Here is an 890,666-nt window from a genome sequence, read left to right as displayed (position 1 = left end):
GCATTGCCACCAGCCTGGCCAATTTCGGCTACCAGTACTTCCTCCTGGCCGTTCGCTGGCTGGAGTGGCGCAAGGACGCCGTCGACGAGGCTCAGGCGCGCTTGTAGACCCGGCCGATGGCGGCGGCGATCTTCAGCGAGAGCTGGCGCTTGGCGAGCTCGCCGTCCGAATACGCCTTGATCGGCGCGTTGGCGAAGCGGTAGTACCACTTGCTCGCGGCCGAGGGCGGCATGCCGCGCAGGGCCTGGCGGATGTGGCCGCCGTGCCAGGGCTTGACCGAGCCGACCGCGTGCGAAAGGTAGTAGCCGCCGGGCGCGAAATCCATGGCTTCCGGCCCGGCCGTGTTCAGCGGCGCCTCGCAGACGGTGAGGGCGAAGTTCAGCGCGTCCTGGTCGGTCGAATGGAACAGGGCGGCGGAACCGCCGGCCTTGAGCTCCTTGGCATGCTCGTTGTAGGCCACCACCAGGTCGCACAGGCGGCGCCACAGGTCCAGGAACTCGAGATGCGCGCGCGAGACCGCGATGAAGCCCGCGTTGTAGTAGCGGTCGAGCCCGCGCCGCGGCGTGGCGCCGTGCGGTTCGAAGAAGCGCGCCCACAGCAGCCGCTTGGGATGCCGCGCAGGGAAGCACCAGTTGACGTCTTCGGCCAGCGAGATCCCGTCTTCGGTGAACCAGCCGGTCAGCGCGGGCCAGTCGCACTTCACGACGATGTCCGGATCGATGTAGGCCACGACATCCGATTGCGGCGCATGCTTCTCCAGCATCTCGCGGATGAAGGTCGGCTTGTAGTAGGTGAAGTGCAGCGGGGTGTCGAGCTCCAGCATGCACAGCACCAGCCCGGGCGCCGCCTGCAGGCGGCCGGTGGCGCGGTCGAAGGCCGGCGAATCGACGATCCAGCCTGGCAGGGCACCGCGGTAGCCGACCCACAGCTCGCCGGTGTAGCCCGCGGCGATCAGCGAATTCGCCAGCGCCGCGACGCCGAAGTGGTAGTTCCGTTCGAAAAGCGTGCAGAGCGTGATGTTCATGGAGGGTCGCAGTTGATCGCGCTCGAGTGTAAACAAATGTTCTATAGGTCGATGCGGCAAGACATCACGGCGCGGCCATCAGCTCGACCAGGTCGCGTTCGTAGGCCTTGAGCCGCCGTGCCGCCTGCTCGCGCTGGGACGCGCTGGTGCGCTCGTGCAGCGCCGCCATGTTGCGGCAGCCCTCCTGCAGCAGCGCCCGTTGCCGGTCGCGAGCCGGCCCGGGCGGTGGGTCGGCGATGCGCTGCACGTAGGCATGGATGGCTGCGCGCGCTTCGGCCGGCGGCGTCTTCTCGGCCTGGAAGCGGCGCAACAGGGCAAGCGTCTCCTGCTGGCGCTTCCTGCGCTGGCTGTCGATGAAGCGCGGATCGAACGCCGACTGCGCCACCTGCTGCCTCAGCAGCTCGCGCTGGGACGGATCGAGCCGGCCATAGAAGTCCTCGTTGCGATCCAGAAGCAGCTCGTAGCGCTTCTCCTGCCAGCGGGCGGGGCTGCGTTCGAGCCAGTCCTTGCCGTAGTCGGCATTGATCTTGGCGTACTTGCGCTCGAGCTGCTGCAACTGCGCGTCGCCCAGGCGCAGGGCGAGATCGGCGCCGGCGGGCTCGGCATGCTCCGCCACTGCCACCATGCGCGCTCGGACCTCATCGCCCATCTCGCAGGCCTGCGCCGGCGTGAAATCGCCGGGCGCGAGGGCCTGGGCCTTCTGCAGCAGCGCGACGATCTTCGGCAACTCGTTTTGGCGATGCCAGGCCAGGAGCTGCACGAGCTCGTCGCGCACGCGCGGCGACTGCGCGCCGTCGAAGTCGAGGTAGCCGTCGAGCCACCAGTAGCTGAATGCGGGCAGGTTGTTGTAGGCCAGCTTGATCGCGCTGCAGGCGGCCAGCGCGGAGGCGACGAGCAGCACGCCGATAATTCGCGCCAGCTTTGCGCAACGCATCCGCATTCGGGAAAGAGGCATGAACAAGACTCCGCAGGACAACCAGGAACCGGTCGACGTCGTCATCATGGCGGCCGGAAAGGGCACGCGCATGAAGAGCAGCTTGCCCAAAGTGTTGCATCGATTGGGCGGGCGCGCACTCGTCTCGCACGTGGTCGACACCGCCCAGCGCATCGGCGCGCGCCACGTGGTGGTCGTGACGGGGCATGGCGCGACCGATGTCGAAGCCGCGCTAGAAAGCGGCGCGAGCGGCAGGGTGCCCCTGTTCGCGCGCCAGGTGCCGCAGCTCGGCACCGGCCACGCGATGCAGCAGGCCGCACCGCTCCTGCCCGACGACGGCACGGTGGTGGTGCTGTCGGGCGACGTGCCGCTGATCGGCGAGGCCACCCTGCGCGCGCTGGTGGCGCAAAGCGGCGGGCGCCGGCTCGCGCTGCTCACGATCCGGGTCGACGATCCGACCGGCTACGGCCGCATCGTGCGGGCCCCTGCGGCCCAGGACGGCGACGGCGAAGTCCTGGCGATCGTCGAAGAGAAGGACGCGAACGAGGCGCAGCGCGCGATCCGCGAGATCTACAGCGGCGTGATGGCGGTGCCGGCCCAGCTGCTGAAGACCTGGCTCGCACGCCTGGACAACAAGAACGCGCAGGGGGAGTACTACCTGACCGACGTGGTCGGCTTCGCCACCATCGATGGCGTGCCCGTGGTCGCGCACCGTACCGACGACGCGTTGCAGGTGGCCGGTGTCAACAGCCCGGCGCAGCTTGCCGCGCTCGAGCGGGCCTATCAGCTTCGCCAGGCCGATGCGCTGATGGCGCAGGGCGTGCGGCTCGCGGACCCGGCGCGCTTCGACCTGCGCGGCACCCTGGCTTGCGAATCGGATGTGGAGATCGACGTCAACTGCGTCTTCGAAGGCGCGGTGTCGCTGGGGGCGGGCGTGCGCGTGGGTGCCAATTGCGTGATCGCCAACGCGCGCATCGAGACCGGCGCGGTGATCCATCCCTTCACCCACATCGACGGCGAGAAGGCCGGCGTGACGGTCGGCGAGGGTTCGCGCATCGGCCCCTTCGCGCGGCTGCGGCCCGGGGCCCGCCTGGGCGCCGAAGTGCACATTGGCAACTTCGTCGAAGTGAAGAACTCGACCCTGGCTGCCGGTGCCAAGGCCAACCACCTGGCCTACCTGGGCGACGCCACGGTCGGCGCGCGCGTCAACTACGGTGCCGGCAGCATCACGGCCAACTACGACGGCGCCAACAAGCACCGCACGGTGATCGGCGACGACGTGCACGTGGGGAGCAACTGCGTGCTGGTGGCGCCGGTCACGATCGGCGCCGGCGGCACGGTGGGCGGCGGCTCGACCGTGACCAAGAGCACCGAGCCGGGCGCCTTGACGGTGGCGCGCGCGCGGCAGGTCAGCTTCGCGAACTGGCAGCGCCCGACGAAGCCGCCGAAGGACTGATCGGCAGAGGCACGCGCGAAGTGAATTTCGCCCGCTTCAAGCTGAAGAAGGCCTTCACGTTGCGCACATTGGCATCGATGGTGAAGAGGCGCTGCGCGAGCGCTTGGTAGCCGGGCATGTCGCGCACGGTGGCAATCAACACGAAATCCGGCCCCGGCGAAACCCGGTAGCACTGCTGCACGGCATCGTCCGGCGTCACGCGTGCTTCGAACGCGTCGAGGGCAGCGGCGTCCTGGCGATCCAGCGAGACCTCGATCACGGCGGTGAGCAGTGCGCCGACGCGCTCTGTGCTGAGGATCGCGACCTCGCGCTCGATCCAGCCAGCCTCGCGCAGCCGCCGCACGCGCCGGAGGCAGGTGGGGGCGGAGATGTTGAAGCGCTCGGCCAGCGACTGGTTGCTTTGGGAGGCATCCTGCTGCAGGGCATCCAGAAGCTGCAGGTCGATTTGATCTATGTCGATTGATTTCACATTGACGATAATAATGAAATAATAGTTTGTCCGTGAATGGTGGTGAAATATTCAGTCAAATTCAATTGAATATTGATCTCAAGTTTCGCGACAAGACGCCTACGATCCCACCCGACTTCAATTCCGTAGGAGCTTCTCCATGTGTGGCATCGTCGGCGCCGTTTCTGCTCGCAACATCGTTCCCGTCCTCGTGCAAGGCTTGCAGCGCCTTGAATACCGCGGCTACGACTCCTGCGGCGTGGCCGTGCATGCGAAGGGCCTGCAGCGCGCCCGCACCACGGCGCGCGTGGCCGACCTGCTGGCCCAGGTGCGCGACGACCATATCGAGGGCACGACCGGCATCGCCCACACGCGCTGGGCCACGCACGGTGCGCCGGTGGTGCATAACGCGCATCCGCATTTCAGCCATGGGCCCGGCGCCGACGCGGAATCCGCGCGGCCCGGCCGCGTGGCGCTGGTGCACAACGGCATCATCGAGAACCACGAGGCGCTGCGCGCGGCCCTGCAGGCCAAGGGCTATGTGTTCGCAAGCCAGACCGACACCGAGGTCATCGCGCACCTGATCGACAGCCACTACGACGGCGATCTGTTCGAGGCCGTCAAGACCAGCGTGCGGCAACTGCAGGGCGCCTATGCGATCGCGGCGATCTGCCGCGACGAGCCGCATCGCGTGGTCGGCGCGCGCGCCGGTTCGCCGCTGATCCTCGGCGCCGGCAAGGAAGACGGCGAGAACTTCCTCGCCAGTGACGCGATGGCGCTGGCCGGCGTAACCGACCAGATCGTCTATCTCGAGGAGGGCGATGTGGTCGACATCCAGCCGGGCAAGTACTGGATCGTCGACCGTGCCCACAAGCCGGTCACGCGGCCGGTGCGCACCGTGCTCGCGCACAGCGGCGCCGCGGAGCTGGGCCCGTACCGCCACTACATGCAGAAGGAAATCTTCGAGCAGCCGCGCGCAATTTCGGACACGCTCGAAGGCATCGAGGGCATCGTGCCCGAACTCTTCGACGGCGCCGGCAGCGATGGCGCGCCGGGCGCCGCTGCCTGGCGCGTATTCCAGGACATCGACAAGCTGTTGATCCTGGCTTGCGGCACCAGCTACTACAGCGGTTGCGTCGCCAAGTACTGGCTCGAAAGCATCGCGAAGATCCCGACCCAGGTCGAAATCGCGAGCGAGTACCGCTACCGCGATTCCGTACCGGACCCGAAGACGCTGGTCGTCACCATCAGCCAGTCGGGCGAAACCGCCGACACGCTGGCGGCACTGAAGCACGCGCGCTCACTGGGCATGGAGCAGACCCTGACCATCTGCAACGTCGCGACCAGCGCGATGGTGCGCGAATGCAAGCTGGCCTACATCACGCGCGCCGGCGTCGAGATCGGCGTGGCTTCGACCAAGGCCTTCACGACGCAACTGGCGGGGCTCTTCCTGCTCACGCTCGCACTGGCGCAAGCCAAGGGTCGTTTGAGCGAAGCGGAGGAAGCGTGCTACCTGAAGGAGATGCGGCACATGCCGGTGGCGCTGCAGTCGGTGCTGGCGCTGGAGCCGCAGATCATCAGCTGGGCCGAAGACTTTGCGCGCAAGGAGAACGCGCTCTTCCTCGGCCGCGGGCTGCACTATCCGATCGCGCTCGAAGGCGCGCTCAAGCTCAAGGAAGTGACCTACATCCACGCCGAGGCCTATGCCGCCGGCGAGCTCAAGCACGGCCCGCTCGCGCTGGTCACCAGCGAGATGCCGGTGGTGGCCGTGGCGCCCAACGATGCGCTGCTGGAAAAACTCAAGAGCAACCTGCAGGAAGTGCGCGCGCGCGGCGGCGTGCTCTACGTGCTGGCCGACGGCGACACGCACATCGAGAGCGGCGAAGACCTGCACGTGATCCGCATGCCCGAGCACTACGGCGCGCTGTCACCGATGCTGCACGTGGTGCCGCTGCAGCTGCTGGCCTATCACACGGCCTGCGCGCGCGGGACCGATGTCGACAAGCCGCGGAATCTGGCGAAGAGTGTGACGGTGGAGTAGGGGCGGACGTGGCGCCCGGTACTGAGTAGGTAGTAGTCGCCGCGGTTCCTCGATGCCGGCGACTGTCTCCATGGAAACAGCGTGATGGGCGCGCGCTCTGTCCCAGGGCGAGCTCAGGACGCGCGTGCATGCGCCGGCGGCTTTCGTGCGGGCTTCGCCTTCGCTGGCTTTGGCGGTGCCCTTGCTGGGGCAGTTTTGGCAAGGACCTTGGCATCGTCCAGGGTCGGCACTACAATACAGAAATCTGTACTCGCGTCCTGCGACTCGCCAGCCCATGAAGACCACGCTCAACCTCAACGACACATTGCTGACTGAAGCCAAGGCGCTGGCGGTGCAGCAGCGTACGAGTCTGACGCGCCTGATTGAAGAAGGGCTCCAACTGCGCCTGCGCTCATGCCCGCCTCAAAAGAAATCCGTGCGCCTTCCCGTCTACCGAGGAAAGGGCGGCCTGGCCTCAGGGCTCGACGGATTGAGCAACAAGGCAATGTTGGACGCCGCCGACAGTGACGCCTGACGTTAACGTGCTGGTCGCTGCATCGCGTAGCGATCATCCGCACCATGCAGTGGCCCGCAGCTGGTTGGAAGCAGCCGTCGCCAGCGCAACTCAAGGAAAGCCACTGAAGCTGCAGCCGATGGTGATCGCGAGCTTTCTGCGGCTTGTGACGCATCCGAAGATATTCGTGAACCCGACGCCGACGACCGAAGCCTTGCGCTTCGTGGACGTGCTGTTGGCCGCACCGGGTGTCGAGCAATCCGCACTCGGCGCCGAGTGGACTGCGCTCCGCAAGCTGTGCGCTGACAAGGCACTCGGTGCGAACGACATACCGGATGCGTGGCTGGCTGCTGCGGTCATCCATCAAGGCGAGCATTTGGTCACGTTCGACGGCGACTTCAAGCGGCTGCTATCGAGAGCGCAGTTCACACGACTCGCGGCGTAGCGTGGCCGCCAAGCCAATCTTGCTATGTCGGAGGAGCGAGGATGCTTCTATGTGCAGGCTCGAAAATATCCACAACCTGCTGTTGCTTAGTCAAAAATATCCGCAACCTTAGGAAAATTACGACTGTGACTGGGAAGAATAAAGTTCGTCGATGACCATAAAGATGGTCGGGAAAGGCCTAAATCTGGCCAGCAACTTCTACGAGCCGGTCACCGTTTGAGAAACGGCGGAACACTTGCCAAAGGCGCAGACAGGGCACGCTGAGCGTCGCAGGTTTACTAGAGTTGTGGTCAATTTCTCCCCGTGAGACCCCCCAGATTTACCAAAACAATGAGTTGTGGTCATTTTGAGAGAACTCGATTGGAGTTCCGCACGACGGGTTTGCGCCAATACGACAGAAAGGGTGCGCCAGGCCAGACGAACGAAACGGATGGCAGGATCCAGCCATCATCTGATGCTCGTCTTCGTGCTCGATATCGGAGCCCGGAATAGGGCGCCGGTTCAAGTTCGGCGTGCCTCCCGAACTCGACGTCCCAAAGCGGACGTCTATCGTCGCTTGCCCTGGTCGCGCGGTCGCCAGTACCCCACCTGTTCCATCATGCCAGCCGAATAGCGATCGCCGACCGCGGCGCCCATTGGGGCAGCATCGTCCAGCATCTTCAAGTCTTCCCGCGTGAGATTGATTCCGGCCGCAGCGACGTTCTCTTCGAGGACCTGATGCGTCGGGTGCCGGGAATCGGCCCCGTTTCGCGACTCATCGTCCGCGCAGCGAAAGGCCTGAAGGCAGCCTGCGCCGGCGCCGGTACCGGCACTGTTCCATTTGGCAGTCTTCTTGACCGCGCGGTGACGCGGCTTGTGTCAGGCCCGAAAGATGCTTTTGACTTCGCGGGTTTCAAAACTCATCACAACTTCAACCAAGCACTTCACCATGCATCCAGAAGAACAGAGTTTTCTCAGTCGGCGGGCCCTGCTCGCGACGATTGGCAAAGTGGCCGGCGGCGCGGCCATGTACCAGGCCATGAGCTCCATGGGCTACGCCGCCGAATCGGACTATCGAGGGCCGGTGAAACTGTCACCGGCCAAGCCGGGCGCCACGGTCCTGGTGCTGGGTGCGGGCCTGGCGGGCATGACGGCGGCCTATGAGCTGCGCGCGGCCGGCTACCAGGTGCAGATTCTCGAGTTCAACGACCGCGCGGGCGGGCGCAACTGGACGCTGCGCGGCGGCGACCGCTACACCGAGCTGGGCGGCTTCACGCAGAACGTGGACTTCGCCCCAGGCAACTACATCAACCCCGGCCCCTGGCGCATTCCCTACCACCACTACGCGGTTCTGGACTACTGCAAGCGGCTGGGCGTGGCGCTGGAGCCGTTCATCCAGATCAATTACAACGCCTACGTCCACAACACCAATGCCTTCGGCGGCAAGCCGCAGCGCTTCCGTCACATCCAGACCGATGTGCATGGCCATGTGGCCGAGCTGCTGGCCAAGGCAGCCAACCAGGGCGCGTTGGACCAGTCCGTCACGCGCGAGGACCGCCAGCGCCTGCTCGAAGGCCTGAAGGCTTGGGGTGCGCTGGACAAGGACTACCGCTTCGCTGCCGGCACGATCTCCAGCGACCGGCGCGGCTACGACATTGACCCGGGCGGCGGCCTGATGCCGCTGGCCAAGCCCTCGCAGCCCATGGGCCTGAAGGACGTGCTGAGCTCCGAGATGTGGGGCCAGGTCGCGCTGGGCAACATCTACGAGTTCCACAGCGCGATCTTCCAGCCGGTGGGCGGCATGGACAACATCGGCAAGGCCTTCGAGCGCGAGCTCAAGTCGCTGATCCGCTACAACACCAAGATCACGAAGATCGAGCAGTCGGCGAGCAAGGTCACCGTCACCTATGTCGACGCCAAGGGAGGCGGCGCTGCGCGCCAGGCGAGCGCCGACTGGTGCGTGTGCACGATCCCGCTGTCGATCCTAAGCCAGATCGAGGTGCAGGTCGGCGACGCGATGAAGCAGGCCATCTCAGCCGTGCCCTACGGCGCGTCGGTCAAGGTGGGCCTGGAGTTCAAACGCCGCTTCTGGGAAGAGGACGAGCAGATCTTCGGCGGCATCACGCAGACCAACCTGCCGATCCGCAACATTTCCTATCCGTCCAACGGCTTCCTTTCCAAGGGCCCGGGTGTGCTGCTGGGCTGCTACATGTTCGACAACGTGCACGCCTTTCGCATGACGGGCCTGTCGCCGGAGGAGCGCGTGCGCGCCGCGCTGGAGATGGGGTCGCAGATCCACCCGCAGTACAAGCAGGAGTTCAAGACCGGCGTGGCGGTGGCCTGGAACCGCGTGCCGTTCATCAACGGCTGCTACGGCCGGTGGACCGACGCCCTGCGGGCGCAGCACTACAAGAACCTGTGCGAGATCGATGACCGCATCGTGCTGGCCGGCGAGCATGCCTCGTACATCCCGGCGTGGATGGAAGGCGCGATCCTGTCCTCGCTCGATGCCATCCAGCGCCTGCACCGCAAGGCGCTGGCGGCCTGACCCCCAACGGCGAACCTTATCCCATCGTCCAGATTCACGGAGTAACTCATGATCAAACCCGCATTGATCGGCGCCGTCGGCGCGGTGGCCGTCCTGATGCTCGCGGCCTGCGCGCAGCAGCGGCCGGCACCGCAGGGCACAGCCGCCGCACCCGACGCCGCGCCGGCCCTGTCCAACGCGCAGCTCGTGGCCAGCTTCTCCACCAACCCCGCCCGCTTTACCCAGCAGGGCGGCGAGACGCTATATCGCTCCATCTGCCAGGGCTGCCACATGCCGGGCGGCCAGGGCGCCAACGCCGGCGCCGGCTTCTTCCCCGACCTGCGCAGCAACCAGAAATTTGCCGCGGGCGCCTACCCGGTGCTGGTGGTGATGAATGGCCTGAACGGCATGCCGCCCTTCGGCCACCAACTCAACGATCAACAGATCGCTGATGTGGTCAACTACGTGCGGACCCATTTCGGCAACCAGTACGCCGATGCAGTCACCGCCCAGTCCGTGACTGCCATGCGGCCGGTTGCCAAGTAGCCTCGCTGAACCCATGTCCCAAGGAAAGGAACAGATCTTGACTTCGTCGCCCATGAATTCGCTCGCTGCCTGTCTCGGCGCGGCCGCCCTGGTGGCCCTGACCGGCTGCGCCTCTTCGATGGCGGGTTCCTCCGCCAGCGTGGTCCGCCACAAGATCCCGGGCTCCAACTTCCCGATCTCGGCCGCAGTCGAAGTGCCCGCGGGCGCCACGCGCGTGTACCTGTCGGGTAAGGTGCCGCCAGTGGTCGACAAGACCAAGGCCACGACCGACCCGGCAGCCTATGGCGGCGACACGCGAGCCCAGACCGTCGGGGTGCTCAAGGCCATCGAGGCGCAGCTGACCGACATGGGTCTGTCGCTCAGGGACGTGGTGAAGATGCAGGTGTTCCTCGTGGGCGATCCGGCCAAGGGCGGCAAGATGGACTTCGCCGGTTTCATGGAGGGCTACACCCAGTTCTTCGGCACGGCGGCGCAGCCTAACTTGCCCGTGCGCTCGGCCTTCCAGGTGGCGGCGCTGGCCAACCCGGCCTACCTGGTCGAGATTGAGGTCGAGGCCGTGCGCCCGGCCAAGTAGCAGTCGCCGTCCGCTGGCCGCCGGCGGCTCCATGCTCGCGCGCGGGGGGTGCCGGGGCCGGCCCCGATCAATCGGCCTTGATGCCTTCTTGCCGGATCACCTCGCGCAGGCGTGTCACGTCGGCCTGCACGCGCTGGGCGAATTCCGCCGGGCCTTCGAAGTCCGGGTACATCGCCGAGCGTGCCCCGCCGCTACTTCATCTGGCAAGGCTTTGGTTGTCGCCATGTCTTTAAGCGAGACTAGATGCATGTGCGAACCTCGACAAGCTACCACTATCCCCGACTGACTTTCCAGGATTGACAACCATCGATCTCCCGCGCCTCGCGTAGTTCTCGACGAACTTTCGGTCAAAGTACGTGTCGGGACGGGTCTCGACGATCTTTATTCCAAGCCTTCAACTGCTGCTGCTGCTGCTGCTGCTGCTGTGTGTTCCTTGCCATTAATGTCTGAGACATGCCATTAAAGTCTGAGACGCGGCATTAAAGTCTGAGACATCGAGCCGCAGCGAAGGACCGCTTTGCTGGCGGCATGCTCCGGTTGCCTCTCCGTCAGGCAGGCCCACACACTTCAGGAGAACTCATGTTTGACCACGTCAAATTCGGAGTCAGCGATTATGCAGCGAGCAAAGCGTTCTTCCTCAAGGCACTCGAACCGCTCGGCGTAGCTGTTGTCTCGGAGGGGCCCCCGACGTACGGTGTCGAGCTTAGCCCAAAGGGTAAGGCTTCATTGTGCCTGTACCAAACCGAGGAGAAGCCGGCGCATCTTCACCTGGCGTTCACGGCCGAGAATCGCCAGCAAGTCGAAGCTTTCTATCGCGCGGCTCTGGAGGCGGGTGGCAAGGACCATGGTGCGCCTGGTCTGCGCCCGCACTACCACGCGAACTACTTTGCAGCTTTCGTCATTGGTCCGGACGGGCACAACATCGAAGTGGTTTGCAACGAACCCGAGGCCTAACCCTTTATCGAGGGGACGTCCACAAGCGGGCTTCGTTCATCGCCCACTTGTGGACGTCCCCTCATGTCAAACGTTGAAAGTCTGCTTCCAGCCTGCGGACAATCCGCTCTCTGGCTCGGCTTGTCTCAAACATTGGTGCACACCTCGGCATCCGGGGCGTCGAATGGCAAAGCCTGTCCCAGACTTTCGCAGCGAAACCTGGCCCGGCACTGCCCCACGTCCGTGTCTCAGACTTCATTGGCGCGGAACAGGAGGGCAGATTTCAACGTGAGGCTGAAGTTCGCGGATGAGAACTGGATTCTTTCACAGGAATGCGGCTCGCTCATCCATGGTCACAGTCCACGCTTCTGGAATTCCTCGCCCGCAATCCGCATCGCGCCTTGCACCGCCGGAAAGCCGAAGTAAGCCACCATGTTCAGGAGCGTCTCGACGATTTCCTCGCGGCTGGCGCCGACGTTGAGCGCAGCATTGATGTGCACACGCAAGGGCGTTTCCGTCGTCTGGGTCGCGCGACCTGCCAGCGCGGCGCAGGCCGTCAGCTCACGCGTCTTGGGGTCGAGTCCGGGACGACAGAAGATGTCGCCATAGGAATGCTCGACGATCATCTGGCCGATCTCGGGCGCCACGTCCTCGAAGCTGCGGACAACGGCTTCGCCTGATCCACCCGAGGTCGCGGCGAGCGCGGCAAGCCCGCGCTCCCTTCTCCGGGCCCCGTTCTCCGCGCTGGGCTTCAGGCCCGGAACGGCAGAACCGACAGCGGGCACCTCGTCACGCTCCTCGAATGCTTGTGCGGCGACACCGAATGCGTTCAGCGCGGCAGGGAAGCCGGCATAGACGCTGACCTGGATCAGCGCTTCGATGATTTCGTCCTTTGTGGTGCCGACCTTGAGGGCGCTCTCGAGATGGAGGCGCAACGCATCCTGGCGGTTGCCGACCGTTGCCAGCATGGTCGCGATGACGAGATGCTTGGTCTTGTTCTCGAGCCCGCCGCGCGCCAGCACATCTCCAAAGGCGAACTCGATCGACCATTGCGCCAGTTCGGGCGAGATGGCCTCGAACGACGCAAGATAGTCCGAGGGCGGACCTTGCATGAGCTCGCCGAACGCCTTGAGACCGCGCGCGTACCGGCTGCTGCCCGCATCGGGTTCCGGCAGCATCGGAGAGAACGGGATGGACCGATCCGCAAGGATCTGGCGAACGATCCCGATCGTGTTGATCGCCGCCGGAAAACCAAGGATCGCCGTGGCGATGAACATGACTTCCACGAGATCCTGAGCGCTGCCTCCGACGTTCAGCAGACCTTCCATGTGAAATCGCAGCTGAGGCTGAACGGATCCCTGGGCGATGAGCGAGCCCACGTTGCAGAGCTGTCGAAGCCGAAGATCGAGCCCGGGGCGCGAGAGAACGTCGCCGTAGGGATAGTCGACAGTGAAGCGCGCCATGTCCGGCGACACGCGTCCAAGGCGGCCGATGGGGCCGTCGTACTCGGGCCCGCCGATCTGCCGAAGAATGGCCAGGCCCCGCGCGTGGCGCGCTTCTGCATCATCGGAACGCGGCGCATCGTTGTCCGATGCGGTCTTGCCGTTGTCGTTGGTCATCGAGATTCCTTTGTGATCAGCTCGTCACTTGCCTTCGAGCATCCGAACAGATGTCAACGCAACAATGGCGGAGCAAGTTGAAATGCGGCGGGCGGCCGAGCAAGTTCAATAGGGACTTGCCGTTGGCCGAACGATGATCTCGCTGGTGTCGACGTCGTCGGGTTGGTCGATGGCGAAGGCCACGGCTCTCGCGATCGCATAGGGCGAGATCGAGATCTGCCTGTAGCCGCGCATGACTTCGCGCGCGCTCGCGTCCGAGATGCTCTCGGCGAGCTCCGACTCGGTGACGCCAGGGGAAACCAACGTAACGCGGATGTCACCACCGACCTCCTGGCGAAGGCCCTCCGAGATCGCCCGCACGGCGAACTTGGTCGCGCAGTACACCGCGGCCGTCGGAGACACCGTGTGCGCCCCGATCGAAGCCATGTTGATGAACTGTCCGCTGCCTTGCGCCCGCATCCGGGGCAGGCCCGCGGCGATGCCATGCAGGACGCCGCGGATGTTCACGTCGATCATCCGGTCCCATTCGTTGACCTTGGTCTCTTCCAGGGGCGACAGCGGCATGACCCCCGCGTTGTTCACGATGACATCGACGCGGCCGAATTCGCGCGCGGCGAATTCAACGAACGAATCGACGTCCTCGCGCTTCGTCACGTCGACAGCGCGAAAGCGGGCCTGTCCGCCTTCGCGGGTGATCGCCCCGGCGATGGATTCCAGCTTTTCGGTTCGGCGAGCGCCCAGCACGACGCGAGCGCCGCGCTCGGACAGCAAACGCGCGGTGGCCTCGCCGATTCCGCTGCTGGCGCCCGTGATGACGACGACTTTTCCTTCAATTCCAGACATGACTGCTCCTAGGGTGGTGGGTTGAATCCTTGCGCTGTTGCAGGGATGAGATGAAGTCTAGGAACGAGGGGCGGGGGAGTGGTATGCCAATTCGGGCGCATCCTTGCCTAATCCTCGCCAGTGCGAGCCTCGCCCGTGAAAGCCGGCGACAGCGGCCTTGCCGCGCATCGAAGCGGTGGTCTTGGCAGCCCGGAATGCGGCTCGGCTGACCGAAAGCGGGACTGGCGCCGAGGTGGCGGGGTTGGGGGCCATGTCCTGGTCGGATTGCCAGCACACGGGCACCGTGGCGAGATAGTGCGTGCGCGGTTCGATGTCGCGCAGTGCGGATTCGAGCGTCGGATAGACGTCGCCCGCATGCAGATCGAAGGCGCCCGGTTTTCCTTGGCGGTGAAACCAGCCGCTGCGATAAAGGTTGATGTAGCCGGTGATCTTCACGGTTCGTCCTCAGTGGCGGAATGCCCGGTGTTGCGAGCACCGCAGGGGTGGATTGCTGTCGGCCAGCCTGCTGCCGCGGATGAATCCAGCGGTGGCAGGGCTGGCCGGCGGGCTTACCAGGGTTGCGTGGTGGGCAGCACGAAGACCTCCGCCACATTCACGTGCTTCGGCGCCTTCAGCGCGAACAGGATCGTGTCGGCGATGTCCTCGGCCTTGAGGAAGGTCATCTGGTCCTTCAGCTGCTCCATCTGCTCGCGGTACTTCTCGTCGGAGATGTGCTCGAACAGCTCGGACTCGACCGCGCCCGGTTGAATGCAGGTGACGCGGATGTTGTGCTTGGGCGCAACCTCCAGCCGCAGACCCTCCGAGAACGCGGTCACCGCGTGCTTGCTGGAGCAGTACACCGACAGGCCCGGGAACACCTTGCGCCCGGCGATCGACGAGGTGTTGACGATGTGCCCGCCACCCTGCTTCTTCATGTACGGCAGGACCTCTGCCGTCGTGTTCAGCAGGCCCTTGACGTTGACGTCCATCATGCGGTGCCATTCGTCCGTCTTCAGGCTCTCGACGTCCGAGATCGGCATCAGGCCGGCGTTGTTGAACGCGATGTCGATCGCACCATAGGTGTCGGCCAGCTTCTTGACGCCGGCGGCGACTGCCGCAGGATCGGTGACGTCCATGGCGATCGCCACGGCCTCGCCACCTGCAGCGCGGATCTCGGCAACGAGTTGCTCCAGACGGTCCAGACGGCGAGCGGCAACGCCCACCTTCACGCCGTTGGCCGCCAGCTTGCGCGCGGTTGCGGCGCCGATGCCGCTCGAGGCGCCAGACACCAGTGCAACTTTTCCATTGAGTTCCATGACAGTTCCTTTTCCATTCATCAAAGTTGAGGTTTGCGTGCCTCAACGATCAAGCTGTTGAGAAGCGTTGAACTTCGCCGGGCACGGGATGAATGGTCGCGGCGATGCGCTTTTCGAGCGCTCGCTGCGTTGCGGACCCTGTCGGGGTTTTGCTGTCGGAGCAGCGGCAGTCAGGCTTGCCCGCGGTACTCGCTCGGCGCGACGCCGACTTCGCGCTTGAATACCTGTGCGAAGTGGCTCGGACTGGCGTAGCCCACATCGAGTCCCACCTCGATCACCGGCTTGCCGGTCTCGCGAAGAAGGCGGCGTGCCCTGTCGACGCGCAGGCGAATGAAGTATCGGGAGGGGGAGAAACCAGTGGTCTTCTTGAACGCTCTGCAGAAGTGGAACTCGCTCAGCCCTGCGGCGCGTGCCAGGGGCTGCAGGCGGAATTCCTCGTCCAGGTGCTCTTCGAGCATGGCGATGATGCGATGGAGCTTGAATGCGGGCAGCCCGCCGCGTGGGGCGGATGGGCGCCGGCCGGCGTCGGGATAGGCGCGAACCAGGTGCACGGCCAGGCCCTGCGCCAGGCCCTGGACCATCAGCGTGCTCGGCTGACGGTGGGCCATGAGCTCGCTGCGAATCTGCCCGAGAAACATCGAGAGTGTTGGATCGTTCGCCCCGGACACCTCCCTCAGGGCAAGCTCAACTTGGTCTGCGCCGTGGACGTCGCGCACTGCGCGTTTCATGACGTCCAATCCCAGGTAGATGTGCATCACCTGGAAGGGCTCCTTTCCTTCGGTCGTCCATCGCAGCTCGCAAGGCTTCGGCGAGGTGGTCAGGAAGAAGTCTCCGGCGCGCACCCGGCTGGCCATCCACCGCCCCCCGAGTTCGCGCTCCTCGACGACAGCGCTTCCCGACAGCACCCACACGATCAGCGGCTCGGGAACCGCCGGGATGATCAGGCTCTCCTGGACGGGCCGGCGAAGGAAGACCTGCACCAACAGGTCTTTCCACGGCCGCCCCTTGCTGCTGGCGAGCAGCTCGCCGGGGACGCGTTCGTCGAGCGCTTCGGCGGAGGATCGTTCCTGCAGGGGCATCGTTCGGTGAAGGGTGGGTGCTTCCGGCGCCCTTCGAATCGGCCAGGCGCGCCGGGAATAGGCGAATGCTACTTCCGAGCGCCGAATGAGCGGTGAGCTACGGCACCAGAATGGCCGAGCCCGAGCGACGACGAGCGGCAATGTCTTCATGCGCGCGGGCCGCCTCTGACAGCGGGTATCGCGTGATGTCGATCTGTCCGAACGTACCGGCTCGAAGCGCGTGGAACGGATACACCGAAGAGCCTGCCGGCCGCATCGGCCGATCCGCGCTGGCTGGTGGACAGCGCGGTGATCTCGAAGTCGTCCGCGAGCGACTTCAAGGCCGGGATGTGCGCCTGCGCCGCCCATCCGCGAACCGGACTGGCGCCGATGATGCCGACGCGGATCTTCTTGCTTGCGTCGTTGGTCATGGTGGTCAACCGAGATCACTTCGCGCGCGGCAGAACTGACGAGAAGCTGTAGCGGGCGATCTTCCATTGCCCGCCCGTCTTGCGCAGCAGGAACAGCTCCTGGTTGCTGCCCGGAATCTCGGCGCCGTTGGCAACGATCTTGACGGTACCGCTCGAGGTCGTGCGCAGCATGGCCCACTCCGGCGACAGCAGCTTCGCCTCGGCGATCTGGAACTTCAGCTTCAGCGCGATCGCCTGGAAGACGCCGGCATAGGCCTCGCGCAGCACCTTGGTGCCGATGGCCGTCGGGCTCTCCGGCGCCATGAACACGCCATCGTCCGTGTAGAGCTGCACGGCAGCATTCACATCGCCGGTGTTCAGCGCGTGCTCGTACCTGTTCAGCAACTGCTCGATTTCGGCCCGCTGGCCGGCCTGCGCCGTGCTCGACGGCTGGGCCTGGGCGCTGGGCGCCACGGCTTGAAGAGCAAGGCAAGCAGCTGCGACAGCCCAAGAGGTCTTCATCATGTTCAATCCTTGTGTTGACGCGGCGATTCGCGCGGAATGAACAATAGGGATCTAGCCTCGGTCGCACTAGCCGGTGCGAGCTCAAATCACTTTCTCGCCAGTGAGAAGCTGGCAGCCGGGTCGCCGTGCCGGGCTTGCCTTCACGCCAGGGGATGGGCTTCGAAGTAGCTCACGCAAAAGTCCTTGAAGGCACGCACCAGCGGCGACAGGTTTCTATTGCTGGGGAACGCGACGCTCAGCTTGGCGCTGGCGAACTGCCACTCGGGCAGCAGCTCCACCAACCGGCCTTGCTGCAGCGCCGCCTGGCACAGAAAGCTGGGCAACTCCGAGATGCCCCGCCCGCCGACCAGGCCCTGCAGCACGCCCGCATAGTCGTTGATCACCAGCCGCGGCTCGGGCTCGATGCGCACCGACTCGTGCTCGCGGCTCAGCGTCCACGCCAGCGGCCGCTCCCAGCGGGCGAACGCGAGCTGTACATGCGAAGCCACGTCTTCCGGTCGCGTCACCGGCTCGATGCGCGCCAGGTAGTCCGGCGAGGCCAGCAGCCGCGGTCGCTGGACGGCGACGGTGCTGGCGACGACGCTGCTGTCGCGATTGCTCGGCTGACCGCCGCGGATCGAAAGGTCGATGCCGTCGGCGATGTAGTCGATGTAGCGCTCGGTGACCAGGCAATGCACCGTCACCTTGGGATAGCGCTGCTGGAAGGCGCTGACCAACGGAACGACCGCCAAGTCGGACATGCTCGGCGGGATCGAGATTCGCAGCCGGCCCGAGATTTCGGCTTGGCGCTGCGTCACCAGCGAATCGGCCGCCTCGAACTCGGTCAGGCCGCGGCGGCAGGACTCGAAGTAGCCCTGGCCGATCTCGGTCATGCGCAGTTGCCGCGTCGAGCGCTCGAGCAAACGAACGCCCAGCGCCTTTTCCAACTCGGCAATCTTGCGACTGACCGTGGACACCGGCACGCCCTCACGCGCCGCCGCTTTGGAGAAGCTCCCCGCTTCGACCACCCGCACGTAGAGGGCCATCGCGTTCTTGTCAGTGTTCATCGGCCTTCTTGCAGTTTCGTACGATCAGCGTACCGGTTTGAGGCGGTAGTCGTCGCTACCATGCCGAGACGCGACGGCGAACTCAACTACGCCAACGCTCGTGAATTCAGTGGCAGGTGTCGCGCCGGCCGCGCATCGGGACGGAGTTTGTCTACCGATACTGGTCGCTCGGAGAGTCTAGACATACCGGGCCCAGCTTTGCCCCCTGAGTACGCGCTCGATGTCGCGCGTCGCTACCGTCAGGCTCTGCATGAGGGTAGTCTGCCGCGCCTTCGTCATACGGGCATTGACCCCTGCCACGCTGATGGCGCCCAGCACGTGGCCAAGACTGTCTCTGAAACTTCGGCCAACCGCCGTGACCCCTGGGGTAATGCGGTTGCGAATCAGGGAGCACCCAGTCTCTCGCGCCGTCTGCAGCGATTCGCGCAGGATGTGCTCGGGGAAGTCCCACTCCTTGGCGATGCGTTCTTGCACCTGCGCCAAGGTGGCCTGCTGCTCGTCATCGTCCAGTGCTGCAAGGATGGCCAGTCCGCCGGCCCCTAAGCCGAGCGGACGGCGGCTGCCCACATGCAGCGTGACAACTCTGACCGGCGTAGGCCCTTCGACCAGGTCGATGCAAACGGCCTCGATTCCACTGCGCTGGATCAGATAGACCGTCTCTGCGGTTTCACTCGCCAACTGCTCGATCAAGGGACGGCATAGGCTCCGAATGTCGAACTGGTGGGTAGCCGCAAGCCCCAGCTCATAGGCCAATGGACCCAGCGCGTACCGCTTCGAGTCCTCCATCTTCATTGCCAAACGCTCGGCGATCAGTTGGGCGAGCAGCCGGTGAACCGTGCTGTTGGAGAGTCCGGTGTCGCGTGCCAATGCGGTCAGCGCCGCACCCCGCCGGCCCGCTGTAGCCAGCACACGCAGCAGTGCGACAGAGCGCTGTAGCAATCCCGCTCCTGCCGCTCCTGCCGCTCCTGCCGCGCCGGCCTTCACATCATGCATTTCCATTGAATGGAAATTCTAGGCGGAAGCGTCGATCAAAGTCCAAGAATTGACGTCAATGCAAACCGCCTTGCTGGCGGCCCTAGGAAAGACATGGAGCGTCAAACATGAAACTCGCCACCCTGAAGCGCGGAGGCCGCGACGGCACCCTGATCGTCGTCAACAAGGCCCTGACCCGAGCCGCGTCGGCGCGGGAGATTGCCCCAACGCTTCAGTACGCCCTTGAGCGTTGGGCGACCGTTGCGCCTCAGCTGCAGGAGTTGCATGAGCGCCTTGAGCAGGGGGAGCTCACCGATGTGTTCGATCTGAACATCGACGCGCTGGCCAGCCCACTTCCTCGGAGCTATCAGTTCCTGGACGGGTCCGTGTACCTCCATCACATGGAGAAGGCGCGCAAAGCGCGCGGCGCTGACATGCCGCCGAACTACAAGACCGATCCGCTGATGTATCAGGGCCTGTCGGACCGCTTCGACGGCCCGCGCGACCCGATGCGCCTACCCGATGAAAGCCTGGGCATTGACTACGAGGCCGAGGTCGCGGTGGTGGTTGATGACGTGCCCATGGGGACGACCGCTGACGAAGGCGCGTCCCACATCAAGCTGGTGATGCTGCTCAACGACTTCACCCTTCGCACCCTGACACGAAGCGAGTTGCCGAAGCAGTTCGGCTTCGTGCAAGCCAAGCCCACGAGCTCGTTCTCGCCTGTTGCCGTGACGCCGGAGGAGCTGGGCGACGCTTGGGATGGGCGAAAGCTCAGCCTCCCAATCCTGTCCTTCATCAACGGACGCGCGATGGGTCGTGCCAACACCGGGCGAGATATGTTTTTCGACTATCCGCAGCTGATCGCCCATGCGGCGCGCACGCGCTCGCTGAGCGCCGGCACCATCATCGGGGCCGGTGCCGTATCGAACCTCGATCCAGAAGCCGGGTACGCATGCATCGCTGAAGCGCGCGCTGACGAGGAGCTCAGGCACGGGCAGGCCAGCACACCCTGGTTCAGGTTTGGCGACACGGTGCGCATCGAGATGTTGGATGGCGCGGGCCAAACGATCTTCGGCGCCATCGAACAGCGCATCCAGAAGGCCTGACGCGCCATGCTGGTCGAGCAACGCACCTACACAACGCATCCCGGCAAGGTACGGGAGTATCTTGCGCTGTATGAGACGGAAGGCCTCGCCGTGCAGCGCCGCATCCTCGGGCGCATGGTGGGCTATTACCGCTCCGAAATCGGTGAACTGAATCAGGTGGTTCACCTGTGGGCCTATGTCGATCTGTCGGAACGCGGGCAGCGCCGCGCCGCGCTGCTTGCAGACCCACAGTTCAAAGCCTACGTACAGAAGATGCTGCCACTGCTCGTGCGCCAAGAGTCGCGACTTCTCATTCCCGCCTCCTTCTTCACCCCCACATGGCAGGACTGAGCCACTGAAGCTCTTCCAGCCTCCGTCATCAGGAGTTCAAACATGCTTTGCAAGAAACTGCACCACGCCGCCTACCGTTGCAAGGACGCGGACGAGACCACCAAGTTCTACACCGAGATGCTGGGTCTGAAGTTCGCCCATGCCATGGGTGAGGACCATGTGCCGTCAACGGGGAAATACAGCCCCCACGTGCACATCTTCTTCGAGCTCGAGGATGGCAGTTCCATCGCTTTCTTTGAGTGCCCTAAGGACCCGGGTGAGATCAAGGACATGGCTTCCCCAGACTGGATTCAGCACTTCGCCTTCGAGGTAGAGAGCGTGGAGGTCCTGATGCGTGCAAAGGAGGATTTGCAGGCGAAGGGATTGAAGGTCGTAGGGCCGACAAATCATGATGACTTCATCACCTCGATCTACTTCTTCGATCCCTCAGGGCACCGACTAGAGCTGACCGCACGCACGTGCCACGACCCAGCTCGGCTGCAGAGCTTCGCCGACGAGGCACCGGAGGTTCTTGCGCTTTGGTCCGAGACCCATGACTGGTCGCAACGCGCCAAACTGTTCGGCAGCAGTTCCGGCTACCAGCGCTCCTGAGCGACCAGCCCCTCACACCGAGGTGTGACGTGACATCCCTTCCGAGGTGTGACGCGACATCCTTTCCAACTACAAGCACGAGACAAGCCATGATTCGACGCCAACTATTCGCAGCCATTCTTGCCGCCCCGCTCGTCGCTCAAGCTGCGGGCTACCCCGACCGGCCCATCACGCTTGTCCACGGGTTCAACGCCGGCGGCAACGCGGACGTGGTCGCACGCATCATCGCGCTGCCGCTGTCCAAGGAGTTGGGGCAGTCAGTCCTCGTCGACCCCAAGGCCGGTGCGGGCGGCAACCTGGCATCGGGACAGGTCGCCAAGGCCCCCGCCGATGGCTACACGCTCATCCTGCAGACGGGCGGACATGCAGTGTCGGCCGCGATGATGAAGAAGCAGCCTTTTGACCCGTTGGAGAGCTTCGACTGGGTCTCCGTGGTCACCAAGTTCCCATTGGTGCTGGCGGTCAATGCGGAGAGCAGGTTCAAGAACATAAAGGATGTACTTGTTGCTGCGAAGGCCGCGCCTGGCACCATCTCGTTCAGCTCCGTGGGCATCGGCTCGACTCAGCACCTATCAGGTGAACTGTTCCAGGCCGCCGCAGGCATCGAGCTCATCCACATCCCCTACAAAGGAGGGGCGGCCCCGCTCCAGGATGTATTGGGTGGGCGTGTTGACCTGATGTTCGACTCCGTGACGGTGACCCGGACCCATATCGAGTCGGGCAAGCTCCGTGGCCTCGGCGTGACATCGACTAACAGCGCTCCGCAGCTGCCGAGTGTGCCTCCGATGAAAGACTCGGTGCCAGGTTTCGAAGTGACATCCTGGACCGGTGTTGCCGCACCGAGGGGCCTTCCGCCTGCAGTGGCGCAGCGCCTGCACGAGGCCTTGGTCAAGGTGTTGGCTCAGCCAGATGTCGTCAAGCAGCTCGAGGCGACTGGCGGTGTCGCCAGCCCTTCGTCGAGCGGTGCTGAGATGAAGACTTTTGTTCAGGCGCAAGTCAGTAGGTGGTCCAAGGTGGTGAAGGACGCGAACATTCCCATGCAATAGCCAGCATGAACAACAGCTTCATTGACGTCGTTGGTCTGTGTGGCGGCCTGCGCGCCGCCTCCATCAATCGCATGGCTCTCGGCCTGGCTGGCCAGGTAATGCCTGCGGGGATGGAGGCATGTTCAAGAACATGCTCGACTGCCGTCGCGCGTTGATGCCCAGCCCTTCGCCTACAAGCCCGTGGCGATGATGTCGGCATCTACCGGAGCCCGGCGCACTGCGCGCCTTGATAAGATTTGGGAGTTGTTGGGCCTTGAAAGCCCCGTGAGCGAGGCTAAGCCTTATGCGCTGCGCAAGCTGCGGGTTCGAGAATCCGGCAGGCGCCAAGTTCTGCGAGGAATGCGGCGCCAAGCTGGTACGCGTCTGCCCGGCCTGCGGGCACGAGGCAAGCGCGAGCGCCAGTTTCTGCAGCGAATGCGGCGCTCCATTGAGCGGGCCGCCCGCGGGCGCGGCGCTTGCGGCCGGCGCCCCCATCGACTACACGCCCCCCTATCTGGCCGAGCGCATCCGCGCGGCGCAGGTGGATATGGAAGCCCGCGGCGCGGCGGACGGCGAGCGCAAGACGATCACCGCGTTGTTCGCCGACATGGCCGGTTCGACCGCGCTGATCCACGACCTCGATCCCGAAGACGCCCGCCGCCTGATCGACCCGGTGCTGGCGTTGATGATGGAGGCCGTGCATCACTACGAAGGCTATGTGGCCAGGTCGATGGGCGATGGCATCCTGGCGCTGTTCGGCGCGCCGATCGCGCACGAAGACCATTCGCAGCGCGCCCTCTATGCTGCACTGCGCATGCAAGACGAGATGCGCCGCTACGCCGACCGTGTGCGTCTGGCACAGGGGATCGCGCTGCAGCTGCGCGTCGGCGTGAACTCCGGCGAAGTCGTGGTGCGCGCGATCCGCACCGAGGACTTGCACACCGACTACGACCCGGTGGGGAACTCTATCCACATCGCCTCGCGCATGGAAGGCATTGCGGTGCCCGGTTCGATCGTCGCAAGCGAACGAACGCGCAAGCTGAGCGAGGGCTATTTCGCATTCAAGGCGCTCGGCGCGACGCCGATCAAGGGGCTGCCCGAGCCGCTCGCCGTCTTCGAAGTGCTCGGCCTCGGCCCGCTGCGCACCCGGTTGCAGGTGGCTGCCAGCCGCGGGGTGGCGCGCTTTGTCGGCCGTGCCCGCGAGCTCGAGCAAATGCGAGAAGCGCGGGCGCAGGCGCAGGCCGGGCATGGGCAGATCGTCGGCGTGGTCGGCGAGCCGGGGGTCGGCAAGTCGCGGCTGTGCCACGAGTTCAAGCTAGGCGCGCCGCGCGATGGCCTGGTGCTGGAGACCTTCTCGGTCTCGCACGGCAAGGCCTATCCTTATCTGCCGCTGATCGAACTGCTGGAGAACTACTGCCAGATCACTGCGCAGGACGATGAGCGCCGGCGGCGCGAGAAGCTCACCGGCAAGGTGCTGACCCTCGACCGCGCGCTGGAAGACAGCCTGCCCTATCTGTTCCACCTGCTGGGGGCGACCGAGCCGAGCTCGGCGTTGGCGCAGACGAACCCTCAGATCCGCCGGCAGCGCACTTTCGAGGCGATCCAGCGACTCCTGGTGCGCGAGAGCCAGGCGCAGCCGCTGGAGCTGATCGTAGAGGATCTGCAATGGCTCGACAGCGAGACCGACGCCTTCCTCGGCGTTCTCGCCGAGAGCGTGGCCGACGCCCGCATCCTTCTGCTGGTCAATTACAGGCCCGAGTACCAGCACGACTGGAGTCGCAAGGGCTACTACACCCAGTTGCGGCTGGATCCCCTGGGCGAAGCCGAAGCCCGGGAACTGCTTCGGGGCCTGCTGGGCGACGCCGCCGGGCTCGGCCCGCTCGAGGAGCTGATCCTGGAGCAGACCGAAGGCAACCCATTCTTCATGGAGGAAGTGGTGCAGACGCTGGTCGAGGAGCAGGTACTGCGCGGCGAGCGCGGGCACTACCGCCTCGAGCAGGTTCCGACCACGCTGCATATCCCGACCACCGTGCAAGGCGTGCTCGCCGCCCGCATCGACCGCTTGGAGCCGGCCGAGAAGGCGCTGCTGCAGACCTTGGCGGTGATCGGCAAGTCATTTGCATGGAGCCTGCTCGCACGCGTCGTCGATCAGCCCGAAGACATGCTGAAGAGCCTGCTGGCGCGGCTGCAGGCAGGGGAGTTCATTTACCAGCAGCCGGCATTTCCGGAGGTGGAGTACAGCTTCGTGCATGGGCTGACCCAGGAGGTGAGCTACGGCTCGCTGCTGAGCGAGCGGCGCCGCGCACTGCATGAGCGCACGGCGCAGGCGATCGAGGCCCTGTTCGCCTCCCAGCTCGAGGAGCACTGCAGCGAGCTGGCGCATCATTTCAGCCGCAGCGGCAACGCGCCGAAGGCGGTGGAATACCTGCACTGCGCCGCGCGCCAGGCGCTGCAGCGCTCCGCCGATGCAGAGGCAATCGCGCACCTCACCACGGCCCTGGCCCTGCTCGAGACCCTGCCCGATGCGCCCGAGCGCGCACGGCGGGAACTCGCGCTCCAGATCACCCTCGGTCCGGCCTGGATGGCCGCCAAGGGGCTCGCTGCACCGGAAGTGGAGGCGACCTATACCCGGGCGCTGATGCTGTGCCGACAGCTCGGGGAGACGGTCCATCTCTTCCCCGCGCTGATGGGGCTGCGGACCTTCTACATGGTCCGGGGGGAACTGCCGACCGCGCGCGAGCTGGCGGAGCAGCTCGTCACGCTGGCCCAGAAGGCGCAAGACCCGGCCTTGCTCGTGCACGCCCATCGGGCGTTGGGAACTGCCCTGTTCGGTCTCGGCGAGCTCGACCCTGCTCGCGCGCATCTGGAACAGGCCTTGGCCCTTCACGACCCTGCGCGGCACCCGTCGCCGGCCTACTTCTTTGTCTTCGAGCCCGGCGTGCTGGGGCTGGCCTTCGTCGCCATGGACCTGTGGCTTCTGGGCTATCCGGACCAAGCCCTCGCACGCAGCCAGGCGATGCTCGCCCGGGCTCAGACCCTGTCCCATCCTCCGGACTCCGCCAGCGCCTTGACCTTCGCCGCCGAGCTCCATTTGTTTCGCCGCGAGGCGCAGCCCGCCCGCGAGCTGACGGAGGCCGTCCTTGCGCTCGCGACCGAGCACGGCTTCCCGTTCTGGCTGGGTTGGGGAACCATCCTCTCGGGCTGGGCGCTGGTCGAGCAGGGACGTGCAGCAGAAGGGATGGAAAGGATGCAACAGGGCTTGAGCGCCTACCAGACCACGGGCGCGGGGCTATGGCGCACGCGCTTCCTGGCCTTGCTGGCCGAAGCCTACGGAAGAGCGGGGCAGGCCGAGGCAGGGCTGAAGACACTGGCCGAGGCCTTGGCCTTGGTGGAGCTCACGCAGGAGCGTGTTTACGAGGCGGAGCTTTATCGACTCAAGGGCGAGCTGATGTTGCTGCAGCCGGGCCGCGAGGGCGAGGAGGCCGGCGGCGAGGTCGAGGCCTGCTTCCTGCAGGCGATCACCATCGCTCGCCGGCAGGGCGCCCGATCGCTGGAGCTGCGCGCGGTGATGGCCTTGAGCCGGCTGTGGCGGCAGCAGGGCAAGTCGGCGGAGGCCCGCCAGATGTTGGCCGAGAGCTATGGCTGGTTCACCGAGGGCTTCGACACTGCGGACCTGCAGGAGGCCAGGTCGCTGCTTGCCGAGCTCCACTGAAGGGTGCGTCATGTCAGCGCCATGTTCAGCGCATGACCTTTCTCTTCGAGGGAGGTTGCGGAAGTCAAAATTGATCGCCGAGTCTCAACAATGGCCGATGCCGCTAACCGGCGCGCGCCGCCTTTGCGCGCGTCCGAGTTGAGCGGCGCAAGGTCTGCGTACCTGGTATGTGTCTCTTGCCCCATCGCACCAGCGCGAGCAGAACGTCACCCATGGCAGTTCCTTTCTTGCTGAGCGCATAGGCGTAACGAATCGGACGCTCCTGGTACGCGGCGCTCACGACAATCCCAGCCTCTTCGAGGCGCTTCAGGCGATCGGCGAGTGTGTTGGTTGGGATTCCTTCGGGCGAGTCCAGCAGTTCCCCAAAGGTGCGTTTCCCGTGGAGCATGTCCCGAATGACGAGCAACGACCATTTGTCACCCACCAGGTCAAGCGTATTTGCAATAGGGCAGGCGGATCTTCGAAAACCTTCAGGCTTGTTCATCTTCGCTTCCATCAGTCGCGGGTGTCGACCGCGCGAGAAACTTGCAAAATGCAAGTAAGTATGCTACGGTTATCAGTAACTTGCAAAGTGCAAGCGACTGTGCAAAGGAGACGCCATGTCGAACCCTGTCCTGTCGCAATCCGCTCAGCCGAGGTCGCCAGCCCTTCGGGGCACAAAGCTAGTCGCCGCAGTCGTGCTTGCCGTCTGGTTCACGCTCGTCATTCTGCAGGGCGCGAGTGGAGCGTTCGTCACGCCGCCCGGGACGTCGCCGCTGCCGATCCTGATCGGGGTCACGGCGCCCATCATCGTGTTTCTCGCCGCTTTCTGGATGTCGCGCCTATTCCGCGAACTTGTTCTGACGGCTGACCTCCGCCTCATGATGGCGATACAGGCATGGAGATTTGCGGGGCTGGGCTTTTTGGCGCTGTACGCCCACGGCGTCTTGCCTGGCAGCTTCGCCTGGCCCGCAGGACTTGGCGACATCGCGATCGGAGTGACCGCGCCTTGGCTACTGGTTGCCCTGATACACCGGCCAAGCTTCGCTGCCAGCAAGACCTTCGTGGTGTGGAATGCGCTCGGGGTGTTGGACCTCGTTGTGGCCCTCGGTACCGGGGCACTCAGTTCGGCCCTCGCCGTCGGCGTCGCCGGGGAGATCACGACCGGCCCGATGGCACTGTTGCCGCTCGTGCTCATCCCCGCTTACTTTGTGCCCATTTTCATCATGCTCCATATGGCAGCGCTCTTTCAGGCGCGACATCTTGCGGGATACCTGAGAGAGCAAGCCTGATCAAGTGCGCCGGACCACTCGGACCTGTGCATGGTGTCGGCAGAAAAGTAGCCCCGTTGCAATCCGGGCTCAGTGTTTTCCTGAGCGGGGGTGATGAGAAAGCTCGCTACAGTGAACAGCGCCGGTTCAGGTTCGTCCACTTCAAGGAACGCGCATGAGCAAGAAAGTCGCATACGTCACCGGGGGCATGGGAGGCATCGGAACCGCCATTTGCCAGCGCCTGCACAAGGATGGTTTCACGGTCATCGCCGGCTGCGGCCCCACGCGTGACCACGCCAAGTGGCTGGGCGAGCAGAAAGCCGAGGGCTACGAGTTCCACGCGTCGGTCGGCAATGTCGGCGACTGGCAGTCGACGGTCGAGGCCTTCACCAAGGCCAAGGCCGAACACGGCGGCATCGACGTGTTGGTCAACAACGCCGGCATCACGCGGGACCGCATGTTCCTCAAGATGACGCTCGAAGAGTGGAGCGCGGTGATCGAAACCAACCTCAACAGCATGTTCAACGTCACCAAGCAGGTGGTCGCGGACATGGTCGAAAAGGGCTGGGGCCGCATCATCAACATCAGCTCGGTCAACGGCGCCAAGGGCCAGGCCGGCCAGACCAACTACTCGGCCGCCAAGGCCGGCATGCACGGCTTCACGATGGCGCTGGCGCAGGAGCTGGCGGCCAAGGGCGTGACGGTGAACACCGTGAGCCCGGGCTACATCGGCACCGACATGGTCAAGGCGATCCGCCAGGAAGTGCTCGACAAGATCGTGGGCACGATTCCCGTCAAGCGGCTCGGCGAGCCGAGCGAAATCGCCTCGATCGTCGCCTGGCTCGCGACCGACGAAAGCGGCTACTCCACCGGGGCCGATTTCTCGGTCAACGGCGGCTTGCACATGCGCTGAGGGCGCTCGCGCCCTCGACGTGCGGCGCTCGGGGATCGAGGCACTCGGACGCGGAGCGACCCTGCGCGACATGAAAACTTTGGACCTCATGTCGCCACGAGTCCCTCCACTGCACGAAAACTAGCAATGCCGACTTCGTCAGAAATGCACGTTTCCTTCGTAGGACCGCACCCCGGAATACGGATCCGCCACCGCTCGCAAACGTACGATATCGCCGTGCTCAACGAGGAAGTGAAGGACTTGAACCATGAGCAAACGCAGCGATGAAATCGAGACGGTGCCCCATTGCCTGGATGCCTGGCCGTCACGGCCTAGAGCCCAAGGGGACTCCCGGCCGTTCGCAAGCACCGTGGCCAACTTCTTCCGCAGAAATGGCAGCGCGGACGCTCCAGAGTCAATGGTCGCCAAGGTCCAGCCATTCGGGTCGGCATCGGAGATCGTCCGGCGCGAGCAGACGGGCGCGAAGTCGAATCTCTTCAAGCACTGGGATGCAATCAGGGCCGAAGGCATCACGGCATCGCAGTTCATCGCGTTCTTGCAGCCTCTCGCCGACCTGGACGGCATCACGGTCTCGTACACCTACAGCGATGAAGATGGCACGGAGCACGTCTACAACCACAGGCGCGGTGAGCTCGGGAGTGCGAATCCGCTTTCCCGAGCAATTCAGGAAAAGAAGCTATCCAAAGAGAAGGCACTGACCTTCGCGCTGAATGAAGAGGGACGCGTCTGGATCGAGAGCAACTTCATCGAGCTCAGCGACCTGACGTAGTAGGCGTTCGAGATTCCGGCCGGCCAGCTCCGAGGAGTCAGCCACCGGCTCATGTGAACGAGGCGACCCAGTCCCAGACCCGCGCGGGTGCCTCGACCATCACATTGTGACCATGCGGCCCAAGGTCCGAGGCATTGGGATCGAGCGCACGGATCTGCCCCATCGTCACCAGCGCGTCATCGCGCCCGCGGCCGAGATGGACGGGGCAGCGAGCCAGAGCCGCCAATTCGGACAGCGGCGGCTTGCCGACGGCATTGGCTCGAGGATCCATCGCGAGACGCCACCCATCGGCGCCGCGCTGGATGCCCCGCGTGACGACAGGTGTCGCTGCGTTGGCGATCCCGCCAAGGCCGGAGACCTTCAGGTACCGCTCCCACGCGTCTTCTTCCGTGGAAAACGTTTTGGCGGGCTGGGAAGCCAGCGTGTCCATGCGGCGGAGTTCATCGTCGCTCCACGCGATCTTGATGCCGGCCCCGAAGACCTGATGCGGTGTGACACCGAACCAACCCGTGGCCAGGGCGAGACCGATCACCCCGCCCAGCGAGTGTCCGAGAACCACGAGCCGGCCTGCGGGATTGACGTGCGGCAGCGCGGCGCGTCCAACGGTTGCGGCGTACTGCCCGATGGCATAGGAGTCTTGTCGGCCGGATTGGCCGTGGCCGGGCAAGTCCAGGACGACCCAGCGGCCGGCCCAGCGAATGCCGGCCCCTGCGCACATGGGCGACCACACGGCCCCCGTCGCGCCCATCCCATGCAGCATGAGGAGCAGGTCCGGGCCTTCGCCGCCTTGTTCCATGTACATGTCCACTGCCTCCATCGCAACTTCGATGGCGCAAGATTACTCGACAGCGCCCCTGCAGCGGGGGCTGCGAACACCTTCAGACATGCGCAGCAGGCCGGTGCAAGGTGGCGCTAAGCGGACTTCTCGAACTCTTCGAGCGCGACCTCGATGGGATCGCGGCGAGCGTTGGCGTCGTATAGCTCGATACCCCGGTCTGCCAGTTGCTCGAGTGTGATCGCGCCCTTCGCGAGGCTGGAGAACTCCTGTGTGAAGCAACGCAGCCAAGCTTCCGCTGGCGTGAGGGTGTAGCCGGCGATGACGACGGGTTGTTCAGGTTTCCAGATAGCAGTCATTCCAAAGCGCAGTTCGTCAAAAGGGTGCCGGCGATCGCACGATCTCCACGGGCCCGATCCCGCTGTAGACGGTATCGCCAGTCTTCAACGATGTCACAGTCCAGCGCTCACCCGGTGTCACTTTGTAGTCGCCAGGCGCCAGGGGCAACTCGCGTGGTCCTCGCTCTGCAATTCGCGCCTCGCGCTTCGACTGTCCCATCCGTGACCGAGCGGACACCGTGCCGGGCCTAGAGTGCGTTGCATAAACCATCGAGCGGAGACATCCATGCACAGGTCCGGATTCTTGCGCGCCGCCCGCGCATCCCTTTGCGTTAGCGCCCTCGCGGCCGGTCTCGCGACCCACGCTGCGGAGACGGTGAAGATCGCATTCATCGATGTGTTGTCGGGACCCTTCGCGCTCAGTGGCCAAGGCTCGCTCAACCAACTGCGCGAGGTGGTGAGCCAGCTCAATTCCACGGCGGGCGCGGCTGATCCGAAGTTCGAGGTCGTCCCCTTCGACGGCAAGGGCACGCCGCAGGAGAGCACGAACGTGCTGAAGGCGGCGTTCGACCAGAACATTCGCTACGTGACGCAGGGCGGCGGCTCGGGAGTCGCCTTCGCCCTGGTCGACGCCATCAACAAGCAGGCCCAGCGCGATGTGAACGGAGCAATGGTGTACCTGAACTATTCGGCGATGGACCCGGGCCTCACGAACGACCGCTGCAGCTTCTGGCACTTCCGGTTCTATCCGTCGAGCGAGATGAAGATCGAAGCCCTGACGACCTACCTGAAGACGAAGCCGGATGTGAAGAAGGTGTTCCTGTTCAACCAGAACTACACGCACGGCCAGCAGGTGGCCAAGGCCTCGCGCGCCTATCTCGCGAAGAAGCGTCCGGATATCGAGGTGGTCGGCGAGGACTACATACCGATCGCCTCGACGCGTGACTTCGCGCCCTACGTGGCGAAGATCGCGTCGTCGGGCGCGGACACGGTCATTACCTCGAACTGGGGCAGCGATCTCGGGCTGTTCCTGAAGGCCGCGCGCGATTTCGGCCTGAACATCAGCTTCTACACGATGAACGCCAACAACCCGGGCGTGCCGGCGCAGATGGGCTCCTGGGGCGCCGACAAAGTGAGCGTGATCTGGAACTGGGGCAGCAATGCGCCGACACCGGCGCTGGAGAAGATCGCGGTCGGCTACAAGCAGAAGTCGGGCGAGGACTTCATCTTCGCCGCGCACTGGAACACGATGAACATGCTGCGTGCGGCGATGCAGAAGGCGAAGTCGACCGACCCCAAGAAGGTCGCCTACGCGCTCGAAGGCATGAAGTACCAGAGCCCGTTGGGCGAGGTCGAGATGCGCTCGACCGACCACCAGTTGCAAGCGCCGATCTACCTTGGCGTATGGGCCAAGAAGGGCAGCCCAGGCGTCAAATATGACGCCGAGAACACCGGCTACGGCTTTCGCTCCGAGGTGGTGTGGAGCCCGGCCGAGAGCACGCAGCCCACGACTTGCCAGATGAATCGGCCTCCGGCCTGAGCGCTTGGTCTCGTCTTGCGGCTTAGCGTCCAACCGAAGCGACGATCAAGAGGGCCAGCGCCAAGAAAACGCCCCCGACGAATCCGGCTTCTATCAAGAGCTCGCGCAAGGGAGCGTTCGTCCCGGGTGTACTAGCCGGTTCAGGCCGAACATCGTTCTGAGCTGCGTCCTCGCTCCCTAACCCCTGTCCGATCATTTGCATGGTTGGCGCTCCTCAGCCAGTGGCTTGTCTCAAAGGTGCGGGCACTATAAAACAATAGTACAAAAATGGGAATTTTTCACATTTTGTGACTGCGTGATGCGTTGCAAGAAGTACAAAAGTACTACATGTGACCGAAGATTTCGGTCATGAGAGACACACAAGACATAAATATCGGCTGGCGGACCGAGCCGCCGCCGGCGACGTATCACGTGAGGGCAGACGATCCTGCGAACTTCTCCACGCACCGGATCACCGCCCTGAATCACAACTTTCACGAGCATCCGCTCTTCCAGGTGCCTGAACTCGTGAAGCTCGGCAAGGAGCTGGCTCCCCTGGGGCAGTGTCGATTCATGAGGCCTGGCCTCACAGTCGCTTCCACCATCGCGCACGACAGCCGGCATCCGGACGGGCGCAGCATCGACGAACACTTCGAGCGCATGGAGGAGCCGGGTTCGTCGGTGGCCCTCTACAACATCGAAGCCATTCCGCGCTACCAGGCCTTGCTGTTCGACATCGTCGGCACCATGCGCGCGGATGTCGAACGCGAGCAGCCGGGCATCTTTCGGGTGAACGGTTTCGTCTTCATCTCGGCACCGCCTTCGGTGACGCCCTTCCACATCGATCGCGAGAACAACTTCTGGCTGCAGCTGCATGGGCGCAAGATCCTGAGCGTCTGGGACCATGCGGATCGCAGCATCGTGCCGGCCGAGGCGGTGGAGGATTTCATCGTCACCCAGTCGCTCAGGAAGGTGCGCTTCAAGGAGGAGTTTAGGCCTCTCAGCCACGAGTTCAACGCCCGTCCGGGAGACGGCGTCTATTTCCCGAGCACCTCGCCGCACATGACGCGTTCCGAGCCTGATTGGACGGCCCCCGGCGATCGCGTGTCGATCTCGATCGGAGTGACCTTCTACACCTCCGTCACGCGCAGGACCGCTCGCGTCTACCAGGTGAACCGGGTCTTGCGCAAATGTGGGTTGTCGCCCGCCTACCCCGGCGAGTCGCCCGCGGCGGACGCACTCAAGGCGTCGGTGGGCGGGCTGGTCGGCGCGACGCGATCCTGCCTCGTCGACATGACCGCATCGGCGCGGCGCTTCAAGCCGGTGACGACACCGCCGCCGGGCTCCTATTGAACATTGAAGCCCCAGGCGGCGCATGAACTCGGAAAACGGCCCTCACTTTCTGACCTTGGCAATCTCCGACTGCAGCTCCTTGACCGTTGCCTCGCCCACAGCTGCCGTTTGCTTCTCGATCACCGGCTTCACCTTCTCGCGCAGCTTGGCCAGTTCGGCCGCAGGCAGCTCGGTGACCGTCATGCCGGCCTGCTTGAGCGCCTGCAGCGCGCTGTCGGCGGCGCCGCGCGAGGCCTGGCGCTGGAAAGCCGTCGCCTCCACAGCCGCGTCTGCAACGATCTTCTTCTCCTCTGCGCTCAAGCCGTCCCAGGTCTTCTTGCTGATGATGAGCGCCTGCGGGTTGTAGATGTGCCGCGTTTCGGTGAGGTGCTTCTGCACCTCGGCGAACTTGGAAGCAAGAATCGTCGTGTTCGGATTCTCCTGGCCGTCGACCGCCTTCTGGTCCAGTGCCGAATAGAGCTCGGGGAAGGGCAGCGGCACCGCGTTCGCGCCCAGCGCGCTGAACAGGTCAATGTAGATTGGCGACTGGATCACGCGGATCTTCAGGCCCGCGATGTCCTCGGCCTTGGCGATCGGCCGCTTGCTGTTGGTGAGGTTGCGAAAGCCCAGGTCCCAGTAGCCGAGGCCGTGCAGTCCCTTCTCGTCGAGCCTGGCCAACAGCTTCCGGCCGAAGGGGCCGTCCGTCACTGCATCGGCTTCCTGCGTATTGCCGAAGAGAAAGGGGAAGTCGAGCACGGCGAACTCCTTCACCTGCGCCGCGAGGATGCCGGCGTTCAGCACCGTCATCTCGACCGTGCCTCCCTGCAGCGCGGAGACGGTCTGCAGATCGCCGCCGAGCGTGCCGCCCGGGAACAGCTTCACCGTGATCTTCTTGCCGGACTTCTCGGCCACGAGATCGGCGAACTTCTGCGCGCCCTGGGCCTGCGGATGGCCGCTCTGGTTCTGGAACGCGAATTTGAGCGTGCGCTCCTTGATCTGCGCCGCGGCGCCGGTGACGGCCAGCGCCGCCACCGCGGCGAGCAGGACCTTGTGCATCGATAGCTTCATGGTTCGTGTCTCCTTATGATCAACCGTGGAAAAACTTCGCGGGCCAGGTGACGAGCCAGGGGAACAGCACCATGAGGAACAGAATCGCGAACTCCGCGATCATGAAAGGCACCACGCCCTTGGTGACGTCGTCCATCGAGATCCGGCCCACGCCCGCCACCACGTTGAGCACGGTGCCCACCGGCGGGGTGATCAGGCCGATCGAGTTGTTGATGATGAACATCACGCCGAAGTAGACCGGGTCGATGCCGGCGGCCTTGACGATCGGCATCAGCACCGGGGTCAGGATCAGGATGGTCGGCGTCATGTCCATCGCGGTGCCGACGATCATCACCAGCACCATGATCGCGAACATCAGCAGGATCTTGTTGTCCATGAAGGGCTGCAGCAGGCCGACCACCTTCGACGGCAGGTCGGCCACGGTGATGAGCCAGGCGCTCACCATCGCGGCCGCGATCAGGAACATCACGATCGCACTGGTCTTCGCGGCGTTCACGAACACCGCGTAGAGATCCTTCCAGCTGAGCTCGCGGTAGATCGCCATCGAGACGAAGAGCGCATACACCGCGGCCACCACCGCCGCCTCGGTGGGCGTGAAGACACCCATGCGCAGCCCGACCAGGATGATCACCGGCAGCATCAGCGCCCACAGTGCCTGGCGAAAGGTCGCGAGCATTTCCGCGGTCGACCTGGCAGGTGGCGGCACGATCTTCTCGCGCCGCACGAGCCAGGCCCAGGTGAGCCAGAGCGCGCCGCCGATCAGGAGGCCCGGCACGATCGCCGCAAGGAAGAGCTTGGAGATCGAGACGTTGGCTGCGACGCCGAAGATGACGAGCCCGATGCTCGGCGGAATCACCGGCCCGATGACGCCGGTGGCGGCGATCAGCCCGCCGGCGCGCGCCTTGTCGTGGCCGGCGCTCACCATCATCGGCAGGAGCAGCGAAGTCAGCGCGGCCGCATCGGCAACCGCCGACCCCGAGAGCGCCGACAGCAGGCAGCCGGCCATGATCGTCACGTAGCCCAGCCCGCCCTTCACGTGGCCGACGAGCGCGAGCGCAAAGTCGACGATGCGCCTGGACAAGCCGCCGGCGTTCATGATCTCGCCGGCCAGCATGAAGAAGGGTACGGCCAGCAGCGGAAAGCTGTCGGCGCCGCCGATGACGTTCTGCGCCAGGATCTGCGCATCGAAGAGGTCGAGGTGCCACATCAGCGCCACGCCGCTGGCGAGCAACGCGAACGCGATCGGGATGCCCATCGCCATCGCGGCGAGCAGGGAGCCGACGAAGACGAAGATCGTCATGGCCGCGCTCCAGCTTGCGGGCGGTCCGCCGGCGCGGCATCGGCCTGCTCGCCCAGGATCTGCTTCAGCTGCACGGCTTCCTCGGATTCCTGGATCATGACCAGGTCCTCGTCGGCGATGCGACCGGACACCAGGCGAAGCAGGTCGAGCGCAAGAAGGAATGCGGCAAGCACGGCGAAGACCACGCCCGACAGGTAGACCACGGCCATGGATGCGCCCGTGACCGGTGCGACGACGTCCCAGTTGATCTTCGTTTGGGCCACGCTGCCCTGGAACAGCAGCCACACGATGTAGAGCATCACGACATGCCCCACCGCCAGGCAGAACTTCTTGGCCGAAGGCGGCAGCCTCCGGACCACCATGTCGACGCCGAGGTGCCCGTGCTCCTTCAGCGCGACGACGGCGCCCAGAAAGGTCATCCAGATGAAGAGCCAGCGCGAGACCTCCTCCGACACCGTGATGCCCGAGTTGAAGCCGTAGCGAAGCACCACGTTGCCGAAGACCAGCACCACCATCAATGCCAGCGCCGCGGCGATCAGCGCCTCAATGCAGGCGCAGCAGCGGTCGATCCATCGATTCATGTTGATCAGGCCGCCTGCGCGCGCTGCATCTCGACCAGCGCACGCAGGCCGGCCAGGTACGAATGCGGACCGAGCCCCTGGATCGTGCCCTTGACCGCCGGCGAGATGATCGAGTGCGCGCGCCAGCTTTCCCGCGCCGCGATGTTCGACATGTGGACCTCGAAGACCGGGAACGGCATGGCCTTGATGGCGTCGTGCAAGGGAACGCCGTGCTGGGTCAGGCCGGCAGGGTTGACCAGTGCGCCTTGCGCCTCGTCGATGTGCTGGTGGAGGAAGTCGATCAGCTCGCCTTCGTGGTTCGACTGGATGGTCTCCAGCTCGACGCCGAGCTCGGCCGCGAGCTTGCCGAGGCGTTCGTTGATCTCGGCCAGGGTGGTCGAGCCGTAGATGTGGGGTTCTCGGCGGCCGAACAGGTTGAGGTTCGGGCCGTGCAGGACGAGGATCTTCATGGTGCCGCTTCGATTCAAGGATGGGACTTGCGCACGCGTGCCAGCTCGTCGTTGTAGAGCTTGACGATGCCCGGGTCGTAGCTGGCGGCGAAACGCTCGGTGACCGGCTTGGCGATCTGGCGCATGCGCGCCTGCTCGGGCGGCGCGAGCTCGTTGAACTGGATGCCCTTGGCCTGGAGATCGCCGATGGATTTCTGCGCCGCCGCGCGGCTGACCTGGCGCTGGTAGCCGCGGGCTTCGTCGGCCGCTTCGCGCATCATCTTCTGTTCTGCCGCGCTCAGCGAGTCCCAGAACTTCTTGCTCACCAGCATGATGTTCGCGGCATAGACGTGGTTGGTGGCGCTCACGAACTTCTGCACCTCGAAGAACTTGTTCGACAGGATCACCGCGTAGGGATTCTCCTGGCCGTCGACGGCCTTCGATTCGAGCGCCCCATAGAGCTCGGCGAAGGGCATGGGCACCGGATTGGCCTTGAAGGCCTTGAAGGTGTCGAGGAACACCGGGTTGGGAATGACGCGGATCTTCAGGCCCTCGAGGTCCTCGGGTTTCGCGATCGGGCGCTTGCTGTTCGTGACGTTGCGAAAGCCCAGATCCCAGTAGCCCAGCGCGACCAGGCCCTTCTCGGGCAGCTTGGCGATGAGCGCCTGGCCGAGCGGCCCGTCGAGGAGGGCATCGGCCTGCGCGAAAGAGCTCACGGCAAACGGGAAGTCGACCAGGCCGAACTCCTTCACGATGCCGGCCAGGGAGGTGGTGGCGGGCGCCGACATCTGCTGCACGCCGCCTTGCAGCGCCGACTGCTGCTGCATCTCGTTGCCGAGCTGCGACGCAGGGAACTCCTGCACCTTGAGCTTGCCGCTGCTCTTCGCCGCGAGCAGTTCGCCGAAGCGCTTGACGCCGAAGCTCACGGGATGGTCCGGGTTGTTCAGGTGGCCGAAGCGGATGACGCGCTCCTGCACGTCCTGGGCCAGGGCCGGCAGCGTCAGGGCCAATGTCGCGCCGAGAAGGGCGAGCGTTCGGTAGAGGGTTCTCAAGTTGGGACTCCGGTGGATGAGGGCCGATGCGCCCGCAGGTCTGGCAGGCGACGCAAGACGCGCCGCATCATAGGTAGAAAGTGGAAAACATTTCCACTAGGGAAAGCACTTGGCAAAACTCGGGTAGAGTTGCTCTGCCATGACCGCCATACTCGAACGCAGCTTCAAGGTGCTCGAACACCTTGTCGCCTACCCGGAAGGGCGAGCACTTTCTGCACTCGCCTCCGATCTCCAGATGCCGCTGAGCGCGACGCATCGACTGCTTTCCGAACTGATCCGCTGCGGTTACGTGCGCCAGGATCAGAGCCACGGCAACTACATGCTGACGATCAAGCTGGTCTCGCTGGGCTTGAGCTTCCTGAGCAACAGCGGCGTCGTCGACGTCGCCCAGCCGCTGCTCGATCGCCTGGCGGCCGAATCGGGGGAGCTCGTCCGGCTGGCAGTCGTCGACGGCGACGAGCTCACCTTCGTGGCCAAGGCACAGGGCGCGACCCGGGGCCTGCGCTACGACCCCGACATGGGCTTGTCGGTGAACCTGTCCTGCAGTTCGGCTGGGCACGCGTGGCTGTCCACCATGCCGGAGGAGCAGGCGCTCCAGCTGGTTGCGAAACAGGGGTTCGGCACGCCTGCCGATTTCGGGCCCAAGGCCGTGACCTCGGTGAAATCGCTGCTGGCCTATCTGCGGGCGGCGCGCAAGCGCGGCTTCGCGATGATCAACGAGGTCTTCGCGCCGGCCATGACTGCGATGGCGGCACCGGTGCGCATCGGCAACGGCGCCGTCATCGGCGTCATCACCATCGCAGGCCCGCTCGTGCGACTGACGGAAGAGCGCATGCTGGCCTTGGGGCCCACGCTTCTCGCGACCGCCGAAGAGGTGGCCTATGCGAGCGGGGCGTCGGCGATGTTCAAGCGGAGAGCTTGACCGGCCGGCGCTCGCTCGCAAAGCAAGACGAGCTTCGGGACAATGAGCAGGATGAAACTCGCACTCGCCCTGATCGCTTCCCTGGTGCTCCTTTCCGGCAAGAGCCCTGCCGCCGCGGCGGTCCAGGCGCAGGAGGGCGAGAACTTCGTCGTCCCCGCGTCGGCGCGGGTTCGCTATGGCGCCGGCGATCGCTGGGTAGAGAAGATCGTTCGCGGTCCGGCAAGCTGCACCAACGAGTTCTTCGGCACCGATCCGGCACCGCATGTGCGCAAGTCATGCACCATCATCGGTCCCGCCCCTGCGGCGGCGGCCAGGTCGATGGAGGCTTCGTCGAAGCCCGCGGCGAGCGGCATCGCCGACGTGGTGGATCGCGCAGGCAAGATCGTTCCCGCGGCCTACCGGGCCATGGCTGCGGCCATGAGCGAGGCCGAGGGCATCGCCTACCGCTACGGCCCGGACGCCGCGCACTACGGCAGCGCCAACGCGAAGCTTCCCACCCTGTACGAGCGCGAGGACCATCTCGCGCGTTGCAACGAAAAGGGCGTCTGCATCACCTCATGGCAGGTCGGCGGTCCGCGCAAGGAGGTTGATTTTTCCTACTCGACCAACCAGTCCAGCGTCGTCTTCCTGGCCGACGATCCGGTCCAGCGCGCCGGTGTCGGCGACCTGCAGGCATCGGCCTTCGAGGTCAACACCTATGCACAGAAGCCGCAATTGCCCTGGCAGCTCGGGGGCGGCGGCCTCGACAGCGTGAATGTCGTGCAGTACCGCTCCGCCGGCCTGCTGCCGAACGACGGCAGCGCCCGCCCCGTCGCGGCCGGGCGCTGCAGCGGCCCGGCGGGCAACTGCCCGACCTCCGTCATCGCTTTCCAGAACGGCCTGCTCGCCACCACCGGCAGCAACACCGCCCACAACCTCGCCACCGCGCGGCTGGCGCCGAACAAGGTGCCGACCGCCGTCGCCATGACGAGCAACAGCGAGTTCGCCTTCGTGACCGTCTGGGACACGGCCGAGCTGAAGGGCCAGGTGGCGGTGGTCGCGCTGGCCGGCTTGTGCGATGGCTGCAAGCTCGAAGGGCCGTACTACGAGTGGTGGTCCGAATGGCAGGGCGTCTACCCGGGCTTGCCGAACATGGGCAACATCGCCTTCATGAAAGTGCTGGGCTACGTGGACCTGCCGGCCGACATGAAGGCGCCGACCGAGATCGCGGTCACCACCGGCATGCATCCTTTCAACACGGTGCTGGGCGGCGGCCTCTTCATGGGCCAAACCCACTCGCCGCTCAGCAGGCACTGGCAGTCCTTCACCCCGTCGGGCAGCAACTACAAGCGCTATGCCAAGGGCGGCGTGGCGGTGGTCGTGTCCAAGTCCGAGCAGAAGGCGGCCTTCATCGATCTGAAGCCGCTCTTCGGCTACATCAACGGCGTCTACTTCAGCGAGGCCGTCGGCAGCATCGGCCCGGTGGGGCAGGACGAGCGCCAGTGGCCGCATGCCTTCAGCTTCAAGCCGCAGGCGCGGCCGGTGGTGGTGAAGACGATCGCGCTCGATGCGCGGCCCACGGCGGTCAAGACGACCGTCACCCGCACGAAGGATGCCCGCGCCTGGATCGCGACGCAGGAGGGCAGCCTGCGCATCTTCAGCCTGGGCGGCTACGCGCCGGGTGCCGAGCTCCGGTCGGGATCGCCGAACGGGATCGCGGCAGAGGGCAGGGTCGCCGTCGGCCGCAACCCGAGTTCGCTCGCGCATTCGAAGGACGACCCCGACCGGCGGCTGGATGCGCTCAACAGCCAGGTGATCGTGACTTCGCGCGGCGATCGCAAGATCCAGTGGGTCCGTTTCTCGGAAGACGGGAAGAGCGCCCGCGTGGTGCGTACGCTGCAGGACAGCCGCATCGTCGACCCGGTCGCGACCGAGGACATCGACAACTTCGCCAACCTCGGCCTGACGCTCAGCGTGGCGGACTACGGCGGCCGTGCGGTGCTCAACTACCGCTACGGCCCGGTGGTGTTCGCCGACCGCGGCGCGGAATGGGCCTGCCAGCCGCCGCGCGGCTGCCCGGTGAAGCCCACGGGCGATGTGGACATCGAATTCGGAGGCGGCTTCAAGATGCAGGGGCGGCCTTACCAGATCAACACCTCGAACGTGCCCTGAGCGCCGCTGACTTCGAGGGCGATGGCCGCCAGCGGCGGGCAACCCATGTGCCCCGATGACGAAAGCGGAGCACGTGAAATGCACAGGGGCGTTCGTTAGAACTAGGTTATCTTCCGCCGCTACAAGCCCCCATCTTTTTTGCAGACGGCACTTCCGACCATGTTTCGAACCCTGCTCAAGTCCAAGATCCACCGCACAACCGTCACCGATTGCGAATTGCACTACGAAGGCTCATGTGCCATCGATGAAGACCTGCTGGATGCCGCCAATCTGGGCGAGAACGAACAGGTTCACATCTGGAACATCAACAACGGCGAACGCTTCGTGACCTATGCGATCCGAGGCCAGCGCGGCACCGGCATCATCTCGGTCAACGGTTCTGCCGCGCGTCGGGCGTCGGTGGGCGACCTGATCATCATCGCCGCCTTCGGCCTCGTCCCCGAGGATCGGGTCAGCGGCTTTCGGCCGAAGCTGGTGTTCGTGGACGACGCCAACCGCATCAAGGAAGAGCGCGCCCATATCCCCGTGCAGACCGCTTCGATAGCCGCCGCTGCGGCCTGAGCGCTGGCGGTTCCTGCACTGGCCCGCTTCGGGCAGGCCGACCGATCGGGGCGCCACGCGCAGCACTCTCCACATCCATCGCATGCACACATCCGTCGGCGCCAACCATTCCTGGCAGCAGCGCAGCCTGCGCAGCGTCTGGCACCCCTGCACGCAGATGCAGCGCGCGGCCGCGGTGCCGCCGCTGCCGATCGCGCGGGGCGTTGGCCCGTGGCTTTTCGACCACGAAGGACAGCGCTACTTCGACGCCACGAGTTCCTGGTGGGTCAACCTGTTCGGCCACGCCGATGCGCGCATCAACGCAGCACTGAAGGACCAGCTCGACCGCCTGCCGCACGTGATGCTCGCCGGCTGCACGCACGCACCGGCCGTGGAACTGGCCGAACGCCTGTCGGCCTTGACCGGCGGCGTGCTCGGCCATTGCTTCTTCGCCAGTGACGGCGCCTCGGCGGTCGAGATCGCGCTGAAGATGAGCTTCCATCATTGGCGCAACCGCGGGCGCCCGAACAAGCGGGAGTTCGTCTGCCTGCGCCAGGGCTACCACGGCGAAACGCTGGGTGCCCTGGCGGTCACCGACGTGGCGGTGTTCCGCGATGCCTACGACCCGCTGCTGATGCGCGCGCACCAGGTGATGTCGCCCGACGCGCGCCAGGCCGCAGCCGGGGAGACCGCGGTGGACGTCGCTGCGCGGGCCGCGGCCGACTTGCAGGCGCTGTTCGAGTCGCGCCATGAACACATCGCGGCGCTGATCATCGAGCCGCTGGTGCAGGGCGCTGCCGGCATGGCGATGCACGATGCGGCTTACCTGCGCACCGTGCGTGCGCTGTGCGAGCGCTACGAGGTGAGCCTGATCGCCGACGAGATCGCGGTCGGCTGCGGGCGCACCGGCACCTTCTTCGCCTGCGAGCAGGCGGCGATCTGGCCGGACTTCGTCTGTCTCTCCAAGGGCATCAGCGGCGGCACGCTGCCGCTGTCGCTGGTGATGACGCGCGACGCGATCTACGAGGCCTTTCTCGACGACGACGTGGCGCGCGGCTTCCTGCATTCGCATTCCTACACCGGCAACGCGCTGGCCTGCCGCGCCGCGCTGGCGGTGCTGGACCGCTTCGAAGAGGACGACGTGCTGCAGCACAACCGGCAGCGTGCCGCCGCACTGAGCGCGGCGCTCGCGCCATTGCAGGCCGACCCGCGCATCGAGCACTTCCGCCAGTGCGGGATGATCTGGGCCCTCGACGTTCGCGAGGCCTTCGTCGGCGAGCGTTTCGCCGAACGCTTTCATCTCGCGGGCCGCGAGCGCGAATTGCTCATTCGGCCGATCGGCCGCACCGTCTACCTGATGCCGCCCTACGTGCTGGACGACGGGCTCGCAGCCTGGCTCGCGCAGCGCGTGATGCAAACGCTGGATGCCGTGGCCTTTGCAGAAAACGCCCATGCTGATCGAACACCTGAACCACCGACTGCGTGAGCTCGAGGCTCAGGCGCTGCGCCGGCAGCGGCGCACGGCCGAGTCGCCCTGCGCGCCGCACCAGCGGGCGTCCGGGCGCGACATGCTGGCCTTCTGCAGCAACGACTACCTGGGGCTCGCGAACCATCCGGCGCTGATCGAGGCGCTGGCCGAAGGGGCGCGCCTCCATGGCGCCGGCAGCGGCGCATCGCATCTGATCAGCGGCCATTCGCGCGCCCATGCACTGCTCGAGGACGAGCTCGCGCGGTGGATGTCGCCCTCCATCCCCGACGCGCGCGTGCTGAGCTTCTGCACCGGCTACATGGCCAACCTGGCGTTGCTCACCGCGCTGGGCGATGCGAGCGCGACGATCTTTGCCGACAAGCTCAACCATGCCTCGCTGGTTGACGGCGCGCTGCTGGCCAAGGCGCCGCTGCAGCGCTACCCGCACGGCCGGCTCGACCTGCTGGCGAGCCAGCTCGGGCGTTGCAGCACGCTGATCAAGCTGATCGTGAGCGATGCCGTCTTCAGCATGGACGGCGACCTGGCCGACCTGCCCGCGCTGCTGGCGCTCGCCGAGGCGCACGACGCCTGGCTGGTGGTCGACGATGCCCATGGTTTCGGCGCGCTCGGCGAAGGCGGCCGCGGCAGCCTGTCGCACTTCGGCCTGCGCAGCGAGCGCCTGATCTACATGGGCACGCTCGGCAAGGCCGCAGGCCTGGGCGGCGCCTTCGTGGCCGCGCACCCGAGCATCATCGAGTGGCTGGTGCAGTCGGCGCGCAGCTACATCTACACGACCGCGGCGCCGCCGGCGATCGCGCATGCGCTGTGCGCGAGCCTGCGCCTGATCGGCGGCGACGAGGGCGAAGCGCGGCGTGCGCGACTGCGGCAACTGATCGGCATGCTGCGCGATCGGCTGGGCGCACTGATGCAGCACAACCCCCGGCTCGGCTGGCGCCTGGCCGATTCCGCCACCGCGATCCAGCCCTTGATCGTCGGCGACAACGCGGCAGCGCTGGCCTTGTCCGCCGCGCTCGATGCACAAGGCCTGTGGGTGCCGGCGATCCGACCGCCGACCGTGCCTGCGGGCACCGCGCGGCTGCGCATCACGCTGAGCGCAGCGCACACGCCGCAGGACGTGCAGACCCTGATCGATGGCCTGGCGCGGGCCGCCGGGAGCCTGCGATGAGGGCCGCAGCGATGCACGGCTGCTTCGTCACCGGCACCGACACCGAGGTCGGCAAGACGCGCGTCGGCGCCGCCTTGCTGCACTGGCTCGGCGAGCGGGGCCTGCGTTGCGCCGGCTACAAGCCGGTGGCCGCCGGCATCGAGACGATCGATGGCGAGAACGTCAACGAGGATGTGCGCGCATTGCGCGACGCGAGCTCGGTGGTGATGACCGATGCCGAGGTCGGCCCCTGTCAGTTCGAAGCCGCCTGCGCCCCGCACATCGCGGCAGCGCTCGAAGGCCGCACCATCGAGCGTGCCGTCCTGCTGCAAGGAGCCAGGACGCTCGCGGCGCGCGCCGAGTACCTGATCGTCGAAGGCGTCGGCGGGTTCTGCGTGCCGCTCGGCGCGGACTTCGACAGCGCCGACTTCGCCGTGGAGCTGCAGTTGCCGGTGGTGCTGGTGGTCGGACTGCGCCTGGGATGCATCAACCATGCGCTGCTGAGTGCCGAGGCGATCCGCGCGCGCGGCCTGCGGCTTGCGGGCTGGATCGCGAACACCGTCGACACGGGAATGCCGCACCGCGATGCCAACCTCGCCACCCTGCGCGATGAACTGGGGCGGCGCCACCAGGCGCCTTGCCTGGGCATGGTTCCCCGTATGAGCAGCCCTGACCCGGCGGCTGTCGCAGCCTGCTTCGACGATGCGGCGTTGCGCGCGCTGTTCGGGCTGGCATAAGACAAGCTTTCACTCCGATCCCCCGCATGGCGCAATTTGCAACCAGATTGGCTGCCCTTGTGACTGGCTCCTGGCTATCCTGACTCGGATGGCCATCCCACCCGAAGGACGACATGACCACCACAGCCACCGTTTCCCTGTCATCTTTGCGCACCAAGACGTCGCGCCCCGAGCCTCGCCCGGATCAGCGCTGGGGCGTCGCCGACGTCGAAGCCCTGTTCGCGCTTCCGTTCATGGACCTGCTGTTTCGCGCCCAGCAGGTGCACCGCCAGCACTTCGATGCCAACGAGGTCCAGCTGTCCACGCTGCTCTCGATCAAGACCGGCGGCTGCGCGGAGGACTGCGGCTACTGCCCGCAGTCCTCGCATTTCGACACCGGTGTGGAGGCGAGCAAGCTCATGCCGCTGCAAGAGGTGGTCGAAGCCGCACAGGCGGCGAAGGCCCAGGGCGCCACGCGCTTCTGCATGGGCGCCGCCTGGTGCAGCCCCAAGGCGCGCGACATGGAGCGCGTGACCGACATGGTGCGCGAGGTCCGGGCGCTGGGCCTGGAAACCTGCATGACGCTGGGTATGCTCGAAGCCGAGCAGGCCCAGGCGCTGAAGGACGCGGGGCTGGACTACTACAACCACAACCTCGACAGCGCTCCCGCGTTCTACGGCAAGATCATCAGCACCCGCACCTACCAGGACCGGCTCGACACGCTGGCCCATGTGCGGGACGTGGGCATCCATGTCTGCTGCGGCGGCATTGTCGGCATGGGCGAAAACCGCACGCAGCGCGCCGGGCTGATCGCGCAGCTGGCCAACCTCGATCCGTACCCCGAGTCGGTGCCGATCAACAACCTGGTGCAGGTCGCGGGCACGCCGCTGGCCGGCACCGAGCCGATCGACCCCTTCGAGTTCGTGCGCACCATCGCGGTCGCGCGCATCACGATGCCGACGACCATGGTGCGGCTGTCGGCCGGGCGCGAGCAGATGGATGAGGCGCTGCAGGCGCTGTGCTTCGCCGCCGGCGCCAATTCGATCTTCTATGGCGACAAGCTGCTGACCACGAGCAACCCGCAGGCCGAGCGCGACCGGGCGCTGTTCGAGCGCCTGGGCCTGAAGGCGCAGCGCAGGCAATGAGTGCGCTGCCGATGCCGGCGGCTGCGCCGAGCCCGCTCGGCCGCCCGATCATCGACGCGGCGTTCCGCGCCGATCCCTATCCGGCCTATGCCGCGCTGCGCGAGGCCGGGCCGATCCACTGGAGCGAGGAGTTCTTCGGTGGTGCGTGGCTCCTGACCCGCCATGCCGACGTGGAGGCGGTGCTTCGCGATTCCGTACGCTTTTCGGCGCAGCGCACCGGCGGCTGGGTCATGCAAAGCCGTGCCGCGCGCGGTGAGCTGAAAGACTTCCAGCAGCTCTTCGCGCGCGCGATGCTGTTCGTCGATGCGCCGGACCACACGCGCATTCGCAGCGTGCTCAACGCGGGCTTTCGCAATGACGTCCTGCAGCAGTTCGTGCCGGCCATCGCGCAGCGCGTCGATGCCTTGCTCGATGCGGTGGACGCCGACGCGGGCTTCGATTTCATGCAGGCGCTGGCGCGGCCGCTGCCGGCCGAGGTGATGGCGATGCTGATGGACATCCCCGCGGCCGATCGTGGCGACTTCATCGCCTGGTCGGACGATCTGGCGGCTTTCATCGGTGCGCCGATGCCCTCGCTCGATGAGGCACGGCGCGCGCGCACCAGCCTGCTGGCGATGAGCGGCTACTTCGAGCAGCTCGTGCCGCAGCGCAGGCGCGCGCTGGGCGACGACCTCGTGAGCCGGCTGCTGCGAGCCGAGGCGGCGGGCGACATCCAGCCCGGCGCCGAGCTGCTCGCCCAATGCGCGATGCTGCTGTTCGCCGGCCACGAGACCACGCGCAACCTGCTGGGCAACGGCCTGCAGGCGCTGCTTGCCGATGCGGCGTCGTGGCAGCGCCTGCAGCGCGAGCCCGCGCTGTTGCCGGGCGCGGTGCGCGAACTGCTTCGCTTCGACAGCCCGGTGCAGTACACCGGCCGTCGCGTGGCGGCCGATCTCGTGCTGCATGGCCAGCCACTGCGCCGCGGCGAGCTGGTCGTTGCGCTCATCGCCTCTGCCAACCGGGATCCGGCGCGCCACGCCGAACCCGATCGCCTGGACGTCGCGCGCCGCCCCGGCGGCCTGCTGTCCTTCGGCGCCGGAGCGCATGTGTGCATCGGCGCGAGCCTGACGCTGATGGAGGCCGAGATCGTCTTCGGCCGGCTGCTGCGCCGATTCCCGGCCCTGCAGCGGCTCGATGCGCAACCGCGCTGGAGCGGCAATGCGGTGTACCGCGGCCTGAGCGTGCTGCCGGTGCAAGCCCGCAGCCGAGTGGGGGGAGACGGTGGCCAAAGGGGTTCGCATGATCGAGACCTTGAGCAGAGGGTGCAGGGTGCGCCCGGCGAGTGTCGATGGCCTTGACGGTTGATGGCGTCATACTGCCGGCCATCGATCTTCTCAGGAGCTTTCAAATGCAGGCCGTTTCCATCCACGTCGTCGATGTAGCCCATGGCGTTGTCGCTCAAGGCATGCGGGTCGACATCGCCCGGTTCGAGGGCGAAGGCTGGACGGATGTGGCGTCGGGCAAGGTCGGCAGCAATGGCGTGGTCGACGGCATCGAAAGCCGCGAGTCCTTGTTCGAGATCGGTTTCTACGAGCTGCGCCTGCACGTGGCCGAGTACTACCGCGCAAGAGGCGTCAAGCTGCCCGAGCCCGCGTTCATGGGCGTGCAGGTCTTCCGCTTCGGCCTGGCCGATATGTCGCAGCACTACCACCTGCCCGTGAAGCTGACGCCGTGGGGCCTGTCCTGCTTCCGCGGCGGCGCCTAGGATTCACGCCGGCGCGCGCAAGGCCCGCGCTTCGTCGCGAAACTGCCGCGGCGTCATGCCGGTCCATTGCCGGAACCGGCGGCTGAAGTAGACCGCATCGCCGAAGCCGCATTGGTGCGCGACGTCGCCGATGCGAATGCCGGAGCTGAGGAGCAGTTCCTTGGCGTGTTCGAGGCGCCGCTCGGTCACGAGCTCGGTGAATGTGCGGTCGGTCTGCTTCTTCAGCAGGTGCGCGAGGTAGTTCGGCGACAACGTGGCCGTGGCGGCCGCATCGTTGAGCGACATCTCCTCGTGCAGGTGTTCGCGCACGTAGCGCATCACGCGCTGCAGCGCATCGTGCCGCGAGCTGCCGCCGCTGCTGTGCCGCCCCGCCTGCTCCTGCAGCCGCGCCTCGTGCCGCTGGCAGGCCAGCCCCAGCAGTTGCAGCACGATGCCGCGGATCGCGCTTCGCGTTGCGAGGCGCCGCGCCCGGTTCAGCGCCGACATCTCGTCCAGCCAGCCGAGGATGCGGGTGAAATCCGCATCGTCGAAGTGGAAGTCGACGTACTCCTGAAAGAGAAACGGAGCCAGCTCGGGCTGGCGGGCGATCGAGACTTCTTCCAGGTCGAGTGGCTCCACATCGAGCTCCGGCCAGAGAAAGCCCTGGTCGAAATTGACGATGGCATAGCGCGCGCCGACGGGATGGGGAACCACGTGCACGCGGTAGGGCAGCACGAAGCTCAAGTACCCGGCGCCGAACGGCCGCACCGCGCCGCCGATGAGCTGCTGCGAGCCGCCTTCGATGCCCACCTGGATCTGGAAGTACTCGTGCCGATGGGGCTGTGCGAGGACATCGCGCGCACCCTCGAAGCGGATGTCGAAGTCGAGGTGGTCGGCGCGCTCCTGCATGCCGTAGAGGCGGAGGCTGGAAGGGCGGGGCGAGGTGGTCGGCATCGCGCCATCGTAGACGCGTCCTCGTTCTGCGTAGATGCGTGCGGAATGATGGCGGCATCCCGGCCAAGAATGGCTCGCGCTCAAACTATGAAGGAGAACAAACCATGTCCAGTTCACGTCGCAACCTGTTGGCAAGCTCCGCCGCCATGGCCAGCGGGGCCATCGCCGGCTGTGCCCTGCCGGCCGGCGCTGCGCGCTCCCCGAGCACGCCATTCGATATCGCCTCGTCGTCGATTCCGATCGTCGGCAGCGAACAGGTGTTCCCGGTGCGGCGCATCTATTGCATCGGCCGCAATTACGCCGCCCATGCGCGCGAGATGGGATCCGATCCGACCCGCGAGCCGCCTTTCTTCTTCCAGAAGCCGGCCGACGCGATCCAGGTCGTCATGCCCGGCGCCGTGGCCGACCATCCCTATCCGAGCCTGACGAAGAACTACCACTACGAAGTGGAACTGGTCGTCGCCTTGTCCAGGGGCGGCAGCAACATCGCGATCGACCAGGCGCTCGCTCACGTGTACGGCTATTCACTCGGCCTGGACATGACGCGGCGCGATCTGCAGCGCGAGATGGGCGACCAGAAGAAGCCGTGGGAGATCGGCAAGAGCTTCGATCACTCCGCGCCGGTCGGCCCGATCCATCCCGTCGCGAAAGTCGGCCACTTCGCCGATGGGGCGATCTGGCTCAAGGTCAACGGCCAGACCAAGCAGAGCGCGACGCTCAAGCACATGATCTGGTCGGTCGCGGAGCAGATCAGCCGCCTGTCGCAGGCCTTCGAGCTGATGCCCGGCGACATCATCTATTCGGGCACGCCGGAAAACGTCGGTCCCGTGGTGCGCGGCGACCTGATCGAGATTCACATCGACGGCTTGCCCAACCTCTCGGTGCGCGTGGTCTGAGCGACTTCGCTCACGCTGCCGTCTGGCCGGCGGTGTAGCGTTCGGCCGGCCGCGCGCGCGAGAGCTTCGGCACCATTTCGCGCCGCGCCGCCTCGAAGCGCTGCCAGTCGCCGGCATCCGGCAGCGAGGGGATCGTCACCAGCTCGCGCGCATCGAGGCCGGCCAGTGCCGCATCGACCAGGTCGTCGGCCGACATCACCATCTCCTGCGGCAGGTTCGACACCGGCATGCCCGCCACGTCCCAGAACTCGGTGCGGATCGCGCCGGGCAGGACGGCCTGCACCTGCACGCCCTTGTCGCCCAGCTCGTGGTGCAGGGACTGGCTGAGGTTGAGCACGTAGGCCTTGGTCCCGCTGTAGCTGCCGTTCAGCAGCTCCGGCGACAGCGCGACGATCGACGCGATGTTGATCACCGTGCCGCTGCCGCGCGCAACGAACGCGGGCGCGGCGGCGCGCGCCAGGCGGGTGAGCGCAATCACGTTCAACCGGATCATCATCTCCAGCTCGTCCGGGTCGGACTCGATCAGAGATGCGGTGGCGCCGATGCCGGCGTTGTTGATCAGCATGGTGATCGAGGGATCGGTGCGCAGGCGTTCCTCGACACGCCGCTGGTCGGCCGCTGCGCCCAGGTCGGCGACCATGACCTCGACGCGGCGCCCGGTCTCGCGCCCCAGCCTTTCGGCGAGCGCGTCGAGCCGCGAGCGGTTGCGCGCCACGAGGATGAGGTCGTGGCCGCGCCGCGCGAGCCTGTCGGCGTAGACCGCGCCGATGCCGGATGACGCGCCGGTGATCAGCGCGGTGCTTTGGGATGCCTGCTTGCTCATGATGTGTGTCCTTGGGGTTCGAAAAAACGGCGGATTGACAAGACGAACATTAGGTCGCAGACTTGCGACTTAAAAGTCATGTTTCCCTCGTTTTAGGACAAAGTGATGAAACGCGTCGGATTGCTGGTTTTTCCGGGCTTCCAGATCCTGGACATGGTGGTGGTCTCGGTCTTCGAGCTCGCCAACGCGGCCGCGACCAGGCCTGCGTACGCCTTGGAGGTGGTGTCGGAAGAGGGCGGGCCGGTGAAGAGCTCCTCCGGCGTGCAGGTCGAGACCCGTGCCTTCGGCAGCGCGAAGTTCGACACGTTGCTGGTCGCCGGCACCATGGACATCGCGCCCTCATCGCCGGCACTGCTGGCCTTCCTGCGCGACGCGGCGAAGAAGTCGCGCCGCGTCGGCAGCATCTGCACCGGCGCCTTCGTGCTGGCCGAGGCCGGGCTGCTCAACGGCCGGCGCGCGACCACGCACTGGCACTTCGCGCGGGAGCTGCAGCGAAATTTCCCGCACGTGAAAGTGGAGGAGGACTGCATCTACATCATCGACGGCACGGTGTGGACATCGGCCGGCATGACGGCCTGCATCGATCTCTCGCTGGCGCTGGTCGAAGGCGATCTCGGCACCGAGGTCTCACGCGCGGTGGCGCGCAAGCTCGTCGTCCACTCGCACCGCACCGGCGGGCAGTCGCAGTTCTCCGCCTTCCTCGAACTCGAGCCGAGATCGGAGCGCATCCACGACGCGTTGAACTACGCCAAGAAGAACCTGCATCTCGCGCTGTCGGTCGAACAGCTGGCGGACGTGGCCCATCTGAGCCCGCGGCAGTTCAGCCGCGCCTTCCTCGCCGAGACGGGCCAGTCGCCGGCCCGCGCGGTCGAGAAGCTGCGCGTGGAAACTGCCCGCGCGCTGATCGAGGACGGGCACTCGATCGACCGGGTCGCGGAAAAGGCGGGATTCGCCGACCCGGAACGCATGCGCCGCGCATTCCATCGCGCCTTCGGGCAGCCGCCGCAGGCGCTCAAGCGGGCGGCGCGGCTGCAGGTGGCGGCCTGACGGCCTGGGGCAAAACTCAGAACGTTTCCCAGTCTCCGCCACCGGTGGCCGTGCCCGCTGCGGCGAGCTGCTTGCGTTGCGGCGCGGCGATGGCTTGTCGGGCCCGGGCCGGTTGCGCTGCTGCCTTGCGCGGGAGGGGAACCACGGGCCGGATGACTTGCTGCTGCCCGTCGAGCTTGAACACGCTGACGGCCTGCGACAGGCTGCCGGCCTGCTCCTGAAGCGACTGCGCCGCAGCCGCGGCCTCTTCCACCAGCGCCGCGTTCTGCTGCGTTACCTGGTCCATCTGCGTGATCGCCTGGTTGATCTGCTCGATGCCCTGCGTCTGCTCGTGGCTCGCCGCCGTGATCTCGCCGATGATGTCGGTCACCCGCTTCACGCTGCCCACGATCTCTTCCATGGTCTTGCCGGCTTCGCCGACCAGTTGGCTGCCGGCATCGACCTTGCCGACCGAATCGTCGATCAGGCCCTTGATTTCCTTGGCCGCGGCGGCCGAGCGTTGCGCCAGGTTGCGCACTTCGGAAGCCACCACCGCAAAGCCTCGGCCCTGCTCGCCGGCACGCGCGGCTTCGACCGCTGCGTTCAAGGCCAGGATGTTGGTCTGGAAGGCAATGCCGTCGATCACGCCGATGATGTCGACGATCTTCTTGGACGAGGCATTGATCGAGGCCATGGTGTGGACCACCTGGCTGACCACATCGCCGCCCTTGACCGCCACTTCGGAGGCCGAGAGCGCCAGCTGATTGGCTTGGCGCGCGTTGTCGGCGTTCTGCTTCACCGTGCTGGTGAGTTCTTCCATCGACGCCGCGGTCTGCTCCAGCGAGCTGGCTTGCTCCTCGGTGCGCGAAGAAAGATCCTGGTTGCCCGAAGCAATCTGGCTCGAGGCCGTCGAGACATTCACCACCACGCCTTGCACCTGCTGCAGCGACTTCTGCAATGCCGTGCGCATCAGGTCGATGGCGCGCAGAAGACGGCCGGTCTCGTCGTTGGCATAGCTTGCCTGCGGCGCACCGGTCAGGTCCATGTCGGCGATCGACTGCGCCATGGTCTCCGCCCGGCGCAGCGGATGCGTGATGCTGCGCGCCAGGAACCAGGCCAGCAGGGTGCCGAAGATCAGCGACAGCGTGGAGCAGACGATCAGCAGCATCGTGGTCTGGGCGCGCAGGCCCTCGGCACGTTGCGCCGCGGCATCGAGCCCTGCACGCTGCAGGTCGACCATCTGCTTCACGCCCGCCAGGTAGCTGACCGAAGTCGGTTCGAAGCGCGCGCTGAAGACGCGGCCGGCACCTTCGAGGTCGCCGGCCAGCTTGAGCTTGCTGACTTCCTCGCGCGCCGCGAGGTAGTCCTTGCGCAGTTCGCCCACCTTCTGGAACAGCTCGCGTTCCTCGGGCTTGACCATCTGTCCTTCGATGAACTTCTGCAGCTCGTTGGTTTCCTTGATCGATGCCGCGGTGGCGGGTGCGAAGTAGGCGATCAGGCTGGCGTCGCTGCTCTTGGCGATGGCAGCAGCCCGCTGCACGCCCGATGTGGTGTGGCGCAGCCAGTCGGCGCCGGCGCGTTCGGTTCTGACGTTGTCCTGGACCATGCCGGTGATCTCGACGCCCAGCTGCCGCAGCTTCAATGCCGCAATCACGCTGCTTGCCAGGAAAAGGGCGAGGATCACGCCCAGCACGATGGCCAATCGCTTGGCTATCGAGATAGTGCTCAGAAACATGGGAGGCTCCGGAAGACGAGAAGGTCAAAAAAGAGAAAAGACAGACCTATATCGGCAGTCGGTCCGAAAAATTAAGGGAAGACCCGCATGTTCGAGCGCGACCAAAGCCAGATCGCTAAACTCTCTGCAGTTATGTGCCGCCGCTCGCTCCATCGCCGCATGACCGCGTTCTTCGTGGTCCTGTCACTGCTGTTCTCACAGCTGGCGCTCGCGAACTACGTCTGCCCTGGCGCCGCGGACGCAGTCGCGATGGCGGAAATGATGGCCGCAGGCGAACCCTGTGAAGGCATGGATTCGGCGCAGCCGGTGCTCTGCCACCAGCACGCAGCCGACATGTCGCTGTCGTTCGAGCCGGTGAAGCTGGCCACCCCGTCGCTCCCGGCCATCGTGCAGGTGCTGGTCGTGCCTGTTGTGATGGAGGCACAGCTCGCGGCGGCGATTCCCGTCGCAGCGACGCCGGAGGTCCGACCTCCGCCCGACCCCGTTTTTCTTTCCACTCGCAGACTCCGAGTCTGAAATCTCCGTCGACTGACCGGCGCTGGCGCGGCTCGTCCGCTCGCCAGCTGATGCCTCATTCGTCTTCGGAGTTTTCATGCCATCCCACCTCCTGCGTGCAGCCGCCTTGGCCGCCGCACTGCTTCCCTGCCTGGTAGCGGCAGCACCCCTGACCCTCGAGACGGCGATCGACCTGGCCGTCAAACGCTCCGAATCCGCTCGCGCCGCGCGAGCTGGGGTGACGAGCGCGTCGGAGGCCGCCCGAGCGGCCGGCCAGCTTCCGGACCCGATGCTGCGCGCCGGCGTCGACAACCTGCCGGTGACCGGGGGCGACCGGTTCAGCACTGCGCGCGATTCGATGACGATGAAGCGCGTCGGCATCAGCCAGGAATGGCTGTCGAGCGACAAGCGAGCCGCTCGCCAGGCGGCGGCCGAGGCCGCCGTCGCCCGCGAAGGAATCCAGTCTCGGACAGCAGTCGCCGAAACCCGGCTGAACACCGCGCTCGCCTACCTCGACGCTTTCTACGCCGGCGAGGCGCAGAAGCTGACGACGCTCATGGAGCATCACGCGCATGAGGAGTTGGAGGCGGCGCGTGCCCGCTTGGCGTCCTCAGCGGGCAGCAGCCAGGAAGTGCTTGCTCTGACCGGCGCGCGAGGTACGGCGGAGGACGAATCGGCCGAAGTGCGCCAGCAGCAAGGCGTGGCCAAGCTGTCGTTGCAGCGTTGGGTCGGCACCCAGGCCGACGAGTTGGCACCCGTGAACGCGCTGTCATTGCCTACGGAGCAAGCGTACGTCGCAGGGCATCCGACTGTCGTGACGAAGCAGCTCGACATCGAAGTGGCCAAGCAGGTTGCCGCCGTCGCCGCCTCGGAGCGCAAGCCCAACTGGACTTGGGAGCTTTCCTATGGACAGCGCACCGGCTACTCGGACATGGTGTCGTTCGGAGTGAGCATTCCGCTTCGAGTGGCCCCTTCGGAGCGCCAGGACCGAGAGACCGCAGCGAAGCTCGCGCTGGCCGACAAGGCCGAGGCAGAGCTTTCCGAGGTCAGCCGCGCAGCCACCGCCGAATACCGAACGCTTGCCAGCGACGCCCAACGGTTGCTCGAACGCATCGAGCGATATCGCTCCGGCGTCGTGACCCCAGCCCGGCAACGGACCACCGTGGCCACTGCCGCATATCGATCGAATCAGGGCACGCTCATGACGCTGTTCGAGGCGAGGCACGCCGAAGTGGAAGCGCAGCGGAAGCTCCTGGCACTTCAACGCGACCTCGCCAAGGTTCAAGCGCAGCTTGCATTCAAGCCACTCGCACAAGGAGCCGACCAATGAAAGGCACTCGCGTCACCGCGCTTCTCATCGTCGCCGGTGCGGTCCTCGCCGGCGCCGGCTTCTTCCTGGGACGGCACACGAGCAACGAAGGCCTGAGTGCCGAAGCAAGCGGCGCCGCTTCGTCCCCGGACGGCCGCAAGGTCCTCTACTGGCACGACCCGATGGTTCCGGGCCCGCGCTTCGACAAGCCGGGCAAGTCGCCGTTCATGAACATGCAGCTCGTTCCGGTCTACGCCGACAGTGACCAAAGCACCTCTGGTGTCAAAGTGAGCCCCACTGTGCAACAGAACCTGGGCATCCGCTACGCCACCGTGCGACGTGCAGAGACCTCGAGCTCGTTCGACGCCATAGGTGCGGTGCAGTTCGACGAGCGCTTGAACGTGGCCGTCCAGACGCGGGTCGCGGGATACGTCGAACGCCTGGCTGTACGTGCGCCGATGGAGCGCGTACGCAAAGGCCAGGCCTTGGCCACCATCTTCGCGCCGGACTGGCTCGGGCCGCAGAACGAGCTGCTTGCGCTCAAGCGCGCCGGGGTCGCGCCCGACCTCATCGCTGCAGCGCGCGAACGGATGCGTGCCATGTCGATTCCGGCCGAACTCATTCGCCAGAGCGAAGAGATCGGGGCCGCGCAGGCGCGCTTCACCCTGAGCGCGCCAACAGGCGGGGTCGTCGCCGAACTGGGTGTCCGGGAAGGCGTTGCCGTCACGCCCGGCATGACCTTGTTTCGCATCGCCGGCCTTGAGAAGGTCTGGGCCGTGGCCGAGGTTCCGGAAGCTCAGGCGGTGCGCTTGAGCCGTGGTCAGAAGGTCAAGGCGGCGCTTCAGGCGGATGCCACTCAAACCTTCGAGGGCGAGCTCAAGGAAATACTTCCAGAGCTCAATGCGAACACGCGCACGCTGAAGGCGCGCTTCGAGGTCGACAACAAGGACGGCAAGCTCACGCCCGGCATGCTGCTGCGTCTGCAGGTGGCGGGACCGACGAGCATCCGGCGGGTCGTACCGGCCGAGGCGATCATCCGCACCGGCAAGCGCGCGGTGGTCATCGTCCGCAAGGACGACGGCGCATTCGAACCGCGTGATGTAGCACTCGGCTTGGACCTGGGTGACGATGTCGAGGTCGTCCAAGGACTGAACGAAGGGGACCAGGTGGTCGCGAGCGGTCAGTTCCTGATCGACTCCGAGGCCCGGCTGCGCTCGGTGCTGGGGAGCATGTCGGCACCTGCCGCGCCGCCCGCATCCACCACCCCATCGCCGGGTGGGAAAGCATCCCAGACCCACGTGGCGGACGGCAAGGTCGAGAGCGTTGAACCGGACGGCATCACGATCTCCCATGGCCCCGTGCCGTCCCTCAACTGGCCGGCCATGACGATGGGCTTCTCCAAGCCGAATCTCCAGGCGTTCGCGGACGTGAGGCGAGGCGATGCCGTCCGATTCGAGTTCAAGGAGGGCGGGCCCATGGGCTATGAGCTGCTCTCGGTGCAGCGCGTGCAACCGGGCATGAAGAAATGATTGCCGCGCTCATTCGATGGTCGATCGGCAATCGATTCCTGGTGCTCATCGCCACGCTGTTCCTGACGGTCGCCGGTGTCTGGTCGGCTGCCCGCATACCGGTGGACGCATTGCCGGACCTGTCGGACGTACAGGTCATCATCCGGACGCCATTTCCCGGCAAGGCGCCACAGGTGGTGGAGGACCTCGTCACCTATCCACTGACGACGACGATGCTCAGCGTGCCGGGCGCCAGGACCGTTCGCGGCTACTCCTTCTTCGGGGACTCGTTCGTCTACGTGCTCTTCGACGACAAGACGGACCCGTACTGGGCCCGCTCGCGCGTCGTGGAGTACCTCAACCAGGTACAGAGCAGGTTGCCCGCAGGGGCGAATGCATCTCTGGGACCCGATGCAACGGGGGTCGGATGGGTTTACGAATACGCGCTCGTGGACCGCTCGGGCAAGCATGACATCGGACAGCTGCGTGCGTTCAACGACTGGTTCCTGAAGTTCGAGCTGAAGACCATCCCGGACGTGGCCGAGGTCGCGAGCATCGGTGGCATGGTGCGGCAGTACCAAGTGGTGCTCGACCCCGACCGCATGCGTGCCCTTGGCATCACGCAAGCGACGGTCGTCGCTGCCTTGCAGAAAGCCAACCAGGCGTCGGGCGGCTCGGTCGTGGAGCTTGCAGAAGCCGAGTACATGGTGCGCTCGCGCGGCTACCTGAAGTCGCTGAGCGACTTCCGCACGATTCCGCTCGCAGTTTCGGGCACGACTCCGGTGCTCTTGCGCGACGTGGCCACGGTGCAGATCGGCCCGGAGATGCGCCGCGGCATTGCCGAGCTGGACGGCCAGGGGGAGGTCACAGGCGGTGTGGTCGTCATGCGCTCGGGCAAGAACGCGCGCACGACCATCGAGGCCGTCAAGGCGAAGCTCGAGACGCTCAAGCCGAGTCTCCCGGCCGGCGTCGAGGTGGTGCCGACGTACGACCGGTCCCTGCTCATCGACCGCGCCGTCGAGAACCTGCGCTTCAAGCTGCTGGAAGAGTTCGCCGTGGTCGCGCTGGTCTGTGCCATCTTCCTGTTCCACCTGCGCTCGGCGCTCGTAGCGGTGGTCGCGCTTCCGATTGGCGTGCTCGCCGCGTTCATCGTCATGCATTGGCAAGGTGTCAACGCGAACATCATGTCGCTCGGGGGCATCGCCATCAGCATCGGGGCGATGGTCGACGGAGCCATCGTGATGGTCGAGAACGTCCACAAGCACCTTGAGGCATTCGAGTCGAAGCATGGCAGGAATCCGACAACGCCTGAGCGATGGCAACTGGTCGGCTCGGCGTCCATCGAGGTCGGTCCGGCTCTCTTCTTTTCGCTGGTGGTCATCGCGCTTTCCTTCGTGCCCGTGTTCTCACTCGAAGCGCAGGAGGGCCGCCTCTTCTCGCCATTGGCGTTCACGAAGACCTATGCGATGGCGGCGGCGGCCGGCTTGTCGGTGACGCTGGTACCTGTGCTGATGGGCTACCTGATCCGCGGGCGCATCCCTCACGAGTCGGCGAATCCTGTGAACCGCTTCCTCATGGCGGCATATCGACCCGCGCTTGAAGCCGTGCTTCGCTTTCCCAAAGCCACGCTGATGGTCGCGGCGCTGTTGCTGGCCCTGACGGCCATACCCGCCATGCGCCTCGGCGGCGAGTTCATGCCGCCGCTGGACGAGGGGGACCTGCTCTACATGCCATCGGCCTTCCCGGGACTTTCAGTTTCCAAAGCGTCGGAACTCCTGCAGCAGACGGACCGCCTCATCAAGACGGTGCCTGAGGTCGAACGCGTCTTCGGGAAGGCCGGTCGCGCCGACACCGCGACCGACCCGGCTCCGCTCGAGATGTTCGAGACGACCATCCAGTTCAAGCCGCGCGAACAGTGGCGACCCGGCATGACGCCCGACAAGCTGGTCGAAGAACTGGACCGCGTCGTGAAGGTGCCCGGACTGACCAATGTCTGGGTGCCACCCATCCGCAACCGCATCGACATGCTGGCAACCGGCATCAAGAGCCCTGTCGGCATCAAGGTGGCCGGTGCGGACCTGGCCACCATCGACCGCCTGACGACGGAAATTGAAGCCGCAGTCAGGGGCGTCTCGGGCGTGTCCTCGGCATTGGCCGAGCGACTGACTGGCGGCCGGTACATCGATGTCGACGTGGACCGGCTCGCCGCAGCTCGCTACGGACTGTCCGTGGCGGACGTTCAGGCCATCGTCTCGACCGCTGTCGGCGGCGACAACGTCGGCGAAGTGATCCAGGGCCGGGAACGCTATCCCATCAATGTCCGCTACCCCCGAGAGATTCGCGACTCGCTGCAGCGCCTGCGAGAGCTGCCCTTCGTGACAGACAAGGGTGCGCAGTTGCTCCTGCAGGACGTGGCGAAGGTCAGCATCGAGGAAGGCCCGCCGATGCTGCGGAGCGAGAACGCGCGCCTGTCCGGTTGGGTCTATGTGGATGTCCGGGGCCGAGACCTCAGGTCGGTCGTCAATGACATGCAGGTTGCAGTGGCCAGATCGGTGACGATGCCTGCCGGCTACGCAGTGTCCTGGTCCGGGCAGTTCGAGTATCTGGAGCGCGCCACGCAGCGGCTCAAACTCGTGGTGCCCGCCACCTTGGCGGTAATCTTCATGTTGCTGTATTTGCTGTTCAGGTCCTTCGGTGATGCTGCGCTGGTCATGGCGGCGGTGCCGTTCTCGCTCATCGGTGGGTTCTGGCTGGTCTGGGCGCTGGATCACTCCATCTCGGTAGCCACGGCCGTCGGATTCATCGCGCTCGCCGGCGTGGCCGCCGAGTTCGGCGTCGTCATGCTCATCTACCTCAAGAATTCCCTTGCACGACGCATCGAGGCTGGAGCGCCGATGAACGACGAGACCTTGCTTGCCGCCATCCGCGAGGGAGCGGTGCTGCGCGTTCGTCCCAAGGCGATGACAGTGGCCGTGGTCATGGCAGGTCTGCTACCCATCATGTGGGGAAGCGGAACCGGCTCGGAAGTCATGACTCGAATCGCTGCGCCCATGGTGGGAGGCATGGTGACGGCTCCCCTGCTGAGCATGCTGGTGATTCCAGCTGCCTGGTACCTGGCGCACCGGCGCCGAGCCGGCGGCCGTGAGACCGCGTTCGCGAGCCATCCCGCGCAGAACGCCATCACTTCAGAGTGAAGCGCGCTGTCCCCAAGGTCTTGCCCGAGTTCGTCACCACGGCCACCGCCTTCGTGCCGGCAGCCACCTTGAAGCTGCCTTTGGCTTCCAGCTTGTCGCCGGCGGGCTTGAGCTCGACCTCCGTCTTCTCGGCGTCTTCGAGCAAGGTGACTTTGGCCGAGGCCTTGGAAAGGTCCATCGGCTTGCCGTGGTCGCTGAGGTACAGCTGCAGCGTGTCGGGCTTGGCCACCAGCTCGAAGTCCGCTTCTTTCCCCGGAGCGACCAGGCCTCCATGCCGCGGCGTGTGGTCGTCGTGTTTGTGGTCGCCCGCAGCAAAAGCGCCGCCGGCAACAGCCAGGGCCAGGGCGGCCATCCATGCTTGCTTTTTCATGAAGAATCCTTTTCTTGGTTGGTTGAATAAAGACGGTTACAGAGCATCCTGACCCTTGGTCTCCGCAAGCCGCTCTGCAGCATTGCGGCCGAAGAGCCAGAACATCGCCGGCGTCAGGAAGGTGTCCAGAAGCGTCGAACTGATCAGGCCGGAAAAGATGACGACAGCGACCGGATGAAGAACCTCGGTGCCCGGCTGCTCGGCTTCGAACAGCAGCGGAGCCAGCGCAAATGCAGTCACGAGCGCAGTCATCAGCACCGGCGCCAGCCGCTCGAGCGAGCCGCGAACAATCATCTTCTGGTCGAAGCTTTCACCTTCGAAACGCATCAGATTGACGTAGTGGCTGACTTTCAGGATGCCGTTGCGGACCGAAATGCCAGCCAGCGTGATGAAGCCCACAAGTGCCGCCACGGAAAGCGGCTGACCCGAGAGCCACAAGCCCACGACCGCACCCACAAGGGCCAACGGAATGTTCGCCATGATGAGCAGCGAGAGCTTGGTCGACTGGTAGCGGCTGTAGAGCACCACGAACATCAAGGTCAGGGAAACCAGCGACAGCAGGCCGACCAGCCGGGAAGCTTCTTCCTGCGCCTGGAACTGGCCGCCGAGCGTCACGAAGTAGCCTTCGGGCAGCCGGGTCTGCGCCACGACGCGCCGCATGTCCGTCACGATGTCGGAAAGCGCACGTCCCTGCGCGTTGGCCGACAGGACGATGCGCCGCTTGCCGTCGTCGCGGCTGATTTGATTCGGACCGTCGCCTTCTTCGATGGAGGCAAGCTTCGACAGCGGAACACGGCCGGACGGCGTCTCGATGAGGATGTGCTGCAGCCCTTCTGCGGAGCGTGCGGATTCCGGCAGCTTCACGACCAGCGCGAAACGGCGGCCGCCCTCGACGATCTGCGTGACCTTCTCGCCCTCCACCAGGCTTTGCAGCGCCTTCAGTACCTGGGGCGCCGGGACGCCATACTGCGCCGCGGCCGCATAGTCCACCCGGACCTTGATCTGGGGCGCCAGGACCTGCTTCTCGATCTCCAGGTCAGCGATTCCCGGGATGGCCGCCAGCTTGGCGCGCAACACATCGGCCTGGCCGCGAAGCGTGTCCAGGTCTTCACCAAAGATCTTGATGGCAATCTGCGAGCGCACGCCCGAAAGCATGTGGTCGATGCGGTGCGAGATGGGCTGCCCGATGCCGATCGCGGCCGGCAGGTTCACAAGCCGAGCGCGAATATCGGCGGATATGTCCCCCATCGACCGTGTCAGCTCGCCCGGCGGCTTCAGTCCCACGTCCAGTTCGCTGACGTGCACACCCTCGGCATGCTCGTCGAGTTCGGCGCGCCCGCTTCGGCGCCCGACGTGCGTCACCTCAGGCACCTGCTTGATCAGCACTTCGGCCCGGCGTGCCAGCGCCGCGGTCTCGGCCAGCGTGACGCCCGGGTTCAAGCGCATTCCGACAAGCAAGGTCCCCTCGTTGAAGGGAGGCAGGAATGTCGTCGGGAAGAAGGGCACCGCCGCGAGCGACACCAGCACCGCGATGCAGCCGGCAGCGATGGCGCCCTTGGGTTGGCCGAGCACCTTCTGCAGGCCGCGCGCATACCGGGCCTTCAACCAGGCCAACAGCTTCGTGTCGCCATGGTCGAGCGACTTCATCCGTGGCAGCAGGTAGTACGACAGCACCGGCGTCACGGTCACCGACACGACGAGGCTGGCGAGCGTCGAGACGATGAACGCGACGCCCAGCGGAACGAACAGCCTGCCTTCCATGCCCGGCAAGGCGAACAGCGGCACAAAGACGAGAACGATGATGATGGTGGCGTAGAGGATGGATGAGCGAACTTCCATGGTGGCTCGCGCAACGACTTCGACTGGATTGAGCCGATGGTCCGGATGCCTGGCCCGGTCTTCCCTCAAGCGACGGATGGCGTTCTCCAGCCCGACCACCGCGTCGTCGACCAGGCCGCCGACCGCGACGGCCAGGCCTCCCAGCGTCATGGTGTTGATGGAGAGGCCGAAGTACCTGAACACCAGCGCCGCCATCAGGATCGAGACCGGGATGGCGGTGAGAGCGATGACGGTCGGCCGCAGCGTGCCCAGGAAGAAGTACAGAATCACCGCGACGAACACCGACGCCCCGACGAGCTTCCACTGGAGGTTGTCGATCGAAGCCTCGATGAAACTGGCCTGTCTGAAGGTCACTCTCGGCGCGTCCATGCCTGCGGGCAGGGACGCCTTCATGCCGTCCAGGGCGGCCTCGATGGATTGGGTGAGCGAAATGGTGTCCGCCGTGGGCTGCTTCTGGATGCCCAGGATCACGGCGGGCTTGCCCTCGAAGCCCGCGTCGCCGCGCTTGAGCGCGGCAGCGAAGCTGACGTCTGCAATCTGGCGCAGCAGGATGGCCTGGCCATTGCGCGACGTGAGTGCCAGGTTCTTGAGGTCGTCGAGCAGCGAGGTGCGGCCCAGATGCCGGATGAGGTACTCGCGGCCGTTGAGCTCCAGGAAGCCGCCCGAGGTGTTGGATGAAAAGCCCTTGAGCGCGGCCTCCAGCTGATCGTGCGTGATGCCCAGCTCTGCCATGCGCGTGGTGTTGGGCTGTACCTGGAACTGCCGTACCTCGCCGCCGATGGGAATCACCTGAGCAACGCCGGGAATCGCCATCAACCGAGGCCGGAGTATCCAGTCCGCGTACTCGCGCACCGCCATCGGCGAGATCTTCCCGGTGTCCACCGGGATCGCGATCTGCATGATCTCGCCCATGATGGAACTGATGGGTCCCATCCGGGGCACCACACCCTCCGCCAAGCCTTCTTCCATCGACGCCAGGCGCTCCGACACCATCTGCCTGGCGCGGAATATCTCGGTGTCCCAGCCAAAGGTCACATAGAGGAACGACAGCCCGGCCGAGGACACCGAGCGAACGGTCTCGACACCGGGCAGCCCGTTCATCGTTGTCTCGAGCGGGAAGGTGATGAGCTGTTCCACCTCCTCGGCGGCCATGCCGCCCGCCTCGGTCATGATGGTGACCGTCGGCTTGTTGAGGTCGGGAAACACATCCACCGGTGTGCGCGACAGGGTCCACGCACCATAGGCCATCAACACGACGCTCGTGATCAGCACCAGCAGCCGATTGGACAGGCTGCTACTCAGTAGCCACTTGAACATGCGTGGCTCCCGTCAGCGGACTTGGTTGATGAGGCTTGCGCCTTGCGTCGCCACACGGTCGCCTGCCTTCAGGCCTGAAGTGACCGCTACCGACACGCCGTCGAGCGGCAGGGCGCTCACGACGCGCGGCTCGAACTTCTCCGGCGCGGTCTTGACCCACACGATGGTCTGGTTCGACGGGTTCTTCATCAGCGAGGCCGCCGGAACGGCAATGCCTTCCACCTTCGACCGCGTCTGCACATAGACCTTGACGGGTTGCCCGACCGCCAGCTTGGCCAGCGCCGCGCCGCGGGCCGTGAAACTCAGCGGCAGCGCCTGTTCGCGCAGCGTGCGAGTGGCGCCGAGGAACTGAAGCGGTACGCGCTCGTTGCCGATGGCGAGCGTTGCACCTCCGACATTCGCCCCGAGCTCAGCGTCGAAGGAGAGCGCCTCGATGCTCAGCCGACCGGGGTCGACGATGTCATAGATGAGCTCTCTCGCATCGACCACCTGGCCTGCGACCACGTGGGACGAGGCAATGACGCCGGCCACCGGTGCAACCAGTGCTTCCCGTCCGGTCAGGCCAGCACTCACGGCGCTGGCTCGCGCACCCAGGCTGGCGAGTTCTGCCTCGGCTGCTTCGATTTCCTTTCGTGGGACTGTGTCCGACAGCTCCTTGAGCCTGGCCAGGCGCTTTTCAGCAAGTGCCCGAGAGGACCGCAGTTCCGCCAGTTGAGCGGATTGGACCGAGCGCTCCAGCGGGGCCGTGGACGGAACCACGTATGACAGAACCTCGCCTTTGCGAACCGGCTGACCGGCCGTGGGCAAGCCTTGCGGACCCGGCTCGACGCGGCCGGCCGTCGTTGCTTGCACCTTGCCCCCGGCGTTCGGGTCCATCGTGACCTTGCCAGCCAGTTCGACGGTGCGCGCCAGTTCCTCGGTTTTGGCCACTGCGGTTCGCACGGAGAGCTGCCGCTGCGCCGACTTCGGAAGGAAGACGCTGCCGTCGGGTTGCCGGCTGGGGCCGTTCGAGCTTGCCGCCGGAGAGGACTCACCGTGGTTGTGGCCATGTTCGTCTGCAGCCCAGGCGGACGCGGCGCAGCCGACAAGGGCAGCGAATATGAACTTTGCAATCACGCTTCACCTCCCACGCGCGCACGTTGAGCGCCGGCGGCGCGTCGCCCGAGCCAGGCAAGCGCTGCGAGTACCAGAACGGCGCCGGTGGCCCACGCCGCGTACTGTGGCCATCCGCGCTTGCGCGCGTCGTGAGCGGCAGCCTCCTCGTGCAAGCCCAACTCTCCCGCCAGAAGGTCGGCGTCCTTGCCTGCCACGATGGAGGCGGTGACCGCGATGACGCCAGGCTTGAGTTCTTGCGCAAGAGCGCCCTCGTACTGGCCTTCGGCGTGCTGTTGGAGCGCGACTTTCGCGCCACCGATTTCGAGCTCGACCTTTGCATCTTTCACGGGAGCGTTGTTCTCGAAGCTGTCGAGGTAGACGGTCAGCTGCTTGCCGTTGACCACGCCCACCAGTTCGAAGACTTCGGAGACGGCCGAAAAGCGCGGCAAGGCCGGGCCGCTGGGTGCGGTTGGCGCGCCATGGTCGTGCCCGTGTTCGTCGGCTGCCCGGGCCGGCATGGCGCACACGGCGGTCACAAGGCCCAGGCCCGCCAGCATGTTTCTTGGATTCATTGCTTGTTCTTTCATGACTTACTCGGGCAACAGGCCGAGCGATTGGCGCCATTGCGAGATGGCTGCTGCGAGTTCGATGCGGCTGCGAGTCGCCTGGCGTTCGGCGTCGGTGGCCTCCTGTTCGACACGCAGGCGGGTTGGCAGGTCCGTTTCGCCGAGGCGGAAGGACTTCGCGAAGAAGGCGCGTGATTCGCCGGCAAGCCGACTGCGACGCTCCGCCGCCGCGACCGCTGTCGTGAGCGCGGCGACGCGCTCTCTTGCGGCTTGGACCTCCGCCTCGATACGCGCTTGCTCCAATGAAAGCTGGGTCTCGGCTTCGAGCTGTTCGGCACCGGCGGTCGCGATCTTCGATTCGCTGCGGCTGTGAGAACCGAGCGGAATGCGCACACCGACGACGAGCGCTTGGGCGTATCGCTCTCCGAGCTCTGCGCGTTCCCTGGAGACGCCGAGCCTCAACTCGGGATTGGCGCGTGTCTGTGCGCCGGCGAGTTCAGCCTGTCGTCGTGCGACGTCGGCCCGTGCCGCCAGTTCCCGCAGGGTTGGATGCGTGGCATCGGGCATTGCCGCCGGCGGGGCTACTTCAGATATGACCTCATCCCTGGCGGGCGCTGCCTTGCCGGTCAGGGAAGTCCAGCGTTGGGCCGCCTGCGACAACGCGACGGTCGCTTCGGCGACCGCGCTGTCGGCCGCAGCCACCGCGCCCTCCGCCTGGTGGCCATCGGAGCGCGCCAGGTCGCCCGCCTTGACGCGCCGAGCGACGTCCGCAGCAAGCTGCTGCGCATTCTCCAGTCGCTGCTGTGCCAGCGAACGCTCAAGGCGAGCGCGTTGATGGGCCCAGTGGGCTTCGCGAACCTCTGCGGCCAGTCGCCACTGCGTTGCGAGCAGCCGCGCCTCCACTGCCACGGATTCGGCCGAGGCAGCGGCCAGTGAACGCGAGCGTTCGCGCGGCAACCATAGTGGCATAGCGACAGTGGCTTCGTACTCGCGGGCACCGCTGTTGTTCGTTGTTCGGTCGCTCTTGGCGGTCAAGTCCAAGGCAGGCGGCTCTGGGCTCCAGCGCTGCGCCGCACGCTCGCCGGCGACTGCAGCGTCGCGGCGCAACGCTGCGGCGCGCTGTTCGGGCTGACGCGCCCATGCGGCTTCAAAGCCTTGCTTGATGGTTTCACCACCCGTCGGGGGCAGTTGCGCTTGCGCGGGCAAGCCGTAGGCCAGAAAGGCAGCTGCCAGCGCACCGGGAATATCCCAGCGTCTTCTTTTCATGTGAAATCTCGTCGCGATGACGGGCGCATGGGCCCGCTGGTTCATGAACCCGACGAGGGGCGGCGCACCCAGAGGGCGCCGAAGGAAGCACCGCCTCGTCAGCCTGTCAGCTGACGAGCGTCAATGGCGGTCTGAGGAGCGTTTCGACGAAGCGGTCAGGCACTGCTGACGCATAAGGCACATAGAAGGTGCGATGGGCAGAAGGTCCCGGGCCACTGTCCGAGGCGGGGACAACGGCGGAGGTCAACCCGTGGCAGACGCCGCAATCGGGGTGGTCCGCGAGCGAGCCGGCCTGACTGTCACCTGTTGGCTCATCGGCATGTGCCGCCCCCTGATGGGCGTGCTCATGATGGCCGAAGTGGGTAGCTTGACCCTGCTCTTCATGCGCGCAGACGCTCGCCGCCGAGGCCCAGGACCACTGGAGCGGCAGCAAGAGCATCAACACGATGTAGAGGATGCGGCGCATGAAGGGCGCGAGTCTAGCAAAGCAGCTGATAGCGCCGGTCGCGAAGGGTTGTGGTCAGCTTCGATCGACGTGGGGCGGATCAGGTGTCGGTTTTCAACCTACCCTGAATTTTTTCAGCTTGGTTTGAACTGGCGCCCACGCGGGCGCGCCATGGCCTCCGGCGGTGAACGCTAGGAGGAGTGGCCAATGGAGTCGGCGTGAGGGCTCGGCGGCAGCATGGAAGGGAAGAATGCGGGCAACAGCCGGAATCGGGCCATGAGCCGTCATACGGGGTTTTCGTACTTCACACCAGAACGCCACATGGAGATTGAGCGATTCGACGAAGGACTTGAGCATCGGAACATCGTGCCGTATGACCCCGCCTACGCCGAAATCTTTACCAAGGTGCAGGAGTACGCGCGGGTGCGCCTAGCAGGTGTTGAATTCGTTCATATCGGTAGTACGGCCGTGGCCGGGCTACGCGGAAAGCCCATGATCGACGTTGCGGCGATCACGGCCCGCGAGGATCTTCGGGAGGAGCAGAAAGCGTTCGAGCGTGCTGGTTTTCACCGTCGGTCGGTGTGGGTGGACAGGGATGAGAAGCCGTACGTCTGCGCGTCGGTCTTGCATGATGGGCGGCGTTTCAACATCAACATTCACATCTGCCATCGGGGCGATCCAGTTCACAAGGACTCTGTGGCCTTTATGGACGTCCTCAATCGCCGCCCGGATTTGCGCAGGAAGTACGAGGAAGCCAAGGATCGAGCTCACGCTGTAGACCCCGCCAACCCTCAGGTCTACAACCGAGAGAAAGAGACTGTGATCAAGGAGATCGAGGCGCAGATTCCAACCCAATAGGGAGACGGGTGCGAGCGCTCCGGGAGATCTGCTTCGAGTTCGTGCGGCAGAATCCGCAGCCAGTAGCCGTCATTCGCGCTCAACGTTCGGTTTGCCCGCAAGCAGAGCGAGACCCTGGGACTGCATCGGCTGTCGCGCCTGTCTTTGGAGTGACTGGTGAACTGCAAGGCGCATTGGCGGTGTCTGGGCCCGAGAGCGGCTTGCCCCGCCAGAAGCAATGCTCGACGCATGCCGCCAGTTCTCGAGGCTGCGCGCGACGCAACGCTAGTCTCGGGAAGAAGTACCCCTCACTAGCCGCAGAGTCTCGAACGCCTTTCAACAACGCAGTTTGGCGGACGTATGCAAACTGCGGAACAGACTGGTTGACAAGTGGGCTATCCGCGATGAACAGCGATCGGCCCGTGGGACGGATTCGTCGCGATGACTGGGCGCCGGTGTACGCTTCGCGCATGCACCAGCTGCCCGTCCGCCTTCCGCCCGGCTGCGATCTCAGGCACGCCCTGGAGTCACTGGGTCGTGATCAATTTCAGGATGGTGCCTTCGTCCTTTGCGGGATCGGCAGTCTCATCGATCCAAGACTTCGACTCGCCGGCGAGAGCGAGGAGGCTCGTTACGAGGGGCCATTCGAGATCCTCACGCTGTCTGGCACAGTGACTCGTCAGGGCGCCCATCTGCACATGAGCATCGCGTCTTCAGAAGGACATGTGAGGGGCGGACACGTCGTGTATGGCAACGTGGTGAGGACCACCGCCGAACTGCTTCTTGTGCAGGCACCGGAATGGGAGTTGCTGCGCGAGCGTGATGCGGCGACTGGATTCCTCGAACTGGTTGCGAGTCGTCGGCAAGTCAAGGACAAGCCTTGACCAGTCGGTGTCATTCGTTCAATTGCGCGTCGTGACCGAGTCAACTGCAGAGTTCATGCGATGGCTCCGTGAGGAGTCTTCAGAAAAACGGGTACGGCCCCTCGAACTCACCGATGTAACTGATGTGGCTGACCAGACCCTCTGCCGTCCACAGATGGAGGAGGCACGCCGGAGGGCCAGCATATGAACACGGCTCTGCGCCAGGGGCCAAGCGCAAGGCAATTTGCGTCGTGGTGCTTGGGCACGCCATTACAACCGTGCCGGCCCATCGACGAACCATAGAGCGGTGAACGTGGCCGCAAAGCACAGCTTCGATGTTTTTTCGTCCCTCGATGACCGAAGCCAGTAGACCGCCCTCGAAGTATCGATAGTCGTCCAGATAGGGGATGCCGGAAGTGAACGGCGGGTGGTGCATCAGCACCAGCGTCGGCTTTTCCAGGTCGGCATCCAGCGTGGCCCGAAGCCATTCCAGCCCATCGGCTGTCACGTCCCCGTGGTGCTCGCCCGGTGGGCATGAGTCCAGTGCAACGATTCGCACCGGAAACTCGTCAACACAGTAGTGCAGTGGACCTTCCGCAGGCAGGTAGGCGTGGTTGTAGAACGCCGTGGTGAAGTTCACCCGTTCATCATGGTTCCCAGGAACAATCAGGTAGGGCAAGTCCAGCGCCTTGAGCAACTCGCACACGTTCGCGTACTCGTCGGCGTGCCCCTCGTCCACGAGATCCCCGGTCAGCAGCACGAGGTCGGGACGGCGATCCAGGCCTCGCAGGTGCTCGATGGCTTCAGCGAACATCCGATTGGAGTCCACGAGGCCTTTGTAAAGCTCGCCCTTTCGGCGCACATGCACATCAGACAGTTGGGCGATCAGCATCGGGGGCCTTGTTGCTGCAGATTGGTCATCCTATCGCCCTACGGACGAACCAGCGTTTGAGTCTGTCAGAACGTCCAAGTCCTTGATGCGCAACGCCCCGGCCTTCGATCCTGGCCGCCGATCGACATCAGGCGTCGCGACGCACGCGCTGGCCCTGCGCATCGATGACTGCTTCTCCGTCTTCCTTCGTGAACGCACCGCGTTGCGGCGACGGAAGAATGTCCAGCACGAGTTCCGACGGCCGGCACAGCCTGGTGCCCAGCGGCGTCACGACGATCGGGCGGTTGATGAGGATCGGGTGCTCCAACATCAGCTCGATCAGCTGCTCGTCGGTCCATTTCGGGTCGTCGAGGCCGAGCTCGCCGTAGGGCGTTCCTTTCTGGCGCAGCAGTTCGCGTGGCGTGATCCCCATCGCCTTGATCAGGCCGATCAGGGTATCGCGGCTCGGCGGCGTCTTGAGATATTCGACGACGTGCGGCTCGGCGCCGGTGTTGCGGATCAGGGCCAGCGTGTTGCGCGAGGTGCCGCAGGACGGGTTGTGAAAGATGGTGATTTCAGGGTCTTGGGATTGCATGTTTGCGATTATGCAAATATTATTGAACTATGGAAGAGAACGATGTCGTCAGGTCCCTGGCTGCGCTGGCCCAGCCGGTGCGTTTGCAGGTTTTCCGCGCGCTGGTCGTGGCGGGCCCCGGGGGAATGACGCCCGGCACACTGGTCGAAAGCCTGAACGTGGCGGCGACCAGCCTGTCCTTCCATCTCAAGGAGCTGATGCATTCGGGGCTGGTCTCGCAGGAGCGCAACGGCCGCAACCTGATCTATCGCGCTTCCTTCCAGCAGATGAATGCGCTGCTCGGCTATCTCACCGAGAACTGCTGCCAGGGCGAGCAGTGCCTCACTCCGGCGGAACAGGACTGTTCGTGTTGAAGGAGACCCCATGAAGCGATTCCATGTGCACCTCAACGTGCAAGACCTCGAGGCGAGCATCGCCTTCTATTCCAGGCTGTTCGCGTCCGAACCGGCGCGCGTCGAAAGCGACTATGCGAAATGGATGCTCGCGGATCCGCCGCTGAATTTCGCGGTCTCGACCCGCGGCGGCGCCTTGGGCGTCGATCATCTGGGCCTTCAGGCGGAGAGCCCGGAAGAGTTGGCCGAGCTGAAGGCCCGCGCGCAAGCCGCGGACACGCAGCTCCTCGACGAAGGGGCCACCACCTGCTGCTATGCGCGCAGCGAGAAGCACTGGGTCACCGATCCGCAAGGCGTGGCTTGGGAGCAGTTCCATACGCTCGGCAACATCCCCGTGTTCCGGGAGGCAAAAGCGACGGAAACAACCGCCGCCGCGTGCTGCGCTTCGACCTCTTCTTCCTCCTGCTGCTGAGGCCATCCATGACTGAAAAGATCTACAACGTGCTCTTCATCTGCACGGGCAATTCGGCGCGTTCCATCATGGCCGAGGCCCTGATGAACCGTGCCGGCGGCGGCCGCTTCAAGGCCTTCTCTGCCGGCAGCCATCCGACGGGCAAGGTGAACCGGCTGGCGCTGCAGGCGCTCACGTGGCTGCACCTGCCGACCGAAGGCTATCGCAGCAAGAGCTGGGACGAGTTCGCCCAGCCCGACTCGCCGCGGCTCGACTTCGTGCTCACCGTCTGCGACAACGCTGCCGGCGAGCTGTGCCCGGTATGGCCGGGCCAGCCGATGAGCGCCCATTGGGGTGTGCCCGATCCCGCCGCCGTCGAAGGCTCGGAAGAGGAGAGGCTGCGGCATTTCCACGATGCGGCGCTCACGCTCAAGCGGCGCATCGAGCTGATGCTCGCGCTGCCGCTGGCGCGGCTCGATGCAATGTCGCTCCAGCATGAAATGCGCGAAATCGGCAAGACCGGAAAGACCGCCGCAGCATGAGCGCCGCCCGGCCGCCCGAAGGCGCTCGCACCGCAGTGCGCAGCACGGAGGTTAGCCAATGACCACCAACGTGCTGATCCTCTGCACGCACAACTCGGCGCGCAGCGTGCTTGCCGAGGGCATGCTCAACCACTTGGCCAAGAAGGCCGGCAAGGACGTGCGGGCGTTCAGCGCCGGCAGCGCTCCGAGTGGTCGGCTCAATCCGTTCGCGCTGGAAGCGTTGACCCATGTCGATGTGGATGTGTCGTCCTATCGCAGCAAGAGCTGGGACGAATTCGTCGGCGACGACAAGCCGGCGATGCGCATCGTCATCACGGTGTGCGACAGCGCGGCGCAGGAGACCTGCCCGTACTGGCCCGGTAGCCCCGTCAAGGTGCACTGGGGGTATCCCGATCCTTCCAACGCGCTCGGCGACGACGAGGGCAAACGCGTGGCCTTCGAGCTGACACGGCAGGCCATCGCCTACCGCATGACCCAACTGCTGGCCCTGCCGCTGGAATCCATGAGCAACGCAGACCTGCAGCAGGCGCTCACCGCGATCTCGCAGAGCTGACGGCATGACGGATCTTCCTCGCAAGCTGCTGGCCGAGATGCTGGGGACGGCGCTCCTGCTCGCCGTGGTGATCGGCTCCGGCATCATGGCCGAGCGCCTGTCCGGCGGAAACACCGCCGTGGCCTTGCTGGCCAATACCCTGGCCACCGTCGGCGGCCTGTACATCCTGATCGAGGTCTTCGGCCCGATCAGCGGCGCGCACTTCAATCCGGCCGTCAGCGCAGTGATGGCCATGCGCCGCGAGCTTCCCGCATCGAGCCTGGTGCCCTACGTGGCAGCGCAGCTCGTGGGCGCGATGCTCGGCGCCTGGCTGGCCCACGCGATGTTCGACATGAGCATCCTGCAGTTCTCGACCAAGCTGCGAAGCGGAACGGGGCAATGGATCGCCGAAGCCGTGGCCACGGCGGGGCTGCTGCTGGTCATCCTGCGCGCCCCGGCAGGCCGTGCGCCGGCCATGGTCGCGGCCTACATCGGCGCTGCCTACTGGTTCACCGCGTCAACTTCGTTCGCCAATCCGGCGGCGGTGTTCGGCCGGATGTTCAGCGACAGCTTTGCCGGCATCGCGCCCGCCAGCGCGCCGGGCTTCGTGCTCGCAGAGTTGATCGGGGCGCTCATCGGCCTGGCCGTCCACAACGCCTTCGAGCCGCGCCTGCATCCTGCCGGCCACCCCAACGTGATCGAATCCTCGGGCCAGCAGAAGAATCAGATCGCTGAATGAGCCGGCTCACGACAGTGGCAGCCTTGGGCACCGCGCAGACGCTGGCCTGGGCTTCGTCGTACTACCTGCCCGCCATGCTGGCGGTGCCCATGGCGCTCGATCTGGGCATGGCCCCCTCGACGGTCTTCGCCGCGTTCTCGGTGGCGCTGATCGTCTCTGCCGCGCTCGGGCCCTATGCGGGCCGCGCGATCGACCGCTTCGGCGGGCGACCGGTGTTGATCGCGAGCAATCTCGTGTTCGCTGCCGGCCTGGCTGCGCTGGGATGGGCCGACAGCACGCCGCAGCTGTTCCTGGCCTGGGCGCTCATGGGCATCGCGATGGGCAGCGGGCTCTACGAAGCCGCCTTCGCCACCGTGGTGCGCCTGCACGGCCAGGAGGCGCGCAGCGCCATCACCGGCATCACCTTGTTCGCCGGCTTCGCGAGTACCGTCGGCTGGCCCGTGTCGGCGGCGCTCGAATCGCACTTCGGCTGGCGCGGCGCCTGCATGGCCTGGGCCGGGCTGCACCTGCTGATCGGCTTGCCGCTCAATGCCTGCCTGCCCAGGCTGCCGCGCGCGAACGCGGCGGATGCGGCTGCACCGGCGAAGCCGGAGCCCGCTGCGCCGCTTTCAGAAGCCGAGGCGCGGCGCGCCGCTTTCCTGATGGCCTACGTGTTTGCCGTCACCTGGTTCATCAGCACCGCGATGGCCGCGCACCTGCCGAGCGTGCTGCAAGCGGCCGGTGTGGGCTTCGCGCTGGCCGTGTCCTTCGCCGCGCTGGTCGGGCCGGCGCAGGTGGCGGGACGCGTGCTGGAGTTCACGGTGCTGCAGCGCTTTCATCCGCTGCTGTCGGCGCGCCTGGCTGCCATGGCGCATCCGCTCGGCGCAGTGGCGATCGGGCTCGCGGGCGCGCCGGCCGCGGCGGTGTTCACGGCGCTGCATGGTGCGGGCAACGGCATCCTCACGATCGCGATCGGCACCTTGCCGCTGCTGTTGTTCGGTTCGCAGGGCTACGGCCGGCGGCAGGGGCTGCTCATGGTGCCCGCGCGCCTGGTGCAGGCAGGCGCACCCTTTCTCTTCGGCCTGAGCCTGGACCGCTGGGGCGCCGGTGCGCTGTGGCTGTCGGCCTTGCTGGGGCTCTCGGCCTGTGCTGCGCTGTGGTGGATGCCGGCGGGAGCGCGGAGCAGCCCGGCCGGCGGTGCGCGCTGAGTTCAACCCGCTGTGGAAAGCTTCCACAGCGCTGCACCCGGAAAGCGGCCCAGGGCGGCAGAGAGGCGGATGGCTCCGCCCTGCACGACGATCGTCTCGCCGGTCAGCACGTTCGCGAAAGCAGCACCGTCGGCCGCGTCCGGCAGGCGCACGCTCGTGTCCTGCCACACCTCGCCGAGCGGCGGTTCGCCCTCGGCGCTGTCGAGGCCGGTGAAAAGCCGCCCTGCGATCACAACCAGCGTCTGCTCTTCGTGACGGCGCGCGAAAGCGACCACATGCGCGGCCTGCACGCCGCTGGCGCCCAGGGGCTCGTAGCGTCCCTCCCGGAACAGCACAGGCTGTGCGCGCCGAAGCGACAGCATGCGCCAGACGAGCCAGAGCTTGGCCCGGCCGTCGTGGGGCTCGCGCGCGAGCGCATTCACGCGCGCCGGCATGTCGGGCGCCTTCGCCAGCGCCTCGAGCTCGTTCAGGCGCTGCTCGCGAAGGCGGAAATCCACCGGACGGCGGTTGTCGGGATCGACCAGGCTCAGGTCCATCAGTTCATTGCCCTGGTACAGGTCGGGCACGCCGGGCGACCCGTACTTCAGCAGGGCGAGCGAGAGGCTGTTCAACGCGCCGAACCAGGCGAGCCTGGCGCCCATGATCTTCAGCTCGTCGAGAAAACGGTTGTCGGCTCCAGGCCTGAACAGCGCGCGCACGAAGCCCTCGAGGGCGCGCTCGTAGCCTTCGTTGGGATAGGTCCATCGGGTGTTGAGCTTGGACTCGCGTGCCGCCTTCTGCATGTAGCGCACGATGCGTTCGACATAAGGCTCGCGCGCCGCGTCGTCCAGTCCGCCCGGTGGCAGCGTGCCCAGCAGCGTCTGGTAGAGCAGGTACTCGTCGGCGGCCGAAGGCGCGCCGGCGGGTGCGCCCCGGGCTTCCAGCCGCCTGCGTACCGGCCGGGTGAAGCCGTGCCAGCGTCGCAGCGCCAGGCGCCAGGCGGCCGGCATCTCCGACAGCACGTCGATGCGGCAGCGCACGTCCTCGGAGCGCTTGTTGTCGTGCGTGGAGGTGGCCAGCATGGTGTGCGGCCAGCGCCGGCCGCGATCGGCGCTGGCCTCGTGGAACTCGGCAACCGTCCTGCCGAAGCGCGCCGGCTCGCCGCCGACTTCGTTGAGCGAGCTCAAGGGAAAGTAGCGATAGAAGGCGGTGTCCTCCACGCCCTTGGCCGTGACCGGTGAAGTGAACTGCTGGAAACGGATCGCCAGGCGCAGCACGCGCTGCTGGAGTTCGTCATCGGCGCCGGATACCGCGCGTCCGAGCAGCATCTGCTGCACGAAGTCATAGATCGTGAGATCGGCATCCTGGCTGCCGCGCTCCGCCTCGCGCCGGGCCCAGGCGATGAAGCGCTCGTCCTGCGCGGAGGGCGCATCGATGATGTAGGTCCGGTAGACCGGGAGGCAGGCCGCGATCTCGCCGAGCGCACGGCGCAGCGCATTGAAGGTGTAGTCGCGCGTGCGCCGATCGGCCCGCGCGATGCGCAGCAGTTCGGTGGCCAGCACGGTGAGCTCCGAGGCCAGCGCGCTCTGCATGATGTCGCGCTTGCCGTCGCGCGCCAGGGCCTCGAAGTCTTTCTCGACGCCGGTGAAATTGCGCCAGATCTTCTCGAACTTCGTGGCCGCGGCAGTGTCGACGAGCAGGCCGTTGGCCACGTTGGCGAAGCGGTAGCCGGTGGTGCCGTGCACATGCCAGTCTTCGGGCACCTCCTCGTCTTCGGCGACGATCTTTTCCGCCACCACGTAGAGCGGGCGCGCGGGCCGGCCTGCCTCATCGCGCGCTGTCAGCAGCAGGCCAGCGCGCCGCGCATAGCCTTCCTGGAGCTGGCGGAAGTAGCGCGCCGGATCGTAGAGGCCGTCCGGATGATCGATGCGCAAGCCCTCCACGCGGCCGGACGCGGCCAGATCGAGCGCGAAGGACTGCGTGGCCTCGAACACCTCGTCGCGTTCCATGCGCAGCCCGGCGAGTGAATTGATGTCGAAGAAGCGGCGGTAGTTGATCTCGTCCGCGGCCACGCGCCAATAGGCGAGCCGCCAGGCCTGCGTTTCGATCAGCGCATGCAGCTCGTCGCGCATGACCGGCAGGTTGAGCTCGGCCACCCGCGCCGTGATCGCGCGTGCCACGTCCGGATTGCGGGCGGCAAGAAGGGACAGATCGGCCTTGAGCAGTTCCTTGTCGCGTGCGCGCTCGGCGCGGGCGACGGGATCCTCGGCATCGCGGCCCGGCAGCCGGCCGAAGGCGGAGGCCGTGCTGGCCAGGCGCGCCGCGAGCTCCGCATCGCCCTGCTGCGTCTCGGCGCCCGCGAGCACGCGCGGATAGCTCTCCGGCGCCAGCGGAAAGCGGTGTTCGAAGTAGTGCAGCGCCAGGCTTCCGGCTTCCTCGTCGAAGCGCAGCACCAGATCGCCGCTGGTGAGCACGTCGCCATAGTGGTCGCCCAGCACCGGCACCAGCACCTTGCCCGCGAGCTCGGGATTGAGCGGCTGCCAGTCGATGTCGAAGTGCTGCGCGAACAGCGAGGCGGGTCCGTTCTCCAGCACGTCCATCCACCATGCATTGTCGGCGCCCATCACGCCCATGTGGTTGGGCACCAGGTCCAGCAGCTGGCCCATGCCGTGTTCGCGCAAGGCCGCGACGAAGCGATCGAAGCCTTCGCGCCCGCCGAGTTCGGGGTTGATCTCGTCGTGCGCGACGACGTCGTAGCCATGCATGCTGCCGGCGCGGGCGCGCTGGATCGGCGAGCAGTAGATGTGGCTCACGCCCAGGCGGGCGAGGTAGGGGAGGATGCGAATGGCATCGTCGAAGCCGAAGTCCTTGTGGAACTGGAGCCGGTAGGTGGCGCGCGGCACCAATGTGCGGGCGGTGCCGCGGCGCTCGATGTCGGGCGCGCGGCGCGGCCGCGATGCGGCCATGGTGGTGCACAGGCCCGAGACTTCTTCGCTCGCCGCCAGCGCCTGCAGATCCAGCGGCAGCTTGCGCTGCCAGTTCGGCTGCTCCGCGGTGGTGCCGGGCATGTTGACCTGGTCGCAGACGCCGAGCGCGTCCTCGAACTGGACCATCATGATCGCCGAGGGTGCGGCGGCAAGAAAGGCGTGGATCGCCTCCACCGTGCGCGGCGCCGGCGTTGGGCGGCCCGTGGCCTCGGCGACTTCCTCGGCCGACAGCAGACCCGCGTGCTCGAGCTGCAGAAGCAGCCCCACGCGCTCCCGCGCGCGATCGCGGAGCTGCTTCTCGAACAGCGCCAGCTCGGGAAACAGGCCGAGCTGCAGCCGCAACCGCAGGTCCTCTCCGCTCCACCATCCGGCGAGGGTCGGCAGATCGTGCGTGCCGATCGCGGCCAGCGCGTCGGGCGGGTAGTCGGCCGCGGACTTGAATTCGCCGTCGTCGGTGCGTTCGAAGAACAGCACGCGGTAGGACAGCACGTCCACGCGCGCCAGTGCCTCGCGCATCTCCGGCGCCACCGTGCCCAGGTCCTCGCCGATCACCATGCAGCGGTTGCGCCGGCTCTCCAGCGCGACGATCGCGAGCAGCTCGGCCAGCGCGTAGTGCACGTAAGCGCCATCGGTGGCGCTTCGTCCGGGCGGTATCCAGAACAGGCGCATCAGCCCCATCACGTGGTCGATGCGCAGCGCGCCGGCGCTCTTCATATTGGCGCGCAGCGTGTCGATGAAGAGGCGGTAGTGATCGGCGCGCAGGCGATCCGGCCGGAGCGGCGGCAGGCCCCAGCCCTGGCCACCGGGATTGAACTCGTCCGGCGGCGCGCCCACGCTGGCTTCGGCAGCAAAGCAAGTGCGTTCGCTCCAGACCTCGGAGCCCGCGCGGTCCACCGACACCGCCAGATCGAGGTACAGGCCGACGCCCAGCCCCAGCTCCTTGCAGCGCGCGTTGGCGCGCTCGAGCTGGCATTCGGCCAGCCATTGCAGGTACTGGTGGTACTGCACGCGCTCGGCATGCTGCTGTGCGAAGGCGGCGACCTCGGCGCCGGCCGGATTGCGGTAAGCCTCGGGCCATGCCGGCCAGCCCCAGACCGCGTCGTCGGCCGCGTGGAAGTGGGCCTGCAGCGCCTCGAACAGGGCGTGGCCGTGCAGCGCTTCGCCGCCTTCGGCCACGAAGGCCAGGAAGGCGCGGCCCGCATCGTCGCGCGCGTTGCGGCCGTCGGCCGACAGATGCTGTTCGCGAAACTGCGCGTAAAGAAGCTTCAGCACCTCGAACTTCGCTGCGGCCACGGCCGCGTAGTCGACCAGCGGCGCTTCGCGCAGGCGCGCGAGCCGGGTCTGGAATTCGAGCGAGTGCACGAGCTGCCGGGCCGCGTCGCAGGCAGCGAAGCCATCGACCGCCTCGACGTCGATGTAGAGCACATTGAGATGCCGGCGCGAGGACGGGCTGTAGGGACTCGCATGGGCCGGGTTGTGCGGGAAGAGGGCGTGCAGCGGATTGAGTCCGACGATGTCGGCGCCGCGCGCGACCATCTGCGTGACCAGCTGCTCAAGATCGCCGAAGTCGCCGATGCCCCAGTTGCGCGCAGAACGCAGCGCATACAGCTGCACCGCAGGCCCCCAGATGCGGCCGCCGTCCTGCAATGCCGCCGGGCGCCAGCAGCGTGCGGGGGCGCTCACGATCAGCATCTCGCCGACCGGGCCGGCCAGGCCCTCGATGCTGAGGCGGTGGTAGCCGGCCGGCAGCGCAAGCGAAAACGAGAGCTCGCGCTCGCACCAGCGCACGCCATCGAGCTCGGCGTGCGCAAGCTCGGGCAGGGCCAGCGCGTCGAGTTCGCCCTGGTGCCGCGGGCCGGATTCCTCGTCCAGCTGCCAGCGCAGCCGGCCTGTCGTTGCGGGAAGGCGCAAGTGCAGTTGCCACGTCGGCGCCGCAGCTTGGATCGCATGCACCGGCGGCAGGCCTTGCGTCCATGCGGCGCGGCGGGCCGCGGCGAGCGCGTCCTCGGCCGTCGTGGTCGCATCGATGCGGACGTCGAGCTCCGCCAGCAAGGCGACCAGGCTGTTGCGCGGCACCGGACGGCGCGTTCGCCAGACGTCCTCGTAGTCGGTGGCGATGCCGAAGTGTGCACACAGCGGGCCCAGCGCTTCGTCGTCGTCGACGATGCGCGCGGGCTCAGTCAAGGCGGACCTCCTCCTGCAGTGTCGCATGCACCGCGCCGGGCGCCAGGTTCAGCGGCGTGGCATTCGTGGTCTGCGCCGCACCGATGGACCAGAGCAGGTCGCCGGGCGGCGCCGCGCATGCCATTTCCTCGAGGCCGAAGTTCGCGAGCAGATGCAGCGCTGCCGCCGACCCGAGCGTCCAGTCGACCTGCAGCAACGCGCCCTCGCAGTGGAAACGGCCAGCGCCGCGCTGGCCGGCCAGCAGGGGCACCAGGCGCTGCTGGCGCAGGGCCAGCAGTTCGCGCAGCTCGGCGAGGCGGGCGCTGTGATGGGGGACATCCCGCTCCTCCCAGCGCAGCTTGGAGGCCATGAAGGTGGACTCGGCATTGGGATCGGGAATGCGCGAGCGCGCCGCCTCGTCCTTGAAGGCGGCGAAGCGGCCGAACTCCTCGCGCCGGCCGCGCGAGACGGCGGCGGCGAGCTCGGGTCCGAAGTCGCAGAAGTACTGGAACGGCGTCGACGCCGCGAATTCCTCGCCCATGAACAGCATCGGCACATGCGGCGACAGCAGCACGCAGGCCATGGCCGCGCGCAGCATCGCCGCGTCGCCCAGCCTGTGGATGCGTTCGCCGAAGGCGCGGTTGCCGACCTGGTCGTGCGTTTGCAAGAAGGAAACGAAAGCGGCGAGCGGCAGGTGCGTGGACGGCTCGCCGCGCGGCTCGCCGTTGCGAAAGTGCGAAGGCTGGCCCTGGTAGATGAAGCCTTCGGCCAGCGCGCGCCCGAAGCGCGCCACCGGCGCATCGGCATAGTCGGTGTAGTAGCCGTCGGCCTCGCCGGTGACCAGCACGTGGGCCGCATGGTGGAGGTCGTCGTTCCATTGGGCCGTGCCCGCGAGTGGAACGCCGCGGGCGTCGCGCTCGAGCAGCGAAGCCTGGTTCGCATCGTTCTCCAGCACCACGTGCACATGCCGCTCGCTGCCCGGCCCGTCGTGCAGCGCCTCGCAAATCTCGCGCACGATGTGCTTGCCGGAATCGTCACGTATGGCGTGGATCGCGTCCATCCGCAGGCCGTCGAAGCCGAACTCCTCGACCCAGTAGAGCGCGTTGTGGATGAAGAAATCGCGCACCGTGCGGGACGCCTCGCCGTCGTAGTTGATGGCCGAACCCCACGGCGTCTGGTGCGCGGGGTTGAAGAACTGCGGGCAGTAGGCGTGCAGGTAGTTGCCCTCGGGGCCGAAGTGGTTGTAGACCACGTCGATCAGCACCATCAGGCCGAGCCCGTGGGCGTCGTCGACCAGCGCCTTGAGCTCGTCCGGCGTGCCGTAGGCGGCGTCCGGCGCGAAGGGCAGCACGCCGTCGTAGCCCCAGTTGCGCTGGCCCGGAAAGTCGGCCAGCGGCATGAGCTCGACCGCGGTGATGCCCAGCTCGGCCAACGCGTGAAGGCGTTGCCGCGCGGCCGCGAAAGTGCCTTCGGCCGTGAAGGTGCCGACGTGCAGTTCGTAGACCACCGCCTCCTCCCACGGCCGGCCGCGCCAGGCCCGGTGCTGCCATGCATAGGCCGCCGGGTCGACGATGCGGCTCGCGCCGTGCACGTCCTCCGGGTTGAAGCGCGAGGCCGGGTCCGGCACGCGCAGGCCGTCCGGCAAGCGGAAGCGATAGCTGTCGCCGGGCCGCGCCTCGTCCAGGTCGAGGCGGTGCCAGCCTTCCGCGTCGTGCAGCATGCGATGCGTGCGCGCGCCGGCGTCGGGCCCGTGCTCCAGCATCACCAGTTCGACGGCCGGCGCCCACAGTGCGAAGCGTACGCCGCCCTCGGGCAAGACGCCGGCGCCGAAGGGCATGGGATGCACGCGCTTCACTCGGTGTTCTCCGCAGGGCGCGCGGCGCGGCTCAGCAGCACGAAGGACCGTCCTTGCAGCGGGTAGCTCGGCGAGGTCCAGGCCGGTGCTTCGCCGCGGGCGGCCTCGTTCTCGTCGGGCGGCAGGGCCTGCGTCGCGGTGTCGAGCATGAGGCGCCATGCGCCCTGGCCCCCGGACGGCAGCGTGAACGCGATCTCGTCGTGGTGGGCGTTGAAGAGCAGCAGGAAGTCGTCGTCGCGCAGCGCCTCGCCGCGCGGTCCACGCTCGGTGATGCCGTTGCCGGAGATCAGCATCGCGAAGCATCTCGCATGGGCATCGTTCCAGTCTTCCGGCGTCATTTCGAGGCCGTCCGGCTTGAGCCAGCACACGTCCTTGACCGCGCTGCCTTCCAGCGGCTTGCCATGAAAAAAATTGCGGCGGCGAAAGGAGGGATGCGCGCGCCGCAGCGCGATCACGCGCTGCATGAAGGCGAACAGCGCGTCGCCCTCCGGCGTCGGATTCCAGTCCAGCCAGGCCGTTTCGTTGTCCTGGCAGTAGACGTTGTTGTTGCCGTTCTGGGTGTGACCGCGCTCGTCGCCGGCCAGGATCATCGGCACGCCCTGGGACAGCAGCAGCGTGGCGATGAGGTTGCGCTTCTGCCGCTCGCGCAGCGCCTGGATCTCCGGATCGCCGCTCGGCCCTTCGACGCCGCAGTTCCAAGACAGGTTGTGGTTGTTGCCGTCGCGGTTGTCCTCGCCGTTGGCCTCGTTGTGCTTCTCGTTGTAGGAGACCAGGTCCTGCAGCGTGAAGCCGTCGTGCGCGGTGACGAAGTTGATGCTGGCATGCGGCCGCCGGCCCGACCAGCCGTACAGGTCCTGCGAGCCCGTGAGGCGTTGCGCAAGATCGCCCATCACGCCGTCGTCGCCCTTCCAGTAGCCGCGCACGCCGTCGCGGAAGCGGTCGTTCCACTCGGCCCAGCCGTAGGGGAAGTTGCCGACCCGGTAGCCCCCGTGGCCGAGGTCCCAGGGTTCGGCGATCAGCTTCACGCGGTTGAGCGTGGGGTCCTGGCGGATCGCATCGAAGAAGCCGCCGAGATTTTCGACCTTGCCGGATTCGCGCGCCAGCGCCGCGGCGAGGTCGAAGCGGAAGCCGTCCACGTGCATCTCCTCGACCCAGTAGCGCAGCGAGTCCATCACCAGCTGCAGCGCGCGCGGATGCTCCAGGTTCACGGTGTTGCCGCAGCCGGTGAAGTCGTCGTAGAAGCGGCGGTTGTCGGCGGTGGTGATGTAGTAGGAGGCGTTGTCGACGCCGCGCATGGACAGCGTCGGCCCCAGATGGTTGCCCTCGCAGCTGTGGTTGTAGACCACGTCGAGGATGACCTCGATGCCTGCCGAGTGCAGCGTCTTCACCATGGTCTTGAACTCCTTGACCTTGAGCGAGGCGCAATAGCGCATCTCGGGCGCGAAGTAGGCCAGGGTGTTGTAGCCCCAGTAGTTCTGCAGCCCTTTCTCCGCCAGGTGGTGGTCGTTCAGGAAGCTGTGCACCGGCAGCAGCTCGACGGTGGTCACGCCGAGGCGCTTCAGGTAGTCGACCACCGGCGCCGAACCGAGTGCCGCATAGGTGCCGCGCAGCTCCGGTGGCACCTCGGGGTGGGTCATCGTGAAGCCGCGCACGTGCAGTTCGTAGATCACCATGTCCTGCCACGAGATGTGCGGGCGGCGGTCGTCGCCCCAGGTGAATGCGGGCTCGAGCACGCGCCCCTTGGGCATCAGCGGCGCGCTGTCGCGGCGGTCGAAGGAGAGGTCCTCGCGCTTGCTCCCGACGGTGTAGCCGTACAGCGCGTCGCCCCAGCGCAGTTGCCCGATCGTGTCCTTGGCATAGGGGTCGAGCACCAGCTTGTGCGGATTGAAGCGATGCCCCTCCTCGGGCTTGTAGGGCCCGTGCACGCGGTAGCCGTAGGCCAGCCCCGGGCGCGCCTCGGGCAGGTAGCAGTGCCAGATGTCGTCGGTTCGCTCGCGCATCGCGATGCGCAGCCGCTCGTGGCGGCCCTTCTCGTCGAAGAGGCAGAGTTCGACCTTGTGCGCATGCTGCGAGAAGAGCGCGAAGTTGACGCCCTGGCCGTCCCAGTGGGCGCCGGGCGGATAGGGGCGGCCGGGCCAGACTGCGGTGATCTGATCGTTGGTCTTCATCTAGGGAGCTTGTCGTCCGGGCCGTCGCCGGGGTTCTTGCGCTCGCGCGGCCACCATTGCTCGATGCGCTCCGCGGCCCAGTCCTTGCCGCCCAGACCGAAGGCGAGCGCCAGCGCGAAGACCACGCCGGCCAGGATCACGAGAAAGCTTTCGCGAACGATGTCGCCGCCAACCTTGATCTGGTCGAGCGCGATCAGCACCACGAACACCATGATCGCGTACTGCGCGAGCTTGCCGAGGAACACGGCGTCCTGCAGCTTGATGTTGCGGCCATAGGTGGCGACGCTGTCGCCGACGAAGCGCGCAAAGTAGGAGCCGAAGGCCAGCACCAGCAGGGCCACGAAGATGTTGGGAACGAACCAGACCACGCGGCCCAGCAGGTCGGTGATGTAGGTCAGGCCGAGGCCGTTGAAGGCGATCAGGAGCGCGGCGAGGATCACCAGCCAGTACACCAGCACGCCGAACAGGCTGGTGGTGTCGCCGGGCATTCCGCCCTGCCGCAGGAAGTTGTCGAGGCCGGCGCGTTCGGTGAGCACGTTGAAGTTGATCGCGCGCAGGGCCTTGACGACCGTGAAGCGCGCCAGCTTGGCGAGCAGCCAGCCGCCGAGCACCACGATCAGCGCGATCAGAAGACGCGGCAGGAATGCGCCGATCTGGAACAGGATGGCCCGCAAGGGCTCCAGGTGGATTCCGAAGCTTTCCATGATGCGTTTCTCCAGTCGCTCGATCAGCGCGATGAGCCGGCACCGTTCAATGCCAGCAGGCCCTGCAGCGGGACCTGGACCCAGTCGGTGCGATTGTTGAGTTCGTAGCGCAGCTCGTACAGCGCCTTTTCAAGTTCGAACAATTCGAGAAGATTCGCGTCGATCGGTGCCGCCGTTCCAGCCGAAGCCATCGTCGCCCGATAGGCCGAGAGGAAGGCATCCCGCGCGGCAAGCTCCCAGTCGCGCGCCGGTGCGTCGAGCCGCTGGAGCTCGTCGGCGTTCTGCGCCACGCGCCGCAAAGCCGACCAGCGCGCGTAGTTGAACGAGCGCAGCATGCCCGCGACGTCGCGCAGCGGCGAGCCCTTGGCGCGGCGCTCCTCGAAGCTGCGCGTGGGTTCGCCTTCGAAATCGATGATGACGAAATCGTTGTCGGCCACCAGCACTTGGCCCAGGTGGTAGTCGCCGTGGTAGCGGGTCTTGATGCCGCCTTCGACGTTCCCGGCTGCCGCGCTGATGCGCCTTTGCAGCGCCTCGTGGCGCGACAGAAGGGCTTGCGCGTCCTCTTGCGCGGCCGGGGGAAGCAGCAGCAGGCGATCGCGCAGCAAGGCCAGCGTGGCGGTGGCGTCATCGAGTGCGCGCTCGCGCATCGCCTCGACGTCGCCCGGCTCGAACGGCTCGGGATCGAAGGCCGCGTCGCCCGTGCGTGCGGCCAGCGCCAAATGGAGCTCGGCGGTGCGCCGGCCGAGCACCACCATCAGCGCGAGGAAGCCGCCGTGGGCCTGGGCCGGTGCGGCCGCGGCGAAGGTATCGGCGCCCGCCGTACGCAGCTCTTCGAGGAAGCGCTCCAGATAGCCGAGCGTGTAGACCCAGCCGTCGCCCTGGTTGGTCACGTAGGCCTGGACCATCGCCAGCGTCACCACGCGGCCGTCGTCGCCGAGGTATTCGAGTGCGCCCAGGACCGGAACGCAATGCGGAAAGCGTGCGACGCTGGTCAGGAACCAACCCATCTCGAGCTCGGGATTCACGCCGTCGCGCAGGTTGCGATAGCCCTTGAGGAACAGGGTCTCGTCGAAGGTGACGACGGTGTTGCTGCTCACCGCGCTGGGGCGGGCCACGGGCAGCGCAGCGAGGGCTACGGGAAGGTCGCTGAATGCGTCGGTGGCCGTGAAGCGCAACCGGCCGGCGTTGGTGGCGATCTCCTTGCCGGCGCGGATGGCCTCGACCACCGCGCGGCAGAAGGCCTCGTCATAGAAGGCGTCGGCCATCACGCCCACGTTGGACTGCTGCCGCACCTTGGCCAGCGCGGCCGGCGTGAGGCGGTTGAAGCGCTCCTCGTCCTGCTCTTCCCATGCCAGCGCCAGCGGCACGAAGTAGGTCGACGCTTCGGGCGGGCCGTCGAGCTGCAGCAACGGCAGCATCCAGCTGAATTCGCCGGCGTCCCACACCGCATGGTCGACCAGCCGCGCGCGCTCGATCGGCGTGCCCTTGGAGGCGTACCAGCGCTGGATCTCCAGAAAGCGCGGCAGCGTGTCGGTCTCGAACTGCGTCAGCATCCGTTCGGCCATGCCGATGCGCCACGGCATCACGCGGTCGCGGAAAAAGCTGGTCCAGCCGTCGAACAGCACCAGCGTCGGCCGGTCCTGCAGCCCGACGCCTTCCTGGTGCCAGCTCGGCATCTCGGCATCGGCCGCGAGGCGGAACCAATAGAAGCCGTACGAGGGCAAGGTCAGCAGGTAGGGCAGCTCGCCGATGGGCGGGAAGGAGGTGCGGCCCAGCATCTCGACCGGCACCTTGCCCTTGTAGGCCGACAGGTTGAGCTCCACCGGCTGCGCCGCGCGCGAGAGGTTGAAGACCGTGAGGATGGTGTCCTCGTCGTACTCGCTCAGGTAGGCCAGGATCTTGCGGTTGCCGGGCTTCAGGAAGATGCGCTTGCCGCGCCCGAAGGCGTGGCTGGTCTTGCGCACGGCCAGCATGCGTCGCGTCCAGTTGAGCAGCGAGCTGGCGTCGCGCGCCTGCGCCTCCACGTTGAGCGCCTCGAAGCCGTACATCGGGTCCATGATCGGCTGCAGATAGAGGCGCTGCGGGTCGGCGCGCGAGAAGCCGGCGTTGCGATCGGGGCTCCACTGCATCGGCGTGCGCACGCCGTTGCGGTCGCCGACGAACACGTTGTCGCCCATGCCGATCTCGTCGCCGTAGTAGATGATCGGCGAGCCCGGCATCGACAGCAGCATGCCGTTCATGAGCTTGACGCGGTCGAGGTCGTTCTCCATCAGCGGCGCGAGCCGGCGCCGGATGCCGACGTTGATGCGCGCGCGCAGGTCGGCGGCATACATGAGGTACATGTAGTCGCGTTCCTTGCTGGTCACCATCTCCAGCGTCAGCTCGTCATGGTTGCGCAGGAAGATGGCCCATTGGCAACCTTCGGGAATCTCGGGCGTCTGCTGGATGATCTCGACGATCGGATGGCGGTCTTCCTGTGCGATCGCCATGTACATGCGCGGCATCAAGGGGAAGTGGTAGGCCATGTGGCACTCGTTGCCCTCGCCGAAGTACTCGCGCACGTCCTCGGGCCACATGTTGGCCTCGGCCAGCAGGAAGCGGTTCTTGTAGCGCGCGTCGATGGCGGCGCGCAGCTTCTTGATCACCGCGTGCGTCTCCGGCAGGTTCTCGTTGCTGGTGCCGTCGCGCTCGACCAGGTAGGGAATCGCGTCCAGCCGGAAGCCGTCGACGCCCATGTCGAGCCAGAAGCGCATGGTCTTGAACACGGCCTCCAGCACCTGAGGATTGTCGAAGTTCAGGTCCGGCTGGTGGCTGAAGAAGCGGTGCCAGTAGTAGGCCTTTGCGAGCGGGTCCCAGCTCCAGTTGGAGGTCTCGGTGTCGGTGAAGATGATGCGCGTGCCCTGGTAGAGCTGGTCGCTGTCGCTCCAGACGTAGAAGTCGCGCTCCGGCGAGCCGGGCGGCGCGCGGCGTGCGGCCTGGAACCACGGGTGGTCGCTCGAGGTGTGGTTGATGACGAGCTCGGTGATCACGCGCAGGCCGCGGCGGTGCGCCGCATCCAGCATCTCGCGGAAATCGTCCAGCGTGCCGTACTGGGGGTGCACGTTCTCGTACTCGGCGATGTCGTAGCCGTCGTCGCGCAAGGGCGAGGGGTAGAAGGGCATCAGCCAGATGGTGTTGACGCCGAGGTCCTTCACGTAGTCGAGCTTGGCCGTGACGCCCTTGAAGTCGCCGACGCCGTCATCGTTGGAATCGAAGAAGGCCTTGACGTTGAGCTGGTAGATGACCGCATCGCGGTACCACAGCGGATCGTCGCTGCTGTCGATCTCGACGGTTTCGAGAGCAATGTGCGGTACCGGAGCGTTCATGGGCGCAAGACCTCACTGGAAATAGTCGAACTCGCGCTCGTCGCGAACCCGGCGCCGCACCCGGAAGATGTGGGCCGGCACGCTGTGCGGATCGAGCCGGACGAAGTGGCGATCTCCCTGCCACACGAAGCGCTGGTTGCTCAGCAGGTCGTGCATCTGGAACGGATGCCCGGCCTCGCAATCGATGGACGCGGGATCGAGCGCGAGCCAGCCGGACTGCACGTTGTGCGGGTCGAGGTTCACCACCGTCACCACCACGTTGACGCCGTCGTCCGAGCGCTTGGCGTAGGCCAGCAGCTGGTCGTTGTCGATCGCGAGGAAGCGCAGGCCGCGGTCGGCATGGAGCGCGGGGTTGTCGCGCCGGATGCCGTTGACGCGGGCGATGAAGGGCGCGAGGCTTCCCGGATCGTCGTGGTTCCAGGCGCGCAGCTGGTACTTCTCGGAATGCAGGTACTCCTCGCTGCCCGGCTCGCGCGGCAGGTGCTCGCGCAGTTCGAAGGCGGGGCCGTAGATGCCGTAGTTGGCGGCCAGCGTCGCGGCGAGAACCAGGCGCGCCATGAAGACCGCGGGCTCGCCGCCCTGCAAGCGCTCGTGCAGGATGTCGGGCGTGTTGGGCCAGACGTTGGGGCGGAAATATTCGCTGCCCGGTCCCGCCGAGAGTTCGGTGAAGTACTCGGTCAGTTCCTGCTTGTCGTTGCGCCAGGTGAAGTAGGTGTAGGACTGCGTGAAGCCCAGCTTGGCCAGCCGGTGCATCACCTTGGGCCGCGTGAAGGCTTCGGCCAGGAAGATGACCTCGGGATGCTGGCGCTTGATCTCGCCGATCGCCCATTCCCAGAAAGGAAATGCCTTGGTGTGCGGGTTGTCGACCCGGAAGATCTTGACGCCCTCGGCGATCCAGTGGTCGAAGACGCTCTTGAGCTCGGCCCACAGCGCGGGCCAGTCCTCGCTCTCGAAGTTGAAGGGATAGATGTCCTGGTATTTCTTCGGCGGGTTCTCGGCGTACTGCACGCTGCCGTCCGGCCGCCAGCGGAACCAGCTGGGATGCGCCTTCACGTACGGATGGTCCGGCGCGCACTGGAAGGCGATGTCGAGTGCGATCTCGAGCCCGTGGCCGGCCGCCTGCGCGATCAGATGCCGGAAGTCCTCGGCCGTGCCGAGTTCGGGCAGGATGGACTTGTGGCCGCCTTCGGCCGCGCCGATGGCCCACGGGCTGCCGACGTCGTCCGCCTTGGCGACCAGCGCATTGTTCTTGCCCTTGCGCTGCACGCGGCCGATCGGATGGATCGGCGGGAAGTACAGCACGTCGAAGCCCATGGCCGCGATCGCGGGCAGGCGCGCTGCCACGTCCTTGAAGCTGCCGTGGCGTCCGGTCTCGGTCGCCGTCGAGCGCGGGAACAGCTCGTACCAGCTACTGAAGCGGGCGCGATCGCGATCGGCCACCAGCGGCAGCTCCAACGGATACTGCGCCGCGAGGCGGCGGTCCGGGTAGCGGGCTGCGAGCGCGGCCAGGGCTTCGTCCAGCGCCAGCGCCTTGAGCACCGTCGCATCGGCCGCGTCGGCGACGGCGGCGCTGTGCAGTTCCATGCCCCAGCGGGCCAGCGTCTTGCGCTCCACGCCATTGGCGCGTTCGGCGGCCGCCGCGATCTCGAGCGCGCCGATCTGCGATGCGATGCGGATGTCGTCGAGCTCGACGCGGCGCGCCATGTCGTGGCGCCAGGACTCGAAGGCATCGACCCAGGCCGCGACGGTGTAGCGGTAGCGGCCGATCGCGGGCGGCGTGAACTCGGCCTGCCAAACGTCGTTGCCCAGCGGCTTCATCGGCAGCTCGGCGCCGTGGGCGTCGTCCTCGCTGCGCCAGCGCAGCATGACCCGCAGCATGTCGTGCCCGTCGGCGAAGCAGTGGGCCTGAACGCGCAGCGCTTCCCCGGCCACGCGCTTCACGGGAAAGCGCCCGCCGTCCACGATGGGCAGGACGGCGTCGATGACGGCGCGTACGCGGCCGTCCGCGCCGTCCGGATGGGTGGGGGGGCGGACCGGAGTATTTTTCTCAGCCATGGGGGGGGTGCTCGAGGAACAGGGTCGAAAGCGGCGGCAAGGTGAGGCACACGGAGTGCATGCGGCCATGGGCGCGCACCGGCGCCGACTCGATGCCGCCGAGGTTGCCCCAGCCCGCGCCGCCGAACTCGCCGGCGTCGCTGTTGACGAGCTCGCGCCAGAAGCCGGGTGCCGGCACGCCGAGCAGGTAGTTGGTGCGCGGCACCGGTGTCATGTTGCTGACGACCAGGAGCGGCGCGCCGCCGTCGCGCGGCTTGCGCAGGAAGGCGAACACGCTGCGGTCCGCGTCGTCGGCCGCGACCCATTCGAAGCCGGTGGCGGAGAAGTCGAGCTGGTGCAGCGCGGGCGTGGCGCGGTAGACGCGGTTGAGTTCCTTCACGAAACGCTGCAGGCCTGCATGGCCCTCGAGCGCGGCGACCCACCATTCGAGTTCGTCGTCATGGTTCCATTCGCGCCGCTGGCCGAACTCGCCGCCCATGAACAGCAGCTTCTTGCCCGGATGCCCCCACATGAAGCCGAGCAGCGCGCGCAGGTTGGCGAACTGCTGCCATGCATCGCCCGGCATCTTGTTGAGCAGCGAGCCCTTGCCATGCACCACCTCATCGTGCGACAGCGGCAGCACGAAGTTCTCGTTGAAGGCATACACCAGCGAGAAGGTGAGCTTGTGGTGGTGGTACTTGCGATGGACCGCGTCTTCCTTCATGTAGGCCAGGCTGTCGTGCATCCAGCCCATGTTCCATTTCATGCCGAAGCCCAGGCCGTCCATGTCGGTCGGGCGCGAGACGCGCGGCCAGGCGGTCGATTCCTCGGCGATGGTGAGCGTGTCGGGATGCTCGCGGTACACGGCCCGGTTCAGGGTCTGCAGGAACTCGACGGCTTCCAGGTTCTCGCGGCCGCCGTAGCGGTTGGGAATCCAGCCGCCGTGCTGACGCGCGTAGTCGAGGTAGAGCATCGAAGCGACCGCGTCGACGCGCAGGCCGTCCAGGTGGTATTTGTCGAGCCAGAACAGCGCCGACGAAATGAGGAAGCTGCGAACCTCGTTGCGGCCGTAGTTGAAGATGCTCGAGTTCCATTCAGGATGGAAGCCCTGTCGCGGATCGGCATGCTCGTAGAGATGGGTGCCGTCGAAGTAGCCGAGGCCGTGCTCGTCGGTCGGGAAGTGCGAGGGCACCCAGTCCAGCAGCACACCGATGCCGCGCTGGTGCAGGTGGTCGACGAAATACATGAAATCCTGCGGCGTGCCGAAGCGCGCGGTGGGGGCGAAGTAGCCGGTGGTCTGGTAGCCCCAGGAGCCGTAGAACGGATGCTCGGTCACCGGCATGAGCTCGACATGGGTGAAGCCCATCTCGGTCACATAGTTGGCCAGCTCGTGCGCGAGTTCGCGGTAGCCGAAAAAGTGGCCCTCCTTGCGCCGCCAGGAGCCGAGGTGCAACTCGTAGACGGACATCGGCGCATCCAGCGCATTCTTCGGTGCACGCGCGGACATCCATTCGCGGTCGCTCCACGCGTAGTCGAGTGTCCAGATGCGGGAGGCCGTGGCCGGCGGCAGCTCGGCGCAGAAGGCGAAGGGGTCGGCCTTGTCGACCTGCCAGCCGCCATGGCGTGACCGGATGCGGTACTTGTAGGCCTGCCCTGGCGCGGCATCGGGGGCGTGGCCCTGCCAGATGCCGAGCTCGCCGCGCGACTCGAGCAGGTCGACTTCGGCCGACCAGCCGTTCCAGTCCCCGATCACGCTCACGGATTCGGCGTTCGGCGCCCAGACCGCAAAGTCCGCGCCTCCCGTCGCCCGGAGGTGGCAGCCGAGGCGCTCGTAGAGCCGCGAGTGGGTGCCTTCCGCGAACAGGTAGCCGTCTTGTGGACCGATGAATTGGTTTTGCTTTTGGGTATGCACAGCCCGCCATTGAAGTGCTGGCCGGGCCGTGCGCAAGCGCGGCGCATGCGCTTCAGGATGTCGGACAGCAACTCGTTCGTCGGTCCCTGTAAGTCTTTTCGGGAACAGGAGCGGGTGCTGCTCCTACGCCGGCTGGTGGCGGTCTTCGCGAAGTTCGGGAAAACTCTGCAGGAGACGCGCGATGCCCGTCAGCTCTTCCGATCTCAAGCTTCCCGGCCATCACTTCGTGATCGAGAACTCGCAGGGAAAGGTGACGGTTCGCGTGAACAACGAAGCCTTGATCGCGCTCGGCGCGACGCCCGACGAAGAGAGCCTGTCGGCCACCCTCGAACGCCACATGCCGCGGCTGCGCGCCCTTGCGATGCAACTGGCGGGAGGCAGCCGCTGCAGCGAAATCACCATTCGCAGCGCAGACATCTGGTGGTCTTCCTGGCGACGCTAGCGCAACGAAGAAGCGCCCGGCTTACATTGCCGCGTAGGCGCCGGCGAACTCCTCGGCGAAGTCCTCGAAGCGCGTGGCCGTGGTGTTGGCGGCGTTTCGCCCCGCGCTCGGGCCGACCCGGCCTTCGTTGAAGGCGCGCGTCATCTCGATGTACAGCCCGGCAAAGCTCGGCGACAGACCGGCATCGACCATGGCGCCGGTCATGTCGGCCTCGGAGAGCTGCACATAGGCGAGCTCCCGCTTGCCAATGCGCTCGCCGAGGATGCGTGCCACCTCGGTGTGGCTCAGATCGCGCTGGCCGAGCAGCTCGCGCACGGCGACGCCGCTCCAGTCGCGCGCCAGCAGCGCCTGGGCCGCGACCGCGGCGATGTCATCGGCTGCGATCATGGGCACGGCGATGTCCGCCTCGACGGTGTCCGCCATCAGGCCCGCTTCCTTGATCTGCCCCAGCGCGTCGTAAAAATTCTCGAAGAAGGAGACCGGGCGCAGCAGCAGCAGGTGGACGCCGGCGATCCGCTTCAGCCGCTCTTCCTGCGCGTGCAGGCCGGCGATCACGCCCGTGCCTTCGCCCTGGTCCGCGCCCAGGCTGCTGAGCGCGACGACATGGCGCACGCCGCTCGCGCGCAGGGCTTCGGCGATGGCCTCGCCTTCCTGGTCCTGCCGGGCCCGGTAGTCGGGCGCGCGGCGATCGGTGGCCAGCAGCGTGTAGACGGCATCGGCACCGCGAAAGGCCTGCGCGAGAAAAGCCGGGTCGCAAGTGTCGCCCGCCAGCACTTCGGCGCCGGCGCGTTCGAGCGCGGCCAGCTTGGCCGGGTTGCGGCCGAGGGCGCGCACCTTGGCGCCGGCGGCCAGCAGACGCCTGGCAATCTTGCCGCCGGTGTGGCCGGTGGCGCCCATGACGGTGATGGTGGGGATGGTGTTGCTCATGTCCGTTGCTCCTTGGGTTGGGGTTGACATGGCGTCTACTATCGTCGGCGAGAACAGGCTTATCAATGCCAGAAGATCGATTGTTCTTGCTCATTCGTCCAGGCGAGCTGGACGATCGCATCCAGGCTTCGCATACTGCCCGCATGAAGCTCAAAGACGTCCTGGTGCCCGTGGATCCGCTCGGCGAGGCGCTGCACTTCCTGCGGATGAGCGGCATCTTCTATTGCCGCTCCGAGCTCACCGCGCCCTGGGGCTTGACGCTGCCGCCGATGGCGGACAGCTTGATGTTCCATGCCGTGACCTCCGGCCCCTGTTGGCTCGAGGTCGAGGGCAGCGAGCCGCAATTGCTGCAGCCGGGCGATTTCGCGCTGGTGCCACATGGTGCGGGTCATCGGCTGGTGAGCGAACCGGGCGCCGAGGCGCCCGGGCTTTTCGATCTTCCGCGCGAGCAGCAGAGCGACCGCTACGAGGTGCTGCGGCACGGCGGCGGCGGCGCGGCCACCAGCCTGGTCTGCGGCGCGGTGCGCTTCGATCACCCGGCCGCGCACCGGCTGGCCAAGCTGCTGCCCAGCGTGATCCGCATCGATGCTTCGGCGTCGCCCGAGGCCGACTGGCTCGGCAGCACGCTGCGCTTCATGGCCGCCGAAGCGCATGCCATGCAGCCGGGCGGCGAAACTATCATCACGCGGCTGGCCGACATCCTCGTAATCCAGGCGATCCGCTCGTGGATGGCGCGCGATCCCGCGGCCCGCACGGGATGGCTGGGCGCGCTGCAGGACCGGCAGATCGGCCGCGCCATCTCGCTCATCCACCGCGATCCCGCGCGGCGGTGGACGGTGGCCTCGCTGGCGGCCGAGGTCGCGATGTCGCGCTCGGCCTTCGCGGCACGCTTCACGGCGCTGGTCGGCGAGCCGGCGATGCATTACGTGGCGCGTTGGCGCATGCATGTCGCGCTGACCCTGCTGCAGGAGAAGAACGCGCGGCCGGTCGAACTCGCGAGCCAGCTCGGCTACCAGTCCGAGGCGGCCTTCAGCCGTTCCTTCAAGCGCTTCATCGGCGTGTCGCCGGGGGCGGCGCGGCGCCAGCGCGACATCGTGCTGCCCGACTTCTGACTTCTGATCAGCCGCCGAACAGCGGCGCCGGCAGGCCGGGGCTGTCGATGCGCACCGCGAACAGTGCGCCGGCCTCGGGCTCGGCTTCGCGCTGCGCGGGTGTCAGGCCGCTGGTTGCGCTCGTGATGTAGAGCGTGCACAGGTCCGCATCGCCGAAAGCGCAGTTGGTGATGTGGCTGGTGGGCAGCTTCACGCGGCAGAGTTCTTCGGCGCTGAGCGGGTCGTGGCAGCTCACGCAGGCGCCGCCCCAGTGCGCGATCCAGAGCCGGCCGGCGGCGTCGGTGGTCATGCCGTCGGGCAGGCCGTCGCCGCGCGCGAAACGCAGCCACTGGCGCTTGTTGGCGAGCGTTCCGGCGGCCATGTCGAAGTCGTAGGCGTAGATGCGGCCGGTGACGGTGTCGTTGAAGTACATCGTCCCTCCGCCCTGCGACCAGGTCGGGCCGTTGGTCACGGCGAAGCCCTGGTCGTGGCGGCTGCAGCGGCCGTCGGGGTCGAAGCGGTAGAGCGCACCGGTCGGCGCCTCGCAGGCGAAGTCCATGGTGCCGCCCCAGAAGCGGCCTTCTGCATCGCATTTGCCATCGTTGAAACGGTTGGCGGGCAGTTCCGGCTCGGGCTGGTGCAGGTATTTGGGCGGCACCTCGCTCGCCGCCGGATCGAAGAGCGCGAAGCCGCGGCGCAGCGTGACGATCAGGCCCGGCGTGTTGGCCCGCTCGGCCAGCGCCGAGATCTCCTCGTCGAAATCCCAACTCTTGCGCTCGCCGCCGGCGGGGTCGAAGCGATGCAGCCGGCGCTCGACGATGTCGACCCAGTAGAGCGCCTGTTCGCGCACCGACCACAGCGTGCCTTCGCCGAGTGTGGCGCCGGCCGGCCAGACGCAGCGGGGGGCTTCGAGGACCGTGGGCGGGGATGTCTTGTTCAAGCTTGTCTCCTGCGGTGTCCCTTGACGCGGCGGATCGTATCAAGGCATATTGATATTAGAAATCAATTATTTTCTTATTGATTGATACGTAAATTGCAATCTCATATTTTGGAGACACCTGATGAATCCCGCCCCCGCACTTTCCACCTATCCGAGCCTGAAGGGAAGGCCGGTTTTCATCACCGGCGGCGGCAGCGGCATTGGCGCCGCAATGGTGAGCGCCTTCGTCGAACAAGGCGCGCGCGTGGCTTTCGTCGACATCGCCGAGGGCGCGAGCCAGGCGCTCGCGCGGCAACTGGCGGAGGCGGGCCATGCCGCCCCGTGGTGGCGCGTGTGCGACGTGCGCGACGTGGCGGCGCTGCAGTCGTGCATCGCCGAGGCCGCGGCGGCGCTGGGCGATTTCGCGGTGCTGGTCAACAACGTCGCGAGCGACGATCGCCATACGCTGGAATCTGTGACACCGGCCTACTACGAGGAGCGCATGGCGATCAACGAGCGGCCCGCCTTCTTCGCCATCCAGTCGGTGGTGCCGGGCATGCGGCGCCTGGGCTTTGGCTCGATCGTCAATCTCGGCTCGACCGGCTGGCAGGGCAAGGGCGGCGCCTACCCCTGCTATGCGATCGCGAAGTCGTCGGTCAACGGCCTCACGCGCGGGCTCGCCAAGCCGCTGGGCGAGGACCGCATCCGCATCAACACGGTGTCGCCGGGTTGGGTGATGACCGAGCGCCAGATCAAGCTCTGGCTCGACGCTGAGGGCGAGCGCGAGATCAAGCGCAACCAGTGCCTGCCCGACAAGCTGCAGCCGCAGGACATCGCGCGCATGGTGCTGTTCCTTGCCTCGGACGATGCGGCGATGTGCACGGCGCAGGAGTTCAAGGTGGATGCGGGCTGGGTGTAGGGGGTCGACGTACCGTTGGTTTGGACGCCCACCCGGCATGCGCTGCGGGCCGGTCGACCCCACTGCGCCGGCCCTTCGGGCTTCCCTGCAGTGCTCGCCTTTCGCGGGGTCTCGCTCGAACTCGCCTTCGGCTCAGACAATCGCGAGCCCTGATCCGCGAAAGGCTGCGCGCTTCGGCGACGCAGAGGGGATCGCCCGACCCGCAGCGCATACCGGGCTTGATGGGTGATCGAGACTTGCGTGCGCGCCCCCCGGACTAATCCGCCTCCAGCCGCCGCCCGTACACCGCCAGGCATTGCGCCTTCAACGCCTTCATCATCACCTTGGCCGCCGGAGAGGGCAGCCGGTCGGTGCGCGTGATGAGGCCGAAGGCGTCCATGTGGCAGGGCATGTCGACCGGCAGCACGGCCCCGATGCCGTGCGCGGCGTAGTAGCGGGCCACGTCGGTCGCGAGCACGGCCACCATGTCGCTCTGCTGCAGCATGCGCGTGATGAAGAGCAGTGCCGCGGTCTCGATCACGTTGAGCGGCGGCGCGAGGCCTTCCTCCTGGAACATCAGGTCGAAGCGGTGGCGCAGCACGCTGCCCGCGGGCGGCACGATCCAGCCGGCGGACACCAGGTCGCGCAGGCCGAGGCCGGTCATGCCGAGCAGCGGATGCCCGGGGCGCACGAGCGCGCACACCGGCTCCTCGACCAGCGCCTCGTAGCGCAGGTTCGACTTGTCGTGCTCCGCGAAAAGGCGCGCGACCAGGATGTCGAGCTTGCCCTGCTCGAGCCGTTCGAACAGCACCGGGCTGGTCTCGATATCGAGCGAGATGCGCAGGTTCGGCTGCTCGCGCTTCACGGCCGCCATCGCCGGCGGCAGCAGAACCAGGCCGGGCGAGGTGACCGCGCCGATGCCGACCTGGCCGAAGCTGCCGGCCTTGAGCGCGACGAGCTCGTCGTGCGCCTGGTTGAGGCTCGCCAGCGCTTCGCGCGCGTGGCGGATCATGGTCTCGCCGTACCAGGTCGGCCGCATGCCGCGCGGCAGGCGCTCGAACAGCGAGACCTCCAGCACGTCCTCCAGATCCTTGAGCAGCTTCGAGGCCGCGGGCTGCGTCATGTTGAGCACCTGGGCTGCGCGATGGATGTTGCCTTCCTCGGCCAGGGCCACGAGCAACAGCAGCTGGCGGGTCTTGAGGCGCGCACGGATGAACCAGTGCGTGTAGTTGGTCATGGGGTTTTCCTGAATGCTTCTTCTGATATCGATTCAATCCAAATATTGATTGGAAAGATATTGGTGTGATTCCTAAACTCGCCGCACCTTGAAGCGCAGCCACCTCCAACAGAACGCCAGGCAGTACATCAACGGCCGCTGGGAGACCGGCGTGACCAGCGGCCTGAGCGAAAACCCGTCCGACACGCGCGAGGTGGTCGCCGAGTACGCCCGCGCCGACCGCAGCCAGACCGAATCGGCGATCCGGGCGGCGGTCGATGCCTTCCCGCACTGGAGCCGGACCACGCCGCAGCGCCGCGCCGACGTGCTCGACCAGATCGGCAGCGAGCTGCTGGCGCGCCGCGAAGAGCTCGGCGTGCTGCTGGCGCGCGAGGAAGGCAAGACCCTGGCCGAGGCCATCGCCGAAGCGACGCGCGCGGGCCAGATCTTCAAGTTCTTCGCCGGCGAGGCGCTGCGCGCCGGGGGCGAAACGATGTCCTCGATGCGGCCCGGCGTGCAGGTCGACGTCACGCGCGAGCCCGTGGGGGTGGTCGGGCTGATCGCGCCCTGGAACTTTCCGCTCGCGATTCCCGCCTGGAAGATCGCGCCCGCACTCGCCTGCGGCAACAGCGTGGTGTTCAAGCCGGCCGAACTGGTGCCGGCCTGCGGCTGGGCCTTGAGCGAGATCATCAGCCGCGCGGCGCTGCCGGCCGGCACCTTCAACCTCGTGATGGGCAGCGGCCGCGAGGTCGGCCAGACGATCGTCGACAGCCCCCTGGTCGATGCGATCAGCTTCACCGGCTCGGTCGAGACCGGCGAGCGCATCCTGCGGGCCGCATCGGCGCGCCATGCCAAGGTGCAGCTCGAGATGGGCGGCAAGAATCCGCTCGTGGTGCTGGCCGACGCCGACCTCGAGCTTGCCGTCGACTGCGCGGTGCAGGGCGCCTATTTCTCGACCGGGCAGCGTTGCACCGCGTCGAGCCGGCTGATCGTCGAAGCGCCGGTGCACGATGCCTTCGTCGCGCGCCTGCGCCGCCGCATGGCCGCGCTCCAGGTCGGGCATGCGCTGGAGCGCGGCATCGACATCGGTCCGGTGGTCGACCGCCGCCAGCTCGGGCAGAACATGGCCTCGATCGCGGCCGCGATCGAGGAGGGCGCCGAGCACGTGTGGGGCGGCGAGCTGCTGGAGCGGCCGACCGCCGGCCACTACATGAGCCCGGCGCTCTTCTTGGCCCGGCCCCATCAGCGCGTGGCGCGCGAGGAGATCTTCGGGCCGGTCGCCTGCGTGCTGCGCGCCGACGACTACGAGCATGCGCTGGTGCTGGCCAACGACACGCCCTTCGGCCTGTGTGCCGGCATCTGCACCGGCTCGCTGCAGCGCGCCATGCATTTCAAGCGCCATGCCAAGGTGGGCATGACCATGGTCAACCTGCCGACCGCCGGCGTCGACTACCACGTGCCCTTCGGCGGCCGCAAGGCCTCGAGCTACGGGCCGCGGGAGCAGGGGCGCTACGCGGCCGAGTTCTACACCACGGTCAAGACGGGGTACGTGATGGCCTGACGCACGCACCCCGGGGCCTCAAGTTTTTTCACCACGACAACCACAGGAGACAGACCATGAAACTGAACCGTCGCACGCTCACCACCCTTGCTCTCGCAGCCGCGTCGCTGGCTTCGCTGCTGCCGGGCACGGCGCTGGCGCAGAAGAAGATCGTTCTCGGCTTCGCCCAGGTCGGCGCCGAAAGCGAGTGGCGCACCGCCAACACCGAGTCGATCAAGTCGGCCGCCAAGGAGTCCGGCATCGAGCTCAAGTTCTCCGACGGGCAGCAGAAGCAGGAGAACCAGATCAAGGCGATCCGCTCCTACATCGCGCAGAAGGTCGACGTCATCGCGTTCTCGCCGGTGGTCGAGTCGGGCTGGGAGACGGTGCTGCGCGAAGCCAAGGCCGCCAAGATCCCGGTGGTGCTGACCGACCGCTCCGTCAACACCAAGGACGACTCGCTCTACGTCACCTTCATGGGCTCCGACTTCGTCGAGGAAGGCCGCAAGGCCGGGCGCTGGCTGGTCGAGAAGATGAAGGACCAGAAGGGCGAGGTCAACATCGTCGAGCTGCAGGGCACCGTGGGCTCGGCGCCGGCGATCGACCGCAAGAAGGGTTTCGAGGAAATCATCAAGGCCGACCCGAAGTTCAAGATCATCCGCTCGCAGACCGGCGACTTCACGCGCGCCAAGGGCAAGGAAGTGATGGAAGCCTTCCTCAAGGCCGAGGGCAAGAAGATCAACGTGCTCTATGCGCACAACGACGACATGGCGATCGGCGCGATCCAGGCCATCGAGGAAGCGGGCCTGAAGCCGGCCAAGGACATCACGATCATCTCGATCGACGCGGTCAAGGGCGCCTTCGAGGCCATGATGGCCGGCAAGCTCAACGTGTCGGTCGAATGCAGCCCGCTCCTGGGTCCGCAACTGATGACGGCCGTGAAGGACATCAAGGCCGGCAAGACGATTCCGAAGCGCATCGTGACCGAGGAGGGGATCTTCCCGATGGAAGTAGCCAAGACCGAATTCCCCAAGCGCAAATACTGAGCGCACAACGAAGGAGATATCCCAATGAAACGCATTTTTCTCAAGACCCTGCTCGCCGGCGCCGCCATGGGCCTGATCGGCATCACTTCGCTGGCCCAGGCGCAGGACAAGGGCCCGATCGCGATCTCGATGCCGACCAAGTCGTCGGCGCGCTGGATCGCCGACGGCGCCAACATGGTCAAGTACTTCAAGGAGAAGGGCTACAAGACCGATCTCCAGTACGCCGACGACGACATCCCGAACCAGCTCGCGCAGATCGAGAACATGGTGACCAAGGGCTCCAAGGTGCTGGTGATCGCCGCGATCGACGGCAGCACCTTGTCGGACGTGTTGCAGAAGGCGGCCGACAAGGGCGTCAAGGTGATTGCCTACGACCGGCTCATCAAGGGCTCGAAGAACGTCGACTACTACGCGACCTTCGACAACTTCCAGGTCGGCGTGCTGCAGGCGGGCTACATCGAGCAGGCGCTCAAGCTGAAGGAAGGCAAGGGCCCGTACAACATCGAGCTCTTCGGCGGCTCGCCGGACGACAACAACGCCTTCTTCTTCTACAACGGCGCGATGTCGGTGCTGAAGCCCTACATCGACAGCGGCAAGCTGGTGGTGCGCAGCAAGCAGCTGGGCATGGACAAGGTCTCCACGCTGCGCTGGGACGGCGCGGTGGCGCAGGCGCGCATGGACAACCTGCTGTCGGCCTACTACACCAAGGACCGGGTCGATGCGGTGCTGTCGCCCTACGACGGCCTGTCGATCGGCATCATCTCCTCGCTCAAGGGCGTGGGCTACGGCTCGGCCCAGCAGCCGATGCCGGTGGTGACGGGGCAGGATGCCGAAGTGCCCTCGGTCAAGTCGATCCTGCGCAAGGAGCAGACGGCGACCGTGTTCAAGGACACGCGCGAGCTGGCCAAGGTGACGGTGAACATGGTGGACGCGATGCTCGCGGGCAAGACGCCGGAAGTGAACGACACCAAGACCTACAACAACGGCGTCAAGGTCGTGCCCTCCTACCTGCTCAAGCCGATCAGCGTCGACGCATCGAACTGGAAGCAGGCACTGGTCGACAGCGGCTACTACAAGGAAAGCCAGATCAAGTAGTCGCGATGGTGGGGCGGAGGTTCGAAGGAGACAGGGTGAACGATGTGATTCTGGAGATGCGCGGCATCACCAAGACCTTTCCGGGGGTGAACGCGCTGGACAACGTCAACCTCGCGGTGCGCGCGGGCGAGATCCACGCAGTGGTGGGCGAGAACGGTGCGGGCAAGTCGACGCTGATGAAGGTGCTCAGCGGGGTCTATCCCTGCGACTCCTACACCGGCGAGATCCGCTTCGAGGGCGAGCTGCGCCGCTTCCGGGACATTGCCGACAGCGAGAAGCTCGGCATCATCATCATCCACCAGGAGCTCGCGCTGGTGCCGCTGTTGTCGATCGCCGAGAACATCTTTCTCGGCAATGAGACGGCGCGCGGCGGCGTGATCGACTGGTTCGCGGCCTATGCCCAGACGCGCGAGCTGCTGGCCAAGGTCGGCTTGAAGGAGCCGCCGACTGCCCTGATCACCGACCTCGGCGTCGGCAAGCAGCAGCTGGTCGAGATCGCGAAGGCGCTCTCGAAGGAGGTCAAGCTGCTGATCCTCGACGAGCCGACGGCGAGCCTGAACGAGAGCGACAGCGATGCGCTGCTGGCGCTCTTGCTCGGGCTCAAGAAGCAGGGCATCTCCTCGATCCTCATCTCGCACAAGCTCAACGAGATCGCCAAGGTGGCCGATTCGATCACCGTGCTGCGCGACGGCGCCACGGTCGAGACCATGGACTGCCGCACCGCGCCGATCAGCGAGGACCGGATCATCCGCGGCATGGTGGGGCGCGACATGGCGCACCGCTATCCCGAGCGCTCGCCGCGCATCGGCGAGACCGTGTTCGAGGTGCGCGACTGGCGCGTGCACCACGCGCTGCATGCCGAGCGCGAGCAGATCAAGGGCGTCAACCTGCACGTGCGGCGCGGCGAGATCGTCGGCATCGCCGGGCTCATGGGCGCCGGCCGCACCGAGTTCGCGATGAGCGTGTTCGGGCGCGCCTACGGCCAGCGCATCAGCGGCTCGGTTTTCATGCACGGCAAGGAAGTGGACGTTTCCACCATCGGCCGGGCGATCGACCACGGCATCGCCTACGTCACCGAGGACCGCAAGGGCGCGGGCTTGGTGCTGGAAGAAGACATCCGCAAGAACCTGAGCCTGGCCAACCTGGCCGCCGTCTCGGACCGCGGCGTGATCGACGACGGGCGCGAATTCAAGGTGGCGAACGAGTACCGCCGCGCGCTCGGCATCCGCTGCGCCGGCGTCGGCCAGCAGGTGCTCAACCTTTCGGGCGGCAACCAGCAGAAGGTGGTGCTCGCCAAGTGGCTGTTCGCGAAGCCCGAACTGCTGATCCTCGACGAGCCCACGCGCGGCATCGACGTCGGCGCCAAGTATGAGATCTACACCATCATCGACCAGCTCGCGAGCCAGGGCAAAGGCATTCTCATGATTTCTTCCGAACTGCCCGAACTGCTGGGCATGTGCGACCGCATCTATGTGATGAACGAAGGGCGATTCGTCGCCGAGTTTCCTGCCGCCGAGGCTTCGCAGGAAAAGATCATGCGGGCCATCGTGGCCTCGGGGAGCAGCGTCCATGCCGCCTGAAGTCGATACCGTCACGCCGGCGCAGCCCGTCGCGCCGCTCGCGGAGTACGCGGGCTTCCTCAAGAACAACCTGCGCGAATACGGCATGCTGATCTCGCTGGTCGCGATCATGGTGCTGTTCCAGGTGCTGACCGACGGCACGCTGATGCGGCCGCTGAACCTCACCAACCTGCTGCTGCAGAACAGCTACATCGTGATCATGGCGCTCGGCATGCTGCTGGTGATCGTGGCCGGGCACATCGATCTGTCGGTCGGCTCGGTGTGCGGCTTCATCGGCGCGCTGGCCGCGGTGCTGATGGTGGAATATGAATGGCATTTCGTGCCCACCTTCATCGTCTGCCTGCTCGCCGGCGGACTGATCGGCGCATCGCAGGGCTGGTTCGTGGCCTTCTTCCGGATTCCGTCCTTCATCGTCACGCTGGCCGGCATGCTGGTGTTCAAGGGGCTGACGCTGGCGCTACTCGCGGGGCAGTCGGTGGGACCCTTTCCCGAGGCCTTCCAGAAGCTGAGCTCGGGCTTCGTGCCCGACCTGGCGGGCGGCGGCAGCCTGCACCTGAGCTCGCTCGTGCTCGGCGCGCTGGCCGCCGCGGCGCTGGTGTTCTTCAAGCTGCGCGGCCGCGCCAAGCTGGCGCAGCACGGCATGGAGCAGGAGCCCTACGCCTTCTTCCTGGTCAAGAACCTGTTCTTCGCCGCGGTCATCCTGCTGCTGAGCTACCTGCTGGCGACCTACAAGGGCCTGCCGAACGTGCTGATCGTGATGGCGGTGCTGATCGTGGCCTACGACTTCGTGACCAGCCGCACCACGGTCGGCCGCCGCATCTACGCGCTGGGCGGCAACGAGAAGGCGGCGCGGCTGTCGGGCATCAAGACGCAGCGGCTCGCCTTCCTGACCTTCGTCAACATGGGCGTGCTGGCGGCGCTGGCCGGGCTGGTGTTCGCGGCCCGGCTCAATACGGCCACGCCGAAGGCGGGGCTCGGCTTCGAGCTCGACGTGATCGCGGCCTGCTTCATCGGCGGCGCTTCGGCCTCGGGCGGCGTCGGCAAGGTGATGGGTGCGGTCATCGGCGCCTTCGTCATGGGCGTGATGAACAACGGCATGTCGATCCTCGGCATCGGCATCGACTACCAGCAGGTGATCAAGGGCCTGGTGCTGCTGGCCGCGGTGTTCGTGGACGTCTACAACAAGAACAAATGAACCCCGCCGCATCGTCCGAGATGCCGGTGCTCGAGCTCACCGGCATCGACAAGCAGTTCAACGGCGTGCCGGCGCTGCGCGGTGTGGCGCTCCGGCTCCGGCCGGGCGAGATCCATGCGCTGATGGGGCAGAACGGCGCGGGCAAGTCGACGCTCATCAAGGTGCTGACCGGCGTGCATGCCGCCGACGCCGGCGAGATGCGGCTCGCGGGGGAGCCGATCCGGCCGGGCTCGCCGCTCGAGGCACAGCGCATGGGCATCAGCACGGTCTACCAGGAAGTCAATCTCTGCCCCAACCTGTCGGTGGCCGAGAACATGTTCTCGGGGCGCTATCCGCGCTGCGGCGCGGCGCAGGGCTTTCGCATCGACTGGGCGAAGGTGAACCGCGATGCGCGCGCGCTGCTGGCGCGGCTGGATGTGGACATCGATGTCTCGCAGCTGCTGTCGAGCTACTCGGTGGCGGTGCAGCAGATGGTGGCGATCGCGCGCGCCCTCGGCCTCTCGTCCCGCGTGCTGATCCTCGACGAGCCGACCTCGAGCCTCGACGACGAGGAAGTGAAGAGCCTGTTCGCGGTGCTGCGACGGCTGCGCAGCGAGGGCCTGGCCATCCTGTTCATCACGCATTTCCTGAACCAGGTCTATGCGGTGTCGGACCGCATCACCGTGCTGCGCAACGGCAGCTGGGTGGGCGAGTGGCGCGCGAGCGAGCTCGGTCCGCAGGCGCTCATTTCCGCCATGGTGGGGCGCGAGTTCGCGGCGCAGGCCGCGGGCCATGCAGAGCTGCCCGCCCTCGAGGAGTTCGCGCCCGCGGTGCTGCAGGCCGAGGGCCTGGGCCAGCGCGGGCAGCTGCAGCCGATCGACCTCAGCGTGCGCGCGGGCGAGGTGGTGGGGCTGGCCGGCCTGCTGGGCGCCGGCCGTACCGAGCTGGCGCGGCTGCTGTTCGGCCTGGCGAAGCCGGATTGCGGCCGCCTGCGCGTGGATGGCGTCGCCGTCGACCTGACGAGCCCGGCCGATGCGGTGAAGCACGGGCTCGCGCTGTGCCCCGAGGAGCGCAAGACCGACGGCATCGTGGCCGAGCTCTCGCTGCGCGAGAACATCGCGCTGGCGCTGCAGGCGCGGATGGGGCTGCGCCGCACGCTCTCGCGCGCCGAGCAGACGGCGCTGGCGGAGCGCTTCGTCCAGGCGCTGGGCATCAAGACCGCGAGCATCGACACGCCGATCGGCCTGCTGTCGGGCGGCAACCAGCAGAAGGCGGTGCTCGCGCGCTGGCTGGCGACCCGGCCGCGCCTCTTGATCCTCGACGAGCCGACGCGCGGCATCGACGTCGCGGCCAAGCAGGAAATCATGGACGAGATCCTGCGGCTCGCGCGCGAGGGGATGGCGGTGCTGTTCATCTCTTCCGAGATGAACGAGGTGGTGCGCGTGTCGCACCGCATCGCGGTGCTGCGCGAGCGGCGCAAGGTGGGCGAGCTGCCCGCGGGCAGCAGCGAGGACGCGGTCTACGAACTGATCGCGGCGGAATCATGAGCGCATCGTTTCCCGAATCCTTGAGGCGGGTGTTCAGTCACCGCCTCGCATGGCCGGTGGTCACGCTGCTTCTGCTGCTGGCCGTCAACGCGGCCTTCAATCCGAGCTTCCTGCACCTGGAATGGCGCGACGGCCATCTCTACGGCAGCCTGATCGACATCCTCAACCGCGCGGCGCCGCTGGTGCTGGTGTCGCTCGGCATGACGCTGGTGATCGCGACGCGCGGCATCGACATCTCGGTCGGCGCGGTCGTGGCGATCGCAGCGGCGCTGGCGGCCTGGCTGATCGGCGGATCGCTGGTGGTCGCGAACGGCGCCGCCGCGGAGGTCAGCCGCTTCCCGATGTGGCTGGCCATTCTCGTGGCGCTCGGCGCGGCCGCGGCGTGCGGGCTGTGGAACGGCCTCCTGGTGGCGCGCGTCGGCATGCAGCCGATCATCGCGACGCTGATCCTCATGGTGGCGGGGCGCGGCATCGCGCAGCTGATCACGGGTGGCCAGATCATCACGATCTACTACGCCCCCTTCTTCTTCATCGGCAGCGGCTACCTGTTCGGGCTGCCCTTCTCGGTGTACATCGCGGCGCTGGTGCTGGCGGTGGTCTATTTCGGCATCACGCGCAGCGCGCTGGGCCTCTTCATCCAGGCGGTGGGCATCAACCCGAGCGCGGCGCGCGTGGCCGGCGTGCGCGCCCGCCGCATCATCGTCTGCGCCTACATGTTCTGCGGCTTCTGCGCGGGTGTCGCGGGGCTCCTTATCAGCTCCAACGTCAAGAGCGCCGATGGCAACAACGCGGGCCAGCTGCTGGAGCTCGACGCGATCCTGGCGGTCACGCTCGGCGGCACCGCGCTCACCGGCGGGCGCTTCAGCCTGGTCGGCAGCGTGATCGGCGCGCTGATCATCCAGACCCTGACCTATGCCATCTATTCGCTGGGCGTGCCGCCGGAGATCAACCTGGTGGTGAAGGCGGTGGTGGTGTTCGCGGTCATGCTGCTGCAGTCGGCGGAATTCCGCGCCAGCATGCGGCAACTGGTGCGGCGCGCGCCGAGCGGCGAGGTTGCGCGATGAGCGCCGTCGTCTCGCGCCCGCCCGAAGCCGCTGCGCCTGCGGCGGTGCCCAGGCCCCCGCGCACGCGCCTGAACCCCAAGTACCTGCCGCTGGCCGCGACCATCTCGCTCTTCATGCTGATGGCGACGCTGGGCTCGGTGTTCTACGACGGCTTCTTCTCGCCGCAGGTGTTCCTGAACCTGCTGATCGACAACGCCTTCCTGTGCATCGTCGCCGTCGGCATGACCTTCGTGATCCTGTCGGGCGGCATCGACCTGTCGGTGGGATCGGTGATCGCGCTGACCACCATGGTCTCGGCCTCGCTGGTCGAGAAGCATGGATGGAGCCCGGGCGTCGTGATCCCGCTGGCGCTCGTCATGGGCACGCTGTTCGGTGCCGGCATGGGCCTGCTGATCGAGCGCTTCCGGCTCCAGCCTTTCATCGTGACGCTGGCCGGCATGTTCCTCGCACGCGGCCTCTGCTACCTGATCAGCATCGACTCGATCAGCATCACCAACGCGTTCTACTCCGAGGTGTCGCAGTGGCGCATGCCGGTCTGGGGCGAGGCCTCGATCTCGGCAAGCGCCCTGATCGCGCTGGCGGTGGTCGCGCTCGCGGTCTTCGTCGCGCACTACACGCCCTTCGGCCGGACGGTCTACGCGATCGGCGGCAACGAGCAGTCGGCCCTGCTGATGGGGCTGCCGGTGCGCTCCACGGTGATCGGCGTCTATACGCTGTCGGGCTTCTGCTCGGCGCTGGCCGGCGTGGTGTTCACCTTCTACATGCTGTCGGGCTACGGTCTGCACGCGGTCGGGCTCGAGCTGGATGCCATCGCGGCGGTGGTGATCGGCGGCACGCTGCTGACCGGCGGCGTCGGCTACGTCGTCGGCACGATGTTCGGCGTGCTGATGCTGGGCATCATCCAGACCCTCATCTCCTTCGACGGCACGCTGAGCTCCTGGTGGACGCGCATCGTGGTCGGCGCGCTCCTGTTCGTCTTCTGTCTCCTGCAACGCCTGTTCGCCGCGCGCAGGCCCTAGTCCCGAAAGCCCCCGCATGCCCCAGATCCCCAAGAAACTGCGCTCGACCGAATGGTTCGGTTCGGCCGACAAGAACGGCTTCATGTACCGAAGCTGGATGAAGAACCAGGGCATCCCGGACCACGAGTTCGACGGCCGGCCGATCATCGGCATCTGCAACACCTGGTCGGAGCTGACGCCCTGCAACGCGCACTTCCGCAAGATCGCCGAGCACGTGAAACGCGGCGTGTCGGAAGCGGGCGGATTTCCGGTCGAGTTCCCGGTGTTCTCCAACGGCGAGTCGAACCTGCGCCCGACCGCGATGCTCACGCGCAACCTCGCGAGCATGGACGTGGAGGAGGCGATCCGCGGCAACCCGATCGATGCGGTGGTGCTGCTCACCGGCTGCGACAAGACCACGCCCGCGCTGCTGATGGGCGCGGCGAGCTGCGACATCCCGGCGATCGTGGTCACGGGCGGGCCGATGCTCAACGGCAAGCTGGAAGGCCGCGACATCGGATCCGGCACGGCCGTATGGCGGCTGCACGAGGCGATGAAGGCCGGCGAGATCGACGTGCACCAGTTCCTGTCGGCCGAGGCCGGCATGTCGCGCTCCGCCGGCACCTGCAACACCATGGGCACGGCGTCCACGATGGCCTGTATGGCCGAAGCGCTCGGCACTTCGCTGCCGCACAACGCCGCCATCCCCGCGGTCGACGCGCGCCGCTATGTGCTGGCGCAGATGTCGGGCATGCGGGCGGTCGAGATGGCACGCGAAGGCCTGACGCTGTCGAAGATCCTCACGCGCGAGGCCTTCGAGAACGCGATCCGCACCAACGCGGCGATCGGCGGCTCGACCAATGCCGTGATCCATCTGAAAGCCATCGCAGGGCGGATGGGCGTGCCGCTCGAACTCGAGGACTGGACGCGCATCGGCCGCGGCACGCCGACGCTGGTCGACCTGATGCCCTCGGGCCGTTTCCTGATGGAGGAGTTCTACTACGCGGGCGGCCTGCCGGCCGTGCTGCGCCGGCTCGGCGAGAACGGCCTGCTGCCGCATCCCGATGCGCTCACGGTCAACGGCAAGTCGCTGTGGGAGAACGTGCGCGATGCGCCCGGCTACGACGACGAGGTGATCCGCCCGCTCGATCGGCCGCTGGTCGAAGACGGCGGCATCTGCATCCTGCGCGGCAACCTGTCGCCGCGCGGCGCGGTGCTGAAGCCTTCGGCCGCCTCGCCGGAACTGCTCAAGCACCGCGGCCGCGCCGTGGTGTTCGAGAACCTGGAGCACTACAAGGAACGCATCGTCGACGAGGCGCTGGAGGTGGACGCGAGCTCCGTGCTGGTGATGAAAAACTGCGGCCCCAAGGGCTATCCCGGCATGGCCGAGGTCGGCAACATGGGCCTGCCGCCCAAGTTGCTGCGCCAGGGCATCAAGGACATGGTGCGCATTTCCGACGCGCGCATGAGCGGCACCGCCTACGGCACCGTGGTGCTGCACGTGGCGCCGGAAGCCGCCGACGGCGGCCCGCTGGCAGCCGTGCGCGACGGCGACTGGATCGAGCTCGACTGCGAGCAGGGCCGCCTGCACCTGGACATCAGCGATGCCGAGCTGGCCGAGCGCCTGCGTGCCGTCGCCGTGCAGGAAGCGCCCGAGAAGGGCGGCGGCTACCGGCGCCTTTACGTCGAGCACGTGCTGCAGGCGGACGAGGGCTGCGACTTCGACTTCCTCGTCGGCTGCCGCGGCGCCGCGGTGCCGCGCCATTCGCATTGATCCATTGAAACCTGGAGCCCGCATGACCTCTTCCAAGCAACGCCGCTACCAGGGCATCTTCCCGGTAGCGCCCACCACCTTCACCGAATCGGGCGAGCTGGACCTCGCGAGCCAGAAGCGCTGCATCGATTTCATGATCGAGTCGGGCTCGGACGGCATCTGCATCCTGGCGAATTTTTCCGAGCAGTTCGTGCTCGCGGACGACGAGCGCGAGCTCCTGACCCGCACCATCCTCGAACACGTGGCCGGGCGCGTGCCGGTGATCGTGACCACCACCCATTTCAGTACCAAGGTCTGCGCCGAGCGCAGCCGTCGTGCGCAGGACATGGGCGCCGCGATGCTGATGGTGATGCCGCCCTACCACGGCGCCACCTTTCGCGTGCCCGAGTCGCAGATCTACGACTTCTATGCGCGGCTGTCCGACGCGGTGGACATCCCGATCATGGTCCAGGACGCGCCGGCCAGCGGCACCGTGCTGTCGGCGCCCTTTCTCGCCTGCATGGCGACGGAGATCGAGCACGTCGCCTACTTCAAGATCGAGACCGCGGGCGCCGCATCGAAGCTGCGCGAACTCATCCGCCTGGGCGGCGACGCAATCGAAGGTCCGTGGGATGGCGAGGAAGCGATCACCTTGATGCCCGATCTCGACGCCGGCGCCACCGGCTCGATGACGGGCGGCGCCTACGCCGACGGCTTGCGGCCGATCATCATGGACCACCTGGCCGGCCGCCGCGAGGCGGCCTTCGCGCGCTACCAGCAATGGCTGCCGCTGATCAACTACGAGAACCGGCAGGCCGGCCTGCTCGCCTGCAAGGCGCTGATGAAGGAGGGCGGGGTGATCAACTGCGAGGCCCCGCGCCATCCCTTGCCGGCGATGCACCCCGACACGCGCGCCGGCCTGATCGAAACGGCGCGGCGCCTCGATCCGCTCGTGCTGCGCTGGGGCCGCTGAGGGCGCGGCTCAGCGCTTCGAGCGCTTCTTCCAGAACGGGTGCACGTCCGCGATCTTGCCGAGCGCGTCGCGGCATTCCAGCGCGCTTGCGGGCTGGCGCGCGGAAAGCCAGCCGACCGCGAACCATGCCCGTCCGTCACGGTTGGCCGCGTCGCGGTAGGCGGCGATGGCCATGGCGGCATCGTTGTGCGTGCCGAGCGCGTCCTGCGCCGGGCGCAGTTCCTTCAGGTAGCGCTTTGCGCCCTGGTCGAACAAGGGGGCGACGAACTCGCCCAGGTAGCGCAGCCGCTTGAGGCGCTTGCGCACGCGATGTTGTTCCTCGACCTCCAGCGCATCGAAGCGCCGGCCGTCGCGAACCACTTGCCGGTGCAGCTTGGACAGACGAGCGCGCAGCGGCTTGCGGGCCGGAACGCCTGGTTCCAGCTGCTCGCCGGAGGGCTCTTCTTCGGGCAGCGAGGCCTCGATCAGGCTCATCAGCACGAGCTGGAAGGCCGCCGAACGCACCACCTCGGCCGGAGCCGGCGATGAACCCTCCGACGCGCCCTCGTGCCAATCCACCGACGGCCCGCCGACGGCTTCGATCTGCGGCTGCACGGTCTGCTGCAGGTGCTCGCGATCGCGCTGGCGGCCCAGGGCGCGGAATGCGTCCACCAGCGCGGGCTCCCATGCCGGGTCGATCGAAGGCGCGAGCTCGGCCATCTCGCGCAAAGCGGTCCGCAGGCGACGGATGGCGACGCGCAGTTGATGCACGTGCTCGGGATCGGTGCTGCCGGCCGCGACCTCGCTGGCATTGGGCAGGATTTGCGCCAGGCAGCTGTTCAGCACCGCGCGAAAAACCTGCACACCGCTCGGATCGTCGCCCAGCTTCGGCGCTTCGGCCTTGACCGGCTCGCCGTATTCGATGCCCTTGGCCAGCCGCTCTCCGCGCGCCGATTTGGAGACGGTGTCGAGCCACAGGCCGTAGCGCATGCGCCAGCGCCGTGCGAGCTCCAGCATCGACCGCGGGCTGCCGCTCTTCAGCTCGATCTCGAGTTCGCACACCGCGTGCGAATGCTCGCCGGCGCGCACTTCGCCGCGGTCGAAAGCGAGCTCGACCAGCGCATCGCCGGTGCGCATTTCGCGCGTGGTGCGGCGGATGTCGGTGAGGTAGAGCGGCACCAGCACGGCATCGGCCGGTTCATGCCCGGCCGCTCGCAAGGCCTTCGCGATCAGCTCGCCGACGGGCGTGCCTTCATGGCGCTCGATGCGCGGAAGGGGCACCTCGCTCGCGCGCTCGGTGCTCAATTCGACGTTGTCCTCGTGGCGCTGCAGGGGCCCATCTGCCGGGGCCTTGGCGGTCTGTACCCAGTTCTTGCCTTCCTTGCGCACGCGCAGCACGAGACGCTGCGCGGCTAGCGCACCGTCGGCAGTGTCGAAATAGCGGGCTTGGAGTTGGGTGCGGCGAGAGCGGCCGCGCGCCACGGCCGCTTCCACGGCAGCCCGATGCTGGGCGTCGACCTGGAACTTGAGTTCGAACTCGGTCACTGCGGGGGCGTCAACCCGGCAGCTCGCTGATCTGCAGCGACAGGTCGAACAGCTTGGACTTGCTGGCGTAGTAGCGGTCGAGCCGCCATTCCTTCAGGATGTCCATGGCCAGCTGGAAGCTCTTGTAGTCGAGGTCGTAGAGCGTGACCAGCTCGAAGCTGCGCTCCGATTCGAGAGCCAGGACGAGCCGGGCCAGAATCTGGGCCGACTCGTTGGCCGGGTCCGTTTCGATGAATCGGCGTGCGACCTTGATGGCGTTCATGGGGGTGGGCTTCGGAGTTGACGGGCCCACGACTATAGCCAGCACCCCCGGGGCCTTTTATGACAGCCGCGTGACAATGTAGGGCTTTGGTCTTCGTCTCAACGAAGCGGGAGTGGCGCCATCGGTGCCGGCGCTGTCATCGGCGCCGGCGCGGTCATCGGCTCCGGCCGGGTCATCGGCGCTGGCGGCGGCGCGGTCATCGGCATCGGCGCCACGATCGGCGTCACGGTTTCGCGGATCACGCCGCCACCCAGCACGCTGCCTTCCATGGTGGTCCTGCCGGTGCCGAGCACGCGCGCCTCGCAGTCGGCCCGGTCGGCCGGCGGCTGCAGGCTGCAGCGTGCCAATGCGTTCTGTTCGTAGTTGATGGGCGCGGCGCTGGTCAATCCGCCTCGCCGCGCCTCGTAGCGTGCCGCTCCGGCTTCTCGAAGACAGGCGGTGCGATCCTGCAGAACGCCGTCGCAGACAGCGCGCTCGCGCATCAGGGTGGCATCGGAGCCGGCTGCCTGGGCCATGGCCGACGAGGCGCCGATCAGGCCGCCCGCGGCGAGCAGGATGGCAAGGCTCGAACGAATGACTGTTTTCATGAATCACTCCTTTCGGGCAGCGCAGTTCGCGCTGCCGGTCAGGCAGTGTGTTGGCGCTCAGCACCGCAGGCTGTGGGACAGCGTGGCCGCGATCTGGCGCAGGCGCCGCAGCTTCGTGTGGGACAGGTCTGTCACGGCGGCTGCGGCGCCGCGCTTTCAGCCAGCGGCGATGCGCTTCGCCAGGTGAGCGAGCGCTTCCTCAACCTGGTCGACCAGGATCAGCGAGAGGTCGCCCGGCTGGAGCCGATCGAGTGCGGTGTCGATGGCGATGAATTCGCCGCGGATCTCGTCGATGGTGCGGGTGCGCTGCGCGCCTTCGAGCCCCTGCCGCAGCAGCGCCATGACTTCGCCGTCGGCGCGGCCGCGCTGGGCCGCGTCCTGGTAGAGGATCACGTCGTCGAAGGCCTGGCCGAGGATCGCGGTCTGGTCGCGGATGTCGCAGTCGCGGCGGTCGCCGGCGCCGCTGATCACTACCGAGCGCTTCTTCGCCGGCATGGTGTCGACCGCGGCCACCAGCGCGCGCATGGCGTCGGTGTTGTGGCCATAGTCGGCGATCACGGTGGCGCCGCGGTAGTCCATCACGTTGAAGCGGCCCGGCACGCCCGCGGCATCGTTGTTGAAGCTCGCGAGACCGCTGCGGATGGTGTCCCAGTCCAGGCCCACGGCCCAGGCGGCCGCGACCGAGGCCATCACGTTGTCGACCTGGAAGCCGATGGTGCCGTTGCGCGTGATCTGCACGTCGCGCAGCGCAATGCGCTCGCGCCACGAGCCCTCGGCGGCGACCAGCGTGTCCTGGTCGACGTAGACGGTGCGCTTGCCTTGCGCGCGGTGCGTGGCCATCACCGGATGCTGGCGGTCGGCGGTGAAGAAGATCACGCTTCCGGGGCAGGTGGCGGCCATCGCGGCCACGTTGGGGTCGGCCGCGTTGAGCACTGCATAGCCGCCGGGCGCCACGTTGCGCACGATCACGCGCTTGAGCACCGCGAGGTCTTCGACCGTGGTGATGTAGTTGAGGCCCAGATGGTCGCCGCTGCCGATGTTGGTGACCACCGCCACCTGGCAGCGGTCGAAGCCCAGGCCCTCGCGCAGCACGCCGCCGCGCGCCACTTCGAACACGGCCGCGTCGACGTCCGGGTGCAGCAGCACATTGCGCGCGCTCTTGGGGCCGCTGCAGTCGCCGCTGTCGGTCTGGCGGCCGTCGACGTAGACGCCGTCGGTGTTGGTCATGCCGGTGCGCAGGCCGCTGGAGGCGAGCAGGTGGTTGATCAGGCGCGCGGTGGTGGTCTTGCCATTGGTGCCGGTCACGGCCACCACCGGGATGCGGCCGTCGTCGCCGTGCGCGAACAGCGTGTCCATCACTGCCTCGCCGACCGCGCGGCCGCGGCCGAAGGAGGGCGAGATGTGCATGCGCAGGCCCGGCGCGGCATTGACCTCGACCACGCCGCCGTGCTGCTCCTCGAGCGGGCGCAGCACGTTCTCGCAGACCATGTCGACGCCACAGATGTGCAGGCCGACCATCTGGGCCGCGTCGACCGCGCGCGCCGCGACTTCGGGATGCACGGTGTCGGTCACGTCGGTGGCGGTGCCGCCGGTCGAGAGGTTGGCGTTGTTGCGCAGCACCACGCGCTGGCCGAGCGCGGGCACGCTGTCGGGCGCGAGGCCCTGCGATTCGAGGCGGCCGATGGCGATGTCGTCGAGCCGGATCTTGGTGAGCGAGGTCGCGTGGCCAACGCCCCGGCGCGGGTCCTGGTTCACCAGGTCAACCAGCTGGCGCACGGTCTGTCTGCCGTCGCCGATCACCTGGGGCGGATCGCGCCGCGCCGCCGCCACCAGCTTGTCGCCCACCACCAGCAGGCGGAAGTCGAAGCCCGGCAGGAATTTCTCGACCATCACTTCGCCGTAGGCTGCAGCCGAGTCGTAGGCGGCGAGCAGCTGCTCGCGCGTCGTGATGTTGACCGTGACGCCCTTGCCCTGGTTGCCGTCCTGCGGCTTCACGACCACCGGCAGGCCGATCTCGTGGGCCGCGGCCCAGCCGTCGTCGGCATCGCTGACCGGACGGCCCAGCGGCACCGGCACGCCGGCGGCGTTGAGCAGCTGCTTGGTGAGCTCCTTGTCCTGCGCGATCGATTCGGCCACGCCGCTGGTGCTGTCGACCTCGGCGGCCTGGATGCGGCGCTGCTTCGAACCCCAGCCGAACTGCACCAGGCTGCCGCTGGTGAGACGGCGGTAAGGGATGCCGCGCGCCACGGCGGCGTCGACGATCGAGCCGGTGCTCGGGCCCAGGCGTTCGGATTCGTCGAGGTCGCGCAGTTCGGTGATGGCGGCGTGCGCATCGAATTCGGTGCCGGCCTGTGCGGCCGCGATCAGCTGCTCGGCCAGTTCGAGCGCGCGCCGGCCGACCGGTTCTTCGCTGTACTGGAAGGTGACCTGGTAGACGCCTTCATCGACCGTGCGCGCGGTGTGGCCGAAGTTCACCGCGCAGCCGGCCTGCGCCTGCAGCGCCACGGCCGCGTTCTCGAGCACATGCGCCAGCGCGAGCGGCTGGCCGAGCACGATCGGGTGCAGTTCGCCGATGTTCGGGAACAGCGCGCGCAGCCGGGCTTCGAAGCCGGGCAGCCGCCTGATCGCGTTCTCGTCGCCCGTGCAGGTGACGATTGCCTCGATGCAGGTGTGGCGGCTCCAGAGATTGGGCCCGCGCAGGGCGCGGATGCGGGTGACTTCCATGGCGGTGATGCAGTAGGGTGCCGGCGAACCTGAGGGTTGCGCCGGTCAGGCCAGTTGGGGTTCGGGCGAAAGCAGGGTTTGGGACAGCTGCAGCGAGGCGAGCGCCGCCTGCAGATCGGCTTCGAAGGCTTCGACGCCGGCGCCGATCAGGCTCAGCGGAATGCCCAGGGCCCAGGCCGCGGCAACCGCGGCCAGCAGGCTCTCGAGGCCGACGCCCGCATGCGTGGCGCGCCAGATGGTCAGCCGGCCGAGGCCGGGCAGGAAGGACTCGCTGCTGCCGTTGGCCAGCACCACGCGGTCCTGCCGCACCAGCACGGCCTCGCCGCCGGCGCTCTGGTGCTTGGCCAGCGCCTCGGCTTGCGGGTCGACCGAATAGAGGATCACATCGCCATCGCACAGCGGCGCGAGGCCGGCGACGCGCATGTCCGCCGCATTCAGCACCGCAGTGCCTTCGGGCAGCACCACATCGACCTGGGTGCGCAGCACCCTGACCATCTGGTCGCTCTCGGTGATGTCGAACTCCGCCAGGTCTTCGGCGCCATCGAGATCGGTCACGATGCCGACCTCGCAGCGGTCGTAGGCCAGGCCGTCGCGCAGGATGGTCTGGGCGCCGTTCTCGATCACGACTGCCTGCACGGCGCGGTTCACCAGCAGGCGGCGGCCGGCTTCCCAGGTGGCGCTGTCGCGCGCATCGACGCGGCGGCGTTCGAGGAACAGGCCGTCGCGGCAGGCCAGGCCGGTGTGGCGCCCGCCCAGCCCGACGAGCCAGGCGACCAGGCGCGAGAGCACCGCGGTGCCGCGCGAGCCGGCCACGCCGACCACGGGGATGCGGCCCGGCGCGTCGTCGGGAAAGAGGTGGTCGCAGATCGCGCGGCCCACCGGCCGCGGCGAGCCGACGGCCGGCTTCAGGTGCATCAGCAAGCCTGGGCCGGCGTTGACTTCGACGATGGCGCCGCCTTGCTGCGCCAGGGGGCGGCCGATGTCCTGGGCCACCAGGTCGACGCCGGCGATGTCGAGGCCGACCACGCGGGCCGCCAGCACGGCCGCATGCGCGACTTCGGGATGCACATGATCGGTGCAGTCGATGGCCATGTTGCCGTTGCGCTGGATCGTGACGACTCGGCTAGCGGCGGGCACGGCGGCCGCGTCCAGCTCCTGGCGCTTGAGTTCGAGCTGCAGCTTGGCGTCGGTCGCGATGTCGATCACGTCGAGCGGGAATTCTTCTTCGGCGCCGCGCCGCGGATCGCTGTTGAGCTGGCTCTCGATCAGCTGGGCCACGGTCGACGTGCCGTCGCCGGTCACCGTGATGATCTCGCCGCGCGCGGCAGCGACCACCTGGCCGCCGACCACCAGCAGGCGGTGCTCGTGGCCGCGGATGAAGCGCTCGACCATCACATCGCTGCCCTCGGGCTCGGCGACGGCGAAGGCGGCTTCCACTTCCTCGCGGGTATTCAACTCCAGCGAGACGCCGCGGCCGTGGTTGGCGTCCGAGGGCTTGACCACCACCGGCAGGCCGATGTCTTCGGCGGCTTCCCAGGCTTCCTGCGCGTTGGCCACCACCTGGCCTTCGGGCACCGGCACGCCGCAGCCGGCCAGGAGCGACTTGGTGAGCTCCTTGTCGCTGGCGATCGATTCGCCGATCGCGCTGGTGTAGTCGGTCTCGGCGGTCCAGATGCGCTGCTGGTTGGCGCCGTAGCCGAGCTGCACCAGGTTGCCGCTGTTGAGCCGCATGTGCGGAATGCCGCGGTCGGTGGCGGCGCCGACGATGCACGCAGTGCTCGGGCCGAGGTAGCAGTCCTCGACCTTGGCCTTGACCGCATCGACCGCGCGCTGCACGCCAGCGGCGTCGAAGGGGTCGTTGTTGATGGCGGCCATCAGGAGTCGGTGGCCCTCGGCCAGGGCGACGCGGGCGACCTGCTCGTCGCGGGCGCGAAACACCATGCGGTAGACGCCGTACTTGGAGGTGCTGCGCGTCTGGCCGAAACCGGTCGGCATGCCGGCCAGGTTGAGCAGCTCGATCACGACGTGCTCCAGCACGTGGCCCGACCAGGTGCCCTCGGTCAGGCGCTGGATGAAGCCGCCGCGCTCGCCGACGCCGCAGTGGTGCTCGATCAGGGCCGGCAGCAGCGTGGTCAGGCGGTCGGTGAAGCCGTCGATCTTGTTGGAAGGGTAGTCCTCGAGCGCGCCGAGGTCGAGCCAGACTTCCAGCACGGGCCGGTAGGTCCAGAGGTTGGGACCGCGCAAATAGTTGACGCGCAGCAGGCGGATGTCGTCGAAACGGGTCATGAGAACGTTCGTTGTGCTTTGGCCGAGCACGGGGCTGACTTCAAGCGCACCCATGGTCATCGGTCAGAATCGGCGCCCGGCAGGCGCCATGAAGGGCCCCTTCGCGGGCCAGAGACACAGAAACACAATGCAACATCACGATCCAGTCGGCACCCCGGGGGGCGAAGAAGAGGAGGCTTCAGAGGCTCTGAAAAGCCGGCTCAGAGCCGCGGAAAACGTTCTGGCGACCGTGCCGGTTGACCTCGATGGCGAACTTCGGTTTGCTTCCGGCCTGCTGGCGCTGACCGATCGGCGCCTGCTGGCGCGCAATTCCGAAGGCGCCTGGGCCGAATGGCCGCTCGGCGCGCCGGGGCTGGACCTGCAACTGGCCGACCATGCCGGCATCGGCACCCTCGACCTGCTGGACGCCCGCGGGCGGCTGGCGCGCTGGCGCTACACCCTGCGCCACCAGGCGGCCGCGCTGCGGCTGCAGAAGCTGTTCGGCCAGCAGGCGGCCGGAGTCGCGCAGGCGACAGCGGTGGCCGCCGAGGCGGACGAGGCGGCGCTCGCCGAGCCCGAGCTCCAGACCCCGCCCTCGACCTGGGTCCTGCTGCGGCTGGGCCGCTTCGCCAGGCCCTACCGCAAGCAGCTGATCGCCGGCTTCCTGCTCACCCTGGCCTCGACCGCCGCCACGCTGGTGCCGCCGTACCTGACCATTCCGCTGATGGACGACATCCTGATCCCGTTCCAGAACGGGCAGCAGATCGCCTTCGGCAAGGTCGCGATGTTCCTTGGCGCGCTGCTGGCCGCGGCGCTGGCCGGCTGGGCGCTGGGCTGGGCCCGCACCTACCTGCTGGCGCTGGTTTCGGAGCGCATCGGCGCCGACCTGCGCACCACCACTTACGAACACTTGCTCACCTTGCCGCTCGATTACTTCGGCGGCAAGCGCACCGGCGACCTGATGGCGCGCATCGGCTCGGAGACCGATCGCATCAACGTTTTCCTCTCGTTGCATGCGCTGGACTTCCTGACCGACGTGCTGATGATCGCCATGACCGCCGTGATCCTGGTCTCGATCAATCCGCTCTTGGCCGTGGTCACGCTGGTGCCGCTGCCTTTCATCGCCTGGATGATCCACGTGGTGCGCGACCGGCTGCGCACCGGCTTCGAGAAGATCGACCGCGTCTGGAGCGAGGTGACCAACGTGCTGGCCGACACCATCCCCGGCATCCGCGTGGTCAAGGCCTTCGCGCAGGAAAAGCGCGAGGCCAGCCGCTTCCACGCCGCCAATGCCTACAACCTGCAGGTCAACGACAAGCTCAACAAGACCTGGTCGCTGTTCACGCCCAGCGTGTCGCTGCTCACCGAAATCGGCCTGCTGGTGGTCTGGGGCTTCGGCATCTGGCAGGTGGCACGCGGCCGCATCACGGTCGGCGTGCTCACCGCCTTCATCGCCTACATCGGGCGCTTCTACACGCGGCTCGATTCGATGAGCCGCATCGTCTCGGTCACGCAGAAGGCGGCGGCCGGCGCCAAGCGCATCTTCGACATCCTCGACCATGTGAGCAACGTGCCGGAGCCGGCGAACCCGGTGAAGGTCGAGCGCGTGCAGGGGCGCATCGAGATGGCCGACGTCGGCTTCCGCTACGGCAGCCGGGCCGTGATCCGCGACCTCGACCTCGTGATCGAGCCGGGCGAGATGATCGGCCTCGTCGGCCACAGCGGCTCGGGCAAGAGCACGCTGGTCAACCTGATCTGCCGCTTCTACGACGTGACCGACGGCGCCATCCTGGTCGACGGCACCGACATCCGCCGCTTCGCGGTGGCCGACTACCGGCGCCACGTCGGGCTGGTGCTGCAGGAGCCCTTCCTGTTCTTCGGCACCATCGCCCAGAACATCGCCTACGGCAAGCCCGAAGCCACGCGCGAGGAGATCGTGGCCGCCGCGCGCGCCGCCCATGCGCACGACTTCATCCTGCGGCTCGCGCACGGCTACGACTCGCTGGTCGGCGAGCGCGGGCAGGGTTTGTCGGGCGGCGAGCGGCAGCGCATCAGCATTGCGCGCGCCTTGCTGATCGACCCGCGCATCCTGATCCTCGACGAGGCCACCTCGGCGGTCGACACCGAAACCGAGAAGGAAATCCAGAAGGCGCTCGACAACCTGGTGCAGGGCCGCACCACCATCGCCATCGCGCACCGGCTTTCCACGCTGCGCAAGGCCGACCGGCTGGTCGTGATGGACCGCGGCGAGATCGTCGAGGTCGGCCCGCACGACGCGCTGATGGAAAAGCAGGGCGCCTACTGGCGGCTCTACCAGGCGCAGCTGCGCCAAGCCGACGACGAAAGCCCAGGCTTCGCGGCCGAGCGCGCCTCGGTCGCGCTGGTGCTTGGCGGCCATGCGGCGCATCCGGCGGGTGAGGCATGAACGATTGCCAATTGGAACGTGACGGCTTCGGCCGATTGGTGGTGGTCGACGCCGAGGGCGTCCGCCATGCCGGCGTGGTGCCGGTGCGCGCCTTCCCGCTCAGCGCGCCGGGCGATGGTCTGTCGCTGGTCGGCGGCGACGGCCGCGAGCTGCTGTGGATCGACCGCGTCGATGACTTGCCCGAAGAAGTACGTGCCTTGCTCGCGCAGGACTTGGCCGCGCGCGACTTCGCGCCCACCTTGCGGAAGCTGCACAAGGTGTCGAGCTTCGGCGTGCCCAGCACCTGGCAGGTGAGCACCGACCGCGGCGAAACCAGTTTCGTGCTCAAGGCCGAAGAAGACATCCGCCGGCTCGAAGGCGGTGCGTTGCTGATCGCGAGCGCGCACGGCGTGCAGTTCCGCATTCCCGATGTGAGGGCGCTGGACCGGGGGTCGCGCAAGTTGCTGGAGCGTTTTCTATGAAGTTCGATGCCCCTTCTGCAGCAATAAGCCGAACGCGTGCGTGCCCCCTGCCGCCCGGGGCTTCAGGACCGGTCTCTGATGATGGGCGGCACTTGCTGATGCGAAAGAAGGCGGGTTTCTGGATCTTCGTCTTGCCGTCCCACACGCCACACGTGACGTCTCGCCAGGTCAAGAACTTGCTGGAAGGCCGGCCCTGACAAACTTGAACCCTCGCCCGACACGCCGACCACCCCCATGCACACCACCGCCCTAGTCCTCTTCTCCGGCGGCCAGGACTCCACCACCTGCCTGGCCGAGGCGCTGGCCAAATACGAGCGCGTCGAGACCATCGGCTTCGACTACGGGCAGCGCCACCGCGTCGAGCTCGAGGCGCGTACCACCGTGCTTGCGCACCTGCGCGCGCGCTTCCCGCATTGGGCGCCGCGGCTGGGTGAAGACCACCTGTTGAGCGTCGACGTGCTGGGCCAGGTCAGCAGTTCATCGCTCACGCAGGACATCGCCTTCGAGATGCAGGCCAACGGCTTGCCCAACACCTTCGTGCCCGGCCGCAACCTGCTGTTCCTCACGCTGGCCGGCGCGCTGGCCTACCGGCGCGGGCTGGAGGTGATCGTCACCGGCGTGTGCGAGACCGATTTCTCGGGCTATCCCGATTGCCGCGACGACACCATGAAGGCGATGCAGCTCGCGCTCTCGCTCGGCATGGATCGGCGTTTCCTGATCGAGACGCCGTTGATGTGGATCGACAAGGCCGCGACCTGGGCCATGGCGCACCGGCTGGGCGGCGAGCCGCTTATCGAGCTGATCGTCGAGGACACGCACACCTGCTACCTCGGCGACCGCACGCAGCGCCATGCCTGGGGCTATGGCTGCGGCAGCTGCCCGGCCTGCGAGCTGCGCGCGCGGGGATGGGAGCGCTACGCCGCCTCGAGCCGGTAGCGCGCGCCTGCGCCTTCGGGCGCCGGCACCAGGGTCCAGCGCTTGTCGTGGAAAGCCGCCGCCGAGGCGCGGTGCGCGATCGACACCATCGCCCCGCCCGCCGAGCGCACGCCTTCTGCCAGGCGCTTGTAGAGCGTCTCCTCGGCCTGCGCATCGAGCGCGCTTGTGGCCTCGTCGGCAAACAGCCAGGCCGGCTTCTTGAGCAGCACGCGCGCGATCGCCAGGCGTTGCTGTTCGCCGCCGGAAAGCTTCTGTGTCCATGCATCGCTGTCGTCCAGGCGGTCGGCCAGGTCCGGCAGCAGGGCATCCTCGAGCGCCTGCTTCAGCTGCGCGTCGCTGTATTCGCTCGCCGGCTGCGGATAGGCCAGCGCGTCGCGCAGGCGGCCGTCGGGCACATAAGGCCGCTGCGGGATGAACATCGCGTTCTCGGGCATCGACACGCGGCCGCGGGCAAAGGGCCAGATACCGGCGAAGGCGCGGAACAGCGTCGACTTGCCGCTGCCCGAGGGGCCTTGCAGGAGCACGCTGTCGCCGGGCTTGACCATGAGCGCGGCATTCTGGATCAACGACGTTCCGCCCGGCAGCGCAACCGTGAGGTCGTCGACGCGCAAGCCTTCGTCGCCGCCGGCGGGCGCGCGCTCCACCGCGCTGGCCGCGCCGGCATGGGCTCGCATCGCGGTCTCGAAGGAGGTGAGCCGGTCCGCGGTGGCGCGCCAGACGGCGACGCGGTCGTAGTTGTCGACGAACCAGCTGAGCGAATCCTGCACGCGTCCGAAGGCCGAATTGACCTGCATCAGCTGACCGAGCTGGATGGCGCCGCTGAAGAAGCGCGGCGCCTGCACGATGAAGGCGAAGATCACCGAGGCTTGCCCAAAGGAGGCCGTGAAGGCAACCAGGTTCTTCTGCTTGCCGATCAACTTCAGGTAGTTCTTCAGCACCGAGGCGAAGCGCAGCTGGAGCTGGCCGTGTTCGACCTGTTCGCCGCGGTCGAGCGCAATGGCCTCGCTGTATTCGCGAACCCGCATCAGATGGTGCCGGAAGTCGGCTTCGTAGCGCTGCTGCTGGAAGTTCAGGCCGATCAGCGGGCGCCCGATGAAGTGCGTGATCACGGTACCGGCTGCGCAGTAGGCCAGCGCAATCCAGACCATCGAGCCCGGCACTGTATAGCTGCTGCCGAAGAACGGGACGCTGACCACGCCGCTGAGCGCCCAGAGGATGCCGATGAAGCTCACCAGGGTCACCACCGCATTGAGCAGGCCCATCGACAGCGTCATCGTGTAGTCGGTGAAGAGCTGCATGTCTTCCTGGATGCGCTGGTCGGGGTTGTCGGGCGTCTGGCCGTCCTGTTGCCCGTAGCGCGCGAGTTCGAGGCGGTAGAAGGTCCGGTCGGCCATCCAGCGCGCGAGATAGCTGCGCGTCATCCAGGCGCGCCAGCGCAGCTGCAGGAGCTGCGTCAGATAGAACTTGAAGATGGCGATCACGATATAGCCGGCCGCGATCCAGCAGAAAAAGACGATCTCCCTCCAGAACACCGCCTGGTCCTTGTTCTGCAGCGCGTCGTAGAAGCGTGCGAACCACTGGTTGTTCAGCACCAGCATGTAGACCGTGCCGAGATTGAGCGCCACGATCGTCGCAAGAAGCCCGCGCGCCCTCCATTTTTCTTCGGAGTGGAAGTAGGGCGCTGCCAGCGCGCCGATGCGGCGCAGCGTCGAGAGCAGGCTCGTGGAACCGTTGGGAGTGGTCATGGGATGAGCGTGGGTTGGCTGGCGCGCGAAGCGGCGCCTTTGCGCTCATCGTAGCGCCCGGGCGCGCCGCATTCTTAAACGGCGCTGAAGCGCCCGATCAGCGCAGGTTGCTGATGCCGCTCGCCACGTGACCCGAAGGCACATGGCGTGCAGCCGCGTCCACGTGGCCGGTCTGGTCGTCGAAGAAGAAGTCGGGTTCGAATTCGCGCAGGAATTCGCCCTTGGGCAGGCCGCCGAGGAACATGGCTTCGTCGACCTTGATGTTCCAGTTCATCAGCGTGCGGATCGCGCGCTCGTGCGCCGGCGCGCTGCGTGCCGTGACCAGCGCGGTACGGATGCGCATGCTGGGATTGCTCGCGAGCTGAAGCCGATGCAGTGCGGTGAGCAGCGGCTTGAACGGCCCCTCGGGCAGCGGCAGCTGGGCCTTGCTGGATTCGTGCAGCTGGAAGGCGTCGAGCCCCTCGGCCTGGTACACGCGCTCGGCCTCGTCGCTGAAGAGCACCGCGTCGCCGTCGAAGGCGATGCGCACCTCGTTGGGATAGGCATCGCTCGCATGCACCGACTCGACCAGCACGCGCGCGGCCGGGAAGCCCGCGTTGAGCGCTTCGCGCACGTCCTCGGCATTGACCGAGAGGAACAGGTGCGCGCGCAGCGGCCGCAGATAGCCGAAGGGCGGGCGGCCCTGCGTGAACACGCCGCGCTGCAGCGAGATGCCGTTGGCCACGCCCGAGCGGAACACGCGCATGCCCGAGACCGGATCGTTGCGCGAGAGGATCACGACCTCGACGCGCTGCATGCCGTCGTCGTTGAAGCGCAGCAGCTTGCGCACCAGCGAGTAGGCGATGCCGGGCTGGGCCGGTACGTCGAGCCGTTCGAGCTGGAGCTTCATGTAGCCCGCGTCGTCGCCGGATTCGAAGATCCGGTTTTCCTCTTCGAGGTTGAAGAGGGCGCGGGACGAGATGGCGACTACCAGCTTGTCGTCCAAGGACACGGGCATAGGCGGCTACTTCACGAACTGATTGAGTTGGATGATCGGCATCAGCACCGCCAGCACGATCAGCATGACGACGCCGCCCATCGCCACGATCAGCAGAGGCTCTAGGATGGTCGCCAGGTGCATCGCGCGGCGTTGCACCTCGGCGCCCAGCTGGGACGCCGCGCGCTGCAGCATCAGCGGCAGGGTGCCGGTCTGTTCGCCGAGGCGCGCGAACATCGCGACGATGCCGGGGAATCTTTTCTTTTGTGCCAGCGCGGAAGCGAGCGGTGCGCCTTCGCGCACCAGCACCAGCGCATCGAGCGCGTCGGCGCGCATGGCGCGGTTGCTCAGCGTTTCGGACGCGGCCTGCAGCGCGCGCAGGATGGGCACGCCGGCCGTGGCCAGCATCGCGAGCGTGCTCGCGAAGCGCGCCGCGTTGTAGCCGCGGGACAGCCGGCCGACCAGCGGCAATTCGAGCCAGGCGGCGTCGAAGCGCTCGCGCACGGCGGCACGTGCCAGCGCCATGCGCGCGCCGAGGGTCGCCAGCACGATGGCGCCGAGCATCAGCCAGCCGTAGTTGCGCACGAAGTCGCTTAAGCCCAGCATCGCCACGGTGAGGATGGGCAGCGCCCGTTTCGTGCCCGCGAACACGTTGGCCACCTGCGGCACCACGTAGCTGACGAGGAAGATCACGATCACGATCGCGACCAGGGTCACGATCGCCGGGTACAGGGCCGCACCGACCAGTTTCTGCTGCAGCGCTTGCCGCTGTTCGAGGTCGTCGGCCAGGCGCTCGAGCACCAGGCCAAGATTGCCGCTCTGCTCGCCGGCGCCGATCACCGCGGTGTAGATGGGCGAGAACTCGCGCGGATGCTGGGCCAGCGCACGCCCGAAGGGCGAGCCCGCATTGACCTCGGCGCGCAGGGATGCGACGAGGTTGCGCTGCTGCTCGGTCTCGGCCTCGTCGGTCAGCGCAGTGAGCGCGCGTTCGAGCGGCAGGCCGGAGGACACGAGGCCGGCGATCTGCCGCGTCCAGACCGCGAGGGTGGTCGAATTGAAGACGCGCTTGCCGCCGAGCAGGCGGCGCAAGCTCCGGTCCGGGGCGGCGCCGCTCTCGACGCTGCCGACGGCGGTCACCGACAGCGGAATCAGCGCTTGCGCACGCAGCAGCCCGCGGGCGCTGCGCGCGGTGTCGGCTTCGAGCACGCCCTTGCGAGGCTGGCCCGATTGGTCTATGGCTTCAAAGGAATAGGCGGGCATGGGGAGTGGCGACAAAATGCGCGAGCCCGCATTGTCGGCGTTTGGCGTTGCCTTTTCGTCGTGCGGCTTCCACAACACCACACAGAGGAGTCTTCATGTCGGCTCGCACCACTGCTGTTGCTGTTGCCGCCCTCTTGGGCGCGCTGTCTCTTCCCGCCGCGGCCCAGCCCACTTTCGACGGCTTTCTGTGCTGCAACATGCGCACCGACGGCAGCTGGATCAGCGACGCCAACTATGCCGAAAGCGGTAAGCGGATCATCCCGGCCGGCACGCCGACCCGCGTCACGGGCTATGGCCGCATGCGCGTGCTGGTCGAACTCAATGGCGGCAAGCAGGCCATCGGCAACGACTACAGCCGCGACCTCGACCTCGGCACTTTCGCCAAGCGCTATGTGGTCAGCGAAGACCCGGCGCGCAAGATCGCCGGCTATCCACCCAAGATCCGCGACGCGATCAAGTCGGCGCGCGTCGCCAAGGGCATGACGCGCGAGCAGGTGGCGATGGCGGTGGGCTATCCGATGAGCAGCGAGAACCCGAACCTCGACGCACCGATCTGGCGCATGTGGCTCAGCAGCTTCAGCGAGTTCCAGGTGCTGTTCGACAATGCCGGCCGCGTGCGCCAGGTGGAGACCGATCCGCAGACGCGCAACCTGGTGGTGATGGATTGACTGTCTTGGGCCCCCCCCCCGGCTTTTCACTCCGCTTCGCTGCGCGTAACTCCACCCGCCGAGGGGGCGGCTCGGCCGCCTTGGGGCGGCCCGGCGGCGGCCGATTAGCCGATCAGTCTCTCGTCACGCGCAGCAGCTCGGCCCGCGAGGTCACGCCGGTCTTGACCAGCCGCTCGCCGTCCTCGCGCATCGAACGCAGGCCGCCGCGTTCGGCCGCCACGAAGAGTTGGCTTTCGGGTGCGCGGTTGTGGATCAGCGATTGCACCGTGTCGTCGGCCACCAGCAGCTCGAAGATGCCGGTGCGGCCCTGGTAGCCGGTCTGGCCGCAGGCGTCGCAGCCCACGGGCTCGGCCTCGTCGCCGGCGGCCGAGGGCACGGCGCAGACCGGGCAGAGCCTGCGCACCAGGCGCTGCGCCAGCACGCCGAGCAACGAGGAGCTCAGCAGGAAGGGCTCCACGCCCATATCGGTCAGGCGCGTCACGGCGCTGACCGAATCGTTGGTGTGCAGCGTGGCCAGCACCAGGTGGCCGGTGAGCGAAGCCTGGATCGCGATCTGCGCGGTCTCGAAATCGCGGATCTCGCCGATCATGATCACGTCCGGGTCCTGCCGCAGGATCGCGCGCAGCGCCTTCGCGAAGGTCAGCTCGATCTTGGCGTTGACCTGGGTCTGGCCGACGCCCGGCAGCTCGTACTCGATCGGATCCTCGACCGTCATGATGTTGCTGCTGCTGGCGTCGAGCCGGCTGAGCGCGGCGTAGAGCGTGGTGGTCTTGCCCGAGCCGGTCGGCCCGGTGACCAGGATGATGCCGTGCGGCTGGCTGATGAGGTGCTCGAAGCGCGCCAGCGTGTCGCCCTGCATGCCGACGGATTCGAGCGTGAGCTTGCTTTCGGACTTGTCGAGCAGGCGCAGCACCGCGCGCTCGCCGTGCGCCGAGGGCAGGGTCGAGACCCGCACGTCGACCGCGCGCGTGCCGATGCGCAGGCTGATGCGCCCGTCCTGCGGCAGCCGCTTCTCGGCGATGTCGAGGTCGGCCATGATCTTCAGGCGCGAGATCAGCGCCGCATGCAGCGCCCGGTTGGGCTGCACCACTTCGCGCAGCGTGCCGTCGATGCGAAAGCGCACCGAGGAGGTCCGCTCGTAGGGCTCGATGTGGATGTCGCTGGCGCCGTCGCGCGCGGCCTGCGTGAGCAGCGCGTTGAGCATGCGGATGATGGGCGCATCGCCGGCGCTTTCCAGCAGGTCTTCGACCGCCGGCAGCTCCTGCATCATGCGCGAGAGGTCGGCGTCGCCCTGGACCTCGCTCACGACCGCGGCGGCGTTCGATTCGCCTTGCGCATAGGCGGCGCTGATGCGCTGCGCCAGCTCATTGGGTGCCAGCGCCTCGAAGGCCTTGACCGGGTACTTGCGGGCCACCTCGCCGAGCGCGCTGCGCGGCGGCACCTGGGGCATCCAGAGCGTGAAGGCGCCTTCGTCCGTTTCTTCGAGCAGCAGTTGCTGGCTGCGTGCGAAGGCGTAGGGCAGGGGATAGCGCACGGCAGGATCCTTAAGGCAGTTCGCGCGCCGTGGACGGGTCGGCGGTCGGCGGCAGCGCGCCCTTCATCGGGCCCGGCGGCAGCGGTGCGTGCTGCGGCGGCAGCGGCGGCGGGATCAGGCGCGTGCCGTCGATGCGGCGCGACGGGTCGCCGCGCACGGTGTCGCTCAGCGGTGGCAGCACCGGCGCCCCGCGCACCGAATTGAGCATCGGGTTGTCGGTCGAAGGCTGGATGTTCTGCTGCATCGCGCGCAGCGCATCGTAGCGGTCGGCCGTGATCGTGTCGCCGGAGAGCTGGTCGCGCACGATGGTCGGCCGCAGAAACACCATGAGGTTGGTCTTGCGGCGGCTGCGGACCTCGCTCTTGAACAGGTTGCCGAGCACCGGGATGTCGCCGAGCCCGGGCACTTTCTCCTCGGAGGTCGAATACTCGTCGGACAGCAGGCCGCCGAGCACGATGATGTTGCCGTCGTCGACCAGCACGTTCGATTCGATCGAGCGCTTGCTCGTGGTGGGGCCGTTCAGGTTGTTCACCGTGGATGCGACGACGCTGGAGACCTCTTGGAAGATCTGCATCTTGACCGTGCCGGTCTCGCTGATCTGCGGGCGCACGCGCAGCGTCAGGCCGACGTCCTTGCGCTCGATGGTCTGGAACGGGTTGACGGTGTTGGTATTGCCGCCGGCGCTGGTGTACTGGCCGGTGACGAAGGGCACGTTCTGGCCCACGACGATCTTGGCTTCCTCGTTGTCGAGCGTCAGCAGATTGGGGGTGGACAGCACGTTGCCCTCGCCGTTGCTGGCCAGGAAGCGGGCCAGGAAGCCCAGCACGTACTGCCCGTCGCTGCCGTAGCGGTGGCCGATGCCGAAGTTGAAGCCGGTCGAGGGCCGCGTCGCGGCGTTGCCGGTCGCCAGGCCGACGGCCAGGTCGATGATGTTGGCGCCGCCCAGGCTCGAGTTGGTGCCGAGCACGCCGACGTTGCGGTCGCCGCTGCTGCCGATGCCGGCTTGCCACTGGATGCCGAACTCGGCCGCCTTGTCGGCGTTGACCTCGACGATCAGGCTTTCGATCAGCACTTGCGCGCGGCGGCTGTCGAGACGGTCGATCACCGCGCGCAGCTGCCGGTAAAGCGGCTCGGCCGCGCTGATGATCAGCGAGTTGGTCGCCGGGTCGGCCTGGATCTGTCCGCCGGTGGAGGGCTGCGCCGTCCCGCTGATCGGCGCCGTGGCGGCGCTCATTCCGCCTTGCGCACTCGCGCCGAGCTGGCTGAACTGTTGCTGCTGCTGCTGGGCGGCGGGCGTGGTTCCGGCGGTACTGAGGGCGCCGGCCGCGCCGCCCAGCGCGCCGGTGGTGCTCGGCTGCGAGCTCGCGAGCGCGGCGCGCAAAGTGACCGCCATCCGCACCGCGTCGGCGTTCTTGAGGTAGACGACGTAGATATTGCCGGCCGCGCCATTGCCGCTGTCGATCGGCGCGCGGTCGAGGCGGTCGATCAGCGTGCGGACCAGCTGCGAACGTGCCGGATTGGCCGCGCGCAGGATAACGGCGTTGCTGCGCGGCTCGGCCAGGAGCGTGGTGCGGAACGAGGCGTCGGTGGTGCCGGGCGCGGCGCCCGGCACCGGCCCGGTGGCGGATCCGCCTTCGACCAGGCGCGTGAGCACCGGCACCAGGTCGGTGGCGACCGAGTGCTTCAACGGGATGACCTCGATGTCGGAGGCGTTCGGCACGTCGAGCGCGGCAATGATGCGCGCCAGCCGCCGCATGTTCTCGGCATAGTCGGTGATCACCAGCGAGTTGTTGCCCGGGTTCACGTTGATCGTGTTGTTGGGCGCGATCAGCGGGCGCAGCACCGGCAGCAGGTTGTTGGCCGACTCGTAGTTGAGCTTGAAGACCTGGGTCACGATCTGGTTGCCGCTCAGCGTCGCGGTGGCGGGCGTCGAGGTGCTGACCGCGCTGCTCTGCAGCTTGGCGTCGGCCTCCGGCACCACCTTGTAGAGCCCTTCGGACTGCACGACCGCGAAGCCCTGCAGGCGCAGCGCCGCGGCGAACTGGTTGAAGGCCGCGGACGGGGAGATCGGACGGTCGGTCTGCAGGTTCATCGTGCCCTTCACGCGCGGGTCGACCACCACGTCGCGACCGGTCACGACCGCCATGGTGCGCGCGACGGATTCGATCTCGGCATTGGTGAAGTTCAGCGTGATCGGCTCGCCGCGTCGCGGCGGCGCCGCGGCTTCCTGCGCGAACGCGGCCGGAATGCAGGCGGTGATCAGCATCTGTGCCGCGAGGGCGACGGTGCCGATGCGTGTCGCGTACGAAGACTGTTGCTTCATGGTCAACCCAGTGTGATGAGTGAGCGCGCGCCTTCGCGTCGCCCAATGATATTCAACAAATTCGAGAGCGCATCTTCGCGCCCCGGGGCGGCGCTGGCTTCGCCGTCGAAGCGCAGCGCACTTCCGTTCCATCGGCCGCTGCCGCTGAGCTGGAGACTGCCTTCGCGGGTTGTCAGCAGGAGGGTCGGCGTCGGCCCGCCCTCGAGCGTGATGCGGTAGCTGCCCATCGGCTTGAGCGTCGAGAGGCTGGACGAGATGTCGGTCGCGTCGAGCGTGGCGCGGCCGGCGAGCCCCAGTTGCGGGCCGTTCCATTGCATCGCGAAGGCCTGCAGGGAGATGTCGAGCACGCCTTCGGGCTTGAGCGTGTTCCAGGGCGCGCCGAAACCGCTGAGCAGCGCGGCGGGCCAGCGGGACTGGCCGTCGCGCCATTCGAGCTGCATTCCGCTGGGCCGCGGGCGCGCCTTGAACTGCAGCGCTTGCGGCGCGCAGCAAGGGATGTCGAGCGCGGCGACGATGCCGTCCCAGCGCGGGCGCAATGTCCAGCCCAGTGTGCCAGGCAGCGAAATCGATTCGGCACCGCTCCCGCCGCTGGAGAACACGACACCCGCGCTGCCGTTCCAGACCGTTCCGCGCGCATTGACCAGTTGCAGGTGGCCATCGCTCTGCTGCGCCAGCCAGGCGGCCAGCCAGCGTGCCGGCGCGTACACCGAGAGCGCCAGCACCGCGCCGATCAGCGCGCCAAGAGCGGCCCAGCGCCGGCCGGTCGATGTGCCGAGGACAGGAGAGCTTCGGGTGGCCATGGCGGTGACGGTGCTCAACGTGCCGGCAGGCTCATGACCAGCGTGCCGTCCCAGCGCACGGCGGAAGGCTCGGCACCTCTGGCGGCTGCGGCGGCGGGGGAAGAGGCGGCCGGCGCGCCTTGCGCGGTACGCGTCAGATGCGCTTCGCGCGGCACGGCGCGCGCATTGCTGCGCGCCTGTGCCAGCCATTGGGCGAGCGTGTCGGCGGGAGTGGCGCGCATGGCGATCGTCACGCCTTCGCCGGCAGCAGCGGGTTGCATCTGGGCATTGGGTCCGAGGCTCTGGCGCACCGCGGCTTCGAGTGCACGCATGGCGTCGTCGCGGCTGGCGCGTGGCTGGGACTGCAGGGCCTTGGCTTGCGTCTGCAGGCTGGTCATTTGCTGCAGCTGCGTATCGAGCCTGGCGTGCTCGGCCGGCGCCGACGACAGCGTGCGCAGCGCGGGCGCCAGCATCACCCACCAGAGCAGCGCCAGCACCACCAGCGCGGCGGCGATCACGATCATGCGCTGCTCGCGCGGTTCGAGTTCGGGCCACCAGGCCTGCCAGCGTGCTTCGAGGGATTCGAGCCAGTTGTTCATCGCGCGGTCTCCGCCTGAACCAGCAACAGATCGCCTTCGCTGCGCGCGCTGTAGCCGCGCGCGGACAGCGTGGCCGCGACGCTGTCTGCCTCGGCGGGCTGCAAGCCCAGGCCGCGCAGCCGCAATTGGCCGGCGCTGTAGTCGATGGCGCTGGGCAGGCGGCCGGGCGGCAGGCTGCTTGCGAGCACGCCCAGCATGGGTTCGAAATCGGCCGCGGCGACGCCGCCGGTGGCCTGCTGCAGCGAGGCGACTTCGCGTGCCATCTGCACCGGGGCATCGACCACCAGTTGCACCGAGGGAAAAGTCTGCTTGAGGATGCTGTTCACCGCGGCCCGCTTGCTGTCGAGCGCGCCGCGCTCCTTCCAGGCCCAGGCATTGAGGCCGATGAGCTGGGCCAGCACCAGGATCAGCGCGCCCCAGCGTGCCGCGCGCCACTCGGGCCCGTGCCACACGGCGCGCCAGATCGCCGCGAGCTTCTTGCTCGCGCGGGCACGGCCGGTGGACGCGAGGTCGAACTGCGCAAGATCCCAGGGCGATCGGCTCGCTTGCAGCCAGCGCGCGGCCGGCTTGACGATCGGCACGCGGCGCCCGAGCAGGCTTTCCGCCAGTTCGGCCACTGCGGGCTCGGCCAGCATCGTCGTGCCTTCGGGCGGCGTGCCGAGCAGCGCGATGCCGGCGCTGTCGAGGGGGAGTGCGGTCACACCCTGGGTGTCGCAGATCACGAGCCGCGCGGCGTCCGGCTCGCCGATCGCGAGGACCATCGGAGCGGCACCGGCCGGCTGCGGCGCGAATTCGGGAATGATCCGCGTGACGCGACGGCCCGCGGCTTCGAGGGCCTGCACCGCGCTGCGCAGCCAGATCCGGTTGCAGGCCGCCACCCACGCGGGCGCACCGGCGCGGGCGCCGGGCTCCAGCGCGAAGTGCAGCAGCTCCGGGTCGTCGAGCAGCCGGTCTTCGAGCAGGCCGTTGAGCACCGAGCGCACGCGCACGGCGCCGCTCATGCTGCCCTGCGGCATCGTGACCTGGTGCCAGGAGAGGGCGGCCGCGGGCACGCCCAGGATCACTTCGTCCCCGCTCGGCAGCAGGGCCGGCGGCGCGCTTCCCTGAGAGCGCAGCTTGCGGCCGTCGCTGGACCAGACCGCCCAACCGTATTCGCCGCCGGCGGGAACGGGCGGGAGCGGGACGGTGACGAGCAGTAGGGCCATGGCAATCGATGAGGGGTCGTCATTGTAGGAGGATGGTTCACATCCGCCGCTACAGATTTGATAGCGTCTTTCGCACGTGGCGTGGGCGCTCCAGTGCTTTTTATCCTATAAGCGTGACTAAAAGTTTCCGCTTCAGGGCTTCGGTGCCGCCGGCGTGGCGCCCGCACCACGTTCGCGCCACACGATGCGCACCTCGATGCCGTCGCGGCGCAGCAGCGACTGCTCCTCGACCCAGGTGCGGTCCAGCCGCAGCCGCCCATGCACTTCGAAGTAGTTGCTGCCCACGCTGTGCTGTTCGCCGAACTGCGTCGAGCTGTCCTGCAAGAGACGGTTCGCGTCGCTCAGGGAGCGGAAGTGGCTGCGTGTGCGCTGCGCCACCAGACGCTTGGCACCCGCCAGATCGAGCGCGGAAACACTGGCGAACAAGGCTTCGGCGCTGGCGGTGTTGATGTTGAGCTTCGTGCCCGCCGGCAGCACGGTGACGTAGGGCTGCAGCGCGGCCACCGTGGTGGGCGAGAGGCCGAGCCAGACCAGCTGGGAAGTGCGCTGCGGCATCAGCGGGCCGGTGGCCGAGGTGTCGGGGGTCACGGCGGGGGGCGTGGTGCCAGTTCCTGTGCCAGTTCCTGTGCCTGTGCCTGTGCCTGTGCCTGTGCCTGTGCCTGTGCCTGTGCCGGTCGTCGCGGCGGCCGGCAGGGCGCGTTGCAGGTTGGCGGTCAGCGCCGCCAGTTCCTGCGCGGGCAGGCCCAGCAACTCGAACAGCTTGGTGAAGGCGGCGACCGATGCGGCCACGGGCTTGCCGCCCTCCACCAGGTTCAGCACGTTGAGCTTGGACTGGGCATCGACGATGCGGCCCGAAAGAAAGGCATCGGGCAGGCCTTCGAGCACATCGCTGGCGATGTTCTTCTCGGCCGAGAGAAAGCTCGTCAGCTTGGCTTCCTCCAGCGGCACGGCCCAGGGCTCGGCCAGGTGGTCCACGCCGGTGCCGCCGCCGGCGCGAGCGTCCTCGCGCAGGATCAGGCGCGACCAGTCGAGCGCGCCGATCAGCACCCAGGCCGACTGCACCCGCGCCCGCTCGGCCGCCTCGACTTCGACCGCGCGCCACTGCTGCCAGAGCGCCGCGGCGGCGAAGGTGGCGACCAGCGTGACGGTCAGCATGGCGGCCAGCAATGCGGCGCCGCGCGTGTCTCTGGCGGACTTCGATCGCGTCTTCTTCATGACTTGGGCACCGTTGCGGTGGGCCGCACCCAGTCGCGGGTCAGCAGCCCCGCGAGCGCCGGGCCGGGCGGCAGGCTCAGCACCAGGCGCACGCCTTCGGGCAAGGGCGTGCTTGTGCCGAGCACCTCGGCGCCGACCGCCGGGCTCCAGCTGTCGTTGCGGAAGTAGTAGAGCTGCCAGGCCTCGACCGGCATCAGCCCGAGCTCGGCGCCGCGCAACTCGCTGCTGGAACTCGTGCTGGCGCTGCCGTCCTGGCCCCATGCGGCGGCGCGGTCCCAGGCTTGTTGCCAATCGGCGCGGGTGGTGATGCCGGGCGATTGCCAGCGCTGCCAGCGCGCACCCACGGCGGCATCGGCGCGCAGGGTCCAGGCGACCACATAGACCACCGACTGGGCGCTGTCGGTGCTGCGCCGCGTGAGGCGCAGCACGCGGCCGTCCCAGTCCATGGGCCGGATCTGCGCCAGCGCCGTCGTGGCATCGAGATCCGCGTTCCATTGCGACAGCGCAGCCTGCAGCGTGAGCATGGCATCGCCTCGTTCGCGGTTCAGGGCCTGCGCGCGCGCCATGCTCTCCAGGCCGCGCCAGCTCAACAGCGCGAGCAGCGCCATCACCGCGATCGCGACCAGCAGCTCGATCAGCGTGAAGCCTCTGGACCTGCGCATCAATAGCGTCCCACGACAGTGGACAAGCGCAGCACCGGCGCCTCGGCCGCATCGCGCACCTGGACGTCGACGCGGCGGAAGTTCGGGTTCAGCGTGGGCGTGGTCGAGACGGTGACGGCGAAGCTCACGTTGGCCTGGGTGCAGACCAGGCCTGCATCGCCGACCGCCGGCAACTGACGCGCGAGCCGGGCCTTGATCAGTTCGTTCTCGGCGCAGAGCTGCGCCAGCAACATGTCCGATTGGCGTTGCGCGTTGCGCGTGAGCGCCATCGTGGCCTGCGAGCCGGCCATCAATGCGATCGCGACGATGCCCAGCGCGACCAGCACTTCGATCAGCGTGAAACCTGCCTGCTTCACGGCGCAACCACCGCGAAAGGCCGCAGCCCGTCGGTGCCGATGCGCAGGCTGCGTGCCGGCGGGCCATCCATGGTGAGCAGCACCTGCTGCGCCGCGATGATCGGTTCGGGCCCCAGCTGCAGCGCCGGGATCGCCGAGCCGTCGGCGGCCAGCGGTTGCGCGGCGATGCCGTCGGCAAGCCAGGCGATCGGCAAGGTGCCGGGCTGCAGGCCGTCGAAGATGAAGTTCCCGGGGCCTTGCGGCGTCGGACGCCAGCGCACCGCGATGCCGCTGGCACGGGATTGCGCGCGTGCCGATTCGAAGAGCGCCGCGAGCCGCTCGGCTTCGCGGTCGAGCGTGGCCTGGCCCGAATCGCGCAGCGCGAGCCCGACGCCGGCCGTGGCGAGCGCGATGATCGCGATCACCACCAGCAGTTCGAGCAGCGTGAAACCGCCGGTGCGGCGGCGGGCGCGATCGGAGCGGGGGCCGCAGCGCCTATTGCCAGCTGCCGATGTCGGCATTTTTGCCTTCGCCACCGGGCTGGCCGTCGGCGCCGAGCGAAAGCACGTCGATCTCGCCCTTGAGGCCCGGGTTCATGTACTGGTAGGGCCGGCCCCAGGGGTCGTTCGGCAGCTTCTCGACGTAGGGTTTCCAGTTGGGTGCGGCAGGGCCGCTGGTGGGACGGGCGAGCAGCGCCTGCAGGCCTTGCTCGGACGTGGGGTAGCGCTGGTTGTCGAGCCGGTAGAGCTTGAGCGCCTGCATCAGGTTGTTGACGTCGGTCTTGGCGGCGGTGACGCGTGCATCGTCGGCACGCTCGATCACGTTCGGCACGATCAAGGCAGCCAGCACGCCGATGATGACCAGCACGACCATCAGCTCGATCAGCGTGAAGCCGCGTTGCAGGGCGCGCACAAGAGGGCGGTGGGAAAGGGGCATGAAAGGTGGGGAGGAGATCAAAAGAAGCGGGCCTTGCGGCATTCACTGAATGATAATCCGGCCCCATGTCAGTTCCCTACGCACCCGCCCGCTGGCCCTCGGCCACTGCGACGACCGGCCTTTGGGCGCTTGCGGCTGCGAGCATCGTGTTCTGGGGGCTGCGGCTGATGTCGCCGTCCGACGCGGTCGCGCCGCCCGCGGTGAACAGCGGCGCGACCGTGACCGTGGACTCGACAGCGGTGGCGCAAATGCTGGGTGCGGTGCCCAGCCAGGCCGTGGTCGCGGCAACGCCCGATGCGGCAAGCCGCTTCGTGCTGCAGGGGGTGGTGGCCGACACCGAGCAGCAGGGCGCAGCACTGATTGCCGTCGACGGCAAGCCGGCGCGGCCGTTCCGTGTCGGGGCCAAGGTGGCGGACGGCTATGTGCTGCAGTCCGTGAGCACGCGCGCCGCATCACTGGGCGCGAGCCTCGACTCGGCGCCGGCCTTCACGCTGCAGCTGCCGGTGCGACCGCTCGCCGCGAATCCGCCGCCTGCCGTGCCCGGCGCTCCGCCGCCGGTGGTGGCGCCGCCCCCGCCGCGCTGAGGCGTCGGCCGCTTCAGGCCTGCAGGAACAATCGATAGACCGGGTTGGCGGTTTCTTCCACGAAGGGATAGCCGAGCGTCCGCAGGAACTCGTCGAACGCTGCATGGTCGGCCGCCGGCACCTGCAGCCCGACCAGGATGCGGCCGTAATCGGCACCCTGGTTGCGGTAGTGGAAGAGGCTGATGTTCCAGGTCGGCCCCATGAGGCTCAGGAATTTCAGCAGCGCGCCGGGCCGTTCGGGGAACACGAAGCGCAGCAGCCTTTCGTCGTGCGCCAGGCCGGTGCGGCCGCCGACCATGTGGCGGATGTGCTCCTTCGCGAGCTCGTCGTGCGTGAGGTCGATCGCGCCGAAACCGTGCGCAACGAAGGTGTCGGCGATCGTCTTCGATTCGCCGCGCGCCGTCGTGGTCAGTCCCACGAACACGTGCGCCTCCCTGGCGTCGCTGATGCGGTAGTTGAACTCGGTCACGCTGCGCGATGCGCCCGGCAGCTGGCCGACCAATTCGCAGAAGCGGCGGAAGCTGCCGCGTTCCTCGGGAATCGTCACCGCGAACAGCGCTTCGCGCTCCTCGCCCACCTCGGCGCGCTCGGCCACGAAGCGCAGCCGGTCGAAGTTCATGTTGGCGCCGCAGAGGATGGCCGCGTAGGTCTCGCCGCGCGTGCCGTGCGCCTCGACATACTGCTTGATCGCGGCTACCGCGAGCGCGCCGGCAGGCTCGACGATGCTGCGCGTGTCGATGAACACGTCCTTGATGCCGGCGCATACGGCATCGGTGTCGACCGTGATGAACTCGTCCACCAGGTCGCTGGCGACCCGGAAGGTTTCTTCGCCGACCAGCTTGACCGCGGTGCCGTCGGAAAACAGGCCGACGTCGGGGAGCGTCACGCGTTGACGGGCCGCGACCGATTGCATCATCGCGTCCGAGTCGTTCATCTGGACGCCGATCACCTTGATCTCGGGCCGCACGGCCTTGATGTAGTTGGCGACGCCCGCGATCAACCCGCCGCCGCCGATGGCGACGAACACGGCATCGAGCGGGCCCTGGTGCTGGCGCAGGATCTCCATCGCGATCGTGCCCTGGCCGGCGATCACGTCGGGGTCGTCGAAGGGGTGCACGAAGGTCAGCCCGTGCATCTTCTGCTGTTCGAGCGCGTACACGTAGGCATCGGAATAGCTGTCGCCGTGCAATTGCACTTCGCCGCCGAGCGCGCGCACCGCATCGATCTTGAGCTGAGGCGTGGTCACCGGCATCACCACCACGGCCCGCGTGCCCAGCTTGTGGGCGCCGAGCGCCACGCCCTGGGCATGGTTGCCGGCCGATGCGCAGATCACGCCCTTGGCGAGCTGCTCGGCGCTCAAGTGCGCCAGCTTGTTGTAGGCGCCGCGCAGCTTGAAGCTGAAGACGGGTTGCTGGTCTTCTCGCTTGAGCAGCACCGTGTTGCCCAGCCGCGCGCTCAAGGCGCGCGCCGGCTCGAGCGCGGACTCGACCGCGACGTCGTAGACGCGGGCGGTGAGGATCTTCTTCAGGTAATCGGCGGGGGTGAGCGGCGCTGTCGGCTTGGGCATAGGGCCGCGATCATAGGCCTGCGGGCACCGCGCCAGGCAGCCCCAAGAAAAAAGCCCCGGGCCTTGCGGCCCGGGGCTAAATCCACCAATTGGGAGGGTGGAGGAGACAACCGGTGCACACGCGTTCGTGTGCGATGAAATAAAGTATATCGGTTGTTTGTTGCATTGCAACAAGCGGGTGACGCTTTTCCAACACAAATCCACGCCGGCGTGATTTTTTGCCCCGTCGTGACCCTGGAGTCTGCAAAAAAATGGAATGCACAGTGAGCTGGACCGGCAACGCGGGTGCGCGATCGGCGATGGGCTTCGTTGCCGAGACCGGTAGCGGCCACGTCCTGATGATGGACGGGGCGCCGGATGCGGCCAAGCCGGAGAACGGCGGACAGAACCTCGCAGCCCGGCCGATGGAAACCGTGCTCGCCGGCACCGGCGGCTGCACCGCCTACGACGTGGTGCTGATCCTGAAGCGCGGGCGGCACCAGGTCGAGCGCTGCAGCGTCAAGCTGACCAGCGAGAGGGCGGAAAAGGATCCCAAGGTTTTCACCAGGATCCACATGCACTTCACGGTGGCGGGCAAGGCAATCCCGGCGGCCGCCGTGGAACGCGCGATCGCGCTGAGCCACGACACCTATTGCTCGGCCACCATCATGCTGGCGAAGACCGCCGAGATCACGACCAGCTTCGATCTGATCGAAACTTGAATGCAGCCCGGGCCCGCCCGCTCAGATGCGGTGGGCAACTGTCGTCATCACCCGGGAGGCCAGGCGCATCAGGGCCTTGGTCGGTGCCGGCAATTCCTGGGCGCCGGCGCTCCATGCCTGCGCTGCGTGGCGCGCTTCGTCCAGCTTCATTTGGTTGATCACGGCCCGCGATGCGGTGTCACCCGCCGGCAGGCGGTCGAGGTGCCCGTCCAGGTGCGCCTCCACCTGGCGCTCGGTTTCGGCCACGAAGCCCAGGCTCAGCGGATCGCCGAGCCGGCCGGCAATGAGGCCCAGGCCGAATGCGCCCAGATACCAGACGGGATTCAGCACCGAGGGGTGGGCTCCCAATTCGTCGAGGCGCTGTCGCGTCCAGGCGAGGTGGTCGGTTTCTTCGCGCGCTGCCGCGTCGAAATGCGCCCGCAGCACCGGATCCCGCGCAACGGCAGCCTGCGCTGTATACAAGGCCTGGGCGCACACTTCCCCGACATGATTCACGCGCATCAACGCGCCCGCTTCCCGGCGCTCGGCCTCGCTGAGCTCGCCTGCGGGATCCGCCGGTGGCGGGGCGGCCCGCGTTGCATGCGGCTTGGCGAACAAGGTACGCAAGGCCGCGTCTGCGACGGCCAGGGCGGAGTCGAGCGAAGGATTCATGGGGCGATTGGAACCGATCCGAAATAGAGCTCATGCAGGGCAGGTCTTGTTTCGCATGGTGGTGTCGTGATGACTGCTAAAGCTTTGTTGCACTGCTGCAACGAAACGCCGAGCCCGGCCGCGATTTCGGGCGATTTGTTTTGCCCTGGTGAGGCGGCTCTGGTGCAATAGCGACAACTTCCCAAAAGGAGGTTGGCCCGGGGTCCGGTAGGAGCACAAATGTGCCAGTCACGGTGAGCCCTTCGCACCGGAGCCCTATGTTTAACCTTGGAGAAACTTGCAATGAAAAAATCTCTAGTTGCTCTGGCTGCCCTGGCTGTTGCCGGTGTTGCCTCGGCTCAGTCGTCGGTCACGCTGTTCGGTGTGGTTGACGCTGCCATCAGCGGCTATTCGAATAAGTCGGAGAACGTCGGCTTCCCGACCCTCGCCAATCCCTTCTTCGTTGATAGCATCAAGGCCAGCCGCACCGCGCTGACGAACTCGGGCTACAACTCCAGCCGTATCGGCTTCCGTGGTACGGAAGACCTCGGTGGCGGCCTGGCTGCCAGCTTCTGGCTCGAAGCCCCGATCAGCAATGACGACGGCCAAACCGGTATCTCGACGTTCCGTCGTCGTTCGACCGTGAGCCTGTCGGGTGGTTTCGGTGAAGTCCGCCTGGGTCGCGACTACACCCCGACCTTCTGGAACGACACCGTGTTCGATCCGTTCGGCACCAACGGCGTGGGTACCAACCTGGTTTCGACCGCCAACGACGCGTTCGGTACCTTCAACGGCGCTGCTCCCCCGGTGGTCGCCGGCGTCCCCAACGTTGGCGGCAACAACTACGTTCGCGCCAGCAACACCATCGGCTACTTCCTGCCCCCGAACCTCGGTGGCTTCTATGGCCAGGTGCAGTACGGCTTCCACGAGCAGAACAAGTTCGATCCGGGTACCGTCACGCCGACCGCGCTGAACAACTCGCGCACTGGTCGTTACGTCGGCGGCCGCGTCGGCTATGCCAATGGCCCGCTGGACGTCGCTACCTCGTATGGCAACAGCACGATCGGTGACAACTACTATGTCGGCACCACCACCTCGGTGAAGACCTTCAACCTCGGCGCCTCGTACGACTTCGGCGTCGTGAAGCTCTTCGGTGAAGTGTCGCGCGCCAAGAACGAAATCGACGTCGATACGCCGTTCGTCACTGGCACCATCGGCAACGACATCGACCTCAAGGGTTACCTGATCGGCGTGACCGTGCCGGTGGGCGCTGGCCTCATCCGCGCGGCCTACTCGGCTGTCAAGTACGACCTGAACGTGCCGTTCTCGGCGCTCGAAGACCCGAAGGCCAACAAGTTCGCCATCGGCTACGTGCACAACCTGTCGAAGCGCACGGCTCTGTACGCGACGGTGGCTCGCATCCGCAACAAGGATGGCGCAGCTTTGACCTTGGGTGGCCCGTCGTTCGTGACCACCACGACCCTGCTCCCGGGTCAGGCCTTCCTGCCGAAGACCTCGACCGGCTACGACGTCGGTATTCGTCACGCTTTCTGATTTGACGCTGGCGCAAGCCAGCTTTGATGGGAAGTCTTAAAGGCCACCCGACGCAAGTCGGGTGGCTTTTTTCATTGCTCGGGCTTTCTCGAACAGGGATATCCCTTGGGTCGGCGTTCTCCCGTGTCCGAAGCTGGCCCGGCTGTTGCATAGTCCGCGTTTTGACTTTGTGACGGATGGTTAACCATGGATTCCAAGCGCGTATTGATTCCCGTCGCCCTCGCGGCCTTTGTGTTGGCAGCGCCCGCACAGCAGGCAAAGACTTTCAAATGGACGAGCGCGAGCGACATTCCGACGCTCGACATCCATTCTCAGAACAACGCACTGGGCAATGGCGTCCATGCCGCCATCTACGACTCGCTGGTCTACTACAACAGCAAGACATTCAAACCTGAGCCCCAACTCGCGTCCAGCTGGAAGCTCGTGACACCGACCCAGATGCGCTTCACCCTGCGCAGCGGCGTCAAGTTCAGCGACGGCTCGACGCTGACGCCCGAGGACGTGGTGTATTCGCTGACCCGCGCGATGGCCAAGACTTCCAACTACGCGGTCTACGCCCAGGGCATCGACAAGGTGGTCAAGATCGATGCGAATACGGTCGATGTCCTCCTCAAGGGCCCCAATCCCGTGCTGCTGAATCAGCTGACGGAGCTTCGCATCATGAGCAAGGCCTGGGCGGAGAAGAACAAGTCGGTCGAGCCGAAGGACATCAAGACGCCTGAGGAAAGCTACGCCCACCGCAACGCCATGGGCACCGGCCCGTACATGGTCAAGGAATGGCAGCCGGACCAGCGCCTGGTTCTTGTGCAGAACCCCAACTACTGGGGCAAGAACGATACGAACGTGACAGAGGTGATCTACAGCCCGATCAAGTCCGAGGCCACGCGTGTCGCGGCGCTGCTTTCGGGCGAGATCGACTTCGTACTGGATCCGAGCCCGCAGGATCTGGGGCGCCTGCGCCAGAGCGGCAACCTGAAGGTCATCGATGGCGTCGAAAACCGCACCATCTTCTTCGGCATGGACCAGTTCCGCGACGAGTTGCCCGGCTCCAACGTGAAGGGCAAGAATCCACTGAAAGACCAGCGCGTCCGCAAGGCGCTCTACCAGGCTATCGACAGCGCGAGCCTCAATCGCGTGACGATGCGGGGCCTGAGCCAGCCTACCGGCGGGCTGGTGGCGCCGCAGGTCAACGGCTGGAGCGAAGGCGTGCACAAGCGCCATCCCTACGATGTGGAGGCCGCCAAGAAGCTGCTGGCCGATGCGGGGTACCCCAACGGCTTCGAGGTCGATTTCGCCTGCCCCAACAACCGCTACATCAACGATGAGGAAATCTGCCAGGCCGTGACCGCGATGTGGGCGCGCGTGGGCGTCAAGGCGAAGCTCCGCACGCTGCCGCTGGTGACCTATTTCCCGATGATCCAGCGCTACGAAGCCAGCATCTACATGCTGGGCTGGGGCGTGCCGACCTTCGATGCGCTCTACAGCCTGCAGTCGCTCACGCGCACCGTGGGCAGCGGAGGCGACGGCAACTACAACGTCGGCCGCTACAGCAATCCGAAGATGGACCAGATCATCGATCGCGTGAAGACGGAAACCGATCTCCCGGTGCGCGACCGGCTGCTGACCGAGGCGCTGCAGTTGCAGAACGACGACGTGTCCCACATTCCGCTGCACAACCAGATCATTCCCTGGGCCATGAAGAAGAACATCGACGTGATCCATCGCGCCGACAACCGGCTCGACTGGCGCGTCATCAAGGTGAACTGACGCGCTGCAAAGCGTTTGCTGCAGGCGCCTCGTCGCGCCTCGTTTTTGGCTCGGCTTCGAGCAAGGCGCAACCCGGGGAACCACCTCTTGGGCACGCACCTTGCTCTGCTAGCATCGTTGAACACATGCTTTGCTGAATGATTGCTTTCGTACTGCGCCGCCTGATCCAGGCCGTGATCGTCATGATCACGGTCGCCTTCTTCGCCTTCCTCCTTTTCCAGTACGTGGGCGATCCCGTGGTGTTCCTGCTCGGTCAGGACGCAACGCCCGAGCAGGTTCGTGAACTGCGTATCGGCCTCGGGCTCGACAAGCCCTTTTTCGTGCAGTTCTGGCATTTCCTCGTCAATGCCGCGCAAGGCGAATTCGGGTTGAGCCTGCGGCAAGGCAGCAAGGTCTCGCGGCTGATCGGCGAACGCTTCCCGGCCACGCTCGAACTGGCGCTGGCTGCGGCCTTCCTGGCCTTGCTGATCGGTATCCCGATGGGGGTCTATACGGCGCTGCGCCGCGGCACCTTCATGAGCCAGGTGTTCATGACGATCTCCCTGCTTGGCGTCTCGCTGCCCACCTTCCTGATCGGCATCCTGCTGATTCTTGTCTTTGCCGTCCTGCTCGGCTGGTTCCCGAGCTTCGGGCGCGGAGAAACGGTGCAGATCGGCTGGTGGAGCACAGGCCTTCTGCGAGTCGACGGCTGGCACCACATCGTGCTGCCGGCGGTCACGCTCGCCATCTTCCAGCTCACCCTGATCATGCGGCTGGTGCGCGCCGAAATGCTCGAGGTGCTGCGCACCGACTACATCAAGTTCGCACGCGCCCGCGGCCTGTCGGATCGGGTCATCCATTTCGGCCACGCGCTCAAGAACACGCTGGTGCCGGTGATGACCATCACGGGCCTCCAACTGGGCGGTCTGATCGCTTTCGCGATCATCACCGAGTCCGTCTTCCAATGGCCCGGCATGGGGCTGCTGTTCATCCAAGCCGTGACCTTCGCCGACATTCCGGTGATGGCCGCCTACCTGTGTCTGATCGCGCTGATTTTCGTCGTCATCAACCTGGTGGTCGACCTGCTCTATTTCGTGGTCGATCCGCGCCTGCGCATCGGCCGCGCGGGAGGCCACTGATGAGCGAGGCACGTCTGCAGGCGAACGGCAGGGCGTTCGCGCACATCGCGCGCTTCTATCCGGAGATCACCGCCTTCCGGCGCGACCTGCATGCGCATCCCGAACTCGGCTTCGAGGAGGTCTACACGGCCGGCCGCGTCCAGGAAGCGCTTCGGGCCTGCGGCGTCGACGAGATCCATCCCGGCATCGGGAAGACCGGCGTGGTCGGCGTGATCCGCGGCCGGTCCACGGCCAGCCGCCGCATGATCGGCCTTCGCGCAGACATGGACGCCTTGCCGATGCGGGAGGAAAACGACTTCGCTTGGGCGTCGGCCAAGCAGGGCTTGATGCACGGCTGCGGGCATGACGGCCACACCGCCATGTTGGTCGGGGCAGCGCGCTACCTCGCCGAAACTCGCGACTTCGACGGCACCGCGATCCTGATCTTCCAGCCGGGCGAGGAGGGCTTTGCCGGCGCGCGCGCAATGATCGAAGAGGGCCTGTTCGACCGTTTCCCCGTGCAGTCGGTCTATGCGATGCACAACTGGCCCGGCCTGCCGGCCGGCACGGTGGGCATCAACCGCGGCGCGATGATGGCGGCCGCCGATCGCATCACGATCGAAATCGCCGGCAAGGGCGGCCACGGCGCGCATGCCTATCTCACGGTCGATCCGGTGCTGGTGTCCGCACACATCATCACCGCGGTGCAGAGCATCGTGTCGCGCAACGTGCGCCCGATCGACGCGGCAGTGATCAGCATCTGCGCCGTCCAGGCCGGCGACCTCGGCGCCATGAGCGTGGTGCCGGGCAAGGCCATGCTGGTGGGCACCGTGCGGACCTTCAGCGCCCGGGTGCAGGCGCAGGTCGAGCAAAGGCTCGTGGAGCTGTGCGCCGCGGTCGCTTCCGGCTTCGGTGCCACGGCGCAGGTGAAGTTCGAACGCATCTATCCCGCCACCATCAACACGGCGCCCGAAGCGATGTTCGCCGGCGACGTCGCGCAATCGCTGGTGGGCGCGCACAACGTCGAGCGCAACATGGAGCCCAGCATGGGCGCCGAAGATTTCTCCTTCATGTTGCAGAAGAAGGCGGGCGCCTACATGCGCATCGGGCAGGACGCCCGCGGCGGCGCTTTCCTGCACAACAGCAAATACGATTTCAACGACGAGATCCTGCCGCTCGGTGCCGCATTGCATGCCGGCCTGATCGAGCAGGGCATGCCACTGGCCGCTGCCGGCAAATCCACCAAGAACAAAGTCGCCTCGACGGCGTCCTGATCCCTTCAACCCGAGGAGTGCTTCTCATGAATCTGAAGAAACAACTGGCCGCAGCGGCCGTGCTGAGCGCCTTGAGCCTGGTGGCCAGCGCACAGACCATCCGGATCGCGAACCAAGGCGACGCGCTCTCGCTCGATCCGCATTCGCTCAACGAATCGTTGCAGCTCTCCGTCACTTCCAACGTCTACGAGACCCTGGTCGGACGCAACAAGGACCTGAGCCTGGCGCCCTTGCTGGCCACGTCCTGGAAGCAGAGCTCGCCGACCGTCTGGCGTTTCGAGCTGCGCAAGGGCGTGCAGTTCCACGACGGCACGCCGTTCACCGCCGACGACGTGGTGTTCAGCTTCCGCCGCGCCGCGGGCGAAGGCTCCGACATGAAGGCCCACGTGAGCGAGATCAAGGAAGTCCGCAAGGCGGGCGACTCCGCCATCGAGATCGAGACCATGGGAGCGTTTCCGATCCTGCCCGACGTGATCACCAATATCATGATCATGAGCAAGAAGTGGTGCGAGACCAACCAGGCGACCAACCCGGTCGATCGCCGCAAGGGCATCGAGAACACGGCCTCGTTCAAGGCCAACGGAACCGGCCCGTTCCGCGTGCGCGAGCGCCAGCCGAACGTGCGCACCGTCTTCGTTCGCAACGCAAGCTACTGGGGCAAGATCGACGGCAACGCGCAGGAGATCGTCTTCACGCCCATCGCCAACCCCGCAACGCGCGTTGCGGCGCTGGTCTCGGGCGAGGTCGACGTGATGGAGCCGGTGCCGGTTCAGGACGTGGCGCGCATCAACAGCAGCCCCAGTGCCCGCGTGATCGCGGGCCCGGAACTGCGCACCATCTTCCTGGGTATGGACCAGAAGCGCGACGAGTTGCAGTACTCCAGCGTCAAGGGCAAGAACCCGTTCAAGGACAAGCGCGTGCGCCAGGCTTTCTACGAGGCCATCGACATCAATGGCATCCAGCGCACCGTGATGCGCGGCGCTTCGCGTCCCACCGGGCTGATGGTCGGCCCCGGCGTCAACGGCTGGACCGCCGAGCAGGACAAGCGCCTGCCCTACGACACAGAGGCAGCCAAGAAGCTCCTGGCCGATGCCGGCTACCCGAACGGCTTCGAGGTCACGATGAACTGCCCGAACGACCGCTACGTGAACGACGGCCAGATCTGCCAGAGCGTGGCTGCGAGCCTGGCGCGCATCGGCGTCAAGATCAACCTCGCCACCGAAACCAAGGGCACCTACTTCCCCAAGATCCTGCGCCGCGACACCAGCTTCTACCTGCTGGGCTGGACGCCGACCACCTACGATGCCCACAACGCCTTGAGTTCGTTGACGGCCTGTCCCGACGACAAGGGCACCGGGCAGTTCAACCTCGGCGCCTACTGCAATCCGAAGCTCGACGAGGTCACCAAGAAGATCCAGTCCGAGACCGACAAGGCCAAGCGCAACGAACTGATCAAGGAGGCTTTCAAGATCCATTCGGACGACATTGGCCACCTTCCGCTGCACCAGCAGTCGCTCGCCTGGGGCGTGAGCAAGAAGGTCGAGCTCACCCAGCTGGCCGACAACTTCATGTTCTTCAAGTGGATGAGCATCAAGCCCTGAAAAAATGACGGCCCCCCCGGCTTGCCACTTCGTGTGCTTCGCCACCGCCCGAGGGGGAGGCTCGGCCGCCTTGGGGCGGCCCGGCGGCGGCCTAGTCTGCGCCCCGCGGAATTCGCTCCCACAACCCGATGAAAAAAACCTTAGCCCGCTGGCTGGACAGTGATGTCGGCCACAGCTTTCGCAGCTCGCCGGTCGCGATGCTGGCCGCCGCGATCGCCTTCGTCTGCATCTTCTGCTCGGTGTTCGCCGGCTGGGTGTCGCCGCACAACCCCTTCGACCTGGCCGCGCTCGAGCTCGGCGATGCGCGCCTTCCGCCCGCCTGGGAGTCCGAGGGCACACGCAAGTACCTGCTCGGCACCGACGACCAGGGCCGCGACATCCTTTCTGCGCTGATCTACGGTGCGCGCATCTCGCTGGTCGTCGGCCTCGTGTCGGTGATGCTCTCGGTCATCGTCGGCGTGCTGTTCGGACTCCTGGCCGGCTTCTGGGGCGGCTGGCTCGACGCCTTCCTGATGCGGGTGTGCGACGTGATGCTGTCCTTCCCGCCGATCCTGGTCGCCTTGCTGATCGCCGGCGTCGGCCGTGCCTTGTTTCCGAATGCGCACGACTCGGTGGCCTTCGGCGTCCTGATCATTTCGATCTCGCTCACCGGCTGGGTGCAGTACGCGCGCACCGTGCGCGGTTCCACGCTGGTCGAGCGCAACAAGGAATACGTGCAGGCGGCCCGCGTGACCGGCGTGTCCCCCTGGCGCATCATGGTGCGCCACGTGCTGCCGAACGTGATGGGCCCGGTGCTGGTGCTGGCGACCATCCAGGTCGCCACGGCCATCATCACCGAGGCCACGCTGTCCTTCCTGGGCGTCGGCGTACCGCCGACTTCGCCCTCGCTGGGCACGCTGATCCGCGTCGGCAACGACTACCTGTTCTCGGGCGAATGGTGGATCACCGTGTTCCCGGGCGCGATGCTGGTCCTGATCGCGCTCAGCGTGAACCTGCTGGGCGACTGGTTGCGCGACGCCCTCAACCCACGCTTGCGCTGAAGAAGGTGGAGCACCGCACATGAGCCTTCTGCAAGTCAACCATCTGGTCGTCGAATTCCCGCACCGGCGCGGCACGCTGCGCGCGCTGGACGACATCTCCTTCGAGATCGCACCCGGCGAAATCCTCGGCGTGGTCGGCGAATCCGGCGCCGGAAAATCGCTCACCGGCGCGGCCATCATCGGCCTGCTCGAGCCGCCGGGGCGCATCGCCAGCGGCGAGATCCGGCTCGAAGGGCAGCGCATCGACAACCTGGGCCACGAGGCCATGCGCCACATCCGCGGCCGCAAGATCGGCGCCATCTTCCAGGACCCGCTGACCTCGCTGAACCCGCTCTACACCATCGGGCGGCAATTGACGGAGACCATCCGCACCCACCTGCCCGTGAGCGAGCAAGAAGCGCGCCGGCGCGCCATCGGCCTCTTGCAGGACACCGGCATCCCGGGTGCCGAGCAGCGCATCGACCACTATCCGCACCAGTTCTCCGGCGGAATGCGCCAGCGCGTGGTGATTGCGCTCGCGCTGGCGGCCGAGCCGAAGCTGATCGTCGCCGACGAGCCCACCACCGCGCTGGACGTGTCGATCCAGGCGCAGATCATCCAGTTGCTCAAGAAGATCTGCAAGGACCGCGGCGCCGCCGTCATGCTGATCACCCACGACATGGGCGTGATCGCCGAGACCTGCGATCGCGTGGCGGTGATGTACGCCGGCCGCGTGGCCGAGATAGGACCGGTGCAGGAGGTGATCCACCAGCCCGCGCATCCCTACACCTCGGGCCTCATGGCCGCCATCCCCGACATGACGATGGACCGCGAACGCCTCAACCAGATCGACGGCGCCATGCCCCGCCTCAATGCCATCCCGCGCGGATGCGCCTACAACCCGCGCTGCCCGCGCGTCTTCGACCGCTGCCTGCAAGAGCGGCCCGACCTGCTCAACGCGGGCGCGACCCGCGCTGCCTGCTGGCTGCACGCTGCGCACAGCGCGGCGCCGATCGACGGGATTGCGGCATGAGCGCCCCGATGAGCGCACTGGTCCAGGCGAACGATCTCGCCAAGAGCTTCGACGTCTCGCCGCCCTGGCTCAACCGCGTGCTCGAACGCAAGCCGCGGGTGCTGCTCAACGCCGTCGACGGCGTGAGCTTCTCCATCGAGCGCGGCAAGACGCTCGCGCTGGTGGGCGAATCGGGCTGCGGCAAGAGCACCGTCGCGCGCCTGCTGGTGGGCCTGTACGAGCCCACCCGCGGCGGCATGCACTTCGACGGCCAGGACGCGCATGCCGCCTTCAAGACCGCCGAGGGGCGCAAGCTGCGCCGGCGCATCCAGATGATCTTCCAGGATCCCTACGCGAGCCTCAACCCGCGCTGGATCGTCGAGGACATCGTCGGCGAGCCGCTGCGCGAGCACGAGATCCTCAAGGAAGGCCCGGCGCTCAAGGCGCGCGTGGGCGAACTGCTGCAGTCGGTCGGCCTGAGCCCGCTGGACATGGTGAAGTACCCGCACCAGTTCTCCGGCGGCCAGCGCCAGCGCATCTCGATCGCGCGGGCGCTCGCCACCCAGCCCGAATTCCTGGTGTGCGACGAGCCCACCTCGGCGCTGGACGTGAGCGTGCAGGCCCAGGTGCTCAACATCATGAAGGACCTGCAGCGCGAGCGCGGCCTGACCTACCTCTTCATCTCGCATAACCTCGCGGTGGTGCGCCACGTGGCCGACCAGGTCGGCGTGATGTACCTGGGCCGGCTGGTCGAGGTGGCGGACAAGGCCAAGCTCTTCAGCGACCCGCAGCACCCCTACACGCGCATGCTGCTGGAGGCGATTCCGAAGATGAAGCACGCCGGCGAGCGGCGCACGCCGGTGCAGGGCGAGGTGCCGAACCCGCTCAATCCGCCCACCGGCTGCACCTTCCATCCGCGCTGTCCGCATGCCAACGCGCGCTGCAAGGCCGAGCGGCCGCCGCTGCAGATGCTGCGTGGCGTGCAGGTGGCCTGCCACGCCGTCGAAGAAGGCCGGATCTAGCGCCCCATTCCAGAAACACCGCGGAACCGGCTGCGCCGGGTCGCTGGTGTTGCCCCCTGCAAGGGGGTTGGCGAAGCGACACGAAGTGCGCGCAGCCTGGGGGTGTGCTCAGCTACTGCTCTTCGCTCCAGGCGAAGCCGTCGCGCGCGATCATCGCGCTCGATGCACTCGGCCCCCAAGTGCCCGCTGCGTAAGGGCGCGGCACGCCGTCCGAGGCCCAGCTGTCGATCAGCGGCTCGACCCAGCGCCACGCCTCTTCCTGCTCGTCGCTGCGCACGAACAGGTTGAGCCGGCCGTCGATCACGTCGAGCAGCAGGCGTTCGTAGGCACCCACGCGCTCGGCGCCGAAGCGCTTGTCGAAGTCGAGGTCCAGTTGCACCGGCGCCAGCTGTGGGCCGGCGCGGCGGTTGCCGTTGCGCTGGCGGTTGTCCTGCGCCTGCGCGAGCATGTGCAGCTCCAGGCCGTCCTTGGGCTGGAGGTTGATCACGAGCTTGTTGACCGCGCTGGGCGGCGCGCGAAAGATCGCATGCGGCGTCGGCCTGAAGTTGACCTCGATGCGCGCATCGCGCGAGGCCAGCCGCTTGCCGGTGCGGATGTAGAGCGGCACGCCGGCCCAGCGCCAGTTGGCGATCTCGGTGCGCAGCGCGACGAAGGTCTCGGTGCGGCTCTCGGGGTCCACGCCAGGCTCGTCGCGGTAGCCCGGCACGCGCTCGCCGTAGGCCGTGCCCGAGGTGTATTGCCCGCGGATCGCGTGCAGGCCGATCGACTCCGCGGTCCACGGCTTCAGCGCGCGCAGCACCTTCAGTTTTTCGTCGCGGATCGCGTCGGCGTGCGCATTGATCGGCGGCTCCATGCCGATCGCGCAGACCAGCTGCAGCGCGTGGTTCTGCACCATGTCGCGCAACGCGCCGGTCTGGTCGTAGAAGGCGCCGCGCTTCTCGACGCCGAGGTCTTCGGCGATCGTGATCTGGATGTTGGCGATGTGCTCGCGGCGCCAGATCGGCTCGAACAGCGCGTTGCCGAAGCGCATCGCGAACAGGTTCTGCACCGAGGGCTTGCCCAGGTAGTGGTCGATGCGGAACACCTGGTGCTCGTCCAGCACCTTGCACACCGCCTTGTTGATGGCCCGGTTCGACGCCAGGTCGTGGCCCAGCGGCTTTTCGAGAACGACGCGCGTCTGCGGGCCGTTGAGCCCGGCCGCGGCGATCTGTTGCACCACCTGCGTGAAGAGCGCCGGAGCCGTCGCGAGATACATCACGACGGTGGTGGCGTCGCGGGTCTTCAACAGGTCGGCGAGCTTGGCGTAGTCCTCGGCCTTCGACAGGTCCATGCGCAGGTAGTACAGCATCGAGGCGAACTTCTTGAACTCCTCGGGCGACGGCCGCTTGGCGCCCTCGACCGCCTCGAAGCGCGACTGGATCAGCTCGCGATAGCCGTCGTCGGAAAGATCGTCGCGCGCGACGCCGATGATGCGGCCGTCTTCGGGCAGGCTGCCGTGCCGGAAGGCCTGGAACAGCGCCGGCATCAGCTTGCGCCATGCAAGGTCGCCGGTACCGCCGAAGAGGACGAGGTCAAAACTCATGGATACATCCGTGTTGTTGCGTGAAATGCCGAGCACGAAGCTTGACCTCGAATGGTACTTGTACCGATCCGACAACGGCACCGGCGCGCTAAGCTGAAGGTCGGCCCGCGGGGCCCTTTTTTGTTTTTCGAGCGAGGTTCCCATGAAAAAGCTTTTCGCCGTCGCGGCATTGATGGGCCTGTCGGCCGCGGTGTCGGCACAGACCGTCAACGTCATCTGCTCGGTCCAGGCCGAGTGGTGCAACGTGATCTCGACGGTCTATGCGCGCACGACGGGCGTCAAGATCAACATGGCGCTCAAGGGTTCGGGTGAAGCGCTCGCGCAGCTCATCGCGGAAAAGGACAACCCCAAGACCGACATCTGGTTCGGCGGCACTGGTGATCCGCACCTGCAGGCGGCCGAACAAGGCCTTACGCTCGAATACAAATCGCCCACGCTGGCGCAGCTGCATCCCTGGGCACAGCAGCAGGCCAAGCAGTCCGGCTACAAGACCGTCGGGATCTATTCCGGGCCTCTGGGATTCGGCTACAACCCGGAACTCCTGGCCAAGAAGAAGCTGCCGGTGCCCAAGACCTGGGCCGATCTGCTCAAGCCTGAATACAAGGGCGACATCCAGGTGGCCAATCCGGCTTCCAGCGGCACCGCCTACACCATGATCGCGACGCTCGTGCAACTGATGGGCGAAGACAAGGCCTATGAATACCTCAAGGCGCTGCACAGGAACGTGGGTCAATACACGCGCTCGGGCACTGGTCCCATCAAGGCCGTGGCGCGCGGCGAAACGGCGGTCTCCATCAGCTTCGTGCATGACGGCCCCGGCGAGAAGATGCAGGGCTTTCCAGTGGAAACCATCACCCCGTCCGATGGCACCGGCGCCGAGATCGGCTCGATGAGCATCATCAAGGGCTCGCGAAACCTCGATGCAGCCAAGAAGTTCTACGAATGGGCGCTGACGCCTTCCGCGCAGGAGCTCGGCGCCGCGAACAAGCAGTTTCAGTTGCCGAGCAACATGAACGCGAAGCTCGACCCGCGGATTCCTGACTTCAAGAAGATCAAGTTCATCGACTACGACTATGCGAAGTACGGCGCGAGCGCCGAGCGCCGGCGCCTAATAGCGCGCTGGGAAAAGGACGTCAACTCGCTGCCGCGCTAGCGTGCAGTCCGCTTCCACGGCGGGGCGCCGGCCGAACGCGCCCATCTGGGCATGCATTGCGGTGGGGTTGGTCGGCTACCTTGCGTTGCCTTGGTACGCGATCCAGGACACCGCTTGGTACGAGGCTCTTGGGCAGATCTTCGGCCAAGCCGAGGGCGCGAACGGTGTGATGCATGCCTGGCTGCAGGGCCGCAGCTGGCTCCTTGTTGGCCTCTTCGGGCTCGGCGTGTGCGTCTTGGGCGGCTTGCTGCGTCCCGGCCGAGCCCAGGGCCGTTTGCTGATCGTGGGCGGGTTCACGGGTGCGGTCGGCTTGGTGGCGAGCGGCTTTTTGATCGGCGCGCGCGGCTGGAGCTTCGCCGCCCTCAACACCTACCTTGGTGAGCTGCCGATCAACCAGTTCGGTATCGGCGCGGGCGGCTTCATCGCCTTGGCGGCGCTGGCAATGCTTTTCGCCTTCGGGCTGGCGCGGCTGGGCTTCTTCAAGGGCGATCTGTTCGTCTCGGCGTCGGTAATCGGCTGCGGCGTGCTGATGGCGCTCTTCATCGCGTACCCCGTGAGCAAGGCGCTTGCAGGCGCTTTCTTCGACGAAGACGGCCGCTGGTCGCTGGCCGCATTCGGCGCTCGCATCGGCACCGAGCGCGTCTGGGGGTTGAACTGCCTCTCCGGCGGCGTGCGCTGCGGCGTGGCGTGGAACACGCTGGTCCTTGCGCTGCTCACGGCCGCCGGCACCACTTTTCTCGGGACCTTGATGGCGTTGATGGCCGAGCGCGGCGGCAAGCGCTGGCAGGGTCCGTTGCGCGTGCTGGCCCTGTTGCCCATCATCACGCCGCCCTTCGTCGTCGGGCTCGGCCTGATCCTGCTGTTCGGTCGTGCAGGTGTCGTGAATCAGGCGCTCGAGAGCAGCTTCGGCATCGAGCCGACGCGCTGGTTCTACGGCATGCCGGGCGTGCTCGTGGCCCAGCTGTTTGCCTTCACCCCGATCGCATTCATGATCATGCGGGGCGTGGTGCAGGGCGTGGCGCCGAGCCTGGAAGAGGCCGCGCAGATGCTGCGCGCCAACCGCCGGCGCACCTTCTTCACCGTCACGCTGCCTTTGCTCAAGCCGGGACTGGCCAACGCATTTCTCGTGGGTTTCATCGAGAGCATTGCGGATTTCGGCAACCCGGTGGTGGTGGGCGGGCAATTCTCGGTGCTGTCGACCGACATTTTCTTCGCGATCGTCGGCGCACAGTATGACCAGGGCCGCGCCGCCTCGCTGGCCTGGGTACTCACGATCTTCGCGCTCGGCGTGTTCGCGATCCAGCGCGGCGTGCTCGGCAAGCAGAACTACACCACCGTGAGCGGCAAGGGCGACGCCGGGATCGCCATGGCACTGCCCGATGGCGTGCGTCGCACGATCTATTGCATCGCGCTGCCGTGGATCGCTTTCACGGTGGTCGTCTACCTGTTCGCCTTCGCGGGCGGCTTCGTCCAGACCTGGGGGCGCGACTACACCTTCACACTCGTTCACTTCAAGACCGCGTTTGCGCTGGAGTGGGGGCAGTTCGGTCTCGTCTGGGCAGGTACGGCCTGGAACTCGTTGCTCACGACGCTCAAGCTCGCGGGCATCTCGGCGCCGTTGACGGCGGGCCTTGGACTGCTGATCGCGTGGCTGCTGGCACGCAACGAATTCCGGGGACAGGGTGCCTTCGAGTTCGCAGCCTTGCTCGCTTTCGCCATTCCGGGCACGGTGCTCGGCGTGAGCTACATTCTCGCCTTCAACGTGCCGCCGCTCGAGCTGACCGGCACCGGTCTCATCATCGTGCTGTGCTTCATGTTCAGGAACCTTCCCGTCGGCGTGCGTGCGGGCACGGCGGCTTTCAAGCAGCTCGATCGCTCGCTCGACGAGGCGTCGCTGATGCTGCGCGCGTCCACGTCGCAGACCCTCATCAAGGTCGTGCTGCCGCTGTTGAAGCCGGCGCTGGTTGCTGCGCTGATTTACAGCTTCGTCCGCGCGATGACGACCGTGAGCGCGGTCATCTTCCTCGTCACGGCCGAGAACGAACTCGCCACCACGTACATCATCGGCCGCGTCGGCAACGGCGATTACGGCATTGCCCTGGCCTACTGCACGGTGCTGATGATCCTGATGTCGCTCGCGATTGCGCTCGTGCAGTTCGTCGTCGGCGAGCGCAAACTGGGGCGGCGCAAGGCGGGCGTGCCGACCATCGCGGTCGCGGCGCCTTGAACACGGACCGACACATGAGCAACGGCATCGAACTCCACAACGTCACCAAGCGCTATGGCAGCGACGCGAACGCGCCGCTCGCCGTGAAGGGCATCAGCTTCGAAGTGCCCGAAGGCACCCTGACCACCATCCTCGGCCCCTCCGGCTGCGGCAAGACGACGACTCTGCGCATGATCGCCGGGCTGGAGTCGCCGAGTTTTGGCTCGATCATCATGGGCGGCCGCGATGTCACCACGCTCGGTCCGGCCGATCGGAATGTGAGCATGATGTTCCAGAGCTACGCGCTGTTCCCTCACATGAACGTGATCGAGAACGTGAGCTACGGCCTGAAGATGAGCGGCGTCAGGAAAAACGAGGCGATGGCGCGCGCACGTGACGCGCTCAAGGGAGTCGGCCTGGTCGGTTTCGACGAACGGCTGCCGAGCGAGCTTTCCGGCGGCCAGCAGCAGCGCGTGGCGCTCGCGCGTGCGCTGGTGCTGGAACCCGCGGTGCTGCTTTTCGACGAACCCTTGTCGAACCTCGACGCGCGGCTGCGGCGCGAGATGCGCGAGGAAATTCGCAGCCTGCAGCAGCGGCTCGGCTTGACGGTCGCTTATGTCACGCACGACCAGAGCGAGGCCCTCGCGGTCAGCGACCAGATCATCGTGATGGATCATGGCGTGATCGCGCAGCGCGGCACCCCCCAGCAGCTTTACGGCCATCCGGAAAGCGAGTTCGTGGCTGGTTTCATGGGCGAGGCCATGGTGTTTCCCGCCGTGGCACAGCCCGAAGGCCGCGTCGAGCTCGGGCCGCTGACGCTGCCATTGCGCTATGACATCGCGCCGGGCGTCGTGAAGGTCGCCGTCAGGCCCGAAGCGTGGCAGATCGGCGCTGCCGTCGGCCTGCCTGCGACCTTGCGCAAGGCTGCCTATCTGGGCAGCGTCTACGAATACGCCTTCGACACTGCGCTCGGTTCTGTGTTCGTGGTTTCCGCGGATCTGTCCCGTCCGCTGACCGCCGGCGCCCATACGACGCTGTCCCTCGCCATGCATGGCGTTTCCGTCGTACCGGCCGCCGCATGAACGTGGTCTTCGATCTGGGCGCTGTATTACTGACCTGGGAGCCGGTGCTGCTCGTCCAGTCCCAGTTCATGCGTCACGCGCCCACCGCCGAAGCCGCACATGCGCTCGCGCGCGAGATGTTCCACCACGAGGACTGGCTGGGTTTCGACCGCGGCACGCACAGCCTCGACGACGCCATCGGGCGGATGGCGCTGCGGCTGTCGCTGCCGGTCGGCCGGCTCAACGAGGCGCTGGCGCCCATGGGCGAGCGCCTGGAGCCGATTGCCGTCACCATCGATCTGCTCGACGGGCTGCGTGCGCGCCGCGATGCGGGGGAGGAGCTGCGGCTCTACTACCTCTCCAACATGCCGGTGCCCTATGCGCGCGTGCTCGAAGAGCGCCACGCCTTTTTCCGTTGGTTTGACGGCGGCATCTTTTCGGGCGACGTGCGCATGATCAAGCCGCAGCGCGAGATCTACGAGCTGCTGACCGCGCGCTACCGCCTGGCGGCTGCGGACACCGTCTTCATCGACGACTCGCTGGCCAATGTGGTGGCGGCGCGCGAACTCGGGTGGCAGGCCATCCATTGCGAGCGGCCCAGCGCCTTGCCGGCGCAGCTCGCGGCCTACCTGCCGGTCAACTCGACCTTGTCGACGTCGAAGCCCAGCGAGCGCGCGTAGTCGAGCTCGGCATCGAGCGCGGCGTCGTCCAGCCGCGGCGCACGCGACAGCACCCAGAGGTACTTGCGGTCCGGCGTACCGACCAGCGCCACCTGGTAGTCGCGGTCGAGCTTCAGGATCCAGTAGTCGCCCCAGACTGCGGGCAGCCAGCCGAGCCATTCAGGCGCGAAGCGCACTTCGAGGCGGCCTGCGCCCGGCTGGCCGGCAACCGGTGCCACGCGCGCCACGCCGACCGCTTCGTCGAAGCTGCCGTCGTCCAGGATGCAGCGGTTGCGAACCTCCATCTGGCCATCACCCAGCAGCGTGTACTCGGCCGTGGCCGGGCCCGCGCACTGCTTCTGGAAGCGGTTGGGCAGGCGGGCCTGTTCGTGCCACAGGCCGGCGTAGCGCTGCAGGTCGACTGGCGCCACCACCTGGAGCGGCGCGCGCATCAGCGGCGCGCCATCGGCGGGGCCGCCCACGCGTTCGGTGCGGGTCGCCCGGGCGGTCGCGAGCGCGAGCAGGGTCAGCACACCGCCCACGCAAAAAGCCGTGGCCAGCGTGCCGATCGACGCGCTGTGCGCGCGGTCATCGAACGCAGCGGCTGATGGCGACGCATGGTGGTGTCTGCGAAAAGGCATGGGAATTCCTCCGGAGGCGATCAGCGAAGGCTAGTCGCGGCCCTCGCCAGGCCCCGTCAGCCGAGGACCACACGGACTGTAGTTTTGCGGCGGGATAATGGCCGCATGAACCAACTCGATGCCCTCCGTCAATGGACCACCGTGGTGGCCGACACCGGCGATTTCCGCCAGCTGGCGCAGTTCAAGCCCCAGGACGCCACCACCAACCCCTCGCTGATCCTCAAGGCCGTGCAGAAGGCCGAGTACCGGCCGCTGCTCGACGAAGCGGTGAAGAAGCACGGCAGCCTGCCCGTCGACGAGGTGATCGACCGGATGCTAGTGCGCTTCGGCACCGAGATCCTCTCCCTCATCCCGGGCCGCGTCTCGACCGAGGTCGATGCGCGCCTGAGCTTCGACACGGCCGCCACCATCGAGCGCGCTGAGCGCATCGTGGCGCTCTACCGGGCCGAGGACGTCGAGGTCGAGAAGCGCGTTCTGATCAAGATCGCCGCCACCTGGGAAGGCATCGAAGCCGCGCGCCGGCTCGAAGCGAAGGGCATCCACACCAACCTGACCTTGCTGTTCTCGTTCGCCCAGGCGGTGGCCTGCGGCGCGGCGGGCGTCAAGCTGATCTCGCCCTTCGTCGGGCGCATCTACGACTGGCACAAGAAAGCGGCCGGCGGCAGCTGGGACGAAGCGGCGCGTTCGGGCGCCAACGATCCGGGCGTGCAATCGGTGCGCCAGATCTTCGACTACTACAAGAAGCACGGCATCGCGACCGAGGTGATGGGCGCGAGCTTCCGCAACGTGGGGCAGATCGCCGCACTCGCAGGCTGCGACCTCCTGACCATCAGCCCCGAGTTGCTGGCCGAGCTCGCGGCCAGCGAAGCGCCGCTCGCGCATGCGCTCGACGCCGAGGCCGCGAAGGCGCTCGACATTCCCCAGCTCAGGCTCGACGAGCCGGCGTTCCGCTTCGCCCTCAACGAGGACGCCATGGCCACCGAGAAGCTGGCCGAAGGCATTCGCGCCTTCGCGGCCGATGCGGTGAAGCTGGAGAAACTGATGGAGGAGGTCGCATGACGATGAAGACACGTTGCGATCGCACGGCGGCCTGGGGCCGGCTGCAGGCGCATTACGACGCTGGCGGCCGCGACTTCGACCTGCGGCAGGCTTTTGCCGCCGATCCGCAGCGTTTCGGCGCGTTCAGCCAATCGGCGCCCCATCTCTTCGCCGACCTGTCGAAGAACCTGATCGACGCGAAGACCGAGGAACTGCTGCTGGCACTTGCGCAGGAGGCTGGACTGGAAGCGCACCGCGACGCGATGTTCGCCGGCGCGCACATCAATGCGACCGAAGACCGCGCCGTACTCCACACCCTGCTGAGAAGTCCCGCCTCCGCACCGGCGCCCGAGCAGCTCGCCGGCGCGCTGGCCGATGTCCATGCCACGCTGGCCGCGATGCTGGCCTACGCCGAAGCGGTCCGCGCCGACCACACGATCACCGACGTGGTCAACATCGGCATCGGCGGCTCCGATCTCGGCCCGCAGATGGCGGTGCGCGCCCTCGACCAGTTCGTGGCGCCGGGCAAGCGCTTCCATTTCGTCTCCAACGTGGACGGCCACGAACTCGCGCGCGTGCTGCGCGACCTGGCGCCCGAGCACACGCTGTTCCTCGTCGCCTCGAAGACCTTCACCACGGCCGAGACCATGGCCAACGCGCAGTCGGCCAAGCGCTGGTTCGAGCAGTCGGGCAGCGTCGACATCGCGCGTCATTTCGCGGCGCTCACCACCAACGTCGAGGCCGCGCGCGCCTTCGGCATCGAGACGACTTTCGGCTTCTGGGACTGGGTCGGCGGGCGCTATTCGCTGTGGTCGGCCATCGGGCTGCCGATCGCGCTGGCGATCGGCGCCGACGGCTTCCGCCGCCTGCTGGCCGGGGCCCACGCGATGGACGAGCATTTCCGCACCGCCCCGCTGGCGCAGAACCTGCCGGTGCGTCTCGGCCTGCTCGATGTCTGGTACCGCAACTTCCACCGCTTCGCAAGCCGCAGCATCGCCCCCTACCACAGCGCGCTGCAGCGGCTGCCGGCCTACCTGCAGCAGCTCGAGATGGAAAGCAACGGCAAGCGTGTCGATGCCGGCGGCCAGGCGTTGCCCTTCGGCACCTCGCCCGTGCTGTGGGGCGAGCCCGGCACCAACGGGCAGCACGCCTATTTCCAGATGCTGCACCAGGGCACGGACGTGATCCCGCTGGAATTCATCGCCGTGCGCGATGCGGCGCACGAGCTCGAGGGCCATCATCCCAAGCTGCTGGCCAATGCACTGGCGCAGGCGCAGGCGCTCATGGTGGGGCAGCGCGACGAGGGCGGGCATCGCAATTTCCCGGGCAATCGGCCGAGCAGCTTCTTCGTCTTCGACCAGCTCGCGCCCGAGGCACTCGGCGCCTTCCTCGCACTCTACGAGCACCGGGTGTTCACCAGCGGCGCGCTTTGGGGCATCAACAGCTTCGACCAATGGGGCGTCGAGCTCGGCAAGGTGCTGGCGCGGGACATCGAACCCCGCCTGGCCTCGGGCGACACGCAGGGTCTGGACGCTTCCACGGCCGGCTTGCTCGCCCGCCTGCGCTAGCGAAGAAGGTCACCAAAGCCGGCGAACCGCCCTTTATGATGGCCGCGGGAGTTTTCCCGGGGAACTATCGAGAGGAGTTGTTCGATGAATTTTCAACAAGCCATTCAGACCTGCTTCAGCAAGTACGTCGACTTTTCGGGTCGCGGATCACGCTCCGAGTACTGGTGGTTCGTGCTCGCCTACGTCATCGTGGCCGTCGTGGCAGGCTTCATTCACGAGATCGTCTATTTCGTCGTCATCCTGGCCTTCCTGCTGCCGCTGCTGTCGGCCGGCGCGCGCCGCCTGCACGACATTGGCAAGAGTGGCTGGTGGCTGCTGATCGGCCTGATTCCGCTGGTGGGCCTGGTGCTGCTGTACTTCATGGTCCAGCCCAGCCAGCCCGAGGGCAACGAGTACGGCGCGCCGCCGCTCGCCGCTGCCTGAGTCCAGCCTCGCAAGCGTAAAAAAAACCCCGCGGCTTGCGCTGCGGGGTTTTTCTATTTGGCCGGAGGCCGGGCAGACATTACATGCCCATGCCGCCCATTCCACCCATGCCGCCCATGTCGGGCATGCCGCCGCCGGCGCCGGACTCGTCCTTCGGTGCGTCGGCGACCATCGCTTCGGTCGTCAGCAGCAGGGAAGCGACCGAGGCTGCGTTCTGCAGCGCGGTGCGGGTCACCTTGGTCGGGTCCAGGATGCCCAGCTCGAGCATGTCGCCGTAGGTGTCGTTCTGGGCATTGAAGCCGTAGTTGCCCTTGCCGGCCAACACGGCGTTCACCACCACGCTGGCTTCGCCGCCGGCGTTGTTGACGATCTCGCGCAGCGGCGCTTCGATGGCGCGCAGCACCAGCTTGATGCCGGCGTCCTGGTCGGCGTTGTCGCCCTTGAGCTTGTCGCCCACGGCTTGCTTGGCGCGCAGCAGCGCCACGCCGCCGCCGGCCACCACGCCTTCTTCCACAGCAGCGCGGGTGGCGTGCAGGGCGTCTTCGACGCGAGCCTTCTTTTCCTTCATTTCGACTTCGGTGGCAGCGCCGACCTTGATCACGGCCACGCCGCCGGCCAGCTTGGCCACGCGCTCTTGCAGCTTCTCGCGGTCGTAGTCGCTGGTGGCTTCCTCGATCTGCACGCGCACTTGCTTCACGCGGGCTTCGATGTCGGCGGGAGCGCCGGCGCCGTCGATGATGATGGTGTTTTCCTTGCCCACTTCGATGCGCTTGGCTTGGCCCAGGTCGGCCAGCGTCACCTTCTCGAGCGTCAGGCCCACTTCTTCAGCGATGACCTTGCCGCCCGTCAGGATGGCGATGTCTTCCAGCATGGCCTTGCGGCGGTCGCCGAAGCCCGGTGCCTTGACGGCCACGACCTTCAGGATGCCGCGGATGGTGTTGACCACCAGCGTCGCCAGGGCTTCGCCCTCGACTTCTTCGGCAATGATCAAGAGCGGACGGCCGGCCTTGGCGACTTGCTCCAGCGTGGGCAGCAGGTCGCGGATGTTGCTGATCTTCTTGTCGAACAGCAGCACGAAGGGGTTTTCCAGCAACGCCGATTGCTTCTCGGGGTTGTTGATGAAGTAGGGCGACAGGTAGCCGCGGTCGAACTGCATGCCTTCAACGACGTCGAGTTCGCTGTCGAGCGACTTGCCGTCTTCGACGGTGATAACGCCTTCCTTGCCGACCTTGTCCATCGCGTCGGCGATGAGCTTGCCGATGGTGTCGTCGCTGTTGGCCGAGATCGAGCCGACTTGCGCGATTTCCTTCGAGGTGGTGGTGGCCTTGGAAGCCTTCTTCAGCTCTTCGACCAGGGCAGTGACCGCCTTGTCGATGCCGCGCTTCAGGTCCATCGGGTTGATGCCGGCGGCCACGTACTTGAAGCCTTCGCGAACGATGGCCTGGGCCAGCACGGTCGCGGTGGTGGTGCCGTCGCCGGCGTTGTCCGAAGTCTTGGAAGCCACTTCCTTCACGAGCTGGGCGCCCATGTTCTGGAGCTTGTCCTTGAGTTCGATTTCCTTGGCCACGGACACGCCGTCCTTGGTCACGGTCGGGGCGCCGAAGGAGCGCTCGAGCACCACGTTGCGGCCCTTGGGGCCCAGGGTCACTTTGACTGCGTTGGCCAGGATGTTGACACCCTCGACCATGCGTGCGCGGGCTTCACCGCCGAAGACTACGTCTTTTGCTGCCATGAGATTTCTCCGAATTCAGATAGAGGGGTTGATTACTTCTCGACGACCGCGAACAGGTCGTCTTCCTTCATGACCAGCAGCTCGTCGCCATCGACCTTGACGGTCTGGCCGCTGTACTTGCCGAACAGGACGCGGTCGCCGACCTTGACGCTCATCGCGCCGAGTTCGCCCTTGTCGTTCTTCTTGCCAGGGCCGACGGCCAGCACTTCGCCCTGGTCGGGCTTCTCGGCGGCGTTGTCGGGGATCACGATGCCCGAGGCGGTCTTGGTTTCGCTTTCAATGCGCTTGACGATCACGCGATCGTGCAAAGGACGAAGTTTCATTGCATCTCCTGGATAAGAAACGGGGTTTGGTTCGGGCGCTGGCATGGTTGCCGGCTGCCCAGCCACTGGAAGCGGGGGGTTGTTAGCACTCCTCTTCAGCGAGTGCTAATCATAAGGGCATTTGGCGGGGTTTCAAGGCCCGGCGGTCCAAGGAGAGTCGAGAACGAAGCCATGCTCAGGTGACGCTCGCGCGAACTGCACACACGCTGGCGGCACACCTTTCGAGGGCCAACCTAGGCCAACACTGAGAGGGAAGGAGGGCGCACCGCCCCTTGATGCGGCGGAGTTCTAGCCGTAAAAAATCGTGGCGTTCCGCGTGCGTGCTGTCGCGGCGACGGGGGCTGGGCCGGCATCGGGAGCGTCAGCCGCGCCGAGCCGCTTCGATCGCAGCGATGTCGATCTTTCTCATCCCCATCATGGCTTCGAACGTGCGCTTGGCCGCCGCTCGATCAGGATCGGCGATCGCGGCCGTCAGGGCGCGTGGCGTGATCTGCCACGACAGTCCCCACTTGTCCTTGCACCAGCCGCATGCGCTTTCCTGGCCGCCGTTTCCGACAATCGCGTTCCACAAGCGGTCCGTTTCGGCCTGGTTGTCGGTCGCAACCTGGAACGAGAAAGCCTCGTTGTGCTTGAACGCCGGGCCCCCGTTCAGTCCGAGACAAGGGATGCCCATCACCGTGAACTCGACCGTCAAGACATCGCCCTGCTTGCCCGCGGGATAGTCGCCAGGCGCGCGATGGACAGCTCCCACCGCGCTGTCCGGGAACGTCTCGGCGTAGAACTTCGCGGCGTCCAACGCGGTGCCGTCGTACCAGAGACAAATCGTGTTCTTGCTGACCATCTTGGTTCTCCTAGATTGGGACAGGTACGTGCATTCAAGCCGCCGAAGAAGTGATTCGTCGGCAAGCACGTAGCCGCCAAATTCTGCCCCTATGGCTCCGGGCCGGAGCGAAAAATTCAATGTTCGGAGGCGTGAAGACCACAGGATCGAATGTCTAGCGGCGCATGAGCTGAACGATCAACGGCGCAGTTCCCCGGTGCGCCCTTTCGGATCAATGACTTAAGCCGTCTTGGTGCTCAATCTCCAGTGGCGTTCCACAGTCGGCGGTTTTCAACTTTAGCCTGAATTTTTTGCAGCTTAGTTTGAACTCGCCGCGCCCCCAGTGGGGGAGGAGGCGCCCGGCCGGGGGGCCGTCTTCTGCTGCGGGATCAGCCGTCAAACCCATGACATTGCCCCCGTTGCGTCCGAGCAGGAGTGGCGCATACTGGGCTGCAGAAGTCTCACCATTGACCACCGATGAACATTTCCCCGGCGCGCGACCACGCCGATCCGCCTGCTGCTCCGCCAGACTGGACGATCGAGTTTGGATCTGAGCCCGTAGGCGAAGGCAATTATTTTTTTGCCGATGTAAAGCGGGCCGGGAAAGTGATGTTCCGAATCGGAGTTGGCGGCGTATCCGAAGAGGCAAAAGCAAGGAAGCTGCTTGCGGCCAAGGCGCGCGCCTGGATCGACGAGTTCCTGATCCGAGAACAGCAATCTGGCGCTTCGTCCCAAGGCAACTGAGCTGGTCAGCGCTGCTCAGTCCTCGTCGTCGAGTAGGTCCAGTTTTGGATCGTCCATGCGGGATTGAAGTGCCACGCACCCGGCTTCCCAGGCGCTCTTGTATGTTGGGAAGCTGAGATCTGAGCGTGCCAAGGGCTCAAAGCCAGGCACGTCATCGAAGGATTCGAACAGCACCCATTCGAACGCTCCAGACCGGAGTGCTTCAACCATCGATACAAGAAAGCGGAAGCGGCTCATGCAAGCAATGCTGGGCGTGTGCATTGCCCTTGCCGTAAGCCGGCGCCTTCGTTTGATGGAAGGAAAGCTCGCCGCGCTTCCTAAGTCGTTCGATCCTGAGTGTGCAGTGCCACCAAGTCCCTGACCCCGATCGAAGATGCCCTCAGCGCCCTTAGCGGACCTAGGCGAAGTGATCTGCCTCCCGAAGGCAAGGCCGGGCCGCTCAAGGCTCCATGGTCGTGCACGGCTCGCGGGGACTGCGTATTTCAGGGCATCGTGGACGGCGTTTCAGGCTGATCGTGGACGCGATTTCAGCGTGATCGTGGACGATTTGGGGAGCGCGCAAGTGATCTTTTGACCGGGCCTAGGCTCACCGCTTTTTGTGGTTCAAGCCGATGCAGCGGGGGCGGACGACTTCATGGTCAAACCCATGCGGGTAGGCGAGCTGGCCGCTCGCGTGCGCGCGCTGCTGCGGCGCGCCTACCTGGACACGCAGCCCGAAGAGCAGGTCTGGGGACGCTACCGCTTCGTGCTTGCGACCCGGCAACTGGAGATCGACGGCAGGCCTGTTGCGCTGACGCAGAAGGAGTTCGATCTCGCCTTGTTCGCCGGCGGGCTCGTCGATCACCTGCGCGGTCGAATCGCTTCCGCGTGCATGGGCCGTGCTGGTGAAGGACGAAGGACCCGGCATCGCCGAAGAACTCCGGACGCAGGTGTTCGAGCCCTTCGTTCGAGGCAGCGCCACAGCAAACATCGACGGGGCCGGGCTCGGGTTGGCCTTTGTCAAGACCGTGGCCCAGCGGCACGGCGGCAAGGCGCTGCTCGACAGCGCACTGGGGCGCGGCAGTGCCTTTCGGCTCGTGTTGCCCCGCGCTTGAAAGTTCTTGACGGTGCTTTCACGATGAGACGCTGGCGATGGATCGGCCGCCGGGCTTCGCCCGGCGGAGGTGCGCCAATAGCTCCTCGCGAACCACGCCCGTGATGTGGCTGCGCCGGCCGCTCTCCAGCATGCCCAGGCGACGGGCAATCGGCCGGCCGGGCAGCTGCAGCACGCGCAGTCCGGGGTCGCTTTCCCAATCGAAGTTATTGAGCAGCGGCGCCATGGTGAAGCCCACGTTCTTTCGCACCAGTTCGACGATCGAGAGCAGCGAATTGAGCTCCAGGAACTCCCTGGGAACCAACTGCAGCCGGCGCAGGATCCGGTCGATGCGTGCACCCGTCGGCGTGCGCCGGTCGAAGCGGATGAAGGGATGGTTTGCGAACAAGCCCGCAATGGGGGTGTCGAGCGCGGCGATGCTCGAATTCGCGATCACAGTGAGCGTCTCTTCGTAGCAGGGCGTCCACAGCAAGCCGGGCTTGTCCGGCCATGGGCGCTCAACGACCACCGCGGCATCGAGTTCTCCACTCATCACGTCCTCCGCCAGTCGCGACTGCTCCCGGACTCTGAGCTCGACCTCGAGGTTGGGATGGAGCGATTTGAGCGTTGCCAGCGTGCTCGAGAGCAATCCCATGGCCGAGATCAGCGAGCCGAGCTTGATGGTTCCGGCGATCTGCCGCTGGTCCTGCAGGTCCTGCCGCATCGCCTCGTAGTGCGCGAGCAGTGCCTCGGCCCGTGGCAGCAGCAGATGGCCCGCAGGGCTCAGCGTCATGGTGCGGCCGGTCTTGTCGAAGAGCGTTTTCTTCAGCTCCGCCTCCAGCGCGCGCATCTGCTGGCCGACGGCCGCCTGCGTCAACGCGACCTGATCGGCTGCCGCGGCAAAGGAACCGCCTCGCGCTGCGGCCACGAAGGTGCGAAGAAAGCGGATGGTGCTCATGGCCGAGGCACGGATGAAGACAGCTTCAAGATAAACAATTTCTTTATTGATGCTAAATGATTTTTAAATTTATCTTTTTCTGTTCTTGCAAAACAATCCACCCCCATCGCTACCCGCTCGCGGCGACAAGCGAATGACAAAGTGGCTCAAGCAACATGACAACCCCCCGATACTTTCCCCTTGTCGATGTTTCCGGCACGCCGCATGCGCGTGGCGTGCAGCATGGCCGCGCCGTGCCTGAGCGCGTGGCGCGCAGCATCGCGCTCTACAAGTCGCAGCTCGGCAAACGCGGCGTCGACGAGGCCACGCTGCGGCGCCTCGCGCAATCGATGGCCCAGGTCATCGAGGCCTATGACGCCACCTATCTCGAGGAACTGCGCGGCATCGCCGAAGGCGCGGGTGCGACGCTGGAGGACGTCATCACGATCAACTGCCGCACCGAGATGATGTTCGGCCATGCCGACCTCCAGCAGTCGCTCGAAGCACCGGCCAAGGCCCCGTCGTCGGAAGACGGCGACTGCACCGGCCTGCTCGTGCTGCCCGGCCGCTCAGCCACCGGCCGCCTCATGCATGCCCATAACTGGGACTGGCGCGAAGAATGCGTGGACACCGGCATCGTGTTGCGCATCCGCCGAGAAGAGGGTCCCGACATCCTGAGCTTCACCGAGGCCGGCGCGCTTGCGCGCCATGGCTTCAATGCCAATGGCGTCTCGCTGACCGGCAACTCCCTCTCCAGCGACGAAGACTTCCGCAAGGGCGCCGGCGTGCCGCTGGTGCTGCTGCGCCGTCGCGTGCTCGAAGCCGCCAACCTGGCGCAGGCCATGCGGGCGATCTGGGACTCGCGGCGCTATTGCGCCAACAACATGATCCTGGCGCAGGCCGGTGCCGGCGACGGCGCAGGCATGAGCCTCGAAACCTCGCCGGGCGAGATCTTCTGGGTCATGCCCGAGGACGACCTGCTGGTGCATACCAACCACTGGCTCTGCCCGGCCGCGCGCGTCAAGCTGCGCGACCCGTACATGGGCGAGCGGGTCGACAGCCTCTACCGCCAGCACCGGGTCGAGAACGCGCTGCGCCGCGTCTCGGGCCCGATCGGCTGGGACCATGTGAAGGCGATCCTCGCCGATGAATTCGGCAAGCCCGACGGCGTGCTGCGCTCGCCCAAACCCGCGAGCTTCGCCAGCATCTCCGCCACCGTGGCGACCACCCTGATCGACGCCGGCAACAAGACGATGTGGATCGCGCGCAAGCCCTACGAGGCACGCAACTTCCAGGAATACACGTTGTAGCCCGCCGCCGGCGCATACCCTTTCATACGCACCTACACACCGCCATGCTCGAAACCCCCGAGGCTTCTTTCGTTCAGGCCGAACAGCGCGCACGCGCCATCTACGACCTGGGTCCCAGCACCATCTACGCCTCGCGCAGCGATCCGCGCTTCTCGTACTGCACCTACGTGCCGCACCACATCGGCAGCGCCGGCACGCGGCCCATGCAACTGATCGTCGTGATGCACGGCACCGGCCGCGCCTTCGTCAACTACCGGGAGGCCTTCAGCGGCTTCGCCAAGTGGAACGACTGCATCGTGCTGTGCCCGCTGTTTCCGGTCGGCGTGCGCGGCGACGGCAACCGCGACGGCTTCAAGCAGCTGATCGAGGCCGACATCCGCTACGACCGGATCCTGCTCGACATGGTGGCCGAGGTGGGCGAGAAGTTCGATTGCGACTTCAACCGCTTCGCGCTCTTCGGCTACTCGGGCGGCGGGCAGTTCGCCAACCGCTTCGCGCTGCTGCACCCGGAGCGCCTGTGGGCCGTGTCCATCGGCGCACCCGGTTCGGTGACGCAGATCGATCCGCAGCAGGGCTGGTGGGTCGGCACGCAGGATTTCGACACCCGCTTCGGCAAGCCGCTCGACCTCGAGGCGCTGCGCCGCGTGCCGGTCCACATGGTGGCCGGCAAGGCCGACATCGAGACCTGGGAGATCACCCACAGGCCCGGCGGAAAGCACTTCATGCCGGGCGCCAACGACGCGGGCCCCACGCGACCCGAGCGGCTGCAAACCCTGCGCCGCTCCTTCGAAGCGGCCGGCGTGCAGGTCGTCTTCGACCTGCTGGACAACGTGCCGCACAACGGCCTGGCCTGCGTCGGGCGGGTGCAGGACTTCCTCGCCCGCGTGCTGCGCGAGCTTCGCGCCACGCCGTCCCCGTCGCCATCGTCGATCCCGGGCTGAGAACGCGCAAGGAGACAGGCCCATGTTCCGTTTCGCTGCGGCCCGCATCGCGATGGCGATTCCCACACTGCTCATCGTGGCGGTGTCGGTCTTCATCCTGATACGGCTCATTCCCGGCGACCCCGCGCAATTGCTGCTCGGCGACCTGGCCACGCCCGCCAGCCTTGCGGACCTGCGCGCCCGTCTGGGTCTGGACCGCTCGGTGCCGGCCCAGTTCGGCATCTGGTTCGGCCGCGTGCTACAGGGCGACCTCGGCACCTCGATCAACAGCGGCCAGGACGTGCTGCCGCTGGTGGCCGAGCGCTTCCTCATCAGCGGCCGCATCGTGCTGGCCGCGGTGGCGCTGGCCGCGCTGGTGGCGGTGCCCGCCGGCATGATCGCCGCCTGGAAGCAGAACCGCGCACCCGACCTGCTGCTCGTCGGCTCGGCCACGCTGCTGGTGTCGATCCCGACGTTCTGGCTCGGCCTGCTGCTGTTGCTGCTGTTCGGCCTCAAGCTGGGCTGGCTGCCGGTGGTCGGCTACGTGTCGCTCGCCGAAGACTGGAGGGCCGGCCTGCTTTACCTGGTGCTGCCAGTGCTCACGCTTTTCCTGCATGAGATCGGCGTGCTGATGCGCATGGCGCGCGCCAGCACGCTCGAGGTGCTGCGCCTCGACTACATCACCCACGCGCGCGCCAAGGGCCTGTCGGAGCGTGCGGTGCTGATGCGCCATGCCTTCAAGAACGCATTCGGCCCGACCTGGACGCTGATCGGGCTCGTGCTCGGCAACCTGCTCGGCGGCATCGCGGTGGTCGAGACGGTGTTCACCATTCCCGGCCTCGGCCGGCTGCTGGTGGACGCGATCTTCGCGCGCGACTACCCGGTGATCCAGGGCTGCCTGCTGTTCGTCGCCGCGGTCTACGTGTCGGTGAACCTCGTCATCGACCTTTGCTATCCGATCTTCGACCCACGGGTGGCTGTCGAATGAAATTCCGCAAGCAACGCATTCCCCTCAATGCCCTGGTGGGCATCCTGATCGTCGGCGCCGTCGCACTCGCGGCGGTATTGAGTCAGTTCTGGACGCCGCACGATCCGCTGCGAATCAACTTCGGTTCCCGCCTCAGGCCGCCGGGCGGCAGCTACCTGCTGGGCACCGACGAATTCGGCCGCGACGAATTCTCGCGCCTCATGGCCGGCGCCTCGACGAGCGTCTGGATCAGCCTGCTGACGGTGAGCTTCTCCATCGTCGCGGGCAGCATCGTCGGCGTGCTGACCGGCTTCCTGCGCGGCTGGACCGACCGCATCGTGATGGCCTTCAACAATGCGCTGCTGGCCTTCCCCGGCCTGCTGCTGGCGCTGGGCCTGCTCGCGGTGGTCGGCGCCAACCAGTACGGCATCATCCTCGCGCTGGGCCTGGCCTACACGCCCTCGGTCACCCGCATCGTGCGCGGCACGGTGCTGTCGCTGCGCGAGAAGGAGTTCATCGAATCCTCGCGCGTGCTCGGCAACTCCGAGCTCTACACCATGTTCCGGCACGTGCTGCCCAACTGCACCGCGCCGCTGACGGTGCTGGCCACCTCGATGTTCGGCTGGGTGATCCTGGCCGAGAGCGCTCTCTCGTTCCTGGGCCTCGGCGTGCCGCCGCCGGCGCCCACATGGGGCAACATGCTCTCCTCGGCGCGGCCCTTCATGGCGCAGGCCAGCCATCTTTCGATTCTTCCCGGCCTGTGCATCGCGCTGACGCTGCTCGGCATCAACCTGCTAGGCGATGCGGTGCGCGACTGGCTCGATCCGCGCATGAAAGGCGTGCAATGACGACGACACCTCTGGTCAGCGTGGAGGGCCTCACGCTCGCCGTCGGCGCGGGCGGCCGCGAGATCGTGCGCAAGGTCTCGTTCGACATCGCGCCCGGCGAGATGGTCGGCATCGTCGGCGAATCCGGCAGCGGCAAGACGCAGGCCGCGCGCGCCATCATGGGCCTCACGCCGCCGCCGCTGGTGCGCACCGCAGGCCGCATCCTCTTCGAGGGTGAAGACCTTGCGCAGGCAAGGCCGCAGCGGTTGCGCGAGCTGCGCGGCCTGCGGGTCGGCATGGTGTTCCAGGAGCCCATGACCTCGCTCAACCCGTCGATGACCATCGGCCGCCAGCTCGGCGAGGCGCTGGCGCTGCACCGGCGCGAGCTGCCGCCGGATGCGCGCCGCGCGCTGATCCTCGACATGCTCGCGCGCGTCGGCATTCGCGATCCGCAGGCCGCGCTCGGTGCGTGGCCGCACGAGTTCTCGGGCGGCATGCGACAGCGGATGATGCTGGCCTCGGTGATGCTGCTGCAGCCCGCGCTGCTGATCGCCGACGAGCCCACCACCGCGCTCGACGCCGTGGTGCAGCGCGACGTGCTGGAGCTGATGGTCGGCCTCACGCGCGAGCACCGCACCGCCGTGCTGATGATCAGCCACGACCTGCCGATGGTGGCCCGCTTCACCCAGCGCGTGGTCGTGATGCGGCACGGCGAGGTGAAGGAGATCGGCAACACCGACGACCTGCTTGCGCGCCCGCAACACCCCTACACGCGCGAGCTGCTCGAGGCCATGCCGCGGCGCCTACCCGCGCGGCCGGTGGCGGAGGAAGCGCCGGTGGTCGAGGTGCGCAACCTCGTCGTCGACTATCCCGGTCATCGCCGGCTCTTCGCCAAGGCGGTACCCAAGCGCGCGCTGCACGGCATCGACCTGGCGGTGCGCCCGCGCGAGGTGGTGGCGGTCGTCGGCGGCTCGGGCTCGGGCAAGACCACGCTGGGGCGCGCCATCGCCGGGCTGCTGCGGCCCAGCGGCGGCGAGATCCTGTTCCGCGGCCGGCAGATCGCGCGCTCGGACCCCCGCTGGTTCGACTACCGGCTGCAGTGCCAGATGGTTTTCCAGGACCCGTACGCCTCGCTCGACCCGCGCATGACCATCGGCCAGCTGGTGGGCGAAGGCCTGCGGTTGCTGCGGAACATGTCTGCCGTCGACAAGGGGCGGCGCGTGCAGGAAGTGCTCGACGAGGTGGGCCTCGGATCGGGCTTCGCGCCGCGCCACGCGCACGAGCTCTCGGGTGGCCAGCGGCAGCGCGTGGCGATCGCGCGCGCGGTCGTGCGCCGGCCCGAATTCGTGATCGCCGACGAGCCGGTCTCGGCGCTCGACGTGACGGTGCGCGCGCAGGTGCTCGCACTGTTCGCCGAACTGCAGAAGCGCCACGGCTTCTCGTGCCTCTTCATCAGCCACGACCTCGGCGTGGTGGAGCAGGTGGCCGACCGGGTGATCGTGATGCAGGACGGACGCATCGTCGAGCAGGGCACGCGCGACGCGGTGTTCGACCATCCGCAGCAGGACTACACGCGCAAGCTGCTCTCGGCCATTCCGGCACTCGAGTCCACCGACAGCGGCGGCGTGCGGCTGCGCTGGCGCTTCGGCGCCGCCGTTGCGGCCTGAGAGCCCTTTTCCCATACTGACTTCGCAGGAGTACGCCACCATGCCCCGTCTTCTCATCCGTCTCGCTGCCATCGGCGGCGCATCCATCGCCTGCGCCACCGCCTTCGCCCAGACCTCCGTGACGGTCGCGCAGCCGGCCGACATCCGCTCCACCAACCCCGGCGTCAACCGCGACAACACCACCGACGGCATCGTGCTGCACATGGTCGAGGGGCTGGTGGGCTACCGCCAGGACGGCAGCGTGGGCCCGCTGCTCGCGCAGTCGGTGGAGATGTCGAAGGACGGCCTGACCTACACCTTTCGCCTGCGCAAGGGCGTGAAGTTCCACAACGACGCGCCGCTCACCTCGGCCGACGTGGACTGGAGCTGGAAGCGCTACATGGACCCGAAGACCGACTGGCGCTGCCTCAGCGAGTTCGACGGCCGCGGTGGCCTCAAAGTGGTCGAAACCTCGACACCCGACGCCGCCACCTTCGTCATGAAGATCAACAAGCCCTCGGCGATCTTTCTCGACACGCTGTCGCGCACCGATTGCGGCATGACGGCCATTCTTCATCGCAGCTCGGTCAAGGCCGACGGCAGCTGGGACAAGCCGGTGGGCACCGGCCCCTTCAAGCTCGGCGAATGGAAACGCGGCGAGTACGTCACCGTCACGGCCTTCAAGGGCTACACCTCGCCGCCCGGCAGCAAGGCCGACGGCTACGTGGGCCTGAAGGCGCCGCTGGTGGACACGGTGCGCTTCCTCGTCGTGCCCGATGGGTCCACTGCCACCGCAGGTTTGAAGTCCGGCGCCATCGATGCGGGCCAGATCACCGCGAGCGACGTGCAGGAACTCAAGACCGACAGCAAGCTCGCCGTGCAGACGCCCGGCCAGGCCACCAAGAACGTGCTGCTGATCCAGACCCGCGACCCGCTACTGAAGAACGAGAAACTGCGCCAGGCCATCGCCGCCTCCTTCGACATGGAGCAGATCGTGGCGGCGGCTTCCGAGGGCCTCGGCTCGGTCAACAACTCGGCGATCCACAAGGGGTCGGCCTTTTACGGCGCGGCGCAGAAGAAGGGCTACCGCTACGACCCGGCGCTGGCGGCGAAGCTGCTGCGCGAAGCAGGCTACAAGGGCGAGAAGATCACCATCCAGACCAACAAGCGCGCTCACGTGCCGAGCTACACCGTGGCGGTGCTCGCGCAGGCCATGATGCAGTCTGTCGGCATCAACGCGCAGATCGAGGTGCTGGAGTGGGCCACGCAGCTCGACCGCTACAACAGTGGCAACTACCAGATCAGCTCGTTCACGTACTCGTCGCGCCTCGATCCGGCGCTGAGCTACGAGCAGTTCGCGGGCCCCAAGGACAAGCAGTCGCGCAAGGTCTGGGAAGATCCGCAGGCGCTCAAGCTGATCGACGAGAGCTTTGCCGAAGCCGACCCAAAGAAGCGCCAGGCACTGTTCGATCAGATCCACGCGCAGATGATCCGGCAGGTGCCGCTGATCATGCTGTACAACGGCCTCGACGCCTGGGCGGTGCGCAAGCGCATCAGCGGCTTCTCGGTCTGGGAAGGCAAGCCGCGCCTATGGGGCGCATCGGTTGCCACGAGCGCATCGAAGGCCGGCTGACCAAGGGTTTGCAGACCTCGGCTACACTCCGCGCCGCTTGCAGCCAGTCTGGTTGGCTGCGCCGCCTTTGGCAACAAGGCGAACTACTCCAAGGAAATCTGTGAATCGTATTGAACTGGTCGAGAAAATCGCGACCGCACACACCGTCAGCAAGGCCGAGGCTGCGCGCATTCTTGAGACCGTCACTGGCTCCATCGTCGCGGCTGTCAAGAAGGGTGATCCCGTCCAACTCGTTGGTTTTGGAACGTTCAAGCAAGTCGCTCGTGCAGCCCGCACGGGCTTGAATCCCAGCACTGGCGAAAAAATCAAGATTGCTGCGGCAAAGCTTCCGAAGTTCGTTCCCGGCTCCGCGTTCAAAGCCGCCATCGACCCCAAGGCAGCAAAACGCAAGGCTGACAAGGCTGCAGCGAAGCCGGTCGCCAAGAAAGCTGCACCTACCAAGAAGACCAAGAAGTAAGTGCCCCGCGGCGGCGCCGCGGCTCTCACGGACAACGGCCCCGAGGGGCCGTTTCGTTTGGTGCAACGGGTTAGCGGTGAGCTACAGGCTGCCGCTGTAGGCCGCGCAGACCAACTGCGCCAGCAGGCTCGCGGACCCGGTCAGATTGCGGCTCGAGCGATGCACCAGCCCGATGTCGCGGTGGAATGTGTGGCGGCCGAGATCGATGGCGCGTACCGCGGCAGGCCAGCGCCGGTGCGTAGCGGTCTGCGGCACCAAGGCCACCCCCAGGCCGTTGGCCACCAGCCGCACGATCGCGTCCAACTCATCGAGCTCGCAGATCTCCTGCACGCTCAAGTGCGCGGCGCGCAGAAAGCGGTCGACCTGCCGACCGCCGAAAGAAGCGCGGTCGTAGCGCACGAAGGGCTGGCTGGACAGCAGTTCCGCCCAGTCGCTCCCCTCGACATGTCGCGGCACCAGCAGGCGGAATGGTTCATGCGCCAGCGTGGTCCAGCGCAGGTCGCTTTGCAGGGCGAACGGTGGACGGATGACGATGGCCATGTCGATCTCGCCTGCATCGACCAGGTTCAGCAGCGCCATCGACAGGCCGGGAATCACGCGCGTGCGGCAGTCCGGCGACTGCTTGTGGAGGCTGGTCAGCGCCTCGGCCAACAGCAGGCGCTGCGCCGACGCGATCGCGCCGATGCTGACGGGCACAGTCGCGCGCGGGCCGGCATGGCGCGAACCCAGATTGGCGTAGAGGCGAATCAGCTCCGTGGCCTGCTCCAGGGTCTCCTGGCCCATGGCGTTCAGGCGGGCCGAACGGCCGGTGCGGTCGAAAAGCGCGAAACCAAGTTCGGCCTCCAGCCGCTGCATCTGCGCACTGACCGCCGCTTGCGTCAGGCCGATCTTTTGGCCGGCAGCGGCGAAGGTGCCTTCCCGGGCCACGGCGACGAAGGTCTTCAGCTCGCGGATCATTCACAAATTCCATTGATGCATCTGTCAAATATATATTGATTTTTCTTTTTCTCATCCGACCCTAGGATCACGCATCCTCATCCACACCAAGCCCCACCACCATGCTGACTCCGACCACCAACCCGGCCATGATGTCCCCCTTTCACCTGGCCTTTCCGGTGCACGACATCGCGCTGGCCCGCAAGTTCTACGGCGAGCTGCTGGGCTGCCCCGAAGGCCGCAGCGCGGACGACTGGGTCGACTTCAACTTCTACGGCCACCAGATCGTCGCCCACCTGGCGCCCGACGAGACGGGTGTGGCGCAGCGCAACGCAGTCGACGGCCATGGCGTGCCGGTACGCCACTTCGGCATCGTGCTGCCGATGTCCGAATGGGAAGCGATGGCGGCTCGCCTGAGGGCGCAGGGCGTCGAGTTCGTGATCGAGCCGTACATCCGCTTCAAGGGCGAGCCCGGCGAGCAGGCCACGATGTTCTTCCTCGATCCCTCCGGCAATGCGCTGGAGCTCAAGGCCTTCGCCAACATCGAAATGCTCTTCGCCAAATGAAGAAAGCGATACTCGCCATCGTTGCCGCCGCGTGCGCCTGCGCAGCCCAGGCCGATACGTTGCAGAAGATCAGGGAGACGGGGGTTGTCAGGATGGGCGTTCGCGAGTCGTCGGGTGCGCTGTCGTACACGACCGGCTACGGAAAGTACGTCGGCTTCCATATCGACCTGTGCCAGCGTGCCCTGGCCGACATTCAGAAGCAGCTGGGTCTGCCCCAGCTCGATATCAAGTACGCGCCGGTGTCGTCTTCGAATCGCATCCCGCTGCTGCAGAACGGCACGATCGATATCGAGTGTGGCTCGACGACGAACAATGCCGCGCGGCAGCAGCAGGTGGCGTTCGCCCTCACGACATTCGTCGAAGAAGTCCGCATGGCAGTCAAGGCCAGCTCGGGCATCCAGTCGATCAACCAGCTGCGTGGCCGCGGAGTGGCAACAACGACCGGAACGACGAGCGTGCAATTGCTGCGCAAGCATGAGAAGGCCGCGGGAGTCGACTTCCAGGAAATCTTCGGCAAGGACCACACCGACAGCATGCTCAACCTCGACTCGGGCCGGGCGGACGCCTTTGTGATGGACAGCCAGGTACTGGCCGGCAATATCGCCAAGGCGCGCAATCCTGCGGACTACAAGATCGTGGGCGAGGTTCTTGGCGTGGAGCCGATCGCCATCATGCTTCGCAAGGACGACCCTGCCTTCAAGCAAAGCATCGACAACACGCTGCGGGGGATGATGAAGTCCGGCGAGATCGCGCAGCTCTACGACAAGTGGTTCATGAAGCCCATTCCCCCTGCCGGCGCGATCGTCAACTTGCCGGCATCGGAGGCGACGAAGGCTGTCTGGGCGATCCCGAACGACAAGCCCACGGAAGAGTTCACGCTGACGAGCGCCGGGGCCCGCAAGTAACTGGATGCCTGTCATGAATCATTTTCAGCCTGTCGCGCTCGAACACGCGAGCCGCCTCGTCAACCATGGCCCGACCGTGCTGGTGACGAGTGCCGACGGCGCCCGCCGCAACGTCATGGCCGCCGCCTGGTCGATGCCGGTAGAGTTCACGCCGCCGCGTATCGCGGTGGTGATCGACAAGCGGACCTACACGCGCGAGCTCGTCGCCGCCAGTGGCGCGTTCGGCATCTGCCTGCCCGGCACGGCGCTGGTCGACCTCACCTACGCGCTCGGCAACACGAGCGGCCGCACGCTCGACAAGTTCGAGCGCCACGGCATCGCGGCGAGCCGCGGGCCCGTGCTGGGCATGCCCCTGCTCGAGGCGGGCTGCGCCGCCTGGCTGGAATGCAGGCTGATCCGCGAGCCGCATACCGAAGATGCCTACGACACCTGCTTCGGCGAGGTGGTCGCCGCGGCGGCCGACGCGCGCATCTTCGCCGGCGGGCATTGGTTGTTTCACGAGGACAACGCCGACTTGCAGACCATCCATCACCTCGGCGGAGGCAACTTCGTGCGTGCCGGCGGCATGCTGCGGGCTGAACCGCTGTAGCGCAGCGGTGCGGCGGGCCGACGAAGACTTGGTCGCGCCGTCGTCTTCACGGCCTTCCTTGCGGATAGCCCCACAAGTATCGGCGGCATCGATATGTCGCATTCGACACAATCAATTTTACTAGTGGGCTCGGCGCTCATAGGCTCCACCGCTTCTTCGAGTCACCCGAGTCATATGACTTCTCGCGCCGTGTCCTTGTTTTGTATTCGTCCCACACTTGCCTGACCCCGCATTCCGCTTCAACCCAGCGCAGTGCGGCCTCGAGGGCAACGCATGTCCACGCTGAGGCTTGGCGTCCATCGGCTGCCCGCCGCCGAAGTCGTCGTGATTCAAACGATCGTGCGGCTGTCTGCGCACGACGGCGCCTTCCCATGGAAGCTGGTCGATGTGCCGCCGTACGACGCGCTGCTGGTCGACGGGACCACGACCGAAGGCGGGTGTCCCGAGGCCGCTGCCATGGCAAGAGCGGTGCTCACGCTCACTCGCATGAGTTCAGGCGATCTGCCGAATACGCTCGAACGGCCGATTCGCGCCGAAAAGCTTCAGCAATGGTTGAAGAACACCGAACGTGAGCTGCTCGCAGCGCAACCGGCGCTCCCGACCACGGATGAGCAGACTGCAATGGAGATGGAAGTCTCCGATTCGGTCCGCTTCATGCTTCGCCGCTGGCCTCCAGCCGCGCTGCGGGGCAACGACTCCGGCAATGTTCGGATGGCGAGCCTGCTTTCGCGGTGCGAATTGAACGCGAGCGAGCTGGCTGATCTGAGTCAGCAGTCGTTTTCTCGATGCGTCGGGTTCTTGCAAGCCTTGCGCAAGGCAGGCGTGCTGGAGGTGCATCCCGAGTCGATCCTGCCGCGCGAGACGGAACTGCCGATCGTCCCGAAGCTGACCGGCGCGGTCCGCTCAGCCCTTGAAGCTGCATGCGTTGCCCGTACCGATGCCCAGGATGGAGCAGGCGATGCAATGGCACAAGTACCGCACCCACGACCCGGGACTGGTCTGGCTGCGCGGGCTGCTGCACGAAGCCGCCTGGTTGATGGATGCGGAACAGACTGCAGGCGCTCGACCTACAGCTTCTCGTTTTCCTTGAGCACACCCGCGTTGCGCAGCGCGGAGTCCAGCCACTTGGCAGCCGTATCTCCTTTCTTGATGGCATCGATGCGCGCGGCTTCGTCCGCAACTTTCCTTCTTGCCGCCTGAAGAAGCGCCTCTACCTTCTCCCGCTCGACCACGACCACGCCGTCGGCATCGCCAACAACAAGATCACCCGGACGGACGGCCACGCCGCCGACGGACACTGGATGTCCGATCCGCCCCGACGCCAGCTTCGTCGGGCCATTGGGATTGGTGCCGACCGAGAAAACGGGAAAGTCCATCTCTTCGATCTCGACGCTGTCGCGCACCGCGCCGTCGATCACCACGCCGGCGATGCCGACCTGCCTGCAGGCGTTCATCATGATGGTGCCCATCAGGGCAGCGCTCTGGTCGCCCTTGCCGTCGATCACCAGCACGTCGCCGGGCTTGGCCAGCGCGATGGCGGCGTGGATCATCAGGTTGTCGCCCGGCCGCACTTCCACCGTGAGCGCGCTGCCGGCCAGCTTCATCCGGTGACGCAAGGCCTGGATGCGGCCGTGCAGGGCACCTCGGCGGCCTGCAACGTCGGCCAGGATGGCGGGCTGGAAGGCCGAAGCCTGCTGGACCAGATCAGGCGGAACGCGCTGGAAGTCGCGAACGATATCGGGGAGATGGCTCATCGTCTTGTTCTCACTCGGCCTTGACGTCGGCGTCCTTCACCACGCGGCCCCATTTGCGCTTGTCGGCAACCAGGAACGCACGAAACTGCTCGGGGGTGCTCCCAACCGGTTCCAGGCCGTCGGCGGCGAGCCGCTTGGCGATCTCGGGCATCGCGAGCACCTTGGCGACTTCGCGCTGGATGCGCTCGACGATGGCGGGCGGCGTGTTCCTGGCCGCGCAAATGCCTGCCCACGTCACGGGTTCGAAGTCCGGAACGCCGGCTTCCATCACGGTCGGAATGTCAGGGAAGGCCGTCAACCGGCGCGCACTGGCCACCGCCAAGGCGCGGAGCTTGCCCGAGCGCGCGTACTGCATCGAGCTGACGGGCTGGTCGAAGATCATCGAGACCTGGCCTGCCAGCAGATCCGTCATCGCCTGGCCGGTGCCTTTGTAGGCCACGTGGACGATGTCGATGCCTGCGCGCGTCTTCAGCATCTCGCCTGCCAAGTGGCCCCCGGTTGCCGTTCCCGAAGAAGCGAAGTTGATTTCGCCGGGCTTCTGCTTGGCGTAGGCGACGAGTTCCTTGACGCTCTTCACGGGCAGGGTCGCGTTGACCATCAGCATGTAGGGCGCGTTGGTGACCTGCGTGACCGGCACGATGTCCTTCTCTGGATCGAAGGGCATGCTCTTGAGCACATGCGGCTGGATCGACAGGGTCCCCGTGGTGCACATCAGCAGCGTGTGTCCGTCCGCGGGTGCGGCGAGCATCGCCGATGCCGCGATGTTGCCGCCGGCGCCGGGCCGGTTGTCGACCACGACTTGCGCGCCGAGCCCTTCCGCCAGCTTCGGCGCGATCAGGCGTGCGACGACGTCGTTGGAGCCGCCGGGCGAGAAGCCGACCAGGATCTTCACCGGCTTCGACGGGAAAGGATCGGTCGCCCACGCCCGGGTGGCGCCCAGCCAGGCGATGCTTGCGGCGAGGGCCGGCAAGAGCTTCAGAAGCGATCGGAGTTTCATGGCGGTTCCTGGTTCAATTCGACATGGAGGCAAGGATGAGGTGATGGCTTAGCCCGAGAGTTCGTCGCGCGCCCGTGCAATGCGCCGGCAACCCTCCAGCAGCTGTTCGGTGCTGGCGGCAAAGGAGAGGCGGAAGTGCGTCGGCACGCCGTAGGCGCTGCCTTGCAGCGCCGCCAGATCCTGCGAATCGAGCAGGTGCATCACCCAGTCGTCGCTGCTGTCGATCGTTGCCCCCTTGCGCGTGCGAAGGCCGAACAGCGCGCTGCATGAAGCGAAGACGTAGAACGCGCCATCGGGCACTTCGCAATGGATGCCGTCGATGGCGTTGAGCGCCGCCACCACCGTGTCGCGTCGCTTCTGATATTCGCGCCGATTCGTGGCCACGATGTCCTGCGGTCCCGTGAGTGCTGCGACGGCCGCAGCCTGGGCGATCGAGTTTGGGCCGGAGGTGCTCTGCGACTGGAGCTTGACCATCGCCTTGATCAGCTCCGAAGGCCCGGCGCCGTAGCCGATGCGCCAACCCGTCATCGCATAGGCCTTGGAAACGCCATTCACCGTGAGGGTGCGGTCCTTGAGATCGGGCGCCGCCTGGGCCATGGTGGCGAACTCGACATCGCCGTAGATGAGGTGCTCGTAGATGTCGTCGGTCAGTATCCAGACGTGGGGATGGCGCCGGAGCACCTCGGCCAGCGCCTGAAGCTCGGCGCGCGTGTAGGTCGCTCCGCTCGGATTGTTCGGCGAGTTGAGCATCAGCCACCGTGTCTGGCCGGTGATGGCACGCTCGAGATCCGCGGGCCGGAGCTTGAAGCCGTTTTCGGCCGAACAGTCGACGAACACCGGAACGCCACCGGCCAGCAGCGCGATGTCCGGGTACGACACCCAGTAGGGCGCCGGCACGATGACCTCGTCGCCCGCCGCCACCGTGCACATGAGGGCGTTGAAGATCACCTGCTTGGCGCCGCTGCCGACGATGATCTCGCTCGGCGCGTAAGCCAGCCTGTTCTCGTTTCGGAACTTGCCGGCGATCGCCTCCTTCAGCGCCGGCGTGCCGCCCACATCCGTATACCGGGTCTGGCCGGCAGCCATGGCACGGATGGCCGCCTCCTTGATGTGCTGGGGTGTCTCGAAATCGGGTTCGCCCGCAGTCAAGCCCAGGATGTCCCGGCCCATCGCGCGCAGCTCGCGCGCTCTCTGGCCGGCCATGGAACTGGGAGACGGCTTGATTCGATTCAGGCGTGGCGCGATGTGGAGCATGGACGCAGTATCAAAGGCCATGCGCCGCAGGACAAACGAGAAATCGGAGGATCCGGCTATTCCTTTTATTCCTGCGATGGACCTTGGGCGTACATTCCGCTGGAATGAACTTCACCTTCAAGCAGCTGGAGGCCTTTCTCTTCAGCGCCAAGCTTCAGAGCTTCAGCGCCGCGGCGGTGAAGCTGCACACCACGCAGTCGGCCATCTCCAAGAGGTTGGCGGAACTCGAGGCGTCGCTGGGTGGGCCCTTGCTGCACCGCACCTCCCACGGGCTGGAGCTGGCCCAGGCCGGCCGGGAGTTGCTGCCGCTCGCGGAAGAAGCCCAGCGCCTGTGGCAGCGCATTCAACATGACATCAGCGTGGACAAGACGCTGCGCGGCACCTTCCGCGTGGGCGTGACGGAGCTGATCGCGATGACATGGCTCACGCGCCTGATCCAGCTTCTTCAGAAGCTGCATCCCCATGTGACGCTCGAGCCGGTGGTGGATGCGGGCCTGACGCTGTTCGAACGCCTCGAAGCCAACAAGCTCGATCTGTCCATCATGCCCGGCACCTTCTGGGGCCAGGCCTTCGAGACGATCAAGGTCGGGCAGGTCGACCAGGCCTGGATCGCGAGTCCGCGACTCGGCATCCCGAACCGGGCCCTGAAGCCGCACGAGTTTGCCGACTACCCCGTGATCGAGCAGCCCGCCGGCGCCTCGAAGAACAAGTTCTATGAGGCCTGGCGCGCGGAGCACGGTTTCCGCTTCGGCAAGGTTCTGCTGACCAACAGCACGACCGTCTTGCGCGAACTGACCATCAGCGGCTTCGGCATCAGCCAACAGGCGCTCGACTATGTGCGGCCGGACATCAAGAGCGGTTTGCTGCGCGTCGTCAAGAGCGACCCCATGCCGCCGCCGCTGGTCTACAGCGCGGTCTATCGAAGCGACGATGCCAGCCCTGCACTGGCGCGCATTGTCGAGTTGGCCGTCGAGACCTGCGATTTCAAGCTGCGGGCCAGCCAGCACGATGTGGCCCCGGCACGTGCGTTGCGCGGCTCGGGCTCAACCGTGCGGCAACGCTCGGTGCGCCGAGGCGCGAAGAAGCCTGCCAGGAGATAGCCGCTCCTGACGCTTTTCGCCAATCGACGCGACCGGTGCCGCCATTGCCGGGGTGTTGCGCGCCGTTTAGATTGCAGACCTCATGAGCTCTTCCCCTGAATCCCCGGCGCGCGCACCCGGCGGCGCACCGCTGGCAGGCGTGCGCGTGCTGGACCTGACCCGGCTGCTGCCGGGCCCGCTCGGCGCGATGCACCTCGCCGACCTCGGCGCCGACGTCGTCAAGATCGAGGACACCGGCGCCGGCGACTACGCCAGCCCCGCCGTGCGCGCGCTCGTCAACCGCAACAAGCGCGCGATCCGCATCGACCTCAAGCACGCCGATGGCGTGGCCACGCTGCTGCGCCTGTGCCGCGATGCCGACGTGCTGGTGGAAGGCTTCCGGCCCGGCGTGATGCAGCGGCTGGGAGTGGGCTACGAAGCGGTGGCGGCCGTCAACCCGCGCATCGTCTACTGCAGCATCAGCGGCTTCGGCCAGACCGGGCCGTTGCGCGACACGCCGGGACACGACCTGAACTACGCGGCGCTGGCCGGCGTGGCCGACCAGATCGGCAACGCCGCGGGGCCGGCCCTTTCGAACCTGCCGGTGGCCGATCTGCTGGGAGGCACCATGACGGCGGTGGCAGGGATTCTCGCCGCGCTGTTCGATGCCGCACGCAGCGGCCGCGGACGGCATGTGGACATCGCCATGGCCGATGGCGTGCTCGCCCACGCGGTGCTGCCGCTGGCCGGCCTGCACCAGCACGGCCAGGTGCCGCAGACCGGCCACAGCGCGCTGACGGGTGCGCTCGCCTGCTACGGCTTCTATCGCACCGCCGACGACCGGCAGCTCGCGGTCGGCGCGCTGGAACCGAAGTTCTGGGAGGAGCTCTGCCGCACGCTGGAGCGCCCCGATCTCGCGCCGCTGCACCGCAGCGGCGACCCCGCGACCGAGGAAGGCCTGCGCGCCGAGCTGGCCGCCATCTTCGGTGCGCGGCCGCTCGCGCACTGGCGCAGCCTGTTCCACGACGGCGCCGGCTGCGTGACGCCGGTGCTGCGCATCGACGAGGCCCTCGCCCATCCGCACTTCCGCGCGCGCGGCATGCGCGTTGCGGGCGGCGATGCGGCAGCGCCGCAGCTCGGCTGTCCCGTCAAGATGACCGGCTTCGAGCCGTCCGCTCCGCGGCCGGCCCCGCACGCCGGGGAGCACACCGAGGAGATCCTGCGCGAGGCAGGACTGGACGCCTCGGCCGTGGCTGCGCTGCGGGCGGCAGGCGCCGTTGACTGAATGGCGCTGCCTACAATCGTCGGCCGAGCCGCGGCGGCCGCCATCGATGACGCTCACCCACCACACCGTTGCCATCCAGCAGGTGCACAGCATCCTGATGGGCGCGCGCCATCGCGGGCTCGATGCGGCACCCCTGCTGGCACGGGCGGGCATCGCCCCCTCGCTGCTGGAGTCGCCGCTGGCGCGCATCTCGCAGCGCCAGTACGCGCTGCTGATCCGCGCCTTGCGGCGCGAACTGCGCGACGAGATCTGGGGCCTGCTGAGCCACCCGCTGCCGCCCGGAAGCTTCGGCCAGTGCATGCGCCAACTGGTGCGCTGCGCCACGCTCGGCGATGCGTTGCGCGACGGCTTCGCCATGTATCACCTGCTCCTGCATGACTTCGTGCCGCGCCTCACGGTCCGCGAGGGCAGCGCACACGTTCAGTTCGTGCTGCGGTGCGCCTCCGACGCGCGGCTGGACTATGCGGTCAAGGCCTTCATGCTGCTCGCCTTCAACGCCTTCTCCTGGCTGGTGGCGCGCCGCATCCCGCTGCTGGAAGTGGACTACACGGCGGAGCAGACGAGCACCGACACCTCACGCGTCTACCAGGTGCCGATCCGCTATGGCCAGCCCCACGTCGGCCTGTGGTTCGATGCGCGCTGGCTGGCGCTGCCGGTCGTGCAGTCGCCGCAGAGCCTGCGCGAATTCCTCGCCGGCTCGCCCGCCAACCTGATCGTGAAGTACCGCGACACCAGCAGCCTCACCGAACGCATTCGCCGGCTGCTGCGCAAGCAGCTGGGCAACGAGCTGCCGTCGCTGGAGGAGGTGGGCGAGGCGCTCGCGGTGACGCCGCAGACGCTGCGCCGCCGGCTGCGCGAGGAGGGCCGCGGCTTCCAGCAGATCAAGGACGAGCTGCGCCGCGATGCCGCCATCGAATACCTGCTGCACACGCCGCTGCCGCTCCTGGACATCGCCAACCGCGTGGGCTTCTCGGAAGCCAGCACCTTCCATCGCGCCTTCAAGCAGTGGACCGGCGTGGCCCCGGGCGAGTACCGCCTGGTGCACGGGCCGGAACGCTGATGGAGGCAAGCACAGTTGCCAACGCCTATTTCGCGCGCCCGTACTTCGCTGTGAAAGTGGCCGCGGCAAGCTTGTTGGCGTTGATCATGTAGCCCACCAGCGCCGCGGTACCGTCGGGTGGAATGTCGAGCTTGTCAGTCTTCAGCGCGTAGACCGTAAAGACATAGCGGTGCGGCTTGTCGCCCTTCGGCGGACACGCACCGCCGAATCCCGGTGCCCCGAAGTCGGTACGTCCCTGCACGCTTCCGGCAGGCAGTTGTTTACCGTCGGGCAACCCGGCTCCTTCCGGCAACTCGACAGCCGTCGCCGGGATGTTGTAGACCACCCAATGCCACCAACCCGACCCGGTGGGTGCATCCGGGTCGTACACCGTCACCGCGAAGCTCTTGGTGTCCTTGGGCGCGCCGCTCCACTTCAGCGCGGGCGACACGTTCTTGCCCGTGCAGCCGAAGCCGTTGAAGACCTGGGCCTCGGTGAGCATGCTGCCGGGCTTGATGCTCGGACTGGTCAACACAAAGCCGGCACCGTGCGCGAGCGATACGCACATTGCCAACACGGCGGCAAGAGAGGTCGAACGCAACGTCGAATGCATCATCATTTTTCCTTTTCTCGAGCAAAGCAGCTTCATGCAGCCGAGGAGTCTTGAAGTATGAGCTCGTCTCAGTCGTCCTTGCCCCTGGAGATGCGGTCGTCCAGGAACTCGAACGCGGCCTGCCAGGTCTGCGGCGAGTTCAGGATGCCGAGGTGCCCGGTGCGCAGGATGGGATCGTAGGCGCCCTGGCCCGTGAGCACGATCTCGCGCGCGCCGCGCAGGCTGGCGCTCCTGGAGAAGTCCGTCGGCCTGCCGAACGAATCCACGGCGGGCACCGGCGCAACCGAGCCGTCCTGCACCGGGAAGTAGACGAAGCTGGCATCGCCGTTGCGGATCACCAGCACGCGCGTGGGCCCGTCGTTCTCGTTGCGCCCGTTGCGGCCATTGAGCAGGCGCAGGAAGGGCGAGTCGGGCGAGCCCAGTTCCTGGCACACGTCGCTCGCAGGCGTGAAGCCGCCCGCCGCCGGGACCTGCCAGTAGTTGGCGGGGTCGGGCGAGCAGTTGATGATGCCGTGGTTGGGCCCGTCGATCGCGACGAAGCGGCGCACCATGTGTTGCACCTCGTCCTGCCGCATCCATTCACGCGCGAGCGTGACGCCCAGGCTGTGCCCGACGATGTCCACCCGCTTGGCGCCCGTGAAGTCCATCACCGCGCGCACGAAGCGGCGCAGGTCGGGCACGTTGGCCGCATTGGTGTGGGCGATGCTCGAACGGCGTGTCTGGTCCGCGGCCAGGTCGCACTGGTCGCCCTGGTAGCCCACGCCCCAGAGTTCGCTGGTGGAATAGCCGTTGTCGGCGAAGTATTGCGCCATCGCCTGAACGCGCCCGTAGGGGTTGCAGGCGGTGGGGAACGGCGTGTCGTTGTTGCCGTGAATGAAGATGACCGGCGTTCGCGTCACCGGCCCGGCGGCGCCGAAGCCAATGAGCGGCCGGGCGAGCGAGGTGTCTTCGATCGAAGGAAGGCCCGGTGGCAGCGTGTTGCCCACGAGGCCCGCTGCCTGCGCGGCGGCGGCCGCGGTCACGAAGGTGGCGAGAGCGGCGGCATAGCGAATCCACGGTTTCATCAGCAGGCTCCTTCTTCAGCGCTCGCGATGATGCCGACCAAAGCCGTCGCTGGCAAGGTTCGCCGCGCCTTGGCGACGCGACGCTGGATCGGGCGCGAGTGCGCGAGCTGGACCAGGTCGCCGAACTACGCATTCAACGCTCAAGTCACGAATCACCTCGGCCGGTGACAGGCGCATGTTGTGCCATCAGCTCAGCGACCCAACGCTTGAGCAGCTCGTGCATGGCTACGCCACGCTGGCCAGCCTGGTGCGCCCGGCCAAGATCGCGCCCACCATCAAGGATGACCCCGACGACGATGCCGTGCTGGCCGCCGCCGTGGCCGCACGCGCCCGGCTCATCGTCTCGGGCGATCGGCATTTGCTCACGCTCGGGCAGTTTCAGGGCATCGCCATCCTGACCGTGCGCCAGCCATGGAGCAACTGGCGCAGCAGCCATAGCGCGCACACGATGCACCGCAGTCCCCGCGCTGGCAGCTGCAGCCGTGAGTACCGACGAACGCCCCCAGGAAGCCGGTAACACCTCAGGGTCAAGGCTGCATGCGGCCTTGCGCCCGATCGGTGTGACCTCTTGCCGAGCAAGTAACACCGAACAATCGAGCAACCGTGCGGGTTGCCGGGCACCTGGTAGGTGCGTATGGCGTATGGGGGTTGGGCTGCTTAACAATTAAGCAAACGCATTCGGCGCCGCGCCTTCGAGCACCCCGTTCGAGCGATCGGCACGATCGCTTCGAGAGCGTCACATCACGACGCGCATGCGTCCAGGGGTGTAGCCCAACTGCATCCTTTGTGTACCCTTTCTGTACCTCTGCGGCCGTGCTTCGCACGATCATGAGCGCCCCCAGTCGTCGCGCTCCTGCACGTCATCAATCTAATCGCGCAGACGTGGCTGCAGGCTGCACGTTCGACGACGAGATCGACGTAACCGTCTTCATCGTCGATCCCGAATCGAAGTTCGAAACGATCTGGAAGGTGGTGCCGGAGTATTGGGGCAACGCGCCGCACCCGACGCTGACTGGCGTCGGCGTGACGTGGCTCTATGGCTTCCAGTTCGAGATCAAGGTGATCGCGAAGCTTCCAGAGACCAGTGATGGCTGATCTGACCGGCGGAATCCCCTAGGACTTCGCTTTCTTCGAAGGTTTCGACTTGCCAGAACTGTTGAGGGCGATCGCTTGGCCAACGAGCGCCTTGAAGGCGGACTCGTCAACTTCTTCTCCTTCGTGGATGTCGATCGCGCGGCGTACGTTTCCGTCGAGACTCGAGTTGAAGAGACGGGCCGGATCCATCAGAGACGCGCCCTTGGCGAAGGTGAGCTTCACGACATTCTTGTAGGGCTCGCCAGTGCAGATGATGCCGTCGTGCGACCAAATCGGAGTGCCCATCCACTTCCACTCCTCGACGACGTCCGGGTCTGCTTCCTTGATGAGCTTGCGCATTCTGCCAAGGGTTTCCCCGCGCCAGTCCCCGAGTTCGGCGATTCTTTTCGAGATGAGCTCCGATGCCGAATGGCCTTGGCTCGCGCCCGACTTATTCATGCTTTCATCCTAGTTCCAATCGTGGACCGCTCTGGGTACGCGCGGTCTTGCGAACGTGCGCAGCTCGCTCAATAACTGTGACTCCCTCCAGCTGAGCGGTTTCGCCAAGCCCTTTGGCGCTTCTCGCCATGGGTCCGGGCCGCGGCCCGTCCTAAGCTTTGCCGCATCGTTCATCAAGCAAGCGGCTCCATCGTGTACCTCACCCAAGGCCTGCATCGCGCGCTGCAGCGCGACCCGGACAAGACCACGCTCACCCACCTGGGCGAGGCTGGTACTCGCCGCCACACCCATGCGCAACTGGTGAAGGGCGTGGCCCTGCATGCGGCCGCGCTGGCGAAGCGCGGCATCGGGCGCGGCGACCGCGTGGCGCTGCTCGCGCCCAACAGCGACCGGCTGGTGCGCGCCATCCTCGCCTGCTGGTGGCTGGGCGCCGTCGCCTGCCCGCTGAACATCCGCTGGAGCACACCCGAACTGGCGCACGCGCTGCAGGACAGCGAAACCTCGCTGCTGCTCGTCGACGAAACGCTGCTGGCGCACGCGCCCCAGGGCGGGCCTGCGCTGGTGCCATTGGGCGCACTGGAAGAAGAGGGCGCCAGGCTGGATCCGCTGGCCGACACGCGCACCGGCGGCGACGCGCTCGCCGCCATCCTCTACACCGGCGGGACCACCGGCCGGTCCAAGGGCGTGATGCTGAGTCATGCGAACTTCTGGACCGCATCGATCGCGAGAGCCGCCGAGTTGAACAATGCGCCGGACTCGGTGTCGCTGCTGGTGGCACCGCTGTTCCACGTCGCCGGGCTCGGCCGCCTGGTGGGCCAGCTGATCGCCGGCGGCCACTGCGTGACGATGGCGCAGTTCCGTCCCGCTTCGGTGATCGAGGCGATCGCGGAGCACCGCATCGGCGACATCATCGTCGTGCCGACCATGCTGCAGGCGCTGCTCGAGGATCCCTCGTTCGCGCCCGAGCGCGTGCGCAGCCTGAATCGCATCGCCTTCGGTGCCGCGCCGATGCCGCCCGACCTGCTGGATCGCGCCCTGGCCGCCTGGCCGCACGCCGAGTTCTTCCAGGCCTATGGCCTCACCGAAACCGCGGGCGCCGTGTGCATCAACCTGCCGGCGAACCACCGGCCCGAGGCGCGCGCGCTCGGCCGCCTGAACTCCGTCGGCCGCGCCGGTCTCGGCGCCGAGATCATCGTTGCGGACGAGAGCGGCCGCGAGCTGCCGCGTGGCGAAGTGGGCGAGGTGCTGGCGCGCGGGCCGATGATCATGCAGGGCTACTGGCGCAATCCCGAGGCGACGGCCAACGCCTTGCGCGACGGCTGGCTGCACACCGGCGATGCGGGCCGCATGCTGCCCGACGGCCATCTCTTCATCGTCGATCGCCTGAAGGACATGATCATCACCGGCGGCGAGAACGTGTACTGCGCCGAGGTGGAGGCCGCGCTGCGCAACCATCCGCAGGTCCTGCACGCGGCGGTCATCGGCCTGCCGGACGCGCGCTGGGGCGAGGCGGTGCATGCGGCGGTGGTGATGGCCGGCGATGCCGGCGCCAGCGCCGACGAACTCCGCGCCTGGTGCCGCGAGCGCCTGGCCGGCTACAAGTGCCCGCGCGGCATCAGCTTCCTGCGCGAGCTGCCGCTGTCGGCCGCCGGCAAAGTGCTGAAGAACGTGCTGCGCGAGCAGTTGCGCGGATGAAGCCGGTCGTGGGCGGGGACCGCCGCAACCTGTTCGGCCGCGTGCCCTTCATGCGGCTGCTGGACGCGCGGCGCGAGTTCGCCGAAGCGGGACGCGCGCGCGTCGTCATCGACGAGCGGCCGGAGCTCGGCAACGTCGTCGGCGCGGTGCATGGCGGGGTGCTGGTCACGCTGCTCGACGTGGTCATGGCCAGCGCCGCCGTGTCGCTGTTCGACTTCGCCCGCACGGCGGTCACGCTCAACCTCAACACCAGTTTTCTCGAACCGGGCCGCGGCCGGCTCACGGCCGACGGCGAGGTCGTGCAGCACGACGCCGGCGTGGCCTGGTGCCGCGCCTCGATTACCGATGCCGGTGGGCGCATCGTCGCGCAGGCCCAGGGAACGTTCCGCTACCTGCCGCTGCCGCAGGCTTCCTGAACCGCCAATCCCACACAAAGGAGACACCATGAACATGCTCACCCGCTCCCTGCACAGGCGCTCGGCCCTCGGCGCCTTGTTCGCGCTCGGCGCCGCAGCCGCGGCCGGTCCCGCGCTCGCCGCCGACCCGTTTCCCGCCAAGCCGATCACGCTGGTGATGCCGTTCCCGCCGGGCGGCTCCTTCGACCCGATCTTCCGTCCGCTGGCCGACGCCGCTTCGCGCGAGCTCGGGCAGCCGATCGTGCTGATGCACCGGCCGGGCGCAGGCGGCATCAACGGCCCGGGCTCGGTGGCGGTGATGAACGAATCCGACGGCTACACGCTGGCCGTGATCCACAACTCCGTGATCCGCGCACCGCTCTTGCACAAGATCAATTGGCATCCGCTGCGCGACTTCACGTACCTCGCCGGCCTGTTCGGCATGGTCACCGGCATCGTCGTCGCCCACGACGCGCCGTGGAAGACGCTGGACGAGCTGCTTGCCGATGCGAAGAAGCGCCCCGGCGCGATCAGCTGGGGCACCGTGGGCGCCACCAGCATCAACCGCATCTACGGCGAGCGGCTCGCGCGCATGAACGGCACCACCTTCAACATGGTTCCCTTCAAGGGCGGCGGCGAAGCCTTCACCGCCGTGGTCGGCCGCCACCTCGACGTCTACGGCGACCCCGGCTTCGGCGCGCAGGTGCAGGGCGGCAAGGTGCGGCTCTTGGCCACCTTCACCGCCGAGCGCCTCCCGCGCTATCCCGGCGTGCCGACGGTGAAGGAGCTCGGCTACGACCTCGTCATCGATTCGCCGGTCGGACTCGCCGCGCCGAAGAACCTGGACCCGAAGATCGCTGCCCGCCTGGCCGCTGCCTTCCGCAAGGCCGCTGCCGATCCGGTCTACCAGAGTCAGCTGGAGCAGTTCGACATGCAGCCGAAATGGATCGATGGCGAGGCCTACGCCGCTTATGCGAAGGCGCAGTTCGAGCGCGATACGAAGATGCTGACCGAGCTCGGCTTCAAGCCGGAATGAACGCCATGGATTTTTCCGCCTTCGACTTCAAGGGCCGCCACGTGTTCGCCGCCGGCGGCTCCAGCGGCATCAACTTCGGCATCGCGCAGGCCTTCGCGCGCGCCGGTGCGCGCATCACGGTGCTCAGCCGCTCGGACTACAAGGTGGCGACGGCCGCGCAGCAGCTCGAAGCCCTCGGCACCGAGGCGCTCGGCATCCCGGCGGACGTGCGCCAGCCCGAGGCGCTGGAACGTGCCTTCGCGCAGGCGGCGGAGCGTTTCGGCCCGATCGACGTGCTGGTCTCGGGCGCCGCGGGCAACTTCCTCGCGAGCGCGCTCGACATGTCGCCCAACGCCTTCAAGACGGTGGTCGACATCGACCTGCTGGGCAGCTTCAATGTCGCCCGGCTGGCGTACGCGCATCTGCGCCAACCCGGCGCCTGCGTGATCCAGATCTCCGCCGGGCAGGCCTTTATTCCCACGCCCTTCCAGGCCCACGTGTGCGCGGCCAAGGCGGGCGTGGACATGCTGACGCAGGTGCTGGCGCTGGAGTGGGGGGCGCAGGGCATCCGCATCAACTCCATCGTGCCCGGACCGATCGCCGACACCGAGGGCCTGAAGCGCCTCGCGCCCACCGACGAGACGATGGTCGCCATGGCGCAGCGCGTGCCGCTCAAGCGCCTGGGCCGCATCGAGGACATCAGCAGCATGGCCATGCTGCTGGCCAGCGACTGGGGCTCGTACATCACGGGCGCGGTCATTCCGGTCGATGGCGGCCTCGCGTTGACCGGCCCGCGCGACTTCACCGCGGCGGCTGCGGCATCGAAGCGGGAGAAGGCATGAGTCTGCACCTGGCAAGCGCGCAGCGTGAGGAGGGCGACAGGCCGCGCAGCGGCCCGCAGCGCTACGTCCCCTTTTCCGAGCATCTGGGCCTGCGGGTCGAACGCGCCGAGGGCGGCGAATCCGTGGTGTCGGTGGAACTGCGCCCCGAGCTGCTGAACAACCACGCGAGCGGCCACGGCGGCGTGCTGATGACCCTGCTCGACAGCGCGATGGCGCATGCCGCGCTCTCGCGCATGGCTTACGCGCGCGAGGTCGTCACCGTCGACATGCACATCGCCTTCATGCGGCCCACCAGCGGGCGGCTGCAGGCAGAGGGGCGCGCCACCGGCGGCGGCCGCTCGGTGTGCTTCTGCGAAGCCACCGTCACCGACGCGAGCGGCGAGGTGGCGGCACGCGCCATGGGCACCTTCCGCTACCGCGACCCTGCTTGAGCGTTTCGGCCAATCGTTTTGGGCCGATCGGCGATTGTTGAATTGCACGCGGCGGCCGAGACTTCTCTCCATCGTCACACATCTCATCCAGGAGTTTTCATGACACGTATGCAGCGCCCCGTCCATGTGGTCGGCGTGGGCATGATCCCCTTCACCAAGCCCGGCGCCAGCGACCCGTACACCGTGATGGGTGCGCGCGCCGCGAAGCTCGCACTCGACGACGCCGGCGTCGACTACCAACTGGTGCAGCAGGCCTACGTGGGCTACGTCTACGGCGACTCCACCGCGGGCCAGGCGGCCCTCTACGGCGTTGGGCTCACCGGCATCCCGGTCTTCAACCTCAACAACAACTGCTCCACCGGTTCGAGCGCGCTGTTCCTCGCGCGCCAGGCGGTCGAAAGCGGCGTGGTCGAATGCGCCATCGCGCTCGGCTTCGAGCAGATGCAGCCCGGCGCGCTCAAGGGCGCCTACGACGACCGGCCCTCGCCGATGGCGCGCTTCGCCGAGGTGATGACGCAGAAGCAGGGTTTCGTCCCCGAAGCGCCGCGCGCCGCGCAGTTCTTCGGCGGCGCCGGCCGCGACTACATGGCGCAGCACGGCATCCGCCGCGACACCTTCGGCCGCATCTCGGTGAAGGCGCGCCAGCACGCGGCCCGCAATCCGCTGGCGGTGTTCCGCCAGACGCTGACGCTGGACGAGGTGATGGCCGCGCCCCTGGTGTTCGATCCGCTCACCCGTTTCCAGTGCTGCCCGCCCACCTGCGGCGCGGCCGCGGCGATCGTCTGCTCGGCCGAGTTCGCGAAGAAGCACGGACTGGACATGCGCGTCGTGATCGCGGCGCAGGCGATGACCACCGACACGCCATCCACCTTCGAGAGCCAGGACATGCGCAAGCTGGTGGGCTACGACATGAGCGCGGCCGCGGCGAAGCAGGTGTACGAAGCCGCCGGCATCGGCCCCGAGGAACTGGACGTGGTGGAACTGCATGACTGCTTCACCGCCAACGAGCTGATCACCTATGAGGCGCTGGGCCTCACGCCCGAGGGCACGGCGGAGCGCTTCATCGTCGAGGGCGAGAACACCTACGGCGGCCGCGTGGTGACCAACCCGTCCGGCGGCCTGCTCTCAAAGGGCCATCCGCTCGGCGCCACCGGCCTCGCGCAATGCGCGGAGCTGGTGTGGCAACTGCGCGGCCGGGCCGAGCAGCGCCAGGTGGAAGGCGCGCGCCTCGCGCTGCAGCACAACCTGGGCCTCGGTGGCGCCTGCGTCGTCACGCTCTATCAGAGACAGTGATGATCGATCGCCGCCACATCGGCCACACGCTGCCACCTTTCAAGGTGGAAGTGGAAGCGGGCCGCTTGCGCTTCTTCGCCAAGGCCACCGGCCAGACCGATCCCGTCTACATCGACGAAGCCGCGGCCCGCGACGCGGGGCATCCGGGCCTGCCGGTGCCGCCCACCTTCCTCTTCTGCCTGGAGATGGAATCGCCCAACCCGGCCGCCATCCGCGAGCTGCTGGGCATGGACTACCGCAGCCTGTTGCACGGAGAGCAAGGCTTCGGCTACCACGCGATGGCTTATGCAGGCGACACGCTGCGCTTCTCGCAGCGCATCGACGACATCTACGACAAGAAGGGCGGCGCGCTGGAGTTCGTGGTGCGCAAGACGCGTGTGAGCAATCAGCGCGACGAACTGGTGGCGGAACTGCGTTGCGTGACGGTGGTGCGCAATGGCTGACCGGGTTCCGGGGCGGGATCACGCCGGCGGGGCGCGCTGCTCCGCTCATGTCCCCCGGCGGCCTGCGGCCGCCTCCTCCTTTACTTCGCTCCGCAGCGCGCCCCACCCGCCGCCCTCGGCCCGCCCCCGCACTCAACCCAAAGGCCTTCAGCAATGACGACCCCAACCCTCCCCGCCTGGGACACCCTGCAACCGGGCGACACGCTCCCCGTGCTGGAGCTGCCACCGATCACCCGCCTCGCGCTGGCGCTGTACTGCGGTGCTTCCGGCGACCACAACCCGATCCACGTGGACACCGACTTCGCTAAGTCCGCCGGCATGCCGGACGTGTTCGCGCACGGCATGCTGTCGGCCGCCTGGCTGGGACGGCTGTTGACGAACTGGGTGCCGCAGTCGGCGATCCGTTCGCTCGATGTGCGCTTCGCCGCCATCACCCATGTGGGCGAGCGCATCCGCTGCACCGGCAGGATCGCCGAGAAGTTCGAACACGAGGGCCGGCGCTGCGTGCGGCTGCACATCGCGACCGCCAACCAGGACGGCATCACGAAATTGAGTGGCGAGGCGCTGGTCGCCTGGCACTGACACAGGAACAAGGAGACAACACATGAACCGCAAACTCGAAGGCAAAGTCGCCATCGTCTCCGGCTCCGGCCGTGGCATCGGACGCGAGATCGCGCTCAAGCTGGCGAGCGAAGGGGCCAGCGTCGTCATCAACGACCTCGACGCCGAACCGGCCGCGCAGACCGTCGCCGACATCGTGGCCGCGGGCGGCAGCGCAATCGCCTGCGCCGGCAGCGTGACGGACAGCGGCTTTGCCGACCGCTTCGTGCGCACCGCCGTCGACAGCTACGGCGGCCTGGACATCATCGTCAACAACGCCGGCTACACCTGGGACAACGTGGTGCAGAAGATGACCGACGAGCAGTGGGAAGCCATGCTCGCCGTGCACCTGACCGCGCCCTTCCGCATCCTGCGCGCGGCCTCCAACTTCATCCGCGATGCCGCCAAGCGCGAGGCCGACGAAGGCCGCGAAGTGTTCCGCAAGGTGGTCAACATTTCCTCCACCTCCGGCGTCTACGGCAACGCTGGACAGGCCAACTACGCGGCCGCCAAGGCCGGCATCAACGGCCTGACCAAGGCCATGGCCAAGGAATGGGGCCGCTACAAGGTCAACGTCAACAGCGTCGCCTTCGGCCTGATCAAGACCCGCCTGACCGAAGCGGATGCCAGCGCCGGCGCCAGCATCGACATCGAGGGCCGGCAGATCAAGGTCGGCGTCAATCCGCAGATCCTGAAGAACGCGGAAGCCATGATCCCGCTGGGCCGCGGCGGCACGCCGCAGGAAGCGGCCGGCGCGGTCTACCTGTTCTGCATCCCGGAGTCCAACTACCTCAGCGGGCAGGTGCTGGTTTGCGGAGGCGGCCGGCCGTGATGAACCCCACCCGGCCGTGGATGACAGAGGAGCTGGAGATGCTGCGCGACAGCGCGCGCCGCTTCTTCGAGCGTGAATGCGTTCCCAACGAAACACGCTGGCGCGCGCAGCACCACGCCGACCGCGACATCTGGACCAAGGCCGGTGCCGCCGGGCTGCTGTGCGCCAGCATCCCGGAGGAATACGGCGGCGGCGGTGGCAGCTTCCTGCACGAGGCGGTGATCTGCGAGGAGCAGATGCGCGCCATGGCGCAGAGCTTCAGCAACAACGTGCACAGCGGCATCGTCGCCCACTACCTGCTGGCCTACGGCACCGAGGAACAGAAGCGCCGCTGGCTGCCGCGCATGGCCAGCGGCGAACTGGTGGCCGCCATCGCGATGACCGAGCCCGGCGCGGGCACCGACCTGCAGCGCATCAAGACGCAGGCGCGGCGCGATGGCGACCATTGGCGCATCAGCGGCAGCAAGACCTTCATCACCAACGGCATGCATGCCGGCCTCGTCTGCGTCGCAGCGAAGACGGATGCCGCGGGTGGCGCCAAGGGCATCTCGCTGCTGATGGTGGAGACCGAAGGCACGGCGGGCTTTCGCCGCGGGCCGCTCTTGGACAAGATGGGCCAGAAGACGCTGGACACCACCGAGCTCTTCTTCGACGACGTGCGCGTGCCCGCCGAGAATCTGCTCGGCGCCGAGGAGGGCCGCGGCTTCCCGCAGCTGATGGCGCAGCTGCCGCGCGAGCGCATGCTGATCGCCGTCGGTGCGGTGGCGAGCATGCAGCGCGCGATCGGCGAGACGCTGGAATACGTGCGCGACCGCCAGGTGTTCGGCGAACCACTGCTGAAGATGCAGAACACCCGCTTCACGCTGGCCGAGTGCGAGACGCAGGCGCAGGTGGCGCGCGCCTTCGTCGACGACTGCATCGCCCGCTTGATGCGCAACGACTTGGACGTGCCGACCGCAGCGATGGCCAAGTGGTGGACCACCGACGCCTGCTGCCGCATCGTCGACGAATGCCTGCAGCTGCACGGCGGCTACGGCTTCATGAACGAATACGCTATCGCGCGGCTCTATGCCGACGTGCGCGTCGGCCGCATCTATGGCGGCGCCAACGAGGTGATGAAGGAGATCATCGCCCGGGCCATGGAGAAGCAATGATGGCCCAGGGCGAAGGTCCGCACTTCCGCTTCTGGCCGAAGGGCGTCGCGCGCGAGCTGGTCGTGCCGCAGGCGACGCTGCCGGAGTACCTCGAGGTCGCGGCGCGGCGGTATCCGGAGAAGGCCGCGATCGTCTACTGCGGCAGCGTCATCCGCTATGCCGAGCTCCAGCAGCGCGTGGCTGCGATGGCAGCGTGGCTGCGCGACACGCTCAAGCTGCAGCGCGGCGACCGCGTGCTGGTGGCCAGCCAGAACTGCCCGCAGTTCGTGGTCGCCTGCTACGCAATCCTGCGCGCGGGCGGCGTCGTGGTGCCCGTGAATCCCATGAGCAAGGCCCGGGAGGTCCGCTACTACGCCGAGAACAGCGGCGCGCGCATCGCGTTCGTGGCGCAGGAGCTGCTGGAGCACTTCGAGCCGGGCTTGTTCGACCGGATTGTCGTGCACGCGTACGCCGAGGCCGTGGGGGACACCCCCGACGAGATCCCGGACTGGGTGCTTGCTCCGCTGCGTCCGATCTCGCGCCCGGATTGCGAAGGCTGGGCTTGCGTGCCCGCCGCCGGCGATGGCGCCGACCCGGGTGTGCGCCCCGCGGACCTCGCCATCCTTCCCTACACCTCGGGCACCACCGGCCATCCCAAGGGCTGCATGCACACCCACCGAACGGTGATCGCCTCGCTGGCCGCCTCGCACGTCTGGAAGGGCCTGCATTGCGAGACGGTGGTGCTCGCGGTCGCACCGCTGTTCCACATGCTCGGCCTGCAGAACGGCATGAACATGCCGATCTTCCTGGGCGGCACCTCGGTGATGCTCCCACGCTGGAATCCGGCCCTGGCCGCCCGGCTGATCGAGCGCCACCGCGTCAGCGCGTGGACGGCCCCGCCGGCGATGATCCTGGACTTCTTCTCGAATCCCGAGGTGGCGCAGCGCGACATCTCCAGCCTGACCCTGCTCTCCGGCGGCGCTGCGGCGATGCCGGAAGCGGTGGCGACGATGATGCAGCAGCGCCACGGCATCACCTACAACGAGGGCTACGGCCTGACCGAGACGGCCTCCTTCCTGCAGGCCAACCCGCTCGCGCGCGGCAAGCGCCAGTGCCTGGGCATCCCGGCGCAGGGGGTGGACACCCGCATCGTGGACCCGGAGACGCTGAAGGAACTTCCGCAGGGCGAGCTGGGCGAGCTGGTCACCCACGCGCCGCAGAACACCGTCGGCTACTGGCGCAACCCGCAGGCCGACCGCGAAGCCTTCTTCGAGCTGGAGGGCAAGCGCTTCTTCCGTACCGGCGACCTGGCCTACATGGACGAGGAAGGCTACTTCTTCATGCGCGACCGCCTCAAACGGATGATCAACACCTCGGGCTACAAGGTCTGGCCGGCCGAGGTGGAGAACATGATGTACGAGCACCCGGCGATCCACGAGGCCTGCATCATCGGCGTGCCCGACGCCAGGCAGGGCGAGGCAGTGAAGGCGATCGTCTCGCTCAAGCCCGCCTTCCGCGGCGAGGTGACCGAGCAGGACATCGTCGATTGGGCACGCGGCCGCATGGCGGTCTACAAGGCGCCCCGTCTCGTGGAATTCGTGGACGCCTTGCCCAAGTCGGGCACCGGCAAGATCCTCTGGCGCGAGCTGCAGCAGCAGCATCGCGCCGCGGCAAGGAAGGAATCCGAATGAGCGACAACCCCGTTCGCTACGAACGCCGCGGCACCACGGCCGTGGTGACCCTCGACGACGCCGCCACCCGCAACTCGCTCACCCCCGACCTGAAGGAGGGCCTGGCGGCCGCCATCGCGCGGGTCAAGGCGGACAGCGGCATCCGCGCCGTGGTGATCACCGGCGCCAACGGCGCCTTCTGCGCGGGCGGCGACCTGCGCGGCATCGCCGCCGCCGGCGCGCTCGAAAGCGACGGCTTGCGAGCCCGCATGCACGGCGCGCACGCGATCTTCCGCGAGCTGCTGTCCCTGGACCGCCCCGTCATCGCCGCGGTGGACGGTGCGGCCTACGGTGCCGGCTTCAGCCTGGCGCTGGCGGCGGACTTCGTGCTGGTGACGCCGCGTGCCCGCTTCTGCATGGTCTTCATGCGGGTCGGGGTCATCCCGGACTGCGGCGCCACCTACACGCTGCCGCGCATCGTCGGCGCGCAGCGCGCCCGCGAGCTGTTCCTCTCGGCCAGGGAGGTGGACGCGCGGGAGGCGCTGGCGCTCGGCATCGCCATGGAGCAGCACGAGCAGGCCGCGCTGCTGCCGCGGGCGCTGGCCCTGGCGGACAGCTTTGCCGGCGCCTCGCCGCTGGCCGTGGGCCTGGTCAAGCGCATCGCGCTCGACGCGGGCGCCATGGAAGCCGCCTTCGAGGCCGAGGCCGACGGCCAGGCGCTGTGCTTCCAGACCACGCTGCATCGTAAGGCCCTGCAGCGGTTTTTCGACAAGGAGCCGCCGGCCTTCCAGTGGCCGGCGCGCACGGACAAGGAGTGAAACGCATGAACAGGATGGTGGAGAACAAGGTCGTCGTGGTCACCGGTGCCGGCGGCGGCATCGGCCGCGACATCGCGCTGGCCATGGCACGCGAAGGCGCCCGGGTGGTGGTCAACGACATCGGCGCCTCGGTGGGCGGCGAGGGCCAGGACGCGGGCCCGGCGCAAGCCGTGGTCAACGAGATCAGGGCCTTCGGCGGCCAGGCGGTGGCCAACACCGACAGCGTGTCGGAGCCGGCCGCCGCGGCACGCATCGTCGGCACGGCGGTGGAGGCCTTCGGCCGCATCGATGTCGTCGTCAACAACGCCGGCATCCTGCGCGACCGCTTCTTCCACAAGATGAGCGCGGAAGAGTGGGATGCGGTCATCAAGGTGCACCTGTACGGCAGCTTCTATGTGAGCCGGGCTGCGGCCACGCACTTCAAGGAGCAGGAGAGCGGCTGCTACGTGCACATGACCTCCACCTCCGGGTTGGTCGGCAACTTCGGCCAGGCCAACTACAGCGCGGCGAAGCTCGGCATTGCCGCGCTGTCGAAGTCCATCGCGCTCGACATGCAGAAGTTCCATGTGCGCTCCAACTGCATCTCGCCCTTTGCCTGGAGCCGGATGATCGGCTCCATCCCGACCGAGACGCCCGAGGAGCAGGCGCGCGTCGATCGCCTGAAGCAGATGACGCCCGCCAAGATCGCGCCGCTGGCCGTCTGCCTGGCCAGCGACGCCGCCAAGGATGTCAACGGCCAGATCTTCGCCGTTCGCAACAACGAGATCTTCCTCATGAGCCAGCCGCGGCCGGTGCGCTCGGTGCACCGCAGCGAGGGCTGGACCCCGCAGACGGTGGCCAGCCAGGCGTTGCCGGCGCTGAAGGCGAGCTTCTACGAGCTGGAGCGTTCGGCCGACGTGTTCAGCTGGGACCCGATCTGAGGACGCGCATGACGACACCGACCATCGAAGAAGGCGCCGGCAGCGTGCAGGCCTTCCACCAGGGCGAACTGGACGCCGGCCGCTTCCTCGTGCAGCGCTGCAGCGAGTGCAGCCGCCATGTGTACTACCCGCGCGCGAGCTGCCCGCACTGCGGCAGCGCGGCGCTGGAATGGAAGATGCCCAGCGGCCTCGGCACCGTGCATGCCGTCACCACCGTGCGGCGCAAACCCGCGGATGGAGGCGACCTCAACGTCAGCCTGATCGATCTCGACGAAGGCGTGCGGCTCATGAGCCGCGTGGACAACCTTGCGCCCGAAGCGGTGCGCATCGGCCAGCGCGTCAGGGCGCGGGTGCAGGTGAAGGACGGCCGCGGGCTGGTGCTGTTCGACGTCGTCGAAGGAGCCGCTGCATGAGCGTCGGACTCAAAGCCCTGCGCGGCAGCGCCGCGATCGCCGGCGTCGCCACCTTCGGCTGCGGCGAGACGCCCGGCTTCACCGACATGGAACTGCTGGCGCGCTCGGCACGCGCGGCCGTGGCGGATGCGGGTCTCGCAATGAGCGATATCGACGGCCTGTGCACCGCGAGCGCGTCGGCCGCGATGTGGGCCCTGCCGGTGGTCGAATACCTCGGCCTCAACCCGCGCTACATCGACGGCACCATGCTGGGCGGCAGCAGCTTCATCGCGCACCTGCTGCCTGCGATGCAGGCGATCCGCTCCGGCCAGTGCAGCGCAGTGCTCATCTGCTATGGCAGCGCCCAGCGCAGCGCCGCCTTCGGCCGGCGCGAGATCGTGGCGGCACGCCGCTTCCTCGACCCGCAGCCCTACGAGCATCCCTACGAGCCGATGCTGCCGGTGTCGGCCTATGCGCTGGCCGCCTCGCGCCACATGCACGAGTTCGGCACCACGCGCGAGCAGCTCGCCGACGTGGCCGTGGCGGCGCGTGCGTGGGCCCGGCTCAACCCCGAGGCCTTCATGCGCGAGCCGCTCACGCGCGAGGAGGTGCTGGGCGCCCGCATGGTGTCGGATCCGCTGACCGTGCGCGACTGCTGCCTGGTCACCGACGGCGGCGGCGCCTGCGTGCTGGTGAGCGCCGAGCGCGCGCGCGACCTGTCGAAGAAGCCGGTCTACGTGCTGGGCAATGCGACCGCGGTGTGGAACCGGCAGATCTCCTCGATGGCGGATCTCACCGTCACCGCGGCCAGCCAGTCGGGCCGCGAGGCCTTCGCGATGGCGGGGCTCGCGCCCAAGAACATCGACGTCGTGCAGCTCTACGACGCCTTCACCATCAACACGCTGCTGTTCCTGGAAGACCTGGGCTTCTGTCCCAAGGGCGAGGGCGGCCGCTTCGTTGCCGGCGGCGCCATCGCGCCGGGCGGCCGCCTGCCGGTCAACACCAACGGCGGCGGCCTGTCCTGCGTGCACCCCGGCATGTACGGCATCTTCGCGCTGATCGAAGCCGTGCGGCAGCTGCGCGGCGAATGCGGCGAGCGCCAGGTGAAGAACGCGCACACCGCCATCGCCCATGGCAACGGCGGCATGTTGTCCAGCCAGGCCACCGCCGTTCTCGGCACGGCCGAAGCGCTCTGAGGAACCGACCATGATTCGCGACCCGCAAACCCTGCAAGCCCTGCTCGACGCCGTCGAGCGCTTCGTGCGCGAACGGCTGGTGCCGGCCGAAGCGCAGGTGGCCGAGACCGACGAGATCCCCGACGACATCGTGCGCGAGATGAAGGCGCTCGGCCTGTTCGGCCTGACCGTGCCCGAGGAGTTCGGCGGCCTCGGCGTGACGATGGAAGAGGAGGTGATGGTGATGCTGGCCATGGGCCAGACCTCGCCCTGCTTCCGTTCGCTCTTCGGCACCACGGTGGGCATCGGCTCGCAGGGCATTCTGTTGGACGGCACCGAGGCGCAGAAGAAGAAGTACCTGCCGCTGCTCGCGACCGGCGAGCTGATCGCCTCCTTCGCGCTGACCGAGCCCGATGCCGGCTCCGACGCGGCCTCGCTGCGCACCACGGCCATCCGCGAGGGCGACCACTACATCGTCAACGGCACCAAGCGCTTCATCACCAACGCGCCGCATGCCGGCATCTTCACGCTGATGGCGCGCACCGATCCGCAAGACAAGGGCGCGGGCGGCGTCTCGGCCTTCATCGTGGAGGCGAACACACCGGGCATCAGCATCGGCCGCAAGGACCGCAAGATGGGCCAGCGCGGCGCCCACACGGCCGACGTCATCTTCGAGAACTGCAAGGTGCCTGCCGGGCAGCTGATCGGCGGCCGCGAAGGCCAGGGCTTCAAGACCGCGATGAAGGTGCTGGAGAAGGGCCGCATCCACATCGCCGCCATCTGCGTCGGCGTGGCCGAGCGCATGCTGCGCGACGCGCTGAACTACGCCATCGAGCGCAAGCAGTTCGGCCAGCCCATTGCCGAGTTCCAGTTGGTGCAGGCGATGCTGGCCGACAGCCAGGCCGAGATTTACGCCGCGCGCTGCATGGTGATCGATGCGGCGCGCCGGCGCGACGAGGGCCGCAACGTCTCGACCGAGGCCTCCTGCTGCAAGCTGTTCGCCTCCGAGATGTGCGGCCGCGTCGCGGACCGCGCGGTGCAGATCTTCGGCGGCGCCGGCTACATCGCCGACTACGGCATCGAGCGCTTCTACCGCGATGTGCGCCTGTTCCGCCTGTACGAAGGCACGACGCAGATCCAGCAGATCGTCATCGCCCGCAACCTGGTGCGCGAAGCGATGCGTTGAGTTTTTCCCCACCCACCCGAGGAGACAAGACCATGAAGACATCGAAGATGCGAAGACTCTGCATTGCCGCCGGCCTGGCCGCGCTGCTGGCCGCGCCGGCCGTGGCGCAAACGGCCTATCCGAGCCAGCCGCTGAAGCTGATCGTGCCGTACCCCGCCGGCGGCGCCACCGACACGCTGGCGCGCACCATCGGGCAGAAGCTGCAGGAAGCATGGGGACAGCCCACGCTGGTGGAGAACCGGCCCGGCGCCGGCGGCACCATCGGCAACGCTTTTGTCGCCAAGGCGCCGGCCGACGGCCACACCCTGCTCATCGCCATCACCGCGCTGATCCAGCAGCCGATGCTGATGGAGAAGCTCCCCTACGATCCGCTGAAGGACCTGGCGCCCGTCACCATGATCGCGCGCAGCCCGAGCATGCTGGCCGTGCCGCTGGACTCGCCCGCCAAGAACCTGAAGGACTTCATCGCGATGGTGAAGGCCAGCCCCGGCAAGTACAACTTCGGCAGCTACGGCGCCGGCACCTCCTCGCATATCCAGGGTGCGCTCCTGAACATGCAGGCCGGCATCGACCTGGTGCACGTGCCCTTCCAGGGCGCCGCACCGCTGGCGACCAACCTGGTCGGCGGCCAGCTGGCCTCGGCCTTCATCGACAGCGCCAGCGCCCGGCCGCACCTCAAATCCATGCGCCCGCTGGCAGTGACCGGCACGCAGCGCATGCCCGGGCTGCCGGAGGTGCCCACCTTCGCCGAGCTGGGCTACCACTCCTTCGATCCCTACGGCTGGTTCGGCGTGTTCCTGCCGGCCGCGACGCCGGCGCCGGTGGTGCACAAGCTCTCGGACGAGATCGACCGCATCCTGCGCCTGCCGGAGGTCACGGCCAAGATCGAGGCGCTGGGCCTGCAGGTGGGCGGTGGCAAGCCGGAAGAGTTCCAGAAGCTCGTGCGCACGGATGCCGCCATCTACGCCAAGATCATCAAGGACGCCAATATCCGGCTCGCGCCCTAAGCCTGCGCGCGCGGCGCCGAGGCGCCTACGATCTGCCCGCATGAAGAACGCATACGACTGCGAGTGTCACAAACCCGCGCTGCGAGACGTCTTATAAACATGGACGGCCGCATGGGGCGACCGTCCAGTGGGTTGACAGACAAGATGAACGGAAAGGACTTCATCATGAAAATCGCAGTCATCGGCGGCAGCGGGCTCATCGGAACAAAGCTGGTGAAAAAGCTGCGCGAGCGAGGCCACGAGGCAGTCGCCGCCTCGCCCTCGGAAGGCGTCAATACCCTGACCGGAGAGGGCTTGGCCCAGGCCCTGGCAGGCGCGCAAGTTGTCGTGGATGTGGCGAACTCGCCCTCGTTCGAGGACGCCGCGGTCCTGAACTTCTTCGAGACCTCGGGCCGCAACCTCCTTGCTGCGGAAGAGGCGGCCGGCGTCGGCCACCACGTTGCGCTGTCGGTCGTGGGCACCGAACGGCTGCTTGAAAGCGGCTACTTCCGCGCCAAGATGGCGCAAGAGAACCTGATCAAGGCGTCGCCTGTCCCCTACACCATCGTGCGTGCGACGCAGTTCTTCGAGTTCGCCGGAAGCATCGCCCACACGAGCGCCGAAGGAGAGACGGTCCGGCTCTCGCCGGCGCTCGTGCAGCCCATGGCGGCGGAGGACGTTGCAGAGGCGCTGTCGGAGGTTGCGCTCGAAGCGCCGATCAACGGCATGCTCGAGATCGCCGGGCCTGCGCCGTTGGGCCTGGACAAATTCGTCGGCCAGTTCCTGAGCGCCACCGGAGACGCTCGCAAGGTGGTCACCGATCCCGCCGCGCTCTACTTCGGCACGGCGCTGGACGATCGATCGCTCACCCCGGGCAAGAGCCCGCGCCTCGGCAAGACCACCTTCGCGGACTGGCTCAGCCGGCCCAAGGAAGCGCGATAGGGCGGCCGACGGCGATCACGTTTCTTGTGTGATGCTCATCTCGAGCGGCGTGGTCTGGAATGCCAGCTGCCGCCACTGGCCGTCCTCCTGGACCCAGACCTGCATCACGCGCGAGTCGATGCGCACGGTACCGCTGCCATCCTTGCGCACAGCGACCAGCAGTTGGCGGCCCGTCATCAGGGCGGTGCTGCCCAGCACCTGGACCTTGAGCTCCGACCGGTCGATCTGCCGGTAGTCGACGTGCGTGCCGCCGGCGCGGAAATAGCTTTCGTAGCTGTCGGTCTGGCCCTTGGCGTGGACGTGCGTGAGTCCAGGATGAAGGATCTCGCGCAGCCGTGCGAAGTCGGCTCGCTTCATCGCCTCGCAGCGCTGGGTTTCGAGATCCAGCAGCAGCGACGCGGTATCGGAGGGCGTGAGTGGGTTCTGGGTCATGGTCAATCCAGCATCAAGGCGTGGGTGGCGGTCGAAGCGATTGCTAGCGCGATGCGGGCGCGTTCGAGCAGCGCCTGCGCGCCGTCGAGATCGGCGGCGACGCCGTAGACGATGTGGTCCGGGCGCACGAGCGCCGCGCCGCAGTCCTGCGTTTCGAACCAACGCGCGATGACGCCATCGGCCTCTGCGAGGCCAACCAGGCCCTCGACATCGTCGGCATCGCACAGGCAGACCGCTTTCGCATGCAGGGCCCGGAGACCGGCGGCCAGGCGGTCGAACTGTTCGTGGGAAGGCGCATCGCGCAGGAACAGCAGGAAGCCGCGGGGCAGCAGGTCGTCCATCATCTGCGCGGCGCCCTGCGGGCCGAGCCGTCCCACCGCCTGAGGGAAAGGCGTGCCTGCGGCGCCGTGTTCGCCGTCGATCAGGCCGTGGCGCACGCCGGGCAGAAGGCTCTGGCGCAACTGCATCCTGACCTGGCCGCCTTGCTGCTCGCGCAGGCCGCGATCGCGCTGGGCGGCGCGTTCGGCGTCGCGCTCGCAGATGATCTGGCCCAGGCGCTTGACCGTCCGGGTGGTTTCCTCGACCTGCGGGCCGCGCTCCGTGCCGTAGCTGTCCAGCAGCGTGTCAGGCGCATCGCCCTGCAGCACCCAGTCGAGCTTCCACGCCAGGTTGACGGCGTCGCGCAGGCCTTGGCACATGCCCTGCGCCAGGAAGGGCGGCATCTGGTGCGCCGCGTCGCCGGCCAGCAGCACGCGTCCCTGCCGCCACTGCTCGAGGACGACCGCGTGGAAGCGGTAGGTCGCGGCCCGCCAGATGCGCGCCTCGTGCGGCGCGAGCCAGGGCGAGAGCAGGGTCCAGATCGCGTCGTGCGGCATCTCGCGCTGCCCCGCCTCGTGCGGCAGCAGCAGGAATTCCCAGCGCCGGTGCGTGCCCGGCCCCACCACGTAGGTGCAGGGGCGAGCCGGGTCGCAGTACTGGATGTTGGTGGCCGGCAGGCGATCGAGCGTGTCCTCGTTGACGTGCATGTCGACCACGATCCAGGGCTCGTCGAACTCCAGGCTCTTCAGGCCGAGGCCGAGCTGCTTGCGCATGGGGCTGGTGCCGCCGTCGCAGGCGACCACGTAGCGCGCCCGCAGCTGTGCCGGCGTGCCGTCCGGCGCCCGCGCGGACAGCATCGCGTACCCGCCTTCTTCCTGCACCGACGTGACTTCATGGCCCAGGTGGACCGACACCGACGGCATCTCGCCCACGGCGCGGCGCAAGGAGGCTTCGAGCGCCGGCTGGTTGAAGGTGTACGAAGGCGCCCAGGCCAAGGGGTAGGGCGAGGGGCCCATGTCGAAATGCTGGATCGGCTTGCCATCCGCGCCCTGATAAATCGTGGGGCGATAGGGCGTCATGTGGGGCGCCAGCGCGCCCGCGATGCCGATCTCCTGGAAGGTGCGCAGCGCCTCGTGGTCCAGCGCGAAGGCGCGCGGCAGCGGATAGATCTGATCGGACTTGTCGAAGACGGCCACGCGCCGGCCACGCCGGCCGAGCAGCGCGGCCAGCGATGCGCCGACCGGGCCGAAGCCGATGACGGCGACATCGACGGGCTCGCCGAAGGATTGATTCACTCGTTGTCTCCAAATGCAGGAAGACAAAATTGTGCATAAAAATAGATATTATGCACCGAGGGTTCTCCCGGATGGCATTCGTCATCGCGACGCAGAAAAATGCACAAAACCAGATTTGTGCATTCAACAAGGAGACGCCAATGTCGATGATGAAAGCCGCCCGACTTCACAAGGTCGGCGCACCGATGGAGATCGAGCAACTGCCCATTCCACAGCCCGCCGCCAACGACGTGCAGGTGAGGGTGCATGCCTGCGGCATCGTGCCGAACTTGGGCAACATCCTGGCGAACTGGACCACCTGGTTCCCCGAGCTGCCGCTGCCGCCGCTGCCCGCCGTGTTCGGGCTGGATCCTGCCGGCGAGGTGACGGCCGTCGGCTCCCACGTCCATACCTGGAAGCCGGGCGACCGCGTGTACGTGAACCCGAGCCTGTACTGCGGCGGCTGCCGCGCCTGCCGCAACGGCGACCTGATCAACTGCACGCACTACGCCTTCAGCGGCTACTTCGGCTTTTCGCAGAACTCGCTCAAGCTCTACAAGAACTATCCCTATGGCGGCCTGTGCGAGTACATGATCGCGCCCCAGTACGCGCTGGTGAAGCTGCCCGACAACGTGAGCTTCAACCAGGCCGCGCGCTTCGGCTACCTGGGCACCATGTACTCGGCGATGCGCAAGGCGAAGGTGGGGCCCGGCCGCAGCGTGCTGATCAACGGCATCAGCGGCACGCTGGGCATCGGCGGCGCGCTGTTCGGCCTGGCGATGGGCGCCACGCGCATCCTCGGCACCGGCCGCAACAAGGAACTGCTCGAGCGCGTGAAGGCGCTGGCGCCGGACCGCATCGAGGTCTTCTCGAACGCCGACGGCGAGGCCATCGACACGTGGGCCAAGGCGCGCACCGACGGCCTGGGCGTGGACACCTTCATCGACGCGCTGGGCCCGGGCGCGCCACACGAGACCCTGCAGCAGGGCATTCGCGCGCTCAAGCGGGGCGGTCGCGCCTTCAACATCGGTGCCATCGCGGGCATGGTGGGCATGGACCTGCACACCATGATGGACGAGCAGCAGAGCATCGAGGGTTCGGCCTGGTTCACGGCCGGCGAAGGCCAGGACATGGCCGACATGGCCGAAGCCGGAACGCTCGACCTCTCGGTGTTCGAGCATGTCTGCTATCCGCTGGACCGCATCAACGAGGCGATCTCGGGCATCGCGACGCGCAACGGCGGCTTCAGCAACTTCGTCATCAACCCCTGAACGGCGGCGCACCATGAAGATCAGACGCGTAGTGGCCGGCACCGGCGCCGGCGGCAAGTCCCAGCTGTTCTCGGACGCGGCGGCGCCGCGCAGCTTCGAGTTCGATTCGGTTCCAGGCTTTGCGGCGGCACTGCTGTGGTCCACCGAGGCGGGCGACACGGTGGGCCTGGGCGTTGCCGCCGATCGCAGTCCGCAGGTCGGCTTCGTTCCTGCGGAGGGCGGGACGCGGCTGATGTTCGTCACCTTTCCGCCCGACGCGGTCATGATGCGCGCGGACTTCGATGCGGCGGCCTTCGGCGCCGAGTTCGCGGCGCGCGTGCCGGGCCTGGCCGAAACCTTCGAGCCCGAGCATCCCGGCATGCACACCACCGACAGCATCGACTACGACGTGGTGCTGGAAGGCGAGATCACGCTGGAACTCGACGACGGCGTGCAGGTGCCGCTGCGCCGGCACGACGTGGTCGTGCAGCACGGCAACCGGCATGCGTGGCGCAATCCCGGCGACCGGCCGGCGACGATGCTCTTCGTGCTGATCGGCACGCGGCGCAAGGAGTGATCTATGCATAACATCGCCGCCATGCACAAAAACGAATCCATGGACTACACCCCCACCCTCGTCGAACAGGCCTTCGGGCGCTTGCGCCAGGACGTGCTTACGGGAACCTTCGCCGCGGGCGCCAAGCTCAAGCTCGACGAGCTGCAGACCGTCTACGGCTTCTCGAGCAGCCCCTTGCGCGAAGCGCTCAGCCGCCTCGCGCAGGAGGGCCTGGTGCGCGCCGACGAGCGCCGGGGCTTCCGCGTCGCGGCGATATCCGCCGAGGACCTGGCCGACATCACCCGCATGCGCGTGATGCTGGACGTGCCGGCGCTGCGCGAAGCGATCGCGCACGGCGACGATGCGTGGGAAGCCAGCATCCTGGCCGCCTTCCACCGCCTGGAGAAGGTGGAGTCGCGCCTCGGCGATGGCCCGGTGGTGCTCGACGACGCATGGAGCGAGCTGCACCGCGCCTTCCATCTCGCGCTGGTCGCCGCCTGCCCCTCGGAGCGCCAGCTCAGCTGGAGCGCCAGCCTGTTCGACCAGGCCGAGCGCTACAGGCGCTTCTCCGCGCGCTTTCGCAAGACGGCGCGCCGCAAGTCGAACGAGCACCGCAAGATCATGGACGCGACCCTGCGGCGCGACGCCGACACCGCCTGCGCGATGCTGGAGGAACACATCCTCAGCACGCAACGCAACGTGCAGGCCGCCCTGAAGGCGGCGGAAGCCGAGGCCTAGGATGCTCAAGGTCAGCCGGCCCACGCCCTCGCATTTCGGCATCTTCGTTACCGACCTGGAACGGATGGTGGCCTTCTATACCGAGACCTTCGAGCTCACGATCACGGATCGCGGCGTAGGCAGGACGTTCAAGAACGAGCTGGTCTTCACCAGTGCCAGCCCCGACCAGCACCACCAGCTGGTGCTCGCCTCCGGCCGCCCCGCGGAAGCGACCTTCAGCACCGTGATGCAGATCTCCTTCGTGGTGCCGAGCATCCAGCATCTGCGCGACATCTCTGCGCGTGCCGAAGCGCGGGGCGCGACCCAGATCCGCGGCCTCAACCACGGCAATGCGCTGTCGGTGTACATGCTCGATCCCGAAGGCAACACGGTCGAGATCTACATCGACACGCCGTTCTACGTCTCGCAGCCGCATGGCGATCCGCTGGACCTGTCCAAGGACGACGAGACGCTGATGAGCGAGACCGAAGCGATCTGCCGCCGCGACCCCAGCTTCATGCCGCTGGCGCAATGGCAGGCGCAGTTCCAGGCGAAGGCGCCGGCCGCGGCCTGAGCGCGCCGTTCCACCTCTCTTTTTTTCCTCTCTTCTTCTTGGAGTTCCTATGAAGCTTTTGTCCTTTGTTCTGCAAGGCCGCGAAACCTGGGGCGCCGTCGTCGGCGACAGCGTCGTCGACCTGGGCCGGGCGATGCCGCAGCATGCGAGCCTCGCCGACTACATCGCCTCGGGCGAATACACGCAGGCCTCGCAGCATGTCGAGGGCCTGGCCCCGGCCGCGAAGCTGGCCGACATCCGCTTCCTGCCGGTGATCCCGCGCTCCGAGAAGATCATCTGCGCCGTGCGCAACTACATGGACCATCACCAAGAGGTGCTGGCCGCGGGCATGCAGCGCGAACTCTCCGAGCAGCCGCCCATCTTCCTGCGCGTGTGGCGATCGCAGTGCGCGCACAACGAGCCCATCGTGCGGCCGCGGGTGTCGGAGTCGCTCGATTGGGAAGGCGAGCTCGCGGTCATCATCGGCAAGGGTGGGCGCGACATCGCCGAAGCGGACGCCTTCGACCATGTGGCCGGCTATGCCTGCTACAACGACGGCAGCGTTCGCGAATGGCAGTTCCACGCCAAGCAGATCGCCTCGGGCAAGAACTTCGAATCCACCGGCGGCTTCGGCCCCTGGATGGTGACCGCGGACGAGATCGAGCCCGGCCGCCAGCTCAAGCTCGAGACGCGGCTCAACGGCGAGGTGGTGCAGTCCAGCCACACGGGGCACATGATCTTCAGCATCCCGAGGCTGATCAACTACGCCTCGACGATCTTCACCCTCACGCCCGGCGACGTGATCGCGACCGGCACGCCGGCCGGCGTCGGCTGGAGCAAGAAGCCGCCGCGCTTCATGAAGGCCGGCGACGTCTGCGAGGTCGAGATCGAGGGCATCGGCGTGCTGCGCAACCCGATCGTCGACCAAGACTGACGCGCGGCGTCCGACCACTGCTACCGCCAAGCACGGCAGCGACCCCACAACAAGACGGAGACACACCCATGCGGCGCAGACAGCTGGTCGGCGCGGGCCTTGCCTTGGCCTGCGCGGCACCTTTCACGGTTCACTCGCAGGACTTCCCGGATCGGCCGATCAAGATCGTCCAGGGCTTCGCAGCCGGCGGCAATGCCGACACCATCGCCCGCGTGGTCAGCACGGAGATGAGCAAGGGCCTGGGCCAGCCCTTCGTCGTGGACGCGCAGACAGGGGCCGGCGGCACCATCGCGGCGGCCACCGTCGCGCGCGCCAAGCCCGATGGCTACACGCTGCTGCTGGCCACCGGCGGACATGCGGTGGCGGGGGCACTCTACGGCAAGCTGGGCTACCAGACCGTGTCCGATTTCCAGATGATCTCCACCATCACCTACTTTCCCTTCCTGCTGGTGGTGCGCGCCGATTCGCCGTATCGCAGCCTCACGGAGCTGCTCGCCGCCGCGCGTGCCGACGCGCGCAGCCTGTCGTACGGCTCTGCCGGCATCGGCTCGACGCACCACCTGGCGGGGGAGCTGCTGGTCAAGAGCGCGAAGGTCGAGCTGCTGCACGTGCCCTACCGCGGCGACGCCGCCTCGGTGACCGCGCTGCTCGGCGGTGAAGTGCCGCTCATCGTCGCGCCGCCGACGGCCGTGATGGCCAATATCAAAGCCGGCAAGCTGAGGGCGCTGGCGACCACCGGTGCGCAGCGCTGGGCCGCGATGCCGGAGCTGCCCACGGCGGCGGAGCAGGGCGTCGCCGGCTACGACGTGCGCTCGTGGGCCGGCTTCATGGCGCCCGCCGGCACGCCGCGCCCGGTGGTCGAGCGCCTGCGCGCCGAGACCCTCAAGGCGCTGCAGGTCCCGGGCGTTCGCGCGCGCCTGGAAGACATGGGCGGCGAGGCGCGCGCAAGCACGCCGGAAGAAATGACGGCGATGGTGAGTTCCGAACTCAAGAAATGGACCGCCGTCGTCAACGAAGCACAGATTCCCAAGCAGTGAGGTTCGTATGTCCCTGATCGAAATCCGCAAGCGCAGTCTCACCATCGAGACCATCCATCACGAGGGCGGCCCGCCGGTCGACGAGCCGCTGAAACTGGCCGCGGCCTGCGCGGTGATCCGCAACCCCTACGCCGGGCGCTATGAGCCCGACCTGATGCCCTTCATGGCCGAGCTCCGCACGCTGGGGACTTCGCTGGCGACGGAGCTGGTCGAGGTGCTGGGCCGCGACAAGGTGGAGGTCTACAGCAAGGCCGCCATCGTGGGTGTCAACGGCGAGCTGGAGCATGGCGCCGTGTGGCATGAGGCGGGTGGCTGGGCCATGCGCTCGGTGCTGGGCGAGCCGAAGGCGATCGTGCCCTCGGCCAAGGCGGTGGCCGCCACCGGCTACCGGCTGATGGTGCCGCTGCACTACATCCACGCGGCCTATGTGCGCAGCCACTACAACAGCATGGAAGTCGGCATCCAGGATGCGCCGCGGCCCAACGAGATCCTGTTCGCGCTGGTGATGGGCACGGGTGGCCGGGTGCATGCCCGGCTGGGCGGCCTGAGCAAGGAAACCGTGACCGTGCACGACGGCCAACGCTGAGATGCAAAGCCTCATGCGCGCCGTGCAAGTCAGAAACCCCGGCGGTCCGGAGGCGCTGGAACTGGTCGAGCTGCCGATGCCGGTGTGCAAGCCCGGCGAGGTGAGAGTCCGCGCCGAGGCGATCGGCGCCGGCGGACCCGACGTGCTGATCCGCAACGGCACCTACAAGTGGATGCCGCCGCTGCCGGCCATTCCCGGCAACGAGATGGCCGGTACCGTCGAGGCGCTGGGCCCCGGCGTGACGACGCTGCAGGTCGGCCAGCGCGTGCTGGTCAGTTCGCGCGAGCTGCCGCAGCGCGGCGGCTGCTATGCGGAGTTCATCTGCGTGCCCGAGGAAGCGCCTTTCGTCCTGCCGGACAGCATCGCGTTCCAGGACGCGGTCAGCCTCGGCAATGTGCAACTGGCGCAGGCGATGCTATTGGCCTGCAACGGCGGCCTGCCGGTGCGCTCGATCCTCGTGCCGGGCGCGGCCGGCGGCGTGGCCACCGCGCTCGTTCAACTCGCGGCGCACCACGGCATGACCGTGATCGGCACCGCCTCCACGCCCGAGAAGCGGGCGCATGCGCTGGCGCACGGCGCCAGCGCCATCGTCGACGGCGATCCGGCAGGGCTGCCCGATCGCGTCTTCGAGCGGACCGAGGGGCGTGGCGTGGACTTGGCTTTCGACCACGTGGGCGGCGAGCTGCTGATCGCCTGCATCCGCTCGCTGGCGCCGCTGGGCACCGCGATCTCCTACAACATCGCGGGCGGGCCGCCGGCGCGCGATGTGTTCATGGAACTGCGCTCGCTGTTGAGCAAGAGCCTGGCGGTCAGGACCTTCTCCATCCACACCTTCGACGCCGACCGGCAGCAGCGGCGCGCGCTGATGGACAAGGCCATCGGGCTCATGAGCCAGGGGGCGGTGCGGGCTCCGCCGACTCGCGTGTTCCCGATGGGCGAGGTTCAAAAAGTGCATCGCATGCTCGATGCCGGCGAGTCGCTGGGCAAGCTGGTGCTCGCGCCGCGATAGGCCCCGGCTCACGCAAGCCAGGCCGGAACCGGAAGATTCTTCTCGCGCAGGAAGGCCGGGTTGTACAGCTTCGACTGGTAGCGCGAACCGGAGTCGGCCAGGATCGTCACGATCGTGTGCCCCGGCCCGAGCTCGCGTGCCAGGCGGATCGCGCCGGCCACGTTGATGCCGCTGGAACCGCCCAGGCACAGGCCTTCCTCGCGCAGCAGGTCGAACAGCACGGGCAGCGCCTCCTGGTCCTCGATCTGGTAGGCGTCGTCGAACGAGGTGCCTTCCAGGTTGCCCGTGATGCGGTTCTGGCCGATGCCTTCGGTGATCGAGCTGCCGGTGCTGCGCAATTCGCCGTGCTTGATGTAGTGGTACATCGCCGCGCCCATCGGATCGGCGGCGGCGATCACCACACCCGGCTTGCGTTCCTTCAGGTACTGGCCGACGCCGGCCAGCGTGCCGCCGGTGCCGATGGAGCAGATGAAGCCGTCGATACGGCCGTCCGTCTGCTGCCAGATCTCGGGGCCGGTCGAGCGGAAGTGGCCGTCGCGGTTGGACAGGTTGTCCCACTGGTTCGCATAGAGCACGCCACGGGGCTCGCTGCGCGCGAGCTCGGCGGCGAGGCGTTCGGCCACGTGCACGTAGTTGTTCGGATCGCTGTAGGGCACCGCGGGCACCTCGCGCAGCTCGGCGCCGTACAGGCGAAGCGCATCCTTCTTTTCCTGGCTCTGTGTCTGCGGGATCACGATCACCGTGCGGTAGCCGCGCGCGTTGCCCACCAGCGCGAGGCCGATGCCGGTGTTGCCGGCCGTGCCCTCGACGATCACGCCGCCCGGCTGCAGGTCGCCGCGCGCCTCGGCATCGAGCACGATATAGAGCGCCGCGCGATCCTTCACCGATCCGCCGGGATTCATGAACTCGGCCTTGCCGAGGATCTCGCAGCCGGTCAGCTCGGAGGCCTTGCGCAACCTGATGAGCGGTGTATGGCCCACCGCGTGGGTGAAGCTTTCACGCACGTCCATGATGAACGAGGATATTCCGCGCTTCCGGCCTTTCCGGTTCGCGCGGCCTGCATCGGACTACGTGCAGAAAGGTCTTTCGCTAGAGCTGCCCCTGGCACAGGTACTTGATGTGCATGTAGTCGTCCAGCCCGTGCACCGAGCCCTCGCGGCCGTAGCCGGACTCCTTCACGCCGCCGAAGGGCGCGGCCTCTGCCGCCAGGGCGCCTTCGTTGATGCCGACGATGCCTGATTCCAGCGCCTCGGCCACGCGCCAGATGCGGCGCACGTCGGTCGAGTAGAAGTAGGCCGCGAGCCCGAAGGGCGTGTCGTTGGCGGCGGCGATCACCTCGGCTTCGCTGTCGAAGCGCGTGACCGGCACCACCGGTCCGAAGGTCTCTTCGCAGCTGCATTCCATGGATGCGTCGGCGTTCACCAGCACGGTGGGGGCGAAATAGTTGGGGCCGTCGCAGCGCGCCGAGCGCAGCCGCTTGCCGCCGACGACGACGCGCGCGCCCTTCTCGACGGCATCGCGCACATGGCGCTCGATCTTCTCGACCGCACGCGCGTTGATCATCGGGCCGATCTGCGAATCGGGCTCGGTGGCCGGGCCGACCTTGAGTGCGCCGACCCGTGCGGCCAGCTTGTCGACGAAGGCGTCATGCACCTTGGCTTGCACGAACACGCGGTTCGGGCAGACGCAGGTCTGGCCGCCGTTGCGGAACTTGGCCGCCATCAGGCCTTCGACGGCGGCATCGATGTCGGCGTCTTCGAAGACGATGAAGGGCGCATTGCCGCCGAGCTCGAGCGAGAGCTTCTTCAGCGTGTCGGCCGAGCGGCGCGCCAGGTGCTGGCCCACCGGCGTGGAGCCGGTGAAGCTGATCTTGCGCACGCGCGCATCGTCCAGCCACACGTCCACCACCTCGGGCGTGCGTTCGCGCGAGGCAGTGACGATGTTGATGACCCCCGCCGGCACCCCGGCCTCCTGGGCCAGCTTGACCAGGGCCAGCGATGTCAGCGGCGTGTCCTCGGCCGGCTTGCACACCACGGTGCATCCGGCCGCGAGCGCCGGCGCGATCTTGCGCGCGATCATGGCGGCCGGGAAGTTCCACGGCGTGATGGTGGCGACCACGCCCACCGGCTCCTTCAGCGCGAACATGCGCCGTCCCGGCACCGGCGCGGGGATCACCTCGCCATTGGCGCGCGTGGCTTCCTCGGCAAACCACTCGATGTAGCTGGCGGCATAGGCCACCTCGCCCCGGCCCTCGGCCAGCGGCTTGCCCTGCTCGCGCGAGATCAGCCGGCCCAGGTCCTCCTGGTGCGCCATCACCAGGTCGTTCCAGCGCTTGAGGATGCGGGCGCGCTGCTTGGCGGGCACGGCGCGCCAGGCCGGGAAGGCGGCATGCGCGGCATCGACGGCCGCGCGTGCGTCGGCGGCCGTGCCGTCGGGCACGCTGGCGAAGACGGCGCCGGTGGCAGGGTCGGTGACGTCGAGGCGGCGTTCGTCGCTCGCCGCGCGCCATTCGGCGCCGATGAGGTGGGTGCCGGGCATCAGGTCCTGGCGTTCGAGGGTCAGTGTCATGGTGTTTGTCATGGGGGTTTCAGGCTGCGCTCACACGCTCGGCAATCGCGATGCCGAGTTCGGTGGTGGATGCAGTGCCGCCGAGGTCGCGCGTGCGCGGGCCCTCGCGCAGCACCGCCTCGATGGCGCCGAGGATCGCATCGTGGGCGGCGCGGCCCGCGCCCTGCCCTTGGGTGAGGAAGTCCAGCATCAGCGCCCCCGACCAGATCATCGCGATCGGGTTGGCGATGTTCTGGCCGTAGATGTCGGGCGCCGAGCCGTGCACCGGCTCGAACAGCGACGGGAACCTGCGGTCCGGGTTGAGGTTGGCCGAAGGCGCGAGGCCGATGGTGCCGGTGGTCGCGGGGCCGAGGTCGGAGAGGATGTCGCCGAACAGGTTGCTCGCCACCACCACGTCGAAGCGCGTGGGCTGCAGCACGAAGCGCGCGGACAGGATGTCGATGTGCTGCTTGTCGACCGTCACCTCGGGGTAGTCGCGGCCGATCGCGTCGGCGCGGCCGTCCCACCAGGGCATGCTGATCGCGATGCCGTTGCTCTTGGTGGCCACCGTCAGGTGCTTTCTCTTGCGCGCCTGGGCGAGCTCGTAGGCGTACCTCAGCACGCGGTCGGTGCCGTGGCGCGAGAAGACCGATTCCTGGATCACGATCTCGCGCTCGGTGCCCTCGTACATCACGCCGCCGAGCGAGGTGTATTCGCCCTCGGTGTTCTCGCGCACCACGAGGTAGTCGATGTCGCCGGGCTTGCGGCCGGCCAGCGGGCAGGGCACGCCTTCGAACAGGCGCACCGGGCGCAGGTTGATGTACTGGTCGAATTCGCGGCGGAACTTCAGAAGCGACCCCCACAGCGAGACGTGGTCCGGCACGGTGGCGGGCCAGCCGACGGCGCCGAAGTACAGCGCGTCGACGCCCTTCAGTTGCTCCTTCCAGTCGTCCGGCATCATCTGGCCGTGCGCGGCGTAGTAGTCGCAGCTGGCCCAGTCGATGGTGCGGCAGTCGAGCTCGAAGCCGAAGCGCTCCGCCGCGGCCTGCACCACGCGCAGGCCTTCGGGCATCACTTCCTTGCCGATGCCGTCGCCGGCGATCAGTGCGATGCGGAATGTGGGTGTCATGTCTGTCTCTTTCATGTTGCGAGGGCCGTCTTGCGGTCCATGTCGTCCAGCCAGCCCTGGCGCAGCTCGGGCACCGAACGGGCCAGCAGTTCGTAGTAGGGGTGGTGCGGCCCGCGCTCGTAGTCGCAGCGCGCCACCTGCGCGAGCTTGCGGCCGTGCTGCATCACGACGATCTCGTCGCACACCGCGCGCACCGTGTGCAGGTCGTGGCTGATGAACAGGTAGGACACGCCGAGCTCGCGCCGGAGCTCCGCCATCAGGTCCAGCACCGCCGCGGCGACCACCGTGTCGAGCGCGGAGGTCACCTCGTCGCAGAGGATCAGGTCCGGCTCGGCCGCGAGCGCGCGTGCGAGGTTGACGCGCTGCTTCTGCCCGCCCGAGAGGCCGCCCGGCAGGCGCCCGGCCACCGAGTGCGGCAGCTGCACGAGCTCCAGCAGTTCGCGGATGCGGCGTTTCAGCGGCTCGCCGCGCATGCCCTTGTAGAACTCGAGCGGGCGCGCCAGGATGCGCTCGATGGTCTGCGAGGGATTGAGCGCGGTGTCGGCCATCTGGAACACGATCTGGATGCGGCGCAGCTCGTCGCGGTCGCGCTGCTGCAGCGTCGGCTTGAGCTCGCGGCCGCGGAACAGCACGCTGCCATGGCTGGGCTTCAAGAGGCCGGCGACGGCCCGCGCCAGCGTGGTTTTGCCCGAGCCCGACTCGCCGATCACGCCGATCGCCTGGCCGCGGTGGAGCTTGAGGTCGATGTCCTGCAGGATCGGCATGGCCGGACGCCCCTGCGCATCCACCGGGCCGTAGCCGGCCGAGAGCTGCTGCACATGGAGCAGCAGCTCGGGGTCGTCGTTCGCCGCCTTGCCCGATTCGCGCGTTGCCGGCCGCGCGGCGGCCAGCAGGCACTTCGTGTAGTCGTCCACCGGTGCCGAGAGGATCTGCCCGGTCGCGTTCAGCTCACGCATTTTTCCGTCGCGCAGCACCAGGATGTGGTCCGCCATCTGCGCCACCACGGCGAGATCGTGGCTCACGTACACCGCGGTGGCGCGGCGCTCGCGCACCACGCGGCGGAAGGCGCGCAGCACCTCGATCTGAGTCGTCACGTCGAGCGCGGTGGTCGGCTCGTCGAGGATCACGAGCTCGGGGTCGCCGATCAGCGCCATCGCCGCCATCAGCCGCTGCAGCTGGCCGCCGGAGACCTGGTGCGGATAGCGCGAGCCGATGGTTTCCGGATCGGGCAGCGCCAGCTCGCGGAAGAGCTGCACCGCCTTCGCCTCCGCCTCGGCCCGCTTGCACAGGCCGTGGATGACGGTCGGCTCGACCACCTGGTCCATGATCGTGCGCGAGGGATTGAAGGAGGCGGCCGCGCTCTGCGCGATGTAGGAGACCGTGCGCCCGCGCAGCGCGCGCTGCTGCGCCGCATCGAGCGCCAGCACGTCGGTGTCGCCGATCTGCACCCGGCCGGCCGAGATGCGGCAGCCGTGGCGCGCATAGCCCATCAGCGCCAGCGCGGTGGTGGTCTTGCCGGAGCCCGACTCGCCGATCAGCGCCAGCACCTCGCCGGGCTGCACGGAGAAGCTCAGGCTGTCGACCAGCGTGTTCGCGCCGGCGCAGATGCTCAAGCCCTGGACGGTGAGTGGTGCGCCCATCAGCGTGCTCCTCTTTCGCGGGCGGTGCGGCCCGGCAGGTTGTCGATGACGAGGTTGACCGCGATGGTGAGGCTCGCGATGGCCAGCGCCGGCACGATCACCGAGGCGCCGCCCATGGCCAGCGCGCCGATGTTCTCGCGCACCAGCGAGCCCCAGTCGGCCGCCGGCGGCTGGATGCCCAGGCCGAGGAAGCTCAGGCTCGCCAGCAGCAGCACGACGTAGACGAAGCGCAGGCCCAGGTCGGCCAGCATCGGGCCGACGATGTTGGGCAGGATCTCGCGCAGCATGATGTAGAGCGTGCCCTCGCCGCGCGTGCGCGCCACGGTCACGTAGTCGAGCGCATTGATGTTGACGGCCAGCGAGCGCGCCATGCGGTAGGCGCCCGGCACGTAGATGATGCCCGCCGTGACGACCAGCATCGGCACCGAGGAGCCGAAGCCCGCCACCATGATGAGCGCGAACATCTTGCTCGGGATCGCGGTCAGCGTGTCCAGGCCGCGGCTGAGCACCGCGTCGATCCAGCGGCCGCTGGCGGCGGCCAGCAGCGCCAGCGTGGTGCCGGTGCCGCTGGCCAGCAGCGTGGCAAACAGCGCGACGCCGATCGTGTAGCGCGCCCCCTCGATGATGAGTGCCAGCATGTCGCGGCCCAGGTAGTCGGTGCCCAGCCAGTGCTTCGCGCTGATCGGCGCGAAGACGTTCGAGGTGCCCATGGCCGCCGTGCTGTGCGAGAGCAGCCAGGGGCCGAGCAGCGCTGCGAGCAGCCAGAACAGCAGTACCGCGAGGCCGAGCAGGCCGGAGGGGCCGAAGCCGCCGAGCCGGCGCAGCGGGTTGCTTCGACGCTCGGGTGGCGGGGCCGCGACGGAAGCCATGGCGTTCACGGCCGAGGTGGAGGTGGAGGTGGAGGTGGAGGTTTCCATGGAACTGGCCTCAACGGTGCCGCAGCCGCGGGTTGGCGAGGATGCCGCAGATGTCGGCCGTCGTCACCAGGATCAGGTAGGCGCAGCAGAAGATCATGGCGCAGGTCTGCACCAGCGGCATGTCGCGCTGCGAGACGCCGTCGACCATCAGCTTGGCGATGCCCGGGTAGTTGAAGATGGTCTCGACGATGATCACGCCGCCGAGCAGGTAAGACAGGCTCAGCGCCACGGCGTTGGCGATCGGCCCTACCGCATTGGGCAGCGCATGCGCCAGCACCATGCGCATCGGCGAGGCGCCCTTGAGCCGCACCATCTCGATGTAGGGCGCCTCGAGCTGGTCGATCACCGCGGCGCGGGTCATGCGCATCATCTGCGCGACGATCACGCAGCACAGCACCAGCACCGGCATGGCGAAGGCGCGCAGCAACTGGCCCAGCGACTCGATGTCGTTGACGAAGGAGAGCGCCGGCAGCCAGCGCAGCTGGACCGCGAAGACCAGCACCGCGAGGGTTGCGACCAGGAACTCCGGCACCGACACCACGCCCACCGCCGTCGTCGAGGCGGCGCGGTCGAACCAGGAGCCGCGCCACACCGCCGAGGCGATGCCGAGCGCGAGCGCGATCGGCACCGAGAACAGGGCCGTCACCGCCGCGAGCAGCAGCGAATTGGGCAGCCGGCTGGCGACCAGCTCGGCCACCGGCATCTGCGTCGTGGCCGAGCGGCCGGGGTCGCCCGTCACCATACCGAGAAGCCACTTCGCGTAGCGTTGGGGCGCCGGCACGTCCAGGCCCATCTGCGCGCGCAGCGCGGCGACAGCCTCGGGCGTGGCGTCCTGCCCGAGCTGTTCCTGCGCGGCATCGCCGGGCAGCACCGCGGTGATCGAGAAGACGATCACCGACACCGCCAGCAACGACAGCAGCGCCAGCGCGATGCGCTGGGCAAGAAGCTTGAGGATTACATGGTTCATCTCGGTGCTCCGTGGGGCGAGGCGAACGGCCGGGGAGGCGTCATGCCTCCAGCCATACGTTCTCGGCGAAGTTGTAGCCCATCAGGCCGCCCAGAGGGATGGGCGACAGGCCCTTGAGCTTGGACGTGTGGCCGTCGATGCTGGCGAGGAACAGCGGGATGCCGATGCCGGCATCCTGGTGGATCATGGTCTGCATGTCGGCGTACATCTGCTTGCGCTTGGCCAGGTCGGTCTCGGCGCGCGAAGCCAAGAGCAGCTGGTCGAACTTCTCGTTCTTCCAGCGCGACTCGTTCCAGGCCGCGCCCGACTGGAAGAACTGCGTCAGCAGCACGTCGGCGCTCGGGCGCGGGTTGACGTTGCCGAAGCCCACATGGCTGTTGAGCCAGTGGTTCGACCAGTAGCCGTCGGCCGGCATTCGCTTGATGTCGATCTCCAACCCCGCGCGCTGCGCCGTCTGCTGCAGCAACAAGGCCATCTCCACCGAGTAGAGCGCGGCCGGCGATGCCACCATCGGCACCTTGCCGGTGACGCCGGACTTCTGCAGGTGGAACTTGGCCTTGTCGAGGTCGAAGGGGCGCTGCGGCAGGCCGGCGAAGTAGAAGCGGTTGGTCGGATCGATCGGCTGGTCGTTGGCGACCACCGCATAGTCGAGCGCGATGGTCTTCTTCATCTGCTCGCGGTCGAAGAGGTGCTTCATCCCGAGCACGAAGTCCGGGTTGGTGCCGGGCCCCACGTCCTTGCGCATCACGAGATCGGAGTACTGGCCGGACTGGGTGACGAAGATCCCGAAGCCGGGCGTACTCTTCACGCGCTCCACCGAGCGCGGATTGACCGAGCCCACCAGGTCCATGCCGCCGGACAAGAGCGCATTGACGCGCGCGCTCTCGTCGCCGATGCCCACGAACTCGATCTCGTCGAGGTAGGGCTTGCCCGGCTTCCAGTAGGCCTCGTTGCGTACCATCAGCGAACGCACGCCGGGCTTGAACTCCTTGAGCTTGTAGGGGCCGGTGCCGATGCCGGCGTTGAAGTCGGTGGTGCCTTCCTTGACGATGTGGAAGTGGAAGGTGCCCAGGATCACCGGCAGGTCCGCGTTCGGCGCGCTGAGCACGAAGGTCACTTCGTTCGGGCCGGTGGCCTTGGCGCTGTCGATCTGGTCGGCGAGCACCTTGGCCTTCGACGCCGTGGCCGGGTCCTTGTGGCGCATCACCGAGAACACGACGTCGGCGGGCGAGAGCGCCTTGCCGTCGTGGAAGGTCACGCCCTTGCGCAGCGTGAAGACCCAGGTCTTGGCGTCCTTGGTCGTGAACGATTCGGCCAGCGCGGGCTGCGGCGTCAGGCTGCCGTCCAGCGAGGTCAGGCCGTTGTAGATCATGTTGCCGCGCGAGTAGTCGGTCTGGTTCGACTGCTTGGCCGGATCGAGCGTGTCGGTCGCGGCGGCGGTCGCGCCGGCCACGCGGATGCGCCCGCCCTTCCTGGGCGTCTGCGCATGCGCGGACATCGCCACGCCCGCGATGCCGCCGGCCAGTGTGGCCTGCATGCCGCCGGCCATCAGCATCGAGAGGATGTCGCGCCGCGTGGCGCCGCGCCGGAGCGACTCCATCACGCGAAGGCTTTCGCCGGGACCGACGAGGTTTTCGAAGCTTTTGTTGCTGCTGCTGTCGCTCATGGTGGGGTACTCCTCTGGTTGTCGATGAAGAAAAGGCGCTCAGGCCAACCTGTCCTTGAGCGTGTAGTAGAGGCCGATCGCCGGCAGGAACCACGGCGGGCCGAAGTGGCCGGGAATGGCGGGCCAGTCGCGGCCCTGCCAGGGGTTGGCGAGCGCGTCGCCGCCCATCACGGCGGCCATGCGCTCGCCCATGTGGACCGACATCTGCGTGCCGTGGCCGCTGTAGCCCATCGCGTAGTAGAGGCCGTTGCGCTCGCCGGCGTGGGGCAGGCGGTCCTGCGTCATGTCGACCAGGCCGCCCCAGCAGTAGTCGAGCCGCACGGCGCCGAGCTGCGGGAAGGTTTCGGCCAGTCCCGCGCGCAGGATCTCGCCGCTTGCGGCATCGGTCTGCGGGCTCGAGACCGCGAAGCGCGCGCGCCCGCCGAACACCAGCCGGTGGTCGGCGGTGAGCCGGAAGTAGTGGTGGATGTTGGCCACCGTCACGTAGGTGCGCCGGGCCGAGAGCAGGGCCTGCGCGCGGTCGGCGCCGAGCGGCTCGGTGACGACGATGAAGCTGCCGATCGGCACGATGCGGCGGCGCAGCCAGCCGAAGCTGCCATAGCCGCCGTGGCGCGTGGCGCCCGTGGCCAGCAGCACCTGCTGCGCGCTGACGGTGCCGCGCTCGGTGTGCAGCCGGTGCGCATGGCCTTGGCCCAGGCGCTCGAGGCGGCGCACGCTGGTGCCGGTGTGGATCTGCGCGCCGCTGCGCTCGGCCGCCGCGGCCAGGCCCTGGGCGAAGCGGCCCATGTGCATCTGGCCGCTGCGCTTGTAGAGCAGGCCGCCGTGGAAGCGCTCGCTCTGCACCTCGGCGTGCACGCGCGCCGCGCCGAGGATCTCGACCTCGCTGTCCACGCCGTCGGCGATGAGGCGCTCGGCGCTGCGTTCGAGCGCGGCCATCTGGTTCGGCCGCGTCGCGAGCTTGAGCTTGCCGTTTCGCAGGAAGTCGCAGGCGATGGCTTCGTCGCGCACCAGCCGCGCGACCGTGTCCACCGCGTCGTCGTAGGCGCGGTACCAGGCACGGGCGCGCTCGACGCCGACCTTGGCGGCGACTTCGGCGTAGTCCACCGCCAGCCCGTTGTTGACATGGCCGCCGTTGCGCCCCGAGGCCTCGGCAGCGACGCGCTCGCCGGCCTCCAGCACCGCCACGGTGGCGCCGCGCTTGGCCAGCGCCAGCGCCGCCGACAGGCCCGTGAAGCCGCCGCCCACGATCGCGACGTCGACCTGCGCCGGCAGCTCGCACGAGCGCGGAACGAAGGCGGGCGCCGAATCGGTCCAGTAGGAGTCGAGCTTCATGGCGTGCGGCGGCTGGAGAAGATCAGAGACCCACGACGCCGGGCAGGCCGCCGATGTCCTTGATCTCGACGTAGCGGTAGGCCGGATTGCCCGGGCCGTGGCCGCGGTTGACGAACACCTTGTTGACGATGCCCAGGTCGTCCGCCGACATCAGGTCGTAGCGCAGGCTGGAGGACACGTGCAGCACGTCTTCGGGGTTGCAGCCCAGCGAGTCGAGCATGTATTCGAAGGCCTGCAGGCGCGGCTTGTAGGCCTGGGCCTGCTGCGCGGTGTAGACGCGATGGAAGGGCGCGCCGAGCATGGCCACGTTCTTCTGGATCTGGTTGTCCGAGGCGTTCGAGAGGATCACCAGCGGGATCTCCTTGGCGACCTTGGCGAGGCCGGCGGGCACGTCCGCATGCGGCGCCCAGGTGGGCACCGCGTCGTAGTACTTCTGGGCTTCGTGGTCCAGGTACTGGAGCTTCCACTTCTTGCACAGCCGCCGCACCGCGTTCTTCAGCACCACTTCGTAGGGCTGCCAGTCGCCCAGCACCTCGTCGAAACGGTAGGCCGTGAAGTCGGCGATGAACTGCTCCATGCGCTCGGCCGGGATGCGGTCGGCGAACATGTCGCGCGCCATGTCGCCCATGCGAAAGCGCGTGAGGGTGCCGTAGCAGTCGAAGGTGATGTACTTGGGACGGAAGCTCATGATGGTCTCGGTTCCTTGGATGGCAAATGCGACAAACTCATTACGAAGCGATTGCAGCACGCACAAGCGCTCGGGTTGTAGGGAAATGGGGCGCCAGGCGCACGAAAGCTGCGGTTTGGAGGGGGTGCGGCGGCATGCCGTGCGGTCTGCCCCTCGCGTGTGCAGCCGCGCACCTCAGTGCGTCGCGGCGAAGTCGATCAGCACGCTTTTGAAGCGGAGGTTGGCCTCGACCGCCTGGCGGCCCAGGTCCTTGCCGATGCCCGACTGGTGGTAGCCGCCGGTGGGGATGACGAAGTCGGCGCTGCGCCCGTAGCGGTTGATCCAGACGGTGCCGGCGGAGATGCCGCGCATCGCGCGCAGCGCGCGGCCGATGTCGGCGGTGTGCACGCCGGCCGCCAGGCCGTAGTGTTCGTGGGCGGCCAGCGCCAGGCCTTCCTCTTCGTCGCCGAAGGTCTGCACCGTGAGCACCGGCCCGAAGATCTCTTCCTGCACGGCCGGGTTGGCCGCGTCCACGCCCTCGATCAGCGTGGGCCGGAAGTAGGCGCCGCCGGGGCCGCCGTCGAACAGGCCGCCGCCGCAGCGCATGCGGCCGCCGGCCTCGCGCGAGCGATCGACGACGTCCTGGATGCGCCCGGCCTGCAGCGCCGAGATGATGGGCGGCAGCGTGGCCGCGTCGTCCCAGGTCGCGCCCGGGCGCAGCGCTTCGAAGCGCGCGGCGATGCCTTCGACCAGCGCATCGGCGATGCCGCGCTGCACGATCAGCCGCGAACCGGCCACGCACACCTGGCCCGCGTTGCCGGTGATCGCGCCGGCGATCATGCCGGCCAGGCGGTCCACATCGGGCGCATCGTCGAACACCAGCTGCGGGCTCTTGCCGCCCAGCTCCAGCGTCACCGGCTTGGGGCCGGTCAGGGCGCAGGCGGCCATGATGGCGGCGCCCGTGCGGGTGGAGCCGGTGAAGGTCATTTTCGAGATCAGCGGATGCCGCGAGAGCGCGTCGCCCGTGGTGCGGCCATCGCCCTGCACGACGTTGAAGAGGCCGGGCGGCACGCCGGCCTCGACGGCCAGCTCGGCCAGCCGCAGAGCGGAGAAGGGCGTCAGTTCCGAGGGCTTGAGCACCACCGCGTTGCCGGCGGCCAGCGCGGCGCCGACCTTCCACGACACCATGACCAGCGGGAAATTCCACGGCGTGATGGCGCCGACCACACCATAGGGTTCGGCCACCACCATCCCCAGATGATCGTGGCGCGTGGCCGCGACCTCGCCGCCGAGCTTGTCCGCGTACTCGGCGAAGAAGCGCAGGCCTTCGGCCGTGAACGGTACGTCCCAGGCGATGGCGTCGCGCACCGGCCGCGTGGAGCACACGGCCTCCAGCGGCCCGAGCCGCGCCGCGTCGGCTTCGATCAGATCGGCCCAGCGGCGCAGCACGCGCGCGCGTTCGCGCGGCGCGCGGCGTGCCCAGTCGCTCGCGCGCCACGCGCTCCAGGCATCGTGCACGGCAGCGTCCACGGTGGCCGCATCGGCCAGCGGAAGCTCGGCATGCGGCTGGCCGTCGGAGGGCCGCTGCACGACCATGCGGCCGCCATCGGGGACCAGGCGTCCGCCGATGAAATGGCCCGAGGGCAGGTGGATCTGTCGCGGGTCGAAGACTTGCATGGTGGACTTTCGATGGCAATCTGTTGCCGAAACGCGAGGTCGCGAAACGGCGCTCGATGCTAGGCAGGTTGGCGCGGCATTTGTGTGCGTAAGCGCGCGCGCTGCCGCATCGAATTGCGAAACCCGGGGCCGCGACAGGCGAAGCTTGCAAGTTGCGGCGAAGCGCGAATTGGGTCTGGCGAAAGGCGCGGATGTCGTCCAAGATGACCTGCCTTTTCGCTGCAAAAAGACCTTCCCGATGCCTGCCCAGACACCGAATGCACCTGCTCTCGACGGCGTGGTGCTGAGACCAATGACCGCCGCGGACCTGCCGCTCGCACATGCACTGACGGCGGAGCTGCGCTGGCCGCACCGCCCCGCGGACTGGGAGCAGGTGTTCGCGCATGCCGAGGGCATCGTCGCCGAGCGCGACGGCGAGCTCGTCGCCACCGCGCTGCGCTGGCGCTGGGGCGAGCGTCACGCCACCATCGGCCTCGTGATCGTGGCGCCGGCCTGCCAGGGTCGCCGCCTCGGCCACCGGCTCATGAGCGCGCTGCTCGAAGGCCTGGACGCGCACACGGTGCTGCTGCATGCGACCGCCGACGGGCGCGGCCTGTACGAACGGCTGGGCTTCGTGCGCACCGGCGAGCTGCGCCAGCACCAGGGCACAGCGCAGCCGGCGCCGCTGGTCGCGCTGCCGCCCGGCTGGCGCCTGCGGCCCGCCGGCCTGCACGAGGCGCCGGCCTTGCAGGCGCTCGACGCAGCGGCACGCGGCATGCCGCGGGATGCGCTGATCGCCGATCTGCTGGCCAGCGCCGACGCCTGCGTGGTGCTCGACCATGACAACGAGCCGCGCGGCTTCGCGATGCTGCGCCGCTTCGGGCGCGGGCATGCGATCGGCCCCGTGGTCGCGCCCGATGCCGAAGGCGCGAAGGCGCTGATCGCGCATCTCGCCGGCCTGAACGCCGGCCACTTCACGCGCATCGACATCGACTTCGCGAGCGGGCTGGCCGAATGGCTCGAGAGCATCGGCCTCTTGCGCGTGGACGCGCCGACGACGATGGTGCGCGGTGCGCCGCTCGCCACGCCGCCGGGCGGGCCGGCGCTGTTCGCGATCGTGACCCAAGCCGTCGGTTGATGGCGATGGGCGCGACCACCTTCCTCTACAAGTCCGACCCGGTGCGCGGCCGCCAGTGGGCCGAGGTGTTCCGGCGCCGCGCACCCGAGATCGACTTCCGCATCTGGCCCGACATCGGCGAACCCGCGCAGGTGCGCTTTCTTGCGGCCTGGGAGCCGCCGGAGGATCTGGCCGAGCGCTTTCCGAATCTCGAGGTGCTGTTCTCCTCCGGCGCAGGCGTCGACCAGTTCGACTTCGCGGCATTGCCGGCCGCACTGCCGGTGGTGCGCATGGTGGAGCCCGGCATCCTGCGCGGCATGGTGGAGTACGTCACGCATGCGGTGCTCGGCCTGCATCGCGACATGCCGCGCTACCGTCGCCAGCAGCAGGAGGCCCAGTGGCGCCCGCTGCCAGTGCGGCCCGCTGGCGAGCGGAGCATCGGCGTGCTCGGGCTCGGCTCGCTCGGCCAGGCCGTGCTGGCGCAGCTCGTCGGCCTGGGTTTCGATTGCGCGGGATGGAGCCGCTCGCGGCATGCGCTCGACGGCGTACGCTGCCATGCGGGCACCGACGAGCTGCAGTCCTTCCTCGCGCGCACCGAGATCCTCGTGTGCCTGCTGCCGCTCACCGATTCGACGCGCGGTTTTCTCGATGCCCGGCTGTTCTCGATGCTGCCTGAAGGCGCAGGGCTGGTGCACGTGGGCCGCGGGCCGCAGCTGATCGATGCCGATCTGCTGGCCGCATTGGCCAGCGGGCAGATCGGCGATGCCGTGCTCGACGTGACCGACCCCGAGCCGCTGCCGCCGGAGCATGCTTTCTGGCGCCATCCGAACATCCAGCTCACGCCGCACATCGCGAGCATGACGCAGCCGCTGAGTGCGGCAGAGGTGGTGCTCGACAACCTGCAGCGCTTCGAGGCAGGCGAACCGATGCTCGGCCTGGTCGATCGGGCTCGCGGGTATTGAGATTCACCCGCACCGTTCGAGATGCACGTTCGCCCTGAGATCCACCCACACCGCTCGCCCTGAGCTTGTCGAAGGGCTTGCGTTGAACCGGCTTCGACAAGCTCAGCCCGAACGGTTCTCGGTGCGCACCGCAGGATCTGCTGTAGCAACTCGCACAACCGCAGCCTGCTTTGCGCGAGGACCCCAAAGCAGCACCACCCGATGCGGTGCGCCGCCTAAGCTGATGGCCATCGAAAGCCTCTTCGCTCTCGCTCCATCCGACACCGACATGACGCATCCCACCGCATTGCCCCACCACGCCGCGCTCGACGCGATCGACCGCGCGCATCTGATCCATCCCGTCTCGCCCTGGCGCGTGCACGAGCAGCGCGGCCCCACCGTGCTCGCCTCGGGCCGCGGCGCGTGGCTCACCGATGCCGACGGCCACGAACTGCTCGACGCCTTCGCCGGCCTGTGGTGCGTGAACGTGGGCTACGGGCAGGAGAGCGTGGTGCAGGCTGCGGCCGAGCAGATGCGCCGCCTTCCCTATGCGACGGGCTACTTCCACTTCAGCAGCGAGCCGGCCATCCGCCTGGCCGAGAAGCTGGTGCGGATCACGCCGGCATCGCTGACCCGCGTGTACCTGACGCTCGGCGGCTCCGAGGCGATCGATGCCGCGGTGCGCTTCATCGTGCAGTACCACAACGCGATCGGCAAGCCGTCGAAGAAGCAGTTCATCGCGCTGGAGCGCGGCTACCACGGCTCCTCGTCCACCGGCGCCGGCCTGACCGCACTGCCGGCCTTCCACCGCGGCTTCGACCTTCCGCTGCCCACGCAGCACTACATCCCGTCGCCCTACGCGTATCGCCATGCGGACGGCGCCGACCCGCAGGCGCTGATCGCAGCATCGGTTGCCGCATTGCGCGCCAAGGTGGCCGAGCTGGGCGCGGACAACGTAGCCGCCTTCTTCTGCGAGCCGATCCAGGGCTCGGGCGGCGTCATCGTGCCGCCCAAGGGCTGGCTGAAGGCGATGCGCGAGGCCACGCGCGAGCTCGGCATTCTCTTCGTCGTCGACGAGGTCATCACCGGCTTCGGCCGCACCGGCCCCATGTTCGCGTGCGAGGCCGAGGGCGTGGAGCCCGACCTGATGACCATGGCCAAGGGCCTGACCGCCGGCTACGCGCCGATGGGCGCGACGATGATGTCGGAGCAGGTCTATGCGGGCATTGCCGACGGCGTGCCGGCGGGCGCGTCGGTCGGCCACGGCGCCACGTACTCCGCGCACCCGGTCAGCGCCGCGGTCGCGCTGGAGGTGTTGCGCCTCTACGAGGAAGGCGGCGTGCTCGCCAACGGCCAGCGCGGCGCGGCCCATTTCGGGGCCGGGCTCGACGCGCTCTGCGCGCACCCGCTGGTGGGCGATGCGCGCCACCGCGGCCTGCTGGGTGCGTTGGAGCTGGTGAGCGACAAGGCCACGAAGCGCGGCTTCGATGCCGCACTGGGCTTGTCCGACCGCATCTTCGCCGCGGGCTACCGCAACGGCCTGGTGTTCCGCTCCTTCGGCGACCACATCCTCGGCTTCGCGCCGGCGCTCACCTTCACCGAAGACGAGTTCGCCCAGATGTTCACGCGGCTGAAAAAGACGCTCGACGAGGTGCTCGACGCGCCCGACGTTCGCGCCGCATTGGCCGCCTGAGCGAAAGCCCGCGCGCCGCCCCGCAACCCATCGAGACAGACGCAGAATCGGGCTCTCTTCGTTTTTCGGCGCCGCCATGTCAGAAGCCTTCAAGATCGACCGACTCGACCTGCGCATCCTGGCGCAGTTGCAAAAGAACGGGCGCATGACCAACGTGGACCTGGCGGACGCGGTGGGCCTCTCGCCCAGCCCCTGCCTGATCCGCGTGAAGCGGCTGGAGCAGGCCGGCTACATCGCCGGCTACGGTGCGCACCTGCGGCTCGAGAAGCTCGGCGATACGCTGACCGTGTTCACCGAGGTCACGCTGTCCGACCACCACCGCGAGGACTTCGTGCGCTTCGAGGCCGCCATCCGCGAGGTCGACGAGGTGCTCGAATGCCACCTGGTGAGCGGCGGCTACGACTACCTGCTGCGCTTCCTGACGCGCGGCGTCAACCACTACCAGGAAGTGATCGAGGAACTGCTCGAACGCAACATCGGCATTGCGAAGTACTTCAGCTACATCGTCATCAAGTCGCCGTTCATCAAGACGCACTGTCCGATCGAACGGCTGTTTCCCAACCAGCGCTGACGGCGCTTCCGTTTCGTCCATGCCCGACACCCCGCCTCGCTTTTATCCGCCCGCCCGCTTCGTGCGGCTGGCCGAAACCGACAGACCCACGCTGATGCTGCAGATCGACGGCCAGCCGGCCACCGCGCTGGCCGGCGACACCCTGCTGGTGGCGCTGCTCGCCCACGGCCGGCGCGTGCGCGACAGCGAGTTCGGCGACGGGGCGCGGGCCGGCTTCTGCCTGATGGGCGCCTGCCAGGACTGCTGGGTGTGGACGCCGGCCGGCGAGCGCCTGCGCGCCTGCTCCACCCCCGTGACGGCGGGCATGTCGGTGTGCACGCGGCCGCCCGCGCAGCACTGGCCGGCGACGCCGGACCTGCTGCAATCCCTGCAGCGCCATGCCCCGGGGGCGGCAGCATGAGCCCTGCATCGCTCGCTCATCCCGCACGCATCGTCGTGGTCGGCGCCGGCCCCGCCGGCGTGCGCGCGGCGCAGGCCCTTGTGCAGGCCGGGCTGCGGCCCATCGTCATCGACGAAGGCCGGCGCGACGGCGGCCAGATCTACCGCCGCCAGCCCGAAGGCTTCAAGCGCCCCTACGCCAAGCTCTACGGCACCGAAGCCGAGAAGGCGCAGGCCTTGCATCGCGATTTCGATGCGCTGCGCGGACAAATCGACTACCGCAGCGATACGCTGGCCTGGAATGTGAGCGAAGGCGCGCTGCACGTGGTGCGCGAGGGCGAGCCGCAGACGCTGCCCTTCGATGCGCTGCTGGTGTGTTCCGGCGCCACCGACCGCCTGATGCCCGTGCCCGGCTGGCAGCGCGCCGGCTGCTACAGCCTGGGCGCCTCGCAGATCGCACTGAAGGCGCAGGCCTGCGCGATCGGCGCGCGCGTCGTCTTCCTCGGCAGCGGACCGCTGCTGTACCTGGTCGCGTCGCAGTACGTGCAGGCCGGTGCGCAGGTGGCGGCGGTGCTCGACACTGCGCCGGCCGCCAAGCCCTGGGGCGCCGTGGCCGGCCTCTTCGCGCGGCCACGGCTCGCGCTGCGCGGCCTCGCGCTGATCCGCGGCCTGCGCCGTGCCGGCGTGCCGGTGCTGCAGGGCGTGACGCCGCTTCGCATCGACGGCGACGATGACCTCGGCGTGCAGGCCGTGGCCGTGCGAGATGCCCAAGGACGCGAGCAGCGCTTCGAATGCGATGCGGTCGGTCTGGGCTGGCATCTGCGCGCCGAGACGCAACTGGCCGATCTCGCGCGCTGCGAGTTCGACTTCGAGCCGCTGAGCCGGCAGTGGCTGCCGCGCATCGATGCCGACGGACGCAGCAGCACGCCGGGCGTCTTCCTCGCCGGCGACGGCGCCCGCATCCTCGGGGCCGACGGCGCCGAGGCCGCCGGCCGGCTGGCCGCGCTGGCGGCGCTCGCCGACCTGAGTCACGCGCCGGGCCGCGTGCTGTACGACGCCGAGTCCGCCGCGCTGCGCCGCACGCTGGCGCAGATGGACCGCTTCCGCGAAGGCCTGGCGCGCGCCTTTCCCTGGCCGCACGCGCAGGCCGCGGCACTGCCCGACGATGCGGTGGTGTGCCGCTGCGAAGCCGTGACGGCCGGCGAACTGCGGCGTTGCGTCAACGAGATGGACAGCCGCGAAGTCAACCGCGCCAAGGCCTTCAGCCGCGTCGGCATGGGCCGCTGCCAGGGCCGCTTCTGCGGCCATGCGTCGGCCGAGATCGTGGCGCAGGCCTGCGGTATTCCTGTCGAGCAAGTGGGACGGCTGCGCACGCAGGCGCCGGTCAAGCCCCTGATGATGAATACGCGCGAGGTGCAGGCATGAGCCCGGGAACACATGACACCGACGTGCTGATACTGGGCGGCGGCCTGATGGGCACCACCGCCGCCTTCTTCCTGCGCCGCGAGCACGGCCTGTCGGTCACGCTGCTCGAGCGCGAGCTGGTGGGCCGCCAGGCCAGCGGCACCAACTTCGGCAATGTGCGGCGCCAGGGCCGCGCGCTGGCGCAGATGCCGCTGGCCAATCGCGCGCGCGCCGTCTGGGGCCGCGTGAAGGAACTGCTGGGCGAGGACCTGGAGTTCGTGCCCTACGGCCATCTGCGCGTCTGCTACACCGAGAAGCAGGCCGCGGTGCTGGAGCAGCATGCGAAGGACGTGAAGCCGCTGGGCCTCGACCTGGAGCTCTTCAGTGCCGGGCAGCTGCGCCGGCGCTGGGGCATCTTCGCGCCCGAGGTGGTGAGCGGTTCGCTCTCGCCGAACGATGGCCATGCCAACCCGCGTCTGGCCGGCCCGGCCTTCGCGCGCGCGGCCCGGCGCGCCGGCGCGAACATCGTCGAGCATGCCGAGGTGATGCACGTCGAGCGCGACGGCACCGGCTTCGTCGCGCACACGGCAGACGGCCGGCGCTTTCGCGCGCCGCAACTGCTGGTGGCCTGCGGTGCCTGGTCGAACCGCATGGCCGAGCAGTTCGGCGAAGCCGTGCCGATGGACGCGCGCGGCCCGCAGATGGGCGTGACGGAGCCGCTGCCCTATGCCATCGGCCCGTCGATCGGCGTCTCATCGCCCATCGAGCACGAAGGCCTGTACTTCCGCCAGATCGCGCGCGGCAACATCGTCTTCGGCGGCGGGCTCAAGGGGCCGGCCCATGCCGACCTGATCCGGGCCTACGTGAAACCGGACAACGTGCTGCGCCAGCTGCGCGAGCTGCGACGCCTGGTGCCGGCCTTCGAGCACGTGCAGCTGATCCGCGTGTGGAGCGGCATCGAGGGCTACACCGGCGACTGGCAGCCGGTGATCGGCCCCAGCGCCCGCGTGCCGGGCCTGCACTACGCCTTCGGCTTCAATGGCGAGGGTTTCGCGATCAGCCCGGGCGTGGGCGAGACGATGGCCGAGCTGATCGCGACCGGGCGCACTTCGACGCCGATCGAGAGCTTCTCGATCGGCAGGTTCGCTTCCGAGTTGGCGAAGCAGGTGGCCTGAAGCGGCTTGGCTGGAGCGTCCGGGTGCGGTGGTGAGCGGTGTGCCCTGTGCCGGCCGACGTCACCGGCCCTTCGGGCTTCCCTGCGCTGCTCGCGCCAGGCGGGGTCTCGCTCAAACTCGCTTCGCTCAAACAGCCGCGAGCCCTGATCCGCCTGCCGCTGCGCTGCTCGGCAGTGCCTCAACGGCCGGCACAGGGCATACCGCCCACCACCGTGGACACGCTGCTGCCTTGCTCCCTCTCCCTCCGGGAGAGGGCTGGGTTGGGGTCGCACGGCCCGTACCGCGTACCGGGCGTGCGTCCAGAGCCAAGATCCTATGCACTCCGGGCCTGGCGGGCCCTACATCGCCATCACGACAAACACCTTGCGCAGGGTCTCATGCACATGCCATTCGCCAGTGGTGTGCTGCGGAAAGAACAGCGTGTCACCCGCGCGGATCTGAAGCGGCTCGCCGCCGGTCGGCGTGAAGGTGCAGGCGCCCGCGAGGATGTGCATGACCTCGGCGTTGGGCAGCTGGCGTTCGAAGCGGCCGGGTTCGCATTCCCAGATGCCGCTGTTGTTGCCGCCGGCGCCTGCCAGCTCGACGTCGATGCCGCGCAGGCGGCATGGCGGCTCGCTCAGCGGGCGCGCGGGCGCGCCCTGGTCTTGCAGGCCGCCGATGGTGGCCGATTGGTGCAGAACGGTGATGCTCATGAGGATGAAGAGGAAAGAGGAGGAGGGGATGCGGGTTCGGCTGCCGGGGCAAGGGCGCGCTCGGCCACCTCGCAGAACCAGCGCACGCCCAGCGGCAGCGCATCGTCGTTGAAGTCGTAGCAGGGGTGGTGCAGCGCGCGATCGCCCTCCGGGCCCGGATCGGCGCGGCCCTGGCCCAGCCACAGGTAGGCGCCGGGCCGGCGCTTCAGCATGAAGGCGAAGTCCTCCGAGGTGAAGGCCGCGCGCGGCGCCGTGTCGGCTTGCAGGCCGATGGCGTTGGCCGCGGCGAGCGCGAGGGCGGCCTCGTCGCTGGTATTGACCGTGGCCGGGTAGTAGCGCACGTAGTTGACTTCGGCCTGGGTGCCGCTGGCCAGCGCCACACCGTCGACGGTGGCGCGCAGCGCCGCCTCGATGCGGTCCTGCGATGCGGCGTCGAAGCTGCGCACGGTGCCGGTGATCGACACCTCCGCGGGCAGCACGTTGTGGCTGTGGCCGCCTTCGATGCGTGTCACCGACAGCACCGCCGATTCGCCGGGGTCGATGCGGCGCGAGACGATGGTGTGCAACTGGGCGACGAGCTGGCTCGCGGCGAGGATCGCGTCGGGCGTGTGATGCGGCTGCGCCGCATGGCCGCCGCGGCCGCGCAGCACGATGTCGAAGCGGTCGGCCGCGGCCATGATCGGGCCGGCCCGCGTCTGCGCGTGGCCCAGCGGCAGGTCGGGCCAGTTGTGCAGCGCATAGACGCTGTCGCAGGGGAAGCGCTCGAACAGGCCGTCATCGATCATCGCGCGCGCACCGCCCTTGCCCTCTTCGGCCGGCTGGAAGATGAAGTGCACCGTGCCGTCGAAGCGGCGCGAGCGCGCCAGCTGGCGCGCGGCGCCGATCAGCATGCTGGTGTGGCCGTCGTGCCCGCAGCCGTGGTGCACGCCCGGCGTGCGGCTGGCGTGGGCGGCGCGCCCGAGCTCGACCATCGGCAGCGCGTCCATGTCGGCGCGCAGGCCCACGCTGCGCACGCCGCTGCCGCAGCGCAGCGTGCCGACCACGCCGGTGCCTCCGACCCCTTCATGCACTTCGAGGCCGAGGAGCCGCAAGGCCGCAGCCACCACGCCGGCCGTGCGCCTTTCCTCGAACGCGAGTTCCGGATGCGCATGCAGGTCGCGCCGCAGCGCGACCAGTTCTGGCAGCAGGTCGGCGACCGGCGCGGCGATCGCCTGCAGCGTCAACGCCCGGCCTCGACGGCATCGGCCAGCTCGGCCAGCGTGTGGAAGTGGTAGTCGGGCTGGGTGTGCTTGGACTCGAGCGTGCCGCCCGAACCCTTCTGCCCATGGCGCCGTTCGATCCAGCAGGTGGTGATGCCCAGCTGCTTGGAGATGCCGATGTCGTGGTACTGGCTTTGCGCCACGTGCAGGTTGTCCGCCTGCTTGTAACCCCAGGCGCCTTCGAAGCGGCCGCGGGCGTAGGCGAAGTAGCGTGCATCGGGCTTCTCGCACAACGCGTCGTCGCAGCTCAGCAGCATGTCGAAGGGAGAGCCCAGCGTCTTGTCGAAATGGGCCAGCGCCCACTGCTGCGCGTTGGTCATGGTCACCAGCTTGAAGCGCTTGCCGAGCCGCTTCAGTGCTTCCACCGAATCGGGGAACGCCGGCCACTGCGCCACCGAATCGCGCAGGCCCTGCGCGAGCGCGTCGGTGTCGGGCAGGCCGAGTTTCGGCGCGATGGCGTGCCAGCAGCGCTCCAGATCGTCGGGGTACCAGCCGGCCTTGCCGTCGGCGCGCGCATAGCGGTAGGCGGCGAGGAAGTCCTCGTCCGTCACGCGGGCCTCGGGCACGGCAGAGCGCAGGTAGGCGAGCATGCCGCCCTCGAAATCGATCAGCGTGCCGACGACGTCGAAGGTGAGCACCTTGAAATCTTGCAGGGACATGGTGAAAGCTCCAGTGATGACGGCAATGCCGGTTGCCATGAGCATAGGGGCCGCTTTCTGCATGGCCGAACCGAACTGGGTCTGCGCCGCGGCACAGGATTTCGTTGTCCGCGCCTTGCCGGCATCTTCTTCTGCCGCGTGCGACCCGCCGACGCCGGCAGGCCGCGACGAGGGCCTTCAGATCAGCGCGCTGATCGCCTCACCCATCTCGATCGTCGTCGCCTTGCCGCCCAAGTCGCCCGTGCGCGGGCCCGCCGCCAGCACTTGCTCGATGGCTCGCACGATCGCATCGTGCGCTTCGCGATGTCCGAGGAAATCGAGCATCAGCGCGCCCGACCAGATCATCGCCACCGGGTTGGCAATGCCCTTGCCGTAGATGTCGGGCGCAGACCCGTGAACCGGCTCGAACAACGAAGGAAACTTGCGGTCCGGATTGAGATTGGCCGACGGCGCCAGGCCGATCGTGCCGGTGCAGGCCGGTCCCAGGTCGGACAGGATGTCGCCGAACAGGTTGCTGGCCACCACCACGTCGAAGCGCTGCGGCTGCAGCACGAAGCGCGCCGACAGGATGTCGATATGCTGCTTGTCCACCTTCACTTCGGGATAGCCGCTGCCGACCGCGTCCGCGCGACCGTCCCACCACGGCATGCTGATCGCGATGCCGTTGCTCTTGGTCGCCACCGTGAGCTGCTTGCGCGGCCGGGACTGCGCGAGGTCGAACGCGTACTTCAGCACCCGGTCGGCGCCGAAGCGGCTGAACACCGATTCCTGCACGACCACTTCGCGCTCCGTTCCCTCGAACATCACGCCACCGAGATTGGTGTATTCGCCCTCGGTGTTCTCGCGCACGATGTAGAAGTCGATGTCGCCGGGCTTGCGGCCGGCCAGCGGCCCGGGCACCCCTTCGAACAGACGCACCGGCCGCAGGTTCACGTACTGGTCGAACTCGCGCCGGAACTTCAGCAACGAGCCCCACAGCGAAATGTGATCCGGCACCGTGTCCGGCCAGCCGACCGCGCCGAAGTAGACGGCGTCCATGCCTTCGAGCCGGGACTTCCAGTCGTCGGGCATCATCTGCCCGGTCTTGACGTAGTAGTCGCAACTGGCCCAGTCGATGTGCGTCACGGCCAGTTCGATGCCGAAGCGGCGCGCGGCCTTCTCGAGGGCGCGCAGGCCCTCGGGCATTACTTCCTTGCCGATACCGTCGCCCGGAATGGCGGCGATGCGAAGCGTCTTGCTCATGGTGTCTGCCTTCTTGTCGATGTTCAGTACGCGGATGCGCCGGCGGCGCTCATGGCGCTCTCGGTGCCGAGGCCGAACTCGCCGGCCAGGCGACGCGCGGCCTGTGCGAGCAGCGTGACGTCGATGCCGACCGCCACGAAGGTGGCACCGAGCTCGAGGTACTTGCGTGCCAGCGCGAGGTCCGCGGTCAGCGTGCCGGCCGCCTTGCCGCTCGCGACGATGGTGCGGATGGCGCGGTCGATGGCGGCCTGGACCTCGGGATGCCCCGGTGCGCCGCGGTGGCCCATCGACGCCGCCAGGTCGGCGGGGCCGATGAACACGCCGTGCACCCCGTCGACGGCGCAGATCTCTTCGAGGTTGTCGAGGGCGGTGACGGTCTCGGCCTGCAGCAGCAGGCAGACCTCGTCGTTGGCAGCGCCCAGGTAGTCGCGCCGGGCACCCCAGCGCGAGGCCCGCGCCACGGCAGCGCCGACGCCGCGCACGCCCTCCGGCGGATAGCGGGTGGCCGCCACCAGCGCGCGCGCCTGTGCAGCCGTGTCGACCATGGGCACCAGCAGGTTCTGCACCCCGATGTCGAGCAACTGCTTGATCAGCGCGGTGTCGCCGCTGACGGCGCGCACGACCGGCTGGCCGGGATAGGCCGCGACCGCCTGCAGCTGCGCCAGGGTGCTGCGCACATCGTTGGGTGCATGCTCGCCGTCGATCAGCAGCCACTGGAAGCCGGCGGTTGCGCAGACTTCCGCGCTGTAGGGCTGCGCCATCGACAGCCAGAGACCGATCTGCGGCTGTTTGGCGAGCAGTGCGTGCTTGAAGGAATTATTCATGACCGTTGCTTCCATTCAGTCCAGCCCGCCCTGGCACACGTACTTGGTGTGCAGGTAGTCGTCCAGGCCGTGGACCGAGCCCTCGCGGCCATAGCCCGACTCCTTCACGCCGCCGAAGGGCGCGGCCTCGGCGGCCAATGCGCCTTCGTTGATGCCGACGATGCCCGACTCCAGCGCATCGGCCACGCGCCAGATGCGACGCAGGTCTTGCGAGTAGAAGTACGCGGCCAATCCGAACGGCGTGTCGTTGGCCTGCGCGATCACGTCCGCCTCGGTGTCGAAGCGCGTGATCGGTGCCACGGGCCCGAAGGTTTCCTCGCAGGCGCAGGCCATCGTCGCGTCGACGTCGACGAGCACCGTGGGCGCGTAGTAGTGGGGTCCCAGCGCCGCCAGGCGCTCGCCGCCGGCGAGCACGCGCGCGCCCCGGGCGACGGCGTCGCGGACATGGCGCTCGATCTTCTCGACCGCGCGGACATTGATCATCGGGCCGATCTGCGAGGCGGCATCGGTGGCGGGCCCGACCTTGAGCGCCGCGACGCGCGCGCCGAGCTTGTCGGCGAAGGCGTCGTGCACGCTGCTGTGCACGAACACGCGGTTGGGGCACACGCAGGTCTGTCCGCCGTTGCGGAACTTGGCGGCCATCAGCCCTTCGACCGCAGCATCGAGGTCGGCATCCTCGAACACGATGAAGGGCGCGTTGCCGCCCAGCTCCAGGGACAGCTTCTTCAGCGTGTCGGCCGAACGACGGGCGAGGTGCTTGCCCACCGGCGTGGAGCCGGTGAAGGTGATCTTGCGCACGCGCGGGTCGTCCAGCCAGACGTCCACCACCTCGGGCGTGCGTTCGCGCGAGGCGGTGACGATGTTGAGCACGCCGGGCGGCACGCCGGCCTGTTCGGCCAGCGCAACCAGCGCCAGCGAGGTCAGCGGCGTGTCCTCGGCCGGCTTGCAGACCACGGTGCAGCCGGCGGCCAGCGCCGGGGCGATCTTGCGCGCGATCATCGCGGCGGGAAAATTCCACGGCGTGATCGCAGCGACCACGCCCACCGGCTCCCTGAGCGCGAACATGCGGCGCCCCGGCAGCGGGGCGGGAATGACGTCGCCGTTGGCGCGCACGGCCTCTTCGGCGAACCACTCGATGTAGCTGGCGGCGTAGGCGATCTCGCCCTTTCCCTCCGCCAGCGGCTTGCCCTGCTCGCGCGAGACCAGGCGCCCCAGGTCGTCCTGGTTCGCCATCACGAGGTCGTTCCAGCGCTTGATGATCTGCGAGCGCTGCTTGGCGGGAACCTTGCGCCAGGCGGCGAACGCGCTGTGCGCGGCGTCGACGGCGGCGCGCGCCTCATCGGCGCCGCTGTCCGGCACCTGGGCGATCCGTCCTCCGGTGGCGGGATCCGTCACGTCGAGCGTGCGGCCGGTGGCGGCGCGCCACTCGCCGGCAATGTAATTGGCGCTGCGCAGCAGGCCGGGTTGGGAAAGCGTCAGGGGCATGGTTCCGGGAATCGGTGGGTTCGGCTAACGAAGGAAGGCTCAGCTCACGATGCCCATGTGCCAGGGCACGAACTCGTGATCGCCCAGGCCCAGCAACTCGCTCTTGGTCGGTTCACCCGAAGCGGCGCGCAGGATGTGCTGGAAGATGCGCTCGCCCATCTGCTGCACGTCGAGTTCGCCGTCCAGGATCAGGCCGCAGTTGATGTCCATGTCGTCCTCGAGACGGGTGAACATGGCCGTGTTGCTCGCGAGCTTGATGGTCGGCGACGGCTTGGAGCCGAACATCGAGCCGCGGCCGGTCGTGAAGCAGATCAGGTTTGCGCCGCTGGCGATCTGGCCGGTCGAGGCGACCGGGTCGTAGCCGGGCGAGTCCATGAACACGAAGCCGGACTTGTCGATAGTCTCGGCATATTCGTACACCGCCTGCAGCGGCGTGGTGCCGCCCTTCATCGCAGACCCGAGGGACTTCTCGAAGATGTTGGCCAGCCCGCCGGCCTGGTTGCCGGGGCCCACAACGCCATTGAACTGCCCGTTGTGGCCGCGTGTGTACTCCTCCCACCAGGCGAGGCGGTCGAGCAGTTTCTGCCCCACTGCCGGGCTCACGGCGCGGCGCGTGAGCATGAACTCCACGCCATGGATTTCCGGGGTCTCCGAGAGGATGGCGGTGCCGCCGTGGCGCACCAGGATGTCCATCGCCGCGCCCAGCGCCGGATTGGCGGTGATGCCGGAGAAGCCGTCCGAGCCGCCGCATTCCAGGCCGATCTTCAGGTGCGCCGCGCTGACCGGCTGGCGCTTCACGTCGTTCGCGGCGGGCAGCATGGACTCGATGGCCGCAATGCCCGCGGCGATGGTGGCGCGGGTGCCGCCGGTGTCCTGCATCACGAAGGTTCGCACATGCGGGCCGGGCACGAGACCCTGCGATGCCACGAGGTCGGCGACCTGGTTGCGTTCGCAGCCGAGGCCGACGATCAGCACGCCGGCGAGGTTCGGATGGCGCGCATAGCCGGCAATGGTCCGGCGCAGCACGTCGAAGTGCTCGCTCGGCGACGACATGCCGCAGCCGCTGGTCTGCGCGAAGGCCACCACGCCGTCGACATTCGGGTACGGCGCCAGGCGCTCCGGCGTGAAGTGGGCGGCGATCTGCTTGATGACGGTGGCCGAGCAATTGACCGACGAGATCAGGCCGACGAAGTTGCGCGTGGCGACGCTGCCGTCCGGGCGCACGATGCCCATGAACGTGGCGCGCTCGGCCTCCGGGACGTAGTCGACGGGGCGCACGTCCTCGCAGAAGCCCGGGTCGCAGTCGAAGTCGACCAGCTCGAGGTTGTGCGTGTGCACGTGCTCGCCGGGCTCGATGTCGCGCATGGCTGCGCCGATGACGGTGTCGTACTTCCTGACCTTCTCGCCGGCGGCGATCCGGCTCGCCGCGATTTTGTGGCCGGCAGGCACCTGCGCGCGCACGCGCAGGCCCAGCTCCGGCAATGCCTGGCCCAGCGCGATGGGGGCGCGGGCGATCAGCACGTTGTCGTTCTCGTGCAGCCGGATGAGCGGCGAAGGGGCGGCGACGGCAGCGGTGGCAACAGCGGTCATGCAGATCTCCTGGCGGGTTCGCCTCAGTTCTTGCTCATCAGCTCCTTGAGCTTGAGCCTCTCGATGAGCAACTTTTCCTTGGCCACGCTGGCGCTCACGTATTTCTCGTAGTCCGGCGCGTCGAGGTACATGAGCGGCGCGTCGATCCTGGCGCAGGCGGCGGCGAATTCCGGACTCGCGACGGCGACCTTGAAGGCCGCGCGCAGCCGGGCGGCGACGTCCGCGGGCAGGCCCTTCGGCGCGCCGATGCCGTTGGGTGCATCCACCACGACGTTGTAGCCGGCCTCTTTCAAAGTGGGCGCGTCCTTGAACTCCGTCGTGCGCTGCTCGCCCCACGTGGCCAGGAGGCGCAGCTTGCCCGACTTGACATGGGGCGCCCAGGAGCTGGAATCGGCCAGCACATCGACGTGGCCGCCCATCAGCGCCTGCAGCGCCTCCGCACCGCCCTTGAAGGGAATGGCGTTGAACTTCACGCCGGCGGCGATGGCGAACTCCTCCATGCCGACATGCGTCGCGCCGCCCAGGCCGGCGGTGCCGTAGGTGATCTTGTCGGGGTTGGCCTTGGCGTCGGCCACCAGGTCCTTGAGCGTCTTCCAGGGCGCTTCGGCACGCACCGCGATGCCGAAGGTCTGGCCCGAAACGCGCGCGATGTAGCTGAGGTCCTTGAGGGGATCGACCTGCACCATGCCGAGCTGCGAAAAGCGCGTCACCGAGATCGGGATCTGGCCGATCGTGTAGCCGTCGGGCTTGGCGCTCGCCAGCGCCTTCAGGCCGATCATCCCGGAGGCGCCGGCCTTGTTGTCCACCACGACCGACTGCCCGAGCTCCCTGGCCGCGGCGGTGCACAGCGCGCGCATGGTCACGTCCGCAGTGCCGCCGGCGGGCCAGGGGCAGATGAAGGTGACGGGACGATCGGGGTAGCCGGCCGCGACAGCGTGCGTGGCGGCGAATGGAAGCATGGCGGCGCCGAGGCTGCCCAGCATGAACTGGCGGCGATTGGATCGCATTGTCTTGTCTCCTGATTGCATCGTGGGAAGCGCCGATTGTTCAGGGTCTCATCATTACAATCCAATGAAGTTACCGACTCTCTTCTTTCCTATTGGGTTATGAACGATGCCTGCCATCGATCGCGTGCTTCGCTCCAACCTGAAGCTGCGGCATCTGCAGTTGCTGGTGTCGCTCGACGAGTTCCGCCATCTCGGCCGTGCGGCCGAATTCCTGTCGGTCACTCAGCCGGCGGTATCGAAGACGCTGGCGGAGATCGAACGCATGTTCGACCTCGAACTCTTCGTGCGTTCGACACGCGGGACGGAACCGACCGCCTACGGATCGGCCGTGGTGCGATTCGCGCGGTCGGTGCTGGCCGACTACGGCCGCACGCGCGACGAGATCGCTGCCGTGGCGAGCGGCGCGGCAGGCCGGACCAGCGTCGGCGCCATGGTGGTCGCCACGCCCTCCTTGCTGATGCGTGCCGTCGCGTTGCTGAAGGAGCGTTCGACACAGACCACCGTCATGATCGAGGAGGGAGATCTCACCCGCCTGCTGCCGCGCTTGCGCGTCGGCGAGCTGGATCTCTTCGTCGGGCGGCTCGAGCCGGGGTATGCGGCGCCGGACCTGAAAACCGAAGCCTTGTACGCCGAGCCCATGTGCGTCGTGGTGCGGCCCGACCATGAACTGGCGTCCGCCGCCAGGCCGACCTGGCGCCAGCTTGTCCAACTGCCGTGGGTGGTGCCTCCGCCCTGGGCGTCGTCGCGCATGAAGCTCGAGCAGATGTTCTACAAGCATCGCCTGGTGCCGCCTGTGGACATCGTCGAGACGGCATCCTTTCTCGTGACGCTCAGCTGCATCCGGGAGCGATCCGCGGCCGGCTTTCTTGCGCTCGGCGTGGCGCGGCATTTCGAAGGCGAGGGCCTCGTCAAGGCGCTCAGGCTGCCGGTCCCGATCGAGCTGCCGCCGGTTGGCATGATCACGATGCACGGGCGCAACCCGACGCCGGCTACCGAGCAACTGATGCGATGCCTGCGGGCCGCCGCGGCCGAGCGCATGTCGACCGAAGCTGCCCTGTAGCGGCCTGTCAGCGCTTCTTCCCGTCGAGCGCCTGCATCGACTTCATCGAGGAGCGGCGAGCAGATCGCCCCCCAGGGCGGAGGCGGCCGAAACGGGATAAGGGCCTTTGCGCCGCACTGCCCGGACGAACTCCATGGCCTGCACCTGCTGCGCGCTGTACTCGGCCGCGGGGCCGGCCGGGAAATGCTTCGGATCCTTGTCCATGGCGATCAGCAGCAGATCGTCCGTCGTCAATGGATCCGAGCCTTGGGCGCGGTCCGCCAGGCCGACCTCGAGCGCGAAGGCCCATTCCGCCGGCGCCGCTGGATCCTTGCGCAGCATGCGCGCCGCGAGCTTCGCGGCGTTGGGACTCAGCCGGGCGATCATTGCAAAACATTCATCCAGATGCACGCAGACCTCCAAAGTTGGCCGGGGGATGCTGCCAGCGCCAGCGAAATTGGCTGTAGGCGGCTTGCGTTATCCGGCGTCGGCCTTGCACGCGCCACGGCTGTGCAGGCCCGGAAAACTGATTTCCGCTCGCGTCCTTGCGCCGGCCGGCCGCCTTGCGCAAACTCCGGCGCCACCAAGGAGACGACATGGACGAGACACTGCAGCAGGAACTCCTGATCCGCCGGCTGGTCGAGCGCTGGGCGGTCTGGCGCGACGCCGGCGACTGGGAGCGCTTCGCCACCGTGTGGCATCCCGAGGGCGTGATGATGGCCACCTGGTTCCAGGGCCCGTTCCGCGAGTTCATCCGCGTCACGCAGGAGGGTTGGGCCAAGGGCGTGAGCATCCTGCACTTCCTGGGCGGCTCGGCCATCGAGGTGGCGGGCGAGCGCGCCATCGCGCAGACCAAGATGACCATCTCGCAGCGCGGCATGGTCGAGGGCGTGCTCTGCGACGTGGTGTGCACCGGCCGCTTCTACGACTTCATCGTCAAGCATGACGGCGAATGGAGGCTGCTGCATCGGCAGCCGATCTACGAGAAGGACCGTATCGATCCCGTCGACTCGGCCGCAACCGTCGAGCTCGATGCCGAAGCGCTGGCGAAGTTTCCCGAGGGCTATCGCCATCTCGCCTACATCCAGACCCGCATCGGTTACACGGTCAAGCTCGACATGCCGATGCTGAAGGGCGAGGCGGTCGAGGCGCTGTACCGCCGCGGCACCGCGTGGCTGGCCGGCGGTGCGCTCGAGCGCTGAGCCCGGCAGCGCGCCATGGACCATTGCCTCACCCGCCGCGCGGCGCTCGGCGCCGCGCTGGCCTTCACCGCATGCGCTGCCATCGCGCAGGGCGGCTACCCCGACCATCCGCTGCGCATCGTCGTGCCCCAGCCGGCAGGCGGCGGCTTCGACTTCGTCGCCCGCACGCTGGCCGACCGCCTGGGCAAGCAACTGGGCCAGCCGGTGGTGGTCGAGAACCGGCCGGGCTCGGGCACGGTCGTCGGCACCGACCTGGTCGCCAAGGCGTCGGCCGACGGCTACACGCTGCTGCTGGGCTCGGTATCGAACCTGGCCTTGAACATGGGCATGTATCGCAACCTGCCCTATGACAGCCTGCGCGACTTCGAGCCGCTGGGCCTGGCCGTGGCCTACAGCTACACGCTGATGGCGCGCAAGGACCTGCCGCAAGCCACGCTGAAGGAAGTGATCGGCTACGCCAAGGCCAACCCGAAGAAGCTCAACTACGCATCGGCCGGCAACGGCTCGGGCCAGCACGTGATTGCCGCGGCGCTGTGGCATGCGGCGGGCGTGGAGCTGACCCACGTGCCCTACCGCGGCGCACAGGCGGCCTACCAGGACCTGATCGGCGGCCGCGTCGATCTGTTCTTCGATCTCTCGTCGACCGCGCGCACCCAGATCGATGCCGGCACGGTGCGCGCGCTCGCGGTTTCCGGTGCGGCGCGCATCCCGACGCAGCCGGACATCCCGACCATCGCGCAGACCGGCGCGGCGCCGCTGGAACTGGAATCGTGGTTCGGCCTGTTCGCGCCGGCGAAGACGCCGCCCGCCATTCTGGAGCGCTTGCGAGCCGAACTCGCACGCGTGATCGCGATGCCGGAGGTGACCGAGACCTTCCGCAAGGCCGGCGGCAAGCCGCTCGCGCTTTCGGTCGCCGACACGCGTGCGCTGGTGCAGAAGGACGTGGAGCGCTGGAGCCGGACCGTGCGCGAGCTCGACATCCGGCCCGAGTGAGCGCTCAGCCGTTGCGGAACAGGAAGCTGTAGGCATTGAGCGCCGGCACGCCGCCCAGGTGGGCATAGAGCACCTTCGAGCCCGGTGCGAACTCTCCACGGCGCACCCTGTCGATCATTCCGTGCATCGACTTGCCCTCGTACACCGGGTCGGTCAGCATGCCTTCCTGCCGCGCGCAGAGACGGATGGCTTCCAGCGTGCCTTCGTTGGGAAGCCCGTATTCGGGGCCGCCGTAGCGCGTGTCGAGAATCACGTCCTGTTCGGTGATGTCGCGGCCCAGCCCGACGAGCTCGGCGGTGCTGCGCGCGATGCGCAGGATCTGCGCCCGCGTCTGCTCGGGCTTGGCCGATGCGTCGATGCCGATGACGCGGTCGGCGCGGCCGTCGGCCGCGAAGCCGACCACCATGCCGGCCTGCGTGCTGCCGGTGACCGAGCAGACCACGATGTAGTCGAACTTGAAGCCCAGTTCGGCCTCCTGTGCGCGCACCTCTTCGGCGAAGCCGACGAAGCCCAGCCCGCCGAAAGGATGCTCGGAGCAGCCGGCCGGAATCGGGAAGGGCTTGCCGCCGGCCTTGCGCACATCGTCCATGGCCTGCTCCCAGCTCGGGCGGATGCCGATGTCGAAGCCGGCCGCGTCCAGGCGCACATCGGCACCGAGGATGCGCGACATCTCGATGTTGCCCACGCGGTCGTAGACGGCATCCGAATAGTTGACCCAGTTCTCCTGCACCAGCACGCACTTGAGCCCCAGGTGCGCGGCCACGGCGGCGACCTGGCGCGTCTGGTTCGACTGGATGCCGCCGATGGACACCAGCGTGTCGCAGCCCTGGGCCAGCGCCTCGGGAATCAGGTACTCGAGCTTGCGCGTCTTGTTGCCGCCGAAGGCCAGGCCGCTGTTGCAGTCCTCGCGCTTGGCATAGAGATCGACCCTGCCGCCCAGGTGTGCGCTCAGGCGCTTGAGCGGGTGGATCGGCGTGGGGCCGAAGGTCAGCGGATAACGGGGGTAGCGGCTCAGGTTCATGGCGATGCTCCTTGGGTGCGGCGATGGGGCCATCGTAGGAAGAAGTGCGGTTCACAGGGTTGTGAAAACTTGGCTTTCAACGCACCATGAGCATCCTGCTGATCAGTTCGTCAGCGTTTCATTTCACGATGGCCAGAAATCAAGCAACAAAAGTTCGTAGCGCGCCGGAAGCGGCGTCTCTGCTCGATCGCACCGACAAATCGATTCTTCGGGCACTGCAGCGCGATGCCTCGATCTCCAACGTGGCGCTGGCCGCCAAGGTCCATCTGAGCCCGCCGGCCTGCCTGCGCCGCGTCGAGCGTCTGAAGCGCTCGGGAATGATCGGCGCCACGGTCGCGCTCCTGAATCCGCAGGCGCTCGGCGCCGGCATGCTGGTGATGATCGGCGTGGTGCTCGACCGCTCGACGCCCGAATCCTTCAGCGACTTCGAGAAGGCCGCGGTGAAGATCTCCGGCTGCATGGAGTGCCACGTCGTGACCGGCGAGTTCGACTACTTCATGCTGGTGCGCACCGCCGACAGCGAGAGCTTCAACCGGCTGCACGCCGAGCAGCTGCTCTACCTGCCAGGCGTGCGGCAGATCCGGTCCTTCATTGTGATCAAGCAGGTGCTGTCGACGACGCAGATCCCGCTGGCCTGAGCATGAACACCTTCACCACTTCGGCCAGCCCCGTCGCCTGCTCGCGCAGCGACCGCGAGGCTGCGGCCGATTGCTCGACCAGGCTGGAGTTCTGCTGCGTCATCTGGTCGAGCTGGGAGATGGCCTGGGTCACCTGGCCGATGCTGTCGCTTTGCTCGGCCGTGGAGGCATTGAGCTCGGCCATCAGGCCCGTCACGCGTTCCACGGCGGCGACGATCTCGGCCATCGTGCGTCCCGCATCCTCGACCAGCTGAGCGCCCGAGGCCACGCGCAGCACCGAGTCGCCGATCAGGCCCTTGATCTCGCGCGCGGCCTGCGCGCTGCGCTGCGCGAGGTTGCGCACCTCCGCCGCCACCACCGCGAAGCCGCGGCCCTGTTCGCCCGCGCGCGCCGCCTCGACCGCGGCATTGAGCGCGAGGATGTTGGTCTGGAAGGCGATGCCGTCAATCACGCCGATGATGTCGCCGATCTTCTTCGACGCGGCCGTGATCTCGTCCATGTTGGCGACCACCTGGCCCACCACCGCGCCGCCGCGCGTGGCGGCCTGCGCGGCCGAGCCCACGAGCGCGTGGGCCTGGCGCACGGCATCGGCGTTCTGCTGCACGGTCTCGGTGAGCTGGTGCATCGAGGCCGAGGTCTGCTGCAGGCTGGAGGCGGTGGACTCGGTTCGCTTCGACAAATCCTGCTGCCCGCTTGCGATCTCGAGCGCGGCCGTGCCGATGGTGCTCGACGCATGGTCCACATGGCCGATCGCGCCGGCGATGCGTTGCAGCGCCGATTGCAGCAGGCGCGCGGCCGGCGAACGCGCTTCGATGTTCACGCCGTCGAGCGCGAGGCGTTCGCCCTGTTCCAGCCGACTGACCAGCTGGTGCAGCTCGTGCCCCTGGACCGCATCGCGGCGCATGCGCTCGCCGATCAGGATCTCGAAGCCGGTCTGCACCACCACGTAGCCGGCGTGCAGCAGCACGATCGCGAAGTCCGGCTCGGTCGTGCAGTAGACCGGAAAGCCCAGCGCCTGCAGGCGGTCGAAGGCCACGTGGTGCACGGCGATCGCGCCGGCGCCGATGACCAGCGGCTTCCAGTCGCGGTAGAGGAGGAGAAAGGCCAGCGTGACGAAGACGCCGAAGTGGTATTCGACGCGCCCCATGCCGAGCTGGATCTGCAGCGCCACGGTGGCCATCAGCAGTACCGGGAACGTGCAGCGCGCCAACAGGGTGCCGCGCGCGAGCGCATGGAGCGCGAGGCCGACCGCCATGAGCAGGCCAGCGGCGCCCAGCGCCGGTCCGAAGCTCCCCTGGACGAAACCGAGGCCTGCGGCCATCAGGCACCCCAGGGTCAGCGCGCCCATCATCCACGAGTCGGCCTGTCGTCTCAGGCTGGCCAGGTCCAGCGAGGCCGAGGCCCCGGCGAGCGATGTATTCATCTTCGATCTCCGCAGTTGGTGGAGGGAGTACGGATGAATATCGGCAGGAGAAGGGGCTTTGTTTAGAGCTGGTCGGTCGGTACAAACCACGAGAACAGCAGCAACTGCAGCCGCGTCAGCATGCTCGAGTCGGGCTCGTCGTCGAGCACCTCGTTGGTCTCGTCTCCGGTGCCCACCCATTGCACGCTCTGGCCGTCGGGCTTGAGGACCACGCGGTAGACGCCCTCGATGTCGTCCAGCAGGTAGGCATAGAGCAGCGCCTGCGTGAGCTCGAAGCTGTGCACGCGCACGCCGAACTCGGTGTTGAGCCGCTCGGAGCGCGGATCGAGGTTCATCGAGCCGAGCAGCACCCACTCGCGGTCGATCAGGGCCAGCTTGGCATGCAGGCGGCCGCGGGCCTGGCGCAGCAGGCGGCGGATCTGCGTGTTGCGCTTCAACTGCTGCGTGCTGACCTCGAGCAGTTCCACGCCGGTCTGAAGCAGCGCGACGCGAAAGCGGTTGTAGTTGACGTTGACCAGCGGTTCGTCGCTGTCGGCCAGCGAGTTGGTGATGATGGTGATGCGCAGGCCGCGCGCGCGGGCGGCGCGGATCCGCTCCATGCCCTCGTCGCCGGGGATGAAGTAGGGCGAGATCACCAGCACTTGCGACTTGGCAGTCGCCATCGTGGCGTACCAGCGGCGCGCCAGCGTCTCCATGCCGGGCGGCCGGGTGCCGAGCGCCTTGTTCGGGCTGTCGGCCAGGGCTTGGGCCTCGGCGCGCATCCAGAGCAGCTCGCCGCGCGCGAGCTGCTCGGCGAGGCGCGGCTCGCTGAGGATGTCGCTCTCCGGCGGCGCATCGGGCCAGGGCGCATGGGCCTCCGAGGTGGCGAGGTCGAACTCGGCCACCAGTTGTTCGGTCGGGTCGGCCGCGCGCACCATGCGCTGCAAGGGGTAGACCACGTCGCTGTTCCAGTAGTCGTCGAAGATGCGCGCGGACTGCGGCACCACCGGGCCGGCCATCAGCAGCTCGAAGTCGATGAAGTTCGCGCCTTCGCTGCGCAGGAAGTACTCGTCTGCGAGGTTGCGCCCGCCCGCGATCGCGATGGCGCCGTCCGCGATGAAGAGCTTGTTGTGCATGCGGTGGTTGAGCCGCTTGAAGTCGGTGAAGAAATCCAGCCAGCGCGTGGCCGTGTGCTCGCGCCCGTTCACGAAAGGGTTGAACAGGCGCACCTCGGCCTTCGGCTCGGCGGCCAGCGCCAGCAGCAGGCGGTCGAGTCCGCCCGTATAGAAGTCGTCGAGCAAGAGGCGCACCCGCACGCCGCGCCGCGCGGCATCGCGCAGCTCGCGCAGGATCAGGAGGCCGGTCTTGTCCTTGCCGAGCTGGTAGGACTGCACGTCCAGCGAAGCCTGCGCGCGGCGGATCAGTTCGAGCCTGGCGTCCAGCGCGAAGCTGGCCTGCGGCAAGGGCCGCACGGCCGACAGCTCATCGGGCTGGGTGTTGAAGGGGGCGACGATGCGGCCGAGCTCGGTCTGCGCGGAGACGGGTATCGCCAGCTCGGGCGGCTGGGGCTCCCGCGGCGGCAGGCCGGCACAGCCCGCCGCAAGACATGCCAGGCCCATGGCGGCACGCCGCAGCAACGGAAGAAGACGGGCGAAAAGGTCTGGCATGGCGCGGGACGGATGGTAGTCGCGCGACCCTGCCTCGAAGGAGCGGCCTGTCTGCGGGATTGTTGAGTTTTCATTTAATTCACCAATAGAATGCGAATCACTCTTAACAAGATTTCGGGATGAGGGCTTGAACTCCAGTTTTTCCGCGCGGCGCAAGGCCGCATCGCTCCTGGCCGGATGCCTGGCCGTGTCTGCGCAATCGCAGGTTTTTGCCCAAGCGGGCAGCGGCGCCGTTCTGCCGGAGGTGCGGGTCGACGCCAGCGCCGAAACCGAATCCGCCACCAGTCCGGTGATCGGCTATCGCGCGAAGAACGCCGCCACGGCGACCAAGACCGACACGCCGCTTTCCGAAACGCCGCAGGCGGTGACGGTGATCACGCGCGACCAGATCGTGGACCAGGGCGCGACCAACCTGCAGGATGCGCTGGGCTACGCGGCCGGCGTGCGTTCCGACGCCTACGGCCTCGACGCGCGCACCGATTCTTTTCGCGTTCGCGGCGCGTATCCCGACGTCTACCTCGACGGCCTGCGCCAGGCCTACGGCTACTACACCAGCACCACGCGCACCGAGCCCTACACGCTCGAGCGCCTCGAGGTGCTGCGCGGGCCCTCGGGCATGCTGTTCGGATCCGGTACCGCGGCCGGCATCGTCAACATGGTGAGCAAGCGACCCTTGCTCGAAACCCAGCGCGAAGTGGGCATCCAGTACGGCAGCTGGAACCGAAAGCAGATCCAGGCCGACCTGACCGGGCCGCTGACCGAGGACGGCCAGTGGTCCTACCGGCTGATCGCGGTGCAGCGCAAGGCCGACACGCAGGTCGATTTCGTGCCCGACGACCGCAGCCTGATCGCGCCCTCGCTGACCTGGCGCCCGAGCGCGGCGACCTCGCTCACGCTGCAGGGCCTCTACCAGAAGGACAAGAGCGGCTCGAGCTCGCAATTCTTCCCGTGGGAAGGCACGATCCTCCCGAACCCGAACGGGCGCCTGCCGACCAGCCGCTTCATCGGCGAGCCGGGCGACTACTACAACAGCGAGCGCAAGACCTTCGGCTGGCTGTTCGAGCACAAGTTCAACGAGAACTTCACTTTCCGCCAGAACTTCCGCCACGCGCAAAACGAGAACGACAACAGCTACCACTGGGGCGACTTCTTCACCATCACCGGCGGCTGGGGCGCCGATCCGGTCGGCAAGAGGCGCCTGTCGCGCTCGCTCGACAGCTCGCTCACGCGCAATCGCATCGACACGCTGGACAACCATCTCGAGAGCCACTTCGACACCGGCGCGCTCAAGCACACGCTGCTGGTCGGCGCCGACTACCAGCGCCATCGCGAGAACGTGTGGGGCGGGATCTCCACCAGCGAGATCGACGCCTATGCCCCGGTCTACGGCAATCGGCTGGAACCGGAACGCGCGGCGCGGCCGCGCACCACGCAGCGCGCCACCGGCGTCTACCTGCAGGACCAGATCAAGCTGGGCAACTGGAACTTCATCGCCGGCCTGCGGCACGACCGCGTCGTCGCCGGCGCCGAGGGCAGCGAGGATTCGAGGGACAGCGCCACCAGCAAGCGCTTCGGCGTGCTGTATGCCTTCCCGTCGGGCTGGTCGCCGTACGTGAGCTATGCCGAGTCCTTCACGCCGCAGTCGCCGCGTGACGGTCAGGTGTTCAAGCCGCTGCGCGGCGAGCAGTGGGAAGTCGGCGTCAAGTACGAGCCCGCGGGCCGCAGCCTCGCCTTCAATGCCGCGGTCTACGATCTGCGCGAGAAGAACCAGATCGCCCAACCGCTGCCCAACGTCTACGCGCAGATCGGCCAGACCAAGACGCGCGGCGTCGAGCTCGAGGCCAAGGGCTCGATCACGCCGAACCTGGATGTCACGGCGCACTACAACTACACCGACCTCGACCCGCAGCTCGAAGGCCTGCCACGCCACCAGGCGGCGCTCTGGGCCAAGTACCGCTTCGCCATCGCTGGCACGCCGGGCTTTTCGGCCGGCGCGGGCGTGCGCTACATGGGCGCCTTCCGCGACGTCTCCTTCGGCGGCTACGGCCCGCGCATCCCCAGCGTCGCGCTGCTGGACCTCGTGTTCGCCTACGAGACCGCGAAGTGGCGCTATGCGCTGAACATCAACAACGCGACGGACAAGGAGTACTTCAGCACCTGCCTCGCGCGCGGCGACTGCTGGTGGGGTACGCGCCGCAACGTGGTGGCCAGCGCCACCTACCGCTTCTGAACCCCTGAGAAAAAACCGCGATGAACAGCCGACGAATCAAGGCCTGGGCCTGGGTGCACAAGTGGAGCAGCCTGGTCTGCACCGTGTTCATGCTGCTCCTGTGCATCACCGGGCTGCCGCTGATCTTCCATCACGAGATCGGCCACTTGCTGGGCACCGAGGTCGATGCGCCGAAGATGCCCGCCGGCACGCCGCGCGCAAGCCTGGACCGCGTGATCGAGGTCGCGCATGCGCTGCATCCGGAGCGCGTGGTGCAGTTCGTCTCGCAGCCGGAGGATGACGACGGCCTGTGGTTCGTCACGCTCACGCCCACGCCGGCGCCGACCGAGGACTTCAAGTCGGTTGCGGTCGATGCGCGCACGGCCAAGGTGCTGGCGCAGCCCAAGTTCGACGAGGGCTTCATGTACGTGATGTTCAAGCTGCACGTCGACCTGTTCGCCGGCCTGCCCGGCAAGCTGTTCCTCGGCTTCATGGGCTTGCTGCTGCTGGTGGCGATCGTCTCCGGCGTGGTGCTCTATTCACCCTTCATGCGCAAGCTGGACTTCGGCACCGTGCGGCGCGAGCGCCGGCCGCGTCTCAAGTGGCTGGACCTGCACAACCTGCTGGGCATCGTGACGCTGGTGTGGGCCTTCACGGTCGGCGCCACCGGCATGATCAACACCTGGGCCGACCTGATCATCAAGTACTGGCAGTACGACCAGCTGAGCACGCTGCTCGCGCCCTACCAGGGGCAGCCCGAAGTGCCGAAGGCCGAGCGCGGCTCGGTGCAGCGCTCGCTGGACGTGGCGCTCGAGCGTGCGCCGGGCAACAAGGTTTCCTTCATCGCCTTCCCGGGCACGGCCTTCTCGAGCCCGCATCACAACACCGTGTTCCTGCGCGGCAGCGAACCCTTCACTTCGCGCCTGCTGCAGCCGGTGCTGGTCGACGCCAAGACCAATGCGATCACGGCCAGCCCCGAGCTGCCCTGGTACCTGACAGGACTCCTGGTCTCGCAGCCGCTTCACTTCGGCGACTACGGCGGCATGCCGATGCAGATCCTCTGGGCGCTGCTCGACATCGCGACCATCATCGTGCTGGGCAGCGGGCTCTATCTGTGGCTCAAGCGCGGCAACGCCGTGCCGGCCACAGCGCGTGCCGACGAAGCGGCACATCAGGCGGCCGTTCCGCTGGCGCAGCCCACGGCGACGGCGACGGCGACGGCGACGGCGAAGGCGGGCTCATGACGAAGCACCACCATCGCCCCCGCTTCTGGCCCATGTGGGGCTGGCCGATCGTGCTGGGCGTGCTCACCTGCATCGGGCTGGTGTCCGCGCTCTTCAGCGACGGCGGTGCCGGCGATGCGCTGGCATGGGTCGCGCTCGGCATTCCGTGCGCGGTGGGCGCCTGGTACGGCTGGCGCCGGCCTCGGCGTTCGTAGACGCGGCCTCGATCCGGCGCCATAGGGTCTTGCCCGTCGTGGCGGCGCGGCGGCTGGCCGCAGAATCGCCGCGATGAAATCCTCCGTCGCCACGGCCTGCCTGCTGCTTGCCGCGTCTTCCGCCTCGGCGCAGGATGCCGAGTCCGCACCCACGCTGCGCGAGATCACGGTCTCCACGCCGCGCGGCGCGGCGCGGCCCTTCGATGTGCCCGGTTCGGTCGACCGCGTGGAAGGCAATGAGATGCGCGACGCGCGCCTGCAGGTGAACCTGTCCGAAGGCCTGGGTAGCGTGCCCGGGCTGCAGATCCAGAACCGCCAGAACTACGCGCAGGATCTGCAGTTGTCGATACGCGGCTTCGGCGCGCGCTCCACCTTCGGCGTGCGCGGCGTGCGGCTCTATGTCGACGGCATCCCGGCCACGCTGCCCGACGGCCAGGGCCAGACCTCCAACATCGACATCGGCTCGGCCGACCGTGTCGAGATCCTGCGCGGGCCTTTCTCGGCGCTCTACGGCAATTCGTCGGGCGGCGTGGTGCAGGTCTTCACCGAGGACGGGCAGGGGCCGCCGCTGCTCGGCTTCTCGCTCGCCGGTGGCAGCTTCGGCACTGCGCGCGTCGGCAGCAAGCTCAGCGGTTCCTCGGGCGCTATCGACTACCTGCTGAGCGCCAGCCGCTTCCACACCGACGGCTGGCGCGAGCACAGCGCGGCGGATCGCGAGATCCAGAACGGCAAGCTGGGCTTCCGGCTCGACGACGGCAGCAAGCTCACGCTGGTCTTCAACAGCGTGCATCTTTATGCGCAGGACCCCCTGGGGCTGTCGGCCAGCCAGTACGCGCTGAACCCGCGCGGCGTCGATCCGGTCGCCACGCAGTTCGATACGCGCAAGACCGTGGACCAGCAGCAGCTCGGCCTGAGCTACGAGCGCCGCATCGATGCCGCGAACACGCTGCGCCTGATGGTCTACGGCGGCCAGCGCAGCACCGTCCAGTTCCAGGCGATCCCGCCCGCGGTGCAGCAGAACCCGCTGCATGCCGGCGGCGTGATCGACCTGGCGCGCGACTACGGCGGCGTGGACCTGCGCTGGAGCGCCAGGCTGCAGCTGGCCGATAGGCCCTTCGACCTGGTCGCCGGCCTGGCCTACGACGGCCTGCGCGAGCGCCGCCGCGGCTGGGAGAACTTCGTCGGCCGGTCCAGTGCGCCACTGGCCCTGGGCGTGCTGGGCCGCTTGCGCCGCAACGAGCGCAACGAGGTGCGCAACCTCGATCCCTACGTGCAGGGCAGCTGGCGCTTCGCCGATCGATGGACGCTCGAAGCCGGCGTGCGACGCAGCAACGTGCGCTTCTCCTCGCACGATCTCTACATCGTCGGCCCGAACCGCGACGACAGCGGCAGCGCGCGCTACCGCAAGACCCTGCCGATGGCTTCGCTGCGCTACGAGGCCACGCCCGATCTGGCGCTCTACGCCTCCGTCGGCCGCGGCTTCGAGACGCCGACGCTCAACGAGCTCTCCTACCGCGCGGACGGCATCGGCGGGCTCAACTTCGCTCTGCAGCCTTCGGTGAACACCAGCGTCGAGGTCGGCGCCAAGGCGCGCCTGGGTGGCGGCCTGCTCACAGCGGCGCTGTTCCAGACACGGACGCGCGACGAGATCGTGACCAACACCAACTTCGGAGGCCGCGCCACCTTTCAGAACGCCGGCCGCACCCAGCGCGACGGCTTCGAGCTCTCCTGGCAGCACGAGACGGCGAACCATTGGCGCACCCAGCTCGCCTACACCTGGCTCGATGCGCGCTACCGCGACGGCTTCTGCTCGCCGACGCCTTGCAGCGCGATCAGCACGGTGCCGGCGGGCAACCGCATCCCTGGGATCGCGGAGCATGCGCTTTTCGCGTCCTTCGGCTGGGTGCCGCCCGAAGGCTGGCGCGCCGGTACCGAGCTGCGCGCACTTGGGCGCATCCAGGCCAACGACCGCAACGACGCTGCAGCACCCGGCTACGCGGTGGTGGCGCTCTATGCGGGCTACCTCAAGCGCTGGGAGCGTTGGGAGTTCAACGCCTTCGCGCGCGTGGACAACGTCTTCGACCGGCGCTACATCGGCTCGGTGATCGTCAACGAGTCGAACATGCGCTATTTCGAACCCTCCCCGGGCCGCAACTGGACGATCGGCATGGGAGCGGCGTATCGTTTCTGAATGGATTTCAGGGACCGACGCGATGCGGGCCGCAAGCTCGCCAAGGCACTGGACGCGTGGCGTGGGCGCCCCGATGTCGTTGTGCTCGCGCTGCCGCGCGGCGGCGTGCCGGTGGCCTGGGAGGTTGCGCATTTCCTGCACGCGCCGCTCGATGTGCTGGTGGTGCGCAAGCTCGGCTTTCCGGGCCAGGAAGAATTCGCGATGGGCGCCATCGCATCGGGCGGCGTGCGCGTGATGTCGGAGCTGCCCGGCTTCTGGCCGGTGTCGGAGCGGGCCATGGAAGCTGTGGTCGCGCGCGAAACGGTAGAGCTGGCACGGCGCGAGCAGCTCTACCGCGGCCAGCGCGCGCCGCTCGCACTCGCGGGGCATGTCGTCATCCTGGTCGACGACGGCCTCGCCACCGGCGCCACCATGCATGCAGCCGTGCTGGCGGCCCGTGCCGCAGAGCCGCAGCGCATCATCGTGGCCGTGCCGGTGGCCTCGCGCGAGGCGGTCCAGTTGCTGAGCACCGTGGCCGACGAGGTGCTGAGCGTGTTCACGCCCGAGCATTTCCGGGCGGTCGGCCTCTGGTATGCGGACTTCGCGCAGACCAGCGACGAAGAGGTTAGAGAACTGTTGCGCCAGCGGCGCTGACGCTCAGAGTCCGGCGGCCGCGCGCAGCGCCGCTGCCTGGCTCGTGTTCTCCCAGGTGAACTCGGGCTCTTCGCGGCCGAAGTGGCCGTAGGCAGCGGTCTTGCCGTAGATCGGGCGCAGCAGATCGAGCATCTGGATGATGCCCTTGGGGCGCAGGTCGAAGTGCTCCTGCACCAGCGCGGCGATCTTCTCGTCGGAGATCACGCCCGTGCCTTCGGTGTAGACCGTCACGTTCATCGGCTTGGCCACGCCGATCGCATAGGCGACCTGGATCTGGCACTGGCGCGCGAGGCCGGCGGCGACGATGTTCTTGGCCACGTAGCGCGCCGCGTAGGCGGCCGAGCGGTCCACCTTGCTCGGGTCCTTGCCCGAGAATGCGCCGCCGCCGTGCGGGCAGGCGCCGCCGTAGGTGTCGACGATGATCTTGCGGCCCGTGAGGCCGCAGTCGCCCTGCGGGCCGCCGATGACGAAGCGGCCGGTCGGGTTGATCAGGTACTTGGTTTCCTTCAACCACTCCTTGGGGAGCACCGGCTTGATGATCTCCTCGATCACGGCCTCGATGAAGCTGCCCTTCATCTTGGTCGGCGTTTCGCTCTGGTCGGGGTGGTGCTGCGTGGAGAGCACGACGGTGTCGATGCTGTGCGGCTTGCCGTCCACGTAGCGCATCGTGACCTGGCTCTTGGCGTCCGGGCGCAGGAAGGGCAGGCGGCCGTCCTTGCGCAGCTGGGCCTGGCGCTCCACCAGGCGGTGGGCGTAGTAGATCGGCGCGGGCATCAGCTCGGGCGTTTCGTCGCAGGCATAGCCGAACATCAGGCCCTGGTCGCCGGCACCGGTGTTGAGGTGGTCGTCGCTCGCATGGTCCACGCCCTGCGCGATGTCGTTGGACTGCTTGTCATAGCAGACCATCACGGCGCAACCCTTGTAGTCGATGCCGTAGTCGGTGTTGTCGTAGCCGATGCGCTTGATGGTGTCGCGCGCCACCTGGATGTAGTCGACGTGCGCATTGGTCGTGATCTCGCCGGCGAGCACCACGAGGCCGGTGTTGGTCAGCGTCTCGGCGGCCACGCGGCTGCGCGCGTCCTGCGCGAAGATCGCGTCCAGAATTGCGTCCGAGATCTGGTCCGCCACCTTGTCGGGGTGGCCTTCGGAAACCGATTCGGAAGTGAAGAGAAAGTCGTTCGCCATTTCGGTAAAACTCCATGCAAGTGAATTGGCGCGTTGCCAACCCATCAGGAGCTTTGGCGAACGCTTTAGCAGTGATGTTTAACGTCGCCCTGCAAGTAGTTCCATAACTCAGCGACAATTTGCATTCTATTCGAGCCGCGTTACCCTGCGCGCGCGTCCTGGTTTTCACCCCCCCTCCGTGTCGATGATTGCTTTGTTTCGATTGCTCGCCCGTGTGCCGCTGCCCTTGATGCATGCGGTCGGCGGCTGGCTGGGCTGGCTGGTCTGGTGGCTGGCGCCGACCTACCGAAAGCGCTTCAAGGACAACGCCGAGAGCGCCGGCTTCAGCCCTGCGCAATACCGGCCTGCCATTGCCGCGGCAGGCGCTATGGCGGCCGAGTTGCCGTGGCTGTGGGCGCGGCCGCAGGGCGAGAGCGTGCTGCCGCGCATCGTCCGGTGGGATGGCGTCGCCGAATTGGAGGCCGCATTGGACGCGCGCAAGGGCGTGATCCTGGTCTCGCCGCACATCGGCAGCTGGGAGACCCTGGGGCAGGCGGTCGGCGAACGCTTCGTCGATGCCTACGGGCCGATCACGGCCTTGTTCAGGCCGGCCCGCAAGAAATGGATGGCCGAACTGATCGCCGGTTCGCGCGACCGGCGCGGTCTGCAGACGCTGCCGACCAGCGTGGGCGGCGTGCGCGGGTTGATGCGCACGCTGCGCGCCGGCGGCTACACCGGCATCCTGCCGGACCAGGTGCCGCCGCTGGGGCAGGGCGTGTGGGCGCCTTTCTTCGGCCGGCCCGCCTACACGATGACCTTGCTGCCGCGTCTCGCGCAGCAGACCGGTTCGCGCGTGTTCCTTGCCGTCTGCGAGCGGCTGCCGCGGGGCGCGGGCTATGCGATCCGCATCGAAGCCTTCGATGGCACCGCGCTGAACGATCCGAAGGCCACGCCCGAAGCCGCCGCCACCGCCATGAACGAAGGCATCGAACGGCTCATCCGCCGGCTGCCGGGCCAGTACGTCTGGGACTATGCGCGCTACAAGCAGCCGCGCGGCGAGGCGGCACCGGGGGCGGCAGTGGAGGCGGCACCATGAGCCTGTCGTCCCAGCTCGGCATCGGCTTCATGCGCACGCTGGCCCATGTGCCGCTGCCTCTGGCGCGCGGCTTCGGGGCTTTTCTGGGCCGGGTGCTGCATACCGTCGCAGCGCGGCGCCGGCGCGTGGTCGATACCAACCTCGCGCTGTGCTTCCCGGACAAGTCGCCCGAGGAGCGACGCCGCATCGCACGCGAAACCTTCGTCTATGTGGCGCAGTCCTGGCTCGACCGCAGCTGGCTCTGGCATGCGCCGGAAGCAACGGTGGCCGCCCGGCTCACGGTGAAGGGATCGGCCCGGGAGATCGACGAGATCGCCAACGGGAGCGAGCCGATGATCCTGTTCGCGCCGCACTTCTACGGCCTCGATGCGGCGGCCACCGCGTTGACCATGCACACGGCCCGGCCCTCGACCACCATCTACACCACGCAGCGCGATCCGATGGTGGACGAGTGGATTCGCGAGGGGCGCAAACGCTTCGGCAACGTGGTCGCGCTGAACCGGGTCGACGGCATCAAGCCGATCGTGGCCGGGCTGCGCAAGGGCGGCTTGCTGTACCTGCTGCCCGACATGGACTTCGGCCGCGACCAGACGGTCTTCGTGCCCTTCTACGGCGTGCCGGCCTCCACCGTGCCCTCGCTGTCGCGCTTCGCCCGCCTGGGCCGGGCCAAGGTCGTGCCGGTGGTCTCGAAGCTCACCAGGGACGGCTACGAGATCGAGGTGTTGCCGGCCTGGCAGGACTTCCCGAGCGAGGACGTGGTGGCCGACACCGCCTTGATGAACGAGCGCCTGCAAGGCTACATCGACACGATGCCCTCGCAGTACTACTGGGTGCACCGCCGCTTCAAGACGCGGCCGGATGGTGCGGCGCCGGTGTACTGAGCCCCCGGCTTGCCACTTCGTGTGCTTCGCCACCCCCCGAGGGGCTGAAGCCCGCGGCTCCAAGCCTGCCTGCGCAGGCTTGGACGGGCTGAAGGGGTGCTGCCTCTGGCGGCGACTCGGGGCGCGGCCCGCCTTGGGGCGGCCCGGCGGCGGCCGCAGTCTATTGATTGCGCTGCAGGAAGGCCTCGATCTCGCTCGCGACGTACTGCGGCTGCTCGTGCACGATCCAGTGCGTGGCGCCGGGCACCTTCTTGATCTCGAGCTTCGGCACGTACTCTTCGAGTCCTTCGAGCAGTCCCGGCAATAGCGCGGCGTCATCGAGTGCCCAGAAGACGAAAGTGGGCACCTCCACAACGAGGCGCTCACGTGGCAGCGTCGGAATCTCGGACGGCTTGCCGGGCAAGGCCGGCTTCATCGGCGTGACCCGATAGAGGTTGCAGGCGCCGGTGAGGCCCGCGTCCCACACCTCGCGGTACTTGTTCTTGACTTCTTCGGTCAGCCAGCCGAAACCGTCGGCACCGGCCTTCATCTGCGTGAAGGAGAGCCACATGCGCTTGTAGTCGTCGGCAGAAAGCAGCGCTTCGGCATCGGGCCGCGCGAGGAAGTTCATGTAGGCGCTCGCGGCCTGCTGCGCGGGATTGTTCAGCAGCTCGCGCGTGAAGGTGCCCGGATGCGGCGAATTGATGATGACCAGGCGGCCGAGCTTGTCCGGGTGCTGGTTGGCATAGCCCCAGCCGAAGGCGCCGCCCCAGTCGTGCGCCACCAGGGCCTCGATGCGACCGTCCGCGTTTTCGCTTTGGGCGAGCTGCTCGATGTCCTGCACCAGCAGGTGCGCGCGGTAGGCCGATACCTCGGTGGGCGAGCTCGATTTCTCGAAGCCGCGCAGGTTCGGCGCCACGCAGCGGTAGCCGCCGTGCTCGGGGCTCGCGAAGTATTCGAGCAGCTCGTCCCAGATGAAGGCGGCCTCGGGAAAGCCGTGCAGGAACATCATCAGGGGGCGGCCGGGTGCGCCCGCGGCGCGGCAGCTGAGCGTGGTGCCGTTGGGCAGCGCGCGCGCAAAGGTTTCGATCATGGCTCGTTGTCTCCTTCTTCTGTCGGTTCTGCGGGCTGCTCGTTCTGCGGATGGGCCCAGCGCCACAGCAGTTCGGCCGCCTCGTCGACTCCCTGTTGCTTCAAGGCCGAGAACAGTTTGACCTCGCCGCCGCCGGCCTGCAGTCGCGCAATCGACAGCGCCTTGGCGCCTTCGGAGCGCGTGAGCTTGTCGGCCTTGGTCAGGAGCACCAGGAACTTGAGGCCTTGCTCGACCCGCGGGCGGATGACTTCCAGCAGGATGTCGTCGAGCTCGGTGAGGCCGTGGCGCGGGTCGCACATCAGCACCACGCCGCGCAGGTTCTCGCGCGTCATCAGGTAGTTGCCCATGACGCGCTGCCAGCGCAGCTTGGCCTCGCGCGGCACGGCTGCGTAGCCGTAGCCGGGCAGGTCGGCCAGCACGGCGTCGTCGACCTTCTGCTTGCCGACGCCGAACAGGTTGATGTGCTGGGTACGGCCTGGCGTCTTGGAGGCGAAGGCCAGGCGCGTCTGCTGGGTGAGCGTGTTGATGGCGGTCGACTTGCCGGCGTTCGAGCGCCCGACGAAGGCAATCTCCGGCAGGTCGAAGGCCGGCAGGTGTTCCAGCTGGGGCGCACTCGTGAGGAAGTGCGCAGTGTGCAGCCAACCGCGTGCGACGCGGATGCGTTCGGCGGCCGCGGCATCGACGACAGGGGCCTTGCGGGAAGGGGGAGTGGCCGGCAGGCGCCGCGGGGTGGTCATCGATGAGCTTTCGGAACGGGGCGCCATTGTAGAATCGCGCGGTTTTGCGCCATAAATCCAAGCCCCCCGCTATGAAGTTGTTCGCTCATTTTCTGCTCGCAGCCCTCATGGGCGCCGCCGCCAGTACCAGCTTCGCGGCCGATGAGCCCGGGGCCAAGCCGGCTGCCGAGGCGCCTGCCAAGGCGCCCAAGCCCGATCCCGCCAAGGGCGACACCATCTTCAATGCCGCGCCGGCCAACAGCCAAAGCTGCGCCTCGTGCCACAACGCGGACGGCAACTCGGCCATCCCGGCCAATCCCAAGCTGGCGCAGCAGCACCCCGAATACATCCTCAAGCAGTTGCAGGACTTCAAGTCCGGCAAGCGCAAGAGCGCCATCATGAAGCCGCTGGCTTCGGCGCTGTCCGACGAAGACATGCGCAACATCGCCTGGTTCGTCGGTTCCAAGAAGGTCAAGACCGGTTTCTCGAAGGAGAAGGACCTGGTGTCGCTCGGCGAGAAGATCTACCGCGGCGGCCTGGGCGATCGCCAGATCCCGGCCTGCGCCGGCTGCCACAGCCCCAACGGTGCCGGCATCCCGGCCCAGTACCCGCGCCTGGGTGGCCAGCATGCCGACTACATCGTGCAGCAGCTCACCCTGTTCCGCGACGGCGGGCGCCTGAATGCTGCGCAGATGACCGGTGTGGCCGCCAAGCTCAACGACCGCGAGATCAAGGCCGTGGCCGACTACATTGCCGGGCTGCGTTGATTTCCGGCGCGCAAGCGTGAACTAACCGCCGATAACAAACCCAAACAAGGCGGGCCGATCCAGCGAGGATGGCCCGCCTTTTTGCTTTCCACGATTCCCCTTCATGTCAGTTTCCACCCACGGCCTTCGAGTCCGGCGCGGCCCCCACGTGGTCCGCGCGGCGGTGGAGCTCATGTCGTCGATGCGCTTCGCGATCGCGCTGCTCACGGTCATCTGCATTGCATCGATCATCGGCACCGTGCTCAAGCAGCACGAGCCGATCAACAACTACGTCAACCAGTTCGGGCCTTTCTGGGCCGAGGTGTTCCGCGCGGCCAGGCTCGATTCGATCTACAGCGCCTGGTGGTTCCTGCTGATCCTGGCCTTTCTGGTGATCAGCACCTCGCTGTGCATCGCGCGCAATACGCCGCACATCTTCAAGGACCTTAGGACTCTCAAGGAAGGCATCCGCGCGCAAAGCCTCAAGGCTTTCGGCCAGCGGGCCGAAACGGTTCTCGACGAAAGCCCGGACGCCGCGGCCAACCGCATCGGCCAGCTGCTGGCGGGCGGCGGCTGGAAGGTCAAGCTGCAGCACCGCGACGGCGACGGCTGGATGGTGGCCGCGCGCGCGGGCGGCGCCCACAAGCTCGGCTACATCGCGGCGCACAGTGCGATCGTGCTGGTGTGCCTCGGCGGCCTGCTCGACGGCGACCTGATCGTGCGCGCCCAGACCTGGTTCAACGGCAAGAGCGTCTACACCGGCGGCGGCCTGATCGCGGACGTTGCGCCACGGCACCGCCTGTCGCCCAGCAACCCGACCTTTCGCGGCAACATCCTGGTGCCCGAAGGCGGACAGGGCAGCGTCGCGATCCTGAACCAGGCCGACGGCGTGCTGCTGCAGGACCTTCCGTTCTCGATCGAGCTCAAGAAATTCATCGTCGACTATTACTCGACCGGCATGCCCAAGCTGTTCGCCAGCGAGGTGGTGCTGCACGACCGCGAGACCGGCGCGCAGGTGCCGGCGCGCATCGAGGTGAACCACCCGGCCAGCTACAAGGGCATCGAGATCTACCAGTCGAGTTTCGACGACGGCGGCTCCAGCGTGAAGCTCAAGGCGGTGCCGATGGCGGCTGCGGCCAAGCCTTTCGAAGTGGAGGGCATCATCGGCAACAGCTCGGAGATCACCAACGGCACCGACCGGCTGACGCTCGAGTACACGGCGCTGCGCGTGATCAACGTCGAGAACTTCGGCGAGAGCGCCGGCGGTGCGATGACCAGCGGCGCCGACGTGCGCAAGGTCGACCTGACGAGCGGCATCGAATCGCGCCTGGGCGCGGCCAACAAGACCAACAAGCCCAAGGTGCTGCGCAACATTGGCCCGAGCATCGGCTACAAGCTGCGCGACGCGGCGGGGCAGGCGCGCGAGTACCAGAACTACATGGTGCCGGTCGATACCGGCGACGGCCAGCCGGTTTTTTTGCTCGGCATGCGCGAGCGGCCGGAGGAGCCCTTCCGCTATTTGCGCGTACCGGCCGACGACCAGGGCTCGATGGACGGCTTCGTGCGCATGCGCGCCGCGTTGGCCGATGCCGACACGCGCACGCGCGCCATCGAGCGCTACATCGCGCGCGCGGCCGATTCCAAGCGGCCCGAGCTGGCCGAGCAGCTGCGCATCTCGGCCGGCCGCGCGCTGGCGCTGTTCGCGGGCACCGAGCGGGCCAAGGCCGACGCGGTGAGCGCCGGCGGCTGGCAGGCGATCGCCGAATTCATGGAAGCGAACGTGCCCGAGGCCGACCGGGAGCGCGCCGGCGCGGTGCTGGTGCGCATCCTCAACGACGTGCTGTTCGAGGTGCTCAATCTGAGCCGCGAGAAGGCGGGGTTGACGGCCTTGCCGGCCGACGAGAAGTCGCAAGCCTTCCTGACCCAGGCGGTGCTCGCCATCAGCGACGCGTATTTCTACCCCGCGCCGGTGGCGATGATGATGACCGACTTCAAGCAGGTGCAGGCCAGCGTGTTCCAGGTCGCTCGCGCGCCGGGCAAGAACGTGGTCTATCTGGGTTGCCTGTTGCTGATCGTGGGCATTTTTGCGATGCTGTACGTGCGCGAGCGCAGGCTGTGGGTGTGGCTCGCCAAGGACGCGAGCGCCAGTGGCACGGCGGCCACCATGGCTTTTTCGGTCAACCGCAAGACCATCGACAGCGATCGCGAATTCGAGCGTCTCAAAGACAAGCTGCTCGCCAGCAGGAAAGACACCGCCCCATGAGCACCACCACCCTCACACTGAACGACGGCTGGCTTTCGCGCCGCAACGCCTTCGACTGGGTGTTTGCCGCGCTGGTACTGGCCGGCGGACTGTTCGCGTTCTCGCGCTATGTCGGCGCGATGGACATCTACGAGAAGATCATCCTGCTGGCGGCGATGCCCGCCGCCATCTGGCTCGGCTGGTTCTGGCGGCCGCTGCGCGTGCTGGCGATCGTGGTGGCGGCAGCCGCGCTGCTGGGCATCGCCTCCTACCAGGGCGACCTGGCGCGTGCCGACACGGTGTTCTGGCTCAAGTACTTGCTGTCCAGCCAGTCGGCCATCCTGTGGATGAGCGTGCTCTTCTTCATGAGCACGTTGTTCTACTGGATCGGCTTCTTTGCGGCCAAGCAGGCCGACACCATGGACCTCATCGGCTCGCGCCTCGCATGGGCGGCCGTCACGATGGCGCTGATCGGCTCCATGGTGCGCTGGTACGAAAGCCACCAGCTCGGGCCGGACATCGGCCATATCCCGGTCAGCAACCTCTACGAGGTGTTCGTGCTGTTCTGCTGGCTGACGGCGACCTTCTATCTCTACTTCGAATCGCGCTACGGCACGCGGGCCTTGGGTGCCTTCGTGATGCTGGTGGTCAGCGCCGCGGTCGGCTTCCTGCTCTGGTACACGCTGGTGCGTGAAGCCCACGAAATCCAGCCGCTGGTGCCGGCTTTGCAGAGCTGGTGGATGAAGCTGCATGTGCCGGCCAATTTCATCGGCTACGGCACCTTTGCGCTGGCGGCGATGGTGGCCTTCGCCTACCTCATCAAGGAGCAGGCGCAGGAGACCCGCTGGTACAAGCTCACGCCGATGTGGCTGCTTGGCGTGGCGCTGTGCTTCGTGCCCGTGGCGTTCCGCCAGCGCGTGCAGGAAGCCGGCGGCAGCTACTGGTTCGCCTATGCGGCCATCTCGGCATTGATCGCCGCCGGCATCCTGCTGGGCCGCAAGCGCATCGCCGCGCGGCTGCCGGCCAACGAGGTGTTGGACGACGTGATGTACAAGTCCATCACGGTCGGCTTTGCCTTCTTCACCATCGCCACCGTGCTCGGCGCCCTGTGGGCGGCCGACGCCTGGGGCGGCTACTGGAGCTGGGACCCGAAGGAAACCTGGGCGCTGATCGTCTGGCTCAACTACGCGGCCTGGCTGCACATGCGGCTGGTCAAGGGCCTGCGAGGCACGGTGGCAGCCTGGTGGGCGCTGGGCGGGCTGGCGGTGACGACCTTCGCCTTCCTGGGGGTCAACATGTTCCTGAGCGGATTGCACAGCTACGGCACCTTGTAGGAGCGACCCGCGGGTTTTCGCGGTGAAGTGAAACCGGATGAACGCCTGGCGCGTAACCGAATCAGCATTGGGAACGAACTCCCTCAAGCACAACCATCCAGGCGAAAGGCGATCCATGTTGATTCACTCCCGCGACAAGGGCTTCATTCACCCGCATTCCAGCGAGATCACGCCGCGCAGCGTCTACGAAGGGCGGCGCGACATGCTCAAGCTGCTGGCGAGCGGCGTCGCCGGAGCGGCCCTGGCCTCGTGGGCCGCGCGCGACGCCCTGGCGCAGGCCACCGCGCCGGGCAAGCTGGCGGCGCTGAAGGGCGCGAAGTCGGCGGTGCCGGGTGCGCAGACCATGGAAAAGCTCACCGACTACAAGGACGCCACGAGCTACAACAACTACTACGAGTTCGGCACCGACAAGGCAGATCCGGCCAAGAACGCCGGCACCCTGAAGACCCGGCCCTGGACCGTGGAGGTCGAAGGCCTGGTCAAGAAGCCGGGCAAGTACGACATCGAGGACCTGATCAAGCTCAGCGCGCAGGAAGAACGCATCTACCGCTTGCGCTGCGTCGAAGGCTGGTCGATGGTGATTCCGTGGGTCGGTTACTCGCTGGCCGAACTCATCAAGAAGGTCGAGCCGCAGGGCAACGCCAGGTACGTGGAATTCGTCACGCTGGCCGATCCCAAGACCATGCCCTTCGTCGGCTCGCGCGTGCTCGACTGGCCCTACGTCGAGGGCTTGCGCATGGACGAAGCAATGCACCCGCTCACGCTGCTGACTTTCGGCATGTACGGCGAAGTGTTGCCCAACCAGAACGGCGCGCCGGTTCGCATCGTCGTGCCCTGGAAGTACGGCTTCAAGAGCGGCAAGTCGATCGTCAAGATCCGCTTTGTCGAGAAGGAGCCCGGCACGGCCTGGAACAAGGCCGCGGCGCAGGAATACGGCTTCTATTCGAATGTGAACCCGAACGTCGATCATCCGCGCTGGAGCCAGGCGACCGAGCGGCGCATCGGCGACGGCGGGGGCTTGTTCGCCAAGCGCCACAAGACGCAGATCTTCAACGGCTACGAGCCCCAGGTCGGCCAGCTCTATGCTGGCATGGACCTCAAGAAGCTCTATTGAAATGGCTGCCCCCATGCTCGGCACTGACGTGTCCTCGCTGCCCCCGAAGGGGGCGCGAGCCGCCTTGGGGCGGCCCGGCGGCGGCTTCGTGAACAAGCTTCTGATGCACCCGGCGGTCAAGCCGCTGGTGTTCGTGCTCTCATTGCTGCCCTTCGCATGGCTGGTCTATGGTGCGTTCACCGATGGCCTGGGCGCCAATCCCGCCGAGTACCTGATCCGCTCGACCGGCGACTGGACGCTGCGCTTCATCTGCATCGTGCTCGCCGTGACGCCGCTGCGGGTGATCACCAAGACCAATGCGCTGGCGCGCTTTCGCCGCATGCTGGGCTTGTTCGCCTATTTCTATGTCGTGGTCCATCTGCTGAGCTACAGCTGGTTCGACATGGGCTTCGACGTTCCGGAGATCGCCAAGGACATCGCGAAGCGCCCGTTCATCCTGGTGGGCTTCTCGGCCTTCGTGCTGCTCACGCCGCTGGCCGCGACCTCGTTCAACCGGGCCATCAAGGCGCTGGGCGCGAAGCGCTGGCAGACGCTGCACAAGCTGGTCTATGTGATCGCCGGGCTGGGCCTGCTGCACTTCTTCTGGATGCGCGCGGGCAAGAACGACTTCGCGGAAGTGTTCGTCTATGCCGCGATCATCGCGCTGCTGCTGGGCTGGCGCGCCTGGAACTTCGCGAGCGGCAAGAAGAGGGTGCAGCGCCCTGCGCTGCGCCCGGTCAGTCGCTGAGCTGTTCGCTGCGCAGCTGGTCCTCGATGCTTTCACGCCGGCGGATCAAGGCGGCACGCTCACCGCTGACCAGCACTTCGGCGGCACGCCCGCGCGTGTTGTAGTTGCTCGCCATGGCCATGGAGTAGGCGCCGGCCGAAAGCACGGCCAGCAGGTCGCCTGCTTCCACCGCGAGCGCGCGGTCGCGGCCGATCCAGTCGCCGCTCTCGCAGACCGGGCCCACGACGTCGTAGCTGACGGTCTCGCCCTGGCGCTCAGCCACCGGAACGATTCGGTGAAAAGCCTGGTACATCGCGGGCCGCGGCAGATCGTTCATCGCCGCATCGACGATGCAGAAGTTCTTGTCCTCGCCCGGCTTGGTGTAGAGCACTTCCGTCACGCAAACCCCGGCGTTGCCGACCAGCGAACGTCCGGGCTCGACGATGAGCCGGCGCCGTCCGAAGCCGCGCGCATCGAGGCGCGCGAGCAGCTGCTGCCACAGCGCATCGGCCGCCGGCGGCGTGTCGCCGTTGTAGTCGATGCCCAGCCCGCCTCCGAAGTCGAGGTGATGCAGTGCAATGCCGGCCTTCTCGATCGCCTCGACCAGGTCGAGCACGCGCTCCAGCGCTTCGAGGTAGGGCGAGGCGTCGGTGATCTGCGAACCGATGTGGCAGTCGATGCCGACGATCTGCAGCCCCTTCAACGACGCGGCGTGCTGGTAGATCGCGACCGCGCGGTCGTGCGCCACGCCGAACTTGTTGCCCTTGAGGCCGGTCGAGATGTAGGGATGCGTCTTCGGGTCGACGTTGGGATTGATGCGCACGCTGATCGATGCGCGCCGGCCTTCTTCGAGCGCGACGGCGTTGAGCACATCGATCTCGGCCTCGCTTTCCACATTGAAGCAGCCGATGCCGGCCGCGAGCGCCTGGCGCATTTCGCTCTTCGTCTTGCCGACGCCGGAGAAGATCACCTTGGCAGGGTCGGCGCCCGCGGCGAGCACGCGCGCGAGCTCGCCGCCGGAGACGATGTCGAAGCCGCAGCCCGCTTCGGCAAAGACGCGCAGCACGCCCAGCGAGGAGTTGGCCTTGATGGCATAGCAGACCAGCGCGTCGCGGCCGTCGAAGCCGCGCTGGTAGGCGCCGAGCGCATCGAGCATCCATTGCTTCGAATAGACGAACAGCGGCGTGCCATGCTCGCGCGCCAGGGTCGAAAGCGGCACGCCTTCGACGTGCAAGGTGCCGTTCTTGCGTGCGATGTGGGGATGTCCCGGAAGGCGCGGGTCGCTGCTCACTTCGTTCCTTCGGTCGTTGCCGGCGCCTGTGGGGGCGAATTGGCGGGCTCGTTGCGCGACGATTCGGGAATCAGCAAACCCGGCAGCGTGGCGCGATTCTTTGCGGCCGGATCGGTCGGAAGATAGAGCGGGCCCTTCTGGCCGCAGCCGGTCAGCGCGACCCCAACGATTGCGAGGCCAATCGCGCTCACTAGAATTTGATGAACATTCAACATGGTGAAATTGTACTTTTCGACCATTGGTCGCTTGGCGGACCTCCTGACCTTCGGGGTTCCAACCAGTGCACCGGGTCAAGTGGCGGTTGAGCATATTTTTTGTAGTAACAAATAATCCTTGCGCAAGGGCACTGACGGTCTGCGCAAGGTCCGTTGGACCCGTCCCGGCATGGGGAAGCGCGGCGGCGTCCGCGTGATCTATTTCAACCGCAACGACCAGGGTGATCTGGTGTTGTTGCTGGTCTATACGAAGGCCAAGCTCGACAACATTGCACCGGCCTTTCTGGTGAAACTGAAGGAGGCGATCAATGCCTAAGATCAAAGACCCCGACGTGATGCAGTTCGAGCAAGATCTGCTCAAGTCCATCGACGAAATGAAGCGCGGCGAACATGCCGCTGTGCATACGCCGGCACAGATCGCTGCGCGCAAGCGTGGCCGACCGGCAGGCAGCGTGAAGGCGGATGTCAAGGTGTCCACCACCATCCGCTTCGATGCGGACGTGCTGGAGGCGCTCAAGGCCTCCGGCCCGGGCTGGCAGACGCGAGCGAACGACGCCCTACGAGCAGACATCCAGGCGGGCCGGCTGTAACGCCCGCTCGTCAGGCCCGGTGGCATGGCTTGGTCACCGTCGAGTTGCGATCGCCAAGCCCACTGCTGCACGACGGATTCGGATTCACGGCAATATCGTGCTTGGAAGCGGTGCCGGAAAGCCCGCTACGAGACCCCTCATCAAGCGCCTGAGCGCGAAGGTACAAGAACTGTAATGGCCGACCCCGAGTACATGGACCGCGCGGAAGCGGCGCTGGCCGCCATCGAGCGCAGCTGCGACCGCATCAACGACGCGACCGACGCCGATATCGACAACCAGCGCGTGGGCGGCATGATCACGATCACCTTTCGCAACCGTAGCCAGTTGGTCGTCAACCTGCAGCCGCCGTTGCGTGAAATCTGGCTGGCGGCCAAGTCCGGCGGCTACCACTACCGGCACGACGGCCGTGCGTGGGTCGACACCAAGACCGGGGAAGAGCTCTTCGGCAACCTGTCGCGCGAAGCGACTGCGCAAGCCGGGCAGCCCTTGCAGTTCGTGGCCGGCTGACGATCAGTTGCGGAAGAGCTCGAGGATGCGGTTGCGCTCTTCCGGCGGAGGTGCCGGACTGACTGGCACGCCCGAGATCGCTTCGGCCGGCGGCGTCGGGCCGGCCTCGACGCCCAGGGTCGCGACGCCTCGGCCCGGTGCATAGTCGTCGTAGTACCACTCGCCGCCGACGTTGACCACGCCGGACGGCGCCGTGTTCAATTCGGCCACCGGCACGCCCTTGATGGCGGTCTCCATGAAGCTGATCCAGATGGGCAGGCTCAGGCCGCCGCCGGTCTCGCGATCGCCGAGCTTGCGCGGTGTGTCGTAGCCCATCCACGCCACCGCGGCCATCGTGGGCTGGAAGCCGGCGAACCATGCGTCCAGCGAGTCGTTGGTGGTGCCGGTCTTGCCGTAGAGGTCGGGGCGCTTCAGCGTGGCTTGCGCCTTGGCGGCCGTGCCGCTGCGCGCCACCTCCTGCAGCAGGCTGTCCATGATGAAGGCATTGCGCTGGGGAATCGCGCGCATGGCTTCGTTGAGCAGCGGAGGCTGCGTCTCCACCAGGACCTTGTCCTTGTGATCGGTGATGCGCGTCACGAGGTAGGGATTGACGCGGTAGCCGCCATTGGCGAACACCGAGTAGGCGGTGGCCATCTGCATCGGCGTGACCGATCCGGCGCCCAACGCCATCGGCAGGTAGGCGGGATGCTTCTCGCGCTCGAAGCCGAAGTTGCTGATCCAGTCCTGCGCGTAGCGCGTGCCGATCGACTGCAGCACGCGGATCGACACCATGTTCTTGGAGCGGGCGAGCGCGCGGCGCAGCGACATCGGTCCTTCGAAAGTGCCGTCGTAGTTCTTGGGCTCCCACGGTTGTCCGCCGGTGGTGCCGGCGTCGAAGAAGAGCGGCGCATCGTTGACGACCGTGCCGGGCGTGAAGCCCTTTTCGAGCGCGGCCGAGTAGATGAAGGGCTTGAAGCTCGAACCCGGCTGGCGCCAGGCCTGCGTGACGTGGTTGAACTTGTTCTTGTCGAAGTCGAAGCCGCCGACCATGGCCTTGACCGCGCCGTCGCGCGGGTCGAGCGCGATGAAAGCACCCTCGACCTCGGGCAGCTGGGTGATCTCCCAGGTATTTTTCGGGGTCTTCACGACACGGATCACCGCGCCGCGGCGGATCCTGATGTTGGGCGGCGCCTTGTCCGAGAGCCCGGACTGCGCGGGCCGCAGGCCGTCGCCGATGATCTGCAGCGTGTCGCCGTTGCCGCGCACGGCGTTGATTTCCTTGGCGCTGGCCCTGAGCACCACGGCTGACATCACATCGCCATTGTCCGGATGATCGGCCAGGGCGTCGTCGACTGCCTCGTCGAGCTCCTTGGGGTCGCTCGGCAGGTCGACGAACTTCTCGGGGCCGCGATAGATCTGGCGGCGCTCGTAGTCCATGATGCCTTTGCGCAAAGCGCGATACGCGGCGGCCTGGTCGGCGGCCACCAGCGTGGTGTAGACCTTGAGGCCGCGCGTGTAGGTGCTGTCGCCATACTGTGCGTACATCAGCTGGCGCACGGTTTCGGCCACGTATTCGGCATGCAGCCGCGTCGGATCCGCGGCGTCGCGCAGGTGCAGCTCTTCCTTCTTGGCTTCTGCTGCCTGTTCGGCCGTGATGAAGCCGGCTTCCTGCATGCGGTCGATCACATAGAGCTGGCGCCCTCGTGCACGAGCAGGGTTGTTGACCGGGTTGTTGGCGCCGGGCGCCTTCGGCAGCCCGGCCAGCATCGCCGCCTGGGCGATCGTGATGTCCTTGAGGGGCTTGCCGAAATAGGCTTCGGATGCCGCCGCGAAACCGTAGGCCCGGTTGCCGAGATAGATCTGGTTCAGATAGATCTCGAAGATCTGGTCCTTGGAGAGCAGGTGCTCGAGCTTGAAGGTCAGCAGCACCTCGTAGATCTTGCGGGTCAGCGTTTTTTCCGAGCTCAGGTAGACATTGCGCGCCACCTGCATGGTGATGGTGGAGGCGCCCTGGCTCTTGACGCGATTCATATTGGCCAGGCCGGCGCGGACCAGGCCCTTGTAATCAACCCCGCCGTGGTCGTAGAAGCGCGCATCCTCCGCCGCCAGCACGGCGTCCTTCATCACCTTCGGGATGGTCGCGATCGGGGTGAGGTTGCGGCGCTCTTCGCCGAATTCGCCGATCAGAGTGCCTTCCGAGGAAAAAACCCGCAGTGGCAGCTTGGGGCGATAGTCGGCGAGCTCGGAGATGTCCGGCAGGTTCGGATAGGCGACGGCCAGCGCGACGGCAATCACACAGACCAGGGATGCCGCCCCGGCCGCAGCGATACCCAAGCCCCACAGCACGATGCGCATGAGCCATGAAAGCCAGGCCGGGCGCGTGGGAGGAGGGGTTCTGGCGGGCCCGTTGGGGCGAGTTTTTTCGGGCATGAAAGGTGGAGAAGTCAGCGCTCATTATAAAAAGGCGACCCCTTCGGACGGCTCTCGGGGCGCGCATAAAACCCAAGTACTCGCATTTGTGACCAAAGTTGCAGAACCGTACTGTTACGTCCCCTTTTGACAACGCTTGTCGCTGGAGTGAGGATTCGCCGCTTGGTTGCCCGTGCACCTCCTGCTAGCATGCAACCACTCGCAAATATTTCCAATCGTTACAAACGGATGGGATCGAACTTGACTGCTTTGGGATCGTTGTTTCGCCGTCAGCCCGCGCCACTGCTCGGGTTGGACGTCAGTTCGTCCAGTGTGAAGCTGGTCGAGCTCGGCCGCGATGCCAGCGGCAAGCTGGTATTGGAGCGTTGTGCGATCGAGCCTCTGGAACGGGGATGGATCACCGACGGCAACGTCGAGAAATTCGACGAGGTCGCCGAAGCGGTGCGGCGCGTTGTCCGCAAGAGCGGCACCCGCACGAAAAACGCCGCTTTGGCGTTGCCGCCTTCGGCCGTCATCACCAAGAAGATCGTTCTGCCGGGCGGCATGAGCGAGCAGGAGCTCGAGATCCAGGTCGAGTCCGAGGCCAATCAATACATCCCCTTTTCGCTGGACGAAGTGAGCCTGGACTTTTGCGTCATCGGGCAGAGCGCCAATTCGGCAGGCGATGTCGAGGTTCTGATCGCCGCGTCGCGCAAGGAAAAGGTGCAGGACCGCCAAGGTTTGGCCGAGGCGGCAGGGCTGAAGGCCATGATTCTCGATGTCGAATCCTATGCTTCGCGCTTGGCCACGGCGCGGCTCATCGAGCAACTCCCCGGCCAAGGCCGCGATGCCGTGGTCGCGCTGTTCGAGGTGGGAGCGTTCACCACGAGCATGCAGGTCTTGCGCAACCAGGAAGTGCTTTACGACCGCGACCAGGCTTTTGGCGGCGCCCAGCTCACCCAGCTGATCGTTCGGCAGTACGGCTTTTCCGCGGAAGAGGCGGAAGCCAAGAAGCGCAGCGGCGATTTGCCCGACGACTACGGTTCGGGTGTGCTGAAGCCCTTCGTGGCAAGCATCGCCCAGGAGATCGCCAGGGCGCTGCAGTTCTTCTTTACCAGCACGCCGCACAACCGCGTCGACTACGTGTTGCTGGCGGGCGGCTCGGCATCGCTCCCGGGGCTGACCAGCGCCGTGACGCGGCAGACTTCATTTGCCTGTTCGCTCGTCAATCCCTTCGACGGGATGGAGATCGGCAGTGGAATCCGGGAGAAGAAGGTGCGCCGTGAGGCCCCGTCCTATCTGACATCGTGCGGCTTGGCGATGCGGAGGTTTCTGCAGTGATTCTGATCAATCTGCTCCCGCACAGGGAGGCTTCGCGCAAGCGCAGGCGAGAGGCCTTCTATGCGACTTTGGGCGCCTCGGCGGTCCTCGGCTGCCTGATCGCAGGTGCGGCATTCCTCTGGTACCAGGCCCAGATTTCCGGCCAGCAAGCGAAGAACAGCTTTCTGCAGTCCGAGATCACCAAGCTCGAAGCGGAGATCAAGGAAATCTCGACCTTGCAGGCCGAAATTGCGGCCTTGCGTGCACGGCAACAGGCGGTCGAAGACCTGCAGGGCGATCGGAATCTGCCGGTGCATCTGCTCAACGAGCTCGTTCGCCAGCTGCCGGACGGTGTCTATCTGACGAGCATGAAACAGGACAACCAGACGGTCACGCTTCAAGGCATGGCGCAGTCCAACGAACGCGTGTCGGAACTGCTGCGCAATCTTGGCAACAACAGCCCGTGGCTGGTCAAGCCGGAACTGGTCGAAATCACGTCCGCGAATATCAATCTGAGTCCGCGTGACCAGCGCCGGGTTGCGAACTTCACCATGCGCATCGGCCTCAAGCGGCCCACGGATGCTCAGAAGGCCGCGGCCGGTGCGGCCACGGCGGCATCGGCTGCAGTCAAGGGATAGGCGTCATCATGGCAACAACGCGCGCTTCCCAAAAGATCGACATCGCTGCCGCCGCGCAGCGCTTCGGGGATCAGTTCCGGGGTCTCAATCCGAACGACCCATCCGTCTGGCCGCCGGTGCCGCGCTACGCCTTGTGCGTCGCCGTCACGGCCATGGTGCTGGTGGCACTGTGGTTCGTGTGGCTCACCAATTCGAACGACGAACTCGAAGCCGAGCGCGCGAAGGAAGTCACGCTCAAAGCGGACTATCAGAAGAAGGTTGCGCAGGCCGCCAACCTCGACTTGCTGAAGAAGCAGCGCGAGCAGGTGCAGCAGTATGTGACCCTGCTCGAAAAGCAGCTGCCGAGCAAAGCGGAAATGGACGCATTGCTCTCCGACATCAACCAGGCCGGGCTGGGCCGCAGTCTCCAGTTCGAATTGTTCCGTCCGGGGCAGGTTTCGGTGAAGGACTATTACGCCGAGCTGCCGATCGCCGTGCGGGTGACGGGTCGCTACCACGACATGGGCGCCTTCGCCGCGGACGTCGCCAACCTTTCCCGCATCGTGACCTTGAACAACTTGTCGGTGACGCCGCAAAAGGATGGCGCTCTGACCTTGGATGCCACGGCGCGGACCTTCCGCTATCTGGACGATGAAGAGCAGGCGGCGCAGAAACGCGCCGCGGCGGGGGCGAAGAAGAAATGAGAACGCTCGGTTTTCTGTGGCTCGGCATTGCTGCCGTCGGCCTCAGCGGTTGCATGGGGTCGGAGCAGGAGGACCTTCAGCGCTGGATGGCGGAGCAGAGGGCGCAAGTGCGCCCCAACGTTCCGCCCATCACGGAGCCGAAGAAGTTCACGCCCCAGGCCTACACCGAGGCCAGTGCCTTCGAGCCCTTCAACATGCAGAAGCTGACGCAGGCTCTGCGGCGCGACTCGAACCAGCCGAGCACGTCGGGGCTCATCGCGCCCGAATTGGCTCGCCGCAAGGAGGCCCTCGAGGCTTTCCCGCTCGATTCGATGGCCATGGTCGGCAGCATGAACCGCAAGGGCGAGCCGGTGGCCCTGGTCACGGTCGACAAGCTGCTGTACCAAGTGCGCGTCGGCAACTATCTGGGACTCAACTACGGGCGCATCACCCGTATCAGTGAAACCGAACTCGGCTTGCGTGAAATCGTGCAGGACGCCGCCGGTGAATGGATCGAACGCGTGGCGACGCTGCAGTTGCAAGAGAGGTCGAAATGAATTCCAAGAAAACAATGTTCGCGCAGTGGCTGCGCGCTGTTGGCGTGAGCCTGCTTGCATTCGGCACGATCGCCGTCGCGCAGGCGCAGAACGCCATCGAATCGGTGACGAGTTCGATGCAATCCGGCGCCGAAGTCATTCGGGTCGACCTGACGCAACCGCTGTCTGCCGTGCCAACCGGCTTCGCGATTCAGACACCGGCGCGCATCGCGCTCGATTTCCCGGGTGTGACGAATGCCATCGGCCGTTCGGCGATCGATGTCAACCAGGGCAATCTGCGCTCGGTCAACGTGGTGCAGGCCGGTGAACGCACGCGCCTGGTCCTGAACCTGAAGCAGGCGACCGCGTACAAGGCTGAGATCCAGGGCAAGTCCTTGTTGATTTCGCTGGAGCCCGTTCCGGGCGCCGCATTGGTTGCTTCCACGCCTTCCGCATTTGCCGAGAACCGCAACCGGGACACCTTGCCCTTGCGCGACGTCGATTTCCGCCTGGGCTCGGACAACACCGGCCGCGTGATCGTCGACCTGGCCAACAACCAGGTGGGCGTCGACATTCGCCAGCAAGGCAAGAACCTGGTGGTCGAATTCACCAAGTCGACCCTGCCCGAGGGCCTGCGCCGCCGTCTGGACGTTTCGGACTTCGGCACCCCCGTCCAGTTGGTGACGACGCAGCAGTCCGGCGACCGCGTGCGCATGACCATCGAGCCCAAGGGCGACTGGGAGCACAGCGCCTACCAGAGCGAGAACCAGTTCGTCGTCGAGGTGCGCCCGCGCAAGGTCGACCCGACCAAGCTCACGCAGGGCGCCGGCTACAGCGGCGAGAAGCTCTCGCTGAACTTCCAGAACATCGAAATCCGCTCGCTGCTGCAGGTGATCGCCGACTTCACGAACTTCAACATCGTGACCTCCGACTCGGTGACCGGCGCGCTGACCCTGCGCCTGAAGGATGTGCCCTGGGACCAGGCACTGGACATCATCATGCAGGCGAAGAACCTGGGCATGCGCAAGAACGGCAGCGTTCTGTGGATCGCGCCCAAGGACGAAATCAACGCCAAGGAAAAGCTCGAATTCGAAGCCCAGGCTGCCATCCAGAACCTGGAGCCTCTGCGGACCCAATCGTTCCAGCTGAACTACACCAAGGCCATTGCCATCGCACAGGGCCTGACCGGCACGGGCGCATCGAGCGGCGGTGGCGGCGGTTCGGGAACGACGACGCGCATCCTGAGCCCGCGCGGCAGCGTGATCGCCGAATCGCGCACCAACCAGCTCTTCGTTTCGGACATCCCCTCGCGCCTCGCGCAGGTGGCCGAGCTGATCCAGAAGCTCGACGTGCCGGTTCGCCAGGTGCTGATCGAGGCGCGCATCGTCGAGGCTTCGGACACCTTCGGCAAATCCTTGGGCGTGCGGCTCGGCGGCGGCGTCGCCGGCGGCACGGTGGGCTCGAACAGCGGCCGCCCGATTTTCGGCAACGTCGGCGTCATGCCGGTCGTCACGCCGGCAACGGCAACCACGACGGGCAGCGCGTTGACGACTTTCACCAATTCGAACTTCGTGAACCTGCCGTCGACCGGCGTTTCCGGCAACGGCAATGCGCCGGGCACTTTCGCGATCTCGCTCTTCAACTCCAGCTTCTCGCGCATGCTGAACCTGGAAATCTCCGCGCTCGAAGCCGACGGCAAGGGCAAGGTGGTGTCGAGCCCGCGCGTGGTGACTGCAGACCAGACCAAGGCATTGATCGAGCAGGGCACTGAACTGCCCTACCAGGTCGCCACCTCCAGCGGCGCCACCTCGATCGCGTTCCGCAAGGCCAACCTCAAGCTCGAGGTCACGCCGCAGATCACGCCCGAGGGCAACATCATCCTGACGCTCGACGTCAACAAGGACACGGTCGGCCAGGCCACCACGGCCGGTTTCGCGATCAACACCAAGCACGTGCAAACCGAGGTGCTGGTCGAAAACGGCGGCACGGTGGTCATCGGTGGTATCTTCGAGCTCACCGAAACCAACGATGAATCGCGCGTGCCGGTGCTCGGTGAAGTGCCCTATGTCGGGGCGCTGTTCCGTACGCGCAATCGCGTTGCCAACAAGACCGAAATGCTCGTCTTTATCACCCCGAAGATGATTACCGACCGCAACGCCGCGCGCTGAACGCGCGGGCGTTCGTAGCACCGCGTGGCGGTCGCGCTCGTCGGCTTGCCCGGCGCCGGAAAATCAGCAGTGGGCCGGCGCCTTGGCCAGCGCCTGCAGCTTCCCTTCATCGACAGCGACGAGGTGGTCGAGCGCCGGATCGGCTGCTCCATCCGCGACTACTTCGAACGCGAAGGCGAAGAAAGCTTCCGCAATGTCGAAGAAGCCGTGATCGCCGATCTCGCGGCGACGGCCCATGGCGTCGTGGCGACCGGCGGCGGCGCCGTACTGCGGGAGGCCAACCGGATCCAGCTGCGCACGCACTTCCACGTGATCTACCTGCGATCCTCGCCCGAGGATCTGTTCCGGCGGCTGCGCCACGACGTCAAGCGCCCCCTGCTGCAGGTGGCCGATCCCCTGGGTCGCCTGCATGAGCTTTACAGTGCGCGCGACCCGTTCTATCGCGAGACGGCCCACGACGTGGTCGAGACCGGCCGGCCCTCGGTCGCGATGCTGGTGAACATCATCGTGATGCAGCTCGAACTTGCCGGCGCGGTCTCCGCCGAAACCCGGAGCCACCCACCGGACTGAGGCAAGCCCTTGCGGCATGCGCCTAAACTCGGGGCCATGCGATTGCCTGCCTCCCCCGAATCCGTCGAGATCCAGCTCGGCGAACGCAGCTATCCGATCCTGATCGGCAGCGACCTGCTCGGCGAACCGAAGAATTTTGCAGCGGTACCCGCAGCCGCCACGGCCCTGATCGTCACCAACACCACCGTGGCGCCGCTCTATGCGGCTGCATTGCGCCGGACGCTGGCCGGACGCTTCCATGCCGTGCACGTGCTCGAACTGCCCGACGGCGAAGCGCACAAGGACTGGCAGACGCTGAACCTGATCTTCGATGCCCTGCTCGGCCATGGCTGCGACCGCAAGACGGTGCTGTTCGCGCTCGGCGGCGGGGTGGTGGGCGACATGACCGGCTTCGCCGCAGCGAGCTACATGCGCGGCGTGCCCTTCGTGCAGGTGCCGACCACCTTGCTGGCCCAGGTCGACTCGTCGGTGGGCGGCAAGACCGCGATCAATCACCCGCTCGGCAAGAACATGATCGGCGCCTTCTATCAGCCGCAACTGGTGCTGTGCGACCTCGCCACGCTCGGTACGCTGGCGCCGCGCGAACTCAGCGCCGGCCTGGCCGAGGTCATCAAGTACGGCCCCATCTACGACATGCGCTTCCTCGACTGGATCGAGTCGAACATCGACGCGCTGGTGGCCAGAGAACCGGGTGCGCTGGCATACGCCGTCAAGCGCAGCTGCGAGATCAAAGCCGCGGTGGTGGGGCAGGACGAGCGCGAAACCGGCCTGCGGGCGATCCTCAATTTCGGCCACACCTTCGGGCACGCGATCGAGTCGGGCCTGGGCTACGGCAAGTGGCTGCATGGCGAGGCAGTCGGCTGCGGCATGGTCCTGGCCGCGCATCTGTCGCAGCGCCTGGGTGGCGTCGACGCTGCCTTCGTGCAGCGTCTCACGGCCTTGATCGAGCGCGCGGGCCTGCCCGTGGTCGCGCCTGCGCTCGGCGCGGAGCGCTATCTCGAACTGATGCGTATCGACAAGAAGTCGGAGGCGGGCGAGATCCGCTTCGTCGTGATCGACAAGCCCGGCTCGGCCGTCATGCGCAGCGCACCCGAGGCGATGGTGCGCGAGGTGCTGGCGCAATGCTGCGCGGCCTGAATCGGAAGGCTTGGCGATGAGCCTGGCGCGCCATGCCAGCGATCCGGCGCGCTCGCGCGGGCGGCGGCATCCCGAGCCGCCTGCGCCCACGCGCGATGCCTTTCAGCGCGACCGCGACCGCATCGTGCATTCGACCGCGTTCCGGCGCCTGGTCTACAAGACCCAGGTATTCCTGAACCACGAGGGCGACCTGTTTCGCACCCGCCTGACCCATTCGCTCGAGGTCGCGCAGCTCGGTCGTTCCATCGCCCGCGCGCTGCGGCTCAACGAAGACCTGGTGGAAGCCGTCGCGCTGGCGCACGACCTCGGCCACACGCCTTTCGGCCATGCGGGCCAGGACGCGCTCAATGCCTGCATGACGGAGCACGGGGGCTTCGAGCACAACCTGCAGAGCCTGCGTGTCGTGGACGAACTCGAACACCGCTATCCGCAGTACGACGGCCTCAACCTGAGCTTCGAGACCCGTGAAGGCATCCTCAAGCACTGCTCCCGAACGAATGCGCAGCGCATCGAGGCGAGCGAGCCGGGCGGCGTGGCGCGGCGTTTCTGCGACGGCACGCAGCCTTCGCTCGAAGCGCAGCTGTGCAACCTCGCGGACGAGATCGCCTACAACGCCCACGACATCGACGACGGCGTGAGGTCGGGGCTGATCAGCATCGAGCGCGTGAGCGAGGTCGGCCTGTTCGACCGCTATCGCCGCGAAGCGCTGGCCGAGTATCCGCAACTGCAGGGGCGGCGCGTGCTCTATGAGGCGATCCGCCGGATGCTGAGCGCGCAGGTCTACGACGTGATCGATGCCACCCGCGCCGCGCTCGAGGCGGCCGCGCCGGCCGATGCCGACGCCGCGCGCAGGGCCGGGCCGCTGGTGCTCTTCAGCGAGGCCATGCGCGCGCAATCCATCGAGCTCAAGCAGTTCCTTTTTCGCAATCTCTACCGGCATCCGCGCGTCACGCAGACCACCGACCGGGCGCAGCAGGTCGTGCGCGAGCTGTTCGCCGCCTATCTGGCCCGCGCCGAAGAGATGCCCGACTCCTATGCGCAGCGTGCGGGCCGGCATCGCGCGGTGGCCGACTACATCGCCGGCATGACCGATCGCTTCGCGATGCGGGAACACGAGCGCCTCACTGGACGGCGGTGGACCGAAGAATGAGCCGCAGCCAAGCGCATGCTCGCATACCCGCCGCTGCGCTCGCCGTGGTCGTGGCGGGCGTCGCGGCCGCCTTGCATCTCGGCAAGCTGGCGCCGGCCGTCCCGGCCTTGCAGGCCTCTCTGGGCATCGGCTTGGTCGAAGCAGGCTTTCTGCTGTCGTTGGTGCAGGTCGCCGGCATGACCCTCGGCCTCGTGGTCGGCCTCGCGGCGGACACGATCGGCCTGCGCCGCAGCATGCTCGCGGGCCTGGCCGTGATCACAGGCGCGAGCGTGCTCGGCGGGCTGGTCGGGAGCTCGGGCGAGGGCGGGGCGAAGGCCATTCACCTGCTGCTGGTGCTGCGTGCACTCGAAGGCGTCGGCTTTCTCCTGGTGGTGATGCCGGGGCCCGGGCTGATCCGTGCCATGTCGCAACCGAGCACCGAGAAGGCGGCGATGGGTCTTTGGGGCGCCTACATGCCGCTCGGCGTCGCCTTGGCGCTACTGCTCGGACCCGCGTTCATCGCGTGGGCGGGCTGGCCGGGCTGGTGGTGGGCGCTGTCGCTGGTGTCGGCGGCCGCGGCGGCGTGGGTCGTGCTCGGCGTGCCCGCGGACAACAATCGCATGGCATCGCCTGCCGCCATCTCGCCGGAGAACTGGTCGGGACGCCTGCTCGATACCGTGCGCGCAGGCGGACCCTGGACGCTCGCGCTGGCGTTCGCGGTGTACTCGGCGCAATGGATGGCGGTGATCGGCTTCCTGCCCGCCATCTACACCGACGCTGGCGTCCCGGATGCCTGGAGCGCAGCGCTGACAGCGCTCGCGGCGGCGATGAACATCGTCGGCAACGTCGCCGGCGGCCGCTTCCTGCAGCACGGCATCGCGCCCGAACGCCTGCTGCGCGTGGGCTTCGTCGTGATGGCGCTCGGCGGCGTCGCGGCCTTTGCGCAGATCGGCCAGGCCGCCGATGCCGCCAGCCTGCCGCCCGCGCTGCGCTATCTCGCGATCTGCATGTTCTCGCTCGGCGGCGGGGTGGTGCCGGCCACGCTCTTCATGCTCGCGGTCCGGCTGGCGCCCGGGCCTTCCACCGTGTCAACGACGGTGGGGATGATGCAGCAGGCGTCGTCGCTCGGGCAGTTCATCGCGCCGCCGGTCGTCGCCTGGATCGCCCACCGCGCCGGGGGCTGGCAATGGACCTGGGTCGTGACCTTGGCCTGCTCGCTGGCGGGGATGGCCCTCGTATCCCGCGTGTCGCCTTCAAGTCCCCGCACGGGCACGGCATGAACACAGGTGCCACAATTTCGGCAGCACAGGCGCAGGCCGACACGCAACGCTGGCTCAAGCGCGCGGTCATCGGTCTCAACCTATGCCCCTTTGCGAAGGCGGTGCATGTGCGAGGACAGATTCACTATGCCGTCTATCTGCCGGGCGAAGAGGCCGACCTGATCGATACGCTGCTTCTTGAAGCGCACGAGCTCGCGGCCCGGGACCCTTCCGAACGCGACACCACACTCTTGATCGCACCGAACACCTTGGCCGACTTTCTGGACTTCAACGATTTCACGGCGCGCGCTGAGCGTCGGCTGATGCGTGCGGGTTTCGACGGCCAGTTCCAACTGGCGAGCTTCCATCCGCACTACCAGTTCGCCGGCACGGAGGCCGAGGACATCACCAACGCGACCAATCGTGCGCCGTACCCCACGCTGCACCTGCTGCGCGAAGACAGCGTGAGCCGCGCCGTCGAAGCCTTCCCGGATGCCGAGGCCATTTTCGGGCGCAACATCCAGACGCTCGAAGCGCTTGGTGCGCAAGGATGGGCGGCGCTGGACGTCGGTCCGGGCGGAGCGGCGCGATGAGCAGCAAGACCGTCGCCCGCGCGTCGAAAGCCGAAGCCGACCTGCAAAGCGAGTTGCGTCCGGGCCAGTCGGTCGAGCTGTTGAAGGAACTACACATCCTCACGCGCGAAGGCCGGCTCAACCAGGATTCGCGCCGCAAGCTCAAGCAGGTCTATCACCTGTTCCAGTTCATCGAGAAGCTGCTGTACGAATTGCCGAACGAGGGCGCCCAGGCCACGCTGGCCGACCATGGCGCGGGCAAGTCCTACCTCGGTTTCATCATCTACGACCTGTTCTTCAACCAGTGCGGCGGTGGGCACGTATACGGCATCGAAACCCGGGCCGAACTGGTCGACCGGTCGCGCGCGCTTGCTGCACGGCTCGGTTTCGAGCGCATGTCCTTCCTCAATCTCACCGTGGCCGAATCTGCCGGCGCCAGCGAACTGCCGGCGCGGATCGACATCGTGACCGCGCTGCATGCCTGCGATACCGCCACCGACGACGCGATCGCTTTCGGCCTCGCGAAAGAAGCGCGTTTCATGGTGCTGGTTCCCTGCTGCCAGGCCGAGATTGCCGCCTGCCTGCGGCAGACCAAGGCGCTGGCGCTGTCGCGCACACCGCTGGCCGAGCTCTGGCGCCACCCGCTGCACACGCGCGAAATCGGCAGCCAGCTCACCAACGTGCTGCGCTGCCTCTACCTGGAGGCGAACGGCTACCAGGTCACGGTGACCGAGCTGGTGGGCTGGGAGCACAGCATGAAGAACGAGCTGATCATCGCGCGCCATACCGGCCAGCGCAAAGCCAGCGCCGCGGCGCGGCTGCGCGAGCTGCTGGAGCAGTTCGGGCTCGAGTCCTTGCTGGCGACGCGCTTTCGCCTGCCCTGATCGATGCGCTGAATCCGCGCCATGGCACGCCTGCCCCGCCTCACGCTGGCCGACCAGCCGCACCACGTGATCCAGCGCGGGAACAACCGCCAAGCCGTCTTCATCGACCGCGCCGACCGCGAGATGCTGCTGGGCCTGCTGGGCGAGAACGCCGCGCGCTTCGGCATCGCCTTGCACGCCTATGTGCTGATGGACAACCATTTCCACCTGCTCGCCACGCCTTCGAGCGCCGACGGACTGCCGCAGTGGATGCAGGCGATCGGGCGGCGCTACGTGCGCTACTTCAACGACCGGCATGGACGCAGCGGTACCTTGTGGGAAGGGCGCTACAAGTCGACGCTGATCCAGACCGATCGCTACTTGCTGGCCTGCATGGCCTACATCGACCTGAACCCGGTGCGGGCCGGCATCGCCGCGGAGGCGCGCGACTACCCGTGGTCGAGCCATGCGCACTATGCCGGGCTGCGACACGACAAGCTGCTGACGCCGCATCCTTTGTACTGGGCGCTGGGCAACACGCCGTTCGCCCGCGAAGCCGCGTATGCCGATTTGGTGCGCGCGGGCGTTCCGGCCACCGATCAAGCGGAGTTGACCGAGGCCACGCTGCATGGCTGGGCTGTGGGGGATCGCGACTTTCTGGAGTCGTTACAAAAAGCCACGCCGCGGCGTGTGCTCAAGGCCCGCCCTGGCCGCCCGCCGGCCGCCCAGAGCTGATCGAAAAAATGCCGGTGCCCGCGCAGGATACAGTCCATTTGCTATCAATTTTGATGTGTCCCTTAATTAAGTTGTTCCTATGGGTATGGAATGAAATTGGAATCTGACCCCAAATAAAGTGTTTGGCATTATTTGTGCAACGCAATATGCTCCTTTTCCCTGCGAAAAATTGAAGGAGCACGCCCATGACAACGGCTGCCGAGATCGAGCATCTCCAACAACACGGCCTTTACTCCGGTGCCGACGAGCACGACGCCTGCGGCGTCGGCTTCGTGGCCCACATCAAGGGCGAAAAGAGCCATGCCATCGTGCTGCAGGGCTTGAAGATTCTCGAGAATCTGGACCATCGCGGCGCAGTGGGCGCTGACAAGCTGATGGGCGACGGCGCCGGCATCCTGATCCAGCTGCCCGATCTGTTGTACCGCGAAGAGATGGCCAAGCAGGGCGTCACGCTGCCGCCGCCCGGCGAGTACGGCGTCGGCATGATCTTCCTGCCCAAGGAGCATGCTTCCCGCGAGGCCTGCGAGCAGGAGATGGAACGCGCCATCAAGGCCGAAGGCCAGGTGCTCCTGGGCTGGCGCGACGTGCCGGTGAATCGCGAGATGCCGATGTCGCCGACCGTGCGCAAGAAGGAACCGCTCCTGCGCCAGGTCTTCATCGGCCGCGGCAACGACGTGATCGTGCAGGACGCGCTGGAGCGCAAGCTCTACGTGATCCGCAAGACCGCCAGTGCCAGCATCCAGCGCCTGAAGCTCAAGCACAGCAAGGAGTACTACGTTCCGAGCATGTCGAGCCGCACGGTGGTCTACAAGGGTCTGCTCTTGGCCGATCAGGTCGGCACCTACTACCTCGACCTGCAGGACAAGCGCTGCATCTCGGCCCTGGGCCTGGTGCACCAGCGCTTCTCGACCAACACCTTCCCCGAGTGGCCGCTGGCCCACCCGTACCGCTATGTCGCGCACAACGGCGAGATCAATACGGTCAAGGGCAACTACAACTGGATGAAGGCGCGCGAAGGCGTGATGTCCTCGCCGGTGCTGGGTGCAGATCTGCAGAAGCTCTATCCGATCAGCTTCGCCGACCAGTCCGACACCGCTACTTTCGACAACTGCCTCGAACTGCTCACGATGGCCGGCTACCCGATCAGCCAGGCCGTGATGATGATGATTCCCGAGCCCTGGGAGCAGCACGCGACCATGGACACGCGTCGCCGCGCCTTCTACGAATACCACGCCGCGATGCTGGAGCCCTGGGACGGCCCGGCCTCGATCGTCTTCACCGACGGCCGCCAGATCGGCGCCACGCTCGACCGCAACGGCCTGCGGCCCTCGCGTTACTGCGTGACCGACGACGACCTGGTGATCATGGCCTCCGAATCCGGCGTGCTCCCCGTGCCCGAGCAGAAGATCGTGCGCAAGTGGCGCCTGCAGCCCGGCAAGATGTTCTTGATCGACCTGGAACAAGGCCGCATGATCGACGACGAGGAGGTCAAGGCCACCCTCGCGAACAGCAAGCCCTACAAGCAGTGGATCGAGAACCTGCGCATCAAGCTCGACAGCGTCGAGGCCGAGGCCGTGCAGGCGCCGGTGAGCCAGGTCGCGCTGCTCGATCGCCAGCAGGCCTTCGGCTACACGCAGGAAGACATCAAGTTCCTCATGAGCCCGATGGCTGCGGCCGGCGAGGAGGGCATCGGCTCCATGGGCAACGACAGCCCGCTGGCCGTGCTGTCCAACAAGAACAAGCCGCTCTACAACTACTTCAAGCAGCTGTTCGCGCAGGTCACGAACCCGCCGATCGATCCGATCCGCGAGGCGATCGTGATGTCGCTGGTGTCCTTCATCGGTCCGAAGCCGAACCTGCTCGACATCAACCAGGTCAACCCGCCGATGCGGCTCGAGGTGAGCCAGCCGATCCTCGACTTCGGCGACATGGCGAAGCTGCGCGACATCGGCAAATACACGCAGGGCAAGTTCAAGAGCTACACGCTCGACATCACCTATCCGCTCGCTTGGGGCGAGGAGGGCGTCGAGGCCAAGCTGGCCTCGCTGTGCGCCGAAGCGGTCGATGCGATCAAGGGCGGCCACAACATCCTGATCGTGAGCGACCGCGCGGTGAGCCCGACCCAGATCGCGATCCCCGCGCTGCTGGCGCTGTCGGCCATCCACCAGTACCTGGTGCGCGAAGGCCTGCGGACCACCGCCGGCCTGGTGGTCGAGACCGGCTCGGCGCGCGAGGTGCATCACTTCGGCGTGCTGGCGGGCTATGGCGCCGAGGCCGTGCACCCGTACCTCGCGATGGAAACCCTGGCCGCGATGCATGAAGACCTGTCGGGCGACCTGAGCGCCGAGAAGGCGATCTACAACTACGTCAAGGCGATCGGCAAGGGTCTGTCCAAGATCATGTCGAAGATGGGCGTCAGCACCTACATGAGCTACTGCGGCGCGCAGCTCTTCGAAGCCATCGGGCTCAACAGCGAAACGATCGTCAAGTACTTCACCGGCACTGCCAGCCGCGTCGAGGGCATCGGCGTGTTCGAGATCGCGCAGGAAGCCATCCGCATGCACAAGGCGGCCTTCAGCGACGACCCGGTGCTCGCCCACATGCTGGACGCCGGCGGCGAATACGCCTGGCGCACGCGCGGCGAGGAGCACATGTGGACGCCCGACGCGATCGCCAAGCTGCAGCACAGCACGCGCGCCAACAACTTCAACACCTACAAGGAATACGCGCAGCTCATCAACGACCAGAACCGCCGCCATCTCACGCTGCGCGGGCTGTTCGAGTTCAGGATAGATCCGGCCAAGGCGATTTCCGTGGACGAGGTCGAGCCGGCGAGCGAGATCGTCAAGCGCTTCGCGACCGGCGCCATGTCGCTGGGCTCGATCAGCACCGAAGCGCATTCGACGCTCGCCGTCGCGATGAACCGCATCGGCGGCAAGAGCAATACCGGCGAGGGCGGTGAAGACCCGGCGCGCTATCGCAACGAGCTCAAGGGCATCCCGATCAAGGTGGGCGACACGCTCAAGAGCGTGATCGGCGAAGCCAACGTCGAGGTCGACCTGCCTCTGCAGGACGGCGACTCGCTGCGTTCGAAGATCAAGCAGGTCGCCTCGGGCCGCTTCGGCGTCACCGCCGAGTACCTCTCGTCGGCCGACCAGCTGCAGATCAAGATGGCGCAGGGCGCGAAGCCTGGCGAAGGCGGCCAGCTGCCGGGCGGCAAGGTGTCCAACTACATCGGCGCGCTGCGCTACTCGGTGCCGGGCGTGGGCCTCATTTCTCCCCCCCCGCACCACGACATCTATTCGATCGAGGATCTGGCGCAGCTGATCCACGACCTGAAGAACGTCGCGCCGCACGCGAGCGTGAGCGTCAAGCTGGTGAGCGAAGTCGGCGTCGGCACGATCGCGGCCGGCGTCGCCAAGTGCAAGAGCGACCACGTCGTGATCGCGGGCCATGACGGCGGCACCGGCGCGTCGCCATGGTCGTCGATCAAGCACGCGGGCAGCCCGTGGGAGATCGGCCTGGCCGAGACCCAGCAGACCCTGGTGCTCAACCGCCTGCGCGGGCGCATCCGCGTGCAGGCCGACGGCCAGATGAAGACCGGCCGCGACGTCGCCATCGGCGCACTGCTTGGCGCCGATGAGTTCGGCTTCGCGACCGCGCCGCTGGTGGTCGAGGGCTGCATCATGATGCGCAAGTGCCACCTCAACACCTGCCCGGTCGGCGTGGCCACGCAGGACCCGGTGCTGCGCAAGAAGTTCACCGGCAAGCCCGAGCACGTGGTGAACTACTTCTTCTTCGTTGCCGAGGAAGTGCGCCAGATCATGGCGCAGCTGGGCATCCGCAAGTTCGACGAGCTGATCGGCCGCGCCGACCTGCTCGACACCAAGAAGGGCATCGAGCACTGGAAGGCCCGCGGCCTGGACTTCAGCCGCCTGTTCGCGCAGCCGAACGTGCCGGCCGACGTGCCGCGCTACCACGTCGAGGCGCAGGACCACGGCCTCGCGAAGAGCCTCGACAACAAGCTGATCGAGAAGTCGCGCCCGGCGATCGAGAAGGGCGAGAAGGTGCAGTTCATCGAGGTGGCGCGCAACGTCAACCGATCGGTCGGCGCCATGCTCTCGGGCGCGCTGACCAAGGTGCATCCGCAAGGCCTGCCTGACGATTCGATCCGCATCCAGCTCGAAGGCACGGGCGGCCAGTCCTTCGGCGCCTTCCTGGCGCGCGGCATCACGCTCTACCTGATCGGCGATGCCAACGACTACACCGGCAAGGGCCTCTCGGGCGGCCGCGTGGTGGTGCGTCCCAGCCTCGACTTCCGCGGTGAAGCGATACGCAACACCATCGTCGGCAACACCGCGCTCTACGGCGCGACCACCGGCGAGGCCTACTTGTGCGGCGTGGCCGGCGAGCGCTTCGCGGTGCGCCTGTCGGGCGCCACCGCGGTGGTCGAAGGCACCGGCGATCACGGCTGCGAATACATGACCGGCGGCACGGTCGCGGTGCTCGGCAAGACCGGGCGCAACTTCGCGGCCGGCATGAGCGGCGGTGTCGCCTTCGTCTATGACGAGGACGGCCAGTTCGCGTCGCGCTGCAACCTCTCGATGGTCTCGCTCGACAAGGTGCTGACCTCCGCCGAGCAGATCGCGAGCGTGCACCGCAAGATCTGGCACGACGGCGAGACCGACGAGGCGCAGCTCAGGAAGCTCCTGGAAGACCACCATCGCTGGACCGGAAGCAAGCGCGCGCGCGAACTGCTCGACACCTGGGCGGTCTCGCGCACCAAGTTCGTCAAGGTCTTCCCGAACGAATACAAGCGCGCGCTGGCCGAGATCCACGACCGCCAGGTCGAGCTCACGAGCAGCGGCAACAACGCCCACGTGGGCATGGAGCCGCACGCGGTCGTCAACAAACCGGTCACGGCCTGATCAAGCAACAACTCTTCATACGCCGTGCAGCTTCTTTAGGTGTGCCATCTCAACCCTTCGGGGAGCACCGCGGATCCGGCTTTGCCGGGCCGCTGGTGCTGCCCCCTGAAGGGGGCAGGAGGCTACACGAAGTGAGCAAGCAACGGGGGTGAGCAAAGGAATCACGATGGGAAAAATCACCGGCTTCATGGAGCATGAGCGCATCGAGGAGGGCTACAAGCCCGTCAAGGAGCGCGTCAAGCATCACAAGGAATTCGTTGTCGGGCTCGACGAGGCCCAGGCCAAGGTGCAGGGTGCGCGCTGCATGGACTGCGGCACGCCCTTCTGCAACAGCGGTTGCCCGGTCAACAACATCATTCCGGACTTCAACGACCTGGTCTACCAAAGCGACTGGCAGAGCGCCTTCGTGGTGCTCGATTCGACCAACAACTTCCCGGAGTTCACCGGCCGCATCTGCCCCGCGCCCTGCGAGGCCGCCTGCGTGCTCAATGTGAACGACGACCCGGTGGGCATCAAGTCGATCGAGCACGCAATCATCGATCGCGCGTGGGAAGAAAAATGGGTCGCACCGCGGCCGGCCAAGCACAAGACCGGCAAGAAGGTCGCGGTGGTCGGCTCCGGCCCGGCCGGCATGGCGGCCGGGCAGCAGCTCGCGCGCGTCGGCCACGACGTCACCTTGTTCGAGAAGAACGACCGCATCGGTGGCCTGCTGCGCTACGGCATCCCCGACTTCAAGATGGAGAAGGTGCACATCGATCGCCGTGTCGAGCAGATGAAGGCCGAAGGCGTGGTCTTCCGCACCGGCGTGATGGTCGGCGCCGCCAAGGATCCGCTCGGCAAGGGCTCCAAGGTCACGAACTGGGCCAAGGAAATCGTCACGCCCGAGCAGCTCGACCGCGAGTTCGATGCGGTTATCTTGACCGGTGGCGCCGAGCAGTCGCGCGACCTGCCGGTGCCGGGCCGCGATCTCGATGGCATCTATTTCGCCATGGAGTTCCTGCCGCAGCAGAACAAGGTCAACGCCGGCGACAAGGTGAAGGGCCAGATCTCTGCCTCCGGCAAGCACGTGATCGTGATCGGCGGCGGCGACACCGGCTCCGACTGCGTGGGCACCAGCAACCGCCACGGCGCCGCCAGCGTCACGCAGTTCGAACTGATGCCGCAGCCGCCCGAGGAAGAAAACCGCCCGCTGACCTGGCCCTACTGGCCCTACAAGCTGCGCACCAGCTCCAGCCACGAAGAGGGCTGCGAGCGCGAGTTCGCGATCTCGACCAAGGAGTTCATCGGCGAGAAGGGCAAGCTCACCGGCCTCAAGACCGTTCGCGTGGAGTGGAAGGACGGCAAGATGGTCGAGGTCCCCGGCACCGAAGAAGTGCTGAAGGCCGATCTGGTGCTCCTGGCCATGGGCTTCGTGAGCCCGGTCGGCAACGTGCTCGATGCCTTCGGCGTGGAGAAAGATGCGCGCGGCAATGCCAGGGCCAGCGTCGACTTCGTCGGCGGCTACGCAACCAACGTGCCCAAGGTGTTTGCCGCGGGCGACATCCGCCGTGGCCAGTCGCTGGTGGTGTGGGCGATCCGCGAAGGGCGCCAGGCGGCGCGCTCCGTCGACGAATTCCTGATGGGATTCAGCGATCTGCCGCGCTGAATTAGGCCTGGATTAGGCCCCCACTTCGGGGCATGGGCATGACCCGTGCTTCATTTATCATGGGTGCAACCGCGAGCCGGGATGCCTGAAGGCGCCCCGGCTTTTCTGTTTGATATGGACCCATCCACCACCTCCCTCGTTGAATTTCGCGACCTCGGCTTCGGCTACGGCGAGCGGCCCATCCTCGATGGCGTCTCGTTCTCGGTGCCGCGCGGAAAGGTGACGGCGCTGATGGGGGCCTCCGGCGGCGGCAAGACCACCGTGCTGCGGCTGATCGGCGGCCAGCTGCGTGCGCAGCGCGGCGAGGTGCTGGTGGACGGACAGGATGTCGGCAAGCTCGGGACCGATGCGCTCTACGCCGCGCGGCGCCGCATGGGCATGCTGTTCCAGTTCGGCGCGCTGTTCACCGACATGAGCGTGTTCGACAACGTCGCCTTTCCGCTGCGCGAGCACACGCAGTTGCCCGAAGCCCTGGTGCGCGACATCGTGCTCATGAAGCTCGATGCGGTGGGCTTGCGCGGCGCGCGGCACCTGATGCCCAGCGAGGTCTCGGGCGGCATGGCGCGGCGCGTGGCGCTGGCCCGTGCGATCGCGCTCGACCCGGATCTCGTGATGTACGACGAGCCCTTCGCCGGTCTCGATCCGATCTCGCTCGGCACCGCGGCGCGCCTGATCCGCCAGCTCAACGACACGCTGGGGCTGACCAGCGTCGTGGTCTCGCACGATCTCGAAGAGACCTTTCGCATCGCCGACCACGTGATCATCCTGGCCAACGGCGGCATTGCCGCCCAGGGTACGCCGCAGGAGGTACGCCAGAGCGGCGATCCTCTGGTGCACCAGTTCGTCAACGCGCTGCCCGACGGGCCGGTGCATTTCCACTATCCCGGCGTCGGCGTCGAGGACGATTTCGGCAACACCCACGGAGAGCGCGAATGAGCTGGTACCGGCCCGCCGACGTGGGTTTTGCCGTGCGCTCCAAGCTCGCCGACCTGGGGCTGGGCGCCCACCTGTTCCTGCGCCTGGTGTTCCGGGGCGCGCGCAGCCTGCGCCGCTTCGGCCTGGTGCGCGACCAGATCCACTTCCTCGGCAACTACTCGCTCGCGATCATTGCGGTCTCGGGGCTGTTCGTGGGCTTCGTGCTCGGGCTGCAGGGGTACTACACGCTGCAGCGCTACGGCTCTTCGGAAGCGCTCGGCCTGCTGGTCGCGCTGAGCCTGGTGCGCGAACTCGGTCCGGTGGTCGCGGCCTTGCTGTTCGCGGGCCGCGCGGGCACCTCGTTGACGGCGGAGATCGGCCTCATGAAGGCCGGCGAACAACTAAGCGCGATGGAGATGATGGCGGTCGATCCCGTGCAGCGCATCCTCGCGCCGCGCTTCTGGGCCGGCGTGATCACCATGCCCCTGCTGGCGGCCGTGTTCAGCGCAGTCGGCGTGAGCGGCGGCTACGTGGTCGGCGTGCTGATGCTCGGCGTCGATCCGGGCGCCTTCTGGGGTCAGATGCAAGGCGGCGTCGATGTCTGGCGCGACGTCGGCAACGGCGTGGTCAAGAGCATCGTCTTCGGCTTCACGGTGACCTTCATCGCACTGCTGCAGGGTTACGAATCCCAGCCGACGCCCGAGGGCGTGTCTCGCGCCACCACCCGCACTGTGGTCGCCGCCTCGCTCGCAGTGCTCGGGCTCGATTTCCTGCTGACCGCAATGATGTTCAGTATCTAGCTAAGACGGAAGGCACATACATGCAACGTTCCAACAACGACATCTGGGTCGGCCTGTTCGTGCTGATCGGCGCGGCGGCGCTGCTCTTTCTTGCGCTGCAATCAGCCAACCTGCTGAGCCTCAGCTTCCAGAGGACCTATCCCGTCACTGCGCGCTTCGACAACATCGGCGGACTCAAGCCGCAAACCGCGGTCAAGAGCGCGGGCGTGGTGGTCGGGCGTGTCGAATCGATCACGTTCGACGACAAGAACTTTCAGGCCAGCGTCACGCTCGCTTTGCAAAGCCGTTACAGTTTCCCCAAGGACAGCTCCCTCAAGATCCTGACCAGCGGCTTGCTCGGCGAGCAGTACATCGGGATCGAAGCTGGGGCTGAGGAGAAGAACCTTCAAGCCGGTGACACCATCACCGCAACGCAATCGGCCGTCGTGCTGGAGAACCTGATCGGTCAGTTTCTCTACAACAAGGCGTCCGAGGGCAGCACGCCATCGGGCAACGCCAACAAGAAATGAAACCGCGATCCACTTCCAACTTTTCGTCCGCGATCCGCGGCGCTTCTGTTCTGCGCCGCCTCGGCGCGCTTGCCCTTCTCGCCATCGCGAGCGGCTGCGCGACCGGTCCCCACCCCAATCCGGCCGATCCCTTCGAGCCTTTCAATCGCGGGGTTTCACGCTTCAACGACGTCGTCGACGACGCAGTGCTGCGTCCCGCCGCGACGGCCTACCGCGAAGTGCTGCCCTCGCCGGTGCGCACGGGCGTCAACAACTTCTTTGGCAACCTGTCCGACGTCTGGAGCTTCGTCAACAGCGTGCTGCAGCTGAAGCTGCAGAACAGCGCCGAGACCTTCATGCGCGTGAACGTCAACACCGTCTTCGGACTGGGCGGCCTGCTCGACATCGCCACCGAGGTCGGCATCGACCGCCACAGCGAAGACTTCGGCCAGACCCTGGGCCGCTGGGGTGTGCCGAGCGGTCCTTACGTGGTGCTGCCGCTGTTCGGATCGTCGACCTTGCGCGACACGGCGGCGTGGCCGATCGATCGGCGGGGCGATCTGCTGCGCGCGTTGAACGACATTCCGGTGCGCAACTCGCTGTATGTGCTGCGCGTGATCGATGGCCGGGCCAACCTGCTTCGTGCAGGCCAGCTGCTCGATGATGCCGCGCTCGACAAGTATTCGTTCACCCGCGATGCCTTCCTGCAGCGCCGGCGCAACGAAGTGCACGACGGCAACCTGCCGAATGATGGCAACGAGTGAGTCCGGCGCTTGCATCCCGTTGCGGCCCTTTACCTCCGAGCGGGAACCGTGCAGGCGAACCGTTTCTCCAATTTGCCACGGTCGTCTGACCTGAAACTTCAAACAAGGGACTTATCGATGAACCAGATCCTGCAACGCCGCTCCTTCGGACGCCTGATGCTGGCCGGCCTGCTGCTCGCGGGCGCCGCCGCCTTCGTGCGGCCTGTCCACGCTGCCGACGAAGCGCCCGACGCGCTGGTGAAGCGCCTCTCGACCGATGTGCTCGATACCATCAAGGCCGACAAGACGATCAAGGCGGGCGACGTCAACAAGATCATGGTCCTGGTCGACACCAAGATCATGCCGAACGTGAACTTCCAGCGCATGACCGCTTCGGCGGTGGGCCCGGCCTGGCGCCAGGCCACGCCCGAGCAGCAACAGCGCCTCCAGGAAGAATTCAAGAAGCTGCTGGTGCGCACCTATGCGGGCGCGCTCGACCAGGTGAGCGACCAGACCGTGACCGTGCGCCCCTTCCGCGGCTCGCCCGACGATAAGGAAGTGCTGGTGCGCAGCGAGGTCCGCGGCAGCGGCGACCCGGTGCAACTCGATTACCGGCTCGAGAAGACACCCGGCGAGGCCGGCGGCTGGAAGATCTACAACCTGAACGTGCTCGGCGTGTGGCTGGTCGATACCTACCGCAGCCAGTTCGCGCAGGAAATCAACGCCAAGGGCATCGACGGCCTGATCGCCAAGCTGGTGGAGCGCAACAAGCTCAACGGCAAGAAGTGACAGGAAAGAGCGCCCGATGCTGGTCCTGCCGCCCAAGCTGACGCACGACGACGCGCCCGCGTGCGTGCTTATGCTCCGGCAGGGGCTCGCAGGGCAGACGGGTTCGTCCACCGTGGTCGATGCCACCGCGCTGGCGCAGTTCGATTCGTCGGCACTCGCGGTGCTGCTCGAATGCCGGCGCGAGTCGAGTGCGCTCGGTCGCGGCTTCGCGGTGAAGGGCTTGCCGTCGCGCCTGCGCGAGCTCGCGTCGCTGTACGGTGTGGCAGGCCTTTTGCCGGCCGCACCGTAGAAGATGTCAGCCCCTCGGCTTTTCACTCCGCTTCGCTGCGTGTAATTCGCCACCCCCCGAGGGGGAGGCGCGGCTCGCCCTGGGGCGGCCCGGCGGCGGCGGCATCCGGCAATAAGACCGTTGCGAGGCAGCTTGCGACGTCGCCCCGTAAAATCGCGGGTTCCCATGCCCGCGATCTCCTTCCAATCGGTCTCCAAGACCTATCCTGCCTCACGCCAGCAACGCGCCCAGGGAAAGCCCGGCTTGCGCGCGGTCGACGAGGTCACGTTCCAGATCGAAGAGGGCGAGTTCTTCGGCCTGCTGGGCCCCAACGGTGCCGGCAAGACCACCTTGATCAGCATGCTCGCCGGCCTCTCGCGGCCGAGCTCGGGCGCCATCAGCGTCCATGGTTTCGACGTCCAGCGCGACTACGCCCAAGCGCGCCGCCAGCTCGGCGTGGTGCCGCAGGAACTGGTGTTCGACCCTTTCTTCAACGTTCGCGAGTCGCTGCGCATCCAGTCGGGTTACTTCGGCATCAAGAACAACGACGACTGGATTGACGAACTCCTGCACAGCCTCGGCCTCGCCGACAAGGCCGGCGCCAACATGCGCCAGCTCTCCGGCGGCATGAAGCGCCGCGTACTGGTGGCGCAGGCGCTGGTGCACAAGCCGCCCGTGATCGTGCTCGACGAGCCGACCGCCGGCGTCGATGTCGAGCTGCGCCAGACCCTGTGGCAGTTTGTCGCCAAGCTCAACAAGCAGGGCAGCACGGTGCTGCTGACCACCCACTACCTCGAAGAAGCCGAGGCGCTGTGCCATCGCATCGCGATGCTCAAGCAGGGCCGCGTGATCGCGCTGGACCGCACGAGCGAGCTGCTGCGTTCGGCCGCCAGCAACGTGCTGCGCTTCAAGACCGACGGCATGCTGCCCTGGGCTCTCGCGCAGCACGCCCGCATCACCGGCCGCATCGTGCAACTGCCGGCGCAGAACGCCCGCGAGGTCGAACAGATGCTCGCCGCCATTCGCGAGGCCGGGCTCGACGTGGAAGACGTCGAGATGCGCAAGGCCGATCTCGAAGACGTGTTCATCGACCTGATGGCCGGCGAGCAGACTCCCTTGGAGGTGGCGCGATGATGGTCGGTGCGCTCGGCTGGCGTGCCTTGCTCTACAAGGAAACGCTGCGCTTCTGGAAGGTCGGCTTCCAGACCGTCGGTGCCCCGGTGCTGACCGCGGTGCTCTACCTGATGGTGTTCGGCCATGTGCTCGAAGACCACGTCAAGGTCTACGGGACGGTGAGCTACACCGCCTTCCTGGTGCCCGGCCTCGTGATGATGAGCGTGCTTCAGAACGCATTTGCCAACAGCTCCTCGTCCATCATCCAGAGCAAGATCATGGGCAGCCTGGTGTTCGTGCTGCTGACGCCGTTGTCGCATTGGGGCTGGTTCTTCGCCTACGTGGGTTCCTCGATCCTGCGCGGCCTGGCGGTGGGTGTGGGCGTGTTCTCGGTGACCGCACTGTTTGCCATGCCGAGCTTCGTCGCCCCGCTGTGGATCCTCGTGTTCGCCTTCCTGGGTGCCGCCATGCTCGGCACGCTGGGCCTGATCGCCGGGCTCTGGGCCGAGAAGTTCGACCAGATGGCCGTTTTCCAGAACTTCCTGATCATGCCGATGACTTTTCTCTCCGGCGTGTTCTATTCGATCAACTCGCTGCCGCCGTTCTGGCAGACCGTGAGCCACCTGAATCCCTTCTTCTACATGATCGACGGCTTCCGCTACGGCTTCTTCGGCGTCAGCGACGCCTCGCCCTGGCTGAGCCTGGCGATCGTCGGCAGCGCCTGGCTCGTCGTCAGCGCCATCGCCGTTCACTTGCTTCGCATCGGCTACAAGATCCGAGGATGACCATGACTGCCGAAGAGCTCCAATCAATCATCCAGGCCGGCCTGCCCTGCCAGCACATCGCGCTCGAGGGCGATGGTCGCCATTGGTACGCCACCATCGTTTCTACCGAGTTCGAGGGCAAGCGCGCGATCCAGCGACATCAGCGGGTCTACGCCACCCTCGGTGCCAAAATGCACACCGACGAAGTGCATGCGCTTTCGATGAAGACCTACACGCCCGCCGAATGGGCGGACCAAAACTCCTAGTTCTCTCGCTGGATCTTTCATGGACAAACTTCTGATTCGCGGCGGGCGCACGCTTCGCGGCGAGGTGCTCATTTCCGGCGCGAAGAATGCTGCGCTGCCCGAACTCTGCGCCGCCCTCCTGACCGACCGGCCCGTCACGCTGCACAACGTGCCGCGCCTGAACGACGTCACGACCATGCTCAAGCTGATCCGCAACATGGGCGTGGCGGCCGAGCGCGACGACAAAGGCACCGTGCGCATCGACGCCGGACCGCTGCACACGGCCGAGGCGCCTTACGAGCTCGTGAAGACCATGCGCGCGTCGGTGCTCGCGCTCGGACCGCTCCTGACGCGCTTCGGCAAGGCCAGGGTGTCGCTGCCGGGCGGCTGTGCCATCGGTTCGCGGCCGGTCGATCAGCACATCAAGGGCCTGCAGGCCATGGGTGCCGAGATCGTGGTCGAGCACGGCTATATGGTGGCCAGCCTCGCGGGCGGCGCCAAGCGCCTGCACGGCGCGCGCATCACGACCGACATGGTGACCGTCACTGGCACCGAGAACTTCCTCATGGCCGCCGCGCTGGCCGACGGCGAGACCGTGCTGGAAAACGCGGCCCAGGAGCCCGAGATCTCCGACCTGGCCGAGATGCTGATCGAGATGGGCGCGAAGATCGAAGGGCACGGCACCAGCCGCATCCGCATCCAGGGCGTCGACAAGCTCAACGGCTGCACGCACCAGGTGGTGGCCGACCGCATCGAGGCCGGCACTTTCCTGTGCGCCGTCGCGGCCACCGGCGGCGATGTCGTGCTGAAGCATGGCCGCGCCGACCACCTCGATGCGGTGATCGAGAAACTGCGCGAGGCGGGTGCCCAGGTGGCTGCGGTGGACGGCGGCATCCGCGTCCAGAGCCAGGGCCGCCTCAAGGCGCAGAGCTTCCGCACCACCGAATACCCGGGTTTTCCGACCGACATGCAGGCCCAGTTCATGGCGCTCAACGTGATCGCCGAAGGCACCTCGACCGTGACCGAGACGATCTTCGAGAACCGCTTCATGCACGTCGACGAGATGCTGCGCCTGGGCGCCAAGATCCAGACCGACGGCAAGGTGGCCGTGATCGAAGGCGTTGCGCAGCTCTCGGGCGCGACCGTGATGGCGACCGACCTGCGCGCCTCGGCCAGCCTGGTGATCGCCGGGCTGGTGGCCGACGGCGAAACGCTGGTCGACCGCATCTACCACCTGGACCGCGGCTATGACCGCATGGAAAGCAAGCTGCGCGGCCTCGGCGCCGACATCGAGCGCGTGGCCGGGCCGGCGGAGATGCAGCCGTGATCACGCTCGCCCTGTCCAAGGGCCGCATCTTCGAGGAAACGCTGCCGCTCCTGGCCGCGGCCGGCATCGAGGTGACCGAGGACCCCGAGAAATCGCGCAAGCTGATTCTCGCGACCACGCGGCCCGACGTGCGCGTGGTGCTGGTGCGCGCCTCGGACGTGCCCACCTACGTGCAGTACGGCGGCGCCGATCTCGGCGTGACCGGGCTCGACGTGCTGCTCGAGCACGGCAACCAGGGCCTCTACCAGCCGCTCGACCTGCGCATCGCGGCCTGCCGCCTGAGCGTGGCCGTGCGCGCCGACTACGACTACGAATCGGCCGTCAAGCAGGGCTCGCGCATCAAGGTCGCGACCAAGTACGTCGGCCTGGCGCGCGAGTTCTTCGCCAGCAAGGGCGTGCACGTCGACCTGATCAAGCTCTACGGCAGCATGGAGCTCGCGCCGCTCACCGGCCTGGCCGACGCCATCGTCGACCTGGTGTCGACCGGCAACACGCTCAAGGCCAACCATCTGGTGGAGGTCGAGCGCATCATGGACATCAGCGCGCGTCTGGTGGTCAACCAGGCCGCGCTCAAGCTCAAGCAAGCGCCGATCCGCCGCATCATCGACGCCTTCGCCTCGGCCATTCCTTCCGCCTGACGATGAACCTGAAAGCCTCTCCCGCACGCCTGTCGACCGCCTCGGCCGGCTTCGAAGCCGATTTCAAGGCGCGGCTGCACTGGTCGGCCGAAGCGGATGCCGCCATCGAGCAGGTGGTCGCGGACATCCTGGCCGACGTCCAGCGGCGCGGCGACACGGCGGTGCTCGAGTACACGCGCCGCTTCGACCGGCTCGACGTGGCCGGCATGGAAACGCTGGAACTCAAGGCCGACGAATTGCGCGCCGCCTTCGATGCATTGCCCGCAGTGCAGCGCGAAGCGCTCGAAGCCGCGGCCCGCCGCGTGCGCAGCTACCACGAGGCGCAGAAGAAGGCCAGCGGCGAAAGCTGGAGCTACCGCGATGCCGACGGCACGCTGCTGGGCCAGAAGGTCACGCCACTGGATCGCGTCGGCATCTACGTGCCGGGCGGCAAGGCCGCCTACCCGTCGAGCGTGCTCATGAACGCCATTCCCGCGCACGTGGCGGGAGTCGGCGAAATCATCATGGTCGTGCCCACGCCCGGCGGCGAGAAGAATCCGCTGGTGCTGGCTGCGGCGCACGTGGCCGGCGTGACGCGCGCCTTCACCATCGGCGGCGCGCAGGCGGTGGCCGCACTGGCCTATGGCACGGAAACCATCCCGAAGGTCGACAAGATCACCGGCCCCGGCAATGCCTATGTCGCCAGTGCCAAGAAGCGCGTCTTCGGCACCGTCGGCATCGACATGATCGCCGGCCCGAGCGAGATCCTGGTGCTGGCCGACGGCAGCACGCCGGCCGACTGGGTGGCGATGGACCTCTTCAGCCAGGCCGAGCACGACGAACTCGCGCAGAGCATCCTGCTCAGCCCCGACGCGGCCTACATCGATCGCGTGCAGCAGGAAATCGACCGCCTGCTGCCCTCGATGCCGCGCGCCGAGATCATCGCGGCCTCGCTCAACGGCCGCGGCGCGCTCATCCACACGCGCAGCATGGAAGAGGCCTGCGAAATCAGCAACCGCATCGCGCCGGAACACCTGGAAGTCAGCAGCCGCGAACCGCAGCGCTGGGAGCCGCTGCTCAAGCATGCCGGCGCGATCTTTCTCGGCGCCTACACCAGCGAAAGCCTGGGCGATTACTGCGCCGGTCCCAACCACGTGCTGCCCACCAGCGGCACCGCGCGTTTCAGCTCGCCGCTGGGGGTCTACGATTTCCAGAAGCGCTCGAGCCTGATCGAGGTCAGCGAAGAGGGGGCGCAAGCCCTGGGCCGCATCGCCGTGACCTTGGCCGAAGGCGAGGGCTTGCCCGCGCACGCCGAAGCGGCCCGCCTGCGCCTGCGCTGAAGGGGCGAAGCGATGCGAATGCTACCGTTCGGGCCTGGCCTGGCCCTCGCGCTGCTGACCTTCGGCGCCGCCTGCCAGGCCATGAGCATCCGCGAGCTGCGCACGCTGGAAGCCAATGAAAAGGACGGCAAGCTCTACGCCAACTACTATCTCGTCGGCGTGGTCGAGGGCCTGCGCGAGGCCGGCGACATGGCCCAGCGCGCGGGCCAGAAGCCACCGTTCTGCATCAACGGCCGCCGTCTCGAGCCCGCGATGGCGCGCTCGCTCTACCAAACCGAACTGACGCGCAATGCCGATAGCTACGAGGCCGACATGCCGGTGCAGCTCGTGATCTCGGCCGCGCTGCGCAACAGCTACCGCTGCGCACCCTGAACCGTATGACATCTTCTTCTGCCGCCACCACCGAACGCACGCTGGGCCGCATCCGCGCCGACGTCCAGTCCATGCATGCCTACGCCGTGCAGGATGCACGCGGGCTGATCAAGCTCGACGCCATGGAGAACCCCTTCGGCCTGCCGCCCGCGCTGCAGGCCGCGCTGGGCCAGCGGCTGGGCGCACTCGCGCTGAACCGCTATCCCGGGGCGCGCGGCGCCGACCTGCAGCGCGCGCTGGCGGCCTATGCCGCCATACCCGAGGGCTTCGGGCTGATGCTCGGCAACGGTTCGGACGAACTGATCTCGCTGCTCGCCATGGCCTGCGACCTGCCGGGGGCGGCCATCCTGGCGCCGGTGCCCGGCTTCGTGATGTACGCGATCAGCGCCCAACTGCAGGGCCTGCGCTTCGCCGGCGTGCCGCTGACGGCCGATTTCGAGCTCGACGAGGCCGCCATGCTCGAGGCCATCGCGCGCGAGAAGCCGGCCATCGTCTACCTCGCCTATCCCAATAACCCGACCGCCAACCTCTGGGACGATGCCGTGATCGAAAAGATCATCGAGGCCCAGGGCGCGCAGGGCGGCCTGGTGGTGATCGACGAGGCCTACCAGCCCTTCGCCGGCCGCAGCTGGATCGGCCGCATCGCGCGCCACGGCCACGTGCTCCTGATGCGCACGCTCAGCAAGTTCGGCCTGGCGGGCGTCCGGCTGGGCTACCTGATCGGCCCCCAGGCCCTGATCGCCGAGATCGACAAGGTGCGGCCGCCCTACAACATCAGCGTGCTGAATTGCGAGTGCGCGCTGTTCGCGCTGGAGCACGCCGAGGTGTTTGCCGGGCAGGCGGCGGAGATCCGCGCCCAGCGCCAGCGCATCTTCGAGGCGCTGGCCCGGCTGCCTGCGGTGAAGAGCTGGCCCAGCGACGCCAACATGATCCTGGTGCGCGTGCCCGATGCCACCCGGACCTTCGAGGGAATGAAGGCGCGCGGCGTGCTGGTCAAGAACGTTTCTAAAATGCACCCATTGCTCGCGAACTGCCTGCGCCTGACCGTCGGAACCATCGACGAGAATGCGCAGATGCTTGCGGCCCTCGAAGCATCCCTATGAACACCCCCTCGGCACCCGAAGCAGTCGTCGCCGCCGGCGCGCGCACCGCCACCGTCACGCGCAACACCGCGGAGACGAAGATCACGGTCCGCGTCGATCTCGACGGAAGCGGCCGCTCGAAGCTGTCCACCGGCATCGGCTTCTTCGACCACATGCTCGACCAGATCGCCCGCCACGGCCTGATCGACCTCGACATCGATTGCCAGGGCGACCTGCACATCGACGGCCACCACACGGTGGAAGACGTGGGCATCACCCTCGGCCAGGCGGTCGCGAAAGCGGTCGGCGACAAGAAGGGCATCCGGCGCTATGGCCACGCCTACGTGCCGCTCGACGAGGCGCTGAGCCGCGTCGTGATCGATTTCTCGGGCCGTCCGGGCCTGGTCATGCACGTGCCCTTCACCAGCGGCATGATCGGCACTTTCGACAGCCAGCTCACCTACGAGTTCTTCCAGGGCTTCGTCAACCACGCCTTCGTGACCCTGCACATCGACAACCTCAAGGGCGTCAACGCCCACCACCAGTGCGAAACCGTGTTCAAGGCCTTCGCGCGCGCGCTGCGCGCGGCGCTCGAACTCGATCCGCGCTCGGCCGGCGTCATTCCTTCGACGAAGGGATCGCTCTGACCAAGAATACCGTCGCCGTCGTCGACTACGGCATGGGCAACCTGCGCTCGGTATCGCAGGCCGTCCAGCACGCGGCCGACCAGGTCGGGGTCGAGGTTTTCGTGACCTCCGACCCGGAAGTGGTGCGCCGCGCCACGCGCGTCGTGCTGCCGGGGCAGGGCGCCATGCCCGACTGCATGCGCGAACTGCGCGACTCGGGCCTGCAGGAATCGGTGCTCGAAGCGGCCGCCGCCAAGCCGCTCTTCGGCGTCTGCGTCGGCATGCAGATGCTGCTGTCGACGAGCGACGAGGGGCCGACCGAGGGCCTGGGCCTGATTCCCGGCGAAGTGCGCAAGTTCGAGCTGGCGGGCCGTCTCCAGCCGGACGGCAGCCGCTACAAGGTGCCGCAGATGGGCTGGAACCAGGTCATGCAGATGCGGCCGCACCCGGTATGGGCCGGCGTGCCGGACCAGAGCTATTTCTACTTCGTGCACAGCTTCTACGCGCGGCCGGCGGATGCCCGCCACAGCGCGGGCGAAGCGGAATACGGCGAGCGCTTTACCGCCGCCATTGCACGCGATAATATTTTTGCGACCCAGTTCCACCCCGAGAAGAGTGCGGACCACGGGCTGCAGCTCTATAGAAACTTTCTCCACTGGAATCCCTGAAGAAGCAGTTCCTGCGCTTCATCGCTCGTTCCACGCAATCCCGCACCATGCTCCTTATTCCTGCGATCGATCTCAAGGACGGCCATTGTGTTCGCCTCAAGCAAGGCGACATGGACCAGTCCACCACCTTCAGCGAAGACCCGGCCGCGATGGCGCGCAGATGGATCGAAGCCGGCGCACGGCGGCTGCACCTGGTCGACCTGAACGGCGCTTTTGCCGGCAAGCCGCAGAACCATGCGGCGATCAAGGCGATCCTGAAGGAGGTCGGCGACGACATCCCGGTGCAGCTCGGTGGCGGCATCCGCGACCTCGACACCATCGAGCGCTACATCGACGACGGCCTGCGCTACGTGATCATCGGCACGGCTGCGGTCAAGAACCCCGGCTTCCTCAAGGATGCCTGCAGTGCCTTCGGCGGCCACATCATCGTCGGCCTCGACGCCAAGGACGGCAAGGTCGCGACCGACGGCTGGAGCAAGCTCACGGGCCATGAGGTGGCCGACCTGGGCAAGAAGTTCGAGGACTACGGCGTCGAATCGATCATCTACACCGACATCGGCCGCGACGGCATGCTCTCGGGCATCAACATCGAGGCCACGGTGAAGCTGGCCCAGGCGCTCACCATCCCGGTGATCGCATCGGGCGGGCTCTCGAACATGGCCGACATCGACAAGCTCTGCGCGGTCGAATCGGACGGCATCGAGGGCGTGATCTGCGGTCGGGCCATCTACTCGGGCGACCTCGATTTCGCCGCTGCGCAAGCGCGCGCCGACGAACTCGCAGAGCAATAGCTCGCCTATTCTGTTTTTACGGCCAGCGTCTGGATGATGGTCTCCAGCTGCGGGCTCATCGGCAGATTGATGCTGGTGCTCGAAAGAGGCAGCTTCTGCAGGAACCAGCGCTTGTACTGGCGCTCGATCTCGCCGTCGATGGCCAGCGCCTGGAAGCTGTCGTTCACCACCTTGGCCAGCTGCGCATCGCCCTTGCGGTACATGATGCCGTAGGGGTCGTAGGAGAGGAAGTCGCCGACCACCTGGTACTCGCCCTGCACCTTGCCCTTGTTCTGCGCGATCAGGCCATAGAGCAGCACGTCGTCGGTCGCAAAGGCATCGGCCTGGCCGGCCACCACCTGCGCGAAAGACTCCGCATGGTCGCGCATCACGATCAGGTTCAGGTTGAGCTTGAATTTCTGCGACAGGTCCTGCATCGTCTTCTCGTTGGTCGTGCCGCGCGTCACGGCCACTTTTTTGCCGGCCAGGTCGCGAAATCCCTTGATCGGCGAACCTTTCTTCACCAGCACCTTGGTGCCCGAAACGAAGATCGTGGGTGAGAAGGCCACGCGCTTCTGGCGCTCGAGGTTGTTGGTGGTGGAGCCGCATTCGAGATCGACCTGGCCCTTTTCCACCGCATCGATGCGCGACTCGGAGGTGACGGGCGCCCACTTGATCTCCAGGCTCTTGTGCACCGCCTCCTCGATCGCGGCCACCAGCGCGCGGCACAGCTCGATCGAGTAGCCGATCGGTTCGTTGCGCGGCGACAGGTAGGAGAACGGGATCGACGATTCGCGGTAGCCGATCGTGATGGCGCCGGTGTCGCGCACCTTGGCCAGCGTGCCCGTCAGCGCTGCGGGCGCCGCCGGGGCGGGCTCGGGTTGCGCGCGGGCCATTGCAGACATGCCGAGTGCTGCCGCGAACAGCGCAACAGCGAGCGACGATTTCCAGGTGGGCTTCATGGCCGTGCCTCAGGCATGAACCGGGTGGGCCAGCGTGGCCTTCAATTCCTCGTCGATCTTGCTGGCGTTGGCCGCGGCATCGCTCTCCGAAAGCAGCTCGCCCTCCCACTTGGCCACCACCGCCGTGGCGATCGAGTTGCCCACCGCGTTGGTGGCCGAGCGGCCCATGTCGAGGAAAGTGTCCACGCCCAGGATCAGCAGCAGCCCGGCCTCGGGGATGTTGAACTGGTTCAGTGTGGCGGCGATCACCACCAGCGAGGCGCGCGGCACGCCGGCCATGCCCTTGGAGGTGAGCATCAGGATCAGCAGCATCGTGATCTGGGTGCCCAGCGACAGCTCGATGCCGTAGGCCTGGGCGATGAAAAGCACGGCGAAGGTGCAGTACATCATCGAGCCGTCGAGGTTGAAGGAGTAGCCCATGGGCATCACGAAGCTCGAGATCTTGCGCTTGACGCCGAAGCGGTCGAGCGCGTCCAGGATCTTCGGATAGGCCGCTTCCGAGCTCGCCGTCGCAAAGGACAGCAGGAAGGCCTCCTTGATCAGCACCAGCAGCTTGAACACGCGCGGGCCGAGGAAGGCGAAGCCGGCGAAGATCAGGACGCCCCACAGCAGGAACAGGCCGATGTAGAAGTCGCCCATGAAGACCGCGAACTTGAGCAGGATCTCCAGCCCGTTCACCGCCACGGTGGCGGCCATGGCGGCCATCACGGCCAGCGGCGCCAGCTTCATGACGTAGCCGGTGATCTTCAGCATGGCGTGGGAGAGCTCGTCGATCGCGTTGACCAGGGTCTTGGCCTTGTCACCGAGCGAGGCGAGCGCGACGCCGAAGAACATGGAGAACACCACGATCTGCAGGATCTCGTTGTTGGCCATGGCCTCGGCGAAGGACTTGGGCACCAGGTGGCTGACGAAGTCCTTCAGGGTGAACTTGGAGGTCGCGAGGTTGGCCGAGGCGCCGATGTCGGGCAGCGGCAGGCCCAGGTTGAGGCCCGGCTGCAGCAGATTGGCCATGATCAGGCCCAGCACCAGCGAGACCAGGGACGCGGTGATGAACCAGCCCAGCGCCTTGCCGAAGACGCGCCCCACCGAGGCCGCGTCGCCCATGTGGGCGATGCCCACCACCAGGGTGGAGAACACCAGCGGGCCGATCAGCATCTTGATCAGCCGCAGGAACACGTCCGACATGATCGAGATGTAGCCTGCGATCTGCGTGGCCACCTTCTTGTCGGGAAAGTTGATGAAGATCATGTAGCCGATCAAGATGCCGATCACCATCGCGATCAGGATCCAGGCTGCCGGCGGCAATTTCCTTTTCATGTGCGAGCCCCTTCTTGTCGAACAAGTGATGTGGAGATGACGTCCCTCACCGCCAATCCGCATGCCGCGGCCGCCGGTTGTCGCGATTTCATGCCAAAACCATGCCGGCTGCAATGCGAATTCGGCCTGCGGCCATGCCGTTGCGGCCTGGGGTGACACGGGCCAAACCTAGAATCGGGTCATGTCCTTCAAAGAGATCGTCTTCCGCGGCCAGCCTGCACTGCACCTCGCCCTGCCGGGGGGCAGCGCCTGCACCGTGGCGAGGCACGGCGCCCACCTGCTGTCGTGGACCACGGCCGACGGCGTCGAGCGTCTCTACCTGAGCCCCGAGGCGCGCTTCGACGGCCAGAGCGCGATCCGCGGCGGCGTGCCGATCTGCTGGCCGCAGTTCAACCAGCGCGGGCCGCTGCCCAAGCACGGTTTCGTGCGCAACCTCGCATGGCAGGCCGAGGCGCCCACCGCCGGCGGCAAGGGGGACACGCTCGTTCTCTCGCTGCATGACAACGAGGCCACCCGCGCCATCTGGCCGCACGCCTTTCACGCACGGCTGGCTGTGACGCTGGCGCCGCATTCGCTGCGCATCGCGCTGTCGATCGACAACACCGGCCGCGGGCCCTGGTCCTTTGCGGCCGCGCTGCACAGCTACCTGCGCGTGGACGACATTGCCGCCGCCTCGCTGGAAGGGCTGCAGGGCGCCAATCGCTGGGACGCGGTGCGCGACGACCGGCATGTCGACCTGGCGCCCGCGCTGCGCTTCGGCACCGAATTCGACAGCGTCTACACGGCGCCCGCGCGGCCGCTGCGGCTGGTACAGCCTTCCGGCACGCTCGAGATCGCGCAAAGCGCGAGCTGCACCGAAACGGTGGTGTGGAACCCCGGCCCGGCGCTGAGCGCCCAGCTGGCCGACCTGCCCGACGACGGCTGGCGCCACATGCTCTGCGTCGAGGCGGCGCGCATCGACGAGCCCGTGCTGCTCGCGCCGGGTGCCGCATGGCAGGGCTGGCAGCAGCTCACCATCCTTTGAATCCCGCAAACCCTGAACCCGCCATGCTCGCCAAACGCATCATTCCCTGTCTCGACGTCACCGGCGGCCGCGTCGTCAAAGGCGTCAACTTCGTCGAGCTGCGCGATGCCGGCGATCCGGTCGAGATCGCGGCGCGCTACAACGCGCAGGGCGCCGACGAGCTGACCTTTCTCGACATCACGGCCACCAGCGACGGCCGCGACCTGATCCTGCCGATCATCGAGGCGGTGGCCTCGCAGGTCTTCATTCCGCTGACCGTCGGCGGCGGCGTGCGCACCGTCGAGGACGTGCGCCGCCTGCTCAACGCGGGCGCCGACAAGACCAGCTTCAACTCGGCCGCCATCGCGAACCCGCAGGTGATCGACGACGCGTCGCGCAAGTACGGTGCCCAGTGCATCGTGGTCGCGATCGACGCCAAGCGGCGCTCGGCCGAGGATGCGGCCTTGCGCGGGCCCGGCTGGGACGTCTACAGCCATGGCGGCCGCAAGAACACGGGGCTCGACGCGGTGCGATGGGCTGTCGAAATGGCGCGCCGCGGCGCCGGCGAGATTCTCTTGACCAGCATGGACCGGGATGGCACCAAGAGCGGCTTCGACCTCGAGCTCACGCGAGCTGTCAGCGATGCGGTCAGCGTGCCGGTGATCGCCTCCGGCGGTGTCGGCAATCTCGAGCACCTGGCCGACGGCATCCAGGCCGGCGGCGCCGATGCCGTGCTGGCGGCCAGCATCTTCCACTACGGCGAATACACCGTCGGCGAGGCCAAGGCCTGCATGGCGGCGCGCGGCATTCCTGTGCGCCTGTGACCGACAATACCCCGATGAACTGGCTCGACGAAGTGAAGTGGGATGCGAACGGCCTGGTGCCCGTGATCGCGCAGGAACAGGGCAGCAAGGACGTGCTGATGTTCGCCTGGATGAACCGCGAGGCGCTGGCCAGGACGGCCGAGCTGGGCCGCGCTGTGTATTTCAGCCGCTCGCGCGGCAAGCTCTGGTTCAAGGGCGAGGAATCGGGCCACGTGCAGACCGTGCACGAGATCCGGCTCGACTGCGACAACGACGTGGTGCTGCTCCAGGTCACCCAGCTCGGCCACGAGCCCGGCATCGCCTGCCATACCGGGCGCCACAGCTGCTTTTTCAGCAAGTACGAGAACGGCCAGTGGACCGTGACCGAGCCGGTCTTGAAAGACCCCGAATCGATCTACACATCGTCCCCAAGATGAGCGCCGACGCCCCCGAACGCAATGCCGAAGACGCGCTCGCGCGACTGGCCGCCGTGATCGAAAGCCGGCTGCCCGCGCGCGGCGGCGACCCCGAGAAGAGCTACGTGGCACGCTTGCTGCACCGCGGCCCCGACGCCTTTCTCAAGAAGATCGGCGAGGAAGCGACCGAGGTGGTGATGGCCGCGAAGGACGCCGACCATGGCGGCGAGCGCACGAAAATAGTGAACGAAGTGGCCGATCTCTGGTTCCACAGCATGGTGGCGCTGGCCCACTACGGCTTTTCGCCGCGCGACGTGGTGGCCGAGCTCGAGCGTCGCGAAGGCTTGAGCGGCATCGAGGAAAAGGCCCTGCGCAAGGCGCAGGATCGCGAAGCTTCCAACGACTGAGAGGACGCCATGCCCAACGACATCGTGACCGTGGAGCCCGACAGCTCGCTCAAGACCTGGGGCTGGATCAGTTACATCCTGCATCTGGTGGTGGCCGTCGGCGCCGTGTTGCCCGGCGCGCAGGCTTCCATCGCGCTGCTCCTGATCGCGCTGGTGATCGATCTGGTCAAGCGCGACGATGCCGCCGGCACCTGGCAGGCGACGCATTTCAGCTGGCGCATCCGCTCGGTGCTGTGGGCCGGCGTGTTGTACCTGCTGACCTCCTGGCTCTGGCTGCTGCTGCTCCTGCCGGGCTGGATCGCCTGGGCGCTGATTTCCCTCTGGTTCCTCTATCGCATCGTCAAGGGGATGGTGCGCATGAATGCCGGACGACCGATGGAGCCTGCGAATGTCCTCTGATCCGAACTGCATCTTCTGCAAGATCATCGAGGGCAAGATTCCCTCGCGAAAGATGTACGAGGACGACGATCTTTTCGGCTTCCACGACATCGCGCCCTGGGCGCCCGTGCATTTCATGCTGGTGCCCAAGCGCCACATCCCGTCGATGGCGCAGGTCACGCCGGACGACGCGGCGCTCCTGGGAAAAATCATGACGCTGGCGCCCAGGCTGGCCATCGAGCAGGGCTGCCGGCCCTATCCGCGGGGCGGCTTCCGCATCGTCGTCAACACCGGTGCCGAGGGCGGGCAGGAGGTCCACCATCTCCATGTCCACGTCATGGGTGGCCCCCGGCCCTGGCTCAAGGGTTGATATTCGCCATTGCCGCGGGTTGTGACATCTGCGCCGACTAAAATCAAACACATTCTTCAGGAGTAATCCATGGGTTCACTTTCCATCTGGCACTGGCTGATCGTGCTGCTCGTCGTCGTGATGATCTTCGGCACCAAGAAGCTCCGCAACATGGGCTCCGACCTCGGCGGCGCCGTCAAGGGCTTCAAGGACGGCATGAAGGACGGTTCGGCAACCGCCGAATCGCCCGCCGCCCCGAATCCGCAGGTGACCGGCAACACCACCGCCGCTGACAAGTCGACGATCGACGTCGAAGCGCGTCAAAAGTCTTGAGACGCATCCGTCCGTGATCGACCTCGGCATCTCGAAAATCGCGCTGATTGGCGCGGTGGCGCTGATCGTCATCGGCCCTGAGAAGCTGCCGCGCGTGGCACGCACCGTCGGCACCCTGCTGGGCAAGGCGCAGCGCTATGTGAACGACGTCAAGGCCGAGGTCAACCGGTCGATGGACCTGGACGAACTGCGCAAGATGAAGGACACGGTGCAGGAAGCCGCCCGCGACGTCGAGCACAGCATCCAGACCGGCGCGAGCGAGTTCGAGAAGCAGTTCTCCGAAAGCGGCCAGACCCTGTCGGAACTGGCCGAGCCCACACCGTCCTACCCCGAGTACAAGCATCCCGGCAAGAACTGGCGCCTGAAGCAGGGCGCTACGCCGCAGTGGTACAAGGCGCGCAACGGCGTTCGCACCCGGGCGCTTTCGGGCGCAGCGCGCGTGGCCCGCTACCGTCCCCACAAAATCAACTAGCCGCAACGCCGATCCGGCCGCGCGCAGCGCATGCCGGACGCCCGCCCGCAGCGCTCCCACATGGCCGATTCCCCCGACAAGAACAAAGAAGACGAACTGGCCGGCACCGAGCAGCCTTTCGTTCAGCACCTGATGGAGCTGCGCGACCGCCTGCTCTATTGCGTCTACGGCCTCGCGGTGGCGGGCATCCTGCTGGCGATCTGGCCCGGCCCGAGCGGGCTGATCGACCTGATCGCGGTGCCGATCCGCGCCCACATGCCTCCCGATGCCAAGCTGATCGCGGTCGGCGTGTTCTCGCCTTTCTTCGTGCCGCTGAAGGCGCTGATGATGGCCGCCGTGCTGCTGACCCTGCCCTGGCTCATGTACCAGTGCTGGATGTTCGTGGCGCCCGGCCTCTACAGCCACGAGAAGAAGTTCGCGCTGCCGCTCATCATCTTCGGCAGCTTCCTGGCCTACGCGGGCATCGCCTTCGTGCAGTTTTTCGTGCTCGACAAGATGTTCGGCTTCATCCAGAAGTTCACGCCCGAAGCGGTGGCGGCGACGCCCGACATCGCGTCCTACGTCGAGGCGATCCTGTCGCTCTATCTCGCCTTCGGCGTCGCCTTCCAGGTGCCGATCGTCGTGATGCTGCTGGTGCGCTTCGAGATGGTCACGATCGAGAAGCTGAAGAGCTTCCGCGGCTATTTCATCGTGCTGGCCTTCGTCGTGGCGGCGGTGCTCACGCCGCCCGACGTGGTCTCGCAGCTCGCGCTGGCGATACCGATGTGCCTGCTCTACGAAGTCGGCATCGTGGCCGCGCGCTACTTCGTGAAACACAGCAAGGCGCCCGAGGAAAACGAGAGCGCCGATTCCGCGCAGCCCTGAGCGGGCGGCGCGACAGCAGCAGCTCGCCGCCTATTCGGGCTCGCCCGGGGCGCGGCGGATCGGGCTCCGCGGCCGCGGGCCCGGCGTGACGTTGAGTTCCATCTTGTCCCTGCCGCGCTGAAGCGCAAATCGCGCCGCATTGCCGGGCTTGAGCCCCGCCACCGCGGTCAGCAGTTCCTGCACGTTGTCGATGCTCTGGTCGCCGACGCCGGTGATCACGTCGCCGGGGCGGATGCCGGCCTGGGCGGCCGGGCCGTTCTGCAGCACGCCCGTGATGATGACCCCCTTGTTCGCCTTGATGCCGAAGGTCTCCGCCAGTTCGGGCGAGAGGTTGTTGGGTTCCACGCCGATCCAGCCGCGCGTGACCTTGCCTTCCTTGACGATGTCTTCCAGCACCTGCTTGGCGGTCGAAACCGGAATCGCGAAGCCGATGCCCAGACTGCCGCCGGAGCGCGAGTAGATCGCGGTGTTGATCCCTTCGAGGTTGCCGTTGACGTCGACCAGCGCACCGCCCGAATTGCCGGGATTGATGGCCGCATCGGTCTGGATGAAGTTCTCGAAGGTGTTGATGCCGAGCTGGTTGCGCCCCAGCGCCGAGACGATGCCGCTGGTGACGGTCTGGCCGACGCCGAAGGGATTGCCGATGGCAAGCACCTGGTCGCCGACCTGCAGGTTGTCGGAGTTGCCCAGCACGACCACCGGCAGCTTGTCGAGCTCGATCTTGAGCACGGCGAGGTCGGTGTCGGGGTCGGTGCCGATCACCTTGCCGCGCGCGTGACGGCTGTCGTTGAGCGTGACGTCGATTTCGTCCGCCCCCTCCACCACATGGTTGTTGGTGAGGATGTAGCCGTCCGTGCTGACGATGACGCCGCTGCCCAGGCCGACCTGGGGCTGGTCGACGCCCTGGTCGCCGAAGAAGAAGCGGAACCACGGGTCGTCGCTGCGCGGACTGCGCCGCGCCGCCTTGCTGGTGTTGATGCTGACCACCGCCGGCGAGGCCTTCTTGGCGGCGGCGCTCAGGCTCCCGGGCGCGATCGCCGTCGGATTGGCGGCTGGCGCCTCGATCACCGAGACCACGCCGCCGAGCGAGGTGGTGCGCTGGCCGACCCACTCGGGCTTGAGCGTCGCGACGACGAAATAGGCCGCGAGCAGGACGGTCACGGTCTGGGCGAACAGCAGCCAGGTGCGTTTCATGAAAAACAAGAAAAGAAGGACGTTGAAGTGGGGGGGGGCAGCGCGGCTGGCGCCGAAGACTGCATTGTCCCTCAATGGATCTGCTGCCTCGTTCCGCAGACTCGCGCCTGAGTGAATCGGACTGTTTCCGTCTATATGGTGAAAACCCTGAGGCCTGCGGCCTTGACCGGGCTCTCCGGGCGCAGCTGTGCGAGACGGCCGGCGCCGCTCGGGTCCACAATGGCGCGATGAGTACGACCCGCCACGAGCTGCTGCATGCGTTCGATCTCCTGCTCGCGCCCGAGCGTTTCAAGGACTACGGCCCCAACGGCTTGCAGGTCGAAGGCCGCACCACGGTGCGCAAGATCGTCTCGGGCGTCACCGCGAGCCGCGCGCTGATCGAGGCCGCGATCCACGCCGAGGCCGATGCGATCTTCGTGCACCATGGCCTGTTCTGGCGCGGCCAGGACGGCCGCGTGACCGGCTGGATGAAGCAGCGGCTCAGCCTGCTGCTCGGGGACGACGTGAGCCTGTTCGCCTATCACCTGCCGCTCGATGCGCATCCGGAGCTCGGCAACAACGCGCAGCTCGGTCTCAAGCTGGGCCTGGTCGCGCACGCCGGTTCGACCGGGCGCTTCGGCGAGCAGGAGATCGGCTTCCTGGGCGCGCGCGACAACGGCGAGAGCTTCGCGAGCGCGAAGGCGCTGGCCGCCCACGTCGAGAAGGCGCTCGGCAAGCCGGTCGTCCTGCTGGACACGGCGCATCGCCCGATCCGCAACATCGCCTGGTGCACGGGCGGCGCGCAGGGCTATTTCGAGGCGGCCATCGCGGCCGGCGCCGATGCCTTCATCACCGGCGAGATCTCGGAGCCGCAGGCGCACTACGCGAGAGAAATGGGCGTCGCCTTCCTCGCCTGCGGCCACCATGCCACCGAGCGCTACGGCGCACCCGCGGTGGCGGCGCACGTGGCCGCGCAGTTGGGCCTGGCGCACCAGTTCATCGACATCGACAACCCGGCGTGAAGCGCGACACCGCCCCGATCGCGATCACGCTCGGCGATCCCGCGGGCATCGGGCCCGAGATCATCGTCAAGTCTTTTCGCGATGCGCCCGGCATCACGCAGGGCTGCTTCGTCGCAGGCGACGTGGACACCGTGCGCCGCGCAGCGCAGGCGCTCGCAGCGCCGGGCAGCCCGGCGCTGCCCGTGGCGCTGATCGATGCGCCGGCAGACCTGGCCGCGATGCCGCCGCGCTGCATCCCCGTGTTGCAGGCTGCGAGCCCGCCGCCGTCGCCCATCGCGCTCGGCGAGATCAGCGCCGCCGCCGGCCGCATCGCCGGCGACTGTGTGCTGTGGGCGGCGCGCGCCGCGCTGCGCGGCGAACTCGCGGCCATCGTCACCGCGCCGCTGCACAAGGAGGCGCTGGCAGCGGCCGGCTTCGCCTTTCCCGGCCACACCGAACTGCTGCAGGCCGAAGCCGCGGCCCATCTGGGCCGGTCGCCGGCCGAGCTGCCGGTGCGCATGATGTTGGCCAACGACGAGCTGCGCACGGTGCTCGTGAGCATCCACATGTCGCTGCGCGATGCGATCGAGGCGGTGACGGTCGACAGCGTGCTGCAGACGCTGCGCATCGCGCACCGCGCACTGGCGGCGGTGCTGGGGCGCGCGCCGAAGATCGGCGTCGCGGGGCTCAACCCGCATGCGGGGGAGGGCGGCCTGTTCGGCTCGGAAGAGCGCGAGATCATCGCGCCGGCCATCGCGGCCGCGCGCGCCGAAGGCATCGATGCCGACGGGCCCCATGCGCCAGACACCGTCTTCATGCGCGCCCGCGCAAAGCGCCAAGGGGCGGGCGAGTTCGACGTGGTGATCGCGATGTACCACGACCAGGGCCTGATCCCGGTCAAGTACCTGGGCGTGGAGAAGGGGGTGAACGTGACGCTGGGCCTGCCGCTGGTGCGCACCAGTCCCGATCACGGCACGGCGTTCGACATCGCGGGCCAGGGCATGGCCGATGCCTCCAGCCTGATCGAGGCGATCCGGATGGCGCGCGCGCTGGCGTTCAGGAGCGCTTGAGGCTGTCGCGGATCTCGCGCAGGAGCGCGATGTCCTCCGGCGGCGCGGCTTCAGCGGGTGCTGCTTCCTGCGTTTTGCGCAGCTTGTTGATCTGCTTGACCATCATGAAGATGATGAAGGCCAGGATCACGAAGTTGACCGCGATGGTGATGAAGTTGCCATACGCCAGCACCGGCACGCCGGCCTTCTTGAGCTCGGCCAGGTTGCTGGCCACGCCGGCCGGCGCGGTGCCCAGCACGATGTAGAGGTTCGAGAAGTCGAGCTTGCCGAACACGATGCCGACCAGCGGCATGATGACGTCTGCGACCAGCGAGTCGACGATCTTGCCGAAGGCCGCGCCGATGATCACGCCGACCGCGAGGTCGATCACGTTGCCCTTGACCGCGAACTCGCGAAATTCCTTCAGAACGCTCATGTCGCTTACCTCGCGTCTTTGTTGTTGGACCGCGGCAGTATAGAGGCCGCGTTGCCCTGCATGCGGGGCCTGCGCTCGCGTTGAATTCGCTTGTGACGCTCCGCTACAATCGCCGGTTGACTCCAAGCCCCCAGCGAAGAAGATTTGAGGACCCCCATGAGTGACATCTCCGTCGGCCAACAACGGATCGACAGCAGCAAGCGGACGTGGTTGATCGCATCCGGCTGTGCCGGCGCAGTGGGAGGCGTGGCAACCGCCATCCCGTTCGTGAGCACTTTCCAGCCCTCGGAGAAAGCCAAGGCGGCCGGTGCGCCGGTCGAGGTCGATATCGGTGGCTTGCAGCCCGGCGAGAAGCTTACCGTCGAATGGCGCGGCAAGCCGGTATGGATCCTCAAGCGCACACCGGCCCAGATCGCCGAACTGCCCAAGCTCGACGGCCAGCTCGCCGATCCGCAATCCAAACGCAACCCTGACGAGTTCACCCCGGAATACGCGCGCAACGAAGGCCGCTCGATCAAGCCCGAAGTGCTGGTGGTCGTCGGCATCTGCACCCATCTCGGCTGCTCGCCGATCGACAAGCTGCAGGCCGGTCCGCAGCCCTCGCTGCCCGACAACTGGGAAGGCGGCTTCCTCTGCCCCTGCCACGGCTCGACCTTCGACCTGGCCGGTCGCGTCTTCAAGAACAAGCCCGCGCCCGACAACCTCCCGGTACCGCCGCACATGTACCTCTCCGACACGCGCCTGCTGATCGGCGAAGACAAGAAGGCCTGAGAGGAACAAGAACATGGCTGAATTCAAGGAAATCTCGCCCAATGCCCCCACCGGCGAGAAGCTGCTCAACTGGGTCGACAACCGCTTCCCGCTGACCAAGCTCTGGAACGACCAGTGGGGCAAGTACTACGCGCCGAAAAACTTCAACATCTGGTACATCTTCGGCTCGCTCGCGATGCTGGTGCTCGTGATCCAGATCGTGACCGGCATCTTCCTGACGATGCACTACAAGCCCGACGCAGCGCAGGCCTTCGCGTCGGTCGAGTACATCATGCGCGACGTGCCCTGGGGCTGGCTGATCCGCTACATGCACTCGACGGGCGCCTCGGCCTTCTTCATCGTGGTGTACCTGCACATGTTCCGCGGCCTCATCTACGGCAGCTACCGCAAGCCGCGCGAGCTGATCTGGATCTTCGGCTGCGCGATCTTCCTGTGCCTGATGGCCGAAGCCTTCATGGGCTACCTGCTGCCCTGGGGCCAGATGAGCTACTGGGGCGCGCAGGTGATCGTGAACCTGTTCGCGGCGATCCCCTTCGTCGGCCCTGATCTCGCGCTCCTGATCCGCGGCGACTACGTGGTGAGCGACGCCACCCTCAACCGCTTCTTCAGCTTCCACGTGATCGCGGTGCCGCTGGTGCTGCTGGGCCTGGTGGTCGCCCACCTGATCGCGCTGCACGAAGTGGGTTCGAACAACCCCGACGGCATCGAGATCAAGGCCAAGCTCGACGCCGACGGCCATCCGCTGGACGGCATTCCGTCGCATCCGTACTACACGGTGCACGACATCTTCGGCGTGGTGGTGTTCCTCACGATCTTCTCGGCCGTGATCTTCTTCGCGCCCGAAGCCGGCGGCTACTTCCTCGAGTACAACAACTTCATCCCGGCCGATTCGCTGAAGACGCCGAACCACATCGCACCGGTCTGGTACTTCACGCCCTACTATTCGATGCTGCGCGCGATCACCAGCGAGATGATGTATGTGCTGATCGCCTGCGTCGTGGCCGGCGCCGTCTTCGGCGTCTGGAAGGCGCGCGTCATCGCCTTGATCAAGGGCGCGATCGTGATCGCGGCGGTCATCGTCGCGGTGATGATGCTGCGCGTCGACGCCAAGTTCTGGGGCGTTCTCGTGATGGGCGGCGCCGTCATCATCCTGTTCTTCCTGCCCTGGCTGGACAACAGCCCGGTCAAGTCGATCCGCTACCGTCCGGGCTGGCACTGGTTCGTGTACGGCGTGTTCGTCGTCAACTTCGTGATCCTCGCCTACCTCGGCGTGCAGCCGCCGTCGCCGATCGGCGAGCGCGTGTCGCAGGTCGGAACGCTCTTCTATTTCGGTTTCTTCCTCCTGATGCCGTGGTGGAGCCGCCTCGGCGAATTCAAGCCGGTCCCCGAGCGCGTGACCTTCAGCGCGCACTGACCGGGAGCACACAAGAATGAAGAAACTGATCCTCACGTTGATTGCAGCGCTCGGCTTCGTGGCCGGTGCACATGCCGCCGAGGGCGGCATCGCCTGGGACAAGGCACCGAACAAGACCAACGACCTGGCCGCGCTGCAGAACGGCGCCAAGCTGTTCGTCAACTACTGCCTCAACTGCCATTCGGCGGCGTTCATGCGCTACAACCGGCTGCAGGACATCGGCATCACCGAGCAGCAGATCAAGGACAACCTCCTGTTCACGACCGACAAGGTCGGCGAGACGATGAAGGCCAACCTCGATCCGCGCCAGGCCAAGGAATGGTTCGGCGGCATTCCGCCCGACCTCACGCTGGTCGCCCGTTCGCGCGCCGGCCACGGCGGCACGGGGGCCGACTACCTCTACACCTACCTGCGCACCTTCTACCGCGACGACACCAAGGCGACCGGCTGGAACAATCTCGTGTTCCCGAGTGTCGGCATGCCGCACGTGATGTGGGAGCTGCAGGGTGACCGCCGGCCGGTGTTCGACAAGATCGAATCGCACGGCCACGCCGCCGAGGTATTCAAGGGCTGGGAGCAGGTCGCGCCCGGGACGATGACGCCGCTGCAGTACGACCAGGCGATCGGCGACCTCGTGAGCTACCTTCAATGGATGGCCGAACCCGCGCAGAACACCCGCATCCGCGTCGGCGTCTGGGTGCTGCTGTTTCTCGTCATGGCGTTGGTCTTCGTATGGCGCTTGAACGCCTCGTACTGGAAAGACGTGAAGTAACGAAGCTGAGAACGCGGTCCGGCTTCGCCGGGCGCGCGTCCTTGTGGAGTGGGTTGCCGCCCGGCATGCCCACTCTTTTTAATTTTTAGGAGTCTTTCGCCATGATGGTTTTGTATTCAGGAACGACCTGCCCCTTTTCCCATCGCTGCCGCTTCGTGCTGTTCGAAAAGGGCATGGATTTCGAGATCCGCGACGTCGATCTCTACAACAAGCCCGAAGACATCAGCGTGATGAACCCGTACGGCCAGGTGCCGATCCTGGTCGAGCGCGACCTGATCCTGTACGAGTCGAACATCATCAACGAGTACATCGACGAGCGCTTCCCGCATCCGCAATTGATGCCCGGCGACCCGGTCGACCGCGCGCGCGTGCGCCTGTTCCTGCTCAATTTCGAGAAGGAACTGTTCGTGCACGTCTCCACGCTGGAAAACCGCACCGCCAAGGGCAACGAGAAGGCGATCGAGAAGGCGCGCTCGCACATCCGCGACCGGCTCACGCAGCTCGCGCCCGTGTTTCTCAAGAACAAATACATGCTTGGCGACAATTTCTCGATGCTCGACGTCGCGATCGCGCCGCTGCTCTGGCGCCTGGACTACTATGGCATCGACCTCAGCAAGAACGCCGCGCCGCTCCTGAAGTACGCTGAACGCATCTTCTCGCGCCCGGCCTACATCGAAGCGCTGACGCCGTCCGAAAAGGTGATGCGCAAGTAGTACCTGCAGCTTCGTTTCTCATGATCAACGCGCTCGAGTCTTCTTCCACCCGCCCCTACCTGATACGGGCCCTGTACGAGTGGTGCACCGACAACGGTTTCACCCCCTACGTGGCGGTGCAGGTCGACGATACCGTGCAGGTGCCGCGCGAGTACGTGAAGAACGGCGAGATTGTGCTGAACATCAGCTTCGATGCGACCAGTTCACTCAAGCTGGGCAACGACTTCATCGAGTTCAAGGCCCGCTTCGCCGGCACCGCGCGCGAGATCAGCGTGCCGGTGGGCCGCGTGATCGCGATCTATGCGCGCGAGAACGGGCAGGGCATGGCTTTTCCGGCGCCCGCACCCGCCGCAGTGCCGGCCATCGAGGACCACAGCACGGCCACGACGTCGCCCGCGGCGCGCACGCCCTTGCGAGACGCGTCCCGCGGCACCGAAGGCGATGCGAGCAAGGTCGTCCATCTGGTCGGCGGCGAGGCTTCCGCGGATGACGCGGCGGCAACGACGACGGCGGGCGCCACGCCTTCGGACCCCGAAGACCCGCCGAGGCCCCCGACCAACGGCGGCGCCCGGCCCTCGCTCAAGCGCATCAAGTAGCGGGCCGAGCGGCAGGCGCCGCACCGCTAAAATCCATCCGTACCCCCACGCCGCTTTAGCTCAGTTGGTAGAGCAACCGCCTTGTAAGCGGTAGGTCGTCAGTTCGATTCCGACAAGCGGCACCACTTCCACTCGATTCTCCAGCGGGCAGGGCAAATCCGAGCACGCGACACGATTGCTCAAGATAATTGTCGCTGGCCAGCGGATCAAAGAAGACATCTGCACGGCGCTCGGAGACATTTGGGGACATGGCCCTGCGATATGCAAGCGAAGAGGCTGCTGCATGTGGGCGGCGCGGAATGTCGCGTGCGAAGGATTGCGAAGCACGTCTGCTGCTGCTGCGCGGGTCTGCCTTGTGGAAGACAGAGTAGGGCAGGCGGGTGGAGCGGCGAAGTTGCCCTTTGCAGTAGGCAGAAACCGGCTTCGCCATGTTCGGAACTGAACAAGCGACGTGTTTCAGTCAGGGTCGCAGCTTACGCTGCCGTCGAAGTTCCTGCGGCACGTCAGGCCACGCGGTTGCGCAGCCCGCTTCAAGTGCGCATTTGGATCTTCCCTTTTCCTGGACGCATTTTGCGAAGGTGCCTGTCCCTTGGCGGAATCCGTAACGCGAACAGAGCTCCCGCGCCGCAGCCCCGGCGCCTGGAGGGCCCGGCTCGCGGCTCCGTAGTCGGAGCCTCTCCGCTTACGCGCCAGGCGGCTGACGGTCGGTGAGCGTCGACGTCCTGGACGTCTGCGGACGTCAGATTGGCTGAGGCGGCTGCTCCAGAAAGAACGACGGCGGCAGCATCGCGCCCTCGAGGTATTCAAGCGCAACGCGGTCGACCCCGGCGCGTTCAAAGAACTCTCGCCAGCCGCTGACAACCTTCAGCATGGAGTCGATTTCGTGTTCAGCTTCCGCAGGCGAGAGCCCAAACACGTCGCATTGCGACAGCAGGTTGTAGCGGCTCGCTGCCCGGCCAAATCTCCCAACCTCCAGTGCAAGATCCCGACGTTCCTGAGACACCAGTGGCTTCGGCACGATGTCGTAGGCCGGTGATAACCGCCATCCTCCGGGTCGATGAAGCACCGCGTGATTGCGCGGGTGATCGTCGTTGTTGGTGACCATTGCATTGAAGACCATTCGCTTGAAGAGCTCGCGCCGATCGTCTTCACTTCGAACAGACCAGCGGCGCAGTTCATCGGCGAGCAGAGGGTAAGACCAGCGCGCACGACCTGCATAACCATCTTCTGCGTCAAGCACCGTCAAGCCCGAGATAAGCCCGTAGCGAAGGTAGGCGCCCTTGTCTTCTCGCCACTCCCTGTCGAAACGCTCCAGCATCAGGGCATCCTTTCCGCCGATTGGTTCCAGTCGCGTGCCGCACACTCGAATTCCTGCCGCATCGGCAAGGCGGAGGGTTGCGAATTCAATTCGCTGCATGTTGACCGGGTCGTTTTTCTCGGGGAGCTTGGCCAGCCAGATTTTTTTGCCATCCTCGATAGTCACCTTCGGCCTGGCTCCGCCCATGCTGGTGCCTGGTTCAAGCTCTTCCAGCACTTCGTGGGGAAGCCGACCATCCTCCTCTAGCTTCTCCGCGGCCTCGCAGAGAGCCTCGAGCTGGTGAGTGCGATTGAACGGACGGCGAGTGGCTGGAGGCTCAATAGTCCTGCCGAAGCTCAGGTTGCCGCCACCGTCGTCCGGACCATTAAGCAGGTAGTCCATCTCCTGCAGATCCTCCTCCTTGCGCTGGAGCTTCGCCTGTATGACACGGCGGCCCCAAGCGTCGGGGCTGGCGTCTCGCACGGCGCCAGGAATTCCTTTCAGTTTCGTAAATCGATGCGGGCGTGGGCCGAGCGAAAGGTGGTATTGGTCTAGCGCGACAACATCCTTGCGGTCCAAGTAGCGCCGCCCGTAGGTAAAGGTGCCCTCGTAGGAGCCAGAGCCAACCTCGCGAACGCGCAAAGACGCACAGGGCACCGTCTCGAAGGTGCCTGGAAGCTGGATGTAGATGTAGCAGTGCTGGTCAGGGGTGGCCATAAGGGATCAGAAGTCGTTGTCCAGATTCGCCGTGCTGTGGCGAACCCTGGTCGGCCGTCGAGCCGCCTCAAGCACTTTGCCGTGCTCGTCCTGGTCGGGATCGGCCAAGCCCGCCGCCGTCCCCAGAAGGCCAAGCTTCCATAGCACCGACAACACGGTACCAAGCGAGGCTGCGGTTGAGCCGTTCTCGAGCGCGTAGAGGGTCTTGCGAGTGATGCCGCTGGCGCTCGCAAGCTCGTCCTGGGTCATGCGTCGGCGCATGCGAGCAGTGCGCAGACGCTCACCGAAGGTGCGTGCGGCCTGAGTGACTTCGAGGGGCGGGGCGCTTTGTGTGTTCATTTAGAAACTCACTATCCAGCTTAATGAGCAGCATATTACCCGTACCGAGGACTGATGTCGAGCGTGCTTGGCTAGTTACGTACCCGTTATACATTATATTGGGTATCACTTTACCCAATTCTGCAATGGCCGTGGGCTGGGGCGGCTGCGGATTCGCCGATCAAGCGCCCACGCCAAGAGGGCCACCAGCCCCTGCGCCATAAAGCCGCCGCCCGCGGGGGGATCCGCGTCGGCCGCGGGGGCCCGGGGATGCATCCGGCACCGGAACCGAGCCCCGCTACCGAACATCATCCGATGACGGAAATGTGTTCGCTTGCGGAAATGCTGGGAGCGCAGCGAAGGGTGGGGCGCCGGCCGTCCTTCGTGAGTGGTAGTAGTCGACGATGCGCGCGGACCACGTTTATCTGAAGTGCCGTCCACGATCGCGATGGGCTGAGTTACGCAGGTGGTCATCGAATGGACTGGCAGTAACACCAGCCGGCAAGGGAAGGGCGGCCTGCATGCCGGTGCGCACGCACGGCGGTTCGGCGTCAAAGCGGCCGAGGCGTCGCCTCGTTTTCGAGTCGGGCGTCCCCTAAGCGTGTGCCCCTGCGCGGATGTAGTTCTGAAAACGGGTATTTCAGAACCCCAAGATGGAGGAGTTCACGCGAACGCGTTACGCGGTTCGTCGGTGACGCTCCCAGCTTGAGGGCTGATACTGGTCGGCCGCCGTGGGTCCATCGAATACCGTCCGGCTCAGCGCTCTCCTGGCTGTGGACCTATGCCCACGGAACGGGAAGGGGGCAGAAAGGGGGCAGAAGGGGGCGTTGCACCTTTATCGTCGAGCCCGTTTAAATGAACTTCGCCGCCCTCGCTGGGAAGAGAGCTTGACTTTCCGCCATCCCCCGGCATGTTCGATCCCGACGTCCGGCTTCGCAAGAACCGCCAAAACGCCCAAATTTGATGCCGACAAGCGGCACCACCAGACAGTCCGGAGGTGCTGCGCTGCGCGCCGTGTCCGGAGATGCAAAGTCATTGCTGCTTCAGGCAGCGCCCGCAGGACGCTGGTGTCCTTGCACGAGCAAGGCATCGAGCAGCAGCATCATCAGCAGCGAAGCGCCGACCAGCGGAAACACGACGCCGCCCACAGCCAGCAATGCCACGACGGCGCGCAACGCGCGGCGGTCGGCGGGCATCGGAGGTACGCCCAGGCCACCGGCCGGCCGGCGCTTCCACCACATCAAGCCGGCGCTCACGCACAGCAGCACGATCGCCAGGCAGACCACCACCAGCACGACCTTGTTGGGCACGCCGAACTCCCGGCCCATGTGGACGTTGATGCCCCACTCCAGCCTGCGGCCCAGCGGCCCGTAGTCGGCATAGCGCATGTCGATGAGCCGCCGGCCGCTGTACTGGTCGAGGTGGATGACGCGCTGCTGCGACAGATCGTCGGGATAGACCGAAGCCGTGTAGATGCCGGTGGGCCCGCGCGGCGGGCTGATGGTGTAGCCGCGGGCGATGCCCAGCCCTTCGACGATCGCGATGGCAGCGTCGAGGCCGATGGCCTGGGGCGAAGCCGCCGTCGCAGCCGGCTGCGGCGGCGCGCCATGCCCTGCGTGATCCTCATGTCCGTCCGGTGCGGACCGAGGCAGGCGGGCCTGCTCGAGCGACCAGGCGGTGGGCGCTTGGTCGCCGAGCCGCTGCGTGGACATCGGCACCTGCACGCGCACGCCGGCGGGATAGCCGAAGTTGTGCCCGTTGGCCCACTGGTTGACCTTCGCGCCCCACAGCACCGACCAGGGCATGCCGGTGAAGGCCAGAAAGGCCAGCGCGCTGCCGACCACCAGGCCCGTCACGGCATGCAGGTCGCGCCAGAACACGCGTTGGCGCGGCCGGCCGCGCACAGAGAGCACCCCGCCGCTGCGCCCGCGCGGCCACCAGAGATAGATGCCGGTGAGCACCAGCAGGATGGCCCAGCCGCCCGCGATCTCGATCGCCCCGCGCGCCACCGGCCCGAAGTACTTCAGGCTGTGGAGTCGGCGGATGGTCCAGGCCACCGTCGCGCGATCGGGCAAGGCGCCCAGCACCGCGGCGCGATAAGGGTCGACGAACACCGCGAGCTGTTCGCCCTGGGCGGTCGCGATGCCGACTTCCGCCGAGTCGGTCGCTGCGCTTGCGGGCGTGTACTTGAGCAGCCGCCCGGGATGTGCCGCCAAGGCTGCGGCGACCACCTCCCCATGGGGCCGCATGGACCCCCTGGCGACCGGCACGGTCTTCAGCTCGCGATGAAAGAAGCCATCGACCTCTGCCTTGAAGACGTACAGGCCGCCTGTGATGGTCAGCCAGATCAGAAAGGGCAGCACCAGCAGGCCGGCATAGAAGTGCCAGCGCCATACGGCGCGATAGAGGCCGTCGGCAGCACCGGCGCGCGCGGGTGCCTCATGGGTCATTGAATTCATGGAAGGGCTCTTCGGCGCCGTGGAGCGCCGATGCATGGCAAGCAAGGAAGTCCGGGCGCCAGCGCCCGTCCTGCGGGGCGCGGTGCGCTACCGGTTCGAAGGCAGGCTCAGAGCGCTGGCGGCCCGCGCGCGGGCAGCGGCGCGGCGGTGGCCGCGGCGATGCGTGCGGCCGGAATGGGCTGGACCGCATGGGCCAGCGGGAGAGGACTCGGCAGCGCAACCGCTGCTGCGGGTGGCGGCGCGCCGGTCAACACGCACAGCGGGCAGTCCATGTGGCTCATGCCCAGCTCCTGCGCGCCGTCGTCGGTCTGCACAACCATCTTGACGGCGCCGGCACTGGAACAGACCAGCTCCACCGCCTGCGGATTCACGATCGGCGAGGCGACCGCCACGCCCAGCGACAGCGCGAACCACAGCAGCACGAAGCGGCCGAGGTGGCGGGCGTGGCGCAGGCAGGACATGAGGCGGCGATTATCCGTTGGAGCACGGCGTCGACGACACGCGCGAGTGGCGGCGGCTGACGCTCTTGCTTTCAGCGGCGCGCGAGCACCTTGATGCGAAGCGTCACGTCGTCCCAGCCTCTGGATTTCAGCCGCGTCTGAAGCAAAGGCACCAGCTGGCGCAGTTTGGCCGCGGCGGCGCTGCCCTGCACCAGCAGGCACCAGGTGCCGCCTTCGACGGGACCGGCCTGCACGGCGGGGCGCAGCTCGGGCGGAATCAGTTCCTGCACCGCCTGCAATCGCTCGCTCGCGTCGCGCGCGCGCGCGGCGAGGCTGGCCAGGGTGGGCGAATCCTGTGCGGCCTGCTGCAAACTGACGGGATTGAAACGGCGGTTCATCGGGGAAGAAGGGGGGGAGCCTCAGAGTGGCAACGCGGCTAAAATGCCCGGTTTGCCGGCGTTCGCGCCGGCGGGGTCCGTTTGCCTTGGCGTGTTGATTTTGCGCCAGGCGCGCCCACCTGCTTTCACCTATCTTAGGAATTTCGGTCGCGGTGCCCGCATGCGTTGGGGTTCCTGTCGACCCTGCTCGCATGGCCACCAACTTCCTGACCCAGATTTTCGGCAGTCGCAACGACCGGCTCCTCAAGCAGTATCGCAAGACGGTCGAACGCATCAATGCGCTCGAACCCGACTTCGAGAAGCTCAGCGACGATGCGCTGCGTGCCAAGACCCAGGAGTTCAAGGACCGGCTGGGGCGCGGCGAGACGCTGGACGACCTGCTGCCCGAGGCTTTTGCGACGGTGCGCGAAGGCTCCAAGCGCGTCATGAAGATGCGCCACTTCGACGTGCAGCTGCTCGGCGGCATGGCGCTTCACAACGGCAAGATCTCCGAAATGCGCACCGGCGAGGGCAAGACGCTCACCGCGACGTTGCCGGTGTACCTGAATGCGCTGACCGGCAAGGGCGTGCACGTGGTGACGGTGAACGACTACCTCGCCAACCGCGACGCCCGCTGGATGGGCCGCCTCTACAACTTCCTCGGGCTCTCGGTCGGCATCAACCTGCCGCAGATGCCGCGCGAGGAGAAGCAGCAGGCCTACGGCAGCGACATCACCTACGGCACCAACAACGAGTACGGCTTCGACTACCTGCGCGACAACATGGTCTACGAGACGCAGGACCGGGTGCAGCGCGGGCTGAACTACGCCATCGTCGACGAGGTGGACTCGATCCTGATCGACGAGGCGCGCACGCCGCTCATCATCAGCGGCCAGGCCGAGGACCATACCGAGCTGTACCTCGCGATCAACAAGGTCGTGCCGCTCTTGACCAAGCAAGAGGGCGAGGCCGATCCGCGCACCGGCGAGGGCGTCACGAAGCCGGGCGACTTCACGGTCGACGAGAAGACGCACCAGGTGTTCATGACCGAAGACGGCCACGAGAAGGCGGAGCAAATCCTCTCCGAATTCAAGCTGCTGCCCGAGGGCGCTTCGCTCTACGATCCGGCCAACATCACGCTGATGCATCACCTCAATGCCGCGCTGCGTGCGCGGCATCTCTACCACCGCGACCAGCACTACGTGGTGCAGCAGGGCGAAGTGGTGATCGTCGACGAGTTCACAGGCCGCCTGATGACCGGCCGGCGCTGGAGCGACGGCCTGCACCAGGCCGTCGAAGCCAAGGAAGGCGTGGAGATCCAGGCCGAAAACCAGACGCTCGCCTCGATCACCTTCCAGAACTATTTCCGCCTCTACGCCAAGCTGGCGGGCATGACGGGCACGGCCGACACCGAGGCCTACGAGTTCCAGGAGATCTACGGTCTGGAGACCACGATCATTCCGCCCAACCGCCCGAGCCGGCGCGAGGACCAGCTGGACCGCGTCTACAAGACCACGCGCGAGAAGTACGACGCGGCCATCGAGGACATCCGCGAGTGCTACGAGCGCGGCCAGCCGGTGCTGGTCGGTACCTCGTCGATCGAGAACTCCGAAATCATCGACGGCCTGCTCGCCAAGGTCGACCTGCCGCACCAGGTGCTCAACGCCAAACAGCATGCGCGCGAGGCCGAGATCGTCGCGCAGGCGGGCCGGACCAAGATGATCACGATCGCGACCAACATGGCGGGTCGCGGTACCGACATCGTGCTCGGCGGCAACGTCGAGAAGGCGATCGAGGCGGTGGAGGCCGACGAGGCGCTCGATCCTTCGGCCAAGGCGGCCGAAATTGCACGCCTGCGCACCGAGTGGGACAAGGACCACGAGTTCGTGAAGTCGGTCGGTGGCCTGCGCATCATCGCCACCGAGCGGCACGAGTCGCGGCGCATCGACAACCAGCTGCGCGGCCGCTCGGGCCGGCAGGGCGACACGGGCTCTTCGCGCTTCTACCTGAGCCTGGACGATCCGCTGATGCGCATCTTCGCGGGCGACCGCGTCAAGGCGATCATGGACCGCCTCAAGATGCCGGACGGCGAAGCCATCGAAGCCGGCATCGTCACGCGCAGCATCGAGAGCGCGCAGCGCAAGGTCGAGGCGCGCAATTTCGACATCCGCAAGCAGCTGCTGGAGTACGACGACGTCTCCAACGACCAGCGCAAGGTGATCTACCAGCAGCGCAACGACATCCTCGACGCGGGCGATCTCACGGCGCAGATCGAGGCGCTGCGCGAAGGCTGCTTCAGCGACCTGGTTCGCCAGTACGTGCCGGCCGAATCGGTCGAAGAGCAATGGGACCTCGCCGGCCTCGAGAAGGTGCTGGCGGCCGAGTGGGGCATCGACATCCCGCTGCAGAAAGACGTGGAGGCTTCGAGTGCCATAGGCGATGAGGACATCGTCGAGAAGGTGGTCGCCGCGGCCAACGAAGCCTTCAACGCCAAGGTGGCGCTGATCGGCCAGGAGAACTTCACCCAGTTCGAGCGCATGGTGCTGCTGCAGAGCATCGACACGCATTGGCGCGAGCACCTGGCTTCGCTGGATTACCTGCGCCAGGGCATCCACCTGCGCGGCTACGCGCAGAAGCAGCCCAAGCAGGAATACAAGCGCGAGGCCTTCGAGCTCTTCGGCCAGTTGCTCGACTCGGTGAAGAACGAGGTCACGCGCCAGCTCATGACGGTGCGCGTGCAGACCGGCGAGCAGTTCGAGGAAGCGGCGGAGGAGCTGGGAAGCCGCGGCGAGAACCTGTCCAACATCACCTACACCGCGCCGACCGAGACCGGCGAGGTCGAAGTGCGGGTCGACGAAGAAAGCCTGCGCCGCCAGGCCACCTCGGGCCTGAGCGTTGGTGCCGCCGCCTTTGCGCGCGTCGGCCGCAACGACCCCTGCCCCTGCGGCAGCGGCAAGAAGTTCAAGCATTGCCACGGCAAACTCAATTGATGCACAGCAGGACCTCGCCATGCCAGTGAATCTCTCCGCTCCCGATCCCGCCGAGCTGCATGCGGTGCCCGGCATCCGCATCGGCGTGGCCGAGGCGGGCGTGCGCAAGGCCAACCGCAAGGACCTGACGGTCGTGCTGATCGACGAAGGCGCCGCCGTCGGCGGCGTGTTCACGCAGAACCGCTTCTGTGCTGCACCCGTGCAGGTGTGCCGCGAGCACCTGGCCCGGGACTTCGGCATTCGCGCCATGCTGATCAACACCGGCAATGCGAATGCCGGTACCGGCGAGGACGGCCTGGCGCGCACGCGCGCGACCTGCATCGCGCTGGCGCGCAAGCTGAACCTCGCGCCCGAGCAGATCCTGCCCTTTTCCACCGGCGTGATCATGGAGCCGCTGCCGATCGACCGCATCGAGGCCGGGCTGCCGGCCGCGCTGGCCGACGCGGCGCCCGCCAACTGGGCGCGCGCGGCCGAAGGCATCATGACCACCGACACCGTGCCCAAGGCCTTCAGCCGGCAGCTGCAGATCGGCGGCGTCACGGTCACCGTCACCGGCATCAGCAAGGGCGCCGGCATGATCCGGCCGAACATGGCGACCATGCTCGGCTTCATGGCGACCGACGCGAAGATCGATCCGTCGCTGATCCAGCCGCTGGCCAAGGCCCTGGCCGAGGCCTCGTTCAACCGGGTGACCATCGACGGCGACACCTCGACCAACGATTCCTTCGTGGTGATTGCCACGCAGAAAGCCGAGCACGGCACCGTCACCTCACTCGATTCCGTGGAAGGCCGCGCCTTGCTGGACGCGATGCAGGCGGTCGCGCTCCAGCTGGCCCAGGCCATCGTGCGCGACGGCGAGGGCGCGACCAAGTTCATCACCATCCGCGTCGAAGGCGGGCGCGACGCCGCCGAGTGCCGCCAGGTGGCTTATGCGGTCGCGCATTCGCCGCTGGTCAAGACCGCGTTCTACGCGAGCGACCCCAACCTCGGGCGCATCCTCGCGGCAGTCGGCTACGCGGGCATCGCCGACCTCGACCAGACCGGCATCGACCTCCATCTCGACGACGTGCACGTCGCGGTCAAGGGCGGGCGCAATCCGAGCTACCGCGAAGAAGACGGCCAGCGCGTGATGAAGCAGAGCGAGATCATGGTGCGCATCGGCCTCGGCCGCGGCGAGGCCGCGGATACGGTGTGGACCTGCGACCTGAGCCACGACTACGTTTCCATCAACGCCGACTACAGATCTTGACCTCCCCCAGGCTTCGCGCACTTCGTGTCGCTTCGCCAACCCCCTCAGCGGGGGGCGACACCAGCGGCCCGGCAAGGCCGGTTCCGCGGTGTCCCCCCGAACAGACAAGCTTCATAGCTAATCGATATGAACGAGAAGTTTGAAAGGCTGATCGAGCGTGCCGAACAGCTGATCGGCCGCATCGAGTCGATCCTTCCCCAGCCGCTGGCGGCGCCCGCCGACTGGAGCGCCTCGATCGCCTGGCGCTACCGCCGTCGCAGTTCGGGGCACGGCACGCTAGAGCCGGTGCGCCATGTGGCGGGCATGTCGCTGGACGCATTGAAGGAAATCGACCTCCAGAAGGAAAAGATCGAGCGCAACACGCGCCAGTTCGTCGAGGGCAAGCCGGCCAACAACGTGCTCTTGACCGGGGCCCGTGGCACCGGCAAGTCCTCGCTGATCCGTGCCTGCCTGCAGGCCTATGCGCCGCAGGGCTTGCGCCTGATCGAGGTCGACAAGGCGGAGCTGACCGACCTGCCGGACATCGTCGAGGTGGTTTCACAGCGGCCCGAGAAGTTCATCGTGTTCAGCGACGACCTGAGTTTCGACGAGGGCGAGCCGGGTTACAAGGCGCTCAAGTCGATCCTCGACGGGTCGATCGCCGCGGCGACACCCAATGTGCTGATCTACGCGACCAGCAACCGGCGCCATCTGCTGCCCGAGTACATGAAGGACAACCTGAGCTACACCCACACCGAGGACGGCGAGGTGCATCCCGGCGAGGTGATCGAGGAGAAGACTTCGCTGTCGGAGCGCTTCGGCCTCTGGGTCAGCTTCTATCCCTTCAGCCAGAACGAATACCTGACGATCGTCGCGCAATGGCTCTCGTCCTTCGGCGTCGATGCGAAGGCGATCGAGGCGGCGCGCCCCGCGGCGCTGGTGTGGGCGCTCGAGCGGGGTTCGCGCAGCGGCCGCGTGGCCTACCAGTTCGCGCGCGACTACGCGGGCCGCAGCTGAACCCGGCCATGACGGACACGCGCAAACACACCGAGGTGGCGGTCGGCATCCTGATCCGCGAAGACGACGCCCTGCTTCTCTCGACGCGGCCCGAGGGCAAGCCTTACGCGGGCTATTGGGAGTTTCCGGGCGGCAAGATCGAGACCGGCGAGACGGTGGAGGAAGCGCTCCGGCGCGAACTGCACGAGGAGCTCGGCATCACGATCGCCGGCGCCGAAGTCTGGAAGACCACCGAACACGACTACCCGCATGCGCTGGTGCGCCTGCACTGGTGCAAGGTCCGAGCGTGGCGGGGCGAGTTCGAAATGCGCGAAGGCCAGTCCATGCGCTGGCAGCAGCTGCCGCTCGATGTGACGCCGGTGCTGCCGGGCGCGCTGCCGGTGCTCGGATGGCTGGCCGAAGAGCGCGGCCAGCCGGACGGTCACTGAAGCTTCGGGTCGCCGAAAGGCTCGTCGTCGGGCGGCGCCTCGGCCGGCATCCTGAATTCTTCGCTGGCCCAGGCGCCGAGGTCGATGCCCTTGCAGCGCGCGCTGCAGAAGGGCCGGTACGGGTTGCTGGGCGCGTAGACGCTGTCTTTCCCGCACGCCGGACACCGGACGATGCGCTCGCCGGCTGCATTGACCTTGGTCATCATGCGCAGAGGGTCAGCTCGAACGGCGTGTCGTCTGCGCTCTGGTGCAGGCGATCGGCCTCCTGCCGCATCAGCCGCACCGACACCATGAGCCGATTGCCGCTGATCTCGGGAATGAGTCCGAGTTTCGGGTCGATGCGCAGGCGCAGCAGCTGGAAGCTGCGGCCCTGGGGCAGGTTCTGCTGGAACTGGCCGCCCGCGGCCATGACCTTGTAAGGCACGTCGGCGTCGCGCAACAGCTTCAGCAGCAGGTAGATCGATTCGGCCAGCGGCGCGAGCGTGGAGGACCAGCGTTCCAGGTCGGCGCGCCGATCGGAGGCCCTGCCGTTCTGCCAGGCGTAGTAGGCCGGCAGGTCGAATTCGCAGGTGCCGCCGGGAATGCCCGCGCGGCTGCGGATGCTCATCAGCCACTCGTTCTCGGTCAATGCCTGGCCGGCTTTGCCAGGCACCGTGTTGAGGGTCGTGAAATTGCTTTCGAGCTTGCCGACGACCTGGTCGAGCACGGCTTCAGAGATGGCCGGATTGCCGCGATAGCTGTTGAAGACATTCTTGTGCTTGTCGAGGTCCCGCATCACGTCGGCCTTGAGGTCGGCGCGCGCCGCCACGTCCATGATCTCGAAGATCGTGACGAGGGCGTAGTGGTGGGAGAGCGCCGAATCGGCAGGCACCAATTCGCCGAGACGGCGAAACAGGTGCTCCAGCCGCAGGTAGGTCCGGATGCGCTCGTTGAAGGGGTACTCGTACAGAATCACGCGTCGGCTTCCAGTCGCACGATGATAGCCGGAAGACTCGCTGCCGCGCCGCAGCGGATGGGAACTGGCATCCGTCCTACGGCGCGTTGTGTCGACCGGGAGAGAGGAACTCGCGCACCTGCGTCAGCATCAGGTCGCCGACCCACAGCTGACCGTGCATCGACAGGTGCGTGTCGTTGGGGAAATACAGATCGCGCACGGTCGTGCGGGCCTCCCTCGCCGCGGTGAACAAGTCGGGGCCGAGTTTGGTCTTGTTGAGCGCGGCCACGAAACTGGCCGAGTGCTTCGGTTCCACGTAGGTCGTCGTCTTGTCGGGCAACACCATCCATAGGATCGGCAACGACGGGTGCGCCTGGTTGATCGCTTCCATCTGCCTGAGCGTCCGCTCGGACAATTCGGCCGCCTTGGTGTCATCGGGAAAAAACAGCGCCTTGTCGCAGAGCCTGTGGCTGAAATAGGCGCAGCCGTCGGGCACGGTGCGCACCCGCGCGCGCTCGCCGAACTGGACGTCGGGCGATGCGATCGCACGCTGCGTGTTGCGATAGGTGTTCAGGCCGGCGGTCAGCTTGGCGTTGGTGTTGAGTTCGAAGCCCGGAACCTGGGCGAGGGGCGGCACGAAGGGCTCCTTCTTGACCGACAGGGGCTTCTTCGACATCGCGCTGCAGGCCTCGCTGTCGTCGAGGCGCTCGGCAAGCAGGCGCTCGATGCTCTCGATCACGATCAGCTTGCCGCGGAAGCCGGTGCCCTCGACCCATTGGCTGAAATTCTTGCAGATGAAGGGAAGTTGTCCCCAGTAGATCGTCGTGACGCGGTAGCCGGCCTTCACCAGCACGCTCTGCCATGTGAGGGTCATCGAGAAGCTGTCGCCGATGACGAGGATGTCGGCCTGGTCCATCGGGACGCCGCGCATGGACTCGAGCGGAAGAGGAGGAGGCGGTTTGCGCCACCCGAATTCGTGATCGGATACCCGCCCGATGCGCGACAGGTCGCCGTAGGGAACCGGTGTGAACAGGGTGACCAGCAGCAGGGCCACGATCACCGCAAAGCCCGCGAAAAAGATCCGCAGCCAGAGTTTCGCTGGGGTCATGTCAGAACTGGAAATAAAGGAAGGGACTGTAGACGCCCAGTTGGGACACGCACATGCCGAACAGCACGACCACGAAAGCGGCGATCAGTGCCGTGACCGCCCGCATCGAGCGCGGACGCCCCGCCAGCGCGATCGGACCAGGCACCCAGCGCTCCAACGCGATCGTGGGAGGCAATGCCAGGCAGATGAACAGGCCGAGCAGCAAGGTCTGGAAGAACTCGGGCTTGCGATACGGGACCGCGAATTCGCCGAATGCGCTCGGCGGCGTTCCGTGCATGCCGAGCATGCCCTTGTAGATTTCGAGCGCCGTGGCGACGCTCTCGGCGCGGAACACGACCCAGGCGATCATCACGCACAGGAAGGTCAGCAACCAGCCGGCCGCGCGCCTCAAGCGGCTCGGTGTGGCATTGCGCAGCACCTTGGCGTTCCACAGGTGGTTGATCATCAGGAATGCGCCGTGCAACGCACCCCAGATCACGAAGGTCCACGCCGCGCCATGCCAGAGGCCGCCGAGCAGCATGGTGAGAAACAGATTGAGGTAGCGGCGCGCCTCACCCTTGCGGTTGCCGCCCAGCGGCACGTACAGGTAGTCGCGCAGGAAGGTCGACAGCGAAATGTGCCAGCGCCGCCAGAACTCGATGATGTTGGTCGACTTGTAGGGCGATCGGAAATTGAGCGGCAACTGCACGCCCAGGCACAAGGACAGCCCCACCGCCATGTCCGAATAGCCCGAGAAGTCGAAGTAGATCTGCAGCGTGTAGGCCAGCACACCGAACCATGCCGTGTAAAGCGAGGGCGCGATGCCGTTGTGCACGCCGTTGAACATCAGGTCGGCGTACTGTCCCATCTTGTCGCCGATCAGCAGCTTCTTCGCGAGACCGAAGCTAAAGATCGCAATGCCGAGCGCGAGCTTGTTCGCATCGATCCGGTAGATGGCTGGGTTGGCGAACTGCGGCATCATCTGCGCGTGATGCAGCACCGGACCCGCGATCAGATGCGGGAAGTAGGTGACGAACAGCACATAGTGAATGAAGCTGCGCTCGTGAACCTTGCCCTGCCAGCAGTCGACCAGGAAGGCAATTTGCGTGAAGGTATAGAACGAAATCCCGATCGGCAGTGCGATATGGAGCAGCGGAATCGGCGCCAGTCCTGCGGCAGCCAGCCCCTCGTTCACGTTCGAGACGAAGAAGTTGGCGTACTTGAAGACCGCCAGCACCCCGAGGTTGACGACGAGCGCAGCGATCAGCATGCGCTTGCGCTGACGGTCGTCGCGTCCCGGGTTCGGCGTGAGGCGCAGTCCGAACCAGTAGTTGACGCAGATCGAGCCCACCAGCAGCGGCAAGGCCATGACGCTCCACCAGCCATAGAAGAACAGCGATGCGAGCGCAAGAAAGCCGGCGGCCGCACGCGCGTTGCGCTTTGCGATCAGGAAGAACCCGACAAGAACTATCGGGAAATAGAGAAAGATGAATGCGTACGAATTGAAAAGCATCTTGGGGAGGGCTGCGTCGCATGGCCCATTCGAGCGCGCCGCCTTGTTGTTGTTTCGCGCGTGTGGCGGCAGTCAGCCCGGGATTATCGCGTGCCTGCGCCGGTCCACCGTTCCCACAGATTTCGGACGTCGGCGGAGAGTTCCGCCAGCGACATTTTCTCGTTGAAGATCACCGCATCGGCTGCGGCGCGGCGCTGCGCGCGGTCGGCCTGCTGAGCAATTACGGCGCGAACGGCTTCGGGCGTCCAGCCCGAACGCGCCACCACGCGCTGCACCTGGGTTTCTTCGGTCGCGTCGACGACCAGCACGCGATCGACCAGGGCGCGCCAACGCTTCGATTCGACCAACAGCGGCACATCGAAGACGATTAGCTGCCCGGCCGCGGCCGACGCCTGGCGTTCGCACTCCGCGCTGATCAAGGGATGCAGGATTGCCTCGAGCCGTTTCCTGGCGCCGGTGTCGGCAAACACCAGGTCCCGCATGCGCGCCCGGTCCAGACCGCCATCCGCAGCGATGACTGCGGGGCCGAATTCGGCTTCGATTGCGGGCATGGCGGCCCCATGAGGCTGGGCGATCGCACGTGCAATGGCGTCGGTGTCGATCAGCGTGGCGCCGGCGCTGACCAGTATGGACGCGACAGTGCTCTTGCCGCTGCCGATGCCGCCGGTCAGTCCGATGCGCATGGCACGCGCGCCTTTGCTTGTCAGAGGCCGGCCACGCGAAGGATCGCGTCCGGGCCGAAGAGCATGGCCGTGAAGCCCGCACCCGCGAGGAAAGGGCCGAAGGGCACGTAGCCGCCTTCGCGCAATCCGCTGTTGAGCTTGAGTGCAATGCCGACGATCACACCGATCACCGATGCCATCAGGATGATGGGCACCAGTGCTTGCCATCCGAACCATGCGCCGAAGGCGGCGAACAGCTTGAAGTCGCCGTAACCCATGCCTTCCTTGCCGGTGCTCAGCTTGAACAGCCAATAGACCGCCCACAGCGAGACATAGCCCGCCACGGTGCCCCAGACGGCGTTGGTCAGGCTCACGCCCGTGAAACCCGCGAGGGCAGCGAGCAGGCCGGCCCAAAGCAAGGGCAGCGTGATGTCGTCGGGCAAGAGGGTGGTGTCCCAGTCGATCAGCGCGAGCGCGATCAGCGCGGCCGCGAAGCCGCACCAGGCCAGGCCGCCGAACTGGCCCGGCATGCGCCATACGCACCAGGCGAACAGGGCGCCGGTCGCCAGCTCGACCAGCGGATAGCGCAGGCTGATCGGCGTCTTGCACGCCGAGCACTTGCCGCGAAGAAACAGGTAGCTCAAGACGGGCACGTTCTCGTACCAGCGGATCGCGTGGCCGCACTGCTGGCAGCGCGAATGCGGCACCATCAGATTGAAGGCCTCGGCAGCAGCGGGTTCCGCGCCGTTGAGGCTCGCGCATTCGGCGGCCCATTGGCGCTCCAGCATTTTCGGCAGGCGATAGATCACGACGTTGAGGAAGCTGCCGATCAACAACCCCAGCACGCCGGCCAATGCGGCGTCCACCCCCTGCGAAACCAGCATCAGACGACCTGGCCGAGCTTGAAGATGGGCAGATACATCGAGACCACGATGCCGCCGATGATCACGCCGAGGAACACGATGATGATGGGCTCCATCAGGCTCGAGAGGCCGGCCACCATGTCGTCGACTTCCGACTCGTAGAAATCGGCGGCCTTGCCCAGCATGTGGTCGATCGACCCGGACTCCTCGCCGATCGCGGTCATCTGCAGGACCATGGAGGGGAACAGGTTGGCGTTGGTCATGGCCGACGTCAGGCTGGTGCCGGTCGAGACCTCCTGCTGGATCTTGGCCGTGGCGTCGGCGTACACCGAATTGCCGGATGCGCCGCCGACCGAGTCGAGCGCCTCGACCAGCGGCACGCCGGCGGCAAACATGGTGGCCAAGGTGCGGGTCCAGCGCGCGACGCAGGACTTGTCGATCAGCGTGCCGAAGATCGGCAGGCGCAGCAGCAGCCGGTCCATGACCCGCTGAACGCGCTCGTTGCGCTTCCAGGCCTGCATGAAGAAGTAGAGGCCGCCGCCGATCACGCCGAAGATCAGCCACCAGTACGCGACGAAGAATTCGCTGATGGCCATGACGATCAGCGTCGGGGCCGGCAGGTCGGCGCCGAAGGAGGTGAACACCTGCTTGAAGGCCGGAATCACGAAGATCATGATGATCGCCACCACGACGAACGCGACGACGACCACGGAGGTCGGGTACATCAGCGCCGACTTGATCTTCGACTTGATCGCCTCGGTCTTTTCCATGTAGGTGGCCAGGCGATCGAGCAGTTCTTCCAGGATACCTGCGGCTTCGCCGGCTTCGACCAGGTTGCAGTAGAGGTTGTCGAAGTACTTGGGAAACTTGCGGAAAGCGGCGGACAGCGAGGTACCCGTTTCCACGTCGCTGCGAACGTCGTTGAGCAGCTTGGCCACGCTCGGATTCGCGTTGCCGCGGCCCACGATGTCGAAGGCCTGCAACAGCGGAACGCCGGCCTTCATCATCGTCGCCAGCTGGCGCGTGAAGATGGCGATGTCCTTTGGCTTGATGGCCTTGCCGGAGCGCATGCGCCGCTTCTTGATCTTCGTGGCGAGCACGCCCTGGCGCCGCAGCGCCGCCTGGACCTGGTTTTCGCCGGCAGCGCGGACCTCGCCGCGTACCGCCTTGCCGTTGCGATCCTTGCCTTCCCACTCGAAAACGAATTCCTTGAGGGTTCGGGTTGATGCTGCTGCTGCCGTTGCCATTCGAGCTCCGCTTCTCAATGCTATTCGTTGGTGACCGCGAGCACTTCTTCAAGTGAGGTCAGGCCCTGCATGACCTTCTTCAGTCCCGATTGACGTAGCGAGCGCACGCCTTCGGCTTCGGACTGCTTCGCGATATCGAGGGCGCTGCCATCGCGCAGAATGATCTTCTGGATCTCTTCGGAGATCGGCATCACCTGGTAGATGCCAACGCGCCCCTTGTATCCGCCGTTGCAGGCCGAGCAGCCGACCGGGCGATAGGGCTTCCAGGTACCGTCCACATCGCTTTCCTTGAAGCCGGCATCGAGCAGCGCCTCCTTCGGCACATCCATGGCCGGCACCTTGCAAACCGTGCAGAGGCGGCGCGCAAGCCGCTGCGCGGTGATCAGGATGACGCTCGACGCGATGTTGAACGGCGCGATGCCCATGTTGCGCATGCGCGTGAGTGTCGTGGGGGCGTCGTTGGTGTGCAGGGTCGACAAGACCAGGTGGCCCGTCTGCGCAGCCTTGATCGAGATGTCGGCGGTTTCGAGGTCGCGGATTTCGCCGACCATGATGATGTCCGGATCCTGGCGCAGGAAGGCGCGCAGCGCGGTCGCGAAGGTCAGCCCCGCCTTTTCGTTGACGTTGACCTGGTTCACGCCGGGCAGGTTGATTTCCGACGGGTCTTCCGCCGTGGCGATGTTGACGCCGGCCTTGTTGAGCAGGTTCAGGCAGGTGTAGAGCGACACCGTCTTGCCGGAGCCGGTCGGGCCCGTGACCAGCACCATGCCGTAGGGACGCCCGATGGCAGTGAGCAATCGTTCCTTTTCATCCGCGTCGTAACCCAGTGCGTCGATGCCCAGGCGTGCACTGCTCGGATCGAGAATACGGATCACGATCTTTTCGCCGAACAGGGTGGGCAAGGTGCTCACGCGGAAATCGATCACGCGGTCGGGACCGATCTTGAGCTTCATGCGGCCGTCCTGCGGCACCCGCTTTTCGGAGATGTCCAGCCGCGAAATCACCTTGATGCGCGACGCCAGCTTGTCCTTGATGACCGTGGGCGGGCTTGCGATTTCGCGCAGTTCGCCGTCGACGCGGAAGCGCACGCGGTATTGATGCTCGTAGGGTTCGAAGTGGATGTCCGACGCGCGCATGCTGAATGCGTCGAGCAGCATCTTGTGCAGAAAGCGAACGACCGGCGCGTCTTCGACCTCGGCCACCGCCGGGTCGTTGTTGTCGCTCGAGGTATCCGCCGAAATTTCGTCGAATTCGAACTCGGCACCGACGATGCTGTCGATGGTTTCGGACGCGCTCACTGCGGCCGCCTCGATCATGCGCGAGAGCTTGTCGTACTCGGCGATGACCCAGTCCACGCCCATCTGGGACGCGAACTTGATCTTTTCGGCTGCCTGCTGATCCGAAGGATCGGCTGTTGCAACAATGAGACGATTGTTGCGCTTGCTCAGGACGACGACCCGATAGGCCTGGCACAGCTTGGGGTCGAGCAGGTCCTTGGGAAGGCGCTGCGGGTCGATCGCATCGAGGTCGAGCAGCGGCGCACCGAAGGCGCTCGACAGGGTGTGCGCGAGGTCGGCGGCCGAGACGGCGCCCGTGCCGGTCAGCTCCGCGATGAAGCTGGTCCGCCCGCTGAGCGACTTCTGATAGATGTCTTCGGCTGCTTTTGCCGGAAGCTTGCCGGCCGAAATCAAGGCCCGCGCGAGTCCCGGCAGGGCGATCGACGAGCTTTCTTTGACGAGGGGTTCAGCAGCGGCCATTCAACGAATGTAACAAGACGTGAAAAATTGCTTCACGATCATCGCTGATCCCCCAAGGGCTGTAAATCGCTTCGCAGCAACAGACCGCGGAGCATTTTGCATTTACAGCCGAAAAGGCTGGTCGGGGTGAGAGGATTCGAACCTCCGGCCTCTACGTCCCGAACGTAGCGCTCTACCAGGCTAAGCTACACCCCGATGGTTGCAAGAAAAAGATTCGTCCCGGGTGCCCCTGTCGTGAGGTGTCTAGGCGCGTCGCTCAAGCAACTGAGCCGCCAATTGTAGCAAACCGGCAGAGTGCGAATTCGCGGGAAAGCCGGCAAGCGCATCCATCGCGCGTTGCGCTTCGGCCGCTGCTGCTGCCCGCGTAGCGTCCAACGCACCCGTCTCTCGCACGATGGCGACGATCTGCGGCAGTTGCGCCGTATCGCCCGCCTCGATGGCGGCGCGAATGAGTTCGCGCTGTGCCGGGGTGCCGCGCTGCATGGCCAGAATCAGCGGCAGCGTCGTCTTGCCTTCGCGCAAGTCGTCGCCGACGTTCTTGCCGGTCTCGTTCGCATCGCCTGCATAGTCGAGCACGTCGTCGATCACCTGGAAGGCGGTGCCCAGCGCCTGTCCATAGGCGGCACATGCTGCTTCCACCTCCGGCGTCGCGCCCGCCAATACCGCGGCGAGCCGGGTGCTGGCTTCGAACAGCTTGGCCGTCTTCGAGCGGATCACCCGAAGGTAAGCCTCCTCATCGAGCGAGGCGTCGTGCATGTTCATGAGCTGCAGTACCTCCCCCTCGGCGATCACGTTGGTCGCCTCGGCCAGGATTTCCATGACCCGGACGTTGTTGGCATCCAACATCATCTGGAATGCGCGAGAGTAGAGGAAGTCGCCGACCAGCACGCTGGCCGGATTGCCGAAGGACTCGTTGGCCGTCGGGCGGCCGCGCCGGAGCGTGGATTCGTCGACGACGTCGTCGTGCAGCAAGGTCGCAGTGTGGATGAATTCCACCACGGCGGCCAGGTTGAAGCGCTGTTCTCCGCGATAGCCCAAAGCGCCGGCCATGAGCAGCAGCAGCGCGGGGCGCAGCCTCTTGCCGCCGGCCGAGATGATGTACTTGGAGACTTGGCGCACCAGCGGGACGCCGGTATCGAGGCGGCGGGCGATCACGAGGTCGACCCCTGCCATGTCCTCTGCAATCAGGCTGAGTACGGCGGCAGCGGGGGAGGTGTCGGCGGGGGGAACTGACAAGGCAGGGGCGCTTTGTGCGCTGCGTGAGGGACGACGATGGCGCAGGGCCGGAAGGCGCAGATTATAGGGAGCCGGGTGCCCAGACAATGCGGCGCGGCGTCGCTCTATGCCGGCAGGTGGCCTCCGTGCTAGAATCTTGGGCTCTGCGGAATTCGCCGTAGAACCATCTTATTCCAAGAGGTCCACATGTACGCGGTCATAAAAACCGGTGGCAAGCAGTATCGCGTTGCTTCCGGCGAGAAAATTAAAGTAGAACAGATTGCTGCGGACGTAGGCCAGGAAATCGTGATCGACCAAGTGCTCGCAGTCGGCGACGGCAGCGCAATCAAGGTCGGTACGCCCCTGGTGTCCGGCGCATCTGTGACAGCCACTGTGCTGTCGCACGGCAAGCACGACAAGGTTCGCATCTTCAAGATGCGCCGTCGCAAGCACTATCAGAAACGTCAAGGCCATCGCCAGCAGTTCACAGAGCTGCAAATCGGTGCGATCGCCGGCTAAGGAGCGAACACCATGGCACAGAAAAAAGGCGGCGGCTCAACGCGAAACGGGCGCGATTCCAAGCCCAAGATGCTCGGCGTGAAGGCTTTCGGCGGCGAACTGATCAGCGCCGGTTCGATCATCGTGCGCCAGCGCGGCACCCAGTTCCACCCCGGCGTCAACGTCGGCGTGGGCAAGGACCACACGCTGTTCGCCCTGGTCGACGGCCAAGTGTCCTTCGGCACCAAGGGCGCGCTCAACAAGCACACGGTCAACGTGACCCCGGCGTAAGCCAGTCACTTCGATCTGCTCGAAGCCCCGCTTTGCCGGGGCTTCTTCATTTGTAAACTGGACATCTCATGAAGTTCGTGGACGAAGCCTTCATCGACATCGCCGCCGGCGATGGCGGCAACGGCTGCGTGTCGTTCCGGCATGAGAAGTACAAGGAGTTCGGCGGCCCGAACGGCGGCGACGGCGGGCGCGGCGGCCATGTGTTCGCCGTGGCCGATCCGAGCCTGAACACCCTGGTGGATTTCCGCTTTTCGCGCCGCCACGATGCCAAGCGCGGGCAGCACGGCATGGGCTCGGACATGTTCGGTGCCGCCGGCGACGACATCACGCTCAAGATGCCGGTCGGCACCATCATCACCGACGCCGAAACTGGCGAGGTGCTGTACGAACTGCTGACGCCGGGCGAGGTGATCACTATCGCCAAGGGCGGCGACGGCGGTTTCGGCAACATGCGCTTCAAGAGCGCCATCAACCGCGCACCGCGCCAGAAGACACCCGGCTGGCCCGGCGAGAAGAAGAGCCTCAAGCTCGAACTGAAGGTGCTGGCCGACGTGGGGCTGCTGGGCATGCCGAACGCCGGCAAGTCCACCCTCATCAGTGCGATTTCCAATGCGCGCCCGCGCATCGCCGACTACCCCTTCACCACGCTGCATCCGAACCTCGGCGTGGTGCGCGTCGGTCCGGAGCAGAGTTTCGTCGTCGCCGATCTCCCGGGCCTGATTGAGGGTGCCTCCGAAGGCGCCGGCCTCGGCCATCTGTTCCTGCGCCACCTGCAGCGCACCCGGCTGCTGCTGCACGTGGTCGACATCGCGCCCTTCGACGACGCCGATCCGGTCGCGCAGGCCAAGGCGATCGTCGGTGAGCTCAAGAAATACGATGCAGCCTTGTACGAAAAGCCGCGTTGGCTGGTGCTGAACAAGCTCGACATGGTGCAGGACGACGAGCGCGCCGCGCGTGTGAAGGACTTCGTCAAGCGGCTGCGCTTCAAGGGTCCGGTATTCGAGATCTCCGCGCTCACGCGCGAAGGCTGCGAGCCCTTGGTGCAGGCGATCTACCAGCACGTCAAGGCGCAACAGGTCGCCGAGCAACCGCCGACCGAGATCGATCCGCGTTTTGCCTGACATGACTTCAAGCTCGACCACCGGTTCCACCGCCCTGCGCGACGCGCGCCGCATCGTCGTCAAGGTGGGCTCCAGCCTCGTCACCAACGAGGGCCGGGGCCTGGATGAAAACGCCATCGGTGAATGGTGCCGGCAGCTCGCGACGCTGGTGCGCGACGGCCGCGAGGTCGTGATGGTGTCCAGCGGTGCCATCGCCGAAGGCATGAAGCGGCTCGGCTGGCGCACGCGCCCGCACGAGATCCACGAACTGCAGGCCGCCGCGGCGGTCGGGCAGATGGGCTTGGCGCAGATCTACGAGACCAAGCTGCGCGAGAACGGCATGGGCAGTGCTCAGGTGCTGCTGACACACGCCGACCTGGCCGACCGCGAGCGCTACCTGAATGCGCGCTCGACGCTGGTGACCCTGCTCGCGCTCGGCGTGGTGCCGGTCATCAACGAGAACGACACGGTGGTCAACGACGAGATCAAGTTCGGCGACAACGATACGCTGGGCGCGCTGGTCGCCAACCTGGTGGAAGCCGACGCGCTGGTGATCCTGACCGACCAGAAGGGCCTCTACACCGCCGATCCGCGCAAGAATCCCGACGCGCGCTTCGTGCACGAGGCGGCCGCGGGCGATCCCGCGCTCGAAGCCATGGCCGGCGGCGCCGGCAGCAGCATCGGCCGCGGCGGCATGATCACGAAGATCCTGGCGGCCAAGCGCGCCGCAGGTTCCGGTGCCTCGACAGTGATCGCTTGGGGCCGCGAGCACGACGCATTGCTGCGCCTTGCGCACGGCGAAGCGATCGGCACGCTGCTGCTGGCGCAGACCGCCAAGCACCAGGCGCGCAAGCGCTGGATGGCCGATCACCTGCAGTTGCGCGGCGCGGTCACGGTGGACGCCGGTGCCGCCGCCAAGGTGCGGGGCGAGGGCAAGAGCCTGCTGCCGATCGGCATGACCAGCGTCGAGGGCGAGTTCTCGCGCGGCGACGTCATCGCCGTGCGGGACGCGCAGGGCATCGAACTGGCGCGCGGGCTGGCCAACTACTCGAGCGCCGAAGCCAGGCTGCTGTGCCGCAAGCCCTCAATCGAGTTCGAGCGGCTGCTGGGCTACGTGGCGGAGCCGGAGATGGTGCACCGCGATAACATGGTGCTGATGCCCGACAGCCGCTGAGGCCTCAGGGGAGCTCGCGCAGCGGGTTCTTGATCTGCTGAACCATCTCCCTCACAGAGGCACGCGGCGCGTGGCCGCGGCACAGGGCCTGCGCAGACAGCTCCTTGGCATAACGCGAGTTGCGATCGTCGATGCGCTTCCATTCCGGTTTGGGCACGTGGTGCCAGGCGCCCTGGTTGTAGCGGGCGTACTGCTTCACCTCCTCGGACGCACAGCGCACGCCTTCGTAGAAGGCATTGGTGGCCCCCCCAGCCTTGTTGCTGGCCACGACCACGTAGCGCACCATGCCGTCGCCGCCCAGGGTGATGGTGGCCGGATCGACGCCGTACTTGAGGCTCAGGTAGGGCGGCATCTCGATCGGGAGCAGCCGCTTCTCGTCGAAAGCGGGGGGTGGCGGCACTTCGCCTTCCTTCCACTCGTCAGCCTGAGCCGTCACCTTTGGCGGCGGCGGCATGCCGGCTTGTGCCCAGTCCGGATTGTCGGTGTCTCTCGGACCCGAGCCGCATGCGGTGAGCACGCATGCGAAGGTGAAGGCAAGAACGTGCCTAGCGCGGCACATGAAGAGGATCGGTTGGGTCGGGCGCTTGATGAGGGGCATTGGGATTCGGGTCGAAACTCGCCCCGGGGGGCAGTTCGAAGTTGGGTTCATGGCCTGCAGCGGGCGGGTGGCGCTCGAATTCGCGAGCGCGCACATTGCTGCGCAGGAAGCGGTTGCGGAAATCCTGCCGAGGCAGGTAGCGTGCGAGTTCGGTCAGCGCCATTTCATAGACGCCGCGCTTGAATTCGACCACCACGTCCAGCGGGACCCAGTAGTCGTGCCAGCGCCAGGCGTCGAACTCCGGATGGTCGGTGGCGCGAAGATTGAGATCCCAGTCGTGGCCGATCAGCTGCAGCAGGTACCAGATCTGCTTCTGGCCCTTGTAGTGGCCCCGTGCGTCACGGCGGATGAACCGATCCGGCACCTCGTAGCGCAACCAGTCGCGGGTACGGGCCACGATGCGCACATGCTCCGGCTGGAGACCCACCTCTTCGTGCAGTTCCCGGAACATGGCCTGTTCGGGACTCTCGCCGCGATCGATGCCGCCTTGCGGGAACTGCCAGGAATGGGTGCGGATGCGTTTGCCCCAGAAAACCTGGTTTCTCTGGTTGAGCAAGATGATGCCGACGTTGGGCCTGAAGCCGTCCCGGTCGAGCATAATCAAACCCCAATTTTTTGAACTGAGTCGATTATGCATGCCGGGTTGCACTCGGCAAGCGACCGGTTCCGGGCCCTCTCGTGGCTCGCCCCTTGCCCCTGTACCTGGAACCCTCTCTCGCGACCGATGAAAGCTTCCCGATTCTTTATCTCCACCCTCAAGGAAGCGCCGGCCGATGCCGAGGTCGCGAGCCACCGGCTCATGATGCGCGCCGGCATGATCAAGAAGCTCGGCACGGGCATCTACACCTACATGCCGATGGGCCTGCGCGTGATCCGCAAGGTCGAGGCGATCGTGCGCGAGGAGATGAACCGCGCCGGTGCCGTCGAGCTCGCAATGCCGGTGGTGCAGCCGGCAGAACTCTGGGAGGAGAGCGGCCGCTTCCAGGGCTACGGGCCCGAGCTGCTGCGTATCAAGGACCGCCATGAGCGCGGCTTCGTCGTGCAGCCGACCAGCGAAGAGGTCGTGACCGACATCGCGCGGCAGGAAATCCGCAGCTACAAGCAGCTGCCGAAGAACCTCTACCAGATCCAGACCAAGTTCCGCGACGAGCGCCGGCCGCGCTTCGGCCTGATGCGCGGGCGCGAGTTCGTCATGAAGGACGCCTACAGCTTCGACCGCGACCTCGAAGGCGCGAAGGCCAGCTACCAGGTGATGGCGGACGCCTACCGCAAGATCTTCGACCGCTTCGGCCTGCGCTACCGTGCCGTTGCGGCCGACAGCGGCGCGATCGGCGGCGACGTGAGCCAGGAGTTCCAGGTCATCGCGGCGACCGGGGAAGATGCGATCGTCTATTGCCCCGACAGCGACTACGCGGCCAACATGGAGAAGGCCGAGGCGCTCGCGCCCGCCGTGCCGCGCGGTCCGGCGACCGAGCCGCTCGCCAAGACGCCCACGCCGGGCAAGAGCACCTGCGAGGATGTGGCGCTGCTGCTGGGCGTACCGCTTTCGACCACGGTGAAGTCGCTGGTGCTCGCGACCGACATCGTCGATGCTGCCGGCAATCCCAAGGGTTCCCAGGTCTGGCTGCTGCTGGTGCGCGGCGATCACGACATGAACGAGATCAAGGTGAGCAAGGTGCCGGGGCTGGACAACGGCTTCCGCTTCGCGACGAATGCCGAGATCGAGGATCACTTCGGCTGCAAGCCCGGCTACCTCGGGCCGCTCGCGCTGAAGCAGCCGGTGAAGATCGTCGCCGACCGCGAAGTGGCGGTGATGGCCGACTGGATCACCGGCGCCAACGAAGTCGACTTTCACATGACCGGCGTCAATTGGGGCCGCGACCTGCCCGAGCCCGACGCGGTGGCCGACATCCGCAACGTGGTCGCCGGCGACGCCTCGCCCGACGGCAAGGGCGTGCTGGCGATCGAGCGCGGCATCGAGGTCGGCCACGTGTTCGTGCTCGGCACCAAGTACAGCAAGCCGATGAACGCCACCTTCCTCGACGAGGCCGGCAAGCCGCAGTTCCTCGAGATGGGCTGCTACGGCATCGGCATCACGCGGCTGCCCGCGGCGGCCATCGAGCAGAACAACGACGAGCGCGGGATCATCTGGCCCGATGCCATCGCCCCTTTCACCGTGGTGGTCTGCCCGATCGGCATGGACCGCAGCGCCGAGGTCAAGACGGCTGCCGAAGCGCTCTACGAGGAACTGCTCGCGGCCGGCGTCGACGTATTGCTCGACGACCGCGGCGAGCGCCCCGGCGCGATGTTTGCCGACTGGGAGCTGATCGGCGTGCCGCACCGCGTCGTCATTTCCGACCGCGGCCTGAAGGAAGGCCAGCTCGAATACCAGCATCGCCGCGACACGGCCGCGACCAAGGTGCCGGCGGCCGGCATCGCGGAGTTCATCAAAGGCAAGCTCGCGATATGAGCTTGTCGCGCCGCGCGTACCTGTGCGGCGCCGCCGCCGGAACCCTGTCGCTGGTGCTGCCGCAGCCGGCGCTGGCGGGCGCGCAGATCGAAGAGCCCTTGATCGATTCGGTGCGCACCGCGCTGAGCTCGGCCATTCACAACAAGGCGCCGCCGATCCCCGAGTTCAGCAACACCGAGGCGCGACTCGCCTACCTGCGCTGGCTCGGCGCCATGAGCGAACGCCTCAAGAAGAAGCTGGTCGACTGGCCGACGCGCAAGGAATTCCTCCAGACGGTCTGGTACGAATCGCGCCGCGCCGGCCTCGACGTCAGCCTGGTGCTGGGCCTGGTCCAGGTCGAGAGCAATTTTCGCAAGTACGCGGTTTCGAGCGCCGGTGCGCGCGGCTACATGCAGGTGATGCCCTTCTGGACGCGCGTGATCGGCGACAGCGACCCGGCCAAGCTGTTCCACATGCAGACCAACCTGCGCTTCGGATGCGTGATCCTGCGCCACTACCTCGACCGCGAGGCCGGCGACCTGTTCATGACGCTGGGCCGCTACAACGGCAGCCGGGGCAGGGCGCCGTACCCGAATGCGGTGTTCGCCAACCAGCGGCTCTGGGCCTTCGACGACCGGCGTTCGGACTCGGCTTCAGCCTGAGGCCGCCGCGCCTGCGCCGGCGCGGGTGACCATCACCTGGTCGATGCGGTGGCTGTCGACGTCCATCACCTCGAAGGTGTAACCGCTCCAGCTCACGCTGTCGGTACGCTTGGGCACGCGGCGCAGCATCACCATCAGGAAGCCGGCCAGCGTTTCGTACTCGTCGGCGTGCGGCAGCGCATCGATATCGAGCGCGCGCTGCACGTCCTGGATCGGCGTCACGCCGTCGATCAGCCAGGAGTTCTCGTCGCGCCTGACGATCTGCTGCTCTTCGTCCTGCGGCCCGACCAGGTCGCCCATCACCGTGCTCATCACATCGTTGAGCGTGATCACGCCGACCACCAGGCTGTATTCGTTGACGATGATCGCGAAGTCCTCGTGCGCCTGCTGGAACTGCTCGAGCACCTCGGTGAGCGAGAGCCGGTCGGGGATGACCAGCGCCTTGTGCAGCGGCAGCCCCTGGTCGAAGGAGAGCGGCTGGCCACTCAGTACGCGCTGAAACATGTCTTTCGCATCGACGTAGCCCAGCACGTGGTCGATGTCGCCCTCGCACACCGGATAGGCCGAAAAGGGCTCCGCCACGATGCGTGCGCGCAGCACCGCCTCGGAATCGTCTTTCAGGAACCAGGCGATGCGGTCGCGCGAGGTCATCACGCTGCTGACCAGCCGCGTGTCGAGCTCGAACACGTTGGCGATCACCTGCTGCTCGCGCACCGCGAGCACGCCGGCGCGCGCACCGGCCTCGGTCATGGCGAGGATGTCGGCCGAGGTGATCTTGTCGTCGCGCTGCATCGGCATGCGCAGCAGCTTGAAGAGCAGGTCGGTGCAGTGCGTGAACAGCCAGACCAGCGGCTTGAAGGTGGTGATGAGCACCTGCATCGGCCCGACCATGCGCACCGCGAGCCGCTCCGGATCGTTCATGCCCAGCCGCTTGGGAAACAGGTCGGCGAACACCAGGAATACCGCGATGATCGTGATGAAGGAGGCCAGGAAGGCCATGGTCTGCGCGGCCTCGGATCCGAGCCACAGCTCGAACAGCCGTGCGTAGTAGGGACTCAGCGAACCTTCGCCGACCACGCCGCCGAGGATCGCGACCGCATTGAGTCCGATCTGCACCACCGTGAAGTAGGGGCCGGGCTGCTCCTGCATGCGCATCACGCGGTCGGCACGTGCGTCGCCCTCGTCGGCCATCTGGCGCAGGCGCAGGCGGCGCGAGGCGGCCAGCGCGATCTCGGCCAGGGAAAAGAAAGCGCTCGTCGCAATCAGGGCGACGATGACAAGCAGGCTTTGGGTCAGGGTCACAGAATCATGGATCGGTCGACGAGGACCGCCATGGTGCCATGACCGCAGGACTTACTGGACGAAGCCGATCCGGCTGCGCCCGGCGCTCGCACGCGGCAGGTCGTCGATGCGCACCTCGTCGCGGCCGGCCAGCCGGGCGTTGCCGAAGCCGGTCATCAGCGCGCGGCGCATCTCGCGCGGCGCGAGCGTCGCCAGGTGGTCGAGCACGTCGCCGGAAGGCTCTTCGGCCAGGAGCCGGCCCCAGTCGTGCTCCTTGCGGATCGAGGCATAGAGCTGGCGCGCGATCTGCCGCGCCGCCTCGGGTGAGGGCGCATCGACCTCGAACACGTTCATGCGGTTGAGGATGGGCTCGGGGATGCCGCGCAAGTCGTTCGCCGTCGTGATCCAGATCACCTGGCTGGCATCGATCGGCACTTCGGCGAACTCGTCGACGAAGGCATGGGCGGTGTCGTGCTCGAGCAGGCTGTAGAGCGCGCCCAGCGGGTCGTACTGGGCGTCGGCGCCGGCCTTGTCGATCTCGTCGATCACCATCACCGGGTTGGCGTACTGCCCGTCGACCAGCGTCTCGAACACCTTGCCCGGCTTGGAACCCTTCCATTGGGACGATGCGCCGGAGAGCAGCCAGCCGGCGGTCATCGAGTTCATCGGCACCAGCGACATGCCGGTGCCTAGCAGTTCGGCCAGCTTCTTCGCGAAGTGGGTCTTGCCGATGCCGGGCGGGCCGAGCAGCAGCATCGGCGTGACTTCGAGCCCGTCGCGGCTGTCCTGGGCCAGCGCGACATGGCGGCGCACGTCGTCGAGCACTTCGGTGAAGTTGGGCAACTGGGCGTAGAGCGCAGCCATCTCGGGGACGCCGCTGGGCTTGACCTGGAAGCGTTCGGGGCCGCGTTCGAGCATGCGCTCGTAGGTGGTCCGCAGGTGTTCGTGGTCGCGCTCGGGGAGCTTGGCGAGTTTGCGCTCGACGTCGTGCGTGCGGAAGACGCTGCGCAGGTGGGCCACCGGCAGCTGGAAGGACGCGGGAACCAGATCGCGAGACATGCGGGAATCCATGGGACACCTCCGACTTCGAACACTCGGGTACAGCATAAGCCGTGCCCGATGTCCGTGCGTGTCTACGTTTTCTCGCTTTTGGGGTTTTGTGGCCGGGACTTCAGACGCCACCGTGCGGGTGTGTCGGGTCGACCCACAGCACCGACTCGGGCTTCTCGACCGGTTCGATGTCGAGATTGACCGCCACCGCCTCGCCATCGCTGCGGCAGAGCACGCATTCGAGCGCCTCGGTCGTGCTGGCGTTGATTTCCTGATGCGGCACGTAGGGCGGCACGTAGATGAAATCGCCCGGCCCGGCCTCGGCCGTGAATTCGAGGTGCTCGCCCCAGCGCATGCGCGCGCGCCCGCGCACCACGTAGATCACGGATTCGAGGTGCCCGTGGTGGTGGGCGCCGGTCTTCGCATTGGCATGGATGGTCACCGTGCCGGCCCAGAGCTTCTGGGCGCCGACGCGCGCGAAGTTGATCGCTGCGGCCCGGTTCATGCCGGGCGTCTGGGCCGTATTGGTATCGAGCTGGTTGCCTGGAATCACGCGTACGCCGTCGTGCTTCCAGGCGGGATCGCCGTGATCGGCGTGATCGTGGCTCATGGACCGGCCGAGAAAAAGCTCAGGCCGGGCTGCCGTTGAGCATCTGCTGCAGTTCGCCCGACTCGTACATCTCCATCAGGATGTCCGAGCCGCCGACGAATTCACCCTTCACGTACAGCTGCGGAATCGTCGGCCAGTTGCTGTATTCCTTGATGCCCTGGCGAATGGCGTCGTCCTCGAGCACGTTGACGGTCTTGAGCGTGCGCGTGTCGACGCCCACGGCCTTGAGAATCTGGATCGCGCGGCCGGAGAAGCCGCACATGGGAAAACTGGCGTTGCCCTTCATGAAGAGCACAAGATCGTTGGTCTTGACGAGATCGTCGATACGTTGCTGGGCGTCGGTCATGGGGGACTCCAAAAAGTAAGCTGGGCGGATTATTTCACCGTGCGCCAGATCCCGCCGGAGCAGCGCGCGATGCCGGCGAGGTCGTCGCGGCTTTGAACTTCGGCGAAACCGCGGACTGCCAGCAGTTCCCGGACCGGGGCGGGCTGGTCGTAGCCGTGCTCGAGCAGCAGCCAGCCGCCGTCGCGCAGGTGCTCGGGCGCCGCCTGGACGATGCGGCGGATGTCGGCTAGACCGTCCGGCCCCGAAACCAGGGCGCCCTGCGGTTCGTGGCGCAGGGCGGCCAGATGGGCATCATCGGCCGCGACGTAGGGCGGGTTCGAAACCACCAGGTCGTAGCTGGTGCCGGCGCCGTCCAGCCAGTCGGCTTCGACGAAGCGGACGGCCAAGTCGAGCCGCTGCGCGTTGGCGCGGGCAACGGCCAGGGCATCCGCGCTGGCGTCGACCGCCGTGACCTGCGCATCGGGGCGGGCGTGCCGGATGGCCAGCGCGATCGCGCCGCTGCCCGTGCCGAGGTCGATCACCGACGGCGCTGCGCGGCCTTCCAGGCATTGCAGTGCCCAGTCGACCAGGGTTTCGGTGTCCGGCCGCGGCACCAGGACGCGCGCGTCGACCTGCAGGCCGAGCCCGTGGAACTCCTTCTCGCCGACCAGGTAGGCGACCGGTTCGCCGGCCACGCGGCGGGCACAGAGTTCGGCGAAGCGCAGCCAGGCGCTTTCCGGCAGCGCATCCGTGTCGTGCGCCAGCAGCCAGGCACGGTCGTCCAAGGGCCGGCCCAGCACATGCAGCAGCAGCAGCTGGGCATCGAGCCGCTCCACGCCCAGCGCCGCGGCCGCGGCGAGCATCTCTGCCGCGGTGGAGGGCGAATTCGGGACCGGCGGCATCACGCGGGCAGGCTCGCTTCCAGCTCCGCCAGCTGTTCGGCCTCGCGCGCCGACTGCAGCGCTGCCAGCACGTCGCCCAGGTCGCCTTCCATGATCGCCTGCAGCTTGTAGAGCGTGAGGTTGATGCGGTGGTCGGTGAGCCGGCCCTGCGGGAAGTTGTAGGTGCGGATGCGGTCGGAGCGGTCGCCGCTGCCGATCAGGCCCTTGCGCAGCGCGGCGTCCTTGGCCGCGCGCTCGCTGCGGTCTTTTTCCTGGATGCGGGCCGAGAGCACCTGCAGCGCCTTGGCCTTGTTGCGATGCTGGCTGCGGTCGTCCTGGCACTCGGCGACGATGCCGGTGGGGATGTGCGTGATGCGCACCGCTGAATCGGTCTTGTTGATGTGCTGGCCGCCGGCGCCGCTGGCGCGGTAGGTGTCGATGCGCAGGTCGGCGGGGTTGATCTGCACGGCCTGCGTTTCGTCGGGCTCGGCCAGCACGGCGACCGTGCAGGCGCTGGTGTGGATGCGGCCCTGGGTCTCGGTCGCGGGCACGCGCTGCACGCGATGACCGCCGGACTCGAAGCGCAGCTTGCCGAAGACCTCGTCGCCCGCGATGCGCACCACCACCTCCTTGTAGCCGCCGAGCTCGCTCTCGCTTTCGCTCACGATCTCGCAGCGCCAGCCGGTGCGCTCGGCGTAGCGTGTGTACATGCGCAGCAGGTCGCCGGCGAACAGCGCCGACTCGTCGCCGCCGGTGCCGGCGCGGATTTCGAGGAAGGCGTTGCGCGCGTCGTCAGGGTCCTTGGGAAGCAGCAGGCGCTGGAGTTCGTCCTCGAGCTGCCGCAGCTCGGCTTCGGCGCTCGCGATCTCCTCCTGCGCCATCTCGGCCATGTCGGGATCGTCCTGCATCTCGCGCGCGCCAGCCAGGTCCGACTCGCGCTGCAGGTAGCGCGCGTAGCGGCCCGCGATCTGCGTCACCTCGGCGTGCTCGCGCGAGATGGTCCGGTACTGTGCCATGTCGGACATGATGTCTTCACGCGAGAGCAGGAAGTCGAGTTCGCCGAGGCGTTGCGCGTAGCGCTCGAGTTGGTGGCGGAGAAAGGGTTTCAAGGGAGGCGGGCGGAAAGCGGGAAGAACAGGCCGCGCGATGCGCACGGCGACGGGGCGTGGGCTGCGGCGTGCGCAACCGGGCACGGCCGGCGTCGCTAACGCTCTTTGCGCAGGAACAGCCGCGAAATGGCCTGCGCCGTGTGCTCGCGGGCGCTGGCGTCGCCGGCATGCAGCTCGGCCATCGCGCCGTGCAGCATCTTTTGCGTGAGGCCGCGCGACAGTGCCTCCAGCACGGCCTCGACCGGCTCGCCCTTGGCCAGCAGCTTGCGCGCGCGGGCCAGTTCCATGGCGCGCCATTCGTCCGTCTGGGCATTGAGCTGCTGGATCAGCGGCACGGTGCCGCGCTGATCCAGCCAGTGCATGAAGCTGCGCACGCCGGCGTCGATGATGACTTCGGCCTCCGCCACCGCGGCCTGGCGGCTGGCGTGGCCTTGCTGCACGACCTGCGCCAGGTCGTCGACCGTGTAGAGATAGATGTCTTCGAGCGCCTTGACCTCGGGCTCGATGTCGCGCGGCACCGCGAGGTCGACCATGAACATCGGGCGGTGCTTGCGCAGCTTCAGCGCGCGTTCGACCGCGCCGAGCCCGATCAGCGGCAAGGTGCTCGCGGTGCAGCTCACGACGATGTCGAATTCGGCCAGGCGCGCGGGCAGATCGGCCAGCCGCATGGCCTCGCCGCCGAAGCGCGAGGCCAGCTTTTCGCCGCGCTCCAGCGTGCGGTTGGCGATGACGATGGATTTCGGCTCCTTGGCCGCGAAATGCGTCACCGCCAAGTCGATCATTTCGCCGGCGCCCACGAACAGCACGCGCGTCTGCTTCAGATCCTCGAACAGCTGCGCGGCCAGCCGGACGGCCGCGGCCGCCATGCTGATCGAATGGGCACCGATCTCGGTGGCGGTGCGCACTTCCTTGGCGACGGCGAAGGAGCGCTGGAACAGCTGGTTCAACGTGCTGCCCAGCGAGCCGGCCGTCTCGGCGGCGCGCACGGCGTCCTTCATCTGGCCGAGGATCTGGGCCTCGCCCAGCACCATCGAATCGAGGCCGGCAGCGACGCGGAAGGCGTGGCGGGCAGCCTGGTCGTCGTGCAGCGTGTAGGCATGCGAGCGCAGCAGGGCCGGGGCGACGCCGCCGCTCTCGGCCAGCCATTCGACCGTGTGGTCGAGCGCCGGGTGCTCGGCCGCGCAGTAGATCTCGGTGCGGTTGCAGGTCGAGATGATGGCGGCCTCCACGTCGGGATGCCGGTGGGAGCCGAAGGAATGCCGCAGGCTCTGCAGCGTGGGGGCTATCTGGTCGATCGCGAACGCGAACCGACCGCGCAGGTCGAGCGGCGCGGTCGTGTGGTTCAAGCCGAGAGCCCAGACTGTCATAACGGCTGATTATAAAATCCGCCGCCGCCATGGGCCGCCGCATTTGCGGATGGCCCTCAAAACCCGCGGCGCCTTTGCCTTCCATGCCCGCGCTCGATTTCCTGATTCACCTGCTCAACTTCGCGGCGCCGGCCTTCTTCGTCGCGCTCCTGCTCGCGTTGCTGTTTCGGCTTGCCATGCACAAGCGCAGCGCCGCGACCGGGCTGTGGACGCAGCTTGCCGTCAACTTCGCTGCCGGTCTGGCCGTGCTGATCGCCGGCCTGATCTTCTTCGGCCGTGACGGGCAGATCGCGACCTATGCCGCGCTGGTGGCGGTCTGCGGCACCGTCCAGTGGTGGCTCCTGCGCGGCTGGCGCGGCTGAACCGGCCTTTGGCTCAAACCGGCAAGGGCGGCGTCGGCGCGGGCGGCGCCGGCGGCTCTGTCGGCGACATCACCATGGTGGGCACCGCCAGCGGCAGCCCGGCCTCCTTGAGCAGGTCGAGAATGGCGAAGAGCAGGTCGCTGCGTACCCCGCCGGCGAGGCGCGGGCTCTGCACGTAGGCGATCGCCTGGAAGATCAGCATGCCGTTCTCGATGCCTTCGAGCGTGACCGTGGGCGCGGGCGAGAGCAGCACGCCGGCATGATCGGCGCAGGCCGCCAGCATCAGCTCGCGCGTGCGCTGGGCGTCGGTGTTGAGCGGCATCGGCAGGCGGATCAGCACGCGGCCCTCGGCGTTGGCCAGCGTCATGTTGCGCACGGTCTTGGTGATGAACTCCGAGTTCGGCACGATCAGCGTGGAGCGGTCGCCCAGCTGGATTTCGGTGGCGCGCACGTTGATGCGCCGCACATCTCCTTCGGCATTGCCCAGCACCACCCAGTCGCCGACCTTGACCGGGCGCTCGGCCAGCAGAATCAACCCGGAGATGAAATTCTGGACGATCGCCTGCAGCCCGAAGCCGATGCCGACCGACAGCGCGCTCGCCACCCAGGCGATGCGTTCGATGCCGATGCCCAGCGCCGACAGCGCGAAGGCGACCACCAGGATGCCGCCCACATAGCCGAGCAGCGTCGTGATCGAGCTCTGCATGCCGGGCTCGAGCGCGGTCTGCGGCAGGTAGTGGGCCTCCAGCCACTTCTTGATCACGCGCAGCACGACGAAGCCGACCGCCAGCACCGCGACCGCGCTGAAGATCGCGCCCGGGACGAGCTCGAACTCGCCGATCTTCACGCCGGTGCCGAACTTGCCGCTGCGCTGGAACACCTCGCCCGGGCTGGTGCCCAGCGGCGTGGCCAGCGCGATCACCATGTAGAAGAACAATGCGACGCGGCTGAGGCCCGAGAGCACCACGGCCGCCTGGTCCAGCGTGCGCGGCGCGAAGCCGAAGCTCTTCTGCAGCTTCTGGCCGAAGTCGCTGCGCGAAGACACCAGCGCCATGAACAGGTCGTCGGCGAACTTGAACAGCACGTAGAAGGCCGATGCGACGATGCCGGTCCAGGTGAGCTGGCTGGCGAGGAAACTCGCCATCGCGACGTAGCCGACCGCCACCAGGATCCAGATCACGATCACCGCCAGCGCCACGGCGCTCAGCAGGAAGCTGATCCACATCGGTCGTTCGGGCTCGGCGGGCGGCGGCTGGGCCGCCTCCGTCGTGGGGGCGGCCGCGGGCGCAGCCTGCGGCTCGCGCAGGCGCCAGAGCATCGTGCCGATCAGCGCGGTCAGTGCCAGCGCGGTGACCACGTGCGTCGCGACCACCGCCGCGAAGCTGGCGTCCACCACCGCATTGATCTGGGTCGGTGCCCAGACCAGCACGGCGATCAGCGCGGTGAGCCAGGGGAAGGGCGCCAGGCGCCGGGCCATCTCGTCGGGGATCGGCGGCAGCCGCCAGGAGGGCCGGCCGTTGGACAGCAGCGCGCGGCCCAGGCCGACCACGAAGGCGATGAAGATGATGGACTGCACCACCGCCTGGGCCAGCTTGCGGATCTGTGGTCCCCATATGCCGTGGCGGTCGAGCGTGGCGAACACGCCCTGCGCCGCCAGCGCCACCAGCAGCACGTTGACGGCCACGATCGCGAGCACCAGCAGCGAGCGGCGCAGCCGCCCGGCCGGCAGCACGCGCGCCGCCAGTTGCGCCAGCCCGCGCTCGGCGGCCCAGTTGCCCAGCAGCACGAGCAGCAGCGCCACGGTCATGCTCGCCAGCGCTGCCGTTCGGTGCGCCGGCTCCAGCGCGGTGTCGAAGCTGGCTCGGAGCTCGTCGCCGAGCGTGGCCAGGCGTTCCACGTCGGCAGGCCAGGCGTCGCTGATGTCGAACCAGAACTGGCGGCCGAGCGGCGAGGGCGCGCGCTCGGTGAGCTGAGCCTCGAACAGCGCGCGGCGCTTGGCCAGCAGCTCGCTGCCGCGCTGCTGCGCATCGACCGTGACCAGGCGCGCCAGGCGGATGTCGGCGTCGAGCGCGTTGCGATCCTTCAGCAGCGCCGCGCGCTGGCGCGTGATGTCGGGATCTTCGGCCGCGGCGCCTTCGGCCGGCGGGTTGCCCAGCTCGCCCAGGCGCGCGTTGAGGTCGTTGAGCTGCCCGGTGCGCGAGGCGATGAACTTGTCGGCCTGGACACCGATGGCGTTGATGCGGGCGATGAGCTCGCGCACCTCGGCGTTGCTCTCGACGGAGTCGGGAATGCGGTCGAGCTGGGCCCGCAGATCGGCCACCGTGGCTTCCGGCGGGGCGGCGGTGCTCTGTGCAAAGGCGCCGCCGCAGAGGACGGCGGCCAGCAGCAGGGCCGCGAGGCGGTGCATCCAACTCATGGCTTCATCATAGAAGGGCTTCGCATCCGCCCCGCGCGCGGACTCAGGCCGCAGGACTGAATCGATCGACGCGGTCGGTGATGATGCCGTCGGTGCCGAGCCCGATCAGCCGCTTCGCCAACCACTCGTCGTTGACGGTATAGCTCAGCGCGCGCAAGCCGGCGGCATGCACCAGCGCCACGGTGGCAGCGTCCCACAGCGCATAGTTGCAGACGATCGCCGCGCAATCGAGTCGGCGCGCGGTGTCGAGCCAGCCCTCCCGCAGCGTGTCGAGCAGCAGGCCGCGCGGCAGTTCGGGCTGGGCCGACCGCGCACCCTCCAGGGATTCGGGCGCGAAGGAGGTCAGGAGGGGCGGCGCGACGGCCGAGCCGGCCCACAGCCGAGCGGCGAGCTGCGCGACGCGTCCGCCGGTGTTCAGTTCGACGCCCGGCGTCGGCTTGATCTCGATGTTGAGCGCGTAGCCGTTGGCGAGGCAGAAGCGGATCAGGGCTTCGAGGCTGGCAAGCGGCTCGCCGGCGTAGCGGCGCGAATGCCAGGCGCCGGCGTCGAGCTGAGTCAGCTCCGACCACGCACGCTCACCGGCGACGCCATGACCGTTGCTGGTGCGTTGCAGCGTGCTGTCGTGCAACAGAAAAGGGACGCCGTCGGCGCTGAGCTTCGCATCGCACTCGAACATGCGGTAGCCGTACTCGGCACCGAGGCGGAAGGCGGCGAGCGTGTTCTCGGGGGCCAGCTTGCCGGCGCCGCGGTGGGCGATCCAGCGGGGATAGGGCCAATCCTGCATGCTCATTCGGTGCGCTTGCCGGAACCGGAGTCGAACCAGTGGAGTTTGTCCTGGCGCGCGGCGATTTTCACGGTGTCGCCGGTGGTCGGCGGGGTGTTGCCCTCGTCGACGCGCATGATCAACTGCTCGTCGCCGATGCGGCCGTAGATCAGCCGCTCGGCGCCCAGCAGTTCGACATGCTCGACCTGCACCGACCAGCCCTCCGCATCGAGGACCAGGTGCTCGGGCCGAATGCCGAGGATGGTGCCCGGCCGCACGCCCGGTGCGTGCTTCAGCAGATTCATCGGCGGCGAACCGATGAAGCTCGCGACGAAGGTGGTGGCCGGGCGCGAATAGACCTCTTCGGGCGTGGCGAACTGGTCCATCACGCCGGCGTTCATCACGATGATGCGTTGCGCGAGCGTCATGGCCTCGACCTGGTCGTGGGTGACGAACAGCGAGGTGATGCCGAGCTCGCGGTGCAGCTTCTGGATCTCGATGCGGGTCTGCGCGCGCAGCTTGGCGTCGAGGTTGGACAGCGGCTCGTCGAACAGGAACACCTGCGGCTGCCGCACGATCGCGCGGCCCATGGCCACGCGCTGGCGCTGACCGCCGGAGAGTTCGCGCGGCTTGCGCGCGAGCAGGTGGCCGAGCTCGAGGATCTTGGCCGCCTTGTCGACCCGCGTCTTGATCTCGGGAACCGGCACCTTGGCGATCTTCAGGCCGTAGGCCATGTTGTCGAACACCGACATGTGCGGGTAGAGCGCGTAGTTCTGGAACACCATCGCGATGTCGCGCTCGGCCGGCTCGAGGTTGTTCACCACGCGATTGCCGATGGAGATTTCGCCGGCGCTGATCTCCTCGAGGCCCGCGACCATGCGCAGCAGCGTGGATTTGCCGCAGCCCGAGGGCCCGACGATGACGATGAATTCGTGGTCACCGATCTCGGCACTAACGCCGTGGATGACCTGGTTCGACTTCGGCCCGTGGCCGTAGCGCTTGATGACGTTGCGAATGGATAGAGCTGCCATGTCTTGTTTCTTTATTTCTCGGTGTCCACGAGGCCCTTGACGAACCACTTCTGCATCAGCACCACGACGATGGCCGGCGGCAGCATGGCGAGGATGGCCGTGGCCATCACGACATTCCATTCGTTGGCGGCATCGCCGCCGGCGATCATCCGCTTGATGCCGATCACCACCGGGTACATGTCCTCGCTGGTGGTCGCGAGCAGCGGCCAGAGGTACTGGTTCCATCCGTAGATGAACTGGATCACGAACAGCGCCGCGATCGAGGTCTTCGACAGCGGCACCAGCACGTCCTTGAAGAAGCGCATGGGCCCGGCGCCGTCCATGCGCGCAGCTTCGATCAGTTCATCGGGCACCGTCAGGAAGAACTGGCGAAACAGGAAGGTGGCGGTTGCCGAGGCGATCAGCGGCACCGTGAGGCCAGCGTAGCTGTTGAGCATGCCGAGGTCCGACACCACCTGGTAGGTCGGGCCGATCCGCACTTCCACGGGCAGCATCAGCGTGACGAAGATCGCCCAGAAGCACAGGCCCTTCAAGGGAAAACGGAAGTACACGACCGCGAAGGCCGAGAGCAGCGAGATTGCGATCTTGCCGAAGGTGATAACCAGCGCCGAGACCAGGCTCACCCACATCATGCGGGCCACCGGCGCAGTGGAGCCGGCGCCGGCATCGCGGCCGAACAAGGCGGCCTTGTAGGTTTCCCACAGGTGCGAGCCGGGAAGGAGCGGCATCGGTGCCTGCACGATCTCCTGCGCGGTGTGGCTGGAAGCCACGAATGCGAGGTAGAGCGGAAAGGCGACGATCAGGACGCCGAAGATCATCACGGCGTGCGCCAGGATGCCGAGGGTCGGGCTTCTTTCAACCATGTCAGTAGTTCACTTTTTTCTCTACATAGCGGAACTGAATCACCGTCAACGCGATGACGATCACCATCAGCACCACGGACTGCGCGGCCGAGCCGCCCAGGTCCATGGCCTTGAAGCCGTCGTAGTACACCTTGTAGACCAGGATCGCCGTGTCCTTGCCCGGCCCGCCCTGGGTCGCCGCATCGACGATCGCGAAGGTGTCGAAGAAGGCGTAGACCACGTTGATCACGAGCAGGAAGAAGGTGGTGGGCGAGAGCAGTGGGAACTGCACCGTCCAGAAGCGGCGCCAGGGCCGCGCCCCGTCGATCGCGGCCGCCTCGATCAGCGACTTCGGGATCGACTGCAGGCCGGCCAGGAAGAACAGGAAGTTGTAGGAGATCTGCTTCCAGACTGAGGCCATCACGATCAGTGTCATCGCGTGCGTCGAATTGAGCAGGTGGTTCCAGTCGATGCCGATCTTGCCGAGCGCATAGGACACCACGCCCAGCGCCGGCGAGAACATGAAGACCCACAGCACGGCAGCCACCGCCGGCGCCACGGCGTAAGGAAGGATCAAGAGGGTCTTGTAGAGCATCGCGCCGCGCACGATGCGGTCCGCGAAGACGGCCAAGAGCAACGAGAGGCTGATGCCGATCACCGCCACCAGCACAGAGAAGAGGGCAGTGGTCTTGAAGGACTCCACATAGCTCGGGTCGTCGAACAGCTGCCTGAAGTTCTGCAGGCCGACCCACTCGGTCGAACTGCCGAAGGCATCCTGCACCTGCATCGATTGCATCAGCGCCTGGCTGGCCGGCCAGAAGAAGAACACGGTGATGACGACCAGCTGCGGCGCGAGCAGCGCCCACGGCAGCCAGCCCGATCGAAAGACGACGCGTTTTTCCATGAGCGATACCTGATAAAAGTTCCGCCCCGGCTGCACGGCAGGCGGGGCGGTGGATGTTAGCCGCTCAGACGCGACAACAAGCGCGTCAGCTCTTGTTTGCCTTCTGGAACCGCTCCAGCAGTTCGTCCCCCCGCTTCACGATCGAATCGAGCGCTTCCTTCGGCGCCTTCTTGCCGGACCAGACCTGTTCGAGCTCCTCGTCCTCGATGGCACGGATCTGCACGTAGTTGCCCAGGCGGATGCCGCGGCTCTTGTCGGTCACCTTGCGGATCATCTGGGTCACGGCCACGTCGGTTCCGGGGTTCTGCTTGTAGAAGCCCGACTTCTCGGTGAGCTGGTAGGCCGCGGTGGTCACCGGCAGATAGCCGGTGCGCTTGTGGCTGGCGGACTGGACTTCAGGCGTCGAAACGAACTTGAAGAACTCGGCCACGCCCTTGTACTCGGCCGGCTTCTTGCCCGACATCACCCAGAGGCTGGCGCCGCCGATCACCGTGTTCTGCGGCGCGCCCTGTACGTCAGGGTAGTAGGGCAGCGGTGCCAGACCGTAGCTGAACTTGGCGTTCTTGGCCACGTTGCCGTAGAAGCCCGAGGAGGTGTTGATCATCGCGCACTCGCCGGAGACGAAGCTCGCTTCGGGCACGTTACCGCGGCCCTTGTAGATGAACAGGCCCTGCTTGGACATGTTCGAGAGGTTCTCGATGTGGCGCACGTGCAGCGGCGAGTTGATCTTCATGCGCGCGTCCAGGCCCGACAGGCCGTTGTTCTTGGTCGCGAACTCGACGTTGTGCCAGGCGGAGAAGCTCTCGAGCTGGGTCCAGCCCTGCCAGGCGGTCGTGAACGGACACTTGTGGCCGGCCGCCTTCAGCTTGGCGGCGGCGGCGACCACCTCGGGCCAGGTGCTCGGCGCCTTCTCGGTGTCGAGGCCGGCGGCCTTGAAGGCGTCCTTGTTGAAGTAGAAGATGGTGGTCGAGCTGTTGAAGGGGAAGCTCAGCATCTGGCCGTTCGGCGCCGTGTAGTAGCCGGCCACGGCGGAGATGTAGGCGCTCGGGTCGAACTTGGCGCCCGCGTCCTTCATGACCTGGGCCACCGGGATGATCGCGCCCTTGCTGGCCATCATGGTGGCGGTGCCCACTTCGAACACCTGCAGGATGTGGGGCGCATTGCCGGCGCGGAAGGCCGCGATCGACGCCGTCATCGATTCGTCGTAGGTGCCCTTGTAGGTGGGTACCACCTTGTATTCCTTCTGGCTCTCGTTGAACTGCTTGGCCAGGTCGTTGACCCATTCGCCGTTGACGGCGGTCATGGAATGCCACCACTGGATCTCGGTCTGTGCCATCGCCGGTGTGAAGAGCGTTGCGGCAAGGGCCGAGGCCAAGGCGAGCGTATTGAATCGCATGAAGACTCCTGAGGGGAAAGAAAAGCGCGGATGCTAGGCGGCGCGTATGACACGGCTGCGTCACATTTGTCGCACGGCGAGGGGGCTCGTCCAACCGGGGAAACCCTTTTGGCGCATGGCCGCACACCCCGCTTGCTGCGCCGCACCATGCTAGCATCGCCCTCCGATTTTTCAGCCCGTCGCCGGGGCTTCCATGAGCAAGACCTCCCTCGACAAAAGCAAGATCAAGTTCCTTCTGCTCGAAGGCATCCACCCCTCGGCGGTCGAGGTGCTGCGGGCCGCGGGCTACACGAGCATCGAGACGCTCGCCGGCGCGCTGCCGGAGGCGGAGCTCAAGGCCCGCGTCGCCGACGTGCACTTCCTGGGCATCCGCTCGCGCACGCAGCTGACGGCCGAGGTGTTTGCCGCTGCGCAGAAGCTGGTCGCAGTCGGCGCCTTCTGCATCGGCACCAACCAGGTCGATCTGGATGCGGCGCGCGAGCACGGCGTGGCGGTCTTCAACGCGCCTTACTCCAACACGCGCTCGGTGGCCGAGCTGGTACTGGCCGAGGCCATCCTGCTCTTGCGCGGCGTGCCCGAGAAGAGTGCGGTGGCGCATCGCGGCGGCTGGCTCAAGTCGGCCGAGAACGCCTTCGAGATCCGCGGCAAGACGCTGGGCATCGTGGGCTACGGCTCCATCGGCGCGCAGCTGTCGGTGCTGGCCGAGGCGCTGGGCATGCAGGTGGCTTTCTTCGACGTCGTCACCAAGCTGCCGCTGGGCAACGCGCGCCAGGTGCGCGAGCTGCACGATCTGCTGGCGCAAAGCGACATCGTGAGCCTGCACGTTCCGGAGACCCAGGCCACGCAGTGGATGATCGGCGCGGCCGAACTCGCGGCCATGAAGCCGGGCGCGATCCTGATCAACGCCTCGCGCGGCACCGTGGTCGAGATCGATGCGCTGGCCGAATCGCTCAAGCAAAAGAAGCTGCTGGGCGCCGCGATCGACGTGTTCCCGGTCGAGCCGCGCAGCAACAAGGACGAATTCCAGTCGCCGCTGCGCGGGCTGGACAACGTGATCCTCACGCCGCACATCGGCGGCTCGACGATGGAGGCGCAGGCCAACATCGGCGTCGAAGTGGCCGAGAAACTGGTGAAGTACAGCGACAACGGCACCTCGACCTCCTCGGTCAACTTCCCCGAGGTGGCGCTGCCGGCGCACCCGGGCAAGCACCGGCTGCTGCACATCCACCGCAACGTGCCGGGCGTGCTGTCCGACATCAACCGCGTGTTCGCCGAGAACAACATCAACATCGCCTCGCAGTTCCTGCAGACCAACGAGAAGGTGGGCTACGTGGTGACCGACATCGATGCCGCGTACTCCGATCTCGCGCTCGAAAAGCTGGCGAAGGTGCCCGGCACCATTCGCAGCCGGGTCCTCTTCTAGACTCCCGGGCAAGGTGCGCGGGGCTGACTTAAAATTCATGCCCCTGGTTCATGGGCGCGCAGCGCCCGACCGAGGCCACTCCCCGATGAATGCTCCGACCGCGTTGACGGCGTTGTTGTCGCAGGCCGAAGAGCCCGCGCGATTGCGTGAGATCCCTTACAACTACACGAGTTTTTCCGATCGCGAGATCGTGATCCGCCTCCTGGGCGAGCGCGGCTGGGAACTGCTGCAGACGCTCCGGGCCGAGCGCCGCACCGGTCGTTCGGCGCGCATGCTCTACGAGGTGCTGGGCGACATCTGGGTGGTGCAGCGCAATCCCTACCTGGTCGACGATCTGCTGGACAACCCGCGCCGGCGCGGCCAGCTGGTCGATGCGCTCAACCACCGCCTGTCCGAGGTGCAGAAGCGCCGCACGCCGGACGCGGCCGCGCAGCGCGACGCGCTGGTCGGCGAGCTGACCGCGCTGGTGGCCCAGGCGGTGCAGGCCTTCGACACCATGTTCCGCGATGTGGCGGCGCTCCGGCGCAAGGCTACGCGGGCGCTGGGCCGGCTCACGGCCAAGGACAACATCAAGTTCGACGGCCTCTCGCGCGTGTCGCACGTGACGGATGCGACCGACTGGCGGGTCGAATACCCCTTCGTCGTGCTCACGCCCGACACCGAGGTCGAGATGGCCGGGCTGGTCAAGGGCTGCATCGAGCTGGGGCTCACCATCATTCCGCGCGGCGGCGGCACCGGCTACACCGGCGGCGCGATCCCGCTGACCTGGAACAGCGCCGTCATCAACACCGAGAAGCTCGAGGCGATGACCGAGGTCGAAATGGTCTCGCTGCCCGGGCTCGATGCGCCGGTGCCCACCGTCTGGACCGAAGCCGGCGTGGTCACCCAGCGCGTGGCCGATGCGGCCGAGCGCGCGGGCTTCGTGTTCGCGGTCGACCCCACCTCGGCCGAAGCCTCCTGCGTCGGCGGCAACGTCGCGATGAACGCGGGCGGCAAGAAGGCGGTGCTCTGGGGCACCGCGCTCGACAACCTGGCCTCCTGGCGCATGGTGACGCCCGAGGCCGAGTGGCTCGAAGTCACGCGCATCGGCCACAACCTCGGCAAGATCCACGACGCCGACAGCGCGGTCTTCGATCTGCAGTACTTCGCGGCCGACGGGAAGACCAAGCTGCGCAACGAGCGGCTCGAGATCGTCGGCAAGACCTTCCGCAAGGAAGGCCTCGGCAAGGACGTGACCGACAAGTTCCTCTCGGGTCTGCCCGGCATCCAGAAGGAGGGTTGCGACGGCCTCATCACCAGCGCGCGCTGGGTGGTGCATCGCATGCCGGCGCACACGCGCACTGTCTGCCTGGAGTTCTTCGGCAATGCCAAGGACGCGGTGCCCAGCATCGTCGAGATCAAGGATTTCATGTTCGCGGAGCAGAAGCGCTCCGGGGTGCTGCTGGCCGGTCTCGAACATCTGGACGACCGCTACCTGAAGGCAGTGGGCTACGCGACCAAGTCCAAGAAGCACGGTGGCCTGCCGAAGATGGTGCTGTTCGGTGACATCGCCGGCGACGATGCCGATGCGGTCGCGCGCGTGACCTCCGAGGTGGTGCGCATCGCCAACTCGCGCAGCGGCGAAGGCTTCATCGCGATCAGCCCCGAGGCGCGCAAGAAGTTCTGGCTCGACCGCAAGCGCACGGCCGCCATCAGCAAACACACCAACGCCTTCAAGATCAACGAGGACGTGGTGATCCCGCTGCCGCGCATGGCCGAGTACACCGACGGCATCGAGCGCATCAACATCGAGCTCTCGCTTCAGAACAAGCTTGCGCTCGCCGACGAGCTCGAAGCCTTCTTCGTGCGCGGCAATCTGCCGCTGGGCAGAAGCGACGATGCCAGCGAGATTGCGTCGGCCGAGCTGCTGGAAGACCGCGCCGCCCAGGCCGCGGCGCTGGTGCGCGAGGTGCGGGCGATGTGGCAGGGCTGGCTCGATGACATCGAAGCGCTGTTCCCGCAGCTGCAGGACCACTCGCTGCGCGCGAGCTGGAAGACGCAGATCCGTGCGCCGCTTGCGGCCATCTTCAGCGGCGCCGAGTTCGCGCCGATCCTGGCCGAGTGCAATGCCATCCACCAGCGCGTGCTCAAGGGCCGCGTCTGGATCGCGCTGCACATGCACGCGGGCGACGGCAACGTGCACACCAACATCCCGGTCAACAGCGACAACTACGAGATGCTGCAGACCGCGCATGCCGCGGTGGCACGCATCATGGTGCTGGCACGCAGCCTCGACGGCGTGATCTCGGGCGAGCACGGCATCGGCATCACCAAGCTCGAATTCCTTTCCGACGCGGAGCTGCAGCCCTTCACCGACTACAAGAAGCGGGTCGACCCGGAAGGGCGCTTCAACAAGGGCAAGCTGCTGCGTCCCGTGCTCGGCGATGGCGGCCCGCTGCATGCCGACTTGACCAACGCCTACACGCCCAGCTTCGGCCTCATGGGCCACGAATCGCTGATCATGCAGCAGAGCGACATCGGCGCCATTGCCGACAGCGTGAAGGACTGCCTGCGCTGCGGCAAGTGCAAGCCGGTGTGCGCGACGCACGTGCCGCGCGCCAACCTGCTCTACTCGCCGCGCAACAAGATCCTCGCGACCTCGCTCCTGGTGGAGGCTTTCCTCTACGAGGAGCAGACCCGGCGCGGCGTCAGCATCAAGCACTGGGAAGAGTTTGAGGACGTGGCCGACCACTGCACGGTGTGCCACAAGTGCCTGACGCCTTGCCCGGTCGACATCGACTTCGGCGACGTGTCGATGAACATGCGCAACCTGCTGCGCAAGATGGGCCAGAAGTCCTTCCGGCCCGGCAATGCGGCGGCGATGTTCTTCCTCAACGCCACCAATCCGCAGACCATCAAGATGATGCGCACCGGCATGGTCGATATCGGCTTCAAGGCCCAACGCCTGGCCAACGACCTGCTGCGGGGCCTGGCGAAGAAGCAGACCGCGGCCCCGCCGGCCACGCTGGGCCCGGCGCCGGTCAAGGAGCAGGTGATCCACTTCATCAACAAGAAGATGCCGGGCGGGCTGCCCAAGCAGACCGCGCGCGCGCTGCTGGACATCGAGGATGCCGACTACGTGCCGATCATCCGCAACCCGAAGGCGACCACCTCCGAGACCGAGGCCGTGTTCTATTTCCCGGGCTGCGGCTCGGAGCGTCTCTTTTCGCAGGTGGGCCTGGCCACGCAGGCGATGCTGTGGCATGCGGGCGTGCAGACCGTGCTGCCGCCCGGCTATCTGTGCTGCGGCTACCCGCAGCGCGGCAGCGGCCAGTACGACAAGGCGGAGAAGATGATCACCGACAACCGCGTGCTGTTCCACCGCGTGGCCAACACGCTGAACTACCTCGACATCAAGACGGTGGTGGTGAGCTGCGGCACCTGCTACGACCAGCTGCAGGGCTATCAGTTCGACAAGATCTTCCCGGGCTGCAGGATCATCGACATCCACGAGTACCTGCTCGAGAAGGGCATCACGCTAGGTGACGCCGCTGGTGGCGGCTACCTGTACCACGACCCCTGCCACAGCCCGATGAAGCTGCAGGATCCGATGAAGACCGTCAAGGCGCTGGTCGGCGACAACGTGCTCAAGAACGACCGCTGCTGCGGCGAGTCCGGCACGCTGGGCGTGACGCGCCCGGACATCTCGACGCAGATCCGCTTCCGCAAGGAAGAGGAGCTGAAGAAGGGCGAGGCCGCGCTGCGCGACAGCGGCATGGTGGGGCCCAAGGCCAACGTCAAGATCCTCACCAGCTGCCCGAGCTGCCTGCAGGGCCTGAGCCGCTACGGCAACGACCTGAACAACGGCCTGCTCGAAGCCGACTACATCGTGGTCGAGATGGCGAACAAGATCCTCGGCGACGACTGGATGCCCGAGTACGTGGCCGCGGCCAATCAGGGCGGCATCGAACGCGTGCTGGTATGACGCGCGCGGCTGGCTGCCCTTTGTGCGACGAGCCTGGCGGACGTCTGGTCTTCGAGGCTGCGAAGTTTCGCGTCGTCCATGCGGCGGAAGCGGGCTTTCCCGCGTTCTATCGCGTCGTCTGGAAAGACCACGTGGCCGAGTGGTCCGATCTGGGGCCGGAAGACCGCGCGTTGTGCATGGATGCGGTGGTCGCCGTGGAGCAAAGCCTGCGCAACGCCCTGGCGCCGGCCAAGATCAACCTCGCGGCGCTGGGCAACATGGTTCCCCACCTGCACTGGCACGTGATCGCGCGCTTCGATTGGGACCCGCGTTTCCCGGGGTCGGTCTGGGCCGAAGTGCAGCGCGAGCGCGATCCGGAACGCGAGGCCGGGATCGAGGTCAAACTGCCATCGCTGGAACGCGAGATGATCCAGCGCCTGGCGACTAGGAGTTTCTGATGGCAGGTTTGCAAGCCGGCGCGCCGACGCCGCAATCGATCACCGTGCACAACCAGTCGCGCGTGCTCGAAGTGGGCTTTTCCGACGGTGCCACCTTCCGCATCCCCTTCGAGCTGATGCGCATCTATTCGCCCTCGGCGGAGGTGCAGGGACACGGGCCGGGCCAGGAAGTGCTGCAGACCGGCAAGCGCAACGTCGGTCTGCTGGACCTGCAGCCGGTCGGCAACTACGCGGTTCAACCGAGCTTCTCCGACGGCCACGATACCGGCATCTTCTCGTGGGACCTGCTGTACGAACTCGGCGCCAAGCAGGACGAACTCTGGGCCGAGTACGAGCGGCGCCTGGCCGCTGCGGGCGTCGACCGCGATGCGCCGATGGCCGAGAAGGGCGGCCACGCCTGTGGCAGCCACTGAGCGCCGCGTTCTTTGGCCCAAAGCAACGAATGACCGCCGTCCCTGCGGGGTCGTCGGCTTGATGTGAACGCTTCCGGCCTAACATCGGGTGCATGAGCAGTACCCATTTCGGTTTCGAATCGGTCGAGGAAAGCGACAAGGCACGGCGCGTGCGCGGCGTGTTCGACTCGGTCGCAACACGCTACGACCTCATGAACGACCTGATGTCGGCGGGCCTGCATCGTGCCTGGAAGGCCTACACGGTGATGGTCGCCAACGTGGGCGAGGGCTCGAAGGTGCTCGACATCGCGGGCGGCACGGGCGACCTCGCACTGGCCTTCGCGAAGAAGGTGGGCGCAAGCGGCGAGGTGGTGCATACGGACATCAACGAAGCCATGCTGCGCACCGGCCGCGACCGGCTGCTCGATGGCGGCGTCGCGCTGCCCACGCTGGTGTGCGATGCCGAGAAGCTGCCCTTCCCGGATGATCACTTCGATGTCGTGTGCGTCGCCTTCGGCCTGCGCAACATGACGCACAAGGACCTCGCACTGAAGGAAATGAACCGCGTGCTGAAGCCGCGCGGCAAGCTCCTGGTGCTCGAGTTCTCCAAGGTCGCCAAGCCGCTTTCCAAGGTCTACGACTGGTATTCGTTCAAGGTGCTGCCGATGCTCGGCAAGGTGGTGGCGGGCGACGATGCGAGCTATCGCTACCTGGCCGAGTCGATCCGGATGCATCCCTCGCAAGAGGAGCTCAAGACCCTCATGAAAGAGGGCGGTTTCGGACATGTGGACTATCACAACATGACCGGTGGCGTTGTCGCCCTGCATGTTGGAATCAAGTGCTGATGAAGAAATTTTTTGCCGAAAGAGGAGACGTCATGAAGAGTTTTTGGTCCGTTTTGCTGGTGTGCGCGCTGGCCGCTGTGAGCATCGACGCCGACGCACGCCGCCTGGGCGGCGGAACGTCGATCGGCAAGCAGTCGGGCAACGTGACGCAGCGCGAGGCAACGCCCACTGCGCCGGCCGCGCCCGGCGCCCCCGCACAGAACGTGAACAGCGCTGCGGCCAAGCCGGCCGCGGCCGCGCCCGCTGCGGCGGCGCCCAAGCGTCCGTGGGCCGGCATGCTCGGCGGCCTGGCCGCGGGCCTCGGCCTGGCCTGGCTTGCGCATTCGCTCGGCCTCGGCGCAGCCTTCGGCAACATCCTGCTGATCCTCCTGCTGGTGGTCGCGGCCGTGGTCGTGTGGCGCATCTTCGCGGCGCGTTCGCGTGCCAACGGCGCGTCCCGCAGCGGCGGCTTCGCGTTCCAGGGCGCAGGCCATCCCGCTGACGCCACGGCGCCTTCGCAGTACAGCCCGAACAACGTCGGCAACGACGCCTCGGCCCGTCCGTGGGAGCGCAACACCGCGGCCTTCGACGCCAGCCCGGCGCAGCAGCCCGATCACCCGGCCGAGCGCAGCACCGGCGGTTCGTCGATGGCGGGCGCGGCAGCGGCCGGTGGCAGCCTGATCGGTTCGGCCTTGGGCGGCTCGCAGTCCTGGGGCATCCCGGCCGGCTTCGATGTCGACGGTTTCCTCGCCGCTGCCAAGCGCAACTTCGTGACCCTGCAGGACGCCTGGGACCGCGCCGACATCGGCACCCTGCGTTCGATGATGACCGACGGCATGGTCGGCGAGATCCGCCAGCAGCTGGCCGAGCGCGAGAACCACACCGGCGGCCAGCCGAACAAGACCGAGGTCGTGATGCTGGATGCCAAGCTGCTGGGCATCGAGGAACTGCCCGATGCCTACCTGGCCAGCGTCGAGTTTTCCGGCATGATCCGCGAGGACGTGTCCTCCGGCCCGAGCCCCTTCCGCGAAGTCTGGAACATGACCAAGCCGACCAGCGGCACGAGCGGCTGGCTGGTGGCCGGCGTGCAAGCTCTGCAGTAAAAGCACGCAGCGCCGCGGCCGGGAGGCCGACGGCTCAGGAATAATGGGGACATGGTCACACCATCGTCCCCATTTTCTTTTCTCGACGACTTCGTCAACCGCGTCGGCAGCCGCCTGCAGCCGCCCGATTGGGTCGTCCACGAGGTCCAGCACCGCGCCGTGCTGTTTCTCAACCACGTGCTGCAGCAGGAACCCGAGGCCCAGCAGCGGCTGATGCGCCAGCAGGGGCGGGTGGTCCAGTTCGAATGGCGCTTCGTCACGATGAAGTTCGTGGCCACGCCGGCCGGCCTGCTCGACCTGGCGCCCGAGGACGCCCTCTCCGAGCTCACGCTCGCGGTGACCGAGGAATCCCCGTTCGGCCTCGCGCGGGCCGCGTTCCGCGGCGACAAGCCGCCGGTGCGCATCGAAGGCGACGTGCAACTGGCGGCCGAGGTCAACTGGCTGGTCGACCACGTGCGCTGGGACGTCGAGGATGACTTGGCGCGCGTGATCGGCGATGTTCCCGCCCACACCATTGCCACCGGCGCCCGGCGCGTGGTGGCGGCACTGCGGCAGTTCGTCGGTGAGCGCGGCGGCAAGGCCGCCGGGCCCGCAGGCCCCGAATGAGGCGTTTCTACCGCGGCATCGTCATCGTCCTGGTCGCGCTGCGCTACGGCCTCGACGAGCTCGTGCTCACGAGCTTCCAAAAGCCCTGGCTGCGCGTGGTGGCGCGCGTCGTCTCGATCGGCCGCAATCTCGACGCGCCGCGCGGCCAGCGCCTGCGCGAAGCACTGGAGAGCCTGGGGCCGATCTTCGTGAAGTTCGGGCAGGTGCTGTCGACGCGGCGCGACCTGCTGCCTGCCGACATCGCGGACGAGCTGGCCTGGCTGCAGGACCGCGTGCCGCCCTTCGATTCGAAGGTCGCGATCGCGACCATCGAGCGCGCCTTCCGCCGGCCGGTGGGCGAGATCTTCGTGCAGTTCGACGAGACGCCGGTGGCCAGCGCGTCGATCGCGCAGGTGCATTTCGCGACCATCCGCGACCCCGGCGGCGCCGTGCGCGAGGTCGCGGTCAAGGTACTGCGGCCCGGCATGCGCGGCGTGATCGAGAAGGACCTGGAACTCATGGCCATGATGGCCGCCTGGGTGGAGGGATTGTCGACCGATGCCAAGCGGCTCAAGCCGCGCGAGGTGGTGGCCGAGTTCGACAAGTACCTGCACGACGAGCTCGACCTGGTGCGCGAGGCCGCCAACGCCGCCCAGTTGCGGCGCAACATGAGCAAGCTCGAACTGGTGATGATCCCCGAGATGCTCTGGGACTTCTGCCATCCCGAGGTGATCGTGATGGAGCGCATGAAGGGCGTGCCCATCGCCCAGCTCGACCGCCTGCGGGCGGCCGGGGTCGACATCCCGAAGCTGGCGCGCGACGGCGTCACCATCTTCTTCACGCAGGTGTTTCGCGACGGCTTCTTCCATGCCGACATGCATCCGGGCAACATCCAGGTCAGCCTGGACCCGGCCACTTTCGGGCGCTACATCTCGCTGGACTTCGGCATCATCGGCACGCTGACCGAGTCCGACAAGGAGTACCTGGCGCAGAACTTCGCCGCCTTCTTCAGGCGCGACTACAAGCGCGTGGCCGAGCTGCACCTCGAAAGCGGCTGGGTTCCCGAAGGCACGCGCATCGACGAGCTCGAGGGCGCGATCCGCACCGTGTGCGAGCCTTACTTCGACCGGCCGCTGAAGGAGATCTCGCTCGGCATGGTCCTGATGCGCCTGTTCCAGACCTCGCGCCGTTTCCACGTCGAGATCCAGCCGCAGCTGGTGCTGCTGCAGAAGACCCTGCTCAACATCGAGGGCCTGGGCCGCCAACTCGATCCCGAACTCGACCTCTGGCACACGGCCAAGCCTTTCCTCGAGAAGTGGATGAGCGACCAGATCGGCCCGCGCAAGCTGCTGGAGCAGCTGCGCGCCGAGGCGCCGCGCTACGCCAAGCTGCTGCCCCAATTGCCTCGGCTTCTGCACGATTTCCTCGAAAATCGGCCGGCCGACCACCGGCGCGAACTGATGGAACTGCTGGCCGCTCAAAAGCGGACCAACCGGCTCCTGCAGTCCATCATCTACGGTGGCATAGGTTTTGTATTGGGGTTGATCGCGATGCAGGTGCTGGTGCGCGTGCGTCTTTTCTGAAAGGAGATTTCGTCGTGCTGCTGACCCTGGTCATCATCTACCTGCTGCTCACGATCGCCGTCGGCCTGTACGCGGCCAAGCGCGTGAAGAACACCACCGATTTCGCAATCGCCGGGCGCCATCTGCCGCTCTACATGATCGTGACGACCACTTTCGCCACCTGGTTCGGCTCCGAAACGGTGCTCGGCATCCCGGCCAAGTTCATCGAAGGGGGCCTGAACGGCGTGGTCGAGGATCCTTTCGGCGCCGGCACCTGCCTGATCCTGGTCGGGCTCTTCTTCGCCGGCAAGCTGTACCGCATGACGCTGCTCACCATCAGCGACTATTACCGGGAGCGCTTCGGCCGCACCATCGAGATCGCCTGCTCGCTGATCATCATGCTGAGCTACCTCGGCTGGGTGTCGGCTCAGGTCACGGCGCTCGGGCTGGTGTTCAACCTGCTGTCGGGCGGCGTCATCAGCATCCCGATCGGCATGGTGATCGGCGTGGTCTCGATCCTGGCCTACACGCTGTTCGGCGGCATGTGGTCGGTGGCGGTGACCGATTTCATCCAGATGATCATCCTGGTGCTGGGCCTGGCGGTGATCGCGATGTTCGCGGGCAACATGGCCGGCGGCGTCGACAAGGTGATCGCATTCGCCGCCAGCAAGGACCTGTTCCGGTTCTGGCCGGAGCCGAACTTCAAGGACATCATCTTCTTCTTCGCCGCCGCGATCACCATGATGCTCGGCTCGATCCCGCAGCAGGACGTGTTTCAGCGCGTCATGTCGGCCAACAGCGTGAAGGCCTCGACGCGCGGGCCCGTGATCGGCGGCGTCGCGTACATCCTGTTCGCCGCCGTGCCGATGTTCCTGGTGGCGAGCGCGCTCCTGATCATGCCGGAGCAGACTGCGACGCTGCTGAAGGAAGACCCGCAAAAGGTGCTGCCCATGCTGGTGCTCGAGAAGATGCCCTTCGTGATGCAGGTGTTCTTCTTCGGCGCGCTGCTGTCGGCCATCAAGTCGACGGCCTCGGCCACGCTGCTGGCGCCGAGCGTGACCTTCACCGAGAACATCTGGCGCCAGTTCCGGCCGGCCGGCAGCGACAAATCCAACCTGATGACGATGCGCATCACGGTGCTGCTCTTCAGCGTCGCCGTGCTCGCCTATGCGATCCGCATGCAGGGCACGCCGATCTACGAGCTGGTCTCGGGCGCCTACCAGGTGCCGCTGGTGGGCGCCTTCGTGCCGCTGGTCTGCGGCCTGTACTGGCAGCGCGCGACGACCCAGGGCGCCATTGCGGCGGTCGTGCTGGGCATCGGGGTCTGGCTGCTGTTCCTGGCCATGCCTTGGGGCGAGCAGTTCCCGGCACAACTGGCCGGTGTGCTGGCGGCCTTCGCCGGCATGTTCGCCGGCTCGCTGGCGCCACAGTGGGTCTCCAACACCCGCACGCCGCATCGTCCGCTGGCCGTCGACCCCGCCTGAGCGGGGTGGGGCGGCGCTTATAATCGAGAGCTTTGCGAGCGGCCGCCGGCCGCTCATCCGCCCCCCGACCCCATGCCTATCTACGCCTACAAGTGCAGCGCCTGCGGCTTTGCCAAGGACGTGCTGCAGAAATTGTCCGATGCGCCCTTGACCGAGTGCCCGAGCTGCGGCGTGGGTGCGTTCAGCAAGCAGCTCACCGCCGCCGGCTTCCAGCTCAAGGGATCGGGCTGGTACGTGACCGATTTCCGCGACGGCGGCGGCAAGAAGGGCGCTGAAAAGGGCGCTGACGGTGCGGGCGCGCCGGCCGACGGAACTGCCGCGAAGCCGGCCGAAACTGCGGGCGCGCCGGCACCGTCCGCTGCGCCTGCCGCATCCCCCGCGCCGGCGCCGGCGCCTGCCGCTGCCGCGGCCAAGAACGACTGATCGAGCCGCACACGCCATGCTCGCGCTGCGCAAATGGGTGCTTTCCGGCTTGCTGGTCATCGTGCCGCTGGTCATCACGCTGGGCGTGCTGAACTGGATCATCGGCACGCTCGACCAGACGCTGTGGCTGCTGCCGGAAGATTGGCAGAAGTGGCTCAACGACCACAGGGTGCGCGGGCTGGGCGTGCTCTTGACGCTGGCGATCCTGCTGGCGGTCGGCGCGATCGCCAGCAATTTCGTCGGCAAGCGCCTGCTGGGATGGGGCGATGCCGTGGTGCGCCGCATTCCGGTGGTCCGCTCGATCTACTCCAGCGTCAAGCAGGTGTCGGACACGCTGTTCTCCGAGAACGGCAATGCGTTCCGCACCGCGGTGCTTGTCGAGTGGCCGCGCGAAGGCGTGTGGACCATCGCGTTCGTGACCGGTGCGCCCGGCAGCGACGTGGTGGAGCACCTCGGCGGCGGCGACTACCTCAGCGTCTACGTGCCGACCACGCCCAACCCGACGGGCGGCTATTTCGTGATGCTCAAGCGCAGCGACTGCATCGAACTCAAGATGAGCGTGGACGACGCGCTCAAGTACATCGTGTCGATGGGCGTGGTCGTTCCCGGCGGCCCCGCAACCATCGCGATCAAATAAAACGCGCCACTGTCGGCGCCGGAATCCACCTATGGCCATGCGTTCTCACTACAGCGGTCTCGTGACCGAAGCCCTGCTGGGCCAAACCGTCACCCTGTGCGGGTGGGTCAACCGCCGCCGCGACCATGGCGGCGTGATCTTCATCGACCTGCGCGACCGCGAAGGGTACGTGCAGGTGGTGTGCGATCCCGATCGCGCCGCCACCTTTGCCACGGCCGAGGGCCTGCGCAACGAGTTCTGCGTACAGGTCACCGGCCTGGTTCGCGCGCGGCCCGAGGGCACGGTCAACGAGAACCTGAAGAGCGGCAAGGTCGAAGTGCTGTGCCAGGAGATGAAGGTGCTCAATCCTTCCGTCACGCCGCCCTTTCTGCTGGACGACGACAACCTCTCGGAAACCACCCGCCTCACGCACCGCGTGCTGGACCTGCGCCGCCCCGCGATGCAGCGCAACATGATGCTGCGCTACAAGGTCACGATGGAGGTGCGCAAGTTCCTCGACGCCAACGGCTTCATCGACATCGAGACGCCGATGCTCGGCAAGTCCACGCCCGAAGGCGCGCGCGACTACCTGGTGCCGAGCCGCGTGCACGACGGCTGCTTCTTCGCGCTGCCGCAGTCGCCCCAGCTCTTCAAGCAGCTGCTGATGGTGGCCGGCTACGACCGCTACTACCAGATCGTCAAGTGCTTCCGCGACGAGGACCTGCGCGCCGACCGCCAGCCCGAGTTCACGCAGATCGACATCGAAACCTCGTTCATGGCCGAGGAAGAGATTCGCGAGATGTTCGAAGGCATGATCCGCAAGGTGTTTCGCGCGGCGGCCGCAGTCGAGCTGCCGCCGTTCCCGGTCATGAGCTATGCGGACGCGATGTTCAAGTACGGCTCCGACAAGCCCGACCTGCGCGTCAAGCTCGAGTTCACCGAACTGACCGACGTGATGCGCAACGTCGAGTTCAAGGTCTTCGCGCAGGCCGCCAGCACCCCCGGCGGCCGCGTGGTGGCGCTGCGCGTGCCCGGCGGCGGCGCCGAAGGCGGCCTGTCGCGCGGCGACATCGATGCCTACACCGAGTTCGTCAAGATCTACGGCGCCAAGGGCTTGGCCTACATCAAGGTCAACGACGCGGCGCAGGGGCGCGAGGGCCTGCAGAGCCCGATCGTCAAGAACCTCAACGATGCCTCGCTGGCGGAAATCATTGCGCGCACCGGTGCGCGCAACGGCGACATCCTGTTCTTCGGCGCCGACAAGGAAAAGATCGTCAACGACGCCATCGGCGCGCTGCGCGTGAAGATCGGCCACAGCGCCTTCGGCCGCAAGAACGGCCTGTTCGAGGACCGCTGGGCGCCGCTCTGGGTCGTCGACTTCCCGATGTTCGAGTTCGACGAGGAAGGCCAGCGCTGGTCGGCCGTGCACCATCCCTTCACCGCGCCCAAGGACGGCCATGAAGACCTCATGGACACCGCGCCCGAGAAGTGCATCGCCAAGGCCTACGACATGGTGCTCAACGGCATCGAGATGGGCGGCGGCTCGGTGCGTATCCACCGCGAGGAAGTGCAGAGCAAGGTGTTCCGCGCGCTCAAGATCAGTGCCGAGGACGCCCAGAACAAGTTCGGCTTCCTGCTCGACGCGCTGCAGTACGGCGCACCGCCGCACGGCGGCATCGCGATCGGCCTGGACCGGCTGGTGATGCTCCTGAGCGGTGCGGAGTCGATCCGCGACGTGATCGCCTTCCCCAAGACCCAGCGCGCGCAGGACCTGCTGACGCAGGCGCCGAGCCCGGTCGACGAGAAGCAGCTGCGCGAGCTGCACATCCGGTTGCGCAACGCCCAGCTGGCCGCCTGAGCGGGCCGGGGCCAAGCATGAGCCGCCGGGCCGCCCCCAAGGCGAATACCGAAGCGCGCGGCGCGAAGGTTGGTTAGTGAGCGGGCGGCCCTGGAAGATTCCCGAGTCGGTGCTGGTCGTGATCCACACGCCGGCGCTCGACGTGCTGCTGATCCGGCGTGCCGATGCCGAGGACTTCTGGCAGTCGGTCACCGGCAGCAAGGATGACATCGACGAACCGCTGGCGCTGACCGCGGCGCGCGAGGTCGCGGAGGAGACCGGCATCGACTGCCGCGAGGGCAGCGCGCTGGCCTGCCGGCTGCGCGACTGGGGCCTGCAGAACATCTACGAGATCTACCCCCGCTGGCGCGCCCGCTATGCGCCGGGCGTCACCCACAACACCGAGCACCTGTTCGGCCTCTGCGTGCCCGAGCGCCTGACGCCGCGCCTGGACCCGCGCGAACACACGGCCTGGCGCTGGCTGCCCTACCGCGAGGCGGCCGACGCCTGCTTTTCCCCTTCGAACGCCGAAGCGATCCTGCTGCTGCCACAATTTGCGCAATGAACGCGCCGACCAACAGCATCCGGGTGGCGACCTACAACATCCACAAGGGTGTGCAAGGCATCGGCCCCGCACGGCGCCTCGAAATCCACAACCTGGGCCATGCCATCGAGCAGCTCGATGCCGACATCGTCTGCCTGCAGGAAGTGCGCAAGATGAATCGGCAGGCCGCCGCCCGCTTCAGGCACTGGCCCGAGCTGCCGCAGGCCGACTTTCTCGCGCCCGAGGGCTACACGGCCGTCTACGAGACCAACGCCATCACGCGGCACGGCGAGCATGGCAACGCGCTGCTCACGCGCTGGCCGGTGCTGCGCAAGACTCATCAGGACATCTCCGACCATCGCTTCGAGCAGCGGGGGCTGCTGCACGTGGCGATCGACGTCGAGGGCCAGCCGGTGCATGCGATCGTGGTGCACCTGGGCCTCATCAAGGGCAGCCGTGTGCGCCAGGTCGCGCTGCTGCGGGAATTCATCGAGCGCGAGATTCCGCCCGGCGAGGCGCTGGTTGTGGCCGGCGATTTCAACGACTGGGGCGCGCGCATGCGCTACGCGATGAACGCCATGGGGCTGCGCGACACCGGCGACCTGCGCGGACCGCGCACGCTGACCTATCCCTCGCGCCTGCCGGTGACCCAGCTCGACTTCATCTACGGCCGCCAGGTCGAGCCGGTCGCCACCACGGTGCCGCGCGGTCCGATCTGGGCGCGCATGTCCGATCACCTGCCGCTGGTGACGGATTTCGTGCTATCAAAACAATAGCTTTGCGCGCAGGCGGGAAGCGCGCTGCAGGGTCATTCGCCCTGAATACATTCACTGTTAGGATGCTCTCATGCTAAGGAAAACCGACGCCGTAGAGCGCCCCGACGAAGGGGCCGAGGACGAGGGCACGCCCGTGTCCGTGAAGATCCGCGAGCGCCTTCTGGCCGCCCGCAAGCGCTTCCATGCCAACGACAATATTGCGGAGTTCATCGAGCCCGGCGAACTCGAGCGCCTGCTCGACGAGGTCGAAGCCAAGATGAAGCATGTGCTCGAGAGCCTGGTGATCGACCTGGACAGCGACCACAACACCGACAACACGGCCCGCCGCGTCGCGAAGATGTACGTCAACGAGGTGTTCAAGGGGCGTTACGTGGCCCAGCCCTCGCTCACCGAATTCCCGAACGCCGAGCACCTCAACGAGCTCATGATCGTCGGCCCGATCACGGTGCGCAGCGCCTGCTCGCACCATTTCTGCCCGATCATCGGCAAGCTCTGGATCGGCGTCATGCCCAACGAGCAGACCAACGTGATCGGCCTGTCGAAGTACGCGCGGCTGGCCGAGTGGGTGATGAGCCGGCCCCAGATCCAGGAAGAAGCCGTGGTTCAGCTGGCCGACCTGATTCAGGAGCGCACGCAGCCCGACGGCCTGGCGCTGGTGGTCGAGGCCGAGCATTTCTGCATGCAGTGGCGCGGCGTCAAGGAGATGGACAGCAAGATGATCAATTCGGTGATGCGCGGCGCGTTCCTGAAAGACTCCAACCTGCGCCGCGAATTCCTTTCCCTTCTTCCCCGCCGGAGTTGAACGCCATGCTCGTACGACTTCTCTATGTGAGCCGCGCCGTCGATACCAGCTCTGACGCCATCGAAGCGATCCTCGCGCAATCGCGCTCGCACAACACTGCGTGCGGCATCACCGGCATCCTTTGCTATGGCGCAGGCGTGTTCCTCCAGGCCATCGAAGGCGGCCGCACGGCGATCAGCGAGCTGTACGGCCACATCCAGCGGGATCCCCGCCACAAGGACGTGGTGCTGCTGCACTACGAAGAAATCTCCGAGCGCCGCTTCGGCGGCTGGACGATGGGGCAGGTCAATCTGTCCAAGCTCAATATCTCGACCTTGCTCAAGTACTCGGAGAAGCCGGAGCTCGATCCGTATTCGGTCTCCGGGAAGGTATCGCTCGCGCTGCTCGAGGAACTGATGGCCACCGCCGCCATCGTCGGCCGGCACTGAGTCGCGCGCGGCGGCCGAGGCTGCATCGGCCATGCTGCTGCTGGGCTGCGATTTCTCGAGCGCGCCGACTTCGCGCAAGCCCATCGTGCTCGCGCTCGGGGTCGCGCAGGAGGGCGGCGTCCGGCTCTCGCGGCTCGAACGCTTCGCGACTCTCGACGCCTGGCACCAATGGCTGGCGGATACGCCCGAATGGGTCGGCGCCTTCGACTTCCCCTTCGGCTTGCCGCGCGAACTGGTCGCACAGCTCGGATGGCCGCCGCAATGGCGGGCGCTCATCGCGCACTATGCCGGCCTGAGCCGCGACAGCATCCGCGAGACTTTCGCTGCCTTCTGCGCGGCGCGCCCCGCCGGCGGGAAGTTCGCGCACCGCGCAACGGACGGCCCGGCGGGCTCTAGTCCCTCGATGAAATGGATCAACCCACCGGTCGCCTTCATGCTGCACGCCGGCGTGCCGCGGCTGCTCGCGGCAGGTGCCGCACTGCCGGGACTGCACGCGCCGGCCGGCGGCGGCATGGCGCGTGTTGCGCTGGAAGGCTATCCGGGGCTTCTTGCGCGCGAGCTGATCGGGCGGCGCAGCTACAAGAGCGACGATGCCGCTGCCCAGAGCGCGCAGCGGCGCGCGGCGAGGATCGATCTGCTCGCCGCGCTCGAAAGAGGTTCCACGCGTCTCGGCCTGCGTTTCTTTCTCGGCGCTGCCGAGCGCGATCAGCTGCTGGCCGATGCCAAGGGCGATTGCATCGACGCGGTGCTCTGCCTCGTGCAGGCCGCCTGGGGTGCGGCCCGCAAGTCGAGCGCCGGTCCGGGCTATGGCCTGCCGGCGGCGATGGACCCGCTGGAGGGCTGGATCCTTACCGCCTGAAGTCCTGCAGCAGATCAAGCCGGCTTCGGCACGCGGGGCCTATGCGGGCTCGCTAGATTGGTTTTCAGTGGTTCGGTCGAACCACCAGTATTGAGGCTAGCCGGGCTTTTTCTTTGGGTAGTTGGACTTCGTTCAATGGCCGAGCCAGTCCTTCAACTCGTCGGCGTGCTCTTCCTCGTCGGTGAGGATTTCTTCGAGCATGCGGCGCGTCGTTGGGTCCTTGTCGCCGATGAGCGAGATCATCTGCCGGTAGGTCTCGATGGCAATGCGTTCGGCCACGAGGTTGGCGCGCACCATGGCCTGCAGCTGCGTCGCCTCGTCGTAGTCCGCATGACTGCGGTCGAGCAATGTCTTCGGATTGAAGTCGGGCTGGCCTCCGAGCTGCACGATGCGTTCCGCGATCTTGTCGGAATGGGCGGACTCTTCGTTCGCATGCACGAGGAACTCGTCGGCGATCGCCGGCGAGGCCACGCCGTTGGCGGTGAAGTAGTGGCGCTTGTAGCGCAGCACGCAGACCAGCTCGGTGGCCAGCGCGTCATTGAGCAGCTTGACGATGTCGTCGCGCCACGGCCCGTAGCTGGGCGTCACGGCGCCGTCGTCGAGGTGCTTGGACGCCGCGTCGATGGCGGTCTGGTCGAGCGTCAGATGTTACGGGCGCTCCTTGACTGCGGTATTCATGGGGAATCCTTTCGTGAGGGGCTGGGGTTCTTGTGCATCAGCGTGGTCACGAGATCGGCCACGTCCGATGTCTTGAGGGCCGCGGCGAGCACTGCCGTGATCGACAGCAATCGCCAGGGCTTGACCAGCACGACCAGCGCACCCGCCGCCGCTGCCGCCGCCATCAGCTTGGCGGGCTGTTCGCGCGCATAGCGGTCGAGCAGCGGTCGCGCCAATTGGCCGACGGCGTTGGCGGGGTGCCTGCGCCACCAGCGCCGGGTCGCATTGCGCGCGACCGACGCCCAGTCGACCCGGTCGAGCACGCTTTCGCGCTGCGCCGGGCGCCGCCCCGAGGCTGGCCGTGGTGCATCGGCTGCGGCTTCGCTCCCTCGCAGCTGCTGCACCAGCGCCCGGCGGGAGATCGCGAGCCGTTGCTGCGGCGTCAGGTCCTGGCGCTCAATGGCCACGACCTTCTCCCGCCAGATGCAGCGCCTGGACGTCCGCGTCGAGCTGGGCGCGGATATCGCTGAAAGCATGAAATTCGCTCGGGCGCGAAGCAACATAGGCCGAGACGAGCGCGACCAGTACCGCGATGCCCGGAACGACGACCAGCACCCAGTGAAAGCTTCCGTGCAGCGCGCCGAGCATGGCGGCGACGCCGATCAGCCCCAGGGCGAGCATCGCGCTGGCGGCTGCAAGCGCGCCTGCCACGACCCGCGCGATCAGGCCCCGGCTCGCCTGCGCCGTTTCCAGCCTGGCCAGCGCAGCGTAGTTGGCGACGTGATCCGCGATCAGCTCCGGATGCCCGAGCACCGTGGAGAAAATGGGATGAAGCATGGTGCGGCAGGCAGCGGGAAGCGGAATTTCAGATCAATAGTCGTCGCGGCTGCTGCGACGGCTGGCGAGGACGATCAGCGCCGTGATGGCGGCACCGGCCGCGGCGGCGACGAGCACGGAGCGAACCGGCTGGTCGGCGATGTACTTGCCCGTGACGTCGGCAGCCTGCTCGAAGCGGCGTTGCGCACGCGCGCTGGTCGTCGAGGCGGCATCCAGGCCGCGCTGTACCGCCTGCTGCACACGTGCCGCGATCTGCTCCACGGCGGGCTCCGCGTCGCGGCGCAGGTCACGAACCTTCTCTCCGGCGGCGTTCACTGCGTTCTGCGCGTAGGCGCGCGTGGTGTCGATCGCGTCAGCGGCGGTCTGGCGCGCCTCTTCGGCGATCTGCGAAGGGGTCTTGGTGGTCGTGTTCATGAAAATAGTCCTTCCGGAGATTGTTGTGAGAACCTGCTCATCGTAACGAGGCTGTCATCGTCGCATCAAGCCCGCGATGAAGCTGGCGAGGGCCAGCACGATGAAGATCACGAAAAGTATTTTCGCGATGCCGACGGCGCTGGCCGCGATGCCGCCGAAGCCGAACAGCGCGGCGATCAGGGCGATGACCAGGAATACGACTGCGTAATACAACATGCTGAACTCCTTTGGAGGATGGTCTCGTCGTTGTGAATGGCGGCCGGCCGGTTCAGAGGGTGAAACCGCGTGGGATTCACGTTAAGTGGGGGGGCGCCGAAGCCCTGTCAGCAGCAGCGGCCTGGGGGCGTAGGAGAGGGTCGAATCACGGTCGGGCCGCTCCCGAGCCGCGTATTCAGGCTGCTTTGGAGGAGGGAGGCGGGGAGGCGGGGAGCATCGCGCTCAGGCGCGTTCCCTGGCCGGGCGCCGACGAAATGGTGAGCTTGCCCTTGGCGGCTTCCACGCGATGCCGCATGCCTGCCAGGCCATGGGATGAAGGCCGGGTGCTGCGGGCGTCGAAGCCCTTGCCGTTGTCGGCGACTTCCACGATCACGTGGTTGCCGTAGTTCTTCATGACGATGCTGGCTTCGGTCGCCTGCGCGTACTTGCTGATGTTGGTCAGGCTTTCCTGGACCATGCGATAGATGGTGAGCTGGTCGGCTTCGTTGAGCGCCACCGGCTCGAGCACCATCTCGATTTCCATTCCCGAGCGCTCGGCGAATTCGCGGCCGAGGATTTCGAGCGAAGCGATGAGCCCGAGGTTGGCCAGCGACGAGGGCCTCAGGTCTTCGATGATGCGGCGCTTGAGCGCGATGCCGCTGTTGAGGAGCTCGTTCAGATGCTGCAGCCGCTGGATCGCGTCCGGCGAATCGATGAGGCGCGACTTCAGGCGTGCGACGTCCAGCTTGGCCGCGGTCAGCAGCGAGCCCAGCTCGTCGTGCAGCTCGCGCGCCAGGAAGCCGCGCTCGCTTTCCCGCACCTGCTGCAGGTGGGTGGCGAGCTCGGCCAGCGTCGCGGTGCGTTCGCGGACCTCGTCCTCCAGGGCATTGCGTTCGCGTTGCAGCGCCTCCTGCTGCCGCTCGCCGGCCGAGCGCAGCACATGGGCCTGGCGCAAATACAGGTAGAAGGCCAGCAGGCCCGCCAATGCCACCAGCCCGATGCCGATGCGCGCAAAGCGCAGCGACTTCGCGATCTGGACCTGGCCCAGCATCAGCGCCTCGTTGCTGATCGAAATCAGTTCGCCGGCCTGCTGGCGGATGGCCTCCATCTCCTCGCGGCCGACGTCGGTCGTGATCACGAACTTCCAGGCGTCGTCGTTGCCGTCGCGTCGCAGCCGCACGCTCATGTCCATCTCCGCGAGCTTGCGCGAGACGTGCTTCGAGAGCTGGGTCAGGCGCGCCGTCTCGACGGGCTTTCCGGCATAGAGCACCTGCAGGGCGGCCAGTTGACCATCCACCTGCTTCACGGCAACGTCATACGGCTCGCGGTAGCGCGCCTCGCCCGTCAACAGATAGCCGCGCTGACCCGTTTCGGCATCGATGATGTTCTGCAGCAGCATGTTGAGCACCAGGCGCACGCGCTGCGCCTCGCCGACTTCGGTCAGGGCCCGGGTGGACTGGCGGTAGCCGGCCTCGTTGATGCCCACGAGCACGAGCGCGGCGAGCGTCGCGAGCGTGAGGCCGAGGGCCATCTTCGGGAAAGCTAACCAGCGCATGGGGTCTCCGCGGGATGCGGGCAGTTCAAATTCGGGAATAATCGACGTGGATCAGGGGGCGGCATGCCGCGACGCAAGAAACCGCGATACGACAAAGAAGGTACCAGATGATCAAGATCGGAATTGTGGACGACCACGCCATCGTGCGCTCCGGCTTGCGCCAGTTCTTCTCGGAACACGTCGACCTGCGCGTGGCGGGCGAGGCGGCCAGCGGACGCGAAGCGATCGAGCTGGTGCGCACCACGGAGCTGGATGTGCTCGTGATGGATCTCTCGATGCCCGGACAGAGCGGGATCGATGCGCTGGCGATGATCCGCGCCAAAGCGCCGGACGTGGGCATCCTCATCTTGAGCGGCTACCCCGAGGAGCACTACGCGATGAACCTGATCCGCCAGGGCGCGAGCGGCTATCTCAACAAGGAGTGCGAGCCGATGGAGATCGTGAACGCGATCCGCACCATCTCGCTGGGCCGCCGCTACATCACGCCGGCGGTGGCCGAGCTGCTGGCGCGCCAGCTCGACCGCAAGGACGACGCGGCGCCGCACGAGCAATTGTCCGAGCGCGAGTTTCAGGTGTTTCTCAAGCTGGCCAAGGGTGAGACGGCGGGCGATATTGCCAAGACGCTTTCGCTTTCGGTCAAGACCGTCAGTACTTACCGCACGCGCCTGATGGAGAAGATGAATCTCTCTTCCAACAGCGACCTGACGTACTACGCGCTGAAGAACAAGTTGATCGATTGAGATTCCGGCGGCGGCTCCATCCCTGCGGGGCTGCCGCATGCTGGAAAAGACCATCGTTCGCGATGCGGGGCGTCAGCTCGAGCTGGACGGCTGGCGAAGCGCGGAGGACTGCCCGATGCAGAAGTCGATCAGCGCGTCGATCTCGTTCGATTTGTCGAACACGGCATCGACACCGAACTGGGCGCAGCGTTTGCGTATGTCGGGGGTGGCGTAGTTGCTGAGCACCACCACTTTCTGGTCGGGCCGGCGCGCCACGCAAGCCTGCAGCACGCCCAGGCCGCTGCCTTGTTTCAGGAACAGATCGACGATGGCCAGTTCCCACTGGTCGCTGTTCTCGGTCAGCCAGCGGACGGCTTCCGTCTCGGTTTCGGCGAAACCGACGGCTGAGATGCAGGTGAGCTCCTCCAGAGTACCGACGAGATTCTCGCGGATCGTGACGTTGTCTTCGACGATGTAAGTGTTCAATCTGGGGTCCATTGGAGAACCGGCGCGTCTCTCTGGCGATCGAGCTCCGTGGACCGTGGGTCCCCGCGAAAGCCGTTTCGCAAAATGCTACAAATCAACAGCCCCGCATCATGCAGCGTTCGACGCCCTGCGGCTGTAGGTTTGTTCTTACGACAGTGAACGATTTGCGGCCGTAGGCTTTGCCCCACAGCGGCTGCGGTCGAGCGCCGACCCCGGCGCCGGATGCGCCCCCTTACCCTCGATCCCGATGCGGATCGCTCCATGCCTTCGCATCCTTTCTCCAACGGAAGGCGCCGAGATGAACATCGTGTGGAACTACGTGGCCGTCGGCCTCTTGACCTTGGCGGCCGCCGCAGTCGTGGTGATCGGCGAGCCCGCGAACGCCGAGCTGAAGCTCGCCGAAGCGGCGAAAAACGCGGCCGCGGTCGGCATCACCGCCATCTGCTTCCTCGCATCCCCTGCATCCCCTGCATCCATCACCTCGACGCCGGACAAGAAGATGCCGGCACCGTGACCCCGACCACCGCCCACACGCCGCGCCGCTCGATCTGGATCAAGCTCGGCGCGGTGCTGCTGGGGCTGTTCGTGGCCCTCCTGCTGGTGCTGGCTTTCTTTCCCTGGGACGCGCTGCGGGAGCCGATCAACCGCTACGTCAGCGACAAGACCGGCCGCAAGTTCGAGATCACGCGGCGGCTGGATGTCGACCTCGGCTGGCGCGGCGCCACCGTCAAGCTCGACGGTATCGAATTCGCGAATCCTTCCTGGGCCCGCGACCCCTATCTCGTGCGTGCGCAGAGCGCCGAACTGGACCTCCGGCTGTGGCCGCTCCTGGCGCGCAAGGTCGTGATTCCGCGCCTGGCCCTGGTTTCGCCGTCGCTGGGCCTTCAGATGGAAGAGGACGGGCGGCGCACCTGGGCGCTGGGCAAGGACACTTCGGACGAAGCGACAGTGCCGACGATCGGCCTCCTGCAGATCGACGGCGGCGGGCTCGACTTCCTTGCGGAGCATTGGGGCGTGGACCTGCACGCCGATTTCAGCTTCGACACCAGCCGCGGCGACATGCCGCTCAGCTACCGCATCAAGGGCCGCTACCAGCGCCAGCCGCTCACGGCGGAGGGCCGTACCGGCAACGTGCTGCAGCTCAACGCGGCGGGCCAGCCGCCGTTCCCGCTCGAGATCAGTGCGGCCGCGGGTCACACCCGGCTGAAGGCGCAAGGCACGGTGACCGAACTCGCCAGCCTGGATGGCGTTGACGCCCGCTTCGAACTCAAGGGCCAGAACCTCGGCGATCTGTACCGGTTGCTGGGCATCGCGCTGCCCCAGACTTCCCCTTACGCCCTCAGCGGCGAGCTGAAAAAGCGCGCGAAGCTGTGGGAGGTGCAAGGCCTCAAGGGCAAGCTGGGCCTCTCCGACATCGACGGCGACATGCGGTTCGACCAGTCGCAGAAGCCGCCTTATCTCGCGGGCAGCCTCCGCTCGCGCGTGATGGACATGGACGACCTCGGCCCGCTGATCGGCTTGCCGCCGACGGCCCGTTCGGCCAATGCAGTCGAAGGTGTGGCGCCGCCGCCCAGCGTTGCCCAAGTCAAGCGCGCGCGGCGCGATCCCGGGCGCAAGGTGCTGCCCACCGCCACGCTGGACTTCGAGCGCCTGCGCGCCATGAATGCCGAGGTGAAGTACGTGGCCGACCGCATCCGGAACGTGCGCGAGCTGCCGCTCGACAAGGGCAGCGTGCAGGTGAAGCTGAAGGATGGCGTGCTGACGCTCGACCCGCTCGATGTGGGCGTCGCCAACGGCAGGCTGGCCGGCGCGATCCGCATCGATGCCACCCAGAATCCGGCCGACATCCGAGCGGCGCTGGACGTGCGCGCCATGCAGCTCAACCGCCTGATTCCCAAGGTCGAGACCCTGCGCACCAGCTTCGGAAAACTCGATGGGCGGATCAACCTGTCCGGGCGCGGAAACTCGGTCGCGGGCTGGCTGGGCAGCGCCTCCGGGGATGTGGCCGCTCTCACGGGCCGCGGGGAGTTCAGCAACCTGCTGCTGGAATTCATGGGCCTGGACGGCGGCGAGATCATCAAGTTCTTGCTGCGCGGCGACCGGAACGTCGTGTTGCGCTGCGCGGCGCTCGCCTTCGATGTCGACAAGGGCACGATGAACGGCCGCAGCCTGGTGTTCGACACCGAAGACACGGTCTTCAACGTGAGTGGCCATGCCAGCCTCGCGAACGAGACGCTGGATTTCGTGATCCGGCCGCAACCCAAGGACAAGAGCATCCTCTCGCTGCGCGGTCCGCTGGTTGTCGGCGGCACCTTTGCATCGCCGTCGGCGGGCGTCCAGGCCGGCCCGTTGGCGACGCGCGGCATCGCTGCGCTGGCGCTGGGCGCGATCAACCCCTTGCTCGCGCTCGCCGCGACCGTCGAAACCGGCCCCGGCGTCGATGCCGATTGCCAGGAGGTGCTGGCCCAGGCGAAGCGGCCGGTATCCCGGGAGGCAGCCGCCGGCGCTGCCAAGGCAAAGAAGCAGTAGCTTTTCTTCAGCCGGCACCCGGCCGGTGCCCGCACACGCTGCAGCCCGGATCGCGGGCGACGCGCAGGGTGTCGAAAGCCGTCCGGCGCCCGTCGAACATCAGCAGGCTGCCGGCCAGCGAGGGGCCGATGCCGGCCAGCAGCTTCAGTGCCTCGCCGGCCTGCAAGGTGCCAATGGTGCCGACCACCGGCGCGAACACGCCGAGCACGGCGCAGCGCGTTTCCTCGAAGTGGGCATCGGGCGGAAACAGGCAGGCATAGCAGGGCGAGGCCGGATCGCGCGCGTCGTACACGCTCAGCTGGCCGTCGAAGCGGATCGCCGCGCCGGCCACCAGCGGCCTGGCATGGGCGACGCAGGCCCGGTTCACCGCATGCCGGGTGCTGAAGTTGTCGCTGCAATCGATCACCACGTCGGCCTCGGCGACCAGCCGCGCGAGCAGCGCATCGTCGGCGCGCAGGCGGTGCGTCTCGATGCGGATATCCGGATTGATGCCGCGCATCGCCTCGGCGGCCGATTCGACCTTGGCCATGCCCACCCGCTCCGTGCCGTGGGCGATCTGGCGCTGAAGGTTGGTGAGATCGACCTCGTCGTCGTCGACCAGCGTGATGCGGCCGACGCCGGCCGCGGCGAGATAGAGCAGCACCGGAGAGCCGAGCCCGCCAGCACCGATCACCAGCGCATGGCCCGCACTGACGCGCGCCTGGCCGTCGATGCCGAACTCTTCGAGCAGGATGTGGCGCGAATAGCGCAGCAGGTCTTGGTCTTCCATGCGCTGCGCGGTCGATCGCCGGGGGGCGGTGGCTCCCGCGGGGAGCCGCCCGGGATCAGTTTTCCTTCTTTTCTTCCTTGTTCTCGACGATCACCTGCGTCTTGCTCACCAGCACGGGCTGACCCTTGAGCCGGTTGAAGGCCTGCATGAGCGGGAAGTCCTTGTCGGTGCCGAACTCGGGCACCTTGCGGTCCTGCGGCGGCTTCTTGGCTTCTTCCTCGAGCCGCTTACGGGCCTCGTCGCGGGCTTTTTCGCGCTCGGGGTCCTTGCTCTCCGGGCCCTGGCCGCTCGCCAGGTGCTTTTCGAGGTCGGCCTCGCGCATGCGCAGCGCGGCGAAGGGGCTGCCCTCGGCGCTTTCGTCGACCAGCACGTTCGGCACGATGCCCTTGGCCTGGATCGAGGTGCCGCTCGGCGTGTAGTAGCGCGCCGTCGTGATCTTGAGGCCGGTGTCGGGGCCGAGCGGGCGCACCGTCTGCACCGAACCCTTGCCGAAGGTCTGGCTGCCCATCACGACGGCACGCTTGTGGTCCTGCAGGGCGCCGGCCACGATTTCGCTGGCGGAAGCCGAGCCTTCGTTCACGAGCACCACCAGCGGCACCGTCTTGAGCGCCGCAGGGAGGGTGCGCAGCGGATCGCTGCCCGCGCGCCGCTGGTAGAACTCGGGCGCGGCCTTGTAGACCGACTTGCTCTCGGACAGCTGGCCGTCGGTGGAGACGACGGTGACGTTCTCGGGCAGGAAGGCGGCCGAGATGGCCACCGCCGCATCGAGCAGGCCGCCCGGATCGTTGCGCAGGTCGAGCACCAGGCCCTTCAGGTTGGGTTCCTGCTTGTAGATCTCGTCGACCTTCTTGACGAAGTCGTCGACCGTGCGTTCCTGGAACTGCGACAGGCGGATCCAGCCGTAGCCCGGCTCCATCACCTTGCCGCGCACCGACTGCGTGCGAATCTCCTCGCGCGTGATGGTCACCGGGAAGGTGCGGTTCTCGTCCTTGCGGAAGATCGTGAGCAGCACCTTGGTGTTGGCCTCGCCGCGCATGCGCTTGACGGCCTCGTTGAGCGAGAGGCCGCGCACCGCGGTGTCGTCGATCTTGGTGATCAGGTCGTTCGGCTTGAGGCCGGCGCGGAAGGCGGGGGAGCCCTCGATCGGCGACACCACCTTGATCAGGTTGTCCTCCTGCGAAATCTCGATGCCCACACCGACGAAGCGGCCGGTGGTGCCCTCGCGAAATTCCTTGAAGGACTTCTTGTCGAAATACTGCGAATGCGGATCGAGCCCGGCGACCATGCCCGAAATCGCATCCGAGATGAGCTTTTTCTCGTCGACCGGCTCGACATAGTCGCTCTTCACCATGCCGAACACCGCAGCGAGCTGCTGCAGTTCTTCGAGAGGGAGAGGGGCCAGGGAGCCTCGTGCAACGGTTTGCAACGAGACGGTGGTCAGCGCGCCGGCCACGGCGCCGGCTGCAACCCAGCCGGTGATTTTCAATTTCTGGCCCATGTGTAAACGTCCTTGTCGCCTGTCAATCCAATATACACAGCTTGGAAGCAAGTTGTCTGCCGGGGTTCCGCGTACCCGTCGAAGCTGGAGCGGTTTTCGTCATGCCTTGCCTTGCGCAGCCACCGCGGCCACGGCTTTTTCGGCCGCCGCGGCGTCGCCGAGGTAGTAGTGCCGCAGCGGCTTGAGCTCGTCGTCCAGCTCGTAGACCAGCGGAATGCCGTTCGGGATATTGAGGCCCACGATGTCGTCGTCGGAGATGCCGTCGAGGTATTTCACCAGCGCCCGGATCGAATTCCCGTGCGCCGACACCACCAGCCGGCGCCCGGCGCGGATCGCCGGCGCCATCGATTCGTTCCAGAAGGGCAGCACGCGCGCCACGGTGTCCTTGAGGCATTCGGTCAGCGGTACCTGCTCCGGCGGCAGCTTGGCGTAGCGCACGTCGGCGCGTTCGCAGCGCGGATCGTTCGGCTCCAGCGGCGGCGGCGGGGTGCTGTAGCTGCGGCGCCAGACCAGCACCTGCTCGTCGCCGTACTTCTTGGCGGTTTCGGCCTTGTTGAGGCCCTGCAGCGCGCCGTAGTGGCGCTCGTTGAGGCGCCAGGAGTGCACCACCGGCAGCCAGGTGCGGTCGAGTTCGTCCAGCGTATGCCAGAGCGTGCGGGTGGCGCGCTTGAGCACGCTGGTGTAGGCGACGTCGAAGTCGTAACCCTCGGCCTTCAGGAGCCGCCCGGACTGCTTGGCCTGCTCGATGCCGGTGGCCGTCAGGTCGACGTCGGTCCAGCCGGTGAAGCGGTTTTCGAGATTCCAGGTCGATTCGCCGTGGCGGATCAGTACCAGTTTGTGCATGGGGGAAGGCCTTTGGAACGCAAGCGAAAAGTCGACATTCTAAAATCCGGGGTTTGCTACTCAAGGAACACCGTGAAATTCATCGTCGACAACTGGATGCTGATCCTGATCGCGCTCAGCTCGGGCGGCATGCTGGCCTGGCCGCTGCTGCGCGGGGCCAACGCCGGATCGCTCACGGCGCAGGGCGCGGTGCAGCTCATCAACCGCGAACGCGCGGTGGTGGTCGACGTGCGCGAACCCGAGGAGTATGCAGCCGGTCATGTGACCGGCGCGAAGAACGTGCCGCTCAACCAGCTCGACGAAAAACTCGCTGCCGCGGTCAAGAACAAATCGGTGCCGCTGCTTCTGATCTGCGCCACCGGTGCGCGGGCCCAGCGCGCGGTGGCCACGGCCAAGAAACTCGGCTACGAGCAAGCGCAAGCGGTGGCCGGCGGACTCAAATCCTGGAAAGAGGCTAACCTGCCGATTGAAAAAGCCTGAACTTCCCGGATATACGCACGATGCAAGCCGTCAAGATGTACACCACCGCCGTTTGCCCCTATTGCATTCGAGCCAAGCAAATCCTCAAGGCCAAGGGCGTCGATCAGATCGAGGAGATCCGCGTCGACAGCGACCCCCAGGCCCGCGTCGCGATGATGAACACCACCCAGCGGCGCACCGTGCCGCAGATCTTCATCGGCGACACCCACGTCGGCGGCTGCGATGACCTGATCGCGCTCGACGGCCGCGGCGGCCTCATCCCGCTGCTGCAGGGCGCCTGAAGCCGCGGGGCGATAATCGCCCTTCGCATCCTCGCAGACCCATCCTCCAGCCCGCTCTCGGGACCTTCTCCCCGGCGGGCGTTGTTTTGACCCTCGAAAGTTCAGCCATGGCCGACCAGCAAGCCCAAGATCCCGTCTTCCAGATCCAGCGCGTCTATTTGAAAGACCTGTCGCTCGAGCAGCCCAATTCGCCTGCCATCCTGCTGGAGCAGGAGCAGCCGACCGTCGACATCCAACTCGGCGTCGATGCCCAGCCCGTGACCGACGGCATCTTCGAGATCACCGTCTCGGCCACCGTGCAGACCAAGATCCAGGACAAGACCGTGTTCCTGGTCGAGGCCAAGCAGGCCGGCATCTTCGAGATCCGCAACCTGCCCGAAGACCAGATGGGCCCGATCCTGGGCATCGCCTGCCCGCAGATCGTCTACCCCTACCTGCGCGGCAACGTGGCCGACGTGATCCAGCGCGGCGGTTTCCCGCCGGTTCACCTGGCCGAAATCAACTTCCAGGCCATGTTCGAGCAGCAGCAGGCCCAGGCGGCGGGCCAGCCCTCGCCGATCGTCACGCAGTAAGCGCAACGCAACTGCGCCGCCGCCGATGAAGATCTGCGTGCTCGGCGCCGGTGCCTGGGGCACGGCGCTGGCGGTCAATGCGGCCGGCCGCCATCCGGTCACCCTGTGGGCGCGCGATGCGGCCCAGGCCGAGGCCATGTCGGCGGCGCGCGAGAACCAGCGCTATCTGCCCGGCATTGCGCTGCCGCCCTCACTCACCATTCGCGCCGGCGATGCGCTCGCCGCGCTCGAGGGCGCCGATCTCGCGATCGTCGCGACGCCGATGGCGGCCTTGCGCGAACAGCTCGTTCTTTTGCGCGACGCCGCCTACCCGGTGGCCTGGCTTTGCAAAGGCGTCGAGCCGGCGCGCGCGGACCCGGGCGCCGTGGGGCTGCTGGGCCACGAGATCCAGGCCGTCGTCGCGCCCGATCTGATGGCCGGCGTGCTGAGCGGCCCGAGCTTTGCGCAGGAAGTCGCGCAAGGCCGGCCCACGGCGCTGGTTGCCGCCAGTCTCCATACGCAGCTGCGCGATGCGCTGGTCGCGGCCTTCCACGGCCCGACCCTGCGCGTTTATGCCAACGACGACATCGTGGGCGTCGAGGTCGGCGGCGCCGTCAAGAACGTGCTGGCGATCGCGACCGGCCTGGCCGACGGCCTGGCGCTCGGCCTCAATGCGCGCGCCGCGCTGATCACGCGCGGCCTGGCCGAAATGACGCGCTTCGGCGTCGCCCTCGGCGCCCGGGCCGATACCTTCATGGGGCTGTCCGGCCTCGGCGACCTCGTGCTCACGGCCACTGGCGATCTCTCGCGCAACCGCAAGGTCGGCCTGCTGCTGGCCCAGGGCCGGACGCTGGCCCAGGCGGTGGATTCGCTGGGCCACGTGGCCGAGGGCGTCTACTGCGCGCGCACCGTGGTGCAGCGCGCGCGCCATCTGGGCGTCGAAATGCCGATCGCCGACAGCGTGGTGGCGCTGCTTGACGGCCGCGTGCGGCCTGCGGAGGCGGTCGCTGAACTGATGGGGCGCGAGCCGGGCGTGGAATCCGGATGAAACCCATGTGACCCCGCTAAGCAAACAGAACAATGGACGACAACTTTTTCGATTTTTCCCCGGCCCGCGTGGCCGAGCTCGCGCAGACCGATGTCGCGCGGGCGTTGCGCGAGGACGCCGGCGACGGCGACCTCACGGCCGGCCTGGTGCCCGCCGGCGGGCGCGCCACGGCGCGAGTGCTGCTGCGCGAGCCCGCAGTGCTGTGCGGCGCACCGTGGGTGGAGGCGGTCGTGCGGCAGCTCGATCCGCAGGCCCGCATCGTGTGGCATGGTGCAGAAGGCACACAGTGCGCGGCCGAGCAGACCGTGCTCGAAATTTCGGGCGATGCGCGGGCCCTGCTCACTGCCGAACGCACCGCGCTCAACTTCCTGCAGCTGCTGAGCGCCGTCGCGACGCGCACCGCCGCCTACGTCGAAGCGGTCCGCGGCACGCGCGCCGCCATCGTCGACACCCGCAAGACCCTGCCGGGCCTGCGTCTGGCGCAGAAGTACGCGGTGCGCGTCGGCGGCGGCACCAACCACCGCATCGGCTTGTACGACGCCATCCTGATCAAGGAAAACCACATCGCCGCCGCGGGTGGCGTCAGCGCCGCGCTGCAAGCCGCCGCGCGCGTGGCCGGCCAGGCAAAGTTCGTCGAAATCGAAGTCGAGACGCTGGGCCAGCTCGACGAGGCGCTGGCCCAGGGCGCGCGGATGGTGCTGCTGGACAACATGGACCTGCCGACCTTGCGCGAAGCCGTGCGCCGCAACGAGGCGGCCGGAAAGACCCGCGCGGTGTTGGAGATCTCCGGCGGCGTCACACTCGAGAGCGTGCGTGCCCTGGCCGAGACCGGCGTCGATCGCATCTCGGTGGGCGCGCTGACCAAGGACATCAAGGCCATCGATTTTTCGATGCGCTTCCAGGAGGGCTGAGCCGTGGCGACTTCCGTCATCAGCGTCGACTACGAGCAGCCGGCCGAAGCCGGTGCCGCCTGCGACACGCGCCATGCCTGGGCGCGCGTCCCGCCCGAGCCGTCGCCAACCGAACGCGCAGCGCTGAAGCAGCGTATCCGCCGCCTGCTGCGCGAGCGCGATGCGGTGATGGTGTCGCACTACTACGTGCATCCCGACCTGCAGGACCTGGCCGAGGAAACCGGCGGCCTGGTGAGCGATTCGCTCGAGATGGCACGCTTCGGCCGCGACCATGCGGCAAGGACGCTGGTGGTTTCGGGCGTGCGCTTCATGGGCGAGACCGCCAAGATCCTGTCGCCCGAAAAGCGTGTGCTGATGCCCGATCTCGACGCCACCTGTTCGCTCGATCTCGGCTGCCCGGCCGATGCCTTCAGCGCCTTCTGCGACCGGCATCCGGACCGCACGGTGGTCGTCTACGCCAACACCAGCGCGGCCGTGAAGGCGCGCGCCGACTGGCTGGTGACTTCAAGCTGCGCGCTCGACGTGGTGCGTGCGCTGGCGGCGCAGGGCCGCAAGATCCTCTGGGCGCCCGACCGGCACCTGGGCGACTACATCCGGCGCGAAACCGGCGCCGACATGGTGAGCTGGGAAGGCGCCTGCATCGTGCACGACGAATTCAAGGCGCTCGAGCTGGAACTGCTGAAAGAGGCCCATCCGCGAGCCAAGGTGCTGGTGCACCCGGAAGCGCCGGCCGACGTGATCGCGCTGGCCGATGCGGTGGGCTCGACCTCCGGCATCCTGAATGCGGCGCAGCGCATGGATGCAGCCGAGTTCATCGTCGCCACCGACAGCGGCATGCTGCACAAGCTGCGCACGCTCAATCCCGGCAAGATCTTCATCGAGGCGCCCACGGCCGGCAACGGCGCCACCTGCAAGAGCTGCGCGCACTGCCCCTGGATGGCCATGAACGGCCTGGCCGACCTGGCGCGCGTGCTCGAAACGGGCGCCGGCGAGATCCATGTCGACCCGGCGCTGGGCCTTCGCGCACGCGTGCCGATCGATCGCATGCTGGCTTTCACGGCGGGGCTGAAAAACGGCCAGCCGGCCGGCAGCTTGGTCGCCGGCATCGGCGCGGCCTGAGCCGAGCCTCCGGCGTCAGGCGCCGAGCTCCAGCACGCACTCGTCGCCCAGCGCATCGCGCCAGACGCGCACCCGCGAGGGCAGCGGCCGCATGCCGGCCAGGGCCTTGGCGATGAACAGGCAAAGATTTTCCAGCGTGGGGATGCCCAGGCCCGGCACATCGTCGAGCAGGTGATGGTCGAGTTGCTCGCGTACGGCATTCAGATGTCCGCGCAACACGCCGAGGTCGATGACCATGCCGGTTTCGACATTGAGCGGGCCGCGTACGGCGACCTCCGCGTGGTAGGTGTGGCCGTGGATGCGGCGGCTGCCTTCGGCGTCGATCTCGCGCCGCAGGGTGTGGGCAGCGTCGAAAAAGAAGCGCTGGCTGATGGTGAGTTGGGTGGACATTGGCGTCAGTCGGGGAACACCGCGGAACCGGCTTTGCCGGGCCGCTGGTGTTGCCCCCGGAAAGGGGGTTGGCGGACCACACGAAGTGGGGGAGCCTGGGGGAGAGCCAAATTTCAGCGGATCCCGGTCAGTTTGTGGGTCTGCAGGCTGAGCCGCCAGCCGGGGCGGTGCATGCAGGTGTCGATGCACAGGGCCGTGTTCTCGGTCTGTGCCGGACCGTCCATCGGCTGCAGGAAGCGGTGCGCGAAGTGGCTGTCGGCCTGCAGCGCGTCCAGGTCGAGGCCGGGCTGCGGCCACACCACCTTGAGCTCCTGCCCCGTGCGCTGGACCCAGGGCGCGCCGGCCTTCGGGCTGATGCAAAGCCAGTCGATGCCTTCGGGCGCAAGGACGGTGCCGTTGCTTTCCACCGCGATCCGGAAGCGGCGCGCATGCAGCGCGGCGATGAGCGCCGCGTCCACTTGCAGCAGCGGTTCGCCGCCGGTGAGCACGACCATCCGGTGCTTGGCGTCGCCGGCCGGCCATTGCGCGGCGATGGTGTCGGCAAGCAGCTCGGCGTTGGCGAACTTGCCGCCCAGCGTGCCGTCGGTGCCGACGAAATCGGTGTCGCAGAAGCGGCAGATGGCGCTCTCGCGGTCGCTCTCGCGGCCGCTCCACAGGTTGCAGCCGGCAAAGCGGCAGAACACGGCCGGCATGCCGGCCTGGGCGCCTTCGCCTTGCAGGGTGTAGAAGATTTCCTTGACGCTGTAACTCATGAAGACTCAGAGGTCGATTTCCAGGTTGTCGATCAGCCGCGTGGCACCCAGGCGCGCCGCGGCCAGCGCAACCAGCGGCTCGCCGGGCGCCGGCGCCTGCAGGTCGGCGCGGCGGCGCAGTACCAGGTAGTCGGGCTGCCAGCCGCGCTCTTTCAATGACTGCATCGCGCGCGCTTCGATCGCAGCCAAGTCGCGCTCGCCCGAACGCAGCGCGCTGTCCATGGCTTGCAACGCCTTCGACAGCTGCACCGCTTCCGCGCGCTCGGTCTCGCTCAGGTAGCCGTTGCGCGAGGACAGCGCGAGCCCGTCTTCGGCGCGCCGGGTCTCGCTGCCCACGATCTCGATCGGCAGCGCGAACTGCCGCACCATGTGGCGGATGACCATCAGCTGCTGGTAGTCCTTCTTGCCGAACACCGCGACGCGCGGCTGCACGCAGCTGAAGAGCTTCATCACCACGGTGCAGACGCCGACGAAGAAGCCGGGCCGGAAATGGCCTTCGAGGATGTCGGCCAGCACCGGATCCGGATGCACCTTGCAGGTCTGCGGCTCGGGATAGAGCACCTTCTCGTCGGGCGCGAACAGCACGTCGCAGCCGGCCGAGCGCAGCTTCTCGCAGTCGCTGTCCCAGGTGCGCGGATAGGTGTCGAAGTCCTCGTGCGGCAGGAACTGCAGCCGGTTGACGAAGATGCTGGCCACCGTGACGTCGCCCAGCGGCTTGGCCTGGCGCACCAGGGCCAGGTGGCCCTCGTGCAGGTTGCCCATGGTGGGAACGAAGGCCGGGCGCTGGAAGTGGCTCAGGTGTTCGCGCAGTTCGGGGAGGGTGCGGGCGATGTGCATGGTCGTGATCTGCCTACCAGGCGTGGAGTTGGTCGTCGGGGAAGCTGCCGTCCTTCACCGCGCGCACATAAGCTGCAAGAGCCTCTGCGATGCCGGGCGCATCGGCCATGAAGTTGCGCACGAACTTCGGCATCTTGCCGAGGTTGATGCCCAGCATGTCGTGCAACACCAGCACCTGGCCGGCGGTGCCGCGGCCGGCGCCGATGCCGATGGTGGCGCAGTGCTTCAGCTCGCCTGTGAGCTCGGCGGCCAGGGCGGCCGGCACCATCTCCAGCACCAGCATCGCCGCGCCCGCATCCTGCAGCGCATGGGCCTGCTGTTTCAGCAGGGCCGCCGCTTGCTCGCCCTTGCCCTGCACGCGGTAGCCGCCCAGCGCGTGCACCGTCTGCGGCGTGAGGCCGAGGTGGGCGCACACCGGGATGCCGCGCTCGACCAGGAAGCGCACGGTCTCGGTGGTCCAGCCCCCGCCTTCGAGCTTGACCATGTGGGCGCCGGCCTGCATCAGTACCGCGGCGCTGGCGAGCGCCTGCTCGCGCGATTCCTGGTAGCTGGCGAAGGGCAGGTCGGCGACCAGCCAGGCCGTGCCCTGCACGCGGTGCAGCCCACGAAAGACGCTCTCGGTGTGGTAGCGCATCGTGTCCAACGTCACGCCCACGGTGCTGTGAAGGCCCTGGCAGACCATGCCCACGGAGTCGCCGACCAGGAGGCATTCGACGCCCGCCGCATCGGCCATGGCGGCGAAGGTGGCGTCGTAGGCGGTCAGCATGGTGATCTTCTCGCCGCGCGCATGCAGGTCCGCCAGGCGCGGCAGGCTGAGCGGCTTGCGCAGCGAGGGCGGGGAGGCGGGCGGCAGGGTGCCGTAGGGGGTGGCGGAGCCGGCGGCGTTCGACATGGTGGGCTTCTTCAACAGTGGCGCAGCGCGCCGTAGGTTCGAACCGGGCGGCGCCTCAGGCGGCCGGCGGTACCAGGATGGTCGGTGCCGCGGGCGCGGCGAGCGATGGATAGTCGCGGCTGAAATGCAGGCCGCGGCTCTCGCGCCGCGCCTGCGCCGAGCGCACGATGAGCTCGGCCACCTGCACCAGGTTGCGCAGCTCCAGCAGGTCGCGCGTGACATGGAAGTGGGCGTAGAACTCCTGGATCTCGCTGTTCAGCAGCGCGATGCGATGGGCGGCGCGTTCCAGCCGCTTGTTGGTGCGCACGATGCCCACGTAGTCCCACATGAAGCGGCGCAGCTCGTCCCAGTTGTGCGAGATGACCACGGTCTCGTCGGCATCGGTGACCCGGCTGTCGTCCCAGGGCGGCAGCTCGGCGCCGGCGTGCGCCGGCGCCTCCGCGATGGCCTGTGCGGCCGCGCGTGCGAACACCATGCATTCGACCAATGAGTTGCTGGCCAGGCGGTTGGCGCCGTGCAGGCCGGTGCAGGCGGTCTCGCCGATGGCGTAGAGGCCCGGCACGTCGGTGCGGCCGGCGAGGTCGCTCAGCACGCCGCCGCAGGTGTAGTGCGCGGCCGGCACCACGGGAATGGGCTCGCGCGTGATGTCGATGCCCAGTTCGGCGCAGCGCGCGAGGATGTTGGGAAAGTGTTCCTGCAGGAAGGCCGGGCTCTGGTGCGAGATGTCCAGGTGCACGCAGTCCAGCCCGTGCTTCTTCATCTCGAAGTCGATGGCGCGCGCCACCACGTCGCGCGGCGCCAGCTCGGCGCGCGCATCGTGCGCAGGCATGAAGCGGGTCCCGTCGGGCAGCTTGAGCAGTCCGCCCTCGCCGCGCACCGCCTCGCTGATGAGGAAGGACTTGGCATGCGGGTGGTAGAGGCAGGTTGGGTGGAACTGGATGAACTCCATGTTCGCCACCTGGCAGCCCGCGCGCCAGGCCGCGGCGATGCCGTCGCCGGTGGCCGTGTCGGGGTTGGTGGTGTAGAGATAGACCTTGCCGGCGCCGCCGGTGGCCAGGATGGTGTGGGGTGCGCGGAAGGTGACCACCTCGTCGGTCGCTGCGTTCAGCGCATAGAGGCCCAGGCAGGCCGGGTCGGCCAGTCCGAGCTTGCGGCCCGTGATGACGTCGACCAGCGTGTGTTCTTCGAACAGTGTGATGCCGGGCGTGCGGCGCACGACCTCGATCAACGTGCGCTGCACTGCGGCGCCGGTGGCGTCGGTCACGTGCACGATGCGGCGCTGGCTGTGGCCGCCTTCGCGCGTCAGGTGCAGTTCGCCGTTCTCGAGCGAGAAGGGCACGCCGAGTTCGCGCAGCCAGGCGATGGCCTCGGGCGCGTGCTCGACCACGAAGCGGGTGGCGGCCAGGTCGCAGAGCCCGGCGCCGGCGACCAGCGTGTCGTCCACGTGGGACTGCAGGCTGTCGTCTTCGCCCAGCACCGCCGCGATCCCGCCCTGCGCCCACTGGCTGGAACCGTCGTTCAGCGCGCGCTTGGTGAGCACGGCCACGCGGTGCGTGGGCGCCAGGTGCAGCGCGGCACTGAGGCCGGCCAGACCGCTGCCGACGATGAGGACGTCGAACTCATGCATATATCGCTCACCCCCAGGCTTGCCCACTTCGTGTGGCCGCCACCGCCCTCACCGGGGGCGCCACCAGCGGCCCGGCGAAGCCGGTTCCGCGGTGTCTCCCGAATGGGCCTGGCTTCGCCGGCCTCGAATTGATGACCACGCGTCGGGCAACGGCCGGCCGGCGCGCTGAATAGAGCAACATCATGCCGGGGCGTAGGCCAGCCGCACGTAGATCGGCGCGAAGGCCTCGGCCTGCGTGATGTCGATCAGCGTTTCCTTCGCGAGTTCGAGCATCGCGATGAAGGTGACGATCAGCACCGGCACGCCGCGCGTGACGTCGAACAGCTTCTCGAACTCGACGAACTGCCGCCCCTGCAGGTGGCGCAGCACGATGCTCATGTGCTCGCGCACGCTGAGCTCCTCGCGCGAGATCTTGTGGTGCTGCACGAGCTTGGCGCGCTTCAGGATGTCGGCCCAGGCCTCGCGCAGGTCGACCACGTTCACGTCGGGAAAGCGCGGCTTGAGCGACTGCTCGATGTAGACCTGCGCCTTCCAGAAATCGCGCCCGGCCTGCGGCATCGCGCTGATCGAAGCGGCCTGCAGCTTGGCCTGCTCGTACTCGAGCAGGCGGCGCACCAGTTCCGCGCGCGGGTCCTCGACCTCCTCGCCCTCGGCCGTCTTCTTGGGTGGCAGCAGCATGCGCGACTTGATCTCGATCAGCATCGCGGCCATCAGCAGGTACTCGGCCGCGAGCTCGAGGTTGGTCTGGCGCACCTGGTCCACATAGGTCAGGTACTGCCGCGTCAGTCCTGCCATCGGGATGTCGAGGATGTTGAAGTTCTGCTTGCGGATCAGGTAGAGCAGCAGGTCCAGCGGCCCTTCGAAGGCTTCGAGGAAGACCTGCAGCGCCTCGGGCGGGATGTAGAGGTCGTTGGGCAGCGCGAACAGCGGCTCGCCGTAGAGCCGCGCGAGCGCGACCTGGTCGATCACCTCGGGCATGGCCGCGATCGGCGGCGCGTCGTCGTCGACGACGTCCTCTGCCTCCAGGGCACGGGCATCGTCGCCCGCCATGGTGGCCCGGGAGTGCGCTACAGGCCGGATGGGCACTTGTTACTTCACGCGCGTCTGGTAGACGTAGGGCTGCTGCGGCACATTGGCCTGGCCGTACTCCTCGAGCGCGTCGCGGTCGAGGTGCTTGTCCCACAGGAGTGCGCGGCCGGCGCGCTGTTCGGCTTCGAGCGTCGGCTTCTTTTCCTTCATCTCTTCGATGAAGTTCGTGATCTCGGAGGTGTAGTGAGGGCGGGCGAAGATGGACATGGGGGTTTGGACCTTTGCGGCGAATTTTACCGGGGCTCAATCCCGGCCATCCGGCACCGGTGGATTCCTCATTGTTGGAGGGGTCGCCATGCGCTAGCGTGGCGGCTCCCAAACACCACAAGGAGACTGCTCATGCGCCGACTTTCGCTGTACCTCGCTTCGATGGCCGCGACGGCCATTGCACTGGCGGCCTGCAGCGGCATGACCGGTACGCCGCAAAGCAAGATGAGCTTCTTCCTGACCAGCACGAACCCCGGCAAGGGCGCCGACTTCGGCGGCCTCGCGGGCGCCGACCGCTACTGCCAGAGCCTGGCGGCGAGCGCGGGCGCCGGCGGCCGGACCTGGCGCGCCTACCTGAGCAACAGCGCCTTGGCCGGCAGCCCGGCGGTGAATGCGCGCGACCGGATCGGCAGCGGCCCGTGGCTCAACGCCAAGGGCGAGTTGATCGCCAGCAATGTCGACGGGCTGCACGGTCCCGACAACAAGCTCAACAAGCAGACGGCGCTGACCGAAAAGGGCGAAACCATCAGCGGAAGCGGCGACGCGGTCACCCTGCACGACATCCTGACCGGCTCCTCGCCCGACGGCCGTGCCGTGAGCGACGGCAAGGACAACACCTGCGGCAACTGGACCAAGGGTGGCGAGGGCTCGGCCATCGTGGGTCACCACGACCGCAGGGGGCTGGACGACAGTGCGCCCGCGAAGTCCTGGAACTCCTCGCACCCCACCCGCGGCTGCAGCCTGGACGCTCTCAAGTCAACCGGCGGCGGCGGCTTGATGTATTGCTTCGCACAATAAATGAGGCTCACCTCCAGGCTTGCCCACTTTGCCGCTTTGGCGGCGGTGCTGTGCCTGGGGGGCTGCGATCGACAGCGCATCAGTGAGCTTGAAGAAGGCGTCTCGACCGAGGCCGATGTGCGGACCCGCTTCGGCCAGCCGGAAAACATCTGGGACGCGCCGGGCGGCCGTGTCTTCGAGTACAACCGCCAGCCCCAGGGCCAGAAGAACTACATGATCACTATCGGCCCCGACGGCAAGATGAGCGCGCTGCGCCAGGTGCTCACGCCCGAGAACTTCGCCCGGGTGCAGCCCGGCATGGCGATGGAAGATCTGCGCAACCTGCTGGGCAAGCCGGCCAGGCGCACGCCGTACCCGCTCAAGAACGAGACCGCCTGGGAATGGCGCTGGCTCCAGCCGCCGAATTCGCCGATGGTGTTCGTCGCCACGCTCAATGACGACCAGCGCGTGGTGCGCACCGGTTCTTCGCCCGACCGCAGCACCGAAGCCAATTCGAACTAGTGCGCGGCCTGGCCCGGCGCGCCCGAGGTGATCTCGTCCGCGAAGCCCGAGCGCACGATCACTTCGAGCGGTTGCGGCTGCAGCGACTCGATGCGCAGCACGCCGTCGCGCGCCAGCACCGCCTTGTGCAGCTGGCGCAGCGCGTCCAGGCCGGTGGCGTCGAGCGAAATCAGCTGCATCGCATCGAGCACCACCGTCATGCCGCGCGGGGCCCGCTCGACGGCCTGCACGGTCGGGTCCAGCTTGGCTGCGGCGCCGAAGAACAGCGCACCGTAGAGCCTGAAGGTCAGCACCGGCGGCTGCAGCGACACCATCTCGATGCTGAACAGCGTGCTCATGCGCCGGATGAACAAGGCACAGGCCAGCACGATGCCCGCCTGCACCGCCACCGTGAGGTCGAACACCACGGTGAGGAAGAAGGTGCCGAGCATCAGGAACCGGTAATGCTGGCTGAAGCGGCGCAGCATGTAGGGGGAGAACTCGTGCCATTCGCCCATGTTCCAGGCCACGAAGACCAGGATGCCGGCCAGCACCGCCAGCGGCACGTGCTGCGCGAGCGGCGCTGCCACCAGCACCACCACCAGCAGCGTGAGCGCGTGCACGATGCCGGCGATGGGCGAGCTGGCGCCGGCGCGCACGTTGGTCACGGTGCGCGCGATGGTGCCGGTGGCCGGCATGCCGCCGAAGAAAGGCGTGACCAGGTTGGCGATGCCCTGCGCCATCAGTTCCTGGTTGGGATCGTGGCGCGGCTGGCCGCTGGCCTGGTCGGCCACGCGCGCGCACAGCAGCGACTCGATCGCGCCGAGCAGCGCGATGGTGATCGTGGGCGTCACCAACTGCTTGACGGTTTCCCACGAGAAATCGGGCAGTGCGAAGCCCGGCGCGCCCTCGGGAATGCCGCCGAAGCGCGTGCCGATGGTCTCCACCGGCAGGCTGAAGCCCCAGGACACCAGCGTCAGCGTGACCAGCGCGACGATCGGCCCCGGCATGCGCGAGCCGGCGCGCACGGCGCGCAGCTCGGTCATGCGGCCCAGCACCAGGTGCACCGCGTAGCCGAAGCGCGTCTTGTCGTGCAGGAGCTTCGGCCAGGCGAACAGGCCGATGAGGCAGACCAGGCCGAGCCCGAAGGCGTAGGGATTGAAGCTGCCGAGGTTCTTGGCCAGCGTGTGCAGCTGGGAGAACATGTCGGCCGGCATCTTGGCGATCGAGAGGCCGAGCCAGTCCTTGAGCTGCGAGATCAGGATCAGCGCCGCGATGCCGTTGGTGAAGCCGATCACGATCGACACCGGCACGTAGCGGATCAGGTTGCCGAGCCGGAACAGCCCCATCAGCAGCAGCAGCAGGCCCGCGCAAGCGGTGGCGATCAACAGGTTCGCCACGCCGTAGCGCTCGACGATGCCGTAGACGATCACGATGAAGGCGCCGGCCGGCCCGCCGATCTGCACCGCCGAGCCGCCCAGGGCCGAGATCAGGAAGCCGGCGATGATCGCGGTCCAGATGCCGGCCTCGGGCTTGAGGCCGGAGGCGATCGCGAAAGCCATTGCGAGCGGCAGCGCCACGATGCCCACCGTGGCGCCGGCGCCGAGGTCCTTGAAGAAGCGTTCCCTGTCGTAGCCGGCCAGCGCGTCGATCAGTCGGGGGCGGAAGGGCGCAAGCTTCAATGGCGAGGTCATGACGCTATTGTGGATGCGCCTTTTTCGCTCAACGGTCTTCGCTGTCGGGCAGCACGGCATCGGCCGCGGCGCCTACTGCCTTGCCCGTGATGCGGGCGGTGCCGATCGCGGCATCGGCCGCCAGGCCGACCGCGCCGGCGCCCACGCTCACCACCGTGCTGGCGACCGTGACCACCGCGCAGCCGCCAAGCGGCAGGCCGAGGGCCAGGGTCAGAGCGGCGATGAGGGCGCAGCGGTTCATGAGCGGCGCTAGCGTACCCGCATGCCGGGCGTTGCGCCACTCGTCGGCTCGAGCACGTAGATGCCGGGCTGGGCCTTCTCGTCGGCATGGCTGGCGGCCAGCACCATGCCTTCGGAGATGCCGAACTTCATCTTGCGCGGCGCCAGGTTGGCGACCAGCACCGTGAGCTTGCCGACCAGCTGCTCGGGCTCGTAGGCCGAGGCGATGCCGGAGAAGACGTTGCGGGTCTTGCCCTCGCCGGCATCGAGCGTCAGGTGCAGCAGCTTGGTCGAGCCTTCGACCTTCTGGCAGGCCACGATCTTCGCGATGCGCAGGTCGATCTTTGCGAAGTCGTCGATGGTGATGGTCGGGGCGATGCCTTCGCCGCCGGGGAGGGCGGTGGCGGGAGCGGCTTCCGGGGCCGGCTCGGGCGGCTCGAACAGCTGGTCGAGCTGCTTGGCGTCGACGCGCTGCATCAGGTGCTTGTATTCGCCGATCGGGTGGCCTGAAGGCAAGGGTGCATGAACGTCGCTCCACGCCAGCGGATCGATCTTCAGGAATTCTTCGACCTTGCTTGCGAGCGTCGGCAAGACGGGCTTGAGGTAGAGCGTCAGCAGGCGGAAGGCCTCGATGCAGGCCGAGCACACGTCGTGCAGCCGCGCCTCCTGGCCTGCCTGCTTCGCGAGCTCCCACGGCTTGTTGGCGTCGACGTACGCGTTCACATGGTCGGCCAGCGCCATGATCTCGCGCAGCGCGCGTGCGAAGTCGCGGCTGTCGTAGAGGGCGCGGATGTTCTCCGCTTCGAGGCGCAGCACCTCCAGCACATGCAGGCCGTCGCTGCTGACCTGCCCCAGATGGCCGCCGAAGCGCTTGGCGACGAAGCCGGCCGCACGGCTGGCGATGTTGATGTACTTGCCGATCAGGTCGGCGTTCACGCGTGCGATGAAGTCGTCGGGATTGAAGTCGACGTCTTCCACCTTGGCGTTGAGCTTGGCCGCGATGTAGTAGCGCAGCCATTCGGGGTTCATGCCGATCGAGAGGTACTTGAGCGGGTCGATGCCGGTGCCGCGGCTCTTGCTCATCTTCTCGCCCGAGACCGTGATGAAGCCGTGCACGTTGACCTGGCTCGGCGTCTTGCGGCCGCTGAACTGCAGCATCGCGGGCCAGAAGAGCGTGTGGAAGTAGACGATGTCCTTGCCGATGAAGTGCACCTGCTCCACCGCCGGATCGGCGACGAATTCGTCGAAGCTTTGCGATGTGCGCGAAGCCTCGTGCCAGTGGGCGGCGGCCTGGCCCTTGTCGAAGTGGTTCTTCAGGCTCGCGAGGTAGCCCACGGGCGCATCGAGCCAGACGTAGAAGTACTTGCCCGGCGCATCGGGAATCTCGATGCCGAAGTAGGGCGCCTCGCGCGAGATGTCCCAGTCGGCCATGCCGGCCTCGAACCACTCGCTGGCCTTCTTCGCCATCTCGGGCTGCAGCTTGCCGTCCTGCGTCCACGTCTTCAGGAAGTCGACCACCTTCGGGTCGGAGAGCTTGAAGAAGAAGTGCTCGGAGCTGCGCAGCTCGGGCGTTGCGCCGGTGAGCGTCGAATAGGGGTTGATCAGCTCGGTCGGTGCATAGACGCTGCTGCAGACCTCGCAGGCGTCGCCGTACTGGTCCTTGGCGTGGCACACCGGGCATTCGCCCTTGATGTAGCGATCGGGCAGGAACATGCCCTTCACCGGGTCGTAGAACTGCTCGATGGTGCGCGTGGCGATCATGCCGCCCGCCTTGAGCTTCCTGTAGATGCCCTGCGCCAGCTCGGTGTTCTCGGCGCTGTCGGTCGAGTGCCAGTTGTCGAAGCGGATGTGGAAGCCGTCGAGGTATTCCTTGCGGCCCGCGGCGATCTCGCCGACGAATTCCTGCGGCGTCTTGCCGGCCTTTTCGGCCGCGATCATGATCGGCGCGCCATGCGCGTCGTCGGCGCCCACGAAGTGCACCATGTGGCCCTGCATGCGCTGGAACCGCACCCAGATGTCGGCCTGGATGTATTCCATGATGTGGCCGACGTGGAACTTGCCGTTGGCATACGGCAGGGCGGTGGTGACGAAAAGCTTGCGCTGGGACATCGGGGAGGCGCTTTCTGGGGGAACGGAGGAGCCGGCGGGAGGGGCATTTTAGGCGCCGGGCGCGACTGATAGATTCCGCGGGACATGAAGCACGCCGTCTTCTTCCGCAATCTCAACCTGGGCCGGCCGAACTGCCCGACCCGGGCGCAGTTCGAGGCCGCCTTCCTGGCGGCTGGTGCCGGGTCGGCTTCCTCCTTCCTCACCAACGGCACGCTGGTCTTCGAAGCGCGAAACAAGACCGAGGCGCGCAAGGTGCTGGCGCAGGCCTGCGAAGCGCTTGCGGCCGAGTGCGGATTGCGCGAGCCGGCCTTCCTGCGCAGCGTGGACCGCCTGGCCGAGCTCGTGGCTCTCGATCCCTTCGCAGCCGTCGATCGCGGCAGCGTCTACGAAGTCTGCGTGTCCTTCCTCGGCGCCAGGCGCGGGGCGCTGCCCGCGCTGCCGCTGGTCTCGAAGCGCCAGGACGTCGAAGTCCTTCACGCCACCGAGGGCGAGGCCTTCAGCATCAGCCGCGTGGTCGGCAACACGCCGGGCAGCCCGAACGCCTTCCTCGAAAAGCTGCTGGGCGCACCGGCGAGCACGCGGGCCTGGAACACGGTCGTGCGGCTGGTCGAGAAGCATTGCTGAGCCGCCTAGCAAACCAACCGTGGGTGCGGTGTGGTGACAAAAGGCACACAGCAGGTTAGGATGCCGGCATGAAGTCTTTTCGGTGGAGCCCGGAGAAAAACGACATGCTCAGGGCAGATCGAGGAGTCTCTTTCGAGAGCGTTGTTGTCGCTATCGAATCGGGCGGCTTGCTGGATATCCTGGCCCACCCCGATCAGGTGAAATATCCGAGGCGGCGAGTACTCGTCGTGGCTTATGACGGCTATGCGTATTTGGTGCCGTTTGTCGAAGAGGAAGACTATTTCTTCTTGAAGACCGTCATCCCGAGCCGCAAAGCGACACGCGACTATTTGAATACGGGTGAATCAGATGCAGAACATTGACGACAACGAAAGCGAAATTTCCAGCGCCTACGACAAGGGAAAACTCACGTCGGTCGCCACCAAGAGCGAGCTTGCCAAGTTCAAGGCGGTGGCGCGGGCCACCGCCATCAAGGATCGGCGCGTCAATATCCGCCTTTCCTCCGGCGACTTGAACGACATCCAGGTCAAGGCCCTCGAAGAAGGCATGCCCTATCAAACCTTGATTGCCAGCGTGCTTCACAAGTACGTCACGGGCCGCCTGGCAGAGCAGCCCGAACGCACCACTCCCTCGCCGCGCGCCGCCGCGCGCAAGCGGCGTCCCAGCTCCGCGAGTTGACTCGGTCATGACTCCGACCCTCCCCACCCTGTCCCTGATCGAAACCCGCGTGCTCGGCGTGCTGGCCGAGAAGCAGCGCACCGTGCCCGACAGCTATCCGCTGACCTTGAATGCGCTGGTGGCCGGCTGCAACCAGAAGACCAGCCGCAATCCGCTGATGGAGGCCTCGGACACCGACGTGCAGGCTGCGCTCGACAGCCTCAAGGGCTACAGCCTGGTGATGGAGACGAGCGGCGGGCGCGTTTCGCGCTACGAGCACAACATCGAGCGGGTGCTGCGCGTGCCCTCGCAGTCGGCCATCCTGCTGACGGTGCTGATGCTGCGCGGCCCGCAGACCGCCGGCGAGCTGCGCATCGCCTGCGAGCGCATGCACAACTTCGCCGACATCTCCTCGGTCGAGGCTTTCCTCGACGAGCTCGCGGCCCGGCCGGCCGGCGCGCTGGTGCTGAAGATGTCGCGCCTGCCCGGAGCACGCGAGAGCCGCTGGGCCCATCTGCTCGCCGGCGAGCCGCCCGAGAGCACGCCGGAGACCCGCACCGCGAGCGGTCCTCAGGATGCCTCGCTCGGTGAAGTGGCGGCGCTGAAACTCAACGTGGCGCGGCTCGAGGCGGAGGTTGCCGCGCTCAAGACCCTGACGGCGCGGATCTGCTCCGAGCTCGGCATCGCCAACGACGGCTGATCAGGCCGGCGCCCAGCCGAAGAAGCGACGCACTTCGTTGCGCTGCTTCAGCGTATCGGCCCGCCCGAGCGCCATCAGCTCGCGCGTGAAGCCCTGATCGAAGAGCAGGTAGCTCGCGAGCGCCGCACCCTTGACCTCGTTGTGGCCCGAGAGCGCGTCGCGGCCGCCGAACAGGCGGCGCACCGCGCCGGGCAAGGCGCCCACATGGCGCGCGGCGATTGCGTCGATGCGCTCCGAGGGCGAGATCAGCAGCAGCTCGACCGGCCGCAGGCTCGTGCTCTGCCGCGCATCGGGCGGGATCAGCGCGAGCGTCTGGTTGATGCGCCGCAGGCGCTCGACGTCGACCGCCAGCGCATCAAGGAAGATGCTCGACAGTGCATGGCCCGCGATCTGCGCCATGGTCGGATAGCCGGTGAAGGTGTTGGGTGCGGGTGCTTCGCGCGGCTCGCTCATGCGGCCGGCGCCCACGGCGAGGATGCGCTGCGCGCCCAGGTGGATGGCGGCCGCGATCGGCGCCGACTGGCGCATCGAGCCGTCGCCGAAGTACTCGGTATGGCCGCCCAGGTCCAGGCCGGTGGACGGGAATACGAAGGGAATGGCCGAGGAGGCCAGCAGATGCGCGTGCGTGATGCGCACCGGCACCGCGATGCGCTGCGAGCGCACCCAGGGTTCCATCGGTGCGGCCGCGTCGAAGAAGGTGACGTGCTCGCCCGAGCTGTAGCTCGACGCGGTCACGGCCAGTGCCTGCAGGTGGCCGTCGCGCATCAGTTGCGGCAGGCGCTCGAGCGGCACCATGCGCTCGAGCAGCTCGGCCAGCGGCGCGTTGTCCAGCAGCGAGCGCGGCGCGAGGCGCAGCCACTTGCGCAGCAACTGGCCCACGCCCAGCAGCAGGCGCCAGCGCGCGCCGGCATCGAGCATGGCCAGCGAATCGGCGCGGTACACCTGCTCGGTGCGAAAGCCCTGCCACACGTCGGCGATGCGCCGCACGGTGGCGTCGAAGTCGTCGCTGCCGCAGGCCAGCGCCGCGGCGTTGATGGCGCCGGCCGAGGTGCCGGTGATCACGGCGAAGGGATTGCCCTGCGTCCCCGCACCCGCAGCGAGCCGCAGGTCGGCAATGGCTTCGAGCACGCCGACCTGGTAGGCGGCGCGGGCGCCGCCGCCGGTCAGCAGCAGGCCGGTGGCGGGCAGGGGGGCGGATTCGGGCGGTGGTGGCATGAAGGGCGCCCAAGCGTACCCGCCCTTCGGCCCTTCCGCACGGTCCTAGGCTTCGTCGAGCACCGGCGAATCCGAAGCCAGCGCCTGCTCCACCACCTCGCGCGTCAGCGTCGGCGCAAAGGATTCGATGAAGGCATGCACATAGCCGCGCAGGTAGCTGCCGCGCCGCACCGCGAGCTTGGTGAGGTTGATGCCGAACAGCGGGCCGGCATCCAGCGCGCGCAGCTGCGTGTCGCGCTCGGCCTCGTAGGCAATGCCGGCGACGATGCCCACGCCCATGCCGAGCTGCACATAGGTCTTGATCACGTCGGCGTCCATCGCGGTCAGCACGATGCCGGGCGCGAGGCCCTGTTCCTCGAAAGCGTCGTCGATCTTCGTGCGGCCGGTGAAGCCGGTGTCGTAGGTGATCAGCGGATAACGGGCCAGCGCCTCCAGCGTGAGCGCTGCATCGAGCAGCGCATGCCCCGGCGGCACGATCACCGAATGCGTCCAGCGGTAGCAGGGCAGGGCCACGAGCTGTGGATAGTCGCCCAGCGCCTCGGTCGCGATGCCGACGTCCGCCTCGCCGTCGATCAGCATTTGCGCGATCTGCTTGGGCGAGCCCTGGTGCAGATGGAGCTTGACGTCGGGGAAGTGGCTGCGGAACTCCTGCACCGCCACCGGCAGCGCATAGCGCGCCTGCGAATGCGTGGCAGCGATGGAGAGCAGGCCGCTTTGCCGCGCGACGAATTCCTGCCCCGCATGCCGCAGGTTGCTGCTCTCCATCAGCATGCGCTCGATGATCGGCAGCACATGGCCGCCGGGTTCGGTCAGGCCGGTCAGGCGCTTGCCGGCGCGCACGAAGAGCTCGATGCCGAGCTCTTCCTCGAGTTCGCGGATCTGCCGGCTCACGCCGGGCTGGGAGGTGTGGAGCGTGTGAGCGACTTCGGTGAGGTTGAAGCCGCAGCGCACGGCTTCGCGCACCGAGCGCAGTTGTTGGAAATTCATAGGGCTCGAACGGAGAACGGCGCCGCAAAGGGCGTGGCGCGCCATTGTCCGCAGGGGCCTCGGATCTGGGAACGACCGATTCGTTGATTCCAAATAATCAACTCATCTAACCGTTCGCAGAGAAGGACAGGTCGAAGGTGGAACGTACATCCAGCGGCTGCTTGATGAGCCCGACCTGGCTGTAGAAATCGGCGGTGCCCTGCTGGTCGGCAATCACCCGCGCATCGATGGCCACCCATTTCTGCTGGCGACGCTCGAACTGCAGCTTCGCGGCGTCGGCCGGGATGCCGATGATGCGTGCCAGCGTGGCCGAGAAGGCATCGACATTGCGGTACGACCAGCGCTGCGCGCGCACCACGCGCTGCAGGAAGTCCTGCAGCACCGGCCGCTTGGCGGCGATCGCTGCATCGGTGGCGGCCAGGTAGCTCAGGCCCGGCAGCAGGCCGCGGCCGCTCGCCAGCACCCGCGCATGCCCGCTGGTTTCGGCCAGCGCGGTGTAGGGCTCCCAGGTGGCCCAGGCGTCGACCGAGCCTTGCGTCAGCGCGAGCTTGGCATCGGCCGGGGCGAGGAAGCGCAGGTTCACGTCCTCCGGCTTGAGGCCGGCCGTCGTGATGGCCTTCAGCGTGATGTAGTGGCCGATCGAGCCGCGGTTGGTCGCGATGCTCTTGCCCTTGAGGTCGGCGGCGGTCTTCAGCTGCGAGTCGGGCCGCACCAGCACGGCCGTGCCGTAGGCATCGGAACGGTTGGCGCCGATCGCCTTGACGCGCGTGCCGGCCGCGAGCGCGAAGATCAGCGGCGCATCGCCGATCGGCCCCGAGTCCACGGCTTCTGCATTGAGCGCTTCGGCCAGCGGCGCGGCGGCCGGGAACTCGGACCACTGGATGTCGTAGCTCAGGCCTTCGAGGCTGCCGGCCGCTTCGAGCAGCGCGCGCAGGCCGCCTTTCTGGTCGCCGGCCTTGAGCACGGGGCGCGATTGCGCATGCAGCGCGGGGGCCGGCAGCGCGAGGCTGGTGGCGCCGGCGAGCGTGTGGGTGATGAAGCGACGGCGGGATGCTTGGGTCATGAAGAAGACTCCTTGAATGTGATGAAAGAGGGCGGGCTCAGTGCACGAAGCCGCCCTTGACGAAGCGCACCGGCTCGGCGTCCATGCGCGCGATCAGGGCGCCGAGGCCGTCGGTGAGCGAAGCGTCTTGCGCGTCATGCGGCACCGCCTCGGTGCGGCACAGCAGGTCGTCCTCCGACCAGCCGGCCTGGCCCGGCGCGCTGCGGGCGCGCAGCCAGCCGCCGCGGTCCGCCAGCAGTTGCGTGCCGGCCAGTTGTTCCGTGCCTGCGACCAGTGCAAAGGCGTCCCAGGCATTTGGGTCGGCGATGCAGTCGATGCCGGACTGCGAGGAGGTGTCGCCCGGAGGTCGCAACAGCACGGTCACCAACCGCGGGTCTTCGAGCAAAGGCGCCGCCGCGGCCGAAGCCACGATGCGCAGGCGCTGGCCGCGCCAGCTCGCGAGCGTGCGCGGTGTGCGGCCTTCGCAGCGCACCGCGACATCGGGCAGACCGATGGGCTGGGCCCAGAGGCCGGTCGCGCGCAGGCTCTGTCCCGCGCCCTGGGCCTTCATGAAATCGATCAGCGCCCAGGCCTCGCGCGCACCGAACAGCCCGTCGAAGGCCGGCATGGTGGGCGCGCCGCGCCTGTCCTGCATGCCGTGGAGCACGCGCCACAGCAGGTCGCCATCGGCGCGCCGCCACAGGAGCGGGCCGCTGAGGTTCGGCGGCCACACGGGCTGTGCGGCTGCCAGCGGACCCTGGCCGCGGCCGTCCGCGCCATGGCAGCCGATGCAGTGCTGCGCATAGAGCGCGCGTCCCTGCGCGATGGAGGCCGCGCTGAAGCCGGTGGGCGAGCGATGGAAGCTCGCGGGATAGGCCGGCACCAGCACCACATGGGCCTCGGGCCAGGGTGCGACGGCCAGCAGCAGCGGAACCATCGCGACGAGCACGATCCGCCGCCGGCGCCAGACCAGCGCGAGCAACAAGGCAAGCAGCGCAGCCGCGAGCACCAGCAGCGTGAGCGCGAGCCGCCGTGCCTGGCCGAGATCGATCAACAGGTTCTCGCCCGACAGGCGCAACGCCCATGGCCAAGCCGGCTGGCCATGGCTGGTGCCCGCGAGTCCGAGCCACGCGAGCAGCCGCAGCAGGCCGAGTTGCGCAGCCTGCAGAAAACCGATCAGCGCGTTGAGCCCATCGGCCTCGGCCAGCGGTGTCATCGGGATCTACCAGGTCGCATCCAAACCTAGATGACGCAGTGCTTCGTGCCGGAGTTCGGTCAGCCTCGGATGGCCGCGATGACGCGGGTAGGGCAGGTCGACTTCGAGCTGCGCCGTGATGCGCGCCGGCCGGTCGCTCAGCACGATCACCCGATTGGCGAGGAACAACGCCTCTTCGACGTCGTGCGTGACCAGCAGCGCCGAGAAGCCCGTCCGCTGCCACAGGTTGACCAGCTCGCTCTGCATCGCGATGCGCGTCAGCGAGTCGAGCTTGCCCAGCGGCTCGTCGAGCACCAGCAGCTGCGGATCGTTGACCAGCGCCCGCGCCAGCGCGACGCGTTGCGCCATGCCCCCCGAGAGCTGATGGGGAAAGCTCTTCGCGAAGTCGGCAAGGCCCACGAGCCTGAGCGCATCGTCGACGCGCGAACGCTGCGTCTTCAGCAGGCCGCGCGCCTGCAGCCCGAGCGCCACGTTGTCCCACACGTTGCGCCACGGATAGAGCGTCGGGTCTTGGAACACCACGATGCGCGAGGGACCGGGTCGCGCGATGCGCTCGCCGTCCTGCGTGATGCTGCCGGTGGTGGCTGGCTCCAGCCCGGCCACCAGCCGCAGCAGCGTCGACTTGCCGCAGCCGCTGGGCCCCAGCAGCGCGACGAACTCGCCCGGCTGCACCGTGAGGTCGATGCCGTCTAGCACCTGCAGCACGCCGGCCGACAGCTGGAACCAGTGGCCGACGTTGCGCACCTCGATGCGTGCGCCGGCGGTTGTCGTCGCTGCGGCTACCACTTGACCGTCCCCTTCTGCCACGAGAGCGCGCGGTCGCGCACCGCGAACAGCAGCGTGATGAGGCCCGAGCACAGCACCGCCATCACCAGCAGCGCCGCATACATGTTGGCGTAGGCGGCCCAGCCCTGGGCCCACTGCAGGTACCAGCCGAGGCCGGCCTTCACGCCCATCATCTCGGCCGTGACCAGCACCGAGAACGAAGCGCCGAGCCCCATGAAGAGGCCGACGAAGACCTGCGGCAGGGCAGCCGGCACCGCCACGCGCAGCACCAGGAACCATTCGGGCGCGCCCAGCGTGCGCGCCACGTCGTAGTAGTTCTTGTTGACCGAGGCCACGCCCGACCAGCTCAGCACCGCCACCGGGAAGAAGGTCGCGAGCCCGATCAGGAACACCGCGGCCGCATAGCTCGAGGGCGCGAAGAAGAAGGCCAGCGGCAGCAGCGCCGAGGCCGGCACCGGCCCGAGAAAGCGCAGCAGCGGATGCACCCAGTAGCCGGCGATGCGCGACCAGCCGATCCAGACGCCGGTCGCGAAGCCGACCCCCGCGCCGAGCACGAAGCCGTGCGCCAGCAGGCGCGCCGAATGCGCGGTCGAGAGGCCGAGCCGGCGCCAGTCCTCGTAGGCGACGTCGATCAGGCTTTGCGGCGGGGCGAAGAAGGGCGGTGGCAGCAGGCCCAGCTTGGCGGTCGCCACCTCCCACAGCGCGAGCAGCAGCGGGGCCGCGACCAGCCACTGGCCGGCCGGGCGAAGCACGCGTCCGATGCGGCCGGCGCGCGCGCCGAGCAGCGCGATCGCGAGCAGCAGCAGCGCCACCGCGATCGCGGCGCCGCCGAATTCGGTGGTGAAATTCCAGTCGCTGAAGCCGACCTCCTTGTTGGGCCAGATCAGCGTGACTGCACCGAGCGCGAGCCACGCGGCCGCCGCGACGGTGCCGATGCGCCAAACGCCGGCGAGTACCGGTTCGCGCAACGCACGCGGCTGCGCCGGCGGCGCGTCCAGTACCTGCTCGGCCGTGGTCATGCGAGCACATCCACCGACACGTGGTTCGCGAGCCGCGCCGGATCGGTGTTCTGCTTCAGCACGCCGACCGAGCGGAAGTCGCGCGCATAGAACTCGACCTCGTCGCGCAGGCTTTTGCCCACGGGGTGGTGCCCGTGCGTCAGCGTCCCCAGCAACGCCTGCAGATCCTCGAGCGGCACCTTGGGCGAGTACTTGGCGAAGAGCTTGGCCGACTCGTTCGGGTTCTCGGCCACGAAGTCCGAGGCCTGCACGATCGCACGCACCAATGCCGCGACCACCGGCTTCTCCTTGCGCACCAGCTCGCCGCGCGCGCCGACGATGCAGCAGACCTTGTCCTTGTATTCGCCCGAGAGGTTGGAGGCCAGCTGGACGTAGCGGTCCTTGTTGCGCTTCTCGATCAGGTAGAGCGTCGGGTCGCCGTCGGCGATCGCCTGGATCTCGCCCTTGTTGACCGCGATGTCGAGCAGGTCGGCCGGGTACTGGCGCCAGGTCACATCGCGGTCCGCATCGATGCCGTTCTTCTTCAGCAGGATCGAGAAGAAGTTCTTGCCCGGGCTCGCGATGTCCGAGACGCCGATGGTCTTGCCCTTGAGCTTCTGCAGGTCGGTGATGCCGGCTTCCTTGACGCCCACCAGGCGCACGCAGCCGCCGTGCGAGCTGCCGACGATCTTGACGTCGAAGCCCGACTCGAGCGGCTTCAGCCAGCGATGGATCATGCCCACCGCGGCGTCGGCCTTGGCGGTGGCGAGCGATTCGAGCAGCTGGTCGGTGGAGCCGGTGTAGTTGACCAGGTCCACCTGCAGGCCGTTCTTCTCGAAGAAGCCGCGCTCCTGCGCCACCACCACCGGCGAGAGGCAGAAGGCGGTGGCGTTCCAGGCGAAGCTGAGCTTGCGCGGCTGCGACCAGGCGCGCGAGGCGAGCAGGCCGCTGGATGCGATGGCGGCAGCGGCGCCGCCGGCGCGCAGCACGCGGCGGCGCGAAAAGGATGTGTTCATGGCGAAGGGCCTCGGATCAAAGAAGAAGTTCAGGCTCGGCCTCGACCAGCCCTTCGTAGAGGCTTTCGAAGGCATGCAGCGCGCCTTCGGGCCCGCCGATCTGGCCGTGCGTGTGGCGCGCGACCGCTTCGTCGATGGGATGCGGCGTGCCGGCGGCCTCGGCCAGGAGCTGCGTGTGGCAGGCGTTGTCGAGCGCGATGTACCACCAGGCCGCGGCCTCGACGGTCGGGCCGGCCGTCAGGATGCCGTGGTTCTTGAGGATCGCGCCCTTGCGATCGCCCAGCGCCTTCGCGATGCGCAGCCCCTCGCTCTCGTCGACCACCATGCCGGTGAAATCGTCGAAGAGCGCATGGTCGTCATGGAAGACGCAACTGTCCTGCGTCAGCGTGTCCAGCTTGCGGCCCAGCGTCGACCAGGCCTTGCCGTAGGTCGAATGCGTGTGCGCGGCCGCGATGATCTTCGGGTTGTATTCGTGGATCGCCGCATGGATCGCGAAGGCCGCCTTGTTGAGCGGGCGCTCGCCGATCACTGTCTCGCCCTTCGAATTGACCAGCAGCAGGTCCGACACCTTGATGCGCGAGAAGTGCACGCCCAGCGGGTTGACCCAGAAATGGTCCGTGAGCTGCGGGTCGCGTGCCGTGATGTGGCCTGCCAGCCCCTGCGCAAAGCCGAAGCGCGCGAACAGGCGGAAGGCGCCGGCCAGCCGCTCCTGGCGATGGCGGCGCTCGGCTTCGATGCTGGGGCGTTGCGCAGGCGGATCGAACCAGTATTTCTGCTGCGGGTTCGGATTGAGTTGAAGTTGCTGCGACCTGGCGGCCGGGCGGTCGATGGAAAGAACGGCGCTCATGGCTCAGGCCGCCTTGCGCTGCGCGGCCACACGCTGCGCCACCAGTTCGCGCGTGCGCGGAATCAATTCGCGGCCGTAGTCGATCGCGTCCTCGAGCGGATCGAAGCCGCGGATCAGGAAGGTGGTGACGCCGAGCGCGTGATAGTCGAGTAGCGCATCGGCCACCTGCTCCGGCGTGCCGACCAGCGCGGTGCTGTTCGAGCGTCCGCCGATCTCCTGCGCGACCGCGGTCCACAGCCGCTTGTCGAGCCGCGTGCCATGCTCGGCCGCGGCCAAGAGGCGCTTCGCACCCTCGCTCTGCTGCGGACCGCCGCGGCCGAAGCCCTGCACCACGCGCAGCCGCCGGGTTTCGGTCAGGATGTTGTCGGCGCGCTCCCAGGCCTTGGCTTCGGTCTCGGCCAGGATCGGCCGGAACGAGACCGAGAAGCGCACGTTGCGCCCCTGCTTCGCGGCCTCGGCGCGCACGCGGCCCGTGAGCTCGGCCGCCTGGGCCAGCGATTCGCCCCACAGCGCATAGACGTCGGCATGCTTGCCGGCCACCGGGATCGCGGCTTCCGAGGCGCCGCCGAAATACACCGGCACGTGCGGCCGGCCGTTCAGTGTCTGCACCGGCTTCACTTCGGAGAACGCATCCTTGAAGCGGTAGTGCGCGCCCTCATGGTCGAAAGGCTTGTCGCTGGTCCACACCTTGCGCAGCAGCTCGAGGTACTCGTCGGTGCGCGCATAGCGCTGGTCGTGGTCGAGCCAGTCGCCGTCGCGCTTCTGCTCTTCGTCAGAGCCGCCCGAGATGTAGTGCACGCCAAGCCGTCCGCCGCTGAACTGGTCGAGCGAGGCGAACTGGCGCGCCGCCAGCGTCGGCGCCACGAAGCCGGGGCGGTGCGCCAGCATGAAGTGGATACGCTCGGTGACCGAGGCCGCATAGGCCACGGTCAGCGTGGCGTCGGGGCTGGTCGAGTGGTGCGGCACCAGCACGCGGTCGAAGCCGGCCGCTTCGTGCGCCTGCGCGAAGGCGCGCACGTAGTCGCGGTCGATCGCCGGGCCGCGCGCGGGATGGATTTCCGAGACCTTCTGGGCCTGGATCATGCCGATGAATTCGATGCTGTCGCTCATGGGTGTTTCTTCCTTCGATGCAAAAAGTGGTCAGGCCGGGTTGTTGTTGCGCGAGAGGGCGGCGCCGAAGCTGCGGTCCCACAGCGGCGCCACCTCGGCCGGGCCGTCGAGCACGCCGAGCTTCTGGAAGGTGTCGGCCACCTCCTGGTGGCTGCGCACCGCGGCGCTGGTGACCGGGCCCAGCGCGTAGTCGTTGCTGCGGCCGTTGAAGAGCTCGATCAGGTCGCCCACCGGCACCCGCGTCTCTGCCGACTGCGCCTTCGCGTACTCGAGGTAGTTGCCGTTGGCCCAGGCGTAGGCGCGCTGCAGCCGCAGCAGGAAGTCGGTGATGGCGGCATGGCGCAGCGGCTCGTCCACCGCGCGCGGATTGGCATAGACCGGGAAGTTGCCCGAGAGATAGCCCTTGCCGGTCTTGATGGTGCGCGCGCCGTACTGGGTGCGGGCCAGCTGCCCGTTGTAGCCGTAGATGGCCCAGGCATCGAGGTCGCCGCGCGCGAAGGCCGAGAGGCCGTCCGCCGGACTCAGGTTGATGGGCTGGATGTCGTTGAAGCTGAGCCCGACCTCGGCCAGCTGTTTGCTCAGGTAGTAGTGCGCGGTGGTGGCGCGCACGTAGCCGACGCGCTTGCCCTTGAAGTCGGCGATGGTCTTGATCGGTGCGTCCTTGCGCGCCAGCGTCGCCTGGTTGTTCAGGTCTTCATGGATCACGGCGACGAAGCGCACCTTGGCCTTCTGGCGCGCCGCGAAGGTGGCCGGGATCTCGCTGCCCGAGCCCAGATCCAGCGCATCGCCCTGGATGGCCTCGATGTGGAGCACGCCGTTGTTGAGTTCGCGCCAGTCGATCCTGTAGGGTGTCTTGCCCTGGCCCGATGCCTCGAGCAGCGGGCGCCACAGGCCCTTGTAGGTGCCGATGCGCAGCGTGAGGCCGGAGAGATCGGTGGGCGCGGCGGCCTGTGCCCACGGGCCGGCGGCGCCGAAGGCCGCGGCCGTGCCGGCGGCTTGCAGCCATTGCCGGCGCGACCAGGCAGAAAGGATGGATGTCATGGAAAGCGCTCTTCTCGTGGACCTTGGGGAGGCGTGACCGTAATGCGCGCCGCGGCCGAAGAGAACGCAGAAATGCGAGTTTGGATATGCGGGATTCGTCGTTCCCCGCACGCGGCGCGGCCTTTAAGGTGCCGCACCATGAGTTCTCAAGTCCTGCGCCGCCTGCCGGCCGACCCCGCAACGGACGCCGCGCTGCTGGCCCGCCTGTCCGCCCTGTTTGCCGAGACCGCGGCCGACCACGATAGGAGCGGCGCCTTCCCGCGCGAGAACTTCGCCGAGCTGCAGGCGCAGGGGCTGATCGGCCTGGTCGCGCCGCAGGCGCATGGCGGCGGCGGCGCCTCGCTGGCGGCGGCGCGCCGCGTGCTCGCGGCCGTGGCCTGGGGCGAGCCCGCGACCGCGCTGATCCTCACCATGAGCTGGCTGCAGCAGCATGCGATCGGCCGCACCGACAGCCGCTGGCCGGCCCGCCTGCGCGAGCGCGTGCTGCGCGATGCGGTGCGTGAGGGCGCGCTGATCAATGCCTTGCGCGTGGAGCCTGTACTCGGGTCGCCGGCACGCGGCGGCCTGCCCGCCACCACGGCGCGGCGCGAAGGCGCCCAGTGGAAGATCAACGGCCACAAGCTCTACACCACCGGCATCGAGGGGCTGACGTGGCTCGCCGTCTGGGCCCGCACCGACGACGAGGCGGCGCCGCGCACCGGCTTCTTCCTGGTGCCGCGCGGCGCGCCCGGCATTCGCGTGGTGGCCAGCTGGGACCACCTGGGCCTGCGCGCCTCGGGCAGCCACGAGGTGCTGTTCGAGGAGGTCGCGATCCCGCTCGATCACGCGGTCGATCTGCGCGCGCCGGCCGAGTGGGCGCCCGATGCCGGCAGCCAGACCGACATCGACGCTCATGCCACGCAGCACGCCTGGATGGTGGTGCTCTTGGGCACGCTCTACGACGCCGCGGCGCGTGCCGCGCGCGACTGGCTCGTCGGCTTCCTGAACCGGCGCGCGCCGAGCTCGCTGGGCGCCTCGCTCGCCAGCCTGCCGCGCGTGCAGGAACACGTGGGCGAGATCGAGGCCCTGCTGCGCAGCAACCGCGTGCTGCTTGATCAGGCCACGGCCGAGGTCGACGCCGGCCATGCGCCGGCCGCCACCGACAGCGGCCTCTTGAAGTACACGGTCACGAACAACGCCATCCGCGCCGTCGAGCTGGCGCTGCAGCTCACCGGCAACCACGGCCTGGCGCGGCAGAACCCGCTGGAGCGCCACTACCGCGACGTGCTGTGCAGCCGCATCCATACGCCGCAGAACGATGCGATCCTGGTGGGCGCGGGCAAGGCGGCGCTGGGAGTGCGTTCATGAGCTCGCGCCGTCACTTGCTCAAGCAGGGCGTCGCACTCTCGCTGGCCGGCCCGCTGAGCGCGCTGGCGCAAGGCAGCGCGCCCACGACCCTGGTGCTCGGCGACCAGGCCGGCGGCCTGCGTGCCTTGTTCGAAGCTTCGCGTGCACTCGAAGGCGCACCCTTCCAGTACCGCTGGGCCAACTTCCAGGGCGCCGCGCCGCTGTTCGAAGCCCAGCGCAGCGCGGCCGTCGACACGGCGGTCGCGGGCGACCTGCCGGTGCTCGCCGCGGCTGTGGGCAGGACGCCGCTCAAGATCGTCGCCACGCGCGTCGGCAAGCCCGAGGCGCTGGGGATCGTGGTGCAGCCCGACTCGCCGCTGCGCCGCGTGGCCGACCTGCGCGGCCAGAGCGTGGTGGTGTCGTCCGCGCGCGGCAGCATCTCGCAGTACCAGCTCTACGGCGCACTCGAAGAGGCGGGCGTGAAGCGCGAGGAGGCCAACCTGCGCTTCGTGCTGCCGACCGATGCGGCGGCCGCCTTCGCCTCGCGCCAGATCGACGCCTGGGCCATCTTCGATCCCTACTACGCGATCGCGCTGCAGCAGGGCGGGCGCATCCTGCGCGACGGCCGCGGCATCAACACCGCGCTGGCCTTCATCACCGCGAGCGAGTCGGCGCTGGCCGACGCCGCCAAGCGCGCGGCCATCGCCGATTTCCTGCAGCGGCTGGGCCGCGCCGGCGAATGGGCCAAGGCCAACGCCGAGGCCTATGCCAAGGTCTATGCGGAACTCACGCGGCTGCCGCTGGAGACCTCGCGCACCATCACCGCGCGCGCGGCCGTGACGGGCCGGCCCGTCAGCGAGGCCGACATCGTCGCGCTGCAGGCCGTGGCCGACCGCTCGGCGCGCGACGGCATCCTGCCGCTGCGCGTGGACGTGCGGGCCATCACCGACACGCGGGTCTGGAAGCCGGCAGCGTGAGCGCGCTGGCGCCGCTGCGCGAGTTCGTGGTCGATTTCGGCCGCCTGCTCGATACGCATCCCGGCGAACCGCGCATCCTGGAGGAGGGCGGTGCGCTGCTGCGCCGGCTGGTGGCGCGCGACGACTGGCTGCCCGATGCCTATGCCCGGCCGCACCCCGAGCGCTACCAGCAGTTCCTGCTGCATGCCGACTCGACCGAGCGCTTCTCGGTCGTCAGCTTCGTCTGGGGCCCGGGCCAGGCCACGCCGGTGCACGACCACACGGTGTGGGGGCTGATCGGCATGCTGCGCGGGGCCGAGTACAGCCAGGCCTACCGCGAGCGACATGGCGAGCTGCGCCCCGAGGGCGAGCCCTCGTGGCTTGCGCCGGGCGACGTGGAGGCCGTGTCGCCTCGCATCGGCGACGTGCACCGCGTGCACAACGCCTACGACGACCGCGTGTCGATCAGCATCCATGTCTACGGCGCCAACATCGGTGCGGTGCGGCGCCATACTTACCCTGCGGGCGGCGGGCGCAAGCCCTTCGTCTCCGGCTACTCGAATACGCAACTGCCCAATCTCTGGGACCGATCCGCCGAACTTCACCATCCATGACTGCCACGCTGTCCTTTGTCGCCGTGCGCGCCCACCTGCTTGCGGGCGACGAGATCGCCTTGCTCGACGTGCGCGAGGAAGACCCCTTCGCACAGGCCCATCCGCTGTGGGCCGCGAACCTGCCGCTGTCGCGCATCGAGCTCGATGCCTGGCGCCGCATTCCGCGCCGCGACACGCTGATCGTGGTCTATGGCGAGCACGAGGGCATCGACCTCGCGCCGCTCGCGGACGAGCGACTGCAAGCGCTCGGCTACACGCGCGTGCATTTGCTTGAAGGCGGACTCGAGGGTTGGCGCCAAGCCGGCGGCGAGCTGTTCCGCGACGTCAACGTGCCGAGCAAGGCCTTCGGCGAACTGGTCGAGCATGAGCGCCATACGCCCTCGCTCGCGGCCGAGGAGGTGAAGGCGCTGATCGATGCCAAGGCCGACGTGGTGGTGCTGGACGCGCGCCGCTTCGACGAATACCAGACCATGAGCATCCCCACCGCGACCAGCGTGCCCGGCGCCGAACTCGTGCTGCGCGTGCGCGAGCTCGCCCCCGATCCGGCCACGCGCGTGATCGTCAACTGCGCGGGCCGCACGCGCAGCATCATCGGCACCCAGTCGCTGGTGAATGCGGGCATCCCCAATCCGGTGGCGGCGCTGCGCAACGGGACGATTGGCTGGAAGCTGGCAGGGCAGGTGCTCGACCACGGCGCCACGCGCCGGGCGCCCGAAGCAGGTGAAGCGAACCGTGCCGCGGCGCGGGCTTCGGCGAAAGACGTGGCACGGCGTGCCGGCGTGCGTTGGGTCGATCTCCACGCGCTCGCCACCCTCGAAGCGCCTGGCCGCACGCTCTACCGCTTCGACGTGCGCACGCCCGAGGAGTACGAGGCCGGCCACCTGCCCGGCTTCGCGAGCGCGCCGGGCGGGCAGCTGGTGCAGGAGACCGATCACCACGTGCCGGTGCGCGGCGCGCGCATCGTGCTGGCCGATGACGACGGCGTGCGGGCGCCGATGACGGCCTCGTGGCTGGCGCAGATGGGGTGGGAGGTGCATGTGCTGGCGCCGCAGGCCGCGTCGGCGCGCCGTGACAAGGGTCCGGCACCGGCCAAGGCCGCGACGCCTGCGACCGGCCGCTACCGCCGGCCCTACGAAGGCACCGACGCGCCGCCCGAGGCGATGCAGGCCTACCTCGACTGGGAGTTCGGCCTGGTGGCGCAGCTGGAGTCCGACGGCACGCACGGCTTTCGCGTGCTCTGAATAGGCGCCGCGACGCGGCGGACTAGACTATCTGTCATTAGGAGTTACCAATGGCAGTTACCCAGGCGGCGCTCACCGAAGCGCTCAAGACCGTCCTCGACCCCAACACGGGCAAGGACTTCGTCAGCACCAAGGCGCTGAAAAACCTGCAGATCCAGGAGGGCGACGTCTCCTTCGACATCGAGCTCGGCTACCCGGCCAAGAGCCAGATGCCGGCGATGCGCAAGGCGCTGGTGGCCGCGGCCAAGGGCGTGGCCGGCGTGGAGAACGTGTCGGTCAACATCGCGACCAAGGTCATCAGCCATGCCGTGCAGCGCGGCGTGCAGCTGATGCCCAACGTCAAGAACATCATCGCCGTGGCTTCGGGCAAGGGCGGCGTGGGCAAGAGCACCACCGCGGCCAACCTGGCGCTGGCGCTGGCGGCCGAGGGGGCCAGCGTCGGCCTGCTCGATGCCGACATCTACGGCCCGAGCCTGCCCATGATGCTGGGCATCGACCGCCGTCCCGAGAGCGAGGACGGCAAGACCATGGAGCCGCTGGAAAACCACGGCGTGCAGGTGATGTCGATCGGCTTCCTGGTCGACCAGGACGAGGCCATGATCTGGCGCGGCCCGATGGCCACCCAGGCGCTGGAGCAGCTCCTGCGCCAGACCAACTGGAAAGAGCTCGACTACCTGATCGTCGACCTGCCGCCCGGCACCGGCGACATCCAGCTGACGCTCTCGCAGCGCGTGCCGATGACCGGCGCAGTGATCGTGACCACGCCGCAGGACATCGCGCTGCTCGACGCCAAGAAGGGCATCAAGATGTTCGAGAAGGTCGGCGTGCCGATCCTCGGCATCGTCGAGAACATGGCGGTGCACGTGTGCTCGAACTGCGGCCACGTCGAGCACATCTTCGGCGCCGAGGGCGGCAAGAAGATGGCCGCGCAATACAACATGGAGTACCTCGGCGCGCTGCCGCTGGACATCAACATCCGCCTGCAGGCCGACAGCGGCAAGCCGACGGTGGTGGCCGATCCCGACGGCGAGGTGGCGGGCATCTACAAGTCGGTGGCGCGCCGCGTGGCGGTCGGCATTGCCGAAAAGGCGAAGGATTTCTCGGCCAAGTTCCCGACCATCACGGTCAGCAAGAACACCTGATCAAGCGCTCATGAACCTGCTCGCGTCCATGCGCTACCTCAGCGCGCTGCACGAGCACCGCCACTTCGGCCGCGCCGCGCAGGCCTGCCACATCACGCAGCCGGCCTTGTCGAACGCGCTGCGTGCGCTGGAGGCCGAGTTCGGCGTGGTGATCGTCAAGCGCGGGCGCACCTATTCCGGGCTGACGCACGAGGGCGAGGCCGTGCTGGCCGCGGCCCACCGCATGCTGCACGAGAACGAGGTGCTGCAGCAGCTGCTCAAGAGCGAAGAAGACCGTCCGCGCGGCAACCTGCGCATGGCCGCGGTGCCGACCGCGATGCCGATGCTGGCGCGCTTCGCGGGACGGCTGCGGGCGCGCCATCCGGGCATCGTGCCGACGGTGCTGTCGATGAGTTCGCTCGAGCTCGAAACCGGGCTGGAGAACCTGTCGCTCGACCTGGCCCTCGGCTACACCGAGCGCATGCGAAGCGGCGAGGTCAAGCTCACGGCCTGGCCGCAGAGCATCGAGCACTATTACCTGGTGCGCCGGTCGGCGAGCGCCGACCAGCCGGCGCTGCAGTTCGGCGCGCCCATCGCCTGGGCAGAAGCGGGGCGGCTGCCCCTGTGCCTGCTGACGCCGGAAATGCACAACCGCTCCATCGTCGACCAGGCCTTCGCCGATGCCGGCGTCACCGTGAAGCCGGCCATCGAGACCAATTCGGTGCTGACGCTGGCGCTCAGCGTGAGCGCCGGGGACGTTTGCGCCGTGCTGCCCGGCGGCATGGTCGATGCCGTGCGCAGCCACGGCGAACTGGAGGCGCTGCCGCTGGTGGCGCCGGAGGTGCGCACGCCGATCGGCTTCATGACGCAGACGGCCGTGCGGCCCTCGCGCGCCCTCGATGCGGCGCTGGCGCTGGTCCAGAGCCCGGCCTGGCAGCAGGAAGTCGCGGCGCACAGCGGAGCGCTGCGCGGCTGATATGGCTTGATCCTGTCAAGAGCGCAAGCCCATCTCTCCGGGTTCCGGATTGCAGAATTCGTTCGCGAATGCCGGATGGGGAACGCGACGGAGCCGGGTGCGTGAGCGACGGTTGATCATGCTGATATGCGTGGATTGGCTACCGACAGTTCATGTATTCGTCGCGGGGCTGCCTGCTTTCTAGGGTCTGCGGTTGGTCACTTGCGTGGCTGCGCAATAGCCGCGCCGAGGATTCCCCTGTGGCCGTGGCTGCGCCGCGTTCCCGATCCGGCCTCAAAGAGGTTGTTCGATAGGCGCCTCCTTCGCGTTGCTTGCCATGTCATCGCGGGTTCACGTCGAGGCAGGCGGCGTCACCTCGCGCGCAATGGCCCACACGAAGCCCGAGAGTTCGCGCGCGATGGCCACCACGATCTTGTTGTGCGGCATGCGCCGCGCGGCCAGCCGCTTGAAGCGCGCGCACAGCCGCAACTGCGCCGTCCAGGCGATGTCGGTCACGGCCTTGGGCAACTCCGACTGGCGCCTGGCGATGACCGCACTGACCCGCGCCGGGTAGCGGTACTGGTGCGCCACTTCCACCAGCATGCGCCGCGCCGCCGAGTTGCCGGCCTTGGTGATGGCACCCTGTCGGCGGCGCTGGCCGCTGGAACTCTCGCTGGGCACCAGGCCCAGGTAGGCCATCAACAGGCGCGGGTTGGCGAAGCGGTGGAAGTCCTGGATCTCGGCCACCAGCGTGATCGCGGCGATGAGCTGCACACCGCGCAGCGCCTGCAGCGCGGCCACCACCGGCGCCAGCGACCAGCCCGCCAGCGCATCGCGCAGCGACTGCTCCAGGCGTGCGATGCGCGCCCCCGACTCGCTCACCGCGTGCAGGTACTCCTGGAAGGCGATCTGCTGCGCGGCGTGCGGCAGCGCCATGCTGGCCAGCCAGCGCAGATGCGCCGCCGTCCAGGCGCTCTTGCCCGCGTACACCACGCCGCTGCGCAACAGCAGCGCCTTCAGGCGGTGGCGCGCGTTGCGCTGTTCCCGCACCGCGTCCTCGCGGGCGCGCACCAGATCGCGCAGCGCCTCGTCCACGGCGTCTGGCACGCGCACGGCACTGAGTTCACCTGCGCGTGCCAGGCGCGCCAGCATCAAGGCGTCGCGGCGGTCGGTCTTCACCCGATCACCCGAGCGCTTGGGGATGGACGAGGGCGCCACCACCTCGCAGTGGTAGCCCAGTGCGGCGAGGTGGCGCTGCAGCACGAAGCCGCAGGGGCCCGCTTCGTAGACGACATGTAGGCAATGGCCCCGGCTGACCAGGCGGCGCAGGGCCTTGGTGACGGCACCGACGCCGCCGGCGACCGCGCCCAAATGGCGCACTTCGCCGTCACGGCCGGCCTCGGCCAGGGCGATGTCGATACTGTCCTTGTGGACGTCTAGGCCAACGTAAACGGTGGCCGCAGTGGTGGTAGATTGACTCATGGCCCGTCTCCTTGCTCGTTGACACGCTGTCCGCCCCTCGGGGTGCAGCGTTGTGGCTCGGCGCACCCACGGTGCGCAACCCACGGTAGTCCTGGAGACGGGCCACCTCAACGGCTCAAGCCATTCTGTCTAGTGAGGTGCGCCGCATCATTTCTTTATTGAATCGCCCCATGTGCGGATTCAATTTGCCGAAAACCGCAAGCGGGGCGACAGTCGGGCAGGCCGTGCCTTCGCGCGGCCGGACAGTCCGCAACAACGGCCGAGGCAATGAACTACCCAGGCACCCAGAACGCCGTCCAGGCGATCCCGCTCGCGACCCCCGATCAACTGCGCGAGCGCATCCGCCGCAAGAGCAAGCTCAAGGGCCGGCAGCCCGAGACCGAAGCGCTGGCGGAGGTGCGCGCACTCATCGGCCCGCGGCCCGATGACGGCTGGCGGCGCGACCTGCTGATCGAGCAGCTGCACCTGCTCAACGATGCGCACGGCGGGCTGCACGACCGCCACCTGGTGGCGCTGGCCTCGCTCATCAACGTTCCGATGGCCGAGGTCTACGAGGTTGCGACCTTCTATCACCACTTCGAAGTGCTGCGCGGCGACGAGCAGGCACCCGGGCTCACGATCCGCGTGTGCGATGGCCTGGCCTGCGAGCTGGCCGGCGCACAGGACCTGCTCGCGCGGCTGCCTGCGCTGCTGGGCGCGGCGGGCCGCGACGACGTGCGCGTGATCTCCGCGCCCTGCATCGGCCGCTGCGAGCAGGCGCCGGCCGCGGCGGTGCACCAGCGCGCCGTGCCGCTGGCGACCACCGACCGGCTGCTGCAGGCGCTGGACGCCAGGCCGTCAGCGCCCGAGACCTTCAACTTCGTGCCGGCGGCGCTGGCCGAGAAAAGCGTCTCGCCGCCGCCCGAAGGGATCGCGGAGATCCCCGCCTTCACGGACTACGCCACCTACCGCGCCAACGGCGGCTATGCGCTCGCGGCCGCGCTGGTCAACGGCGAAGAGGACGCCGAGGCCGTGCTCCGCGCGATGGAAGACTCGGGCCTGCGCGGCCTCGGCGGCGCGGGCTTTCCGGCCGGGCGCAAGTGGCGCATCGTGCGCGAGCAGCCGGCGCCGAAACTCATGGCGGTGAACATCGACGAGGGCGAGCCCGGTACCTTCAAGGACCGTACCTACCTCGAGCGCGATCCGCATCGCTTCCTCGAAGGGCTGCTGGTGGCCGCGCAGGTCGTGGGCACCGAGGCCTGCTACATCTACCTGCGCGACGAATACCACGACTGCCGCCGGCTGCTCGAGGCCGAGCTGGCCAAGCTCAAGGCCGACCCGCCCTGCACGCTGCCGCGCATCGAGCTGCGGCGCGGCGCCGGCGCCTACATCTGCGGCGAGGAGTCCGCGATGATCGAGAGCATCGAAGGCAAGCGCGGTGAGCCGCGCATGCGCCCGCCCTACATCGCGCAGGTCGGCCTCTTCGGCCGGCCGACGCTGGAGCACAACTTCGAGACGCTCTACTGGGTGCGCGACATCGTCGAGAAAGGCCCGCAGTGGTTCGGCGGCTTCGGCCGCCACGGGCGCAAGGGGCTGCGCAGCTTCAGCGTGAGCGGGCGCGTCAAGAACCCCGGCGTCAAGCTCGCGCCGGCGGGCATCACGGTGCAGGAGCTGATCGACGAATACTGCGGTGGCATGCTGCACGGCCACACGCTTTACGGCTATCTGCCCGGCGGCGCCTCGGGCGGCATCCTGCCGGCGCGCATGAACGACATCCCGCTGGATTTCGACACGCTGCAGCCTTACGGCTGCTTCATCGGCTCGGCCGCCGTGATGGTGCTGAGCCAGCACGATCGCGCGCGCGATGCGGCGCTGAACATGATGCGCTTCTTCGAACACGAGAGCTGCGGCCAGTGCACGCCCTGCCGCGTCGGCACCGCCAAGGCGGCGGCGCTGATGCAGGCGCAGGTGTGGGACAACGCCACGCTGGAAGACCTCGCGCAGGTCATGGGAGATGCATCGATCTGCGGGCTGGGGCAGGCCGCGCCCAATCCGATCCGCTGCATCCAGAAGTACTTCCCCGAGGAGATCGCGTGAACGCTCCCACACGACTTGCCGAAGTGATTCCGCAGACCATCGAGTTCAAGCTCGACGGCCGCGCCGTCCAGGCCTTCGAAGGCGAAACCATTCTTCAGGCCGCGCAGCGCCACGGCGTCGATATCCCGCACCTTTGCTACAAGGAGGGCCTGCGCCCCGACGGCAACTGCCGCGCCTGCGTGGTCGAGGTGAAGGGCGAGCGCACGCTCGCGCCGAGCTGCTGCCGCAATGCGACGGCGGGCATGGAGGTGCAGGCCCGCAGCGAGCGGGCGCTGAAGAGCCAGAAGATGGTGGTCGAGATGCTCTTGTCCGATATGCCGGACCGCGGGTACAAGTGGAACGACGAGGCGGCGGCGAAGGCTGCGAGCCCCCACCCCAACCCTCCCCCAAAGGGGGAGGGGGCGAGTCCGGAGTTGCTCCCTTCCCCTCTGGGGGAGGGTGGGGGCTTCCCCGTCGGCCAGCACGGCGAGCTCAGCGAATGGGCCGAACGCCTCGGAATCTCCGTCCGCCCCGAGCTCAAGGCCCTGCGCCGCGAGCAACCGAAGGCCGATGTCTCGCACCCCGCGATGGCCGTCAACCTCGACGCCTGCATCCAGTGCAACCGCTGCGTGCGTGCCTGCCGCGAGGAGCAGGTCAACGACGTGATCGGCTACGCGATGCGCGGCGGGGATTCGAAGATCGTGTTCGACCTCGACGACCCGATGGGCGACAGCACCTGCGTGGCCTGCGGCGAATGCGTGCAGGCCTGCCCGACCGGCGCCTTGATGCCCAAGAGCCAGATCGGCTCGCAGCAGGTCGACCGCAAGGTCGATTCGGTCTGCCCCTTCTGCGGCGTGGGTTGCCTGATCACCTACAACGTCAAGGACGAGAAGATCGTCAGCGTCGACGGCCGCGACGGCCCGGCCAACCACAGCCGACTCTGCGTCAAGGGCCGCTTCGGCTTCGACTATGCGCACCATCCGCAGCGCCTGACCAAGCCGCTGATCCGCAAGCCCGGCGTGCCCAAGGACTTCAACGACGCACCGCGGCCCGGCGACTGGCACGACGCCTTCCGCGAGGCCAGCTGGGAAGAGGCGCTCGCGCTCACCGCGGGCAAGCTCAAGAGCCTGCGCGACACGCACGGCAAGAAGGCGCTGGCCGGCTTCGGCTCGGCCAAGGGCAGCAACGAAGAGGCCTACCTGTTCCAGAAGCTGGTGCGCACCGGCTTCGGCAGCAACAACGTTGACCATTGCACGCGGCTGTGCCATGCCTCCAGCGTGGCGGCGCTGCTCGAAGGCGTGGGTTCGGGCGCGGTGAGCAACCAGGTCAACGACGTGGAGCATGCGGACCTGATCTTCATCATCGGCTCCAACCCGACCGCCAACCATCCGGTGGCCGCCACCTGGATGAAGAACGCCGCCAAGCGCGGCGCGAAGATCGTGCTGGCCGACCCGCGCGTCACCGACATCGGCCGACACGCCTGGCGCACGCTGCAGTTCAAGGCCGACACCGACGTCGCGATGCTCAATGCGCTGATCCACGCGGTGATCGACGAGGGCCTGGTCGACGAGGCCTTCGTGCGCGACCGCGCCAGCAACTTCGAGGCGCTGCGCGAGAACGTCAAGGGCTACAGCCCCGAGGCGATGGCGCCGATCTGCGGCATTCCGGCCGAGACGCTGCGCGAAGTGGCGCGGGCCTTCGCCAAGGCCAAGGGCGCGATGGTGTTGTGGGGCATGGGCATCAGCCAGCACGTGCACGGCACCGACAACGCGCGCTGCCTGATCGCGCTGGTCACGGTCACCGGCCAGATCGGCAAGCCCGGCTCGGGCCTGCATCCGCTGCGCGGGCAGAACAACGTGCAGGGCGCGAGCGATGCGGGGCTGATCCCGATGATGTTCCCCAACTACCAGCGCGTCGACAACCCGGGCGTGCACGCTTGGTTCGAGAACTTCTGGGGCATGCCGCTCGACGAGAAGCCGGGCTACACGGTGGTCGAGATCATGCACAAGGCGCTGGCGCCGGACAGCGATCCGCACAAGATCCGCGGCATGTACATCATGGGCGAGAACCCCGCGATGAGCGACCCGGACCTCAACCATGCGCGCCATGCGCTCGCGAGCCTGGAACACCTGGTGGTGCAGGACATCTTCATGACCGAGACCGCGTGGCTGGCCGACGTGGTGCTGCCGGCCACTGCCTGGCCCGAGAAGACCGGCACCGTGAGCAACACCGATCGCATGGTGCAGCTTGGCAAGAAGGCGCTCAACCCGCCCGGCGAGGCGAAGCCCGATCTCTGGATCATCCAGCAGATCGCAAAACGCATGGGCTTGGCCTGGAACTACGAGGGCGAGGAGTCCGGCGTGGCCGCCGTCTACGAAGAGATGCGCCAGGCCATGCATGCGGCCATCAGTGGCATCACCTGGGAGCGGCTGCAGCGCGAATCCAGCGTGACCTACCCCTGCCTGGACGCGGACGATCCGGGCCAGCCGACTGTCTTCATCGACGACTTCCCGACCGCCGACGGCCGCGTGAAGCTGGTGCCGGCCGACATCATCCCGGCCGACGAGCGGCCCGATGCCAAGTACCCCTTCGTGCTGATCACCGGGCGCCAGCTCGAGCACTGGCACACCGGCAGCATGACGCGCCGCGCCACCGTGCTCGATGCGCTGGAGCCGATGGCCACGGCGTCGATGAACCAGAGCGACCTGGAGACCCTGGGCCTCCAGGCGGGCGACGTGGTCACGATCCGCTCGCGCCGCGGCGAGGTGGCGATCCACGTGCGCCGCGACGACGGCACGCCGAACGGCGCGGTGTTCGTGCCCTTCGCCTACTACGAGGCGGCAGCCAACCTGATGACCAATGCGGCGCTCGATCCCATGGGCAAGATCCCGGAGTTCAAGTACTGCGCGGTGCAGGTGCTGCGCGGCGGCGTGCCGGTGGCGGCCGCGGGCTATGGAACCGGGGCGGTGGCAACGGTGGAAACGGCGACGGCGCATTGAAAAGCGGCATCGTGATGTGACATTTTTGGCATAGCGAGCGTCTTTCTGACGCCGGACGTCGCACTGCGGGCACGCATGCCAGGCGCGGCCCTGCGCGAGGACCTGGCTCGAGTGACTGGCATATATGTTGCTGGCCGTAACTTATCCAGCACATCACAACGCCAAGTCAAACGTGGACCAGCCAAAAAACGACAACGACATTTCATTGGATCGCCGCCTCTTCTGCGTGGGCGCAGTGAGCTTCGCAGCCCTGGGAACCGCGGCCTGCGGAGACGGTGGAAGCAGCGGCTTCGGCAGCGCCGGCGCGCTCGGCACCACGCAACAGAATGCGGCGACTTCGACGGCCACGTCCACCGAAGTCGCTGCGACCGAGCCTGTCACCAACTCCACCTTGACGTCGCAAGCGCGAAAGTTCACGCATCCCGGTCTGCTGCACACCGAGGCCGATTTCGAGCGCATGCGAACCAAGATCGCGGCCGGCGCCCAACCCTGGGTCGACGGCTGGAATGCGCTCACCTCCAGCAGCCGTGCCCAGCTCGGCCGCGCGCCCGTGCCGCTGGCAACGGTGGTGCGCGGCGGCGACGGCGAGAACCACCGCACCATGGTCGAGGACATGGAGCGCGCCTACCAGTTCGCGCTGCGCTGGAAGGTCTCCGGCAACACCGCCTACGCGGACCTGGCGGTGCAATACCTCGACGCATGGTCGTCGACGATGACGGCACTCAATGGCAACTCGGACCGCTTCCTGGCCGCCGGCATCTACGGCTACCAATGGGCCAATGCGGCCGAGATGATGCGCAGCTATCCGGGCTGGTCGTCCGAAGGCATCGCGCGCTTCCAGAAGCTGCTGCTGGAGGTGTTCTATCCGCTCAGCCACAGTTTCCTGATCAGGCACAACGACGCGAACATCACCAACTACTGGGCCAACTGGGATCTGTGCAACATCTGCGCCATCCTGGCCATCGGCATCTTCTGCGATCGCACCGATCTTTATGACGAGGCCATCGCCTACTACAAGACCGGCCGCGGCAACGGGGCGGCGGCACACAACGTCTACATGCTCCACCCCGGCTACCTGGGGCAATGGCAGGAAAGCGGCCGGGACCAGGGACACTCCACGCTCGGCATGGCGCTCACCGGCCTGCTGTGCGAAATGGCCTGGAGCCAGGGCGAGGACCTCTACGGCTACGGCAACAACCGCTTCCTCGCCGCCGCCGAGTACGTGGCCATGTCGAACCTGCAGGACGGCAACGGCCAGTACTACTCGCCGCCGTTCTCGACCTACGTCAACAGGCAGGGGACTTTCACCGTGGTGTCGACGGCCGGGCAGCCCAACCTGCGCCCGTGCTGGGAGTCGATCTACAACCACTACGTCAATCGCAAGGGGCTTGCGGCGCCCTGGGTGGCAACCATCGCCGCCCAGCTACGCCCCGAGCGCAGCGAATGGGGCGGCGACCAGCCGAGCTTCGGCACGCTGACCTACAGCCGCGATCCCGCAGCCGCGGGCACGCCGCCGAGCGGCCTCACGGCCTACGTCACTGCTGGCCAGGTACTGCTGTCGTGGTGGGGCAGCGCAGGCGCGACGAGCTACAAGGTCAAGCGAGGCACTTCGGCGAACGGGCCTTTCGCCACCGTCGCCAGCGTCACCGACCCTCGCACCTACACCGACACGCCGGGCAACGGCATCTGGCACTACGTCGTCACCGCGGTGAGCGCAAGCGGCGAGAGCAGCGTCTCCAACGTGGCGCGCGTGGCCTTGCCCGGCGAGCTGCGCGCGCAACTGCCGCTGGATGCGGCGAGCGGAACCACGGCCACCGATGGCAGCGGCAACGGCCAAAGCGGCACGCTGCAGGGCGGCGCCAGCTGGGGCGAAGGCCGCAGCGGCGGCCGCGCGCTGGCGCTCGACGGCAGCAGCGGCCACCTCGCGCTGCCCGCCGGTGTGCTCTCCAGCCTGGGCGACTTCACGATCGCGGTATGGGTGTACTGGAACGCCGCCGTCACCAACACACGCGTGTTCGACTTCGGCTCCAGCGACATCGCCTACCTCGCACTGCTGCCGCGCGATGCCGGCGGCTCGATGCGCTTCACGGTGACCGGCACCACCTGGTACGGTGAGCAGAGCATCGTGGCGAGCGCGTTGCCCACCGGCCGCTGGGTGCACCTGGCGGTCACCCTGTCGGGCACCACCGGCACGCTGTACGTTGACGGCGTGGCTGCCGGCAGCAACAACGCGATTGCGCTCGCGCCCTTCCAGCTCGGCGACACCACCCAGAACTGGCTCGGCCGCTCGCAGTACCCGGCCGACCCTTGCTTCAACGGGCGCATGCAGGACCTTCGCATCTATAGCGGCGCGTTGAGCGCAGCCGAGATCGCGGCGCTCGCGGCCTGAGGCGTCGGACGACGCCTGCCGTTGATCTAGGGTCAACCCCTAGGTCTCATCGATTTTAAGTTACAGTAAGTCACTACTAGTTACATGAGCGCCTGACTCACTTACTCGATGGAAAAACCGATTCAACGCCGGCACGCGATCCAACGCCTTGCCGCCGCGAGCGCCGCGCTGGCACTTCCGGCTTGGGCCCAACCGGCGCGCATCGTGCTCGGGCAATCGGCCGCATTCAGCGGCCCGGCCGAGCAGCTGGGCATTCAGATGAACAAGGGCGCGCGCATCTTCTTCGATGCGCTCAATGCCTCGGGCGGCATCAACGGCCGCAGCGTCGAACTGCGCACGCTCGATGACGGCTACGAGCCCGAACGCTGCAAGGCGAACACCGACAAGCTCATCAAGGACGAGGTCTTCGCGCTCTTCGGCTACGTGGGCACGCCCACCTGCCTGGCGGCGATGCCGCTGGTCGACGCGGCGAAGATTCCGTTCTTCGGCCCGTTCACCGGTGCCGAGGCCCTGCGCGAGCCGTTCCGCAAGACGGTGTTCCATGTCCGCGCCTCGTACTACGACGAGACCGCGCTGATCGTGAAGCAGCTCACCTCGCTGGGTCTCAGGAAGATCGCGGTGTTCCACCAGAACGATGCCTACGGCCAGGCCGGGCTGGAGGGCGTGAAGCGTGCGCTCAAGCCGCTCGCCCTGGACCCGGTGGCCGTGGGCAAGGTCGAGCGCAATTCGGTGAACGTCGCGCAGGCGGTAAAAGACATCACTGCCGCCGGCCCCACGGCCGTGGTGCAGATCGGCGCCTACAAGGCCTGCGCGGCCTTCATCCGCGAAGCGCGCAAGGCCGGCTACGGCGGCACCTTCTTCAACGTGTCCTTCGTCGGCACCGAGGCGCTGGGCGACGAGCTCGGCAAGGACGCCCGCGGCATCATGGTCAGCCAGGTGATGCCCTCTCCGTTCTCGACCAACACGCCGATCTCGCGCGAATACCTGGAGGCCACGCGCAAGGCCGGCCCTGAGGCCAAGCCCAACTATTCGAGCATGGAAGGCTACGTGGCCGCCAAGGTGCTGGCCGAGGGACTTCGCCGCGCGGGCCGCGCGCCGACGCGCGATTCGCTGGTCGCCGGCCTGGAGTCGATCCAGAACGCCGACTTCGGCGGCTTCCGCGTCGACTTCAGTGCCCGCAATCACGCGGCATCGAGCTACGTCGATCTGTCGATGCTGACGCAGGACGGCAAGGTTCGCCTTTGAGCTTGGGAAGCGGCTGCGCCGGCGCGAAACCCCGCTTGCGTGTCGCCGGCGGTGCATCGGCTATCGTCCGCCGCATGGTCCCATCCGAAACTCCATCCGGGGGCGCACACCCTTCTCTCGCCGTGGCGGTCGTGATGCGGCGCGAGCGGCTCCATGGCCCGTCGAGCCATTGGCAGCCCTGGCGCTGGACGCTCGACGAGGTGGTGCCCGACGAGCCGGGCTTCGGCGACGCGCCGCGGCTCTTGCGCGACGACGAGGGCGCGCAGCGCTGGCTGCACCCGGGCTTCCAGGTCGAACTGTTTCGCGATGAAGCAGAGGGTTACCAGCTCAACGCAACAACGCCCGCGCCCTGCTGGTTCGTGATGTGGCGCATGGAAGAAGAGGCGACCCTCGCGCCGGAGCCGATCGCGCGGCCGCTGACGGTGACGCTGAGCTACAACGAAGCGGGCCGCTGGCTCGATGCGCAGGAGAACGTCGAGCAGGTGCCGGCGCCCGAGGAGGTGGTGGCGTGGCTGCGCGCCTTCGTCGAAGAACACTACGTGGTCGAGCCCAAGCGCCGCAAGCGGCCGGAGAGCTTCAAGCCGCTGGTCGACCGCTTCGGCAATGCGGCCAGCGTGTCGACCGAGAAGAAGCGCGGCCGGGGAGCGGGCGATGTCTGAGGGCTTCTTCGATCGCTGGTCGCGGCGCAAGCAGCAGGTGCGCGAAGGGGAGGTGCCGCCGCCGGAGCCGGTGGCGGCCGTTCCGGTTGAACCGGCTGCGCTGGTCGAGACGCCCAGCCCCCATCCCGGCCTTCCGCCAGAGGGGGAAGGAGAAATACCGCCGCCCACGCTGGCTGATGCCGAAGCGTTGACCATCGACTCCGACTTCAAGCCCTTCGTCGCGAAGAACGTCGCGCCCGAGGTCAAGAACGCGGCCTTCAAGAAGCTGTTCGCCGATCCGCATTTCAATGTGATGGACGGGCTGGACACCTACATCGACGACTACTCCCAGTCGACCCCGGTGCCCGAGAGCGTGCTGCGCCAGATGGCGAGCGCGAAGTTCCTGAACCTGTTCGAGGAAGAAGAATCGAAAGAAGACCCTGAGGCCCACGCACCCCCGGACGTGGCACAGTCGATGCCTCCCGAGGAAGTTCCCAGCCCGCCGGTTGCCGATGCGCAACCCGCCAGCCAAGAGACCGATGACCACCACGCTGATCTGCGACTGCAACAAGACGATGCCCCTCGAGCCGAAGACGCTCGGGACGGCACTGGCTGAGAACCTGCCTCTCCATTCGGCACTGTGCCGGCGCGAGGCGCCGGCCTTCCAGCGCGCGATCCAGTCCGGCGACGAGGTGGTGGTGGCCTGTACGCAGGAGAAGCGCTTGTTCGGCGAGCTCGCGCAACAGACCCCGGATGCGGTGTCTCCGATCCGCTTCGTCAACATCCGCGAAACCGGCGGCTGGAGCCGCGACGCGAAGAGCGCGATGCCGAAGATCGCCGCGCTGCTCGCCGCCGCCAGCCTGCCCGAGCCTGATCCCGTGTCGACGGTCAGCTATGCGAGCCAGGGCCGCTTGCTGATCGTCGGTGCGCTCGACGAAGCGGAGAAGGCGGCTGCGCTGGTGGGCGACGCGCTGGACGTCACGATCTTTTCGCAGGGCCCCGGCATGTTCGGCGGTGCGCAGGAGCGCCGCTGGCCGGTGATCGCGGGCCGCATCGATTCGCTCGCCGGCTGGCTCGGCGCCTTCAAGCTGCAGTGGACGCGCGACAACGCGATCGACCTCGATCTCTGCACGCGCTGCAACGCCTGCCTCGCGGTCTGCCCGGAACAGGCCATCGGCTTCGACTACCAGATCGACAACGCCAAGTGCACCTCGCACCGCGACTGCGAACGCGCCTGCACGGTGGCCGGCGCGATCGATTTCAGCCGCGCGCCCGCGCAACTCGACGGCGCCTTCGACCTGGTGCTCGATCTCGGCGCCGCGCCGCTCATCGACTGGCATGCGCCGCCGCAGGGCTATTTCCACCTGGCCGGCGGCCTCGCGCATGCGCAGGGCCTGCAAACCCTGCTGCGCTTGCGCGAGCTGGTCGGCGAGTTCGAGAAGCCGAAGTTCTTCGACTACAAGCAGAAGCTTTGCGCGCACAGCCGCAACGAAGTGGTCGGCTGCAATGCCTGCATCGAGGTCTGCTCCGCGCACGCGGTGGCGAGCGACAAGGAACGCCAGCGCATCGTCGTCAACCCGAACCTCTGCGTCGGCTGCGGCGCCTGCACCACCGTCTGCCCGACCGGAGCGCTCGGCTACACCTATCCGCGCACGCCCGACCAAGGCCTGAAGCTGCGCACGCTGCTTTCCACCTATGCAGGCGCGGGCGGGCGCGATGCCGTGCTGCTGCTGCACAGCCAGGAAGGCGGGCAGGCGCTGGTCGAACGGCTCGGGCGCGACGCGCAGCTCGGCCGCGCGCAGGGCGTGCCCGCGAACGTGATCCCGGTTGGCCTCTGGCATGCCGCAAGCACCGGCATCGACCTCTGGCTCAGCGCGGTCGCCTTCGGCGCTTCGCAGGTGGCCGTGCTCGCGACCGGTGAGGAGGCGCCGGCCTACCTCGATGCGCTGCGCAAGCAGATGGCGATCGCGCAGGCGCTGCTGCTGGGGCTGGGCTACACGGGAACTCACTTCCGGTTGATCGAGGCGGCGACGCCCGCGGCCCTGGATGCCGCGCTGGCCGCCTTGCGCGACACGCGCCAGCAGCGGCCGGCCACGGCGGCGCGCTTCGCGGTCGGCACCGAGAAACGCAGCACGCTCGAACTCGCGCTCGACCACCTGATCGACGCGGCGCCGGCGCTGAAGGCGGCGCCCGAAGCGCCACTCGCGATTCCGCTGCCGGCAGGCTCGCCCTTCGGCACGATCGAGGTCGACAAGAACAAGTGCACGATGTGCTTGGCCTGCGTCAGCGCCTGCCCGGCCAGTGCGCTGCAGGACAACCCGAACGCGCCGCAGCTGCGCTTCGTCGAGAAGAACTGCGTGCAGTGCGGTCTTTGCGAAACCACCTGCCCCGAGGACGCGATCTCGCTGGTGCCGCGGCTGCTGGTCGCGGCCGAGCGCAAGCAGCCGGTGGTGCTCAACGAAGCCAAGCCTTGGAGCTGCATCCGCTGCGGCAAGCCCTTCGGCACGCAGAAGGCGATCGAGGCCATGCTCGGCAAGCTCGCGGGCCATGCGATGTTCCAGGGCGAGGCGCTCGAGCGGCTCAAGATGTGCAGCGACTGCCGGGTCATCGACCTGTACAGCGCGCAGAACGAAATGAAGATCACGCAGTTATGAGCGATAGTTTTCCGGTTTCCTCCGCGCTCGACGAGGAGCTTGCGCGCGCCGAGCTCTACGGCCTGCTGGCGCGGCTCTGGTATGCGGCGCCCGATGCCGAGTTGCTCGGCGTCTTCCAGGTCGCGCCGACCGAGGCGCCGGCCGCGGGCGCCTTTCTCGAGGAGCCCTGGCGCCAGCTCGTGGGCGTGGCGCGCGGCCTCGACGCCGCCGCGGCGAAGAGCGAGTACGACGCGCTCTTCGGCGGCATCGGCAAGCCCGAGGTCTACCTGTTCGGTTCGCACTACCTGAGCGGCTTTCTCAACGACAAGCCGCTGGCCCAGCTGCGTACCGACCTCGACCGGCTCGGCCTGGCGCGCGAGCAGGCGGTCTCCGAGACCGAGGACCACATCGCCTGCCTGTTCGAAGTGATGCGCTACCTGATCGCGGGCGAGGACGTCGCGGTCGCCAATCTCACGCAGCAGCAGGCCTTCTTCTCGACCCATGTTCAGTCTTGGCTGCCCGCCATGTGCGATGCGGTGGCGCAGCATCCGAAGGCGAACTTCTATGCCGCGTTGGCGGTGCTGACGCGCGCATTCGCAGAGGTCGAAGCGCAGGGCTTCGACATGCTGAACTGAGTCTGAGGGAAATAGATTTACGAAATATCAGGGTCTCGACTAGTATCCAAATATATGTAACTGGTTTCATATCTAGTTCCACCCAGCCACTCCTGGAGTTGTTAATGCAGGACAGCCAATCCGCCGGTCCCAAGCCGGCGTCCCGCCGCGGGTTCTTTTTCGGCGCCGCCTCGGTCGGCGCAGCTGCAGCAGCCGTCACGGTGCTGCCCAAAGTCGCGCCGGAGCCTGTTTCCGCCGCCACACCCGTTCCGAAGCCTGCGCCCGAGAAGGGCGGCGGCTACACGCTGAGCGAGCACGTCAAGCACTACTACAAGACCACTTCGGCCTGAGGACGAACACCACCATGTTGTTGACCCGGAAAGCGACCGGCGCTGCGCTCGACAGTGCCTCTTCCCGTTCCTCTTCCTCCTCCTCCTCCTCGCCCTTCGTCCACAGCCTGCGGCGCGGCCTCGCCAATGCGTTGCCGACCATGGACCGGCGCGCCTTCCTGCGGCGCTCCGGGCTGGGTGTCGGCGTCGGTCTGGCCGCGGGCCAGCTCACGCTGATGCGCAAGGCCGAAGCCGCCGGGGACGGCAAGCCGGCTGCGGTCGGCGCCGGCAAGATCGAGATCAAGCGCACGGTCTGCACGCACTGCTCGGTCGGCTGCGCCTCGGACGCGGTGGTCGAGAACGGCGTCTGGGTGCGGCAGGAGCCGGTGTTCGATTCGCCGCTCAACCTGGGTGCGCACTGCGCCAAGGGCGCGGCGCTGCGCGAGCACGGCCACGGCGAGTACCGGCTGCGCTATCCGATGAAGCTGGTGAACGGCAAGTACGAACGCATCAGCTGGGACACGGCGCTCGACGAGATCACCGCCAGGCTCAAGGAGCTGACCAAGGCCAGCGGCCCCGATTCGATCTACTGGATCGGCTCCAGCAAGCACAACAACGAGCAGGCCTATCTGCTGCGCAAGTTCGTGAGCTTCTTCGGCAGCAACAACTGCGACCACCAGGCGCGCATCTGCCACTCGACCACGGTCGCCGGCGTGGCGAACACATGGGGCTACGGCGCCATGACGAACTCGTACAACGACATGCGCAATTCGAAGGTTGCGCTCTACATCGGCTCGAACGCGGCCGAGGCCCATCCGGTGAGCATGCTGCACATGCTGCATGCCAAGGAAAACGGCTGCAAGATGATCGTGGTCGACCCGCGCTTCACCCGCACCGCGGCCAAGGCCGACGAGTACGTGCGCATCCGTTCGGGTTCGGATATTCCCTTCCTCTTCGGCATCCTGTACCACATCTTCAAGAACGGCTGGGAAGACAAGAAGTACATCAACGACCGCGTCTTCGGCATGGACGAGGTGCGCGCCGACGTGATGGCCAAGTGGACGCCCGACAAGGTCGAGGAAGCCTGCGGCGTCAAGGAAGCCCAGGTGCTGAAGGTCGCAACCTGGCTCAACGAGAACCGCCCCGGCACCATCGTCTGGTGCATGGGCCAGACCCAGCACACCATCGGCAACGCGATCGTGCGCGCCTCCTGCATCCTGCAGCTGGCGCTGGGCAACGTGGGCAAGTCGGGCGGCGGCACCAACATCTTCCGCGGCCACGACAACGTGCAGGGCGCTACCGACGTCGGCCCCAACCCCGATTCGCTGCCCGGTTACTACGGCCTGGCCGAAGGCTCGTGGAAGCATTTCGCCGCCACCTGGGGCGTGGACTTCGAGTGGATCAAGGGCCGCTTCGCTTCGCCCGCGATGATGGCCAAGCCGGGCCTCACGGTCTCGCGCTGGATCGACGGCGTGCTCGAGAAGAACGAGCTGATCGACCAGGATTCGAATCTGCGCGGCGTCTTCTACTGGGGCCATGCGCCCAATTCGCAGACCCGCGGCCTCGAGATGAAGCGGGCCATGGACAAGCTGGACCTGCTGGTGGTGGTGGACCCGTACCCCTCGGCCACCGCGGCGATGGCGGCGATGCCGGGCCGCTCGGAAGACCTGAATCCGAATCGCGCGGTGTATCTGCTGCCGGCCTGCACGCAGTTCGAAACCAGCGGCTCCGTCACCGCCTCGAACCGCTCGCTGCAATGGCGCGAAAAAGTGATCGAGCCGCTGTGGGAAAGCCGCAGCGACCACATGATCATGCAGCAGTTCGCCGACCGGCTCGGCTTCGGCAAGGAGCTCAGCAAGAACTACAAGATGCAGAAGGTCAAGGGCATGGACGAGCCCGTGCCGGACGACATCCTGCGCGAGATCAACAAGTGCGTCTGGACCATCGGCTACACCGGGCAGAGCCCCGAGCGGCTGCAGGCCCACATGCGCAACATGGGCGCCTTCGACGTGCGCACGCTCAGGGCCAAGTCGGGCAAGGACAAGGTCAACGGCTACGACCTCTCGGGCGACTACTTCGGGCTGCCGTGGCCCTGCTATGGCACCCCCGAGCTCAAGCATCCGGGCAGCGCGAACCTCTACGACACCACGCGGCACGTGATGGACGGCGGCGGCAACTTCCGCGCGAACTTCGGCGTCGAGCGCAACGGCAAGAACCTGCTGGCCGAGGACGGCTCGCATTCGCTGGGCGCCGAGATCACCACCGGTTATCCGGAATTCGACCACCTGCTGCTCAAGAAGCTCGGCTGGTGGGACGAGCTCACCGCGGCCGAGAAGGCCAAGGCCGAGGGCAAGAACTGGAAGACCGACAGCTCGGGCGGCATCATCCGCGTGACCATGAAGAACCATGGCTGCCACCCCTTCGGCAACGCCAAGGCGCGCGCGCTGGTGTGGAACTTCCCCGATGCCATCCCGCAGCACCGCGAGCCGCTCTACGGCACGCGGCCGGACCTGATGGCCAAGTACCCGACGCACGACGACAAGATGGCCTTCTGGCGCCTGCCCACGCTCTACAAGAGCGTGCAGCAGAAGAACATCGCCGACAAGGTGGCCGAGAAGTTCCCCTTCATCATGACCTCGGGCCGGCTGGTCGAGTACGAGGGCGGCGGCGAGGAAACCCGCTCCAACCCCTGGCTCGCCGAGCTGCAGCAGGAGATGTTCATCGAGATCAACCCCAAGGTAGCGGCCGAGAAGAACATCCGCAACGGCGAGCGCGCCTGGGTGCACACGCCCACCGGCGCCAAGCTCAACGTGCAGGCGCTGGTCACCGAGCGCGTGGGTCCCGACACCGTGTTCATGCCCTTCCACTTCTCCGGCCACTGGCAGGGGGCGGACATGCTCGCCTATTACCCCAAGGGCGCGGCGCCGGTGGTGCGCGGCGAGGCGATCAACACCTCGACCACCTACGGCTACGACAGCGTGACCATGATGCAAGAGACCAAGACCACGGTCTGCAACATCGAGAAAGCATAAAGAGGAATCGATATGGCAAGAATGAAGTTCGTCTGCGATTCCGAGCGCTGCATCGAGTGCAACGGTTGCGTCACGGCCTGCAAGAACGAGAACGAGGTGCCGTGGGGCGTGAACCGCCGCCGCGTGGTGACGCTCAACGACGGCGTGCCGGGCGAGAAGTCGATCTCGGTGGCCTGCATGCACTGCTCCGACGCGCCCTGCATGGCGGTGTGCCCGGTGCAATGCTTCTACCGCACCGAAGAAGGCGTGGTGCTGCACGACAAGGATGTCTGCATCGGCTGCGGCTACTGCTCCTACGCCTGCCCCTTCGGCGCGCCGCAGTTCCCCTCGCAAGGCACCTTCGGTGCGCGCGGCAAGATGGACAAGTGCACTTTCTGCGCCGGCGGCCCCGAGGCCAACGGCTCGCAGGCCGAGTTCGAGAAGTACGGGCGCAACCGCCTGGCCGAAGGGAAGCTTCCGGCCTGCGCCGAGATGTGCTCGACCAAGGCGCTGCTCGCCGGCGACGGCGACGTGGTGGCCGACATCTTCCGCACCCGCGTGCTGCATCGCGGCAAGGGCGCCGAAGTCTGGGGCTGGGGCACGGCCTACGGCTCGAAGCAGGCCGGCACGCCGACCAACGGAGGCACGAAATGAGGCGCGCACTGGCATTGACGATGGCGCTCGGCTCGGCCGCGGTGCTGCTGGCGGCCTGTGGCGAGAAGCCGCAGACCAACGCCGAGGGCGTCAAGCTCGATGCCGCGCCCTGGACCGGCACCGGCACGCAGCAGAACGCGGGCACGGCATTCACCGCGTCGGGTTGGCAGGTCGGCGACAAGAACGCCTGGCAGCAGCAGCTCAAGACGCGCGCGCAGAACGGCCAGAACGACTACGTCCGAGACAACTGAGCGGAAGGAAGGCTGCATGAACAAGGCTCTTCTGAACGCCCTGGTGCTCATCGCCGCGCTGGCCGCCGGCCCGGCCCTGGCCCAGGCGCCGAACCCGGCTGCCGGCGGCGCGGTCGCCGAGCCGCCTGCCGCCGCTGCGGCGCCGCAGCAGCAGCAGGCCGGCGGCATCAAAAGCCAGAACATCTTCGAGGTCAAGCCCGAGGCGAGCGCCGATCCCAACTACCTGCAGCAAAGCAATGCCGAGCGCGCGAAGGTGCAGCCCGGCAACAACGCGCCGATGTGGCGCCAGGTGGGCGAAGGCGTGACGGGCTACAGCAGCCTGCCGAAGTCTCAGGCGCCCGAAGCCGGCAACCTGATCCAGCGCTTCGTGCAGTACCCGGGCTCGCGCTATACCAACGCCGGCGAGGCCTGGCGCCAGGTGCGCAACGACTGGATCATTCCCTACGGTGCGGCGCTGCTCTTCGTGATGCTGCTGGCGATCGCGATCTTCTATTTCACGCGCGGCGCGATCGGCCTGCACGGCACCGAAACCGGCCGCAAGATCGAGCGCTTCACGCCCTTCGAGCGCGCCACGCACTGGTCGAACGCGATCGCCTTCGTCACGCTGGCCGTCTCGGGCCTGGTGATGGCCTTCGGCAAGTTCTTGCTGCTGCCCATCATCGGCGCCGCGTTGTTCGGCTGGCTGACCTATGCGCTGAAGACCGTGCACAACTTCGTCGGCCCGCTGTTCGTCGTCACGCTCATCCTGATGTTCATCACCTTCGTGCGCGACAACTTCCCGCGCAAGGCGGACCTCCAGTGGCTGGCTCATTTCGGCGGCCTGTTCGGCGGCAAGGAGGTGCCTTCGCACCGCTTCAACGCTGGCGAGAAGGTGGTGTTCTGGGGCGGCATCCTCGTGCTCGGCAGCATCGTGGCCGGCTCGGGCCTGTTCCTCGACAAGCTGCTGCCGGGCTTCGTCTACACGCGCGGCGAGATGCAGATCGCGCACATGGTCCACGCGGTGGCCACGCTGCTCATGATGGCGATGATCATGGGCCACATCTACATCGGCACGCTGGGCATGAAGGGCGCCTTCAGCGCCATGCGCCACGGCTATGTCGACGAGACCTGGGCCCGCGAACATCACGAGCTCTGGTACGACGACATCGCTGCCGGCAAGATTCCGGTCCAGCGCAGCGCCGAGGTCTCGGGCGCCGCGCCCGCGAAGACCGTCCGGGTCGAAGGAAGCCCCTCATGAAGAAGATGCTGATCGTCTGCGGCCTGGCCCTGGGCCTGGCCTCCACCGCTTTCGCCAAGCTGCCCGCGCCGCCTTCCACGCCCGAGGCCAAGCTCAAGGCCGCGGAGACCGCGGCCAAGACCGCATGGACAGGCAAGGTCGATGCCTACCAGCTCTGCCAGGCGCAGGACAAGGTGGCGGCCAAATACCGCGCCAGCGCGGCAGCGGCTGGCAAGCAGTTGCCGCCGGCGCCGGCGACGCCCGCCTGCACCGACCCCGGCCCCTTCGCCTTCGTGCCGCCGGCCGAGCAGAAGCCGATCGAGGCCGCGGGTGCCCATTCGCCGGCCGCCACGGCAGCTGCGCCGCCGAGCACCGCCCAGCCAGCGGCGGCGACGAATCCCACGCCGAAACAGTGACGACTGCCTTGCCGCTTCCGCGCCTGACTTCGGCCCGCGCCGAACTCACGCGCGAAGTGGAGATCGTCGACGAGCACGGCGAACGCGGCGTCGTCTCGATCCCGGCCGAACGCGACCTGACGGTCTACGTCGACCGCCGCGAACTGGTCACGCTGATGACGCTCGGCGCCCAGCCCGAGCTGCTGGTGCTGGGCTACCTGCTGAACCAGCGGCTCATCGAGTCCGCGGCCGACGTCGAATCGATCACGGTCGACTGGGAGGTGGGTGCGGCGGCCGTGAAGACCCATGCCGGCATCGACCGCATCGAGGAGCGCACCGCCAAGAAGGTGGTGACCACGGGCTGCGGCCAGGGCAGCGTGTTCGGCGAGCTGATGGCCGGCATCGACAAGCTCGAGCTGCCCGGCACGCGCATGCGGCAGGCGCAGCTCTATGCGCTCGTCAACGTCATCCGGCTCCAGGAGAGCACCTACAAGTCGGCCGGCTCGGTGCATGGCTGCGCGCTGTTCACGCTCGGCCAGGGTGATGAAGCGCACATGCAGTGCTTCGTCGAGGACGTGGGGCGCCACAACGCGATCGACACCATCGCCGGCTGGATCGCGATGCAGCCCGCAGAAAGGCTTACGGGCGGCCGCGTGTTCTACACCACCGGGCGCCTCACGAGCGAGATGGTGATCAAGTCGGCCCAGATGGGCGTGGCCATCGTGGTCTCGCGCAGCGGCATCACGCAGATGGGTCATGAGGTCGCGATGCGCGTGGGCTTGTGCGCGATCGGGCGCGCGACCAACAAGCGCTTCGTCTGTTATGCCGGTGCCGAGCGGCTGGTGTTGCAGCCTGAGCTCGCGGGCGCCCGCGTCACGAGCGCCGCCTAAGCCCTTCGGTTTGGCCGGGCCTTGCGGCTCGGCTATCGTCTCGCCCATGAATGCTTCTCTTCGCCTAGGCTGGCGCACCCTCTGGCGCGACTTGCGCGCCGGCGAACTGCGGCTCCTCATCGTGGCCGTGCTGCTTGCCGTGGCGGCGCTCACCGCGGTCGGTTTCTTCGCCGATCGGCTCAAGGGCGGACTGCAGCGCGATGCGCGCCAGCTGCTCGGCGGCGATGCGGTGCTGGCGAGCGACAACCCGACGCCGAAGGCTTTCGTCGAGCGTGCACGTGCGCTCGGGCTGCAGGACGCGAGCACCTACGGTTTTCCGACCATGGCACGCGCCGGCGAGGAGCAGGGCGGCGCCAGCAAGCTGGTCGCGCTCAAGGCGGTGGAGGACGGCTATCCGCTGCGCGGCAGCCTGCAGGTGAGCACCGAGCCCGGCGTGCCGGGCCGGCCGACGCGGGACGTGCCGGCGCCGGGCGACGCCTGGGTCGATGCGTCGCTGCTCGAATCGCTGGCGCTCAAGGTGGGCGACACGCTGCTTTTGGGCGATGCCGGCCTGCGCATCGCGCGCGTGATCACGCTCGAGCCCGACCGCGGCGCTGGCTTCATGAGCTTCGCGCCGCGCGTGATGCTCAACCAGGCCGACGTGCCGCGCACCGGCCTCGTGCAACCGGCCAGCCGCGTCAGCTACCGCTTTGCCGTGGCCGGCGAGGCGCGCGCCGTCAAGACCTTCAGCGACTGGGCCGACGCGGCGATCAAGAAGGGCGAGCTGCGTGGCCTGCGCCTCGACTCCTTCGAAAGCGGCCGCCCCGAGATGCGCCAGACGCTGGACCGGGCCGAGAAATTCCTCAACCTGGTGGCGCTGCTGGCGGCGCTGCTGTCGGCCGTGGCGGTGGCGCTGGCCGCGCGCGGCTTCGCGGCCAGCCACCTGGACGATTGCGCCATGCTGCGCGTGCTGGGCCAGAGCCAGCGCACCATCGCGCAGGCCTATGCCTTCGAGTTCGCCGCCATCGGCCTCTTTGCCAGCGCGCTCGGCGTGGCCATCGGCTACAGCGTGCACTATGTCTTCGTGCTGCTGCTCGCGGGCCTGGTCGAGACCGCATTGCCCGCGGCCACCCTCTGGCCCGTGGCCTTCGGCCTCGGCATGGGACTCACGCTGCTGTTCGCCTTCGGGCTGCCGCCGGTGCTGCAGCTCGCGCAGGTGCCGCCGCTGCGCGTGATCCGGCGCGACGTCGGCAACCTGAAGCCGGCCTCGATCGCGGTGCTGGCGCTCGGCGTGGCCGGCTTTGCCGCCTTGCTGGTGGCGGCCAGCAGCGACCTGAAGCTGGGGCTGATCGCGGTCGGCGGCTTCGCGGCGGCGGTGGCGGTGTTCGCGCTCCTGAGCTGGATCGCGGTGCTGCTCTTGCGCCGCAGCGTCAACGAAACGACGGCGCCGCGCTGGCTGGTGCTGGCGACGCGCCAGATCTCGGCGCGGCCGGCCTATGCGGTGGTGCAGGTCAGCGCGCTGGCGGTGGGCCTGCTGGCGCTGGTGCTGCTGGTGCTGCTGCGCACCGATCTCGTGGCCAGCTGGCGCAAGGCGACGCCGCCCGACGCGCCGAACCGCTTCGTGATCAACGTCATGCCCGACCAGAGCGAGGGCTTCCAGAAGACCCTGCGCGACAACGGCGTGAGGAAGTTCGACTGGTATCCCATGATCCGCGGGCGCCTCGTCGCCATCAACGGCAAGTCGGTCTCGCCCGACGACTACGCGGACGACCGCGCGAAGCGGCTGGTCGACCGCGAGTTCAACCTGAGCACCAGCGCCGAGGCGCCGGCGCACAACGTCGTCACGGCCGGCGCATGGAAGCCCGGCGCCGCCGGCGAGCTGAGCGTCGAGGAAGGGCTGGCCGAGACCCTGGGGATGAAGCTCGGCGACAGCCTGCGCTTCGACATCGGTGGAATGCAGAACGATGCGCGCATCACCTCCCTGCGCAAGGTCGACTGGGGTTCGCTGCATGCCAACTTCTTCGTCATGTACACCGTGGATGCGCTGCCCGAGGTGCCCCTCACCTACATGGGCGCGTTCCGCGCGCCGGACGTGAAGGGCTTCGACAACGCGCTGGTGCGCAGCTACCCCAACGTGACCAACGTCGACATGAGCGCCACCATCGGCCAGGTGCAGCGCGTGCTCGACCAGGTGATCCGCGCGGTGGAGTTCCTGTTCGGCTTCACGCTCGCGGCCGGCCTCGTGGTGCTGTTCGCGGCGGTCACCGCCACGCGCGAGGAGCGCGCGCGCGAATTCGCCGTGATGCGCGCGGTCGGCGCGCGCGGCAGCCTGCTGCGCCAGGTGCAGCGCGCCGAACTCGTGGGCGTGGGCCTGCTGGCCGGCTTCCTCGCGAGCATCGTCGCCTCGCTGATCGGCTGGGGCCTGGCGCGCTATGTGTTCGACTTCACCTGGACCGCTTCGCCGCTGGTGCCCATCGCCGGCTCGCTGGCCGGCGCCGTGCTCGCGCTCGCGGCTGGCTGGTGGGGCCTGCGCGAAGTGCTGCGCCGGCCGGTGGTCGACACGCTGCGGCGGGCAGCGGAGTAGGCGCAGGGCGACTACGATCATGTCGACTGCACAAGGTGGACGACATGACGACTGAAACCCGACCCGCGGTGCTGGACCTGATCGGCAACACGCCGCTGGTGCAGGTCACGCGGCTGGACACCGGCCCCTGCACGCTGTTCCTCAAGCTCGAGTCGCAGAATCCCGGCGGCTCGATCAAGGACCGCGTCGGCCTCTCGATGATCGATGCGGCCGAGCGCGACGGCCGCCTCCAACCCGGCGGCACCGTGGTCGAGGCGACGGCCGGCAACACCGGCCTGGGCCTGGCGCTGGTGGCGCGCGCCAAGGGCTATCGCGTGGTGCTGGTGGTGCCCGACAAGATGTCGACCGAGAAGGTGCTGCACCTCAAGGCGCTCGGCGCCGAGGTGCACACCACGCGCTCGGACGTGGGCAAGGGCCATCCCGACTACTACCAGGATTACGCCGCGCGGCTCGCGAAGGAGATCCCCGGCGCCTTTTTCGCCGACCAGTTCAACAACCCCGACAACCCGCTCGCGCACCAGTCCAGCACCGGCCCCGAGATCTGGCAGCAATGCGGGCACGACGTGGATGCGATCGTGGTCGGCGTCGGCTCGGGTGGCACCATCACCGGGCTCACGCGCTACTTCCGCGAACTGCAGCCGCAGCTCTTCTTCGTGCTGGCCGATCCGGCGGGCTCGGTGGTCGCGGAGTACACGCGAAGCGGCACGGTGGGCGAAGCCGGATCGTGGGCGGTCGAGGGCATCGGCGAGGACTTCATCCCGGGCATCGCCGATCTGTCGGGCGTGAAGCATGCGTATTCGATCTCCGACCTGGAAAGCTTCGGCACCGCGCGCGAGCTGCTGCGTGCCGAGGGCATCCTCGCCGGCTCCTCCACCGGCACGCTGCTGGCTGCAGCGCTGCGCTTCTGCCGCGCGCAGACGCGGCCGCTGCGCGTCGTCACCTTCGTCTGCGACACCGGCACGCGCTATCTCTCGAAGGTCTACAACGACCAGTGGATGCTCGACCAGGGCCTGCTCGTGCGCGAGCACCATGGCGATCTGCGCGACGTGGTCTCGCGCCGCTTCGAGGACGGCAGCGTGATCAGCGTCGGCCCCGAGGACACGCTGCTCACCGCCTTCCAGCGCATGCGGCTGGCCGACGTGTCGCAGCTGCCGGTGCTCGAAGGCGCGCAACTGGTCGGCGTGATCGACGAATCCGATCTGCTGCTGGCCGTGCATGCGGACGCCGGCCGCTTCCGTTCGAGCGTGAAGAGCGCGATGACCGACGTGCCCGAGACTCTGCCGTCCGGCGCCAGCCTGGCCGAGCTCGAGGCCGTGCTCGACCGCGGCCTGGTGGCGATGATCGCGGACGAGTCCGGATTCCACGGCCTCATCACCCGCGTCGACCTGTTGAATCACCTGCGGAGAAGCTTGAAATGACCCAGGACCCACCCAACACCCCGAAGAAGGGTTTCGCCACCCGCGTGATCCATGCCGGCCAGTCGCCCGACCCCTCGACCGGCGCGATCATGCAACCCATCTATGCGACCTCGACCTATGTGCAGCAGAGCCCCGGCGTGCACAAGGGGCTGGACTACGGCCGCTCGCACAACCCCACGCGCTGGGCGCTGGAGCGCTGCATCGCCGACCTCGAAGGCGGCTCGGCGGCCTTCGCCTTCGCCTCCGGCCTGGCCGCGATCTCGACCACGCTCGAATTGCTGGACGCCAATTCGCACATCGTCTCGGGCGACGACGTCTACGGCGGCACCTTTCGCCTGTTCGAGCGCGTACGGGCGCGCAGCGCGGGGCATCGCTTCAGCTTCGTCGACCTCACCGATCCCGCCAGGCTCGTCGCCGCGCTGCGGCCGGACACGCGCATGGTCTGGGTCGAAACGCCGACCAACCCGCTCTTGCGCCTGGCCGACCTGCGCGCCATCGCCGAGATCTGCCGCGAACGCGGGATCTTGAGCGTGGCCGACAACACCTTCGCGAGCCCGTGGGTGCAGCGTCCGCTGGAGGCGGGCTTCGACGTCGTGGTGCACTCGACCACCAAGTACCTCAACGGCCATTCGGATGTGATCGGCGGCGTTGCCATCGTCGGCCGGGAAGCGCGGCACGAGGCGCTGCGCGAGCGCCTGGGCTTCCTGCAGAACTCGGTGGGTGCGATCGCCGGGCCCTTCGACAGCTTCCTCACGCTGCGCGGCGTGAAGACGCTGGCGCTGCGCATGGAGCGCCATTGCAGCAGCGCGCTGGTGCTGGCGCAGTGGCTCGAACGGCAGGCGCAGGTCGCGCGGGTGCACTACCCGGGCCTGCCTTCGCATCCGCAGCACGAGCTGGCGCGGCGCCAGATGGAGGGCTTCGGCGGCATGATCTCGATCGACCTGCGCTGCGACCTGGCCGGCACGCGGCGCTTTCTCGAGGCGGTGCAGATCTTCTCGCTGGCCGAAAGCCTGGGCGGCGTCGAGAGCCTGATCGAGCACCCGGCCATCATGACCCACGCCACCATTCCAGCCGAGACGCGCGCGCGGCTGGGTATCGGCGATGGGCTGGTGCGGCTGTCGGTGGGCGTGGAAGACCTGGACGATCTGCGCACCGATCTGCAGCAGGCGCTGGCGAAGATCTGAGTCCGGACTGCCGCGCGCCTACAGCACCGCGCTGCGCAGTTGCGGGAACACCTTCGACACCTTGTCGAGCAGGTAGTCGCCATAGATGCCGTTGAAGGCATGCACGTTGGCGCGGTCCCAGCGCGTGGCGCTGTCGTCGACCACGGCGGGCTTCGGCAGGCCTTCGATCGGCCGCACGCGCGCATGGAAGTTGGGGTCGAAGAAGAGAGGGAACGAAAGCCGGTCGCGTCCCGAGGTGTTGCGGATCACGCGATGCGGCGTCGAGCGGTAGAGGCCGCCGGTCATGCGGTCGAGCATGTCGCCGATGTTGATGACGAAGGCATCGGGCACCGGCGCGGCATCGATCCAGCCCTGGCCCGTGCGCACCTGCAGTCCGCCGATGTCGTCCTGCCGCAAGATGGTGAGCAGGCCGTAGTCGGTGTGCTCGCCCACGCCCCATTGCACGTCGAGGTTCGCTGGCACCGGCTGCGTCGGGTAGTTGAAGATGCGGAACAGGATCAGCGGGTCGGCCGTGTAGCGCTCGGCGAAGTAGGAGGCGGGCAGACCCAGGCTCAACGCGATGCCTTCCATCAGCGTGTGGCCGAGCCTTGTGGCTGCCGCCATGTAGTCGAGGATGGTCTGCTTGAAGCCCGGCAGGTCGGGGAACACGTTGCGCCCGTGCACCGGCGTGCGCGCCAGCACCAGCGGATCGTCGTCGGGCAGCTCGGTGCCGAGGTAGAGCCCTTCCTTCCAGTCGGGCCGGCCCGAGGTGAGTTCTCCCGCGACTGGAAAGTAGCCGCGCCAGGCACGGCCGCCGAGTTCCATGCGCCATTGCATCTTGGTTGCTTCGCCCCGCGCGAAGAAGGCGCGGCTCAGGTCTTCGAGCCGCTGCGTCAGCGCGGGGTCGATGCCGTGGCCGGTGATGTAGAAGAAGCCGTGCGCGCGGCAGGCCTCACCGATCTGCGCGGCGACCGCGGCGCGCTCGCGCGTCGATGCGGTGAGCGGCGCGATGTCGATCAGGGGCAGCGAAGTCATGGCGATGTCCAGGGTATCAAACGGCATGCGCGAAGGGCGTGCGGATGTCGGCAAGAAACTGCTGGGCGCGCGGGTGTTGCGGCCGGTTGAAGAAGTCGTCGGGCGTCGCGCGTTCGAGCACGCGGCCGGCGTCCATGAAGAGCACGCGATCGGCCACGTCGCGCGCGAAGCCCATCTCGTGCGTCACGACCACCATGGTCATGCCTTCGCGCGTGAGGTCGCGCATCACCAGCAGCACCTCGCCGACCATCTCGGGGTCGAGCGCGCTGGTGGGCTCGTCGAAGAGCATCAGCGGCGGTTGCATGGCCAGCGCGCGTGCGATCGCCACGCGCTGCTGCTGGCCGCCCGAGAGTTCGGACGGAAAGGCGCTCGCCTTGTGGGCCAGGCCGACGCGATCGAGCAGGGCCATCGCGCGTTCCGTCGCCTCGGCGCGCGAAAGGCCGCGCAGCTGGATCGGCGCCAGCGTGCAGTTGCCGAGCACCGTGAGATGCGGGAACAGGTTGAACTGCTGGAACACGAAGCCGATGTGCGAGCGGAAGTCGTTGAGGTCGATGCCGCGCGCATGGATGTCGCGGCCATCGACCGTGATGTGGCCCGACTGGATCGGCTCGAGCCGGTTGATGGTGCGGATCAGCGTGGACTTGCCCGAGCCCGAAGGCCCGCAGACCACCACGACCTCGCCGCGGGCGATGGTCTCGTTCACCTCGACCAGCGCCTGGTAGTCGCCGTACCACTTGTTGACGTTGTCGAACTGGATCATGCGGGTGCTTTCGGTGCAGAGCGGACGAGCGTGCGCCGGCTGGTGCGCGCCTCCAGCCAGTAGGCGAAGCGCGAGAGGCCGAAGCACATGACGAAGTACGTGAAGCCGAGCACCAGGTAGACCTGTACCGGCTTGGTGAAGACCTGGGTGTTGATCTGCGAGGCGATGAAGGACACCTCCGCCAGCCCGATGATGTAGCCCAGCGAGGTCTCCTTGATGGTGGAGACGAACTGGTTCACCAGCGATGGCAGCATGCTGCGCAGCGCCTGCGGCAGCACCACGAAGCGCATCGCGCGGCCGTAGCCCAGGCCCAGCGAACGCGCGCTCTCGACCTGGCCGCGCGGCACGCCCAGGATGCCGGCGCGCACGATCTCGCCGATGTAGATGCCGTCGAACACCACCAGCGCGATCAGCATGGTGCTGAACTGGTCGGTCTTGACGCCGGTCACGCTGGGCAGGAAGAAGTAGGCCCAGAACACCACCATGAGCAGCGGCGTGCCGCGCACCACGAAGGCCACGGTGGTGACCGGCCAGCGCAGCCAGCGCCAGGGGGCGACGCGCGCCAGGCCCAGCAGCAGGCCGAAGGGCAGGGCGAGCACCAGCCCTAGCGCGGCCAGCAGCACGGTGAGTGCGAGGCCGCCCAGCGGGCCGTTGGGGTATTGGCCGATCAGGAAGTAGATCCAGTAGGTCTGGACCAGCTCGATCATGCGGCCCTCGGCGGAAAGCGGTGCTGGTACCAGCTGGCCGCGCCGGTGATGATCATCGACACCGTGAGATAGGCCGCCGTGGCGAAGGCGAAGGATTCGGCGCTGCGGAAGGTCGCGCTCTCGACCTGCCCGGCCTGGTACATGAGCTCGGCCACGCCGATCACGGTCGCGATGCTGGTGCCTTTCCAGAGATTGAGCGTCTGCGAGATGAGGGGCGGGATCGTGACGCGCAGCGCCTGCGGCAGGATGATGCGGCGCATGGTCGCGAGAAAGCCGAAGCCGAGCGCCCGGCCGGCTTCCATCTGCACCGCGGGGATCGCGCGGATGCCGCTGCGGATGTCTTCGGCCATGTAGGCCGCGGCGTAGAGGCCCAGCGCGACCACCGCGCTCATCGCCTCGATGCGGCCGGCGTAGAGGCGCTGCTTGATGTCCTCGGGCAGGAGCTCGGGCGCACCGAAGTACCAGAAGAGCATATGCGCGAGCAGCGGGATGTTGCGTATCGACTCGACATAGGCGAAGCCCAGCCAGCGCAGCGGCGCGGCCGGCGCCAGGCGCAGCAGCGCCACCACCAGCGCGATGGGCAGCGCCAGCATCAGCGAGGCGGCCAGCAGTTGCAGCGACAGCAGGAAGCCCGCGACGAGCATGTCGTGGTACTTCCCCGTGATGAGCAGGGAGTAGTCGAAGGGCAGCATGAACGGATACGTCGGCGCCCGCGTCGTACGGGCGCGGGGCACATCCTACGCATCCGGCGCCGCGGATGCCCGGCGCGGGCTCAGCTGTCGATCTTGTCGGTCTCGATCTTGAAGCTGCGCTTGTCGAAGCCCGACTTGGTCTTCGGGCCGTACCACTTGAAGAAGATCTTCTCGGCCTCGCCCGATTTCTCGAGCTCGCGCAGCGTGTCGTCGACCACCGCCTTGAGGCCGGTCTCGCCCTTCCTGATGCCGATGGCCAGCGCCTCGGTGCTGAGGTTCTGCGGCAGCACCACGTACTGCGCCTTCTGCGGGCCGAGCTTGGCGTAGCTGTTGAGCAGCGCGGCCTCGTCGTCGACATAGCCCACGCCCTTGCCCTGCTGCAGCGCCTGGAAGGCCTGCTGGCTGGTGTCGAAGGTCACGACCTCGGCGCCGGGCACGGCCTTCTTGATATTGGGCTCCTGCGTGCCGCCGCGGATGGTCAGCACCTTCTTGCCCGAGAGCTGCGGCACCGCGGTGATGCCGCTGTCCTTCTTGACGATGGCCTTCTGGCCGGTGACGAAGGTGGTCAGCGAGAAGTCGATCTGCGCCTCGCGCTCCTTGTTGTGCGTGAGGCCGGCGGCCACCAGGTCGACATGGCCCTGCTGCAGCTCGGGAATGCGCGCCGCGACGGCGATCTGCTTCAGCACCGGCTTGACGCCGATCTTCTTGGCGATCGCGTTCACCAGATCGACCTCGTAGCCGATGATCTCGCGCGTCTTGGGATCGATGAAGGTGGCGGGCTCGTCGGTGCCGAGCACGCCGACGACCAGTTGGCCCTTTTTCTTGATATCGGCGAGTTGGTCGGCATGGACGGCGGTGCCCAGGAGCAGGGCGGCCGCGGCGAAGGCGGAAGCGGCGATTCGGAAACGCATGTTGTTATCTCCAGTGGAAGTCGGCCCGCACCATAGCAACAAAAGCCTGCGCCGAGAAATAGCTCTTTCACATATGCATACTGCCGGCATGCAGATTCAAGACAAGCCGCCCTTCGACACGCCCTTCGAATGGATCGGCGGCGAAGCCAAGGTCCACGCGCTGGTCGAGCGCTTCTACGACCTGATGGAGCTGGAACCGGCCTATGCGCAACTGCGCGCCGTGCATGGCACGACGCTCGACAACGCGCGCCAGCGGCTGTTCTGGTTTCTCTGCGGCTGGCTCGGCGGCCCGCAGCACTACACCGACCGATTCGGCCATCCGATGCTGCGCGCGCGGCACCTGCCGCAGAGCATCGGCGGGCATTCGATCGGCATCAAGGAGCGCGACCAGTGGCTGGCCTGCATGGACCAGGCGATGGGGGAGACAGGGGTGCCGGAAGCCTTGCGTGCCCGGCTTCGTGACTCTTTCTTCCAGACCGCCGACTGGATGCGAAACAGAAGCGGCTAGCGCCGCGCCGGCGCCAGCAGCACCAGCAGCGCGCCGGCTCCACCCTCGGCCGGCTTGGCCTGCACGAAAGCCAGCGTCTCGCTCTTCTGGATCAGCCAGCGCTGCACCTTGGCCTTGAGGACCGGCTGGCGTCCCGGCGAGCCCAGCCCCTTGCCGTGCACCACGCGCACGCAGCGCAGGCCCTGCTTGTAGGCATCGCGGATGAAGGCACCGAGCGCCTCGCGGGCCTCGTCGCTGCGCATGCCGTGCAGGTCGATCTGGCGCTGGATCGACCATTCGCCCGCGCGCAATTTGCGCGTCACGTCGGTGTGGATGCCCGGGCGGCGAAAGCTCATCGCATCGTCGGCATCGAGCAGCGTGGTGACGTCGAACTCGTCGGACAGCGATTCGCGCAGCACGCGCTCTTCGTCCAGTTGATGCTGCACCGGGATCGGCGCCGGCGGCTCGGGCGCCAGCGGCACGGCGGCCTTGCGGCGCAGCGGCTGGGTGGCGCCGATCGCGCGGGCGAACAGGTCCTGTTCGGCCAGGCGCTTCTTCTCGGCGGCCGCGCGCGCAGCGGCCGCGGCGGCTTCGCGCTCGCGCTGTTCGGCCAGCTTGTGCTGCAGCGTTTTCAGGTCGGCGAGGCTCTTGATGGCTTTGGGTGGGAGAGGCATGGGGCTCAGGATAAGGCTTCGTCGTCTCTTGCTCAGACCAGGCCGCGCTCGGCCATCGACAGGGTCTGGCCACGGGCCCAGGCCCTTGATGCGTTTGAGGTCGTCGAGCCCGGCATGGAGGAGCCCGGCCAGCCCGCCGAAGCTGTCGCGCAGCTCCTGGGCGAGCTGCAGCACGTTCTTGCCCGCCACGCCGGTGCGCAGCAGCAGGGCCAGCAACTCGGCATCGCCGAGCGCAGCGGCGCCCTGCGCGATGAGCTTTTCGCGCGGGCGCGCCGCGGCCGGCAGATCCTTGAAAGACATGATTTATGCGGGCTCAAGGGCCCCTCCTTAAAATACAGGCCCAGTCTCTAGCGATCCCCCATCTTGTCCTCCACCACCACCGTCGTCACGCCCGGCTCCTTTCTCACGCTGCACTACCGGCTGGCCGGGCCGGCGGGCGACATCATCAACACTTTCAACGACAAGCCCGCCACGCTGTCGCTGGGCACCGGCGAGCTCTCGCCCGCGGTCGAGCAGCGGCTGCTGGGGCTGGAAGAAGGCACGCACGCCACCTTCGAGCTGCCGGCCGGCGACGCCTTCGGCGAGCGCAACCCCGAGATGCAGCAGTGGGTGGCGCGCAAGCTGCTCGCTCAGATGGGCGACCCCGACGAGCAGTACGCGGTCGGCGACGTGGTGCAGTTCCCCACGCCCGATGGCAGCGGCAGCTACGCCGGCGCGGTGATCGAGTCGAACGAGACCGCGGTGCGCTTCGACTTCAACCATCCGCTCGCAGGTCAGCCCGTGACCTTCGAGGTCCGACTGATCGGCGTGTTGTGAGCACCGCCGGGCCGCCCCAAGGTGCGAAGGCCCCCTCGGGGGGCAGCGAGGACACGCCAGTGCCGAGCGTGGGGGCCAGTTCAACCGGCGTGCAAGAGGTCATCCTGGCCGAACCGCGCGGCTTCTGCGCCGGCGTCGACCGCGCGATCGAGATCGTCGAGCGCGCGCTCGCCAAGTTCGGCGCGCCGATCTACGTGCGCCACGAGATCGTGCACAACACCTACGTGGTCAACGAGCTCAAGGCCAAGGGCGCGATCTTCATCGAGGACCTGGCCGAGGTGCCGCCGGGCTCTACGCTGGTGTTCAGCGCGCACGGCGTCAGCAAGGCGGTGCAGGCCGAGGCGCGCGAGCGCGGCTTCGAGGTCTTCGATGCCACCTGCCCGCTGGTGACCAAGGTGCACGTCGAGGTCGCCAAGCTCGCGAAGGAAGGCTACGAGTTCATCATGATCGGCCACAAGGGCCACCCCGAGGTCGAAGGCACGATGGGGCAGCTGTCGAGCGGCATCCACCTGGTGGAAGACGTGGATGACGTCGCGCACGTATCGCCCGCGCAGACCGACAAGCTGGCCGTCGTCACGCAGACCACGCTGTCGGTCGACGATGCGGCCGAGATCTCGGCCGCGGTGCGCGCGCGTTTTCCGAACGTGCGCGAGCCCAAGCAGCAGGACATCTGCTATGCCACCCAGAACCGGCAGGACGCCGTGAAGCTGCTGAGCCCGCAGGTTGACCTGGTGATCGTGGTGGGCAGCCCGACCAGCTCCAACAGCAACCGGCTGCGCGAGCTGGCGCAACGGCTGGGCACCGAGAGCTACATGGTCGATTCGGCCGCTGAGCTCCAGCCCGAATGGTTCGAGGGCAAGAGCCGTGTCGGCTTGACGGCCGGCGCTTCGGCGCCCGAGGTGCTGGTGCGCGAGGTGATCGAGCGCGTCAAGGCGCTGGGGGCGGTGTCGGTGCGCAAGATGGACGGCATCGAGGAGACGCTCAAGTTCCCGCTGCCCAAGGGCCTGAAGCTCGACGACATTCCCGCACCGGGTCATATCTCGTGAGCGGCGCCGCAACCATCGACTGGCGCCGCGACATCGAGGCCGCCGCCCGCCGCCTGCACGAGCGCGCGCCGCATTTTTTGCGCGAGACGCCGCTGTGGAAGCTGTCAGGCCGTGCGCTGGGTGTGGAAGTGCCGGGCGTCGAAGTCTGGCTCAAGCTCGAGCATCTGCAGGCCAGCGGCAGCTTCAAGGCGCGCGGCATGATGAATCGTTTGCTGGCCAACGAGATTCCGGAAAGCGGCGCGATCGTGGCTTCTGGCGGCAATGCCGGCATTGCCACAGCGGCGGCCGCGCACGCGCTCGGCGTGCATTGCGAGGTGTTCCTGCCCACGGTGTCGCCCGAAGCCAAGCGCGCGCGCCTGCGTGCGCTGGGCGCGACGGTGGTGGTGGGCGGCGAGATGTACGGCGATGCGCTGGCCGCCTGCCTCGAACGGCAGCGCGAAAGCGGTGCGCTGCTCACCCATGCCTACGACCAGCCCGAGGTGGTGGCCGGCGCCGGTACGCTCGGTCGCGAGATCGAGCAGCAGGGCGGCCTGCCGGACGCGGTGCTGGTCAGCGTCGGCGGCGGCGGGCTGATCGGCGGGCTGGCGGCCTGGTTCGAGCAGCGCAGCCGCGTGGTCGCGCTCGAGCCGGAGCGCGCGCCGACGCTGTATCGGGCGCGCGAAGCGGGCGAGCCGGTCGATGTCGAGGTCGGCGGCGTCGCGGCCGATTCGCTCGGCGCAAGGCGCATCGGCGCGATCGCCTGGGACATCACGCAGCGCCATGTGCGCGATGCGCTGCTCCTGCCCGACGAGGCGATCCGCGCGGCGCAGCTGTGGCTCTGGAAGGAGCTCAAGCTGGCCGTCGAGCCGGCGGCCGCCTTGCCGCTGGCCGCGCTGCAAAGCGGCGCCTATGTACCGCGCGAAGGCGAGAAGCTCTGCCTGATCGTCTGCGGCGCGAACGTGGACCCGGCGAGCCTGGCTTAGGGACTGAACAGGCCCTCAGGCCGGCGGCTGGTCGACGTTGACCATCCACGGCACGCCGAACTTGTCTTCCAGCATGCCGAAGCCGGGGGACCAGAAAGTGGCGGCGTAGGGCATGGTGACTTTCCCGCCCTCGGACAGCGCCTTGAAGAGCTGTTCGCCTTCTTTCACATCCTTGGCCTGCACCGAGAGCGAAAAGCCCTTGTAGCCGTCGAAGGCCATGCCGGGCGGCAAGTCCGAGGCCATGATCTGCTTGCCGCGGGCTTCGAGGGTGGCATGCATGATCTTGTTCTTGTGGTCGGCCGGCGTTTCGGCGCCCATCGGGCTTTCGCCGAAGCTCATGCTGAAGAGGATCTTTCCGCCCAGGCTCTTGGCGTAGAAGGCCAGTGCCTCGGCCGCATTTCCGTTGAAGGACAGATAGGCTTCCATCGAATCTCCTTGAGTCAGTTGAAAGGGGGAGAGCGATCCTACGCCCCGCCTAAAATCGCCCGATGCTCGATATCACTCTGTTACGCAAGGACCTCGCCTCGGTCGTTGCCCGCCTCGAAACCCGCAAGAAGAACCAGACCTTTCTCGACGTGGCCAGCTTCAGCGCACTCGAGGCCGAGCGCAAGACCCTGCAGACCCGCACCGAGGAGCTGCAGGCGCGCCGCAACGCGCTCAACAAGCAGATCGGGCCCCTGAAGGCCAAGGGCGAATCGGTCGATGCGCTGATGACCGAGGTCAATGCGCTCAAGGCCGAACAGGAGTCGTCGGCGGTGCGGCTCGATGCCATCCAGCCCGAACTTCAGGCTCTGCTGCTCGCGGTCCCGAATCTGCCGCATCCGAGTGTGCCGGTCGGAGATGACGAAACGGCGAATCTCGAGGTCCGGCGCTGGAGCCCGAAGGGCGGCGGCGGCGCCGATGCGCCCGCGCTCGGCTTCGAGGCCAGGGACCATGTGGACCTCGGCACGCCGCTGGGACTGGACTTCGAGACCGGCGTCAAGCTCGCAGGTTCGCGCTTCACCGTGATGAAGGGGCCGATCGCGCGCCTGCACCGGGCGCTCGCCCAGTTCATGCTCGACATCCAGACCGAGCAGCACGGCTACACCGAGTGCTACGTGCCCTACATCGTCAACGCCGAAACGCTGCGCGGCACCGGCCAGCTGCCCAAGTTCGAAGGCGACCTGTTCGCCGCCAAGAAGGGCGGGCAGGACGGCGAGCCGGCGCCCGATCATTCGGCGCTCTATCTCATCCCGACCAGCGAAGTGCCGCTCACGAATTTCGTGCGCGACGAGATCGTGGCCGAGTCGCAACTGCCCATCAAGCTCACCGCGCACACGCCGTGCTTTCGCTCCGAGGCCGGCAGCGCGGGCCGCGACACGCGCGGCATGATCCGCCAGCACCAGTTCGACAAGGTCGAGATGGTGCAGATCACGCATCCCGAAAAAAGCTACGAGGCGCTCGAAACCATGACCGGCCATGCCGAGGCCGTGCTGCAGGCGCTGGAACTGCCCTATCGGGTGGTGCTGCTGTGCACCGGCGACATGAGTTTCGGTTCCACCAAGACCTACGACCTCGAGGTCTGGCTGCCGGCGCAGAACACCTACCGCGAGATCAGCTCGGTCTCGAACTGCGAGGCCTTCCAGGCCCGCCGCCTGCAGGCCCGCTTCAAGAACGCACAGGGCAAGAACGAGCTGGTGCACACCCTCAACGGCTCGGGCCTGGCGGTCGGCCGCACGCTGGTTGCGGTGCTGGAGAACCACCAGAACGCGGATGGCTCGATCACCGTGCCCGAGGCGCTTCGACCCTATCTGGGCGGATTGGGCGTGCTGCGGGCCTGAAAAGCGCCCAAAGCCTCTGCTAGAATCGCGGGCTCGACAGACACCGGAGAGGTGGCAGAGTGGTCGAATGTACCTGACTCGAAATCAGGCGTCCGTGCGAACGGACCGAGGGTTCGAATCCCTCCCTCTCCTCCAGTGACGGATTTCAAGCTGTCTCAGGAAGCTTCAGAAAACCCCGCAAACCCCGCGTCAAGCCTAGGTTTCCGGGGTTTTTTCTTGCCCGGGCGGTCCCACTCGGTTTCTTGGAACCTCGATTTCTTGGAAAGCGGGCGTGGGAAACAGATGCTGATGATCGGCATTGCCTTGCCGAGTTGGGTTGTGCAAGCGGTTCGTCGGTTCAGTTTTCATGCGTTGTCTCTCGCGGCCGCAGGCAACCGCAGTGGTCAAATCCACTCGTCATGATCAACCTGAATCGTTTCGATCTCGTCTCCCTGCGCCTTTTCGTCGCGGTCGTCGATGCAGGAAGCCTGACCGCGGGCGCAGATCGCTTCGGCGTTTCGCTCCCAGCGGCCAGCAAGCGCATCGCCGATCTCGAACGGCATTGCGGCATCGCCCTGCTCCAGCGGGGGCAGCGCGGCGTGACCGCTACGCCGGAGGGACAGACCCTGCACCGACACGCGATCGAGGTGATCGCGCGCCTGGAACAGCTCGTGCAGGCCGTCGACGATTTCCGCTCGGGTGCCACCGGTCACCTGCGGTTGTGCGCCAATCCTTCCGCTTTCGGAGGCTTCCTGCCAAGCGTGCTGGCAGAGTACGCCCGTCGCTACCCCCATGTCGTGATCGACATGGAAGATGCCCTGAGCGAGGACGGTATCCGCGCCGTGCAGAAAGGCTTGGCGGAGCTTGCCGTCATTGGCGACAACGTGCCGCACGAAGGCCTCGAGACAATCGTCTGCAATGTCGACCAGCTGGTCCTGCTCGTGCCGGCAGGTCACGCGCTGGGCAGTCAGCAGAACGCCTCCACAGTGAACGTGTTCGACTATGACCTGGTCACTCTGGCGCGAAGCGCATCGCTCACGCGCAAGGTGATGGCGGCGGCCGACGCGGTGAAGCGCACACCACGCATCCGGGTGCAGGTGCGCAGCTTCGATTCGATGTGCCGCATGGTCGCATGCGGGCTCGGCCTGGCGATCCTGCCACGCGCGGCTGCCGCTCTCTATGCCCAAGCCCTCAACCTCGTGCAGGTCGGCCTCGAAGGCATCGAGATGGAACGCGTGCTGCTGCTGGCAATGCGGAGCCGCCCGGAACTGTCGACGTCCGCAGCCGCGCTCGTGGAAATGATCGAGAGCGCGGCTTCGCTCAGCAGCGTCTCCGCCAGCACTTCATGAATCCTGAGAAGGCGATGCTGGTAGCGCATTTCTCTCCTCGTCAGCGGAGCACAGCGCTGTCGGACGCCTGACGGATGAGACGCTCACGGTCCGCGGGGAGAAGGAAGCCCTCGGCGAACGCCTTCTCGGCGGCGGCTCGCACCGCGGCCACGTAGCCCTCGTGATTGCCGTAGCGCTCCTCGAGCGAGAGGCGCGGGTCGCCACGGGCGATCCGCTCGGCACGCGTCCGGGCGAACGGCACATAGCCGCCCACATAGTTGCACACCTGCCCCTGATGGAAACCCGCAGCGGTGATGTTGAAGCCCAGGTAGGTGCCCAGCGGAGCCATCACGAGCACGGTGGGTACGCCCGCGATCTCGTTGCCGTCGGCGTCGACCTTCGGTACCTTCATCGGGATGACCTTCTTGATGGGCGGCGGCACGTTGGTGGGCACGCCGGAAGCTTCCGCGTGGTTGAATTGCGGGCCCCAGTCGTAGTCGAACACCGGAAACGCAAAGTTCTCCGGCAGGAAGATCGAATCCGGGATGCCGGGCACGCCGTCCGGGAAGCCCATCGCCTCCTTGTTCGCCTCGACCAGCGTCTTGCCCGCGAGCGTGGGCCACCGGCTCGGCGGCGGCGGCGTACCCTTAAGCACCCAGTCGCGCATGGCCAGGCGCAGCACGTTGGTGATCTCCGTGTGCGGCACCGGGTTCGCCGCCAACGTGGCGCGACCAAAGTTGTTGCCGGGACAGGTGGGGCCGGTGGTGGTCGTCGGGATGTGCGTGAAGCTGCCTGCGCCGCCGCCGTGGTTGGTGCTCGGCACGTAGTAGCGGCGAACGTTGCGAGTCAGCGGGATGTCCGCGTCGCCGGCCGTGCCGATCCACTCGGGCGTCAGCTTCAGTGCGTACACCTCGGCCGACCCGAAATGCTCGATCACCTTCGGGCAGGTGTTGTTCGTGTTGCAACGCGAGAAGATGCTGCCGGCGGGCTGGTTGCGCACCGGGTCCGCCCAGTCCACCCACCACTGCGGGCCTTCGCTGCCCTGCTGGTAGAGTTCCAGCACGCCGTCCGGCTGGGCCCAGCGCGAGTTGGCGGCCACCCGGCGGCCCGCGATGATCGGCCAGGCCCCGTCGTAGACCTTGCGCTTGCGTTCGTCCTGGTTCAGGCCCATGAAGATGAACTGGCGCACCATGTTTCCGGACTGCGACACGCCCCGCACCGCCGTGCCCTTGACGAAGCCGGCGATCGGATTTCGCGTGCCGAAGTCGTCGGCGGTCTCGTAGCGGAAGAAGGTCCCGACGTCGCGGAATGCCGCCATGCCCACGCCCAGGATGTAAGCGTTTTGCGCCGGGTACACCACCTGGTACAGCAGGTTGGGATCGAAGCCGTTCCGCAAACAGATGTGCACGGGCAGATTGCCGGGCGCGTTGGCGGGGTTGTTGTCGATCGGAGTACCGGGGAACGGATTGCTGGCGTCGCATTTCGCGAACGCCCAGTCGCCCGCGGCGATGCTCGGACCCTCGGTGATGACGCCGTCGACGGTTTCCTTGGTGTGCGTCTTCAGTGTCGCCTTGGTCGTGTCCAGCGTTGCTGGAAGGTAGGGCATAGGGTTCGATTGCACCGTCAGCGGCTTGGAGTCCGCACCGCTCTGGTTGACGATGCGCGCGAAGACGTTGCCGGTGACCGCCGTGCCGTCGATCTTCGCGATGGGCACTGCCACCCAGTGATTGGTACCCGCCGCGCGATTGGCGGCAATGCCTGTATTGCCGGCGTTGTCGGCCTGCCAGCCGCTGCGCAAGCCGATATCGCCCAGCTCGCGTTCGTCGACGACGATGGTGCCGGCGCCGCCACGGTTGGGCACGTCATGCCAGAGGAAGCCACTGGAGCGGTTCATGTCGACCGGCTTCACCAGATTGAATGTGGTCTCGTAGCGCACCTTGCCATCGGCGTCCGTTCCCAGCTTGATGTCGGTGATGACGCTGTTGTGCGGATCGTTCGGGTCGAGCTCGCCGAAGGCGCGGCCGCGGATTTGCTCGTACAGGATCGCCTGCCCCGTGAGTGGCGTGACACTGTCGATCACGATGCGAGTGACACGGGCCTCGGCCGGCGCGGCAGCAACGGTCGCCGCCGTGGCCGCAGCCGCGAGCCAGGGCAGGCGCGACTGACGCCCGATCAGGCTTCTGGGGTGCATGCTGTCTCCTGCTTTTTGTGGTGGTCCGACGGCGTCGGCGCCTTGCATCCTCACGATTCGGAGGCACGCCGACAATTCGCATCTTGTTTAGTCGGTCTTAACTGATGGTTAAGGGTGACAGTCTCACTAGGATCAACTCGCACGCCTGCATCCAGCAATGACGCTACGCCATCCCGCAAGGTAGTCCGTCGGTGATTCGTGCCATGCGCCAGGGGTGTTGTCGCGGTCGGACATGAGCGGACTTGTTTCTGATGGAATGCGTTCGGGGCCCTTGACCGACCCTGTGACGCAAGTTTCCTGGTTGCCGCGGTGGCTGAAAAATGCGAAATGTGGATATGTCCATAGGCTGAGCCTATGTCTTCTCCGCAAGCAACGGCTTGCGCGCGATCAGCATCTCGTAGAACCCGGGCGGCACCTCATCGAGGGGGCGAACTTCAATGCGCATGCCCCGCACCAGCGAGCATGCGAAGAACCAGAGCTTCCCGAGCTTCCCCGCATTGTGCGTTGAGGGTATGCGATCGATGGAATGGAACTCCGTGTAGCCATAGCTGCGCAGCAGTTCCACTACCTTCGACTTGCCATCCACGAACTCGCCGAAGTGCTGCTCGAAGACCAATATGGGCGAGTCGCGGTCCAGAATGCCCTTCATTCCCTGGATTGCTGCATATTCGTGGCCTTCGACGTCGATCTTGACGAGCCGAATGTCGCGCACGTCCGCCACTTCCTCGTCAAGCCGGCGGCAGGGCAACTCCATCGCCTTTCCTGTGGGCTGCCAGCCCTCTGGAAGCACGTACGTGCCTCCAATATTTCCCGCCTCCTGCTCGAAGCGCAGCGTCCCGTTTGTGTCCGATGCTGCAACCTGGTGGCAGTGAATGTTCTCTGCCAAGTTTGAGTTGAGGGCAAGGACCTCGTACGACCTGGGGTTCGGCTCGATCGCGTGAACGGCTTCGAAGTACCGCGACATGAAGATGCTGTGGTTGCCGATGTTCGCGCCGACGTCGAGCATCGCACCGCCTACGTGGCCGTTCGCCTTGAGCCACTGCGCGAGGACCTCGAGTTCCTCAAACTCCCAGTAGCCGTACATATTGATGCCCTGGCCGATCAGGTCCGACGAGAAGACCACCATCTGGGGATGGTTCGCCGCAGCACGCTGTGAGAACTCCGGCACCAGCACCTTGTTCATGATCAGGCTCTTCAAGATCCGCGATGCGGCATAACGCCTTCCGAAGTTCAACATGTCCTTCTCCGCCTGTCGTGGTGACTGGTGAAGGCTCCTTTTCCGGGGGAAAGCTGGTTCTCTCAAGGCACCTGTGTCAAATTGCGTCCGGGTAAAATGCCGCATGTCCAACACCCAACTCACGCAGGATGGCCTGCGCTACGTCAAGAAGGCGCCAGGCTCCATCATCACCACGCCGCGCGCCGAAGCCATGATGTCCTGCTTCAAGTGCGGGAAGTTCGTTCTTCGCACCGGGATGACTTCGCGGCGCTTTCTCGGCAAGAACCATCTCGTCTGTGCGCCCAAGTGCCCATAGGAAGCGCACCGCGGCGTTGCCCACCAAACTCCGCGGCCTCGGCCACCTGCTGAAGTGAACGCGCGCCGCTCAGCTCAACCTCGCCAGCAAGCACGCGCTCCAGCGACCAATACATCGAACGCCAGGCACAGGGCATTCGCCTGAAGGGACGCGAAGCTTGAGAAGCTCAGGTTCGAATTCGTCGGCAACTGACTGTCGGTAACACCTGGGCGGCGGATGTGGGTTGGTTCGCAGACCGCGGTGTTTCACAATCGGAGGCCGAAGAGAATGGGGTGCCTCCATGAATGAACCCTCCGACAGTGAGGCACTTGCACTGCTGAACGAGCGCCGCGACCTGTTGCGCCGTATGTGGGCGCTTGCGATGGTCAGCATGGCATCTGGAAGTGCGGCGCTCACGGCCTGCGGCGGAGGCTCCGGCGCCCAGACAACAGTAGCTGCAGCTGCAATTGCAGCCGCTCCTGCCCCTGCACCTGCTCCTGCACCTGCTCCTGCTCCAACGGCGCCAGCCCTGGGCGCCCACGCGCTCGACTTCAACCGTGACGGCGTGTCGTCCTCATCGCTGTCCACTTCCGGCATGTCCACGCGCACGACCGGAAGCACCCTGTTGGCCTGCGTCGGGCGGGGTTTGCTTTCTGCCATCGCGCCGACGGACAACGTGGGCAATGCCTTCGTTCAGCTCGATGTGGCGCACACCTACACCCTCTGGCCAAACTCAGGGACGGCTTTGTATGCCTGCGAGCAGGCCCGGGGCATGGTCAGCCACGCGGTCACCGTGGTGAAGCCTAAAGTCACCGACGAAACGACCCTGAGCGTTGTCGAGATCACCGGAGGCGGCTTCGTGCGCGATGTGCAGTGGCGCGAGGTGCTGTCTGGCCAGCCCTTGACCAGCGCCAGTGTCACCACCACCGGCCCTGCGCTGCTCGTCGCATGGTGGTGGGGCGATGCAGGTGTCGACCTGGACAAGACGGCCGTGCCCGACAGCGGCTTCACGGTGGTCGATTCGGTACTGGCTTCTGGTGCATTGGTGCAGTGCGCCGTTGCCGTCAGGCAGGTGAGCGTGGCCGGTACCTACAACGTGACCTGGGCGTCGACGCCGCAGCAAGGAGCGCAGCTCTGGCTCGCTGCCGTGCAGGCGGCCTAGCCCGTCTCAACAGCAGCCTGCACGAACTCCTGGGTGATCCTTAGATCCGCGCGTCTACCAAGTGGAATGCGCGGGCGCCCGCCTCATAGCCCAGCGCCTTCGCGTTGCGCCACAGCGTGGGGGCCACTTGTGTCACCGGCAACGGCAGGTCATCGCGGCGGACCGCGCCCAGCACGAGCTTCGCGAGTTCCCTGCCGAACACCGTTCCCGGTGCGATACCCCGGCCATTGAAACCGTTGAACGAAACCACGTTGTGGTCAAGCTCGTGAAATCGGGGGAGGGCGTTGCTCGTCATGCCGATCGTTCCATACCACTCATGCTCGAACGGCACGTCCTTCAGCTGCGGAAAGATCCTGGCGAGCGCGCGTCGCGCCCAGTCGTGGTGGATCTCCCGTCCCATCCCCCGCAAAGCGCCGACGCTGCCGAAGACGAGCCGCCCCGCGGCGTCGAGACGGAACGAGGACAGAACCTGGCGTGTATCCCATGCGCCTTGGCGTTCGGGCAGGATGCTTTCTGCGCTTGCCCGCGGCAGCGGCGCCGTGGCGAAGTTGAAATAGGGCAATCGCACCTGCTCTGCCTGGATGCCGGGCCACAGCCCGTCGCTCCCGGTGTAAGCATCGGTGGCAACGATGACCCATCTCGCGGACACCATTCCGCCGCTGCTCGTTGCCAATTGCCACCGGGACCCGACACGCTCGGCCGCTGTCACGCGCGTCTGCGTGTGGATGCGCGCACCCGCACGCAGTGCGGCATCGGCGAGGCCTCGCACATAGGCGAGCGGTTGGACGGTGCCGGCCCGGCGGTCCAGCAACGAAGCCGGATAGGCCCGAGTTCCGGTGAGTTCCAGGGTCCGCTGCGCATCGAGGACTTCCACCGGGGCGCCGAGTTCCAGCCACTGGCGCGCGCGCTCGGCAATCTCGGCGAGGCCGCGTTTACCCGCTGCGCAATGCAACGTTCCGTTGTGGACGGCCTCGCACTCGATGCCATGGCGGGCAATCAGATCGAAAACGATGGAAGGCCCATTGCCCAGGATGTCCAGCAGGCGCTGGCCGTGCGACTTGCCGAGCTCACCCAGCAGCACGGATGGCATGACCCACATGCCGGCATTCACGAGGCCCACGTTCCTGCCGGAGGCGCCAAAGCCGATGTCGAACGCCTCGAGCACCGCGGCGCTCGCGCCGCCCTCGGCGAGGTGAAGTGCCGCCGATGATCCGGTATACCCCCCGCCGATGATCGCGACGTCGACCGTTATCCGCTCCGTCAGCGGTTGCGTCCTCGGCGCCAGCGGCGCCGAGGCCTCCCACAGGCCGTGCGAAAGCCGATCGCCGTTCATTGGGAACCTCCGCATTGCTACTGGGCGCGATTGGTGAAGTTCAGCATTCTGCCGGCAAAGACGGCGTTCGCTGCTGAAGAGACGGTCCTGCAATGAGCGAGGAGTTCGCGATCATGTGGTGGATACAAGCGGAAAGGCGCCCGAAGATGTCCTCGAAGCGATCCTTGCCGCGGGAGCCCGGGACTCGTAGTGAAAGACGAGGGCGGTCGCCTCCGCCTGCGACGCAGGCGGGGCTGCCATGCGTGAAGATTTGGCCGCGCTTGGATCCGCAACCAGCCACATTCAACGCTTTGTGCCGACGAGGGCCGGTGGCGAAGGTCCTGGGTGAAACCCCTCGGGAGAGGTGGCAGCGACAGAGGAGCGGGGGCTCGTGCGTTCAGGCCGCCAACCCGGCCTTGCGCAGGCCCGCCACGAACTGCTCAAGAGGCGCCGGGCTGCTGTAGGGCAGAACGCGCAGCGTGAGTTCGATTGCATATTCGGGATGGATGTCCATCAGCTCGCTCCAGATTTGGCGCGCCTCCTCATGGCGACCGGTATGACCGTAGAGCGAGGCCAGGTAGGCGCGCGTGACGTCCGAACCCGGCATGTGGATGAGGCGACGCTTAAAGCTCGCTTCGGCCTCTGCATAGCGTGCGAGGACGAATTGGGCCCGCCCCTGCGCATGCCGCCACAGGCTGAATTGCGGGTCGAGGCGCAACGCCTTCGAGAGCGATTCGATCGCCTCCTCGTGGCGCCCGGCGAAATCCAGGATGATGCCCAGCGTCCCATAGCTCTGGGAGGAATTCGGGTCGAGCGCGACCGAGCGCCGTGCGGCGCGCTCGGCATCGTCCAGCCTGCGTAGCCACATCAGCGCGTTGGAAAGCGCATGGTGTGCCATGGGCTCAAGAGGGTCGCACTCGCACGCCTTGCGCGCCAACGCCAGGTTCTCTTGCAGATCGTCGGCTGTCCGGCCGTTCCAGGCGTTGGCGTACTCGACGCCGCCGGCGATCGCCAGGTAGGCATAGGCCAGCGCCATGCCCGGATCGATCGCCAGTGCGCGCTCCAGCATCTCGCGTGTCTCGGTCAGGGCTGGCGCCGTGAATTGCACGATGCAGCTCTTCGCGCGAATTAGATAGTCGTAGGCCTCGCCGTTGACCTTGCCGCGTTCCTGCCGGCGCTCCTCCTCGTTGCCGGTGAGCCTTACCTCGAGCGTCTCCACGATCTTGCGAGTGACCTCGTCCTGTACCAGGAAGATGTCCTCGAGCTCGCGGTCATAGCGGTCGGCCCAGACATGCCCGCCGGATTCGGCATCGATGAGCTGCACGTTGATGCGCACTCTCATGCCGGCGCGCCGCACGCTGCCCTCAAGCACGTGCCGCACGCCCAACTTGCGCCCGACCTCCTGGATGTCGACGTTCTGCTTCTTGAAAGTAAATGTCGAGTTGCGCGCGATCACGAACAGGCCCGAAATCTTGGAGCAGTCGGTGATGATGTCCTCGGTGATGCCGTCCGCGAAGTACTCCTGCTCTGGGTCTCCACTCATGTTGGTGAACGGCAGCACCGCCAGCGAAGGCCGATCCGGCAAGCGCAGTGCCGGCGTTCGCGAGGACAACGGCGCGGCGGGCGTCAGCTTGAAGGCGTGGACCGGGTGCGAAATGTTCTTCATCGGCTGCTCGCCCTGGTCGACGAAGCTCGCGCCGATCCTGTCCCGCACGGCGCCGTACACCGCGTCGGACACGAAGATGCCGCCCGGCTCGGCCACGCCGCACAGCCGGGAGGCGATGTTCACGCCATCGCCGTACACCGTGCCGTCCGCCTTCTCGATCACGTCGCCCATGTGGATGCCGATGCGAAAGAGCATTCGCCGGTCCTGCGGCAGGACGTCGATGGACGCGCCCAGCTCCCGCTGGACGACGATCGCCGCCGCCACCGCGCCGGTCGCCGTTCCGAATACGGCGAGTACTGAGTCCCCGGCCATGTCGATCACGCGGCCATGATTGGCCTCGATGCGGCTGCGGAACACGGCACGAGCCGCGTCGAGGGCGGCCACGGTAGCGCGGTCGTCTACGGCCATCAGGCGCGAATAGCCCGCGGCGTCCGCTGCGAGGATCGCCACCAAGTGCTGCCTGAGATCAGCCGAGTTCACCTGCGCCGACTCCATAGGGGAAGGATGGCCGGTGCATATTACGCTTCTCGCGGGCAATCAGCGGCTCGATTGGGCAGCCCTGGCTTCGCCTGAAGGACGTGCGCACATGCGGGCGTTCCGGATCTATGACGCGGCTGGACCTTCGATGCCTTCAGTCCAGGGTTGGGACCGGCTTGTTAGGCCCAGTAGCCGTGCGAGCCGCCGCCGGCTCAAGTGGCTCGCGGCTCCATCCGCTCATCACTGAAGGGGGTCAGACCAGTCGGGGTCAGCTCTTGGGCTTTGCGTATTCCTCTGCGCTCATCATCTCGAAGCCAACGAACGGGTCGTTGCCTTCGACCCATGCGTCGTGGCCCGGAGGAATGGTGTACGACATGCCTTCCTCAATTGCGGTCTTCGAGCCGTCATTCATTTGCACGGTGATTCGACCGGAAACCGCATACCCAACGTGAGCTACTTGGCAACTATCCGTGCCGACGACCGGCTTGATGCACTTCGACCAGCGCCACCCGGGCTGAAACTTGAAGCGTCCAAGCGTGTACCCCTCGAGGCGGACCACTTCGACCCGAGTCTTTTCCGGCTCCCGAACCTCATCCGGTTCGTCATGGGATTTCGTCTGGAGCTTGGTGACATTCATCGGGCTTGCCATCACTACTCTCCTTGAACGAGTGAGCAATTAGTCCGCGGCAGCCTCGTGTTAAGCCGCGCGTCGGACGATTGAATATTAGTCCCGGGCCACGCTTCCGGCGACCCATTTTTCGCCCGATCCAAAAGATCAACTGGGTGCGAGCCTGGAAAATGTCCGCTCACGCTGCAAGCCAGCCGCTCGAGAATACGATTTCACCGCTCAGCGATGTAGTGCTGGGTCGTCACCGCCTCGCCGTCGCGCAAGAATACCCGTACACGAGCCTCCACCTCCTGGTCGGCCAGCGTGGCCCGGGCGCGCTGGTGCAGGTAGTCGGCCCAGGAGGCGACGATGAATCGCTCGACATAGCGCGACGGATCGCCGAGGTCTCGATAGACGCGCCATAGGGTGGCGCCGTCGCGGCGCCGCGAGGCGCGCAGCTGGGTCACGGCGTTCAAGAACTCCTCGGCTTCGCCAACGCGAATGCGATAGCCGATCTCCACCGACACCGGGCCATCGTCCGGAAGCGGCTGATCCTTGATGAAAAGATCTTCCCAGAGCGCGACGGGCGTGACCTCCGGCGAAGCGCCCATCCGCAGCGGCAGCCAGCGGGCGAGAAAGATGCCTCCTGTCATGGTGAGAGCTGCGATGCTCAAAGCAATCGGCAGCCCGGTGATGCCGGAAACCGCGCCCCAAAATGCCGAGCCGATGGCGAACGAGCCCAGCGCGCTGACCGTGTGCAGTGCCACGGCGCGCGAACGGACCCAGGGCGGCGCGCTGGACTGCGTGGCCGTGTTGAAGGTGGCCATGACCGCCATCCAGGCGGCGCCGCCGATGGCAAGCGCCACGAATACCACGGTGGGAATGCGCACGAACGCAGCGATAAGCATCACAGCGGCGAAGACCATGCACCCCAGGGCGACGAGGCGCTCAAGCCCCAGGTGCGCACGCAACTTGCCCAGTACCAGGCCCGCAGCAACCGCGCCTGTGCCCAGGCATCCCATGAGAAAACCGAATCCGGCGGCGCCCAACTTCAGTTGTTGCGCCGCGATGGCCGGCAACAGCGCCCACAGCGCCGAGCCCGCGCCGCTGTAGGCGACGGTGCGCAGTAACTGAGCCAGGATCATCGGCGAGTGCCTTGCATAGCGCAGGCCCGCGACGGTGCCGCTCCAGAGGCGCTCCGCCGGCAGGGGCGACTTCGCATGTGGGGCAGGGGGCCAGCGCCGCACCGCTTGCATCATCACCAGTGCGCTCACCACCGCGACCACGAAGACCCAGCCTGCACCGAGCCATGCGAACACGAAGCCCGCGACTGACGGCCCCAATGCCCGCGCGCTGTTCCAGGCGATCGACATCGCCGTGATGGCCTGTGGCATGTCTTCGCGCGGCACCGTGTCCGCCACGCTGGTGTTCCAGGCTGGTGACAGCAGCGCCGTGCAGCAGCCGGCGGCAAAGGTGAACAGCAGCAAGGTCGCCGGTCCCGCCCACCCCCCCAATGCGAGCAGGGACAGGACAACGACGACGGCCACCTGAACGGCCAGCGCATTCAGGATCAGCCGCCGCCGGTCCGTGGTGTCGGCCAGCACGCCGGCCGGCAGTGCCAGCAGGAACATTGGCAGGAACACGGCGGTCTGCACCAACGCTGCGAGGAAAGAGGAGCCCGTGAGCTCCACCATGAGCCATGAAGCCGCCATGACCTGCATGGCGTTTCCGGTGAAATAGATCGCGCTGCCGGTCCACAGGCCCCGGAATGCGGGCAGACGCAACGGGGACCAAAGGGAGTGGGATGCGGAGGACATCGAAGGAAGCTTTGCCCGATTATGGTCGGGGCGTTCGCACGTCTTCCATGGGGGCAACTGGCGCGCTGCGAGGTTGAGGGCCGCGAGAGAGGCCCGCAGACGTTACGTACCCTCGCTCAGCAGTTGGAACAACTCAGGATGCGAGCTGGCCGCTGTCTGGCGGCTGCAACTTCGTTGCGATGCCGTAGAGCGCAAGCATGCCCAGCACGTGCCCGATCGCGACGCCTGGTTCACCTGATTCAATCCGGGCGATCGTCTGGACGTGCACGCCCAATCGGGCGGCAGCGGCGGCTTGGCCGTCGCCGGCACTGGTGCGGGCCAGCTTGGCCGCGGCACCCATGTCCTTGATCGCCTGCAGGGCGTCGCCACCAATGTCTGCCGAGATGCGCTTGCCTTGGGCCATCCGCGGATTGTCGCTGCACAATCGAACTCCCGGTCCAGGTGTGGCCAGCTGGTCACCATGAAGAACCTTCGACTTTCGCTTCTTCGTTGTGCAGACTTGCCAGGGCCATGGCGTCGAGCAACAAGCGTCCGGCCAGGGAGACGTTGGGAACTTGGGCTCAGTTAGAAAGCCTAAGGGAGATACCGTTCTCCAAGGTCGACCACCGACCTTCTTGCCCTGACTGGAAACAGCCAGGGCTTTTTCGTTTCAACGGTGGGTCAGAGTAGGTTCTTGGCCGCCGCGGCCGTGACCTTGCTGCTCTACGCGGCAGCGACCGTAGGCTTGCCTGCGACCGCCCTCGGCGCGCTTGTTCTCTTTCTCCTGGCGGCAGCGGGGGGTGCCGTCCTCAACCTGAACTACCACTGGAAGCAGTTGCCGCTGTCGAAATGGCTTGTCGTCGTCCATGGGCTGGCCGCCGTGGCCGGATTCCTATTGCTGCTCGGCGCGACGCGGGCGACCCGCGCCGCATGAACCCCACTCGAGCTGCCGTGCACAATCTGTCGCATGTCGACCATCACTCTCTGTACGTCCTGGACGCCAGCACGACTGGATCACTGATGTGTCCAGGAGTCCATTTGCCCTAGGCAGTGCATGCGAATCCACGAACTAAAACGGCGACTGCGGGAAGCCGGAGCGGGCCCCATCCACGAGCACCGGATCTTGCGGCTGTGGTCCCATGCTCTACCCCGAAACAGCGGCAAGCGTCGACCAGAGAGCTTTTTTCCGTCGTCGCTGCTGGCTGCCCTGCCGTCCATTGAAGCTGAGCTTGCGGGACTGGCGCGCATCCACGCGGTCCATCGCGGCGCCGATGGTTCCGAGCGGCTGCTCGTTGCCCTCGCGGACGGTCAGACCGTGGAGAGCGTGTTGCTGCCTCGGGACGGTCTGTGCATCTCGTCGCAGGTCGGGTGCGCCGTCGGGTGCCAGTTCTGCATGACGGGCCGCGAGGGATTGCTGCGCCAACTGGGAAGCGCCGAAATCATTGCCCAGGTCGCCCTCGCGCGCCTGCGTCGGCCGGTACGCAAGGTCGTGTTCATGGGCATGGGCGAACCGGCCCATAACCTGGACAACGTGATGGAGGCGATCGACCTGCTCGGCACGGCGGGCAACATCGGCCACAAGAACCTGGTGTTCTCCACCGTGGGCGATCCACGCGTGTTCGAGAGGCTGCACCAGGGAAGCGTCAGACCTGCGCTGGCACTCTCGTTGCACACGACCAAGGCTGAGCTGCGCAGAAAGCTCCTTCCGCGCGCGCCGAACATGACCCCCGAGGAACTGGTCACCGCATGCGAACGCTATGCCCGGGCCACCGGCTACCCGATTCAGTACCAGTGGACGCTGCTGGAAGGTGTGAACGACGGGGAAGAGGAGATTGAAGGCATCGTCAGACTGCTCTCCGGCAGGTACGGCGTGCTGAACATGATCCCCTTCAACGCGGTGGATGGCGTGGCGTTCAGTCGCCCGTCGTGGGAGCGCTGCGAACAGATTGCTCGCACGCTGCACCAGCGGGGCATTCTGACGAAGCTGCGCTATTCAGCCGGCCAGGATGTCGACGGCGGGTGCGGTCAGTTGAGGGCGCGCGCAGCCGAAGTACAGGTGCCGCTTCGAAGGGCCGAAGACTGGCGTTAGGTCACATTCGACACCTGCTGGCAGGCAGCAGTGGGGGGCGATGCACACGTCGGTCAAATGTCCCGGAACAATGCGTACTGCTGCGTGATGGTCGCAACGTCTTCGCGCATTTCGCTGACGAGCCAATCCAGCACGCGGCGCACTTCTTGTCGAATCGACCCGGGCCTTGCCACCAGCCGGTACTCCTTTTCGGTGCGGATCAGGCGGCTGGAGGCCGGCACCAGAAGGCCCTCGCGCAGCGCACCGGATACCGCCGACACCCAACCGAGCGCAATCCCTTGACCGAGCAAGGCGGCCTGCAGCACGAGTGCCGAATCGGAGAAGCTGAGGGAGTTGCCGGGGCGCCGGCAGTCCAGGCCGGTGCGAGCCCCGTATTCTTCCCAATCCATGGTCGTCGTGGTCAGATGGATCAGGGTGTGCTGGCTCACATCGGCAGATTCACCGACGGCACCCACCCGATGCAGGTATTCCGGGCTGCAGACCGGGAGCACCACTTCCGGAAAGAACTCCCAGCTCTGCCACTTCCTCGTGGGGTCGTACAAGCGCAATCCCAGGTCCACCTCGTCGACATCGCCACGGAGAACGCCGCTGATCACCTCGAAGCGCAGGTTGATGTGCGGGACGGCCTGTTGAAAACGTGCGTACCGCGGCATCAACCAGTGCGAGATGAACGCGCTCGACAACGACAGCGTGACGGTGCCCCGATCTGCACGGCGGCGCCTGATCTCGCGCAGCGCCGCCTCCATCTGGCTGAAGCCGGCCGACACCGCCGAATGCAAGACCTCACCTTCTTCAGTGAGTTGAACGCCCAGCCGAGAGCGCGTGAACAAACGAATGCCCAAGGTGTCTTCGAGCCGGCTCACCATGCGACTGACCGCCACGGGCGTCACGTGGAGCTCGGAGGCGGCCAGCGTGAAGTTCGCACAGCGTGCGGCGGCTTCAAACACGCGCAAGGCATTGGCGGAGCGTATCGTCTGCTGCGCTTCCATAACATCATGTTAGCGATCTCTGCCTAAGATGTAAATGGACCGGCCTCGTGTTCGATTACACAATGTCCATGCAGGCCGGACTCAACCGAGCGCGTTAAGGAGAGGATGTGCAGCGGTTTGCCCACTCCGTTGATGATGAGAAATCGGTGCGGCGACAGGACCCGCTGCTGACCCCGTTCGCCATCAAGAGGGTCATCCTCAAGAACCGCATCATCAGCACCAGCCACGCCAGCGGCCTGACGGAGGGTGACTTCCCCCGGGAACGCTATCAGCGGTACCACGAAGAAAAAGCCATTGGCGGGATCGCGATGAGCATGTTCGGCGGCTCGTCCAACGTCGGCATCGACAGCCCGAGTGTCTTCCGGCAGATCAACATGGGCGTCGACGAGGTGGTTCCCCATCTCCAGCAGTTTTCCGCGCGGATGCACGCCCATGGCACGGCACTCATGTGCCAGCTCACTCACATGGGCCGACGCGGGAGCCCGTATGAAGGCGCCTGGTTGCCGACCATCGCGCCATCTGCCAGGCGCGAAACATTGCATCGCAGCATTCCGCGTGAAATGACGGAGCGGGACATCCACCGGGTGATCCGCTATTTCGGGCAGGCGGCATCGCGCTGCCGGCAGGCAGGCCTGGACGGGCTGGAAACGCTGGCGGGCGGCCATCTGCTTGGCCAGTTCCTGAGCCCATCGGTCAACGTGCGAACCGACAGATACGGCGGTTCGCTGGAAAACCGCTGCCGGTTCATCCTGATGGTGCACGAGGAGATCCGAAAACAGGTCGGCGAGGATTTCGTCGTCGGGATCCGCTATGCCATCGAGGACGGACTGGATTTCGAGGAGAGCGTTCGCGCCGCCGGCATTCTCGAACGCTCCGGGCTCTTCGATTTCTTCAATGTGGTCTACGGGCGCATGGACACTGCCCAAGCCCTGATCACCGACAACATGCCGACCATGTCGATGCCCTCGTCGCCCTGGCTGCAAAAGGCGGCCGCGTTCAAGAAGGAGGTGAGGCTGCCGGTCTTTCATGCGGCCAAGATCGCCGATCTGGCCACCGCGCGCTATGCGATCAGCGAAGGTCTGCTCGACCTGGTTGGGATGACGCGCGCCCACATGGCCGACCCGCACCTGGTTCGAAAGCTGATGGAAGGCCGGGAGCACGAAGTGCGCCCCTGTGTGGGTGCCTCGTTCTGCCGCAGTCATGAGACCGCATGCATCCACAACCCGTCCACGGGGCGGGAGACCTGGCTGCCTCACGAAGTCGATCGCTCGCCCGGTCCATGCAGGAAAGTGGTTGTCGTGGGCGCGGGTCCCGCGGGACTGGAGGCGGCCCGGGTGGCCGCACTGCGCGGACACGAGGTCGTCCTGCTCGAGGCCGGATCGCGGCCTGGCGGCCAGGTGCTGCTGGCGGCGCTTGCGTCATGGCGCAAGGACATCCTCGGCGTGATCCAGTGGCGGGTGGACGCCCTGACTCGCCTCGGCGTGGACATCAGACTCAACAGCTACGCGGACGCTGCCGATGTTACCGGGCTGGAGCCCGACACCGTGATTGTCGCGACGGGAGGCATCCCGTGGCTCGATGAACTTGAGGGCCATGAGCACGGTCTTTCGGTGGTGGACGCGCTGACCCAGCAGCCACCTTCCGGCGGCGAGGTACTGGTCTATGACGGGACCGGACGCCACAACGCCTATGTCTGCGCCGAACGCCATGCGCTCGCCGGCCGTCAAGTGACACTGGTCACCCTGGATGGCCAGCTCGGCATGGAACTGGGCGGACGAGGAGACGACATCGTGTGGCGCCGCAAGCTGACCGAGCTGGGCGTTCATGTCCGCCACGATCTCAGGCTGATCAGTGTGTCGGCCGTATCGGGTCGGCGCCGCGCAGCATTCGTGCACGAGTTGACCGGCGCAACCATTGCGCTCGAGGCGGACCACGTGGTGGTGGAACTGGGCGTGCTCCCGGTGTGCGATGTCTACGATGACCTGAAGCCCGCATCGGTCAATGACGGGGAACTGGATCTGGACAAGTTCGCCAAGGGTGTTCCGCAGGCTTGGCCCGCGGCCGGACCCGGCAAGCGCTTCGAGCTCTATCGGATCGGCGATGCGCATGCTTCGCGCGACATCCACGCCTCCATCTACGAGGCATTCCGCTTGTGCCGGCTCTTTTGATTCGCAACCCCGCCTCTCGAGGAAATCGCCATGAACCTCAGCGGTGCTGATGGATTTGCGCTTTCGGACACGTGGGGACCACAAGTCGCCTTGCTGGGCGAAACGATAGGTCGAGTGGAATGGGTCGTCCATGCGAAGCGCCCCTTCGCCGGACCCGAGGCGGTGCTGGCCTACCTGTCTCGCTACACCCATCGCGTGGCGATCTCCAACAGTCGCCTGATCGCGTTGGATGAACGCGGTGCCTATCGTGGATTCAAATGGAAGGGCAAAAGTGGTTGCTCAACGAATGAGTCCAGCGGAAGCCAAAGGCGGTCCACTGCAACGCTTGGTTAGGCCGATTCATTTGAATACAGGCCTGAAAAAGCTGCGTTCATAGCTGAGGATGCAGCGAGTGTCCTGCGCATACTTGAACGCAGCTTGGCACTCTGGGTCTGTGGCAGACAACGCGCGATATTCCTCGTATGCCGCAAGACTTGGGAACGTGAACATAGCCAGCGCAATGTTGTTCGCGCCTTCCGAGGGCAAAAAGTAGCCATGGTGCTGCCCTCCAAACCTTTCGACGAGAGGAATCCAGATCTTTCCGTAGTGCTCGAACTCCTTGAGCTTGAACGGATCGATGACATAGCGCAGGTAGCAGGTGACCATGGTAGTTCCGAGAGTCTGAGCGTTTGACATGAGGGCTGGCCAGGCCAGTCCGTTCTGTCTGCTTGCGGGCAAACTTTAGCCGACCGCGAGCGGCTGCTAGCGGCCCAGCCGCCGCTTCATTTGCTTTGGCGCCAAAGTGAGATGGCGTTTAGCGACGCCGGAAGTCCAGCTCTTGCAGGATTTGCGCAGTACCCCGGATCAGACGCGTTGCCGGACGTGCCATCGGTGTCGCAAGCACCAGCACATTCCAGATGCTGGGCGGCCCGATCGGTGCGCGTGGCAGGGCTTCGTCGCCGGTCGCGCCCAGGGCGCTCTCCGGAAGGATCGTGCATCCGATCCCGGTCGCCACGAGCGCGAGCACGGTGTGGACGGCGCCCACCTCTGCGAGCACCTGGAGTTCAATGTGACGCGGCCCCAGGACGGAGTCGAGCAAGTGGCGAATCGCATTTGGCGCACTCGGCAGCACCATGGGGTAGTTCGCAAGCGCCGACAATCCGACACGGGCTGGTAGCTTGCTCTTCGGCGGCGCCACCAGCAGCAGCTTTTCCCGCATCAGAGGCTGAAAGGCCAGCTGGGGAGAGGCTGCAGGATCGAAGAGCAGCGCCAGATCCAGCCGCCCCGCGATCAGGGATTCGCGCAGTGCGACGCTCAGGCCTTCGAGGACCGTGATGACGGCGCGCGGAAACTTTTCCCTGAACCGCTGGATGAGGGCCGTGCTCAAGCCCAGCGCCACCCGCGGCGGCATGCCGACCACGATCCGCCCGCCGGGACTTTCGTCCATCTCTCGCAATTCGTCCCGGGCGCGACGGGAGATCTCCAGCATCGCGCGCGCATGAACGAGCAGGGCTTCCCCTGCGTCCGTCGTGGTCACGCCGCGTCCGGTTCTCACCAGCAACCGTTGCCCGAGATCCGCCTCCAGCAAGGCGATCTGCCTGCTCAGACTGGGTTGCGCCAGATCCAGCGCCACGGCACCGCGACTGAAGCTTCCCGCATCGACCACGGTGACGAAGTACAGGAGTTGTCGCAATTCCATAGCCAATAAGCATAGCTGATATAGGAAGAATGTCATTACGGAGGGCAGCTGCGATGGGGACACTGCCTTCATGACCTCAACCCTTCCCCCGGGGGCCTGCAACGCCCACTGCCATGTGTTCGGGCCCGGCATGCGCTTCCCGTACGCCCCTGACGCCACCTTCGTTCCCCAAGCAGATGCGCCGAAGGAGGCCCTGTACGCGTTGAACGACCGACTCGGCTTGCAACGCTGCGTGGTCGTGCAGTCGGCCTGCCATGGCTTCGACAACCGCGCCACCGAGGACGCCGTCGCGCCGCGGCCCTCGAGCTACCGCGCGATCGCCCTGCTGCCGACCGACGTCGGCGACGCAGAACTCAAGCGGCTCGACGCCGCGGGCTTCCGTGGCGTCCGCTTCAACTTCATGGGCCACCTCGGCCGGCACGCACCCATCGAGGAGGTCCTGTCGTTGGCGGGCCGCTTCGCGCCGCTCGGCTGGCATCTGCAGATTCACGGCGATCCCGCGCTGCTCACGGACCTGGCGCCCGCGCTGCGTCGCTCGCCCACGCCGGTGGTGATCGACCACATCGGTCGCATCGATGCAGCGCTGGGTCTTGACCAGCCGGACTTCCAGGCGCTGCTCCGGCTGATGGCGGACGAGCGCTTCTGGGTCAAGGTGAGCGGAATGGACCGCATCACGCGGCTGGGCCCGCCCTACACCGACGCCCAACCCTTCGCTCGAACGCTGGTCGCCGAGTTCGGCGACCGGGTCGTATGGGGCAACGACTGGCCCCACCCGAACCACGCCGGACCCGTACCCGACGAGCAGCAGCTCGTCGACCTCATTGCCGAGATCGCACCCACGGAATCCGCGCGCCATGCGCTGCTGGTCGGCAACCCGGAGCGTCTTTATCAATTTGGAGACAGGACATGAGCCTGCGATTCGAGAACAAGGTAGCCATCGTGACCGGCGCCGGTTGCGTCGGCGCCGGCTGGGGGAATGGCCGCGCCATCGCCGTGCGCCTCGCCGAGGAGGGCGCCAGGGTCTTGGCGGTCGATCGCGATGGCGCCCGACTCGACGAGACACTCGAGCTGGCCGGTGCCGCCCGCGCGTCGATCACGCCGTGGGTCTGCGACGTCACGAACAGCGAGAGCGTGGCGGCCATGGCGGCTGCCTGCCTGAACGCCTACGGGACGATCGACATCCTCGTCAACAACGTGGGGGGGTCCGCGGCGGGCGGGCCGGTGGAGCTGGCCGAAGAGACATGGGATTTGCAGATCGACATCAACCTCAAGAGCGTGTTTCTGACCTGCAAGCATGTGCTTCCCACGATGCTGGCGAAGGGCGGGGGTTCAATCGTCAACATCTCTTCGACATCGGGCCTGCGCTGGACCGGCAGTGCGCAGGTGGCGTACGCCGCGACCAAGGCTGGCGTCATCCAGATGTCGCGCGTGATCGCGGTGCAGCACGCGGCCAAGGGGGTCAGGGTCAATAGCGTCGTGCCGGGACAGCTGCACACGCCGATGGTCGAAACACGCCTGGCGAAGCAGCGCGCGGGCGGCGACGTCGACGCACTGCTGGCCCAGCGCCAGAAACGCATTCCACTCGGTTTCATGGGCGACGGCCGCGACACGGCGAGCGCGGTGCTGTTCCTGGCCAGCGACGAGGCGCGGTTCATCACCGGCACCGAACTGATCGTCGACGGCGGCATGACCGCGCGCTGCGACTGAGATTCGAGTTATTGCAAGACGGAGACATTCATGACCATTCAACGCATCCTGCTCACGGCCGCGTTCGCCATCGCGCTGATGCCCGCAGTCCACGCACAGCCGAAGACGACGCGGATCGTCGTTTCCTTCACCTCCGGGGGACCTGTCGACTCGGTCGCCCGGACCCTGTCCGAGCAGCTCGGCAAGGAGCTGGGCCGTACGGTCATCGTCGACAACAAGCCGGGCGCCAACGGCGCGATCGGTGCCGTCGATGTCATGAAGTCGGCCCCGGACGGCGGCACGCTATGGTTCACCAGCGTCGGCGCGGCTGCGATCAATTCTTCGCTGTACGAGAAGCTCCCCTACGATATGCAGCGTGACTTCGCGCCGGTCTCGCTGGTCGTCAACAACGTCGAGTTGCTGGTGACCCAGCAGACCAGCCCGGCCAAGGATGCGGCCGACTTCGTGGCGGCGACGAAGAAACGCGCCGAGCCAACGCCGATGGGCTCCTCCGGCACAGGAAGCATTCCGCATCTGGCGATCGAGCAGTTGGCCGATTCGAGCGGCGCCAAGCTGCTTCATGTCCCCTACAAAGGCGCAGCGCCGGCCATCACGGACCTGATGGGAGGCCAGATCAGCGGATTCTTCGGTGATGTGCCCGGGTTGCTCGGGCACCTGCAAGGTGGACGGCTCAAGGCGCTGGGCGTGGCGTCGAGCAAGCGACATCCTTCGCTGCCGGACGTGAAGACGCTGGAAGAGCAAGGCATCAAGGGCGTCGACACCAACAACTGGTACGCGCTGTTTGCGCCTGCCAAGACGCCGCCCGAGATCATCGAGGCGCTCAACAGGGCGGTGCGCAACACATTGGCCAACCCAGGCGTGCGCGAGAAGTTGTTGAAGACGGGCACCGAGCCTGCCGGATCCACGCCCCTGGAACTGGCGACCATCCAGAAGCGGGACACCGAGAAGTGGGCGAAGCTGATCCGCGCCAAGAACATCAAGGCCGAGTGATGACGACTGCCCGTATCCGCGTACCCCTCGTGCAGCCCGGCACACGCCCCGAGCTGGCCGAAGTCGAGTCCCGCATCATGGCGCAGCGCGGCCGCGTGTCGCTGCTCTACCAGGTGCTCCTCAACAGCGGGCCGATCGCCTCAGGCTGGGAGCGCATGCTCACGGCGGTTCGCAACCAGACCGGCGTACCCGCCGATCTTCGCGAGCTGATGATCCTTCGGGTCGCTGTCCTCAACGGCGCCGGATTCGAGTACGACGCGCACGTGCCGCATGCGCAGAAGGCCGGCGTCGGCGCCGAGAAGATCGACGCCGTCCGGCAGGACGGATTGTCCGACGTGTTTGCGCCGCCGGAGCGCCTGGTGCTGGAGCTGACCGATGCCATGACCCGTCAGGTCGTGGTTCCGGAAGAGCTCATGGATCGGATCCAGCAGCACTTCGACCCCAAGGGCGTGGTGGAAGTCGTGGCGACCGTGGCGGCCTACAACATGGTGTCGCGCCTGCTGGTTGCCCTGAACGTCGCACATTGACGGGGAGCCGCGAATGCAAGATTTATGGCTTCTCAAGTACGACGCATCCGTGGTCGATCAGCCGCTCGCGCCGGTCCACGCGCTGCCGCCTGAAGTTCAGACGTGGCACGCGATGGATGGCCCTTTGATCTACTTCTACGGATCGGGGAGTGCGTCGCCGACGCTCACCCCAGGTGGTGCCAGCGAATGGAGACGGCTCGCCTGCCTGCAAGAGGTGCGGGGTGCCTCTGCCGGCCAAGTCGCCTCGCACCACTACGTTGTGGAGACGGACGTGCTTCCCGAGTTCGAGGACGACCTCAGTGCCTGGTACGCGCAGGAACATCTGCCCGGACTGGCTGCCGTGCCGGGGACCGTCCGAGCGGCCCGGTATATCGACGCCGCAGGCTCGCCGCGCTATTACGCCTGCTACGAGCTCGCGGGCGCTGAAACCTTGGGCAGCCCCGAGTGGCTGGCCGTGCGTGCGACGCCCTGGAGCTCGCGGGTTCGACCCGCTTTCCGGAACACAAGGCGAACCATGTTTCGCCGGGCGGCGGCAGCGCAGGCCCCCTCGCGGCCCGTTTTGCATTTCTGCGCCATGCCCCGTCAAAGTGAGCCGTAGGCGCTGTCGGCAAGCGACGGACGAGGGGCTTTCCGCGACTCCTGGCGAAGACTCGTCACCCAAAGTCGAGCATGGCGTTGCTCGCGGCTTTCGAAGCGTTCGGTGAAGCGACGGATGGCGGGGCGCTCGATCGCAGCGATCGTCATCCAGTCGGTGGTTCCGAAAGACTGCGATTCGCTGCATCGCTCAACCAGGGCAGGGCGCAGCGCCAGGATTGATTCGGCAGGAATGTTGGGGTCAGCGTCCAGTATCCGCAATGCGATCTTTGCTGCCTTGGGGCTGAGCGTTTGTACCTTGCGAAGATGAAAATCCGAGTCCATCGCGTGGCTCCTTAATGGCTTTGGCGTACAGCGGCGTATCAATATACAAGAAGTGGTTAAGAAATGTGAATATTTCACATGCCTGCAGCCGAGTCGGTTGGCGCTGGGGCAAAAAAAGGCCCGCCGAAGCGGGCCAAGGTCAGCCCTTCACAGATGAAAGGAGGGTTTGGAGGAACCAGGGCTGACAGGTGTCAATGTAGGCCCCGAGTTGGGAGTAATTTGGGAGTAATTTGGGAGGGAGGCCAAGGGCCACGTGTTGCTTTTGCAGGCACAGCATCGTGACGCCCGCGTGGCAACGGTCTGCAGCGATGCGCACATCCTTTTCCACAGTCTTGTCCACTGCCGCGGTGGAGAATCTTCCACTCGGTTTCTGACGCAACCAACACAACGCGCGGCAAAGTTGTACACATTTCGTAGTACATGCGGCGTGTGCGCGCACGGTCCGAGCGGCGGCCTGTTCTCAGGGCATGAAAAAGCCCGCGCGGAGGCGGGCTTTGGATGTTGGCCGTGGGCACTTACGCGGCCCACGTTACGGCACATTCACATGCAGGAGTCACCGTTTGTTTTTTTCGTCGTGGTGGCTCTGGTTCGACGTGCCGCCGTGAGATTCGGCGTTGCCTGCGCAGGCGATCCCGAAAGAGGCCAGGGCGTTTCGGGGAGGCGGGATTCTAGCAGAGCCGCCGCGCGATGCCGGCGACTATCGCGATATTGTGATTCGACACAGTCCGGCGGTTGGTGCTTACTTTGTCTGACATCCACCTCGCCACCTCGCACCATCGAGCTTCCGTCGAGCAGAGCGCGCAATGGATTCACCCGTGGTGGTGCGCAAGAGGTACCAGCGATTTTTCGCCTGGACGTTCGTGTTCGCGACGATGCTGGCGCTTGGCATGTTCTGGGTAGAGCTTGCCTTCCCGCCCCCGCCTGTTCCGCCCGCTGTTCCGGCGGGGACCGTGAATCCCAGCGCTTTCGACCTGCACGACCTGCAACCGCTGGTGGTGGTTGCCGCGCTGGTGGCGGCGCTCGCGTCCTTCGCGGGCCTCGTCATCGCGACGCCGCTGGCTTGGCTCGAAATTCGAAGAGAGCGCACGCGGGCCGCAATCGAGTCCGCGCTGAAGCGGCAGGACCGGATCGACAGGCTGGCCGCGGCGCGCGTCGCCAATTGGCCGGGTGGCAGGGCCTCCCGGACCGTCGGCCACTTGCACGACCTTCACGGCCACCTCTCCGGCAGATGAAGGGCGGCTCTCCAATTAGTCACATCTTCCGACTTGGCGTTCGAGCCGCGTTCCGCTATTGTTGCGCCTCGCCAGGGAGATCCCAGTCCCGCAGCCCGCCTCACCGGGTTGTCGTGTACGCAAGCGTCGAAAAGCCAGGACGGAGATACACATGCGATTCCCCTATCTGGGCGCGGCACGCGTCAAGTACCTGCTCTCCATGTTCGAGCACCGTCGTCTGATGAGTCGGAGCCCCGGATGGCCGGCGGTGCCGATGGCTGATTTCGCAGACACGCGGAAGGCCGGCGAGCCGGTCGACTGGCTCATCGAAACACGGCCCGCGACCAAGGACGCCGGATCGTTCCAGGGGTTGCGTTAGCCGCCTCGGCTCTTCCTTCAAACCACCATCGGCGTCGCAGCGCCATCCATCGGGCCGAGCTCCGCTTCCGCAGCGTCGAGCATGGCCAGCGCGGCGCCTGCGTCGCTCAGATTCGCGCTGTGGCCGCGAACCTCGGTGTGCCCTTCCGTTCGCAGCTGGGCCACCGCGTCGTCCAGATCGGCCGCGGTGCGGCTGATCAGGCTGACCTTCGCACCCTCGCGAAGGAACTCGCGCGCGCAGGCCAGGCCGATGCCGCGGTCGCCGCCGGTGATGCGTACATGCTTGCCGTTCAATTGAAGATCCATGAAGCCTCCGTGCATTGATTTCGAGCTTGGAGTAGTCTGAGGCGCAACGCCCTTTGCGGAGAAATGACCTATGAAGACCGTGGCAGAAATCCTCAAGGAAAAAGGCGACCGGACGGTTCACACCATCGAACCCACGGCCTCGGTGTTCGAAGCCGTCGAGCGGATGGCGCAGAAGAACATCGGGGCGCTGCTGGTCCTGGAGCAGGGCCGCATCGTCGGCATGCTGACCGAGCGCGACTATGCGCGCAAGGTCGTGCTGATGGCGCGCTCGTCCAAGGACACGCCGCTGCGCGAGATCATGACGACCTCGGTCATCTACGTGCGCCCCGACCAGACCAGCGAGGAGTGCATGGCCCTGATGACCCAGAGCCGTGTGCGCCACCTGCCGGTCATCGACGAGGGGAAGCTTGCCGGTCTGATCTCGATCGGCGACCTGGTGAAGGGCATCATCTCGGAGCAGAAGTTCATCATCGAACAGCTGCAGCACTACATCACCGGGGAGCGCGCCTGATCTCCGGCCGCGTTGCGACGCTGTGACCCTGACGGCCGAAGACCTCGAACGGATCGCCGCGTCGACGCTCTCGCACTACGACCGGCGGGCCGAAGATTTCTGGGCCGCCACGCGCGATCACGACGTGAGCCAGAACATCGCGGCGCTGCTCGGGGCGATCGAGGCGCCGCCGCCGTTCGAGATACTCGACTTCGGCTGCGGGCCTGGGCGCGATCTGCTGGCCTTCAAGCGGCTCGGGCATCTCGCGACCGGGCTGGAGGGAGCGCCGCGGTTGGCGGAGATGGCACGCGCCTACAGCGGCTGCGAGGTGCTGCAGCAGAATTTTCTTGCGCTGGATTTGCCGCCAGGCCGCTTCGACGGCGTGTTCGCGAATGCAGCGCTGTTCCATGTCCCCACGCAGGAGTTGCCGCGCGTGCTGCGGGAGTTGCACGCGACGCTGAAGCCGGGCGGCGTGCTGTTCAGCTCGAACCCGCGCGGCGTTGGCGAGGAAGGCTGGAGCGGTGCGCGCTACAGCGCCTTTCATGATCTGGAGGCGTGGCGTAGCCACATGTCGGTCGCCGGATTCGCCGAAGTCGCTCACTACTACCGTCCCGCCGGCCTGCCGATCGAACAGCAGCCGTGGCTGGCGAGCGTTTGGCGCAAGCCCTAGTCGGTGCTTTCCATCGAAGCGCTGTACTTTCCCATGGATGCCGCGGCGTTCAATCGCGCGCGCTTCTGCAGCGCATCCTGAGCCCGGCGTTCATTGGCCGGCTGTCCTTGCCAGGCCTGCATCGCGGTGTCCTGCAATGCACGTCCGTATGAGAAGCTCAGATGCCAAGGCTGGGCGCCCATGCGGTTCATCGCGTCCAGGTTGGCCGTCGCTTCGGCCGGCGACTGGCCCCCGGAAAGAAAGTTGATGCCCGGCACCGCCGCCGGCACCGTGCGCCGCAGGACGCGGAGCGTCTCGGCCGCAACTTCATCCGGCGCAGCCTGCTGCGCATGGGCCTTGCCCGGCACCACCATGCTCGGCTTCAGCAGCATGTGCTCGAGCGCCACCCGGTGGCGGTAGAGCGCGTGGAAGACCTCGAGCAGCACGGCCTGCGTAACCTCGGCGCAGCGCGCCAGCGTGTGATCGCCGTCGATCAGCACTTCGGGTTCGACGATCGGGACCACGTCCTGGGCCTGGCAGATCGCCGCGTAGCGCGCGAGCGCTTCGGCATTGGCCTCGATCGCCGCCCGGCTCGGCAGCACGTCGGAGACGTTGTAGACCGCGCGCCATTTGGCGAAGCGCGCGCCGTGCTGCTTGTAGCCGTCGAGGCGCTGCGCGAGCCCGTCCAGGCCCTGCGTGATCTCGTCGCCCGGCGCCAGCGCCAATGGAATCTTGCCGGCATCGACCTTGATGCCCGGCACGATCCCTTGCCGGGCGGCCAGCTGCGGCAGCGCTTCGCCTTCGCCGCTGCGCTGGGTCAGCGTCTCCTCGTAGAGGATGACGCCGCTGATGTACTGGCCCAGCCCCGGCGCCGCCAGGATCAGGCCGCGCCAGGCGCGCCGGTTCTCCTCCGTCGACTCGACGCCGATCGCTTTGAAGCGCTTGGCGATCGTCGGCCCGCTTTCGTCGGCGGCAAGAATGCCCTTGCCCTTCTGAACCAGCGCGTCCACAGTGGCTTGCAGTTCGGTGCTCATGGCGTGGCCCTCCGTTCGAGTTTTCCAGTCTCCAACGCCGGCCGCGGCAGCGCAAGTCATTCTTTTGCCCGCATTGCGATGTAGATTTACGACGCCAACCCGGAGACAAGCATGCTGATGACCACCCAGACAGTCGAATCAGGGCGCAGGGACGAGCGCCTCGAAGAAGTGGTGCAACTGATTCGGGCCAAGGTCCCGGCCGAGGCGGCGGACGAACTCGCCGCCTTCGCGCGCCAGTACTTCGGCCAGGTCGATCCCGAGGACCTGGCCGAGCGCCAGGTGGCCGATCTGTACGGCGCGGCGCTCTCGCATTGGAGCTTCGCGCGAAAGCGCGAGCCGGGGCGCGCGAAGCTTCGGGTGTTCAACCCGACGATCGCGGAGCATGGGTGGCAGTCCACGCACACCATCATCGAGATCGTCAACGACGACATGCCTTTTCTCGTCGATTCGGTGACGATGGAAGTCAACCGAAACGGGCTGACGCTGCACCTGATCATTCATCCGCTGGTGGCCGTGAACCGCGGCAGCGACGGTACGCTTCAGGGGCTGGCAGGCGAGGGCGCGTCGCCCGATGCGCGGCGCGAATCCTTCATCCATGTCGAGGTCGACCGCGTGCCCGAGCCGGCCCGACTCGAGGCGCTGGCCGCCGACCTGGCGCGCGTGCTCGGCGACGTTCGCCTGGCCGTGGTCGACTGGAAGAAGATGCAGGAGCGCGTGCTGGACATCGTCCGCGGCCTCGACGAGCGCGCGCCGCCGATTCCGCCGCAGGAGCTTGCCGAAGGCCAGGCCTTCCTGCGCTGGCTGGCCGACAACCACTTCACCTTTCTCGGCTGCCGCAGCCATGAGCTGGACAAGATCGATGGCGAGGACGTGCTGAAGATCGTGCCCGATTCGAGCCTGGGCATCCTGCGCGACGGCCCGACGCCGAGCGCCAACGCCGCCTTCGCCGCGCTGCCGCCCGAGGTGCGCGCCCATGCGCGCCGTCCCGACCTGCTGGTGGTGACCAAATCCACCTCGCGCTCCACCGTGCATCGCCCCGGCCACCTCGACTACGTGGCCGTCAAGCGCTTCGACGACGCGGGCCAGGTGTGCGGCGAAGACCGCTTCCTGGGCCTCTTCACCTCCACCGCCTACAGCGCCAACCCGGCCGAGATTCCGCTCTTGCGGCGCAAGGTCGCCGACGTGGTCGAGCGCGCCGGCCTGGCCGCGGGCAGCCACTCGGGCAAGGCGCTGATCAATATCCTCGAGACCTATCCGCGCGACGAGCTGTTCCAGACCAGCGACGACGATTTGCTGCACACCGCGACCGGCATCCTGCACCTGGGCGAGCGCCAGCGCTTCCGTCTGTTCGTGCGGCGCGATCCCTTCGAGCGCTTCCTCTCCTGCCTGATCTACGCGCCGCGCGAGAACTACACCACCGAGCTGCGTCAGAAGTGGCAGGACATCCTGATGCGCGAGTTCAACGGCATCGGCTCCGAGTTCAACGTGCACTTGTCCGAGTCGGTGCTGGCGCGCATCCACATCACCGTGCGCACCAAGCCCGGCAGCATCCCGCCCTTCGATGTGCGCGAGGTCGAGCAGCGCTTGGTGGCCGCGGCGCGGCGCTGGGACGACGACCTGAAGTCGGCCTTGATCGAATCGGCCGGCGAGGCGCGCGGCAACGAATTGCTGCGCCGCTTCGGCGGCGCCTTCCCCGCCGGCTACCGCGACGAGTTCGCGGCGCGCGCCGCGGTGTACGACATCGAGCTGATGGCGCAGCTGAGCGACGCGCAGCCGCTCGGCATGAACCTCTACCGGCCGCTCGAGGCGCCGCCCGGCACGCTGCGCTTCAAGCTGCTGCGGCGCGGCGAGCCGCTCACGCTCTCGGCCAGCCTGCCGATGCTCGAGCACCTGGGCATGAAGGTGCTCGACGAGCATCCGCACCGGCTCGCGCCGCAGGGCGCAGCGCCGATCTGGATCCACGATTTCGGCCTGCAGAGCACGATCGGCGATGCCGACATCGAGATCGACGCGCTGCGCCCGGTGTTCGAGGAAGCCTTCGGCGCGGTGCTGGGCGGCGAGGTCGAGAACGACGATTTCAACCGCCTGGTGCTCGCGGCGCGTCTGCCGGCGCACGAGATCGTGGTGCTGCGCGCCTATGCCAAGTACATGCGGCAGATCGGCTTCGCGCTCTCGCAGTCCTTCATCGAAGGCACGCTGGTCGCCAATGGGCCGATCGCGCGCGCGCTGGTCGAGCTGTTCAAGCTGCGCTTCGATCCGGCGCAGGCCGACGGCGCCGATGACAAGGTGCGCGAGATCGAGGCCGCGCTCGAGCAGGTGGCCAACCTCTCGGAAGACCGCGTGCTGCGCCAGTACCTGGCGCTGATCCTGGCCACCACGCGCACCAACTTCTGGCGCCGCGATGCGGCAGGGAAGCGGCGCAGCTTCGTCTCGTTCAAGTTCGATTCGTCGAAGGTGCCCGACCTGCCGGCGCCGAAGCCCATGTTCGAGATCTTCGCCTACTCGACGCGCTTCGAAGGCGTGCATCTGCGCGGCGGCCGCGTCGCGCGCGGCGGGCTGCGCTGGTCGGACCGGCCGGAAGACTTCCGCACCGAGGTGCTGGGCCTGGTCAAGGCGCAGATGGTCAAGAACACGGTGATCGTGCCGGTGGGCTCCAAGGGCGGCTTCGTGCTCAAGCGCGCGCCCGCTGCGGGCGACCGCGATGCCTTCATGCGCGAAGGCGTGGCCTGCTACCAGGACTACCTGCGCGGCCTGCTCGACATCACCGACAACCGGGTCGGCGACGCGATCGTGCCGCCGCCGCAGGTGCGCCGGCACGACGAGGACGACCCCTACCTCGTGGTCGCGGCCGACAAGGGCACGGCCACCTTCAGCGACTACGCCAACGGCATCAGCAAGGAATACGGCTTCTGGCTCGGCGACGCCTTCGCCTCCGGCGGCTCGGTGGGCTACGACCACAAGGTCATGGGCATCACCGCGCGTGGCGCCTGGGAGTCGGTGAAGCGGCACTTCCGCGAGATGGGCATCGACACGCAATCGACCGAGTTCACGGTCGCCGGCATCGGCGACATGTCGGGCGACGTGTTCGGCAACGGCATGCTGCTGTCGCCGCACATCCTGCTGGTGGCGGCTTTCGACCACCGGCACATCTTTCTCGACCCGAGCCCCGACGCGGCCAAGAGCTTCGCCGAGCGCGAGCGCCTGTTCAAGCTGCCGCGCTCTTCGTGGGCTGACTACGACGCCAAGCTGATCTCCGAGGGCGGCGGCATCCATGCGCGCAGCGCCAAGTCGATTCCGATCACGCGCGAGGTGAAACAGGTGCTCGGCATCACGGCCGATGCGCTCACGCCCACCGAGCTCGTCAATGCGATCCTGAAAGCGCCGGTGGCGCTGATCTACAACGGCGGCATCGGCACCTACGTGAAGGCGACGAGCGAGAGCCACGCGCAGGTCGGCGACCGTGCCAACGACGCGCTGCGCGTCAACGGCCGCGAGCTGCGCTGCAAGGTCTTCGCCGAGGGCGGCAACCTCGGCTGCACGCAGCTCGGGCGCATCGAGCACGCGCTTGCCGGCGGACGCATCAACACCGACGCGATCGACAACTCGGCCGGCGTCGACACCTCCGACCACGAGGTCAACATCAAGATCCTGCTCGGCCTGCCGGTCACCGAGGGCGAGCTCACCGAGAAGCAGCGCAACACGCTGTTGCCGGAGATGACCGACGATGTCGCCGCGCTGGTGCTGCGCGACAACATCTTCCAGACCCAGGTGCTGTCGGTCACCGGCCGCATCGCGCCGCAGCTGCTCGATGCGCAGACGCGTTTCATGCAGTACCTCGAGAAGGGCGGGCGCTTGAACCGCGCGATCGAGTACCTGCCCTCCGACGAGGAACTGGCCGAGCGCCGCGCCCAAGGCCAGGGCCTGACCAGCCCCGAGCGCGCGGTGCTGCTGGCCTACAGCAAGATCTGGCTCTACGACGAGCTGCTGGCCTCGACGCTGCCCGACGACCCCTGGGTCGCGACGGCACTCGAACGCTACTTCCCGGCGCTGCTGGCGACCAAGTTCGCCGGCTACATGCCGCGCCATCCGCTCAAGCGCGAGATCATCGCCACCCACGTGACCAACAGCACGGTCAACCGCGTCGGCAGCACCTTCGTGCACCGGCTGGCCGAGACCACCGGCGCGCGCGCCTTCGAGATCGTGCGCGCCTACCTGATGAACCGCGAGATCTTCGGCATGGTGCCGCTGTGGCTGGCGATCGAGGCGCTGGACAACCAGGTCGACGACGAGGTGCAGTCGAGCATGCTGATCGACACCAGCCGGCAGCTCGAACGCGGCACCATGTGGTTCCTGCGCTCGCGGCGCCTGGCCGAGGACATGTCCGCGACCATCGAGCACTTCAAGCCCAACGTCGAGGCGCTGTCGGCGCGGCTGCCGCAGCTGCTCGACGCCGACGAACGCAGCCGCGTCGATGCGGCGATGGCGCACTACGTTGCCAAGGGCGTGCCGCGCGAACTGGCCGAGCGCGTGGTCACCTTCGGCACGCTCTACGCCACGCTCGACATCGCCGAGATCGCCGGCAGCGCGCGCTGGCCGGTGGAACTGGTGGCGGCGATCTACTTCGATCTTGCCAACCGGTTGGGCATGCCCTGGCTGCGCGACCGGATTGCGGCGCTCCCGGGCGACCAGCACTGGCAGGCCTTGGCCAAGGGCGCGATGCAGGACGATCTGTCGGGCCTGCAGCGCTCGATCACCGGCGCGGTGCTGGCCGGCGGCGGCGAGGGCGAGTCGCCGGCGGCGCTGGTTGAGGCCTGGCAGGCCAGCAACGGGCGCACGCTCGAGCGCGCGGCGCAGCTGCTGGGCGAACTGCGCGCCGTGGCGGCGCCCGATGCGGCGATGCTGGCGGTGGCGTTGCGGGAGCTGCGGGCGCTGGGATAGCAGGGCACGCCAGGCGAGGGGGTCCCCCAAACGCAGGATGGCAGCCATCCTGTCGGCGGCCTAAGCTTCGACCGCCGGCCCCATCCAAGGAGCATCCATGCGCATCGCCTTCGCCTCCTGCATGACTTCTTTCCGCTTCCCCGATCAATCTGCATGGGACGAGATCGCGGCGCGCCAGCCGGACGTGCTGGTGCTCCTGGGCGACTCCGCCTACTACGATGCCGACGGCGCCAGCATGTCGCAGGTGAAGAGCATGAGCGCGCACGATTTCGCCGTGCACGCTCATGGGCGGCTCGCGCGGCAAATCGCGCGGCCCAGCTTTCAGGCGCTCGTTGCCCAACCCCAGCTCACGACCCACGCGATCTGGGACGACCACGACTTTCTCTGGAACGGCGCCTGCGGCGCCGAGATCGCTGGCCAGCCGCACCTCAGCCACCTGATCCCGCCGAGCCGGGCCGTGTTCGCGGCCTACCGCAAGGCGCTGGCGGCACGCCTGGCCCCGGGCAGCTTCCCGCCCGCGCCATTCATATGGGATGCCACGACCCCCGAGCCCGGCTACAGCAATGTTGCGCTCGGCCAGAACGTGCTGCTGCACCTCACCGACGGACGCAGCTACAAGACGCGGCGCGGCCGCAAGGCCTTGCTGGGTGCCGCCCAGATGAGTGCGATCGAGGCGGCCTGCAACGCCGCCGATCCGTCCACCGTTCACCTCATCGCATCGGGCATCGTGTTCGATGCGCGCAATGGCGAAACCTGGCTCGACTGCAAGGACGAGTACGGGCGGATGCAGGCGCTGGCCATGAACCATCGCATCCTCATCCTGAGCGGCGACATTCACGACAACAACCTGGCCTCCTATCGCCTGACCAACGGGCGGTTCCTATTCGAGGCCACCTCGTCGGGCGCCGCGGTGTGCACGGCCGTCACCGTCGGCGCCGAGCAGCGCAACTGGGGCTTGCTGAACGTCGACGCGAATCGCGTGGGCATCGAGATCTTCAAATCGGGCGTGACTCAGTACGCCGGCAGCATCGACCGCGCCACGTGGACCTAGTCTTGCCGCCCGGTGCCGGCGTACGGGTGTCATGCCATTTCTGATGCAACAATCCGCCGCATCGAGCGTTCCGCCCACCATGCCCCAGACACGAATTGCCCTCGTCGAAGACGACTTCAGCATGCGCGAGCGCATTGCGCGCGTGGTCAGGGCCGACCCGTCCCTCGAGCTGGCCCACAGTGCCGGCACGGCGCGGGAGATCTTCGAATGGCTGGCCGAGAATCCGGTCGACGTGCTGCTGGTGGACCTGGGCCTTCCGGATCGATCCGGCCTCGACGTGATCCGCGACTGCCGGCGCACGCAGCCCGCTTGCGCGGTGATGGTGGTCTCGATCTTCGGCGACGAGGGCAACATGGTTCAGGCCTTCGAGGCCGGCGCGAGCGGCTACCTGCTGAAGGACGGCACCGAAGCCGATCTTGCCACCCACATCCGCAACCTGCGCGCCGGCGGATCGCCGATGTCGCCCGTCATCGCGCGGCAGCTGCTGCGCCGCTGGCAGGCCCATCAGCAGCAGGAGCGGCCGGCGGCCGTCGCGCCCCAGGCCGCCGCAGCCTCCTCTCCGCACGAGCGCCTGTCGCCGCGGGAGTTCGAGGTGCTCGACCTGGTGTCCCGAGGCTTTCCCTATGCGGAAGTGGCGGTGCGCATGGGCGTATCGGTCTCCACCGTGCAGACCCACATCCGCAACATCTATGGAAAGCTGGATGTCCACAACAAGTCGGAAGCAGTGTTCGAGGCGCGAAGCCTGGGCTGGCTTCCGTAGCCGCGGCGCCATGCAGGGCGCCATCCGCGCCGTGACGCGCTGCCTCGCCTTGGCGATCGCCGCGCTGACGGCGGTCGCTGCCGGCCCCGCCGCCGCCGAGATCCACAGCGTGAGCGCGGCCACGGCGACCCTCCGGCCCGAGGGACTGCCGTCCGCCAGTCGGGAGGTCGAGCTTCCGTTTCGCTGGGACCGCGAATACCCGGGGCGCGGTGGAACGGTCAGCTACCGGATCACGCTGCCTCCCGGCGCCACGCTGGACGGCGGGCCGCTGGCACTGCTGCTGTCCGGTGTCGGCAACCAGGCTGCCATCTCCCTGAACGGGACCGTCGTCGCCCGCCTCGGCATCCTCGGCGAGCGCGGGTACGACGCCTCCAAGGCGAGCCACCTGATCCGGATTCCCGCGGCGCTGCTGCATGCCGGCCAGCCCGACGAGTTGCTGATCGAGGCGACGGTACAGCGCCAGCGGGGCGCCGGGCTGAGCGCGGTCAGGTACGGCTCCGAAGCCGCGATCGAGCCCCTCGAGGCGGCGCAGCGGCGATGGCGGCACACCTCGTCCATCGTCTACGCCGTGAGCCTGCTGCTCATGGGCGGGCTGGCGGCGGGCCTCTGGTGGCGGCAGCGCGATGCACTCTACGGCTGCTTCAGCCTGGCGGCCTTCTCGGGCGTGATCCGCAACCTCGATCGCGCCTGGCTCGACGTTCCCGTGCCTTGGCCGCTCTGGGGCGCGATGGTGGCGGTGGGCTATGCGTGCCACATCGGCTTCATCGCCCGCTTCGTGCTGCTGGTCCTGGACCGCAATCCGCCCTGGCTCGTCAGGACCATCCACACGGTGCTGGGCACCGCCGTCGTGCTGGCCTGCGCTTCCTTCGGGCTCGCGCGGCCGGCCCTCTGGACCGCCAGCCTCATCCTGCTCCAGCTCACCAGCATGGCCTGTCTGCCGCTGGTGCTGCGCGAGGCCTTCGTCGCGCGCCGGCGCATCGCGTGGGTGCTGGTGGCGGCCGGCACCCTGGCCGTCACGGCGGGTGCCCACGATCTGCTCGCCGTGCGCATCGGCCTCTTCGGTGGCGCCGAATTCACGCTGACCTCGCACGCCATGTTCTTCTTCGTGCTGATCCTGGCTGGCGTGGTGATCGAGCGTTACAGCCGCTCCGTGACCGACTACCGGGCGCTGAACGCCAACCTGGCGGAACGCGTGGCCGAGCGCGAGCAGCAGTTGCGGGGTGCGTTCGACAAGCTGCGTGCGCAGCAGCAGGAGCAGGCGGTGTTGATCGAGCGGCAGCGCATCATGCGGGAGATCCACGACGGCGTCGGCTCGCAACTGGTCGGCCTGCTCAACATGGTGACGCAGCGCGGCTCCAGCACGGCGGTGCTGGAGGAGCACGTGAAGCTGGCGCTGGACGAGATGCGCATGGCCGTCGATTCCCTGCAACCCACGCACGACGACCTCGCGACGATGCTGGCCACGCTGCGCTACCGGTTGCAGCCCCGCCTCGACGCGGCTGGCATTGCACTGGACTGGGATGTCGCGGCGATTCCACCGGTCGCCTCGTTCACGGCCCAGGTGGCGCTTCAGTTCCAGCGCATTCTGCTGGAAGCCTTCACCAACGTGCTGAAGCACGCGCGGGCCTCGCGGATCTTCATGCATGCGAGCTGGCGCGACGGCGCGCCGCCCCGCGTGCGCATCGTGCTCACGGACAACGGCGTGGGCATCCAGGGCGCGCCGGCAATGCTCGGCGCCACGGGCCACGGCACGGCGAACATGCGGGCGCGAGCGATGGCGATCGGCGCCACGCTGCAAATCGAAGCGGGTGCCGACGGCGGCACGTCGGTGGTCCTCGACTGGCCTTGCCACCCGGCCTGACGATCAGGGTAAGGCCCGATCACCGCTTGCGGCTTCACGCATTCCGATGCCGCACAATCCCGTCAAGAAGAGAAACAACAGCGGGTAAGGAGGAGAGATGGCGTACGAGCTGCTGAGGAGGATCATCGCGGGCGGGCTGCCGATGACGGTCACGCACGCGGAGGACATCGAACACCTGCGCATCCTGCGCGACGCGGGCTACGTCAAGGCAGACATCCCGATGGACGACGGGGCGGCCGCGGTCGTCAACGCGGTCACGCCGCTCGGTCGCACGGCGCTGCGCTACTTCGGCGGCGGATAGCGGATCCTCCTTCGTGCGCAGTTAAGATCGCTTGTCACCGCCGACCGCCGCAGGCGGTGGGATGCAGGGCCCCTCGCGAGGGGCTTTTTAATGGCCGGACTGACAGTGGGAGAGGGCAGTGAGCCATGATGGGTAATTCGTCATTCGCAGGGTTGGGCAACTCGTCATTCGCGAGCCTCACGCCGGCACCGGCATCCGCCGACGAAGCCGAACCGTGGGTGCGCGGCGAGTTGATCCGCAGCCTGATGCGGGCGTCCCGCGGCTCCTACCTGCTGGCCGCGGCGCTGATGCCGGCCATGGTCGGCCTGAGCTGGGGCCATGTGCCGCCCTGGCAGCTGTTCGCCTGGCTCGCCATCGGCATCGGCGCCACCGCCTGCCGCATCTGGGGCGAGCAGCTCTACGGGCGGCACTACGCCGACCGCGACTCGGCCGCCCAGCAGTACTTCGTCGAGCGCTACCGCTTTCTCTGGAGCGCCAGCGCCTTCGCCTGGGGCCTGTCGATCCTGATCTTCTTCGAGCGCACGCCGCTGGTGAACCAGTTCATGAGCTGGCTGATCGTCGCCGGCGTGGCGACCTTTCCGCTCAACGGGCTGGCGCTGCATCCGCCGCTGCTCAAGCGCTACGTCAACACGCTGTTCGTCACCATGCTGCTGGCGGTCGTCTTCCGCGTGATCGAACTCAAGTTCGAACGGCCGCATTTCCACTACGGTTTCCTGCTCTTGCCGGGGCTGCACTGGTGGCTGCTGCTGCGCGCGGGGCGGCGCATCCACGAGACGGCGCGCAACAGCTTCGAACTGCTGTTCCACAACCACATTCTGATCAACTCGCTCACGCAGCAACGGCAGGCGGCGGTGTCGGCGGTGGCCATGAAGAACCGCTTTCTCGCCAGTGCCGCGCACGACATGCGCCAGCCCGTGCTGGCGCTCTCGCTCTACGCCGACTGGCTGCGCAACGAGCCCGAGCTGGTGGCCGAGATCGCGCCGAAGATCGTGCGCGCGACGCATGCAGTCAATGCGCTGTTCGACTCGCTGTTCGACCTCGCGCGCATCGATTCCGGCCAGGTGCGGCTGCACATCGAGCGGGTGGATGTCGCCCAGCTGCTGCACGATCTCGAACTGCAGTACCGGCCGGTGGCCGAGGCCAAGGGATTGACCTTTCGCATGCACGTGAGCTCCGGCACCGTGCTGACCGACCCGATCCGCGTGCGCCGCATGATCGGCAACCTGCTGGCCAACGCGATCAAGTACACCGCCGAGGGCGGCGTCCTGCTGGCCTCGCGGCACACGCGCGACGGTCTGCGCGTGGAAGTGTGGGACACCGGCATCGGCATCGCGCGCGAACACTTGCGCGACGTGTTCCTGGAGTTCTACAAGGTGGCCGACCATGCCGGCACGTCCGATGGCTTCGGCCTGGGCCTGGCGATCGTGGCGCGGCTGTCGCATGCGCTCGGGCATCCGGTCAGCGTGCGCTCCAGGCTGGGCCGGGGGAGCGTGTTCCGAGTCGCCTTGCACGACGCCGACGAATCCCAGGCGCAGACGCGTATTTCGGGCGCCGTAGGATAAAAAAACCGGGCCACGAGCCTAGACAGAATGGCTTGAGCCGTTGAGGTGGCCCGTCTCCAGGACTACCGTGGGTTGCGCACCGTGGGTGCGCCGAGCCACAACGCTGCACCCCGAGGGGCGGACAGCGTGTCAACGAGCAAGGAGACGGGCCATGAGTCAATCTACCACCACTGCGGCCACCGTTTACGTTGGCCTAGACGTCCACAAGGACAGTATCGACATCGCCCTGGCCGAGGCCGGCCGTGACGGCGAAGTGCGCCATTTGGGCGCGGTCGCCGGCGGCGTCGGTGCCGTCACCAAGGCCCTGCGCCGCCTGGTCAGCCGGGGCCATTGCCTACATGTCGTCTACGAAGCGGGCCCCTGCGGCTTCGTGCTGCAGCGCCACCTCGCCGCACTGGGCTACCACTGCGAGGTGGTGGCGCCCTCGTCCATCCCCAAGCGCTCGGGTGATCGGGTGAAGACCGACCGCCGCGACGCCTTGATGCTGGCGCGCCTGGCACGCGCAGGTGAACTCAGTGCCGTGCGCGTGCCAGACGCCGTGGACGAGGCGCTGCGCGATCTGGTGCGCGCCCGCGAGGACGCGGTGCGGGAACAGCGCAACGCGCGCCACCGCCTGAAGGCGCTGCTGTTGCGCAGCGGCGTGGTGTACGCGGGCAAGAGCGCCTGGACGGCGGCGCATCTGCGCTGGCTGGCCAGCATGGCGCTGCCGCACGCCGCGCAGCAGATCGCCTTCCAGGAGTACCTGCACGCGGTGAGCGAGTCGGGGGCGCGCATCGCACGCCTGGAGCAGTCGCTGCGCGATGCGCTGGCGGGCTGGTCGCTGGCGCCGGTGGTGGCCGCGCTGCAGGCGCTGCGCGGTGTGCAGCTCATCGCCGCGATCACGCTGGTGGCCGAGATCCAGGACTTCCACCGCTTCGCCAACCCGCGCCTGTTGATGGCCTACCTGGGCCTGGTGCCCAGCGAGAGTTCCAGCGGCCAGCGCCGCCGACAGGGTGCCATCACCAAGGCCGGCAACTCGGCGGCGCGGCGCATGCTGGTGGAAGTGGCGCACCAGTACCGCTACCCGGCGCGGGTCAGTGCGGTCATCGCCAGGCGCCAGTCGGAGTTGCCCAAGGCCGTGACCGACATCGCCTGGACGGCGCAGTTGCGGCTGTGCGCGCGCTTCAAGCGGCTGGCCGCGCGGCGCATGCCGCACAACAAGATCGTGGTGGCCATCGCGCGCGAACTCTCGGGCTTCGTGTGGGCCATTGCGCGCGAGGTGACGCCGCCTGCCTCGACGTGAACCCGCGATGACATGGCAAGCAACGCGAAGGAGGCGCCTATCGAACAACCTCTTTGAGGCCGGATCGGGAACGCGGCGCAGCCACGGCCACAGGGGAATCCTCGGCGCGGCTATTGCGCAGCCACGCAAGTGACCAACCGCAGACCCTAGAAAGCAGGCAGCCCCGCGACGAATACATGAACTGTCGGTAGCCAATCCACGCATATCAGCATGATCAACCGTCGCTCACGCACCCGGCTCCGTCGCGTTCCCCATCCGGCATTCGCGAACGAATTCTGCAATCCGGAACCCGGAGAGATGGGCTTGCGCTCTTGACAGGATCAAGCCATATCAGCCGTTGGCTTAAAGTGCTGATCCCGACGACTTGGTCTCGTAGACTGCCCTCCCTGCCCGTTCGGGCTCGGAGGGATTTTTCTGGCCAGGATTTCTCTGTCAGGTTTTCGGTTTCCCGAGGCCGTTGCGGGTCTACATGGACCAAGACAGTGGCATCCGGGCGGCCTTCCTGGCAGCCTTTGTCGACCGGATCAAAGAGCGAACCGCTGATGGCTGGTACGTGTCGGTGCTCAAGGAAACCACCATCCACGACAAGGAGGCCGCGGTCAAGCTGGCTCGTGATCGCCTAAAGGCGGAGGCGGAGGTGCGCCCAGGTCTGGCCCAAGACGAACTGCTTGTTGAACTGATGAAGCGGGAAATGCGTTGTGCAACGTGGGCGTCTTTTGGGTCAGTCGTCCCAGCGAAGTTCGCCTCCAATGCCTCGCTGCCTGCCGAGATTTCTGAGGGCTTCGAGGCCCTCGCAGAGCATCGCGGCGGCAAGCGCACGCTGCGCACGCATGAAGTTCAGGACATGCCGGCGCCAGCGATCCCGGCGAGCGAGTTGATCGCCCTGCGCGAAAGCCGCCATTTGTCCCGTCCTGTATTCGCCCGCTACTTGCGAACCAATCCGAGGACGCTGGAGAACTGGGAACAGGGCCGCGCCAGGCCGAATGCGCAGGCTGCACTTTTGATCCGTCTTGTCCAGCGCTTCCCTGATACGGTGGATCGGCTCGCATCCGTTTGAGTCTTGTCGATAAACGATGGCTGATGTCCGTCGCCGGCCCAACACCGGTCGTTCGACGCCCGAGCCCAATCGAGGCAATATCGTTGCCCGCTCAGGGCGCGTGCCGTTCGAAGTACTCTGCAAAGCGGCTGTTGACGGTCGCCTCCATGCGTTCGACCTCGGCATCGCTCAGTCTTTCAGCCAGCTTGCGCTTGTTCCTGGACAACTTGCCGTGTCCTTGGACGATAACGTCGATGAGTGTGTTGAGCTGCGACTGGCGCATGTCGAGCCAGTTTCCCAACTCGCGCACGGTAAGGTCATGGGCGCGAAGGTAGGCCACCTCGTCCAGCAGGTCCTCTTCGACGCATAGCTTCACACACTCGAGGATGAACTCGCACATCTCGGTGGCGTCGAAGTAGGCGTACAGCCATGCCGGTTGCGGAGACCGTACCAAGATGGTGGCGCTTTCTGCATCCAACAGGTAGTCGAGAAGCTCCGTGCGCGGCCGCGAGTAGCTCTTGAGCAGGGCGGAGTAGCGAGGCAAGTCCTTGAGCATGCGCGCAGACAGTGGCAGCACCACACCGGCAGGCGTGAAGCCGGCCTGTCGCAGCACATGGTGCAGCAAGAAGCGATGCAGCCGCCCATTGCCATCCAGAAACGGATGCACGTAGACCAGGCCGAACGAGGAACAAGCAGCAGCCAGTACCGGATGAAGGCCCCGCCCCGCGGCCAACGCAGCGACCTCGGCCACTGAGTCCATCATCGAGTCCACGAGCGTCGGCGGCGGAGGTATGAAGTCAGCGATGTTCCGCAGGCGTCCTCCGGGGCGCGAAAGCCAGTTCTGACTATTGCGATAAGACGCTTCAATGGACAAGGGGCCAACAATCTGTGACTGCCATTGCACCAGCTGCTCTTCGCTGAGCGCGCCGGGCTCGCCGGCCTGTTCCAGCAGGCGTCGGAACTTGGCCGAGCGATTGTTGTCGGGAATTTCGTCCTCGATGTTGTAGGTCGAGCGCGTCTCCGATAGGTACAGGAAGTCCACGGCTCGTGCCAACATTTGCGGCTCGAGGTTGCTCAGGGCGTTCGCCACCTTTGCGCCGAGGTCCTCAGCGAGTAGCGCGTCGAGCCTTTCAGTACGCCGAATCAGAGGGCCCAAATTTGTCTACGTTTGTTGGTGTGATATCTACTTTTTGGCCATCAACCAGAAAACAATCTACAAGGCCAGCGTTCCAGAAATGACAGACACTTCCCCCTTCGGCCTTCTGAGCGGCGCCGCCCTGCAAGCGGTCCTGAAACCCCTCCGCGTAGTTCGCCACGTTCAGCGCTGGCGAGCGAGCAACCGAAGTCCGCACGGGAACCTCTGCCGGATGCCTGAAGGCGGCCAGAACCGGACATCCGCAACGTATCGGCAAACGAATCACCCATCGGACATGTCCCGTCCTATGACGAAGGCAGAGCGAGTATTGTGAAAAATTAAACTACCTTTCAATAATTATGAAAGTTGACTATAATTTTTCGTATGGAGCTGAACCAGATTTGGCACTGCCCCCGACCGGAGCTCGCAAAGCGCTACCTAGCCCTGCTGCAAGCCGGGCCGGTTGTGAGCACGACCATTTTCGCGCCCCGGCGCACTGGGAAGACGGTGTTTCTGCGCAAAGACCTGACGCCAGCAGCCGACGCTGCCGGCTTCACCGTCGCGTACGTGGACCTTTGGCAGACGAGGTTGAACCCCGGCATCGCGATTGTTCGGGGACTGGAGGAAGCGCTCACGCCGAGGACGTTGGCACAAAAGGCGCTCCACAAGCTGCATGAGCCGGTCAAGAAGGTCAAGGCATCCGGCAGCGCGGGTGAGTTGAAGGGCGCCATCGAGGTTGAGTTGGGCGACGCGAAAAAGGAAGCCACTGAACTCGCCCTGCGTATCGAAGAACTCGTTGTCAAGCTTGTTTCCAAGAAGAAGCTTCTGCTCTTGGTCGATGAAGCTCAGGAACTTGCACGAAACAAGGAGAATGAGCTGATGGCAATGGCACTGCGCACCGCCATCACCAAAAATAGCGACAAGCTGCGAGTCGTATTCACCGGCTCATCGCGCACGCAGCTCGCCAACGTCTTCTCCAACAGCACCGCGCCACTCTTCTCGGTGGGCGCCGCTGTTCAAGAGTTCCCGCTGCTTGGCAGAGAACTAGTCGAATTCGTCGCAAAGAAGTTCCAGGTCGCCAGCGGACGAACCCTGGACGTCGCCGCAGGGTGGACGGCCTTCCAAGAATTCCACCAGCAGCCCGAGCCATTCCTCTCGGTGGTCGTGGCCATGCTCATGGACCCATCGCTCACCTTAGAGCGCGCAGTGGCAACCGAAAAGGCAGAGCAGGACAAGGAGGAAAACCACGAAGGAACCTGGGCGTCGCTCGATGCGATGCAGCGCCAGCTCCTTCTGCTCTTCGTCAACGACCCGCATGCCAAACCATTCGGAAAGGCGGCGCTTGCGAAGCTTGCCAAAGCTCTCGGCGTTCCTTCGCTCGCGCCGTCCGACGTGCAGTATTCGCTCAACAACTTGAAGTCCAAGACCATCATCTCGAAGGCGCCAGGCGGTGTGCACACGTTCGAAAGCGCGGCGTTCGAGCGCTGGGTCAGAACGTTGGCGCCCGTTAATCCCTAACCGGCGCCAAACCGGCTGTGGCGTGTGGCAGCATCCGGCCAGAAGCGGTAGTTGGGCCAGCTGCTCTAAAGCGGTCAGTGAACGGGTACATGGCCACTCAACAGATACCACAGAGCGGCCGTCATCGGCAGATCAGCATCGCATCCCGCAGGCGCCGAAAGAAATCTATTGCAGCAGCGCGGCCGCGGCGGCGCGCGCATCCGCCACCACGTCGTAGGCATAGAGGCGCTTGCGGAATTCGGCGTGTGCGGCGAGCGCCGCGTCACGGGCACTGAGATCGATGTCGGTCGAGTCGAGACGCAGTCCATTCTGTCGGGCACCAAGCTGAATCTCCGCCACGCGCTTGCGACGCAATCGCTCGTAGGCAAGTAGCGACGCCGGTACTCCCGATGTGTCCACCTGGGCCAGGATCGTGGCGAGCGCCATGCCGTCCTCGATTGCCTGGTTGGCCCCCTGACCCAGATGCGGAAGCATCGGATGTGCCGCGTCGCCGAGCAGCGTCAACCGGCCCTTGGTCCAGGTCGGTAACGGCTCGCGGTCGTAGAGTGCCCAGCGAAATGTCTTGTCGACCTGCTGAAGGACATTGGCGATGCGCGGGTCCCAGCCTTCGAACTCGCGGCGCAGCACCGCTGGATCGCCGGGCGCGGACCACGATTCCTTCATTTCCTCATCGGTCGGCACGAACCCGACGTAGTTGACCATCGTTCCGTGACGAACAGGGAAGACCAGGAAATGCCTGGACGGACCGGCCCACATTTGCCAGCGGTCCATCGGCCAGTTCGGCAGGCGCTCCCGCGAGACCAGACCTCGATAAGAAATGGTGCCGTGAAAGACGGGCTTCGAGGGCGGAAAGACGTAGGAACGCAGTTCGGAATGTATTCCGTCGGCGGCAACCACAACGTCGGCCTCGGCGATGGCGCCGTTGGCAAATTCGACGCGGGCTACGTCGTCGGTCTGCTCGAAGGCGATAGCACGATGGCTGGTATGGACGATCCCGGCGGGCAGGTTGGCAGCGAGGAAATCGACAACGTCGGCGCGGTGCATGCCAAAGGTCGCGTTCCAGCCGGAGGCATCCGACACCTGCACCGGGGCGATCGGCGTACCGTCGTGGCGAAAGTAGTAGGAGCCGGGACCGACTCGCGCACCCCATCTCTCGACGGCGGGCCCGAGGCCCAAACGCTCCAAGTGGCGCACCGCATTCGGTGTCACAAACACACCAGCGCCGATCTCGCCCAGTGCGGACGCCTGTTCATAAACCGAAACACGCAGCCCCTGTCCGATCAGCGCATTGGCGGCGAACAAGCCGCCAATTCCGCCTCCGATGATCAGGACGTTTGGTCGAGATGCCATTTCAACCCAATCGAAAATCCTTCAACAGGGCATTGTGCGAGCGTGACGGGCAGAGGGCAACGGCAATTGACGAGGAGCTGATTCTCGCTATGCCGGGTGAGCGCGACTGAGGTGGGTCGGGAAGATCGCGAATGGCCGCTCTGATCCGCCGCCCTTGACTGTTTTGGGCCCTAACCGGCTGTTCCCCTTTGCTCCATTGCGGGCCTACGGCTCTTGCACAAAAAGGAACGACCCCCGGCAGCAAGTGACTCGGAGGTCGTTTGGCGTCTTGGGCTTTGGCGTCAACACTTTAAGCCAACCCCTAGGGCCACGAGCCCGGTTTTTTTAGGGGTTGCTGGAGAGCAATCCGTTCGTGCGGGCGTGGTGCAGCGCCTGCGTCCGGCTCTTCACGCCGAGGCGCCGGAACAGGCGCCACAGGTGCACTTTCACCGTGTGCTCGCTGATGTCGAGCTCGGTCGCGATGTCGCGGTTGCTCATGCCCTGGTCGAGCATGGCGATCAGCTGGGTCTGGCGCTTCGACAGCTTGCTGTTGGCGGCGGCCACCGGCTCCTCGGCCTCGGTGTCGGCCATCAGGAGGCCGCGCAGCGCGGCGGTGAGTTCGGCGGAACTGGCCGACTTCTCGATGTAGGTGTCGGCACCGGCCTCGATGCAGGCCTCTTCCATATCGGCTGCCGGCGAGGCCGAGTAGACCGCAACCGGAACGTCGGGGTAGATCTGCTTCACCGCGATCACGCCTGAAACGCCTGTCACATCGGGCAGTTTCAGGTCGAGGCAGAACAGCCCCGGCGCACCGTGCTGCTTGACGGCGCTGGCCAGCTTGTCGAGCCGTTCCAGCTCCACGATGTTCTCGGCCGGCCGCAGGCGCCGCAGCACCATCACGATGGCGTCGCGCATCAAGGGGTGATCGTCGATGACATAAATACTCATAACTTTTTTCTCACTGTGTGCGCGCTGGCCGGCGGTGCCGGTCGTCATCGCGCGGAATCTTCCCTAGTTCTTCTCGTTTGCAGCCTCGGATGCAAGCGCTTCCAGGGCCTCCGTTGTCGTTCGCATGCCCGCATTGTCGATGGGTTCGAGTTGCGCGGCGATCAGGGTCAGTCCGGCGCCGCGCTGCTCGCGCAGCGTGGCGATGGCCCGGCCCGCCTCCTGCGGCGACGCGAAACCTAGACTTTGTATCAGTTGTGCACCGTTCGCGTCGAGCAGCTTGAAATAAAAAAGCCCGTCTTTTTCGCGGTATTGCTTGAAACTCGGACGCGCGGCCTTGGCTGCCTTGCGGGCCGTGCCCTGGCTCCCGGCCCCCAGATTGCGCAGGCCGACGGCATGGCGCAGCTCGGCCATGAAGGGGCGGGAGAGCGCTCGCGCCTTGTCGGCGCCGGCCAGGAGGATCTGCTCGATCTGCGCCGGGTCATTGAGCAGGGCATCGTAGTGTTCGCGCATCGGCGCGACCTCGCGGTCGATGCGCTCGAACAGGATCTGCTTGGCATCGCCCCAGCCGATGCCGTCGGCGTAGGCTTTGCGCAACGCTTCGGTTTCCTCGCCGTCGGCGAAGGCCTGGTAGATCTGGAACAGCGCCGAGCCCTCGGTGTCCTTGGGCTCGCCGGGTGCGCGCGAGTCGGTCACGATGCCGGCAATCAGCTTCTGCAGCTGGGCGCGCGGGGTGAAGAGCGGGATCGTGTTGTCGTAGCTCTTGCTCATCTTGCGGCCGTCGAGGCCCGGCAGCGTGGCCACCGCGTCGTCGATCTCGGCCTCGGGCAGCGTGAAGTGCTCGCCATAGAGATGGTTGAAGCGCTGCGCCATGTCGCGCGCCATCTCGATGTGCTGCACCTGGTCGCGGCCCACCGGCACCTTGTGGGCGTTGAACAACAGGATGTCGGCGCCCATCAGCACCGGGTACATGAAGAGGCCGGCGCTCACGTCGGCGTCCGGGTCCTCGCCGCGCGCGATGTTCTTGTCCATCTGCGCCTTGTAGGCATGGGCGCGGTTCAGCATGCCCTTGCCGGTGACGCAGGTCAGGAGCCAGGTGAGCTCGGGAATCTCGACAATGTCGGACTGGCGGTAGAAGGTGACGCGCTCCGGATCGAGCCCGCAGGCCAGCCAGGTGGCGGCGATCTCGAGGGTCGAGCGCTGGATGCGCGCCGGCTCGTCGACCTTGATCAGCGCGTGGTAGTCGGCCAGGAAGTAGAAGCTCTGCACATGGGCCTGGCGGCTGAAGCGCACCGAATGCCGCACCGAGCCGACGTAGTTGCCCAGATGCGGCGTGCCGCTGGTGGTGATGCCGGTGAGGAAGCGGACGGGAGCGGTGGAGGACGTTGCCATGGGGGAAAACTCAGCGCAGCAGGGCCGTGAGGGGGGAGATCAGCAGGTTGATCGCCTGGTAGCCGAAGCTCATCAGCGGGCGCAGCCACCAGGTGCTGACGATGCCGGCGATGACCAGGCCCATCACGATGAAGAAGCCGTAGGGTTCGATGCGCGCGAGGAACTCCTGCGCGCCGCCGCGCGGCAGGAGGCCGGCCAGCACCCGGCCGCCGTCGAGCGGGGGCAGCGGAAACAGATTGAAGGCCCACATCACGAGATTGACCAGCACGCCGCCTTGGGCCATCTTGATGAAAAAGGTTTCGTCGACGCCCGCGGCGACCAGGCCGACCAGCAAGAGCGCCCACAGGATGGCCTGGATGAAATTCGAGACCGGCCCCGCCAGCGCCACCCAGATCATGTCGCGCTTCGGATTGCGCAACTGGCCGAAATTGACCGGCACCGGCTTGGCATAGCCGAACAGGAAGGCGCCGGAGGTCGCGAAGTACAGCAGGAGCGGCATCAGGATGGTGCCGATGGGGTCGATGTGCTTGACCGGGTTGAGCGTCACGCGCCCCAGCACGTAGGCCGTGTTGTCGCCGAGGTAGCGTGCCACGTAACCGTGGGCCGCCTCGTGCACCGTGATCGCGAAGACCACGGGCAGTGCGTAGATCAGCACGGTTTGAATCAGGTTTGAAATATCCACCAACCCATTGTCTCAGACCGGCCAGGGAGGCCGGGCTCAAAGGCCGAGCACCGCCAGCGCGCCGCGGCCCTGCCGCACCAGGACCGGATCGCCGCCCATGCCCATCGGCGTGAGGTCGACCACCGTGGTCGGCTCCGAAGGGCAGGCGCCGGCGTCGATCACGGCGCCGATCTGCTTTTCGAAGCGTTCGCGGATCAGCTGCGCATCGTTGAGCGCCTCGGTCTCGCCGGGCGGGATCAGCGTGGTGGCCAGGAGCGGCTCGCCGTGCAGCATGAGCAGTTCACCCAGCACCCTGTGGTCGGGCACGCGCAGGCCGATGGTCTTGCGCTGCGGATGGCTGACGCGCCGCGGCACTTCCTTGGTGGCTTCGAGCAGGAAGGTGTAGGGTCCGGGCGTGGCCGCCTTGAGCAGCCGGTACTGCTTGTTGTCGACCCGCGCATAGGCGGCGAGCTCGCTCAGGTCGCGGCAGATCAGCGTCAGGTGGTGCTTCTCGTCGACCTGGCGGATGCGACGCAGCTGGTCCACCGCATCCTTGTCGTCCAGGTGACAGGCCAGCGCATAGCTCGAATCGGTCGGCACCGCGACGATCTCGCCGCGCGCCAGCAGGGCGGCGGCCTGCTTGAGAAGGCGCTGCTGCGGGTTGTCGGGGTGGAGTTCGAAGTACTGGGCCATGGCCTTGCGCATTCTGCCTAGGATTCGGCCGGCTCGATCGGCACGCGGCGCTCGCGCACCGTGAGCCAGGCGCCGGCCGCGCCGCAGATCGCGATCGTCGCGATGCCGATCAGCGAGAGCCGGTCCGGCACCTGCGAGAACATGAGCCAGCCGCCCAGCATCGCAAAGGCGATCTGCGCGTAGAGGTAGGGCGTGAGGGTGGAGGCTGGCGCGCGCTGGTAGGCCAGGATCAGGATGAAATGGCCGACCGTGCCCATGAAGCCCATCAGGCACAGCAAGGCCCACCAGTGCCATCCCGGCAGTGCCGCCCACGCGAAGGGCAGGGTGAGCGAGGCGATCAGCGTGCCGACCCAGCCGGTATAGAAGTGCATCGTGAGCGGGTTCTCGGTCTGCGCCAGCTTGCTGGTCAGCACCTGGAACCAGGCGTTGGTGAGCACCAGTCCGATCGGCAGCAGCACGGCCCAGCTGAAGGCTTCGCCACCCGGGCGCAGGATGACCAGCGTGCCGGCGAAGCCGCCCGCCACCAGCGCCCAGCGCAGTGGCGACACCTGTTCCTTGAGCGTGGTCGCGGCCAGGAGCGTGATGACCAGCGGCGCGATCAGTACCACCGAGGTGAATTCGGCCAGCGGCATGTAGCGCAGGCTGAGGAAGGCCAGCGTGCTCGACGCGAGCAGCAGGGCGCCGCGCAGCAGCTGGTACTTGGGATGCTGGGTGCGCAGCAGCGCGGGGCCGTGCTTGGGCAGCAGCACGACCGTGGTCGCGACCGCCTGGAAGGCATAGCGGAACCACACGCCCATCAGGATCGGCACGCCGGCGGTCGAGAGCTTGGTGGCGGTGTCCAGCGTTGCGAAGCAGGCGACGGCCAAGAGCACCAGGCCGATGCCGGCCAGGATGCGCTCGGATGCGATGTCGCGCGTGCTCTTCCGGACGGCCAGGCCGCCGCTCGTCGACGGCCCGGTCACTGGATGCGGTGCTCCAGCAGCTCCCACACCGGTGTCAGTTTGCCGGGGAGCCAGGGAAGTTTGCCCAGGTCGCAGTGACTCTCGTCGGGGCTGTGGAAGTCGCTGCCGCGCGAGGCGGCGAAGCCGAACTCCAGCGCCTTGTCGGCGTACTCCTCGTATTCGGCCGGCGAGTGGCTGCCGGTGACGACCTCGATCGCCCGGCCGCCGTGCTCCTTGAATTCGAGGAACAGGGCGTACTCCTCGTTGGCAGTGAACCGGTAGCGGCCGGGGTGCGCGATCACGGCCAGCCCCTTGGCGCCGGTAATCCATCGCACCGCGTCCTTCAGCGCGGCCCAGCGGTGCGGCACGTAGCCGGGCTTGCCTTCGGTGAGGAACTTGCGGAACACCTCGTTGGTGTCGCGGCAGTGGCCCTGCTCGACCAGGAAGCGTGCGAAATGCGTGCGCGAGATGAGCTCGGGATTGCCGACGAACTTGAGCGCACCTTCGTAGGCGCCATGGATGCCGACCTTGGCCAGGCCTTCGGACATCTCCATGGCGCGTTTGCCGCGGCCGCCGCGCGTGTCGTAGAGGCCCTCGGTTATCGCCGCGTCCTCGGGGTCGAAGCCCAGGCCCACGATGTGCACCGTTTCATTGGCGAAAGTGACCGAGATCTCGGTGCCCGTGAGGTACTTCATGCCCTGCTCGCGGGCCGCCGCGGCTGCGCGGTGCTGGCCGCCGATTTCGTCATGGTCGGTCAGGGCCCAGAGTTCGACGCCGTTGGCGGCGGCCCGGGCGGCCAGCTCTTCGGGGGTCAGGGTGCCGTCGGACACCACGGAGTGACAGTGCAGGTCTGCATTGAGGATGGAAGACACGCCACGATCTTATTCTTTTCGTCTTTTCAGCGTTTCTTGCGGAATGCCACCCAGGCCGCGATCGCGGTGAAGCTCAGCACGATCGCCACCACCACCCAGAAGCCGTGCTTGTCCTCGGCCAGCGGGATGCCGCCCACGTTCATGCCGAACAGGCCGGCCAGGATGTTGATCGGCAGCGCCAGCACGGTCACCACCGTCAGCACGAACAGGCTGCGGTTGTTGTCCTCGTTGACGTTGGCCGCGATCTCTTCCTGCAGCAGCTTGATGCGCTCCTGCAGCGCACCCATGTCGCGCAGCACCACCGAGAACTCCTCGGTCGAGCCGCGCAGTTCCTGGGCATCGGCTTCGGCCATCCAGGAGGGCGGGCGCTGCAGCAGCCGGAACAGCGCCGCCGGTTCGGGCGCCAGCAGGCGCTGCAGCCGCACCAGCAGGCGGCGCATCGCGCCGAGCCGGGCGCGCTTGTGGTCGAGTCGGCCGGCCAGGAGTTCGTCCTCGATCGTGTCGATGCGCGCCGTCACGCCGCGCACGATGTTCACCAGCACCTCGGCCTGCGCGCGCAGCAGGTGTTCGAGCAGCTCGGTGGTGGAGCGCGGCGCATCGCCGGCCTTCACCGCCGTGCGCAGCGCGTCGACCGAGCGCAGCGGCTTGGCGCGCGCCGTCACCACCAGGCGCGGGCCGACGCTGATCCACAGGGTGGAGATGTCCGAGGGCTCGAAGCTGAACTCGAAATGCACGTCGTTGATGACCGCGATCAGCGAATCGTCGGCGCGCTCGATGCGGGTCGAATGCAGGCCTTCCTTCAGCGTCTCGAAGAAGGTGTCGGACAGGTCCGCATGCCGCTGCAGCCAGCGCTCGGCCTGCGCGTGGCTCAGGTTGAAGTGCAGCCACAGGAAGGCGCCGGCCGGCGGCTCGGCCTGCTGCAGCCAATCGGCCGCAGCGGCGGAATCGATGGCGCTCGCCGGCTCTTCGGCCGCTGCGTCGAAGAGATAGCCGCAGATCAGGCCTGCTTCGTCCCCGCCATACGATGCGGTGGCGATATCCCGGGGTGAGGGCAAGGCGGAGCGGTTCAGAACGTCAGAGGGTCGGAAGGCAGGCGAATCCCGCCAATGCTGTGCGTCTCTTATGTCAGTATCGTGACGACACGCCGAAAGCGCCTTTTCTGTCACATGTTCGTCATGCAGGCGGGGCAGCATGGTCTTTTCCCCTGATTCGAGCCGACCATGACGCTGCCCAGCACCCTCAGCGACCACAACGACCTGATGGAGCGCATCGCGCGCGACCTGGTCGACAGCTACGACGAGGAGTTCGAGCTCGAGATCGAGGATCGCAATCTCGAGGAGCTCGAATCGGGCCGCACCGCCGACAAGGCTGAGCGCCAAGCCTATTTCAAGGAGCTCTTCCGCCTGCAGGGCGAACTGGTCAAACTGCAGGACTGGGTGCAGCACAGCCGGCAGAAGGTGGTGATCCTGTTCGAGGGCCGCGACGCGGCGGGCAAGGGCGGCGTGATCAAGCGCATCACCCAGCGGCTCAATCCGCGCGTGGCCCGCGTGGCGGCGCTGCCGGCGCCCAACGACCGCGAGCGCACGCAGTGGTACTTCCAGCGCTATGTGGCCCATCTGCCGGCCGCGGGCGAGATCGTGCTGTTCGACCGCAGCTGGTACAACCGCGCCGGCGTCGAGCGCGTGATGGGCTTCTGCACCGACGACGAGTACGAGGAGTTCTTCCGCACCGTCCCGGACTTCGAGCGCATGCTGGTGCGTTCGGGCATCAAGCTCATCAAGTACTGGTTCTCGATTACCGACGAAGAGCAGCACATGCGCTTCCTGGGCCGCATCCACGACCCGCTCAAGCAGTGGAAACTGAGCCCGATGGACCTGGAATCCCGCCGCCGCTGGGAGGAATACACCAAGGCCAAGGAAACCATGCTCGAGCGCACCCATATCGAGGAGGCGCCCTGGTGGGTGGTGCAGGCGGTCGACAAGAAGAAGGCGCGCCTGAACTGCATCAGCCACCTGCTGGGCCAGCTGCCCTATCATGAGGTGCCGCACCCGCCCATCGAACTGCCGGCTCGGGTGCGCAATGCCGACTACCTGCGCCAGCCGGTGCCGGAGTCGATGTACGTGCCCGAGGTGTACTAGCCCAGGCCGGGCGCGGAAGCTGCTAAGGTGTACCGGGCCGGTGAATCCGGCCCACGCATTCACCATGGCCCGTCGTCCCCCGACCTTCGCCGCTTCGGCATTCACGCGCGCCTACCAGCGCGGCCTGAAAGCGCTCACCAATGCCACGCTGCGCAGCGGCACGCGCATCGCGGGCGAGGTGACGCGCGCCGCCGCCAAGCAGCTCAAGCCGCCGCGCGGCCCCGGCGACTGGCTGTCCGGCATGGCCATCGGCCCCGGTGGCGCGCGCCGCTATCACCTGTACCGGCCGCCTGATATCCAGCCCGGTGAACGCCTGCCGCTGCTGGTGATGCTGCACGGCTGCGGGCAGACCGGGCGCGACTTCGCGGTCAGCACGCGCATGAACCTGCTCGCGGCGCGCGAGCGCTTCTTCGTGCTCTACCCCGAGCAGGACCGGCTCGCTCATCCGCAGGGCTGCTGGAACTGGTACGACCGGCGTTCCGGCAAGGCCGACGCGGAAGCCGCGACCCTGATGTCCGCGCTCGACCAGGCCTGCACGCTCTATCCGGTGGACGGCGAGCGTGTCGCCGTGGCCGGCCTCTCCGCCGGCGCCAGCATGGCCGCCTTGCTGGCCACGCGCTACCCGGTGCGCTTCAAGGCGGTAGCCATGCACTCCGGCGTGGCGCCCGGCGCCGCCAGATCGCCGGCCACCGCGCTGGGCGCCATGCGCGGGCGCCACGTGCCGCCCATGCCGGCGACCGCCGTCGGCAAGGCCATGGGCGCCGCCGCCGTCTTCACCACGCTGCCGCCCCTGCTGGTGCTTCACGGCGATGCCGACGTCGTGGTCTCGGCCAGCAATGCGGGCAGCACGGCGGAGGTCTGGGCCACGGCCACCGGCGCCAAGCCCGGCGCGGAGCGTACGCTGCAGCGCGGCAAGCGGCATGCGATGCGCGTGACCGAATTCAAGCGCGGCGGCCGCACCTTCGTGATGCTGTGCGAAGTGGCCGGCCTGGGCCATGCATGGAGCGGCGGGGCGCCGCGGCTGCCCTTCAGCGATGCAGCCGGGCCGAGCGCCACGCGCCTGATCTGGGCCTTCGCGGCCAAGCAGTTCAAGGTGGCCGCGGCGGTTTGAGGCCATGCCTGGCGTTCCGTACGACCCCAGTCGCACCGCGCTCTACTCGCCCGAGCGGCACGAGACGCTGTTCGAGCCCGGCCAGAGCTACACGCCCGCGCAGTGGGCCGTCGAGTCCGCACGGCTGGCCTACTACCGCGCCGAGACTTCGGAGGCCGAGCGGCTGCGTTTGACCGAGGCGCTGCGCCACGCCGGCTTCGGCGCGCCGAAGCTCATCGTGCACGCCGAGACCCACGGCTTCGCCTTTGCCGCCCTGCATGCCGACGGCAGCGCGCTGCTCGCATTCCGCGGCACGCAGCCCGACGAGATTCGCGATCACGCGACCAACCTGCAGGCGCACCAGGTCGACTGGGCCGAAGCCGGCGGCCGTGTGCACGCGGGCTTCGCGCGTTCGGCGCGCGCCCTGTGGCCCGCGGTGCGCGAGTGGGCGGAAGGCGAGGCCGCCGGCCGCAGCGCCTTGATCATGACCGGCCACAGCCTCGGCGGGGCGCTCGCGACGCTGATCGCGACCCTTCTGCCGCCGACCCTGCTGGTCACGCTGGGCTCGCCGCGCGTAGGCAACACCGAGTTCGTCGCGGCCCTCGCCGGGGTCGAGATCGTGCGCCTGGTCGACGGCTGCGATCTCGTGACGCAGCTGCCGCCTGCCTTCTCGCTCTATGCGCATGCGGGGGCCACCAGCTATATCACCTGCGCTGGCGAGTGCCTGCACAACCCCGACGCCAGCTTCATCGAGGCCGACCGCACCCAGGGCCGCGCCCGCTACGTGATCGACCATGCATGGCGCCGCGGCGCCGTGCTGCTGCGCGACCTGGCGGATCATGCGCCGATCAACTATGCGAGGGCGTTCTTCGCGTGATGCTGGAAAATTCGTTCTCATAATTGCTACAATTGAAGCAAAATTGAGAACATGCCCGGTATTGCCGAATATCTGCTGGGCCAGACACGCTCGCGCGTATTGGCCGCCCTGTTACTGCACCCGGAGAAGGCGCTGCACGTACGAGAGCTGGCACGCCTGACAGGCGCATCGGCCGGCTCGCTGCATCGAGAGTTGCGCGGCCTGAGCGACGCCGGGCTGTTACTGCGCAGCGAGGTCGGCCGCCAGGTTCACTACCAGGCGAACACGCAAAGCCCGGTGTTCAATGACCTCGCCGGTTTGCTTCGGAAGACGGCCGGGGTCGCCCGTGCTGCGTGACGCACTTTTTCCTCTAGGCGAATCCGTGTCGCTGGCCTTCGTCTACGGTTCGATGGCCTCGGGCACGGAGAGCCCACGCAGCGACGTCCACGTGATGGTGCTGGGAAGCGCACGATTCGCGGATGTCGCGTTGGCCTTGACCGAAGCCCAGGCGACATTGGGCCGAGAGGTGAATCCCACGCCCATGAGCGTGGCGGATTTCGCAAGGAAGCTGAAGGAAGGGAAGAGCTTCGCGGTCAACGTCGCCGCCGGCCCCAAGATATGGCTGAAGGGGAAAGAAAATGACTTTGCAGAACTTGTTGAGCATCGGGAGGCTCAAGGCGCACGTCGCCACCGCGCTTGAGATGGTGTCCCTGAAGAAGCATCCGAAAAGAAATCATCCGGATCTTCTGCGCGGCTGAGGCCTCGTACGCCACCCGGCGTATTCCCGCTCCGTGACCGATTCCGCAGACTCCCCTCCATCGTTCAAACCACCAGGAGAAGGAGTCTTCATGCAACAACGTCGTTTCACCCTCAAGGCGCTCACCGCCGCCGTGGCGCTTGCCAGCCTGTCCGCCGTGCCGGCCTTCGCGGCCGACACCATCAAGGTCGGCGTGCTGCACTCGCTGTCGGGCACGATGGCGATCTCGGAAACCGTGCTCAAGGACACCGTGCTCATGGCGATCGACGAGATCAACGCCAAGGGCGGCGTGCTCGGCAAGAAGCTCGAGCCCGTGGTGGTCGATCCGGCCTCCAACTGGCCACTCTTCGCCGAGAAGACCAAGCAGCTGCTCGGCCAGGACAAGGTCTCGGTGATCTTCGGCTGCTGGACCTCGGTGTCGCGCAAGTCGGTGCTGCCGGTGGTCGAGGAAATGAACGGCCTCCTGTTCTACCCCGTGCAGTACGAGGGTGAAGAGCTCAGCAAGAACGTGTTCTATACCGGCGCCGCGCCCAACCAGCAGGCCATTCCCGCGGTCGACTACCTGATGAGCAAGGACGGCGGCGGCGCCAAGCGCTGGGTGCTACTGGGCACCGACTACGTCTATCCGCGCACCACCAACAAGATCCTGCGCGCCTACCTGAAGAGCAAGGGCGTGAAGGACACCGACATCGACGAGAAGTACACGCCCTTCGGCCACAGCGACTACCAGACCATCGTGGCCGACATCAAGAAGTTTTCTTCCGGCGGCAAGACGGCCGTGGTGTCGACCATCAACGGCGACTCCAACGTGCCCTTCTACAAGGAACTCGGCAACGCCGGCCTGAAGGCCAAGGACGTGCCGGTGGTCGCCTTCTCGGTCGGCGAGGAAGAGCTGCGCGGCGTCGACACCAAGCCGCTGGTCGGCCACCTGGCCGCATGGAACTACTTCATGTCGATCAAGAACCCGACCAACACCGCCTTCATCAAGCAGTGGAGCGACTACGCCAAGGCCAAGAACATCGCCGGCCACAAGGACAAGCCGCTCACCAACGACCCGATGGAAGCCACCTACATCGGCATCCACATGTGGAAGCAGGCGGTCGAGAAGGCCAAGAGCACCGACACCGACAAGGTGATCGCGGCGATGGCCGGCCAGACCTTCACCGCGCCTTCGGGCATCGTCTCGAAGATGGACGAGAAGAACCACCACCTGCACAAGAGCGTGTTCATCGGCGAGATCAAGGCCGACGGCCAGTTCGGCGTGGTGTGGAAGACGCCGGGTCCGGTCAAGGCCAAGCCGTGGAGCCCGTACATCGAAGGCAACGACAAGAAGCCGGACCAGCCGGCAGGGAAATCCTTGTAACACCCTCAGGCTGCGCGCACTTCGTGTCGCTACGCCAACCCCCTTGCAGGGGGCAACACCAGCGGACCGGCGGAGCCGGATCCGCGGTGTTCCTGGAACAGAGAACGCCGTGTACACATTCTTGCGCTCCATCTACTGCTGCGCGGCGGCGCTCGCGCTGCTCGCCGCCGCTCCTGCCCACGCGCTGACCGCCGACGAGGCGAAGGCCATCGCTTCGGGCGATTCCGAAAACCGCATTGCCGCGCTCAACAAGGCCGTCGCCACGGCCGACGAGAAGACTTCGGCCTTCATTCAGGCCATGGCCGACGATGCGGTCAAGTACACCGAAGACCGCGTGTTCCTCATCAGGAACGACAAGGCCTTCGACCCTGTCACCGGCGCCGAGCAGAAGCTGCCCGACAACGCCGAGGACGTGGTCAACAACAACCTGATGCGCGGCGCGCTCGATGCCGCGCAGGCCGCACTCAAGCTCACCAGCAAGGACGAAGCGGTGCGTGCCGAAGCGGCGCAGGCCCTCTTCAAGGAGCCCGACGAGTCGCGCCTCCCATTGGTCGAGAAGGCGCTGGCCGCCGAGACCAACGCCAAGATCAAGGCCCAGCTCGAACTGGTGCGCGCCGCCAGCATGCTGAGCAGCGCCGACAAGGCCAAGCGCATCGCCGCGGCCAAGGCGCTCGGCGAGAGCCGCAACCCCGACACCAAGCTGCTGCTCAACCAGCGCCTTGCTGACGAGACCGACCCCGAGGTCAAGGCCGTCATCGACGCGTCCATCCGCAGCATCGACGGCGCGCTGGTCTGGGGCGACCGCATCAACGCGATCTTCAGCGGCATCAGCCTCGGTTCGGTGCTGCTGCTCGCCGCGCTGGGCCTCGCCATCACCTACGGGCTGATGGGCGTGATCAACATGGCGCACGGCGAGCTGATGATGATCGGCGCCTACGCCACCTACGTGATGCAGGGCATCTTCCAGCGCTACATGCCCGAGGCGGCCTTCGGCTGGTACCTGGTGGCTGCGATTCCGGTCGCCTTTCTCGCCTCGGCGCTGGTCGGCGCGGTGCTGGAACGCGGCGTGATCCGCTTCCTCTACGGCCGGCCGCTCGAGACCCTGCTCGCCACCTGGGGCATCAGCCTGATGCTGCAGCAGCTGGTGCGCTCGCTCTTCGGCGCCCAGAACGTCGGTGTCGAGAACCCGGCCTGGATGAGCGGCGGCTTCACGATGCTGAGCAACGTCACGCTGCCGTGGAACCGTATCTGCATCGTCATCTTCGCGGGGTTGGTGCTGCTGGCGATGGGCTGGCTCATCGGCAAGACGCGCCTGGGCCTCTTCGTGCGCGGCGTCACCCAGAACCGGCCGATCGCCTCCTGCATGGGCGTGAACACGGCGCGCATCGACACCTATGCCTTCGCGCTCGGCTCCGGCATCGCGGGGCTCGCGGGTTGCGCGCTCTCGCAGATCGGCAACGTCGGCCCCGACCTCGGCCAGAGCTACATCGTCGATTCCTTCATGGTGGTGGTGATGGGCGGCGTCGGCCAGCTCGCCGGCACCGTGTATGCGGCCATGGGGCTGGGCGTGCTCAACAAGTTCATCGAAGGCTGGGCCGGCGCGGTGCTCGCGAAGATCGCGGTGCTGGTCTTCATCATCATCTTCATCCAGAAGCGGCCGCAGGGCATCTTCGCAGTCAAAGGCCGGAGCGCCGAGGCATGACCCGAGTCGCACTTCCTTCCAAGGGCCCGCTCCTGAGCGGCAAGGGCTGGACCGCCTTCTTCATCGCATTGATCGCCGTCTGCGCGCTGGCGCCGGTGCTCAACCTGCTGGTGCCCGCGGGCAGCCCGCTGCACATGAGCGACTACGCGGTGGCGCTGGTCGGCAAGATCATGTGCTACGCCATCTGTGCGCTGGCCATGGACCTGATCTGGGGCTACACCGGCATCCTCTCGCTGGGCCACGGCCTTTTCTTCGCATTGGGCGGCTACATGATGGGCATGTACCTCATGCGCCAGATCGGCCGCGACGGCAACTACAAGAGCGAGCTGCCGGACTTCATGGTCTTCCTCGACTGGAAGACGCTGCCCTGGCACTGGAGCTTGAGCGACAGCTTCGTCGCCACGCTGATCCTGATCGTCGCGGTGCCGGGCCTGATCGCCTTCGTGTTCGGCTTCTTCGCCTTCCGCTCGCGCATCAAGGGCGTGTACTTCTCGATCATCACGCAGGCCATGACTTTCGCGGCGATGCTGCTGTTCTTCCGCAACGAGACCGGCTTCGGCGGCAACAACGGCTTCACCGATTTCAAGCGCATCCTCGGCGTGCCGATCGCGACGCAGGAGATGCGCATGACGCTCTTCGCGCTCACCGGCCTCACGCTGCTCGGCTTCTTCCTGTTCGCCAGGTGGCTGATCGGCAGCAAGTTCGGCCGCGTGCTGCAGGCGATTCGCGATGCCGAGTCGCGCGTGATGTTCTCGGGCTACAACCCGCTGCCCTACAAGCTCACGATCTGGGTCATCTCGGCCATCATGTGCGGCGTGGCCGGTGCGCTCTATGTGCCGCAGGTGGGCATCATCAATCCCGGCGAAATGAGCGCCGCCAACTCGATCGAGATCGCGATCTGGGCCGCGGTCGGCGGCCGCGCCACGCTGATCGGCCCGATCCTCGGCGCCTTCATCGTCAACGGCGCCAAGAGCTGGCTCACGGTGGCCTACCCGGAATACTGGCTCTATTTCCTGGGTGCACTTTTCATTGCTGTCACGCTGTTCCTGCCGAACGGCATCGTGGGCTTGGTCAAGAAATGGGCGGCCAGGGAGAAGGCGCCGGCGAGCGAAGGCCGGCGCGAGGCGCAACGTGCCATGGCTGCGGAGCAGGGCGTCGAGCCCTCTGCGCTCGCGCCGCTGGTGGTGGAAGCGAAGGGAGCCCGCGCATGACGCCCGATCTGATGGAAGCGGGCGCGGAGCGCATCGCGCGGCACGGCCACGGCGACCGCGCCAGCCTGACCGAATCGGGCGGCCGCGAAGCCGGCTACGGTCGCCATGCGACGGCGGGCGAGGTCGACATCACGCACGGCCGCATCCTCTACCTCGAGGACGTGAGCGTGAGCTTCGACGGCTTCAAGGCCATCAACAAGCTCTCGCTCGACATCGCGCCGGGCGAGCTGCGCTGCATCATCGGCCCCAACGGCGCCGGCAAGACCACGATGATGGACATCGTCACCGGCAAGACCCGGCCCGACGAAGGCACCGTCTTCTTCGGCAGCACCATCGACCTGCTGCGCCACAAGGAAGCCGAGATCGCGCAGCTCGGCATCGGCCGCAAGTTCCAGAAGCCGACCGTGTTCGAACACCTCACCGTGTTCGAGAACCTCGAGCTTGCGCTCAAGACCGACAAGGGCGTGAAGGCCTCGATGCTGTTCAAGCTCGATTCGGCGCAGAGCGACCGGCTGGCCGAGGTGCTGCACACCATCCATCTCGAAGGCAGCGTGCTGCGCCTGGCGGGCAACCTGAGCCACGGGCAGAAGCAGTGGCTCGAGATCGGCATGCTGCTGATGCAGGATCCGAAGCTGCTGCTGCTGGATGAGCCGGTGGCGGGCATGACCGACGAGGAGACCGCGCGCACCGCCGAGCTCTTCCTCAAGCTCAAGGGCCAGCACTCGCTGATGGTGGTGGAGCACGACATGAGCTTCATCCGCACCATCTCCGAGATCGTGACCGTGCTGTGCGACGGCTCGGTGCTGGCGCAGGGGACGCTGGACGAGGTGCAGGCGGACGAGCGCGTCATTGAGGTCTATCTGGGAAGGTGACCATGCTTTCAGTCAAGAATATCCACCAGTACTACGGCGGCTCCCACATCCTTCGCGATGTGAGCTTCGAAGCCCACGCCGGCAAGGTCACCGTGCTGCTCGGCCGCAACGGCGTCGGCAAGACCACGCTGCTCAAGTCGCTGATGGGCCTGGTCCCGATCAAGAGCGGCAGCATCGAGTTCGACGGCGCGCCTATCCACAAGAAGACGCCCTACGACCGCGCCCGTGCCGGCATGGGCTTCGTGCCGCAGGGCCGCGAGATCTTCGCGCGGCTCACGGTCGAGGAGAACCTGCGCATGGGCCTGGCCTACAGGCCGGGCTCGACGCCGGTGCCGCCCGAACTCTACGAAGTCTTCCCGGTGCTCAAGCAGATGCTCAACCGCCGCGGCGGCGATCTCTCGGGCGGGCAGCAGCAGCAGCTCGCGATCGCGCGCGCGCTCGCGCCCAACCCGAAGCTCCTGATCCTCGATGAGCCGACCGAAGGCATCCAGCCCAGCATCATCAAGGACATCGGCCGCGTGATCCGCATGCTGGCCCAGCGCGGCGACATGGCCATCGTGCTGTGCGAGCAGTACTACGACTTCGCGCAGGACCTGGCCGACGACTACCTCGTGATGGAGCGCGGCGAAGTGATCGCGCGCGGTCTCGGCAAGGACATGGAAGCGCAGGGCGTGCGCCAGCTGGTCGCGATCTGAGTGCGCCCGCGGGCCGGCCGCGCCCGTTGGCGGTACGCTCCGGGCATGCAGGAATTGATAGCTCTGATGGTCGACCACGCGATCGCCGTGGTGTTCCTCGTGAGCTTCGCGGCCCGCGTCGGGCTGCCGGTGCCGGCAGCGCCGGTGCTGGTGGTGGCCGGCGGATTGGCGGCCGTGGCGGAGCCGGCCCTCCTCGCAACCATGGTGCTGGCCGCGGTGCTCGCCAACGTGCTGGGCGACGGCGTCTGGTTCTATACCGGCCGCACCTACGGCTACCGCTTCATGCGCCTGCTCTGCAAGATCTCGATCTCGCCGGACTCCTGCGTGCGGCGCAGCGAAACGCTGATCGGCCGCTGGGGTGGCATGTCGTTGGTGGCTGCCAAGTTCGTGCCCGGCGTCTCGGTGGTGGCGCCGCCGATGGCGGGTGCGCTGGGCATGTCGACGCCGCGCTTCCTCGCCTTCGAGACGGCGGCCGCGCTGCTGTGGGCCGGCGTGTTCCTGGGCCTGGGCTGGCTGTTTCGCGAGCAGATCCAGGCGGTGCTCGATGCCCTGGCCAATGCCGGCAGCGTCGCGACCGCGGCGCTGGTGATCGTGCTGGCCGCCATGCTGGCGCTGCGCTGGTGGCGCCGTCGCGCCATGCTGCGCATCACCAGCATGCCGCGCGCCACCATCGACGAACTGTTTGCCCTGATGGAAGGCGAGGCGCCGCCGATCGTGGTCGACGTGCGCGGCGAGGCCGGCGTCCAGGTCGATCCGCGACGCATCCCGGGCGCGCTGCCGATCCCGCTGAAGGCGCTGCAGCAGCGGCGAGCGGACCTGCCCTTCGAGGACAGGGGGCGCGAGATCATCCTGTACTGCAGCTGCCCCAACGAGGTGTCGGCCGCGTTGGCCGCGCAGGCCTTGATGGCGCGCGGCTTCGTGCGCGCGCGGCCGCTGGCCGGCGGACTCGAAGCCTGGGTGGAGGCCGGGCGGCCGACCACGCAGCACTGAAATTCAGGGGGCCAGCAGCCGCAGCAGGGTGTTGGCGACCACCAGCGTCGCCTTGTGCAGTTCGTCCAGCGGAACGCGCTCGTCGGCGCGGTGGCCGTTGGCTTCGAGCAGCGTCTGCGGGCCGGCGCCGTACATCACGGTGGGGATGCCGGCCTCGCTGTAGAGGCGCGCATCGGTATAGAGCGGCACGCCGATCGGCGTCACCGGCTTGCCCATCACGGCGCCGGCCTCGCGGCACACGAGATCGGCCAGCGCCTGGGCGCCGGGCGCCGGTGCGAACGGCCGGGCCAGCAGGATCTGCCTGATCTCGACCGAGATGCCCGGCAGCGCGCGGCAGGCGTCCTCGATCACGCTGCGCAGCTCGGCCTCCGCGGCTTCAGGCACTTCCTCCGGAACGATGCGCCGGTCGATTCGCAAGCTCAGCGTGTCGGCGACCACGTTGGTGTTGATGCCGCCGTCGATGAGGCCGACCACCATCGTCGGATGCGTGATGCCGGGTGTTTGCGAAGGCCGGCCGGCGAGTGCATCGCGGTAGCGGTAGAGCGCGGGCAGGAGCGTCGCCGCGGCCTCGATGGCATCGTGGCCGGTGTCGGGGCGCGCGGCATGGGCCGACTTGCCGCGCACCGTCACCTCGAGGTGCAGGCAGCCGTTGTGGGCCACCACCACGTGGTGCGAGAAGGCTGCCGAGAGCACGTAGTCGGGACGACTCAGGCCTTGCGAAAGAATCCAGCCCGGCCCGGTCATGCCGCCAGTTTCCTCGTCGTAGGTGAAGTGCAGTTCGACCGTGCCGGCCAGCGGCATGCCGGATGCGTGCAGCTGCTTCAGCGCGCGCAGGGCAAAGGCATAGGTCGTGAAGTCGGACTTCGATACCGCTGCACCGCGGCCGTAGAGCCAGCCGTCCCGCACTTCGCCGCCATAAGGGTCGACGCTCCAGCCCGAGCCCGGCGGCACGACGTCGCCGTGGGCGTTGAGCGCCACCACGGGACCGTCGCCGAAGCGTTCGCGCACGATCAGGTTGGTGATGCTTCGCATGCCGTGCGCCGCTGCGAATTCGGCCGGCACCGCATGCCTTTCGACCTCGAAATCCATGGCCTCGAGCAGGCGGGCCGTGAGCTCCGCATGCGGCGCGCAGTCGCCGGGCGGATTGTCGGAAGGGCATTGCACCAGTTGCGCGAGCATGCGCACCTGCCCGTCGAAATGCGTGTCGATGAACTGGCGCAGTGTGTCGCGCGCGGAAGAAGAGTCGGTCATGGTGGGGAGGTCAGAGAAAACGGTCGATGCGAAACGGGGTGATGTCGATCTCGGTGCGGCCGAGCACGATCAGCTCGGTGACGAGGCGCGCAACGACGGGCGCCAGCGTGTAGCCGTTGGAGCTGACGGCGTTGTAGAAGCCGGGCACGCCGGGCACCTCGCCGAGGATCGGCGCGCCGTCGATGTTGACGTTCATGCCGGCCCAGCAGCGCACCATGTGCAGACCGCTCACGGCGGGCAGCACCCGGCGCGCCACCCACAGGCTGCCCTCGATGCTGGCGCGCTCGGCGCGGTTCAGGCGCATGCCTTCGTGGAAGGCAGCGGTCCAGCCGCCGCCGATGATGAGTCCGCCGCTGGCCGCCTGCTTGAGGCTCAGGTGCCGGTCGGCATGCGCGATCAGGTGGTCCACCAGCGGCGGCGCCGGCTCGGTGACGATCATCTGCAGCGGCGCGCCCTTGACGGGGATCTTCACGCCCAGCATGTCGCCGACGGTGCTCGACCAGGCGCCGCTCGCGTTGACGATGCGGCCCGCATGAATGGTGCCGCGCGAGGTGTGGACCGTGAAGCCGGCGCCATCGCCGGGCAGGCGCTCGATGTCCTGCACGTTGCAGCCGCGCAGCATGCGCGCGCCTTGCTGTTGCGCGCGCGTCGCCACCGCATAGGTCGCGCGCAGCGGGTTGATCTTGCCTTCCATCGGGCACAGTTCCGCACCCAGCAGCTGTTCCGAAAGCGCGGGCGAGAGCCGCCGCAGTTCGGCGCCGTCGATCACCTGCGCATCGATGCCATGGCTGCGCTCCAGCGCGGCCTTGGCCTCGATGAAGCGCATGCCGGCCACGCTGTCGGCCACCATCAGGCCGCCGGTGATCTTGATCTCGAGGTCCTCGCCGCAGTCGGCCTCGATCTGCTGCCAGAGGCGCACCGACATCGGCCCGAGCGGCAACGTGGCCGCGGCCGGGCCGCCACCTTCCTGTGCCTTGGCGCCGAAGTCGAAGGACAGCAGCTGCACGTGCAGGCTGCCCGCGTTGGCGCCGGAGGCCTGCAGGTTGATGTCGTCGCGCTCCACCACCGTCACGTCCCGGCCGGCCTTCGACAGGTAGTAGCCGAGGCACGATCCGAGCACGCCGGCGCCGATCACCAGCACCTCGGTGTGCAGCGGCGCGAATGGCGCGTGCTCCACGGGCCGGGCGAGGTTGGGGGTGATGGCAGGCTTATGGCCGCCCCATTCGGGCTTCTCGAAGCCCAGCGCACCGGCCGGCACCGGCTTGGCCGGCGGGCGTGGCGCGAAGTACTGCTCGACCTCGGGCGGCCGCCCCGTCAGCTCGCTCACGAGCTTCGCGGCGGTCACTGCGCAGTAGCGGCCCTGGCAGCGGCCCATGCCCAGGCGCGTGTTGCGCTTGAGTGCGGCCAGTGTGTCGCGGCCGGCGCGGATTTGTTCGCGCACCGAGCCGAAAGTGATTTCCTCGCAGCGGCACAGCAGCGTGTCGTCGGGTGTCGTGGACAGCGAGACCGGTGGTGCCTGGTAGAGCGACCACAGCGCCTGCTGGAAGCGCTCGGCCTTCCGCAATTGGCCGAGCTCCTTGCGCGGCTCAGGCGCGGGCAGGTTGAGGTTGCGTGCTGCCGCCGTGCCGGCCAGGGTGCCGCGTGCCAGAGCGACGCGCGAGCCGCCCGTGTCGGCGCCGTCGCCCACGACGAACACGCCGGGCAGGCTGGTGGCGCCGTCTTCGCGCGTCACCGTGGCGAGGTAGCCGAGATGGCGATCCACCGCGCGGTGTTCGCAGCCCAGCATGCGTGCGAGCTCGGTGGAGGGAATGAAGCCGTAGCCCAGGCACAGCGTGTCGGCCTCGAAGCGCAGCGTCGCCGATTGCCCATCGATCGCCGCGGCCTGCACGGCGCGCAGTTCGTCCTCGCCTTCGGCTGAGACCACCGCGTGGCCCCACAACAATGGAACGCGATGGGCGCGCAGTTGCCGCATGTAGCGCCAGCCATCGCGCAGCAGATCGGGTGCGGTGCGCGCGGCCGTCCACAGTTGCCGCCATTGGGCCAGGGAAGGGCGCATGGCCGATTCGAGCACCGCGACGACCTCGGCGCCGCCGGCCAGCAGCTCCGCGGCCAGCTGCAGGTTGAGCGGCCCGTTGCCCGCAATCACCACCCGCTGGCCCGGCGCCACGCGGTAGGCCCGCGCCAGCGTCTGGGCGGCGCCGGTGCTCATCACGCCCGGCAGCGTCCAGCCGGGAAAAGGCACCGGGCGCTCGTAGGCGCCGGGTGCGATCACGAGCTGCCTGCAGCCGATGACGGTCGCGTGCCCGTCGATCAGCGCGCCGACCTGCTGCGGCGAGAACGCCGCCCATACCTGCGCGCCTTGCTGCACCGTGACGCCGGCCGCCCGCACCTGCTGTTCGAGCGCGCGGCCATCCGCGAACTGGCGATCGATCGGCGCGGCCACCTGGTGGGAGGGCGCCAGCGGCTTGTAGAACTGGCCGCCTGACTGAAGGCGCTCGTCGAGCACCAGCACCTCGGCCCCGGCCCGCCGCGCCGCGAGCGCCGCCGACAGGCCCGCCGGCCCGGCGCCGATCACCAGCAGGTCGACCTGCCGGCTTGCCGGCTCGGCGGCTGCTTCGGGCGCGAGCGGGCGCAGCGGATCCGCCGGCGTTCCCGCCGGCATGGCGGAGCGCACCTGCTGGCCCTTGGCCACCTTGGTGAGGCAGGCGCGCTGGCTGGCTTGGCCATCCACCGTCACCAGGCAATCGAAGCAAGCGCCCATGCCGCAGTACAGGCCGCGGCGCTCGCCGCCGCGGGTATGGCGCAGCTGCCGGATGCCGCCGGCGGCCAGGGCGGCGGCGATCGTTTCGCCCTCCAGGCCGTCGATGGGCCGGCCGTCGTACCAAAAGCGCACGGGGCGCCCGCTGGCGGTGATGGAGGGGTGGGTCAGTCTGGCGCTCATTGCAGATCGAAGCAAAAAACCGCATTGACGCGATTCAATGTATACGTATACTACACGTATACATATACTTCGTCATTCGATTTTCACCGAGGACCGAGCAATGACAGCGTTCCGAGGCACCTATACGGTGCTCATCACCCCCATGACCGCCGACGGCAAGCACGTGGACGTGCCGGCACTGAAGAAGCTGGTCGACTGGCAGATCGAGGAGGGCATCCACGGGCTCATCCCCTTGGGAAGCACCGGCGAATTCCTGTCGCTGACGGCCGAAGAGCGGCAGCTGGTGATCGAAACCTGCGTGAGCACGGCAGCAAAACGCGTGCCCGTGCTGATCGGCACCGGCGCGGAGTGGACCGACGAGTGCGTGCGGCTGAGCCGCGAGGCCGAGACCATGGGCGCCGACGGCGTCATGATCATTCCGCCCTTCTACAGCACGCCCACCGACGACGAGCTGTTCGCGCACTACCGCAAGGTGGGCGAGGCGATCGGCATTCCGATCATGGTCTACAACAATCCGGCCACGGCCAACGTCGACCTCAAGCCCGAGCTGGTGGCGCGGCTCTCGCGCATCGACAACTGCAAGTACATCAAGGAGTCGACGCTCGAGGTCACGCGCGTGCGCGACATCATCGAACTCTGCGGCGATCGCATGACGGTGTTCGCCGGCATCCTCGGCTACGAGTCCTTCTGGCTTGGCGCGCAGGGTTGGGTGGCGGTGTGCTCCAACCTGATCCCGAAGATGTCGGCGCGCCTGTTCGAGCTGGTCGCCGACGAGAGCGACATGCCTGCCGCGCTTGCGCTCTACAAGAAGATGCTGCCGATCGTGCGCTGGGTCGGTGGCCACCGCTACGTCGCCGCCTCCAAGGACGGCCTCTCGATGATGGGCCTGCCGGTCGGCAAGCCCCGCGCGCCGCGCCTGCCGCTGCCCGAGGCCGACGCGGTCGACCTACGGCGCGCGCTCGACCAGCTCGGCCTGCTCGACTCGATCCGCGCCTGAGCGCCTTCGCCGCCCCCCCGTTCCCCTTTCTCGTCTCGTCCATCTCCTGAAGGAATCCATCATGAAATTGCTTCCCGCTCTCGCATCGGCAACGGCTCTCTTCGTCTTCGGCATGGGCGGGGTTCAAGCTCAAGCCCAGGCCCAGGCCTGCAAGTCGCCGGTGCCCGACTCGGCGCTGGTCAAGAAAGGCACGCTGGTGATGTCGGTCAACCCGACCTTGCCGCCGATGCAGTTCGTCGACCAGTCCGGCGCGCTCAAGGGCATGCGCGTGGAGCTCGGCGAAGCCATCGCCAAGCGCCTGTGCCTCACGCCCGAATACGTACGCATCGAGTTCTCGGCCATGATCCCGGGCCTGCAGGCCGGCCGCTGGGACGTCATCAACACCGGCATCTTCTACACCGAGGAGCGCGCCAAGCTGATGCAGATGCTGCAGTACGAAGACCAGGCCATCAGCATCAGCACGGCCAAGGGCAACCCGCTGAAGATCGCCAAGCCCGACGACCTCTCCGGCAAGAGCATCGGCGTGGAGATCGGCGGCTTCGAGGAGCGCAAGGCGCGCGAGCTCGACAAGCAGCTCACCGACAAGGGCATGAAGGGCATGACCATCCGCACCTTCGAGAACTTCGCGATGGCCTTCCAGGCGCTGCGCGCGGGCCAGGTCGAGGTGGCGCTGTCGATCGACTCCACCGGCGCCGAGTACCAGAAGCGCGGCGATTTCGACCGCGTGCTCAACGGCCTGTTCCCGACGCCGGTGGCGCTGGCCACGCGCAACAAGGAACTTGCGGTCGCGATGGCCAAGGCGCTCAACGACATGAAGGCCGACGGCAGCTTCCAGAAGCTCTTCGACCAGTACGGCGTGAAGGCGATCGACGGCGCCGTGACCGTCAAGGGGCCCGCGAGCTGATCGCGCCGCGGTCCCTGAGTACACGAAGGAAAGTCCATGGGACAAGGCTGGAACTGGTCGGGGTTCGCCGACTACCTGTTCAATCCGTACATCCTGAGCGGCGCCGTGACCACGCTGTGGCTCACGCTCGCGGCGATCGCCGGCGGGCTGGTCGTCGGATGCGCGCTGGCCTTGGCCAGGCTCTCCAGCCAGCGCTGGCTGGCCGGGCCGGCGCACTTCTACATCTGGGTGTTCCGCGGCACGCCGCTCCTGGTGCAGCTGATCATCATCTACACCGGCCTGCCGCAGCTCGGGCTCAAGCTTTCGGTGATCGAGTCGGCGCTGCTCGGGCTGATCCTCAACGAAGCGGCCTATCTCGCGGAGATCATTCGCGGCGGCATCCAGTCGGTGCCGGTGGGCCAGACCAACGCGGCGCGCGCGGTCGGTTTCAGCAACGCGCAGACCATGCGCTACATCGTCATGCCGCAGGCCATGCGGCTCATCATCCCGACGCTGGGCAACAGCATCAACGGCCTGCTCAAGACCACTTCGATCACCTCGGTGATCTCGATGGAGGAGCTGCTGCGCCGCACGCAGGTGCTGATCCAGGAGAAGTTCATGGTGCTCGAGCTCTTCCTCGTCGCCGCCATCTACTACCTGCTGATGACCACCGCCTGGGACTTCGTGCAGCGCCGCATCGAGCGCCACTACGGCCGCGCCTACGGCAACGCGAGCGCGCCGGTCGTGGCTGTGGACGTCGTGCTCGAGCAGCGCTAGCCGGAGATTCATCATGAGCAGCTACGACCTGATCCTTCGCAACGCTGACATCGCCACCGTCGGCGACCGCTACCGCGCCGACATCGGCGTGCGCGACGGCCGCATCTGCGCCATCGCGCAAGGGCTCGATGCCTCGGCCGCACGCGAGATCGACGCGGCCGGCCGCCTGGTCACGCCCGGCGGCGTCGACGGCCATTGCCACTTCGACCAGCCGACCAGCGACGGCTCGCGCTTCGCCGACGACTTCTTCACCGGCACGCGCTCCGCGGCCTGCGGCGGCACCACCACCGTGCTGCCCTTCGCGGCCCAGCAGAAGGGGCGCAGCATCCAGGAAGCGGTCGACGACTACCACCGGCGCGCCGAGGGCAAGGCGGTGATCGACTACGCCTTCCACCTGATCGTCGCCGACGCCACCAAGGACGTGACGCAGCGCGAACTCCCCGCGTTGATCGAGAAGGGCTACACCTCCTTCAAGATCTACATGACCTACGACGATCTGAAGCTGAACGACCGGCAGATCATCGAGGTGCTCGCGGCCGCGCGCCGGCATGGCGCGATGACCATGATCCATGCCGAGAACAGCGACTGCATCGCCTGGCTCACCGAGCAGCTGCTCGATGCCGGCCTCACGGCCCCGCGCTACCACGGCAGCTCGCGGCCGATGGCGGTGGAGCGCGAGGCCACGCACCGGGCCATCGCGTTGGCCGAGCTGGTCGACACGCCGATCCTGATCGTGCACGTGTCGGGCCGCGAAGCGGTCGAGCAGATCCACTGGGCGCGCGGGCGCGGCCTGCCGATCCACGCGGAGACCTGCCCGCAGTACCTGTTCCTGAGCGCCGAGGATCTGGGCATCGATCCCGACGACCCGATGCACGGCGCGCGCTGCATCTGCAGCCCGCCGCCGCGCGACAAGGCCAATCAGCAGTTCATCTGGAACGGGCTCGCGAGCGGGCTTTTCACGATCTTCTCGTCCGACCACGCACCCTTCAACATGAACGGCGCCGACGGCAAGCGCGTGGCCGGCGACCAGCCTTCCTTCGACCGCATCCCCAACGGCATTCCGGGCGTGGAGACGCGCCTGCCGCTGCTGATGAGCGAAGGCGTGCTCGCGGGCCGCATCGACATCCATCGCTTCGTCGAACTCACCGCCACCAACCCGGCGCGCCTCTACGGTCTGTACCCGAAGAAGGGAACGATCGCGGTCGGCAGCGATGCCGACTTCGTGGTGTGGGACGTCTTCGCCTCGGGGCAGGAGAAGCGGATCTCCAACGACATGCTCCATCACGCGGCCGACTACACGCCCTACGAGGGCATGGCGCTGCGCGCCTGGCCCGGCGTCACCGTTTCGCGCGGGCGCGTGGTCTGGCAGGACGGCGTGTTCTCGGCCGAGGCCGGCTCGGGCCGCTTCCAGCCCTGCCTGCGGCCGCGCGCGCCGAACGACGGCAACCCGTTGGACAAGTGGCTGTGAAGATCACCGCCCTCGCAATGCCGGCCTGATAAGCTTTTCCCCGCCCCCTCGTGGAAATCGCCTCCCCTCGCATGCCAAGCCTCCCCAGTCCGGCGCAACCCGCCACCATCACGATCGCACCGCTCGAGGTGCGCTCTGCCAGCCTTGCCGAGCAGGCCTACGAACGGTTGCGCACGCTGATCCTCGACCGCCAGATCTCGGCCGGCAGCCCGCTGCAGGAAGCGCGCCTGGCTGAAGACCTGCGCATCTCGCGCACGCCGATGCGCGAAGCGCTGGTGCGCCTGGCCGGCGAGGGGCTGCTGGTGCGGCGCGACGCGCGCTCCTATGCCGTGCGCGCGCTGGGCACCAAGGAATACTTCGACTGCATGCGTGCGCGCGAGGTGATCGAGTGCGAGGCCATCGCGCTCGCCGTCGGCAAGATCACGGATGCGGAGATCGACACGCTCGAGGCGGACATCCGCGCGCTCGACAGCGGCGAGCACAACGAAACCGAGCACTGGCACTTCGACGACCGCTTCCATTTGCTGATCGCCACCGCCAGCGGCAACGTGGTGTTCCCGCGGCTGGTGGAGGAACTGCGCGTGAATGCGCGGCTGTTCCGCCTGCACAGTCCGCTGCATCGGCAGCGCGAGAACCACGACGAGCACGGCGAGATCGTCCGCGCGCTGCGCGCCCGGGATCCGGAGCGGGCGAGGGCGGCGATGCGCGAGCACCTGCGCAGCTTGCAGGAAGACGTCAAGCGCGCTCTTGTCGAGTGATGGCGGAGGTGTCGCCGTCCGTATGCAATCCGAGCGGCGGCGCCACGTCCTCGAGCGGCCTGCGCTCCGCATCCACCGCCCAGCGCAGCGCGAGCAGTCCGGCCACGATGACCAGCGCGGCGCCGATCGCATAGCCGATGGCCACGGCGCCGCGGTTGCCGGTTTCGATCAAGGCGCCGAACAGCACCGGCGCCACGAAGCCGCCGGCCCCGGTGCCCACGGCATAGAAGATCGCGATCGCGATCGCGCGCATCTCCAGCGGAAACACCTCGCTCACCGTGAGGTAGGCCGAGCTGGCCGCGGCCGATGCGAGAAAGAACACCGCCGACCAGCACAGCGCCTGGCTGCGCGCATCGAGCCAGCCCTGCATGAAGGCCCAGCCGGTCAGCGCCAGGCCCACGCCCGAGAGCACGTAGGTCAGCGCGATCATGCGGCGCCGGCCCACGTGGTCGAACAGCGGACCCAGGAGCAGCGGCCCCAGCACGTTGCCGAGCGCGAACGGAAAGATGTAGAGCGCCACCTTGCCCTCGGCCACGCCGTGGAAGCGCGTCAGCACCAGCGCGTAGGTGAAGAAGATCGCGTTGTAGAAGAAGGCCTGCGAAATCATCAGCGCCAGCGCCACCATGCTGCGCTGCGGGTAGCGCGAGAGCAGCACCTGCGCGACCTCGCGCCAGCCGGGGCTCGCGCGGTCGCCATAGTGCACCCGGCCGGAAGCCGAAGGCAGTGCGCCCTGCTGCGCAACGATCTCGGCCTCGATGCCCGCAACGATGAGCTCGGCCTCTTCGGCCCGGCCATGCGCCATCAGCCAGCGCGGGCTCTCGGGCACGTTGCGCCGCACCAGCAGGATCGCCACGGCCAGCAGCGCGCCGAGCCCGAAGCCCGCGCGCCAGCCCCACACGGGGCCCAGCACCCCCGGATCGAGCAGCCACAGGCTCAACCCGGCGCCGAGCGCCGCGCCGACCCAGAAGCTGCCGTTGATGGCCAGGTTCACGCGCCCGCGCACGCGCGCCGGGATCAGCTCGTCGATGGCCGAATTGATGGCCGCGTACTCGCCGCCGATGCCCAGGCCGGTGAGAAAGCGGCACAGCGCGAAGAAGGCGAAGTCGGGCGAGAAGGCGGTCGCCAGCGTGGCCAGCGCATAGACCGCCAGCGTGATCAGGAACAGCTTCTTGCGGCCCAGGCGGTCGGTGAGCCTGCCGAAGAGCAGCGCGCCGATCACCGCGCCGCCGACGTAGAGCGAGCCCGACCAGCCGATCTGCGCCGCGCTCAAGCCCAGCGTGTCGGGCCGCTCCAGCACGCCGCCGATCGAGCCCACCAGCGTGACCTCGAGACCGTCGAGCACCCAGGCCACGCCGAGCGCGATCACCACCCGCCAGTGCCAGCGCGACCAGGGCAGGCGGTCGAGGCGGGCCGGGATGTCGCTGCCGGCCGGGGTCGTGCTTTGTTGTTGCATCGCCCGGCAGTCTAGGCAGACCCGCCGGGCCACCTCGTCGGACGAGGCCCCTACATCGCCCAGATGCGCGGCGGCGTACCCGTCATGTGCCAGAGCTCGGCCCGCCATGCCTTCCACACCTGCCGCAGCAGCTGCATGGCCGGCTCGACCACCGGTGCGAGCGCGCGCAGCACGATGATTTCGGCATGCGGGCTGGTCGCGCCGGCGCTCTCGCGCAGGCCGTGCGCATCGATCAGCGCGCGCGCGACCTCGAGCGCCGCGTCGCGCCGCGCGCGCGCGATCGGCGAGCCCGCGACGAAGAAGATCGAGGCGAGGCAGCGGTATCCGGCCAGGCCGATCGGGCTTTGAAGCAGGCGCGTGTCCGCGGCATCGATGCGCCCGCGTTCCAGCCACACGCCCGGCACCTCGATGTGCTGCTGCAGGCTGCCGAGCTCGAAGGGCTTGCCGGCGCCGGGCAGGCCCAACGCCGTCACGTCCCAGCCGATCAGCTCGGCGCCCTCGGCCGCGCGCAGTGTCAGCCGATTCTCGGCGCGGCAGCCGCTGTAGCAGATGGCTTCGAGCGGCAGCCATTCGAGCCGCGCGCCAGCCTCGAGCGTGAGCTCGGTGCGCTGCAGCGCCAGCTCGCCTTCGGAGCGGTAGAAGCGCGTGGCGCCCGGCGTGGTGATGAGGCCGTGGCTGCCCGCCGCGGCGCGCACCGCGATGTCCAGTGTGTCGCCGCCGACCAGCCCGCCGGGCGGATGCACCAGCACGTTGTGGCAGACGGCGTCGCCTTCGGGGTAGAGGCTTTGCAGGATGCGCAGCGGGCCTTCATGGCGAAAGCGGGCGACGCTGCGCTGGTTTTCTAGGTTGTAGGCGAGGGCTAGTCGCGCGTGCCATGGCATGGGGCTAGTGTAGGGATGCGGATCGGGCGCGATCCATCGCGTCGACCACGGCGTCCACCGCCCTCTGCGGGCTCAGCAGCACCGTGTCGATGACCAGGTGGTCGCTGGTCCACGGCGCATAGTCGTGTCCGGCCACCGACGACCATGTCGGCAGGGCCAGTCCGTCGATGTCGCCGATGCGGCCTTCGACGCGGCGCCGATGCTCGTTCGCGTCCGAGCAGATCATTTCGACCTCGACCAGCGCCACTCCGACCTCGCGCGCCACCGACTGCCAGGCCGCGCGCGTGATCGGCAGCGGGTTGACGCAGTCGGCGACCACCATCCGGCCCAGCTCGAGATTCGATCTGGCGAGTGAATAGGCCACCATGTAGCCGGCCGGGCCGATGTCCGCGGCCAGCACCTTCGAATCCCTGATGGCCTGCTCGATCGCATCGATCCGCAGGTAGGCGGCCTGGCACCGGCGCACGAGCTCGCGTGCGATGGTCGACTTGCCGACCCCCGGCAATCCCCCGAATACGACCAGCATCGGTTCTCCGTCGCCTTCAGTAGTGAGGCGGCAGCTCGTCGCGCAGGTTGCGCGTCGCGCCGGCTCCGGGGTCGGGACTCTGCTGCCGAAGCTGTGTGACCTGAAGGGCCAGGCTGTCGATCTGCTGCTGTTGTCTGTAGATGGCCAGGTTCAACTGGTCCAGCAGGTCTTCGGTGAAACTGGCCTTGATCTCCAGTTCGTTGAGGCGGCGTTCTGTGTCGTGCGGGCTTTGCATGCCGCTATTGGACAGCAAGAGCAGGCTCAGTCCTTCCATGCCCCCACGTGCGCCGCAATGGCTTCGTCGAGCAGCGCCGGGCCGATGCATTCGATGGGATGCGACGAGGCTTGGAACACATCGCGGCACGAGAGCTCGGCATCGCGCTGCTCGGGGCGCTCGCCGCGGAACATGCGCAGCCGCTCGGCGTCGATGCCGAACACCACGCGGCCGATGTTGGACCAGAAGATCGCGCCGGCGCACATCACGCAGGGTTCGGCGGACGAATAGAGGGTGGCGCCCGCCAACTCTTCGCGCGACAGCCCGCGCTCGCCGAGCGCGCGCACGGCATTGGTTTCGGCATGGCCGGTGACGTCGCCGGTCTCGGCCGTGTTGCAGTAGGCCTCGGCCAGCACCTCGCCGGTGGCCGACACCACGATGGCGCCGAAGGGCCGGTTGCCGCGGCGACGTGCTGCATGCGACCAGACGATGGCCTTGCGCAGGTAGCGGCCGTCGCGCTCGTCGAGTTCGATTTCGCTGGAAAGGGAAAGGGGGCTCATGCTGGGATGTTAGGGCCTGTTAACGCCATTTTCGACCCCGCAAATAGCGTTATCAGGCCCTCGTGCGATGCACTGCGGCGGTGCGCGCACTGTGAAATGCTTAATGGTTTGGTATGACAAATGCATGACGCATGCCAGCGTCTGCGAGACAATCCGGGCGCGCAACTTGCAATGAGATCTGCGCAGAGTAGAAGCGTTCAGTCTGGCGTCCTGATTTCGACGGGAGCCGCGGCGGGAAATTGCTCTTTCATGTGTTCCCACGCAACCGAAGGAGTTCTTTCATGCTCGTCACGCAGCAACCCGTTTTCCGCAAGTTCTGGCATGCCGTCATGCCGCTGGCCGATCTGCAGCAGGGGCCCAGGCCTTTCACGCTGCTGGGCGAGAACATCGTTCTTTTTCTCGATGCAAAAGGCCAGCCCGCCGCTTTGCGCGACCGCTGCTGCCACCGCACCGCCCGGTTGTCGAAGGGCTGGTGCGTCGATGCCGAAGGCAAGGCCTGCGCCCAGGGCGCCATCCAGTGCGGCTACCACGGCTGGACCTACGACCGCAGCGGCCAGGTGATCCGCATCCCGCAGTACGAGGCCGAGCGCAGGATCTCGCCCGAATATCGGACCACGGCCTACCACTGCACGGCGCGCTACGGCTATGCCTGGGTCGCGCTGGAAGATCCCATCGCGGAGATCCCGCAGATTCCCGAGTTCGACGACCCTGGCTACCGCACCATCTTCCAGTTCCACGAAGAGTGGCAGACCAGCCCGATGCGCGCGCTCGAGAACTCCTTCGACAACTCGCACTTCAGCTTCGTGCACCGCGCGACCTTCGGCGTGGCCGCGAGTCCGAAGCCGAGCAAGTACGAGCTGGTCGAGAACGAGAGCGGCTTCCATGCCGAGACCGTGATCGAGGCGACCAACCCGGCCAAGTTCCACGCCATCAGCGGCGTCGTCGACCCGATCACCACGCGCCACATGCGCAACGCCTACTTCCTGCCCTTCTCGCGCCGGCTCGACATCGAATATCCCTCGGGCATCCGACACATCATCATCAACTGCTTCACGCCCATCGACGATGGTCGCATGCAGCTGTGCCAATGGCTGTTTCGCAACGACACCGAGGCCGACTGCGCGGCGCAGATGCTGATCGACTTCGACGCGGAGATCACGCGCGAGGACAAGGACATCCTCGAATCGACCGACCCTGATGCGCTGGTCGACACGCGCCGCCGCGGTGTCGAGTACTCGATGGAGTCCGACCGGCCCGGCATGCTGATCCGCAAGCACTTGATGCAGCTGCTCGCGAAGCATGGCGAATCGGAGGTGCACCGCGGGATGCGCGTCGAGCCGCTGGTGCGAGCGGCCTGAGGTTTGCTGTCTGCCGACCGGTGGCGCCCGCCGGCCGTCAATGCAGCCGGTAGTCGCGGATCACATCAGCGCTCGGCTCGATGCCGAGCCCGGGGCCCTGAGGCACGGCCATCATCCCGTTCTTCGGAACGATGGCGTCGCCATAGAGCTGCGCTTCCAGATCGAAGAAACGCCACTCGACCAACGCATTGGCGCCGCCCAGCGCTGCGCTGCCGTGAATGCCGGCCAGAAGCCCGGGCCCGTCGTAGAACGCGTGCACCATGACCGTCGTGTTGTTCGCATTCGCCAGCGCGAAGACCTTGCGCAGTTCCGTGATCCCGCCCATCTTGGCGGGGCTGGGCTGAATGAAATCCACCGCCTGCGCCTGCAGCATGTGCGCGAAGTCCATCAGGGTCGATGCGTTCTCTCCCGCGGCGATCGGAATGCCGCCCTCGCGGCGCAATCGCGCCAGGCCCGCGTGGTTCTCCGGCGGCCACACCGGCTCTTCCAGCCACCGCAGGTTGTACTGTTGCAGCCGTCGGGCCATGTCCAGTGCCTCGCGCACGGACCACGGGCAATTGACGTCCAGCGTGATTTCTACCTCGTCGCCGGCCGCTTCGCGCGCGGCGCGCACGCAGGCCGGGTCGATCTCGTGAAGCTTGAGACGCCGGTACCCGAGGTCCAGGGCGCGCCTCACGTTGTCGGCAACCAGTTCCGGATCGGTGTAGCGGATCAGGCTGGCGTAGCAGGACAGCGCGCTCGCGTCGCTGCCGCCGAGCAGCCGGTGCACGGGTTGCCCGGCAGCCTTGCCGGCAATGTCCCAGAGCGCGATGTCGAGGGCCGAAAGGCCGAACATGAGGGCGCCGCTGCGCCCGAAGATGTGCAAGGTGCGCTGCAGCTCCTGCATCAACTTCTCGATCAGCGCCGGATCGCGGCCGATGCACAGCGGCGCGACGACGGCGTCGATGGCCGCCTTGACGATCGGAACGGCCGTGAAGCCGAAGCTCTCGCCCCAGCCGACCAGCCCGTCGTCGGTGCTGACCTTGAGCAGGAGCGAATCCACGGTCTTCAGGTCTTTGCCGCCCCAGGCGCCTGCATCGGACTTGCCGCCCACCGTGAACGGGATGCGCAAGGGAATCGCCTCGATGTGCTGAATCTTCATTCAAAGCGCTCCTGAAGGCGGTGGCCGCCGCTTTGGCGGCCGGCCATCGCGATGTCATCCCTTGGGGAGAACGAGTCTACGGCGTTCTCGACCGCAGCCAGTGCCGGAAGTGCTACAAACTGCCCGGATCGACCGGTTCGCCGCGCGCCCGCGCGGAGCCGATGGATTCACCCCCATGAGCGAGCGCCTCTATCTCCGCCTCGACGACGACCCCTTGCACGGGCCGGAAGCGAGCGCTCCCGCCGGCACGCTGCAGTCCTTCGACGTGGCCGCGCCGCTGCGCCGGCACGTTTCGCACATCCTCCTGTGCCGCGAGACCATTCCCGAGGGGCACGAGGTGTTGGAGCGCGTGCTGCCCGACGGCGCGGTGCGCCTCATCTTCAACCTGGGCGATGCGCCGTCGGCGAGCGAGGGCGCCGGCGAGCCCGTCGAGGCGATAGGCGCATCCACGGCGCCGGCCATGGTGCGCCTGCGCAGCAGGATCGAAGGCCTGTGCGTCACGCTGCGCCCCGGCGCGGCGGCGGCCCTGCTGGGCATGCCGGCCGGCGAGATCGGCGGCACGGCCGTGCATCTGGACGCGTTGTGGCGTGGCGAGGGTGCCGAGCTGCTGGAGCGCATCGCCGAGGCGCGCGACGATGCCGCGCGGATCGCGCTGCTCGGCGCCGCGCTGCAACGCCGCCTGCTCGCGAGCGAGGCATCGCCGCAGCTTTCGGCCGCCATGCATGCGGCGCAGCGCATCGCCGCTTCGGGCGGCCGGCTTCCGCTGCGCGAAGTGGCCGCCGCGCTGGGCATCGGCGAGCGTCGATTGCAGCAGCTCTTCCACGAACACGTGGGACTTTCGCCGCGCGCCTGGGGCCGGCTGGCGCGGCTTCACGCCTGCCTGCGCGCGCTTCGCCAACAGCAGACGCCGGCCTGGGCGGAGCTCGCGCTCGATGGCGGCTTCTACGATCAATCGCATTTGGTGAACGAGTTCCGGGCGCTCTGCGGCATCACGCCGACCGAGTTCCTCGGCCACCGCATTTCGGGTTCTTCCAAGACGGCGGCTTGAGTCCGCACTACCGTAGGCCCTAAAGCCAACGAAAGGAGAACGAATGCAGGACAAGAACACGGACCGGCCACTGAAGGGAAGCGTCGCCATCGTGACGGGTGCCAGCCGGGGCGCCGGGCGCGGCATCGCCGTCGAGCTGGGCGCCGCCGGGGCCACGGTGTACGTCACCGGGCGCAGCACGCGGGCGCAACCCGCCGACACCTACGGAGACATCCTCGCGCTGTCGGGGCTCGCCGCGGTGCCGGGCAGCATCGATGCGACGGCCGAGGAGGTCACGGCAGGCGGCGGCCACGGCATCGCGGTGCGATGCGATCACACGCGCGAAGACGAGGTGGCGAAGCTGTTCGCACAGGTGCAGCGCGACGAAGGCAAGCTCGACCTGCTCGTGAACAACGCCTGGGGCGGCCACGAGACCTTCAACGGCGTGTTCGAGGCGCCCTTCTGGGAGCACTCGCTCGCGCAATGGGATTCGATGTTCGACCGCGGCGTGCGCAACCACCTGCTGGCCAGCCGCTTTGCCGCGCCGATGATGGTCGGCCAGGGCCGGGGGCTGATCGTGACCACCACCTTCTGGGACCGCGATCGCTACCTGCGCGGCAATCTCTTCTACGACCTGGCAAAAGCCGCGATGAGCCGCCTGGCCTTCGGCATGGCGCAGGAGCTGCGCCCGCACGGCGTCGCTTCGCTGGCCGTGTCGCCAGGCTGGATGCGCACCGAATTCGTTCTGACCGGGCACAAGACCGACGAGGCGCATTGGACCGAGCGCCCGGCACTGGCGCGTACCGAGTCGCCGCGCTACCTGGGCCGCGCGGTGGCCGCGCTGGCGGGCGACCCGAAGGTGCTGGACAAGAGCGGCGCGGTGCATCGCGTGGCGGACCTGGCGCGCGAATACGGCTTCACCGACATCGACGGCCGCCAGGTCGAGGCCTTCGAGATGTAGGGCCTGTTAACAGGCCCTCAGCGACTACCATCGGGCGCTGTCACCAGCAGGAGCGCCCGATGGCAACGCCTGGATTCACAGGCGGCGCCGGCCGAATCTCTCACCCTTCAAAGGAAATTCCATGAGCATCACGGTCCGCCGCGACGGCACCACCGGCACCCGCCACATCCTCAAGGTTCGTGCCCACGAGATCGCGGTCGACACCTCGCCCGATGCAGGCGGCACCGACGCGGGCCCCTCGCCGCACGACCTCTACGATTCCGCGCTGGCCGCCTGCAAGGCGCTGACCGTGCTGGTCTATGCCCAGCACAAGGGCATTCCGGTGGAAGACATCGAAGTCGTGGTGAACCGCGACGACAGCGAGGAACGCAAAGGCGTCTACAGGCTCGACTCCACCCTGCGCGTCACCGGCCCGCTCAGCGACGAACAGCGCGCCTCGCTGCTGCGGGTGGCGGGCAAGTGCCCGCTGCATCGGCTGATGACCGAGGTCAAGACGGAGATCGAGACGCGGCTGGTGTGATCAGCCCACCACCACCTCGCTGATCTGCATCACCGGCTTCAGGTCGGTGTAGTTCCGGATGTCGCCAAGGATCTCCTTGGCGTGCGGGCCGAATGCCGTCTGGAAAGCCTCCGCCGAGTCGCAGAAGATGTGGCAAGACGCGACGTAGGTGGGCGGTTCGCCAGGTGCCCCGCCGGCCAGCCCTTTATCGATCGTGTAGGACTTGCAGGCGTCGCCCATCCTGCTCTTGAGCAGCGGCATGTGCTTGTCGCGGTAGTAGTCGTGGTCGAATCGCGCTCCGGGCGTATGGGGGTACATCACGCTGACCTTGATCATTGCTTATCTCCTTGTTGGGGGGCCGCCAGCATAGGAGAAGGCGCAGCGGGAAACAACCGGCCGTATGGCCGGCTATGCAACCGCCGCGCCGGATTTCAGTCCGTAGGTCTTGCGGTACATCTCGCGCAGGTGCTCCCCGGCCGTGCACGGAGCGTAGCGCGGCGCCTCGCCGGCCGGCACCGTGCCCGGCACAGCTTCGATGCGTGCGAAGTAGTCGGGCTCGTAGAAGAAGGGGATCGAATAGCGCGGCGCGCCGCCCGAATGCAGGTTGCGCACGCGGTGCGGGTTGGAGTGGTAGAGGCCGTTGGTCCAGCGCGGGACCATGTCGCCGAGGTTGACGACGAAGCAGCCCTCGATGGGTGTCGCGGGCACCCAGCTGCCGTCGGGCATGCAGACTTCCAGGCCGCCGTGGGCGTCCTGCGCAAGGATCGTGACGGCGCCCCAGTCGGTGTGCGCGCCGGCGCCGAAGGTGCGCTCGTCGGCATCGGCCGGATGGGCGGGGTAGCGGATCATGCGCAGCGTGAGCATCGGGCTTTCGCTGCTTGCGTCGAAGTAGCCCTCGGGCAGGCCCAGCGACAGCGCCATGAGCTGCATGAGTCGCGTCGCGAGTGCGAGCATCGTGCGGATGTAGCGCTCGCACTGCGCCGGCGCATCGGGCAGTTCGCTCGGCCACTGGTTGTGGCCGTAGGTCTGGTAGCCGGCTCGCACGTAGGGGTGTTCGTCGGGATAGGCCATCCCGCAATAGAAGCTCTCCTTCAGGTCGGGGCGAGCCTCGGCGTCGAGCGTCTGCGCGCCGATGTTCTCGAAGCCGCGCATCGTTGGCGAGTGCTGCATCGACAACGCCTCCCGTGTCTCCTCCGGAAGCGCCATCAGCCGGTGCGCGACGTCGAATTGGCGTGCCACGAGCTCGGCGTCGACGCCATGGTTGCGCACATAGAAGAAGCCGGAGGCCATGGCAGCGGCGCGCAGTTGCGCAGCGGCCTCCGCGCTGCGCGCGCCGCCGGGCGCCAGCGCGTGCTGCAGGTCGATGACGGGGATCGCCACGGCGCGCCCTTGTGTCTCGTCAGGCCTTGAGCTTGCGGTCTGCCGCCAGCGGCAGGAAGCGCTCGGTCCAGAGGTCCGCGACCGCCGGACTGCTCTTCAGGCCGAAGGCTCCCACCGTCTCGTCGATCGTGGCCTGCAGCCGCGCGGTCGTGGCGGCGCCCCAGCCGTTGCTGCGCGTGTCGGGTGTCTTCATGGTGCCGTCGACGATCAGCTTCAGGCGCTCGAACTCGATCTCCTCGTTGGCGAGCGGCTCGCGCGTCTTGATGGCGCCGGCGCCTGCCTTCGGGTCGGCGATCGCCTCGATCCAGCCGCGCGTCGATGCCTTGACGAAAGCCTTCATGGCATCGCCCTGTTCCTGCATGCTCTTCGCGTTGACCACCAGGCCGTTGCCATAGGACTTCATGCCGTGATCGGAAAAGCGGAACACGGTGATCTGCTCCGGCCCCATGCCGCGGGCCTTGAGGTTGAGCAGGCCGGTGAAGAAGAAGTAGGCCGAGGCGTCGAAGTCGCCCTTGACGAAGCGCGTGTCGCCGATGTCGGGCGCGACGTTCTCCCACTTGACGCCCGAGGGGTCGAAGCCCTGGGCCTTGGCGAAGGCGGGAAAGAGCTTGCGCGAGGCGTTGAAGGGCTGGCCCAGGATGCTCTTGCCGGCCAGGTCGGCCGGCTTGGCGATCGGGCCGCCCTTGCGCACCAGGATCGCGTTGGGATTCAGGTCGTACTGGATCGCGACGGCCTTGAGCCCGGCAGTGGGGTTGTTCACGTTGAACTCGATCATCGTCGCGAGGTCGGCCGAGGCGCAGTCGTAGGCGCCGCTGCCGACCAGGCTGATCGCCGACGCCGAGCCGTTGCCGGTGTCGATCGCCACCTCGAGACCCACATCCTTGTAGTAGCCGCGCTGCTGCGCGAGCAGGAAGCCGGCACCGGAAGCCTCGACCTTCCAGCCGAGGTTGAACTTGAACTTCTGGAGCGAGCCCTGGGCGCGTACGAAGGGCGCGGCGGTGACGAGGGCGCTGGCGCCGGCGGCGCGCAGAAGAGAACGACGTTGCATGGATGAAAACTCCGTGGGCGGTTGGAAACAGGACACCGGAGGCAGCGCTGGCGTGCGCTGCCTTCGGAGCAATTTCCGGCCGACACGCCGCAGAAGCCGCACCGTCGTTGGGCGTCTTCACGGCGAAACGGTGAACGCTTCTACTCCGCGGAGTCTGGTGCAGGTTCCGTGCCAGTAGCGCTCGAGCGCCTGCGACGGAGGCCCTCGACCAGACTGAATGCGAGCATCCCGGCCAGCATGGCCGCCACGAAGATCAGCGCCTGCGCACTGCCGCCGGCCGCGCTCACGAGCGCCGGTCCCGGGCAGAAGCCGGCCAGACCCCAGCCGGCGCCGAAGGCCAGGCTGCCGAGCAGGAGCCGCCGGTCGATGCGGGTGGCGGCGGGCAGTTGCATCGCTTGCCCAAGCCAACTCCGGCGGCGCCGTTTCGCCAGCGCGAAGGCGCCCGCGCCGAGCGCGACCGCACCGCCCATCACGAGGGCGAGCGACGGATCCCAGCTGCCCGCAAGATCGAGGAAGCCGAGTACCTTCGCCGGGTCGGTCATGCCCGAGAGCATCAGGCCCAGGCCGAACAGAAGTCCGGCCAGCGCTGCGCTTGCATTCAACATCGTTCAGGCTCCCAGCAGGTGACGCACGAGGTAGACGGTTGCGAAGCCCGCGCCCATGAAGGCGGCCGTGGCCACCAGCGAACGCGGCGAGCCACGCGACAGGCCGCAGACGCCGTGGCCGCTGGTGCAACCGCTCGCGTAGCGCGTGCCGACGCCGACCAGCAGCCCGGCCGCGATCAGCACCGGCGTGCTCGCGGCGATGGCGACCGGCGGCAGTGCGCCTGCGAGCTGCCAGACCCACGGTGCCGCCAGCAAGCCGGCGACGAAAGCCAGCCGCCAGCCCCGGCCGCCGCCTCGTTGCAGCAGGCCCCCGACGATGCCGCTGATGCCGGCGACGCGGCCGTTGAGCAGCAGGAACAGCGCGGCCGCGAGCCCGATCAACAGGCCGCCGGCCAGAGCGCTCCACGGCGTGAAGTGGGACCAGTCGATGCTCATCGCGACTTCGCCGCGGTCTTGCGCGCGGGCGCCTTCTTCGTGCGGGCGGGCTTGGCGCAGAAGATGCCGTAGAGCGTTTGCATCACTGCCATGACCTCTGCGCTGGCGAGGCTGTAGTAGACGAACTTGCCCTCGCGGCGCGCGGTCAGCAGCCCCTCGTCGCGCAGCACGCCGAGCTGCTGCGACAGCGAGGGCTGCACGATGCCGGAGAGCGCCTGCAGCTCGCCGACGTTGCGCTCGCCGCCGATCAGCTGGCACAGCAGCAGCAGGCGCGTCTCGTTCGCCATGGCCCTGAGCAGCGAACAGGCCTCGGTGGCGGCCGAATGCAACTGCGCCATCGCCTCGGTGGATGGCGGCGCGGGGAGGACGGAGTCGAATTCCATGCTTACAGTTTATTGAAAAACATAATGTATATCAATAGAATGTTAAAATATAGAACGTTGGAGCGATGCATCCCATGGACGCGCAGGTACAGGCCTTTTTCGACGACGACACGTCGACCATCACCTACGTGGTGTTCGAGGCCGATGGTGGCGAATGCGCCGTCGTCGACCCGGTGCTCGACTACGACCCCGGGTCCGGCCGCACCTCCACCGTGTCGGCCGACCGGGTGATCGCCTTCGTGCAGGCCCATGGGCTGAAGCTGTCGTGGCTGCTGGAGACGCATGCCCATGCCGACCACCTGTCGGCGGCGCCCTATCTGCGTCAGCGACTCGGCGGCACCATCGCCATCGGCGGGGCGATCCGCGCCGTGCAGGGTGTGTTCAAGACCGTGTTCAACCTCGAACCCGAATTCCGGCTCGATGGCTCGCAGTTCGGCCACCTGTTCGCGCCCGACGAGGTGTTCCATGTCGGCCGCCTGCGCATGAGGGCCCTGCATGTGCCGGGCCACACGCCGGCCGACATGGCCTACGTGCTGGAGAGCGAGGCGGGGGAGACCCGGCTCGCTTTCGTCGGCGACACCTTGTTCATGCCCGACGTGGGCAGTGCGCGCTGCGACTTTCCGGGCGGCGACGCCCGCGCGCTGTACCGCTCGGTGCAGAAGCTGCTGGCCTTGCCGGCGCAGACCCGTCTTTTCATGTGCCACGACTATCCGCCCGACGGGCGCGCACCGAACTGGGAGACCACGGTGGCAGCGCAGCGCGAGAAGAACATCCATCTGCACGACGGCGTCGACGAAGAGGCCTTCGTCGCCATGCGCGAGAAGCGCGATGCCACCCTGGCCATGCCGGCGCTGATCCTGCCCGCGATCCAGGTCAACATCCGAGCCGGCGAGCTGCCGCCGTCGGAATCCAATGGCGTGCGCTACCTGAAGATTCCGGTGAACACGTTGTAGTGCGGCGGCCGGTTCATTTGGCCGGCGGCTCAGGCGCCCCGGCTTTGCCAGAAGCCGCGGTGCGTGGCGATCATCTCGTCGGCCACTTCCGGTACCGGCCCAACGACCTCGATCTGCTTCTGCCCGCGCGCGAAGACTTCGCGGCAGGGCAGCGAGAGCGTCGGGTTCTCGGGGTGGTCGCCGGTCAGCGCGAGCAGCGCGCTTTCTTCGGCGCCGTAGACCACGCGGCCGATATGGGCCCAGTAGATGGTGCCGGCGCACATCGCGCAGGGTTCGAAGGTCGTGACCAGCGTGCACTGCGCGAGGTACTCGGCGGGGTAGTTGAGCGAGGCGTTTCGCGCCAGCGTGGCCTCGGCGTGCTGCACGGTGTCGATGTTGCCCTGCTCGGCCAACACCGTTTCGCCGTCCGGCGCGACGAGCACCGCGCCGAAGGGATGGCGGCCCATGGCCATCGCGCGCCGCGCGACCTCGTCGGCGCGGCGCAGAGCCTTGACGATCTGCTCAGGGGTCATTCGTTTTGAGAGCCTCGATGCGCCCAGCCGGTCGTGTGCTTCTCGATCGCACTGAAGAGCTCGTACATCCCCATCGCCATCGCGCCCACCACCATCAGGCCCGCGAAGGCCAGGCCCATCTGCATGGCCGAACCGGCCGAGATCAGCAGGTAGCCGATGCCTTCGTTGGCGGCCGTCATCTCGCTCACCGTGGTGCCGACGAAAGCCAGCGTGATCGCGACCTTGAGCGAGCCGTAGAAGTAGGGCATGGAGCGCGGCAGGCCTATCTTGACGAGCACGTCCCAGCGCTTGGCGCCCAGCACGCGCAGCACGTCCTCGAGCTCGGGCTCGAGCGTGGCCAGGCCGGTCGCGATGTTGACCATGATCGGGAAGAAGCTGATCAGGAAGGCCGTGAGGATCGCCGGCCCGATGCCGATGCCGAACCACACCACGAGGATGGGCACGAAGGCCGCCTTGGGCAGCGCGTTGAAGGCGGTCATCAGCGGATACACCGCCGCGTAGGCCAGGCGCGAGCTGCCGATCACGAAGCCCAGCAGCACGCCGACCACGATCGCCAGGCCGAAGCCCGCCATCGTGACCCAGAAGGTGCGCCAGGCGTGGCCCGCGATGATTTCCTTGAACTCCCAGAACTGGGTCCAGATGCGCCACGGGCTCGGGAAGATGAAATCCGAGACGCCGAAGCCCGCGCAGATGATCTGCCACAGCACGAGCACCGCGACCAGCAGCAGCCAGGGCGACCAGCGTTCGATCTGTTTGCCGTTCTTCATGCCGGGCTCGCTGCGGCGGCGGCCGCGATGGCATTGCTTCGGATGGCACCGATGTGGCCGCGCAGCTCCAGCACGATGTCGGTGAATTCCTTGGTGTAGGTCAGTTCCAGCTCGCGCGGCCGCGGCAGCTCGATCTCGCGCTTGACCACGAAGCGGCCCGGGCTCTTGCTCATCACGTAGACCGTGTCGGCCAGGAACACCGATTCGCGCAGGTCGTGCGTGACCAGGATCACGTTGAACTGCTGCTCGGTCCAGAGGTCGCGCAAGATGCACCAGAGCTCCTCGCGCGTGAAGGCGTCGAGCGCGCCGAAGGGCTCGTCGAGCAGCAGCATCTTGGGCTCGTGGATCAGCGCGCGGCAGATGCTGGCGCGCTGCTGCATGCCGCCCGAGAGCTGCCACGGGAACTTGTCTTCATAGCCGGCGAGGCCCACCTTCTGCAAGAGCTTGCGCGCGCGCTGCACGTATTCGCGGCGCTTGGCCTTGAAGGTGGAGCGGTAGGGCTCGACGATCTCCAGCGGCAAGAGCACGTTGTCGACCGTGGTGCGCCAGGGCAAGAGCGAGGGCGCCTGGAAGGCCATGCCCGAGATCTTGAGCGGGCCGTTCACGGGCTGGCCGTCGATGCGGATCTTGCCCATCGAGGGCATCTTCAGGCCTGTGGTGAGCTTCATGAAGGTGGACTTGCCGCAGCCCGAGGGCCCGACGATGGCGATGAACTCGCCGCGCTTCACCTTCAGGTCGATGGCCTCGACCGCGAAGTGGTTGGCGGCGAGCAGCTCCTCGTTGTAGGCGAGCCAGACGTCCTGGAAGTCGACGAAGGGCGTGGTCTCCGCGACCGCCATCACTTCTTCAGGATGTTCAGTTCGGCCGTAGGGGGCAGCAGCGCGGCGGTCCACACCGCGTCGGGGCTCACGCGCGTCTTGGTGTTGAAGGCGTCCGACACCTGCGAGGCCATCAGCGAGAGCCGGCCCGCGTTCACCGCGCCGAAGCCTTCGGCGCGCGCGTCGGGGCTGTTGATCACGGTGTCGATCGCCAGCTTGAGGCGGCGCGTCTCGAGCGCGCTGTCGATGATGCCGTCGCGCTTCTTGACCGATTCGATGGCCACGGTCGGATTGGCGATCACTTCCTTCGCGCCCTTGGCGAAGGCCGAGAGGAAGGCCTTGACCGCCGCCGGGTTCTCCTTGATCAGCTTGGGCGAGGCGATGATCACGTTGCCGTAGAGCTTCACGCCGTAGTCGGGGTAGGGCAGCACCACGATATCGGCCGCCTTGGCGCCGCGCGCCTCGAGGTTGAGCAGCGAGGTGAAGGTGAAGCCGGTGATGGCGTCGATGTCGCCGCGGATCAGCATGGTCTCGCGCAGCGTCGGGTCCATCGCGGTCCAGTTGACCGCGCCGATGTTGTTGGCCTTGGCGAAGATCGGGAAGGCGCGGCGGCCGGCGTCGAACACGGGTGCGCCGAGCTTCTTGCCGGCCAGGTCGGCCGGCTTGGCGATGCCGCTCTTCTTGAGCGCCATGACCGAGGCCGGCGTGTTGTTGTAGACCATCATCACCGCGACCGGCTTGTTCGGGCTGTCGGGGTTGTTGGCATGGAACTCCATCAGCGCGGCCAGGTCGGCGAAGCCCATGTCGTAGGCGCCCGAGGCCACCCGCGTGACCGTGCCGCCCGAACCGTTGCCGGCGTCGATCGTCACGTCGAGCTTGGCATCCTTGAAGTAGCCCTTGGCGGCCGGATGGAGGAACAGCGCCGCCGGACCTTCGAAGCGCCAGTCGAGCTGGAACTTGATCGGCGTGAGCGCTTGGGCGTGGGCGGTGACTAGGCCGAAGCTGAGCGCCGAAGTGGCAAGAAAGGTCTGGAGCAGTTGGCGCTTGTTCATGGGAGTCCGTGAAAGGTGATGCACGGGATTCAAGCAAAAACGGTGCCGGCACGCACTTGGTGCGAACCCTCCCGATGAGCCAATGGGGTGCATGGCCGATGGCCATTGCCACTCGGAGCGGGCGTGAAAACGCCCCGTCGCATGCACTGCGGCGGGGCGTCGATCGTGGTGCGCTGCCTACTTGGACGAGGTGGCGTTGGCCACGGCGAGCGCCGTCATGTTGAGCACGCGGCGCACGGTGGCCGAGGGGGTCAGGATGTGGGCCGAGCCGGCCGCGCCCATCAGGATCGGACCCACCGTCACGCCGTTGCCGCCGGTCATCTTCAGCACGTTGAACAGGATGTTGGCGGCATCGAGGTTCGGGCAGATCAGCAGGTTGGCCTCGCCGTTCAGCGAGGTCTCCGGCAGGGCGTTGTGCCGCACCGTGTCCGACAGCGCGGCATCGCCGTGCATCTCGCCGTCGCATTCGATGTCGGGCGCCATCTTGGCGAACAGGTCGCGCGCCACCCGCATCTTGCGCGCCGAAGCGCGCTCGGAGGAGCCGAAGTTGGAGTGCGACAGGAAGGCCACCTTGGGCGGCAGGCCGAAGCGGCGCACTTCCTCGGCCGCCATGACCGCGATCTCGGCCAGCGTCTCGGCGCTCGGGTCTTCGTGCACGTTGGTGTCGGCGATGAAGAGGGTGTACTTCTCGAGCGTGAGCGCGTTGAGGGTGGCGAAGCCCGGGGCGCCGCGCTTCAGGCCCAGCACGTTGTGCAGGATGCGCAGGTGGCTGTCGAAGCGGCCCACCAGGCCGCACAGCATCGCGTCGGCGTCGCCCAGCTGGACCATCAGCGAGCCGATGGTGGTGTTGGAGCGCCGCACCATCGCCTTCGAGGCCTCGGGCGTGATGCCGCGCCGGCCCATGATCCGGTGGTAGGCCTCCCAGTAGGTGCGGAAGCGCGGGTCGTCCTCGGGGTCGACCACGTCCACGTCCACGCCGGGCTTGATGCGCAGGCCGGCCTTCTTGATGCGCGTCTCGATCACCGCCGGGCGCCCGATCAGGATGGGCTTGGCCAGGCCTTCGTCCACCGCCAGTTGCGCGGCGCGCAGCACGCGGTCGTCCTCGCCCTCGCAGTAGGCCACGCGCTTGGCGCTCGCGAGCTTGGCGGCGCTGAACACCGGGCGCATGAACATGCCGGTCTGGTAGACGAAGCGTGCCAGGTTCTGGCGGTAGGCCTCGAGATCCTCGATCGGGCGCGCGGCCACGCCCGAGGCGGCCGCGGCCTTGGCCACCGCCGGCGCGATGCGCAGGATCAGGCGCGAGTCGAAGGGCTTGGGGATGATGTAGTCGGGGCCGAAGGCGAGCTCCTGGCCCGCATAGGCGGTGGCCACCTCCTCGCTGATGTCGGCCTTGGTGAGGTCGGCGATCTCGTGCACGCAGGCCAGCTTCATTTCTTCCGTGATCTTGCTTGCGCCGCAGTCGAGCGCGCCGCGGAAGATGTAGGGGAAGCAGAGGACGTTGTTGACCTGGTTCGGATAGTCCGAGCGGCCGGTCGCGATGATGCAGTCGGGGCGGACTGCCTTGGCGAGCTCGGGCCGGATCTCGGGCTCGGGATTGGCCAGCGCCAGGATGATCGGCTGGCTGCCCATGCTCTTGACCATGTCCTGCGTGACCACGCCGGGCGCCGAGCAGCCGAGGAACACGTCGGCGTTCTTCATCACGTCGGCCAGCGTGCGCGCGCCGGTGTCCTTCTGCGCGTAGCGCGATTTCGAGTCGTCGAAGCCGCCCGGGCGGCCGATGTAGATCAGGCCCTTGGAGTCGACCGCGAAGATGTTGGCCGCTTTCGCACCGAGGCCGATCATCACGTCCAGGCAGGCGATCGCGGCGGCGCCGGCGCCCGAGACGGCGATTTTCACTTCCTCGATCTTCTTGCCGACCAGTTCGAGCCCGTTGATCAGCGCCGCTGCCGAGATGATGGCCGTGCCGTGCTGGTCGTCGTGGAACACCGGGATGTTCATGCGCTCGCGCAGCTTCTTCTCGATGTAGAAGCACTCGGGCGCCTTGATGTCCTCGAGGTTGATGCCGCCCAGCGTGGGCTCGAGCGCGGCGATGATCTCGACCAGCTTGTCGGGGTCGGTTTCGGCGAGTTCGATGTCGAACACGTCGATGCCGGCGAACTTCTTGAACAGGCAGCCCTTGCCTTCCATCACCGGCTTGGCGGCCAGCGGGCCGATGTTGCCCAGGCCCAGCACCGCGGTGCCGTTGGTGACCACGCCGACCAGGTTGCCGCGCGAGGTGTATTCGGCCGCCTTCGACGGGTCGGCCTCGATGTCGAGGCAGGGGTAGGCGACGCCCGGCGAGTAGGCCAGCGAGAGGTCGCGCTGGTTCAGCAGCGGTTTGGTCGGCGAGATGGAAATCTTGCCCCGGACGGGGCTGCGGTGGTATTCGCGGGCGGCTTCGCGCAATGCTTCTTCTGCCGGTGACAGGGTGTCGGCCATGAAAAATCTCCTTGTTTCTGACGACCAATGAGGCTACTCCAAAAGCGCGTGCCCTTCGTGTAGTGGGAACCACGAGGGGGCCATGGCGCGATCGCTACACTCGGGCCGCATTCGCGCTCCAACCGAGCACATAACCACGACCGAGGGCCCGCCATTCATGGCAGTTCAGCAATTCACAACCATGGATCCAGATGTCGTCGTCATCGGCGGCGGGCCTGCCGGCTCGACCGTCGCCGCACTGCTCGCGGACAAGGGCCACGACGTGGTGCTTCTCGAAAAGGCACATCACCCGCGCTTTCACATCGGTGAATCGCTGTTGCCGATGAACATGCCGCTCTTCGACCGGCTGGGCGTGCGCACCGAGGTCGAAGCCATCGGCATCGCCAAGCACGGCGCCGAGTTCGTCTCGCCCTGGCACGACCACACCAGCCTGTTCTTCTTCGGCGAGGCGATGGACAAGTCCTTTCCGTACGCCGTGCACGTGCGCCGTTCGGAGTTCGACGAGCTGCTGTTCCGCCACGCCGCCAAGCGCGGCACGCGCACCTTCGAAGGCCACAAGGTCACGCAGGTTGACATGGACGCCGGCAAGGGCAGCGACCGCCGTGCGCTGGTGGCGGTGAAAGCCGAAGACGGCACCGAGACCGCCTGGCGCCCGCGTTTCGTGATCGATGCCAGCGGACGCGACACCGTGCTGTCGAACCGCTTCGACGCCAAGCAGCGCAACCGCAGGCACGCGAGCGCCGCGCTGTTCGGCCACTTCGCGAACGCCCGGCGTACGCCCGGCCGCTACGAAGGCAACATCACGCTGTTCTGGTTCGACCACGGCTGGTTCTGGTTCATCCCCTTGCTCGATGGCACCACCAGCGTGGGCGCGGTCGCCTCGCCGGCCTACTTCAAGCAGCGCAAGGGCGATCTCACCAGCTTCCTGATGGAAACCATCGCGCTCGCGCCCAAGCTGGCCGAGCGGTTGAAGGATGCCACCCTGATCGAGGGCGCGACGACCACCGGCAACTATGCCTACGACTCGAAGTTCTGCCGCGGCGACCGCTTTGCCATGATCGGCGACGCCTATGCCTTCGTCGACCCGATGTTTTCGTCCGGCGTCTACCTGGCGATGAACAGCGCCTTCGAGAGCGCCACGGCGGTCGATCACTGGCTCAGGGGCGAGGCCAGCCAGGCGGAGCGGGCCTTCCGCCGCTTCGAGAAGGTCATGAAGCACGGGCCCCGGATGTTCTCGTGGTTCATCTACCGCATCACCTCGCCGGCCATCCGCCGGCTCTTCATGCAGCCGGAGAACAACGTCTGGCGCATGCGGGAAGCGCTGCTGTCGATCCTGGCGGGCGACCTGTTCCGCGGCACGCCGGTCGGCCCGCGGCTGCTGGGCTTCAAGGTGATCTACTACCTCTCGTGCATCACGATCCTGCCGCAGGCCTTCAAGACCTGGGCCTGGCGGCGCCGGAACCTGAAGGAGGCGCTGGCAACCGCTGGTCAGAACCCGGCGGAGAACCTCAACATTCGCGGCTGATCGCTCAGTCCGGCTGAACCGGATGCTGCGCCAGCGCTTCCAGAGCCTTCACCAGCGCCGAATGGTCGGACTGGCCATGGCCCAGGGCGGCGCAGGCGTTCATCAGTTGCGCAGCACCCGCCGTCTGCGGCAACGCCACGCCCAGAGAACGTGCGCTCTGCATCGCAAGGTTCAGGTCCTTCTGGTGCAGCGCGATGCGGAAGCCCGGCGCGAAGGTGCGCTTGATCATGCGCTCGCCGTGCACTTCGAGGATGCGCGAGGACGCGAAGCCGCCCATCAGCGCCTGCCGCACCTTGGCCGGGTCGGCGCCGGCCTTGCTGGCGAACACCAGCGCCTCGCCTACGGCCGCGATGTTGAGCGCCACGATGATCTGGTTGGCCACCTTGCAGACCTGGCCGTCGCCCGCGCCGCCGACCAGCGTGACGTTCTTGCCCATCTTCTCGAGCAGCGGCCGCACGCGGCCGAAGGTGCCCTCGTCGCCGCCGCACATGATGGTCAGGCTGGCCGCCTTGGCACCCACTTCGCCGCCCGAGACCGGCGCGTCGATGTAGCCGCAGCCGAGGTCGACGATTTTCTGCGCGAAGCCCTTGGTCGCGATCGGATCGATGGAGCTGCAGTCGACCACCGTCTTGCCCTTGGTCAGTGCGCCCGCGACGCCGTTCTCGCCGAACAGCACTTTCTCCACGTCGGGTGTGTCCGGCACCATGATGAAGACGATGTCGGCCTGCTTCGTCACCTCGGCCGCCGAGGCGCATACCGTGGCCTTGGAAACGAAGAGCTCAGGCACCGGGCCTTGGGTGTTGACGAAGAGCTGGTGGCCGGCATCGAGCAGGTGGCCGGCCATGGGCGCGCCCATGATGCCGAGGCCGATGAAACCGATCTTCTGGGGTGCCGTGTTGGACATTCGCTGAGTTCCTTGTCTGTGTGTATTTATTACGTGAGGGCGGTGCGCCAGCCGAGGCCGTTGACGGTGTCGCTCTTCGGCTTGTATTCGCAGCCGATCCAGCCCGTGTAGCCGGCGGCATCGATGTGCTTGAAGAGCCACGGGTAGTTGATCTCGCCGGTGCCGGGCTCGCCGCGGCCCGGGTTGTCGGCCAGCTGGATGTGGCCGATCTTGGCCATGTTCTTCGCGATCGTCGCGCCCAGTTCGCCTTCCATGCGCTGCGCGTGGTAGATGTCGTACTGCAGCAGCAGGTTGGCCGAGCCGACTTCCTCGATCAGCGCCAGCGCCTGGTCGGTGCGGGTCAGGAAGAAGCCGGGAATGTCGAAGTGGTTGATCGGCTCGATCAGCAGCATGATGCCGGCCGCCTGCAGCTCGCGGGCCGCGAAACGCAGATTCTCTACCGCGACCTTGCGTGCTTCTTCCGCGCCCACCCCTTGCGGCAGCTTGCCCAGCAGGCAGTTGAGCTTGGGGCAGCCCAGCGCCGTTGCGTAGTCGATCGCCATGCCCACGCCTTCGCGGAACTCGCTCACCCGGTCGGGATGGCAGCCGATGCCGCGCTCGCCGCCGTCCCAGTTGCCGGCGGGCAGGTTGTGCAGCACCTGCTGCAGGCCGTTGGCACGCAGGGCGGCGGTCAGTTCCTTCTTGTCGTAGGCATAGGGGAACAGGTATTCGACCGCCTTGAAGCCGGCCTTGGCGGCGGCCTCGAAGCGTTCCATGAACGGCAGCTCGGTGAAGAGCATCGTGAGATTCGCTGCGAATCGGGGCATCTGTGTTGTCTCCTCGGGAATCAGTCGAGCATTGCCACGCCAACGGCCGTGGGCGCGTCTTCGCGGTTTTCGGCCAGCGGCTCGAATTCGTTGACGGCGTCGATCTCGGTGCCCATCGAGATGTTGGTCACGCGCTCCAGCATCACCTCGATCACCACCGGTACGCTGAACTCGGCCATCAACGCTTCGGCGCGCTGGATGGCGGGCTTCATCTCTTCCTGCTTGTAGACGCGGATCGCCTTGCAGCCCAGGCCCTCGATCACCTTGAGATGGTCCACGCCGTAGCTGCGCTCGACGCCGCTGTCAACGCCCGCGTTGATGTTTTCGAAGCCGAGCTGCACGCAGTAGTCCATCTCGAAACCGCGCTGCGCCTGGCGGATCAGGCCGAGATACGAGTTGTTGACCACGATGTGGATGTAGGGCAGCTTGAACTGTGCGCCCACGGCCAGCTCCTCGATCATGAACTGGAAGTCGTAGTCGCCCGAGAGCGCGACGATCTTGCGCGTCGGGTCCGCGGCGCGCACGCCGAGCGCGGCGGGAATGGTCCAGCCCAGCGGGCCGGCCTGGCCGCAGTTGATCCAGTTGCGCGGGTTGTAGACGTGCAGGAACTGCGCGCCGGCGATCTGCGAAAGCCCGATGGTGCTCACGTAGCAGGTGTCGCGGCTGAAGTTGCGGTTCATGCACTGGTAGACGCGCTGCGGCTTCATCGGCACGTCGCCGAAGTTGGTCTTGCGCAGCATCGTCTTCTTGCGCTCCAGGCATTCGCCGGCCCACGTGCCGCGGCTCGGCAACTGGCCCTTGGCCTTCATGGCCTCTGCGACCTCGACGAAGAGCTCAAGCGCGGCCTTGGCGTCCGACACGATGCCGAGGTCGGGCGTGAAGACGCGGCCGATCTGCGTCGGCTCGATGTCGACGTGCACGAAGGTGCGGCCCTTGGTGTAGACCTCGACCGAGCCGGTGTGGCGATTCGCCCAGCGGTTGCCGATGCCGAGCACGAAGTCGGAAGCGAGCATGGTCGCGTTGCCGTAGCGGTGGCTGGTCTGCAGGCCGCACATGCCGGCCATCAGCGGGTGGTCGTCGGGGATGGTGCCCCAGCCCATCAGGGTCGGGATCACCGGCACGCCGGTGGCCTCGGCGAAGCGCACCAGCAAGTCGCTGGCGTCGGCATTGATGATGCCGCCGCCGGCCACGATCAGCGGGCGCTCGGCCGCGTTCAACATCGCGATCGCCTTCTCGATCTGCGCGCGCGTGGCGGCCGGCTTGTAGGGGGTGAGCGGCTGGTAGGTGTCGATGTCGAATTCGATCTGCGCCATCTGCACGTCGAACGGCAGGTCGATCAGCACCGGGCCCGGGCGGCCCGAGCGCATCAGGTGGAAGGCCTGCTGGAACACCTGCGGCACCTGGCCCGGCTCGCGCACCGTGACCGACCACTTGGTGACCGGCTTGGAGATCGACTCGATGTCCACCGCCTGGAAGTCTTCCTTGTAGAGCCGCGCGCGCGGCGCCTGGCCGGTGATGCACAGGATCGGGATCGAATCGGCCCACGCCGAGTAGAGGCCGGTGATCATGTCGGTGCCGGCCGGCCCCGAGGTGCCGATGCACACGCCGATGTTGCCGGCGATGGCGCGGGTGTAGCCCTCGGCCATGTGCGAGGCGCCTTCGACGTGGCGCGCCAGGATGTGGGCGATGCTGCCGTGCTTGCGCAGCGCCGAGTAGAGCGGATTGATGGCGGCGCCGGGCACGCCGAAGGCCTGGGTCACGCCTTCTTTTTCCATCACCAGAACGGCGGCCTGGGCCGCGGTCATCTTTGCCATGTTGCTTGTCTCCTTCAGAGGCCTCGACTGTAGGAATTCGAGGCCTCGTGCAGAAGGCGGCGCCGGACCATAAAAGCTATTCCAGGGCGGAATAACTGGCTACGATCCAGGGCATGGATCGACTGTTGGCAATGGAGATGTTCGTGCGCGTGGTGGAGACCGGCAGCTTCTCCAAGGCGGCGCGCGAGTTCAACACCACCCAGCCCACCGTGACCAAGCAGGTCGCGGCCACCGAGGCGCGGCTCAAGGTACGCCTGCTCAACCGCAACACGCGCGGCGTGAGCCTCACCGAATCGGGCGCGCTCTACTACGAGAAGTGCAAGTCCATCGTGCGCGAGACCGAGGAGGCCGAGAGCGTGGTGCGGCGGCGCGAATCGCAGGCGCAGGGGCTGTTGCGTGTCGGCACCTCGGTCGCCTTCGGCCGGCGCGTCGTGGTGCCGCTGGCGCTGGAGTACATGGCGCGCAACCCGCAGGTGCAGGTGGATCTCAGCTTCGAGGACCGCTACGTCGACCTGATAGCGCAGGGCATCGACGTCGCGGTGCGCATGGGCAAGCTGGCCGATTCCTCGCTGGGCGCGCGCTTTCTCGGCATGAACCCGTGGGTCATGGTGGCGGCGCCGGGCTACTTGAAGAAGCACGGCACGCCGAAGCGTGCGCAGGACCTGAGTGCGCACGTGGCGCTGATCTACAGCAGCGTGGTGGGCGACGACGTCTGGCGCATGCACACGCCCAAGGGGGAGCCGGTCACGGTGCCGGTCACGGGCCGGCTGCGCTCCAACAATCTTTCGGCCGTACTCGCCGCGGCACGCGAGGGGCTCGGCATCGCGCTGATGCCGCGCTACGTGGCGAGCGATTCGCTGGCCGCGGGCAAGGTGGTCGAGGTGCTGCCGGGCCATGCACTGCCCGAGCAGGAGATCCACGCCGTGTTCCCTTCGCCCAAGCTGGTGCCGGGGAAGGTGTCGAGCTTCGTGGCCTTTCTGCAGGGGCGCTTTGAGGAAGGGTGGTGGGAACGGTAGGGCGACGTCGCTGTGCAGCAATGTTTCACATCGGTGGCATCTTGTCGAATTTCGGCAGGGCCGGATCGAGGTGGTCCCAAACGTAACCGCGCACGCCATAAGTCACCATTTGCGGCTTGTATCGGCTTGGATCGTCGAGGCTCGCAGCGCGCACGGTGAAAAAATCAGGCATCGCCGCGAACGTCATATACACCGGTGATCCGCAGGCGGGGCAGAAGGCACGAGTCTTCACATTGCCGCTATCGCCAACCATGTCCCAGTGGCTCGCTTCGCCCTTGAGTTTCACGCCCGTGCGCACGAAGGTCAGATGGGATCCGTGCCCGGTGCCGCTCTCGCGCTGACAGTCGCGACACTGGCAGTCGTTCGTCACCACCGGCTCGCCGGAGATTTCATAACGGATCGCCCCGCAGGCGCATCCGCCGGTATATGCCTCGGTCATGCTTTCTCTCCTTCAAGTGATCAGGGGCCCAACGTCACGCCGGCGCCGATCAGCACGAACACCGCGCCGAAGATCTGGTTGAAGCGCTTGCCGCTGCGGTGCAGCCAGCCGCGCATGCTGCTGGCCAGCAAGGTCATCAGAAGTTCGACAAAGAACTCGATCACTGCGAATGTCGCGGCCATCACGACGAACTGCGTCCCGAGGTCGCGATGCGGGTCGATGAAGGGCGGCAGGAACGCGACGAAAAACAGAACCGCCTTGGGGTTGGTCACCGCAGACAGGAAGCCCTGGCTGAAGAGGCTCCATCCGTGGCGCGGCCGCTGCCGCTGCGAAGCGACCTCGAGTGCAGGCGGCGGTGAACGCCACACCTGGATACCCAGCCACACGAGGTAGGCACCGCCCATCCACTTCATCACCGTGAGCGCCTGTGCCGAAGCGCCCAGCACGGCACCGATGCCGAACATCGACAGCGCGAGCACGAGCACGAAGCCGAGCACGCCTCCGCAAATCGTGAACAGGGTGATGCGCCGCCCGTAGAGCGCGCCGTGCGTCAGCGCGAGCAAGCCGTTGGGGCCGGGCATCAAGGCCAGGCCGGTGGCCGCTGCCAGATAGATCAACCAAGTGCCGAGCGCCATGATTGCGAATCCGTACGAGTGAAGGAAAGTGGATGCACTGTCACACACCGTGGGTCAAACACCGAAGTAAGATTTGGACGTGTTACCAGCCGATTTGGACATCGCCAGAACCGCGGTTCGCAAGCGACCCGGCCGCGTCGTGCTGCCGCCTGCGCAGGTGAAGCCCATCGCGCCGGACGTGCGCGTGCTCATCCTTCCGCTGCCGGATTTCGCGCTGCTGCCCTTTGGCGGCTTTCTCGACAAGCTGCGCTTCTCGGCCGACGATGAGGACTACAGCCGGCAGCGCCATTGCCGCTGGGACATCGTGGGCCTCAAGGCCGGCACTGTCACTTCGAACAGCGGCGTGGAGATCTCGATCCAGCTCACGCCGCAGCAGGTGCGCTGGTCCGACTACGACTACCTCGTCGTCTTTGGCGGCCGCAGCGCCACCGACACGCGGCGCCGGGCGCGGGCCTACGCGTCGCTTGTCAAGGGCGCGGTGCGGCATGGGCTCACGCTCCTGAGCATGGACAACGGCTGCTTCCTGCTCGCAGAGCTTGGGCTGTTGGACGGGCACAAGGTCGCGCTGCATCCGCGGCACGCACTGGAATTCGAGGCCGCATTCCCGCGCATCCCCATCAAAACCGAGCAGCTCTATCTCTTTGATGGCAAGCGCATCACCTGCGCAGGCGGCAGCGCCGCGATCGACGTGGCCGTGGAGCTGCTGGTGCAGCACTGCGGCCGCGCACGCGCACTCAAGGGCCTGGCTGACATGCTGGTTGACGAGCCGCGCGCAAGCCGCCATCTGCTCAAGTCGCAAAGTGCCGAGCCGCAGGTCGGCCGCTACGTCGGTCGCGCCATCGGCCTGATGCGCAAAAGGCTCGCCAGCACGTGTTCGGTCGCTGATATCGCGAGCAGCGTGGGCATCAGCCGGCGCCAGCTCGACCGCCGCTTCCTGCAGCAGTTCGAGCAGACCGCGCAAGCGTACTGGCAGGAGATGCGGCTGCAGCACCTTCGCTGGCGCTTGCTCAACGCCGATAGCAGTCTTGCCGCGCTGGCCGACGAAATCGGCGTGCGAGACGCAAGCTATGCCGGCAAGCTTTTCAGGCGTCGCTTCGGCATGAGCACGGGGGACTTCAGGAAAGAGGCCGAGAGGCAAAGAGTCGAGGCGGCGAATGCATCGCCTGCGCATTCGCGACGCGTGAGGCAGCGCTGAGGCCTGCAGGCCCTTCGCGGATCGGTCATACGGATCGTCCATAATGAGAATGACTCTCATTTGCTCTCCATTGCCAAAGTCGATTTGTGCTCGAGCGCTACTACCAGGAACTGCTGAATTTCTGCTCCCGCACGGCGCGCAGCCGCGATGCCGCGGCCGATCTGGTGCAGGAAAGCTATGCGCGCGTCCTCGCGGTGCAGCGCTCGGGCCAGGCGGTGCCCGAGCCGCGCGCGCTGCTCTATCGCACGGCGCGCAACCTGCAGATCGACCAGTACCGCCGCAGCGAAGTGCGCGGCGAGGCGCTGCAGCCGGATGCCGAGGAGGCCGCCCTCGATCTCGACGAACTGGCCGCGCCGCGGGCCTTCGAGCCCGACATGGCCGCCGCCTCGGGCCAGGCGGTGAGCGCCATGCTCGCCACCATCGACGCGCTGCCGCTGCGCTGCCGCGAGGCTTTCATCCTGCACAAGTTCGACGGCCTGCCGCATGTAGAGGTGGCCGAGCGCATGGGCATTTCGCGCAAGATGGTCGAGCAGCACATTCAACTGGCCATGCAGGCCTGCCGGCGCTGCAAGAACGCGCTCGATGGCACGGCATAGGGTTTCAGGCCGCTCGTGCGTCTACATGAAGGAGCCGAATACTGCGCCATGACCACACAGCCGCCAGCCGAACCGCCAGCCGCGTCATCCCCAGAGCCCGAGAGCACGGCTCTGGATTGGCTCGTGCGCCAAAGGGGCGGGGGCTTCGGTGCCGCCGACGAAGCCGCGCTCCAGGCCTGGCTGGCTGCGGATGAGGCCCACGGCAAGGCCTTCGCGCGCTGGCAGCGCGACTGGGATGCGCTCGATGCGCTGCCGGCGGAGGGCGTGCGCAGCCTGCGGAAGAAGCTGGCCGGGGACAAGGCCGCGGCGCAGGCGCGATCGCATCGCCGCGCCTGGTGGCACCAGCTGACTGCCCTGGCGCCGCAAGGGGCCGTCGCCGCAGCGGCGCTCGTGGTGTGCTGCGGCGGCTACCTGGCCTGGAACCACTGGCAGCAGCCGGTGTTCGCCCAGAGCTTTGCCACCGCGCGCGGCCAGCAGCTCGAGCTGACATTGCCTGACGCCACCCACCTGCGGCTCGACACCGCGAGCCGTGCCGAGGTGATCTTCCATCGCCGGCGCCGCGAGCTGCGTTTGCCCGAGGGCCAGACCGAGCTTCAGGTCAAGTCCGATCCCTCGCGTCCTTTCGACGTGTGGGCGGGGCCGCTGCGCATCACGGTCGTCGGCACCCGTTTCTCGGTGCGCCACACACCCGGCATCGCGGGCAACCAGAACGTGCGCGTGGCGGTGGAGGAGGGCCGCGTGCGCGTGGCCGGCGATGGCGCCGCCGTAGAACTGAGGGGCGGCCAGCAGATCGTCAGCGATGCGGCAGGCCGGCTCGGCGCTGTGACTGCCGTGCCGGCCGCCGGCATCGCCCCCTGGCGCGACAGCCGCGTGAGCTTCGACAACGCGTCGGTGGCGCAGGCGCTGGCCGAATTCGAGCGCTATGGCCCCGCGAAGCTGATCGTGCGCGACCCGGCTGTGGCTGCGCTGCGGGTCACCGGCACTTTCGATCCGCGCCGGCTCGACAACTTCTCGCGCGCACTGCCGCAGGTGCTGCCGGTGCGGCTGCGCGAGCACGACGGCATGACGGAGATCGTTTCGGCCAAGTAATCGCGAAGCGAAAAAAACTTTGCGGCCCACCTGGGGTTTCGCAAAGCCGGTGCGTCTACATGGGAAGGATTCTTATTTACCTTTCCCGTAAACGAACGCATGCCCCGCCCCCGCCCCCGCTTCCACGCCGCGCCGCTGGCTCTGTTCGCGGCATTCGTCTTTGCCGCTACCGCCGCGCACAGCCAAGCCTCCACCCCGGTGCCGATCAGCATCGCGGCGCAGCCGCTGGCGCAGGCGCTCAACGACGTGGCGCGCCAGACCGGGCTTGAACTGATGGTGCCGCCCGCGCTGGTGGCGGGCAAGACGGCGCCGGCCGTCTCGGGCCGGCTGACGCCCCGGCAGGCGCTGGACCGCGTGCTGGCCGGCAGCGGGCTGACGGCGTCTGTCGACGGCAATGCCGTGGTCGTCAAGGCAGCGCCGCCGACATCGGATGCCGCGGGCTTGCCGGTGGTGACGGTCAGCGCCAACGCGGAGCAGGACAGCGCCACCGGCGTGAACGGCTACGTCGCCAGGCGCAGCGCTTCGGGCTCCAAGACCGATACGCCCATCATCGAGACGCCGCAGTCCATCTCCGTGGTGACCAAGCAGCAGCTGGAAGACCAGAAGCCGCGCGCCATCAACGAGGCGCTCAACTACACGCCGGGCGCCTTCACCGGCCTCGTGGGCTCCTCCAACCGCTACGACTACGTGGCCCTGCGCGGCTTCAAGGACAGCAGCGTCGACAGCACCCTGCTCGACGGGCTGCGCATGCTGAGCGATCAGGGCAGCTACACCTCGATGCAGGTCGACCCCTATTTCCTGGAGCGCATCGACGTCGTGCGCGGGCCGGCCTCGGTGCTCTACGGGCGTGCGTCGCCGGGCGGTGTGGTGGCCCTGACCAGCATGACGCCGCAATTCGAGCCCCACCGCGAAGTCCAGCTCACCGTCGGCAACCGCAATCGCCTGGAGGGTGCGGTCGACGTCACGGGGCCTGTCGATTCCAACGGCGTGGCTGCGTTTCGCGTGACGGCGCTGGCGCGCAAGCTGGACTCGCAGTTCGACCACGTGAAGGAGGAGCGGCGCGCCATCGCGCCTTCGCTCTTGATCAAACCCTCGAAGGACACGCGCCTCTTGCTGCAGGCCTACCTCCAGGACGATCCGGATGGCAGCTACCACAGCGGCGTGCCGGCGGACGGCAGCATCAACGCCCACCACAACGGCCGCCGGATCTCGCGCTACTTCTTCGATGGCGATCCGAGCATCGAGAAATACCATCGCACCCAGCGTTTCGTCGGCTACCAGTTCGAGCATGCTTTCAGCGAGCAGCTGAAGTTCCGGCAGAACTTCCGCTACGTCACGGCGGACACCACGCTGCGCCAGGTCTACGGCTACGGCTGGGCGAGCGCCGACGAGTTGACGCGCTTCTACTCCGGCGCCCGCGAATCGACGCGCGGCCACACGATCGACAACCAGCTCGAAGGCCGCTTCCAGACGGGCGCGGTCGAGCACACGCTGCTCGCGGGCCTGGACTACCAGAAGCGCCAGGTCGACGGCAGTTGGGAGTCGGGAGGCGCGTTGCCGATCAACGTGTTCGCCCCCGTCTATGGCTTCCCCGGCCTGAGCGACGTGACGAGCTTCCCGATCGACCGCCGCTTCGAGCAGACCGGCTTCTACCTGCAGGACCAGATGGCACTGGGCCGCTGGCGCCTCACGCTGGGCGGCCGCGAGGACCGGGCGAAGGCGTCGAACCAGATGGGCGCCGGCGCCCCGGCGCAATGGAGCGGCTCCAAGTTCACCAAGCGCGTTGGCGCCGTCTACCTGTTCGACAACGGCGTCGCGCCCTACGTCGGCTATTCGGACGGCTTCAATCCGAGCCTGCGCAACGACCGGCAGGGCAACATCCTGCCGCCGGCCGAAACCGAGCAGGTGGAGGCCGGCGTCCGCTGGCAGCCCAAGGATTCGAACACGCTGCTCTCGGTGGCCGTGTACGACCTGGAGCAGAAGAACGTCGCCACGCGCCCGGTGGGCGCCGCCTACTTCGAGGCTGCCGGCAAGGTGCGCTCGCGCGGACTGGAGCTGGAAGCGCGCTCGCAGCTGACGCGCGACCTGTCGGTGCTGGCGACCTACACCTACACCGACATGAAGTACATCGAGTCGCCGGACGGCTTCACGGGCAAGACGCCCTACCAGGCGCCGCGCCACATGGCTTCGGTGTGGGGCGACTGGAGCTTCGCGCCGGGCTACACGGTGGGCGGCGGCGTGCGCTATGTGGGCACCAGCTGGGTCGACAACGCCAACAGCTTCAAGGTGCCCTCGTACCTGCTGGTGGACCTGATGCTGCGCATCGATCTCGGTCGCCTGAACCCGTCGCTCAAGGGCTCCAACCTGCGCCTGGCCGCGAACAACCTTTTCAACAAGTCGTATGTGGCGTCGTGCATGAACCAGGACTACTGCTACTGGGGCGACACCCGCAACGTGACTGCAACCTTCACCTACCAGTGGTAGGGGAAACAAGGAGATGGCGTGCAATGAGACAAGACATTCATGAATTCATCGGAATCGGGCTCGGGCCCTTCAATCTGAGCCTGGCCTGCCTGGCGCAGCCCATTGCCGATCTGAACGGCATCTTCCTCGAGCGCAACTCGGAGTTCAGCTGGCATCCGGGGATGCTGATCGACAACACCACGCTGCAGAACCCCTTTCTGGCCGACCTGGTGAGCCTGGCGGACCCGAAGAGCCGCTTCAGCTTCCTCAACTACTGCAAGGAAGAGGGCAAGATCTACTCGTACTACTTCCGCGAGAGCTTCTACCTGACGCGCGCCGAGTACAACCGCTACTGCCGATGGGCCGCGGCGCAGTTGAGCAACGTGCGCTTCGAGTACGAGGTGCAGGAAGTCGTCCACGACGCCGAGCGCAACTGCTATGTCGTGACCGGCGTGCGCGGGCCGAAGCGCGAGCCTTTCGTCCTGCGCGGCCGCAAGCTGGTGCTGGGCGTGGGTTCCAAGCCGCTGTTCCCCGCCTGCTGCAAGCCGAGCGAGCACCGCTATCTGCACACCGCCGACTACATCGAGAGCAAGGCGCAGCTGCAGCAGAAGCGCTCCATCACCATCGTCGGCAGCGGCCAGAGCGCGGCCGAGGTCTATCACGACCTGCTCAAGGAAGCCGAGGCGCACGACTACAGCCTGACCTGGATCACGCGCTCGCCGCGCTTCTTCCAGATGGAGACCACCAAGCTCACGCTGGAGATGTTCTCGCCGGACTACATCGACTACTTCTACAACCTCGACGAAGAGAAGAAGGAGCGCATCGTCCGCACGCAGGACAGCCTCTACAAGGGCGTCAACGCCAGCCTGATCAACCAGATCTACGACCTGCTCGACGACCGCCGCACGCGCGGGCGGCTCCGCACGCACCTCATCACCAACTGCGAGCTGCAGGACTGCCGCTACGACGCCGCCGGCGGCAGCTACGAGATCGAATTCCGCCAGCTCGATTGCGAGGCGCGCTATGCGCACCGCACCGAGGGCCTGGTCTTCGCCACCGGCTACCGCGAGAACATCCCGCCCTTCATCGAGGGCATCCGCCATCGCCTGCGCTGGGACGAGAAGGGCCGTTACCGGCTGGCGCGCAACTACGCGGCGGACTTCAACGGCAACGAGATCTTCGTGCAGAACGCCGGCCAGCACACCCACGGCATGACCAACCAGGACCTCGGCATGAGCTGCTGGCGCAACTCGCTCATCCTGCGCGAGCTGACGGGCGTGGAGCACTACCGCATCGAGCGGCGCATCGCGATCCAGGATTTTTCGATTCCCGCGAGCGCGGACTTCGTCAGGCTCTGAAGCGGAACACCATGAGCCTCAGATTTCACATCATCGCGATGACGGTGCTGGCCGTCATCAGCGACGCCATCCTGATTCCCTTCTATCCGCAGTTCTTCAGTGAACGCTACGGGCTGGACAGCGCGGTCCACGTGGGCGCCTACGTGGCGGCCATCTCGATCGCCGTGATGTGCACGCTGCCGATCTGGGCGCGCGTGGCGCGCCGCGTCGAGCCTCTGTACCTGCTGGTCTACACGCAGTTCGCCGCCGGCACTTTCAGCCTGCTCTGCGACTGGGCGCCCGACGTCGAGACGTACTGGATGCTGTCGATGCTGATGTTCATGTGCAAGAGCAGCTACCTGCTGATGTACCCGTACATGATGCGCCTCACGCCCAAGGACGAGCACGCGGCCACCATCGGCGTGCTGTCGGTGGTGGTGCACTTCGGCGCCATCTTCGGCGCCGTGGTGGGCGGCCTGGTGCTGGAGGCCTGGGGGCCGCGCGCCAGCATCTATGCGATGGCCGCCGGCGACTTCTTCCAGATGGCGGTCTGCATGTACCTGATCCGGAGCGGCAAGATCGTGCGCGTCAACAGCGGCGAGCATGCGCAGGCGGCCGCCGCCGCTGCTGCCGCGCCGCGCCGCTTCGACTGGCGTGCCCGGCTGCCGATCCTGCGGCTGGCGCTGGTGATGCTGCTGTTCGACTTCAGCGCCTACCTGATCCGCCCCTTCTTCTCGGTCTACTGGCAGAAGACGACCGGCTACGACAGCGAGCTGATCTCCGGCATGGCCTTCGCCATCCCCGGCGTGGTCGCCATCGTCGCGCTGCGCCTGCATGCCCGCATCCGCGCGCGCGGAGGCCGGCTGCCCGACCACACCGTGGGCAACCTGCTGCTGGGCATGGTCGGCCTGCTGCTGCATGCCGCGCCGGACCCGGTGTGGATCGTGCTGGGGCGCGTGCTGTACGGCTGGGCGCTGTTCCAGATCATCGTCAAGCTCGAAGTCAACCTGTTTCGCCTGTCGACGCCTGAGCGCTATGCGCACGACTACAGCATCACCAACTTCTTCCAGAACCTGGGGGTGCTGCTGGCCTCGTTCGCGGCCGGCGCCATCGTCGATCGCTACGGGCTGCACCTGCCCTTCCTGCTGGCGGCGGGTGGCTTCGTGCTGACCGCGCTGCTGGATCGCCTGATCCTCAACGTGCCCAGCGCCGATCATGTGGCCAAGCTGGAGGTGCCGGCCCATGCGAATTGACAGCGTCCACCGCCGCGCCCAGGCCGCGCTGGCGTCGTACCGCGATGCGGAGGGCTTCGTGTTCCGAGCGCTGCGCATTCCGCAGGACGTGCCGATGCTGCACCGCTGGTTCACGCAGGAACGCGCCGCCTTCTGGTTGATGCAGGACAAGACCGAAGACGAAGTCCGCGAGGCCTACCAGGCCTTGATGGATTCCGGCACCGCCACCGCCTACATCGGCCTGCACGAGGGCCGGCCCGCCTTCCTGGCCGAATGCTACGACCCCGCGCACGACCGCATCCGCAGCTTCTACGAGGTGCGGCCCGGCGACCTGGGCATGCACATCTTCGTCGGGCCGTCGGATGTGCGCATTCGCGGCTTCACGCGCGCCGCTTTCCACGCGCTGATGCGCTTCATGTTCGCCCACCTGGGCGCCGAGCGCATCGTGGTGGAGCCGGACGCCACCAACCAAAAGATCCACGCACTGAACCGGTCGGCAGGCTTCGTCTACGACCGCGACGTTGTCTTCACCGAGAAGATCGCCAGCCTCGCCTTCTGCACCCGGCGAGATTTTGAACAGGCCACGGCCGCCACCCTGGAGGAAATCCATCCATGAACCTCACCCTCGTGAACCAACTCTCGCAACGCCCGGCCGAGGCCGCCGCACACCTGACGCCGGAGGTGTGGGCCCAGGCCAATCGCCTGCTGCTGCGCAAGGCGATCGCCGAATACGCGCACGAGCTGATCGTCGAGCCGGAGCAGCTGAAGCCGACCACCGGCGGCTTCGCGCTCTACGAGCTGCTGTCGGACGACGGCGCCGTGCGCTATCTGTTCGAGGCGCAATGCCTGGCACTGCGCCATTGGCATATCAAGCCGGAGTCGATCCGCAAGCTGGTGGGCGACGTCGACGAGCCGCTCGATGCGTTGCAGTTCATCATCGAATGCCGCCAGCGCCTGGGTATCCGCGAGGACCTGCTGCCGATCTACCTCGACGAGATCAGCAGCACGCTGTTCGGCAGCGCCTTCAAGCGCATGAAGGCCGATGCGCCCAGCAGCGCCGAGCTCGCCGACGCCGCGGACTTCCAGACCATCGAGGTCGGCATGACCGAAGGTCACCCGGGCTTCGTCGCCAACAACGGGCGGCTGGGCTTCAATGCGGTCGACTACCGCGCCTATGCGCCGGAGGCCGGCTCCGACATCCGCGTGATCTGGCTGGCCGTGCACAAGGACAACGCCGCCTTCGCCAGCATCTCCACGCTGAGCTACGAGCAGCTGCTGGCCGAGGAACTGGGTGCCGAGACGGTCGGGCGCTTCACCGCCCGGCTGCACGAACTGGAGGTCGACCCGGCCGACTACTACCTGATGCCCGCGCATCCGTGGCAGTGGTTCAACAAGCTGTCGATCGCCTTCGCCGGCTACGTGGCGCGGCGCAAGATCATCTGCCTGGACTACGGCGACGACCGCTACATCGCCCAGCAGTCGATCCGCACCTTCTTCAACACCAGCGACCGTTCCAAGCGCTATGTGAAGACCTCGCTGTCGATCCTGAACATGGGCTTCATGCGCGGCCTCTCGCCTTACTACATGTCGGGCACGCCGGCCATCAACGAGTTCATCAAGAAGCTGGTGACGGACGACGAGTTCCTGCGCGCGAACGGATTCACCATCCTGCAGGAGGTCGCCTCGATGGGCTTCCGCAACCACTACTACGAGGCCGCGATCCCGCTCGATACGCCCTACAAGAAGATGTTCTCGGCGCTGTGGCGCGAGAGCCCGCTGCCGCTGCTGCGGCCGGGCGAGCGCCTGATGACCATGGCCGCGCTGCTGCATGTCGACAAGGACGGCCATGCGCTGCTGCCCGAGCTGATTCGCCGCTCCGGCCTCCCCACCGTGGCCTGGCTGGGCCTCTATCTGCAGGCCTACCTGACGCCGCTGCTGCATTGCTTCTATGCGCACGACCTGACCTTCATGCCGCACGGCGAGAACCTGATCCTGGTGCTCTCCGGCCACGTGCCGGTGCGTGCCATCATGAAGGACATCGCCGAGGAATGCGCCATCCTCGACATCGCGGCCAAGGCAGGCCTGCCGGAGCGCGTCGATCGCATCGCGGTGGATGTGCCGGACCATTTCAAGCTGCTCGGCATCTTCATCGACGTGTTCGACGGCGTGCTGCGCCATATCAACCAGGTGCTGGTGGAAAACGACTGCTGCAGCGAAGACGAGTTCTGGCGCGCCGTGGCCGACTGCGTGCACGACTACCAGGATGCGCACCCGGAGCGCGCCGCCAAGTACGCGCACTACGACATGTTCGTGCCCGAGTTCCTGCATTCCTGCCTGAACCGCCTGCAGCTCGGCAACAACGTGCAGATGGTGAACCTGTCCGACCCGGCCTCCAGCCTGAAGATGGCGGGCAACCTCGCGAACCCCATCGCCAAGTTCCGCCGCCGCCCGGCGGCGCAGGCGTCATCGGCCGCGCTGGCGGAAAGCGTGGCGTGACCCTCGGCATGCAGGCGAGAGTGAGCGGTTCCGTCGTTGCCGGCGCGATGCCGGCCGCGCGGCCCGATCCGGATCTCGCCCGCATGCTGCGGCTGGCGCAGCGCATCGTTCCCGGGCTGTGCGGCACGCAGGGCTGTGAAGCCTTGCCCGGCGCGCTGCGCGAAGCCGACCAGACAAGCCTGCGCGCGCTGTGCCGCCACTGGGCCGAGGCCTATCCGGAGGCCGGCGCGCACTACCGGGCGCTGCGCTGCTGGGGGCTGGCGATCTGGCAGCCGGTCTATCTGAGCGTGATCGCCGCGCACCTGGACACGCACGTGCCGCGGCTCGCCGGTCTCGCGCAGCCGGTGGCCGAGGGTTTTCCGCGCGGCTTCCAGCTGCCCGTCCATGCGCCGGTCACAGGGAGCGCATCGGCGCGCATGGATGCCGCGGCCGCCGAGCTGCGCGTGTTCTGCGATTCGATGCGCGCGGCGCTGGCACCCTCGGTGGCGCTGCATGCGCGCGCGGCCGATCGCCTGCGGGCCGAATGCGTGCTCGGCGCCTTGCTGCTGGTGCATCGCCACGCGCCGGCCTGCAGCGACAGCGAGCTCGCCGCACTCGGCGCGGCCTGGCTTGCGCGCCTCGGCATCGCCGGCGGCTGCGGTTTCTTCGCCTACCGGGCGCGCGACGGCACGCCCGCGCTTGCGCTCGACCGCAAGGTGTGCTGCCACCACTTCCGCCGCCGCGACGGCGAGCAGTGCAGCACCTGTCCCAAGCTCCCGCTCGACACGCGAATCGCCCGCCTGCTGGCCGATTCCTGATCCATTCCCGCGATGCGCCGCCGCCGGCAAAGGCCCGGTGCATCCCGTCACGCCTTGGAGATTCCGATGAACGATGTCGCACGCCTCACGCATGTTCTGCCGGCGTCCACGCAGCTGCCCGTCGATGCCTACTTCGACCCAGCCCTGTTCGCACGCGAGCAGGAACTGATCTTCGATCGATCGGCCCGCTATGTCGGGCACGAGAAGACCGTCCCGCAGGTCGGCGACTGGCGCCGGCTCGCGCAGGAGGGCGGCGGCCGCGTGCTGGTGCGCAACGCCGAGGGGGTGACGCTGATGTCCAACGTCTGCCGGCACCGGCAGGCGCTGATCCTCGGCGGCGAGACCGGCGACGTGCGCGGGCTCGCCAACCCCAGCGGCAACCTGGGCGCGACCGGCGGCCACATCGTCTGCCCGCTGCACCGATGGACCTACGACGACCGCGGCGAGCTGCTGGGCGCGCCGCAGTTCGAGCCCAAACCCTGCAAGAACCTGCAGCGCTTCGGCTTGCGCAACTGCCAGGGCCTGCTGTTCGAAGGCGCACGCGATCCGGCGCAGGACATGGCGGCGCTGTTCGCGCGGCCCGAGTTCGACTTCTCGGACTACGTGCTCGACCATGTCGAGGTTCATCAGTGCAACTACAACTGGAAGACCTTCATCGAGGTGTACCTGGAGGACTACCACGTCGCGCCTTTCCACCCGGGCCTGGGCGCTTTCGTCAGCTGCAGCGAGCTGCACTGGGATTTCGCCGACTGGTACAGCATGCAGCGCGTCGGCGTGCATCAATCGCTGAGCCAGCCCGGCACGGAGGTCTATCGCACCTGGCACGAGCGCCTGCTGGACTATCGCACCGGCGCCGCGCCCGATTTCGGCGCCGTGTGGGTGACCTATTTCCCGACCCACATGATCGAGCTCTATCCGCACGTGCTGGTGCTGTCGACGCTCTATCCGAAGGGGCCGCAGGACACGGTCAATGTCGTCGAGTTCTACTACCCGGAGGAGATCGCTGCCTTCGAACGCGAGTTCGTCGAGGCGCAACGCGCCGCCTACATGGAAACCGCCAGGGAAGACGACGAGATCGGCGAGCGCATGGACGCGGGCCGCCGCGCGCTGCTCGAGCGCGGCGTCTCGGAGGTGGGGCCCTACCAGTCGCCTTTGGAGGACGGCATGTGGCACTTCCATGCCTGGTATCGGCAGATGATGGGTCCCGCCTTCCTTCAGGCCGGCACGAAAGCTCCGTGCAAGCCTAGCGGCAACGCATAGGGCAGCGTCGCCTGCGCCACCGGCCCGGCAGCCAGCCGATCGGCCGCAAAGCACGACAACAGCGTTCGCTTCTGCGCGACGTCGAGCACGGTGCCGAGGATCCAGCCCGGGCCTGTGCCGTCGGGCACGAACAGGTGTTCCTCCACCATCGCTTGCGGGCCGTAGGCGAAGCGCTGGCTGCGGCCGGTTTCGACATCGGTGCGCGCGACGGCGCCGAAGCCGGGCTGCTCGCGCCTGCCCTGCGTCGCATGCACCACGCTGCGATGGCGCAGGCCGACGCGGCGCGGGTCGATGCGCGGGAACTCGGCGTCCAGCGGCAGCGCCTCTTGCGTGGCCTGTCCGGTGGCGAGATTCAGCGTGGCCACGGTCAGGTACGCATCGGTGCTCTTCACGCGGCGAGCGCGCATCAGCTCGCGGTTGGTGGTGAACACCGAGCTGGCGTTCTCCGAGCGCACGTAGTCGATGTGGATCCGCGTGCCGCGCGGCGTGTTCTCTTCCCACGCATTGCCGACGTGGAACAGAAAACCCGCCGGCAGCGTGAGCAGCTGGCGCCGGTCCCAATTCTTCTTGTCGACCACCAGCGCGCGCATGCCCAGCTCCGGGCGCCACACGTGCGCATCGAGAAAGTTCGCACCGGCCTCCTTGCGCTTGACGTCGTAGACCAGCGGCGGCATCAGGAAGACCAGGTGCTGCTCGGTGACGGCGAAGTCGTGGATCATCGGCAGCTCGCCCACCGGCACCACGGCCGCGCGGCGCAGCGCGCCGTCGGGTGCGATCTCGTAGAGCGCCAGCAGCCCTTGGCCGGAGCCGACGCCGAAGTTCCAGATCGTGCCGTCCGGGTCCACCCTGGGATGGGCCGAGAAGGGCATGCCGGCGAGGTCGGGGCGCCAGGTCTTCAGGCCCAGTGTGTCGAGCGTGCGTGCGTCGACGCACGTGGCCGATCCGCCTTCCCACAGCGCGAGCACTTCGCCCGCGAGCGGCAGCACGCTGGTGTTGGCGACATTGATGCTGTCGGCCGAGGCCGGTGGCTCGACGCCCGGCGGGATCGTGCCGAAGGCCTCGGTCAGCCGGCGGCCGGCGCGCACTTCGGCCACGCGCTTGGGCGTCTGGACGTAGCGGCCCTGGTGATGGACCTGCGTGCCTTCGATGACGAAGCGATGCACCATGCCGTCGCCGTCGAACCAGTGGTGGTAGCGCTCACCGCCCAGGTCGTGGCCCGTCGGACCGATGCGAAAGAGCGTGCCCGCGACCGCGTCGGGGAAGCGGCCGCGCACCGCGGTGCGGGCGAGCGGCAGGTCGGCCGGTGGCGTGGCGAAGCCGATCTTCCAGGGCGCATCGGAGGCTTCGAAGTCGGCTTGCCAGCTGTCGGTGCCGGCATGCACGATAGAGGTCAGCAGGGGAGTGGCGCCGGCCGATGCGAGCAGGCGCAGGAGTTCGCGTCTTAGCATCTCCGCCTCAGCGCAGGTGGATGACGGTCTTGAGATCGGCATCGACGCTGAACGACGCGGCATCGAAGCCCGGCGCAGCGCGGTTGCCCTTGGCGTCGTTCGAGAAGCCGTAGCGTTCGGTCGGCATGCCCATGGGGTTGGTGTCGAGCTTGCCGTTTCCGTTCTCGTCCGCGAACACTCGCAGCGCATAGCGTCCGGGCGCCAGGCCAGGGAAAGCGAGCCGGGCCGCGCCGGCGCGCAGCGGCACGGTCTGGGCCGCCAGCGCCTTGTTGCCGGCGTAGCCTTCGGCGCTGTCGAAGAGCGCGACATAGAGCGTGGCTTCGGTCGCCGGACCGTCCACGACGCTCAGGGTCAGGTCGGCGGCGAGCGCGCCCAGTGGGGCGAGCAGGGCGGCGGCGCACAGGGCGCGCGTGCCGCGGCGGGGCAGGGGAGCAGAAGGATTCATGAGGGCCTCGTCGGAAGTGGAGGCCCGAAGATCGCGCGGCCGCCGGCTGCTGCCCAGCGCCATGCGACGGAATGCAAAATGCGCGCGCCAAATGCGCGAGCGGCGGGCGAAGCGCGTCCGGATTCAGGTCGGCGGCTCGTCCTGCTCCTCGTTCGACGAGGAGAACAGGTCCCAGGCGGCCAGGAACAGCGCGGCGATCACCGGCCCGATCACGAAGCCGTTGATGCCGAAGAGTGCCATGCCGCCGATGGTGGAGAGCAGCACGATGTAGTCGGGCATCTGGGTGTCCTTGCCGACCAGGAGCGGCCGCAGGATGTTGTCAACCAGCCCGATCACGACCACGCCGAAGACGATCAGGAACACGCCCTGCCAGATCTCGCCGGTGGCCAGGAAGTAGAGCGCCACGGGCAGCCAGATCAGCGCCGCGCCCACCGCCGGCAGCAGCGAGAGAAAGGCCATCAGCACGGCCCACAGCAGCGCGCCCTGCACGTCCAGGAACCAGAACGCGAGGCCGCCCAGCGCGCCCTGCACGGCCGCGACCGCCACGTTGCCCTTGATGGTGGCGCGGATCACGGTGGTGAACTTGTTGAGCAGGTAGTGCGTGTGCGGCCGCGCCAGCGGCAGCGCCTCGCGCACCGACTTCGACAGCTCGGTGCCGTCGCGCAGCAGGAAGTACAGCAGGTACAGCATGACCGCGAAGCTGACCAGGAACTCGAAGGTGTTCTGCCCGATGTTGACCGCCTGTGTCGCGATCAGCTGGGTGCCCTGGGCCGCGCCCTGCGAGAGCTTGGCCAGCAGCGCTTCGATGTTGCCGAGGCCGAATCGATCCAGCAGGTTGAGCAGCCATTGCGGCAAGGCGGCCGCGATCTGCTGCAGGTAGCGCACGAAGTTGATCTCGCCCGAGCGGATCTTCTGCGCCACCAGCGACACCTCCTGCACCAGCGAGGCGGTGACCATCGAGAGCGGGATGATCACGATCACCAGGCAGATCGTGAGCGTGGCGAGCGCCGCGAGGTTGCGCCGCGTGGGCATCTTCCTGAGCAGCCGCTTGTAGAGCGGCGTGAACAGGATGGCCAGCGCCACGCCCCAGAGCACCGCGCCGGAGAAGGGGGCCAGGATCGCGAGGAAGGCGGCCGTGACGGACGCCAGCAGGAGCAGGAAGACGCCGCGCTGGAGTTGGGGTGAATTCATACGCCGGCTACTGTAGCCGACCGGGTTTGCCGCTCCCTCAGCGCGACGCCCTTGGGAGCGCCACCGGCGCCAGCGTGGCGCGCAGGCGCTCGTCGGCGCCCGGCGCGGCTTCGGCTTCGACCTGCAGCGCCTGCTCGACGTTGCCGATGTGGTCGAGCATCAGCTGCCGCGCGCGCTTCGTGTCGCCGGCCTCCAGCGCGGCCACGATCGCCGCATGCTCGGCGCACGATTGCCCGGCCTCGTGCTTCGACTGGAACAGCGTGGCCGCGAGCGTGGTGCGGGCCGTGAGGTCGCGCAGCACGTCGACCAGCAGGCGGTGGCCCATCTGGTCGGCCAGGCAGACATGGAAGTCGGCCAAGAGGAAGGCGCGCGTCGCGGCATCCGCGCCGGCGATGGCGCGCTTCTCGTCGGCGATGTGCTCGCGCAGCTTGCGGATCACCTTCGAGAGCGGCCGTCCCGCCTCGGCCAGGATGCCGGCCTCGACGATGCGGCGCGCGGCGAAGGCATCGCGCGCCTCTTCGGCCGAAGGCTGCACCACGTACCAGCCGCGGCGCGACTGCACCTCGACGAAGCCGCGCGCCTGCAGCTGCATCAGCGCCTCGCGCACCATGGTGCGGCTGACGCCGAAGTTCTCCGCCAGGTCCTGCTCGCCGAGGCGCTCGCCGGGCGCGAGCTTCTGCGCCAGGATGGCTTCGACCACGCGCTCGGCGATGGTGGTGGGCGTGACGTCGGTCATGGCGAGGGCTTGTGAATGAGCCCTAGTGTGCCGCGTGTGCCGCGTGGGCGGCGTGCGCCGCGGCGACCGGGGAGTCGGGCTCTGCCAGCGGCTCGTCCTCGGGCGAGTGGGTGCCGTTCAGCACCGCATGGGCGCGCTCGCGGTCGATGTCGCCTTCCCAGGCCGCGATCGCGACGGTGGCGACACAGTTGCCGATCAGGTTGCCCAGGGCGCGTGCGATGCCCATGAACCAGTCGACCGAGAGCACCAGCACCAGCCCGATGGCCGGGATGGCGGGAATCGCATGCAGCGTGGCGGCCAGCACCACGATCGCTGAACCCGGCACGCCGTGCGCGCCCTTGGATGTGACCAGCGCGATCGCCAGGATGGTCAAGAGGTCGGTCATCGAGACCGGCGTGTTGGTCGCCTGCGCGATGAACACGGCCGCCAGCGTGATGTAGATCGAGAAGGCGTCGAGGTTGAAGGAGTAGCCGGTCGGGATCACCAAGCCGACGGTCGAGTCGCGGATGCCCATGTGGCGCAGCTTGGCCATGATCTGCGGCAGCACGCTGTCCGACGAGGTGGTAGCGAACACGATGGTCAGTTCCTCGCGCAGGTAGCGCAGCAGCTTGACGAGGCTGAAGCCCGAGAGCCGCATCACGAAGCCCAGCACCACGAACACGAAGACGATGACGGAAGCGTAGAACAGCGCCACCAGCATGCCCAGCTGCTTGAGCGAGCCGATGCCGTACTTGCCCACCGTGAAGGCGATGGCGCCCAGCACGCCCAGCGGTGCCAGCTTGATGATGATGCCCATGATCTTGAACAGCACCAGCGAGAGCGTGTCGACGAAATCGCCGACCGGCTTGCCGCGCGGGCCCAGGAGCGCCAGCGCGCAGCCGAACAGCACCGCGAACAGCAGCACCTGCAGCACGTCGCCGGTGGCGAAGGCGTTGACCACCGTGGTCGGGATCAGCTTCATGAGGAAGTCGACCGTGCCGCCGCTGGTGAGCTTGTCGGCGTTCGAGGCATAGGCGCTCATGGCCGCGGCGTCGAGCGCGCCGGGGTCCACGTTCATGCCCACGCCGGGCTTGAACACGAAGGCCAGCACCAGGCCCATGGCCAGCGCGATGGTGGTCAGCACCTCGAAGTAGATCAGCGACTTGACGCCGACCCGGCCCACGCGCTTCAGGTCGCCTGCGCCGGCGATGCCGTGCACCACCACGCAGAACACCAGCACCGGGATGATCATCTTGATCAGCTTGATGAAGCCGTCGCCCAGCGGCTTGAGCTTGACGGCGAAGTCGGGAAAGAACAGGCCCGCCAGCACGCCGAGCACCAGCGCGATGACCACCTGACCGAAGAGCGATTTGGCGAAACGGGGCATGGGGGATCTCCGTGTTTGGTTGCATGCAAGAGATCAGTAATCTTGCATACAAGCAATGTAGGCAAGATCCGGCGTTTTTCTGTGGGGGTATTCCCGGGGTTGGGGTGCACCTGAAGAAGTTGTTCTAGGTCAATAAATGCCTGAACAGGTCAATAAATGCGCAAACAAGCTAATAAATGCGCAAACAGTCGGGGCCCGGACCTAGCCGGCCTGAGGCGAGAGCAGCGAACATGACGATGAGCCGCGTCATGGACATCGAAAGTAGTCGGAGGTCGGACGGGACCAGCGCTGTGCCGAGTCACTTGCTGCAGGCCGGGGGCACGCTGTCGCTTAACCGTATGCCTGCTTCCGGCCAGGAGCGGACCGTCGCGGCTGGCCGCTCTCGGAAACTGGAGTCCTGGATGATGTGATTTGACGGCTGCCCGCCGCGATGCGCGGCTTGCGTCAGAGAACCGTGATTTCAGAGGAGCACACCATGCAAATACGTGACTGGATACGGGCAGCGGTGGTCGGGCTGTGCATCGGCGGCTGTGCGGGAATGCAGGGGGGAGTGAACCAGGAGACGAGAGCCGCCGTGGCACCAACGGGCACGCTTCGAGTCGCATTTCTCCTGGGGCCGATTTATGCGACCAAGGATTCAGCGACCGGCGAACTCAAAGGCGTTGCAGTCGATCTCGGAAAGGAGCTCGCGCGCCGCGTTGGCGTGCCATTCCAAGCGGTCGTGTATTCCAACCCTCCCGCGCTGATCGGCGGTGCGAAGTCCGGCGAATGGGACGTCGCACTGGCCGGAATCAATGCCGAGCGGGCGGCGGCGATGGATTTCTCAGCGCCTTACATGGAAGTCGAACAGGGTTACCTCGTCCGCGCCGGTGTCCCTGTCGCCACGGCCGCGGACGTGGACAAGGCGGGGATCCGGATCGGAGTGCTCGAAAAATCCGGCGCAGAGCTCCACCTGTCGAAGACCTTGAAACACGCCGAGCTGGTCCGAGTCAATAGCCCTGCTGAAAACTTAGCCTTGCTGGATACCGGAAAGGTCGAAGTGATTGCCGCCACCAAGACGGCCCTCTTCGCCGGAGCGATGAGCCGGCCAGGCTCGCGAGTTCTCGACGGCCGGATCGTCGTCGAGCCGATCGGCATGGGCGTGCCCAAGGGGCGCAATGCTGCCGCGGCCATGTACGTCGCCAAATACGTCGAGGAGGCGAAGTCAGCGAACCTGGTGGCGGCCGCGATCAAGGGGGTGGGCTGCGCGGAGTCGCCGTTGCTCCACCCAAGTAGATGCTCTCTAACGGCGGCTTCCCGGAGGTCGAATGTGAGTCGCAGGAAGTCCGGATCGGCCCCGAAGCGCCAGAGGGGCGCAACCGGCTACAGTCGGCCATAACCCCAGGACCGGTCGTTCGTCCGACGGTGTGCCCTCAGGCCAGTGGGAGCTGAATTCCTGTCTCTGCGAAAACCTCCCGCACGACGAACAGTCCGTTCAGCGCCGCCGGAAAACCCGCGTAGACCGCCATCTGCATCACGACCTCGACCACCTCCTCCGGTTTGCAGCCGACGTGCAATGCAGCATGCACGTGCACACGCAGTTGGGGCGACGCATGGCCAAGTGCGCACAACGCTGCCACCGTCGCCAGTTCGCGTTCACGCAAGCCCAGCCCGTTCCGTGCGTAGATGTCGCCAAACGGGAATTCAAGCACATAGCGCGCGAAGTCCGGGAACGACTTCGCGAGCCCTTCGACCACCGCCAGGCCCGCAGGGCCATCCACGGCAGTCAACATGCGCGAACCGCGTTCGTAACGTTCGGAGCTCATTGACCATCTCCTTTGCGGTACCGCCGCACAGTGCCGTCGCCCCAGTTGCCCACGGCGACTTCCGAGCCGTCGGCGGACCGGGCCATGGCCACAGGGCTTCGGAGGTCTTGAATCACTGTCGAGGCTGAGCCGCTGCGGGTCACGCGCCATACCGAAGTGCCTGCATAGTCGGACACCAGTACCGCGTCGGCCCCATCCGCCACGATGCCGACCGCTGGTGCACCGAGTTTTCTAGTCAGCTCACTCTGCGTGCCGTCGGGCCGAACCTCGACAACGCTGCCGGCAAAGTTCGAAATGACCAGCGTCCCATCAGCGAGCTCGACTGCACCGACGGGTGTCGGAAGCCCATCCGCCAATACTCGCGTCGTGCCAGATGTGTCTGCCCGCAAGACCTGATTGAGGCCCCGGTCGGCAATGAGCAGGTTGCCATCCCTGTCGATGGAGAGACCTGCCGGAGTGCGCAAACCGCGTACAAACACCTGGGGTCTGCCGTCGGGGGAAAGGCGATGGACCACTCCGTCCGAGTAGGACGACACGTAGACGACGCCGTCGCGCCCTACTGCGATGCCCGAGGGCGAACGGACCAAGTCGGTTACGAGCTTTCTTGCGCCAGTCCTGTCGATGTGGGTCACCCGATGGGCCGACCATTCGGTCACGTACAGGCTGCCGCTGGCGTCATACGCGAGGCCGGTCGGCGCTGAAAACGTACCTGGTATGGATTCGGCGCTCCATGGTTTCACTGGCTGCCCGGCGATAGCAGATACCGCGGCGAGGGCGGCGAGGCCGGCCGCTGCAACGTGGCGAGAAAGGGTCATGAAGTCCTCCAAGAAGTCGACGTAGGTCACTGTAGAGATGACCTGCAGCATGCGGAATGACCAAGTTCGTGATACCTTTTTGATATGTCAACCCGCCTGGATTCCCGCTCACTCGCGTTCTTCCTTGCCGTCGCGGATGCGCTGAGCTTTCGTCAGGCGGCCGAGACATTGCACCTGTCGCAGCCGCCGCTGAGCCGGGCGATTCGGGAACTCGAGGAGCGGTTGGGAACACGGCTGTTCGATCGCAACACGAAGGGCGTGAACCTCACCGACGCTGGGCACAGACTGCTGCCCTATGCGCGCAGCATCGGGAAGTTGCTTCGCGAGGCCGAAGCGGAGCTCGCGACCCAGGGCTTGCCGGCCACGCTTCGGCTAGGCCTGACTAGCGCAGTGGAGCCGACCTGGTTCCGTGGGCTGGCACAACGAGTGCAAGCAACTCATCCCGGAACGGCCGTGTCAACCTTTTCCGATACCTCGCCGAGGCTTGTACGCCAGCTTCGCGCCGGCAAATTGGATGCGGCGTTCGTAGCACTCCCTACAGATGCACATGGGTTGGATGTCTTGGAACTCGACCGCCTGCCGATGGTGGTCGCGATGCAGTCTTCCCATCAGTTGGCGAAGCGCAAGGCGGTTCGTCTCGCGGACCTGGCGCGTGAATCGGTCTTTTGGTTCGAGCGCGCGCGGCAGCCCGCGTTTTACGACCACTGCCAGAAGGTCTTCTCGCGCCATGGCTTTGCCCCGCCAAAGCTGAGGGAACCGACCGACCACCACGTTCTGTTGGGTGAAGTGGCTAGTGGACGTGGTGTGGCCCTACTGCCCAAATCGTTCACTGGCTTAAGACGGGCGGGCGTTGCCTACCGGTCTCTAGTCGAGGGCGACGAACTGGCTGTCGGCATCGGGCTGGCTACGCTCAGGGACCGGCAAGCAATGCGCGACATGCTGACCGTAGTGGCAGGCATAACTAGCGCCTCGCACTAGCCCCCAAGGGCGCCATGGGCCTTCTGGCCAAGTTCGAGGATTGACAACGGCCCCGAGACCAACTTGTCGCTTCAAGAGCACTGGCGTTCGCACTTGGACATCCGGACTTCGCATCGAGGCCAGCGCTCTACGGCAGAATGCGGCCAAGAGCAGCCCTTCGTTCTGAGCACCCCCATTGCGCGTCTTCCTTCCCTGTCTCCCAATCGCGCACTGGCGCGAGCTTGTCTTGTCCGCGGGTACTAAAGAGGGAAAGAGGGCGCGTCCCGCAGCTGCCGCTCAAACACCTTCGATGATGCGAATCTCGCGGTCGGCTCCGTCGCCCAGCGCAGCCAGTGCTGCCTGGTACGCCGGGCTGTCGTGCGCGGCGATTGCTTGTTCAACGCTGTCAAACTCAATCAGTACAGTGCGTTGCATCAGGCCGAGTTCATAGACCTTGGACGGTTCGCCACGCGCCAGGAAGCGTGCACCGTTGGCAGTGAGTGCCGGGCCGGCCAGCTTCGCATACGCGGCAAGCTTGTCGGAATCGTTGACCGCGCGATACGCGCTTACCCAGTAGGCTTTTGGCATCTGATTTTCTCTTCGGTGCGACTGAACACGTAAACGTGTGACTGTGCCGCGTGCCTTGATTTGCAGCAAGCCCCGTCGAGCATCTCCGCTGCGAAGGACGGCATTGGGACTGCTGACGCCGGTGCACGTGCGGCAGAATGCGGCCAGAACCAGCCACTCAGCCATCGCCGCAAAATCACAACAGGAGCGAACGTGGTCTTCCTCGCAATCACCCCCGATGGCCTGAAAGATGCGCTGCGCGTAGCGGTGAGTTCGGGCACCACGGTTTGGTGTGGCGCTGATGCCCCTTGCGATCCGTCGCCCTCGATCGCTCAACGGCAGATATGCAGTGCGGGCACGGCTGCTCCGGCGATCAGGTGATCGCTCCAGACCTCGCAAGCCGCTCGCCTGCAATCGCGCGGACCAACTTGCCTTCAATCGACCAACTGAGCCAGCGCCGACTCAGCTCTTGTCTGGTAGACCGTCGCACCCTGCTCCGAGGCGATGCGCACGGCGGTACGCAGCCAACCTTCGGCGAGTGCCGCGTTCACCGCCGAGTCCGCCAGCGCAAGCTCTGCACGCAGCCGCCACATCTCCGGAACATGGATGCCGACTTCCGGCGAAATCAGCGTGTCGAAGGTGCGCGTGACGAGCGCCAACGCCTCCTTGCCGCGGCCGCCCCACCTCAGCGCTTCGATCATGACCAAATGCGGATACACGCCGAGGAAACTGTGCCTGACCGCCGTGTCGTAGTTCGCCTCCATCATGACCAGCCCGGCGGCGATGTCCCCTTGCCGTGCGCGCGCCAGGCCGAGCATGAACTGCCCGAGCCCGCGCTGCAGCGGCAAGTCGTACTTCATTGCCACCTGCATCTCGCGCTCAGCCATGTTCTGGCAGGCTTCGATGTCGCCGGCCAGTTGCAGGGCGACGCTTCCCACCCCCAGTGCGAACGTCAGGCTGAGCGGATGCTGCACCGACTCCGCAAGCGCCAGCGCGGAGTCGAGGCTGGTGGCGGCATCTTGCGCCAGACCCCCCAGGCCCAGCCCGATGGCAGTGCAGCAATGGGCACAGACACCCAGGTCATGGCCCGCATACACCTGGGACAGGCGGTGGTGGCGCTGCGCATCGTAGCGGCGAACGCCTTCACGAGACGCCTCCAGCATCTTCGCGGTCTGGCCCGTGAAGTACCAGATGCCCCAGCGGTGATGCAGGCCTTCCATCTGCAGATCGTCATCGCCGAGCTTGCGGCTGATCGCTGTCAGTTCATCGCCCAAGATGCGGGCATCGTCGAACTGGCGCGAGTTGACCTTGGTGATGTACAGCCCCCATGTCGCCTGGAACAGTTGCCGTTCGGAGTCGGCCTTCTTGGCCAGCGCATAGGCCTGCGTCAGCACCGCTGCCATGTCATGGCTCAGCGGCCCGGACTGGATGTTGAAGGTCGCACCCAGTTTGAGCTTTGCTTCGATCGTGCAGCGCGCACGCGTCGCGGCGTCGGTGATTCGTTCTGCTTGCGCAAGCGCGGCATTCAGGTTGGCGATCGCCTCGGCATGGGCCGAGCGCCACCCCGACCTTTCCGCGGCAAGCATCCAATACGCGCACGATCGCTCTGCCTGCGCCGCGCGGTCGAAATGGTGGGCAACAATCTCGGGCGCGCTGGCGGCCGAGGTGTCCTGCTGCGATGCCAGCAGTTCGGCAATTCTCAGGTGCAAGGCCTGGCGACGGCTGCGCGACAGGCTTTCGTACGCCGCCTCCTGCACCAGAGAATGGTTGAAGCTGTAGCCATCCTGTTGCGAGTCCTCGGTGGCGAATACGAGGCCTGCACCGAGCAGCCGATCCAAGCCCGCGCGCAGCGTGGCCTCCTGCACGCCGGCAATGGCCGCCAGGAGCGGGTAGGAGAAATGGCGCCCGATCACGGAGGCTACCAGCGCAATGTCCTCGGCTTCGCCCAGACGATCCAGCCGGGACATCAGGGAATCCTGCAGCGTCGAAGGCACGACAACGGCGTGCGCAGCCTGCATGTCGATCACCGCCTTGGTGAGTTCTTCGACATACAACGGTACGCCGTCGCTGCGCTCCACGATCTGCTGGATCAGCGCCTCATCGATCGGCCAATCTCCAGCGGCGCGGCGGGCTATGGCAGCACTTTGGTCGTGTCCCAGCGGCTTGCATGAAATGGCCGTGGCGTTCATGTGCTCGCTCCAGGGTTTGCGGAATTCGGGCCGGTGGCTGACAAGGGCGAGCACCTTGCGCGACCCGATGCGCGACAGCAGCCGTTCCACCAGGCTTTGTGTCGTGGGGTCGCTCCAGTGCGCGTCCTCCAACAACAACAGCACCGGCACATCGTCGGGCGTGGCGAGCACGAAGTCTTCGAGGATGGCGAGTATTTCCAGGTTGCGCTGTGCCGTGGTCATCTCCATCGGCGACAGGCGGTCGGGCGTGGGAAGGTCGAGCAACTCCGCGATCAAAAGCAGGTCCCGGCGCGATGTCCGGCCGAGGCGCGGCAGCAGGGCTTCGAGCTTGCCCAGGTTCTCTTCTGTTGCGCGCTCGGTCTGAATCGCCGCTTCGTGCCGCAGCAACTGGGTCAGCGGGTACAACGCGCTGTTGCTGTGATAGGGAGAGCAATGGCAGCGCAGCAGCCGATGCGGCGTGTCGCGTATTCGCTCGGCGAGCGCCTCGACCAACCGCGACTTGCCCATTCCTGCATCGCCGCCGAGCAACACGAGGTGGCCGTTGCCCTGGACCGCACGTTGCCATGAATCGAGAAGAAGGACCTGTTCCCGCTCTCGCGCAACGATCGGCCCGGCAAGTCTGCCGCGCGACGCGGCGAACCGACTCTCCACGCTGCGTTCGCGCACCACCTTCCAGACGGGGACAGGCTTGTCAAAGCCCTTCAGCGCGTGTTCGCCGGCGGACACGTACTCGAAGAATTCGCCACTGAGTTGCCGTGTCATCGGGCTCACCAGCACGCTGCCGGGTTCGGCAAGCGCTTGCAGACGGGCTGCCAAATTCGGCGTATCGCCGACCACTGTCTGTTCGCGTCCGTCACCGGCAGCGTGCCCGACGACCAGGCCCGTGGCGACGCCGACGCGGGCCTGCAGCGCCTGGCCATCGGGGCGCTGCAGACGAGCGACCGCCATCACCATCTCGAGTGCCGATCGGATCGCGCGCTCAGTCGACTGTTCCTGTGCCTGCGGATAGCCGAAGTAGGCCAGTACGCCGTCCCCCAGGTATTGGGCGATGTGGCCGTCGAAGCTCTCAATCACGCGGGCGCAGGCATCGCGATACCTGCGCAACAACTGGTCGAGGTCCTCGGGGTCGAGCTGGCTGGCGATCGCGGTCGAGCCCACCAGGTCCGTGAACACCACGGTGACCTGGCGGCGTTCGACCTCCTTGGCGGCCGGAGCAGGCGCAACGGGGCCGGCAGGCATGGTGGTGGCTTGCCGCAGCTTGGACGCTGCGGCGAGGAGCTTGCGGCGGTGGCCGAGCGACAGCCCCAGCTTTTCAAGGTCCTGTTCGGTCAGGTCCGGCACGACCGTCACGTCGATGTCGTTGCTGGCGAAGACTTCGCAATACCTCTCAAGGCCAAGACCTTGGAGCCACGAGCTGATGTCTGACATTCGAGGACCTCACGACGGTTCGTAAGCGCTCCTTGATTTCCTTGGGAAACAGGAGCCCAAGTTGCCTTTCGTGCGCGACTTGACCCAGTGTCGGCCGTCTCGATACCGGCTGCAAGCCCGTGCTGTCTGCACGAACCTGCAAAGGATACGATCTGCCGCATCCACCGGTGTGCTTGATGCCCAGCGCGGCGAAGCGCTCGCATGCCGAGCATTGACGGTCAGCATCTTATCGGCAGCGAACTGCCAAGAGTCGGTAGTCGGTGGTCGGCCCAGCGCCGCTGAATGACAGCTCCCAAGTCTTGAGCTGCCGCCCGATTGGCGCGGCCCAAGGACCGGTGATGGCCGCATGTTGCCATGGCCAGCGGCCCGTCTAAACGGCCAAGAGCCCCGGGTCATACCAGACCTCAGCCTGCCCAGTGGCAAGTAGCACGCGCCAACCGCGCGCCAGCGCGAGGTACGGCAGGAGGACTGGGGCATGTAAACCGAGATGGCTTACGTGGAGCGGCTGAAAGAACCTCGGGTTGCCGGACAGTTCGCCACCCCAGATGTACCAACCGCATGTGCCGCCTTCTCGTGGGTGACGAAGCGCGTTGAGCGGCAATCGAGAGAGCGTAGGGAGGGCGACACGTTCAAGGTCGGTCTTGTGGCTGCTGTTCTGACTGGCCACTCGCTATCGTGAGCGTGGTACCAGGGATGCGAGACAGCCGCAGGCATCGAAGAACCACCCGGTATGGGCGAGCACCGAAGCAACCTCTACCAGCGCCTGTCGGCTGTCAGGATGCATTCTGAGGTGCGACGGTGAAGCAACGATTACAAGACCAAACACCCCTTGCAGCTGCAGTCGGGTTAGGGCGCCGGCACCGCCTCGCGGTTGCCGGGCACGATCATCGGCTGGTAAGAGAAGACATCGCGGCTCTTCGGATCCACCACGACCTTCAGCCACTGGACGTCATTGTTGCCGTTGGCCGCGTTGTCGCCGAAAGTCTCGACGCGGGTGAAGTTCTCGAGACGGCGGCCGCGGGCGTCCAGGAAGGGCTTGTCGATGCGGAAGTAGTGCGAATCGCCATGCACGTACGCCACCGGGCGCCGGAACGCGATCACGTGTTCGCGCAGGGCCAGAAGGTATTCCTTGTAGCCGTCGGGTGCTCCGTCGGTCTGTTCCAGCGTCAGCGGGTCCCGCAGCGGCGCGCGCGTGGGGTCGCTCTTGTCCCAGCCGGGGTTGGCCTGGGCAATGATCATGAGCGCCACCGAGCCGGTTTGCGCCGCCGCCGCGAAGGACTCGCGCAGCCACTTGATGTTCGCCGCATTGCGTGCCTGGAACTCCGCCGGGTCCGGGGCCGTGTCGCACAGGTTGTTGCAGGAGCCTGGGATGTTCAGCGTGACGTAGGTGACCCGACCCACTTTCCAGCGTCGATTCTCGACGCATGGCACGGCGCCGGCCTGGCCGAGGCACAGGACTTCGGTCTGGACTTCCTGCACGGTCGGATCGCGGCCCATCGAGAGCGGCGTAGAGAAGAACACCTGGCGCTCGCGGTCGAGCCGTTCGCGCGAGCTGAAACCGCCGTTGGCCGGCCGGTCGCAATCGGTCCAGTCGTTGTCGCCCGGCGTGAACATGGCCGCGCCCTGCAGCGCATTGAACCAGCCCACGGCACGGTGGTAGAGGCCGTCGTCGCACAGGCTTCCCGAGCCCTGCTTGAGGTCGCCGTTATGCACGGTGAACGTGAGCTTCTGCGCGTTCATGTCGGCCAGCAGGTTGGGCAATCCGACGGCTTCCTGGACTGGGGAGTAGGGGAGGTCGCCCCAGAGCCCGATCGCATACGCCGCGTTCGCCTCGCCCTGGTCGGCGTGGGCTGGCAGCTGGATGCAGGCGACGAGGCCGAGGGTGACCAGTCCCGCACCCAGCTGCGTGGCGGAGCTGTGCAGGCGTCGAAGCAGCGAGCGGGTCATCGGGTGTTCTCCCTCAGCGGGCCGGCAGGATCGCCGGGGCGCATCTTGGGCTTCACTCGGTGACGCGCCGATGACATCGATCAGTACCCGTCGGCGTCGACGATCGCCGTGCTCGGGATCTGCATGCAAGAGTCGACACGCTGGCGTGGGTGGCGAGCCGTCAAATGATGCTTACCGCCGAGCGTTGTGTGCGCAGCTGAATGGAAAAGCAAGGCTTGGGGATTCAGTCTTCGGAACTTTTGACACTTTGGCGGCCTCTGGCGAAAACGCATCGCGCCTCGTTTGCGGATTCGCATTCCTGTCGGCAGCAGCAAGGCATTTGCCTAGCCGCCCAGAGCGCAGAGGTCTGTTTGCGAATATTTTGTCCACGAACAAAGAAGATCGGACGCCCGGCGTCGCAAGGCTGGAGTCAAGGCGGCCCCGGCGGTCGCAGCGGGATTGACGGGACCGGCCGAAGCGAGGTTCGCGGCCCTGAAAGCTTGGCGCGCCGAAGTGGCGCGTGCCACAACCTCCCGGCCTATGTCATTTTCCATGATGCGACGCTGGGGACGGTGGCGGCAGTGGCGCCGCAATCGCTCAGCGACCTTCAAGGCATCAGCGGAATCGGCGCGGCCAAGCTGGAGAAGTACGGCAGCGGGGTGTTGTGGGTGGTAGCCACCTGGTTCGCCGGGGCTATTCGAGGTCGACGTGGAGGCGAGGGAGCTCGCCGTCGAACTCGCAGTCATCGAGGCCGTAGTCGGGAGACACGGGACTCACGGCGTCCCCTCCGACGTTGAAGCCATTCTGGTTCAGGAATGTCTTCAGGGTCCTGTCAATGCGCCCCCTTGCGACGACATGTCCATCGGCTTCGATGGACAGTGACGCAGCCGAGCCCGGTCTTCTTTCTTCCAGATCGACTTTCGCGACCAGTAGGTGCCGGCCAGGTGAAAGCGCGGCTCCCGCGATGCGGCAACTTACCGGATGGATGGCGTTGTAGTAGAGGACCGGGACACCCTCCAGGAGATAGAAGGCGTAGCCATTGATGCAACTGCCGTGGGAGGCAAGCACGCCATGCCCCCCGTTGGGGCCGACGACCACTTCGCAACTGATGCGGAAGGAGCGGCCCACGGTGTGCGGTGCGGCGTCGGAGTGCAGATTCCGCAAGCGGCGGCGATATTGGAACGAGTTGCGCGCCGCGCCATGGCTGGGTCGTCCCGCGGCCGCTTCTCCGGGTGGATGAATGGGGAGAATCTTTCCGTCCGACGCCAGCTTCCAGAAAAGCTCCTTGAGCGCCTGGAGTTTTTGGGGCTGCTGCTCGGCCAGATCGATTGACTGGCTGAAGTCGTTGTGCAATTCATAGAGTTCCCATCGCCGCCCCTCGGGAATGCTCGCTTTTCTGAGTGCAAAGCTTTCCCATGGATCATTCTCGGGCGTGGTGCATGCCATCCAGCCTTCGTGATAGATGCCGAAGTTCTGCATCGATTCGAAGACCTGGGTTCTTCGATTGGAGGCTGCCTGTGTGCTGTCGAAGGCGTAGAGCATGCTCACCCCGTCCACAGGGTCCTGGGCGATGCCGTTGACCACTGCGGGCGCCTCGATGCCGGCCGCATCGAGAACCGTCGGGAAAATGTCGACGACGTGGTGGAACTGTGTCCGGACTTCCGCGCGCTCGCGCAGTCGGTCTGGCCATGAGACCACGAGGCCGTTTCGCGTACCGCCAAAGTGGGATGCCACCTGCTTGTAGTACTGGAACGGGCTGTTGATAGCCCATCCCCAGGCCGCGGGGAAATGGTTGTATGCAGCCGGCCCCCCGATCCTGTCGATGATCTTGATCTGGTCTTCGAGCTTCTCCTCGAACCCGTTCGCCCAGGATTGCTCGAACAGCAGGCCATTGAATCCTCCTTCCGCGCTGCCACCGTTATCGCCCTGGATGAACAGGATCAATGTGTTGTCGAATTCGTCCCAATCTTTCAGCGCATTGATGATGCGACCCGCCTGGTGGTCGAAATGATCCAACGCGGCAGCGTATGCCTCCATCAGCCGGGCGGCGAGCGTCCTGTGATCGGCTGAGATGGAGGTCCATGCAGGCAAGTTGCCGGGCCGCGGCGTGAGGACAGTGTCCCTGGGGATCAGTCCCGCGACCTTCTGCCGCTCGAAGGTCTGCGAACGGATGGCATCCCACCCCTCGTCGAATCTGCCGCGGTATTTCTGGAGCCATTCATGCGGCGCGTGATGGGGTGAGTGCGCCGTGCCGGTCGCGTAGTAGATGAAGAATGGCTTATCCGCAGCGACGGCCTTCTGCTGCGCGATCCAGTCGATGGTGCGGTCCGCCATGATTCCATCGAAGTGGCGGCCACCCTCCGGAGGGCGCACATGCGACGTGTTCTCCACTAGGTCCGGTGACCACATGTTCGTGTCGAAACCGAGGAATCCGTAGAAGTAATCGAATCCCATGCCGGTCGGCCATCTGTCGAATGGCCCCAACGGGCTCATCTCCCATTCCGGCGTGATGTGACCCTTCCCGAACATGGCGGTGGCATAGCCGTTGGCCCGAAGCACGTCAGCCATGGTTCCCGCGGACTTTGGGATCACGCTGGTATAGCCGTCGTAACTCGAGGGGCGGGCGGTCACCCTGCCCATGCCCACCCGATGCGGGTTGCGGCCCGTGAGGAGCGCCGCGCGTGTTGGCGAGCACATGGCGGTGGTATGGAACTGGGTGAATCGCAACCCGCCCATCGCCAGGCTGTCCAGGTTCTGCGTGTCGATCGGGCCGCCGAAAGTGCTGCATGCCCCATATCCGACGTCATCGGTCAGAAACACGATGATGTTGGGGGCGCCCTTCATGGCCCTTCCCAGGGCAGGCCATTTGCCGGTTTTGTGATTCATGTTCGCATCCCAAATAATTTGGAATGCAAATTCTAATTCTAAAAATGGCAAGATAGCCGCGTTGCGGCTGCCGCTTCTGTCTAGGGAGCAATCAGATAGGCCTTCATCAGGCGAACGAGCTCATCGCGTATCTGGTCGTCCTCAAGTGCCAGGGGCCCCGGGTTGTTGAGCACCGCATGCACCAGCACCCCCGCGAGCGCCTGGTAGGCGAACAGGATCCGCAGGCGCCGCTGGTCCAGCGGCACCGAGGACAGGTACGGGCCAATGAGATCGACGAGCATCACGCGGTACCGATCCCCGGACTTCTTGATCACTTCCCACATGCCCTCCTTGCTGTGCTGCAAGGAAGCACGCATAACGCCGAGGTTTGAGCGGAAGTTTCCGATGGCCTCGTCCACGATGTCGCGGCAAAGTGCATCGATCGAGGACGCATCCGGAGGGTGCCGCGCGACGAATTCCCGGATCGATTGTTCTGTGCGCATCGTCTGAACGCGCTGCAGCGTCAGGAAGAAGTGCTGCTTGTTCTCGAATCGACCATAGAACGCCCCTATGGTCGTCTTGGCGTCTGCGCAAATCGCTTCGATGGAGAGGTCCTCCAGCGAGCGATCGTGAAGCAACCTTCGCCCCGCTTCTATCAATGCGGCAGCGGTACTTGCACTGCGTTTTTGGCGCGACGGCTTCATCTCCGGCAGGTAGCCCCCGCAAGCCCAGGCTTCAACCTCGGCAAAAGAAACTTGGGTTCGCATGGTGTTGACCATCGGTAATTATTGTTGTATCAGCCGTCGCCCTGCATAACGGCCAAAGGAGAGGCGTTGACATGCATAGAAAACAGAATAAGAATTCTACTTCCTTAATGGTGATGCACTTGTCGGAGAAACCATGTTGTACAACCGTCGCAGCATACTGATCGCGGTCACCGGCGCCGCCTTTTGGCCCGCTGCGTGGGCAGAGGGATGGCCTCGCAAACCCGTCCGGGTCATCCTGAACTTTCCTGCCGGCGGGCCCGGCGACGTGGTGACCCGCTATGTTGCCCAGCGAATGAGCGCCCTCCTTGGCCAACAAGTGATCGTCGAAAACCGAAGTGGCGGTGCCGGCGCGGTCGGCATACTCGCCGTCGCGAACGCGCAGGCCGACGGCTACACTTTCCTGTACACAACGGTCACTGGCGTGGTCCAGGTGCCGCTGATAACCAAGGATCAGACATTCGATCCCTTGAGATCCGTGATCCCGGTCATGGGTGTGGGAAGCACACCCATGGGACTACTCGTTCATGCCGGCAGTCCGGCCACCGATTTCCCCAGTTTCCTCGATTGGGCACGAAAGCAAGCGGCCGGGCTGGACATCGGAGGGGGTGGCCCCATCGTCGAGATCGCAACGGCCGTGCTTGCGCGAAGCGCGAACACGAAGCTCGTGTATGTGCCATTTCGGGGAACCGCACCGGTGGTCCAGGCCGCGCTGGCCGGCGACATCAAGGCCTTCTTCAGCACGCCGTCGCCCGTGATTGCCGAGAGCATCAAGGCAGGAAAGCTCAGGGCCATCGCCGTGACCTCGGCAACCGCATCCCATCTGATTCCAGGGGTGGAACCGATCGCCAGGTTCATCCCGGGCTATGTCCAGGACATCAACTTTGGATTTTTCGCGCCTCCCGGGATTCCGGCGGAAGCGGCCACCCGGTTCGGCAGCACGCTGACGACCGTTCTGGCCGAGCCCGGAATGAAGGAGCGACTTGCGGTTTTCGGGCTCAGCCTTCAGCCGGCAGGTGCCGAGGAAATCGCGCGGATCACGGCTCGCGACGTGGAAACCATCCGCAAGACGCTCGAAACGACGCCGGTGAAATTCGGTGAGTGAACACCCAGGAACAAGTGCATGACATTCGCCATCGTTGCGCGTGACCCGCAGACAGGTCACTTCGGAATCGCAAAGACAACCCGAACGATCGCGGCGGGAGGGCTCGATCTCTACCGCCATGTGCCCATGATGGGGTTCTGCCTGGGCATCAGCACCGTCGGCCGATGCCAGAAGGTCGGCGCGCTAATGATTCAGAACGGGCTGGATGCCGAGGCGGCCATGAAGGCCATGATCGGCAGCGACGAATTCTTCGCGAATCGCCAACTCGCCGCGATCGACAACAAGGGACGGATCGCCGCATTCACCGGCGAGAGCTGTCTCCCCTACGCGGGTCACATCGTCGGCGACAACTTTGCCGTGCTCGGCAACGTCCTCACCAGTTCCGCGACCGTCGAGGCCATGGCGGCCGCCTATAAGGATTCCAATGGCCTGCCGTTCGCGCGGAGGCTGCTCGCAAGCCTGGAGGCAGGCCGGGATGCAGGAGGCCAGCACGGCGGACAAAGGTCTTCGGACATGGCGGTGTTCGGCGACCGCGAAGGGCCGCTGATCGACCTGCGCATCGACCTGAACGAAGACCCCGTCGCCGAGCTGGTTCGTCTGTACGAGATCTTCAATCCACTGGTCCCTTACTACGAGCTGCATCGATCGAATCCGCGAGGGCTGCCTCGCGCGGACGATTGGCTCAAGGCCCGGGCGGCTTGAATCACGAAGCAGCCCTGCGAGTCTGTCACTCCACACCTGATCGCCATGCCCAAAGAAATTCTCGTTCCCTCGGCGCGCGGAATTCTTTCCCGGCGAGAAGCCCGCGCGCTTCTGCATTCAGTGCGGGCTGGTCAGGCCGGACGCACTGGTCGAGATCGCATCGATCGCCCATCTGCCTGCCTGATGGCCCGGAACGCAGTCGTGAAGGAACGAGTCGGTGTCCGCGCCGAAGTAAAACTGAGCCACCGGGTGGACTGAACCCCATCGGACTGGACCACTGGGGCCATCAGAACTAAGCCGCCTGCTGAGCGAGATGGGATTCGAATTCGTTGGGTGAGCGATAGCCGAGCGCGATCCACTGCGCATCAACGAGGCCATCGCCAGAATTCTTGCGTCGCGTCACCGGCACGAGCTTGATTCACACCGACCGAATCCCCATAGCTTCGTAGCCTTCTCGGTCCTCGGTGGCGCTTTCCGCGGTTTCCTCCATGGAGACTTGTCCAACTCCTGCCCTCGGGCCGTTCTCGCGCTCGGCGCTGTCGTGTCGCACGGACAGGTATCAGACGACCCTAGACCAAGGCGACCAGTTGGTACGCTCCGAATCGGCCGTAGCAATCACAAGGTTGCCTTGATGCGAGGCGTCCCCGCGAGGGCAGAGCGCACCGCGTCCACGAAGGGCTCGATCAAGGGACTTGGGAGGTCGCTTCTCCAGCAGACTGCGACATCGAACTGGTCCTCGACACCTGCCAGCGGCCTGAACTCCAGGCCGGGCGGACTGCCGTAGGCCGCGCAGGCAGGCAGGATCGCCACACCTTCGCCGGCCATGATCAGGGGGTAGGCCGCATGGATGGTCTCGACGCGGTGCGCGATCGTCATGCTGATGTGCTCGCGCCGTAGAAGTCTGGCTACCAGAGAGTGGTCGACGCCTTCCACCGGCCCCGGCAGACTAATGAGACTGTGGCCACACAAAGTCGCGAGAGGGATGTGGCGAAGCTGCGCGAGCGGCGAGTCTGCTGCCATTGCCACGCACAAGGGCTCGGATGCGACTATCGAGGTCGCGATGCCGTCGCGGATCGCCGGTGGCATGCACACAGCGACTGTGACCTTGAGTTCAGAGATCATGGCTTCGTAATTGGCCGCGCTCATCTCCACGAGCTGGAGTTCGACGTCCGGCATTTCGGCCCGCAGCTGCGGCACGAGCTTCGGCAAGAGCGAATAGCCCAGCGCGAACATGTAGCCGACCGTGAGACGGCCGCTCCGGCCTGCGGCCACGGCACGCGCCGCCTCAAAGCCGTCCTGCGCGAGCGCGAGCGCCGATCGCGCCCGCACCAGCATCGCCTGGCCGGCATCAGTCAGCTGCATGCCGCCTGACAAGCGGCGAAACAGCTGCGCCCCAAGTTGGGTCTCCAGTGCACGGATCTGCACCGACAGCGGCGGCTGCGCCATGTGCAGCCGCAGCGCCGCTTTGCCGACGCTCTGCGCATCGGCCACGGCGACGAAGTAGCGAAGGCTTCGCAGGTCGATCCTGCTCATACGACTCTCATATGGCTGTGTTGTGTCTCGGTATTGGACGGCAAGCACCCTCCATGCCAACCTTCATGCATCGCCTGCCAGGTGGCAGCAGAGACGAAGGGAATCGAGGACATGAGCGACGAGTTGTGTTTCATGACAGCGACTGAACTGCGCAGGCATATCGCGCACAGAGAGCTGTCCCCGGTCGAGGTGACGAGGGCGGTGCTCGAGCGAGCCGAGCGGCTGCAACCCGAGCTCAACTGCTTCATCACCATCTGTGCCGACGAGGCCCTGGCACAGGCCAAAGACGCCGAAAAAGCTCTCATGCGAGGCGAACCGCTGGGCCTGCTGCACGGCGTGCCCTACACCTGCAAGGACGTGATCGATACGCAGGGCATTCGCACCACCTATGGTTCGCTGCTGCACGCACAGCACGTTCCCGCACAAGATGCGGAGGTGGTAGCACGGCTGCGCCGACAAGGTGCGGTTCTCGTGGGTAAGACCACGACCCCCGAATTCGCCGCCAAGTGCCTGACCGACGCGCCGCTTTTCGGTCGCACGCGCAACGCCTGGAGCGCCGCACATTCAAGCGGCGGGTCGAGCGGCGGCACAGCCGTCGCGGTCGCGGCATCGATCGCGCCCATCGGTGCCGCAACCGATGGCGGTGGCTCCACGCGCATCCCAGCCGCCTGCAACGGCATCGTCGGTCTCAAGCAGAGCAGCGGACTGGTGCCCCACAGCCAGGCCGACGACGTCTACGGCAACGTGACCTTCGTCACTCCGATGTCCCGCACGGTGGCCGACACCGCACTTATGCTGCAGGCCATGGCCGGCGAGGATGCGGGCGAGCCATGGTCCACCGGCGTCGAGGTGCCAGACTACGCAAAGGCTTCCGCACCGCAGGGCGACTTGCGCGGCAAGCGCGTGCTGTACTGCTTGGCACCCGAAGGGCGCATTGTGTCGGCCGAGGTGGAAAAAGCCTTCCGCACATCGCTCGCTCACTTGCAGGGCCTGGGCGCGAACCTGATCGAGATGCCTGGAAATGGGTTCGACATCGAGCCGATTTGGCGCGTGATCAACCACACAGTCTGGCGAACCTGCTATGCCGACATGGCGCGAGAGCATCCGCAGATGCTGAGCACAACCTTCCAGAAGCAGATGGCCTTGGTCACTTCCGTGAGCGGCGTCGACTACCAGAAAGCCATGATCGAGCGGACTCGCCTGTTCCGCTTCGTCCAGTCGCTCTTGGATGGCAACGACCTCCTCGCGATGCCGACCTTGACGCGCACGGCCCTGCCCATCGAGCAGGACTTGTTCGGCAGCCTCGAGATCGACGGTCAGGTGTTTCCAGATGTCCGCCCCAACTGGTTCCCCTGGACCATGCCCTTCAACCTGACCGGGCATCCAGCTATCAGCCTGCCGAACGGCTTCGGCGCCTTCGGTCTGCCCATCGGCATCCAGCTTGTCGGCCGCCTCCGTAAGGATGCCGAACTGCTGCGCTGCGCGGCGCTGCTGGAGCGATCACAGGGCCTGCTGGACCGCAGGCCAGCGATCGGCTGATTCACCGACCAGCCGCTGCGCGCGCCTATCGAATTTCACTCTCCGTTCGTTCCATCCTTTCGCCCGATCATGACCAAATCATCTTCCTGCCTCGACCTTGAGGTTCCCGCGCTGTTCCCGCTACGGCGCTCACTCGTCGCAGGCGCGGCCTTCGCGACCCTGGCCCTTGCAATGGCGCCATTGCAATCAGCAGGCGCCGCCACCTATCCGGACCGGCCTGTGACAATCGTCTCGGCGTTTCCCGCAGGCGGCATCGTTGACGTCATCGCGAGGCGAATCGCACAAGGCATGTCCGATCGCCTCAACACCGCCTTTGTGGTTGAGAACCGCACAGGCGCGGCAGGCAGCATTGGCTATTCCTATGCCTCGCGCGCCAAGGCAGATGGCTACACCCTGGTGCTCGCAAGTGGACCGACGACGATGGTGCCGCCCGGCGCGACGTCCTCGACCTGGAACCCGATGACTGGCTTCAGCGCGATTGGGATGATCGGCACCATCCCGCAAGCCTTTGTGGTCCCTCCCAAGACCCCGTCACGTGACCTGCGCGATTTCGTCAAGTCTGCGAAGGCTGAGGCTGCGCACTTCAATTACGGATCGCCGGGCACCGGGACCACTCCCTTCTTCACACTCGAACTGCTCAAGAAGCAGCAAGGCATTGCTCTCACGCACGTCAGCTACCGCGGGCAACCCGACGTGATGATCGACCTGATGCGCGGAGACCTGAACATCGCGGCCGTGACGCTGCCGCTGGTGTTACCGAACGTGCAAGCCGGAAAGATGACGGCCATTGCCGTGACTTCCCAGACGCGCTCGCCATCACTGCCCGGCGTACCGACAGTGCACGAGCTCGGCATGCCCGAGCTTGGCATCTCGAACTGGTTTGCACTGCTGGGGCCTGCCAACCTGCCGCCCGACATCGTGAACACGCTTTCAAGGACACTGGGGGAGGTCCTGAAGGCGCCACAGATCCAGGCTGAGATGAAAGAGATCGGCTTGCTGATCCAACCGAGCCCGCCGGCAGAGACGATGGACTTCGTCAAGTCTGACATCGCTCGATGGACCGCGATGATGGCCAACTTCGGCGAGGCCGACTCGCAGCAGGCCAAGAAGTGAGATGGGCCCCGGACGGAGCGAATCGTGATCGGCAAGACCACCAGCGCCAAGTGCCTGACGGATGCACCACTGTTCGGCAGCACCGCCAACGCCTGGGATGCCACGCGGACCTCGGGCGGCTCCAGCGGCGGTGCCGCGGCCTCGGTGGCCGCGGGCGTCACTCTGAGGTACGGCCCAACTGGTTCCCCTGGACCATGCCCTTCAACCTGACGGGCCACCCGGCCATCAGCCTGCCCAGCGGTGCGGCCAGCGACGCCCTGCCCATCGGCCTGCAGCTGGTGGGCCGCTTCAAGCAGGACCTGCCCCTGCTGCAGGCAGCCACGCAGTTCATGGCCGCGCACACACCCAGCCGGTCGCTGCCCCTCATCGCGGACTGATCCGGTCCGCGCCCATCTCTCACTCCATTCTGGACCCCCTTCCTATGCGCTTCCCCATCTGTTCCTTCCTGGTGGCCCTGGCCGCCGCCTGCGCGCTGGTGCCCGCCCATGCCGACGAAGAGCACATGCCCTACAGGCTGGTGCTGGGTTTCCCGGCCGGCGGCGCACTGGACGTGCTGGCCCGCTCGGTGGCCGAAGAGATGAAGCACACGCTCAAGGCCCCCGTGCTGGTGGAGAACAAGCCCGGTGCCTCAACGCAGATCGCCATCGTCACCGTCAAGAACGCCAAGCCGGATGGCCGCACCATCCTGCTGGCGCACACGCCGGCCTTCGTCCTCTTTCCCATGACCTTTGCGCGGCTGAGCTATGAGCCGCAGAAGGACTTCGTCCCGGTCGCCCATCTGGCCAATGTGCCCAGCGCCCTGTCCACCGGGCCGGCCACGCCCTACAAGACACTGCCCGAGTATGTGCAGTGGGTCAAGACCAACCCGGCCCAGGCCAGCGTGGGCATGGCCAATTTGGGCGGCACCCTGCACTTCGCTTTGCTGAAGCTGGCGCAGGAAACCGGCGTGGACTTGCAGCCTGTGGTCTACAAGGGCGGCGCCCCGCTGGCCACCGACATCATGGGCGGCCACATTCCGCTGAGCATCGACGCCGTGGCCAGTCAGCTGGAGCTGCACCGCTCGGGCAAGCTGCGCATCCTGGCCGTGACGGGGACACAGCGCACCGCTTGGCTGCCCGATGTGCCGACGGCCAAGGAGGCCGGCTTCGCGGCCTTCGACAAGGCCGTGACCACCTACGGCGCCTATGTGCCGGCCGGCACGCCCAAGGCCGCTGTGCAGAAGCTGGAAGCGGCCTTCATCGCCGCGATGAAGACCGACAGCGTGAAGAAGCGCCTGGACCATGTGGGCCTGGAGGCCACCGGCCTGGGCAGTGCCGAACTGAGCCGCACCATGGATGAGGAGCGCAGCTACTGGACGCCCGTGGTGAAGGCCTCGGGCTTCAAAGTAGCGCCGTGAGCGGCGGGCAGCGGCTGGCCATGACCAGCTACGTGACGGCGCAATGAGCGACTCTTCTTCGGCGCAGGCGATGCCCGGCCAGCCGGCGGGCGTCGCGCCCTGGCGCGTGCTGATCAGCTCCTGCCTGGCCGTGGCGCTGTGCTTCTTCAGTGCCACGGCCATGGGCCGAATGCGCCGCTGATGCTGATCCTGCGGGCGCTGCAGGGCGTGGCGGCCGCCGCCATCTTCGCCAATACGGCCACGATGGTGGCCCATGCCTACGCCGACGACGCCCGTCCGCGACCCAGGACACCACCTTTGACGCTTTCGGCGCGCTGCTGTGCCGCGTGGCGCTGGGGGCCCTTTGCTGGGGGCTGACGCTGGCCGGCCGTAGGCAGGCGGGGGGCCAGGCCGCTCTCTTCGCTGGGTTCAGGCACGTTGGGGCGTCTACGCCAGCACCTTCGCCGTGGCGCTGGCCCAGCAAGGACCGCTGGTGGTGCTGGCGCTTTACAGCCAGCTCGCGCTGGGCCGTTCATTCCAGCAGAGCAGGGGGCCTTGTTCAAGCAATTGTTGGCGCACGGGAGCGCTCCGTCCGTGCTCATGCTGGCGTTGTTCGGGATTTCTCGCGCCTTGCTGCCTTGAAAACGTCCTTGGCGGGCCTTGCCTGGCCTGGGTGGCCGTTTGCGCTTGTTTTGAGCCGGAACACGATTGTGTTCTGAGCTATTAATTCCCCAAACGCGTCAATAAATCCGCAAACGACGCCATTAAATCCGCAAACGACCGGGCGACTTTGGCGGCTGCCAGAGTCGGTGACAAGCGGGCACATCGCTTCCTACGGGGATCTCAGCATTTGAGATCGAAGAACAGCTTGCGGGCTTTGTAGAGGTCCACGTCGGCTCGGGCCTTTTTTGGCAGGCCCGAATTGGAACGATGCCGAGCAGGGAAGTTGACGGAGCAGCGAGGACGACTTTGTGGCTTCCTATCGGTGGCGCGGCTCGAGTTCGATTGGGCAGTTGAACACTGGTTTGGTCAGGCGCCATACCGGCTACAGTCGGCCAGAAGCAGGCCAGGAGCCGCCGTTCGACCATCGCGCAGAACTCCAAAAATGGCAGGCATTGGCGCGCCTGTTCTGCCAACAGAGTCGACCTCCTCAAGCCTTGCACGTGACCATTGACAATTCGCGTTGAACTCGCATGAAAAGCCCTCCGCTTTCGAGCCCACTTGGCTCCTATTCCGACCGGGACGAGTTCCAAGCGGGCAGGACGCTGGTTTGGGTGCTGGGCCCGCCCGAGCGACGCGATGAGCTTGTGGCGATTGCCAACATGCAGTTTTCTGAGATTTGGGCCTGCTCAGAAAAGGCGACGGCGACGGCCGTCGAGCTTTCGCGTTCCGAACTCCCCAAGTTTTGGCGAGCGCATGACGACGCGGGAACCAGTAGCCGCCAACTCAAGGTGTGGGGCATTCTGATTGATGCCGCGGCGGGCAGCACGGAATACGACGTGCGCGAGAACTTGGATTTCAACCCGGAATTGCATTGCCCTTCGCTGCCCCTATTACCGTCAAAGCGTTCCTACCGCGTAGTTCGAACTCCCGACGGTGTGTATGCAGCGAGAGCCGTCGGTACCTCAAATCGTTGACTCTTTCCGGCCATGACAAGTCGGTCGCTAGAGAGGTTCAATTCGCCCGCAAGCAGTCGCTCAGGACGAATGTTTTGACTAAGTGGCACGGTGTAGCCATTGCCCCTCTTGGCGGCAGCGAGCATGGACGCCGTCGCAGCTGAAATTCGAGTGCCGCAGGGACGCGCGGAATCGTCATTGGCGCACGCAGTGAGAGGAAGTGTCCAACGAGGCAGGTGGGCGTGCTCTTGGACTGTGCCTGGGTCGAATTGACCCGTTCGGCTGGTGCCCCTATAGTGCGAAGTGCCCTGTCATTGGAACCGACCAGGCCGAAGACAGTCAGGGCAAGCGCGATCAAGCCGGTGATGTGGATGAGATGGGAGACGTTCATTGGTGGGCCCGGAGACGCTCGGGCCCTCGGTTCGAGCAGCTTACCTAAGGCACCTAGGGTTTACCCGGCCAAGACGTCCAGGGAAAACGCATGAGCGCAACTAGTTGGCGTTCCCCAGTCCATTCTTGAGAGGCCGGTCCGATGCGGCAGTCGCGATCGACGACGGGGCGCGCGGCTAGTTTGAGCATTTATTAGCAGTTGCTCGCCTTCGGAACCGGCGCGGGCGGATGTCGTTTGGGCATTTGCGTCGGCGACCTAAAGCTCAAGGAGCTTGGCGAGCCGCGTGCCGCCTGGATCGCCGTTTGGGGATTTATTAGCTCAGAACAGAAGTGGTGTTCTAGGTCAATAAATGCGCAAACAAAGCCAATAGATGCGCAAACAGCCGAGGGGCTCGGACCTCGCCGGCTGCCCATCATGTGTAGGTCGGGGTCAGACTGGTTGCGGACTTTGAACTTGCTTGGGCGAATGCGTACAGTCGGCCCTATGCAGCCGCCCAGCGCCGACTCAAGTAGCCGAATCCCTCTCAGGCAGCAACGCCTCCAAGACGAAACGTGTCGGGCCGCTGGCGCCTCGGTCACTGACCGCGAGACCCAGCTGCCGCCATAGAGCCGGGCTGAGCGGGCGGACGGCGATGCGAGGATCACGCGCGGGCTCGTGCGATTCCTCCGGCAGCAAGGCCGCTCCGTAGCCGGCGGCGACCAGTGTCCTGATCGCATCGTTGTAGTTGAGCTCGACGCACGGCCGGCAATGGACGCCAGCCGTAGAGAACCATTCCGCGGTCAGCCGGTAAAGACGTGTAGTGGAGTCGTTCATGATCAGCGGTCGCTGGGCCAGCCACTGCGGGGTAAGCCGCTTGGGTGCTTTCCAGGCCGCCGGCAGAAAGGCGACGACAGCCTCGCGCCGCAGGGCAGTGACATGAACGCCGCGCACAGGCGCCTGCGGCAGCGCCACGACCGCCAGGTCCAGGCTACCTGCGGCGAGCCGGGCCATGCTGTCGTTGGACGTCAGCACCTGCACGTTCACGTCGATGCCGGGATGGTTCCGGGCAAGACGTTCGAGCGCGGGCGGCAGCAGGTGCGCAATGGCGCCTGTCGAGGCACCCACCCGCACGCGGCCCGTTTGGCCTGCGAGCTGACGTCGAACGTCCTCCACTGCGTCGTCCGCGTCCGCCAGCAGCCTGCGGGCACGCACGATGAAGCGCTCACCCAAGGCGGTCGCTTGCGCGGGCCCCCGCCCACGAACGAGCAAGCGGCCACCCAATCGCGACTCCAGTTCCGCGATCTGAACGGTGACGGTGGGTGCCGCCAGGTGAAGGGCGCGTGCGGCATTGGCCAGGGACCCAAGGTCGGCGATGGCGACGAGGGTGCGCAGATGGTCAAGGCTCAATTCCCGCATCTCGCTAATTTAACTTTTCTTAATCCTGCGTTCCGTATATTTAGCTGGAGCCATGGAAGTCGTATCCCTACGATTGCGCTCCATGGACCTCAATATTTTCATCGACGGCGACCAGGGCACCACCGGCCTTGACCTGCAGAACCGACTCCGGGGTGGGGAATTTCGCATCCGCACATTACCGACAAGCCTGCGCAAGGATGCGGCTGCCCGCCGGGCCGCTCTCAACGAGAGCGACATCGCAATCCTTTGCCTGCCCGATGCCGCGGCGCGAGATGCGGTGGCGATGATCGAGAACCCTTCGGTGCGTGTCATCGATGCCAGCTCGGCGCACCGCACCAGCCCGGGTTGGGTCTACGGCCTGCCGGAGCTCGATGCACGGCAAGGCGAACGTATCGCCTCGGCACTGCGGGTCACAAATCCGGGCTGTTATCCCTCGGCCGCGGTCGCCCTGCTGCGACCGCTGACGGATGCGGGCCTGTTGCCCGCCGACTATCCGCTTGTCATCCACGCCGTCTCAGGCTATTCGGGTCAGGGCAGGGCGGGGGCGGAAGCGCACGAGGCCGGGGCGGGGGCGCATTCACTGAAGGTCTATGGCCTTGCACTCGAGCACAAGCACGTGCCGGAAATTGAGGCCTACGCCGGCTTGGCGGACCGGCCTATCTTCGTGCCGGCCTATGGCAGCTACCGGCAGGGCATTGTGCTCACCATTGGACTGCACACGCGAATGCTTCCCGCCGATGTTTCTGGCGTGCGCATCCACGAATGCCTCAGGGAACGATACCGCGATGCGGCGCATGTGCGTGTGATGCCGATGTCTTCCGCCGCGCCGATGACCGAACTGGACCCGCAAGTCCACAACGGCTCAAACGACATGAGTCTGGCCGTTGCATGCAATGAACGCACAGGTCAGATCGTCTTGAGCGCGGTTCTCGACAATCTGGGCAAAGGTGCCGCAGGCGCGGCCGTGCAGAACCTGCGCCTGATGACGAGGGCTTCGTAGCCCACGTTGTGAATCCGAAGCGTTGATGGGGAGAGGGCACTTTTCTGAAGTTAAAGCCCAACCTTGGCGTGGCGAGCTTCCGCTGCATAAGCGAACCTTGGGCATGTTGTCCACCGGCGGCTCTGGCTTCTTGAATTCGACAAGCGGCCGTCCGACGATCCTCATCAGTACCTGCGCCAACGGCATGTCGGGCCAGAAGAACGTTGCAGACGGCTGTCGCGGGCGGGTGCTCTCCGTTCGTCCTACCTTGCATGCGGTCGGACCGGTTGGTTGCTTCGGCAGTCGCTTCGAATGTGAGCCGAAGAGCTCGCTGATTGCGAGCCGGAAGGATTCGGATTCCAACCAGCTACAGGTAGCTTTGATACTCGTCTCGCGCCTCAGTCTGGCCGCATTCCGACCTTTGCACCGCATCATTCCCGGACGTTGGTCCGCTTGAGTCGAGCACTCGGGATGTCTAGATCAATGCCCGCAGTCGGCGCTGGGCGCGGTCGAGTCCGACGACTAAGCGATTCTCGATACTTTCCGCCTCCGTGATTCGCTCGTCGAGCCATGCTGCATCCGTGCATCCGACTTGGGACATCTTCTGCATCATGACGCCGATGAGGGCGTTTTGATCCGTGATCAACCCATCCCAGAGGTCAATATCCGCCTGGGCGCCTTGTATTTCTACGTAGCTGGCCGTCATCGTTGTCTCCTGCGCACTTGGCTGCATAGGCGTAGCGGCGTTAATTTGCGAATAGGCCGTGTCCGGACATACGGGGCAAGACCATTTTGTTCGTGAAAATCGCGACCAGACATAGCTTCCGCCTGGCGATCGGCAGGCCGCGCTTGCGGAGGCCATCGTTCGTTGGCCTCCTGCAAGGTCCAGTTGGCGAAGGTCCAGCACCACGGCGTGGCATGCGATGGCGTCGCCGGGCGCTCGCAACGGCGACTGCCTTGAAGCTACGTCAAATCGGCAACCATGAGGATTGTCTAGACCATGTTGAACCGGCCAAGGTTCATCACCTTGGTCCACGCCGCGATGAAGTCCTTCACGAACTTCTCCTGCGCGTCCGAACTGCCGTAGACCTCGGCCAGGGCGCGCAGCACTGAATTGGAGCCGATCGCCAGGTCCACGCGCGTCGCGCTGCCCTGGCGCTCGCCCGTCTTGCGTTCAACTCCCTCGTACAGGTTGTTCTCGCCGGGCACAGCCTTCCAGGTCGTGTTCAGGTCGAGCAGGCGCACGAAGAACTCGTTGGTCAGCGCGTGCTCCTTCTGGCTGAAGATGCCGTGCTTGGTGGCACCGACGTTGGCGCCCAGCGCGCGCATGCCGCCCACCAGCACCGTCATCTCGGGCGCGGTCAGCGTGAGCAGCTGCGCCTTGTCGATCAGCAGCGCATCGGCGGGAACGTTGTAGTCCTTCTTGAGGTAGTTGCGGAAACCGTCGGCCACCGGCTCGAGCACCGCCATGGCTTGCACATCGGTCTGCTCCTGCGACGCGTCCATGCGGCCCGGGGTGAAGGGCACCGGCACGTTGTGACCGGTGTTGTTGGCCCCCTGCTCGACGCCGGCGCAGCCGGCCAGGACGATCAGGTCGGCCATCGAGACCTTCTTGCCGCCCGATTGTGCCTTGTTGAACTCGCCCTGGATTCCTTCCAGCGTCTGGAGCACCTTGGCCAGCTTGGTCGGCTCGTTGACTTCCCAGTCCTTTTGAGGCGCGAGGCGGATGCGGCCGCCGTCGGAGCCGCCCCGCATGTCGGAGCCGCGGAAGGTGGAGGCCGAGGCCCAGGCCGTCAGCACCAGGTCGGACACCGACAGGCCCGAGGCCAGCACCTTGGTCTTGAGCGCCGCGATGTCCTTGTCGTCGATGAGGGGATGGTCGACCTTCGGAATCGGGTCTTGCCAGATCAGCTCTTCGGCGGGCACTTCCGGGCCGAGGTAGCGCGAGCGCGGGCCCATGTCGCGATGCGTCAGCTTGAACCAGGCACGCGCAAACGCGTCGGCAAGCTGCTCGGGGTGCTCGAGGAAGCGCCGCGAGATCTTTTCGTAGGCAGGGTCGATGCGCAGTGAAAGATCGGTGGTCAGCATGGTGGGCACGCGCTTCTTCGACTTGTCGTGGGCATCCGGAATGTCCGCCGCAGCGCCCTTGGCCTGCCACTGTCCCGCGCCGGCCGGGCTCTTGACCGGTTCCCACTCGAACTTGAACAGGTTCTCGAAGAAGTGGTTGCTCCACTGCGTCGGCGTCTGTGACCAGGTGACTTCCAGGCCGCTGCTGATCGCATCGCCGGCGATGCCGCTGGCGTGAGTGCTCTTCCAGCCCATGCCCATCTCCTCCAGGTCGGCCGCTTCCGGGGTCGAGCCGACGAGGTCTGCCGGGCCGGCGCCGTGGGTCTTGCCGAAGGTGTGGCCGCCGGCGATCAGGGCGACGGTTTCCTCGTCGTTCATCGCCATGCGGGCGAAGGTTTCGCGGATGTCCCTGGCCGCCGAGACCGGGTCCGCGTTGCCGTTCGGGCCTTCCGGGTTGACGTAGATCAGGCCCATCTGCACCGCAGCGAGCGGGTTTTCCAGGTCGCGGTCGCCGGTGTAGCGCTTGTCCTCCAGCCACGTCGTCTCTTTGCCCCAGTAGACGTCCTGGTCGGGCTCCCAGGTGTCCGGACGGCCGCCGCCGAAGCCGAAGGTCTTGAAGCCCATCGATTCCAGGGCCACGTTGCCGGTCAGGATCATCAGGTCGGCCCAGGAGATCTTGCGGCCGTACTTCTGCTTGATCGGCCACAGCAGTCGGCGCGCCTTGTCGAGGTTGACGTTGTCAGGCCAGCTGTTGAGCGGCGCAAAGCGCTGCTGGCCCCGGCCGCCGCCACCACGCCCGTCGCCGGTACGGTAGGTACCGGCGCTGTGCCAGGCCATCCGAATGAACAGAGGCCCGTAGTGGCCGAAGTCCGCCGGCCACCAGTCCTGTGAGTCCGTCATCAGCGCACGCAGATCCTTCTTCAGCGACTCGTAGTCGAGGCTCTTGAACTCCTTCGCGTAGTCGAAGTCCTTGCCCATCGGATCGGACTTGGAGGAATGTTGGTGAAGCAGGTCCACCCGCAACTGGTTGGGCCACCAGTCACGATTGACAGTGCCGCGGGCCACCGCATGGTGGAACGGGCACTTGGCTTCCGCTTGATTCTGGCTCATGGGGAGTCTCCAGTTTTTTGATTGAGACGTAAGCATTCTGGATCCGCACGGACGAATAGGTCAAACGCTTTGCCTATGACGGTGATAGCCCATTGCCACGTTGACGGACCGCGGTCGCAACCATGGCAGGTAGGCGGGGTGGGGACTCAGAAGGCGGTGGACGGATTTTGGGCGCTGGCGGTGAAATCACCTCTGTCGCAACGAGGAGGTTGTAACGAGCGAAGGCGGCTGCGAGGCACTGGGCTCAAAACGCCAGGCTGTAGAACTGGTTGGCAGCGGCGGTGACTTGGCCCTTTGGATAGGCCAGCTGCCCCATGTTGACCATGTGCATGGCTTCGATGCCGGCGATGTCGATTCTCGGCAATCGCTGCATAGCCGCTGAGAGAAGCGCCCGCTTCGCTTCCACGCGTCCTTTTGTTCAATGCCATCAGCATCACTCCGTCGAAGCAGGGGGCGCGCTTCGGATCTCGAACGCGCAGCAGGCGGGTGGGTGCGGCCGGCGGGCCGCGAGCGCCCCGCGCCTTGGAAATCCAGGGCGGCGGAGCCTTTGCCATTCCGGCTGTGGAGGCTGGGGGCTCGATCTTGGCAGCGCCTGGGGCCTCCAGGGCAGGCGGCCGAGATGGCGGTTGCGCGGTGCCTCGCACGGGCGGCGCTGCGGGCTTGATATGCCTCATCGATCTCAAGGCCCTCAGCGATGCATGGCCTAGGTACCCACCAAGGAGCCGGCAGCTGCGTACACGGAGGTCCAGCCCTCCCACGTCAGGACACTGGCTACAAGGCTGATGGCCACGATGAAGAGGAACGCCAGCAGCCGTGTCCTCGAGCTGCGCGACTGAACAACTTCTGCCGAGGCCTGCCGACCGATCGGTTGCATCCGGTGCAGTAGGTGCCAAAGAAGGTTGTCTGGTCGGTCCGTGCGCGCCTCGGCGATGGGCCATGAATTGGTCGAGGGTGCTGTTCTTTCCCGGGGGGCGAAGCTCCCTAAAGCAGGCCTCTTTCGGTCTATTTCCTTGACAAGCGGTCAGTAATCCCAGTTGACGGGTATCCAACGAAAGACGTCGCCGGCGACCGCCACCCGGCCGACGGACGGGAACGACAGGTGAGCGGCCACCAGCGGCTCGCGGGTCGCCGCCAGCTCCCGCAAGAGACGGACCCGGACGCGGACCGCCTCCTCGGGGTCGTGGTCGAAAGCGTTGTACCAGTCGGGTCGGTCGAAATGGTCCGGGAACACGGCATCGCCGAGGAACGTCAGCCGGTCGCCGCCGGACGCGAGGCGGACCACGCTGTGCCCGGGGGTGTGGCCGCCGGTGCGACAGACGACCACCCCCGGCGCCACCTCGTACTCCGCCTCGAACAGCCGCAGCTGGCTGCGGTACTCGTCCATGACCCGCCCGGCGGCCGACCGAAGCACGTCCGGCATCCGCGGCGGAAAAGAGTTGCGGGAGAAATCGGGCGACGCCCAGAACTCGGCCTCGGCGGCCGCCAGGTGGATCGGCACGTCCGGACGCAGCCTGCCCTTCAGCCCGTCGGCGAGCAGCCCGCCAACGTGGTCCACGTGCAGGTGGGTAAGCACCACGTCGGTCACGGATGCGGGATCGATGCCGGCGGCCTCCAGTCGCATGGCCAGAAGCCCCCCGGCCCGCGGGAAGTCCGGGTACTCCGCCCCCATCCCGGCGTCGATGAGTACGGTCCGGCCGCCGCTACGCACCACGACCACGTTCAGCGGCCACTTGTACACGTCCGACGGCTGGAGCCTGTCGTCCAGCCAGGCCGCCAGGTCGGCCGGGGCGGCATTGGTGGCCAAGGTCGTGGCTGGCAGCGGAAACACCCCATCGCTGATCACCAGCACGTCAATCTCGCCGACCCGCAGCGCGTAACGGGACGGAACCAGCTCGTCGGGCCTCTGGCTACCGGGGCGCAAGGTGTCATCTACAGAAAACATAATGAAATCTCCAATAGACGGCCCGATTGCCCGGGCCAAACCAGTCGGACGACTGGCAGCAAGTCTCCGTTCAACACCTCAGGGTTGTCGGGCACGGATCACGGCAGAAGGCCGTATGTGTTCCATCGTAGATAGGGAGGGGGCACGAGCGGTAGGCCTGCAAGCGGGCGCACAGTGGTGCCTGAGACGCACCAATCAGCACCATGAAGGAGGACTGAGCCCGAAGGCCGCAGAGATCATCCAATTCACGCCGACCTACAGTTCCTGGCTCAACCAGGTTGAGCGATCGTTCGCGCTGATCACCGAGCGCGCCATCCGACGCAACTCGTTTATGGCCAGACCCGCCGCTTCGTGTTGTTTGGGGTCCCAGGAGGAACCGACACGTCTGTCGCACGCTTCGCGCAGATAGCCGGAACCCACCGACGCCGAGAACGGGGCCTCCACCCGAGGGGGCTGCAGGGCCGGATCGCTCCAATATGCGGCCGACACGATCGGCGACGGGACGCGCCTCGTTCGAGCAATTATTTGCTTATGCGCGCCTTCCGTTCCTGCCCGGGCGGATGTTGTTTGTGAATTTGTTTCGCCTACCTTCAAGCTCGAGAGGCCTGGCGTGCCCCGCGCTGCCTGGGTCGCAGTCTGTGCATTTATTTGCCCGGAATACCGCCGACGATGTTGTGTTCTAAGTCAATAAATTCGAGAACAAACCAATAAATCCGCAGACAACGCCAATAGATCCGCAGACAGCCGCTCAAGGCCAAAAGGACACTGGCGGCTGGTTGCCGGCGGGCGATGAAAGGGCGTCAGGAGGCTCGCATAGTCTCGCTTGGCAGTCGGCTCCGAAGCGCCGAAAAAGACTTGACTGGTTGCTGACCTCCGCACAGCCTACTATCAAGGCCTGCTGTCGGCCACAACCGGCCCTTCGTTAGGCCAGTTGCGGCGCCAAGACATTTACGAGGTGCTGGAGGAAGTTCGCTTGAGGCTGGGTGGACTCGTTATCGCGGCTGAAGGCACCGACATCTACGCCAGCAAGGCGTGTATCCCCGCAAGCCCGAGGAGCATGGCCGTGCCAAGGAAGCCGAGCGCTGCCGGCGTTCGCGACGCGGGCTGTAGGGCCAGCGTTCCCAGGCAGCCCAGGAAGAGGAATGGCAGCGGGACAATGACTGGAAGTGAAAACACCAGGGCGTCCGCGAAGGAAGACCATGTCGCCATACCCTCCGGCGTGGTCCAGCGAGTGCCTATCAACGGCAGAGCGGTTACCGCCATGCACAGGAAGAAGCTCGGAAAGACCCAATCACCGGGCGTCTGCCGCTCGCTTTTGCTAGCCGACGCGCAGCCCCAGTCCACTTCATCGAGCTCGTCCAGCGCCTCCACCCTGCTGGCAGCACCGCGACGGCGGTAACTGCGGCCGCGCAGAACAGGGGCTGCGAGCACGTGGAACCCGAGCACCAAGAGCTTGAACCAGGCAGGCGGTCGTCGCGAGCTGCGGTGATGAACGTCCTCGTCAATGCCGTCGGCGCGCTGGAAGGCCTTTTCCTCGGTAGCTCGTTGGGTATGCGATGTCATGCTGCGCAATGTACTGAGGGCGGTCTAGCCTGCCATCGTCCGAGTTGTGCAGTATCGGCTGGCGCTACCGGGCGTTGCAACGCATGGGTCCTCTCGGGAGGCCGCCTACTCCCCCTCCGGTTCAGCGGGAAGGGCAGAATGCGGGCCAGGACCGGACGTTCAACCCAAGCCCCAATCGAGAAGCGACCCAGCAAGATGACGCAAGCTGCGCTGGCACGGCAGCGGCGGCGTCGGCCACCGCACGCTCTACGTCGACAGCCTCGACGCCCGTGTACTCGGCGAGCGCGAACCGTGGAAGGGCACGGCCGCCGACCTCTTCGTGCAGGCCCAGTTCCCGATCCATTCGGGCCGCCTCCTCGGGCTGCCCGTCCGCATCCTGATCTCGGCCATGGGCCTGGTGGTCACGATGCTCAGCGTCTCCGGCGTGGTCATCTGGCGGCGCAAGCGCTGCGCGCAGGCCGAGGCGAGCCGGCTGCAGCGCGGTGCGCGGGCGATGTCGCCTCCCTAGGCTTCGATCTGCATCGAGGGCCGCGCCTGCACCTTCTGCAGCCACGCCTGCACGTGCGGGTGCGAGGACACCGGCGCACCGATGTAGACGCTGTAGCCGATCACCGAGCCGACCACGAGGTCCACGAGCGAGTAGTCCGCGCCCAGCATCCAGGGCTGCTTCGCCAGGCGTGCGTCGAGCAGCGCAAGCAACTGGCTCAGCCCTTCGCGCGCGGCTTCCTCATGGGCCGCGCTGCGCAGCGCTTCCTCGCCATGCGCCGCGACCTGCAGGCGCACCAGCACCGCGCCGTAGGTGACGTAGGACCATGCGCACCAGGACGTCGCCTGCAGCCGCTCAGCCGTGTCCGCCTTCGGCCACAGGCCACGCGCCACGCCGTAGCGCTCGCCTAGCCACAGGTGGATCGCGAGCGCCTCGAACATCGACGCGCCGTCTACCGTGAGCGTGGGCACCTTGCCGTTGGGATTGAGCGCGAGGTAGTCGGGCTTGCGCTGCTCGCCGTTGCGGATGTCGATCTTGACGCGCTCGTGCGGCACGCCGAGCTCGGCGAGGGCGCAAGCGATGGGGGTGGCGCTGGACATGGGGTGCCAGTAGAGGACGAGGGACATGGTGGGCTCCTGGTTGGGTTGGGGTTTCGGGGGACTGTCGCGGCCGCAGCTGCGATGTCGTGAACTCTAGATGTCATTGCGGACAGATTCCGCCCTCGATGCGAGCTACAGTCCTGCTGCCATGCTGACCGCCTCCTCGCGTCTTCTTCGCCTGCTCTCCCTGCTGCAGACCCGCCGCCACTGGGCCGGCGCCGAGCTCGCCGAGCGGCTGGAGATCCACCCGCGCACGCTGCGCCGGGACATCGACCGCCTGCGCGAACTGGGCTACCCCGTGCATGCCAGCAGCGGCGTGGCGGGCGGCTACGCGTTCCGCCCGGGCCACGCGCTGCCGCCGCTGCTGCTCGATGACGAGGAGGCGCTCGCCACTGCGATCGCGCTGCGCACCGCGACGGCCGGGGCCGTCACCGGCATCGAGGAGGCGTCGCTGCGCGCGCTCGTCAAGCTCGAGCAGGTGATGCCGTCGCGCCTGCACCGCCGGATCGACGCGCTGCGCTCCGCCATCGTCCCGCTCGATCGGGCCGGGCCGGTGGTCGACGCGGCCCAGCTCGCGCAACTAGCGGCCGCCTGCCGCGAGCAGTTGCGCCTGTCCTTCGACTACGCCGACAGGCAGGGCCGCGCCAGCGCCCGCACCGTGGAGCCGCAAGGCGTGGTGCACACCGGCCAGCGCTGGTACCTCGTGGCCTGGGACCCGGCGCGCCAGGACTGGCGCACCTTCCGCATCGATCGCATCGCGGGCACGCTCGCCATCGGCGCCCATTTCGCGCCGCGCCCCGCACCCGAGGGCGGCGACTTGCGCGCCTATGTGTCGCGCTCGCTCGCGGTCAACCCCTACTCCGAGCAGGCGCGCGTGGTGCTCCACGCGCCGCGCGCGGCGATGGCGCGGCGCATTCCGCCATCGGCCGGCTTGCTGGAGGAGATCGATGCGAAGCGATGCCTCCTCCAGTGCGGCGCGAACGGGCTCGATTCGCTGGTCTACTGGCTGATGGCGCTCGACGTGGACTACGAGGTGCTGGAGCCCGCCGCGCTGAAGCAGCGGCTGCGCGTCGCGAGCGAGCGTCTCGCGCGCTGCCTTGCGGCCGGCGAGAAGCCGAGGAAGAAGAACAGGAAGATGGCAGGGCCCGCCTGAGCGTCAGGCTTCTCGCAGCAGCGCCATCGCGTAGGCATCGTGGTACGGTGCCATCGACCCGGAAAGGCCTGCGCTTGACGCCCTCCATCTGGAATCCCAGGCGTTCGTAGGCCACAAAGCGGTCGCTCAATGTTCGAGGCGCGGACTTCTGCTGCTAGACGATCGCCCTCGCCGGAGGGCCAGCGGACGGAACCTGATGCGTGGCTATGGGCGTCTTAGCCCCTCGTTTTGTGGCAAGCTCCCGCTCGTGGACAAGTGCAAGTGGACCGGCGTGCGGAGGCTCAACCTTCTATGGTTCCCGAAACCCGATATGCGAGGAGCGGTGGCGTCAACATCGCCTACCAGGCGATCGGCAACGGTCCGCGTGATCTGGTGCTGGTTCCCGGCTGGGTGTCGAATATCGACGTCTTCTGGGAGGAGCCGACGCTGGCCCGGCTGCTGACGCGGCTGGCCTCGTTCTCCCGCCTGATCCTGTTCGACAAGCGGGGCACCGGCCTGTCCGACCGCGTCAACGACATGCCAAGCCTCGAGGTTCGCATGGACGACGTGCGCGCGGTGATGGATGCGGTCGGCTCGCAGCGTGCGGCCTTGTTCGGCTATTCCGAGGGGGGCGCGATGTGCGCTCTGTTCGCCGCCACGTATCCGGAACGGTCTTCGGCGCTCATCATGGGCGGCGCTTTCGCGCGACGCACACGGGCGCCCGACTACCCCTGGGGGCCGACGGCCGAGCAGCACCTGGCATTTGCCAACCAGATCGAACGAGACTGGGGCGGACCGGTAGGCATCGATGCCCGGTGCCCTAGTCTGGCCCAAGACGAGCGCTACCGACGGTGGTGGGCCCGCTGGTTGCGCGCCAGCGCCAGCCCGGCGGCCGCGGCAACGCTGGTGCGCATGAACATGGAGATCGATATCCGGCATGTCCTGCCGGCCGTGCGCGTGCCCACGCTGCTGCTGCACAGCAGCAACGACCGCACGATCGAATTCGGCGCAAGCCGCTACATGGCCGATCACATCCCCGGAGCCAAGCTGGTCGAACTGCACGGCATCGATCACGTTCCCTGGGGCTGCGACTGCGACGCTATCGTCGACGAGATCGAAGAATTCCTCACCGGCGCTCGGCACGACGCGGAACCTGACCGGCTCCTGGCCACCGTCCTATTCACCGACATCGTCGGCGCCACCGAGCGCGCCGCCAGCCTCGGCGACCGCCGCTGGCACGATTTGCTCGACAGCCACCACGCATTGATTCGCCACGAGCTGGAGCACTTTCGCGGCCGCGAGATCGACACCGCCGGCGACGGCTTCCTCGCCGCCTTCGATGGGCCGGCGCGCGCCGTGCGTTGCGCCTGTGCGATCTCCGAGGAGGTGCGTGCGCTCGGGCTCGAGATCCGCGCCGGGTTACACACCGGCGAGTGCGAATGGATGGGAGGCAAGGTCGGCGGCATCGCTGTGCACACCGGCGCACGCGTTGCTGCACAGGCGCGCGCCGGCGAAGTGCTGGTCTCCGGCACGGTCAAGGATCTTGTCGCAGGTTCCGGGCTCGTGTTTCAGGATCGAGGAGTGCAAAGCCTCAAGGGTATCCCTGGCGAGTGGCGGCTGTTCGCGGTAGAGCACTGAGGCGCCTGGCAAAACCAATGAGGCTCCCGGACCGCCACCACTGACCGCGCCTGAGCTCGTTGCTCGATGAGCTGCTCGACCTGGACGCGCGCGGACAGGCACATCGGATGGTGCTGCTGCGTACACCGCTCATGTCATGAGTTAACCACCAACGACTGCTTGGAGCGGCGAATTCGGGTGTGCGAAAGGCTGGAACGGGTTGAGAGCGGCGCCGAGCGGCTGCTTTCTGGCATCCACATTGATTGGCTGGTCATGGCCGGCTTGCGCCTTACGAACTAGGCATACTGCCGACCCAAGATCGAACGTCAGGCGCCGCGAATGCGGCTGTTCGGCGCACACAGCTAAGCTGCGGGTCTGCTGCAGGCGGACACTCCGGATCACCCCAGACAGCGCGGAACGTTCCAGGCTGCGCGTGCGCGAGATCTTCGAGGAAGTCGACGAACGCATGGTAAAGGAGCGGTGTGTGATGGCGGAGCTGGACGCGGGTTTTAGCGCGCACTCGCTAAGAGCGGGCTTCGTGACGGAAGCCGGCCGACAGAACATGCCGCTGCCCGAGACGATGGCGATGACGGGCCACCAGAGCGTCGCGACCGTCATGGGGTACTTCCGGGCCGAGAGCGCACTGGGCAGCAGGGTCAGCCGGATGCTTGACGAAGATTGAATGCCTGCAAGCTGGGGTAATCGTTCCGTCGGTGCAAGAGCCCCGAAGATGTCCTGTCAGTAACTACCCGGATGTGAGCTTCTTGTCTGGGCACTATGTTTGAACATCCTTGCCGACAGGGGCCCGACCATGAAGTCCCATCCAGATCTCGCCCGTCGCAGCTTGCTTGCCGGGACCGCGAGCGCTTTGGCTGCAGCTAGCTTCCCAAGGCTGGCGCAAGCGCAGTCTGGTCCGGCATCTGCGCGCGCCAGCCTGCCGCCGTACGTCGCCTGGAAGAATGCCGACCACCTGATCGTACATACCGCTACGACGATCGAGACGAAGCGATCCGCCTACGGCACGAGCATCATCACCCCGGCGGACCGGCTGTACATCCGGAACAACTTGCCGGCGCCGGACGCCTCCATCGTCGCCAATCGCGACGCCTGGTCGGTATCGGTTGAAGGAGTCAGGCAGCCGCGCACGCTGACGGTTGCGGAACTGAAGATTGTGGGGTTGGAGACCGTGGCCGCGGTGCTGCAATGCTCCGGTAACGGACGCGGCTACTTTGCCGACAAGCCGAGCGGCACGAAGTGGACCATTGGAGCCGCCGGCTGCGTGATCTGGAGCGGGGTGCCGGTGCGAGACGTGGTGGCCGCGCTGGGCGGTATTGCGGAAGGAGCGCAGTTCATGACCGGCACAGGTGGCGAGATGCTGCCTGCGGGCCTGGATCCGAATTCCATCATCGTCGAGCGTTCCGTGCCGCTGCGCGCCTTCGAAGACGCGCTGCTGGCCTGGGAGATGAACGGCGAGCCGGTTCCACACGCCCATGGTGGACCGTTGCGCCTGGTTGTGCCCGGCTACAGCGGCGTGAACAACATCAAGTACATCAAGCGGCTCGCATTCACTCAGGCGCAGACCGAGGCGGCGATCCAGAAGACAGGTTACCGCATCTCTCCACCTGGCGCGAAGGGAGATCCCAGCCATCCTTCGGTCTGGGAGATGGACGTCAAGTCCTGGATCAATGGGCCGGGGCCCGAGACGGGGCCCGTCAGGGCCGGATGGATCCAGATCCATGGTGTGGCCATGGGCGCGACTCGCGCGTTGCGGCGGGTGGATGTTTCACTAGATGGCGGGCAAACCTGGCGGGAGGCGCGCTTGGTGGGCCCCGACCTGGGCCCATTTGCGTGGAGGCAGTTCGTTCTGCCGGTGCGTCTCCAGCCGGGGCAGTATCTGCTCGCGTCGCGTGCTCAAGACGTCCAGTTCAACTGGCAGGTCGAAGCCACGCCGTCGAACGGCGGCGGATACTTGAACAGTGGGTGGCGCGTACATGCCTTGCCCATCACCGTCGTGTGATGCGACCCGCACTGTGGCACTTGACGCTCAGCGCGTATTTGGCAGGTGTCGCGCTGGCAGCCCATGCGGACGAGGAAGGTCGCCAACTGTTCATCTCGGTCGTGCCGGCATGCGCCCTCTGTCACACCCTGAAGGACGCCGGTGCGACTGGCGCGGTGGGGCCTTCGCTGGATGAGTTGAAGCCCGACGCACAGAGGGTTGCAAAAGCCGTACGCAACGGCATCGGCCAGATGCCTGCTTTTCCCCAGCTCACGGAAGCGCAGGTTCAGGCACTGGCCCGTTACGTCGAAGAAGCGACCAGGTCATCGGCCCCGACGGCGGGCGAGCATCGGCGACCGCATCAGAAGATGACCGATGACATCGGGAGTCATTGTCGAAATCCAGGGCAACGCGGATGCGCCGCATTGCCCTCCCTGCCATATCCATGCACCGCTAAGAAGAAGCAGGCGGCCATCTTCGACACTTCAGTTGAACGGCCCACCTCGGGTGGGATCAAGTTCTGCAGACCATCCTTAGCTACTTTGCGGCGCAAAAATCCGAGCGGTCGCTGAGGGGCTGAGCGGGGACAGGGTGAAGGCAGCCATCGGAGGGCTGGATCGGGAGTCGGGATGGTTGGGGGCCGGTGCGATGACGGCCGTCTATGGCGCGGCCGGCGATGCCAGAGCGATGCCGATATTGATCAGGTTGTCGGCGATGACGCCAAGTCCGACCCATCGCTTGATGCCGGCGGCCCCCTTGTAGCGACATCGGTTCAAGCCGTGGCGGCGCTTGAGCAGGCTGATGCGCCCCTCGCAGCCGGTGCGCCACTTCTGCGCGCTGCGGAACCAACGCTTTTTGTGCAGCCTGCGACGGTCGGCGCTCTTGGTGCACGAGGTTGGGGATCGCCACGCGCTTGACGCCGCGCTCGCGCGCGACAACCTCATTGCGCAGCGAGAAGAAGCCGGCGTCGGCGGTGACCAATCGCGGCGGTCAGCCGTTCGATCTACTTCATGGTGCGCGTGAGCACGCGCACGCCGTCGCCCAGCAGCGAGCCGTCCGTCGGGTAGTGGATGTTGGTCTCCACGACGGTGGTGTCCACGCGCATGCGCCGGCCCTGGACGATCTTGTGCTCCTGAGCGATGGCCACTACACGCCGATGTATCTGCTCGACCACATCTGGCCCCAGCGCCACCCCCAGCTTGCCCAGGGTCTTCGCGTCAGGGACTTTGCACGCACCAACCCGGGTGAAGTGGCGGTACACGAGATTGGCCCGCACCTCGCGCTCGAGAACGGCGTAACTCCAGTTGCGCATGTGCTTGAGCAGCAGCAGTCGCAGCACCACCTCCGCGGGCGTGCCCTTGCGCCCGCGCGTGAGGCTGTGCGTCCAGCGGCGCGCCAGCACCTCGTAGACCAGTTGCACCAGCCGCGCGTCGGCAAGCACCTGGTCGACCTGGCGCATCCAATCTTCCCACAGCCCGGCGGCCTGCTCAGCGATCCAGTCATCGGCGGTGCTGGACGGGCGACGGTGCCGTTCGATCACGTCAGGCCTTCTTGGATGCCTTGGCCCGGCGCGCCCGGCTCTTGTCCTTCTCGCGTGCCAACGCACGCAAGAACTGCTCGCGGTTGTCCGCCGCCACTTCGGTGGCGACCTCCTGGAATCGCACCCACGCGCGGTGCGCGTCCTTGAGCGACTGCGCTTGCCCCGGGGGCACGTAGACCGAATTCGCCTTGCCGTCGGCCGTGAACTTCAGGTACAGGTGCGGCCCGTGACGACGAGCCGGATCCGTCGCGCAGGCGCGCGCCACGCCCCACGCAGAAGTCGTAAATCACGCCCGGCACCGGATCGAAGGCTCCGCGTGCGTAGGCCCAGACGTAGGCCTTCCTAGTCTTGCCCCGGCCCGGGTCGAGCAGGGCCACCGGCGTCTCGTCGGCATGCAGCACCCGGGCCGAGAGTACGAAGCGCTTGTGTGCGTCGTACAGCGGCTCCAATGCCGCGCCGCCGCGGCCGGACCAGGCCGCCAATGTCGAGCGCGGCGTGTGCACGCCCGAGCGTGCGTTGATGGCCTCCTGGCGGTAGTAAGGCAGGTGATCAACGAAGCGGCTGATCAGCGTATGCGCCACCAGGCCAGCCGCGGGCATGCCGCCATCAATGAGCTGCGGCTCGACGGCTTCCTGCACCAGGCGCTGACAGCAGCGGCACGCCCACTTGCCGTAGACGCGCCGGTGCACGAAGAACTCCGCCGGCACGATGTCCAGCTTCTCGCTGATGTCCTCGCCCACGCGCACCATTGGCTTGCCGCAGCCCGGGCTTGGGCAGGCGGTGTCTTCGGGCTCGTGGTTGTGCTGCACGCGGCGCAGATGGCCCGGCAGAGGCTGGCGTCGTGGCTTGCGCTTGGACGAGGCGTTGTCGTCCGGCGGAGGCGTGCCCTTCGCCTGCTCCAGTAAAGCCTGCAGAGCGGCCTCGTCTTCGGCCAGCGTCTCCTCGAACAGCCGGCGCTGCTCGGCGCTCATCGCCTCGGACTTCACACCGAACTTCCATGCCTTGTGACGTGCCAGTTCGAACGTGAGCTTCTCGAGCTTGGCGTCCTTCAGGCGAATGTCCTGCGCCTGGCGCTGGATGTGCTGCAGCATCTGCTGGGCGAGCGCCGTGACCGCTTCGGGCGTCAGATCTTGAAGGTCTTCATCCTTGAGGTCGCGCAGGTCCTGCATGGGTACGCATCGTGCAGGTCCGGCGGCTTCGCGTCATTGGGAGTTGCGCTGTCAACGCGCGGCATGCCGATGCAGGCTTCCTTCACCGCTGCGAGCCTACAGCCGCGTGATCGCACTCATCTCCGGTAGTCGCTCCCAGGGCAGTCCCACCACCAGCGCATCGAACTGCGCCTGCGTCAACGACAGTGGGGTCGCAGCGCAGCTTTCGCTGGGCCACACGAAGCGGCCGGCGTTGAGCCTCCTGGCCGCACACCACACGCCGAAGCCGTCGTGCACGAGCAGCTTGATGCGAGGGGCCCGCACGTTGGCAAACAAATAGCCGTGGTGCGCACGAGCGCTGCCGAGGGCGTGCACGACATGAGCCATCAAGCGCTCGGCGCCGGCACGCATGTCCAGTGGCTGGGTGCACAGCCACAGAGCGTCGATGCGGATCATCGCAACACTTCGCGAAGCCACGCTGCGCAATCGGCTGCCGCTGAGATCGGCCACACGACGCTCACGCCGAGAGCGCCGCGCTTGAGCTCGAGCCGGATCGTCTCGGCGGGTACGGCCGCCGCACGTGATGACGCCGGTGAAGGAGGCGGCGCCGGCAACGACAGCGCAACGAACTCGGGCGCAGACTCGGCAACCGTCGTCGATGCTGCCGATCGTACGGGACTGGCCCCGCGACCGCGACGCCATTGATGCACGAGGTTGTCGTTCAGCCCGAACGACAGCGCAACCGCAGCGACTGAGGCACCAGGTTCGGCGCATGCCGCCAGAACCTGCGCCTTGAACGCTGCGCTGTGACGCCGGCGTTGCTTCGGATTGACGTCCATAGATGTCCAGCTAACTTAGATGGACAGCATGGTCTCCGGCTTGGCTTCAGATCTCAAGGTGGGGCGGCCGGCCGCTTACAACGCATGCGCGAGGGGCGACGGTACTTGGTCGGCGATCGGTTCAGGGCTGCGGATCTCACGTTTGCCGCGCTCGCGTCACCGATGCTGCTTCCTGCAGGATGCGGTGCCGCTTACCCTGTGCTCGACGAAGTGCCGCCTGCCGTGCGCGAGGAGGTTCGGGGCCCGCGCGACACCGAAGCAGGGCGATTCGTACTCCGCCTGTACTCGGAAGAGCGCGTCCGCGCTCCGCGCGGTGCCTGAGAGCCTTCTCAGGTCTTCGCCGACTTCTTCGGCGCTCTACTCGCGGCCTGCAGGGCCGCCGCCTGCGCAGCGTGCTTCTCGGCACGCGAGGGCCTGTGGGCCTTGCCAGCCTTGGCCTCCTTGGGCTCCTTTTTTTCCTTGGGCTTCTCCTTGGCCTGCGGGTGGTGCGTCCTCACCAGCTTGTCGACGGCCTTCGCCCTCGGCTGCTGCGCTTGCGCTTGGCGCTTCGCACGCTCCTCCTTGAGCAGGCGGCGCTCCTCGGCCAGCGCCTGTTCGGCTTCGGACGGCTCATGGTCTGCCCCCAGCGAGTGGACGCGGTCCATCTTCGCCTGGTGAAGCATCGCGCCGTTCTTCGCGATGCGGTGGGTCAGCGATGCGATGCGGATGGGCATGTTGCGATCCTCATGGTGGGTGGAAGACCAATGTAGGCCAGTGCGCCGCGTCCTGCCAATCGATTTGTGTGGCTTCGCCCTTGCGGCAGTGAATTTCTGCTGCCGGAGAACGGACTGTCGCCAATACCTGCTTCTGGCCGGCGACGGACATCAGCCATCGTTTATCGACAAGACTCAAACGGATGCGAGCCGATCCACCGTATCAGGGAAGCGCTGGACAAGCGCCAACGGCGCGCGCGCCGGGATGTCCGAACGGTCACGTCCACTGCGTTTGGCGCGAAGTGTCGGTGGGTGATTCTTGCCTGCTCTACCAACGGAGCCCTCGCCAGTTCGTCAGTCCTAGCCGCCCGGGGTGCCCGCAGCAGCCGCAACGCGCTGATGGGCTTTGCGATGTTCTTTACCTTCTGTTGGCCGATGTCCTCGAAGGCAGCGCCTGTGCGGTCTGAGGCGAACTCCTGCACAGCGTGGGAGACGACAACGCCTCCCGGCTCCGCCACCGCCTGCAGGCGCGACGCGATGTTGACGCCATCGCCATAGACCGTGCCGTCCGGCTTCTCGATCAGGTCGCCGACGTGGATGCCGATGCGAAACAGCAATCGAAGGTGCTCGGGCGCAGCGTCGGCCCGTGTCGCGAGATCTTCCTGGATCTCAACGGCCGCCCGCACTGCGCCAATCGCCGTGTCGAACACAGCCAGCACCGAATCTCCGGATGTGTCGACCACTCGTCCGCTGGCCGCCTCGACATGGCTTCGAAAGACCTGGCGGGCCTCATCCAGCGCGCTCAACGTGCCCAAGTCGTCGAAAGACATCGATCGCGAATAGCCGACCGCATCCGCTGCCAGGATCGCCAGGAGTCGATGTCGGATGCCGTTTTGCATGGCAGCTTGCGTCTAAGCAACCCTTACTGCGTCTGCGCCATTGTCAAGCCCGAGCGCCGAAACGCCAAATGAGCACCGTGGCTTTAGCGCCCTGCATGGTCGTCGAAGACTTGATGATCATCCCGCTCGCGCTTGTGATGGCGGACAGCGGCGGCGCAGGCTGGGGCAAGTGATACCGCATCCTGATGAAGTCGCATTGGCAGTTGGGATGCAATCTGATCATTCTGGCCAGGGCCGCATGCTGCTTTGGCGCTCGGAATGGAAGGGATTGCTAAATACACGCACAACCGTGTCGACAAGCTTCTATGAGTGGCAAATGATCCCCCGTGCTTCTTGGTCGACGCAAAACGTGATGCGGGTCGGACTCGTCAAGACGCCGTTGGATCCGTTGTCTTTCGCCGTGTGCCGCGACTACGCTCACCTCGCAGCAGTGCGGCGCGCGGCGCATAATTTGCTCCCCCTCCATCCGGAAGCGCTGACATGGAACAGTTCGATCAAGCGAAGGTCGTCTCCGTGCTCAACCGGCTACTTGAAGCCGAGCTGGCCGGCGTGGTGCGCTACACGCACTACTCCTTCTTGGTGTTCGGCTTCGGCCGCATTCCCATCGTCTCGTGGCTGCGCGAACAGGCCAGCGAATCGCTGCTGCACGCGCAGCAGGTCGGCGAGTGGATCACCACGCTCGGCGACTACCCCTCGCTCGCGATCGGGCCACTGCTCGATTCGCACCAGCACGACATCGCCGCCATGCTGCGCGAATCGCTCGACACCGAGGCGCGCGCGCTGGCCCTGTACCGCGAGCTGCTGTCGCATGTGGAAGGCCGCTCGGTGGCGCTGGAGGAGTTCGCGCGGCAGATGATCCACGCCGAGGAGTTGCACGCCGCGGACGTCGACAAGATGCTGCGCAAGCCAGGCGACGTGGCGGCGTTCTCGTCGAAGCCGGTGCCCTGAGCGTTCTGCCGCCCGCAGTCGGCAGCATGAATGGCGTACTGGCCCCGCGCCGGAGCCGAAGCAGGCGCGACCCTCCCCAGCGTTTCGGCCGGTGGACTGCCTTGCGAAACGCTTGGGCCATCCGGGCGTGTGCAAGAAGCTCATCCGTTCATCGAGCCCGAGTATGTGGCTGACCGCATCGAGCGCATCCAGCACATGAAGGCAAGCATCATGGCGAGCACAGAGAAGGGTTCGCGGTGCCTATCTCAATGACAGCCTCCGCTGCATATCGGATCCTCACTGCCGCACCCGCCTTTGTGCCGCGTGAGTCGCAAGTGCTATGACCCCCAACTCGACTCGCCACCCCAACTCAGGCATTCTTGCACCTGTTCATTGGTCATTTCAGGTAGAAGACCAACCATGCTGCTGCGCACTCTCTCCGCCTGGATGACCTGCTGGACCTTGTTCGCCGTGGTGCCCCTTGCCGCCGCCGCGGCCGACACCAGCCGCGCGGCGCAGGCGATGACGGCCGCGGCGCGGGCGCTGCTGGAGGCGACGCCGGCGGGACAGCGGCCAGAGCTGCTGCGGCCGTTCACGCTGGAGGCGCGCGGCGATTGGAACTACACGCCGCGTAGCCGGCCCGGCATTGCGTTCAAGACCATGGAGGATGCACAGCGCCAGGCAGCGCAGCAGTTGCTGGCCGCGGCCTTGTCGGAGCCGGGGCTGGTCAAGGTGCAGGCCATCATCGCCTTGGAGATCGCGCTGCGCGAGATCGAATCCTTCGGCCTCTCGCGCGATCCGGAGAACTACGCCATCGCGTTGTTCGGCACGCCGGACTCCACTTCGCCCTGGGGCTGGCGTATTGAAGGGCACCATCTCTCGCTGCACTTCACGCTGGCCGACGGCCAGGTAGTGGCCACGCTGCCGCAGTTTTTGGGTGCCAATCCGGCGCAGGTGCCGCGCGACATCGCCAACAAGGGCCCGCGCAAGGGCCAGCGCGCGCTGGGCGAGGAGGAAGACCGCGCCTTTGCGCTGCTGGCCGTGCTCTCGCCGGCGCAGCGCCAGCAGGCCATCTTCAGTGCCCGGCCGTTCGGTGACATCGTCACGCGCAATGCCGCCCAGCCGGACCCGTTGGCACCTGTGGGTGTGGCCTTCAGCGCCATGGACGCAGCGCAGCAAGCCTTGCTGCTGCGCATCATCGAGTCGCAGGCCTCGGTGGCCGAATCGTCGTTGGCGCAGCAGCGACTGGAACGCGTGCGTGCGGGCGGCCTGGACGGCATCCGCTTCGGATGGGCCGGCGCCACCGAGCGCGGCCAGCCGCACTACTGGCGCATCCAGGGCGCGCGCTTTTTGATCGAATGGGACAACTCGGGCGGCAACCACATCCACAGCGTGTGGCGCGACTTCCAGGGTGACTGGGGGCGCGACGTGCTCGGCGAACACTACCGCCGCGCGCGTGCAAGCAGCCAACGGCACTGAATGTCGCGTTCTGCCAACGGCATCGAACGCAGGCTGCAGGTCGAAACGCAGGTGTCGGTCGGCGTCTGCGCCATGGTGGCCGCCGGCCTCAGCGTGTCGCTGGTCGATCCCATCACCGCTCTGGAGCATCGCGGCGGGGGCCTGACCTTCCTGCCGTTCGAACCCGTCATGGTCATGGACCATGGGAGCGGGAGAAGCGAATAGGCCGCTGCTTCATACTGTGACTCCAACTGCAGGAGGCACGACATGGCGGACACGAGCTTCGAACACCACGGGCACCAGGTCGAGATCAAAGTCTGGCAAACTGAATCGCGTTGGGGGTGGTCGTTCCAGATCGATGATCGATTGCCGGTTGAGAATGTTCAAACCGGTACGCACTCGGAGGAACAGGCGCTCATCGAGGCCAGGCACGAGGCAATCGCGGCGATCAAGGCGCTTGACGCAGCACCCTAGTCTGGCGAAGGGGATGGGGCGTTGCTTCATTTCACGCTGGCTTGTGTCAGCGCATGCGTTGGATCGGACGCGGAGTCGATGCACCCAAGGCGGCAACGCGCTGGAACTTCGCGCAAGGCGGCAATCGCTATCTTTTCGAGAGCGCCATGGTGGATCAGAATGGGCTGACCCTAACGACGCCTTGGGCGCGCGCCCCATGTCGACGTCTTTCTCAAACCCGTGGACTGCGACGCATTCGAAGGAGACTCATGAAGAAGATTCTCCTTCTCATCGTTTCGCACGCTGTCGTGGCCGCTACGGGCTTCGGCGTGGGTATCTATGCCTTACCCATTCTCACGGCTCCGCCCGCGCCTGCGCAGGCCGAGGTCGCGGCACTGGCCGCGCAAGCGCAGTTCACCGGCCGGTTCAGGCGCGACCTGACAGACAGCGATGCCCTGCACTGGGGTGAGGGCACGGTGGCGGTGAGCCGCAGCGCGGTATCGTTGCAAGGCAAGATCGCGCCCGGGCCTGACTACAAGCTCTATCTCGCTCCGGAGTTCGTTCAGACCGAAGCCGACTTCCTGCGGCTGAAGCCGAAGATGCTGCGCGTAGGCGATGTGAAAACCTTCGAGAACTTCATCGTGCCGATGCCGGCATCTGCCGATCCGACGGCCTACAACACAGTCATCGTCTGGTGCGAATCGTTCGGCCAGTTCATCACTGCGGCCCAGTACCGATGACGCGGATGCGCCAACGCGCGAGAGTGGCGTGAAGGCCGCCTGTCTGAAAGTCCGACGAATCCCTCGCCGCTGCATGCATGGACACCGTAAGCGTCGTGGCGCCGGGTCCTTCGCCAACAGGCTCTCCAGCACATCGACGTGCGGCGGTCTCGAGTTCATGACACTGCGTAATGCGATGTTGGCGCCGTCATTCGCTTGCGCGGCCGGGCGCTGCAGGCGACCGGCGTGGGCTTCGCGCTGGCAGTATCCGTTGCGGCCCTGGTGGGACCGGCGCAGGTAGCGGGGCGCGTGCTGGAGTTCAGCGTGTTGCAGCGTTTCCATGCGCTGCTGTCGGCGCGGTTGGCCGCGATGGCGCATTCCCTTGGCGCTGCGGCATGCTGCTGTCCCGGTCGAACCCAAGCGGGAGGACTTGGCCGAACAAGGCGTCTCACCCTTGAGACGCGCCTGCGCGCTCCCACAAGAAGGGGGATCGATGATGAGCGGCTTCTGAGCTGGCGCCGGGGGTGCTCAGCCAGCGCTGACATGCCTGACCCGGCATTTCCGCTTCAATTTCAGCGGACGATCGAAAAGGCCGCGGTCGTTTCGGGTCGGGGCAAGAGCCCTGTTGATTGGCGTTTTTCTTACGGGCTCCCGCTGCTCTGACCCACTGCCTACGGTGAACTGGGCAGTGACATTTGACGCCCGATCATTCTCAAAGGATCTCAGATGAAACTGAAGCGACGGGCCATTGCACCTGCTCTCATTGCCCTTGCTCTTGGCGCTAGCATCGCGCCCTCGATCTACGCAGCCGGGGGCGGAGGTGGAGGCGGGGGTGGCTCCGGCGGTGGGGCCGGCAGCGGGGCTGGCGGCGGTGGAGGCTCCGGCGGGGGCGCATCTGGCGGCGGGTCTGGAGCGGCCTCGGCCTCCGGAAGCGGCCCCGGCAACTCATCGACCTCCAATGCGAGTGCCACCGGATCAGCCAACGCGGCGACACCGGCCACGCCCGCCACCCCAGCGACCCCTGCGACCCCGGCGACTCCTGCGACGGCAACTTCCCCAGCTGCACTCGCCACTCCTGCGACACCGGCAACGCCGGCAACCCCCTCAGCTGCATCAACGAAGAAATAGCTGCGGCGCACCCGCAAAGACAGCCGTTGGCGCGATGCAAGGCGGATCGGCGGAAATGGGCGCCAGGCCCGCACAAGGCACTTCGCAGGGTAGGGCAGGGCAGCGTCGAGAAAAAGGCCTGCGCGAGGCGGGCTTTGAAGGGGGATAGTGAAACGGCGTGGTTCGGGCCGTAGCCGGGATTCGCGAACTTTAGCGTCGACCCAGGACAACCTGTGACGCCTCGGCGAATCGATCGATGACGAAGTCGATTCCGCGCACCTCCCATGCCACACCGAACCACACGTTGTCGGTCCCCGACCAGCGCCGAATTCGGATTTCGTAGGTCTCGCCACGTCGCGCCGCGAACTCGGCGATCTCATAGCTGTTGTCCCACGTATCGCTCGAGGCCACCGTCGCGCCGGTTGAATCCCGCACGTGCAGATCAAGGTCGACCGCCAGGACCGATGCGATCGGCAATTTGATGCCAAGGATGCTGAGCATCGTGATCTTCGAATCCCATGCCAGTGCGACCTTGACGGTGGGCGACAGCAGCACGCGGGGCACGCTGATGCGGTAAACATAGGTCAGGAAGCCGTCGGCGCCGACATCAGCCGACACTACCGTGCCGACGTCAAAGCCGCGGCGCGCCGGCGTATTGTTGCGGCCGCGGCGGGCGCGAGCGATCTGCACAGCGGCGTTCGTGTCGATGGCTCCGGCGCCGTCGGACGCGTCGACGCCAGCCACCACATCGTTTCGCCACGTGCTCCCGGCGGGGTTGCGCCAGGCGGCGGCCATCATGATGGCGCGGCAGCCTTCGGGCCACGAGCGCAGGGTCGCGTTCGCTTGCTGAATCAGTGCCACGCCGCCGGCCACGGCCGGGGCTGCCATGCTCGTGCCGCCGAGGGTCAGCTCTACGGCAGTGACACCGGTGCCGTTGGCGGCGATCTCGGGCAACTCGCGGTCACCGTGCGAAGAACCGGGGTTGCGGAACACCGAATCCGAGGCCATTCCGCCGGCCGCGTCGTTGTGGTTACCCACGGCCAGGCGGTTGAAGCCTTTGTGGTTGACGAACTCGGTGTCCGCGCCGTTGCCAGCCGCTTCGCAAATGGTCGGATAGGGCCAGTGGAGCGCCAGATGGTCCTTGTAGACGTCATCGAACGACAGGCCGGCAGAAGTCTGCTCGTCGGGACGATGGAAGCTCTGGCTGATCACCGTGCACTCGCGGTCCTGCACTGCCCAGCGGAGCGCGTCAAGGTCGCGGCTGTTGGCGGAATGCAGGTTGCAGTCGGGTGCGTGGCCATGGGGCGCGTTGCGCTCGACGTTCTTGATGATGCCGTGTGTATGTCGCGAATGCTGGCTCGTCGCCGGGCTGCTGTCGAATTGATCGGTGATATCCAGGAGGCTGGTGTCGTCGGGGCCCAGCTCGTAGACGGCCACGTTGATGCCGGTGCCGGTGAAGCCCAAGGCATGCGCATCGTCGGCGTTGGCGATGCCTATGGAAGTACCGAGATCATCAATACCTTCTGTCTGGTGCAGGAACACCGCGGCCACCTCGGGCAAAGTAGCGAGCTCGGCCACGCGGTCGGCGGCGACGGTACCGAAGACCACCGGCGCAGCGCTGTCGATGCGGTCTATCTTCATGCCTTGTCGCTCCGCTACCTTCGTGAAGCGGGCAGCCGCAGCCTGCCCTTCCTCTAGTGCCTTGGCCTCTGCAGGGAGGCGGCGGCGGACCACGCCCCGCGCTGGCTTGTCCGGAAGTTCGGCCTCCGGACTGTCCAGCCAAACCGCCACGGGTACTTTGCGTGCCGGCTGAGCCTCGATGCGCGCGTGCAGTGCGGGGTGCAGCTTGCCGTAGACCTTGTGCTGACGCCGTGCAAGCTCGGCAAACTCGCGGTCGATGTCGATGCGCTTGCCTTGTGCATCGAAAGCCAGTTGCGCGGGCTTGCGCGACTTGCGGTCCTCGGACTTGAAGACTTCGACCATGCCCGCCGCACAGGGGCCGATCAGTGGGCTGCGGCTGACCTTGAGATCGTCAAAGCGCAGACGTACCGCATGGCGGATCACGGCGTCGCGCGGCAGCGGGGCGCTTGTGTCGACCACGACAAATGGGATCTCGGAGTCCGGCAAGCTCTTGCCTGAGCGTTTGGACCACAGTTCCTCCACCCGCAGCATGTGCGAGCCTGGCGTGAGTGTCGACGTGTCGATCGCTGCACCGCGGCCGTCGGCCTGCGCTTTGACGTTGACACGTTGGCCTGCTACCGCGACGCCGCGCCAAGCCTCGGGCGAGACTGCAGCGTCAGCGCTAATCACGATCGCTCGTCCGCGCGGCACCACCTCGCCAGCTTGAAGTTCGACGGCATAGCCGGGTCTGCGATTGACCGTGTCAGTCTTGGACATGGGATCCCTTTCGAGAATGCGGACCGGCGCATCGTACATAGGGGTCGGTGATCTCGACATCCCCAGTAAGCAATAGACCGTGACCTATGCATGTCGAACAAGTTGGCGGAGCCCGCCCAGCGGCAGAAGGTCGGAGGGAGCCGTCCTGATGAGCGACTCTGTGAAAGTTTGGAACAGGTATGCAGCGAGGTTGGGGGAAACTCCTTGATGGTCGCCTATTGACCTCTGGCTGCAGCCCGGTCGCGCATCTCCGGAGTGACTTCGAACATTCGGGCAAGAAATTCAGACGGGCTTGCGCTGGCCTCGTGCGCGCCAACCGCCGGCTTCAGCAAGCCCTGGGGTTCCATAGGGATGTGGCTGCTGATCCGGATCTCGGCGAGTTCGCGTGCTGAATCAGTGGACCTTAAGACTGCATCCGGCGGGAGTACGATGCGGAACCAACGGGAACTAAAGTTGTCCTCCCCAAAGACTCCGGCGCTGACGCGTCGCAGGCGTCGAACTCCAGCACCGAACAGGCATTCTGGGGGGGTGTCCGATGCGCATCGCGATCGACACACAGTCCCGGCGGGCGAGCCACTCGGAACGGCTGGCAAGGGTCCCTGGCAAGTCGCTTGGGTGTTGCTCGTTCCCTTGGCACTTTGGTTGGGTCTCGCCAAGACCGCATTGGTCATGGATGCACTGCTCGCGGCGCCGGAAGATGGCGCCGGATGGGTGGCGCTGTTGAAATGGCTCTGGTGGTTCGTTTCCCTGCGCTTCCTGCTCGCGTTGCTCGCGGGCTATGCGATCCAGAGACTGGTGATGCCGCGACACCGATGGGTGTTCTTGCCGATCGCCGCCGCTATCTCGGTCACACTCGCGCTCGCGTTTCCGCAAACAAGTCCCGACGCGACCCTGGACCGGACGTTGCGCGTGTGGGCAATCATCGCGGCCGGCCAGGTGACGGGCCTGGCCGCCTGCTTGTGGCGCGACGCCATCTCCATCGGCTTGACGGCGCTCGCGATGGGGCTGGTGCTCGCACTCACGCCGAGGCGGGCTCAGCGCGGCATCGTGCACTTGCTGCAGGTGCTCGTGCTGCTGCTGTGCGCTTTGGTCGGCATCGACCTGGCCTATCAGCTCGCCACCGGGCAGCCCGGCAGTTTGAGGGTTCTGTTGTTCGCCGTTTTGAACGCCAAGGAACTGGCGCCGCTTGTTGCGTCGGAAGCGACTCCCTTCCGGGTGCTGGCCATCGCGGGCGGCATCCTCGTCGCCGCGGCCTGGGCTTGGCGCCAACGTGCGCTGGCCAGCACGCCCTTGTTCGGTGGGCCGCGCGCGTTCTTGGGTGGCGCGGTAGCGCTGGCGCTCTCGTTGGCGATCGTGCTGCCGACCCCGGCCCATGGCGTGCTGCCGCTGCTGCGGCACACCGAGGGCACGCTCATCACGCTGGCCATGACCGCCGCCCCTACGCTCGCCCACGATGTTCAAGTGAAAGTGGCACAAGAGTTCGAACGGACGCACAAGCCGCGCTGGCACAGCGCCCACATGGCGCTCAAGGAGACCGAGAAGACGAATCGCCGCAACGTTGTGATCGTGATGCTGGAGTCTGTGCGCGCGGAGTCGACGACTCTGCACACGCCGGCGCTGCGGACGACGCCGTTTCTATGGAATCTGGCCAGCAAGAGCCTCGTGGTCGAGGACATGACCGCAGTCATTCCGCGCACCGCGGCGGCGTGGATGGCTGTGCTCGGCGGCCAGTATCCGTTGGCCAACGAGGGCACCCAAAGCTGGGCCAACGAGAACCGCAAGCAACCTCGCATTCGCTCGCTGCCCTCCGTCCTGCGCGACGTGGGCTATGCGACCAGCTTCTTCACCCCCACGGATTTGCGATTCCAGAATGACCTCGACGTCATCGACACCTTCAACTTCGAGTTCATCCAGACCGAACAGGAGCTCATTCACCCAGAGGCCGAACGCGTCACCTATTTCGGCATCGCGGACGAGTGGATGGTCCAGCCCATCCTTGACTGGACAGCTGCTCAATCCAGGGCCAAGCGTCCGTTCTTTACCGCCATCATGACCAACGTGGGCCATCACAATTTCGAGACGCCCTCGACGTGGCTGAAGATGAGGTTCGAAGGTGTTTCCAATCCCAAGCTGGAGGCCTACTACAACTGCCTGCGTTATATCGATGGCGTGCTCTCGACCCTCATCGAGGGCTACCGGCGCCTGGGGGTGCTCGACGACACCATCCTCATCATCGTAGGCGATCACGGACAGATGTTCGACGAACATGGCGCCAGGCAGATTCACAACGCCATTTATCAAGAGGGCCTGCATGTCCCGGCGCTGATCTACGCGCCCGGGATGGCACTGCAGCCTGGTACGGTACGCGGTCCCCGCCAGCAGATCGACATCCTCCCGACCATCGTCGAACTGCTCGGTTATCGCGTCGAAGGCGCCGAACTGCCTGGCCAGTCGCTTCTGCATGCGGTCGATGCGAGTCGGAAGCTTTTTTACACAAGCAGCATCGACTGGTCGTTTCTCAGTGCCCGACGCGGTCAGCGCAAATACATCTACAGCTTCGACCGCCAGCCGATGGAGGTGTTCGACCTCGACAAGGATCCCAAGGAACTGGTCGCGCTCGCCGATATCGACGCTCAAGAGTTGGCGAGCACGAAGCAGGACATGCTCGAGTGGCGCATGCATGCGGAACTGTCGATGCTTGCCCGTCCCAGCGATGGCGCCGATCCGTTGAGTCCTTGGCTTCGCCAATGATGGATTGGTCCTGGGCGGCTTGAGACCGCTTGAGTCAGATTGCCGCAAGCACGCCGGACTCCGTCTACTGCCCGGTCGCTTCGTGGTGATCCAGCAAGCCATGGGGGTGCCGAAAACAAGAGGAGCGGGCGCCGCGCGTGCACTTCACGTTTTCGTCGAAGAGATGAAGGACAGCGGGTTCGTCGCCGACGCATTGCAACGTCACGGCATTGAGGGCGCCTCAGTTGCGCCGAATGAGGCATAGGTCAAGGCTTGCCGTCCGCGGCGTCATGTTGCCGCTTCACGCGGCGGTGCGCGCCTTGAGGTTGGCGACGTAGCTGTTGCGCGTGCCGGTGACGTGGGCGCGCATCAGCGCTTCGAAGGCGGCGAAGTCGCCGGCACGAAACAGCGCCAGCAGATTCGAGTGCTGCTCGAAGCCGGCCGTGTGCAGCACGTCGGCCGGCGCCGACAGGTGCGTGCGCAGCGCCGCGATCTTGGTCGCGGCGGTGGCGTAGGCGGCCTGCATGTACGGGTTGCCGCAATGCTCGAAGAAGGCCTCGTGCAGCCGCGTGTCAGCGCGGCCGTAGCGCACTGCGTCGCGCGCGGCGCGCGCCTCCTCCATCTCGTCGATCGCCGCCTGCAGCGCCGCGGCGGTGGCTTCGCGCCCGTTCTGGTAGGCGAGCTCGGCCGCGCGCGGCTCCAGCAGGCAACGGAATTCGCAGATCGCGGCGATGTCGGCCTCGCTGGGCTCGAACACATAGCTGCCACGTTGCGGCCGGATCACCACCAGGCCGGCCAGCTGCAGTTGGTTCAGCGCTTCGCGCACCGGGGTGCGGCTGACGCCGAAGGAGCTCGCCAGCGACTCCTCCGGAATCATCTCCCCCAGCGCGAACTCGCCGTCGATGATGGCTTCGCGCAGGCGCTGTGCCACGAGGGCCGCGAGTGATTTGGGAGCTTCGATCTTGAATCGGTTGGATGCAGACACGGTGCGATGGAGGCTGATGGAGTCGGGCAGGGCACCCAGGGGCTTATAGCCGACCTGCGGGCGCAGGGAGTAGCCCGGGGAAATACTAATGCCCTAGTGCCTTACATACAAGATGATGCGCTCATCTCTTTCGAACGGATGCCCATGACGCTCACGCTTTCGACCGCCGTGCCGCCGTCCTTGCTCGCGCTGCGCGAGGTGCTCGGCGCCTCCGCCGTGCTCTTTGGCGACGAGGTGCCGCAGCGCAACCGCAACGACTGGAGCACCCAGCCGCCGACGCGCCCGCTGGCGGTGGTGCGGCCGGTGGATGCGGCGGGCGTCTCGGCTGCCCTGGTCGCCTGCCGCGAAGCCGGCGTGCCGGTGGTGCCGCAAGGCGGCTTGACCGGCCTGTGCGGCGGTGCGCGGCCGGAAGACGGCTGGGTGGCACTGTCACTGGAGCGCATGGTCGGCGTCGAGGAGATCGACCCCGCGAGCGCCACCATGACGGTGTGGGCCGGCACGCCGCTCGAACTGGTGCAGCGCGCAGCCGCCGAAGCCGGCTTCTATTTCGCGCTCGACCTCGGCGCGCGCGGCTCCTGCGCCATCGGCGGCAACCTGTCGACCAACGCGGGCGGCAACCGCGTGATCCGCTACGGCATGGCACGCGAGCTGGTGCTCGGCCTGGAGGTGGTGCTGCCCGACGGCACGGTGATGACCAGCCTCAACAAGATGCTGAAGAACAACGCCGGCTACGACCTCAAGCACCTGTTCATCGGCAGCGAGGGGACGCTGGGCATCATCACCCGCATCGTGCTGCGGCTGCACCCGCAGCCGGGCTGCACGCTGTCGGCGCTGTGCGCCGTGCCTGACTACGACAGCGTGGTGCGCCTGCTGGGCGCCGCGCGCGGCGGACTGGGGCCGTTGCTTTCGGCCTTCGAGGTCATGTGGCCCGACTACTGGCAGGTGGTGACCGAGCGGGTGGGCGTGCGCGATCCGCTGACCGGCGGCGCACCGCACGGACACTATGTGCTGGTGGAGGCCCAGGGCACCGACGAGGCGATCGACGGCCCGCGTTTCCAGCGCTGGCTCGAGCGCCTGATGGAAGAGGGCGTGCTGGCCGACGCGGTGGTTGCGCAGTCGATGGCCGATACGCAGTCGTTCTGGGCGCTGCGCGATGCCTGCGCCGAGTTCTTCCCCACCTTGGGCCCGCACGTCTCCTACGACGTCGGCCTGGCGGTGAAGTCGATGGATGCCTACGTGCGTGCCTGCAAGGCGGCGCTGGCCGCGCGCATCCCCGGCTGCGAGAGCGTCTATTACGGGCACATCGGCGACGGCAACCTGCACCTGGTGGCGTGGGTTCGCGGCCTGTCGATCGAGCAGCAGCCCAAGGATGCGATGGACGAGGTGATCTACGGCCTGGTGCGCGAGTTCGGCGGCACGGTATCGGCCGAGCATGGCATCGGCACGGCGAAGAAGCGCTGGCTCGGCCACGCGCGCAGCGCCGAGGAGATCGCGCTGATGAAGACGCTGAAGGCGGCCCTCGACCCCGCGGGCCTGCTCAACCCCGGCAAGGTGGTGTGAGCATGGGCCGCGTCTGGGTCGACCGCCTGTTCAAGGGCATCGAGGCGGTGCTTGCGGCCTTGCTGCTGGGCATGGTGCTGATGGTGTTCGGCAACGTGGTGCTGCGCTACGCGTTCAACTCCGGCATCCAGGTGTCCGAGGAGCTGTCGCGCTTCTTCTTCGTCTGGCTCACCTTCATCGGCGCCATCGTCGCGATGCGCGACGGCGCCCACCTGGGCATGGACGGCTTCGTCAGCCGCCTGTCGCGGCGCGGCAAGCTGGCCTGCCTGGCGGCCAGCCAGGCGATCGTGCTGATTTGCTGCGTGATGCTGTTCTGGGGCACCTGGCAGCAGCACGAGGTCAATGCCACCACCAAGGCGCCGGTCACCGAGATCTCGATGATCTGGGTCTTCGGCGTCGGCTACCTGACCAGCGTGGCGATCGGCGCCCACGCGCTGCACGCGCTGTGGCGCATCGCCACCGGCCGACTGCGCGACGACGAACTGGTGCAGGTGACGGAGAGCGAGGAAATCCCGCACGAGGTCGCTCATCCGGGAGCCCGGCCATGACGATCGCCGTCTTCACCATCTCGCTGCTCGGCGCCATGATGTTGGGCGCGCCGATTGCCTTCGCGCTGCTGATCTGCGGCGGCGCCCTGATGGTCGCCCAGGGCCAGATCGACACCACCATCCTGTCGCAGAAGCTGGTGGAGGGCGCGGACAGTTTCCCGCTGCTGGCGATCCCCTTCTTCATACTGGCCGGCGAGCTGATGAACGCCGGCGGCATCTCGCGGCGCATCGTCAACTTCGCGCTGGCCTGGGTCGGCCACCTGCGCGGCGGCCTCGGGCTGGTGGCGATCTTCGCCTCGGTGGTGATGGCGGCGATCTCCGGCAGCGCCGCCGCCGACGCCGCGGCCATCGGGGCGATGCTGATTCCGATGATGCGACAGGCCGGCTACGACGTGCCGCGCTCGGCCGGGCTGATCGCCGCCGGCGGCGTGATCGCGCCGGTGATTCCGCCGTCGATCGGACTGATCGTGTTCGGCGTCATCGCCAACGTGTCGATCGGCAAGCTGTTCCTCGCCGGCATCGTGCCGGGGCTGATGATGGGCCTGTCGCTGGTCATCGCCTGGCAGTGGGTGGCGCGGCGCGACAAGGTGGCGGTGCAGCCGCGCCAGTCGATGGCCGCGCGCGGCCGCGCCGCGGTCGACGGCATCTGGGCGCTGCTGATGCCGCTGGGGATCATCGGGGGGCTCAAGTTCGGCATCTTCACGCCCACCGAAGCCGGCGTGGCGGCCTGCGTCTACGCCTTCGTGCTCGGCGCCTTTGTCTATCGCGAACTGAGCGCGCGCCAGTGCTACGGCCTGCTCGTGGCGGCCGCGAAGAGCACCGCCGTGGTGGTGTTCCTGATCGCAGCGGCGCTGGTGTCGGCCTGGCTGATCACCACCTCCGAGGTGCCGGCGCAGGTGGCAGCGATGCTCGAACCCTTCATGGGCAACAAGATCCTCCTGATGCTGGTGATCATGGTCATCGTGGTGATCGTCGGCACCGCGCTCGACTTCGCGCCCACGCTGATGATCCTCACGCCCGTGCTGATGCCGGTGGTGAAGCAGGCGGGCATCGATCCGGTGTACTTCGGCGTGCTGTTCATCATGAACAACGCCATCGGCCTGATCACGCCGCCGGTGGGCATCGTGCTCAACGTGATGTGCGGCGTGGCCAAGATCTCGATGCGGGACCTGATGCGCGGCCTGTGGCCCTTCCTCTGGGCCGAACTCATCGTGCTGCTGCTGCTGGTGCTGTTTCCGGCGCTGGTGCTGGTGCCGCTCAAGTGGCTGAGCTGATTTTTCACACATAAAGGAGACATACGATGACGATCCGTTCTTCCCGCCTTTCCCGATTCGTTGCCGTGGCCCTGGCCGCCGGTGTTGCAGCCGGGGCCGCACAGGCCCAGTTCAAGGAGCGCAACTTCCGCGTCTCCAACGGCGTGAGCAAGGAGCACCCGATGGGCAACGGCCTCGCCAAGATGGGCGCCTGCACGCTCGAGAAGAGCGGCGGCAAGATGAAGATCCAGCCCTTCTGGGACGGCGCATTGGGCAACGACCTCACCGGCACGCAGAGCGTGCGCACGGGCTCGCTCGAGATGGTGATCACCTCGACCGCGCCGGTGGTCTCGATCGTGCCGGAGCTGGGCGTGTTCGATCTGCCCTTCCTCTTCAACACTTCCAGCGAGGCCGACAAGCTGCTCGACGGCAAGGTCGGCGACTGGTTCGCTGCCAAGCTGCCGGCGGTCGGCCTGGTCAATCTCGCCTGGTGGGAGAACGGCTTTCGCCACACGACCAACTCGAAGCGGCCGATCAACAAGGTCGAGGATTTCGACGGCGTGAAGATGCGCGTGATGCAGAACACCATCTTCCTCGACACCTTCAAGACCCTGGGCAGCAACGCGGTGCCGATGGCCTTCACCGAGGTCTACTCGGCGCTCGAGACCAAGACGGTGGACGGCCAGGAGAACCCCTTCACCAACATCGAGAACATGAAGTTCTACGAGGTGCAGAAGTACCTCACGCTGACCAAGCACGCCTACAGCCCGACGCTGGTGCTGTTCTCCCGCAAGATCTGGGACACGCTCTCGCCGCAGGAGCAGACCACGCTGCGCGAATGCGCGCTGCAAGGCCGCGACGAGCAGCGCCGCGCCAACCGCGCCATGGAAGCGCGCAGCGTGGACAACCTCAAGGCGAAGGGCATGGCGGTCAACGAGATCGCGCCGGCCGAGATGCAGCGCATCCGCGATCGCTCGAGCGTGATCTACGAGCGCCACGCCAAGGCCATCGGCGGCGAGGCGATCACCATGGTCACCTCCGAGCTCAAGCGCATCCGCGGCAACTGAGGCGAGGGTGTCGACGATGAGTCTTTCCGGAAAGGTCGCCTGGGTCACGGGCGGCGGCAGCGGCATCGGATGGGCCGGCGCGACCGAACTGGCCCTTGCCGGTTGCCGGGTCGTCATCTCCGGGCGCGAGGCGCCCAAGCTCGACGCGGGCATCGAGGCCGCCGAGCGCCTCGGCGCGCCGCGTGGCGCCATCACGGCCGCGCCGCTGGACGTGGCGGATGCGACGGCCGTCGCGGTGGTGGCGCGGACGATCGAGGTCGAGCTAGGCCGCATCGACATCCTCGTCAACAGCGCCGGCATCAACTTCCCCAAGCGCTACTGGTGCGAAACCGACGCGGCCACCTTCGAGCAGGTGGTCGCCGTCAACCTGAACGGCGCCACCTACTGCACGCTGGCGGCGGCCAAGGGCATGCGCGCGCGCCGCGAGGGCACGGTGATCAACGTCGCCTCCTTCGCGGGCTGGCACTACGAGTACCTGACCGGACCGGCCTACACCGCCAGCAAGGCCGCGCTGATGGCGCTCACGCACTCCTTCAACATTGAGGAGTGCGTCAACGGCCTGCGCGCCACCGCGCTGTGCCCGGGCGAAGTCGCCACGCCGATCCTGAAGAAGCGGCCGGTGCAGCCGACCGACGCGGAGAAGGCGCGCATGCTCCAGGAGGCGGACCTGGGGCGCACGATCCGCTTCATCGCCGAGATGCCGCCGCACGTCTGCATCAACGAGCTGGTGATCTCTCCGGTGTGGAACCGCACCTACGTTGCCGGCGAAGCGCTGCAGCGCAAGGTGGCGCCGTGATGCAGGCCGCGAGCGGCGGGCCGGTGGTGGCCGTCACCGGCGCCGGGCAGGGCATCGGCCGTGCGCTGGCGCGGGCTTTCGCAGGACAGGGTGCACGGGTCGTGGTTTCCGATATCGACGTCGGCTCCTGCGCTGACGCGGCGGCCGAACTCGACACGCTCGGCGTGCCGGCCGACGTGACGCGTGCCGAGGATTGCGCGGCACTGGTCGGGCGCGCGGTCGACGCATTCGGCCGCCTCGACGTGATGGTCTGCAACGCCGGCATCATGCAGCTCAAGCCGCTGCTCGAACTGGATGGCAGCGACTGGGACCGCATGCTCGGCGTCAACGTGAAGGGCAGCTTCCTCACGCTGCAGGCGGCGGCGCGGCAGATGCTGGCGCAGCCGCCGCTGGCCGAAGGCAGGCCGCGCGGCAAGATCCTGCTGATGGCGTCGATCGCCGGCCGCAGCGGCGCCGGCGCGATCGCGGCGGTGATCCCGCACTACCGCGCCAGCAAGGCGGCGGTGATCAGCCTCACCCAGTCGGCGGCCATCGCCTTCGCGCCGCAGATCACCGTCAACGCGATCTGCCCCGGGCTGGTGGAGACCGACATGTGGCAGCGCATGGACCGCGACTGGACCGCGCTGCAGGGCGTGCCCCGGGGCCAGGCGTGGCAGCAGCGCGTGGCGGCCGTGCCCATGGGCCGGGCGCAGACCCCCGAGGATGTGGCCGACCTGGCGACGTTTCTCGCTTCGCAGGCAGCCGACTACATGACGGGCCAGTCGATCAACATCGACGGCGGCCTGATGATGAATTGAGATGACCCCACATCCCGCACTGTCCCTCAAGGCGCTGCTTGCCGGCGGCTCCATCGTCCAGGCGCCCGGCGCCTACGACGCGCTGAGCGCGCGGCAGATCGAGCGCGCCGGCTTCCCGGCCATCTACATGACCGGCTTCGGCGCCACCGCGTCGCGGCTGGGCCAGCCCGACATCGGCCTCTTAACCCAGACCGAAATGACCGGCCACGCGCGCGACATGGTGCGCGCCGTCGGCGTGCCGGTGATCGCCGACGCCGACACCGGTTACGGCGGCCCGTCGAACATCGAGCGCACGGTGCGCGAGTACGTCCAGTCCGGCGTGGCCGCCATCCACCTCGAGGACCAGGTGGCGCCGAAGCGCTGCGGCCAGATGGCCGGCATCCGCCTGATCGATGCGCGCGAGAACGAGCGTCGGCTGCGCTGCGCGGTCGCTGCGCGCGGCAGCGATCCCATGCTGATCATCGGGCGCACCGATGCGCTGCCCGCCGCCGGCATCGACGAAGCGCTGGCGCGCGCCCGGCGCTGGCAGGACGCCGGCGTCGACCTGGTCTTCGTCGACGGCATCAAGAAGATCGCCGAGGTGGAGGCCGTGGCGCGGCAGCTGCCCGGGCCGAAGATCGTCTCCATCGTCGACGGCAACGAGACCACTGCGCTGAGCGCGTCCGATCTGCAGGCCATGGGCTTTGCCGTGGTGCTGTACGCCGTGACCGCGCTCTTCAGCGCGGCGCTGGCCGTCGAGCAGGCGCTGGCCCGCCTGCGGCAGGACGGCACGCCGCGCGATGTTCCCTCGCTGGCCTATGCCGACTTCACCCGCATCGTCGGCCTCGCGGCCCACCAGCGGCTCGACGAGCAGTTCGGTGCCGATGGCTGAAACGCATTTCTTCCCTGGCCTTGTCTCTTCCCATTTGCGAAAGTCCCGACCTTGAACACCGCCTCTCCCATTCCCTATGCCGGCATCTGGCCCGCGCTGCTGACCCCGCTCGATGCGAAGCTCGACATCGACATTCCGCGCTTCGCCTCGCACGCGCTGCGCCTGATCGACGCCGGCTGCACCGGCGTCACGCCCTTCGGCACCACCGGCGAAGGGCCTTCCTTCAGCGTGGCCGAGCGCATGGATGCATTGGCTGGCCTGGTGGCGCGGGGCGTACCGGCGGGGCGCATCCTGGTCTCCACCAGCTGCGCCGCACTGCCGGATGCGCTGGCGCTGACCCGGCACGCGGTCGAGCTGGGTGCCTATGGCTGCCTGCTGCTGCCGCCCTTCTTTCTGAAGGGCGTGTCCGACCAGGGCGTGATCGACGCCTACCGGTGGATCATCGACGGCGTCGGCGATGCACGGCTGCGCATCGTGCTCTATCACATCCCGCAAGTATCGGGCGTGGGGTTGAGCCACCACGTGATCCGCACGCTGAAGACGCTGTACCCGGACACGATCGTGGGTCTCAAGGACAGCGGCTGCCGGCGCGAGGATTCGCTGGCCTACGCCGAGGCGTTCATGCCGCCGATGCAGGTGTGGGTGGGCAACGAGCCCGATCTCCAGACCCTGGCCGCACGCGGCAGCGTCGGCGCCGTCAGCGGCATCGCCAACGTCATGCCGCGCCTCGTGCAACGCCTGGTGAAGGGCTCCGGCGAGCCGGCCGCCGATCAGCAGCGCGTGCTCGCGCTGCTCCAGATCCTCGGCGGCTACGGCCTGACGGCGGCCTTCAAGGGTGTGATGGCGCTGCAGGGCGATGCGCCGGGCTGGATGCGCGTGCGTGCGCCGCTGGTGGCGCTGGACGCGGCCGAATACGAGCGGCTGGCGGCGCAGTTGCGCGCCTTCGGCATCGACCGCGACCGGGACTGAGCGCATGGCTGCCACGGTAGTCTGCATCGCGAGCTGGAATGCCGACCTCGTGTCGCGCATCCCGCGGCCGTTGGCGCGCGGCGAGACGCTGATGGCGGACAGCTTCGAGATCAGCCCCGGCGGCAAGGGCTCGAACGCCGCGGTCGCGGCGGCGCGCCAGGGCGCTGCCGTGGCCGTCGTGGCCCGCATCGGCGACGACGATTTCGGCCGCATGGCGCTCGAGCTGTGGCAGGCCGAAGGCATCGACGTGCGTCACGTGGAGCGCGCCGCCGGCGAGCGCAGTGGTGTCGCGCAGATCCACGTTTTCGACGACGGCGACAACGCGATCTCCGTGTTTCGCGGCGCCGGTGCCGGCCTCGGCGCGGCGCATGCACGGGCCGCGGCCGGCACCATGGCGGTCTGCCGGGTGGTGATGGCCTCGTGCGAGGTGCCGCTCGGCTGCACGCTCCAGGCCTTCCGGCAGGCGCGCAGCCTCGGTGCACTGACGCTGCTCAATCCGGCGCCGGCCATGCCCTTGCCCGACGAACTGCTGCCGCTGGTCGACGTGCTCACGCCCAATGAAGGCGAGCTGGCCGCGCTGGCCGGTCCGGCCGCGGCCTCCGTCGACGAGGCGGCGGCGCTGCTGCTGGCACGCGGCGTGGGCGCCATCGTGGTCACGCTCGGCGGCGCCGGCTGCCGTCTCTATCGGCGTGGTGAGTCCCCGCAGCAGGAGCCGGGGCATCGCGTGCCGGTGGTGGACACCATCGGCGCGGGCGACACCTTCACCGGGGCATTGGCCGCCGCGCTGGCGCGCGGCGAGCTGCTGCCCTCGGCGATGCGACTTGCCAACGCTGCGGCGGCGCTATCGGCAAGTGGCCGTGGAGCGATCGATGGCATGCCTCGGCGGCACGAATCGGACGCACTGCTGGCCAGGCGCACTGCGTAGAAGCGTATGCGCGCGAACCGGGATTGCCGAGTGATCGAAGGGCTGCCTACTTGCGCGCGATCACTTCATGCGTGGTCCGGGCAAGCACAAGGTGTTGTTCGGCACGAACTACCCCATGCTCACGCCCGCCGAATGCCTCGCCGGCATCGATGCGCTTCAGTTGGGAGATGAAGTGCTGCCTTTGTTCCTGTCAGGCAACGCGCGACGGGCGTTCAAGCTGCAAGCTTGATATTTGCATGACAGTCTCACTTCAGTGACTGGGGTGGGAGTGGGGCGATAGTTGCGAGCGCAACCACGCGGCCAGGTCGGCCATCACCTGGGTGCCCAGCGTCGATACCGCGGTGAAGTGAATGCAGGCGTGGATGGCACCGGGGTAGTGGCGGTGCTCGGTCGGCACGCCGGCCTGCGCGATGCGCAGCGCCAGCGCATGGCCTTCGTCACGCAGCGGGTCGTGGCCCATGGTGGCCAGCCAGGTGGGCGGCAGCGTGTCCAGTGCCTGCGAGTGCAACAAGGCGAAATCGGAGTGCCGCGCCAGCTCTTGGCGCCCGCCGAGGTAGCAGTCGACAAACCATTGCATGACGCCGGTGGTGAGGAACTTGCCCTCGCCGTTCTCGACCATCGAAGGGCTCGGTTCGCTGTAGTGCTGGGCGACGGGATAGATGAGGCCCAGCGCACGCGGCGCGATCGCGCCGGCCGCACGCAGCGCCGCCACGGTGGCGAGCTGCGCGCCCGCGCTGTCGCCGGCCAGCGCGATGCGCGACGGATCGGCGCCGAGCTCGCGCGCGTGCGCGGCCACCCAGCGCAGCGCACAGGCCACGTCGTCCACCGCCGCTGGAAACGGATGCTCGGGCGCTAGCCGGTAGTCAACCGCCACCACCACGGCGGCCACGTCATGGCACAAAGTGCGGCAAACCTTGTCGTGGGTTTCGAGGTCGCCGATCACGAAGCCGCCACCGTGCACGTAGAGCAGCAAGGGAAGCGGCCCCTCCGCGTCGGGCTGGTAGATACGCAGCATCAAAAGGCTGCAAGGTCCGTCGATGGCACAGTCGTTCGCCGACGCGATGGTGGGTGCCTGCAGGCCCAACTGGGCGGCCAGGTCACGGTAGATCTGGCGTGCCACCAGCGGGGGCAGCGTCTCGAGCGGCGGGTTGCCTTGGGCGGCGGCTTGCGCCAGAAAGCCGGCCAGCGCCGGGTCGAGAGGCGCCGTGGCGAGCACGGTGGGGATGGAGGTGTGGGTCATTGCGATCGTCCAGGTGTTGATCTCGGTTCTCAAGCGGGCACGGATGCCGGTTCGGCCGCAGGCCGCAGCACCGGTGCGGCGGGCTGCAACAGGAAATAGCCCAGCGCGGGCAACAGCACCAACGCGCCGACCATGTTCCACACGAACATGAAAGCCAGCAGGATGCCCATGTCGGCCTGGAACTTGATGGGCGAGAACGCCCAGGTGCCCACTGCCAGCGCCAGCGTGATGCCGGTGAGCATGACCACCCGGCCGGTGAAGCGCAGCGCGTGCGCATAGGCGTCGACCAGGCTCGCGCCTTCGCGCATGCGCGTCAGTGTGACGCTGAGCACGTACAGCGCGTAGTCCACGCCGATGCCCACGCCCAGCGCGATCACCGGCAGCGTGGCGACTTTCACGCCCATGCCCAGGCCCACCATCAGTGCCTCGCACAGCACCGAGGTCAGCACCAGCGGCAGCACCGCCACCACCACGGCGCGCCAGGAACGGAATGTCACCCAGCACAGCAACACCACGGCGGCGTAAACCCACAGCAGCATCTCGCGCATCGCCTGGTGCACCACGATGTTGGTGGCCGCGGCAATGCCCGCGCTGCCGGCCGCCAGCTTGAAGGTGACCTCGGGCGTGTTGTTGGCGGCGGCAAAGCGCTCGACTTCGGCCGTCACCCGCGACAGCGTCTCGGCCTTGTGGTCCTTCAGATAGACGTACAGCGCCAGGAACGAGCAGTTCTGGTTGAACAGCTCGCGCGGCGCGCGCGTCTGAACGCCGCCCAGCGCGCCCTCGTTGGGCAGCAGGTCGAACCACTTGAGGTTGCCCTCGTTGTAGCCCACCATTGCCAGCTTGGACAGCGCCGCCATCGAGTTGGTGGACTCCACGCCGGGCAATTGCTCCAGCCGCCAGGCCAGTGCGTCCATTTTCGCCAGCGTGCCGTAACGCGTGCACTGGTCCACTGGTGTGGTGGCCATCACGGTGAGGATGTCGGTGCTGGCGGCATAGTGGCCGATCAGGTAGTCGTTGTCTAGGTTGTAGCGCGCCTCGCGCCGCAGCTCGGGCGCACCCGGATCCAGGTCACCGATGGACAGGTGCAGGCTCATCGCGAAACCGGCGGCGGCGAGCAGCCCTCCCACGGCGACTGCGCCAACGGCCCAGCGCCTCGTGGTGAAGCGCTCCAGCAGCGACCACAGGCGCGAGCGCTGCGCATCGGACGCGGTTTCCAGGCGCAAGCTGCGCGCGGCTGCCTTGGGGCTCACGCCCAGGTAGGACAGCAGCACCGGCAGCAGCACGAGATTGGTGAAGATCAGCGCGGCCACGCCGATGCTGGCGATCAAGGCGAGGTCCTGGATGACCTTGATGCGGATGATGACCAGCACCGCGAAGCCCACCGCGTCGCACAGCAGCGCGGTGAGGCCGGCCACGAACAGACGCCGGAAGGTGTAGCGTGCCGCCACCAGCCGATGCGTGCCGCGGCCCACGTCCTGCATGATGCCGTTCATCTTCTGCGCGCCGTGGCTCATGCCGATGGCGAACACCAGGAAAGGCACCAGCACCGAATAGGGATCGAGCTCGTAGCCCAGCAGCGCCAGCAGCCCGAACTGCCACACCACCGCCACCAGCGAGCAGGCCACCACCAGCGCCGTGCTGCGCGCGCAGCGCGTGTAGCCGTATAGCACGGCACTGCAGATCGCCAACGCCAGCAGGAAGAACAGTAGCACCTGATGCAGGCCTTCGATCAGGTCGCCCACCACCTTGGCGAACCCGGTCACGCGGATCTGCAGCGCATCGTTGCCGTATTTGCCGCGCAGCGCTTCGATTCGGCGCGACAGCTCGCCGTAGTCGAGCGCCTGGCCGGTCTGCGGATGACGGTCCAGCAGCGGCACGAACACGATGCTGGACTGGAAGTCGGCGGCCACCAGCTGGCCGATCTCGCCCGAGCGTTCGACGTTGGCGCGCAGCTCGGCCAGGCTCGCGGGCGAGCCGTCGTAGGCGTTGGGAATCACCGGTCCGCCATCCAGCCCCTCTTCGGTCACCGCCACCCAGCGCGTGTTGGAAGTCCACAGCGACTTCATGAAGGGCCGGTCCACGCCCGGCATCAGGAAGATCTCGTCGTTGATCTTCTGCAGCGTGTCGAGGTAGACCTTGTCGAAGATGGTGCCCTGGCGGGCCTGCACGACCACGCGCATCGCATTGGCCTGGCCGCCCAGGTCGCCCTTGTGGGCCAGGTAGTTGACGATGTAGGGGTGGCCAGTGGGCAGCGTCTTTTCGAAGCTGGCATTGAGCTGCAGCTTGAGCGCCTGCCAGCCCAGCGTCACGGTGAGCAACAGGCACAGGGCCAGCACCCAAGGGCGGTGATTGAACAAGGCGCGTTCGACGGCCGAGCCGGAGCGCGCGTCGAAGTCTTCGATGCGCGCCACGACGGCCTGCGCGCTGGAGGGAGAGTCGGTATGCATGAGGCGTTAAAGCGGTTCTTTTTTCAGTCGAGCGGCGGCGCGGGCAGCCGGCGCATGCCGCGCAGGCTGGCCAGCACGAGGGCGCCGTCGGCGGCCACGGCGATACCGGCCACGGGCACGGGCTCGCGCGAGGGGATGCGGCGCAGCGCGGCCGTGTCCTGGCGCGCCAGCAGCAAATCGCCGGCCTGCGTCACCAGCGCGAAGCCGCCGCCCGGCAAGGCCGTGCCCGCGCCCACGGTCATGGGCGTGGTGCTGTCCAGCTTGTCCCAGTGCGCGCCATCGTCGCTGGAGCGAAAGGCCGAACCGCGCAGGCCGTAGGCCACCAGCGCACCTCCACGCGTGCGCAGCAGGCCGAAGAAGCTGCCCTTGTAGGGCGAAGGCAGTGGCGCGAAGGTGGCGCCGCCATCGACGGAGCGCAGCAGCAGGCCCTGCTCGCCCGCCACCACCAGCGTGCCGCCGGCCGCGCGCACGCCGTACAGGTGCAGGCTCTTGGGGTTGGGCAGCCGCCCGAGCCAGGGCTCCCAACTCTGACCGCCGTCCGCCGTGGCGAACATCAGGCCGTACGCGCCGGTGGCGAAACCGCGCTCCGCGTCGGTGAATTCCAGGTCGAAGAAGGGCTTGTCCGCGCCCTCCGTCACCAGCTGCTGCGCATGCTTGATCGCGGTAGCGTCGCCCGTGCGCTGCGCCGCCGCGGCGACCAGTGCCGCCGCGGCCATGCCATCGAGTTGCTTGTGCCAGCTCTGCCCGCCGTCATCGCTGCACAGGATGGTGCCCAGGTGGCCCGCCGCCCAGCCGGTGCGCTCATTGACGAAGCACACGCTGGTGAGCGTGGCCTGCAGCGGCACCCGGGCCTGTGCCCAGCGCGCGCCGTGGTCGTCCGACAGCAGCACCGTGCCGCGTTCGCCCACCGCCACCAGGCGCGTGCCTGCACGGCCCACTGCCAGCATGGCGGCGCCCAGCGCCTTGGGTGTGACCACCGCCGGCAACGACAGCACCGCGGGCGTGGCCGGTGCGGCACGGGCGCGCATCGGCAGCAGCGCGGGCACCGCACAACCGGCCAGCCCCACCACGGCCGCGCGCCGTGTCAGCCCGATGGGTGCCGCATCGGCCATCAGCGTCCGCCCTCGTTGGCCAGGGCTTCCGGGCTGAAGAATGTGCGCGGAATCGGCGGCAACAGCTCGTACTGCTTGCGCAGCTCGTTGGAGGCCATGTTCAGGTAATAGGCGCCGGTCTGCATGTCATAGCCGCCCCACAGCACGAAGCTGGTCACCGCCGGGATGTCCGGCGCGGTGAGCATCAGCGAATAGTTGGTGCGCCACAACTGGCCGTTGGCGTCCCAGCCGTCGAACAGCACGATCTGCCAGGAGTCTTCGTCGATGTAGTACTTGCGCTTGGGCACGACGTGGCGCTTGCCCGCAGCCAGCGTGGCCTCCACTTCCCACACGCGGTGCAGCTCCCAGCGCACCTGCGCCGGGTTGAGCGTATTGGGCGTGACCAGCTCGTCCACCTTGGCGGCGGCCGCGCGGTTGTTGTTGTAGGGGATGTAGATCTCCTTCTTGCCTACCAGTTTCAGCTCGTGCTTGTCGATCGGGCCGAACAGGTTGAAGGCTTCGTCGAACAGGCCAATGCCCGAGGTCACCGAGTCGGGCGTGTCGTAGGCGACCGAAGGCGCCTTGCGCACGCGGCGCTGGCCCACCAGGTATTGCCACAGGCCGCGCGGCACCGACTCGTTCATGCCGTCGTGCGCCAGGATGGCCTCGCCGGCCTTGGAGCCGGGCTCGGTCACGAGGAACTTGCCGAACTGGTAGTAGCCGTCGAACTTCTCGGCGCTGCCGTCCTTGTCGTAATAGGCTTGGCGCACCGTCTGCACACCGCCCGAAGCCATTGCACGCCGACCGTCGGACGTCACCACCCACACGCGAACGGGCATGGCGTAGTTGCCGCCCTTCCACGCCAGGCGGTGGTTCCAGATCGCCTCGTAGCCGTCCTTCGGAACGGGGAACGGAATGCCGCCCCAGGCGCCCTCCACGCCGTGGCCTCCATCCACCGTCTTGGCATGCGTCGCGTTCTTGAAGGTGTTGTCGTACACCGATTGCGGAGCCGCCGCGGTGCGATGCGTGGGATAGACGTCGATGCGGAAGTCGGGGTACTTCTTCATCAGCGCCTGCACGCCGTCGGTCAACTTGTCGGCGTACTGCGCCATGTTCTTGGCGTTGATCGACAGCACGGGCTTCTCGCCCGCGAACGGGTCGGGCCGCACGTCGCCGTTCTTGTAGCCGGGTGGCGCCTTGGCCAGGCCGCCGTCCCAGGTAGGGATGGTGCCGGCCTTGTTGCCGGCCTTCTCCGCGCCTACCGGGGTCAGCGTGGACTTGAGCTTTGCGGCCTCATCCGCGCTGACGGCGGCCTGCGCCGAAGCGGCGGATGCCAGCAAGGCGGCCAGCAGCAATGATTGTTTTGCGATGTGCATCATGGTGTGTCTCGATGAGTTTTTTTCAGAAAGTGCGGGAGACGGTGAACGACAGGTAGTTGCGGTCCTTCAGCGTCTGGCCATAGGACAACATGCGCGTGGGCGTGCGCGCGTCGGCGACCGTGAAGGTGTTCTCGCTGCCGAAGAAGGCGGTGTAGCTCAGGCCGATGTTCCAGGTGTTCTGGTACTTGCCCTTGATGCCGAGGGTCACATCGCCCGCATTGGTGGCGCCGCCCGCGAAGTTGAAGATCGCCGAGGAGCGGCCGCCGAAGTTGTAGCCCAGGCCCATCGGGATCGACAGGTCCAGGCCGGGCAGCACCTGGAAGTACTGCGGCTCGAAGATCATGCGGAAGGCGGCGGCCGAACGCGTGGTGTTGGGGTCCAGCCCGCCGAAGCCGGTCGTGCCCGGGTTCTTGGTGACGCTCATCACGCGGTTCCACGCCAGCTCGGCCAGCACCACGCCGCCGTCCCACAGGCCGGACTTCTTCAGCACGTAAATGCCCGACAGGTTCAGGTGGGCCGTCTTGCCGATGGCATAGCACGGGTTCGCCGCCGTACCATCGCAATTGACCGGCGGCATGAAGGGCGCGCCGCCCAGCACGGCCGGGTCGCTGGTGAGCGGCGCGTCGGCGCGCATCGAGCCTTCGAGCGCCCAGTTCAGCTGGCCGATCGACGACGTGACGCTGGCGCCCACGGTCTTGATGCCCTTGGCGTAAACGGTGTGCGCGTTGCCGTTGATCAGGTCGAACACCGGCACGGCCGGCGTCTTGTCGTTGTAGCGCGCCGCATAGAAGCCGTACTCGAAGGCACTGCCGGTCGGCGACCAGCGCAACTGCGCGCCGAACTGGCCGTTGTTGCCGGGCGTTTGGTTCTTGCTGTCGTCGGTGACCAGCACCGGCGGCAGCGGCGGGCCGAAGTACACGCGGCCGCCGCCGATGTAGTCCTGATTGGAGAAGTAGCTGCCGACCCCGGGGATCTTGCTGGGCCGCCACTTGAGCTGGTAGTAGCCGCCCAGCGTCACGCCTTCGGCCACCTGCAGCGTGCCGGAGATCTGCTCCACCGGCAGCAACACTTCCTTGAACTGCCAGTTGGGCACCGAGGCAATCTTGGCGATGTCCACCGGCCCTTGCGCCGCTGCAATGCCGTTCTGGCCGAAGAACAGGCTCTCGCCGTATTGCAGCGCGTGCTTGCCCACGCGAATGGAGGCGGGCATGTCGCCGAGCGATCCCTTGGCATAGACGAATGCATCGAGGAACTGTTGGCCCCGGCCGTGCTGGCTTCGCGTAGCGGGAATGAACTCGTTGGCCGCCTGGCCCAGCTGGTTGCTCACGCCCAGCGAGCCGTCGTTGGCGTTGGTGCCCAGGTACTTGGAGTCGTACCAGGCCGCGTGACTCAGGCGCACGCCCCAGTTGCGGTGGTTGAAGTCGAACTCGGTCAGCAGATCGAAGCGGTTGGAGACCACGCCTTTCCTGAAGTTGGCGTCGCCATCGTTCTCGTTGGTCACGCCGCCGTCGCCCCGCGCCGCGGGCGAGGTCAGCACGGCCGAAGGCTCCTTCAGCCGAGATGCCAGGCTGTACTTGGGCGTGAAGTCCAGCCGGATCTTGGCGTCGGGGTCGCTGGACTCCAGTTCCATCGACAGCGCCGGCAAGGCGCAAGCCAGGGAGCCTGCCAGGACCAGCGCTCGCGGGCGGAAGGGAATGAATGCAGATGTCATCGTGTCTCCTCGTCTCTCTATTTGTTGTGTGGATTGCGGCTCAGATGTAGGTCGATGCCAGTCCGCCGTCGACCGGGATGTTGGCGCCGCTGATCCAGCGCGCTTGGTCGCAGCACAGCCACGCGATCACCGGCGCGATCTCGTCGGCGAAGCCGGGGCGCAGCATGCGGTGCGCATCGGCCTGCACCCGCTCCTGGCCGAGCATGCTCACGAAGTCGCCCAGGATCGGCGTGAACACCGGACCGGGCGCGACGCAGTTCATGCGCACGCCGTGTTCCAGAAACCATTTCTGCGACTGCGTGGCGCTCCAGACGATCAGCGCTTCCTTGAAGTACTGGTAGCAGGTCTCCTGCGGCACGGGGTGGTCGCGCAGCCAATGGGCGCCGGCCTCGAAGCCTTGCGCGGCGGCGAGGGCCTTGTGCGGTTCCAATCGCTGCGGCCATTCGGCGCCGAGGATGGAGGCCACGTTGACGATGGAACCACCACGCGGGATGCGTGGCAGCGCCTGTTCAGTCAGATGGCGCAGCCCCAGGTAGTTGATGTCGGCGACCAGCTCGACTGGCGCCGTGCCGGGCACACCGGCGATGTTGCACAGCGCGTCGAAGCGATCGGGCAATTGCGCCACAGCCGCATCGATGGCGGCGACAGAACTCAAGTCGGCCTTGACGAAGCCGTCGAGCGTGAGGCTGGGGTCGTTGCGGTCCATGCCGATGACGCGGGCGCCGGCAAAGCGCGCGACGCGTACCACCTCGGCGCCAATGCCCGACGACACGCCGGTGACGACGATGGTCTTTCCTTGAAGCTGCATGAAATGTCTCCTCGGGGTTCAGTCGATAACACTCAGAACGGATAGGGATGCGGCGCCTGCTTGATGGTCAGCCACTGCCACTGGGTGTATTCCTCCCAGTCGGCCGGGCCGCCCACGCTGCTGCCGTTGCCGGCGATGCCAGGGCCGCCGAAGGGGTTAACGCACTCGTCGTTGACGGTCTGGTCGTTGATGTGGACCATGCCGGAGTTCAACTGCGCGGCAATCGCCATGGCCCGTCCGATCGAGGGCGAGATCACCGCCGAGGCCAGGCTGCCCTGGTGGTTGTTGGCCAGGGCCACGGCCTCGTCGTCGGTCTTGAAGGTGATGATGTTGGCGACGGGGCCGAACACCTCTTCGTCGTACACGCGCATGCCGGCCCTCACGCCCGCCAGCACCGTGGGTTTGTAGAACAGGCCGTCGCTGCTGCCGCCGGCCAGCAACTGCGCGCCGGCCGCGATGCTGTCCTGCACGATGGCGTGCACGCGGTCGCGCTGCCTGGCGTCGATCAGCGGCCCCAGGGCCACCTGGCCGCTGGCGCCGTCGCCCACCGGCAGGTGCTGGGCCTTCGCGACCAGCCGCTGGGTCAAGGCAGCGGCGATGCTCTCGTGCACGATGATGCGATTGGTCGCCATGCAGATCTGCCCCTGATGCAGGTAGGCGCCCCAGGCGGCATTGCTGGCCGCGATGTCGAGGTCGGCGTCTTCCAGAATGATCAGCGAGTTGGCGCCGCCCAGCTCCAGCGTGACCTTCTTCAGATGACGCCCCGCCAGTTCGCCGATGCGCCGGCCCACGGCGGGCGAGCCGGTGAAAGCGATCATCGGCACGTGCGCATCGGTCACCAGGGCTTCACCGGCGGCGGCGTCACCGGGCAGCACCTGCAGCAGGCCGGCGGGCAGGCCTGCCGCTTCGAACACGCGGGCGATCATGAAGCCGCCGCTCACCGGCGTGCGCGAGTCGGGCTTGATCACCACGCCGTTACCGGCCGCGAGGGCCGGCGCCACGGCGCGAATGGTGAGGATGAGCGGAAAGTTGAAGGGCGAGATCACGCCCACCACGCCACGCGGCACGCGCCGCGCCAGGCTGGTGGTGCCGCTCGCGCTCGGCAGGATCTGCCCCTGCGCCTGCAGGGGCATGGCCGCCGCCAGATGGCACAGGGTGATGGCCTCGCGCACCTCATGCTGTCCTTTGGGCAGGATGGCGCCGCTCTCTCGGGCGACATAGAGCGCCAGCTCGTCGAAGTGCTGCTGGAACAACGCCGCGGCCCGTTGGAACACCGCGGCCTTCTCACGCGGCGCAACCTGCGTCCAGCTTTTCTGCGCTTGCGCCGCGGCGGCCGTGGCCAGCCCCACGTCCTGCGCGTCGGCGATGCCGACGGCCGCCATCACCTTGCCCGTGGCCGGCTCGACGACGTCGCGCACACCGCCTGCGGATGCGACCCACCCGCCGTTGAACACCTTGCCGGTCCAGGCCGCCGCGTCCAGGAACGCCGGCTTCTCCGAAACACCCATGACTCACCCCTTGCGAAAAAAGTTGATCGGCTGGCCGCGGGTGGAAATGCCCGCGGCACTGCCTTCTTTTCGCAACGGGCATACCAGCGGCGCCGCGGCGGGGTGGGCCGACGCCGCTGCGCGACGCTGTTTTTCATTTGAGGATTAGGGGAATTCCCGGAGTCTTGATAGTTATCTTGAATAACTGGTTTACCCTGATCAGCGCTTTCATCAAATGATGAAAAATCGGTCACGCGTTTCACCAAACGATGAGCTCGAAATTGACCAAAGCCACTGCCTCACCGGTCCCGGAGCGGATCTCGCTGGCCGAGGTGGCGCGCGCCACCGGCGCCGCGCTGGGCCGTTTCGACGGCGCCGAAGTGGCGCGTGCGATGAGCCGCTTCGAGGCCTCGCATGTGAGCAGCGAAGAGCACCCGACGATTGCCGACATCAGCGAATGCCTGTTCTTTTCGCCCGGTGACGGCCGCATCTGGCTGCAGGATCAGCGCATGGTGCTTCTGCATACCGAGGCGCTGGGCTCCCTGCGGCGCGAGCTGATCGACAGCCTGGGCCAGGAGAAGGCCCGCGGCCTGTTCACGCGCGCGGGCTACGTCAGCGGCGCGCGCGACGCGCGGCTGGTGCGCGAACATTGGCCCGAGGCCGAGCCGGCCGCGGCCGCGATGGCCGGCACCCGCCTGCATGCCCTGGAAGGCCTGGTGAAGGTCGAGCTGGTGCACGCGCGCTATGACCCCGAGACCTCGGACTACGAGGGCGAATTCGTCTGGCACCACTCGAGCGAAGACGACGAGCACATCGCGGCCTACGGCATCGGCGGCTCGCCGGCCTGCTGGATGCAGGTGGGCTATGCCACCGGCTACGTCAGCACCCTGTTCGGGCGGCTGGTGGTGTTCCGTGAAGTCGCCTGTCGCTCGATGGGCGAGAGCCAGTGCCGCGTGATCGGAAAATCGGCGGAGCGCTGGGACGATGTGGAAGAAGACATGCGCTACCTGCGCGCGCGCGACTTCGTCGGAGTGTCGCAGTACGGCGACGCGGCGCCGCAGGCCGCGGAGTTGCCCACGCCGCCGCGCAAAAGCGACGCGATGGTGGGCGCGTCATCGGCTTTCAACGCGGCCTGCCACCTGTTGCATCGCGTTGCGCCGACCACAGCCACTGTGCTTTTTACCGGTGAGTCCGGCGTCGGCAAGGAAAAGTTCGCCAGCATGCTGCATAGCATCAGCCCGCGGCGCGACAAGCCCTTCGTCGCGGTGAATTGCGCGGCCATTCCGGAGACGCTGATCGAGTCCGAGCTGTTCGGAGTGGAGCGCGGCGCTTACACCGGCGCCGGCGCGGCGCGGCCGGGACGCTTCGAGCGCGCCCACGGCGGCACACTGTTTCTGGACGAGATCGGCACGCTGAGCTACGCGGCCCAGGGCAAACTACTGCGCACGCTGCAGGAGGGCGAAGTCGAGCGCGTGGGTGGCACGCGCAGCGTACAGGTGGACACGCGCGTCATCGCGGCCACCAACGTCGATCTGCGCCAGGCTGTGCGCGAGGGCAAGTTTCGCGACGACCTGTTCTTCCGGCTCAATGTCTTTCCCATTCACCTGCCGCCGCTGCGCGAGCGACGCGATGACGTGCCTCTCTTGATGAGCCATTTTCTGCAGCACTACGGCCGCAAGCACGACCGGCAGGTCACTGGCTTCACGCAAGCCGCTGTCAAGGCGCTTCTGAACTACGACTACCCCGGCAACATCCGCGAACTGCAAAACCTGATCGAGCGCGCCTTGATCGTCGCCCCCGAGGGCGGCCTGCTCGAAGTTCACCACCTGTTCACAAGCGGCGAGACGCTGGACAAGAACGTGCTGTCGGTACGACCGGATGGCCACTTGGCGGGCGTGGGCGCTGCCGGTGCCCCGACCCCGCAGGCCACGCCTGCAGGCCACGCCGTGCCAGACCGCGCCGGCTCCAGTTCATTGGGGCAAGCGGAAGAGGCGCTGATACGCCGTGCGCTGGAACAATGCGGGGGCAACCTCTCCGCGGCAGCGCGTGTGCTGGGCGTCACGCGTCCCCAACTGGCCTACCGTGCGCGCAAGCGCGGCATAACAAGCTGACGACCGCTTGCTCCTGTCGGCTCTGTGCCACTGAATACTTGCTAGACCACCATCGGCGTCAGAGCGCCGTCCATCGTGATGAGCGCCCCCGTCACATAGCTGGCACAGTCCGATGCGAGAAAGACGGCCGCGTTGGCAATCTCCTGAGGATGCGCGTAGCGACCCAACGGGATTCGGGCTTCGTTGGCCTTCAGCAGTTCTTCCTCGGGCTTGCCGGTCAGACGCGATTCCGTCTCGAGCGAGTTCTTCACGCGGTCGGTATAGGTCGCCCCCGGATTGATGGCGTTCACGCGAATGCCGTGACCGCCCCATGCGTTGGCCAGGCCCGCGGATACCAGCATCAAGGCCGCATTGGCCGCCCCGCCCGGCAGGTGCATCGCGCTCGCGACCTTGCCACCCGTTCCGATGATGTTGACGATCGATCCCGCGCGCCGCGCGACCATCGACTTCAGCGCCGCGTCCATCGCGTGCACGTAGCTGAAGTATTTGGCGTCCATCGCGGTTCGCCAGGCCTGCGCGTTCAGTTCCGCCGGCACGACGCGCTTTGCGCCGCCGGCCGAGTTGACCAGCACGTCGATCGGGCCGAGCGCCTCTTCCACCTGCGCGACTGCCGCGAAGGCGCTGCGCGGGTCGATGAAGTCCGCCACGGCGCAAAGTACGTCGAAGCCTTCCCTGGCCAGTTCGGCAGCGGCGGCGCGCAGGTTCTCCTCGCTTCGCGAAGCGATCGCCACGCGCGCGCCCTCGGCCGCAAAGGCCCGCGCGCATGCCAAGCCGATGCCTTTGCTGCCGCCCGTCACCAGGACCACCTTGCCTTGCAGATTCAGATTCATCTCGATTCTCCTCATTGAACGCGCCGCACCGGCACCGCACTGCGGCGCCTATTACTCGGCCTTGATGTTCGCCTCTTTGACCACCCGGGCCCAGCTTCTCAGATCGGATTCGATGACGGTCGCCATCGCTTCCGGCGTGCTCGAACGAACCTCGATTCCTTGCTTGGCAAGCACTGCCTGGACGTCCGGCATGGCGAGGACGCGCATGACATCGGCATTCGCCTTGCGGATCACATCCGCAGGCGTCTTCGCCGGCGCGACGAAACCCGCCCAGATGTCGACGGAAAAACCGGGCAGGGCTTCGCCCACCGTCGGCAGCTGCGGCAGCGACGCATAGCGCGTTGCGCCCGTACCGGCAAGCAGCCGCAGGCGCCCGGACTCGATATGCGGCAGCAACGCATTCGCCTGGCCAAGGAACAGATCCACGCGCCCCGCGAGCAGGTCCGGCAGCGCGGCCTGTGCGCCCTTGTAGGGAACGTGCTGGATCGATGTTCCGCTCATGCTCTTGAGCAACTCGAGCGAGAAGTTCTGCGGCGAACCCGGTCCGCCGGAGGCGTAGGTGAGTTGTCCCGGCCGCGCCTTCGCAAGCGCCAACAATTCCTTGACGTTCTTGGCCGGCAGTGCCGGATGGACCACGAGCAGGTTCTGCACGGAGATCGCAAGACCAAAGGGGGCGAAGTCCTTGACGGGGTCGTAAGGGACCGCGCCGAGCAACGGCGCGAAGACCAGCACGCTGTTCGGGGCTACCAGCCAGGTGTAGCCGTCCGCGGGCGCGTGCGCCACGGCCTTGGCCGCAATCGCCCCGCCGGCGCCCGGCTGGTTCTCCACGATCACCGGCTGTCCCCAGATTTCCTGGAGCTTCTGCGCCACGGTGCGGGCGAGCACGTCGGGACTGCCGCCTGGCGTGAACGGCACGACGATCTTGACGGGCTTGTTCGGATAGGGCTGCGCAACGGCAAACCCAGGGATGAGGCTCGACAAGGCAAACGCTACGAAAGCGCAGAAGCGCCATGAGCACATGTGTATGTCTCCCAATCAATTCGGCCGTACGGCGAGCATCCGGTCGATCAGGCCCGGAGTGTGCGCAGCACCTCGGGGTTGTGAACGGCGATCGGCTCGCCGGCCTCGAAGGCCAGGATTTGCCGAAACGCGTTCCCGTAGGCGATCTCGTGATTGTCGATCTCGACGTAGCCGATGTGCGGGGTGCACACTGCATTGGGAAGCGATAGCAACGGGTCGGCGGCGCCGAGGACTGGTTCGTGGTCCAGCACGTCGACCGCCGCCATCCCCGGCCTGCCTGCCTTCAATGCAGCCACCAGCGCGCCAGGGTCGATCAGTTCCGCACGGCTGGTGTTGACCAGCAGCGATGTGGGTTTCATGCGTGCCAGGTCGTCGGCCGTGACTCTCCCGCGCGTGTCGTCGTTGAGCCGCAAGTGCAGCGAGATCACGTCGCAGCGCTGGAAGAAGTCGGCGCGGTCTCTTGCCATCGCGAGCCCATCGCCCTCGGCCGCGATGCGGCTGCCTTCGCGCCCCCACACGAGCACCGGCATCTCGAAAGCCTTGGCGTAGCCGGCGATCACTTTTCCGATGCGGCCGTAGCCGAGGATGCCCAGCGTGCGGCCCCGCAGCCCCCGTCCTATCGTGCTCTGCCAGCGCCCCTGCTTCAGCGCTTCGACTTCAAACGGAATGTGGCGCAGGGCCGCAATCATCAAGCCCCATGTCAGCTCCGCTGCCGCGTAGGAGGGCCGCGACGTCAAGGTCGCACTGACGAGCACGCCATGACGCGTGCATGCCGCAAGGTCGATGTGCGGAACATGGCCGTTCTGGCTGATCAGCTTGAGCTTCGGCAGGCGTTGCAGCAGCGCCTCGCCGACCGGCGTTCTCTCGCGCAGCAGCACGATCGCTTCCGCGTCCTGGAGCCGATCGGCGAGCACATCGAGGTCGCTCACGTAGTCGGTGTAGATGGTGACGGCCTTGTCCGCGATCAGGCTGAAGCAGTCCAGCTTGCGGACAACGTCTGCGTAGTCGTCGAGGATGGCGATGTTCATGGGTGATCCGCTTCAGGCGTTCGTCGGCAGGTCCGCGACGGGGAGGCCTTCGTCGATGAGCCGGCATTTGCGCTCCTCGGCGGCGGCCTTCTTCAGGGCGAGTTCCAGCACTTCGCGCGCCCTGGCTCGAGGAATGAAGCAGACGCCGGTGTCGTCGGCGAATGCGATGTCCCCCGGAGAAACGCGAACGCCGCCGATGTTCACGTCGCCGTTGATCTCGACCGTCTCGATGCGCCACTTGCCTGTCATCGGCGTCACTTCGGTGGCCCACACCGGGTAGCCGACGTTTCGCGAGTGCGGCACGTCGCGGATGCCGCCGCTGACGATCGCGCCAGCCTCGCCCTGGCGCTTCCCGGTCTGCGCCGAGATGCCGCCCATGTTCGAGACACCCGCCACTCCGTCAATCACGATGACATCGCCCGACTCGGCCAGGTTGTGCGCTTCGAACTCGGCCATCCCGTTGACCTTTGCGCGGGCAGCTTCATACGGGTGCTCGCGCAACGCGATGTTGCGCACTGTCAATGCAGGGCCGACGATGCACGCGCCTGCCATCGTCGGCCTGAACCAGCTGGCGGGCAGCACGCCCGTGATGCCGAGTTCGTCCATGATGTCCGACAGGATGCCGCTTGCGTCGCCGAGCGAGCGGAAACCGGCGATCAGATCAGGGTCGGGTCTGGGGAGCGCCGTCATGAGGATGCGCTCGGGCGCGATCTTTCCAGTGAGCTTTCGTTCTGCCATTGCGCGTCCTATCGGGTTGTGCGGCCGCGCGGCTCGGCCGGTGCGACGTCGAGTCCATCCACGCCGCTGCGCAACACCGAATCCGCCAGGAAGCCGCTCGCGCGCAGGTCGTCCAGCGCCGCGTTGATCCACTTCAGTCGATCACTGCGGTCTAGAGGAACTGCGATCGCTTGCGGTACGCCATAGAAGTTGTCGGGCAGCAGCCGAAGTCCCGATGCGTCTCGCGTATTGGCTGCCAGTCGCTGCCGGTTGCCGGCAAAGGCAATCACGCTTCCGTCCGTGAGCCATTGGACGGCCTCTCGCAGCGTGTAGTCGGGCGTTGCACGAACACGCGCGGCGCCCAGCCGCTCTTGCAGCCATACGCCCACACTGTCGTCCGTGTTCACGCCAACTGCTTGTGTGGCACCGTCCAGGTCCCGGACCGACTGCATCTTCGAGTCGGCGCGCACCAGTGCACTCTGTTGCACCAGCATGTACGTCTGGGAGTAGAGCGCCGTGCCCTTTCGCTGCGGATTCGGGGCTACGAATCCGATGTCGGCCGATCCGCTTCGCACTGCTTCCAGGACATCAGCCGCCGTCGCGAGAGGTGCAATGGCCGTCGGCACGCCCGCTCTGCGACCCAGCTCACGGGTGAGATCGGCCACCACGCCCGAGACGACGCCGGTGGCGGGATCGCGGCGCGCCTGCGCCAGGTTGGCGACGATGTATGCAGCTCGCAGCTGGCCCGTGGGTGCCATGACCGGTTCGGCGGCCATGACGGTTCCAGCGAGCAGCGACATAAACAATGGAGAGTAAGTAGCCAGCCTGATCATGCAATATCGCGCTTTCAGCGTCCGCCGTATTTCTTGCACGCATCTTCACCCGCATGGATGCACGCGTCCAATTTGGAATTCGCCGGTATCGTCATCATTCCAGTGAATAACGTGCGGCTGGATCTCAATCTGGTTTCCATCTTGGAAGCCGTCATGCTCGAACGCAACGTCACGCGCGCAGCGGCCAGTCTCGCGATGACCCAGCCCGCCGTCAGCAACGCGCTTCGTCGCGCCCGCCGACTGACCAACGACGATTTGTTCATCAAGGTCCCCGATGGCGTTCGGCCGACGGCGCGGATGATGGCGATGTGGCCTGAGATCCATCGGTCGCTTGCCGTCTTGCGCGCCTCGATCGCGCCGCAGCACTTCGATCCTCGTGCGGACTCCACCACCTTTCGCATCGCGGTGACCGACAGCCTTGCATCCCAGGCGGTCTCCGGCATCACGCTGAAGCTGAGCGAAGCCTCACCTTTCGGACGCGTCGTGTTCTCCCACCACACGAATGCCAGTTCGCTCGAGGCGATCGAACGCGGCACGCTGGACTGCGCAGTCGGGATGTTTCCAACGCTGCCCCACAGCGTCCACGTGCACAGTCTTCGCGCGGACCACTACGTCTGCGTCATGAGGCGAGGGCACGAACTCGGTCGCGCGATGTCTCTGGATGCGTTTGCCGAAGCGCGGCATGTGCTTGTATCGCCGTCGGGCCAGGACATGGGCATCGTCGACAGCTGGCTCAGCCTGCATGGCCGCGGCCGCAGCGTGGTCGCGGTCGTCAACCGCTTCGCCGACGCACTGCGGATCGTGGCCGACAGTGACTTGCTGGTCTGCATTCCCAACGACCTTCTCCATGACCAGTCTCGCAAGCTCATGGTCAAGAACAAATTTGTGACACGGGACCTGCCGTTCGAAGTGGAGAAGCTCCTGTACAAGTTGATCTGGCACGAGCGCCTGCATGCTCACCCTGCTCATCAATGGTTCCGCTCGCTCGTGGCGGAGGTCTGTGGCGCAACCGTGCGCGATCGTTGAACAACCCTGGCCGGCGCACGGCTCGTCAATGAGCGGACCCAATGAGTTCATTTGCTTTCCTCGTTGGACGCGTCGCATTCGAAGACCTCTAATTCGTGGACTACCACGAACACGACGGAGACTCTTCATGCTTCACATGTCCGGAAAGATCGCCGCCGCGGCCTGCGCGCTTGTGGTCGGATGCGGGAGCATCGGGGCCGCCGCCGCGGCCTCGATCGGCGGGCCCCTGAACCTGGCCGACGAAGGAATGTTCTTCGTCAATGGGAAGGCCGTCACTTCCAAACATGCGGGGGTTTCGCCTGCCGGTCCGGTTCGCCCAGGGACGGTGACCGTCAACCAGATGTACGTGCACTACCGCGTCCCCGCAAGCAGAACCAGCGCCATCCCCATCGTGCTGGTGCATGGCGGTGGGCTGACCGGCATGAGCTACGAGACCACTCCCGACGGACGGGAGGGGTGGGCAACCTACCTCGTGCGCAAGGGTCATGCCGTCTACGTCGTCGACACGCCCGGGCGCGGACGCTCCGGCTTCAACTCGACAGCCATCAACGAGGCCAAGGCCGAGGGAAGCGTCTCGGGGCTGCCCGCCAGTGTGTTGATGGTGACTGCCGAACTTGCCTGGCCTCTCTTTCGCTTCGGGCCTTCGCACGGAACGGCGTATCCGGATACCCAGTTCCCGGTCGAGGCGTTCCCGCGATTCGCTTCCCAGGGCGTGCCTTTTGCCGAGGCCATGCTCGAGGGAGGTGGCATGGGCACGGCCCCGCAGGCGCTCGCGGCGCTGCTGGACGATATCGGGCCCGCGATCGTCGTGGTGCACTCGCTGGCGGGGCCCTTTGCCGATGCCTTGGTCGGTCTGCGTCCCGCCCTGGTCAAGGCGGTCGTCAACATCGAGGGTGCGCAGTCGGTCGTTCCCACCGACGCGCAGATCGCGGCCTACAGAGGTGTCCCCGTGCTGGAACTGTTCGGCGACCATCTCGACGCTCCCGTGTTCACGGGCCAGCCTCGCTACGAGGCACGCAAGGCCGTGGTCGAGCGGATCAATCGCCTCGAGGCAGGCAGGGCGAGCCTGGTGCGGCTTCCCGACGTGGGCATCAAAGGCAACTCGCACATGATGATGCAGGACAAGAACAACCTAGAGGTGGCTGACTTCATCCTGCGCTGGATCGCGGACAAGGTGCGCTGAGTCATCCTCCGGCGTTGTGTGACGGCAATGACGAGGCCGAACCAGCTCCTGTCCGACCGCGGGACCGGCCGTTCGCTACGAACGCGGCGCGTTGCCGCGATCCTCCGCCACGACATCGTTGCGCAGGATGCCAATGCCCTCGATCTCGACTTCGATGGTGTCGCCCACCTGGATCGGGCCGACGCCCGCGGGGGTGCCGGTCATGATCATGTCGCCCGGCAGCAGGGTCATGTACCTGCTGAGGTAGGAGACGATGGCAGGCACCGAGAAGAGAAGATCCGCGGTCGTGCCGTCCTGGCGCACGGCGCCGTTGACCCGCGTGATGATTCCGAGCCTGGAAGGGTCCAGTCCGGTGGCGATCACCGGCCCCATCGGCGCGAAGGTGTCATAACCCTTGCCTGCCAGCAGGCAGCCGAATTCGCTTTCGCGGCGCTGCAGCACCCGATCGCTCACGTCGTTGCCGCAGGTGTAGCCGAGCACATGGTCCAGCGCATTCGCCGGGGACACGTGGCGCGCTTGTTTGCCGATGACGACAGTGAGCTCGCCCTCGAAGTGGATGTTCTGTCCATCGTCGGGGTAGACGATCGACTCGTTCGGACCAATGACCGTCGTGCTCGGCTTCATGAACAGCACGGGCAACTGAGGAACCGCCTTCCCGACCTCGTTCGAATGCGCGGTGTAGTTGTAGCCGAGCCCGAACACGCGCGGCCGCTCGATGGGGGCGAGAAGGCACACAGCCGCAAGCGCATCGATGGCCCCGCTGCGCTTCAGGCCGTCAAGCGGCGAACCCTCCAGTCGAACGATCGTTGTCTCGTTCTCGATGACTCCGTAGTGGACGCATTCGTCCAACGCGTATCTGGCGATGTGCATGGGTGTGGTTCCGTTTTCTTCCGTTGGGACCGATATCTAGTGCTAACGTTAGCCTGAGAGGCATTGATTGTCAACGAAGGCTATCTACAAGTAATAATTTTCGAAAGATCGTTGACAAGCCGATTGCGCGTTTGCAAGAATATGCGCAAACGTTAGCACAAACAAGGAGACATTCGCTCATGAGCAAAGTTGGACACCATCTGCGGTTCGCCCCTGTCGGCGCCGCATCGCCCGGACGGGATCCCGAGTCGGGCGCGCGCGCATCATGAGCCTGACGCTGCTCGCACAATCGGCCATCGGCGGCTTGTTGCTCGGTGGCATCTACGGGTTGCTCGCGCTCGGACTCAGCTTGAGCTGGGGCTTGCTGCGCCTGGTGAACCTGAGCCACTTCGCCTTGGCCTTCCTGGGTGCCTACCTCACCTATCAGCTGGGAACGCAGTTCGGCATTGCGCCGTGGTTGTCGGCGCTCGTCGTGGTGCCTGCGTTCTTCGTCGCCGGGCTCGCCTTGCACGCGCTCTTCGTGCGCTTTCAGGTCAGCGAGTTCGCGTCGATGCTGGTCACCTTCGGGATCACGATCCTGATCGAGTCCCTGATTCAATGGATCTGGTCTGCGGACTTCCGGAAGTTCGAGTCCGGCTACGCCCAGGAATCGCTGCGGATCGGAGCAGTGTTCGTGCCCGTGCCCGAGCTCGCCGCCTTCGCTTGCGCGGCGCTCCTTGCAGTCGCCGCGTGGGCAGGGCTGAACCGGACCTTGCTCGGCAAGGCATTGCGCGCCGCCGCCCACGATGGCGCTATCGCGGCAGCCTTCGGCATCAACGCCAGGCGGCTGTCGTACCTTCTTGCCGGCCTGTGCGCCGCCTCGGCCGGCGTCGCCGGTGTGTTCATCGCGCTGACCTCGACGCTCGCGCCCTCTCAGATAGAGGCCTGGATCGGCGTCGTCTTTGCGGTCGTGATCATCGGCGGGCTGGCCAGGCCGCTCGGCGCTCTTGCCGCCGGCTGTCTGATCGGCGTGTCCGAGTCGGTCACCATGGCGGCGGTCAATCCCGCCTGGGCGCCGCTGGTCGCTTTCTCGATCCTGATCGTCCTCCTGCTGTGGAGGCCCAAATGGCTCTGACCCGACAGCCTGCCCGGACGGCGGCAGTTGCGGCCGTCGCGCTTCTGGTCGCGCTTCCCTACTCGGGCGTCGCCGACTTCTACCTGTCGTACCTCTATGTCGTTTTCTTCTGGATTGCGCTCGCCACGAGCTGGGGCATCTTGAGCGGCTATTCGGGGTACTGGAGTTTCGGCCACGCGGCATTCTTCGGTGCCGGCGTCTATACGACGGCCACGCTGGCCGGCAAATGGGGCGTGCCCTTTCTGCTGACAGTTCCCGCGGCGGCGGCGATCGCGGCCGCGCTGGCGCTCGGCATCGGGCTCGTGGTGTTCCGCATCAAGACCCTGCGCGCCGAGTTCTTCGCGCTGCTGACGCTCTCCGTCACCTTCGTGCTGGCCGCGATCATCTCCAACACGCCGCTCGACGGCGGCGGCGGGATCTACCTGAGCAACGTCTCCGTCCCGCAGTTCGGCACGACGGTACCCGGCGCCATCTATCTCCTGGGGCTCGCGCTTGCGCTTGCCGCGCTCGCCGTTTCGCGCCGGGTCCTTCGCTCGCGCCTGGGGGCGGGTCTGCTGGCGATCCATGACGACGAGGACGTGGCGGAAGTCAAGGGCGTGCCGACCTTGCACTACAAGCTCATCGCCTTTGCCATCTCCTCGGCGATTGCCGGTGCGGCGGGGGCGATCCAGGCCGCTTACGTGGGCTACGTCACCGTCGGGGAGACCTTCTCGATCACCGTGCCGCTGTACGTCGTGCTCATGAGCATCCTCGGTGGCGCCCGTCATTGGGCCGGGCCCGCCATCGGCGCCACCTTGATCACCGTCGCGTTGAGCATCTTCATCGGCGGCGGGCACGCCGAACTGGGTCGTGCCGGCGTCGCGCTCGCGCTCGTGATGGTGATTCTGGTCCTGCCCCGAGGGATCGCCCCCAGCCTGCTGGGTCGTCTGGTGCGCCGGAAGGACGCCGCGCCTGCGGCTGCGCAAGAGCTTCGCAACGTGGTTGTGATGAAGTCGCCTGCAATCCAGACTGCCACCGGACGGCCGCTGCTGATATGCCGCGGCGTCACAAAGTCCTTCGGTGGCATCCGGGCGCTGCAGGGTGTTCATCTGCAGGTCTACGAGGGGGAGATCCTGGCGCTTGTCGGGCCGAACGGCTCCGGCAAGTCGACGCTGATCAACATGATCAGCGGGCACTTCTCGCTCACCTCCGGCTCCATCCAGCTTGCGGGCGCGGCCATCGACGGCCTGGCACCCCATGAGATCGCGCGCCGCGGCATCGCGCGCACCTATCAGATTCCCCGCCTCTTCGACCACCTGACGGTGCTGGAGAACGTGCGGCTGTGCGCCTTCTTCGGTGGTGCGCGCGAGACGGCAGGGGAGAGCAGTCCGGACGCGCTGGCCCGTCGCTGGCTTGCATTCACTGGACTGGAGGCCAAGGCAGACGCGCTGCCGCCCGCGCTTAATCTGCATGAACGCAAGTTCGTCGAATTCGCCCGCGCGCTGGCGGCTCGGCCACGGCTTCTGCTGCTGGACGAGGTGCTTTGCGGCTTGACGCCGACCGAAGTCGACCAGGCCATCACGATGATCCGGAAGATCAGGGCGGGCGGCACGACCATCGTCTTCGTCGAGCACCTGATGCGCGCCGTGGTCGCTCTCGCCGATCGCATCGCGGTGCTCGACCAGGGGACGCTGCTCGCCCTGGGGCCACCGCGTGAAACGATGCAGGATCCCCGCGTCGTGGGCGCCTACCTGGGGACCGCCCATGCTGCTTGAAGTGCGAAACCTTCACGTGTCCTACGGCGATGCGCCGGCTCTCTGGGATGCGACCCTCGACATCGGCGCCGGCCAGATCGTCGCGGTGGTCGGACCGAACGGCGCGGGCAAGAGCACGCTGATCAACGCCATCGCGGGCATCCTGCGCCCGAGGCAGGGTGAGGTCCGGCTCGACGGCACGGACATCGCGCGGATTCCGGGCCATCGCGTGTGCGACCACGGCATCGCCATCGTCCCGGAAGGAAGGCGCCTGTTCACCCACATGACCGTTCTCGAGAATCTCGAGCTCGGCAGCTATCGCGCCGAAGCGCGTGCCTCGGGGGAAGGCTCGCTCGACAAGGTGTTCTCGCTCTTTCCGATCCTCAAGGAGCGGAGACACCAGATTGCCGGCTCGATGTCCGGGGGGCAGCAGCAGATGGTGGCGATCGGCCGCGCGCTCATGGCGCGCCCCCGGCTGTTGCTGATGGACGAACCCTCGCTCGGCCTCTCGCCGGCTGTGGTCGACGACATGTTCCGGATCATCCGCACGATCAACGAGCGTGGCGTCGCCGTGCTGCTGGTCGAGCAGAACATCCACAAGGCGCTCGAGATGGCGCACCACGCCTATGTCATCGAGCAAGGTCGGATCGTGACCTCGGGCAAACCCGACACGCTGCTCAGCAACCCTCGCATCCGGGAGGCCTATCTTGGCGTCTGATTTCTCACATGACGAAGGGGTGCCGCTTGCCGTCCGCCGGCTCGTCACCGGGCACGATGGGGGCGGCGCGTCGGCGGTGACGCTCGACACGACGGTCCCGCGTTCCAACGCCTTCCAGCACATTCCGGGCATGGTGTCCCGGCTCGTGTGGGCCACCGCGCCGGTGCCCGGCTTGCCTTTCGACGGCGCGGACCCGACGCCAGCCGTCGCCGACATCGTTCCGGCATCCGGTGCGACGCGCTTTCTGATCGTCACCTTCCCGCCGGACAGCGTGTTCTCGGCGCCGGGCTTCGATCCGGCCGCCGCTGCCGCAGAAAACCTGGCGATCAGCCCGGGGCTGGCCGAGCGCTTCGAACCCGATGGCATGCACACCACCGAGACCGTGGACTACGGCATCGTGCTCGACGGCGAGATCTGGCTCGAGCTCGACGAGGGGCGCTCGGCACATCTTCGGCGCCATGACGTGGTGGTTCAGAACGGAACCCGCCATGCGTGGCGAAACAAGAGCGAGCGCTGCGCGACGCTCGCCTTCGTGCTGATCGGGGCTTCGGCTGCGGCACGGGACAACACGCCATTCGACACAGGACATTCTCATGACTGATACAAGAATCACGCGGCTGCACGGGCGGCGCGTGTGGGATTCGCGCGGACGCCCGACGGTGGAGGCGGAGGTCGCCCTGGCGTGCGGAACCGTGGCTCGCGCCATCGCGCCCGCTGGCGCTTCCACCGGCAGCGGCGAGGCGCTCGAGTTGCGTGACGGCGGCACGCGCTTCGGCGGCCTGGATGTGACGAAGGCGCTCACCTCGATCCGGGAAATCGCGGCATCCCTCGTTGGGCTCGATGCACGCGACCAGGCCGGAATCGACGCGCGTCTGGTGACACTCGACGGCACCCCGGACCGCAGCCGCCTGGGCGGCAACGCGATCGTGGCCACCTCGATGTCGGTGCTGCACGCCGCAGCTTCGGCGGCGGGGCAGCCCTTGTGGCGTTATCTCGCCGGCGAACGGCCGGTGCGCATGCCGCTGCCCGAAGTGCAGATCTTTGGCGGTGGCGCGCATGCAGCGCGGCGCGTCGATGTGCAGGACTTCATGGTGATGTGTCCCGCTGCCGGCAGCTTCAGCGAGGCGCTCGAATGGACCGCGGAGATCTACCGCGCCGCCGGCGCCCTGATGAAGAAGGCAGGCAAGCTCCAGGGGGTCGCCGACGAAGGAGGCTACTGGCCAGCCTTCGACTGCAACGAACAGGCGCTGGACATGCTGATGCAGGCCATCGCCGATGCCGGCCTGCGCCCGGGCGAGCAGGTCGGCATTTCCCTCGACATCGCAGCCTCCGAATTCGGCCGCGACGGGCGCTACGCGCTTGCGCTCGATGGCCGCAGCCTCGACACCGGCGAAATGATCGCGATGCTCGGCGCTTGGCTCGACGCGTATCCGATCCTGTCGATCGAGGACCCGCTCGCCGAGGATGACCCGGCGGGTTTCCGTCAGTTCACCGAAGCCTATGGCGCCCGCTGCCAGATCATCGGCGACGATTTTCTCGTGACGAACGCGGCCCGCGTGGCGGCCTCCGCCGCCGAAGGATGCACGAACGCGGTGCTGATCAAACCCAACCAGGCCGGCACCATCACCGAGACGCACGCGGCGCTGGCCGCCGGCAAGCAGGCGGGCTTTGGAACCATCGTTTCGGCGCGCTCGGGCGAAACCGAGGACGTGACCATCGCGCATCTCTGCGTCGGCTGGGACGCCGGCCAGCTCAAGGTGGGTTCGTTCTCCCGCTCGGAGCGCATGGCCAAGTGGAACGAGGTCCTGCGCATCGAGGAATCGCTGGGCCGCGACGCGGTGTTCAGCGGGTGGTCCGCATTGCCGTTCCTCGTTCCATCAACACGGCGCAAGCCACACTAGAAGGCAGTCATTCCCATGAATACGATCCGGCTGGCAGGCATTTCGGGCAGCCTGCGACAAGCTTCCAGCAACACGTCCATTCTCCGCACGCTCCAGGCATCGCTGCCATCGGGCGTGGAGATGACGCTGCTGCCGCTCGACGGCATTCCCCTGTACAACCAGGACCTCGACGGGCCCGGGCTTCCCGACTCCGTGCGGGAATTCAAGGCGGCGATCGATTCAAGCCACGGTGTCGTGATGTGCTCCCCGGAGTACAACTTCGGAATGCCGGGCGTCCTGAAGAACGCGATCGACTGGGCGTCGCGACCGGCATTTGCTTCCCCGCTGAAAGGCAAGCCGGTGCTGGTCATGACCAGCTCGCCGGCATTCACCGGCGGCGTGCGCGCGCAAGCCCAGCTGCGCGAAGCGCTGGGTGGCACCCTGTCGCGCGTCATCTCGAGACCGCAGGTCGTGATCGCCGGCGTCAACGGAAAGATCGAAGGCGGGCGACTGACAGACCCCGCGAGCCTGACATTCGCGCTCGAAGCCATCGACGACCTGATCGCTGAAATCGGCCTGCTTCGTACGGCACAAGCGCTGTCAACGCAGCGCGCCGAAGCCTGAGCAACAAGTCCATCCCTCTTCAACAACCCATCCGCGAGGTCCTTTATGCTGCCCGCCGTCAACCTTCGTCCGCCGTTCAACATCACGCGTGCCAGCCACGTCGTCCTCCATGTCTCGGACCTCGCAAAGAGCCGGGACTTCTACGTCAACATCGTCGGACTCGTCGTCTCGGAGGAGGGCGCAGGCATTTGCTACCTCCGAGGCTTGGCTGAAGCCTGCCATCACAGCCTGGTGCTGGTGCAGTCGCGCGGCGAGCAGACCTGCAAGCGAATCGGCTTTCGCGTCTTCTTCGAGGAAGACCTCGACAGCGCCTACCAGTTCTTCAGGGCCGAGGGACTCTCTGCCGAATGGGTCGATGTTCCGCACCAGGGGCGAACGCTCCACGTAGAGGATCCGATCGGGACCAGGATCGAGCTGTGCGCCCAGATGAAGACGCTGCCGCGGATGTATCTCAAGCGCGAGAGCTTCACCGGCGCGCATGCGCAGCGTCTCGATCACTATCAGCTGCTGGCGCCGGATACCTATGCGCTGTGCGAGTTCTACAGCCGGCTGGGCTTTCGAAACTCCGAGTACATCGCCCATGGCGACAAGCTGCTGGGCGCTTTCATGTACCGAAAGGGCACCTGCCTCGATCTGGCGATCGTGCAGGGCGAGGGGCCTCGCTTGCACCACTTCGCCTACACCGTCCCGGAGTCGCACCAGATCTTTACCGCCTGCGATCTGGCAGGCAACTACGGCTACTCCGCTTCGGTGGAGCGGGGGCCGGGCCGACATGGGCCGGGCGGGATGCTGTTCGTCTATCTGCGGGATCCGGATGGCCACCGCGTGGAACTGTTCAACAGCCACTACCAGACGATCGACATCGAGATCGAGCCCGTCCGGTGGGAGGCCGCTTCGCTGAGCACCAACGTGCGCTGGGGACTGCCGGCCCCGGCTCGCTGGTACTTCGAGGCGACCGACTTCGCGGGTGCCTCCCTCATCGAACCAGCCGAGAAACCCAATCCCGAAACGCTGGAGAGCTATGCGCTGAAGCTCTCCTCTCAGAAGTAAAGACGAGAAAGGTCAAAGCCATGGCGCGAGTCAAATATCTCCAACGTTCGGACACCGACGCCGATCAGGCCCTGTTCGACAGGCTGGAACGTGAGCGCAAGGTGCCCACCGCCAACATCTTCAGGGCGCTGGCGCACGCTCCGCAGATCCTGGATGGGTTCATCTCCTATGCCAACACGCTGCGCGGCTCCAAGCTGAGCCCGAAGCTGCGCGAACTGGCGATCCTCACCGTCGGCCACTGCACCTCGTCGGCGTACGAGATCGCACATCACCAGTCTCACGGACTGAAGGCAGGCATCAGTGCCGAACAACTCCGGGCCGTGCCCGCATTCGAAAGCTCCCCGCTCTTCGACGAAGAGGAACGCGCCGTCATGGCGCTGGCGCGCGAGTCCACCCTGCGCGTCGATGTGAGCGAGCCCACGTGGCGCAAGGCCGCCGCCTTCCTGTCCGAGCGCGAGCAGGTGGAGCTGGTCCTCACGATCGGCTGGTACAACTCCGGCGTTCGCATCATGGGAGCGCTCTCCATCGAGCTGGAAGACGGATACCGATGAAGCCCGCCGCACACCGCGCCGGCATCGTCCAAGCCGTTCATCCGCGTTCAAGGAGACAACCATGAGCACAACGAAATCCCAATTGCAGCGTCGCGCCTTTCTTGCAGTCGCAGGCAGCCTGGCGCTCGCACATGGCCTGCCGGCGCGCGCACAGCAGGGCGGCGTCGGGCCGATCCGCGTCGGCGGCACGCTGCCTCTCACCGGACCGCTCGCGCCGGTGGGCGGCATCCACAAGGTCGCCGGCGAGGTGTTCGTCGACGCGCTGAACAAACGGGGTGGATTGCTGGGGCGCAAGCTGGAGTTGATGCTGCTGGACGATCAGTCGCAGCCAGCCAACACGCGCACCTTGTACGAGCGCCTCATCACGGCCGAAAAGGTCGATCTGCTGATGGGGCCCTATGGCACCAGCTCGATCATCGCGGCGATGGGCGTGGCACAGCGCTTCGGCAAGCTATTCATCCAAAGCAGCCTCGGCGACCCGAGCCTGGCACCTTACGACATGCAGTTTCCCGCGCTTCCGCTGGGGCCGGAGCCGCGGACGGCCGATACCGAGGTGCTGCTCGACGCCTATGCCGGTACCGCCACGCCGCCCAGAACCATCGCCTTCGTCACAAGCAAGTTTCCGTCGGCCCTCGATCTCGCCAAAGGCGGACAGGAGGTCGCGGCCAGGCGGGGTTTGAAGGTCGTGCTGTCGCTCGAGTACGAGTTCGGCACGCGCGACTTCGGCGGCATCGCGGCCCGCATCAAGGACGCCAAGCCGGACCTGCTGTGGTCGGGAGCGCTGGGACTGGAGGCCACGCAGTTGCTCGACGCCATGAAGCGCATCGACTATCAGCCTGCGCGCCAGTTCCACCTATTTCCCGCGCCGGGGCCGACCGTGTCGAATCCGCAGGCGGGCGGCCTGACCACGCTCACCTGGTTCGAGGACCACGCACCCTTCACGCAGAACGCGGGGGCGGCCGAGTTCGTCGCTTCCTACAGCGAACGTGCGAAGGCGGCAGGGCTGTCTTGGCCGCACGTCGACTACCAGGCCGCAGCGGAGTTCGCGGCCTGGCAGATCCTGGAGGCTGCAGCGACCGCCGTGGGCCGCCTCGAAGACAAGGCCATGGCCGCCTGGCTCAGGGCCAATGCAGTCAACACCGTGCTGGGAACGCGTCGCTTCGACGGCAGGTTCAACAGCGGCGTGGCCGACACCAAGGTCAAGCAGGCCCAGAACGGCAAGTGGGTCACCGTCTGGCCGCCCAAGTTTCGCCCTCCGGGGGCGGCATTCGTCGCACCCTGAGGTCTTCACGCAAGAGATCCATATGAACAGAACCATGATCGCAGCAAGGCTGCACGCGCTCGCCACCCCGATGTCGCTCGACACGATCCCGATTCCCAAACCCCGTCCCACGGACGTGCTGGTGAAGGTGATGGCGTGCGGCATCGTCCCCAACATGGCCAACGTCATCAACAACTGGCCGACCTGGTTCCCTCACCAGCCCTTGCCGCGGTTTCCGGCGGTCTTCGGGCTGGATCCGGTGGGGGTCATCGAAGAAGTCGGCGAAGCCGTGATCAATGCCAAGCCCGGGGACCGCGTCTACGTGAGTCCGCTGCGTTCCTGCGGCTCCTGCAAGGCATGCCGCGCCGGCCAGCGCAGCCACTGCCGCTACTTCACCCTCAATGGCTACTTCAGCACGAGCCGGGACGGCCAGCGCATCTTCGACCTGTATCCGTACGGCGGCTTCAGCCAATACATGACGGCGCCGGAGTACGCGATCGTCAACATTCCGGACAACCTGAGCTTCGAGCAGGCGGGGCGGTTCGGCTATCTGGGAACTTCCTACGGCGCCCTGAAGAATGCGGGCGCAGGCCCCGGCCAAGTCGCCCTGATCGACGGCATCACGGGCACCCTGGGCGTCGCAGCCACGGTGCTGGGGCTGGCCATGGGCCTGTCGCAGATCCTCGGCACCGGGCGCGACGAACGGCTGCTGAGCAGGATCAAGGCGCTTGCGCCCGAACGCATCCAGGTGATGAAGCTCGGCGAAGGGTCCAGCGGCGAATGGGCCAAGTCGCTCACGGGCGGGGAGGGCGTCGACTTCACCATCAGCGCATTGGGCGCGAAGGCGCCTGCAGCCACCATGCTCGACTCGATGAAGGGTGTGCGCCGTGGCGGCAAGGTGGTCAATGTGGGCGGCGTGGCGGAAGACCTGCCGATCGACGTGAAGTGGCTGATGGACGAACAGATCCAGTTGATCGGATCGAACTGGTTCACGACGGCACAGGGCCAGGAGATGGCGGAGATGGTCCGAACGGGCACGATCGACCTGTCGTACCTGGAGCACCGAACGTTCCCGCTCTCGCGCGTGAACGAGGCCATCTCCGGCCTGAAGGACCGCGACGGCGGCTTCAGCAACTACGTCGTGCTTCCCCAGGTTTCGGACGCGGCGTGAACAGTCCGGAATCTTCGCTCGGCGCATTCCTGGTGTCGCAGGGCCTTGCAAGTCCGCAAGAACCGGCGCGTTGGCATTCGCTTGCGGGCGGGGTGTCGTCCGATATCTGGCGCGTCGAGCTCCCTGGTCGATCGCTCTGCATCAAGCGCGCGCTTGCCAAGCTCAAGGTTTCAGCAGACTGGCACGCCCCGGTGTCGCGCAACGCGTACGAATGGGCATGGTTGCAGTTCGCGGCATGCCACGCGCCCGACAGCGTGCCGCGTCCGCTCGCCCATGATCCCGAGGCAGGCCTCTTCGCCATGTCCTTTCTCGCACCTGAAGAACATCCGGTCTGGAAAGAACAACTGATGGCCGGCGATGTCTCGACGAGCACGGCGCGTGCTGTCGGGCATGTTCTCGGCGAGCTGCATGCGGCAAGTGCGGGAAAGGCCGAGCTCGCAGCCGCGTTCGACACCACGGACAACTTCCGGGCGCTGCGTATCGAGCCCTACTTCGTCGCGACGGCGCACCGGCATCCGGCGCTCTCCGCTCGGCTGATGGAGCTGGCGGAGCGCACGGCCGGGCTGCACATCGCGCTTGTGCACGGCGACGTCAGTCCGAAGAACATCCTGGTCGGCCCTCGCGGGCCCGTGCTGCTCGACGCGGAGTGCGCCTGGTACGGAGACCCCGCCTTCGACCTCGCTTTCTGCCTGAACCACCTCATGCTGAAGTGCCTCGTCCGTCCGGACCGTTGCGCGGCCCTGCTTGCGGCCTTCACGGCGCTGACCGATGCCTACTTCGAGCAGGCCAGCTGGGAGCCGCGCGGGGATCTGGAAGAACGTGCCGCTCGCTTGCTGCCCGCCCTGCTGCTGGCCCGCATCGACGGCAAGTCGCCGGTCGAGTACGTGAGCGATGAAGCCCGGCGGGAAGTGGTGCGTGAGTTCGCCCGCCCGCTGGTGCTTCGTCCCGTGAACCGACTCTCGCTTATCGCAAGAGAGTGGACCTTTGCAGTGCTTCGCTGATCTCCATCGGCGAGCGAGGCGCGCCGGAGCTATCGTTGCGCCGGCGCGTTGCGTGCTTGCTGCGGTGCTTCGCCGCGCAGCACTCTCACGACTTCCTCGGCCGCGCGCCTGCGCAGCTCGACCAGCGATGCGTCCGACGAGAAGGCGACATGCGGCGTGAGCATCGCGCCGGGGTGGGTGCGGAGCTGAGCAGGAACATCGGGTTCGGACTCGAGAACGTCCAGTGCGGCGGCGGAGAGCTGACCGCTGCCGAGTGCTTCGATCACGGCGTCCGTATCGACGACGGCGCCGCGGCTGACATTGATCAGCAGGCCACCGGGAGGCATCTGCGCGATCCGCTCGCGGTTGATCAGATGCCGTGTCGTTTCCGTCAGCGGCGCGTGCACGATCACGATGTCGCTGCGTGAGAGCAGGGTGCCGAGATCCACGCTCTGAACGCCCTCGCCGCCGTCGGCAAGGTGGGGATCGTGTGCCAACACCCTGCAGCCGAAGGCGCCGAGCTTGCGCGCGGTCGCGCGGCCTATGCGCCCGAAACCGACGATCCCGCACGTGAGCGCGGCAAGGCGGCGCAGCCTGGCCGTCGCGGGATCCCAGCGACCGGCGCGCACTTCGCGGTCGAAGCGAACCAGACCGCGCGTCCACGCGAGCGCGAAGCCGACCGCATGGTCGGACACTTCCTCCACGCAATAGTCCGGCACGTTGGTGACCCAGATGCCCCGCGCGGTCGCGGCATCGACCGCGATGTTGTCGAGCCCTACGCCAAGCCTGGCAACGATCTTGAGATCCGGCGCAGCGGCGATGGCGCCAGCCGATACAGGAGCCCAGCAAGTGAGGATGGCCGAAGGCCGATGCTCGCGCGCCAGCACTTCAATGCCATCCGCAGGCAACGGCGTCGCCGGACCGCTCACGAGGCGCATGCCGGCGGCTTCGACAATGTTCCGCTCGATGCTGTCGTCGGGCCAGGCGTAGTCGGTGAGCAGGACGGTGTGATTCATGGTCTGGATGGATCGGACGGTGGAGTGCCTAGCCGGCGAGCTGACGTGCTTGGCCGCGCTTGGCGTTTGCCGCGTCCACCGGCCGGGTGCTGCCGCGCACAACGAGCGTGGGGGGTGAGACGGAGCTGTAAGGCGCCGCGCTTGCAGGCTTCTGCTTCAACTGATGGATGAACCAGAGCCCGCACGCGGTGGCCAACTCGGAGACAGGAAGGCTCATGGTCGTGAGACCAGGTCCCCACCATCTGAAGCCCAACTCGTCTCCGAACCCGACGACGGACAACTGTTCGGGCACGCGTACGCCGCTTGCCAGCAGTTCCTCCAGCACGCCCTGCGTGTTCTGGACCGAACCCAGGACCACCGCCGTAGGCGGGCTGCGCAGTGCGAGCAGGCGCCGTATCGCATCACGGCCGAAGTCCGTCGATGACGGCACTCCGAGTTCCTCGCGCGCATGCGTGGCCGCCTTGCTGCCGGCGAGGGCGTTGTGAAAGCCTTGCAGCCGCGCGGCTCCGGTGGGCAGGTCCGTGGTGCCGCCGATATAGGCGATGCGCTGATGGCCGAGTTCGACCAGGTGACGGGTCGCCTGGAAGAGCGCCTGCGTGTCGTCGATGCCGAACCAGTGCTCGCCCAGCGAGGCATGCCTGCGCAGCAACTGGATGCGCGGCGTCATCTTGAGAAGGCGCACCGACTCCGGATGCGGCCGGGCCGTGGGCACGATGATGATGCCGGCCACGTTGACGCTGGTGAGTTCGCGGATATGGCGCAGCTCGACCAGGCGGTCGTCGTCAGTCTCGGACAGCGTGAGTTGCAGGTCCGCGCTCTCCAGGCATTTCGACAGCGCATGCGCGATGGTCGAGTAGAAGCTGTTGCGGATATCCGGAACGACCAGGCCCACCAGATTGCTGGAGACGCCGCGCATCATGCGCGCTGCACGGTTGGCGACATAGCCCAACTCGTTCGCGATCTCGAGCACCTTCTGCTTCATGGCGGAGCTGATGCGCGGGTCGTCGGCCAAGGCCCGCCCGACGGTGGACGCGGAAACCTCGAGGCGGGCGGCAATGTCTTTGATCGTGACCATCGAATGAGATGAATGCAGGAATGCACTAACGATAGCACAGCGTAGGCAGCTTGCCAAGCCGCGCCACCCCTGCCAAACGTCGCGCGCTCTCACCAGAGAGTCGTCGCATCTCTGACGAAAACGCACATCGAAGTCGTTGACTTTCTCGAAGCAGTCTTCATAGAATTTATGCTAACGATAGCACAAACCGGATCGGCCTGATCCACCGGCCGGCCAACCCGCCCGGATCACAACGAAAACAGGAGACAACAACGTGAAGCGCAACCCTTGTGTACGTCATGCAGACAAATTGAAGAGCTCATTGCTTGGCATGCTCGCCCTCGGCTCGAGCGGCGTTGCATGCGCCCAGTCGTCCGTCACGATCTTCGGCGTCGTCGATGCGTCGATCAGCCACTACGCCAGCAAGTCGGAGGACCGGAACTCCGCAACGCCGGCGTCGCCGCTCTACGTCAACCAAGGGTCGCGCTCCGTCAGCCGCACCGCGCTGGCGAACTCGGCATACAACAACAGCCGCCTGGGCTTCCGAGGAACGGAGGATCTTGGCGGCGGGCTCGCAGCCGGCTTCTGGCTCGAAAGCCCTATCACCAACGACGACGGCGCGACCGGCCTCGCGAACTTCAGCCGGCGTTCCACCGTGAGCCTCATGGGCGGATTCGGCGAAATTCGCTTGGGGCGCGACTTCACGCCGACCTTCTGGAACGACACGGTGTACGACCCTTTTGCCGCGGTCGGCGTCGGCGCCAACCTGATCTCTTCAGCCAGCCTTTTCAATCCCACCGGTGGTGCCGGCGGTTTTGGCGGCAATGCCAACTACATACGTGCCAGCAACTCGATCGGCTACTTCCTGCCCCCCGCGCTCGGCGGGTTCTACAGCCAGTTCATGTATGCGCTGCACGAGAACAACACCTACGATCCAGGCACCGCGACGCCGCCGGGCGTAAACCCTCTCACCGGCCAGGTGAACGCCGGCCCTGTCGCAAACACCCGCGCCGGCCGCTATGTGGGAGGCCGCATCGGCTATGCCAACGGCCCCTTGGACATTGCACTCGCCTATGGCAGCAGCACTGCGGGCGACGACTATTTCGCGGGCACCACCGACTATGTGAAGACGGCCAATCTGGGCGCGTCGTACGACTTCGGCATCGTCAAGCTTTTCGGCGAACTGTCTCGCGTCAGCAGAACGCGCGACTATGCAGTCGCGCCCTTGGTCCCTTTGCCCGATACCGACCTCAAGGGCTATCTGATCGGAGCCACCGTCCCCGTGGGTCCGGGCCTCATTCGCGCCGCCTATTCGCGCGTTAGGTACGACATGAATTCGGCGCCCACAGCCTTAGCGCCGGTGCCCAATCCGGAAGCCAGCAAGTTCAGCCTCAGCTATGTGCACAACCTGTCCAAGCGCACAGCGCTGTATGCAACTGTCGCTCGCGTCAGCAACAAGAACGGCGCTGCACTGACGGTGGGCGGGCCGGCGTTCATCAGCACGAGCGTGTTTGCGCCGCGAACTTCAAGTGGGTACGACCTCGGCATCCGCCACGCGTTCTAGCGCACCTTGCTTCGAACCCGTTTGGTCGGTGTTGGTTGCTGCGCAGCCCGCGGCGCGACGATGAAGTCGACGAAGCCTTGCGCCGCGTGGGAGAGTGAAACGCCCGCGCGTTGCACGAGCGAGACCTCGCGGTCGATCAGGGGGTTTTCTACACGGCGCCAGCCGATGCGCGCAGGGTCCGTCAGCTTCACCGCATAGCCAGGGAGGATCGCGACGCCGAGCCCGGCGTCAACCATCCCGATGAGCGAGCCTGCATAGTTGGCCTCCCTTGCGGGCTTCAGCATCAGCCCGGCAGCCGCAAAGCCCGCTTCGGTGAGGTCGCGGAACACGCTGCCGCGGCTCAATGCGAGCACCGGCTCCTGCGCGACATCCGCCCAGGTCAGTTGCTGCAAGCGGCTGAACGCATGCCCCGCCGGGAATGCGGCTGCCATGGCTTCCGAGAAGAGAAGCGTGCGCTGGATGTCGGCTTCATCCGAGGCGAAGGTGCCGATACCGACGTCGGCCGCACCGCTGCGCACCAGCGGCAACACCTGATTGGGCAGCGTGTCCTGCAGTACGACTTCGATGCCCGGGTACTGCGCGCCGAAGGCGGCGAGGATCGGCGGTAGATAGGTGCTGGACAGAATCAGCGGCGCCGCCACCACCACGCGCCCGCGTTCCCTCGCCACGAGCTTGTCCACGCCCGCGAGCGCCGACTCGAGCTCGGCCAGCACCCGTTCCGCGCGCGGGAAGAAGTCGCTGCCCGCCGCCGTCAGGGCCACGGCTCGCGTGGTGCGGTCGAACAGCCGGCTGTCGATGGCTCCTTCGAGTTCGCGCACAAGCAGGCTGAGTGCCGATTGCGTGAGGTGCATGGCCTGCGCGGCACGGGTGAAGTTGCCAAGCCGCGCGACCAGCACGAAAGCTCGGAGCTGGCGGAGAGTCACATTCATGAGCGGAGCCAATCATTCGATTGGAAAGTCTCGATTGAATCATAGCCACGCGCGTCTTCTAATCACTGCCATGCAAGCCGATGGAGAGACCCGGTCTGCACCCTCAACAGAAAGACAGAGACATGAAACGCCGTGAACTCCTCGCCGCCGTGCCAGCGTTTGCTGCCACCGCCTTGCCGTCATGGACCGCAGCGCAACCTGTTTATCCGAGCGCGCCCGTCAAGGTGCTGGTGGGTTTCCCGCCCGGCACAGCAACTGACGTGGCGGTGCGTGCCGTCGTGGAGCAGATGTCCAGGCGCCTGGGCCAGCCCTTCGTCGTGGACAACAAGCCCGGCGCCGGCAGCAACATCGCCGCCAAGGCCGTGGCCACGGCGCAGCCCGATGGCTACACCGTCTTCGCGATCACGATCGCCAACATCATCAACGCTGCGTTCCCGGGCGCCAATGCGGTCGATCCACTGAAAGACTTCAAGCCGATCACGCTGATCGGGAACGTTCCCAATGTCCTGGTGGTTCATCCCTCGCTGAAGGTCGCGACCGTTGCCGAACTCATCGCACTCGCGAAGGCCAAGCCGGGCTCTCTGGCCTATGCATCATCCGGCGTCGGCACCTCGCCCCACCTGTCTGGCGAACTGTTCGCACTGATGGCCGACGTCAAGATGGTCCACGTTCCGTACCGGGGCAGCACGCCCGCGGTGACCGACTTGCTCGGCGGCCAGGTGCAGCTCATGTTCTCGCCGGCTTCGACCGTGCTGCCGCACGTGCGCGCGAACAAGCTGGTGGCGCTGGCCGTCACCAGCCCTCGCAGGACCTCGAGCGCGCCGGATCTGCACACGCTCGACGAGCTGGGGTTGAAGGGCTTCGACACCTCGGTGTGGATGGGGCTGGTGGCCCCGGCCCAGACGCCATCCAGCGTCATCGGCAAGCTGCGCACCACGGCCCACGCGGCGCTCGATTCGAGCGAGATCCAGGCGATCTACAAGGCGCAGGCGATCGACGTTCTCAAGACCAGCGACGAAGCGCTGTCCCGCTTCCTGCAGAGCGAGGGCGCGCGGTGGTCGAAGTTCATTCAGCAGACGGGCATCAAGCCCGAGTGAGAGAAGCATTTTCTTCAGAAAGGAATATCGAAATGTCCAAACTGCGCGCTACCGAGTGCCGCGAGTTCATCGCGGCGGTCACCGAGAAGGCTGCCGAGATGGGGGTGCCCATCTCCGTTGCCATCGTCGGGCCCGAAGGCCATCTGATCGCGCTCGAGCGCATGGACGACGCGGGCTTCATCACCCCGGACACGGCCCGCGCGAAGGCATTCACCGTCGCCGCTTTCCGCTCGATGAGCCCGCGTTTCAGCGACGGCCTGGTCATTCAACAATGGTTCAAGGAGCGCAACCCGCAGATGCTGGCCAACGCATCGGTCTTCACCAACGGCCAGGTGGTTGCCTCCGGTGGCTGTGCGCCCGTGTTCAAGGGCAACGAGATGGTCGGCGCCTACGGCATCAGCGGTGCGACGGGCGACCAGGACGAGGAGATCGGCCAGCACGCCCGCGCGAAGGTGGGTTGGGCACACATGCCGGTCGACGACACCACGCCCGAAAGCGTGAAGAAGCACGTGAACGAGATCTACAGCAAGGTGGGCCTGAAGGACCGCGCCCTCTGAGCACCGTGGCCGGCGGCTGAGTCTGCCCGGTATCCCCATCCGAGAATTTTCAATCTGCCCGCCGCGCGCGGGCAACGGAGAACCCATGCCTTCCCAACCCGCCGTGCTGGCTGAAGCAGCCGACGCCCTATGGAACGCCGGCAGGACCGGCAACTACATCCAGCCGTTGAGAGTCTCCTACCCGGAGTTGGATGCGGCCGATGCATACGCCATCCAGCGGTTGAACACCGAGCGCAGACTGGCCGAAGGCCGTCGCGTGGTCGGATGCAAGATCGGCCTGACGGCGCGCGCCGTCCAGGCGCAGCTCGGCGTCGATCAGCCCGATTTCGGCGTGCTCTTCGATGACATGAGCTTCGGGGACGCTGAGCCGATTCCCATGCAGAAGCTCCAGCAGCCGAAGGTCGAGGCAGAGATTGCTTTCGTGCTCGGCCGAGACCTTGACATGGGCAACCCCGGGCACGCGGACGTCATCAAGGCGGTGGACCACGTCCTTCCGGCGATCGAAATCGTGGGTAGCCGCATCGCGGGCTGGGACATCCGGTTCGTCGACACGGTCGCGGACAACGCATCGTCTGGCGCCTTCGTCCTGGGCGGAAGCCCGCGGCTTCTCAGGGAGCTGGACCTCAGGTTGTGCGGCATGGTCATGAACCGCCGCGGCGAGCCGGTGTCGGTCGGCGCGGGTGCGGCATGCCTGGGCAACCCGATCAATGCGGTGGTCTGGCTGGCCCGCACCATGGCCGCGCTCGGCCAGCCGGTGCGCGCCGGCGACCTGGTGCTCTCGGGGGCACTCGGCCCGATGGTGCCGGTCGCGCCGGGCGACGTGTTCGAAACCCACATCAACGGCCTCGGAGGCGTCAAGGCCGTATTCGAAGCCGCTGCCGCCGCGAAGGAATGCAAATGAGCCAGACACCCGAATTCGCGCAACTGCTGGACGATGCGGCCCGTCACGCCAAAGCGGTGCCGCAGATCGACCCGAAGGGCGAGCTCTCGCTGGCCGAGGCCTACGCGATCCAATCCGCCTCCGTTCAGCGACGCGTTGCGCGCGGCGAGCGCCGCGTCGGCGTGAAGATGGGCTTCACCAGCCGCGCCAAGATGGTTCAGATGGGCATCGACGACCTCATCTGGGGGCGCCTGTCGAGCGGCATGCAGGTGGAGGAGGGCACGCCAGTGAAGTTTGCGCGCTTCGTGCATCCGCGCGTCGAGCCGGAACTGGCCTTCGTGCTGAAGAAAGCGCTGGCCGGCGACGTCACCGCGGCCGAGGCGCTCGCCGCGGTCGAAGCCGTGGCGCCGGCGCTCGAGATCATCGACTCGCGCTACCAGGACTTCAAGTTCAGCCTGCCCGACGTGATCGCGGACAACGCATCGTCGAGCGGCTTCGTGATCGGTGCCTGGAGCGACCCGCACCAGGATTTCAGCAATCTGGGCCTGACGATGAGCATCGACGGGCGCGTGGTGCAGGTCGGTTCCACCGCCGCCATCCTGGGCCATCCGCTGCGCTCCTTGGTCGCCGCGGCGCGCCTCTCGGCGGCGGCCGGCGAGCCGCTGCAGGCCGGCTGGGTGGTGATGGCTGGCGGCGCCACGCCCGCCGAGTGGATCAAGCCGGGCCAGTACATCTCGATCGAGATGGAGCGCCTCGGAACCGCCGGCTTCCACGTCGAGGAGTGAACCGTGCCCATTGCCTTGATCAAGATCATTGAGGGGCGCAGCCCCGAGAAGAAGCGCCGGCTGATAGAGAGCGTTTCGCAGGCCATGGCAGACAGCCTCGAGATGCCGCTCGACGCAGTGCGGGTCCTTCTCCACGAATACCCGTCAGGCCATTGGGGACGCGGGGGCCGCCTGGTGTCCGACATCCAGGCGAAAACGCCCTCCGAATCACCCAGTGCACAGGTGGCCGACGCGACGGCCAAGCTGCTCGCGAACTGAAAGAAGCAACATGACGAACAAACTGAAGGTCGCAATCATCGGCCCGGGCAATATCGGCACCGACCTGATGATCAAGGTCATGCGCAACAGCAAGCACCTCGAGATGGGTGCGATGGTCGGGGTCGACCCGAAGTCCGATGGGCTGGCCCGCGCCGAGCGCTTCGGCATCGCCACTACCGCAGAGGGCATCGAAGGGTTGGTGCAGCTCGGCGTGTTCCGCGACATCGACATCGTGTTCGATGCCACCTCGGCCGGTGCCCACAAGCGCCACAACGAGGTGCTGCAGGCCCATGGCGTGCAGGTCATCGACCTGACACCCGCTGCCATCGGCCCCTACGTGATCCCCGCGATCAACCTCGATGCCGAGAACGCCAGCAACATGAACATGGTGACCTGCGGTGGGCAGGCGACCATCCCCATGGTGGCCGCCGTGTCGCGCGTTGCCAAGGTGCACTATGCCGAGATCGTCGCATCGATCTCGAGCAAGAGCGCCGGCCCCGGCACGCGCGCCAACATCGACGAGTTCACCGAAACCACCCGGGCCGCGATCGAGAAGCTCGGCGGCGCAGAGCGCGGCAAGGCGATCATCGTGCTGAACCCGGCGGAGCCGCCGCTGATCATGCGCGACACGGTGCTCGTACTGTCCGAAGCGGCCGACCAGGCGGCGGTGGAAGCCAGCATCGCGCAGATGGTGGCGAGTGTGCAGACCTACGTGCCTGGTTACCGCCTGAAGCAGCGCGTGCAGTTCGACGTGATCCCCGCCGACCGGCCGCTCAACCTGCCCAAGCTTGGCTTGCGCCATGGGCTCAAGACCTCGGTGTACCTCGAGGTCGAAGGCGCCGCGCACTACCTGCCGGCTTACGCCGGCAACCTCGACATCATGACCTCGGCCGCGCTCGCGTGCGCCGACCTGATGGCGCAACGACGCATCGCCAGCGGCATCGCTCGCGGCCTGAAGGAGATCGCATGACGCCGGGCAACAAGCTCTATATCAGCGACGTCACCCTGCGTGACGGCAGCCATGCCGTTCGCCACCAGTACAGCATCGCGGACGTCAAGGCGATATCCGCGGCACTGGACGCTGCCGGCGTCGACAGCATCGAGGTCGCGCATGGCGACGGGCTGGAAGGCTCCAGTTTCAACTACGGCTTCGGTGCGCATACCGATGTCGAATGGATCGCGGCAGCGGCCGAAACGGTCAAGACCGCAAAGGTCGCAACCTTGCTGTTGCCCGGCATCGGCACCACGCACGACCTGCGCAACGCCTACGATGCAGGCGCGTGCATCGTGCGCGTCGCAACGCACTGCACCGAGGCCGACGTGTCTCGCCAGCATCTGGAATACGCGCGCGAGCTCGGCATGGACCCGGTGGGTTTCCTGATGATGAGCCACATGACCACGCCGAAGAAGCTGGCCGAGCAGGCGCTGCTGATGGAAAGCTATGGCGCAAGCTGCGTCTACGTGGTCGACTCCGGCGGCGCGCTCGGCATGGACGACGTGCGGGACCGGTTCCGAGCGTTCAAGGAGGTGCTGAGAGCCGATACGCAGACCGGCATCCACGCGCACCACAACCTGGGCCTTGGCGTGGCGAACTCGATCGTGGCCGTGGAAGAGGGCTGCGATCGCATCGACGCCAGCCTGGCCGGCATGGGCGCCGGTGCCGGCAACGCGCCGCTCGAGGTGTTCATCGCGGCGGCCGAGCGCCAGGGCTGGCGTCACGGCACCGATCTCTACAAGCTGATGGACGCGGCCGACGACCTGGTGCGCCCGCTCCAGGACCGTCCGGTGCGCGTCGATCGCGAGACGCTGGCACTGGGCTATGCGGGCGTCTATTCGAGCTTCCTGCGCCATGCTGAAGCGGCCGCGAAGAAGTATGACCTGAAGACCGTGGACATCCTCGTCGAGCTGGGCGCACGCAAGATGGTGGGCGGCCAGGAAGACATGATCGTCGACGTGGCGCTCGATCTGCTTCGCAGGTCCGAGCACGACCGTGTGCAGTCCGGACTCGCGATGAGCTAGGCAGCGAGGTGCAAGCTGAGGCGATGAGTGCGCCCAGCTCGGCACTCCACTGCGGTGCGCTCCTACATGCATTGCCGAGAGGCGCGGTGTACGTTGTCATTCCAACCGAAGGAGGCACGTCATGGCCACTCAGCAGACACCGTCCCGTCCACGGTCCACTGACAAATCGAAGGTTCTTCCCGAGAGCCCGGCAACCATTGTCCCTGCGGAAGCCGATAGTGACAGCGAGTATGCCGACGCGACCGAATCCACGGGCGGCAGCGCCGCCGACCAGGCAGACGCGGTCAAGCCGGTCGGGGATCAGAACGCCCCAGGTTCCGTCAAGCGCAAGGAGGCCTCGATGGAGCCGGGCCACCGTGGCTTGGGAGGCTTTTGACGCACGTCCGTCTGATCGGCGTGAGTGCACGTTCGCCTCTGGGTCGCAGGGCGGAAGTCCTTGATGTCAAGGATTGCCATCCGCCTCGGTGCGGCGTATCTTGGCTGCCGAGAAGGAGCGATCCATGCCTTCACCAACAAGCTTCGTACGAAGAGACAAGCGCGGCGCGCCCCCGATGCGCTCGAGCTCATCGAGCTACGCCGGAGCAATGACGCCGCCATCGGATGCCGAGTTGTGCGAGCGCGCCGTGCTGGCGATTTGGCGCAGTTTGGACGAGCACGATCTCGTGGACGAGCGGGTACGAGCCGACCTGGCAGGTGTCCTTGAGCCGTTGATCGCTCTTGCCCTGGGAGATCGTCCGCAACGGTTGATCAGCACGCTCAGGTTGCCAAACCCGATCGATGCGTCCCACCTGTATTGGCTCACTCGCCGGCTCCTGACTTTCGTCCCCGAACTGCAAGCCATGGCCGCCAAGCCGGGAGGCGATGGACCTCCGCCCCTCGCCTGACGCGATGTCGTTCGAGGCGTCTTCGACCGAAGCATCGGCCCCTGCGCCGTGAGATCGGGTTGGCGTGCGCCGTGACAGCGGTCACGCGGGCGTTCAGAATAGCGTTCGCCGCTACCCAAGGAGGAGCCGGCCCTACCACCGGCGCTGCGCGACATGCTGCGGCTCACATGCCGCGACGCCTATCGGAGTCGCTCGTGACGAAACGTAAAGACGACGAAACGCTGTCGCGCCCGGCGCGTCAGCCTTTCGAGCGGCAGGTCGAAGCCTCGCTGCGCGAGCACGCCGACCTGCTGAATCTCACGCACGACGCCATGTTCGTGCGCGACATGGAAGCAGCGATCAAGTACTGGAACCGCGGCGCCGAGGAGATGTATGGATGGACGGCTGAAGAGGCGCTCGGCAAGTCCGCGCCCGAGCTGCTGAAGACCGTCTCCACCGTGCCGCTCGAGCAGATCGAATCGCAGGTGCTGAGCACCGGACGCTGGGAAGGCGAGCTGGTGCATCACAGGCGAAACGGAACGCCGGTGGTCGTGGCGAGCCGCCTGGCATTGCAGCGAGACGAGCAGGGCGAGCCGGTGGCGATCCTCGCGACCAATACCGACATCACGCAGCACAAGCGGGCCGAGGAGGCCCGGCAGGATCTCGAGGAGCAATGGAGAGCGGCCTTCGAAGCCAATCCCACGATGTACTTCATCATCGATGCGGCCGGCGCGATCCTGTCGGTGAATCCTGTCGGCGCAGAGCAGTTGGGTTGGCACGTGAGCCAGCTGATCGGCCAGCCGGTGCTGAACGTGTTCTACGAAGCCGATCGGGCGTTCGTCCAGGGAAACGCCGAGCAGGCTTTCCGGCAGCCGGGGCGCGTGATGCGCTGGAAGGCGCGCAAGGTCCGCAAGGACGGCACGATGCTGTGGGTCCGGGAGTCGGCGAACGCGGTCGTGCTGAGGGGCGGGCCGGTGCTGCTCGTGGCGTGCGAGGACATTACCGAGCGCAAGCACGCCGAGGAGGCGTTGCGCGAGAGCGAGGAGCGCTTTCGCACGCTTGTGAAATTCTCTTTCGACGTGTACTGGGAGAGCGACGCCCAGCATCGCTTCACCCGGCAGGAGTATTCCGCCCAGTTCGACCGTGCGCCGGCGCCGCGCTCGGAGATCGGCAAGACGCGGTGGGAAGTGCCCTATCTGGAGCCGGACGAGGAGGCTTGGCGCCAGCACCGCTCAGCGCTCGATGCCCATGTCCCGTTCCGCGACTTCGAGCTCGCCCGGGCGACGTCCGACGGCGGCATACGCCATGTGTCGGTATCCGGGCTGCCGATGTTCGACGAGGCGGGGCGCTTCACGGGCTACCGGGGCGTCGGGCGGGACATCACCGAGCGCAAGCGCGCTGAAGATGCGCTGCGCCGGAGCGAGAAGGAGCTTCGGGAGGTGCTCGAGACGATGCCGGCGATTGCCTTCGTCACCAACGCCGATGGCTCCGGTGTGCTCGTCAACCGGCGCGGGAGCGAATACACCGGCTTCTCGCTCACCGGGGCGAACTGGCTGGCTGCAATTCATCCCGAAGATCTGCCCGGCTACGTGCAAGCGCGGGCGCATCACATGGCGACCGGCGAGCCTTTCGAGCAGGAAACGCGTGTTCGTCGCGCGGACGGCGAATACCGCTGGTTCCTGAGCCGCGCCGTGCCGATGCGCGGCGAAGGTGGAAGGATTCTGAAGTGGTATGGAATCCTTACCGACATCGAAGACCGGAAGCGCGCGGAAGAGGAACGCCGCGCGCATCTGTGGTTCCTGGAAAGCATGAACCGCGTCAACCGCGCCATGCAGGGAACCAACGACCTCGAGAAGATGATGAGCGATGTGCTCGATGCAGTCCTCGACATCTTTGCTTGCGACCGGGCATGGCTCACCTATCCGTGCGATCCGGAAGCTGGCTGCTGGCGCGCGGTCATGGAACAGACGCGGCCTGAGTTTCCCGGCGCGTTCAGCCTGGGCGCCGAGCTGCCCCTCGATGCGGATGTCGCCACGGTGTTCCGGACAGCGCGCGCTGCGAGCGGAGCCGTGTCATTCGGTCCTGGCTGCGAGCTCCAGGTGCCGGCGCAGCTCGCGGAGAGTTTCAGCATCAGATCCGTGCTCGCCATGGCGCTGTACCCCAAGGCCGATCAACCTTACCTCTTCGGGCTGCACCAGTGCTCGCGCCCGCGCGCCTGGACGGCGCAGGAAACGCGGCTGTTCGAGGAGATCGGACATCGGCTTGCCGACGCGCTCACCAGTCTTCTCATCTTCCGCAGCCTGCGCGAAAGCGAGCGCAAGCTCGAAGAGGCGCAGCGCATGGCGCATCTCGGTCATTGGGAAGCCGACCTGGACAGCGGTCGCGTGACCGCCTCGGAAGAAGCCTACCGCATCCACGGCCTTAAGCGGCCCGAGTCCGGGCAATTGGAAGGCCGGTTGCTGGACCTCGTCCATCCGGACGACCGGGAACGGGTGAAGCAGGCCAATGAGGCCGGCGTGCAGGGCGGTCCGCGCTTCGACATGGAATACCGGGTGGTGCGTCCGGACGGTGAGGTGCGCGTGGTCCACAACAGCGCCGACGTGGCGCGCGATCCCTCCGGCCGGCCTCGGCGCTTCTTCGGCATCGTGCAGGACATGACGGAGCTCAGGCATGCGGAAGAGGAGCTGCGCGAAAGCGAAAGCCGATACCGGCACATTTTTCAGGGCGCGAGCGTTTCGATCTGGGAAGAGGACTTGTCCGCGGTCGAGGCGGCCATCGACGGACTCAAGGCGCAGGGCGTGCGCGACTTGCGCCGGCACCTGGCCACGCATCCCGAGTTCGTCCGGCAGGCCCTCGCCCTGGTGAAGGTGCTCGACGTCAACGACGCAACCATCGAGCTGTTCGGGGCGCGGAGCAAGGAGGAGCTCATGGTGTCGCTCCCCAAGCTCGTCCTGCCGGAGACCGATCAGGTGTTCGCAGAAGAGCTGTGCGCCCTGGCAGAGGGCCGGACTTCCTTTACGGCCGAGACGGTGCGCGGAACGCTGAAGGGAGACAAGTTGTCCGTCCTCCTCACGATCGCGTTTCCGCCTCAGCCGGCCAAGTTCGGCAGCACGCTCGTGAGCATCATGGACATCACCGAGCGCAAGCGGGCCGAGTACTTGACGCGGCAGATGTTCGAGAGTGCCTCCGATGGCGTGGCCGTGATCGGCCGGGATTACCGCTATCAAAGGGTCAATGCGGTCTACGAGCGCAACTGGAGGATGCCGGCCGAGAAGATCGTCGGCATGCATGTCGCCGATCTCCTCGGGACCGACGTCTTCGAGCGCACCGTGAAGCCGAGTCTCGACCGCTGTCTCGCCGGAGAGCAGTTCACCGTCGCAGAATGGTTCACGACCGAACTGGGGCGCTTCTACCTGTCGGTGTCCTACTCGCCGCTGCGGCTCGATTCGGAGCGCCTGGAGGCAGCGCTTGTGATCACGCGCGATCTCACTGACCACGTCCTCGCGTCGGAAGCCCTGCGCGAGGCGCAGGCGGCGCTTGCGCGAGTGAACCGCGTGACCACGCTCGGCGTGCTGGCGGCCTCGATCGCGCACGAGGTCAACCAGCCGCTCGGAGCCATGGTCGCAAGCGCGGGGTCCTGCGCGCGCTGGCTCGCGGCCCAGCCGCCCGAGCTCGAAAAGGCCCAGCGCTCGCTCGGACGCATTGCCAGGGACGGCAAGCGCGCGAGCGAAGTCATCGACCGCATCCGCGCCCTGGTCATGCGCCAGCCGCCGCACCGGGACCGCGTCGACGTCAACCAGACCATCCTCGACGTGATTGCGCTCACGCGTGACCAGATGCGTCGCAACGACATTGCGCTCGAGAAGACGCTTGCCGACGGCCTGCCGCCCGTATGGGGCGACAGGGTGCAGCTCCAGCAGGTGATCCTCAATCTGATCGTCAACGCCATCGAGGCCATGAGCGCGACCGGCAATCGCCCGCGACAGCTGGTCATCGGCGCGAGCGAAGCGGAGGGCGGCGTGTGCATCGAGGTGCGCGACTCGGGCCCCGGCATCGCGCCCGAGATCGCGGACAAGCTCTTCGAGCCCTTCCATACCTCCAAGGCGCAGGGCATCGGCATGGGGCTTTCGATCAGCCGGTCGATCGTCGAGGCCCATGGCGGCCAGCTCCGGACCGCGCCGAACCTGCCCCACGGCGCCGTGTTCCGGTTTTCGCTGCCGACCGGGGAACGGGAGCCGTAATGGCAACCGAGCGGCCCGTCGTCTTCGTGGTCGATGACGACCTGGCCATGCGCGAGGCGCTTCAGGACCTCCTCGCCTCCGTCGGCATGGACGTGCGCCTTTTCGCCTCGACGCAGGACTTCCTGCAGGCGCAGCGCCCGGACGCGCCCGGCTGCCTGGTGCTCGACGTGCGGCTGCCCGGCGCAAGCGGATTGAGCTTCCAGGAAGAACTCCCGCGAGCGGGCGTCGATCTGCCGGTGATCTTCATCACCGGGCACGGCGACATTCCGATGACGGTGCGCGCCATGAAGGCCGGCGCAGTCGAGTTCCTGAGCAAGCCCTTCCGCGACCAGGAGCTTCTCGATGCGATCGATGCTGCGGTCGAGCGGCACCGCGCGCAGCGCCGCGAGACGGCGCTCGTCGCGGAGCTCCGGCAACGTTTCGCCGCGCTCACCCAGCGCGAGCGCGAAGTCATGGCGCTGGTGAGCACCGGGCGCGTGAACAAGCAGATCGCGGCCGAGCTGGGCATCAGCGAGGCCACCGTCAAGGTCCACCGCGGGCAGATCATGCGCAAGATGCAGGCGAAATCCCTGGCGCAGCTCGTGCGCATCGCGGACACGCTCGGCCTCTCCAACCCGAGGCCTTAGGCGCCTAAACCAAAGTCGTAGCGCACGTGACGCACGTGCAATGGTCTTGCGCGCGCAATCGGCCTAGTCTTGCGTCAACGTTCAAGAAGACCTGCAAGGAGATCCAAGTGCGCAACAACCCGACCGTAGCGATCGTGGACGACGATGAATCGGTTCGAGACACCACGAAGGACCTGCTCGACTCTGCCGGCCTGTCCGCCGCCACCTTCGACTCGGCCGAGAGCTTCCTGCAATCGAAGGGCACGTGCGCCATCCAATGCCTCATCGCCGACATGCGCATGCCGGGGATGACCGGGCTCGAGCTGCACGGCCGCCTGGCCGCCGCCGGCACCCCGATTCCTACGGTCCTCATCACCGCCTACCCCGACGAACGGGAGCGCGCGCGCGCCTTGAAGACGGGCGTGATCTGCTTTCTCGCAAAGCCCTTCAGTGCGGAAGACCTCCTCGCCTGCATCCAGACCGCCCTGCGCGGACGCGATCCTGCGTGAGGCGCACGACCATGCTTCCCGGAGCTGCTTCATCGAAATGAACCACGAGGACACCGCCATGCACGCCGCGCGCCATTCATCCGCTGCACAGTCCGCCTTCGAGCTGCGCTTTCCCTCGCTCAGCGGCACGGGCCGCGCCCTGTCATTTCCCTGCGATGCCAGCGGCTCGGTGCAAATGGACAGCTTGAGCGAGCGCGCGCTGAACAACTACCTTCTTGCGCGCGCACTGACGGGCCGCGACTACGGGTGGCCCAGCGTGCAGGCCTCGTGCCAAGTGCAAAGCTGAAGCGAAGGAGCAAAGCCATGAGCGATCGATCTGCCGAAATCCCGGACGGCGAGGTGCCGTTCCAGGATCCGACTCCCCACGCGTCGCTCGGCGGCGAAGGAGTCGCAGCGAAGGCCGACAGCGCAGTGAAGGTCATCATCGGCGTAGCCTCGCCCGCGCTTCTGTGCGGCCTCGAATCGCTGGTGAGCGGCACCGCGGGCCTCGCTTTCGGGCGCTCGGCGCCCACACTGGACCGTTTGCTCGTCTGCTGCATGGAGGCCGAGGACTGCATCGCTCTGGTGGATCCGACCCTCGGTCCGCAGGGGCTGCGCGCATTCATGCAATTGCTCCGCATGATGGCTGCCAGGGTGCGCGTCGTGCTCATCAGCGACATGCATTCGCCGCACATGGTGCGCGAGGCGATCCGGTGGGGCGCCAGCGGATTCGTCGAGAAGACGGCCCAGCCCGCCGAGATCCGCGCCGCGCTGGTCGCGGCCGCCCGCTCGCAACGCTACCTTTCGCCGCGGATGGCGGCGGACCTGGCCGATTCCTTCGTGCTGCAGGACCTGACCCCACGCGAGATGGATGTGCTCGCCCTCCTCACGCGCGGCGACTGCAACAAGCTCATTAGCTCATTGCACCCGAACTGGCGGTGACCGGAGCTTTCACGATATTCCGCCCGCCGCACGGCCGGAGGACCCACATGCAATCGCTGCAAGACCTCCTCTATGAAAAGAGGGCGGGGATCGCCTACGTCACGATCAACCGCCCGCAGGCGATGAACGCGCTGAGCCACACGGCGCTCGACGAGTTGAGATCGGTGATGGAGGACGCGCGAGGGGACCCCGTCGTCCATGGCGTGATCGTGACCGGCGCGGGCGACAAGGCCTTCGTCACCGGGGCCGACATCACCGCGGGCGCGTCGATTTCCGCCATCGACGCGCACGCGTTCACGCGCAGCGGCCGGCTTGCGTTCGATCTGATCGAGCAGCTCGGCAAGCCGGTCATCGCCGCTGTGAATGGCTGCGCGTCGGGCGAAGGGTGCGAACTGGCGATGGCTTGCACCTTGCGTCTTGCAACGGCGCATGCGAGATTCGGCAGCCCGGAAGCGAAGCCCGGTTTCGTTCGCGGCTTCGGCGGGACGCAGCGCCTCCTGCGTCTCGTCGGCAAGGGCCGTGCGCTGCAGCTCATTCTCACGGCGGACACGATCGACGCGACAGAAGCGCACCGGAACGGCCTCGTCAACGAGATTGTCGATGCAGACCAGCTCATCCCCCGTGCGGAAACGATCCTCAGCCGAATGGGGCCTCATCGAACTGGAACAGGGGAAGCAGCGTCTGCGAGCGCCAGCCGAAGCTGATCACCGTGCGCGAGATGATCCATCGCGCGACCAGCGAGATGGGTTTCGCAGGCGGATCTGCCACCGGTCGCAGAGAATCTTCATCCTTCTACGACTTTGTTCCCGGCAAACAATGAAGACGCTTCAACTTGCAACAGGCACTCCGCTGCCCGTGCTCGGCCTGGGCACCTGGCGCCTGGGCGAAGACCGCGCGCTGCGCCGCACCGAGATCGCCGCCGTGCGCGCGGCCATCGAGATGGGCTACCGCCTCATCGACACCGCCGAGATGTACGGCGAGGGCGGCGCCGAAGAAGTGGTCGGGCAGGCGATCGCAGAGGCGCTGCGCGCCGGCGACGTGACGCGCGGCGAGCTCTTCGTCGTCAGCAAGGTCTATCCACACAACGCGAGCCGCAAGGGCACGCCGGCCGCTTGCGCGCGCAGCCTGGCGCGGCTGGGGCTGGAGCAGATCGACCTCTATCTGCTGCACTGGCGCGGCGAATACACGCTTGCCGAAACCTGCGAGGCGATGCGCGCGCTGGTCGACGGCGGGCGCATCCGGCATTGGGGCGTCAGCAACTTCGACACCGGCGACATGGACGAACTGGCCGCCGTGTGCGGCGAGCCGCTGGACTGCACGGCGAACCAGGTCTATTACTCGGTGCGCGAGCGCGGGCCCGAGTTCAGCCTGCTGCCCTGGCAGCGTGCCCGCGGCATGCCGCTGATGGCCTACAGCCCGATCGACCAGGGCGCGCTGGCGGGCGATGCGGCATTGAAGAAGACGGCGCAGCGGCTCGGCGTCACGGCGGCGCAGCTTGCGCTGGCCTGGGTCATTGCACAGCCCGGCGTCGTCGCCATTCCGAAGGCGGTGCGCGAGGCGCATCTGCGTGACAACCTCGCTGCTGCCGAACTGCAGCTCGGCGACGAAGATCTCGCCGAGATCGATAGACTCCATCCCCCGCCGCGGCGCAAGAAGCCGCTTTCGATGATTTGATCCCGACGACCCAGTACGCAACTACCGAAACCCCGATGACTCCTTCCGTACGCCCCGTCACGCAGAACGACCACGCCGCCTGGCGGCCGCTTTGGGACGGCTACAACGCCTTCTACGGCCGCCATGGCGCGACTGCGCTGGCCGAGCACGTGACGCAGACGACCTGGCAGCGCTTCCTGGATCCGGAGGAGCCGATGTTCGCGCTGGTCGCGGAAGACGAGGGGCAGCTCGTCGGGCTGGCCCATTGCGTCATCCATCGCAGCATGACCCGTGTCGAGCCGGTGTGCTATCTCTCCGACCTGTTCACGCTCGAATCCCGGCGCGGGCGCGGCATCGGCCGCCTGCTCATCGAGGCGGTCTACGAGCAGGCGAAATCGGCCGGCGCCTCGCGGGTCTACTGGCAGACGCACGAATCGAACGCCGCGGGCAGGCTGCTCTACGACAAGGTCGCGAAGCACCTTGGATTCATCGTGTACGCGAGGGAGTTTTGATCACCATGCCCACGGAGAATCCGATGCAGTTCGTCGCATGCACGCACGACACCCACGCCGTTGCGATCCTGGAGATCTTCAACGATGCCATCGTCAGCTCGACCGCCCTCTACGACTACAAGCCCCGCACGCCGGAGAGCATGGTCGGCTGGTTCAAGACCAAGGAGGCGGGCGGGTTCCCCGTGATCGGCGCCATCGGAGAAGACGGCGGGCTCCTCGGCTTTGCCAGTTACGGCACTTTCCGCGCCTGGCCCGCGTACAAGTACTCGGTCGAGCACTCGGTCTACGTTCACAAGGACCACCGGGGAAAAGGCCTGGGCCAGCTGCTCATGCAGGAACTGATCGCGGCTGCCAGGGCGCAGCAGTATCACGTCATGGTCGGCGCCATCGACCTGGCCAACAAGGGCAGCATCGCCCTGCACCAGAGGCTAGGCTTCGAGCATGCCGGAACCATCAGGCAGGCCGGATTCAAGTTCGGCCGATGGCTCGACGTGGACTTCTGGCAGCTGGTGCTCGAAACGCCGGCGAATCCGGTCGACGGCTAGCCTGCGTCCTTCAGGCCAGCAAGGCCTTCACCAGATCGAGCTGCCGGTCCGGCACCCCGCTCGTGAGCTGCAGATTCGCCTCGATGCGCGACAGGTGATCCGTCATGCAGGCCACGGCAGCCTCCACGTCGCCGCTGCGGCATACGCGCAGGAAGTCCGAATGCTCGTCCGAAGAGCAGTGCGGATCGTTGGAGGAGTGGTAGAGCATCGCGATCAGCGAGCTGCGCGCGACCAGTTCGCGCACCAGCTCGGCCAGCGTGCCGTTGCCCGCGGCCTCGGCGAGCGCGACGTGGAAATCGCCCAGCAGCTTTTCGCGCACGGTGCCCGTGGTCGTGGAGCGCAGCGCGCTGCGCTCGAACTGGATGTGCTGCTCCAGCGCGCGGTAGTCCGCGGGCCGGGCCTTGGCGATGAAGAGGCGCACCACTTCGCTCTCGAGGATGCGGCGCACGCCGAAGACCTCGCGCGCTTCCTGCACGCTGGGCTTGCTGACGAAGGCGCCCTTGTCCGGAATCATCTCGATCAGCTTGTCCTTGGAAAGCGTCAAGAGCGCCGCGCGGATCTTGGTGCGGCTCACGGCGTAGACGCGCCCCAGCGCCTCCTCGCGCAGCCAGGTGCCGGGCGGCAGGCGCTTCTCGACGATGGCGGTGGCGATGTCCTGCGCGATGCTTTCGATGGTCGCGCTCTTGTCGGGCGCGGCGGCCGCTTCGGGAACGGCCGCCGGCGTGGTCGTGGTTGCTTTGGTGACGCGGGGCATGGCGCGATTGTGGACGAGCGGCGCCGCATCGCGCGCGGGCTTCAGGCCGCGCGTTTCAGCGCCGGCGCCGGAGACGGCAGCGTGAAGCCTTCCAGCAAGCCGGCGACCGCCTTCGGCAGCGGCTGCGCCAGCTCGCCGCGCTTGCTGGTGCAAAGCCGCAGGTTCACGAGCGATTCGATCAGCTGCGTACTGGCTGCCACGCCGTCGACCACCGGCACGCCCAGCACCTGGCCGATGTGTGCGCACAGGTCGGCCATGCCGGCGCAGCCGAGCACGATGGTGTCGGAGCCGTCTTCGTCGAGCGCACGCCGGCATTCGTCGACGATGCGCTCGCGCGCCTTCGAGCCCGGCGCCTCCAGCTCGAGCACCGGAATTTCGCAGGCCCGCACGTTGGCGCAGAAGCGCTTCATGCCGTAGGCCTCGGCCAGGTGCCAGGCCTGGCCCGTCGTGCGGCCCAGCGTGGTCACCACGCTGAAGCGAGTGCCGACCAGGCTGGCCAGGTGCATGGCCGCCTGCGCGATGCCCACCACCGGCCCGCGCGCCAGCTCGCGCGCGGCCGCAAGGCCCGGATCGCCGAAGCAGGCGATCACATAGCCGTCGATGCCTTCGCGTTCGCCGGCGGCGATCTCCTGCAGCAGGCCGGGCACCGCCAGCGCCTCGTCGTAGTGGCTCTCGATCGAGGCCGGGCCCATCGAGGGGCTGACCGCCACGATCTCGGTGCCGGGCCGCGCGACCGAGCGCGCGCAGGCGCCGATCTTCTCGGTCATGCTCCAGGTGGTGTTGGGGTTGATGATCTTGATGCGCATGAAAGTTCAGGGCTTGCGGTTGAGGAGGGCGTAGATCACGAAGCCGAGGCCCATGCCGATGAACCAGGCGTAATTGGCGGCGCCGCGCCAGGCCGGGATCAGCACGCACAGGATCGGGATCAGCGCCGAAGGGATCATGGTCCACACGGCCTTCAGGTTGTAGCCCTTGCTGTACCAGTAGCGGCCCTTGGGGCTCAGCGTGTAGAGATCGTCCACCACCACCTGCTGCTTGCGCACCAGGTAGAAGTCGGCGATCAGGATGCCGAACAGCGGGCCGATGAAGGAGCCCAGGATGTCCAGCGTGTAGTGGATCACCTCGGGGTTGTTGTAGAGGTTCCAGGGCGTGAGGAAGATCGAGCCCACCGCGGCGATCATGCCGCCGGTGCGCCAGCTGATGTGCTGCGGCGCGACGTTCGAGAAGTCGAAGGCCGGCGAGACGAAGTTGGCGACGATGTTGATGCCGATGGTGGCGATCATGAAGGTCAGCGCGCCCAGCACGACGGCGGTGGTGCTGTCGATCTTGCCGACCGTGTGCACCGGGTCGGTGATCAGCTCGCCGAAAACCGGCAGCGTCGCGGCCGTGGTGATCACGGTGAGCAGCGAGAAGAACACGAAGTTGACCGGCAGGCCCCAGAAGTTGCCCTTTTTCACCGCGTCGAAGCTCTTGCTGTAGCGCGAGAAGTCGCCGAAGTTGAGCATCGGGCCGCTGAAGTAGCTCACCACCAGCGCAATCGCCGAGAGCATCACCGGCAGCGCGTCCCAGCCCTGGAACTTGACGCCGCCCAGGTTGAGGTCGATGCGGCTCCAGCCGGCCTTCCACACCAGCCAGCCGCACAGGATCGTCATCACCACGTAGACCCCCGGGCCGGCCCAATCGATGAACTTGCGGATCGCTTCCATGCCGTGCCAGAACACGAAGGCCTGCAGCACCCACATCACCATGAAGGCCAGCCAGCCCAGCGCCGACAGGCCTGCGAAGCCGTGCAGCTTGACGTCGGCGTACGGCGCGAGGTTGGGGAACAGGTGCAGCGCGAGCACCATGAAGGCGGCCGAGGCCAGGTAGGTCTGGATGCCGTACCAGGCCACCGCGATCAGGCCGCGGATGATGGCCGGGATGTTGGCGCCGCGCACGCCGAAGGAGGCGCGGCAGATCACGGGGTAGGGCGTGCCGGTCAGCTGGCTCGGCTTGGCCACCAGGTTGCAGAAGAACTGCACGATGCAGATGCCCACCAGCAGCGCCACCAGCACCTGCCAGCTCGACAGGCCGAGCGCGAACAGGCTGCCCGCGGTGATGTAGCCGCCGACGCTGTGCACGTCGGACATCCAGAAGGCGAAGATGTTGTATTGGCCCCAGGTCTGCTTCTTGAGCGGCGCGAGGTCTTCGTTGGTGAGGGCGGGGTCGTAGCCCGGCTTGATGAGCGCGTTGGATTCGGTATGCGGCGCATGGCCGGCGATCGGCAGGTCCATGCTTCCTGGGCTGACGGCTGTGTTCACGGGTGTCTCCTCGTGGGGGATGGGCGGATGTCCGAACGGCATGTTCGGTTCGTTGATTGCACCCTATATTTGTATACAAAAAATGGGTGCAATCAAGGTCGATCTGCGGCCTGATGGTTGGTGTTTACCCTTGCTTGAGGAACAATCGCGCCATGAACCCTGGCGACAAGAACGAGGCGATCGAGTGCCGGCTGGTGCGCTTGCGCGGCCGAGTGCAGGGCGTCGGCTACCGGGATGCCTGCCTGCACCACGCGCGCGCCAAGGGCATCACCGGTTGGGTCCGCAACCGCGCCGATGGGTCGGTCGAAGCCATGCTGCAGGGCTCTCGCCGTGAACTGGATGCCATGTGCAATTGGCTGCGCGACGGCGTGCCCGGCGCATGGGTCGACGCGCTCGAGCTCACGCAGGTGCCGCCGCCTTTCGATCGCCTCGATCGTTTCGAACGGCTGCCCAGCTTGTAGAGCAGACGCAAAAGAATCTATCTTTTGTCCTTGTCGAAGCCGCTTCAACCGGCGCGCCCGGCTGGCCACACTCCGGGCCAAAGGAGACAAAGCATGAAAGCCAGCCACTACTTCGCGCGTCGCGCGATTCTTCGGGCCTGCCTGGCCTGCGGCATAGCCCTCGGCGCCCCCTTGGCCATCGCCGCCTACCCTGACAAGCCCATCAAGCTGGTCGTTCCCTATCCGCCCGGCGGCGCCACCGACGTGATCGGGCGCATCGTCGCGCTCAAGCTCGGCGAACTGCTCGGGCAGCAGGTCGTCGTGGACAACCGCGGCGGCGCCGGCGGCAACATCGGCGCCGAGGCGGTCGCGAAGGCAGCGCCGGACGGCTACACCCTGCTGATGGGCGCGCTGACTTCGCACGCGACGATGGCGACGCTGGAGAAAGGGCGCCTGCGCTACGACATCTCGAAGGACTTTGCGCCCGTCATGATCGTCGGGTCGGTGCCGCTGGTCGTGGTGGTCAATCCGCAGGTTCCGGTCAAGACGCTGAAGGAACTCATCGCCTACGCCAAGGCCAATCCCGACAAGTTGAACTACGCCTCGTCCGGCGCCGGCGCGCCCCAGCGCATGGCCGCCGAAATCCTCCAGCGCGAGACCGGCATCAAGATGACGCACATCGCCTACAAGGGCAGCGGTCCGGCGATGACCGACGTGGTCGGCGGCCAGGTCGGCCTGATGGTCGAGACGGCGCCGGCCTCGCTTCCCTTCATCACTTCGGCCAAGCTTCGTGCGCTGGCGGTCACGACGCCGCAGCGGATCTCGATGCTGCCCGATGTGCCCTCGGCGGCCGAGGCGGGCGTGCCGAACCTCGAAGTCAGTTCCACCTTCGGCGTCCTGGCGCCGGCGGGCACTCCCGCGGCCATCGTGGCGCGCCTCAACGAGGCGCTCGCGAAACTCGTGCAATCGCCCGAGGCCAGGGAGATGCTGCTCAAGCAGGGCGTCTATGCGGCGGCGCCGACGACGCCGGCGAAGTCGGACGAGCAGATCCGGGCCGAGATTGCCCGCTGGAAAAAAGTCATTGCCGACGCCAATATCAAGTCCGACGAATGAGGGCCCACTGAACATGTCCAAAGCCTCCTCCAAGCCCGACGGCACCGATGAACCCTCGGGCATGCGCAAAGGCCTGACCAGCTACGGCGACCAGGGCTTCTCGCTCTTCCTGCGCAAGGCCTTCATCAAGGGCGCCGGCTATACCGACGCGGCGCTCGACCGCCCCGTGGTCGGCATCGCGAACACCGGCAGCGCCTACAACCCCTGCCACGGCAATGCGCCGCAGCTCATCGAAGCGGTGAAGCGCGGCGTCATGCTCGCCGGCGGACTGCCGATGGACTTTCCGACGATCTCGATCCATGAGAGCTTCGCGGCGCCGACGAGCATGTACTTGCGCAACCTCATGTCGATGGACACCGAGGAGATGGTCCGCGCACAGCCGATGGATGCCGTGGTCCTGATCGGCGGCTGCGACAAGACGGTGCCGGCGCAGCTCATGGGCGCGGCCTCGGCCGGCATTCCCTCGATCCAGCTGATTACCGGTTCCATGCTGACGGGCAGCCATCGCGGCGAGCGCGTCGGCGCATGCACCGACTGCCGGCGCTACTGGGGCAAATACCGCGCGGGCGAAATCGACGACGAGGAAACCGCCGACGTGAACAACCAGCTGGTGGCGAGCGTGGGGACCTGCTCGGTCATGGGCACGGCCAGCACCATGGCCTGCATTGCCGAAGCGCTGGGCATGACGATGCCGGGCGGCGCCTCGCCGCCGGCCGTCACGGCCGACCGCATCCGCATCGCGGAGCAGACCGGCGCGCAGGCTGTTCAGATCGCGCGCGACGGCCTGACCATCGACAAGGTGCTCACACCCGCTGCCTTCGAGAACGCGATGCGGGTGCTGCTCGCGATCGGCGGCTCGACCAACGGCATCGTGCACCTCGCCGCGATCGCGGGCCGGATGGGCCTGGACATCGATCTGCACGCGCTCGACCGCATGGGGCGCGAGACGCCCGTGCTGCTGGACCTGAAGCCCTCGGGCCAGCACTACATGGAAGACTTCCACAAGGCCGGCGGCATGGCGACGCTGCTGCGCGAACTCCAACCCTTGCTGCGGCTCGAGGCCATGACCGTCACCGGCAGGACGCTGGGCGAAGAGATCGAACGCGCGGGGCCGGGATTCGCGCAGGACGTGGTGCGCACCGTGGACAACCCGATCTATCCGCAGGGCGGCATCGCGGTGCTGCGCGGCAACCTGGCGCCGGGCGGGGCCATCATCAAGCAGTCCGCGGCGGATGCGGGGCTGATGGAGCACGAAGGCCGCGCCGTGGTCTTCGAGAACATCGAGGACCTGGTCCTTCGCATCGACAGCGACGATCTCGACGTCGCGCGCGAGGACGTGCTGGTGCTCAAGAACATCGGCCCCAAGGGCGCGCCGGGCATGCCCGAGGCAGGCTACATCCCGATCCCGCGCAAGCTCGCGCGCGCGGGCGTGAAGGACATCGTGCGCATCTCCGACGGCCGCATGAGCGGCACGGCCTTCGGCACCATCGTGCTGCACGTGACGCCGGAGTCGGCCATCGGCGGTCCGCTCGCGCATGTCCGCAACGGCGACCGCATCCGGCTGAGCGTGGCGAAGCGCGAAATATCGCTGCTGGTATCGGACGACGAACTGGCGCGCCGCGCGAAGGAGTCGCCGGTGGTCGAACCGACGGCCGAACGAGGCTATCGAAGGCTCTTTCTGCAGACCGTGATGCAGGCCGACAAGGGCGTCGACTTCGACTTTCTTCGCGCGCCGAAACCTTAGGCACGCGCTTTGCAGACGGCCTGCGCCTCGGCAAGAAGGGCCTTCGCCAGCCCGGCGCGCGGCCCGTGCGTGGCCCAGATCAGGCCCACGCGTCGCACCGGCGCGCGCGCCGGCAGCGCCACGCGTGCGATCGCGAATCCGCTGTTCCACATCGGCGCCCAATCCGGCAGCAAGGCCACGCCCAGCCCCTGGCCGACCAGTGCCGCGACAGCCATCAGGTTGTCGATCTCCAGCCGCTGCCGCACGCCGATGCCGTGGTCGCGCAGGTAGCGGTCGGCCAGTTGTCCGCCCACCACCGAGCGGTCATAGCGGATGAAGGGCTCGGTCGCGAGCAGCTCATGGGCCTTGCGCCGGGCCAGGGCCTTGGGCGCAACCACGACCAGGCGCTCCTCGAACAGCGCCTGGAAGGTGCAGCCCTTGCCGATGGCGAATTGCGGCTCGACCACGATGGCGGCGTCGAGCGCGCCGGTCGTCACCTGCCGGCACAGTTCCACGGAGCTGCCGGGCGCGACGAAGACCGACAGATCGGGAAAGCGCGCGTACAGCCGCTTGAGCACCAGCGGCAGCACGCTGGTCATGGCCGAGACGAACACGCCCAGGCGCAACTCGCCCAGCGACGCGCCGTCGCTGGTGACCGCCCGCAGGTCGCGCACGTCGCGCAGCACGTTGCGGGCGCGATCGAGCATCTTGAGCCCCGCCTCCGTGGGGCGCACGGAGCGGCCGGAGCGTTGGACCAGCGGCAGGCCGATGTCTTCCTCGAGGGCCTTGACGCGCGCGGCGATCGCGGCGGGCGTGAGGTCGAGCCGGCGCGCCGCCTCGGCCATCGAGCCCAGTTCGGCGACGGCGACAAAGCTCTGGAGGTAGCGTGTATCCATCGGCGCGAATGTACAGGCCGCCTTCGATCAAACCCAAAAAATCTTTTGCTTTGACCGTGCTGGCTTCTTGCCCTCGAGAACACCCGTCATTCGATACTTCATCCGCATGAACTCCCACATGACGAAGCGGCTGCACGGCGTGATCGCGCCGGTGCTCACGCCTTTCAACGACAAGCTCGAGCCCGACGTCGAGCGCTTCATCGCCCACTGCCGCTGGCTGGTGGACAACCATGCGGGGCTGGCGATCTTCGGCACCAATTCGGAGGCGGCATCGCTTTCCGTCGGCGAGCGGCTGTCGTTGGCGCAGGCCCTGGTGGAGGCCGGCATTCCCGCCGCGATGCTCATGCCGGGAACGGGGGCCTGCGCATTGCCGGACGCGGTGGAACTGACCCGCCACGCCACCCGGATCGGCGCCTCGGGCGCCCTGGTGCTGCCGCCCTTCTATTTCAAGGGCGTGTCGGACGATGGCGTGTTCGCCTATTACGCGGAGATCATCGAGCGGGTGGGAAGCGGCTGCGTGCCCATCTACCTCTATCACATCCCGCAGCTCAGCCAGGTGCCCATCACGCTCGACCTGATCGAGCGTCTTCTCGAGCGCTACCCGGGCACGATCGCGGGCGCCAAGGATTCCTCGGGCGACTGGAAAAATTCCAAGGCCATGATCGACAACTTCGCCACTGCAGGCTTCGACGTGTTCCCGGCCAGCGAGTCCTTGCTCTCCCAGGCCTTGCCGATCGGCGGCGCGGGTTGCATCAGCGCGACGGTGAACATGAATCCGGCCGGCATCCATCGCCTGTTCGAAGGCTGGCAAGGTCCCGAAGCCGCCGAGCTGCAAGCCAAGGCGGACGCCATTCGCACGATCTTCCAGGCCGCGCCGATGATCCCGGCGATGAAGCACGTGGTCTCCAGCTTCGCTGCGCATCCATCATGGCGCAGGGTGCGTCCGCCGCTCGTCGCGCTGGGCGACGCCGCAGGCGGCGAGGTCCTGGCCCGGCTGGACGCCGCCGGGTTCGACATGCCCGGCTACCCGCGACGCCCTCAGTGAAGCTCTGCACGTTCGCGCCGCGATCACTATGATGGCCTGCCGCCACCGCATCACAGCAAACCCATGAGCATTCCCACCACCCGCCTGGGCCGCACCGGCCTGACCGTGTCGCGGCTCGCGCTCGGCACCATGACCTTCGGGCTGCAGACCGACGAAGCGGTCTCGCAGCGCATCCTCGACAAGGCGACCGAGGCCGGCATCAACTTCCTGGACACCGCCGACGTCTACCCGCTCGGCGGCACGGTCGAGACCACCGGCCGCACCGAAGAGATCATCGGCCGCTGGCTGCAAGCTAAAGGGCCGGGCGCGCGCCGCCGCTTCGTGCTCGCCACCAAGGCGGTCGGCAAGGTCGGCCCGAACCCCTGGGACCAGGGCGCATCGCGCAAGCATTTGCTCGATGCCATCGACGCCTCGCTCAAACGGCTGCAGACCGACCATGTCGACCTGTACCAGCTCCACAGCGACGACCGCGAGACGCCGCTCGACGAGAGCCTGGAGGCGCTCGATGTCATCGTCAGGTCGGGACGCGCGCGCTACATCGGCGTCTCCAACTTCCTGGCCTACCGGCTGGCGCGTGCGCTGGGCCGCTCCGAGCTGCACAAGCTCACGCGCTTCGTCTCGGTGCAGCCGCGTTACAGCCTCTTGTTCCGCGAGATCGAGCGCGAGCTGCTGCCGCTCTGCGGCGAAGAGGGCCTGGGCGTGATTCCCTACAACCCTCTCGCGGGCGGTCTGCTGACCGGCAAGTACAAGGCCGGCGCCAAGCCCGAGGACAACACGCGCTTCACGCTCGGCACCGCGGGCACGATGTACCAGGACCGCTACTGGAACGAGCGCAGCTTCGCGAGCGTCGCGCAATTGCATGCGCTGGCCGACGAAGCGGGCGTGCCGCTCGCGACCCTGGCCGTCGCGTGGGTGATGGCCAATCCGCTGATCACCGCGCCGCTGCTCGGCGCCAGCCGGCCGGAGCAGCTCGATGCCACGCTCGCGGCGGCCGACTACAAGCTCGATGCGGGGCTCAAGCAGCGGCTCGACGAACTCACGGCCGACTTTCGCAAGGGCGACGCGCCGCGCTGACACAAGAGACAAGAGGGCACGCCATCACTGGATCACCTTGTCCGCCCGGTTCAGCACCGAGCGCGGGATGGTGAAACCGATGCGCTTGGCGGTCTTCAGGTTGATCAGCAGCTCGAACTTTGTCGGCTGTTCAATGGGAAGATCCGCCGGCTTGGCGCCTTTCAGGATCCTGTCGACGTAGCGGGCGCCGTCCTTGCCTTCCATGCCGTAGCCGGGTCCGTAGGCCATGAGGCATCCGTTTTCCGCATAGTCGCCCCGTGCGCAGATCGACGGCAACCCGCTGGCGATGGCCAGCTCGGCAATGAGCTTCTGGTTCGAATTGGCGACCGGGTTGAGCGTGATCCAGACGGCGCTGCTGCGCGCCTTGACGGCTTGCGTGAACGCAGACACGTACTCGTCGACGCTGCTCACCTCCATCGAATAAAGCTGCAGACCCAGCTTCTCCGCGGGCGCCTGGCTGGCTTCCCACTGTGGAATGGAGCCCGGCGCCTTGCGGTCCCAGAGCACCGCGACCCGGCTGGCCTTGGGCATGGTTTCCTTCAGCAGCTCCAGCCTCTTGCCGGCCAGGACCGCCGCCACGTTGGTGATCCCCGTGCTGTTGCCGCCCGGCCGCGCCAGGGTTTCGGCCAGGCCGGTGGTGATCGGGTCGGTGACGCCCATGAAGACGATGGGAATGGTGCCGGTCGTCTTCTTGGCAGCCAGGGCTGCGTTGGTCGTGACCGTGACGAGGACGTCGACGTCCAGTCGGACCAGCTCGGCCGCATGGCCGGGAAGCCGCTCGAAATCCAGGCTTTCATGGCGGTAGTCGATCTGGATGTTCTGTCCTTCGACATAGCCGAGGTCGCGCAGGCCTTGCCGGAATGCCTCGAGCCGGGGTGCGTCCGCGCTGGCCGAAACGGCCGCCAGATAGCCCACGCGCGGCACCTTCCTGGGCTGCTGGGCCTCGGCGACGGGGCCGGCGGCAAGCATCAGCGCGCAAAGAAGAAGCCGCAGGTTCTTGCCGTTCATCAGGTTTCTCCTTCGGAGCTTCCGTCTTCCATAGGCTGATTGGTGGATTTCGCCGAGTCCGCAAAGGCGGAAAATCGGCGCCGCGCCGCTGTGAATGGCGCAGCCAATCGACGACAAAGTGATCGAATCATGAAAGCCCCGGCCGCGTGGACCTCGCTGGGCTTCCGTGGCAACGCGCCATCAGCAGTTGAAATGAAAGCAGCCGAGGAAGATGGCCGTGCCATGCCCGATGTCGCTCTGCCGGCAGAGTCCACGCGCGACATCCACCGCGGGCACCTGTTCCGCAAGTACCTGCTGCTGATCCTCTCCTTGGTCATGACTGTGCTGCTGGCGTCGGGCGCGATCAGTCTCTACTTTTCCTATCAGGAAAACAAGGCGGCGCTGGCCAGCCTGCAGCAAGTCAAGGCCGTCGGCGCGGCGTCGCGGATCGAGCAATACATCCAGCAGCTCACCGAACAGCTGAGCTTCGCGTCGGTTCCGCTGTTCGACGAAGCGGACCTGGAAGCGCGCCGCATCGAGTTCCTGCGGTTGCTGCGCCAGGTTCCCGAGGTGACCGACGTGGTGCAGCTCGATGGCAGCGGCCGCGAACGGGTTGCGGTGTCGCGCCTTGGCATGGACTCGGTGGGCTCCGGAAAGGATCGCTCGTCGGAAGCGCCGTTCCAGCATGCCCGGGCCGGCTCGCCCTGGTTCGGGCCGGTGTACTTCCACAAGGACACCGAGCCCTACATGACCGTGGCGATCCGGTCGGAAGGCGACAAGAGCGCCGTGACGGTGGCCGACCTCAATCTCAAGTTCATCTGGGACGTGATCTCGCGCATCAGCACCGACGACGCGGGCAAGGCCTACGTGGTGGACCGCAACGGCCTGCTCGTGGCGGACCCGGACATCGGCCTGGTGCTGCGCAAGACCAGCCTGGCGTCGTTGCCGCACGTCCGGGCGGCGGCGGCGGCGAAGGCGCCGGGCCCGCAGGCCATGGTGACGCACGACCTGCAGGGCGCGCAAGTGCTGGTTTCGGTGGCGCCGATCGAGCCGCTGGGCTGGAACGTGTTCGTCGAGCGGCCGATGGCCGAGGTGTATGCCAAGCTGAACGCCTCGATCCTGCGCACCGGCCTGCTGTTGCTGGCCGGCCTGATGGTCTCCGCCGTGGCGGCATGGGTGTTGGCGCGCAACATGGTGCGGCCGATCCGCACGCTCGCCGCGGGCGCGCGGCGCATCGGCGAGGGCGAACTGGACGCGCAGATCGTCGTCAAGACCGGCGACGAGCTGGAAGCCTTGGCCGATCAGTTCAACCGCATGTCGGCGCAGCTGCGCGAGTCGTACGGAGAGCTGGAGCGCAAGGTCGAACAGCGCACGGCGGAACTGACGGCGTCGCTCGAATTCCAGACCGCGGCGGCGGAAGTCCTGCGGGTGCTCAGCCACACGCCGTCGGATCTGCAACCGGCCTTGCAGGCGATCGCCGAGCGCTCCGTGCTGCGCTGCCGCGCCGATGCCAGCAAGATCTGGCTGCAGGAGGGCGATCACTTCCGGGCTGTCACCGGCTATCCGGTCAAGGGCGGTTCCGGGCCGGGCCGCGACGATGCCCTGCCGATGAGCGCCAGGTCGGTGGTCGGCCGGGCATTCGTCGAAGGCCGGACGGTGCATGTCGAGGATGTCGCCCAGTTGGTCGATTGGAGGCCCCCGGCATCGCGCAAGGCGCCGAAGCGCAACGACGTTCACACGGTGCTTGCCGTGCCGATGGTGCGCGAGGGCGCGTCGATCGGGATCATCGCCGTCCTTCGCAAGGAAGTGCAGCCCTTTTCGGATGCGGAAGTCCGCCTGGTCGAGACCTTTGCCGACCAGGCCGTGATCGCGATCCAGAACGCGCGGCTGTTCCGCGAGATCGAGAACAAGGGCCGCGAGCTCGAGGTGGCCAACCGCCACAAGTCGGAATTCCTGGCCAACATGTCGCACGAGCTGCGCACGCCCTTGAACGCCATCATCGGCTTCTCGGAGGTGCTGACCGAGCGGATGTTCGGCGAGGTCAACGACAAGCAGATGGAATACCTGCAGGACATCCATTCGTCCGGCCAGCACCTGCTGACGCTGATCAACGACGTGCTCGACCTGTCGAAGATCGAGGCGGGCCGGATGGAGCTGGACCTGAGCTGCATCGACCTCGGCCTGCTCATGGACGACGCACTGACCCTTGTGCGCGAGCGCGCGCAGCGCGACGGTGTGCTGATCTCCCTCGAGATCGGCGATGGACTGACGGAATGGGTGGCCGATGCCCGAAAGGTCAAACAGGTGGTCGTGAACCTGCTGTCGAATGCGGTGAAGTTCACGCCGGCCGGCGGCAGCGTGCGCCTCCGCGCCCGGCGCCTCGATGCGGCCGGCCAAAGCGTCGCCGAGGTCAGCGTGGCCGACACCGGCGTGGGCATCGCCCCGGAGGATCAGGCCCTGGTGTTCGACGAGTTCCGCCAGGCCGGCAGCGACGCTTTGCGCAGGGCGGAAGGCACCGGCCTGGGCCTGGCGCTGGCCAAGCGCTTCGTCGAACTCCACGGCGGAACGATCCGCGTCGAAAGCCGGCCCGGCGAAGGCGCGACCTTCAGCTTCCTTTTGCCGATGCAGGTTCCGGAGGCTGTGATATGAGACGCCGGGCCGCTCCCAAGTCGAATAGCACCGCAGCGCATGGCGCGGAGGTTATCGAATGAGCACCATCCTGATCATCGAAGACAACGAGAAGAACATGAAGCTGATGCGCGACGTCCTGCAGCACGCGGGCCACGCCACGCTGGAGGCGAGGACCGGGGAGGCGGGCGTGCAGCTGGCCATCGACCACCCGCCCGACCTGATCCTGATGGACGTGCAGCTGCCGGGCATGGGCGGCATCGCGGCCCTGCAGAAGATTCGCGAGCAGCCGGCATTGCAGGCGGTGCCGGTCATCGCGGTGTCGGCCTCGGTCATGCCCGAAGACCATCGCAGCATCGTGAACTCGGGATTCGACGCCTTCATGACCAAGCCGATCGCCCTGAAGACCCTGCGCGCGACCGTCGATCGCTTCCTGAAACAGAAGGGACCACGATGAGTGCCCACATCCTGGTCGTCGACGATGTCGAAAAGAACGTCAGGCTGCTCGCCGACGTCCTGACGGCGCGCGGCTATCGAACGAGCACCGCGGCCTCCGGCGAGGAAGCGCTGGCACGCATCGCGGCCGACCTGCCCGACCTGGTCTTGCTGGACGTGATGATGCCGGGGATGAACGGCTACGACGTGTGCCGCGCGATCCGTGCCGATCCGGCTTGCGCGGTGCTGCCGGTGGTGCTGGTGACCGCGCTGGACCCGGAACACGAGCGCGTGAAGGGGCTGGAGGCGGGCGCGGACGACTTTCTGAGCAAGCCCATCCACCAGGCCGAGTTGATGGCGCGTGTGCGTTCGTTGCTGCGCGTCAAGGCCTTGTACGACGAGGTCCAGCGGCAGAGGGCCGAGCTGCAGGCCTGGAACCTCACGCTCGAACAGCGCGTGGCCGATGCCGTAGAGCAGCTCGAACGCGTCGGGCAGCTCAAGCGCTTCTTCTCGCCGCAACTGGCCCAGGCGATCCTGGCCGGCGGCGCCGACGATCCGCTCAAGAGCCATCGGCGCGAGATCACCGTCGTCTTTCTGGACCTGCGCGGCTTCACCGCCTTCACCGAGACGGCCGATCCCGAGGAGGTGATGGCCGTGCTGGGCCAATACCATGCGGCGATGGGCCGGCTGGTGCTGGCCCACGAGGGGACGCTGGAGCGCTTTTCCGGCGACGGCATGATGATCTTCTTCAACGATCCGCAGCCGGTGCCCGATGCGCCGGTGCGCGCGGTGCGAATGGCCGTCCGGATGCAGGAGGAGATGCGCCACCTCAGCGGCCAGTGGCTCCGGCGCGGCTACGACTTGCACATGGGCATCGGCATCGCCCAGGGCTTCGCGACGATCGGCAGCATCGGTTTCGAAGGGCGTATCGACTATGGAGCCATCGGAACCGTGACCAACCTGGCCGCACGGCTGTGCGGAGAAGCGGAGGGTGGCGAGATCCTGCTGTCGCAGCGCGTCCAGGCCGCCTTGCAGGAGGCGCGGCCGGAAGGCGAGTGGTCGACCCAGCAGGCCGGCGAACTGGCGCTCAAAGGCTTCCAGCGCAAGGTGCCCGTATGGCGCGTCGTGCCGGATTCCTGAACTGGGGCTGTTAGCAGGCCCCGCTACCAGGCGGCCGGCAGCTTGCGCAGGATCACCAGGCGGCCGTCGCGCTGGGTGACATAGCCGCCGGCGGTGAGTTCCTTCATGACCCGGTTCACCATCTCGCGCGAGGAGCCGATGCGATCGGCGATGTCCTGCTGCGTCACCTTGTGGCGCAGCACGCGCTCCTCGCCGGCCGGCTCGGACAGCTCGATCAGCACCCGCACCATGCGGCCGTAGACGTCCTGCAGCGCAATGCTGCGAACCTGCTCGGTCAGGCGCCGCACCATGCGGATCAGCTTGCGGGTCAGGTGCACCGCGAAGTCAGGGTGCTCCGCGAGGAACTGGCGCAACTCCGAACCCTGGACCACGCGGCAGCTGCACGCCGTGAGCGCCTTGATCGACGCCGAGCGCTTCTCGCCGTCGATCGAGAGTTCGCCGAAATACTCGCCGGGACCGTACTCGGCGAGCACCACCTCGCGGCCGTCCTCCGAACTGGCGTAGACCTTCACCCGTCCGCTCAGCAGGATGTAGAGCGAGTCGGTCGCGTCGCCCTCGTTGATCAGGATCGCGTGGGCCGCGAACGAGCGCGTCGACCCGTGCGGCGCGATGGCATCGAGCAGAGGCTGCGGCAGGCGGTCATTGGCGTCGGCGGAATTCATCGGTCACTCCGGGTGCTGCGCAGGGGCACGGCCAGGCGGCTGCATGGCGGCAAACGATTATCGGGCGCGCCGCCGCCTGTGACCAATGTCACATCCGCGCGGCGCACTGCGCACTCGTGACAAAGGGGGGCTCTGCCTAGATTAGAGGCCTACCAGAGAGAGCCCGCCATGACCTCCCTTTTCCCTCGCGCCCCCCTGCTGATCGCCCATTGCGTCGGCCTGCGCCTGATCGCGCTCGCCCAAGCCAAGGCCGACCCGCGCCTGGCGGTGTGGGCCTTCGTCGTGGTGCTGTTCGGGATGCTGACGGCCTGCGCCGGCTTGCCGAGCGGCGTGCAGCGCCCGAACTCGCAAGCCCGCATCGACGTGGCCGACACCCGCCTCGCCGCGGTGGCCGCCGCATCGATGCCGGCCGGCAACGGGCAGCTGTCGGGCATGCGCCTGCTGCCCGCCGGCGACCAGGCTTTCGAGGCCCGCCTCGCGCTGGCCCGTGGCGCCGAGAAGAGCGTCGACGCGCAGTACTACCAGATCGCCGACGACCTGTCCGGGCGGCAGTTCCTGCGTGCGCTGGCCGACGCCGCCGCCCGCGGCGTGCGCGTGCGCCTCCTGGTGGACGACCTGCACGCAGCCGGCCAGGACGCGCTGCTGGCCGGTCTCGCCGCCCGCCCGAACCTCGAAGTGCGCATGTTCAACCCCTTGGCGGTGCGCGACGGCAGTGTCGCCTCGCGCGTGCTGTTCTCGCTGCACGAGTTCTCGCGCGTCAACCGGCGCATGCACAACAAGCTGTTGGTCGCCGACAACGTGTTCGCGATCACCGGCGGCCGCAACATCGCCAACGAGTACTTCGGCCGCAGCGAGCCCGCCAACTTCATCGACATGGACATGTTCGCGGCCGGATCGGTGGTGCGTGAGCTGTCGGCGGTGTTCGACGGCTACTGGAACAGCGAGCATGCCTATCCGATCCAGAGCCTCGCGGCACCGGAGTTCTCGTCGGAAGCCGCCCGGCGCCAGTTCGACGACACCGTGCGTGCAGCCGGCGCCGCCGACCTGACGGTGGCGGCGCGCGACCCGCTCGGCCAGAGCAGCGTCGGCTCGCAGCTGGCCAATGGGCGCCTCGAACTGCACATCGCCGCCGCCCGCGTGATCGCCGATGCGCCGGCCAAGGCCGCGCCGGGCGATGCGTCGCTCGCCTACGGCGCCGTCATGAACGGCAAGCTCGAGCTGATGCAGTCGGCGCGTTCCGAGGTGCTCGTCGCCTCGCCCTACTTCGTTCCGGGTCGGCGCACGATGGAGATCCTCAAGCAGGCCACCGACAACCGGGTGCGCGTGTCGGTCATCACCAACTCGCTGGCCACGACGGACGAGCCGCTGGTGCATTTCGGCTACGCGCGCTACCGCGGCGCCTTGCTGCAGATGGGCGTCTCGCTGTTCGAGCTGATGCCCGGCGCCGAGACGCGGGACAGCGCCGCCGGCGAACTGCGCGGCTCGCTCGGCCGCCTGCATGCCAAGGTGGCGGTGGTGGACCAGCGCTGGCTCTACATCGGCTCGCTGAACATGGACCACCGCTCGGCCCACTCCAACACCGAGATGGGGCTGATCGTCGACAGCCCGGAGCTGGCCGGCCAGGTGGCGAGCCTGCTGCAAGGTGAACGGCTGCCCAGGAGCTACCAGGTTCGCAGCACCGCCGACCAGCCGGGACTCCAGTGGGTCGCGCAGGACGGACAGGACAAGGTCGTGTTCGCAGACGAGCCGAACTCGAACTGGGGAATGCGGCTGCGCTTGTCGGTGGTGTCCATGTTCGTGGACGAAGAGCTTCTCTGAAGACGACGGCGGCGCCTCAGCGGCGCCGCTGTTCTCAGTTCTCGCCGTAGGTGGCTGCGCCGTTGGCCGCAATGGCCCGTGCGCCCGCGCGGACCGTGGCGCGGTCGGCCACGCTGATGGGAGCCCGCACGCCGGTGCCGCCATTGCTGATCTGGACGGGGGTTCTGGCCTGCGCCTGGACCGCGGCCCACGTCATCGTCGACTGGAAGGGCGGTGGCGGCAGGGGGGTCTGCTCGCCCTGGAAGGCTTGCGCAGCAAAGGCTGCGAGGCTGCCAAGGGCGGCGATGGCGATGAGCTTCGTATTCATGGCGGGACTCCAAAAAAAGGGTGGGTCGGGCCGCCTGGAAATGCTGCTGCATCGCCGGCGGCTGCCAGATATACGCCGCCGTGCACGCATTGGATTCATGCGGGGCGCACCCGCTCGGGCTCAGTTCAGCAGGTCGCTGAGCGTGCGCGCGATCACCTTGGTCGCGCGCCGCAGGTCTTCGAGCACCACGCGCTCGTCGTTGCGCTTGGCGTGCGATTCGAGCACGGTGCGCGGTCCGGCGCCGTAGATCACGCCCGGGATGCCGGCTTCGCCGTAGAGCCGCACGTCGGTATAGAGCGGCGTGCCCATGGCCTTGATCGGCTCGCCGAAGATCTCCTGGCCGTGCTTCTGGATCGCCTCGACCAGCGGCTTGTTGCCCGGCAGCGGCTTCATCGAATTGGCCAGCAGCAGGCGCTTGATCTCGACCGTGATGCCGGGCAGCGCTTCCGCCGCGTCGGCGATCACCTTTCGGATCGTGGCCTCGACCTCGACCGGGTTCTCTTCCGGGATCATGCGGCGATCCAGCTTGAAGACCACCTTGCCGGGCACGACATTGGTGTTGGTGCCGCCCTCGATGCGGCCGACGTTGAGATACGGGTGCGTGATGCCCTCGACCTTGGACGTGACCTGCCGGTAGAGCGTGTTCTGCGCATAGAGCGCGTTCAGGATCTGCACCGCGCCCTGCAGCGCGTCGACGCCGGTCGTCGGGATCGCGGCATGCGCCATCTTGCCGTGCACCGTGACTTCCATCTGCAGGCAGCCGTTGTGCGCCGTCACCACCTCGTAGCTGAAGCCGGCCGCGATCATCAGGTCGGGCTTGGTGAGGCCGTTCTTGAGCAGCCAGCCCGGGCCCAGGATGCCGCCGAATTCCTCGTCGTAGGTGAAGTGCAGTTCGACGCTGCCGCGCGCCGGCCTGGCCACCGCTTCGAGCGCGCGCAGCGCAAAGGTGAAGCTCGCGAAGTCGCTCTTGCTGACCGCGGCGGCGCGGCCGTAGAGGCTGCCGTTCTCGATCTCGCCGCCGTAGGGGTCGTGCGTCCAGCCTTCGCCGGGCGGCACCACGTCGCCGTGGGCATTCAATGCCACGGTGCGGCCCTCGCTTCCGTACTTGCGCCGCACGATCAGGTTGGTGATCGATTCGAGGCCGTAGTCCTTCACCTCCTGATCGGGCACGGCATGCTTCTCGGCCTCGAAGCCGAAGTCCTTCAGCAGCTCGGCCGTGCGTTCGGCGTGCGGGGCGTTGTTGCCCGGGGGCGTATCGGTCGGCACGCGCACCAGCTGTTGCAGGAACTGCACTTCCTCGTCGAAGTGGGCGTCGATCCAGGCGTCGAGTTTGTTGTAGTCGGTCATGAGGGGGCTTGTTCGGTGGCGAGGTTGTTCAGCAGCAGCTGGAAGGCTTCCACCGCCAGCTGCATGTCGTCGTTGGTGCTCGATTCGAGCGGGTTGTGGCTGATGCCGGAGTTGATGCCGCGCACGAAGAGCATGGCCTGCGGCATCACCTCGTGCAGCTTCATCGCGTCGTGGCCGGCGCCGCTGGGCATGCGGAACAGCGGTACGCCGAGCGTGTCCACCGCCTTCTCCCAGCGCTGCTGCCATTCGGGCGCGCTCGGCGCGGCCGAGGCCCGCATGCTTTCTTCCAGCGTGTAGCGCACGCCGCGGCGCTCGCAGATGGCCTTGAGCTCGGCGAGCACATCGGCCGTCAGCGCGTCACGCTGCGGGTTGTTCGGTGCGCGCATGTCCAGGCTGAACTTGCAGAGGCCGGGCACCACGTTGATCGAGCCGCTCGGCACTTCGAGCATGCCGACGGTGGCGACCGAGTCGCCGTCCCTCGCGGCGCGCTGCTCGGCGAAGAGGATCAGCTCGGCCACCGCGGCGGCGGCATCGCGGCGGCGGTCCATCGGCGTGGTGCCGGCGTGGCTGGCCATGCCGATCACCTCGCCCACGTAGCGCACGCCGCCGTTGATCGAGGTCACGATGCCGAGCGGGATGTCGAGCTCGTTGAGCACCGGGCCCTGCTCGATGTGCACTTCGATGAAGCCGAGGTACTTGGCCGGATCGCGCTGCAGCTTGGCGATGTCTTCTTCCTTGAGGCCGGCGATCTGCCGTGCCTCGCGCATGGTGATGCCGTCGGCGTCCTTCTGGTCCAGCCACTTGGGATCGAAATGGCCGATCAGCGCGCCCGAGCCCAGGAAGGTAGCCTTGTAGCGCTGGCCTTCCTCTTCGGCAAAGCCCACCACCTCGAAGGCAAAGGGCAGGCGGCGGTTCTGGCGCTTGAGCTCACGCACGCAAGCCATGGGCACGAAGATGCCCAGCCGCCCGTCGTACTTGCCGCCATTGCGCACGGTGTCGTAGTGCGAGCCGGTGAGCAGCGTCTTGGCGCCGGGCGTGGCGCCCTCGTAGCGGCCGACCACGTTGCCGACGGCATCGATGTTCACAGTGTCGAAGCCCGCTTCGCGCATCCCGTCGGCGATCTGCCGCGCGCAGGCGCGGTGTGCCTCGGTCAGGTAGGTCACGGTGAGCTGGCCCTTTTCGGCGTAGCCCGGGTCGGTGTGCACCGAGAGTTGTTCCTGCCAGTCCCACACCTCGTTGCCGAGCGCGGGTAGGGCGCCGAACTTGTCGTCGAGACGGATCTCGGCGATGCGGTGGATGTTGCGCAGCGCCTCGCCCAGCTCGAAGCCCGGATGGTTGTGCAGACGGCGCTCGAAGGTGTCGATGATCTCGCGCTTGCTCAAACCGGTGCCGCGCGGCCCGCGCACCGCGAGGATGAAGGGGAAGCCGAATTTCGCGTTGTAGTCGGCGTTGAGCTGCTGGATCTTCGCGAACTCCTCGGGCGTGCAATCGGTCAGGCCGGCCTTGCCCTGCTCGTTGGTGGATTCGGCGGTGAGCGTCTTGCTGACCATGGCCTTGCCCGCGAGCTCGGGATGGGCGCGGATCAGGCCCAGCTGCTCGTCGGCGGAGGCGCCAGCGACGACCTGCACCAGCGCGTGCTTGAGGTGCGCGAGCGAGCGGAAGGGGCGGGTGGCGGCGGCACGTTTCGCGATCCACGGCGAATGCTCGTAGGTGCCGTCGAGCAGGGCGGTGAACTCGTCCGGCGTGACAGTGTTGAGCTGTTCGATAGTCAGTTGCATATCAGTGACTCCATGGCGCCATAGCGCAGGACATGAAAAGAGCGGCCGGCGCAGCCAGGCCCGTTCGGGGGACACCGCGGAACCGGCTTTGCCGGCCCGCTGGTGTCGCCCCCGGTGAGGGGGTTGGCGTAGCGACACGAAGTGCGCGAAGCCTGGGGGGAGTCATGTGCATGGGTGCGTCGCCTTCCAGTGGCGCGCGATATCGAGGCGGCGGCACACCCACACGCGGTCGTGCTTCGCGATGTGGTCCAGGAAGCGCTGCAGCGCCGTGATGCGGCCGGGGCGGCCGAGCAGGCGGCAGTGCATGCCGATGCTCATCATCTTCGGCGCCTCGTCGCCCTCGGCGTAGAGCGCGTCGAAGCTGTCCTTCATGTACTGGAAGAAGGGGTCGGCGTGCGAGTAGCCCTGCGGCAGCGCGAAGCGCATGTCGTTGCAGTCCAGCGTGTAGGGCACGATGAGCTGCGGCACGACGTTGCCGTCGGTCTTCTGCACCTTCATCCAGAAGGGCAGGTCGTCGCCGTAGTAGTCGCTGTCGTATTCGAAGCCGCCATAGTCGGCGACGAGGCGGCGCGTGCGCGGGCTGTCGCGGCCGGTGTACCAGCCGAGCGCGCGCTCGCCGGTGAGCTTCTGGATCGCTTCCATGCCCAGGCGCATGTGCTCGCGCTCGGTGGCCTCGTCGAGGTTCTGGTAGTGGATCCAGCGCCAGCCGTGGCAGGCGATCTCGTGGCCCAGTTCCTTGAAGGCGGCCGCGACCTCGGGGTAGCGCTCGAGCGCCATGCCGACGCCGAACACGGTGAGCGGCAGGCCGCGCTTCTCGAACTCGCGCAGGATGCGCCAGACGCCCGCGCGCGAGCCGTATTCGTAGATGCCCTCCATGCTGATGTGCCGGTCGGGGAAGCTCGCCGGGTTGAACATCTCGGAGAGAAATTGCTCGGAACCCGCGTCGCCATGCAGCACGCAGTTCTCGCCGCCTTCCTCGTAGTTGAGGACGAACTGCACCGCGATGCGCGCGCGGCCGGGCCATTGCGCATGGGGCGGGTTGCGGCCGTAGCCGACCAGGTCGCGCGGGTAGGGCAGGGTGGTGTCGTAAGTGCTCATGCGCTTCAGGCTAATGCGAGGCTGATGTCGTGGGTGGGGACCTTGCGGTCGAAAACGAGGTTGGCCTCGACGTTCAGCAGGTGCTCGGTCATGAGCTGCACCGCGAGCTCTTCGTCCTTGGCGGCCAGCGCCTTCACGATGTCGGCATGCTCGTCGTTCGAGTGCTCGGCCGCGCTCGCGCTCTGGTACATCAGCGTGATGAGGGCGCAGCGCGAGATCAGCTCGCCGAGGATCTGCGCCAGCACCGCATTGCCCATGAGCTCCGCCATGCGCACGTGGAAGTCGCCGAGCAGCTCGGTGCGGCCCGAAACGTCTTCGCCCGAGACCGCGGCTTTCTCGAGCGCCACATGCTCCCTGAGCGCCTTGATCTTGGCCGGTGTCACGCTGCGCACGAAGGCGCGCGTCATCTCGGCTTCCAGCATGCGGCGCACCGCGAACACCTGCTTCGCCTCGTCGACCGCCGGCGCCGCGACGAAGGCGCCGCGCGCGGGCTCGAGCCGGATCAGCTTGTTCTGCGACAACTGGAACAGCGCCTGGCGCACCAGCGTGCGCGAGACGCCGAAGTGGTCGGCCAGCTTCTGTTCCGCCAGCTTGCTGCCGGGTTGCAGCCGGTGTTCCACAATGGCTTTGGTGAGTGCGTCGACGATGGCGCGGGTGGTGGTCGAGTCCATGTTTTTCATGATAGACCCAAAGCCGAGAACTGTATACACTTTTGTCGACCGGAATTTCCCGAATGCCTTGAAGGAGCACAACCATGGGCTTGAGCACCCACGTACTGGACACCATGCACGGCGGCCCCGCGGCCGGCATGGAGGTCGCGCTGTTCACCACCGACGGCGAGCAGGCGACGCTCGTCAAGCGCTTCACGCTCAATTCGGATGGCCGCAGCGACGCACCGCTCTACGACAACAGCACGCTGAAGGTCGGCACCTACCGGCTGGTGTTCGACGTGGCGGGGTACTTCAAGGCCAAGGGTGTGAAGCTGCCCGAGCCCAACTTCCTCAATCGCGTGTCGCTGGATTTCGGCGTGGCCCACACCGACCAGCACTACCACGTGCCGCTGCTGGTGAGCCCTTGGAGCTACTCCACCTACCGCGGATCTTGAAACGAAGAGAGCTGGCCTTCGGTCAACGTATCGAGCTGGAAATGCCCACCCTTGTCCCACAGCCAGGTGTCGGTCCAGACCAGCTTGCCGATGCGGCTGGCGGCCGGGTAGGGCGAGGCTTCGAGCACGGTGCGCTCGATCTCCGCGATCACTTCGGGCGCGTGCTTCGGCGCGCGCATCCAGTGCATCGAGACGACCTTGCCGTTGGCGTCGAGGCTGACCTGCAGGGTGCCGACCGCATAGAGCAGCGGCGGCAGCTTGCCGCTGTAGATGCGTGCGCCGTTGCGCGCATAGATGTGGCGCGCGGCGTCCTGGCGGTACTCGCGGGCGTTGGCTGCGTTCGACGGCCTAGGCATCGCGTGGGCCGTCGAGCCATCGGGAACGGCGCGGGTCAATTGGCCGGGCACCGTCGAAGTGATCGGCGCCGTGGGGCTGGGCGTGCCGCAGCCGGCCAGGCCGAGTGCGGTCGTCAGGGTGGCCGCGAGGGCGCGGCGCAGCGGCGTGAAAAGTTGCAGATTCATCGGTGGATTTATACCTTGCGCACAAGGCTCTCCCACTACAGAGGGTATCGCTCATGAACGGCATGGTCGACGAACTGCTCGCACGGCTCGCGCGCGAAGAGGGCGTGCTGGTGCGCGTCGAGAAGACGCAAGGCTCGGCACCGCGCGAAGCCGGCACCTGGATGGCGGTCTGGGCCGAGGGACTCACGGCCACCATCGGCGGCGGCCAGCTCGAGTTCCAGGCCACCGAGGAAGCGCGCGCCTGGCTTGCCGGCGGCGCGGCCATCGAAGGCGTGCGGCGCTATCCGCTGGGCCCGAGCCTGGGCCAGTGCTGCGGCGGCGTGGTGTTCCTGTCGTTCCGCCGCATCGCGGCATCGGACGCGAAGGCGCTGCAGGGCGAGCTGCTCGCGCACCTGGAGCCGGTGGCGCTGTTCGGCGGCGGCCACGTGGGCGCGGCGCTGGCGCGGCTGCTGTCGACCCTGCCCTTCACCGTGCGCTGGATCGACAGCCGCGACGGCGTGTTCCCCGATGCGCTGCCGGCGCAGATCGAGACCGAGCATTCGGAGCCGGTGCAGGACGCGGTGGCGCAGCTCGCGCCGGGTTCGCGGGTGCTGATCATGAGCTTCAGCCATGCAGAGGACCTGGACATCGTGATCGCCTGCTTGAAGCGCCTGCGCGCGCGCAACGACCTGCCTTACGTCGGCCTGATTGGCAGCAAGACCAAGTGGGCGACCTTCAGCCATCGGCTGGAGGCGAGGGGCTTCACGGCCGACGAGCTGGCGCGCATCACCTGCCCGATCGGCGTGCCGGGCATCACGGGCAAGGAGCCGGAAGTCATTGCCGTGGCAGTGGCGGCACAGTTGTTGCAATCGCTGAGCTAGGGTTTTCCAGCACGGCTGCGTGAAGAAAACCCTCGAACTCCAGCTAAAAAGTGTATACACTCCAGTCCACAAGCCGCAGCGGAGCGAGGCCCCCACGAGGGTCTGCGTTCGCGGCACTCTCTCTGCTTACAGCGCCCGCAGTGGTGAGCAGGCCAATGCAAGGTTGAGCACATGGAAAGCTACTACCTCGACTGGGCCAATCTGCTGCTGCGCTGGGTCCACGTCATCACCGCCATCGCCTGGATCGGCGCGTCCTTCTACTTCGTGATGTTGGACAACAGCCTCGAGAAGCCGCAGGACCAGGAATCATTGGACAAGGGCGTCGGCGGCGAGCAGTGGGCGGTGCATGGCGGCGGCTTCTACAACATGCAGAAGTACGCGCTGGCGCCGAAGAAGCTGCCGGACCACCTGCACTGGTCCTACTGGGAGAGCTACTCCACCTGGATCACCGGCTTCGCGCTCTTCACCATGTCCTACCTGTGGAACGCGAGCACCTACTTGATCGACAAGTCCAAGATGGACTGGCAGCCCGGCGCCGCAATCGGCGTGGCGCTGGCCTTCTTCGTCGTCTTCTGGATGGTCTACGACGGCATCTGCCAGCTCTTCGGCCGGCGCAAGAACGGCGACACCATCGTCGGCGTGCTGGTCGCGCTCTTCATCGTATTCGCGACCTGGCTGGCCTGCCAGTGGTTCGCGGGCCGCGCGGCCTTCCTGCTGGTGGGCGCGATGATGGCCACGACCATGAGCGGCAACGTGTTCTTCTGGATCATCCCGGGCCAGCGCAAGAACGTGGCGGCGCTGCGTGCCGGCCTGCCGGTCGATCCGATCCACGGCGAGCGCGGCAAGCAGCGCAGCGTGCACAACACCTACTTCACGCTGCCGGTGCTGTTCGCGATGCTGAGCAATCACTACAGCTTCACCTACACGCACAAGTACAACTGGATCGTGCTGCTGCTCATCATGCTCGGCGGCGCGGCGATCCGGCAGTTCTTCGTGGTGCGGCACCGCTTCAAGCTCGGCAACGCGGGCAATCCGCTGCCCTATGCGATGGTCGGCGTCGTGGTGCTGGGCCTTTCCATCGTCTGGATGCGGCCCGAGCCCGCGGCCGCGCCGGTGGCGGGCGCCGCGGCACCGAAGGTGGCCTTCGGCGACGTCAAGAAGGTGCTGGAGCAACGCTGCTACATGTGCCACGGCGCGCAGGTGCAGATGAAGAACGTGCGGCTCGACACGCCCGACCAGGTGGCGGCGCATGCGCAGGGCGTCTACCAGCAGGTGGTGGTGACCAAGATCATGCCGATGAACAATTCCACCGGCATCACCGACGCGGAGCGCGCGCTGATCGGCAAGTGGTTCGAGACCGGCGCAAAGACGCATTAGCGCCTGTGGACAATCGGGCCTGGAGACACTCGCAATGAAGCCAACAAATCCCGTACCCGATCCCCATTCCGCGCCGCGCGAATTCCTCGAACATCTCTACCGTGCCGCGGTCGAACGCGCGCTGCCGCTCGCCAGCATGGGCCCCTACCTGCCCAAGCCGCCGAAGGGCCGCACGCTGGTGCTCGGCGCCGGCAAGGCCGGCGGCTCGATGGCGCAGGCGCTCGAGGCGCTGTGGCCGGCCGACGCGAAGCTCGAAGGCCTGGTCGTCACGCGCTACCACCACATTCCGCCACGTCCCGAAGGCCTGGCGCAGCGCATCGAGATCGTCGAGGCCGCGCATCCGGTGCCCGACGAGGCCGGGCTCAAGGCGGCAGAGCGCATCCTCGCGCTGACCGAGGGCCTCACGGCCGACGACTTGGTCCTGTGCCTGATCTCGGGCGGCGGCTCGGCCCTGCTCACGCTGCCGGCCGAAGGACTCACGCTGGCCGACAAGCAGCGCATCAACAAGCAACTGCTCGAATCGGGTGCCCACATCGGCGAGATGAACTGCGTGCGCAAGCATCTCTCGCGCATCAAGGGCGGCCGCCTCGCCGCGGCCTGCGCGCCGGCGCAGGTGGTCACGCTCACCATCAGCGACGTGCCGGGCGACGACCCGGCCGTGATCGCGAGCGGGCCCACGGTGCCCGATGCGACGACCTGCGCCGACGCCTTGGCCATCCTCGACCGCTACGGCATCGAGGTGCCGGCCGCCGTGCGTGCGCAGCTCGAAAACGGCGCGCTCGAGACGCCCAAGCCCGCCGACGCGGTGTTCAAGGGCCATGCCACGCATCTGATCGCCACGCCGCAGCAATCGCTCGAAGCCGCTGCCGCCGTGGCGCGTGCGGCAGGCATCGAGGCCCACATCCTGAGCGACGAGATGGAGGGCGAATCGCGCGAGGTCGGCAAGGTGCACGGCGCGCTGGCGCGCGCGGTGGCGTTGCGCGGTGCGCCCTTCGCCAGGCCCTGCGTGATTCTTTCGGGCGGCGAGACGACCGTCACGATCCGGCCGCGCCAGCCGGGCCAGGCCAAGGGCCGCGGCGGCCGTGCGGGCGAGTTCTGCCTCGGGCTCGCGGGCGCGCTGGCCGGGCAGAAAAATGTGTGGGCTCTTGCCGCCGACACCGATGGCATCGACGGCGTCGAAGACAATGCCGGCGCCTTCGTCACCCCCGACACGCTGGCGCGCGCCGAGGCCGCAGGCCGCAAGCTCGCCGACCACCTGGACCGCAACGACGCCTACGGCTACTTCGATGCCATCGGCGACCTCTGCGTGACGGGACCGACGCACACCAACGTCAACGACTTCCGGGCCTTGCTGGTGTTGTAGGCCGCTTTGTGGACCGAGCCGTCATCGCGCGTACCTCGGACATCACTTTGATCGCCCGATTTGGTACACCGCGATGAGCACGCTGAACAAGGCAGCGGTCAGAAGTGCAAGAGACACGACGTAGTGCCGCACCAGCCGCATCTCCGTCTCCTTCTGCGACTGCTCTGTCCACAGGAGTTGATTGTTCCTGGCCATGTCGAGTCCGCCAACGCTGTTGAGCGCAGCAGCGACGCTCATGTCCTTGGTGATGGTGGCGCCAAGTTCGGTGTATTGCCCGCGAATGTATCGTTGCGGCTTCTGGCCAGCCGTGCTGGAGTCCGGATATCTGAACACGAATGTGTTGAGGGTGCCCACGTAGCTCAACAAGGCGTAGAACGCCGCCACGCTGAGTACCGCAGTGAATGCGACGATCCATCGTCTCTGTCGAAGCGTCAGTCGAGCAGGCATCAGCAAGACGATGCCCAGCAGTATGAGGAGTGCGGCCAGCGAGGCTATGCCGGCGTACAAGGTCGAGGCGAGTTCCCGGGATGGCGGCACCAATTCGTGCAAGACAGAGCCGAACAGGCCAAAGACAGTGCCAACGACTCCTGCGGCGGCAAGAAGAAGTGCCCCGAGCGGCTTGAGATCAATGGCCATGACTCTCAGGGCGCCCGGATTTGATCGGCCTCGTCGAAGATGACGTCAGCCAGACTGGCGGGTGTTGCATCCACCGGAACGTACTTTTTCACAGAGCCGTTCTTGACAAGCTTCGCCATCAGATCGACCGAGTGCCGTGGGCCGACCCATACTGCGTATTTCACGCCAGGCTCGACATCCCCTAAGGAGGGCGACGTGGGCTGAGAAAAAGTCAGTACGCCGATGAGATTGCGCAGCTTCGTCTCGTCGGTTGAAGGGCCGTACCTGACGAGGCCGAGCGGCAGGACGTAGACGGCCAACGGTTCAGCTGCTTTTCCAGAGGGGGCGGAACGCACCACGACCCTGAGCTTGCGTGGCCCGGAGGAAAGAAGTTTGGCGAATGTCTCTGCGTCTGCCGCGATCGCCGCGCTTGCCAACACTGCGTCGGGGCGGTCGACGGAAGCTGAGACCGCTGCTGTACGAATCTGCGCCGTCGCAGCCTCAATCTGAACGGCTGCAAGAGCTTGCTGCCGTGGAGACATCGTCGTTGCTCTCGCTTCGAACACCGCGTTTGCTCGCTCAATCTTGTCCGTGGCAACCTGAAGTCTTTGGTGTTGTTGGGCCGAAAGCTGCGGCTGGCCATACGTTTTTTGGACCTCCATCCGCACTTTTGCAATCTCGGCTCGTTGGGTTGTGAACACAAGGGGAGTGAGCGGGCGGGCTCCCGGGACAACGGCCAGCTTGGCATCGGGCTCGACGTTCTCTACAGGGCGGACGAAAGTAAGGGTCTCGCCTGCGCGGAGTGGATTGATCGTAGACTCCACCTTCGGGTTCCACTTTCGGACAGCTTCCACCGTTCCGGGGTCGACGGCATATCCCTTGCGCCGTGTCACGTCCAACAGCGACTCGCCGGACCTGGATGCCTCATGATCCAGTTTGAAGTTCTTGGACGGCGCGATCGGCGTTCGTTTGCCATCCTGGCCGACAACCTCCATCCCACGAAATTCTCGCGACGCAGTCGCCATCTTGCCGGTGTGTGTGGCCGGCGCTGCTTGCGCACGGCTGTCCAGAGCAAGTGCGCACAGCAGCACAAGAGCGCACGTCGAGGTTGATGCATGCATGTTGTTCCTCCAGGACCGGATTGGCGACTGGCCGCGATCGCAATACTCCGAGCAACCAGTGGACGGCGCAATCCCCGATCGTCGGATTCCAGTGATGCTTGGTCGCCCTTAGGACGCGCACTGGGGGCTACTTGAATCATTTATACGCGCGGCGTCTTCTGTGCGCATCACACATTCGGCCTAGGCATATCGGGCGGCATGCGCGCGGGCTTCGAGTACTTCAAGGCCTTCGAGCGCGACGCCGACGATTTCGCGAAGCTCGCGGCCACGCCGCTCAAGATGCCGATGCTGGTGCTGTCGGGCGAGAAGGCCGGCGGCAGCTTCCTGATCGAGCAGGGCAAGCTGGTCGCCACGATGTCAAGGGCGTGGTGGTGAAGGGCTCGGGCCACTGGCTAATGGAGGAGGCGCCCGATCAGGTCATCCCGGCGCTGGTGGAGTTTCTTGCCCCAACGAAGTCATGATGCTTCCTGAGGCAGGCCGCTAGGCTCGGTAGCTGCGCGCGGGCTTGCGGTGCGCGCCCGCGAGCGCATCCAGCCCGGCGAACATGTAGCGCATCAGGTCTTCGAGCAGCCCCTCGCTGTCTTTGGCGATCGCGGGCAGGACCTTGCTCGGTATCTCCTTCGGCGCGACCAGCATCACGATGCAGGGCAGCACCGAGAACACGAGGGCGCGCTGCACCGCGGGATGGTCCGGCGGCAGTTCCAGGATTTCCGAGATCAGGCCCAGCAGCAGCTTGGCCTTGGGCCGCACCGCCTTGTCGACCAGCGCCGGCGCCAACGGCCCCGGCGACATGATCTCGCGCAGCATGACGCGAAAACCCCAGGGCGCGGCCTCGCGCGAGGAGGGCGCCAGCATGTGCGCGAGCAGCGCGCGCAGCTTCTGCCGCGGATCGCCGAGCGAGCGCGTCATCTCGATCAGCTCGTCCACGCTCACGATCTGGCGGTGCGCCTCGACCAGCACCTCTTCATACAAGGCCTCGCGACTGCCGAAGTGGTAGTTGACCGAGGCCATCGGCGTGCCGGCGCGCTCGCAGATCTCCTTGCTGGTGGCATCGGCATAGCCGCGCTCGGCGAACACCTGGCCCGCGGTCTCGAGCAGATGCGATCGGGTAGCGGCACCGTCGGGGCGCGGGGCGCGCCTGGCGAGCGCGATGGAAGCTTTCTTTTTCGCAGTGGATGGCATATGACAGGCCTATGGAAAGGCCGGGATTAGTTTGAATGTGAATTCAAATTCGTTATCATCCAGTCTACTTCATCGACGACGCACCGGCGAGAAAGCAAGAGCAAACCCATGAACAAGAAACCCCTCATCGTTGGCGCCATCGTCCTGCTGGCGGCCGTCGCGTCGGCCGCCTGGTACTTCAACCGCAAGCCCGTGGACAGCGACAGCCTGGTGCTCTACGGCAACGTCGACGTGCGCCAGGTCTCGCTGGCCTTCAACGGCAGCGAGCGCATCGGCAGGCTCGAGGTGCAGGAGGGCGACCATGTGAAGGCCGGCCAGGTGCTGGGCATGCTGGACACGCGCACGCTCGAGTTGCGCGCGGCCCAGGCGCAGGCGCAGATCGGCGTGCAGCAGCAGGCGCTGCAGCGCCTGAAGACCGGCAGCCGCCCCGAGGAAGTGGCGCAGGCCCGCGCCGGCGTGTCGGCCGCCCAGGCCGATGCCGAGCTCGCACGACAGCAGCTCGACAGGCTGCAGGGCATCCGCCAGACCACCGCCGGCCGCGCGGTGAGCCAGCAGGATCTCGACAGCGCGCAGGCCCGCCGCAAGGTGGCCGAGGCGCAGCTCGAGAATGCGCGCAAGGCGCAGCAGCTGGTCGTGACCGGGCCGCGCAAGGAAGACATCGCGCAGGCCCAGGCCCAGCTCGAAGTGGCGCGTGCCGAACTCGCACTGCTCAACCACCAGCTCGCGCAAGCCGAGCTCAAGGCGCCCATCGATGCCGTGGTGCGCGCGCGCCTGATGGAGCCGGGTGACATGGCCTCGCCGCAGCGCCCGGTGTTCACGCTCGCGATCACCGATCCCAAGTGGGTTCGCGCCTACGTGACGGAGGTCGATCTCGGACGCATCAAGCCCGGCATGGCGGCCACGCTCACGACCGACAGCCACCCCAGCCAGCCGCTCGCCGGCAAGGTGGGCTACATCTCCTCAGTGGCCGAGTTCACGCCCAAGACCGTGCAGACCGAGGAGCTGCGCAGCAGCCTGGTCTACGAGATCCGCGTGCTGGCCGACGACAAGGAAGACCGGCTCCGGCTAGGCATGCCGGTCACGGTCCGGCTGTCGCTCGACGGCGCCAAGCTCGCGGCGGCCGGAGGCGCGCGCTGATGAACGCCGCGGCGCCGGCGCTCGCCGGGCAGGGGCTGCACAAGGGCTTCGAAGTCAAGGGCTCCAAGCTGCTGGTGCAGGCCCTCGGCGACGTGTCGCTGCAGGTTCCCGCCGGCACGCTTTGCGCGCTGGTCGGCCCCGACGGCGCGGGCAAGACCACGCTGCTGCGCCTCGCGGCCGGACTGCTGCGCGCCGACCGTGGAACGCTGCACGTGCTGGGCATCGACGTGGCGGCCGATCCGCAGGCCGTTCAGGACCGCATCAGCTACATGCCGCAGCGCTTCGGGCTCTACGAAGACCTGAGCGTGCAGGAGAACCTCGACCTCTATGCCGATCTGCACGGCGTGCCGAAGAATGTGCGGCGCGAGCGCTATGCGCGGCTGATGGAGATGACCGACCTGGGCCGTTTCACCGCGCGCCCGGCCGGCAAGCTCTCGGGCGGCATGAAGCAGAAGCTGGGCCTGGCCTGCACGCTGGTGCGCTCGCCCGAACTGCTGCTGCTCGACGAGCCCACGGTCGGCGTCGATCCGCTGTCGCGGCGCGAGCTCTGGGAGATCGTGCGGCAGCTGGTCGACGACGAGCGGCTTTCCGTGATCGTGAGCACCGCCTACCTCGACGAGGCCGAACGCTGCGCCCAGGTTTTCGTGATGCACGAAGGCCGGCTGATCGCGCAGGGCGCACCGGAGCAGATCCGCGACAACGCGCGCGATCTGTGCTTCATCGCCAGGCCGCCCGAGGGTGTGCCGGCGCGCACGCTGCAGGCGAAGCTCTTGGATGCGCCGGCGTCGATCGTCGATGCCGTGCCGCAAGGCGGCGAGGTGCGCTTCATCCGCCGGCCCGATGCCGACGAGCAGGCGCTGGCCGCGCTGTTCGACGGCGCGCCCGTCGAGCCGGTGCCGGCGCGCCTGGAAGACGGCTTCATGGTGCTGCTGCGCGCGAAGCAGAAGAAGGAGAAGGAAAAGGGCGCTGCCGCAGCGCAACCGCAGATCGCGACCGTTGCCGTCGCGGGCGAGCCCGACGAGGTCGTGATCGAAGTGAAGGAGCTGGTGCGCAAGTTCGGCGACTTCACGGCTGTCGCGAGCACCAGTTTCGATGTGCGGCGCGGGGAGATCTTCGGCCTGCTCGGCCCCAACGGCGCCGGCAAGACCACCACCTTCCGCATGCTCTGCGGCCTGCTGCCCGCGACCAGCGGCTTCCTGCAGGTGGCGGGCGTCAATCTGCGCCATGCGCGTGCACAGGCCCGCAGCCGGATCGGCTACGTCTCGCAGAAGTTCGCGCTCTACGGCAACCTCACCGTCGCCGAGAACCTCGAGTTCTTCGGCGGCGCCTACGGCTTGCGCGGGCAGCGCCTGCGGGATCGCATGCAGACGGTGCTGCAGCAGTTCGACCTGCTGGGCCAGGAGAAGGCCACCAGCGGACTCCTGCCCGGCGGCTTCAAGCAGCGCCTGGCCATGGCCACGGGCCTCTTGCACGAGCCGGAGATCCTGTTTCTCGACGAACCCACCAGCGGCACCGATCCGCTGGCGCGGCGTGAGTTCTGGCGCCGCATCACCGCGCTGTCCGAAGCCGGCGTGACGGTCATCATCACCACCCACTTCATGGAGGAGGCCGAGTACTGCGACCGCATCGTGATCCAGGACGCCGGCAAGCTGCTGGCCATCGGCACGCCGCAAGAGGTGCGGGTGCAGGCGGGCAGCGCGCCGGACATGGAAGAGGCTTTCATCGGCATCGTCACGCAGTCACGCGAGGCAAGGGCATGAGCGGTTTCTGGCGCCGACTCATCGCACTCACGCGCAAGGAAACGCGGCAGCTCGTGCGCGATCCGAGCAGCATCGCCATCGGCATCCTGCTGCCGATCATCCTGATCCTGATCTTCGGCTTCGGCCTCTCGCTCGACGTCAAGAACGCGCCGCTCGCGGTGGTGATGGAGGACAGCTCGCCCACGGCCGCCGATGCGGTGGCCGGCCTGCAGCTTACGCCCTACATCGCGCCCGTCATGCTGAGCTCGATGCGCGAGGCCGAGCTGCTGATGCGCGAGCGCCGGGTCGACGGCATCGTGCGCGTGCCCGGCGACTTCTCGCGCCGTCTCGCGGCCGGCGATGCGCGCATCCAGGTCATCGTGCACGGCGCCGATGCGGGCCGCGCCAGCATCGTGCTGCGCTACGCCACGGCCGCGCTCGGGGGCAACGCACAGCGGCAAGCCGACCGCGGACAACCCGGCACCGGCATCGGCGCGGTCAGCATCGAGCAGCGCATGTGGTTCAACAGCGCCAACACCAGCACCTGGTACCTGGTGCCGGGCCTGATCGTGCTGATCATGACGCTGGTCGGCGCCTTCCTCACCGCGCTGGTGATGGCGCGTGAGTGGGAGCGCGGCACGCTGGAGGCGCTGTTCGTCACGCCGGTGCGGCCGGTCGAGATCCTGCTGGCGAAGATCATTCCCTACTTCGGCATCGGCATGGTCGGGCTCGCGCTGTGCCTGGTCGCCGCGCGCTTCCTGTTCGAGGTGCCGATGGTCGGCTCGCTCGCGCTGCTGATCCTCGCCGCCATGCTCTACATGCTGGTCGCGGTCGGCATCGGGCTGGTCATCTCCTCGGTCACGCGCAACCAGTTCCTCGCGAGCCAGGTCGCGCTGCTCGCGAGCTTCCTGCCCTCGCTGATGCTGTCGGGCTTTCTGTTCGACCTGCGCAACGTGCCGACGGCGGTGCGCATCGTGGGCCAGGCGCTGCCGGCCACCTACTTCATGGAGCTGATCCGCACGCTCTTCCTCGCCGGCGACGTCTGGCCGCTGGTGCTGCGCAACTGCGCGATCCTGGTTGTCTATGCCGTGCTGCTGCTCGGCCTGGCGCGCTTCGTCACGCGCAAGAAACTCGACTGAAGGCTTCGCCATGCACGCTTCGTTCATCGCGCTACTGCTCCGTATCGCCAACCTCTGCCGCAAGGAGTTCCTGGCGATCCTGAAGGACCCGTCCAGCCGCGCCATCCTGGTCGTGCCTGCGCTCATGCAGAGCCTGCTGTTCGGCTATGCGGCCACCTACGACCTGAGCAACGTCGACTATGCCCTGCTCGACCAGAGCAGGAGCGGCGCCTCGACGGCGCTGGTCGCGAAGCTCGACGGCACCGGCGTCTTCCGCCGCGCCGCGACGCTCGCCACCCAGGCCGACATCGCGCGCGTGATCGAATCGCAGCAGGCGCTGCTGGTGCTCCAGATCGGCCCGCAGTTCGAAGAGCAGCTGCAGGCCGGCGAGAGCGCGCCGATCCAGCTCGTCATCGATGCCCGCAACTCCAACACGGCGGGCTCTGCCGGCGGCTACATCGCTTCCGTGGTCGCGGATTTCAACGACGAGTGGCGGCTGCAGCACGGCGGCGCGAAGGCGCCGGTGACCATCGCCTCGCGCGCCTGGTACAACCCGAACCTCGAGACGCGCTGGAACCTGATGCCCGGCATGATCGCCGCGCTCAGCATGCTGCAGACGCTGCTGCTGACGGCTCTGTCGGTGGCGCGCGAACGCGAGCAGGGCACCTTCGACCAACTGCTGGTTACGCCGCTGTCGCCGATGGAGATCATGGTCGGCAAGGCGGTGCCGCCGGTGCTGATTGGGCTCGTGCAGTCCACCATCGTGCTCTTGGTCACGCTCCTGTGGTTCAAGGTGCCGATGGCCGGCTCCTTCGTCACGCTCTACACCGGCCTTGCCTGCTTCACCATCGCAAGCGTGGGCATCGGGCTGTCGATCTCGGCGGTGTCGGCCAGCATGCAGCAGGCCATGCTCTACACCTTCGTGCTGATCATGCCGCTGATGCTGCTGTCGGGCCTGGTCACGCCGGTGCGCAACATGCCGGAGGTGCTGCAGATCGCGACGCTGGCGAATCCGCTGCGTTTCGCCATCGACCTGGTGCAGCGCGTCTACCTCGAGGGCGTGGGCCTCTTGACCGTCTGGCACAACCTCATTCCGCTGCTCGTCATCGCGGTCATCACGCTGCCGCTCGCCGCCTGGCTTTTCCGCAACCGTCTTGTCTGAAACGGAACGCGACATGAAGAACTCGCAACACCTTCGCTTTTCCCGTCTGCTGACGGTGCTCACGGCGCTGATGCTCGCCGGCTGCGCCGTCGGGCCCGATTTCAAGGCCCCGATGCCCGAGGCGCCCGCCGACTTCTCGGCCTGGCATGGCGGTTCGCCGGAACTGGCCGACCCGCAGCTTCGAAGCACGGCGAGCATGCCGATCGGCTGGTCCGTTTTCGCCGACCCGGTGCTCGACGCGCTGCAGGCCAAGGCGCTCGCCGCCAACCACGATCTGCAGACGGCAGCGCTGCGCTTCGCGCAAGGCCGAACGCAAAGGCAAGCGGCGGAGGCCCAGCGCGGCCCGCAGCTCAACGCCAGCGCGGCGGCGACGCGCCAGCGGCAGAGCGAGTTCGGTTCGGGCACGCGCCTGATCGACGCGCTCAATCCTTCCAACCGCGAGGAGCTGATCGGCGTGCTGAGCGAACCGCACAACCTCTACCAGGCCGGCTTCGATGCCGCCTGGGAGCTCGATCTCTGGGGCCGCGTGCGGCGCTCGATCGAGGCCGCCGATGCCAACCTCGCGGCCTCACAGGCGATGCTGGCGCAGGTGCAACTGAGCGTGCAGTCCGAGCTGGCGCGCAACTACTTCGAGCTGCGCACCGCGCAGCGCCAGCTGCGCATCGCGCGCGCCGAGATCGCCGCGGCCGAGGAGACGCTCGAGCTGGTCAAGGCGCGCGCCGACGGCGGCCTCACGACCGACCTCGACGTGACGCGCCAGCGCGCGCAAACGGCCGATCTGCGCGCGCGGCTGCCGCAATTGCTGGCGCAGGAGGCACAGGCCATCAACCAGATCACGCTGCTGGTCGGCGAACGGCCCGGCGCGCTCCAAGCGCAGTTGACCGAGCGCGCCGATGCGCGGGCGAGCGCATTGCCCGACCTCTCGCCCGGCCTGCCCTCGGAAGCGGCGCTGCGCCGGCCCGACATCCAGCGCGCACAGGCGCAACTGCATGCGGCCACCGCCAGCATCGGCGTCGCCGTCGCCGACCTGTACCCGCGCATCACGCTGGGCGCGAACTTCGGCTTTGAATCGGTCGGAAGCCGCAGCTTCGGCGAATGGGGCAGCCGGCAGTGGGCGATCGGCCCGAGCTTGCAGCTGCCGATCTTCGACGGCGGCCGGCGTCGCAGCACCGTGACCCTGCGCGAGCTGCAGCAGCAGGAGGCCGCGGTGGCCTGGCAGCAGACGGTGCTGAAGGCCTGGCACGAGATCGACGATGCCTTGAGCGCCTACACGGCAGACCGGCAACGCCATCTGCAATTGGTGGAGAAGGAGCGCCACAGCCGCGACGCCTGGGAATTGGCGCGCGTGCGCTACGACAACGGCTTGACCGATTTCCTGGTCCAGCTCGATGCCCAGCGCACGCTGCTGCAGGCGCAGCGCGACGAGGTCGCCAGCAGCGGGCGGCTGGCGCTGGACCTCGTGATGCTGACCAAGGCCCTCGGCGGGGCGGCGCACTAGGCCCTCCGGGCGGCCTCGCGCGTCTCGGCGAAAGCGCTGCGGCCCAGCCAGCGCCACAGGTCGCGCGCATCGCGCGCGGTGCCCGTGACGCGCAACCGGCGTTCGCGGATCAGGTCGTCGGCGTCCCGGTCACCGGTCCAGACTTCGGTCAGTGCCAGCACCGTCGATTCGACGATCAGCGTGGCGTCCTCGCCGGGATCGTCGCGGCACAGGTCGGCGCTGCCCTTGTCCACCACCAGCCACCAGCGGCGCTCGCCCTCGGGCGCATCGGTGAAGCGGAAGTGGACGACGATGCAGCGCCCGCGCGGGCATTCGTCGGGCCGCACGAAGCGGCGGATGTCCCACATCAGAAAGCCGGCATCGAGCTGGCCGCGCTTCAGGCGGCTGCCGATCCAGCGTGCGCCCCAGTGGCCGAGCGCCATCACGATCGGCCGCAACTCCTCGCCGGCACCGGTGAGGTGGTACTCCGCCGACACGCCGGTGCCCTGGACGCGCTTGACGACGCCGACCTCCTCGAGCTTGCGCAGCCGCTGCGCGAGCAGCGAGCCCGACATGCGCGGCACGCCGCGCCGGATGTCGTTGAAGCGGGTGCTGCCGCACATCAGCTCGCGCACGACCAAGGGCGTCCAGCGCTCGCAGAGCACTTCGGCGCCGCGCGCGACGGTGCAGAACTGGCCGTAGTCGATCATGGAGCGAATCTATTCCTCTCGCCCCGGCAAGGCCAGTTCTAATTCTGGACTGGCGCGCAGGGCCACGCGCAGCGATGCTTCGTGCACCTTCTTTCCTCTGGAGACGCACCATGAACACCGTTCTGCAGCCGGCATTCGATGCCGCCGCCTTCAAGACCACGACACGCGCGCAGTGGCAGGCCGCCGCCGAGGCCTGGCACCGCTGGGGCCCCTTCCTCGGCGACTGGCTCGGCGAGGCGACCGAGACCATGTTCGACCTGGCCCGCATCGGCCCGGGATCCCGCGTGCTCGACATCGCCGCGGGCGCAGGCGAACAGTCGATCTCGGTAGCACGTCGCGTGGGCGAGAGCGGCCATGTGCTGGCCACCGACATTGCGCCCGCCTTGCTTGAACGCGCGGCGGCCGACGCCAAGGAAGCCGGGCTCTCCAACGTCGAAACGCGCGAGCTCGACGGCGAGGCGCTCGACGTGCTGCCCGCCGGCTCCTTCGACGCCGCGATCAGCCGCGTCGGCCTGATCTACTTTCCCGACCAGCAGCGCGCGCTCGCGGGCATGTGCCGCGCGTTGCGGCCGGGCGGGCGCGTGGCGGCCATCGTCTACTCGACACCCGAGCGCAATGCCTTCTTCTCCATTCCCGTGAAGATCATCCGCGAGCGCGCCAAGCTGCCACCGCCGCTGCCTGGCCAGCCGGGCCCGTTCTCGCTCGGTGCCGAGGGCGTGCTCGAAGCCGCCTTCGCCAAGGCCGGCTTGCGCGACATCGAGGTGCGCAAGGTGCCATCGCCGGTCAAGCTGCCGAGTGCGGCGGAATGCGTGCGCTTCGAGCGCGAGTCCTTCGGTGCCTTGCACCAGATGATGGTGGGCCTGAGCGAGACCGAGCGCGCGCAGGCCTGGCAAGCCATCGAGGAAGCCTTGCGCGCCTTCGAAACCGGCGATGGCTTCGTCGGGCCGTGCGAGATGCTGGTGGGCGCAGGAACGGTCTAGCTGCTCAGCGCGAGGCCGTCAGCTCCCCGTTCGGCCGGGTCGTCATGTAGGCCAGCGTGCTGCCCACCAGGGCGCGCACGCCTAGGCGCAAGGCCTTCTCGTCGATCACGAATTCGGACGAATGGTTGGGCGCGCCCGGCCTGTCGCCGAAGGGCGAGGCATTCAGGTTCCAGAACACCACCGGCCGGTTCTTGCCGAAGGAGCCGAAGTCCTCCGAGCCCATGCGCGGCCCGATCTCGCGCGCCTGCGCGCCGGGGCCGGCCGCCGCCTCCAGCGCGTTCACCACCACCTGGGTGGCGCCCGGGTCGCTCACCAGCACCTCGTAGCCGGTGTCGATCTCCACCTTGGCCGTCAGGCCGTGCTGCTCGGCGATCTTCTGCGCCTTCAGGCGGATGTTCTCGTGCGCCACCTTCTGGTTCTTGGCCGACAGCGAACGCACCGTGCCGGCCACTTCCGCGGTGTCGGGCAGGATGTTCACGCGGTTGCCGCTCTGCAGCATGCCCACGGTGACCACGGTGGGGCCGTCCAGCGGGTCGATGCGATGGCTCACGATGTTCTGCAGTGCCAGCACGATCTCGGCCGCCGCCACCGTCGGCTCCTTCGCGGTCCAGGGCGAGGAGCCGTGGCCGCCTTGCCCCTTGAGCGAGATCTTGAACACGTCGCCGCTCGCCATCAGGCTGCCGCGCCGGTAGCCGATGCCCAGCGGGCCGCCGGCGTTGATGTGCTGGCCCATCACCACATCCACCTTCGGGTTGTCCAGAACGCCGGCCTGCACCATCGCGGGCGCGCCGCTGAGCACCGGGCCGGGGCCCTGCTCCTCGGCCGGCTGGAACAGGAAGACCACCGTGCCTGGCAGTTCGGCACGCATGCTCCACAGCGCCTGCGCCGCGCCCAGCAACATCGCGACGTGGGTGTCGTGGCCGCAGGCGTGCGAGACCGGTACTTCCTTGCCCAGCCAGTCGCCCTTGGCGGTGGACTTGAAGGGCAGGTCGTTGCGTTCCTCCACCGGCAGCGCGTCCATGTCGGCGCGCAGGGCCACCACCGGTCCGGGCTTGCCGCCGCGCAGCACGGCCTTGATGCCGGTCTTGGCGATGCCGGTCTGCACCTCGATGCCCGGCATCCGGGCCAGCGCCTCGGCCACGTAGGCGGCGGTGCGTTTCTCCTGGAACGACAGCTCGGGGTTCTGGTGGATGTGGCGCCGCCACGCGATCACCTGCGCCTCGGTGGCGTCGGCCAGGGACAGTCCGCGCTGCTGCAGCGCGTCAGGGGCCGCGGCGGTGCCGCTTTGGGCCAGGGCGTTCAGGCTCAACAGGCTGGCCGCGGCCAGGGTGGCGAGGGAATGCAGACGCTTCATGCAGGTTCTCTGGAATGGTTCGAAGAGGAGGGAGGGGAATGGCCGCCCAAGGCCATGGGGCCGCCGGGTCCGCGCAACGGTAGTGCATGCCGGGATAAAAGAAAAGACACGGGATTCTTGCAAGCGATCAAAATTCTTGTTCACCATCATTCCAACCAACCGATGCCTTCCCCGATGAACCTGCGACACCTGGAGATCTTCCGCCGCGTGGCCGAGGCCGGCGGCATCCGTGCCGCGGCGCGCGATGCTGCGCTGACGCAGCCGGCCATGACCTACGCGATCCGCGAGCTGGAGCGCACGCTCGGCGTTGCGCTGTTCGTGCGCAGTGCCCGGGGCGTCGTGCCGACCGAGATCGGCCAGGCCCTGCTGCGGCGCGCCGCGGTGCTGTTCGACGAGGTCCGGCGCACCGAGGACGAGATTGCGCAGCTGCGCGACGGCGGCGGCCACCTGCGCGCGGCGTTCAGCTCGCTGGCGGCGGCACGGCTGCTGCCCGATGCGCTGCTGGCCTTCCGCCGGCGCTGCCCCGGCGTTGCGCTGGAGCTGGTGGAGATCACCAGTCCCGAGGCGACCGGCCCGGGATCGGGCCACGACCTGGCGGTGCTGAGCGAGCTGGAGGGGACGGCGGAAAAGGACGGCCTGGAGCGCGAGGTGCTGCTGCAGGCCCCGCTGGCGGCCATCGCGCGCGCCGGCCATCCGCTGGCGCGGGTGCGCACCCTGCGCCGTCTGGCCGAAGCGCTATGGGCGGTTCCGGCCTACGGCGTGCAAGCCCTGCAGCAGGCCGGGCTCGCGGCCCCGCGCAACACCGTGGTGTGCCAGTCGATCCAGTTCGGCCTTTCGTTGGTGCGCAACGCCGACGCGCTGACCCTGGTCGCCGCGTCGCTGGCGGAGGACCCCGTCGCCTCCCGCGGCCTGGTGCGCCTGCGCCTGGCGGAGCCGCTGCCGCGCGTGCAGGTGTCGGTGCGCCTGCAGGCCTGGTCGCGGCTGACGCCGGCGGCGCGGGCCTTCGTCGAGTGCCTGCGCGAGGCCGCGGCCGGCCCGGCGCGTCGGCGGCGCGCGCCGGGCTGACGCGTTCGACGAACGAGATCCAGCCTGGATCCGACCTTCGTCAGGACCGGCGGTCTCGAGGCGCGGGCAACGATGCGCCCGCAACCGACGTCGGCGCCTGGCTCGAAGCCGCGAGATGCTGCAGCAGCAGGCCGGCTGCGGGCGACAGCTGCTCGCCGGTCTTGGTCGCCATCAGCAGCCGCCGCACCGCCCACGCGTCCTTGAGCCGCACGACCCGCAGATCGAGCGCGCTCACCTGCGCCTTGCAAGCCGCGAAGGGCACCACGCCGATGCCGAGGTTGGCCGCGATCATGTGGCACATGGCGTCGAAGCTGCGCACCTGCACGCGCAGGCGCATCGGGATGCCGGCCTGCTCGGCGGCGCGCGAGGTCAGCTCCAGCAATGAGCTGCTGCGGTTCAGGCCGACGAATTCGTGCGCGAGACAGGTCTTGAAGTCGGCGCGCCGCGTGCGCGCCAGCGGATGCTGCTTGGCGCACAGCACGACCAGCTCGTCGGTCTGGAAGGGCGCCACGTTCAGGCCGTAGGTGGGCGTGTTCTCGGCGAACACGCCGACGTCCGCGAGGCCATCGACGAGCGCGCGGACGATGTCGCCGCTCAACTGTTCCTCGACCTCGACGCGGATGTCGGGATGCCGCTCCAGGAAGGTCGCCAGTGCCGCCGGCAGGAACTCGGTGAGCGCCGACATGTTGGCCCACAGGCGCACATGGCCGCGCACGCCGCTCGAATAGTCCTTGAGCTCGGTGCTGAACTGCTCGAAGCCCTGGAACAGCCGCATCGCATGCTGCATCGCGACGTGGCCGGCCGGCGTCAGCGCAATGCCCTGCGGGCTGCGGTCGAGCAGCTTCGAGCCGGTGGCATTCTCGAAATCCGACAGGCGCCGGCTCGCGGCCGACAAGGCGAGGTGGCAGGCCTCCGCGCCCTTGGTGATGCTGCCCGACTGGGCCACCGCGCAGAACAGACGCAGCGTGACGAAGTCGACGCGGGCCGGATTGATGGTGCTGGCCATCGGGCCATTCTAGGCCGGGGCTTCGCGTTTCGCGAAGGGGTGCTGCCGTCATGGCAATTCCGCGAATCGTGATGTTTTTCTACAGTGCAGCCATCGAACAGCAAAGAGAGACAAGCAAGCCATGAATGCACTCGAAGGCCTCAAGGTCCTGGAGCTCGGCCAGCTCATTGCCGGCCCTTTCGCCGGCAAGACGCTGGCCGAATTCGGCGCCGACGTGATCAAGGTCGAACCGGCCGAGGTCGGCGATCCGCTGCGCAAGTGGCGCATGCTGCGCGACGGCAGCTCGGTGTGGTGGGAAGTGCAGTCGCGCAACAAGCGCTCGGTCTGCCTGGACCTGCGCAGCGAAGAGGGGCAGGAAGCGGCCCGCGCGCTGGCGCTCGAGGCCGATGTGCTGATCGAGAACTTCAAGCCCGGCACGCTGGAAGGCTGGGGCCTCGGCTGGGAGCAGCTGCATGCGCTCAACCCACGCCTCATCATGCTGCGCATCTCGGGCTACGGCCAGACCGGCCCCTACCGCGACAAGCCGGGCTTCGGTGTGCTCGGCGAATCGATGGGCGGGCTGCGCTACCTGAGCGGCGAACCGGGCCGCGTGCCGGTGCGGGTGGGCATCTCGCTCGGCGACACGCTCGCGGCGCTGCACGGCGTGATCGGCGTGCTGACCGCGCTGCACCACCGCACGGCCCACGGCGGCGAGGGCCAGTTCATCGACGTGGCGCTCTACGAGTCGGTCTTCAACGTGATGGAAAGCCTGGTGCCCGAGTACGACGCCTTCGGTGCCGTGCGCGAGCGCGCCGGCAGCGCGTTGCCCGGCATCGCGCCGACCAACGCCTACCGCTGCAACGACGGCCACTACGTGCTGGTCGCCGGCAATGGCGACAGCATCTTCCGCCGCCTGATGCGTGCCATCGGCCGGCCGGACCTCGAGGAAGACCCGGCCCTGCGCCACAACGACGGCCGCGTACAGCAGGCCGAGGCGCTCGATGCCGCCATCGAGGCCTGGACCAGCCGGCGCAGCCGCGACGAGGCGCTCGCGGCGCTCGATGCGGCCGGCGTGCCGGTCGGTCGCATCTACTCGGTGGCCGACATCGCGACCGACCCGCAGTACCTGGCGCGCGAAATGATCGTGGAGGCCCCCACCTCCGACGGCCGCACGCTCAAGGTGCCGGGCGTGGTGCCCAAGCTCAGCGCGACGCCGGGCCGCATCGCGTACCCCGCGCCGCGGCTCGGTGAACACGACGACGACCTGCGCTCGGGCGGCTGGCCCGCGCGTTCACGCTGAAGGAGCAAGAACATGAACACCGGCAACGGCACGCGCCTCCTCGTCAACGAGGTCGCCACGCGCGACGGCTTCCAGATGGAAAGCCGCTTTATTCCTACGGAAGACAAGATCGCGCTGGTCGATCGGCTCAGCGGCCTCGGCTACGCGAAGATCGAGGTCACTTCATTCACTTCGCCCAAGGCCATTCCCGCCCTGCGCGACGGCGAGGAGGTGATGATGCGCATCGCGCGCCAACCTGGCGTGGTCTACACCGCGCTGGTGCCCAACCTGCGCGGCGCCGAGCGTGCGCTCGACAGCCACGTCGACGAGTTCAACATCGTCATGTCGGCGAGCGAAAGCCACAACCTCAGCAATCTGCGCATGACGCGCGAGCAGTCCTTCTCGCAGCTGTCGGATGTGATCGCGCTGGCGCGGCAGGCCGCGGTGCCGGTCAACGTGTCGCTGTCCTGCGTGTTCGGCTGCCCCATGGAAGGCGAGGTGGCGCTTTCCACGGTGCTGGGCTGGATCGAGCGCTTCGCCGCGCTGAACGTGCGCGGCATCACCCTGTGCGACACGACCGGCATGGCTTATCCCACCCAGGTGCAGGCCGTCTGCGCCGCCGCGTCGGAGCGCTTCCCGGCGCTGGACTTCACCGCCCATTTCCACAACACGCGCGGCATGGGGCTCGTCAACACCGTGGCGGCAGTCGAGGCGGGCATCCGCCGCCTCGACATGTCGCTCGGCGGCATCGGCGGCTGCCCCTATGCGCCGGGTGCGACCGGCAACGTCGCGACCGAGGACGTGGTCCACATGCTGCAGTGCATGGGCTACGACACCGGCATGGACCTCGACGGCCTGATCGGCGCCGCGGCGCAGCTCGAAGACCTGGTGCAGCACGAACTGTCGAGCCAGGTGTCGCGCGCCGGCCATCGCCTGACGCGCCATGCGCCGCCGGCGGATTTCGACGACATCGTTGCGCGCGCGAAGGCGCGCGAAGAAAAGGAGCAAGCATGATCGACCATCTGGACCACCTGGTGCTCACCACCGCCAACGAGGAAGTCTGCGTGCGCTTCTATGTCGAGGTGATGGGGATGTCGCTCGAGACCTTCGGCGGCGGCCGCAAGGCCTTTCGCTTCGGCAACCAGAAGATCAACCTGCATCTGAAGGGGCACGAGTTCGAGCCCAAGGCAGAGGTGCCGATGCCGGGCGCGCTGGACCTGTGCTTCATCGCCGCGGTGCCGCTCGACGCAGTCATCGCGCGCCTGAACGAGAAGCAGGTGCCGATCCTCGAAGGGCCGGTGATGCGCACCGGCGCCACTTCGCGCATCCGCTCCGTCTACCTGCGCGACCCCGACCTGAATCTCATCGAGATCTCGGAGCTCGCGCCCTGAAGGGCCGGGCGCCGCGACACGTTCACACACTACAGGAGACAAACATGAAACCTCTTCGCTGCCTTCTCGCAGCCTGCCTTGCCTTGGCCGCCGCCGCATCGCACGCCGACACCTGGCCCTCGAAGCCGATCACCATGATCGTGCCGACTGCGCCCGCCGGCTCCACCGACATCATGGCGCGCATGGTCGCCGATCCGCTGCAGCGCGCGCTGGGCCAGCCGGTGGTGGTCGACAACAAGCCGGGCGCCAGCGGCAACATCGGCGCCGAGGCCGTGGCCCGCGCCGCGCCCGACGGCTACACGCTCCTGATGCAGTACTCGGGCTACCACGTCGGCAACCCTTCGCTGTTCCAGCAGATGAAATGGAGTCCGACCAAGGACTTCGTTCCGGTCGCGCTGGTGATGCGCGCGCCGCACGTGGTGGCCGTCAGCGGCAAGCTGCCGGTGAACTCGATGAAGGAGCTCGTCGAGTACGGCCAGAAGAAGGGCGGCGGCGGCCTTTTCTATGCCTCCTCGGGCAACGGCTCGATCCAGCACATCGCGGGCGAACTGCTCTCGCGCCAGGCCAAGCAGCCGATGACCCACGTGCCCTACAAGGGTTCGGGTCCGGCGATCAACGACCTGATCGCGGGCAACGTCGACATGTTCATCACCACGCCGCCTTCGGTCATCGGCCACATCGCGAGCGGAAAGCTCAAGGCGCTGGCCTACACCGGCAGCAAGCGGCACCCGTCGATGCCCAATGTGCCGACCTCGGCCGAGGCGGGCTTCCCGGGCTACGAGGTCGAGTCGTGGTTCGCCGTCTTCGCGCCGGCCAAGACGCCGCCCGAGATCGTCGCCAGGCTCAGCACCGAGATTCGCAAGATCGTCGAAAGCGAAGCCTTCCGCAAGAAGGTCGACGACCAGGGCGCCTTCGCGGTCTACATGGACCCGCCGGCGCTCGGCAAGTTCGTCGACCAGGAACTGGCCCTGTGGTCGCGCGTGATCAAGGCGGCGGACATCAAGGCGGACTGAGCAGCAGGCGAAGAAGCTCGCTCGCGACATCTCCTTGGCCGGAGCGCTCAGTGGAGCGGCAGGTCTTTGTACGGGCTGCGCGGGTCGCTGAACAGCATCGCATTCGTGCGCACCAGCGCTTCCTGCCGTGCTTCCGAATAGTTCCAGATCAGGCCGGCTGCCACATAGGCAGCGCTGACCTGGGCCCAGTTGCCGTAGGCGGCGCGCACCGGCCCGGCCAGCCCGGAGGCAAAGCCCGTGAACTCGCCGCGGTCGATGTAGCCCAGGTCCACCGCCCAGCGCGACAGGCTGGCCAGCCGCACGGCGTCCCATGCGACCAGGTCGGTGATCTCCGCGGGCTGTACCCCCAGCGGCTTGCGCAGATCGTCCATCCAGTCACTGTAGGAACCCATCAAGGTGGCGATGTCGGCGACGCTCTTGCCGGTCTGGTTGGCAAAGGCCTCGTAGTCCAGCTCGCCCCGCAGTTTCAGCATGAACAGGCCGGGGAAGACCAGCGAGGCTACGGAGCGCAGCAGCAGAGGGGCGGACCGGTGGGCGGTGTCGAGCTTGACCAGGCCGTGCCACACGCCCCGATATTTCTCGCGATGTCCCTCGTCGACGATCCAACGGGCCGTCTGCTCGAAGCTCTTGCGGTCCTGGACGCCCCACATGCCGGCGACACCTTCGCGCAGCGCCTCCGGGCTCTGGCCGGTCTCGACTGCGTTGACGAAGTTGCCGTTGAAGGCGGAGAGCGGCGCGCTCAACGCCACCAGCCATCGCTCCTCGGGCGAGCACCGGCTCTCGGTGGCGAAGTGAAGTTCGTCGTTGTCCATCAGCGCATGGCCGATCTGGTCCATCAAACCCATGGGTACTCCTGTTGCGAAGAAGTGATCGGCCGCGAGTCTATGCGCAGGACTGGCCTCTTGCCAGATCGAAAAAGGTTCACATGTCCATGGCCAACCGGCGACGCGCTCCGCGGCGCGCGTTACGGTGCGACAGGAGACTCTTGGCCGAACTTGATGAGATTGCCGTCCGGATCGATCACATAAAGCTCGTCCATGCCCCAAGCCGTGCGGACCACGCCTTGGATCGAAGGCAACTGGGCACTGAGCTCCGTGTGCACAGCGGCGATGTCCGCGACGCGGATGTAGCACGAGGTGTTCTCAGCGATGTGCTTGTCGTCGCAGGCCCAGAAGTGCAACTCCGTTTCGCCGCGCATTGCCATGCCATAGGAAAAATCCTCGAAGTGCCGCGTTTGGAAGCCGAGCACGTTCTTGTAGAAATCCAAAGTGCGTGCCAGATCGAGTGAGGCGAGTACTGGGATTGCCTTGCCGAAGCTTGCTTGATTCATTGCGAGGTCCAGTTCCTTGATGAAGCAATTGTGCGATGGCTGGTCTGGCGTCTGCTGAAGTCCGGGCGCGTCGCCAAGTCCTACACGGCGATCCCATCGACGACGGCGCGACCATGAAGCGCAGCAGCTATGCTCGAATGCCAACGATAGAAGGACCACGCCATGAAGAAGCTAGTCGCTGCACTTCTCGCAACAGCCATGCTCGGGGGCTGCGCTATCTACCCCGACGGTCCAGGATATCCCGGTGGCGGATACGGGAAGCAATGCCCGCCAGGACAGGCAAAAAAGGGCAACTGCTAATCCTGGTTTCGCTCTCGGCCCGGCTCGGCACGAATGGCCAAGGGCAATTGCCCTTCGGGACATCGCCAAAGTCCGGCCGCCCGCCCGTGTTCCTTGGTAGCCTCTGGCCTTTCTGGCCGGGCGCACGGTAGGACGGCCCTCGGCCAGGAGCAGACGGTCGCAAGTGGATGCCGGGACACGTCTTAGGCGCTCATTTTTCAGCATGGGAGTTCTGATGCCTGTACCCAGTGACCTGCGCCCCTTTGCGTACGTGCTCGCGGTGCCCGACCTCGAGCGAAATACGGCGTACTTCCGTGATGCACTCGGCTTCAGCGTCCAGTGGGGAGGCCGGTCGGACTGGCAACTGGTTTGCAGGGGGAGTGTCAGCGTCATGCTCGGTCACTGTCCAGACGCGCTTCTGCCCTCGGCGACAGGCGACCACAGCTACTTTGCTTACCTGCATGTCGACGATGCGCAGGCGCTGCACGACGAGTGGGTCGGTCGAGGGGCTATCGTGATACATCCACCCATCGACCGAGACTGGGGTATGCGTGAGTTCGCCGTCACTACGCCTGACGGACATCGACTTATGGTCGGGCAAGTGCTGCCGGCGGACTGAGGCCGATCACTGCCGCAATAGCAGCGCCGCGCAACACCACTTCGCTGGCCGCTGGATGGCATGATGGCGAAACCAGCGAGGTACAGCCATGACTGATCACCAGACTTACTTGGGCGGCTGTCACTGCGGAAGAGTCAAGTTCGAACTGCAAGCCACGGTCGCATACGCCATGGAATGTAATTGCTCCCTTTGTCGTCGCAAGGGTGCGCTGTGGCATGGCGCGTCAGACAAGACTCTGCGTATTGTTTCAGGTGAACAGGATCTGACCCTGTACCAGTTCGGAACATTGACCGCCAAGCACTACTCCTGCAGGCATTGCGGCATTTCGCCGTTCACTCGTCCGCGGCTGGACCCGGCTCGATGGGCCGTCAACCTCCGGTGCATCGATGCACTGGATCTCTCGTCGCTCGAGATTCGAAAATTCGACGGCGTGAACTGGGAAGAGGCGGCGAAAGCCATTTATGCGAAACCGAAATAGCGCCAAAGACGACCGTTCGCGGGCCAAGACCGGACATTCCCTAGCTCCTCCCAGTGCCAGATGACCCGTGAAATTCCAGAACTGCAGACACCGCGGCTTCGTCTTAGGGCGTGGCGAGACGAGGACCTGCCTCTTTTCGCGGAACTGAACGCTGACGAGCAGGTGAACCAGTACCTGCTCGGCCCGCTCACGCGAACGCAAAGTGACGCACTCGTCGGACGCATCACCGAGCACTTCCTCCGTGAAGGCTTTGGCTTCTGGGCGGTCGAAGCGCCGGGCGTCGCCAGCTTCATCGGAATGGTCGGCATTGCGATCCCCAGCTACACGGCACCTTTTGCACCGTGCGTCGAAGTGGGCTGGCGCTTGGGTTGCCAGTACTGGGGGCAAGGCTTCGCCACCGAGGCAGCTCGAGCAGCCCTGGAGTTCGGTTTCGAAAGCGTTGGCCTATCGGAAATCGTGGCGCTTACCGTGCCCGGCAACGCGCGTTCTCGTGCGGTGATGTCCAAGCTCGGGATGACGCGAACGGCCTCCGATGACTTCGAGCATCCACTTGTCCCTGCCGGTCACCAGCTGACAAGGCATGTCCTATATCGCTTGTCCAAAGAAGCATGGCTACGGACGCGCGGGCGCGCCGAAGAATTTGAGCGCACCGCTGCTCGAACAGGTCCGTGAGCTGCTGGTCCTGAGCATCGGCCTGTCGGCCTCGCTCCCCTGAAACTTTAGACTTCAGGCCCTGCAGCACACCGGAACGTGAATCAGCCCCCACCGCCCAGATTCGCGAGAAACGAACTCTTTCAGCGTAGGACCGAACCGCGATTTGCCGGCATGCCTGCGCTGCCGACCCTACGATAGCGCCCGGAGTCTAGTGAGAACTCCCAGGAGGTTCGGCCATGGATCATCGCGATGAGGGCCTCGAGATGGTGCCTCGCAATCTGGATGCCTGTCCTACGGGATCTTGCGCCCCGAAGGATCGAACGACGCTCGCGGCGGCGAACTTGCTTCGCCAAAACGGTAGCGCAGACATCCCCCCTTCCATGATCGACAAGCCTTGGTCACCCGCAAACGATGCAGAAGCGCAGCAAGCTGCGCTGAGGTCCATCCTGTTCAAGCATTGGGACGTAATCAAGGCCGAAGGCATCACGGCATCGCAGTTTGTCGACTTCCTGCAGCCACTTGCCGACCTCGACGGAATCACTGTCTCATATATTGACGGCGACGAAGATAACAACGAACGCGTGTACGACCACCGCCGCAGAGAGCCCGACGTTCACAGCCCGCGTTCGCAGGCTATCCCGTAGAAAAAACTGTCCAAAGAAGGCGCTGAACTTCGCGCTCGACGACCAGGGTCGCGTCCTGGATCGGGAGCGACTTCCTCGGACTGCGAACGCAGCCAGTGATCGGACGGCTTCCGTGCGCGCAGGCAGGGGCAAGCACAACGCCCCCTAGCCCGGAAATTTCACCAGTAGAGGGTCGGCAGCCTCGTGCCGGAGCGCGTTGACATTGGTATCTGACGCCAATTTCAACCGAGGACTGCCGATGCCAAAGTGTACCGATGGGACGATTGATTTGGGGCGTGTGGGTCGGCGGGTCATCGAGGCCAACTTCGAGGGCGGGGACATCGGTTCGGACGGCGGGGTCTTGCTGCTGCGTCGCGTTGACGAACGTATCGGTCTGAGCCGAGCGGCTGCGGCCGTGCTCAGTGATGCACGCGATCCGGCACGCATCACGCACAGCCTGCGCGACCTGCTCGCCCAACGCATCTACGGCTTGTGCTGCGGCTACGAAGACCTCAACGACCACGACACCTTGAGAGACGATCTGCTGATGCAGACCGCTGTGGGCCGGGTCGATGCGCTGGCGAGTTCGCCCACGCTCAGCCGCTTGGAGACCGGGGCCACGCGAGCGCAGGCAGTGGCGCTGCATGGCGTGCTCATCGAGCAGTTCATCGCCAGCCACAAGAGCCCGCCCGAAGAACTGGTGCTGGACATCGACGCCTCGGATGTGCCCTTGCACGGCGACCAGGAGCGCTGCGAGTTCCATGCCTACTACGACCACCACTGCTATCTGCCGCTGTACGTGTTCTGCGGCCAAGCCATGCTCGCATGCGTCTTGCGGCGCAGCCGCATCGATGGCGCCAAGAACGCCGCGGCGGTGATCAAGCTGCTGGTGCAGCGGCTGCGCCAGGCGTGGCCCGACGCGCGGATCATCGTGCGCGGTGACTCGGGCTTCTGTCGCCAGAGATTGCTGCGCTGGTGCGAGCGCTCGGGCGTGAACTACATCATCGGGCTGGCGCGCAACGCGCGGCTGGAGGCGACCGTGCAGTACGCCGAGGCGATGCTCGCCGACGAGTACGCGCGCACCGGCGCCAAGCAGCGGTTGATCGACGAGTTCGTCTACGCGGCCGACAGCTGGGACATCGAACGGCGCGTGATCACGCGCCTGGAGCACGGCAGCCAGGGCAACAACCCGCGCTTCGTGGTGACCGATCTTCAGGGCGATGCCATACAGCTGTATGAGCGGCTGTACTGCGCCCGCGGCGAGGCCGAGAACCGCATCAAGGAGGCTCAGCTCGATCTGTTTGGCACGCGGGCAAGTTGCCACCGCTTCGCGGCCAACCAGCTGCGCTTGCTGCTGGCCGCATTGGCCTACACGCTGATGCAACGGCTGCGCGAGTTCGCTCTCAAGGACACCGAGCTGGAACGCGCCGCCGCGGCCACGATCCGCGTGCGCCTGCTGAAGATCGGCGCGGCCATCGTGCGCAACACGCGCCGTGTGCGGGTACTGCTGGCTTCGCACCACCCGCTGCGCAGCGTCTTCCTGAGCGCAGCGCAGGCCCTCGCCCCCTGAAATCCATCCAGTGCTGTCCCCGGCACGCTGACAAACACCGGGGGTAAGGGGGTCGTGTGCCCAAAAACAGCCGCCACTCCATCCAGTAGCTCACACTGCACGCAAGACCACGCTCAATGGCCCTCAGCAGGCTCGGTCGACGGCACATCGGCCTGCTGGTGAAATATCCGGGCTAGCAGGCTGCTGAAATACCTCATTCGAAAGTCCCCCGTAAGTAGGCCTGGGGCGTTGTCTTTGCAGACCCACAAAACCTGCTCCGATGCGCGGCCCTGACACATTCACCGAAGGTTTGTTCACCATGAGACGGCTGGACGACTTCGTTCCCGCCGACCATCCGCTGCGCCGCATCCGGGTGATGGTCAATGAGGCGCTGGCCAAGATGGACGAGTTGTTCTCTCGGATGTACGAGGCCGACATCAAGGGCGGCCGCCCGAGCATCGCGCCGGAGAAGCTGCTTCGCGCGATGCTGTTGCAGATTCTGTTCAGCATCCGCTCGGAGCGCCAGCTCATGGAGCAGACGCAATACAACATGCTGTTTCGCTGGTTCATCGGCCTGGCGATGGACGACGCGGTGTGGGTGCCGACGGTGTTCAGTAAGAACCGCCAGCGCCTGATTGAGCACGACGCGGTCGTCGCCTTCTTCAACGAAGTGCTGGAGACGGCGGAGAACAAGGATTGGTTGTCGGGAGAGCACTTCAGCGTCGATGGCACGCTGATCCAGGCCTGGGCCGGACACAAGAGCTTCGTTGGCAAGGACGGTGACGACGATGGCGCCAGCGGCGGGGACTTCAAGGGGCAGCGACGCAGCAACGAAACGCACGAGTCGAAGACCGATCCCGATTCGAGGCTGTACCGCAAGGGCAAGACTGCCAGCGAGTTGCGCTACATGGGACACACGCTCACCGACAACCGTCACGGCCTGGTCGTTAACGCCATGGTCACGCAGGCCGACGGCTTTGCCGAGCGTGAAGCGGCCAAGGTCATGATCAGGGACGCACGTCAAGCCACCGCGAGTCCGGATACCGAGGTCACGCTGGGCGCCGACAAGGGCTATGACGCGGCCGAGTTCATCGAGGCGCTGCATCGCATGAAGGTCACGCCGCACGTGGCGCAGAACAAATCGGGGCGTCGCTCGGCGGTGGCCGACGAGATCGCTCGGAGCGAGGGCTATGCGATCTCGCAGCGCAAGCGAAAGCTCATCGAGCAAGGCTTCGGCTGGGCCAAGTTCGTCGGCCCCATCCGGCAGGTGATGGTGCGCGGCATCAAGAAAGTCGACCAGTTGTTCGTGCTGACGATGGCCGCCTACAACTTGGTGCGCATGCGGACCTTGGCAGAAGTCCGTCCGTTGGCCGCGTAGCGGGCCAGTGAGAGCCCCAAACGCGCCTCAAAACGGGGGAAACAGGGATGGCAGCGGACTTGGGACGCCGAAATCACAAGAATGCCGTCTTCAGTGCGCTGGGCGCCTTCGGCGTGCCTGGTACTTCAGCAGCCTGCTAGGGCCCCGTCTTGGTGGTCTTGCAGTTCTTCTGATCAGCGATCACGTCCGATAGATAGCTGACCGTACCCTCGCCTGCGACGCGATCAATTCTCAAATCGGCACGACCGGCTTCCTCTTGCCACTTGAGCTCAGTGTCGGAGATCGTGCATGGCTGCCCGTTGCAAGTTCGTGCGTCCAGGTCAATGCGGTTCGTTTTGTCGTCAAGCTGACCCAAGCGCTTGTGCCAATACTCACATTTCACTTCAAGCTTCTCGGCGCTCACCGTGGGCACCCCAAATGCCAGCACTGCGAGCGTCAACAAAACCCGAGCGTTAGTCATTGAGGCCTCCTTAGCGCTTTGTAGATCGGCCATAGCCCGACGGGCACACGATCAGTCTAGTCATGAGTCGCGAGCGACGCAAAAGCCGTAGTCGAGGGCGACGATGCGTAGCTTCGAGCGGCTACAGTCGGCCCCGTGCACACGAAGTGGACTGAAGCGAGCAGGCCGTTGCCGCGACCGCAGAAGCTCGAGTTCGATGGGCATTCATGATGGACTTCCTCGCGCATGGGTGCGGAGCCAGTTTGCCTGCCCGAAGGCGGCCTTGACATCCTCCATCTTGGGCTTGCGTTGGAGCGCGGACCTGCAAAATACTGGACGATCACCCAGGGCGGCCCCGAGCCGGATGCTTTCGCTTCAGTTCGGAATCACCATGGCTACCGACGCTAAGCTCGGCCGCATGGCGAGAAACATCGAAAGCACCGCGTGAATGGAAAGGACGAATCCCGATGACGGTGATCCAGCACAACCCGGAGGGCGTGTTTCCTCCCTACCGCTGCTACAGCCATGCCATGGAGATCAGGGGCGATTCGCGCCTTCTGGTCATCAGCGGACTCAACGGCTACCTCGCAGACGGGATCACCATGCCCGAGTCCTTCGAGGAGCAGGGCGATCTGATCTGGACCCACATGGGGACCATCCTGCGATCGGCCGGCATGGACTACCGGGACCTGGTCTCCGTTCGCACCTACCTGGCCGCGCCCGAGTTCGACGAGGCGAACGTGCGCCTGCGCGTCAAATACCTGGGCGACCATCGCGTGTCGCTGACGGTGGTCTGTTCGCAGTTGCTCGATCCGCGCTGGAAGCTCGAGATCGAGGCAATGGCTGCAAAATAGCCGGTATCGCGCTCTTTCAGGAGACACCCGTGGCCGTTGCTCCCCGCGCCCAGCCGGAAGACTTCTTCAGCACCGAGGAATGGCAGGCGCTTACCGCGCGCTCGTCGTGGAGAGGGCTGTGGGTGGTGGCGCACTGCTGGGCGGTGATCGGTGCGGCGATGGTGGCGCACCGGTTGCTCGAGCGCCGGGGTGTGACCGCACGAATGGAAACGCAGCCCGGCTACGCGAGCGTGCTGACGCTGGCCGCGGCCGCCTGAACCCGGCTTCGCGCGATGGCAGTGACCACCGAGAAAGTCACTCTCACCCGGGAGAAAGAAACCCTCCTCATCACGCTCTATGCCAAGGGCGAGGAGAGTCGGCTGCCCGATTCGCTGCTGCACGACCACTTCGCGGCCGAGGCAATGAGCCGCATCGACTACGACTTTTCCAAACTGCAGGTCAGTCGCGACGACATGATCGGGCTTGCGATGCGCGCCCACATCCTCGATGGCTGGACCCGCGAATTCATTGCGAAGTATCCGAGAGCGACGGTGCTGCATCTGGGCTGCGGCCTGGACAGCCGCGTGTTCCGGATCAACCCGCCGCCCACCATCCGATGGATCGACGTCGACTATCCGGAGGTCATCGCGCTGCGCCGGCGCCTCTATCCGGAGCGCGAGAACTACGCCCTGATCGGCGCGTCGGTCACCGAGCCCGGCTGGCTGGCCTCGGTGCCCTCGTACCGTCCGGCCATGGTCGTCGCCGAAGGGCTTTTCATGTACCTCGCCGAAGACGCGGTGCCGCAACTGCTCGCGCGGCTCACGCGGCATTTTCCGGGCGGCCATGTGGCCTTCGACAGCTTCAGCCGGCTCGGCCTGCAACTCGTGCGCTACCACCGGTCGGTGCGAGCCACCGGCGCCACCCTGCGCTGGAGCATCGACGATCCGCACGAGCTCGAACGCCGCATCCCCAAGATGAAACTGCTGACCGATCTGACGGCCTATGGCCCGAGCGGCTATGACCCGCAGCAGATCGCCAGGATGTCGTGGCCGGCGCGGATGGCGGTGCGGGTGTTTGCCATGGTCCCGCCCCTGGGCAGGCTCGGCCGGCTGCTGCGCTACAGCTTCTGAGGGTCATTGCGCGGCGACCACGCGCGACCAGCGCTGCGTCTTGCCGAAGAGCGGAATGCCGACATACGCGTGCAGCACCAGTTCGCCCGCGGGCTGCTCGGCGGTGCTGACCGTCATGTGGCAGCGGTAGGTCTTGCCGTTCTCGCGGTTGTAGATCTCGCCGCTCCATTCCGTGGGCGGCCGGGCGGCATCGCCGCCGTCGACCGGCGCGAAATCGCGCAGGATCGTCATGCCCAGCGCGGGGCGTGCATCGGCGGCTTCCATGGCCGCGCCCTCGCGGCTCATGGAGCGGTTGCCCAGCACCTGGGTGACCGTGCCGCAAAGTGCGGCGCCGCAGGGCGCGACCTCGACTTCGAGGTTGCCGTTGGCGGTGATCCAGCGGCCGCGCGGGTCGGCAGCCGCGGCGGGTTGCGCAGCTGCGTGCATGACGGTCAAGGCCAGGCTCAGTGCGAGAAAGGCAGGGCGGGAGAAGAGAGTCATGTCGGGCTCCGGAGTGTTGGAAGACGAGGGTTATTGGAGAGTGCGGTCGTATCGCGCGTGTGTCTCCCGCGAGGCGTTTCGTCACCTTGCATGTCCAGCCGGCCCCCAGACAAAGAGCGATACAAACGCGCATCGCGAGGGCTACGTGTTCTGCGCCGAAGCCCACGCGGCCCTAGAATCGTTACGGTCATCGACAGCAAAGGATTCGGTGTGAGAAGGTGGTTTGTGTTGCTCGCCCTGACTCCTGCCGCCGCGCAGGCCCAGACCGCTTGGTTCACTGTGACAGGCAATCCGGACGATGCCTCCGTCAACACGGTCCAGGTCGACCCGGTGGCGATCAAGACCGCGGGTGACTTCAAGACCATGCACGTGCGCGTGAGCCGCTCGGAGCCGCGGATCAACTGGGACGGCGTTCCCTACCGCTCCTACGAGTCGCGGGTTGTCTTCGATTGCCGGGCCGGCAAGGCCAGCTACCTGTACGCGAGCTACTACCTGGAGCCGCTGTGGCAGGGCGCGTCGCACAAGACCGTGGACTATGTGGGCAATCCGCGTCCCATGCTGTTTCGCAACATCGAGCCGAATCCCACCCAGCGCATCGTCCGCGCGGCCTGTCGCCCCAGCATCTAGGCAGCACACCCCGAACTGCGCAAGATTCGTCAAGCGCAGCGCAAGAGGGATCAAGCCGGACAGCGAAGGCCGGCGCACCATGGGGCCATGTGCGACTCATCCGGCAGGCGACCCATGGACTACTACCAAAGCACTCGCGAAACCGCCGCCGCCCTGCAGGCGCGGCAGGTGTCGGCCGTCGAACTGCTCGAGCGGTCGATTGCGCGCATCGAGCGCTTCGACCGCCAGATCAATGCCGTCGCCGTGCGCGACTTCGAACGCGCGCGTGCCGCGGCACAAGCGGCCGATGCGGCGCTGGCGCGCGGCGAGCGGCGTCCGCTGCTGGGCGTGCCGTTCACCGTCAAGGAGGCCTTCAACGTCGCGGGCCTGCCGACGACCTGGGGCATTTCCGGCACCGGGAAGGCGCTGGCGCCCGAGGATGCGGTGGTGGTCCGGCGCCTCAAGGCCGCGGGTGCCGTGCTGATCGGCAAGACCAACCTCGCGCTGCATCTGGCGGACTGGCAGAGCGACAACCCGCTCTACGGCTTCACGCGCAATCCCTGGGACGAGGGCCGCACGCCCGGCGGCTCGTCCGGCGGTTCGGCCGCGGCGCTGGCGGCAGGCTACGTGTCGCTCGAATTCGGTTCGGACCTGGCCGGGTCGCTGCGCGTGCCGGCGCATTGCTGCGGCATCTTCGCGCACAAGCCGACGCACGCCCTGGTGCCGATGCGCGGCTTCGCGCCGCCGGGCACGCCTGTGCTGTCGGTGAGCGCCGATGTCGATCTTGCCGTGGTCGGCCCCATGGCCCGGAGCGCGGGCGACCTGGCGCTGGCGCTCGACCTCACGGCCGGCCCGGACGATGACCGGGCCGCGGCCTGGCGGCTCGCGCTGCCGGCCGCGCGCCACGGCGCGCTGGCGGATTTCCGCGTGCTGGTGCTCGACACCCATCCGCAACTGCCCGCTTCGCAGGCCGTGCGCGCCGCGCTGGACCGCATGGCGGAGCGGCTCGCCAAAGCCGGCTGCAGGATCGCGCGCACGAGTCCGCTGCTGCCGGACCTGGCGCGGCTGGCCGCCACCTGGGGCACGCTGGTGGAGGCCCTGGTCGGCGCCGACATGCCCGATGCCGACTCGATCAGCCATCGCGATTGGGTGCATGCCGACCGCGCACGTGCCGTCTTCGCGCACCAGTGGCGGCAGTTCTTCGTGGAATTCGACGTGATCCTCTGCCCCGTGCTGCCCACCACCGCATTTGCGCACGACCACGGCGAGATGGAGAAGCGGCGCATCGTGGTCGACGGGCAAGCGATCCCCTACGGCGCCCAGTCGGTCTGGGCCAGCGTCGCCACGCTCACCGGCTTGCCGGCGACCGCGATGCCGATCGGGCTGGCCGAAGACGGCCTGCCGGTCGGCATGCAGATCGTCGGGCCGTACCTCGAGGACCGCACGACCCTTGCCTTTGCCGAACTGGTGGAGCGCGAGTTCGGCGGCTTTGTTGTGCCGCCGGGATTCGAGGGCTGATCCGGCATCGCGTCACGGCCGTTACACGTTCATCTGGTGGAATCACGGCCACTCCGCAACCCGGTAAGAACCAAGTGATGGTGAGGCAGCCAATCGTGCATCAATCTTCGGCGTGCGTGGACGCGTCCTTCGAACAGTGGACGCGCCTGACGGACGCCTATGCCAAGCAGTTCTTCCTGCTGCAGCGCGGCGTCCGCTCCGCGCGCGCCGAGGCCATGCGGCTGGCCCAGGAGCTTCAGCGCGTCAACCAGGCGATGCAGAGCGGCGCCTAGGGAGATCCGCGACCCGCACAATGGGTCCATGAAATCCGCAGCCCCCGCGCACATCGAACCGGCCGCGCTGGCGCACTGCCGCGAGATCGCGGAAGTCCACGTTCTTTCCTGGCAGCAGGCCTACGCCGGACTGATTTCCGCCGAGTATCTGGCCGCGCTCTCGGTCGACGGGCGCGAGACCGCTTGGCGCGAGGCCGTGGTCAAGGGCGCGCCGCAACTGCTCGTGGCCATGGCCGACGGCCGGGTGGCGGGCTTCGTCGCCTTCGGCCCTTCGCGCGACAAGGACGCGGCGCCCGGCACTGCCGAGGTCTGGGCGCTCTACCTGGCGCCCGCCTGCTGGTCGCAGGGCACCGGCCGTGCGCTGTGGCTCGCCGCGCTGGAGCGCATGCGTGCCGAGACCTGCACCTCGGTCAGCCTGTGGGTGCTGGCCGGCAACGAGCGCGCCCGGCGCTTCTATGCCGCCGCGGGCTTCACGCCGGACCCGGCCGCGGCGCGCGAGTTCACGATCGGCGGCGCGCGCGTGAGCGAGCTGCGCTATGTTCTGGCGCTGATGCCGGCGCCGCCGGATGGAAACATGACATGAGCACCTCCGCGACACCACCACGCCCACGCCCCTTGATCCTGCGCCATGCCGAGGTGCTGGTCACCATGGACGCCGCGCGGCGCGAGATCGCCGACGGCGCGGTGGTGATCGAAGGCCCCGCGGTCGCCTGGGTGGGCGCTACGGCCGAGTTGCCCGCAGCCTACGTCGATGCGCTGCGAAGCGGCCAGGCTGAAGCCATCGACCTGCACGGCCACGTCGTGATGCCCGGCCTGGTCAACACGCACCACCACATGTACCAGAGCCTCACGCGCGCCGTGCCCGAGGCGCAGGACGCCGAGCTCTTCGGCTGGCTCACGAATCTCTATCTGCTGTGGGCCCGGATCACACCCGAGATGATCCGCGTCTCCACGCAGACCGCGATGGCCGAGCTGATGCTCTCGGGCTGCACCACCACCAGCGACCACCTCTATCTCTTTCCCAACGGCTCGCGCCTCGACGATTCGATAGCGGCGGCCGAGGCGATGGGCATGCGCTTCCATGCCGCGCGCGGCAGCATGAGCGTGGGCAGGAGCCTCGGCGGCCTCCCGCCCGACGAGCTGGTCGAGAGCGAGGAGGCGATCCTCGCCGACAGCGAACGGCTCATCGGCCGGTACCACGACGCGGGGCGCCATGCGATGCGCCGCATCGTGCTCGCGCCCTGTTCGCCGTTCTCGGTCTCGCGCGAGCTGATGCGCCTGTCGGCGGAACTCGCGCGCGAGCGCGGCGTCTCGCTGCACACGCACCTGGCGGAGAACGACAACGACGTCGCCTACTCGCGCGAGAAGTTCGGCATGACGCCGGCCCAGTACGCCGAAGACCTCGGCTGGGTCGGCCGCGACGTCTGGCACGCGCACTGCGTGAAGCTGGACGAGGCGGGCATCGCGCTCTTCGGCCGCACCGGCACCGGCGTGGCGCACTGCCCCTGTTCCAACATGCGGCTCGCCTCGGGCATCGCGCCGATCGGCGCCATGCGCCGCGCCGGCGTGCCGGTGGGCCTGGGCGTGGACGGCAGCGCCTCCAACGACGGCGCCCACCTGCTGGGAGAGGCGCGCCAGGCCATGCTGCTGCAGCGCGTGGGCTACGGCCCCGCAGCCATGACGGCGCGCGAGGCGCTGGAGATCGCCACCCTTGGCGGCGCCCGCGTGCTGGGCCGCGACGACATCGGTGCGCTGGCGCCCGGCATGTCGGCCGACATCGTGGCCTTCGATCTGCAGGACGTCGGGCATGCCGGCGCGGGGCACGATCCGGTGGCGGCGCTGGTGTTCTGCCAGCCGGGCTCGGTGGCGCTGAGCGTGATCAACGGCCTTGTCGTCATCCGCGAAGGGGCGTTCGAGAAGCTCGAACTGAAACCCCTGCTGGCGCGGCACCGCAAGCTGGCGCGTGCGCTGTTCGAACGTGCGCGTCATCCGCATATTGCATAGGCAGGCGCTCAGTGCCGTTTCAGTTACCTGATTGCACTCGCGACAGCCGCTGTAACGGCGCTGACACCGCGACACTCTCCAATGCGGGAACCCCACACCCCCAGGAGCTCTCATGTCGTTAAATTCCCGCCGCGGTTTTCTGCGCGGCTCGACTTCGGTTGCGGTCCTCTCGTTCATCGGCACCATGCAGGCGCTGCAGGCTCGAAACGCCAACGCCGCCACCGGCAGCACCGGCCTCGTCGCCAGCCCGTACGGTCCAGTCGCGCCGGCGCTCGACGAAGCCACGGGCCTGCCGCTGCTGCAGCTGCCTGAAGGCTTCGCCTACCGTTCCTACGGCTGGACCGGCGACCAGATGGACAACGGCCAGCCCTGCCCGAGCAACCACGACGGCATGGCGGTGATCGCCTCGTACGGTCGCGGCAACAGCGTCGACGTGGTGCTGGTGCGCAACCACGAGCGCGGCCAGTCGACGAGCCTGATCCAGGCGCCGGCAATGTACGACACCGCCTCGAGCAGCGTGAACGGCCGATTTGCCGGCGGCGGAACCACCAACCTGCGCTTCAAGGGCCGCCAGTGGCTCGGCATGGAGGCGAGCCTGGGCGGCACCCTCACCAACTGCGCCGGCGGCCCCACGCCCTGGGGCACCTGGCTCACCTGCGAAGAGACCGGCAGCAATCTCGAGTCGCAAGGCGGCAAGAAGCACGGCTACGTGTTCGAGGTGCGCGCCAACGCGGCCGAGACGACGGGCAAGCCGATCGTCGCGATGGGCCGGTTCAGCCACGAGGCCGTCGCCGTCGACCCGAAGACGCGCTTCGCCTACCTCACCGAGGACAACCGCAACAAGTCGGGCTTCTATCGTTTCATCCCCAGCGATGCGAGCGGCCGCCCGGGCAGCTATGAAGCGGGCGGCAAGCTGCAGATGGCCAAGGTGGTCGGCAAGGCCAACGCCGACCTCAATGTCGCCTCGACCGGTGACACGCACAGCCTCGAATGGGTGGACATCGCCGATCCCGATGCGAACCCGGCGTCGATTGCGCTGCCCGGCTTTGTGGGCACCACTCCGGTGGCCGGCCCGTTCGCGCAGGGCTGGGCGCAAGGCGGCTTGCGCATGGCGCGCGGCGAAGGCATCTGGTATCGCGACGGCAAGCTGTTCATCGTCGACACCGCCACCGGCGTGAACGCCGCCGGCGCGGGCGGCAACGGCGAAGGCGCGGTGTGGGAGTACGACCTGGCCACGGGCATGCTCAAGGCGGTCTTCGTGTCGCTCGACGCGGTGGCCGCCAACAACCCCGACAACATCACGATCAGCCCGCGCGGCGGCGTGCTGCTTTGCGAGGACGGCGGCGGCGTCGACGACCAAGGCCAGGGTCGCATCGAGCGCCTGGTCGGCCTGACGCCCGACGGCGCCAGCTTCGTGTTCGCGCGCCACAACGTGAACCTCGGCGCCGATCAGATCGCTTCGGCCGGCAAGATGGTCGCGCCGGGCGACTACCGCAGCAGCGAGTTCTGCGGAGCCTGCTTCGATCCGGCGGGCAAGGTACTGTTTGTGAACGTGCAATCGCCCGGTATCACGTTCGCGATCTGGGGGCCTTGGGCACGCGGCCCGCTTTGATGCCGCTATCCGGCTTGGCGCGGAGCTGTTCGCGCCTGCTCGCAACTCACTCGAGGTAATCGAGAAACAGCGGCGTCACTTGCTGGAGAAACGAGACCTCCTGCGCGTCGATGCTGCGAGGCTCCAGATCGAAATGGATGAACGTGCCATAGGGCGTCCCGGAATCGCGTATCAGCAACCGCCCGTAGTACGACTCGACAAGACCGACATAAGGGCGGTAGCTCATCAAGGACTTGTCTTTGGAGACGTGGCTGGTCGTGAATTCGCCCTCCTCGATCGCGTGTTGGCAAAAGCTCTTGTCCAGGGGAACGGCTTTCAACCAGGTGCGGTATTCAGAGGAGCGATCGAAGACGTGCTCTGCCCGCAACGCATTGCCGCTCAACTTGTAGATGGCCGTGTATCGGTACTGCGTCCTGTCATTGAGCAGCGCCAATGCGCGGCGAATTCCATGGGTGGCTAGAACACTGCGAACCGCTGCTGTTTGCGCAGTCAAGTCAATCTCGGGCATTGGGGATCAAAGTTAGGCGAAGTGCGCAGCTCTTGGCGGGGGTCGTCGACACGGATTTTATTGACGTCCCCAAAGACCTGGGGGGCCAGGGGATGAATTCCCTCGCTCTGCCCAAGCGATTGACCGTCGAGGGGCCGAGTCTGGCGTTGTCGGGTATTCGTTTTGCAGTTTAGGCGGCACATCCGCGGCAGCGAATGGCCAAAACGATGAATCCGATTGGCACGAAATCATTACGCGAGGCCCATGCGCTTGGCGCAGTGGCCGAGCGCATCCGTCTGCTTGAGCTGGGCGCGGGGCCTACTCGCAGAGCCGTCGGATCTCCGGCGGGATCGGCACCGCGCGGATGCCGCCGCCTTCGCGCGTGGCGGCGAAGATGCGCACCTCTTCGCATTCGAGGATCAGATCTTCGCCGCGCTTCATGCGGTAGGTCTGCAGGAAGCTCTTGTCGCGCCACTCGGGAATGGCCACCGCGATCGACAGCGTGTCGCCATAGCTCGCGCTCTTGACGAAGCGCGTGTGGGTATCGACCAGCGGCGTGCCGATCACGCCGAGGGTCTGTGCCGTCTCTTCCCAGCGCGGCACGCCGCGCTCGGCAAAGAAGTGGCGCGAGGCCGCATCGATCCAGCGGAAGAAATTGGGAAACCAGACGATGCCGGCCGGGTCGCAGTCCCCGAACTCGACGCGCACGGTGTAGATGACTTGGGGGCTCATGCGGTGAAGGCTCAGGCGGGGTTCTAGTCCGCAAGTATCTTGCGCTCGCGGATGATGGCAGCGAAGCGCGTGGAATCCGCTGCGATGCGCTCCTGAAAAGCGGCCGGCGTGCCGGGCAGCGCTTCGCCGCCCAGGCTGGCGATACGTTCCCTGACTGCCGGCATCGCGAGGATGCGGTTGATCTCGCGGTTGAGCCGGGTCACGATCTCGGGCGGCGTTCGGGCCGGCGCGTAGAAGCCGAACACCGTGTCGGCATCGAAGCCCTTGAGGCCGGCTTCGTCCAGCGTCGGCACATCGGGGAACAGCGGCGAGCGCTTGGGGCTGCCCACGGCCAGCAGGCGCAGCTTGCCGGCGCGCACCTGGGCGAGCCCGATGCCCGGGTCGAAGTAGTAGTCGAGCTGGCCGGCCAGCAGGTCCTGCAGCGCCGGCGCCGCGCCGCGGTAAGGCACATGGACCGCGTACAGGCCCGTCTGGCTCTTGAACATCTCGCCCGCGAGGTGCGGCGAGCTGCCGGTGCCGGGCGAGCCGTAGGAGAGTTTGCCGGGGCGCTCCTTCACGTAGGCGATGAAGTCCTTGATGTTCTCCGGCGGCAGCGAGGGCTTGGTCACCAGGAACACCAGCACGCGCGCAGCCGCGGCGACCGGCATCAGGTCCTTGGCGGGGTCGAAGGCCATCTTCGGATAGATGTGCGGGTTGACCGACACCATGCCGCCCGAACTCATGAGCAGCGTGTAGCCATCGGCCGGCGCCCGCGCCGCGACCTCGCCGCCGATGTTGCCGTTGGCGCCGCCGCGGTTCTCGATCAGCACCGGCTGCCCGAGCGCTTCCTGCAGCGGCAGCGATACCGCGCGTGCGATCTGGTCGGCCGCGCCGCCGGGCGGGAAGTTCACGACGATCTTGATCGGCTTCGAAGGCCAGGCGCTGCCTTGCGCGTAGGCCGCGGGCGCCGCGGCGGCGGTGGCCAGCAGCAGGGCGAGCAGGGCGCGCCGGGATCTTGGTGTTGTCATCGTTCGTCTCCTCATGTTGTTCAGGGGGTCGCCGCCGGCGGGCGCTTCATCCAGCGGATCGGCTGCGCGATCACCGGCCTGGGCGGCGCGCCGTGGCGCACCAGCGTGGCGTCGAGCGCGGTGCCGGCCTCGTCGGCCAATGCCGCTTCGCGCGCCGCGGCGATCGCGGCCGCGCGCGCGGCCGGCGAGCCGTCGGGCAGCGGCGCCACGGCCAGATGATCGATCACGTGCAGCAGATTGCGCTTGCCGCGCTCGTTGGTGCTGCCGTAGCCCTTGATGAGCCGGCCGCACAGCGCGATGTCGTGGCCGAGACGCCAATCGGTGCGGGTGCCCTGCACGACGGCAGCCAGCCAGCGTTCGATCAGCGCCTGTTCTTCGGCGAAGCGGCTGCCGCGCTTGCGCAGCCAGCGCAGCGAGGCCAGCACGCGCAGCGAGGCCATGCCGGCGACCGAGTGGCTGCCGACCTTGAGCGGCAGGGCGAAGGGCGTCTTCCTTCGCCGGTCCCAGGCCGCGACGCGGTGCGCCAGCGAGGCCGGCAGCAGCGCCGCGAATTCGGGTGCGCCGGGCTTGAAGTGGTCATACACCTTGACGATGTCGTCCTCGCCGGCCTTGACCTCGTTGCGCACGCGCTGCGTGCGGCTGGCGCGGCTCTTGAGCTCGGCCACGCGCACGATGTCGTCGAAGGCCATCCACAGCGCGAGCCAGCGCGCCATCTCGCGCGTGACCGCGAAGCCGTTGGCGCCCGCAGGGTCGGACGCGCGCTCGGCGGCCAGCACCTGCTGCAGGCGTTCGAGGTAGAGCCCGGCATAGGCGTCGTCCTGGTAGTCGACGAGCCGTGCATGGCCGAGCGCGAGCATGTCGTGCACCGGCGGCGGGAAGGCGCGTGCCAACTCGGCGCTCAGCGTGGGCTGCACTGGCGCTTCGTCGCCTCCGCTCGACAGCAGTCGCGTCACCAGCGCGGCCTGCGCGCGCGGCATGCCGACGATGTCGAAGGCCTTCGCGAAACCGCGCAGGCTGGCCGTCGCCATCTTGTTGAGCTTCTCGGGCGCGCTGGTGTCGCCGCCGCGCACCACCTGCTCGTAGGCCTCGCGCGGGAACGGGAACAGCCCGCTGCCCGCGATCGCGCCGAGCATCACCGCGCTGACCACCGTGCCGGCCTCGCGCGCCGCGGTGCCCATGTCGAACACATGGTGCTCGCGGCTGAAGGCCTTGACCACATCGAGCAGCCGCTGGGCATCGGCGCGCCCGTCACCGGGCTGCATGCGCTCGGCCGTGGTCAGCGTGCGGCCCGAGGAGGTGATGACCAGCGTGCGCTGCGGTGCGCTCATGCCATTGCCGATCTGGCGCGTGGTCTCCAGCAGCTCCGAGGAGACGATGGCGTCGAGCGCGCCCGGCACCGGGCTCAGGCTGAACACCGGCCGGCGCCCGCCGAGTTCGGCCAGCGGCACCGGAAAGACCTCGATGTAGTAGGTGGTGGCGCCGGTGCGCTGCGCGACGCCGGGGATGGAGGTGCTCTGCGCGGCGTAGCCGGCATGACGCGCCGTATCGACCAGCCATTCGGTGAGCACGCCGCCGCCTTCGCCGCCGAGGGCGCAGACGAGCAGGGTGATGGGTTGGGTTCGGTTCATCGTGGTCATGTGGAGCTCACGCGGGTTGCAATGCGCGAACGATGGCACCGCGCAGCGAGTGCAGCAGCCGCTCGTGCCACTTCGGGTTCTGCACCACCTCGGCGCGGTAGAAGCTGGGACACAGCGTGGCCGCATGCGCGTTCTCGCCGCACAGGCCGCAGCCGACGCAGCCGTCGATCACCACCGCGACCGGGTCGACCTTGAGCGGATCGGGGTTGTCCTTGATGGTGAGCGTGGGGCAGCCCGAGAGCCGGATGCAGGCATGGTCGCCGTTGCACACGTCCTCGTCGACGCCGTACTTCACGCGCACCACGCGCTCGCCCTTCTTCAACAGGCTGGCGATCCAGGGCTTGATGCGGCGCTGCCGCTCGAGCTGGCATTCGCCCTCGGCGATGATCACCTTGAGGCCGTTGAAGTCGCTCGTGAAGGCGTCGTTGAGCGTCTTGCGCATCTTCTCGACGTGGTAGGTGTGCACGGTGCGCAGCCACTGCACGCCCAGGCCCTTGAGGGTCGATTCGATGGTCTGGTTCTTGTCGACCAGGCTCTGCTGCTTGTCGACCGCATGCGCCTTCATCTCGTCATCGGGCGTGGAGATGATGTCCTGCGTGCCGGTGGCCGAGGTGTAGCCGTTCTTGAAGATCAGGAGCACCGCGTCGTCGCCGTTGAAGAGCGCGCTCTGCACGCCGGTGAGCAGCCCGTTGTGCCAGAAGCCGCCGTCGCCCATGATCGACAGCGCCCGGCGCTGCATCATCGGCGACACGCCCGCGCGGCTCGCCAGGCTCATGCCGTAGCCCAGGATCGAGTGGCCCATCGAGAAGGGCTCGAAGGTGCCGAAGGCGTGGCAGCCGATGTCGGCCGCGATGTGCACCGGCCCGCTGTCCTGCTGCGCGAGCTTGAGCGCGGCGAACACGGGCCGCTCGGGGCAGCCGATGCAGAAGCTCGGCGGGCGGGCCGGCAGCGGCGCCTCGAGTTGCGTGGCCACCGCGGCGCGGCGGTCGCGGTTGCCCATGAGCCAGCCCTGGGCCGAGTCCTGTGCATGCTGCGGCAGGTAGCGTTGCGCGAACCGGCCGAGGCCGGTCGCCAGCACCTCGACGCCATATTCGCCGGCGGCCGGCAGCATGTCGCAGCCGTGCAGCGGCGTCTGGATGTCGCGCCGGCGCAAGAGCGTCGCGATCTCCTGCTCGATGTACTCGGGCTGGCCTTCTTCCACCACCAGCACCGCGCGCTTGCCCACGCAGAAGTCGGCCACCTGTTCGGGTACCAGCGGGTAGGCGACGTTGAGCACCAGCAGGGGAATGTCGGTCGCGCCGAAGGCGTCGGCCAGGCCGAGCTGCTGCAGGCTGCGGATCAGCGCGTTGTAGAGCCCGCCCTGCACCACGATGCCGAGGTCGGCATGCGTGCCGGGGATCAGCTCGTTGAGCTGGTTCTCGGCGATGTAGCGGCGCGCGGCCGGCAAGCGCTCGTCGCCCTTCAGCTTCTCGTGGCGGAAGGTGACGGGCGGATGCGCGAGCCGCATGTAGTCGAAGCCGGCCGGCTCTTCCATCAGCGCGCGCGTCGAGATCAGCGGCGGCAGGTTGTTCTTGCACTCGAAGCTGCCGCGCACGTGGCAGGTACGGATGCGCAGCTCCATCATGCAGGGCATGTTGGAGTATTCCGAGAGCCGGAAGCCGTGCTCCACCATGTTGACCATCACGCCCAGGTCGGGCCGCGGATCGAGCAGGCACATGCTGGACTTGAGCGCATAGGCATGGGTGCGCTCCTGAATGACGCTGGCGCCTTCGCCGTAGTCCTCGCCCACCACGATCAGCACGCCGCCCTTGACGCCGGGCGAAGACAGGTTGGACAGCGCATCGGCCGCCACGTTGGTGCCGACGATGGACTTCCAGGTTACGGCGCCGCGCAGCGGGTAGTGGATGGAGGCGCCGAGCATCGCCGCGGCGGAGGCCTCGTTGGAACAGGCCTCAACGTGCACGCCCAGCTCGTCCATGTAGGGCTTGGCCTGCACCATCACGTCGAGCAGGTGCGAGACCGGCGCGCCCTGGTAGCCGCCGACGTAGGCCACGCCCGACTGCAGCAGGCCCTTGGTGATCGCGAGGATGCCCTCGCCATGAAAGGTGTCGCCGGCGCCGAGGCGCAGGGCCTCGATCTCTTTGCTGAATGAAACTTCCAAAGGTCTTCTCTCGTGGGGATTACTTGCGGCCCGGGAAGCGGGCCAGGTAGTAGGCGAGGGTGTCCAGGTCCTCGTTCGGGATGCGGCCGACCGCCTCGGCCATGGCCATCGTGTAGCCGACGCGCTTGCCGGACTTGAATTCGCGCAGCGTGAGTTGCAGGTAGTCCTCGCGCTGCTGCGCGATGCGCGGAACCTGCTGGCCGCCGCTGAAATCGGCACCATGGCAGAACACGCATTTGTGTTCCTGCGCCAGGGCCTGGCCACGGGTCATGCGCGCCGCATCGGGCGGCGTCGCCGGTGCCGGCACAGGCACTGGCGGCAGCGTGGCGATGAAATCGGAGAAGCCGCGCAGGTCATCGTCCTTCATGGTCTTGGCCACCGCGGTCATGGCCTCGTTCGCGCGCCGGCCTTCGCGAAACAGGAACAGCTGCGTGATCGCGTAGAAGGAGTGCTGGCCGGCCAGCACCGGCGTGCCCGGCATCTCGCTGCGCCCGTTGGCGCCGTGGCAGGCCACGCACAGCGCCGCGTAGCGCTGCGCGTACGCGCCCGCCGAAGGGGCCTGGGCGCCGGCCGGCGCCGCGAGCCAGAGAAACGCTGTCGCTGCTGCCGTGAATGCGAAGGTTCGCGTTCCTCTCATCACTTGCCGTAGCTGATGCGGTAGATGGCGCCCGCGTGGTCGTCGCTCACCAGCAGCGAGCCGTCCTTCAGCACCAGGAAATCGGCCGGGCGCCCGAGGTAGCTGTTGTTCTCGACGAAGCCGGTCATGAAGGGCTCGACCTTGGCGCCGCCCTTGCCGTCGGGCCAGGCGACCGCGACGTCGGCGTACTTGATCGTGCGGTTCCACGGGCCGTGGCGGGCGATGAACATCGCGCCCTGGTACTTGGCCGGGAACATCTTGCCGCGGTAGAAGTTGAGGCCCAGCGAACCGGCATGCGGCCCGAGCAGCGCGGCGGGCTTCGTGTAGTCGCCGCAGGACTTGCCCCAGCCGAATTCCGGATCGGCGATGTTGCCCTGGTGGCAAAACGGATAGCCGAAGTGCTGGTTCGGCCCGGTGACGACGTTGAGCTCGTCGTTGGGCAGGTCCTCGCTCATCCAGTCGCGGCCGTTGTCGGTGAACCAGAGCCGGTCGGTCTTCGGGTCGAAGTCGAAACCCACCGTATTGCGCACGCCGCTCGCGATGGTCTCCATGCCGCTGCCGTCGAGGTTCATGCGATAGATCTTGGCGTACTCGCCGGGGTCGCAGATGTTGCAGGGCGCGCCGATCGCGAAGTAGAGCTTGTCCTTGTGGATGCGCAGGTACTTCCAGCTGTGGTCCTCGCCGCCGGGCAGCTTGTCGTAGAGCACGACCGGCGTGCCGGGGTTGTCCAGCTTCGAATCGATGTTGTCGTAGCGCAGGATCTGCTTGTGCGTGGCCAGGTAGAGCGCGCCCTTGTGGTACTCGAGGCCGGTGGCCTTCTCCATCTTGTCGATGATGGTCTTGACCTCGCGCGCGTTGCCCTTGGGAGTGATCGCATAGACCTTGTTGGCGACGAACAGCGTGCTCACGAACACGGTGTCGTTGGCGCCCTGGCGGAGTTCGCGGGCGTCGAGCACGCCCGAGGCCCAGGTCTCGACCTTGAAGCCCGGCGGCAGCTTGAACTTGGCGGTCGGCAGCTTGTCGGCCGGGGTCGGAATCGGGAAGGCCGGCACCGGCGCCATGCGCGTGGCGGCCTCGGTCTTCGGGCGGCCCTTGGCCCAACCCGGCTCTTCGGCGGGCGGCTGCTGGGCCGTGGCGGAGAGGGCGGCGCACAGCAGCGCGGCCATTGCACAGAACGAGCGGGTCTTCGGCATGGCGATGTCTCCTTTCTACGTTGTTCGAAGCGGCGAGTGTGGGACGCATGCGGCCCGGGTTCAATAAAATAATCGAGCTAAGCGACATGAATGCCATGCATATCGACACCATCGACCTGAACCTGCTGCGCCTGTTCGACGCCGTCTACCGCGCGCGCAGCGTGAGCCGCGCCGCCGATTCGCTCGGCCTCACCCAGCCGGCCGCGAGCCACGGCCTGGGCCGGCTGCGGCTGCTGCTGGAGGACGCGCTGTTCACGCGCACCGCCGGCGGCGTGGCGCCGACGCCGCGCGCCGAGCGGCTGGCGATCGCCGTGCAGTCGGCGCTCGGCACGCTGGAGGAGGCGCTCAACGAGCCCGACCGCTTCGAGCCCACGGCCTCGCGCAAGACCTTCCGCATCCACATGAGCGACATCGGCGAGGGCCGCTTCCTGCCCGCGCTGATGGCGCGCCTGGGCGAGCTCGCGCCCGGCGTGCGGCTGGAGACCCTGCCGCTCGCGCCGACCGAGATCGCGCCCGCGCTCGACAGCGGCCGCATCGACTTCGCCTTCGGCTTCCTGCCCAAGGTGCGCGACACGCAGCGCGTCCATCTGCTGAAGGACCGCTACATCGTGCTGCTGCGCAAGGGCCATCCTTTCACGCGCGGGCGGCGCAGCGGCAAAGCGCTGCTGGAGGCGCTGCAGAAGCTGGAGTACGTGGCGGTGCGCACGCATGCCGAAACGCTGCGCATCCTGCAACTGCTCAACCTCGAGGACCGCGTGCGCCTGACCACCGAGCACTTCATGGTGCTGCCGGCCATCGTGCGCGCCACCGACCTGGCGGTCGTGATGCCGCGCAACATCGCGCGCGGCTTCGCGGAAGAGGGCGGCTACGCCATCGTCGAGCCGGCCTTTCCGCTGCGCGACTTCACCGTGTCGCTGCACTGGAGCAAGCGCTTCGAGGCGGATCCGGCGAACAGCTGGCTCAGGGGGGTGATGAGGGAGTTGTTCGGGGAGGGGTGAGGCGGGCTTGCCGCTATGCTCGGACCTGCGCGATTTCAGACGGCAGGGAGTAAAGAAAAATGACTGTTGTCACCGGAAAGCGTTTGTCCGTTGTCAGGGCGGCCTCATGAGCGCCGCGGGGCCGTCGCTTGCGCTCGAAGCTATCACGCAGCGCATCTTCGTCTTGCGCGGGCAGAAGGTGCTGCTCGACAGCGATCTGGCCGATTTGTATGGCGTAGACACGCGCCGCCTCAATGAGCAGGTGCGCCGCAATCGAGAGCGCTTCCCGAAGGATTTCATTTTCGAGCTGACGCGTGAGGAGTACACCAGCTTGAAGTCGCAATTTGCGACATCAAGCTGGGGTGGCCGGCGCAAGTTGCCGCTGGCGTTCACGGAACACGGCGCGATCATGACCGCGACCTTGCTGAGCAGCCCGCGTGCGGTGGACGTATCGGTCTATGTGGTGCGGGCGTTTGTGCAATTGCGCGAACTGGCTCGCAGTCACGCAGACTTGGCCAAACGCCTCGATGCGTTGGAGGAAAAAACCGAGTTGATCGCGATGCAGCATGACGCCTTTAGTCGTAACACGCGCGTTCAACTGCGCCAGCTTTTCGATGCGTTGCGCGAACTTACCGCCCACCCTGAACCGCCGAAACGGACCATCGGATTTGTGCCGCCCCAGGAGAAGAAGAACGCGAAGAGTTCGCGAGGCAAAAGCAAGAGGTAGAGCCAAACCCGCCTCCTCAAGGCAGGTTCTCCCTGAAGATCACCGGGCTGCGCGTGCGCTCCACGCCGGCCAGCACCTCGCGCTGGTCGCGCAGGTTGGTGAAGATCGTGCTCAAGGGCGGGCAGATGGGGGGAGAGGCGTGTTCGAGCGTCTCACGAACGCTTCGTCGTCAGCATCCGCCCCAGCGCGAAGACCGAGTTGGGCGTGTCCGGAAGCAGTGGCTTGGCTCGCGCGGAAGAGGCCGGGGCCCGCCGCTCGGCCTGCTTGCTTTCGGGCTGCACGCCGCTCGCGATCTGTTCGTCGACCAGGCTTTGGAGTGTGACGGCATCGAGGAACTCGACGGCGCAACGGTTCACCGAGGCCCAGAGTTGGTCCGTCGCATAGCGGCTCGGGTGGCCGGGAGCTGCGGCTCGCCCTTGCTTCGCCGCCTCGGCGGCGGCAGGGTCGTCGATCGCAAAGATGATGTCCGCCACGCTGATGTCCGCAGCCTTGCGGCCGAGCGAGTAGCCGCCGCCGGGCCCGCGCGTCGACACCACCAGACCGTGGCGGCGCAGCTTGCCGAACAGCTGTTCCAGATGGGAGAGGGACACCTGCTGGCGGCGGCTGATGCTGGCCAGGTTGACCGGGTCCGCCTGTCCGTGGAGGGCCACGTCGATCATCGCGCTGACGGCGAAACGACCTCGGGTGGTGAGTCGCATCGAATGTTCTTCTTTCGTTTGCGTTCGACCCTTGGAGGCCGAAGTGTCCCGGCGGGACGTGGAGCGCGGATCTTAGCCGTCGGCTCGGCTGGCTCGCGCCTCGACCAAGGGTTTTCCCGGGCGTCACATACCGGCCCCCACATAGGCCATATGGGCACGATGGTATGCATGCGGCTTGTGAAAGGACTAACTTCGCAGGCACGGTTTTTGATCGCCACCACGAGTTGCCTCCCACGAGCATGAGCATGACCCCGAGCACCCAACCCATCCGCTTCTTCCACCGCGGCCGGATCGTCGACGTGAGCGGCGTGCATCCGACGCGTTCGGTGCTCGACTGGCTGCGCGAGGACGCACGCTGCACCGGCACCAAGGAAGGATGCAACGAGGGCGACTGCGGTGCCTGCACCGTGGTGATCGGCGAACTGGCCGAAGCCGGCGAGGCGAATGCGGTGGGCGGACTGCGCCTCTCGACGGTGAATGCCTGCATCCAGTTCCTGCCCACGCTGCACGGCAAGGCGCTGTTCACGGTCGAAGACCTCAAGGCGCAATGCAGCAAGGGCCGCGACACCGCGCAGCACGACAAGCACGCGGTGACGCGCCTGCATCCGGTGCAGCAGGCCATGGTCGACTGCCACGGCTCCCAGTGCGGCTTCTGCACGCCGGGCTTCGTGATGTCGCTGTGGTCCACCTACGAACACCACCAGGCCGGGGGCACGCGGCCGACGCGCCAGCAGCTGGCCGACGATCTCTCGGGCAACCTGTGCCGCTGCACCGGCTACCGCCCGATTCTCGATGCCGGCCAGCGCATGTTCGACCTGCCCGGCGTGCGGCTCGACGCCGAGCCGGTCGTCACCGCGCTCGCCAGCCTCAAGCACGAAAACAGCTTCGACTACGCCGCGCCGCTGGGCCAGCGCATGGACCACTTCCACGCCCCGACCACGTTGGCCGACCTGGCCGCGCTGCGCGAAGCCAAGCCCGCGGCGCAGCTGCTCGCGGGCTCGACCGACGTCGGCCTGTGGGTCAACAAGCAGTTCCGCGACCTGGGCGACATCATCTTCGTCGGTGACGTCGCGGAGATGAAGGTGGTGGAAGAGCGCGGGGATGCGCTCTACATCGGCGCCGGCGCTTCGCTCGAGGCCGCCTTCGGCGCGCTGGCACGACGCCTGCCCAGCCTGACCGACGTCTGGCTGCGCTTTGCCTCGCCGCCCATACGCAACGCCGGCACCATGGGCGGCAACGTCGCCAACGGTTCGCCGATCGGCGATTCGCCGCCGGTGTTGATGTCGCTCGACGCCGAGATCGAGCTGCGCCGCGGCGAGCGGGTGCGCCGCATGCCGTTGCCCGACTTCTATGTCGACTACATGAAGAACCGCCTGGAGCCCGGCGAGTTCGTGCAAGGGCTCGTGGTGCCGCTCGCAGCCATGCAGCGCCAGGTGCGCGCCTACAAGATCAGCAAGCGTTTCGACTGCGACATCTCGGCCCTGTGCGGCGGTTTTTCCATCGCGCTCGACGGTGACGTGGTGAAGGAGGTGCGCCTGGCCTTCGGCGGCATGGCTGCGGTCGTCAAGCGTGCCGCGCAGGCCGAGGCGGCACTGGTCGGCAAACCCTGGACGCAGGCCAGCGTCAACGCGGCCAAGCTTGCGCTGGCGCAGGACTTCAAGCCGCTGACCGACATGCGCGCCAGTGCCGACTATCGCCTGCAGGTGGCGCAGAACCTGCTGCAGCGGCTGTGGCTCGAAACGCGTACCACCGACCCGCTGCCGGTGGAAGCCACCAGCGTCTGGAGCGTGATGCCCCATGCGGCCCTGCAAGGAGTCTGAGATGAACAAGCCCATCGACCTCGCCCTGCTGCAATCGGCAGAGGCCTTTGCCGACTACCTGAAGAACACCGCCGCGCGCATCGATGCGCGCGCCGAGGCCAAGGCGCACGACGACGGTGCGCGCGTCGGCATCAGCCGGCCGCACGAATCGGCCCACCTGCACGTGGCCGGCGAGGCCACCTACATCGACGACATCCCCGAACTCGCGGGCACGCTGCACTGCGCGCTGGGGCTGTCGCCGGTGGCCAATGGCCGGCTCCAGAACATGAAGCTCGAAGCCATCTGCGCCATGCCCGGTGTGGTGGCGGTGCTGACGGCGGCCGACATTCCGGGCAGCAACGACTGCGGCTCGATCATCCACGACGACCCCATCCTCTGCAGCGGCGACATCCGCTACCTGGGCCAGCCCGTGTTTGCCGTGATCGCCGAGACGCGCGACGCCGCGCGCCGCGCCGCGGCCTGCGCCAAGGACGCGCTGGACATCGAGGCCGAGCCGCCGGTGATCACGCCGCAGCAGGCGCATGAGAAGGGCCAGTACGTGCTGCCGCCGATGCATCTCGTGCGCAGCACGAACGAGGGCGGCGCACAGGCCGCGATCGCGAAGGCGCCGCACCGGCTGAAGGCCACGCTCGACGTCGGCGGGCAGGAGCAGTTCTACCTCGAGGGCCAGATCAGCTACGCGATCCCGAAGGAGGGCGGCACGATGCACGTGCACTGCTCGACCCAGCATCCGAGCGAGATGCAGCACCTGGTGGCGCATGCGCTGCACCTGCATGCGAACGAAGTGCACGTCGAGTGCCGGCGCATGGGCGGCGGCTTCGGCGGCAAGGAGTCGCAGTCGGCGCTCTTCGCCTGCGTGGCGGCGGTGGCGGCGAACAAGCTGCAGCGCCCGGTCAAGCTCAGGCTCGACCGCGACGACGACTTCCTGATCACCGGCCGGCGCCACTGCTTCTGGTACGAGTACGAGGTCGGCTACGACGACGAGGGCCGCATCCTCGGCGCGGAAATCTCGATGGTCTCGCGCGCCGGCCACTCCGCCGATCTTTCGGGCCCGGTGATGACGCGCGCGCTGTGCCACTTCGACAACGCCTACTGGCTGCCCGACGTGGCGATGCACGGCTATTCGGGCCGCACCAACACGCAGAGCAACACGGCGTTCCGCGGCTTCGGCGGCCCGCAGGGCGCGATCGCGATCGAGAACATCCTCGACACCGTGGCGCGCGAGCTGAGCCGCGACCCGCTCGACGTGCGGCGCATCAACTTCTACGGCAAGACGCAGCACAACGTCACGCCCTACGGCCAGCTCGTCAGCGACAACATCATCCACGAGCTGGTGGCCGAGCTCGAAGGCACCAGCGGCTACCGCGCGCGGCGCGAGGAGATCGCGGGCTTCAATGCCAAGAGCCCGGTGCTCAAGCGCGGCATCGCGCTGGCGCCGCTGAAATTCGGCATCTCCTTCAACGTCAAGCACTTCAACCAGGCCGGCGCGCTGGTCCATGTCTACACCGACGGCTCGATCCTCGTGAACCACGGCGGCACCGAGATGGGGCAGGGGCTCAACACCAAGGTGGCGCAGGTGGTGGCGCACGAGCTCGGCGTGAGCTTCGAGAGCGTGCGCGTCACGGCCACCGACACGCAGAAGGTGGCCAACACCTCGGCCACCGCCGCATCGACCGGGGCCGACCTCAACGGCAAGGCTGCGCAGGACGCCGCGCGCCAGATCCGCGATCGCCTGGCCGCCTGCGCGGCGGCGCGCCACGGCGGCGAGGCGAGCGCGGTGCGCTTCGCCAACGACCAGGTCGAAGTCAACGGCCGCTCGCTGTCGTTCAGCACGGTCGTCGGCGAGGCCTACCTCGACCGCGTGCAGCTCTGGTCCGACGGCTTCTATGCCACGCCGGGCCTCAGCTGGGACAAGGACCGGATGCAGGGCCGCCCCTTCTTCTACTACGCCTACGGCGCTGCCGTGAGCGAGGTGATCGTCGATACGCTCACCGGCGAGTGGAAGCTGCTGCGCGCCGACATCCTGCACGACGCCGGCAAGTCGCTGAACCCGGCGGTCGACATCGGCCAGGTCGAAGGCGCCTTTATCCAGGGCATGGGCTGGCTCACGACCGAGGAGCTGGTGTGGCATCCGAAGACCGGCCTGCTCACCACGCACGCGCCCAGCACCTACAAGATCCCGACGGCCAACGATTGCCCGCCGGTGTTCAACGTGCGCCTGTTCGAAGGCCAGAACTTCGAGGACTCGATCCATCGCAGCAAGGCGGTGGGCGAGCCGCCGCTCCTGCTGCCCTTCTCGGTCTTCTTCGCGATCCGCGATGCCGTGTCGGCCGTGGGCAAGCACAAGGTGGACCCGCCGCTGACCGCGCCGGCCACCAGCGAGTCGATTCTCCGAGCGATCACTGCGGTGCAGAACGCATCCGCATAACCCAACCCGTTCGCCCTGAGCCTGTCGAAGGGCCGCGCAAGGCTTCGACCCTTCGTCAAGCTCAGGACAGGCCAAGCTCAGCCCGAACGGACTTAACGTGAATTCAGCGCTGTATAACTGCCCACACATTCAGCAACATGCGGGCAGCTTATGAGAGACCAGGCGCTTCTCGACAAGATCGATCTTCATCTCATCAGGGTTCTACATACCGTGTTGACCGACCGCAGCGTCTCGCGCGCCGCCATCCGCCTGGGCATGTACCAGCCTGCAGTTTCTGCAGCGCTGAAGCGCCTGCGCGAGCTCTCGGGCGACCCATTGCTGGTGCGCTCGGGCTCGGGCATGGTGCCGACCGATGCGGGGCTGCGCATGATCGATCCGGCCGCCAGCATCCTGCGCGCCGCGGAGATGCTGTTCTCCGATGCGCGCGGCTTCGATCCCCAGACCGCGTCCACTACCTTCCGCATCGCGGCCAGCGACTACCTCGATCCTTTGTTCCTGCCGATGCTGGTGGCGCAGGTCAAGGCGCAGGCGCCGTTGTGCCACATCGAGATCCATTCGCTCTCGTCCGATTCGGACTATCACGCGCACCTGTCGCTCGGCCAGGTCGACCTGGTGATCGGCAACTGGCTCAAGCCGCCGGAAGACCTGCACATGGCGCGGCTCTTCGCCGACGACATCGTCTCGCTGGTCAACAAGGACCATCCGGCCGTGCGCCGCGGCTGGGAGCTCGAGACCTGGCTCGCGGCCGAGCACGTGGCGCCGACCCCCATGCACCCCGGCGCGCGCGGCATCATCGACCAGATGCTCGACGAGCTGGGCCGGCAGCGCAACATCACGGCGCGCTGCGCGCACTTCAGCCTGATCCCCGACATGGTGGCCTCGAGCCTGCTGGTGCTGACCACCGGCCGCCAGTACTGCGAGCGTTTTGTCGACCGCCTGCCGGTCGCGATCCTCGAGTGCCCGATCGCACTGCCGCGCCTCATGTACTACCAGCTCTGGCATGAGCGCACCCATTCATCGAGCTCCGCGCGCTGGCTGCGCGAGCGAACCAAAGCCGTGGCGGCCTCGCTGAGGCCGTCGCTTCCCGCTGCCGGCTAGGCAGTTCTTCCACTCGCGCCGGGCGTCGCGACTTCGACCCACGCCATCTACATAAGAGAGACGGAGACAACGCGATGAACCGCACACAACAGATGCTCGACATCAGCGAGCACGACACCAGCTCTGCACGCCCGGCCACCGGCTGGGCCGAGCGCATGTTCAAGCTCAAGGAGCACAACACGACAGTGCGCACCGAGCTGGTGGCAGGCCTCACGACCTTCCTGACGATGGCCTACATCATCTTCGTCAACCCGTCGATCCTCGGCGATGCGGGCATGCCGAAGGACGCGGTGTTCGTCGCCACCTGCCTGATCGCCGCGCTCGGCACCGCGATCATGGCCTTCTACGCCAACTACCCGATCGCGCTGGCGCCCGGCATGGGGCTCAACGCCTACTTCGCCTACGTGGTCGTGCTGCAGATGGGCTTCACCTGGCAGGCGGCGCTCGGCGCGGTCTTCGTCTCGGGCTGCCTGTTCCTGCTGGTCACGCTCTTCAAGCTGCGCGAGCTGATCATCCGCGGCATCCCGCAGTCGATAAGGGTGGCCATCACGGTCGGCATCGGCCTCTTCCTCGCGATCATCGCGCTCAAGAGTGCGGGCATCGTCGCGCCGTCGAAGGCCACCTACATCACGCTGGGCGACCTGCACACGCCGCAGGTGGTGCTGGCGACGCTGGGCTTCTTCACGATCGTGGTGCTCGACCGGCTCAAGGTGCCCGGCGCGATCCTGATCGGCATCATCGCGGTGACGGTGCTGTCCTTCTTCTTCGGTGGCAACACCTTCCACGGCGTGTTCTCGGCGCCGCCCTCGATCGCGCCCACCTTCTTGCAGCTGGACATCAAGTCGGCGCTCTCGGGCGGCATCCTGAACGTGATCCTGGTCTTCTTCCTGGTCGAGCTCTTCGACGCCACCGGCACGCTGATGGGCGTGGCCCGGCGCGCCGGCCTCCTGGTGCCGGGCAAGATGGACCGGCTCAACAAGTCGCTCTTGGCCGACAGCGGCGCGATCTTCGCGGGCTCGCTGCTGGGCACCTCGAGCACCACGGCCTACGTGGAAAGCGCGGCCGGCGTACAGGCGGGCGGGCGCACCGGCCTCACGGCGCTCACGGTGGCGGTGCTGTTCCTGGCCGCTCTGGTGATCTCGCCCCTGGCCGGCTCGGTGCCGGCCTATGCGACCGCACCGGCGCTTTTCTTCGTGGCCTGTTTGATGCTTAGGGACATCACCGAGCTCGACTGGGACGACACGACCGAAGTGATCCCGGCCGCCGTTACGGCGCTGGCGATGCCCTTCACGTACTCGATCGCCAACGGCCTGGCCTTCGGCTTCATCACCTATGCGGTGCTGAAGCTGTTCACCGGCCGCGCCAGGCAGGTGCACTGGATGGTGTGGCTCATTGGCGGCGTGTTCCTTTTCAAGTTCATCTATATCGGCGGACACTGACGAAAATACGGCGATCGTCCCAAGGGCGGTTCAGGGCAACAACAACCCAAAGGCCAGGCACAGGCATGACAATCCAAAGACTTCAGCTCGCGCACATTACGAAGCGCTATCCCGCGGTGGTCGCCAACAGCGGCGTCTCGCTCACGGTGGCGCCGGGCGAAACCCATGCCGTGCTCGGCGAGAACGGCGCCGGCAAGTCCACGCTGATGAAGATCATCTACGGTTCCGTGAAGCCGGACGAAGGCAGCGTGACCTTCAACGGCCAGCCGGTCACCGTGCGCAACCCGCAGGAGGCGAGGGCGCTGGGCATCAGCATGGTGTTCCAGCACTTCAGCCTGTTCGACACGCTCACCGTGGCCGAGAACGTCTGGCTCGGGCTCGACAAGAGCCTGGCGCTGGCCGAGGTCACGCGCCGCATCACGGCCAAGGCGAGCGAGTACGGGCTCGACATCGACCCGTCGCGGCCGGTGCACACGCTCTCGGTCGGCGAGATGCAGCGGGTGGAGATCATCCGCGCGCTGCTCACCGACCCCAAGCTCCTGATCCTCGACGAGCCCACCTCGGTGCTGACCCCGCAAGCAGTGGTCAAGCTCTTCGTGGTGCTCAAGAAGCTGGCCTCTGAAGGCTGCAGCATCCTCTACATCAGCCACAAGCTGCACGAGATCCGCGAGCTTTGCACCGCCTGTACGGTGCTGCGCGGCGGCAAGGTCACGGGCGTGTGCAACCCGCAGAACGAAAGCAATGAATCGCTGTCGCGCCTGATGATCGGCGCCGAGCCGCCGCCCCTGCAGCACCGGCCGGTGCATGCGGGCGCGGTGGCCTTGCGGGTCAAGGGCCTGACGCTGGCGCGCGAAGACCAGTTCGGCGTCGACCTCGACGGCATCTCGCTCGACGTGCGGGCCGGCGAGGTGGTGGGCATCGCGGGCGTGTCGGGCAACGGCCAGAAAGAGCTGCTCTACGCGCTCTCCGGCGAGGACACGCGCGCCGAGGCGCCGATGATCGAGGTCTTCGGCCAGCCGGCCGCGCATTTCAGGCCGCGCAGGCGGCGCGCGCTGGGCCTGCATTTCGTGCCCGAGGAAAGGCTGGGCCGCGGCGCGGTGCCGACGCTGAGCCTCGCGCACAACATGCTGCTCACCCGCAGCAACGCGGTGGGCCAGGGCGGCTGGATCCGCACCGGTGCGCTGCAGCAGCATGCCGGCGAGATCATCCGGCGCTTCAACGTCAAGGCCGGCGGGCCCGGCGCGGCGGCGCGTTCGCTCTCGGGCGGCAATCTGCAGAAGTTCATCGTCGGGCGCGAGATCGACGCCAATCCGAAGATCTTCATCGTCTCGCAGCCGACCTGGGGCGTGGACGTGGGCGCCGCGGCGCTGATCCGAGGCGAGATCCTGGCGCTGCGCGACGCCGGCTGCGCGGTGCTGGTGGTGAGCGAAGAGCTCGACGAGCTGTTCGAGATCAGCGACCGGCTGCACGTGATCGCCAAGGGCCGGCTCTCGCCCTCGATCGACCGCGCGGCGGCCACCGTGCCGCAGATCGGCGAATGGATGAGCGGCCTGTGGAACGCCCCCCAGGCTGCAGCGAAGGAGGTGGCCCATGCTTAAGCTCGAACCCCGCCCGCAGCTCTCGCGCTTCTGGAGCTACGGCTCGCCGATCCTGGCCCTGCTCATCACGGTGCTGATCGGCATGGTGCTCTTCGCGCTGCTGGGCAAGGACCCGGTCAAGGGCCTCGCGGTCTTCTTCTGGGAGCCGATCAAGAGCGGCTATGCGCTGGGCGAGCTGATGGTCAAGGCCACGCCCTTGCTCATCATCGCGCTCGGCCTGGCCGTGTGCTTCCGCTCCAACGTCTGGAACATCGGTGCCGAAGGGCAGTTCGTGTTCGGCGCGATCGCGGCCGGCGGCGTGGCGCTGCTGGCCGACAAGACCACGGGCTCGTGGATCGTGGCTGCGATCCTGGTGGCCGGCATCTTCGGCGGCATGGTCTGGGCCGGCATCGTGGCCTTCCTGCGCGACAAGTTCAACGCCAACGAGATCCTCGTGAGCCTGATGCTGGTCTACGTCGCGACGCTGCTCCTGGGCTACATGGTCTACGGACCCTGGAAAGACCCGATGGGCTACAACTTCCCGCAGACCAAGACTTTCGAGGCGGTGACGCAGATCCCGCGGCTCATGAAGGGCTCGCGCGTGAGCATCGGTCTGGTCATCGCGCTGATCGGCGCGGCGGCCCTGTGGGTGTTCCTGTTCCGCACGCGCTCGGGCTTCGCGCAGCAGGTCGGCGGCCTGGCGCCGGCCGCCGCGCGCTATGCCGGCTTCTCGGCGCGGCGCGCGGTGTGGATCGCGCTGCTCACCTCGGGCGGCGCGGCCGGCCTCGCGGGCGCGCTCGAAGTGGCGGGCCCGATCGGCCAGCTCACGCCCTATGTGCCGGCGGGCTACGGCTTCGCCGCGATCATCGTGGCCTTCGTCGGCCGGCTGCATCCGGTGGGCATGATCTTCTCGGCCATCCTGATGAGCATGTTCTACATCGGCGGCGAGCTCGCGCAGTCGCGCCTGGGCCTGCCCAAGTCGCTGACCGGCGTGTTCCAGGGCCTGCTGCTCTTCACGCTGCTGGCGTGCGACACGCTGATCGCCTACCGCATCCGGCGCAAGTCGGCGCCCAAGGCGGTGGCTGCGCCGGCCGGCACCTCGTCGCTGCAGGCCAGCACGCCACTGACCGCACCCGTCGCCGTCCAAGCCACCGAAGGAGCAATTTAATGAACCCCCACGCTCATCACTTCGTGTATTCGCTGCCCCCCGAGGGGACGCATGCCGCCCTTGGGGCGGCCCGGCGGGAGGCATGATGGAAAGCTACGCACTCCTCCTGGGCTCCACGCTCAGCGCCGGCACCGTGCTCGCGATCGCGGCGCTGGGCTTGCTGATCAACGAAAAGGCCGGCATCGTGAACCTCGGCGCCGAGGGCATGATGCTGTGCGCCGCGATCGCCGGCTTCGCCACGGTGGTGGTCACGCACAACACCTGGCTCGGCTTTCTTGCCGGCGCTGCGGCCGGCGCGCTGCTGGCGGCCTTCTTCGGCGTGCTGGTGATCTGGCTCAACACCAACCAGTACGCGACCGGGCTCGCGCTGAGCCTGTTCGGCGTCGGCTTCTCGGCCTTCGCGGGCATCAACTTCGTGCAGGCCAAGCTGCCCGAGAGCACGAACTACGCGCTGCCGGTGCTGGGCGACATTCCGCTCATCGGGTCGGCCTTGTTCCGGCACCACCCCATGGTCTACTTCGCGGTGCTGCTCACCATCGGCCTCATCTGGTTCCTCTATCGCACCCGCGCCGGACTGGTGCTGCGCTCGGTCGGCGAGTCGCCCGAGTCCTCGCATGCGCTGGGCTATCCGGTGCGGCGCATCCGCTTCCTGGCGGTGATCGCGGGCGGTGCGCTGTGCGGCCTTGCAGGCGCCTATTTGTCGACGGTCTACACGCCGCTTTGGGTCGAAGGCATGGTGGCGGGCCGCGGCTGGATCGCGCTGGCGCTCACCACCTTTGCGACCTGGCGGCCGGTGCGCGTGCTGCTCGGCGCCTACCTGTTCGGCGGCGTCTCGATGCTGGGTTTTCACCTGCAGAGCACGGGCGTCGACGTGCCCAGCCAGTTCCTCAGCATGCTGCAGTACATCGCGCCGATCGTGGTGCTGGCGCTGATCTCGCGCAACCCGGCCTTCATCCGCGTCAACATGCCGGCATCGATCGGGAAACCCTTCTACCCCGGCTCATAATTGAGTTTCGTTTTGTTTCTCTGCCAACCTGTCCTTTTGAGGATTTCGACAATGAATGATCTGAACAAGCGTTCCCTGCTCAAGCTGGCTGCCGTCACTGCGGTCGCTTCGGCCGCCCTCATCGGCTGCGGCAAGAAGGAAGAAGCGCCGGCGCCTGCACCTGCTGCACCGGCACCGGCTCCGAGCGCCGCGGCGCCCGCGCCCGCAGCGCCACTGAACGTCGCGTTCGCCTATGTCGGGCCGGTGGGTGACGGCGGCTGGACCTTTGCGCACGACAACGCGCGCAAGGCGGTCGAGAAGGAATTCGGCGCCAAGATCAAGACCACTTTCGTCGAGAGCGTGCCCGAGTCGGCGGACGCCGAGCGCGTGTTCCGCGACATGGTGGGCCAGGGCAACAAGCTGATCTTCGGCACCACCTTCGGCTACATGGAGCCGATGCTCAAGGTCGCCGGCGACAACAAGGATGTCAAGTTCGAACATGCCACCGGCTACAAGACGGCCGAGAACATGCGCACCTACGACAGCCGCACCTACGAAGGCGCGTACATGGCCGGCATCATCGCGGGCGCGATGACCAAGAGCAACACGTTGGGCGTGGTCGGCTCGGTGCCGATCCCCGAGGTGCTGCGCAACATCAACTCCTTCACGCTGGGTGCGCAATCGGTCAATCCGAAGGTCACGACCAAGGTGGTGTGGGTCAACGAGTGGTTCAGCCCGCCGAAGGAGACCGAGGCCGCCACCGCGCTGATCAACGGCGGCGCCGACGTGCTGTTCCAGAACACCGACTCGCCGGCCGTGCTCAAGACCGCGCAGGAAAAAGGCAAGCGCGCCTTCGGCTGGGATTCGGACATGACCGCCTACGGTCCCAAGGCCCACCTGGCCTCGGCCGTCATCAACTGGACGCCGTACTACACCAAGGCCGTGCAGGACGCGCTCGACGGCAAGTGGGCCACCGGCCAGACCTGGTGGGGCGTGAAGGAAGGCGCGATCGACATCGTGTCGCTGGCCGAAGACGTGCCGGCCCCGATCAAGACCAAGGTCGAGGAAGTCAAGAAGGGCCTGAAGGACGGCAGCTTCTCGATCTGGAAGGGCCCGATCGTCGCGCAGGACGGCAAAGAACTGGTTGCCAAGGACGCAGTCGCCGACGACAAGTTCCTCTCGGGTGTGAACTTCTACGTCAAGGGCGTCGAGGGCAAGGTGCCGGGCGGCGACAAGAAGTAAGCCGTCGGAGTTTTCGTTCTGAAGGGTTGCCGATCGGCAACCCTTTTTCGTTTCCCAACGCTCACGATGATCGAAAAAGAACTCTGGCATCCCGTTGCGCTCACCGATGAAGTAGCTGGCGCACCGTTCGCCGCGCGCCTGCTCGGCGAAAACCTCGTGCTGTGGCGCGACGCCGCCGGTGCGGTGCAGGCCTGGGCCGACCGCTGTCCGCACCGGGGCGCGCAGCTCTCGCTGGGCCGCGTGGTGGCCTGCGAAGGCGGCACGAGGCTGGAGTGCCCGTATCACGGCTGGCAGTTCGCGACCGGTGGGCGGTGCGCACACGTGCCCGCGCTGCCAGACTTCCAGCCGCCGGCCACGCACCGCGCGACGATGCATGCGGCGCAGGAAGCCCATGGCCTGGTCTGGGTGCGCTTGCAAGGCGAGGGTGGCGCGCTGCCGGCCTTCGCGGCCGAGCACGACGTGCAGCTGCGCAAGCTCAACTGCGGCCCTTACGACGTCGAGACCAGCGCGCCGCGCCTGGTTGAGAACTTCCTCGACATGGCGCACTTCGGCTTCGTGCACGAAGGCTGGCTCGGCGCGCGCGACATGACGGCCATCGACGACTACCGCGTCGAGGCCACGCCCGGCGGCCTGCTCGCGACCGGCTGCAAGGCCTGGCAGCCGCAGTCCACGATCAATTCCACGGCGCCGGCGAAGGTGGAGTACAGCTACGAGGTGACCGCGCCCTATGCCGCGGTGCTGACCAAGATCCCCGAAGCGGCGAGCGTGGGCATCGACGGCTACCAGGAATCGATCGCGCTCTTCATCTGCCCCGTCGATGCGGAGTGCAGCCGGGTGTGGTTCCGTCTCGCCACCGCCGACTTTGCGCGCGATGATGCGCAACTGCGCGCATTCCAGGACACCATCTTCCTGCAGGACAAACCGGTGCTCGAATCGCAGCAGCCCAAGCGCCTGCCGCTGGAGCTGCGCGCCGAGCTGCACACCGCGGCCGACAAGGCCTCGTCTTTCTACCGCCGGCACCTCTTGGCGCGCGGCATCACTTTCGGAGTCTGCTGATGACCTACACCGTTCCTCCCGTTGCCGCCGACCGCCTGCCCGCGCTGCTGCGCGCCATGCCCAAGGCCGAGCTGCACATGCACATCGAAGGCTCGCTCGAGCCCGAGCTGATCTTCGCGCTCGCGCAGCGCAACAGCGTGGCCATTCCCTACGCCAGCGTGGAAGAGCTGCGCCGCGCCTACGCCTTCACCAACCTGCAGAGCTTCCTCGACATCTACTACGCGGGCTCCAGCGTGCTGCTTGCGGAGCAGGACTTCTACGACATGGCCTGGGCGTACCTCGAACGTGCCGCGGCCGACAACGTGGTCCATACCGAGATGTTCTTCGACCCGCAGACGCACACGGTGCGCGGCGTCGCGATGCAGACCGTGATCGACGGCCTGCACCGCGCCTGCGTCGACGCGAAGAGCAAGCTCGGCGTGAGCGCGGCGCTGATCCTGTGCTTCCTGCGCCACCTGAGCGAGGAAGACGCCTTCGCCACGCTCGAACAGGCGCTGCCGTTTCGCGACCGCTTCATCGGCGTTGGCCTCGATTCCAGCGAGCTCGGCCATCCGCCCGAGAAGTTCGCGCGCGTGTTCGCGCGTTGCCGCGCGCTCGGCTTCCACCTGGTCGCGCACGCGGGCGAAGAGGGTCCGCCGGCCTACGTGTGGAGCGCGCTCGACGTGCTCAAGGTCGAGCGCATCGACCACGGCGTGCAGAGCACCAAGGACGCCGCGCTGATGAAGCGCCTGGCAGCGGACCGCATCCCGCTCACCGTCTGCCCGCTGTCCAACCTCAAGCTCTGCGTGTTTCCCGATCTCGCGCAGCACAACCTCGGCGCCTTGCTCGACGCCGGCCTGGTCGCGACCGTGAACTCGGACGACCCGGCCTACTTCGGCGGCTACATGAACGAGAACTTCGTCCAGACCTTCGCGGCGACCGGCCTGACGGCGCAGCATGCGTGGCAGCTGGCGGCCAACAGCTTCGAGGGGAGTTTTGTCGACGCGGCGACGAAGGGGCGCTGGATAGATCGGCTGAACGAGGCCTTTGCGCGGGCTTGACGCAGGGCTGTGATGAGATTTCGCTAGGCGGGCATCGGGACCCGGTCCGGTTGATAGCACATAGGTCGCTCGTCGAACGCCAGCCAACCAAGCCGGTCGCACAGGCGCTGAACGATCGCTGAGTGGTCCGCTCGCAGCGAGCATCGCAGGCTGAGTGTGCCCTTTGCCGCAGGAACGTGAAGTTCAATCCATTGACCGTCGATCTGGGTGCGACCGACATGATCACTGTCCCAATCGATGGCATGAATCGCGCGTGCCAGTGCTGCCCGAATTGCAACACCGTTGTTCAACGGAAGGACCGTAGCTTCGCCAAGTTCGTGCGGCTCGAGTGGCAGACGCGTGGGTTGGAAGAAGAGATACGTGTACGCCATGGGCTTCGCGCGTTTGACATGAACGGCAGCTGGAGGCTCTTGCTCTGGCTTCCTGTTGACCCTGAATTCACAGCACTATTCTGCCGATGTCTGTGGGTCGGATTCTGCCTTTGTACTGATTGCGGCACTTGTACCTCTTACGGTCGTACGCCCACGGCCTCGACCCGGGTCCTCTGTATTGGTACGAGCAGCGGCAGCGCCATCAACGCGCAGGCGCTGGCCGCAAACCACACCAGTGGCCAGCCCTGCAAGGCCTGCAGGTGCGGAATCGACAAGGGTGTGAGAAAGCAGACCGCGAACACGCTGGTGTTGGCCATGCCCAGCGCGGTGCCGGCGCGCGCAGCGCCCGCGAGCACGGCGAGCTCGGTGTAGGCCACGCCGTGCCAGGCCGAGACGCAGACGCCGCAAGCGGCCAGCAAGACGATCAGCACGATGCGCAGCGTCGATGAATCGACAACCGTCGCATCGACGGCCAGCGACACTGCGCCGAGCGCGGCGAACAGCAGCACGCTGAGCATGCTGCAAGCGCGCAGGTAGGCCGGCCGGTTCCTGCGGCGGCCGGTCCAGCGGCCGCTCCAGACGCGCATCGCCATCGCGCCCACCTGTACCGTCACCATGGTGGCGGTGATCGCGGCGAGGCCGGCATGGCCGAAGTCGTGCAGGAACACGGTGCCGAAGGACAGCACCGCGAACTGCGGCGCACAGAGGATGCCGATGCCGGCAACGATGCGCCAGACGCGCGGGTCGCGCAGCGGGCCGTTGTGTGGCGCGGCAACGTGCGCTGCGGGTGTTGCGCGCGGCGCGGCCGGCGGCTCATGCACCCAGGCCCGGCAGAGCAGGGCGCTCAGTGCGCACAGCGCGGCCAGCAATCCGTACAGCGCCGCGAAACCGAAGTGCAGCGCGACCACGGGCAGCACCAGCGCGCCGATGCCGCCGCCCAGCGGCACGGCCGTCTGCCGGATGCTCATCGCAAGGCCGCGCTCGCCGTCCGCGAACCAGGTCATCACGGCGCGCCCGCTGGCGCCGTTGACGCTGCCGCCGAGCAGGCCGACAAGGAGCAGGCCCGCACCGAGCCAGCCGAGGCCCGGCACTTGCTGCGCCGTGGGCGCGGCGAACAGCGCCATTGCGACGAGCGCCGCCGTCGTGGCGCCGAGCCCGGTCAGCAGCACGGGCCGATCGCCCCAGCGGTCGGTGAGCAGGCCCCAGGGCAGTTCGCTGACGGCGATGCCCAGGCCCATGAGGCCGAGCACCAGGCCCAGCGTCGCGTTGTCGAGCCGGTAGCCCGAGCGCATGAGCACGGCGGTCATCGGAATGCCGCTGAAGGCGACCGAGAAGGCGGCGTTGGCGGCCACGCCGGCGGCGAGCACCTTCCAGCGGTGCCGGGGAGAGAAATGAGGATCGGATGACATCGTGCGACGCAGTGTCGGCTGTTGCCAGAGTTCTGAAAATCAGAAAATAATCAACCAATCATCCCAAAAAACAGGATCGTCATGGCCCAGGTGATGTTCGACCTCGATGTGCTGCGCAGCTTCTCCACCGGCATCGCGCTCGGCAGTTTTGCGCGCGCGGCAGACAAGCTGGGGCGCTCCACCTCGGCCGTGAGCGCGCAGCTCAAGAAGCTGGAGTCGCAGGCCGGCACGCCGTTGTTCCGCAAGGCCGGGCGCGGCCTCGACCTGACGGACGCGGGCCAAACCATGCTGGCCTATGCGCACCGCCTGCTCGAGATCAACGACGAAGCGGCGGCTGCGATGCGCGGCGTCGATCTGCAGGGCTGGGTGCGCCTGGGCCTGCAGGAGGACCTGGGCGAGACGCTGCTGCCCGGCGTGCTCGGCCGTTTTTCGCGCGCGCATCCCAAGGTGCGCATCGAGGCTTGCGTGGCACGCAGCGCCGAGTTGCGCGAGCGGCTCGACCTGGGCCAGCTCGACCTGGCGCTGATCTGGGAGGTGGAGGGCAGGCTGTCGCTGGCGCACGGCGAGCGCCTGGTGCGCCTTCCGCTGCAATGGGTGGGCCCGGCGGCGCCCGAGGCGCTCGATGCGCCGTGGTGGATCGAGCGCCAGCGGCCCGGCGCGCGCAAGTCGAAGGAGGCGCTGCCGCTGGTGCTGCTCGACGCGCCATGTCCGTTGCGCGAGATCGTCACCACCGTGCTCGACCGCGCGGGCATCCCGTGGCGGCATGCGTTCACCAGCGCCAGCCTCGCGGCGCTGTGGGCCGCGACCTCGGCGGGGCTCGGCCTGTCGGCGCGAACGCCCTTCGGATTGCCTTCGCATGTGCGCGTGCTCGATCGCGCCGGCACCGGCCTGCCGGCCTTGCCGCAGATGGCGCTGGCCATGTACCGCGCGCAGGCCGAGCCCGAAGCGCCGGTGGCGCGGCTGGCGGAGCTGTTGCGCGAGGCAGTGCGCGCGGGTGTGCCCGGCGCGTGAGCATGTCAGTACAGCGTGCGTTCCTGGCGCGCCGGCAGTTCGCGGTCGTAGGTCGCGCCATCGAACTCGCCGGCGGTGAGCGCGGCCAGAATGGCGCCCGGCGTCGGTACCGACCGCTCTGCATCGACCGGCAACGGCGCCCACAGCCGGGAACGTTGAATGGCTCGCGCGCACTGGAAGAACACCAACTCCACGCGGATGACGACCACGCACTGCGGCTCTTTGCCATCGACCGCGAAGCGCTCCAACAGATCGGGCGCGACCGTGATGCCGGCGCGGCCGTTCACGCGCAGCGTTTCGCCGACGCCCGGGATGAGGAACAGCAAGGCCACGCGCGGATCGGCCACGATGTTGCGCAGGCTGTCGATGCGGTTGTTGCCGCGGCGCTCGGGCATGAGCAGCGTCTTCTCGTCCTGCACTGCGACGAAGCCCGGCGGGTCGCCGCGCGGCGAAGCGTCGAGGCCGCCCGGATTGCAGGTGGCAAACACGGCGAAGGGCGAGGCCGCAATCAGCGCCTGGTAAGAGGGATGCAGATAGGGCACTTCTTTCTTGATCGAGGCCTCGCCGGCATGGCCGAACAGCGCTTCGAGCTGGGCCAGGGTTTCGATGGCATGGGGCTGGGTCATGGAGATCATTTCCTCGTGGCAGTGGATGGGAGGTACACGGCTGGCTTCGACTCTCGCCCGCACGCCAGTGCGGCCAGTGCCAGCAGCAGCGCCGGAAGGCCGTAGAGCCACAGCGGGGAAGCGACCGGCAGCAGGAGCCCCGCGAGCAGGGGCCCGGTGCCGGCGCCGATGTCGCGCCACACCGAGCGTGCGGCCAGCGCCTGAACACGCCCGGGCCCCGGTGTGCGCCGCGCCACGATGGGCGGCAGCAGCGGCAGTTGCAAGGCGCGCAGCACGACGATGGCGGCAGCGCAACTCCACAGCCAGCCGGCGCCGAAACCCGCCAGCGCAACGGCGGTGAGCAGCGACAGGATGACCAGCAGGCGCTCGGCGCCCAGCCGCTCGGCCATGCGGCCGCCGACCGGGCTCAGAAGGATTTCCGCCAGGTAGCGCAAGGCCATCAGCAGGCCGGCCACAACCACCGCGCCGCCCGGCAGAAGATCCTTGCCGAGGTAGGACAGGCCGACGATGAAGAGCCCGTCCAGCGTCAACCCTTCCATGAAGGACCAGGCATCCAGGCTGTTGGGCCGCTGGAAGCGCCGCACCGGCGTCGCAATGCGGTGCGGTGCAGAGGGCAGCCTGCGTGCCGCGCAAAGGCCGAGGAGCGACACCGCAGCGAGCACGAAGAAGATCGGCCGCGGCCCGGTCGATTGCGCGAGCAGCGCGCCCACGGGCAGCGCGAGCACCGGCCCGATGGCGATGAAGGCGCGCGAGCGTCCGCTGCGGCGGGCCGCGCCGACCGGATCTGCCGTTGCCAGCGACTGGGTCGAAAGGTTGAGGCCCGCGAAGCACAGGCCCCACAGCAGCCGCAGCGGCAGCAGCGCCCAGAAGCCCGAGAGCGTTGCGTAGCCCAGCGCGCAGAGCGCCGCCGTCGCCACGGCCAGCGTGCAGGTCGGGCGGTCGCCGCGCTGCGCATAGAGGCGCGCCACCTGGCCATAGCCGGCGATGCGCACCAGCCGGTTCGCCGCGAGCAGCATGCCGGCTTCCGCCAGTGTCAGGCCGAACTGCGCCGCGTACATGGGCAGCAGCAGGTACAGCACGGTGTCCGCCGGCAGCGAAAGCGCCAGCGCGAGGGCGGCGTGGCGCGAGTTCAGGTCGGCGGCGGCGGGTGGGGTTCGAGGCATCAGGACCCGATGGTGCGTTGCGCGGGCTTGCCCTGACAAACGACATTCGCGCGCCGGCATGCGTGAGAAAATCGCACGCATGCCGACCCGCGAACCGCCACTGAACGCCATCCGCGTTTTCGTCGCGGCGGCGCGGCACCAGAGCTTCACGCGCGCGGCGGTCGAGCTTCATGTCACGCACGGCGCGGTGAGCCGGCAGATTCGCAGCCTCGAAGAATTTCTCGGCGTCGCCCTGTTCGAGCGGCGCATCCGGCAGGTCACGCTGAGCGCGGAAGGACAGCAGTTCTTCGCCGAGGTCGGCCCTGCGCTCGAGCAGATCGGCGCCGCGGCGCGGGCGCTCGGCAGAGAGGCGCCCGTCCGCGCGGTGCGGATCAACGTGCGGCCGTCCTTCGCGGTGCGCTGGCTGATCCCGCGGCTGCCTTCTTTCGTCGAGCGCCATCCGGACATCGAGCCCCAGGTCGTCACCAGCACGGTCGCGCCGGCGCAGGCCGCCGACGGCTTCGACATCGCGGTGCGGCGCGGACTCGAGGGCTGGCCGCCTTCCATGCGGGTGAGTCCCTTCCTCGAAGACGAGGTGCTGGTCGTTGGCGCGCCGGCGCTCTTCAGATCGCAGCCTCTGGCCGATCTGCGCGCGCTGGCATCGCACGTGCTGCTGTCGGCGAAGACGCGCAAGAGCGACTGGGACGATTGGAAGAAGCAGGTCGGCGCACCGCGGACGAAGCCGGCCGGCCGGCTGCAGTTCGACCACCTGCATTTCGTGCTGCAGGCGGCGGTCGACGGGCTGGGCATTGCGCTGGCGCCGACCTCGCTGCTCGCGCATGACCTCGTCTCGGGGCGATTGCAGCCGGCCCTGCCTGCGCTGCGCATGCCCTTGACGCGCTACTACTACGGCCTCGCGCCCGATGCCGTGCCCGAGGCGCGGTGCGTTGCCGAATGGTTCGAAGAAGAGATGCGGCGCGCGCAATAGTTCACGCAAACGGTCCCCCCAAAAAGCCGGCGCGGACGTACGATGAAGCGCTGAACACATTCGTGTTGAGACGGGGCGGAACATGAAAGCGCGTTGGGAATTTGCTGCACTCGCATCGGCAGCCGTCGTGGGCATCTGCCTTCCGGCCAGTGCCCAGAGCGCAAGAGAACTCGCCTTGGCGGCGCCCAACGAACAGCAGGAGGCGGACTATCGCGTGATCGCCGCGCGCTGCGGCACGCCGGCCTTCGAGAAAGCCTTCTTCCTGCATTCCAGGGCCGCGGTTGCTGCCGGCCTGGTCTCGAAGGGCCGCGACCCGGCGGACGTCGAGAAATCCATCGCAGCGCGGCGGCGCAGCCCGCTCGTCCTGGTCGCCACGCCTTCGGACTGCCCGAGCCAGCTGGCGCAGTTGAAGGAACTGCAGAAGCAGCGCAGCGACGCCATGAGAAGCACGCGCGGAAGCCGGTCGCGTAGCGGCTGAGCGCGCGCCGGTAAAATACCGCCCGGCGCTGCTGCCCCGCAGCGCCCTTTTCTTTCTGGGGCCATGTAGAGGAACACCATGTACAAAAACCTCGCGGGCAGCGCCGTTGCGGCGCTCGCAGCCGCCTGTTTTCTATCGCCTTCATTCTCCCAACCGAAGCCCGCGGCCGATCCGCTCAAGATCGGCTTCGTGTATGTCGCGCCCATCACCGATGCCGGCTGGGTGCGCCAGCATGAAGAGGGCCGCAAGGCCGTCGAGGCCGCGTTGCCCGGCAAGGTGAAGACCACTTTCGTCGAGAACGTGCCCGAGGGCGCCGATGCCGAGCGCGTGATCCGCGATCTTGCGCAGCAGGGCAACAAGCTCATCTTCACGCCCAGCTTCGGCTACATGGAGCCGACGCTCAAGGTGGCGCGCGATTTCCCGGACGTGAAGTTCGAATCCATCACCGGCTACAAGGCCGCGTCCAACGTCGCGACCGCGAACGCGCGCTACTACCAGGGTCGCTACCTCGCCGGCGTCGCGGCCGGCCGCATGACGAAGACCCATATCGCGGGCTACGTGGCCGGCTTCGCGATCCCCGAAGTGCTGCAGGGCATCAACGCCTTCACGCTCGGCATGCGCTCGGTCGATCCGCAGGCCCAGGTCAAGGTCGTCTGGCTCGATGCGTGGTTCGACCCGCCGAAGGAGCGCGATGCCGCGATGACGCTGTTCAACCAGGGCGTGGACGTGATCGCCTTCCACACCGGCTCCACCGCCGTCATGGCCGCGGCGCAGGAGCGCGGCAAGATGGCCGTGGCCTACCACTCCGACATGCGCAAGGTCGCGCCCGATGCGCAGATCGTCGCCGTCACGCACCAGTGGGGCGCCTACTACACGCAGCGCGCGCAGGCCGTGCTCGACGGCAGCTGGAAGGCCACCAGCGTCTGGGGCGGCGTCAAGGAAGGGATGATCCGCGTCGGCGACTTCGGGCCCAAGGTGCCGAAGGCGGTGCAGGAGGAGGTGCTGGCGCGCCAGCAGGACATCGCCAGCGGCAAGCTGCAGGTCTTTCGCGCGGTCGAGGACGTGCGCGACAACGAGGGCAAGCTCGCCATCGCCAAGGGCACGAGCCTGCGCGACGACCAGATCCTCACGATGAACTGGCTGGCCGAGGGCGTGCAGGGGCGCATCGCGCGCTGAGCGCCTGAACAGGCCCTCCCTCAGCCGAGGCGTTCCACCACGAACTCGACGAAGCTGCGCAGCTTGGCGCTGGGCCGGGCCTCCGGCAGCCGCACGATGTGCACCTCGCGCGTCGGCAAGTCCCAGTCCGGCAGCAGCTGCACCACCTGGCCCGAGGCCAGTGCCGGCGCGAGCAGCGGATCGGCCTGCACGATCACGCCGACGCCGGCCAGGGCCGCCGCGAGCAAGGCCTGCCCATTGTTGGTGGCCAGCGGGCCGCGCACCGGCACGTGCGCCGTCTCGCCGCCGCGCGTGAAGCGCCATGAATGATCGGGCCCCCAGGCGGCGAAGCCGAGCAGCGGCAGCGCCTCGAGCTCGCGCGAATGGGCCGGCATGCCATGGCGCGCGACGAAGGCCGGGCTCGCGACCGCGAACATGCGCGAGCGCGCCAGCGGCCGCGCGATCAGGCGTTCGTCCATCGGCGTGCCCGAGCGCACGCCGCAGTCGAAGCCTTCCTCGGCCAGGTCGACCATGCGGTCATTGAGATTCAGTTCCACCTTCACTTGCGGGTGCGCCGCCAGGTAGTCGCCGATCACCGGCGTCAGGCGGTGCGCGCCGTAGGCCACCGGCGCCGTGACGCGCAGCGTGCCCTGCGGCACGGCCCTGAGCGCTTCGGCCACGCCGTCGGCCGTGCGCACGCTCGCAAGCACGTCGCGGCAGCGCTCGAGGTAAGCGGCGCCGATCTCGGTCAGCGTGTGGCGCCGCGTGGTGCGTTGGAGCAGGCGCGCGCCCAGCTCGGTTTCGAGCGCGCGGATGTGCTTGCCGACCATCACGGCAGAGATGTCCAGCGCTTCCGCCGCAGCCGCGAAGCTGCCGGCATCGATCGTCGCGACGAACACTTCCATGGCGCGCAGCTTGTCCATATTGCTAACCGTTGCTTTCGAATGGACGAAGCGTAGCGTCATTTATCGATCGAGCGATGCACGGAAGAATCTGCTTCTTTCAATCGATGGAGCAGGTCATGAAGATTCTTGTGGTGGGCGCGAACGGCGCGGTGGGCAGTGCGGTGGTGGAGGCGCTGGCCGAACGCCACGAGGTGCTGAGCGCAGGCCGCCAGCACGGCGACTGGCGCGTCGACATCACCAGCGATGCCAGTGTCGAGGCGCTGTTCGCCGCCGTCGGCCCGCTGGATGCCATCGTCTCGGCGGCCGGCAACCTTTTCTTCGGGCCGCTGGCCTCGATGCGGCCGGCCGATTTCAATGTGGGCCTGCAGGACAAGCTGCTCGGCCAGGTGCGGCTCGCCTTGCTGGGCCAGCACGTGCTGCGCGACGGCGGCTCGATCACGCTGACCACCGGCATCGTGGCCGAGGAGCCGATCCGCCAGGGCGCCAACGCGACCGCGGTCAATTCGGCGGTCGAAGGCTTCGTGCGCGCGGCCGCCACCGAGCTGCCGCGCGGGCTGCGCATCAATGCGGTGAGCCCGACGGTGCTGACCGAATCGCTGCCAAGCTACGGCTCCTTCTTTCCCGGCTTCGAATCGGTGCCGGCCGCGCGGGCGGCGCTGGGCTATGTGCGCAGCGTCGAAGGCTCGCAGACGGGGCGCGTGTACCGCGTGTGGCAATGAGCCGCGCCGGGATGGGCGATGTTCATCAGACGGCAACGGCAACGGCGGCCGGCTCAGTGCACGAAGCCGCGCTCGCGGTGGAAGTACTTGGCGTCGCGATCGAGCGTCTTGACCTGCACCGCCGGCGAGCCCGCATAGACCGCGTACTCCTCGGTGTGCGCCTTGTTGAGCACCGAGCCCGCGCCCAGCATCGAACGGTCGGGCAGGGCGGCGCCGCCCAGCACCGTGACGCGCGTGCCGACCAGGCAATAGGCGCCGATGCGGATCGGCTTGCAGTCCTGCCGGTTGTCCACCACGTTGATGCCGTGCGTGATCAGCTGCGAGCGGTAGCCCGCGATGGTGGTGAAGGCACCGATGTCGACGCGATCGGTGCAGTCGATGATGTGCTGCTTGGTGACGGCCGCGTGCTCGCCCAGCGTCAGGGTCGGATCGCGATCGGCGCGATGGGTGAAGTGGGCGCCTTTCGGCGGATGGCCGGTGATCCAGTTGGAGCGGTCGATCACCGAATGCGCGCCGCATTCGAGCCGGCCCAGGTGGATGGCAACGTTGAAGTGGCCGATGTAGGCCCCTTCGCCCATGACCAGCTGCCCCGGAAAGACATAGGACATCCCGATGCGCGCGCCGTCGGCGATCTGGTAGCCCCAGAAGCGGCGCAGCACCCGGCGCTTGAGCGCCCAGGGCAGGAACACCACGGCCAGCGCCAGCAGCTTCTTCACCGGGCGGTCTTTCGCTCTTCGATCACCCGCCGGTAGGCCGCCACGTAGTTCGATGCCATCTGCGCCGCGCTGTAGTGCGTGGCGTTTTCGATGCCGAGCCGGCGCATCTCTTCGAAGCGCGGCGCCGCCTGCTCGATGGCCGCCGCGATGGCGGCGGGATCGTGGGGGTTCACGTAGACCGCGCCCGGCCCCCCGATCTCGTTCATCGGTGCGAGGTCGGAAGTGAAGACCGGGCAGCCGCAGGCCTGGGCTTCGATGATCGGCCAGCCGAAGCCTTCCTGCAGCGAGGGGAAGAGCAGCGCCGTCGCGCCGGCGTAGAGGGCGCGCAGCTGCTCGTGCGAGACGCCTTGCACTGTCTTGACGCGGTCGGCCACGTCGCGCTTGTGCGCCAGCTCGGCCATCTCCGGCACCAGCTCGGGCCCGACGAACAGCAGCTGCCGCACCGGCGCCTCGACGCCGCTCGCGGCCGCGCGCTCCTGCAGCGCGATGAAGGCCTCGAGCACCGTGCGGCGGTTCTTGCGCGCCAGGTCCCAGCCGACATGGATCAGGTACTTGTCGTGCACCGAGATCCCGAGGCCTTCGACGAGGGGCTGCGCCTCCTCGGGCGGCACGGGCCGGAAATCGTCGTTCAAGCCGTTGAGCACCACGCTGACCCTGGGCTCCTGCGCGAGACCCAGCGCCAGCAGCTCGCGCCGGGTCAGATCCGATACGCAGGTGACCAGATCGGCCGCCGCCAGCCCCTTGACGATGAGCCGCTGGAACAGCCGCCCGGTCCAGCTCACGTTCCAGCCTTCGACCATGCCCTTGGCGGCCTGCACGGCGATCACGTCGTGGCAGGTGATGACATTGGGCTTTTTCTTGACCCAGGGGATGTACATGCCGTTGGAGTGGTCGGTCACGTGCACCACGTCGGCCCAGCGCAGATGGCGCCCGATCGAGGGGATGAACAGGATGAACTTGTCCACGTAGCCCAGCCACTTCCACAGGCGCGAAGTGGTCGGCACCCGCTGCACCCGCCGGGGCGGCGTGAGCACGCGCAGCTCGCAGCCGTTGCGGGGGAGTTCACGTTCCAGGATGCGTTTGAAGGCCAGCATGCTGGTCTGGCCGTCGGGGACGTAGTTCCCGATGAGAAGCACTTTCATGTTAGGGACAATACCTGCATGCGCGGCGGTCGGCGTCGCGTGGATTCATCGCTGTTCCTGTTGGGATTGAAGGCGGATTATGTTCGAGCGGCTGGTGCGGCCCTAGGATGTGCCACTGCCGAGCGCGGCTGTCATATAGCCTCCATATGCGCTCGCACATTCCGTACCGGCTTCGCTGCCTTACCCTCCCAGCCCATGCAAGCGTACCGTGCCTCCCTTTTGCGATTCGATGCCGCCGGCCAGCCGGTTTTCGATCAAGACGGCCTGTTGGTGGTCGGCCCCGATGCCGCCGGCCGCCAGCGCGTGCTGGACGCCGGCGCCCATGCGTCGGTGGCGGCCCGCCATCCGGGCGTGGACGTCACGCACTGGCCGGGGCGCATCCTGGCGCCGGGCTTCGTCGACATGCACGTCCACTTTCCGCAGACCGACATCATCGGCGCGCCCTCGGAAGGCCTTCTGCCCTGGCTCGAGAACTACACCTTCCCGGCCGAGAGCCGCTTTGCCGACCCGGCGCACGCGGCGGAGGTGGCCGAGGTCTTCTTCGACGAGCTGCTGCGCAACGGCGTCACGACCTCGCTGACCTTCGCGACCTCGCATCCGCAGTCGGTGCAGGCCTTCTTCGAGGCGGCGCAGCGCCGCCGGCTGCGCATGATCACCGGCAAGGTGCTGCAGGACCGGCATTCGCCCGACGGCGTGCGCGACCAGACGGAACAGAGCCTGATCGACACCGAGTCGCTGATCCGCCAGTGGCACAACGTCGATCGCCTGGGCTATGCGATCACGCCGCGCTTCGCGCCGACCAGCACCGACGCCCAGCTGCGCGGCGCCGGCGAGCTGGCCGCGAAATACCCGGACACCTGGATCCATTCGCACGTGGCCGAGAACAAGGACGAAGTGAAGTGGGCGCGCGAGCTGTTCCCCGGCGCGCGCTCCTACCTCGACGTCTATGCCGGCTTCGGCCTGATGCGCGAGCGCGCCGTCTACGCCCACTGCATCCACTTCGACGACGACGACCGGCGCCTGATGCGCGACACCGGCACCGCTTCGGCCGTGAGCCCGACCAGCAACTTGTTCCTCGGCAGCGGTTTCTTCGACTTCGAGGGCGCCGACCGCATCGGCTATGCCTACGGCCTGGCCAGCGACGTCGGCGGCGGCACCAGCTTCAGCCCCTTCTCGACCATGATGGCCGCCTATTACGTGGGCCGCGAGGGCCAGACCAAGCCGGGCATCAGCATCCCGCCTTCGCAGCTCTGGTGGCGCCACACCGCAGGCGCGGCGCGCGCGCTGGGGCTCGAAGGCGTCATCGGCAACCTGCAGCCGGGCTGCGAGGCGGACTTCCTGGTGATCGATCCGAAGGCCACGCCCTTGCTCGCGCGCAAGACCTCGCTCGCCAACAACCTCGAAGAGCTGCTGTTCGCGATGATCGTGCTGGGCGACGACCGGCTGATCGAGCGGACCGTCATTTCGCAGGCCTAGCCGCGCCGGGTCGCGATCAGCGAGCGCACGTCCGGTGACTTGAGCCGCGGCCGATCGGCCTCCACCGCACGCAAAGGCTCGGCCTCCACCAGGCTGTCCAGGCAGCGGCGCGTGAGGTCCTGGTAGATCTCGGTGCCTTCGCGCTTCCACGCGATCTCGTCGTCGCCGAGCTCGCGCCGCACCGTGGCGGGAATGCCGGCCACCAGGCTCTTCGCCGGCACCCGCATGCCTGCCGGCACGAAGGCGCAGGCGGCGACGAAGGCGAAGGCGCCGATCTCGGCCTCGTCCATCACCACCGCGTTCATGCCCACCAGCGCATCGTGCTTCACCACGCAGCTGTGGAGCACGGCGCCGTGGCCGATGTGGCCGTTTTCCTCGACCACCGTGTCCTGGTCCGGGAAGCCGTGGATCGTGCAGTTGTCCTGCACGTTGGCGCCGCGCTCCAGCAGGATGCGGCCGAAGTCGCCACGCAGGCTCGCGCAGGGGCCGACATAGCAGCCGGGGCCGACGATCACGTCGCCGATCAGCACGGCCGTGGGATGGACGTAGGCGCTGGGGTCGACCACCGGCACGACGCCTTCGAGTGCGTAGCAGGGCATGGCAGCTCCCGGTTGATCAAGCGTGGCGGCGGTGCTGCACGACCACGAAGCGGTCGGCCACGAAGGCGAGGGTGGTGTAGGCCGCATTGGCCGACGGATTGCCGCCGGTGGCGTGGAAGTCGGAGAAGCCGGCCGACTGGTTGACCATCACGCTTTGGGTGAGATTGATCGATAGCGCGACGCGTGCGCGCCGCGCGGCGTTCACCATGTCGTCGATGTACGCCGGGTCGTCGGAGTAGAGACCCAAGGTCATGGCGCCATGTCGGCGGACGCTGCGCTCGGCGATTTCGAGCGCGGCCTCGCGCGAAGGCACGGCCACCAGATAGGACACCGGGCCGAAGCACTCCTGCTCGTAGATGTCGGCATCGTCCACGCCCAAGGCGGCGATCGCCGGCGTGCGCACCTCGGCCTGCGGGTACTCGGGGTGCTCGAGCTTGCGCGAGGCCAGCACCGTGCGGCCGACCTTCGCGGCCTTGTCCAGCCGTTCGAGGGTCTGGGGCGAGCCGATGGCGCCGAGCACCGTCAGCGCCACCTTCGGATCGGCCAGCAGTTGGTCGATCGCCTGCGCGAGATCGGAGCCGACCTGTTCGAAGCTCTTGTGTCCCTGGTCGGTCCGGATGCCCTCAGCCGGCACCAGCAGGTTCTGCGTGGTGGTGCACATCTGGCCGCTGTAGAGCGAGAGCGACAGCGCGAGGTTGCGCAGCATCGCGGCATAGGCATCGGTCGATTCGATGACGAGCAGGTTCACGCCGGCCATCTCGGCATAGAGGCGGGCCTGCGTCGCATGCGTCTGCAGCCAACGGCCGAAGACATTGCCGCCGGTGTAGTCGATGGAGGCCACCGCATGGTGCGTGGCCAGCATCTGCGCCAGTTGCGGTTCGGCGCTGACCGCGAGCGTCACGAGGTTCGGATCCAGCCCCTCTTCGGCCAGCACCTCGCGCAGCACGCTGACCGTGATGGCCGCAGGCAGCACGGCGTTGGGATGGGGCTTGACGATCACCGGGTTGCCGGTAGCCAGCGCCGCGAAGAGGCCGGGGTAGGTGTTCCAGGTCGGGAAGGTCGCGCAGCCGATCACCAGCGCGATGCCGCGGCCCACGACTTCGAAGCGTTTCTTCAGCACCGCGGGCGGGTTCTTGCCCTGCGGCTTTTCCCAGGTGGCCTCGGCCGGCACGTCGGCCATGGCTTTCCAGGCGGTGGCGATGGCTTCGAGCGCGCGATCCTGGGCATGGGGGCCTCCGGCCTGGAAAGCCATCATCGGCCCCTGGCCTGTGGTCAGCATCACGGCATGCGCGATCTCGAAGCTGCGTGCATGGATGCGCTTCAAGGCTTCGAGCACGACGCCCACGCGGCCTTCGGGGCCGATGGCCTGCCAGGCGGGCTCGGCCGCCAGCGCGGCGGCGACCAGCGCTTCACCTTCGCATTCGGGATAGCGGATGTCGAGCGTGGCGCCGAAGGGCGAACGCTCGGTGGCGACGCGCGCGCGTTCGCCGGGCTGGTCCAGCGGGTAGTCCTTGCCGCAGAGCGCGAGCGCGGCGTTGCGGCCCTCGGCCTGCGCGCTATCCCCATAGACCTTGGGCGAAGGGGCTTCCGGAAAAGGGGACCAATGGCCGCGGTGGGTGAGGGCGCGCAGGGCGTCGTCGAGCAGCGTGCGATGGCGATCGAACAGGGTGGTCATGGGTGAAGGTCTCCGGCGATGTTGGAAAAAGGAGTGCCGCGAGCTAGGCTTAAGGGTTAGTACCAAAGGACAAGGCTTGCGGCAGCAAGACCGCGAATCCTATAATCAACCGAACGGTCGGTCAATTATTGAACTCGCCCTTTTGGCCGATCAATCCTCACACCTCAGAACCACGATGGACGAACCCCTGGTACGCATCACACAGTCTGGCGCCGTGCGCACGCTCCAGCTCAACCGGCCGGAAGCGCTCAACAGCTTCAACTCCCAACTGCATGCCGCGCTCATGGCGGCGCTCGACGAGGCGGCGGCCGACAGTGCCGTGCGCTGCGTGGTGCTCGGCGGCGCAGGGCGTGCCTTCTGCGCCGGCCAGGACCTGGCCGACCCGATGGTCGCGCCCGACTACACGCCCGGTGCGCCGCCCAAGGACCTGGCCCACGTCATCGAATCGCTCTACGCACCGCTGGTGCTGCGCCTGCGCTCGATGCCGGTGCCGGTGATCGCCGAGGTCCACGGCGTCGCAGCCGGTGCGGGCGCCAACCTCGCGCTGGCCTGCGATCTCGTCGTGGCCGGGCGCTCCGCGAGCTTCATCCAGGCCTTTACCAAGATCGGGCTGGTGCCCGACACCGGCGGCAGCTGGCTGCTGCCGCGGCTCGTGGGCCAAGCGCGTGCGCTCGGCCTCGCCCTGCTGGGCGAGAAACTGCCGGCCGCCGAGGCCGCCCAGATGGGCCTGATCTGGAAGTGCGTGGAAGACGCCGAGCTGGCGCTCACGGTCGAGACCCTGGCCACGCGCCTGGCCGACATGCCGATTGCCGCATTGGTCGCCACGCGCCAGGCGCTGGCCGATGCGCAGCAGCTCGATCTGGAGTCCGCGCTCGCGATGGAAGCCAGGCTGCAAGGCGGCCTCGGTGCCGCCAACGACTACCGCGAGGGCGTCGAAGCCTTCCGCGCCAAGCGCCCGCCGCGCTTCACCGACCGCTGAGGAGTTCCGTCGATGAGCGAGACCCATCCCCAACACACCGCCGAACGCGTGCGCGATGCCATGTTCGCCAACGACCGCGCCGTGCGCGGCCTCGGCATGGAGGTCGAGGCCATCGGGCCAGGCCGCGCCGACATCGCCATGACCGTGCGCGAAGACATGCTCAACGGCCACGACATCTGCCACGGCGGCTTCATCTCGACCCTGGCCGATTCGGCCTTCGCCTATGCCTGCAACTCCTACAACGAGGTGACCGTCGCCTCGGGCTTCGGCATCGATTTCGTCGCGCCGGCGCGCCACGGCGACCGGCTGGTTGCGCGCTGCGTCGAAGTGTCGAAGGCGGGCCGCATGGGCGTCTACGACACCGAGGTCCTGAATCAGCGCGGCGAGCGGATCGCGGTGTTCCGCGGACGCTCCTACACGATCAAAGGCAAGCCCGTCGTTGCGGCTTGAAGAGAAGGAGACACCCCCATGCCCGTTCAACGCCCGGCACCCGGCGACCTCGAGGCGATCGAGAAGGCCAGTCGCGACGAGATCGCCGCGCTGCAGCTGCAGCGCCTGCAGTCCAGCCTGCAGCGCGCCTACGACAAGGTGCCGCACTACCGCAAGGCCTTCGATGAAAAAGGCGTGCACCCCGGCGACCTCAAGCAATTGAGCGACCTCGCGAAGTTTCCGTTCACCGTCAAGAAGGACTTGCGCGACAACTACCCCTTCGGCCTCTTCGCCGTGCCGCGAGAACAGGTCGCGCGCATCCATGCGTCTTCCGGCACCACCGGCAAGCCGACGGTGGTGGGCTACACCTTGAAGGACATCGACAACTGGGCCGACCTGGTGGCGCGCTCGATCCGCGCGGCGGGCGGACGGCCCGGCGACATCGTGCACGTGGCCTACGGCTACGGCCTCTTCACCGGCGGACTGGGCGCGCACTACGGCGCCGAGCGCGCGGGCTGCACCGTGATCCCGATGTCGGGCGGCCAGACCGAGAAGCAAGTGCAGCTGATCCGCGACCTTCGGCCCGACATCATCATGGTCACGCCCAGCTACATGCAGGTGATCATCGAGGAGTTTCAGCGCCAGGGGCTGGACCCGCGCGAGAACTCGCTCAAGGTCGGCATCTTCGGCGCCGAACCATGGACCGAGGCGATGCGCCGCGAGATCGAGGCCAAGGGCGGCATGGACGCGGTCGACATCTACGGCCTCTCGGAAGTGATGGGTCCCGGCGTCGCCAGCGAGTGCATCGAGAGCAAGGACGGGCCCGTGGTCTGGGAAGACCATTTCTATCCCGAGATCATCGATCCCGAGACCGGCAAGGTGCTGCCGGACGGCGAAGAGGGCGAGCTCGTCTTCACCTCGCTGACCAAGGAAGCGCTGCCCATCGTGCGCTACCGCACGCGCGACCTCACGCGCCTCTTGCCGCCCACCTCGCGCAGCTTCCGCCGCATGGGAAAGATCGTCGGGCGCAGCGACGACATGCTGATCATCCGCGGCGTCAACGTGTTCCCGACGCAGATCGAGGAGATCGTGCTCGCGCACGAGAAGCTCTCGGGCCAGTACCTGATCAAGGTCGGGCGCGAGGGCCATCTCGACAGCGTGGAGCTGCATTGCGAAGTGCAGGCCGGCGCCGGCGACCTCGGCGACGCCGAACGCGAGCAGATCGCGCAATGGGTGCAGCAGCGCGTGAAGACCATGGTCGGCATCTCGACCACCGTGCTGGTGAAACGCCCCGACTCGATCGAACGCACGCTGACCGGCAAGGCCCGGCGCGTGGTCGACGAGCGCCCCAAGACCTGAAAGGAAAGCGTCATGTACACCCAAGCCATGGACACCATGGGCAAGGAATCCGGCGACGGCAAGAAGGTCGTCCGGTCGGCGGAGGAAATGGTTCTCGAGCAGCGCTTCGACGAACGCATCGATGCCGGCGGCTTCATCGAGGCCAAGGACTGGATGCCCGAGCACTACCGCAAGACGCTGGTGCGCCAGATCAGCCAGCATGCGCATTCCGAGATCGTCGGCATGCTGCCCGAAGGCAACTGGATCAGCCGCGCGCCCACGCTCAAGCGCAAGGCCATCCTCTTGGCCAAGGTGCAGGACGAGGGCGGCCACGGCCTGTACCTCTATGCCGCGGCCGAGACGCTCGGCACCAGCCGCGACCAGATGCTCGATGCGCTGCACACGGGAAAGGCCAAGTACAGCTCGATCTTCAACTACCCCACGCTGACCTGGGCCGACATGGGCACCATCGGCTGGCTGGTCGACGGCGCGGCGATCATGAACCAGGTGCCGATCTGTCGCTGCTCCTACGCGCCCTATGCGCGCGCGATGATCCGCATCTGCCGCGAGGAGAGCTTTCACCAGCGCCAGGGCTACGAGGCGCTGCTCACGATGATGCAGCACGGCACCGAGGCGCAGAAGGCCATGGTGCAGGACGCGGTGAACCGCTGGTGGTGGCCGTCCGTGATGATGTTCGGCCCGCCCGACGAGCAGTCGCCCAACAGTGCGCAATCGATGCGCTGGGGCATCAAGCGTTTCTCCAACGACGACCTGCGCCAGAAGTTCATTGATGCCGCGGTCGAACAGGCCAAGGTGCTCGGCGTGACCTTGCCCGACCCCGATCTCAAGTGGAACGAGGAGCGCCAGGCGCACGACCATGGGCCGATCGACTGGAACGAGTTCTGGCGCGTGATCGGCGGCGACGGCCCGTGCAACCGCGAGCGCCTCGGCGCCCGCGTGAAGGCCTGGGAAGAGGGCGCCTGGGTGCGCGAAGCGGCGCTGGCGCATGCGCGAAAACAGAATCACCTGAAGGAGGCCGCATGACGACCGATCAAGAGTGGCCGCTGTGGGAAGTGTTCGTGCGCAGCAAGGCGGGCCTGGACCACAAGCATTGCGGCAGCCTGCACGCACCCGACCCCAAGATGGCGCTGCAGATGGCGCGCGACGTCTACACCCGGCGCCAGGAAGGCGTGAGCGTGTGGGTGGTGCGCTCCGACCAGATCGTGGCCAGCGATCCGGGCGACAAGGACATGTTCTTCGATCCGGCGGAAGACAAGGTCTACCGCCATCCCACCTTCTACGTGCTGCCCAAGTCCGTCGACCACATGTGAACTGAGGCCCCATGCAAGCATCCATCGAACTCGACCGCAGCCCCGCCGTGCAGTACCTGCTGCGCATCGCCGACACCTGCCTGATCCTGGCCCAACGCCTTGGCGAGTGGTGCGGCCACGCGCCGGCGCTCGAAGAAGACATCGCCATGAGCAACATGGCGCTCGATCTCGTAGGCCAGGCGCGTGCGCTGCTCACCCGGGCCGGCCAGATCGAAGGCCGCGCGCATGACGAAGACCAGCTCGCCTTCCTGCGCGACGAGCGCGACTATTTCAATCTCACGCTGGTCGAGCTGCCGCGCGGCGACTTCGCCTTCAGCGTGCTGCGCAACGCGATGGTCGCGACGCTGCTCAAGCTGCTGTGGGAGCGCCTGGCATCGTCGAGCGACGAGGAGGTCGCCGCCATCGCGGGCAAGGCGATCAAGGAAGCGCGCTACCACCAGCAGCATTCGGCCGACTGGGTGGTGCGCCTGGGCGACGGCACGGACGAATCGCATGCGCGCATGGAGGCTGCGCTGAAGGAGCTGTGGCGCTTCGTGCCCGAACTGTTCGCCTCGGACGCCGTGGACGAGGAAGCCAGCGCCAGCGGCCTGGGCCCGGCGTGGGCGGTGTTGCGCGAAGCCTGGTTCGCCGAGATGGGCGCCGTGCTCGACGAGGCCTTGCTCGTGCCGCCGGCCGAGTCGGCCTTCCTGAGTACCGGCAAGCACGGCGTGCACAGCGAGCACATGGGCTACATCCTGGCCGAGATGCAGCATCTGCAGCGCGCTTATCCGGGGGGTGTATGGTGAATGTTGCCGCCTTCGCCCCGACGCGTTGCGAGCAGGCGCGGGAGGTGCTCGCCACCGTGCTCGATCCCGAAGTGCCGGCCCTTTCGGTGTGCGATCTCGGCATCGTGCGCGACGTGATCGAGCGGGGCGATGCACTCGAAGTCGTGCTGACGCCGACCTACTCCGGCTGCCCCGCCACCGAAGTGATCGAGCGCGACGTGCTCGAAGCCATCGAGAAAGCAGGCCTCGGTCCGGCCCATGTCACGCTGCAGCGCGCGCCGGCCTGGACCACCGACTGGATCAGCGCGGAAGGCCGGCGCAAGCTCTCCGAATACGGCATTGCACCGCCCGGACCGGTGGCGCCGGGCGATGCCGTCCCGATCCGCATCTTCGGACGCGGGACCGGCGCGGCCGTTGCCTGCCCGCGCTGCGGCAGCCGGCACACCGAGCGCCTGTCTGCCTTCGGCGCCACCGCCTGCAAGTCGCTCTATCGCTGCCTTGCCTGCCGGGAACCGTTCGAACACTTCAAGCCGATATGAGCGTCATCTTCCACCCCCTGCGCGTGCGCAGGATCGAGCCCGACACCTCCGAGGCCGTGATCGTCTCCTTCGACGTGCCGGAGGAATTGCGCGAGGTCTTCGGCTTCACGCAGGGCCAGTACCTCACGCTGCGCAAGGAGATCGACGGCCAGGACCTGCGGCGCTCCTATTCGATCTGCGCCGGCGTCGACGACGGCGAGCTGCGCGTCGGCGTGCGCAAGGTACAGGGCGGCACCTTCTCCAACTGGATCAACAGCGCGCTCCAGCCGGGCGACACGCTGCAGGTCATGGCGCCGGAGGGGCGCTTCTTCGTGCCGATCGAGCCCGAGGCCCACCGCCACCACGTGGGCATCGCGGGCGGCAGCGGCATCACGCCCATCCTCTCGATCATGAAGACCGTGCTGGCGCGCGAGCCCTTCGCCCGCTTCACGCTGATCTACGGCAACCGTTCACTCAAGTCCACGATGTTCAAGGAGGAGATCGAGGACCTCAAGAACCGCTACATGACGCGGGTCGCGCTGCAGCACGTGTTCTCCGACGAGCACACCGACGTGCCGATCAACATGGGCGTGATGAACCGCGAGAAGATCGCCGAGTTCCTCGAAGGCCTGGTGCCCGCCGGGCAGATCGACCACGTCTACATCTGCGGGCCCTTCCAGATGAACGACGAGGCCGAGGCGGCACTGCTCGCGGCCGGCGTGCCCGAGGAGCGCATCCATATCGAGCGCTTCGGCATCGCCCAACCCGCCGGGCCGGTCGGCGCCGTGGTGCACGAGGCGCAGCCCGGCGATGCCGAGCAGGCGCGCATCACCATCGTGCGCGACGGACTCAGCCGCGAAATCCCGTTCGCCAAGGGCCAGCCGAGTATCCTCGACGCCGCCTCTTCGGCGGGCCTGGAGGTGCCGTATTCATGCACTTCGGGCGTGTGCGGCACCTGCCGTGCCAAGCTGCTGGAAGGGGAAGTGCGGATGGAGCGCAACTTCGCGCTCGACAAGAATGAGGTGGCGGGCGGCTTCATCCTGACCTGCCAGGCGCATCCCTTGACCGAGCGCGTGGTGTTGTCCTTCGACGAACGCTGAAGCGGCCGCAACCTTTTAACCAACGGAGACCTTCATGAAATCATTCACCCGCCTCGGCGTGGCGCTCCTGTGCGCCATGGCCTTTGCCGCGCAGGCCGACGTCAACGTCGGCGTCACGCTGTCGGCGACGGGCCCGGCCGCTTCGCTCGGCATCCCCGAGAAGAACACCATCGGCCTGATGCCCAAGACCATCGGCGGCCAGAAGATCAACTACATCGTGCTCGACGACGCATCCGACACCACCGCGGCGGTGTCGAACACGCGCAAGCTGATCAGCGAGAACAAGGTCGACATCGTGATCGGATCGACCGTCACGCCCAACTCGCTGGCCATGATCGACGTGGTGGCCGAGGAGAAGGTGCCGATGATCTCGATGGCGGCCTCGGCGCGCATCGTCGAGCCCGTGGACGAGAAGCGCAAGTGGGTCTTCAAGACGCCGCAGAACGACATCATGATGTCGCTCGCCATCGCCGAGCACATGGCGGCCAACGGCGTCAAGACGGTCGGCTTCATCGGCTTCTCCGACGCCTACGGCGAAGGCTGGTTCCAGGAGTTCGGCAAGGCCGCCGCGCTCAAGAAGCTGCAGGTGACGGCGAACGAGCGCTACGCGCGCAGCGACACCTCGGTCACGGGCCAGACGCTGAAGCTGATCTCTGCCAAGCCCGATGCGGTGCTGATCGCCGGCTCCGGCACGCCGGCCGCGCTGCCGCAGAAGACGCTCAAGGAGCGCGGCTATGCCGGCAAGATCTACCAGACCCACGGCGTCGCGAACGCCGACTTCCTGCGCGTCGGCGGCAAGGACGTCGAAGGCACGCTGCTGCCCTCCGGCCCGATGCTGGTGGCGGCGCAACTGCCCGATTCGCATCCGCTGAAGAAGTCGGCGCTGGCCTACGTCAATGCCTACGAGGCGGCCAACGGCAAGGGCAGCGTCTCGACCTTCGGCGGCCACGCCTGGGATGCAGGCCTGTTGATGAGCGCCGCGATTCCGGCCGCGCTCAAGAAGGCGCAGCCCGGCACGCCGGCTTTCCGCGCCGCCTTGCGCGACGCGCTCGAGTCGGTGAAGGACGTTCCCGGCGCCCATGGCATCTTCACCATGTCGCCCACGGACCATCTGGGTCTGGACCAGCGCGCGCGCGTGATGGTCAAGATCGAGAACGGTACCTGGAAATACCAGCCTCAAGACTGACCTTCAACCGGAGCGTGCGTGCGAGCGCGTACGCGGGCCGGGGGCCTGCGTGCGCCACGCCGGAGTGGATGCATGGACATGCAAATCGCCCTGATACTGGGGCAGGACGGTATCGTGAACGGGGCGATCTACGGGCTCATGGCGCTGGCGCTGGTGCTCGTGTTCTCGGTCACCCGCGTCATCTTCATTCCCCAGGGCGAGTTCGTCGCCTTCAGCGCCCTGTCGGTGGTTGCCTTGCAGGCCGGCCGCGTGCCGGCCACGCTGTGGCTGCTGGTGGCGCTGGCCGCGATGGCGCTGGTGGTGGAGCTGTGGCGATGGAAGCGGGGTGCCGCGGTCGACTGGGCTTCGACCCTCGCCTGGTGCGTGGTGCTGCCGCTGGTGGCTTGCGCGCTGGTGCTGCTGCTGCGCCCGGAATCGCTGGTGATGCAGACGTTGACGGCGCTCGCGGTGATCGTGCCGCTCGGCCCGCTGCTCTATCGGCTGGCCTACCGGCCACTGGCCGATGCCACCGTGCTCACGCTCTTGATCGTATCGGTGGCGCTGCACGGTGTGCTGGTCGGCCTGGGCCTGCTCTTCTTCGGCGCCGAGGGTTCGCGCACGCCGGCCTTCTCGGACCTGCGGCTCGACCTCGGCGGCGTGGCGTTGACGGGCCAATCGCTGGTGGTGGTCGCGGTCACCGCCGCGCTGGTGGTGCTGATGTTTCTTTTCTTCGAACGCTCGATCGTCGGCAAGGCGCTGCGCGCCACCGCGATCAACCGCGTCGGCGCGCGGCTGATGGGCATTCCCACCGGCCTCTCGGGTGACCTGAGCTTCGCGCTGGCGGCGGCGATCGGCGCGGTCTCGGGCCTCCTGATCGCGCCGCTGACCACCATCTACTACGACACCGGCTTCCTGATCGGCCTCAAGGGCTTCGTGGCTGCCATCGTCGGCGGCCTGGCCAGCTATCCGCTGGCGCTGGTGGGCGCGCTGATCGTGGGCCAGCTCGAGGCCTTCTCCTCCTTCTGGGCCAGCGCCTTCAAGGAGGTCTTCGTCTTCACGCTGATCATCCCGGTGCTCTGGTGGCGCTCGCTGAGCAGCCGCCATGTGGAGGACGAGGAATGACGCGCCGGCATATGGCCATCGCCTTCGTCGTCCTGCTCGCGGCGGTGTGGGGTTTCCTGCCGGACTTTTCGGTCACCGTGCTCAGCTACATCGGCCTCTACGCGCTGGTCGCGGCCGGCCTCGTGATGCTGACCGGCGTGGGCGGCATGACTTCCTTCGGCCAGGCCGCCTTCGTCGGCACCGGCGCCTACGCGACCGCCTGGGTCTGCACCTCGCCCGCGGTCGCCGCCGCGATCGGCACGGTCGTGAGCCCCGCGCTGCTGCCGTGGATCGGGCTCCTGTTCGGCATCCTCGTGACCTTCTTCGTGGCCTGGGGGCTGGGCGCGATCACGCTGCGCCTTTCCGGGCACTACTTGCCGCTGTGCACCATCGCCTGGGGCCTGAGCTTCTACTTCCTGTTCGGCAACCTGGAATTCCTGGGCGGCCACACCGGCGTGGCCGGCGTGCCGCCGATCGTGGTGGCCGGCCTGTCCTTCGCATCGCCGCGTTCGTTGGGCCTGGTGATCTGGGGCGTGCTGCTGCTCGCGCTGTGGGCGTTGCACAACCTGCTGGATTCGCGCGAGGGCCGTGCCATCCGCGCGCTGAAGGGTGGCCGCGTCATGGCCGAATCGATGGGCGTGGACACCGCGCGCTACCGCATCAAGGTCTTCGTGCTGGCAGCGCTGCTGGCGGCGGTGTCGGGCTGGCTCTATGCGCACATGCAGCGCTTCATCAACCCCACGCCCTTCAACCTCAACATCGGCATCGAGTACCTCTTCATGGCGGTGGTCGGGGGCGCCGGCCATCTCTGGGGCGCGGTGCTCGGCGCCGCGCTGATCACCTTGTTGAAAGAGCAGCTGCAGGACATCCTGCCGCGCCTGCTGGGCTCCAGCGGCAACTTCGAGGTGATCGTGTTCGGCCTCCTGATGCTGGTGGTGCTGCAGCGCTTTGCCGACGGCCTGTGGCCGACCGTGGCGCGCCTGGGCGGGCGCTTCCTGAAGCCGGTGAAGCCGCGTGCTCCGCGCCAGACCCTCACGTTGCCCGAGGCCACCTTGCCCCCGCGCGGGCAGGTCGTGCTGCAGGCCGACGCCGTGACCAAGCGCTTCGGCGGCCTGGTCGCCAACGACGCGGTCAGCATGGATGTGAAGGCGGGCGAGATCCACGCGCTGATCGGTCCCAACGGCGCCGGCAAGAGCACCTTCTTCAACATGATTTCGGGCGTGGACGATCCCACCTCGGGCGAGGTGCGGCTGATGGACCGGCCGATGACCGGCCAGCCCTCGCGCGCCTTCGCCGCGCTGGGCCTGGGTCGGACCTTCCAGCACGTGCGTCTGCTGGGCCAGCGCCGGGTGATCGAGAACGTCGCGCTCGGCGCGCACCGCCGCGGGCGGCGCGGATGGATCGCCTCCATGCTGCGTCTGGATCGCGCGGAAGAGGCCGCCTTGCTCGCGCAGGCGCGGCGCCAGCTCGAGCGCTGCGGGCTCGGCGAGTTCGTGGAAGTGCCGGCGGGCTCGCTGGCGCTGGGCCAGCAGCGCGTGATCGAGATCGCACGCGCATTGGCGGGCCATCCCGCGGTGCTGCTGCTCGACGAGCCGGCCGCGGGCCTGCGCCACCTGGAAAAGCGCGCGCTCGCCACCCTGCTCGACCAGCTGCGCGCCGAGGGTCTGGCGATCCTGGTGGTCGAGCACGACATGGAGTTCGTCATGAACCTGGCCGACCGCGTGACCGTGCTGGAGTTCGGCGCCGTCATCGCACGCGGAACGCCGCTCGAAGTGCAGGCCGATCCGAAGGTGCTGGACGCCTATCTCGGTGGCGTCGACGAGCCGGCGGAGCAAAAGCTGATGGAGCAGGTGGCATGAGCAAGGCACTTCTCCAACTCGAAGACTTCTGCGTCTCCTACGGCGCGGTGGAAGCCGTGCACCACATCAACCTGCGCGTCGACGCGGGCGAGATCGTCACGGTGATCGGGCCCAACGGCGCGGGCAAGACCACGCTGCTGTGCGCCGCGATGGGCTTGCTTCCTTCGCGCGGCGGCGTGCTGCTCGACGGCGAGCGCATGGCGCGCACCAGCGTGGAAGCGATGGTGGCGCGCGGCGTAGGCCTGGTGCCGGAAAAGCGCGAGCTCTTCGGCGAGATGTCGGTCGAGGACAACCTGCTCCTGGGCGGCTTCTCGCGCTGGTGGCGCGGCGAGCGCGACCAGCGCCAGCGCATGACGGAGGTCTTCGGCATCTTCCCGCGCCTGCAGGAGCGTCGCGCGCAGCTCGCGTCCACGCTGTCCGGCGGCGAGCGGCAGATGCTCGCGATCGGCCGCGCGCTGATGGCGCGGCCGCGCCTGCTGATGCTCGACGAGCCCTCGCTCGGCCTCGCGCCGCTGATCGTGCGCGAGGTGCTGCAGGTGGTGTCCTCGCTGCGCCAGCATGGCGTCTCGGTGCTGCTGGTGGAGCAGAATGCCCGCGCCGCGCTGCAGGTGGCGGACCGTGCCTACGTGCTCGAAATGGGCGCGGTCGCGCTGCAGGGACCGGCCAAGGAGCTGCTGCACGACCGCCGCATCATCGACACCTACCTGGGGCTGGGCGCGCGTGCCGAAGCCTAGGCCAGCAGCGCCTTCAGCTTCGCACTGGTAAAGGGCACGCTGCGCAGCCGCACGCCGGTGGCGTCGAACACCGCGTTGGCCAGCGCCGCTGGCACCGGGCTGGAAGCCGCTTCGCCGGCACCCAGCGGTGGCTCTTCGCGCCGGTCGATCAGTTCGATCTCCAGCCGCGGCACTTCGGTGAAGTTCAGCAGCGGGTAGCTGACCCAGTCGACGCTGGTGACGCGCGAGCGGTCGAAGGTGGTCTCCTCGTGCAGCGTGCGCGAGAGCGTCTGCAGGATGTTGCCCTCGACCTGGGCGCGCACGGCGTCGGGGTTGATCATCAGCCCGCAGTCGTGGGCGCAGCAGACCCGGCGCACCGCGATCTCGCCGTTCTTGCGATCGACCTCGACCTCCATCGCGATGGCGACATAGGTCTCGTTGTTCTTGTAGTGGATATAGGCCATGCCGCGGCCCCTCGCGATGCCGCCGCCGCGCGTGGCGGCAGGCGAGGGCCGGGCCTGCCAGCCGATCATCCGGCCCGCGCGCCGGATCACCTCGGCGCCGCGCGGGTTCGCGGTGTCGCGCAGGCGGAAGGCCAGCGGGTCCATGCGCGCCTTCGCCGCCAGTTCGTCGACGAAGCTCTCGACCGCGAAGCAGTTCGCGACCTTGCCCGGCGCGCGGATGTTGGAAGGCCTGAGCGGCGCCGGCCCCAGCCAGTGTGCCGTGACCTTGACCGCGTTCGCGCCGTAGGGCGGATCGCCGTTCTGCGACACCAGCCCGACGGACTGGCCCACCGGCTGGCGCAGGCCGGCCGCGAGCGGCGACAGCAGCGGTATCCATTCGAGGTTGGCCGTGGCGCGCGGCACCCACATGTCGGTTTCCCAGGCGTCGATGCGGCCCTCCGGCGTCAGCGTGGCCTTCATGTCGAGCAGCTGCGGCGGGCCCTTCGGGTCCCAGCCCAGCTCGTCCTCGCGGCTCCACTGCACGCGCACCGGCCGGCCGACCGCCTTCGACAGCAGCACCGCATCGGCCGCCGCGTCGTCGTGCCCGTTCATGCCGTAGCAGCCGGCGCCGTCGAGGTAGACCACGCGCAGCTTGTCGCGCGGCAGCTCGACCAGTGCCGCGAAGACGTTGAGGAAGCGATGGCTGGCCTGCGACGCCGTCCACACCGTGCCGCCGTCGGGGCGCACGTCGGCCACGGCGCACGAGGGGCCGATCGAGCCGTGCGACTGGATCGGCCACGCATAGCTCGCGCGCAGCACGTCCGCCGCATCGCGCAGGCCGGCCAGGCGTTGCGCGTCGCCCTTCGACGCGATGACTTCCTCGGCCACGAAGGGGCCGCTGCGGGCCCAGTCGACCAGCGCCGCGTGGCCGATCAGCGGCGCGCTGTCGCTCCATCGCAGCTCGAGTTCGCGCGCCGCGCGCACCGCGGCCCATTCGTCGGGGCTCACGACGCCGACGAAATCGGCGATGCGCACCACGCGCACGCCGGGCAGCCGAGCCACCGGAGCCTCGTTGACCGACAACAGCTTCGCGCCCACCGCCGGCGGCCGCAGCACGCGGCCGTGCAGCATGCCGGGCACCACGTGGTCGTGCACGTAGACATGGCGGCCGGTCACCTTGGCCGGCACGTCGGGCCGCGGCAGCGAGCGGCCCACCAGCACGTACTGCGAAGGCCGCTTGAGCGGTGCCTTCGGATTCATCTTCAGCTCGAAGCCGCGGCCGCCCAGGAGGACGGAGCAGCCGATGCTGCGGCCGTCGGCCGCGCGCACCGCGCCGTCGGCGAGCGTGAGCTGATCGGGCGGCAGTTGCAGCTGCTGTGCCGCCGCCGCAATCAGCGCCTCGCGCGCCGTCGCCGCGGCCTGGCGCAGCTCGACGCCGCCGCGCATCACGCCGGTGCTGCCGGCCGTGGGCCCCTGGTTGGGCGTTAGCGCCGTGTCGCCCTCGATGAGCTCGATGCGCTCGACACCCACGCCGAGTTCCTCGCCTACCATCTGCCGCATTGCGATGCGGTGGCCGGTGCCGAGGTCGACCTTGCCCGAGTAGACGACCACGGTGCCGTCGGCACGCAGCGCCAGGAAGGAATCGACCTCGCCGAGCGCGAGCGAGCGTTGCGCGCCGGCGATCGGCTGTGCATGCGCGGGCTGAATGGGCACGAGCCCGCAGCCCACGACCAGTGCGCCGGCTTCGAGCAGGGCGCGGCGTGTCAGCATGAGCGTCTCCATGCTCAGGCCCTCCCTGAATCGGCAGCGCGCTGCACGGCGCGCAACACCCGCTCGTGCGAGCCGCAGCGGCAGAGGTTGCCGGCGAGCGCCTGCTTGGCCTCGTCGCGGCTCGGCCGCGGCACGGCGCGCAGCAGCGCGACGGCCGTCATCACCATGCCGTTGGTGCAGTAGCCGCACTGCGCGGCCTGCTCGGCGATGAAGGCAGCCTGCACGGCGTGCGGCTTCTCGGGCGAACCCAGCCCTTCGGCCGTGACGACGCGGCGCCCGGCCGCATCGGCGATGCGAATGCTGCACGAGCGCACAGGCATGTCGTCGAGCAGCACGGTGCAGGCGCCGCACTGCGCGAGCCCGCAGCCGAACTTGGCCGCATGCAGGCCCAGGTCGTTGCGCAGCGCGTAGAGCAGCGGCATGTCCGGATCCCAGGCCTCGATGCTTTTCGAGGCGCCATTGACGATGAGGGTGATGCTGGGCATGCGGACCTCCTTGGGCGGCGGTGCAGATTGCCACAGCGTGCCCATCGCATCAAGCGACGTCCGGCATCGGGTCCATGACGAATTCTTTCAGGCTAATACCTTCGTAAGCCGCGCCAGATATGCGTTTGTCGCTATGGATTTGATAGCCAATTTGTCATCGACTCGCCTTAACATCGGCCGGTTTTTTCAACTCGCAAGAAAGGCGAACAACATGAGTGAATGGCTCTATCAGGTCACCGGCAAGGCTTGGCTCGCGCTGCTGTTCGGCATCGGCATCCTCGGGTGGGCCGGCTATGCGCAGTGGAAGGCCTCCGCCGACACGCACGGCACCGCGGTCGAAGACCTGGTCGTGCGCAGCGGCTCGATCACCGGCGGCAGCGAGGTCACCGAAACGTCCAAGCGCCGCCGCGGCGGCACGACGACCCGCCGCTACTTCGTGCTCGATGCCAAGCTGGCCAACGGCGGCACCGAGAAATGGCGCGTCGACAACGCGGTCGGGCGCAGCAAGCTCGAACCGCTGATCGACGAGGCCATCGAGGTCAGGCTCGATCCGTCGGACAACAACATGGTCTACGAGATCAAGCACAAGGGCCGCACCGTGGTCTCCCTCGCCGACGTCCAGAAGATCATGGAATCGAAGGACAAGGTGGCCGCCACGATGGCCAGCGACAAGGTGACGCTGGTCCTCGGCCTGATTGCCTTGCTGCTGGGCATCGTCGGCCTGGTGATCCGCCAGCGCCTGAACAAGGGCCTCGCCGCGGCGCAGGCCGCTGCCGTGCCCACGCCGGCCATCGGCGAAAAAACCTAGTTGTCGATCACCCTGCGGGCGAAGCGTTCCAGGTAGTCGAGCAGCCTGTTCGCGCCCGCGACGGCTGCCGCCTCGTCGCCGGTGGCGATGCCCTGGGCGAGTTCCATGTGGGCCTTGGCGGCTTCGACGATCTCGCCCTCGTGCTGGTAGGCGTACCAGAAGCGGCGGCACTGCACGATCAGCGGCGCCACGCTCTTGACGGCGGAGTGGTTCTGGCTGGCCTGGTGATTCACGCGGTCGAGCTCGTGGTCGGCCTGCATGTAGTCGTCCAGGTGGCCGCGTGCGGCTGCCTTGACCATCTTTTCGGCGCAACGCAGGATTTCCTTGCGCTGCGCGGCGGTGGCCCGGCGTGCCGAGCAGCAGGCGATGAGTATTTCCAGCACGCGCCGCGTCTGCAGCACATCGAGATGGTCGGCCAGGTCGATGCTGGAGACCAGCAGGCCGCGCCGCGGCTGCTGCACGATCAGGCCGATCGAGCTCATGCGCAGCAGCGCCTCCCGCACCGGCGTGCGGCCGAGCCCGGTACGTTCGGCGATCTCGGCCTCGACCACCTGGCTGCCGGGTTCGAGTTGCAGCGTGCATATCAACGCCTCTATCGCGTCGTAGGCGATGTCGGCGGCGCGCCGCGGGGCGGCGGCACTTGGGAAAGACGTGGCTGCAACGGGCATCGTGGAGGGCTGAGGCTGGGGTCGGAAAGGCGGTCGCATTCTCCCATCGGCAGCGACCGGGTGGCGAAGGGGGCCTGGCTTACAGTGCGGCGCCGATCTTGCGCAGTTCGGCGATCTGCGGCGCCTTGGGCAACCAGAGCTTGTCGAACTCCCGGATGACCGGCGCAGGGTCGAAGCCGCTGTCGCTCTTGAAGGCGATGCCGCTCGCCTTGAACTTGTCGATCAGCCCGAGCTCCGTGGTCACGATGTCCTTGATCTGCGCGTCGAGCGATTGCTTGATCAGGTCGCGGATCAGCTCCTTGTCCTTCGCATCCAGCGTCTGCCAGATCCGGCCCGACACCAGCGGCGCGAAGGGCATGAAGAGCGCGTTCATCGGAAGCAGCACCTTCGACACCCGGTCGAAGCGCTGGTTCCACGAGAACTCGATGTCGGCCTCGAGGCCGTCCACCTGGCCGTTGGACATGGCATCGAACACGGCGGGCGTGGGAATGGGCGTCGGCGCCGCGCCCAGCAACTGATAGAAGTCGCGGTACACCGGCGTCGGGTTGATGCGCAGCTTCAGGCCCTTGAGCTCAGTCGGGGTCGAGATGTTCTTGGTCGAGAACACCACGCGCATGCCGGTGATGCCCCAGCCCAGGCCGATGGTCCCGGTTTCGCGCGGCAGCACCTCGAGCAGCTTCAGCGCGGCCGGCGTGCGCACCAGCGTGGCGACGTTGGTGGTCGAACGCACCAGGTAGGGCGCATTGATGGCTGCCACGCTCGCGACGCGCGAGCCCAGCTCGGCCGCCTGGATCCAGCCCATGTCCAGCGCGCCCGATTGCAGCTGCTGCATCATGGCCGACTCGTTGCCCAGCTGGCCCGAGTGGAACACCGTGGCGCTCAGGCGGCCGTCGGTGGCCTTCTTCAGCGCCTCGCCGAAGCCCAGCGCCGCGCGGTTCCACGAATGGCCCGCCGGCGTGATGAGGCCGAGTCGGAAATCCTTGGCCGCGGCCGCGCGCGACGGCGTACTGAAGAGAAGGGACGAGGCGGCGGTGCCGGCCGCAGCCTGGACGAAGTGTCGGCGTGAGAGGGACATGCAATGCTCCGGTTGGGGGGAAGAAAAGAGGCCTACTTGAGAAGACCGAGCGACAGGCTCGGGAAGATCGACAACAGCACCAGCGCCACGCAGCAGATGAGGAAGAAGGGCAGCGTGACGATGAACATCTTTCCGGGCTTGGCGCCGGTGACCGCGGCGGCGACGAAGAAGCTCAGGCCGACGGGCGGCGTCATCAGCCCCAGCACGAGGTTCACCACCACCACCACGCCGAAGTGGCGCGGGTCGATGCCGTAGATCTCGGTGGCGATCGGCAGCAGGATCGGCACCGTCATGATCAGGCCGGGAATGCCGTCGATCACCGTGCCGATCACCAGCAGGATCGCGTTCGCGAGCAGCAGGAAGGTGACCGGGTCTTTGGCGACGGTCTGGATCCATGCCGCGATGGCCTGCGGCACCTTGCCGTAGATCAAGAGCCAGGAGAACACCGCCGCGGCGGCCACCAGGAACAGCACGACCGCCGAGTAGATCGCCGACTTGAGCAGGATCTCCGGCATCGTCCTGAAGCTGAATTCCTTCGTCACGTAACGCCCGACCAGGGCCGCGGCCAGCGCGCCGACGGCCGCGGCCTCGGTGGGGTTGGCGAAGCCGGTGAGGATGGAGCCGACGATCACGATCGGGATCAAGAGCGTGGGGCAGGCCGTCGCAATGGTGTGCAGCCGCTGCCGGAGGGTCCGCTTCTCGGTGCGCGGATAGTTGTAGATCACGCCCATGCAGGCGATCACGACGAAGAACAGCAGCGTGAGCACGATGCCGGGCAGGATGCCGGCGATCAGCATGTCGCCGACCGCGACCTGCGCCAGCACGCTGTAGACCACGAACATCACCGAAGGCGGGATGATCGGGCCGAGCATGCCGCCATACACGGTGAGGCCGGCGGCGAAGGTCTTGTCGTAGCCCTTCTTCTCCATCTCCGGCACCATGATCTGGCTCATGATGGCCACCTGCGCAGTGGCCGAGCCGATGATCGAGGACACCAGCATGTTGGCGAGGATGTTCACGTAGGCGAGGCCGCCCTTGACCGAGCCGATGAAGGCCAGAGCCAGGTCGACCAGGCGCCTGGTGATGCCGCCGCCGTTCATGATTTCGCCGATCAGGATGAACAGCGGAATCGCGATCAGGCCGTAGCTGTCGATCCCCGAGAACATCTGCAGGGGATAGGACTGGATCAGCACCGTGTCCCCGGAATTCAGGATGTAGACGATGCCGGCCAGGCACAGGCAGGCGCCGATGGGCACGCCGATCAGCATCACGACGAGGAAGAATGCGGAGGTCAGCATCTCAGTTCACTGCGTCGGCGTTGAGCACGTGGAACTCGCGGTGCACGCGCTTGGGCTGCAGGCCGAGGTCTTCCAGCAGGTTGGCCAGCGCATGCACGCTGAGCGTGAGCGAGAAGATCGGCAGGATCAGCTGCACGACCCAGGTCGGCCAGTTCAGCGTCTGCGTGGTCTCGGTGTAGAGGAAGTTGAAGGACTCGGCCGCGTAGTCCTTCGCATCGAAGCCGTGGCGCGCGATGCCCACCGGGTCCATCCAGACCCAGCACATCGCCAGCAGCCCGAAGCCGAGCAGCAGCACGCCGCCGGAGGCGCAGGCCTTGGCGGCCGCCGCTGCCTTGGCGCCGAGCTTGTCGGTCAAGAGCGTCACGGCGAAGTCCAGCCGCAGCCGGGTCATCGCCGAGGCGCCGATGAAGGTGAGCCAGACCACCGAGTACACCGATGCCTCGTCCACCCAGTAGAGCGGTACGCCCGTGTAGCGCGTGACCACGTTCAGCAGGATCAGCGCGACGAGCAGGCCCATGAGGCCGGTGAGCAGATAGCGTTCGCAGCGCAGGATCGCGTCCGAGGCATCGAGCACGAAGCGGCTGATGCCCGGCGGTCCGAGGGCGTAGTTGTTCATGGCGTTCTTGCGGCCTGGCGGTGCTGCGGCCCGGATCAGGCGACCGACCGGTACTGCGCCGGGCGGGTCGCGAGCGCCTTGCCGACGATGGCTTCGATCGCTGCGCGTTCCTCGCCGACGAGCGGCAGGCGCGGGCGGCGCATGTGCTCGGTGCCGACGCCGACCAGCAGGTCGATGAGCTTCAGGTTCTGCACCAGCTTGGTCGACACGTCGAGATGGAGCATCGGCGTCATCCACTGATAGAGCTTGAGCGCTTCGGCGAACTGGCCGGCCTTCATCAGGTCGTAGAGCGCCACGGTCTCGCGCGGAAAGGCGCAGCCGACGCCGGCGAGCAGGCCGTCGCAACCCAGCGCCAGGCCTTCGTAGGCCAGGTCGTCCACGCCCAGGAAGAGCTGGTAGCGGTCGCCCACGGTGTTGCGCAGGTCGGTGATGCGGCGGATGTTGTCGGTGCTCTCCTTGATGGCGACGATCCATTCGCAATCGGCCAGCTCGACCATGTGTTCGGGCTTCAGGTCGACGCGATAGGCGACCGGGTTGTTGTAGACCATCACCGGCTTCTGCGCGGCTTCGGCCATGGTGCGCACGTTGAGCATCGCCTCTCGCGCGTCGGCCACGTAGATCACGGAGGGCATCACCATGTAGCCGGCGACGCCGAGCTTGTTGGCGCCGTCGATGTAGCGCAGCGCTTCGCGCGTGCTGGTCTCCGAGACATTGGCCAGCACCGGCACACGGCCGGCGCTGGCTTCCAGCGCGATCCTGGCGACCTCCAGCTTTTCCTCCAGCGTCAGCGTGCTGGCCTCGCCGAGCGAGCCGCAAGTGACGAGGCCGTGAATGCCGTTCCTGATCTGGAAGTCGATGTGCTTCGCGGTGCCTTCGGCATCGATGCGCTCGTCGGCGTGGAATTTGGTGGTGATGGCGGGGAAGATGCCTTGCCAGCGGGGGTTGCTCACGTGCTTGCTCCTGGGGATGGAAGGGGTTGGAAGTGTCTTTTAAATATATTAGGGAGATATTAGAAATATCTTGTCAGGGTATTTAGCAGGTTGCATGCCAGGCTGTTTTGATGGAAATGGCGGGTACGGAGGGCCGCGGCGCGGCATGGCGATGCAAGGCGCATCGTTGAATTGCGCGGCGCGCACTTGTTTGGTCCGTCAGGGATGCAGCGTCACTTCGGCCGCTTGAAGCTCCACCAGGGCAGCAGGGCGTTCAGCGACTGCACCTCGCCGCTGCCGGCGCTCTCGTAGCCGGCGAGCGTGCCGAGGCGGTGCTGCCACGCTGCGCCGCGCAGCAGCGTGAGCAGGGCCAGGATCGCGGGCTGGTCGAGCGCCGACTTGAGGCAGGCCAGGTGATAGCGCTCGTGGACCAGCGGCACGAAGCCCAGGCCCGCGCTGCGCGCGACCGATTCGATCCCGAGCCCGGCGTCGGCTTGGCCGGCCGCCACCGCGTGGGCGACGGCCGCATGCGAAGGCTCGCAGTGCGCATAGCCTTCGAGCGCATCGGCGTCGAGCTTCTGCGCTTCGAGCAGCTCGTCGAGCAGCACGCGCGTGCCGGTGCCGAGCGCGCGGTTCACGTAGCGTGCGCGCCGGCTCGCGACATCGGCCAGGCTGCGCAGGCCCAGCGGATTGCCCGGCGCGACGATCAGGCCCTGCGTGCGCCGCGCGAAGCCGATGATCTTGTGCAGCCCGGGCTTGAGCAGCGGCTTGTAGGTGCGCTGCGCCAGCGAGCCGCGCGGCGGCCGCTCCAGCGTGTGGAAGCCCGCCATCACGCAACGCCCCTCATTGAGCGCGCTGATCGCGTCCACGCTGCCGGTGAAGCGAATGTCGAGCTGCAGGTGCGCGCTCTCGGCCGCGTGCGCGCGCAGCAGCACCAGCGCATCGTCATGGCTCGCATGCAGGCTCAGCACGTGGATGCTGTCGTCGAAGGCGAGCGCGAAGGCGCGTTCGAGATCGGCATGCAGCGCCTCGATCTGCGGTGCGAGCCGGGCCTGCGCCTGGCGCTCGGCCCACAGGAGCTTGTCGCCGAACTCGGAGAGCTGCGCCGAGCGGCCCTGCGCGCCGGTCACGAGCGGATGGCCCAGCGTCTGCTCCCAGCGCTTGAGTTCGCCCCACACATGGCGGTACGACAGGCCCAGCACCCGTGACGCGGCCGAGATGGAGCCGTGCTCGCGCACCGCGTGCAGCAGCTCCATGAGCGGATTGCGGATCAGCGTCCGGCCGTTGCGGCGCGGTGCGATGGCATAGGAAAGTTCGATCTGTTGCACGAAGAAAAGAGGAGGGCGGGATGCCGCGAAGGATTATGCAGAGGCCGACCCTGACCTATGCATGCGATTGCATAAGTTGGCTCCCTGCGTTTGCCCATACTGCCCCGGCTTCCGAACTCCACCACCTGCATGAACACCTTCACCGACAGCGCCGCCGCGGCCTGGCAGCTCGTCGTCTCGGCCGATCCTGTGCTGCTCGCCATCGTCGGGCGCTCGCTGGCCGTCAGCGGCACCGCCTGCGCGCTGGCCTGCGGCTTCGGCCTGCTTCTGGGGGCCTGGCTCGCGGTGGCCCGCTTCCCCGGCCGCGGCCTGCTGCTCACGCTGCTCAACACGCTGCTGGCGCTGCCCTCGGTGGTGGTAGGGCTGGTGATCTACCTGCTGCTCTCGCGCTCGGGGCCGCTGGGCTTCCTGGGCTGGCTGTTCACCTTCAAGGCCATGGTGCTGGCACAGGCGCTGCTGGTGCTGCCGGTGGTCACGGCCCTCACGCGCCAGACCGTCGAGGACGCCGATCGCGCACATGGCGAGCAGCTGCGCTCGCTCGGCGCCGGCGGGCTGGTGCGCGCGCTGCTCCTGGTGTGGGACGAGCGCTATGCGTTGATCACGGTGCTGATCGCTGCCTTCGGCCGCGCGGTGTCCGAAGTCGGCGCCGTGATGATCGTCGGCGGCAACATCGACGGCTTCACGCGCGTGATGACCACCGCGATCGCGCTCGAGACCAGCAAGGGCGACCTGCCGCTCGCGCTTGCGCTCGGGCTGGTGCTGCTGGGCGTGGTGCTGCTGCTCAACCTCGCGATCTCGGCCGTGCGCGGCTGGCGCGAGCGCGTCGACGGCGGCGCGGCCGATGCAGCAGCGGCTCGGCGGGTGGAGGTGCTGTCGTGAGCGAAGCGCTCTTCAGCCTGCACGAGATCGACGTGCATTACGGCCGTGTGCCGGCGCTGGTCCGCGCCACGCTGTCCATCCATGCCGGCGAGCGCGTCGCGCTGATCGGCGCCAACGGCAGCGGCAAGAGCACGCTGCTGCGCGTGCTGCACGGCCTGGTGCCGCATGCGTCCGGCGCCTTCGTCGGCAAGGTGCCGCTGCGTGCGCAGGCCATGCTGTTCCAGCGGCCGCACATGCTGCGCATGAGCGTGCGCAACAACGTCGCGCTCGCGCTTTGGCTGCATGGCGCGCCATGGCGCAGCGCGCAGCGCGAGGCCACGGCGGCGCTCGGGCGCGTCGGCCTTGCCGCGCTGGCCGGCCGCAACGCCCGCACGCTGTCGGGCGGCCAGCAGCAGCGCATGGCGCTGGCGCGCGCCTGGGCGTTGAAGCCGGCCGTGCTGCTGCTCGACGAACCGACGGCGAGCCTGGATCCCACCGCCAAGCGCGAGGTCGAAGCCCTGATCGCCGATGCGGCGCACGGCCGCACGCTGGTGTTCGCAAGCCACAACCTCGGCCAGGTCAAGCGGCTCGCGAGCCGCGTGATCTATCTGGAGCACGGCCGCGTGCTGGCCGACCTGCCGGTACACGATTTCTTCAATGGGCCGTTGCCGGAAGAGGCCCGTCTGTTCGTCAAAGGAGAGTTGGTATGAAGTCATTCAAGTTTCTTGCGCTCGCGCTCGTCCTCTCGGCCGGCGCCTTCTCGGCGAATGCCGAGACCATCACCATGGCGTCCACCACCTCGACCGAGCAGTCGGGCCTGTTCTCGCACCTGCTGCCGGCCTTCAAGCAGGCCAGCAACATCGACATCAAGGTGGTCGCGGTCGGCACGGGCCAGGCGATCGACATGGCCAGGCGCGGCGATGCCGACGTGCTCTTCGTGCACGACAACGCGGCCGAGGAGAAGTTCGTTGCCGAGGGCTTTGCGGCGAAGCGCTTCCCGGTCATGTACAACGACTTCGTGCTGGTCGGGCCGAAGAACGACCCGGCCGCGGTGAAAGGCAAGGACATCGCCGTCGCGCTCAAGAAGGTCGCGACCAGCAATGCGGCCTTCGTCTCGCGCGGCGACAAGAGCGGCACCGATGCCGCCGAGCGCCGGCTGTGGACGCAGGCTGGCGTGGCCGACGCAGGCCCGCAAGTGCCCAACGACAGGAAGGGCACGGGCTACAGGGAATGCGGCTGCGGGATGGGCCCGGCGCTCAACATCGCGGCCTCGAGCAATGCTTACGTGCTGGCCGACCGCGGCACTTGGCTGAGCTTCAAGAATCGCGCCGACCTGGCGGTGCTGGTGGAAGGCGACAAACGCCTCTTCAACCAGTACGGCGTGATGGTCGTGAGCCCGGCGAAGTTTCCGCAACTCAACAGCGCCGGCGCGCAGAAGTTTGTCGACTGGGTGATCTCGCCGGCCGGGCAGTCGACCATCGCGAGCTACAAGATCGGCGGCGAGCAGCTGTTCTTTCCCAATGCGGGCCAGTAGGGCCTGGCGCGCGGTGGCTCTCGCCTCGGGTCTGGTCGCCGGCGCGGCCGCTGCACAGCAGCAGACGCTCGCGGTCCATGCGGCGGGCAGCCTGCGCGCGCCGATCACGCAGGCGGCGCAAGCTTTCGAACAGGCGAACCCGGGCACGCGAATCGCGCTGACTTTCGGTGCCTCGGGCCTTCTGCGCGACCGCATCGCGGCCGGAGAAAAGGCCGACGTGTTCGCCTCGGCCAACATGGCGCATCCGCAATCTCTCGGCGCCGACGGCGCATGGGGGCCGACCCGTGCCTTCGCTCGCAATGCGCTGTGCGCGCTCGCGCGACCCGGGCTGGCGGTGACGCGCGACACGCTGGTCAAGACGATGCTCGACCCGGCGATCAAGCTCGGTACCTCGACGCCCAAGGCAGATCCCTCGGGTGACTATGCCTTCGAACTGTTCGAGCGTGTCGAGCGCACGGGCGCGGCGCCTGCAGGTTCGGCGCGTGCGCTGGCGACCAAGGCGCTGCAACTGACCGGTGGCCCGAACTCGCCCGCACCGCCGCCGGGACGCAATGTCTACGGCATGCTGGTCGCGAGCGGGCAGGCCGATGTGTTCCTGACCTATTGCACCAACGCGGTGGTGGCCATCGCCGAGGCGCCGGGGCTTCAACTTGTCGAGGTGCCTGCGGCCATCAACGTGAGCGCGGAATACGGGCTGGCCGTGCGCAGCGGCGCGGCCCCGGCGGCGCAGGCTTTTGCGGACGACCTGGTCCATGGCGCAGGGCAGGGCGCATTGCGCAAGGCCGGCTTCCTCGCGCCCTGATATCGACAACCGGTCTTGCCCTAAAGGGGGCTGTGCGCGGCCGCGGTGGCTTCGAGCCTCAGCAATTTCCTCTTGCGCCGCACGCCCCAGCGATAGCCCGAGATCGATCCATCGGCCTTGAGCACGCGGTGGCAGGGGATGGCAACCGCGAGCACGTTGGCGGCACAGGCGGCGCCGACTTCCTGCGCGGTCGCAGTCACGGGCAAGGCCTTGGCGATCCGGCCGTAGGTGATGGTCTCGCCGGCAGACACGGCGCGCAAGGCTTGCCAGACCGCCAGCTCCAGTGCCGAGCCGCGGATGTCCAGCGGCAGATCCAGGCCCTCTTCCGGCGCTTCGAGAAAGGCGACGACCTTCGCCGCCGAATCCTCGAGCCCGGCTTCATCGAGCACGAGCCGCGCATCCGGAAACGCGCTCGCCAGCTCGCGGCGCAGCACGTGCCGGTCGTCACCCATCAGGATGGCGGCGACGCCCGTGGCGCTGGCAGCGATCAGTGCGCTGCCCAGCGAGAAGGTTCCGTACGCGAAACGGAGTTCTTCCATTGCGCCTTCCCGGTGATCAACAGTTGTGTTCATTGCGATGTCCTCATTGCTTCCTGTGAGGATTCACTGTGGCATCGCGTCAGCCTGATCGCACTCCGGTCCTTGCTTTCGAATCGCCGCTTCCTTGTGCCCTGCGCGGTGAGCGCTCAATCGAGCGCGCGCACCTCGATGCGCATCAGGTTGCGCACGTGCCGTGCGCCCAGCCGATGGTCGGCCGCGGAGATCAGTGCGATGCGTCCCTCGCGTTCGTCGAGCGCCTTGCCGTCGCGTTCGAACAGCACCAGCACGCCTTCGCCCACCGCGGTGTTGCTGATCTCCGGCCAGGAGAAGAGGGCGCGGTAGCCGTCGGTTGCCGTCGCGACGACGACGAGGGTCTTCCAGTCGTTGCGCCCGGGTGCGGCGAGACCTGCGCGAGCGACCAGTGCGGAAAGCTTGACCCCGCGCACCGAGCTGCGCGTTTCGGTGCCTTGCCCGCTGCGCGATTGCGTGAACTGGCCGATCTCCGCAGCCGGGAAGGCTGCGAGCGCTGCGGCGTCGAGCCGGAGTTGCTGCCGCACCGCGCCCGCCACTTCAAGCTGCTGGCTGGGCTGCGCCGTCGCGATTGCAGGGGCGGTGAACAGCGTCAGGCAAAGGATCAGACGGAGAAGGAGGTGCATCAGGGCTCCAGGGAGTCATCGATCCATCGGAAGGTACAGGCTTTCCTTGACCTCTTCCGTCACGACATAGCTGTGCGACTCGGCCGTCACCGGCAGCTTCTTCGGCAGGTCGTCGAAGCCACCCGACACGAGGTGCATTCCATCACCTCGGGCACGTGCAGCGGCTCATGCGCGACCCATGACGTGCAGCAATGCGCCGGGGCCTGGCTTTTTGTCCATCGGCCGGGTTTCCAGAAATCCCTGAACGCCAGACCAGATCAGGAGTCCTGATGTAAGTATTTGCGTTTAACAGGTTACCAAATGAAACATACGTAACGCAAGCGGCGATAAAAGGGTGCAAACGAAACAAAATGCAAGCATTGTTGGAACGCGTGTCAGACCGCTCCTGCACCCCGGCCTCGATCCTTTTTGGAAGGTATTGGATGAAATCCACTGGAAAAAGCGCGCTTCTGCTTGTTACTGCAGCAGCCGCGCTCGCAGCGTGTGGGGGTGGAGGAGGCGGTGGAAGTGGATTTCCGGTGATGCAAGGGATGGCATCGGATACGACTGCAGCACCGTCCACCTCTGCTGCGCCAACCGACCCTGCCGTCGAAAAAGAAGCGGCACCGGTCGAGAAGGCGCTTGATTCGAGCTGGACCAAGGTGGCTGTCGAGAATCAGCGATTCACACTGGCTTCGGCGACGACCGTGCAGTACGGGGCCAACTCGACCTGGAGGAAGAGATTGCTCTCGGGTTCGGTCGAGTGCAGCAATGCGACCTTTGGCGATCCGCTGCCCTATGTGGCGAAGGCGTGTTACATCCAAGGCCCCGCGCCCGCGCCTGCACCTGCACCTGCACCTGCACCTGCACCTGCACCTGCACCTGCACCTGCACCTGCACCTGCACCTGCGCCCGCGCCCGCGCCCGCGCCCACCGCGCCTGCAGCAGGCACGCTGCTCGCGGGCGAGGGCTCGTCGTTCACCGTCGCTGCTGCCACCCTTGTGCAGTACGGGTCCGGTTCATTGTGGGTTCAAAAGACAGTCAGCGGCACCGGCCAGTGCACGAACGAATTCTTCGGCAAAGACCCTTCGCCCTTTGTCGTGAAGGCTTGCTATTCCCTCGGTGCAGCACCCGGCACCGCTCCCGCTCCCGCGCCGGCTCCGGCACCCGCCCCGGCTCCAGCGCCAGCCCCGGCGCCCGCGCCCGCACCCGCACCCGCACCCGCACCCGCACTCGTCTCCGGCGATGTCGTCGACAGCGCCGGCCGAGTGGTGGCCGATAGCTACCGCGCCCTGGCGCTCAAGTTGGCCACGGCGGAGGGCATCGCCTACCGCTACGGCAATGCGCCGTCCGTGAACAACACCGGCATCCCGACGCTGTTCAAGCGTGCGGACCAGACCATGAGTTACCACGGAGGCACCTGGCAACTGGGGGGACCTCTTCTCGAAGATCCCGGCCTCTACATGACCAACCAGGCCCACGTCGGTTTTGTCGCCGACAACACCGCGGTGCGCATGGGGGTGGGCGATCTGCAGATCTCCGCCATCGACCACAACACCTTCGCGCAAGCGCCGCAATTGCCCTGGCAGGAAGCGGCCGCGTGGGACGGCAGCGCCGGACGCACCAACTACAACGTCAGCACCTACAAGACCGCCGGCCTCACGACCGGCGAGCCGGTGGCGGTGGCGCGTTGCGGCGGCCGCGTAGGCTTCTGCGCCACCTCGCTGGTGGCTTTCCAGAACGGCCTGATCGGCACCGCGGGCAGCAACACGGCGAACAACCGGGGCTCGGTGAAACTGCCCGCCGACAAGGTGCCGACCGGCATGGCCATCACCAACACCAGCGAATACGCGCTGGTGACGGTGTGGGACACGACGGCGCTGAAGGGCCAGGTGGCGGTGATCTCGCTGGCCGGCTTGTGCAACAACTGCAACCCCTACAACTCGGCGAAGAACGGCAGCTACGACGCCTGGTACGACTGGTGGCATGAGTGGATGGGCGTGTACCCCGGCCTGCCGAACATGGGCAACATCGCCTTCATGAAGGTGCTGGGCTACATCGACCTGCCGGGCATGAACGCACCGACCGAGATCGCCGTTACCACGGGCTTCGACCAGTTCCAGACGGCGCTGCCGGAAAAGTACGGCGAGTTCATGGGCCAGACCTACTCGCCGCTGACCGATCCGGCCAAGCGTGCGACGTTCTCGGGTTCCGGCACGAACGCCAACCGGTACGCCAAGTCGGGTGTGGCGGTGGTCATCTCCAAGTCGGAGAAGAAGGCCGCCTTCATCGACCTGAAGCCGTTGTTCAGCTACGTCAACAGCGTCTACTTCGGTACCGGTCCGACGGAGTTCACGAACCTGGGTCAGGCCGACAACCAGTGGCCGTACACCTTCGCCAACAAGCCGCAGCAGACGCCGACGGTGATCACCACGGTGGCGCTGGACAGCAAGCCGACCGCTGTGAAGACGACCATCTTCGGCAACGTGCACCGTGCCTGGATCGCCACCGAAGAAGGCTCGCTGCGCATCTACGGCCTCGGCAACGTGCCCACCGGCACCACGGTCACGGACGTCGTCGAGAAGGGCCGTGTCGCGATCGGGAAGAACCCGACCTCGCTGGCGATCTCGAAGATCGACCCGGAGAACAGGACCTTCGAGCCCTTGAACGAGCAGGTGCTGGTGGCTTCGCGCGGTGATCGCAAGATCCAGTGGGTGAGGTTCGCAGGCGACGGCAACAGCGGCAGCGTGGTTCGCACCCTGCAGGACTCGCGCATCGTCGACCCGATCGCGGTCGAGGATGCCGACAACTTCGCAAGCGACAACATGGTCTTGAGCATTGCGGACTACACCGGCAAGGCGGTGTCGAACTACCGCTACGGCTCGGTGATCTTCGCGAACCGCGGCGGCTCCTGGGCCTGCCAGCCGCCGGGCGGCTGTCCGGTGCAGGGCACCGGCGGCATGAACATGGAGTTCGGCGGCAGCTTCACGATGGAGGGCCGGCCGTTTCATCTCAGGACAGCCAACGTGCCCTGATCCGCCCGAAGCCTCAGCGATCCAGCGGCAGGTACAGGCTTTCCTTGACCTCTTCCATCACCACATAGCTGTTCGACTCGGCCGGCACCGGCAGCTTCTTCAGCAGGTCGCCCAGCAGGCGGCGGTAGTCGCTCATGGCGCGCAGGCGCGCCTTCACCAGGTAGTCGAAGCCACCCGACACCAGGTGGCATTCCATCACCTCGGGCACGTGCAGCAATTCCTTCCTCACCTTGTCGAAGACGTCGGCCGACTTGGAGGACAGCGTGATTTCCACGAACACCAGGAGCGTCTTGCCGATCGCCTGCGGATCGATGCGCGCGTGGTAGCCGGTGATCACGCCTTCGCGTTCCATGCGCCGCACGCGCTCGGAGCAGGGCGAGGTCGAGAGGCCGATCTGCTCGGCCAGTTCGGTCATGGAGATGCGGCCCTGGCGCTGCAGGATGTCGAGGATCTTGCGGTCGGTGCGGTCGAGTTCGGTCATGGGCAGCAAAAAGCACTGGAATGTGTCGATATTTCAGTGGAGTTTATGGCAGATGAATGAATACGCTTGACCCTTCTCTCGCAGCGAAGGTGTCTTGCCATGAAAGTGATCGTTCTGGGCGGCGGTGTCATCGGTGTCACGACCGCCTATTACCTGGCCCGTGCCGGCGCGGAAGTGACGCTCGTCGATCGGCAGAGCGGCCCCGCGGAAGAAACCAGCTTCGCCAACGCCGGCCAGGTGTCGCCCGGCTATTCCACGCCCTGGGCCGCGCCGGGCATTCCCTTCAAGGCCTTGAAGTGGATGTTCCAGAAGCACGCGCCGCTCTCGATCCGACCCGACGGCAGCCTGTTCCAGCTGCGCTGGATGGCGGCGATGCTGAAGAACTGCTCGCCCGAGCGCTATGCGGTCAACAAGGAACGCATGATGCGCGTGGCTGAATACAGCCGCGACTGTCTGCGCGAGCTGCGCGCCGAAACCGGCATCAGCTACGAACATCGCACCCAGGGCACGCTGCAGCTGTTCCGCACGCAGGCCCAGCTCGACGCCGTGCAACGCGACGTGGCCGTGCTGCAGGAGTGCGGCGTTCCCTACCAGTTGCTCGATCGCAGCCAGCTGGCGACGGTCGAGCCGGCGCTGGCGCGTACGGGCGACCTGCTGGCCGGCGGCCTGCGTTTGCCGAACGACGAGACCGGTGACTGCCACCTGTTCACGCGCGCCCTGGCCGACGTCGCGCGCGGGCTGGGCGTGGATTTCCGTTTCGAACAAGACGTCGAAGGGCTCGCCACCGAAGGCGGCCGAATCACCGGCGTGCGCCTGGGCGGGCCGGCGCGCGAAGTGCTCACGGCCGATCGCTACGTGCTCGCCTTCGGCAGCTATTCGCGCGACTTCGCAGCCAAGCTGGGCCTGGACATCCCGGTCTACCCGGTCAAGGGCTATTCGATGACCGTACCGCTCGTCGACCCGGCCGCGGCGCCGCAGTCCACCGTGCTCGACGAAACCTACAAGGTCGCGGTCACGCGCTTCGACGACCGCATCCGCGTCGGCGGCATGGCCGAGCTCGGAGGCTTCGACCTGCGCCTGAATCCGCGCCGGCGCGAGACGCTGGAGCGCGTGATCACCGACCTGTTCCCCTGCGGCGACCTGCCGCGCGCCACTTTCTGGACCGGCCTCAGGCCGATGACGCCCGACAGCACGCCGATCGTCGGTGCCACGCCGTATGCCAACCTGTTCCTCAACACCGGCCACGGCACGCTGGGTTGGACCATGGCCTGCGGCTCGGGCAAGCTGGTGGCCGACCAGGTGATGGGGCGGCGGCCCGACATCCGCACCGACGGCCTGGCAATGGACCGCTACCTTTCGCCCGCGCCGCGTGGTCCTGTCGGCGCGTTGCCGAGCGGCGCCTCGGCCTGAGCCTTCGGGTTTTTCCGTAGAGGGATAGCCTGGATGCGCCGTGGTTTTGCCGCTGGTAAAACCACGGCATGACAAGAAAGATCCAGCCACCCACGATCACGCGGACGCAAGAGGCCGAAGGCACCGGCTTCTCCAAGGTGTTCGCCTTCCTGCGCGACAAGCTGCTCGAAGGCAGCATCCGTTCGGGAGATCGGCTGGTGCCCGAACGCGAACTCGCGCTGCAGCTGGGCGTGAGCCGGCCCATCGTGCGCGAGGCGCTGCGCGCGCTGTCGATGATGGGCGTGGTCGAGATCCGCGAGCGCGTGGGCACCATCGTCCGCAAGCCCGACGTGTCGGTGCTCGGCGACTTCTTCGCGTTCTCGATGGCGCAGCAGGCCGACATCGTGGACGACGTGATGCAGGCGCGCATCGCGATCGAGGTGCAGGCCGTGCGCCTGGCCTGCCGGCACGCGTCGACATCCGACCTGGAGCGCATCGCCGCGGCGGTCGACCGGATCGAGGCGACAGTCGACGACTCCGAAGAGGGCAGCCGCGCCGACTACGAGTTCCACACCGCATTGGTGCGGGCAAGCCGCTCCGAGACCTTGATGCAGCTGTATGCCGCGATGTCGACGCTCCTGATGCGCTCGCACCATGAGCGCCGCGACGTGGTCGGCGGCGATCCGGCGGTCAAGCAGTACCTGGTCGAAGACCATGCGCGCATCTTTCAGGCGCTCGTCGCGCGCGACGAAGACCGAGCCGACCAGGTGCTGCGCAAGCACTTCAGCATCGGCGACGAATACCGGCGCAAGGCCGCCACCGGGCCTGCCGCGCGCGGCCGGCCGCCGACGCGCGAGGAGGTGGCGTGATCGATTTCGACTTCGGGGTCGTGCTCGAACGCTGGCCGCTGTTCGTCGAGGGCGTGTGGCTGACCGTGCGCCTGGCATTGGTCGCCACGCTCTCGGGCTTTGCGATCGGCACGCTGTGCGCGGCCGGCAGGCGAAGCAGCCACCGGCTGCTGGCGCGTGCCTGCGGCGCGTATGTGGAACTGATCCGCAACACGCCGCTCCTGGTCCAGATCTTTCTCGTCTACTTCGGCCTGTCGAGCCTCGGGCTGTCGCTGTCGGCGTTCACCGTCGCGGTGATCGCGCTCGCGGTCAATGCCGGCGCCTATGCGACGGAAATCATGCGCGCCGGTTTCGATTCGGTGAACCGCAGCCAGATCGAGGCTGCCGAATGCCTCGGGCTTTCGCGGCTGCAGGTGTACTGGCACGTCGTGCTGCTGCCCGCGATGGAACGCGTGTACCCGGCGCTGACCAGCCAGTTCGTGCTGCTGATGCTGGCCTCGTCGATCTGCTCGCAGATCTCGGCCGAAGAGCTCACCGCGATCGCCAACCACGTGCAGTCGGACACCTACCGGCCCTTCGAGACCTTCATCCTCGTCGGCGCCGCCTACATCCTGCTGTCGCTGCTGATGCGCCTCGGCTTCTGGGGTCTGGGCGCGCTGCTGTTCCCGCGCCGCCGCAGACTGGGCACCGCGCTGTGATGACCGGCACCGCGTTCAACGCCAACCACCTGCTGTTCCTGCTGCAGGGCGCCGGGTGGACCGCGATCCTCTCGCTCATCGCCTTCGTCGGCGGCGGGCTGTGCGCGTTCATCGTCGCGCTGGCGCGGGTCTCGCCCCATCGCTGGGTGCGCGCGGCGACGGGGCTGTGGGTCCAGCTGGTGCAGGGCTCGCCGCTCCTGGTCATCATGTTCCTGGCCTTCTTCGGGCTGCCGACCCTGGGCATCAAGGTCTCCGCACTCGCCGCGGCCGGCGTGTCCCTGATGATCTACGTGTCGGCCTATCTCGGCGAGATCTGGCGCGGCGCCATCCAGGCGGTGCCGCGCGCGCAATGGGAGGCCGCCGAATGCCTGGCGCTCGGCCGCACGCAGCGCATGTTCAAGGTCGTGCTGCCGCAGGCCGTGCGGCTGGCCACGCCGCCCACCGTCGGCTTCATGGTGCAGATCGTGAAGAACACCTCGCTGGCGTCGGTGGTCGGCTTCGTCGAACTCGCGCGCTCGGGGCAGATCATCAACAACTCGATCTTCGAGCCCTTCATCGTCTACCTCTTCATCGCGGCGATCTACTTCGCGCTGTGCTATCCGCTCTCGGTCTGGAGCCGCCGGCTCGAGCGCAGGGCCGTCGCGTCTCCCACTGCGGCGAAAGCCGTCTTCACCCATGACCCAGTCCTCGCCCAATCCTGAGCGCGCTTCGGCGCCGGTCGTGCGCCTGCACGACGTGCACAAGAGTTTCGGCGCACTGAAAGTGCTCGAAGGCGTCGGCTTCGAAGTCGGCCGCGGCGAGGTCACGGCGATCATCGGCCGCAGCGGCTCGGGCAAGAGCACGGCCTTGCGCTGCATCGATCGCCTCGAGCGCATCGACAGCGGCGAGATCGTGGTCTGCGGCCACCGCGTCGACGACGCGGGCATCGACCTCAAGGCGCTGCGGCTCGATGTCGGCATCGTGTTCCAGAGCTACAACCTCTTTCCGCACCTGACCATCGAGCAGAACATCATGCTCGCGCCGCGCTCGGCCAAGGGCGTGGCCAAGCCGGCGGCGCGCGCGCTGGCACACGAGGTGCTGGCCAAGGTCGGCCTTGCGGAGAAGGCGTCCTGTTATCCCGAGCAGCTCTCGGGCGGCCAGCAGCAGCGGGTTGCCATTGCGCGCTCGCTGGCGATGCAGCCGAAGGTGATGCTGTTCGACGAGGTGACCTCGGCGCTCGACCCGGAGCTCACAGGCGAAGTGCTGCACGTCATCGAGGACCTCGCGGCCGGCGGCATGACCATGGTCATGGTCACGCACGAGATGGCCTTTGCACGCAAGGTCGCGGACCAGGTGCTATTCATGCACCGCGGCAGGGTCTGGGAGCGCGGCGGCCCCGAGATCCTGTCATCCCCGCAAACCGCCGAGCTTCGGCAGTTCGTGGCCAGCGAGCTCTGAAGGCTGGCCTTCTTTCGAAAACATGGAGACAACACCGTCATGAAGCTTTTCCGTTCACTGCCCACCCTGTTGGCCGCCGCCTGCCTCACGCTGGCGGCTGCCGCGCACGCCGACGTGCTCGACGACGTGATGAAGGCGAAGAAGATCCGCATCGCAACGGACTTCTCGATTCCACCGTCCGGCATGCTCGACAAGGACCTCAAGCCGACCGGCTCCGACGTCGAAACCGCGCAGCTGCTCGCCAAGGACTGGGGGCTCGAACTGGAGTTCGTGCAGACCACCGGCGCCACGCGCATTCCGAACCTGCAGACCGGCAAGGCCGACATCGTGGTCTCGACGCTGTCGGTGACCCCGGAGCGCCAGAAGGTCATCGACTTCTCGAAGCCGTATGCGGCGCTGGTCTCCGTCATCGGCGCGCGCAAGGATCTGGCGATCAAGGACTGGCCCGACCTGAAGGGCAAGTCGGTCACCGTCACGCGCGGCACCACGCAGGACACCGAACTCACCCAGCTGGCGAAGGACAGGGAGTTCAAGGTGGTGCGCTACGACGACGATGCGACCATGGTCACCGCCGGCGTCAGCGGCCAGGCCGACATCGTCTCCACCTCGGTCACGATCATGAATCAGATCACCGCGAAGAACCCGCAACGCCCGTTCGAGCAGAAGATCGTGCTGCGCAATCTCGATCTCGCCATCGGCGTCAAGAAGGGCGAGGAGCGCATGGTCGCCAAGCTCAACGAGTGGGTCACGGCCAATCTCCAGAACGGCAAGCTCAACGCCATCTACAAGAAGTTCCACGGCAGCGATCTGCCCGCGAACATGCGTCCCTGATCATCCACAACCCGAAGAGGAATTCATGCGTCTCGTCATCGGTTCGGACCACGCCGGCTGGGTGCTCAAAAGCGCCGTGGTCGACCACATCAGGAAGCTCGGCCACGAGGTCGTCGACGTCGGCAGCCATGACGACCGACCGGTCGACTTTCCGGATGTGGCGCGCGCGGTGGCCGCCAAGATCGTCGCCGGCGAGGTCGAGCGCGGCATCATGGTGTGCGGCACCGGCGTCGGCGCGTCGATCGCCGCCAACAAGATGAAGGGTATCCGCGCGGCGGTCTGCCACGACGTGCATTCGGCGCACCAGTCGGTCGAGCACGACGACGTGAACGTCATGTGCATCGGCGCGCAGATCGTCGGCCCCTGGCTCGCCGCCGACCTCGTCACCTCCTACCTGGGGGCGCGCTTCGCGGCGGAGGACGAGGATTTTCGCCGCCGCGTCGAGAAGCTCCACCAGATGGACGCCGAGTCTTGAACTCCGACCACGCCACGCCCGAGGTCGTGGTGTTCGGCAGCCTCAACATGGACCTGGTGCTCCGTGTGCCGCGCGTGCCGGATGCCGGCGAGACCCTCGAGGCTCGTTCCTTCATGAGCAATCCGGGCGGCAAGGGTGCCAACCAGGCCGTGGCGTGCGCGCGGCAGGGCGCCCGTGTGGCCATGGTCGGTCGCGTGGGCGACGACGCCTTCGGGCGCGCCCTGAAGGCATCGCTCGAAGCGGACGGTGTGGAGACGCGCCATGTGGCCACCGATGCGGCGTCGACCGGCGTGGCCCTGATCATGGTCGACGACGGCGCGCAGAACCGCATTGCGCTGAGTCCCGGCGCGAACGCATCCGTCGGCACCGAAGACATCGGCCGGCTGCGCAACGCTCTCGCGGCGGCGCGCATCGTGTCGCTGCAGCTCGAAGTGCCCATGCCGGCGGTGTGCGAAGCGGCGGCGATCGCGCATGCCCGCGGTTGCACGGTAGTGCTGAATCCTGCTCCCGCGCAGCCGCTGCCTGACGCGCTGTGGCCGCTGGTGAGCATCCTCGTGCTGAACGAGACCGAGGCCGCGATGTTGAGCGGCATGACCGTCTGCGACACGGCGAGTGCCGCCCGCGCGGCCGATGCCCTGCGACAGCGCGGACCCGCTCACGTGATCCTGACGATGGGCGGCGACGGCGTCGTGTCCGCCAACGCCGAGGGCTGCCGCCACTTCGCGGCATTGGCGGTCCAGGCGGTCGACACCACGGCCGCGGGCGACACCTTCATCGGCGCGCTGTGTGCCGCGCTCGCGAACAAGGAATCCATCGATGCAGGCATCGCGCTTGGCATCCAGGCCGCGGCGCTCAGCGTGACGAAGGCGGGCGCGCAGGTGTCGATGCCGCATCGGCAAGACCTCGCGGCACTGCCTGCGGTTCCGCGGCCGAGCCCGGTGGCACTGGGCTGATGCGGCTCAGGCCGGGGCCTCGGCCGACCGTCCCTCGATCAGCTTCACCAGCGTGTGCAGCACGCGATTGGCCGGCGTCGCGATGCCCAGCGCTTCACCCTTGCGCAGCACGTAGCCGTTGAGGTGGTCGATTTCGCTGCGTTTGCCGCGCGCCAGGTCCTGCGCGGTGGAGGAGAACTGGGTTGGCATCGATTGCGCGATGCGCTCGACGGCGGCCCAGCTGTCGCCGGGCACGGTCACGCCGCTGGCCTCGGCGACGGCCAGGCATTCCTGCACCACGTCCCGCATCACGGCGTCCACGCCGACGCCCTGCACGAGCCGGCCGTAAGGCACCTGCGAGATCGCCGACAGCGCGTTGTAGGCGCAGTTGAGAATCAGCTTGGCCCACAGCGCGCCCGCCACGTTGTCGGAGATCTGCGTCGGCACGCCGGCCTCGATGAAGAGGCGCGCGGCCTCATCGCTGCGGGGCGACGGCGCGATGACCAGCTCGCCGCGGCCGTGGTGCTTCACGTGGCCCGGCCCCGCCATCTCGGTGGCGACATACACCACCGTCGCCGCGACCTGCTGGCGCAGCGCCGCCTGCAGCCGGTCGGCGTTGTCGACGCCGTTCTGCAGCGTGAGCACCAGCGCATCCGGCATCAGGTGCGGACCCATCTGCGCGGCAGCGCTCTCGGTGTCGGTGGACTTGACGCAGAACAGCACCAGCTGCGCGCCCTGCACGGCGCTGACTTCCGTGCTGGCCTCGATCGGCACATGCGCCTTGAAGGACTGCGTATCGAGCAGCAGGCCGTCGCGGCGTATCGCCTCGACGTGCTGCGCCCTGCCGATCAGCACCACCGAATGGCCGGCGCGCGCCAGCATGCCGCCGTAGTAGCAACCCACTGCGCCCGCACCCATCACCGCGATCTTCATGACCTGCTCCGAAAAAGTCCTCCCTGCATGGTAGTGCCGTTGCGCCCATGACCTCTCACGTCATCGACCCGCGGCGCGCTCGCGGGGACCATTCATTCACCCCGCGCCGTTGCGGGCCCTGAACAGAAAGGAAACGCCATGAACACCGCCGCCCCCGATGCCGCGCGCATTGCCGAACACTACATCGCCGTCTGGAACGAGACCGACGCCGAGCGCCGCCTCGCGCTGCTCGAAAGCCATTGGACCGCCGACGCGCGCTACGTCGATCCGATCATGCAGGGCAGTGGCCGCGCGCAGATCAGCGCACTGGTCGGCGGCGTGCACCAGCGCTATCCGGGCTTCCGCTTCAGACTCAAGGGCGAGGCCGATGCGCACGGCGACCACCTGCGCTTCTCGTGGACCCTGGGCCCGAGCGGCGCCGAAGACCTGATCGAAGGCACCGATTTCGTCCAGCTCGAAGCGGGCAAGCTGCAGTCGGTCACGGGCTTCCTCGACAAGGTGCCGGTCGGCGCCTGAGGCCTATTCGAGAATCGCGACGCCCTTGACCTGCGCATGCACGGCCGAGCCCACGCCAAGCCGCAGCAGCTCGGCCGACTTGCGCGTGATGCGCGCGAGCAGGCGTGCGCCGCCGAGGTCCAGCCCGACCATGACCTGGGCCGGCCCGTCTTCGGCCAGGTCGGCCACGGTCGCGGGCAGGATGTTGAGCACGCTGGTCGCGGCTTGGTGCTGCAGCGTGAGGCTGACGTCGCGCGCCTGGATGCGAACCCGCACCGCCTGCCCCACGCGCGCGCCGCTGTGCGGCAGGCAGAGCGTGCCGCCCGCGAACGCGAGCTGCGTCAGGCCGTAGGCGGCGTCGTAGCCCGTCACCACCGCGGCGACCACCGCACCCGCCGCATCGCCGTGCGCCAGCGGCAGGTCGAGCCGGGTCATCAACTCGTTGGCCGGGCCGCTCGCAGTCACGCGTCCGGCGTCGAGCAGCACCAGGTGGTCGGCCAGGCGCGCGACCTCGTCGGGCGCGTGGCTCACATAGATCACCGGCATGTCGAGCTCGGCATGCAGCCGCTCGAGGTAGGGGAGGATCTCGCGCTTGCGCTGCAGGTCCAGCGAGGCGAGCGGTTCGTCCATCAGCAGCAGCCGCGGACTGGTGGCCAGTGCACGCGCGATGCCCACGCGCTGGCGTTCGCCGCCCGAGAGCGTGTCGGGCCGGCGCGCGAGCAGGTGGCCGATGCCCAGCAGTTCCACCGCCTGCGCGAGCGACACGCGCCGATCGGCTGTGGCGACCCGCTTCATGCCGTATTCGAGGTTGCGCCGAACGTCCAGGTGCGCGAAGAGCCGCGTCTCCTGGAACACATAGCCCAGCGGCCGCCGGTGCGTGGGCAGGAACATGTCGCCGTCCTGCCAGGCCTCGCCATTGACCGTCACCTGCGCACCGGGTGCGCGTTGCAGCCCCGCGATGGCGCGCAGGCAAGTGGTCTTGCCGCAGCCCGAGGGGCCGAAGAGCGCGCTCACGCCGCGGCCCGGCAGGTCGAGCTCGACCTGGAGCGAGAAGCCGGGGTGGTCGACCTTCAACCGCGCATACACGCCATCGCTCATCGCCGCTGTCCCGTCGGATTGAGCACATAGAGCGCCAGCAGCACGAGGAATGAGAACGCCACCATGCCGGCCGCCAGCCAGTGCGCCTGCGTGTATTCGAGCGCCTCGACGTGGTCGTAGATCCGCACCGACACCACGCGCGTCTTGTCGGGGATGTTGCCGCCGATCATCAGCACCACGCCGAACTCGCCCACCGTGTGGGCGAAGCCCATCACGACCGCGGTGAGGTAGCCCGGCCGCGCGAGCGGCAGCACCACGCTGAAGAAGGAGTCGAGCGGCGAGGCCCTGAGCGTTGCCGCCGCCTCGAGCGGCTCCTGGCCGATGGCCTCGAAGGCGTTCTGGATTGGCTGCACCACGAAGGGCATCGAATAGACCACCGAGCCGATCACCAGCCCCGCGAAGGTGAAGGGAAGCACCCCGATACCGAGCCATTGCGTCAACGCGCCGATCGGCCCGTTGGGCCCCATCGTCACCAGGAAGTAGAAGCCCAGTACCGTGGGCGGCAGCACCAGCGGCAAGGCCACCAGCGCACCGACCGGCCCCTTCCATGCCGAGCGCGTGCGCGCCAGCCACCAGGCCAGCGGCGAGCCCACCAGCAGCAGGATCAGCGTGGTCAGCGCCGCGAGCTTCAGCGTGAGGACGATGGCGCCGAGGTCGGAGGCTGTGGGCATGCAGGATCGGCGCTCAGACGTCGTAGCCGAAGGACCGGATCACGGCCTTGGCTGCATCCGATTTGAGATACGCGATGAGCGCAGCGGCGGCCGCGTTGTCCTTGCCGCGGGCGAGCAGCACAGCGTCTTGCCGGATGGGGCCGTGCAGTTCAGCGGGCACGATCCAGGCCGAGCCGCTCTTGAGCTTGCCGTTCTCCCAGACTTGCGAGAGCGCGACGAAGCCGAGTTCCGCATTGCCGGTGGAGACGAAACTGAAGGCCTGCCCGATGCTCTCGCCCTGCACGAACTTGGGTTCGAGCTGTGCCAGCAGGCCGAGGCGCGTGAGCGTTTCCACCGCCGCCGCTCCGTAGGGTGCGAGCTTGGGCGCGGCCAGCGCGATGTGGGCGAACTTCGTGCTCCTGAGCACCTCGCCCTTGGCATCCACCAGATCGGGTTTGGCCGACCACAGCACCAGCTTGCCGGTGGCGTAGGTGAAGCGACTGCCCGGCACAGTAGCGCCTTCCTTGTCGAGCTTGGCCGGCGTCTCGTCGTCGGCCGCGAGGAACACGTCGAAAGGCGCGCCGCTCTGGATCTGCGCATAGAACTTGCCCGTCGCGCCCGAGGAGAGCACGGCCTTGTGGCCGGTCGTCTTCTCGAACTCGGCGGCGATCGCCTTCATGGGCGCGAAGAAGTTGGCCGCGACCGCGACCTGGACTTCCCCCGCCTGGCTGACGAGCGACGCACCGAGCGTGAGCAGCGTGGCGGCGGCGAGGCGAAAGGCGAGTGGGAGCTTCATGGAGCGCTATTCATCAACGGAATAGCGCGAGTGTAGAGCCAACGGCACAATCCGCGCATGGCATCTCCCCGTTTCGGCGACGCGCTCGGCCATGGCATGAGCGACAAGCGCATCGACATCCTGCGCGGCATCGGCCGCACCGGCAGCATCTCCCAGGCCGCGCGCGAGGCGGCCGTGAGCTACAAGGCGGCCTGGCAGGCGGTCGCCACGCTCACCAACCTGGCCGGCGTGCCGCTGGTGGCGCGCGCGGTGGGCGGCGCGGGCGGCGGCGGCGCCGTGCTCACCGCGCACGGGGCGCAACTGCTCGAACTGGCGGAGGCGCTGGATGCGGCGCGCCGTGCCGTTCAGTCGCGGGCAGGCGCCAGTGCCGGCACGGCGGCGGCGCGGCTCTCGATCCGCACCAGCATGCGCAACCAGCTGCCGGCGATCGTGGCCGCGCTCGAATCCACCGGCCGCATCGTGCGCGTGCACATGAGGCTCGGCGGCGATGCGCAGCAGCCCATCGCCGCGCGCATCACGCAGGAGAGCGCGGAACTGCTGGGGCTGGCAGAAGGCATGCCGGCGATCGCGCTGTGCAAGGCGACCGCGGTACGCGTGGAGCGCGTTGCGGCGGCGCGAAGGACCCGTGGCAATCAGCTCGGCGGCCTGGTGCAGGGCGCGGCGCGCGGCGAGGATGGCGACGAGATCGCGATCACGCTCGACAGCGGCCTGCAACTGGTCGGCTTCGCGCCGGCCGGCTCGGGGCTGCGCACGCGGCAGCGCGTGGTGGCCACCATCGACGAAGCGGCGGTGGTGGTGGCGCTGCCGGGGTGAGGGCGAGGGCCTGAACAGGCCCTAGAGTCCGAGGTCGCTCAAACCCGGGTGATCGTCCGGCCGGCGGCCCAGCGGCCAGAAGAACTTGCGTTCGCTTTCCTTGATCGGCAGGTCGTTGATGCTCGCGTGGCGATGCGTCATCAGGCCGTGCTCGTTGAATTCCCAGTTCTCGTTGCCGTAGCTGCGAAACCAGTTGCCGGCGTCGTCGTGCCACTCGTAGCCGAAGCGCACGCCGATGCGCGGGCCGCCGAAGGCCCACAGCTCCTTGATCAGCCGGTAGTCGAGTTCGCGCGCCCACTTGCGCTCGAGCAGCGCCTGCGCGGCCGCCCGGCCGACCGGGAACTCGGCGCGGTTGCGCCAGCGCGTGTCTTCGCTGTAGGCCAGCGCGACGCGGGCCGGGTCGCGCGAGTTCCAGCCGTCTTCGGCCAGGCGAACCTTCTGGGTTGCGGTTTCGAATGTGAAGGGGGGCAGGGGCGGGCGTCTTTCCATGGCGGCGGGTTCCCGAGGGGTGATTGGAAGAAGGTAGACAGAGCTGTCTACGTCGCCAGTCTAATGCACGTAGACAGACCTGTCTACAATGGCGTCATGCCAAGCCCCGTCGCTCCCGAGCTCAAGGACCGCCCTGCCAACGAGCGCATCCTGCTGACCGCGCACGACCTGTTCTACCGCGAAGGCATCCGCGCCACCGGCATCGACCGCGTGATCGCCGAGTCGGGCGTGACCAAGGTCACCTTCTACCGCCACTTCCCGAGCAAGAACGAGCTGATCCGCACCTTCCTGGCCTACCGCCACGAGCGCTGGATGACGTGGTTCGTCGATGCGCTGGAGCGCCACGGCGCGAAGCGCGGCAAGGGCATCGATGCGCTGGTGCCCGCGCTGCGCGACTGGTTTGCGGATGCCGGCTATCGCGGCTGCGCCTTCCTCAACAGCGTGAGCGAGCTCGGCGGCGCCTTGCCGGAGGTGGTGGAGATCGCGCGCAGCCACAAGCGCGACATGACGGCGGAGATCGAGAAGCTGCTGCCGCCGTCGCGCCAGCGCGCGAAGGACGCGCAGCTCATCGCGCTGGCGGTCGACGGCGCCATCGTTCACGCGCAGTTCGACGAAACGCCGGACGCAGCGCTGAAGACGCTGGACCGGCTCGTGAAGCTGCTGCGAAGCAGCGGCGAAGCCTGATTTACAGGCCGGCCTGGCGCGTGAACGACACCTTCGGCTTCTTGTAGGCGGCCGGCACCTCGTCGCGATAGAAGGCACGGCGATCCAGGCTCTCGAACGGGTCGTGCGCCTTGGCGACCGCCTCCGCGCGAATAGTGGCGCGGTCGGCGGTGGACGTGAAGGTCTGCGCACCGGCGCTGGCGCCATCGGCGTACTGATTGCCGGCGCGTGCGGCGGCGACGCCTTCGGCGGCCACTTCCGAGCGGCTGGCCGCCGAGGTCAGGGTGTGCACGCCGTCATAGGTTTCCGCTTGCGCGCCGGCGGCGGCCACGAGCGAGAAGGCAGCAGCGGCGATGATCTTCGAGGCATTCATTTCGGTTCCTTCAAATCGGTTGGTTGGTGAGATGAAGTGTGGGTGCGAAGGCCCTCGAAAAAACGCCGCGAAAAGAACCGCGGCGTTTGCGACTTGGAAACAATGGGACGCGCGGTCCCTCGAGCGACGCTACCTGGCGCGAGGCGCGCGGACCGGATTGGCCAGCGGTCCGGGGCCGATGGCGATCGGCGGCCCCGCGTCGTCGGCGGCCCATGCGGGCGCGCGGGACGAGCTGACGAGTGGGCCTGGACCGGGGACGACCGGTGGTCCCGGGTCGTCGAAGGTCGGTGTGGTCGCGCGAGAAGAGCTGACCAGCGGGCCGGGACCCGGCACGACCGGTGGACCCGGGTCGCGCAGCAACGCCGGTGCGGATACCGAGCCCACCAGCGGTCCGGGACCGGGCGCGATCGGCGGCCCCAGGTCGTCACGGTTCCATGCCGGAGCGCGCGCCTGCCGCGGGGCCATCGGCGGATTCGCGCGAGTGCGCTCCGAGAGCGCGGCGGAGCGAGAGGGGGCGGCTGGTGCCGCCGAGGATTTTTCTTCGTTGGACTGGGACGGCGCCGCAGCGACGGGCGTTGCAGGTGCAGCGGGTGCAGGTGCAGCGGGTGGTGCAGCGGCAGGTGCAGCGGGTGCAGCCGCGACGGGCACAGCTGGCGCAACGGGTGCAACGGGCGCAACGGGCGCAGGCGCCGCGGCCTGCGGCGGTGCTGGTGTCGATGCTGGCGCTGGCACCACCACTGCAGCTTTTTCCGATGGCGGCGCCTTGGCTTCAGGTGCCGCCACCGCCGCGTTCAGTTTCGGCCACCACGACGGTTCCGCGACATCGCGCGTGACATACAGATACCAGCCGATGAAAACCACGCTCATGGCCAATGCCGACAGTAACAGGCGAAGCCAGAAGGCTGCCGTCTCGGCCGGCAGCAGCGCCAGCGAAGCGGCGCGGGGCCGCGAAAACGGCGCGTCCAAGGGGGACATCGGCGCGTCGAATGGCGAGATCGGCGCGGCGCGGCTGGTCTTGACGGCATCGAGGGCCGAAGGGCCGGTCGGCATGAAGCCGGGCAAGCGGCCCGCGCAGCCGCTGCAGAACATCGCCTTGTCGCGGTTCCGGCTTCCGCAAGTCCTACACACCACCGACATGAGCAAACTCCCTGAATAGCAAACAGTACCTCCGCACTGTCCACACCGGCAGCCGTCTGTCTGTCAGCCGTTTCCCACGCAGCGCTTCGGAACGCGCGCGTCTTCGCCGCGTTATTTGCACAGCTTATGGATCCAACAGCCGGTTGCGGCCTCAACTGAACAGAGAAAGCAACGCGTAGAGCGCCGCGAAAAACCAGTTCACTGCCTTTGCCGCGTCCGCGTTCTCCTTCGGCTGTAGGCCGCCGCTTCTCGCTGGCCGGTGGATTCGTCCTACGCTCGAAGACTTGTTTGCAGCGCATGACGCTTCAGACGCGCTGTCGCGGCTGCCGGGATAGAAGCGGGAGACATCATGCAAGCAAACAGCCGATTCGATTTGCGGACGAAGGCGCTGATTCGCGCAGCGTGCATCGCGGCTGCTGCAGGGCTCGCAGGATGCGGCGGTGGAGGCGGCGGTCATGGCGGCGGCGTGGTCTTCCCCCCGGGCCAGACGAAACTGAGCTGCGACGACTCGATCAAGAGCGCCTTCAAGCCGGATGCCAACACCAGCGTGCTGCTGGTCAAGGCCTTCAAGACAGGCGACCCGCTGCTCTTGTCCGGCACGCCGACGCCCACCACACCCACGGCGACCACCGACGTCTGCGTGGTGAAACTGCTGGTCGGACCGGGCAACTCCGGCCCGGCGGATGCCCCATCGACCTCGCTCGGCATCGGCATCGAAGTCTGGCTGCCCAACGAGGCGAAGTGGAACAAGCGGGTGCACGTGAAGGGCGGCGGCGGCTGGGCCGGCGGCGTCCACACCTCCTTGACGGCGCTCGCGGGCGTCACGGGCGGCAGCGCCGGCGCGCCGGCGGAAACCGCGATGGTCGAAGGCGCGGTCTCGGCCAGCACCGACACCGGCCATGCCAACACGGCCAACGGCGGCTCCTTCGCGATGAAGCCGGACGGCACCATCAACACGGCGCTGTGGAGCGATTTCGCCCAGCGCGGCATCCACGAGATGGCGGTCAAGACCAAGGCGCTGGCCGCCGCTTTCTACGGCACGCCGGCCAGGTTCGCCTACTGGAACGGCTTCTCCACCGGCGGCCGCCAGGGCCACATGGAGGCGCAGGCAAATCCGGCCGACTTCGACGGCATCCTCGCCGGCGCGCCGGCCATCAACTGGACCAAGTTCATCACGGCCGAGCTGTACCCGCAGATCGTCTACCAGCGCGACCTGGGCGGCGTGCCGCTCACGCAGGCCCAGCTCACGCTGATGGGCAATGCCGCCATCAACGCCTGCGACGTGGTGAACGGGCAGCATCTCGGCTACATCCCCGACCTCACGCAATGCCGCTACGACCCGCTGCTGGACGCCAGCGTGCTGTGCGCGAGCAGCGGCGGGACGGGCCCCGCCGGCAGCTGCGTCACGGCCGCCCAGGCGCTGGCGATGAACAAGATCTGGTACGGCCAGACCAGCAACGGCTCCGTGCCTTCGCCCTCGGCGGACAACGGCTTCGCGACCTCGCCCTCCGCCTCGGCCAACCAGCGCTGGTACGGGCTCACGCGCGGCACCAACCCGATCGGGCTCGCGGGACCCACACCCTTCACCATCGCGAGCGACATGGTTGCGCTCGAGCTGCAGGACCCGACCTGGGCCCAGCCCAACTTCATCAACGCGACCGGCAACGGCGTGGACCGGTGGAAGACGCTGTCTTACGCGAATCTCTCGAACGCCTTCGACCAGGGCGTCGCCCTGCAATTCGCGTTCGCCAACATCAATACCGACGACCCGGACCTCGGCCGTTTCGCCTTGCGCGGCGGAAAGATGCTGGTCTACCACGGCCTGGCGGACACGCTGATCCCGCCGCAGGGCACCATCAACTACTACACGCGGTTGTCGGATCGGATGGGCGGCGATGCAGTGGTCCGCAACTTCTACCGGCTCTTCCTGGTGCCGGGCATGGCCCACGGTTTCAGCAACGGCACCACCAACGCGGCCGCGAATCCGCCGCTGCCGACGATCAACCTGCTCTACACGGCGCTCACGGCCTGGGTGGAGGGCGGCAACTCGCCGGAGCGCATCGACATCTCGGCCCCCGCCAGCGGTGGCACGCCGGCCAGTTCGCGGCCGATCTGCATGCATCCGACCAAGGCGACGCTGACCGGCGGCGATCCGCGATCGGCGGCTTCGTACGTCTGCTCCTGAACAGAGGCCCTAGCGCCGCGGTAGCTCCGACGTCCTGCGCATCGCCGGCCAGGCGCCGACCGTGAAAGCGCGCAGCGCCCATTCCACCGGGCCGTAGCCGAAGCGGCGCAGCCACAGGCGGCTGGCCGCCAGCTGGCCCGCGAAGATGATCGACGCGATCAGCACGCAGGCCGCCGGCGAGACGCGGCCCATCCAGCCCAGCCCGTAGGCCGTGAAGATCAGCGCGCACAGGAGCGACTGCATGAGGTAGTTGGTCAGCGCCATGCGCCCCGCGGGCGCCAGCAGCCCGGCGATGCGCATGCCGCCCGCGCCCTCGAACAGCATCATCGCCATCCCGACATAGGCGGCGCTCAGGAAGGGCGCGGTCAGGAGGCTCGCGCCCAAGCCCGCGATCTCCCAGCCCGAGCCGACCCCGTAGACCGTGGCCGTTGCATAGAACAGCGCGCCGGGCAGGCCCACCGCCAGGCCCCAGACGGCCAGGCGTCGCCAGAGGCCGCGGTACCGGTCGTGTTGCGCGAACAGGTGGCGCTTGCCGGCCACCAGGCCGAGCATGAACATGGCCAGCGCGCATGGCCCCTGGATCAGCACCACGATCCACCAGGTTTGGCCCAAGTCCCGCAGGCGCTGCGCGACCACGGTGGCCGGCGTGCCCAGCCAGGCCTGCTGCGCGGCGCTCGCGCGGGCCATGGTGCTGGCGATGTCGGCCGTCTCGCCGGCGAGGAGCTGGAGTCCGCCCAGCGAGGCCAGGATGGCGGCGGGCAGCAGCGTGAGCACGCAGGCGAGCACCGTCGCCTGGGCGTCGGTCCGATGCCGCAACCGGAGCAGGATCAGGCCCAGCACGGCATAGGTGCAGAGGATGTCGCCGTGGAACAGCCAGACGGCATGCGCGGCGCCGATGAGCCAGAGCCCGAACAGGCGCCGCAGCATCCTCGGCACGAAGGCCTTGCCGCTGCGCTCGGCCGCGTTCATCTGCAAGGTGAAGCTGTAGCCGAACAGGAAGGAGAAGAGCAGGTAGAACTTGGTCTCGAACAGGCAGGCCACGAGCCACCGCACGGCGCGGTCGATCGGCCGGGCGAAGGCCGGGTCGGGCACGGCCATGCCGAAGTAGGCCGAAGCGAAGGTCGCGATGTTGACCATCAGGATGCCCAGGAGCGCGAAGCCGCGCAGCGCATCCAGGTGCAACAACCTCGGTGGCTGGAGCGCGCGGGCCCCGTATGAAGATGCGTCGACCATGACGCATCCTAGAGCCCGCGCTTGACGAAAGTGACTACACCTTCTCAGGCACCGGATTGCGGAAGCTCACGTTGAGCAGGTTCCAGGCATTGATGACCGCGATGGTGAAGCCGAGTTCGACGATCTCGACGTCGGTGAAGTGCGCCTTCAGCCGCGCGAACTCCTCGTCGCTCGCGTCGCTGTGCGGCGTGGCGTTGACGAGCTCCGCCCAGCGCAGTGCGGCGCGCTCGCGTTCGCTGAAGAAGGGCGCCTCGCGCCAGCCGGCCAGGGCATTGAGATGGCGCGGATCGATCTCCTGCCGGATCAGGTCGCGCCAGTGCATGTCGATGCAGTAGCCGCAGCCGTTGATCTGCGAGAGCCGCAGCAGCACGAGGTCGACGAGACGGCTGCCGAGCGCGCCCTTGTGGACGGCGGCAGAGGCGTCGAGCAGCCCCTGGAAAGCCTTGGGCGCGAGTTGATGGTAGGGAAGACGGGCGGTGTGAGCCATGAAAAGGTCCTTGGTTGCATCAGGACGGCCGCCCCATGCGGCCTTCCATGCATTCAAGACGCAGGAAGGCCTGCGTTTGTGACAGCGGTGGGAGTACGCTGTTGCGGGCGCGGCCCGATCCGCCGACCATCGCCTTCAATTCCATTCACCGAGGAACAAGCCATGAGCCAGAAGATGCGCATCGAACACGACCTGCTGGGTGATCGCGAGGTGCCCGACGAGGTCTACTACGGCGTCCATACGCTGCGCGCCAAGGAGAACTTCCAGATCTCGGGCACGACCATCTCGGCCTACCCGGAGCTGGTGGTCGCGCTCGCCTCGGTCAAGCAGGCGGCCGCCGAAGCCAACACCGAGCTGGGCCTCCTGCCCGCCGAGCTGCGCGACGCGATCGTCGCGGCCTGCAAGGAAATCCGCGGCGGCGCGCTGCACGAGCAGTTCGTGGTCGACGTGATCCAGGGCGGCGCCGGCACCTCGACCAACATGAACGCCAACGAGGTGGTCTGCAACCGCGCGCTCGAGATCATGGGCCACCGCAGGGGCGAGTACCAGTACCTGCATCCCAACGAGCACGTCAACATGGCGCAGAGCACCAACGACGTCTACCCGACCGCGATCCGCATCGCCACCTGCTTCGCGATCGAAGAGCTGCTCGCGGCCATGGAGCATCTGCGCGAAGCCTTCGACGCCAAGGCCAAGGAGTTCGCGCACCTGCTGAAGATCGGCCGCACCCAGCTGCAGGACGCGGTGCCGATGACGCTCGGCCAGGAGTTCTCGACCTATGCGGTGATGGTCGAGGAAGACATCGCGCGCCTGACCGAGGCCTCGGCCTTGATCCGCGAAGTCAACCTCGGTGCCACGGCCATCGGCACCGGCATCACCGCGCATCCCGAGTACGCGGGCAAGGCGCTGGCCGCGCTGCGCGGCATCACCGGCCTCGACCTCTCCACCGCACCCAATCTGATCGAGGCGACCCAGGACTGCGGCGCCTTCGTGCAGCTGTCGGGCGTGTTGAAGCGCATCGCGGTCAAGCTGTCGAAGACCTGCAACGACCTGCGGCTGCTCTCCAGCGGCCCGCGCTCGGGCTTCGGCGAAATCAACCTGCCGCCGATGCAGGCCGGCTCGTCGATCATGCCGGGCAAGGTCAACCCGGTGATTCCGGAGGTCGTCAACCAGGTCGCCTTCGAGGTGTTCGGCAACGACCTGACCGTGACCTTCGCGGCCGAGGCCGGGCAGCTGCAGCTGAACGCTTTCGAGCCGATCATCGCGAGCGCGCTGTTCCGCAGCTTCAAGCACCTGACCAACGGCTGCATGACGCTGGCCGACCTCTGCGTGAAGGGCATCACCGCCAACCCGGACCGGCTGCGCGAGAGCATCGAGCGCTCGATCTCGCTGGTGACCGCGCTGAATCCGATCATCGGCTACAAGGAAGCGACCGAGGTCGCGGCCGAGGCCTTCGCCAACGGAACCAACGTGCGCGAGGTGGTGCTGCGCCGCAAGCTGATGACCGAGGCCGAGCTCGAAGACGCGCTGCGCCACGAGGTGCTGACGCAGCCGCGCGCCTACGAGAAGGCGCAGAAGGCCGGCTGAAGCGGCTTTCTGCGCGCGCGCCTCACGGCATCAGGCCGATGATCTTCTTGATTTCCGAGGCCGAGTAGGCGCGCAGCGTTTGCGAACGCACATTACCGAGCGAGCCGACGCTGAGCAGCGTGGCCATCGCCGCTTCGTCGCTGCCTTCGGTCGTGACCACCAGGTCGTAGCTGCCGGAGGTCCAGTGGATGCTCTTGACGTTCAGGCCCAGCTTGCTTGCCAGGGCCGTGAACGCCTCGGCGCGGTTCGGCGACTCCTTGACATTGCGGATGCCCTGGTCCGTGAAGTTGATGAGCGAGATGTAGGTGGCCATGGCGCTTTCCCTCGTTGCAGGTGGAGGCCTGGCCGCCGCGGCCGCGGCACAAAGCCCTGGAGGGGATGACATCGAGCCGCGATCCCCGGAGACGGATCGCTGAAACTCAATATAGGCGGCGTGCCCGCCGAAGTCCATTCAGCAACCGTTCATCGCCGAGCGGAATGGAGGAGCTCCCCGAGCTCGCGCCGGATCGCATCCGCGCTGTCGGGCCGCACCAGGCGCGCCAGTTCCTTGCCGTCGCGCATGAAGATCAGCGTCGGCCACAGCTTGATGCCGAAGGAGCGGCCCAGCGGCCGGCCGCTGGCGTCCTCGATCTTGAGGTGGCGCAGCGGCGGCACCTCGGCCAGCGCCTTGGCGAGCAGCGGCTGCGCCATCTTGCAGATGCCGCACCACGGTGCGCCGAATTCGATGAGCGTGGGGCCGGAGAGACTGTCGACTTCGCTGCGGGAGGGCTCGACCGGGGCGTAGGAATCGTTCATCGCCCGGATTTTGCGTCGGCCCGCAATTTATTGCCGGCGGCGCGCCAGCTTGCGGTACACCGTGGCGCGGCTGATCCCGAGCGCGCGCGCCGCCTCGGCCACGTTGCCGCGCGCGTCGTCCACCGCGCGGCGGATCAGTGCCGTCTCGACGTCGCGCAGCCGCGGGCGCTCCTGGCTTGCGCCACGCGGCGCGCGGTCGGCGAGCTGCGGCCGGGCCTGCACGCGGAGGCCGGACCACAGCGGCACGTCCAGCGCGTCACCGCGGCGTGCCGCATCGAAGAGCATCTGCGGCGGCAGCGCGAACAGATCGTTGCAGTGCAGCGTCGGATCGGTGCCGAGCGGTTGGTGGAGCATCTGGCGTGCCGCGGTATTGGCGCCGGTCACGCGGCCGTCGGCGTCGATGCACAGCAAGCCCTCGGTGCCCGGCCCTGCGGCATAGCCAGGCCAATCGATGCGCAGCAGCAACTCGCAAGGATGGTTCTGCATCAGCGCGTCCTCGATGCTGCGCGCCGAGAGCGCGGCCAGGTGCCTCAGCTCGGGGCGTTCGACCACTTGCACGCCGGTCAGGTCCAGCATGCCGACGCATTCGCCCCGCGGGCCGAAGAGCGGCGCACCGGCACAGCTGTAGACGCTGGTGTCGTCGAAGAAATGTTCGCCGCGGTGCAGCCATACCGATTCGTGTTCGGCCAGCGCGGCACCGATGGCCGTGGTGCCCACCGCGCGCTCCGACAGGTCGACGCCGATGCGCGCGATGTCACGCGCGTGCCTGGCTGTGGCATCGCTGCCGCCGGGCAGGGCGCCCACATCGACCACGATGCCATCGGCATCGGTCAGGATCGCGAAATAGCGCGTGTCGGCGATGGCGCGCGACAGCTTGTCGAGCACCGGCCGCGCGGCCGAGACCAGGGCCCGGTTGCGCTCCGCGGCATGGCGGGCCGCCGGCGCCGAGACTGGATCGAAGCAGACGCGCTGCTGCGGCTGGTGGCCGGCGGCGAGGCAGCGCTGCCAGGAGCGCGCGAGCCAGGGCTCGATGCGCGCGCCCTGCGGACCCGCGTCATCGCCGTCGAGCCATTCGCGCCGCGCCTGCGCGATGGAGAGGGAGCGCTCGGTCGGCGGCGTGGCGTGGGGGGCGGTCATCGTGTTTCATTTTGAGAATTTCAAGCGCGCGCTGCAAGCGCCTAGGGTTTTGCCTAGGATGGTGCCCCTGTCCGGCGTCCAAGATTCCAGTTGCCGATCCTAGCCATCTCACCCACAACGGAGACAGCCACATGCAGGTTCCATTCACGGTCAACGGCCGCGCGGTCACGGTCGACGCGCCCCCCAACACCTTTCTCGTGCAGGCGCTGCGCGAGCATCTCCACCTGACCGGAACGCATGTGGGCTGCGACACCGCGCAGTGCGGTGCCTGCACCGTCCAGGTCAACGGCCGCGCGGTCAAGTCGTGCAACGTGCTGGTGGCGCAGGTGACCGGCGCGAAGATCACGACCATCGAAGGCATCGCCCAGCCCGACGGCACCATGCATCCGATGCAGGCGGCCTTCAAGGAGTGCCACGGCCTGCAATGCGGCTTCTGCACGCCGGGCATGGTGATGAGCGCGATCGACCTGTGCACGCACCATCCCAAGGCGAGCGAAACCGAAATCCGCGAACTGCTCGACGGCAACATGTGCCGCTGCACGGGCTACCAGAACATCGTCAAGGCCGTGCAGATGGGCGGCGAGGCCATGGCCGCCGCACCGGCCAAAGCCGCTGCCACGGCATAAGGAGCACCATCATGGGCGCACCCGATTTCGCCAGCCTGCCGCACATCGGCGAGGCACTCAAGCGCAAGGAAGACTACCGCTTCCTGACCGGCGCCGGCCAGTACACCGACGACGTGACGATGGCCAACCAGAGCCACGCCATCTTCCTGCGTTCGCCGCATGCGCACGCCAACATCAAGTCGATCGACACCGCCGCCGCCGAGAAGATGCCCGGCGTGGTCGGCATCTTCAGCGGCAAGGACATCGAAGGCAAGATGGGCGGGCTGCCCTGCGGCTGGCTCATCAACAACCCCGACGGCACGCCGATGAAGGAGCCGCCGCATCCGATCCTCGCGATCGGAAAGGTGCGCTATGTCGGCGACCACGTCGCGATGGTGGTGGCCGAGACGGTGGAGCAGGCGAAGAATGCGGCCGAAGCGATCGTGGTCGACTACGAGGAACTGCCCGCGCTGGTGAGCGTGGCCGATGCCGCGAAGAAGGCAGGCGGCGTCACGCTCCACGAGGCCGCGCCGGACAACCAATGCTACAAGTGGGCGCTGGGCGACAAGGCGGCGGTCGACGCGGCCTTCGCCAAGGCGGCGCATGTCACGAAGCTCGACCTGGTCAACAACCGGCTGGTGCCGAACCCGATGGAGCCGCGCGTCGCGATCGGCAGCTACAGCCGCGCGACCGAGGAATACACGCTCTACGTCGCCAATCAGAATCCGCACGTCGAACGCCTGTTGATGACGGCCTTCGTGCTCGGCCTGCCCGAGCACAAGGTGCGCGTGATCGCACCCGACGTGGGCGGCGGCTTCGGCTCCAAGATCTTCCTCTATGCCGAGGACGTGGCGCTGACCTGGGCCGCCAAGCAGCTCAATCGCAGCATCAAGTGGACCGGCGATCGTTCCGAGTGCTTCCTGTCCGACGCGCACGGCCGCGACCATGTGAGCCATGCCGAGATGGCGATGGACAAGGATGGCAAGTTCCTCGCGCTGCGCGTGCACACCGACGCCAACCTGGGCGCCTATCTGTCGACCTTCTCGACCGCGGTGCCGACCATCTTGTACGCCACGCTGCTCGCGGGCCAGTACACGACGCCGCAGATCTACGTCGAGGTCGATGCCTGGTTCACCAACACCGCGCCGGTCGATGCCTACCGCGGCGCGGGGCGGCCCGAGGCCACCTACCTGCTGGAGCGCCTGGTCTCGCGCTGCGCCTGGGAAATGAACCTGGGCCAGGACGAGATTCGCAAGCGCAACTTCATCACCACCTTCCCGTACCAGACGCCGGTGGCGCTGCAGTACGACACGGGCGACTTCCACGCCTCGATGGACAAGGCCAAGGAACTGGCCGAGGTGGCCAGCTTCGCCGAGCGCAAGGCAGCGACCGAAGCCGAGGGCAAGCTGCGCGGCATTGGCTACTCGAGCTACATCGAGGCCTGCGGCATCGCGCCCTCGAACATCGCGGGTGCGCTCGGCGCGCGCGCCGGCCTGTTCGAGTGCGGCGAGATCCGCGTGCATCCGACCGGCAGCGTGACCGTGTTCACCGGCTCGCACAGCCACGGGCAAGGCCACGAGACCACCTTCGCGCAGGTGGTGGCCGCGCGCCTGGGCATTCCGGTCGAGTCCGTCGACGTGGTGCACGGCGACACCGGCCGCGTGCCCTTCGGCATGGGCACCTACGGCTCGCGCTCGATCTCGGTCGGCGGCGCGGCGATCATGAAGGCGCTCGACAAGATCGAGACCAAGGCCAAGAAGATCGCGGCCCACCTGATGGAGGCGAGCGACGCCGACGTCGAGTTCGCCAACGGCGAGTTCACCGTCAAGGGCACCGACAAGAAGATCCCCTTCGGGCAGGTCGCGCTCACCGCCTACGTGCCGCACAACTACCCGCTCGACAAGCTGGAGCCCGGGCTCAACGAAACCGCGTTCTACGACCCGACCAACTTCACCTTCCCGGGCGGCACCTACATCTGCGAGGTCGAGATCGACAAGGGCACCGGCGAAGTGAAGATCGACCGCTTCACCGCGGTCGACGACTTCGGCACCATCATCAATCCGATGATCGTCGAAGGCCAGGTGCACGGTGGGATCGTGCAGGGCCTCGGCCAGGCGCTGATGGAGAACTGCGTCTACGACAAGGAGAGCGGCCAGTTGCTCACCGGCAGCTTCATGGACTACGCGATGCCGCGCGCCGACGACTTCCCGACCTTCAAGGTGGCCACCACCTGCACGCCCTGCACGCACAACCCGCTGGGCACCAAGGGGTGCGGCGAGGCGGGCGCCATCGGCTCGCCGCCGGCCCTGATCAATGCCGTGCTGGACGCGCTGGCGCCGCTGGGCGTCAAGGACCTCGACATGCCGGCCTCGCCCCACCGCGTGTGGGAAGCGATGCAGGCCGTGGCCAAGTAGAACCAAACGAGAAGGAAATCGCCATGTACGCCTTCACCCTCGAACGTCCCGCCACCGTCGCCGATGCGGCCAAGCTGGCTGCCGCCGGCGGCAAGGTCCTCGCCGGCGGCCAGACGCTGCTGGCTTCGATGAAGCTGCGCCTGTCGGCGCCCGAGCAGCTGGTCGACCTCGGCGGCATCAAGGAGCTCGCCGGCATCAAGAAGGACGGCAATGCCTTCGTGATCGGCGCGATGACGCGCCACCTCGACGTCGGCGCCAACGCCGAGATCAAGGCGGGCTTCCCCGCGCTGGCCTGGCTGGCCGACCACATCGGCGACCGGCAGGTGCGTGCCATGGGCACCATCGGCGGCTCGGTGGCCAACAACGATCCGGCGGCCTGCTACCCGAGCGCGGTGCTGGCCTCGGGCGCGACCATCGTCACCGACAAGCGCGAGATCGCGGCCGACGATTTCTTCCTCGGCCTCTTCACCACCGCGCTGGAGGAGGGCGAGCTGATCACCGCGATCCGCTTCCCGATCCCGAAGCGGGCTGCCTACGAGAAGCTGCGCCAGAAGGCCTCGAACTTCCCGCTGGTCGGCGTGTTCGTCACGCAAGGCGACAGCGGCGTGCGCGTCGCGGTTACCGGTGCCGGCAATGGCGTGTTCCGGCACAAGGGGCTGGAAGATGCGCTCGCGAAGAGCTTCACCCCCGAGGCCGCGGCCGGCGTGAAGATCGACGCCAGCGATCTCAACAGCGACCTGCATGCCTCGGCGGCCTACCGCGCCAACCTGATCAACGTACTCACACAGCGCGCGGTGAAAAAGGCGCTGGGCTAAGCTTCGGAGATGACCGACACCACGCCTGCCGCGACCTCCCCGTTCAACACCATCGACGCGGTCGTGCGGGCGCTGGAAGGCGCCGCCTACTACGCCGACCGGCGGCTCGCGACGGCGGTGTTTCTCGCGCTCAAGCTCCAGCGTCCGCTGCTGCTGGAGGGCGAACCCGGCGTCGGCAAGACCGAGCTGGCCAAGGCGCTGGCGACCGCGCTCGCGCGCGAGTTGCTGCGCTTGCAGTGCTACGACGGCCTGGAGCAGCGCGAGGCGCTCTACGAATGGAACTATGCGGCGCAGCTGCTGCACATGCGCGCGGCCGAGGCGCACGGGGCTTCGAGCGACGTCGAATCGGAGGTCTACCAGCCGCGCTACCTGATCCGCCGGCCGCTCTTGCAGGCCCTGCAGGCGCCGGCGCCCGGTGCCGTGCTGCTGATCGACGAGGTCGATCGCGCCGACGAGCCCTTCGAGGCGTTCTTGCTCGAGTACCTGGGCGAATACCAGGTCAGCATTCCCGAGCTGGGCACGGTGCAGGCGCTGGTGCCGCCGGTCACCATCCTGACCAGCAATCGCACGCGCGAACTCAACGATGCCGTCAAGCGGCGCTGCCTCTACCACTGGCTGGACTACCCGGAGCGCGATCGCGAGCTGGCCATCGTGCGTGCGCAGGTGCCGAAGGCGGGCGCCGTTCTTTCCGAGCAGGTCGCAGCCTTCGTCGGGCGCTTGCGTAGCGCGCCCTTTGCAAGCGCCTTCCAGCGCGCACCGGGCATTGCGGAAAGCGTCGAATGGGCAAGGGCGCTGATCGCGCTCGACACCGTCGAGCTCGACCCCGAGATCGTGGTCGATACCGCGGGCATTCTCTTCAAGCAGCGCGACGATGTGGCGGCGCTGACGCACGAGCTGGCCTCCGATCTGCTGAAGCCCGAGGAGGAGTCGGCGTCGTGAGCGTTCCGCAACTCGGCGACGCGCGGCGCGGCAAGCTGGCCGGCAACATGATGGGCTTCGGCCGGGCGCTGCGCCGCGCCGGCGTGCGGACCGATTCGGCACGCATCGCGCTCGCTGCCGAAGCCGCTGCGCTGGTCGGGGTCGACAGCCGGCTCGACCTGGCGGCCGCGATGGAAGCCGTGATGATCAGCCGCGAACAGGATCGCCTGGTGTTCCGAGAACTCTTCGATGCCTGGTTCCGCGATCCCGAGCTTGCCAACAAGCTGCTCGCGCAGATGCTGCCGAGCGCCGAAGGCAAGGCCGAGCCCTCGAAGCGCCGGCCACGCGTGCGCGAGGCACTTGCGGCGCCGCGCGATGCGGTGAAGCCCGCGCAGACCGAGCGCGAGGTCGACTTCGATGCCGCGATGACGGCAAGCGATCGCCAGCGGGTGCACCACGCCGACTTCAACGCGCTGGGCGCCGCCGAGTACCGCCTGGTGGAGCGACTGGCCCGCGACATCGCGCTGCCGGTGCCGGCGCTGCCCTCGCGCCGCCTGCGCGTGACCGGCGATGCGGGAGCGCATTCGCGCATGCACTGGCCCGGCGTCTGGCACGAGGCCGGGCGCACCGGCGGCGAGATGCTGCTTCTGCCGCGGCTCTCGCGGCAGAAGCAGCCGCTGCCCTTGCTGGTGCTGGTCGACGTCTCCGGATCGATGGAGCGTTATGCGCGCCTGCTGCTGGCCTTTCTGCATGCGTCGACGCGGCGCGCCGGCCGGCGCGACGTGTTCGCCTTCGGCACCCAGTTGACCGACCTGACGCCGGCCTTCCGGCTGGCCGACACCGATCTGATGCTGGCCGCAGCCAGCGAGGCCATCGCCGATTTCGCCGGCGGCACGCGTTTCGGCGCCTCGCTCGGCGAACTGCGCGAGCGCCATGCGCGTCGCCTGACCGGCCGCCGCACGCTGGTGCTGGTGATCAGCGACGGCCTGGACACCGGCGAACCCGAAACCCTGGAGCGCGAACTGCTGTGGCTCAAGCGCCATTCGCGGCGGGTGCTGTGGCTCAACCCGCTGCTGCGCTACGAGGGCTATGCGCCGCTCGCGCGCGGGGCGGCCGTTCTGCACCGCCATGCAGACGCGATGCTCGCGGTCCACAATCTCCTGGCACTCGAACAACTGGCCGCGAGTCTCGCGGCCCTGATGCGGTCCGGCCGCTAGAAGGAACCTCACGATGGAAATGCTCGGCAACCGCCGGCTCGGCATCACGCAGCAGCAAGCCTGGGAGGCGCTCAACGATCCCGAGACGCTGAAGAAATGCATCCCCGGCTGCGACAAGTTCGAGGCCGTAGGCGACAACCAGTACGCGGTGGCGCTGGCCGTCAAGATCGGCCCGGTGTCGGCCAAGTTCAATGGCAAGGTCGCGCTGGCCGACATCTCGCCGCCGGACAGCTACAAGCTGTCCTTCGAAGGGCAGGGCGGCGTTGCCGGATTCGCCAAGGGTTCGTCGAGCGTGACGCTCAAGCCGGTCGCCGATGCGAGCCCCGGCTGCGAGCTCGACTACACGGTGCAGGCGCAGGTGGGCGGCAAGATCGCGCAGTTGGGGCAGCGCTTGATCGACGGCGCCGCCAAGTCGACCGCCGACGATTTCTTCAAGCGCTTCGAGGTCGAGATGCAAAGCCGCTACGGCCCGCCGCCGGCCGCGGTGGCCGAGAGCGCCGAGGCGCCCGCTGCCGCCGAGCCGTCCGAGAAGACCGGCGCGATGGCGGGCTTCATGCGCAAGATCGGCATCGGCAGGAAGTCCGACAAATCGGCGAGCGATACGGAAGAGCCGGCCGACTAGGAAGACGAACATCATGGAGAACCTCGACGTCATGGTTCTGCGCACGCTGCGCGACTGGCGGCTCGCGGGCCGCCGCGCGCTGCTCACGACGGTGGTGCGCACCTGGGGATCTTCGCCGCGGCCGATCGGCTCGATCATGGCGCTGGCGGAAGACGGCGCCGTGATCGGCTCGGTCTCGGGCGGCTGCATCGAAGACGACCTGATCGCGCGCTACAGCCGTGCCCACGGCGCGCCGGGCGAGATGCCTTCGGGCGCGCCGGCGCTGGTCAAGTACGGCATCACGGCGGATGAGGCGCACCGCTTCGGCCTGCCCTGCGGCGGCACGCTGGAGCTGCTGCTCGAATACGACCCGGACGCCGCCTCGCTCGAGACGCTGGTGGCCGCGCTCGAAAAAGGGCGGCTGATGCAGCGCACCGTGTCGCTGGCCGATGGCACCGTCAGCGTGGCCGAGGCGAGCGCGCCGGCCGAGCTCTCGATCAGCGACACCGAGCTGGTCAACACCTTCGGGCCCGAATACCGCATGCTTCTGATCGGCGCCGGCCAGCTGGCCGAGTACCTGTCGACGATGGCGAAGTTCAGCGGTTTCGCGGTGACGCTGTGCGATCCGCGCACCGAGTACCGCACCGCCTGGGCCGTGCCGGGCGTGACGCTCAGCACCGAGATGCCCGACGACGCGGTGAGCGCCTTCAAGCCCGACCGCCGCAGCTGCGTTGTCGCGCTCACGCACGACCCGAAGCTCGACGACCTGGCCCTGCTCGAGGCCCTGCAAAGCGAAGCCTTCTACGTCGGCGCGATCGGCTCGCGCCGCAATGCCCAGGCGCGGCGCGAACGCATGATCGAGCACTTCGAGCAGACCGAGGCATCGCTTTCGCGCCTGCGCGGCCCGATCGGCATCTACATCGGCAGCAAGACGCCGCCCGAGATCGCGGTGAGCGTGATGGCCGAAATCCTGGCGGTGAAGAACGGCGTCAGGCTGCCGCGCGAGACCGAGGTCGCGCATGCCAAGGAGGCCGCGGGCGCCGGCAAGTAGCAGCGGGTGAGCCGCCGTCAGTGCCTGCGCAGGCCGGCGAGGAAGGTGGTGCTGCGGCCGAAGGCGCGCTGCATCTCCTTGGATTCGCGGGCTTCCTTGCGGGCCCTGGAGAAGATGAAACTCGCAGCCGCCAGTGCGAAGCACGCGCCGATCGCGATCAGCAATCCGACGAAGGATCCCAGCCACCAGGCGAGGCCGAGGATCACGATGCTGGCGAGAAGAAGAATGGCGCGCATGGGAGAGAGGCTAGCAGAGCCCTGGCCGAACAGGGTATGAACTATTGCTCGGAAGCTGTGGGCGCGCCAGCTTTCATTCTGCGCTGCCCAACGGTGCGTCGGCAGTCGCGTCGAATGCGGCGATCAGCACCGGCGTCAGGTCATGCATACCTGCGGTTGAGGGCCGCATCGGCAGCAGACCCGGCGTGAAGCCGAGGGCCTCGAAGCGTTTGAGCAGTTGCGTGTCCGTGCTGATGATGTGGACCGGTACGTCCCACGAAGCGCCCGCGCTGCTCACGCCCGCCATCGGCTGATGGTCGCCGATCACGATGGTGAGCAGCTGCCGCGGTGCGCGACCCGAGAGGTAGTCGCCCAGCCAGTGGAAGGTGTAGGCCAGCGATTCGAGGTACGCGGGCACGGGCTGCAGCCACGAACCCGGTTGCGCGACGGCCTGTGCGACTTCCGCCGCCGTGTAGGCGTCGGCGCGCAGCAGCCGCTGCCAGTCCGGCACGTAGGGCGCGATCGGGCGGAAGGGCGCATGGCTCGTCAGGGTCGGAAAGACGATGAAGCGCGGCGCGCGTTCCTCGCGCGGCTCGGCCAGTTCCTGCGCGTGCAGCAGTGCCATCGAGGCCTGGTCGGGAACGCGCCAGTAGCCGAAGGGCGGCCCGCGATAGCCGATGCGGTCGGCGTCGGCATAGCGGTCGAAGCCGTAGAAGCTGCCTTCGGGCCAGGGCTTCTGCAGGCCCGGCATCCAGTTCACGGTACGCCAGCCATGGGCCTTGAAATGGCGCACCAGCGTCGAACGATCAGTGGTCAGCAGCAGTTCGTAGGCGCCGGGGTCCTGCATGTCGACGCCGCTGAGCAGCGCCGCATGGGCCAGCCAGGAGGCGCCGCCGAAAGTGGGGGAGCGCACGCGCGCCGAGACCGCCTGCCGGCCGCGGGCCGCGAGCGCCTGCATCAGCTGCGCGCGCGCCGGCGCGAGCGCGGCGGCCTGCTGCGGGTCGTCCAGCGCGGTGACGCCGTAGGACTCGGCAAAGATCAGCAGCACGTCGGCGCCGCGGAGGCCTGCGAGCGAGCTGTGCTCGAAGGCCGGGCTGGGCGAGAGCTGCGAAGCCGCGTGGCCGGGCAGCAGCTGGCCGGCCAGGATTGCGGCCTGCTGCGCAAGAATGGGCGCGACCGGCATCGAGAAGAACCAGCGCGTGTCGCGCCCCCCGATGCCATGCGCGGCAAAGTTCGCGAAGAGCAGAAGGCCGATGAGGCCGATCGCGGGCCGCGGCGTGGGCCAAGCCAGCTCGCGCGCAATCGCAAGCCAGCATCGCCATGCCAGGCCGTACAGCAGCACAGGGATGGCCAGCGCGGCGAGCGCTGCCAAGCCGATCTGCCAAGCTGCGAGCTCGCCCATGCGCAGCACGTCCAGCGCGTGCCTGCTGTCCCAGTAGAGGTTGATCTGCCGGCCGAATACGGCCGACACCGTCACGTCGAGGTAGCGAGCGAGGATCCAGAAGGCGGTGACGCTCGCCAGCAAGCGCAGCATGCGTGCGCCCGGCTGCCCGCGCCAGGCGATCCAGGCCGTGAGCATCACCAGAACCATGACGAGTTCGAAGGACACGCGCAGCGCCAGGCGCGGCCACAGCCCCGGCCCGTGGTTCTCCATCGTCAGCAGCGCATTGAGCAGCAGCAGGGGCAGGGCGAAGCGCGGCAGCCACCCGCCCCATGCGGCGGGCCTCATTTGCGCTTGGCCTCGAACTCGATGATGAGCGGCACCTCGTCGCCGACCCAGCCGTTGCCGACAGCGTAGTTCATGCCGTAGCTGCTGCGCTTGAAGCTGCCGCGCGCCGACACGCCCATCACGTAGCTCTTCTCGATCGGCGAGGGCCCGCTCTTGTTCCAGGTCGCGGCGAGCGTCAGCGGCTGGGAGCGGCCCAGCAGCTCGAGCTGGCCGGCGATCTCGAAGGTGCGCTCGCCGGTGCGCTTGGCTCCGGCCGCGGTGAACACCATGCGCGGGAACTCGGCCGTGTTGAGGAAGTCGGCGCTCTTCAGGTGCTGGTCGCGCTTGGCGAAATTGCTGAAGACGCTCTGGGTGTCGACCTCGATGCGCACGTTGCCGAGCGTGGCCGTGGCCTCATCGAAGCTGTAGCTGCCGCGCGCGGCGCGGAACATGCCCAGCACCTTGGCGTAGCCGATGTGATCGACCAGGAAGGCGATGGTGAGATGTTCGGGGTCGAGCTCGTAGCGTGTGGCCTCGGCGCGCGCGGGCAGGGCGTTCGCCATGAGGCATGACACGATCAGGGCGTACGGCAAGCGGGCCGCGAGTGCTTTCATGAGGCAGGCTCCAGTGGGGATGCGCGATGACGGATCAACCACGCGATGTCGATCGCGAAAGACGCAGTGAGCGCGGCCAGGCTCGCGGCCGCGATGGCCCGGCTCCAGGGCAGCGAGATGATCGGACCGAGGCAGACGAGCAGGCTGGTGATCTGCGCCACGCACACCGCCTTGCGCCGCTGGCTCGGCGCGAGCGGCCGCGCCAGCCAGGGCCAGGGCTTCATCGCCAGCACGAAGGCGTAGCGCATCAGGCCCGCGGCAAGGATCCATGAGCCGGCCTTGTCGAAATGAAAGACCAGCAGGCAGAGCGCGAAGGTCAGCAACGCATCGGTCTCCATGTCGAAGCGCGCGCCGAATTCGCTGGCCAGCCCGCTGCGGCGCGCGAGCGGGCCATCGAGGGCATCGAGCAGCGCGGCGGTCGTGCCCACGACGATGGCGCTCCACGCCATCGCTTCGGCATCGGCCAGGGGCTCGCCGATGCCCGCCGCGAGCAATGCGGCGAGCGCCAGGCGCGCCAGCGTCACGCGGTTGGCGGCACCGAAGCGCGCATTCGGCGCATGCGCCGCAAGGCCATGCAGCACCCACGCGAAGGCTGCCGCAAAGACGGCGGCTGCCTTGAGCTTGAACCAGGGACTGAGCTCGCCCAGCACCGTCAGCCCGCCAGCCGCCACGGCGAGCAGCAGGAAGCAGGGCACGGCCTCGCGCCAGGCATCGCGCCGGAGCGCCGCGAGCCGGCCCGCGCTGCGTGCGGGGCCATCGGCAGGAGGATGGGTGAGCATCGTCATAAGATCCGTTGCATGCCAGCATATCCCTCCCGTGTTGCTTCTGCCGAGTCCTGGGCCTGCTGGATCGAAGCCCCGGGCCGGGCCGGCATCCGGCGCGCTGCATTCGATGCGCCCGGTCCCGAGGAGGTGCAGGTTCGTGCGCTGCACAGCGGCATCAGCCGCGGCACCGAGCTGCTGGTGTTCGGCGGCGAGGTGCCTGCCAGCGAATTCGAACGCATGCGCGCGCCCTTCCAGGAAGGCGAATTTCCAGCGCCGGTGAAGTACGGCTATGCGAGTGTCGGCACGGTCGAGCGGGGGGGCGAGGCGCTTCTCGGCCGCGAGGTGTTCTGCCTCTATCCGCACCAGACCCGCTACGTGGTGCCGGCCGATGCCGTGCACCTGCTGCCCGAGGGCCTGCCGCCCGCGCGCGCGGTGCTGGCCGCCAACCTGGAGACCGCAGTCAATGCGCTGTGGGATGCGGCACCGCGCGTCGGCGACCGCATCGCCGTCGTGGGCGCAGGTGTGGTCGGCCTGCTGGTGGCCTGGCTGGCCGGGCGCATCCCCGGTTGCACGGTCGAGGTGATCGACACGAATCCCGCGCGCCGTGCGGTGGCGGAACGCCTGGGCCTCGTCTTTGCGAGTCCGGAGGCTGCGAGTCTCGAGGCCGATCTGGTGCTGCATGCCAGCGGCAGCCCAGCAGGCCTGGCCACGGCGCTGCGGCTGGCCGCCTTCGAGGCCACGGTGCTGGAACTGAGCTGGTACGGGCAGCGCGCGGTGACGCTGCCGTTGGGCGAAGCCTTCCATTCGCGGCGCCTCACGCTCAGGAGTTCGCAGGTCGGCCAGGTGGCCACCGCGCAGCGCGCGCGCTGGAGCCATCGGCGCCGGATGGCGCTGGCGTTGTCGCTGCTGCGCGATCCGGTGCTCGATGCGCTCATCACCGACAGTGCGCCTTTCGCCGAACTGCCGGCGGTGCTCGGCCGGCTCGCCGCGGGCGCGCCGAACACCTTGTGCCACCGCATCGACTATCCCTGACCCCTTCACCCTGGAAAGACTTCGCATGTACAGCGTCAACGTCCGCGACCATTTCATGATTGCCCACAGCTTTCGCGGCCAGGTCTTCGGCCCCGCGCAGCGCCTGCATGGCGCGACCTATGTGGTGGATCTCGAACTGCGCCGCGCCGAGCTCGATGCCGACGGCGTGGTGGTCGACATCGCGCTCGCCACCGAGGTGCTGCGCAGCGTGCTGGGCGAACTCAACCTGCGCAACCTCGACGACGATCCGGCCTTCGAGGGGCGCAACACCACCACGGAATTCATGGCGCGCGTGATCTTCGATCGCGTTGCCGCGCGCATCGCGGCCGGCGAACTCGGGCCCCACGCAAGCGGCCTCGCGAGCATGCGCGTGAAGTTGAACGAATCGCATGTGGCCTGGGCGGCCTACGAGGGCGCACTTTGACAGCGAGGCGCTGCAGCTTCCTGGTGCCGGGGGACCTGAACACCCGCACCGGCGGCTACACGTACGACCGCCGCATCATCGATGGCCTGCGCGCGCAGCAGTGGGAGGTCGAGGTCCAGACCTTGGGCGAAGGCTATCCGGCGCCCGCTGCGGCAGCGCTCGCGCAGGCCGGCCGCGTGGCCGATGCCTTGCCCGATGGCGCGCTGGCGGTGGTCGACGGCCTCGCCTTCGGCGTGCTGCCCGATCTGGCGCAAAGGCATGCAGAGCGGCTTTGCTGGATCGCGCTGGTGCATCACCCGTTGTCGCTGGAGACCGGCCTCGACGCGGCGCAGCAGCGCGCCTTGTTCGAGAGCGAGCGGCGCGCGCTGGCCAGTGCGCGCGGCGTGATCGTCACCAGCTCTTCCACGGCTCGAGCGCTGGCAGCCTTCGACGTTCCGGATTCGCGCATCGTCGTGGTCGAGCCCGGGACCGAGCCGGCCCCCTTGGCCGCAGGCTCGGGCACCGATGCCTTGTCGCTGCTGTGCGTGGCGACCGTGACGCCGCGCAAGGGGCATGCCCTGCTGATCGAAGCGCTGGCCGGGTTGAAGGACCGGCGCTGGACGCTGCATTGCGCAGGCAGCCTGGTCATGGACGCCGCATGCGCATCGGCATTGATGCAGGCCATCGAACGTCACGGCCTGCGCGAACGCGTGGTGCTGCATGGCGAGCAGGACGAGGTGGGCCTGTGCGCGCTCTATGCGAAGGCCGATGCCTTCGTGCTGCCCTCGTTCCATGAGGGTTACGGCATGGCCCTGGCCGAGGCGCTGGCGTACGGCCTGCCGGTGATCAGCACCCGCGCGGGCGCCATTCCGGACACGGTGCCGGCCGATGCGGGCCTGCTGGTGTCGCCCGGCGACGCGATCGCGCTGCGTGCCGCGTTGCAGCGGCTGATGGACGATGCTGCGTGGCGGGCGCAACTGAAGGCCGGCGCGCAAAGAGCGCGAGGCCGCCTGCCGACATGGCAGCAGAGCGGCGCGCGCTTTGCATCGGTGCTCGCCGATTTCCGGCAGCCGGCAGGAGGCGCATGACAGGCTTCAGCGCCGACTGGCTCGCCCTGCGCGAGCCCTTCGATCGCGCGGCGCGCAGTGCGTCGGCTGCGCTGCTGGATCTGCACGCGATGGCGGCCCGGCTGCGCGGCGACGATCCGGTCCTGCGCGTGATCGACCTGGGCTGCGGCACCGGCGCCAATCTGCGCGACCTGGCACCGCGGCTGGGCGGCGCCCAGCAGTGGCTGATGGTCGACCACGACCCGCGCCTGCTGGCGGCGTTGCCGGAATCGCTCGAAGGCCCGGGGTGGCATGCGAAGGCGCGTCCGCTCCGCATCGATCTGGCGGCGGCGCTTGATGCCGTGCCCTATGGCGCGGCGCGGCTCGTCACGGCCTCGGCGCTGCTGGACCTCGTGTCCGCATCGTGGCTCGACGCGCTATTGAACCATGTGCGAATGGCGAGTGCGGCCGTGCTCTTCGCACTGACTGTCGATGGCCGTGTCGCGTGGGCGCCTGGTCTTGCAGGCGACGCGGAGGTCCACGAACTGTTCGCCACCCATCAACAGCGCGACAAGGGTTTCGGACCCGCGCTCGGCGGCGAAGCGGTTGCGCTGGCGGTCGCCCGCCTCGATGCGATGGGCTACAGCGTCACGCAGGCGCGAAGCGATTGGTGCATCGAGGAGGCGGCGATGCTGCGCGCGATGATCGAAGGCATGGCTCATGCCACGCTGGAACAGGAACCGGCTGCGCACGAGCTCGTCGGCGCATGGAAGGCGCGGCGGTTAGCGCTTGTCGATCGCACCTGCCTGCGCGTGGGGCACGTGGATCTTCTGGCGATGCCTTAGCGAGGTTTTCGTGTCTTGGGTGCCACGAAACCTATGGGGCGCTTGGCTGGCTCGGGTGGTGTCATCAATTCGCGCAGCGCATCGAAAAACCTGCCGAAGCTGGTTGCGCGTGTTGCGGCTGAAGGACTCATGCTGCATCGCCACAAGCTCCGTCTTCTTTTCGAGTTCGGCCAGCCGCTACTTTGCTACATACAAGGGTTAGGGTGAGGGCTCAGCAACCGGCGCCATCGCCACCACGGCCGCTGCCCTCACCCCTGCCCTCTCCCAGAGGGAGAGGGAGCAAGGCGCAGATCCAGATCCCACATCACATCCGCCCCCATGCGAAAGACGCGGCTTGCGGGACGCGGGCAATCGCGCATCGCCGCGCTTTGCGGCAGCAGCAGCCCGGGACGCCCGCCGCCGATCAGCACCGGCGCGACGCTGAGGTGCAGGCGGTCCATGCACCCCTGCGCGATGAAACGCGAGATCGTGATACCCCCGCCCTCGACGAACAGCACGCGCAGGCCGCGCTGCTGCAGCGCGGCCTGCAGGGCGCGCAAGTCCATTGCGCCCTTGGCGTCCACCAGGCCCGGCACGCCCAGCACCTGATCGGCACCCACGCGCTGCGCTGCTTCGGCTTCACGTGCCGCGTCGCACACGAGCAGGGTCGGCGCCTGGCGATCGGTGAAGACGCGCAGCGTCGGCGTCAGGCGCAGGGCCGGGTCGAGCACGACGCGCACCGGGTTGTCGCCCGCCACGCGGCGCGTGGTGAGCTGCGGGTTGTCGATGGCCGCGCTGCCGGCGCCCACGATGACTGCATCGCTGAGTGCGCGCAGCCGGTGCAGGTGCAGCAGCACCTGCTCGCCGTTCACGTAGTTGGAGTCGCCGCCCCGCGTGGCGATACAGCCGTCGAGGCTCTGGCCCAACTGGCCGATCACCCAGGGCGTGGCCTCGGCCGTCCGCTCGAGCAGGGGCTGTAGCAGTGCCAGGAGCTCGACAGCTTCGTCGTCCCAATCCTCGCCCGGCACCAGTGGCGTCGCCGGCGGCTCTCCGCTGCGGCGACGCCGGACGATGTCCAGACACAGCGGCCACAGCGCTTCCATGCCGAAGCTGCGGGGTTGGGTCGAGCTCATGAGCGGGCGCGGGTTGCGGGCATTCACCACCTGGGCTTGTAGTAGGGATCGTCCATGTTAGCGGCGGGCCCGTCGACCCCGCCGCCCCAATGCGCCAATGCCAGCGCGGCTGCAACCCACAAGGCGGCCACCGCGGCCACGATCAGCGTTTCGGCCCAGGGGCGGCCCTCGCCGCGCCGCAGGCGCCGATGTCCCCATCGCACCAGCGAGCCGGAGGTGAAGGACGCAGCCAGCAGCAGCAACGCGCCCGGCCGGGCCGGCGTCAGCAATGCCGTGGCCTGTGCCAGCGCCAGCCAGGCCAGCAGCGCGACGACCGCGCCGCTGGCGCCGAAAGCGATGCGCCCCACAGGCCAGAGCCACAGCGCGCAGCCCGCCAGCGCGGCGCCCAGCCCGAGGCTCAGCTCGAACAGCAGGGCAGAGCCGGACATCATCGCGAGCGCCGCGAGCCCGAAGCTCGCGAGCACGAGCATCGCGATCGCATCGGCGCGCCGCGGGGCTTCCTTCAACACGGCGCGGATCACCGCCAGACCCAGCAGCCAGATGCCGATCTTGAGCGGCAGCGGCTGCCAGGCCAGGATCGCCAGCACCAGGGCCCACAGGATGCCGGCTGCCAGCCACTGCGCGCGCCGGCCGGCGCGCATGGCTTCGAGGCCGAGGCCAAGCAGCGCAGCAGCCGCATAGACCCACGGCAGCTTCTCGGTCAGCGCGCCCGGCATCAGCCGCCAGCCCAGCACCCACAGCACCGTGCCGACGATCGCCACCGCGACGCCCACTGCGGCCCAGCGCGCGCCCTGAACCGGGCCCAGCACGCCGCGCAGAAACCCCGTCGCCGCGAATGCAATGCAAAGCGGCAGCGCCAGGCTCTGGAACAGCGGGTGGTGGAAGTCCATCCCTACGGTTATGCAGGTGCAATGCCGATTCAGTCAACGCTGGCATCTTGGGGCGAAACGCCCTGTGCCAGGGCCGCATCGTGCTGCGCGACGAGGGCGCGCCTGAAGCCGTCGCGCTGCTGCAGGCGTTGCCAGTAGGCGGCAACGGCGGCCGGAAGCTGCGCAACCAGGTCCAGCTTGCTGGCCAGCATCAGCGCATAGCCGACCGAGATGTCGGCGGCGGTGAAGCGTCCCGCGCTGAGGAAGTCTTCCTGCTGCAGCACCGCATCGATGCCGCGCAGCCGTGCCAGGAACCATCGCGTGTAGTCCTCGGCCGCCTGCGGCAGCTTGCGCTCGTCGGGCTCGAAGCGGCCGTAGCGCAGCACGATGGTCTGGGGGAAGGTCAGCGTGGCTTCGCCCTGGTGCAACCCATTGAGCCAGGCGCCGAAGCCGGGCTCGTGGGGTCGAACGGCCAGGCCGTGCAGGTTGTCCGGGTCGAAGCGCTCGGCCAGGTACTGGCAGATCGCGGCTGACTCCGTCATCCGCGTCTCGCCGTCGATGAGGTAGGGAATGGTGCCGAGCGGATTGATCTCGAGGTAGCTGCGCTTGAGCGCGCGCGGCGGGAAGGGCAGCATGCGCAGCTCGTAAGGTGCGCCCAACTCTTCGAGCATCCACAGCGGGCGGAAGGAGCGGGCGCTGACGCAGTGGTAGAGGACGACCATTTGGGCCGACTCTACCCGCGTCCGCGGGCCATTCAATCGAGCGTTGCTCCCGATTGCTTTACCAGCTTCTGGTGCTTGCTCAGCTCGGCCTGGAAGAAGGCCGGCGCCGCGTCGGGGCCGGTGTTCAGCACCATGAGCCCCTGGCCGGCGATCGCGTTCTGCGCCTCGGGCGAGGCCAGCGCGATCTTTATCGCGCCGCTGTAGCCGTCGACGATGTTCTTCGGCAGCTCCGCCGGCCCGATCAGCGCGATCCACGCGTCGAAGCTGTAGCCGGGCACGCCGGCCTCCGCCGCGGTCGGGACCTCGGGCAGCGCGCCGGAACGCGTGGGCGTCGACACGGCCAGCGCGCGCAGCGTGCCGGCCTTGATCTGCGGCGCCACCTGCGACACCGACACGAAGCCCAACTGCACCTGGCCACCGATCAGGTCGGTGACGAGCGGGCCGGTGCCGCGGTAGGGCACATGCTTCATAGCGATGCCGGTCTCGCTGACCAGCAGCTCGCCGGCCAGGTGCAGCGTGCTGCCGTTGCCGGCCGAGCCGAAGTTGAGCGTGCCGGGCTTGGCCTTGGCGAGCGCGATCAGTTCCTTGACGTTCTTCGCCGGTACCGAGGGGTGCACCACCAGCACCAGCGGCACGGTGGCGATCACCGCGATCGGCGTGATGTCCTTCAGCGTGTCGTAGGGCACGGTCTTGTAGATGCCCGGGTTGATCACGTGGTTCGACGAGATCATGCCGAGCGTGAGGCCGTCCTTCGGCGCCCTCACGATCTGCGTGGTGCCTGGGATGCCGCCGGCGCCGGCGATGTTCTCGACCACGACCGGATGGCCCGCGGCCTTGCCGAAGGACGGGCCGATGGCGCGCGCGACCGCGTCCACGGTGGAGCCGGCCGCCAGCGGCACGACCATGCGGATCGGCTTGTCGGAGGCCGGTGCCTGGGCGAGCGCTGCGGTCGCCAAGGCGGCGCTGGCGAGCGATGCCGCGATGCGGCGGATCAGGGGGGCTTTCATCATCGTCACGTGTGTCTCCTTGTCTTGTTTCATGGATGCCGGCGTCGCAGTTCCTCGAAGGACAGCAGCTCGCCTGCGATGGCGCTCGCGGCCACGGTCGGCGGGCTCGCGAGCCAGACCTGGCCCGGTCCGCCGCGGCCCGGAAAGTTGCGGTTGATCGCGCTCACGGTGACCTCTTCCTTGCGCACCGAGGTGCCCGGGCCGCAGTTGCCGCAGGCGCCGCACGACGGTTGCAGGATGCGCGCACCGACCCGCTCGAAGGCATCGAGGTAGCCGCGCGCCGCGCAGTGGTCGCGCACCGCGGTCGTGCCGAATTGGAGGTAGAGCGACACGCGATCCGGCACGCGCAGGCCGCGGTCGGCCGCCCAGCGCAGCACCTCGTGATAGTGGTCGAAGTCTTCGCGCTTGCCCGCGGTGCAGGAGCCGCCGTAGGCGATGTCGATGCGCACCGGTTCCTCGAGCGCCGCCAGCGGCAGCCCGTTGCCGGGGTCGCCAGGGCGGGCCACCATCGGCGGCACCGCGGTGCAATCGACGCGGATCGTCTCCGCATAGACCGCGTCCGCGTCGCTGCGCATCCACGGCTCGAGCACGAAGTCGATGCCGCGCCGCTCGCGCAGGAAGCGCACCGTTTCCGCGTCGGGCGCGACGATGCCGGTGAAGCCTCCGAGCTCGGCCGTCATGTTGGTGAGCGTCGCGCGCTCGTCGGTCGACAGCTGCGCGACCACCTCGCCGGTGAATTCGAACACCCGGCCCACGCCGCCGCCGGCGCGGATGCGCGGCTCGGCCAGCAGGTGCAGCACGATGTCCTTGGCGGTCACGCCTGGCCGCAGCGCGCCGTCGAACACGATGTGCAGCGACTGCGGCACGGTGAGCCGCAGCGCGCCGGTCACGAAGGCATTGGCCATGTCGGTAGTGCCGACGCCGAATGCCACGCAGCCCAGCGCGCCGCTGTGCGGCGTGTGCGAGTCGGTGCCGACCACGACCTGGCCCGGCAGCGCGTAGCGCTCGGCCATCATCGCGTGCGAGATGCCGGCGATGTTGCTGCTGCCGTCGGTGCGCGCCTCCTCCTCGGTCAGGGTGCGGTGCGAGCGCAGGCCGTACGCGGCCGCGAATTCGCGCTGCGCCTCGACCATGCGGTGCACGTTGGGCACCAGGCCGCCGCGCACGTGGGCCGGGCTTTCCCCGACGTAGGAGGTGTGGTCCTCGAACACCACGATCGATGCCGGCTCGTGCAGGTTCAACGGCTTGCGGAAGGTCGCATGCAGCATGTGCGCCGCCATGCCGGTGTAGTACTCGTGGATGAAGCGCCAGTCGGCACGTACGAAGGCGCCGTCGCCGGGCGCCGGGTGCGCCTCGGTGAGCTCGGTCGCGAGCGCATGGCGGGCCACGATCTTCTCGAACAGCGTGCGTGGCCGCTCGGGCGGCGCGCCCTCGGCGCTCCGGATGCGGCACATGAAGTGCTGGCCGAAGCGCAGCAGGCCGCCGCTTTGCAGGATGGCCGCGGCGAGCGCATCGCGGCCGGCGACGAGTTCGGCGAGCGGAATCGCCTCGCCGGCGCGGATGCGTTCGACCAGCCCGAAATCGGTGGAGGTGAAGAGGCCGATGTTGTCGGCGTTCTGGCGGTAGATGCGCTCGAAGCTCTCCCCGATCACGAGCCGCACGCCGGCCAGTTTCTCGGCCGCGGGGCTGTGCTCGCGCGACGAGCCCTTGCCGTAGCGCCTGCCCGCGACCACTACCTCGATGCCGCTCGCGCGGACCGCATCGGTGCCGACGGGCAGGCGGTCACCGGTCTTGAAGCCGGTGTAGGGGTAGCGGCCGAGCTTGTCGTCGTAATGGGTGAGGATGGGCAGCGGTGTGATCTCGTCGGTCGAGATGTCGTCGCGCAAGGGCATGGCTTCCGCCAGTGCCGGCGTTTCGCCGCGCAGGCATTGTTCGACGACTTCGGGTGAGCTGCTCAAGAAGAGCAGCCTGGGCGCGAAGCGAAGCGCCGGAAGATCGTCGGAAGCTGGCGCAAGGGCTGGCATGCCTGATCTTCGCGTCAGGCCCTCGGGCCGAAAAGCGCCAAGGCGGCACAGGGGCTCTCGCGAAATGCGAGATGGGGACTTACCCGCGCAGCGCGTCGATCAATGCCGCGACCGAGCGCGGCCTTGGCGTCTTGCGCAGCGCATAGAGATGCAGCTCGCGCGCCGCCCACGCTTCGTCGAGCGGCCGGCGCACGAAGCGCGGGCTGCCGGCATAGGCCGCGGCGGCGCTTTGCGGAACCACCGCAATGCCCAGGCCCGCCTCGACCATGCGGCAGACCGCATCGAAGCTGCTGACCGACACGGTGGGCGCAAAAGGTTTTTTCTGCAGCGCCTGGGCACGTTCGTGCAGGCAGCGGTCGAGCGCGCCGCCCTGGTGGACGCCGATCAGCGGATGGTCCAGCAGCTCGGCGAAGCCGACGGCCTTTCGTTTGGCCAGCGCATGGCCGGCGGGCAGCACCACCTGCAGCGGATCGGTCGCGAAGCGCCAGGCATCGAGCCCGGCGGGTACCGGCGCCTCCACGCCCACGCCGACGTCGGCACGGTCGTCGAGGCAGGCGCGGATGACGTCGCGCGTGTCTTCTTCATGCAGCGAGATCTGGACGCGCGGATACCGGGCCATGAAGGCCTGCAGACGTTCGGGCAGGAAGCCGATCACGGCCGACATGTTGGCGTAGAGCCTGACCGTGCCGCGCACTTCGTCACCCTCGATTTGCACCTCGCGCACCAGCGACTGCAGGTCGTTGTCGATCTGCTGCCCGCGCTCGAGCACGAGGCGGCCCGCATCGGTGAGCGCGACGCCGCGCGGCGAGCGCACGAAAAGGGCAGTGCCGAAGGCGTGCTCGAGATCGGCGATGCGCCGGCTCAGCGCCGAGGGCGCGATGTGCTCGAGCGCCGCGCCGCGCACGATGGAGCCGGCGCGCGCCGTCGAGACGAAGAGTCGCAGGCTGTAGGCATCGATGCGGCGGGTCATGCCGCGCATCCTAAGGGCGCGGCCCGCCGAGCGAGAATCTGCAGGCATCAACGAAAAAGCCAACCATGCATTCAAGCAGAGACATCGTGATCATCGGCGGCGGCCATGCCGCGGCACAGCTGTGCGCCGGCCTGGCGGAGGCGGGGCAGGGCGCCCGCGTGCACCTGGTGTGCGAGGAGAGCTCGATCCCCTATCACCGGCCGCCGCTGTCCAAGACCTTCCTCAAGAGTCCGGACGAGGCGCCGCAGCTCCACCGCGCCGAGGCGTGGTATGCCGAGGCCGGGATCACGATGCACCTGGGCGACCCGGCGCTTGTGATCGATCGCGCGGCGCGCACCGTCACGCTGCGTTCAGGCACCGTGCTCGGCTGGGAGCGGCTGGTGCTCGCGACCGGCACCCGCGCACGACGGTTGCCGGCGCTGGTGGGGCTGGAGAACGTCGCGCTGCTGCGTGCCGCCGATGAGGCCGCGCAGCTGCGCTCGATGCTGATGGCGGCAGAGCACGTCACGGTGCTCGGCGGCGGGTTCATCGGCCTCGAAGTGGCGGCGACGGCGCTGGCGCTCGGCAAGCGCGCGAGCGTTCTGGAAAGCGCGCCGCGGCTCTTGAGCCGGGCCGTGTCGCCCGCCTTGTCCGAGCATGTGCTCGCGACCCATCGCGCCGCGGGCATGGACATCCGCACCGGCGTGCAATGCGGCGCCTGGCAGACCGAGGGCCGGCGTCTCGCGGCGATCGAGCTCGACGGCGTGGCGCAGCCGGTCGACCTGATGCTGCTCGGCATCGGCGCCGTGCCCGAGACCGCGCTCGCGCAGGCCGCCGGGCTGGAGTGCGCCGATGGCATCGTGGTCGACGCCTACATGCAGACCAGCGACGAGGCCGTGCTCGCGGTCGGCGACTGCACGCGCTTTCCGGATCGGCGCGCAGGCCAGGCCTTGCGGCTGGAGTCGGTGCAGAACGCCAATGACCAGGCGCGCACGGCCGTCGCCACCCTGACCGGCGCGGCCCGTCCGCACGACGCGGTGCCGTGGTTCTGGTCGGATCAGGGCAGCCTGCGCTTGCAGATGGCCGGGCTGGTCCCCGCCGAAGGCACGGCCGGCGCGAGCATGGTGCGGCGCCCGGGCGCCAATCCGGCTTCGTTCTCGCTGCTGCACTACGTGGACGGCGTGCTGCGCTGCGTCGAGTCGGTCAATGCGCCGGTAGACCACATGATGAGCCGCAAGCTGCTGGAAGCCGGACGCAGCCCGGACCCGGCGGTTGCGGCAGACTCCGCCGTGCCCCTGAAGACGCACCTGGCCTGATCAGTTCGTCATGCTGCGGCGCCGCGGGGGCGCAGCGCTCCTGCGCAGCTCGGCATCCATCACGCGGGTTCCGGCCGCTAGCGCGGCCTCGTAAGTGTCGGCGTCGTATTCCGCCGATTTCAGAACCTTCCGCGGCGCGCCGTCGGTGTCGGTTTCGAGCAGCGTCCAGACGAAGGATCCGGGCGCCGGCTCATCGATGGTGAGTTTGATCGGATTTTTCATGGCCCACTCATCCTGGGCGCCGAGGTCCTCGATTTCTGTAGGCGAAGACCGATCGTCGCGCCGGTTACATCGACTGGCGGTTCTAGCTGGTGCGTGCGGCGCCGACCGGCTCTTTTTCCTCTTCGGTTTCGGGCGACAGCGATCCGGCACGCAGCAGCAAGGCGCCGAGCAAGGCCGCCGCGGCCGCGAAGACGGCGCCGACGATGAAGGCCACGTGATAGCCGCCATTGAGCGCGGCCAGCGCATGCGCCCCGGAGCCCGTGAGGCGGTCGGTGCGCGCCGAGGCAAGGCTCGCGAGCACCGCGAGGCCCAATGCGCCGCCCATCATGAAAGCCGTGTTGACGATGCCCGAAGCCAGGCCCGATTCGCTCGGCGCGACATCGCTCATCGCGACCAGCAGCATCGGGTTGAGCGCGATGCCGGCGCCGAGGCCGAGCAGCGTCATGCCTGGCATCACGTCGAGCAGGAAGCTGCCGTCCACCGGCGCGCGCGCGAACAGCGCCAGTCCCGCGGCCGCCAGCAGCAGCCCGAACGCGAGCGGCCCGCGGTTGCCGAAGCGCATCACCAGCTTGGCCGAGAGGCCGAGCGAGAAGACTGCCATGATGAGGTTGGCCGGCAGGAAGGCGAGGCCGACCTGCATCGGGCTGTAGCCCAGCACCAGCTGCAGGTAGAGCGCCGAGATGAAGAACCACGCGAACATCGCGGCGGCCCACAGCACGCCCATCACGTTGGCGACGGCCACGTTGCGCAGGCGGAACAGGCGCAGCGGCATCAGCGGATGGCGCACGCGCGCCTCGATGGCGATGAAGACCGCCAGCAATGCCGCCGCGATGCCGAGCAGGCCCAGCGTCTGCGTCGAAGTCCAGCCGATCTCGTTGCCGTTGACGATTGCATACACCGCCAGCATCAATGAAAGCGTGACGGTCACCGCGCCGCCGACGTCGAGCTTCTCGCCGGCCGCATGCCCGGGCAGGTGCGGCAGCAGCGCGAGGCACAGCGCATAGACCGCCACACCGATCGGCAGGTTGACGAGAAAAATCCAGTGCCAGCTGAGGGCGTCGGTCAGGAGGCCGCCCAGCAGCACGCCGATGCTGCCGCCGCCGGCGCACACGAAGCCGTAGACGCCCATCGCCTTGGCGCGTTCGGCCGGTTCGGTGAACAGGTTCATGATCAGCGAGAGCGCGACCGCCGAGACCACCGCGCCGCCCAGGCCCTGCACCGCGCGCGCGGCGACCAGCAGGGCTTGCGAGTTCGAGAGACCGCAGGCCAGCGAGGCGACGGTGAACAGCGTGATGCCGAGCAGGAACAGCCGCCGATGCCCGAACAGGTCGCCCAGCCGGCCGCCCAAGAGCAGGAAGCCGCCAAAGGTGAGCATGTAGGCGTTCACCACCCAGACCAGCGAGGTCTCGGTGAAGCCGAGGTCGGTGCGGATCGAGGGCAGCGCCACGTTCACGATCGTGGTGTCCAGCACGATCATCAGGACGCCGAGGCAAAGGACCATGAGCGCCAGCCAGCGCCGGCGACCTTCGATGTGCTGGCTCATCCTTGCTTCTCCGCGGCCGTCTTGAGGTTGCCGAGGCCGGTCTCGAAGTCCTTGCCGACCATCGTGTCCATGTCGAAGAACACCTGCATGAGCTTCGCCATGTAGGGATTGGGCCCGTACATCGCCCAGGTCAGCTTGGTGGCATCGCCCTCGGGCTGCATCGTGAATTCGGCGGTGTTGTGGGACTCGAAGGGCTTGCTGAAGTCGAGCTGGATCTTGACGCGTGACGCCGGCGCGACCTCCGTGATCTCCATGCGTCCGGCGCCGGCCTTGCCTTCGCCTTCCCATGCGTACACGGCGCCCTTGCCGCTGGGCGGGCCGCTCAAGGTTCTTTTCATTCCCGGCTCCAGGTTCTCGTAGGGCGACCAGGCGCGCCAATTGCGGAAGTCGCTGATGAGGGGAAGGATTTTTCCCGGCGGCGCCTTGATGGTGGTGCTGCGCTCGACGCGGAAGGTGTCGGGCTTGGTGGCCGCCCACCCGAGCAATGCGGCCAACAGGACGACGATGGCGATGACGATGGTCTTGAGCATGAAAAAAATCTCCGTTCAATCGACGAGAAAGCCGCAGCTGAGGTTGGCGACGGTGCCGGTGATGGCGCCGGCGTAGCCGGAGGCCAGGAACACCGCCGTGTTCGCCACCTCGTCCAGCGTCGGCAGACGTTTCAGCAACGTGCCGGTGGCCGCGCCTGCGAGCATCTGGTCGATGCTGAGGCCGGCGCGTTCGGCCAGCGGACGGAACACCTCACGCGTGTGCGAAGTCGCCACCGCCTCGGGAATCGCATGGGGCCGCATGCAGACGACGCGGATGCCCTGCGCGCCGAGCTCGCCGGCCAAGTGGCGGGACAGCGCCTCGACCGCTGCGCTCGCCACGCAGTTTCCCATGTAGCCGGGCCCCGGCAGGCGGGCGCCTGGCGTCGAGAGGGTGAGGATCACGCCCGAACCCTTCTTCGCCATGTGCCGCGCCACGGCCTGCGCGGTGATGAAGTTGCTGCGCGTGTAGATGGTGATCGGGTATTCGTAGTCCTGCAGCGACAGGTCTGCGAAGGGCGTGCCCTGGACGTGTGCAACGCCGATGGCATTCAATGCGATGTCAATGCCGCCGGCCTTCTGCGCCACGGCATCGGCATGCCGGTCGACCGCTTGCGCATCGAGGGCATCGACCACCGCGCTTTCGGCCGTGCCGCCCGCGGCCTCGATGTCCGCTGCGACGCCTTCGAGGCGGGCCAGCGTGCGGCCGGCGAGAAACACCTTGGCGCCTTCTCGGGCGAAGGCGCGTGCGACGGCACCGCCGACGGCGCCTCCGGCGCCGTGGATCACTGCAGTCTTGTTGGCGAGCAGCATGCGTATCTCCTCGGGTTTGTGTACACCATCCACAAACCTTAGCAGAGATACTGGACGGTGTCCACATGCACCGTCTACGAGTATTCGGAACGCCGTCGAGCGCCGTCGCCGGCGCGAGGCTACCTAGTAGCGATAGGGGTTGTTCGGGCGGCGGTCGTAGCGATTGGGCACGCCGTCACCGTCGCGATCGCGGTCATAACGGTTCGGTATGCCGTCGCGGTCGTTGTCCCCCCAGCCGCGGCGGCGGGAATCCCAGCGATCGTCGCCGTGCCAGCGCTGCTGCGGCTGGCCGTAATAGGGCTGCCCGTAGTAAACCTGCGGCGGCGGAGGCGGCGCCGGAACCACGATCACGCGGTGCGGATAGCGCTCGCCGTATTCAGCATGGGCCGGAGCCGTGATCGCGCCGAGCGACAGCAGGGCGGCGGCGCCAAGAGTGAAAGTGATCTTTCTCATGCGAGCTCCTTGTGCTTGGAAGGAGCCTTCATCGTGCTCCTGCCATGTGAAGTAGGCGTAAGGCACGAGCGAAATCTTGTATAGCCCTGTGTCGCCCCGGTGTTGTCCCTGCCAGGCTTAACGCCGGCTCTGCAAGTTTTGCTTACATGTAGTTAGAATGTATTACATGAACACCGAGCGCGACAACTTCCACGACTGGGCACGAGACAAGCCGGACACCTCGTTCGACACGCTCGCGCGACCCGACCTGGACGATGCCCCGGAGCACCGTGCCGTGCGTTGGGGCCGGCTCGTGGTTCTGGCGCTGCTGGGGGTGGCGCTCATCGTCGGCTTCAAGTGGCTCGCGGGACTTTAAGTCTCCCCAAAGTCATAGAGCGGCACTACTCTTCCTGCGGTTCTTCTGAACCCTGTCGGCGTCTACGCTTGGCAAGGCGTCGCATCACAACCGCGGAGAGCAAACCATGAGCAACACCATCACCGTCCAAGACGGCACGCAGATCTACTACAAGGACTGGGGCACGGGCCAGCCGGTCGTTTTTTCGCACGGCTGGCCGCTGACGGCCGACGCCTGGGACGCCCAGATGGTGTTCCTCGGCGAGCGCGGCTTTCGCGTCATCGCTCACGACCGGCGCGGCCACGGCCGCTCCAGCCAGCCCTGGAACGGCAACGACATGGACACCTACGCCGACGACCTGGCCGAGCTGATGAACAAGCTCGACATCAAGGACGCGGTGATGGTGGGCCATTCCACCGGCGGCGGCGAGGTGACGCGCTACCTCGGCCGCCACGGCACGAAGCGCGTCGCCAAGGCCGTGCTGCTGGGCGCCGTGCCGCCGCTGATGCTGAAGACGGCGGCCAATCCGGGCGGCCTGCCGCTCGAGGTCTTCGACGGCATCCGCGCCGGCGTCACGGCCGACCGCTCGCAGTTCTTCAAGGACCTGACCGCACCTTTCTACGGCGCCAACCGGCCCAACGCCAAGGTCTCGCAGGGCTTGCGAGATTCGTTCTGGCTGCAGGGCATGATGGGCGGGCACAAGGGCCTGCTGGATTGCATCAAGCAGTTCTCGGAAACCGACTTCACCGAAGACCTCAAGAAGATCGACGTGCCGACCCTGATCGCGCATGGCGACGACGACCAGATCGTGCCGATCGGCGCCTCGGCCATGCTGTCGTCCAAGCTGGTCAAGGGCTCGACGCTGAAGATCTACCCGGGCCTTTCGCACGGCCTGGCCAGCACGCACGCCGAGCAGTTCAACGCCGACCTGCTGGCTTTCATCAAGGGCTGAGCTCTCCGGTAGCTGCGACCGCCAGTCGGTTCGCGGCACGCAGGCGGCGCACCTGCAGGAAGGCGCCGATCAGGAACAGGATGAAGATCGGGCCGATGACCTTCTGCAGGCCGGGATCGTCGGCGTTGGCGAACACCGGAGATCCCAGTGGCACGCGCGTGAAGGTCTCGGTCACGCCGGGAATCATGTGGAAGAAGAAGGTGAGCGAATAGCTCACCACTTCCACATAGGCCGACGCCTTGCCGAAGGCACGCGAGCGGCCGGCCAGTACCGCAATGCCCAGCACCACGAGCGTGGCGATGCCCAGCACATGCGGCTTGCCGAAGCCGCCGTGCTGGAAGATGCCGAAGCCGGTCAGGCAGGTCAGGACGGTGGTCCACAGGTAGACCTGCCCCGCGCGGGTCGCCAGGGTGATTTGTTTGTAGCGGAAGAAGGCCACGATGCCCGCGGCGACCGCGAGGAGGCTGATGGCGGTGTGCACGACACCGAGCGGCGTGAGGCCGTAGAACATGGCGCGCTCCTGGGATTGAGTCCCGCGAGCGTAGCGATTAAGCCGTCCGAAGCCCAGCCCCTTGATGGAATGGCGCTAGGTGGGCGGCGGAATGTCGCCGCCCTTCTGGCGCTCGCGGAACAGCGCGGCGCGCATCAGGAAGATGGTCGTGACCGGCGCCGTGAGGGCGACGAAGAGCGCGATCAGCACCGCGTGCAGGAACAGGTTTGCGCCCTGCACGGAGAAGTAAATGATGGTGGCCAGCGTGATGCTCCACACGCCGAGCGTCGCACCGAGCGTGGGCGCATGGATGCGGTGAAAGAAGGTTGGCAGCCGCACCAGCCCGAAGGAGCCGATAGCGGCAAAGGCGGCGCCCAGCACGGTGAATACCGCGGCCAGGATCTCGGCCCAAAGCGGCAGCGGGCCCACGATGAAGTCGCTCATTCGATCACCTCGCCGCGCAGCAGGAACTTCGCGAGCGCGGTCGAGCCGACGAAGCCGAACAGCGCGATCAGCATCGCCGCCTCGAAGTAGACATTGCTCGCATAGACGATGCCGAGCACCAGCATCATCAGCATGCCGTTGATGTAGAGGCAGTCGAGCGCCATCACGCGGTCTTGCGCGGTGGGGCCGACGAGCAGGCGCGCCAGTGCGCACAGCATGGCCACCGCAAGCAGCAGCAGCGCCAGCTTGAGGGCCCAGAAGAGCACGGGGGTCATGATTCGAAGATCTCCATCAGCGGGCGCTCGTAGCGCGCCTTGATCGTGGCGACGAAGGCTGCTTCGTCCTCGACGTCAAACGCGTGGATCAGCAGCGTGGAGCGGTCGAGCGAGATCTCGCCCCAGGCCGTGCCCGGCGTGAGGCACAGGATCATCGCCAGCACCGCCAGCGCATTGGGATCGCGCAGTTGGAGCGGCACGCGCACGAAGCGTGGCGACATGCCGCTGCCGCGCCGCGTGAGCAGCAGGCGGGCCACGGTCAGGGCCGAATGGACGAGGTCCAGCGCGACGACGCCGGCGAGCCGCAGCGCCAGCCCCGGACGGCGCATGCGCACCGTGGCGGGCCTGAGGCTCTGGGTCAGGATCGGGACCGCGATCGCGAGGATGGCCGCCAGCAGCAGCGTCGCTGCATCGAGCGACTGGTTCAGCAGCAGCCACACGACGAAGAGTGCCAGCGACAGCGGCGGCGAGGGAAGCCAGCGTTTGATCATCGTGCGCTGCCTCCTGCTTGCGTGGTGGGGCCCGGGAGCTGCCGCGCGCCGAGCACGGCCTCGCGGTAGGCGGCGGGCGAACGCAGGCCTTCGGCCGTGGCGGCGGCGTGCCGCATCACCGGCTCGGCCGCGAGCGTCAGCGCGAGGCAGGCCGCCAGCAGCGCCGCCACCGGCAGCACTTCGACCGCAGGCAGCGAAGGCAGGGTGGCGTGCGGCTGGGTCCAGAAGTGGCGGATGCCGGTGCGGCTCAGGGCGATCAGCGAAAGAAAACCCGAGACGATCAAGAGCGCGATGAAGGCCCAGCCCGCCGGCGTGATGCCTTGTTCCGCGCCGAGCAGGCCCGAGAGCATCGCGAACTTGCCGACGAAACCCGACAGCGGCGGCAGTCCTGCCAGCAGCAGCGTGCAGCCGACGAAGCCGAGGCCGAGGAAGGCGATGCCGGCCGGGATGGCGCGGCCGTAAAGCGCTTGCGCATCGTCGTCGAGATTCACGTCGTCCAGGCGACTCAAGTCTTCCGAGAGAAAGGGTGCATCGCCGGCCGCCTCGTGCGGCGCGACGCTCATGCCTGCATTGCGCCAGCGCTCGATCATGTCGATCAGGAGAAAGAAGGCGCTGGCCGCCAGCGTGGACGTCAGCAGGTAGTAGAGCGCACCCGCCCACACCGCCGGCTGCCCGAGTCCGATGGCGGCCAGCAGCGTGCCGGCGGAGATCAGCACGCTGAAGCCGGCAAGGTTGGACAGCCGCTGGGTGCCGACAATGCCGAGTGCACCGACGAACAGGGTGGCCAGCCCGGTCGCGACCAGCACGGCCTGCCCGAACTGCGCCGAAGCACCGGTGTCGGGCGCGAACAGCACGGTCCAGAGCCGAAGCACCGTGTAGACGCCGAGCTTGGTGAGGAGCGCGAACACCGCGCCGACCGGCGACACGGCGGCGCTGTACGCCGGCACCAGCCAGAAGTTGAGCGGCCAGGCCCCGGCCTTGGCGAAGAAGGCGGTCGCGAGGATGGCCGCGGCCGCATGCACCAGGCCGCGATCGGCCGGCGCGAGCTGCGCAATGCGCATGCCGAGGTCGGCCATGTTGAGGGTGCCGGTCACGCCGTAGAGCAGCGCTGCGCCCACGAGGAACAGCGACGAGGCCGCGAGGTTGATGGCCACGTAGTGCAGGCCGGCCTGCACGCGCAGCCGGCCGGAGCCGTGCAGCAGCAAACCGTAGGAGGCGGCGAGCATCACTTCGAAGAAGACGAAGAGGTTGAACAGGTCGCCGGTCAGGAAAGCACCGTTGAGTCCCATGAGCTGCAGCTGCAGCAGCGGATGGAAGTGCACGCCGGCCCGGTCCCAGCGCGAGGTCGAGTAGATCGAGGCGGCGAAGGCGACGACGCCGGTGAGCGCCACCATCATCGTCGAGAGCCGATCGGCCACCAGCACGATGCCGAAGGGTGCACGCCAGTTGCCCGGCAGGTAGACGCCGATCGAGCCTGCGCCGCTGCCGGTGTCGGCGGCGTTGACCCAGCGAAGCAAGGCCAGCGCGGCCAGGAGGCCGACCAGGCCGGAGACCACGCTCAGGAAAGACTTGGTGCGCCGGCGCTGTTCGCCCAGGAGCAGCATCAGCGCGGCCGTGAACAGGGGCAGCAGGATCGGCACCGCCACGAGATGCGGCATGCCGAGCTCGAGCAGGTGGTCGAGGAAGCGGAAGAGGCCTGTCATTCCTGCGGCTCCTTGCGCTCTTCGCCGTCCACGTGGTCGGTGCCGCTGAGCCCGCGCGAGGCCAGCAGCACGACCAGGAACAGCGCGGTCATCGCGAAGCCGATCACGATCGCGGTGAGCACCAGCGCCTGCGGCATCGGATCGGCGGTGTTGGCCAGCGTGGCGGCGAAGCCCGGGATCAGCACCGGTTCGCTATCGATCTTGACGCGGCCCATGCTGAAGATGAACAGGTTCACCGCATAGGAGATCAGCGTGAGGCCCATGATCACCTGGAAGGTGCGCGGGCGCAGCAGCAAGTAGACGCCGGAGCCGGCGAGTACACCGATGGCGATGGCGAGCACGGCCTCCATCAGGCGGCGCCTTTCGCATCGGCCGCGGCGCGCTCGGCTTCTTTCTCGGCTTGTTCGTCAGCCCAGCGGTGACTGCGGATGGACTGATGGGCCAGCGCGGTGAGGATCAGCATGGTCGCGCCCAGCACCAGCGCGAACACGCCGATGTCGAAGAACAATGCGCTCGGCACGTGCACCTCGCCGAGCACCGGCAGGTGCAGGTGCGCGGTGTGCGTGGTGAGGAAGGGATAGCCGAACAGCACCGCGCCCGAGCCGGTGGCCAACGCGAGCAGCAGGCCGATCGCGATCCAGCGCCGCGGGTAGATGCGCAGGTGTTCTTCCACCCACTCGGCGCCGGAGACGATGAACTGCAGCACCAGCGCCACCGACATCACCAGCCCGGCGACGAAGCCGCCACCCGGCTGGTTGTGACCGCGCATGAAGAAGTAGATCGACACCAGCACCGAGAGCGGCAGCAGGAAGCGCACGAGCACGGCCGGCACCATGAGGTAGCCGACGGCGGTGTCCTGGGCACGGCGCGGGTTCAGCAGGTCGCTGCTGCCGTCGTCGGTCTGCGCGCGCTGCTGCGCGGGCAGGGCCATGGACTCGGGCGCCGGCCGGAAGCGGCGCAGCAGTGCATAGACGGCGAGGGCGACGATGCCGAGCACTGCGATCTCGCCGAAGGTGTCGAAGCCGCGGAAGTCAACCAGCATCACGTTGACCACGTTGGTGCCGCCGCCCTCGGGCAGGGCGCGCTCGAGGAAGAAGGGCGAAATGCTTTGGGGGAAGGGGCGCGTCATCACGGTCCAGGCCAGCGCGGCCATGCCGCATCCGGACAGTGCCGCAATAGTCAAGTCGCGCCCGCGCCGCCCCCAGAGCCGGATTCGCACCAGTGCGGGCTGCGGCTTGGCGGTGCGCATCGGCAGCCAGCGCAGGCCCAACAGGATCAGCACCACGGTCACGGTCTCCACCACCAGCTGCGTGAGCGCGAGGTCGGGCGCCGAGAACCAGATGTAGGTGGTGCAGCACACCAGGCCCGCGCCCGAGGCCAGCATCAGCGAGGCCAGCCGGTGGAACTTGGCCTGCCAGGCGGCGGCCAGCGCGCAGATGCCGCCGATGACCCAGGTCATCGCGAACATGGTCGAGAAGGGCAGCAGTTCGCGCGTTCCGCGCTCGGCAGGCGTGAGCCACAGCGAGGCCGCCGCGCCGGCGAGGGCGACGACGACCAGCAGCAGCAACTGCATTTGCAGCCGCCGCGTGCCGAAGAGGCGCCGGCTGCGCCGGCCGGCTTCGCTGAGGCGCGCGAGCAGGTTCTCGAACATGCGCTGGCCGTCGAAGCGATGCAGCAGCGGCGTGTACTCGAGATCGCCGCGGGCGCGTCCGCGCCGCTGCAGCATGTAGAGTCCCGCGCCGCCCGCGAGCGCGACGAAGCTCATCAGGAGCGGCGTGTTGAAGCCGTGCCACACGGCCAGGCTGTATTCGGGCAGCACGCCGCCGACCACCGGCGTCGCTGCCGCGGCGAGGAAGGCGCCCACCGACCAGGCCGGCGCCACGCCGACCACGAGGCAGGTCAGCACCAGCAGTTCGACCGGCACGCGCATCCAGTGCGGCGGTTCGTGCGGCTGCTTCGGCACGTCGGGGCCGGGGGACGGGCCGAAGAACACGTCGAACACGAAGCGCGCCGAATAGGCCACGCTGAACACGCCAGCCAGCGTCGCGATGACCGGCAGGCTCAAGTTGACCCAGGGGGTGGCCTGGATGAACACGGTCTCGGCGAAGAACATCTCCTTGGAGAGGAAGCCGTTGAGCAGCGGCACGCCGGCCATCGAGGCGCTGGCGATGATCGCCAGCGTGCCGGTGATGGGCATCAGCCGGAGCAGGCCGCTCAGCTTGCGGATGTCGCGCGTGCCGCTCTCGTGGTCGATGATGCCGGCCGCCATGAAGAGCGAGGCCTTGAAGGTCGCGTGGTTCATGACGTGGAACACGGCCGCGACGGCGGCCAGCGGGCTGTTGAGCCCGAGCAGCAGCGTGATGAGCCCGAGGTGCGAGATGGTCGAGTAAGCGAGCAGCGCCTTGAGGTCGCGCTGGAACATCGCGACATAGCCACCCAAGAGCAGCGTGGCGGCGCCCGCACCGCTCACGAGCCAGAACCAGGCCTCGGTGCCGGAGAGCACCGGCCACAGCCGCGCCATCAGGAACACGCCCAGCTTCACCATGGTGGCCGAGTGCAGGTAGGCGGAAACGGGCGTGGGCGCCGCCATCGCGCGCGGCAGCCAGAAGTGGAAAGGGAATTGCGCGCTCTTGGTGAAGGCGCCGAGCAGCACCAGCACCAGCACCAGCGGATAGAGCCGGTGCGCACGAATCTCCTCGCCCGAGGCCAGCACCACGTCGAGTTCGTAGCTGCCGACGATGCGGCCCAGCACCAGCACGCCCGCGAGCAGGCACAGGCCGCCCGCGCCCGTGACCGTGAGCGCCATGCGCGCGCCGCGCCGCGCGTCGCGCCGGTGGTGCCAGTAGCCGATGAGCAGGAAGGAGAACAGGCTGGTGAGCTCCCAGAACAGCACCATCTGGATCAGGTTGCCCGAAAGCACCACGCCGACCATCGCGCCCATGAAGGCGAGGAAGAAGGCGAAGAAGCGCGGTACCGGGTCCGAAGGCGACATGTAGTACCGCGCGTAGAGCACGACCAGCGTGCCGATGCCGAGCACCAGCATGCAGAACAGCCAGGCGAAGCCGTCCATGCGGAACACGAGGTTGAGGCCGAGCGCGGGCAGCCACGCGATCTCCTCGCGGATCACATTGCCGTCGGCGAGTTGCGGGAAGAGCCATGCAGCCTGCACCGCGCAACCCAGCGCGACCAGGCCCGCCAGCGTCGACTCCCGGTTGCGTGCATCCGACGGCAGCAAGGCCGCGAGCACGCTGGCAACAAAGGGCAGTGCGACGAGGAGGACAAGGGGCATCGCGATCGATTCTATCGAGCGCCCCTCGGAGAAAGCCCTCGAATCAGCCGGCGAACTGCTGCACCGTGCGAATGCCCATCCAGGTGAGGACCAGCGAGCCGCAGACATGCAGCGCCGCCGTGCCGAAGGCCAGCGCGAGCCGGTCCTGCATCAGCATCGCGATCACCTCGGCGGAGAAGCTGGAGAAGGTGGTGAGCCCGCCGAGAAAGCCGGTGATCAGCAGCAGGCGCCAGACCGGGTCGAGTTGCGGTATGGCCTGGAACATGGCGACCGCAACGCCGACCAGATAGCCGCCGATGAGGTTGGAGGCAAGCGTGCCGTAGGGAATCGACGCGCCGGGGGTGCTGAGCCAGAGCCCCAGCCCCCAGCGTGCCAGTGCGCCCAGCGAGGCGCCGACGCAGATCGCGAACACCGGCAGCACGGCGCCTACTTCTCGACGCCCATCACCGCGTTGGGCAACACGGTCACGATGCCCGGGAACAGCGTGATCAGCGCGATGCACAGCACCAGGCAGAAGAAGAAGGGGATCGCGGCCTTGGCGATCACGTTGCTGTCCTTGCCGGTCATGTTCTGCAGCACGAACAGGTTGAAGCCCACCGGCGGCGTGACCTCGGCGATCTCGACCAAGAGCACCACGAAGATGCCGAACCAGACGAGGTCGAAGCCGGCCTTCTGCACCATGGGCAGCACCACGGCGGCCGTGAGCACGATCATGCTGATGCCGTCGAGCGCGGTGCCCAGCACCAGGTACACCACCACCAGCGCGCCGATCAACGCATAGGGCGAGAGGTGCATGCCGTCCACCCACTCGGCCAGCTGCATCGGGATGCCGGTGAAGGCCATGGTCTTGGTGAGGAAGGCGGCGCCGGCCAGGATGAACATGATCATGCAGCTGGTGCGCGTGGCGCCCATGATCCCGTCCTTGAAGTTCTGCCAGGTAAGGCTCTTGCCCCACGCCGCGATGGCCAGCGAACCCAGCACGCCGAAGGCCGCGCACTCGGTGGCCGTGGCCCAGCCCGCGACCAGCACCCATACGATGAAGACGATCAGCAATCCGCAGGGAATCAGGTTGCCCGAGAGGCGGATCTTTTCCCTGAAGCCGGTCGGCGGATCGGCCGGCGGCACCTTGTCGGGGTTGCGCAGGCTCCACCAGCCGATGTAGCCCGAGAACAGCAGCATCAACAGGAAGCCCGGCAGGAAGCCGGCCAGGAAGATGCGGATGATCGAGGCGTCGGCCGCCACCGCATAGACCACCATGGTGATCGAGGGCGGGATCAGGATGCCGAGCGTGCCGGCGGTCGCGAGCGAGCCGATGGCCAGCTTCTCGTTGTAGCCGCGGCGCTTGAGTTCGGGCAGCGCGACCTTGGCGATGGTCGCGCAGGTCGCGGCCGACGAACCCGAGACCGAGCCGAACACGCCGCAGCCGAGGATGGTGGTGTGCATCAAGCGGCCCGGCACGCGGTTGAGCCAGGGGCGCAGGCCTTCGAACATCTCTTCGCTGAGCTTGGTGCGAAACAGGATCTCGCCCATCCAGATGAAGAGCGGCAGCGCCGCGAGCTCCCAGCTGGCATTGCTTTCCCAGAAGGCCGAGAACAGGTTCTTGCCGGGCAGCGTGTTGGTGAAGAAGGCCTGGCCGACCCAGCCGACGATGGCCAGCGTCATCGCGATCCAGACGCCGCCGGCCAGGAGCAGCAGCATGATGGCGAGCAGCAGCGCGCCCATGAGGAGGGTATCGAGCATCTAGATATCCGAGGAGAAGTCGCCGGCCGCGTGCCGTTCTTCGACTGCGCGCTGGTAGCTCGGCTTCTCGCCGCGCACCACGCCGACCAGTTCGTCGATCATCGCGACGAGCAGCAGCCAGCAGCCGATCACGAAGGTCGATTGCGGAATCCAGATCGGGATGACCAGGAGGCCGGTCGCCATCTCGGCGAATTCGTAGCTCTCCCAGGTGAAGCTGGTGGCCCAGTAGGTGAGGTAGGCCACCGAGACCGCGGCGATCAGCAAACACGTGACGTCGAGCACGCGCCGCATCTTGAGCGGCACGGCATCGAGCAGCAGCGTCACGCGCACGAAGTCGCCGTGGCGGAAGGCATGGGCCATCGCGAAGAAGGAGGCCGCGGCGCAGAGCCAGGACACCGCATCGTTGAGCCCGCTCACATGCCAGTTCATCTGGCGGCCGACGCCGGCCACGACCATCAGCACGAAGATCAGGAACACGCAGAACGCGCCGAGCGCACCTGCGCCGCCGTACAGACGATCGAGGAATCGGCGCATGTCTTATTTCTTCTTGTAGGCGTCGACGATCGCTTGGCCATCGGCGCCGGTGGCCTTGAGCCAGTCGGCCTGCATGATGCCGCCGACCTGGCGCATGTCGGCATCGAGCTTGGGCGAAGGCTTGTGGATCTTCATGCCGCGCTCGGCCAGCAGGCGCTTGTATTCGTCGTTCTTTTCCTGGGCGACCTTCCAGCCGCGTGCCTCGGCGTCGGCCGCGACCTTGGTCACTGCGGCCTTGGTGGCGGGGTCGAGCGCGTCGAAGGCCTTGGCATTGACCAGGATCGCGTTCTTCGGGATCCAGGCCTGCGTGTCGTAGAAGTTCTTGATGTGCTCGTAGGTCTTGGTGTCGTAGCCGGTCGAGCCGGAACTCATGTAGCTTTCGATCACGCCCGTGGCCATCGCCGCGCTCAGCTCAGCCTGCTGGATCTGCACCGGCTGCGCGCCGATCAGTTCGGCGATCTTGGCCGTGGCGGGGCTGTAGGCGCGCCACTTGATGCCGCGCAGGTCGGCGACGGAGCCGATTTCCTTCTTCACGTAGATGCCCTGAGGTGCCCATGGCACCATGAACAGCACCTTGATGCCCTGTGCGGCCAGCAGCTTCTCCATGGCGGGCTTGGAAGCCTCGTAGAGTTTCTTCGCTTCGGGATAGGTGGTCGCAAGGAAGGGCACGCCGTCGAGCGCGTAGATCGGGTTCTCGTTGGCGAAATTGGCCAGCAGGATCTCGCCGGCCTGGGCCTGGCCGCTTTGCACGGCGCGCTTGATTTCGGGCGCCTTGAACAGCGATGCGTTCGCATGCACGGTGATCTTGAGCTTGCCGCCGGTGGCGGCGTCGACGTCCTTCGCGAACTGCGTGATGTTCTCGGTGTGGTAGTTGGTGGCCGGGTAGGCGGTGGGCAGGTCCCACTTGGTTTGCGCCAACGCTGCTGCGCCGAGGGTCAGGCCAGCGAGGGCAATGCCGAACTTGTGATTCATGGGCTCTCCAGAACGTACGAAAGTAAAAAGGCGACGGGGAGCATACGTGCAAATATCGGGCCATCGCGTGGGGCTTTCCCCTGCCGTAGGCGCATGGCCGACGCCTCGGCGCGAATGAAAAAGCCGCCCGTAGGCGGCTTTGGATCAGCGCGGCGAACCGCGGCGGAGATGGTTCAGGGCTTGGCGTCGGCCTTCTTGGAGGCGCCGTCGGCCTTGGGGGGCTCGGACTTCGCGACCTTGGCCGCAGGTGCCGCGGCGCCCGCGAAGCTCTGGCCATTGACGGTCAGCCCTTCGGCAGACAGCGTGGCGGCCGCCTTCTCCTTCACGCCCTTGACCCGGCTCATGAGGTCCGGCCAGTCCTTGAACGCGCCTTGCTTGCGTGCTTCGATGATGCGCTTGGAGAGCGCGGGGCCCACGCCCCTGAGCGCATCGAGCTCTGCGTCCGTCGCCTTGTTGACATCGACTGCTGCCCAGGAGGCGGTCGCAACGAGCATGGCCATGATGGCCAACATTACTTCAGCATCTTGAGATTCCCTGACATTGTTGTGAAAGGGATGCCGGGGCATCCCGCCGCACGCGGCATGCGCACGGCGCGGGTTTCAACGGCAGGTTCTGAGCTGCGGTTGACGCCTCTGCGACGAAGTCAGAATTGATCAGATTTGCTCAGAGCTCTTCGACGCGCCGGGGCGGGTAGCTGTCCCAGGCCTGGCAGCCGGGGCAGTGCCAGAAATGCTGATGGGCTTCGAAGCCGCAGGCTGCGCAGCGGTAGCGCAGCAGCGGCCGCGTGGCCTGGTCGAGCGCGCGTTGCACCTGCGGATGGAACTGCTCGTGCGTGAAGTGCTCGCTCGACAGCCAGCGGGACGCCGCCACGAGGGAGGGCTGGTGGGCCAGGTGCGCGATGTAGCCGTCGCGCGGTTCCGGCGCCGCTGGCGCGCTGGACGTGGTGTCCTCCGGCAGCACCGGCGCGCCGCCCAAGGCCATGATTGCCTCGAGCACGTCGATCGAGGGCGATTCTGCATAGCGGCGCTGGAGCAGGATCAGCGCCTCGCCCGCGCGCTGCGAAGCGACCGAGGCCTGCTGCAGCATCGCCGCGTAAAGAGGCAGCGCCAGCGGCGCGTTCTCGCTGAGGGCGGCGAGCGTTTCGAAGGCCTTGGCGGAGTCGCCGTTGCGCAGTTGCAGCGTGGCCGTGTCGATGGCCGGCCGCGGCGCCTGCGGCGCCAGCGCGACCGCCTGCTCCAGCAACTGCGCTGCGGCGTTCAGGTCGCCGGCCGCCGCCTGCTCGGCGGACTGCTCGCAGAGGTGATGGGCCCGGCGCACGCCGTAGCTGGCCTGCTCGGTCTCGTCGAGCTTCTGCGCCACTGCGGCGGCTTGCGCCCATTCGCGCGAGCGTTCGTAGATGGCGAGCAGGGCGAGCCGGGCCTCGTTCTCGTAGCGCGTGCCTTCGAGCTTCTGCAGCGCGGCTTCGGCGCGGTCGAGCAGGCCGGCGCGCAGGAAGTCCTGCGCCAGCGCATGCTGCGCGCGATCGCGGTCGGCGCGGCTCAGGTCGCCGCGGCCCAGCAGGTGCTCGTGCACGCGCACAGCACGCTGGTATTCGCCGCGGCGGCGAAACAGGTTGCCCAGCGCGAAGTGCAGTTCCTGGGTGTCGGGGTCGTTCTGAACGGCTTCGATGAAGGCATCGATGGCCTGGTCCTGCTGCTCGTTGAGCAGGAAGTTGAGGCCGCGAAAGTAGGCCTTGGGCGCCTGCCGGTTCTCGATGCGCAACTGCCTGAGATCGAAACGCGAGGCCAGCCAGCCGAGGACGAAGGCGAGGGGCAGGCCGAGCAGCAGCCAGCTGAAATCAAAGTCCATGTTGGCGTACGGCGGGAAGGTCGGTGGCGGCGGCCGCCGGGGCAGGGGCTGCCGTGACGGGCGAGACCGGCGCCGCGGGCAGCTGCGCCGCGGCGCTGCGGTGCTTCCACCAGCCCGGCAGCATGCCGAGCGCGCCGACCACGAGTCCGCCGGCAAAGGCCGCAAGCACCACCAGCACGAGCGGGGCGCGCCAGTGGGTGCCGAAGAAGAAGTAGACGGTGGCGTCGTGCTGGTTGTTCAGCGCGAAGGCGAAGAGGGTAAAAAAAATGGCTGCCTTGAGCAGCCACAGGAGGTATTTCATGCGCGTCCCCGTTGGCGGGGGAATTCTATGCTTCAGGCTTCGCGTTTCTGCGCGTCGAGTTCGGCCGTGCGGGCGTCGACCGCCTCGCGCAGCGCCTTGCCCGGCTTGAAGTGCGGCACCCGCTTTTCGGGAATCTGCACGCTCTCGCCCGACCGCGGATTGCGGCCGATGCGCGGCGGACGCCGGTTCACCGTGAAGCTGCCGAAGCCGCGGATCTCGATGCGGTGCCCGCGCACCAGCGCGTCGCTCATCGCATCAAGAATGGTCTTGACGGCGTATTCGGCGTCGCGGTGCGTCAGTTGAGCGAAGCGCGCCGCCAATTCTTCGACAAGGTCAGAACGAGTCATAAACCACAGAAGGACACGGTGAGCAACGCTCACCGTGTTTTCCTCTGTTTACTTGTCGTTGTTGTCGAGCTTGGCGCGCAGCAGAGCACCCAGGCTGGTCGTGCCCGCGTTCTCGCGTGCCGACTGCTGGCTCAGGCTGGCCATCGCGCCTTGCTCGTCGACCATGTCCTTCTGCTTGATCGACAGCTGGATGTTGCGGGTCTTGCGATCCACGTTGACCACCACGGCCGTGACTTCGTCGCCTTCCTTGAGCACGTTGCGTGCATCTTCCACGCGGTCGCGGGAGATTTCGCTGGCGCGCAGATAGCCGATGATGTCCTCACCGAGGTCGATCTCGGCGCCGCGGGCGTCCACGGTCTTGACCTTGCCGGTCACGATCTGGCCCTTGTCGTTCACCGTGGTGAAGGTGGTGAACGGGTCGCTGTCGAGCTGCTTGATGCCGAGGCTGATGCGCTCGCGGTCGACGTCCACGGCCAGCACGATCGCTTCGACTTCCTGGCCCTTCTTGTAGTTGCGCACGGCGGTTTCGCCGGGCTCGTTCCACGAGAGGTCGGACAGGTGCACCAGGCCGTCGATGCCGGCAGCCAGGCCGACGAACACGCCGAAGTCGGTGATCGACTTGATCGGGCCCTTGACGCGGTCGCCGCGCTTGGTGTTCTGCGCGAATTCCTGCCACGGGTTGGCCTTGCACTGCTTCATGCCCAGGCTGATGCGGCGCTTGTCTTCGTCGATCTCGAGGACCATGACTTCGACTTCGTCGCCCAGCGAGACGATCTTGTTCGGGGCGATGTTCTTGTTGGTCCAGTCCATTTCGGAGACGTGCACCAGGCCTTCGATGCCGGGCTCGAGCTCGACGAAGGCGCCGTAGTCGGCGATGTTGGTGACCTTGCCGAACAGGCGCGTGCCTTGCGGGTAGCGGCGCGAGACGCCCATCCACGGGTCGTCGCCCATCTGCTTGAGGCCCAGCGAGACGCGGTTCTTCTCGGTGTCGAACTTGAGGATCTTGGCGGTGATTTCCTGGCCGGCCTGCACCACTTCGCTCGGGTGGCGAACGCGGCGCCATGCCATGTCGGTGATGTGCAGCAGACCGTCGATGCCGCCGAGGTCGACGAACGCACCGTATTCGGTGATGTTCTTGACGACGCCGCGCACGACTGCGCCTTCCTTCAGCGTTTCCATCAGCTTGGCGCGCTCTTCGCCCATGCTGGCTTCGACCACGGCGCGGCGCGAGAGCACCACGTTGTTGCGCTTGCGGTCGAGCTTGATGACCTTGAATTCGAGGGTCTTGTTCTCGTAGGGGGTCAGGTCCTTGATCGGACGCGTATCGATCAGCGAGCCCGGCAGGAACGCGCGGATGCCGTTGACCAGGACGGTGAGACCGCCCTTGACCTTGCCGCTGGTGGTGCCGGTGACGAAATCGCCGGATTCGAGTGCCTTCTCGAGAGCGAGCCACGAAGCCAGACGCTTGGCGGTGTCGCGCGAGAGGATGGTGTCGCCGTAGCCGTTTTCAACGCTGCCGATGGCAACGGAAACGAAATCGCCGGCCTGGACTTCGAGTTCGCCCTTGTCGTTCTTGAACTCCTCGATCGGCACGTAGGCTTCGGACTTGAGGCCTGCGTTGACCACGACGTGGTTGTGTTCGACACGCACGACTTCGGCGGTGATGACCTCGCCGGTGCGCATTTCGGAACGCTTCAGGGATTCTTCGAACAGGTCGGCAAAAGATTCAGACATTGAGTTTTCCTTCCGTCACGCAGGGTTTGCAGTCGCAAATGCAATATCGCGGGCGACTGCGTCGGATCTGGAGACGGCGGTTGTTGGGCTTGGGGCCCCGGTTGAGGTTGAACAACCAGCAGGCCGGTGCGCTGTCGCGCGGCGGGGACCTGCTGGACCGAAACGCCTTTTCAAGAAGACTTGAAAGGCTGTACTTCCTGCCACCAGTCCAGCACCCGGTCGACCGATTGCTCGATCGAAAGAAGGGAGTTGTCCAGGAGGCGGGCATCAGGCGCCGGCTTCAGCGGCGCGACGCTGCGGGACGAATCCCGAAGGTCACGCGCTTCCAGGTCGGCGCGAAGACCGTCGATTGTAGTCGAAATACCCTTTGAAATCAACTGCTTATGACGCCGGTCGGCGCGCTGGGCGGCGTTCGCGGTCAGGTAGACCTTGAGCGGGGCGTCGGGGAAAACGACGGTGCCCATGTCGCGGCCGTCGGCCACCAGGCCGGGCAGGCGCCGGAAGCTCTTTTGCAGCGTCATCAGCGCATCGCGCACGGCCGGCAGCGCCGACACGCGGGAGGCGTCCATGCCGGCGGCCTCGGTGCGGATGGCATCGCTCACGTCTTCGCCGGCCAGCACGATCTTGCCTTCGCTGAAGCGAAGGGGCAGGGTGCGGGCGAGCGTGGCAATCTGTGCCTCATGCGCGGCATCTGCGCTGAGCCCCGCGCGGCGCATCGCGAGACCGGTCACGCGGTAGAGCGAACCCGAATCCAGGTAGTGATAGCCGAGCCGGTGCGCCAGCTCGAGGGCCAGCGTTCCCTTGCCGGAGGCGGTGGGGCCGTCGACGCAGATCACCGGCACTTCGACGGCCTCGGCCACCGAGAACAGGGTCTCGAAATAGTCGGGGAAGGTCTTGGCGACGCACTGCGGCTCGAGGATGCGCAGCGGTACGCGGGCCGGATTGAAGGCCGCGAGCGAGAAGCACATCGCCACGCGGTGGTCGTCGTAGGTACGGATGCTGGCCGCGCGCCAGCCGGCCGCGGCCAGCGGGTGCACGCGGATGAAGTCGGGGCCGTCCTCGACCGTGGCGCCCAGCTTGCGCAGCTCGTTGGCCATGGCGTCGATGCGGTCGGTTTCCTTGACGCGCCAGCTCGCAATGTTGCGGAGCAGGCAGGGGCCGTCGGCATAGAGCGCCATCACCGCGAGCGTCATCGCCGCGTCGGGAATATGGTTGGCGTCGAGGTCGATGGCTTTGAGCGGCCAGGCGCCACGCGAGACTTCGAGCCAGTTGGGGCCGCTGTCGACGCGCGCGCCCATCTGACGGGCGGCTTCGACGAAGCGGATGTCGCCCTGGATCGAGCCGGCGCCGACGCCTTCGATGCGGATGCCCGCGCCGCTCGCGATCGCACCGAGCGCGATGAAATAGCTGGCCGAGGACGCATCGGCCTCGACGTGGATGTCGCCGGGTGAACGGTAGCGGCTGCCCGCGGGAATCGTGAAGCGCTGCCAGCCGTCGCGCCGGACCTCGATGCCGAAGCGCGCCAGCAGGTTGAGCGTGATCTCGATGTAAGGTTTGGAAATCAGCTCGCCGATCACCTCGATCACGATGTCGCGCTGCGCTGCGGCCAGCGGCAAGGCGAGCAGCAGCGCGGTGAGGAACTGGCTGGAGACGTCGCCGCGCACGCGGATCGGCGTTTCGAGCTGCAGAGCATCGAGGGCCACCGGATGAATGTGCAGCGGGGGATAGCCGGGGTTGCCGGTGTAGTCGATGCGGCAGCCGAGCTGGACCAGCGCGTCGACCAGATCGCCGATCGGCCGCTCGTGCATGCGCGGCACGCCGCGCAGTTCGAAATCGCCGCCGAGCAGGGCGAGGGCTGCGGTCAGCGGACGCATCGCGGTACCGGCGTTGCCGAGGAACAGCGAAGCGCCCGGCGTCTGCGGCTTGCCGTCGAGGCCGTCGATGCGCAGCGCATTGCCGGTGCGCTCGATGCGGCAGCCGAGCGCGGCCAACGCATCGAGCATCACGCGGGTGTCGTCCGAATCCAGCAGGTCGTGCACCGTGGTCGTGCCGTCGGCGAGCGCCGCCAGCAGCAGCACGCGGTTGGAGATGCTCTTGGAGCCGGGAAGCCTGACGGTACCGCCGGCGGCGACGAGCGGCGGGATGTCGAGGAAAGGTGTTTCGAACATGGTCAGTCGGGCGAAGCGGCCGCGCCCGGATGCCATTTGCTGCGAACGCGGCTGGCTGCCGCGATCGCGTCTTCCAGGCCCTGCGCATCGCCCGCGTTCATCAAGGCCTCGAACTGCGACAGTGCCGCGCGAAAGGCCAGCGAATGCTGCAATACCTGATCGCGATTGGCCAGCAGGACGTCGCGCCACATGGCCGGATCGCCGGCCGCGATGCGCGTGAAGTCGCGAAAACCGGGACCCGCCAGCTCCAGAAAGCGATGGCCGTCGGGCTGGGCGGTGATGGCTTTGACGAATGCGAACGCGAGCAGGTGCGGCAGGTGGCTGACGGCCGCGAAGGCGCTGTCGTGCGCCTCGGCCGTCATCGTCACGACCTTGGCGCCCACCCCCGTCCAGACCTGCGTCGCGCGCTGCACGTTGGAGCGCCGCGTGGCCTTGATCGGCGTGAGTACGACCTGGCGCCCGGCATACAGGCCGGCATCGGCATGCTCGACGCCGGAGAGCTCCTTGCCGGCGATCGGGTGCGCGGGGACGAAGGCGCCGAGCTGGTCCTGCAGGCCGCGCCGCGCGGCCTCGATCACGTCGCCCTTGGTCGAGCCCACGTCCATCACCAGCATCTGGTCGGTGATGCCGTGGCGGATCGCCTTGAAGGTGGCTTCCGAAGCGCCCACCGGAACGGCAATCAGCACCAGGTCGGCACCCGACACCGCGAGCAGGGCGGACGGCGCGGCCACGTCGATCACGCCCAGCTGGCGCGCACGTTCCGTGGTCGATGGCGACTTGCTGTAGCCGACCACGCGCTTGACCAGCCGCGCGCGCTTGAGCGCCAGCGCGAAGGAGCCGCCCATCAGGCCGCAGCCGATCAAGCCGAGCTGTTCAAACATGGGCGGCCTCAAGCGGTGACGGGGTAGGCGCCGATGACTTTGTAGAACGCGCAAAGCTTGCGCAGTTCGGCGAGGGCGGCGGCGACATTGGGCTGTAACGGATGGCCGTCGAGGTCGATGTAGAAGTAGTACTCCCACTGGCCGGTGCGCGCCGGCCGCGACTCGAAGCGCGTCATCGAGACGTTGTTGGTCTTGAGCGGCACCAGCAGGTCGTGCACTGCGCCGGGCCGGTTGGGCACGGAAACCACCAGGCTGGTGCAGTCCTTGCCCGAGGCCGGCGGCATGGCCAGGGTCTGGGGCAGGCAGATGACGGCGAAGCGCGTGCGGTTGTACGAGTCGTCCTGGATCGCGTGGGCAACGATGTGCAGCCCGAAGCGGGTAGCGGCCCGTTCGCTCGCGAGGCCGGCCCAGGCCGGATTGCCGGCCGCGAGCCGCGCACCCTCGGCGTTGCTGGAAACGGCGCGCCGCTCGGCGTTGGGCAGATGCTTGGAGAGCCAGGTCTGGCACTGCGCGAGCGCCTGCGGATGCGCCAGCACCGCTTCGATGCCTTCGAGCTCGTTGCGCGTGCGCAGCAGGTGATGGCGCACCAACAGGCTGACCTCGCCGACCACGTGGGTGGGCGAGTGCAGGAACAGGTCGAGCGAGCGCGTGACCACGCCTTCGGTGGAGTTCTCGACGCCGACCACGCCGTACTGCGCGCTGCCGGCGGCCGTGGCGTGGAAGACCTCGTCGAAGGATGCGCAATAGATCAGGTCGGCGGCGCCGCCGAAGTATTCGATCGCGGCCTGTTCGCAGAAGGTGCCTTCGGGGCCGAGCACGGCGACGCGCTGCGGCGATTCGAGGGCCAGACAGGCCGACATGATCTCGCGCCAGATGGCCGCCACGTGCAGCGCCTTGAGCGGCCCGCCGTTGCTCTGCTGCATCTTCTCGATCACCTGCGCCACGCGATCGGGCCGGAAGTAGGGCGTGCCCTCGCGCTTCTTGACCTCGCCGACCAGCTCGGCGACGTGCGCGCGGCGGTTCAGCAGGTCGAGCAGTTGCTGGTCGAGCGAATCGATCTGCACGCGCAGATCGGCGAGGCTGGCGGAATTGTCGGAGGCAGGAGGCTGTGGGGTGGGTGCGGTCATCGGTCAGGCTCGCATGCATCTAGGCATGCGACCGCTCGAATTCTCGCATGTAGCTCACGAGTGCCTGCACGCCGGCCAGCGGCATCGCGTTGTAAATACTGGCCCGCATGCCGCCGACCGACTTGTGCCCCTTCAGCTGCAGCAGACCCGCTTCGCGCGCGCCGGCGAGGAAGGCCTCGTTGCGGCTTTCGTCCTTGAGGAAGAAGGGCACATTCATGCGCGAGCGGCAGTTGGCGGCGACCTTGTTCTCGTAGAAGCTGGAAGCGTCGATGAAGCCGTAGAGAAGCTGCGCCTTCGCGATGTTGCGCTGCTCCATCGCCTCGACGCCGCGAAGCTCGCCCTCCGTCTGCTGCAGCAGCCATTGGAAGGTCAGGCCGGCGACGTAGATGCCCCAGGTCGGCGGCGTGTTGTACATCGACTTGTTCTCTGCCACCGTCTTGTAGTTGAAGGCCGTGGGGCAGATGTCGAGCGCGCGTCCCAGCAGGTCGTCGCGCACGATCACGATCGTGAGGCCGGCCGGGCCGAGGTTCTTCTGCGCGCCGCCGAAGGCGAGGCCCACGCGGCGCCAGTCGACCGGCCGCGACGCGACATGGGAAGAGAAATCGATGACGAGCGGGGCGTCGCTGCCCAGTGCGGCGAGATCGGGCAACTCCTGGAATTCGATGCCGTGGATCGTCTCGTTGGAACAGATGTGCACGTACGACGCGTCGCGCGCGAGCTGCCAGCTCGCAGGGTCGGGCAGCCGCGTGTGCTGGCTGTCGGCATTGGACGCGGCGACGTTCGCCTTGCAGTAGCGCTGCGCTTCCTTCTGCGATTTGGCGCTCCAGCTGCCGGTGATCACGAAGTCGGCGCCGGCGCCGCGCGACAGGTTCATCGGCACGATCGCGTTCTCGCCGAGGCCGCCGCCCTGCATGAAAAGGATGTGGAAGTGCGCAGGTACCGCGAGCAGCGTCCGGATGTCGGCCTCGGCCTGCGAGCAGATCGCGCCGAACTCCTTGCCGCGATGGCTCATCTCCATCACGCTCATGCCGCTGCCTTGCCAGTCCAGCATGTCGGAGGCGGCGCGTTGCAGCACTGCCTCCGGCATCGCGGCCGGACCGGCGGAGAAGTTGTACGGGCGCGGACCCTGCGTCACTTCTTGGCGGGCGCCTTGGGCGCCGGCTTGGCCGGTGCTGCCGCGCCGTTGCCGGTCGGGGCGCCCAATGCCTTGGCAACGTTGGTGTCGAGCGTGCGCATCTTCGGTTCGATGCTCGTGCGGGTCTCGGCCACGAGCTTTTCCGTGAGTGCGGTCTGCATCTTCGGATTGAGTTCCTGGTACTTCTTGCTCAAGGGCGAGCTGATCCAGGCCAGCAGCTGGCGCAGTTCTTCGTCGCTGAAGTTGTCGCGCAGGATCGGGCCCAGGGCGTCCGGCGCGAGCGCCACCGCCTTGTCGCGCACGATGGGGTAAGCCTCGTCGAAGTACTTCTTGAGCTCGGCGTCGGCGGCCTTTGCGGCGGCTTCGCGCTTGTCGGCCGGCACCTGCGTCTGCAGATACTGCGAACCCGCTTGAGCGATGGGGGCGCTGGACTGCTCGACCAGGCCGCGCGCCAGCGCTTCGATGCCGGGGCGCTGCAGATCGATGAATTGCTTGACCATCGCCGCCTTGTCCTGTGCCATGGCCATCGAGCTGCCGGCGAGCGCGACCGTCAAGAGCGCGAGTTTGAGTTTTTTCACTGAGGGTTCTCCGTTGAAGATGATGAGGAAGTGTCGTCGGCGTCGGGCTCGTTCTCCACGTTCGCGTCGTTCTCGACGATGCGCTGCAGCCCGCTGAGCTTGGCGCCTTCGTCGAGCCCGATCAGCGTGACGCCTTGCGTCGCGCGTCCGAGTTCGCGGATTTCGGAGACACGGGTGCGTACGAGCACGCCCTTGTCGGTGATGAGCATGATCTCGTCGTCGGCATGCACGAGAGTCGCGGCCACGACTTTGCCGTTGCGCTCACTTTGCTGAATCGCGATCATGCCCTTGGTTCCCCGGCCATGACGCGTGTACTCGGTAATGCTTGTGCGTTTTCCGTAACCATTTTCCGTCGCGGTCAGGACGCTCTGCTCCTCGTCCTCCGCGACCAGCATGGCGATCACGCCCTGGCCGTCCTCGAGCGTCATGCCGCGCACGCCGCGTGCGTTGCGGCCCATCGGACGCACATCGTTCTCGTCGAAACGCACGGCCTTGCCGCCGTCGGAAAACAGCATCACGTCGTGCGCGCCGTCGGTCAGCGCGGCGCCGATCAGGTAGTCGCCCGGGTCGAGATCCACTGCGATGATGCCGGCCTTGCGCGGGTTGCTGAATTCGTCGAGCGCAGTCTTCTTGACCGTGCCCATCGAGGTCGCCATGAACACGTATTGATTGGCCGGGAAGGTGCGCTTCTCGCCGGTCAGGGGCAGCACGACGTTGATCTTCTCGCCTTCCTGCAGCGGGAACATGTTGACGATCGGGCGTCCGCGCGAGCCGCGCGATCCGGCGGGCACCTCCCACACCTTGAGCCAGTACAGCCGGCCGCGGTTGGAGAAGCACAGGATGTAGTCGTGCGTGTTGGCGATGAAGAGCTGGTCGATCCAGTCGTCTTCCTTGGTCGCCGTGGCTTGTTTGCCGCGCCCGCCGCGTTTCTGGGCCCGGTATTCGCCCAGCGGCTGGCTCTTGATGTAGCCGCTGTGCGAGAGGGTCACGACCATGTCGGTGGGCGTGATCAGGTCTTCCGTCGAAAGATCGAAGGCGCTGTGCTCGACCTGGCTGCGGCGCACGCCGAGCTTGGTCTGACCGAACTCCTGTTTGATCGTCGTGAGCTCGTCGCCGATGATCACCGAGACGCGCTCGGGCTTGGCCAGGATGTCCAGCAGATCGTCGATCTCCGCCATGACTTCCTTGTACTCGGCCACGATCTTGTCCTGCTCCAGGCCGGTCAGGCGCTGCAGGCGCATCTGCAGGATTTCCTGGGCCTGCGTGTCCGACAGCTTGTAGAGCCCGTCGGCGCTCATGCCGTATTCGATCTCGAGTCCGTCGGGGCGGTAGTCGTCGGCGTTGATGACGCCGCCGTCGGCCCGCGTGCGGGTGAGCATCTCGCGCACCAGCTTGCTGTCCCAGCGGCGGTTCATCAGCTCGGCCTTGGCCACCGGCGGCGTCGGCGCGTTGCGAATGATGGCGATGAATTCGTCGATGTTGGCGAGCGCGACCGCCAGGCCCTCGAGCACGTGGCCGCGTTCGCGCGCCTTGCGCAGTGTGAACACCGTGCGGCGCGTCACGACTTCGCGGCGGTGCTGCAGGAAGACCTGGATCAGGTCTTTGAGGTTGCACAGCTTCGGCTGGCCGTCCACCAGCGCCACCATGTTGATGCCGAAGGTGTCCTGCAGTTGGGTCTGCTTGTAGAGGTTGTTGAGCACCACTTCGGGCACTTCGCCGCGCTTGAGCTCGATCACCAGCCGCATGCCCGACTTGTCGGACTCATCCTGGATGTGGCTGATGCCTTCGATCTTCTTCTCGTGCACCAGCTCGGCCATGCGCTCCTGCAGCGTCTTCTTGTTGACCTGATAGGGCAGCTCGTCGACGATGATCGCCTGCCGTTGGCCGCGGTCGATGTCCTCGAAGTGGCACTTCGCCCGCATCACCACCTTGCCGCGGCCGGTGCGATAGCCGTCCTTGATGCCGTTGATGCCATAGATGATCCCGGCCGTCGGAAAGTCGGGCGCCGGAATGATCTCCATCAGGTCGTCGATGTTGGCGTCCGGGTGGCGCAGCAGGTGCAGGCAGCCGTCGACGACTTCGTTCAGGTTGTGCGGCGGGATGTTGGTCGCCATGCCGACCGCAATGCCGCCCGAGCCATTGACCAGCAAATTGGGCAGCTTGCTCGGCAATACCAGCGGTTCTTTCTCGCTGCCGTCGTAATTCGGACCGAAATCGACGGTTTCCTTGTCAATATCGGCCAGCATTTCATGCGCAATCTTCGCGAGCCGAATTTCCGTGTAGCGCATCGCGGCCGCGTTGTCACCATCGACCGATCCGAAATTGCCCTGGCCATCGACCAGCATGTGGCGCATGGAAAAGTCCTGCGCCAGCCGCACGATGGTGTCATAGACCGACTGGTCGCCGTGCGGGTGGTACTTACCGATCACATCGCCGACGATACGGGCCGACTTCTTGTACGCCCGGTTCCAGTCATTGTTGAGCTCGTGCATCGCATACAGCACGCGCCGGTGCACCGGCTTGAGGCCGTCCCTCGCATCGGGGAGCGCACGCCCCACGATCACGCTCATCGCGTAATCGAGATAGCTGCGGCGCATTTCCTCTTCGAGGCTGATGGGTAGAGTTTCTTTGGCGAACGAGGTCATGGGCAGCAGGCTGACGGCAAGGGGCCGAATTTTACGCCGCGGAGGGTGTCGCACCGCCGCAACACAAGGCCGGTATTCCGCCTCCGTCCTACGTTTCAGGGGCGCCTCGCGGGCGGTTTGCCAAAGACCCTATGGCACAATCGCCTCAACGTTTTGGGTGGTGGTCACTTAAAGCGTCCTTGATTCGCAGCGCGGCTGCGGCTTTTTCCCCAAGAGGAGAACCATGAAGAAACTGAATAAAGTGGCGATGATGTTTGCAGTCGCTGCGCTCGCCACTGCCGCCGGCGCGCAGACCCGCGTCACCGCCGCGAACGGTGGCCCCGTGATCGACAACTGGCAAAACGGCACCAGCGAACTGGTCTGGAAAAACGGCACCAATGAACTGTGCTGGCGCGATGCCAACTGGACGCCCGCCACGGCTGCCGCTGGTTGCGACGGTGCGCTCGTTCCCGCTGCACCTCCCGCCGCTGTGGCCCCGGCTGCTCCGGCACCTGTCCCACCTGCAGCTCCGGCTGTCGCCGCTTCGAAGGTCACCTTCGCTGCCGACGCGTTCTTCGATTTCGACAAGTCGGTCCTCAAGCCTGAAGGCCGCGCCAAGCTGGACGACCTGGTCTCGAAGATCCGTGACGTGAACCTCGAAGTGATCATCGCCGTCGGCCACACCGACTCGATCGGCACCGATGCCTACAACCAGCGCCTGTCGGTTCGCCGCGCTGAAGCCGTCAAGGCCTACCTGGTCTCGAAGGGCATCGAACGCAACCGCGTTTACACCGAAGGCAAGGGCGAGAAGCAACCCGTCGCCGACAACAAGACCAAGGAAGGTCGCGCCAAGAACCGCCGCGTGGAAATCGAAGTGGTCGGTACCCGCGCCAACCGTTGATTCGCAAGAATCTTCAAAAAGAACCCCGCCTCGGCGGGGTTTTTTTATGGGCGATCGCATTGCGATTTCGCGTTGCGGGATTCCCAGCAATTCGCGTCGTTTCATAATCTGCATATGACCGATACCGTGAATGCCGATCCGGCAGAACTTGCCAAATTTTCCGAACTCGCTCACCGCTGGTGGGATCTGGAAAGCGAATTCCGACCGCTGCACGAAATTAATCCGCTGCGCCTGGAGTGGATCGAAAGCATTGCACCGATTGCAGGATGCAGGGTGCTCGATGTGGGCTGCGGCGGCGGGATTCTGGCCGACGCCATGGCGCGGCGAGGCGCCGACGTCCTGGGCATCGATCTGGCCGACAAGGCTCTCAAGGTCGCCCAACTGCATGCGCTCGAGGCAGCGACGCGTGGCGTGAAGTACCGCGAAATCAGTGTCGAAGCGCTGGCCGCCGAACAGCCTGAGAGCTTCGACGTCGTGACCTGCATGGAAATGCTCGAGCACGTGCCTCAGCCGGCCTCCGTCGTGAAGGCCTGTGCGCAGCTTGTCAAGCCCGGCGGCTGGGTGTTCTTCTCGACCATTCATCGGAACCTGAAGTCCTTCCTGTTCGCGATCGTCGGCGCCGAGTACGTGCTGGGCATGCTGCCCCGGGGCACGCACGAGTACCAGAAGCTGATCCGGCCGAGCGAGCTGGCTGCGCATTGCCGCGCTGCAAACCTCGATTTGCGCCATACGCGCGGCCTGCAGCACAACCCGGTGACGCGGCGCTACTGGCTCAGCGACGACACCAGCGTCAACTACATGTTTGCAACCCGCAAACCATCGGCGCCCCAGCCATGATGGCGGCCGATGCGACACAGGCCGTCCTGTTCGATCTGGACGGCACGCTGATCGACAGCGCTCCGGACCTGGGCGCCGCGGCCGACCAGATGCGAACGGATCGGGGCCTGGCCTCGCTGCCCCTGGAGCGCTATCGCCCCATGGCCGGCGCCGGCGCGCGCGGGATGCTGGGCGTGGCTTTCGGCATCACACCCGATGCGCCGGAGTTCGCGCCGCTGCGCGAGGAGTTCTTCGTCAACTACGAGAATCGAATGCTGCGCAACACGCAGGTCTTCGAAGGCGTGGCCGAACTGATCGAAGCGCTTTGCGCGCGCGGGCTGCAGTGGGGCGTGGTGACCAACAAGTCGGTGCGCTTCACTGGTCCGCTGACACGCGCGATACCGCTGTTCGGCACGGCGCGCGCGATCGTCAGCGGCGACACGACGCCATATGCCAAGCCGCATCCCGAACCTTTGTTCGAGGCGGCGCGACAACTGGGGGTGCCGCCCGCTCGTTGCATCTATGTGGGCGACGACCACCGGGACATCATGGCCGGCCGGGCCGCGGGTATGGGAACGGTGGCCGCCGCCTACGGCTACATGGGCGCGGAGGCGGATGTGACGCTGTGGCAGGCCGATGCCGCCATCGCATCGCCCATGGAGCTCTTGCAACTACTCAAACCGGCCTAGAATGCAGCGCTTGGGGCTGCACTGGTTTCGACGTGGGTTCGGAATCGCAGCGGGGCATGTCGAGCTGAATGCGCTCGTAAAACAGATTCAAACAAACTAACTGCAAACGACGAACGTTTCGCACTCGCCGCTTAATTGCCGGTGAGCTTTGCAACAGCAGGCCGATGGGCTGGGCAAGGGGGCGCTAGAGCAATCTGACGCCTCCCGGCTGCAAAGATAATCTACATTGGCTGGCTCCGATCCGGGTACCTTGGGTCGGAGCGAGAACATAGGGTGCTGGCGGCCGGTGTAGCGTGCGACTGCGCGACACCGGTGGCGAGACCTAAATCAGATCGCTAAACATGTAGATCTGCGCGACGAAGGCTTGCGGACGGGGGTTCAAATCCCCCCAGCTCCACCATACATCCAGCGAGTGACACCTCGAGCGGCCCATGCGGCCGCAAGACACCGCTTCGGCGCATGCCGGCTCCGGCTTCGCGCATCAGTCAAGGTCCATTGGATTCTTCGGGCTCACGAGGTCCGCGCTGCTTCGCGCGCGAGCTATAGTCGGCGTCGCTCGCCCAGAGGACACCCATGGATTCAATGACGACCGCGCTCACGAGTTACTACGACACCGTGCCGTACGACTCGCATCCGTTTCCTCAGTCTGCGGTGGAGCACCTGGAGGCGCTGGCCTTCCTGTTCGGGCTGGAGGCGCCTGCGCCGGCGCAGGCACGCGTGCTCGAACTCGGCAGTGCGGCCGGCGGCAACCTGATCCCTTTCGCGGCACGCCACCCGGAGGCGAGAGCGCTCGGCGTGGACCTTTCGCCGGTGCAGATCCGGCAGGGCGCGGCAGCCATCGAGCACTCGGGCCTGAAGAACGTCGAACTGCGCGCTCTCGACATCGCCAGCATCGACGCCTCCTTCGGTCAGTTCGACTACATCATCTGCCACGGCGTCTACAGCTGGGTGCCGGCGCCGGTGCAGGACGCGATCCTGCGCGTGTGCTCAGAGAACCTCGCGCCCAACGGCGTGGCCTACGTGAGCTACAACGTGTACCCGGGCTGGAAGGCGCGCGAGATCGTGCGCGACGCCATGATCCTGCGTGGCGCCCCGCGCGACGAGCCGGACGAGAAACTCTCCTACGCGCGCGGCATGCTCGAGTTTCTCGAACAGTCGGCGCGGCCGGACAGCGTGCTCAAGAAGACGCTCGAAGAGACCATGCCGATCGTGCGTGCCGCGAACAGCTCCTACCTGCTGCACGAGTTCCTCGAGCCCTGCAACTCGCCCTGCTACTTCAAGGAGTTCGCCGCGCGTGCGAGCACGCACGGGCTCAGCTACCTGGCGGACGCCGAGCCGTCGACCATGTTCGTCCAGAACTACGGCGAAAAAGTGCGCGATCCCTTGCTGCGCGAATGCGGAGGCAGCCAGATCATGATGGAGCAGTACCTGGACTTCCTGGTCAACCGCACCTTCCGTCAGACGCTGCTCGTGAAGCAGGAACGTGCCGCCGAGATCCGCTATCGCCTGGTCCCGGAGCGCATCCGCGCGCTCGAATTCGCCGGCGTGTTCGCAGCCGAAGGCGGTGGCGTGCTGACGCTCGATGCGCAGGAGCAGCCCTGCAATGCGATGCGCAACCTCAAGATCACGCTGCGGCTGCCGCTTCAAAAAGCGGTGGCGCAGGTGCTCGACGAGCGCTACCCGGCCACCGCCTCGGCCGACGCGCTGATTGCCGAGGTCTCGGCGCGGACCGGCGAACCGCGCGCCGCGGTCGAGCCGCTCGTCATGGCGATGCTCGAAGAGCTGCTGATCCTCGGCGCCGTCCGCATCCGGCGCGCCGCGCCGCAGGCGGGCGCGCAAGTGTCGGAGTTCCCGCGTGCGCTGGCCGCGGTGCGCAGGACTCCCGGTCTCGCGCTGAATGCCGGACCCTCGGCCATTGCCTGCAACCTGTGGCATGAGCCGGTGGGCCTTTCTTTGCTCGAGCGCTGCCTGCTGCCGCTGCTCGACGGCGAGCATTCGCACGAGTCCCTGGCATTGCACCTGGCGGTTGAAGCCCGCGCTGAGCGCCTGCGCTTCATCAAGGACGAAAAGCCGCTCACCGAAGCAGGTGCGCTGCGCGAGTTCACGCAGCAACAGGTGGCGCTTGCCCTTCGGGACTTGCGCCGCAAGGGGCTGCTTGCGGGCTGATCCATTCTTCAAAGGAGATAAAACCGTGAAACAACTTCAGTGGACTTCGGCCTTGCGAGGCGCCGTCGCGGCGGCGCTCGCGCTGGCAGGCGCGGCACAGCTTCACGCGGCCTCGCAGGCGCCCGTGGCGGCCGAGAACGGCATGGTCGTGAGCGCCCAGCATCTGGCGACCAAGATCGGCGTCGACGTGCTCAAGCGCGGCGGCAATGCGATCGATTCCGCGGTGGCGGTCGGCTATGCGCTGGCGGTGGTCTACCCGGCGGCCGGGAACCTGGGCGGGGGTGGTTTCATGACGGTGCAACTGGCCGACGGCCGCAAGTCCTTCCTCGACTTCCGCGAGAAGGCGCCGCTGGCCGCCACTGCCAACATGTACCTCGACAAGGATGGCAACGTCGTCAAGGGCCTGAGCACGAACGGCCACCTCGCCGTCGGCGTGCCCGGCACCGTCTCCGGCCTCGAGCTGGCGCGCGAGAAGTACGGCACCATGAAGCGCGATGCGCTGATCGCGCCTTCGATCGCGCTGGCCGAGCGTGGCTTCGTGCTGGAGCAGGGCGACATCGACTTGCTCGCCACCGCGACCGCCGACTTCAAGAAAGATCCGGCCTCCGGCGCGATCTTCCTGAACAAGGGCGAGCCTTTCGCGGTCGGCCAGAAGCTGGTGCAGAAAGACCTCGCGAAAACGCTCAAGGCCATCAGCCGCAACGGCGTCGACGGCTTCTACAAGGGCCCCGTAGGCGCCGCGCTCGTGGCCTCCAGCCAGGCCGGCAAGGGCATCATCACGCAGGCCGACCTGAACCAGTACACGACCCGCGAACTGGCGCCGGTCGAATGCGACTACCGCGGCTATCACGTGGTCTCGGCGCCGCCACCGAGCTCGGGTGGGGTGGTGATCTGCGAGATGCTGAACATCCTCGAGGGCTATCCGCTCAAGGACCTCGGCTTCCGCTCGGCGCAGGCCGTGCACTACCAGATCGAGGCCATGCGCCATGCCTATGTCGACCGCAACAGCTACCTCGGCGACCCCGACTTCGTGAAGAACCCGCTCGACCGGCTGCTCGACAAGGGCTATGCCGAAAAGATCCGTGCCGTGATCGACCCGAAGAAAGCCGGCGTCTCGAAGGACATCAAGCCCGGCGTCGCACCCCATGAAGGCAGCAACACCACTCACTATTCGATCATCGACCAGTGGGGCAATGCGGTCTCGGTGACCTACACGCTCAACGACTGGTTCGGCGCCAAGGTCACGGCCGCCGGCACCGGCGTGTTGCTCAACGACGAGATGGACGACTTCACCGTGAAGATTGGCGTGCCCAACCTCTACGGTCTTGTGCAGGGCGAAACCAACGCCATCGCCCCGGGCAAGCGTCCGCTCAGCTCGATGAGTCCTACCATCCTGATCAAGGACGGCAAGCCGGTCTTCATCGTCGGAACGCCGGGCGGCAGCCGCATCATCACCGCGGTGCTCCACACGATCCTCAACGTCGTCGACTACGAAATGAACGTGCAGGAGGCCGTCGACGCGCCGCGCTTCCACCAGCAATGGCTGCCCGACGTGACCAACGTCGAGACCTTCGCGCTCAGCCCCGACACGCGCAAGATCCTGACCGACATGGGCCACAACCTCGGAGTGCCGCAGCCGGCCAATCACGTGGCGGCAATCACCATCGGTGCGCCTGCGCTGGGCGGCAAGCCGGTCGGCAAGAACCGCTTCTACGGCGCCAACGATCCGCGGCGCAACACCGGCCTGGCCCTCGGGTATTGATGCGGATCGACGAGATTCTTTATACCCAGGGCTTCGGCACCCGGCGCGTCTGCGCCGGGCTGGTCCAGCAAGGGCTGGTAAGGGTGGCGGGCACCGTCGTCGCAGATCCGGCGACGGAATTCGAGGCGGAGGGCCTGCTCCTCACTGTGCAGGGCACCGAGTGGGCATATCACGAGAAGGCCTACCTGATGCTGCACAAGCCGGCCGGTACCGAGTGCTCGCAGAAGCCGTCGACCTATCCCAGCATCTACACGCTGCTGCCGTCGCCGCTGCGCCTGCGTCCCAACAAAGGCGCAGTGCAGGGCGTGCAGGCCATCGGCCGGCTAGACCAGGACACCACCGGCTTGCTGCTCCTGACCGACGACGGCCAGTTCATCCACCGCATGGGCTCGCCCAAGCATCATGTGCCGAAGGTCTATGAGGTCGGCACCAAGCATGCGATCGACGACACGCAGGTGGCCCGGCTGCTCGCCGGCGTGGTGCTCGACGACGATCCGAAGCCGGTGCGCGCGGCGGCCTGCGAGCCGGTCGGGCCGCTGCAGCTCCGACTCACGCTGACCGAAGGCAAGTACCACCAGGTCAAGCGCATGCTGGCCGCCGTGGGCAACCGGGTCGAGACCCTGCACCGCTCGCGCATCGGACCGCTCGCGCTGCCTGAAGACCTGGCGCCGGGCCAGTGGCGCTGGCTGGAGTCGGCGCAGGTCGAGGCCTTGCGAACGGCGCGCCCAAGTCAGCCAGCGAACAGGGTCGATCGTTAAAATCGCAAGCCTGCTTCTGGAACTTCCCCCTTGCGCTTCTCTTTCCCCCCGATAGGCCGCCTCGCGGCCTTTTTGTTTGCCTGTGCGGCGCTGCCGTCGCTTGCTGCCGAACCACCGCCGGTCTTCGTGCTCAATTCGCTCGATGCCACGGTGAGCGTGGTCGATCCGGTCAGCTGGACCGAGAAGCTGCGCATCCCGACCGGCAAGGAGCCGCACCATCTCTACCTGTCGCCCGACGAGAACTCGCTGATCGTCGCCAATTCGGCCGGCGACTCGCTCACCTTCCTGAACCCGCGCACGGCCGAGGTTCAGCGCGTGGTCTACGGCATCATCGACCCTTATCACCTGCGCTTCTCGCCCGACATGAAGTGGTTCGTCACCGCCGGCAACCGGCTCAACCACATCGACGTCTACCGCTGGGACGGCAAGGAGCCCAAGCTGGTCAAGCGCATCCCCTCGGGCAAGACGCCGAGCCACATCTGGATCGACGGCAAGAGCACCACGGCCTACGTCACGATGCAGGACAGCGACGAACTGGTCGCGGTCGATCTCGCCACGCAGACCATCCGCTGGCGCACGCCTACCGGCCCGATGCCGGCCGACATCTTCGGCATCCACGACGGCAAGACGCTGCTGGTCGGCCTCACGGGCAGCGACGGCGTGCAGGTCTTCGACGTGGCCGGCCGGGAGCCGAAGCTGGTCGGCAAGATTCCCACCGGCAAGGGCGCCCACGCCTTCCGCTCGGCCGGCGACGGCCGCAGCGTCTTCGTCAGCAACCGCGTGGCCAACACCATCAGCCGCATCGACCTGCAGACGCTGCAGGTCAGCGACACCTACCCGGTGGGCGGCGGACCCGACTGCATGGACGTCTCGGCCGACGGCAAGACGCTCTACGTGACCTCGCGCTGGGCCAGGAAGCTCAGCGTGGTCGATCTGGCTGCCCACAAGGTGGTGCGGCAGGTGCCAGTCGGCCGCTCGCCCCACGGCGTCTGGACCCTCGATCATGCAAAACGCTAGATACGCGCTCGCGCTGCTCTTGCTCGCTGCGGGTGCGGCGCCAATCAGCGCCGTCGCACAGGCCAGCTGCGCCAAGCCGGTCTACCTGAGCTTCGACACCGGCCACATGGGCGTGGCGCCGCTGGTGGCCGAGGTGCTCAAGCGCCAGGAGGTGCGTGTCACCTTCTTCGGCGCGGCCGAGCGCACGCTGAGCGGCGGCGACAGCCTCGACAACCAGTGGGCGCCGTGGTGGAAGGCGAGGGCGGCCGAAGGCCACGAGTTCGCGTCCCACACCTACGACCATGCCTACTGGCGCGGCGACGTGAAGGGACTCGCGCCGCGCTTCCGCATCGCACCCTCGGCCGGCGCCTTTGCCGGCCGGCAGTTCACCTGGGACGCGGAACAGTACTGCGCCAATATCACCAAGGCTTCCGAGCG

Annotated in this window: 861 protein-coding genes, 3 tRNA genes, 1 other RNA gene and 14 pseudogenes (2 of these 879 running past the window's edge); 509 read left to right on the top strand and 370 right to left on the bottom strand. The window is 67.1% G+C overall.

The genetic code is table 11. The features are described from left to right. Positions 1–107, top strand: the 3' end of a protein-coding gene (locus ACSQ9A_RS23495) for a hypothetical protein (RefSeq protein WP_436305394.1). Its footprint begins 1,192 nt before the window's first position; 107 of the gene's 1,299 nt are visible here — the last part of the coding sequence; the start codon falls outside the window, past its left edge; the stop codon is at positions 105–107. On the opposite strand, the gene ACSQ9A_RS23490 is transcribed toward ACSQ9A_RS23495, so the two are convergent. Both ACSQ9A_RS23490 and ACSQ9A_RS23485 read right to left on the bottom strand, forming a co-directional pair. After that, entirely contained in the window at positions 92–1,024 is a 933-nt protein-coding gene (locus ACSQ9A_RS23490) for a hypothetical protein (protein WP_436305393.1), read from the bottom strand. The genes ACSQ9A_RS23495 and ACSQ9A_RS23490 overlap by 16 nt on opposite strands. A 64-nt stretch (positions 1,025–1,088) precedes the next feature. Next, positions 1,089–1,979, bottom strand: a complete 891-nt coding sequence (locus ACSQ9A_RS23485) for a DUF6279 family lipoprotein (RefSeq protein WP_436305392.1) — start codon at positions 1,977–1,979, stop codon at positions 1,089–1,091. Here ACSQ9A_RS23485 and glmU point away from each other — a divergent pair. After that, positions 1,978–3,414, top strand: a complete 1,437-nt coding sequence (gene glmU / locus ACSQ9A_RS23480) for a bifunctional UDP-N-acetylglucosamine diphosphorylase/glucosamine-1-phosphate N-acetyltransferase GlmU (protein ID WP_436305391.1) — start codon at positions 1,978–1,980, stop codon at positions 3,412–3,414. The two genes, ACSQ9A_RS23485 and glmU, sit on opposite strands and share 2 nt — an antisense overlap. Here the strand turns inward: glmU and ACSQ9A_RS23475 are convergent. Next, positions 3,368–3,883, bottom strand: coding sequence for an Lrp/AsnC family transcriptional regulator (locus tag ACSQ9A_RS23475; RefSeq protein ID WP_436305390.1), 516 nt, complete (start codon positions 3,881–3,883; stop codon positions 3,368–3,370). The genes glmU and ACSQ9A_RS23475 overlap by 47 nt on opposite strands. 139 nt (positions 3,884–4,022) lie before the next feature. Here ACSQ9A_RS23475 and glmS point away from each other — a divergent pair, with 139 nt between their 5' ends. The 7 genes from glmS to ACSQ9A_RS23440 all read left to right on the top strand — a co-directional run bounded on the left by glmS (position 4,023) and on the right by ACSQ9A_RS23440 (position 11,421). Next, the gene (glmS, locus tag ACSQ9A_RS23470; RefSeq protein WP_436305389.1) at positions 4,023–5,903 is read left to right on the top strand and encodes a glutamine--fructose-6-phosphate transaminase (isomerizing); all 1,881 of its coding nucleotides are present in this window, start codon (positions 4,023–4,025) and stop codon (positions 5,901–5,903) included. Between the two features lie 274 nt (positions 5,904–6,177). Next, complete coding sequence (locus ACSQ9A_RS23465; RefSeq protein ID WP_436295705.1) at positions 6,178–6,417, top strand: DUF6364 family protein; 240 nt, start codon at positions 6,178–6,180, stop codon at positions 6,415–6,417. Positions 6,418–6,424: 7 nt separating this feature from the next. Continuing rightward, positions 6,425–6,841: a TA system VapC family ribonuclease toxin gene (locus ACSQ9A_RS23460; protein ID WP_436305388.1), complete on the top strand. Its 417-nt coding sequence runs from the start codon at positions 6,425–6,427 to the stop codon at positions 6,839–6,841. Between the two features lie 928 nt (positions 6,842–7,769). Beyond that, positions 7,770–9,368: a flavin monoamine oxidase family protein gene (locus tag ACSQ9A_RS23455; protein WP_436305387.1), complete on the top strand. Its 1,599-nt coding sequence runs from the start codon at positions 7,770–7,772 to the stop codon at positions 9,366–9,368. A gap of 48 nt (positions 9,369–9,416) precedes the next feature. Next, positions 9,417–9,893 (top strand): c-type cytochrome, encoded by a 477-nt coding sequence (locus tag ACSQ9A_RS23450; protein ID WP_436305386.1) that lies wholly within the window; start codon positions 9,417–9,419, stop codon positions 9,891–9,893. A gap of 52 nt (positions 9,894–9,945) precedes the next feature. Then, positions 9,946–10,467: a RidA family protein gene (locus ACSQ9A_RS23445; protein ID WP_436306351.1), complete on the top strand. Its 522-nt coding sequence runs from the start codon at positions 9,946–9,948 to the stop codon at positions 10,465–10,467. A 579-nt stretch (positions 10,468–11,046) separates the two neighbouring features. Then, entirely contained in the window at positions 11,047–11,421 is a 375-nt protein-coding gene (locus ACSQ9A_RS23440; protein ID WP_436305385.1) for a VOC family protein, read from the top strand. Positions 11,422–11,753: 332 nt separating this feature from the next. On the opposite strand, the gene ACSQ9A_RS23435 is transcribed toward ACSQ9A_RS23440, so the two are convergent. The 9 genes from ACSQ9A_RS23435 to ACSQ9A_RS23395 all read right to left on the bottom strand — a co-directional run bounded on the left by ACSQ9A_RS23435 (position 11,754) and on the right by ACSQ9A_RS23395 (position 19,195). Next, the gene (locus ACSQ9A_RS23435; RefSeq protein WP_436306350.1) at positions 11,754–12,863 is read right to left on the bottom strand and encodes a carboxymuconolactone decarboxylase family protein; all 1,110 of its coding nucleotides are present in this window, start codon (positions 12,861–12,863) and stop codon (positions 11,754–11,756) included. Positions 12,864–13,124: 261 nt separating this feature from the next. Beyond that, a complete protein-coding gene (locus tag ACSQ9A_RS23430; protein WP_436305384.1) occupies positions 13,125–13,862 on the bottom strand; it encodes an SDR family oxidoreductase in 738 nt (245 codons plus the stop codon). A 57-nt stretch (positions 13,863–13,919) separates the two neighbouring features. Next, complete coding sequence (locus tag ACSQ9A_RS23425; RefSeq protein WP_436305383.1) at positions 13,920–14,297, bottom strand: hypothetical protein; 378 nt, start codon at positions 14,295–14,297, stop codon at positions 13,920–13,922. Between the two features lie 113 nt (positions 14,298–14,410). Next, positions 14,411–15,157 carry an SDR family oxidoreductase gene (locus ACSQ9A_RS23420; protein ID WP_436305382.1) on the bottom strand — a complete coding sequence of 249 codons (747 nt, stop codon included), beginning with the start codon at positions 15,155–15,157 and terminating at the stop codon, positions 14,411–14,413. A 170-nt stretch (positions 15,158–15,327) separates the two neighbouring features. Continuing rightward, positions 15,328–16,236: a helix-turn-helix domain-containing protein gene (locus ACSQ9A_RS23415; protein ID WP_436305381.1), complete on the bottom strand. Its 909-nt coding sequence runs from the start codon at positions 16,234–16,236 to the stop codon at positions 15,328–15,330. A 146-nt stretch (positions 16,237–16,382) separates the two neighbouring features. Further along, positions 16,383–16,646 (bottom strand): hypothetical protein, encoded by a 264-nt coding sequence (locus ACSQ9A_RS23410; RefSeq protein ID WP_436305380.1) that lies wholly within the window; start codon positions 16,644–16,646, stop codon positions 16,383–16,385. Between the two features lie 15 nt (positions 16,647–16,661). After that, positions 16,662–17,147 (bottom strand): YybH family protein, encoded by a 486-nt coding sequence (locus tag ACSQ9A_RS23405; RefSeq protein ID WP_436305379.1) that lies wholly within the window; start codon positions 17,145–17,147, stop codon positions 16,662–16,664. Positions 17,148–17,290: 143 nt separating this feature from the next. Next, entirely contained in the window at positions 17,291–18,196 is a 906-nt protein-coding gene (locus ACSQ9A_RS23400; protein WP_436305378.1) for a LysR substrate-binding domain-containing protein, read from the bottom strand. 177 nt (positions 18,197–18,373) lie between these two features. Further along, on the bottom strand, positions 18,374–19,195 hold the full coding sequence (locus tag ACSQ9A_RS23395; protein WP_436305377.1) for an IclR family transcriptional regulator: 822 nt from the start codon (positions 19,193–19,195) through the stop codon (positions 18,374–18,376). Positions 19,196–19,296: 101 nt separating this feature from the next. On the opposite strand from ACSQ9A_RS23395, the gene ACSQ9A_RS23390 reads away from it, so the two are divergent. The 5 genes from ACSQ9A_RS23390 (at position 19,297) to ACSQ9A_RS23370 (ending at position 25,935) form a co-directional block, all read left to right on the top strand. Continuing rightward, positions 19,297–20,277 (top strand): fumarylacetoacetate hydrolase family protein, encoded by a 981-nt coding sequence (locus ACSQ9A_RS23390; RefSeq protein WP_436305376.1) that lies wholly within the window; start codon positions 19,297–19,299, stop codon positions 20,275–20,277. A gap of 6 nt (positions 20,278–20,283) precedes the next feature. Then, on the top strand, positions 20,284–20,607 hold the full coding sequence (locus ACSQ9A_RS23385) for an NIPSNAP family protein (RefSeq protein WP_436305375.1): 324 nt from the start codon (positions 20,284–20,286) through the stop codon (positions 20,605–20,607). A 42-nt stretch (positions 20,608–20,649) separates the two neighbouring features. Next, complete coding sequence (locus ACSQ9A_RS23380; RefSeq protein WP_436305374.1) at positions 20,650–21,198, top strand: VOC family protein; 549 nt, start codon at positions 20,650–20,652, stop codon at positions 21,196–21,198. An 89-nt stretch (positions 21,199–21,287) separates the two neighbouring features. Next, on the top strand, positions 21,288–22,244 hold the full coding sequence (locus tag ACSQ9A_RS23375; protein WP_436305373.1) for a Bug family tripartite tricarboxylate transporter substrate binding protein: 957 nt from the start codon (positions 21,288–21,290) through the stop codon (positions 22,242–22,244). 283 nt (positions 22,245–22,527) lie between these two features. Beyond that, complete coding sequence (locus ACSQ9A_RS23370) at positions 22,528–25,935, top strand: AAA family ATPase (protein ID WP_436305372.1); 3,408 nt, start codon at positions 22,528–22,530, stop codon at positions 25,933–25,935. Between the two features lie 103 nt (positions 25,936–26,038). Here the strand turns inward: ACSQ9A_RS23370 and ACSQ9A_RS23365 are convergent, their stop codons facing one another. Beyond that, complete coding sequence (locus ACSQ9A_RS23365) at positions 26,039–26,419, bottom strand: winged helix-turn-helix transcriptional regulator (protein ID WP_436305371.1); 381 nt, start codon at positions 26,417–26,419, stop codon at positions 26,039–26,041. 115 nt (positions 26,420–26,534) lie between these two features. Here ACSQ9A_RS23365 and ACSQ9A_RS23360 point away from each other — a divergent pair, with 115 nt between their 5' ends. The 3 genes from ACSQ9A_RS23360 (at position 26,535) to ACSQ9A_RS23350 (ending at position 28,867) form a co-directional block, all read left to right on the top strand. Beyond that, on the top strand, positions 26,535–27,206 hold the full coding sequence (locus tag ACSQ9A_RS23360; protein WP_436305370.1) for a hypothetical protein: 672 nt from the start codon (positions 26,535–26,537) through the stop codon (positions 27,204–27,206). A 154-nt stretch (positions 27,207–27,360) separates the two neighbouring features. After that, the gene (gene phbB, locus ACSQ9A_RS23355; protein ID WP_436305369.1) at positions 27,361–28,098 is read left to right on the top strand and encodes an acetoacetyl-CoA reductase; all 738 of its coding nucleotides are present in this window, start codon (positions 27,361–27,363) and stop codon (positions 28,096–28,098) included. Positions 28,099–28,345: 247 nt separating this feature from the next. After that, positions 28,346–28,867 (top strand): hypothetical protein, encoded by a 522-nt coding sequence (locus ACSQ9A_RS23350; protein WP_139191736.1) that lies wholly within the window; start codon positions 28,346–28,348, stop codon positions 28,865–28,867. A gap of 49 nt (positions 28,868–28,916) precedes the next feature. On the opposite strand, the gene ACSQ9A_RS23345 is transcribed toward ACSQ9A_RS23350, so the two are convergent. Together ACSQ9A_RS23345 and ACSQ9A_RS23340 are read right to left on the bottom strand one after the other, a co-directional pair. Beyond that, on the bottom strand, positions 28,917–29,669 hold the full coding sequence (locus tag ACSQ9A_RS23345; RefSeq protein ID WP_436305368.1) for an alpha/beta fold hydrolase: 753 nt from the start codon (positions 29,667–29,669) through the stop codon (positions 28,917–28,919). Between the two features lie 110 nt (positions 29,670–29,779). Continuing rightward, positions 29,780–30,001: a hypothetical protein gene (locus ACSQ9A_RS23340; RefSeq protein WP_436305367.1), complete on the bottom strand. Its 222-nt coding sequence runs from the start codon at positions 29,999–30,001 to the stop codon at positions 29,780–29,782. Positions 30,002–30,266: 265 nt separating this feature from the next. Between ACSQ9A_RS23340 and ACSQ9A_RS23335 the strand changes: the two genes are divergently transcribed. Beyond that, positions 30,267–31,520, top strand: a complete 1,254-nt coding sequence (locus ACSQ9A_RS23335; RefSeq protein ID WP_436305366.1) for a branched-chain amino acid ABC transporter substrate-binding protein — start codon at positions 30,267–30,269, stop codon at positions 31,518–31,520. A gap of 348 nt (positions 31,521–31,868) precedes the next feature. Then, positions 31,869–32,852, top strand: a complete 984-nt coding sequence (locus ACSQ9A_RS23330) for a JmjC domain-containing protein (RefSeq protein WP_436305365.1) — start codon at positions 31,869–31,871, stop codon at positions 32,850–32,852. Between the two features lie 42 nt (positions 32,853–32,894). Here ACSQ9A_RS23330 and ACSQ9A_RS23325 read toward each other — a convergent pair whose 3' ends face one another. Genes ACSQ9A_RS23325 through ACSQ9A_RS23305 form a run of 5 tightly spaced genes read right to left on the bottom strand, consistent with a single transcriptional unit; the run spans position 32,895 to position 37,260 of the window. After that, positions 32,895–33,899 carry a TRAP transporter substrate-binding protein gene (locus ACSQ9A_RS23325; RefSeq protein WP_093109733.1) on the bottom strand — a complete coding sequence of 335 codons (1,005 nt, stop codon included), beginning with the start codon at positions 33,897–33,899 and terminating at the stop codon, positions 32,895–32,897. A 19-nt stretch (positions 33,900–33,918) separates the two neighbouring features. Further along, positions 33,919–35,199 (bottom strand): TRAP transporter large permease, encoded by a 1,281-nt coding sequence (locus ACSQ9A_RS23320; RefSeq protein ID WP_436305364.1) that lies wholly within the window; start codon positions 35,197–35,199, stop codon positions 33,919–33,921. Then, positions 35,196–35,780, bottom strand: a complete 585-nt coding sequence (locus ACSQ9A_RS23315) for a TRAP transporter small permease (protein WP_436305363.1) — start codon at positions 35,778–35,780, stop codon at positions 35,196–35,198. The genes ACSQ9A_RS23320 and ACSQ9A_RS23315 overlap by 4 nt, the downstream gene beginning before the upstream one ends. A gap of 5 nt (positions 35,781–35,785) precedes the next feature. Next, positions 35,786–36,229 (bottom strand): type II 3-dehydroquinate dehydratase, encoded by a 444-nt coding sequence (locus tag ACSQ9A_RS23310; protein ID WP_093109730.1) that lies wholly within the window; start codon positions 36,227–36,229, stop codon positions 35,786–35,788. A gap of 14 nt (positions 36,230–36,243) precedes the next feature. Then, positions 36,244–37,260 carry a TRAP transporter substrate-binding protein gene (locus tag ACSQ9A_RS23305; RefSeq protein ID WP_436305362.1) on the bottom strand — a complete coding sequence of 339 codons (1,017 nt, stop codon included), beginning with the start codon at positions 37,258–37,260 and terminating at the stop codon, positions 36,244–36,246. Between the two features lie 139 nt (positions 37,261–37,399). Here ACSQ9A_RS23305 and ACSQ9A_RS23300 point away from each other — a divergent pair, with 139 nt between their 5' ends. The 9 genes from ACSQ9A_RS23300 to ACSQ9A_RS23260 all read left to right on the top strand — a co-directional run bounded on the left by ACSQ9A_RS23300 (position 37,400) and on the right by ACSQ9A_RS23260 (position 47,111). Continuing rightward, a complete protein-coding gene (locus ACSQ9A_RS23300) occupies positions 37,400–38,182 on the top strand; it encodes an IclR family transcriptional regulator (RefSeq protein ID WP_436305361.1) in 783 nt (260 codons plus the stop codon). A gap of 51 nt (positions 38,183–38,233) precedes the next feature. Further along, entirely contained in the window at positions 38,234–40,333 is a 2,100-nt protein-coding gene (locus ACSQ9A_RS23295; protein ID WP_436305360.1) for a hypothetical protein, read from the top strand. 159 nt (positions 40,334–40,492) lie between these two features. Further along, positions 40,493–40,894, top strand: a complete 402-nt coding sequence (gene panD / locus ACSQ9A_RS23290; protein ID WP_436305359.1) for an aspartate 1-decarboxylase — start codon at positions 40,493–40,495, stop codon at positions 40,892–40,894. An 82-nt stretch (positions 40,895–40,976) separates the two neighbouring features. Next, a complete protein-coding gene (bioA, locus tag ACSQ9A_RS23285) occupies positions 40,977–42,359 on the top strand; it encodes an adenosylmethionine--8-amino-7-oxononanoate transaminase (protein WP_436305358.1) in 1,383 nt (460 codons plus the stop codon). After that, a complete protein-coding gene (gene bioF, locus ACSQ9A_RS23280) occupies positions 42,325–43,527 on the top strand; it encodes an 8-amino-7-oxononanoate synthase (protein WP_436305357.1) in 1,203 nt (400 codons plus the stop codon). The genes bioA and bioF overlap by 35 nt, the downstream gene beginning before the upstream one ends. Then, positions 43,524–44,243 (top strand): dethiobiotin synthase, encoded by a 720-nt coding sequence (gene bioD / locus ACSQ9A_RS23275; RefSeq protein ID WP_436305356.1) that lies wholly within the window; start codon positions 43,524–43,526, stop codon positions 44,241–44,243. The genes bioF and bioD overlap by 4 nt, the downstream gene beginning before the upstream one ends. A gap of 113 nt (positions 44,244–44,356) precedes the next feature. Next, positions 44,357–45,367 (top strand): biotin synthase BioB, encoded by a 1,011-nt coding sequence (gene bioB, locus ACSQ9A_RS23270; protein WP_436305355.1) that lies wholly within the window; start codon positions 44,357–44,359, stop codon positions 45,365–45,367. Beyond that, the gene (locus ACSQ9A_RS23265) at positions 45,364–46,704 is read left to right on the top strand and encodes a cytochrome P450 (RefSeq protein ID WP_436305354.1); all 1,341 of its coding nucleotides are present in this window, start codon (positions 45,364–45,366) and stop codon (positions 46,702–46,704) included. The genes bioB and ACSQ9A_RS23265 overlap by 4 nt, the downstream gene beginning before the upstream one ends. Positions 46,705–46,754: 50 nt before the next feature. Then, positions 46,755–47,111, top strand: a complete 357-nt coding sequence (locus ACSQ9A_RS23260; RefSeq protein ID WP_093109721.1) for a hydroxyisourate hydrolase — start codon at positions 46,755–46,757, stop codon at positions 47,109–47,111. A gap of 3 nt (positions 47,112–47,114) precedes the next feature. On the opposite strand, the gene ACSQ9A_RS23255 is transcribed toward ACSQ9A_RS23260, so the two are convergent. Next, a complete protein-coding gene (locus tag ACSQ9A_RS23255) occupies positions 47,115–48,044 on the bottom strand; it encodes an AraC family transcriptional regulator (protein ID WP_436305353.1) in 930 nt (309 codons plus the stop codon). Between the two features lie 104 nt (positions 48,045–48,148). Between ACSQ9A_RS23255 and ACSQ9A_RS23250 the strand changes: the two genes are divergently transcribed. Beyond that, positions 48,149–48,940: a fumarylacetoacetate hydrolase family protein gene (locus ACSQ9A_RS23250; RefSeq protein ID WP_436305352.1), complete on the top strand. Its 792-nt coding sequence runs from the start codon at positions 48,149–48,151 to the stop codon at positions 48,938–48,940. 10 nt (positions 48,941–48,950) lie between these two features. On the opposite strand, the gene ACSQ9A_RS23245 is transcribed toward ACSQ9A_RS23250, so the two are convergent. After that, positions 48,951–49,763, bottom strand: a complete 813-nt coding sequence (locus ACSQ9A_RS23245; RefSeq protein ID WP_436305351.1) for an SDR family NAD(P)-dependent oxidoreductase — start codon at positions 49,761–49,763, stop codon at positions 48,951–48,953. Between the two features lie 105 nt (positions 49,764–49,868). Here ACSQ9A_RS23245 and ACSQ9A_RS23240 point away from each other — a divergent pair, with 105 nt between their 5' ends. Further along, positions 49,869–50,810: a GlxA family transcriptional regulator gene (locus ACSQ9A_RS23240; protein ID WP_436305350.1), complete on the top strand. Its 942-nt coding sequence runs from the start codon at positions 49,869–49,871 to the stop codon at positions 50,808–50,810. Between the two features lie 16 nt (positions 50,811–50,826). Here ACSQ9A_RS23240 and ACSQ9A_RS23235 read toward each other — a convergent pair whose 3' ends face one another. Beyond that, entirely contained in the window at positions 50,827–52,524 is a 1,698-nt protein-coding gene (locus ACSQ9A_RS23235; RefSeq protein ID WP_436305349.1) for a methyl-accepting chemotaxis protein, read from the bottom strand. 87 nt (positions 52,525–52,611) lie between these two features. On the opposite strand from ACSQ9A_RS23235, the gene ACSQ9A_RS23230 reads away from it, so the two are divergent. The 4 genes from ACSQ9A_RS23230 to ACSQ9A_RS23215 all read left to right on the top strand — a co-directional run bounded on the left by ACSQ9A_RS23230 (position 52,612) and on the right by ACSQ9A_RS23215 (position 59,030). After that, positions 52,612–53,040 (top strand): hypothetical protein, encoded by a 429-nt coding sequence (locus ACSQ9A_RS23230; protein WP_436305348.1) that lies wholly within the window; start codon positions 52,612–52,614, stop codon positions 53,038–53,040. 76 nt (positions 53,041–53,116) lie between these two features. Next, positions 53,117–54,349, top strand: coding sequence for a TolC family protein (locus tag ACSQ9A_RS23225; RefSeq protein WP_436305347.1), 1,233 nt, complete (start codon positions 53,117–53,119; stop codon positions 54,347–54,349). Continuing rightward, a complete protein-coding gene (locus ACSQ9A_RS23220) occupies positions 54,346–55,857 on the top strand; it encodes an efflux RND transporter periplasmic adaptor subunit (RefSeq protein WP_436305346.1) in 1,512 nt (503 codons plus the stop codon). Before ACSQ9A_RS23225 ends, ACSQ9A_RS23220 begins: the two co-directional genes overlap by 4 nt. Further along, a complete protein-coding gene (locus ACSQ9A_RS23215) occupies positions 55,854–59,030 on the top strand; it encodes an efflux RND transporter permease subunit (protein ID WP_436305345.1) in 3,177 nt (1,058 codons plus the stop codon). Before ACSQ9A_RS23220 ends, ACSQ9A_RS23215 begins: the two co-directional genes overlap by 4 nt. Here ACSQ9A_RS23215 and ACSQ9A_RS23210 read toward each other — a convergent pair. The 6 genes from ACSQ9A_RS23210 to ACSQ9A_RS23185 all read right to left on the bottom strand — a co-directional run bounded on the left by ACSQ9A_RS23210 (position 59,017) and on the right by ACSQ9A_RS23185 (position 65,949). Continuing rightward, a complete protein-coding gene (locus ACSQ9A_RS23210) occupies positions 59,017–59,400 on the bottom strand; it encodes a hypothetical protein (RefSeq protein ID WP_436305344.1) in 384 nt (127 codons plus the stop codon). The genes ACSQ9A_RS23215 and ACSQ9A_RS23210 overlap by 14 nt on opposite strands. A gap of 36 nt (positions 59,401–59,436) precedes the next feature. Then, a complete protein-coding gene (locus ACSQ9A_RS23205; protein WP_436305343.1) occupies positions 59,437–62,556 on the bottom strand; it encodes an efflux RND transporter permease subunit in 3,120 nt (1,039 codons plus the stop codon). Positions 62,557–62,568: 12 nt separating this feature from the next. Further along, the gene (locus ACSQ9A_RS23200; protein WP_436305342.1) at positions 62,569–63,672 is read right to left on the bottom strand and encodes an efflux RND transporter periplasmic adaptor subunit; all 1,104 of its coding nucleotides are present in this window, start codon (positions 63,670–63,672) and stop codon (positions 62,569–62,571) included. Then, positions 63,669–64,208 (bottom strand): hypothetical protein, encoded by a 540-nt coding sequence (locus ACSQ9A_RS23195; RefSeq protein ID WP_436305341.1) that lies wholly within the window; start codon positions 64,206–64,208, stop codon positions 63,669–63,671. The genes ACSQ9A_RS23200 and ACSQ9A_RS23195 overlap by 4 nt, the downstream gene beginning before the upstream one ends. 33 nt (positions 64,209–64,241) lie before the next feature. Then, on the bottom strand, positions 64,242–65,528 hold the full coding sequence (locus ACSQ9A_RS23190; protein ID WP_436305340.1) for a TolC family protein: 1,287 nt from the start codon (positions 65,526–65,528) through the stop codon (positions 64,242–64,244). Positions 65,529–65,589: 61 nt separating this feature from the next. Beyond that, the gene (locus ACSQ9A_RS23185) at positions 65,590–65,949 is read right to left on the bottom strand and encodes a DUF2946 family protein (protein WP_436305339.1); all 360 of its coding nucleotides are present in this window, start codon (positions 65,947–65,949) and stop codon (positions 65,590–65,592) included. Between the two features lie 255 nt (positions 65,950–66,204). Here ACSQ9A_RS23185 and ACSQ9A_RS23180 point away from each other — a divergent pair, with 255 nt between their 5' ends. Together ACSQ9A_RS23180 and ACSQ9A_RS23175 are read left to right on the top strand one after the other, a co-directional pair. Then, entirely contained in the window at positions 66,205–66,786 is a 582-nt protein-coding gene (locus ACSQ9A_RS23180) for a GrpB family protein (RefSeq protein ID WP_436305338.1), read from the top strand. Positions 66,787–67,235: 449 nt separating this feature from the next. Further along, the gene (locus ACSQ9A_RS23175; protein WP_436305337.1) at positions 67,236–67,649 is read left to right on the top strand and encodes a PPC domain-containing DNA-binding protein; all 414 of its coding nucleotides are present in this window, start codon (positions 67,236–67,238) and stop codon (positions 67,647–67,649) included. A 79-nt stretch (positions 67,650–67,728) separates the two neighbouring features. Here ACSQ9A_RS23175 and ACSQ9A_RS23170 read toward each other — a convergent pair whose 3' ends face one another. Next, positions 67,729–68,520 carry a phosphodiesterase gene (locus ACSQ9A_RS23170; protein WP_436305336.1) on the bottom strand — a complete coding sequence of 264 codons (792 nt, stop codon included), beginning with the start codon at positions 68,518–68,520 and terminating at the stop codon, positions 67,729–67,731. A 127-nt stretch (positions 68,521–68,647) separates the two neighbouring features. Continuing rightward, positions 68,648–69,094 carry an arsenate reductase (glutaredoxin) gene (gene arsC / locus ACSQ9A_RS23165; protein ID WP_436305335.1) on the bottom strand — a complete coding sequence of 149 codons (447 nt, stop codon included), beginning with the start codon at positions 69,092–69,094 and terminating at the stop codon, positions 68,648–68,650. Positions 69,095–69,123: 29 nt separating this feature from the next. Here arsC and ACSQ9A_RS23160 point away from each other — a divergent pair, with 29 nt between their 5' ends. Genes ACSQ9A_RS23160 through ACSQ9A_RS23135 form a run of 6 tightly spaced genes read left to right on the top strand, consistent with a single transcriptional unit; the run spans position 69,124 to position 72,877 of the window. Then, a complete protein-coding gene (locus tag ACSQ9A_RS23160; protein WP_436305334.1) occupies positions 69,124–69,447 on the top strand; it encodes an ArsR/SmtB family transcription factor in 324 nt (107 codons plus the stop codon). 10 nt (positions 69,448–69,457) lie between these two features. Beyond that, positions 69,458–69,898, top strand: coding sequence for an ArsI/CadI family heavy metal resistance metalloenzyme (locus tag ACSQ9A_RS23155; protein ID WP_436305333.1), 441 nt, complete (start codon positions 69,458–69,460; stop codon positions 69,896–69,898). An 8-nt stretch (positions 69,899–69,906) separates the two neighbouring features. Next, a complete protein-coding gene (locus tag ACSQ9A_RS23150; RefSeq protein ID WP_436305332.1) occupies positions 69,907–70,419 on the top strand; it encodes an arsenate reductase ArsC in 513 nt (170 codons plus the stop codon). A gap of 58 nt (positions 70,420–70,477) precedes the next feature. Further along, the gene (locus tag ACSQ9A_RS23145) at positions 70,478–70,972 is read left to right on the top strand and encodes an arsenate reductase ArsC (protein ID WP_436305331.1); all 495 of its coding nucleotides are present in this window, start codon (positions 70,478–70,480) and stop codon (positions 70,970–70,972) included. 4 nt (positions 70,973–70,976) lie between these two features. Beyond that, entirely contained in the window at positions 70,977–71,690 is a 714-nt protein-coding gene (locus ACSQ9A_RS23140) for an MIP/aquaporin family protein (protein WP_436305330.1), read from the top strand. Continuing rightward, positions 71,687–72,877 carry an MFS transporter gene (locus ACSQ9A_RS23135; RefSeq protein ID WP_436305329.1) on the top strand — a complete coding sequence of 397 codons (1,191 nt, stop codon included), beginning with the start codon at positions 71,687–71,689 and terminating at the stop codon, positions 72,875–72,877. The genes ACSQ9A_RS23140 and ACSQ9A_RS23135 overlap by 4 nt, the downstream gene beginning before the upstream one ends. Before the next feature lie 2 nt (positions 72,878–72,879). Here the strand turns inward: ACSQ9A_RS23135 and ACSQ9A_RS23130 are convergent, their stop codons facing one another. Genes ACSQ9A_RS23130 through glgB form a run of 7 tightly spaced genes read right to left on the bottom strand, consistent with a single transcriptional unit; the run spans position 72,880 to position 90,044 of the window. Continuing rightward, a complete protein-coding gene (locus ACSQ9A_RS23130; protein WP_436305328.1) occupies positions 72,880–78,027 on the bottom strand; it encodes a malto-oligosyltrehalose synthase in 5,148 nt (1,715 codons plus the stop codon). After that, positions 78,020–79,843, bottom strand: coding sequence for a malto-oligosyltrehalose trehalohydrolase (gene treZ / locus ACSQ9A_RS23125; protein WP_436306349.1), 1,824 nt, complete (start codon positions 79,841–79,843; stop codon positions 78,020–78,022). Before treZ ends, ACSQ9A_RS23130 begins: the two co-directional genes overlap by 8 nt. 14 nt (positions 79,844–79,857) lie before the next feature. Further along, positions 79,858–82,029, bottom strand: coding sequence for a glycogen debranching protein GlgX (gene glgX, locus ACSQ9A_RS23120; protein WP_436305327.1), 2,172 nt, complete (start codon positions 82,027–82,029; stop codon positions 79,858–79,860). Then, the gene (locus ACSQ9A_RS23115) at positions 82,026–82,733 is read right to left on the bottom strand and encodes a mechanosensitive ion channel family protein (protein WP_093109698.1); all 708 of its coding nucleotides are present in this window, start codon (positions 82,731–82,733) and stop codon (positions 82,026–82,028) included. The genes glgX and ACSQ9A_RS23115 overlap by 4 nt, the downstream gene beginning before the upstream one ends. 23 nt (positions 82,734–82,756) lie before the next feature. Beyond that, the gene (treS, locus tag ACSQ9A_RS23110) at positions 82,757–86,098 is read right to left on the bottom strand and encodes a maltose alpha-D-glucosyltransferase (RefSeq protein ID WP_436305326.1); all 3,342 of its coding nucleotides are present in this window, start codon (positions 86,096–86,098) and stop codon (positions 82,757–82,759) included. A gap of 12 nt (positions 86,099–86,110) precedes the next feature. Continuing rightward, a complete protein-coding gene (locus ACSQ9A_RS23105) occupies positions 86,111–88,153 on the bottom strand; it encodes an alpha-1,4-glucan--maltose-1-phosphate maltosyltransferase (RefSeq protein ID WP_436305325.1) in 2,043 nt (680 codons plus the stop codon). After that, the gene (gene glgB / locus ACSQ9A_RS23100; protein ID WP_436305324.1) at positions 88,146–90,044 is read right to left on the bottom strand and encodes a 1,4-alpha-glucan branching protein GlgB; all 1,899 of its coding nucleotides are present in this window, start codon (positions 90,042–90,044) and stop codon (positions 88,146–88,148) included. Before glgB ends, ACSQ9A_RS23105 begins: the two co-directional genes overlap by 8 nt. Before the next feature lie 181 nt (positions 90,045–90,225). Between glgB and ACSQ9A_RS23095 the strand changes: the two genes are divergently transcribed. Next, positions 90,226–90,486, top strand: a complete 261-nt coding sequence (locus ACSQ9A_RS23095) for a hypothetical protein (protein WP_093109694.1) — start codon at positions 90,226–90,228, stop codon at positions 90,484–90,486. A 21-nt stretch (positions 90,487–90,507) separates the two neighbouring features. Here the strand turns inward: ACSQ9A_RS23095 and ACSQ9A_RS23090 are convergent, their stop codons facing one another. Next, on the bottom strand, positions 90,508–91,413 hold the full coding sequence (locus tag ACSQ9A_RS23090) for an NmrA family NAD(P)-binding protein (protein WP_436305323.1): 906 nt from the start codon (positions 91,411–91,413) through the stop codon (positions 90,508–90,510). A 143-nt stretch (positions 91,414–91,556) separates the two neighbouring features. Here ACSQ9A_RS23090 and ACSQ9A_RS23085 point away from each other — a divergent pair, with 143 nt between their 5' ends. Next, on the top strand, positions 91,557–92,525 hold the full coding sequence (locus ACSQ9A_RS23085) for an AraC family transcriptional regulator (RefSeq protein ID WP_436305322.1): 969 nt from the start codon (positions 91,557–91,559) through the stop codon (positions 92,523–92,525). Between the two features lie 7 nt (positions 92,526–92,532). Here ACSQ9A_RS23085 and ACSQ9A_RS23080 read toward each other — a convergent pair whose 3' ends face one another. Next, positions 92,533–93,444, bottom strand: a complete 912-nt coding sequence (locus tag ACSQ9A_RS23080; RefSeq protein ID WP_436305321.1) for an SMP-30/gluconolactonase/LRE family protein — start codon at positions 93,442–93,444, stop codon at positions 92,533–92,535. A gap of 121 nt (positions 93,445–93,565) precedes the next feature. On the opposite strand from ACSQ9A_RS23080, the gene ACSQ9A_RS23075 reads away from it, so the two are divergent. Next, complete coding sequence (locus ACSQ9A_RS23075; RefSeq protein ID WP_436305320.1) at positions 93,566–94,342, top strand: SDR family NAD(P)-dependent oxidoreductase; 777 nt, start codon at positions 93,566–93,568, stop codon at positions 94,340–94,342. Between the two features lie 256 nt (positions 94,343–94,598). Here ACSQ9A_RS23075 and ACSQ9A_RS23070 read toward each other — a convergent pair whose 3' ends face one another. After that, a complete protein-coding gene (locus ACSQ9A_RS23070) occupies positions 94,599–95,558 on the bottom strand; it encodes a LysR family transcriptional regulator (protein ID WP_093109690.1) in 960 nt (319 codons plus the stop codon). Between the two features lie 88 nt (positions 95,559–95,646). Between ACSQ9A_RS23070 and ACSQ9A_RS23065 the strand changes: the two genes are divergently transcribed. Genes ACSQ9A_RS23065 through ACSQ9A_RS23020 form a run of 10 tightly spaced genes read left to right on the top strand, consistent with a single transcriptional unit; the run spans position 95,647 to position 108,307 of the window. Next, positions 95,647–97,098, top strand: coding sequence for an aldehyde dehydrogenase family protein (locus ACSQ9A_RS23065; RefSeq protein ID WP_436305319.1), 1,452 nt, complete (start codon positions 95,647–95,649; stop codon positions 97,096–97,098). Positions 97,099–97,154: 56 nt separating this feature from the next. Beyond that, positions 97,155–98,123: an ABC transporter substrate-binding protein gene (locus tag ACSQ9A_RS23060; protein WP_436293494.1), complete on the top strand. Its 969-nt coding sequence runs from the start codon at positions 97,155–97,157 to the stop codon at positions 98,121–98,123. A gap of 24 nt (positions 98,124–98,147) precedes the next feature. Then, complete coding sequence (gene chvE, locus ACSQ9A_RS23055) at positions 98,148–99,218, top strand: multiple monosaccharide ABC transporter substrate-binding protein (protein WP_093109687.1); 1,071 nt, start codon at positions 98,148–98,150, stop codon at positions 99,216–99,218. A gap of 56 nt (positions 99,219–99,274) precedes the next feature. Beyond that, the gene (mmsA, locus tag ACSQ9A_RS23050; protein ID WP_436306348.1) at positions 99,275–100,798 is read left to right on the top strand and encodes a multiple monosaccharide ABC transporter ATP-binding protein; all 1,524 of its coding nucleotides are present in this window, start codon (positions 99,275–99,277) and stop codon (positions 100,796–100,798) included. Further along, the gene (gene mmsB / locus ACSQ9A_RS23045) at positions 100,788–101,993 is read left to right on the top strand and encodes a multiple monosaccharide ABC transporter permease (protein WP_436293495.1); all 1,206 of its coding nucleotides are present in this window, start codon (positions 100,788–100,790) and stop codon (positions 101,991–101,993) included. The genes mmsA and mmsB overlap by 11 nt, the downstream gene beginning before the upstream one ends. Beyond that, a complete protein-coding gene (locus ACSQ9A_RS23040; RefSeq protein WP_436305318.1) occupies positions 101,990–103,519 on the top strand; it encodes a sugar ABC transporter ATP-binding protein in 1,530 nt (509 codons plus the stop codon). Before mmsB ends, ACSQ9A_RS23040 begins: the two co-directional genes overlap by 4 nt. Continuing rightward, on the top strand, positions 103,516–104,583 hold the full coding sequence (locus ACSQ9A_RS23035; protein WP_436305317.1) for an ABC transporter permease: 1,068 nt from the start codon (positions 103,516–103,518) through the stop codon (positions 104,581–104,583). Before ACSQ9A_RS23040 ends, ACSQ9A_RS23035 begins: the two co-directional genes overlap by 4 nt. Next, positions 104,580–105,602, top strand: coding sequence for a galactofuranose ABC transporter, permease protein YjfF (yjfF, locus tag ACSQ9A_RS23030; RefSeq protein WP_436305316.1), 1,023 nt, complete (start codon positions 104,580–104,582; stop codon positions 105,600–105,602). Before ACSQ9A_RS23035 ends, yjfF begins: the two co-directional genes overlap by 4 nt. A 16-nt stretch (positions 105,603–105,618) precedes the next feature. Next, positions 105,619–107,355, top strand: a complete 1,737-nt coding sequence (locus ACSQ9A_RS23025; RefSeq protein WP_436305315.1) for an IlvD/Edd family dehydratase — start codon at positions 105,619–105,621, stop codon at positions 107,353–107,355. Between the two features lie 22 nt (positions 107,356–107,377). Continuing rightward, positions 107,378–108,307: a dihydrodipicolinate synthase family protein gene (locus ACSQ9A_RS23020; protein WP_436305314.1), complete on the top strand. Its 930-nt coding sequence runs from the start codon at positions 107,378–107,380 to the stop codon at positions 108,305–108,307. 9 nt (positions 108,308–108,316) lie between these two features. Here the strand turns inward: ACSQ9A_RS23020 and ACSQ9A_RS23015 are convergent, their stop codons facing one another. The 5 genes from ACSQ9A_RS23015 to ACSQ9A_RS22995 form a co-directional block, all read right to left on the bottom strand. Beyond that, the gene (locus ACSQ9A_RS23015) at positions 108,317–109,831 is read right to left on the bottom strand and encodes a CHAD domain-containing protein (protein WP_436305313.1); all 1,515 of its coding nucleotides are present in this window, start codon (positions 109,829–109,831) and stop codon (positions 108,317–108,319) included. A 10-nt stretch (positions 109,832–109,841) separates the two neighbouring features. Beyond that, a complete protein-coding gene (locus tag ACSQ9A_RS23010) occupies positions 109,842–110,093 on the bottom strand; it encodes a hypothetical protein (protein ID WP_126837645.1) in 252 nt (83 codons plus the stop codon). Positions 110,094–110,191: 98 nt separating this feature from the next. Beyond that, positions 110,192–110,680, bottom strand: coding sequence for a hypothetical protein (locus ACSQ9A_RS23005; RefSeq protein WP_436305312.1), 489 nt, complete (start codon positions 110,678–110,680; stop codon positions 110,192–110,194). Positions 110,681–110,836: 156 nt separating this feature from the next. Next, entirely contained in the window at positions 110,837–113,404 is a 2,568-nt protein-coding gene (cphA, locus tag ACSQ9A_RS23000; RefSeq protein WP_436305311.1) for a cyanophycin synthetase, read from the bottom strand. A gap of 45 nt (positions 113,405–113,449) precedes the next feature. Continuing rightward, complete coding sequence (locus ACSQ9A_RS22995) at positions 113,450–115,690, bottom strand: cyanophycin synthetase (RefSeq protein WP_436305309.1); 2,241 nt, start codon at positions 115,688–115,690, stop codon at positions 113,450–113,452. Positions 115,691–115,817: 127 nt separating this feature from the next. Between ACSQ9A_RS22995 and ACSQ9A_RS22990 the strand changes: the two genes are divergently transcribed. The 3 genes from ACSQ9A_RS22990 (at position 115,818) to queC (ending at position 119,491) form a co-directional block, all read left to right on the top strand. Continuing rightward, positions 115,818–118,094, top strand: coding sequence for an ABC transporter ATP-binding protein (locus ACSQ9A_RS22990; RefSeq protein ID WP_436305307.1), 2,277 nt, complete (start codon positions 115,818–115,820; stop codon positions 118,092–118,094). Continuing rightward, positions 118,091–118,555 carry a DUF1854 domain-containing protein gene (locus ACSQ9A_RS22985; protein ID WP_436305305.1) on the top strand — a complete coding sequence of 155 codons (465 nt, stop codon included), beginning with the start codon at positions 118,091–118,093 and terminating at the stop codon, positions 118,553–118,555. Before ACSQ9A_RS22990 ends, ACSQ9A_RS22985 begins: the two co-directional genes overlap by 4 nt. 234 nt (positions 118,556–118,789) lie before the next feature. Next, positions 118,790–119,491 carry a 7-cyano-7-deazaguanine synthase QueC gene (queC, locus tag ACSQ9A_RS22980; RefSeq protein WP_436305304.1) on the top strand — a complete coding sequence of 234 codons (702 nt, stop codon included), beginning with the start codon at positions 118,790–118,792 and terminating at the stop codon, positions 119,489–119,491. On the opposite strand, the gene ACSQ9A_RS22975 is transcribed toward queC, so the two are convergent. The 3 genes from ACSQ9A_RS22975 to gspF form a co-directional block, all read right to left on the bottom strand. Next, positions 119,470–121,236: an ABC transporter ATP-binding protein/permease gene (locus ACSQ9A_RS22975; RefSeq protein ID WP_436305303.1), complete on the bottom strand. Its 1,767-nt coding sequence runs from the start codon at positions 121,234–121,236 to the stop codon at positions 119,470–119,472. The two genes, queC and ACSQ9A_RS22975, sit on opposite strands and share 22 nt — an antisense overlap. A gap of 97 nt (positions 121,237–121,333) precedes the next feature. Next, positions 121,334–122,233: a 5'-nucleotidase gene (locus ACSQ9A_RS22970; protein WP_093109670.1), complete on the bottom strand. Its 900-nt coding sequence runs from the start codon at positions 122,231–122,233 to the stop codon at positions 121,334–121,336. Between the two features lie 6 nt (positions 122,234–122,239). After that, positions 122,240–123,472, bottom strand: coding sequence for a type II secretion system inner membrane protein GspF (gspF, locus tag ACSQ9A_RS22965; RefSeq protein ID WP_436293509.1), 1,233 nt, complete (start codon positions 123,470–123,472; stop codon positions 122,240–122,242). A 95-nt stretch (positions 123,473–123,567) separates the two neighbouring features. Here gspF and ACSQ9A_RS22960 point away from each other — a divergent pair, with 95 nt between their 5' ends. Next, positions 123,568–124,140 carry a hypothetical protein gene (locus tag ACSQ9A_RS22960; protein WP_436305301.1) on the top strand — a complete coding sequence of 191 codons (573 nt, stop codon included), beginning with the start codon at positions 123,568–123,570 and terminating at the stop codon, positions 124,138–124,140. Between the two features lie 112 nt (positions 124,141–124,252). Here ACSQ9A_RS22960 and gspE read toward each other — a convergent pair whose 3' ends face one another. From gspE to gspG, 10 genes are all read right to left on the bottom strand, one after another. Next, positions 124,253–125,674, bottom strand: a complete 1,422-nt coding sequence (gene gspE / locus ACSQ9A_RS22955) for a type II secretion system ATPase GspE (protein ID WP_436305300.1) — start codon at positions 125,672–125,674, stop codon at positions 124,253–124,255. Positions 125,675–125,684: 10 nt separating this feature from the next. Further along, complete coding sequence (gene gspD, locus ACSQ9A_RS22950; protein WP_436305299.1) at positions 125,685–127,997, bottom strand: type II secretion system secretin GspD; 2,313 nt, start codon at positions 127,995–127,997, stop codon at positions 125,685–125,687. Positions 127,998–127,999: 2 nt separating this feature from the next. Next, positions 128,000–128,797: a type II secretion system protein N gene (gene gspN, locus ACSQ9A_RS22945; RefSeq protein ID WP_436306347.1), complete on the bottom strand. Its 798-nt coding sequence runs from the start codon at positions 128,795–128,797 to the stop codon at positions 128,000–128,002. Between the two features lie 14 nt (positions 128,798–128,811). Beyond that, entirely contained in the window at positions 128,812–129,375 is a 564-nt protein-coding gene (gene gspM / locus ACSQ9A_RS22940) for a type II secretion system protein GspM (RefSeq protein WP_436305297.1), read from the bottom strand. Beyond that, a complete protein-coding gene (gspL, locus tag ACSQ9A_RS22935) occupies positions 129,372–130,580 on the bottom strand; it encodes a type II secretion system protein GspL (RefSeq protein ID WP_436305296.1) in 1,209 nt (402 codons plus the stop codon). The genes gspM and gspL overlap by 4 nt, the downstream gene beginning before the upstream one ends. A 132-nt stretch (positions 130,581–130,712) precedes the next feature. Beyond that, positions 130,713–131,795, bottom strand: coding sequence for a type II secretion system minor pseudopilin GspK (gene gspK, locus ACSQ9A_RS22930; RefSeq protein WP_436305295.1), 1,083 nt, complete (start codon positions 131,793–131,795; stop codon positions 130,713–130,715). Then, positions 131,792–132,457 carry a PulJ/GspJ family protein gene (locus ACSQ9A_RS22925; protein ID WP_436305294.1) on the bottom strand — a complete coding sequence of 222 codons (666 nt, stop codon included), beginning with the start codon at positions 132,455–132,457 and terminating at the stop codon, positions 131,792–131,794. The genes gspK and ACSQ9A_RS22925 overlap by 4 nt, the downstream gene beginning before the upstream one ends. Next, a complete protein-coding gene (gene gspI, locus ACSQ9A_RS22920; RefSeq protein ID WP_244503975.1) occupies positions 132,457–132,813 on the bottom strand; it encodes a type II secretion system minor pseudopilin GspI in 357 nt (118 codons plus the stop codon). Before gspI ends, ACSQ9A_RS22925 begins: the two co-directional genes overlap by 1 nt. Next, entirely contained in the window at positions 132,810–133,313 is a 504-nt protein-coding gene (locus ACSQ9A_RS22915; RefSeq protein ID WP_436296538.1) for a prepilin-type N-terminal cleavage/methylation domain-containing protein, read from the bottom strand. The genes gspI and ACSQ9A_RS22915 overlap by 4 nt, the downstream gene beginning before the upstream one ends. Next, on the bottom strand, positions 133,288–133,728 hold the full coding sequence (gspG, locus tag ACSQ9A_RS22910) for a type II secretion system major pseudopilin GspG (protein ID WP_093109661.1): 441 nt from the start codon (positions 133,726–133,728) through the stop codon (positions 133,288–133,290). The genes ACSQ9A_RS22915 and gspG overlap by 26 nt, the downstream gene beginning before the upstream one ends. Before the next feature lie 65 nt (positions 133,729–133,793). On the opposite strand from gspG, the gene ACSQ9A_RS22905 reads away from it, so the two are divergent. Next, positions 133,794–134,312 (top strand): type II secretion system protein N, encoded by a 519-nt coding sequence (locus ACSQ9A_RS22905; protein WP_436305293.1) that lies wholly within the window; start codon positions 133,794–133,796, stop codon positions 134,310–134,312. A 13-nt stretch (positions 134,313–134,325) separates the two neighbouring features. On the opposite strand, the gene ilvA is transcribed toward ACSQ9A_RS22905, so the two are convergent. Next, positions 134,326–135,879 carry a threonine ammonia-lyase, biosynthetic gene (gene ilvA, locus ACSQ9A_RS22900; protein ID WP_093109659.1) on the bottom strand — a complete coding sequence of 518 codons (1,554 nt, stop codon included), beginning with the start codon at positions 135,877–135,879 and terminating at the stop codon, positions 134,326–134,328. Positions 135,880–136,130: 251 nt separating this feature from the next. Here ilvA and ACSQ9A_RS22895 point away from each other — a divergent pair, with 251 nt between their 5' ends. Continuing rightward, complete coding sequence (locus tag ACSQ9A_RS22895) at positions 136,131–136,580, top strand: OsmC family protein (RefSeq protein ID WP_436305292.1); 450 nt, start codon at positions 136,131–136,133, stop codon at positions 136,578–136,580. A 21-nt stretch (positions 136,581–136,601) separates the two neighbouring features. On the opposite strand, the gene coq7 is transcribed toward ACSQ9A_RS22895, so the two are convergent. After that, positions 136,602–137,231, bottom strand: a complete 630-nt coding sequence (gene coq7 / locus ACSQ9A_RS22890; RefSeq protein ID WP_436296535.1) for a 2-polyprenyl-3-methyl-6-methoxy-1,4-benzoquinone monooxygenase — start codon at positions 137,229–137,231, stop codon at positions 136,602–136,604. A gap of 282 nt (positions 137,232–137,513) precedes the next feature. Here coq7 and ACSQ9A_RS22885 point away from each other — a divergent pair, with 282 nt between their 5' ends. From ACSQ9A_RS22885 to ACSQ9A_RS22850, 8 genes are all read left to right on the top strand, one after another. Next, positions 137,514–138,764: a porin gene (locus ACSQ9A_RS22885; protein ID WP_436305291.1), complete on the top strand. Its 1,251-nt coding sequence runs from the start codon at positions 137,514–137,516 to the stop codon at positions 138,762–138,764. Positions 138,765–138,950: 186 nt separating this feature from the next. Then, on the top strand, positions 138,951–140,531 hold the full coding sequence (locus tag ACSQ9A_RS22880) for an ABC transporter substrate-binding protein (RefSeq protein WP_436305290.1): 1,581 nt from the start codon (positions 138,951–138,953) through the stop codon (positions 140,529–140,531). Positions 140,532–140,668: 137 nt separating this feature from the next. Beyond that, positions 140,669–141,649, top strand: coding sequence for an ABC transporter permease (locus ACSQ9A_RS22875; protein ID WP_093109654.1), 981 nt, complete (start codon positions 140,669–140,671; stop codon positions 141,647–141,649). Then, positions 141,649–142,902, top strand: a complete 1,254-nt coding sequence (locus ACSQ9A_RS22870; RefSeq protein WP_436296533.1) for a M20 aminoacylase family protein — start codon at positions 141,649–141,651, stop codon at positions 142,900–142,902. The genes ACSQ9A_RS22875 and ACSQ9A_RS22870 overlap by 1 nt, the downstream gene beginning before the upstream one ends. Positions 142,903–142,928: 26 nt before the next feature. Beyond that, entirely contained in the window at positions 142,929–144,503 is a 1,575-nt protein-coding gene (locus ACSQ9A_RS22865) for an ABC transporter substrate-binding protein (RefSeq protein WP_436305289.1), read from the top strand. A 128-nt stretch (positions 144,504–144,631) separates the two neighbouring features. Then, the gene (locus tag ACSQ9A_RS22860; protein ID WP_093109651.1) at positions 144,632–145,543 is read left to right on the top strand and encodes an ABC transporter permease; all 912 of its coding nucleotides are present in this window, start codon (positions 144,632–144,634) and stop codon (positions 145,541–145,543) included. Positions 145,544–145,562: 19 nt separating this feature from the next. Further along, the gene (locus tag ACSQ9A_RS22855; RefSeq protein WP_093109650.1) at positions 145,563–146,555 is read left to right on the top strand and encodes an ABC transporter ATP-binding protein; all 993 of its coding nucleotides are present in this window, start codon (positions 145,563–145,565) and stop codon (positions 146,553–146,555) included. A gap of 8 nt (positions 146,556–146,563) precedes the next feature. Beyond that, positions 146,564–147,556, top strand: a complete 993-nt coding sequence (locus ACSQ9A_RS22850; protein WP_436305288.1) for an ABC transporter ATP-binding protein — start codon at positions 146,564–146,566, stop codon at positions 147,554–147,556. A 112-nt stretch (positions 147,557–147,668) separates the two neighbouring features. Here ACSQ9A_RS22850 and zwf read toward each other — a convergent pair whose 3' ends face one another. Continuing rightward, a complete protein-coding gene (gene zwf, locus ACSQ9A_RS22845; protein ID WP_436305287.1) occupies positions 147,669–149,138 on the bottom strand; it encodes a glucose-6-phosphate dehydrogenase in 1,470 nt (489 codons plus the stop codon). Positions 149,139–149,280: 142 nt separating this feature from the next. Between zwf and ACSQ9A_RS22840 the strand changes: the two genes are divergently transcribed. The 4 genes from ACSQ9A_RS22840 to ACSQ9A_RS22825 are packed head-to-tail and all read left to right on the top strand — an operon-like array spanning position 149,281 to position 154,238. Next, a complete protein-coding gene (locus ACSQ9A_RS22840) occupies positions 149,281–150,291 on the top strand; it encodes an ABC transporter substrate-binding protein (protein ID WP_093109647.1) in 1,011 nt (336 codons plus the stop codon). Positions 150,292–150,334: 43 nt separating this feature from the next. Next, on the top strand, positions 150,335–152,518 hold the full coding sequence (locus tag ACSQ9A_RS22835; RefSeq protein ID WP_436306346.1) for an ABC transporter permease: 2,184 nt from the start codon (positions 150,335–150,337) through the stop codon (positions 152,516–152,518). A 14-nt stretch (positions 152,519–152,532) separates the two neighbouring features. After that, positions 152,533–153,579 (top strand): ABC transporter ATP-binding protein, encoded by a 1,047-nt coding sequence (locus ACSQ9A_RS22830; protein ID WP_436305286.1) that lies wholly within the window; start codon positions 152,533–152,535, stop codon positions 153,577–153,579. Beyond that, complete coding sequence (locus ACSQ9A_RS22825; protein ID WP_436305285.1) at positions 153,576–154,238, top strand: HAD family hydrolase; 663 nt, start codon at positions 153,576–153,578, stop codon at positions 154,236–154,238. The genes ACSQ9A_RS22830 and ACSQ9A_RS22825 overlap by 4 nt, the downstream gene beginning before the upstream one ends. On the opposite strand, the gene ACSQ9A_RS22820 is transcribed toward ACSQ9A_RS22825, so the two are convergent. Beyond that, positions 154,184–154,858, bottom strand: coding sequence for a lipocalin family protein (locus ACSQ9A_RS22820; protein WP_436293526.1), 675 nt, complete (start codon positions 154,856–154,858; stop codon positions 154,184–154,186). The two genes, ACSQ9A_RS22825 and ACSQ9A_RS22820, sit on opposite strands and share 55 nt — an antisense overlap. A 105-nt stretch (positions 154,859–154,963) precedes the next feature. On the opposite strand from ACSQ9A_RS22820, the gene tal reads away from it, so the two are divergent. The 3 genes from tal to ACSQ9A_RS22805 all read left to right on the top strand — a co-directional run bounded on the left by tal (position 154,964) and on the right by ACSQ9A_RS22805 (position 157,887). Then, positions 154,964–155,917, top strand: a complete 954-nt coding sequence (gene tal, locus ACSQ9A_RS22815) for a transaldolase (RefSeq protein WP_436305284.1) — start codon at positions 154,964–154,966, stop codon at positions 155,915–155,917. After that, complete coding sequence (gene pgi, locus ACSQ9A_RS22810) at positions 155,914–157,464, top strand: glucose-6-phosphate isomerase (protein ID WP_436305283.1); 1,551 nt, start codon at positions 155,914–155,916, stop codon at positions 157,462–157,464. Before tal ends, pgi begins: the two co-directional genes overlap by 4 nt. A gap of 84 nt (positions 157,465–157,548) precedes the next feature. Further along, a complete protein-coding gene (locus ACSQ9A_RS22805) occupies positions 157,549–157,887 on the top strand; it encodes a DUF805 domain-containing protein (protein ID WP_436305282.1) in 339 nt (112 codons plus the stop codon). A 79-nt stretch (positions 157,888–157,966) separates the two neighbouring features. On the opposite strand, the gene groL is transcribed toward ACSQ9A_RS22805, so the two are convergent. The 3 genes from groL to ACSQ9A_RS22790 all read right to left on the bottom strand — a co-directional run bounded on the left by groL (position 157,967) and on the right by ACSQ9A_RS22790 (position 160,783). After that, the gene (gene groL, locus ACSQ9A_RS22800) at positions 157,967–159,619 is read right to left on the bottom strand and encodes a chaperonin GroEL (RefSeq protein WP_093109639.1); all 1,653 of its coding nucleotides are present in this window, start codon (positions 159,617–159,619) and stop codon (positions 157,967–157,969) included. A gap of 32 nt (positions 159,620–159,651) precedes the next feature. Next, complete coding sequence (gene groES / locus ACSQ9A_RS22795; RefSeq protein WP_093109638.1) at positions 159,652–159,942, bottom strand: co-chaperone GroES; 291 nt, start codon at positions 159,940–159,942, stop codon at positions 159,652–159,654. Between the two features lie 361 nt (positions 159,943–160,303). Continuing rightward, the gene (locus ACSQ9A_RS22790; protein ID WP_093109634.1) at positions 160,304–160,783 is read right to left on the bottom strand and encodes a VOC family protein; all 480 of its coding nucleotides are present in this window, start codon (positions 160,781–160,783) and stop codon (positions 160,304–160,306) included. Positions 160,784–161,239: 456 nt separating this feature from the next. Between ACSQ9A_RS22790 and ACSQ9A_RS22785 the strand changes: the two genes are divergently transcribed. After that, complete coding sequence (locus ACSQ9A_RS22785) at positions 161,240–161,506, top strand: hypothetical protein (protein ID WP_139191735.1); 267 nt, start codon at positions 161,240–161,242, stop codon at positions 161,504–161,506. Between the two features lie 15 nt (positions 161,507–161,521). Here ACSQ9A_RS22785 and ACSQ9A_RS22780 read toward each other — a convergent pair whose 3' ends face one another. Together ACSQ9A_RS22780 and ACSQ9A_RS22775 are read right to left on the bottom strand one after the other, a co-directional pair. Further along, positions 161,522–161,743 carry a hypothetical protein gene (locus tag ACSQ9A_RS22780; protein ID WP_139191734.1) on the bottom strand — a complete coding sequence of 74 codons (222 nt, stop codon included), beginning with the start codon at positions 161,741–161,743 and terminating at the stop codon, positions 161,522–161,524. Between the two features lie 349 nt (positions 161,744–162,092). Further along, positions 162,093–162,350, bottom strand: a complete 258-nt coding sequence (locus ACSQ9A_RS22775; RefSeq protein WP_436293531.1) for a hypothetical protein — start codon at positions 162,348–162,350, stop codon at positions 162,093–162,095. A gap of 34 nt (positions 162,351–162,384) precedes the next feature. Here ACSQ9A_RS22775 and ACSQ9A_RS22770 point away from each other — a divergent pair, with 34 nt between their 5' ends. Continuing rightward, positions 162,385–162,600 (top strand): sensor histidine kinase, encoded by a 216-nt coding sequence (locus tag ACSQ9A_RS22770; protein ID WP_436305281.1) that lies wholly within the window; start codon positions 162,385–162,387, stop codon positions 162,598–162,600. Positions 162,601–162,618: 18 nt separating this feature from the next. On the opposite strand, the gene ACSQ9A_RS22765 is transcribed toward ACSQ9A_RS22770, so the two are convergent. Beyond that, positions 162,619–163,536, bottom strand: coding sequence for a LysR substrate-binding domain-containing protein (locus ACSQ9A_RS22765; RefSeq protein ID WP_093109631.1), 918 nt, complete (start codon positions 163,534–163,536; stop codon positions 162,619–162,621). A gap of 155 nt (positions 163,537–163,691) precedes the next feature. Here ACSQ9A_RS22765 and ACSQ9A_RS22760 point away from each other — a divergent pair, with 155 nt between their 5' ends. The 7 genes from ACSQ9A_RS22760 (at position 163,692) to ACSQ9A_RS22730 (ending at position 171,275) form a co-directional block, all read left to right on the top strand. Continuing rightward, positions 163,692–164,825 carry a C45 family autoproteolytic acyltransferase/hydolase gene (locus ACSQ9A_RS22760; protein ID WP_436296518.1) on the top strand — a complete coding sequence of 378 codons (1,134 nt, stop codon included), beginning with the start codon at positions 163,692–163,694 and terminating at the stop codon, positions 164,823–164,825. Between the two features lie 44 nt (positions 164,826–164,869). Next, positions 164,870–165,766 (top strand): hydrolase, encoded by an 897-nt coding sequence (locus ACSQ9A_RS22755; RefSeq protein ID WP_093109629.1) that lies wholly within the window; start codon positions 164,870–164,872, stop codon positions 165,764–165,766. Between the two features lie 22 nt (positions 165,767–165,788). Beyond that, a complete protein-coding gene (locus ACSQ9A_RS22750) occupies positions 165,789–166,733 on the top strand; it encodes an ABC transporter permease (RefSeq protein WP_436305280.1) in 945 nt (314 codons plus the stop codon). Next, positions 166,730–167,560, top strand: coding sequence for an ABC transporter permease (locus ACSQ9A_RS22745; RefSeq protein ID WP_436305279.1), 831 nt, complete (start codon positions 166,730–166,732; stop codon positions 167,558–167,560). Before ACSQ9A_RS22750 ends, ACSQ9A_RS22745 begins: the two co-directional genes overlap by 4 nt. Then, positions 167,557–169,206, top strand: coding sequence for an ABC transporter ATP-binding protein (locus ACSQ9A_RS22740; RefSeq protein ID WP_093109626.1), 1,650 nt, complete (start codon positions 167,557–167,559; stop codon positions 169,204–169,206). Before ACSQ9A_RS22745 ends, ACSQ9A_RS22740 begins: the two co-directional genes overlap by 4 nt. Before the next feature lie 40 nt (positions 169,207–169,246). Then, the gene (locus ACSQ9A_RS22735) at positions 169,247–170,818 is read left to right on the top strand and encodes an ABC transporter substrate-binding protein (protein ID WP_436305278.1); all 1,572 of its coding nucleotides are present in this window, start codon (positions 169,247–169,249) and stop codon (positions 170,816–170,818) included. A 67-nt stretch (positions 170,819–170,885) separates the two neighbouring features. After that, positions 170,886–171,275 carry an HU family DNA-binding protein gene (locus tag ACSQ9A_RS22730; protein ID WP_170855696.1) on the top strand — a complete coding sequence of 130 codons (390 nt, stop codon included), beginning with the start codon at positions 170,886–170,888 and terminating at the stop codon, positions 171,273–171,275. Between the two features lie 81 nt (positions 171,276–171,356). Here the strand turns inward: ACSQ9A_RS22730 and ACSQ9A_RS22725 are convergent, their stop codons facing one another. Further along, entirely contained in the window at positions 171,357–172,232 is an 876-nt protein-coding gene (locus ACSQ9A_RS22725) for a LysR family transcriptional regulator (protein WP_093109623.1), read from the bottom strand. Between the two features lie 101 nt (positions 172,233–172,333). On the opposite strand from ACSQ9A_RS22725, the gene ACSQ9A_RS22720 reads away from it, so the two are divergent. Genes ACSQ9A_RS22720 through ACSQ9A_RS22710 form a run of 3 tightly spaced genes read left to right on the top strand, consistent with a single transcriptional unit; the run spans position 172,334 to position 174,271 of the window. After that, positions 172,334–172,777 carry a VOC family protein gene (locus ACSQ9A_RS22720; protein ID WP_093109622.1) on the top strand — a complete coding sequence of 148 codons (444 nt, stop codon included), beginning with the start codon at positions 172,334–172,336 and terminating at the stop codon, positions 172,775–172,777. After that, a complete protein-coding gene (locus tag ACSQ9A_RS22715; RefSeq protein ID WP_436305277.1) occupies positions 172,774–173,682 on the top strand; it encodes an amino acid ABC transporter substrate-binding protein in 909 nt (302 codons plus the stop codon). Before ACSQ9A_RS22720 ends, ACSQ9A_RS22715 begins: the two co-directional genes overlap by 4 nt. 13 nt (positions 173,683–173,695) lie before the next feature. Continuing rightward, a complete protein-coding gene (locus tag ACSQ9A_RS22710) occupies positions 173,696–174,271 on the top strand; it encodes a flavin reductase family protein (protein ID WP_436305276.1) in 576 nt (191 codons plus the stop codon). A gap of 1,067 nt (positions 174,272–175,338) precedes the next feature. On the opposite strand, the gene ACSQ9A_RS22705 is transcribed toward ACSQ9A_RS22710, so the two are convergent. From ACSQ9A_RS22705 to ACSQ9A_RS22695, 3 genes are read right to left on the bottom strand one after another with little or no spacing between them, the layout of a single operon-like run. Beyond that, entirely contained in the window at positions 175,339–176,025 is a 687-nt protein-coding gene (locus ACSQ9A_RS22705) for an RraA family protein (protein WP_436305275.1), read from the bottom strand. Between the two features lie 10 nt (positions 176,026–176,035). Continuing rightward, positions 176,036–177,022, bottom strand: coding sequence for a Bug family tripartite tricarboxylate transporter substrate binding protein (locus tag ACSQ9A_RS22700; RefSeq protein WP_436305274.1), 987 nt, complete (start codon positions 177,020–177,022; stop codon positions 176,036–176,038). 48 nt (positions 177,023–177,070) lie between these two features. Beyond that, positions 177,071–178,276 carry a pyridoxal phosphate-dependent aminotransferase gene (locus tag ACSQ9A_RS22695; protein ID WP_436305273.1) on the bottom strand — a complete coding sequence of 402 codons (1,206 nt, stop codon included), beginning with the start codon at positions 178,274–178,276 and terminating at the stop codon, positions 177,071–177,073. A gap of 104 nt (positions 178,277–178,380) precedes the next feature. Between ACSQ9A_RS22695 and ACSQ9A_RS22690 the strand changes: the two genes are divergently transcribed. The 3 genes from ACSQ9A_RS22690 to ACSQ9A_RS22680 all read left to right on the top strand — a co-directional run bounded on the left by ACSQ9A_RS22690 (position 178,381) and on the right by ACSQ9A_RS22680 (position 181,700). After that, on the top strand, positions 178,381–179,376 hold the full coding sequence (locus ACSQ9A_RS22690; RefSeq protein WP_436305272.1) for a LysR family transcriptional regulator: 996 nt from the start codon (positions 178,381–178,383) through the stop codon (positions 179,374–179,376). An 82-nt stretch (positions 179,377–179,458) separates the two neighbouring features. Continuing rightward, positions 179,459–180,640, top strand: a complete 1,182-nt coding sequence (locus tag ACSQ9A_RS22685; RefSeq protein ID WP_436305271.1) for a CaiB/BaiF CoA transferase family protein — start codon at positions 179,459–179,461, stop codon at positions 180,638–180,640. Positions 180,641–180,686: 46 nt separating this feature from the next. After that, a complete protein-coding gene (locus ACSQ9A_RS22680) occupies positions 180,687–181,700 on the top strand; it encodes an AraC family transcriptional regulator (protein WP_436305270.1) in 1,014 nt (337 codons plus the stop codon). A 25-nt stretch (positions 181,701–181,725) separates the two neighbouring features. On the opposite strand, the gene ACSQ9A_RS22675 is transcribed toward ACSQ9A_RS22680, so the two are convergent. Continuing rightward, a complete protein-coding gene (locus ACSQ9A_RS22675; protein ID WP_436305269.1) occupies positions 181,726–182,295 on the bottom strand; it encodes a YbhB/YbcL family Raf kinase inhibitor-like protein in 570 nt (189 codons plus the stop codon). 65 nt (positions 182,296–182,360) lie between these two features. Next, positions 182,361–183,356, bottom strand: a complete 996-nt coding sequence (locus tag ACSQ9A_RS22670) for a hypothetical protein (protein ID WP_436305268.1) — start codon at positions 183,354–183,356, stop codon at positions 182,361–182,363. A gap of 175 nt (positions 183,357–183,531) precedes the next feature. On the opposite strand from ACSQ9A_RS22670, the gene ACSQ9A_RS22665 reads away from it, so the two are divergent. Further along, positions 183,532–183,873 (top strand): hypothetical protein, encoded by a 342-nt coding sequence (locus ACSQ9A_RS22665; protein WP_436305267.1) that lies wholly within the window; start codon positions 183,532–183,534, stop codon positions 183,871–183,873. A gap of 368 nt (positions 183,874–184,241) precedes the next feature. After that, positions 184,242–184,451 (top strand): annotated as a pseudogene (locus ACSQ9A_RS22660) (Rid family hydrolase); the annotation flags it as partial. A gap of 18 nt (positions 184,452–184,469) precedes the next feature. On the opposite strand, the gene ACSQ9A_RS22655 reads toward ACSQ9A_RS22660, so the two are convergent. Continuing rightward, on the bottom strand, positions 184,470–184,889 hold the full coding sequence (locus ACSQ9A_RS22655; RefSeq protein ID WP_436305266.1) for a DUF1801 domain-containing protein: 420 nt from the start codon (positions 184,887–184,889) through the stop codon (positions 184,470–184,472). A gap of 192 nt (positions 184,890–185,081) precedes the next feature. Here ACSQ9A_RS22655 and ACSQ9A_RS22650 point away from each other — a divergent pair, with 192 nt between their 5' ends. The 18 genes from ACSQ9A_RS22650 to ACSQ9A_RS22565 all read left to right on the top strand — a co-directional run bounded on the left by ACSQ9A_RS22650 (position 185,082) and on the right by ACSQ9A_RS22565 (position 201,657). After that, positions 185,082–186,584: a class I adenylate-forming enzyme family protein gene (locus ACSQ9A_RS22650; RefSeq protein ID WP_436305265.1), complete on the top strand. Its 1,503-nt coding sequence runs from the start codon at positions 185,082–185,084 to the stop codon at positions 186,582–186,584. Continuing rightward, complete coding sequence (locus ACSQ9A_RS22645) at positions 186,581–187,000, top strand: PaaI family thioesterase (RefSeq protein WP_436296496.1); 420 nt, start codon at positions 186,581–186,583, stop codon at positions 186,998–187,000. Before ACSQ9A_RS22650 ends, ACSQ9A_RS22645 begins: the two co-directional genes overlap by 4 nt. A 28-nt stretch (positions 187,001–187,028) precedes the next feature. Beyond that, positions 187,029–188,015: a tripartite tricarboxylate transporter substrate binding protein gene (locus tag ACSQ9A_RS22640; RefSeq protein ID WP_093111962.1), complete on the top strand. Its 987-nt coding sequence runs from the start codon at positions 187,029–187,031 to the stop codon at positions 188,013–188,015. Positions 188,016–188,020: 5 nt separating this feature from the next. Then, on the top strand, positions 188,021–188,836 hold the full coding sequence (locus ACSQ9A_RS22635; RefSeq protein WP_436305264.1) for an SDR family oxidoreductase: 816 nt from the start codon (positions 188,021–188,023) through the stop codon (positions 188,834–188,836). Then, entirely contained in the window at positions 188,833–189,267 is a 435-nt protein-coding gene (locus ACSQ9A_RS22630; RefSeq protein ID WP_436305263.1) for a PaaI family thioesterase, read from the top strand. The genes ACSQ9A_RS22635 and ACSQ9A_RS22630 overlap by 4 nt, the downstream gene beginning before the upstream one ends. A gap of 108 nt (positions 189,268–189,375) precedes the next feature. Next, positions 189,376–190,560: a lipid-transfer protein gene (locus ACSQ9A_RS22625; RefSeq protein ID WP_436306345.1), complete on the top strand. Its 1,185-nt coding sequence runs from the start codon at positions 189,376–189,378 to the stop codon at positions 190,558–190,560. Beyond that, entirely contained in the window at positions 190,560–191,003 is a 444-nt protein-coding gene (locus ACSQ9A_RS22620; protein ID WP_093111954.1) for a MaoC family dehydratase N-terminal domain-containing protein, read from the top strand. The genes ACSQ9A_RS22625 and ACSQ9A_RS22620 overlap by 1 nt, the downstream gene beginning before the upstream one ends. A 153-nt stretch (positions 191,004–191,156) precedes the next feature. Then, a complete protein-coding gene (locus ACSQ9A_RS22615; RefSeq protein ID WP_436305261.1) occupies positions 191,157–191,585 on the top strand; it encodes a MaoC family dehydratase in 429 nt (142 codons plus the stop codon). Between the two features lie 22 nt (positions 191,586–191,607). Next, complete coding sequence (locus tag ACSQ9A_RS22610) at positions 191,608–192,435, top strand: SDR family NAD(P)-dependent oxidoreductase (RefSeq protein WP_436293552.1); 828 nt, start codon at positions 191,608–191,610, stop codon at positions 192,433–192,435. Further along, the gene (locus ACSQ9A_RS22605; protein ID WP_436306344.1) at positions 192,435–193,589 is read left to right on the top strand and encodes an acyl-CoA dehydrogenase family protein; all 1,155 of its coding nucleotides are present in this window, start codon (positions 192,435–192,437) and stop codon (positions 193,587–193,589) included. Before ACSQ9A_RS22610 ends, ACSQ9A_RS22605 begins: the two co-directional genes overlap by 1 nt. Continuing rightward, positions 193,586–195,259: a long-chain-fatty-acid--CoA ligase gene (locus tag ACSQ9A_RS22600; protein WP_436305259.1), complete on the top strand. Its 1,674-nt coding sequence runs from the start codon at positions 193,586–193,588 to the stop codon at positions 195,257–195,259. The genes ACSQ9A_RS22605 and ACSQ9A_RS22600 overlap by 4 nt, the downstream gene beginning before the upstream one ends. Next, positions 195,256–196,056, top strand: coding sequence for an enoyl-CoA hydratase/isomerase family protein (locus ACSQ9A_RS22595; protein ID WP_436305258.1), 801 nt, complete (start codon positions 195,256–195,258; stop codon positions 196,054–196,056). The genes ACSQ9A_RS22600 and ACSQ9A_RS22595 overlap by 4 nt, the downstream gene beginning before the upstream one ends. Positions 196,057–196,070: 14 nt before the next feature. Beyond that, complete coding sequence (locus tag ACSQ9A_RS22590) at positions 196,071–196,976, top strand: SDR family NAD(P)-dependent oxidoreductase (RefSeq protein ID WP_436306343.1); 906 nt, start codon at positions 196,071–196,073, stop codon at positions 196,974–196,976. An 8-nt stretch (positions 196,977–196,984) separates the two neighbouring features. Beyond that, positions 196,985–197,389 carry a Zn-ribbon domain-containing OB-fold protein gene (locus ACSQ9A_RS22585; protein ID WP_436305257.1) on the top strand — a complete coding sequence of 135 codons (405 nt, stop codon included), beginning with the start codon at positions 196,985–196,987 and terminating at the stop codon, positions 197,387–197,389. After that, on the top strand, positions 197,386–198,564 hold the full coding sequence (locus tag ACSQ9A_RS22580; protein ID WP_436305256.1) for a thiolase: 1,179 nt from the start codon (positions 197,386–197,388) through the stop codon (positions 198,562–198,564). Before ACSQ9A_RS22585 ends, ACSQ9A_RS22580 begins: the two co-directional genes overlap by 4 nt. Before the next feature lie 10 nt (positions 198,565–198,574). Next, positions 198,575–199,729, top strand: coding sequence for an acyl-CoA dehydrogenase family protein (locus ACSQ9A_RS22575; protein ID WP_436305255.1), 1,155 nt, complete (start codon positions 198,575–198,577; stop codon positions 199,727–199,729). Positions 199,730–199,761: 32 nt separating this feature from the next. After that, positions 199,762–200,736 (top strand): Bug family tripartite tricarboxylate transporter substrate binding protein, encoded by a 975-nt coding sequence (locus tag ACSQ9A_RS22570; protein WP_436305253.1) that lies wholly within the window; start codon positions 199,762–199,764, stop codon positions 200,734–200,736. A gap of 165 nt (positions 200,737–200,901) precedes the next feature. Further along, complete coding sequence (locus ACSQ9A_RS22565) at positions 200,902–201,657, top strand: SDR family oxidoreductase (protein ID WP_436305252.1); 756 nt, start codon at positions 200,902–200,904, stop codon at positions 201,655–201,657. A gap of 15 nt (positions 201,658–201,672) precedes the next feature. On the opposite strand, the gene ACSQ9A_RS22560 is transcribed toward ACSQ9A_RS22565, so the two are convergent. Both ACSQ9A_RS22560 and ACSQ9A_RS22555 read right to left on the bottom strand, forming a co-directional pair. Further along, the gene (locus ACSQ9A_RS22560) at positions 201,673–202,089 is read right to left on the bottom strand and encodes a nuclear transport factor 2 family protein (RefSeq protein ID WP_436305251.1); all 417 of its coding nucleotides are present in this window, start codon (positions 202,087–202,089) and stop codon (positions 201,673–201,675) included. A gap of 2 nt (positions 202,090–202,091) precedes the next feature. Continuing rightward, positions 202,092–203,702, bottom strand: a complete 1,611-nt coding sequence (locus ACSQ9A_RS22555) for a bifunctional 3-(3-hydroxy-phenyl)propionate/3-hydroxycinnamic acid hydroxylase (RefSeq protein ID WP_436305250.1) — start codon at positions 203,700–203,702, stop codon at positions 202,092–202,094. Between the two features lie 140 nt (positions 203,703–203,842). On the opposite strand from ACSQ9A_RS22555, the gene ACSQ9A_RS22550 reads away from it, so the two are divergent. The 8 genes from ACSQ9A_RS22550 (at position 203,843) to ACSQ9A_RS22515 (ending at position 210,323) form a co-directional block, all read left to right on the top strand. Beyond that, positions 203,843–204,952: an alcohol dehydrogenase catalytic domain-containing protein gene (locus ACSQ9A_RS22550; protein WP_436305249.1), complete on the top strand. Its 1,110-nt coding sequence runs from the start codon at positions 203,843–203,845 to the stop codon at positions 204,950–204,952. A gap of 13 nt (positions 204,953–204,965) precedes the next feature. Next, the gene (locus tag ACSQ9A_RS22545) at positions 204,966–205,508 is read left to right on the top strand and encodes a cupin domain-containing protein (protein WP_436305248.1); all 543 of its coding nucleotides are present in this window, start codon (positions 204,966–204,968) and stop codon (positions 205,506–205,508) included. 3 nt (positions 205,509–205,511) lie between these two features. Next, positions 205,512–206,225 (top strand): GntR family transcriptional regulator, encoded by a 714-nt coding sequence (locus ACSQ9A_RS22540; protein ID WP_436305247.1) that lies wholly within the window; start codon positions 205,512–205,514, stop codon positions 206,223–206,225. Position 206,226: 1 nt separating this feature from the next. Continuing rightward, positions 206,227–206,778: a VOC family protein gene (locus tag ACSQ9A_RS22535; protein ID WP_436305246.1), complete on the top strand. Its 552-nt coding sequence runs from the start codon at positions 206,227–206,229 to the stop codon at positions 206,776–206,778. Positions 206,779–206,827: 49 nt separating this feature from the next. After that, on the top strand, positions 206,828–207,691 hold the full coding sequence (locus tag ACSQ9A_RS22530; RefSeq protein ID WP_436305245.1) for a fumarylacetoacetate hydrolase family protein: 864 nt from the start codon (positions 206,828–206,830) through the stop codon (positions 207,689–207,691). Between the two features lie 68 nt (positions 207,692–207,759). Next, positions 207,760–208,728: a tripartite tricarboxylate transporter substrate binding protein gene (locus ACSQ9A_RS22525; RefSeq protein WP_436305244.1), complete on the top strand. Its 969-nt coding sequence runs from the start codon at positions 207,760–207,762 to the stop codon at positions 208,726–208,728. 7 nt (positions 208,729–208,735) lie between these two features. Beyond that, positions 208,736–209,314: an amino acid synthesis family protein gene (locus ACSQ9A_RS22520; RefSeq protein ID WP_436293567.1), complete on the top strand. Its 579-nt coding sequence runs from the start codon at positions 208,736–208,738 to the stop codon at positions 209,312–209,314. 13 nt (positions 209,315–209,327) lie between these two features. Then, the gene (locus tag ACSQ9A_RS22515) at positions 209,328–210,323 is read left to right on the top strand and encodes a zinc-dependent alcohol dehydrogenase family protein (RefSeq protein ID WP_436305243.1); all 996 of its coding nucleotides are present in this window, start codon (positions 209,328–209,330) and stop codon (positions 210,321–210,323) included. A gap of 8 nt (positions 210,324–210,331) precedes the next feature. Here the strand turns inward: ACSQ9A_RS22515 and ACSQ9A_RS22510 are convergent, their stop codons facing one another. The 10 genes from ACSQ9A_RS22510 to ACSQ9A_RS22465 form a co-directional block, all read right to left on the bottom strand. Further along, positions 210,332–211,333, bottom strand: coding sequence for a cysteine synthase A (locus tag ACSQ9A_RS22510; RefSeq protein WP_436305242.1), 1,002 nt, complete (start codon positions 211,331–211,333; stop codon positions 210,332–210,334). Between the two features lie 79 nt (positions 211,334–211,412). After that, positions 211,413–212,891 carry an NAD-dependent succinate-semialdehyde dehydrogenase gene (locus ACSQ9A_RS22505; RefSeq protein WP_436305241.1) on the bottom strand — a complete coding sequence of 493 codons (1,479 nt, stop codon included), beginning with the start codon at positions 212,889–212,891 and terminating at the stop codon, positions 211,413–211,415. 19 nt (positions 212,892–212,910) lie between these two features. Further along, a complete protein-coding gene (locus ACSQ9A_RS22500) occupies positions 212,911–213,999 on the bottom strand; it encodes a tartrate dehydrogenase (protein WP_436305240.1) in 1,089 nt (362 codons plus the stop codon). An 11-nt stretch (positions 214,000–214,010) separates the two neighbouring features. Further along, positions 214,011–215,639, bottom strand: a complete 1,629-nt coding sequence (locus ACSQ9A_RS22495; RefSeq protein WP_436305239.1) for an ABC transporter ATP-binding protein — start codon at positions 215,637–215,639, stop codon at positions 214,011–214,013. Next, positions 215,639–216,508, bottom strand: coding sequence for an ABC transporter permease (locus ACSQ9A_RS22490; RefSeq protein WP_436306342.1), 870 nt, complete (start codon positions 216,506–216,508; stop codon positions 215,639–215,641). The genes ACSQ9A_RS22495 and ACSQ9A_RS22490 overlap by 1 nt, the downstream gene beginning before the upstream one ends. A 58-nt stretch (positions 216,509–216,566) precedes the next feature. After that, positions 216,567–217,523 (bottom strand): ABC transporter permease, encoded by a 957-nt coding sequence (locus tag ACSQ9A_RS22485; RefSeq protein WP_436295090.1) that lies wholly within the window; start codon positions 217,521–217,523, stop codon positions 216,567–216,569. A gap of 40 nt (positions 217,524–217,563) precedes the next feature. Beyond that, complete coding sequence (locus ACSQ9A_RS22480) at positions 217,564–219,189, bottom strand: ABC transporter substrate-binding protein (RefSeq protein WP_436305238.1); 1,626 nt, start codon at positions 219,187–219,189, stop codon at positions 217,564–217,566. A gap of 39 nt (positions 219,190–219,228) precedes the next feature. Further along, positions 219,229–220,521 carry an NAD(P)/FAD-dependent oxidoreductase gene (locus ACSQ9A_RS22475; RefSeq protein ID WP_436305237.1) on the bottom strand — a complete coding sequence of 431 codons (1,293 nt, stop codon included), beginning with the start codon at positions 220,519–220,521 and terminating at the stop codon, positions 219,229–219,231. A gap of 22 nt (positions 220,522–220,543) precedes the next feature. Further along, positions 220,544–221,209, bottom strand: coding sequence for a haloacid dehalogenase type II (locus tag ACSQ9A_RS22470; protein ID WP_436305236.1), 666 nt, complete (start codon positions 221,207–221,209; stop codon positions 220,544–220,546). A gap of 174 nt (positions 221,210–221,383) precedes the next feature. Continuing rightward, positions 221,384–222,865: an aldehyde dehydrogenase family protein gene (locus tag ACSQ9A_RS22465; RefSeq protein ID WP_436305235.1), complete on the bottom strand. Its 1,482-nt coding sequence runs from the start codon at positions 222,863–222,865 to the stop codon at positions 221,384–221,386. Between the two features lie 238 nt (positions 222,866–223,103). Between ACSQ9A_RS22465 and ACSQ9A_RS22460 the strand changes: the two genes are divergently transcribed. The 7 genes from ACSQ9A_RS22460 to ACSQ9A_RS22430 all read left to right on the top strand — a co-directional run bounded on the left by ACSQ9A_RS22460 (position 223,104) and on the right by ACSQ9A_RS22430 (position 230,123). Then, positions 223,104–223,982 carry a GNAT family N-acetyltransferase gene (locus ACSQ9A_RS22460; protein WP_436305234.1) on the top strand — a complete coding sequence of 293 codons (879 nt, stop codon included), beginning with the start codon at positions 223,104–223,106 and terminating at the stop codon, positions 223,980–223,982. 5 nt (positions 223,983–223,987) lie between these two features. After that, positions 223,988–224,923 (top strand): 2-hydroxyacid dehydrogenase, encoded by a 936-nt coding sequence (locus ACSQ9A_RS22455; RefSeq protein WP_436305233.1) that lies wholly within the window; start codon positions 223,988–223,990, stop codon positions 224,921–224,923. 268 nt (positions 224,924–225,191) lie between these two features. Then, complete coding sequence (locus ACSQ9A_RS22450; protein WP_436305232.1) at positions 225,192–226,595, top strand: aspartate aminotransferase family protein; 1,404 nt, start codon at positions 225,192–225,194, stop codon at positions 226,593–226,595. 76 nt (positions 226,596–226,671) lie between these two features. After that, positions 226,672–227,166 (top strand): Lrp/AsnC family transcriptional regulator, encoded by a 495-nt coding sequence (locus tag ACSQ9A_RS22445; RefSeq protein ID WP_093112344.1) that lies wholly within the window; start codon positions 226,672–226,674, stop codon positions 227,164–227,166. A 19-nt stretch (positions 227,167–227,185) separates the two neighbouring features. Then, positions 227,186–227,566, top strand: coding sequence for a (2Fe-2S)-binding protein (locus tag ACSQ9A_RS22440; protein ID WP_436305231.1), 381 nt, complete (start codon positions 227,186–227,188; stop codon positions 227,564–227,566). Further along, positions 227,563–228,969 (top strand): FAD-dependent oxidoreductase, encoded by a 1,407-nt coding sequence (locus tag ACSQ9A_RS22435; RefSeq protein WP_436305230.1) that lies wholly within the window; start codon positions 227,563–227,565, stop codon positions 228,967–228,969. The genes ACSQ9A_RS22440 and ACSQ9A_RS22435 overlap by 4 nt, the downstream gene beginning before the upstream one ends. Then, positions 228,966–230,123 carry an NAD(P)/FAD-dependent oxidoreductase gene (locus ACSQ9A_RS22430; RefSeq protein WP_436305229.1) on the top strand — a complete coding sequence of 386 codons (1,158 nt, stop codon included), beginning with the start codon at positions 228,966–228,968 and terminating at the stop codon, positions 230,121–230,123. The genes ACSQ9A_RS22435 and ACSQ9A_RS22430 overlap by 4 nt, the downstream gene beginning before the upstream one ends. A gap of 338 nt (positions 230,124–230,461) precedes the next feature. On the opposite strand, the gene ACSQ9A_RS22425 is transcribed toward ACSQ9A_RS22430, so the two are convergent. From ACSQ9A_RS22425 to ACSQ9A_RS22390, 8 genes are all read right to left on the bottom strand, one after another. Then, complete coding sequence (locus ACSQ9A_RS22425; protein WP_436305227.1) at positions 230,462–230,815, bottom strand: cupin domain-containing protein; 354 nt, start codon at positions 230,813–230,815, stop codon at positions 230,462–230,464. Further along, complete coding sequence (locus tag ACSQ9A_RS22420) at positions 230,812–232,038, bottom strand: M20 aminoacylase family protein (RefSeq protein WP_436305226.1); 1,227 nt, start codon at positions 232,036–232,038, stop codon at positions 230,812–230,814. Before ACSQ9A_RS22420 ends, ACSQ9A_RS22425 begins: the two co-directional genes overlap by 4 nt. After that, positions 232,035–232,733: an HAD-IA family hydrolase gene (locus ACSQ9A_RS22415; RefSeq protein WP_436293259.1), complete on the bottom strand. Its 699-nt coding sequence runs from the start codon at positions 232,731–232,733 to the stop codon at positions 232,035–232,037. The genes ACSQ9A_RS22420 and ACSQ9A_RS22415 overlap by 4 nt, the downstream gene beginning before the upstream one ends. Positions 232,734–232,910: 177 nt before the next feature. Beyond that, positions 232,911–233,975, bottom strand: a complete 1,065-nt coding sequence (locus ACSQ9A_RS22410; protein ID WP_436305225.1) for a tartrate dehydrogenase — start codon at positions 233,973–233,975, stop codon at positions 232,911–232,913. Positions 233,976–233,998: 23 nt separating this feature from the next. Then, positions 233,999–234,799, bottom strand: coding sequence for a 4-hydroxy-2-oxoheptanedioate aldolase (gene hpaI, locus ACSQ9A_RS22405; protein ID WP_093105511.1), 801 nt, complete (start codon positions 234,797–234,799; stop codon positions 233,999–234,001). Between the two features lie 15 nt (positions 234,800–234,814). After that, a complete protein-coding gene (locus ACSQ9A_RS22400) occupies positions 234,815–236,284 on the bottom strand; it encodes an NAD-dependent succinate-semialdehyde dehydrogenase (protein ID WP_436305224.1) in 1,470 nt (489 codons plus the stop codon). A 39-nt stretch (positions 236,285–236,323) separates the two neighbouring features. After that, positions 236,324–237,874 carry a UxaA family hydrolase gene (locus ACSQ9A_RS22395; RefSeq protein WP_436305223.1) on the bottom strand — a complete coding sequence of 517 codons (1,551 nt, stop codon included), beginning with the start codon at positions 237,872–237,874 and terminating at the stop codon, positions 236,324–236,326. A 23-nt stretch (positions 237,875–237,897) separates the two neighbouring features. Beyond that, positions 237,898–238,881: a Bug family tripartite tricarboxylate transporter substrate binding protein gene (locus tag ACSQ9A_RS22390; protein ID WP_436305222.1), complete on the bottom strand. Its 984-nt coding sequence runs from the start codon at positions 238,879–238,881 to the stop codon at positions 237,898–237,900. Positions 238,882–238,987: 106 nt separating this feature from the next. Between ACSQ9A_RS22390 and ACSQ9A_RS22385 the strand changes: the two genes are divergently transcribed. After that, on the top strand, positions 238,988–239,941 hold the full coding sequence (locus ACSQ9A_RS22385; RefSeq protein WP_436293262.1) for a LysR substrate-binding domain-containing protein: 954 nt from the start codon (positions 238,988–238,990) through the stop codon (positions 239,939–239,941). Between the two features lie 42 nt (positions 239,942–239,983). Here ACSQ9A_RS22385 and ACSQ9A_RS22380 read toward each other — a convergent pair whose 3' ends face one another. Beyond that, complete coding sequence (locus ACSQ9A_RS22380; RefSeq protein WP_093105525.1) at positions 239,984–240,307, bottom strand: hypothetical protein; 324 nt, start codon at positions 240,305–240,307, stop codon at positions 239,984–239,986. A gap of 209 nt (positions 240,308–240,516) precedes the next feature. Between ACSQ9A_RS22380 and ACSQ9A_RS22375 the strand changes: the two genes are divergently transcribed. Beyond that, complete coding sequence (locus tag ACSQ9A_RS22375) at positions 240,517–241,122, top strand: nuclear transport factor 2 family protein (protein ID WP_436305221.1); 606 nt, start codon at positions 240,517–240,519, stop codon at positions 241,120–241,122. A 15-nt stretch (positions 241,123–241,137) separates the two neighbouring features. Next, entirely contained in the window at positions 241,138–242,115 is a 978-nt protein-coding gene (locus ACSQ9A_RS22370; RefSeq protein ID WP_436305220.1) for a Bug family tripartite tricarboxylate transporter substrate binding protein, read from the top strand. Positions 242,116–242,119: 4 nt separating this feature from the next. Here the strand turns inward: ACSQ9A_RS22370 and ACSQ9A_RS22365 are convergent, their stop codons facing one another. Further along, positions 242,120–243,136 (bottom strand): 1-aminocyclopropane-1-carboxylate deaminase, encoded by a 1,017-nt coding sequence (locus ACSQ9A_RS22365; RefSeq protein WP_436305219.1) that lies wholly within the window; start codon positions 243,134–243,136, stop codon positions 242,120–242,122. 128 nt (positions 243,137–243,264) lie between these two features. On the opposite strand from ACSQ9A_RS22365, the gene ACSQ9A_RS22360 reads away from it, so the two are divergent. Then, positions 243,265–243,774, top strand: a complete 510-nt coding sequence (locus tag ACSQ9A_RS22360; RefSeq protein ID WP_436305218.1) for an Lrp/AsnC family transcriptional regulator — start codon at positions 243,265–243,267, stop codon at positions 243,772–243,774. On the opposite strand, the gene ACSQ9A_RS22355 is transcribed toward ACSQ9A_RS22360, so the two are convergent. Further along, entirely contained in the window at positions 243,734–245,197 is a 1,464-nt protein-coding gene (locus ACSQ9A_RS22355; RefSeq protein WP_436305217.1) for a methyl-accepting chemotaxis protein, read from the bottom strand. The two genes, ACSQ9A_RS22360 and ACSQ9A_RS22355, sit on opposite strands and share 41 nt — an antisense overlap. A gap of 62 nt (positions 245,198–245,259) precedes the next feature. Continuing rightward, positions 245,260–246,843 carry a phospholipase D family protein gene (locus tag ACSQ9A_RS22350; protein WP_436305216.1) on the bottom strand — a complete coding sequence of 528 codons (1,584 nt, stop codon included), beginning with the start codon at positions 246,841–246,843 and terminating at the stop codon, positions 245,260–245,262. A 127-nt stretch (positions 246,844–246,970) separates the two neighbouring features. Here ACSQ9A_RS22350 and ACSQ9A_RS22345 point away from each other — a divergent pair, with 127 nt between their 5' ends. The 5 genes from ACSQ9A_RS22345 (at position 246,971) to ACSQ9A_RS22325 (ending at position 253,314) form a co-directional block, all read left to right on the top strand. Beyond that, positions 246,971–249,073: a TonB-dependent siderophore receptor gene (locus ACSQ9A_RS22345; protein ID WP_436305215.1), complete on the top strand. Its 2,103-nt coding sequence runs from the start codon at positions 246,971–246,973 to the stop codon at positions 249,071–249,073. Between the two features lie 20 nt (positions 249,074–249,093). Further along, positions 249,094–250,296 (top strand): PepSY-associated TM helix domain-containing protein, encoded by a 1,203-nt coding sequence (locus ACSQ9A_RS22340; RefSeq protein WP_436305214.1) that lies wholly within the window; start codon positions 249,094–249,096, stop codon positions 250,294–250,296. After that, the gene (locus ACSQ9A_RS22335; protein WP_436305213.1) at positions 250,293–250,490 is read left to right on the top strand and encodes a hypothetical protein; all 198 of its coding nucleotides are present in this window, start codon (positions 250,293–250,295) and stop codon (positions 250,488–250,490) included. Before ACSQ9A_RS22340 ends, ACSQ9A_RS22335 begins: the two co-directional genes overlap by 4 nt. Positions 250,491–250,563: 73 nt before the next feature. Continuing rightward, positions 250,564–252,681 carry a TonB-dependent receptor family protein gene (locus tag ACSQ9A_RS22330; protein ID WP_436305212.1) on the top strand — a complete coding sequence of 706 codons (2,118 nt, stop codon included), beginning with the start codon at positions 250,564–250,566 and terminating at the stop codon, positions 252,679–252,681. After that, positions 252,682–253,314 (top strand): phosphoribosyltransferase, encoded by a 633-nt coding sequence (locus ACSQ9A_RS22325; protein WP_436305211.1) that lies wholly within the window; start codon positions 252,682–252,684, stop codon positions 253,312–253,314. Between the two features lie 3 nt (positions 253,315–253,317). On the opposite strand, the gene metK is transcribed toward ACSQ9A_RS22325, so the two are convergent. Beyond that, the gene (gene metK, locus ACSQ9A_RS22320; protein ID WP_436305210.1) at positions 253,318–254,499 is read right to left on the bottom strand and encodes a methionine adenosyltransferase; all 1,182 of its coding nucleotides are present in this window, start codon (positions 254,497–254,499) and stop codon (positions 253,318–253,320) included. A gap of 184 nt (positions 254,500–254,683) precedes the next feature. On the opposite strand from metK, the gene ACSQ9A_RS22315 reads away from it, so the two are divergent. Both ACSQ9A_RS22315 and ACSQ9A_RS22310 read left to right on the top strand, forming a co-directional pair. Beyond that, the gene (locus tag ACSQ9A_RS22315; protein WP_436305209.1) at positions 254,684–255,574 is read left to right on the top strand and encodes a lysophospholipid acyltransferase family protein; all 891 of its coding nucleotides are present in this window, start codon (positions 254,684–254,686) and stop codon (positions 255,572–255,574) included. After that, positions 255,571–256,455 (top strand): lysophospholipid acyltransferase family protein, encoded by an 885-nt coding sequence (locus tag ACSQ9A_RS22310; protein ID WP_436293270.1) that lies wholly within the window; start codon positions 255,571–255,573, stop codon positions 256,453–256,455. Before ACSQ9A_RS22315 ends, ACSQ9A_RS22310 begins: the two co-directional genes overlap by 4 nt. A gap of 160 nt (positions 256,456–256,615) precedes the next feature. Here ACSQ9A_RS22310 and ACSQ9A_RS22305 read toward each other — a convergent pair whose 3' ends face one another. Together ACSQ9A_RS22305 and yihA are read right to left on the bottom strand one after the other, a co-directional pair. Further along, positions 256,616–257,527, bottom strand: a complete 912-nt coding sequence (locus ACSQ9A_RS22305) for an alpha/beta fold hydrolase (RefSeq protein WP_436305208.1) — start codon at positions 257,525–257,527, stop codon at positions 256,616–256,618. Further along, positions 257,524–258,264 (bottom strand): ribosome biogenesis GTP-binding protein YihA/YsxC, encoded by a 741-nt coding sequence (gene yihA, locus ACSQ9A_RS22300; protein ID WP_093105562.1) that lies wholly within the window; start codon positions 258,262–258,264, stop codon positions 257,524–257,526. Before yihA ends, ACSQ9A_RS22305 begins: the two co-directional genes overlap by 4 nt. A gap of 71 nt (positions 258,265–258,335) precedes the next feature. Between yihA and ACSQ9A_RS22295 the strand changes: the two genes are divergently transcribed. The 5 genes from ACSQ9A_RS22295 (at position 258,336) to ACSQ9A_RS22275 (ending at position 264,406) form a co-directional block, all read left to right on the top strand. Next, complete coding sequence (locus tag ACSQ9A_RS22295) at positions 258,336–259,010, top strand: c-type cytochrome (RefSeq protein ID WP_436293271.1); 675 nt, start codon at positions 258,336–258,338, stop codon at positions 259,008–259,010. Between the two features lie 103 nt (positions 259,011–259,113). Further along, positions 259,114–261,252 carry a cytochrome c biogenesis protein ResB gene (locus ACSQ9A_RS22290; RefSeq protein ID WP_436305207.1) on the top strand — a complete coding sequence of 713 codons (2,139 nt, stop codon included), beginning with the start codon at positions 259,114–259,116 and terminating at the stop codon, positions 261,250–261,252. Beyond that, entirely contained in the window at positions 261,249–262,565 is a 1,317-nt protein-coding gene (ccsB, locus tag ACSQ9A_RS22285) for a c-type cytochrome biogenesis protein CcsB (protein WP_436305206.1), read from the top strand. Before ACSQ9A_RS22290 ends, ccsB begins: the two co-directional genes overlap by 4 nt. A 115-nt stretch (positions 262,566–262,680) precedes the next feature. Continuing rightward, positions 262,681–263,679 carry a protein-methionine-sulfoxide reductase catalytic subunit MsrP gene (gene msrP / locus ACSQ9A_RS22280; RefSeq protein ID WP_436305205.1) on the top strand — a complete coding sequence of 333 codons (999 nt, stop codon included), beginning with the start codon at positions 262,681–262,683 and terminating at the stop codon, positions 263,677–263,679. An 88-nt stretch (positions 263,680–263,767) separates the two neighbouring features. Beyond that, entirely contained in the window at positions 263,768–264,406 is a 639-nt protein-coding gene (locus ACSQ9A_RS22275; RefSeq protein ID WP_436306341.1) for a sulfite oxidase heme-binding subunit YedZ, read from the top strand. Here the strand turns inward: ACSQ9A_RS22275 and lysA are convergent. Then, complete coding sequence (lysA, locus tag ACSQ9A_RS22270; RefSeq protein ID WP_436305204.1) at positions 264,396–265,676, bottom strand: diaminopimelate decarboxylase; 1,281 nt, start codon at positions 265,674–265,676, stop codon at positions 264,396–264,398. The genes ACSQ9A_RS22275 and lysA overlap by 11 nt on opposite strands. Further along, positions 265,673–265,915 (bottom strand): LPS translocon maturation chaperone LptM, encoded by a 243-nt coding sequence (lptM, locus tag ACSQ9A_RS22265; protein WP_436305203.1) that lies wholly within the window; start codon positions 265,913–265,915, stop codon positions 265,673–265,675. Before lptM ends, lysA begins: the two co-directional genes overlap by 4 nt. 94 nt (positions 265,916–266,009) lie before the next feature. Between lptM and ACSQ9A_RS22260 the strand changes: the two genes are divergently transcribed. The 3 genes from ACSQ9A_RS22260 to cyaY all read left to right on the top strand — a co-directional run bounded on the left by ACSQ9A_RS22260 (position 266,010) and on the right by cyaY (position 266,988). Beyond that, on the top strand, positions 266,010–266,207 hold the full coding sequence (locus tag ACSQ9A_RS22260; protein ID WP_436305202.1) for a hypothetical protein: 198 nt from the start codon (positions 266,010–266,012) through the stop codon (positions 266,205–266,207). Further along, positions 266,200–266,481 (top strand): BrnA antitoxin family protein, encoded by a 282-nt coding sequence (locus tag ACSQ9A_RS22255; protein ID WP_436293277.1) that lies wholly within the window; start codon positions 266,200–266,202, stop codon positions 266,479–266,481. The genes ACSQ9A_RS22260 and ACSQ9A_RS22255 overlap by 8 nt, the downstream gene beginning before the upstream one ends. 174 nt (positions 266,482–266,655) lie before the next feature. Continuing rightward, positions 266,656–266,988, top strand: a complete 333-nt coding sequence (cyaY, locus tag ACSQ9A_RS22250) for an iron donor protein CyaY (protein ID WP_436305201.1) — start codon at positions 266,656–266,658, stop codon at positions 266,986–266,988. A gap of 3 nt (positions 266,989–266,991) precedes the next feature. Here the strand turns inward: cyaY and ACSQ9A_RS22245 are convergent, their stop codons facing one another. After that, a complete protein-coding gene (locus tag ACSQ9A_RS22245; protein WP_436305200.1) occupies positions 266,992–269,397 on the bottom strand; it encodes a penicillin-binding protein 1A in 2,406 nt (801 codons plus the stop codon). A gap of 240 nt (positions 269,398–269,637) precedes the next feature. On the opposite strand from ACSQ9A_RS22245, the gene ACSQ9A_RS22240 reads away from it, so the two are divergent. The 31 genes from ACSQ9A_RS22240 to hisA all read left to right on the top strand — a co-directional run bounded on the left by ACSQ9A_RS22240 (position 269,638) and on the right by hisA (position 300,486). After that, positions 269,638–270,717, top strand: coding sequence for a pilus assembly protein PilM (locus ACSQ9A_RS22240; protein ID WP_093106143.1), 1,080 nt, complete (start codon positions 269,638–269,640; stop codon positions 270,715–270,717). Next, positions 270,714–271,334, top strand: coding sequence for a PilN domain-containing protein (locus ACSQ9A_RS22235; protein WP_436305199.1), 621 nt, complete (start codon positions 270,714–270,716; stop codon positions 271,332–271,334). The genes ACSQ9A_RS22240 and ACSQ9A_RS22235 overlap by 4 nt, the downstream gene beginning before the upstream one ends. 8 nt (positions 271,335–271,342) lie before the next feature. Beyond that, positions 271,343–272,017: a type 4a pilus biogenesis protein PilO gene (locus tag ACSQ9A_RS22230; protein ID WP_436305198.1), complete on the top strand. Its 675-nt coding sequence runs from the start codon at positions 271,343–271,345 to the stop codon at positions 272,015–272,017. Continuing rightward, positions 272,014–272,553 (top strand): pilus assembly protein PilP, encoded by a 540-nt coding sequence (locus ACSQ9A_RS22225; protein ID WP_436293280.1) that lies wholly within the window; start codon positions 272,014–272,016, stop codon positions 272,551–272,553. The genes ACSQ9A_RS22230 and ACSQ9A_RS22225 overlap by 4 nt, the downstream gene beginning before the upstream one ends. Next, complete coding sequence (gene pilQ / locus ACSQ9A_RS22220; RefSeq protein ID WP_436305197.1) at positions 272,550–274,700, top strand: type IV pilus secretin PilQ; 2,151 nt, start codon at positions 272,550–272,552, stop codon at positions 274,698–274,700. Before ACSQ9A_RS22225 ends, pilQ begins: the two co-directional genes overlap by 4 nt. A 24-nt stretch (positions 274,701–274,724) precedes the next feature. Beyond that, a complete protein-coding gene (locus ACSQ9A_RS22215) occupies positions 274,725–275,270 on the top strand; it encodes a shikimate kinase (protein WP_436293281.1) in 546 nt (181 codons plus the stop codon). Positions 275,271–275,306: 36 nt separating this feature from the next. After that, entirely contained in the window at positions 275,307–276,407 is a 1,101-nt protein-coding gene (gene aroB / locus ACSQ9A_RS22210) for a 3-dehydroquinate synthase (RefSeq protein WP_436305196.1), read from the top strand. Positions 276,408–276,423: 16 nt separating this feature from the next. Then, positions 276,424–277,557 carry a deoxyguanosinetriphosphate triphosphohydrolase gene (locus ACSQ9A_RS22205; RefSeq protein WP_436305195.1) on the top strand — a complete coding sequence of 378 codons (1,134 nt, stop codon included), beginning with the start codon at positions 276,424–276,426 and terminating at the stop codon, positions 277,555–277,557. Next, positions 277,554–278,816 (top strand): MFS transporter, encoded by a 1,263-nt coding sequence (locus tag ACSQ9A_RS22200; RefSeq protein ID WP_436305194.1) that lies wholly within the window; start codon positions 277,554–277,556, stop codon positions 278,814–278,816. The genes ACSQ9A_RS22205 and ACSQ9A_RS22200 overlap by 4 nt, the downstream gene beginning before the upstream one ends. Further along, positions 278,813–279,388 (top strand): DUF1415 domain-containing protein, encoded by a 576-nt coding sequence (locus ACSQ9A_RS22195; RefSeq protein ID WP_436305193.1) that lies wholly within the window; start codon positions 278,813–278,815, stop codon positions 279,386–279,388. The genes ACSQ9A_RS22200 and ACSQ9A_RS22195 overlap by 4 nt, the downstream gene beginning before the upstream one ends. Next, a complete protein-coding gene (locus tag ACSQ9A_RS22190; protein ID WP_436305192.1) occupies positions 279,385–280,251 on the top strand; it encodes a class I SAM-dependent methyltransferase in 867 nt (288 codons plus the stop codon). The genes ACSQ9A_RS22195 and ACSQ9A_RS22190 overlap by 4 nt, the downstream gene beginning before the upstream one ends. A 21-nt stretch (positions 280,252–280,272) precedes the next feature. Beyond that, positions 280,273–280,965, top strand: coding sequence for a transposase (locus ACSQ9A_RS22185; RefSeq protein ID WP_436296450.1), 693 nt, complete (start codon positions 280,273–280,275; stop codon positions 280,963–280,965). Between the two features lie 185 nt (positions 280,966–281,150). After that, entirely contained in the window at positions 281,151–285,893 is a 4,743-nt protein-coding gene (locus ACSQ9A_RS22180; protein ID WP_436305191.1) for a glutamate synthase-related protein, read from the top strand. Positions 285,894–286,059: 166 nt separating this feature from the next. Beyond that, on the top strand, positions 286,060–287,538 hold the full coding sequence (locus ACSQ9A_RS22175; RefSeq protein WP_436305190.1) for a glutamate synthase subunit beta: 1,479 nt from the start codon (positions 286,060–286,062) through the stop codon (positions 287,536–287,538). A gap of 81 nt (positions 287,539–287,619) precedes the next feature. Further along, entirely contained in the window at positions 287,620–288,474 is an 855-nt protein-coding gene (locus tag ACSQ9A_RS22170) for an ABC transporter ATP-binding protein (protein ID WP_436293290.1), read from the top strand. Then, entirely contained in the window at positions 288,471–289,253 is a 783-nt protein-coding gene (mlaE, locus tag ACSQ9A_RS22165) for a lipid asymmetry maintenance ABC transporter permease subunit MlaE (RefSeq protein ID WP_436305189.1), read from the top strand. The genes ACSQ9A_RS22170 and mlaE overlap by 4 nt, the downstream gene beginning before the upstream one ends. Positions 289,254–289,273: 20 nt before the next feature. Continuing rightward, positions 289,274–289,762: an outer membrane lipid asymmetry maintenance protein MlaD gene (gene mlaD / locus ACSQ9A_RS22160; protein WP_436305188.1), complete on the top strand. Its 489-nt coding sequence runs from the start codon at positions 289,274–289,276 to the stop codon at positions 289,760–289,762. Next, positions 289,759–290,505, top strand: a complete 747-nt coding sequence (locus ACSQ9A_RS22155; RefSeq protein WP_436305187.1) for an MlaA family lipoprotein — start codon at positions 289,759–289,761, stop codon at positions 290,503–290,505. The genes mlaD and ACSQ9A_RS22155 overlap by 4 nt, the downstream gene beginning before the upstream one ends. Positions 290,506–290,622: 117 nt before the next feature. After that, positions 290,623–291,273 carry an MlaC/ttg2D family ABC transporter substrate-binding protein gene (locus ACSQ9A_RS22150; RefSeq protein WP_436305186.1) on the top strand — a complete coding sequence of 217 codons (651 nt, stop codon included), beginning with the start codon at positions 290,623–290,625 and terminating at the stop codon, positions 291,271–291,273. Between the two features lie 16 nt (positions 291,274–291,289). Next, positions 291,290–291,562: an STAS domain-containing protein gene (locus ACSQ9A_RS22145; protein WP_436305185.1), complete on the top strand. Its 273-nt coding sequence runs from the start codon at positions 291,290–291,292 to the stop codon at positions 291,560–291,562. A 165-nt stretch (positions 291,563–291,727) separates the two neighbouring features. Continuing rightward, a complete protein-coding gene (locus ACSQ9A_RS22140; protein WP_093105627.1) occupies positions 291,728–292,675 on the top strand; it encodes an ABC transporter ATP-binding protein in 948 nt (315 codons plus the stop codon). Further along, positions 292,675–293,439: an ABC transporter permease gene (locus ACSQ9A_RS22135; protein WP_436306340.1), complete on the top strand. Its 765-nt coding sequence runs from the start codon at positions 292,675–292,677 to the stop codon at positions 293,437–293,439. Before ACSQ9A_RS22140 ends, ACSQ9A_RS22135 begins: the two co-directional genes overlap by 1 nt. Positions 293,440–293,441: 2 nt before the next feature. Next, positions 293,442–293,684 carry a BolA family protein gene (locus ACSQ9A_RS22130; protein ID WP_436305184.1) on the top strand — a complete coding sequence of 81 codons (243 nt, stop codon included), beginning with the start codon at positions 293,442–293,444 and terminating at the stop codon, positions 293,682–293,684. A gap of 19 nt (positions 293,685–293,703) precedes the next feature. Next, the gene (gene murA, locus ACSQ9A_RS22125) at positions 293,704–294,990 is read left to right on the top strand and encodes a UDP-N-acetylglucosamine 1-carboxyvinyltransferase (protein WP_436305183.1); all 1,287 of its coding nucleotides are present in this window, start codon (positions 293,704–293,706) and stop codon (positions 294,988–294,990) included. Beyond that, the gene (gene hisG, locus ACSQ9A_RS22120; RefSeq protein ID WP_093105634.1) at positions 294,987–295,628 is read left to right on the top strand and encodes an ATP phosphoribosyltransferase; all 642 of its coding nucleotides are present in this window, start codon (positions 294,987–294,989) and stop codon (positions 295,626–295,628) included. Before murA ends, hisG begins: the two co-directional genes overlap by 4 nt. Positions 295,629–295,630: 2 nt before the next feature. Continuing rightward, positions 295,631–296,947 carry a histidinol dehydrogenase gene (hisD, locus tag ACSQ9A_RS22115; RefSeq protein WP_436305182.1) on the top strand — a complete coding sequence of 439 codons (1,317 nt, stop codon included), beginning with the start codon at positions 295,631–295,633 and terminating at the stop codon, positions 296,945–296,947. A 12-nt stretch (positions 296,948–296,959) separates the two neighbouring features. After that, a complete protein-coding gene (locus ACSQ9A_RS22110) occupies positions 296,960–297,319 on the top strand; it encodes a Rap1a/Tai family immunity protein (RefSeq protein ID WP_436305181.1) in 360 nt (119 codons plus the stop codon). A gap of 5 nt (positions 297,320–297,324) precedes the next feature. Continuing rightward, positions 297,325–298,422: a histidinol-phosphate transaminase gene (gene hisC / locus ACSQ9A_RS22105; RefSeq protein ID WP_436305180.1), complete on the top strand. Its 1,098-nt coding sequence runs from the start codon at positions 297,325–297,327 to the stop codon at positions 298,420–298,422. Next, a complete protein-coding gene (hisB, locus tag ACSQ9A_RS22100; RefSeq protein WP_093105644.1) occupies positions 298,419–299,048 on the top strand; it encodes an imidazoleglycerol-phosphate dehydratase HisB in 630 nt (209 codons plus the stop codon). Before hisC ends, hisB begins: the two co-directional genes overlap by 4 nt. Continuing rightward, positions 299,039–299,695: an imidazole glycerol phosphate synthase subunit HisH gene (hisH, locus tag ACSQ9A_RS22095; RefSeq protein WP_280142630.1), complete on the top strand. Its 657-nt coding sequence runs from the start codon at positions 299,039–299,041 to the stop codon at positions 299,693–299,695. The genes hisB and hisH overlap by 10 nt, the downstream gene beginning before the upstream one ends. Positions 299,696–299,742: 47 nt before the next feature. Continuing rightward, entirely contained in the window at positions 299,743–300,486 is a 744-nt protein-coding gene (gene hisA, locus ACSQ9A_RS22090) for a 1-(5-phosphoribosyl)-5-[(5-phosphoribosylamino)methylideneamino]imidazole-4-carboxamide isomerase (RefSeq protein ID WP_093105649.1), read from the top strand. A gap of 5 nt (positions 300,487–300,491) precedes the next feature. On the opposite strand, the gene ACSQ9A_RS22085 is transcribed toward hisA, so the two are convergent. After that, on the bottom strand, positions 300,492–301,427 hold the full coding sequence (locus ACSQ9A_RS22085) for an amino acid ABC transporter substrate-binding protein (protein WP_093105652.1): 936 nt from the start codon (positions 301,425–301,427) through the stop codon (positions 300,492–300,494). Between the two features lie 9 nt (positions 301,428–301,436). Beyond that, positions 301,437–302,744 (bottom strand): dicarboxylate/amino acid:cation symporter, encoded by a 1,308-nt coding sequence (locus ACSQ9A_RS22080; RefSeq protein ID WP_436305179.1) that lies wholly within the window; start codon positions 302,742–302,744, stop codon positions 301,437–301,439. A gap of 181 nt (positions 302,745–302,925) precedes the next feature. Between ACSQ9A_RS22080 and ACSQ9A_RS22075 the strand changes: the two genes are divergently transcribed. From ACSQ9A_RS22075 to tatC, 9 genes are all read left to right on the top strand, one after another. After that, positions 302,926–303,768, top strand: a complete 843-nt coding sequence (locus tag ACSQ9A_RS22075; protein WP_436296441.1) for a D-hexose-6-phosphate mutarotase — start codon at positions 302,926–302,928, stop codon at positions 303,766–303,768. Positions 303,769–303,791: 23 nt separating this feature from the next. Next, the gene (gene hisF, locus ACSQ9A_RS22070) at positions 303,792–304,571 is read left to right on the top strand and encodes an imidazole glycerol phosphate synthase subunit HisF (protein WP_093105660.1); all 780 of its coding nucleotides are present in this window, start codon (positions 303,792–303,794) and stop codon (positions 304,569–304,571) included. A 14-nt stretch (positions 304,572–304,585) separates the two neighbouring features. Beyond that, the gene (hisI, locus tag ACSQ9A_RS22065; protein ID WP_436305178.1) at positions 304,586–304,987 is read left to right on the top strand and encodes a phosphoribosyl-AMP cyclohydrolase; all 402 of its coding nucleotides are present in this window, start codon (positions 304,586–304,588) and stop codon (positions 304,985–304,987) included. Further along, positions 304,984–305,373: a phosphoribosyl-ATP diphosphatase gene (locus ACSQ9A_RS22060; protein WP_436305177.1), complete on the top strand. Its 390-nt coding sequence runs from the start codon at positions 304,984–304,986 to the stop codon at positions 305,371–305,373. The genes hisI and ACSQ9A_RS22060 overlap by 4 nt, the downstream gene beginning before the upstream one ends. A 9-nt stretch (positions 305,374–305,382) precedes the next feature. Further along, positions 305,383–305,772: a DUF4870 family protein gene (locus tag ACSQ9A_RS22055; protein ID WP_093105665.1), complete on the top strand. Its 390-nt coding sequence runs from the start codon at positions 305,383–305,385 to the stop codon at positions 305,770–305,772. Further along, positions 305,762–306,121 carry a histidine triad nucleotide-binding protein gene (locus ACSQ9A_RS22050; protein WP_093105668.1) on the top strand — a complete coding sequence of 120 codons (360 nt, stop codon included), beginning with the start codon at positions 305,762–305,764 and terminating at the stop codon, positions 306,119–306,121. The genes ACSQ9A_RS22055 and ACSQ9A_RS22050 overlap by 11 nt, the downstream gene beginning before the upstream one ends. A 69-nt stretch (positions 306,122–306,190) precedes the next feature. After that, positions 306,191–306,433 carry a Sec-independent protein translocase subunit TatA gene (gene tatA, locus ACSQ9A_RS22045; protein WP_436305176.1) on the top strand — a complete coding sequence of 81 codons (243 nt, stop codon included), beginning with the start codon at positions 306,191–306,193 and terminating at the stop codon, positions 306,431–306,433. A 13-nt stretch (positions 306,434–306,446) separates the two neighbouring features. Beyond that, positions 306,447–306,905, top strand: a complete 459-nt coding sequence (tatB, locus tag ACSQ9A_RS22040; RefSeq protein ID WP_093105673.1) for a Sec-independent protein translocase protein TatB — start codon at positions 306,447–306,449, stop codon at positions 306,903–306,905. 60 nt (positions 306,906–306,965) lie between these two features. Further along, the gene (tatC, locus tag ACSQ9A_RS22035; protein ID WP_093106151.1) at positions 306,966–307,769 is read left to right on the top strand and encodes a twin-arginine translocase subunit TatC; all 804 of its coding nucleotides are present in this window, start codon (positions 306,966–306,968) and stop codon (positions 307,767–307,769) included. 30 nt (positions 307,770–307,799) lie between these two features. Here tatC and ACSQ9A_RS22030 read toward each other — a convergent pair whose 3' ends face one another. After that, positions 307,800–308,963, bottom strand: a complete 1,164-nt coding sequence (locus ACSQ9A_RS22030; RefSeq protein WP_436293303.1) for a S1C family serine protease — start codon at positions 308,961–308,963, stop codon at positions 307,800–307,802. A 227-nt stretch (positions 308,964–309,190) separates the two neighbouring features. On the opposite strand from ACSQ9A_RS22030, the gene ACSQ9A_RS22025 reads away from it, so the two are divergent. Both ACSQ9A_RS22025 and pdxA read left to right on the top strand, forming a co-directional pair. Further along, positions 309,191–309,964, top strand: a complete 774-nt coding sequence (locus ACSQ9A_RS22025; protein ID WP_436293304.1) for a Nif3-like dinuclear metal center hexameric protein — start codon at positions 309,191–309,193, stop codon at positions 309,962–309,964. Next, complete coding sequence (gene pdxA, locus ACSQ9A_RS22020; protein WP_436305175.1) at positions 309,961–311,013, top strand: 4-hydroxythreonine-4-phosphate dehydrogenase PdxA; 1,053 nt, start codon at positions 309,961–309,963, stop codon at positions 311,011–311,013. The genes ACSQ9A_RS22025 and pdxA overlap by 4 nt, the downstream gene beginning before the upstream one ends. Here pdxA and mscL read toward each other — a convergent pair. Continuing rightward, positions 311,000–311,428 carry a large conductance mechanosensitive channel protein MscL gene (gene mscL / locus ACSQ9A_RS22015; RefSeq protein WP_436305174.1) on the bottom strand — a complete coding sequence of 143 codons (429 nt, stop codon included), beginning with the start codon at positions 311,426–311,428 and terminating at the stop codon, positions 311,000–311,002. The genes pdxA and mscL overlap by 14 nt on opposite strands. 156 nt (positions 311,429–311,584) lie before the next feature. Here mscL and petA point away from each other — a divergent pair, with 156 nt between their 5' ends. From petA to ACSQ9A_RS21985, 6 genes are all read left to right on the top strand, one after another. After that, the gene (gene petA, locus ACSQ9A_RS22010; RefSeq protein WP_436305173.1) at positions 311,585–312,199 is read left to right on the top strand and encodes a ubiquinol-cytochrome c reductase iron-sulfur subunit; all 615 of its coding nucleotides are present in this window, start codon (positions 311,585–311,587) and stop codon (positions 312,197–312,199) included. Between the two features lie 13 nt (positions 312,200–312,212). After that, positions 312,213–313,613: a cytochrome b gene (locus tag ACSQ9A_RS22005; protein WP_436305172.1), complete on the top strand. Its 1,401-nt coding sequence runs from the start codon at positions 312,213–312,215 to the stop codon at positions 313,611–313,613. A gap of 16 nt (positions 313,614–313,629) precedes the next feature. Next, complete coding sequence (locus ACSQ9A_RS22000; RefSeq protein WP_093105689.1) at positions 313,630–314,385, top strand: cytochrome c1; 756 nt, start codon at positions 313,630–313,632, stop codon at positions 314,383–314,385. Between the two features lie 101 nt (positions 314,386–314,486). Further along, positions 314,487–315,098: a glutathione S-transferase N-terminal domain-containing protein gene (locus tag ACSQ9A_RS21995; protein ID WP_093105691.1), complete on the top strand. Its 612-nt coding sequence runs from the start codon at positions 314,487–314,489 to the stop codon at positions 315,096–315,098. A 20-nt stretch (positions 315,099–315,118) separates the two neighbouring features. Next, positions 315,119–315,694 carry a ClpXP protease specificity-enhancing factor gene (locus tag ACSQ9A_RS21990; RefSeq protein ID WP_436305171.1) on the top strand — a complete coding sequence of 192 codons (576 nt, stop codon included), beginning with the start codon at positions 315,119–315,121 and terminating at the stop codon, positions 315,692–315,694. Between the two features lie 49 nt (positions 315,695–315,743). Next, positions 315,744–315,819, top strand: a tRNA-Thr gene (locus tag ACSQ9A_RS21985). Positions 315,820–316,433: 614 nt separating this feature from the next. On the opposite strand, the gene ACSQ9A_RS21980 is transcribed toward ACSQ9A_RS21985, so the two are convergent. The 5 genes from ACSQ9A_RS21980 to ACSQ9A_RS21960 all read right to left on the bottom strand — a co-directional run bounded on the left by ACSQ9A_RS21980 (position 316,434) and on the right by ACSQ9A_RS21960 (position 321,323). Then, a complete protein-coding gene (locus tag ACSQ9A_RS21980) occupies positions 316,434–317,708 on the bottom strand; it encodes a type II toxin-antitoxin system HipA family toxin (protein ID WP_436305170.1) in 1,275 nt (424 codons plus the stop codon). Positions 317,709–317,714: 6 nt separating this feature from the next. Continuing rightward, complete coding sequence (locus ACSQ9A_RS21975) at positions 317,715–318,047, bottom strand: helix-turn-helix domain-containing protein (RefSeq protein WP_436305169.1); 333 nt, start codon at positions 318,045–318,047, stop codon at positions 317,715–317,717. Between the two features lie 1,022 nt (positions 318,048–319,069). Further along, entirely contained in the window at positions 319,070–320,485 is a 1,416-nt protein-coding gene (locus ACSQ9A_RS21970; protein WP_436305168.1) for a PepSY-associated TM helix domain-containing protein, read from the bottom strand. 107 nt (positions 320,486–320,592) lie between these two features. Continuing rightward, on the bottom strand, positions 320,593–320,946 hold the full coding sequence (locus ACSQ9A_RS21965) for a DUF2946 family protein (RefSeq protein WP_436305167.1): 354 nt from the start codon (positions 320,944–320,946) through the stop codon (positions 320,593–320,595). A 71-nt stretch (positions 320,947–321,017) separates the two neighbouring features. Beyond that, entirely contained in the window at positions 321,018–321,323 is a 306-nt protein-coding gene (locus ACSQ9A_RS21960; protein WP_436305166.1) for a DciA family protein, read from the bottom strand. Between the two features lie 191 nt (positions 321,324–321,514). Between ACSQ9A_RS21960 and secA the strand changes: the two genes are divergently transcribed. The 4 genes from secA (at position 321,515) to mutT (ending at position 326,965) form a co-directional block, all read left to right on the top strand. Beyond that, the gene (gene secA, locus ACSQ9A_RS21955; RefSeq protein ID WP_436305165.1) at positions 321,515–324,292 is read left to right on the top strand and encodes a preprotein translocase subunit SecA; all 2,778 of its coding nucleotides are present in this window, start codon (positions 321,515–321,517) and stop codon (positions 324,290–324,292) included. A gap of 19 nt (positions 324,293–324,311) precedes the next feature. After that, the gene (argJ, locus tag ACSQ9A_RS21950; RefSeq protein ID WP_436305164.1) at positions 324,312–325,541 is read left to right on the top strand and encodes a bifunctional glutamate N-acetyltransferase/amino-acid acetyltransferase ArgJ; all 1,230 of its coding nucleotides are present in this window, start codon (positions 324,312–324,314) and stop codon (positions 325,539–325,541) included. A gap of 126 nt (positions 325,542–325,667) precedes the next feature. Beyond that, complete coding sequence (locus ACSQ9A_RS21945; RefSeq protein WP_436305163.1) at positions 325,668–326,537, top strand: ATP-binding protein; 870 nt, start codon at positions 325,668–325,670, stop codon at positions 326,535–326,537. 8 nt (positions 326,538–326,545) lie between these two features. Then, entirely contained in the window at positions 326,546–326,965 is a 420-nt protein-coding gene (gene mutT, locus ACSQ9A_RS21940) for an 8-oxo-dGTP diphosphatase MutT (RefSeq protein ID WP_436305162.1), read from the top strand. Here the strand turns inward: mutT and ACSQ9A_RS21935 are convergent. The 10 genes from ACSQ9A_RS21935 to ACSQ9A_RS21890 all read right to left on the bottom strand — a co-directional run bounded on the left by ACSQ9A_RS21935 (position 326,959) and on the right by ACSQ9A_RS21890 (position 336,264). After that, complete coding sequence (locus tag ACSQ9A_RS21935) at positions 326,959–327,168, bottom strand: DNA gyrase inhibitor YacG (RefSeq protein ID WP_093105721.1); 210 nt, start codon at positions 327,166–327,168, stop codon at positions 326,959–326,961. The two genes, mutT and ACSQ9A_RS21935, sit on opposite strands and share 7 nt — an antisense overlap. Then, positions 327,168–327,920: a cell division protein ZapD gene (gene zapD, locus ACSQ9A_RS21930; RefSeq protein ID WP_436305161.1), complete on the bottom strand. Its 753-nt coding sequence runs from the start codon at positions 327,918–327,920 to the stop codon at positions 327,168–327,170. The genes ACSQ9A_RS21935 and zapD overlap by 1 nt, the downstream gene beginning before the upstream one ends. Before the next feature lie 76 nt (positions 327,921–327,996). Beyond that, positions 327,997–329,007 (bottom strand): hypothetical protein, encoded by a 1,011-nt coding sequence (locus ACSQ9A_RS21925; RefSeq protein ID WP_436305160.1) that lies wholly within the window; start codon positions 329,005–329,007, stop codon positions 327,997–327,999. Position 329,008: 1 nt separating this feature from the next. Continuing rightward, positions 329,009–330,499, bottom strand: coding sequence for an MBOAT family O-acyltransferase (locus tag ACSQ9A_RS21920; RefSeq protein ID WP_436305159.1), 1,491 nt, complete (start codon positions 330,497–330,499; stop codon positions 329,009–329,011). A gap of 83 nt (positions 330,500–330,582) precedes the next feature. Continuing rightward, on the bottom strand, positions 330,583–331,182 hold the full coding sequence (coaE, locus tag ACSQ9A_RS21915; RefSeq protein ID WP_436305158.1) for a dephospho-CoA kinase: 600 nt from the start codon (positions 331,180–331,182) through the stop codon (positions 330,583–330,585). A gap of 20 nt (positions 331,183–331,202) precedes the next feature. Further along, positions 331,203–332,045 carry a prepilin peptidase gene (locus ACSQ9A_RS21910; protein WP_436305157.1) on the bottom strand — a complete coding sequence of 281 codons (843 nt, stop codon included), beginning with the start codon at positions 332,043–332,045 and terminating at the stop codon, positions 331,203–331,205. Next, entirely contained in the window at positions 332,045–333,271 is a 1,227-nt protein-coding gene (locus ACSQ9A_RS21905) for a type II secretion system F family protein (protein WP_436305156.1), read from the bottom strand. The genes ACSQ9A_RS21910 and ACSQ9A_RS21905 overlap by 1 nt, the downstream gene beginning before the upstream one ends. A 20-nt stretch (positions 333,272–333,291) precedes the next feature. Beyond that, the gene (pilB, locus tag ACSQ9A_RS21900) at positions 333,292–335,028 is read right to left on the bottom strand and encodes a type IV-A pilus assembly ATPase PilB (protein WP_436305154.1); all 1,737 of its coding nucleotides are present in this window, start codon (positions 335,026–335,028) and stop codon (positions 333,292–333,294) included. 118 nt (positions 335,029–335,146) lie between these two features. Next, a tRNA-Pro gene (locus ACSQ9A_RS21895) sits at positions 335,147–335,223 on the bottom strand. Positions 335,224–335,271: 48 nt separating this feature from the next. Beyond that, a complete protein-coding gene (locus ACSQ9A_RS21890; protein ID WP_093105740.1) occupies positions 335,272–336,264 on the bottom strand; it encodes a polyprenyl synthetase family protein in 993 nt (330 codons plus the stop codon). A 186-nt stretch (positions 336,265–336,450) separates the two neighbouring features. Between ACSQ9A_RS21890 and rplU the strand changes: the two genes are divergently transcribed. From rplU to proB, 4 genes are all read left to right on the top strand, one after another. Next, on the top strand, positions 336,451–336,762 hold the full coding sequence (rplU, locus tag ACSQ9A_RS21885; protein ID WP_093105742.1) for a 50S ribosomal protein L21: 312 nt from the start codon (positions 336,451–336,453) through the stop codon (positions 336,760–336,762). A gap of 12 nt (positions 336,763–336,774) precedes the next feature. Further along, positions 336,775–337,032 carry a 50S ribosomal protein L27 gene (gene rpmA / locus ACSQ9A_RS21880; protein WP_436305153.1) on the top strand — a complete coding sequence of 86 codons (258 nt, stop codon included), beginning with the start codon at positions 336,775–336,777 and terminating at the stop codon, positions 337,030–337,032. A gap of 68 nt (positions 337,033–337,100) precedes the next feature. After that, entirely contained in the window at positions 337,101–338,153 is a 1,053-nt protein-coding gene (gene cgtA / locus ACSQ9A_RS21875) for an Obg family GTPase CgtA (protein ID WP_093105747.1), read from the top strand. 1 nt (position 338,154) lies between these two features. Next, positions 338,155–339,306 (top strand): glutamate 5-kinase, encoded by a 1,152-nt coding sequence (gene proB / locus ACSQ9A_RS21870; RefSeq protein WP_436305151.1) that lies wholly within the window; start codon positions 338,155–338,157, stop codon positions 339,304–339,306. A 4-nt stretch (positions 339,307–339,310) separates the two neighbouring features. On the opposite strand, the gene ACSQ9A_RS21865 is transcribed toward proB, so the two are convergent. After that, entirely contained in the window at positions 339,311–339,760 is a 450-nt protein-coding gene (locus ACSQ9A_RS21865) for a CNP1-like family protein (protein ID WP_280142629.1), read from the bottom strand. A 91-nt stretch (positions 339,761–339,851) separates the two neighbouring features. Continuing rightward, positions 339,852–340,502, bottom strand: a complete 651-nt coding sequence (locus ACSQ9A_RS21860; protein ID WP_436293400.1) for an RNA pyrophosphohydrolase — start codon at positions 340,500–340,502, stop codon at positions 339,852–339,854. A gap of 126 nt (positions 340,503–340,628) precedes the next feature. Between ACSQ9A_RS21860 and ACSQ9A_RS21855 the strand changes: the two genes are divergently transcribed. Together ACSQ9A_RS21855 and ACSQ9A_RS21850 are read left to right on the top strand one after the other, a co-directional pair. Then, on the top strand, positions 340,629–342,374 hold the full coding sequence (locus ACSQ9A_RS21855) for a proline--tRNA ligase (RefSeq protein ID WP_093105757.1): 1,746 nt from the start codon (positions 340,629–340,631) through the stop codon (positions 342,372–342,374). Beyond that, complete coding sequence (locus ACSQ9A_RS21850; RefSeq protein ID WP_436305150.1) at positions 342,371–343,015, top strand: lytic transglycosylase domain-containing protein; 645 nt, start codon at positions 342,371–342,373, stop codon at positions 343,013–343,015. The genes ACSQ9A_RS21855 and ACSQ9A_RS21850 overlap by 4 nt, the downstream gene beginning before the upstream one ends. Here the strand turns inward: ACSQ9A_RS21850 and ACSQ9A_RS21845 are convergent. From ACSQ9A_RS21845 to hemA, 7 genes are all read right to left on the bottom strand, one after another. After that, a complete protein-coding gene (locus ACSQ9A_RS21845; RefSeq protein WP_436293331.1) occupies positions 343,007–344,317 on the bottom strand; it encodes a hemolysin family protein in 1,311 nt (436 codons plus the stop codon). The two genes, ACSQ9A_RS21850 and ACSQ9A_RS21845, sit on opposite strands and share 9 nt — an antisense overlap. A 51-nt stretch (positions 344,318–344,368) precedes the next feature. Then, positions 344,369–345,355, bottom strand: coding sequence for an AAA family ATPase (locus ACSQ9A_RS21840; RefSeq protein ID WP_436305149.1), 987 nt, complete (start codon positions 345,353–345,355; stop codon positions 344,369–344,371). A gap of 112 nt (positions 345,356–345,467) precedes the next feature. Beyond that, entirely contained in the window at positions 345,468–345,956 is a 489-nt protein-coding gene (locus ACSQ9A_RS21835) for a cupin domain-containing protein (protein WP_436305148.1), read from the bottom strand. 19 nt (positions 345,957–345,975) lie between these two features. Continuing rightward, positions 345,976–346,302: a Grx4 family monothiol glutaredoxin gene (grxD, locus tag ACSQ9A_RS21830; protein WP_126837402.1), complete on the bottom strand. Its 327-nt coding sequence runs from the start codon at positions 346,300–346,302 to the stop codon at positions 345,976–345,978. Positions 346,303–346,331: 29 nt separating this feature from the next. Next, the gene (gene prmC, locus ACSQ9A_RS21825) at positions 346,332–347,183 is read right to left on the bottom strand and encodes a peptide chain release factor N(5)-glutamine methyltransferase (protein ID WP_436306339.1); all 852 of its coding nucleotides are present in this window, start codon (positions 347,181–347,183) and stop codon (positions 346,332–346,334) included. Beyond that, positions 347,183–348,271, bottom strand: a complete 1,089-nt coding sequence (prfA, locus tag ACSQ9A_RS21820) for a peptide chain release factor 1 (RefSeq protein WP_436305147.1) — start codon at positions 348,269–348,271, stop codon at positions 347,183–347,185. The genes prmC and prfA overlap by 1 nt, the downstream gene beginning before the upstream one ends. Before the next feature lie 95 nt (positions 348,272–348,366). After that, positions 348,367–349,638: a glutamyl-tRNA reductase gene (gene hemA / locus ACSQ9A_RS21815; RefSeq protein ID WP_093105776.1), complete on the bottom strand. Its 1,272-nt coding sequence runs from the start codon at positions 349,636–349,638 to the stop codon at positions 348,367–348,369. Positions 349,639–349,721: 83 nt separating this feature from the next. Between hemA and ACSQ9A_RS21810 the strand changes: the two genes are divergently transcribed. Next, entirely contained in the window at positions 349,722–350,000 is a 279-nt protein-coding gene (locus ACSQ9A_RS21810; protein ID WP_436305146.1) for a hypothetical protein, read from the top strand. Between the two features lie 13 nt (positions 350,001–350,013). Here the strand turns inward: ACSQ9A_RS21810 and ACSQ9A_RS21805 are convergent, their stop codons facing one another. From ACSQ9A_RS21805 to ugpB, 6 genes are all read right to left on the bottom strand, one after another. After that, the gene (locus tag ACSQ9A_RS21805; protein ID WP_436305145.1) at positions 350,014–352,416 is read right to left on the bottom strand and encodes a DUF3772 domain-containing protein; all 2,403 of its coding nucleotides are present in this window, start codon (positions 352,414–352,416) and stop codon (positions 350,014–350,016) included. A 43-nt stretch (positions 352,417–352,459) separates the two neighbouring features. Beyond that, entirely contained in the window at positions 352,460–353,206 is a 747-nt protein-coding gene (gene ugpQ / locus ACSQ9A_RS21800) for a glycerophosphodiester phosphodiesterase (RefSeq protein ID WP_436305144.1), read from the bottom strand. Further along, positions 353,203–354,210 (bottom strand): sn-glycerol-3-phosphate ABC transporter ATP-binding protein UgpC, encoded by a 1,008-nt coding sequence (gene ugpC / locus ACSQ9A_RS21795; RefSeq protein ID WP_436305143.1) that lies wholly within the window; start codon positions 354,208–354,210, stop codon positions 353,203–353,205. The genes ugpQ and ugpC overlap by 4 nt, the downstream gene beginning before the upstream one ends. A gap of 11 nt (positions 354,211–354,221) precedes the next feature. After that, positions 354,222–355,073, bottom strand: a complete 852-nt coding sequence (gene ugpE, locus ACSQ9A_RS21790) for a sn-glycerol-3-phosphate ABC transporter permease UgpE (protein ID WP_436305142.1) — start codon at positions 355,071–355,073, stop codon at positions 354,222–354,224. 1 nt (position 355,074) lies between these two features. After that, positions 355,075–355,956 (bottom strand): sn-glycerol-3-phosphate ABC transporter permease UgpA, encoded by an 882-nt coding sequence (ugpA, locus tag ACSQ9A_RS21785; protein ID WP_436305140.1) that lies wholly within the window; start codon positions 355,954–355,956, stop codon positions 355,075–355,077. Between the two features lie 85 nt (positions 355,957–356,041). Then, a complete protein-coding gene (gene ugpB, locus ACSQ9A_RS21780) occupies positions 356,042–357,352 on the bottom strand; it encodes a sn-glycerol-3-phosphate ABC transporter substrate-binding protein UgpB (RefSeq protein WP_436305139.1) in 1,311 nt (436 codons plus the stop codon). A 193-nt stretch (positions 357,353–357,545) separates the two neighbouring features. Here ugpB and serA point away from each other — a divergent pair, with 193 nt between their 5' ends. The 17 genes from serA to ACSQ9A_RS21695 all read left to right on the top strand — a co-directional run bounded on the left by serA (position 357,546) and on the right by ACSQ9A_RS21695 (position 375,411). Beyond that, positions 357,546–358,775, top strand: a complete 1,230-nt coding sequence (serA, locus tag ACSQ9A_RS21775; protein ID WP_436305138.1) for a phosphoglycerate dehydrogenase — start codon at positions 357,546–357,548, stop codon at positions 358,773–358,775. 85 nt (positions 358,776–358,860) lie between these two features. Further along, the gene (locus ACSQ9A_RS21770; protein WP_436305136.1) at positions 358,861–362,739 is read left to right on the top strand and encodes a DUF3683 domain-containing protein; all 3,879 of its coding nucleotides are present in this window, start codon (positions 358,861–358,863) and stop codon (positions 362,737–362,739) included. Next, entirely contained in the window at positions 362,736–363,176 is a 441-nt protein-coding gene (locus ACSQ9A_RS21765; RefSeq protein ID WP_436305134.1) for an HIT family protein, read from the top strand. Before ACSQ9A_RS21770 ends, ACSQ9A_RS21765 begins: the two co-directional genes overlap by 4 nt. Further along, a complete protein-coding gene (locus ACSQ9A_RS21760) occupies positions 363,176–363,589 on the top strand; it encodes a gamma-butyrobetaine hydroxylase-like domain-containing protein (protein ID WP_093105804.1) in 414 nt (137 codons plus the stop codon). Before ACSQ9A_RS21765 ends, ACSQ9A_RS21760 begins: the two co-directional genes overlap by 1 nt. A gap of 92 nt (positions 363,590–363,681) precedes the next feature. Beyond that, a complete protein-coding gene (gene ubiE / locus ACSQ9A_RS21755) occupies positions 363,682–364,413 on the top strand; it encodes a bifunctional demethylmenaquinone methyltransferase/2-methoxy-6-polyprenyl-1,4-benzoquinol methylase UbiE (protein WP_436305133.1) in 732 nt (243 codons plus the stop codon). A gap of 32 nt (positions 364,414–364,445) precedes the next feature. Beyond that, on the top strand, positions 364,446–365,495 hold the full coding sequence (locus ACSQ9A_RS21750) for a Tim44 domain-containing protein (protein WP_436305132.1): 1,050 nt from the start codon (positions 364,446–364,448) through the stop codon (positions 365,493–365,495). Positions 365,496–365,546: 51 nt separating this feature from the next. Then, a complete protein-coding gene (locus tag ACSQ9A_RS21745; RefSeq protein WP_093105810.1) occupies positions 365,547–366,101 on the top strand; it encodes a ubiquinone biosynthesis accessory factor UbiJ in 555 nt (184 codons plus the stop codon). Beyond that, entirely contained in the window at positions 366,098–367,663 is a 1,566-nt protein-coding gene (gene ubiB, locus ACSQ9A_RS21740) for a ubiquinone biosynthesis regulatory protein kinase UbiB (protein WP_436305131.1), read from the top strand. Before ACSQ9A_RS21745 ends, ubiB begins: the two co-directional genes overlap by 4 nt. Positions 367,664–367,677: 14 nt before the next feature. Beyond that, positions 367,678–369,126, top strand: a complete 1,449-nt coding sequence (locus tag ACSQ9A_RS21735) for a sodium:solute symporter family protein (protein ID WP_436305130.1) — start codon at positions 367,678–367,680, stop codon at positions 369,124–369,126. 72 nt (positions 369,127–369,198) lie between these two features. Next, positions 369,199–369,549 (top strand): FmdB family zinc ribbon protein, encoded by a 351-nt coding sequence (locus ACSQ9A_RS21730; RefSeq protein ID WP_093105818.1) that lies wholly within the window; start codon positions 369,199–369,201, stop codon positions 369,547–369,549. Positions 369,550–369,565: 16 nt separating this feature from the next. Continuing rightward, a complete protein-coding gene (locus ACSQ9A_RS21725) occupies positions 369,566–370,186 on the top strand; it encodes a DUF502 domain-containing protein (RefSeq protein ID WP_093105821.1) in 621 nt (206 codons plus the stop codon). A 31-nt stretch (positions 370,187–370,217) separates the two neighbouring features. After that, positions 370,218–372,023, top strand: a complete 1,806-nt coding sequence (aspS, locus tag ACSQ9A_RS21720; protein WP_093105823.1) for an aspartate--tRNA ligase — start codon at positions 370,218–370,220, stop codon at positions 372,021–372,023. Between the two features lie 76 nt (positions 372,024–372,099). Further along, positions 372,100–372,567: a dihydroneopterin triphosphate diphosphatase gene (gene nudB, locus ACSQ9A_RS21715; protein ID WP_436305128.1), complete on the top strand. Its 468-nt coding sequence runs from the start codon at positions 372,100–372,102 to the stop codon at positions 372,565–372,567. After that, entirely contained in the window at positions 372,564–373,322 is a 759-nt protein-coding gene (locus ACSQ9A_RS21710) for an endonuclease/exonuclease/phosphatase family protein (protein WP_093105827.1), read from the top strand. The genes nudB and ACSQ9A_RS21710 overlap by 4 nt, the downstream gene beginning before the upstream one ends. Positions 373,323–373,392: 70 nt before the next feature. Continuing rightward, positions 373,393–374,124, top strand: coding sequence for a GTP cyclohydrolase I (gene folE, locus ACSQ9A_RS21705; RefSeq protein WP_436305127.1), 732 nt, complete (start codon positions 373,393–373,395; stop codon positions 374,122–374,124). 5 nt (positions 374,125–374,129) lie between these two features. After that, the gene (locus ACSQ9A_RS21700) at positions 374,130–374,552 is read left to right on the top strand and encodes a BLUF domain-containing protein (protein WP_093105833.1); all 423 of its coding nucleotides are present in this window, start codon (positions 374,130–374,132) and stop codon (positions 374,550–374,552) included. Positions 374,553–374,583: 31 nt separating this feature from the next. Further along, entirely contained in the window at positions 374,584–375,411 is an 828-nt protein-coding gene (locus ACSQ9A_RS21695; protein WP_436305126.1) for a DUF429 domain-containing protein, read from the top strand. A gap of 132 nt (positions 375,412–375,543) precedes the next feature. Here the strand turns inward: ACSQ9A_RS21695 and ACSQ9A_RS21690 are convergent, their stop codons facing one another. The 6 genes from ACSQ9A_RS21690 to ACSQ9A_RS21665 all read right to left on the bottom strand — a co-directional run bounded on the left by ACSQ9A_RS21690 (position 375,544) and on the right by ACSQ9A_RS21665 (position 379,069). Then, the gene (locus tag ACSQ9A_RS21690) at positions 375,544–376,056 is read right to left on the bottom strand and encodes a ferritin-like domain-containing protein (RefSeq protein ID WP_436306338.1); all 513 of its coding nucleotides are present in this window, start codon (positions 376,054–376,056) and stop codon (positions 375,544–375,546) included. A gap of 29 nt (positions 376,057–376,085) precedes the next feature. After that, on the bottom strand, positions 376,086–376,535 hold the full coding sequence (locus tag ACSQ9A_RS21685) for a hypothetical protein (protein WP_436293352.1): 450 nt from the start codon (positions 376,533–376,535) through the stop codon (positions 376,086–376,088). Next, positions 376,525–376,905 carry a hypothetical protein gene (locus ACSQ9A_RS21680; protein WP_436293353.1) on the bottom strand — a complete coding sequence of 127 codons (381 nt, stop codon included), beginning with the start codon at positions 376,903–376,905 and terminating at the stop codon, positions 376,525–376,527. Before ACSQ9A_RS21680 ends, ACSQ9A_RS21685 begins: the two co-directional genes overlap by 11 nt. A gap of 33 nt (positions 376,906–376,938) precedes the next feature. Further along, positions 376,939–377,319, bottom strand: a complete 381-nt coding sequence (locus ACSQ9A_RS21675; protein ID WP_093105847.1) for a hypothetical protein — start codon at positions 377,317–377,319, stop codon at positions 376,939–376,941. 54 nt (positions 377,320–377,373) lie between these two features. After that, complete coding sequence (locus tag ACSQ9A_RS21670) at positions 377,374–377,535, bottom strand: DUF1328 domain-containing protein (protein WP_093105850.1); 162 nt, start codon at positions 377,533–377,535, stop codon at positions 377,374–377,376. Between the two features lie 175 nt (positions 377,536–377,710). Then, a complete protein-coding gene (locus ACSQ9A_RS21665; RefSeq protein WP_436305125.1) occupies positions 377,711–379,069 on the bottom strand; it encodes a CHASE3 domain-containing protein in 1,359 nt (452 codons plus the stop codon). A 107-nt stretch (positions 379,070–379,176) separates the two neighbouring features. Here ACSQ9A_RS21665 and ACSQ9A_RS21660 point away from each other — a divergent pair, with 107 nt between their 5' ends. Then, on the top strand, positions 379,177–379,809 hold the full coding sequence (locus tag ACSQ9A_RS21660) for a response regulator (protein WP_436305124.1): 633 nt from the start codon (positions 379,177–379,179) through the stop codon (positions 379,807–379,809). Between the two features lie 72 nt (positions 379,810–379,881). Here ACSQ9A_RS21660 and ACSQ9A_RS21655 read toward each other — a convergent pair whose 3' ends face one another. Beyond that, a complete protein-coding gene (locus ACSQ9A_RS21655) occupies positions 379,882–380,286 on the bottom strand; it encodes a response regulator (RefSeq protein WP_436305122.1) in 405 nt (134 codons plus the stop codon). Positions 380,287–380,572: 286 nt separating this feature from the next. Between ACSQ9A_RS21655 and ACSQ9A_RS21650 the strand changes: the two genes are divergently transcribed. Together ACSQ9A_RS21650 and ACSQ9A_RS21645 are read left to right on the top strand one after the other, a co-directional pair. After that, entirely contained in the window at positions 380,573–380,788 is a 216-nt protein-coding gene (locus ACSQ9A_RS21650) for a hypothetical protein (RefSeq protein ID WP_436305121.1), read from the top strand. Further along, positions 380,785–382,803 (top strand): AsmA family protein, encoded by a 2,019-nt coding sequence (locus tag ACSQ9A_RS21645; protein ID WP_436305120.1) that lies wholly within the window; start codon positions 380,785–380,787, stop codon positions 382,801–382,803. The genes ACSQ9A_RS21650 and ACSQ9A_RS21645 overlap by 4 nt, the downstream gene beginning before the upstream one ends. A gap of 7 nt (positions 382,804–382,810) precedes the next feature. Here the strand turns inward: ACSQ9A_RS21645 and ACSQ9A_RS21640 are convergent, their stop codons facing one another. The 3 genes from ACSQ9A_RS21640 to gpmA form a co-directional block, all read right to left on the bottom strand. Then, a complete protein-coding gene (locus tag ACSQ9A_RS21640; RefSeq protein WP_436296432.1) occupies positions 382,811–383,572 on the bottom strand; it encodes a HesA/MoeB/ThiF family protein in 762 nt (253 codons plus the stop codon). Between the two features lie 55 nt (positions 383,573–383,627). Further along, complete coding sequence (locus ACSQ9A_RS21635; RefSeq protein WP_436305119.1) at positions 383,628–385,070, bottom strand: S41 family peptidase; 1,443 nt, start codon at positions 385,068–385,070, stop codon at positions 383,628–383,630. A 99-nt stretch (positions 385,071–385,169) separates the two neighbouring features. Next, complete coding sequence (gene gpmA / locus ACSQ9A_RS21630; RefSeq protein WP_093105867.1) at positions 385,170–385,913, bottom strand: 2,3-diphosphoglycerate-dependent phosphoglycerate mutase; 744 nt, start codon at positions 385,911–385,913, stop codon at positions 385,170–385,172. Between the two features lie 72 nt (positions 385,914–385,985). Here gpmA and ACSQ9A_RS21625 point away from each other — a divergent pair, with 72 nt between their 5' ends. The 6 genes from ACSQ9A_RS21625 (at position 385,986) to nadA (ending at position 390,303) form a co-directional block, all read left to right on the top strand. Further along, entirely contained in the window at positions 385,986–386,393 is a 408-nt protein-coding gene (locus ACSQ9A_RS21625; RefSeq protein ID WP_436293401.1) for a rhodanese-like domain-containing protein, read from the top strand. A 20-nt stretch (positions 386,394–386,413) separates the two neighbouring features. Continuing rightward, positions 386,414–386,674, top strand: a complete 261-nt coding sequence (gene grxC, locus ACSQ9A_RS21620) for a glutaredoxin 3 (RefSeq protein WP_093105873.1) — start codon at positions 386,414–386,416, stop codon at positions 386,672–386,674. A 107-nt stretch (positions 386,675–386,781) separates the two neighbouring features. Beyond that, positions 386,782–387,246: a protein-export chaperone SecB gene (gene secB, locus ACSQ9A_RS21615; RefSeq protein ID WP_093105876.1), complete on the top strand. Its 465-nt coding sequence runs from the start codon at positions 386,782–386,784 to the stop codon at positions 387,244–387,246. Between the two features lie 25 nt (positions 387,247–387,271). Continuing rightward, positions 387,272–388,273, top strand: a complete 1,002-nt coding sequence (locus tag ACSQ9A_RS21610; protein ID WP_093105879.1) for an NAD(P)H-dependent glycerol-3-phosphate dehydrogenase — start codon at positions 387,272–387,274, stop codon at positions 388,271–388,273. A gap of 32 nt (positions 388,274–388,305) precedes the next feature. Then, positions 388,306–389,184, top strand: coding sequence for a carboxylating nicotinate-nucleotide diphosphorylase (gene nadC, locus ACSQ9A_RS21605; RefSeq protein WP_436305117.1), 879 nt, complete (start codon positions 388,306–388,308; stop codon positions 389,182–389,184). A 3-nt stretch (positions 389,185–389,187) separates the two neighbouring features. Continuing rightward, positions 389,188–390,303, top strand: coding sequence for a quinolinate synthase NadA (gene nadA, locus ACSQ9A_RS21600; protein WP_436305116.1), 1,116 nt, complete (start codon positions 389,188–389,190; stop codon positions 390,301–390,303). Positions 390,304–390,318: 15 nt separating this feature from the next. Here nadA and ACSQ9A_RS21595 read toward each other — a convergent pair whose 3' ends face one another. The 7 genes from ACSQ9A_RS21595 to ACSQ9A_RS21565 all read right to left on the bottom strand — a co-directional run bounded on the left by ACSQ9A_RS21595 (position 390,319) and on the right by ACSQ9A_RS21565 (position 396,097). After that, positions 390,319–390,693 carry a 6-carboxytetrahydropterin synthase gene (locus ACSQ9A_RS21595; protein ID WP_436305115.1) on the bottom strand — a complete coding sequence of 125 codons (375 nt, stop codon included), beginning with the start codon at positions 390,691–390,693 and terminating at the stop codon, positions 390,319–390,321. Positions 390,694–390,806: 113 nt separating this feature from the next. Further along, entirely contained in the window at positions 390,807–391,445 is a 639-nt protein-coding gene (queE, locus tag ACSQ9A_RS21590) for a 7-carboxy-7-deazaguanine synthase (RefSeq protein WP_436305114.1), read from the bottom strand. 6 nt (positions 391,446–391,451) lie between these two features. Further along, positions 391,452–392,282: a pantoate--beta-alanine ligase gene (panC, locus tag ACSQ9A_RS21585; RefSeq protein ID WP_436305112.1), complete on the bottom strand. Its 831-nt coding sequence runs from the start codon at positions 392,280–392,282 to the stop codon at positions 391,452–391,454. Between the two features lie 13 nt (positions 392,283–392,295). Beyond that, positions 392,296–393,174 carry a 3-methyl-2-oxobutanoate hydroxymethyltransferase gene (gene panB / locus ACSQ9A_RS21580; protein ID WP_436305111.1) on the bottom strand — a complete coding sequence of 293 codons (879 nt, stop codon included), beginning with the start codon at positions 393,172–393,174 and terminating at the stop codon, positions 392,296–392,298. 55 nt (positions 393,175–393,229) lie between these two features. Further along, the gene (gene nadB / locus ACSQ9A_RS21575; protein ID WP_436305110.1) at positions 393,230–394,801 is read right to left on the bottom strand and encodes an L-aspartate oxidase; all 1,572 of its coding nucleotides are present in this window, start codon (positions 394,799–394,801) and stop codon (positions 393,230–393,232) included. A 180-nt stretch (positions 394,802–394,981) separates the two neighbouring features. Then, positions 394,982–395,779 carry a segregation and condensation protein A gene (locus ACSQ9A_RS21570; protein ID WP_093106164.1) on the bottom strand — a complete coding sequence of 266 codons (798 nt, stop codon included), beginning with the start codon at positions 395,777–395,779 and terminating at the stop codon, positions 394,982–394,984. Between the two features lie 111 nt (positions 395,780–395,890). Next, positions 395,891–396,097 (bottom strand): DUF3460 family protein, encoded by a 207-nt coding sequence (locus ACSQ9A_RS21565; protein ID WP_093105897.1) that lies wholly within the window; start codon positions 396,095–396,097, stop codon positions 395,891–395,893. Between the two features lie 132 nt (positions 396,098–396,229). On the opposite strand from ACSQ9A_RS21565, the gene ACSQ9A_RS21560 reads away from it, so the two are divergent. Next, a complete protein-coding gene (locus ACSQ9A_RS21560) occupies positions 396,230–396,895 on the top strand; it encodes a hypothetical protein (protein WP_436305109.1) in 666 nt (221 codons plus the stop codon). Next, a complete protein-coding gene (locus ACSQ9A_RS21555) occupies positions 396,896–397,396 on the top strand; it encodes an outer membrane protein assembly factor BamE (protein ID WP_436305108.1) in 501 nt (166 codons plus the stop codon). Here the strand turns inward: ACSQ9A_RS21555 and ACSQ9A_RS21550 are convergent. Genes ACSQ9A_RS21550 through metG form a run of 3 tightly spaced genes read right to left on the bottom strand, consistent with a single transcriptional unit; the run spans position 397,393 to position 401,397 of the window. Further along, positions 397,393–399,069, bottom strand: a complete 1,677-nt coding sequence (locus ACSQ9A_RS21550) for a SulP family inorganic anion transporter (protein WP_436305107.1) — start codon at positions 399,067–399,069, stop codon at positions 397,393–397,395. The genes ACSQ9A_RS21555 and ACSQ9A_RS21550 overlap by 4 nt on opposite strands. Positions 399,070–399,097: 28 nt before the next feature. After that, a complete protein-coding gene (locus tag ACSQ9A_RS21545) occupies positions 399,098–399,310 on the bottom strand; it encodes a hypothetical protein (RefSeq protein WP_436305105.1) in 213 nt (70 codons plus the stop codon). 8 nt (positions 399,311–399,318) lie between these two features. After that, positions 399,319–401,397, bottom strand: a complete 2,079-nt coding sequence (gene metG / locus ACSQ9A_RS21540) for a methionine--tRNA ligase (protein ID WP_436305104.1) — start codon at positions 401,395–401,397, stop codon at positions 399,319–399,321. 84 nt (positions 401,398–401,481) lie between these two features. Here metG and ACSQ9A_RS21535 point away from each other — a divergent pair, with 84 nt between their 5' ends. The 4 genes from ACSQ9A_RS21535 (at position 401,482) to ACSQ9A_RS21520 (ending at position 403,378) form a co-directional block, all read left to right on the top strand. After that, positions 401,482–402,021, top strand: a complete 540-nt coding sequence (locus ACSQ9A_RS21535; RefSeq protein ID WP_436305103.1) for a DUF1697 domain-containing protein — start codon at positions 401,482–401,484, stop codon at positions 402,019–402,021. 68 nt (positions 402,022–402,089) lie between these two features. Further along, positions 402,090–402,383: a hypothetical protein gene (locus tag ACSQ9A_RS21530; RefSeq protein WP_436305102.1), complete on the top strand. Its 294-nt coding sequence runs from the start codon at positions 402,090–402,092 to the stop codon at positions 402,381–402,383. Continuing rightward, positions 402,361–402,699, top strand: a complete 339-nt coding sequence (locus ACSQ9A_RS21525) for a hypothetical protein (protein WP_436305101.1) — start codon at positions 402,361–402,363, stop codon at positions 402,697–402,699. Before ACSQ9A_RS21530 ends, ACSQ9A_RS21525 begins: the two co-directional genes overlap by 23 nt. A 7-nt stretch (positions 402,700–402,706) precedes the next feature. Then, positions 402,707–403,378, top strand: a complete 672-nt coding sequence (locus ACSQ9A_RS21520) for a YceH family protein (RefSeq protein ID WP_436305100.1) — start codon at positions 402,707–402,709, stop codon at positions 403,376–403,378. Here the strand turns inward: ACSQ9A_RS21520 and ACSQ9A_RS21515 are convergent, their stop codons facing one another. The 10 genes from ACSQ9A_RS21515 to ACSQ9A_RS21470 form a co-directional block, all read right to left on the bottom strand. Beyond that, positions 403,379–404,593, bottom strand: coding sequence for a patatin-like phospholipase family protein (locus ACSQ9A_RS21515; RefSeq protein WP_436305099.1), 1,215 nt, complete (start codon positions 404,591–404,593; stop codon positions 403,379–403,381). Positions 404,594–404,638: 45 nt separating this feature from the next. After that, on the bottom strand, positions 404,639–405,580 hold the full coding sequence (locus tag ACSQ9A_RS21510) for a CysB family HTH-type transcriptional regulator (protein ID WP_436305098.1): 942 nt from the start codon (positions 405,578–405,580) through the stop codon (positions 404,639–404,641). Between the two features lie 106 nt (positions 405,581–405,686). Continuing rightward, positions 405,687–406,643, bottom strand: coding sequence for an ABC transporter substrate-binding protein (locus tag ACSQ9A_RS21505; protein WP_436305097.1), 957 nt, complete (start codon positions 406,641–406,643; stop codon positions 405,687–405,689). A 37-nt stretch (positions 406,644–406,680) separates the two neighbouring features. Beyond that, positions 406,681–407,838, bottom strand: coding sequence for a c-type cytochrome (locus ACSQ9A_RS21500; protein ID WP_436305095.1), 1,158 nt, complete (start codon positions 407,836–407,838; stop codon positions 406,681–406,683). 6 nt (positions 407,839–407,844) lie between these two features. Further along, on the bottom strand, positions 407,845–408,624 hold the full coding sequence (locus tag ACSQ9A_RS21495; protein ID WP_436305094.1) for an ABC transporter ATP-binding protein: 780 nt from the start codon (positions 408,622–408,624) through the stop codon (positions 407,845–407,847). Next, positions 408,618–409,643 carry an ABC transporter permease gene (locus tag ACSQ9A_RS21490; RefSeq protein ID WP_436305093.1) on the bottom strand — a complete coding sequence of 342 codons (1,026 nt, stop codon included), beginning with the start codon at positions 409,641–409,643 and terminating at the stop codon, positions 408,618–408,620. The genes ACSQ9A_RS21495 and ACSQ9A_RS21490 overlap by 7 nt, the downstream gene beginning before the upstream one ends. Then, positions 409,640–410,638 carry an ABC transporter substrate-binding protein gene (locus ACSQ9A_RS21485; RefSeq protein WP_436305092.1) on the bottom strand — a complete coding sequence of 333 codons (999 nt, stop codon included), beginning with the start codon at positions 410,636–410,638 and terminating at the stop codon, positions 409,640–409,642. The genes ACSQ9A_RS21490 and ACSQ9A_RS21485 overlap by 4 nt, the downstream gene beginning before the upstream one ends. Before the next feature lie 16 nt (positions 410,639–410,654). Then, a complete protein-coding gene (locus ACSQ9A_RS21480; protein ID WP_436305091.1) occupies positions 410,655–411,485 on the bottom strand; it encodes a class II aldolase/adducin family protein in 831 nt (276 codons plus the stop codon). A 3-nt stretch (positions 411,486–411,488) separates the two neighbouring features. Then, positions 411,489–412,595, bottom strand: coding sequence for an LLM class flavin-dependent oxidoreductase (locus ACSQ9A_RS21475; RefSeq protein ID WP_436305090.1), 1,107 nt, complete (start codon positions 412,593–412,595; stop codon positions 411,489–411,491). Between the two features lie 30 nt (positions 412,596–412,625). Then, complete coding sequence (locus ACSQ9A_RS21470) at positions 412,626–413,636, bottom strand: ABC transporter substrate-binding protein (protein ID WP_436305089.1); 1,011 nt, start codon at positions 413,634–413,636, stop codon at positions 412,626–412,628. A gap of 138 nt (positions 413,637–413,774) precedes the next feature. Here ACSQ9A_RS21470 and ACSQ9A_RS21465 point away from each other — a divergent pair, with 138 nt between their 5' ends. From ACSQ9A_RS21465 to ACSQ9A_RS21440, 6 genes are read left to right on the top strand one after another with little or no spacing between them, the layout of a single operon-like run. Further along, positions 413,775–414,983: an acyl-CoA dehydrogenase family protein gene (locus ACSQ9A_RS21465; protein ID WP_436305088.1), complete on the top strand. Its 1,209-nt coding sequence runs from the start codon at positions 413,775–413,777 to the stop codon at positions 414,981–414,983. Continuing rightward, a complete protein-coding gene (locus tag ACSQ9A_RS21460) occupies positions 414,980–415,939 on the top strand; it encodes an ABC transporter substrate-binding protein (RefSeq protein WP_436305087.1) in 960 nt (319 codons plus the stop codon). The genes ACSQ9A_RS21465 and ACSQ9A_RS21460 overlap by 4 nt, the downstream gene beginning before the upstream one ends. Beyond that, complete coding sequence (locus ACSQ9A_RS21455) at positions 415,936–416,532, top strand: cysteine dioxygenase (RefSeq protein WP_436305086.1); 597 nt, start codon at positions 415,936–415,938, stop codon at positions 416,530–416,532. The genes ACSQ9A_RS21460 and ACSQ9A_RS21455 overlap by 4 nt, the downstream gene beginning before the upstream one ends. After that, complete coding sequence (locus tag ACSQ9A_RS21450; protein ID WP_436305085.1) at positions 416,529–417,773, top strand: rhodanese-like domain-containing protein; 1,245 nt, start codon at positions 416,529–416,531, stop codon at positions 417,771–417,773. Before ACSQ9A_RS21455 ends, ACSQ9A_RS21450 begins: the two co-directional genes overlap by 4 nt. A gap of 50 nt (positions 417,774–417,823) precedes the next feature. Continuing rightward, entirely contained in the window at positions 417,824–418,915 is a 1,092-nt protein-coding gene (gene apbC / locus ACSQ9A_RS21445) for an iron-sulfur cluster carrier protein ApbC (RefSeq protein ID WP_436305084.1), read from the top strand. A gap of 10 nt (positions 418,916–418,925) precedes the next feature. Beyond that, positions 418,926–419,870 (top strand): LysR family transcriptional regulator, encoded by a 945-nt coding sequence (locus tag ACSQ9A_RS21440; RefSeq protein ID WP_436305083.1) that lies wholly within the window; start codon positions 418,926–418,928, stop codon positions 419,868–419,870. Positions 419,871–420,200: 330 nt separating this feature from the next. Here the strand turns inward: ACSQ9A_RS21440 and ACSQ9A_RS21435 are convergent, their stop codons facing one another. Next, positions 420,201–421,331 (bottom strand): IS110 family transposase, encoded by a 1,131-nt coding sequence (locus ACSQ9A_RS21435; RefSeq protein ID WP_436305038.1) that lies wholly within the window; start codon positions 421,329–421,331, stop codon positions 420,201–420,203. A gap of 267 nt (positions 421,332–421,598) precedes the next feature. Between ACSQ9A_RS21435 and ACSQ9A_RS21430 the strand changes: the two genes are divergently transcribed. The 18 genes from ACSQ9A_RS21430 (at position 421,599) to ACSQ9A_RS21345 (ending at position 445,815) form a co-directional block, all read left to right on the top strand. Then, the gene (locus ACSQ9A_RS21430; RefSeq protein ID WP_436305082.1) at positions 421,599–423,407 is read left to right on the top strand and encodes an NADH-ubiquinone oxidoreductase-F iron-sulfur binding region domain-containing protein; all 1,809 of its coding nucleotides are present in this window, start codon (positions 421,599–421,601) and stop codon (positions 423,405–423,407) included. Further along, complete coding sequence (gene fdhF / locus ACSQ9A_RS21425) at positions 423,404–426,385, top strand: formate dehydrogenase subunit alpha (protein WP_436305081.1); 2,982 nt, start codon at positions 423,404–423,406, stop codon at positions 426,383–426,385. The genes ACSQ9A_RS21430 and fdhF overlap by 4 nt, the downstream gene beginning before the upstream one ends. A 172-nt stretch (positions 426,386–426,557) precedes the next feature. After that, on the top strand, positions 426,558–428,774 hold the full coding sequence (locus ACSQ9A_RS21420) for a LamG-like jellyroll fold domain-containing protein (RefSeq protein ID WP_436305080.1): 2,217 nt from the start codon (positions 426,558–426,560) through the stop codon (positions 428,772–428,774). A gap of 108 nt (positions 428,775–428,882) precedes the next feature. Further along, on the top strand, positions 428,883–430,019 hold the full coding sequence (locus ACSQ9A_RS21415; protein ID WP_436305079.1) for an ABC transporter substrate-binding protein: 1,137 nt from the start codon (positions 428,883–428,885) through the stop codon (positions 430,017–430,019). Positions 430,020–430,093: 74 nt separating this feature from the next. Next, on the top strand, positions 430,094–430,678 hold the full coding sequence (locus ACSQ9A_RS21410) for a DUF3305 domain-containing protein (protein ID WP_436305078.1): 585 nt from the start codon (positions 430,094–430,096) through the stop codon (positions 430,676–430,678). Further along, on the top strand, positions 430,671–431,273 hold the full coding sequence (locus ACSQ9A_RS21405) for a DUF3306 domain-containing protein (protein ID WP_436305077.1): 603 nt from the start codon (positions 430,671–430,673) through the stop codon (positions 431,271–431,273). Before ACSQ9A_RS21410 ends, ACSQ9A_RS21405 begins: the two co-directional genes overlap by 8 nt. Then, on the top strand, positions 431,233–433,311 hold the full coding sequence (locus ACSQ9A_RS21400; protein ID WP_436306337.1) for a 4Fe-4S dicluster domain-containing protein: 2,079 nt from the start codon (positions 431,233–431,235) through the stop codon (positions 433,309–433,311). Before ACSQ9A_RS21405 ends, ACSQ9A_RS21400 begins: the two co-directional genes overlap by 41 nt. Continuing rightward, a complete protein-coding gene (locus ACSQ9A_RS21395) occupies positions 433,308–433,925 on the top strand; it encodes a TorD/DmsD family molecular chaperone (protein ID WP_436305076.1) in 618 nt (205 codons plus the stop codon). Before ACSQ9A_RS21400 ends, ACSQ9A_RS21395 begins: the two co-directional genes overlap by 4 nt. 104 nt (positions 433,926–434,029) lie before the next feature. Further along, positions 434,030–434,254 carry a formate dehydrogenase gene (locus ACSQ9A_RS21390; RefSeq protein ID WP_093105975.1) on the top strand — a complete coding sequence of 75 codons (225 nt, stop codon included), beginning with the start codon at positions 434,030–434,032 and terminating at the stop codon, positions 434,252–434,254. 14 nt (positions 434,255–434,268) lie between these two features. After that, a complete protein-coding gene (locus tag ACSQ9A_RS21385) occupies positions 434,269–437,265 on the top strand; it encodes a formate dehydrogenase subunit alpha (protein WP_436305075.1) in 2,997 nt (998 codons plus the stop codon). 12 nt (positions 437,266–437,277) lie between these two features. After that, a complete protein-coding gene (fdh3B, locus tag ACSQ9A_RS21380; RefSeq protein ID WP_436305074.1) occupies positions 437,278–437,898 on the top strand; it encodes a formate dehydrogenase FDH3 subunit beta in 621 nt (206 codons plus the stop codon). Continuing rightward, the gene (locus ACSQ9A_RS21375) at positions 437,895–438,149 is read left to right on the top strand and encodes a hypothetical protein (protein ID WP_436305073.1); all 255 of its coding nucleotides are present in this window, start codon (positions 437,895–437,897) and stop codon (positions 438,147–438,149) included. Before fdh3B ends, ACSQ9A_RS21375 begins: the two co-directional genes overlap by 4 nt. Before the next feature lie 16 nt (positions 438,150–438,165). Beyond that, entirely contained in the window at positions 438,166–439,386 is a 1,221-nt protein-coding gene (locus ACSQ9A_RS21370) for a formate dehydrogenase subunit gamma (protein WP_436305072.1), read from the top strand. Continuing rightward, positions 439,383–439,781, top strand: coding sequence for a hypothetical protein (locus tag ACSQ9A_RS21365; RefSeq protein ID WP_093105988.1), 399 nt, complete (start codon positions 439,383–439,385; stop codon positions 439,779–439,781). Before ACSQ9A_RS21370 ends, ACSQ9A_RS21365 begins: the two co-directional genes overlap by 4 nt. Before the next feature lie 8 nt (positions 439,782–439,789). Next, the gene (locus tag ACSQ9A_RS21360) at positions 439,790–440,650 is read left to right on the top strand and encodes a formate dehydrogenase accessory sulfurtransferase FdhD (RefSeq protein ID WP_436305071.1); all 861 of its coding nucleotides are present in this window, start codon (positions 439,790–439,792) and stop codon (positions 440,648–440,650) included. Between the two features lie 46 nt (positions 440,651–440,696). Further along, a complete protein-coding gene (locus ACSQ9A_RS21355) occupies positions 440,697–443,213 on the top strand; it encodes an ABC transporter permease (RefSeq protein WP_436305070.1) in 2,517 nt (838 codons plus the stop codon). Between the two features lie 44 nt (positions 443,214–443,257). Further along, complete coding sequence (locus ACSQ9A_RS21350) at positions 443,258–444,631, top strand: pyridoxal-phosphate dependent enzyme (RefSeq protein ID WP_436305069.1); 1,374 nt, start codon at positions 443,258–443,260, stop codon at positions 444,629–444,631. After that, on the top strand, positions 444,628–445,815 hold the full coding sequence (locus ACSQ9A_RS21345; protein ID WP_093105999.1) for a trans-sulfuration enzyme family protein: 1,188 nt from the start codon (positions 444,628–444,630) through the stop codon (positions 445,813–445,815). The genes ACSQ9A_RS21350 and ACSQ9A_RS21345 overlap by 4 nt, the downstream gene beginning before the upstream one ends. An 18-nt stretch (positions 445,816–445,833) precedes the next feature. Here ACSQ9A_RS21345 and ACSQ9A_RS21340 read toward each other — a convergent pair whose 3' ends face one another. The 5 genes from ACSQ9A_RS21340 to ACSQ9A_RS21320 all read right to left on the bottom strand — a co-directional run bounded on the left by ACSQ9A_RS21340 (position 445,834) and on the right by ACSQ9A_RS21320 (position 449,899). Further along, a complete protein-coding gene (locus tag ACSQ9A_RS21340) occupies positions 445,834–446,829 on the bottom strand; it encodes an isopenicillin N synthase family dioxygenase (protein ID WP_436305068.1) in 996 nt (331 codons plus the stop codon). A gap of 16 nt (positions 446,830–446,845) precedes the next feature. Beyond that, entirely contained in the window at positions 446,846–447,589 is a 744-nt protein-coding gene (locus ACSQ9A_RS21335; RefSeq protein ID WP_436293392.1) for an amino acid ABC transporter ATP-binding protein, read from the bottom strand. Continuing rightward, entirely contained in the window at positions 447,586–448,296 is a 711-nt protein-coding gene (locus ACSQ9A_RS21330) for an amino acid ABC transporter permease (RefSeq protein WP_093106007.1), read from the bottom strand. The genes ACSQ9A_RS21335 and ACSQ9A_RS21330 overlap by 4 nt, the downstream gene beginning before the upstream one ends. Further along, entirely contained in the window at positions 448,293–448,988 is a 696-nt protein-coding gene (locus ACSQ9A_RS21325; RefSeq protein WP_436306336.1) for an amino acid ABC transporter permease, read from the bottom strand. The genes ACSQ9A_RS21330 and ACSQ9A_RS21325 overlap by 4 nt, the downstream gene beginning before the upstream one ends. Positions 448,989–449,068: 80 nt before the next feature. Then, a complete protein-coding gene (locus tag ACSQ9A_RS21320; RefSeq protein WP_436305067.1) occupies positions 449,069–449,899 on the bottom strand; it encodes an ABC transporter substrate-binding protein in 831 nt (276 codons plus the stop codon). 88 nt (positions 449,900–449,987) lie between these two features. Here ACSQ9A_RS21320 and ACSQ9A_RS21315 point away from each other — a divergent pair, with 88 nt between their 5' ends. Then, complete coding sequence (locus ACSQ9A_RS21315) at positions 449,988–450,407, top strand: group II truncated hemoglobin (RefSeq protein ID WP_093106012.1); 420 nt, start codon at positions 449,988–449,990, stop codon at positions 450,405–450,407. On the opposite strand, the gene ACSQ9A_RS21310 is transcribed toward ACSQ9A_RS21315, so the two are convergent. Next, a complete protein-coding gene (locus ACSQ9A_RS21310) occupies positions 450,404–451,060 on the bottom strand; it encodes a Smr/MutS family protein (protein WP_436293393.1) in 657 nt (218 codons plus the stop codon). The genes ACSQ9A_RS21315 and ACSQ9A_RS21310 overlap by 4 nt on opposite strands. Positions 451,061–451,192: 132 nt before the next feature. Then, positions 451,193–451,360, bottom strand: a pseudogene (locus ACSQ9A_RS21305) (UPF0758 domain-containing protein); the annotation flags it as partial. 63 nt (positions 451,361–451,423) lie between these two features. Between ACSQ9A_RS21305 and ACSQ9A_RS21300 the strand changes: the two are divergent. The 3 genes from ACSQ9A_RS21300 to ACSQ9A_RS21290 all read left to right on the top strand — a co-directional run bounded on the left by ACSQ9A_RS21300 (position 451,424) and on the right by ACSQ9A_RS21290 (position 453,884). Further along, positions 451,424–451,876, top strand: coding sequence for an FKBP-type peptidyl-prolyl cis-trans isomerase (locus tag ACSQ9A_RS21300; RefSeq protein WP_436305066.1), 453 nt, complete (start codon positions 451,424–451,426; stop codon positions 451,874–451,876). An 89-nt stretch (positions 451,877–451,965) separates the two neighbouring features. Continuing rightward, positions 451,966–452,922: a 4-hydroxy-3-methylbut-2-enyl diphosphate reductase gene (ispH, locus tag ACSQ9A_RS21295; RefSeq protein ID WP_436296417.1), complete on the top strand. Its 957-nt coding sequence runs from the start codon at positions 451,966–451,968 to the stop codon at positions 452,920–452,922. Then, on the top strand, positions 452,919–453,884 hold the full coding sequence (locus tag ACSQ9A_RS21290; RefSeq protein WP_436305065.1) for a threonine/serine dehydratase: 966 nt from the start codon (positions 452,919–452,921) through the stop codon (positions 453,882–453,884). The genes ispH and ACSQ9A_RS21290 overlap by 4 nt, the downstream gene beginning before the upstream one ends. Before the next feature lie 15 nt (positions 453,885–453,899). Here the strand turns inward: ACSQ9A_RS21290 and ACSQ9A_RS21285 are convergent, their stop codons facing one another. Beyond that, positions 453,900–454,310: a VOC family protein gene (locus ACSQ9A_RS21285; protein ID WP_093106022.1), complete on the bottom strand. Its 411-nt coding sequence runs from the start codon at positions 454,308–454,310 to the stop codon at positions 453,900–453,902. Between the two features lie 62 nt (positions 454,311–454,372). Here ACSQ9A_RS21285 and serS point away from each other — a divergent pair, with 62 nt between their 5' ends. From serS to ACSQ9A_RS21270, 3 genes are all read left to right on the top strand, one after another. Beyond that, positions 454,373–455,704 (top strand): serine--tRNA ligase, encoded by a 1,332-nt coding sequence (gene serS / locus ACSQ9A_RS21280; RefSeq protein WP_436305064.1) that lies wholly within the window; start codon positions 454,373–454,375, stop codon positions 455,702–455,704. Between the two features lie 45 nt (positions 455,705–455,749). Next, positions 455,750–455,839, top strand: a tRNA-Ser gene (locus ACSQ9A_RS21275). Positions 455,840–456,102: 263 nt separating this feature from the next. After that, the gene (locus ACSQ9A_RS21270; protein WP_093106030.1) at positions 456,103–457,032 is read left to right on the top strand and encodes a LysR family transcriptional regulator; all 930 of its coding nucleotides are present in this window, start codon (positions 456,103–456,105) and stop codon (positions 457,030–457,032) included. A 40-nt stretch (positions 457,033–457,072) separates the two neighbouring features. Here ACSQ9A_RS21270 and ACSQ9A_RS21265 read toward each other — a convergent pair whose 3' ends face one another. Both ACSQ9A_RS21265 and ACSQ9A_RS21260 read right to left on the bottom strand, forming a co-directional pair. Continuing rightward, entirely contained in the window at positions 457,073–459,202 is a 2,130-nt protein-coding gene (locus tag ACSQ9A_RS21265) for an alpha/beta hydrolase domain-containing protein (protein ID WP_436305063.1), read from the bottom strand. Positions 459,203–459,554: 352 nt separating this feature from the next. Then, positions 459,555–460,385 carry an FkbM family methyltransferase gene (locus ACSQ9A_RS21260; protein ID WP_436305062.1) on the bottom strand — a complete coding sequence of 277 codons (831 nt, stop codon included), beginning with the start codon at positions 460,383–460,385 and terminating at the stop codon, positions 459,555–459,557. A gap of 157 nt (positions 460,386–460,542) precedes the next feature. Here ACSQ9A_RS21260 and ACSQ9A_RS21255 point away from each other — a divergent pair, with 157 nt between their 5' ends. After that, complete coding sequence (locus tag ACSQ9A_RS21255; protein ID WP_093106038.1) at positions 460,543–460,734, top strand: hypothetical protein; 192 nt, start codon at positions 460,543–460,545, stop codon at positions 460,732–460,734. A 280-nt stretch (positions 460,735–461,014) separates the two neighbouring features. Next, positions 461,015–461,875, top strand: coding sequence for a hypothetical protein (locus ACSQ9A_RS21250; RefSeq protein ID WP_436305061.1), 861 nt, complete (start codon positions 461,015–461,017; stop codon positions 461,873–461,875). 40 nt (positions 461,876–461,915) lie between these two features. On the opposite strand, the gene ACSQ9A_RS21245 is transcribed toward ACSQ9A_RS21250, so the two are convergent. The 5 genes from ACSQ9A_RS21245 to ACSQ9A_RS21225 all read right to left on the bottom strand — a co-directional run bounded on the left by ACSQ9A_RS21245 (position 461,916) and on the right by ACSQ9A_RS21225 (position 468,157). Continuing rightward, positions 461,916–463,208, bottom strand: a complete 1,293-nt coding sequence (locus tag ACSQ9A_RS21245; RefSeq protein ID WP_436305060.1) for an NAD(P)/FAD-dependent oxidoreductase — start codon at positions 463,206–463,208, stop codon at positions 461,916–461,918. A 376-nt stretch (positions 463,209–463,584) separates the two neighbouring features. Continuing rightward, the gene (locus ACSQ9A_RS21240) at positions 463,585–465,390 is read right to left on the bottom strand and encodes an adenylate/guanylate cyclase domain-containing protein (protein WP_436305059.1); all 1,806 of its coding nucleotides are present in this window, start codon (positions 465,388–465,390) and stop codon (positions 463,585–463,587) included. Between the two features lie 208 nt (positions 465,391–465,598). Further along, positions 465,599–465,979, bottom strand: coding sequence for a cupin domain-containing protein (locus ACSQ9A_RS21235; protein ID WP_214697029.1), 381 nt, complete (start codon positions 465,977–465,979; stop codon positions 465,599–465,601). Positions 465,980–466,170: 191 nt separating this feature from the next. Continuing rightward, positions 466,171–467,754: an MFS transporter gene (locus ACSQ9A_RS21230; protein WP_436305057.1), complete on the bottom strand. Its 1,584-nt coding sequence runs from the start codon at positions 467,752–467,754 to the stop codon at positions 466,171–466,173. A gap of 133 nt (positions 467,755–467,887) precedes the next feature. After that, positions 467,888–468,157, bottom strand: a complete 270-nt coding sequence (locus tag ACSQ9A_RS21225) for a helix-turn-helix domain-containing protein (protein WP_093106066.1) — start codon at positions 468,155–468,157, stop codon at positions 467,888–467,890. A 270-nt stretch (positions 468,158–468,427) separates the two neighbouring features. Between ACSQ9A_RS21225 and ACSQ9A_RS21220 the strand changes: the two genes are divergently transcribed. Further along, entirely contained in the window at positions 468,428–468,667 is a 240-nt protein-coding gene (locus ACSQ9A_RS21220) for a hypothetical protein (RefSeq protein ID WP_436305056.1), read from the top strand. A 120-nt stretch (positions 468,668–468,787) separates the two neighbouring features. After that, entirely contained in the window at positions 468,788–469,822 is a 1,035-nt protein-coding gene (locus ACSQ9A_RS21215; protein ID WP_436305055.1) for an RNA methyltransferase, read from the top strand. A 53-nt stretch (positions 469,823–469,875) separates the two neighbouring features. Here the strand turns inward: ACSQ9A_RS21215 and ACSQ9A_RS21210 are convergent, their stop codons facing one another. Further along, entirely contained in the window at positions 469,876–470,811 is a 936-nt protein-coding gene (locus ACSQ9A_RS21210; RefSeq protein WP_436305053.1) for a LysR substrate-binding domain-containing protein, read from the bottom strand. A gap of 107 nt (positions 470,812–470,918) precedes the next feature. Here ACSQ9A_RS21210 and ACSQ9A_RS21205 point away from each other — a divergent pair, with 107 nt between their 5' ends. Continuing rightward, positions 470,919–472,979 (top strand): FAD-dependent oxidoreductase, encoded by a 2,061-nt coding sequence (locus tag ACSQ9A_RS21205; RefSeq protein WP_436305052.1) that lies wholly within the window; start codon positions 470,919–470,921, stop codon positions 472,977–472,979. 99 nt (positions 472,980–473,078) lie between these two features. Next, positions 473,079–473,243 (top strand): annotated as a pseudogene (locus tag ACSQ9A_RS21200) (transposase); the annotation flags it as partial. A gap of 75 nt (positions 473,244–473,318) precedes the next feature. Here ACSQ9A_RS21200 and ACSQ9A_RS21195 read toward each other — a convergent pair. Both ACSQ9A_RS21195 and ACSQ9A_RS21190 read right to left on the bottom strand, forming a co-directional pair. Beyond that, positions 473,319–473,624, bottom strand: a complete 306-nt coding sequence (locus ACSQ9A_RS21195; RefSeq protein WP_436305050.1) for an NIPSNAP family protein — start codon at positions 473,622–473,624, stop codon at positions 473,319–473,321. 148 nt (positions 473,625–473,772) lie between these two features. Continuing rightward, a complete protein-coding gene (locus ACSQ9A_RS21190) occupies positions 473,773–474,657 on the bottom strand; it encodes a LysR substrate-binding domain-containing protein (RefSeq protein ID WP_436294953.1) in 885 nt (294 codons plus the stop codon). A gap of 70 nt (positions 474,658–474,727) precedes the next feature. Here ACSQ9A_RS21190 and ACSQ9A_RS21185 point away from each other — a divergent pair, with 70 nt between their 5' ends. The 5 genes from ACSQ9A_RS21185 to ACSQ9A_RS21165 are packed head-to-tail and all read left to right on the top strand — an operon-like array spanning position 474,728 to position 478,479. After that, entirely contained in the window at positions 474,728–475,567 is an 840-nt protein-coding gene (locus ACSQ9A_RS21185) for an amidohydrolase family protein (RefSeq protein ID WP_436305049.1), read from the top strand. Continuing rightward, a complete protein-coding gene (locus ACSQ9A_RS21180; RefSeq protein ID WP_093106084.1) occupies positions 475,564–476,364 on the top strand; it encodes an SDR family NAD(P)-dependent oxidoreductase in 801 nt (266 codons plus the stop codon). The genes ACSQ9A_RS21185 and ACSQ9A_RS21180 overlap by 4 nt, the downstream gene beginning before the upstream one ends. Before the next feature lie 30 nt (positions 476,365–476,394). Beyond that, entirely contained in the window at positions 476,395–477,354 is a 960-nt protein-coding gene (locus tag ACSQ9A_RS21175; RefSeq protein WP_436294956.1) for a Bug family tripartite tricarboxylate transporter substrate binding protein, read from the top strand. After that, the gene (locus ACSQ9A_RS21170) at positions 477,354–477,881 is read left to right on the top strand and encodes a carboxymuconolactone decarboxylase family protein (protein WP_436305048.1); all 528 of its coding nucleotides are present in this window, start codon (positions 477,354–477,356) and stop codon (positions 477,879–477,881) included. Before ACSQ9A_RS21175 ends, ACSQ9A_RS21170 begins: the two co-directional genes overlap by 1 nt. Positions 477,882–477,894: 13 nt before the next feature. Continuing rightward, positions 477,895–478,479: a hypothetical protein gene (locus tag ACSQ9A_RS21165; protein ID WP_436305047.1), complete on the top strand. Its 585-nt coding sequence runs from the start codon at positions 477,895–477,897 to the stop codon at positions 478,477–478,479. On the opposite strand, the gene ACSQ9A_RS21160 is transcribed toward ACSQ9A_RS21165, so the two are convergent. Then, positions 478,464–478,799 (bottom strand): hypothetical protein, encoded by a 336-nt coding sequence (locus tag ACSQ9A_RS21160; RefSeq protein WP_436294958.1) that lies wholly within the window; start codon positions 478,797–478,799, stop codon positions 478,464–478,466. The two genes, ACSQ9A_RS21165 and ACSQ9A_RS21160, sit on opposite strands and share 16 nt — an antisense overlap. A gap of 803 nt (positions 478,800–479,602) precedes the next feature. Here ACSQ9A_RS21160 and ACSQ9A_RS21155 point away from each other — a divergent pair. Together ACSQ9A_RS21155 and ACSQ9A_RS21150 are read left to right on the top strand one after the other, a co-directional pair. Continuing rightward, positions 479,603–480,031: a hypothetical protein gene (locus ACSQ9A_RS21155; protein WP_436305046.1), complete on the top strand. Its 429-nt coding sequence runs from the start codon at positions 479,603–479,605 to the stop codon at positions 480,029–480,031. A gap of 151 nt (positions 480,032–480,182) precedes the next feature. Beyond that, positions 480,183–480,389 (top strand): hypothetical protein, encoded by a 207-nt coding sequence (locus ACSQ9A_RS21150; protein ID WP_093106102.1) that lies wholly within the window; start codon positions 480,183–480,185, stop codon positions 480,387–480,389. A gap of 17 nt (positions 480,390–480,406) precedes the next feature. On the opposite strand, the gene ACSQ9A_RS21145 is transcribed toward ACSQ9A_RS21150, so the two are convergent. After that, a complete protein-coding gene (locus ACSQ9A_RS21145; protein ID WP_436305045.1) occupies positions 480,407–480,694 on the bottom strand; it encodes an SDR family NAD(P)-dependent oxidoreductase in 288 nt (95 codons plus the stop codon). A 70-nt stretch (positions 480,695–480,764) separates the two neighbouring features. Between ACSQ9A_RS21145 and ACSQ9A_RS21140 the strand changes: the two genes are divergently transcribed. Both ACSQ9A_RS21140 and ACSQ9A_RS21135 read left to right on the top strand, forming a co-directional pair. Continuing rightward, the gene (locus ACSQ9A_RS21140) at positions 480,765–481,205 is read left to right on the top strand and encodes a CBS domain-containing protein (RefSeq protein ID WP_093106108.1); all 441 of its coding nucleotides are present in this window, start codon (positions 480,765–480,767) and stop codon (positions 481,203–481,205) included. Between the two features lie 22 nt (positions 481,206–481,227). Continuing rightward, the gene (locus tag ACSQ9A_RS21135) at positions 481,228–481,854 is read left to right on the top strand and encodes a class I SAM-dependent methyltransferase (RefSeq protein WP_436305044.1); all 627 of its coding nucleotides are present in this window, start codon (positions 481,228–481,230) and stop codon (positions 481,852–481,854) included. Here the strand turns inward: ACSQ9A_RS21135 and ACSQ9A_RS21130 are convergent. Further along, positions 481,851–482,867 (bottom strand): class I fructose-bisphosphate aldolase, encoded by a 1,017-nt coding sequence (locus ACSQ9A_RS21130; protein WP_436305043.1) that lies wholly within the window; start codon positions 482,865–482,867, stop codon positions 481,851–481,853. The genes ACSQ9A_RS21135 and ACSQ9A_RS21130 overlap by 4 nt on opposite strands. Positions 482,868–482,984: 117 nt before the next feature. On the opposite strand from ACSQ9A_RS21130, the gene ACSQ9A_RS21125 reads away from it, so the two are divergent. The 8 genes from ACSQ9A_RS21125 (at position 482,985) to ACSQ9A_RS21090 (ending at position 495,679) form a co-directional block, all read left to right on the top strand. Then, positions 482,985–487,805: an NAD-glutamate dehydrogenase gene (locus ACSQ9A_RS21125; protein WP_436306335.1), complete on the top strand. Its 4,821-nt coding sequence runs from the start codon at positions 482,985–482,987 to the stop codon at positions 487,803–487,805. 97 nt (positions 487,806–487,902) lie between these two features. Continuing rightward, on the top strand, positions 487,903–488,856 hold the full coding sequence (locus tag ACSQ9A_RS21120; RefSeq protein ID WP_093106116.1) for an alkaline phosphatase D family protein: 954 nt from the start codon (positions 487,903–487,905) through the stop codon (positions 488,854–488,856). A gap of 79 nt (positions 488,857–488,935) precedes the next feature. Further along, positions 488,936–489,616, top strand: coding sequence for a response regulator transcription factor (locus ACSQ9A_RS21115; RefSeq protein ID WP_436305042.1), 681 nt, complete (start codon positions 488,936–488,938; stop codon positions 489,614–489,616). Between the two features lie 10 nt (positions 489,617–489,626). After that, complete coding sequence (locus ACSQ9A_RS21110) at positions 489,627–491,477, top strand: ATP-binding protein (RefSeq protein ID WP_436305041.1); 1,851 nt, start codon at positions 489,627–489,629, stop codon at positions 491,475–491,477. A 97-nt stretch (positions 491,478–491,574) separates the two neighbouring features. Then, complete coding sequence (locus ACSQ9A_RS21105; RefSeq protein ID WP_436305040.1) at positions 491,575–491,778, top strand: hypothetical protein; 204 nt, start codon at positions 491,575–491,577, stop codon at positions 491,776–491,778. A gap of 125 nt (positions 491,779–491,903) precedes the next feature. Then, positions 491,904–493,340: a surface-behavior sensor histidine kinase ShkS gene (gene shkS, locus ACSQ9A_RS21100; RefSeq protein WP_436305039.1), complete on the top strand. Its 1,437-nt coding sequence runs from the start codon at positions 491,904–491,906 to the stop codon at positions 493,338–493,340. 151 nt (positions 493,341–493,491) lie between these two features. Then, positions 493,492–494,622, top strand: coding sequence for an IS110 family transposase (locus ACSQ9A_RS21095; RefSeq protein WP_436305038.1), 1,131 nt, complete (start codon positions 493,492–493,494; stop codon positions 494,620–494,622). Between the two features lie 469 nt (positions 494,623–495,091). After that, positions 495,092–495,679, top strand: a complete 588-nt coding sequence (locus tag ACSQ9A_RS21090) for a helix-turn-helix domain-containing protein (protein WP_436305037.1) — start codon at positions 495,092–495,094, stop codon at positions 495,677–495,679. 91 nt (positions 495,680–495,770) lie between these two features. On the opposite strand, the gene ACSQ9A_RS21085 is transcribed toward ACSQ9A_RS21090, so the two are convergent. Then, positions 495,771–496,748 carry a Fic family protein gene (locus tag ACSQ9A_RS21085; RefSeq protein WP_436305036.1) on the bottom strand — a complete coding sequence of 326 codons (978 nt, stop codon included), beginning with the start codon at positions 496,746–496,748 and terminating at the stop codon, positions 495,771–495,773. A gap of 429 nt (positions 496,749–497,177) precedes the next feature. Here ACSQ9A_RS21085 and ACSQ9A_RS21080 point away from each other — a divergent pair, with 429 nt between their 5' ends. Next, positions 497,178–498,311 carry an AAA family ATPase gene (locus ACSQ9A_RS21080; protein ID WP_436305035.1) on the top strand — a complete coding sequence of 378 codons (1,134 nt, stop codon included), beginning with the start codon at positions 497,178–497,180 and terminating at the stop codon, positions 498,309–498,311. 165 nt (positions 498,312–498,476) lie between these two features. Here ACSQ9A_RS21080 and ACSQ9A_RS21075 read toward each other — a convergent pair whose 3' ends face one another. The 8 genes from ACSQ9A_RS21075 to ACSQ9A_RS21040 all read right to left on the bottom strand — a co-directional run bounded on the left by ACSQ9A_RS21075 (position 498,477) and on the right by ACSQ9A_RS21040 (position 506,199). Then, entirely contained in the window at positions 498,477–499,661 is a 1,185-nt protein-coding gene (locus tag ACSQ9A_RS21075; protein WP_436305034.1) for an FAD-dependent monooxygenase, read from the bottom strand. Between the two features lie 324 nt (positions 499,662–499,985). Then, positions 499,986–500,588: a response regulator transcription factor gene (locus tag ACSQ9A_RS21070; RefSeq protein ID WP_093111278.1), complete on the bottom strand. Its 603-nt coding sequence runs from the start codon at positions 500,586–500,588 to the stop codon at positions 499,986–499,988. Positions 500,589–500,651: 63 nt separating this feature from the next. After that, on the bottom strand, positions 500,652–501,977 hold the full coding sequence (locus tag ACSQ9A_RS21065; RefSeq protein ID WP_436305033.1) for a tryptophan--tRNA ligase: 1,326 nt from the start codon (positions 501,975–501,977) through the stop codon (positions 500,652–500,654). Between the two features lie 10 nt (positions 501,978–501,987). Then, entirely contained in the window at positions 501,988–502,659 is a 672-nt protein-coding gene (locus tag ACSQ9A_RS21060) for a site-2 protease family protein (RefSeq protein ID WP_436294974.1), read from the bottom strand. Positions 502,660–502,695: 36 nt separating this feature from the next. Further along, positions 502,696–503,331, bottom strand: coding sequence for an L-threonylcarbamoyladenylate synthase (locus ACSQ9A_RS21055; RefSeq protein ID WP_093111282.1), 636 nt, complete (start codon positions 503,329–503,331; stop codon positions 502,696–502,698). 17 nt (positions 503,332–503,348) lie between these two features. Beyond that, entirely contained in the window at positions 503,349–504,293 is a 945-nt protein-coding gene (locus tag ACSQ9A_RS21050; protein ID WP_244504086.1) for a DMT family transporter, read from the bottom strand. Beyond that, complete coding sequence (locus ACSQ9A_RS21045; RefSeq protein WP_436305032.1) at positions 504,290–505,144, bottom strand: 3',5'-nucleoside bisphosphate phosphatase; 855 nt, start codon at positions 505,142–505,144, stop codon at positions 504,290–504,292. The genes ACSQ9A_RS21050 and ACSQ9A_RS21045 overlap by 4 nt, the downstream gene beginning before the upstream one ends. Before the next feature lie 26 nt (positions 505,145–505,170). Next, positions 505,171–506,199: a transporter gene (locus tag ACSQ9A_RS21040; protein ID WP_093111167.1), complete on the bottom strand. Its 1,029-nt coding sequence runs from the start codon at positions 506,197–506,199 to the stop codon at positions 505,171–505,173. Between the two features lie 165 nt (positions 506,200–506,364). On the opposite strand from ACSQ9A_RS21040, the gene ppk2 reads away from it, so the two are divergent. From ppk2 to ACSQ9A_RS20985, 11 genes are all read left to right on the top strand, one after another. Continuing rightward, on the top strand, positions 506,365–507,282 hold the full coding sequence (ppk2, locus tag ACSQ9A_RS21035) for a polyphosphate kinase 2 (protein WP_093111169.1): 918 nt from the start codon (positions 506,365–506,367) through the stop codon (positions 507,280–507,282). Positions 507,283–507,346: 64 nt separating this feature from the next. Beyond that, positions 507,347–508,393 carry an extracellular catalytic domain type 1 short-chain-length polyhydroxyalkanoate depolymerase gene (locus ACSQ9A_RS21030; RefSeq protein WP_436305031.1) on the top strand — a complete coding sequence of 349 codons (1,047 nt, stop codon included), beginning with the start codon at positions 507,347–507,349 and terminating at the stop codon, positions 508,391–508,393. A 4-nt stretch (positions 508,394–508,397) separates the two neighbouring features. Further along, a complete protein-coding gene (locus ACSQ9A_RS21025) occupies positions 508,398–509,249 on the top strand; it encodes a lipase family protein (protein ID WP_436305030.1) in 852 nt (283 codons plus the stop codon). A 51-nt stretch (positions 509,250–509,300) separates the two neighbouring features. Beyond that, positions 509,301–509,585 (top strand): winged helix-turn-helix domain-containing protein, encoded by a 285-nt coding sequence (locus ACSQ9A_RS21020; protein WP_436305029.1) that lies wholly within the window; start codon positions 509,301–509,303, stop codon positions 509,583–509,585. Positions 509,586–509,610: 25 nt separating this feature from the next. Further along, complete coding sequence (locus tag ACSQ9A_RS21015; RefSeq protein WP_436305028.1) at positions 509,611–509,928, top strand: hypothetical protein; 318 nt, start codon at positions 509,611–509,613, stop codon at positions 509,926–509,928. Positions 509,929–510,076: 148 nt separating this feature from the next. Beyond that, entirely contained in the window at positions 510,077–511,348 is a 1,272-nt protein-coding gene (urtA, locus tag ACSQ9A_RS21010; RefSeq protein WP_093111174.1) for an urea ABC transporter substrate-binding protein, read from the top strand. Positions 511,349–511,505: 157 nt separating this feature from the next. Then, entirely contained in the window at positions 511,506–513,050 is a 1,545-nt protein-coding gene (gene urtB, locus ACSQ9A_RS21005) for an urea ABC transporter permease subunit UrtB (RefSeq protein ID WP_436306334.1), read from the top strand. Then, entirely contained in the window at positions 513,047–514,261 is a 1,215-nt protein-coding gene (urtC, locus tag ACSQ9A_RS21000) for an urea ABC transporter permease subunit UrtC (protein ID WP_436294979.1), read from the top strand. Before urtB ends, urtC begins: the two co-directional genes overlap by 4 nt. After that, a complete protein-coding gene (gene urtD, locus ACSQ9A_RS20995; protein WP_436305027.1) occupies positions 514,258–515,133 on the top strand; it encodes an urea ABC transporter ATP-binding protein UrtD in 876 nt (291 codons plus the stop codon). Before urtC ends, urtD begins: the two co-directional genes overlap by 4 nt. Before the next feature lie 2 nt (positions 515,134–515,135). Then, positions 515,136–515,828, top strand: a complete 693-nt coding sequence (gene urtE / locus ACSQ9A_RS20990) for an urea ABC transporter ATP-binding subunit UrtE (RefSeq protein WP_436305026.1) — start codon at positions 515,136–515,138, stop codon at positions 515,826–515,828. A gap of 66 nt (positions 515,829–515,894) precedes the next feature. After that, positions 515,895–516,818, top strand: coding sequence for a rhodanese-like domain-containing protein (locus ACSQ9A_RS20985; RefSeq protein ID WP_436294981.1), 924 nt, complete (start codon positions 515,895–515,897; stop codon positions 516,816–516,818). A gap of 3 nt (positions 516,819–516,821) precedes the next feature. On the opposite strand, the gene ACSQ9A_RS20980 is transcribed toward ACSQ9A_RS20985, so the two are convergent. Together ACSQ9A_RS20980 and ACSQ9A_RS20975 are read right to left on the bottom strand one after the other, a co-directional pair. Further along, positions 516,822–518,069 carry a M20/M25/M40 family metallo-hydrolase gene (locus ACSQ9A_RS20980; protein ID WP_436305025.1) on the bottom strand — a complete coding sequence of 416 codons (1,248 nt, stop codon included), beginning with the start codon at positions 518,067–518,069 and terminating at the stop codon, positions 516,822–516,824. Between the two features lie 10 nt (positions 518,070–518,079). Beyond that, on the bottom strand, positions 518,080–521,010 hold the full coding sequence (locus ACSQ9A_RS20975) for an FAD-dependent oxidoreductase (protein ID WP_436305024.1): 2,931 nt from the start codon (positions 521,008–521,010) through the stop codon (positions 518,080–518,082). 100 nt (positions 521,011–521,110) lie between these two features. Here ACSQ9A_RS20975 and ACSQ9A_RS20970 point away from each other — a divergent pair, with 100 nt between their 5' ends. The 5 genes from ACSQ9A_RS20970 to ACSQ9A_RS20950 all read left to right on the top strand — a co-directional run bounded on the left by ACSQ9A_RS20970 (position 521,111) and on the right by ACSQ9A_RS20950 (position 525,893). Beyond that, entirely contained in the window at positions 521,111–522,007 is an 897-nt protein-coding gene (locus tag ACSQ9A_RS20970; protein WP_093111188.1) for a dihydrodipicolinate synthase family protein, read from the top strand. Between the two features lie 61 nt (positions 522,008–522,068). Then, the gene (locus ACSQ9A_RS20965; RefSeq protein ID WP_436305023.1) at positions 522,069–522,911 is read left to right on the top strand and encodes an ABC transporter substrate-binding protein; all 843 of its coding nucleotides are present in this window, start codon (positions 522,069–522,071) and stop codon (positions 522,909–522,911) included. Between the two features lie 36 nt (positions 522,912–522,947). Further along, positions 522,948–523,667 (top strand): amino acid ABC transporter permease, encoded by a 720-nt coding sequence (locus ACSQ9A_RS20960; protein WP_093111192.1) that lies wholly within the window; start codon positions 522,948–522,950, stop codon positions 523,665–523,667. 13 nt (positions 523,668–523,680) lie between these two features. Then, positions 523,681–525,135 (top strand): dihydropyrimidinase, encoded by a 1,455-nt coding sequence (gene hydA, locus ACSQ9A_RS20955; protein ID WP_436305022.1) that lies wholly within the window; start codon positions 523,681–523,683, stop codon positions 525,133–525,135. Positions 525,136–525,206: 71 nt separating this feature from the next. Continuing rightward, positions 525,207–525,893: a GntR family transcriptional regulator gene (locus ACSQ9A_RS20950; RefSeq protein WP_436305021.1), complete on the top strand. Its 687-nt coding sequence runs from the start codon at positions 525,207–525,209 to the stop codon at positions 525,891–525,893. On the opposite strand, the gene ACSQ9A_RS20945 is transcribed toward ACSQ9A_RS20950, so the two are convergent. The 5 genes from ACSQ9A_RS20945 to ACSQ9A_RS20925 are packed head-to-tail and all read right to left on the bottom strand — an operon-like array spanning position 525,871 to position 529,527. Then, entirely contained in the window at positions 525,871–527,346 is a 1,476-nt protein-coding gene (locus ACSQ9A_RS20945; protein ID WP_436305020.1) for an MFS transporter, read from the bottom strand. The genes ACSQ9A_RS20950 and ACSQ9A_RS20945 overlap by 23 nt on opposite strands. A 50-nt stretch (positions 527,347–527,396) precedes the next feature. Further along, on the bottom strand, positions 527,397–528,227 hold the full coding sequence (locus tag ACSQ9A_RS20940; RefSeq protein ID WP_436305019.1) for an urease accessory protein UreD: 831 nt from the start codon (positions 528,225–528,227) through the stop codon (positions 527,397–527,399). 4 nt (positions 528,228–528,231) lie between these two features. Further along, entirely contained in the window at positions 528,232–528,753 is a 522-nt protein-coding gene (locus ACSQ9A_RS20935) for an AAA family ATPase (RefSeq protein WP_436305018.1), read from the bottom strand. Positions 528,754–528,769: 16 nt separating this feature from the next. Then, positions 528,770–528,988 (bottom strand): SlyX family protein, encoded by a 219-nt coding sequence (locus ACSQ9A_RS20930; RefSeq protein ID WP_093111204.1) that lies wholly within the window; start codon positions 528,986–528,988, stop codon positions 528,770–528,772. 26 nt (positions 528,989–529,014) lie between these two features. Then, complete coding sequence (locus ACSQ9A_RS20925; protein WP_093111206.1) at positions 529,015–529,527, bottom strand: nucleoside deaminase; 513 nt, start codon at positions 529,525–529,527, stop codon at positions 529,015–529,017. Between the two features lie 281 nt (positions 529,528–529,808). Between ACSQ9A_RS20925 and ACSQ9A_RS20920 the strand changes: the two genes are divergently transcribed. Beyond that, positions 529,809–530,885 (top strand): aromatic ring-hydroxylating dioxygenase subunit alpha, encoded by a 1,077-nt coding sequence (locus tag ACSQ9A_RS20920; RefSeq protein WP_093111208.1) that lies wholly within the window; start codon positions 529,809–529,811, stop codon positions 530,883–530,885. A gap of 37 nt (positions 530,886–530,922) precedes the next feature. Here ACSQ9A_RS20920 and ACSQ9A_RS20915 read toward each other — a convergent pair whose 3' ends face one another. Then, a complete protein-coding gene (locus tag ACSQ9A_RS20915; protein ID WP_436305017.1) occupies positions 530,923–532,026 on the bottom strand; it encodes a mandelate racemase/muconate lactonizing enzyme family protein in 1,104 nt (367 codons plus the stop codon). A 175-nt stretch (positions 532,027–532,201) separates the two neighbouring features. Here ACSQ9A_RS20915 and ACSQ9A_RS20910 point away from each other — a divergent pair, with 175 nt between their 5' ends. The 3 genes from ACSQ9A_RS20910 to ACSQ9A_RS20900 all read left to right on the top strand — a co-directional run bounded on the left by ACSQ9A_RS20910 (position 532,202) and on the right by ACSQ9A_RS20900 (position 534,534). Next, complete coding sequence (locus ACSQ9A_RS20910) at positions 532,202–533,074, top strand: helix-turn-helix domain-containing protein (RefSeq protein ID WP_436305016.1); 873 nt, start codon at positions 532,202–532,204, stop codon at positions 533,072–533,074. A gap of 43 nt (positions 533,075–533,117) precedes the next feature. Beyond that, a complete protein-coding gene (locus tag ACSQ9A_RS20905) occupies positions 533,118–534,014 on the top strand; it encodes an SDR family oxidoreductase (RefSeq protein ID WP_436305015.1) in 897 nt (298 codons plus the stop codon). A 121-nt stretch (positions 534,015–534,135) separates the two neighbouring features. Continuing rightward, the gene (locus ACSQ9A_RS20900; RefSeq protein WP_093111214.1) at positions 534,136–534,534 is read left to right on the top strand and encodes an OsmC family protein; all 399 of its coding nucleotides are present in this window, start codon (positions 534,136–534,138) and stop codon (positions 534,532–534,534) included. On the opposite strand, the gene ACSQ9A_RS20895 is transcribed toward ACSQ9A_RS20900, so the two are convergent. The 6 genes from ACSQ9A_RS20895 to ACSQ9A_RS20870 all read right to left on the bottom strand — a co-directional run bounded on the left by ACSQ9A_RS20895 (position 534,535) and on the right by ACSQ9A_RS20870 (position 538,364). Next, complete coding sequence (locus tag ACSQ9A_RS20895) at positions 534,535–534,849, bottom strand: EthD family reductase (RefSeq protein WP_093111216.1); 315 nt, start codon at positions 534,847–534,849, stop codon at positions 534,535–534,537. A 72-nt stretch (positions 534,850–534,921) separates the two neighbouring features. Then, entirely contained in the window at positions 534,922–535,893 is a 972-nt protein-coding gene (locus tag ACSQ9A_RS20890) for an isopenicillin N synthase family dioxygenase (protein WP_436305014.1), read from the bottom strand. Positions 535,894–535,912: 19 nt separating this feature from the next. Continuing rightward, positions 535,913–536,941: an ABC transporter substrate-binding protein gene (locus tag ACSQ9A_RS20885; protein ID WP_436305013.1), complete on the bottom strand. Its 1,029-nt coding sequence runs from the start codon at positions 536,939–536,941 to the stop codon at positions 535,913–535,915. A gap of 140 nt (positions 536,942–537,081) precedes the next feature. Further along, positions 537,082–537,546, bottom strand: a complete 465-nt coding sequence (locus tag ACSQ9A_RS20880) for a DUF6691 family protein (RefSeq protein WP_436305012.1) — start codon at positions 537,544–537,546, stop codon at positions 537,082–537,084. A 3-nt stretch (positions 537,547–537,549) separates the two neighbouring features. Then, entirely contained in the window at positions 537,550–537,981 is a 432-nt protein-coding gene (locus ACSQ9A_RS20875) for a YeeE/YedE family protein (RefSeq protein ID WP_436305011.1), read from the bottom strand. Further along, complete coding sequence (locus tag ACSQ9A_RS20870; RefSeq protein ID WP_436305010.1) at positions 537,978–538,364, bottom strand: ArsR/SmtB family transcription factor; 387 nt, start codon at positions 538,362–538,364, stop codon at positions 537,978–537,980. Before ACSQ9A_RS20870 ends, ACSQ9A_RS20875 begins: the two co-directional genes overlap by 4 nt. 74 nt (positions 538,365–538,438) lie before the next feature. Here ACSQ9A_RS20870 and ACSQ9A_RS20865 point away from each other — a divergent pair, with 74 nt between their 5' ends. After that, the gene (locus ACSQ9A_RS20865; protein WP_436305009.1) at positions 538,439–539,317 is read left to right on the top strand and encodes an MBL fold metallo-hydrolase; all 879 of its coding nucleotides are present in this window, start codon (positions 538,439–538,441) and stop codon (positions 539,315–539,317) included. 29 nt (positions 539,318–539,346) lie between these two features. Here ACSQ9A_RS20865 and ACSQ9A_RS20860 read toward each other — a convergent pair whose 3' ends face one another. From ACSQ9A_RS20860 to ACSQ9A_RS20840, 5 genes are all read right to left on the bottom strand, one after another. Further along, the gene (locus ACSQ9A_RS20860) at positions 539,347–539,829 is read right to left on the bottom strand and encodes a nucleoside deaminase (protein WP_436305008.1); all 483 of its coding nucleotides are present in this window, start codon (positions 539,827–539,829) and stop codon (positions 539,347–539,349) included. Then, positions 539,826–540,596 carry an ABC transporter permease gene (locus ACSQ9A_RS20855; protein ID WP_093111231.1) on the bottom strand — a complete coding sequence of 257 codons (771 nt, stop codon included), beginning with the start codon at positions 540,594–540,596 and terminating at the stop codon, positions 539,826–539,828. The genes ACSQ9A_RS20860 and ACSQ9A_RS20855 overlap by 4 nt, the downstream gene beginning before the upstream one ends. Continuing rightward, a complete protein-coding gene (locus ACSQ9A_RS20850) occupies positions 540,593–541,435 on the bottom strand; it encodes an ABC transporter ATP-binding protein (RefSeq protein WP_436306333.1) in 843 nt (280 codons plus the stop codon). Before ACSQ9A_RS20850 ends, ACSQ9A_RS20855 begins: the two co-directional genes overlap by 4 nt. Further along, positions 541,435–542,466: an ABC transporter substrate-binding protein gene (locus tag ACSQ9A_RS20845; protein ID WP_093111235.1), complete on the bottom strand. Its 1,032-nt coding sequence runs from the start codon at positions 542,464–542,466 to the stop codon at positions 541,435–541,437. Before ACSQ9A_RS20845 ends, ACSQ9A_RS20850 begins: the two co-directional genes overlap by 1 nt. Positions 542,467–542,643: 177 nt before the next feature. Then, positions 542,644–544,944 (bottom strand): NADP-dependent malic enzyme, encoded by a 2,301-nt coding sequence (locus ACSQ9A_RS20840; protein ID WP_436305007.1) that lies wholly within the window; start codon positions 544,942–544,944, stop codon positions 542,644–542,646. Positions 544,945–545,125: 181 nt separating this feature from the next. Here ACSQ9A_RS20840 and ACSQ9A_RS20835 point away from each other — a divergent pair, with 181 nt between their 5' ends. Continuing rightward, positions 545,126–546,469: an NAD(P)/FAD-dependent oxidoreductase gene (locus ACSQ9A_RS20835; protein ID WP_436305006.1), complete on the top strand. Its 1,344-nt coding sequence runs from the start codon at positions 545,126–545,128 to the stop codon at positions 546,467–546,469. A gap of 4 nt (positions 546,470–546,473) precedes the next feature. Here the strand turns inward: ACSQ9A_RS20835 and ACSQ9A_RS20830 are convergent, their stop codons facing one another. The 3 genes from ACSQ9A_RS20830 to gcl are packed head-to-tail and all read right to left on the bottom strand — an operon-like array spanning position 546,474 to position 549,993. Next, entirely contained in the window at positions 546,474–547,373 is a 900-nt protein-coding gene (locus ACSQ9A_RS20830; RefSeq protein ID WP_436305005.1) for a 2-hydroxy-3-oxopropionate reductase, read from the bottom strand. Positions 547,374–547,402: 29 nt separating this feature from the next. Further along, positions 547,403–548,179: a hydroxypyruvate isomerase gene (gene hyi / locus ACSQ9A_RS20825; RefSeq protein ID WP_436305004.1), complete on the bottom strand. Its 777-nt coding sequence runs from the start codon at positions 548,177–548,179 to the stop codon at positions 547,403–547,405. Between the two features lie 20 nt (positions 548,180–548,199). Next, positions 548,200–549,993: a glyoxylate carboligase gene (gene gcl, locus ACSQ9A_RS20820; protein ID WP_436305003.1), complete on the bottom strand. Its 1,794-nt coding sequence runs from the start codon at positions 549,991–549,993 to the stop codon at positions 548,200–548,202. A 113-nt stretch (positions 549,994–550,106) separates the two neighbouring features. Here gcl and ACSQ9A_RS20815 point away from each other — a divergent pair, with 113 nt between their 5' ends. Continuing rightward, the gene (locus ACSQ9A_RS20815) at positions 550,107–551,009 is read left to right on the top strand and encodes a LysR substrate-binding domain-containing protein (RefSeq protein WP_436305002.1); all 903 of its coding nucleotides are present in this window, start codon (positions 550,107–550,109) and stop codon (positions 551,007–551,009) included. Positions 551,010–551,034: 25 nt separating this feature from the next. On the opposite strand, the gene ACSQ9A_RS20810 is transcribed toward ACSQ9A_RS20815, so the two are convergent. Then, positions 551,035–551,448: a GFA family protein gene (locus tag ACSQ9A_RS20810; RefSeq protein ID WP_436305001.1), complete on the bottom strand. Its 414-nt coding sequence runs from the start codon at positions 551,446–551,448 to the stop codon at positions 551,035–551,037. 20 nt (positions 551,449–551,468) lie between these two features. Then, positions 551,469–552,083, bottom strand: coding sequence for a LysE family translocator (locus tag ACSQ9A_RS20805; protein ID WP_436305000.1), 615 nt, complete (start codon positions 552,081–552,083; stop codon positions 551,469–551,471). 94 nt (positions 552,084–552,177) lie between these two features. Here ACSQ9A_RS20805 and ACSQ9A_RS20800 point away from each other — a divergent pair, with 94 nt between their 5' ends. The 10 genes from ACSQ9A_RS20800 (at position 552,178) to ACSQ9A_RS20755 (ending at position 564,548) form a co-directional block, all read left to right on the top strand. Then, complete coding sequence (locus ACSQ9A_RS20800; RefSeq protein ID WP_436304999.1) at positions 552,178–553,278, top strand: GlxA family transcriptional regulator; 1,101 nt, start codon at positions 552,178–552,180, stop codon at positions 553,276–553,278. An 86-nt stretch (positions 553,279–553,364) separates the two neighbouring features. Further along, a complete protein-coding gene (locus ACSQ9A_RS20795) occupies positions 553,365–553,874 on the top strand; it encodes a sigma-70 family RNA polymerase sigma factor (RefSeq protein WP_093111249.1) in 510 nt (169 codons plus the stop codon). A 48-nt stretch (positions 553,875–553,922) separates the two neighbouring features. Next, positions 553,923–554,963, top strand: coding sequence for a FecR family protein (locus ACSQ9A_RS20790; RefSeq protein ID WP_436304998.1), 1,041 nt, complete (start codon positions 553,923–553,925; stop codon positions 554,961–554,963). A 99-nt stretch (positions 554,964–555,062) separates the two neighbouring features. Further along, entirely contained in the window at positions 555,063–557,447 is a 2,385-nt protein-coding gene (locus ACSQ9A_RS20785; RefSeq protein WP_436304997.1) for a TonB-dependent siderophore receptor, read from the top strand. Positions 557,448–557,470: 23 nt separating this feature from the next. Then, positions 557,471–558,784 (top strand): lysine N(6)-hydroxylase/L-ornithine N(5)-oxygenase family protein, encoded by a 1,314-nt coding sequence (locus ACSQ9A_RS20780; RefSeq protein WP_436304996.1) that lies wholly within the window; start codon positions 557,471–557,473, stop codon positions 558,782–558,784. A gap of 11 nt (positions 558,785–558,795) precedes the next feature. After that, positions 558,796–560,016, top strand: a complete 1,221-nt coding sequence (locus tag ACSQ9A_RS20775) for an MFS transporter (protein ID WP_436304995.1) — start codon at positions 558,796–558,798, stop codon at positions 560,014–560,016. Then, a complete protein-coding gene (locus ACSQ9A_RS20770; RefSeq protein WP_436304994.1) occupies positions 560,006–560,611 on the top strand; it encodes a GNAT family N-acetyltransferase in 606 nt (201 codons plus the stop codon). The genes ACSQ9A_RS20775 and ACSQ9A_RS20770 overlap by 11 nt, the downstream gene beginning before the upstream one ends. Beyond that, a complete protein-coding gene (locus ACSQ9A_RS20765; protein WP_436304993.1) occupies positions 560,608–562,491 on the top strand; it encodes an IucA/IucC family protein in 1,884 nt (627 codons plus the stop codon). Before ACSQ9A_RS20770 ends, ACSQ9A_RS20765 begins: the two co-directional genes overlap by 4 nt. A gap of 20 nt (positions 562,492–562,511) precedes the next feature. Then, the gene (locus ACSQ9A_RS20760; RefSeq protein ID WP_436304992.1) at positions 562,512–563,288 is read left to right on the top strand and encodes a siderophore ferric iron reductase; all 777 of its coding nucleotides are present in this window, start codon (positions 562,512–562,514) and stop codon (positions 563,286–563,288) included. A gap of 66 nt (positions 563,289–563,354) precedes the next feature. After that, positions 563,355–564,548: an aromatic ring-hydroxylating oxygenase subunit alpha gene (locus ACSQ9A_RS20755; protein ID WP_436304991.1), complete on the top strand. Its 1,194-nt coding sequence runs from the start codon at positions 563,355–563,357 to the stop codon at positions 564,546–564,548. On the opposite strand, the gene ACSQ9A_RS20750 is transcribed toward ACSQ9A_RS20755, so the two are convergent. The 5 genes from ACSQ9A_RS20750 to ACSQ9A_RS20730 all read right to left on the bottom strand — a co-directional run bounded on the left by ACSQ9A_RS20750 (position 564,503) and on the right by ACSQ9A_RS20730 (position 569,734). Beyond that, on the bottom strand, positions 564,503–565,996 hold the full coding sequence (locus tag ACSQ9A_RS20750) for a carotenoid oxygenase family protein (RefSeq protein ID WP_436304990.1): 1,494 nt from the start codon (positions 565,994–565,996) through the stop codon (positions 564,503–564,505). The genes ACSQ9A_RS20755 and ACSQ9A_RS20750 overlap by 46 nt on opposite strands. A gap of 7 nt (positions 565,997–566,003) precedes the next feature. Further along, complete coding sequence (locus ACSQ9A_RS20745) at positions 566,004–566,441, bottom strand: DUF2141 domain-containing protein (RefSeq protein ID WP_436304989.1); 438 nt, start codon at positions 566,439–566,441, stop codon at positions 566,004–566,006. Positions 566,442–566,564: 123 nt separating this feature from the next. Next, positions 566,565–567,632 (bottom strand): AI-2E family transporter, encoded by a 1,068-nt coding sequence (locus tag ACSQ9A_RS20740; protein WP_436304988.1) that lies wholly within the window; start codon positions 567,630–567,632, stop codon positions 566,565–566,567. A gap of 37 nt (positions 567,633–567,669) precedes the next feature. Next, positions 567,670–568,368, bottom strand: coding sequence for a GntR family transcriptional regulator (locus ACSQ9A_RS20735; protein WP_436295007.1), 699 nt, complete (start codon positions 568,366–568,368; stop codon positions 567,670–567,672). Positions 568,369–568,390: 22 nt separating this feature from the next. Further along, entirely contained in the window at positions 568,391–569,734 is a 1,344-nt protein-coding gene (locus tag ACSQ9A_RS20730; RefSeq protein WP_436304986.1) for a C4-dicarboxylate transporter DctA, read from the bottom strand. 475 nt (positions 569,735–570,209) lie between these two features. On the opposite strand from ACSQ9A_RS20730, the gene ACSQ9A_RS20725 reads away from it, so the two are divergent. Beyond that, on the top strand, positions 570,210–571,112 hold the full coding sequence (locus tag ACSQ9A_RS20725; RefSeq protein WP_436304985.1) for a transporter substrate-binding domain-containing protein: 903 nt from the start codon (positions 570,210–570,212) through the stop codon (positions 571,110–571,112). A 34-nt stretch (positions 571,113–571,146) separates the two neighbouring features. Here the strand turns inward: ACSQ9A_RS20725 and ACSQ9A_RS20720 are convergent, their stop codons facing one another. Then, complete coding sequence (locus tag ACSQ9A_RS20720; protein ID WP_436304984.1) at positions 571,147–571,539, bottom strand: carboxymuconolactone decarboxylase family protein; 393 nt, start codon at positions 571,537–571,539, stop codon at positions 571,147–571,149. Further along, positions 571,536–572,405, bottom strand: a complete 870-nt coding sequence (locus ACSQ9A_RS20715; RefSeq protein WP_436304982.1) for a hypothetical protein — start codon at positions 572,403–572,405, stop codon at positions 571,536–571,538. The genes ACSQ9A_RS20720 and ACSQ9A_RS20715 overlap by 4 nt, the downstream gene beginning before the upstream one ends. 33 nt (positions 572,406–572,438) lie before the next feature. Between ACSQ9A_RS20715 and ACSQ9A_RS20710 the strand changes: the two genes are divergently transcribed. After that, a complete protein-coding gene (locus tag ACSQ9A_RS20710; protein WP_436304981.1) occupies positions 572,439–573,332 on the top strand; it encodes a LysR substrate-binding domain-containing protein in 894 nt (297 codons plus the stop codon). Positions 573,333–573,608: 276 nt separating this feature from the next. Here ACSQ9A_RS20710 and ACSQ9A_RS20705 read toward each other — a convergent pair whose 3' ends face one another. The 4 genes from ACSQ9A_RS20705 to ACSQ9A_RS20690 all read right to left on the bottom strand — a co-directional run bounded on the left by ACSQ9A_RS20705 (position 573,609) and on the right by ACSQ9A_RS20690 (position 579,442). Then, on the bottom strand, positions 573,609–573,899 hold the full coding sequence (locus ACSQ9A_RS20705) for a DUF1330 domain-containing protein (protein ID WP_436304980.1): 291 nt from the start codon (positions 573,897–573,899) through the stop codon (positions 573,609–573,611). A 413-nt stretch (positions 573,900–574,312) separates the two neighbouring features. Beyond that, on the bottom strand, positions 574,313–577,495 hold the full coding sequence (locus ACSQ9A_RS20700; protein ID WP_436304979.1) for an adenylate/guanylate cyclase domain-containing protein: 3,183 nt from the start codon (positions 577,493–577,495) through the stop codon (positions 574,313–574,315). 370 nt (positions 577,496–577,865) lie between these two features. Beyond that, positions 577,866–578,162, bottom strand: a complete 297-nt coding sequence (locus ACSQ9A_RS20695; protein ID WP_436304978.1) for an immunity protein Imm33 domain-containing protein — start codon at positions 578,160–578,162, stop codon at positions 577,866–577,868. Between the two features lie 179 nt (positions 578,163–578,341). Then, complete coding sequence (locus tag ACSQ9A_RS20690) at positions 578,342–579,442, bottom strand: hypothetical protein (RefSeq protein WP_436304977.1); 1,101 nt, start codon at positions 579,440–579,442, stop codon at positions 578,342–578,344. 390 nt (positions 579,443–579,832) lie between these two features. Here ACSQ9A_RS20690 and ACSQ9A_RS20685 point away from each other — a divergent pair. Beyond that, a pseudogene (locus ACSQ9A_RS20685) lies at positions 579,833–580,098 on the top strand (HRDC domain-containing protein); the annotation flags it as partial. A 16-nt stretch (positions 580,099–580,114) separates the two neighbouring features. On the opposite strand, the gene ACSQ9A_RS20680 reads toward ACSQ9A_RS20685, so the two are convergent. After that, positions 580,115–582,307: an arylsulfatase gene (locus ACSQ9A_RS20680; RefSeq protein WP_436304976.1), complete on the bottom strand. Its 2,193-nt coding sequence runs from the start codon at positions 582,305–582,307 to the stop codon at positions 580,115–580,117. Positions 582,308–582,387: 80 nt separating this feature from the next. Next, positions 582,388–583,065, bottom strand: coding sequence for a TetR/AcrR family transcriptional regulator (locus ACSQ9A_RS20675; protein ID WP_436304975.1), 678 nt, complete (start codon positions 583,063–583,065; stop codon positions 582,388–582,390). 121 nt (positions 583,066–583,186) lie between these two features. Between ACSQ9A_RS20675 and ACSQ9A_RS20670 the strand changes: the two genes are divergently transcribed. The 3 genes and pseudogenes from ACSQ9A_RS20670 to ACSQ9A_RS20660 all read left to right on the top strand — a co-directional run. Further along, a complete protein-coding gene (locus ACSQ9A_RS20670; RefSeq protein WP_436304974.1) occupies positions 583,187–584,155 on the top strand; it encodes a Bug family tripartite tricarboxylate transporter substrate binding protein in 969 nt (322 codons plus the stop codon). A gap of 18 nt (positions 584,156–584,173) precedes the next feature. Then, entirely contained in the window at positions 584,174–584,857 is a 684-nt protein-coding gene (locus ACSQ9A_RS20665; protein ID WP_436304973.1) for a DUF1028 domain-containing protein, read from the top strand. A 76-nt stretch (positions 584,858–584,933) separates the two neighbouring features. After that, positions 584,934–585,041, top strand: a pseudogene (locus ACSQ9A_RS20660) (pyrimidine utilization protein C); the annotation flags it as partial. Positions 585,042–585,472: 431 nt separating this feature from the next. On the opposite strand, the gene ACSQ9A_RS20655 reads toward ACSQ9A_RS20660, so the two are convergent. Continuing rightward, on the bottom strand, positions 585,473–586,390 hold the full coding sequence (locus ACSQ9A_RS20655; RefSeq protein WP_436304972.1) for a LysR family transcriptional regulator: 918 nt from the start codon (positions 586,388–586,390) through the stop codon (positions 585,473–585,475). A 111-nt stretch (positions 586,391–586,501) separates the two neighbouring features. On the opposite strand from ACSQ9A_RS20655, the gene ACSQ9A_RS20650 reads away from it, so the two are divergent. The 8 genes and pseudogenes from ACSQ9A_RS20650 (at position 586,502) to ACSQ9A_RS20615 (ending at position 592,054) form a co-directional block, all read left to right on the top strand. Further along, the gene (locus ACSQ9A_RS20650; protein ID WP_436304971.1) at positions 586,502–587,929 is read left to right on the top strand and encodes an amidase; all 1,428 of its coding nucleotides are present in this window, start codon (positions 586,502–586,504) and stop codon (positions 587,927–587,929) included. Positions 587,930–587,998: 69 nt separating this feature from the next. Then, entirely contained in the window at positions 587,999–589,042 is a 1,044-nt protein-coding gene (locus tag ACSQ9A_RS20645) for a Bug family tripartite tricarboxylate transporter substrate binding protein (RefSeq protein ID WP_436304970.1), read from the top strand. A 24-nt stretch (positions 589,043–589,066) separates the two neighbouring features. Next, entirely contained in the window at positions 589,067–589,252 is a 186-nt protein-coding gene (locus ACSQ9A_RS20640; protein WP_436304969.1) for an amidase family protein, read from the top strand. Next, a pseudogene (locus ACSQ9A_RS20635) lies at positions 589,201–589,419 on the top strand (amidase family protein); the annotation flags it as partial. The gene ACSQ9A_RS20640 and the pseudogene ACSQ9A_RS20635, both read left to right, overlap by 52 nt. A gap of 44 nt (positions 589,420–589,463) precedes the next feature. Further along, the gene (locus ACSQ9A_RS20630; protein ID WP_436304968.1) at positions 589,464–590,438 is read left to right on the top strand and encodes a tripartite tricarboxylate transporter substrate-binding protein; all 975 of its coding nucleotides are present in this window, start codon (positions 589,464–589,466) and stop codon (positions 590,436–590,438) included. Positions 590,439–590,481: 43 nt separating this feature from the next. Next, positions 590,482–590,619: a hypothetical protein gene (locus ACSQ9A_RS20625; RefSeq protein WP_436304967.1), complete on the top strand. Its 138-nt coding sequence runs from the start codon at positions 590,482–590,484 to the stop codon at positions 590,617–590,619. Continuing rightward, entirely contained in the window at positions 590,619–590,795 is a 177-nt protein-coding gene (locus ACSQ9A_RS20620; RefSeq protein WP_436304966.1) for a hypothetical protein, read from the top strand. The genes ACSQ9A_RS20625 and ACSQ9A_RS20620 overlap by 1 nt, the downstream gene beginning before the upstream one ends. 815 nt (positions 590,796–591,610) lie before the next feature. Then, positions 591,611–592,054, top strand: coding sequence for a hypothetical protein (locus tag ACSQ9A_RS20615; RefSeq protein WP_436304965.1), 444 nt, complete (start codon positions 591,611–591,613; stop codon positions 592,052–592,054). An 874-nt stretch (positions 592,055–592,928) separates the two neighbouring features. Here the strand turns inward: ACSQ9A_RS20615 and ACSQ9A_RS20610 are convergent. Beyond that, positions 592,929–593,819: a LysR family transcriptional regulator gene (locus ACSQ9A_RS20610; RefSeq protein WP_436304964.1), complete on the bottom strand. Its 891-nt coding sequence runs from the start codon at positions 593,817–593,819 to the stop codon at positions 592,929–592,931. A gap of 82 nt (positions 593,820–593,901) precedes the next feature. Between ACSQ9A_RS20610 and argC the strand changes: the two genes are divergently transcribed. After that, a complete protein-coding gene (argC, locus tag ACSQ9A_RS20605) occupies positions 593,902–594,819 on the top strand; it encodes an N-acetyl-gamma-glutamyl-phosphate reductase (RefSeq protein WP_436304963.1) in 918 nt (305 codons plus the stop codon). A 454-nt stretch (positions 594,820–595,273) separates the two neighbouring features. Here argC and ACSQ9A_RS20600 read toward each other — a convergent pair whose 3' ends face one another. The 5 genes and pseudogenes from ACSQ9A_RS20600 to ACSQ9A_RS20580 form a co-directional block, all read right to left on the bottom strand. Then, positions 595,274–595,504 carry a hypothetical protein gene (locus ACSQ9A_RS20600; RefSeq protein ID WP_093102713.1) on the bottom strand — a complete coding sequence of 77 codons (231 nt, stop codon included), beginning with the start codon at positions 595,502–595,504 and terminating at the stop codon, positions 595,274–595,276. Positions 595,505–595,791: 287 nt separating this feature from the next. Further along, positions 595,792–597,975 (bottom strand): catalase/peroxidase HPI, encoded by a 2,184-nt coding sequence (gene katG / locus ACSQ9A_RS20595; protein ID WP_436304961.1) that lies wholly within the window; start codon positions 597,973–597,975, stop codon positions 595,792–595,794. 244 nt (positions 597,976–598,219) lie between these two features. Then, positions 598,220–598,333 (bottom strand): annotated as a pseudogene (locus ACSQ9A_RS20590) (IS6 family transposase); the annotation flags it as partial. Positions 598,334–598,996: 663 nt separating this feature from the next. Next, positions 598,997–599,917, bottom strand: a complete 921-nt coding sequence (locus ACSQ9A_RS20585; protein ID WP_436304960.1) for an MBL fold metallo-hydrolase — start codon at positions 599,915–599,917, stop codon at positions 598,997–598,999. Positions 599,918–600,934: 1,017 nt separating this feature from the next. Beyond that, on the bottom strand, positions 600,935–601,480 hold the full coding sequence (locus tag ACSQ9A_RS20580; RefSeq protein ID WP_436304959.1) for a hypothetical protein: 546 nt from the start codon (positions 601,478–601,480) through the stop codon (positions 600,935–600,937). 205 nt (positions 601,481–601,685) lie between these two features. Here ACSQ9A_RS20580 and ACSQ9A_RS20575 point away from each other — a divergent pair, with 205 nt between their 5' ends. Then, positions 601,686–601,988: a PepSY domain-containing protein gene (locus tag ACSQ9A_RS20575; protein WP_436306332.1), complete on the top strand. Its 303-nt coding sequence runs from the start codon at positions 601,686–601,688 to the stop codon at positions 601,986–601,988. Here the strand turns inward: ACSQ9A_RS20575 and ACSQ9A_RS20570 are convergent. Further along, positions 601,985–602,593 (bottom strand): glutathione S-transferase family protein, encoded by a 609-nt coding sequence (locus ACSQ9A_RS20570; protein WP_436304958.1) that lies wholly within the window; start codon positions 602,591–602,593, stop codon positions 601,985–601,987. The genes ACSQ9A_RS20575 and ACSQ9A_RS20570 overlap by 4 nt on opposite strands. Positions 602,594–602,714: 121 nt before the next feature. On the opposite strand from ACSQ9A_RS20570, the gene ACSQ9A_RS20565 reads away from it, so the two are divergent. The 5 genes and pseudogenes from ACSQ9A_RS20565 to ACSQ9A_RS20545 form a co-directional block, all read left to right on the top strand. Next, positions 602,715–603,719: a helix-turn-helix transcriptional regulator gene (locus ACSQ9A_RS20565; protein WP_436304957.1), complete on the top strand. Its 1,005-nt coding sequence runs from the start codon at positions 602,715–602,717 to the stop codon at positions 603,717–603,719. Positions 603,720–604,010: 291 nt separating this feature from the next. Continuing rightward, positions 604,011–605,336 carry an adenylate/guanylate cyclase domain-containing protein gene (locus tag ACSQ9A_RS20560; protein ID WP_436304956.1) on the top strand — a complete coding sequence of 442 codons (1,326 nt, stop codon included), beginning with the start codon at positions 604,011–604,013 and terminating at the stop codon, positions 605,334–605,336. A 445-nt stretch (positions 605,337–605,781) separates the two neighbouring features. Beyond that, positions 605,782–605,997: pseudogene (locus tag ACSQ9A_RS20555) on the top strand (integrase); the annotation flags it as partial. Between the two features lie 129 nt (positions 605,998–606,126). Continuing rightward, positions 606,127–607,332 (top strand): sulfite oxidase, encoded by a 1,206-nt coding sequence (locus ACSQ9A_RS20550; RefSeq protein WP_436304955.1) that lies wholly within the window; start codon positions 606,127–606,129, stop codon positions 607,330–607,332. Then, positions 607,332–607,631: pseudogene (locus tag ACSQ9A_RS20545) on the top strand (c-type cytochrome); the annotation flags it as partial. The gene ACSQ9A_RS20550 and the pseudogene ACSQ9A_RS20545, both read left to right, overlap by 1 nt. Before the next feature lie 339 nt (positions 607,632–607,970). Here ACSQ9A_RS20545 and ACSQ9A_RS20540 read toward each other — a convergent pair. The 6 genes and pseudogenes from ACSQ9A_RS20540 to ACSQ9A_RS20515 all read right to left on the bottom strand — a co-directional run. Continuing rightward, positions 607,971–608,758, bottom strand: a pseudogene (locus ACSQ9A_RS20540) (transposase); the annotation flags it as partial. An 89-nt stretch (positions 608,759–608,847) separates the two neighbouring features. Continuing rightward, a complete protein-coding gene (tnpC, locus tag ACSQ9A_RS20535; protein ID WP_436304954.1) occupies positions 608,848–610,020 on the bottom strand; it encodes an IS66 family transposase in 1,173 nt (390 codons plus the stop codon). A gap of 96 nt (positions 610,021–610,116) precedes the next feature. Next, complete coding sequence (tnpB, locus tag ACSQ9A_RS20530; RefSeq protein ID WP_436304953.1) at positions 610,117–610,455, bottom strand: IS66 family insertion sequence element accessory protein TnpB; 339 nt, start codon at positions 610,453–610,455, stop codon at positions 610,117–610,119. Beyond that, entirely contained in the window at positions 610,452–610,838 is a 387-nt protein-coding gene (gene tnpA / locus ACSQ9A_RS20525) for an IS66-like element accessory protein TnpA (RefSeq protein WP_436304952.1), read from the bottom strand. The genes tnpB and tnpA overlap by 4 nt, the downstream gene beginning before the upstream one ends. Before the next feature lie 329 nt (positions 610,839–611,167). Then, the gene (locus ACSQ9A_RS20520; protein WP_436304951.1) at positions 611,168–611,551 is read right to left on the bottom strand and encodes a hypothetical protein; all 384 of its coding nucleotides are present in this window, start codon (positions 611,549–611,551) and stop codon (positions 611,168–611,170) included. Positions 611,552–611,712: 161 nt separating this feature from the next. Beyond that, a complete protein-coding gene (locus ACSQ9A_RS20515) occupies positions 611,713–612,429 on the bottom strand; it encodes an adenylate/guanylate cyclase domain-containing protein (protein ID WP_436304950.1) in 717 nt (238 codons plus the stop codon). Between the two features lie 480 nt (positions 612,430–612,909). Here ACSQ9A_RS20515 and ACSQ9A_RS20510 point away from each other — a divergent pair, with 480 nt between their 5' ends. The 6 genes and pseudogenes from ACSQ9A_RS20510 to ACSQ9A_RS20485 all read left to right on the top strand — a co-directional run. Next, positions 612,910–613,377, top strand: coding sequence for a ferritin-like domain-containing protein (locus ACSQ9A_RS20510; RefSeq protein WP_436304949.1), 468 nt, complete (start codon positions 612,910–612,912; stop codon positions 613,375–613,377). Positions 613,378–613,776: 399 nt separating this feature from the next. Next, positions 613,777–614,835 carry a DUF3500 domain-containing protein gene (locus ACSQ9A_RS20505; protein WP_436304948.1) on the top strand — a complete coding sequence of 353 codons (1,059 nt, stop codon included), beginning with the start codon at positions 613,777–613,779 and terminating at the stop codon, positions 614,833–614,835. Continuing rightward, a complete protein-coding gene (locus tag ACSQ9A_RS20500) occupies positions 614,836–615,039 on the top strand; it encodes a hypothetical protein (RefSeq protein WP_436304947.1) in 204 nt (67 codons plus the stop codon). 42 nt (positions 615,040–615,081) lie between these two features. Next, positions 615,082–615,288, top strand: coding sequence for a hypothetical protein (locus tag ACSQ9A_RS20495; RefSeq protein WP_093102726.1), 207 nt, complete (start codon positions 615,082–615,084; stop codon positions 615,286–615,288). Between the two features lie 53 nt (positions 615,289–615,341). After that, complete coding sequence (locus tag ACSQ9A_RS20490; protein WP_436304946.1) at positions 615,342–616,007, top strand: DM13 domain-containing protein; 666 nt, start codon at positions 615,342–615,344, stop codon at positions 616,005–616,007. Positions 616,008–616,211: 204 nt separating this feature from the next. Beyond that, positions 616,212–616,397 (top strand): annotated as a pseudogene (locus ACSQ9A_RS20485) (MFS transporter); the annotation flags it as partial. A 906-nt stretch (positions 616,398–617,303) separates the two neighbouring features. On the opposite strand, the gene ACSQ9A_RS20480 reads toward ACSQ9A_RS20485, so the two are convergent. After that, entirely contained in the window at positions 617,304–619,490 is a 2,187-nt protein-coding gene (locus ACSQ9A_RS20480) for a S8 family serine peptidase (RefSeq protein ID WP_436304945.1), read from the bottom strand. A gap of 669 nt (positions 619,491–620,159) precedes the next feature. On the opposite strand from ACSQ9A_RS20480, the gene ACSQ9A_RS20475 reads away from it, so the two are divergent. Then, positions 620,160–622,241 carry an LTA synthase family protein gene (locus ACSQ9A_RS20475; protein WP_436304944.1) on the top strand — a complete coding sequence of 694 codons (2,082 nt, stop codon included), beginning with the start codon at positions 620,160–620,162 and terminating at the stop codon, positions 622,239–622,241. 13 nt (positions 622,242–622,254) lie between these two features. After that, positions 622,255–622,485: pseudogene (locus ACSQ9A_RS20470) on the top strand (ABC transporter substrate-binding protein); the annotation flags it as partial. A 36-nt stretch (positions 622,486–622,521) separates the two neighbouring features. Here ACSQ9A_RS20470 and ACSQ9A_RS20465 read toward each other — a convergent pair. Beyond that, positions 622,522–623,205: a GntR family transcriptional regulator gene (locus ACSQ9A_RS20465; RefSeq protein ID WP_436304943.1), complete on the bottom strand. Its 684-nt coding sequence runs from the start codon at positions 623,203–623,205 to the stop codon at positions 622,522–622,524. 144 nt (positions 623,206–623,349) lie between these two features. On the opposite strand from ACSQ9A_RS20465, the gene ACSQ9A_RS20460 reads away from it, so the two are divergent. The 10 genes from ACSQ9A_RS20460 (at position 623,350) to ACSQ9A_RS20415 (ending at position 632,220) form a co-directional block, all read left to right on the top strand. Then, positions 623,350–624,765, top strand: a complete 1,416-nt coding sequence (locus tag ACSQ9A_RS20460; protein WP_093102735.1) for an FAD-binding oxidoreductase — start codon at positions 623,350–623,352, stop codon at positions 624,763–624,765. Positions 624,766–624,767: 2 nt separating this feature from the next. Further along, a complete protein-coding gene (locus ACSQ9A_RS20455; RefSeq protein ID WP_093102736.1) occupies positions 624,768–625,313 on the top strand; it encodes a TRAP transporter small permease in 546 nt (181 codons plus the stop codon). Then, positions 625,310–626,587: a TRAP transporter large permease gene (locus ACSQ9A_RS20450; RefSeq protein ID WP_093102738.1), complete on the top strand. Its 1,278-nt coding sequence runs from the start codon at positions 625,310–625,312 to the stop codon at positions 626,585–626,587. Before ACSQ9A_RS20455 ends, ACSQ9A_RS20450 begins: the two co-directional genes overlap by 4 nt. A 26-nt stretch (positions 626,588–626,613) precedes the next feature. Continuing rightward, complete coding sequence (locus ACSQ9A_RS20445) at positions 626,614–627,633, top strand: TRAP transporter substrate-binding protein (RefSeq protein WP_436304942.1); 1,020 nt, start codon at positions 626,614–626,616, stop codon at positions 627,631–627,633. Between the two features lie 16 nt (positions 627,634–627,649). Beyond that, positions 627,650–628,429 carry an SDR family oxidoreductase gene (locus ACSQ9A_RS20440; RefSeq protein ID WP_436304941.1) on the top strand — a complete coding sequence of 260 codons (780 nt, stop codon included), beginning with the start codon at positions 627,650–627,652 and terminating at the stop codon, positions 628,427–628,429. Further along, a complete protein-coding gene (locus ACSQ9A_RS20435; protein WP_436304940.1) occupies positions 628,429–629,226 on the top strand; it encodes an SDR family NAD(P)-dependent oxidoreductase in 798 nt (265 codons plus the stop codon). The genes ACSQ9A_RS20440 and ACSQ9A_RS20435 overlap by 1 nt, the downstream gene beginning before the upstream one ends. Before the next feature lies 1 nt (position 629,227). After that, positions 629,228–630,097, top strand: coding sequence for an isocitrate lyase/PEP mutase family protein (locus ACSQ9A_RS20430; protein WP_436304939.1), 870 nt, complete (start codon positions 629,228–629,230; stop codon positions 630,095–630,097). 51 nt (positions 630,098–630,148) lie between these two features. Continuing rightward, the gene (locus tag ACSQ9A_RS20425; protein ID WP_436304938.1) at positions 630,149–631,066 is read left to right on the top strand and encodes a dihydrodipicolinate synthase family protein; all 918 of its coding nucleotides are present in this window, start codon (positions 630,149–630,151) and stop codon (positions 631,064–631,066) included. Between the two features lie 4 nt (positions 631,067–631,070). Further along, entirely contained in the window at positions 631,071–631,991 is a 921-nt protein-coding gene (locus ACSQ9A_RS20420; RefSeq protein ID WP_436304936.1) for a ribokinase, read from the top strand. Between the two features lie 67 nt (positions 631,992–632,058). Continuing rightward, on the top strand, positions 632,059–632,220 hold the full coding sequence (locus ACSQ9A_RS20415; RefSeq protein ID WP_436304935.1) for an amidohydrolase family protein: 162 nt from the start codon (positions 632,059–632,061) through the stop codon (positions 632,218–632,220). Between the two features lie 21 nt (positions 632,221–632,241). Here ACSQ9A_RS20415 and ACSQ9A_RS20410 read toward each other — a convergent pair whose 3' ends face one another. The 7 genes from ACSQ9A_RS20410 to ACSQ9A_RS20380 are packed head-to-tail and all read right to left on the bottom strand — an operon-like array spanning position 632,242 to position 642,175. Then, positions 632,242–633,231 carry an alpha/beta hydrolase gene (locus ACSQ9A_RS20410; protein ID WP_436304934.1) on the bottom strand — a complete coding sequence of 330 codons (990 nt, stop codon included), beginning with the start codon at positions 633,229–633,231 and terminating at the stop codon, positions 632,242–632,244. A gap of 29 nt (positions 633,232–633,260) precedes the next feature. Then, the gene (locus ACSQ9A_RS20405) at positions 633,261–635,678 is read right to left on the bottom strand and encodes an efflux RND transporter permease subunit (RefSeq protein ID WP_436304933.1); all 2,418 of its coding nucleotides are present in this window, start codon (positions 635,676–635,678) and stop codon (positions 633,261–633,263) included. 23 nt (positions 635,679–635,701) lie between these two features. Then, entirely contained in the window at positions 635,702–636,790 is a 1,089-nt protein-coding gene (locus ACSQ9A_RS20400) for a WD40/YVTN/BNR-like repeat-containing protein (protein WP_436304932.1), read from the bottom strand. Beyond that, the gene (locus ACSQ9A_RS20395; protein ID WP_093102759.1) at positions 636,790–638,148 is read right to left on the bottom strand and encodes a DUF1329 domain-containing protein; all 1,359 of its coding nucleotides are present in this window, start codon (positions 638,146–638,148) and stop codon (positions 636,790–636,792) included. The genes ACSQ9A_RS20400 and ACSQ9A_RS20395 overlap by 1 nt, the downstream gene beginning before the upstream one ends. 22 nt (positions 638,149–638,170) lie before the next feature. Continuing rightward, positions 638,171–639,859: a DUF1302 domain-containing protein gene (locus tag ACSQ9A_RS20390; protein ID WP_436304931.1), complete on the bottom strand. Its 1,689-nt coding sequence runs from the start codon at positions 639,857–639,859 to the stop codon at positions 638,171–638,173. A 40-nt stretch (positions 639,860–639,899) separates the two neighbouring features. Further along, positions 639,900–640,667 carry a coniferyl-alcohol dehydrogenase gene (locus ACSQ9A_RS20385; RefSeq protein ID WP_436304930.1) on the bottom strand — a complete coding sequence of 256 codons (768 nt, stop codon included), beginning with the start codon at positions 640,665–640,667 and terminating at the stop codon, positions 639,900–639,902. Between the two features lie 32 nt (positions 640,668–640,699). Then, positions 640,700–642,175, bottom strand: a complete 1,476-nt coding sequence (locus tag ACSQ9A_RS20380) for a benzaldehyde dehydrogenase (protein ID WP_436304929.1) — start codon at positions 642,173–642,175, stop codon at positions 640,700–640,702. A 260-nt stretch (positions 642,176–642,435) separates the two neighbouring features. Between ACSQ9A_RS20380 and ACSQ9A_RS20375 the strand changes: the two genes are divergently transcribed. After that, positions 642,436–644,265: a sigma 54-interacting transcriptional regulator gene (locus ACSQ9A_RS20375; RefSeq protein WP_436304928.1), complete on the top strand. Its 1,830-nt coding sequence runs from the start codon at positions 642,436–642,438 to the stop codon at positions 644,263–644,265. 41 nt (positions 644,266–644,306) lie between these two features. On the opposite strand, the gene ACSQ9A_RS20370 is transcribed toward ACSQ9A_RS20375, so the two are convergent. The 5 genes from ACSQ9A_RS20370 to ACSQ9A_RS20350 all read right to left on the bottom strand — a co-directional run bounded on the left by ACSQ9A_RS20370 (position 644,307) and on the right by ACSQ9A_RS20350 (position 648,636). Beyond that, positions 644,307–645,095 (bottom strand): SDR family oxidoreductase, encoded by a 789-nt coding sequence (locus ACSQ9A_RS20370; protein ID WP_093102767.1) that lies wholly within the window; start codon positions 645,093–645,095, stop codon positions 644,307–644,309. A 51-nt stretch (positions 645,096–645,146) separates the two neighbouring features. After that, the gene (locus ACSQ9A_RS20365; protein WP_436304927.1) at positions 645,147–645,980 is read right to left on the bottom strand and encodes a tripartite tricarboxylate transporter substrate-binding protein; all 834 of its coding nucleotides are present in this window, start codon (positions 645,978–645,980) and stop codon (positions 645,147–645,149) included. A 182-nt stretch (positions 645,981–646,162) separates the two neighbouring features. Next, positions 646,163–647,143 (bottom strand): D-2-hydroxyacid dehydrogenase family protein, encoded by a 981-nt coding sequence (locus ACSQ9A_RS20360; RefSeq protein WP_436304926.1) that lies wholly within the window; start codon positions 647,141–647,143, stop codon positions 646,163–646,165. 12 nt (positions 647,144–647,155) lie between these two features. Then, positions 647,156–647,881 carry an RraA family protein gene (locus ACSQ9A_RS20355; protein ID WP_436304925.1) on the bottom strand — a complete coding sequence of 242 codons (726 nt, stop codon included), beginning with the start codon at positions 647,879–647,881 and terminating at the stop codon, positions 647,156–647,158. 8 nt (positions 647,882–647,889) lie between these two features. Next, on the bottom strand, positions 647,890–648,636 hold the full coding sequence (locus ACSQ9A_RS20350; RefSeq protein ID WP_436304924.1) for a transporter substrate-binding domain-containing protein: 747 nt from the start codon (positions 648,634–648,636) through the stop codon (positions 647,890–647,892). 129 nt (positions 648,637–648,765) lie between these two features. On the opposite strand from ACSQ9A_RS20350, the gene ACSQ9A_RS20345 reads away from it, so the two are divergent. Together ACSQ9A_RS20345 and ACSQ9A_RS20340 are read left to right on the top strand one after the other, a co-directional pair. Next, positions 648,766–649,719, top strand: a complete 954-nt coding sequence (locus ACSQ9A_RS20345; RefSeq protein ID WP_436304923.1) for a LysR family transcriptional regulator — start codon at positions 648,766–648,768, stop codon at positions 649,717–649,719. A gap of 136 nt (positions 649,720–649,855) precedes the next feature. Continuing rightward, entirely contained in the window at positions 649,856–650,902 is a 1,047-nt protein-coding gene (locus ACSQ9A_RS20340) for a lysophospholipase (RefSeq protein ID WP_436304922.1), read from the top strand. Between the two features lie 75 nt (positions 650,903–650,977). On the opposite strand, the gene ACSQ9A_RS20335 is transcribed toward ACSQ9A_RS20340, so the two are convergent. Continuing rightward, on the bottom strand, positions 650,978–651,772 hold the full coding sequence (locus tag ACSQ9A_RS20335) for a fumarylacetoacetate hydrolase family protein (protein WP_436304921.1): 795 nt from the start codon (positions 651,770–651,772) through the stop codon (positions 650,978–650,980). Positions 651,773–652,037: 265 nt separating this feature from the next. Here ACSQ9A_RS20335 and ACSQ9A_RS20330 point away from each other — a divergent pair, with 265 nt between their 5' ends. From ACSQ9A_RS20330 to ACSQ9A_RS20280, 11 genes are all read left to right on the top strand, one after another. Further along, positions 652,038–652,886 (top strand): branched-chain amino acid ABC transporter permease, encoded by an 849-nt coding sequence (locus ACSQ9A_RS20330; protein ID WP_093102782.1) that lies wholly within the window; start codon positions 652,038–652,040, stop codon positions 652,884–652,886. Continuing rightward, positions 652,877–654,640, top strand: a complete 1,764-nt coding sequence (locus ACSQ9A_RS20325; RefSeq protein ID WP_436304920.1) for a branched-chain amino acid ABC transporter ATP-binding protein/permease — start codon at positions 652,877–652,879, stop codon at positions 654,638–654,640. The genes ACSQ9A_RS20330 and ACSQ9A_RS20325 overlap by 10 nt, the downstream gene beginning before the upstream one ends. Beyond that, positions 654,630–655,337 carry an ABC transporter ATP-binding protein gene (locus tag ACSQ9A_RS20320; RefSeq protein ID WP_093102785.1) on the top strand — a complete coding sequence of 236 codons (708 nt, stop codon included), beginning with the start codon at positions 654,630–654,632 and terminating at the stop codon, positions 655,335–655,337. The genes ACSQ9A_RS20325 and ACSQ9A_RS20320 overlap by 11 nt, the downstream gene beginning before the upstream one ends. After that, on the top strand, positions 655,327–655,938 hold the full coding sequence (locus ACSQ9A_RS20315) for a cupin domain-containing protein (protein ID WP_436304919.1): 612 nt from the start codon (positions 655,327–655,329) through the stop codon (positions 655,936–655,938). Before ACSQ9A_RS20320 ends, ACSQ9A_RS20315 begins: the two co-directional genes overlap by 11 nt. Further along, positions 655,931–657,238 carry a phosphopyruvate hydratase gene (gene eno, locus ACSQ9A_RS20310; protein WP_436304918.1) on the top strand — a complete coding sequence of 436 codons (1,308 nt, stop codon included), beginning with the start codon at positions 655,931–655,933 and terminating at the stop codon, positions 657,236–657,238. Before ACSQ9A_RS20315 ends, eno begins: the two co-directional genes overlap by 8 nt. 15 nt (positions 657,239–657,253) lie before the next feature. After that, on the top strand, positions 657,254–657,841 hold the full coding sequence (locus ACSQ9A_RS20305) for an NADPH-dependent FMN reductase (protein ID WP_436304917.1): 588 nt from the start codon (positions 657,254–657,256) through the stop codon (positions 657,839–657,841). Between the two features lie 45 nt (positions 657,842–657,886). Continuing rightward, positions 657,887–658,891, top strand: coding sequence for a VOC family protein (locus tag ACSQ9A_RS20300; protein ID WP_093102791.1), 1,005 nt, complete (start codon positions 657,887–657,889; stop codon positions 658,889–658,891). A 20-nt stretch (positions 658,892–658,911) separates the two neighbouring features. Next, on the top strand, positions 658,912–659,442 hold the full coding sequence (locus ACSQ9A_RS20295; RefSeq protein WP_093102792.1) for a carboxymuconolactone decarboxylase family protein: 531 nt from the start codon (positions 658,912–658,914) through the stop codon (positions 659,440–659,442). Positions 659,443–659,503: 61 nt separating this feature from the next. Continuing rightward, positions 659,504–660,724 (top strand): amino acid ABC transporter substrate-binding protein, encoded by a 1,221-nt coding sequence (locus ACSQ9A_RS20290; RefSeq protein WP_436304916.1) that lies wholly within the window; start codon positions 659,504–659,506, stop codon positions 660,722–660,724. A gap of 22 nt (positions 660,725–660,746) precedes the next feature. Further along, entirely contained in the window at positions 660,747–661,874 is a 1,128-nt protein-coding gene (locus ACSQ9A_RS20285; RefSeq protein ID WP_093102794.1) for an alcohol dehydrogenase catalytic domain-containing protein, read from the top strand. Beyond that, positions 661,871–662,875 carry a phosphotransferase family protein gene (locus ACSQ9A_RS20280; RefSeq protein ID WP_436304915.1) on the top strand — a complete coding sequence of 335 codons (1,005 nt, stop codon included), beginning with the start codon at positions 661,871–661,873 and terminating at the stop codon, positions 662,873–662,875. The genes ACSQ9A_RS20285 and ACSQ9A_RS20280 overlap by 4 nt, the downstream gene beginning before the upstream one ends. Positions 662,876–662,904: 29 nt before the next feature. Here the strand turns inward: ACSQ9A_RS20280 and ACSQ9A_RS20275 are convergent, their stop codons facing one another. After that, positions 662,905–663,870 (bottom strand): C-terminal binding protein, encoded by a 966-nt coding sequence (locus ACSQ9A_RS20275; protein ID WP_436304914.1) that lies wholly within the window; start codon positions 663,868–663,870, stop codon positions 662,905–662,907. 28 nt (positions 663,871–663,898) lie between these two features. After that, positions 663,899–664,945: a LacI family DNA-binding transcriptional regulator gene (locus ACSQ9A_RS20270; protein WP_436304913.1), complete on the bottom strand. Its 1,047-nt coding sequence runs from the start codon at positions 664,943–664,945 to the stop codon at positions 663,899–663,901. A gap of 289 nt (positions 664,946–665,234) precedes the next feature. Here ACSQ9A_RS20270 and ACSQ9A_RS20265 point away from each other — a divergent pair, with 289 nt between their 5' ends. Beyond that, positions 665,235–666,488 (top strand): porin, encoded by a 1,254-nt coding sequence (locus ACSQ9A_RS20265; RefSeq protein WP_436306331.1) that lies wholly within the window; start codon positions 665,235–665,237, stop codon positions 666,486–666,488. Here the strand turns inward: ACSQ9A_RS20265 and ACSQ9A_RS20260 are convergent. Further along, the gene (locus ACSQ9A_RS20260; protein ID WP_093102801.1) at positions 666,485–667,417 is read right to left on the bottom strand and encodes a LysR family transcriptional regulator; all 933 of its coding nucleotides are present in this window, start codon (positions 667,415–667,417) and stop codon (positions 666,485–666,487) included. The genes ACSQ9A_RS20265 and ACSQ9A_RS20260 overlap by 4 nt on opposite strands. Before the next feature lie 122 nt (positions 667,418–667,539). Between ACSQ9A_RS20260 and ACSQ9A_RS20255 the strand changes: the two genes are divergently transcribed. From ACSQ9A_RS20255 to ACSQ9A_RS20170, 18 genes are all read left to right on the top strand, one after another. Continuing rightward, a complete protein-coding gene (locus ACSQ9A_RS20255; protein WP_436304912.1) occupies positions 667,540–668,514 on the top strand; it encodes a tripartite tricarboxylate transporter substrate binding protein in 975 nt (324 codons plus the stop codon). A gap of 32 nt (positions 668,515–668,546) precedes the next feature. Beyond that, the gene (locus tag ACSQ9A_RS20250; RefSeq protein WP_093102805.1) at positions 668,547–669,071 is read left to right on the top strand and encodes a GlcG/HbpS family heme-binding protein; all 525 of its coding nucleotides are present in this window, start codon (positions 668,547–668,549) and stop codon (positions 669,069–669,071) included. 85 nt (positions 669,072–669,156) lie between these two features. Beyond that, positions 669,157–669,972, top strand: a complete 816-nt coding sequence (mhpD, locus tag ACSQ9A_RS20245; protein WP_436304911.1) for a 2-keto-4-pentenoate hydratase — start codon at positions 669,157–669,159, stop codon at positions 669,970–669,972. Next, entirely contained in the window at positions 669,969–670,736 is a 768-nt protein-coding gene (locus ACSQ9A_RS20240; RefSeq protein WP_436304910.1) for a 2-keto-4-pentenoate hydratase, read from the top strand. The genes mhpD and ACSQ9A_RS20240 overlap by 4 nt, the downstream gene beginning before the upstream one ends. Before the next feature lie 3 nt (positions 670,737–670,739). Next, positions 670,740–670,994 carry a 4-oxalocrotonate tautomerase family protein gene (locus ACSQ9A_RS20235; RefSeq protein WP_093102809.1) on the top strand — a complete coding sequence of 85 codons (255 nt, stop codon included), beginning with the start codon at positions 670,740–670,742 and terminating at the stop codon, positions 670,992–670,994. Positions 670,995–671,004: 10 nt separating this feature from the next. Further along, positions 671,005–671,964: an acetaldehyde dehydrogenase (acetylating) gene (locus ACSQ9A_RS20230; protein ID WP_436304909.1), complete on the top strand. Its 960-nt coding sequence runs from the start codon at positions 671,005–671,007 to the stop codon at positions 671,962–671,964. Beyond that, positions 671,961–673,013 (top strand): 4-hydroxy-2-oxovalerate aldolase, encoded by a 1,053-nt coding sequence (gene dmpG, locus ACSQ9A_RS20225; RefSeq protein ID WP_436304908.1) that lies wholly within the window; start codon positions 671,961–671,963, stop codon positions 673,011–673,013. Before ACSQ9A_RS20230 ends, dmpG begins: the two co-directional genes overlap by 4 nt. 121 nt (positions 673,014–673,134) lie before the next feature. Continuing rightward, the gene (locus ACSQ9A_RS20220; RefSeq protein WP_436304907.1) at positions 673,135–673,389 is read left to right on the top strand and encodes a hypothetical protein; all 255 of its coding nucleotides are present in this window, start codon (positions 673,135–673,137) and stop codon (positions 673,387–673,389) included. Positions 673,390–673,513: 124 nt separating this feature from the next. Continuing rightward, the gene (locus ACSQ9A_RS20215; RefSeq protein ID WP_436304906.1) at positions 673,514–673,897 is read left to right on the top strand and encodes a hypothetical protein; all 384 of its coding nucleotides are present in this window, start codon (positions 673,514–673,516) and stop codon (positions 673,895–673,897) included. A gap of 167 nt (positions 673,898–674,064) precedes the next feature. Then, on the top strand, positions 674,065–678,117 hold the full coding sequence (locus tag ACSQ9A_RS20210; RefSeq protein WP_436304905.1) for a PAS domain S-box protein: 4,053 nt from the start codon (positions 674,065–674,067) through the stop codon (positions 678,115–678,117). After that, on the top strand, positions 678,117–678,743 hold the full coding sequence (locus tag ACSQ9A_RS20205; RefSeq protein WP_093102818.1) for a response regulator transcription factor: 627 nt from the start codon (positions 678,117–678,119) through the stop codon (positions 678,741–678,743). The genes ACSQ9A_RS20210 and ACSQ9A_RS20205 overlap by 1 nt, the downstream gene beginning before the upstream one ends. Positions 678,744–678,850: 107 nt before the next feature. Next, a complete protein-coding gene (locus tag ACSQ9A_RS20200; RefSeq protein ID WP_093102820.1) occupies positions 678,851–679,231 on the top strand; it encodes a response regulator transcription factor in 381 nt (126 codons plus the stop codon). A gap of 58 nt (positions 679,232–679,289) precedes the next feature. Next, entirely contained in the window at positions 679,290–679,517 is a 228-nt protein-coding gene (locus ACSQ9A_RS20195) for a hypothetical protein (RefSeq protein WP_093103245.1), read from the top strand. A gap of 17 nt (positions 679,518–679,534) precedes the next feature. Continuing rightward, positions 679,535–680,152: a response regulator transcription factor gene (locus ACSQ9A_RS20190; RefSeq protein ID WP_093102821.1), complete on the top strand. Its 618-nt coding sequence runs from the start codon at positions 679,535–679,537 to the stop codon at positions 680,150–680,152. 47 nt (positions 680,153–680,199) lie between these two features. Continuing rightward, the gene (locus ACSQ9A_RS20185) at positions 680,200–680,856 is read left to right on the top strand and encodes an enoyl-CoA hydratase-related protein (RefSeq protein WP_436304904.1); all 657 of its coding nucleotides are present in this window, start codon (positions 680,200–680,202) and stop codon (positions 680,854–680,856) included. Between the two features lie 112 nt (positions 680,857–680,968). Beyond that, positions 680,969–681,826 carry an aldo/keto reductase gene (locus ACSQ9A_RS20180; protein ID WP_093102825.1) on the top strand — a complete coding sequence of 286 codons (858 nt, stop codon included), beginning with the start codon at positions 680,969–680,971 and terminating at the stop codon, positions 681,824–681,826. A gap of 35 nt (positions 681,827–681,861) precedes the next feature. Continuing rightward, positions 681,862–682,317 carry an N-acetyltransferase family protein gene (locus ACSQ9A_RS20175; RefSeq protein WP_436290891.1) on the top strand — a complete coding sequence of 152 codons (456 nt, stop codon included), beginning with the start codon at positions 681,862–681,864 and terminating at the stop codon, positions 682,315–682,317. Positions 682,318–682,322: 5 nt separating this feature from the next. Then, a complete protein-coding gene (locus ACSQ9A_RS20170) occupies positions 682,323–682,862 on the top strand; it encodes an N-acetyltransferase family protein (RefSeq protein ID WP_436304903.1) in 540 nt (179 codons plus the stop codon). Between the two features lie 10 nt (positions 682,863–682,872). Here ACSQ9A_RS20170 and ACSQ9A_RS20165 read toward each other — a convergent pair whose 3' ends face one another. The 3 genes from ACSQ9A_RS20165 to ACSQ9A_RS20155 are packed head-to-tail and all read right to left on the bottom strand — an operon-like array spanning position 682,873 to position 685,889. Then, positions 682,873–683,616 carry a GntR family transcriptional regulator gene (locus ACSQ9A_RS20165; protein ID WP_093102828.1) on the bottom strand — a complete coding sequence of 248 codons (744 nt, stop codon included), beginning with the start codon at positions 683,614–683,616 and terminating at the stop codon, positions 682,873–682,875. Positions 683,617–683,657: 41 nt separating this feature from the next. Next, on the bottom strand, positions 683,658–684,422 hold the full coding sequence (locus ACSQ9A_RS20160) for an aspartate/glutamate racemase family protein (protein WP_436304902.1): 765 nt from the start codon (positions 684,420–684,422) through the stop codon (positions 683,658–683,660). Positions 684,423–684,428: 6 nt separating this feature from the next. Then, positions 684,429–685,889, bottom strand: a complete 1,461-nt coding sequence (locus tag ACSQ9A_RS20155; protein ID WP_093102832.1) for an NCS1 family nucleobase:cation symporter-1 — start codon at positions 685,887–685,889, stop codon at positions 684,429–684,431. Positions 685,890–686,068: 179 nt separating this feature from the next. On the opposite strand from ACSQ9A_RS20155, the gene ACSQ9A_RS20150 reads away from it, so the two are divergent. From ACSQ9A_RS20150 to ACSQ9A_RS20140, 3 genes are all read left to right on the top strand, one after another. Continuing rightward, positions 686,069–686,377, top strand: coding sequence for an acylphosphatase (locus tag ACSQ9A_RS20150; RefSeq protein WP_093102833.1), 309 nt, complete (start codon positions 686,069–686,071; stop codon positions 686,375–686,377). A 93-nt stretch (positions 686,378–686,470) separates the two neighbouring features. Beyond that, the gene (locus ACSQ9A_RS20145; RefSeq protein WP_436304901.1) at positions 686,471–687,469 is read left to right on the top strand and encodes a Bug family tripartite tricarboxylate transporter substrate binding protein; all 999 of its coding nucleotides are present in this window, start codon (positions 686,471–686,473) and stop codon (positions 687,467–687,469) included. Positions 687,470–687,482: 13 nt separating this feature from the next. Next, on the top strand, positions 687,483–689,213 hold the full coding sequence (locus ACSQ9A_RS20140) for an IlvD/Edd family dehydratase (RefSeq protein WP_436290896.1): 1,731 nt from the start codon (positions 687,483–687,485) through the stop codon (positions 689,211–689,213). Here ACSQ9A_RS20140 and ACSQ9A_RS20135 read toward each other — a convergent pair. Beyond that, complete coding sequence (locus ACSQ9A_RS20135) at positions 689,210–690,088, bottom strand: LysR substrate-binding domain-containing protein (protein WP_436304900.1); 879 nt, start codon at positions 690,086–690,088, stop codon at positions 689,210–689,212. The genes ACSQ9A_RS20140 and ACSQ9A_RS20135 overlap by 4 nt on opposite strands. Before the next feature lie 106 nt (positions 690,089–690,194). Between ACSQ9A_RS20135 and ACSQ9A_RS20130 the strand changes: the two genes are divergently transcribed. Continuing rightward, positions 690,195–691,133: a dihydrodipicolinate synthase family protein gene (locus ACSQ9A_RS20130; RefSeq protein WP_436304899.1), complete on the top strand. Its 939-nt coding sequence runs from the start codon at positions 690,195–690,197 to the stop codon at positions 691,131–691,133. 63 nt (positions 691,134–691,196) lie between these two features. Then, positions 691,197–692,207, top strand: coding sequence for an aldo/keto reductase (locus tag ACSQ9A_RS20125; RefSeq protein WP_436304898.1), 1,011 nt, complete (start codon positions 691,197–691,199; stop codon positions 692,205–692,207). Between the two features lie 24 nt (positions 692,208–692,231). Here ACSQ9A_RS20125 and ACSQ9A_RS20120 read toward each other — a convergent pair whose 3' ends face one another. Next, positions 692,232–693,215 (bottom strand): ABC transporter substrate-binding protein, encoded by a 984-nt coding sequence (locus tag ACSQ9A_RS20120; protein WP_436304897.1) that lies wholly within the window; start codon positions 693,213–693,215, stop codon positions 692,232–692,234. 192 nt (positions 693,216–693,407) lie between these two features. On the opposite strand from ACSQ9A_RS20120, the gene ACSQ9A_RS20115 reads away from it, so the two are divergent. Genes ACSQ9A_RS20115 through ACSQ9A_RS20105 form a run of 3 tightly spaced genes read left to right on the top strand, consistent with a single transcriptional unit; the run spans position 693,408 to position 697,397 of the window. Then, positions 693,408–695,843 (top strand): ATP-binding protein, encoded by a 2,436-nt coding sequence (locus tag ACSQ9A_RS20115; RefSeq protein WP_436304896.1) that lies wholly within the window; start codon positions 693,408–693,410, stop codon positions 695,841–695,843. Between the two features lie 58 nt (positions 695,844–695,901). Continuing rightward, positions 695,902–696,279, top strand: a complete 378-nt coding sequence (locus tag ACSQ9A_RS20110) for a response regulator (protein ID WP_093102845.1) — start codon at positions 695,902–695,904, stop codon at positions 696,277–696,279. Continuing rightward, the gene (locus ACSQ9A_RS20105) at positions 696,276–697,397 is read left to right on the top strand and encodes a response regulator (protein WP_436304895.1); all 1,122 of its coding nucleotides are present in this window, start codon (positions 696,276–696,278) and stop codon (positions 697,395–697,397) included. Before ACSQ9A_RS20110 ends, ACSQ9A_RS20105 begins: the two co-directional genes overlap by 4 nt. A 23-nt stretch (positions 697,398–697,420) precedes the next feature. Here ACSQ9A_RS20105 and ACSQ9A_RS20100 read toward each other — a convergent pair whose 3' ends face one another. Then, positions 697,421–698,059 (bottom strand): Crp/Fnr family transcriptional regulator, encoded by a 639-nt coding sequence (locus ACSQ9A_RS20100; RefSeq protein WP_436304894.1) that lies wholly within the window; start codon positions 698,057–698,059, stop codon positions 697,421–697,423. Between the two features lie 168 nt (positions 698,060–698,227). Here ACSQ9A_RS20100 and ACSQ9A_RS20095 point away from each other — a divergent pair, with 168 nt between their 5' ends. After that, entirely contained in the window at positions 698,228–699,877 is a 1,650-nt protein-coding gene (locus ACSQ9A_RS20095) for a phospholipase D-like domain-containing protein (RefSeq protein WP_436304893.1), read from the top strand. A gap of 34 nt (positions 699,878–699,911) precedes the next feature. On the opposite strand, the gene ACSQ9A_RS20090 is transcribed toward ACSQ9A_RS20095, so the two are convergent. The 5 genes from ACSQ9A_RS20090 to ACSQ9A_RS20070 all read right to left on the bottom strand — a co-directional run bounded on the left by ACSQ9A_RS20090 (position 699,912) and on the right by ACSQ9A_RS20070 (position 705,087). Further along, positions 699,912–700,184, bottom strand: coding sequence for a DUF4148 domain-containing protein (locus ACSQ9A_RS20090; RefSeq protein WP_436304892.1), 273 nt, complete (start codon positions 700,182–700,184; stop codon positions 699,912–699,914). Between the two features lie 120 nt (positions 700,185–700,304). Then, the gene (locus ACSQ9A_RS20085) at positions 700,305–701,531 is read right to left on the bottom strand and encodes a M20 family metallopeptidase (RefSeq protein ID WP_436304891.1); all 1,227 of its coding nucleotides are present in this window, start codon (positions 701,529–701,531) and stop codon (positions 700,305–700,307) included. Then, positions 701,528–703,309 carry a 2-oxo-4-hydroxy-4-carboxy-5-ureidoimidazoline decarboxylase gene (uraD, locus tag ACSQ9A_RS20080; RefSeq protein WP_436304890.1) on the bottom strand — a complete coding sequence of 594 codons (1,782 nt, stop codon included), beginning with the start codon at positions 703,307–703,309 and terminating at the stop codon, positions 701,528–701,530. Before uraD ends, ACSQ9A_RS20085 begins: the two co-directional genes overlap by 4 nt. A gap of 162 nt (positions 703,310–703,471) precedes the next feature. Next, the gene (puuE, locus tag ACSQ9A_RS20075) at positions 703,472–704,407 is read right to left on the bottom strand and encodes an allantoinase PuuE (protein ID WP_436304889.1); all 936 of its coding nucleotides are present in this window, start codon (positions 704,405–704,407) and stop codon (positions 703,472–703,474) included. Positions 704,408–704,412: 5 nt separating this feature from the next. Next, complete coding sequence (locus ACSQ9A_RS20070; RefSeq protein WP_093102858.1) at positions 704,413–705,087, bottom strand: GntR family transcriptional regulator; 675 nt, start codon at positions 705,085–705,087, stop codon at positions 704,413–704,415. A gap of 74 nt (positions 705,088–705,161) precedes the next feature. Between ACSQ9A_RS20070 and uraH the strand changes: the two genes are divergently transcribed. Next, positions 705,162–705,512, top strand: coding sequence for a hydroxyisourate hydrolase (uraH, locus tag ACSQ9A_RS20065; RefSeq protein ID WP_093102860.1), 351 nt, complete (start codon positions 705,162–705,164; stop codon positions 705,510–705,512). Here the strand turns inward: uraH and ACSQ9A_RS20060 are convergent. Next, entirely contained in the window at positions 705,497–706,033 is a 537-nt protein-coding gene (locus tag ACSQ9A_RS20060; RefSeq protein WP_436304888.1) for a hypothetical protein, read from the bottom strand. The two genes, uraH and ACSQ9A_RS20060, sit on opposite strands and share 16 nt — an antisense overlap. Before the next feature lie 53 nt (positions 706,034–706,086). On the opposite strand from ACSQ9A_RS20060, the gene xdhC reads away from it, so the two are divergent. From xdhC to ACSQ9A_RS20045, 3 genes are all read left to right on the top strand, one after another. After that, positions 706,087–706,893, top strand: a complete 807-nt coding sequence (gene xdhC, locus ACSQ9A_RS20055; RefSeq protein WP_436304887.1) for a xanthine dehydrogenase accessory protein XdhC — start codon at positions 706,087–706,089, stop codon at positions 706,891–706,893. A gap of 171 nt (positions 706,894–707,064) precedes the next feature. Then, positions 707,065–708,270 (top strand): urate hydroxylase PuuD, encoded by a 1,206-nt coding sequence (locus ACSQ9A_RS20050; RefSeq protein WP_436304886.1) that lies wholly within the window; start codon positions 707,065–707,067, stop codon positions 708,268–708,270. A gap of 34 nt (positions 708,271–708,304) precedes the next feature. Next, entirely contained in the window at positions 708,305–709,633 is a 1,329-nt protein-coding gene (locus ACSQ9A_RS20045) for a glycerate kinase type-2 family protein (protein ID WP_436304885.1), read from the top strand. 42 nt (positions 709,634–709,675) lie between these two features. Here ACSQ9A_RS20045 and ACSQ9A_RS20040 read toward each other — a convergent pair whose 3' ends face one another. Next, complete coding sequence (locus tag ACSQ9A_RS20040; RefSeq protein ID WP_436304884.1) at positions 709,676–710,269, bottom strand: hypothetical protein; 594 nt, start codon at positions 710,267–710,269, stop codon at positions 709,676–709,678. Positions 710,270–710,274: 5 nt separating this feature from the next. Further along, positions 710,275–711,369 carry a hypothetical protein gene (locus tag ACSQ9A_RS20035; protein WP_436304883.1) on the bottom strand — a complete coding sequence of 365 codons (1,095 nt, stop codon included), beginning with the start codon at positions 711,367–711,369 and terminating at the stop codon, positions 710,275–710,277. Positions 711,370–711,561: 192 nt separating this feature from the next. On the opposite strand from ACSQ9A_RS20035, the pseudogene ACSQ9A_RS20030 reads away from it, so the two are divergent. Continuing rightward, positions 711,562–711,830 (top strand): annotated as a pseudogene (locus ACSQ9A_RS20030) (alpha/beta fold hydrolase); the annotation flags it as partial. 19 nt (positions 711,831–711,849) lie between these two features. Here the strand turns inward: ACSQ9A_RS20030 and ACSQ9A_RS20025 are convergent. Next, the gene (locus ACSQ9A_RS20025; protein ID WP_436304882.1) at positions 711,850–712,551 is read right to left on the bottom strand and encodes a TetR/AcrR family transcriptional regulator; all 702 of its coding nucleotides are present in this window, start codon (positions 712,549–712,551) and stop codon (positions 711,850–711,852) included. A 108-nt stretch (positions 712,552–712,659) separates the two neighbouring features. Here ACSQ9A_RS20025 and ACSQ9A_RS20020 point away from each other — a divergent pair, with 108 nt between their 5' ends. Genes ACSQ9A_RS20020 through ACSQ9A_RS20000 form a run of 5 tightly spaced genes read left to right on the top strand, consistent with a single transcriptional unit; the run spans position 712,660 to position 719,205 of the window. Next, positions 712,660–713,688: an HlyD family efflux transporter periplasmic adaptor subunit gene (locus ACSQ9A_RS20020; RefSeq protein ID WP_436304881.1), complete on the top strand. Its 1,029-nt coding sequence runs from the start codon at positions 712,660–712,662 to the stop codon at positions 713,686–713,688. Next, complete coding sequence (locus tag ACSQ9A_RS20015) at positions 713,688–715,448, top strand: ATP-binding cassette domain-containing protein (protein WP_436304880.1); 1,761 nt, start codon at positions 713,688–713,690, stop codon at positions 715,446–715,448. Before ACSQ9A_RS20020 ends, ACSQ9A_RS20015 begins: the two co-directional genes overlap by 1 nt. Continuing rightward, positions 715,445–716,566 (top strand): ABC transporter permease, encoded by a 1,122-nt coding sequence (locus ACSQ9A_RS20010; protein ID WP_436304879.1) that lies wholly within the window; start codon positions 715,445–715,447, stop codon positions 716,564–716,566. The genes ACSQ9A_RS20015 and ACSQ9A_RS20010 overlap by 4 nt, the downstream gene beginning before the upstream one ends. 10 nt (positions 716,567–716,576) lie before the next feature. Beyond that, positions 716,577–717,707, top strand: coding sequence for an ABC transporter permease (locus ACSQ9A_RS20005; RefSeq protein WP_436304878.1), 1,131 nt, complete (start codon positions 716,577–716,579; stop codon positions 717,705–717,707). 13 nt (positions 717,708–717,720) lie between these two features. Next, complete coding sequence (locus ACSQ9A_RS20000; protein ID WP_436304877.1) at positions 717,721–719,205, top strand: efflux transporter outer membrane subunit; 1,485 nt, start codon at positions 717,721–717,723, stop codon at positions 719,203–719,205. Here the strand turns inward: ACSQ9A_RS20000 and ACSQ9A_RS19995 are convergent. Then, positions 719,202–719,894: a winged helix-turn-helix transcriptional regulator gene (locus ACSQ9A_RS19995; protein WP_436304876.1), complete on the bottom strand. Its 693-nt coding sequence runs from the start codon at positions 719,892–719,894 to the stop codon at positions 719,202–719,204. The genes ACSQ9A_RS20000 and ACSQ9A_RS19995 overlap by 4 nt on opposite strands. Before the next feature lie 110 nt (positions 719,895–720,004). Here ACSQ9A_RS19995 and ACSQ9A_RS19990 point away from each other — a divergent pair, with 110 nt between their 5' ends. Then, the gene (locus tag ACSQ9A_RS19990) at positions 720,005–720,874 is read left to right on the top strand and encodes a class I SAM-dependent methyltransferase (protein WP_436304875.1); all 870 of its coding nucleotides are present in this window, start codon (positions 720,005–720,007) and stop codon (positions 720,872–720,874) included. Positions 720,875–720,878: 4 nt separating this feature from the next. Here the strand turns inward: ACSQ9A_RS19990 and ACSQ9A_RS19985 are convergent, their stop codons facing one another. After that, positions 720,879–722,228, bottom strand: coding sequence for a M20 metallopeptidase family protein (locus tag ACSQ9A_RS19985; RefSeq protein WP_436304874.1), 1,350 nt, complete (start codon positions 722,226–722,228; stop codon positions 720,879–720,881). Positions 722,229–722,402: 174 nt separating this feature from the next. Here ACSQ9A_RS19985 and ACSQ9A_RS19980 point away from each other — a divergent pair, with 174 nt between their 5' ends. Continuing rightward, on the top strand, positions 722,403–723,293 hold the full coding sequence (locus tag ACSQ9A_RS19980; protein ID WP_436304873.1) for a LysR family transcriptional regulator: 891 nt from the start codon (positions 722,403–722,405) through the stop codon (positions 723,291–723,293). A 40-nt stretch (positions 723,294–723,333) separates the two neighbouring features. Here ACSQ9A_RS19980 and ACSQ9A_RS19975 read toward each other — a convergent pair whose 3' ends face one another. Beyond that, the gene (locus ACSQ9A_RS19975; RefSeq protein ID WP_436304872.1) at positions 723,334–724,299 is read right to left on the bottom strand and encodes a LysR substrate-binding domain-containing protein; all 966 of its coding nucleotides are present in this window, start codon (positions 724,297–724,299) and stop codon (positions 723,334–723,336) included. A 121-nt stretch (positions 724,300–724,420) separates the two neighbouring features. Here ACSQ9A_RS19975 and ACSQ9A_RS19970 point away from each other — a divergent pair, with 121 nt between their 5' ends. From ACSQ9A_RS19970 to ACSQ9A_RS19955, 4 genes are read left to right on the top strand one after another with little or no spacing between them, the layout of a single operon-like run. Then, entirely contained in the window at positions 724,421–725,578 is a 1,158-nt protein-coding gene (locus ACSQ9A_RS19970) for a CaiB/BaiF CoA transferase family protein (RefSeq protein ID WP_093102896.1), read from the top strand. A gap of 12 nt (positions 725,579–725,590) precedes the next feature. Further along, positions 725,591–726,571 (top strand): hydroxymethylglutaryl-CoA lyase, encoded by a 981-nt coding sequence (locus ACSQ9A_RS19965; RefSeq protein WP_436304871.1) that lies wholly within the window; start codon positions 725,591–725,593, stop codon positions 726,569–726,571. Next, on the top strand, positions 726,568–726,948 hold the full coding sequence (locus ACSQ9A_RS19960; protein ID WP_436304870.1) for a VOC family protein: 381 nt from the start codon (positions 726,568–726,570) through the stop codon (positions 726,946–726,948). The genes ACSQ9A_RS19965 and ACSQ9A_RS19960 overlap by 4 nt, the downstream gene beginning before the upstream one ends. 44 nt (positions 726,949–726,992) lie before the next feature. Continuing rightward, positions 726,993–727,961, top strand: a complete 969-nt coding sequence (locus tag ACSQ9A_RS19955; protein ID WP_436304869.1) for a Bug family tripartite tricarboxylate transporter substrate binding protein — start codon at positions 726,993–726,995, stop codon at positions 727,959–727,961. Between the two features lie 47 nt (positions 727,962–728,008). Here the strand turns inward: ACSQ9A_RS19955 and ACSQ9A_RS19950 are convergent, their stop codons facing one another. After that, positions 728,009–728,806, bottom strand: coding sequence for a DUF1266 domain-containing protein (locus tag ACSQ9A_RS19950; RefSeq protein WP_436304868.1), 798 nt, complete (start codon positions 728,804–728,806; stop codon positions 728,009–728,011). A gap of 119 nt (positions 728,807–728,925) precedes the next feature. Next, positions 728,926–729,291 carry a bleomycin resistance protein gene (locus ACSQ9A_RS19945; RefSeq protein ID WP_436304867.1) on the bottom strand — a complete coding sequence of 122 codons (366 nt, stop codon included), beginning with the start codon at positions 729,289–729,291 and terminating at the stop codon, positions 728,926–728,928. Between the two features lie 514 nt (positions 729,292–729,805). Between ACSQ9A_RS19945 and ACSQ9A_RS19940 the strand changes: the two genes are divergently transcribed. The 6 genes from ACSQ9A_RS19940 (at position 729,806) to ACSQ9A_RS19915 (ending at position 734,871) form a co-directional block, all read left to right on the top strand. Next, positions 729,806–730,189: a VOC family protein gene (locus ACSQ9A_RS19940; RefSeq protein ID WP_436304866.1), complete on the top strand. Its 384-nt coding sequence runs from the start codon at positions 729,806–729,808 to the stop codon at positions 730,187–730,189. A gap of 88 nt (positions 730,190–730,277) precedes the next feature. After that, positions 730,278–730,667, top strand: coding sequence for a GFA family protein (locus ACSQ9A_RS19935; RefSeq protein WP_436304865.1), 390 nt, complete (start codon positions 730,278–730,280; stop codon positions 730,665–730,667). Positions 730,668–730,727: 60 nt separating this feature from the next. Beyond that, positions 730,728–731,339, top strand: coding sequence for a GNAT family N-acetyltransferase (locus ACSQ9A_RS19930; RefSeq protein ID WP_436290924.1), 612 nt, complete (start codon positions 730,728–730,730; stop codon positions 731,337–731,339). Between the two features lie 218 nt (positions 731,340–731,557). Then, the gene (locus ACSQ9A_RS19925) at positions 731,558–731,965 is read left to right on the top strand and encodes a hypothetical protein (protein WP_436304864.1); all 408 of its coding nucleotides are present in this window, start codon (positions 731,558–731,560) and stop codon (positions 731,963–731,965) included. Positions 731,966–732,203: 238 nt separating this feature from the next. Next, entirely contained in the window at positions 732,204–733,514 is a 1,311-nt protein-coding gene (locus ACSQ9A_RS19920; RefSeq protein WP_436304863.1) for an IS1380 family transposase, read from the top strand. 259 nt (positions 733,515–733,773) lie between these two features. Further along, positions 733,774–734,871 (top strand): IS5 family transposase, encoded by a 1,098-nt coding sequence (locus tag ACSQ9A_RS19915; RefSeq protein ID WP_436304862.1) that lies wholly within the window; start codon positions 733,774–733,776, stop codon positions 734,869–734,871. A gap of 136 nt (positions 734,872–735,007) precedes the next feature. Here ACSQ9A_RS19915 and ACSQ9A_RS19910 read toward each other — a convergent pair whose 3' ends face one another. Next, complete coding sequence (locus tag ACSQ9A_RS19910; RefSeq protein ID WP_436304861.1) at positions 735,008–735,331, bottom strand: hypothetical protein; 324 nt, start codon at positions 735,329–735,331, stop codon at positions 735,008–735,010. 446 nt (positions 735,332–735,777) lie between these two features. Here ACSQ9A_RS19910 and ACSQ9A_RS19905 point away from each other — a divergent pair, with 446 nt between their 5' ends. The 3 genes from ACSQ9A_RS19905 to ACSQ9A_RS19895 are packed head-to-tail and all read left to right on the top strand — an operon-like array spanning position 735,778 to position 737,273. Next, on the top strand, positions 735,778–736,164 hold the full coding sequence (locus ACSQ9A_RS19905) for a RidA family protein (RefSeq protein ID WP_093102911.1): 387 nt from the start codon (positions 735,778–735,780) through the stop codon (positions 736,162–736,164). A gap of 29 nt (positions 736,165–736,193) precedes the next feature. Beyond that, positions 736,194–736,421 (top strand): hypothetical protein, encoded by a 228-nt coding sequence (locus tag ACSQ9A_RS19900; RefSeq protein ID WP_436304860.1) that lies wholly within the window; start codon positions 736,194–736,196, stop codon positions 736,419–736,421. Positions 736,422–736,436: 15 nt separating this feature from the next. Then, positions 736,437–737,273 carry a class I SAM-dependent methyltransferase gene (locus tag ACSQ9A_RS19895; RefSeq protein WP_436304859.1) on the top strand — a complete coding sequence of 279 codons (837 nt, stop codon included), beginning with the start codon at positions 736,437–736,439 and terminating at the stop codon, positions 737,271–737,273. 3 nt (positions 737,274–737,276) lie between these two features. Here ACSQ9A_RS19895 and ACSQ9A_RS19890 read toward each other — a convergent pair whose 3' ends face one another. Then, entirely contained in the window at positions 737,277–737,753 is a 477-nt protein-coding gene (locus ACSQ9A_RS19890) for a DUF2147 domain-containing protein (protein WP_436290928.1), read from the bottom strand. A 225-nt stretch (positions 737,754–737,978) separates the two neighbouring features. Between ACSQ9A_RS19890 and ACSQ9A_RS19885 the strand changes: the two genes are divergently transcribed. The 6 genes from ACSQ9A_RS19885 to ACSQ9A_RS19860 all read left to right on the top strand — a co-directional run bounded on the left by ACSQ9A_RS19885 (position 737,979) and on the right by ACSQ9A_RS19860 (position 743,765). Beyond that, positions 737,979–738,380 (top strand): surface-adhesin E family protein, encoded by a 402-nt coding sequence (locus ACSQ9A_RS19885; protein WP_436306330.1) that lies wholly within the window; start codon positions 737,979–737,981, stop codon positions 738,378–738,380. A 114-nt stretch (positions 738,381–738,494) separates the two neighbouring features. Further along, a complete protein-coding gene (locus tag ACSQ9A_RS19880) occupies positions 738,495–739,877 on the top strand; it encodes an amidase family protein (protein WP_436304858.1) in 1,383 nt (460 codons plus the stop codon). Positions 739,878–739,972: 95 nt separating this feature from the next. After that, complete coding sequence (locus ACSQ9A_RS19875) at positions 739,973–740,149, top strand: hypothetical protein (protein WP_436304857.1); 177 nt, start codon at positions 739,973–739,975, stop codon at positions 740,147–740,149. A 28-nt stretch (positions 740,150–740,177) separates the two neighbouring features. After that, positions 740,178–740,732, top strand: coding sequence for an N-acetyltransferase family protein (locus tag ACSQ9A_RS19870; RefSeq protein WP_436304856.1), 555 nt, complete (start codon positions 740,178–740,180; stop codon positions 740,730–740,732). Continuing rightward, positions 740,729–742,153, top strand: a complete 1,425-nt coding sequence (locus ACSQ9A_RS19865; RefSeq protein ID WP_436304855.1) for an 8-oxoguanine deaminase — start codon at positions 740,729–740,731, stop codon at positions 742,151–742,153. Before ACSQ9A_RS19870 ends, ACSQ9A_RS19865 begins: the two co-directional genes overlap by 4 nt. Positions 742,154–742,265: 112 nt before the next feature. Further along, positions 742,266–743,765, top strand: a complete 1,500-nt coding sequence (locus ACSQ9A_RS19860; protein WP_436304854.1) for a PhoX family protein — start codon at positions 742,266–742,268, stop codon at positions 743,763–743,765. A 46-nt stretch (positions 743,766–743,811) separates the two neighbouring features. Here the strand turns inward: ACSQ9A_RS19860 and ACSQ9A_RS19855 are convergent, their stop codons facing one another. From ACSQ9A_RS19855 to ACSQ9A_RS19825, 7 genes are all read right to left on the bottom strand, one after another. Next, positions 743,812–744,273 (bottom strand): hypothetical protein, encoded by a 462-nt coding sequence (locus ACSQ9A_RS19855; protein ID WP_436304853.1) that lies wholly within the window; start codon positions 744,271–744,273, stop codon positions 743,812–743,814. A 297-nt stretch (positions 744,274–744,570) separates the two neighbouring features. Continuing rightward, a complete protein-coding gene (locus ACSQ9A_RS19850) occupies positions 744,571–744,984 on the bottom strand; it encodes an acyl-CoA thioesterase (protein ID WP_093102924.1) in 414 nt (137 codons plus the stop codon). 23 nt (positions 744,985–745,007) lie between these two features. Beyond that, positions 745,008–745,991 (bottom strand): Bug family tripartite tricarboxylate transporter substrate binding protein, encoded by a 984-nt coding sequence (locus ACSQ9A_RS19845; protein ID WP_436290934.1) that lies wholly within the window; start codon positions 745,989–745,991, stop codon positions 745,008–745,010. 20 nt (positions 745,992–746,011) lie between these two features. Then, entirely contained in the window at positions 746,012–747,619 is a 1,608-nt protein-coding gene (locus ACSQ9A_RS19840) for an indolepyruvate oxidoreductase subunit beta family protein (protein WP_436304852.1), read from the bottom strand. Positions 747,620–747,635: 16 nt separating this feature from the next. Further along, complete coding sequence (locus ACSQ9A_RS19835) at positions 747,636–749,789, bottom strand: thiamine pyrophosphate-dependent enzyme (RefSeq protein WP_436290936.1); 2,154 nt, start codon at positions 749,787–749,789, stop codon at positions 747,636–747,638. Between the two features lie 19 nt (positions 749,790–749,808). Further along, positions 749,809–750,426 (bottom strand): c-type cytochrome, encoded by a 618-nt coding sequence (locus ACSQ9A_RS19830; protein WP_436290937.1) that lies wholly within the window; start codon positions 750,424–750,426, stop codon positions 749,809–749,811. Beyond that, positions 750,426–751,619, bottom strand: coding sequence for a PQQ-dependent sugar dehydrogenase (locus ACSQ9A_RS19825; protein ID WP_212733615.1), 1,194 nt, complete (start codon positions 751,617–751,619; stop codon positions 750,426–750,428). Before ACSQ9A_RS19825 ends, ACSQ9A_RS19830 begins: the two co-directional genes overlap by 1 nt. 86 nt (positions 751,620–751,705) lie before the next feature. Between ACSQ9A_RS19825 and ACSQ9A_RS19820 the strand changes: the two genes are divergently transcribed. Together ACSQ9A_RS19820 and ACSQ9A_RS19815 are read left to right on the top strand one after the other, a co-directional pair. Then, positions 751,706–752,617, top strand: coding sequence for a LysR family transcriptional regulator (locus tag ACSQ9A_RS19820; RefSeq protein WP_436304851.1), 912 nt, complete (start codon positions 751,706–751,708; stop codon positions 752,615–752,617). A gap of 106 nt (positions 752,618–752,723) precedes the next feature. Next, positions 752,724–753,323: an ORF6N domain-containing protein gene (locus ACSQ9A_RS19815; RefSeq protein ID WP_436304850.1), complete on the top strand. Its 600-nt coding sequence runs from the start codon at positions 752,724–752,726 to the stop codon at positions 753,321–753,323. Positions 753,324–753,475: 152 nt separating this feature from the next. Here the strand turns inward: ACSQ9A_RS19815 and ACSQ9A_RS19810 are convergent, their stop codons facing one another. Then, complete coding sequence (locus ACSQ9A_RS19810) at positions 753,476–754,021, bottom strand: Rrf2 family transcriptional regulator (protein WP_436304849.1); 546 nt, start codon at positions 754,019–754,021, stop codon at positions 753,476–753,478. 239 nt (positions 754,022–754,260) lie between these two features. Here ACSQ9A_RS19810 and xdhA point away from each other — a divergent pair, with 239 nt between their 5' ends. From xdhA to ACSQ9A_RS19760, 10 genes are all read left to right on the top strand, one after another. Continuing rightward, positions 754,261–755,841: a xanthine dehydrogenase small subunit gene (gene xdhA / locus ACSQ9A_RS19805; protein WP_436304848.1), complete on the top strand. Its 1,581-nt coding sequence runs from the start codon at positions 754,261–754,263 to the stop codon at positions 755,839–755,841. 1 nt (position 755,842) lies between these two features. Beyond that, positions 755,843–758,269, top strand: coding sequence for a xanthine dehydrogenase molybdopterin binding subunit (gene xdhB / locus ACSQ9A_RS19800; protein WP_436304847.1), 2,427 nt, complete (start codon positions 755,843–755,845; stop codon positions 758,267–758,269). 150 nt (positions 758,270–758,419) lie between these two features. Next, positions 758,420–759,367 carry a LysR family transcriptional regulator gene (locus tag ACSQ9A_RS19795; protein ID WP_093102938.1) on the top strand — a complete coding sequence of 316 codons (948 nt, stop codon included), beginning with the start codon at positions 758,420–758,422 and terminating at the stop codon, positions 759,365–759,367. A 92-nt stretch (positions 759,368–759,459) separates the two neighbouring features. After that, positions 759,460–760,806 (top strand): NCS2 family permease, encoded by a 1,347-nt coding sequence (locus ACSQ9A_RS19790; RefSeq protein WP_436306329.1) that lies wholly within the window; start codon positions 759,460–759,462, stop codon positions 760,804–760,806. 65 nt (positions 760,807–760,871) lie between these two features. Continuing rightward, positions 760,872–762,404 carry an ABC transporter ATP-binding protein gene (locus ACSQ9A_RS19785; RefSeq protein WP_436304846.1) on the top strand — a complete coding sequence of 511 codons (1,533 nt, stop codon included), beginning with the start codon at positions 760,872–760,874 and terminating at the stop codon, positions 762,402–762,404. Continuing rightward, positions 762,397–763,551 carry an ABC transporter permease gene (locus ACSQ9A_RS19780; RefSeq protein ID WP_436304845.1) on the top strand — a complete coding sequence of 385 codons (1,155 nt, stop codon included), beginning with the start codon at positions 762,397–762,399 and terminating at the stop codon, positions 763,549–763,551. The genes ACSQ9A_RS19785 and ACSQ9A_RS19780 overlap by 8 nt, the downstream gene beginning before the upstream one ends. An 85-nt stretch (positions 763,552–763,636) precedes the next feature. After that, entirely contained in the window at positions 763,637–764,557 is a 921-nt protein-coding gene (locus ACSQ9A_RS19775) for an ABC transporter permease (protein WP_093103259.1), read from the top strand. A 51-nt stretch (positions 764,558–764,608) separates the two neighbouring features. Continuing rightward, a complete protein-coding gene (locus tag ACSQ9A_RS19770; RefSeq protein ID WP_093102942.1) occupies positions 764,609–765,778 on the top strand; it encodes a BMP family ABC transporter substrate-binding protein in 1,170 nt (389 codons plus the stop codon). Between the two features lie 66 nt (positions 765,779–765,844). After that, entirely contained in the window at positions 765,845–766,834 is a 990-nt protein-coding gene (locus ACSQ9A_RS19765; RefSeq protein WP_436304844.1) for a Rieske 2Fe-2S domain-containing protein, read from the top strand. Next, positions 766,834–767,874 carry an adenosine deaminase gene (locus tag ACSQ9A_RS19760; RefSeq protein WP_436304843.1) on the top strand — a complete coding sequence of 347 codons (1,041 nt, stop codon included), beginning with the start codon at positions 766,834–766,836 and terminating at the stop codon, positions 767,872–767,874. Before ACSQ9A_RS19765 ends, ACSQ9A_RS19760 begins: the two co-directional genes overlap by 1 nt. Positions 767,875–767,897: 23 nt before the next feature. Here ACSQ9A_RS19760 and ACSQ9A_RS19755 read toward each other — a convergent pair whose 3' ends face one another. Together ACSQ9A_RS19755 and ACSQ9A_RS19750 are read right to left on the bottom strand one after the other, a co-directional pair. Beyond that, positions 767,898–768,245: a hypothetical protein gene (locus tag ACSQ9A_RS19755; RefSeq protein WP_436304842.1), complete on the bottom strand. Its 348-nt coding sequence runs from the start codon at positions 768,243–768,245 to the stop codon at positions 767,898–767,900. Positions 768,246–768,382: 137 nt separating this feature from the next. Next, complete coding sequence (locus ACSQ9A_RS19750) at positions 768,383–769,654, bottom strand: MFS transporter (protein ID WP_436304841.1); 1,272 nt, start codon at positions 769,652–769,654, stop codon at positions 768,383–768,385. An 81-nt stretch (positions 769,655–769,735) separates the two neighbouring features. Here ACSQ9A_RS19750 and ACSQ9A_RS19745 point away from each other — a divergent pair, with 81 nt between their 5' ends. Further along, positions 769,736–770,665, top strand: a complete 930-nt coding sequence (locus ACSQ9A_RS19745; RefSeq protein WP_436304840.1) for a LysR substrate-binding domain-containing protein — start codon at positions 769,736–769,738, stop codon at positions 770,663–770,665. Between the two features lie 5 nt (positions 770,666–770,670). Here the strand turns inward: ACSQ9A_RS19745 and ACSQ9A_RS19740 are convergent, their stop codons facing one another. Beyond that, positions 770,671–771,291: a pyridoxamine 5'-phosphate oxidase family protein gene (locus ACSQ9A_RS19740; protein WP_436304839.1), complete on the bottom strand. Its 621-nt coding sequence runs from the start codon at positions 771,289–771,291 to the stop codon at positions 770,671–770,673. Positions 771,292–771,296: 5 nt separating this feature from the next. Then, positions 771,297–772,454 (bottom strand): MFS transporter, encoded by a 1,158-nt coding sequence (locus ACSQ9A_RS19735; RefSeq protein WP_436304838.1) that lies wholly within the window; start codon positions 772,452–772,454, stop codon positions 771,297–771,299. Positions 772,455–772,533: 79 nt separating this feature from the next. On the opposite strand from ACSQ9A_RS19735, the gene ACSQ9A_RS19730 reads away from it, so the two are divergent. The 3 genes from ACSQ9A_RS19730 to ACSQ9A_RS19720 all read left to right on the top strand — a co-directional run bounded on the left by ACSQ9A_RS19730 (position 772,534) and on the right by ACSQ9A_RS19720 (position 775,075). Then, positions 772,534–773,421, top strand: coding sequence for a LysR substrate-binding domain-containing protein (locus ACSQ9A_RS19730; protein WP_436304837.1), 888 nt, complete (start codon positions 772,534–772,536; stop codon positions 773,419–773,421). A gap of 82 nt (positions 773,422–773,503) precedes the next feature. Next, positions 773,504–773,899 carry a hypothetical protein gene (locus ACSQ9A_RS19725; protein ID WP_093102954.1) on the top strand — a complete coding sequence of 132 codons (396 nt, stop codon included), beginning with the start codon at positions 773,504–773,506 and terminating at the stop codon, positions 773,897–773,899. 78 nt (positions 773,900–773,977) lie between these two features. Further along, the gene (locus tag ACSQ9A_RS19720) at positions 773,978–775,075 is read left to right on the top strand and encodes a BMP family ABC transporter substrate-binding protein (RefSeq protein ID WP_436304836.1); all 1,098 of its coding nucleotides are present in this window, start codon (positions 773,978–773,980) and stop codon (positions 775,073–775,075) included. 20 nt (positions 775,076–775,095) lie between these two features. Here the strand turns inward: ACSQ9A_RS19720 and ACSQ9A_RS19715 are convergent, their stop codons facing one another. Beyond that, complete coding sequence (locus ACSQ9A_RS19715; protein WP_436304835.1) at positions 775,096–775,977, bottom strand: LysR family transcriptional regulator; 882 nt, start codon at positions 775,975–775,977, stop codon at positions 775,096–775,098. A gap of 98 nt (positions 775,978–776,075) precedes the next feature. Between ACSQ9A_RS19715 and ACSQ9A_RS19710 the strand changes: the two genes are divergently transcribed. After that, positions 776,076–776,678, top strand: coding sequence for a short chain dehydrogenase (locus tag ACSQ9A_RS19710; protein ID WP_436304834.1), 603 nt, complete (start codon positions 776,076–776,078; stop codon positions 776,676–776,678). Positions 776,679–776,731: 53 nt separating this feature from the next. On the opposite strand, the gene ACSQ9A_RS19705 is transcribed toward ACSQ9A_RS19710, so the two are convergent. Continuing rightward, on the bottom strand, positions 776,732–777,394 hold the full coding sequence (locus ACSQ9A_RS19705) for an acyltransferase (protein WP_212733616.1): 663 nt from the start codon (positions 777,392–777,394) through the stop codon (positions 776,732–776,734). Further along, a complete protein-coding gene (locus ACSQ9A_RS19700) occupies positions 777,391–778,536 on the bottom strand; it encodes a glycosyltransferase family 4 protein (RefSeq protein WP_436304833.1) in 1,146 nt (381 codons plus the stop codon). Before ACSQ9A_RS19700 ends, ACSQ9A_RS19705 begins: the two co-directional genes overlap by 4 nt. A gap of 195 nt (positions 778,537–778,731) precedes the next feature. Between ACSQ9A_RS19700 and guaD the strand changes: the two genes are divergently transcribed. After that, on the top strand, positions 778,732–780,012 hold the full coding sequence (guaD, locus tag ACSQ9A_RS19695) for a guanine deaminase (RefSeq protein WP_093102960.1): 1,281 nt from the start codon (positions 778,732–778,734) through the stop codon (positions 780,010–780,012). Here guaD and ACSQ9A_RS19690 read toward each other — a convergent pair. Together ACSQ9A_RS19690 and paaN are read right to left on the bottom strand one after the other, a co-directional pair. Further along, positions 780,009–780,611, bottom strand: coding sequence for a phenylacetic acid degradation protein PaaY (locus ACSQ9A_RS19690; protein WP_436304832.1), 603 nt, complete (start codon positions 780,609–780,611; stop codon positions 780,009–780,011). The genes guaD and ACSQ9A_RS19690 overlap by 4 nt on opposite strands. A gap of 16 nt (positions 780,612–780,627) precedes the next feature. Continuing rightward, positions 780,628–782,286, bottom strand: a complete 1,659-nt coding sequence (gene paaN, locus ACSQ9A_RS19685; RefSeq protein WP_436304831.1) for a phenylacetic acid degradation protein PaaN — start codon at positions 782,284–782,286, stop codon at positions 780,628–780,630. 175 nt (positions 782,287–782,461) lie between these two features. Between paaN and ACSQ9A_RS19680 the strand changes: the two genes are divergently transcribed. The 12 genes from ACSQ9A_RS19680 (at position 782,462) to ACSQ9A_RS19625 (ending at position 793,604) form a co-directional block, all read left to right on the top strand. Further along, on the top strand, positions 782,462–783,265 hold the full coding sequence (locus ACSQ9A_RS19680; protein ID WP_093103265.1) for an enoyl-CoA hydratase-related protein: 804 nt from the start codon (positions 782,462–782,464) through the stop codon (positions 783,263–783,265). 12 nt (positions 783,266–783,277) lie between these two features. Then, the gene (gene paaI / locus ACSQ9A_RS19675; RefSeq protein WP_093102965.1) at positions 783,278–783,715 is read left to right on the top strand and encodes a hydroxyphenylacetyl-CoA thioesterase PaaI; all 438 of its coding nucleotides are present in this window, start codon (positions 783,278–783,280) and stop codon (positions 783,713–783,715) included. 18 nt (positions 783,716–783,733) lie between these two features. After that, positions 783,734–785,053: a phenylacetate--CoA ligase PaaK gene (paaK, locus tag ACSQ9A_RS19670; RefSeq protein ID WP_436304829.1), complete on the top strand. Its 1,320-nt coding sequence runs from the start codon at positions 783,734–783,736 to the stop codon at positions 785,051–785,053. Positions 785,054–785,065: 12 nt separating this feature from the next. After that, positions 785,066–786,076 (top strand): 1,2-phenylacetyl-CoA epoxidase subunit PaaA, encoded by a 1,011-nt coding sequence (gene paaA, locus ACSQ9A_RS19665; protein ID WP_436304828.1) that lies wholly within the window; start codon positions 785,066–785,068, stop codon positions 786,074–786,076. Further along, positions 786,073–786,363, top strand: a complete 291-nt coding sequence (gene paaB, locus ACSQ9A_RS19660; protein WP_093102970.1) for a 1,2-phenylacetyl-CoA epoxidase subunit PaaB — start codon at positions 786,073–786,075, stop codon at positions 786,361–786,363. Before paaA ends, paaB begins: the two co-directional genes overlap by 4 nt. Before the next feature lie 11 nt (positions 786,364–786,374). Further along, positions 786,375–787,148: a 1,2-phenylacetyl-CoA epoxidase subunit PaaC gene (paaC, locus tag ACSQ9A_RS19655; protein ID WP_436304827.1), complete on the top strand. Its 774-nt coding sequence runs from the start codon at positions 786,375–786,377 to the stop codon at positions 787,146–787,148. Next, entirely contained in the window at positions 787,142–787,666 is a 525-nt protein-coding gene (gene paaD / locus ACSQ9A_RS19650) for a 1,2-phenylacetyl-CoA epoxidase subunit PaaD (protein WP_436304826.1), read from the top strand. Before paaC ends, paaD begins: the two co-directional genes overlap by 7 nt. Then, on the top strand, positions 787,663–788,745 hold the full coding sequence (gene paaE / locus ACSQ9A_RS19645; RefSeq protein WP_093102974.1) for a 1,2-phenylacetyl-CoA epoxidase subunit PaaE: 1,083 nt from the start codon (positions 787,663–787,665) through the stop codon (positions 788,743–788,745). Before paaD ends, paaE begins: the two co-directional genes overlap by 4 nt. 34 nt (positions 788,746–788,779) lie before the next feature. Beyond that, positions 788,780–789,931 (top strand): ABC transporter substrate-binding protein, encoded by a 1,152-nt coding sequence (locus ACSQ9A_RS19640; RefSeq protein WP_093102976.1) that lies wholly within the window; start codon positions 788,780–788,782, stop codon positions 789,929–789,931. A 72-nt stretch (positions 789,932–790,003) separates the two neighbouring features. Next, complete coding sequence (locus ACSQ9A_RS19635; protein WP_436304825.1) at positions 790,004–791,032, top strand: branched-chain amino acid ABC transporter permease; 1,029 nt, start codon at positions 790,004–790,006, stop codon at positions 791,030–791,032. Then, complete coding sequence (locus ACSQ9A_RS19630; protein ID WP_093102979.1) at positions 791,029–792,870, top strand: branched-chain amino acid ABC transporter ATP-binding protein/permease; 1,842 nt, start codon at positions 791,029–791,031, stop codon at positions 792,868–792,870. The genes ACSQ9A_RS19635 and ACSQ9A_RS19630 overlap by 4 nt, the downstream gene beginning before the upstream one ends. Then, complete coding sequence (locus ACSQ9A_RS19625) at positions 792,867–793,604, top strand: ABC transporter ATP-binding protein (RefSeq protein WP_436304824.1); 738 nt, start codon at positions 792,867–792,869, stop codon at positions 793,602–793,604. Before ACSQ9A_RS19630 ends, ACSQ9A_RS19625 begins: the two co-directional genes overlap by 4 nt. Here the strand turns inward: ACSQ9A_RS19625 and ACSQ9A_RS19620 are convergent. Next, the gene (locus tag ACSQ9A_RS19620) at positions 793,601–795,796 is read right to left on the bottom strand and encodes a molybdopterin cofactor-binding domain-containing protein (protein ID WP_436304823.1); all 2,196 of its coding nucleotides are present in this window, start codon (positions 795,794–795,796) and stop codon (positions 793,601–793,603) included. The genes ACSQ9A_RS19625 and ACSQ9A_RS19620 overlap by 4 nt on opposite strands. A gap of 14 nt (positions 795,797–795,810) precedes the next feature. Then, entirely contained in the window at positions 795,811–796,281 is a 471-nt protein-coding gene (locus ACSQ9A_RS19615; RefSeq protein WP_436304822.1) for a (2Fe-2S)-binding protein, read from the bottom strand. A gap of 211 nt (positions 796,282–796,492) precedes the next feature. Here ACSQ9A_RS19615 and ACSQ9A_RS19610 point away from each other — a divergent pair, with 211 nt between their 5' ends. Continuing rightward, entirely contained in the window at positions 796,493–797,089 is a 597-nt protein-coding gene (locus tag ACSQ9A_RS19610) for a hypothetical protein (protein WP_436304821.1), read from the top strand. Here ACSQ9A_RS19610 and ACSQ9A_RS19605 read toward each other — a convergent pair. The 6 genes from ACSQ9A_RS19605 to ACSQ9A_RS19580 form a co-directional block, all read right to left on the bottom strand. Continuing rightward, positions 797,086–797,757: a GntR family transcriptional regulator gene (locus tag ACSQ9A_RS19605; protein ID WP_093102984.1), complete on the bottom strand. Its 672-nt coding sequence runs from the start codon at positions 797,755–797,757 to the stop codon at positions 797,086–797,088. The genes ACSQ9A_RS19610 and ACSQ9A_RS19605 overlap by 4 nt on opposite strands. A gap of 79 nt (positions 797,758–797,836) precedes the next feature. After that, positions 797,837–798,832 carry a TRAP transporter substrate-binding protein gene (locus ACSQ9A_RS19600; protein ID WP_093102985.1) on the bottom strand — a complete coding sequence of 332 codons (996 nt, stop codon included), beginning with the start codon at positions 798,830–798,832 and terminating at the stop codon, positions 797,837–797,839. Between the two features lie 32 nt (positions 798,833–798,864). Beyond that, the gene (locus ACSQ9A_RS19595) at positions 798,865–800,130 is read right to left on the bottom strand and encodes a TRAP transporter large permease (RefSeq protein ID WP_436304820.1); all 1,266 of its coding nucleotides are present in this window, start codon (positions 800,128–800,130) and stop codon (positions 798,865–798,867) included. 1 nt (position 800,131) lies between these two features. Beyond that, complete coding sequence (locus ACSQ9A_RS19590; RefSeq protein WP_436304819.1) at positions 800,132–800,746, bottom strand: TRAP transporter small permease; 615 nt, start codon at positions 800,744–800,746, stop codon at positions 800,132–800,134. 35 nt (positions 800,747–800,781) lie between these two features. Next, on the bottom strand, positions 800,782–801,696 hold the full coding sequence (locus tag ACSQ9A_RS19585) for a dihydrodipicolinate synthase family protein (RefSeq protein ID WP_093102990.1): 915 nt from the start codon (positions 801,694–801,696) through the stop codon (positions 800,782–800,784). A 212-nt stretch (positions 801,697–801,908) separates the two neighbouring features. Continuing rightward, positions 801,909–803,003 carry a substrate-binding domain-containing protein gene (locus tag ACSQ9A_RS19580; RefSeq protein WP_093102992.1) on the bottom strand — a complete coding sequence of 365 codons (1,095 nt, stop codon included), beginning with the start codon at positions 803,001–803,003 and terminating at the stop codon, positions 801,909–801,911. A 129-nt stretch (positions 803,004–803,132) separates the two neighbouring features. Between ACSQ9A_RS19580 and ACSQ9A_RS19575 the strand changes: the two genes are divergently transcribed. The 4 genes from ACSQ9A_RS19575 to ACSQ9A_RS19560 are packed head-to-tail and all read left to right on the top strand — an operon-like array spanning position 803,133 to position 806,197. Next, positions 803,133–803,882 (top strand): ABC transporter permease, encoded by a 750-nt coding sequence (locus ACSQ9A_RS19575; RefSeq protein ID WP_436304818.1) that lies wholly within the window; start codon positions 803,133–803,135, stop codon positions 803,880–803,882. Then, positions 803,879–804,571 (top strand): ABC transporter ATP-binding protein, encoded by a 693-nt coding sequence (locus ACSQ9A_RS19570; protein ID WP_093102995.1) that lies wholly within the window; start codon positions 803,879–803,881, stop codon positions 804,569–804,571. Before ACSQ9A_RS19575 ends, ACSQ9A_RS19570 begins: the two co-directional genes overlap by 4 nt. Further along, entirely contained in the window at positions 804,568–805,395 is an 828-nt protein-coding gene (locus ACSQ9A_RS19565; RefSeq protein WP_436304817.1) for a substrate-binding domain-containing protein, read from the top strand. The genes ACSQ9A_RS19570 and ACSQ9A_RS19565 overlap by 4 nt, the downstream gene beginning before the upstream one ends. Next, positions 805,382–806,197, top strand: coding sequence for a molybdate ABC transporter substrate-binding protein (locus ACSQ9A_RS19560; protein ID WP_436290962.1), 816 nt, complete (start codon positions 805,382–805,384; stop codon positions 806,195–806,197). Before ACSQ9A_RS19565 ends, ACSQ9A_RS19560 begins: the two co-directional genes overlap by 14 nt. A 20-nt stretch (positions 806,198–806,217) precedes the next feature. Here the strand turns inward: ACSQ9A_RS19560 and ACSQ9A_RS19555 are convergent, their stop codons facing one another. The 3 genes and pseudogenes from ACSQ9A_RS19555 to ACSQ9A_RS19545 form a co-directional block, all read right to left on the bottom strand. Continuing rightward, entirely contained in the window at positions 806,218–806,769 is a 552-nt protein-coding gene (locus ACSQ9A_RS19555; protein WP_436304816.1) for a methylated-DNA--[protein]-cysteine S-methyltransferase, read from the bottom strand. Between the two features lie 113 nt (positions 806,770–806,882). After that, positions 806,883–807,392, bottom strand: a complete 510-nt coding sequence (locus tag ACSQ9A_RS19550; RefSeq protein WP_436304815.1) for a molybdopterin-dependent oxidoreductase — start codon at positions 807,390–807,392, stop codon at positions 806,883–806,885. 15 nt (positions 807,393–807,407) lie between these two features. Then, positions 807,408–807,568, bottom strand: a pseudogene (locus tag ACSQ9A_RS19545) (transcriptional regulator); the annotation flags it as partial. A 465-nt stretch (positions 807,569–808,033) separates the two neighbouring features. On the opposite strand from ACSQ9A_RS19545, the gene ACSQ9A_RS19540 reads away from it, so the two are divergent. Then, positions 808,034–810,406 (top strand): hypothetical protein, encoded by a 2,373-nt coding sequence (locus tag ACSQ9A_RS19540; protein ID WP_436304814.1) that lies wholly within the window; start codon positions 808,034–808,036, stop codon positions 810,404–810,406. A gap of 13 nt (positions 810,407–810,419) precedes the next feature. On the opposite strand, the gene ACSQ9A_RS19535 is transcribed toward ACSQ9A_RS19540, so the two are convergent. Then, on the bottom strand, positions 810,420–810,887 hold the full coding sequence (locus ACSQ9A_RS19535; RefSeq protein WP_093103004.1) for a winged helix-turn-helix transcriptional regulator: 468 nt from the start codon (positions 810,885–810,887) through the stop codon (positions 810,420–810,422). A gap of 99 nt (positions 810,888–810,986) precedes the next feature. Between ACSQ9A_RS19535 and ACSQ9A_RS19530 the strand changes: the two genes are divergently transcribed. From ACSQ9A_RS19530 to rbsK, 8 genes are all read left to right on the top strand, one after another. Next, entirely contained in the window at positions 810,987–812,297 is a 1,311-nt protein-coding gene (locus ACSQ9A_RS19530) for a D-amino acid dehydrogenase (RefSeq protein ID WP_436304813.1), read from the top strand. A gap of 68 nt (positions 812,298–812,365) precedes the next feature. Beyond that, positions 812,366–813,145, top strand: a complete 780-nt coding sequence (locus tag ACSQ9A_RS19525; RefSeq protein WP_093103007.1) for a FadR/GntR family transcriptional regulator — start codon at positions 812,366–812,368, stop codon at positions 813,143–813,145. Continuing rightward, positions 813,142–813,822 (top strand): amino acid ABC transporter permease, encoded by a 681-nt coding sequence (locus tag ACSQ9A_RS19520; RefSeq protein ID WP_436304812.1) that lies wholly within the window; start codon positions 813,142–813,144, stop codon positions 813,820–813,822. The genes ACSQ9A_RS19525 and ACSQ9A_RS19520 overlap by 4 nt, the downstream gene beginning before the upstream one ends. After that, complete coding sequence (locus tag ACSQ9A_RS19515) at positions 813,822–814,523, top strand: amino acid ABC transporter permease (RefSeq protein WP_436304811.1); 702 nt, start codon at positions 813,822–813,824, stop codon at positions 814,521–814,523. The genes ACSQ9A_RS19520 and ACSQ9A_RS19515 overlap by 1 nt, the downstream gene beginning before the upstream one ends. Next, positions 814,498–815,259 (top strand): amino acid ABC transporter ATP-binding protein, encoded by a 762-nt coding sequence (locus ACSQ9A_RS19510; protein WP_436304810.1) that lies wholly within the window; start codon positions 814,498–814,500, stop codon positions 815,257–815,259. The genes ACSQ9A_RS19515 and ACSQ9A_RS19510 overlap by 26 nt, the downstream gene beginning before the upstream one ends. A 39-nt stretch (positions 815,260–815,298) precedes the next feature. After that, positions 815,299–816,090: a transporter substrate-binding domain-containing protein gene (locus ACSQ9A_RS19505; RefSeq protein WP_436304808.1), complete on the top strand. Its 792-nt coding sequence runs from the start codon at positions 815,299–815,301 to the stop codon at positions 816,088–816,090. A 25-nt stretch (positions 816,091–816,115) separates the two neighbouring features. Further along, on the top strand, positions 816,116–816,565 hold the full coding sequence (gene rpiB, locus ACSQ9A_RS19500; RefSeq protein ID WP_093103013.1) for a ribose 5-phosphate isomerase B: 450 nt from the start codon (positions 816,116–816,118) through the stop codon (positions 816,563–816,565). Continuing rightward, entirely contained in the window at positions 816,562–817,518 is a 957-nt protein-coding gene (gene rbsK / locus ACSQ9A_RS19495; protein ID WP_436304807.1) for a ribokinase, read from the top strand. Before rpiB ends, rbsK begins: the two co-directional genes overlap by 4 nt. A gap of 6 nt (positions 817,519–817,524) precedes the next feature. Here the strand turns inward: rbsK and ACSQ9A_RS19490 are convergent, their stop codons facing one another. Further along, positions 817,525–818,430: a ketopantoate reductase family protein gene (locus tag ACSQ9A_RS19490; protein ID WP_436304806.1), complete on the bottom strand. Its 906-nt coding sequence runs from the start codon at positions 818,428–818,430 to the stop codon at positions 817,525–817,527. Positions 818,431–818,568: 138 nt separating this feature from the next. Between ACSQ9A_RS19490 and ACSQ9A_RS19485 the strand changes: the two genes are divergently transcribed. Continuing rightward, a complete protein-coding gene (locus ACSQ9A_RS19485; RefSeq protein WP_436304805.1) occupies positions 818,569–818,946 on the top strand; it encodes a nuclear transport factor 2 family protein in 378 nt (125 codons plus the stop codon). Between the two features lie 3 nt (positions 818,947–818,949). Here the strand turns inward: ACSQ9A_RS19485 and modC are convergent, their stop codons facing one another. Genes modC through modA form a run of 3 tightly spaced genes read right to left on the bottom strand, consistent with a single transcriptional unit; the run spans position 818,950 to position 821,469 of the window. Then, positions 818,950–820,023 (bottom strand): molybdenum ABC transporter ATP-binding protein, encoded by a 1,074-nt coding sequence (modC, locus tag ACSQ9A_RS19480; protein WP_436304804.1) that lies wholly within the window; start codon positions 820,021–820,023, stop codon positions 818,950–818,952. Then, positions 820,020–820,694, bottom strand: a complete 675-nt coding sequence (gene modB, locus ACSQ9A_RS19475) for a molybdate ABC transporter permease subunit (RefSeq protein WP_436290971.1) — start codon at positions 820,692–820,694, stop codon at positions 820,020–820,022. The genes modC and modB overlap by 4 nt, the downstream gene beginning before the upstream one ends. A gap of 13 nt (positions 820,695–820,707) precedes the next feature. Further along, positions 820,708–821,469, bottom strand: coding sequence for a molybdate ABC transporter substrate-binding protein (gene modA, locus ACSQ9A_RS19470; protein ID WP_436304803.1), 762 nt, complete (start codon positions 821,467–821,469; stop codon positions 820,708–820,710). 57 nt (positions 821,470–821,526) lie between these two features. Between modA and ACSQ9A_RS19465 the strand changes: the two genes are divergently transcribed. After that, positions 821,527–822,282 carry a TOBE domain-containing protein gene (locus tag ACSQ9A_RS19465; RefSeq protein WP_436304802.1) on the top strand — a complete coding sequence of 252 codons (756 nt, stop codon included), beginning with the start codon at positions 821,527–821,529 and terminating at the stop codon, positions 822,280–822,282. 21 nt (positions 822,283–822,303) lie between these two features. On the opposite strand, the gene ACSQ9A_RS19460 is transcribed toward ACSQ9A_RS19465, so the two are convergent. Further along, positions 822,304–822,771 carry a DUF1348 family protein gene (locus ACSQ9A_RS19460; protein WP_436304801.1) on the bottom strand — a complete coding sequence of 156 codons (468 nt, stop codon included), beginning with the start codon at positions 822,769–822,771 and terminating at the stop codon, positions 822,304–822,306. 96 nt (positions 822,772–822,867) lie between these two features. Here ACSQ9A_RS19460 and ACSQ9A_RS19455 point away from each other — a divergent pair, with 96 nt between their 5' ends. Then, entirely contained in the window at positions 822,868–823,455 is a 588-nt protein-coding gene (locus tag ACSQ9A_RS19455; RefSeq protein ID WP_436304800.1) for a TetR/AcrR family transcriptional regulator, read from the top strand. 1 nt (position 823,456) lies between these two features. Here ACSQ9A_RS19455 and ACSQ9A_RS19450 read toward each other — a convergent pair whose 3' ends face one another. After that, the gene (locus ACSQ9A_RS19450) at positions 823,457–823,807 is read right to left on the bottom strand and encodes an alpha/beta hydrolase (protein ID WP_436304799.1); all 351 of its coding nucleotides are present in this window, start codon (positions 823,805–823,807) and stop codon (positions 823,457–823,459) included. 129 nt (positions 823,808–823,936) lie between these two features. Then, on the bottom strand, positions 823,937–824,674 hold the full coding sequence (locus tag ACSQ9A_RS19445; protein ID WP_436304798.1) for a hypothetical protein: 738 nt from the start codon (positions 824,672–824,674) through the stop codon (positions 823,937–823,939). Here ACSQ9A_RS19445 and ACSQ9A_RS19440 point away from each other — a divergent pair. Continuing rightward, positions 824,658–824,963: a hypothetical protein gene (locus tag ACSQ9A_RS19440; protein WP_436290978.1), complete on the top strand. Its 306-nt coding sequence runs from the start codon at positions 824,658–824,660 to the stop codon at positions 824,961–824,963. The genes ACSQ9A_RS19445 and ACSQ9A_RS19440 overlap by 17 nt on opposite strands. Before the next feature lie 330 nt (positions 824,964–825,293). Then, positions 825,294–827,129 carry a tannase/feruloyl esterase family alpha/beta hydrolase gene (locus ACSQ9A_RS19435; protein ID WP_436304797.1) on the top strand — a complete coding sequence of 612 codons (1,836 nt, stop codon included), beginning with the start codon at positions 825,294–825,296 and terminating at the stop codon, positions 827,127–827,129. 9 nt (positions 827,130–827,138) lie between these two features. Here ACSQ9A_RS19435 and ACSQ9A_RS19430 read toward each other — a convergent pair whose 3' ends face one another. Continuing rightward, positions 827,139–828,362, bottom strand: coding sequence for a DUF418 domain-containing protein (locus tag ACSQ9A_RS19430; protein WP_436304796.1), 1,224 nt, complete (start codon positions 828,360–828,362; stop codon positions 827,139–827,141). A gap of 34 nt (positions 828,363–828,396) precedes the next feature. Continuing rightward, positions 828,397–828,849, bottom strand: coding sequence for a carboxymuconolactone decarboxylase family protein (locus ACSQ9A_RS19425; RefSeq protein WP_093103034.1), 453 nt, complete (start codon positions 828,847–828,849; stop codon positions 828,397–828,399). A 162-nt stretch (positions 828,850–829,011) separates the two neighbouring features. On the opposite strand from ACSQ9A_RS19425, the gene aspA reads away from it, so the two are divergent. After that, a complete protein-coding gene (gene aspA / locus ACSQ9A_RS19420) occupies positions 829,012–830,436 on the top strand; it encodes an aspartate ammonia-lyase (protein ID WP_093103035.1) in 1,425 nt (474 codons plus the stop codon). A gap of 22 nt (positions 830,437–830,458) precedes the next feature. On the opposite strand, the gene ACSQ9A_RS19415 is transcribed toward aspA, so the two are convergent. The 3 genes from ACSQ9A_RS19415 to ACSQ9A_RS19405 form a co-directional block, all read right to left on the bottom strand. Next, positions 830,459–830,749 (bottom strand): GYD domain-containing protein, encoded by a 291-nt coding sequence (locus tag ACSQ9A_RS19415; RefSeq protein ID WP_436304795.1) that lies wholly within the window; start codon positions 830,747–830,749, stop codon positions 830,459–830,461. A 149-nt stretch (positions 830,750–830,898) separates the two neighbouring features. Then, complete coding sequence (locus ACSQ9A_RS19410) at positions 830,899–831,231, bottom strand: thioredoxin family protein (protein WP_436304794.1); 333 nt, start codon at positions 831,229–831,231, stop codon at positions 830,899–830,901. Positions 831,232–831,258: 27 nt separating this feature from the next. Then, the gene (locus tag ACSQ9A_RS19405; protein ID WP_436304793.1) at positions 831,259–832,368 is read right to left on the bottom strand and encodes a helix-turn-helix domain-containing protein; all 1,110 of its coding nucleotides are present in this window, start codon (positions 832,366–832,368) and stop codon (positions 831,259–831,261) included. A 131-nt stretch (positions 832,369–832,499) separates the two neighbouring features. Here ACSQ9A_RS19405 and ACSQ9A_RS19400 point away from each other — a divergent pair, with 131 nt between their 5' ends. Genes ACSQ9A_RS19400 through ACSQ9A_RS19370 form a run of 7 tightly spaced genes read left to right on the top strand, consistent with a single transcriptional unit; the run spans position 832,500 to position 839,989 of the window. Next, positions 832,500–832,994, top strand: coding sequence for a (2Fe-2S)-binding protein (locus ACSQ9A_RS19400; protein WP_093103041.1), 495 nt, complete (start codon positions 832,500–832,502; stop codon positions 832,992–832,994). A gap of 11 nt (positions 832,995–833,005) precedes the next feature. Further along, a complete protein-coding gene (locus ACSQ9A_RS19395; RefSeq protein WP_436304792.1) occupies positions 833,006–835,387 on the top strand; it encodes a xanthine dehydrogenase family protein molybdopterin-binding subunit in 2,382 nt (793 codons plus the stop codon). A 23-nt stretch (positions 835,388–835,410) separates the two neighbouring features. Then, a complete protein-coding gene (locus ACSQ9A_RS19390) occupies positions 835,411–836,202 on the top strand; it encodes an FAD binding domain-containing protein (protein WP_093103044.1) in 792 nt (263 codons plus the stop codon). A 9-nt stretch (positions 836,203–836,211) separates the two neighbouring features. Then, positions 836,212–837,141 carry an AAA family ATPase gene (locus tag ACSQ9A_RS19385; RefSeq protein ID WP_436304791.1) on the top strand — a complete coding sequence of 310 codons (930 nt, stop codon included), beginning with the start codon at positions 836,212–836,214 and terminating at the stop codon, positions 837,139–837,141. Positions 837,142–837,188: 47 nt separating this feature from the next. Next, positions 837,189–838,337: a vWA domain-containing protein gene (locus tag ACSQ9A_RS19380; RefSeq protein WP_436306328.1), complete on the top strand. Its 1,149-nt coding sequence runs from the start codon at positions 837,189–837,191 to the stop codon at positions 838,335–838,337. 13 nt (positions 838,338–838,350) lie between these two features. Continuing rightward, the gene (locus ACSQ9A_RS19375) at positions 838,351–838,959 is read left to right on the top strand and encodes a CoxG family protein (protein WP_436290984.1); all 609 of its coding nucleotides are present in this window, start codon (positions 838,351–838,353) and stop codon (positions 838,957–838,959) included. A 13-nt stretch (positions 838,960–838,972) separates the two neighbouring features. After that, positions 838,973–839,989 (top strand): XdhC family protein, encoded by a 1,017-nt coding sequence (locus tag ACSQ9A_RS19370; RefSeq protein WP_436290985.1) that lies wholly within the window; start codon positions 838,973–838,975, stop codon positions 839,987–839,989. Positions 839,990–840,006: 17 nt separating this feature from the next. Here the strand turns inward: ACSQ9A_RS19370 and ACSQ9A_RS19365 are convergent, their stop codons facing one another. The 4 genes from ACSQ9A_RS19365 to ACSQ9A_RS19350 form a co-directional block, all read right to left on the bottom strand. Further along, the gene (locus ACSQ9A_RS19365) at positions 840,007–840,225 is read right to left on the bottom strand and encodes a hypothetical protein (protein WP_093103053.1); all 219 of its coding nucleotides are present in this window, start codon (positions 840,223–840,225) and stop codon (positions 840,007–840,009) included. Between the two features lie 73 nt (positions 840,226–840,298). After that, positions 840,299–841,933, bottom strand: coding sequence for a sulfatase-like hydrolase/transferase (locus ACSQ9A_RS19360; protein WP_436304790.1), 1,635 nt, complete (start codon positions 841,931–841,933; stop codon positions 840,299–840,301). After that, complete coding sequence (locus ACSQ9A_RS19355; RefSeq protein ID WP_436304789.1) at positions 841,930–842,526, bottom strand: YceI family protein; 597 nt, start codon at positions 842,524–842,526, stop codon at positions 841,930–841,932. Before ACSQ9A_RS19355 ends, ACSQ9A_RS19360 begins: the two co-directional genes overlap by 4 nt. After that, entirely contained in the window at positions 842,523–843,305 is a 783-nt protein-coding gene (locus ACSQ9A_RS19350; protein ID WP_436290988.1) for a CDP-alcohol phosphatidyltransferase family protein, read from the bottom strand. The genes ACSQ9A_RS19355 and ACSQ9A_RS19350 overlap by 4 nt, the downstream gene beginning before the upstream one ends. Positions 843,306–843,323: 18 nt before the next feature. On the opposite strand from ACSQ9A_RS19350, the gene ACSQ9A_RS19345 reads away from it, so the two are divergent. From ACSQ9A_RS19345 to ACSQ9A_RS19330, 4 genes are read left to right on the top strand one after another with little or no spacing between them, the layout of a single operon-like run. Beyond that, positions 843,324–844,322 carry a zinc-dependent alcohol dehydrogenase gene (locus ACSQ9A_RS19345; RefSeq protein ID WP_436304788.1) on the top strand — a complete coding sequence of 333 codons (999 nt, stop codon included), beginning with the start codon at positions 843,324–843,326 and terminating at the stop codon, positions 844,320–844,322. Positions 844,323–844,347: 25 nt separating this feature from the next. After that, entirely contained in the window at positions 844,348–844,746 is a 399-nt protein-coding gene (locus tag ACSQ9A_RS19340; protein ID WP_093103061.1) for a 6-pyruvoyl trahydropterin synthase family protein, read from the top strand. Then, a complete protein-coding gene (locus tag ACSQ9A_RS19335) occupies positions 844,743–845,813 on the top strand; it encodes a glycosyltransferase family 4 protein (RefSeq protein ID WP_436304787.1) in 1,071 nt (356 codons plus the stop codon). The genes ACSQ9A_RS19340 and ACSQ9A_RS19335 overlap by 4 nt, the downstream gene beginning before the upstream one ends. Then, positions 845,810–846,616 (top strand): class I SAM-dependent methyltransferase, encoded by an 807-nt coding sequence (locus tag ACSQ9A_RS19330; RefSeq protein ID WP_436304786.1) that lies wholly within the window; start codon positions 845,810–845,812, stop codon positions 846,614–846,616. The genes ACSQ9A_RS19335 and ACSQ9A_RS19330 overlap by 4 nt, the downstream gene beginning before the upstream one ends. Positions 846,617–846,864: 248 nt before the next feature. Here the strand turns inward: ACSQ9A_RS19330 and ACSQ9A_RS19325 are convergent, their stop codons facing one another. The 6 genes from ACSQ9A_RS19325 to ACSQ9A_RS19300 all read right to left on the bottom strand — a co-directional run bounded on the left by ACSQ9A_RS19325 (position 846,865) and on the right by ACSQ9A_RS19300 (position 853,320). Beyond that, positions 846,865–847,728 (bottom strand): RibD family protein, encoded by an 864-nt coding sequence (locus ACSQ9A_RS19325; RefSeq protein ID WP_436304785.1) that lies wholly within the window; start codon positions 847,726–847,728, stop codon positions 846,865–846,867. A 23-nt stretch (positions 847,729–847,751) separates the two neighbouring features. Next, positions 847,752–848,618, bottom strand: a complete 867-nt coding sequence (locus tag ACSQ9A_RS19320; protein WP_436304784.1) for a hypothetical protein — start codon at positions 848,616–848,618, stop codon at positions 847,752–847,754. 29 nt (positions 848,619–848,647) lie between these two features. Beyond that, complete coding sequence (locus ACSQ9A_RS19315) at positions 848,648–849,319, bottom strand: glutathione S-transferase family protein (RefSeq protein WP_436304783.1); 672 nt, start codon at positions 849,317–849,319, stop codon at positions 848,648–848,650. 32 nt (positions 849,320–849,351) lie between these two features. After that, positions 849,352–850,329, bottom strand: coding sequence for a Bug family tripartite tricarboxylate transporter substrate binding protein (locus tag ACSQ9A_RS19310; protein ID WP_436306327.1), 978 nt, complete (start codon positions 850,327–850,329; stop codon positions 849,352–849,354). A gap of 26 nt (positions 850,330–850,355) precedes the next feature. Beyond that, complete coding sequence (locus ACSQ9A_RS19305; RefSeq protein WP_436304782.1) at positions 850,356–852,350, bottom strand: aconitase family protein; 1,995 nt, start codon at positions 852,348–852,350, stop codon at positions 850,356–850,358. A 79-nt stretch (positions 852,351–852,429) separates the two neighbouring features. Continuing rightward, positions 852,430–853,320 (bottom strand): LysR substrate-binding domain-containing protein, encoded by an 891-nt coding sequence (locus ACSQ9A_RS19300; RefSeq protein WP_436304780.1) that lies wholly within the window; start codon positions 853,318–853,320, stop codon positions 852,430–852,432. Positions 853,321–853,385: 65 nt separating this feature from the next. On the opposite strand from ACSQ9A_RS19300, the gene ACSQ9A_RS19295 reads away from it, so the two are divergent. Continuing rightward, the gene (locus tag ACSQ9A_RS19295; protein ID WP_436304779.1) at positions 853,386–854,615 is read left to right on the top strand and encodes an NAD(P)/FAD-dependent oxidoreductase; all 1,230 of its coding nucleotides are present in this window, start codon (positions 853,386–853,388) and stop codon (positions 854,613–854,615) included. Here ACSQ9A_RS19295 and ACSQ9A_RS19290 read toward each other — a convergent pair whose 3' ends face one another. From ACSQ9A_RS19290 to ACSQ9A_RS19270, 5 genes are all read right to left on the bottom strand, one after another. Continuing rightward, entirely contained in the window at positions 854,616–854,837 is a 222-nt protein-coding gene (locus tag ACSQ9A_RS19290) for a hypothetical protein (RefSeq protein WP_436304778.1), read from the bottom strand. A gap of 82 nt (positions 854,838–854,919) precedes the next feature. After that, positions 854,920–856,380 carry an MFS transporter gene (locus ACSQ9A_RS19285; RefSeq protein ID WP_436304776.1) on the bottom strand — a complete coding sequence of 487 codons (1,461 nt, stop codon included), beginning with the start codon at positions 856,378–856,380 and terminating at the stop codon, positions 854,920–854,922. Next, on the bottom strand, positions 856,377–856,910 hold the full coding sequence (locus ACSQ9A_RS19280) for an SRPBCC family protein (RefSeq protein ID WP_436304775.1): 534 nt from the start codon (positions 856,908–856,910) through the stop codon (positions 856,377–856,379). Before ACSQ9A_RS19280 ends, ACSQ9A_RS19285 begins: the two co-directional genes overlap by 4 nt. A gap of 15 nt (positions 856,911–856,925) precedes the next feature. Then, positions 856,926–857,720 carry an SDR family NAD(P)-dependent oxidoreductase gene (locus ACSQ9A_RS19275; protein ID WP_436304774.1) on the bottom strand — a complete coding sequence of 265 codons (795 nt, stop codon included), beginning with the start codon at positions 857,718–857,720 and terminating at the stop codon, positions 856,926–856,928. Between the two features lie 123 nt (positions 857,721–857,843). Next, positions 857,844–858,173 carry a thrombospondin type 3 repeat-containing protein gene (locus ACSQ9A_RS19270; RefSeq protein WP_436304773.1) on the bottom strand — a complete coding sequence of 110 codons (330 nt, stop codon included), beginning with the start codon at positions 858,171–858,173 and terminating at the stop codon, positions 857,844–857,846. Positions 858,174–858,339: 166 nt separating this feature from the next. Here ACSQ9A_RS19270 and ACSQ9A_RS19265 point away from each other — a divergent pair, with 166 nt between their 5' ends. Further along, on the top strand, positions 858,340–858,528 hold the full coding sequence (locus tag ACSQ9A_RS19265; protein ID WP_436304772.1) for a hypothetical protein: 189 nt from the start codon (positions 858,340–858,342) through the stop codon (positions 858,526–858,528). 106 nt (positions 858,529–858,634) lie between these two features. Beyond that, positions 858,635–859,459, top strand: a complete 825-nt coding sequence (locus ACSQ9A_RS19260) for an alpha/beta fold hydrolase (protein WP_436304771.1) — start codon at positions 858,635–858,637, stop codon at positions 859,457–859,459. On the opposite strand, the gene ACSQ9A_RS19255 is transcribed toward ACSQ9A_RS19260, so the two are convergent. The 22 genes from ACSQ9A_RS19255 to gyrA all read right to left on the bottom strand — a co-directional run bounded on the left by ACSQ9A_RS19255 (position 859,449) and on the right by gyrA (position 882,161). Further along, positions 859,449–859,970, bottom strand: a complete 522-nt coding sequence (locus ACSQ9A_RS19255) for a hypothetical protein (RefSeq protein WP_093103083.1) — start codon at positions 859,968–859,970, stop codon at positions 859,449–859,451. The genes ACSQ9A_RS19260 and ACSQ9A_RS19255 overlap by 11 nt on opposite strands. Positions 859,971–860,045: 75 nt before the next feature. After that, the gene (gene mnhG, locus ACSQ9A_RS19250) at positions 860,046–860,393 is read right to left on the bottom strand and encodes a monovalent cation/H(+) antiporter subunit G (protein WP_436304770.1); all 348 of its coding nucleotides are present in this window, start codon (positions 860,391–860,393) and stop codon (positions 860,046–860,048) included. After that, positions 860,390–860,668, bottom strand: a complete 279-nt coding sequence (locus ACSQ9A_RS19245; protein WP_093103086.1) for a K+/H+ antiporter subunit F — start codon at positions 860,666–860,668, stop codon at positions 860,390–860,392. Before ACSQ9A_RS19245 ends, mnhG begins: the two co-directional genes overlap by 4 nt. After that, positions 860,665–861,156 (bottom strand): Na+/H+ antiporter subunit E, encoded by a 492-nt coding sequence (locus tag ACSQ9A_RS19240; protein WP_436306326.1) that lies wholly within the window; start codon positions 861,154–861,156, stop codon positions 860,665–860,667. Before ACSQ9A_RS19240 ends, ACSQ9A_RS19245 begins: the two co-directional genes overlap by 4 nt. After that, the gene (locus ACSQ9A_RS19235; protein ID WP_436304769.1) at positions 861,156–862,862 is read right to left on the bottom strand and encodes a monovalent cation/H+ antiporter subunit D; all 1,707 of its coding nucleotides are present in this window, start codon (positions 862,860–862,862) and stop codon (positions 861,156–861,158) included. The genes ACSQ9A_RS19240 and ACSQ9A_RS19235 overlap by 1 nt, the downstream gene beginning before the upstream one ends. Then, positions 862,859–863,212 carry a Na+/H+ antiporter subunit C gene (locus tag ACSQ9A_RS19230; protein WP_436304768.1) on the bottom strand — a complete coding sequence of 118 codons (354 nt, stop codon included), beginning with the start codon at positions 863,210–863,212 and terminating at the stop codon, positions 862,859–862,861. The genes ACSQ9A_RS19235 and ACSQ9A_RS19230 overlap by 4 nt, the downstream gene beginning before the upstream one ends. Continuing rightward, positions 863,212–866,151 carry a monovalent cation/H+ antiporter subunit A gene (locus ACSQ9A_RS19225; RefSeq protein ID WP_436304767.1) on the bottom strand — a complete coding sequence of 980 codons (2,940 nt, stop codon included), beginning with the start codon at positions 866,149–866,151 and terminating at the stop codon, positions 863,212–863,214. The genes ACSQ9A_RS19230 and ACSQ9A_RS19225 overlap by 1 nt, the downstream gene beginning before the upstream one ends. A gap of 43 nt (positions 866,152–866,194) precedes the next feature. Further along, positions 866,195–866,572: a fluoride efflux transporter CrcB gene (crcB, locus tag ACSQ9A_RS19220; protein WP_436291006.1), complete on the bottom strand. Its 378-nt coding sequence runs from the start codon at positions 866,570–866,572 to the stop codon at positions 866,195–866,197. Positions 866,573–866,577: 5 nt separating this feature from the next. Next, positions 866,578–867,891 (bottom strand): TRAP transporter large permease, encoded by a 1,314-nt coding sequence (locus tag ACSQ9A_RS19215; protein ID WP_093103093.1) that lies wholly within the window; start codon positions 867,889–867,891, stop codon positions 866,578–866,580. Then, a complete protein-coding gene (locus ACSQ9A_RS19210; RefSeq protein WP_093103095.1) occupies positions 867,892–868,425 on the bottom strand; it encodes a TRAP transporter small permease in 534 nt (177 codons plus the stop codon). It lies immediately after the preceding gene. Positions 868,426–868,428: 3 nt separating this feature from the next. Continuing rightward, positions 868,429–869,397 carry a TRAP transporter substrate-binding protein gene (locus tag ACSQ9A_RS19205; protein WP_093103096.1) on the bottom strand — a complete coding sequence of 323 codons (969 nt, stop codon included), beginning with the start codon at positions 869,395–869,397 and terminating at the stop codon, positions 868,429–868,431. A gap of 173 nt (positions 869,398–869,570) precedes the next feature. Further along, the gene (locus ACSQ9A_RS19200) at positions 869,571–869,897 is read right to left on the bottom strand and encodes a ComEA family DNA-binding protein (protein ID WP_436304766.1); all 327 of its coding nucleotides are present in this window, start codon (positions 869,895–869,897) and stop codon (positions 869,571–869,573) included. 163 nt (positions 869,898–870,060) lie between these two features. Then, positions 870,061–871,245, bottom strand: a complete 1,185-nt coding sequence (lapB, locus tag ACSQ9A_RS19195) for a lipopolysaccharide assembly protein LapB (protein WP_436304765.1) — start codon at positions 871,243–871,245, stop codon at positions 870,061–870,063. Then, positions 871,235–871,546: a LapA family protein gene (locus ACSQ9A_RS19190; protein WP_093103099.1), complete on the bottom strand. Its 312-nt coding sequence runs from the start codon at positions 871,544–871,546 to the stop codon at positions 871,235–871,237. The genes lapB and ACSQ9A_RS19190 overlap by 11 nt, the downstream gene beginning before the upstream one ends. Before the next feature lie 32 nt (positions 871,547–871,578). Further along, on the bottom strand, positions 871,579–871,893 hold the full coding sequence (locus ACSQ9A_RS19185) for an integration host factor subunit beta (protein ID WP_093103101.1): 315 nt from the start codon (positions 871,891–871,893) through the stop codon (positions 871,579–871,581). Between the two features lie 48 nt (positions 871,894–871,941). After that, positions 871,942–873,627 (bottom strand): 30S ribosomal protein S1, encoded by a 1,686-nt coding sequence (rpsA, locus tag ACSQ9A_RS19180; RefSeq protein WP_436304764.1) that lies wholly within the window; start codon positions 873,625–873,627, stop codon positions 871,942–871,944. 170 nt (positions 873,628–873,797) lie between these two features. Continuing rightward, a complete protein-coding gene (locus ACSQ9A_RS19175; protein ID WP_436304763.1) occupies positions 873,798–875,795 on the bottom strand; it encodes a bifunctional 3-phosphoshikimate 1-carboxyvinyltransferase/cytidylate kinase in 1,998 nt (665 codons plus the stop codon). Positions 875,796–875,797: 2 nt separating this feature from the next. Continuing rightward, positions 875,798–876,676 carry a prephenate dehydrogenase gene (locus ACSQ9A_RS19170; RefSeq protein WP_436304762.1) on the bottom strand — a complete coding sequence of 293 codons (879 nt, stop codon included), beginning with the start codon at positions 876,674–876,676 and terminating at the stop codon, positions 875,798–875,800. Between the two features lie 8 nt (positions 876,677–876,684). After that, a complete protein-coding gene (pheA, locus tag ACSQ9A_RS19165; RefSeq protein ID WP_436304761.1) occupies positions 876,685–877,803 on the bottom strand; it encodes a prephenate dehydratase in 1,119 nt (372 codons plus the stop codon). 19 nt (positions 877,804–877,822) lie between these two features. Further along, positions 877,823–878,938 (bottom strand): 3-phosphoserine/phosphohydroxythreonine transaminase, encoded by a 1,116-nt coding sequence (gene serC / locus ACSQ9A_RS19160; protein ID WP_436291011.1) that lies wholly within the window; start codon positions 878,936–878,938, stop codon positions 877,823–877,825. Continuing rightward, positions 878,935–879,516, bottom strand: a complete 582-nt coding sequence (locus tag ACSQ9A_RS19155; RefSeq protein WP_436304760.1) for a DUF2059 domain-containing protein — start codon at positions 879,514–879,516, stop codon at positions 878,935–878,937. Before ACSQ9A_RS19155 ends, serC begins: the two co-directional genes overlap by 4 nt. Next, positions 879,513–882,161 (bottom strand): DNA gyrase subunit A, encoded by a 2,649-nt coding sequence (gyrA, locus tag ACSQ9A_RS19150; RefSeq protein WP_436304759.1) that lies wholly within the window; start codon positions 882,159–882,161, stop codon positions 879,513–879,515. The genes ACSQ9A_RS19155 and gyrA overlap by 4 nt, the downstream gene beginning before the upstream one ends. Before the next feature lie 223 nt (positions 882,162–882,384). Here gyrA and ompA point away from each other — a divergent pair, with 223 nt between their 5' ends. The 9 genes from ompA to ACSQ9A_RS19105 all read left to right on the top strand — a co-directional run. Then, positions 882,385–883,041 (top strand): outer membrane protein OmpA, encoded by a 657-nt coding sequence (gene ompA / locus ACSQ9A_RS19145; RefSeq protein WP_093103112.1) that lies wholly within the window; start codon positions 882,385–882,387, stop codon positions 883,039–883,041. A 114-nt stretch (positions 883,042–883,155) separates the two neighbouring features. Further along, complete coding sequence (gene ubiG, locus ACSQ9A_RS19140) at positions 883,156–883,878, top strand: bifunctional 2-polyprenyl-6-hydroxyphenol methylase/3-demethylubiquinol 3-O-methyltransferase UbiG (protein ID WP_436291013.1); 723 nt, start codon at positions 883,156–883,158, stop codon at positions 883,876–883,878. Then, on the top strand, positions 883,878–884,546 hold the full coding sequence (locus ACSQ9A_RS19135) for an HAD family hydrolase (RefSeq protein ID WP_093103275.1): 669 nt from the start codon (positions 883,878–883,880) through the stop codon (positions 884,544–884,546). Before ubiG ends, ACSQ9A_RS19135 begins: the two co-directional genes overlap by 1 nt. Positions 884,547–884,558: 12 nt before the next feature. Beyond that, positions 884,559–884,946, top strand: a transfer-messenger RNA (tmRNA) gene (gene ssrA / locus ACSQ9A_RS19130). A gap of 173 nt (positions 884,947–885,119) precedes the next feature. After that, a complete protein-coding gene (locus ACSQ9A_RS19125) occupies positions 885,120–886,712 on the top strand; it encodes a class I SAM-dependent methyltransferase (protein ID WP_093103115.1) in 1,593 nt (530 codons plus the stop codon). Between the two features lie 25 nt (positions 886,713–886,737). Beyond that, positions 886,738–888,474: a gamma-glutamyltransferase gene (ggt, locus tag ACSQ9A_RS19120; RefSeq protein WP_436304757.1), complete on the top strand. Its 1,737-nt coding sequence runs from the start codon at positions 886,738–886,740 to the stop codon at positions 888,472–888,474. Beyond that, complete coding sequence (locus tag ACSQ9A_RS19115; protein WP_093103277.1) at positions 888,474–889,232, top strand: pseudouridine synthase; 759 nt, start codon at positions 888,474–888,476, stop codon at positions 889,230–889,232. The genes ggt and ACSQ9A_RS19115 overlap by 1 nt, the downstream gene beginning before the upstream one ends. A 30-nt stretch (positions 889,233–889,262) precedes the next feature. Further along, on the top strand, positions 889,263–890,249 hold the full coding sequence (locus tag ACSQ9A_RS19110) for a YncE family protein (protein ID WP_436304756.1): 987 nt from the start codon (positions 889,263–889,265) through the stop codon (positions 890,247–890,249). After that, on the top strand, positions 890,236–890,666 hold the 5' portion of the coding sequence (locus ACSQ9A_RS19105) for a polysaccharide deacetylase family protein (RefSeq protein WP_436304755.1). The gene runs 367 nt beyond the window's last position; 431 of the gene's 798 nt are visible here — the first part of the coding sequence; the start codon lies at positions 890,236–890,238; the stop codon falls past the right edge of the window. The genes ACSQ9A_RS19110 and ACSQ9A_RS19105 overlap by 14 nt, the downstream gene beginning before the upstream one ends.

The sequence above is a fragment of the Variovorax sp. LjRoot290 genome (assembly GCF_964253985.1).
Lineage (GTDB): Bacteria > Pseudomonadota > Gammaproteobacteria > Burkholderiales > Burkholderiaceae_C > Variovorax.
Note: the sequence above shows the minus strand (reverse complement) of the source record. Positions and strands in the feature narration are given on the sequence as shown.

Coding starts and splice junctions, on each gene's coding strand:
- ACSQ9A_RS23490 (WP_436305393.1), bottom strand. CDS start 1,024: ATGAACATCACGCTCTGCACGCTTTTCGAACGGAACTACCACTTCGGC.
- glmU (WP_436305391.1), top strand. CDS start 1,978: ATGAACAAGACTCCGCAGGACAACCAGGAACCGGTCGACGTCGTCATC.
- ACSQ9A_RS23485 (WP_436305392.1), bottom strand. CDS start 1,979: ATGCCTCTTTCCCGAATGCGGATGCGTTGCGCAAAGCTGGCGCGAATT.
- glmS (WP_436305389.1), top strand. CDS start 4,023: ATGTGTGGCATCGTCGGCGCCGTTTCTGCTCGCAACATCGTTCCCGTC.
- ACSQ9A_RS23465 (WP_436295705.1), top strand. CDS start 6,178: ATGAAGACCACGCTCAACCTCAACGACACATTGCTGACTGAAGCCAAG.
- ACSQ9A_RS23455 (WP_436305387.1), top strand. CDS start 7,770: ATGCATCCAGAAGAACAGAGTTTTCTCAGTCGGCGGGCCCTGCTCGCG.
- ACSQ9A_RS23450 (WP_436305386.1), top strand. CDS start 9,417: ATGATCAAACCCGCATTGATCGGCGCCGTCGGCGCGGTGGCCGTCCTG.
- ACSQ9A_RS23445 (WP_436306351.1), top strand. CDS start 9,946: ATGAATTCGCTCGCTGCCTGTCTCGGCGCGGCCGCCCTGGTGGCCCTG.
- ACSQ9A_RS23440 (WP_436305385.1), top strand. CDS start 11,047: ATGTTTGACCACGTCAAATTCGGAGTCAGCGATTATGCAGCGAGCAAA.
- ACSQ9A_RS23435 (WP_436306350.1), bottom strand. CDS start 12,863: ATGGCGCGCTTCACTGTCGACTATCCCTACGGCGACGTTCTCTCGCGC.
- ACSQ9A_RS23430 (WP_436305384.1), bottom strand. CDS start 13,862: ATGTCTGGAATTGAAGGAAAAGTCGTCGTCATCACGGGCGCCAGCAGC.
- ACSQ9A_RS23420 (WP_436305382.1), bottom strand. CDS start 15,157: ATGGAACTCAATGGAAAAGTTGCACTGGTGTCTGGCGCCTCGAGCGGC.
- ACSQ9A_RS23415 (WP_436305381.1), bottom strand. CDS start 16,236: ATGCCCCTGCAGGAACGATCCTCCGCCGAAGCGCTCGACGAACGCGTC.
- ACSQ9A_RS23410 (WP_436305380.1), bottom strand. CDS start 16,646: ATGACCAACGACGCAAGCAAGAAGATCCGCGTCGGCATCATCGGCGCC.
- ACSQ9A_RS23405 (WP_436305379.1), bottom strand. CDS start 17,147: ATGAAGACCTCTTGGGCTGTCGCAGCTGCTTGCCTTGCTCTTCAAGCC.
- ACSQ9A_RS23400 (WP_436305378.1), bottom strand. CDS start 18,196: ATGAACACTGACAAGAACGCGATGGCCCTCTACGTGCGGGTGGTCGAA.
- ACSQ9A_RS23395 (WP_436305377.1), bottom strand. CDS start 19,195: ATGGAAATGCATGATGTGAAGGCCGGCGCGGCAGGAGCGGCAGGAGCG.
- ACSQ9A_RS23390 (WP_436305376.1), top strand. CDS start 19,297: ATGAAACTCGCCACCCTGAAGCGCGGAGGCCGCGACGGCACCCTGATC.
- ACSQ9A_RS23385 (WP_436305375.1), top strand. CDS start 20,284: ATGCTGGTCGAGCAACGCACCTACACAACGCATCCCGGCAAGGTACGG.
- ACSQ9A_RS23380 (WP_436305374.1), top strand. CDS start 20,650: ATGCTTTGCAAGAAACTGCACCACGCCGCCTACCGTTGCAAGGACGCG.
- ACSQ9A_RS23375 (WP_436305373.1), top strand. CDS start 21,288: ATGATTCGACGCCAACTATTCGCAGCCATTCTTGCCGCCCCGCTCGTC.
- ACSQ9A_RS23370 (WP_436305372.1), top strand. CDS start 22,528: ATGCGCTGCGCAAGCTGCGGGTTCGAGAATCCGGCAGGCGCCAAGTTC.
- ACSQ9A_RS23365 (WP_436305371.1), bottom strand. CDS start 26,419: ATGAACAAGCCTGAAGGTTTTCGAAGATCCGCCTGCCCTATTGCAAAT.
- ACSQ9A_RS23360 (WP_436305370.1), top strand. CDS start 26,535: ATGTCGAACCCTGTCCTGTCGCAATCCGCTCAGCCGAGGTCGCCAGCC.
- phbB (WP_436305369.1), top strand. CDS start 27,361: ATGAGCAAGAAAGTCGCATACGTCACCGGGGGCATGGGAGGCATCGGA.
- ACSQ9A_RS23350 (WP_139191736.1), top strand. CDS start 28,346: ATGAGCAAACGCAGCGATGAAATCGAGACGGTGCCCCATTGCCTGGAT.
- ACSQ9A_RS23345 (WP_436305368.1), bottom strand. CDS start 29,669: ATGTACATGGAACAAGGCGGCGAAGGCCCGGACCTGCTCCTCATGCTG.
- ACSQ9A_RS23340 (WP_436305367.1), bottom strand. CDS start 30,001: ATGACTGCTATCTGGAAACCTGAACAACCCGTCGTCATCGCCGGCTAC.
- ACSQ9A_RS23335 (WP_436305366.1), top strand. CDS start 30,267: ATGCACAGGTCCGGATTCTTGCGCGCCGCCCGCGCATCCCTTTGCGTT.
- ACSQ9A_RS23330 (WP_436305365.1), top strand. CDS start 31,869: ATGAGAGACACACAAGACATAAATATCGGCTGGCGGACCGAGCCGCCG.
- ACSQ9A_RS23325 (WP_093109733.1), bottom strand. CDS start 33,899: ATGAAGCTATCGATGCACAAGGTCCTGCTCGCCGCGGTGGCGGCGCTG.
- ACSQ9A_RS23320 (WP_436305364.1), bottom strand. CDS start 35,199: ATGACGATCTTCGTCTTCGTCGGCTCCCTGCTCGCCGCGATGGCGATG.
- ACSQ9A_RS23315 (WP_436305363.1), bottom strand. CDS start 35,780: ATGAATCGATGGATCGACCGCTGCTGCGCCTGCATTGAGGCGCTGATC.
- ACSQ9A_RS23310 (WP_093109730.1), bottom strand. CDS start 36,229: ATGAAGATCCTCGTCCTGCACGGCCCGAACCTCAACCTGTTCGGCCGC.
- ACSQ9A_RS23300 (WP_436305361.1), top strand. CDS start 37,400: ATGACCGCCATACTCGAACGCAGCTTCAAGGTGCTCGAACACCTTGTC.
- ACSQ9A_RS23295 (WP_436305360.1), top strand. CDS start 38,234: ATGAAACTCGCACTCGCCCTGATCGCTTCCCTGGTGCTCCTTTCCGGC.
- panD (WP_436305359.1), top strand. CDS start 40,493: ATGTTTCGAACCCTGCTCAAGTCCAAGATCCACCGCACAACCGTCACC.
- bioA (WP_436305358.1), top strand. CDS start 40,977: ATGCACACATCCGTCGGCGCCAACCATTCCTGGCAGCAGCGCAGCCTG.
- bioF (WP_436305357.1), top strand. CDS start 42,325: ATGCTGATCGAACACCTGAACCACCGACTGCGTGAGCTCGAGGCTCAG.
- bioD (WP_436305356.1), top strand. CDS start 43,524: ATGAGGGCCGCAGCGATGCACGGCTGCTTCGTCACCGGCACCGACACC.
- bioB (WP_436305355.1), top strand. CDS start 44,357: ATGACCACCACAGCCACCGTTTCCCTGTCATCTTTGCGCACCAAGACG.
- ACSQ9A_RS23265 (WP_436305354.1), top strand. CDS start 45,364: ATGAGTGCGCTGCCGATGCCGGCGGCTGCGCCGAGCCCGCTCGGCCGC.
- ACSQ9A_RS23260 (WP_093109721.1), top strand. CDS start 46,755: ATGCAGGCCGTTTCCATCCACGTCGTCGATGTAGCCCATGGCGTTGTC.
- ACSQ9A_RS23255 (WP_436305353.1), bottom strand. CDS start 48,044: ATGCCGACCACCTCGCCCCGCCCTTCCAGCCTCCGCCTCTACGGCATG.
- ACSQ9A_RS23250 (WP_436305352.1), top strand. CDS start 48,149: ATGTCCAGTTCACGTCGCAACCTGTTGGCAAGCTCCGCCGCCATGGCC.
- ACSQ9A_RS23245 (WP_436305351.1), bottom strand. CDS start 49,763: ATGAGCAAGCAGGCATCCCAAAGCACCGCGCTGATCACCGGCGCGTCA.
- ACSQ9A_RS23240 (WP_436305350.1), top strand. CDS start 49,869: ATGAAACGCGTCGGATTGCTGGTTTTTCCGGGCTTCCAGATCCTGGAC.
- ACSQ9A_RS23235 (WP_436305349.1), bottom strand. CDS start 52,524: ATGTTTCTGAGCACTATCTCGATAGCCAAGCGATTGGCCATCGTGCTG.
- ACSQ9A_RS23230 (WP_436305348.1), top strand. CDS start 52,612: ATGTTCGAGCGCGACCAAAGCCAGATCGCTAAACTCTCTGCAGTTATG.
- ACSQ9A_RS23225 (WP_436305347.1), top strand. CDS start 53,117: ATGCCATCCCACCTCCTGCGTGCAGCCGCCTTGGCCGCCGCACTGCTT.
- ACSQ9A_RS23220 (WP_436305346.1), top strand. CDS start 54,346: ATGAAAGGCACTCGCGTCACCGCGCTTCTCATCGTCGCCGGTGCGGTC.
- ACSQ9A_RS23215 (WP_436305345.1), top strand. CDS start 55,854: ATGATTGCCGCGCTCATTCGATGGTCGATCGGCAATCGATTCCTGGTG.
- ACSQ9A_RS23210 (WP_436305344.1), bottom strand. CDS start 59,400: ATGAAAAAGCAAGCATGGATGGCCGCCCTGGCCCTGGCTGTTGCCGGC.
- ACSQ9A_RS23205 (WP_436305343.1), bottom strand. CDS start 62,556: ATGTTCAAGTGGCTACTGAGTAGCAGCCTGTCCAATCGGCTGCTGGTG.
- ACSQ9A_RS23195 (WP_436305341.1), bottom strand. CDS start 64,208: ATGCTGGCGGGCCTGGGCCTTGTGACCGCCGTGTGCGCCATGCCGGCC.
- ACSQ9A_RS23190 (WP_436305340.1), bottom strand. CDS start 65,528: ATGAACCAGCGGGCCCATGCGCCCGTCATCGCGACGAGATTTCACATG.
- ACSQ9A_RS23185 (WP_436305339.1), bottom strand. CDS start 65,949: ATGCGCCGCATCCTCTACATCGTGTTGATGCTCTTGCTGCCGCTCCAG.
- ACSQ9A_RS23180 (WP_436305338.1), top strand. CDS start 66,205: ATGAGCCGTCATACGGGGTTTTCGTACTTCACACCAGAACGCCACATG.
- ACSQ9A_RS23175 (WP_436305337.1), top strand. CDS start 67,236: ATGCACCAGCTGCCCGTCCGCCTTCCGCCCGGCTGCGATCTCAGGCAC.
- ACSQ9A_RS23170 (WP_436305336.1), bottom strand. CDS start 68,520: ATGCTGATCGCCCAACTGTCTGATGTGCATGTGCGCCGAAAGGGCGAG.
- arsC (WP_436305335.1), bottom strand. CDS start 69,094: ATGCAATCCCAAGACCCTGAAATCACCATCTTTCACAACCCGTCCTGC.
- ACSQ9A_RS23160 (WP_436305334.1), top strand. CDS start 69,124: ATGGAAGAGAACGATGTCGTCAGGTCCCTGGCTGCGCTGGCCCAGCCG.
- ACSQ9A_RS23155 (WP_436305333.1), top strand. CDS start 69,458: ATGAAGCGATTCCATGTGCACCTCAACGTGCAAGACCTCGAGGCGAGC.
- ACSQ9A_RS23150 (WP_436305332.1), top strand. CDS start 69,907: ATGACTGAAAAGATCTACAACGTGCTCTTCATCTGCACGGGCAATTCG.
- ACSQ9A_RS23145 (WP_436305331.1), top strand. CDS start 70,478: ATGACCACCAACGTGCTGATCCTCTGCACGCACAACTCGGCGCGCAGC.
- ACSQ9A_RS23140 (WP_436305330.1), top strand. CDS start 70,977: ATGACGGATCTTCCTCGCAAGCTGCTGGCCGAGATGCTGGGGACGGCG.
- ACSQ9A_RS23135 (WP_436305329.1), top strand. CDS start 71,687: ATGAGCCGGCTCACGACAGTGGCAGCCTTGGGCACCGCGCAGACGCTG.
- treZ (WP_436306349.1), bottom strand. CDS start 79,843: ATGCCCTTCGGCGCCGGCGTCTTGCCCGAGGGCGGCGTACGCTTCGCA.
- glgX (WP_436305327.1), bottom strand. CDS start 82,029: ATGAAGACCAACGATCAGATCACCGCAGTCTGGCCCGGCCGCCCCTAT.
- ACSQ9A_RS23115 (WP_093109698.1), bottom strand. CDS start 82,733: ATGGAAAGCTTCGGAATCCACCTGGAGCCCTTGCGGGCCATCCTGTTC.
- treS (WP_436305326.1), bottom strand. CDS start 86,098: ATGAACGCTCCGGTACCGCACATTGCTCTCGAAACCGTCGAGATCGAC.
- ACSQ9A_RS23105 (WP_436305325.1), bottom strand. CDS start 88,153: ATGGCTGAGAAAAATACTCCGGTCCGCCCCCCCACCCATCCGGACGGC.
- ACSQ9A_RS23095 (WP_093109694.1), top strand. CDS start 90,226: ATGCCCGTCAGCTCTTCCGATCTCAAGCTTCCCGGCCATCACTTCGTG.
- ACSQ9A_RS23090 (WP_436305323.1), bottom strand. CDS start 91,413: ATGAGCAACACCATCCCCACCATCACCGTCATGGGCGCCACCGGCCAC.
- ACSQ9A_RS23085 (WP_436305322.1), top strand. CDS start 91,557: ATGAAGCTCAAAGACGTCCTGGTGCCCGTGGATCCGCTCGGCGAGGCG.
- ACSQ9A_RS23075 (WP_436305320.1), top strand. CDS start 93,566: ATGAATCCCGCCCCCGCACTTTCCACCTATCCGAGCCTGAAGGGAAGG.
- ACSQ9A_RS23070 (WP_093109690.1), bottom strand. CDS start 95,558: ATGACCAACTACACGCACTGGTTCATCCGTGCGCGCCTCAAGACCCGC.
- ACSQ9A_RS23060 (WP_436293494.1), top strand. CDS start 97,155: ATGAAACTGAACCGTCGCACGCTCACCACCCTTGCTCTCGCAGCCGCG.
- chvE (WP_093109687.1), top strand. CDS start 98,148: ATGAAACGCATTTTTCTCAAGACCCTGCTCGCCGGCGCCGCCATGGGC.
- mmsA (WP_436306348.1), top strand. CDS start 99,275: ATGCGCGGCATCACCAAGACCTTTCCGGGGGTGAACGCGCTGGACAAC.
- mmsB (WP_436293495.1), top strand. CDS start 100,788: ATGCCGCCTGAAGTCGATACCGTCACGCCGGCGCAGCCCGTCGCGCCG.
- ACSQ9A_RS23040 (WP_436305318.1), top strand. CDS start 101,990: ATGAACCCCGCCGCATCGTCCGAGATGCCGGTGCTCGAGCTCACCGGC.
- ACSQ9A_RS23035 (WP_436305317.1), top strand. CDS start 103,516: ATGAGCGCATCGTTTCCCGAATCCTTGAGGCGGGTGTTCAGTCACCGC.
- yjfF (WP_436305316.1), top strand. CDS start 104,580: ATGAGCGCCGTCGTCTCGCGCCCGCCCGAAGCCGCTGCGCCTGCGGCG.
- ACSQ9A_RS23025 (WP_436305315.1), top strand. CDS start 105,619: ATGCCCCAGATCCCCAAGAAACTGCGCTCGACCGAATGGTTCGGTTCG.
- ACSQ9A_RS23020 (WP_436305314.1), top strand. CDS start 107,378: ATGACCTCTTCCAAGCAACGCCGCTACCAGGGCATCTTCCCGGTAGCG.
- ACSQ9A_RS23010 (WP_126837645.1), bottom strand. CDS start 110,093: ATGAACGCCATCAAGGTCGCACGCCGATTCATCGAAACGGACCCGGCC.
- ACSQ9A_RS23005 (WP_436305312.1), bottom strand. CDS start 110,680: ATGAAAACAGTCATTCGTTCGAGCCTTGCCATCCTGCTCGCCGCGGGC.
- cphA (WP_436305311.1), bottom strand. CDS start 113,404: ATGGAAGTCACCCGCATCCGCGCCCTGCGCGGGCCCAATCTCTGGAGC.
- ACSQ9A_RS22995 (WP_436305309.1), bottom strand. CDS start 115,690: ATGACCCGTTTCGACGACATCCGCCTGCTGCGCGTCAACTATTTGCGC.
- ACSQ9A_RS22990 (WP_436305307.1), top strand. CDS start 115,818: ATGCAACATCACGATCCAGTCGGCACCCCGGGGGGCGAAGAAGAGGAG.
- ACSQ9A_RS22985 (WP_436305305.1), top strand. CDS start 118,091: ATGAACGATTGCCAATTGGAACGTGACGGCTTCGGCCGATTGGTGGTG.
- queC (WP_436305304.1), top strand. CDS start 118,790: ATGCACACCACCGCCCTAGTCCTCTTCTCCGGCGGCCAGGACTCCACC.
- ACSQ9A_RS22975 (WP_436305303.1), bottom strand. CDS start 121,236: ATGACCACTCCCAACGGTTCCACGAGCCTGCTCTCGACGCTGCGCCGC.
- ACSQ9A_RS22970 (WP_093109670.1), bottom strand. CDS start 122,233: ATGCCCGTGTCCTTGGACGACAAGCTGGTAGTCGCCATCTCGTCCCGC.
- gspF (WP_436293509.1), bottom strand. CDS start 123,472: ATGCCCGCCTATTCCTTTGAAGCCATAGACCAATCGGGCCAGCCTCGC.
- ACSQ9A_RS22960 (WP_436305301.1), top strand. CDS start 123,568: ATGTCGGCTCGCACCACTGCTGTTGCTGTTGCCGCCCTCTTGGGCGCG.
- gspD (WP_436305299.1), bottom strand. CDS start 127,997: ATGAAGCAACAGTCTTCGTACGCGACACGCATCGGCACCGTCGCCCTC.
- gspN (WP_436306347.1), bottom strand. CDS start 128,797: ATGGCCACCCGAAGCTCTCCTGTCCTCGGCACATCGACCGGCCGGCGC.
- gspM (WP_436305297.1), bottom strand. CDS start 129,375: ATGAACAACTGGCTCGAATCCCTCGAAGCACGCTGGCAGGCCTGGTGG.
- gspL (WP_436305296.1), bottom strand. CDS start 130,580: ATGGCCCTACTGCTCGTCACCGTCCCGCTCCCGCCCGTTCCCGCCGGC.
- gspK (WP_436305295.1), bottom strand. CDS start 131,795: ATGAAGAAGACGCGATCGAAGTCCGCCAGAGACACGCGCGGCGCCGCA.
- ACSQ9A_RS22925 (WP_436305294.1), bottom strand. CDS start 132,457: ATGCGCAGGTCCAGAGGCTTCACGCTGATCGAGCTGCTGGTCGCGATC.
- ACSQ9A_RS22915 (WP_436296538.1), bottom strand. CDS start 133,313: ATGCCGACATCGGCAGCTGGCAATAGGCGCTGCGGCCCCCGCTCCGAT.
- gspG (WP_093109661.1), bottom strand. CDS start 133,728: ATGCCCCTTTCCCACCGCCCTCTTGTGCGCGCCCTGCAACGCGGCTTC.
- ACSQ9A_RS22905 (WP_436305293.1), top strand. CDS start 133,794: ATGTCAGTTCCCTACGCACCCGCCCGCTGGCCCTCGGCCACTGCGACG.
- ilvA (WP_093109659.1), bottom strand. CDS start 135,879: ATGCCCAAGCCGACAGCGCCGCTCACCCCCGCCGATTACCTGAAGAAG.
- ACSQ9A_RS22895 (WP_436305292.1), top strand. CDS start 136,131: ATGGAATGCACAGTGAGCTGGACCGGCAACGCGGGTGCGCGATCGGCG.
- coq7 (WP_436296535.1), bottom strand. CDS start 137,231: ATGAATCCTTCGCTCGACTCCGCCCTGGCCGTCGCAGACGCGGCCTTG.
- ACSQ9A_RS22885 (WP_436305291.1), top strand. CDS start 137,514: ATGAAAAAATCTCTAGTTGCTCTGGCTGCCCTGGCTGTTGCCGGTGTT.
- ACSQ9A_RS22880 (WP_436305290.1), top strand. CDS start 138,951: ATGGATTCCAAGCGCGTATTGATTCCCGTCGCCCTCGCGGCCTTTGTG.
- ACSQ9A_RS22875 (WP_093109654.1), top strand. CDS start 140,669: ATGATTGCTTTCGTACTGCGCCGCCTGATCCAGGCCGTGATCGTCATG.
- ACSQ9A_RS22870 (WP_436296533.1), top strand. CDS start 141,649: ATGAGCGAGGCACGTCTGCAGGCGAACGGCAGGGCGTTCGCGCACATC.
- ACSQ9A_RS22865 (WP_436305289.1), top strand. CDS start 142,929: ATGAATCTGAAGAAACAACTGGCCGCAGCGGCCGTGCTGAGCGCCTTG.
- ACSQ9A_RS22860 (WP_093109651.1), top strand. CDS start 144,632: ATGAAAAAAACCTTAGCCCGCTGGCTGGACAGTGATGTCGGCCACAGC.
- ACSQ9A_RS22855 (WP_093109650.1), top strand. CDS start 145,563: ATGAGCCTTCTGCAAGTCAACCATCTGGTCGTCGAATTCCCGCACCGG.
- ACSQ9A_RS22850 (WP_436305288.1), top strand. CDS start 146,564: ATGAGCGCACTGGTCCAGGCGAACGATCTCGCCAAGAGCTTCGACGTC.
- zwf (WP_436305287.1), bottom strand. CDS start 149,138: ATGAGTTTTGACCTCGTCCTCTTCGGCGGTACCGGCGACCTTGCATGG.
- ACSQ9A_RS22840 (WP_093109647.1), top strand. CDS start 149,281: ATGAAAAAGCTTTTCGCCGTCGCGGCATTGATGGGCCTGTCGGCCGCG.
- ACSQ9A_RS22830 (WP_436305286.1), top strand. CDS start 152,533: ATGAGCAACGGCATCGAACTCCACAACGTCACCAAGCGCTATGGCAGC.
- ACSQ9A_RS22825 (WP_436305285.1), top strand. CDS start 153,576: ATGAACGTGGTCTTCGATCTGGGCGCTGTATTACTGACCTGGGAGCCG.
- ACSQ9A_RS22820 (WP_436293526.1), bottom strand. CDS start 154,858: ATGCCTTTTCGCAGACACCACCATGCGTCGCCATCAGCCGCTGCGTTC.
- tal (WP_436305284.1), top strand. CDS start 154,964: ATGAACCAACTCGATGCCCTCCGTCAATGGACCACCGTGGTGGCCGAC.
- pgi (WP_436305283.1), top strand. CDS start 155,914: ATGACGATGAAGACACGTTGCGATCGCACGGCGGCCTGGGGCCGGCTG.
- ACSQ9A_RS22805 (WP_436305282.1), top strand. CDS start 157,549: ATGAATTTTCAACAAGCCATTCAGACCTGCTTCAGCAAGTACGTCGAC.
- groL (WP_093109639.1), bottom strand. CDS start 159,619: ATGGCAGCAAAAGACGTAGTCTTCGGCGGTGAAGCCCGCGCACGCATG.
- groES (WP_093109638.1), bottom strand. CDS start 159,942: ATGAAACTTCGTCCTTTGCACGATCGCGTGATCGTCAAGCGCATTGAA.
- ACSQ9A_RS22790 (WP_093109634.1), bottom strand. CDS start 160,783: ATGGTCAGCAAGAACACGATTTGTCTCTGGTACGACGGCACCGCGTTG.
- ACSQ9A_RS22785 (WP_139191735.1), top strand. CDS start 161,240: ATGAACATTTCCCCGGCGCGCGACCACGCCGATCCGCCTGCTGCTCCG.
- ACSQ9A_RS22780 (WP_139191734.1), bottom strand. CDS start 161,743: ATGAGCCGCTTCCGCTTTCTTGTATCGATGGTTGAAGCACTCCGGTCT.
- ACSQ9A_RS22765 (WP_093109631.1), bottom strand. CDS start 163,536: ATGAGCACCATCCGCTTTCTTCGCACCTTCGTGGCCGCAGCGCGAGGC.
- ACSQ9A_RS22760 (WP_436296518.1), top strand. CDS start 163,692: ATGACAACCCCCCGATACTTTCCCCTTGTCGATGTTTCCGGCACGCCG.
- ACSQ9A_RS22755 (WP_093109629.1), top strand. CDS start 164,870: ATGCTCGAAACCCCCGAGGCTTCTTTCGTTCAGGCCGAACAGCGCGCA.
- ACSQ9A_RS22750 (WP_436305280.1), top strand. CDS start 165,789: ATGTTCCGTTTCGCTGCGGCCCGCATCGCGATGGCGATTCCCACACTG.
- ACSQ9A_RS22745 (WP_436305279.1), top strand. CDS start 166,730: ATGAAATTCCGCAAGCAACGCATTCCCCTCAATGCCCTGGTGGGCATC.
- ACSQ9A_RS22740 (WP_093109626.1), top strand. CDS start 167,557: ATGACGACGACACCTCTGGTCAGCGTGGAGGGCCTCACGCTCGCCGTC.
- ACSQ9A_RS22735 (WP_436305278.1), top strand. CDS start 169,247: ATGCCCCGTCTTCTCATCCGTCTCGCTGCCATCGGCGGCGCATCCATC.
- ACSQ9A_RS22725 (WP_093109623.1), bottom strand. CDS start 172,232: ATGATCCGCGAGCTGAAGACCTTCGTCGCCGTGGCCCGGGAAGGCACC.
- ACSQ9A_RS22720 (WP_093109622.1), top strand. CDS start 172,334: ATGCTGACTCCGACCACCAACCCGGCCATGATGTCCCCCTTTCACCTG.
- ACSQ9A_RS22715 (WP_436305277.1), top strand. CDS start 172,774: ATGAAGAAAGCGATACTCGCCATCGTTGCCGCCGCGTGCGCCTGCGCA.
- ACSQ9A_RS22710 (WP_436305276.1), top strand. CDS start 173,696: ATGAATCATTTTCAGCCTGTCGCGCTCGAACACGCGAGCCGCCTCGTC.
- ACSQ9A_RS22705 (WP_436305275.1), bottom strand. CDS start 176,025: ATGAGCCATCTCCCCGATATCGTTCGCGACTTCCAGCGCGTTCCGCCT.
- ACSQ9A_RS22700 (WP_436305274.1), bottom strand. CDS start 177,022: ATGAAACTCCGATCGCTTCTGAAGCTCTTGCCGGCCCTCGCCGCAAGC.
- ACSQ9A_RS22695 (WP_436305273.1), bottom strand. CDS start 178,276: ATGCTCCACATCGCGCCACGCCTGAATCGAATCAAGCCGTCTCCCAGT.
- ACSQ9A_RS22690 (WP_436305272.1), top strand. CDS start 178,381: ATGAACTTCACCTTCAAGCAGCTGGAGGCCTTTCTCTTCAGCGCCAAG.
- ACSQ9A_RS22685 (WP_436305271.1), top strand. CDS start 179,459: ATGAGCTCTTCCCCTGAATCCCCGGCGCGCGCACCCGGCGGCGCACCG.
- ACSQ9A_RS22680 (WP_436305270.1), top strand. CDS start 180,687: ATGACGCTCACCCACCACACCGTTGCCATCCAGCAGGTGCACAGCATC.
- ACSQ9A_RS22675 (WP_436305269.1), bottom strand. CDS start 182,295: ATGATGCATTCGACGTTGCGTTCGACCTCTCTTGCCGCCGTGTTGGCA.
- ACSQ9A_RS22670 (WP_436305268.1), bottom strand. CDS start 183,356: ATGAAACCGTGGATTCGCTATGCCGCCGCTCTCGCCACCTTCGTGACC.
- ACSQ9A_RS22665 (WP_436305267.1), top strand. CDS start 183,532: ATGTTGTGCCATCAGCTCAGCGACCCAACGCTTGAGCAGCTCGTGCAT.
- ACSQ9A_RS22655 (WP_436305266.1), bottom strand. CDS start 184,889: ATGAATAAGTCGGGCGCGAGCCAAGGCCATTCGGCATCGGAGCTCATC.
- ACSQ9A_RS22645 (WP_436296496.1), top strand. CDS start 186,581: ATGAAGCCGGTCGTGGGCGGGGACCGCCGCAACCTGTTCGGCCGCGTG.
- ACSQ9A_RS22640 (WP_093111962.1), top strand. CDS start 187,029: ATGAACATGCTCACCCGCTCCCTGCACAGGCGCTCGGCCCTCGGCGCC.
- ACSQ9A_RS22635 (WP_436305264.1), top strand. CDS start 188,021: ATGGATTTTTCCGCCTTCGACTTCAAGGGCCGCCACGTGTTCGCCGCC.
- ACSQ9A_RS22630 (WP_436305263.1), top strand. CDS start 188,833: ATGAGTCTGCACCTGGCAAGCGCGCAGCGTGAGGAGGGCGACAGGCCG.
- ACSQ9A_RS22625 (WP_436306345.1), top strand. CDS start 189,376: ATGCAGCGCCCCGTCCATGTGGTCGGCGTGGGCATGATCCCCTTCACC.
- ACSQ9A_RS22620 (WP_093111954.1), top strand. CDS start 190,560: ATGATCGATCGCCGCCACATCGGCCACACGCTGCCACCTTTCAAGGTG.
- ACSQ9A_RS22615 (WP_436305261.1), top strand. CDS start 191,157: ATGACGACCCCAACCCTCCCCGCCTGGGACACCCTGCAACCGGGCGAC.
- ACSQ9A_RS22610 (WP_436293552.1), top strand. CDS start 191,608: ATGAACCGCAAACTCGAAGGCAAAGTCGCCATCGTCTCCGGCTCCGGC.
- ACSQ9A_RS22605 (WP_436306344.1), top strand. CDS start 192,435: ATGAACCCCACCCGGCCGTGGATGACAGAGGAGCTGGAGATGCTGCGC.
- ACSQ9A_RS22600 (WP_436305259.1), top strand. CDS start 193,586: ATGATGGCCCAGGGCGAAGGTCCGCACTTCCGCTTCTGGCCGAAGGGC.
- ACSQ9A_RS22595 (WP_436305258.1), top strand. CDS start 195,256: ATGAGCGACAACCCCGTTCGCTACGAACGCCGCGGCACCACGGCCGTG.
- ACSQ9A_RS22590 (WP_436306343.1), top strand. CDS start 196,071: ATGGTGGAGAACAAGGTCGTCGTGGTCACCGGTGCCGGCGGCGGCATC.
- ACSQ9A_RS22585 (WP_436305257.1), top strand. CDS start 196,985: ATGACGACACCGACCATCGAAGAAGGCGCCGGCAGCGTGCAGGCCTTC.
- ACSQ9A_RS22580 (WP_436305256.1), top strand. CDS start 197,386: ATGAGCGTCGGACTCAAAGCCCTGCGCGGCAGCGCCGCGATCGCCGGC.
- ACSQ9A_RS22575 (WP_436305255.1), top strand. CDS start 198,575: ATGATTCGCGACCCGCAAACCCTGCAAGCCCTGCTCGACGCCGTCGAG.
- ACSQ9A_RS22570 (WP_436305253.1), top strand. CDS start 199,762: ATGAAGACATCGAAGATGCGAAGACTCTGCATTGCCGCCGGCCTGGCC.
- ACSQ9A_RS22565 (WP_436305252.1), top strand. CDS start 200,902: ATGAAAATCGCAGTCATCGGCGGCAGCGGGCTCATCGGAACAAAGCTG.
- ACSQ9A_RS22560 (WP_436305251.1), bottom strand. CDS start 202,089: ATGACCCAGAACCCACTCACGCCCTCCGATACCGCGTCGCTGCTGCTG.
- ACSQ9A_RS22550 (WP_436305249.1), top strand. CDS start 203,843: ATGTCGATGATGAAAGCCGCCCGACTTCACAAGGTCGGCGCACCGATG.
- ACSQ9A_RS22545 (WP_436305248.1), top strand. CDS start 204,966: ATGAAGATCAGACGCGTAGTGGCCGGCACCGGCGCCGGCGGCAAGTCC.
- ACSQ9A_RS22540 (WP_436305247.1), top strand. CDS start 205,512: ATGCATAACATCGCCGCCATGCACAAAAACGAATCCATGGACTACACC.
- ACSQ9A_RS22535 (WP_436305246.1), top strand. CDS start 206,227: ATGCTCAAGGTCAGCCGGCCCACGCCCTCGCATTTCGGCATCTTCGTT.
- ACSQ9A_RS22530 (WP_436305245.1), top strand. CDS start 206,828: ATGAAGCTTTTGTCCTTTGTTCTGCAAGGCCGCGAAACCTGGGGCGCC.
- ACSQ9A_RS22525 (WP_436305244.1), top strand. CDS start 207,760: ATGCGGCGCAGACAGCTGGTCGGCGCGGGCCTTGCCTTGGCCTGCGCG.
- ACSQ9A_RS22520 (WP_436293567.1), top strand. CDS start 208,736: ATGTCCCTGATCGAAATCCGCAAGCGCAGTCTCACCATCGAGACCATC.
- ACSQ9A_RS22515 (WP_436305243.1), top strand. CDS start 209,328: ATGCGCGCCGTGCAAGTCAGAAACCCCGGCGGTCCGGAGGCGCTGGAA.
- ACSQ9A_RS22510 (WP_436305242.1), bottom strand. CDS start 211,333: ATGGACGTGCGTGAAAGCTTCACCCACGCGGTGGGCCATACACCGCTC.
- ACSQ9A_RS22505 (WP_436305241.1), bottom strand. CDS start 212,891: ATGACACTGACCCTCGAACGCCAGGACCTGATGCCCGGCACCCACCTC.
- ACSQ9A_RS22500 (WP_436305240.1), bottom strand. CDS start 213,999: ATGACACCCACATTCCGCATCGCACTGATCGCCGGCGACGGCATCGGC.
- ACSQ9A_RS22495 (WP_436305239.1), bottom strand. CDS start 215,639: ATGGGCGCACCACTCACCGTCCAGGGCTTGAGCATCTGCGCCGGCGCG.
- ACSQ9A_RS22490 (WP_436306342.1), bottom strand. CDS start 216,508: ATGGCTTCCGTCGCGGCCCCGCCACCCGAGCGTCGAAGCAACCCGCTG.
- ACSQ9A_RS22485 (WP_436295090.1), bottom strand. CDS start 217,523: ATGAACCATGTAATCCTCAAGCTTCTTGCCCAGCGCATCGCGCTGGCG.
- ACSQ9A_RS22480 (WP_436305238.1), bottom strand. CDS start 219,189: ATGAGCGACAGCAGCAGCAACAAAAGCTTCGAAAACCTCGTCGGTCCC.
- ACSQ9A_RS22475 (WP_436305237.1), bottom strand. CDS start 220,521: ATGAAGCTCGACTCCTACTGGACCGATTCGGCGCCCGCCTTCGTTCCG.
- ACSQ9A_RS22470 (WP_436305236.1), bottom strand. CDS start 221,209: ATGAGCTTCCGTCCCAAGTACATCACCTTCGACTGCTACGGCACCCTC.
- ACSQ9A_RS22465 (WP_436305235.1), bottom strand. CDS start 222,865: ATGCAAGTCTTCGACCCGCGACAGATCCACCTGCCCTCGGGCCATTTC.
- ACSQ9A_RS22460 (WP_436305234.1), top strand. CDS start 223,104: ATGCCTGCCCAGACACCGAATGCACCTGCTCTCGACGGCGTGGTGCTG.
- ACSQ9A_RS22455 (WP_436305233.1), top strand. CDS start 223,988: ATGGGCGCGACCACCTTCCTCTACAAGTCCGACCCGGTGCGCGGCCGC.
- ACSQ9A_RS22450 (WP_436305232.1), top strand. CDS start 225,192: ATGACGCATCCCACCGCATTGCCCCACCACGCCGCGCTCGACGCGATC.
- ACSQ9A_RS22445 (WP_093112344.1), top strand. CDS start 226,672: ATGTCAGAAGCCTTCAAGATCGACCGACTCGACCTGCGCATCCTGGCG.
- ACSQ9A_RS22440 (WP_436305231.1), top strand. CDS start 227,186: ATGCCCGACACCCCGCCTCGCTTTTATCCGCCCGCCCGCTTCGTGCGG.
- ACSQ9A_RS22435 (WP_436305230.1), top strand. CDS start 227,563: ATGAGCCCTGCATCGCTCGCTCATCCCGCACGCATCGTCGTGGTCGGC.
- ACSQ9A_RS22430 (WP_436305229.1), top strand. CDS start 228,966: ATGAGCCCGGGAACACATGACACCGACGTGCTGATACTGGGCGGCGGC.
- ACSQ9A_RS22425 (WP_436305227.1), bottom strand. CDS start 230,815: ATGAGCATCACCGTTCTGCACCAATCGGCCACCATCGGCGGCCTGCAA.
- ACSQ9A_RS22415 (WP_436293259.1), bottom strand. CDS start 232,733: ATGTCCCTGCAAGATTTCAAGGTGCTCACCTTCGACGTCGTCGGCACG.
- ACSQ9A_RS22410 (WP_436305225.1), bottom strand. CDS start 233,975: ATGAGCAAGACGCTTCGCATCGCCGCCATTCCGGGCGACGGTATCGGC.
- hpaI (WP_093105511.1), bottom strand. CDS start 234,799: ATGAATAATTCCTTCAAGCACGCACTGCTCGCCAAACAGCCGCAGATC.
- ACSQ9A_RS22400 (WP_436305224.1), bottom strand. CDS start 236,284: ATGCCCCTGACGCTTTCCCAACCCGGCCTGCTGCGCAGCGCCAATTAC.
- ACSQ9A_RS22395 (WP_436305223.1), bottom strand. CDS start 237,874: ATGACCGCTGTTGCCACCGCTGCCGTCGCCGCCCCTTCGCCGCTCATC.
- ACSQ9A_RS22390 (WP_436305222.1), bottom strand. CDS start 238,881: ATGCGATCCAATCGCCGCCAGTTCATGCTGGGCAGCCTCGGCGCCGCC.
- ACSQ9A_RS22385 (WP_436293262.1), top strand. CDS start 238,988: ATGCCTGCCATCGATCGCGTGCTTCGCTCCAACCTGAAGCTGCGGCAT.
- ACSQ9A_RS22380 (WP_093105525.1), bottom strand. CDS start 240,307: ATGATCGCCCGGCTGAGTCCCAACGCCGCGAAGCTCGCGGCGCGCATG.
- ACSQ9A_RS22375 (WP_436305221.1), top strand. CDS start 240,517: ATGGACGAGACACTGCAGCAGGAACTCCTGATCCGCCGGCTGGTCGAG.
- ACSQ9A_RS22370 (WP_436305220.1), top strand. CDS start 241,138: ATGGACCATTGCCTCACCCGCCGCGCGGCGCTCGGCGCCGCGCTGGCC.
- ACSQ9A_RS22365 (WP_436305219.1), bottom strand. CDS start 243,136: ATGAACCTGAGCCGCTACCCCCGTTATCCGCTGACCTTCGGCCCCACG.
- ACSQ9A_RS22360 (WP_436305218.1), top strand. CDS start 243,265: ATGGCCAGAAATCAAGCAACAAAAGTTCGTAGCGCGCCGGAAGCGGCG.
- ACSQ9A_RS22355 (WP_436305217.1), bottom strand. CDS start 245,197: ATGAATACATCGCTCGCCGGGGCCTCGGCCTCGCTGGACCTGGCCAGC.
- ACSQ9A_RS22350 (WP_436305216.1), bottom strand. CDS start 246,843: ATGCCAGACCTTTTCGCCCGTCTTCTTCCGTTGCTGCGGCGTGCCGCC.
- ACSQ9A_RS22340 (WP_436305214.1), top strand. CDS start 249,094: ATGAACAGCCGACGAATCAAGGCCTGGGCCTGGGTGCACAAGTGGAGC.
- ACSQ9A_RS22335 (WP_436305213.1), top strand. CDS start 250,293: ATGACGAAGCACCACCATCGCCCCCGCTTCTGGCCCATGTGGGGCTGG.
- ACSQ9A_RS22330 (WP_436305212.1), top strand. CDS start 250,564: ATGAAATCCTCCGTCGCCACGGCCTGCCTGCTGCTTGCCGCGTCTTCC.
- ACSQ9A_RS22325 (WP_436305211.1), top strand. CDS start 252,682: ATGGATTTCAGGGACCGACGCGATGCGGGCCGCAAGCTCGCCAAGGCA.
- metK (WP_436305210.1), bottom strand. CDS start 254,499: ATGGCGAACGACTTTCTCTTCACTTCCGAATCGGTTTCCGAAGGCCAC.
- ACSQ9A_RS22315 (WP_436305209.1), top strand. CDS start 254,684: ATGATTGCTTTGTTTCGATTGCTCGCCCGTGTGCCGCTGCCCTTGATG.
- ACSQ9A_RS22310 (WP_436293270.1), top strand. CDS start 255,571: ATGAGCCTGTCGTCCCAGCTCGGCATCGGCTTCATGCGCACGCTGGCC.
- ACSQ9A_RS22305 (WP_436305208.1), bottom strand. CDS start 257,527: ATGATCGAAACCTTTGCGCGCGCGCTGCCCAACGGCACCACGCTCAGC.
- yihA (WP_093105562.1), bottom strand. CDS start 258,264: ATGACCACCCCGCGGCGCCTGCCGGCCACTCCCCCTTCCCGCAAGGCC.
- ACSQ9A_RS22295 (WP_436293271.1), top strand. CDS start 258,336: ATGAAGTTGTTCGCTCATTTTCTGCTCGCAGCCCTCATGGGCGCCGCC.
- ACSQ9A_RS22290 (WP_436305207.1), top strand. CDS start 259,114: ATGTCAGTTTCCACCCACGGCCTTCGAGTCCGGCGCGGCCCCCACGTG.
- ccsB (WP_436305206.1), top strand. CDS start 261,249: ATGAGCACCACCACCCTCACACTGAACGACGGCTGGCTTTCGCGCCGC.
- msrP (WP_436305205.1), top strand. CDS start 262,681: ATGTTGATTCACTCCCGCGACAAGGGCTTCATTCACCCGCATTCCAGC.
- lptM (WP_436305203.1), bottom strand. CDS start 265,915: ATGGTCGAAAAGTACAATTTCACCATGTTGAATGTTCATCAAATTCTA.
- ACSQ9A_RS22255 (WP_436293277.1), top strand. CDS start 266,200: ATGCCTAAGATCAAAGACCCCGACGTGATGCAGTTCGAGCAAGATCTG.
- cyaY (WP_436305201.1), top strand. CDS start 266,656: ATGGCCGACCCCGAGTACATGGACCGCGCGGAAGCGGCGCTGGCCGCC.
- ACSQ9A_RS22245 (WP_436305200.1), bottom strand. CDS start 269,397: ATGCCCGAAAAAACTCGCCCCAACGGGCCCGCCAGAACCCCTCCTCCC.
- ACSQ9A_RS22230 (WP_436305198.1), top strand. CDS start 271,343: ATGGCAACAACGCGCGCTTCCCAAAAGATCGACATCGCTGCCGCCGCG.
- ACSQ9A_RS22225 (WP_436293280.1), top strand. CDS start 272,014: ATGAGAACGCTCGGTTTTCTGTGGCTCGGCATTGCTGCCGTCGGCCTC.
- pilQ (WP_436305197.1), top strand. CDS start 272,550: ATGAATTCCAAGAAAACAATGTTCGCGCAGTGGCTGCGCGCTGTTGGC.
- aroB (WP_436305196.1), top strand. CDS start 275,307: ATGCGATTGCCTGCCTCCCCCGAATCCGTCGAGATCCAGCTCGGCGAA.
- ACSQ9A_RS22205 (WP_436305195.1), top strand. CDS start 276,424: ATGAGCCTGGCGCGCCATGCCAGCGATCCGGCGCGCTCGCGCGGGCGG.
- ACSQ9A_RS22200 (WP_436305194.1), top strand. CDS start 277,554: ATGAGCCGCAGCCAAGCGCATGCTCGCATACCCGCCGCTGCGCTCGCC.
- ACSQ9A_RS22195 (WP_436305193.1), top strand. CDS start 278,813: ATGAACACAGGTGCCACAATTTCGGCAGCACAGGCGCAGGCCGACACG.
- ACSQ9A_RS22190 (WP_436305192.1), top strand. CDS start 279,385: ATGAGCAGCAAGACCGTCGCCCGCGCGTCGAAAGCCGAAGCCGACCTG.
- ACSQ9A_RS22185 (WP_436296450.1), top strand. CDS start 280,273: ATGGCACGCCTGCCCCGCCTCACGCTGGCCGACCAGCCGCACCACGTG.
- ACSQ9A_RS22180 (WP_436305191.1), top strand. CDS start 281,151: ATGACAACGGCTGCCGAGATCGAGCATCTCCAACAACACGGCCTTTAC.
- ACSQ9A_RS22175 (WP_436305190.1), top strand. CDS start 286,060: ATGGGAAAAATCACCGGCTTCATGGAGCATGAGCGCATCGAGGAGGGC.
- ACSQ9A_RS22170 (WP_436293290.1), top strand. CDS start 287,620: ATGCCTGAAGGCGCCCCGGCTTTTCTGTTTGATATGGACCCATCCACC.
- mlaE (WP_436305189.1), top strand. CDS start 288,471: ATGAGCTGGTACCGGCCCGCCGACGTGGGTTTTGCCGTGCGCTCCAAG.
- mlaD (WP_436305188.1), top strand. CDS start 289,274: ATGCAACGTTCCAACAACGACATCTGGGTCGGCCTGTTCGTGCTGATC.
- ACSQ9A_RS22155 (WP_436305187.1), top strand. CDS start 289,759: ATGAAACCGCGATCCACTTCCAACTTTTCGTCCGCGATCCGCGGCGCT.
- ACSQ9A_RS22150 (WP_436305186.1), top strand. CDS start 290,623: ATGAACCAGATCCTGCAACGCCGCTCCTTCGGACGCCTGATGCTGGCC.
- ACSQ9A_RS22145 (WP_436305185.1), top strand. CDS start 291,290: ATGCTGGTCCTGCCGCCCAAGCTGACGCACGACGACGCGCCCGCGTGC.
- ACSQ9A_RS22140 (WP_093105627.1), top strand. CDS start 291,728: ATGCCCGCGATCTCCTTCCAATCGGTCTCCAAGACCTATCCTGCCTCA.
- ACSQ9A_RS22135 (WP_436306340.1), top strand. CDS start 292,675: ATGGTCGGTGCGCTCGGCTGGCGTGCCTTGCTCTACAAGGAAACGCTG.
- ACSQ9A_RS22130 (WP_436305184.1), top strand. CDS start 293,442: ATGACTGCCGAAGAGCTCCAATCAATCATCCAGGCCGGCCTGCCCTGC.
- murA (WP_436305183.1), top strand. CDS start 293,704: ATGGACAAACTTCTGATTCGCGGCGGGCGCACGCTTCGCGGCGAGGTG.
- hisD (WP_436305182.1), top strand. CDS start 295,631: ATGAACCTGAAAGCCTCTCCCGCACGCCTGTCGACCGCCTCGGCCGGC.
- ACSQ9A_RS22110 (WP_436305181.1), top strand. CDS start 296,960: ATGCGAATGCTACCGTTCGGGCCTGGCCTGGCCCTCGCGCTGCTGACC.
- hisC (WP_436305180.1), top strand. CDS start 297,325: ATGACATCTTCTTCTGCCGCCACCACCGAACGCACGCTGGGCCGCATC.
- hisB (WP_093105644.1), top strand. CDS start 298,419: ATGAACACCCCCTCGGCACCCGAAGCAGTCGTCGCCGCCGGCGCGCGC.
- hisA (WP_093105649.1), top strand. CDS start 299,743: ATGCTCCTTATTCCTGCGATCGATCTCAAGGACGGCCATTGTGTTCGC.
- ACSQ9A_RS22085 (WP_093105652.1), bottom strand. CDS start 301,427: ATGAAGCCCACCTGGAAATCGTCGCTCGCTGTTGCGCTGTTCGCGGCA.
- ACSQ9A_RS22080 (WP_436305179.1), bottom strand. CDS start 302,744: ATGAAAAGGAAATTGCCGCCGGCAGCCTGGATCCTGATCGCGATGGTG.
- ACSQ9A_RS22075 (WP_436296441.1), top strand. CDS start 302,926: ATGTCCTTCAAAGAGATCGTCTTCCGCGGCCAGCCTGCACTGCACCTC.
- hisF (WP_093105660.1), top strand. CDS start 303,792: ATGCTCGCCAAACGCATCATTCCCTGTCTCGACGTCACCGGCGGCCGC.
- hisI (WP_436305178.1), top strand. CDS start 304,586: ATGAACTGGCTCGACGAAGTGAAGTGGGATGCGAACGGCCTGGTGCCC.
- ACSQ9A_RS22060 (WP_436305177.1), top strand. CDS start 304,984: ATGAGCGCCGACGCCCCCGAACGCAATGCCGAAGACGCGCTCGCGCGA.
- ACSQ9A_RS22055 (WP_093105665.1), top strand. CDS start 305,383: ATGCCCAACGACATCGTGACCGTGGAGCCCGACAGCTCGCTCAAGACC.
- ACSQ9A_RS22050 (WP_093105668.1), top strand. CDS start 305,762: ATGTCCTCTGATCCGAACTGCATCTTCTGCAAGATCATCGAGGGCAAG.
- tatA (WP_436305176.1), top strand. CDS start 306,191: ATGGGTTCACTTTCCATCTGGCACTGGCTGATCGTGCTGCTCGTCGTC.
- tatC (WP_093106151.1), top strand. CDS start 306,966: ATGGCCGATTCCCCCGACAAGAACAAAGAAGACGAACTGGCCGGCACC.
- ACSQ9A_RS22030 (WP_436293303.1), bottom strand. CDS start 308,963: ATGAAACGCACCTGGCTGCTGTTCGCCCAGACCGTGACCGTCCTGCTC.
- ACSQ9A_RS22025 (WP_436293304.1), top strand. CDS start 309,191: ATGAGTACGACCCGCCACGAGCTGCTGCATGCGTTCGATCTCCTGCTC.
- mscL (WP_436305174.1), bottom strand. CDS start 311,428: ATGAGCGTTCTGAAGGAATTTCGCGAGTTCGCGGTCAAGGGCAACGTG.
- petA (WP_436305173.1), top strand. CDS start 311,585: ATGAGTGACATCTCCGTCGGCCAACAACGGATCGACAGCAGCAAGCGG.
- ACSQ9A_RS22005 (WP_436305172.1), top strand. CDS start 312,213: ATGGCTGAATTCAAGGAAATCTCGCCCAATGCCCCCACCGGCGAGAAG.
- ACSQ9A_RS22000 (WP_093105689.1), top strand. CDS start 313,630: ATGAAGAAACTGATCCTCACGTTGATTGCAGCGCTCGGCTTCGTGGCC.
- ACSQ9A_RS21995 (WP_093105691.1), top strand. CDS start 314,487: ATGATGGTTTTGTATTCAGGAACGACCTGCCCCTTTTCCCATCGCTGC.
- ACSQ9A_RS21990 (WP_436305171.1), top strand. CDS start 315,119: ATGATCAACGCGCTCGAGTCTTCTTCCACCCGCCCCTACCTGATACGG.
- ACSQ9A_RS21980 (WP_436305170.1), bottom strand. CDS start 317,708: ATGGCCACCCCTGACCAGCACTGCTACATCTACATCCAGCTTCCAGGC.
- ACSQ9A_RS21975 (WP_436305169.1), bottom strand. CDS start 318,047: ATGAACACACAAAGCGCCCCGCCCCTCGAAGTCACTCAGGCCGCACGC.
- ACSQ9A_RS21970 (WP_436305168.1), bottom strand. CDS start 320,485: ATGAATTCAATGACCCATGAGGCACCCGCGCGCGCCGGTGCTGCCGAC.
- ACSQ9A_RS21965 (WP_436305167.1), bottom strand. CDS start 320,946: ATGTCCTGCCTGCGCCACGCCCGCCACCTCGGCCGCTTCGTGCTGCTG.
- ACSQ9A_RS21960 (WP_436305166.1), bottom strand. CDS start 321,323: ATGAACCGCCGTTTCAATCCCGTCAGTTTGCAGCAGGCCGCACAGGAT.
- secA (WP_436305165.1), top strand. CDS start 321,515: ATGGCCACCAACTTCCTGACCCAGATTTTCGGCAGTCGCAACGACCGG.
- argJ (WP_436305164.1), top strand. CDS start 324,312: ATGCCAGTGAATCTCTCCGCTCCCGATCCCGCCGAGCTGCATGCGGTG.
- ACSQ9A_RS21945 (WP_436305163.1), top strand. CDS start 325,668: ATGAACGAGAAGTTTGAAAGGCTGATCGAGCGTGCCGAACAGCTGATC.
- mutT (WP_436305162.1), top strand. CDS start 326,546: ATGACGGACACGCGCAAACACACCGAGGTGGCGGTCGGCATCCTGATC.
- ACSQ9A_RS21935 (WP_093105721.1), bottom strand. CDS start 327,168: ATGACCAAGGTCAATGCAGCCGGCGAGCGCATCGTCCGGTGTCCGGCG.
- ACSQ9A_RS21925 (WP_436305160.1), bottom strand. CDS start 329,007: ATGACCCCAGCGAAACTCTGGCTGCGGATCTTTTTCGCGGGCTTTGCG.
- ACSQ9A_RS21920 (WP_436305159.1), bottom strand. CDS start 330,499: ATGCTTTTCAATTCGTACGCATTCATCTTTCTCTATTTCCCGATAGTT.
- coaE (WP_436305158.1), bottom strand. CDS start 331,182: ATGCGCATCGGACTGACCGGCGGCATCGGCAGCGGCAAGAGCACTGTC.
- ACSQ9A_RS21910 (WP_436305157.1), bottom strand. CDS start 332,045: ATGCTGGTTTCGCAGGGGGTGGACGCCGCATTGGCCGGCGTGCTGGGG.
- ACSQ9A_RS21905 (WP_436305156.1), bottom strand. CDS start 333,271: ATGGCAACGGCAGCAGCAGCATCAACCCGAACCCTCAAGGAATTCGTT.
- pilB (WP_436305154.1), bottom strand. CDS start 335,028: ATGGCCGCTGCTGAACCCCTCGTCAAAGAAAGCTCGTCGATCGCCCTG.
- rplU (WP_093105742.1), top strand. CDS start 336,451: ATGTACGCGGTCATAAAAACCGGTGGCAAGCAGTATCGCGTTGCTTCC.
- rpmA (WP_436305153.1), top strand. CDS start 336,775: ATGGCACAGAAAAAAGGCGGCGGCTCAACGCGAAACGGGCGCGATTCC.
- cgtA (WP_093105747.1), top strand. CDS start 337,101: ATGAAGTTCGTGGACGAAGCCTTCATCGACATCGCCGCCGGCGATGGC.
- proB (WP_436305151.1), top strand. CDS start 338,155: ATGACTTCAAGCTCGACCACCGGTTCCACCGCCCTGCGCGACGCGCGC.
- ACSQ9A_RS21865 (WP_280142629.1), bottom strand. CDS start 339,760: ATGCCGCCGCCGCCAAAGGTGACGGCTCAGGCTGACGAGTGGAAGGAA.
- ACSQ9A_RS21860 (WP_436293400.1), bottom strand. CDS start 340,502: ATGCTCGACCGGGACGGCTTCAGGCCCAACGTCGGCATCATCTTGCTC.
- ACSQ9A_RS21855 (WP_093105757.1), top strand. CDS start 340,629: ATGAAAGCTTCCCGATTCTTTATCTCCACCCTCAAGGAAGCGCCGGCC.
- ACSQ9A_RS21850 (WP_436305150.1), top strand. CDS start 342,371: ATGAGCTTGTCGCGCCGCGCGTACCTGTGCGGCGCCGCCGCCGGAACC.
- ACSQ9A_RS21840 (WP_436305149.1), bottom strand. CDS start 345,355: ATGTCTCGCGATCTGGTTCCCGCGTCCTTCCAGCTGCCGGTGGCCCAC.
- ACSQ9A_RS21835 (WP_436305148.1), bottom strand. CDS start 345,956: ATGAGCCACGATCACGCCGATCACGGCGATCCCGCCTGGAAGCACGAC.
- grxD (WP_126837402.1), bottom strand. CDS start 346,302: ATGACCGACGCCCAGCAACGTATCGACGATCTCGTCAAGACCAACGAT.
- prmC (WP_436306339.1), bottom strand. CDS start 347,183: ATGCCGCCGGTCCCGAATTCGCCCTCCACCGCGGCAGAGATGCTCGCC.
- hemA (WP_093105776.1), bottom strand. CDS start 349,638: ATGACAGTCTGGGCTCTCGGCTTGAACCACACGACCGCGCCGCTCGAC.
- ACSQ9A_RS21810 (WP_436305146.1), top strand. CDS start 349,722: ATGCCCGCGCTCGATTTCCTGATTCACCTGCTCAACTTCGCGGCGCCG.
- ACSQ9A_RS21805 (WP_436305145.1), bottom strand. CDS start 352,416: ATGAGTTGGATGCACCGCCTCGCGGCCCTGCTGCTGGCCGCCGTCCTC.
- ugpQ (WP_436305144.1), bottom strand. CDS start 353,206: ATGAGCATGCAGGATTGGCCCTATCCCCGCTGGATCGCCCACCGCGGC.
- ugpC (WP_436305143.1), bottom strand. CDS start 354,210: ATGGCAGCTCTATCCATTCGCAACGTCATCAAGCGCTACGGCCACGGG.
- ugpE (WP_436305142.1), bottom strand. CDS start 355,073: ATGGTTGAAAGAAGCCCGACCCTCGGCATCCTGGCGCACGCCGTGATG.
- ugpA (WP_436305140.1), bottom strand. CDS start 355,956: ATGGAAAAACGCGTCGTCTTTCGATCGGGCTGGCTGCCGTGGGCGCTG.
- ugpB (WP_436305139.1), bottom strand. CDS start 357,352: ATGCGATTCAATACGCTCGCCTTGGCCTCGGCCCTTGCCGCAACGCTC.
- serA (WP_436305138.1), top strand. CDS start 357,546: ATGAGCAAGACCTCCCTCGACAAAAGCAAGATCAAGTTCCTTCTGCTC.
- ACSQ9A_RS21770 (WP_436305136.1), top strand. CDS start 358,861: ATGAATGCTCCGACCGCGTTGACGGCGTTGTTGTCGCAGGCCGAAGAG.
- ACSQ9A_RS21765 (WP_436305134.1), top strand. CDS start 362,736: ATGACGCGCGCGGCTGGCTGCCCTTTGTGCGACGAGCCTGGCGGACGT.
- ACSQ9A_RS21760 (WP_093105804.1), top strand. CDS start 363,176: ATGGCAGGTTTGCAAGCCGGCGCGCCGACGCCGCAATCGATCACCGTG.
- ubiE (WP_436305133.1), top strand. CDS start 363,682: ATGAGCAGTACCCATTTCGGTTTCGAATCGGTCGAGGAAAGCGACAAG.
- ACSQ9A_RS21750 (WP_436305132.1), top strand. CDS start 364,446: ATGAAGAGTTTTTGGTCCGTTTTGCTGGTGTGCGCGCTGGCCGCTGTG.
- ACSQ9A_RS21745 (WP_093105810.1), top strand. CDS start 365,547: ATGGTCACACCATCGTCCCCATTTTCTTTTCTCGACGACTTCGTCAAC.
- ubiB (WP_436305131.1), top strand. CDS start 366,098: ATGAGGCGTTTCTACCGCGGCATCGTCATCGTCCTGGTCGCGCTGCGC.
- ACSQ9A_RS21730 (WP_093105818.1), top strand. CDS start 369,199: ATGCCTATCTACGCCTACAAGTGCAGCGCCTGCGGCTTTGCCAAGGAC.
- ACSQ9A_RS21725 (WP_093105821.1), top strand. CDS start 369,566: ATGCTCGCGCTGCGCAAATGGGTGCTTTCCGGCTTGCTGGTCATCGTG.
- aspS (WP_093105823.1), top strand. CDS start 370,218: ATGGCCATGCGTTCTCACTACAGCGGTCTCGTGACCGAAGCCCTGCTG.
- ACSQ9A_RS21710 (WP_093105827.1), top strand. CDS start 372,564: ATGAACGCGCCGACCAACAGCATCCGGGTGGCGACCTACAACATCCAC.
- folE (WP_436305127.1), top strand. CDS start 373,393: ATGCTAAGGAAAACCGACGCCGTAGAGCGCCCCGACGAAGGGGCCGAG.
- ACSQ9A_RS21700 (WP_093105833.1), top strand. CDS start 374,130: ATGCTCGTACGACTTCTCTATGTGAGCCGCGCCGTCGATACCAGCTCT.
- ACSQ9A_RS21695 (WP_436305126.1), top strand. CDS start 374,584: ATGCTGCTGCTGGGCTGCGATTTCTCGAGCGCGCCGACTTCGCGCAAG.
- ACSQ9A_RS21680 (WP_436293353.1), bottom strand. CDS start 376,905: ATGCTTCATCCCATTTTCTCCACGGTGCTCGGGCATCCGGAGCTGATC.
- ACSQ9A_RS21675 (WP_093105847.1), bottom strand. CDS start 377,319: ATGAACACGACCACCAAGACCCCTTCGCAGATCGCCGAAGAGGCGCGC.
- ACSQ9A_RS21670 (WP_093105850.1), bottom strand. CDS start 377,535: ATGTTGTATTACGCAGTCGTATTCCTGGTCATCGCCCTGATCGCCGCG.
- ACSQ9A_RS21665 (WP_436305125.1), bottom strand. CDS start 379,069: ATGCGCTGGTTAGCTTTCCCGAAGATGGCCCTCGGCCTCACGCTCGCG.
- ACSQ9A_RS21660 (WP_436305124.1), top strand. CDS start 379,177: ATGATCAAGATCGGAATTGTGGACGACCACGCCATCGTGCGCTCCGGC.
- ACSQ9A_RS21655 (WP_436305122.1), bottom strand. CDS start 380,286: ATGGACCCCAGATTGAACACTTACATCGTCGAAGACAACGTCACGATC.
- ACSQ9A_RS21650 (WP_436305121.1), top strand. CDS start 380,573: ATGAACATCGTGTGGAACTACGTGGCCGTCGGCCTCTTGACCTTGGCG.
- ACSQ9A_RS21640 (WP_436296432.1), bottom strand. CDS start 383,572: ATGGAAGACCAAGACCTGCTGCGCTATTCGCGCCACATCCTGCTCGAA.
- ACSQ9A_RS21635 (WP_436305119.1), bottom strand. CDS start 385,070: ATGGGCCAGAAATTGAAAATCACCGGCTGGGTTGCAGCCGGCGCCGTG.
- gpmA (WP_093105867.1), bottom strand. CDS start 385,913: ATGCACAAACTGGTACTGATCCGCCACGGCGAATCGACCTGGAATCTC.
- grxC (WP_093105873.1), top strand. CDS start 386,414: ATGCAAGCCGTCAAGATGTACACCACCGCCGTTTGCCCCTATTGCATT.
- secB (WP_093105876.1), top strand. CDS start 386,782: ATGGCCGACCAGCAAGCCCAAGATCCCGTCTTCCAGATCCAGCGCGTC.
- ACSQ9A_RS21610 (WP_093105879.1), top strand. CDS start 387,272: ATGAAGATCTGCGTGCTCGGCGCCGGTGCCTGGGGCACGGCGCTGGCG.
- nadC (WP_436305117.1), top strand. CDS start 388,306: ATGGACGACAACTTTTTCGATTTTTCCCCGGCCCGCGTGGCCGAGCTC.
- ACSQ9A_RS21595 (WP_436305115.1), bottom strand. CDS start 390,693: ATGTCCACCCAACTCACCATCAGCCAGCGCTTCTTTTTCGACGCTGCC.
- queE (WP_436305114.1), bottom strand. CDS start 391,445: ATGAGTTACAGCGTCAAGGAAATCTTCTACACCCTGCAAGGCGAAGGC.
- panC (WP_436305112.1), bottom strand. CDS start 392,282: ATGCACATCGCCCGCACCCTCCCCGAACTGCGCGAACACCTGAGCCAC.
- panB (WP_436305111.1), bottom strand. CDS start 393,174: ATGTCGAACGCCGCCGGCTCCGCCACCCCCTACGGCACCCTGCCGCCC.
- nadB (WP_436305110.1), bottom strand. CDS start 394,801: ATGCATGAGTTCGACGTCCTCATCGTCGGCAGCGGTCTGGCCGGCCTC.
- ACSQ9A_RS21570 (WP_093106164.1), bottom strand. CDS start 395,779: ATGCCCGAGGTGATCGACCAGGTCGCGCTCGCGCGGCTCTACGGCGAG.
- ACSQ9A_RS21565 (WP_093105897.1), bottom strand. CDS start 396,097: ATGTCCATCTTCGCCCGCCCTCACTACACCTCCGAGATCACGAACTTC.
- ACSQ9A_RS21560 (WP_436305109.1), top strand. CDS start 396,230: ATGCGCCGACTTTCGCTGTACCTCGCTTCGATGGCCGCGACGGCCATT.
- ACSQ9A_RS21555 (WP_436305108.1), top strand. CDS start 396,896: ATGAGGCTCACCTCCAGGCTTGCCCACTTTGCCGCTTTGGCGGCGGTG.
- ACSQ9A_RS21550 (WP_436305107.1), bottom strand. CDS start 399,069: ATGACCTCGCCATTGAAGCTTGCGCCCTTCCGCCCCCGACTGATCGAC.
- ACSQ9A_RS21545 (WP_436305105.1), bottom strand. CDS start 399,310: ATGAACCGCTGCGCCCTCATCGCCGCTCTGACCCTGGCCCTCGGCCTG.
- metG (WP_436305104.1), bottom strand. CDS start 401,397: ATGTCCCAGCGCAAGCTTTTCGTCACCACCGCCCTGCCGTATGCCAAC.
- ACSQ9A_RS21535 (WP_436305103.1), top strand. CDS start 401,482: ATGAAGCACGCCGTCTTCTTCCGCAATCTCAACCTGGGCCGGCCGAAC.
- ACSQ9A_RS21530 (WP_436305102.1), top strand. CDS start 402,090: ATGAAGTCTTTTCGGTGGAGCCCGGAGAAAAACGACATGCTCAGGGCA.
- ACSQ9A_RS21520 (WP_436305100.1), top strand. CDS start 402,707: ATGACTCCGACCCTCCCCACCCTGTCCCTGATCGAAACCCGCGTGCTC.
- ACSQ9A_RS21515 (WP_436305099.1), bottom strand. CDS start 404,593: ATGCCACCACCGCCCGAATCCGCCCCCCTGCCCGCCACCGGCCTGCTG.
- ACSQ9A_RS21510 (WP_436305098.1), bottom strand. CDS start 405,580: ATGAATTTCCAACAACTGCGCTCGGTGCGCGAAGCCGTGCGCTGCGGC.
- ACSQ9A_RS21505 (WP_436305097.1), bottom strand. CDS start 406,643: ATGACCCAAGCATCCCGCCGTCGCTTCATCACCCACACGCTCGCCGGC.
- ACSQ9A_RS21500 (WP_436305095.1), bottom strand. CDS start 407,838: ATGACACCGCTGGCCGAGGCCGATGGGCTCAACGCGCTGATCGGTTTT.
- ACSQ9A_RS21490 (WP_436305093.1), bottom strand. CDS start 409,643: ATGACCACGGCCGAGCAGGTACTGGACGCGCCGCCGGCGCAGCCGCGT.
- ACSQ9A_RS21485 (WP_436305092.1), bottom strand. CDS start 410,638: ATGAACACATCCTTTTCGCGCCGCCGCGTGCTGCGCGCCGGCGGCGCC.
- ACSQ9A_RS21480 (WP_436305091.1), bottom strand. CDS start 411,485: ATGAGCGCCGTTCTTTCCATCGACCGCCCGGCCGCCAGGTCGCAGCAA.
- ACSQ9A_RS21475 (WP_436305090.1), bottom strand. CDS start 412,595: ATGAGCGACAGCATCGAATTCATCGGCATGATCCAGGCCCAGAAGGTC.
- ACSQ9A_RS21470 (WP_436305089.1), bottom strand. CDS start 413,636: ATGACATCCATCCTTTCTGCCTGGTCGCGCCGGCAATGGCTGCAAGCC.
- ACSQ9A_RS21465 (WP_436305088.1), top strand. CDS start 413,775: ATGAGTTCTCAAGTCCTGCGCCGCCTGCCGGCCGACCCCGCAACGGAC.
- ACSQ9A_RS21460 (WP_436305087.1), top strand. CDS start 414,980: ATGAGCTCGCGCCGTCACTTGCTCAAGCAGGGCGTCGCACTCTCGCTG.
- ACSQ9A_RS21450 (WP_436305085.1), top strand. CDS start 416,529: ATGACTGCCACGCTGTCCTTTGTCGCCGTGCGCGCCCACCTGCTTGCG.
- apbC (WP_436305084.1), top strand. CDS start 417,824: ATGGCAGTTACCCAGGCGGCGCTCACCGAAGCGCTCAAGACCGTCCTC.
- ACSQ9A_RS21440 (WP_436305083.1), top strand. CDS start 418,926: ATGAACCTGCTCGCGTCCATGCGCTACCTCAGCGCGCTGCACGAGCAC.
- ACSQ9A_RS21435 (WP_436305038.1), bottom strand. CDS start 421,331: ATGAGTCAATCTACCACCACTGCGGCCACCGTTTACGTTGGCCTAGAC.
- ACSQ9A_RS21430 (WP_436305082.1), top strand. CDS start 421,599: ATGAACTACCCAGGCACCCAGAACGCCGTCCAGGCGATCCCGCTCGCG.
- ACSQ9A_RS21415 (WP_436305079.1), top strand. CDS start 428,883: ATGGAAAAACCGATTCAACGCCGGCACGCGATCCAACGCCTTGCCGCC.
- ACSQ9A_RS21410 (WP_436305078.1), top strand. CDS start 430,094: ATGGTCCCATCCGAAACTCCATCCGGGGGCGCACACCCTTCTCTCGCC.
- ACSQ9A_RS21405 (WP_436305077.1), top strand. CDS start 430,671: ATGTCTGAGGGCTTCTTCGATCGCTGGTCGCGGCGCAAGCAGCAGGTG.
- ACSQ9A_RS21400 (WP_436306337.1), top strand. CDS start 431,233: ATGCCCCTCGAGCCGAAGACGCTCGGGACGGCACTGGCTGAGAACCTG.
- ACSQ9A_RS21395 (WP_436305076.1), top strand. CDS start 433,308: ATGAGCGATAGTTTTCCGGTTTCCTCCGCGCTCGACGAGGAGCTTGCG.
- ACSQ9A_RS21390 (WP_093105975.1), top strand. CDS start 434,030: ATGCAGGACAGCCAATCCGCCGGTCCCAAGCCGGCGTCCCGCCGCGGG.
- ACSQ9A_RS21385 (WP_436305075.1), top strand. CDS start 434,269: ATGTTGTTGACCCGGAAAGCGACCGGCGCTGCGCTCGACAGTGCCTCT.
- fdh3B (WP_436305074.1), top strand. CDS start 437,278: ATGGCAAGAATGAAGTTCGTCTGCGATTCCGAGCGCTGCATCGAGTGC.
- ACSQ9A_RS21375 (WP_436305073.1), top strand. CDS start 437,895: ATGAGGCGCGCACTGGCATTGACGATGGCGCTCGGCTCGGCCGCGGTG.
- ACSQ9A_RS21370 (WP_436305072.1), top strand. CDS start 438,166: ATGAACAAGGCTCTTCTGAACGCCCTGGTGCTCATCGCCGCGCTGGCC.
- ACSQ9A_RS21365 (WP_093105988.1), top strand. CDS start 439,383: ATGAAGAAGATGCTGATCGTCTGCGGCCTGGCCCTGGGCCTGGCCTCC.
- ACSQ9A_RS21355 (WP_436305070.1), top strand. CDS start 440,697: ATGAATGCTTCTCTTCGCCTAGGCTGGCGCACCCTCTGGCGCGACTTG.
- ACSQ9A_RS21350 (WP_436305069.1), top strand. CDS start 443,258: ATGACGACTGAAACCCGACCCGCGGTGCTGGACCTGATCGGCAACACG.
- ACSQ9A_RS21345 (WP_093105999.1), top strand. CDS start 444,628: ATGACCCAGGACCCACCCAACACCCCGAAGAAGGGTTTCGCCACCCGC.
- ACSQ9A_RS21340 (WP_436305068.1), bottom strand. CDS start 446,829: ATGACTTCGCTGCCCCTGATCGACATCGCGCCGCTCACCGCATCGACG.
- ACSQ9A_RS21335 (WP_436293392.1), bottom strand. CDS start 447,589: ATGATCCAGTTCGACAACGTCAACAAGTGGTACGGCGACTACCAGGCG.
- ACSQ9A_RS21330 (WP_093106007.1), bottom strand. CDS start 448,296: ATGATCGAGCTGGTCCAGACCTACTGGATCTACTTCCTGATCGGCCAA.
- ACSQ9A_RS21325 (WP_436306336.1), bottom strand. CDS start 448,988: ATGCTGCCCTTCGACTACTCCCTGCTCATCACGGGGAAGTACCACGAC.
- ACSQ9A_RS21320 (WP_436305067.1), bottom strand. CDS start 449,899: ATGCGTTTCCGAATCGCCGCTTCCGCCTTCGCCGCGGCCGCCCTGCTC.
- ACSQ9A_RS21315 (WP_093106012.1), top strand. CDS start 449,988: ATGCAGATTCAAGACAAGCCGCCCTTCGACACGCCCTTCGAATGGATC.
- ACSQ9A_RS21310 (WP_436293393.1), bottom strand. CDS start 451,060: ATGCCTCTCCCACCCAAAGCCATCAAGAGCCTCGCCGACCTGAAAACG.
- ACSQ9A_RS21285 (WP_093106022.1), bottom strand. CDS start 454,310: ATGGAAGCCTATCTGTCCTTCAACGGAAATGCGGCCGAGGCACTGGCC.
- serS (WP_436305064.1), top strand. CDS start 454,373: ATGCTCGATATCACTCTGTTACGCAAGGACCTCGCCTCGGTCGTTGCC.
- ACSQ9A_RS21270 (WP_093106030.1), top strand. CDS start 456,103: ATGATCAACCTGAATCGTTTCGATCTCGTCTCCCTGCGCCTTTTCGTC.
- ACSQ9A_RS21265 (WP_436305063.1), bottom strand. CDS start 459,202: ATGCACCCCAGAAGCCTGATCGGGCGTCAGTCGCGCCTGCCCTGGCTC.
- ACSQ9A_RS21260 (WP_436305062.1), bottom strand. CDS start 460,385: ATGAACAAGGTGCTGGTGCCGGAGTTCTCACAGCGTGCTGCGGCGAAC.
- ACSQ9A_RS21255 (WP_093106038.1), top strand. CDS start 460,543: ATGTCCAACACCCAACTCACGCAGGATGGCCTGCGCTACGTCAAGAAG.
- ACSQ9A_RS21250 (WP_436305061.1), top strand. CDS start 461,015: ATGAATGAACCCTCCGACAGTGAGGCACTTGCACTGCTGAACGAGCGC.
- ACSQ9A_RS21245 (WP_436305060.1), bottom strand. CDS start 463,208: ATGAACGGCGATCGGCTTTCGCACGGCCTGTGGGAGGCCTCGGCGCCG.
- ACSQ9A_RS21235 (WP_214697029.1), bottom strand. CDS start 465,979: ATGGCAAGCCCGATGAATGTCACCAAGCTCCAGACGAAATCCCATGAC.
- ACSQ9A_RS21230 (WP_436305057.1), bottom strand. CDS start 467,754: ATGTCCTCCGCATCCCACTCCCTTTGGTCCCCGTTGCGTCTGCCCGCA.
- ACSQ9A_RS21225 (WP_093106066.1), bottom strand. CDS start 468,157: ATGGCCCAAGGCAAGCGCATCTCGGCAGACATTGGTGGCGACGCCCTG.
- ACSQ9A_RS21215 (WP_436305055.1), top strand. CDS start 468,788: ATGCGAATCCACGAACTAAAACGGCGACTGCGGGAAGCCGGAGCGGGC.
- ACSQ9A_RS21210 (WP_436305053.1), bottom strand. CDS start 470,811: ATGGAAGCGCAGCAGACGATACGCTCCGCCAATGCCTTGCGCGTGTTT.
- ACSQ9A_RS21195 (WP_436305050.1), bottom strand. CDS start 473,624: ATGGTCACCTGCTACCTGCGCTATGTCATCGATCCGTTCAAGCTCAAG.
- ACSQ9A_RS21190 (WP_436294953.1), bottom strand. CDS start 474,657: ATGGAATTGCGACAACTCCTGTACTTCGTCACCGTGGTCGATGCGGGA.
- ACSQ9A_RS21185 (WP_436305049.1), top strand. CDS start 474,728: ATGACCTCAACCCTTCCCCCGGGGGCCTGCAACGCCCACTGCCATGTG.
- ACSQ9A_RS21180 (WP_093106084.1), top strand. CDS start 475,564: ATGAGCCTGCGATTCGAGAACAAGGTAGCCATCGTGACCGGCGCCGGT.
- ACSQ9A_RS21175 (WP_436294956.1), top strand. CDS start 476,395: ATGACCATTCAACGCATCCTGCTCACGGCCGCGTTCGCCATCGCGCTG.
- ACSQ9A_RS21170 (WP_436305048.1), top strand. CDS start 477,354: ATGACGACTGCCCGTATCCGCGTACCCCTCGTGCAGCCCGGCACACGC.
- ACSQ9A_RS21165 (WP_436305047.1), top strand. CDS start 477,895: ATGCAAGATTTATGGCTTCTCAAGTACGACGCATCCGTGGTCGATCAG.
- ACSQ9A_RS21160 (WP_436294958.1), bottom strand. CDS start 478,799: ATGGACTCGGATTTTCATCTTCGCAAGGTACAAACGCTCAGCCCCAAG.
- ACSQ9A_RS21155 (WP_436305046.1), top strand. CDS start 479,603: ATGGATTCACCCGTGGTGGTGCGCAAGAGGTACCAGCGATTTTTCGCC.
- ACSQ9A_RS21150 (WP_093106102.1), top strand. CDS start 480,183: ATGCGATTCCCCTATCTGGGCGCGGCACGCGTCAAGTACCTGCTCTCC.
- ACSQ9A_RS21145 (WP_436305045.1), bottom strand. CDS start 480,694: ATGGATCTTCAATTGAACGGCAAGCATGTACGCATCACCGGCGGCGAC.
- ACSQ9A_RS21140 (WP_093106108.1), top strand. CDS start 480,765: ATGAAGACCGTGGCAGAAATCCTCAAGGAAAAAGGCGACCGGACGGTT.
- ACSQ9A_RS21130 (WP_436305043.1), bottom strand. CDS start 482,867: ATGAGCACCGAACTGCAAGCCACTGTGGACGCGCTGGTTCAGAAGGGC.
- ACSQ9A_RS21125 (WP_436306335.1), top strand. CDS start 482,985: ATGACCACCCAGACAGTCGAATCAGGGCGCAGGGACGAGCGCCTCGAA.
- ACSQ9A_RS21120 (WP_093106116.1), top strand. CDS start 487,903: ATGCGCATCGCCTTCGCCTCCTGCATGACTTCTTTCCGCTTCCCCGAT.
- ACSQ9A_RS21115 (WP_436305042.1), top strand. CDS start 488,936: ATGCCCCAGACACGAATTGCCCTCGTCGAAGACGACTTCAGCATGCGC.
- ACSQ9A_RS21110 (WP_436305041.1), top strand. CDS start 489,627: ATGCAGGGCGCCATCCGCGCCGTGACGCGCTGCCTCGCCTTGGCGATC.
- ACSQ9A_RS21105 (WP_436305040.1), top strand. CDS start 491,575: ATGGCGTACGAGCTGCTGAGGAGGATCATCGCGGGCGGGCTGCCGATG.
- shkS (WP_436305039.1), top strand. CDS start 491,904: ATGATGGGTAATTCGTCATTCGCAGGGTTGGGCAACTCGTCATTCGCG.
- ACSQ9A_RS21095 (WP_436305038.1), top strand. CDS start 493,492: ATGAGTCAATCTACCACCACTGCGGCCACCGTTTACGTTGGCCTAGAC.
- ACSQ9A_RS21090 (WP_436305037.1), top strand. CDS start 495,092: ATGGACCAAGACAGTGGCATCCGGGCGGCCTTCCTGGCAGCCTTTGTC.
- ACSQ9A_RS21080 (WP_436305035.1), top strand. CDS start 497,178: ATGGAGCTGAACCAGATTTGGCACTGCCCCCGACCGGAGCTCGCAAAG.
- ACSQ9A_RS21075 (WP_436305034.1), bottom strand. CDS start 499,661: ATGGCATCTCGACCAAACGTCCTGATCATCGGAGGCGGAATTGGCGGC.
- ACSQ9A_RS21070 (WP_093111278.1), bottom strand. CDS start 500,588: ATGAGTATTTATGTCATCGACGATCACCCCTTGATGCGCGACGCCATC.
- ACSQ9A_RS21065 (WP_436305033.1), bottom strand. CDS start 501,977: ATGGCAACGTCCTCCACCGCTCCCGTCCGCTTCCTCACCGGCATCACC.
- ACSQ9A_RS21055 (WP_093111282.1), bottom strand. CDS start 503,331: ATGGCCCAGTACTTCGAACTCCACCCCGACAACCCGCAGCAGCGCCTT.
- ppk2 (WP_093111169.1), top strand. CDS start 506,365: ATGACGCTGCCCAGCACCCTCAGCGACCACAACGACCTGATGGAGCGC.
- ACSQ9A_RS21030 (WP_436305031.1), top strand. CDS start 507,347: ATGGCCCGTCGTCCCCCGACCTTCGCCGCTTCGGCATTCACGCGCGCC.
- ACSQ9A_RS21025 (WP_436305030.1), top strand. CDS start 508,398: ATGCCTGGCGTTCCGTACGACCCCAGTCGCACCGCGCTCTACTCGCCC.
- ACSQ9A_RS21020 (WP_436305029.1), top strand. CDS start 509,301: ATGCCCGGTATTGCCGAATATCTGCTGGGCCAGACACGCTCGCGCGTA.
- urtA (WP_093111174.1), top strand. CDS start 510,077: ATGCAACAACGTCGTTTCACCCTCAAGGCGCTCACCGCCGCCGTGGCG.
- urtC (WP_436294979.1), top strand. CDS start 513,047: ATGACCCGAGTCGCACTTCCTTCCAAGGGCCCGCTCCTGAGCGGCAAG.
- urtD (WP_436305027.1), top strand. CDS start 514,258: ATGACGCCCGATCTGATGGAAGCGGGCGCGGAGCGCATCGCGCGGCAC.
- urtE (WP_436305026.1), top strand. CDS start 515,136: ATGCTTTCAGTCAAGAATATCCACCAGTACTACGGCGGCTCCCACATC.
- ACSQ9A_RS20985 (WP_436294981.1), top strand. CDS start 515,895: ATGGTCGACCACGCGATCGCCGTGGTGTTCCTCGTGAGCTTCGCGGCC.
- ACSQ9A_RS20980 (WP_436305025.1), bottom strand. CDS start 518,069: ATGACCGACTCTTCTTCCGCGCGCGACACACTGCGCCAGTTCATCGAC.
- ACSQ9A_RS20975 (WP_436305024.1), bottom strand. CDS start 521,010: ATGAGCGCCAGACTGACCCACCCCTCCATCACCGCCAGCGGGCGCCCC.
- ACSQ9A_RS20970 (WP_093111188.1), top strand. CDS start 521,111: ATGACAGCGTTCCGAGGCACCTATACGGTGCTCATCACCCCCATGACC.
- ACSQ9A_RS20965 (WP_436305023.1), top strand. CDS start 522,069: ATGAAATTGCTTCCCGCTCTCGCATCGGCAACGGCTCTCTTCGTCTTC.
- ACSQ9A_RS20960 (WP_093111192.1), top strand. CDS start 522,948: ATGGGACAAGGCTGGAACTGGTCGGGGTTCGCCGACTACCTGTTCAAT.
- hydA (WP_436305022.1), top strand. CDS start 523,681: ATGAGCAGCTACGACCTGATCCTTCGCAACGCTGACATCGCCACCGTC.
- ACSQ9A_RS20950 (WP_436305021.1), top strand. CDS start 525,207: ATGCCAAGCCTCCCCAGTCCGGCGCAACCCGCCACCATCACGATCGCA.
- ACSQ9A_RS20945 (WP_436305020.1), bottom strand. CDS start 527,346: ATGCAACAACAAAGCACGACCCCGGCCGGCAGCGACATCCCGGCCCGC.
- ACSQ9A_RS20940 (WP_436305019.1), bottom strand. CDS start 528,227: ATGCCATGGCACGCGCGACTAGCCCTCGCCTACAACCTAGAAAACCAG.
- ACSQ9A_RS20935 (WP_436305018.1), bottom strand. CDS start 528,753: ATGCTGGTCGTATTCGGGGGATTGCCGGGGGTCGGCAAGTCGACCATC.
- ACSQ9A_RS20930 (WP_093111204.1), bottom strand. CDS start 528,988: ATGCAAAGCCCGCACGACACAGAACGCCGCCTCAACGAACTGGAGATC.
- ACSQ9A_RS20925 (WP_093111206.1), bottom strand. CDS start 529,527: ATGAGCCCCCTTTCCCTTTCCAGCGAAATCGAACTCGACGAGCGCGAC.
- ACSQ9A_RS20920 (WP_093111208.1), top strand. CDS start 529,809: ATGCTCGTCACGCAGCAACCCGTTTTCCGCAAGTTCTGGCATGCCGTC.
- ACSQ9A_RS20915 (WP_436305017.1), bottom strand. CDS start 532,026: ATGAAGATTCAGCACATCGAGGCGATTCCCTTGCGCATCCCGTTCACG.
- ACSQ9A_RS20910 (WP_436305016.1), top strand. CDS start 532,202: ATGAGCGAGCGCCTCTATCTCCGCCTCGACGACGACCCCTTGCACGGG.
- ACSQ9A_RS20905 (WP_436305015.1), top strand. CDS start 533,118: ATGCAGGACAAGAACACGGACCGGCCACTGAAGGGAAGCGTCGCCATC.
- ACSQ9A_RS20900 (WP_093111214.1), top strand. CDS start 534,136: ATGAGCATCACGGTCCGCCGCGACGGCACCACCGGCACCCGCCACATC.
- ACSQ9A_RS20895 (WP_093111216.1), bottom strand. CDS start 534,849: ATGATCAAGGTCAGCGTGATGTACCCCCATACGCCCGGAGCGCGATTC.
- ACSQ9A_RS20885 (WP_436305013.1), bottom strand. CDS start 536,941: ATGCAACGTCGTTCTCTTCTGCGCGCCGCCGGCGCCAGCGCCCTCGTC.
- ACSQ9A_RS20880 (WP_436305012.1), bottom strand. CDS start 537,546: ATGTTGAATGCAAGCGCAGCGCTGGCCGGACTTCTGTTCGGCCTGGGC.
- ACSQ9A_RS20875 (WP_436305011.1), bottom strand. CDS start 537,981: ATGAGCATCGACTGGTCCCACTTCACGCCGTGGAGCGCTCTGGCCGGC.
- ACSQ9A_RS20870 (WP_436305010.1), bottom strand. CDS start 538,364: ATGGAATTCGACTCCGTCCTCCCCGCGCCGCCATCCACCGAGGCGATG.
- ACSQ9A_RS20865 (WP_436305009.1), top strand. CDS start 538,439: ATGGACGCGCAGGTACAGGCCTTTTTCGACGACGACACGTCGACCATC.
- ACSQ9A_RS20860 (WP_436305008.1), bottom strand. CDS start 539,829: ATGACCCCTGAGCAGATCGTCAAGGCTCTGCGCCGCGCCGACGAGGTC.
- ACSQ9A_RS20855 (WP_093111231.1), bottom strand. CDS start 540,596: ATGAAGAACGGCAAACAGATCGAACGCTGGTCGCCCTGGCTGCTGCTG.
- ACSQ9A_RS20850 (WP_436306333.1), bottom strand. CDS start 541,435: ATGGCGGTCGCGGAGACCACGCCCTTCGTCGACTTCCAGGACGTCTGG.
- ACSQ9A_RS20845 (WP_093111235.1), bottom strand. CDS start 542,466: ATGAACAAGCGCCAACTGCTCCAGACCTTTCTTGCCACTTCGGCGCTC.
- ACSQ9A_RS20840 (WP_436305007.1), bottom strand. CDS start 544,944: ATGGCCGACACCCTGTCACCGGCAGAAGAAGCATTGCGCGAAGCCGCC.
- ACSQ9A_RS20835 (WP_436305006.1), top strand. CDS start 545,126: ATGGATCCAGATGTCGTCGTCATCGGCGGCGGGCCTGCCGGCTCGACC.
- ACSQ9A_RS20830 (WP_436305005.1), bottom strand. CDS start 547,373: ATGTCCAACACGGCACCCCAGAAGATCGGTTTCATCGGCCTCGGCATC.
- hyi (WP_436305004.1), bottom strand. CDS start 548,179: ATGCCCCGATTCGCAGCGAATCTCACGATGCTCTTCACCGAGCTGCCG.
- gcl (WP_436305003.1), bottom strand. CDS start 549,993: ATGGCAAAGATGACCGCGGCCCAGGCCGCCGTTCTGGTGATGGAAAAA.
- ACSQ9A_RS20815 (WP_436305002.1), top strand. CDS start 550,107: ATGGATCGACTGTTGGCAATGGAGATGTTCGTGCGCGTGGTGGAGACC.
- ACSQ9A_RS20810 (WP_436305001.1), bottom strand. CDS start 551,448: ATGACCGAGGCATATACCGGCGGATGCGCCTGCGGGGCGATCCGTTAT.
- ACSQ9A_RS20805 (WP_436305000.1), bottom strand. CDS start 552,083: ATGGCGCTCGGCACTTGGTTGATCTATCTGGCAGCGGCCACCGGCCTG.
- ACSQ9A_RS20790 (WP_436304998.1), top strand. CDS start 553,923: ATGACCACACAGCCGCCAGCCGAACCGCCAGCCGCGTCATCCCCAGAG.
- ACSQ9A_RS20785 (WP_436304997.1), top strand. CDS start 555,063: ATGCCCCGCCCCCGCCCCCGCTTCCACGCCGCGCCGCTGGCTCTGTTC.
- ACSQ9A_RS20780 (WP_436304996.1), top strand. CDS start 557,471: ATGAGACAAGACATTCATGAATTCATCGGAATCGGGCTCGGGCCCTTC.
- ACSQ9A_RS20775 (WP_436304995.1), top strand. CDS start 558,796: ATGAGCCTCAGATTTCACATCATCGCGATGACGGTGCTGGCCGTCATC.
- ACSQ9A_RS20770 (WP_436304994.1), top strand. CDS start 560,006: ATGCGAATTGACAGCGTCCACCGCCGCGCCCAGGCCGCGCTGGCGTCG.
- ACSQ9A_RS20765 (WP_436304993.1), top strand. CDS start 560,608: ATGAACCTCACCCTCGTGAACCAACTCTCGCAACGCCCGGCCGAGGCC.
- ACSQ9A_RS20755 (WP_436304991.1), top strand. CDS start 563,355: ATGAACGATGTCGCACGCCTCACGCATGTTCTGCCGGCGTCCACGCAG.
- ACSQ9A_RS20750 (WP_436304990.1), bottom strand. CDS start 565,996: ATGCTAAGACGCGAACTCCTGCGCCTGCTCGCATCGGCCGGCGCCACT.
- ACSQ9A_RS20745 (WP_436304989.1), bottom strand. CDS start 566,441: ATGAATCCTTCTGCTCCCCTGCCCCGCCGCGGCACGCGCGCCCTGTGC.
- ACSQ9A_RS20740 (WP_436304988.1), bottom strand. CDS start 567,632: ATGAATTCACCCCAACTCCAGCGCGGCGTCTTCCTGCTCCTGCTGGCG.
- ACSQ9A_RS20735 (WP_436295007.1), bottom strand. CDS start 568,368: ATGACCGACGTCACGCCCACCACCATCGCCGAGCGCGTGGTCGAAGCC.
- ACSQ9A_RS20730 (WP_436304986.1), bottom strand. CDS start 569,734: ATGCCCCGTTTCGCCAAATCGCTCTTCGGTCAGGTGGTCATCGCGCTG.
- ACSQ9A_RS20725 (WP_436304985.1), top strand. CDS start 570,210: ATGCAAATACGTGACTGGATACGGGCAGCGGTGGTCGGGCTGTGCATC.
- ACSQ9A_RS20720 (WP_436304984.1), bottom strand. CDS start 571,539: ATGAGCTCCGAACGTTACGAACGCGGTTCGCGCATGTTGACTGCCGTG.
- ACSQ9A_RS20715 (WP_436304982.1), bottom strand. CDS start 572,405: ATGCTGCAGGTCATCTCTACAGTGACCTACGTCGACTTCTTGGAGGAC.
- ACSQ9A_RS20710 (WP_436304981.1), top strand. CDS start 572,439: ATGTCAACCCGCCTGGATTCCCGCTCACTCGCGTTCTTCCTTGCCGTC.
- ACSQ9A_RS20705 (WP_436304980.1), bottom strand. CDS start 573,899: ATGCCAAAAGCCTACTGGGTAAGCGCGTATCGCGCGGTCAACGATTCC.
- ACSQ9A_RS20700 (WP_436304979.1), bottom strand. CDS start 577,495: ATGTCAGACATCAGCTCGTGGCTCCAAGGTCTTGGCCTTGAGAGGTAT.
- ACSQ9A_RS20690 (WP_436304977.1), bottom strand. CDS start 579,442: ATGACCCGCTCGCTGCTTCGACGCCTGCACAGCTCCGCCACGCAGCTG.
- ACSQ9A_RS20680 (WP_436304976.1), bottom strand. CDS start 582,307: ATGAATCACAAAACCGGCAAATGGCCTGCCCTGGGAAGGGCCATGAAG.
- ACSQ9A_RS20675 (WP_436304975.1), bottom strand. CDS start 583,065: ATGGTCAACACCATGCGAACCCAAGTTTCTTTTGCCGAGGTTGAAGCC.
- ACSQ9A_RS20670 (WP_436304974.1), top strand. CDS start 583,187: ATGTTGTACAACCGTCGCAGCATACTGATCGCGGTCACCGGCGCCGCC.
- ACSQ9A_RS20665 (WP_436304973.1), top strand. CDS start 584,174: ATGACATTCGCCATCGTTGCGCGTGACCCGCAGACAGGTCACTTCGGA.
- ACSQ9A_RS20655 (WP_436304972.1), bottom strand. CDS start 586,390: ATGAGCAGGATCGACCTGCGAAGCCTTCGCTACTTCGTCGCCGTGGCC.
- ACSQ9A_RS20650 (WP_436304971.1), top strand. CDS start 586,502: ATGAGCGACGAGTTGTGTTTCATGACAGCGACTGAACTGCGCAGGCAT.
- ACSQ9A_RS20645 (WP_436304970.1), top strand. CDS start 587,999: ATGACCAAATCATCTTCCTGCCTCGACCTTGAGGTTCCCGCGCTGTTC.
- ACSQ9A_RS20630 (WP_436304968.1), top strand. CDS start 589,464: ATGCGCTTCCCCATCTGTTCCTTCCTGGTGGCCCTGGCCGCCGCCTGC.
- ACSQ9A_RS20625 (WP_436304967.1), top strand. CDS start 590,482: ATGAGCGACTCTTCTTCGGCGCAGGCGATGCCCGGCCAGCCGGCGGGC.
- ACSQ9A_RS20620 (WP_436304966.1), top strand. CDS start 590,619: ATGCTGATCCTGCGGGCGCTGCAGGGCGTGGCGGCCGCCGCCATCTTC.
- ACSQ9A_RS20615 (WP_436304965.1), top strand. CDS start 591,611: ATGAAAAGCCCTCCGCTTTCGAGCCCACTTGGCTCCTATTCCGACCGG.
- ACSQ9A_RS20610 (WP_436304964.1), bottom strand. CDS start 593,819: ATGCGGGAATTGAGCCTTGACCATCTGCGCACCCTCGTCGCCATCGCC.
- argC (WP_436304963.1), top strand. CDS start 593,902: ATGGACCTCAATATTTTCATCGACGGCGACCAGGGCACCACCGGCCTT.
- ACSQ9A_RS20600 (WP_093102713.1), bottom strand. CDS start 595,504: ATGACGGCCAGCTACGTAGAAATACAAGGCGCCCAGGCGGATATTGAC.
- katG (WP_436304961.1), bottom strand. CDS start 597,975: ATGAGCCAGAATCAAGCGGAAGCCAAGTGCCCGTTCCACCATGCGGTG.
- ACSQ9A_RS20585 (WP_436304960.1), bottom strand. CDS start 599,917: ATGTTTTCTGTAGATGACACCTTGCGCCCCGGTAGCCAGAGGCCCGAC.
- ACSQ9A_RS20580 (WP_436304959.1), bottom strand. CDS start 601,480: ATGACATCGCATACCCAACGAGCTACCGAGGAAAAGGCCTTCCAGCGC.
- ACSQ9A_RS20570 (WP_436304958.1), bottom strand. CDS start 602,593: ATGTCCCTCGTCCTCTACTGGCACCCCATGTCCAGCGCCACCCCCATC.
- ACSQ9A_RS20565 (WP_436304957.1), top strand. CDS start 602,715: ATGCTGACCGCCTCCTCGCGTCTTCTTCGCCTGCTCTCCCTGCTGCAG.
- ACSQ9A_RS20560 (WP_436304956.1), top strand. CDS start 604,011: ATGGTTCCCGAAACCCGATATGCGAGGAGCGGTGGCGTCAACATCGCC.
- ACSQ9A_RS20550 (WP_436304955.1), top strand. CDS start 606,127: ATGAAGTCCCATCCAGATCTCGCCCGTCGCAGCTTGCTTGCCGGGACC.
- tnpC (WP_436304954.1), bottom strand. CDS start 610,020: ATGCAGGACCTGCGCGACCTCAAGGATGAAGACCTTCAAGATCTGACG.
- tnpB (WP_436304953.1), bottom strand. CDS start 610,455: ATGATCCGCATCGACGCTCTGTGGCTGTGCACCCAGCCACTGGACATG.
- tnpA (WP_436304952.1), bottom strand. CDS start 610,838: ATGGACGTCAATCCGAAGCAACGCCGGCGTCACAGCGCAGCGTTCAAG.
- ACSQ9A_RS20520 (WP_436304951.1), bottom strand. CDS start 611,551: ATGCCCATCCGCATCGCATCGCTGACCCACCGCATCGCGAAGAACGGC.
- ACSQ9A_RS20515 (WP_436304950.1), bottom strand. CDS start 612,429: ATGCAAAACGGCATCCGACATCGACTCCTGGCGATCCTGGCAGCGGAT.
- ACSQ9A_RS20510 (WP_436304949.1), top strand. CDS start 612,910: ATGGAACAGTTCGATCAAGCGAAGGTCGTCTCCGTGCTCAACCGGCTA.
- ACSQ9A_RS20505 (WP_436304948.1), top strand. CDS start 613,777: ATGCTGCTGCGCACTCTCTCCGCCTGGATGACCTGCTGGACCTTGTTC.
- ACSQ9A_RS20500 (WP_436304947.1), top strand. CDS start 614,836: ATGTCGCGTTCTGCCAACGGCATCGAACGCAGGCTGCAGGTCGAAACG.
- ACSQ9A_RS20495 (WP_093102726.1), top strand. CDS start 615,082: ATGGCGGACACGAGCTTCGAACACCACGGGCACCAGGTCGAGATCAAA.
- ACSQ9A_RS20490 (WP_436304946.1), top strand. CDS start 615,342: ATGCGTTGGATCGGACGCGGAGTCGATGCACCCAAGGCGGCAACGCGC.
- ACSQ9A_RS20480 (WP_436304945.1), bottom strand. CDS start 619,490: ATGTCCAAGACTGACACGGTCAATCGCAGACCCGGCTATGCCGTCGAA.
- ACSQ9A_RS20475 (WP_436304944.1), top strand. CDS start 620,160: ATGGATGCACTGCTCGCGGCGCCGGAAGATGGCGCCGGATGGGTGGCG.
- ACSQ9A_RS20460 (WP_093102735.1), top strand. CDS start 623,350: ATGACGCTCACGCTTTCGACCGCCGTGCCGCCGTCCTTGCTCGCGCTG.
- ACSQ9A_RS20455 (WP_093102736.1), top strand. CDS start 624,768: ATGGGCCGCGTCTGGGTCGACCGCCTGTTCAAGGGCATCGAGGCGGTG.
- ACSQ9A_RS20450 (WP_093102738.1), top strand. CDS start 625,310: ATGACGATCGCCGTCTTCACCATCTCGCTGCTCGGCGCCATGATGTTG.
- ACSQ9A_RS20445 (WP_436304942.1), top strand. CDS start 626,614: ATGACGATCCGTTCTTCCCGCCTTTCCCGATTCGTTGCCGTGGCCCTG.
- ACSQ9A_RS20440 (WP_436304941.1), top strand. CDS start 627,650: ATGAGTCTTTCCGGAAAGGTCGCCTGGGTCACGGGCGGCGGCAGCGGC.
- ACSQ9A_RS20435 (WP_436304940.1), top strand. CDS start 628,429: ATGCAGGCCGCGAGCGGCGGGCCGGTGGTGGCCGTCACCGGCGCCGGG.
- ACSQ9A_RS20430 (WP_436304939.1), top strand. CDS start 629,228: ATGACCCCACATCCCGCACTGTCCCTCAAGGCGCTGCTTGCCGGCGGC.
- ACSQ9A_RS20420 (WP_436304936.1), top strand. CDS start 631,071: ATGGCTGCCACGGTAGTCTGCATCGCGAGCTGGAATGCCGACCTCGTG.
- ACSQ9A_RS20415 (WP_436304935.1), top strand. CDS start 632,059: ATGCGTGGTCCGGGCAAGCACAAGGTGTTGTTCGGCACGAACTACCCC.
- ACSQ9A_RS20410 (WP_436304934.1), bottom strand. CDS start 633,231: ATGACCCACACCTCCATCCCCACCGTGCTCGCCACGGCGCCTCTCGAC.
- ACSQ9A_RS20405 (WP_436304933.1), bottom strand. CDS start 635,678: ATGCATACCGACTCTCCCTCCAGCGCGCAGGCCGTCGTGGCGCGCATC.
- ACSQ9A_RS20400 (WP_436304932.1), bottom strand. CDS start 636,790: ATGGCCGATGCGGCACCCATCGGGCTGACACGGCGCGCGGCCGTGGTG.
- ACSQ9A_RS20395 (WP_093102759.1), bottom strand. CDS start 638,148: ATGATGCACATCGCAAAACAATCATTGCTGCTGGCCGCCTTGCTGGCA.
- ACSQ9A_RS20390 (WP_436304931.1), bottom strand. CDS start 639,859: ATGACATCTGCATTCATTCCCTTCCGCCCGCGAGCGCTGGTCCTGGCA.
- ACSQ9A_RS20385 (WP_436304930.1), bottom strand. CDS start 640,667: ATGCAGCTTCAAGGAAAGACCATCGTCGTCACCGGCGTGTCGTCGGGC.
- ACSQ9A_RS20380 (WP_436304929.1), bottom strand. CDS start 642,175: ATGGGTGTTTCGGAGAAGCCGGCGTTCCTGGACGCGGCGGCCTGGACC.
- ACSQ9A_RS20370 (WP_093102767.1), bottom strand. CDS start 645,095: ATGAATCTGAATCTGCAAGGCAAGGTGGTCCTGGTGACGGGCGGCAGC.
- ACSQ9A_RS20360 (WP_436304926.1), bottom strand. CDS start 647,143: ATGAACATCGCCATCCTCGACGACTACGCAGACGTTGTCCGCAAGCTG.
- ACSQ9A_RS20355 (WP_436304925.1), bottom strand. CDS start 647,881: ATGGCAGAACGAAAGCTCACTGGAAAGATCGCGCCCGAGCGCATCCTC.
- ACSQ9A_RS20350 (WP_436304924.1), bottom strand. CDS start 648,636: ATGGCCGCCGAACCGGTCATGGCACCCACGGGCCAGCTGCGAGCTGCA.
- ACSQ9A_RS20340 (WP_436304922.1), top strand. CDS start 649,856: ATGTCCGGAAAGATCGCCGCCGCGGCCTGCGCGCTTGTGGTCGGATGC.
- ACSQ9A_RS20335 (WP_436304921.1), bottom strand. CDS start 651,772: ATGCACATCGCCAGATACGCGTTGGACGAATGCGTCCACTACGGAGTC.
- ACSQ9A_RS20330 (WP_093102782.1), top strand. CDS start 652,038: ATGAGCCTGACGCTGCTCGCACAATCGGCCATCGGCGGCTTGTTGCTC.
- ACSQ9A_RS20325 (WP_436304920.1), top strand. CDS start 652,877: ATGGCTCTGACCCGACAGCCTGCCCGGACGGCGGCAGTTGCGGCCGTC.
- ACSQ9A_RS20320 (WP_093102785.1), top strand. CDS start 654,630: ATGCTGCTTGAAGTGCGAAACCTTCACGTGTCCTACGGCGATGCGCCG.
- eno (WP_436304918.1), top strand. CDS start 655,931: ATGACTGATACAAGAATCACGCGGCTGCACGGGCGGCGCGTGTGGGAT.
- ACSQ9A_RS20305 (WP_436304917.1), top strand. CDS start 657,254: ATGAATACGATCCGGCTGGCAGGCATTTCGGGCAGCCTGCGACAAGCT.
- ACSQ9A_RS20300 (WP_093102791.1), top strand. CDS start 657,887: ATGCTGCCCGCCGTCAACCTTCGTCCGCCGTTCAACATCACGCGTGCC.
- ACSQ9A_RS20295 (WP_093102792.1), top strand. CDS start 658,912: ATGGCGCGAGTCAAATATCTCCAACGTTCGGACACCGACGCCGATCAG.
- ACSQ9A_RS20290 (WP_436304916.1), top strand. CDS start 659,504: ATGAGCACAACGAAATCCCAATTGCAGCGTCGCGCCTTTCTTGCAGTC.
- ACSQ9A_RS20285 (WP_093102794.1), top strand. CDS start 660,747: ATGAACAGAACCATGATCGCAGCAAGGCTGCACGCGCTCGCCACCCCG.
- ACSQ9A_RS20275 (WP_436304914.1), bottom strand. CDS start 663,870: ATGAATCACACCGTCCTGCTCACCGACTACGCCTGGCCCGACGACAGC.
- ACSQ9A_RS20270 (WP_436304913.1), bottom strand. CDS start 664,945: ATGGTCACGATCAAAGACATTGCCGCCCGCCTCGAGGTTTCCGCGTCC.
- ACSQ9A_RS20260 (WP_093102801.1), bottom strand. CDS start 667,417: ATGAATGTGACTCTCCGCCAGCTCCGAGCTTTCGTGCTGGTCGCGCGG.
- ACSQ9A_RS20255 (WP_436304912.1), top strand. CDS start 667,540: ATGAAACGCCGTGAACTCCTCGCCGCCGTGCCAGCGTTTGCTGCCACC.
- ACSQ9A_RS20250 (WP_093102805.1), top strand. CDS start 668,547: ATGTCCAAACTGCGCGCTACCGAGTGCCGCGAGTTCATCGCGGCGGTC.
- mhpD (WP_436304911.1), top strand. CDS start 669,157: ATGCCTTCCCAACCCGCCGTGCTGGCTGAAGCAGCCGACGCCCTATGG.
- ACSQ9A_RS20240 (WP_436304910.1), top strand. CDS start 669,969: ATGAGCCAGACACCCGAATTCGCGCAACTGCTGGACGATGCGGCCCGT.
- ACSQ9A_RS20230 (WP_436304909.1), top strand. CDS start 671,005: ATGACGAACAAACTGAAGGTCGCAATCATCGGCCCGGGCAATATCGGC.
- dmpG (WP_436304908.1), top strand. CDS start 671,961: ATGACGCCGGGCAACAAGCTCTATATCAGCGACGTCACCCTGCGTGAC.
- ACSQ9A_RS20220 (WP_436304907.1), top strand. CDS start 673,135: ATGGCCACTCAGCAGACACCGTCCCGTCCACGGTCCACTGACAAATCG.
- ACSQ9A_RS20215 (WP_436304906.1), top strand. CDS start 673,514: ATGCCTTCACCAACAAGCTTCGTACGAAGAGACAAGCGCGGCGCGCCC.
- ACSQ9A_RS20210 (WP_436304905.1), top strand. CDS start 674,065: ATGCCGCGACGCCTATCGGAGTCGCTCGTGACGAAACGTAAAGACGAC.
- ACSQ9A_RS20205 (WP_093102818.1), top strand. CDS start 678,117: ATGGCAACCGAGCGGCCCGTCGTCTTCGTGGTCGATGACGACCTGGCC.
- ACSQ9A_RS20195 (WP_093103245.1), top strand. CDS start 679,290: ATGCACGCCGCGCGCCATTCATCCGCTGCACAGTCCGCCTTCGAGCTG.
- ACSQ9A_RS20190 (WP_093102821.1), top strand. CDS start 679,535: ATGAGCGATCGATCTGCCGAAATCCCGGACGGCGAGGTGCCGTTCCAG.
- ACSQ9A_RS20185 (WP_436304904.1), top strand. CDS start 680,200: ATGCAATCGCTGCAAGACCTCCTCTATGAAAAGAGGGCGGGGATCGCC.
- ACSQ9A_RS20180 (WP_093102825.1), top strand. CDS start 680,969: ATGAAGACGCTTCAACTTGCAACAGGCACTCCGCTGCCCGTGCTCGGC.
- ACSQ9A_RS20175 (WP_436290891.1), top strand. CDS start 681,862: ATGACTCCTTCCGTACGCCCCGTCACGCAGAACGACCACGCCGCCTGG.
- ACSQ9A_RS20170 (WP_436304903.1), top strand. CDS start 682,323: ATGCCCACGGAGAATCCGATGCAGTTCGTCGCATGCACGCACGACACC.
- ACSQ9A_RS20165 (WP_093102828.1), bottom strand. CDS start 683,616: ATGCCCCGCGTCACCAAAGCAACCACGACCACGCCGGCGGCCGTTCCC.
- ACSQ9A_RS20160 (WP_436304902.1), bottom strand. CDS start 684,422: ATGCGCATCAAGATCATCAACCCCAACACCACCTGGAGCATGACCGAG.
- ACSQ9A_RS20155 (WP_093102832.1), bottom strand. CDS start 685,889: ATGGACCTGCCGATCGCCGGCCATGCGCCGCATACCGAATCCAACGCG.
- ACSQ9A_RS20150 (WP_093102833.1), top strand. CDS start 686,069: ATGAACCCTGGCGACAAGAACGAGGCGATCGAGTGCCGGCTGGTGCGC.
- ACSQ9A_RS20145 (WP_436304901.1), top strand. CDS start 686,471: ATGAAAGCCAGCCACTACTTCGCGCGTCGCGCGATTCTTCGGGCCTGC.
- ACSQ9A_RS20140 (WP_436290896.1), top strand. CDS start 687,483: ATGTCCAAAGCCTCCTCCAAGCCCGACGGCACCGATGAACCCTCGGGC.
- ACSQ9A_RS20135 (WP_436304900.1), bottom strand. CDS start 690,088: ATGGATACACGCTACCTCCAGAGCTTTGTCGCCGTCGCCGAACTGGGC.
- ACSQ9A_RS20130 (WP_436304899.1), top strand. CDS start 690,195: ATGAACTCCCACATGACGAAGCGGCTGCACGGCGTGATCGCGCCGGTG.
- ACSQ9A_RS20125 (WP_436304898.1), top strand. CDS start 691,197: ATGAGCATTCCCACCACCCGCCTGGGCCGCACCGGCCTGACCGTGTCG.
- ACSQ9A_RS20120 (WP_436304897.1), bottom strand. CDS start 693,215: ATGAACGGCAAGAACCTGCGGCTTCTTCTTTGCGCGCTGATGCTTGCC.
- ACSQ9A_RS20115 (WP_436304896.1), top strand. CDS start 693,408: ATGAAAGCAGCCGAGGAAGATGGCCGTGCCATGCCCGATGTCGCTCTG.
- ACSQ9A_RS20110 (WP_093102845.1), top strand. CDS start 695,902: ATGAGCACCATCCTGATCATCGAAGACAACGAGAAGAACATGAAGCTG.
- ACSQ9A_RS20105 (WP_436304895.1), top strand. CDS start 696,276: ATGAGTGCCCACATCCTGGTCGTCGACGATGTCGAAAAGAACGTCAGG.
- ACSQ9A_RS20100 (WP_436304894.1), bottom strand. CDS start 698,059: ATGAATTCCGCCGACGCCAATGACCGCCTGCCGCAGCCTCTGCTCGAT.
- ACSQ9A_RS20095 (WP_436304893.1), top strand. CDS start 698,228: ATGACCTCCCTTTTCCCTCGCGCCCCCCTGCTGATCGCCCATTGCGTC.
- ACSQ9A_RS20090 (WP_436304892.1), bottom strand. CDS start 700,184: ATGAATACGAAGCTCATCGCCATCGCCGCCCTTGGCAGCCTCGCAGCC.
- ACSQ9A_RS20085 (WP_436304891.1), bottom strand. CDS start 701,531: ATGACCGACTACAACAAACTCGACGCCTGGATCGACGCCCACTTCGAC.
- uraD (WP_436304890.1), bottom strand. CDS start 703,309: ATGCAACTGACTATCGAACAGCTCAACACTGTCACGCCGGACGAGTTC.
- puuE (WP_436304889.1), bottom strand. CDS start 704,407: ATGAGCACTTACGACACCACCCTGCCCTACCCGCGCGACCTGGTCGGC.
- ACSQ9A_RS20070 (WP_093102858.1), bottom strand. CDS start 705,087: ATGAAAAACATGGACTCGACCACCACCCGCGCCATCGTCGACGCACTC.
- uraH (WP_093102860.1), top strand. CDS start 705,162: ATGGGCTTGAGCACCCACGTACTGGACACCATGCACGGCGGCCCCGCG.
- ACSQ9A_RS20060 (WP_436304888.1), bottom strand. CDS start 706,033: ATGAATCTGCAACTTTTCACGCCGCTGCGCCGCGCCCTCGCGGCCACC.
- xdhC (WP_436304887.1), top strand. CDS start 706,087: ATGAACGGCATGGTCGACGAACTGCTCGCACGGCTCGCGCGCGAAGAG.
- ACSQ9A_RS20050 (WP_436304886.1), top strand. CDS start 707,065: ATGGAAAGCTACTACCTCGACTGGGCCAATCTGCTGCTGCGCTGGGTC.
- ACSQ9A_RS20045 (WP_436304885.1), top strand. CDS start 708,305: ATGAAGCCAACAAATCCCGTACCCGATCCCCATTCCGCGCCGCGCGAA.
- ACSQ9A_RS20040 (WP_436304884.1), bottom strand. CDS start 710,269: ATGGCCATTGATCTCAAGCCGCTCGGGGCACTTCTTCTTGCCGCCGCA.
- ACSQ9A_RS20035 (WP_436304883.1), bottom strand. CDS start 711,369: ATGCATGCATCAACCTCGACGTGCGCTCTTGTGCTGCTGTGCGCACTT.
- ACSQ9A_RS20025 (WP_436304882.1), bottom strand. CDS start 712,551: ATGCCATCCACTGCGAAAAAGAAAGCTTCCATCGCGCTCGCCAGGCGC.
- ACSQ9A_RS20020 (WP_436304881.1), top strand. CDS start 712,660: ATGAACAAGAAACCCCTCATCGTTGGCGCCATCGTCCTGCTGGCGGCC.
- ACSQ9A_RS20015 (WP_436304880.1), top strand. CDS start 713,688: ATGAACGCCGCGGCGCCGGCGCTCGCCGGGCAGGGGCTGCACAAGGGC.
- ACSQ9A_RS20010 (WP_436304879.1), top strand. CDS start 715,445: ATGAGCGGTTTCTGGCGCCGACTCATCGCACTCACGCGCAAGGAAACG.
- ACSQ9A_RS20005 (WP_436304878.1), top strand. CDS start 716,577: ATGCACGCTTCGTTCATCGCGCTACTGCTCCGTATCGCCAACCTCTGC.
- ACSQ9A_RS20000 (WP_436304877.1), top strand. CDS start 717,721: ATGAAGAACTCGCAACACCTTCGCTTTTCCCGTCTGCTGACGGTGCTC.
- ACSQ9A_RS19995 (WP_436304876.1), bottom strand. CDS start 719,894: ATGATCGACTACGGCCAGTTCTGCACCGTCGCGCGCGGCGCCGAAGTG.
- ACSQ9A_RS19990 (WP_436304875.1), top strand. CDS start 720,005: ATGAACACCGTTCTGCAGCCGGCATTCGATGCCGCCGCCTTCAAGACC.
- ACSQ9A_RS19985 (WP_436304874.1), bottom strand. CDS start 722,228: ATGAAGCGTCTGCATTCCCTCGCCACCCTGGCCGCGGCCAGCCTGTTG.
- ACSQ9A_RS19980 (WP_436304873.1), top strand. CDS start 722,403: ATGAACCTGCGACACCTGGAGATCTTCCGCCGCGTGGCCGAGGCCGGC.
- ACSQ9A_RS19975 (WP_436304872.1), bottom strand. CDS start 724,299: ATGGCCAGCACCATCAATCCGGCCCGCGTCGACTTCGTCACGCTGCGT.
- ACSQ9A_RS19970 (WP_093102896.1), top strand. CDS start 724,421: ATGAATGCACTCGAAGGCCTCAAGGTCCTGGAGCTCGGCCAGCTCATT.
- ACSQ9A_RS19965 (WP_436304871.1), top strand. CDS start 725,591: ATGAACACCGGCAACGGCACGCGCCTCCTCGTCAACGAGGTCGCCACG.
- ACSQ9A_RS19960 (WP_436304870.1), top strand. CDS start 726,568: ATGATCGACCATCTGGACCACCTGGTGCTCACCACCGCCAACGAGGAA.
- ACSQ9A_RS19955 (WP_436304869.1), top strand. CDS start 726,993: ATGAAACCTCTTCGCTGCCTTCTCGCAGCCTGCCTTGCCTTGGCCGCC.
- ACSQ9A_RS19950 (WP_436304868.1), bottom strand. CDS start 728,806: ATGGGTTTGATGGACCAGATCGGCCATGCGCTGATGGACAACGACGAA.
- ACSQ9A_RS19945 (WP_436304867.1), bottom strand. CDS start 729,291: ATGAATCAAGCAAGCTTCGGCAAGGCAATCCCAGTACTCGCCTCACTC.
- ACSQ9A_RS19940 (WP_436304866.1), top strand. CDS start 729,806: ATGCCTGTACCCAGTGACCTGCGCCCCTTTGCGTACGTGCTCGCGGTG.
- ACSQ9A_RS19935 (WP_436304865.1), top strand. CDS start 730,278: ATGACTGATCACCAGACTTACTTGGGCGGCTGTCACTGCGGAAGAGTC.
- ACSQ9A_RS19930 (WP_436290924.1), top strand. CDS start 730,728: ATGACCCGTGAAATTCCAGAACTGCAGACACCGCGGCTTCGTCTTAGG.
- ACSQ9A_RS19925 (WP_436304864.1), top strand. CDS start 731,558: ATGGATCATCGCGATGAGGGCCTCGAGATGGTGCCTCGCAATCTGGAT.
- ACSQ9A_RS19920 (WP_436304863.1), top strand. CDS start 732,204: ATGCCAAAGTGTACCGATGGGACGATTGATTTGGGGCGTGTGGGTCGG.
- ACSQ9A_RS19915 (WP_436304862.1), top strand. CDS start 733,774: ATGCGCGGCCCTGACACATTCACCGAAGGTTTGTTCACCATGAGACGG.
- ACSQ9A_RS19910 (WP_436304861.1), bottom strand. CDS start 735,331: ATGACTAACGCTCGGGTTTTGTTGACGCTCGCAGTGCTGGCATTTGGG.
- ACSQ9A_RS19905 (WP_093102911.1), top strand. CDS start 735,778: ATGACGGTGATCCAGCACAACCCGGAGGGCGTGTTTCCTCCCTACCGC.
- ACSQ9A_RS19895 (WP_436304859.1), top strand. CDS start 736,437: ATGGCAGTGACCACCGAGAAAGTCACTCTCACCCGGGAGAAAGAAACC.
- ACSQ9A_RS19890 (WP_436290928.1), bottom strand. CDS start 737,753: ATGACTCTCTTCTCCCGCCCTGCCTTTCTCGCACTGAGCCTGGCCTTG.
- ACSQ9A_RS19880 (WP_436304858.1), top strand. CDS start 738,495: ATGGACTACTACCAAAGCACTCGCGAAACCGCCGCCGCCCTGCAGGCG.
- ACSQ9A_RS19870 (WP_436304856.1), top strand. CDS start 740,178: ATGAAATCCGCAGCCCCCGCGCACATCGAACCGGCCGCGCTGGCGCAC.
- ACSQ9A_RS19865 (WP_436304855.1), top strand. CDS start 740,729: ATGAGCACCTCCGCGACACCACCACGCCCACGCCCCTTGATCCTGCGC.
- ACSQ9A_RS19860 (WP_436304854.1), top strand. CDS start 742,266: ATGTCGTTAAATTCCCGCCGCGGTTTTCTGCGCGGCTCGACTTCGGTT.
- ACSQ9A_RS19855 (WP_436304853.1), bottom strand. CDS start 744,273: ATGCCCGAGATTGACTTGACTGCGCAAACAGCAGCGGTTCGCAGTGTT.
- ACSQ9A_RS19850 (WP_093102924.1), bottom strand. CDS start 744,984: ATGAGCCCCCAAGTCATCTACACCGTGCGCGTCGAGTTCGGGGACTGC.
- ACSQ9A_RS19845 (WP_436290934.1), bottom strand. CDS start 745,991: ATGACAACACCAAGATCCCGGCGCGCCCTGCTCGCCCTGCTGCTGGCC.
- ACSQ9A_RS19840 (WP_436304852.1), bottom strand. CDS start 747,619: ATGAACCGAACCCAACCCATCACCCTGCTCGTCTGCGCCCTCGGCGGC.
- ACSQ9A_RS19830 (WP_436290937.1), bottom strand. CDS start 750,426: ATGAGAGGAACGCGAACCTTCGCATTCACGGCAGCAGCGACAGCGTTT.
- ACSQ9A_RS19825 (WP_212733615.1), bottom strand. CDS start 751,619: ATGCCGAAGACCCGCTCGTTCTGTGCAATGGCCGCGCTGCTGTGCGCC.
- ACSQ9A_RS19820 (WP_436304851.1), top strand. CDS start 751,706: ATGAATGCCATGCATATCGACACCATCGACCTGAACCTGCTGCGCCTG.
- ACSQ9A_RS19815 (WP_436304850.1), top strand. CDS start 752,724: ATGAGCGCCGCGGGGCCGTCGCTTGCGCTCGAAGCTATCACGCAGCGC.
- ACSQ9A_RS19810 (WP_436304849.1), bottom strand. CDS start 754,021: ATGCGACTCACCACCCGAGGTCGTTTCGCCGTCAGCGCGATGATCGAC.
- xdhA (WP_436304848.1), top strand. CDS start 754,261: ATGAGCATGACCCCGAGCACCCAACCCATCCGCTTCTTCCACCGCGGC.
- xdhB (WP_436304847.1), top strand. CDS start 755,843: ATGAACAAGCCCATCGACCTCGCCCTGCTGCAATCGGCAGAGGCCTTT.
- ACSQ9A_RS19795 (WP_093102938.1), top strand. CDS start 758,420: ATGAGAGACCAGGCGCTTCTCGACAAGATCGATCTTCATCTCATCAGG.
- ACSQ9A_RS19790 (WP_436306329.1), top strand. CDS start 759,460: ATGCTCGACATCAGCGAGCACGACACCAGCTCTGCACGCCCGGCCACC.
- ACSQ9A_RS19785 (WP_436304846.1), top strand. CDS start 760,872: ATGACAATCCAAAGACTTCAGCTCGCGCACATTACGAAGCGCTATCCC.
- ACSQ9A_RS19780 (WP_436304845.1), top strand. CDS start 762,397: ATGCTTAAGCTCGAACCCCGCCCGCAGCTCTCGCGCTTCTGGAGCTAC.
- ACSQ9A_RS19775 (WP_093103259.1), top strand. CDS start 763,637: ATGGAAAGCTACGCACTCCTCCTGGGCTCCACGCTCAGCGCCGGCACC.
- ACSQ9A_RS19770 (WP_093102942.1), top strand. CDS start 764,609: ATGAATGATCTGAACAAGCGTTCCCTGCTCAAGCTGGCTGCCGTCACT.
- ACSQ9A_RS19765 (WP_436304844.1), top strand. CDS start 765,845: ATGATCGAAAAAGAACTCTGGCATCCCGTTGCGCTCACCGATGAAGTA.
- ACSQ9A_RS19760 (WP_436304843.1), top strand. CDS start 766,834: ATGACCTACACCGTTCCTCCCGTTGCCGCCGACCGCCTGCCCGCGCTG.
- ACSQ9A_RS19755 (WP_436304842.1), bottom strand. CDS start 768,245: ATGGCGTACACGTATCTCTTCTTCCAACCCACGCGTCTGCCACTCGAG.
- ACSQ9A_RS19750 (WP_436304841.1), bottom strand. CDS start 769,654: ATGTCATCCGATCCTCATTTCTCTCCCCGGCACCGCTGGAAGGTGCTC.
- ACSQ9A_RS19745 (WP_436304840.1), top strand. CDS start 769,736: ATGGCCCAGGTGATGTTCGACCTCGATGTGCTGCGCAGCTTCTCCACC.
- ACSQ9A_RS19740 (WP_436304839.1), bottom strand. CDS start 771,291: ATGACCCAGCCCCATGCCATCGAAACCCTGGCCCAGCTCGAAGCGCTG.
- ACSQ9A_RS19735 (WP_436304838.1), bottom strand. CDS start 772,454: ATGCCTCGAACCCCACCCGCCGCCGCCGACCTGAACTCGCGCCACGCC.
- ACSQ9A_RS19730 (WP_436304837.1), top strand. CDS start 772,534: ATGCCGACCCGCGAACCGCCACTGAACGCCATCCGCGTTTTCGTCGCG.
- ACSQ9A_RS19725 (WP_093102954.1), top strand. CDS start 773,504: ATGAAAGCGCGTTGGGAATTTGCTGCACTCGCATCGGCAGCCGTCGTG.
- ACSQ9A_RS19720 (WP_436304836.1), top strand. CDS start 773,978: ATGTACAAAAACCTCGCGGGCAGCGCCGTTGCGGCGCTCGCAGCCGCC.
- ACSQ9A_RS19715 (WP_436304835.1), bottom strand. CDS start 775,977: ATGGACAAGCTGCGCGCCATGGAAGTGTTCGTCGCGACGATCGATGCC.
- ACSQ9A_RS19710 (WP_436304834.1), top strand. CDS start 776,076: ATGAAGATTCTTGTGGTGGGCGCGAACGGCGCGGTGGGCAGTGCGGTG.
- ACSQ9A_RS19700 (WP_436304833.1), bottom strand. CDS start 778,536: ATGAAAGTGCTTCTCATCGGGAACTACGTCCCCGACGGCCAGACCAGC.
- guaD (WP_093102960.1), top strand. CDS start 778,732: ATGCAAGCGTACCGTGCCTCCCTTTTGCGATTCGATGCCGCCGGCCAG.
- ACSQ9A_RS19690 (WP_436304832.1), bottom strand. CDS start 780,611: ATGCCCTGCTACGCACTCGAAGGCGTCGTGCCGGTGGTCGACCCCAGC.
- paaN (WP_436304831.1), bottom strand. CDS start 782,286: ATGACCACCCTGTTCGATCGCCATCGCACGCTGCTCGACGACGCCCTG.
- ACSQ9A_RS19680 (WP_093103265.1), top strand. CDS start 782,462: ATGGACGAACCCCTGGTACGCATCACACAGTCTGGCGCCGTGCGCACG.
- paaI (WP_093102965.1), top strand. CDS start 783,278: ATGAGCGAGACCCATCCCCAACACACCGCCGAACGCGTGCGCGATGCC.
- paaK (WP_436304829.1), top strand. CDS start 783,734: ATGCCCGTTCAACGCCCGGCACCCGGCGACCTCGAGGCGATCGAGAAG.
- paaA (WP_436304828.1), top strand. CDS start 785,066: ATGTACACCCAAGCCATGGACACCATGGGCAAGGAATCCGGCGACGGC.
- paaB (WP_093102970.1), top strand. CDS start 786,073: ATGACGACCGATCAAGAGTGGCCGCTGTGGGAAGTGTTCGTGCGCAGC.
- paaC (WP_436304827.1), top strand. CDS start 786,375: ATGCAAGCATCCATCGAACTCGACCGCAGCCCCGCCGTGCAGTACCTG.
- paaD (WP_436304826.1), top strand. CDS start 787,142: ATGGTGAATGTTGCCGCCTTCGCCCCGACGCGTTGCGAGCAGGCGCGG.
- paaE (WP_093102974.1), top strand. CDS start 787,663: ATGAGCGTCATCTTCCACCCCCTGCGCGTGCGCAGGATCGAGCCCGAC.
- ACSQ9A_RS19640 (WP_093102976.1), top strand. CDS start 788,780: ATGAAATCATTCACCCGCCTCGGCGTGGCGCTCCTGTGCGCCATGGCC.
- ACSQ9A_RS19635 (WP_436304825.1), top strand. CDS start 790,004: ATGGACATGCAAATCGCCCTGATACTGGGGCAGGACGGTATCGTGAAC.
- ACSQ9A_RS19630 (WP_093102979.1), top strand. CDS start 791,029: ATGACGCGCCGGCATATGGCCATCGCCTTCGTCGTCCTGCTCGCGGCG.
- ACSQ9A_RS19625 (WP_436304824.1), top strand. CDS start 792,867: ATGAGCAAGGCACTTCTCCAACTCGAAGACTTCTGCGTCTCCTACGGC.
- ACSQ9A_RS19620 (WP_436304823.1), bottom strand. CDS start 795,796: ATGCTGACACGCCGCGCCCTGCTCGAAGCCGGCGCACTGGTCGTGGGC.
- ACSQ9A_RS19615 (WP_436304822.1), bottom strand. CDS start 796,281: ATGCCCAGCATCACCCTCATCGTCAATGGCGCCTCGAAAAGCATCGAG.
- ACSQ9A_RS19610 (WP_436304821.1), top strand. CDS start 796,493: ATGAGTGAATGGCTCTATCAGGTCACCGGCAAGGCTTGGCTCGCGCTG.
- ACSQ9A_RS19605 (WP_093102984.1), bottom strand. CDS start 797,757: ATGCCCGTTGCAGCCACGTCTTTCCCAAGTGCCGCCGCCCCGCGGCGC.
- ACSQ9A_RS19600 (WP_093102985.1), bottom strand. CDS start 798,832: ATGTCCCTCTCACGCCGACACTTCGTCCAGGCTGCGGCCGGCACCGCC.
- ACSQ9A_RS19595 (WP_436304820.1), bottom strand. CDS start 800,130: ATGCTGACCTCCGCATTCTTCCTCGTCGTGATGCTGATCGGCGTGCCC.
- ACSQ9A_RS19590 (WP_436304819.1), bottom strand. CDS start 800,746: ATGAACAACTACGCCCTCGGACCGCCGGGCATCAGCCGCTTCGTGCTC.
- ACSQ9A_RS19575 (WP_436304818.1), top strand. CDS start 803,133: ATGAACACCTTCACCGACAGCGCCGCCGCGGCCTGGCAGCTCGTCGTC.
- ACSQ9A_RS19565 (WP_436304817.1), top strand. CDS start 804,568: ATGAAGTCATTCAAGTTTCTTGCGCTCGCGCTCGTCCTCTCGGCCGGC.
- ACSQ9A_RS19560 (WP_436290962.1), top strand. CDS start 805,382: ATGCGGGCCAGTAGGGCCTGGCGCGCGGTGGCTCTCGCCTCGGGTCTG.
- ACSQ9A_RS19555 (WP_436304816.1), bottom strand. CDS start 806,769: ATGAACACAACTGTTGATCACCGGGAAGGCGCAATGGAAGAACTCCGT.
- ACSQ9A_RS19550 (WP_436304815.1), bottom strand. CDS start 807,392: ATGCACCTCCTTCTCCGTCTGATCCTTTGCCTGACGCTGTTCACCGCC.
- ACSQ9A_RS19535 (WP_093103004.1), bottom strand. CDS start 810,887: ATGACCGAACTCGACCGCACCGACCGCAAGATCCTCGACATCCTGCAG.
- ACSQ9A_RS19530 (WP_436304813.1), top strand. CDS start 810,987: ATGAAAGTGATCGTTCTGGGCGGCGGTGTCATCGGTGTCACGACCGCC.
- ACSQ9A_RS19525 (WP_093103007.1), top strand. CDS start 812,366: ATGACAAGAAAGATCCAGCCACCCACGATCACGCGGACGCAAGAGGCC.
- ACSQ9A_RS19515 (WP_436304811.1), top strand. CDS start 813,822: ATGACCGGCACCGCGTTCAACGCCAACCACCTGCTGTTCCTGCTGCAG.
- ACSQ9A_RS19510 (WP_436304810.1), top strand. CDS start 814,498: ATGACCCAGTCCTCGCCCAATCCTGAGCGCGCTTCGGCGCCGGTCGTG.
- ACSQ9A_RS19505 (WP_436304808.1), top strand. CDS start 815,299: ATGAAGCTTTTCCGTTCACTGCCCACCCTGTTGGCCGCCGCCTGCCTC.
- rpiB (WP_093103013.1), top strand. CDS start 816,116: ATGCGTCTCGTCATCGGTTCGGACCACGCCGGCTGGGTGCTCAAAAGC.
- ACSQ9A_RS19490 (WP_436304806.1), bottom strand. CDS start 818,430: ATGAAGATCGCGGTGATGGGTGCGGGCGCAGTGGGTTGCTACTACGGC.
- ACSQ9A_RS19485 (WP_436304805.1), top strand. CDS start 818,569: ATGAACACCGCCGCCCCCGATGCCGCGCGCATTGCCGAACACTACATC.
- modC (WP_436304804.1), bottom strand. CDS start 820,023: ATGAGCGATGGCGTGTATGCGCGGTTGAAGGTCGACCACCCCGGCTTC.
- modB (WP_436290971.1), bottom strand. CDS start 820,694: ATGCCCACAGCCTCCGACCTCGGCGCCATCGTCCTCACGCTGAAGCTC.
- modA (WP_436304803.1), bottom strand. CDS start 821,469: ATGAAGCTCCCACTCGCCTTTCGCCTCGCCGCCGCCACGCTGCTCACG.
- ACSQ9A_RS19465 (WP_436304802.1), top strand. CDS start 821,527: ATGGCATCTCCCCGTTTCGGCGACGCGCTCGGCCATGGCATGAGCGAC.
- ACSQ9A_RS19460 (WP_436304801.1), bottom strand. CDS start 822,771: ATGGAAAGACGCCCGCCCCTGCCCCCCTTCACATTCGAAACCGCAACC.
- ACSQ9A_RS19455 (WP_436304800.1), top strand. CDS start 822,868: ATGCCAAGCCCCGTCGCTCCCGAGCTCAAGGACCGCCCTGCCAACGAG.
- ACSQ9A_RS19450 (WP_436304799.1), bottom strand. CDS start 823,807: ATGAATGCCTCGAAGATCATCGCCGCTGCTGCCTTCTCGCTCGTGGCC.
- ACSQ9A_RS19440 (WP_436290978.1), top strand. CDS start 824,658: ATGAAAACCACGCTCATGGCCAATGCCGACAGTAACAGGCGAAGCCAG.
- ACSQ9A_RS19445 (WP_436304798.1), bottom strand. CDS start 824,674: ATGAGCGTGGTTTTCATCGGCTGGTATCTGTATGTCACGCGCGATGTC.
- ACSQ9A_RS19435 (WP_436304797.1), top strand. CDS start 825,294: ATGCAAGCAAACAGCCGATTCGATTTGCGGACGAAGGCGCTGATTCGC.
- ACSQ9A_RS19430 (WP_436304796.1), bottom strand. CDS start 828,362: ATGGTCGACGCATCTTCATACGGGGCCCGCGCGCTCCAGCCACCGAGG.
- ACSQ9A_RS19425 (WP_093103034.1), bottom strand. CDS start 828,849: ATGGCTCACACCGCCCGTCTTCCCTACCATCAACTCGCGCCCAAGGCT.
- aspA (WP_093103035.1), top strand. CDS start 829,012: ATGAGCCAGAAGATGCGCATCGAACACGACCTGCTGGGTGATCGCGAG.
- ACSQ9A_RS19415 (WP_436304795.1), bottom strand. CDS start 830,749: ATGGCCACCTACATCTCGCTCATCAACTTCACGGACCAGGGCATCCGC.
- ACSQ9A_RS19410 (WP_436304794.1), bottom strand. CDS start 831,231: ATGAACGATTCCTACGCCCCGGTCGAGCCCTCCCGCAGCGAAGTCGAC.
- ACSQ9A_RS19405 (WP_436304793.1), bottom strand. CDS start 832,368: ATGACCGCCCCCCACGCCACGCCGCCGACCGAGCGCTCCCTCTCCATC.
- ACSQ9A_RS19400 (WP_093103041.1), top strand. CDS start 832,500: ATGCAGGTTCCATTCACGGTCAACGGCCGCGCGGTCACGGTCGACGCG.
- ACSQ9A_RS19395 (WP_436304792.1), top strand. CDS start 833,006: ATGGGCGCACCCGATTTCGCCAGCCTGCCGCACATCGGCGAGGCACTC.
- ACSQ9A_RS19390 (WP_093103044.1), top strand. CDS start 835,411: ATGTACGCCTTCACCCTCGAACGTCCCGCCACCGTCGCCGATGCGGCC.
- ACSQ9A_RS19385 (WP_436304791.1), top strand. CDS start 836,212: ATGACCGACACCACGCCTGCCGCGACCTCCCCGTTCAACACCATCGAC.
- ACSQ9A_RS19380 (WP_436306328.1), top strand. CDS start 837,189: ATGATGGGCTTCGGCCGGGCGCTGCGCCGCGCCGGCGTGCGGACCGAT.
- ACSQ9A_RS19375 (WP_436290984.1), top strand. CDS start 838,351: ATGGAAATGCTCGGCAACCGCCGGCTCGGCATCACGCAGCAGCAAGCC.
- ACSQ9A_RS19370 (WP_436290985.1), top strand. CDS start 838,973: ATGGAGAACCTCGACGTCATGGTTCTGCGCACGCTGCGCGACTGGCGG.
- ACSQ9A_RS19365 (WP_093103053.1), bottom strand. CDS start 840,225: ATGCGCGCCATTCTTCTTCTCGCCAGCATCGTGATCCTCGGCCTCGCC.
- ACSQ9A_RS19360 (WP_436304790.1), bottom strand. CDS start 841,933: ATGAGGCCCGCCGCATGGGGCGGGTGGCTGCCGCGCTTCGCCCTGCCC.
- ACSQ9A_RS19355 (WP_436304789.1), bottom strand. CDS start 842,526: ATGAAAGCACTCGCGGCCCGCTTGCCGTACGCCCTGATCGTGTCATGC.
- ACSQ9A_RS19350 (WP_436290988.1), bottom strand. CDS start 843,305: ATGCTCACCCATCCTCCTGCCGATGGCCCCGCACGCAGCGCGGGCCGG.
- ACSQ9A_RS19345 (WP_436304788.1), top strand. CDS start 843,324: ATGCCAGCATATCCCTCCCGTGTTGCTTCTGCCGAGTCCTGGGCCTGC.
- ACSQ9A_RS19340 (WP_093103061.1), top strand. CDS start 844,348: ATGTACAGCGTCAACGTCCGCGACCATTTCATGATTGCCCACAGCTTT.
- ACSQ9A_RS19330 (WP_436304786.1), top strand. CDS start 845,810: ATGACAGGCTTCAGCGCCGACTGGCTCGCCCTGCGCGAGCCCTTCGAT.
- ACSQ9A_RS19325 (WP_436304785.1), bottom strand. CDS start 847,728: ATGAGCTCGACCCAACCCCGCAGCTTCGGCATGGAAGCGCTGTGGCCG.
- ACSQ9A_RS19320 (WP_436304784.1), bottom strand. CDS start 848,618: ATGGACTTCCACCACCCGCTGTTCCAGAGCCTGGCGCTGCCGCTTTGC.
- ACSQ9A_RS19315 (WP_436304783.1), bottom strand. CDS start 849,319: ATGGTCGTCCTCTACCACTGCGTCAGCGCCCGCTCCTTCCGCCCGCTG.
- ACSQ9A_RS19310 (WP_436306327.1), bottom strand. CDS start 850,329: ATGATGAAAGCCCCCCTGATCCGCCGCATCGCGGCATCGCTCGCCAGC.
- ACSQ9A_RS19305 (WP_436304782.1), bottom strand. CDS start 852,350: ATGCCAGCCCTTGCGCCAGCTTCCGACGATCTTCCGGCGCTTCGCTTC.
- ACSQ9A_RS19300 (WP_436304780.1), bottom strand. CDS start 853,320: ATGACCCGCCGCATCGATGCCTACAGCCTGCGACTCTTCGTCTCGACG.
- ACSQ9A_RS19295 (WP_436304779.1), top strand. CDS start 853,386: ATGCATTCAAGCAGAGACATCGTGATCATCGGCGGCGGCCATGCCGCG.
- ACSQ9A_RS19290 (WP_436304778.1), bottom strand. CDS start 854,837: ATGAAAAATCCGATCAAACTCACCATCGATGAGCCGGCGCCCGGATCC.
- ACSQ9A_RS19285 (WP_436304776.1), bottom strand. CDS start 856,380: ATGAGCCAGCACATCGAAGGTCGCCGGCGCTGGCTGGCGCTCATGGTC.
- ACSQ9A_RS19280 (WP_436304775.1), bottom strand. CDS start 856,910: ATGCTCAAGACCATCGTCATCGCCATCGTCGTCCTGTTGGCCGCATTG.
- ACSQ9A_RS19275 (WP_436304774.1), bottom strand. CDS start 857,720: ATGCTGCTCGCCAACAAGACTGCAGTGATCCACGGCGCCGGAGGCGCC.
- ACSQ9A_RS19270 (WP_436304773.1), bottom strand. CDS start 858,173: ATGAGAAAGATCACTTTCACTCTTGGCGCCGCCGCCCTGCTGTCGCTC.
- ACSQ9A_RS19265 (WP_436304772.1), top strand. CDS start 858,340: ATGAACACCGAGCGCGACAACTTCCACGACTGGGCACGAGACAAGCCG.
- ACSQ9A_RS19260 (WP_436304771.1), top strand. CDS start 858,635: ATGAGCAACACCATCACCGTCCAAGACGGCACGCAGATCTACTACAAG.
- ACSQ9A_RS19255 (WP_093103083.1), bottom strand. CDS start 859,970: ATGTTCTACGGCCTCACGCCGCTCGGTGTCGTGCACACCGCCATCAGC.
- mnhG (WP_436304770.1), bottom strand. CDS start 860,393: ATGAGCGACTTCATCGTGGGCCCGCTGCCGCTTTGGGCCGAGATCCTG.
- ACSQ9A_RS19245 (WP_093103086.1), bottom strand. CDS start 860,668: ATGACCCCCGTGCTCTTCTGGGCCCTCAAGCTGGCGCTGCTGCTGCTT.
- ACSQ9A_RS19235 (WP_436304769.1), bottom strand. CDS start 862,862: ATGACAGGCCTCTTCCGCTTCCTCGACCACCTGCTCGAGCTCGGCATG.
- ACSQ9A_RS19230 (WP_436304768.1), bottom strand. CDS start 863,212: ATGGAGGCCGTGCTCGCCATCGCCATCGGTGTACTCGCCGGCTCCGGC.
- ACSQ9A_RS19225 (WP_436304767.1), bottom strand. CDS start 866,151: ATGCCCCTTGTCCTCCTCGTCGCACTGCCCTTTGTTGCCAGCGTGCTC.
- ACSQ9A_RS19215 (WP_093103093.1), bottom strand. CDS start 867,891: ATGCTCGATACCCTCCTCATGGGCGCGCTGCTGCTCGCCATCATGCTG.
- ACSQ9A_RS19210 (WP_093103095.1), bottom strand. CDS start 868,425: ATGCGCCGATTCCTCGATCGTCTGTACGGCGGCGCAGGTGCGCTCGGC.
- ACSQ9A_RS19205 (WP_093103096.1), bottom strand. CDS start 869,397: ATGAATCACAAGTTCGGCATTGCCCTCGCTGGCCTGACCCTCGGCGCA.
- ACSQ9A_RS19200 (WP_436304766.1), bottom strand. CDS start 869,897: ATGGCCATGCTCGTTGCGACCGCCTCCTGGGCAGCAGTCGATGTCAAC.
- lapB (WP_436304765.1), bottom strand. CDS start 871,245: ATGGACTTTGATTTCAGCTGGCTGCTGCTCGGCCTGCCCCTCGCCTTC.
- ACSQ9A_RS19190 (WP_093103099.1), bottom strand. CDS start 871,546: ATGAAATACCTCCTGTGGCTGCTCAAGGCAGCCATTTTTTTTACCCTC.
- ACSQ9A_RS19185 (WP_093103101.1), bottom strand. CDS start 871,893: ATGACTCGTTCTGACCTTGTCGAAGAATTGGCGGCGCGCTTCGCTCAA.
- rpsA (WP_436304764.1), bottom strand. CDS start 873,627: ATGTCTGAATCTTTTGCCGACCTGTTCGAAGAATCCCTGAAGCGTTCC.
- ACSQ9A_RS19175 (WP_436304763.1), bottom strand. CDS start 875,795: ATGTTCGAAACACCTTTCCTCGACATCCCGCCGCTCGTCGCCGCCGGC.
- ACSQ9A_RS19170 (WP_436304762.1), bottom strand. CDS start 876,676: ATGTTTGAACAGCTCGGCTTGATCGGCTGCGGCCTGATGGGCGGCTCC.
- pheA (WP_436304761.1), bottom strand. CDS start 877,803: ATGACCGCACCCACCCCACAGCCTCCTGCCTCCGACAATTCCGCCAGC.
- gyrA (WP_436304759.1), bottom strand. CDS start 882,161: ATGACCTCGTTCGCCAAAGAAACTCTACCCATCAGCCTCGAAGAGGAA.
- ompA (WP_093103112.1), top strand. CDS start 882,385: ATGAAGAAACTGAATAAAGTGGCGATGATGTTTGCAGTCGCTGCGCTC.
- ubiG (WP_436291013.1), top strand. CDS start 883,156: ATGACCGATACCGTGAATGCCGATCCGGCAGAACTTGCCAAATTTTCC.
- ACSQ9A_RS19135 (WP_093103275.1), top strand. CDS start 883,878: ATGGCGGCCGATGCGACACAGGCCGTCCTGTTCGATCTGGACGGCACG.
- ACSQ9A_RS19125 (WP_093103115.1), top strand. CDS start 885,120: ATGGATTCAATGACGACCGCGCTCACGAGTTACTACGACACCGTGCCG.
- ACSQ9A_RS19115 (WP_093103277.1), top strand. CDS start 888,474: ATGCGGATCGACGAGATTCTTTATACCCAGGGCTTCGGCACCCGGCGC.